Source organism: Tahibacter amnicola (assembly GCF_025398735.1).
GTDB lineage: Bacteria > Pseudomonadota > Gammaproteobacteria > Xanthomonadales > Rhodanobacteraceae > Tahibacter > Tahibacter amnicola.
The window spans coordinates 2,759,655-3,682,400 of the sequence record NZ_CP104694.1; the positions used below are offsets into that span (position 1 = coordinate 2,759,655).

The 922,746-nt window shown below is 64.5% G+C and carries 591 protein-coding genes, 7 tRNA genes and 9 pseudogenes (2 of these 607 running past the window's edge); 334 read left to right on the top strand and 273 right to left on the bottom strand.

What is annotated here, in order from left to right; translation table 11 throughout:
* A protein-coding gene (locus N4264_RS11655; protein WP_261697209.1) for a serine/threonine-protein kinase crosses the window boundary here: on the top strand, positions 1 to 2,766 show its 3' portion. Its footprint begins 162 nt before the window's first position; 2,766 of the gene's 2,928 nt are visible here — the last part of the coding sequence; its start codon lies off the left edge, out of view; its stop codon occupies positions 2,764 to 2,766.
* A 118-nt stretch (positions 2,767 to 2,884) separates the two neighbouring features.
* Positions 2,885 to 3,865: a hypothetical protein gene (locus N4264_RS11660; RefSeq protein WP_261697210.1), complete on the top strand. Its 981-nt coding sequence runs from the start codon at positions 2,885 to 2,887 to the stop codon at positions 3,863 to 3,865.
* Between the two features lie 72 nt (positions 3,866 to 3,937).
* Here N4264_RS11660 and N4264_RS11665 read toward each other — a convergent pair whose 3' ends face one another.
* Complete coding sequence (locus tag N4264_RS11665) at positions 3,938 to 4,495, bottom strand: PPC domain-containing protein (protein ID WP_261697211.1); 558 nt, start codon at positions 4,493 to 4,495, stop codon at positions 3,938 to 3,940.
* 194 nt (positions 4,496 to 4,689) lie between these two features.
* On the opposite strand from N4264_RS11665, the gene N4264_RS11670 reads away from it, so the two are divergent.
* Positions 4,690 to 5,565: a carboxylesterase family protein gene (locus tag N4264_RS11670; protein WP_261697212.1), complete on the top strand. Its 876-nt coding sequence runs from the start codon at positions 4,690 to 4,692 to the stop codon at positions 5,563 to 5,565.
* A 205-nt stretch (positions 5,566 to 5,770) separates the two neighbouring features.
* Here N4264_RS11670 and N4264_RS11675 read toward each other — a convergent pair whose 3' ends face one another.
* Both N4264_RS11675 and N4264_RS11680 read right to left on the bottom strand, forming a co-directional pair.
* Positions 5,771 to 6,238: a hypothetical protein gene (locus tag N4264_RS11675; RefSeq protein WP_261697213.1), complete on the bottom strand. Its 468-nt coding sequence runs from the start codon at positions 6,236 to 6,238 to the stop codon at positions 5,771 to 5,773.
* A 135-nt stretch (positions 6,239 to 6,373) separates the two neighbouring features.
* The gene (locus N4264_RS11680) at positions 6,374 to 7,036 is read right to left on the bottom strand and encodes an O-methyltransferase (RefSeq protein WP_261697214.1); all 663 of its coding nucleotides are present in this window, start codon (positions 7,034 to 7,036) and stop codon (positions 6,374 to 6,376) included.
* Between the two features lie 92 nt (positions 7,037 to 7,128).
* Here N4264_RS11680 and N4264_RS11685 point away from each other — a divergent pair, with 92 nt between their 5' ends.
* The 15 genes from N4264_RS11685 to N4264_RS11760 all read left to right on the top strand — a co-directional run bounded on the left by N4264_RS11685 (position 7,129) and on the right by N4264_RS11760 (position 26,383).
* Entirely contained in the window at positions 7,129 to 7,761 is a 633-nt protein-coding gene (locus tag N4264_RS11685) for a TetR/AcrR family transcriptional regulator (protein WP_261697215.1), read from the top strand.
* Positions 7,762 to 7,875: 114 nt separating this feature from the next.
* The gene (glpD, locus tag N4264_RS11690; RefSeq protein ID WP_261697216.1) at positions 7,876 to 9,420 is read left to right on the top strand and encodes a glycerol-3-phosphate dehydrogenase; all 1,545 of its coding nucleotides are present in this window, start codon (positions 7,876 to 7,878) and stop codon (positions 9,418 to 9,420) included.
* Positions 9,410 to 9,796: a hypothetical protein gene (locus N4264_RS11695; RefSeq protein WP_261697217.1), complete on the top strand. Its 387-nt coding sequence runs from the start codon at positions 9,410 to 9,412 to the stop codon at positions 9,794 to 9,796. The genes glpD and N4264_RS11695 overlap by 11 nt, the downstream gene beginning before the upstream one ends.
* 87 nt (positions 9,797 to 9,883) lie before the next feature.
* Complete coding sequence (locus N4264_RS11700; RefSeq protein ID WP_261697218.1) at positions 9,884 to 10,834, top strand: glutathione S-transferase family protein; 951 nt, start codon at positions 9,884 to 9,886, stop codon at positions 10,832 to 10,834.
* 953 nt (positions 10,835 to 11,787) lie between these two features.
* Positions 11,788 to 15,156, top strand: coding sequence for a PKD domain-containing protein (locus tag N4264_RS25660; RefSeq protein ID WP_282563035.1), 3,369 nt, complete (start codon positions 11,788 to 11,790; stop codon positions 15,154 to 15,156).
* A 250-nt stretch (positions 15,157 to 15,406) separates the two neighbouring features.
* Entirely contained in the window at positions 15,407 to 15,973 is a 567-nt protein-coding gene (locus N4264_RS11715; protein WP_261697219.1) for a hypothetical protein, read from the top strand.
* A gap of 303 nt (positions 15,974 to 16,276) precedes the next feature.
* Positions 16,277 to 17,239 (top strand): transporter, encoded by a 963-nt coding sequence (locus tag N4264_RS11720; protein ID WP_261697220.1) that lies wholly within the window; start codon positions 16,277 to 16,279, stop codon positions 17,237 to 17,239.
* Positions 17,240 to 17,267: 28 nt separating this feature from the next.
* Positions 17,268 to 17,480 (top strand): hypothetical protein, encoded by a 213-nt coding sequence (locus N4264_RS11725; RefSeq protein ID WP_261697221.1) that lies wholly within the window; start codon positions 17,268 to 17,270, stop codon positions 17,478 to 17,480.
* 283 nt (positions 17,481 to 17,763) lie between these two features.
* On the top strand, positions 17,764 to 18,357 hold the full coding sequence (trmY, locus tag N4264_RS11730) for a tRNA (pseudouridine(54)-N(1))-methyltransferase TrmY (RefSeq protein ID WP_261697222.1): 594 nt from the start codon (positions 17,764 to 17,766) through the stop codon (positions 18,355 to 18,357).
* A gap of 77 nt (positions 18,358 to 18,434) precedes the next feature.
* Complete coding sequence (locus N4264_RS11735; RefSeq protein ID WP_261697223.1) at positions 18,435 to 18,746, top strand: hypothetical protein; 312 nt, start codon at positions 18,435 to 18,437, stop codon at positions 18,744 to 18,746.
* 440 nt (positions 18,747 to 19,186) lie between these two features.
* Positions 19,187 to 21,268 (top strand): discoidin domain-containing protein, encoded by a 2,082-nt coding sequence (locus tag N4264_RS11740; RefSeq protein WP_261697224.1) that lies wholly within the window; start codon positions 19,187 to 19,189, stop codon positions 21,266 to 21,268.
* Between the two features lie 64 nt (positions 21,269 to 21,332).
* A complete protein-coding gene (locus tag N4264_RS11745) occupies positions 21,333 to 23,351 on the top strand; it encodes a discoidin domain-containing protein (RefSeq protein WP_261697225.1) in 2,019 nt (672 codons plus the stop codon).
* A gap of 565 nt (positions 23,352 to 23,916) precedes the next feature.
* The gene (locus N4264_RS11750) at positions 23,917 to 24,291 is read left to right on the top strand and encodes a hypothetical protein (protein WP_261697226.1); all 375 of its coding nucleotides are present in this window, start codon (positions 23,917 to 23,919) and stop codon (positions 24,289 to 24,291) included.
* 162 nt (positions 24,292 to 24,453) lie between these two features.
* On the top strand, positions 24,454 to 24,963 hold the full coding sequence (locus tag N4264_RS11755) for a DUF1993 domain-containing protein (protein ID WP_261697227.1): 510 nt from the start codon (positions 24,454 to 24,456) through the stop codon (positions 24,961 to 24,963).
* 472 nt (positions 24,964 to 25,435) lie between these two features.
* Positions 25,436 to 26,383 carry a hypothetical protein gene (locus tag N4264_RS11760; protein ID WP_261697228.1) on the top strand — a complete coding sequence of 316 codons (948 nt, stop codon included), beginning with the start codon at positions 25,436 to 25,438 and terminating at the stop codon, positions 26,381 to 26,383.
* A 132-nt stretch (positions 26,384 to 26,515) separates the two neighbouring features.
* On the opposite strand, the gene N4264_RS11765 is transcribed toward N4264_RS11760, so the two are convergent.
* Both N4264_RS11765 and N4264_RS11770 read right to left on the bottom strand, forming a co-directional pair.
* Positions 26,516 to 27,394 carry a hypothetical protein gene (locus N4264_RS11765; RefSeq protein ID WP_261697229.1) on the bottom strand — a complete coding sequence of 293 codons (879 nt, stop codon included), beginning with the start codon at positions 27,392 to 27,394 and terminating at the stop codon, positions 26,516 to 26,518.
* A gap of 267 nt (positions 27,395 to 27,661) precedes the next feature.
* Positions 27,662 to 28,123 (bottom strand): hypothetical protein, encoded by a 462-nt coding sequence (locus N4264_RS11770; protein ID WP_261697230.1) that lies wholly within the window; start codon positions 28,121 to 28,123, stop codon positions 27,662 to 27,664.
* A gap of 405 nt (positions 28,124 to 28,528) precedes the next feature.
* Between N4264_RS11770 and N4264_RS11775 the strand changes: the two genes are divergently transcribed.
* A complete protein-coding gene (locus N4264_RS11775; RefSeq protein ID WP_261697231.1) occupies positions 28,529 to 29,119 on the top strand; it encodes a cell envelope integrity TolA family protein in 591 nt (196 codons plus the stop codon).
* 133 nt (positions 29,120 to 29,252) lie between these two features.
* Positions 29,253 to 29,975: a DUF2306 domain-containing protein gene (locus tag N4264_RS11780; protein WP_261697232.1), complete on the top strand. Its 723-nt coding sequence runs from the start codon at positions 29,253 to 29,255 to the stop codon at positions 29,973 to 29,975.
* Here the strand turns inward: N4264_RS11780 and N4264_RS11785 are convergent.
* Positions 29,964 to 31,064: a helix-turn-helix transcriptional regulator gene (locus tag N4264_RS11785; protein WP_261697233.1), complete on the bottom strand. Its 1,101-nt coding sequence runs from the start codon at positions 31,062 to 31,064 to the stop codon at positions 29,964 to 29,966. The two genes, N4264_RS11780 and N4264_RS11785, sit on opposite strands and share 12 nt — an antisense overlap.
* Positions 31,065 to 31,164: 100 nt before the next feature.
* On the opposite strand from N4264_RS11785, the gene N4264_RS11790 reads away from it, so the two are divergent.
* Positions 31,165 to 31,971, top strand: a complete 807-nt coding sequence (locus N4264_RS11790) for a hypothetical protein (RefSeq protein WP_261697234.1) — start codon at positions 31,165 to 31,167, stop codon at positions 31,969 to 31,971.
* A gap of 230 nt (positions 31,972 to 32,201) precedes the next feature.
* On the opposite strand, the gene N4264_RS11795 is transcribed toward N4264_RS11790, so the two are convergent.
* On the bottom strand, positions 32,202 to 33,548 hold the full coding sequence (locus N4264_RS11795; protein WP_261697235.1) for a putative Ig domain-containing protein: 1,347 nt from the start codon (positions 33,546 to 33,548) through the stop codon (positions 32,202 to 32,204).
* Between the two features lie 320 nt (positions 33,549 to 33,868).
* On the opposite strand from N4264_RS11795, the gene N4264_RS11800 reads away from it, so the two are divergent.
* Positions 33,869 to 34,753 (top strand): 1-acylglycerol-3-phosphate O-acyltransferase, YihG family, encoded by an 885-nt coding sequence (locus N4264_RS11800; RefSeq protein WP_261697236.1) that lies wholly within the window; start codon positions 33,869 to 33,871, stop codon positions 34,751 to 34,753.
* Between the two features lie 48 nt (positions 34,754 to 34,801).
* Here the strand turns inward: N4264_RS11800 and N4264_RS11805 are convergent, their stop codons facing one another.
* Positions 34,802 to 34,978: a hypothetical protein gene (locus tag N4264_RS11805; protein WP_261697237.1), complete on the bottom strand. Its 177-nt coding sequence runs from the start codon at positions 34,976 to 34,978 to the stop codon at positions 34,802 to 34,804.
* Between the two features lie 647 nt (positions 34,979 to 35,625).
* Between N4264_RS11805 and N4264_RS11810 the strand changes: the two genes are divergently transcribed.
* From N4264_RS11810 to N4264_RS11830, 5 genes are all read left to right on the top strand, one after another.
* Entirely contained in the window at positions 35,626 to 35,787 is a 162-nt protein-coding gene (locus N4264_RS11810; protein WP_261697238.1) for a hypothetical protein, read from the top strand.
* 78 nt (positions 35,788 to 35,865) lie between these two features.
* Positions 35,866 to 37,155 carry a zinc metalloprotease gene (locus N4264_RS11815; RefSeq protein ID WP_261697239.1) on the top strand — a complete coding sequence of 430 codons (1,290 nt, stop codon included), beginning with the start codon at positions 35,866 to 35,868 and terminating at the stop codon, positions 37,153 to 37,155.
* Positions 37,152 to 38,279, top strand: a complete 1,128-nt coding sequence (locus tag N4264_RS11820; RefSeq protein ID WP_261697240.1) for an LpxL/LpxP family acyltransferase — start codon at positions 37,152 to 37,154, stop codon at positions 38,277 to 38,279. The genes N4264_RS11815 and N4264_RS11820 overlap by 4 nt, the downstream gene beginning before the upstream one ends.
* A 213-nt stretch (positions 38,280 to 38,492) precedes the next feature.
* Positions 38,493 to 38,717, top strand: a complete 225-nt coding sequence (locus N4264_RS11825) for a hypothetical protein (protein ID WP_261697241.1) — start codon at positions 38,493 to 38,495, stop codon at positions 38,715 to 38,717.
* Positions 38,718 to 39,245: 528 nt separating this feature from the next.
* Positions 39,246 to 41,237, top strand: coding sequence for a discoidin domain-containing protein (locus N4264_RS11830; RefSeq protein ID WP_261697242.1), 1,992 nt, complete (start codon positions 39,246 to 39,248; stop codon positions 41,235 to 41,237).
* A 171-nt stretch (positions 41,238 to 41,408) separates the two neighbouring features.
* Here the strand turns inward: N4264_RS11830 and N4264_RS11835 are convergent, their stop codons facing one another.
* Positions 41,409 to 45,515, bottom strand: coding sequence for a cadherin-like domain-containing protein (locus N4264_RS11835; RefSeq protein ID WP_261697243.1), 4,107 nt, complete (start codon positions 45,513 to 45,515; stop codon positions 41,409 to 41,411).
* Between the two features lie 498 nt (positions 45,516 to 46,013).
* Between N4264_RS11835 and N4264_RS11840 the strand changes: the two genes are divergently transcribed.
* Positions 46,014 to 46,925 (top strand): hypothetical protein, encoded by a 912-nt coding sequence (locus N4264_RS11840; protein ID WP_261697244.1) that lies wholly within the window; start codon positions 46,014 to 46,016, stop codon positions 46,923 to 46,925.
* A gap of 16 nt (positions 46,926 to 46,941) precedes the next feature.
* Here the strand turns inward: N4264_RS11840 and N4264_RS11845 are convergent, their stop codons facing one another.
* From N4264_RS11845 to N4264_RS11855, 3 genes are all read right to left on the bottom strand, one after another.
* Entirely contained in the window at positions 46,942 to 47,652 is a 711-nt protein-coding gene (locus N4264_RS11845; protein WP_261697245.1) for an rRNA pseudouridine synthase, read from the bottom strand.
* The gene (locus tag N4264_RS11850) at positions 47,645 to 47,827 is read right to left on the bottom strand and encodes a hypothetical protein (RefSeq protein ID WP_261697246.1); all 183 of its coding nucleotides are present in this window, start codon (positions 47,825 to 47,827) and stop codon (positions 47,645 to 47,647) included. The genes N4264_RS11845 and N4264_RS11850 overlap by 8 nt, the downstream gene beginning before the upstream one ends.
* A gap of 365 nt (positions 47,828 to 48,192) precedes the next feature.
* Positions 48,193 to 48,687 carry a hypothetical protein gene (locus tag N4264_RS11855; RefSeq protein WP_261697247.1) on the bottom strand — a complete coding sequence of 165 codons (495 nt, stop codon included), beginning with the start codon at positions 48,685 to 48,687 and terminating at the stop codon, positions 48,193 to 48,195.
* 336 nt (positions 48,688 to 49,023) lie between these two features.
* Here N4264_RS11855 and N4264_RS11860 point away from each other — a divergent pair, with 336 nt between their 5' ends.
* On the top strand, positions 49,024 to 49,602 hold the full coding sequence (locus N4264_RS11860) for a DUF7010 family protein (RefSeq protein WP_261697248.1): 579 nt from the start codon (positions 49,024 to 49,026) through the stop codon (positions 49,600 to 49,602).
* 67 nt (positions 49,603 to 49,669) lie between these two features.
* Here N4264_RS11860 and N4264_RS11865 read toward each other — a convergent pair whose 3' ends face one another.
* A complete protein-coding gene (locus tag N4264_RS11865; protein WP_261697249.1) occupies positions 49,670 to 50,128 on the bottom strand; it encodes a hypothetical protein in 459 nt (152 codons plus the stop codon).
* A 1,016-nt stretch (positions 50,129 to 51,144) separates the two neighbouring features.
* A complete protein-coding gene (locus tag N4264_RS11870) occupies positions 51,145 to 51,465 on the bottom strand; it encodes a hypothetical protein (RefSeq protein WP_261697250.1) in 321 nt (106 codons plus the stop codon).
* A 442-nt stretch (positions 51,466 to 51,907) separates the two neighbouring features.
* Here N4264_RS11870 and N4264_RS11875 point away from each other — a divergent pair, with 442 nt between their 5' ends.
* Together N4264_RS11875 and N4264_RS11880 are read left to right on the top strand one after the other, a co-directional pair.
* A complete protein-coding gene (locus N4264_RS11875) occupies positions 51,908 to 53,206 on the top strand; it encodes an eCIS core domain-containing protein (RefSeq protein ID WP_261697251.1) in 1,299 nt (432 codons plus the stop codon).
* Positions 53,207 to 53,419: 213 nt separating this feature from the next.
* Complete coding sequence (locus tag N4264_RS11880) at positions 53,420 to 54,553, top strand: trypsin-like serine peptidase (protein WP_261697252.1); 1,134 nt, start codon at positions 53,420 to 53,422, stop codon at positions 54,551 to 54,553.
* 880 nt (positions 54,554 to 55,433) lie between these two features.
* Here N4264_RS11880 and N4264_RS11885 read toward each other — a convergent pair.
* Positions 55,434 to 55,955: an ester cyclase gene (locus N4264_RS11885; protein ID WP_261697253.1), complete on the bottom strand. Its 522-nt coding sequence runs from the start codon at positions 55,953 to 55,955 to the stop codon at positions 55,434 to 55,436.
* Positions 55,956 to 56,025: 70 nt separating this feature from the next.
* Between N4264_RS11885 and N4264_RS11890 the strand changes: the two genes are divergently transcribed.
* The 3 genes from N4264_RS11890 to N4264_RS11900 all read left to right on the top strand — a co-directional run bounded on the left by N4264_RS11890 (position 56,026) and on the right by N4264_RS11900 (position 58,478).
* Positions 56,026 to 56,676, top strand: a complete 651-nt coding sequence (locus tag N4264_RS11890) for a TetR/AcrR family transcriptional regulator (RefSeq protein ID WP_261697254.1) — start codon at positions 56,026 to 56,028, stop codon at positions 56,674 to 56,676.
* Positions 56,677 to 56,822: 146 nt separating this feature from the next.
* A complete protein-coding gene (locus N4264_RS11895) occupies positions 56,823 to 57,899 on the top strand; it encodes an IS5 family transposase (RefSeq protein ID WP_261692907.1) in 1,077 nt (358 codons plus the stop codon).
* A gap of 183 nt (positions 57,900 to 58,082) precedes the next feature.
* Entirely contained in the window at positions 58,083 to 58,478 is a 396-nt protein-coding gene (locus N4264_RS11900; RefSeq protein WP_261697255.1) for a DUF6713 family protein, read from the top strand.
* A 211-nt stretch (positions 58,479 to 58,689) separates the two neighbouring features.
* Here N4264_RS11900 and N4264_RS11905 read toward each other — a convergent pair whose 3' ends face one another.
* The 3 genes from N4264_RS11905 to N4264_RS11915 all read right to left on the bottom strand — a co-directional run bounded on the left by N4264_RS11905 (position 58,690) and on the right by N4264_RS11915 (position 60,956).
* Positions 58,690 to 59,238 (bottom strand): DUF2947 family protein, encoded by a 549-nt coding sequence (locus N4264_RS11905; protein WP_261697256.1) that lies wholly within the window; start codon positions 59,236 to 59,238, stop codon positions 58,690 to 58,692.
* Between the two features lie 67 nt (positions 59,239 to 59,305).
* Positions 59,306 to 59,785: a YehS family protein gene (locus N4264_RS11910; protein WP_261697257.1), complete on the bottom strand. Its 480-nt coding sequence runs from the start codon at positions 59,783 to 59,785 to the stop codon at positions 59,306 to 59,308.
* Between the two features lie 319 nt (positions 59,786 to 60,104).
* Positions 60,105 to 60,956, bottom strand: coding sequence for a hypothetical protein (locus N4264_RS11915; RefSeq protein ID WP_261697258.1), 852 nt, complete (start codon positions 60,954 to 60,956; stop codon positions 60,105 to 60,107).
* Positions 60,957 to 61,793: 837 nt separating this feature from the next.
* Between N4264_RS11915 and N4264_RS11920 the strand changes: the two genes are divergently transcribed.
* The gene (locus N4264_RS11920; RefSeq protein ID WP_261697259.1) at positions 61,794 to 62,561 is read left to right on the top strand and encodes a hypothetical protein; all 768 of its coding nucleotides are present in this window, start codon (positions 61,794 to 61,796) and stop codon (positions 62,559 to 62,561) included.
* Between the two features lie 170 nt (positions 62,562 to 62,731).
* Positions 62,732 to 63,265, top strand: a complete 534-nt coding sequence (locus N4264_RS11925; RefSeq protein ID WP_261697260.1) for a P-loop nucleotide/nucleoside kinase family protein — start codon at positions 62,732 to 62,734, stop codon at positions 63,263 to 63,265.
* Between the two features lie 48 nt (positions 63,266 to 63,313).
* On the opposite strand, the gene N4264_RS11930 is transcribed toward N4264_RS11925, so the two are convergent.
* Positions 63,314 to 63,652, bottom strand: coding sequence for a hypothetical protein (locus tag N4264_RS11930; RefSeq protein ID WP_261697261.1), 339 nt, complete (start codon positions 63,650 to 63,652; stop codon positions 63,314 to 63,316).
* A 1,243-nt stretch (positions 63,653 to 64,895) separates the two neighbouring features.
* Here N4264_RS11930 and N4264_RS11935 point away from each other — a divergent pair.
* A complete protein-coding gene (locus tag N4264_RS11935) occupies positions 64,896 to 65,441 on the top strand; it encodes a plasmid pRiA4b ORF-3 family protein (RefSeq protein WP_261697262.1) in 546 nt (181 codons plus the stop codon).
* A 25-nt stretch (positions 65,442 to 65,466) separates the two neighbouring features.
* On the opposite strand, the gene N4264_RS11940 is transcribed toward N4264_RS11935, so the two are convergent.
* Positions 65,467 to 66,384, bottom strand: coding sequence for a hypothetical protein (locus N4264_RS11940; protein WP_261697263.1), 918 nt, complete (start codon positions 66,382 to 66,384; stop codon positions 65,467 to 65,469).
* Positions 66,385 to 66,592: 208 nt separating this feature from the next.
* On the opposite strand from N4264_RS11940, the gene N4264_RS11945 reads away from it, so the two are divergent.
* The gene (locus N4264_RS11945; RefSeq protein ID WP_261697264.1) at positions 66,593 to 66,931 is read left to right on the top strand and encodes a hypothetical protein; all 339 of its coding nucleotides are present in this window, start codon (positions 66,593 to 66,595) and stop codon (positions 66,929 to 66,931) included.
* Between the two features lie 712 nt (positions 66,932 to 67,643).
* Here the strand turns inward: N4264_RS11945 and N4264_RS11950 are convergent.
* From N4264_RS11950 to N4264_RS12030, 17 genes are all read right to left on the bottom strand, one after another.
* The gene (locus N4264_RS11950; RefSeq protein ID WP_261697265.1) at positions 67,644 to 67,985 is read right to left on the bottom strand and encodes a hypothetical protein; all 342 of its coding nucleotides are present in this window, start codon (positions 67,983 to 67,985) and stop codon (positions 67,644 to 67,646) included.
* Positions 67,986 to 68,725: 740 nt separating this feature from the next.
* The gene (locus N4264_RS11955; protein WP_261697266.1) at positions 68,726 to 69,340 is read right to left on the bottom strand and encodes a hypothetical protein; all 615 of its coding nucleotides are present in this window, start codon (positions 69,338 to 69,340) and stop codon (positions 68,726 to 68,728) included.
* Positions 69,341 to 69,343: 3 nt separating this feature from the next.
* Entirely contained in the window at positions 69,344 to 70,651 is a 1,308-nt protein-coding gene (locus N4264_RS11960; protein WP_261697267.1) for a zinc metalloprotease, read from the bottom strand.
* Positions 70,652 to 70,825: 174 nt separating this feature from the next.
* Positions 70,826 to 71,173: a Rap1a/Tai family immunity protein gene (locus tag N4264_RS11965; protein ID WP_261697268.1), complete on the bottom strand. Its 348-nt coding sequence runs from the start codon at positions 71,171 to 71,173 to the stop codon at positions 70,826 to 70,828.
* Between the two features lie 11 nt (positions 71,174 to 71,184).
* Positions 71,185 to 71,970, bottom strand: coding sequence for an IS3 family transposase (locus tag N4264_RS11970; protein ID WP_261697269.1), 786 nt, complete (start codon positions 71,968 to 71,970; stop codon positions 71,185 to 71,187).
* Positions 71,967 to 72,263, bottom strand: a complete 297-nt coding sequence (locus N4264_RS11975; RefSeq protein ID WP_261697270.1) for a transposase — start codon at positions 72,261 to 72,263, stop codon at positions 71,967 to 71,969. The genes N4264_RS11970 and N4264_RS11975 overlap by 4 nt, the downstream gene beginning before the upstream one ends.
* Positions 72,264 to 72,362: 99 nt before the next feature.
* A complete protein-coding gene (locus N4264_RS11980; RefSeq protein ID WP_261697271.1) occupies positions 72,363 to 72,671 on the bottom strand; it encodes a hypothetical protein in 309 nt (102 codons plus the stop codon).
* Between the two features lie 407 nt (positions 72,672 to 73,078).
* On the bottom strand, positions 73,079 to 76,987 hold the full coding sequence (locus N4264_RS11985; protein WP_261697272.1) for an LVIVD repeat-containing protein: 3,909 nt from the start codon (positions 76,985 to 76,987) through the stop codon (positions 73,079 to 73,081).
* Positions 76,988 to 78,009: 1,022 nt separating this feature from the next.
* A complete protein-coding gene (locus tag N4264_RS11990) occupies positions 78,010 to 79,824 on the bottom strand; it encodes a hypothetical protein (protein ID WP_261697273.1) in 1,815 nt (604 codons plus the stop codon).
* 1 nt (position 79,825) lies between these two features.
* A complete protein-coding gene (locus N4264_RS11995; RefSeq protein ID WP_261697274.1) occupies positions 79,826 to 81,868 on the bottom strand; it encodes a heme-binding protein in 2,043 nt (680 codons plus the stop codon).
* A gap of 837 nt (positions 81,869 to 82,705) precedes the next feature.
* A complete protein-coding gene (locus N4264_RS12000) occupies positions 82,706 to 83,167 on the bottom strand; it encodes a PH domain-containing protein (RefSeq protein WP_261697275.1) in 462 nt (153 codons plus the stop codon).
* 162 nt (positions 83,168 to 83,329) lie between these two features.
* Complete coding sequence (locus N4264_RS12005; RefSeq protein WP_261697276.1) at positions 83,330 to 83,719, bottom strand: ATP-dependent Clp protease adaptor ClpS; 390 nt, start codon at positions 83,717 to 83,719, stop codon at positions 83,330 to 83,332.
* Between the two features lie 61 nt (positions 83,720 to 83,780).
* The gene (locus N4264_RS12010; RefSeq protein ID WP_261697277.1) at positions 83,781 to 84,161 is read right to left on the bottom strand and encodes an ATP-dependent Clp protease adaptor ClpS; all 381 of its coding nucleotides are present in this window, start codon (positions 84,159 to 84,161) and stop codon (positions 83,781 to 83,783) included.
* 204 nt (positions 84,162 to 84,365) lie between these two features.
* A complete protein-coding gene (locus tag N4264_RS12015; protein WP_261697278.1) occupies positions 84,366 to 86,033 on the bottom strand; it encodes a cytochrome c3 family protein in 1,668 nt (555 codons plus the stop codon).
* 44 nt (positions 86,034 to 86,077) lie between these two features.
* On the bottom strand, positions 86,078 to 86,986 hold the full coding sequence (locus N4264_RS12020) for a hypothetical protein (RefSeq protein ID WP_261697279.1): 909 nt from the start codon (positions 86,984 to 86,986) through the stop codon (positions 86,078 to 86,080).
* A gap of 21 nt (positions 86,987 to 87,007) precedes the next feature.
* Positions 87,008 to 87,454, bottom strand: a complete 447-nt coding sequence (locus tag N4264_RS12025; protein ID WP_261697280.1) for a hypothetical protein — start codon at positions 87,452 to 87,454, stop codon at positions 87,008 to 87,010.
* A 6-nt stretch (positions 87,455 to 87,460) separates the two neighbouring features.
* The gene (locus N4264_RS12030) at positions 87,461 to 89,872 is read right to left on the bottom strand and encodes a cyclic nucleotide-binding domain-containing protein (protein WP_261697281.1); all 2,412 of its coding nucleotides are present in this window, start codon (positions 89,870 to 89,872) and stop codon (positions 87,461 to 87,463) included.
* Between the two features lie 157 nt (positions 89,873 to 90,029).
* Between N4264_RS12030 and N4264_RS12035 the strand changes: the two genes are divergently transcribed.
* The 5 genes from N4264_RS12035 to N4264_RS12055 all read left to right on the top strand — a co-directional run bounded on the left by N4264_RS12035 (position 90,030) and on the right by N4264_RS12055 (position 97,444).
* Complete coding sequence (locus N4264_RS12035; protein ID WP_261697282.1) at positions 90,030 to 92,204, top strand: acetyl-CoA hydrolase/transferase C-terminal domain-containing protein; 2,175 nt, start codon at positions 90,030 to 90,032, stop codon at positions 92,202 to 92,204.
* 57 nt (positions 92,205 to 92,261) lie between these two features.
* Complete coding sequence (locus N4264_RS12040) at positions 92,262 to 94,007, top strand: cyclic-di-GMP receptor FimW-related protein (protein ID WP_261697283.1); 1,746 nt, start codon at positions 92,262 to 92,264, stop codon at positions 94,005 to 94,007.
* A 252-nt stretch (positions 94,008 to 94,259) separates the two neighbouring features.
* A complete protein-coding gene (locus N4264_RS12045; protein WP_261697284.1) occupies positions 94,260 to 95,522 on the top strand; it encodes a polysaccharide lyase domain-containing protein in 1,263 nt (420 codons plus the stop codon).
* Positions 95,483 to 96,987 (top strand): IS3 family transposase gene (locus N4264_RS12050; protein ID WP_261695500.1). Its coding sequence is split into 2 segments (ribosomal slippage): positions 95,483 to 95,909 and positions 95,909 to 96,987, totalling 1,506 coding nucleotides; the frame shifts between segments, so codons are not numbered across the junction. Before N4264_RS12045 ends, N4264_RS12050 begins: the two co-directional genes overlap by 40 nt.
* A gap of 64 nt (positions 96,988 to 97,051) precedes the next feature.
* Positions 97,052 to 97,444, top strand: a complete 393-nt coding sequence (locus tag N4264_RS12055; protein WP_261697285.1) for a hypothetical protein — start codon at positions 97,052 to 97,054, stop codon at positions 97,442 to 97,444.
* Between the two features lie 66 nt (positions 97,445 to 97,510).
* Here the strand turns inward: N4264_RS12055 and N4264_RS12060 are convergent, their stop codons facing one another.
* Positions 97,511 to 98,752, bottom strand: a complete 1,242-nt coding sequence (locus tag N4264_RS12060; protein WP_261697286.1) for a GGDEF domain-containing protein — start codon at positions 98,750 to 98,752, stop codon at positions 97,511 to 97,513.
* Between the two features lie 465 nt (positions 98,753 to 99,217).
* Between N4264_RS12060 and N4264_RS12065 the strand changes: the two genes are divergently transcribed.
* Positions 99,218 to 99,844 carry a BON domain-containing protein gene (locus tag N4264_RS12065; protein WP_261697287.1) on the top strand — a complete coding sequence of 209 codons (627 nt, stop codon included), beginning with the start codon at positions 99,218 to 99,220 and terminating at the stop codon, positions 99,842 to 99,844.
* A 124-nt stretch (positions 99,845 to 99,968) separates the two neighbouring features.
* On the opposite strand, the gene N4264_RS12070 is transcribed toward N4264_RS12065, so the two are convergent.
* The 3 genes from N4264_RS12070 to N4264_RS12080 form a co-directional block, all read right to left on the bottom strand.
* Positions 99,969 to 101,270 (bottom strand): cation:proton antiporter, encoded by a 1,302-nt coding sequence (locus N4264_RS12070; RefSeq protein WP_261697288.1) that lies wholly within the window; start codon positions 101,268 to 101,270, stop codon positions 99,969 to 99,971.
* A gap of 55 nt (positions 101,271 to 101,325) precedes the next feature.
* On the bottom strand, positions 101,326 to 102,051 hold the full coding sequence (locus tag N4264_RS12075) for a Crp/Fnr family transcriptional regulator (protein WP_261697289.1): 726 nt from the start codon (positions 102,049 to 102,051) through the stop codon (positions 101,326 to 101,328).
* Positions 102,052 to 102,236: 185 nt separating this feature from the next.
* Positions 102,237 to 102,512, bottom strand: a complete 276-nt coding sequence (locus N4264_RS12080; RefSeq protein WP_261697290.1) for a hypothetical protein — start codon at positions 102,510 to 102,512, stop codon at positions 102,237 to 102,239.
* Between the two features lie 578 nt (positions 102,513 to 103,090).
* Here N4264_RS12080 and ispG point away from each other — a divergent pair.
* Genes ispG through N4264_RS12100 form a run of 4 tightly spaced genes read left to right on the top strand, consistent with a single transcriptional unit; the run spans position 103,091 to position 106,501 of the window.
* On the top strand, positions 103,091 to 104,344 hold the full coding sequence (gene ispG, locus N4264_RS12085) for a flavodoxin-dependent (E)-4-hydroxy-3-methylbut-2-enyl-diphosphate synthase (RefSeq protein WP_261697291.1): 1,254 nt from the start codon (positions 103,091 to 103,093) through the stop codon (positions 104,342 to 104,344).
* Positions 104,345 to 104,355: 11 nt separating this feature from the next.
* Positions 104,356 to 104,739 (top strand): DUF4288 domain-containing protein, encoded by a 384-nt coding sequence (locus tag N4264_RS12090; protein ID WP_261697292.1) that lies wholly within the window; start codon positions 104,356 to 104,358, stop codon positions 104,737 to 104,739.
* Entirely contained in the window at positions 104,739 to 105,794 is a 1,056-nt protein-coding gene (locus N4264_RS12095; RefSeq protein ID WP_261697293.1) for a class I SAM-dependent methyltransferase, read from the top strand. The genes N4264_RS12090 and N4264_RS12095 overlap by 1 nt, the downstream gene beginning before the upstream one ends.
* Positions 105,791 to 106,501, top strand: a complete 711-nt coding sequence (locus N4264_RS12100) for a pseudouridine synthase (RefSeq protein ID WP_261697294.1) — start codon at positions 105,791 to 105,793, stop codon at positions 106,499 to 106,501. Before N4264_RS12095 ends, N4264_RS12100 begins: the two co-directional genes overlap by 4 nt.
* Before the next feature lie 3 nt (positions 106,502 to 106,504).
* Here the strand turns inward: N4264_RS12100 and N4264_RS12105 are convergent, their stop codons facing one another.
* Entirely contained in the window at positions 106,505 to 107,437 is a 933-nt protein-coding gene (locus N4264_RS12105; protein WP_261697295.1) for a DMT family transporter, read from the bottom strand.
* Positions 107,438 to 107,620: 183 nt separating this feature from the next.
* Between N4264_RS12105 and kdsB the strand changes: the two genes are divergently transcribed.
* The 9 genes from kdsB (at position 107,621) to N4264_RS12150 (ending at position 114,319) form a co-directional block, all read left to right on the top strand.
* Positions 107,621 to 108,385: a 3-deoxy-manno-octulosonate cytidylyltransferase gene (gene kdsB / locus N4264_RS12110; protein ID WP_261697296.1), complete on the top strand. Its 765-nt coding sequence runs from the start codon at positions 107,621 to 107,623 to the stop codon at positions 108,383 to 108,385.
* A complete protein-coding gene (locus tag N4264_RS12115; RefSeq protein WP_261697297.1) occupies positions 108,382 to 108,840 on the top strand; it encodes a low molecular weight protein-tyrosine-phosphatase in 459 nt (152 codons plus the stop codon). The genes kdsB and N4264_RS12115 overlap by 4 nt, the downstream gene beginning before the upstream one ends.
* A gap of 31 nt (positions 108,841 to 108,871) precedes the next feature.
* A complete protein-coding gene (locus N4264_RS12120; RefSeq protein ID WP_261697298.1) occupies positions 108,872 to 110,299 on the top strand; it encodes a thioredoxin-like domain-containing protein in 1,428 nt (475 codons plus the stop codon).
* A gap of 84 nt (positions 110,300 to 110,383) precedes the next feature.
* The gene (uvrC, locus tag N4264_RS12125) at positions 110,384 to 112,213 is read left to right on the top strand and encodes an excinuclease ABC subunit UvrC (RefSeq protein ID WP_261697299.1); all 1,830 of its coding nucleotides are present in this window, start codon (positions 110,384 to 110,386) and stop codon (positions 112,211 to 112,213) included.
* Between the two features lie 99 nt (positions 112,214 to 112,312).
* On the top strand, positions 112,313 to 112,852 hold the full coding sequence (pgsA, locus tag N4264_RS12130; protein WP_261697616.1) for a CDP-diacylglycerol--glycerol-3-phosphate 3-phosphatidyltransferase: 540 nt from the start codon (positions 112,313 to 112,315) through the stop codon (positions 112,850 to 112,852).
* Between the two features lie 95 nt (positions 112,853 to 112,947).
* Positions 112,948 to 113,023 (top strand) — tRNA-Gly (locus N4264_RS12135).
* 74 nt (positions 113,024 to 113,097) lie between these two features.
* Positions 113,098 to 113,171 (top strand) — tRNA-Cys (locus N4264_RS12140).
* Between the two features lie 67 nt (positions 113,172 to 113,238).
* Positions 113,239 to 113,325: transfer RNA gene (locus tag N4264_RS12145), tRNA-Leu, on the top strand.
* Positions 113,326 to 113,593: 268 nt separating this feature from the next.
* Positions 113,594 to 114,319 (top strand): PA3715 family protein, encoded by a 726-nt coding sequence (locus N4264_RS12150; RefSeq protein ID WP_261697300.1) that lies wholly within the window; start codon positions 113,594 to 113,596, stop codon positions 114,317 to 114,319.
* A 33-nt stretch (positions 114,320 to 114,352) separates the two neighbouring features.
* Here N4264_RS12150 and N4264_RS12155 read toward each other — a convergent pair whose 3' ends face one another.
* A complete protein-coding gene (locus N4264_RS12155; protein ID WP_261697301.1) occupies positions 114,353 to 114,589 on the bottom strand; it encodes a colicin immunity domain-containing protein in 237 nt (78 codons plus the stop codon).
* A 123-nt stretch (positions 114,590 to 114,712) separates the two neighbouring features.
* Between N4264_RS12155 and N4264_RS12160 the strand changes: the two genes are divergently transcribed.
* From N4264_RS12160 to N4264_RS12205, 10 genes are all read left to right on the top strand, one after another.
* Entirely contained in the window at positions 114,713 to 115,168 is a 456-nt protein-coding gene (locus N4264_RS12160; RefSeq protein ID WP_261697302.1) for a hypothetical protein, read from the top strand.
* 30 nt (positions 115,169 to 115,198) lie between these two features.
* A complete protein-coding gene (locus N4264_RS12165; protein WP_261697303.1) occupies positions 115,199 to 115,669 on the top strand; it encodes a hypothetical protein in 471 nt (156 codons plus the stop codon).
* A gap of 388 nt (positions 115,670 to 116,057) precedes the next feature.
* Positions 116,058 to 116,540: a hypothetical protein gene (locus N4264_RS12170; RefSeq protein ID WP_261697304.1), complete on the top strand. Its 483-nt coding sequence runs from the start codon at positions 116,058 to 116,060 to the stop codon at positions 116,538 to 116,540.
* 723 nt (positions 116,541 to 117,263) lie between these two features.
* On the top strand, positions 117,264 to 119,429 hold the full coding sequence (locus tag N4264_RS12175) for an MSCRAMM family protein (protein ID WP_261697305.1): 2,166 nt from the start codon (positions 117,264 to 117,266) through the stop codon (positions 119,427 to 119,429).
* A gap of 587 nt (positions 119,430 to 120,016) precedes the next feature.
* Positions 120,017 to 128,188 (top strand): carboxypeptidase-like regulatory domain-containing protein, encoded by an 8,172-nt coding sequence (locus tag N4264_RS12180; protein ID WP_261697617.1) that lies wholly within the window; start codon positions 120,017 to 120,019, stop codon positions 128,186 to 128,188.
* 2 nt (positions 128,189 to 128,190) lie between these two features.
* Positions 128,191 to 128,718 (top strand): hypothetical protein, encoded by a 528-nt coding sequence (locus tag N4264_RS12185; protein ID WP_261697306.1) that lies wholly within the window; start codon positions 128,191 to 128,193, stop codon positions 128,716 to 128,718.
* Positions 128,715 to 133,037: a DUF6531 domain-containing protein gene (locus N4264_RS12190; RefSeq protein ID WP_261697307.1), complete on the top strand. Its 4,323-nt coding sequence runs from the start codon at positions 128,715 to 128,717 to the stop codon at positions 133,035 to 133,037. The genes N4264_RS12185 and N4264_RS12190 overlap by 4 nt, the downstream gene beginning before the upstream one ends.
* Positions 133,038 to 133,096: 59 nt before the next feature.
* The gene (locus tag N4264_RS12195) at positions 133,097 to 137,077 is read left to right on the top strand and encodes an RHS repeat-associated core domain-containing protein (protein WP_261697308.1); all 3,981 of its coding nucleotides are present in this window, start codon (positions 133,097 to 133,099) and stop codon (positions 137,075 to 137,077) included.
* Between the two features lie 8 nt (positions 137,078 to 137,085).
* Positions 137,086 to 137,676 (top strand): hypothetical protein, encoded by a 591-nt coding sequence (locus N4264_RS12200; RefSeq protein ID WP_261697309.1) that lies wholly within the window; start codon positions 137,086 to 137,088, stop codon positions 137,674 to 137,676.
* 167 nt (positions 137,677 to 137,843) lie between these two features.
* Complete coding sequence (locus tag N4264_RS12205) at positions 137,844 to 138,137, top strand: hypothetical protein (protein ID WP_261697310.1); 294 nt, start codon at positions 137,844 to 137,846, stop codon at positions 138,135 to 138,137.
* Positions 138,138 to 138,782: 645 nt separating this feature from the next.
* Here N4264_RS12205 and N4264_RS12210 read toward each other — a convergent pair.
* A complete protein-coding gene (locus N4264_RS12210; RefSeq protein WP_261697311.1) occupies positions 138,783 to 139,904 on the bottom strand; it encodes a hypothetical protein in 1,122 nt (373 codons plus the stop codon).
* 528 nt (positions 139,905 to 140,432) lie between these two features.
* Between N4264_RS12210 and N4264_RS12215 the strand changes: the two genes are divergently transcribed.
* Entirely contained in the window at positions 140,433 to 141,308 is an 876-nt protein-coding gene (locus N4264_RS12215) for a hypothetical protein (RefSeq protein WP_261697312.1), read from the top strand.
* Between the two features lie 94 nt (positions 141,309 to 141,402).
* Positions 141,403 to 142,434, top strand: a complete 1,032-nt coding sequence (locus N4264_RS12220; protein ID WP_261697313.1) for a hypothetical protein — start codon at positions 141,403 to 141,405, stop codon at positions 142,432 to 142,434.
* Between the two features lie 65 nt (positions 142,435 to 142,499).
* Here the strand turns inward: N4264_RS12220 and N4264_RS12225 are convergent, their stop codons facing one another.
* Positions 142,500 to 142,901: a hypothetical protein gene (locus N4264_RS12225; RefSeq protein WP_261697314.1), complete on the bottom strand. Its 402-nt coding sequence runs from the start codon at positions 142,899 to 142,901 to the stop codon at positions 142,500 to 142,502.
* Between N4264_RS12225 and N4264_RS12230 the strand changes: the two genes are divergently transcribed.
* Complete coding sequence (locus N4264_RS12230) at positions 142,885 to 144,222, top strand: DUF11 domain-containing protein (RefSeq protein WP_261697315.1); 1,338 nt, start codon at positions 142,885 to 142,887, stop codon at positions 144,220 to 144,222. The two genes, N4264_RS12225 and N4264_RS12230, sit on opposite strands and share 17 nt — an antisense overlap.
* Before the next feature lie 145 nt (positions 144,223 to 144,367).
* Positions 144,368 to 145,006, top strand: coding sequence for a hypothetical protein (locus N4264_RS12235; protein WP_261697316.1), 639 nt, complete (start codon positions 144,368 to 144,370; stop codon positions 145,004 to 145,006).
* Between the two features lie 197 nt (positions 145,007 to 145,203).
* On the opposite strand, the gene N4264_RS12240 is transcribed toward N4264_RS12235, so the two are convergent.
* The gene (locus tag N4264_RS12240; protein WP_261697317.1) at positions 145,204 to 145,605 is read right to left on the bottom strand and encodes a hypothetical protein; all 402 of its coding nucleotides are present in this window, start codon (positions 145,603 to 145,605) and stop codon (positions 145,204 to 145,206) included.
* A 337-nt stretch (positions 145,606 to 145,942) separates the two neighbouring features.
* Here N4264_RS12240 and N4264_RS12245 point away from each other — a divergent pair, with 337 nt between their 5' ends.
* A complete protein-coding gene (locus tag N4264_RS12245) occupies positions 145,943 to 146,146 on the top strand; it encodes a DUF3606 domain-containing protein (protein WP_261697318.1) in 204 nt (67 codons plus the stop codon).
* A 91-nt stretch (positions 146,147 to 146,237) separates the two neighbouring features.
* On the opposite strand, the gene N4264_RS12250 is transcribed toward N4264_RS12245, so the two are convergent.
* Positions 146,238 to 147,677 (bottom strand): TIGR04222 domain-containing membrane protein, encoded by a 1,440-nt coding sequence (locus tag N4264_RS12250; RefSeq protein WP_261697319.1) that lies wholly within the window; start codon positions 147,675 to 147,677, stop codon positions 146,238 to 146,240.
* A 323-nt stretch (positions 147,678 to 148,000) separates the two neighbouring features.
* Here N4264_RS12250 and N4264_RS12255 point away from each other — a divergent pair, with 323 nt between their 5' ends.
* From N4264_RS12255 to N4264_RS12270, 4 genes are all read left to right on the top strand, one after another.
* Complete coding sequence (locus N4264_RS12255; protein WP_261697320.1) at positions 148,001 to 148,210, top strand: cold-shock protein; 210 nt, start codon at positions 148,001 to 148,003, stop codon at positions 148,208 to 148,210.
* 216 nt (positions 148,211 to 148,426) lie between these two features.
* Positions 148,427 to 149,722, top strand: a complete 1,296-nt coding sequence (gene dctA, locus N4264_RS12260) for a C4-dicarboxylate transporter DctA (RefSeq protein ID WP_261697321.1) — start codon at positions 148,427 to 148,429, stop codon at positions 149,720 to 149,722.
* Positions 149,723 to 149,941: 219 nt separating this feature from the next.
* Positions 149,942 to 150,424, top strand: coding sequence for an FKBP-type peptidyl-prolyl cis-trans isomerase (locus N4264_RS12265; RefSeq protein ID WP_261697322.1), 483 nt, complete (start codon positions 149,942 to 149,944; stop codon positions 150,422 to 150,424).
* A gap of 148 nt (positions 150,425 to 150,572) precedes the next feature.
* On the top strand, positions 150,573 to 151,052 hold the full coding sequence (locus N4264_RS12270) for a glutathione peroxidase (protein WP_261697323.1): 480 nt from the start codon (positions 150,573 to 150,575) through the stop codon (positions 151,050 to 151,052).
* A 144-nt stretch (positions 151,053 to 151,196) separates the two neighbouring features.
* Here the strand turns inward: N4264_RS12270 and N4264_RS12275 are convergent, their stop codons facing one another.
* Complete coding sequence (locus tag N4264_RS12275; protein WP_261697324.1) at positions 151,197 to 151,643, bottom strand: cupredoxin domain-containing protein; 447 nt, start codon at positions 151,641 to 151,643, stop codon at positions 151,197 to 151,199.
* Between the two features lie 543 nt (positions 151,644 to 152,186).
* On the opposite strand from N4264_RS12275, the gene N4264_RS12280 reads away from it, so the two are divergent.
* The 7 genes from N4264_RS12280 (at position 152,187) to N4264_RS12310 (ending at position 161,952) form a co-directional block, all read left to right on the top strand.
* The gene (locus N4264_RS12280) at positions 152,187 to 153,461 is read left to right on the top strand and encodes a hypothetical protein (protein ID WP_261697325.1); all 1,275 of its coding nucleotides are present in this window, start codon (positions 152,187 to 152,189) and stop codon (positions 153,459 to 153,461) included.
* 6 nt (positions 153,462 to 153,467) lie between these two features.
* Positions 153,468 to 155,639 (top strand): ATP-binding protein, encoded by a 2,172-nt coding sequence (locus tag N4264_RS12285; protein WP_261697326.1) that lies wholly within the window; start codon positions 153,468 to 153,470, stop codon positions 155,637 to 155,639.
* Positions 155,640 to 155,644: 5 nt separating this feature from the next.
* The gene (locus N4264_RS12290) at positions 155,645 to 156,526 is read left to right on the top strand and encodes an AraC family transcriptional regulator (RefSeq protein ID WP_261697327.1); all 882 of its coding nucleotides are present in this window, start codon (positions 155,645 to 155,647) and stop codon (positions 156,524 to 156,526) included.
* Between the two features lie 71 nt (positions 156,527 to 156,597).
* Positions 156,598 to 157,560, top strand: a complete 963-nt coding sequence (locus N4264_RS12295) for a DMT family transporter (protein ID WP_261697328.1) — start codon at positions 156,598 to 156,600, stop codon at positions 157,558 to 157,560.
* Positions 157,561 to 157,657: 97 nt separating this feature from the next.
* Positions 157,658 to 158,911, top strand: coding sequence for a putative Na+/H+ antiporter (locus tag N4264_RS12300; RefSeq protein ID WP_261697329.1), 1,254 nt, complete (start codon positions 157,658 to 157,660; stop codon positions 158,909 to 158,911).
* Positions 158,912 to 159,064: 153 nt separating this feature from the next.
* Complete coding sequence (locus tag N4264_RS12305) at positions 159,065 to 160,846, top strand: PAS domain S-box protein (protein WP_261697330.1); 1,782 nt, start codon at positions 159,065 to 159,067, stop codon at positions 160,844 to 160,846.
* Complete coding sequence (locus tag N4264_RS12310) at positions 160,843 to 161,952, top strand: hybrid sensor histidine kinase/response regulator (RefSeq protein ID WP_261697331.1); 1,110 nt, start codon at positions 160,843 to 160,845, stop codon at positions 161,950 to 161,952. Before N4264_RS12305 ends, N4264_RS12310 begins: the two co-directional genes overlap by 4 nt.
* A gap of 50 nt (positions 161,953 to 162,002) precedes the next feature.
* On the opposite strand, the gene N4264_RS12315 is transcribed toward N4264_RS12310, so the two are convergent.
* Both N4264_RS12315 and N4264_RS12320 read right to left on the bottom strand, forming a co-directional pair.
* Positions 162,003 to 165,146: an EAL domain-containing protein gene (locus N4264_RS12315; protein WP_261697332.1), complete on the bottom strand. Its 3,144-nt coding sequence runs from the start codon at positions 165,144 to 165,146 to the stop codon at positions 162,003 to 162,005.
* A gap of 344 nt (positions 165,147 to 165,490) precedes the next feature.
* Positions 165,491 to 166,393: a response regulator gene (locus tag N4264_RS12320; RefSeq protein WP_261697333.1), complete on the bottom strand. Its 903-nt coding sequence runs from the start codon at positions 166,391 to 166,393 to the stop codon at positions 165,491 to 165,493.
* Between the two features lie 495 nt (positions 166,394 to 166,888).
* Here N4264_RS12320 and trpE point away from each other — a divergent pair, with 495 nt between their 5' ends.
* The 3 genes from trpE (at position 166,889) to N4264_RS12335 (ending at position 169,526) form a co-directional block, all read left to right on the top strand.
* A complete protein-coding gene (gene trpE / locus N4264_RS12325; protein ID WP_261697334.1) occupies positions 166,889 to 168,403 on the top strand; it encodes an anthranilate synthase component I in 1,515 nt (504 codons plus the stop codon).
* A gap of 10 nt (positions 168,404 to 168,413) precedes the next feature.
* Entirely contained in the window at positions 168,414 to 168,989 is a 576-nt protein-coding gene (locus tag N4264_RS12330) for an anthranilate synthase component II (protein WP_261697335.1), read from the top strand.
* Positions 168,990 to 169,088: 99 nt separating this feature from the next.
* Positions 169,089 to 169,526: a nuclear transport factor 2 family protein gene (locus tag N4264_RS12335; protein WP_261697336.1), complete on the top strand. Its 438-nt coding sequence runs from the start codon at positions 169,089 to 169,091 to the stop codon at positions 169,524 to 169,526.
* A 7-nt stretch (positions 169,527 to 169,533) separates the two neighbouring features.
* Here the strand turns inward: N4264_RS12335 and N4264_RS12340 are convergent, their stop codons facing one another.
* A complete protein-coding gene (locus tag N4264_RS12340; protein WP_261697337.1) occupies positions 169,534 to 170,526 on the bottom strand; it encodes an MBL fold metallo-hydrolase in 993 nt (330 codons plus the stop codon).
* 110 nt (positions 170,527 to 170,636) lie between these two features.
* On the opposite strand from N4264_RS12340, the gene N4264_RS12345 reads away from it, so the two are divergent.
* On the top strand, positions 170,637 to 171,122 hold the full coding sequence (locus tag N4264_RS12345; RefSeq protein ID WP_261697338.1) for an NUDIX hydrolase: 486 nt from the start codon (positions 170,637 to 170,639) through the stop codon (positions 171,120 to 171,122).
* A gap of 43 nt (positions 171,123 to 171,165) precedes the next feature.
* Here N4264_RS12345 and N4264_RS12350 read toward each other — a convergent pair whose 3' ends face one another.
* A complete protein-coding gene (locus N4264_RS12350; RefSeq protein WP_261697339.1) occupies positions 171,166 to 173,592 on the bottom strand; it encodes a zinc-dependent metalloprotease in 2,427 nt (808 codons plus the stop codon).
* 304 nt (positions 173,593 to 173,896) lie between these two features.
* Between N4264_RS12350 and gyrA the strand changes: the two genes are divergently transcribed.
* Positions 173,897 to 176,566 (top strand): DNA gyrase subunit A, encoded by a 2,670-nt coding sequence (gene gyrA, locus N4264_RS12355; RefSeq protein ID WP_261697340.1) that lies wholly within the window; start codon positions 173,897 to 173,899, stop codon positions 176,564 to 176,566.
* Between the two features lie 99 nt (positions 176,567 to 176,665).
* Here the strand turns inward: gyrA and N4264_RS12360 are convergent, their stop codons facing one another.
* Entirely contained in the window at positions 176,666 to 177,145 is a 480-nt protein-coding gene (locus N4264_RS12360; protein WP_261697341.1) for a peroxiredoxin, read from the bottom strand.
* Between the two features lie 178 nt (positions 177,146 to 177,323).
* Between N4264_RS12360 and N4264_RS12365 the strand changes: the two genes are divergently transcribed.
* Together N4264_RS12365 and N4264_RS12370 are read left to right on the top strand one after the other, a co-directional pair.
* Positions 177,324 to 177,776: an Hsp20/alpha crystallin family protein gene (locus tag N4264_RS12365; RefSeq protein ID WP_261697342.1), complete on the top strand. Its 453-nt coding sequence runs from the start codon at positions 177,324 to 177,326 to the stop codon at positions 177,774 to 177,776.
* A 199-nt stretch (positions 177,777 to 177,975) separates the two neighbouring features.
* Complete coding sequence (locus tag N4264_RS12370; protein ID WP_261697343.1) at positions 177,976 to 178,827, top strand: DnaJ C-terminal domain-containing protein; 852 nt, start codon at positions 177,976 to 177,978, stop codon at positions 178,825 to 178,827.
* A gap of 87 nt (positions 178,828 to 178,914) precedes the next feature.
* Here N4264_RS12370 and pilH read toward each other — a convergent pair whose 3' ends face one another.
* The 9 genes from pilH to purB all read right to left on the bottom strand — a co-directional run bounded on the left by pilH (position 178,915) and on the right by purB (position 190,772).
* Entirely contained in the window at positions 178,915 to 179,280 is a 366-nt protein-coding gene (gene pilH, locus N4264_RS12375; protein WP_261697344.1) for a twitching motility response regulator PilH, read from the bottom strand.
* A gap of 135 nt (positions 179,281 to 179,415) precedes the next feature.
* The gene (locus N4264_RS12380) at positions 179,416 to 180,405 is read right to left on the bottom strand and encodes a YhdH/YhfP family quinone oxidoreductase (RefSeq protein ID WP_261697345.1); all 990 of its coding nucleotides are present in this window, start codon (positions 180,403 to 180,405) and stop codon (positions 179,416 to 179,418) included.
* Position 180,406: 1 nt separating this feature from the next.
* On the bottom strand, positions 180,407 to 181,291 hold the full coding sequence (locus N4264_RS12385; protein ID WP_261697346.1) for a hypothetical protein: 885 nt from the start codon (positions 181,289 to 181,291) through the stop codon (positions 180,407 to 180,409).
* Positions 181,292 to 182,716, bottom strand: coding sequence for a dihydrolipoyl dehydrogenase (gene lpdA, locus N4264_RS12390; RefSeq protein WP_261697347.1), 1,425 nt, complete (start codon positions 182,714 to 182,716; stop codon positions 181,292 to 181,294).
* A gap of 224 nt (positions 182,717 to 182,940) precedes the next feature.
* Positions 182,941 to 184,161, bottom strand: coding sequence for a 2-oxoglutarate dehydrogenase complex dihydrolipoyllysine-residue succinyltransferase (odhB, locus tag N4264_RS12395; RefSeq protein WP_261697348.1), 1,221 nt, complete (start codon positions 184,159 to 184,161; stop codon positions 182,941 to 182,943).
* A 7-nt stretch (positions 184,162 to 184,168) separates the two neighbouring features.
* Positions 184,169 to 187,009: a 2-oxoglutarate dehydrogenase E1 component gene (locus N4264_RS12400; protein ID WP_261697349.1), complete on the bottom strand. Its 2,841-nt coding sequence runs from the start codon at positions 187,007 to 187,009 to the stop codon at positions 184,169 to 184,171.
* A gap of 239 nt (positions 187,010 to 187,248) precedes the next feature.
* Positions 187,249 to 188,208: a GNAT family N-acetyltransferase gene (locus N4264_RS12405; RefSeq protein ID WP_261697350.1), complete on the bottom strand. Its 960-nt coding sequence runs from the start codon at positions 188,206 to 188,208 to the stop codon at positions 187,249 to 187,251.
* Positions 188,205 to 189,401: a cupin domain-containing protein gene (locus N4264_RS12410; protein ID WP_261697351.1), complete on the bottom strand. Its 1,197-nt coding sequence runs from the start codon at positions 189,399 to 189,401 to the stop codon at positions 188,205 to 188,207. The genes N4264_RS12405 and N4264_RS12410 overlap by 4 nt, the downstream gene beginning before the upstream one ends.
* Positions 189,402 to 189,404: 3 nt before the next feature.
* A complete protein-coding gene (gene purB, locus N4264_RS12415) occupies positions 189,405 to 190,772 on the bottom strand; it encodes an adenylosuccinate lyase (RefSeq protein WP_261697352.1) in 1,368 nt (455 codons plus the stop codon).
* An 87-nt stretch (positions 190,773 to 190,859) separates the two neighbouring features.
* On the opposite strand from purB, the gene N4264_RS12420 reads away from it, so the two are divergent.
* Both N4264_RS12420 and N4264_RS12425 read left to right on the top strand, forming a co-directional pair.
* On the top strand, positions 190,860 to 192,260 hold the full coding sequence (locus tag N4264_RS12420) for a class II fumarate hydratase (RefSeq protein WP_261697353.1): 1,401 nt from the start codon (positions 190,860 to 190,862) through the stop codon (positions 192,258 to 192,260).
* Positions 192,261 to 192,378: 118 nt separating this feature from the next.
* Positions 192,379 to 193,506 carry a hypothetical protein gene (locus N4264_RS12425; protein ID WP_261697354.1) on the top strand — a complete coding sequence of 376 codons (1,128 nt, stop codon included), beginning with the start codon at positions 192,379 to 192,381 and terminating at the stop codon, positions 193,504 to 193,506.
* A 428-nt stretch (positions 193,507 to 193,934) separates the two neighbouring features.
* Here N4264_RS12425 and N4264_RS12430 read toward each other — a convergent pair whose 3' ends face one another.
* From N4264_RS12430 to N4264_RS12445, 4 genes are read right to left on the bottom strand one after another with little or no spacing between them, the layout of a single operon-like run.
* Positions 193,935 to 194,903, bottom strand: coding sequence for a hypothetical protein (locus tag N4264_RS12430; RefSeq protein WP_261697355.1), 969 nt, complete (start codon positions 194,901 to 194,903; stop codon positions 193,935 to 193,937).
* A complete protein-coding gene (locus N4264_RS12435; protein WP_261697356.1) occupies positions 194,900 to 195,757 on the bottom strand; it encodes an ABC transporter ATP-binding protein in 858 nt (285 codons plus the stop codon). The genes N4264_RS12430 and N4264_RS12435 overlap by 4 nt, the downstream gene beginning before the upstream one ends.
* Entirely contained in the window at positions 195,754 to 196,128 is a 375-nt protein-coding gene (locus N4264_RS12440) for a GntR family transcriptional regulator (protein ID WP_261697357.1), read from the bottom strand. The genes N4264_RS12435 and N4264_RS12440 overlap by 4 nt, the downstream gene beginning before the upstream one ends.
* A gap of 3 nt (positions 196,129 to 196,131) precedes the next feature.
* Positions 196,132 to 196,512, bottom strand: coding sequence for a hypothetical protein (locus N4264_RS12445; RefSeq protein WP_261697358.1), 381 nt, complete (start codon positions 196,510 to 196,512; stop codon positions 196,132 to 196,134).
* 191 nt (positions 196,513 to 196,703) lie between these two features.
* Here N4264_RS12445 and N4264_RS12450 point away from each other — a divergent pair, with 191 nt between their 5' ends.
* Positions 196,704 to 197,249 (top strand): glutathione peroxidase, encoded by a 546-nt coding sequence (locus N4264_RS12450; protein ID WP_261697359.1) that lies wholly within the window; start codon positions 196,704 to 196,706, stop codon positions 197,247 to 197,249.
* Between the two features lie 60 nt (positions 197,250 to 197,309).
* Here N4264_RS12450 and N4264_RS12455 read toward each other — a convergent pair whose 3' ends face one another.
* The gene (locus tag N4264_RS12455; protein ID WP_261697360.1) at positions 197,310 to 199,031 is read right to left on the bottom strand and encodes a bifunctional sulfate adenylyltransferase/adenylylsulfate kinase; all 1,722 of its coding nucleotides are present in this window, start codon (positions 199,029 to 199,031) and stop codon (positions 197,310 to 197,312) included.
* 66 nt (positions 199,032 to 199,097) lie between these two features.
* A complete protein-coding gene (locus N4264_RS12460) occupies positions 199,098 to 200,984 on the bottom strand; it encodes an ATP-binding cassette domain-containing protein (protein WP_261697361.1) in 1,887 nt (628 codons plus the stop codon).
* 172 nt (positions 200,985 to 201,156) lie between these two features.
* Between N4264_RS12460 and bamJ the strand changes: the two genes are divergently transcribed.
* The 6 genes from bamJ (at position 201,157) to N4264_RS12490 (ending at position 206,623) form a co-directional block, all read left to right on the top strand.
* Positions 201,157 to 201,924, top strand: coding sequence for a BamJ family beta-barrel-assembly machinery protein (bamJ, locus tag N4264_RS12465; protein ID WP_261697362.1), 768 nt, complete (start codon positions 201,157 to 201,159; stop codon positions 201,922 to 201,924).
* Between the two features lie 174 nt (positions 201,925 to 202,098).
* A complete protein-coding gene (locus tag N4264_RS12470; RefSeq protein ID WP_261697363.1) occupies positions 202,099 to 203,457 on the top strand; it encodes a UDP-glucose dehydrogenase family protein in 1,359 nt (452 codons plus the stop codon).
* Complete coding sequence (gene gmd, locus N4264_RS12475; RefSeq protein WP_261697364.1) at positions 203,454 to 204,578, top strand: GDP-mannose 4,6-dehydratase; 1,125 nt, start codon at positions 203,454 to 203,456, stop codon at positions 204,576 to 204,578. The genes N4264_RS12470 and gmd overlap by 4 nt, the downstream gene beginning before the upstream one ends.
* Position 204,579: 1 nt before the next feature.
* Positions 204,580 to 204,798, top strand: coding sequence for a SlyX family protein (locus N4264_RS12480; protein WP_261697365.1), 219 nt, complete (start codon positions 204,580 to 204,582; stop codon positions 204,796 to 204,798).
* A gap of 70 nt (positions 204,799 to 204,868) precedes the next feature.
* Complete coding sequence (locus N4264_RS12485; RefSeq protein ID WP_261697366.1) at positions 204,869 to 205,444, top strand: DUF2058 domain-containing protein; 576 nt, start codon at positions 204,869 to 204,871, stop codon at positions 205,442 to 205,444.
* A 117-nt stretch (positions 205,445 to 205,561) separates the two neighbouring features.
* On the top strand, positions 205,562 to 206,623 hold the full coding sequence (locus N4264_RS12490) for a hypothetical protein (protein ID WP_261697367.1): 1,062 nt from the start codon (positions 205,562 to 205,564) through the stop codon (positions 206,621 to 206,623).
* Between the two features lie 70 nt (positions 206,624 to 206,693).
* On the opposite strand, the gene phbB (N4264_RS12495) is transcribed toward N4264_RS12490, so the two are convergent.
* The 4 genes from phbB (N4264_RS12495) to gluQRS form a co-directional block, all read right to left on the bottom strand.
* Positions 206,694 to 207,440 carry an acetoacetyl-CoA reductase gene (phbB, locus tag N4264_RS12495; RefSeq protein WP_261697368.1) on the bottom strand — a complete coding sequence of 249 codons (747 nt, stop codon included), beginning with the start codon at positions 207,438 to 207,440 and terminating at the stop codon, positions 206,694 to 206,696.
* Positions 207,441 to 207,531: 91 nt separating this feature from the next.
* Positions 207,532 to 208,017 (bottom strand): polyhydroxyalkanoate synthesis repressor PhaR, encoded by a 486-nt coding sequence (gene phaR / locus N4264_RS12500; protein WP_261697369.1) that lies wholly within the window; start codon positions 208,015 to 208,017, stop codon positions 207,532 to 207,534.
* Between the two features lie 108 nt (positions 208,018 to 208,125).
* Positions 208,126 to 208,866 carry an acetoacetyl-CoA reductase gene (phbB, locus tag N4264_RS12505; protein WP_261697370.1) on the bottom strand — a complete coding sequence of 247 codons (741 nt, stop codon included), beginning with the start codon at positions 208,864 to 208,866 and terminating at the stop codon, positions 208,126 to 208,128.
* 74 nt (positions 208,867 to 208,940) lie between these two features.
* Complete coding sequence (gluQRS, locus tag N4264_RS12510; protein ID WP_261697371.1) at positions 208,941 to 209,843, bottom strand: tRNA glutamyl-Q(34) synthetase GluQRS; 903 nt, start codon at positions 209,841 to 209,843, stop codon at positions 208,941 to 208,943.
* A gap of 123 nt (positions 209,844 to 209,966) precedes the next feature.
* Here gluQRS and htpX point away from each other — a divergent pair, with 123 nt between their 5' ends.
* Entirely contained in the window at positions 209,967 to 210,827 is an 861-nt protein-coding gene (gene htpX / locus N4264_RS12515; RefSeq protein ID WP_261697372.1) for a protease HtpX, read from the top strand.
* Between the two features lie 62 nt (positions 210,828 to 210,889).
* Here the strand turns inward: htpX and N4264_RS12520 are convergent, their stop codons facing one another.
* Positions 210,890 to 211,987, bottom strand: coding sequence for an ADP-ribosylglycohydrolase family protein (locus N4264_RS12520; protein WP_261697373.1), 1,098 nt, complete (start codon positions 211,985 to 211,987; stop codon positions 210,890 to 210,892).
* A gap of 146 nt (positions 211,988 to 212,133) precedes the next feature.
* Here N4264_RS12520 and N4264_RS12525 point away from each other — a divergent pair, with 146 nt between their 5' ends.
* The 3 genes from N4264_RS12525 (at position 212,134) to N4264_RS12535 (ending at position 214,791) form a co-directional block, all read left to right on the top strand.
* Positions 212,134 to 212,466 carry a metalloregulator ArsR/SmtB family transcription factor gene (locus N4264_RS12525; RefSeq protein WP_261697618.1) on the top strand — a complete coding sequence of 111 codons (333 nt, stop codon included), beginning with the start codon at positions 212,134 to 212,136 and terminating at the stop codon, positions 212,464 to 212,466.
* Positions 212,463 to 213,941, top strand: coding sequence for a DUF2867 domain-containing protein (locus N4264_RS12530; protein WP_261697374.1), 1,479 nt, complete (start codon positions 212,463 to 212,465; stop codon positions 213,939 to 213,941). Before N4264_RS12525 ends, N4264_RS12530 begins: the two co-directional genes overlap by 4 nt.
* 79 nt (positions 213,942 to 214,020) lie before the next feature.
* Entirely contained in the window at positions 214,021 to 214,791 is a 771-nt protein-coding gene (locus N4264_RS12535) for a dimethylarginine dimethylaminohydrolase family protein (protein ID WP_261697375.1), read from the top strand.
* Positions 214,792 to 214,833: 42 nt separating this feature from the next.
* Here N4264_RS12535 and N4264_RS12540 read toward each other — a convergent pair whose 3' ends face one another.
* From N4264_RS12540 to N4264_RS12550, 3 genes are all read right to left on the bottom strand, one after another.
* Positions 214,834 to 216,621, bottom strand: a complete 1,788-nt coding sequence (locus N4264_RS12540) for a choice-of-anchor Q domain-containing protein (protein WP_261697376.1) — start codon at positions 216,619 to 216,621, stop codon at positions 214,834 to 214,836.
* A gap of 110 nt (positions 216,622 to 216,731) precedes the next feature.
* Entirely contained in the window at positions 216,732 to 217,457 is a 726-nt protein-coding gene (locus N4264_RS12545) for a copper homeostasis protein CutC (protein ID WP_261697377.1), read from the bottom strand.
* 9 nt (positions 217,458 to 217,466) lie between these two features.
* Entirely contained in the window at positions 217,467 to 218,480 is a 1,014-nt protein-coding gene (locus N4264_RS12550) for a glycosylasparaginase (RefSeq protein WP_261697378.1), read from the bottom strand.
* Positions 218,481 to 218,758: 278 nt separating this feature from the next.
* Here N4264_RS12550 and N4264_RS12555 point away from each other — a divergent pair, with 278 nt between their 5' ends.
* From N4264_RS12555 to N4264_RS12595, 9 genes are all read left to right on the top strand, one after another.
* Positions 218,759 to 221,674, top strand: a complete 2,916-nt coding sequence (locus tag N4264_RS12555) for a TonB-dependent receptor plug domain-containing protein (RefSeq protein ID WP_261697379.1) — start codon at positions 218,759 to 218,761, stop codon at positions 221,672 to 221,674.
* Between the two features lie 63 nt (positions 221,675 to 221,737).
* Positions 221,738 to 224,383, top strand: a complete 2,646-nt coding sequence (locus N4264_RS12560) for a beta-mannosidase (protein WP_261697380.1) — start codon at positions 221,738 to 221,740, stop codon at positions 224,381 to 224,383.
* A 2-nt stretch (positions 224,384 to 224,385) separates the two neighbouring features.
* On the top strand, positions 224,386 to 226,809 hold the full coding sequence (locus N4264_RS12565; RefSeq protein WP_425508323.1) for a GH92 family glycosyl hydrolase: 2,424 nt from the start codon (positions 224,386 to 224,388) through the stop codon (positions 226,807 to 226,809).
* A 105-nt stretch (positions 226,810 to 226,914) separates the two neighbouring features.
* Positions 226,915 to 227,955, top strand: coding sequence for a LacI family DNA-binding transcriptional regulator (locus tag N4264_RS12570; RefSeq protein WP_261697381.1), 1,041 nt, complete (start codon positions 226,915 to 226,917; stop codon positions 227,953 to 227,955).
* A gap of 66 nt (positions 227,956 to 228,021) precedes the next feature.
* Positions 228,022 to 229,320 carry a sugar MFS transporter gene (locus N4264_RS12575; protein WP_261697382.1) on the top strand — a complete coding sequence of 433 codons (1,299 nt, stop codon included), beginning with the start codon at positions 228,022 to 228,024 and terminating at the stop codon, positions 229,318 to 229,320.
* Positions 229,317 to 230,321: a carbohydrate kinase family protein gene (locus N4264_RS12580; RefSeq protein WP_261697383.1), complete on the top strand. Its 1,005-nt coding sequence runs from the start codon at positions 229,317 to 229,319 to the stop codon at positions 230,319 to 230,321. The genes N4264_RS12575 and N4264_RS12580 overlap by 4 nt, the downstream gene beginning before the upstream one ends.
* Positions 230,305 to 231,528: an AGE family epimerase/isomerase gene (locus N4264_RS12585; RefSeq protein ID WP_261697384.1), complete on the top strand. Its 1,224-nt coding sequence runs from the start codon at positions 230,305 to 230,307 to the stop codon at positions 231,526 to 231,528. The genes N4264_RS12580 and N4264_RS12585 overlap by 17 nt, the downstream gene beginning before the upstream one ends.
* Positions 231,513 to 232,937, top strand: a complete 1,425-nt coding sequence (locus tag N4264_RS12590) for a glycoside hydrolase family 47 protein (protein ID WP_261697385.1) — start codon at positions 231,513 to 231,515, stop codon at positions 232,935 to 232,937. Before N4264_RS12585 ends, N4264_RS12590 begins: the two co-directional genes overlap by 16 nt.
* Positions 232,938 to 233,685: 748 nt before the next feature.
* Positions 233,686 to 236,493 carry an ATP-binding protein gene (locus N4264_RS12595; RefSeq protein ID WP_261697386.1) on the top strand — a complete coding sequence of 936 codons (2,808 nt, stop codon included), beginning with the start codon at positions 233,686 to 233,688 and terminating at the stop codon, positions 236,491 to 236,493.
* Positions 236,494 to 236,504: 11 nt separating this feature from the next.
* On the opposite strand, the gene N4264_RS12600 is transcribed toward N4264_RS12595, so the two are convergent.
* Both N4264_RS12600 and N4264_RS12605 read right to left on the bottom strand, forming a co-directional pair.
* Positions 236,505 to 237,863, bottom strand: coding sequence for a di-heme oxidoreductase family protein (locus N4264_RS12600; RefSeq protein ID WP_261697387.1), 1,359 nt, complete (start codon positions 237,861 to 237,863; stop codon positions 236,505 to 236,507).
* 3 nt (positions 237,864 to 237,866) lie between these two features.
* Positions 237,867 to 239,075 carry an imelysin family protein gene (locus N4264_RS12605; protein WP_261697388.1) on the bottom strand — a complete coding sequence of 403 codons (1,209 nt, stop codon included), beginning with the start codon at positions 239,073 to 239,075 and terminating at the stop codon, positions 237,867 to 237,869.
* A 182-nt stretch (positions 239,076 to 239,257) separates the two neighbouring features.
* Here N4264_RS12605 and N4264_RS12610 point away from each other — a divergent pair, with 182 nt between their 5' ends.
* Genes N4264_RS12610 through N4264_RS12620 form a run of 3 tightly spaced genes read left to right on the top strand, consistent with a single transcriptional unit; the run spans position 239,258 to position 257,202 of the window.
* The gene (locus N4264_RS12610) at positions 239,258 to 248,956 is read left to right on the top strand and encodes a carboxypeptidase regulatory-like domain-containing protein (RefSeq protein ID WP_261697389.1); all 9,699 of its coding nucleotides are present in this window, start codon (positions 239,258 to 239,260) and stop codon (positions 248,954 to 248,956) included.
* Between the two features lie 12 nt (positions 248,957 to 248,968).
* Positions 248,969 to 256,738, top strand: a complete 7,770-nt coding sequence (locus N4264_RS12615; protein WP_261697390.1) for a transglutaminase domain-containing protein — start codon at positions 248,969 to 248,971, stop codon at positions 256,736 to 256,738.
* The gene (locus tag N4264_RS12620) at positions 256,735 to 257,202 is read left to right on the top strand and encodes a hypothetical protein (protein WP_261697391.1); all 468 of its coding nucleotides are present in this window, start codon (positions 256,735 to 256,737) and stop codon (positions 257,200 to 257,202) included. Before N4264_RS12615 ends, N4264_RS12620 begins: the two co-directional genes overlap by 4 nt.
* A gap of 366 nt (positions 257,203 to 257,568) precedes the next feature.
* Here the strand turns inward: N4264_RS12620 and N4264_RS12625 are convergent, their stop codons facing one another.
* Positions 257,569 to 257,886 (bottom strand): integrase core domain-containing protein, encoded by a 318-nt coding sequence (locus N4264_RS12625; protein WP_261695026.1) that lies wholly within the window; start codon positions 257,884 to 257,886, stop codon positions 257,569 to 257,571.
* Between the two features lie 763 nt (positions 257,887 to 258,649).
* On the opposite strand from N4264_RS12625, the gene N4264_RS12630 reads away from it, so the two are divergent.
* The 5 genes from N4264_RS12630 (at position 258,650) to N4264_RS12650 (ending at position 265,457) form a co-directional block, all read left to right on the top strand.
* The gene (locus N4264_RS12630; RefSeq protein WP_261697392.1) at positions 258,650 to 261,805 is read left to right on the top strand and encodes an RHS repeat-associated core domain-containing protein; all 3,156 of its coding nucleotides are present in this window, start codon (positions 258,650 to 258,652) and stop codon (positions 261,803 to 261,805) included.
* A gap of 9 nt (positions 261,806 to 261,814) precedes the next feature.
* The gene (locus tag N4264_RS12635) at positions 261,815 to 262,270 is read left to right on the top strand and encodes a hypothetical protein (RefSeq protein WP_261697393.1); all 456 of its coding nucleotides are present in this window, start codon (positions 261,815 to 261,817) and stop codon (positions 262,268 to 262,270) included.
* Positions 262,271 to 262,938: 668 nt separating this feature from the next.
* Positions 262,939 to 263,741, top strand: a protein-coding gene (locus N4264_RS12640) for an IS5 family transposase (protein ID WP_261692958.1) whose coding sequence is annotated in 2 segments (ribosomal slippage) — positions 262,939 to 263,266 and positions 263,266 to 263,741 — 804 coding nt in all. Because the reading frame shifts where the segments join, the coding sequence is not laid out codon by codon here.
* A gap of 141 nt (positions 263,742 to 263,882) precedes the next feature.
* Entirely contained in the window at positions 263,883 to 264,281 is a 399-nt protein-coding gene (locus N4264_RS12645; protein WP_261697394.1) for a hypothetical protein, read from the top strand.
* 705 nt (positions 264,282 to 264,986) lie between these two features.
* Positions 264,987 to 265,457 (top strand): hypothetical protein, encoded by a 471-nt coding sequence (locus tag N4264_RS12650; protein ID WP_261697395.1) that lies wholly within the window; start codon positions 264,987 to 264,989, stop codon positions 265,455 to 265,457.
* Positions 265,458 to 266,236: 779 nt separating this feature from the next.
* Here the strand turns inward: N4264_RS12650 and N4264_RS12655 are convergent.
* The 3 genes from N4264_RS12655 to N4264_RS12665 all read right to left on the bottom strand — a co-directional run bounded on the left by N4264_RS12655 (position 266,237) and on the right by N4264_RS12665 (position 268,607).
* On the bottom strand, positions 266,237 to 266,578 hold the full coding sequence (locus tag N4264_RS12655) for a hypothetical protein (protein ID WP_261697396.1): 342 nt from the start codon (positions 266,576 to 266,578) through the stop codon (positions 266,237 to 266,239).
* A 482-nt stretch (positions 266,579 to 267,060) separates the two neighbouring features.
* Positions 267,061 to 267,360, bottom strand: coding sequence for a hypothetical protein (locus N4264_RS12660; RefSeq protein ID WP_261697397.1), 300 nt, complete (start codon positions 267,358 to 267,360; stop codon positions 267,061 to 267,063).
* Positions 267,361 to 267,524: 164 nt separating this feature from the next.
* Positions 267,525 to 268,607, bottom strand: a complete 1,083-nt coding sequence (locus N4264_RS12665) for an NnrS family protein (RefSeq protein ID WP_343231998.1) — start codon at positions 268,605 to 268,607, stop codon at positions 267,525 to 267,527.
* 355 nt (positions 268,608 to 268,962) lie between these two features.
* Between N4264_RS12665 and N4264_RS12670 the strand changes: the two genes are divergently transcribed.
* Positions 268,963 to 269,250 (top strand): hypothetical protein, encoded by a 288-nt coding sequence (locus N4264_RS12670; protein ID WP_261697398.1) that lies wholly within the window; start codon positions 268,963 to 268,965, stop codon positions 269,248 to 269,250.
* Positions 269,251 to 269,267: 17 nt separating this feature from the next.
* On the opposite strand, the gene N4264_RS12675 is transcribed toward N4264_RS12670, so the two are convergent.
* The gene (locus tag N4264_RS12675; RefSeq protein WP_343231999.1) at positions 269,268 to 269,822 is read right to left on the bottom strand and encodes an RBBP9/YdeN family alpha/beta hydrolase; all 555 of its coding nucleotides are present in this window, start codon (positions 269,820 to 269,822) and stop codon (positions 269,268 to 269,270) included.
* Between the two features lie 81 nt (positions 269,823 to 269,903).
* Positions 269,904 to 271,223 carry a hypothetical protein gene (locus N4264_RS12680; protein WP_261697400.1) on the bottom strand — a complete coding sequence of 440 codons (1,320 nt, stop codon included), beginning with the start codon at positions 271,221 to 271,223 and terminating at the stop codon, positions 269,904 to 269,906.
* Between the two features lie 325 nt (positions 271,224 to 271,548).
* On the opposite strand from N4264_RS12680, the gene N4264_RS12685 reads away from it, so the two are divergent.
* Positions 271,549 to 272,448, top strand: coding sequence for a M23 family metallopeptidase (locus N4264_RS12685; RefSeq protein WP_261697401.1), 900 nt, complete (start codon positions 271,549 to 271,551; stop codon positions 272,446 to 272,448).
* A gap of 5 nt (positions 272,449 to 272,453) precedes the next feature.
* On the opposite strand, the gene N4264_RS12690 is transcribed toward N4264_RS12685, so the two are convergent.
* The 6 genes from N4264_RS12690 to N4264_RS12715 all read right to left on the bottom strand — a co-directional run bounded on the left by N4264_RS12690 (position 272,454) and on the right by N4264_RS12715 (position 282,503).
* Positions 272,454 to 273,548: a DNA topoisomerase IB gene (locus N4264_RS12690; RefSeq protein ID WP_261697402.1), complete on the bottom strand. Its 1,095-nt coding sequence runs from the start codon at positions 273,546 to 273,548 to the stop codon at positions 272,454 to 272,456.
* 159 nt (positions 273,549 to 273,707) lie between these two features.
* The gene (locus N4264_RS12695) at positions 273,708 to 274,439 is read right to left on the bottom strand and encodes an FKBP-type peptidyl-prolyl cis-trans isomerase (protein ID WP_261697403.1); all 732 of its coding nucleotides are present in this window, start codon (positions 274,437 to 274,439) and stop codon (positions 273,708 to 273,710) included.
* Between the two features lie 109 nt (positions 274,440 to 274,548).
* Positions 274,549 to 276,870, bottom strand: a complete 2,322-nt coding sequence (locus N4264_RS12700) for a metallophosphoesterase (protein WP_261697404.1) — start codon at positions 276,868 to 276,870, stop codon at positions 274,549 to 274,551.
* Positions 276,871 to 277,174: 304 nt separating this feature from the next.
* The gene (locus N4264_RS12705) at positions 277,175 to 279,559 is read right to left on the bottom strand and encodes a serine/threonine-protein kinase (protein ID WP_261697405.1); all 2,385 of its coding nucleotides are present in this window, start codon (positions 279,557 to 279,559) and stop codon (positions 277,175 to 277,177) included.
* Positions 279,556 to 280,110 carry an ECF-type sigma factor gene (locus tag N4264_RS12710; RefSeq protein WP_261697406.1) on the bottom strand — a complete coding sequence of 185 codons (555 nt, stop codon included), beginning with the start codon at positions 280,108 to 280,110 and terminating at the stop codon, positions 279,556 to 279,558. The genes N4264_RS12705 and N4264_RS12710 overlap by 4 nt, the downstream gene beginning before the upstream one ends.
* Before the next feature lie 125 nt (positions 280,111 to 280,235).
* Positions 280,236 to 282,503 (bottom strand): metallophosphoesterase, encoded by a 2,268-nt coding sequence (locus N4264_RS12715; protein WP_261697407.1) that lies wholly within the window; start codon positions 282,501 to 282,503, stop codon positions 280,236 to 280,238.
* A 382-nt stretch (positions 282,504 to 282,885) separates the two neighbouring features.
* Here N4264_RS12715 and N4264_RS12720 point away from each other — a divergent pair, with 382 nt between their 5' ends.
* The 6 genes from N4264_RS12720 to N4264_RS12745 all read left to right on the top strand — a co-directional run bounded on the left by N4264_RS12720 (position 282,886) and on the right by N4264_RS12745 (position 292,960).
* Positions 282,886 to 284,589 carry a multicopper oxidase family protein gene (locus N4264_RS12720; protein ID WP_261697408.1) on the top strand — a complete coding sequence of 568 codons (1,704 nt, stop codon included), beginning with the start codon at positions 282,886 to 282,888 and terminating at the stop codon, positions 284,587 to 284,589.
* 179 nt (positions 284,590 to 284,768) lie between these two features.
* Positions 284,769 to 285,650: a porin PorA family protein gene (locus N4264_RS12725; RefSeq protein ID WP_261697409.1), complete on the top strand. Its 882-nt coding sequence runs from the start codon at positions 284,769 to 284,771 to the stop codon at positions 285,648 to 285,650.
* Positions 285,647 to 289,612 (top strand): response regulator, encoded by a 3,966-nt coding sequence (locus tag N4264_RS12730; RefSeq protein ID WP_261697410.1) that lies wholly within the window; start codon positions 285,647 to 285,649, stop codon positions 289,610 to 289,612. The genes N4264_RS12725 and N4264_RS12730 overlap by 4 nt, the downstream gene beginning before the upstream one ends.
* Positions 289,609 to 290,922: an ATP-binding protein gene (locus N4264_RS12735; RefSeq protein ID WP_261697411.1), complete on the top strand. Its 1,314-nt coding sequence runs from the start codon at positions 289,609 to 289,611 to the stop codon at positions 290,920 to 290,922. The genes N4264_RS12730 and N4264_RS12735 overlap by 4 nt, the downstream gene beginning before the upstream one ends.
* Positions 290,923 to 291,026: 104 nt before the next feature.
* Entirely contained in the window at positions 291,027 to 292,226 is a 1,200-nt protein-coding gene (locus tag N4264_RS12740; RefSeq protein ID WP_261697412.1) for a beta-1,3-glucanase family protein, read from the top strand.
* 113 nt (positions 292,227 to 292,339) lie between these two features.
* The gene (locus N4264_RS12745) at positions 292,340 to 292,960 is read left to right on the top strand and encodes a LysE family translocator (RefSeq protein ID WP_261697413.1); all 621 of its coding nucleotides are present in this window, start codon (positions 292,340 to 292,342) and stop codon (positions 292,958 to 292,960) included.
* Between the two features lie 64 nt (positions 292,961 to 293,024).
* Here N4264_RS12745 and N4264_RS12750 read toward each other — a convergent pair whose 3' ends face one another.
* Both N4264_RS12750 and N4264_RS12755 read right to left on the bottom strand, forming a co-directional pair.
* A complete protein-coding gene (locus N4264_RS12750; protein WP_261697414.1) occupies positions 293,025 to 293,888 on the bottom strand; it encodes a hypothetical protein in 864 nt (287 codons plus the stop codon).
* A gap of 21 nt (positions 293,889 to 293,909) precedes the next feature.
* Positions 293,910 to 294,752: a hypothetical protein gene (locus N4264_RS12755; RefSeq protein WP_261697415.1), complete on the bottom strand. Its 843-nt coding sequence runs from the start codon at positions 294,750 to 294,752 to the stop codon at positions 293,910 to 293,912.
* Positions 294,753 to 295,156: 404 nt separating this feature from the next.
* Between N4264_RS12755 and N4264_RS12760 the strand changes: the two genes are divergently transcribed.
* From N4264_RS12760 to N4264_RS12770, 3 genes are all read left to right on the top strand, one after another.
* A complete protein-coding gene (locus N4264_RS12760; RefSeq protein ID WP_261697416.1) occupies positions 295,157 to 295,555 on the top strand; it encodes a GFA family protein in 399 nt (132 codons plus the stop codon).
* A gap of 426 nt (positions 295,556 to 295,981) precedes the next feature.
* Entirely contained in the window at positions 295,982 to 298,183 is a 2,202-nt protein-coding gene (locus tag N4264_RS12765) for a M20/M25/M40 family metallo-hydrolase (protein WP_261697417.1), read from the top strand.
* Between the two features lie 97 nt (positions 298,184 to 298,280).
* Positions 298,281 to 298,967, top strand: coding sequence for a phospholipase D-like domain-containing protein (locus N4264_RS12770; RefSeq protein WP_261697418.1), 687 nt, complete (start codon positions 298,281 to 298,283; stop codon positions 298,965 to 298,967).
* A gap of 78 nt (positions 298,968 to 299,045) precedes the next feature.
* On the opposite strand, the gene N4264_RS12775 is transcribed toward N4264_RS12770, so the two are convergent.
* Entirely contained in the window at positions 299,046 to 301,808 is a 2,763-nt protein-coding gene (locus tag N4264_RS12775) for a serine/threonine-protein kinase (protein WP_261697419.1), read from the bottom strand.
* A 224-nt stretch (positions 301,809 to 302,032) separates the two neighbouring features.
* Here N4264_RS12775 and N4264_RS12780 point away from each other — a divergent pair, with 224 nt between their 5' ends.
* Positions 302,033 to 302,593 (top strand): ECF-type sigma factor, encoded by a 561-nt coding sequence (locus N4264_RS12780; RefSeq protein WP_261697420.1) that lies wholly within the window; start codon positions 302,033 to 302,035, stop codon positions 302,591 to 302,593.
* Positions 302,594 to 302,839: 246 nt separating this feature from the next.
* Here the strand turns inward: N4264_RS12780 and chrA are convergent, their stop codons facing one another.
* The 3 genes from chrA to N4264_RS12795 are packed head-to-tail and all read right to left on the bottom strand — an operon-like array spanning position 302,840 to position 306,218.
* On the bottom strand, positions 302,840 to 304,210 hold the full coding sequence (gene chrA, locus N4264_RS12785) for a chromate efflux transporter (protein WP_261697421.1): 1,371 nt from the start codon (positions 304,208 to 304,210) through the stop codon (positions 302,840 to 302,842).
* Positions 304,207 to 305,208, bottom strand: coding sequence for an ornithine cyclodeaminase family protein (locus N4264_RS12790; protein ID WP_261697422.1), 1,002 nt, complete (start codon positions 305,206 to 305,208; stop codon positions 304,207 to 304,209). Before N4264_RS12790 ends, chrA begins: the two co-directional genes overlap by 4 nt.
* On the bottom strand, positions 305,205 to 306,218 hold the full coding sequence (locus tag N4264_RS12795) for a chromate resistance protein ChrB domain-containing protein (RefSeq protein WP_261697423.1): 1,014 nt from the start codon (positions 306,216 to 306,218) through the stop codon (positions 305,205 to 305,207). The genes N4264_RS12790 and N4264_RS12795 overlap by 4 nt, the downstream gene beginning before the upstream one ends.
* Before the next feature lie 84 nt (positions 306,219 to 306,302).
* Here N4264_RS12795 and N4264_RS12800 point away from each other — a divergent pair, with 84 nt between their 5' ends.
* Both N4264_RS12800 and N4264_RS12805 read left to right on the top strand, forming a co-directional pair.
* Positions 306,303 to 306,782, top strand: coding sequence for a chromate resistance protein ChrB domain-containing protein (locus tag N4264_RS12800; protein ID WP_261697424.1), 480 nt, complete (start codon positions 306,303 to 306,305; stop codon positions 306,780 to 306,782).
* A 107-nt stretch (positions 306,783 to 306,889) separates the two neighbouring features.
* Entirely contained in the window at positions 306,890 to 308,065 is a 1,176-nt protein-coding gene (locus N4264_RS12805; protein WP_261697425.1) for an alginate export family protein, read from the top strand.
* A 41-nt stretch (positions 308,066 to 308,106) separates the two neighbouring features.
* Here N4264_RS12805 and N4264_RS12810 read toward each other — a convergent pair whose 3' ends face one another.
* Entirely contained in the window at positions 308,107 to 310,044 is a 1,938-nt protein-coding gene (locus N4264_RS12810; RefSeq protein ID WP_261697426.1) for a pyridoxal phosphate-dependent decarboxylase family protein, read from the bottom strand.
* A 166-nt stretch (positions 310,045 to 310,210) separates the two neighbouring features.
* Here N4264_RS12810 and N4264_RS12815 point away from each other — a divergent pair, with 166 nt between their 5' ends.
* From N4264_RS12815 to N4264_RS12840, 6 genes are all read left to right on the top strand, one after another.
* Positions 310,211 to 310,471 carry a hypothetical protein gene (locus N4264_RS12815; RefSeq protein ID WP_261697427.1) on the top strand — a complete coding sequence of 87 codons (261 nt, stop codon included), beginning with the start codon at positions 310,211 to 310,213 and terminating at the stop codon, positions 310,469 to 310,471.
* An 11-nt stretch (positions 310,472 to 310,482) separates the two neighbouring features.
* Positions 310,483 to 310,734 (top strand): DUF2249 domain-containing protein, encoded by a 252-nt coding sequence (locus N4264_RS12820; RefSeq protein ID WP_261697428.1) that lies wholly within the window; start codon positions 310,483 to 310,485, stop codon positions 310,732 to 310,734.
* On the top strand, positions 310,715 to 311,971 hold the full coding sequence (locus N4264_RS12825) for a hypothetical protein (protein WP_261697429.1): 1,257 nt from the start codon (positions 310,715 to 310,717) through the stop codon (positions 311,969 to 311,971). The genes N4264_RS12820 and N4264_RS12825 overlap by 20 nt, the downstream gene beginning before the upstream one ends.
* The gene (gene ubiT / locus N4264_RS12830; protein WP_261697430.1) at positions 311,968 to 312,873 is read left to right on the top strand and encodes a ubiquinone anaerobic biosynthesis accessory factor UbiT; all 906 of its coding nucleotides are present in this window, start codon (positions 311,968 to 311,970) and stop codon (positions 312,871 to 312,873) included. The genes N4264_RS12825 and ubiT overlap by 4 nt, the downstream gene beginning before the upstream one ends.
* Positions 312,874 to 312,942: 69 nt before the next feature.
* A complete protein-coding gene (gene fabA, locus N4264_RS12835) occupies positions 312,943 to 313,458 on the top strand; it encodes a 3-hydroxyacyl-[acyl-carrier-protein] dehydratase FabA (protein WP_261697431.1) in 516 nt (171 codons plus the stop codon).
* A gap of 1 nt (position 313,459) precedes the next feature.
* Positions 313,460 to 314,668: a beta-ketoacyl synthase N-terminal-like domain-containing protein gene (locus N4264_RS12840; RefSeq protein WP_261697432.1), complete on the top strand. Its 1,209-nt coding sequence runs from the start codon at positions 313,460 to 313,462 to the stop codon at positions 314,666 to 314,668.
* A gap of 19 nt (positions 314,669 to 314,687) precedes the next feature.
* On the opposite strand, the gene N4264_RS12845 is transcribed toward N4264_RS12840, so the two are convergent.
* A complete protein-coding gene (locus N4264_RS12845) occupies positions 314,688 to 315,572 on the bottom strand; it encodes a U32 family peptidase (RefSeq protein WP_261697433.1) in 885 nt (294 codons plus the stop codon).
* Positions 315,573 to 315,581: 9 nt separating this feature from the next.
* Complete coding sequence (ubiU, locus tag N4264_RS12850; RefSeq protein WP_261697434.1) at positions 315,582 to 316,580, bottom strand: ubiquinone anaerobic biosynthesis protein UbiU; 999 nt, start codon at positions 316,578 to 316,580, stop codon at positions 315,582 to 315,584.
* Positions 316,581 to 316,720: 140 nt separating this feature from the next.
* Here ubiU and N4264_RS12855 point away from each other — a divergent pair, with 140 nt between their 5' ends.
* Complete coding sequence (locus N4264_RS12855) at positions 316,721 to 317,038, top strand: hypothetical protein (protein WP_261697435.1); 318 nt, start codon at positions 316,721 to 316,723, stop codon at positions 317,036 to 317,038.
* On the opposite strand, the gene N4264_RS12860 is transcribed toward N4264_RS12855, so the two are convergent.
* Together N4264_RS12860 and N4264_RS12865 are read right to left on the bottom strand one after the other, a co-directional pair.
* Positions 317,035 to 318,510, bottom strand: coding sequence for a UbiD family decarboxylase (locus N4264_RS12860; RefSeq protein ID WP_261697436.1), 1,476 nt, complete (start codon positions 318,508 to 318,510; stop codon positions 317,035 to 317,037). The genes N4264_RS12855 and N4264_RS12860 overlap by 4 nt on opposite strands.
* Positions 318,507 to 319,622: a PLP-dependent cysteine synthase family protein gene (locus N4264_RS12865; protein WP_425508346.1), complete on the bottom strand. Its 1,116-nt coding sequence runs from the start codon at positions 319,620 to 319,622 to the stop codon at positions 318,507 to 318,509. Before N4264_RS12865 ends, N4264_RS12860 begins: the two co-directional genes overlap by 4 nt.
* Positions 319,623 to 319,873: 251 nt before the next feature.
* On the opposite strand from N4264_RS12865, the gene moaA reads away from it, so the two are divergent.
* The 9 genes from moaA (at position 319,874) to N4264_RS12910 (ending at position 332,663) form a co-directional block, all read left to right on the top strand.
* Positions 319,874 to 320,857 carry a GTP 3',8-cyclase MoaA gene (gene moaA / locus N4264_RS12870; protein WP_261697437.1) on the top strand — a complete coding sequence of 328 codons (984 nt, stop codon included), beginning with the start codon at positions 319,874 to 319,876 and terminating at the stop codon, positions 320,855 to 320,857.
* A 45-nt stretch (positions 320,858 to 320,902) separates the two neighbouring features.
* Positions 320,903 to 322,153, top strand: a complete 1,251-nt coding sequence (locus N4264_RS12875; RefSeq protein WP_261697438.1) for a molybdopterin molybdotransferase MoeA — start codon at positions 320,903 to 320,905, stop codon at positions 322,151 to 322,153.
* Between the two features lie 112 nt (positions 322,154 to 322,265).
* On the top strand, positions 322,266 to 323,672 hold the full coding sequence (locus N4264_RS12880) for a NarK family nitrate/nitrite MFS transporter (protein WP_261697439.1): 1,407 nt from the start codon (positions 322,266 to 322,268) through the stop codon (positions 323,670 to 323,672).
* Between the two features lie 61 nt (positions 323,673 to 323,733).
* Positions 323,734 to 327,477, top strand: coding sequence for a nitrate reductase subunit alpha (locus tag N4264_RS12885; RefSeq protein WP_261697440.1), 3,744 nt, complete (start codon positions 323,734 to 323,736; stop codon positions 327,475 to 327,477).
* A complete protein-coding gene (narH, locus tag N4264_RS12890) occupies positions 327,477 to 329,024 on the top strand; it encodes a nitrate reductase subunit beta (RefSeq protein WP_261697441.1) in 1,548 nt (515 codons plus the stop codon). The genes N4264_RS12885 and narH overlap by 1 nt, the downstream gene beginning before the upstream one ends.
* Positions 329,021 to 329,707, top strand: coding sequence for a nitrate reductase molybdenum cofactor assembly chaperone (gene narJ, locus N4264_RS12895; protein WP_261697442.1), 687 nt, complete (start codon positions 329,021 to 329,023; stop codon positions 329,705 to 329,707). Before narH ends, narJ begins: the two co-directional genes overlap by 4 nt.
* Positions 329,704 to 330,411, top strand: coding sequence for a respiratory nitrate reductase subunit gamma (gene narI / locus N4264_RS12900; protein WP_261697443.1), 708 nt, complete (start codon positions 329,704 to 329,706; stop codon positions 330,409 to 330,411). The genes narJ and narI overlap by 4 nt, the downstream gene beginning before the upstream one ends.
* Positions 330,408 to 331,271: a peptidylprolyl isomerase gene (locus N4264_RS12905; RefSeq protein ID WP_261697444.1), complete on the top strand. Its 864-nt coding sequence runs from the start codon at positions 330,408 to 330,410 to the stop codon at positions 331,269 to 331,271. The genes narI and N4264_RS12905 overlap by 4 nt, the downstream gene beginning before the upstream one ends.
* 75 nt (positions 331,272 to 331,346) lie before the next feature.
* A complete protein-coding gene (locus tag N4264_RS12910; protein ID WP_261697445.1) occupies positions 331,347 to 332,663 on the top strand; it encodes an MFS transporter in 1,317 nt (438 codons plus the stop codon).
* A 128-nt stretch (positions 332,664 to 332,791) separates the two neighbouring features.
* Here the strand turns inward: N4264_RS12910 and N4264_RS12915 are convergent, their stop codons facing one another.
* The gene (locus N4264_RS12915; protein ID WP_261697446.1) at positions 332,792 to 333,136 is read right to left on the bottom strand and encodes a hypothetical protein; all 345 of its coding nucleotides are present in this window, start codon (positions 333,134 to 333,136) and stop codon (positions 332,792 to 332,794) included.
* A 19-nt stretch (positions 333,137 to 333,155) separates the two neighbouring features.
* Complete coding sequence (locus N4264_RS12920) at positions 333,156 to 333,566, bottom strand: ribonucleotide reductase subunit alpha (protein ID WP_261697447.1); 411 nt, start codon at positions 333,564 to 333,566, stop codon at positions 333,156 to 333,158.
* Between the two features lie 223 nt (positions 333,567 to 333,789).
* Here N4264_RS12920 and N4264_RS12925 point away from each other — a divergent pair, with 223 nt between their 5' ends.
* Positions 333,790 to 334,107, top strand: coding sequence for a hypothetical protein (locus N4264_RS12925; RefSeq protein ID WP_261697448.1), 318 nt, complete (start codon positions 333,790 to 333,792; stop codon positions 334,105 to 334,107).
* A 103-nt stretch (positions 334,108 to 334,210) separates the two neighbouring features.
* The gene (gene dbpA, locus N4264_RS12930) at positions 334,211 to 335,587 is read left to right on the top strand and encodes an ATP-dependent RNA helicase DbpA (protein ID WP_261697449.1); all 1,377 of its coding nucleotides are present in this window, start codon (positions 334,211 to 334,213) and stop codon (positions 335,585 to 335,587) included.
* A 58-nt stretch (positions 335,588 to 335,645) separates the two neighbouring features.
* On the opposite strand, the gene N4264_RS12935 is transcribed toward dbpA, so the two are convergent.
* The gene (locus N4264_RS12935; protein ID WP_261697450.1) at positions 335,646 to 336,683 is read right to left on the bottom strand and encodes a hypothetical protein; all 1,038 of its coding nucleotides are present in this window, start codon (positions 336,681 to 336,683) and stop codon (positions 335,646 to 335,648) included.
* A 197-nt stretch (positions 336,684 to 336,880) separates the two neighbouring features.
* Between N4264_RS12935 and N4264_RS12940 the strand changes: the two genes are divergently transcribed.
* Complete coding sequence (locus N4264_RS12940) at positions 336,881 to 337,381, top strand: GNAT family N-acetyltransferase (RefSeq protein ID WP_261697451.1); 501 nt, start codon at positions 336,881 to 336,883, stop codon at positions 337,379 to 337,381.
* A 58-nt stretch (positions 337,382 to 337,439) separates the two neighbouring features.
* On the opposite strand, the gene N4264_RS12945 is transcribed toward N4264_RS12940, so the two are convergent.
* Entirely contained in the window at positions 337,440 to 337,922 is a 483-nt protein-coding gene (locus N4264_RS12945) for a proprotein convertase P-domain-containing protein (RefSeq protein ID WP_261697452.1), read from the bottom strand.
* Between the two features lie 96 nt (positions 337,923 to 338,018).
* A complete protein-coding gene (locus tag N4264_RS12950) occupies positions 338,019 to 338,330 on the bottom strand; it encodes a hypothetical protein (protein WP_261697453.1) in 312 nt (103 codons plus the stop codon).
* A gap of 162 nt (positions 338,331 to 338,492) precedes the next feature.
* Here N4264_RS12950 and N4264_RS12955 point away from each other — a divergent pair, with 162 nt between their 5' ends.
* Both N4264_RS12955 and N4264_RS12960 read left to right on the top strand, forming a co-directional pair.
* Positions 338,493 to 339,314: a protein-disulfide reductase DsbD domain-containing protein gene (locus N4264_RS12955; protein ID WP_261697454.1), complete on the top strand. Its 822-nt coding sequence runs from the start codon at positions 338,493 to 338,495 to the stop codon at positions 339,312 to 339,314.
* 57 nt (positions 339,315 to 339,371) lie between these two features.
* On the top strand, positions 339,372 to 339,980 hold the full coding sequence (locus N4264_RS12960; RefSeq protein ID WP_261697455.1) for a redoxin domain-containing protein: 609 nt from the start codon (positions 339,372 to 339,374) through the stop codon (positions 339,978 to 339,980).
* 66 nt (positions 339,981 to 340,046) lie between these two features.
* On the opposite strand, the gene N4264_RS12965 is transcribed toward N4264_RS12960, so the two are convergent.
* Positions 340,047 to 340,691 carry a hypothetical protein gene (locus N4264_RS12965; protein ID WP_261697456.1) on the bottom strand — a complete coding sequence of 215 codons (645 nt, stop codon included), beginning with the start codon at positions 340,689 to 340,691 and terminating at the stop codon, positions 340,047 to 340,049.
* A 188-nt stretch (positions 340,692 to 340,879) separates the two neighbouring features.
* Between N4264_RS12965 and N4264_RS12970 the strand changes: the two genes are divergently transcribed.
* Positions 340,880 to 341,743 carry a hypothetical protein gene (locus tag N4264_RS12970; protein WP_261697457.1) on the top strand — a complete coding sequence of 288 codons (864 nt, stop codon included), beginning with the start codon at positions 340,880 to 340,882 and terminating at the stop codon, positions 341,741 to 341,743.
* A 22-nt stretch (positions 341,744 to 341,765) separates the two neighbouring features.
* Here N4264_RS12970 and N4264_RS12975 read toward each other — a convergent pair whose 3' ends face one another.
* Positions 341,766 to 342,683: a LysR family transcriptional regulator gene (locus tag N4264_RS12975; RefSeq protein ID WP_261697458.1), complete on the bottom strand. Its 918-nt coding sequence runs from the start codon at positions 342,681 to 342,683 to the stop codon at positions 341,766 to 341,768.
* Positions 342,684 to 342,772: 89 nt separating this feature from the next.
* On the opposite strand from N4264_RS12975, the gene N4264_RS12980 reads away from it, so the two are divergent.
* Entirely contained in the window at positions 342,773 to 343,783 is a 1,011-nt protein-coding gene (locus N4264_RS12980; RefSeq protein WP_261697459.1) for a zinc-binding alcohol dehydrogenase family protein, read from the top strand.
* A 99-nt stretch (positions 343,784 to 343,882) separates the two neighbouring features.
* Here N4264_RS12980 and N4264_RS12985 read toward each other — a convergent pair whose 3' ends face one another.
* From N4264_RS12985 to N4264_RS13005, 5 genes are all read right to left on the bottom strand, one after another.
* The gene (locus N4264_RS12985; RefSeq protein ID WP_261697460.1) at positions 343,883 to 345,502 is read right to left on the bottom strand and encodes a hypothetical protein; all 1,620 of its coding nucleotides are present in this window, start codon (positions 345,500 to 345,502) and stop codon (positions 343,883 to 343,885) included.
* Between the two features lie 220 nt (positions 345,503 to 345,722).
* The gene (locus tag N4264_RS12990; RefSeq protein WP_261697461.1) at positions 345,723 to 346,292 is read right to left on the bottom strand and encodes a hypothetical protein; all 570 of its coding nucleotides are present in this window, start codon (positions 346,290 to 346,292) and stop codon (positions 345,723 to 345,725) included.
* A gap of 71 nt (positions 346,293 to 346,363) precedes the next feature.
* Positions 346,364 to 348,796, bottom strand: a complete 2,433-nt coding sequence (locus N4264_RS12995; RefSeq protein ID WP_261697462.1) for a DUF8508 domain-containing protein — start codon at positions 348,794 to 348,796, stop codon at positions 346,364 to 346,366.
* Positions 348,742 to 350,094: a Calx-beta domain-containing protein gene (locus N4264_RS13000; RefSeq protein ID WP_261697463.1), complete on the bottom strand. Its 1,353-nt coding sequence runs from the start codon at positions 350,092 to 350,094 to the stop codon at positions 348,742 to 348,744. Before N4264_RS13000 ends, N4264_RS12995 begins: the two co-directional genes overlap by 55 nt.
* A gap of 133 nt (positions 350,095 to 350,227) precedes the next feature.
* Positions 350,228 to 350,881: a DUF2306 domain-containing protein gene (locus N4264_RS13005; RefSeq protein ID WP_261697464.1), complete on the bottom strand. Its 654-nt coding sequence runs from the start codon at positions 350,879 to 350,881 to the stop codon at positions 350,228 to 350,230.
* Positions 350,882 to 351,236: 355 nt separating this feature from the next.
* Between N4264_RS13005 and N4264_RS13010 the strand changes: the two genes are divergently transcribed.
* Both N4264_RS13010 and N4264_RS13015 read left to right on the top strand, forming a co-directional pair.
* Positions 351,237 to 352,316 (top strand): sensor histidine kinase, encoded by a 1,080-nt coding sequence (locus N4264_RS13010; RefSeq protein WP_261697465.1) that lies wholly within the window; start codon positions 351,237 to 351,239, stop codon positions 352,314 to 352,316.
* Positions 352,313 to 353,098, top strand: coding sequence for a LytR/AlgR family response regulator transcription factor (locus N4264_RS13015; protein WP_261697466.1), 786 nt, complete (start codon positions 352,313 to 352,315; stop codon positions 353,096 to 353,098). Before N4264_RS13010 ends, N4264_RS13015 begins: the two co-directional genes overlap by 4 nt.
* A 268-nt stretch (positions 353,099 to 353,366) precedes the next feature.
* Here the strand turns inward: N4264_RS13015 and N4264_RS13020 are convergent, their stop codons facing one another.
* The 4 genes from N4264_RS13020 to N4264_RS13035 all read right to left on the bottom strand — a co-directional run bounded on the left by N4264_RS13020 (position 353,367) and on the right by N4264_RS13035 (position 359,290).
* Positions 353,367 to 356,177, bottom strand: a complete 2,811-nt coding sequence (locus N4264_RS13020) for a TonB-dependent receptor (protein ID WP_261697467.1) — start codon at positions 356,175 to 356,177, stop codon at positions 353,367 to 353,369.
* Between the two features lie 57 nt (positions 356,178 to 356,234).
* Entirely contained in the window at positions 356,235 to 357,242 is a 1,008-nt protein-coding gene (locus N4264_RS13025; protein ID WP_261697468.1) for a FecR family protein, read from the bottom strand.
* Positions 357,239 to 357,808, bottom strand: coding sequence for an RNA polymerase sigma factor (locus tag N4264_RS13030; protein ID WP_261697469.1), 570 nt, complete (start codon positions 357,806 to 357,808; stop codon positions 357,239 to 357,241). Before N4264_RS13030 ends, N4264_RS13025 begins: the two co-directional genes overlap by 4 nt.
* Before the next feature lie 537 nt (positions 357,809 to 358,345).
* On the bottom strand, positions 358,346 to 359,290 hold the full coding sequence (locus tag N4264_RS13035) for an acyltransferase domain-containing protein (protein WP_261697470.1): 945 nt from the start codon (positions 359,288 to 359,290) through the stop codon (positions 358,346 to 358,348).
* Between the two features lie 365 nt (positions 359,291 to 359,655).
* On the opposite strand from N4264_RS13035, the gene N4264_RS13040 reads away from it, so the two are divergent.
* A complete protein-coding gene (locus tag N4264_RS13040) occupies positions 359,656 to 361,788 on the top strand; it encodes a zinc metalloprotease (RefSeq protein ID WP_261697471.1) in 2,133 nt (710 codons plus the stop codon).
* A gap of 72 nt (positions 361,789 to 361,860) precedes the next feature.
* Complete coding sequence (locus N4264_RS13045; protein WP_261697472.1) at positions 361,861 to 362,154, top strand: hypothetical protein; 294 nt, start codon at positions 361,861 to 361,863, stop codon at positions 362,152 to 362,154.
* Between the two features lie 48 nt (positions 362,155 to 362,202).
* On the opposite strand, the gene N4264_RS13050 is transcribed toward N4264_RS13045, so the two are convergent.
* Positions 362,203 to 363,636 (bottom strand): amidohydrolase family protein, encoded by a 1,434-nt coding sequence (locus N4264_RS13050; protein WP_261697473.1) that lies wholly within the window; start codon positions 363,634 to 363,636, stop codon positions 362,203 to 362,205.
* Between the two features lie 380 nt (positions 363,637 to 364,016).
* Between N4264_RS13050 and N4264_RS25810 the strand changes: the two are divergent.
* The 6 genes and pseudogenes from N4264_RS25810 to N4264_RS13070 all read left to right on the top strand — a co-directional run.
* Positions 364,017 to 366,368: pseudogene (locus N4264_RS25810) on the top strand (chemotaxis protein CheB); the annotation flags it as partial.
* Between the two features lie 207 nt (positions 366,369 to 366,575).
* Positions 366,576 to 366,914 (top strand): annotated as a pseudogene (locus N4264_RS25815) (response regulator transcription factor); the annotation flags it as partial.
* A gap of 45 nt (positions 366,915 to 366,959) precedes the next feature.
* Positions 366,960 to 368,543: pseudogene (locus tag N4264_RS25820) on the top strand (PAS domain S-box protein); the annotation flags it as partial.
* A 116-nt stretch (positions 368,544 to 368,659) separates the two neighbouring features.
* The gene (locus N4264_RS13060) at positions 368,660 to 369,079 is read left to right on the top strand and encodes a cupin domain-containing protein (RefSeq protein WP_261697475.1); all 420 of its coding nucleotides are present in this window, start codon (positions 368,660 to 368,662) and stop codon (positions 369,077 to 369,079) included.
* Positions 369,080 to 369,988: 909 nt separating this feature from the next.
* Complete coding sequence (locus tag N4264_RS13065; RefSeq protein ID WP_261697476.1) at positions 369,989 to 370,513, top strand: SOS response-associated peptidase family protein; 525 nt, start codon at positions 369,989 to 369,991, stop codon at positions 370,511 to 370,513.
* 373 nt (positions 370,514 to 370,886) lie between these two features.
* Entirely contained in the window at positions 370,887 to 372,779 is a 1,893-nt protein-coding gene (locus tag N4264_RS13070) for a M20/M25/M40 family metallo-hydrolase (protein ID WP_261697477.1), read from the top strand.
* A 65-nt stretch (positions 372,780 to 372,844) separates the two neighbouring features.
* On the opposite strand, the gene N4264_RS13075 is transcribed toward N4264_RS13070, so the two are convergent.
* Positions 372,845 to 375,916: an HzsA-related protein gene (locus N4264_RS13075; RefSeq protein ID WP_261697478.1), complete on the bottom strand. Its 3,072-nt coding sequence runs from the start codon at positions 375,914 to 375,916 to the stop codon at positions 372,845 to 372,847.
* Between the two features lie 364 nt (positions 375,917 to 376,280).
* Here N4264_RS13075 and N4264_RS13080 point away from each other — a divergent pair, with 364 nt between their 5' ends.
* Positions 376,281 to 377,954: a GGDEF domain-containing protein gene (locus N4264_RS13080; protein WP_261697479.1), complete on the top strand. Its 1,674-nt coding sequence runs from the start codon at positions 376,281 to 376,283 to the stop codon at positions 377,952 to 377,954.
* A 125-nt stretch (positions 377,955 to 378,079) separates the two neighbouring features.
* Positions 378,080 to 379,189: a hypothetical protein gene (locus N4264_RS13085; protein ID WP_261697480.1), complete on the top strand. Its 1,110-nt coding sequence runs from the start codon at positions 378,080 to 378,082 to the stop codon at positions 379,187 to 379,189.
* Positions 379,190 to 379,212: 23 nt separating this feature from the next.
* Here the strand turns inward: N4264_RS13085 and N4264_RS13090 are convergent, their stop codons facing one another.
* A complete protein-coding gene (locus N4264_RS13090; RefSeq protein WP_261697481.1) occupies positions 379,213 to 380,742 on the bottom strand; it encodes a serine hydrolase domain-containing protein in 1,530 nt (509 codons plus the stop codon).
* A 453-nt stretch (positions 380,743 to 381,195) separates the two neighbouring features.
* On the opposite strand from N4264_RS13090, the gene N4264_RS13095 reads away from it, so the two are divergent.
* Both N4264_RS13095 and N4264_RS13100 read left to right on the top strand, forming a co-directional pair.
* Entirely contained in the window at positions 381,196 to 382,110 is a 915-nt protein-coding gene (locus N4264_RS13095) for a hypothetical protein (protein ID WP_261697482.1), read from the top strand.
* A 27-nt stretch (positions 382,111 to 382,137) separates the two neighbouring features.
* Positions 382,138 to 382,437, top strand: a complete 300-nt coding sequence (locus N4264_RS13100; protein WP_261697483.1) for a hypothetical protein — start codon at positions 382,138 to 382,140, stop codon at positions 382,435 to 382,437.
* A 16-nt stretch (positions 382,438 to 382,453) separates the two neighbouring features.
* Here N4264_RS13100 and N4264_RS13105 read toward each other — a convergent pair whose 3' ends face one another.
* Together N4264_RS13105 and N4264_RS13110 are read right to left on the bottom strand one after the other, a co-directional pair.
* Positions 382,454 to 383,503, bottom strand: coding sequence for a 2-dehydropantoate 2-reductase (locus N4264_RS13105; protein ID WP_261697484.1), 1,050 nt, complete (start codon positions 383,501 to 383,503; stop codon positions 382,454 to 382,456).
* Between the two features lie 72 nt (positions 383,504 to 383,575).
* A complete protein-coding gene (locus N4264_RS13110; protein ID WP_261697485.1) occupies positions 383,576 to 384,112 on the bottom strand; it encodes an Mpo1 family 2-hydroxy fatty acid dioxygenase in 537 nt (178 codons plus the stop codon).
* Between the two features lie 108 nt (positions 384,113 to 384,220).
* Between N4264_RS13110 and N4264_RS13115 the strand changes: the two genes are divergently transcribed.
* Positions 384,221 to 384,946, top strand: a complete 726-nt coding sequence (locus tag N4264_RS13115) for a Crp/Fnr family transcriptional regulator (protein WP_261697486.1) — start codon at positions 384,221 to 384,223, stop codon at positions 384,944 to 384,946.
* 1 nt (position 384,947) lies between these two features.
* Here the strand turns inward: N4264_RS13115 and N4264_RS13120 are convergent, their stop codons facing one another.
* Positions 384,948 to 385,928, bottom strand: a complete 981-nt coding sequence (locus tag N4264_RS13120; protein ID WP_261697487.1) for a GlxA family transcriptional regulator — start codon at positions 385,926 to 385,928, stop codon at positions 384,948 to 384,950.
* Positions 385,929 to 386,029: 101 nt separating this feature from the next.
* Between N4264_RS13120 and N4264_RS13125 the strand changes: the two genes are divergently transcribed.
* Complete coding sequence (locus tag N4264_RS13125; RefSeq protein ID WP_261697488.1) at positions 386,030 to 386,908, top strand: dienelactone hydrolase family protein; 879 nt, start codon at positions 386,030 to 386,032, stop codon at positions 386,906 to 386,908.
* Here N4264_RS13125 and N4264_RS13130 read toward each other — a convergent pair.
* From N4264_RS13130 to N4264_RS13240, 23 genes are all read right to left on the bottom strand, one after another.
* A complete protein-coding gene (locus N4264_RS13130; protein ID WP_261697489.1) occupies positions 386,866 to 390,024 on the bottom strand; it encodes an EAL domain-containing protein in 3,159 nt (1,052 codons plus the stop codon). The two genes, N4264_RS13125 and N4264_RS13130, sit on opposite strands and share 43 nt — an antisense overlap.
* Entirely contained in the window at positions 390,021 to 390,413 is a 393-nt protein-coding gene (locus tag N4264_RS13135) for a response regulator (protein ID WP_261697490.1), read from the bottom strand. Before N4264_RS13135 ends, N4264_RS13130 begins: the two co-directional genes overlap by 4 nt.
* Positions 390,410 to 393,427, bottom strand: coding sequence for a PAS domain S-box protein (locus N4264_RS13140; protein WP_261697491.1), 3,018 nt, complete (start codon positions 393,425 to 393,427; stop codon positions 390,410 to 390,412). Before N4264_RS13140 ends, N4264_RS13135 begins: the two co-directional genes overlap by 4 nt.
* A 514-nt stretch (positions 393,428 to 393,941) precedes the next feature.
* Positions 393,942 to 394,895 (bottom strand): prolyl aminopeptidase, encoded by a 954-nt coding sequence (gene pip / locus N4264_RS13145; protein WP_261697492.1) that lies wholly within the window; start codon positions 394,893 to 394,895, stop codon positions 393,942 to 393,944.
* A 97-nt stretch (positions 394,896 to 394,992) separates the two neighbouring features.
* Complete coding sequence (locus N4264_RS13150; RefSeq protein ID WP_261697493.1) at positions 394,993 to 396,402, bottom strand: IgA Peptidase M64; 1,410 nt, start codon at positions 396,400 to 396,402, stop codon at positions 394,993 to 394,995.
* A gap of 130 nt (positions 396,403 to 396,532) precedes the next feature.
* On the bottom strand, positions 396,533 to 397,768 hold the full coding sequence (locus tag N4264_RS13155; RefSeq protein ID WP_261697494.1) for a hypothetical protein: 1,236 nt from the start codon (positions 397,766 to 397,768) through the stop codon (positions 396,533 to 396,535).
* 197 nt (positions 397,769 to 397,965) lie between these two features.
* Positions 397,966 to 399,174 carry an organoarsenical effux MFS transporter ArsJ gene (gene arsJ, locus N4264_RS13160; RefSeq protein ID WP_261697495.1) on the bottom strand — a complete coding sequence of 403 codons (1,209 nt, stop codon included), beginning with the start codon at positions 399,172 to 399,174 and terminating at the stop codon, positions 397,966 to 397,968.
* A 4-nt stretch (positions 399,175 to 399,178) separates the two neighbouring features.
* Positions 399,179 to 400,183 carry an ArsJ-associated glyceraldehyde-3-phosphate dehydrogenase gene (locus N4264_RS13165; protein ID WP_261697496.1) on the bottom strand — a complete coding sequence of 335 codons (1,005 nt, stop codon included), beginning with the start codon at positions 400,181 to 400,183 and terminating at the stop codon, positions 399,179 to 399,181.
* Positions 400,184 to 400,212: 29 nt separating this feature from the next.
* Complete coding sequence (locus tag N4264_RS13170) at positions 400,213 to 400,551, bottom strand: ArsR/SmtB family transcription factor (RefSeq protein WP_425508324.1); 339 nt, start codon at positions 400,549 to 400,551, stop codon at positions 400,213 to 400,215.
* Between the two features lie 58 nt (positions 400,552 to 400,609).
* Positions 400,610 to 401,542 (bottom strand): sterol desaturase family protein, encoded by a 933-nt coding sequence (locus N4264_RS13175; RefSeq protein WP_261697498.1) that lies wholly within the window; start codon positions 401,540 to 401,542, stop codon positions 400,610 to 400,612.
* A 51-nt stretch (positions 401,543 to 401,593) separates the two neighbouring features.
* Entirely contained in the window at positions 401,594 to 401,926 is a 333-nt protein-coding gene (locus N4264_RS13180) for an ArsR/SmtB family transcription factor (protein ID WP_261697499.1), read from the bottom strand.
* A gap of 46 nt (positions 401,927 to 401,972) precedes the next feature.
* On the bottom strand, positions 401,973 to 403,142 hold the full coding sequence (locus N4264_RS13185) for an MFS transporter (protein WP_261697500.1): 1,170 nt from the start codon (positions 403,140 to 403,142) through the stop codon (positions 401,973 to 401,975).
* Positions 403,143 to 403,146: 4 nt separating this feature from the next.
* Positions 403,147 to 404,625 (bottom strand): NAD(P)-binding domain-containing protein, encoded by a 1,479-nt coding sequence (locus tag N4264_RS13190; RefSeq protein ID WP_261697501.1) that lies wholly within the window; start codon positions 404,623 to 404,625, stop codon positions 403,147 to 403,149.
* Between the two features lie 108 nt (positions 404,626 to 404,733).
* A complete protein-coding gene (locus tag N4264_RS13195) occupies positions 404,734 to 405,810 on the bottom strand; it encodes an IS5 family transposase (RefSeq protein WP_261692907.1) in 1,077 nt (358 codons plus the stop codon).
* A 67-nt stretch (positions 405,811 to 405,877) separates the two neighbouring features.
* Positions 405,878 to 406,405 (bottom strand): arsinothricin resistance N-acetyltransferase ArsN1 family A, encoded by a 528-nt coding sequence (locus N4264_RS13200; protein ID WP_261697502.1) that lies wholly within the window; start codon positions 406,403 to 406,405, stop codon positions 405,878 to 405,880.
* Positions 406,406 to 406,451: 46 nt separating this feature from the next.
* Positions 406,452 to 406,994, bottom strand: coding sequence for a MarR family winged helix-turn-helix transcriptional regulator (locus N4264_RS13205; RefSeq protein WP_261697503.1), 543 nt, complete (start codon positions 406,992 to 406,994; stop codon positions 406,452 to 406,454).
* Between the two features lie 83 nt (positions 406,995 to 407,077).
* Positions 407,078 to 407,371, bottom strand: a complete 294-nt coding sequence (locus N4264_RS13210) for a type II secretion system protein GspG (protein WP_261697504.1) — start codon at positions 407,369 to 407,371, stop codon at positions 407,078 to 407,080.
* Between the two features lie 235 nt (positions 407,372 to 407,606).
* The gene (locus N4264_RS13215) at positions 407,607 to 408,626 is read right to left on the bottom strand and encodes a sialidase family protein (RefSeq protein ID WP_261697505.1); all 1,020 of its coding nucleotides are present in this window, start codon (positions 408,624 to 408,626) and stop codon (positions 407,607 to 407,609) included.
* Positions 408,627 to 408,707: 81 nt separating this feature from the next.
* Positions 408,708 to 409,160, bottom strand: coding sequence for a (2Fe-2S)-binding protein (locus tag N4264_RS13220; RefSeq protein WP_261697506.1), 453 nt, complete (start codon positions 409,158 to 409,160; stop codon positions 408,708 to 408,710).
* 15 nt (positions 409,161 to 409,175) lie between these two features.
* Positions 409,176 to 411,434, bottom strand: coding sequence for a xanthine dehydrogenase family protein molybdopterin-binding subunit (locus tag N4264_RS13225; protein ID WP_261697507.1), 2,259 nt, complete (start codon positions 411,432 to 411,434; stop codon positions 409,176 to 409,178).
* Between the two features lie 57 nt (positions 411,435 to 411,491).
* A complete protein-coding gene (locus N4264_RS13230; protein WP_261697508.1) occupies positions 411,492 to 414,461 on the bottom strand; it encodes a chondroitinase-B domain-containing protein in 2,970 nt (989 codons plus the stop codon).
* 503 nt (positions 414,462 to 414,964) lie between these two features.
* Positions 414,965 to 415,303, bottom strand: coding sequence for a hypothetical protein (locus tag N4264_RS13235; protein ID WP_261697509.1), 339 nt, complete (start codon positions 415,301 to 415,303; stop codon positions 414,965 to 414,967).
* 85 nt (positions 415,304 to 415,388) lie between these two features.
* Positions 415,389 to 416,279 carry an SEL1-like repeat protein gene (locus N4264_RS13240; RefSeq protein WP_261697510.1) on the bottom strand — a complete coding sequence of 297 codons (891 nt, stop codon included), beginning with the start codon at positions 416,277 to 416,279 and terminating at the stop codon, positions 415,389 to 415,391.
* Between the two features lie 277 nt (positions 416,280 to 416,556).
* On the opposite strand from N4264_RS13240, the gene N4264_RS13245 reads away from it, so the two are divergent.
* From N4264_RS13245 to N4264_RS13255, 3 genes are all read left to right on the top strand, one after another.
* A complete protein-coding gene (locus tag N4264_RS13245; protein WP_261697511.1) occupies positions 416,557 to 417,933 on the top strand; it encodes a right-handed parallel beta-helix repeat-containing protein in 1,377 nt (458 codons plus the stop codon).
* Between the two features lie 168 nt (positions 417,934 to 418,101).
* Positions 418,102 to 419,499 (top strand): hypothetical protein, encoded by a 1,398-nt coding sequence (locus N4264_RS13250; RefSeq protein WP_261697512.1) that lies wholly within the window; start codon positions 418,102 to 418,104, stop codon positions 419,497 to 419,499.
* 359 nt (positions 419,500 to 419,858) lie between these two features.
* Positions 419,859 to 422,207: a M9 family metallopeptidase gene (locus tag N4264_RS13255; RefSeq protein ID WP_261697513.1), complete on the top strand. Its 2,349-nt coding sequence runs from the start codon at positions 419,859 to 419,861 to the stop codon at positions 422,205 to 422,207.
* A gap of 64 nt (positions 422,208 to 422,271) precedes the next feature.
* On the opposite strand, the gene N4264_RS13260 is transcribed toward N4264_RS13255, so the two are convergent.
* On the bottom strand, positions 422,272 to 423,579 hold the full coding sequence (locus tag N4264_RS13260; protein WP_261697514.1) for a citrate synthase family protein: 1,308 nt from the start codon (positions 423,577 to 423,579) through the stop codon (positions 422,272 to 422,274).
* 133 nt (positions 423,580 to 423,712) lie between these two features.
* Between N4264_RS13260 and acnD the strand changes: the two genes are divergently transcribed.
* The 10 genes from acnD to N4264_RS13310 all read left to right on the top strand — a co-directional run bounded on the left by acnD (position 423,713) and on the right by N4264_RS13310 (position 436,250).
* Positions 423,713 to 426,313: a Fe/S-dependent 2-methylisocitrate dehydratase AcnD gene (acnD, locus tag N4264_RS13265; protein WP_261697515.1), complete on the top strand. Its 2,601-nt coding sequence runs from the start codon at positions 423,713 to 423,715 to the stop codon at positions 426,311 to 426,313.
* Between the two features lie 67 nt (positions 426,314 to 426,380).
* A complete protein-coding gene (gene prpF / locus N4264_RS13270) occupies positions 426,381 to 427,562 on the top strand; it encodes a 2-methylaconitate cis-trans isomerase PrpF (protein ID WP_261697516.1) in 1,182 nt (393 codons plus the stop codon).
* A gap of 17 nt (positions 427,563 to 427,579) precedes the next feature.
* Entirely contained in the window at positions 427,580 to 428,137 is a 558-nt protein-coding gene (locus N4264_RS13275) for an HAD family hydrolase (RefSeq protein WP_261697517.1), read from the top strand.
* Between the two features lie 69 nt (positions 428,138 to 428,206).
* A complete protein-coding gene (locus tag N4264_RS13280) occupies positions 428,207 to 429,472 on the top strand; it encodes a hypothetical protein (protein WP_261697518.1) in 1,266 nt (421 codons plus the stop codon).
* Positions 429,473 to 429,597: 125 nt separating this feature from the next.
* A complete protein-coding gene (locus tag N4264_RS13285) occupies positions 429,598 to 430,755 on the top strand; it encodes an SIS domain-containing protein (RefSeq protein ID WP_261697519.1) in 1,158 nt (385 codons plus the stop codon).
* Positions 430,756 to 430,757: 2 nt separating this feature from the next.
* On the top strand, positions 430,758 to 431,828 hold the full coding sequence (locus N4264_RS13290; protein ID WP_261697520.1) for an ROK family protein: 1,071 nt from the start codon (positions 430,758 to 430,760) through the stop codon (positions 431,826 to 431,828).
* On the top strand, positions 431,764 to 433,098 hold the full coding sequence (locus N4264_RS13295; protein ID WP_261697521.1) for a D-tagatose-bisphosphate aldolase, class II, non-catalytic subunit: 1,335 nt from the start codon (positions 431,764 to 431,766) through the stop codon (positions 433,096 to 433,098). The genes N4264_RS13290 and N4264_RS13295 overlap by 65 nt, the downstream gene beginning before the upstream one ends.
* Positions 433,099 to 433,110: 12 nt before the next feature.
* A complete protein-coding gene (locus tag N4264_RS13300; RefSeq protein ID WP_261697522.1) occupies positions 433,111 to 433,908 on the top strand; it encodes a DeoR family transcriptional regulator in 798 nt (265 codons plus the stop codon).
* Between the two features lie 91 nt (positions 433,909 to 433,999).
* On the top strand, positions 434,000 to 435,772 hold the full coding sequence (locus N4264_RS13305; RefSeq protein ID WP_261697523.1) for an MFS transporter: 1,773 nt from the start codon (positions 434,000 to 434,002) through the stop codon (positions 435,770 to 435,772).
* Positions 435,773 to 435,974: 202 nt separating this feature from the next.
* Positions 435,975 to 436,250: a hypothetical protein gene (locus tag N4264_RS13310; RefSeq protein WP_261697524.1), complete on the top strand. Its 276-nt coding sequence runs from the start codon at positions 435,975 to 435,977 to the stop codon at positions 436,248 to 436,250.
* Here N4264_RS13310 and N4264_RS13315 read toward each other — a convergent pair.
* The 5 genes from N4264_RS13315 to N4264_RS13335 all read right to left on the bottom strand — a co-directional run bounded on the left by N4264_RS13315 (position 436,210) and on the right by N4264_RS13335 (position 445,550).
* Entirely contained in the window at positions 436,210 to 437,172 is a 963-nt protein-coding gene (locus N4264_RS13315) for a glycosyltransferase (RefSeq protein WP_261697525.1), read from the bottom strand. The genes N4264_RS13310 and N4264_RS13315 overlap by 41 nt on opposite strands.
* A 388-nt stretch (positions 437,173 to 437,560) precedes the next feature.
* A complete protein-coding gene (locus N4264_RS13320; protein WP_261697526.1) occupies positions 437,561 to 441,703 on the bottom strand; it encodes a beta strand repeat-containing protein in 4,143 nt (1,380 codons plus the stop codon).
* A gap of 1,342 nt (positions 441,704 to 443,045) precedes the next feature.
* Positions 443,046 to 443,987, bottom strand: a complete 942-nt coding sequence (locus N4264_RS13325) for a hypothetical protein (protein WP_261697527.1) — start codon at positions 443,985 to 443,987, stop codon at positions 443,046 to 443,048.
* A 239-nt stretch (positions 443,988 to 444,226) separates the two neighbouring features.
* The gene (locus N4264_RS13330; protein WP_261697528.1) at positions 444,227 to 444,544 is read right to left on the bottom strand and encodes a hypothetical protein; all 318 of its coding nucleotides are present in this window, start codon (positions 444,542 to 444,544) and stop codon (positions 444,227 to 444,229) included.
* A gap of 88 nt (positions 444,545 to 444,632) precedes the next feature.
* Positions 444,633 to 445,550 (bottom strand): pseudouridine-5'-phosphate glycosidase, encoded by a 918-nt coding sequence (locus N4264_RS13335; protein ID WP_261697529.1) that lies wholly within the window; start codon positions 445,548 to 445,550, stop codon positions 444,633 to 444,635.
* Positions 445,551 to 445,690: 140 nt separating this feature from the next.
* On the opposite strand from N4264_RS13335, the gene N4264_RS13340 reads away from it, so the two are divergent.
* Entirely contained in the window at positions 445,691 to 447,796 is a 2,106-nt protein-coding gene (locus N4264_RS13340; protein WP_261697530.1) for a hypothetical protein, read from the top strand.
* Between the two features lie 80 nt (positions 447,797 to 447,876).
* Here N4264_RS13340 and N4264_RS13345 read toward each other — a convergent pair whose 3' ends face one another.
* Entirely contained in the window at positions 447,877 to 448,716 is an 840-nt protein-coding gene (locus N4264_RS13345; RefSeq protein WP_261697531.1) for a class I SAM-dependent methyltransferase, read from the bottom strand.
* Positions 448,717 to 448,793: 77 nt separating this feature from the next.
* On the opposite strand from N4264_RS13345, the gene N4264_RS13350 reads away from it, so the two are divergent.
* The 8 genes from N4264_RS13350 to N4264_RS13385 all read left to right on the top strand — a co-directional run bounded on the left by N4264_RS13350 (position 448,794) and on the right by N4264_RS13385 (position 455,215).
* A complete protein-coding gene (locus N4264_RS13350; protein WP_343232000.1) occupies positions 448,794 to 449,240 on the top strand; it encodes a helix-turn-helix domain-containing protein in 447 nt (148 codons plus the stop codon).
* A 10-nt stretch (positions 449,241 to 449,250) separates the two neighbouring features.
* On the top strand, positions 449,251 to 450,381 hold the full coding sequence (locus N4264_RS13355; RefSeq protein ID WP_261697532.1) for a sensor histidine kinase: 1,131 nt from the start codon (positions 449,251 to 449,253) through the stop codon (positions 450,379 to 450,381).
* Positions 450,378 to 451,157, top strand: a complete 780-nt coding sequence (locus N4264_RS13360; RefSeq protein WP_261697533.1) for a LytR/AlgR family response regulator transcription factor — start codon at positions 450,378 to 450,380, stop codon at positions 451,155 to 451,157. Before N4264_RS13355 ends, N4264_RS13360 begins: the two co-directional genes overlap by 4 nt.
* 138 nt (positions 451,158 to 451,295) lie before the next feature.
* Positions 451,296 to 452,222: a sulfurtransferase gene (locus N4264_RS13365; RefSeq protein WP_261697534.1), complete on the top strand. Its 927-nt coding sequence runs from the start codon at positions 451,296 to 451,298 to the stop codon at positions 452,220 to 452,222.
* Positions 452,219 to 452,740, top strand: coding sequence for a YeeE/YedE thiosulfate transporter family protein (locus N4264_RS13370; protein ID WP_261697535.1), 522 nt, complete (start codon positions 452,219 to 452,221; stop codon positions 452,738 to 452,740). Before N4264_RS13365 ends, N4264_RS13370 begins: the two co-directional genes overlap by 4 nt.
* Entirely contained in the window at positions 452,737 to 453,315 is a 579-nt protein-coding gene (locus N4264_RS13375; RefSeq protein ID WP_261697536.1) for a YeeE/YedE thiosulfate transporter family protein, read from the top strand. Before N4264_RS13370 ends, N4264_RS13375 begins: the two co-directional genes overlap by 4 nt.
* A 29-nt stretch (positions 453,316 to 453,344) precedes the next feature.
* Positions 453,345 to 453,839, top strand: coding sequence for a rhodanese-like domain-containing protein (locus N4264_RS13380; protein WP_261697537.1), 495 nt, complete (start codon positions 453,345 to 453,347; stop codon positions 453,837 to 453,839).
* Positions 453,833 to 455,215 carry an aminotransferase class V-fold PLP-dependent enzyme gene (locus tag N4264_RS13385; RefSeq protein WP_261697538.1) on the top strand — a complete coding sequence of 461 codons (1,383 nt, stop codon included), beginning with the start codon at positions 453,833 to 453,835 and terminating at the stop codon, positions 455,213 to 455,215. Before N4264_RS13380 ends, N4264_RS13385 begins: the two co-directional genes overlap by 7 nt.
* 86 nt (positions 455,216 to 455,301) lie before the next feature.
* Here N4264_RS13385 and N4264_RS13390 read toward each other — a convergent pair whose 3' ends face one another.
* The 7 genes from N4264_RS13390 to napE all read right to left on the bottom strand — a co-directional run bounded on the left by N4264_RS13390 (position 455,302) and on the right by napE (position 460,364).
* A complete protein-coding gene (locus N4264_RS13390; RefSeq protein ID WP_261697539.1) occupies positions 455,302 to 455,694 on the bottom strand; it encodes a hypothetical protein in 393 nt (130 codons plus the stop codon).
* Positions 455,695 to 455,861: 167 nt separating this feature from the next.
* Positions 455,862 to 456,467: a cytochrome c3 family protein gene (locus N4264_RS13395; protein WP_261697540.1), complete on the bottom strand. Its 606-nt coding sequence runs from the start codon at positions 456,465 to 456,467 to the stop codon at positions 455,862 to 455,864.
* A gap of 10 nt (positions 456,468 to 456,477) precedes the next feature.
* The gene (locus N4264_RS13400) at positions 456,478 to 456,939 is read right to left on the bottom strand and encodes a nitrate reductase cytochrome c-type subunit (RefSeq protein ID WP_261697541.1); all 462 of its coding nucleotides are present in this window, start codon (positions 456,937 to 456,939) and stop codon (positions 456,478 to 456,480) included.
* Positions 456,940 to 456,949: 10 nt separating this feature from the next.
* Positions 456,950 to 459,442 carry a periplasmic nitrate reductase subunit alpha gene (gene napA / locus N4264_RS13405; protein ID WP_261697542.1) on the bottom strand — a complete coding sequence of 831 codons (2,493 nt, stop codon included), beginning with the start codon at positions 459,440 to 459,442 and terminating at the stop codon, positions 456,950 to 456,952.
* Positions 459,423 to 459,704, bottom strand: coding sequence for a chaperone NapD (locus tag N4264_RS13410; RefSeq protein WP_261697543.1), 282 nt, complete (start codon positions 459,702 to 459,704; stop codon positions 459,423 to 459,425). The genes napA and N4264_RS13410 overlap by 20 nt, the downstream gene beginning before the upstream one ends.
* On the bottom strand, positions 459,701 to 460,192 hold the full coding sequence (napF, locus tag N4264_RS13415; RefSeq protein WP_261697544.1) for a ferredoxin-type protein NapF: 492 nt from the start codon (positions 460,190 to 460,192) through the stop codon (positions 459,701 to 459,703). The genes N4264_RS13410 and napF overlap by 4 nt, the downstream gene beginning before the upstream one ends.
* A 4-nt stretch (positions 460,193 to 460,196) precedes the next feature.
* On the bottom strand, positions 460,197 to 460,364 hold the full coding sequence (gene napE, locus N4264_RS13420; RefSeq protein ID WP_261697545.1) for a periplasmic nitrate reductase, NapE protein: 168 nt from the start codon (positions 460,362 to 460,364) through the stop codon (positions 460,197 to 460,199).
* Positions 460,365 to 460,717: 353 nt separating this feature from the next.
* Between napE and N4264_RS13425 the strand changes: the two genes are divergently transcribed.
* The gene (locus N4264_RS13425) at positions 460,718 to 462,220 is read left to right on the top strand and encodes a hypothetical protein (RefSeq protein ID WP_261697546.1); all 1,503 of its coding nucleotides are present in this window, start codon (positions 460,718 to 460,720) and stop codon (positions 462,218 to 462,220) included.
* 64 nt (positions 462,221 to 462,284) lie between these two features.
* On the opposite strand, the gene N4264_RS13430 is transcribed toward N4264_RS13425, so the two are convergent.
* Positions 462,285 to 463,400: a hypothetical protein gene (locus N4264_RS13430; protein ID WP_261697547.1), complete on the bottom strand. Its 1,116-nt coding sequence runs from the start codon at positions 463,398 to 463,400 to the stop codon at positions 462,285 to 462,287.
* An 810-nt stretch (positions 463,401 to 464,210) separates the two neighbouring features.
* Between N4264_RS13430 and N4264_RS13435 the strand changes: the two genes are divergently transcribed.
* The 3 genes from N4264_RS13435 (at position 464,211) to N4264_RS13445 (ending at position 470,891) form a co-directional block, all read left to right on the top strand.
* Complete coding sequence (locus N4264_RS13435; protein ID WP_261697548.1) at positions 464,211 to 464,936, top strand: hypothetical protein; 726 nt, start codon at positions 464,211 to 464,213, stop codon at positions 464,934 to 464,936.
* Positions 464,937 to 464,941: 5 nt separating this feature from the next.
* On the top strand, positions 464,942 to 469,432 hold the full coding sequence (locus N4264_RS13440) for a calcium-binding protein (RefSeq protein WP_261697549.1): 4,491 nt from the start codon (positions 464,942 to 464,944) through the stop codon (positions 469,430 to 469,432).
* 181 nt (positions 469,433 to 469,613) lie between these two features.
* Positions 469,614 to 470,891 (top strand): family 8 glycosyl hydrolase, encoded by a 1,278-nt coding sequence (locus N4264_RS13445; protein WP_261697550.1) that lies wholly within the window; start codon positions 469,614 to 469,616, stop codon positions 470,889 to 470,891.
* 3 nt (positions 470,892 to 470,894) lie between these two features.
* Here N4264_RS13445 and N4264_RS13450 read toward each other — a convergent pair whose 3' ends face one another.
* Positions 470,895 to 471,854, bottom strand: coding sequence for a crotonase/enoyl-CoA hydratase family protein (locus N4264_RS13450; RefSeq protein WP_261692770.1), 960 nt, complete (start codon positions 471,852 to 471,854; stop codon positions 470,895 to 470,897).
* A 47-nt stretch (positions 471,855 to 471,901) separates the two neighbouring features.
* Here N4264_RS13450 and N4264_RS13455 point away from each other — a divergent pair, with 47 nt between their 5' ends.
* From N4264_RS13455 to N4264_RS13475, 5 genes are all read left to right on the top strand, one after another.
* Complete coding sequence (locus tag N4264_RS13455; RefSeq protein WP_261692771.1) at positions 471,902 to 474,946, top strand: hypothetical protein; 3,045 nt, start codon at positions 471,902 to 471,904, stop codon at positions 474,944 to 474,946.
* Positions 474,947 to 475,398: 452 nt separating this feature from the next.
* The gene (locus tag N4264_RS13460; RefSeq protein WP_261692772.1) at positions 475,399 to 475,908 is read left to right on the top strand and encodes an ester cyclase; all 510 of its coding nucleotides are present in this window, start codon (positions 475,399 to 475,401) and stop codon (positions 475,906 to 475,908) included.
* Between the two features lie 140 nt (positions 475,909 to 476,048).
* Positions 476,049 to 477,131, top strand: coding sequence for a sensor histidine kinase (locus N4264_RS13465; RefSeq protein ID WP_261692773.1), 1,083 nt, complete (start codon positions 476,049 to 476,051; stop codon positions 477,129 to 477,131).
* Positions 477,128 to 477,886 carry a LytR/AlgR family response regulator transcription factor gene (locus N4264_RS13470; RefSeq protein WP_261692774.1) on the top strand — a complete coding sequence of 253 codons (759 nt, stop codon included), beginning with the start codon at positions 477,128 to 477,130 and terminating at the stop codon, positions 477,884 to 477,886. Before N4264_RS13465 ends, N4264_RS13470 begins: the two co-directional genes overlap by 4 nt.
* Before the next feature lie 126 nt (positions 477,887 to 478,012).
* Complete coding sequence (locus N4264_RS13475; protein ID WP_261692775.1) at positions 478,013 to 478,855, top strand: class I SAM-dependent methyltransferase; 843 nt, start codon at positions 478,013 to 478,015, stop codon at positions 478,853 to 478,855.
* Between the two features lie 36 nt (positions 478,856 to 478,891).
* Here N4264_RS13475 and N4264_RS13480 read toward each other — a convergent pair whose 3' ends face one another.
* Both N4264_RS13480 and N4264_RS13485 read right to left on the bottom strand, forming a co-directional pair.
* Positions 478,892 to 480,127: a hypothetical protein gene (locus N4264_RS13480; protein ID WP_261692776.1), complete on the bottom strand. Its 1,236-nt coding sequence runs from the start codon at positions 480,125 to 480,127 to the stop codon at positions 478,892 to 478,894.
* Complete coding sequence (locus N4264_RS13485) at positions 480,124 to 480,753, bottom strand: hypothetical protein (protein WP_261692777.1); 630 nt, start codon at positions 480,751 to 480,753, stop codon at positions 480,124 to 480,126. Before N4264_RS13485 ends, N4264_RS13480 begins: the two co-directional genes overlap by 4 nt.
* An 83-nt stretch (positions 480,754 to 480,836) precedes the next feature.
* Between N4264_RS13485 and N4264_RS13490 the strand changes: the two genes are divergently transcribed.
* Positions 480,837 to 481,610 (top strand): hypothetical protein, encoded by a 774-nt coding sequence (locus N4264_RS13490; RefSeq protein WP_261692778.1) that lies wholly within the window; start codon positions 480,837 to 480,839, stop codon positions 481,608 to 481,610.
* A gap of 268 nt (positions 481,611 to 481,878) precedes the next feature.
* Positions 481,879 to 482,781, top strand: a complete 903-nt coding sequence (locus N4264_RS13495; protein ID WP_261692779.1) for a HEAT repeat domain-containing protein — start codon at positions 481,879 to 481,881, stop codon at positions 482,779 to 482,781.
* Between the two features lie 79 nt (positions 482,782 to 482,860).
* Here the strand turns inward: N4264_RS13495 and N4264_RS13500 are convergent, their stop codons facing one another.
* The gene (locus N4264_RS13500) at positions 482,861 to 483,463 is read right to left on the bottom strand and encodes a hypothetical protein (protein ID WP_261692780.1); all 603 of its coding nucleotides are present in this window, start codon (positions 483,461 to 483,463) and stop codon (positions 482,861 to 482,863) included.
* Positions 483,464 to 483,714: 251 nt separating this feature from the next.
* On the opposite strand from N4264_RS13500, the gene N4264_RS13505 reads away from it, so the two are divergent.
* From N4264_RS13505 to N4264_RS13515, 3 genes are all read left to right on the top strand, one after another.
* Entirely contained in the window at positions 483,715 to 485,232 is a 1,518-nt protein-coding gene (locus tag N4264_RS13505) for an MBL fold metallo-hydrolase (protein WP_261692781.1), read from the top strand.
* A gap of 206 nt (positions 485,233 to 485,438) precedes the next feature.
* Complete coding sequence (locus tag N4264_RS13510) at positions 485,439 to 485,912, top strand: group II truncated hemoglobin (RefSeq protein ID WP_261692782.1); 474 nt, start codon at positions 485,439 to 485,441, stop codon at positions 485,910 to 485,912.
* Positions 485,913 to 486,603: 691 nt separating this feature from the next.
* Positions 486,604 to 487,389 carry a pentapeptide repeat-containing protein gene (locus N4264_RS13515; protein WP_261692783.1) on the top strand — a complete coding sequence of 262 codons (786 nt, stop codon included), beginning with the start codon at positions 486,604 to 486,606 and terminating at the stop codon, positions 487,387 to 487,389.
* Positions 487,390 to 487,544: 155 nt separating this feature from the next.
* Here the strand turns inward: N4264_RS13515 and ubiG are convergent, their stop codons facing one another.
* Positions 487,545 to 488,333 (bottom strand): bifunctional 2-polyprenyl-6-hydroxyphenol methylase/3-demethylubiquinol 3-O-methyltransferase UbiG, encoded by a 789-nt coding sequence (gene ubiG / locus N4264_RS13520; protein WP_261692784.1) that lies wholly within the window; start codon positions 488,331 to 488,333, stop codon positions 487,545 to 487,547.
* 132 nt (positions 488,334 to 488,465) lie between these two features.
* Here ubiG and N4264_RS13525 point away from each other — a divergent pair, with 132 nt between their 5' ends.
* The 4 genes from N4264_RS13525 to N4264_RS13540 all read left to right on the top strand — a co-directional run bounded on the left by N4264_RS13525 (position 488,466) and on the right by N4264_RS13540 (position 491,858).
* Positions 488,466 to 488,894 carry a DCC1-like thiol-disulfide oxidoreductase family protein gene (locus N4264_RS13525; protein WP_261692785.1) on the top strand — a complete coding sequence of 143 codons (429 nt, stop codon included), beginning with the start codon at positions 488,466 to 488,468 and terminating at the stop codon, positions 488,892 to 488,894.
* A 66-nt stretch (positions 488,895 to 488,960) separates the two neighbouring features.
* Entirely contained in the window at positions 488,961 to 489,938 is a 978-nt protein-coding gene (locus N4264_RS13530) for a hypothetical protein (RefSeq protein ID WP_261692786.1), read from the top strand.
* Positions 489,939 to 490,011: 73 nt separating this feature from the next.
* Positions 490,012 to 490,992, top strand: coding sequence for a hypothetical protein (locus N4264_RS13535; RefSeq protein ID WP_261692787.1), 981 nt, complete (start codon positions 490,012 to 490,014; stop codon positions 490,990 to 490,992).
* 92 nt (positions 490,993 to 491,084) lie between these two features.
* A complete protein-coding gene (locus N4264_RS13540; protein WP_261692788.1) occupies positions 491,085 to 491,858 on the top strand; it encodes a cupin domain-containing protein in 774 nt (257 codons plus the stop codon).
* Positions 491,859 to 491,874: 16 nt separating this feature from the next.
* On the opposite strand, the gene N4264_RS13545 is transcribed toward N4264_RS13540, so the two are convergent.
* Positions 491,875 to 493,188 carry a radical SAM protein gene (locus N4264_RS13545; protein ID WP_343231960.1) on the bottom strand — a complete coding sequence of 438 codons (1,314 nt, stop codon included), beginning with the start codon at positions 493,186 to 493,188 and terminating at the stop codon, positions 491,875 to 491,877.
* A 155-nt stretch (positions 493,189 to 493,343) separates the two neighbouring features.
* Here N4264_RS13545 and N4264_RS13550 point away from each other — a divergent pair, with 155 nt between their 5' ends.
* Both N4264_RS13550 and N4264_RS13555 read left to right on the top strand, forming a co-directional pair.
* Positions 493,344 to 494,528: a M23 family metallopeptidase gene (locus N4264_RS13550; protein ID WP_261692789.1), complete on the top strand. Its 1,185-nt coding sequence runs from the start codon at positions 493,344 to 493,346 to the stop codon at positions 494,526 to 494,528.
* A gap of 139 nt (positions 494,529 to 494,667) precedes the next feature.
* Positions 494,668 to 494,901: a hypothetical protein gene (locus N4264_RS13555; RefSeq protein WP_261692790.1), complete on the top strand. Its 234-nt coding sequence runs from the start codon at positions 494,668 to 494,670 to the stop codon at positions 494,899 to 494,901.
* Positions 494,902 to 495,490: 589 nt separating this feature from the next.
* Here the strand turns inward: N4264_RS13555 and N4264_RS13560 are convergent.
* From N4264_RS13560 to N4264_RS13575, 4 genes are all read right to left on the bottom strand, one after another.
* Positions 495,491 to 495,838 carry a hypothetical protein gene (locus tag N4264_RS13560; protein WP_261692791.1) on the bottom strand — a complete coding sequence of 116 codons (348 nt, stop codon included), beginning with the start codon at positions 495,836 to 495,838 and terminating at the stop codon, positions 495,491 to 495,493.
* 763 nt (positions 495,839 to 496,601) lie between these two features.
* A complete protein-coding gene (locus N4264_RS13565) occupies positions 496,602 to 497,204 on the bottom strand; it encodes a hypothetical protein (RefSeq protein WP_261692792.1) in 603 nt (200 codons plus the stop codon).
* Positions 497,205 to 497,278: 74 nt separating this feature from the next.
* Positions 497,279 to 500,077, bottom strand: coding sequence for a hypothetical protein (locus N4264_RS13570; RefSeq protein ID WP_261692793.1), 2,799 nt, complete (start codon positions 500,075 to 500,077; stop codon positions 497,279 to 497,281).
* 98 nt (positions 500,078 to 500,175) lie between these two features.
* The gene (locus N4264_RS13575) at positions 500,176 to 501,099 is read right to left on the bottom strand and encodes a hypothetical protein (protein WP_261692794.1); all 924 of its coding nucleotides are present in this window, start codon (positions 501,097 to 501,099) and stop codon (positions 500,176 to 500,178) included.
* Between the two features lie 3 nt (positions 501,100 to 501,102).
* Here N4264_RS13575 and N4264_RS13580 point away from each other — a divergent pair, with 3 nt between their 5' ends.
* Complete coding sequence (locus tag N4264_RS13580) at positions 501,103 to 501,429, top strand: hypothetical protein (protein ID WP_261692795.1); 327 nt, start codon at positions 501,103 to 501,105, stop codon at positions 501,427 to 501,429.
* A gap of 176 nt (positions 501,430 to 501,605) precedes the next feature.
* Here N4264_RS13580 and N4264_RS13585 read toward each other — a convergent pair whose 3' ends face one another.
* From N4264_RS13585 to N4264_RS13605, 5 genes are all read right to left on the bottom strand, one after another.
* Positions 501,606 to 503,042, bottom strand: coding sequence for a hypothetical protein (locus tag N4264_RS13585; protein WP_261692796.1), 1,437 nt, complete (start codon positions 503,040 to 503,042; stop codon positions 501,606 to 501,608).
* 65 nt (positions 503,043 to 503,107) lie between these two features.
* Complete coding sequence (locus N4264_RS13590) at positions 503,108 to 503,419, bottom strand: hypothetical protein (RefSeq protein WP_261692797.1); 312 nt, start codon at positions 503,417 to 503,419, stop codon at positions 503,108 to 503,110.
* 17 nt (positions 503,420 to 503,436) lie between these two features.
* Positions 503,437 to 503,952 (bottom strand): hypothetical protein, encoded by a 516-nt coding sequence (locus N4264_RS13595; protein WP_261692798.1) that lies wholly within the window; start codon positions 503,950 to 503,952, stop codon positions 503,437 to 503,439.
* 730 nt (positions 503,953 to 504,682) lie between these two features.
* The gene (locus N4264_RS13600) at positions 504,683 to 505,666 is read right to left on the bottom strand and encodes an IS5 family transposase (RefSeq protein WP_261692799.1); all 984 of its coding nucleotides are present in this window, start codon (positions 505,664 to 505,666) and stop codon (positions 504,683 to 504,685) included.
* Positions 505,667 to 505,951: 285 nt separating this feature from the next.
* Positions 505,952 to 507,649, bottom strand: coding sequence for a DUF11 domain-containing protein (locus N4264_RS13605; RefSeq protein ID WP_261692800.1), 1,698 nt, complete (start codon positions 507,647 to 507,649; stop codon positions 505,952 to 505,954).
* A 525-nt stretch (positions 507,650 to 508,174) separates the two neighbouring features.
* Here N4264_RS13605 and N4264_RS13610 point away from each other — a divergent pair.
* On the top strand, positions 508,175 to 509,116 hold the full coding sequence (locus tag N4264_RS13610) for a DUF4253 domain-containing protein (protein ID WP_261692801.1): 942 nt from the start codon (positions 508,175 to 508,177) through the stop codon (positions 509,114 to 509,116).
* A gap of 69 nt (positions 509,117 to 509,185) precedes the next feature.
* On the opposite strand, the gene N4264_RS13615 is transcribed toward N4264_RS13610, so the two are convergent.
* Positions 509,186 to 509,479: a hypothetical protein gene (locus N4264_RS13615; protein ID WP_261692802.1), complete on the bottom strand. Its 294-nt coding sequence runs from the start codon at positions 509,477 to 509,479 to the stop codon at positions 509,186 to 509,188.
* A 233-nt stretch (positions 509,480 to 509,712) separates the two neighbouring features.
* On the opposite strand from N4264_RS13615, the gene paoA reads away from it, so the two are divergent.
* From paoA to N4264_RS13650, 7 genes and pseudogenes are all read left to right on the top strand, one after another.
* A complete protein-coding gene (gene paoA, locus N4264_RS13620) occupies positions 509,713 to 510,378 on the top strand; it encodes an aldehyde dehydrogenase iron-sulfur subunit PaoA (protein ID WP_261692803.1) in 666 nt (221 codons plus the stop codon).
* Positions 510,375 to 511,325: an FAD binding domain-containing protein gene (locus N4264_RS13625; protein WP_261692804.1), complete on the top strand. Its 951-nt coding sequence runs from the start codon at positions 510,375 to 510,377 to the stop codon at positions 511,323 to 511,325. Before paoA ends, N4264_RS13625 begins: the two co-directional genes overlap by 4 nt.
* Before the next feature lie 4 nt (positions 511,326 to 511,329).
* Positions 511,330 to 513,576: an aldehyde oxidoreductase molybdenum-binding subunit PaoC gene (gene paoC / locus N4264_RS13630; protein ID WP_261692805.1), complete on the top strand. Its 2,247-nt coding sequence runs from the start codon at positions 511,330 to 511,332 to the stop codon at positions 513,574 to 513,576.
* Between the two features lie 157 nt (positions 513,577 to 513,733).
* Complete coding sequence (locus N4264_RS13635) at positions 513,734 to 516,010, top strand: hypothetical protein (protein ID WP_261692806.1); 2,277 nt, start codon at positions 513,734 to 513,736, stop codon at positions 516,008 to 516,010.
* Positions 516,011 to 516,999: 989 nt separating this feature from the next.
* Positions 517,000 to 517,980, top strand: a pseudogene (cysK, locus tag N4264_RS13640) (cysteine synthase A); the annotation flags it as partial.
* A 174-nt stretch (positions 517,981 to 518,154) separates the two neighbouring features.
* Positions 518,155 to 518,490 (top strand): glutaredoxin, encoded by a 336-nt coding sequence (locus tag N4264_RS13645; RefSeq protein WP_261697623.1) that lies wholly within the window; start codon positions 518,155 to 518,157, stop codon positions 518,488 to 518,490.
* Positions 518,491 to 518,653: 163 nt separating this feature from the next.
* A complete protein-coding gene (locus N4264_RS13650; RefSeq protein ID WP_261692807.1) occupies positions 518,654 to 519,244 on the top strand; it encodes a cysteine hydrolase family protein in 591 nt (196 codons plus the stop codon).
* Positions 519,245 to 519,262: 18 nt separating this feature from the next.
* Here N4264_RS13650 and N4264_RS13655 read toward each other — a convergent pair whose 3' ends face one another.
* Positions 519,263 to 521,413, bottom strand: coding sequence for a winged helix-turn-helix domain-containing protein (locus N4264_RS13655; protein WP_261692808.1), 2,151 nt, complete (start codon positions 521,411 to 521,413; stop codon positions 519,263 to 519,265).
* A gap of 298 nt (positions 521,414 to 521,711) precedes the next feature.
* Here N4264_RS13655 and N4264_RS13660 point away from each other — a divergent pair, with 298 nt between their 5' ends.
* Together N4264_RS13660 and N4264_RS13665 are read left to right on the top strand one after the other, a co-directional pair.
* Positions 521,712 to 523,517, top strand: a complete 1,806-nt coding sequence (locus N4264_RS13660; RefSeq protein WP_261692809.1) for a DUF8740 domain-containing protein — start codon at positions 521,712 to 521,714, stop codon at positions 523,515 to 523,517.
* Positions 523,514 to 523,813, top strand: a complete 300-nt coding sequence (locus tag N4264_RS13665; RefSeq protein ID WP_261692810.1) for a COA_001 N-terminal-type choice-of-anchor domain-containing protein — start codon at positions 523,514 to 523,516, stop codon at positions 523,811 to 523,813. The genes N4264_RS13660 and N4264_RS13665 overlap by 4 nt, the downstream gene beginning before the upstream one ends.
* 174 nt (positions 523,814 to 523,987) lie before the next feature.
* Here N4264_RS13665 and N4264_RS13670 read toward each other — a convergent pair whose 3' ends face one another.
* The gene (locus N4264_RS13670; protein ID WP_261692811.1) at positions 523,988 to 525,667 is read right to left on the bottom strand and encodes a hypothetical protein; all 1,680 of its coding nucleotides are present in this window, start codon (positions 525,665 to 525,667) and stop codon (positions 523,988 to 523,990) included.
* Positions 525,668 to 526,478: 811 nt separating this feature from the next.
* Here N4264_RS13670 and N4264_RS13675 point away from each other — a divergent pair.
* Positions 526,479 to 529,895, top strand: coding sequence for a M64 family metallopeptidase (locus N4264_RS13675; RefSeq protein ID WP_261692812.1), 3,417 nt, complete (start codon positions 526,479 to 526,481; stop codon positions 529,893 to 529,895).
* Between the two features lie 342 nt (positions 529,896 to 530,237).
* On the opposite strand, the gene N4264_RS13680 is transcribed toward N4264_RS13675, so the two are convergent.
* The gene (locus N4264_RS13680; protein ID WP_261692813.1) at positions 530,238 to 531,245 is read right to left on the bottom strand and encodes an AraC family transcriptional regulator; all 1,008 of its coding nucleotides are present in this window, start codon (positions 531,243 to 531,245) and stop codon (positions 530,238 to 530,240) included.
* Between the two features lie 198 nt (positions 531,246 to 531,443).
* On the opposite strand from N4264_RS13680, the gene N4264_RS13685 reads away from it, so the two are divergent.
* Positions 531,444 to 532,166, top strand: a complete 723-nt coding sequence (locus tag N4264_RS13685) for a sterol desaturase family protein (protein WP_261692814.1) — start codon at positions 531,444 to 531,446, stop codon at positions 532,164 to 532,166.
* Positions 532,167 to 532,209: 43 nt separating this feature from the next.
* Positions 532,210 to 532,689: an SRPBCC family protein gene (locus N4264_RS13690; RefSeq protein ID WP_261692815.1), complete on the top strand. Its 480-nt coding sequence runs from the start codon at positions 532,210 to 532,212 to the stop codon at positions 532,687 to 532,689.
* Positions 532,690 to 532,774: 85 nt separating this feature from the next.
* On the opposite strand, the gene N4264_RS13695 is transcribed toward N4264_RS13690, so the two are convergent.
* On the bottom strand, positions 532,775 to 534,079 hold the full coding sequence (locus N4264_RS13695) for a hypothetical protein (RefSeq protein WP_261692816.1): 1,305 nt from the start codon (positions 534,077 to 534,079) through the stop codon (positions 532,775 to 532,777).
* Between the two features lie 426 nt (positions 534,080 to 534,505).
* On the opposite strand from N4264_RS13695, the gene N4264_RS13700 reads away from it, so the two are divergent.
* Positions 534,506 to 536,293 (top strand): ATP-binding protein, encoded by a 1,788-nt coding sequence (locus N4264_RS13700; RefSeq protein WP_261692817.1) that lies wholly within the window; start codon positions 534,506 to 534,508, stop codon positions 536,291 to 536,293.
* A gap of 14 nt (positions 536,294 to 536,307) precedes the next feature.
* Positions 536,308 to 537,351, top strand: coding sequence for a tetratricopeptide repeat protein (locus N4264_RS13705; protein ID WP_261692818.1), 1,044 nt, complete (start codon positions 536,308 to 536,310; stop codon positions 537,349 to 537,351).
* A gap of 44 nt (positions 537,352 to 537,395) precedes the next feature.
* Here the strand turns inward: N4264_RS13705 and N4264_RS13710 are convergent, their stop codons facing one another.
* The 6 genes from N4264_RS13710 to N4264_RS13735 all read right to left on the bottom strand — a co-directional run bounded on the left by N4264_RS13710 (position 537,396) and on the right by N4264_RS13735 (position 544,700).
* The gene (locus tag N4264_RS13710; protein WP_261692819.1) at positions 537,396 to 539,807 is read right to left on the bottom strand and encodes an ATP-binding cassette domain-containing protein; all 2,412 of its coding nucleotides are present in this window, start codon (positions 539,805 to 539,807) and stop codon (positions 537,396 to 537,398) included.
* Between the two features lie 74 nt (positions 539,808 to 539,881).
* Positions 539,882 to 540,109, bottom strand: a complete 228-nt coding sequence (locus N4264_RS13715; protein ID WP_261692820.1) for a hypothetical protein — start codon at positions 540,107 to 540,109, stop codon at positions 539,882 to 539,884.
* Positions 540,110 to 540,204: 95 nt separating this feature from the next.
* The gene (locus tag N4264_RS13720; RefSeq protein ID WP_261692821.1) at positions 540,205 to 540,615 is read right to left on the bottom strand and encodes a VOC family protein; all 411 of its coding nucleotides are present in this window, start codon (positions 540,613 to 540,615) and stop codon (positions 540,205 to 540,207) included.
* Between the two features lie 31 nt (positions 540,616 to 540,646).
* Entirely contained in the window at positions 540,647 to 541,096 is a 450-nt protein-coding gene (locus tag N4264_RS13725) for a helix-turn-helix transcriptional regulator (protein ID WP_261692822.1), read from the bottom strand.
* Between the two features lie 80 nt (positions 541,097 to 541,176).
* A complete protein-coding gene (locus tag N4264_RS13730) occupies positions 541,177 to 543,618 on the bottom strand; it encodes a serine/threonine-protein kinase (protein WP_261692823.1) in 2,442 nt (813 codons plus the stop codon).
* Positions 543,619 to 543,701: 83 nt separating this feature from the next.
* A complete protein-coding gene (locus tag N4264_RS13735; RefSeq protein WP_261692824.1) occupies positions 543,702 to 544,700 on the bottom strand; it encodes an AraC family transcriptional regulator in 999 nt (332 codons plus the stop codon).
* Positions 544,701 to 544,867: 167 nt separating this feature from the next.
* On the opposite strand from N4264_RS13735, the gene N4264_RS13740 reads away from it, so the two are divergent.
* Together N4264_RS13740 and N4264_RS13745 are read left to right on the top strand one after the other, a co-directional pair.
* The gene (locus N4264_RS13740; RefSeq protein ID WP_261692825.1) at positions 544,868 to 545,752 is read left to right on the top strand and encodes an NmrA family NAD(P)-binding protein; all 885 of its coding nucleotides are present in this window, start codon (positions 544,868 to 544,870) and stop codon (positions 545,750 to 545,752) included.
* 319 nt (positions 545,753 to 546,071) lie between these two features.
* The gene (locus N4264_RS13745; protein ID WP_261692826.1) at positions 546,072 to 548,387 is read left to right on the top strand and encodes a pre-peptidase C-terminal domain-containing protein; all 2,316 of its coding nucleotides are present in this window, start codon (positions 546,072 to 546,074) and stop codon (positions 548,385 to 548,387) included.
* Between the two features lie 76 nt (positions 548,388 to 548,463).
* Here N4264_RS13745 and N4264_RS13750 read toward each other — a convergent pair whose 3' ends face one another.
* Positions 548,464 to 549,066, bottom strand: a complete 603-nt coding sequence (locus tag N4264_RS13750; protein WP_261692827.1) for a LysE family translocator — start codon at positions 549,064 to 549,066, stop codon at positions 548,464 to 548,466.
* 94 nt (positions 549,067 to 549,160) lie between these two features.
* On the opposite strand from N4264_RS13750, the gene N4264_RS13755 reads away from it, so the two are divergent.
* Positions 549,161 to 550,063, top strand: a complete 903-nt coding sequence (locus tag N4264_RS13755) for a LysR family transcriptional regulator (RefSeq protein WP_261692828.1) — start codon at positions 549,161 to 549,163, stop codon at positions 550,061 to 550,063.
* Here N4264_RS13755 and N4264_RS13760 read toward each other — a convergent pair.
* The gene (locus tag N4264_RS13760; protein WP_261692829.1) at positions 550,047 to 550,484 is read right to left on the bottom strand and encodes a DUF3592 domain-containing protein; all 438 of its coding nucleotides are present in this window, start codon (positions 550,482 to 550,484) and stop codon (positions 550,047 to 550,049) included. The two genes, N4264_RS13755 and N4264_RS13760, sit on opposite strands and share 17 nt — an antisense overlap.
* A 386-nt stretch (positions 550,485 to 550,870) precedes the next feature.
* Complete coding sequence (locus N4264_RS13765; RefSeq protein ID WP_261692830.1) at positions 550,871 to 551,374, bottom strand: hypothetical protein; 504 nt, start codon at positions 551,372 to 551,374, stop codon at positions 550,871 to 550,873.
* Between the two features lie 377 nt (positions 551,375 to 551,751).
* Here N4264_RS13765 and N4264_RS13770 point away from each other — a divergent pair, with 377 nt between their 5' ends.
* Both N4264_RS13770 and N4264_RS13775 read left to right on the top strand, forming a co-directional pair.
* The gene (locus N4264_RS13770; RefSeq protein WP_261692831.1) at positions 551,752 to 552,963 is read left to right on the top strand and encodes a right-handed parallel beta-helix repeat-containing protein; all 1,212 of its coding nucleotides are present in this window, start codon (positions 551,752 to 551,754) and stop codon (positions 552,961 to 552,963) included.
* 183 nt (positions 552,964 to 553,146) lie between these two features.
* Positions 553,147 to 553,854, top strand: coding sequence for a hypothetical protein (locus tag N4264_RS13775; RefSeq protein WP_261692832.1), 708 nt, complete (start codon positions 553,147 to 553,149; stop codon positions 553,852 to 553,854).
* A 405-nt stretch (positions 553,855 to 554,259) separates the two neighbouring features.
* Here N4264_RS13775 and N4264_RS13780 read toward each other — a convergent pair whose 3' ends face one another.
* Entirely contained in the window at positions 554,260 to 554,769 is a 510-nt protein-coding gene (locus N4264_RS13780; RefSeq protein ID WP_261692833.1) for a GNAT family N-acetyltransferase, read from the bottom strand.
* A 12-nt stretch (positions 554,770 to 554,781) separates the two neighbouring features.
* Positions 554,782 to 555,690 (bottom strand): alpha/beta fold hydrolase, encoded by a 909-nt coding sequence (locus tag N4264_RS13785; protein ID WP_261692834.1) that lies wholly within the window; start codon positions 555,688 to 555,690, stop codon positions 554,782 to 554,784.
* Positions 555,691 to 555,908: 218 nt separating this feature from the next.
* Here N4264_RS13785 and N4264_RS13790 point away from each other — a divergent pair, with 218 nt between their 5' ends.
* Complete coding sequence (locus N4264_RS13790) at positions 555,909 to 556,910, top strand: transposase (RefSeq protein WP_261692835.1); 1,002 nt, start codon at positions 555,909 to 555,911, stop codon at positions 556,908 to 556,910.
* A 398-nt stretch (positions 556,911 to 557,308) separates the two neighbouring features.
* Here N4264_RS13790 and N4264_RS13795 read toward each other — a convergent pair whose 3' ends face one another.
* The 3 genes from N4264_RS13795 to N4264_RS13805 form a co-directional block, all read right to left on the bottom strand.
* Positions 557,309 to 557,569, bottom strand: coding sequence for a helix-turn-helix domain-containing protein (locus tag N4264_RS13795; RefSeq protein ID WP_261692836.1), 261 nt, complete (start codon positions 557,567 to 557,569; stop codon positions 557,309 to 557,311).
* Positions 557,569 to 558,081, bottom strand: a complete 513-nt coding sequence (locus tag N4264_RS13800) for a DUF2975 domain-containing protein (RefSeq protein ID WP_261692837.1) — start codon at positions 558,079 to 558,081, stop codon at positions 557,569 to 557,571. Before N4264_RS13800 ends, N4264_RS13795 begins: the two co-directional genes overlap by 1 nt.
* 94 nt (positions 558,082 to 558,175) lie before the next feature.
* A complete protein-coding gene (locus N4264_RS13805) occupies positions 558,176 to 561,493 on the bottom strand; it encodes a PAS domain-containing protein (protein ID WP_261692838.1) in 3,318 nt (1,105 codons plus the stop codon).
* 494 nt (positions 561,494 to 561,987) lie between these two features.
* On the opposite strand from N4264_RS13805, the gene N4264_RS13810 reads away from it, so the two are divergent.
* The 5 genes from N4264_RS13810 (at position 561,988) to N4264_RS13830 (ending at position 563,085) form a co-directional block, all read left to right on the top strand.
* Positions 561,988 to 562,064, top strand: a tRNA-Leu gene (locus N4264_RS13810).
* Between the two features lie 15 nt (positions 562,065 to 562,079).
* Positions 562,080 to 562,156: transfer RNA gene (locus N4264_RS13815), tRNA-Leu, on the top strand.
* A gap of 15 nt (positions 562,157 to 562,171) precedes the next feature.
* Positions 562,172 to 562,247 (top strand) — tRNA-Leu (locus N4264_RS13820).
* 18 nt (positions 562,248 to 562,265) lie between these two features.
* Positions 562,266 to 562,342: transfer RNA gene (locus tag N4264_RS13825), tRNA-Leu, on the top strand.
* Positions 562,343 to 562,425: 83 nt separating this feature from the next.
* A complete protein-coding gene (locus tag N4264_RS13830; RefSeq protein WP_261692839.1) occupies positions 562,426 to 563,085 on the top strand; it encodes a glutathione S-transferase family protein in 660 nt (219 codons plus the stop codon).
* A gap of 33 nt (positions 563,086 to 563,118) precedes the next feature.
* Here N4264_RS13830 and N4264_RS13835 read toward each other — a convergent pair whose 3' ends face one another.
* A complete protein-coding gene (locus tag N4264_RS13835; RefSeq protein ID WP_261692840.1) occupies positions 563,119 to 564,060 on the bottom strand; it encodes an alpha/beta fold hydrolase in 942 nt (313 codons plus the stop codon).
* Positions 564,061 to 564,347: 287 nt separating this feature from the next.
* Here N4264_RS13835 and N4264_RS13840 point away from each other — a divergent pair, with 287 nt between their 5' ends.
* A complete protein-coding gene (locus N4264_RS13840) occupies positions 564,348 to 567,971 on the top strand; it encodes an EAL domain-containing protein (RefSeq protein ID WP_261692841.1) in 3,624 nt (1,207 codons plus the stop codon).
* Between the two features lie 82 nt (positions 567,972 to 568,053).
* Here the strand turns inward: N4264_RS13840 and N4264_RS13845 are convergent, their stop codons facing one another.
* Positions 568,054 to 568,860 carry a hypothetical protein gene (locus N4264_RS13845; RefSeq protein ID WP_261692842.1) on the bottom strand — a complete coding sequence of 269 codons (807 nt, stop codon included), beginning with the start codon at positions 568,858 to 568,860 and terminating at the stop codon, positions 568,054 to 568,056.
* Positions 568,861 to 569,003: 143 nt separating this feature from the next.
* Positions 569,004 to 569,381 (bottom strand): nuclear transport factor 2 family protein, encoded by a 378-nt coding sequence (locus N4264_RS13850; RefSeq protein ID WP_261692843.1) that lies wholly within the window; start codon positions 569,379 to 569,381, stop codon positions 569,004 to 569,006.
* A gap of 653 nt (positions 569,382 to 570,034) precedes the next feature.
* Between N4264_RS13850 and N4264_RS13855 the strand changes: the two genes are divergently transcribed.
* On the top strand, positions 570,035 to 571,189 hold the full coding sequence (locus N4264_RS13855; protein ID WP_261692844.1) for an AAA family ATPase: 1,155 nt from the start codon (positions 570,035 to 570,037) through the stop codon (positions 571,187 to 571,189).
* Positions 571,190 to 571,269: 80 nt separating this feature from the next.
* Here N4264_RS13855 and N4264_RS13860 read toward each other — a convergent pair whose 3' ends face one another.
* The 8 genes from N4264_RS13860 to N4264_RS13895 form a co-directional block, all read right to left on the bottom strand.
* Positions 571,270 to 573,561, bottom strand: coding sequence for a hypothetical protein (locus N4264_RS13860; RefSeq protein ID WP_261692845.1), 2,292 nt, complete (start codon positions 573,559 to 573,561; stop codon positions 571,270 to 571,272).
* Between the two features lie 188 nt (positions 573,562 to 573,749).
* On the bottom strand, positions 573,750 to 576,188 hold the full coding sequence (locus tag N4264_RS13865; RefSeq protein ID WP_261692846.1) for a M12 family metallo-peptidase: 2,439 nt from the start codon (positions 576,186 to 576,188) through the stop codon (positions 573,750 to 573,752).
* Positions 576,189 to 576,270: 82 nt separating this feature from the next.
* Positions 576,271 to 578,496 carry a PAS domain-containing hybrid sensor histidine kinase/response regulator gene (locus tag N4264_RS13870; RefSeq protein WP_261692847.1) on the bottom strand — a complete coding sequence of 742 codons (2,226 nt, stop codon included), beginning with the start codon at positions 578,494 to 578,496 and terminating at the stop codon, positions 576,271 to 576,273.
* 275 nt (positions 578,497 to 578,771) lie between these two features.
* Complete coding sequence (locus tag N4264_RS13875) at positions 578,772 to 579,755, bottom strand: IS5 family transposase (RefSeq protein WP_261692799.1); 984 nt, start codon at positions 579,753 to 579,755, stop codon at positions 578,772 to 578,774.
* 69 nt (positions 579,756 to 579,824) lie between these two features.
* Complete coding sequence (gene tnpC, locus N4264_RS13880) at positions 579,825 to 581,432, bottom strand: IS66 family transposase (RefSeq protein WP_261692848.1); 1,608 nt, start codon at positions 581,430 to 581,432, stop codon at positions 579,825 to 579,827.
* A 2-nt stretch (positions 581,433 to 581,434) separates the two neighbouring features.
* Positions 581,435 to 581,821, bottom strand: coding sequence for an IS66 family insertion sequence element accessory protein TnpB (tnpB, locus tag N4264_RS13885; RefSeq protein ID WP_261692849.1), 387 nt, complete (start codon positions 581,819 to 581,821; stop codon positions 581,435 to 581,437).
* Positions 581,821 to 582,144 carry an IS66 family insertion sequence element accessory protein TnpA gene (gene tnpA, locus N4264_RS13890; RefSeq protein WP_261692850.1) on the bottom strand — a complete coding sequence of 108 codons (324 nt, stop codon included), beginning with the start codon at positions 582,142 to 582,144 and terminating at the stop codon, positions 581,821 to 581,823. The genes tnpB (N4264_RS13885) and tnpA (N4264_RS13890) overlap by 1 nt, the downstream gene beginning before the upstream one ends.
* A gap of 83 nt (positions 582,145 to 582,227) precedes the next feature.
* A complete protein-coding gene (locus N4264_RS13895; protein ID WP_261692851.1) occupies positions 582,228 to 583,001 on the bottom strand; it encodes a response regulator transcription factor in 774 nt (257 codons plus the stop codon).
* A gap of 392 nt (positions 583,002 to 583,393) precedes the next feature.
* Here N4264_RS13895 and N4264_RS13900 point away from each other — a divergent pair, with 392 nt between their 5' ends.
* From N4264_RS13900 to N4264_RS13920, 5 genes are all read left to right on the top strand, one after another.
* Positions 583,394 to 587,563 carry a PKD domain-containing protein gene (locus N4264_RS13900; protein WP_261692852.1) on the top strand — a complete coding sequence of 1,390 codons (4,170 nt, stop codon included), beginning with the start codon at positions 583,394 to 583,396 and terminating at the stop codon, positions 587,561 to 587,563.
* 448 nt (positions 587,564 to 588,011) lie between these two features.
* Positions 588,012 to 589,739, top strand: coding sequence for a proprotein convertase P-domain-containing protein (locus N4264_RS13905; RefSeq protein ID WP_261692853.1), 1,728 nt, complete (start codon positions 588,012 to 588,014; stop codon positions 589,737 to 589,739).
* 276 nt (positions 589,740 to 590,015) lie between these two features.
* The gene (locus N4264_RS13910) at positions 590,016 to 592,004 is read left to right on the top strand and encodes a DUF3103 family protein (RefSeq protein WP_261692854.1); all 1,989 of its coding nucleotides are present in this window, start codon (positions 590,016 to 590,018) and stop codon (positions 592,002 to 592,004) included.
* A 213-nt stretch (positions 592,005 to 592,217) separates the two neighbouring features.
* Positions 592,218 to 592,787 carry an ECF-type sigma factor gene (locus N4264_RS13915; RefSeq protein ID WP_261692855.1) on the top strand — a complete coding sequence of 190 codons (570 nt, stop codon included), beginning with the start codon at positions 592,218 to 592,220 and terminating at the stop codon, positions 592,785 to 592,787.
* A 12-nt stretch (positions 592,788 to 592,799) separates the two neighbouring features.
* Positions 592,800 to 595,322: a serine/threonine protein kinase gene (locus tag N4264_RS13920; protein ID WP_261692856.1), complete on the top strand. Its 2,523-nt coding sequence runs from the start codon at positions 592,800 to 592,802 to the stop codon at positions 595,320 to 595,322.
* Between the two features lie 115 nt (positions 595,323 to 595,437).
* Here the strand turns inward: N4264_RS13920 and N4264_RS13925 are convergent, their stop codons facing one another.
* Positions 595,438 to 596,817 carry a hypothetical protein gene (locus N4264_RS13925; protein WP_261692857.1) on the bottom strand — a complete coding sequence of 460 codons (1,380 nt, stop codon included), beginning with the start codon at positions 596,815 to 596,817 and terminating at the stop codon, positions 595,438 to 595,440.
* A gap of 227 nt (positions 596,818 to 597,044) precedes the next feature.
* Between N4264_RS13925 and N4264_RS13930 the strand changes: the two genes are divergently transcribed.
* The gene (locus tag N4264_RS13930; RefSeq protein ID WP_261692858.1) at positions 597,045 to 597,581 is read left to right on the top strand and encodes a hypothetical protein; all 537 of its coding nucleotides are present in this window, start codon (positions 597,045 to 597,047) and stop codon (positions 597,579 to 597,581) included.
* Between the two features lie 165 nt (positions 597,582 to 597,746).
* Here the strand turns inward: N4264_RS13930 and N4264_RS13935 are convergent, their stop codons facing one another.
* Positions 597,747 to 598,634, bottom strand: coding sequence for a DMT family transporter (locus tag N4264_RS13935; protein ID WP_425508272.1), 888 nt, complete (start codon positions 598,632 to 598,634; stop codon positions 597,747 to 597,749).
* Between the two features lie 145 nt (positions 598,635 to 598,779).
* Entirely contained in the window at positions 598,780 to 599,895 is a 1,116-nt protein-coding gene (locus N4264_RS13940; RefSeq protein ID WP_261692859.1) for a DUF2891 domain-containing protein, read from the bottom strand.
* A 205-nt stretch (positions 599,896 to 600,100) separates the two neighbouring features.
* On the opposite strand from N4264_RS13940, the gene N4264_RS13945 reads away from it, so the two are divergent.
* Positions 600,101 to 600,346 carry a hypothetical protein gene (locus N4264_RS13945; protein ID WP_261692860.1) on the top strand — a complete coding sequence of 82 codons (246 nt, stop codon included), beginning with the start codon at positions 600,101 to 600,103 and terminating at the stop codon, positions 600,344 to 600,346.
* Positions 600,347 to 600,376: 30 nt separating this feature from the next.
* Here the strand turns inward: N4264_RS13945 and lepB are convergent, their stop codons facing one another.
* Positions 600,377 to 601,033, bottom strand: a complete 657-nt coding sequence (gene lepB / locus N4264_RS13950) for a signal peptidase I (protein WP_261692861.1) — start codon at positions 601,031 to 601,033, stop codon at positions 600,377 to 600,379.
* A gap of 294 nt (positions 601,034 to 601,327) precedes the next feature.
* Positions 601,328 to 601,807: a VOC family protein gene (locus N4264_RS13955; protein WP_261697625.1), complete on the bottom strand. Its 480-nt coding sequence runs from the start codon at positions 601,805 to 601,807 to the stop codon at positions 601,328 to 601,330.
* Between the two features lie 223 nt (positions 601,808 to 602,030).
* Between N4264_RS13955 and N4264_RS13960 the strand changes: the two genes are divergently transcribed.
* Positions 602,031 to 604,019 carry a hypothetical protein gene (locus N4264_RS13960; protein WP_261692862.1) on the top strand — a complete coding sequence of 663 codons (1,989 nt, stop codon included), beginning with the start codon at positions 602,031 to 602,033 and terminating at the stop codon, positions 604,017 to 604,019.
* Between the two features lie 22 nt (positions 604,020 to 604,041).
* Here N4264_RS13960 and N4264_RS13965 read toward each other — a convergent pair whose 3' ends face one another.
* The 4 genes from N4264_RS13965 to N4264_RS13980 all read right to left on the bottom strand — a co-directional run bounded on the left by N4264_RS13965 (position 604,042) and on the right by N4264_RS13980 (position 608,580).
* A complete protein-coding gene (locus N4264_RS13965; protein WP_261692863.1) occupies positions 604,042 to 606,285 on the bottom strand; it encodes a xanthine dehydrogenase family protein molybdopterin-binding subunit in 2,244 nt (747 codons plus the stop codon).
* A complete protein-coding gene (locus N4264_RS13970; protein ID WP_261692864.1) occupies positions 606,282 to 606,746 on the bottom strand; it encodes a (2Fe-2S)-binding protein in 465 nt (154 codons plus the stop codon). Before N4264_RS13970 ends, N4264_RS13965 begins: the two co-directional genes overlap by 4 nt.
* A gap of 188 nt (positions 606,747 to 606,934) precedes the next feature.
* Positions 606,935 to 607,477, bottom strand: coding sequence for a Rossmann-fold NAD(P)-binding domain-containing protein (locus N4264_RS13975; RefSeq protein ID WP_261692865.1), 543 nt, complete (start codon positions 607,475 to 607,477; stop codon positions 606,935 to 606,937).
* Complete coding sequence (locus N4264_RS13980; RefSeq protein WP_261692866.1) at positions 607,474 to 608,580, bottom strand: helix-turn-helix domain-containing protein; 1,107 nt, start codon at positions 608,578 to 608,580, stop codon at positions 607,474 to 607,476. Before N4264_RS13980 ends, N4264_RS13975 begins: the two co-directional genes overlap by 4 nt.
* A 241-nt stretch (positions 608,581 to 608,821) precedes the next feature.
* On the opposite strand from N4264_RS13980, the gene N4264_RS13985 reads away from it, so the two are divergent.
* The 3 genes from N4264_RS13985 (at position 608,822) to N4264_RS13995 (ending at position 611,664) form a co-directional block, all read left to right on the top strand.
* Positions 608,822 to 609,634, top strand: coding sequence for a DUF2306 domain-containing protein (locus N4264_RS13985; RefSeq protein WP_261692867.1), 813 nt, complete (start codon positions 608,822 to 608,824; stop codon positions 609,632 to 609,634).
* Between the two features lie 45 nt (positions 609,635 to 609,679).
* Complete coding sequence (locus tag N4264_RS13990; RefSeq protein ID WP_261692868.1) at positions 609,680 to 610,417, top strand: hypothetical protein; 738 nt, start codon at positions 609,680 to 609,682, stop codon at positions 610,415 to 610,417.
* A gap of 266 nt (positions 610,418 to 610,683) precedes the next feature.
* Positions 610,684 to 611,664 carry a serine hydrolase domain-containing protein gene (locus tag N4264_RS13995; protein WP_261692869.1) on the top strand — a complete coding sequence of 327 codons (981 nt, stop codon included), beginning with the start codon at positions 610,684 to 610,686 and terminating at the stop codon, positions 611,662 to 611,664.
* Positions 611,665 to 611,727: 63 nt separating this feature from the next.
* Here the strand turns inward: N4264_RS13995 and N4264_RS14000 are convergent, their stop codons facing one another.
* Positions 611,728 to 614,175 (bottom strand): FG-GAP repeat protein, encoded by a 2,448-nt coding sequence (locus tag N4264_RS14000; RefSeq protein WP_261692870.1) that lies wholly within the window; start codon positions 614,173 to 614,175, stop codon positions 611,728 to 611,730.
* 777 nt (positions 614,176 to 614,952) lie between these two features.
* On the opposite strand from N4264_RS14000, the gene N4264_RS14005 reads away from it, so the two are divergent.
* Positions 614,953 to 615,600 carry a DUF2625 family protein gene (locus N4264_RS14005; protein ID WP_261692871.1) on the top strand — a complete coding sequence of 216 codons (648 nt, stop codon included), beginning with the start codon at positions 614,953 to 614,955 and terminating at the stop codon, positions 615,598 to 615,600.
* Between the two features lie 44 nt (positions 615,601 to 615,644).
* Here N4264_RS14005 and N4264_RS14010 read toward each other — a convergent pair whose 3' ends face one another.
* The gene (locus N4264_RS14010; RefSeq protein WP_261692872.1) at positions 615,645 to 616,316 is read right to left on the bottom strand and encodes a class I SAM-dependent methyltransferase; all 672 of its coding nucleotides are present in this window, start codon (positions 616,314 to 616,316) and stop codon (positions 615,645 to 615,647) included.
* Positions 616,317 to 616,499: 183 nt separating this feature from the next.
* Complete coding sequence (locus N4264_RS14015) at positions 616,500 to 616,922, bottom strand: DUF1801 domain-containing protein (protein WP_261692873.1); 423 nt, start codon at positions 616,920 to 616,922, stop codon at positions 616,500 to 616,502.
* A 148-nt stretch (positions 616,923 to 617,070) separates the two neighbouring features.
* Here N4264_RS14015 and N4264_RS14020 point away from each other — a divergent pair, with 148 nt between their 5' ends.
* The 5 genes from N4264_RS14020 to N4264_RS14040 all read left to right on the top strand — a co-directional run bounded on the left by N4264_RS14020 (position 617,071) and on the right by N4264_RS14040 (position 623,486).
* Entirely contained in the window at positions 617,071 to 617,751 is a 681-nt protein-coding gene (locus tag N4264_RS14020; protein ID WP_261692874.1) for an alkylmercury lyase family protein, read from the top strand.
* Between the two features lie 83 nt (positions 617,752 to 617,834).
* On the top strand, positions 617,835 to 621,284 hold the full coding sequence (locus N4264_RS14025; protein WP_261692875.1) for a sensor histidine kinase: 3,450 nt from the start codon (positions 617,835 to 617,837) through the stop codon (positions 621,282 to 621,284).
* A gap of 50 nt (positions 621,285 to 621,334) precedes the next feature.
* Positions 621,335 to 621,895, top strand: a complete 561-nt coding sequence (locus N4264_RS14030) for a hypothetical protein (protein ID WP_261692876.1) — start codon at positions 621,335 to 621,337, stop codon at positions 621,893 to 621,895.
* Positions 621,896 to 622,158: 263 nt separating this feature from the next.
* The gene (locus N4264_RS14035; protein WP_261692877.1) at positions 622,159 to 622,797 is read left to right on the top strand and encodes an FHA domain-containing protein; all 639 of its coding nucleotides are present in this window, start codon (positions 622,159 to 622,161) and stop codon (positions 622,795 to 622,797) included.
* 110 nt (positions 622,798 to 622,907) lie between these two features.
* Positions 622,908 to 623,486, top strand: a complete 579-nt coding sequence (locus N4264_RS14040) for an ECF-type sigma factor (RefSeq protein WP_261692878.1) — start codon at positions 622,908 to 622,910, stop codon at positions 623,484 to 623,486.
* 10 nt (positions 623,487 to 623,496) lie between these two features.
* Here the strand turns inward: N4264_RS14040 and N4264_RS14045 are convergent, their stop codons facing one another.
* A complete protein-coding gene (locus tag N4264_RS14045) occupies positions 623,497 to 626,244 on the bottom strand; it encodes a serine/threonine-protein kinase (protein WP_261692879.1) in 2,748 nt (915 codons plus the stop codon).
* Between the two features lie 311 nt (positions 626,245 to 626,555).
* Here N4264_RS14045 and N4264_RS14050 point away from each other — a divergent pair, with 311 nt between their 5' ends.
* Positions 626,556 to 629,537 (top strand): hypothetical protein, encoded by a 2,982-nt coding sequence (locus tag N4264_RS14050; protein WP_261692880.1) that lies wholly within the window; start codon positions 626,556 to 626,558, stop codon positions 629,535 to 629,537.
* 299 nt (positions 629,538 to 629,836) lie between these two features.
* On the top strand, positions 629,837 to 630,673 hold the full coding sequence (locus N4264_RS14055) for a hypothetical protein (protein ID WP_261692881.1): 837 nt from the start codon (positions 629,837 to 629,839) through the stop codon (positions 630,671 to 630,673).
* Between the two features lie 83 nt (positions 630,674 to 630,756).
* Here the strand turns inward: N4264_RS14055 and N4264_RS14060 are convergent, their stop codons facing one another.
* The 3 genes from N4264_RS14060 to N4264_RS14070 all read right to left on the bottom strand — a co-directional run bounded on the left by N4264_RS14060 (position 630,757) and on the right by N4264_RS14070 (position 634,518).
* Positions 630,757 to 631,287 (bottom strand): dihydrofolate reductase family protein, encoded by a 531-nt coding sequence (locus N4264_RS14060; RefSeq protein ID WP_261692882.1) that lies wholly within the window; start codon positions 631,285 to 631,287, stop codon positions 630,757 to 630,759.
* A gap of 73 nt (positions 631,288 to 631,360) precedes the next feature.
* A complete protein-coding gene (locus tag N4264_RS14065) occupies positions 631,361 to 632,107 on the bottom strand; it encodes an inositol monophosphatase family protein (protein WP_343232006.1) in 747 nt (248 codons plus the stop codon).
* Between the two features lie 227 nt (positions 632,108 to 632,334).
* Positions 632,335 to 634,518: a PKD domain-containing protein gene (locus N4264_RS14070; protein WP_261692883.1), complete on the bottom strand. Its 2,184-nt coding sequence runs from the start codon at positions 634,516 to 634,518 to the stop codon at positions 632,335 to 632,337.
* Positions 634,519 to 635,045: 527 nt separating this feature from the next.
* On the opposite strand from N4264_RS14070, the gene N4264_RS14075 reads away from it, so the two are divergent.
* The 5 genes from N4264_RS14075 (at position 635,046) to N4264_RS14095 (ending at position 637,747) form a co-directional block, all read left to right on the top strand.
* The gene (locus N4264_RS14075) at positions 635,046 to 635,198 is read left to right on the top strand and encodes a hypothetical protein (RefSeq protein ID WP_261692884.1); all 153 of its coding nucleotides are present in this window, start codon (positions 635,046 to 635,048) and stop codon (positions 635,196 to 635,198) included.
* 114 nt (positions 635,199 to 635,312) lie between these two features.
* The gene (locus tag N4264_RS14080) at positions 635,313 to 635,507 is read left to right on the top strand and encodes a helix-turn-helix domain-containing protein (protein ID WP_261692885.1); all 195 of its coding nucleotides are present in this window, start codon (positions 635,313 to 635,315) and stop codon (positions 635,505 to 635,507) included.
* On the top strand, positions 635,477 to 636,052 hold the full coding sequence (locus N4264_RS14085) for an XRE family transcriptional regulator (protein WP_261692886.1): 576 nt from the start codon (positions 635,477 to 635,479) through the stop codon (positions 636,050 to 636,052). The genes N4264_RS14080 and N4264_RS14085 overlap by 31 nt, the downstream gene beginning before the upstream one ends.
* A gap of 100 nt (positions 636,053 to 636,152) precedes the next feature.
* Positions 636,153 to 636,548 (top strand): VOC family protein, encoded by a 396-nt coding sequence (locus N4264_RS14090; RefSeq protein WP_261692887.1) that lies wholly within the window; start codon positions 636,153 to 636,155, stop codon positions 636,546 to 636,548.
* Between the two features lie 314 nt (positions 636,549 to 636,862).
* Complete coding sequence (locus N4264_RS14095; protein ID WP_261692888.1) at positions 636,863 to 637,747, top strand: hypothetical protein; 885 nt, start codon at positions 636,863 to 636,865, stop codon at positions 637,745 to 637,747.
* Positions 637,748 to 637,828: 81 nt separating this feature from the next.
* Here the strand turns inward: N4264_RS14095 and N4264_RS14100 are convergent, their stop codons facing one another.
* A complete protein-coding gene (locus tag N4264_RS14100) occupies positions 637,829 to 638,131 on the bottom strand; it encodes a hypothetical protein (protein ID WP_261692889.1) in 303 nt (100 codons plus the stop codon).
* 388 nt (positions 638,132 to 638,519) lie between these two features.
* Entirely contained in the window at positions 638,520 to 639,230 is a 711-nt protein-coding gene (locus N4264_RS14105) for a DUF72 domain-containing protein (protein WP_261692890.1), read from the bottom strand.
* A gap of 23 nt (positions 639,231 to 639,253) precedes the next feature.
* Here N4264_RS14105 and ligD point away from each other — a divergent pair, with 23 nt between their 5' ends.
* The 3 genes from ligD (at position 639,254) to N4264_RS14120 (ending at position 643,868) form a co-directional block, all read left to right on the top strand.
* Positions 639,254 to 641,989 carry a DNA ligase D gene (gene ligD, locus N4264_RS14110; protein WP_261692891.1) on the top strand — a complete coding sequence of 912 codons (2,736 nt, stop codon included), beginning with the start codon at positions 639,254 to 639,256 and terminating at the stop codon, positions 641,987 to 641,989.
* A 72-nt stretch (positions 641,990 to 642,061) separates the two neighbouring features.
* Positions 642,062 to 642,952, top strand: a complete 891-nt coding sequence (gene ku, locus N4264_RS14115; RefSeq protein WP_261692892.1) for a non-homologous end joining protein Ku — start codon at positions 642,062 to 642,064, stop codon at positions 642,950 to 642,952.
* A 67-nt stretch (positions 642,953 to 643,019) separates the two neighbouring features.
* Positions 643,020 to 643,868, top strand: a complete 849-nt coding sequence (locus N4264_RS14120) for a tetratricopeptide repeat protein (RefSeq protein WP_261692893.1) — start codon at positions 643,020 to 643,022, stop codon at positions 643,866 to 643,868.
* A 9-nt stretch (positions 643,869 to 643,877) separates the two neighbouring features.
* Here the strand turns inward: N4264_RS14120 and N4264_RS14125 are convergent, their stop codons facing one another.
* Both N4264_RS14125 and N4264_RS14130 read right to left on the bottom strand, forming a co-directional pair.
* Positions 643,878 to 645,380 (bottom strand): hypothetical protein, encoded by a 1,503-nt coding sequence (locus tag N4264_RS14125; protein ID WP_261692894.1) that lies wholly within the window; start codon positions 645,378 to 645,380, stop codon positions 643,878 to 643,880.
* Between the two features lie 311 nt (positions 645,381 to 645,691).
* Positions 645,692 to 646,423 carry a TetR/AcrR family transcriptional regulator gene (locus N4264_RS14130; RefSeq protein ID WP_261692895.1) on the bottom strand — a complete coding sequence of 244 codons (732 nt, stop codon included), beginning with the start codon at positions 646,421 to 646,423 and terminating at the stop codon, positions 645,692 to 645,694.
* Between N4264_RS14130 and N4264_RS14135 the strand changes: the two genes are divergently transcribed.
* Both N4264_RS14135 and N4264_RS14140 read left to right on the top strand, forming a co-directional pair.
* On the top strand, positions 646,422 to 647,426 hold the full coding sequence (locus N4264_RS14135; protein WP_261692896.1) for a saccharopine dehydrogenase family protein: 1,005 nt from the start codon (positions 646,422 to 646,424) through the stop codon (positions 647,424 to 647,426). The two genes, N4264_RS14130 and N4264_RS14135, sit on opposite strands and share 2 nt — an antisense overlap.
* Positions 647,427 to 647,469: 43 nt before the next feature.
* Positions 647,470 to 648,246 (top strand): isocitrate lyase/PEP mutase family protein, encoded by a 777-nt coding sequence (locus N4264_RS14140; RefSeq protein WP_261692897.1) that lies wholly within the window; start codon positions 647,470 to 647,472, stop codon positions 648,244 to 648,246.
* Between the two features lie 44 nt (positions 648,247 to 648,290).
* Here N4264_RS14140 and N4264_RS14145 read toward each other — a convergent pair whose 3' ends face one another.
* Complete coding sequence (locus tag N4264_RS14145) at positions 648,291 to 648,683, bottom strand: hypothetical protein (RefSeq protein ID WP_261692898.1); 393 nt, start codon at positions 648,681 to 648,683, stop codon at positions 648,291 to 648,293.
* Positions 648,684 to 648,685: 2 nt separating this feature from the next.
* A complete protein-coding gene (locus N4264_RS14150) occupies positions 648,686 to 649,150 on the bottom strand; it encodes a hypothetical protein (protein ID WP_261692899.1) in 465 nt (154 codons plus the stop codon).
* A 389-nt stretch (positions 649,151 to 649,539) separates the two neighbouring features.
* Here N4264_RS14150 and N4264_RS14155 point away from each other — a divergent pair, with 389 nt between their 5' ends.
* The 8 genes from N4264_RS14155 (at position 649,540) to N4264_RS14190 (ending at position 665,659) form a co-directional block, all read left to right on the top strand.
* Entirely contained in the window at positions 649,540 to 651,198 is a 1,659-nt protein-coding gene (locus N4264_RS14155; RefSeq protein ID WP_261692900.1) for a M14 family zinc carboxypeptidase, read from the top strand.
* Positions 651,199 to 651,622: 424 nt separating this feature from the next.
* A complete protein-coding gene (locus tag N4264_RS14160) occupies positions 651,623 to 652,018 on the top strand; it encodes a heavy metal-responsive transcriptional regulator (RefSeq protein ID WP_261697627.1) in 396 nt (131 codons plus the stop codon).
* A 197-nt stretch (positions 652,019 to 652,215) separates the two neighbouring features.
* A complete protein-coding gene (locus tag N4264_RS14165) occupies positions 652,216 to 654,471 on the top strand; it encodes a heavy metal translocating P-type ATPase (protein WP_425508347.1) in 2,256 nt (751 codons plus the stop codon).
* A gap of 273 nt (positions 654,472 to 654,744) precedes the next feature.
* Positions 654,745 to 660,474, top strand: coding sequence for a DUF7933 domain-containing protein (locus N4264_RS14170; protein WP_261692901.1), 5,730 nt, complete (start codon positions 654,745 to 654,747; stop codon positions 660,472 to 660,474).
* The gene (locus N4264_RS14175; RefSeq protein ID WP_261692902.1) at positions 660,474 to 663,599 is read left to right on the top strand and encodes a LamG domain-containing protein; all 3,126 of its coding nucleotides are present in this window, start codon (positions 660,474 to 660,476) and stop codon (positions 663,597 to 663,599) included. The genes N4264_RS14170 and N4264_RS14175 overlap by 1 nt, the downstream gene beginning before the upstream one ends.
* A 41-nt stretch (positions 663,600 to 663,640) precedes the next feature.
* On the top strand, positions 663,641 to 664,381 hold the full coding sequence (locus N4264_RS14180) for a PA3715 family protein (protein WP_473562611.1): 741 nt from the start codon (positions 663,641 to 663,643) through the stop codon (positions 664,379 to 664,381).
* A gap of 199 nt (positions 664,382 to 664,580) precedes the next feature.
* Entirely contained in the window at positions 664,581 to 664,943 is a 363-nt protein-coding gene (locus N4264_RS14185) for a YbaN family protein (protein WP_261692904.1), read from the top strand.
* Positions 664,944 to 664,993: 50 nt separating this feature from the next.
* The gene (locus N4264_RS14190) at positions 664,994 to 665,659 is read left to right on the top strand and encodes a hypothetical protein (protein ID WP_261692905.1); all 666 of its coding nucleotides are present in this window, start codon (positions 664,994 to 664,996) and stop codon (positions 665,657 to 665,659) included.
* A gap of 21 nt (positions 665,660 to 665,680) precedes the next feature.
* Here N4264_RS14190 and N4264_RS14195 read toward each other — a convergent pair whose 3' ends face one another.
* Positions 665,681 to 666,751, bottom strand: a complete 1,071-nt coding sequence (locus N4264_RS14195; RefSeq protein WP_261692906.1) for an IS630 family transposase — start codon at positions 666,749 to 666,751, stop codon at positions 665,681 to 665,683.
* A 156-nt stretch (positions 666,752 to 666,907) separates the two neighbouring features.
* On the opposite strand from N4264_RS14195, the gene N4264_RS14200 reads away from it, so the two are divergent.
* The 3 genes from N4264_RS14200 (at position 666,908) to N4264_RS14210 (ending at position 669,635) form a co-directional block, all read left to right on the top strand.
* Positions 666,908 to 667,984 (top strand): IS5 family transposase, encoded by a 1,077-nt coding sequence (locus tag N4264_RS14200; protein ID WP_261692907.1) that lies wholly within the window; start codon positions 666,908 to 666,910, stop codon positions 667,982 to 667,984.
* Positions 667,985 to 668,364: 380 nt separating this feature from the next.
* Positions 668,365 to 669,021: a hypothetical protein gene (locus N4264_RS14205; RefSeq protein ID WP_261692908.1), complete on the top strand. Its 657-nt coding sequence runs from the start codon at positions 668,365 to 668,367 to the stop codon at positions 669,019 to 669,021.
* Positions 669,022 to 669,383: 362 nt separating this feature from the next.
* Positions 669,384 to 669,635, top strand: a complete 252-nt coding sequence (locus N4264_RS14210) for a hypothetical protein (protein WP_261692909.1) — start codon at positions 669,384 to 669,386, stop codon at positions 669,633 to 669,635.
* 53 nt (positions 669,636 to 669,688) lie between these two features.
* On the opposite strand, the gene N4264_RS14215 is transcribed toward N4264_RS14210, so the two are convergent.
* The 5 genes and pseudogenes from N4264_RS14215 to N4264_RS14235 all read right to left on the bottom strand — a co-directional run bounded on the left by N4264_RS14215 (position 669,689) and on the right by N4264_RS14235 (position 676,955).
* Positions 669,689 to 671,293: a hemerythrin domain-containing protein gene (locus tag N4264_RS14215; RefSeq protein WP_261692910.1), complete on the bottom strand. Its 1,605-nt coding sequence runs from the start codon at positions 671,291 to 671,293 to the stop codon at positions 669,689 to 669,691.
* An 867-nt stretch (positions 671,294 to 672,160) separates the two neighbouring features.
* Positions 672,161 to 672,865, bottom strand: a complete 705-nt coding sequence (locus N4264_RS14220) for a hypothetical protein (RefSeq protein WP_261692911.1) — start codon at positions 672,863 to 672,865, stop codon at positions 672,161 to 672,163.
* A 298-nt stretch (positions 672,866 to 673,163) separates the two neighbouring features.
* Positions 673,164 to 673,592, bottom strand: a complete 429-nt coding sequence (gene lysM, locus N4264_RS14225) for a peptidoglycan-binding protein LysM (protein ID WP_261692912.1) — start codon at positions 673,590 to 673,592, stop codon at positions 673,164 to 673,166.
* Between the two features lie 862 nt (positions 673,593 to 674,454).
* Positions 674,455 to 676,052 (bottom strand): annotated as a pseudogene (locus tag N4264_RS14230) (SDR family NAD(P)-dependent oxidoreductase).
* A gap of 231 nt (positions 676,053 to 676,283) precedes the next feature.
* Entirely contained in the window at positions 676,284 to 676,955 is a 672-nt protein-coding gene (locus N4264_RS14235; protein WP_261692913.1) for a hypothetical protein, read from the bottom strand.
* A 355-nt stretch (positions 676,956 to 677,310) separates the two neighbouring features.
* Here N4264_RS14235 and N4264_RS14240 point away from each other — a divergent pair, with 355 nt between their 5' ends.
* The gene (locus tag N4264_RS14240; protein WP_261692914.1) at positions 677,311 to 678,633 is read left to right on the top strand and encodes a hypothetical protein; all 1,323 of its coding nucleotides are present in this window, start codon (positions 677,311 to 677,313) and stop codon (positions 678,631 to 678,633) included.
* An 83-nt stretch (positions 678,634 to 678,716) separates the two neighbouring features.
* On the opposite strand, the gene N4264_RS14245 is transcribed toward N4264_RS14240, so the two are convergent.
* Positions 678,717 to 681,995 (bottom strand): beta strand repeat-containing protein, encoded by a 3,279-nt coding sequence (locus N4264_RS14245; RefSeq protein ID WP_261692915.1) that lies wholly within the window; start codon positions 681,993 to 681,995, stop codon positions 678,717 to 678,719.
* 216 nt (positions 681,996 to 682,211) lie between these two features.
* Between N4264_RS14245 and N4264_RS14250 the strand changes: the two genes are divergently transcribed.
* Positions 682,212 to 682,760 (top strand): YaeQ family protein, encoded by a 549-nt coding sequence (locus tag N4264_RS14250; RefSeq protein WP_261692916.1) that lies wholly within the window; start codon positions 682,212 to 682,214, stop codon positions 682,758 to 682,760.
* Positions 682,761 to 682,772: 12 nt separating this feature from the next.
* Entirely contained in the window at positions 682,773 to 683,291 is a 519-nt protein-coding gene (locus tag N4264_RS14255) for an O-acetyl-ADP-ribose deacetylase (protein WP_261692917.1), read from the top strand.
* Between the two features lie 27 nt (positions 683,292 to 683,318).
* Here N4264_RS14255 and N4264_RS14260 read toward each other — a convergent pair whose 3' ends face one another.
* A complete protein-coding gene (locus tag N4264_RS14260) occupies positions 683,319 to 683,720 on the bottom strand; it encodes a hypothetical protein (RefSeq protein ID WP_261692918.1) in 402 nt (133 codons plus the stop codon).
* A gap of 1,324 nt (positions 683,721 to 685,044) precedes the next feature.
* Here N4264_RS14260 and fabD (N4264_RS14265) point away from each other — a divergent pair.
* From fabD (N4264_RS14265) to N4264_RS14345, 18 genes and pseudogenes are all read left to right on the top strand, one after another.
* Complete coding sequence (gene fabD / locus N4264_RS14265; RefSeq protein ID WP_261692919.1) at positions 685,045 to 685,908, top strand: ACP S-malonyltransferase; 864 nt, start codon at positions 685,045 to 685,047, stop codon at positions 685,906 to 685,908.
* A 127-nt stretch (positions 685,909 to 686,035) separates the two neighbouring features.
* Positions 686,036 to 688,504: a PEP/pyruvate-binding domain-containing protein gene (locus tag N4264_RS14270; protein WP_261697629.1), complete on the top strand. Its 2,469-nt coding sequence runs from the start codon at positions 686,036 to 686,038 to the stop codon at positions 688,502 to 688,504.
* 742 nt (positions 688,505 to 689,246) lie between these two features.
* Positions 689,247 to 720,545, top strand: a complete 31,299-nt coding sequence (locus N4264_RS14275) for an SDR family NAD(P)-dependent oxidoreductase (protein ID WP_425508273.1) — start codon at positions 689,247 to 689,249, stop codon at positions 720,543 to 720,545.
* Positions 720,546 to 720,677: 132 nt separating this feature from the next.
* Complete coding sequence (locus N4264_RS14280) at positions 720,678 to 733,625, top strand: SDR family NAD(P)-dependent oxidoreductase (RefSeq protein WP_261692921.1); 12,948 nt, start codon at positions 720,678 to 720,680, stop codon at positions 733,623 to 733,625.
* Positions 733,626 to 733,778: 153 nt separating this feature from the next.
* On the top strand, positions 733,779 to 734,792 hold the full coding sequence (locus N4264_RS14285; protein WP_261692922.1) for a class I SAM-dependent methyltransferase: 1,014 nt from the start codon (positions 733,779 to 733,781) through the stop codon (positions 734,790 to 734,792).
* Between the two features lie 238 nt (positions 734,793 to 735,030).
* On the top strand, positions 735,031 to 736,449 hold the full coding sequence (locus N4264_RS14290; RefSeq protein ID WP_261692923.1) for a cytochrome P450: 1,419 nt from the start codon (positions 735,031 to 735,033) through the stop codon (positions 736,447 to 736,449).
* Positions 736,450 to 736,635: 186 nt separating this feature from the next.
* Positions 736,636 to 737,397, top strand: a pseudogene (locus N4264_RS14295) (polyketide synthase dehydratase domain-containing protein); the annotation flags it as partial.
* A 53-nt stretch (positions 737,398 to 737,450) separates the two neighbouring features.
* Positions 737,451 to 767,528, top strand: a complete 30,078-nt coding sequence (locus N4264_RS14300) for an SDR family NAD(P)-dependent oxidoreductase (RefSeq protein WP_343231961.1) — start codon at positions 737,451 to 737,453, stop codon at positions 767,526 to 767,528.
* A gap of 90 nt (positions 767,529 to 767,618) precedes the next feature.
* A complete protein-coding gene (locus N4264_RS14305; protein WP_261692926.1) occupies positions 767,619 to 774,251 on the top strand; it encodes a non-ribosomal peptide synthetase in 6,633 nt (2,210 codons plus the stop codon).
* A 51-nt stretch (positions 774,252 to 774,302) separates the two neighbouring features.
* A complete protein-coding gene (locus tag N4264_RS14310; RefSeq protein WP_261692927.1) occupies positions 774,303 to 788,636 on the top strand; it encodes a non-ribosomal peptide synthetase in 14,334 nt (4,777 codons plus the stop codon).
* 101 nt (positions 788,637 to 788,737) lie between these two features.
* The gene (locus tag N4264_RS14315) at positions 788,738 to 789,967 is read left to right on the top strand and encodes an LLM class flavin-dependent oxidoreductase (protein ID WP_261692928.1); all 1,230 of its coding nucleotides are present in this window, start codon (positions 788,738 to 788,740) and stop codon (positions 789,965 to 789,967) included.
* Positions 789,968 to 790,044: 77 nt separating this feature from the next.
* Positions 790,045 to 790,953, top strand: a pseudogene (locus tag N4264_RS14320) (PfaD family polyunsaturated fatty acid/polyketide biosynthesis protein); the annotation flags it as partial.
* A 92-nt stretch (positions 790,954 to 791,045) separates the two neighbouring features.
* Positions 791,046 to 791,183 (top strand): annotated as a pseudogene (locus N4264_RS25825) (hypothetical protein); the annotation flags it as partial.
* A 51-nt stretch (positions 791,184 to 791,234) separates the two neighbouring features.
* The gene (locus N4264_RS14325; RefSeq protein WP_261692930.1) at positions 791,235 to 791,444 is read left to right on the top strand and encodes a hypothetical protein; all 210 of its coding nucleotides are present in this window, start codon (positions 791,235 to 791,237) and stop codon (positions 791,442 to 791,444) included.
* 76 nt (positions 791,445 to 791,520) lie between these two features.
* The gene (locus tag N4264_RS14330; RefSeq protein WP_261692931.1) at positions 791,521 to 792,492 is read left to right on the top strand and encodes a class I SAM-dependent methyltransferase; all 972 of its coding nucleotides are present in this window, start codon (positions 791,521 to 791,523) and stop codon (positions 792,490 to 792,492) included.
* A 110-nt stretch (positions 792,493 to 792,602) separates the two neighbouring features.
* Positions 792,603 to 795,245: a 50S ribosomal protein L11 methyltransferase gene (locus N4264_RS14335; protein WP_261692932.1), complete on the top strand. Its 2,643-nt coding sequence runs from the start codon at positions 792,603 to 792,605 to the stop codon at positions 795,243 to 795,245.
* Between the two features lie 16 nt (positions 795,246 to 795,261).
* Entirely contained in the window at positions 795,262 to 796,239 is a 978-nt protein-coding gene (locus N4264_RS14340; RefSeq protein ID WP_261692933.1) for an acyltransferase domain-containing protein, read from the top strand.
* Between the two features lie 938 nt (positions 796,240 to 797,177).
* Entirely contained in the window at positions 797,178 to 798,020 is an 843-nt protein-coding gene (locus N4264_RS14345; RefSeq protein ID WP_261692934.1) for a S1 family peptidase, read from the top strand.
* 203 nt (positions 798,021 to 798,223) lie between these two features.
* Here the strand turns inward: N4264_RS14345 and N4264_RS14350 are convergent, their stop codons facing one another.
* Together N4264_RS14350 and N4264_RS14355 are read right to left on the bottom strand one after the other, a co-directional pair.
* On the bottom strand, positions 798,224 to 798,760 hold the full coding sequence (locus N4264_RS14350) for a hypothetical protein (RefSeq protein WP_261692935.1): 537 nt from the start codon (positions 798,758 to 798,760) through the stop codon (positions 798,224 to 798,226).
* Complete coding sequence (locus tag N4264_RS14355) at positions 798,726 to 799,055, bottom strand: hypothetical protein (RefSeq protein WP_261692936.1); 330 nt, start codon at positions 799,053 to 799,055, stop codon at positions 798,726 to 798,728. Before N4264_RS14355 ends, N4264_RS14350 begins: the two co-directional genes overlap by 35 nt.
* Before the next feature lie 292 nt (positions 799,056 to 799,347).
* On the opposite strand from N4264_RS14355, the gene N4264_RS14360 reads away from it, so the two are divergent.
* A complete protein-coding gene (locus N4264_RS14360; protein WP_261692937.1) occupies positions 799,348 to 800,715 on the top strand; it encodes a delta-60 repeat-containing protein in 1,368 nt (455 codons plus the stop codon).
* 79 nt (positions 800,716 to 800,794) lie between these two features.
* On the opposite strand, the gene N4264_RS14365 is transcribed toward N4264_RS14360, so the two are convergent.
* The 3 genes from N4264_RS14365 to N4264_RS14375 all read right to left on the bottom strand — a co-directional run bounded on the left by N4264_RS14365 (position 800,795) and on the right by N4264_RS14375 (position 802,461).
* Positions 800,795 to 801,043 (bottom strand): hypothetical protein, encoded by a 249-nt coding sequence (locus tag N4264_RS14365; RefSeq protein WP_261692938.1) that lies wholly within the window; start codon positions 801,041 to 801,043, stop codon positions 800,795 to 800,797.
* A 75-nt stretch (positions 801,044 to 801,118) separates the two neighbouring features.
* A complete protein-coding gene (locus tag N4264_RS14370; protein WP_261692939.1) occupies positions 801,119 to 801,742 on the bottom strand; it encodes a hypothetical protein in 624 nt (207 codons plus the stop codon).
* Between the two features lie 8 nt (positions 801,743 to 801,750).
* Positions 801,751 to 802,461, bottom strand: a complete 711-nt coding sequence (locus N4264_RS14375; RefSeq protein WP_261692940.1) for a HupE/UreJ family protein — start codon at positions 802,459 to 802,461, stop codon at positions 801,751 to 801,753.
* A 16-nt stretch (positions 802,462 to 802,477) separates the two neighbouring features.
* Here N4264_RS14375 and N4264_RS14380 point away from each other — a divergent pair, with 16 nt between their 5' ends.
* Positions 802,478 to 802,780 carry a hypothetical protein gene (locus N4264_RS14380; protein WP_261692941.1) on the top strand — a complete coding sequence of 101 codons (303 nt, stop codon included), beginning with the start codon at positions 802,478 to 802,480 and terminating at the stop codon, positions 802,778 to 802,780.
* Between the two features lie 312 nt (positions 802,781 to 803,092).
* Here the strand turns inward: N4264_RS14380 and N4264_RS14385 are convergent, their stop codons facing one another.
* Complete coding sequence (locus tag N4264_RS14385; RefSeq protein ID WP_261692942.1) at positions 803,093 to 805,666, bottom strand: TonB-dependent receptor plug domain-containing protein; 2,574 nt, start codon at positions 805,664 to 805,666, stop codon at positions 803,093 to 803,095.
* Positions 805,667 to 806,025: 359 nt separating this feature from the next.
* Here N4264_RS14385 and N4264_RS14390 point away from each other — a divergent pair, with 359 nt between their 5' ends.
* Together N4264_RS14390 and N4264_RS14395 are read left to right on the top strand one after the other, a co-directional pair.
* A complete protein-coding gene (locus N4264_RS14390) occupies positions 806,026 to 806,589 on the top strand; it encodes a GNAT family N-acetyltransferase (protein WP_261692943.1) in 564 nt (187 codons plus the stop codon).
* An 11-nt stretch (positions 806,590 to 806,600) separates the two neighbouring features.
* Positions 806,601 to 807,098, top strand: a complete 498-nt coding sequence (locus N4264_RS14395) for a hypothetical protein (RefSeq protein WP_261692944.1) — start codon at positions 806,601 to 806,603, stop codon at positions 807,096 to 807,098.
* A gap of 39 nt (positions 807,099 to 807,137) precedes the next feature.
* Here the strand turns inward: N4264_RS14395 and N4264_RS14400 are convergent, their stop codons facing one another.
* Positions 807,138 to 807,728: a TetR/AcrR family transcriptional regulator gene (locus N4264_RS14400; RefSeq protein ID WP_261692945.1), complete on the bottom strand. Its 591-nt coding sequence runs from the start codon at positions 807,726 to 807,728 to the stop codon at positions 807,138 to 807,140.
* 208 nt (positions 807,729 to 807,936) lie between these two features.
* Here N4264_RS14400 and N4264_RS14405 point away from each other — a divergent pair, with 208 nt between their 5' ends.
* Genes N4264_RS14405 through N4264_RS14415 form a run of 3 tightly spaced genes read left to right on the top strand, consistent with a single transcriptional unit; the run spans position 807,937 to position 821,674 of the window.
* The gene (locus tag N4264_RS14405; protein ID WP_261692946.1) at positions 807,937 to 809,568 is read left to right on the top strand and encodes a PfaD family polyunsaturated fatty acid/polyketide biosynthesis protein; all 1,632 of its coding nucleotides are present in this window, start codon (positions 807,937 to 807,939) and stop codon (positions 809,566 to 809,568) included.
* Positions 809,565 to 815,522, top strand: coding sequence for a type I polyketide synthase (locus N4264_RS14410; RefSeq protein WP_261692947.1), 5,958 nt, complete (start codon positions 809,565 to 809,567; stop codon positions 815,520 to 815,522). The genes N4264_RS14405 and N4264_RS14410 overlap by 4 nt, the downstream gene beginning before the upstream one ends.
* On the top strand, positions 815,519 to 821,674 hold the full coding sequence (locus N4264_RS14415) for a beta-ketoacyl synthase N-terminal-like domain-containing protein (protein WP_261692948.1): 6,156 nt from the start codon (positions 815,519 to 815,521) through the stop codon (positions 821,672 to 821,674). The genes N4264_RS14410 and N4264_RS14415 overlap by 4 nt, the downstream gene beginning before the upstream one ends.
* Before the next feature lie 99 nt (positions 821,675 to 821,773).
* Here the strand turns inward: N4264_RS14415 and N4264_RS14420 are convergent, their stop codons facing one another.
* The 4 genes from N4264_RS14420 to N4264_RS14435 all read right to left on the bottom strand — a co-directional run bounded on the left by N4264_RS14420 (position 821,774) and on the right by N4264_RS14435 (position 828,893).
* A complete protein-coding gene (locus tag N4264_RS14420) occupies positions 821,774 to 822,673 on the bottom strand; it encodes a DUF11 domain-containing protein (protein ID WP_261692949.1) in 900 nt (299 codons plus the stop codon).
* Positions 822,670 to 826,989: a carboxypeptidase regulatory-like domain-containing protein gene (locus N4264_RS14425; RefSeq protein ID WP_261692950.1), complete on the bottom strand. Its 4,320-nt coding sequence runs from the start codon at positions 826,987 to 826,989 to the stop codon at positions 822,670 to 822,672. The genes N4264_RS14420 and N4264_RS14425 overlap by 4 nt, the downstream gene beginning before the upstream one ends.
* 441 nt (positions 826,990 to 827,430) lie before the next feature.
* Positions 827,431 to 827,784, bottom strand: coding sequence for a DUF5655 domain-containing protein (locus tag N4264_RS14430; protein ID WP_261692951.1), 354 nt, complete (start codon positions 827,782 to 827,784; stop codon positions 827,431 to 827,433).
* A gap of 191 nt (positions 827,785 to 827,975) precedes the next feature.
* Positions 827,976 to 828,893, bottom strand: coding sequence for a LysR family transcriptional regulator (locus tag N4264_RS14435; RefSeq protein WP_261692952.1), 918 nt, complete (start codon positions 828,891 to 828,893; stop codon positions 827,976 to 827,978).
* Positions 828,894 to 828,994: 101 nt separating this feature from the next.
* Between N4264_RS14435 and N4264_RS14440 the strand changes: the two genes are divergently transcribed.
* The 3 genes from N4264_RS14440 (at position 828,995) to N4264_RS14450 (ending at position 832,450) form a co-directional block, all read left to right on the top strand.
* The gene (locus tag N4264_RS14440) at positions 828,995 to 829,684 is read left to right on the top strand and encodes a type 1 glutamine amidotransferase domain-containing protein (RefSeq protein WP_261692953.1); all 690 of its coding nucleotides are present in this window, start codon (positions 828,995 to 828,997) and stop codon (positions 829,682 to 829,684) included.
* 10 nt (positions 829,685 to 829,694) lie between these two features.
* Positions 829,695 to 830,510, top strand: a complete 816-nt coding sequence (locus N4264_RS14445) for a type 1 glutamine amidotransferase domain-containing protein (protein WP_261692954.1) — start codon at positions 829,695 to 829,697, stop codon at positions 830,508 to 830,510.
* Positions 830,511 to 830,770: 260 nt separating this feature from the next.
* Positions 830,771 to 832,450 carry an ABC1 kinase family protein gene (locus N4264_RS14450; protein ID WP_261692955.1) on the top strand — a complete coding sequence of 560 codons (1,680 nt, stop codon included), beginning with the start codon at positions 830,771 to 830,773 and terminating at the stop codon, positions 832,448 to 832,450.
* Between the two features lie 43 nt (positions 832,451 to 832,493).
* Here the strand turns inward: N4264_RS14450 and N4264_RS14455 are convergent, their stop codons facing one another.
* From N4264_RS14455 to N4264_RS14565, 23 genes and pseudogenes are all read right to left on the bottom strand, one after another.
* Positions 832,494 to 833,324, bottom strand: coding sequence for a universal stress protein (locus N4264_RS14455; RefSeq protein ID WP_261692956.1), 831 nt, complete (start codon positions 833,322 to 833,324; stop codon positions 832,494 to 832,496).
* Between the two features lie 65 nt (positions 833,325 to 833,389).
* Positions 833,390 to 833,659 (bottom strand): universal stress protein, encoded by a 270-nt coding sequence (locus N4264_RS14460; RefSeq protein WP_261692957.1) that lies wholly within the window; start codon positions 833,657 to 833,659, stop codon positions 833,390 to 833,392.
* A gap of 169 nt (positions 833,660 to 833,828) precedes the next feature.
* A protein-coding gene (locus N4264_RS14465) for an IS5 family transposase (RefSeq protein ID WP_261692958.1) occupies positions 833,829 to 834,631 on the bottom strand; the annotation gives its coding sequence in 2 pieces (ribosomal slippage) (positions 833,829 to 834,304 and positions 834,304 to 834,631; 804 coding nt in all).
* Positions 834,628 to 835,086: a hypothetical protein gene (locus N4264_RS14470; protein WP_261692959.1), complete on the bottom strand. Its 459-nt coding sequence runs from the start codon at positions 835,084 to 835,086 to the stop codon at positions 834,628 to 834,630. Before N4264_RS14470 ends, N4264_RS14465 begins: the two co-directional genes overlap by 4 nt.
* Before the next feature lie 61 nt (positions 835,087 to 835,147).
* Complete coding sequence (locus N4264_RS14475) at positions 835,148 to 835,777, bottom strand: ABC-type transport auxiliary lipoprotein family protein (RefSeq protein ID WP_261692960.1); 630 nt, start codon at positions 835,775 to 835,777, stop codon at positions 835,148 to 835,150.
* The gene (locus tag N4264_RS14480) at positions 835,774 to 836,718 is read right to left on the bottom strand and encodes an MlaD family protein (RefSeq protein WP_261692961.1); all 945 of its coding nucleotides are present in this window, start codon (positions 836,716 to 836,718) and stop codon (positions 835,774 to 835,776) included. The genes N4264_RS14475 and N4264_RS14480 overlap by 4 nt, the downstream gene beginning before the upstream one ends.
* On the bottom strand, positions 836,702 to 837,511 hold the full coding sequence (locus tag N4264_RS14485) for an ABC transporter ATP-binding protein (protein WP_261692962.1): 810 nt from the start codon (positions 837,509 to 837,511) through the stop codon (positions 836,702 to 836,704). Before N4264_RS14485 ends, N4264_RS14480 begins: the two co-directional genes overlap by 17 nt.
* Positions 837,508 to 838,335: pseudogene (locus N4264_RS14490) on the bottom strand (MlaE family ABC transporter permease); the annotation flags it as partial. The gene N4264_RS14485 and the pseudogene N4264_RS14490, both read right to left, overlap by 4 nt.
* 123 nt (positions 838,336 to 838,458) lie before the next feature.
* Complete coding sequence (tnpC, locus tag N4264_RS14495; protein WP_261692848.1) at positions 838,459 to 840,066, bottom strand: IS66 family transposase; 1,608 nt, start codon at positions 840,064 to 840,066, stop codon at positions 838,459 to 838,461.
* Positions 840,067 to 840,068: 2 nt separating this feature from the next.
* Positions 840,069 to 840,455, bottom strand: coding sequence for an IS66 family insertion sequence element accessory protein TnpB (gene tnpB, locus N4264_RS14500; RefSeq protein WP_261692849.1), 387 nt, complete (start codon positions 840,453 to 840,455; stop codon positions 840,069 to 840,071).
* Entirely contained in the window at positions 840,455 to 840,778 is a 324-nt protein-coding gene (gene tnpA, locus N4264_RS14505) for an IS66 family insertion sequence element accessory protein TnpA (protein ID WP_261692850.1), read from the bottom strand. Before tnpA (N4264_RS14505) ends, tnpB (N4264_RS14500) begins: the two co-directional genes overlap by 1 nt.
* A gap of 83 nt (positions 840,779 to 840,861) precedes the next feature.
* The gene (locus tag N4264_RS14510) at positions 840,862 to 841,077 is read right to left on the bottom strand and encodes a hypothetical protein (RefSeq protein ID WP_261692964.1); all 216 of its coding nucleotides are present in this window, start codon (positions 841,075 to 841,077) and stop codon (positions 840,862 to 840,864) included.
* A gap of 339 nt (positions 841,078 to 841,416) precedes the next feature.
* Positions 841,417 to 842,487 (bottom strand): IS630 family transposase, encoded by a 1,071-nt coding sequence (locus N4264_RS14515; protein WP_261692906.1) that lies wholly within the window; start codon positions 842,485 to 842,487, stop codon positions 841,417 to 841,419.
* A 183-nt stretch (positions 842,488 to 842,670) separates the two neighbouring features.
* On the bottom strand, positions 842,671 to 843,747 hold the full coding sequence (locus tag N4264_RS14520) for an IS5 family transposase (RefSeq protein ID WP_261692907.1): 1,077 nt from the start codon (positions 843,745 to 843,747) through the stop codon (positions 842,671 to 842,673).
* Between the two features lie 253 nt (positions 843,748 to 844,000).
* Positions 844,001 to 844,585, bottom strand: coding sequence for a hypothetical protein (locus N4264_RS14525; RefSeq protein ID WP_261692965.1), 585 nt, complete (start codon positions 844,583 to 844,585; stop codon positions 844,001 to 844,003).
* A 133-nt stretch (positions 844,586 to 844,718) separates the two neighbouring features.
* Complete coding sequence (locus tag N4264_RS14530; protein WP_261692966.1) at positions 844,719 to 845,009, bottom strand: hypothetical protein; 291 nt, start codon at positions 845,007 to 845,009, stop codon at positions 844,719 to 844,721.
* Between the two features lie 321 nt (positions 845,010 to 845,330).
* Positions 845,331 to 845,786 carry an SUKH-3 domain-containing protein gene (locus N4264_RS14535; RefSeq protein WP_261692967.1) on the bottom strand — a complete coding sequence of 152 codons (456 nt, stop codon included), beginning with the start codon at positions 845,784 to 845,786 and terminating at the stop codon, positions 845,331 to 845,333.
* A complete protein-coding gene (locus tag N4264_RS25695) occupies positions 845,779 to 850,569 on the bottom strand; it encodes an RHS repeat-associated core domain-containing protein (RefSeq protein ID WP_343232007.1) in 4,791 nt (1,596 codons plus the stop codon). The genes N4264_RS14535 and N4264_RS25695 overlap by 8 nt, the downstream gene beginning before the upstream one ends.
* Positions 850,570 to 850,616: 47 nt before the next feature.
* The gene (locus N4264_RS14545) at positions 850,617 to 853,130 is read right to left on the bottom strand and encodes a SpvB/TcaC N-terminal domain-containing protein (RefSeq protein WP_261692968.1); all 2,514 of its coding nucleotides are present in this window, start codon (positions 853,128 to 853,130) and stop codon (positions 850,617 to 850,619) included.
* Positions 853,131 to 854,089: 959 nt separating this feature from the next.
* A complete protein-coding gene (locus N4264_RS14550) occupies positions 854,090 to 854,434 on the bottom strand; it encodes a hypothetical protein (protein WP_261692969.1) in 345 nt (114 codons plus the stop codon).
* A 1,379-nt stretch (positions 854,435 to 855,813) separates the two neighbouring features.
* The gene (locus N4264_RS14555) at positions 855,814 to 856,128 is read right to left on the bottom strand and encodes a hypothetical protein (RefSeq protein WP_261692970.1); all 315 of its coding nucleotides are present in this window, start codon (positions 856,126 to 856,128) and stop codon (positions 855,814 to 855,816) included.
* Positions 856,129 to 856,132: 4 nt separating this feature from the next.
* Positions 856,133 to 857,286 (bottom strand): IS3 family transposase gene (locus N4264_RS14560; protein WP_425508274.1). Its coding sequence is split into 2 segments (ribosomal slippage): positions 856,133 to 857,037 and positions 857,037 to 857,286, totalling 1,155 coding nucleotides; the frame shifts between segments, so codons are not numbered across the junction.
* Between the two features lie 63 nt (positions 857,287 to 857,349).
* Positions 857,350 to 857,544 (bottom strand): hypothetical protein, encoded by a 195-nt coding sequence (locus N4264_RS14565; protein WP_261692972.1) that lies wholly within the window; start codon positions 857,542 to 857,544, stop codon positions 857,350 to 857,352.
* Between the two features lie 784 nt (positions 857,545 to 858,328).
* On the opposite strand from N4264_RS14565, the gene N4264_RS14570 reads away from it, so the two are divergent.
* On the top strand, positions 858,329 to 861,688 hold the full coding sequence (locus N4264_RS14570) for a sensor histidine kinase (protein WP_261692973.1): 3,360 nt from the start codon (positions 858,329 to 858,331) through the stop codon (positions 861,686 to 861,688).
* 382 nt (positions 861,689 to 862,070) lie between these two features.
* Here the strand turns inward: N4264_RS14570 and N4264_RS14575 are convergent, their stop codons facing one another.
* On the bottom strand, positions 862,071 to 862,970 hold the full coding sequence (locus N4264_RS14575; RefSeq protein WP_261692974.1) for a ribose-phosphate diphosphokinase: 900 nt from the start codon (positions 862,968 to 862,970) through the stop codon (positions 862,071 to 862,073).
* Entirely contained in the window at positions 862,967 to 864,517 is a 1,551-nt protein-coding gene (locus tag N4264_RS14580) for a thymidine phosphorylase family protein (protein WP_261692975.1), read from the bottom strand. The genes N4264_RS14575 and N4264_RS14580 overlap by 4 nt, the downstream gene beginning before the upstream one ends.
* Positions 864,518 to 864,698: 181 nt before the next feature.
* Here N4264_RS14580 and N4264_RS14585 point away from each other — a divergent pair, with 181 nt between their 5' ends.
* Both N4264_RS14585 and N4264_RS14590 read left to right on the top strand, forming a co-directional pair.
* Positions 864,699 to 865,178 carry a CBS domain-containing protein gene (locus tag N4264_RS14585; protein WP_261692976.1) on the top strand — a complete coding sequence of 160 codons (480 nt, stop codon included), beginning with the start codon at positions 864,699 to 864,701 and terminating at the stop codon, positions 865,176 to 865,178.
* Positions 865,179 to 865,348: 170 nt separating this feature from the next.
* On the top strand, positions 865,349 to 867,940 hold the full coding sequence (locus tag N4264_RS14590) for a cation-translocating P-type ATPase (protein WP_261692977.1): 2,592 nt from the start codon (positions 865,349 to 865,351) through the stop codon (positions 867,938 to 867,940).
* A gap of 341 nt (positions 867,941 to 868,281) precedes the next feature.
* On the opposite strand, the gene N4264_RS14595 is transcribed toward N4264_RS14590, so the two are convergent.
* Positions 868,282 to 870,528 carry an autotransporter outer membrane beta-barrel domain-containing protein gene (locus N4264_RS14595; RefSeq protein WP_261692978.1) on the bottom strand — a complete coding sequence of 749 codons (2,247 nt, stop codon included), beginning with the start codon at positions 870,526 to 870,528 and terminating at the stop codon, positions 868,282 to 868,284.
* Positions 870,529 to 870,814: 286 nt separating this feature from the next.
* On the opposite strand from N4264_RS14595, the gene N4264_RS14600 reads away from it, so the two are divergent.
* From N4264_RS14600 to N4264_RS14675, 16 genes are all read left to right on the top strand, one after another.
* Positions 870,815 to 871,081, top strand: coding sequence for a hypothetical protein (locus tag N4264_RS14600; protein WP_261692979.1), 267 nt, complete (start codon positions 870,815 to 870,817; stop codon positions 871,079 to 871,081).
* A 1,264-nt stretch (positions 871,082 to 872,345) separates the two neighbouring features.
* Positions 872,346 to 881,204, top strand: a complete 8,859-nt coding sequence (locus tag N4264_RS14605; protein ID WP_261692980.1) for a beta-ketoacyl synthase N-terminal-like domain-containing protein — start codon at positions 872,346 to 872,348, stop codon at positions 881,202 to 881,204.
* Positions 881,201 to 883,054 carry a polyketide synthase dehydratase domain-containing protein gene (locus N4264_RS14610; protein WP_261697631.1) on the top strand — a complete coding sequence of 618 codons (1,854 nt, stop codon included), beginning with the start codon at positions 881,201 to 881,203 and terminating at the stop codon, positions 883,052 to 883,054. The genes N4264_RS14605 and N4264_RS14610 overlap by 4 nt, the downstream gene beginning before the upstream one ends.
* Positions 883,051 to 892,638 (top strand): SDR family NAD(P)-dependent oxidoreductase, encoded by a 9,588-nt coding sequence (locus N4264_RS14615; protein WP_261692981.1) that lies wholly within the window; start codon positions 883,051 to 883,053, stop codon positions 892,636 to 892,638. The genes N4264_RS14610 and N4264_RS14615 overlap by 4 nt, the downstream gene beginning before the upstream one ends.
* A 94-nt stretch (positions 892,639 to 892,732) precedes the next feature.
* Complete coding sequence (locus tag N4264_RS14620) at positions 892,733 to 905,563, top strand: SDR family NAD(P)-dependent oxidoreductase (protein WP_261692982.1); 12,831 nt, start codon at positions 892,733 to 892,735, stop codon at positions 905,561 to 905,563.
* A gap of 14 nt (positions 905,564 to 905,577) precedes the next feature.
* Positions 905,578 to 909,645 carry a beta-ketoacyl synthase N-terminal-like domain-containing protein gene (locus tag N4264_RS14625; RefSeq protein ID WP_261697632.1) on the top strand — a complete coding sequence of 1,356 codons (4,068 nt, stop codon included), beginning with the start codon at positions 905,578 to 905,580 and terminating at the stop codon, positions 909,643 to 909,645.
* Positions 909,646 to 909,716: 71 nt separating this feature from the next.
* A complete protein-coding gene (locus N4264_RS14630; RefSeq protein ID WP_261692983.1) occupies positions 909,717 to 910,976 on the top strand; it encodes a hydroxymethylglutaryl-CoA synthase family protein in 1,260 nt (419 codons plus the stop codon).
* A complete protein-coding gene (locus N4264_RS14635; protein WP_261697633.1) occupies positions 910,973 to 911,755 on the top strand; it encodes an enoyl-CoA hydratase/isomerase in 783 nt (260 codons plus the stop codon). Before N4264_RS14630 ends, N4264_RS14635 begins: the two co-directional genes overlap by 4 nt.
* Positions 911,752 to 912,504: a polyketide synthase gene (locus N4264_RS14640; protein WP_261692984.1), complete on the top strand. Its 753-nt coding sequence runs from the start codon at positions 911,752 to 911,754 to the stop codon at positions 912,502 to 912,504. The genes N4264_RS14635 and N4264_RS14640 overlap by 4 nt, the downstream gene beginning before the upstream one ends.
* Before the next feature lie 124 nt (positions 912,505 to 912,628).
* Positions 912,629 to 912,883, top strand: a complete 255-nt coding sequence (locus N4264_RS14645; RefSeq protein WP_261692985.1) for an acyl carrier protein — start codon at positions 912,629 to 912,631, stop codon at positions 912,881 to 912,883.
* 2 nt (positions 912,884 to 912,885) lie between these two features.
* The gene (locus tag N4264_RS14650; RefSeq protein ID WP_261692986.1) at positions 912,886 to 914,190 is read left to right on the top strand and encodes a beta-ketoacyl synthase N-terminal-like domain-containing protein; all 1,305 of its coding nucleotides are present in this window, start codon (positions 912,886 to 912,888) and stop codon (positions 914,188 to 914,190) included.
* A 46-nt stretch (positions 914,191 to 914,236) separates the two neighbouring features.
* Positions 914,237 to 915,412 carry an ACP S-malonyltransferase gene (gene fabD / locus N4264_RS14655; RefSeq protein ID WP_261697634.1) on the top strand — a complete coding sequence of 392 codons (1,176 nt, stop codon included), beginning with the start codon at positions 914,237 to 914,239 and terminating at the stop codon, positions 915,410 to 915,412.
* 30 nt (positions 915,413 to 915,442) lie between these two features.
* Positions 915,443 to 916,471: an acyltransferase domain-containing protein gene (locus N4264_RS14660; protein WP_261692987.1), complete on the top strand. Its 1,029-nt coding sequence runs from the start codon at positions 915,443 to 915,445 to the stop codon at positions 916,469 to 916,471.
* A gap of 14 nt (positions 916,472 to 916,485) precedes the next feature.
* On the top strand, positions 916,486 to 916,893 hold the full coding sequence (locus tag N4264_RS14665) for a PaaI family thioesterase (protein WP_261692988.1): 408 nt from the start codon (positions 916,486 to 916,488) through the stop codon (positions 916,891 to 916,893).
* Entirely contained in the window at positions 916,890 to 917,882 is a 993-nt protein-coding gene (locus tag N4264_RS14670; RefSeq protein ID WP_261692989.1) for an NAD(P)-dependent alcohol dehydrogenase, read from the top strand. Before N4264_RS14665 ends, N4264_RS14670 begins: the two co-directional genes overlap by 4 nt.
* A 201-nt stretch (positions 917,883 to 918,083) precedes the next feature.
* Positions 918,084 to 922,746: the start of an SDR family NAD(P)-dependent oxidoreductase gene (locus N4264_RS14675; RefSeq protein WP_261692990.1), read on the top strand. The gene runs 5,894 nt beyond the window's last position; only the first 4,663 of its 10,557 coding nucleotides appear in the window; it begins with the start codon at positions 918,084 to 918,086; its stop codon lies off the right edge, out of view.

The window sequence follows — 922,746 nt, forward strand, 5'->3', positions numbered from 1 at the left end:
TCCGCCGGCGAGAACGTCCGGCGCGTACTGGATGGTGGCGCGCAGATGATGGCCGACCTGGTCCGCGAAGGGCCGTCGGCACCGGAGCGCATCGGTGCCTACCGCGTGCTTCGGGAAATCGGCCATGGCGGCATGGGCGTCGTGTTCCTCGCAGAGCGCGACGACGGCAGCTTCATGCAGAAGGTCGCCATCAAGCTGGTTCGCGGCAGCCTGATCGATGCCGGCCTGGAAGCGCGCTTCCGGCGTGAGCGCGAGATCCTGGCGCGGTTGTCGCACCCGCATATCGCGCGCCTGGTCGATGGCGGTGTCGGCAGCGATGGCTTGCCGTGGTTTGCGATGGAGTACATCGACGGTGCCCGGGTCACGGAATGGTGCGATACCCATCGCAGCAGTATCCGCCAGCGCGTCGAGCTGTTCCTGTCGATTGTCGATGCCGTCGATTACGCCCATCGCAATCTGGTGGTTCACCGGGATCTCAAGCCGTCCAACATCCTGGTGACCGAAGATGGCACCGTGAAACTGCTGGATTTCGGTATCGCCAAGCTGCTGGATGAATCCGAGGCCCCTGCGCTCACCGGAAGCCATACGCGCCTGATGACACCGGACTATGCCGCTCCTGAGCAGATCCTGGGCGAGCCCGTGAGCACGGCGACCGATGTCTATTCGCTGGGTGTGCTTTTGTTCGAACTGCTGTCGGGTCGGCTGCCGTATGCCTCCAGCGGTGGTCCGCGCGTGGCTGCGGCCATTGTGGATACGGAACCGGAGCGCCTGCGCCAGGCGATCTCGCGCCGCACGCCGAACAGTGGCGACCTCGATACGCTCGCAGCCCGCCGTGGTGTAGCACCCGCCCAACTCAAGCGCGCGCTGGACGGCGACCTGGAACGCATCGTGGCGCAGGCGCTGGCGAAGTCCAGTACAGAGCGCCATCCCACCGCACAGGCCCTCGCGGCAGACCTGCGTGCCTGGCTGCACGGCCGTCCGATTCTTTCGCGGCCAACGCCGTGGCCGCAGCGGGTGCGCAAGTTCATTGCGCGCCACCGCTGGGAGGTCGCCACGGGGACACTGGTGGCGATCGTGGCGATCGTCGGAGCCTTCACCACGCTGTGGCAGGCCCAGGAGGCCCGGCGTCAAGCCCTCCTGGCACGCGAGCAGACGGTCGTGGCGCAGGCCCAGGCGCGTCGGGCGGCGGCGTCTCTCAAGGTGCTTTCGGATCTGATCGCCCACGCCGATCCCTTCAACCGCGGTGGCGCCAGTGACGTCACGCTGCGCACAGCGCTGGATCGGGGTGTCGAGCGAATGGAGCGTGAGTCGGCCGATGACGTGGACATCCGGGTTCCGTTGCTGGCGGAAATCGGAAGCGTCTACGGCCACCTCGGCGACCCGGGAAAAGGCATCACGTTGCTGGAAAAGGCACTGGCAGCGGCCGCCAGGTCGCCCGGTGCGATAGACGCGGAAAAGCAGGTCGAACTGAAACTGCGCCTGGCAGAGCTGCAGCAAGGCGCTGGCAAGCTTGACCTGGCGCGCGCTACCTTGGCGGAAATCACGGGGCCGCTCGCACAGTTTCCAGCGGATTCGCCGCTCAAACGGGACGGGGAGATCGCTGTGGCCAGTGTCGACTGGGGCAGCGGGAACCTGGATGCTGCTGCCAAACGGCTGGAATCGATTCTGCCGTCGGTCGGCGAATCGACCGATGCGCGCCGCCGCCTGAAGGTGCTGCGCCTGCTTTCAAACGTGTATTACGACCAGCGCGACAAGCGCAGGGCGGCCGAAACTGACCTCGCTATTGTCGAGCTGACAACCCGCGTCGGCACCGAGGCTGAGCTGGCGGTGGCGCGTTATTACGCGGGCACCAGCTTGTCATCGGCCAATCGCAACGACGACAGTCGCAAGATGCAGGAGCTGGCGCTGCCCGTGCTGATGCGCGAGTTGGGAAAATACCATGTGTACACATTGCAGGCCAGGTCGCTGCTGGGCAGCAATCACTGGGACGGTCACCAATGGGACAAAGGCGTCGCCCTCTTGCGGGAGGTGATCGCTGACTATCGCGCCGCACCTCACAAAGTCGTGCCGGGCTACCTCGCATCGCTGATCAGCCTCTCCAATATCGAGCGGGATCGCGCGAACTGTCGGGCGTCCGAGGAGCTGGTACGGGAGATTGAGCAACTCCGCGTCGCGCACCCGGACATCGGCGACCGCAGTGCAGGGCCGATTACCATCGCGCGTATTGAATGTGCTCTCGATCGTGGACAGTTTGCGGAAGCACTGCGCGAGACGGAAGACGGGATCGCCCACGACAAGGCGAAAGGGAAAACCCCGTCAGTCAGCCAGCTCGTTTTCAAGGCACGCGCGCTGGCCCAGGCCGGACAGTTGGAGAATGCGCTGACGGCGGCGCGCGAAGCCGCAGCCATCGAAGTCAAGAACGTTCATCCGGCGCGCGTCGCTGCACGCACCGAAGAGGGCAGGATCCTGCGCCGCATGGGGCGAATGCAGGAAGCTCACGCGGCGCTGGAAGCTTCCCTGGCGTACTGGATGGCGCCTAATGCGGACGGCGGGTACAGCGCACCACGCCGCGCGGAAACGCGGCTGGAGCTGGCCCGGGTACTGATCGACCTGGGAATAGATCCTGACCGGGCCAAGGACCTCCTGGAAAAAGCCCTGGAAGTTCGTGCCGCGATGATGGGGGATCAGCATCCCAGGACGCTCGAAGTGAAAGCCGAACTCGCGCGGCTGGCCGCTGCACGCGTCCGCGGCAATCCAGCACGGTGACAGCGCCCCTGGGCAGGGTGCGCCTGCTGGATAGGTGGTTGGCGGCCATCGTGCTGCTTCTGCTCACATCGGCAGCAAGCCGGCGGGCTACGCCCTCGCCATCTTTGCCGTGTGCGTGGTGATCTATCTCGTCGCGGGTTCTATTCTTACCAGCCAGCCCCTCTGGAGCGTTTTCGGTGCATCCGATGCGGCTGATCTGATCACGCACCCGGCATACGTCCTGGCCGTGGGATTCCTGCTGTTTGCCAGCAGTCGAGCGGCCAAGCGTGTGCCGAAGCAGCACGCCGACAGGGCGGTCGCCGGTATCGAATCCATCCTCAAAGGCGAAGACCGGCCGAGCGAGGAAGGGGCATCTCCGATGATGACCTTCCACGACGACGTGAATGCGTCCGCACGAAAAGCGTATGCGCTTGCAGTGCTGGGCTTGCTTCTGGGGTGGTATTGCACGCTCAACGTTGGCGGGAAGGTCACCAGCGTGGCGAAATCCTACGAGTGCAATCTCGATCTTCGGGTCGTTGCCTATTCGAAGGGGTTCATCGGAATTGGCCGCGACGGTAGCAGTCAGCTGGTTTTCACCAGGGATCCGGCGGCGTACCTGTGTGGCAAGGCGGAAGCAAAGCCGTCGGTTGCCACGCCGCCGCAGGTGGTCCAGGGGGATCCGAAGGGCGGCGCGGAAAAAGACGGCTCGGGAAAACCGCCAGTTGCGGACAAAGCCAGTCCGGATGGCAGGAAAGCGCCCGATGACGGTAGCAAGCCGGTCGGCCAGGCGCCGAAACCCGCTCCGATCACCGTGATTGAGTTGGCAGGGTGCAGTCAGACACCGCCCTCAGCCAGGTGTGCCCTCACTCCGATGGCTGACGCGTTGACGCGCCTTACCGAGCGTGCCGATGCCGTGGACGCGCACCTGCAGGATCTCAAGGGAGTGACGACCCGGCAGCTCGACGCGCAGGGTGTCGCGCTGGCATCCATACAGAAGTCGACGAACGGAATGTTCAAGTCCATGACGGAGCAGCGCTCACAGAACATCTTTCAGCATGCGGCCGAGAAGCTGACGGGCAGGAAGAAGGGGGCTACGGGCGATGACGTGCCGGTCAAGTAGGTTCCCGGTGGAACCCTGCGGATATATTGAGCTGCTGGACCTCCGTTTGTGGAGGTCCAGGTGCGTTGGCGCTTAGTTGCCTATGGCAATCTTTACACCGTGAACAGCCGTGTCGGCTCGAACGACGACAAACAGCGGTGTGTCGCCCCCGTCGTTCTCAATGATGCAAAGCTCATCGCTGCCGGTGCGATAAGGACGGCAAGTAAAGTCGTCTTGCGTCGGAATGAAACCCTGGCCAATGTAGAGATCCGCGTCTCCGTCCTCGCCGGTGAGCCTTACCTTCACACTGGTTGCCTGTGTGGGAAGGCGTAGCGAGTACGTTTGCGTCGCGCCTGCCGGCAGGTTGCCTGGCAACACGTGCGTCGCGCCTGCTGACAAGGGCGTGATTTCGCTGCGCTCGCGGATCTGGAATCCCGACTGTTGCAGTACCTGGATGTCCGAAGTGTTCGCGGGTAAACGGACCGACGACGTAGTGTGTTGGACATTGAGTGCAGGAAACGCGGCAAGAAGTGTCTGAAGCTCCTGCGCGTTCCGGTAGGGCACCGTGATCTGGAATTCCATCATCCCTTGTGCGGCAGCGCCGGTCGCGCCGGCGGCCATGCCCAGGCCAAGTATCCATTTCTGCAACATCAGGTGGGTCCTTTCGGTAGGTGATTGGTCTGGGCGGCACCCGCCCGGTCCAGGACGGAGGCGTCCTGGAGGCTATTCGACGCAATACGACCAGCAGTTCCCTACCCTGAGGGACGCCGTGCTCCCAGCGCCCATTGCGCTGGCCGAATGCAGCTGGACTATCATCCCCTGTCGTCCCTCTGCCGGAAGCCGCTGTGCGCCACGCGATCGCCAAGACAATGCTGGTACTTCTCTCGATAGCGCATATCCCGACGTCGGCGGGGAGCGCTGTCGACGGCCTGGTGGCGCGCAATGCCGTTCTCGATGAGGCGGCTGACAAGGCAGCGCAGGAACGGCTCAATCAGGTGTCGTCCCGCTTCGTGGCAGAGGAATTCGAGGGGAAGGCGGGTGTCTTGCGCTATCGCATGCTGAGCCCGCAGACGATGTCTGGTGAGCATCCTTTGGTCGTGGTGTTGCACGGCTCTGGTGGCATCGGGCTGGATGACAAGGCACCGGTCGGCGCGCTCGCCCACTCCTGGGAACTGCCGGAGATTGCCAAGGCATTTCCGGCTTACGTCGTCATGCCGCTGGCGCCGGCTCGTACAGCGGTCTACACCCCCGATGCCAGCGGTGTTGCGGTAGCCACACAAGGTCCGGCGTTCGCGGCTGTCGTTGAATTGATCAACCACCTGGTTGTGCGGCTGCCGGTTGACCGTTCGCGCATCTATGTCGTGGGCTGGTCGATGGGCGGTTCCGCTGCGCTGCAGATGTTGACGCTGGACCAGCCGCGCATCGCTGCCGCGATGGCGTTCTCTCCGGTAGCGCCATCCCAGGATGTGCTACCCCGGCCGATTCCGCTGACCGTCGTCCACGGTACTGAAGACACGGAGAATGCCTATGCTCCCACCCTGGCCTGGTGCCGAGCGTACGCGGCGGGTGGCGCAGCGGTCACTCACGTCAGCTATTCAGGAATGGGGCACCGGCTACCGATGGATCTGTTGGCATCGCCGGAATGGCGCCGGTGGTTGTTCGCGCAAGGCGTGACTATGCAGGACGAACGGGAGCCCGTTGCAGTTCCGGCGCACCCCTAGTTGTGCGAGTAGGTAATCAGCGCGTTCAGATCGGGAAAGAACTTCATGGCCTCGATGGTGATGCCCTCCGAGAAGTCGCACGTTTCGACAATCACTTCGGGGATTGCATCGCGGCACCGCCTACCTCCGTGCCAAATCGCATTCCTGCGAATGTGACGGCGTCACATAAAGGCATAAATATACTGGGTGGCCTGAGTCTGTCGCGCTAGATGAGCATCGGCACCATCGACAGCACGATGGCGACGAACGAGGTGATCAATGCATGGCAAAATGCCACGCGACGTGCTGGCCACGGATCGATTTGCCGAACCACCGCCATGACCTCGTTCATGAGGGGAGGGTTTGAAACGCCGGCAGCTACCTTCACTGCACGCGCGGACAGGTACGCTTCGTGTTGCGCCAGGTAAACCAGACGCCCATTCGGAAGGGCAAAGAGAAGAAACCCGCTGAACAGGAACATCGAGAGTTCCGGGCTCTTGGCCGCCACGACTACAGCGGTTCCGCCGGTCAGCCAAAGGTAATTCCACAGCTTGTGCACGTTGTCGACCTGCCTGTAGTGCAGTCCGATCAGGTCATTGAGGGACAGCGCGGGTTTGGGCTCCTCGCCGCGCGCTCCGGGTGCCGGGCTTGCGCCCGTAGCCGGTTCCGTGACCGGCGTGCTGACCGTACTCATGGGCGGTTCCTCGTGAAAGTGTGCGCTGCGAACTAGCCAGCTGTCGCGACCGCAGCATCCCTCTCTGTGTCCGCCGTTGAATTTCCGCTGAAGTGGCCCGCGCGGCCTGGCGGCGGCGCGGGCCGGTGAGCGGCGTCACGCAATCCGGATCGACACCTCCACATCCTCATCAAACGGTATCGACAGATATCCCGCCGACGGCGAGCGTACGCGTTCGAGGAACTCCGGGCTGTAGTCGGCATTGTCCGCGACAATGATCGCACCGGGGCGCAGTCGGCTCTCCACCAGGGCGAGGATTTCCGGATACAACGCCTTTGCGCCATCAAGCAGAAGCAGGTCGATCGACTCCGGCAGGTCGGTGCGCAAGGTCTGCAGCGCATCGCCTTCGCGAATCTCGACGAGGTCAGCCAGGCCGCCGGCGATGAGATTTTCCCGCGCACGAACCACCTTGCCAGGCTCGAACTCCGTCGTGACTACGCGACCGCCACCATTGTCGCGCAGCGCCGCGGCCAGATGCAGGGTGGAGAGTCCGAACGAGGTGCCGAACTCGATGATGCTGCGCGCGCTGCTGCCGCGCGCCAGCAGGTAGAGCAGGGTACCGGTCCGACGGGAAACGGCAAGGGGGAAATCCTTCAGGCGGGCATAGAACGCGAGGTAGTCGGTCTTGCTCCGCATCAGCGCCTCGTGGTTGCCGACGAGGTCGGCGAGTGCCGGATCCGTCGCCGGCGACGCGGCATCGGCCTCCGTGAACAAGCGATCGAGAAGCGGCGCCAGGGGCGCAATCGTCAGTGTGGTCATGGTCAATTCCTGGTTGGGGTAGGCGCCTTTCCCGGCGCCGACGTAGAATGTGACGGATTCGTCAGGTTCACAATTCGCATTCCCCGGGCCCCATGAACGACCGCCGAAAACCGAAGATTTCCCTGCGAAAACAGCCAAAACAGGCGCGCTCGAACGAACTGGTGAGTGTCATTCTGGAAGCGGCAGTTCAGGTTTTGGCCAAGGAAGGCGCGACGCGCTTCACGACAGCGCGCGTGGCCGAGAAGGCGGGGGTCAGCGTCGGATCGGTGTACCAGTACTTCCCGAACAAGGCCGCAATCCTGTTCCGGCTGCAGAGCGACGAATGGCGCCAGACATCGGAGCTGCTGCAAGGCATTCTCAAGGACGCCTCCAAGCCACCGCTGGAGCGGCTGCGCAGCCTGGTCCATGCCTTCATTCGCTCCGAATGCGACGAAGCGGCCATCCGCGGGGCCCTCGACGACGCGGCGCCGCTCTACCGCCACGCACCCGAGGCGCAGGCCGCGAAGGCCTCCGGGCAACGTGCCATGGATGCCTTCATGGCGGAGGCGCTGCCCAACGCGTCAGAGCTGGCGCGCGCACTGGCAGGCGATCTGATCACCAGCACCCTGACTGCCGTCGGCAAGGAATTTTCGGAAACACCGCGGAGCAAGGCCGAGATTGCGCGCTATGCCCAGGCCATGTCCGACATGTTCTGCGCGTACCTGCAGCAACAGGCAAAGGGCTGACGAGGCAATTACGATGCGGCGACCGCGACATGTCACCGGTTTTCCTGGTTTGCCCGCTCTACCCGCACTGCGCTATGGGTCCAGTCCCGCTTCTTTGCCATCGGACGGACAGCCATGACCCATCAGGAAACGCGTGTTGATCTGCTGGTGGTTGGCGGTGGCGTCAACGGCGCGGCGATTGCCCGTGACGCCATCGGGCGCGGGCTTTCCGTACTGCTTTGTGAAAAAGACGACATTGCCGCGCACACGTCCAGCGCCAGCACCAAACTCATCCATGGTGGCCTGCGTTACCTGGAACACCAGGAGTTTGCACTGGTGGCCAAGTCCCTCGCCGAGCGTAAACGCCTGCTGGATACCGCGCCACACATCATCTGGCCGCAAGGCTTCATCCTGCCGCACCAGTCGCACCTGCGCCCCGCCTGGATGATTCGTGCAGGACTGTTCCTGTACGACCGGCTCGGCGGCTGGCCGGATCGCCGTCTTCCCGGCTCACGCGCCGTCGACCTGCGTGCACACCCTTCGGGCGTGCCACTGCGTGACAGCCTGGTTCGCGGATTCCAGTATTCCGACGCCTGCGTGCTCGATACCCGCCTGGCGGTGCTCAACGCGCTGGATGCGGCGGAACGCGGCGCCACGGTGCTGACGCACACCGCCTGTATCGCGGCGCGGCGCGACCAGGCGCACTGGCACGCCGATCTGCGCAGTGACGATGGCGTCATGCACAGCGTGACTGCGCGCGCGCTCGTCAACGCCACGGGGCCGTGGGCCACTCGCTTTCTCGATGGTCCGGCGCAGTTGCCGCATTCGCATCAGGTTCGCCTGGTGAAGGGTAGTCATGTTCTCGTACCCGCGCTGTTCGGGCACGAGTACGCCTACATCTTCCAGCAGCCCGACCGTCGCTTCGTGTTCGCCATTCCGTACGACGGTGATTTCACGCTGATCGGCACCACCGATGTGGAGTTTCACGGCGATCCCGCGGATGTGCGCGTCGACGACGACGAAGTCGCCTATCTGTGCGAAGCGGCCTCGCGCTATTTCAAGCAAGCCGTATTGCCACAGGCGGTGGTCTGGCGCTACAGCGGTGTGCGGCCGCTGGTGGAGGACAGGAGCGCGCGTGCTTCGGAGATCACCCGCGACTATGTGCTCCCCTTCGATGGCAGTGCCGCCCCCATCCTGACCGTGCTCGGTGGCAAGATCACCACGTCACGCAGGCTGGCCGAAGAAGCCGTCAATACGCTGAGTCGCGCCTTGGGGGTGACGCGTCCTGCCTGGACCGGCGGGGCGCCATTACCCGGTGGCGACCTGCCCGGGCGCGATTTCCACGCCTTCGCCGCGGACTTCGCGCGCCGTCACGCGTGGCTCCCCGCGCCATTGGCCCTGCGTCTGTGCCGCCACTACGGCACGCGCGCCAGCCGTATCCTGCGTGATGCCACGACGGTGACCGATCTGGGCGAACACTTCGGCGCCGGCCTGTATGCCGCCGAAGTGGACTACCTGGTGGACGTCGAATGGGCCCGCCACGCCGACGATATCCTCTGGCGCCGCACAAGGCTGGGGTTGCGCATGGATGCATCGGGGCAGCAACGACTGCGGGATCACCTTCAGGACCGCCAGCCCGTGCGGCACGCGCGCGTGACGCGAGCACCCCATGTACTTTGAAGACCTGTCGCTTTGCGTCGAGAAGGACAATGTGCCACGCAACTGCCGCTTTATGCTGCGGTCATCCCGTCTCGAAGAGGCCCTGCGTGCGGTGGCGATCACGACGGACGTCCCGCTCAGGCAGACGCTCGGCCCCTCCTTCTTTTCAGCGGATTTCTGGCCGCCCGGCAACGTACCTCACGAACGCTCTTACATCGTGTCCGGCACCGTGGATGCGGTACGGGTGAAACCAGCGCGTGAGTTCGTCGAGACGTCGGTCCTCCCGGCGTTCATCCAGTGGGCGCAGGATCTCCTCGCACTTCCGTTGAATTCACCGGTCCGTCGCACCAAACAGGTGTTCTGTCGCGAATTCGAAGGGCGCCGTCCTCGCTCTTGAGTGCGCGTGGTATGCCACCACGTCGAGTCACCGTCCATTGGCGAGACGACTTGAACGGCGGCTATGTCCATGCATGGGGGAGTGAGGGTGATCACGGTCTATCAATTGCGCTGGTCGCACTACGTCGAGAAGGTGCGCCTGGCGCTCGCGTATATGCGGCTTCCGTTCAGCGTCGTCGACATCGATGCCTTTCGGAAAGACGCTTTTGCCGGGCGTGTCAAACCGGCGCATCTGCCGACGTTTACGGTGCCGGCCATCCACGACGCGCGCACCAGCGCGTTCGTGATGGATTCCACGCCCATCCTCCACTATCTGGCCGACACCTATCCCGATGCACCGAAGCTCTTTCCGGGCGACGCAGCCAATCGCGAACGCATTCAACGTCGACTGATCGAGTTCGATACCACGCTGGCGCTTTGCGCCCGCCGCTTTGGCTATACACAGGTCATTCTGGAATGCCCGGAACTGCTGACAGAACTGTTCCTTCCCCATCGGAGCGCGGTATTTCGTTGGCCGCTGGTGCGCAGCGTGACAGGGCATCTTCTCGGCATGGTGCTGAGCAAGCGATTTGATTTCCATCGCAGTGACGAGCGCGGGCTCTACGAAGCCCTGGAGCAGTGGTTGCTGACTCTGGCCGTCGAGCTGGACCAGCGCGAATTTGTGGTGGGCGCCGCGTTTTCCGCGGCGGATATTGCGCTGGCCGCGCAGCTTCGTCCCCTGACTATCGTGCCGTACTTTCGCGAACATCCGCGCCTGCAGGGGCTATTCGCGCGGCACGAGGCCGTGACCGCATCGCTGGGCGGCGAACGTTTTGCCTATGAACGGGCGATTGAACAGGCGCGCTTGCGACGCCCGCCGTTCCGTCGCCGGTCGCTGGCGGGCAAGGGCAATCTGCCCACCGCGGGTACCAGCGACCTCGCGGTCAACGACCAGCGATCTGTGTGGGACTGGGGCATGTTTGCCATGCCGTGGCACTACATCGTGCGCCTGCGACGCAACCGGAAGCGGTCTGCGCAGGCGAGCGACGGATGGCGATGAGCAAGGACGGGTGACAAGAAGGAACCCTCGTTCCGGGTCATCTGTCACCGAGCGATTCGGCAAGGCGCGCGGCTTCGACGCACCAGACCGTGCCACACGTCGGCAGGTGCCTGCCGCGCTGGTGCACGCCAGGCAGCGGCTACTCCACAGGTGCATGAAACAGGCGTAGCGCTACAGCGAGGATCCCGGAACAGGCTGCCATGCCGCCCTCGCAAGGAACGCGGTGCACGCGCCGAAAGGCGCCGCCGCCCCTGCTTGCCGGGCGCATCCGCTCCTCCCGGGCGGCTTCGTCGCGATCGGTATCCCCTGTTGTCCGGTTTTGTGCTGAATACGACAACTGAGTTGTCGCATTTACCGCAGTTCCGATTTTCCGGCGACGTTGTCACGGAAATTCCCGCCGTTGGCGGCGGCGCAGTGAAGCGGGATTTGACAGGAAATTTATCGTCAACTCGTTCACGAATATTCCGATCGAGTTTATTTTTGCGAAATTGTGCGTGACGGCGACGGACGTCATCAATAATAATGCCGCGTTGTCTAATCTGCCGTCGGGGCCGCTGGACCGTCGAGTCGAAGGTTTCGATCTCGCGGGAAAAATGCGGTTCCACCCTGAAGTACTGGCGGAACTGGATGACACGTGGACGACTGTCGCGCCGGGGAGGGGCGGCAGTCGATGCCTGGCATCGACCAGGCGTCTAGGGGAAACGGGCGCTCGACGCTCAGCCCGTCACGAATCGGGGAGGTGCACCAGCACACAGCAGGCCCATACACCTTATCGCAGCACTTGCTGCATGCCTGCATCAAAGCCGTTCGCATTCGACGACGCGGCCGCACGCATACAGCCATCCGCGACGACCGGGACTCGCACCCGCCTGTCGTCACTTTCGCCACTGTTTTCACCGCACGGGGGTCCGGTGTGAGCAGGGCATAGTTGCCGCTATTAAGGAAAAACCGAAATGCGTAATTCTCTGTTCATTGGCATCGGCGTTGCCTTGTCGGCCGCCGTCATGGCCGATACACCGATCAGCGTGAAGGGTTCCGATGACTCACGCTCCGGCAGCGAACGTTGCGTCATCTCGTTCTCCGCTGCCCAGCAGGATGTTTGCCAACGCACCGTCACGATGGCCAATCCGGATCTGGCCGTACTCGGCGAAGTCCAGCGCTACGAAAAGTCGCCGCTCCGCCTCATCAAGTTCGACGGTCCCATCACCAACCAGCGCCGCGCCGCCGTCGAAGCGAAGTACCACATCCTGGGTTACGCGCCGCACTACGCCTACATCGTCCGCGCCAAGGCGAACGTAAAGCCCGGCACGATCGAGGGTGAAGTCTGGAGCGGCCCGTTCCTGCCGGCATTCAAGGTTGATCTGAACGTCGCCAATGAGCTCAAGGGCGAGAAGATCGCCGAGGCCGCGGGCGTCACCGAACTCGTCGTCAGCATGCATGAATCGGCCGATCGCTCGGCGGTGGAAGCGGCTGTCATGAGCGCGCCGGGACTGGAGTTCGTCAGCACGATTACCGCCGGCCCGGACACGCGCGTCGTCGCCCGCTTTGATCGCGCGAGCCTGCGTGCCGCCGTCGAGCAGCTTGCCGCCGATCCGTCTGTCGCTGCGATCGGATTCCGCTGGCCGATGACCACGCGCAATTCCCAGGCCGACTGGTTGCACCAGAGCAACGTGAACAGTCCGTCGCCGCTGCGTCCGGTCTTCGACCGAGGCCTGTATGGGTGCGGCCAGATCGTCGGCGAACTCGATACCGGTCTGCATATCGCCAACTGCGCCTTCAACGATGCCGCGCAGGCGCCGCCGGTGAATAACTGTACGTCGGGCGCCAGCTGTCCGACGATCACCACGCCGAACAATGCCGCGCGCAAGGTCATTGCCTATTACAAGTGGTCGGGCCTCACGGGCAACACGCCCACCGATCCGCATGGCCACGGCACCCACGTCGCCGGTTCCATTCTCGGCCAGAATCCGGCGACTCCGATTGACTGCACCAACTTCACCTCGCCGGGTGGTCATACGGACCTGGACGGCACCGCGCCGGGCGCCAAGCTCGTGATGCAGGAAACCGGCTCCAATCTCGCCTATCTCAACAACCACGGCGGCAACCCGTACCACGCGGCGAACACGGCGTACCAGAACGGTGCGCGCCTGCACAGCAACTCCTGGGGCGGCGGTTGTACCGATCAATTCGGTGCCTGCGTTTCCGGATGTACGGTGACCTACGACGCCCAGGCCCGCGACGCCGACAACGTCACGCGTGATCGCGATGATCTCGTGCTGCTCTTTGCCGCGGGCAACGATGCGTCGGCCTGCCCGGCCGGCAACAACGTCGGCAGCCCGGGCAATGCCAAGAACGTGATCACCGTCGGCGCCACCAGCCGCGGCACGGCTGCGAACGGCATGGCGAGCTTCTCCTCGCGTGGCCCGACGATCGACAGCCGCACCAAGCCGGACATCACCGCGCAGGGTTCGAGCATCGTCTCCGCCGGCCGCAACGCCTGCGGTACCGCCACCATGAGCGGCACCTCGATGGCGACGCCGACCGCCGCCGGCCTGGCTGCCCTGGTGCGTGAGTACCTGCAACGCGGCTTCTATCCGACCGGCCAGAAGGTCGCGGCGAACGCCATCGCCAATCCGTCGGGTGCGCTGGTCAAGGCCATTCTCATTGCCGGCGCCATGCCGATGACGGGAACTGGCGCTGGCACGTCGCCGGGCCAGTCGCAGGGCTGGGGACGTATCCTGCTCGACGACTCGCTGTATTTCAGCGGTGACACCAGCAAGCTCTACATCCACGACGCCACCACCGGCCTTTCCACGGGTGGCCTTGATACACACACGCTGACCGTCTCCGCCGGATCGCCGCTTAACATCGCGCTGACCTGGACAGACGCGGCCGCGGCGGTCAATGCCAACCCGGCCCTTGTCAACGGACTGCGGCTGGAAGTGGTCGCGCCCAATGGCGACGTGTGGACGCAGAAGCTGCCCTCGGGCGTTTCGCCGAGCAATGCGAACCCGAGCCAGAGCACGACGACCACCAACTACGACAACCGCAACAACGTGCACCGCATCAGCTTTGCCAATCCGGCAGCGGGCACCTACACGGTACGCGTACGTGGTGTGAACGTGCCGTCCGGTCCGCAGAAATACGCGGTCGCGGCTACCGGCAACTTCGGTGGCGGCGGTGGCAACGTACCGCCGGTGGCGAATTTCAGCAGCAGCGCCAGCGGCCTCGTCGTGAACTTCACCGACAGTTCCACCGACAGCGACGGCACGATCACCGCGCGCAGCTGGAATTTTGGTGACGGCAGCTCGTCCACGGCGACGAACCCGAGCCACACCTATGCCGCGGCCGGCACCTATACGGTCACGCTCACGGTCACGGACGATGACGGTGCCACGCACACCAAGACGGCTTCGGTCACGGTCACGAGCGGTCCGGGCAATGTAGCGCCCGTGGCGAACTTCACCTCGACCACCAGCGGCCTCACGGCGAACTTCACCGACACCTCGACCGATTCGGACGGCACCATCGCCTCGCGTAGCTGGAACTTCGGTGACGGATCCACTTCGACCGCCACCAATCCGAGCAAGACCTATGCATCGGCCGGCACCTACACGGTCACGCTGACGGTCACCGACGATGATGGCGCCACCAACACCAAGTCCGGTTCGGTCACGGTCACCGCGCCGCCGGATACGGTGCTGCAGAACGGCGTGCCGAAGACCGGCCTGTCGATCGCGCAGGGCGCTGGCCTGTCGTTCACGATGGTCGTTCCGGCCGGCGCATCGGGCCTGAAGTTTGTCACCAGCGGTGGAACGGGGGATGCGGATCTGTACGTCAAGTTCGGTTCCGCTGCGTCGACGACGAGCTACGACTGCCGCTCGATCGGTTCCACCAACGCCGAAACCTGCAACATCGCGACGGCGCAGGCGGGCACCTACCACGTGTTCATCCACGGCTACTCGGCGGTCTCCGGCCTGAGCCTCACCGGCAGCTTCAACACCGGCGGCAATGTGCTGCAGAACGGCGTGCCGCGCACGGGCCTGTCGGGTTCGACGGGAAATACGCAGGTCTTCACGCTGGCCGTGCCGGCTGGTGCGACGAACCTGAGGTTCGTCATCAACGGCGGCTCCGGCGATGCCGACATGTACGTCCGCTTCAACGCGGCTCCGACGACGACGACCTACGACTGCCGCCCGTATCTGCCGGGCAACAGCGAGACCTGCAACATCTCGCCAGCGCAGGCGGGGACGTACTACGTGATGGTTCGCGCGTACTCAACTTACTCGGGCCTGAGCCTGACGGGCAGCTACACGCCGTAGTAGAAGCCTCGCCGCGCAATCCAGCGGCGCAGGTATGACGAATGAAGCGACCGGCCTGTGCCGGTCGCTTCTTTTTGGCTATGGGGTGAAGGCCGTTTCAGCAGTTGCCCCGGAGCACATTCTCCAGGGCGTATTCGAGTAACTGTTCCGCGAGAGCGACGTCTGCGAAGACAGTGGAGGTCACTGAAGTTGACCGCGAAGACCCAGTTCGGTATAGCGGTTCCGCACTGCAACAACGAGATCGCCCTCGATGGGTATTGACGTATTCGGCGCCTTCCAGCGGAACAGCGACGATGGCTGGCAGTTCGTCCAGAAGTTCTACGACGGCCGCCGAGGCCATCTTCGCGCGTGGTTGGGCGTTGCATCGGGTTACGCCGGGACAATCAGGCCGGTGCGGCCCTTGCGCCGACTGCCTGCGGAGTTCGACCACTACCCCTTCATCTATCACACGGATGGGAGTGTCCTGGCGTTCCTGGGCGAGTGGGGTCATTCATGCCTGCACGGCGACGAAATTCTCGACGCGCTGCCGGTGCTTTCCATCGTGTCGGCAAGCATTCCGTTGCATTTGTATGAGAAGGCGTGGCCGCACGAGAACGATCCAGCGCGCTGGCAGACGCTCACCGGGCTATGGCGCGATGCGGACCTTCCACCGCCGATCGCTGTGTGTTCGCGCACCGACAAGCCGCTGCACCACACGCATTCTGTCGAGGTGGAAGGACTGTTCGACGTTACGTCGTGCATCCAGTACTTCATTGATGAACTGATTGCACTGCGTGAGACGCATGGTGATGTGCGGCTCGTCTATGGTTTTGCCTAGGCCGGGGGCGCTGCACTGGTTTGACGCCGGCCGCAGCTCCCTGCCGCATGGCGTATCGATGCCCTGATCGGGCTGGAGAGCCGCTGCATCGCCTGAGATCCGAAAGGGGGCTTTCCACCGCAACAAGCGGATGGTTTCTGCGCTTGCGTACCGGCACGATCGTTCGCTCCGGCTGGCCAAGCCGTGCCCTGAATACCAATTCCCGCGCAATGCCGGCGCAATTGGTACTCGCTAACGGGGCGCGGCGCCCCCAGGCTGGTACCGAACGGCTTGATCACCACTGGCTCTGCGTACGACGAACCTATGATGTACAAGATCGCGCTACTGCTGTTACTCGCGGCGACACGGGTTTCCGCGCAAGCCCCTGTGCAGCGTCAATCCATGGACGATGCCTGGTGGACCGGCCCGATGCTCGCCAATTCCGCATCGACGCTGCCGAAAGGTCACTACCTCATCGAGCCCTACCTCTATGACGTCCAGTCCAATGGGGCATTCGACCGCGACGGCAGGCGGCACTCGACGGGCCGATCGCATGGCTATGGTTCCCTGACGTACATGACCTACGGCGTTACCGACGCGTTCTCGCTGAGTCTGATTCCAACATTCGGCTACAACGATCCCGCGCAAGGTCCCGGCAGCTCCGGCATCGGCATGGGTGACCTGGCGGTGCACGCGCAATACCGCCTGACTCAGTTTGAGCCGGGACACTGGCTGCCAACCCTCTCCGTCGCGCTGCAACAGACGTTTCCGACCGGCAAGCACGATCGGCTGGGTGGGCGCGCCAGCGACGGATTGGGGAGTGGCGCGCGTTCGACGATGCTGGGCGTCTATTCCCAGACCTACTTGTGGATGCCCAATGGCCGGATCCTGCGCATGCGGCTGAATCTCACGAAGACATTCTCCGGCGACGCGAACCTGGCCGACGCCAGCGTCTACGGCACGGACGATGGATTCCGCGGCACCGCGCGGCCAGGCGACACCTTCGTCGCAAATGCCGCGTGGGAGTACAGCATCACGCGAAACTGGGTCGTTGCGCTTGATGCGGTGTATCGGCGCACCGGCAACACGCGGGTGCGGGGCGTCGACGCAGCCGGGAGTGTGACACTGTTTGATTCCGGTTCGAGCAGATCCTTCGCGCTGGCGCCGGCCATCGAATACAACTTCAACGCGAATGTCGGCGTGCTCTTCGGGGTCCGCGCCGTTGTTGCGGGGCGCAATACATCCTCACATATCACGCCGGCGATTGCGGTGAATATCGTGCGTTGAGGTTTGTCGGGGTGGCGTGGAACTGGACGTGGTGACGGTCCGGCTCAGCGCGCCGGAACGGTTCGCCGGCAGGCCTGTGCATCTGGAGATCCCGCTGGAAGGCGACGGCCTCGCACAGCGCAAATCCTATCTGCGCGAGTCGACGATTCAATTTGCCGTTACCGCGGCCGCTGTCGGCAAGGGACGCGTAATGCTGTCCGCCTCCGAGATCCACGCCGCTGCGATGGCACAGCTGCATTGATGGCAAGCCCTCACCAGATCAGCTAGATTCGCCCGGCGCGCCGCGGGGAGGGCTCGAGCACATGATCGGCCTGTTGAACAGGGTGTGCAGAACCACAGATGCGCCGCCTGCACCCGGGCCGGCCGCAACCCGGGCACGCCATCGACCGGACGTTCACCGGTTCCCGGATCCGGTCGAAGACCTTACACCATCGCGGCGAACGCTTGATCCCGCGCCACCGCGCAGTTGAAACTGGCTCATTCGGGCCCGGATGGCCCAGGACCTAAGGACGGTCACACGGATCATGCGCACTTTTGTACTCAGAGCACGGGCTGCACCGACGGACAGCCAGAAACTGCTCGCGTCCGTGGGCGGCGAAGCCCACACGGAAATCCTGGCACACACGCTGATGAACGCGATCTTCACGGCGCAGTCGCATCGGCCGGATGTCGTGGTGTACCTCGTGCTGGAAAGCACGCAGGACTTCTCGCGCACCATTCGCTTCGCCGCTGATGCAATGCATGATATTGGCGGCTTCCACGAACAGGCATTGCTGGGAAAGGTCGCCAGGGCGCTCGACGTCTCCCGAGGCATGGGCAAGGAAGAGGAGCGGCCGGTGGAAGCGGGCATCACGGTGCGCACCATCAGCTTCGAACACCTCGTCCGTGAGCTCGCCGACGACCATGCGCTGTACGTGATGGATCGGAAGGGAACGTCCATTGGCGAGGAGGCGTTCGCGCCCAATCCCTGCTTCCTGCTGACCGACCATATTCCGATGCCGAAGAAGACCTTTCACAGTCTTGGCCGGCTGGGTGCGAAGAAGATCTCGCTGGGATCGAAAATGCTGTTCGCTTCGCAGTGCGTCGTGCTGATTCATCACGCGTTGGATGAGCGGTAGCGGTTAGTGTGTGGCTGATGGGCAGGCTCAATCAATGGGTCAGCCAGGGCACAGGCCGGTGATTCGATGGAGCGTCGATGAATGAGCCGGATCAGCGACCGACTGGCGCGCCTTCAAGAATCAGTGCGGGCATTCCCGAGACGCTCGTTGCTACCGCAACCGCGGTCATCACGCTGCAGGTCCTTGTTACGATCGGTGGCGTGTTTCCACGCGGGAACTGGTATGCCGGATTGTTCTTTTTCGCCGGTGCGATTTCGCTGTTCGGCGCTATTGGGCTGATCGTCCTGCGTCGCTCGGTCGTGTGGGTCGTGGCAGCCGCCATTTCGCTGCTGGACTGGTTGGTCGCGCTTGTCGTGCTGTACGGCATGGGTATCGCCCGGATGCATTAGGGAAGGTCGGGACGAGCTGCCGGCTTGAGTTCGTGCTGACGCCCACATGCCTGCAACCGCGCCCGGCACCGGCTTCGTCAGCGTTGGGCCATCCCCTGGCTCCAAGGGGCCCCGGAAAAGCAAGGCTCGCGAGGTGACTGCGGGACAAGTGCGCGCGTCGTCACAATTTCTTGATTTGTGCGCACGTGCCGAGGGCTTTGCGTGGCATTCCGGGCGTCCCCCCTGCGAATTCATGAGTGGGTGCAGCGGGGGGCTACACCTACACCCTGTAGTTTTCACTAACGCTTCGGCATCGCCAGGTCGATCGTCGGTCTGTTGTTCCTGTCGTAGCGCCGGCATGGCGTTACTACGGCCAGCCCATGCCCACGACAATCCGCCGCGACCTGCTTGTCGCCCTTATTGCGCGCGATGTCCGTGCCTGAAAAGCTCTGGAGACCCGCATGACCGCAATCGCTACACCCCTGGAAACGCCGGAGAGGGCGTTTCCGCGCCTGGCGCTGATCGCGCTGGGAGTATCGCTTTCCCTCGTTGCACCCGTCCACGCCGCCCGGCCCGATCGCAGTGTAAACGCCGGCGCGCGCGCCTTGCCGGATACGTCCTTTGTCGCCAATGCCCGCAACGAGTGCTCGCACTACGTGGCGCCGAACGGTAACGACAGCGCAGTTGGCAGCGCGTCACAACCCTGGCGCACGGTCGGCAAGGCCTTGCGCACGCTGCGCGCGGGCCAGGTCGGCTGCGTGGCATCAGGTACGTATGTGGAAAATGCGGCGCAGCCAGCGTTTTCCGGCACCCACGCCGCGCCGATTGTGCTCAAGCGGCAGCCGGGATCGGCCACGCGCCCGGTTATCCGTCCCAACGGTGCCGTCGCCGTCTTTCACATGGACCAGGACTACTGGATCGTCGACGGGTTCGATGTCGATGTTGCCGGGCAACGTGTCACGGGATTCCGCTGGTACAACAACGCGGATTTCGGCGTGTTGCGCAACTCAGTACTGCATGGATCGTCCGCTGGTGCGAACGTGTACGTCTCCGGCCGCGATTTCCTGCTGGAAGACAGCGAAATCCACACGAATTTCCGTACTGACAACGAAGACAGTCACGGCATCATCGTTCCGGAAAGTTCACCGGCTCCCGCCCGTATCCTGATCCGGCGCAACGTCATTCATGACAACGGCGGCGACGGGTTCCAGTGCGAAGGCTACAGCAGCCCGGACGCCGCCACGACGCCACGCGACATCACGCTGGAAGACAACCACTACTACACCTCGCCGGCGAACTTCGGGCGCGTGGAGCAGGCCGTGGATATCAAGAGCTGCCGTCAGGTCACGATCCGCGGCAGCATTCCGCCCGATGCGGACCGCCCGGGCGTGGCAGCGAACTACATGCACGGATTCCGCGAGAAAGCCGGAACCGTTGCCAAGGCGGGCAGTGCCATGGTCGTGCACTACAACGCACGCGATGTGCTGATCGAGAACACGCGGATTTCCGACTCCTGCAACGCACTGGGGGTCGGTCGCGGCGGCGACAGCAGCACATTGACCACGAATGTGGTCTTCCGGCGCAATGTGGTGCACGACCTGTTCAAGAACACGCCGAGCGGTTCGCGTTGCCTGGGCTACGGTATTTCGCTCAATCGTGTCGACAACGTCGATGTCTATCACAACACGTTTGATCGAATTCCGGCGACGGCGTTCTACGCCACGAACTACAACCCGGGCGGAACGCCAAACCGCAATATCGATTTCTGGAACAACATCGTGCGGGATGCGTCGCCCTGGATCAGCGTACCGACCAGCGCGTCGGTCCTGCAGGGGTTCGTCAGCGACAAGAACCTGTACTGGAACCGCTCGGGCCAGCAGGCGGGCATTCGCGTCAACGGTGCTGCGAAAACACTGGCGCAATGGCGCACCTATTCAAACTCCGCGCATACGCTGGTCGCCGACCCGGCCGGGCTCGTTCAGGACCCCTTGTTCGTCGATGCGCCAGCCGAGCATGACTACCAGTTGCAGGCGAACTCGCCGGCCCGCAACATCGCCCTGAACAACACCGGTGCGACATTCTCCGACGCGGGACCGGATATCGGTTTTCGCGAGCGGCACGCGGCGATCCACTCGTGCCGCCCGCTGAGCATCGTCGCCAGTGCCAGTGAAGGCGAGAACGTGCCGGCCAACGTCGTCGACGGCAATCTCGCCACACGCTGGTCCGCGCCGGGAGAAGGCTCGTGGATCACGTTCGACTACGGTAGCGTCCGTACGATGTCCGCCGCTCACGTGGCGTGGCACCAGGGCAACCTGCGCAGAAACCGCTTTGTGGTGTCCGTTTCGACGGACGGCCTGGCATACCAGCCTGTGTTCTCCGGCACGAGCAGCGGCACAACCACTGCCATCGAGAATTACGCCTTCGCGGGTACGCAGGGACGCTTCCTGCGTCTCACCGTCAACGGAAACACCTTGAACAGCTGGGCAAGTGTCACCGAGCTGTCCGCCACCAGCGCCTGTACGCGCGACGGCGAACAGAACTGATCAACACCGCGCGGCACCGGACTTGCCGGTGCCGCGCTTGCCCTCGTACTGGAGACAATATCCCATGACTGCACACCGATGGCCGCGCCGGGTGGCGCTGGCCCTGGCGCTTGGCCTGGCTGCGCCGCATGTGTCGGCTGCTATCGACACACCAACCGTGGCAGAACCCGAAACCGGGGTGGTGGAAGCGCTGATGTTTCAATCCGATGGCCGGTCCGCCGAGCCGGTGGAGATCTGCCATCCCCAGGCGCAATGGCTGCGCCTGCGCTTCAAGGCGTTCGCACTGCACGGTGCGGACACGCTGACCCTGGTCAGCTCCCAGGGCGACACCGAAACCCTGGGCGGCCAGGCGCGCAACGACCGCAGTTTTCACCTGCGCGCCCTGCGCGGCGAATGCGTGCAGTTGCGCGCGAACTTTGCCGATCCCGCCAGTCGATTCCTGGTCGACAGCTACCAGTTCGGTACCAGGGCATTGGAAGAAACGTCGCTGGTTGTCGCTGCCGCAGGGGATCTGTGCGGCTCCTGCGCGCAGACCGCCGCCGTGGTGGACGCCATCCGGCCGCAGGCTGTCATCGTTGCCGGCGACCTCGCCTACGATAACGGCACGCTGGCCGAGTTCCAGCAGCGTTATGCGCCCAACTGGGGGCGGTTCAAAGCGATCACGCGGCCGTCGCCCGGCAATCACGAGTACAACACCAGCGGTGCCAAGGGCTACTACGACTACTTCAACGGTAGCGGCCAGTTCAGCGGCCCGGCGGGGGATCGCGACAAGGGTTACTACAGCTACGACCTGGGCGAGTGGCATATGGTGGCGCTCAACAGCAACTTGCCGATGAGTGCCAATTCCGCCCAGGAACGCTGGCTGCGGGCAGATCTCGCGGCGAACACCAAGGCCTGTACGCTCGCCTATTTCCACCATCCGCTGTTCACCCGGGGCGGTCACGACAACGCCACGGCGACACGCCCTTTGTGGCGCGCGCTGCACGATCACCGCGCTGACGTCGTCGTGGTCGGGCACGACCACAGCTATCAGCGCTACGCGCCGCAGAACGCCGACGGCGTCGCCGATCCGGCCAACGGTATCCGCCAGTTCCTGATCGGCACAGGAGGCGCGCAGCCGAGGGCCTTCACGCGAAATATGCCGAACTTCGAGAGGGGTTCGGATACGACGCGCGGCGTGATGAAGTTCACCCTCGGTGCGCGTGGCTATGCGTGGCAATTCATGCCGGTGGCGGGAAGCACCTTTACCGACTCCGGAACCGCTACCTGCCATCGCGCGCCGCCGCCGGACGGCTGCCGTACGCCCACCGTTGCCGCCAGCGCCAGCGAAGGCACCAACGTGGCGGCCAATGCCGTCGATGGCAACCTGTCTACGCGCTGGTCGGCGTTGGGAGTGGGGTCCACGCTCACGCTCGACTACGGCAGGGAGGCGCGCGTGTCCGGCGTGCGGGTGGCCTGGCACGAAGGCAATCGGCGTCGCAACCACTTCACCGTGGCGGTTTCATCCGATGGCAGCAAGTTCCGCCAGGTGTTCGCCGGTACGAGTTCAGGCACGACGCTGGAACGCGAGCACTACACGTTTGCCGCGACGGCAGCCCGCTTTGTACGCCTGACGGTCAACGGCAACACGCTCAACGAGTGGGCCAGCGTGACCGAATACGGCGCCGACGCCGAATGCGGCGCCTGTCGCTTCGCGACGGTCACTGCCAGCGGAGCCGATGCCACGACACCGGCGAGCAACGTCATCGACGGCAACCTGGCGACACGGTGGTCCAGTCTTGGCGTCGGCCAGTGGGTGACAGGCGACCTGGGCGGCAGCACGTCCGTCAGCGGCGCAAAAATCGCCTGGCACCTGGGTGATCAACGCACCAATCGCTTCACGTTGGCTGTCTCCAGCGACGGCGTGCAGTTCCGTGAGGTCTTTTCCGGCACCAGCAGCGGCACGACCGCACAACCGGAGACTTACGCGTTCCCCGCTGTCTCTGCCCGGTATCTGCGCCTCACGGTCAATGGCAACTCGCAGAACACCTGGGCCAGCGTGACGGAGTTCGGTGCGCGGACGGGATGTAGCGAGGCGGAGTAGCGGCCATCGCGTGTTGTGTCGAACTTGCCCCGTGTGCGCTCGTCGCGCACGCGGGGCGTCAATCGGGAGGCGTGCCCCGGGGTTGTTCCGCTGGACGTGGCTTGTCCAGCGCGATAGTCCGACTGCGGTCGTTGGCAGGCAGCACCGCCGCCGGCAAGGCGTCGTCCGTGCCGGCAAGAATGCGAACATCTGTACTTACGGTGCGCTGCGATGTAAAGAAGGGAAGAAATGCCGAGCGGCTGCGATAGTCGGGAGGGGCGATGATGCATTGCCCGGGCTCCTTGCGATTGGATGGCTGCAAATACCAGCAATTGCCGGGCATCCATCGTGGCCGGCCTCCGGGAGGCCGGGCCCGTGAGCCAGCGCAATGTCATGAAGCGATCGGAAAACGCCGAGCGGGTAGTCCCGTTTCGGGCGCTCCTGGCGCCATCGGCTCCGGTCAGCAGCTGTCCCGATACCGTTCAGCTGTCTCGATGACCCCTGGTAGCGACAAGCGCCGCCACCGCCGCTATCGTTGCCGCCGGCGGCGCAAAGCCGCCCCGAGCTGGCTATTGGGGGGCTTGTCATGAAGATTCACGCAGTCCTGCTCGTTGCCCTGACGTCGGTCACGGCAGTCGACGCCCACGCCGCATCCAGCGAGCTTTCGAACAACACCTCGGCGAAGTGGGGCGAACAAGCAAACGCTGACCCGTCATCCGTCAGCAACGCCGTCCGGGAAACGCCGGCGGCAGCCGCCGAACAGGCGGGCTACCGCGACCGTACACCCGAGGAGCGGCAGCCGGAGCCCAAGCCGACCGTCGCCCGCCAGCCGCTGACGCCTGCCCTTGCGGCCGCCGTCGCCACCGCGGCTGATCCGGAGAAGGCGCCCGAACGTCCCTGGGGGATGATCACCGCAATTGCCGTTGGCGTCCTTTTGTTGTGGCGGTGGTTCTTCCGCTGACTCCGGCGCGACGGATCTGACGGACGTTGCCGTGCGGCGGCGTCCGTCCGTGCCGTCGCCGCGCGGGGATCCCTGCTATTGAGTGCGCTGGGGTGGCGTTGCCAACGCCGCACTACGCTGTCATCGTTACGGGTTTCCGTTCCCACGTAGCCGGAGCTCCCCGTGACCGTATCCCTCTATACCGCATCCGTTCCCGTGTTCCAGCAGATGCTGGGCAGCCTCGGCGACGTGCTCGCCAAGGCGCAGGCGCACGCCACGGCGAAGAACATCGAACCCGCAGCCCTGCTGCAGAGCCGGTTGTTTCCGGACATGTTCCCACTCACACGCCAGGTGCAGATCGCGTGTGATTTCGCCCGCGGCGTGTCCGCGCGCCTGGCAGGTGTCGAGGTGCCCCGGAACGAGGATAAGGAAACCTCCTTCGAGGAACTGCAGGCATTGATCGCGCAAACCCAGGCCTTCATCGCGGGCCTTGCACCCAGCCAGTTCGACGGCGGCGAAGAGCGCGAAATCGTGACGCGCCCCGGCACGCCCAAAGAAAAGCGCTTTACCGGCAGCGCCTATCTGCTCACCTACGGAATTCCCCAGTTCTTCTTCCATGTCACCACGACCTACGCGCTGCTGCGTCACAACGGCGTTGAGATCGGCAAGCGCGATTACATGGGACTGAAGTAAGAAGTTGATGCGCACTGTCCGTCGAAGGGGCGGACAGTGACTGGGCCGTACTCCCCAGTACACGGGTGAGTGCAAACAGAGCTTCGCCGCACCGACGCGAAGTAGTCGGGCAACTTTTACACTGGGAGACACCAGGCCTGGGCTGGGACCTTTGTCTCCGATCGGACCAATTCCTGTCCGACCAGGGCGTGCGTCGAACCTCGTACGCACCGCGGATAGCAGTGTATGTCCCTGACGCTGGTCGGCGAGCCGGCCGTCGAATACCGATAGCACCCAAGTTGGCGGCATGTCTGCCGATGCCGCGGAGCTTCGTGCCAGATCATCCCGGGAGCTGCAAGAGCGTTCGCGCTGCTCTTGGCGCAGACGTGGTGCACTGGTGGCAAGTGCCGTGATCAACGGTCGCGCTGATTTTCGAAAGGAGCCAATGGGGAACGGGCCGCCCCATAGTCCCTTCACTATGGAATAGTAAAAAATGAGAAAGACATATGGTCTTGTGGGTTTCCTGGCCCTCCCGCTCCTGGGCGTTGGTACTGCAGCGGCGCAGGACATTCAGCACGTTTGCCGCAACCAAGTGCCCGCCGGCTATATCGCGACCGACAAGAAATACTCCATCACCGAGTGCGGAACCTTCTCCAGTGCGACCGATAACGTCTGGGTGGTCACCCGATATGACCATCTGCCGGTTGGGGCCCGGATGGATGTCTGCGCTGATCAACCCATACCCGCTGGCTGGCAGGCGGTGCGCTCGACGCAGACTGCACAGCGCTGTTCGATCAGTCACATGCCCACCTCTCCGACGGTTACGGAGATCGCTCACGTCAGCTGTGTCAACCAGAGTCACTCGTCGTGCTACCCGCCATCGGGCTCGTGGATTTCGGTCTGGCCACAGAAAGCCATCGTGCCGCCAGGCCAGAGTTACGGATGGACGGACGTTTCCTACGGCTCTGGCGCAGGTGCATGCATCTGGATCCACAACACAGGCGCTCCGGCACCCACGCTGTGGACGTGCGGCGGACCGCAGGGCACGAACATCCGCTGGGATCACGTCCCCGCAGGTGGGGAAACCCGTTTCATCCTCTCGCCGAGCATGACGTCGCCTAGCCCGGAATTGGCCAGCAAGACGATCCGGGCTCCCGCCAACCCGGCGGCGTCGATTTCCGCATCGCCACTGGTGGTCAGCGTGCCGGCCGGCACCAACTTCGGGAGCACCACGATCTCCTACCAGCTTCCTGGCGCTTCCGGTGCGTGCGTATGGACCCAGAACTCGGGCGAAGCACCCAAGCTCTGGAGTTGCGGCGCTGCCTCGGCGACGCTGCAGTGGTCATATGTACCGCGGGGAGGGAGCTCGACATTCTGGTTGACCACCAGCTGGACGGCCTCAGAACCACGCCTTGCGACGGTGACTGTCACCGGTCGATGAATCGACTTCGCCGCGGAGATTTATTACATCTCACTGAATTGCGGTGACTGATGCGTGGCGGCGCCCGCTGATGAAGCGGGCGCGCGCCACGGTCGATGGGGGACGTACTCCGAGGATGCTACGTGGAGGCCATCAAGGACAACCCACGCCATCAATCGCCGTCAGTCGTTGCAGCTGCATCATGCCCGCTGGCGTAAAGGCGCTGTCGGTGCTGTTCCAGTCCACGCGGCCGTTGTTGCAGTCGGTGAAGGTGAAGGTCAGGGTTCCCCAGGGACGCCGTTCAATCGTTGCTGGATTGAAGTTTGGCGGGAAGCGACCGTTCAGAACTCGCCCTGCATTCATCACCACGCGATCACCCTGGATATTGCCAGCGCCGTTGATCCACACGGCGTTGCCGGCATTGTCGAAGGTGAACCAGAACGCCGTGGCGACGCCATTAGGCAGGATCTCCAGCTGGAAACCATGCCCGTTCTGCGCCGGGTCGTACCAGTTTCCGGTGATACCGGGCCTGATCGTGAACGATGACCCCGCTGGCGTGCCGTCGAAGCGCCCCGATACGATGCCGCGACTTGGGCCGCCGCTGCCACTGTAGGTTTCCACGCTGCCGGTGAGGCCCTGTGTCGTGATGTTGATCGCAACACTGCCGCCGCCGTTGGTGAGTGCGGCATTGGGCGTCATGCGCAGCACACGCTGGCTTCCCTGCAGCTGGAATACCAGCGTCGGTTGCGGATTGCCCAGATTCGTGGTGCTGGCGACGGAATTGGCCGGACCGAAGGTGATGGGCGGGAAGTCTCCGATATGACCGTTCGCGACCGACACGGCCCATTCGGAAAAGTGATTCGTATCGACGTCGTAAATGAAATAGCCCGAGATCGATCCGCTGTCATCGAATGAAGCATTGGACACATTCCAGCGCACGGGGCTGGCGGATGCGAAGGCGCACCAGCTCAGCAGTACCAGGCACACGAGGCGTGCCGCGCGATGGGCCAAACCTGGCTGACGCGTCGTCATGATCATCTCTCCGTGATGATGGTGCTGGCGACTGTATCAGCGTCCCGGCGGCGCACGGCGATCAGCGGTACGGCCTGGTCAGAGCGGGTTCCGGATTGTAAATCGGGCGTCAAAGCGCATCAGTGCGCCTGGCATGAATGTTGGCGAAGCACTCGGCACAGAACGTCGGTGTTGTGTGAAAGAAGGGAATGCCACGCACGCGACGAGGGCATGGATTCCACCGTGTCATCGAATTGGCTTGAGAACCCGTGCATCCGCGTTTTCGTGCTATGGGACATCGGCGACGAAGACGCGGAGCGGTAGATCCGGTGTCTCGATGTCGATATCCGGAGCGGCATCGTGGTCGGCGGCGTCGCGCCAGTCCTCTTCGACTGCGTGTCGCGCAATCTCCGATGCGTCGTCCGTCATTGTGATGGAGCGGGCAAACGGAAGCCGTCCATGTGACCGGGATATCAGGCTCATTCGCAGCTGGCGTGCTTGGCCGTCGTGCCAGCAGTAGAACCACATGGCGCCAGCTTGCAGCTGTTGCCGTCGCAGCGCGGCGACATCCGTGATGAATGTCGTCACCGTGGTGGTGCTCACGGCCTGAATTTCGTCGTCGATAGGCGAGAAACACCACAGGTTGTCATTTGCTTCACGCAGGACGTCACCAGCATCGATGACAACGGCGGGGTCGTCCTTGATCAGATCCAACCACTTGCGGACAGGCGTTTCGTCGCTGCGTGGCATCGCTTTTTCTGCTTGTCCGGGGTAGTGGATTGAATCATACGCAACGAGATCGGTGGAATGTGGTCATCCCTGTTCGGTCCGGTTGCCGTTCTTCGTTCTCGGGAATCACGGGAATTATCCGGATGTCGGGATTTGCACAGCGGCGACGGGCATTCCGGCCTGCGGACTATGAATACTTCCAGCCGCGACCACTGCCACCAGGGAAGCACGATCCGCATGAATAGCAGCGCCAGTTCCTTCGTGCGTTCACTGCGGCGCGTGAGCCGGTCACTGCGGAGGTGCGTGCCGTGCTTGTGCGGCGTGACGTTCGCCGTGGTCGCACCACTTTCCACAATAGCTGCGGACAACTACGGCACGGATCGCACGCTCATGCGGCCGCCGGGATTTTTGATCGCACCCGGAGGAATGACGTCACTCACTGGCCAGATGGCGACGAGGTTCGCGGACCGGCCGCTGATTGCCGCCACGGTGTGGACGATCGTCGCTGGCGAGTCGCCTGCGCGCACCCTGGGCCTGGACCGGAAGCAGGTGCTCGGACCCACTCGCGCCCTTGCCAGGTCTGACACCGCCGAAGGCCGCATGAAGATCGATCAGGCGTTGGAGCAGGCGCGAATGGCCGCCGACAGCGCGCGCAAGGCGGACGCATCCGGACCAGTGCGCCCGGTGCGCAAGTTCCTGTCCGGGGCGACAACGGACGGGGAGTACGTGGACTACCTGCGCGACTGGGAAGCACGCATCGGACGCGCCCACAAAGCCGTGCAGCTCGACAGCGGGGTTCGCGGCAGCGTCACCCTCACGGTGGCGATCCGTCGCGATGGCAGCGTTGAGCGTGTGGACGTGGTCCAGCCCAGCGGTCACCCCGATGTGGATGCCAGCGCGATTCGTATCGTCCATGCCGCCGCACCGTTTCAGCCCCTGAACGGACTGTCCGTGGATGTGCTGCATATCACGCGCACCTGGCAATTCCTCGCTCCGGAAGGCCCCCGTCGCCCCTGACCTCGGCCGGCCTCCCTCGGCCTGGCAAGGTATCGGAGGTCCAATCGGCCCGATCGGACGTACGGACCCGCCGGGGCGGACGACCTCAGCAGACGCCGGGCCGAGCATGACGTCACCTCACCGGAGCGCCGTCATGTCTCGTCCAGAACCCACCCGCCCCTTGGATAACCGCCTGCCCGTGGACCGGGCCACAGCCGTCGCCCGGCTCACCGGGATCGGGAAGAAGATCGCCTACGGCGCCTGGTACCTGGCCTTCGCCGCGCTCAGCGTGCAGATCGCGGAGCACGCATTTACCTTCCTGAGCCAGCGTCCAACGGGCCCGAGGGACGTTTTTGGCCTCAAGTTCGCGCTCCAGGGCATCGACGTCCCCTTGCACTTCTTCGGCGCGGGCCTGGCGCTGCTGCTGGGAATCCTGCAGGCCAGCAGCTGGGTGCGCCGCCGGTGGCCGGCATTGCACCGCATCGGCGGATGGCTGTCCGCCGCGGCGATCCTGGTGGGTGGTGTCAGCGGCCTGTCGATGTCGTTCCATGCCTACGGCGGCTGGCGGAGCGGCCTCGGTTTTTTCCTGGCTGGCGTGCTGTGGATGGCCACCGCGGCCTACGGCATTCGCTGTGCGGTGATGGGCGACTACGCCGCCCATCGGCGCTGGATGCTGCGGTGCATGGCCGTTACCTACGCCGGGGTGACGCTGCGGCTCATCCTTCCCATGAGCTTCGTTTTCAAGTTGCCGTTCGAATCCGTGTACATCTTTGCGGCGTGGGCGTGCTGGTCGGTCAACCTGATGATCTGCGAGCTGTGGCTGCGCTGGCCCGCCTGGCGCCACCAGCGACGCCTGCTGGCCGTATCACGCGCCTGACGTGGATTGCCTTGCCCGGTACGTGCTGGGTGTATCGCCAGTTTCCCGCTTGAAGACGGCGTTGAACGTGGATTTGGACGTGAAGCCGCAGGCATAGGCAATGTCGAGGATGGTGCGGCTGTCGTTCGGATCGGCGAGCAGGCGGCGCGCGGCGTGTACGCGTTGGCGGTTGATGTAGTCCCAGAAGGTGCAGCCGAAAACCCGATTGATCGTGGCGGAGACGAGGTACTCCGGGTAGCCGCTGCGTTTGGCGACCTGCGTGATGGTCAGTGCGGGCTGGAGGTACAACGCATCGTCGGTCATGAGCGTCGCCAGCCGCGCCTGCACTTCCGGGAAGCGCGGATCGTCTGTCATGGGTGCGCTGTCTGCCGGCGGTGGTGATGGCGGTGGCGCCGCTACCGGAGCCTGGATCAATCCGTAGTAGCCCAGCGCACACGTCCACGCGGTGACTAAGCCGTAGATGAGGAAGTAGTTGATGCCGGGCAGGTCGGTAACGTCGTTCAGGATGGCGATGGACCAGATCGCGATCTGCCCCACTGCCTGCACCAGCAGCCAGCGCAGCGACACGCGGTCCGCGTCGGCGCGGCGTTCTTGCACGTCGCGACGATACCGCACGACCTGCCGCAACGCGGCGCCAATATAGGTGAGACTCCATCCGTACAACACCAGGGGCGACCACGCCGCGACGGGCGGCAGATTTCCGTCCATCCAGAGCTGCAAGCGGGTGGCGAGGTGAGCGTCGTCCGACAGGAGCGTCGTGCGCACCAGCCACAATGAACCCAAAAAGCCCATGGCATGTATGCCGTCGCGCAGTGAGAGCGGCAGCGTCGTCGTCAGGGTACGCACATACAGGTAAAACAGACTGGCATGGAGAAACGGAAACTGCGCGACGAACAGAAACGCCCTGAACCCGGTCACCGACGGGGCGGCCAGGAAGGACGCCTTGACCGCCAGGTCAATGCCGACCAGGGCCAGCCAACCTGCCAGCAACCGGTTCGCCGCGACATTCGTGGGGCGCCGGGCGAGTGCCAGCGCCAGCAGAACAGCCTGTGCGGCGCCGATGGCGTAGACGACGATCCAGATGGTCATGGACTGGATTATGTCAGCCGGCGTCCGCAGGGTTCCATCACGGTATGATGGCTCGATGTGCGTGGGCGGAATGAGGCGTGTTGTGCGTCAGGAATTGCCGATGGGCCTGGAGTCACTCGCGCAGCAGTGGCGCGATGCCATGTCGCGACCGGAATACGAGCTGCCCGGCACCACATTCGAACAGAAGCTGATCAATGGCTGTGCGGGCACTATCGCCACAGACCTGGATACCATCACGTTGTTCGCGCTGCGATCGGCGTTGCGGTGCCTTCAGTTCGAAGCCAGTACTGCGCAGGGTGAGCGTCTTGCGGAAGCGTTGCGTGCGAATGCCGATCACATGTGCGAGCGTGCCCTGAACCCGGCAGATCCGCAGCTGCCTGCCGTCACCGCCGTTTATAGTTTTGCCATTGGCAGCACGTTGATGGATGGCGCCGCACCCCGCCGGGATCTGCTGCGACGGATTGGTGCCTACTACACCGGCAAGAAAGGAAAGAGCCGGCACGCCTCAGAGCTGCTGCGTTTGCGTGTGGCAGCCGATGCGGCATTGCTGTCGCAGAACCTTGAACTGTTCCGGGCCGTGGTGGGGTTGCGCAGCAGCATCGCCATCTACCCGACCTCGTGGCCGTTGATGCAGGCGATAGCCAAGGACGCCCGTACGACGGAATACCAGGGTGAAACCTATCTGCGTGTGCCGTCCCCCGAATTGCGCGGGCGATTCGTGCAACTGTGGCAGGCACTCCGTTTACCTTACGTGGCCGACTTCGAGCGGTGCCTCCCCGGCGACCGCCCCGCCACCGGACCCATCGTCGACAGTTACGCCTATGGGTGGATCTACAGCCAGAGTTTCGCGCCCGACCCCATCGCCCGCGTCGATCGGGCGACCTGGCTTTCCTGGCTGTTCGGCTGAAACGCGGCGTGTCCGCATGTCGTTCGGCAGTCGGGTCATGCAGGCGGTGGCGTTGTCCCCCGTCCGCAGCGTGATGTGGCTGCCCGGGGGCTTGGCGCACCCGGGGTGAACGGCGGATTGCGGTCCAATTGTCGCTCCCAGCGCGCGGTGCATTTTCGGCGCCGACTTCCGATTCACCCGGGCGATCCCTGCGGGTCAGCCCAGGCTATGAAAGCAGCAGCGCGTCGCGCTCAGTTGTTGCACGAGCATGCGCGACGGAAATAGAGGCCTGGGTCGCTGCCGCTGTTAGCGCCAGCGGTCGTTGCGCTTGTGAAGCGGTAACTCGTGGCTTCGTTGGTGTAATCGGAACCACAGCCCATGCCGCTGATACCGTTGAGCGATGCTGTTGCGGTGACAGGCGTGGGATTGAAAGCACCGAGCGCGGTCAGCACCTGGCCGCAATTGGCGTTGCTGCCGCCGGATCCGGCGAAGCTCAGCGTCGCGGCGTTGTAGCCGCCATGCGTGGTGCAGACCGTCGTGCAACTTTCGTCGTTCTGTCCGAAGTACCAGCAGGTGCCGCCGACGGCTTGTCCACCCGATCCGCAGCTGATGGGTGCCTGCACCGTGATGTTGACTGACGTGGTCGCCGTCCCGTCGACGTTGTGCGCCGTGATGGAATACGCCTGCGCAGCCTGCTGGACGGTCGGCGTGCCGGAGATCACACCCGTGGTGGGGTGAACCGATAAGCCGGTTGGCATCGTGTCCGACGTATAGCTGGTGACCTGCCCGAAGACGCTCGGCGAGATCGGCGTGATCGCCACGTCCTTGTTGAAGATGTAAGGCGTTCCCGGATACGAAAAGTTGGTCGGCGCCTGCGGGTACACCTGTACGTTGATCGAGACAGACTTGCCCCCTCCGCTGTTCTGGGCGACGACCAGATGCGACTGCCCGGGGTTCTGCAGCGCTGTCGGTGTTCCGGAGATAACGCCGGTCGTGGTGTTGAGCTGGAGTCCTGCCGGCAGCGCCGGCGCGACGCCATACGACTTCGCATAGCCGACCAGCGTGGGCGACGCCGGCGTCATGGCGACACCGCGCGGCAACTGGAGTGGGGCACTGGCGTACGACAGCGAGGTCGGTGCAGGTTGGCTGCCGCAGGCGCAGAGCCGCCGGAAATACAGCGATCCGTTCGATGCGCTGCTCGCGGATGAGGTCGTCGTGGAGGTGAAGCGGTACGAGGTGGCGTTGTTGGTGTAGTCCGAACCGCAGCCCAGGCCGGAGATACCGCCCAGAGACACCTGCTCGGTCACCGGCAGCGGGTTGATCACGTTCAGCGCAGTCAGCAGCTCTCCGCAGATAACGCTGTCGCCCGCTGATCCCGTGAGCAAACGCGAACCGAGCTGATCACCGCCGTGGTCGGCGCACACCGTGTCGCAGGACTGGTCGTTCTCGCCGAACCACCAGCAGGAGCCGCCTTTCCAGTACCCGTCACACGGTTCGAATGTGCCCGTGTAGACCTGCTCCGATGCGCCGGATGCGATACCAGCAAGCGCGGCGAACATCGCCAGTGATTGAACGAGACGTCTGGCGGCAGTACGCATGACGATTCCCCCCGGCACCTGGTCAGCGGTAGGCGCATCGTACGCCCGGCTGTTGTGAAATGCAGGGGGCAGGCTCGTCGGCATCAGACAGGCCAGCCTGTTCCTTCTTCCCCGGCACCGCTTCTGACGGTTTGGCCGGCGCATACCAGAAGGAGGTGCGGTACCCGCTCTCCGTCGGCCGCCGCCGCATGTTCCCGCGGTGTCGAGCGGGCGGTTCTGCAGACTGCCGGCCTTGGCGCGGCCGGTATCCCGCGCAGGCAGTGACGTACTACACTGGAGCATTCGGAATGCGCACGGTCCCTGCGCGCAGAGGTTCGCTCTTGTCAATCCGTGAAATTCCCCGCGCGGTAGTCGCGTTTAGCCTGATCGTCGTCAGCACCCTGGTGCATGCGACACCGTTGCTGTTGCTTGCACTGGTCAAGTTCGTCATTCCCTTGGCGCGATGGCGGGTGGCGGTTTCCGGGCTCCTGGTGCGTTTGGCGGAAAGCTGGGTCGGGGTCAACAGCCGGCTGGTCGCGTCGTTGACAGGGACGGTGCTCCACGTCGAAGGACTGGACGACCTGCGCTACGGCGGCTGGTATCTGGTGTTGTGCAATCACCAGAGCTGGGCCGATATTCCGGTGCTGCAGTCGATCTTCCACCGGCGCATTCCCTTTCTGAAGTTCTTCCTCAAGCAGCAGTTGATCTGGGTGCCGGTACTCGGACTCGCCTGGTGGGCGCTCGACTTTCCCTTCATGCGGCGCTACACGCGCGATGTGCTGCAGCGGCGACCGGAACTGCGCGGCAAGGATATCGAGGCGACCCGGCGCGCCTGCGCGAAATTCCGTGATCTGCCCGTGTCGGTGATGAATTTCGTCGAAGGCACGCGCTACACACCCGCCAAGCACGTCGCGCTGAAGTCGCCGTATACGCATCTGTTGCCGCCGCGGGCCGGTGGTGTCGCGTTTGTGCTGCAGACGATGGGCGAGCTGCTGCAGGCCGTCGTCGACGTCACCATCGTCTATCCCGGTGGCCGGCCCGGTATATGGGATCTCCTCAGCGGGCGCGTGCGCGAAGTGCACGTACACGTTCGGAAATTGCCGATGCCCGATGGCATGCTGCAAGGCGACTACGAGAACGATCCGGCGTTGCGCGAGCGTTTCCAGACCTGGATCAACGGGCTGTGGGCGGAGAAGGATGCGCGGGTCTCGGCGATGAGCCGGTAGTCGTTGCGCCCGCGGAATCGCTGCCACGGCGCGCACGAGCGGCGACATCTAGCCGGCACTCGCCGCCGTCTTCAGCTCCGTCAATATCCGGACCACCTCGTCTATCGCGTTGTCTGACAGCTCGACGGGATCGCCGCAATCCGTCACGGCCTTCATGCAGACCGAATGCCCCTGTTCCAGCCAGATATGGACCTGGCCATCGGCGAGTTCGTAGTAGTTCTTCATAGTCAAGATCGATGGTGGATGACGTCACGTCAGGGGCGCCGTTGTACGCGTCGTGACGAAGCGGCTGACACGCGGTAAAGGACGATGGCGATCACGCTGTTACAGATCAGCCAGATTATGAAGTAGGGCAGAGCAATAACGACAGGCGACTGGCCCGGAAGCCGAAAAAGCCACAGGGTACCTCCGTTCCTGCGGATCTCTGCCGTTGACGCCAGTCTCAGCGCAACCGGTGAACAGCGTATTGTCGCTTACGCATCGCTGCCAACGCCATGCGGCGATTTTCGGTTTCGAGGTGACGTCACCCCCGGGCAAACCCTGCGGGTTGACCCGGCTACAACGGCTGTAGCGAATGTTCGGCGCAACACACTGAGCCGAAGTCGTGGTGCATGTCACGGCGTACGCACCGCCACATAGCCGGTACTCCAGGACGTGCGCGATCAGGTGCCGATATTTATCGATGGAATAATCGTGTAGGTATTCAAATGCGCATCTAAAAGCGGCGCGCCGGATTATTCTTGTCGCGATGCGAATTGACCGTCGAATATTTGATGTGAAAGTATCCGCGGGCTTTTCCGCGTAGAAATAGGGAAAAGCGCAAATGGTAGGACCGTTCCATTGCGATCCATCACTTCAATAAGGCCACTATAATGAATACCAGCTCTGCTATTTCCGCTATTACTTCTGACGTTGCCGAATTCCGTCTGACGGAACTCGAAGAGCGCCTGGAAATGACGGCGATGAGCGCCGCGACCGAGTCGCGCTATTGCTGCGAGTGCGTTGGTCGCCCGATGTGCGATTCCGAGACCTGAGCGTTGCGCTGACTGCTATCGACGAGGCCCCGTACGCGGGGCCTCGTTTTCCGGTACCGCTGCTGGATTGTGTTATTCGTGAGCGACTCCTATTTTCTGGCTGGCCCCTTGCGCGTGAACGCATCCGATGCGGACGCAGACGCGACGCGCTGGTGCATCTGCGTGGGCGAGCGAGTGTTTCTCGGTTCGGCGCAGAGCGCTGGCCTTTTGACAGCGATCGCCGGCGCATCGGATACCGAAACGATCGCGTGTCGCTACAACGCGGAATATCCCGATCGTCCGCTAACCGTCGCCGCCATCGAACACATCATCCGGACCGAATACCTGCCGGCGCGTCTGGTATTGACCGTGCCGCCGGCTCCCATGGTCGACGAAGAAGCGACCCGCAATCGGTATATCTATTTCTCACGCACGCTGGTGTCCGCCAGTGCGGTCGAGCGGATCGCGACACTGGTCCAGCCACTGCTGGCGCCCGGGGCTGTCGTGGCATTGTTGCCGTTGTGCCTGCTCGTACTGGTAGCGTGGAATGTCGTCGACGCGGCGAGGATGCAGCTGCTTCTCAGCTTTCAGCCGCTAGGTGCTCTGGACTGGCTGGTCCTCTATGCAACCTTGTTCGCAACCTTTCTGTTTCATGAGTTCGGACATGCCGGCGCAACGCGGCGCTATGGTGCGCGTCCGGCCCAGATAGGCATCGGCCTGTACCTGATCTTTCCCGTGCTGTTCTGCAACGTGACTGAAGCCTGGCGCCTGCCGCGTTCGCAGCGTATTGCGATCAACCTCGCGGGAGCCTGGTTCCAGATCCTCGCAACGGCCTTCATTGCAGTGATCCAGCACTTCAGCCAGAGCCGCGCGCTGGGCCTGGTCGTCGGAGCAAGTCTTTTCTCGCTGTTGATCACGCTCAATCCTTTCCTCCGGTTCGACGGCTACTGGGTGTACGCGGACTATTTCCGCTTGCCAAACCTGCGCGAGCGATCGGGAAAATGGTGGGCTGCGGTGGCAAGTCGTGTGCTCTACGGTGATGAGGGAAGCCGCGCTGCGACACCGACGCCGCTGGTGGTTTACGCGATCGCTTCCGGTGTGTTCTTCGTGGTGTTCACGGTGTTCGTCATGCACACCGCCTGGGCAACGGTGACCAACCTGCCGCAGGTGCTGACGCTGGCGTCAAGCTATCTGGCGCTGGGCGTAAATGCCGATTCCGTGGCGACCGTGGTAGTAAATGCCCTGTCGATGCTGCTTACGGCGGCAGGATTTGCACTGATGATGTATGTGGTGTTCGTGCGACTGTGGGCCATTGCGCGCAATATCGCCCAGGGCATCGGTCGGCGGGTCCGTCGAACGACGCCAATGGCTGGCGGAGACTTGCCGTGATCGCGGCGCTGTCGATGGCCTATCGCACGCAGCTGGCACGGACGCGCGCCGAGGTCGACGCGGACCTTGCCGCAGTCGCTGGAGCGACGTCCCGGGAAGATCCGTTTTCCAACGCTTTTCATCTCGCCGACGCGAACTTGCGCTACTTCTTCCCGGCACTGACCGTTGATGAACGTCGCGCCGTCATCGGTGAAGTGATCTTCCAGCAACGCATGGCTCTGTTCGACCAGGGCGAACTGGACTTGTCCGCATCGAGCGTGATCGATGATCCGGATGGCGTGCTGGATCGGCGCACGCCGGTCATCTTCTGCGCCAATCACGTGGGTTCCTACCGCCACCTGTTTTCGGTGCTGTTGCGCCGAGGTGTCGATAGTTCGCTGTTCCTGGCGCGACGGACGCGCGACCGCCACAGCGAGACATTCATCACCCAGGCCGTCGACGTCTCGCGCACGCGCGGATGGCCGGGCTCACTGATGACGATTGACGCGGAAAGCCAGGGTAGTGCCTTGCAGGGCCTGCGCGCACTGCGCAAGGGGCGCTCGCTGGTGCTGTATCTCGACGGCAACACCGGGGCTGGCGACGCGCGGGAGAACGACAGCCTGGTGGATGTTTCCTTTTTCTCGCGAACGCTGCGGGCGCGCAGCGGCATCGCCTGGCTCAGTCGCGCCGCTGACGTGCCGATCGTCCCGGTCGTGTGCCTTCGACAGCCTGATGGATCGCTCGTCCTGCGCTTCAATCCCGCCGTCGTCGATGCCAGTACCGATCGGCGCGACCACGCCGTGCGGGTGACGCAGGCGTTGTACGCGCGCCTCGAAGCCGACTTGCGCCCTGATCCGGGCCAGTGGGAAGGCTGGCTGTACGTGCACAAGTCGCTCAGGCGCGACGAGGGTGTGCTACCGGCAAGTCTCGACGCGACGCCGTTGAACGAGCGTCTCGCGCTGCTGCATTTCGGCAGCCAGCCCGTACTGCTGGACAAGGCGCGGCATAGCGCGGTGATGGTAGACCCAGCGTCCGCGGCGACGATCCGCGATGCGTGGAAGGACGAGGCTTCGCTGCGTCTGGCATTGGCGGCGGATGGCCGGACGATGCATCTCGTCGGGGAGGGGGTTATCCGCGCGGCGTAGTGGCGGGTACCGCGCGAACGGCACCAGCTGGCGCGTTATGGCCGCGCTGGGCTTGCCGCTCGTTTCGTCTATGGCGGTGCTGCAGGTCTCCGTCTCCTGAGATGTTCCTTTGGGTAAGCGAGCCCAGCAGCGCAAAACCCCAGGCACCGTATTCCGGGACTACAATTGCCAGCACCAACAACGGCGCGGGTCCCGCGCCAGCGAGGCGATCGCATGGCTTGGGTCAACGACAAATTGCGCGTGCACGACCACGACGGAAAAGAACACACCGTCGTCCGCGTGCGGATCGACAATTTCACCACCCATGCGGAAGAACGCAGCGAGCCTGTGGAATTCCGCTACACCATTGATGGCGTGCCTGTGCACCAGTTCCTGGATAGGGATACGGAATTCATCGGGCACGGCGGTATCGTCTATCGGGAGTCCGGTGGCGATTGATGTTCCGGTGAACCCTGCGGATTGGTGCTGCGCTCCCTGTAGCCCGGGCAAGCGCAGCGCGCCCGGGGTGAACTACGCCATGACCTCGGATTGGCGACCCCTTCGCATTTCGCCACCGTGGTCGCAGGCTCGCCCCGGGTGAACCCTGTGGGTTAGCCCGGGCTACGGAAGGCGAATCGCTACGCTCCGTGTAGCCAAAGCCCGGGGGTGATCTACACCGTAACCTGGGATTGGCGACCCCGTCGCATCGCCACCGCTGTCGCAAGCCAAACCCGGGTGAACCCTGCGGGTTGACCCGGGCTACGACGGCGAAGGAGTTTTCCCGTGCGGTTGTCTCCGCCGGACATGCCGTCCTGGTCCGCGTCGTATATTTTTTGCCATACCCGTCACAATTGGCGGTTTCTCCCTGGCACACGGGGCTGCTGGTCCGCGAGCGAGATCAAGCCGGAATGCAGTGGGCTCGCAGCCTGTTCCGGCACACCGATGCGTGCATCGGTGACCCTGAACCCGAATCCAGGAGACCCATTCGTGAACTCCCGTACTCGCACGTTTCCGCGCCGGTCGATCTTGAGCCTGGCGCTTGCAGGCTGTGCCCTGTCCGCAGGCTACGCCAGCGGCCTGGGTGCTTCCGCGGACACCGTCCCCGCCGTCGCAGCGCCCTCAAACACCTATGTCGTGGTCTATCGCCATGGCGACGCCGAATCCGGCCGTTCTGCCGCTATCCAGCGTAGTCTGGCGCGCGCCGGCGCCGCTCTGGGAAAGCCCGTGACGCGACTGCGCACGCTGGCCACCGGCGCCGAGCTGGTCCAGGTTGAGGGCGCCGTGAGCGTGGACAAGGTGATTGCGGCATTCAGCGCCGATCCGGCCGTGGCGTCGGCGGAACCGGACCCGATCACCGGTTGCGCGGGCAGTGCAAAGGAAATGGGCCTGCGCGTCGTCGACAGCTGCGCCACCCGGCGTCTGAGTGACACCGTCGACGCGCTGGCCAAGGCGGCGAGCACGGCAGCGCGGCCACAGGACCGCGTCATCTACCTGGCCGACGCGGCAAATCGCTGTATGGCGCTGCAGGGTGCCGTCGATCTGGCGCATCGCCACGGTGCGCTGGTTATCACGGACGAGCGCTCCACGTGCGCCGGTACGCTCAAAGTGGAGGCGGCCGCCGTCGCGGCAGTCGCGCAAGCCGCCGCCTCTACACTGGAGCGTGCCCCCGAATTGCAACCGGACCAGCTTGCAGGCCGCCTGTTGGCCCATGCACATCGTGGTACGACCGACGCCATCGCGTTGCTGGATACCATGGCGGTCAGTCGCGACGGTGCGCCGCGCCGCGTGGTGCCGGTGGCCTCGGCGACGGCCAGCAGCAACGACGGCAATGTGCCGGCCAATGCCATCGATGGATCGTTCACGACGCGCTGGTCGGCCCTGGGCGACGGCCAATGGCTCCAGCTGAACCTGACGGCGCGCGAGACCGTGCAGGCCGTCAACATCGCCTGGCACCAGGGCGATCGCCGCCAGAGCCGCTTCGACGTTGAAGTGAGCGAAACCGGCACGGCCTGGCAGCGCGTCTTCAGTGGCACCTCCAGCGGCACGACGCTCCAGCATGAAACCGTGCGATTCGGCCCGGTGCCGGCGCGTTTCGTGCGCATCGTGGGACATGGCAATACGCTGAACATGTGGAACAGCGTGGCCGAAGTGACCGTGGATGCGGGCCAGGTGACGGATCCGGGTAACGATCGCTTTGGCGTTCGCATGGTCTATCCGACCGTGGCAGGCGGTGAGACATGGTTCATGAACATGACCAACCCGAACAACGATCCGCGCTTCGATCCGGACGGTTCGGCGCCGCTGGTACGCAACACCGACGGGTCATGGCGCTTTCAGAACGATAGCGACAATGACGCCGCCCGCCTGGACGTCAAGACCACCGCCGGCTACGACCAGGATGATGTGGAAGACAACCACGGCGTGCTGGCGACACGTGGCTATATGTTCAGTCCGCGCGACTGGAAGAACACGGAAATCACCGGCTATGTCCGCCTGCGCGATGCGTCCGACATGTCCGACGCCTTCACCTGGTACTCGCGTGGCGGCAAGCACAGCAATCCGAAGCCCTTCTGCGAAGGTTCGGCCTACAAGGGCGATCTGTTCTTCAATGGCAGCGTGCAGACGGCGAAAGAGCAGTGGCATGTCAACTACGATTTCCGCCCGTCCCGCCCCACGCCGGCCGTAGGCCCACTCAAAGACAAGTGGGTGGGCTTCAAGGTCATGACCTACAACCTCGCCGCTAACCGCCATGTGCGGATGGAGTTGTGGGTGGACGAGACCAACACCAATACCTGGTCGAAGAAGTATGAAACCACGGATACCGGCGGCTGGGGCTCGCAGGCACGTACCTGTCGCGCCAGCGTCGCCGATCAAGTCATCACCTGGGGCGGCCCGTTGGCCGTGTACCGCTGGGACAATATCCGCAAGGTGGATTTCAAGAACCTGAGCGTGCGCGAGATCCAGCCGCCGGTGCAGTAAGAACCAGGACTTCGCCCGGCGGTTTGTCGCCGGGCGAAGTGGGGCGAGGAACCAGGCGACGTTGGTGCCGGCGAGCACACTGGGTTTCCTGCCACGATCGCAGACCAATCCCGGCTGAACCCTGCGGGTTGAGCCGGGCCGCAAATCGGCGGTACTGATGACGCGAACCCCTCAATGACTCTCGAAACCATCGGCGAACAGCCCGATGACGGCCGAGTCCGTGGCGCGGTTATCGCTGACGTCGATATCGGGCTCGCTGGCGATCGGCAGCGCCTCCAGCGATACCTCCACGTGCGCGTCGCCACCCGCTGGCACGGAGGTGGACACGGTATAGACCAGTGCCGCGCCTGGCGCGATGTCGACCTCATCGCTGATGGCACCGCTGCCTGCGGCGGCGCACGTCGCGTTCGCCGTTGCTTCGCAGGTCCAGGTCGCGTTTAACAGATTGCCGGACAACGTGGCCCGCACCTGCGTGCCGTGGGCAGCGCCGGTTCCCTGGTTCTCGATGCGCGCGGTATAGGTGAGTTGCACCTCATCGGCCGTGACATGCGCCACACGTCGCAGCGTTGCCACCAGGTTGACGCCCGCCGCCACGGATACCTGGAACAGCTGCTCGGGCGACGTATCCATGCCGCCGTTCGCCGTGCCGCCATCGTCGCGCACGGCCACTGCAACGGAAACGGATCCGCAGTTGCCGGTCAAGGTGTAACGGAGCGTGCCGTCGTGTGCGATTGAAAGGTCGTCAACGACATTCGCCGGATCGTCCACGCGTACCAGCCAGCCGGCGACCTGCTGCCCGGATTCATCCGCAGGTCCGAGCCGCACGCTGTGCGCATACGCCGGCAACTCGCGCGGGCCAGCGGCACCGGCTGGCCAAAGCTGATCGCCGGAAAGGGCAAATCCGGGCGCATCGTTGACGGGCAGCACCTGGAAACGAACGCTTGCCGATGCAGCCTCGTAACCGTCGTCGATGCCGTATCCAAACTCGTCGCTGCCGCTGCTGTCCGCCGGCGGCGCGTAGTAGACACTGCCGTCGGCCTGGAGGGCGATTTCGCCGCCAATCCCGCTGCCGTTCACGGTGGTGACGACCTGCAGAGGATCGCCGTCCGGGTCTTCGTCGTTGGCGAGGACCCCGTTTGCCGCGGGGAGCGTGAGCGGAGTGTCTTCGTAGGTCACGAACTGATCATGACGGGCGATAGGGGCGGTATTGATGAATTGCTCGCCCGCATCAACGCTGCTCGCCTGGTAGTTGCTGTCACCGGCGTAGCGGGCGGATACGCGGTAACGCCCGGCGCCGCCTGCCGGCAACTCGCACTGCGTGGCCGGCAGCTGGATAACACACTGATCGCCACCGCGGTCGCGAGCAACCGTGATGGTCCCGGTCGGCACGCCCGAGCCTGGCAATTGCACATCCAGATCAACGCGCACCAGCGTGCCCTGTCCGGGACGGACCACTGCCGGAAGGGTGTCGACCCTCAGCGCGGTTGCAGCCGGCGATACAACCTGATTCACGGCGACCTGGCTGCTGTCGAACAGATTCGAACCACTGGTGAATTCCCCGGACAGCGCATGCACACCAGCCGTCAGCATGCGCAGTTCGCATCGCGCGAGACCATCGATCACCGGCAAGGGGCCGCACAGCACCTGGCTCCCTTCACGAACCAAAACGGACCCCTGCGGTTCGCCGCCATTCGCATCAAGTCGCAGCGTCAGTACCTGGGGTTCGCCCACCACGGGCTGCGCCGGTTCCGCCGACACCACGGTGATCGCCGTCGGTGACGGCGCGACGATGTAGCGGAACACGTCGGATCGGCTGCCATTATGGTCGCCATCGACCCAGTTCCAGGCTGCGCCCGCAAAGGCGAGGCGACGGCCGTCTGCCGAAAGGCTGACGCTGTTGGCAGCCCCGTTTCCGGCACCGTGCGATACGGAAGCGGTCACCAGCCGTGTTTCGCCCGTGTCGCGGTCGTGCAGGAAGATGTCCGCAGCACCGTTTGTGTCACCGGCAACCACGTTGGATGCCGCGCTGGTAAAGGCCACGGTACGGCCGTTGTTGGAAATGGCCAGCTCCGTCACGGGTGCATTGAGCGCTGTCGCGTTCGCCGTGAGCGTCAGGCGCGCGGCGCTACCGCTGTCCGCATCGAATACGAAAATATCCGCGGCGTTGTTCGTATCGCCTGGTACCAGGTTGCTCGCGCTGGATACGTAAACGATGAAGCGGGCGTCGTCGGAGATCCGGCTCCCGGTACTTGGGCCGTTGGCTGTGAATCCGTTCGCGGCGCGGCTGATCAGGCGCGTGGTGCCGAGGGTGCGGTCGTAGCGGAACACATCGGATGTATTGTTGAAATCGTCACCGACAAGGCTATTGGCGCCACTGCTGTATACGACGTAGCGTCCATCGGTGCTGATGCCGATGCGGGTGGCGCTCTTGTCATCCCAGCCGGCGCTGCCGTGTTCATCGATACGGCGGGTCATGCGTGCGACCCGGTCTGTCAGGAAGACGCGGTCGCGCATTCCATGGTCGCCTTCCCGCACGGCGGCGAGATGGACGACATATCGTCCATCGTCGGAGAGGGCCAACGAGGCATTGTGGAAGGGGAAAGTGACCGCCGGCGCGGGAATGTTCAAGGATTCCAGCTGGCCGGTGGACGTATCCACGACGTAGAGGTCTTTGCCGGTATGGGCATCACCGGCGATCAGGTCGGCCTCGCTGTCAAACCCGACAAACCGTCCGCTGCTGGAGATCGCCAGCTGGCCGTGCAATTGTGACGGACTCGACGGCACCAGGCTGCGTACCGACTGGGTTTCCAGGGTTGCCAGGTAGATTGCGCCTGCCGGGTTTGTGGCGCCTGACAGGTTGGTCGCTGCCGACCGGAATGCCAGGTATCGGCCGTTGCGCGAAAGGGCTGGCAAGGTGCTGGCCCCGTTGGCTCCCGTCTCGATGGGGCCGTCGACGGATTCGCTGATACGCCTGACGATGCCGGTCGACACATCGCGTTCAAATACATCGCGTGCCTGATTCGTATCGCCATTGACGAGGCTTGTGGATGTGGAATCGAAGTAGACCACGCGACCATTGGCGGTCATGGCAGGATGCAACGCCCATGGGTTGGCCGCCGGATTGTCGCTCGCCAGTGTGGTCTGGCCCGACTGCAGGTTGCGCACGAGAATGCGAAAGTGTTCAGCGCCGTAGCCCGGGCCCAATGAAGCGCTCGTGGCGAACGCCACCGTGGTGCCATCGTCGGATATTCGCGGCCGGTCCCAGTAGTTACCGACAATGGCTTCGCCCGCGAAGCCAATGCTGACCAGTGCGGTCGTCTGCGCCACGCGATCGCGTACGAAAATGCCCTGGTCGGTGCGGGGATCGAGATTGCTGGCCAGCGAGGAGAATAGGACATAGCGGCCGTCGGGCGTGATGACCGGGTCGTAGCTGCCTCGGTTTGCACCTGCCCCCTCCGTGGTGACACTGATGCGCTCTACCGCGCCGGTTTCGCGATCGCGCAGGAAAACGTCGGAAGCCCCGTTCGTATCACCCGCGACGAGATTGTCCGCTCTTGAGTCAAATACGATGAATCGTCCGGTGGCAGAAATCATCGCTGATTGCGGGTATTGATTCCCGCCCTCGCCGAGGGCGTTGACATCCTCCCGGGTGACAGAAGGCGAGTCCATGTCGCGCAGAAACAGCTTCTGATGCGGGCCGGTGTTGCCGTCGGCAAGGTTGCGTGCCAGAGAAACAAAGGTCACGAAGCGACCGTCAGCGGAAAGGGTGGGGCGCCGGCTATCGTTGTCGCCGGGAATGGCGTAGTCGCGAGCGGTCACCAGCTGTGTCACGCCCAGTGTGGTGTCGCGCCGGTAGCATTGGGTTCGTGGGATCAACGGGGCGATGCCGGTCACCACGTTGGGTGCGGCGCTGCAAAACACGACATAGCGGCCGTCCGCGGAGATCGAACTTTCGGTGCTGTCGCCGGCAATGGCGCCATTGCGGTCGGTCAAGCTGACGATGGACAGCGTGTTGCGTTCGTTGTCCCGCAAGAAGATGTCTGATGCGCCGTTCCGATCATTCGGTACCAGGTTTGACGCAGCGCTTTCAAAGAGGACGTATCGGCCATCCGCACTCACGCTCGGACTACCCGACGGCAATTCCCCCTGGGTTCCATATGCGAAGGGGTGGCCGAGTGTCACCAGCTGCAGATGGTCTGCCTGCGCAGTCAGCGGAGATATTAGGATGGCCGCTGAAACACATGCCATCGTTCGTTTTTTCAGTCCAGGCCAACGCATGGTCATATCTCTGGCGAACGCGATTATTCGGGGAACGCCATTATTCGGTTCGACCCCACGCGGCCCTAATACGCTGCCGTACAGATTACAAAAGCGACCGTGAAAGTGCGTTTCGCCGCAACAACGCAACGGATCGGCGCGTCGCGGTCATGCGGTGAAAGGGAAGTTGCGAAAAATGGGACAGTGCGGACTAGGAGATTCGGAAGCGTCAAGCAGGCCGGGTAAATGGCGCGCACCCGCGTGAATTGCGCCGTGACGTTGGATTTGGCGGCGACACTCGCATTTTCGTGCCGTGGTCGCAGTGCGTCTTGTCGGGCGAGTTTTCCTGGGCCACAGGTAACCCGCCGTTGGCCCCCAGCAATCACGCTGCCCGTTGAATACCAGTGCGCGCGTCTCATTCGGGCGTGGCCTCAAGGAACACGGATTCGCGGTTGTCCCGGCCGGTTCCTCGTCATAATCTGCCCTGTGCACCACCGGGCATTGGGGGCGAGATCGGCTATGGGTTCGTTTGTCATTCTTGTCGTTGGCGACGACTACCGGGAGCAGCTGGATGCGCTGTTGGGCGAGCCGACAGCGGAGTTCACCTACAAGAACGTCCTCGCCGATGCCACGCGCCTGTTCGGTACCCGGAACAAGGCTCCGCTGCTGAAGGTCGCGCAGGAGCGCTACGGCATCGTTCCGCTCGTGAACAATCGCGAACCGCGTCCCGGCATGGACTACGGATGGATTCGCTTCGATGCGCGGGGAGCAATCTGCGAAATCCAGGCACTGGTTGATCCGGGCGGCAATCTGTGGAAGCCGCGGCCGGAGCCTCCGTTTCTCTCGTACTCGTCGTCGTCGGACGGGTGGCTGCTGAAAGAGGGAGCAATCGGCGCCACATTCGCGAATCGTGGTCCCTCGGGTGTTGCAACGGGGTGGGCCGGCTCGGCACGCAAGCGCGATATCGCACTGGATGTCATGCGTCAGACGGTGCTTAGCGCAGCGGGAGCCCTGTGGGACGCGGCACACGCGGTGCGCGGGACTCTGGAATGGATACCCTACAACGTGTTCTGGGAGAGGTACCAGGACGCAGCAGAGGATCGCTACAAACTCGCCATCGACGCGTGGCGTTCCCAGCCGCTGGTCGCGGCCATGCGTGCGGCCAACCGGGAGTTCCAACCGATACCCATCGGTCCGCCGTCCGACACGCGCTTCTTCGGGCTAGGGCCGCTCTGGCCTCACCGTGACGTGGATCTGGACCGGTACCTGCTCCCGCGCGAGGAATTCCTTGCCGCGTACGGTATTCGCCAGATCGCCACGTTCTATGAGGTCGTACGGAATGGTCATTGGGGCAGGGATGTCGATGAGCGCGAGCTGTTCGACACCCTGGCGGATGATGACCTTCTGACGCTCGTCTTCGTGACGCATTGAGCGAATGCGCGGGTGTTCAGAACCGCTCGTTCACCGGCAGGTAGCGCCACTGCCCGACGGACATCTTGCCCATGGATATACGCCCGATGCGAATGCGCTTGATCGTCAGCGGCGTCAGACCAACCTGGGCGCACATCGCCCGCAGCTGGCCTGGCTGCGGCGCCTTGATCGCAAAACGCAGGCGGTTTTCGCTTTGCCAGCTGACCTTGCACGGGGGAACAGGCCAGCCACCAACGCTCAGCCCGTGATTGAGCAGGGCCAGTCCGTTCTCGATCACCTCGCCGCTGACCTCGACGACGTACTCCTGCTCAATCGTGAGCGTATCCTCGATCAATCGGCGGGAAACGCGCCAGTCCTGCGTCAGTACAACCAGACCGCAACTGTCGGACTCCAGCCCGGCAGGGCAGGTCAGTTTGCGAAAGTGGCGCTTCAAAGCACGAATTCCGGAGGTGTCATCGGCACTGCGCGAGTCCAGCGAGATCTGCTGCAACGCCAGGTCGACACTTAGCCCTTCGGGCTTGTTCAACAGCATGGTCGCGGGTTGCACGGCGTCGAGGTTGGCGGCCGGGTCCAGGCTGACGATCTCGTCGGTCACCTTGTAGTGCGGCTCCTCGACCACAGCGCCGTCCACGCTGACCCAGCCGTTCTCGATGTATTGCTCCGCTTCGCTGCGAGAGCAGCCAATCAGCGCGGCAAGACGCTTGGAAAGACGGACGGGTTCATTCATGGGGAGTGCCGTGGGTATTCGGGCGGCCATTGTAAGCGGCCTTGCCCGCGGTGGGCGTGCCCGAAAGCAGGTCGAAGTGCCTTGCAGGCTCGCTGTCGGGGTTCGCTGCGCTCACCGCGATCGACATGATTGCAAGATGCAGCAGCGCTTCCCGCAGCCCGGGTAAGCGCAGCACCCGTGGGAATGAAGATACAACGGCAAAAAGTATATAAGCGTGGGTTGGGGTGCACCGAACTCCAGCAGGGGCGCCAGAACCCGGGACTCGACCCTCCCGCGGCCAATGCCACCTGACTCACCAGGCCAGGAACATGCCCATTGGCAACACGGAGATCGGCGATGTCGCCGGAATCACGACGGTTGGAATCCGGCGCGCCCTGTAGCGGTCGCCGAATTGTTTCGGGGGCGGCGGCAGGTTGTTCACTGTAGAACCGGGAAAGGCCGAACCCCATTGGTGGCCCGGGGCTTTCCCATGGCTGGCGGCCTTTCCCCGGCAGCATCCCGGCCGCGCTTCGGGGTAAACGACCGCAACTTGGCTGATGGTCAGCGTACCTGCTGCTGCACCAGCTGTTTCACCCGTGAATTGCTTTCCAGCGCCCGGATTTTCGGGTTGGCCATCAGGCTCGCGTAGTCCCCCTCCTGGATGGCCCGGGTGATGGCAGGGTCGGCCAGAATCGCCTGGATCTGCGGATCGGACTGCAGGCTCATGATGGATTGCATCGCATCCGGATCCTGCGCCAGGCGCTTGCCGATCTGCGCGATGTCGAGGCTCAGGCCATCGTCGGGCGCTGAGGATGCGCCTGCCGAACTCGCTGCCGGCGCACCGTCGTACACGATTCGCGCGATGCTCGACTGCGGAATATGGACGGTCCCCAGGCTGGGCGAGAGCACGGTGTACACGCCATTGGTGATGCTCTGGATCTCGCCTTCGATGCGGCTACCGTCCTTGAGCTCGACAGCCGGGGACGCCAGCGCGCCGGACGCAAGGCCGAACAACGCAGCGGCCAGGCAGGCTTCGAGTACGCGCTTGAGTTTCATCGGAGTCGCCCTTTGCATCATCGTCTGGGCATGCATCGTACTCCGTGCGGGGAGAAAGAATGCGGACCGGGTTCAGGTTCGCCATTGCGGCGCCGAGCAAATGGCTGCCGGGTGCGAAATCGGCAGTGTTGGGGCATTCCGGCAGGGGGCGACTGCGCGGCGAGGCCCACCATCGGCCAGTTCTACCGCTGCTATGCCCTGAAACACCCCGTAGCCTGTGGTCACCGCAGGTGACCGCACGGTAGGGCGCCTCCTATCGGAAGAACGGCTAGAATCGCCCGCGCCGCGCCATGGGCGCGCCAAGCCTCACCCCCTTTCGAAGACGACGGAAAGACGATGATCAACGACTTGCCCCAGGCTCAATCGGATATGCGCACTGGCTACTGCAGTGGCGGCGCAGGCGTTCTCGCCTCTTCATTGGCCTGGTTTGCCGCCGCTATCGCCACGATCAAGGCTTCGCCGCAACAAGCGGTCTGGGTTCTCTTCATCGGCGGCATGGCCATCCATCCGGTTGCCATCCTGATCTGCAAGCTGTTCGGCCGTTCCGGCAAACATGCCAAGACCAACCCCTTGGGTGCGCTGGCGGCGGCCAGTGTGTTCTGGCTCATTTTCAGCCTGCCTCTGGCCTATGTCGTTTCGCTGTATCGCATCGAGTGGTTCTTCCCGGCCATGCTGCTGGTGATCGGCGGCCGGTATCTGACGTTCAGCACGCTTTTTGGCCTGCGCGTCTACTGGGTGCTGGGAATGGCGCTTGCCGGCACTGGCTATCTGCTCGGCAAGTTCGCGGTTACGCCGACTCTCGGTGCTTTTGCGGGCGCTTCTGTGGAGGCGCTGTTTGCGGTCTACATTCTGATTGCGGATCGACGCGCGGCGACCCTGACGCCGGCCGGGGCGCATGCTGCCGAGTCGGCATGACGCAGCATCCGTCAAGCGCGTGCGGTGCGACCGCCCTGCGACGGCCGCACGCACTTGCCTGGCGTTTCTACGGCCCGTTATCGCAATTCCCACCCAGCGTGAAGTGGTAATCGACCAACTGCCACGCACCACCGCGTGTGCTGTGCCACTGGTAAATCCAGGTTTCCAGGCCACCGCCGTCGATGCGGGGCACGCGGCGCTTGAAGGTGATGGATTCTCCCTCGGTTCCCGTCAACGGCAGCGCGTGCGGTGGATCGGGCGGGGTGGCTCCTTCTGCAGAGTTGCGCCAGATATGGGTGATTTCCAGGTCACCCGAATCCGGCGCCGCCGCATGCTTCAGCGGCGTATTCGCCATCCGCACGGCGATCCAGGCATAGGCTTCCCGGCTCTCTTTCGTGCCGGATTTGAGCGAGAACGACTCCGTCGTTTCCACATCGCGTGTGACACCTGCTGCCAAAGCCGGTGTCGTCGCGAATGACAGCGCAATGCCCAGGGTGAGGGTATGCGCGATCCAGTGAGATTTCATAAGAACTCCCATCGTTGACGCAGAACGCGCCAAGCGCCCTGCTGGTGTAGAGATATGCAGCGTGCAAGTAGCGGCGGCGTGACGCGTCCTTCCGCATCAGCCGCGACCTGTGGTGAGACGTGGAGGTGGATACGTCACCGCTCGTCAGCGGAACGCACCGTCCAGCGTGCTTCGCGATGCACATTGGCGCAGCTCCCCACGCCTCACCACCGGCGTTTTCAACAGCAAATGTCACCGGAAACACCGTCGATGGCAGTGAGTGGCAGGCGGCCTCTCCGGCAAGGACGACCACCACCGCTTGCAACCCCGCCCCGGCCAAGGGCGACGGTGTTTCCTACGGCATTCGCAAAGCCTCGAACGTACGCGCTATCGCTGTCGTAGCCCGGGAGCGCAGTGCGCCCGGGGCAAATCACGCGACAGCAATAAAACGCGCACAACTGCAGGTTGCGCTCACCGCCAACCGACATGGTTATCGCAGCCCCACCCCGGGTGAACCCTTCGGGTTAACCCGGGCTACAGAACAGCAGCGCTTCCTGTAGCCCGGGTAAGCGCAGCGCACCCGGGGTAAATCACGCGACAGCAATAAAACGTGCACAACTGCAGGTTTGGCTGAGCGCAGCGATGCCTAACAGGAGTGCCAGACCACAGGCCGAAGTTCCCTATAGGCCCGGTGTCGGGGTTCGCTGCGCTCACCGCCAACCGACATGGTTATCGCAGCCCCACCCCCGGGTGAACCCTTCGGGTTAACCCGGGCTACAGAACAGCAGCGCTTCCTGTAGCCCGGGTAAGCGCAGCGCACCCGGGGTAAATCACGCGACAGCAATAAAACGTGCACAACTGCAGGTTTGGCTGAGCGCAAAGCCCAACAGGAGCGCCAGACCACAGGCCGAAGTTCCCTATAGGCCTGGTGTCGGGGTTCGCTGCGCTCACCGCCAACCGACATGGTTATCGCAGCCCCACCCCCGGGTGAACCCTTCGGGTTAACCCGGGCTACAGAAGCCATATGACCCCGCTGATCAGCGCGCTAATCGCTGCCGTTGAAACTCCGCATGACTCTCCAGCGTCGTCACCGCATCGACAAAGTCGGTGAGCTGGGCGACGACGTAACCGGCGTCGTGCATCAGGTCGGACCGGCGTGGATTGTCGCCATGGGCCGCCGCGCGCAGCAGCTGCGCCACGGTACGCAAACTGGCGAGCGTGGTATCGCGGATATGACGCGCAGCGTGCAGGATGCGCGGAAAATCGTGGTGGTCCTCGGCCAGGACGGCTACGAGCACATCCTGGATACCGTACTCGGGGGAGGTGTCGGCCTGATCGTCATCGTGAGAATGGCTCATGCATCGCTCCTTGATGGCATGGAGCGGGCAGGGCGCGACGACGGAGCCTTCGATGAATGCTGCAACCGCCTGCACCGGCGTGAAAGCCGGTGCAGGCGGCGGGTACGACTCGACGGCAAGTGTTCGCGGATCGCGAACGGGCGTTCCATGCGGAGAGACATTGCGGTGTCCTCGACGAGTGGGGAGTACCCGTCACCGGACCCGAAGCGGTGACGGACGGCGCATGGTTGGCGTACCGGATTCTCGAACCGGCCAGCATTGCTGCTGCCACGCGCCGCCCGCCGTTGAAACCTGAGGGTATCAAAGGGCGCCCAGCCGACGACTGGGCGCGAAAAAAGCGCCGTCATCGTCGGATGGGCGCTTGGGGGCGCCGAGAATACCAGGACGCCAATCCTGGGCTGCCGATTTGGCGGCAGCGGGGCGATTCTTGCGGAGATGCCGGGTGGGCGTCAATCCGTTTGCGGGTGAATATTCCGGGCGGGGCGGTATGGCGGGACGCGTTCCTATTTCGCAGCGGTGGGAGTTCCTTGCCTCCCATCACAGCAAGGATCTGAGGCGTCCACCCGGCGACGTTCCCATCGCCCATTCGGTGCGCACGTCGAACGTGGATCTGGTGCTTGACCGCCGAGAGGGGATCACCATGAACGCCTGCGTCGTTCCGAGAGTGCTGCTGTACTTGCTCGCTTGCGGCAGCTGGTTTGCGTCGACGGGTGCACTAGCCGGTGGATTGATCGGCGATGCCATCGACCTTGTAGCTCCTGGTGCCGGGAAGACGTTGGACGATGCACACCGGCAAGTCAAAGATGCCATTCCCCCCTACAAAATCATCGAGGAAGGCGGAACCCGGCTCGTCAACGAAACCCTGGTGCAGGCTTCTGCGCCGGCATTGGAGCGATTGATCGAGGAATCCCGCGATGATGCGCTACGCCGTGGCGTGCAGCCCATACCGCACGCAATTCGACGAAACCTGACGGGGTTCGTAGCAGAAGGGTTGCTCAACCGTGTCCGATACCGGGTGCGTGGCGGCGGCGACCTGACGCTTCAGGTGAACTCGATCCGCTACGGCAAGGCGCAGGCGATCACGCTGGAATACATCGTTGTGTTCAAGGAAGTCAACGACGCGCTCTACAACCCCACGCTATGGGCGCACGAACTGTCGCACGTCGAGCAGTTCCAGAAATGGGGGATCCGCGACTTCGCCATTCGCTACCTCCGCAACCATCACTCGGTAGAGGCGGATGCCTACGCCGAGCAATCCCGCTATGTGGCATGGGTTGGATGGAGAAATTCGCAGCAAACGGGAATGCGTGGACGCATGAGCAATGCGGACATGGTGAATCGCCCGGTTTCGCCCTTCGCGCACAATAGTCCTTCGAGCACCTGCGGTACCGCCGTGATCACCTGCCAGGTAAACGGTTCCGCGCCCGTTGGAACGCCTTGCTGGTGCAACACCGCACACGGTGCCGCCACGGGCTCGCTGCTTCCCGTGACGGTTGCGGTGAACCGACCGGTTCCTGTTCCACCCCTGCCGCCGCCATCTCTGCCAGCACCTTTACCACCGCCCCCGCCTCCGTCCGTGAGTTTTCCCTCGGGATACGGCATGCAAGTCTGCGGCTGCTGGGGTCCCAATCCGCCTCCGATGGCGCCAGAACCTCGCTGTGCCAGCAAGCAAGTTCGGTTAGCCGTGTGTCCGGGGTTGTGCGCGCCGGGGCATCCGCTGTACGGATATGTTTGCAGCTGACGGGAACGAACGCGGGCCGGATGGCGGGCGTGGTTTGCGAGCAATTGCGAGCGTCAACTACGGCCGCGTCGACGCAGTCATCGCTGGTGCGGAAGTGCCACTCAACAAATCGATCACCACTGGTGAATGTGGCAAAGTGGACGTCACAGCATCGACGCCGGTATCCGTCCCACGTCATTGCGAGGAAGTGGAACCACTATTGGGAGCTTCATCGTGGCCACGGGCAATCAGCCGCCGTTTGAGGAAAGAAGATGGGAGCAGGAAGCCGCATTTCGCGATCGGGAAGTGCTGGTCAAGGAACGCGATGCGCAATTCCGTGATCGGGAACTGGCCATCAAGGAGCGGGAGGTAGCGCTCCGCGAAGGCGAGTTGTCGCTCAAGCGCGATGAACATGCCTCTGCCAGTTGGCGCAACCCGCTCGTCGTCGCCATCATGGCAGCCACATTGGCGGGGCTGAGCAACGCGGTTGTCGCCATCGTCAACGGGCGCTTTCAACGCCAGCTGGAAGACGGGCGCGCCGAACAATCGCGCGTTCTGGAAATGATCAAGACGGGCGATCCCGACAAGGCGGCCAAAAACCTTGAATTCCTTGTGCAATCCGGACTCATCGCTGACCCGGCGCGTGTGGCAAGCATCGAGAAGTATCTCGCCGGCCGCGCACCAGGCAGCGGTGCCGCACTGCCTGTCCAAGGGGCCATGCTAGGGGGAATTACCGGAGAAGACGACGCTGTTCCTGCGGAGAACCTGTCGTCGCAATCGGTTGTTGGCCGGTCGGCGGAAGCAGTGGGGCAGATTCGTGGATCCATGGACAACGGAGCCCTGACGACCTGCACGGGATTCCTGGTTTCGCCGGACCTTGTGATGACAGCGGGGCACTGCGTCGACCACCTGCGAGAAGCGACCTTTTACGTGGGCGCGAGCAGTCCCCTGTCGGAGTACCGCATGGTGCTGCCGCCCGTCGCAGTGCAGAACGTGCCGATCGGGCTCAATTACGCGCTGTTGAAGGTGGAGGGCACGCCCGGCAACAAGCACGGCATTCTGTCGCTATCCACCGAAGCACCCAAGCTCGGCCAGCCCTTGGCGGTCGTCCTGTTCCGGGGTACCCGGCGGCGATTGGCCGTCGTTGGAAATGACGACTGTCGCGTCAAGGCACTTGACGATCAGCACTTGTTTCACCTGTGCGATACAGGGGGCGGAAGCTCCGGGGCACCCGTGATTTCCGCCGCTGATGGGACGGTCGTCGGGCTCCATGTTCGCCGGAGCGAAAAGGGTGGCGCGGCGATCCGATCCGATGTTCTGGTCGGCAAGGTGCCCCCACTTCATGCCACAACGTCCGCTACTCAATAGCGAATTTTGGTTGGAACCGAACCGGCACATCCATGAATTGCACGATCGCTCCGTCGCGTGCATCCCGGGTACCCGTGCATCGTGGATGTCCTGGATTGCCCTTCTGCGGCGGACGTAGGACTGGCCAGCAAACCGAGCCTCCCCGCAGAGAAGGCGCGGCATGCGCCGCGGGAAATGCGGTGTAGCCACTGGTAGTGCTGGGGGCTTGAATCGTGTCTGGGGGCGCCCCACCGGCGCCACCGTTTCCGAGTTCAGGGGCCTCCACTGGCGATCGCTCAGCGTCGACCGGAAGCCACCCAGCGCCGGGCTGAAATCACTGGCGCGCGGCTGCCAGTCAGTCGTGTGTATGTGGTTTTTGTTCAGGGTGGGGGTAAGTCTCAGCCAGCGTCTACTCGGATTTACTCGGCGTTGATTGTCGATCACCCGGCGTCGATTGCCGCGCAGTCACCCCCGGATGAACATCGGTCAATGCCGACTGAAAATCACCCACACCCCCGGGTCATTTTTCCCGAACGACGAGTGATCGCCTGCCACGCGTGGGTGAATTTCACCCGCGCGTGACTGACATTCAGTGGCGCTCGGCTGAAAATCACCCGCGCGTGCATGGTTGGAAACCAAGGCCGACGGAAATTCACTCGCCTCCGGGTGATTTCCACCGGGCATTGCTTGACCGCCACTCCGAACAAAGTGGTTGTTTATGGACGCTGCGCGGGCGATTGGCATCGCCGGGTGGCGACGGAATAACCGTGGTGCCAGCTGAGGCAGGAATTCGGGCAGATGGCAACATGTCCAGGCTATGTGCCGGGGGCATCTGCTGTATGGACATGTTTCACCCGACGTGACTGATTCACGGACGCCAGAAACGCGGGCAATCCCCCGTCTACTTGCCTTCCTCCGGCGAAGCATCACCGCCGAGCAGCCCGAGCTGCTTGAGCATCGGGTACTGATCGAAGCTGGTCCATTCCTCGGCAATCTTCCCGTCTTCCATGCGGAAGATGGTCATCCCCCACAGGTTGCTCATGCGCTTTCCCGTTGCCGGAAGGCCATTGCCCGTGCCGGTATTGGTACCTGACCCGCTCCAATGCACGGCCACCATGTCGCATTCGGCGACGATGCGCAGAACATCCATGCGCAGATCGGGGGCGGCTTGCCGCCAGCCTTCGCTGGCCGCGCGGTCCTCTTCGCGACCGGCGTCGCGGTTGGGTCCGTGGGCGACGAAGCGCGGATGGTAGATGGATTCATTCTCGGCGATGCGGCCCTTGCTCAGGATTTCTTCGAACACCGTGCGCGCAATGGCCTTGTTGTGCGCCACGGCCTTCGGGCTGCAGTCGGCGCCAACGGCTGCCGATGCCGCAGGGGGCCCTAGAAAGGTTGCAATCAGTATGAAAGTAAGGTGATTCATCGCGCGCCCTGCTCGTTGGCCTTACGGCGTAAGGTGGACAGTCTCCACCTTACGCCGTAAGTTGTAAACCATGACCAACGACCCATCCAAACCCCGAAGGGCGAAACCGCGCCTGGCCTTGAGTCGGGAGCGCATCGCCGAAGCGGCATTCCAGATCGTCCATGCCGAAGGGCTGGCAGCCCTCTCCGCGCGCCGGCTTGCTACCACGCTGCAGTGCGAAGCGATGTCGATCTACCACCATGCGCCGAATATGGACGCAGTTCTGGACGACATCGTCGATCGCCTGCTGTCACTGCTGGCGTTGCCGACCCACGAATCCCGCAACCCGCGTCGCGACCTCCTCACCCTGTCGCGCGGATTCCTCGATCTTGCCGACCGCCACCCCCACGTGTTCGTCGTTGCCGTATCGCGCCGCTGGACGACACCGACGGCCTACGCACTCGCGCAGGCATCTGTCAGCCTCTTCCAATCCGCCGGGGCGCCACAGCGTGCGGCATTGCGCAATGCGCGCATTCTCGGCGCCTACCTGGGCGGTGCCGGGTCTGCTCTGGCCGGATGGCGCCTCAGTCATGGCGACCCGGGCACCGAAAAGCACAGGGCGCTGGATGCCGCCGCGCCGAAACTGAGGCGCCAATCGACACTGGGTAACGTCCGCCGCGATCTGGATCTCGGTTTGGGCGTTGTCATCGATGCCTTGTTGCAACGGGAGAAGCGCCAGTAAGACGGATGCCGCCCCGGTTGGTTTGTCCGAATTCCCGAACCGGCATTGCGCCGCTACTTCATGGACGTGGAATGGCTAGCAGGCTGTTGAGAAAGCCCCATTCAGTGCAAAATGCAGCATTCCGCCATTGACTGAAGCCACTCAGCATGCGAACACCGGACGTTCAGCAACTCGGATTGTTCTCCTACGTATCGGTCGAGGCACGCGTTCCGCCGGATCATCCCATTCGTCAGTTGCGGGAATTGGTTGACGGAATCTTGGCAAATATGGACGAACTATTCGAGTCGCGTTATGCCAGGATCGGGCGGCCGTCCATTCCGCCGGAACGGTTGCTTCGTGCATCGCTGTTGCAGGTCGTGTACAGCGTACGCAGCGAGCGACTGCTGATGGAACAGCTGGACTACAACCTTCTGTTTCGCTGGTTTGTTGGCCTGAATATCGACGATCGAGTATGGGACCATTCCACCTTCTCGTTCAATCGAGATCGGTTGTTCGATGAAGAGATCGCCCAACGATTTTTCGATCACACCGTGTTGGTGGCGCAGCTCAAACAGCTGGTGAGTAACGAGCACTTTTCGGTGGACGGAACACTGTTGGAGGCTTGGGCCTCTCACAAAAGCTTTCGCCCGAAGGACGGCGACGGTAGCGATGACAGCGGAAACTTTCACGGTCAAAAGCGCAGTAACGAAACACACGAATCTACGACGGATCCCGACGCACGCTTGATGCGCAAAGGTGCTGGCAAGGAAGCCAAGCTGTGCTACCAAGCCAGCACATTGATGGAGAACCGGAACGGTCTGCTGGTGGGAGTTGATGTACGCCATGCGACTGGGACATCCGAGCGAGAAAGCGGCCTGTTGCTGGTCGACGAAATGCTCCTGGGCGCCGGATGCACATTGGGTGCAGACAAAGCCTATGACACTCATGCTTTCGTAGCCGCGTTGAAGGAGCGTGGTATCAAGCCTCACGTTGCCCAGAACAATAGCCACCGTCGAAGTGCAGTTGACGGACGCACCGCATCAAGCAAGGGATACGCGATCAGCCAGCGGGTTCGAAAGAAGATCGAGCAAGGATTTGGTTGGGTCAAGACCATCGGTGAACTTCGAAAGCTGACTCGCGTGGGACTTCCGGCTGTACGCGCATGGGTTACTTGGACATTCGCCGCCTACAACTTGATCCGCATCGGCGGCATCCAAGGATGGTGGAATCCTTCGCCGACGTAGCTCGCGAGTCCCACACTGTCGATCAGCTACTGCACCACGAACGAACACTTGGCCAGCTTGATCTGGGCGGAAATTGGGTTTTCTCAACGGCCTGCTAGAATCGATGAGTAGCGCAGGCCCAGGCAGGCGGAGTGCGGTATTGCCGGGGCCTGCAATCCGCGACTCCCACGAGGCTTATCGGCAATGATCACGCTCAACCGTATCGCCGCGCTCGACATGGCGCTTGTCTTCGCCCACCAAGGCGATGCGGCCTACTGGCATGAATGGGAGATGTTCCATCTGCCAGGCGGGATACAGGCCTTCGATGTTTTCAATGTCGTGATATTCGCGACGGTGCTGATGCTCTTCATCCCTGTCGTCCAGCGGCGCCCGGAGGGGTACAAGTGCTCAATGGCGATTGCGGCCCTGTGTGCAACGGTATTGCCGATTCATGTCGGCTTCGCGCTGGCGGGTTTTGATCAGTTCCATCTTCCCGTATCGCTTTTCCTGATCGGTGCCAGCTTTGTCGCGGCGATCACGCACGCGGTGGTGACGTGGCGGGCAAGGCACGAGTTTGTTGCCGGGGGCGTTTCGGCCTGAAGCGATGGTGGGGCTGGACGGGTCAACCGAATGACTCCGCCCTCCGGGAAAAGTGCTCGACGCGCCAAGCGAAAAGGTTCAAGCGTCCAGGAAACGAAACAGCGAAACCGGGACATCCATGAATTGCATGACCGACCGCCGGTAGATGGGTCGGAAATTCCGAAGGTGGTTGTCCTGGTTTGCGTGCGTGGTTTGCGCGTGCGCGCGCGTTTCAAGCCATCCGAAGTTCCCGGGGCGGGTCACGTCGATGCATGTGTTGCACGTGACCTGTCGGCGCAAAACAGAAAGCACACAGTGAATCGCTTTCTCGCGACAGCAAAATGGGGGCTTCATTAATTCGCATCAGAAGGTCTGGCCAGAATCTGACGAACGAGTTGAACCTCAGCGACACCGCCACGCGCTTGCTCTCAATAAGTAGAAGAGGTCGCTCCCGGTTCCAGCCTGATATCTCAGCGATTCTCTCGCAGAATTGGTGATCGATTTCCTTGTCACCGTGCTGTGGGCGCCAGTTGCCAATCCAGTTTTTCTCACTTGTTGAGACCCAGGAGTTCTCAGAGACGTCGAATATCCCGCGGCAGTTGGCCGAATCAATATAAGACGTCCACGCGTCATGCGCTTCCTGTAGGTCAAGCAGATAGATGTCCGCGGCATCGACCTGGTCTGCTGGATGCTCATCAAAGCACCATGCAAAAGATGACTGCCTGACAGGTATCACGGTGTTGCCTCGATTTGGTTTGTCGTGCGAAATCGGAACATCCATCTTGCTCGCCCATTTGCTGGCGAGCGGAAAGGTGGTTGTCCTGAATCGGTGGTCCCGCACTCCACTGTCAGGCTTGGCCTGAACCCCGCACGCGGAGCGTCAGGCCTCTGAGAAAATTCCGTAGCATCTGGTCGCCGCAGGCGCGATAGTTCTTGTGGCCGGGCAGGCGGAAGAGGGCGCTCAATTCCGGCTTGGTGACGGGGAATCCGGCATTCTGGAAGATGTCGTGCATGTCGCTGTCACGGAGCTGGAACGCCACGCGCAGTTTCTTGAGGATCAGGTTGTTGGTGATGCGCTTTTCCACGGGGCGCGGTGGAAGGCTTTCATCACGGCCGCGGCAATGGAACACCAGGCCATCCAGGAAGTGCGCCAGCATGGTGTCGCTGCATTCGGCGAAGTCCGCCTCGCCATCCTTCTTGAGGTAACGGCGTACCTGGGCCTGGTCGATCGGAAACGCGGCGTTCGCGAGTTTGGTGATTTCCGCGACCTTGATTTCGCTCAGGTCGAGCATGAAGCGGATGCTGCGCAGCACATCGTTGTTGATCATTGGAATTCCCAAAGCATTGGACGCGCACATCCGGGTGGATGCCCAGCTCACGACCGGGCTGCGCGACGCCTGTGCCGGCGCCACCCCTGGCAGAGCGCAGGCCAGGGGCGGCGATTCTAGATCAGAAAGATCGGGCACACCCAGGAAGATCTGGAAAAGATCTCCTGCAAATCCGGGAGGGTGTGTGTGGGTGAATACCAAGTCGTGGTTGTCCTGGATCGCACTGGATCGCACTGGATCGCAGCGTGAGAACTACCGCGCTGTTGCGCCGTAGTTCCACTGGTCGCCATTGACACTCCGTCTGCGGCGACCCGCGGGGTCAGTACGCCAGGTCATGCACGCGGTTCGCCTCGCCAACAAGCTGACTCTTGGAAATCTTTGCCAAATTGTGGGCCAGGAAGAACCTCTTGAGCCATGGCGCCTCATGGAATGGCCGTGCCGCTGACGCGTGCAGCCATTGCTCGATGATGATCGCGTCGTTCTCGCGGTTGAATTCTTCGATGGCGAGCGGTTCTCCCGCACGACGATGCGACCAGTCGTAGCCCAGATCGTCGAAGTACAGCGGAACGCGCAACAGATCCCGTTCGCCGAGCTGCTCGACGATCCTTAATGCCGCGCGGGTCGATGAATACAGATCCAGATCGAACGCGACGAAGCCGAGCGGACAGTCGAGCTCATCGCGAAGGAACGGGGCTACCGTGTCCTCGACATTCCCGATCACCAGCTGCGTGTTCGCGGGAAGCGCCTGTCGCAGCCGGTCCACGTCCATCGGGAAGTCCCCTGCCTTCCACGCGTCGGGATGGTCGCGGTAGTCGCCACAGAAGGTGGGCAAACCGGTTCCGGCGTCAAATCCGTAGACCCGAATATCGATTCCGAAGTGCCGGGCGAGATCCTGCGCATGGCGCGCCATCGCGAGCAGGCCCCGGCCGCCCGCGCAGCCCATTTCGGCCACTGCAATCCGAGTGAGTCCTTGTGCACGGGCGAACTGCGCCGCCTTGAGAACACCAAAAAGGTACTGTGGGTAATCTGCGGCATCCCAGAACGACTTCACCGGCAACGGAGCTTTCACCCGCCGGAGGATCCATCGGGCGAGCAGCCGTATGGGCGGTTCGCAGGCGATGGTGAAGAGGGTCTGGTTGAACGCTTTCGTCAATGAGTTGGCCAACGGCATCCTCGACTCAGTAGAAAAAGGCCCCCTGATGCGACAACGGCATTCAGGCACGGCGATGAAGTTATCCGGCGGGACCACGGGGCAGCCGACGCCGTCATGAAGTTCTTGTTGGATCGGGCGGCGGTTCAGAGCCCGGGCAGCTGGCGGCAGGCGTCTCGACATCGCAGGCGGCCAGCGCGGCAATGCTTCCGTAGCTGAAAGTCCTACTGCTGCGATTAGGCCATGCCGACAGCATGCAGGACAAGCCTATGCTGGCGAGCAATCTACGCGACAGACCCGCCCGCTCGCAGGTGACCTGCGAAGAGCGGACATGGTCTGCCGCATTCCGCCGTCCTTCGTGCATGCAAATCTGGGACATCCATGGATTGCCCCGGGGGGCGTGCTGAGCTGCGCGTCTCCCGAGTGGGTCGGATGTCAATCCAGTCGTCAAGCGATTCCGACCTGTGCCTCAGCGCGCGAGGTTGCTGAACCTGGGGCTTTGCGGAATCCTGGTTGTCCTGGCTTGCGTGCTCGGAGAATCAGCGGAGTGCCGGCAGGCAGGGTCGGAAAATTCTGAAAGGTGGTTGTCCTGGTTCCGGGTGTCCGGGAACCGGGGCAAGATCATGTCCTGTTTTGTGGGAATATTCCGAAACTTGGTTGTCCTGGATTGACTTTCGAGCGTATCGACGTGGCCCACGGACAAGATGAAGTAGCCGGCCACACGATTACTATCGGCTGCAACGACGAAGGTTGGCAGAGCCACACCTTCCGTGCTAGCTGATTGTGCTTTCTGGAAGCAAGCCAACCATTGCGGGCTTGCAGGTGCTCATGTCGAACCTACTCCGGGGGAGTGGAATTTTGCGAATCATCTTCCGCGGCGATCACAGCGAGGCTCGCAAGGCGCTGATCGCCCAACTAGGCGCTGCGGGACCTGCCGCCGAGGCTGTACTCGACCAGTTGGCTTACCTTCTCGGCAACGCGATCCTTGTTTTTGAAGGCCCTCGAGAACCTGCAGTCCGCATCGAATTGTCCGATGTCGCCGGACGCATCGTTCAACGGTTTGATCCTGCGCGCGACGCCAAGGGGGCGGTCCGGACGGATCATGTGCCGATTCCCGAGAGACTGCGGCAGTTCGTGAGGCACAGCGGGGCCATGCGAATCTATTTCGCCGGTGCGGAGGTATACGATGATGGAGAGTTCGGCTTGGACGTACCGCTGAGCAATGTTCCAATCTTTGAAATGTTCGAGCAGACGGCATTTCACTCCGAGATCTTCCCGGTCGCCGAGGCGATAGCATTCCATGGGATGCGGCCGTTTATTGACGACTGCTTCTCGGCTGAAGAGATCAAAGCGCTGGATGCAAACATCTTTGTCTTTGCCGTGCATCATCGTGGCGACGAGTTACGGGACTATTTGTTCTTCGATAGAAATGGATCTTTCGGGAGCTTTGAATTCGATGCCAATGGCTACTCTAAAAGCCAGGAAGCGTTGGTAAGAATCATGCGTCGGGAGTTCGACCCTGAAGATTTTGATCCACTGATGGCGAGATTTTTCAGTCTGAGCATGATTGCGTTCTTCGACCGACTCGGTGAGTTCTGGGCTCCCTGGTGGGATACCGCCACCTGACATAAACAAAGCCGCTCCCGAGACAGCGCTGCTTTCTGCACATCGGCCGCGTTATGCGATGCCCGCACGGCACAGGCGGCCACATCGATCGCATCGTCAGGCCATGGAATCAGAATAAGGCTTGCAGTAGGGTCGGAAAAGCGGAAATGCGGAAGAGGAGTTCGAAGCGCATGCGCAATGCAGCGAAGTTACACTTCTTCTGCGGCAAGATGGCCGCAGGAAAATCCACCCTTGCTCGCGATCTCGCGGCAGCGGAAGGCGCGGTTCTGCTGGAACAAGATGCGTTTCTGGCTGCACTCTATCCGGGCGAAATTCGTGGAATTTCCGATTACTCCCGGTGTTCCGCACGCCTTCGGGACGCGCTGACACCGCATATCTGTGCACTTTTGTCGAAGGGAATCTCTGTCGTTCTCGATTTTCCCGGGAACACCCTAGGCCAGCGTGCCTGGTTTCGTGAGCTCGCCGAGAATGCGGGCGTTCAGCACGCGCTTCACTTCATCGACCTCTCCGACGCCGTGTGCAAGAGCCAACTCGCCCACCGAAGCCAGCATCTCCCGCCCGGCACTCCGTGGACCACAGAAGCCGAGTTCGACGCGATGACCGCCTACTTTCAGCCTCCTTCGGAGGACGAGGGATTCAACGTGGTGTATCACGATCGTAGCCGTCCGGCGCTCCCACCTTCCACGCCACTGCAGCGGCGCTAGGTAAGCAAACGGTTCGTGCCCAATCTGCTTGGCGGTGGCGATCAAGGCTCATGATGACTGCGGCGCGTTCGCCAGCAGACTGGGAGCCCGCAAAGAGCCAATTCTTGCGTCCAAGGGCAATGGGTCTGATGGAGTAGCGGCGAGGTCAATGGCCGTTGTGGCGGTCGTGGTGTGATCGCTGCGGATGACGTAGACCTGGTCGCCTGTGATAGCCCACCGGGTGATCTCGGTCAGGTCACCGCTGTAGCGGCTGCGGGAGACGCCGGTGGGGTCGAGGGTGATGGTGCTGGCGGCGGGGCCCTCGCCGCTGGTGTAGATGATGGGCGTGGTGGCGGATGCCGTGGCTTGCAGCAGCAGGCCGGCGGCGATGGCGATGGTGCGTTTCATGGGATCTCCGGATCGGGGCGTCGAGGGCGACGGGCAATAAAATGGAGTCCCGCGTGCCGGCTGGGCGTTGGAAGGGAACGCGACGGTGCGGCACGCGGGGAGGAGCCCTGCGCAGGTCAGAGGGAGGGGGCCATCGCCATGGCCATGGCGACGGGTGGGGCCGGGTCGATTCTCGGCGTAGCACGGCCGTGCTCGTCGGCGCGGTGCGTGCCGAGCAGCTGCTCCGCGGGCGGCTGCCGGTCCGGGGCGATGGTCCGGTGGGTTCAATGGAGGGCAACATCACCGGAAACAACGTTGCGCCGCTCCGGAGCGGCGGACGGCGCTCCCTGTGGTATTCGCGGGTGACTGGGGTTCAGATTGCCGTGCTGGCGCAAATTGCTCGGTGCCCCCAGCGAAAAGCCCCACACGCTGAGCAAAAAGCCCGGCGCTTCCACCAAATCGCTCGGCCGTCCGAGAAACATGCTCGGCGGTCCGGGAAAACAGCTCGGCGTTTCCAGCAAAACGGCTCGACGCGCCGAGCGAAATGCCTCGCGCGCCAAGCAAAAAACGTCAGGCGCCCAGAAAATTGCGCCGCGGTCCGAGCTTTGGGCTCGACGCGCCGAGCAAAAAGCCTCGCGATTCACGTTCCGCACTTCACGTTCTAGGCAATTAGGCCGGCTCTTCCGGTCACCCATGCTTGTGCATCCCGCAAAAAGCTGGACGCTTGAAGCTCAGCGCCCCACGCACGGACCAAAAGGCTGGCCCGTCGGGTCGCAAAGCTTGTTGGACGAAGCTTCGAGGCCCGAGCGCGCAGCTCTTTGACCGACGTACCAGGCCTACCAGCCCCGCGTTTCAAGCCCAAGGGGTGGCGAGTGACGCAAAATGCTGCGTGCATGCCGCCAATTGCTGCGTCGATGCCGCAATTGCCCTCCTGGATTGCGGTGTTGCCGGCAGGCAGGGTCGGAAAATTCTGAAAGGTGGTTGTCCTGGTTCCGCTGGTCGGAAAATTCTGAAAGGTGGTTGTCCTGGTTCCGCTGGTTCCGCCCCCTAGGTCGGATCTCAATCCAGTCGTCAAACTATTCCGACCTGCGCCTCGGCGCGCGACGTCGCTGGCCTAGGACTTCACGGCGTCCTGGTTGTCCCGGATTGCGGGAAACGCCATGCTTGCGGAATCGCGGATGTCCGAAATTGAGTAAACTACCCGGCCATTCGTCACGCAAGTTGTCCGACTCATGGTCGTCAGGAAACCAAAAGCCCCCCGACGTTGGCGCATCTGCGTGTGGAGTTGCGGCATGTCGACCCGCTGGTGTGGCGGGAGTTTGTCGTTCCGGTCTCCGTCACGCTGCGGAAACTGCACCAGATCCTGCTGACTGTGATGGGTTGGAGCGGCGGACATCTCCATTTGTTTACCGCTGGTCACGACCAATACGGCGTGCCTGATCCCGATTTCGACGGCGACGACGTGCTTGACGAGGCGCGAGTGCGGTTGAGCACACTGATCCGTCATCGCAAGACATTTACCTACCTTTACGACTTCGGTGACGGTTGGGAGCACAAGATCACCGTGAAGCGAGTGACGCCCGCCATCGGTCCGTGCCCGCACCCATTCTTCCTCGTCGGCGAAAACGCCTGTCCGCCCGAGGATATCGGCGGGCCGCCCGGCTACAGTCATTTCCTCACAGTGATGGCCTCTCCTGATCACGAATCACATCAGGAGATGGTGGAGTGGCATGGCGCCTTGTTTGATCCAAAGCACTTTGACGCCGAAGCCGTCGGAAGCGCGCTGCGCGCTTTCACGTTTCGAACGTAGCCCTGTGGGGCAAAGAGGTCGCGTCTCATGCCCTGCGCGGAAATGGTGGTGAATCACGACGCTGATCGATTGATCGGCTGGCACCGCCGCCTTTGAGCCAGCATTGGCCCAGTTCTTTCGCCTTGTCGATGAGCGTTTGAACTGATCCGACGGCGCGCCAATAGCGAAGCTCTATCGTGAAGACATCAGCCTGCCATTGTTCTGGCGTGATACCCAGGGTGCGAAGCACCGCCGGCGGATCGGCGGTCAGATGAAATCGCTTGTCCGGACGGCGTTGACGTCCTGACCAATCCACCAAGGCCACATAGTCGATTGACCGGATCGACAGCGGGCGATCGATGCTGCCAGCGACGGGCTTAAGCAGCTGCGCGCCATCGATTTCCAGGAGTCGGCGACGAATTGACGTATGCGCCGACGATGGCAGATCCTGGGCGATGCCGGCACGAATCGGATTGAGGTCGACATAGGCCATGCAGGCCAGCAGGGCCGTTTCATCGAGCAGTGCCTGGCAGCGATAACGTCCTTCCCAGAAACGACCAGTACAGGCGTCTTCGCGATTTGCGCGCCGCGCGATCGGTTCGTTCAAACAGCGCATGAACCAAGGCAGTGACGACAGACGTTCGCGATAAAGGGCGACTTTCGCTGGATCGGCAGCGATGTGCGTTGCGCGCACAGCGCAGGCAGCTTCGTCAACCGCGTTGTCGCGTCGAATAGGACAGAGTCGCATCCAACGCTGGGCGACTTCGTCCGCTGTCCATCTTTCGGCAATGTACGGCGCTACATGTGCCACAACGTGAATATGGTTGCTCATGACGGCGTAGGCGTACACGCCGATGGCGAAGATCGACGCCAATTCGTACAGGCGATCTTCGACCCATTGCTTGCGGTGTTCGTAGGATTGACCGGTGAAGCGATCCTCGCCGCAGAGAAAGGCGCGTCGCACACAGCGCGAGATGCAGTGAAAGTCACCGGCGCTGCCGGGCGTGACGAAGTGGTGTCGTGGGGCGCTCATGGCGCCACTATTTCATGGTGGCGGTGCGACAAGAATCAGCGGATTTCTTGCAGCGGCGTCGGAAAATTCCGAAACTTGGTTGTCCCAGATTGCCTCTGGTGAAAGTCACCGGCGCTGCCGGGCGTGACGAAGTGGTGTCGTGGGGCGCTCATGGCGCCACTATTTCATGGTGGCGGTGCGACAAGAATCAGCGGATTTCTTGCAGCGGCGTCGGAAAATTCCGAAACTTGGTTGTCCCAGATTGCCCGCGACCAGAATCAGCGTAATTCTTGCAGCGGCGTCGGAAAATTCCGAAACTTGGTTGTCCCAGATTGCCGTCCCAGATTGCCGCATTTGTCGGCGCGTTGAACGAATGCAGGGGAACCAGGATACCCATGAATTGCAGGCGCCGGTGCCAAAGCTACTGGCGCGCGCCATTCTGTTCACGGCGTCGGCGAATGGCTCGATGGTGCATCGGAAAATGCTGATCGAGGCCTAGGCGAATGCCAAATCGTGGTTGTCCTGGATCGCTCTGGATCGCTGGCGCCGGCGCCGGCGCCGGCTGCGACGCTCGCTTGGCGCGAAGGCGCGCGACCACCGCGCCGGGAGAGTTGGCGTCTCCCCGTGAGCGGTGATCGGCGTCTGGTGCAGCCAGCGATGGCGATCGCGCAGTTGGCGTCTGCGCGCCTCGATCGCCGGGATTGCGGGTAGAGGTTGAGTCGATAAGGTTCCTTTAGAGGAAACCTGCGCAGGTCAAAGTGGATGTGCCGCCGCCGTGGCCACGGGAGCGGGGTGGATGCCGGTGGTGAGGTACTTTGTGCCGCGCTGCTCGTCAGCGGTGCGGCGTGGTCGAAACCCTTCGCGAGCGGGTTCCAACCGCGCGGGTAACCCCAGCCTCGGCGTCTTCTACGGCAAATGTCACCAGAAACACCGTCGATAGCGTCGAGCAGTGGGGGGCCTTTCCGGGAAGGACGACCACCGCCGTTCGCATACGTGCCCAGACCAAAGGGCGACGGTGTTTCCTGTGGCATTCGCAAACGAAAAGGCTGCTGCCTCGGTGGCCCGGGTAAGCGCAGCGCACCCGGGGTGAACTACGAATTGCCGCTGGATCATCCGCGTCAACGCCACGCGCCGTTTCTCCGGCGTCGACGCAGAATCACCCCGGGTGAACCCTGCGGGTTAACCCGGGCTACAGAAGCAACAGCGTGTGCTTACGCCTTGACCGACCCTTTGCGCGCCGACCGCTGCCACTGGTAATCCGCATGACTCTCCAGCGTCGTCAAGGCATCGACGATATCGGCGAGCTGGGCGACCGCGCGGCCGACATCGTGCACCAGATCTGATCGGGGTGGATCGTCGCTGTTGGCGGACGAGCGCAGCAGCTGCGCCACGGTGCGCAGCGTGGCGAGCGTGGTTTCGCGCACGTGGCGTGCGGCGCGCACGATGTGCGGGAAATCGTGGTGATCTTCGGACAGGGCTGGCACGAGCAGATCGTGGATGCTGTATTCGACCGCGGCATCAGCTTGGTCATCGTCATCGCGGGAATGGCTCATGCGTCGCTCCTCGATGGGATGAGGCGGGCACGGCGCAGCGACAACGGGGCAGGGGAAGAACGATGCAACCGCCTGCACCGGTATGTGAGCCGGTGCAGGCGGCGGGTACGACTCGACGGCAAGTGTTCGCGCGGGGCGAACGGGCGTTCCATGCGAAGAGACATTGCGGTGTCCTCGACGAGTGGGGAGTACCCGTCACCGGACCCGAAACGGTGACGGACGGCGCATGGTTGGCGTACCGGGTAACCGACCGGCCAGCATTGCTGCTGCCACGCGCCGCCCGCCGTTGAAACCTGAGGGTATCAAAGGGCGCCCAGCCGACGACTGGGCGCAAGAAAAGCGCCGTCATCGTCGGATGGGCGCTTGGGGGCGCCGGCTACACCAGGACGCCAATCCTGGGCTGCCGATTTGGCGGCAGCGGGATGGATTCTGGGAAACGGATGAGGCCACGTCAACCCATTTGGTGGGGGAGATTCCGGGCGGGAGGGTATGGGTGGGCGTGTGTCCGATGCGCAGCAGAGGCGTCTCGGAATTTTCCGGCGACGGCGTAGGCAGGATCCTAGGCATGGTTGGCCTGATCTGCCCCTATTTCATGGTGGCGGTGCGACAAGAATCAGCGGATTTCCGGCAGCGGCGTCAGAAAATTCGGAAACTTGGTTGTCCCAGATTGCCACTCCAGATTGCCACTTGGTTGTCCCAGATTGCCACTTGGTTGTCCCGGTTTGTGTGCAATTCCGTGATCACTCCGTAGTTGGTCGAATCCTGCGCGAAAGCTGACTGAAACTCGCGATCAGAACCAACGCGCCAATCACAATCAATGTGAGGGTCGAGGTCGCAGGAATGGACACCGTGGAAAGCCCCCGAGTAATGAGAACTGTCGCCGCATTGTTGTTGGGGTTTCCCGCTGGGTATTCACTGTAGAACGGCGAGAGACCGAACCCTAGCGCTGTGAGCTGCGGCGCCTGGGAAGTTACTAGAAGAGCGAAGTCACAGTGCCGTGTCTCGCCTACCGCGAACGGCCCCCCAAACGTGGTAGCGAACCAGAATAGATTGTAGTGAGGGTCAGAGATATCGTCGGCGGGTGAGACGACGAGACCGGGGCAATTGGCGACGTAGACGTTTCGGTCGAACTCCAGGTAGTAGTTGGTGCTAATCAGCGAGACGCCAGTAACGATGGCTGGTCCGTGGTTGGTCAAGGACAGGCGGAAGCTCACTTGGTCGCCTGGACTGAGGTCCGATGTCGGAGAGGCCGAGAGCTGCACGCCGATATCCGACGGAAGCACAACGAATTGCGCACGTGCCAAGATGGGTGTGAGGATCAATAGCAAGAGGAACACAGATCTGACGATGCGCATCTGCTACTCAAACCGGTCGGCGAAAATGCGCCCGAGGTGGGGACGGTACTGTGCCGCTGCCGAAGAGAATTCGGCAATTGCTCTCGCGTTCTCCCTCAGGTTTGGTGTGCCTGTTCGAAAGTCGCCGGCGTACACCTGGGCATTTGCGTAGTGCAGTACCTCAGGACAGCCATAGGGGCAGACTGATGGATAGGTCATGATCGTTCGATTCTTCACGCCTTTCGGTGTGCTGATCCAATGGTCGTATGCCCAAGGGCGTAGCGGCGTCGGGTTGGTTTCGCTCTCCGGATTGTGATTCGCGCCGATGACGTGGGCGAACTCATGTTGAAAGGAGAAATTCGCAAAGCTGCAAGCCCGCTTCGCGACTGCGACAGCAAATGGGGCGAAGCTTGGACCGGGTGGGGGAAGGCCGAAGGCGGGCTCGAAGGCTCGTCCGCATTGCCCGACGCCGCCCGATTCGGCAACCAGCATGACGATATCGGCTGACCAGTAGTTGCGCAGTCCGGTCGGTTCCGGGTCGTCCGTCAGATAGGTGAGGTCTGTTGAAAAGCTGCCGCTGCCGGGATACTGGACTTTCTGCGCCTTCGCGAGAGCTACTTCAGCAATCACGGGCTGACCGGCGGTAGTGCTATTTGTCATCGCCTGTTGCGTCACATCGACAGCATGCTGCATGTAGGCCAACGAATTTGCGTTCCCACCACCTGGATCGAGCGCCGCTCGCACGCCCTCGGTGTAAAGGACAAGAATATCGATCGATGTGTCGACGGATTCCGCTGCCGCCATGGCGCTTTTCTTCGACAGGTTGGCGGCGTGTGCGTTCGGGCTGGCGACGCGTTCCGTATCGTTTGCGTCAACCGCAACTAAAGCTGAGTCATAGCGAATCAGCTGGGTGGCTTGTGCGTGCCTTGGTGGCTCCAGGCCGTACGCGGCATTTTGGCAGGAGATCGTTCCCCTGAGGATGTTTCTTACGGACGTGAATATTCCGCTACACCCACCGCCTCGGCCTGTCCAGAGGAATCCCGCCGGCTCACGATGTTTGCCGACGTCTTTGTTGAGGGTGACTGATGGGCGATCTGGGAAGTTTAGGACAACCGTCTGTGGAAGTGAGGCGAACAGAGCGGCGTTTACGGTGACGTTCCACGCCGCGACCGCTCCCGCGTCCGAGGTTGCACTTGGCTGTACGTGAGCGCTCGTGTCTAGAAAGGCGGTGCGGCTGGATGTCGTGGTGGGTATGTCGAAGCTGATCAGGTTTGCTGTTGCGAATGCAGGTGTCGCGGTAGCCAAAAGTGATGCGAGTACTGCGGACTTCATCGATCTTCCCCTGTCTACTATAGGCGTTGCTTCAATCGTGTGGACCTCGATCCGATTGCTGTTCTAGAAGTGAACCGTAATGGCGTCTTCTGAAACGCGATCAGGTGGACAGCGTCGGGCATCATACTCACTTTGGAAAATTCAGAAACTTGGTTGTCCTGGCTTGGGCTGCCGTTAGCTACAGGGGAACGCAGCTGCCAGCGCACCTTCGACAAAGTAGTATCCCCGAAAATGCCAGGTTTCCGGATGGGCGTCGACGAATCGTGCGACTACGGTAGCTACTTGCTGGATAGACACATCATTTGGAATGCAAAAGAGTTCATTCTTGCCGCCGGTATCCGCTATAGCCGCTACGTATCCGAGGAAATATAGCGCTCCAAGATGGTCATCGTCCTTTCCTGCCTTTGCCTCCATTCTTTGGAAAGCTTTGCCAAGTTCCGCCAGTCGCTTACCTCCAACAAATTCCACTTGTGTTGGAGTTGCGGACATTAGCAATGCCAGCACAATTGTGATGATCGACATAGACTATTCCTTCACTCCTGCGGGGGAGGCAGCCAGGCCGGAAAATCCTGACAAAAAGTGGTTGTCCTGGTTTGTTGGTTCCGGGGTTGCTGAACGCTTACGGTGCTGGTGGGTGAGGAATCAGCGGAATGCCGGCGGTGGGGTCGGAAAAGTCTGACGCTTGGTTGTCCTGGTTTGTGTCGGAATTCCGGTGGTAGGGTCTGAAAATTCTGAAAATTGGTTGTCCCAGTTTGCTGCTGATTTCGGGCAGCGGCGTCAGAAAAATCTGAAACTTGGTTGTCCCAGTTTGCTGTAGCCGTCATTCGATCCGACATCGACCAACCGACAACACGCCGGGAAAATAGGTCAAGCACGACCGCCAAGTAGAGCCAGCCTTCCGCCGTGTCCACAAATGTAATGTCCGCGACCCAGGCTTGGTTAGGACGCTCGGCACTGAAGTTCTGCTGCAACAGATTCGGCGCCACCGGCAACGAGTGCGCGGAATTCGTTGTCGCCTTGAATTTGCGCGCCGCCTTGGCGCGTAAACCTTGTCGGCGAAGGCTTTCGGCTACTTGGTTGTGTCCCGCATTGATGCCTTGCTGCTTCAAACCGTGAGTCAAACGTGGCGCCCCTGCTCGACCTTTTTGCGCCCGGAAAGCGCTATCTACAACGGTATCCAACGCTGCTCGTTGGCGGGTCCGTCGCGACGGCTTTCGCTTGCGCCACTCGTAGTATCCACCCGGCGAAACGGTAAGCGCACGGCACATCATCCGCACCGAGTGCTGCCCTTCGTTCTCGGCGACCACGGCGTACTTCATTTGGGCTGTTTCGCGAAGTACGCCGCCGCTTTTTTTAAAAAGGTAACTTCTTCCTCAAGACGGGCGACCTCGCGCTTCAGGCGTGCATGGTCCGCCAAAATTGCCCGCTGCTCCTCGGTCATTTGACCCGCTTGCTTGGACTTCAGACGCCACGAATACAGCTGGCTTTCCGCCAATCCCAGGTCTTTCGCCGCGATAGCGACGCCGTCCTTCTCGGCGCGGGCCAGCGCCTGTTCCTTGAACTGCGCGCTATAGCGATTGCGGGTCTTCTTTGCCACAACTTTCTTGGTCATTTGCCTCACCTCAGATGGCGATATTGAATCGCTTATCGGGGTGTCCGGCAAACTGGGGTAGGATCACGGTTGCCCAATTTCGCCGGATTGCGAGGGGGCTTATTTCTGTTTTTCTAGCTGGGCGCGTCGAATTTTTTCAGCGGTATCTTTAAGCTGCCATTCGTTTGTAATGCTCTCAAAGTCAATGTGCTGTGTCTTGCTAGCTTCGTGGATTGTTCTAAAGGCATTCTCGACCGTCTTGTCTAGAGCGGGATTAAAGCTGAGATTTTGATTTCTGGAAATTCTTTCAGCGCACACTTTGAAGCATGGCGGATTTGGTTCGAATGGATAATCCGTGCAATTGCAGTCCTGACTGTTCGAAATTGGCGTAACTAGAATTGCCAAGAAGAGCAGAATCATGCGGGGCATGGTTATTCCTGTGGAAGTTCGTCGGAAATAATCCAGTGGATAGTTGTGATCAATAGCCATATGGCAAATGAAAACAAAGAGAACATTAGTGCGAACTTCTGGTCTGCGTAGAGGTTGTTGATGTCGGACGCTATTTGCTGGATGTTCTCCTTGCTAACCATGGTTGAAGCTAGTTGCTTGCCAGCAATGTCAGTGCCTAGTTTCAGTGTGTGGAATATGCCGACCCAGCCCGGTACGAAAAGTGCGTATGGGACTCGCCAAGCCAGGGTGGCGGGGCGCCGAATGGATGTGCTAACTAGCACCGCAACGCTACCGGCTGCCATCGCTAAGGCCCACGCAGATACTTGTGCAGAACTGTCAACCACGCCCTTTAGTACCGTTGAATCGATCACATAGCCACCCGTTGGTTAAGGTTTCTTTACTGGACTTACCGGCGAAGTGATGGTGCCTTTAAGTGGTTTGTCTGTTGCCGACCACGGCTGACTATTTTGGATAGTCAGTCTTTCCATTTCCGCTTGGGTAAACGGCCTCGCCCCAATCCTCCCAAACACCGCAATCTGATTCCCCGTCTCATCCACAGCCCGATCCCGCTCCAACCCCCGCGACAACGCCAACGCCTCCCCCCCAATCTCCCGCCACCCAATCAACGCGGGCTTCGGCTCCGGACTAAACCCATAAAACTTCGGCTGACTCTCCGGCGACGTCAGCTGCACCACTTTAATCCCATTATTGCCATCTGCAACATACGCAAAAAGGGATGCATTCGTCGTACCAACAATCACGTCCCGCGCATCGCTGATCTTCCCGCCGGCATTGAACATCTGGTACAGCACCGGCTTCTCCGGCTTCGTGACGTCCACAATCGCCAGTCCCTCGGACCCGTTAGCAATGTAGGCATAGGTCCGCGCCACATGGAGCTTGTGCGCATCGGCCAGCGGCAGGAACGCTCCGGTCACCTCCTTGGCCCGGTCCGGCAGGGTGATATCCACCACGTGCAGCCCGTCCTTCGCCGTCACAAACAGGTACCGGAACTGCACCTGCGCGGCCCGGGCGCCGGCGATGGGCACCGTGGTCACGTGCCTGGGGTGCAGAGGATCCGTCATGTCCACGATCACCACACCGGCGTCGGCCATCACATAGAACCAGGTACCCCCAATGGCCAGGTGCCGGGCGCCGGTAAGCACACCGCCTTCGTTCCAGGTCACGGCGCGCGTGAGCTGGTTGTTGCGTGGGTCCCCGTCGTGGAGGGTGTCGATATCAACGGCTATCAAACCTTCTTCGGCATCCGTCACAAAGGCATACCGATAGATGGGATGCATGGGCTGCTCTTGATTGGCCCCCTGCATGAGTTCGCTGACGCTGCGCGACGGGGCCACGGGCTGGGTGGTGGCGAGCACCACGCAGGTGGCGTTTTTGGTGGGGATGCGGGTGTCCTGGCCCAGGGGTGAGAAGGGCGCGGTCACGATCTTGGCGGAGAAGCCCTTGTTGGCGACGCTGGCGACGTCGTAGACGCGCATGCCCTGGTCGCCTTCGGCGGTGTATAGGAATTCGCCGCGTAGCTGCAGGCATTGGGTGGTGCCGGCCTTGTGGGTTTCGGCGGTGGGCAGGCGCTGGTTGCGCTGCTGGTGCTGCTGGTACCAATCCGGGTAGGCGTATCTGTGCAGGTAGCTGCCGATCACGGCCTGCGGTTCATCCCATTCGGTGACCTGCACGGCGCTGATGGCGCCGTCGCCGCCGACCCAGGCATTGAAGCCCACGAAATCGATGAACTTGGTGCCGAGCAGCAGCGTTTGGGCGAGCAGGGCGTTGTTGTCGTTGTCCTTGCTGATATGGCAGTCGGTGCAGGTCTTGGTTTCGGTCTTGCGCTCGGTGTGCGGGTAGTGGGGCGCGAAGGCCTGCGAGGAATAGCCGCTGGCGGCGATGGGCGGCTGCTGGATATAGATCTTCTCGCGGTTGATATTGGTGGACGACAGCACCAGGGCCGAGGACGAGCGCACGGGGGCGATCTTGTGGTCCTTGATGCTGCCGTGCACGCCGAGGAAGAACATGTCGTCGCGGGCCACCTGGGGGTTGTAGGTGGCGAAGTTGCGGGTGAAGCCGCCTTCGTACTTGTGGCGTTCGGTCTTCCAGTTGGCCTGGATAGGCAGGTGGCAGCCGCCGCAGCTGGTGGTCCAGGAGGTGTGGCAGGTGTAGCAGAGCAGCTTGTCCTCGTTGTGGGCGCGCTCGCTCTTGGGCACGTCGGCGCCGTAGTTCTGCTTCACCACGTCACGCGAGACGGTGTGCGCGCGGGTGGCTTTCTCGTTGTACTCGGGCGAAGCCGGGTTGGAGATGTTCTTGGTGAGCGACATCGTCCATTCGAGGCCTGGGGTGACGGCGGAGCGCTGGATCAATTTGTCGCCGACCCATTCAAAGCGCTTCTTGCCGTCGGGGTTGCGGATGAGCAGCAGGTCGCGGCCATGCCTGGACGCGGCGGGGCCGGAGGTGCGCAAGGTCGGGTACTTGTCGACGGTGCCGTGGCAATCCTGGCACTGGATCTCGACGGCGCCCATGACCTCGGCCTTGAGGTAGCCGTTGCCGTGGTTGTCCTGGGCGAAATGGCAGTCGACGCATTGCATGCCGACGTCGACATGGATCGACGACAGGTGCACGGCCTTCTTCCATTTGTCCGGATCGGTATCGTCGATGGGCTGCTGCCTGGCATCGAGCAGGGTGCCCTTGCGATCGCGCGCGAAGATGCCGCGGAAATTCCAGCCGTGGCCGTGGTAGTCGGCGAACTGGGTGTCCTTGAGCTGCGGGTTGAGGAGGGAGACGTCCTTGAGGAAATCGACATCGCGCCATTTGCCGCGAATGGCCGCCTCTTCGGGATTGCGGTCGAGGGTTTTGCGGGCTTCCTCGTCGCTGGGGTAGTGCTGTTTCTCCGGCCACATGAAAGGGGCATCGGATTCGTAATCCCACATGGTGTAGCCGAGCATGGTGTTGATGAACATGTTCGGCTGGTGCATGTGGCAGATCATGCATTGGCTGGTGGGGATCTGCCGGGTGAATTCGTGCTTGATCGGGTGGCCGGATTCGCCCTTGGGGATGGTGGGGTCGGCTTGTGCCGTTTGTCCCATATTGCCAAATTTGGCATGGATGGCCGAATGCCGCGGGTCGCGGTCGTTGGCGTAGATCACATGGCAGGCGGAGCAGCCGGAGGAACGGAAATCGCCCGGGTTGTCGTTGGTGCCGAGGAACCAGGTGAAGGGGTCGTTCAAGCGGGTCTTGTGGATGTTGAGCACCGGGATGGCAACGCGATTGCCGGTGCCGGGGCCGCGGTTGGATTGCTTGAGATCGGGGCGGCCGGGTTCTTCGAGGCGTTGGATGTTGCCGGATTCGTTGGGCAGGCCGGTTTCCGGGAACAGCGTGCCGATATTGCGGCCGCCGCGTTCGAAGACGCGGAAGATGTCGGCTGGGGGTGTGGTTTCCCAGCTGGGGAGTGGGGAGATTTGCGGCAGGATGCCGCGCTTGTTCATGGCATCGTCGTTGGCGACGCCGTTCTTGACGGACGAAGGCAGCCCTTCGCGCGTGTAAGCCTCACCGAGAATGCTGTGCTTGTAGGGGAGGATGCCGTTGTTGTAACTGGCGGCGCCCCAGAACATGGCGGCGTTGGCCATGAGGCTTTTTTCTGCCTGTTGGATGAGGGGGAGGTGGCAGGCGCCGCAAGCTTCCCTTGCGATTCTTAGATCGCCGGGGTTGATGAATCGCGTGAACTCGGGCGATTCCTTTAGCAGGTGGGTGTAGCTGCGGGGTGGGTTGGCGCTGCTGGGCCAATTGCCTGGGTATCTTGGGAGGATGTGGGCTTTGTCCATGGCTTCCACGTAGCCCGTGGAGAAGCCGCGATCCACACGTGTTGCGTGTTCCTTGCCGTGTTCGGAATCGTGGGTGTCGTGGCCGTGTGCCGCTGGCGTCTCGGGGGCACTGGCGAAGACGGTAGGGTTGCCGCCGTGGCAGTCGGTGCAGCCGAGGACGACAGCCTCGGAGGCGTGCATGGTTTTGCGGTCGCTGGCGGTGTGGCAGCTGATGCAGCCGGCGCTTTTTTTGTTGGCGTCTTCCCATGTCTGGAACGCTGGCGCGTCTGGCGCGGTTACATAGGTTCGTTCGACGGGTTTTTCTTCGCTCGCATTTGAGATCGGGCAGATCAGTAGTGCGAAGAACGAGAAGAGGAGAGCGGACGAGCGTTTCGTCTGCCTTGCAGGCAGCCGACCTTCTTTGCTTTGCTTGCCCAAAGAAAAGAAGGCAAAAGAAAGGGCACCCCAGACGGGTCGGTCGCCGGCCATCCATGGCCGGCGACTACGCGGCTTCCCTCCGGGGTTGGGTGAAGGGTCATCCTGACCCTGCACCCAACTCGCGCACATCCCTGTGCGCGACCCGCTGCGCGGGCTGGTCCTACGGGAATCCGCCGACCCTAATGGGGCCCCCTTGAAGAGCGGCGCGCATCCTGCGCGCAGAAGCGAGAGCAAGAGCGGGCTGCAGCAGATTCTTCGTAGCGTGTGCTCGCGGGACGCGAGCGCCCGATGGGCGGTGCGGTTTTCGGCGAGGTCTGATCGCGCGGTGCCCGTTGGGGACCACGCGTTACCGGTCCATTGTTCGATGACGTTAGCTAGCCAATGGCGTGGCGTCGTCATGAAAGCACCCTCGAAGTTGGAGCGATATGGATCGGCGTTAGTCGGGTTTCGATTGGCACGTTGCGACGCGCGAAAAGCCGTAGCCCGGAAAAGCGCAGCGCGTCCGGGGGAATGACGGATTGCGATTGGGAAGTTGCGACGCTTTTCAAGCGTCGACGCAGGTTCACCCCGGATGACCTCTTCGGGGTGATCCGGGCTACGGGGCCGGGCGATGTCACCGGCTTGGCAGTCGGCGTTACCGATGAAGTGGCCGATGCCGTTGCTTCTGCGCGCAGGATGCGCGCTGCTTTGAAAGGGGGCCCCATTAGGGTCGGCGAGGCACTGGAGGAAAAGCCGCCGAAGGCGGGCGCGCACAGGGATGTGCGCGAGTTTGGTGCAGGGCCAGGATGGCCCTTCACCAAACCCCGGAGGTGACTCGCGCAGTGGTTGGCCATGGATGGCCAACCACCGACCCGCCTGGGGTGTGCTTTCTTTGGCCTACCTTTCTTTGCACAAGCAAAGAAAGGTAGGTCGGCTGCCCGAAGGGCAGACGAAACGCTTTGGCTGTTGCTTTCACCCCACGCCCAGGAATGCGAAAAGGACGCAGGTAGGTCGGCTGCCTGCAAGGCAGACGAAACGCTCTTGCTCTGGTCGTTGATTGAAAACGACAGCGCCATCGCCGCGCTCCGGCAATTTCAAAACGTGAAGATGAAATTCCCCAACACCGAGTAATACGTCGAATGCCGATCCCCATAGAGATCCTTGAACCCATCCCCCGGCAGCAGCGCTGCCCCTGACAACCGCAACACGATGTTCTGCGTCATGAACGGCCGCCAGATATAGGCGACGGAAACATCCGTTCCGATGGACCGGCCGATTCCGCCTTGATTGCGTGCGGTCTCCAGGATCTCGGTCTTGTCGAACCAGAGATGATTGAGATTGCCCGAGAGCCGCGACTGTGGGGTGAGATCGAAGTCGGCGCCGATGCCGATCAAACGCAGGCCGGGATTGTCGAAATTGCTCTGCCCCAGTTCCTTGGACGAGCGAAGATTCGCCAGCAAGCCATTGCGCTGGGCCAGCGCCACGCCGCCGCCACCGATCAGCGGCACGTTCTGCCGAATCCAGTAACTCGTATCCGCCCCGGCGAAAATGGGGTTTTCGAAGATGGCGTCGTAACCGGTCGACTTATCGTCGAAGGCATCGTCATCGCCACTGGCATAGGCGAGGGAGCCGCGGACACGGATCCAGTCGAAGTCGCGCGAGACTTCCGCGGCGAAGAATCCGGCGCGGATATCCGTATCGCCCGCGATAAATGTTCCGGGCGATTGCCGCCCCACGGCCGCATAGGCGGAAACGGTGAGGTTCCAGCGGCCGAAGTGTCCGTCGCCGTTGTAGCCGACATAGCCGACGTCATAGGTGCGCGGGCGCTCGCCGCCCAGTGATGAGGGCCGCTGGATGAACCCGTTCGAATCAAAGAACGGCGTGTCTTCCCGATTGCGGTTGTAGACGGCGGTGACCTGCGAGGTGAAGCCGAGCTTTGGCCAATCCTGGCGGTACAGGTTGGCGATGAGAATGTCATCGTCACGCCAGCGGCGGGTGACGTCGTTGAGGCCGGAGTTCAGGTCTTTGTTGAGCCGACGGAACCAGGCGATGTTGTATTGCCAGCGGTTGTTGTCGCGGTTGCCGAAGAAGCGGATGCCGGGCTGGCTGTCCTGGAACAGAAAGCCACGGAAATCGGAATTGAAGGGCTGGATGCCGATGCGGAAGGAATCGAAGTCGTAGCGGGAAGAGACATCGCGCAGATGGTGATCCCAGAAGAGTTCCTGCACGCCGAGAAAGGCATCGTCGCGCGTGGTGCCGAGCGAGGGATCGATCTGCAGCGCGCGCACTTCTTCGGTGTGCACGCGGTTGTAGTTGAGCGCAAGCGTGGCGCGGTATTCGTTCTCGGGCGGTTTGAAGGTGGTGTTGCCGATGTAGTAGTCGGCGCTGAAGATCAGGGTCTGCGCGAGGATCAGCTGGTCGATATCGCCCAGAACATCGAGCGAGCCGGGGTTGGTTGTTGACTGCGGACCAACCGGCGTGGGGATCGAACGCGGCTCGACGATGGTATCGGCGATCAGCGTGAGACTGAGGAACTCGTCCTCGCCGCGAATGGGCTTGTCGCCTTTCAAGACGTTCTGGTTGTAGGGATCAAACCAGGGGTGCTTGAAACCCAGGCCTTCCATGATGCGCCAGCGATCGGGCACCGGCAGGAATTCGCCGGCCATGTCGACGGGTGCCGGGTCCACGGCGTCGGGGTTCTGCGGATCGGGCTCGCTGTAGGGTACGTAGGGATGCCCGGGGCGGCGACGCGGAATCTGCGAGTGGCGGGGATCGTAGGTGGGCGCGGGAAGCAGGCCCGTGAGCTCCATCCAGTGTGGCGTGATCGCCTGCGGCGCGGCGGCGTGGGACGGCGCCGCGGCAATCGCCAGCGCAAGCGCCGAGAGTGCCAATCCGGTGCTGGGCCTCATCTTATTTTCCCTCGCACACGTTGTCGTCGGTGGAGCCGATGAACGGGGCTTGCGGGCATTGCACGTAGCGCAGGCGGGCGGCGGCGGGTTCGAGGCGGTCGACGCGTTTTTCGCGGGGCGCGTTGCCGATGGAACCGTTGAGCCGGGCCGCGGCGTTATGGACGCCGAGGAAGCTGATCATGTCGTCCTGGTCGACGCCGTCGCCGGAGACGCCGATGGCGCCGACCAGAACGCTACCGCGATAGATCGGCACGCTGCCGGGGAAGATCTGGATGCCGTTGGCGGCGCGCGCGATGCCCGTGCAGTTCTGCGCGACGTCGCCGATCGGCATGGGGTTCCCGGGCGTGGGCGCAGGTACGAGAGGCGCGCCGTCGAGCGTGAGAGCGAGGCCGCGCTGGTTGAGGTAGAAGGCCAGGTGGCTGGCGACAGCGTTGTAGACGAGGTCGAGCTGGAGGCCATCCTGGAAAGGGCTCCAGCTGGCGAAATTCAGGCTGAGAGGGCCGGCGCGCGAACTGATGATGCCGTCGGGGTAGTAGGGCCGCGCCAGGTTGCCCACGGCGCGGTTGCTGAAGGCATTGCTGGTATCGGCCAGGGCCGTGGGCAGGCCGAGGAAGCTGCGCAGCTGGCCGACGCGGGCGGCGATGTCGCCTTGTCCCGTGGTGGAAAGGTTGACGGTGCCGTTGGGGAGATCGAGCGCCGCATTGAGGTAGCGGGCGTTGGCCGCGGCAGCGAGGTCAGCCGCGGTGGTGGCGGCGGAGAACAACAGTGCGGCGCGGGCTTTCTGCAGTGAAACATCCAGGCCGAAGACCGGCGCGTCGCGCGTGCGGGCGAGGGCGAGCACGGTGCCGTTGGTGTCAACGACGGAAATGCTGACCCGCGCGGGCGTCGAGAGCGGCCGGCGGATCTGCGCACGCGTCCGGTTGGCAATGCCCAGGGCTTCCTGCACGACGGTGCGGGCCTCGGTGGCGGTCAAACCGTTGGCGCCGTCGGTGCCGGCACGCGGGGCGTAGCGGTTGTTGCCGGCCCCATCGTCGAGGACGAAGGCGTCGAGGTTGGGGTAGTCGCCGGCATCGGGCCGGATGCCGGAGGCCGCTTGGCCGAAGGCGGTGCCGGCGAGCACGGTGCCGCCGAAATAGCCGGGCACTGCCATCATGGTGCCGTTGCCCTGGCTGGCCAGGCTGGGGGCCGTGGCCGGGTCGCGCGCGAGGTGGCTGAATTCCACATCGGTAAAACGGAAGGTCTTGCCATCGGCCGTGATGCGGTCGCCGCGCCGCTCGACGGGGGCCGCGTAGCCGAAGGTGCCGGCCAGGGCGATCAGTTCGTCGATATCGCGGTCGGTATCGCCAATGGAGGGATCGAGCGAATAGCGCTCATCCGCCAGCACGCCGATGCCGCCGACCGGCGCGCCGGCCTTGTAGAGCGGGAAGCCGCCGGGATCGGCCGACAGCCCCAGTGGCGACCGGTGCGGCCCCACGCCCACGCCGCTGGTGAAGCGGGTGGAGAGGTCGGAACAGGGCAACTGGGAGAACTGCACGCCGAACAGGGGCCCCGATGGCGCGTTGAATTCGCCCGGATTGAAGTGTTCCTGGACGATCTGGCTGGCGGTGCGGGTGCTGAAGGCATTGCCTTCCGAGGACAGGTAGGCGCCCGTGACCGCCTTGGCGATGGCCGCCAGCTCCGGCGGCACTTCCAGGCCTTCCAGGCCACCCGTGACGCCGCGGCCGGAGGTGATGGGAATCGTGGCCCGTCGCTCGGGCATCCCATAGACGGCCAGCACGTTGCCGACCCGGTCGACCACGGCGATCACCGCGCGGCGGTTCTGGGCCTGGGCCTCCGCCGCCGCCTGGGCCACGATCTTCTCCACGTCGGCGGTGGTCAGGAACGACTGCGCCGTCGTGCAGGAACCGGTGCAGCCGGTATCGGTCGGCGTAGTGGTGTTCGGCGGCGCCGTGCCTACGGAGCTGGTGGAGTTGCTGCCCCCGCTGCAAGCGGCCAGAACCAGGCAGAGGCCAGCGAGCATCCCGCGAAACGGCGATCTCCCCATCGCACTTTCCTCCGAGGTGGCATGCCCGTAGCCAGGCCGCCGCAGCGGCCGGGGGCGAATCTCTCGTCAGTGGTTCCCGCGGGGGGAATCATAGCTCGTGGGGGAGGGGATGGGGATTGCCATCCCCATCTGGGGCCGGGGTGGGCTTTTGTAGGTTGGCGCTGAGCGGAGCGAAGCCCGACATTGCCGGGCGTTTTGGTGTGTCTGGGCCTCAAAGAGCAAGAGCGTTTCGTCTGTCCTTCGGCCAGCCGACTTACTTCTGTAGGTTGGTGCTGAGCGCAGCGAAGCCCAACATTGCCGGGCGTTTTGGTGTGTCTGGGCCTCAAAGAGCAAGAGCGTTTCGTCTGTCCTTCGGCCAGCCGACTTACTTCTCTTTGCTTGTGCAAAGAGAAGTAAGCAAGAGAAAGCACACCCCAGGCGGGTCGGTCGCCGGCCATCCATGGCCGGCGACTTCGCGAGTCGCCTCCGGGGTTTGGTGAAGGGGCATCCTGCCCCTGCACCAAACTGGCGCACATCCCTGTGCGCCACCGCCTTCGGCGGCTGATCCTACGGCGCCTCGCCGACCCTAATGGGGCCCCATTGAAGAGCGGCGCGCATCCTGCGCGCAGAAGCAACGGCAACGGCGACGGCAACGGCGACGGCAATAACGATGGCGGCTACGCTTTTCGTAGCCCGGGTTAACCCGCAGGGTTCACCCGGGGTGAACGCGCGTCGACGCCGGAGATGCGCGGCGTGGCGCGGGCGATGATTCGGCGGCAATTCGTGATTCACCCCGGGTGCGCTTGCGCTTACCCGGGCTACAAAATCGAAAGCGCGGCTCAGCATCCTGCGCTGCGGCTACCTGGCTTCCATCGCGGCAATCGCAGCGCTGCGGAAGCGCAGGGGGTCGGCGATGGCGGGAATGGGGGTGCTGGTACCGCCGGAACCTTTGATGACAATCGTGCCGTAGTTGAGAAGCCGGCCGATGATGCTCTGTTCGACGTGGAAGGATTCCACCTTGCTGTGGCCCAGCTCGATCGTATGGCGGCTGATCAGGCCGAATTTGGCGACAACGCGGCGTGATGTGACGGCGAGTTCGGTTGACGAGGCGTAGATGAAGCGCTTCAGCCACCACAGCGCGCCGATGGCGACGACGCCGAGGCTGATGGTCCACCAGGGAATGTGGCTGGGAGGCCAGAACGGGATTGTGGCCACGCCGGGAATGATGATGCTCACCGGTGCGGCATAAATCGACCAATGCGTCTTGCCGACGGCGACGATGCGTTCGTCCTGGGTGAGGGAGGATTGGACGTAGCCCATTGGATGCTCCAGGTCTGCTTGCCCGGACCGTTTTCACGTCAATGTGCGTCGGCCCGGTAGTGCCGGGGCGAGGCTATTGGAAAGGCGCGGGGATTTCCATGCCGGTGCCGGCAGTACAAAGGCGGTACGGCGTGGAAGATGGCAAAGATGGCGTTGCCTGCGTCACGCGTCGCCCGGCGGCGTTTTGCGATGGACGACGCGGCAAACCAGCGGGAAACCATGGCGCGTGGCATCGTCGGTGATACCTCTGGCGACGGCCTGCGCATCCTCCAGCGTCGCCGTTGAGAGAAGGATTCCGCCGTGCGCGTGAATATGTACCGTCACGAATTGCGCGTCCCGCGAATCCATGCGCGCATGCCGTTGAAGCGCATCGGCCACGAAATCCATCGGTGTCTTGTCATCGTCCAGGAGCTCGACGCCGTAGCAGAAATCTTCCTTCAGCGTGCTTTTCAGTGCCAGGGAGACGCTGTCCCTGTCGATGATCGGCGGCGGTGGACCCTTCCAGGCGGCGCGTAGTTCGTCGAGGAACCGTTGCCAGAACGAATTCCTCATGGGAAGAAGCTCCCGAACACCTTCACCGCGATGCGAGACGACAATCGCATAGATGGAGGAATCACGGTGAATAGTCCCGGGAGATGGCGCGGCAAACGAGGGGATACCCCCGCGCCTTCGCGTCGGCCGTCACGCCCTCGGCAAATGCCTCGGCCTGCGCCATTGTGTCGGTCGGGAGCACAGCGCCCCCACGCAAATGGATCTGAAGCATCATTTCGTATGCTCGCTTCGTGGCGAAGTTGCCATGCGTGACAAGGCAATCCACGACGAATTCCATGGGGGATGAATCGTCGTTGAGAATTTCGACGCCGTACAAGAAGCCGTCCGGCACGAAGCCTTCGCGGTCAAGCAGCGATGTGCCCGTGGGAAATACGGCCGAGGCAGGTGCGTCCCAGAATCGTTTGAGGGCATCGAGACAGCGGGTCAAGAACGTCAACATCATCGGTTTTCCATTCACGTATTCGCAGGTTCACCCCGGGGCAGACCCTTTGAGTTGACCCGGGTTACAGGAATCCATCGCTTGTGTCTCAGACAATGCGCAGCCCGAACCCCAACCAGGAATATCAGATTGTGGGCTGATCAACCGTGGTTGCATTGGTGGGGTTCGCTCCCGGCTCACCCCAATCTACAGAAATATACAAAGCGTTTACAGGGACTGCAGCTTCAACCCCTCCGCCTGATGATACTTGTGACACGCAATGCACGTACTCGCCACCTTGCTTCCCCCGGTCTCGCCGGCGTGACACTGCCGGCAATTCTCGATACCCGGAATGAGCAAGTCGGAGGCGGTTTCGGAGGTGGTGGCCTGATGGCAATCCCCGCAGGCCATCGTGGCGTGCCTGGCGTGGGTGAATGATGCCTCGCCGAACCAGATGCCGGCGACACGCACGGGCGCAATGCGCCATTCGGTTTCGGCGGTGGGCGGCGTGACGGTGTGGCAGGTGATGCAGGCGCGGTCGGTGAAGATGCTGTCGACCACCTGTCGTGCTTTGTTGCGCGCCCAGGCCAGCGCTTCGATCTGCTGTTCCCGCGATAGCGGCGGGTCACCCGGACGCCGCCGCGCCTGGACGACCGCGGGCGCGCCGGCGTCGCTGTAGCCACCGGAAAGCGCCCGCCTGGCGTAGTAGTCGTCCAGCATGTAGCCCACCTCGGCCACCTTCGCGTGCGGCACTTCGCGTTCGGGGGAGAACGTGTCGAAGCCCAGCGTGTGGCATTCGTGGCACATCGTCTCGAACTGGATCGGTTTCATGGCCAGGCCGCCGGCATCGGGTGTGTGGCAGCTGGCGCAGGTGAGTGTGCGCGTGCCTTTTGGCGTGTTGAGGTCAGGCTTGAGATGCTTGACGTGATTGAATTTCAGGCCCGAGGTTTCCTTGACCATGGGTGTTAGCAGCGTGCGTTGCGGTGCGAAGACGTTGATGTCGTTCCAGGCCGGCAGATTGATATGGAAATCCGGGTGGTTCTTGCCGAAGTCGGTGGCGTCGGCGAGCTGGCTGGCGTTGCGGGTGCGCGTCTTGAGATCGGTATGGCACGTGGCGCAGAGGGCCTGGTCGGTGCGGACCATGCCGCGCAGGCCGTGGTGATCCTGGTGGCAACTGGCGCAGCGGGCTTCGCCCAGCGCCGGCAGGTTGAATTTTGCGGGGTCGGCGTGTGCGGCGATCTGCGTGTGGCAGCTGAGGCAGGTGCGGTCGCGCACCTGCAGGAACGGCGTGTCGTGGCAGCGCTTGCAGTCGTCGCCGAAGAAACGGTGTGCGGCATCGAGCGGCCCAGGATTCCAGCTGGTAGTGCCGGGCAGATGCGCGGCGGTGATCACGCGAGCAATCACGGGGCTGTAGTGTGACGCCGCGGGAATCAGCAGGCCCAGGACGAGCGTGCCCAAGAACAGCAGCCACGAGGGCAGGCGTTTGCCCAGCCAGGTTTCCTTGAGCGAGGTGGGCTTGGCACGCCGGGCGTGGACGGCGGCCTGTTCGGTCTTGTCGAGTGTGGTGATTTCGACGGCGGCTTCGAAATCGCGCGGTGGATCAAGCAGGGTGATGCGGGTGCTTCCGATTTCAATAGTGGAACCGGCGCTGACGGCGAGGCCGTAGGTGAGTTCGCCGTTGACGCGGATGCCGGCGAGATTGAGGGAATCGACACGATAACGGCCGGGGCCGGTGATCTTGACGCGGGCGTGCTTGAGAGCGACGCGCAGGTCCGGAATGAAGATGGCCTGGTCCGCGGCGCGGCCGATCGACAGCTGGTCGCCGAAGTGCACGTCTTCCTCGTAGGAGACGGCGCCTTTTCCCTGCTTGAGCACCCGGCGGATCAGCCAACGCATGTGTCCTTGCCCCCTTCGTCACGAAACGGCGGTACGGCGGATGGTCACCAGTAGAAGAACACGGAAACGATATGGCCGATCAGCGCGGCCAGCAGCGCGAATGAGAGTGGTACGTGGATATAGAGCCAGATTTCCATCAGCGCCTGGTACTGAATGTCACGTGCAACGCGGGTGGCGAGTGATTTCTTGCGGGAGATCAGGTCGATGAGCTTGCGCAGGGCGTCGGTATGGCGATCGTTGGTGCCGCTGGCAAGGAAGTCGACCATGGCGTAGATGGTCTGGTTGGATTTGGCTTTCGAGGCGTGAAACGAGCGTTCGTGCTCATCGAGTGCGGCTTTGATACCGGCCAGCGCGGCATCGGAGTCATCGCGTGCATGCAGCTGAGCAAAGACGCCGCCGCCCAGGCGGGTGTTCTGGATCGAACGCAGCACCACGGCATGCACCTTGGGACTGATGCCGTCGGCGAGGGCGAGGGCGTTCTGGTCCAGTTCGGTGATCTCGTCGAGCATGGCATGGCGCGTGGCGCTCTCGCGGTTGCGCGTCATCAGCGTGGGATACCGCAAATAGCAGTACACGCCGTAGAAACCGGAGAAAATCACGATGAGCATCAGCGCCAGGCAGAACGTATGCAGGTTCCAGCCGACCTGGAAGCCCGCATGCAGCAGGGTGATGAGGATAAGACTGGTGCCGAGGTACACGTGGGCGGACAGCCAGCCGCGCAGGCTGGCGCTGCCGCCGCGGTAGCTGCGCTTGCGCAGGCCAAACAGCATGAGCCAGACGATCAGCAACGCGGCGATGGTGCCGAGCGTGTAGCCGAGCCACGTGCCGCCGTTGGGCGGCACCCCGGGCGAATGCCAGATGTAGGCGACGATGGCGCCGATCGACAGTACCAGGGCGATCCAGAACCAGCGGGATCGTGCGTGGTTGAGCAGGGATTCGTGGTGGACGCTCATGGGTGGAGTCTGGTCTCCGGCTCATTCGCCTTCATGGGGAGGAAGGTCGGCGCGATGGCGCTTGACGAGGAAGTGACCCACGCCGAACAGGGCTGATCCCAGCACGAAGGTGAACGTCACGCCCTTCCAGTAGCGGTCGGGTTCTTCCGAGCGGAAATAGATCTTGGTGTCGCAGCGTTTGCAGGGGACGATCACGACGCCGAAGAGAATCTGCAGGATGGCGATCAGAAAGAATCCGGCGCCGGCAATGCGGATGCCATGGCCGGTGGTGATGGCTTCGCGGACGACGTGCAGGCGCGCGCTGCGGACGATGTGTATCTGCGCCTTGGCGCTGGCGTCATCCGGTTTTCCGTCGGTCTTGAGTGGATAGAAGCGCTGCTTGCAGCGATCGCAGTAGTGGAGGCGGCGTCCGAGCGAGCGCGACGGGCCGTGGCAGGTGGGGCAGGGCGGCGTGGTGGCCTCGTTCACGGCCGGCTACCGTCGGCTGCGCGCATAGGCGGCGAAGTCCTCCGGCGAGATGCGGATGGCGGCCCCGGTGGGACACGCTCGCACGCAGGCAGGGCCGCTTTTGACATCTTTGCACATGTCGCATTTGACGGCCTTCTTTTCCTTGGCTTCCTTCTTTTTCTTCGGGTCGGGCGGGGCCTCGCCGGGGCCGGGCCCCAGGCCCAGCAGCAGCCACGACAGCAGGCCCGGCTTCTTGGGCGGCTTGGAGGCCATATGGATTACGCCATAGGGGCAGTTGCGCTCGCAGTTGCCGCAGCCGATGCAGTTGTCGGCGATATAGACCTCGCCGTTGGGCGCGCGGTGAATGGCATCGGGCGGGCAATCCTTCATGCAGTGGGGATGCTCGCAGTGCCGGCATGAGGTGGGCACGTGCACACTGGCGAAGGTCGGCCCGGCTTCGCGGTCCAGGCGCGAGGTGCCACCGTGGGTTTCGGCGCAGGCTTTCTCGCAGTTGTCGCAGCGCACGCAGAGTGATTCGTCGATCAGCAGGATGTCGGTGGCTTCGCCGGCGCCCTGGGCGAGCAGGAACTGGATGATGTCGCCGCCTTCGGGCGCGACCTGCATGGCGAGATTGGCGGCCGCACGCTGGCGGTATTCCTGTTGCAGGCGCAACTTGAGCGCGGGCAGGCGGGCGACGAGGGTCTTGAAGCTTTCGCCATCGAGGCGGACGGTTTCGGTGGCGATGGCGGCGCGCGCGGTCGCGGAGCGTTTGGAATCGCCCAGCAGGGCCATTTCGCCGACGTAGTTGCCGGCCGGCACGTAGGAGAGCACGACATCCTTGCCGCCGATGATGCGCGAAATGGTGAGCGAGCCCACGCGCACCAGATGCAGGCAGTCGCCGATCTCGCCTTCGTTGAAGAGCACGTCGCCGGCGTTGAAGGTCTGCAGCGTGGCGTGCGAAACGATGTCGGCCAGCTGCGCGGCCGTGGCTTCGGGGGCGAAGCGCGACTGGATGGCGCGCAGGATGAAGGTCTGGTCGATTTCGCGCTTGACCGCGGCGACGGAATTGATCAGCCGGTTCATCGAGCGGCGCGGCGTTTCCACGAGCACGCAGTTGGCGCCAGCAATGACGGTGGCCGAGCGGCGACGGCCCGAGATCAGGCTCATCTCGCCGAAGAATTCTCCCTTGTGCAGGGTGACGCGCTGGTTGGCGACCGGGTCGACGACGATCTGCACTTCGCCATCGACGACCGAATAAAAGGAATTCGTATAGTCATTGCGCCTGAACAGCTCTTCGCCGGCGCGGGGCGTGCGGATCTCCGAATCGAGCATGAATTCGCGCAGTTGCAGCGGGGTGATGTGCGAAAGCAGGCGCACGTTCGCCTGTACGCGGGCGAGGGCCTCGTCGACGCTGCGGAAACCGGGCATGGCGGCGAACTTGGCCTTGAGCAGGGGTTCATCCGCCGGTTCGACCTTTTCGCCGCGGATGTACTCGATGACCTCGAAGCCCTGGTTCATCGCCTGCTTGATCAGCGGATAACCGCCCAGGGCGCCGACGATGTAGAGGCCTTTGACATTGGACTCGTACTGCGGGCTGATGGCCGGAACCGAGGCCGGGTCTTTGCTGGGAAACGTCACGCCGCAGGCTTCCACGAAGCCGCGCGGCGCGGTGGCACCCAGGCGGGCGATGACGCGGTCGATCAGGATCTGTGCCTTGCCCGCTGGCGTGGTCAGGGCCATGCGGCCCTTCTTGCGGCCCACGTTCAGCGCATCGACGCGTTCGGGCGCGGCGTTGTAGTAGCACTCGATGATGCCGTCCTCGATGGCCTTGAGAATGGCGGTTTCATTGCCCTTCTTGGCGCGGGCGAACTCGTCGCGCCGGTTCACGATGACGACGTGGTTCTGCCTGGACAGCGCTACTGCATTTTCGATGGCTGCGTCGCCGGCGCCGACGATGACAATGGTTTCGCCTTCGTATTCGTCCGGGTCGTCGAGCTGGTACTGGACGATGGGGAGGTCTTCGCCGGGCACGCCGAGCTTGCGGATATTGCCCTGCAGGCCGATGCCCAGAACCACGAACTGGGCTTGGAAACGCTGGCCGTTGGTGCAGCTGATCTCGAAGACGCCGTCGTCGCGCTTCTTGATGACGCTGACTTCGTGCCCGTGACGGACGTTGATCTTCAGCTTCGCGGCGGCGGCGTCCCAGGCATCCAGGATGCTTTCGCGCGAGCCGGCCTTGAAGGGCACGGGCGAGCGCAGGGGCAGGATGCCGGGCTCGTCCATGACGAACTTGCCCTTCTGGTAGCGGAAGATCGTATTCGACAGGTGCGCCTCGGCTTCCAGCAGCACGTGGGATTCACCGCGCTCGGCCGCGCGCGCCGCGGCAGACAGGCCCCCTGGGCCGGAGCCCACGATCGCGATCCGGAACCGCTCGCTCATACGTCCTGGCACCTCTGGCAGAGGAGCGTCCCGGAACTGGTGGCCTGTCCGCGCGATTCTACGGTTGCGGGCCATGGGTGACCCGCCGCATGACAGGAGGACGCACGTCCGATCATACTCGGGGTGAATATTTCGCCAAGCCGGGGAACGGATTGCGATGACGCATGTGGAGCGGCAGGCCAGGGTGGCAGACGCGGTGGCGCGCATCCTGGCTCATTGCGGTTCGACCATCCGCCTCGCCGCGCCCCTGGGCCTGGGCAAGCCCAATGTGCTGCTCAATGCGCTGTTTGACACGGTGGCGCGTACGCCGTCGGTGCAACTGCACCTGTTCACCGCCCTGTCGTTGATGCGGCCGGTGCCCCGGACCGAGCTGGAGCAGCGCTTCCTTGAACCTTTCCTGGCGCGCCATTTCGGCACCGACTATCCGGACCTGGCCTATGCCGTGGCCCGGCGCGAAGGGCGCCTGCCGCCGAACATCCAGGTCAGCGAGTTTTACTTTCAGTCGGGCAGCCTGCTGGGCAACGACAGTGCGCAGCGCGACTACGCCAGCCTCAATTACACCCACGTCGCCCGCGACATGGCCGACGTCGGTATCAACGTCGTGGTGCAGCTGATCGCCAGCCGTCGCGAGGGTGGCCGGGAACGCCTGAGCCTGGCCAGCAATCCCGACGTGACGCTGGACCTGCTCGATGAGATGGCCTCGCGCGCCAAGCCGCGGCCGCTGGTGGTGGGCGTGATCCACCCGCGCCTGCCCTTCGTGGGCAACGAGGCGGAGATCGGGGCCGAATGCTTTGACGTGCTGCTGGATGACCCGGCCTGCGACCACACCCTGTTCGCGATTCCGCGTGAACCGGTGGCGCCGGCGGAATTCGCCCTGGGCCTGCACGCCAGTGCCCTGGTGCGCGATGCCGGCACCTTGCAGATTGGTATCGGCGCGCTTTCGGACGCCCTGGTGCATGCGCTGCTGCTACGCCATCGCAACAACATGGCCTACCGGGAAACGCTGGATGCGCTGGGTGGGGCGCATCCGGTGGTCCAGTCGATCGGGGGGCTGGATCCGTTCGTGACGGGCCTTTACGGCGCCAGCGAGATGGTCATGGATGGCTTCATGCACCTGGCCAAGGGCGGCATCCTCAAGCGCCGCGTCTTCGACGACTTTGCCATCGAACAGGCGCTCGCCGAAGGCCTGATCGGCGAGCAGCTGCGGACGGGCGATGTCGAACGCCTGTATGCCTGCGGCGCATTGCCGTCGCTGATCGATGCGCGCGAGCTGGTGCGGCTGGTGCGCTGCGGCCTGCTGCCGGAGGGATCCCGGCTGGAAGGTGACAGCGTGGCGCTGCCCACGGGCGCGCGCCTCTCCGCCGACCTGCGCGAAATGGTGGCGCGCGCGGCGCTGGGCCGGAGCATGACCGGTCGACGGCTGCGCGAAGGGCGCTACCTGCGCGGGGCTTTCTACTTGGGGTCGCACGAGTTCTACCGCTGGCTGCGCGAGCTGTCGGCCGATGCCTACGACGGGCTGTCGATGACGCGGGTGTCCGACATCAACCAGCTCTACGGCGGCCGCGAAACGCTCGACGCCCTGCAACGGCGCGACGCGCGTTTCTTCAACACCTGCATGATGGCCACGGCGCTGGGGGCGGCGACCTCCGACGCCCTGGAAGATGGACGCGTGGTCAGCGGGGTGGGAGGGCAATACAATTTCGTCGCGATGGCGCATGCGCTGCAGGGTGGACGCTCCATCCTGATGCTGCGGGCGTCGCGGGGGCAGGGGGCCTCGGCACGGTCGAACCTTCTGTGGCACTACGGCCACACGACCATTCCTCGCCACCTGCGTGACATTTTCGTCACGGAATACGGGGTGGCGGACTTGCGCGGGAAATCAGACGGCGAGTGCACCCTGGCCATGCTGGCCATCAGCGACGCGCGCTTCCTGGATGACCTGGTGGCCCAGGCCCGCCGTGCGGGCAAGCTGGCGCGGGACTTCACCGTCCCCGACCGCTGGCGGATGAACACGCCGGCGCGCCTGGCGGCAGCCCTCGGACACCCCAGCCGCCGTGGCCTGTTTGATGCATTCCCCTTCGGGTCGGATTTCACGGCGGAGGAACTGCGACTGATCAAGGCACTGCAATGGCTCAAGGCCAGCACCCTGACTCCCGCCGGCAAGGCGCGCCTGCTCTGGGGCACGCTGACCACCGGCCGTCCACGGGACGATGAGCTCGCCGCCCTGCGCCGCATGCAACTGGATCAGCCCTCCCGCCTCCGTGAAAAGCTGTTTCATCGTATGGTTTTGCTGGGGTTGCGGCGCACGGTTGAGACGGATCGTGCACTCTAGAGTCGGCACGGAAGCTAGACTGATACCAACGCGCAGGACGCCACAGGGGCAATAAAGATGAGCGAAGTCCTGAATCGCCTGTCGAATGACTGGCCCGAGCGACATCCTCCGTTCAAGGACGACTTTGCAACGGATTCCAAGGCCGTTCGCGCCTGGCTCAACCACTTGCCGCTGGCCAATCCGGCAGCGACCGGCCGCCAATTGCTTGACGCGCTGATGGTGATGAACCGCATGCGGCTGGATCCGCAGCAGCGGTTGGACGCCCTGGAGATCCTGCGTGGGCCGGTGGCCCAGGTCGTCGGCACGATGGACCGGCAGGTGCTGGTCGAGAGCTTTCCCCTGCCACCGGCCAAGTTGCAGCTGGCCCGCACCACCCAGGACTTCGAACGCGAACTGGCGCTGGGCTATGTCGAGGCGCTGCACGACTTCTGCGCCGCCTCCGGGCGGGTACCGTTCCTGCGCGGCAAATCGGTGGCGCTGGCGGCTGTCAGGGCGCTGCAGCACTACGGCGCGCTGCTGGCGAAGGCCTATCTGCTCTACCGTACGCCGCCGCCGGGTGTGTGGATGCACCTGCATACGGTGTTCGCCGCGGCGCACGAACTGAAGATTGACGAGAAGCCCGTGGCCGATCCGGCACTGGGCGGGGCCGAGCTCTCGGCCCGGCAGGCCTATGCGCACACGCTGCTGCTGGCCCTGTGCAATCCCTATCGTTTCACCCAGCGCGAGATGGCCGACGTGGTGGCGCTCACGCGCGCCTGGTCGCCCTACTGCGTGCTCAGCTACGGACGCGTCGGGCAGGGCGCCTTCGGCATCCAGACTGACATCGACCAGGGCATCGGCTATGTGCCCGAGGAGCGCCAGGAGGCGATTGCGGGCCTGCTGTCGTTTGATCCGCAGCCGGTGCAGCGGATGATCGAGGAACACATGCAATTGCTGCCGCCGGGGACGGACCTGCTCAGTTTCCGGCTCAAGGGCGGCCCGGCGGTGCAGGCGCGACGCAGCGTGGTCGACCGGTTGATGCGGGCCTGGTCGGGCGGTGCGATCCGCAATCATCCGCGCCTGCCGGCAGGCCATACGCTCGACACCGTGATCGGCCTGCACGCCGTGCATTACGTGCTGTCGGGCAACGAGGATTTCGACAGCTTCCTGCGCCGCGTCCGCGGTCAGGCCATCAATCTGAGCGAACGCGACACCGTCGCGCCCTGGGCCAGCCAGACCAGCGAAGCCGCACCGGTGGTGCAGCATGCCCGGGTGCTGGACCAGAGCCTGGGCGGCTACCGCCTGGTCTGGGAGCGCGGCGACATGGCCCGCGCCAAGGTTGGCGAGCTGGTCGGCCTGGCGCCGCTGGCAGCGGAAGATGAATCGCAGGACTGGATGGTGGGCGTGATCCGCTGGATCCGCGTGGATGACAACGAAGCGGTCGATGCCGGCGTCGAGCTGCTGGCGCGGCGGGCGCAACCGGTGGGCATCGCCAGTTTTGATCATGGTGGCAGTGCGCGCGCGGCGATGCGCGGCCTGCTGCTGCTGGAACAGCAGGGGGAGCAGGCGCTGACAGTACTCGCGCCGCACTTGTTTGACCGCGGCGCGGTCGAGCTGGAATTGACGCGGCCGGCCGATCCCATGGACTGGGAGACGGAAGCCAGCGTCGCGCGCCTGGGCGATGTGCGGGTGGTGGATGCCAGCGGCGCGTACCAGCGCGTCCTGATCGGACGGGCGCCGACCGCCGCTGAGCTGGCGGAGATGGAGCATTCGCTCGAGCGCATGGAGGTGGAGCATGCGGAGGCGGATGGCACGACCGGTTAACGGTGCCGCTGGAGTGTCAGTGGCGCTTTCCGATCGACCTATTTTCGCAATGTAGCGACGGCTACGCTTTTCGTAGCGAGCTAGATCGCCGGATTCACTTGGGATAGGGATGCATCACGCTGCTGAAATGCGGTGTGGTCGCGTGAATCCGTCCGCGTGTCCCGGGGAACGTGTCTGCAAAGGCGACAGACGGTGCTGCCGGGAACGGCGTTCTGTGGGAGGCTGGCCGGGGGCATGGCTGGGGACGCGGGCATGGACTATTGCGAAAGGGGGCGCCGGGACGGGCGACGCCGCGGTGCGGCGGTGCGGGCATTGGCGATCCTGGGGCTGCTGTGTGGTGGCACGCCGGCCCTGGCTGCAACGCGCTATGTTTCGCCCACGGGAACCGACGCGCCATCGGGCGGTGCGCAGGCCGCCCCGTTTCGCACGATCGGTTACGGCCTGGCGCGTACGGCGTCGGGCGACACGCTGGTGGTGCTTGACGGCGTGTACGCGGACATACCGAATTTCATCAACGACGGCCGCCATTCCGTGGCCGATGGAACGCCGGGTGCGTATACCACGATTCGAGCGGCGAATCCGTTCGGTGTGCGTATCTGGAATGTGGGTGCGACGAATTACTACGACTCGCCACTGCGGATCCGTGGAAACTACGTCCACGTCGACGGGTTCGTCTTTGATCTGCGTGATACCGCGAATACGCCGCTCGTCGGGGAGCTGGCGGGCAGCTATAACAAGGTGACGCGTTCGATCTTCCGCCGCCAGGGAGCGGTAGACCAGTATGGCGGCTGGCTGCACGTGGACGGGCACCATCACCTGGTCGAGGATGTGGGCGGTGTCGGCGCGGCGCGCTACGGATTTGCCACTGGTGGACCGACGGCGGATACGCACCACATCATCTTTCGGCGCGTCGTCGGCCGATTCGACTTTTCGCCCAGCTCGCAGCCGAAGGCGACGTTCAGTGCCTATGGCAATGACAGTGGATGGGGTGTGCACCACATCCTGTACCAGAACTGCATCGCGGTGGACGGGCAGCGTGGACCGGCAACAGGCCAGGCGCATTATGGTGCCTGGTATTTCCCGAAGAACCTGGACGAAGGACAGCTCGTCGGCAGCATCGCGCTGAACAATTCGGTGGCCTATGCCGGGCTGTTCCTGCAGGAATTGCAGGGCCGCAATACGCGGATCAGCCACACCGTCTCCTGGGGCGCCACAGACGCCGCCGGTATCCGGTGGAATGGCACGGGCAGCATGTCGATCGCCACTGTCACCGTCGGTGCGAACGCGTCGGCGCTGTACAACAACAACAGCACGACACAGGCAACGCTGCGCCAGTCGCTGTTCGTTGGCAACGGACAACTGCTGCAGGGCAGTGGCGGATTCAGCGAATTTTCCGGCAGTGCCTTCGTGCCCCCCTTACGTCAGACTACTTGTCGCCCCGATAGAATCGTACCCCTGGGGCGAAGGACAAGAACGTGGCTCGATACGGAAAGGCGTTTAGGGACCGGGCGGTAGCGCGATTGCTGCCGCCGGAAAGTGCGGACGTGAATGTGGTGTCGCGCGAGATCGGCATCTCGGCGGATACATTGGAGCGGTGGCGCGCAGAGGCGCTGGCCAGTGGCCAGAAGAACGGCGGTTGGACAGCCGGAGCGCGCTTTGAGGCATTGCTGACGACGGCGGCAATGAGCGAGGAAGAGAAGAACGCGTGGTGCCGGTCGCAAGGGCTGTTTCCGAGCGAATTGGCGCAGTGGCGTGCTGCCGCGACAGGAGCCCTGGAGCGGCCGGACGCTGCACAGCAGGTGCCGTCGGAGCGGCGTCAGGTAAAGGAGCTGGAGCGCGAGCTTCGTCGCAAAGAGAAAGCGTTGGCGGAGACGGCAGCTCTGCTGGTTCTGTCAAAAAAACTCGAGGCGATCTTCCCCAAGGACGCGGACGAATGATCGCGATGGAAGATCGCCGTTGGATGGTAGAAGCCATTGATGAGGCGCACTGTAGCGGTGCCCGCCTGAGCGTGGCGTGTTCGCTGGCCGGGATCGACATTCGCACGCTGCAGCGATGGCGCCGCGACGGTGGGTTGGAGACCGGTGACCGTCGCCCGATGGCCGTGCGGCCTGTGCCGGCACATGCACTGACGTCGCAAGAGCGTGCAGCGATTCTGGAGATCGCCAACGAACCACGATTTGCCGCCTTGCCGCCGGCGCAGATCGTCCCGCGACTGGCTGATGAGGGCCGCTATGTCGCCAGCGAATCGAGTTTCCATCGCGTTTTGCGCCATAACCAGCAGACCACACACCGCGGTCGCGCGAAAGCGCCAGAACGGCGCAGAGAACCGACAACCCATATTGCCACCGCGCCCGGCCAAGTCTGGTGCTGGGACGTGACCTGGTTGCCGTCACGCGTGAAAGGCCAATGGTTCTATCTCTACCTCATCCTGGACATCTACAGCCGGCATATCGTCGGTCATGAGGTTCAGCAGGTCGAATCCGGTGAGCACGCCGCCCACCTGGCTAAACGCGTCGCGCTGGCCGAAGGCGTGCACACGGCACTGAACAAACCCGTCCTGCATGGCGACAATGGTGCCAGCCTGAAGGCGACGACAGTGCTGGCCATGCTGCAATGGCTGGGCATCGCGCCGTCGTACTCACGTCCGCGCGTGAGCAATGACAACGCGTACGCCGAGTCACTGTTCCGAACCGCCAAGTACCGCTCCGGATATCCGCCGGAAGGATTTGGCGACATCCAGGCCGCTCGTCGGTGGGCAGCTGACTTCGTCCATTGGTACAACGGCGAGCATCGGCATAGCGGCATTCGGTTCGTTACGCCAGCCCAACGTCATCGTGGCGAGGACCATGCCATCTTGCGTGCCCGTCACCACCTGTACGAATCGGCGCGAGCACAGAATCCGCGTCGATGGTCTCGCGGTGTTCGCGACTGGTCGCCCACGGGGGCCGTGACGCTCAATCCGGACAAGTTGGTCAATTGATCAAAGCAGGCGACAAGTAGCTTGACGTGTACCGCCCCAGAGCCAGGCTCAGGGCACGAGCGTCGTGGTTCCCACCGGCACCCTGAAGTATCTGCCCGATGCGGGATCGGGAACGGGACTTACGGAGGCGGGCGCGCGGATCCTGTACCGCACCGGACGATCAGGCACCGTGTGGGGTGAACCGGGCTTTGACGAGCTGACGGCCGAAAGCCTCTGGCCATGGCCACACGAAGCGGCCATCAAGGCGGTCTTCGCCGAACCGAATACGCCGCTGCCCGGAAACACGCCTGCGGCCAATGACACGGTCCGCGGCTTCACCGTCGCCACGGATGCGTTCGGTCGCCCGATGACGTTGACGCGGTACATCTGGCAATACCTGGGGCACGAGATTCCCGAGGCCATATACGGTGGCGAGCAGATCTTCAAGAACGGATTTGAGACGAGCGGCGGCGGATGACGATTTCGCGCCTGGGCCAGCCGTCAGCGCTGATTCCCTCTTGCAGATGATCATGGCGGCGCCGCGTCACTGGCTGCTCCGTTTCGCCACGGCCCTGGCACACACAATGGCGTCGTACAGGTGGTCGTAGAGCATCTGGTGGTACCGGTACACGCCATTGCTGTAGGTGATGCCCAGCTGTTCCATGACCTCGCATTCGTCGGTGCCCGGCCCCTTCACCGGCGAGACCTGCGCGTCCAATTGCGGTGGATCGTCGAGCACCGGATCCACCGTGGCAACGGCTGTTTCCGACGGATGGACCTGGTCGGTCGGCGTTGCGACCGTGTCCGCGTCGCCCGGTGGACTGTGGGGCGTGCGTGTCCGATGCGGTGCACGCGCCAGAAGAGACGGTAAAACGACTTCCACGGGCGCTCCCAGATGGCCGAAAACGGCAAATGCCTGCCCGCGCCTCTTCGCCCAGTACATGGCCGTGTCGGCGTTGGTGATCAACTGCTCGGCCGTTGCGCCGTCGCGTGGGAACATGGCAATGCCAATACTCGGCCGAACTTCCTGGCTCACTGTGCCCAGCGAGTACGGGCCGAGGATCGCGTCGAAGAGGTTTCCTGCGATCCGCAGGACTTCCCGTTCGTCGCCGGCGCCGGACAGAAGGCACAGGAATTCGTCGCCGCCGTGCCGGCAGACCGCGTCGCTGGCGCGCGTCGCGTGCGCCAGTCGGGCGCCAATGATCCTGAGCAGTTCGTCGCCGACGGAATGGCCGAGTGTGTCGTTGATGGATTTGAAGCCGTCCAGGTCGATGAACAGCAGCGCGAACGGTCGTTGCGGCGTGCCGCTGGCGTGCAGGGCGTTCTGCAACGCTTCGGCGAATGCGATCCGGTTAGGAAGTCCCGTGAGTGGATCATGCAGGGCCAGCCGTCGAACCTGGTCGACGTGCCGCTCGCTGTCGCGCAACGCGGCACGCAGCCCCTCCATCTCCGCGTGAAGCGATATCACCTTGGTGGCCAGTGTGTGCCGTATGGCGGTGTCCAGATCAAGCAGGACAGTCAACTCCACAATGCGTTGCGCGCACTCGAGCACCTGGCGGACGGCCGTGACATCGTGACGGGAAGGGTGGTGCCTCAGGCCCGTGGCGACAGAGAGCAGGGTGTCTGAACACTGCTTTATGGCCTGGCGCAGTTTCGCGTCGTTGGTGTTTCCGGATGACACGGAAGTCTCCAACGCCACGCTCGCCAGTGCGGCATCGTGGCACCGCCATGGTGTGCGGCCCGGATTGGCCGTTTCAGCGACCGACTGCTGTGGAATGTGTGCCATGGGCGTGATCCCGCTGGGCATGGGCGGTGGGCCTCCGGTGGCGTACGCCCGAACGGCGTTACATGCTCCCTGTGGCGGCGCTCTCTCAAAGCAGGTTCAGGCCGCGGTGGGTGTGTCCGTCCTCGCCCTTCGTTCGTACGCTAGCGTTAGCTTGGGAAAAGTGTAGGAAGTCGTGAATCGCTCATCTGTGCGCCATCGAACAATGGAGAAGAAGCGTTTTCCGTGCACGGTACTGGTAACGCTGCGAAGCACCTGGGCCGCGCTACGTGCGCTAGCGTACCGATCTGTGCGGCCGATACGCGCAGGCTGATCCAGCGCTTCCGGATGGAGCGTGGCAGCGCGTCCGGCAGCCTGCCGCAACACACTCGGCTATCACTGGTTTCGGCAGCGCGAGGAGGTCGTGACCGGCGGTCGAATGCGTGACGAGCGCGCGCCGGGCGTGCGGGCGAGATCCTGGAGAGGGTGATGAATCCGCTGCTGGTCTGTTTTCCCCTGGCCGTCATGCTGGCAGGGGTGTCATTTCCGCTTGCCGTGCGTACCGGCGATCATGGCGTCCCGGCCCAAGGCGCCGTCACGCCCGGGCAGTGTGGTGCCCCGGCTGACGACAGGGCGATTGCTGCCGCTATCACCTCCCGTCTGCGTTCCAGTTCGCGTGTTGAAGCCGACGAGATTTCAGTGGTCGTCCTGGGGGGCATCGCGCAATTGAGTGGCCTGGTCTGGACCGATGTGCAACGCCGTCTGGCGGAAAGCCATGCGCGCGATACCTATGGCGTTATCGGCGTCAGCAATCAGCTGGACCTGGTCGACTGGCCGCCCGTGACGCAGCTTGCCCGCACGCAATCCAGCGAACGCGCGAGCCTGCTGCGCGCGCGCCAGCAGCGCGCGGATCTGTGGATCACCGCCTCGGTAAGAACGACACTGGCGCAGTCACGCGGCGCGGGCAACTGCGCGGTGGATGTGCGTACCGACGCGGGCGTGGTCTCCCTGCGTGGGATAATGGAGACCGTCCTGGCGCGACAGGTGGCGATTGATCTGGCCGCGGGTACCTTCGGTGTGCAGCGGGTACATGCGGACGCACTGCTCGTCCGCTAGGGCCCTGCCTGCGCGTGCCACGCTTCTCCACAACGCGCAGGCCCCGGCTTTGCCCTGTGCCAGGCTGTCGCCGCAAATCGAGGCGGATGAGGTTTCAGCGGTGCCTGGCGCTGGCGGCACGCCATCACTTTCCACGCAAAGCCAGATACCGATGCATGAGCGGTTGGGCGGTCACGCCGTGCACGATGATGGATGCGGAGACCGTCCACAACGTCAGCGCAATGACCGTATCGGCGACGGGCCCGCTGAGACCGTACCGCAAAGCCAGCAGCAGGTAGAAGATCGAGCCGATCCCCCGGATGCCGAACCAGCCGATGAGAAACCGCTGGGGACGGCTGAGCCCCTCACCGCCTGTGGCCAGGAGTACCGACAGGGGGCGCAGTACGACGATGAGTAGCGGCACGAACCAGAGCGCGGCAGGCAGCGGCGTCGCGTAGGCGAGCATCGCCCCGACGACGAGTACGAGCGCCAGTTCGGCCAGTTTCTCCAGTTTTTCGTTGAATTGCTGGACGGAATCCTTGAGCGTGGCGCTGGCGTGCGCAGGATGGGTCGCCATCGTTTCGTAGGAATGGCCTTCCACTTCGTCAGCGGACGGCAGCGGTGGCGTGCCTTGCTGCGGTTGTTCCCGTACCCGCTGCAGCGCCAGGCCCGCGGCAAAGACGGAAAGAAATCCGGAAGCGAGGCTGAGCTGGGCGAGTCCATAGGCCGTGCCGACCAGGCCCAGCGCCAGAAACTCATCCAGCCCGACGGCTTCCTCGTGGCGCGTGCGCAGGTAGACCACGATGCGTCCGGTGGCCGCGCCCAATACGCCGCCGATGGTCGCGCCACCGATGGTGGCCCAGGCCAGGTCGACACCGGCCCAGCGTGCGTATCCCGGACCCATGTCATGCAGGCCCGCAATCCCGAGCCCCAGCATGACGAAGGGGAACGCCGTGCCGTCATTGAGGCCGCCTTCGCCGGCGAGGCTGAAGCCGACGCGATTGGGGCGTACGCCCGAATCCGATACCACGCCGGATGCGAGCACCGGATCCGTCGGCGCAAGAATGGCCCCCAGGCAGACTGCCGCGCCCAGGGGCAGATCCAGCAGCCAGACGCTGACGCAAGTGACCATGGCGACCGTGGCTGTCATCGAGACAAAGGCCAGGCGCAGGGGAAGCCGCCAGCGGGGGTCGCGCATCGGCACGCCCAGTTGCAGGCCGACGGCAAACAAGGAGATCAGCAGCGCGATCTCGGCCATGCGTTCGAGCACGATCGTGTGTTCCATCGGGTCGGGACGCAGGACGTCGGCGACGTCGGGTCCCAGGAGCCAGCCCAGCGCCAGATACACCATCGCGTTGCTCAGCGGCAGGCGGCCCACCAGCTTGCTCGTCAGGGCCATCGTGAGCAGCAGCAAGCCAACGACAAGGGACCATTCGGCTACGGACATCGCGTGCGGTCCGTTGCGGACAGTCGCCGCCTTGGCATCCGGGGCGCGAGGGGGATCACGCGGGGACGCGGTCCAGGTCTGGCAGCAGCCGGTCGCACTCGTCCTTGACGACCCGGTAGCACTCGCAGGCACGCGCTTCAAGCGCCGTCCGGTCGAGTACCGCGATGTGACCGCGACTGTAGCTGATGACGCCGGCCGCCTGGAGTTTGCCGGCCGCTTCGGTAACTCCCTCGCGGCGAACGCCCAGCATGTTGGCGATCAATTCCTGGGTCATCGTCAACTGGTTGGTGTCCAGTCGATCCAGGCTCAAGAGCAGCCAGCGACACAGTTGCTGGTCGATGCTGTGATGGCGATTGCACACCGCGGTCTGTGCCATCTGGGTGAGGAGCGCCTGGGTATAGCGAAGCAGCAGGTGCTGCATCGCGCCGCCGCGGCCGAACTCCTCTTTGATGTATCGGCGTTTCAACCGGTAGCCACGCCCGGCGCTCTGGACGACCGCGCGGCTGGGGGTCGTCTCGCCGCCCATGAACAGGGCGACGCCCACCATTCCCTCGTTGCCGACGATGGCAATCTCGGCAGAAGCGCCGTCTTTCATCACGTAAAGCAATGACACGATGGCCGTCGTGGGGAAATAGACATGCCGAAGGCGGGTGCCGGATTCGTACAGCACGGTGCCCAGTGGCCATTCAACGGGCTCCAGCAACGCGAATACGCGCGCCTGGTCGTTGTCCGGCAAGGCACGGAGCAGGTGGTTGTTCCGCGCGGAATCCAGTGCCGCCATGCACCACCTCGAGCGCGACCGGGAGGTAACGGCGGCGCGACGGGCCGGCCGCTTCTGCGGCACGGGCCGTCGGCGTGTCAGACAGACAGGCGCATTATCGATAAGGGCATGTTACCGGCAGGTGATGCCGTAGCCTCGACCACTATGCGGCAGCGGCCGGCTTGCCGGGTGGTCGTTCCACACGATCAACGCCGCAGCGTGCGCATCACGACGAGGCCGACGGCGGCGGCCACCGCGCCGAAGATGGCCAGCGGTCTTTGGCGGGCTTTCCGGGCCGTGGCGATGGCCATCACCTTGATGGTGTCCACCCATCGAGCGGCGAAGCCCGGCGGAGGGTCCTGCGCGCGGTCGGCAACGGCGCGGGCCAGTCGCGCGGCAGCGGCAGGGCGCGCGGACAATGCGGCGCGCTTGAGGCGAACGGCGCCATTGGCGGCCTTGGCATCGACTTCCTGGGTTCTCATGGTGCCTCTCCGTAGTGAAGGGGCGACTGCCTACCGTTGCCGTCCAGCCGCCACAGCGTTGTCGCAGCCAGGCGTGCAAGGACGGGGGCAGTGCGTCGTACTGCAGGCCAGCAACGCCGATCCAGGGGAGGAGGCCGGCGCGGCCAGCATGCAGCGTGGCGAGCACAGGGGCACCCTTGTGAGGGCGGTCGCAGTGCTCACGCAGGCAATTGTGTACACCTGCGCATTTGAACCATACGGCGGGACTGTCGTCTGCTCTGTGCGCTGACGCACGGTCAGGTGCGGCGTTCGTCTCCGATGCAGGGGTGAGGCTTCCCTGGCCGTTCTGTAAGCCGGGTTGATGCTGAGCACAGCGATGCCCAACCTACAGAAGACGCTATGCGCCTGGCGGTGCGGGGCATCGCTGCGCTCAGGGCCAACCTACAACAGCTCGGCGAGGCGAGCCGTTGTCACCAGGAAAAATGCTCATGACGTCAATGGTTTATGGAACAACCCCGCATCCCCCGAACGCCTGTCCCCCACATCGCGTTACCATACCCAGCTCAGCGCCCCGGGCGCCTCAATCCCAAGTACGTGCAATGACTTCTCCGACTGAAGCCCGCGCTGCGGCCACGGCGTCGCGCCGCCGGTGCGTGGGTGTGAATATCGCCGGTATCCAGGTGGGTGGCCCGGCGCCCATCGTCGTCCAGTCGATGACCAACACCGACACGGCAGACGTGGCGTCCACGACCCAGCAGGTGGCGCAGCTGTGGCGGGCGGGTTCCGAACTGGTGCGGATCACGGTCAATACGCCGGAGGCGGCCGCGGCAGTGCCCCGGATCCGCGAGAAGCTGGACATGATGGGCATCAGCGTGCCCCTGATCGGTGACTTCCACTACAACGGTCACCAGCTTCTGACCAAGGAGCCAGCGGCAGCGGAAGCGCTGGCCAAGTATCGTATCAATCCGGGCAATGTCGGGTTCGGAAAAAAGAAAGATCTGCAATTTTCAACGATCGTCGAGCTGGCGGTCCGGCACGGCAAGGCCGTGCGGATCGGCGCGAACTGGGGTTCGCTCGACCAGGAACTGCTCGCCCGGATGATGGATGAGAACCACGCGCGGGCCGAACCGTGGGATGCGCCGCGGGTGATGCGCGAGGCGCTGATCCGGTCGGCGCTCGATTCGGCGGAGCGGGCGGAGTCGCTGGGGCTGGCGCGCGACCGGATCGTGCTGTCGTGCAAGGTATCGGGTGTGCAGGAATTGATTGCGGTTTACCGCGATCTCGCGGCGCGGTGTGATTACGCCCTGCACCTGGGCCTGACCGAGGCGGGGATCGGCTCCAAGGGCATCGTCGCGTCGAGTGCGGCGCTGGCCGTGCTGCTGCAGGAAGGGATCGGCGACACGATCCGCATCTCTCTGACGCCCGAGCCGAACGAGCCGCGCACGCGCGAGGTGATCGTGGCGCAGGAGCTGCTCCAGACGATGGGTTTGCGGGCCTTTACGCCGCTAGTCACGGCGTGCCCGGGCTGCGGTCGTACGACGAGCACCTTCTTCCAGGAACTGGCCAAGACGGTGCAGGACCATGTCCGGGCACGCATGCCGGAATGGCGGGTGCAGTACGACGGTGTGGAGAATCTCACGCTGGCGGTGATGGGCTGCGTGGTGAATGGGCCGGGTGAATCCAAGCACGCGAACATCGGTATCTCGCTGCCGGGAACGGGCGAAGCGCCGGCGGCGCCGGTGTTTATCGATGGCGTGAAGACGATGACGCTGCGCGGTGAGGGTATCGCCGCGGAGTTCGTGCAGATCCTGGAAAACTACGTCGCCGAGAAGTACGCCAGCAAGGCCGGTTGATCGGCACGCTCATGGCGACAGGACTCGGCCGCTACGGCGCCAAACTGCTGTTCCAGTACCGCGTTGACCGTGGCGGCGAGCCGGATGTCTACCGCCTCGTGGAGGAGCGCATCGTCACGCTGGCGGCGCCGGATGCGGATCACGCCTATCGTCAGTTCAAGCGCATCGGCAGGGCCGGTGGGTTCGCCTATCACAATGACGAAGGCCACAAGGTGGTGTTCGAATTCGTCGGTGTGATGGATATGAAGGACCTGGACAGCGTGTGCGATGACAACGAATCCTGGTACGAGCTCAAGACCATGAAGCAGCCCATGGAGCGCCGGGCGTCGTTGATCCCGGCGAAGTCGCAGCTCAAGATCTTCGGCGGCAGTTGGCCGGCGAGACGGAAAAAGTGATGGAAGACGCTGCACTGCGCGCCCTTTTCGTGCCGTTCGACAACCGCGACCTGGCGGTGCCCGCCGGGCCCGTCGCCTTCCTGCGTGCCCGGGCGGGTATTGCGCTGCAGGCATTCGTGCACACGTGGCGGCAGGCGAAGCTTGTTGCGGAACAGACGTTCCGGCCGGTGGCCGACGAACTGATGGCGAACGGGATCGAGACCGTCGGCGCCGTGAATGGATCCTTTCCCCTCGTGCTGGTGCTGCCGGCGCGACAACGCGACGAGGCGCGGGCGCAACTGGCGCGTGCCCTGGCTCTGGCGCAGCCGGGCGGCACGGTGGTGGCGAGCGTGGCCAATGCCGAAGGGGCGAAGTCGATCGAAGGGGATTTCCGTCGTCTCGTCAGCGACGTGCAGGTGATCTCCAAGCACAAATGCCGCGTGATGTGGGCGAGGAACGACGCTGCCTGCGTCGACACCGCGCAACGCGATGCCTGGATCGCGCAGGACCAGCCGCAGCCGATCGCCCAGGGCCGTTTCCTGAGCCGGCCGGGCGTGTTCGCGTGGGATCGCATCGATCTCGCCTCGCAGCTCCTCGCCGAGCAATTGCCGACGGATCTGAGTGGGCAGGGTGCCGATCTGGGGGCGGGCTACGGGTTCCTGTCGGCGGAAGTCGTGCGCCAATGCCCCCGTGTGACGGGCCTGCACCTGTACGAGGCCGAGCAGCGCGCGCTGGAACTGGCGCGGGTGAATCTGCCCGGTGCGCTGGCAGCGGCAGGGCGGATGGATGTCGCGATGGACTATTTCTGGCACGACGTCGCGAAGGGATTGCCGCACCGCTACGACTTCGTGGTGATGAACCCGCCGTTCCATGTGGGGCGAATCGACGTGCCGGAACTGGGTCGTGCGTTCGTGCGGGCAGCTGCTGCGGCGTTGCGTGGCGGGGGACGGCTGCTGCTGGTCGCCAATCGTCATCTGCCCTACGAGCAGACGCTGGCGGAACAGTTTGGCGAGGTGCGCGTGCTGGCGGATGCGCAGGGTTTCAAGGTGATCAGTGCTCGGAAGGCAGCGGTATGAAATGGATCAAGTTGCTGGCCAACCTCGGCTATGGCAGCCGGCGCCAGGTGACGGCGCTATTTGACGAGGAGCGCGTGACGGATGCGGCGGGCGAGCCGCTACCACCGGAGGCGCGCGTGGACTACGCCTGCGTCAGGATCGACGGCGAGCCGCTGGATCCGCCGCCCGGTACGGTGATCCTGCTCAACAAGCCGGTCGGCTATACCTGTTCGACCAAGGATCCGGGTCGCATCGTCTACGACCTGCTGCCGAGCCGGTTCCGCGTGCGTGACCCGCTGATGTCGCCGATCGGGCGACTGGACCGGGATACCTCGGGATTGCTGCTGTTCACCGATGACGGTCAGTTCCTGCACCGGGTGATCTCGCCGAAGGCGAAGGTCACCAAGGTCTATGAGGTCGTACTGGCGCAGGACCTGCGCGGCGACGAAGCCGCGACGTTTGCCGGCGGCGAACTGATGCTCGATTCGGAAACCACGCCCTTGCTGCCAGTGCCGATGACAGTCCTGGGCCCGCGCCAGGCGCGGCTGACGCTGATGGAAGGCCGCTATCACCAGGTGCGCCGCATGTTCGCGGCGGTGGGCAATCATGTGGAACAGCTGGCGCGGCTGTCGATTGGTGGGCTCACGCTCGGTGACCTGCCGGCCGGCGAATGGCGCGTGCTGGGCGATGCGGACCGCGCGGCGATTTTCCAGCCGCCCGCAGCCTGAACCTCAGCTATTGGCCGAGCCGGCAGCGACGTCCGGATCGGTTGTCTGCCGCCGGGCCAGACGCGCCTCGCGGTGGGCGATATAGACGTTGCTGGCCACGATGACGCCGGCGCCGACGGCCGTCCAGATATCCAGCCGTTCCTCGAAGAGAAAGTAACCGGCGAAGACGACGACCGGCAGCTGCAGAAACGATAGCGGCGTGAGCGCGGAGACTTCGCCGAGCTTCAGGGCACGCGTCCAGCACAGGTGCGCCACCGTGCCGAAGCCTCCGGCCAGGATCACCCAGAGCCACGACATCGGATTGGGCCATTCCCAGTAGAGCAGGGCGGGTGGCAGCGACAGCACGACCCACAGGAAGCTGGTGATCAGCACGATCGCATCGGGGTGCTCGGTGCGCGAGAGGAATTTGATGCTGATCGCCACGGTGCCGCTCATGGCGGCCGCAAGAAGCGCGACGAGCGCGGCGGCGGAGAAACTGTCCGCACCCGGCCGCACGATGATCAGCACGCCGGCAAAGCCGATAAGCACGGCGCTCCAGCGGCGCAGGCGCACGGTTTCGCCCAGGAATACCACGGCGCCGATGGTGACGAAGAGCGGTGTGGAATAGGAAAGGGACACGGCCTGCGCCAGCGGCAGGTGCACGATCGCCCAGAAACCGGCCAGCATCGACACGATGCCGATGCAGCAGCGCATCACGTAGAACAGGAACTTGTCGGTGCGAAGGACCGTCGAGCCATGGTGCAGCAGCAGCGGCAGGGCGAAGATGGCGCCGAAAAGGCTGCGGAAGAAGGCGATCTCGAAGGCGTGCAGCTGGCGCGAAGCCAGGCGGATCGTCACTGCCATGAAACCGAAAAGGACGGCGCTGGCAACCATCAACAGCGCGGCACGGACCAACGGGGACGAGGCGGCGGGAGCCGCTTCGGCGGAAGTGTTCACGAGGCTTCCGGGGGGTGAAAGGCGAAATGATACGCCGGTCACCGGTGCCATCACAGGTCCAAAAGGGGGCGTGGTCGTGGAGCCATGCTTGTTCGGCGCGCGGGCGCTTCGCTACGCTCGGGGTTTCCCCTCTCTGTTCCCGCGCTGGCGTTGCGCCTGCCGATGGGCCCGCTGCGAGCTGCCATGACTGAATTTGTCGTCGCCATTCCCGCCCGTTTTGCTTCCACCCGGTTGCCCGGCAAGCCGCTCTTGCCGATTGCCGGGGAACCGATGATTGTTCACGTGGTGCGCCGCGCCTTCGAGGCCGGGGCCGGGCAGGTGGTGATCGCCACGGACGATTCCCGAATTGCCGAGGCCGTTGCGCACCATCCGGTCACGGTCTGCATGACGCGCGCGGACCACGCCTCCGGCAGTGATCGCCTGGCCGAATGCGCAGAACAGCTCGGTTGGTCGGATACGACGCTGGTGGTGAATCTGCAGGGCGATGAACCGCTGGCGCCGGCCAGCGGGATCCGGGCGGTGGCGGAGGCCCTGGCGCAGAGCGACGCCCCGATGGCGACGCTGGCGACGCCGATCACCGCGGCGGCGGAGCTGTTCAATCCGAATGCGGTGAAGGTGGTGGCGGCGGCCGGACATGCGCTGTATTTCAGCCGCGCCCCGATGCCCTGGGCGCGCGACGACTTTGCCCGCGACCGGGAAACCCTCCCGGCCGGCGTGCCGTTCCTGCGGCATATCGGCATCTACGCCTATCGCGCCGGTTTTCTGCGCCGCTACACGGATCTGACGCGCACGCCGCTGGAGGCGGCCGAGTCGCTGGAGCAGCTGCGCGTGCTGGAGCACGGCTACCGCATCGCGGTGCAGGTGGCGCCGGAGGCCTTTCCGGCGGGCGTGGATACGGTCGAGGATCTGGCGCGGGTCGAAGCCTGGTTTGCGGCGGGGGCGTCGTGAAAATCCTTTTTGTGTGCCTGGGCAATATCTGCCGGTCACCGGTGCTCGAGGCGGTGCTGCGGGACCACGTGCGCCGCGCCGGCCTCAAGTGGGAAGTGGCTTCCGTGGGCACCGGCGCCTGGCACGTCGGGCGCGCGGCGGACCCGCGCAGCTGCGCCTCGGCGACGCGCCGGGGCTATTCGATGGACCGGCACCGGGCGCGCCAGCTGCACGTGAACCACTTCTACGAATACGACTGGCTGCTGGCGGCCGACCGGGAAAACCTGCGCGAGCTGCAGCTGTTGCGCCCGGCAGACGCGAGCGCGCGCGTTGAGTTGGCGCTGGCCTTCGCCGGCCTTGAGACCCCGCAGGAAGTGCCTGATCCGTACTTCGGTGCGGATGCGGATTTCGAGCATGTGGTAGATCTGGCGGAAGAATTCGCCCGCAACGTCTTGGCGCGCTACGCAAAGCGTTGATAATCGGGGCCACGGAACGGGAGAGCGACGCATGGGAACGGCTGTGGACGCCTTTGAATTTCCACCGGGGCTGGAATGGGTCAACACCTCGCAGGCGCCGGCGTCCGCCGCGCTGCGCGGGCGCGTGACGCTGATCTATTTCTGGACCTTCGACTGCGTCAACTGCATCAACCTGCTGGCTGACCTGGCGTGGCTGGAAAACCGCTACCACGACGGGCTCAGCGTCATCGGCATCCACACGCCCAAGTACACCAGCCAGCGCACCGGCAGCGCGGTGCTCAAGGCCGTAAACCGGTACCACCTGCGCCATCCGGTGGCGAATGATCCGGGCTATGTGCTGTGGCAGCAGATCGGCGTGCAGGCCTGGCCGACTGTCGTACTGCTCGACGCCGATGGCCGCATCGTCGACCTGTTCACCGGCGAAGGGCACCGGGCGGAGATCGACAAGCGCATCTCGGCACTGCTGGAAGAAGCGATCAACCGCGATGTGCGGGTGTACGAATCCTGGCCGGCCGTGGTGCGGCCGGAACCGCGCGGGGCGCTGTCGTTTCCCTCGCGCGTGCTGGCCACCGATCAATACCTCTACATCGCCGATACCGCGCACCACCGGGTGATCGAAACCACGCTGGACGGCCGCATCCTGCGCCAGTTCGGCTCGGGTACCGCGGGGTACTGGGACGGACGCCTGATCGATTGCGGGCTTTCCTCGCCGCAGGGCCTCGCCCTGGGCAAGGATTCCCTGTTCGTCGCCGATACCGGCAATCACGCGATCCGCCGGATCCGGCTGCTGTCGGGCGAGGTCGAGACGATCGCCGGCACCGGCAAGGCCGGCCGTGACCGTCCGCAGGACCATCCGGCCCCTACGACGGTGAACATGTGCGCGCCGGTCGACCTGGCCTGCCATGCGGATCATCTCTACATCGCTATGGCCGGGCAGAACCAGATCTGGGACCTGGACCTGGCCAAGGGGCATATCGACGTGCTGGCCGGCTCCGGCAAGCTCGGCATCGATAACGGCGCTGGCGCCTACGCCACGTTCGCCCAGCCCTGCGCGGTTGCCGTGCTGGGCCATGCGCTGATCGTGGCCGACGCCCAGGCCGGGGCGATCCGTGCCGTCCGCCTGGTCGATCGCCAGGTCACCACCATTATCGGCAGCGGGCCGTGGGAGTTCGGCGACACCACGGGCAAGCGGGAAGTCGTGCGGCTGCAGCATCCGCTGGGCATCGCGCTGGATCCGCGCGGCCTGGTGTTCATCGCCGACAGCTACAACGGCAAGCTCAAGGCGCTGAACGTGAAGACGGGCGAGGTGCGGGCATTCAACCTCTCGTACCGCTTCAACCAGCCCGAGGGCGTCAGCCTCGGCCAGGGCGCGCTGTGGGTCGCCAACACCAATGCGCACGAGGTGGTGCGGGTGGACCTGACCGACGGCAGTTGCAAACGCATCCCGGTCGGCGAGTAGCCTGCAACGCCCCGGCTCGCCGGGGCGTCTGCTGATCCCGCGCGCAGCTGGGAAATGGCGGCCGCGCCCCTACAATCGAGGTCTATGGAACCCACGCACGCATCGGCCGCGTTCGACGGCAAGGCATTCGTCCGCACCCTGACCAGCTCCCCCGGCGTCTATCGCATGATCGATGCGGGCGGCGAGCTGCTGTATGTGGGCAAGGCGCGCGACCTGAAGAAACGCGTCGGCAGCTATTTCCTGAAGCCGCGGCTCGAACCGCGCATCATGGCGATGATTTCGCAGATCGCCCGCGTCGAGACGACGCTCACGCGCACCGAAGGCGAGGCGCTGATTCTCGAAGCGCAGCTGATCAAGTCGCTCAAGCCCCGCTACAACATCATGTTGCGGGATGACAAAAGCTATCCGTATATTTTTCTCGCCACCGGCGAGGACGTGCCGAAGATGGTGTTCCACCGTGGCGCGATGAGCGGAAAGGGGCGCTATTTCGGGCCGTATCCCAGCAGTTTCGCGGTACGCGAGAGCCTCAACCTGATGCAGAAGCTGTTCCAGGTGCGCCAGTGCGAGGACAGCTACTTCAAGAACCGCACGCGGCCGTGCCTGCAATACCAGATCAAGCGCTGCAGCGCTCCCTGCGTGGGCCTGGTGCAGCCGGACGACTATGCCGCCAGCGTGCGCCACGCGGCGATGTTCCTGGAAGGCAAGAGCACCGCGGTGATCGACGAGATGGTCGCACGCATGGAAACGGCCAGCGGTGCGCTCGAGTTCGAACGCGCCGCCGCGCTGCGCGACCAGATCGCCACGCTCAAGCAGATCCAGGCGCGCCACTACGTGCATGGCGCCAGCGCCGACATGGACGTACTGGCGTGCCGCATCGCCAACGGCATGGCGTGCGTGTCGGTGCTGTACTTCCGCAATGGCATCAGCCTGGGCTCGCGCGACTATTTTCCGAAGCTCCCGCTCGATGCCAGTGAAGCGGACGTGATGGCCGCCTTCATCGCGCAGTACTACCTGGAACGGCCAGTGCCCGAGGAACTGATCGTCAGCCACCTGCCGGAAGATGCGGAGATCCTGGCCGACGCGCTCGCGCAGCAGGTGGCGCACAAGGTGGAGATCAAGGGCGCGGTACGCGCGGAACGGGCGCGGTTTCTCGAACTGGCCGTCAAGAATGCCGGTGCGGCGCTGGCGGCCCGACTGGCCAGCCACCAGACCATGCGGGAGCGGTTCGAATCTCTGCGGGAGTTGCTGGAACTGGACGAAGTGCCGCAGCGTATCGAGTGCTTCGATATCAGCCACACCATGGGTGAGGCAACGGTGGCCTCGTGCGTGGTGTACGGGCCCGACGGGCCGGAGAAATCGCAGTATCGCCGCTTCAATATCACGGGCATCGAACCCGGCGACGACTACGCCGCCATGCACCAGGCCCTGGAGCGCCGCTACAAGCGACTGACAGCGGGCGAGGGCGTGCTGCCGGACATCCTGCTGATCGACGGTGGCAAAGGACAGGTGGCGCAGGCGCTGGCCGTGCTGAACGATCTGGGCGTGACCTGCGTGCAGGTGATCGGTGTCGCCAAGGGGCCTGAGCGTCGCGCCGGTCACGAAACCTTGATCCTGGGCGATAGCGGCCGCAGCTTGTGGCCGGGCCCGGATTCGCCGGCGTCGCACCTGATCCAGTCTGTCCGGGACGAGGCGCATCGCTTTGCTATTACCGGTCACCGCCAGCGGCGCGAGAAGGCGCGCGAGAAATCGAGCCTGGAGGAGATCGAAGGCGTGGGCGCCAAGCGGCGCTCGGCCTTGCTCAAGCACTTCGGCGGACTGGGCGGCATCGCCCGGGCCGGTGTGGAAGAGCTGATGGGTGTGAAAGGGGTCAGCCGCGACCTCGCCGAACGGATCTATGCGCGGTTCCATGGCTGACGGCCGGCGCTGCGTGTCACACTGCGCCCCCCGGCCAGCCACCGGGACGCACCCCAACAAGGAAGCCCTGTGCGATCCACTCGCTTGACCTTGCCAACGATGCTGACGCTGTTCCGCATCGTGCTGCTACCGGTGATGGTGGTGGTGTTCTACTCCCCCTTTCGCGGTGCCAATCTTGCCGCCGCCGCCATCTTCATCGCCGCAGCGCTCACCGATTGGCTCGATGGCTGGATCGCACGACGCTACGGATTGACCTCGGCCTTCGGCGCCTTCCTGGACCCGGTGGCCGACAAGCTGATGGTGGCGGTGACACTGTTCCTGCTGGTGCAGCAGAACCCGACGCCGATGCTGGCTGTCACCAGCGCTGTAATCGTGGGCCGCGAAATCAGCATTTCCGCCCTGCGCGAATGGATGGCGGAAATCGGCCAGCGTGCCCGCGTGAAAGTGGCCCTGGTAGGCAAGATCAAGACCATCGTGCAGATGGTCGCCCTGGTGGTGCTGCTGCACCAGCACGATTTCCCGGAATTGCGCCTGTACCGTATCGGTGAGTACCTGCTGGTCGCCGCGGCAGCGCTCACGATCTGGTCGGCCTTCGTCTACGTGAAGGCGGCCTGGCCGGTGCTGCGCGAGCGCGATTGACCCGCCGCCGCACGGCGGATGGGGCGCGTTGTCACGATCGGCGTCGAAAACTATTGACTTCGACCGCTCGATGCCTAAAATGCGCGGTCTCCGGTGCGGGAATAGCTCAGTTGGTAGAGCACGACCTTGCCAAGGTCGGGGTCGCGAGTTCGAGTCTCGTTTCCCGCTCCACGATTTTCAGAAAACCTCGGGCATCCGAGGTTTTCTTTTCCAGCCTGCCGCTACGCGGGCTTGCTGGGAAAGATGGCCTGGTGGCAGAGTGGTCATGCAGCGGCCTGCAAAGCCGTGTACGCCGGTTCGATTCCGACCCAGGCCTCCATCTTTCCCTTTTCGCGCGAATCCCGCATCCTCACCGCCGCTCCACTCCCTCTGAGTGAGACGCGTCCGCCCCGATGGCGAAATCGGTAGACGCAAGGGACTTAAAATCCCTCGACCGCAAGGTCATGCCGGTTCGAGTCCGGCTCGGGGCACCAAGGCGCCTGCGTTACGTCGGGATGATTTCGGCGGCGCGAGTATCCACGTTCCTTATCTCCCCATTGTGTCTGTCACTACGCCCTGCGTAGCGCTTCACGCGCGAGCGTTGTGAAGCCGCGTTCGTCGTGCTGACGGCACCGAAGTCGCCACAGTTGCCCTGGCGCACGGCAAATTCTCCGATTCCCCAGCGGCCTGCCATCGAACCGCCATGGCTCGGCCAGCAGGCTGGCGCCATACTGGGCGCGCTTTCGTCCGGAGGGTATCGCCATGAAACGCAGTGCGTGCTGGCTGTTCGCCACCTGCCTATTGATGGCGCCGTCCGCCGGAGCGACGTGCGACAGCCCCGCGCTTGCCACGCTGGCCAGCCGGTTTGAGCCAGACAGGGAGTACCGGCCGGAGCTGACCGCCTGCAAGGCGTGGCCGGGTCGCCCGGGCCTCACGATCTTCGCGATTCCCTACGGCGACGGCGGGCCGTGGGACGAGCAGTATTTCGACCTGCATCTGGTCGTTGCTGACACGAAAACCCAGGCTGTGCGCAGTCACGGCCATTTTCCCAAAGCGCTGGTGTCTGACGCACTCACGCTGCATGAGGTCGTGATTGATACCGCGCGATATCGACTCTCCGCCAGCGAGCTGGCGTTCGGCGTTGTGATGTCGCGGAGGGGGAGTCGATCCAGCACGCGGTCGCTGGCGCTGTTCCTGCCGCAGGAAAATCGGATCGGGCAGGTGAGTGAGTGGATTTCCATGGGATTCCACGCCACTGATCCGGCGGCCGGTGACTGCGCGGCGGCGTCGCGTAGTGCAGCGAGAACCTTGCGCATGCTGCCGACGCGTTCACAGGGGCGTTTCGATATCGCGGTCGATGAGGTTCTCACGGACCAGGGGCTGGCTGCCGATTGCAGCGAAGGCGAGGTGACCGAAACGCGGATCGGCTACACCGTGAAATTTGACGGCACGATGTACGACGTGCCTGACGAGCTCGGTAGTTGGTGACTGCGTTGTTCGACACAAGGTTTTGATGCGCAGTTATCGCGGAATGCCGTGAATGACGTTCAATGTGGCGCGTACAGTGATCCAGAGTGTGTAATCCCCTTGAGCGGATCTGTCGGCGTCGTCAATGGCGGTGAAAATGCAGTCGAGCGCGCGTTGGACATATGCGTTCTCCCGAGCCAGGTGGTGCGTGTCGCGTAGTTCTCTCCAGATTTCCGGATAGTGCTCGGTGAATTCATCCGTGCTCAGATCACGGCGGACGTAGGCGATCATGAGGTCGATTGCGTCGCTGGTGGTCTCCATCCTGTATAGACTGTCCTTGCCGGGATCGCAGAGTATGGCTGGGAACGCCTCTGCGAGGGGCCGAGTCGCGCGCTGAGGCAAGTGAGATCTTCGATGGAAAAGTACTGCATTCCAATTCCGACCAGCGAGGACTGGGGCGAAATCGATCGCGACAATCTCGATCTGAGGTGGGCGTATGAGCACTATCTGGGGAAGTCCTGCGAGGATCTCCGAGACCGCTACCTTCACAAGACCGCGATTGAGACTGTGGACGACCTGCGCTGGATGCCCTTCAGACCGTTCGTCTATTACTCCCGCTGCCTGGCGACCTTTCTTCTGACCAATCCCCTGAATGAGTCAACCGAACCGGATATGGCGAGCTGCTTTCTGGACGTCGTGGAGGAGAGATTGCGCGACTGCCCGGAGTACATCACCGCGAACCGGGCGCTGATTCGGGAGGCGGTTGAATTCATTGCGAAGAACCAGGAGCGCTTCGACGCGGACCTGGATATTTATGGCGACTTTTCGCAACAGGCGGCCGCGATCTTTGCGTTGCTGGATCGCCGTTGATGGCTTTGTGCATCTTGTGGGGCCTTCTGCATGGACCCGTATCTTCCCCCACTCTGTGAGCGCAGCAAGCTGGCCTGGAGGCTCGTTTCATTCTTCTCCCTTCCGGGCGAAGCGCAACGCGTGTTGTGCGGGTCCACCGGCAGCTATTTCTGTCGCGAGAGCGCGTATCGCAATCCGGGCGCGAACTACTTGTTTGGTTGCGTGGTGGTTGCCGGACAGTATGTGCATGCACTGAGCGGGGTGTTCCATGACGCGGACGGTGCGATAGGTGCTTTTATGGCGAAGTTGAAGGCATTGCCTCCCCGGGAGGATGCAGGCGTGTGGTCTTATGCGGCTCTGGAGGCGGCGGCGGAGTGGGAAGAAGTCCGCATCGAGGCGCGCTACCTTCTTCGCGAACTGGGTTTGCCGTGCAATCCGCCACGGCGGCCGTTCGTCATCGAAGAATTGATCGAGGTCGAAGGCTACCGACCGTTCTGCAAGGATTGGGGGCGCAGGGTCTAGGACGATGCAGGGAGGCGCATCCGTGGTTGCCCGGTACGGCAGGATTCTGCGAACGATGGCGCGCCGCATTGCGGTCGGCGTGATGACGGTTTTCGCGGGCTTGGGCGTGGTCGCGTGTGGCGGTTCGCCTGACTATGCACCCAGGGCGGCCACGTCCGGCGCACGCACCCTTTCGCAAAGGCACTCCGGATACGTATCGGATCTGGCTGCGTGGCGAGAATTTCTCTCGTGCTGGCAGCGTGGCGAGAGGAGTTCCGTTGACGGGCCAGCCACATCGCCGGATTTGACGCAGGCCAGCCTCAGCTTGCTTCAGCCACCTACGCCGGAGACGCAATCTGCCGCCGACGCGTTGGCACACTTGCAGCGTGTCCTGGGGTATGCGCTGCCGTTGTCCTACCGAGATTTCGTACGCACCTACCATCCGGCAACAGTGCCGGGTGCGGATGTCGTCGGCTTTTATCATCCTTCGCACGTCAAGCGCATGGCCGATGTGGAGCCCTGGTATGTCGAGGTTGCCAGTGCGCACGCGATTGACTCTACGAACGCGGAATACCATGTCTATGGCGTCGCGCAGGACGATTCCACCGGACGCACGCGTTACCTGGCAGACGCGCTGGTCGTTGGAAAGTACGGTACGAACACGACGGATTTCATCGTCCTCTATCCGCAGTCGCTGACCGCTGACGGCGAGATGGAAGCGGCACTGATCTACCCTGCGGGCGAGTTCCGCGCCCCCTCATTTGCGGAACTGATGAGGCAGTTGAGCTACCTCCAGACCCGGCACGTAGACGACATGCCGCCCTACGCGCAAACCGCGCTGGTCGGCACCTGCGCCGCGAAGCTGGTCTTGCGCGACGTCTGGTGGAAATAGGGAGCGAACGCGGATGCTGAAAATGGGGGATCGCGTACGAAAGAATCCAGCAACGTGGGCTCCCAACGCGTTTGATGCATGGGGCCGCGGTGACGGTGTCGGCGAGGTCGTCGCGGTGATCCACGATGACGAGGAGCCCTTTGTGGACATCCGTTGGCCCGCGGGACGATGCTACGAGGAGCCGGCCGGGTTGCTGGTCATTCGCCAATCGGCATAGGGCTGCTGTAGTGATGGGCGCGACGCGCGTCCACGGTTGTCGTGTTGTCGCAGCGCCGACGTTGGCGAACTACGGCGAGATCTCCACGGGTGACCACATCGCCATCCCTGCCACCAATAGTGACGTTCCTCACCAGGTCGAGCGGGTCGGTGACGGACCGCCTGCCGGGACGCGGCTTGGGCGCGCATGAGCATGTATCCCGTCTTTTCCCGTTGATGACCTGAGGCGCATTTCATCGCACGGATCGAGGGGGGATGGATGTCAATTCCTGTTCCACGACCTCTTTGTGTGACAAATCGCCAGATTTGCAAGGGAATTCGTCAGCCTCCGCGGGGGCTTTCCGCTTACAATGGCAGATTCCTTGCGCGCACCCTGGGTTGGCTGGCTCCTGGCCGGCTGACGCCTGTCCGGGCAGCCGCAAGTCGATCTGCCCAGGGGCATCAGGGAACCTTCATGCACATCGCGTACGGACGTCAGGCGCTTCGCGCCCTGGCGGCGCTCTTCTTGTGGGTATTGACCGCGGTTACCGTCAGCGCGCAGACAGGCGAACCGCCTGCCGGAGCGTCCTGCGTGGTGACGGCCGGCAACCGCAGCGCCCCCTGGCACCCGACGGCAGCTACACCGTCTTCGGAATCCCCGGCAATCTGGGCGCCATCCGCGCCCGTGCCACCTGCTCGGATGGCAGCATCGGCCAAAGCCGGGTCGGGTTCACCAATCCGTTCCAGCCGGACATCATCGAATTGGGCCCGATCACCTGGGGCCAGCTCGATCCGATACCGATCGCGGCGACGCTCAGCGCGCCGGATCGCTTCCTGACCACGGGCGAGACCTCGCAGCTCACGATGACGGCGGTCGCGGCCGACGGATCGCAGGCCAATGTCACGGCGCGCAGCGCCGGTACCGTTTATGCCTTGTCCAACACCTTGCTGGCCTCGGTCACCGAGGACGGCCTGATCCGGGTATACCCGGTGTTTGCCGCCGGCTCGTCGGCGCGCCTGGTGGTTACCGCCACGACGGAAGGCGCGGTGTCTTCCACCTATATGTACATCCTCGGGCCGCGCGGCAGCCTGACCGGACGTGTACTCCGGGCTGACGGCACCACGCCGGTGATCGGCGCCCAGGTGTCGATCGTGCGTCTGCAGACGATGGACCAGGCCGGTACCGCCGTCACCGACACGCTCGGCCGTTTCCGCCTGGATGACGTCAGCGCGGGCAGCTTCCTGATTTCCGGCATCGATCCCGCCACCGGCGACCGCGCCATGGCGACGGCGCGGCTCGAAACCGAAGGGCAGGTGGTGGACGCCGACTTGCGCCTGCACGGCCAAGGCATCGTTCGCGTGACGGTGGTCGGTGCGACGGACGCGCCCGTGCCCAATGCGGAAGTCACGCTGACGACTCTCGGCGGGTTCCGCGAGGTACGCACCCTGGCGACCAACGCCGCCGGCGAAGCCAGTTTTGCCGGCATCGGCGCGGGACTCTTTACCGTTTCCACGCGTCAACAGAACACGCAGCTGGTGGGTACCGCCGTGGGAACCTTGGCCGTCGGCGAGACCTTGCCGATGACGCTGCGCCTGCAATCCATCGGCACTATCCGCGGCGTCGCCTACGACGTCGACGGTCAGACGCTCAAGGCCGGTGTGCAGATTCGTCTTCTCAGTCGTGAGCGCGGCATCCTGACCCAGTCGGTCACAACCGAGAGCGGCGCGTTTGAATTTGACACGCTGCCGATCCAGGACGGCCCTTTCACGCTCGACGCCTTTATCGATGGCCGTTTACGTGCCCGTGTTCCGGGCATCGTCATCGGCAATGCGAACGATGTGGTCACGCGCGATGTCGTGCTCAGCCCCGTCGGCGTGGTGCGCGGCCGCGTGCGCAATCCGCTCGGCGAGGGTTATGCGGGGGCACGCGTGACGATGCAGTCGCTGGTCGGGCTGCGATTGAGCTTCGATGCGCTGACCACCAGCGACGGCGTTTTCGTTCTGCCGGCCGTGCCGGTCGGCGAATTCGAGCTGACGGCTGTCACCGCCGATCTTCGCACCGGACGCGCCCAGGGGCGCGTTGCCACGGATGCGCAGGTGGTCGAGCGCGACGTCACGATTGCCGACGACACGCTCGTCGGCACGGTATTCCAGCGCGACGGCGTGACGCCGGTCGGCGCCGGCGTTGCGGTGTATCTGGCTTCGCAGTCGCACGGCACGCAATACACCTACGTGGGCAGCACCATCAACGGCCTGCAGCGCACCGAAACGGATGCGCAAGGCCGGTTCGGATTCCCGGTCACGCGCGCCGATCGCTATTACGTGCAGGCGGAGCAGAACCTCGACCGCGGCCGCACGGAAGCCATCGTGGTGAATCTGAATCCGAGCCAGCCGCTCGAGTCGCGCATCGTCTTCCTGGCCAAGGGAACGGTGTCGGGCACAGTCCGCAATCCAGGCGGTGTTCCGCAGGCGAATATTCCGGTGTCGGTCGCGACCCGGGGGCTTTCGACAATACCTGGGCCACCACCACGGACGCGCAGGGCCGCTACTCCGTCAGTGGCGTGTTCGCCGGCGAGATCTCGGCGACCGCGCGTGACGACGTCACGCGTCTGGCGGGCGTCAATGCCGGCCGTCTGGACGCCGAAGGCCAGGCGCTGCCGCTCGATATCACCATGGCCGCCACTGGCCGTGTGAAGGGGCGTGTCCTGCGGCGCGACGGTAGCGTTGTGCCGGGTCCGGTGCGTTTGACCCTGGCCCGTTCAAACCATGCGATCGCCAACGTCGCGCTGCCCGACGGGGCGGCTTACGATGTCGATCTCGTGCCGGTCGGCGACATCACCGTGTACGCCGAGGAGCTCGGCAACGGCGACATGGGGCTGGCGCGCACGCGCGTCGAATCGGCCGGTGATACCAAGACTGTCGACGTGCGCCTGGTCGGCCTCGGCAGCTTGCGTGTGCAGACGACCGACGTGAACAACGCCGTCGTTGCCGGCGCCCGCGTCACCGTCAGCACGGAATCGCCGTTCCGCACCAGCCAGGAAGTGATTTCCGGAGCGGACGGCATCGCCGCATTTGATCGCGTCTTCGCCGGCGACTACCGCATTACGGCGAGCAAGCCGGCACCGGTGGGTGCGCTGTCCGGTTCGGCGGTGGGCGTCCTGCTGCCGAACGAGCAGAAATCCGTGTCCGTGACGATGCGGGCGCGCGCCATCGGCCGCATTCACGGTCGCGTGTATCGCTCCGATGGCCAGACGCCGGTCGGTGCGGGCATGGTGGTGCGGATGCTGCCCGAGCCGTTCTTGAACGCCTTCGTTACGCATACCGACGCCAACGGCCGCTACGCCTTCGAATCGGTCGAAGCCAATACCTATGCGATCGACGCGCTGAACTTCTTCAGCACCGACGGCTGTCCGCGGCGCGACCGCGTGCGTGGCCGCGCCACCGGCGTGGTGCTGGGTACACAGGGGCAGGAAGTCGAAGCGAACATCCAGTTGATCGGGCAGGGCCAGGTTGCCGGAACGGTGACGAACGCGACGGGAACGCCGATGCAAGGCATCGCCGTGCGCCTGACCAATCCGGACCCGGTGTACGGCACCAACGTCACCTGCAACGGCGCGACGACGTACGACACGGTCACCGATGCGCAGGGTAACTACTCCCTGCCAGACGTGCCGCCCGGTGACTTCACCATTGCCGCGCAGAACGCGGACCTGTCCTTGCGTGCCGAAGGCCGCGGCCGGGTCGAGTTCGACGGTCACGTGGACGATGTGGATCTGACCCTGATCGACAGTGCGGTCACCATGCCGCTCAACCTGCACGATGCCAATGGGTTCCGTTTCGATATTGCCGGCAACGGCAGCATCGTCAACGGCACGAACAATGTGTATGTGGGCAGCGGTTCGGATACCGGCGGCATGCGTCTGGAAATCGTCCAGAACGGTACCGGGGTTCCTTTCACCAATGGCAACGGCACGCTCGGCCAGCTCAGTGCCAACGGGCAACTGGTGGAAGTGGATGACCTGACGCCGTCCGGCCTCACGGTCAAGCGGCGTATCTTCACGCCGCGTGCCGGCTATTTCACGCGTTACACCGAAATCCTGCGCAACGACACGGCTGCGCCGATCACGGTCGGCGTTCGCGTGAAGTCGCATTTCCGTAATGCGCAGGCCAATGCCCGCGTGGTCGATACCTCCGACGGCGACCAGGTGCTCTCGGTGGCCCACCCGACGCTGCGCGATCGCTGGGTCGTCGTGGATGACCAGGTCGATGAGGATCCATTCGGCAAGCCGTCGATCCAGGCCAGCGGACATCTGTTCGACGGCGACGGCGCTACGAATTCGGTAGCGAGCGCCACGTTCGATCTCTCTGGCAGCATCGGCCGGCTGACCTACGAGTGGTCCGACGTTACCGTGGCGCCCGGTGAACAAGTGGCGCTGATGCACTTCAGCTTCCACCAGATTGATCGCGCCACGGCGCGCGACGCGGCCACGCGCCTGGCGCAGCTGCCGCCGGAAGCGATCGGCGACCTGACCACCGACGAGCGCCAGGCCATTCGCAACTTCGTGGTGCCGGAACAGTCCGCAGTGCAGGAACCGTTGCCGAATCTCGACGCCGGTGTCATCAGCGGCCGCGTGCTGGCCAGTGACGGCATCACGCCGGTGCCGCAGGCGCAAGTGCGGTTCAAGAGCCAGCATCGCCTGTTCGGTCGCGTGCGCTACGCCACCACTGGCAACGACGGTGCCTATGAGTTCCGGTCGCACCTGGACGGTACGGCGAGCAACGCCGTGATTCCGGTCTACGGTTTCTCCTTGCACGCGGAGCATCCGGCCACCAAGGTGACGACGTCGGTTGCCCAGGGCGCGTTCCCGCCTGATGCCGCCGCGACGGTGCAGGACTTGATCTTCGCCAGCACCGGCAACGTGCGCGGTTCAGTGAAGCGCCACAACGGCTCCGTCGTGTCCGACGCCTATGTCCGCCTTTGCCGTCTTGACGATCGAATCCGCTGCTCGGATGTCGAGCCTTCCCCGTCCAACTCGGCCACTACCGATACGGCTGGCACGTACTGGATGAGCGGCAATCCGCCGTACAGTTACTTCCTGTTCGCGGACAAGCCGCACCCGCAGGGCGGGCGTGCGATCTACGGGCGCGCAACCGCTACTACCACTGCCGCCGACACCGAGATCGCCGACATCGTGATGGAGCCCACCGGTTCGATCGCCGGCGTCGTGAAGGGCGCCAATGGCACGCCCATCGTCAATGCCGAAGTCAAGTTGAGCATCGACAACCCCAATAGTCGTGTGACGCGCTCGGATACGGCGGGGCGCTATCGCTTCACCGACGTGCCGGTGGGTCAGCACGGGCTGCACGCACGTGACGTCGTCAGCGGTGCGCAAGGTCTCGCCAACGCCACGGTGACGGTGGATATCGAAACCGAACAAGACATCGTTCTGCTCGGCTTCGGTACGCTCGATGTACAGGTGAACTACGCGCGCGGCACGCCGGCCGGCAACAGCCAGGTGTTCGTCGCGGGGATCGTGCAGGACGTCAAGAACGCCGACAGCAATGGCGTCGCCAGCTTCCAGTTGCCGGTCGGCCAGTATCACGTGGTGGCCCACCATCCGGACGGGGCCGATCCTTTCGTGGAGGGCCGGACGACGGCGTCGATTCAGCAATACGGCGATCACATCCAGGTCACGGCGACCTTGCTGCCGGCCGGTGCTGTCCACGGCACCATCGTCCGCCCGGACGGCAGTACGTTGGCCGGCGGATTCCCGTTCTCGATCCAGCAGATCCGAGGCGACGGCGCGAATGGTCGAAATGGCGTCACTGCGGGAGTCGGCAACTATCGTGTGGGCGGCCTGCCCTTGGGCACCTATTTGCTGACGGCCTACGACGCGGGACAGGACCGCTACGCCGAAGGGGAGTTCACGATCGAATCCGACGGCCAGGAAGTGCTGCTCGACTTGACCTTGCTCGATAACCGGATTGCTCTGCCGACGGCGCTGTACGACGCGAACCGTTTCCGCTTTGACGTGCAGCGCTCCGGCGCTCTTGAAAGTGGCGAGGGCACCTATTCCGATGCCGGCATGCAGCTGCTGATCAACGGCCAGCCGTTTGCGGGCGAGGGTAGTGCACGCATGGAGGCCAGTCGTCGCCAGCTGGTGATCAGCCAGCCGACGCCGATCGCCGGACTGAACGTATCGCGCAAGATTTACGTGCCTCGCGGCGCCTACTTCGCGCGCTATATCGACGTTCTGGAAAATCCGACGGCCTCGCCGATCACGGTCGCGGTGGATCTGCGTTCGCGCTACCGTACGGGTAGCGTCATAGCGACATCCGACAGCAATGCGCAGGTCGGCGCGAACGATCGGTGGGTGACGATCGACGACGCTGTCGATGCGGACGTGCGTCTGGCGTATCAGATGCCGTCGAGCGCACAGGTCTTTGCCGGTGGCGCGACGGCGCCGGACGTCGTCAGTTTCGACGGTCTTGAACAGCCGACCCTGGCGGCGCGCTGGTCGACCCTGTCGGTCCCTGCGGGCGGCCGCGTGGCGCTGATGCACTTCGCGGTGCAGCAGATCAATCGCGCCGGTGCGAAGGCGTCGGCGGAGCGCCTTGTCCAGTTGCCGCCGGAAGTGTTGGCTGACCTGGCCGAGACCGATATTGCAGCCATCCGCAACTTCGCGGTTCCGACGGATCTCGCCAGCACGTTGCCGCCGCTGCCGGCGCTGACGGCCAGCGTTCGCGGCATGGTGTATGAAGGCGACGTACGCACGCCGGTGCGCGGCGCCAGGGTCACGGTGCAGTCGACGCATCCCCTGTTCAATCGCGTCTGGGGCATGCAGCACGACGATCACTGCTCCATGCCCGGCACCGATCTGCCTGGCCTGGTGTCTGTCAGCGCGGTGGGCGGCGGACCGAATCCGCCGCCGATCGGCAGTTTCGACATACGCGGCGAGCTGTCGACCGCGACCTCGATTCCGCTGCCCGAAGGTGTGGACGCGCGGATCACCGTACAGGAAACAATGGACTGCTTCGATCAACGCGCCGGCCACCCCACGACGAAATATCCGTCGCGCGTGACGGTGAAACCGCTGTCGACCACCCACGACCTGATTTTCGACACCGGCGTGCTCACAGGTACCGTGCAAGGGCCTGCCGATTTCAGCGTCACGTCGGGCACGGTCTATCGCTCGATCGACGGGCAAGGCAGTTATTTGTCGCTCTTTGCCAACGTGCGGCCGGACGGGCAGTACGTCTACGCCGGATTGCCGGCGGGCCGGTACGACTTCCTGCTGCACACAACGCATCCGACAGCCGTGTGGGGCGACGGCGGCTTGCGCGGTGAGCTCAAGCAGATTCAGGTGAACGTCGGCGATGTGGTCGCTGCCAACGTGGAAACCCAACCGACCTCGTATATCGAAGGTGCCGTGCTGACCGGCGGCGGTGCGTCCGCGGTCAATGCGGTCGTGAATCTGTCGGGCGCGGCCGCGGAGCAGGCGTACGACCAGTGCGCGACCGGTTGCGATGCCGCGACGGTGCAGGGCAACAAGGGCAAGCGCGCGGTGAAACGCCAGACGCGTACGGATAGCCTCGGCCGCTACAAGTTCGCGGCGGTACCGCACGGCGGCTACGATCTCGAAATCATCGATCCCGTATCCAACGCGCATGTTCGCCACGATGTGAGCGTGAACGGATCGCCGGTGGTTCAGAACGCCATGCTGCCGGCGCTCGGTTCAGCCGAGGTGACGGTGCGCACGCCGGCCGGAACTCCCGCAGTGGACGCCTATGTGTACCTGAAGCTCCCCGATGAGCCGGAGCGGGTGGCAGGCCGCACGGACGGGGCGGGACGTCTGACGATTGCCAACATCCCGCAGGGCAACTACCGCGTGCGCGTCGTCGATCCGCGGTATCCGAATGATCCGGAGCTGTCGCCGGTGGCGAACGGTTCGATCGCTGTGCAGGGCGAAGTCGACCCGATTGCGCTCGCCTTCAAGGCGCTGATGAGCCTGCAGATCGCCGTGATCGACAGCACGGCCGGTGGCGCTCCTGTGTCCGGTGCATCGATCCGTCTGGTCGACGCGCGCGGCGAACGCCTCGTCGGCAACACCAATGCACAGGGCCTGGTTACTGCAAACGCGGTCGTCGAAGGTGCCTACACGGTCCTGGCACGCGTGCAGCACCAGGGGCTGTGGAAGCAGCTGAGTGCCGAGGGCGTCGTCGCCCCGGCCGACGACGGGCAGTCACGCGTGCTGACCTTCGACGCCGCGGCCGCGGGAGACCGTCCGGATATCCTGGCATTCGAAGGCGAACGCCGCCTGTTTGCCGTGATGGCGACGGCCGGCCAGCGTATCGACGTGACCGCCGGCGGACAGGAACCGGACAATTGCGCCATTCGCACGGAAGTGTACTCGCCGGGCTTGCAGCTGTTGGCCGAGGGATACGGATTCAGCAGCGGCAACACGATCACCCAGTACAACGAATTCGGCGATCTGCATAACGTCGTCGCTGCGGTACCCGGGGCGTACACGATTGCCATCTCGGCCCGGTTTGCGTGGTGTCCGCTGGGTGGCTACAGCGTGGGTGCGAGCGTCGACACGGTCGCCACGCCGCTGATGAGCTATCAGGGCGGCGGCAGCGTCACCGGTCATGTTTACCGTCGCGACGGTGCCACGCCGGTGGCCGGTGCCAGACTGCGCCTGCGCAGCGCGTTGCCGGAATTGCACACCGAGGTCCTCACGGGTTCCGACGGTCTGTTCCGCGTCGACAACGTGCCGCTGGGTACGTTCACGCTGAAATACATGCCGCCGGCGAACGTCAACGTCGCGGTGGAGGCAAACGGAGATCTGCCGGCGGCGGGAAGCACGGTGGAACGTGATCTCGTGCTCCCGGCGAGCACGATCTTTGCGATTCAGGTGCGCAAGGCCGACGGCTCGCCGTATGGCCAGGGCGTCAGCCTGGAGCTTGCCAGCGACGACGCGTTCAACTACGCGCAGACGGATGCGCAAGGTCGTGTGAACTACACGCACTATTCCGACCTGCCGCTGCGGATCCGCGCGCGTGATCCGTCCAACGGGAACATGTTCGTGCAGACCATCGTCCAGCCGGCCGACGGACAGACCGTGCCGGTCGAAATGACCATGGCGGCGGCCGCGGTTGGCGGTCAGGTCCTGGACGTCAACGGTGTGCCGGTGCCCTATGCCCGCGTGCAGATGGACGACGTGGCCAATGGCAACAACTACACCTCGGGCAGCACCGACCATGAAGGCCGGTTCCTGTTCAACGGAGTGCCCTCGGGCGTGGTGTTTGCCTTCCAAGGGGTCGATCCCGACAACTCCGTGCACGGCGAAGCGGTGCAGATCACGACGGTGGCGGGACAGACTGCCGAGGTCACACTCAGACTGGCCGGCCACGGTACGGTCAGCGGTACGGTCAGGCGGCTCAACGGCACGCCGTTGTCCGATGCCACCGTCGATGCGCGCTACTTCTTCGGTAACGGTGAAGGCACGCAGATGCTCAGTACGACGACGGACGGTGATGGCCGCTACAGCATCGACCATTTGCCGGTGGGCCAGGCACTCTCCCTCCGGGCGACCGTATACACGCCCGGTGATTCGTATGGCGCGTCGGCGTCGGCGACGATCGCCGCGCACGGTGGAACAGCGACGGCCGATTTCGACGTGGACCTGCCAGGCGGCAGTGTCGACGTTCGCGTGCGGTCGGCGGATGACGCCCGGATCGAGGAGACCTGCCAGGTTTGGCTGCGATCCGGTTCCGGCGACGCCAATCGCCATTTCCACTGCAGTCGGCCGGTTGCTTTCCATGGCGTTGCAGCCGGTCAGGCTGACGTCGAGGTGAATGTGAGTAGTGCCGAGGAGATGAGCCTGCCGTCGCAAACGGTTGCGGTGACCGCCAACGAAAGCACGGTCGCCCGATTCACGGTTCCTGTGGTGAAAGGCCACGTGCGCTACGCCGGCGGTGACGCGGTTTCGTATCCGTCGGTGAACGTGACCGGTTCGGACGGACAGACGCGGTTCGCCCAATCCGACGACGACGGTACGTACCGTTTGCTGGTCAAGCCGGATCTGGGCGACTTCGTGGTACGCGCGCAAGACGACCATTCCGGTTTGAGTGCCAGTGTGTCGGGCTCGCTCGGTGATGTCACGGTGCCTTCGATCGTGGATGTGCTGCTGCCGTCGTCCGGTACGGTGCGCGGTCTGCTGACCGATACGTCGACCCAGCCGGTGCCGAACGCCTCCGTGTTCGTTTCCAGCAGCGGCAGCGCGGTCGATCGCGAGACATCCACCGACGACGACGGGCGCTACGAGGTCGACCGCGTTGCGCTGGGCCATGTCGATGTTGCCGCCATCCATCCGACGAGCAACAACATTGCCGCGGCCAGCGGACAACTGTCGGCCAACAACCAGGTGCTCACGCTTAATCCGCAGTTCGGCGTGCCGGGATCCGTGTCCGGTACGGTGCGCAACGCGCAGGGCGATATCGTCGCCGACGCGTGCGTCGAGCTGCGCTCGACGGCCGAAGGCCCGGCCTACGCGACCGTCAGTTTGTCGACTACGACCGATGCGGCCGGCCACTACGCGTTCGATGCGGTGGTTGCCGGCCCGGTCTCCGTGGTTGCCGACAACTGCAACGCACCGCTGACCGTCGGTGTGGCAACCGGCGGCGTCGCGGCGGGGGCGCCGACGACGATCGACGTGCAGTTCGGCAATGCCGTCAGCGCCGAGCAGGCGCTCGTCGATTCGCAGTCCGACTATACGTTCCTGATCGACGGCTACGGCACGCTGTCGCCGTACCTGACCGAGAGCTTCAACGGACGACCGTACGAAGGTGCTTATCGGTTGAGAGTCAATGGCCGCACCTACCCGTACCAGCGTGTGGGGCTGGCGCTGCAGAACGGACGCGAATTGCAGCTGGGCCCGGTCGCCATGTCCGGCCTGCGCGTGACGCGTCGCTTCTACGTGCCGGCTGACGGTGGCTATGCCCGGATCGTCGACACGTTCAGCAACGAAACCGGCGCGCCGGTCACCGTGCCCATCGCGGTGGAAGGCCAATACCAGTCGTCTCCGGCCTACCTGCGAACCGCGCCGTCCGCGACCGGCGGCCGCTACGCGGTGCTGGGGCAGATGCCGGCACGCCGTGGCGGCTGGTCGTCGCCGGGCGTGGCCGGGCTGGTGTTCGCCGGCTCCGGTGCGGTGGATCCTCCGCAGGTGACCATCACGCCGGACGACGGCGGCTTCCGTTGGCAGTGGACGCCGACCATTGCGGCCGGACAACGCGTCAGCTACGTCCATTTCGCCGTGGTGCGCGGCTCGTGGGATTTCGCCGGGGCGGGCGAGTGGTCCGGGCAACTGGCGGATATGGCGATCGCGACGATGTTCGACGGCCTTTCGCCGGCCGAACGCGAAAGCATCAAGAACTTTACGGTGCAATGAAAATGATGCGTTGTCTCATTGTGATCCCGCTGTTGGCGGCGGCCGGGCTGGCCGTCGCCGCCGCAACCCCACCGCGCGAGCGCGTGCTCGGCGGCCTGCTCGTCGACAACGCCGGCGGACGCGGCAGTGCCGTGCCGCTGGAGATCGGGCAGGCGCGCCTGGTCGTGGTGCTGGACGCGCGCTCGACGCGCAGCCATGCGGCGATCGACGCCCTGCGGCGCGAAGGCTATCGCGGACGTAGCGCCGTGGTGCTGGTCATCGGTGATGCTGAATCCTCGCGTGCATTTGCTCGCCGCCGCCAGCTGTTGCCGGAGGCGCGCTGGGTGAGCGCGCGCAGCGCAGCCGTGCTGATGCCGCTGCAATTGTCTGGAATGCCGGCCATTCTGGGCATCGACAAAGAACAACGCATTCGCTGGCAGGAAACGGGCGTGGCGGAACGCTCGGGCGATTTCGCCGTGCGCATCAATGACTGGCTGAATTCCGGCGGCGGCAAGCCCGCCGCGGTGAAAGCACCAGGAGGCACGCCATGAACCGCGTTGAAGAACCGGCCTGCGTCGTGGTCGCGCAACCGTCCGCCATTGAATCCCCTGCGGAGCACCGCGTGAATACTCGCCGTACCCCTCGGTTGTTTGCCGCTGTCGTCGCCGTTGTCGCCCTGTTGACCAGCGCCGCCGGCATGGCCGCGCCCGGTCTGCCCTCGGCGCAGGTACTGGCCGTGGTAGCGGCGGCGGCCGTTGACGGCGAAGTGCCCGATCGCATCTTCCGTGACGGCTTCGAAGGTGTCGCAACCGCGTCGGTGGAAATCGTCAGCCCGGCGACGGGCAGCACGGTCTACACGCGGATCCTTCCGGTCGACGTGCGCGTCCGCGCGGGCACCAGCCCGGTGCAGAGCGTCACCGTCAACGGTCTGCTGGCCGTGGCCGGTGCGACGACCGGCAACGCCACGATGTATCGCGCGGACGTGCCGCTGACGGACGGCGGCAATACCCTGCGGGCGATCGCCACCTACGGCGACGGTTCCACGCGCGAGACCGAAACGCAGGTCAGCTATGTCGAGGCCCCGCGCATCACAGTGACCAGTCCGACCGACTGGCAGGTGTTTGGCCCGCTGCCGAACTCCCCCGGTGGCGCAACCAACCTGACCGGCGACGTCGAGCGCCCGATCAGCATCACCGGCGCCATCAGCAGCGCGGTGGCGCGCGTGGAGATCAACCAGCAGTCGGCCGTACTGGAAAACGGCGGCACCGCGTTCAAGTTCGAACGTTTTCTGTTGCGCGAAGGCACCAACCTGCTCAGCATCAACGCACACGACGCCCAGGGCCGCACTGTCACGGCGCATCTCACTGTGTACGTGGATCAGACGGCGCCGATCCTTACGGTGGAAGGATTCGAAGCACCGGTCATCACCTCCGCACGCAAGCTCGACGTTCGCGGTATCGCCAATGATGCCGTGGAAGGCGGCCTGCATTCGCCGGAGCCGCGTGTCGATATCGTCAATCTGACCAACAACCAGACGGTGCAGGCGGCCGTCAGCGATCGCTACTACATCGCGCGCGATCTGCCCTTGGCGGTCGGCACCAACGAGTTGCGCGTCACGGCGAAAGATGCAGTCGGCAATGCGCGCAGCCGCACGGTACAGGTGACGCGCATCGCCGCCGGTACGCCGCGCGTGACCCTGCTCTCGGGCGATCGCCAACGCGCCGCCGCGCGCAGCGAATTGCCGCAGCCGCTCACGGTGGCCGCGATCGGCCCCGACGGCCTTCCCCTGGTGAATCTGCCGATCCAGTTCGATATCACGCGCGGTGCGGGCAGCATCAGCGCCGCACCGGGATCGCGAGCGCTGATCGATGGCGTGAACCCCGCGCGCCACCTCGTGGTGAACACGGATGCCGCCGGTCGCGCCGGAGTCTGGCTGACGCTGGGCAGCGAAGCGATGGAAGCCGGCGACGTGGTTCGGGCGAGAACACTCGACCAGGGCGAGGAGGTGGTCTTCACCGCGACCGCGTTGCGTGGCGAACCGCTGTGGGTGCTGATTGCCGGTACCACGGGCAGCCAGTACGCGCAGACGAATAGCCAGCCGGTGGAAGGCATGGCCGTGGTCGTGCAAGACCGCGATTTCAATCCCATCGCCGGCGCCTCGGTGCGCTTCACGATCGAATCGGGCGATGCGCGTTTCACCGCGCAGTCGGCCCTGGGCGGCACCCCGGCCGCAGACGGTTTGTCGATGACCGTGTTGACTGACAAGAACGGTATGGCGGCGGTGCGTCCGTTGGCCGGCGGCACGCCGGGTACGGTGAAGGTCAACGCCAGTGCCGCGCTGACGCGTGGTGGCTTCGTCGGCAACGCGTCCTTGCATCTGGTCGTGCTGGAACGCAGCGACGGACCGACCCGCTTCACCGGCATCGTGCTCGACCATGACGGCACGCCGCTGCCGGGTGTGATTCTGTCGATTACGCGTACCAGCCTGGTCGCGCGCACCGATGCGAGCGGACGCTTCACGTTCGACGGTCAGGTGCCGGCCGGCAAGATCGACCTGCACGTCGACGGTCGCGAAGTGCGCATTCGCCGCGGCGGGCAGCAGCTCGAATATCCGGGCCTGCATTTCGAAACGGCCGTCATTCAAGGCCAGACCAATCAGCTGCCGCATCCGATCTATCTGCCGCCGATCGACCGGTCGCGGGAAAAGATCGTCGGCGGCAATGCCGACGTGACGCTGGATATTCCCGGTCTGGAAGGTTTCCAGATGGTAGTCAAGGCCAACAGCGTGACCTTCAAGGACGGCGAGCGCGTCGGTCCGATGGTGGTGACGCGCGTCAACAGCGACCGCCTGCCCATGGTGCCGCCGGGCGGCCAGGCCACCTTCGGTGCGGTCGCGTGGACGATTCAGCCGACCGGCGCGCGCTTCGACCCGCCGGTCGAAGTGCGGATTCCGAACGCCACGGGTATGCGTCCCGGCGATACGGCCGATATTGTGCAGTGGGATCACGAACTGGCGACCTTCGTGCCGATGGGCCGCGGCACCGTCAACGAAGACGGCACGCAGCTCGTCAGCGACGCCGGTTCAGGCATCACCAAGGCTGGCTGGGGCGGCAGCACGCCGCCGATCCCGCCGAACGACGGTGACAATAGCGATGACGGCCCCGGTGGCGACGGTCCTGGCGGTGATGACACGGAAGAAAGTGACAATGAGGAGAATACCGAGGGCGACCCGGTCATCCTCAGCACGGGCGAGTTGCGAGCGTCGGTCACGGATCTTTCCATCAAGGGCCGTGGCTTCGACTTCCAGTTCACGCGTACGTATCGCAGCAAGTACGAATACAACGGACCGGTCGGTCACGGCTGGAATCACAACCACAACGAACGCCTGCATTTCCCGGCGGGCGCCGATGGTGACGTGCGCGCTGCGCGCGGTGACGGCCGTCTCGATACGTACCGTCGTCTGCCCAACGGCAGCTACCAGACACCGAACAGCCTCTACACACGTCTGAACAAGAACGCCGACGGTACCTTTACGCTGCGCGACCGGTATGGCTTCGCCACCGAGTTTGATGCCAACGGCTACATGACCGAGCGGCGCGACCGCAACGGCAATCGCATGACGTACACCTACGATGCGACGCGCCGTCTCGTCACCGTGCACGACACGTTCGGACGTCCGATCACCATCGGCTACTACCCGAACGGCCGCATTCACACGGTGACCGATTTCAGCGGACGCGAAGTCGTCTACCAGTACGACAGCTACGGCGATCTCGTGGGCGTGCGCTCGCCGGTGATCGTCGGTACCTCGACGGGTAACGACTTCCCGCAAGGCAAGCTCACCTCGTATACCTATTCGACGCGTTTCGCCAACGGTGCGCTCAAGCACAATCTGCTGACGGTGACCGACGGCAATCGCCAGACGTATCTGGAAAATCGCTACGGCCAGAGCGGTTTCCAGCTGGACCGGGTGGTGTACCAGCGCCATGGCGCCAACGACCAGGTCTACCACTTCGAGTACCAGGATCTGCCGGGCGGTGCAGCCGATCAGCCGGACGTGCCCGACAACCAGGTCACGATGACCGACCGCAACGGCAATGTGGAAGTCCATATCCACAATGCGCGCGGCAATTTGCTTGAGCGCCGCGAGCGGACCAATCGCGACATCAATCCGAACGATCCGGCCGAATTCACCACGCTGCACCGCTACACCCTCGACGGTGAACTGCGCGAGACGATTTACCCGGAAGGCAATCGGGTGGAAGTCGTCTACGACACGCAGAACCCGGATCCGCTCCAGCGCGGCAATCTGCTCAAGCGGATCAAGCGCGCAGGGCCGCGTGGTGCGGAAGGGCAGGAACAGCTCGAAGTCAGCTATCGCTACGAACCGCTGTTCAACCAGGTCATTTCGGCGGTTGATCCGCGCGGCAATTTGCCGGGCTATGTACCGCCCAACGGCGGTACGGCTTCTGCGGCGCGCTACACGACGCAGTTCGTCTACGACTATCAGGAATCGAACGACGTTGCGGCGCTGGCCGCGAGCCTGGGCATGACCGAGCAGGCTGTTCGCGATCGCCTGACCGCCGCCGGAGTCTCCATCGGCCTGGGCGACGTCAACGGTGACGGCGTCACCGACCAGCGCAAGGGCAACGTCGTGCAGGCGCGCAAGCGGTCGCCGCGACTGGTCGACGGTTCGACCCAGACGGTTCTGGTCGACTACACCTACAACCGCTTCGGCCAGCCGCTGCGGGAGATCGATCCGGAAGGCAATGTCGATCTGCACGAGTACTACCCGGAGAACAATCCGGACGGCGCGGGCGCGGCGACCGTATCGACCCGGCCATTGGCCAGCGATACGGGGGTTACCTGAAGGCAAAGATCCGCGACGCCGAGACCAGCCCACGCCGTCCGGCGGGCGAGCTGGCGCGCGTGCGCAACGACTACGCGTACGACGTCGTCGGCAATGTCACGGCCTTCACCGACGGACGCCGTCACGTCACGCAGTACGAACGCAACGCCTTCGATCAGGTCGTCAAGATCACCTCGGCGGCGCCGTTCCTCTACACCGAGGAACTGCACTACGACGGTAACAACAATATCGTTCGCCGCGAGGTGGAAAACCGCGATACCAACGGGCCGTCGCTGGACGGCTCGGCGACGGTGACCTACAGCTACGACATGCTGGACAAGCCGACCCGGCGCACGGAAGAGGTGTCGACCAGCAGGACGCTGACCACCGAATTCATTTACGACAAGAACGAAAACCTTGCGGAAATCGTCCAGCCGCTCGGCAATCGCATACGGCGCGTGTTCGACGAACGCGACCTGCTGTATTCGTCGACACGCGGCTTCGGCACGCCCAAGGCCAGCACGACCACGCGTCGCTATGACGGCAACCGCAATCTGGTCGAGTTCCGCGACGCACAGGACAACAACGGCGACGGCCAGCCCGATGCGCAGCTGCTCAAGTACGACGGCCACGACCGCGTGATCGAGCGCCGCGACGCCGTGGGCAACGTCACCAAGATCACCCACGATCCGCTCAACGTGCGGACGCGCGTGCAGCGCTTCGGCCTGCGCGGCGGCGCCAGCCCGACCAACAATACGGGTGCGGGCAACGTGCTGCTCGCGGAAACGCGTTATCTGCCGGACGAACTCGGCCGCGTCTACCAGATCGACCAGCTCTTCGCCGATGCCGCCGGCCAGCCGCTGCCCGACGGTCCGCTCACGCCGGGTGACGGCTTCGTCACGACGCGCCGCAGCTACGACCGCAGCAGCCACGTGGTCGGCGTCACCGACGATAACAACCACACCGCCACCTTCGTCTACGACGGCCTGGATCGCCGCGTGCGCCAGACCGACGCACTGAACAACGTCCGCCAGTTCGGTTTCGACGCCAACAGCAATCTCGAGACCATTCTCGATATCGAGCAGGGCGCCAACGGCACGACCGAAACCTATCGGACGCAGGTGATATACGACGAACTGAACCGCCCGGTTTCGTTGACCGACAACATAGGCAACACGACGGCCATCGCCTACGACAGCCGCCACAACGTGATTCGGCGGACGGATGCGTTGGGGAATGTCACGCGGATGGTGTACGACGGGATTGACCGCAAGATTCGTACGATCGACGAACTGCGCGTCGGCGGCGTCGGTAGCGGTGCTATCGATATGAGTAATCCGGCTAATCCGGACGGTCTCAACACCACGACGATCGAGTTGGACGACAACTCACGGATCGCCGGCTTGACGGACGACAAGGGTAATACCACGCGCTATCACTACGATGCGCTGAATCGCCTCGAACGCACGCAATTCGCGGATGACTCCCTGATCGAGTACGAATACGATCTGGACGACAACCTCAACAAGGTCACGGATGCCAACGGTTCGGTTCATACGGTCTCGTACGACGCCGTAAATCGTCTGACCGCTGTCGATATTGCGCGTGGCGCAGGTATCGCCGGCACGGACAGGCTGCGCTACCAGTACGACGGTGTCGGCCGCCGCACGCGCATGACGGACAACAACGATCCCTCTATCGCAGCGGATGATTCGACTCTGGAAGCGACCTACGACTCGCTCGGTCGTCCGCTGACCCAGGTGCAGAACGGGCGCGTCGTCGGCAACACGTATGACGGTGTCGGCAATCCGCTGGTGCTGTCGTATCCAGGTGGTCGTCAGGTTCGTCGCTCCTACGACGAGCTCGACCGCCTCGACCGCATTGCCGAAGTTGCCGGTGACGTGACCATCGGTGAATACGACTACATAGGGCGCGATCGCGTCAGTGAGCGTCGCAGCGGTAACGGTACTCGCCAGGAGTTCGACATTCCGGGCACGGGCGACGGATACGATGACAATAAACGCGTCACTGCACTGCGCCATCTCAATGCCGGCGGAACCGTCCTGGCTGAATTCCAGTACGGCTACGACAAGGTCAACAATCCGCGCTACGAGCACGAGTCGGCAACCGATAGCGGTCAACTGGTCGAATTGGACTCGGCCTACCGAGTCCAGCGCGCACTGACGGCTCGCCCTGGCGTCGACGTGCGAAACCTGACCAACAATGCCATCACCAATGCGGATCTACAGGCATTGAGCGGTGGTGTCGATACGGACTATCGCGTCGACGGCGCAAACAACTGGAACGAGCGCCAGCGCGGTACCGAAACGACCCCGTTCGCTACCAACAATCTGAATCAGTACACCCAGATCGGACCACGTTCCCAGCAGCACGACCGCAAGGGCAATCTGACCGAAGACGGCACGCGCAAGCTGACCTACGACGCTCTCGATCGCCTGCTCAGCGTGGCCGACAACGGCCAGACGGTGGCGAGGTTCCGCTACGACGCCCTTGGCCGTCGTATCGCGAAAGAAGCCGGTGGCCAGACCACGCAATACCTCCATGATCTGTCGCGCGTCATCGAGGAGCAGGACGATTCGGGCGCCACGCTGCGGACCTACGTCCACGGTCGGTACCTTGACGAACTGATCCAGCTGCGCAACAGCACGGGCGATTTCTACTACCACGCGAATAGCCAACAGAGCGTGGTTGCGTTGTCCAATAGCGCAGGCCAGATCGTCGAGCGCTACTCCTATGACGAGTACGGTAAGACGGCGATCAGTGACGCCGCCGGCAATTCGATCGCGCAAAGCGCCGTCGGTAATCCGTTCGGCTATACCGGCCGCAGCCTGGATACCGAGACGGGGTACTACTACTACCGCGCCCGTTACTACTCGCCGGATCGCGGCCGTTTCATCACGCGCGACCCGATTGGCTACCTCGCGGGCATGAACCTGTACGCCTATGTCGACAACAACCCGCTGCGTTGGGTCGATCCGTATGGACTGGACAAGGACAGCTGGGCGGACGAATACAAGAAGTGGAAGGAAGAGCGCGAGAAGGAGTGGGTCGACGACAAGCGTTGCGAGGGTATGGCCAACCTCGCCTGTATGGCGTTGGCTGGTGAGACGGCGCTGTACGAGTTCTTTGCGGAAGATGCGGTCAAGGCTATTGACGACGCGCGCGAAGGCAAGATCAGCCCGGAAACTGCCCTTGACATCCTGATGGCGCTTTGTAAGCCGTGCAAGGTCGCTGACAAGGCGAATGACGCGCGGCGGAAGCTGGACAACGCGCCACTCGACAAGATCGATAATGCGTGTTGTTGCTTCCCGGCAGGTACACAAATCTGGACCGAAGCAGGCCCGGTGCCGATTGAAAACGTTAAGGTTGGTCAGCTTGTGTACGCACGGGATCCCAAGACCGGGGAAACCGCACTCAAGCCGGTGACGCAGCTCATCAACACCAAGCCGAAACCGCTGTATCAATTGACTATTCGCGGAGCGGATGGCTCAGTCGAGCAAATGGAGGCCACTGGCGATCATCCGTATTGGGTGCCTGAGCGCGGTTGGGTCAATGTCGAAGATATGGAGGCGGGATTGGCCTTCACCGACCTTGATAAAGGTCAGCTGCTGCTTGAGAAGGTTGAGCTGCTGGACCGCATCGAGAAGACGTACAACTTCTCGGTGGCGGATTTCCATACGTATTTCGCTGGCGAGAAGAAGGTTTTCGTACACAACAATTGCAATTGCCGAACTGTATCTAACTACGAGGATGTCACCGACCCTGGTAGCCGATATCCGAATCGGTCGACGGACGTCAGCAAGGCTGAGTTCGAACAAAACCTTACGGACTCAGGATGGTCGAAAACGGTGAGTAAGGATGGGAAAGTTGCAATCTACGAAAAGGATGGCGCTAGGTACGTCGTCCGCGACGGTGCCAAGTCGACGGGTGGACCGACGGCTGATTACTATGGTCCAAATAACACGGGCGGCATCGACGTAAAAATTCGCCTTGACCAACCGCCTACGACACCGCTTCCACCGCCTCAGCCGATGCCATGAGTGAAATAATGTTCATAAAGGAAGAAACTGATCGCAGTCGGATTTCCGGTGCGCTCGCCGCGTCGTTGCGGGCTGGCAAGGCACTTCCCGAGCTGGTGTTCGACATAGACTTCGAAGCTTTGGGGTTTGAGCAGTTTGACTACGCATTGAGTGCGGATTTCTGGAGTGTTCTGCAGTCCTTGGCGCGCGCGGCTGGGGAACGCGAAATTTGGCTAGGTGCTTTGACGCCGAGTATTGACTGGTACAGGGAAAGTTTTTCGGTTACGCCGTGGTTACGGATCCCTATCACGGCGTCTGCCGCAGACTACTGGAATGCGATCAATCGGCCTTTCGACCCCCGGTATCCCGATTCGCTTCTCATTACAGCCGAATCGATGTTCTGGCTTTCGGAACGTTCGAGTTTCGTTGTGTATGGAGATAGGAGTAGCGAGCTTTGTGTGCTTGCTGCAAAGAAGTTGGTTCCACCGGTGTTTGATGAGGTTGCGCGAAATTGGAAGTCGGCAGGCGATGCCGCGAAGTCATTTTTGTACAAGCATGCGCCGAACTTTGAAAGCGTCGCGCAGCGTCTAAAAGAGTGCTATCCCACGAAGAGCCGCTAGTTCTATCGGCAACTGTCCCTGGAGGCTGTTACGCGCTCACTATGCGAGAGTTGCTTGAGCTTCAGGGGGCGAGCGATTGACCCGAACAGCAGCATCACGCCGGATATGAGGGTGCCTTACGAGCGGTACTATCCCGACAACTCGATGTTCCCGGACCTCAAATAGCGATGCAAACTACCGATAGCGAAATCCAGGCCAATCGAATGATCCTCCAGGCGATTCGCGTTGCATTGCGTGAGCTCAAAGTAGTGGGGGACACTTCGCGCAGCAGCGTGATCTTTCATTTGAGCGAGTTATTCATTGGAGTAACTGAAAGCCTGGAGGCTGCCCATGTCGGTGAGATTGGCTACGACACCGTCCTCGATAGGTTGCGGAGTCGGGCCTCTGAGCTGGGAATAGAGCGTTGGGTTGATCACAACGTGGCTGAGGTGCATCGTATGTTTAGAGAGCGGATGCCGTAGCGAGACGTGAGTTGTGGTCAGCTACTTGCTGTGCGGGCGTGGGAAACGCCTGTCGTCGATCAATGCACGCTGAGGTTGTGAAATGACTGATTCCGCTGGAAAGGTGTCGGAGCCGTCAAGTTGCCACGTTGTGCATCGACTGCTGTACCTGGCATTTCTCAATATGAGAGCTGAGGCATTTCGAACTGAGAATTCGCGAGTGCGCGACTTGTGTGACTTGCTGCATGGAGTTCCTTCGCTGTTGGAAATGGCAGCGAGCGGAAAAATGACCTATCGACAGGTTCTTGATGAAGTAGTCAAAAGTAGCGAGCAGAGAGGGCTTTCTGACTGGCTGGGGCAAGCTCTTGCATATGGTGAGTAGCTGAAAAGGGTGGTTTGACGGTCAGCAGAGGATGGAAAGGCGCGAGATCGAGAACCACGTTGCCGTCGGCAGCAACCGACTCGGTCTGTGCCAACCGAGTGTGCTCTCCACGGAGCGTCGGTGTGATTCGCGAGGTCTGATTCGCCCAGCTCGTCGGTCGGACAGAAGCTGCAGCCCGACGCGTTGCGCAGCGGTGTCACCAATCGGCGTAGGGCTGCTGTAGCGGGCGCGACGCGTTGCCGCGCCCACTAGTGTTGCGTTGTCGCAGCGTCGACGCTGGCGAACTACTGCGAGATCTCCACGGTGATCGCGTCGCGGTTCTTGCCGCCAATGGTGATGTTCTTCACCTGGTCGAGCGTGTGCACATTGGGGATGACCTTGGCGATGCGCGCCTGTCCTGGTGGCCCGCCGAGAATCACGTAGCCTTCGCCGACCTGCGTGTCGATCACGAACGCGTCGGGATAGCCATCGCCATTGAAGTCGTGGATGGTGGAAAGCGTGTCGGGTGCCGTCGTGTCAAATCCCAGGAGCGCCAGCTGCGCATCGGCGCCTTTCGGCGCGTTCGAGGTGATGGTGGCCGTGTCGACGATGACTGCAGCGAAGGCTGTGTCCGTTCCGCCTGGACCGTAACAGGTGACCGACTGCGTGGTGCTCATGGCGTAGTACGACGTCTCGCGCCCGTGCACGGGGCCGCGATTGCAGGAGGTTGCGTTGCTGGCGACCCATTCGAACGTCGCAAAGCCGGGTCCATTCAGGATACTGGGAGTGAAACTGGCGCGGACCTGGGGTGGGGGATCGACCGCCGTCAGCGTGACCGTCTTGCTGGCTGAGGCGCCGGCGTTGCTGCAGGTGATCGTGACGGTCTGACTGCTGGTGGCCGTGATCGTCCGCGTGCCGGACGTTCCGCTGATGGAAACAGCGCCGGTGCTTGAACAGTCAGTCGCCAACGTGGATGACCACCGCAGCGTCGAAGAGCCGCCCTTGAAGATCCGGCTCGGCTTGAACTCGGCGGTAACAGTGGGGGGCGTGCCGGGTGGAACGACGGTGAGTGTGGCGGAGCCACTGCCCGGATCGGCCGCCGTCGGTCCAGTACACACCACGACGGCCCGCAGATTCGCCGAAGCGGTGAAGGTGTAGGTGCCAATATCTTCGCCGGTAGTGATCCCTGGGACGCCCGAGATCGTGCACTCCAGGGCCGGGTCGCCGGCGGTGCGCCAGGAGAACCTTACCGGCTGGCCGGCGAGGGCAGTCTTAGGCTCGAACTTGGCGTAGACGAGGATCATGTCATCGGGCGGCGCTGCAAATGCCGGACTGACACCGAGGATGAATAAGATTGCGCATCCGAAGCGGATGCATCGCGCCTGGGTAGGCCGATGCACCAGCGGCGTAGCAATGTGCGTTCTCATGGAGTGCTCCTGTTGTTGGGGGTAGGACGAGGCGTCCGGCACCGGCTGTCCGTGGATTATTCTGTCGGTCATGGAGCTGGCTGGCATTGCCATTGTGTCCACTGGAGGTATTCATTGTGGACAACGTGTCAATATGCGGAGCGGCGCGATATCTAATATGTTGCTATCCGGGCGGTGCGCGCAATGCTGTGTGGGCAGGCCGGAATCGTCGAATGATGCGTGTGAGATGGCGGGCGTACGGTCAAATTCCTTTGACGTATCAATACGCGGCATCGCGAACGCCCGTTCAGCGGGGTGGATGGTGGTCGAGCGTTGTGGAACTTCGCGTGCATGGCGTGCGGGCACTGTCAACGGACAGATTGTCAAGCGGTTCTCGCCAGGCCCACCGCGATGTATCGTCGACAGGGGAACCGCATCGAACACCTGTGTTCGCTTCTGCCCCACCGGACGTTTGTGGCAATGACCTGACGCCTGCTGTCGCGAACGACCTGCGGGCGATGCCTTGGACGATTGCAGGAGGACTTGAGTATGAATCGTCGCGTTATTCCCGGCGCTATTGCGTTTGCGCTCTCGATGGTGGGCTTTACCGGACACGCGGCGAGCCCGGTGCCGGCGCCGACGCCGGGATGGGTGGTGGCGGGGGGATCGACCGGGACGCCCGTGGTGCCTGCGGCCGATGCGCTGGCGTGGCGATACATCGGCGATGGCGGCGAAGCCACGATCGATGTGTGGATCGCCAGCAAGCCGCTGACGCAGGAGCAACGCAAGACGCTCAAGCCGGCGCGCAGCGGCCAGCCCTATGAGGAATCTGCGCAGCCGGAGGCGATGGGACTGGCTGGCTTGCTGGTTCGCTTCAACGATGATGGCGACGGCAACGGCCAGATGCTCGACTACTGCGCACCCAAGGACGGTGGCGTGAGCTGCAGTGGTGGCAGTGGGCTCGGCAACGTTGTGGTGCGCCAGCTGGATGCCACGCACGTCGTCGGGGAATTCTACAGCCGCTCTGCCGACGGCAAGACGATGTACGTTGCCAGGTTCGATGCGCCGTTGACCAACGACGCAGACACGCCGGTGCCGGGCGATGTGCAATGGAGTGCCGACGGCGGTGAGCCGGGAAAAGTGTATCTGGCGCATAATGAGGCAAGCGCGAAAGGCGACGTGGCGGTACTCAAGGCCCAGGCCATGCCCGGGCGCGTAGCCGATTTCGATCGGCCCGGTACGGTGAAGATGCTGCAGAAGATGGCGCTCAAGCAGCCTCGTGTTCTCGCTGGTCACCAGCGCGGCGATGACGCCCGGATCTATGTGCAGGACACGGTGATGAACGGAGAGTTTCCGCCCGGCGTGCAGAGTGTGTCGCTCAGACGCGTGGACGGCACGTGGCGCATCGTCCAGATTTCCATGTAGGAGCAAGGACACGCGTCTGCAGGAGCCGGTCCGGGTAGGGAGGGCTGGTCCGGCGTGCGTCCTAGGGTCATCAGACCTCAGGGATCGCATGGCCATGTTCGGAAAATCAGTCTGGATGCTCGGTGTCGTTACGCTGGGACTCGCGTTCGGTCGCGTTGCGGCGGCGCAGGAAATCTCGAACTTCTCCGTGCGCCTGCCGCCGCCAGCCGAGCGCGATCAGCCGATTCCCCCGGGTGGGGAAGGGCGGCTGACATTCACGGTGTTGGCGGCGCCAGCCCAATTCGGGACGGCGACGACAGCGGGCTTTTTCGAGTCACCCCCCGAAGGATTGTCCGAGTACACCTTTGTTCCGGAAAATCCGGCACTCTGCCAGCCGCCTACGCTGTCGCCGACGCCTTACAGCCTGCAGAGCTTGTCGTTCCGGGTGGGGCCCATCGCCGCCGGCGGCAGCGCAAGCTGTGCCTACCGCGTGCAGCGTGCGGCCACATCCCGGCAGGACCTGAAATTCCATATTTGCGCCAACACCTCGCTTTTCTGTAACGCGCTTTTCCGCTACGGCACCTTGCCGGACGTGGCCGTCCGTATCACGCAATCGGCCATGATTCCGAATTCACTGGATGGCACGGTACAGGTCACCGTATCGAATCGTTCGTCGCGAGCGATTTCCGCGGCGCGCGTGGCGACAGATTGCGTGGAGTTCGGTGGCGGCATTTTTGATCCGGCGCCGTTCGAGATTGACGCCGATTTTCCCGGGGCTTGTCCGCGCAATGCCCTGAACATGGGCTGCCTCAATTTCACCGGGCAGAATTATTCCAGCCAGGGTTTCAGCGTCGGGCCGATTCCCGCCCAGGGCGAGGCCAGCTGCCTGCTGCGCTTGAGGCACATCAACGCGAATACCATCGGGCGCACCGTCGACCTGATGCTGGCGACTGATGCGCTGCTGTTCGCCGACGGCGGCGTTGGCTATGACGCCAACGTGCTGAATGATCGGACGCCCATGGGGGTCGTGACCAGCGTGGCGCTGCCGATCGGGCGGGGAGCGTCGGTGCTGACATTGGTCTTGTTGGGACTGGTCGGTGCCTGGGGCGTCCGCCGCCACATCCGGGCGACATCTGCGGCGGCGTAGATCGACACCGTTCGTCGGGGCCCGACGAACGGCTTTTGCGTCGCGTGAGCTGCGACGACGTCTCGCTATCTTCTTCTTCCCCCAGCGAAGAAGGTGCGCGGTATGAAGTCGAAATGCGCAGTTTTCCAGCGGTCGTACGCGTCGGGTTCGTGGGTGGAAGGCGGCACGCAGCGGTGTTTGAAAGCCATTGCACGTGCTTCAGTGGCAGTAGCGCTGTTGCCGGCCGTGTGCAGTGCCGCTTCGACCATCGGCGCGCCGGTGACCGACGAATGGAAGGTCAACACGACAATCACTTCCGGAAACCAGCGGCGCGTCGCCCTTGCGATGGATGGCGATGGTGATTCGATGGCTGTCTGGTTGAGCGAACCGTCCGGGTTCACTCCACCACCGCCGACCATCAATGCGCGGCGCGTTACGGCCGCAGGCATCCCGAGCGGGCCGGAGTTCAAGGTGAACACCACCCCCATTGCGGGCTTGCCGTTCGTGGCCAGCGACCGGAACGGGAATTTCGTCGTGGCATGGACGACTCAGACCGGCGGCCAGCACGTGGTGACACGTCGTTATGATGCACATGGCGTGGCTTTGACGCCGGAGGTGCGCGTCGACGGAACCGCGCGCAGCTACGCAAACGCCGCCGATATCGCCATGAACAGCGCGGGCGACTACGTCGTGGTCTGGCAGACCTCGGACGGCTCCAACTATGAATACCGCGGCCGTCGCTTTTCGCCCGCCGGTGCACCGCTGGGCGCGGAGTTTGTCGTGGTCAGCGCACCGTCGACGATGCTCGGTGTGACACCAAGAGTCGCGATGGATGATGCTGGCAACTTCACCGTCGGCTGGAGCCAGAACCGGGTGCGCTGGTCGGACCCGACCGGTTTTGACATCTATCGCCGCCGCTATGGGGCGGACGGTTGGCCGCTGGAAGAGCCGTTCCGCGTGAACCGCACGATCACGGGCATCGAGCGCTCGTTTGACCTGGACATGGATGCCGCAGGAAACGCCGTTTTCGCGTGGCGGTCGGAAACCGGCCGGTACTCCGGCCGGGCGATGGCGCAGCGGTTCTCGCCCTCCGGCGCCTATCTCGGCAGTGAGTTCGAAGTGGGATCGTCGGCAGGCGGCACCTACGCCAATGCGACGGTGTCGATGGCGCGCGCAACCGGTGCTTTCACGGTGGTGTGGAGCTATGACACGGACGCCAACGTTTACGCCTGGTATCGGCACTACAGTGCCAGCGGTGCGGCGTTGACATCGGCGACGATGTTCTCTGGTTCCTACTACACGCGCTTTCCGGCCGTGGCCAGCGATGCGGACGGAGACTTCGCGCTGGCCTGGGAGTCGGATCCGGTGACACCCGACCGCAGTGACATTTACGCGCGACGATTCGCCGGCAGCGAGTCTGTCGACATGACGGTTGCGCTCGTGGATGCCGTTGACCCTGTGGCGGTTGGCGAAACCCTGCAATACACGCTTTCTGCGGCGAATCTGCACGTTGCAACACCGCGGCCGGGTGTGGGCAGCGCGACCGGCGTGGTCGTAATAGCGTCGGCGACAGCAGGAAGCGTCCCGCTTTCCGCAGTTGGCGAGGGATGGGATTGCAGTCTCTCTGCGGACGTGCGCTGTTCCTATCGGGGCAGCCTTGCGGCCGCGACGACTTCATCGCCATTGAGCCTGGTGTTTTCCGCGCCGGCGGAGGCGGGAACGGCAGCGCTGAGTGTTCACGTCAGTGCGAACTCGTTCGATAGCGTGCCAGGCAACAATTCGGCGACCGAAGAGACGACGATCCAGTAGCGCAGTGGGCGGGTAAGGCGTGCCCGGGGCATCGGTCGATGGGATGGTGCCCTGGGCGTTGCGATAGTCCGGCGTTGCGACAAACAGGGCATTGCCGGGTCAGCGTTGCTATCCTGCGATCCTGCTCACAACAGGCCGAAAACGAATGATCCGAGGACTGCTGCTGCGTGGTGTCACGCACCCGCAGATAGAGCGGGCGGTACTACCGTTGCAGGGCGGCGTGGTCGCAGTGTGGATGACGTATTCCATTGACGACTTGCTGGAGTCCGTCGAGGAAACGGACGTCTTTGATCGAAGGGCTCTGCAAACAGAGTCGTTTGCCGTCGCGCAGCCCAGTCAGAGCGGCGCTTGTCCGGTACCGGTTGTGATGGCATCGGGCGTGGAGCCACTTGCTGTCCGCTTTCTTGTTCGGGCCGCACATTCCGTGCTGGCGGCTGCAAATCTCGACAGGGAGGCGATGAAGTCCTTTCTGGCCGAGATGTGCTGGGGACGAATCGTGGATCTGCGTTGGTTCGCACAGAACGCCTGGCGCGTGGCCGGTTTGGCGGATTGGACGATCTGGCGCGGCCTGCCCGAGCCAATGGAAGAAGACGGGAACTCGTTGGCGCTGGCCCGGTCGCCGGCCGCCCTCGCCGCATTGAAGGCGGCACTACTCGAAGCGCTGCTCAATCCACTGTCCTGGCGTAGTGGGGCGGGCACCGGAAGCGTTTTTGAGATCGACGTCGAGCCAATGTTGATCGGGAATGCGCCACATTACGATGGATCCGTGTTGATCGATGACTAATAGCGCCGGACCGTGCCGCGGGCGATCGTACGGGATGTAAGACGGCGATGGCGCTGGCGGTTGCCGTTCGCGAGACGGTGCGACACTCGCGCCTTGGTCCAGACGCTGTCACGAGGCTTGTCGCCCATCGTGTGCGTGCGCGTCGCGGATGTGCAACACGCCAGCCCGGTACGCGAGCGGTTGCGGACGATGGCCGGTTACTTTTCCTCGCGCACCTTCCGGTACGGGACGAAGTTGCCCAGGCCGACACCGCCGGCGAGCATGCGCGAGCCCGGCTCCATCAGCTTGACGATGTCGATATTGCACAGCTGGTGGGAGTGCGTGTCGGTCACCAGGATGGCGTCGTCGCGCAGAAAGGCGGCGCCGGATTTTGGGGTGTTGACGTAGATCGTTCCCCCGGCCACTTCATAGATGATCGCGGTCTTGTCGATCACACGGGTCGATCGGATGTCGCGCTGGTTGATGCAATGTACGGGCTCGCCGGCCACGCGGCCCGCGATGGCCTTGGCCAGCTGGGCTTCGGGACTGCGGTCCTTGTCGGCGATTGCCGGGGTGGTCACCAGGGCGAGGGCGCAGGTCAGGAGAGTTCGGGTATTCATGGGAGCTCCGCGAATCGGGGTGTTCTGTCTGGACGGCGGCGTGTGCCGGTCAGTCGCAGTACGCGTTGGACGGCACTATAGCGTGAGCGCCGGCGGCGAGCGGGCCCGGCCGAGGGGGCTGACGGAGCTGTCGCCACGGAACGGTCGACGTGTCGAGCATGTGCTGCATCGCTGGACGCGGGGTTGAGTGTCATTGTCAACAATGCTAATTTGCGGGGCTGCAACCGTAACGCCGCGTGGACCTGCCCTTAACGAAATCCTAAAGCGGGCCGGTGCACTCTGGATCCACAGGGCTACAGGCCGGGCCCAGCCGCCGGCCGGACGCGCGAGGTGTTCCATGCACAGCACGAGTCAGCCGACGTTTGCGAACAACAGCAGTGATTCGATCAATATCCTGGTGAATTGGGAAGTCAATTACTGGTCCACCCGCTGGGGTGTGACGCCGGAACAGCTATTGCGTGCGGTGTCGGAAGTCGGCACCAATGTGCGGGTTGTCCAGGCGCATCTGGCGGACCAGGGGCGCGCGCAGACGATGCAGTGAGATCGCGCGACGCTTCGCGTTGCCGCAGCAAATGGGTACGGAAACGAGGGGCCGCAGGGCCCCTCGTTCGTCTGCGCGTTGGCAGGGTTGTCTAGTCGCCGCCGCCACCGCCACAGCCGCCGCATCCACCGCCGCCACTGTCGCTGTCGCCGCTGCTGCTGCAGCCGCTGCTCGAATCCGAGGACGACGAGGACGACGACGCGGGGGCGCGTACATCGTGGTACGCCGCATACGCCGTACCCGCGAGAACGGCCGTGCCGGCCAGTGCCACGGCCAGGCCGACATCCCTGTCGCGCGGCGCTCGCGTGGCGTGCGCATGCCGCTGGCGCAGCTGTTTGAGCGCAGCGTCGCCGGCGGTGGCGGTCCACGGGCGGTTGAGGAACAGCACCAGTGCCGCGATTGCCGTCACGATCACCAGCACGATCAGGAAGCCGACCGGCCGGTCACGGCTGATGCCGACGGCAATTTTCGCCATGCCCAGGCCCATGAGCGCGATAAAGGGCAGTGCGCCGAGCAGGGCAACGCGTTTGCGCTGCGGTTCGGGCACCAGCAGTTTGCGCTGCACCAGGGATTGTTCGATGCGAGCCAGTGCGGGCGTGATGGCGGCTGGCAGTGCGTGCAATGCCGTGCCCTTGCCCAGTTCGTGCGCGACGACATCCAGCGGGTATTCGGAGATGGCGCGCGCATCGTGGACGACGACAGTGCGCGTCTGGTCCGACCAATGCGCCTGCTGGCGTGACATCAGCTCAGCCACGGCCGCATCGGCGACGCGGGTGGGCCCGCCGGCGAGGTAGGCGACGGACCAGGCGTCCAGGTTCGGACTGGATGAGCTGGCGCGCATATCACGCGCGTTGCGGCGCAACACCTTGGAGACGATCGCACACACGATCGCGAGGACGAGGTAGAGGCCGAGAAACTCCGGCCCCGTCAGTTCCAGCGGGTTAAGCTCGGCCGCCTGCAGCAGCGGTGCAATCGCCAGGGCGGCCAGCGCGGCAGTGGCGCGCCAGAGTGTCTGTGCACGTGGCCAGCGCGGGCGCGGCAACAGCACGACGCGGCGCATGTCGACGCGGCGATAGGCGGCTGCGCTGCGGAATGCTTCCTGGGCACCGGGCCAGAATTCCGCCGGCGGTGCGCCGAACCAGGCCTGGTAGCTGGCCAGCGTATCGGCGTACTGGCGGTAGTGCTTGTGATCTTCGTCGCGACCGCCGCGCGTAGGCTGGTGATGCAGCGACTTGCCGAGCACGCACGGACAGAAGGTTTCCCAGTAATCGCGCGAATAGGTCAGGTGCAGGTGCCAGACTTCGTCGACCACGTCGCTGGGTGTGACCGGATCCGGCGCAACGACGGCCAGAAAGCAGAAGCGGCGGTATTCCTCGATCGCCTGTTCGGCATGGCTGCGGCTCCAGCCATGTTCGCGGGCGAGACGGGCGGGAAAATCCAGGGCGTCGCCCCGGGTTCCGAAATCGTGTGCGGCGATGCGCTGCCAAAGGGCCTGGTGGTCGGCCGGCCAGTCCAATCCGATCGAAGACATGACACTCCCCCGGGGTATCGAATAGGCAGTTCAAACGATACACAGTATTTGTGGCGAACGCCGCCGGGTGACGGGCTCGACTGCGCGAAGCCCCCAATTGCCGGAAGAGACTTAACGGATTTCGATGCGGCCTATTGGCATCGGGAACAAATACGCGTACATTCGCTACCACTGTGTTTGCTTGGGTCACGGTAAACTGTGGCCTGATGCGGTAGATCACACGATCCGCTTCATCGATTCGCCCCGCTTGCTCCCTGCAACCTCAGTCTCGACGCGAATGTTCGCGGGCGTGATATTTTCAATCTGTTTCATGGAGTTAAGTTATGTCGAATCGTCAGAGCGGTGTTGTCAAGTGGTTCAACGACGCTAAGGGCTTTGGTTTCATCACCCCGGAAAGCGGCGCCGACCTCTTCGTTCACTTCCGCGCGATTCAGGGCACGGGTTTCAAGACCCTGCAGGAAGGCCAGCGTGTTACCTTCATCGCCGTTCAGGGCCAGAAGGGCATGCAGGCTGACCAGGTTCAGGTCGTCTGATCTAAACCGCCCAGCGTAGTATCGGAACCCCGGATGGAAACATCCGGGGTTTTCTTTTGTGCATGTTTCGGCGACGAAGGCCTTCGGGGGAATGGCTTACGCACCGTTCCTGATGTTCCGGCTGAAATGCATCGGCGCCCCGGATAGTCGCATCCTGCGGATGACGCCGGCACGGTACCATCCGGCCCTCGGAATGCCCGACGAGGGAGTGCGTCGATGAAAGGCCGCTGGTGGACGAACCTGTACGCGCAGGTCCTGGTCGCGATGGCGATCGGCATCCTGCTGGGGCACTTCGTGCCGGACCTAGGCGCCCAGATGAAACCGCTCGGGGACGGGTTCATCAAGTTGGTGAAGACGGTCATCGGGCCTCTGATCTTCCTGACCGTTGTGGTCGGCATGGCCAAGATGGGGGATCTGCGCCACGTTGGAAGAATCGGCCTCAAGGCGCTGATTTACTTCGAAGTATTGACCACGCTGGCGCTGGTGATCGGGCTGGTCGTCGCCAACCTGGTCGAACCGGGCGCGAGTATCCAGGCCAGCGCTGCTGCGCTGGATGGCAAGGCCGTGGCGGGCTACCAGAAGGCCGCCGCCGACCAGGGCATCGTCAGCTTCCTGCTGCACATCATTCCCGACACCCTGGTTTCTGCCTTTGTCGATGGCGACCTGCTGCAGGTGTTGCTGGTGGCACTGCTGTTCGGGACGGCCATGACCCGTGCGGGCGCGGCAGGCCGGCGCGTACTCGACGCATTCGAGGATTTCGCGCACGTGCTCTTCGGTGTGGTGAACCTGATCATGCGTGCGGCGCCGATCGGCGCCTTTGGCGCCATGGCGTTCACGATCGGCAAGTTCGGCATCGCCACCCTGGCTTCCCTGCTATGGCTGCTCGTTTCGGTCTACGTCACCTGCGCCTTGTTCGTCTTCCTGGTTCTTGGGCTGGTCGCGTACTGGTCCGGGTTCTCGCTATGGCGTTTCCTCGTATTCATCCGGCACGAGTTGTTGCTGGTGCTGGGCACGTCCTCGTCGGAATCGGCTTTGCCGCGCATGCTCGTGCGTCTGGAGCAGGCGGGCTGCGCCCGGTCGGTCGTGGGCCTGGTTCTGCCGACCGGCTATTCCTTCAACCTGGACGGGACCTGCATCTACCTGACCATGGCGGCCTTGTTCATCGCACAGGCCCTGGGTATCGAGTTGTCGCTGCGCGAGGAGCTGACCCTGCTCGCCGTCCTGCTGCTGACCTCCAAGGGCGCCGCCGGGGTGACTGGCTCCGGCTTCATCACCCTTGCCGCCACGCTCGGGGCGTTGGGTGGCAAGGTGCCCGTGGAGGGCGTGGCCCTGGTGCTCGGTGTCGACCGGTTCCTGTCGGAGGCGCGGGCGATCACCAATCTCATCGGCAATGGCGTCGCGACGATGGTCGTGGCCAAGTGGGAGGGGCTGCGGGATGACGACCGGATGCGCGAAGCCTTCGCGCGAGGGCCGGATGACAGCGTCGACACCGGCGTCCCGGCGAGCGCCTAGCGACGGCCTTGCCAGCATTGGCCGCCCCTGGCGCCGGATGACCATAGCTCGCGCCTTGCTCGGGTCTCCCCCTGGCGCGTACCGGCGTTGACGCCTTGAAAACACCTGATCCGTAACGATTTCGTCCCGACGGCACCGAATCGGCTATCCTCGGCGCCCTTTTCCGCGGCAGTGCGCTGCCGCTTCCCTTCAGGGCCGTCCGGGCCGAGCGAGAATTCCATGCAGATTGCTGATCGTTGCGTTGCGTCGTTCCACTACACCCTGACCGATGCGGAGGGTCGTACGATTGACTCTTCGGCCGGCGGCGATCCGCTGAGCTACCTGCATGGCGCCGGCAATATCGTGCCGGGCCTGGAGAAGCAGATGACCGGCAAGTCGGCCGGCGACAAGTTCGACGTCGTCGTTTCGCCGGAAGAAGGCTACGGCGTGCGTCACGATGAGTGGGTACAGGTGGTTCCGCGCGGCGCGTTCCAGGGCGTGACGACGATCGAGCCGGGAATGCAGTTCCAGGCCCATGGACCGCAGGGCCCGATGTCGGTGACGGTCGTTGCCGTGACGGACGACAACATCACGGTCGACGCGAACCATCCGCTGGCGGGCGTGGCGCTGCACTTTGCCATCGAGGTGGTCGAGGTGCGTGAAGCCAGCGCCGAGGAAGTGACGCACGGCCACGTGCACGGCCCGGGTGGCCACGCGCACTGAGCGAGTTGACCCGCGTGATGGGTTTTCCGGCGTCCGGCGCAGGTCGCGCCGGGCATTGGAGCGACCAGGGACCGATGGGCAGGGCGGTACCTGGTTCGCGCGCTGTTGCTACTTTCAGGGTGTCGCAGAACGAAACCGGAGATCAGGCATGACGACCGCGTACGATTTCACCGCGACCACGCTCGAAGGCGAAGAGCGTTCGCTCAAAGACTACAAAGGCAAGGCGTTGCTCATCGTCAACGTCGCGTCCAAGTGTGGGTTCACGCCGCAATACAAGGGGCTGGAAGCATTGCACCGGAAATACCAGGACAAGGGACTGGTTGTCCTGGGCTTTCCCTGCGATCAGTTCGGCCACCAGGAGCCGGGCGATGCGGACGAAATCCGCAATTTCTGCTCGCTCAACTATGACGTGAGCTTTCCGTTGTTCGCCAAGATCGACGTCAACGGGGAAAAGGCGCATCCGCTGTACCGGTGGCTCAAGGGTGAGAAGCCCGGCTTCCTCGGTACCGAGGGGATCAAGTGGAATTTCACCAAGTTCCTGGTGGGGCGCGACGGCAAGGTGATCGACCGCTTTGGTTCGGCCGATTCGCCAGAGAAAATCGAAAAGGATGTTGCGGCCGCGTTGTGAGTCCCGGCGCCACGCCCGTGCAAGGGCTGCCTCCGTGCGGCCATTATTTTGCGGCCGAAAGCACTCCCGCTCGCAGGAAGGCGGCCCTGAGGCCGCCTTCCTGCGCGAGGGAGACGCCGGTTTCGCGGGCCGGCGGTGCGAGTCTTACGGTTCGAATCCGTCCTTGAAGATGGGGACCTCCTCCGAAATGATGGTGATCGGGCCGTTCATGGCGCCGTGGTTGCCGCAGTTGTAGTGCAGCGTGTCCGGCGCGTCATTGGGAACGATGAAGGTGATGTCCGTCTCGCCGGTCGCGCCGTTGTTGGTGACGCCGCTGTTGTAGCGGTTTCCGTTGCCGGTCGTGTTGATCGTATTGATATTGAACGGATGGAAGGCCGGAACGCCTGTCAGATCAAGCACATAGGTGCGTCCGCGGACGAGGGTCAACGGGGGGTCCGGCGTCCCGTCGATGCTCCAGCTGCTGAAGTCACCGGAAGCGACTGTCACGGAAAGGGTTTCGGTCGTGCCTGCCCAGGCCAGGGCAGGCCCCAGCAGGACGGCGCCGGCAACGGCGGCGATTTGGCGAATATGTGGCGAGCGCGCTGAAGTCATGGGTCCCTCGATGATGGTGGTTTTCCGGCGACAGCCGCCCCTGCCGGTGCGCCTGGCGGTCGTTCAATCGGCCATGCCCCCGAACGGATTCCGCCGCGGGCTGACCGGTGAGTGCGCGCAGAAGGGCATTGGGTTGTGCCCCGGACCCGTGCGTTTCCCGGCGGCGCCCGGCTCTCTGGCCTGCAGCCTGGGCGTGGCCGGGCCTGGCATGCGGCGCTTTCGCCGGCGCTGCGCATTTCGTAGCGCCGATCTGCTTGACGCGCCGTCAAGTACGTGATCTGCCGCGCCGGACAGATCGCGCGTTCCGCGACGACGGGATACTCCCGACACTAGCCCTTATCTGGCAACACCATTCAGGGGCTCCGATGACTGTTTCATACTGCATTGCCGGGTGCGCGTGTCCGCGTCCGCGGCGGCTACCGCCGTGGCGCCTCCTGCAAGCCGACCTCGGGGAACTGACGGTGGTCGGCCTGGCCGCGACCCGGTTCGTGCCGACGGGATTGCGTGGCCGCGTGCCCTGCGCCGCTCAGGCGTGAGGCGGTCATGGCGTTGGAAGACGTGCTCGCGGTTGACTTTCCGGCGGCATGGCGTAGCGTGCGCGATCCCCTTGCGTGCTCTTTGCCAGCCATGCCGCCGGATGAATTTGCTGACCTGTTGTCCGTCTATATGCGTCGGATCCGCGCCAGTGCGTCGGGTGTCGCCACGGAAATCGGCATGAGCCGGGAAGCGGTGAACAACTGGCGGCAGGGCCTATCCCTGCCCAACCGCAAACATCGGCACAAGCTCGTGGAATGCGCCAGATACCTGCGTCTGTCGGAGCAGGAAACCGACCGGCTGCTGGCGGCCGCCGGTTTCGAATCGCAGTATCCGATGGGGTCCCAATCGACCGGGCAGCCCTTTGGCGCGCATATCACTGGTCTGTTCGAACGCCTGAGCCGGATGGCGCCATACCCGATTCTCATGCTCCTCAGCCAGGCCCACTGGGGCCAGCCGCCATTCCGGGACACCTTGCTGGCCACGGCCCGCCGCGTCTATGGCGACAACGCGGTCTTGCATGTGCGCCCGCCGTACAGTGTCACGGCAGATGCCAAGGACTATTTCGAGGCGATCGGCAGCCAGTGCGGACTTGCCGGCGTGGATTCGGATTTCGCCTTCGAGGCGGCGCTGGAGCGGCGTCTGGCCTCTGGCGAGCGCCTGTTCTGCCTGGTGAGCCGGTTCGAGCAGGGCGACCCGGCGCTGCGCGAGGCGCTGGCCGGAATCCTGCGCAGCCTCAGCGAGATGTATAGCGGCCGCCTGCATCTGATGCTCTGTGGCGGCGACGCCCTGGCGGCGCTGAAGTACCAGAGTGGTGACCTGTCGCTGCTGAATATTGCCACTGTGGAATATTGGCCGGACCCGGGAAACGACGAACTGCTGGATCTGGCGCGCGTTCACCTGCCAGAAGGCATGGTCACCGCTGCACTGGCTGCGCGGTTGTCGAGCTTGTGCGGGGGGCATCCGGCCCTGATCGAGGAGGCGCTCGTCGCCCTGGCGCAGCAGCCGGCGATCGACGACGCGGCCTTGCTTGACCGCCTGTGTGCCAGCTCGCGCCTGTGGGAGGCCTTCGTGCCCCTGGTGGAAGATGAGCATGCCCGGCTGCGTGTGCGCGGCTGGCTGATGGAAGCACGCCTGGGACGTGCACAGCCTTACCTGCTCGATGCGACCCTGCGCCGCTTGTTCTGGGCCAACCTGCTGGCTGTACGCCAGGACGGCGGCGCCTGGCTGGAATGGCGCTGCGAGGCGGTGCGCCGCGCGGGGCGCAGTGTCATCGACGGATAGCGGCGCGTGAGGATTCCCGACGGCATTCTGCGCAAGGTGATCATCGTGCTGGTCACCGTAGTGATCGGCAGCATTCTGATCATTCCGAGCTGCTCGGAAAGGCTGCACGAGTGGAACAACGCCGACCACATCCAGAAGGCCTACCTGTCCAAGGGCTGGAGTGGCCTGCAGTACTGGAAGATGGTGACTGTCACCGAGTACGCCGATTCCGGGAAATGGCCGCGGGATCTCGCCGCGCTGGGGGATGACGGCGCTGATCCGGTATTTGCGTTCGCTGCACCGGATGAACTGGTGCTGGAAGCACGCGTCAAGCCGGGTGTCGACAAGCTCGAGTCCCTTGCCGGCAAGGCGCTCGTGTTTCGCTACGAGCCGCGCGCGCAGCAGTGGAAATGCGAACTGGGAACGCCGCCGTTGCCGGTCCACGTCCTGCCGTCCAACTGCGAAAACGTGGTGAAGGCGCTGGCCGAGTCCGGCGCCGAAGCGCCGCTGGCCGAGACCTCGGCAGCGATGCTGCGCCTCATCGCGATGTGCTGCATCGTGCTGGTGGGCCTGGGCGTCATCGTGCTGCTGCGGCACCCGGTCGTGGGGCCGGTACAGCGCAATCCGGGACGACTGGTGCGTACACCGGTGACCTTGTTACCGCGGATCGACAGTGGCCTGCGAATGCTGCGCCGGCGCGATGATGTCCTGGCAGCTGCCCGCGTGACGATGACGGACTGGGAAGAAGCCGTCCGCTACTCGGCCGCAGCAGCGGTGGACCGGGCACAGACCCTGGCACTGCGCGTCGGCGCACGCTGCACATCCAGCAACGGGTGGACATTGCCCGGTGAGGTGTTCGAGTGGCAGTTCTCCGCGGAACTGCCGGTGACGCTGGAACGCGCGCAGGTCTGGTTGCCACGTCGCGGCGTCGCGGGCGAGAACCTGGTGCGCTACCTGCGCCAGGTCCAGACAGGTCTGGATGTTCTCCTGGTGCTGTCGCCGGAATTGGAGTCTGAAGCCGCGCTGCGCGCCTATTGCCAGGATCGCGCCAACCTGTGCGTGCTGATCGACCTGGAAACGCAGACAGGCCTGCTGCTGCGCACCGACCCCTTGCGTGCCCTGATCCAGTCCATGGCGCAGCAGCTGCGCGCGACGCGTATTTCGCCGTACCAGACCCGGGGCGGTGTCTCGCGGCCGTCCTCGTTCTTCGGCCGCGAGGCCTTGCTGTCGCGCATCATCCACCGCGAGCCCGGCAACTATCTCGTGGTCGGTGGGCGCCAGCTGGGCAAGACCAGCCTGATGAAAGCGATCGAGCGGCGCCTGCGGGACCACCCGAAGCTGGCCTGCCTGTACATCTCGCTGCGTGATCACCGGCTGGCGCCGCGTCTGGCGACGCAATGTGGCCTGCCGGTCGACACGTCGCTGGATGCGGTCGTCGCGCACCTGTTGCGACAGCACCCTGGTCGGCGACTCCTGGTGATGATTGACGAAGCCGATCCCTTTTTCCGGCACGATGCCTGTCATCACTACGCGGAATTGTCGGCATTGCGGGCGATCAGCGAAGAAGGGCACTGTCACTTCCTGCTGGCGGGGTTCTGGGACCTCTACGCCGCCGCCGCGCTCGATTACCAGTCGCCGCTGCGCAATTTCGGCGAGGTCATCACCGTGGGTGGTCTGGAGCCGGAGGCCTGCCAGGAACTGGCCACCGTACCGTTGCACCTGCTCAACCTGCACTTCGCCGATTCGGGGTTGATCGGACGGATCATCCGGGCCAGTGGCTACCGCGCCAATCTCGTGGCGATCCTGTGCCAGGAGTGTCTGGAGGGCCTGCAGCAGGGCGAGCGCGTGATCCTGGAAGGTCATGTCGATCGGGCCATGCGCTCGCAGGCAACGCTCGACGCGTTGGCCGGCTGGGGACGATTGACCCACGAGGACGCCGCCTCCCGGCTGGACCGCATCATCGTGTACTACGTTGCCTTGAACGGCAGCGCGACCTTGTCGCAGATCGTCCTGCTGACTGGCACGCAAGGCGCGGATATCGATGTCGATACCCTTCGACGCGCATTCGCGCGACTGCAGCTGGCCTTCGTGCTGGCGCGCCAGGACGATACCTACCGTTTCGCCGTTCCACTCTTCCAGACGCAATTTGAGCCAGCGGAGTTGCCGGTCTATCTCGCCCAGGAACTCAAGGGCCTGTAGCGCCGGTGGATCCAGTGGCCGCGCTGGGTGATGATCGGCGTGTGGAAGCCGTACCTGACATCTTCGAATCGGAACTGGACCGCGCCGAGTTCAAGCGGCCGCATCGACGCGGGGTCGAGCTTTACCGGGCGCATATTGTCTGTCACGCGTTCGATCCGCATACCCATGGGGCCTACGGCATCGGCACCGTGGTCGAGGGCGTCGAGCGCTTCCGCTATCGCGGGGCGGACTACCTCGCCGCGCCAGGATCGCTGATTCTGATGAACCCGGACGTGCTGCATACGGGCCGGGCAGCGACCGATACGGGCTGGCGCTATCGCATGGTCTACCTGGACGAGGCGACGCTGCGCCTGATCACCGGCAGCGAGCCCTGGCATTTCGCCGAGCCGGTGGCGCGGGATGCGGATGCGGCTGTGCGTGTCAACGCGTTGCTCAAGGGTTTGTGGAACAGCAGCGAACCGCTGGCCATCGACAGCGCGCTGTACGAGGTCGTGCAGACGCTGCGGCCCCATGCGCGATCCGCTGAGCCGGAACTTTCCCGGCGGCGGGTGGACGCTGCGCTGGATCGCCCCGTCGAATTGATGCAGGCGCACCTGGACGAATCACTGACCCTGGAACGACTGGCTGCGGCGGCGGGCTTGAGTCCGTTCCATTTCCTGCGCCGTTTCAAGGCACATCATCACGCCACCCCGCAGCAGATGCTGATGGCGCTGCGCCTGCACCGGGCGAAGCTGAGGCTGGGGGAGGGCGTCGCGCCGGCCGAGGTGGCGCTGGAAGTCGGCCTGGTGGACCAGGCCCATCTGACGCGCCGTTTCGTGCGGATGTACGGCGTGACGCCGGCGCGGTACCAGCAACAGCTCGGAACGCGACCGCGGCGTTCGCGCTAGCGCCGTAGCGCGCCAGGTGACACCGCAATTTCGTACAAGATCGCGCCGATGGCGCCGGCCATGCTGGTGCCATGAACACGCGCATTCTCCAGGGTGGTTTCTTCGCGCTTTGCGCCGGCATCGTGTGGGGGCTGGTCTTTGCCGGTCCGCTGGTGCTGCCGGAGTATCCGGCCAGCCTGCTCAGTTTCGGCCGCTACCTCGCGTTCGGCATGATCGCTCTGCCGCTGGCGTTGTTCGACCGGGCCGGTCTGGCGCGCCTGCGACGCGACGACTGGATCGAGGCCCTCAAGCTCGCTGCCATCGGCAACATCGTGTATTACCTCTTCCTTGCCGGTGCCATCCAGTATGCCGGCGGCGCGTTGCCGTCCATGTTGCTGGGCACATTGCCCGTGGTGATTGCACTGGCTTCACGGGCCGATCGCACCGATGCCGCCGCATTGCCCTGGTCGCGCCTGCTGCCGTCGCTGGGCCTGATTGCCCTGGGAATTGCGCTGGTCAACCAGTCGGAAATGGCGACGGTCAGCGCCGCGGCCGATATGCGGCGCTACGCGATCGGTGGCGGACTCGCGCTCGCCGCCGTGGTCTGCTGGACATGGTATCCAATCCGCAACGCGCGCTGGCTGCGCGACCATCCGGATCACCACCCGCGCACCTGGGCGACAGCGCAGGGGCTGGCCACCTTGCCGCTCGCGCTGGTCGGTTACGCGGGCAACTGGCTTTACGCCAGCGGGTTTGATCCTGCATTCCCTATGCCATTGGGGCCGCAGCCGGGGCGCTTCCTGGTCGTCATGTTTGCCATCGGCCTGCTGGCATCGTGGCTGGGAGGCGTGTGCTGGAACGCCGCGAGCAAACGCCTGCCGACCGGCGTGGCGGGCCAGTTGATTGTGTTCGAGACGCTGGCGGCCCTGAGCTATGTCCACCTGCTGCGGGGGCAGTGGCCGCGCGGTGCGATGCTCGCGGGCGGGATGCTGCTGGTCCTGGGCGTGGTGCTGGCCGTATGGTCACCGCGCACCCGGCAGACTGTTCCGGCCTGAGCGGCGTTCTCAAAGGCAGCGAGATCGCGGAAAATGCCGAGGATGTCTTCCGCAGGTCGATCGCTCCCACCGCACAGTGGGACAAGGAGATGCGCCGATGTCGCCCAGTCGCGTGGAATGGATTGCCGCACTGCTGTTTGCGCTGGCGCTCCTGCATACGTTTTCCACCAAGGCCTTCCAGGCACTTGCACATCGGGGCCGACGTCACGCCGGGATGTGGCACCTGCTCGGCGAGGTCGAGGTGGTGTTTGGTTTCTGGGCGATCGTGCTGCTTCTGGTAATGGCGTTCTTCCAGGGAAGCAAGGCGGCCGTTGACTACGCCGAGTCGCGCCAGTACACCGAGCCGCTTTTTGTATTTGTGATCATGGTGGTGGCCGCGTCGCGCCCGGTGATCGCGTTTGTGCAGTCGCTGGTGGAGAAGCTGGCCCGCCTGGCTCCCGTGCGCGACGGTATCGCCCAATTGTGGCTGGCCCTGACCCTGGTTCCGCTGGCGGGGTCGCTGATCACAGAGCCCGCGGCAATGACCCTGGCCGCGATGATCCTGGTTCCCCTCATCTTCCGCGCCGATATTCCCGAACGGCCCAAATACGCGGTGCTCGGCGTGCTGTTCGTGAATGTCTCAATCGGCGGCACGCTGACGTCCTATGCCGCACCGCCGGTGCTGATGGTCGCTTCGGCCTGGCAGTGGGATACCGCGTTCATGGCGCGGACATTTGGCTGGAAGGCCGCGGTAGCCGTTCTCATCAATGCCACGCTCGTGACGGGCTTCGTGCGCCGTCATCTGCGGGACAGCACCGAGCAGCCGGTGGAATCGTCCGCGCCAGTGCCGCTGACGGTGAGCCTGATCCACCTGGCGTTCCTCGCTGCCATTGTCGCGTTCGCTCACCACCCGGTGATCTTCGTCTGGGTGTTCCTTTCCTTTCTGGGTTACGCGCAGGCCTACGAGCGGCACCAGAGCCCGCTGATTCTCAAGGAAAGCCTGCTCGTCGGGTTTTTCCTGGCGGGGTTGGTCGTACTGGGGGGAATGCAGCAGTGGTGGCTGCAGCCGATCGTTTCCTCGCTCTCGCCGCTGCTGCTCTTCTTCGGTGCGTTGGGATTGACGGCGATGACGGACAACGCGGCGCTGACCTATCTGGGCTCACTGATCAGCACCATCACCGAGCCCGCAAAGTACATGCTGGTCGCCGGTGCGGTGGCCGGCGGCGGGCTGACGATTATCGCCAATGCACCCAATCCGGCCGGTGTGGCTCTGGTGCGGCGCGGATTTGCGGACGAGTCCGTCGGCGCCCTGGAACTGCTGCTGGGGGCTTTGCCGCCGACCGCCGTCGCGGCGTTGCTGTTCCTGCTATAGCCACCCTGCAGGCAAGGACCACTTCGGGCAATTCGGTACAAGGTGTAAAGCGCTGCGTAGTGCCGCCTCGGGGGTGAAAGCGGTAGGCTAGCCCTGCTGGTCCGTCGGCCCGTGAGTGGTGGGCAACTCCATCCCGGCGAAAGGAGGAATTCCGTGTCCGATCTCGGCACTTTCTTCACCGGCGACTTCATGCCGCATGGCTATTGCTTCCGCTGGCTCCCCGGACTCGTGTGGTTGCACGTCATCTCCGACGGCCTGACGGCACTGGCCTACACGTCGATTCCCTTCACGCTGTTCTATTTCATCCGCAAGCGCCGCGACCTTCCGTTCAACTGGATGTTCCTGCTGTTCGCGATCTTCATCATCGCCTGCGGTGCGACGCACTACCTGGAGATCTGGACACTGTGGAACGGCGCCTACTGGTTCTCGGGCGTGGTCAAGGCCATCACGGCGGCTGCCTCGGTGCCCACGGCGATCCTGCTGGCGAAGCTGGTGCCGCAGGCGCTGGCCATTCCCAGCATCCACGAACTGCGGGAGGCGAACCGGCGTCTGCAAAGCAGTGAAGCCCGGTTTCGCGGGTTGCTGGAGTCGGCACCGGATGCGGTTGTCATCGTCGACGCCATGGGAACGATTGCGCTGGTGAATCAGCAGACGGAACGCATGTTGGGTTTCCATCGCGACGAGCTCATCGGCAAGCCGGTGGAGGTGCTGATGCCGATCCGCTATCGCTACCAGCACGCGGGCCACCGGACTGACTATTTCCGCTCGCCGCGCTCGCGCTCGATGGGTGCCAAGCTCGACCTGTACGGCCTGCGCAAAGACGGCTCCGAGTTTCCGGTAGAGATCAGCTTGAGCCCGCTGGAAACGGAAGAGGGCACGCTGGTGTCGGCGGCGATCCGCGACGTGACCGAGCGCAAGCAGCAGGAACTGCGCGTCAGCCGGCTGGCGACCATCGTGGAATCGTCCGAGGATGCGATGTACTCGCGCTCGCTCGATGGCAGCGTGCAGACCTGGAACCGCGCGGCGGAGCATCTGTACGGCTACAGCGCCGACGAAATGATTGGCCAGAGCCTGATGGTCCTGATCCCTCCGTCGCATGTCACGCCGGAAGAAGTGGCGCTGGCCGTTCACGTCGGCGAACACTCGCTCAGCCGTGAAACGCTGCGCCTGCGCAAGGACGGATCGACCGTCGAAGTCGCCGTGACGGTGTCGCCCATCCGCGACAGCGTCGGGCGGCTCATTGGCGCCTGTACCGTGGCGCGCGACGTGACCGAGGAAAAACGCATCCAGGAACAGTTGCGCGCGTCGGTGCACGAAAAGGAAATCCTGCTCAAGGAAGTGCATCACCGCGTGAAGAACAACCTGCAGGTGATCTCCACGCTCATCAATATGCAGATGCGCTCCATATCGGGTAGCGCAGCCCTGATGGCGCTGGAGGAGTGCCAGTCGCGCGTGCAGGCTATCGCCTTGATTCACGAGAAGCTCTACCAGTCCAAGGACTATGCCCGCGTGCCATTCGCCGAGTACGCGCGCAGCCTCGCCCTGAATGTCTTTGATGCTGCTGGAGCCCTGGATTCGGCCGTGACGCTGGAAACGGATTTTGCGGACGTTGCCATCGCGGTGGATCGTGCGATTCCCTGTGCGCTCATTCTCAATGAACTGGTCAGCAACGCGCTCAAGCACGCGTTTGATCGTCACCAGAAGGGCACGGTCACCGTGGCGCTGCGGCGTGACCCCGACGGGCTGCTGGTGATGTCGGTCTGCGACAACGGTCGCGGGCTGCCGCCGGATCTCGAACGACGCCGCGCCAGCTCGTTGGGCATGGAGCTGGTGCAGACGCTGGTGGAGCAGCTGGACGCGTCCATGGAGATCGTCAGCGGAAAGGACAACGGAACCCAGTTCACCATTCGATTCGCGGCGGGGGAAAATCTGTGAACGGCCCGGTACCGGTAAGGGTGTTGGTCGTCGAGGACGAACGACTGGTTGCCAAGGACCTGCAAGCCACGCTGATCGCCATGGGTTATGACGCCTTTGCTATTGCCGCTTCCGCGGAAGAGGCGTTCCGCCAGGCTGAAGCAAAACGGCCGGACGTGGTGCTGATGGACATCCGCATCCAGGGGGCGTTCGACGGCATCCACGCCGCCGATACGCTGATGGCCGCGCATGGTTGCGCCGTGGTCTACCTCACGGCCCATGCGGACGAAGAAACCATCGCTCGGGCCAAGAAAACCGGCCCGTTCGGTTATCTGCTCAAGCCGATCAAGTCGGCGGAACTGCGCGGCGCCGTCGAGGTGGCCGTGTACCGCCTCGACGCCGAGCGGCGCCTGCGCGAACGCACGCAGCAGCTGGAAGTTCTCAACCGCGATCTGGAAGCGTTCAATGCCTCGTTGTCGCACGAGGTGCGCGGGCCGTTGCGTCACATCTTCTGGTACAGCGAGCTGCTGCAGCAGCAATGCGAGGAGATACTCGACGTTGTCGGAATGGGGTATGTCCATCGCATACGGCATGCCGCGGTGAGCCTGACCACGCTCGTCGGTGACCTCCTCAAACTCGCCTCGGTCACGCGTCACCAGCTATTGCCGGAGCGCCTGAATCTCACTGCGATGACGCGCGACATCGCTGAACGCATGATCATCGACAGCGGCGATGATGCGGGCGAGATCCTCGTGCAGGACGGCATGACCGTGCTTGGCGACCGGCCGTTGTTGCAGATCATGATGGCCAACCTGCTGGGCAGCGCCTGGGCGCAGGCCTCAGCCGAGATACCGTTGCAGATTGATGTCGGCGCGATTTTTCACCGGGGTGAGTTTGTGTACTTCGTATGCCGGCGTACCCGCACCGACGCATCGGGCGATGACGTCCAGATCCTGTTGCGCGAATCGCTCACCAACACGGCGCACGCGCCCAGCGATGCCGAGATACGTGACAGCCAGCCCGTGCTGGGGGTTGCCAGCCGTATTGCCGAACGGCACGGCGGACGGATGTGGAACGAGACCGTGCCGGGACGTGTCGTGGCGTTCTTCACCCTGCGATCCGCCTGAGGCGGGCCACGCTCGCCGGCCCGGCCGCGAGCCTTGCGGTTCGCGGCGGCTCAGTTGTGCGTGTGCGGCTGTTCGCGCAGTGCCTTCGCGGCCGGGCGGCGACGCGGCGCCCGTGGCGCCATGTGCTGGCTCAGTTGCTGGTCGTAGTGACGGAAGGCTTCACGCACGTGCTCCTGCAGGACGTCGGCATTGCAGGGCTTGGTGATGAAGCGGAAGACCGTACCGCGATTGACCGAGGCGATGACCGTGTCGAGATCGGCGTATCCGGACAGCACCATCCTGACGGTGCGCGGGTAGAGCTTGCGCACGCGCGCCAGGAATTCGGTGCCGCTCATTTCCGGCATGCGCTGGTCGGTCAGGATGACCTGCGTTTCGCGCATGGCCAGGATGGCCAGGGCCTTGGGGCCGCTGTCGGCCAGGATGATTTCGAAGCCTTCGGGCTGCAGCACGCGGCGCAGCGCACTGAGCACGTTCACTTCGTCATCGACAATCAGCAATGTGCGCGCACCTGGCGCGTACGTGGGGGCGGGCAGGCGGGTGCGCGAACGCAGCATCTGCGCGAAATCGTCGGCCGGAACGCCGGGGCTGAAATAGAAGCCCTGCACCTCGTCGCAGCCGCAGCGTCGCAGGTAGCTCAACTGCGCTTCGGTCTCCACGCCCTCGGCGACGACCTTCAGGTCGAGGTTGTGCGCGATGTTGATGATGGCGTTGCAGATCGCCGCGCTGCCCGGTTCGGTGGTGAGGTCGCGCACGAAGGACTGGTCGATCTTGAGTCGCTCGATCGGCAGGTGCTTGAGGTAGTTGAGCGACGAGTGGCCGGTGCCGAAATCGTCCAGAGCGCAGCGCACGCCAATGGCGCGCAGCGCGCGCAGGGTGTCGATGCCCGACTGCATGTCGTGCATCACCGCCCCTTCGGTCAGCTCCAGTTCCAGGCTCGCGGGCTTTACGCCATGGTCGGTGAGGGCGCGGCGCACGGTTGAAACGAGGTCCGCGTGGCGGAACTGGATCGGCGACAGGTTCACCGAGACGGGGCAATCCGGCAGGCCCTGATTACGCCAGGCGGCGATCTGGCGGCAGGCCTCCTGGATCACCCAGGTGCCGAGCGGGCCGATCAGGCCGGTCGCCTCGGCCAGGCCGATGAACTGGCCGGGCGGCATCAGGCCCATGGTCGGATGATTCCAGCGCACCAGGGCCTCCGCGCCACTGATGCGGCCGGTCACCAGGTCCGCCTTGGGCTGGAAATGCAGTACGAACTCGCCGTGATCGAGGGCGGCGCGCAGCGCCGTCTCCAGGGCGAAGCCCGCGGCTTCCTGGTCGGCGCTGACCGGGTCGTAGAACTGGATGGTGCCGCCGCCCAGGGCTCGTGCCTGCGACAGCGCAACGGCCGCGTTGCGCATCTGCGCTTCCGCAGTCTGGCCGTCATGCGGGTACATGCTCACACCGATGCAGGCGTTGGGGTAGTACTCCGATCCGGCCAGCTCGAGCGGCATCATCACCGCGTTGAGCAGGGTGCGGGCGAAGCTCAGCGGTTGCATGTCGTCGCCGCCGTCGGCCACGACCACCCCGAAGCGGTCGCCGGCCGTGCGCGCCACGATGCCGTTACGCGTGGCGCTGGTCAGGCGTTCGGCCACACTCTTGAGCAGGAAGTCGCCGGCGTGCGAGCCCATGATTTCGTTGACCGAGCGCAGGCGTTCGACGCTGATCTTCATCACGATCACCGGACGCGAGCTGCCCTGGGCATTGCGCAGGGCCTCGCGAACGTGTTCGACAAAGCGCACGCCATTGGCCAGGCCGGTGAGCGGATCGACCTGGCTGATGTCGTCATAGGGCGAATCGGTGAGCCGGCGCGCGTCGCGCTCGCGCAGCGCCGCGATGCCGAATGCGAGGTCGTCGGCGAGTTCGCCCAGCAGTTCGATCTGACCGGGAGCAACCGCCCCTGCGGTTTCGGAATAGACGACCAGCACCCCGAAGATGCCGCCGGGATTGCGCAGTGGTACCGAGATAGCCGACCGCATGCCCGCATCCGCCGCCCGCTCGAACCAGCGCTCGTAGCTGGGTGAGGCGGGGGATTCGTCGGTCACCATGATCTGGCCGCGGCGGACGGTTGCCGCGGCCTGGCTGCGACCGAATTCCTCGGCCTTGGTCAGGGCGTTGCAGCTGGCTTCGTCCAGCCCCTTGCGCAAGGTCTGGGCGACGATACGGAAGTCAGTGCTGTCGTCATTCCAGTAGCCGACCCAGGCCACGCCGAATCCGCCGGAGTCGACGATGCGGCGCAGGATGTCCTGGACCAGCTCGGTTTCGCTGCACGCATGGACCAGCGCATGGCTGCACTGGGCGACCAGCCGGATGGCGCGTCCGAGTTCGCGGGAATAGGCCGCCTGCTCGTGATCGGCGGGCATCGGATAGCCGGCAGATGGGTCGGCCGGCGGCGCCGGTGTTGCCACTTCCGCCAGTGAGGGCACCACCCGTCCGCCCGTGCCGAGCGCCGGGCTTCCGATGATGACCGGGTCTTTGCCGCGACGTACTAGGTAGAGGGCACCCAGGACCAGGACTACCGCCAGCAGTGGGAAGACCGGTGACGAGGGCAGGGCGGTGCGATTCTCATCCAGATTGGTCGCAAGGCTGGCCACTTCGGCCTGGGCGGCCAGGCGCAGCCGGCGCAGCTGCGCCTGGACGAGGTCGGCGTTGGCGCTGGAGGCCAGCACGCGTGTGGCGTCGGCCCGGGTGAAGGTTGCGCCGGCGCGCGGTCCGCTGACGTTGCCGGGGCTGGAAAGATCGAAGGCGGTCAGCACTTCGGCTTCGTAGGTGCGCAACGCGGCGTCGAGGGCCTGCGTGGCGGCTGTCTCGCGGGGCGTCGTCTGCGCGCTGACCAATTTGGTGAGCGCCGCGCGCACTTGCTGGATTTGTTCGCGCAAGGCGTTGAAGGACTGCTGCGAGAGCGGTACATCCTGCTGGCGCAGCCGGTCGAGCATGGCGAGGTTTGCCCGCCGGCTCTCGGCGAACAGCAGCTCCATGTCGGTCAGTTGATCGATCTTCTGCTGCTGCGCGAGCAACGCGCGCTCGATAGACCAGGCGCTGCGTTGCGTCACGAGCGCTGCCGCGAGCAGGGCGCCCAGCGCGATGACCAGGATCATCGCCGCCGCAGCGCCGGAGCGGAAGTAGCGCGTGGCCGCCGTTACTTGGCCATCCAGCATATCGGTCCCCCCAAACTGGGCGCCCACCCCAGGGCAATACCCATTCGCTTCAACGAGGTTTGTCGCGGGCTAGAGTGAACCGAATCGCAGCCAGCGACAAGCGAATTGCGCCCATTCCGGACGCCGACACCTTTTTTTGACGATTGCCGCTGTTTCCGCTGTTTTCCTGCAGCCGCGGCAATACCGGCGACACACCCTTCCAGTCCTGCCTCGTGCGGCGATCATCGCGTGAGGCCAATGGATGGGCTGCGTACACGGTCACGCCTTCCCAATGGTTCTGTAACTTTTTACGTCGGCAGTGAAAGGGCTCTTGAATGTGGGGCAATGTGTGTGCAGACCGGCGCTCAGGGCTGCTGGCCGGGGGTGAACAAGGCACGGAGCTTTTCGGAGATCGGGCCGTTGTCGGCCTCGACCGTGCTCTCGACCGCGTACTGCCGGACGAGGGTCGGGTCGACGGACAGCTTCTGCGACCGGGACACGGCTTCCGAGACGATCGGCGCGAGCGAGTCGCTGTCGACGGGCTTGCCGAGCACGCGGAAGACCTGGGCCTGGTTGATCAGGTCGATCAGCTGTCCGGAATGATGGAAGGCCGTGAGAACGACGGTGATCAGGGTGGGATCGTGGCGCTTGAGGAGCTTGAGTGCACCGGAGATGTCGCTGCCATTGACGTGGAGGTCCGACAGGACCACGCCGATGTGGCTTTGTCCCATGATATCGATGGCGTCTTCGAGATTATTGGACCAATGCACACGTTGCGTGTCGCCCAGGGCGCGGCGCACGAGCTGGCAGACATCCTCGCTGTCATCGATGACCAGGATGTCGGTCGCGCTGGGGGATGGTTCTGCCGCGGCGGTACTGGCGCCGTGCTCGAACAGAGCCTGCGAGATGCTGGCGGCATCATCGACCTTCTTGCGCAGCTCACCCTCGTCCCAGGGCTTGCGCAGGAAGCGGAAGATCTCGCCGTCGTTGATCGAGCCGATCACGGCCGCGAGGTCGGCATAGCCGGTCAACAGGATGCGCAGCGTGGAAGGGGAGATCGTGCGCACTTCGGTCAGGAGGTCCACGCCGGTCATCTCCGGCATGCGGTGGTCGCTGACGACCACGTGGATGCGTTCGGTACGCACCAGGTCGAGCACCTGCTGGGGATTGGTGGTGGCGATCACGTCATAGCGACCGCGGAACATGCGTTCCAGGGAGCGGACCATGCGTTCTTCGTCGTCGATGAATATGACTTTAGGTTTGCTCATCGCAGCCTCCTCAAATCGTGCGAGCGTGTTTCTCTACTGGCTTGTGCCGGGGAATCCGGGATCGCCATTCCGTCAGGGCGGTGACGACATTCCGTCGCCGGGACGGGCCTGGTGCAGCGCACCTGTGTGATTTCAAGCGCTTGCGGCTGGTCCGTCACGGGTCCCATGACGCCTACAGCACGCGTTGTGCCAAGTCGGGCGGAGCCGGCGTGTCGCCCGGATATGCGCTTGACGTTCGCGCAAACGGCTCCCTAGACTCCGGCCCCATGCCTGTCTCGCGCGAACATTCCAGAACGTCGTACCCCCGGGGGGCCTGGTCCTGGCGTCGCCCCACGTTCTGCCCCGCGTTCGCCGCCGCATGCTGGCCGGCCTGACCGTACCAGCTGCTTCTCCCCCTCTTCCTGATTGACCTGCCTCCCTCGCCGGGGGCGACCTGCCGCACAGCCTTTGCGCGTCCAGCGCCTGGCGGCGCGCCGATGATTTGGAGATCACCCGATGCAGATCCGCACGCTGGATGAGAATGCGTTCAATGCCCTTGCCGAGCAGGGCTACAACCGCATTCCGCTGATGGCCCAGGCCTATGCCGACCTGGATACGCCGCTGTCGCTCTACCTCAAGCTCGTCGGCGAGCCGGGACTGGCAGACACGGCAGGAAGTTTCCTGCTCGAGTCCGTCGTCGGCGGCGAGCGCTTCGGCCGCTACTCGTTCATCGGCCTGCCGGCTTCGGTACACCTGCGGGCCAGCGGAATCGGCGAGTCGGCCTTGACTGAAGTAGTCCGGGACGGTCAGGTCGTTGAGTCGCACCAGGGCAATCCACTGGAATTCATTGCGCAGTACCAGCAGCGGTTCCGCGTGGCGCTGCACGAGGGCTTGCCGCGCTTCTGCGGCGGGCTCGCGGGGTATTTCGGGTACGACGCCGTGCGTCATATCGAGCCGCGGCTGGCGCAGACGGAAAAGCCCGGTGGTATCGGGACGCCGGACATCCTGCTGCTGCAATGCGAAGAACTGGCGGTGATCGACAACCTGGCGGGGCGGATCTCGCTGATCGTGTACGCCACGCCCGGCCATCCCGGCGCCTACGCCCAGGCCATGCGGCGCCTGGAAGCCATGCTCGAGCGTGTCCGCATGCCGCTGCAGGTACGCGAAGTGGCGCCCACGCCAACCCGGCCGGTGGAGCGCGGTTTTGACAAGGCGGACTACCTGGCTGCGGTGGCCCGGGCCAAGGAGTACATCGCAGCCGGCGACATGATGCAGGTGCAGGTCGGGCAGCGGCTGTCAAAGCGCTTCGAGGCATCGCCCCTGAGCCTCTATCGCGCGCTGCGCTCGCTCAATCCCTCGCCCTACATGTATTACTACGACATGGGCGATTTCCACATCGTGGGTGCATCGCCCGAGATCCTGGTGCGCCAGGAACGCCGCGATGAAGGCCAGCGCATCACGATTCGGCCGCTGGCCGGCACGCGGCCGCGCGGCGCCACGCCGGAGCAGGACCGCGACCTGGAGCGCGAACTGCTGGACGATCCGAAGGAGCGTGCCGAGCACCTGATGCTGATCGACCTGGCGCGCAACGACATCGGTCGCATCGCCAAGGCGGGCAGCGTGAAGGTGAGCGAAGCCTTCGTCGTCGAACGTTACTCGCACGTGATGCACATCATCAGCAACGTGGATGGCGTGTTGCGCGACGGCACCACCAACAGCGACGTGCTGCGCGCCACGTTCCCGGCCGGTACCCTGACCGGCGCCCCCAAGGTGCGGGCGATGGAGATCATCGACGAACTCGAGCCGGTCAAGCGCGGCATCTACGGCGGCGCCGTGGGCTACCTGAGCTTCAGCGGCGATATGGACATGGCGATCGCGATCCGCACCGCCATCGTCAAGGACAAGACACTCTACGCGCAGGCCTCGGCCGGTATCGTGGCCGATTCGGTGCCCGAGCTCGAATGGCGCGAGACGGAAGCCAAGGCACGCGCCGTGCTGCATGCGGCCGAACTGGTCGAACAGGGATTCTGAGGGTTATTCCATGTTGCTGATGATCGACAACTACGATTCGTTTACCTACAACCTCGTGCAGTACTTCCTGGAGCTGGGCGAAGAGGTGACGGTGCGGCGCAACGATGAAATCACCCTCGAGGACATCGATCGCCTGGCGCCCCGGCGACTGGTGCTGTCGCCCGGTCCGTGTTCGCCGGCGGAGGCGGGTATCTGTGTCCCGCTGGTCAAGCGGTTCGCCGGCACACTGCCGATCCTGGGCGTGTGCCTTGGCCACCAGAGCATGGGCGCCGCGTTCGGCGGCAACATCATCCGCGCGCAGCGCCAGATGCATGGCAAGGCCAGCCTGATCGACACCGACCAGCAGGGGGTCTACGCAGGCCTTCCGGCGAAGTTCCAGGTGATTCGCTACCACTCGCTGACGATCGAGGAATCGACCTTGCCGGCCTGCTTGCAGGTCACCTCCCGGGCCGACGACGGCGAGATCATGGGCGTGCGTCACAAGCCCGAACCGGGTTTCGCGCCGATGGAAGGCGTGCAGTTCCATCCCGAGTCCATCCTGACCGAACATGGCCATGCGATGTTGCAGAACTTCCTGAATATGTAGGTCAAGCGGTACGGTGACGCCGTGATCAAATGGCTCTGTGAGTGGCGCGAATCGGCGGGCAGCATGGGCGCCACTTTCGCAGACACAGGGCCGTTACATATGAAGACGAAATTTCGCACCGCCGGCGTGCTGCTGGCTGTGATGGCGTCGGCACCGGCATTTGCCGGCGCCGACGAGGACGCGGTCAAGGCGGCGGATGCGCGTTTGAACGCATTGATCCTCCAGCGCGACACGGAAGGCGCGCGTGCCATGTACGCCGATGATTTCGTGCTGACCACCTCCAGTGGAAAGGTGAAGCACAAGACGGACATGGTTAACGAAGTCGCGGCGCCGGACGTGCGGATGTCGGTCAACCAGACCTCGAATATCGAGGTGCGCGTGCATGGCGATACGGCGGTGCTCACGGCGGACCTGGCCCAGAAGGGCGAATACCAGGGCAAGTCCTTCGATGTGGTGCTTGACGTGACCGATACGTGGATCCGCGTTGACGGCAAGTGGCTGCTGCTGGCTGGTCATGCCAGCAAGCGGCCGCAGTAGGTCGCAGTCACTCTCCGGCGGGCGGTGCTACCGGTTGGGTAGCGCCGCAGCGTTCCGCCAGCCGCTTCGGGTCGCCGCGCAGTACGGAGTCGACGTAGTAGTCGAGCAGTCCCTCGGCCAGCTTCTTGTCCTGGTCCGGAATGAGGCCGCGCGTATCCGCCAGCCACCCGTCGATGCACTGCTGCTTCGCGGCAGTGCTGCTGCCGCAGGTCAGGAAGTGGTCAAGCGCCGTGCGGTACTGGTCGAACTCGTCCCGGTCCATGACCGGGCCATGCCCCGGGACCAGCTGCCTGAAGGTGGTTTCCGCGAAGTGCCCGAGCGCCCGCTGCCATCTCTGGGGGCAGGCGGTGTCGAGCAGCGGGGCCGGCAGGGTCACCAGGTCGCCGGCGAGCAGCGTCCGGGTCTTGCGGTCGAATAGCCAGATATCGCCCCCGGTGACCGCGTTGCGCTCCAGGTTCAGGCGTAATTCGTGTTCGCCGATCGTCACGGTATGCGACCGGGTAACGACGTGAGTGGGCTTGAGCCCTTCGCCATTGTCGATCAACGCCAGCTCGGCCCGATAGGCGGCCTGGTCCGGCGAGCCGTCGGCAGCGCGGCCGAGCAGTTCCGTGAGCTGTTTTTTGTAATTGGCAAGAAATCCGGTAAGCGCGCCGTCGATCGCGCCGCTGGCATGGACCTGGGCTTCGGGATAGGCCTTGCGAATCATGAGATTGCCGCCGACATGATCCAGGTGCCAATGGGAATTGATCACGGCGATGATCGGTTCCCGCTGTTCCGTCGCGGCATCGAGCAGGCGCTGGGTGTGCGCCGGATGCCGGCCCGTATCGAAGACCACCAGGCCATCGGACGTTTCAATCAGCACGCTGTTGCCGTCGGGCTGCTGGCCCTGCACGAACCGGCCGGGTACGAGCGTGTAGCCGCGGGCCACCGATCGGGTGTCTGCGCCGCTTGCAGCGACGGGCAACCACAACGCCAGGAGCGTACAGAACAGACGTCTCATCAGGATATCCTTGCGGTCTTTGCCGATCGCAGTCTAAGGCTGCCGTCTCGCCCTAGTTTTGCCGATCGCGCTAGATTGCGGAATCTCTTGGCACTGCCTGGAAGGTACTAATGCCCTATACACCCATTATCGCCACACTCGGCTATGTGCTGTCGGAAGATCGCCGGCGGGTGCTGATGGTCCATCGCAATGCGCGTCCGGATGACCATCACCTGGGCAAGTACAACGGTCTGGGCGGCAAGGTGGAGCGTGATGAAGATGTCCATGCCGGCATGCGCCGCGAGATTCGCGAGGAGGCGGGCATCGAGTGCACCGCGCTGACGCTGCGCGGCACGATCAGCTGGCCGGGGTTCGGCAAGCACGGCGAAGACTGGCTCGGCTTCATTTTCGTGATCGACCGGTTTGAAGGCACGCCCGCGGAACGCAATGCCGAAGGCAGCCTGGAATGGGTCCCGCGCGAGCAGATCCTGACCCTGCCGATGTGGGAGGGCGACCGGCATTTCCTACCGCTGGTCTTCGATGAGGATCCGCGTCCCTTTCATGGCGTCATGCCGTATCGCGACGGGCGTATGCAGTCCTGGACCTTTTCGCGCTGAGACGCCGGCGCCACCGCCCGTGGGGCAGCGCCGGCGTATTGACTCAGATCGGCGCGCCAGGAGGGATTGGCGGCAGCGGACGCAGCTTTATCGAGCGCGGATCGCTGAGGTAGCGCCCGATCCATTGGGCGGCCTGGCGGCGGTTGTCCGTGATCGATTCTCGCGGCGACGGGTTCTGGGCCAGCCACTGCTGCCATGCGGCCAGCCGGTGGCGTACGACGGCGTCGACCTGGGGATGCAACTGTCCACCATCGACGCTGGCGAGGAGGCCATCGAGCACCGTCCAGTTGGCGGCGAGCTGGATGGCGTCCGCGCCGGTGACGCCGTCGGTGGCCGGGTCGCGTTGCCAGGTCGCGCGGAACGCGGCATCGAGCAGCTCGGTGACGTCGGGCAGGTTTTTGTCGCGCGCGTGCTGCCAGGCCACGCGATTGAGCCGTGCCGGCTCGAACAGGAACTGGACGCTCACCGCGCTGGCGGCCGACGCCGCGCTGATCGGGTCGAACTGCGGCGCCGTGCGTGTCGCGAAATATTCCCGGCCCCGCTCGTATTCGTTGCCGGGCGGCATCAGCTGGTCGAGCAGGCTGGCGGGCAATGCCAGCTCCTTCGCCGACAGCGTCTGCAGGAGCCGTTCGAGCGCCGCGCGCTGGTCAGCCGCGGACACGGGCGTGGTCCGTGCGGTGGTGTCGCCGGCCAGGCCATAGCGATAGCTCGCTCCACCGATCAGGCGTGCGATGGCCTCGGCCTGGTAGCGGTGCAGCAGGTAGACCGGCACCAGCCGCGCTTCCAGCTCGCCCAGCTGCCGTTCGGGCGGCAGTACGCCGGGTCCGAAACCTTCCAGGGCCTTGCGACGCACGCGCAGAAGCGTATCGAAGGTGTCGAGCGAACGGTCGCCAAAGTCCCACAGCAGGGCATCGGGATGCGAGGCGCCGGGGGCGCGGGCATCGGCGTCGCTGACGAAACCCAGGCCCGCCTTGGCCGCCGCCGCGCGCAGCTCGGCGAGGCCTGCGGCTTCGGCATCATCGGCAAACGCCTGGTAACCATGGCGCACGATGAAGTCGTCCCAGGGCCCGACGCCGACGCCGTAGGCGTTCTCGAGGCTGACATTGCCCTGGTCGTCCAGGTGCAGCAGCGGATGGGGGTAGTCCATCACCGAGCCATTGCCGTTCCGGCTGGCGGCGAAATTGTGAGCGAAGCCCAGCGCGTGGCCGACTTCATGCGCCGACAGCTGGCGCAGGCGCGACAGGGCCATTTCCTGTGCCTGTCTTGCCAGCTGGCCCGATTCGGGCTTGCCGTAGGGCGCGAGCAGGCCCTCAGCGATGAGGATGTCCTGGCGGACGCGTTGCGAACCGAGGGTCACGGCGCCCTTGATGATCTCCCCGGTACGCGGATCGGTCAGGGCCGCGCCATAGGACCAGCCGCGCGTCGCCCGATGCACCCAGAGGATGGTGTTGTAGCGCACGTCCATGGGATCGATGCCCTCGGGCATCAGCTCTGCGCGGAAGGCGTCCTTGTAGCCAGCCTTTTCAAAGGCGGTCTTCCACCAGTTCGCGCCTTCGAGCAGCGCCGAGCGGACCGGCTCGGGGGTGCCGGGATCCAGGTAGAACACGATCGGCTTCTTGACCGTGCTCACTGCCGCGGACGGGTCGGTTTTCTCCAGCCGGAAGCGGGGCTGCCAGCGCACGTCCAGGCTGCTGGCCAGCGGCTGGGAGAAATCGTAGTAGCCCTGGCTGAAGGCACCGGAGGCCGGGTGGAAGGGGCGCGGACGGAAACCGTCGGCCGGCAGCCGCACCAGGCTGACGTGCTGGCGCACGCTCAGGGATGTCGGATCCATGCTGACCTGCTGCACGAACTTGCCCTCACCGGGGCCCTGGAAGGTGAGAAGCCCTTCGAGTTCGGTGTTGTCGGGAAAGGTTTTCACCGTGTCGAGCAGCGGAGCACTGCGCTCCTTGTCGACCGAATACTTGCCCTGTTCCGTGCCGTCGATGCGGTCGGCGATCCCGTGCCGGTCGCCGGTCAGGAACGTGCTGAAGTCGACGCGGACGGTGCCGTCCTTGCCGGATGGCAGGATGTCACCGGCCCACAGGACCGATTCGGCAAACGCTTCGCGGGCGCCGCGCTGTTCCGCCGGATTGGCCGCACTGGCGATGTAGCGCGTATTGCGCTCGACCAGCAGCAGGCGTGGACCGGCGCGGCGGAACTCCACCAGACGGACCGCGCCTGACTGGCCGCGATCCAGGCCGACGTCGTTGGATCCCAGGCCGTGGGGCAGGGACGTTGTCAGGAGAAAGGGCGTGTCAAGGTGCTTCACGCCGATGACGACGCGGCCCTTGGCCGCATCGGCCCACACGTCGACGAAGCCTTCGGTGCGCGGAACGCCGTGCAGACTGTCTGGCTCGGGCTTGGCCGCGTGAAGGGTGGTTGAAACGAGCAACGAGAGCGGGATCAGCCACAGACGGGTGCGCAGGTTCATGGACTCATGCGATGACGGTGCAGAACCTCGAACATAGCCGGGTTCCGGCCAGAACGAAAATGACGAACGGAACGGTTTGCCGACGTGGCGGGCCCGCGGGCCACGGGGTCGCCGGCACCCGGGCTCGGGGAGCCGGGCGACGGGGCGGCTCCGCGGTGACATTTCCAGCCAGAAACAAGGGCTTCCGAGCGCCAACGCGGCGCCCCGGTATGGTATCCTTGCGCGTTATTTCGACGCGGGCCGGGCAAGCCGGCATCGCAGCGAAGTCGCTCCATCTTGCCGTATCCGAGATATTGGAATCCCGATGGCGGAACTAGCCAAAGAAGTTATTCGCGTCAACATCGAAGACGAGATGAAACAAAGCTACCTCGATTACGCCATGAGCGTGATCGTGGGACGCGCACTGCCGGACGTGCGCGACGGCCTCAAGCCTGTGCACCGGCGCGTGCTTTTCGCCATGCAGGAACTCAACAACGTCTGGAACCGGCCGTACGTGAAGTGCGCCCGCGTCGTCGGCGACGTGATCGGTAAATACCATCCGCATGGCGATACGGCGGTGTACGACGCCCTGGTGCGCATGGCGCAGGACTTCTCCCTGCGCTACATGCTGATTGACGGACAAGGCAACTTCGGCTCGATCGACGGCGACGCCGCCGCGGCGATGCGCTACACCGAGTGCCGGCTGGAACGTCTGAGCTCGGAGCTGCTCGCGGATATCGACAAGGAAACCGTCGATTTCCAGCCCAACTACGATGAAAAGGAACTGGAACCGTCGGTACTGCCGACGCGCGTCCCGAACCTGCTGGTCAACGGCTCGGCCGGTATCGCGGTCGGCATGGCCACCAACATTCCGCCGCACAACCTGGGCGAGGTGATCGACGCCACGATCGGCCTGATCGACGATCCCTCCCTGGGCATCGATGACCTGATGCGTTTCGTTCCGGGCCCGGACTTCCCCACCGCCGGCATTATCAACGGCGCTTCGGGCATCGTCGAGGCTTACCGCACCGGGCGTGGCCGAATCCTTATTCGCGCCCGTACCGAAGTGGAAACCAGCGCCAACGGCCGCGAGACGATCGTCGTCACGGAGCTGCCGTACCAGGTCAACAAAGCCCGGCTGATCGAAAAGATCGCCGAGCTGCACAAGGAAAAGAAAATCGAGGGCATCGCCCCGGATGGCCTGCGCGACGAATCCGACAAGGACGGAATGCGCATCGTCATCGAGGTGCGCAAGGACGCGATGGCCGACGTGCTGCTGAACAATCTTTTCCAGCAGACGCAATTGCAGGTCACCTTCGGCATCAACATGGTGGCGCTGGTCGACGGCCAGCCCAAGCTGCTGAACCTCAAGGAAATTCTCGAAGCGTTTATCCGTCACCGCCGCGAAGTGGTGACCCGCCGCACCATTTTCGAGCTGCGCAAGGCACGCGCCCGCGCGCACATCCTCGAAGGCCTCACCGTCGCGCTGGCGAACATCGACGAAATGATCGAGCTGATCAAGACGTCGGAATCGCCGCAGGTGGCCAAGGAACGCATGCTGGCGCGCCGCTGGGAGCCGGGCATGGTCCGCGCGCTGCTCGCGGCGGCGGGTGCCGATGCCTCGCGTCCGGAAGATCTCGACCCGGGCAATGGCCTGGCCGAGGACGGCTACCAGCTGTCGGAAGTCCAGGCCAAGGAAATCCTGGAAATGCGCCTGAACCGCCTGACCGGCCTGGAACAGGACAAGCTCACCGATGAATACAAGGCCCTGCTGGAAACCATCCGCGGCCTGATCGAGATCCTCTCTGATCCCGCCGTGCTGCTGGCGCTGATCCGCGGCGAACTGGTCGAGGTGAAGGATGCCTTCGCTGACCCGCGCCGCACGGTGATCCAGCCCAGCCAGGAAGACCTCGACGTGCTCGACCTGATCGAGCCGGAAAACGTCGTGGTGACGCTCTCGCACACGGGCTATTGCAAGCGCCAGCCGATCACCACCTACCGCGCGCAGAAGCGCGGCGGCAAGGGGCGTTCGGCAACGGCCGTGAAGGAAGAGGATTTCGTCTCCCAGGTGTGGGTGGTGAACACCCATGACACCCTGCTGACCTTCACCAGTACCGGCCGCGTACTGTGGCTCAAGGTCTACCAGATTCCCGATGCCGGTCCGAATTCGCGTGGCAAGCCGATCGTGAACCTGCTGCCGCTGGAGACGGACGAAAAGATCCAGGCCGTGCTTCCGGTCCGCGATTTCCCGCAGGACCGCTACGTGTTCTTCGCCACCCGCCAGGGCACGGTGAAGAAGACGTCACTGGCCGACTACTCGCGCCCGCGCACCTCGGGCATCCGCGCGATCGACCTGGACGACGGCGATGGCCTGGTGGATGTGGCCATCACCGACGGCACCTCGGACGTGCTGATGTTTGCCTCCAATGGCAAGGCGGTTCGCTTCGCCGAAGACGAAGTACGCCCGATGGGACGCGTGGCCCACGGCGTGCGTGGCATGCGCCTGACCGAGGCTGCGGAAGTCGTGTCGATGGTCGTGGTCAAGGGCGAGGGCGATGTACTCACCGCCACCGAACGCGGCTTCGGCAAGCGTACGCCGCTGGACGAGTACCCGCGCAAGGGCCGCGGCACACAGGGTGTCATCGCGATCCAATGCTCGGGCCGCAACGGTGCGCTGGTGGCCGCCGTGCAGCTGGATGACACGCACGAGCTGATGCTGATCTCCAACCAGGGCACCCTGGTGCGGACGCGCGCCGCCGAGATTGCCCGCGTCGGGCGCAACACGCAGGGCGTGACCCTGATCCGCCTGCCGGATTCGGAAGCGCTGTGCGGCGTGGTACGCATCGAAGCGCTCGGCAGTGATGGCGACGAAGGTGAGGGTGAAGGGCTCGGTGAAAACGGTGCGGGTGGTCCGCCGGGTGACGAGCCGGCATCGGACAATTCCGCCGCCGCTTCGGAAAGCGCCGCGGCTACGGATGAGGCGGCACCGGAGTAAGCTGTCGTCCACCGAAAGCACAAAAAAAGCGGCCTTCGAGCCGCTTTTTTTGTGCTGTGCTTTCGATGGCGACGCCGTTGTCGCTCCCAGTCGTTGCGATCAGGCAAGTGACTCGAGCATCGCGTCAGCGCTGGAAACTTTGAATTCCCCCGGGGCTTCCACCTGCAGCGCCTTCACCACGCCATCGTCGGCGTAAAGGGCGAAGCGCTTGGAACGAAGGCCCATGCCGAATGCCGTGGCGTCCATTTCCAGGCCCAGCGCGCGGGCCAGATTGGCGTTGCCGTCGGCGAGCATCATCAGGTCTTCCGGGACGTTCTGGTCCTTGGCCCAGGCCTTCATCACGAAGGCGTCGTTGACGGCCATGCAGGCGACCTCGACCCCTTTGTCCTTGAAGGCGCCGAACTTCTCGACGTAGCCCGGCAGGTGCTTGGCCGAACAGGTGGGCGTGAACGCGCCGGGAACCGAAAACAGCACGACCTTGCGGCCGTTGAAGATCTCGTCGGTGGTGATGGCCTGGACGCCGTCCTTGAGGACATTGAGCGTGGCCGAGGGGATGCGATCGCCGACCTGGATGGTCATGGGAATTTCCTTGTCAGGGAGAAAGGACGCTACGCGCTCTGCGCAACGACCGATCATAGCGGCCAGCGGCGGCGCCAACCACTCTTGCACGGTGGCCTTGAAACTGCGGACGGGGCACCTATCTATCCCGCCGTCACGACGCGCACGGTGCGCGTCTCACCCAGAAGGAGTGATGCACATGAGCGTTTCGCGCTACCAGCCGTGGGCGATCCCTTCCAACTTCCAGGAAGAGATCAAGCAGGTTTTCGAGCGGCTTTTCACCGGCAATGACGAAGCGGACCAGTCCAACGTGGTTACCAGCCAATGGACGCCGCGCGTGGATATCAAAGAAGAGGACAAGCGCTTCGTGATCTTCGCGGATATCCCCGGTGTTGATCCGAACGACATTGAAATCTCTATGGACAAGGGAATCCTGTCCATCAAGGGCGAACGCCGCGCGGAGACGCGCGAGCCCAATGGCAAGCTCACCCGCGTGGAGCGCTCACACGGCGTGTTCTACCGGCGTTTCGCATTGCCCGACAGCGCGGACCCCGAAGGCATTACCGCCAGCGGCAAGAACGGCGTGCTGGAGATTGCAATCCCCAAGCGCCCGGAAACCTCGCCGCGGCGGATCTCGATCTCGGCGCACTGACCGGGCTCGACAGTCGACCATTGGGACGATTGAACCGGTAATCTATCGACCCGGGCCCGCGGCAGTGTCTGCCGCGGGCCCATTGTTTTTGTCAGGGTCCGGCGCATGTGGGACGGAAAGACGCCCTGGTGATCGGCTCCGTGCGGGTCGTACCGCGGTGGTTCCGTCCGGCGAACGGCGAGGCAACAGGCGATAGGCGATGCAATTCAAGGATTACTACGACACCCTGGGCGTGAAGCCCGATGCCAGCGATGGGGAGCTCAAGAGCGCCTTTCGCAAGCTGGCGCGCAAATACCACCCGGACGTCAGCAAGGAGGCGGGTGCGGAAGACAAGTTCAAGGCCGTCAACGAGGCGTACGAAGCCTTGCGCGATCCGGAGAAGCGACGCGAGTACGACGCACTGCGTGCACGCGGTTACCGACCGGGCGAGGAGTTCCAGCCCCCGCCGGATTTCGGCGGCGGCTTCGGCCAGTCCAGCGGCGAATTCAGCGACTTCTTCGAGTCCCTGTTCGGCCGTACTGGCGCGCGTGCCGGACGCAGCGGTGGCCCGCGGCGCGGGCGGGATCTGCATGCGCACGCAGCCATTGACCTGGAAACAGCGTACACCGGCGGTACCCAGCGGCTGGATCTGCAGGGGCGCAAGCTGGACGTGAAGATCCCGGCGGGCATCCTGCCGGGCCAGACCATCCGGCTCGCGGGGCAGGGCAATCCCGGCGCCAACGGCGGGCCTGCCGGCGACGTGCTGTTGGAAATCGGCGTACGGCCTCATCCGCAGTTCGTACTCGACGGCCGCAACATCACCGTCACGGTGCGCCTGGCCCCCTGGGACGCGGCGCTGGGCGCCACCGTACCGGTGCCGACCCTGGCCGGGCCGGTCGACCTGAAGATTCCGGCCGGATCAGATACCGGCCGCAAGCTTCGCTTGAAGGGCCGCGGCATGCCGGGCCAGGAACCGGGCGACCAGTACGTCGTGCTGGAGGTCTACGCACCGGCGGCCACGACGGATCGCCAGCGCGAACTGTACGAAGCGCTGCGCAGCGCCTACGAGTAATCCGACGCGAGGGCCTTTGCGTCGCTTCGGACAAAAAAACGGGAGCTTCACGCTCCCGTTTTTTTATTTTTCGAGCTGTTGCCTTGTTTACTTCGGCAAGAGTTCGTTGATGGTCTTCACCAGCTCCGCCTCATTGATCGGCTTGGTGACATAGGCCTTTGCGCCCTGGCGCATACCCCAGACCTTGTCGGTTTCCTGGTCCTTGGTGGTAACCAGGATGATGGGGATATGGCTGGTCTTGGCTTCACGCGAAATCGTGCGCGTCGCCTGGAAGCCGTTCAGATTCGGCATCACCACGTCCATCAGGATGAGGTCAGGGATTTCGCGCTTGGCGACTTCCACGCCGGCCGCACCGTCTTCGGCGGTGATGATCTCGTGGCCCATTTTCTCGACGATACGCTTGAGGCCCAGGAGCTGGGACTGGGAATCGTCAACGATCAGGATTCGCGCCATGGTTGCCTCTAGTTACCCCTGTTTTGCCGCACTACGGCCCGGGCCATTCTACCGGGCGGGAAGTGCTTGGCCAACAGCCGTTTTACGTTTGTCGATGGCCGTGTGATGACCGTAACCGTTTGACAATCGGTTGCGCTAGCCCACATTGACCAGCGTGCGCCCGAGTGAACCGCCCTCGAGCATTGTGCCGAAGACGTCGTGGAGTTCATCCAGGGTGGTTTCACGCGTGCAGATGCGATCCAGGTGCGCCGGTTTCCAGTCCGTAGCGAGACGTTCCCACACCTTTTCGCGGATCGGCCGGGCCGTTCCGGCTGACGCGATGCCGAGCAGGCTCACGCCGCGGATGATGAAAGGCATCACCGTGGTAGCCAGGTCATGCCCGCCCGCCAGGCCGCAGCTGGCAATGTTGCCGTAGGGGTGGATCACCCGGGTGAGCCCGGCCAGCATCTCGCTGCCGACATTGTCGATGGCGCCGGCCCAGCGGCTGGTCTCCAGCGGACGCTGGCCCCAGAACAGTTCCTGGCGTGCGATGCACTGGCGTGCCCCCAGCTCGATCAGATAGTCGAAATGTTCGACCTTGCCGGTGATCGCGTGCGCCTCGTAACCGGCCCGGGTGAGGATATCGATGGCAAGGGAACCGACCCCGCCCGTTGCGCCGGTCACCACGACCGGCCCCATGTCCGGCCGCTGGTCGTTTTGTTCCATCCGGTACAGCGACAGCGCCGCGGTAAAGCCCGCGGTTCCCAGGATCATGCTTTCGCGCAGCGTCAGGCCGGGTGGCAGCGGGATCACCCACTCGGCTTCCAGCCGTGCGTACTCGGCGTAACCGCCATCGCGGTTCTCCGAAAGGCCACAGCCGGTGCAGAGCACCGCGTCGCCCTCGCGATAACGCGCATCGGTGCTCGCCACGACATAGCCCGCGACGTCGATGCCTCCGTTCAGGGGAAACTGGCGCAGGATCTTGCCCTTGCCCGTGCCGGCGAGTGCGTCTTTGTAGTTGACGCTGGAGTGGGCGACCTTGATCACGACCTCGCCCGGGGACAGGTCGTCCACGGCGATGTGCTCGATACCGGCGCGGTAGCCCTTGGCGTCGTTTCGAATGCGAAAAGCGCGGAACGTGTCCATGTCACAGACCTTTTGGCGAGACGATGCGGCGGATCTTTCCGTCGACGACGAGCCAGGTGAGCCGGTTTCTGACCGTGGTCACCAGGAGCGGGCGGTCGTAGGAAAGACTCATGAAAACGTGGAATTCGGTGGGCGTCTCGGATGTCGTGTGATCGACCCTGAGCGCCACGTCTTTCGGTTTTTCGGACCCGGACGCCTGGCCGACATGCAGGCAGGTGGGCGTCTGGGCGTAGGTGTCGGCCGGCGTCGCGTACTCGGTTTCCCGGTAACGCAGACGGTGGAAGCCGCTGAGGGGGAATTCGTCGGCGCGCTGGCGTGCCGGCATCAGGCGAACATCAATGACGCGATGGTCGCCCGCCAGCTTGAACTGTGTGGAGTAGGTGTATTGGGGCGAGCAGCGCTGCCACTGGGTTGCCGCTGCGGAAGCCAGTGCGCGGTGACGTGCCAGTTCATCGTCCGCCAGCGGCCGGGGTGGCTGGACTTCACGGATGGCGGCCTTCGGCGGGTCGGTTGTCAGGGTGACCTGGACTTCGGCGACGATGACCGGCGCACCGTTAACCACGTCGATGAAACTGACCGTCCAGTACAGCCCGGCGGGCCCCAGCGCCGTTGCGAGCCAACGGGATTTCAACGCCTCTTTGTGCGCGATCTGCGAAGAATGCAGGACGTCCGATGCGATCATGACGGCCCGGTCTTCGCGATGCAGCAGCAGGCCATCGAACTCCGCGTCGTCGACGGCGAGCCGGTGTTCCGGCAGGACAGGTAGTGCGGCCTCCGCAAGCACTGAGGATTCGCGGGGCGATGCGGCATTTTCCGGCGTCGTCGCGCAGGCGCCCAGCAGGGCAGCGAGCGCGACGACCCCGAGGTTCCGGATGACCGGAACCACTCAGTTCGCCTTGTGGATGGCGCGCTTGTCGACCGCGAGAGCCGCTTCGTGCACCGCTTCGCTCAGGGTCGGATGAGCGTGGCAGATGCGGGCGAGGTCTTCGGCCGAACCCTTGAACTCCATGGCCACCACGGCTTCATGCACCATTTCCGAGACGCAGGCGCCCACCATGTGCACGCCGAGCAGTCGATCGGTTTCGGCGTGGGCGATCACCTTCACCATGCCGGCTGTCTCGTTCATCGCCACGGCGCGGCCGACGGCGGCAAAGGGGAAAGATCCCGTCTTGTACGGAATACCTTCGGCCTTGCACTGCTCTTCCGTCTTGCCGACCCAGGCCACTTCCGGTTCCGTGTAGATGACCCACGGCACCGTGTCGAGATTGACATGGCCCGCTTTGCCGGCGATCAGCTCGGCGACAGCGATGCCTTCTTCGGAACCCTTGTGCGCCAGCATCGGGCCGCGCACGCAGTCGCCGATCGCCCAGACGCCTTCCACGCCCGTCCAGCAGTGGTCGTCAACGACCACGCGACCGCGCTCATCCAGCTGCACGCCGGTGCCCTCGGCCAGAAGGCCCTGGGTGCCGGCGCGGCGGCCGACGGCCACCAGCAGCTTGTCGACGACCAGGGACTGCTCGCCCTTGGCGTCGGTGTAGGCGAGGTGGACTTCGTCGCCCTTGACCTCGGCCTTGGACAGCTTGGCACCCAGGCGGATGTCCAGGCCCTGCTTCTTGAATTCGCGCGCGGCGGCCTTGGCGATATCCTGGTCGGCGGCGGCGAGGAAATCCGGCAGCGCTTCGATGATGGTGACTTCGGCACCCAGGCGCTTCCACACGCTGCCCAGTTCCAGGCCGATCACGCCCGCACCGATGACGCCCAGGCGCTTGGGCGTGCTGGCGAAGTCGAGTGCGCCGGCGTTATCGACGATGTTCTTGTTGTCGAACTTCGCGAACGGCAGCTCGATCGGCACGGAGCCCGCGGCGATGATGACGTTGGTGGCGGTCAGCTCGCTGACGCTGCCATCTGCCGCCTTCACCGAGACGACGCGACCCGGCTTGAGCGTGGCAAAGCCGGCAACCGGCGTGACCTTGTTCGACTTGAACAGCATGGTGATGCCGCCGGTGAACTGCTTCACGATCTTGTCTTTGCGGCCAATCATGGCGCCGACGTCGATGGTCGGGTTCGACGCGCTGATGCCGTGCACGGCGAAGTTGTGCGTCAGGTTGTGGAACTGCTTGGACGAATCGAGCAGCGCCTTGGACGGAATGCAACCTACGTTGAGGCAGGTGCCGCCAAGCGCCGGCTTGCCATCCTTGCCGACGTAGGCGTCGACGCAGGCCGTCTTCAGGCCGAGCTGGGCGGCGCGGATCGCGGCCACGTATCCGGCGGGGCCGGCGCCGATCACAACGACATCAAAATGTTGGCTCATCTGGGGATTCTCGAAGGAAGTGGTGTCGTCATTGGCGGCGTTCCGTCCATTCCAGCGGGTGTGATTCCGGAGACGGACTGCGCCACATAACGGTTGAACCGACGTTGCGTCACGGGGTGCACCGAGCGTGCGCCGGGTAAGCGTCCGGCACGAGCGCGGCAATCGCCGCGCTCGTGGGCAGGTTCGCCATCACCGTCGCTGGACGGCGCACGGATGACTGGCCGTCAGAGGCCCAGCAGCATCTTGTGCGGGTTTTCGAGCTGGTTCTTGATGTCGACGAGGAACAGCACGGCATCCTTGCCGTCGATGATGCGGTGATCGTAGCTGAGCGCCACGTACATCATCGGGGCGGCCACGACCTGGCCGTTCTCGACGATGGCGCGGTCCTTGATGGCGTGCATGCCCAGGATGGCGCTCTGCGGCGGGTTGACGATCGGCGTGGAGAACAGCGAGCCGAAGGTGCCGCCATTGGTGATGGTGAAAGTGCCGCCGGCGAGGTCGTCCAGGGTCAGACCACCTTCACGCGCCTTCTTGGCATAGCCGGCGATCTGGCGTTCGACTTCGGCGAAGCTCATGTGCTGGGCGTCGCGCAGGACCGGCGTGACCAGGCCCTTGTCGGTGGAGACGGCGACCGAAATGTCCTGGTAGCCGTGATAGATGACGTCGTTGCCGTCCACCGAGGCATTGATGATCGGATGGCGCTTGAGCGCTTCGCAGGCGGCCTTCACGAAGAAGCTCATGAAGCCCAGCTTGATGCCGTGGGTCTTCTCGAACTGCTCGACCAGCTCCTTGCGCATGGCCATGACCTTGCCCAGGTTGATCTCGTTGAACGAGGTCAGCATGGCGATCGAGTTCTTCGACTGCATCAGGCGCTCGGCGATCTTCGCGCGCATGCGGGTCATCGGCACGCGCTCTTCCGGGCGCGATCCCGGCGTCGGCTTTGCGGCCGGAGCGGGTGCTGCCGGGGCCTTGGCGGCCGGCGCGGCGGCGCCACCGGAGCGCATGAAGTTGACCAGGTCTTCCTTGGTGACGCGGCTGTCGCGGCCCGTACCGGCAACCTGGGCCGGATCGATCGCGTTCTCGGTGGCGACACGACGGCCGGCCGGCGAGAGGTCACTGGCAGCGGCGGCCGGCGCGGCGGCGGGAGCGGCGGCCTTCGCTGGCGCGGCGGCTTCGGCGGCGGGCTTGGCTTCCGGAGCGGCAGCGGCGCCTTCCTCGATGATGGCGATGATTTCCTGGCTGTTCACCGTGTCGCCGGATTGGCGGCGAATTTCCTTCAGCACGCCGTCGGCCGGGGCCGGCACCTCGAGCACGACCTTGTCGGTTTCCAGGTCGACCAGGTTCTCGTCGCGCTTGACCGCTTCGCCGGCCTTCTTGTGCCAGGTGGCGATGGTGGCGTCGGAAACGGATTCGGGCAAAACCGGGACTTTGACTTCGATGGCCATCTTTTTATTACTCCGAGGCGTGATCAGTGCCGACGGGCGCGACAAGCGCCTGCTCGACCAGGGCCGCCTGTTCGGCGACGTGGGTATTGTGGTGACCGCAGGCCGGCGCCGGCGAACGGCTGCGGCCGGCGTAGCTCAGGCTCTGCTCGCCGCCAATGCTGGCGCGCAGGTGATGCTGGATCTGGTACCAGGCGCCCTGGTTCATGGGCTCTTCCTGGCACCACACGACTTCCCTGGCGGCCGTGTACTTCGCCAGCTCCGCCTTCACCTCGGCGCGCGGGAACGGGTACAGCTGTTCGACGCGGATGATCGCGACATCCGTGACGCCGCGCTTCTCGGCGTCATCGACCAGGTCGAAATACACCTTGCCCGAGCACAGCACGACGCGACGGACCTTCTGCGCCGACTTCGCGGTGGAGTCGGCAATGACCAGCTGGAATCCGCCGTTGGCCAGATCTTCAAAAGAGGAGACAGCCAGCTTGTGGCGCAGCAGGGACTTGGGTGTCATCACCACCAGCGGCTTGCGGCAGTCGCGCACCATCTGGCGGCGGATCATGTGGAACGCCTGCGCCGGGGTGGTCGGCACGCATACCTGCATGTTGTTCAGCGCGCACAGCTGGAGGAAGCGCTCCAGACGGGCGGAGGAATGCTCCGGGCCCTGGCCTTCGTAACCGTGCGGCAGGAACAGCGCCAGGCTGGACAGGCGGCCCCACTTGGCTTCGCCCGAGCTGATGAACTGGTCGATCACGACCTGGGCGCCATTGGCGAAGTCGCCGAACTGCGCTTCCCAGATCACCAGCGTGTTCGGCTCGGACGTGGTGAAGCCGTATTCGTAGGCCATCACCGCTTCCTCGGACAGCACCGAGTCGATGACGGCGACGTTCGCGCCGGCGCGGACATTGGCCAGCGGCAGGTAGGTGCCATCGGTCTTCTGGTCATGCAGTACGGCGTGACGGTGGAAGAAGGTGCCGCGGCCGACGTCCTGGCCGACGACGCGCAGGTCGTAGCCTTCGGCAATCAGCGAGGCGTAGGCCAGGTTCTCGGCGAAGCCCCAGTCCATCGGTTGCTGGCCCGCGGCCATCTTGCCGCGATCTTCGTAGATCTTTGCGACGCGCGGATGCAGCGACAGGTCCGCCGGCAGCTGCAGCAGGCTCTGGCTCAAGGCCACGAGCTTGTCCTTGGCCACGCCCGTCTTGTGGGGCATGTCGAGCTTGCCGTTGATGAACTTGGTCCAGTCGAGGGCGTAGGGATCCTTGAACTGGCCGTCGAGTTCGGCGACCGGCTGGCCGGATTCGAGCTTCTTGCGGTAATCCTCGACGTACTGCTGTGCTTCGCCGGCGGCGATGATGTTCTGCGATTCGAGCTGGCGTGCGTAGAGCTCGCGGGTGGTCGGGCGCGACCGGATGTTCTGGTACATCACCGGCTGGGTCGCTGCCGGCTCGTCCGCTTCGTTGTGGCCGTGGCGGCGGTAGCACACCAGGTCGATGACGACGTCGCGGCGGAACTTCTGGCGGTAGTCGAAGGCCAGGCGCGCGACGAAGAGCACGGCTTCCGGGTCGTCGCCGTTCACGTGGAAGACCGGCGCATTGACCATCTTGGCCACGTCGGTGCAGTAGTAGGTGGAGCGGGCGTCCAGCGGATTGGACGTGGTGAAGCCCACCTGGTTGTTCACGACGATGTGGACGGTGCCGCCGACGGCAAAGCCGCGCGCCTGCGACATGTTGAACAGTTCCATCACCACGCCCTGGCCGGCGAAGGCGGCGTCGCCGTGGATCAGCACGGGCATCACCTGGGTGCGCTCGGTGTCGCCGCGACGCGTCTGGCGTGCACGCACGGAGCCGGCGACGACCGGGTCGACGATTTCCAGATGCGACGGGTTGAAGGCGAGGGCGAGATGAACCGTGTGACCGCTGGTCTTGATGTCGGCGGAGAAGCCCATGTGGTACTTCACGTCGCCGGAATGGGCCGGGTCGTCGTGGTGCTCGAAGCGGCCTTCGAACTCGGCGAACAGCTTCTGCGGCGCCTTGCCGAGGGTGTTGACCAGGACGTTCAGGCGGCCGCGATGGGCCATGCCCAGGACCATGTCCTTGACGCCGTCGGAACCGCTCTTCTGCACGAGCTCGTCGACCAGCGGGATCAGGCTGTCGCCGCCCTCGAGCGAGAAGCGCTTCTGACCGACGTACTTGGTATGGAGGTAACGTTCCAGGCCCTCGGCCGCCGTGAGGCGTTCCAGCAGCCGTTTCTTTTCCGGCGCGCTGAGGTTGAAGCGGCCGCCGGCTTTTTCCAGCTGTTCGTGCACCCAGCGACGCTGCTCGGTGTCGCTGATATGCATGAACTCGGCGCCAACGGTATTGGCGTAGGTCGCCTTGAGCAGGGCGACGAGATCCTTGAGCTTCAGGCGGGGCGGTCCCGCGAGCGAACCGGTGTTGAACTCGGTGTCCAGGTCCGCGGCGCCCAGGCCGTGGGCGGCGAGTTCGAGGTCCGGTGCGGGCAGCTTTTCGGCCAGCCCGAGCGGGTCAAGATTGGCCGCCAGATGACCGCGCGAACGGTAGGCGGTGACCAGCTTGAGCACGCCGGCCTGCTTCTGCGACACCGCGTCGGTGACCGGCGCGGCCGCCCGGGTGACGCGTCCATCGAGCTTCTGCGCCGCCTCGATGCGGGCGATCGCATCGGAGTGCGGTACATCGCCGGCGGCGCGACCCTGGAAGGAATCGAAGTACTGCCGCCACTGGCCATCGACCGACTGGGGGTCGCGCAGCCATTTTTCGTACAGCTCTTCGATGAAGGCAGCATTGCCGCCGGAAAGCTGGGAGGTTTCTCGGAACAGCTGGATCAGGTTCGCGCTCACGTCGGGGATCACCGGAAACAAAAGGCGTGCTTCGTGGCACGCCTGGAAAATCGATCGGGCTCGATCGAAACTGCCGGATTATACGCCGATCGTGTTGCGACGCGACAAGGCGATGTTCGTCATAAGTGCGGAGATTCTGGCAGTATTTTTTCCGTCGCCGGTCCCTGGCGACTGGCCGCCGCCGCCGTATGGCGCCCGGTGGGCAGGCCCTGTGCGGAAACGTTGCCGGACTCGCCCGTTCACAGGCTCAGCTGTCGCAATTCTTCACTCGGGGCGGAGCGTTCCCACACCTGGTTGAAGTACTCCTGCAACTGGGCGTGACGGCCCGGCGAGTAGGTGTGGGCCTCGCCTTCGAAGCGGCTGCCGAGCACGCGGAAGTAGTAACCGCGGCGGTCATTGAGGAGGAAGGCGGACGGGTAATGGAGGTCTTCCTCCGCGACCGGCGTGCGGAACTGGATGACGCTGGGCAGCCGATGGGCCAGGTGCAGCAGGCGATGGCCGTCGCGCAAGGGGATGGACGGCGCCTGCACGATGATGCGGACGCTGGCGCTGCGGCCGGCGGTGGCGATCCGCTTGATAGCCGCGAGCACGGCCTCGCTGTTGAGCAACGGGGCATCGAGGTCGCGCGAATAAAGGCAGATCTCACGCTTGGCCAGACCCAGCAGTTCCAGCACCACTTGCTGGGCCTGTTCGAGCTGGTCAACCGGAATAAGGCGTGGCTCGGGGGTCTCTTCCAGCCGCGCCACCGGCCGGTATTCCTGCAGGGGCGCGAGGGTCAGGCGCATCATCCGGTGCGGAATCTCGCACTCCATGAACTCCTCGCCGTAGGGCTCGAAGCCGAAGCGCGCATAGAAAGGAATGGCGTAGCTTTGCGCGTGCAGCTCGATCGATTCATAGCGCCGCTGGCGGGCGCGTTCGATCAGGGCCTGCATGATGGCTTCGCCGACGTGCTTTCCGCGCCACTCTTTGAGCACGGCCATGCGACCGATCTTGTGTTCCGGGGTCAATCGCCCCGTCCCGATGGGGGCGCCAGTGCTGTCGCGGGCGACGACGTGGATCGAGCGGGGATCCAGGTCGTCCCATTCCTCGGCCTCCGGAATGTTCTGGCCGAGGATGAACACCTCGGTGCGGACGTGTTTCAGGTCAGCCTGGTCGACGGTCCAGTCGGCCGGTTCGACGCGAAAATCGGCGCTGATCATGCTTTTCTCCCGCGGCGGGGACGCACCAACAATAGCTGCCCGTCGTTCACCAAGGCGAGCAGCGCCGACTGATCGGCTGCCGGGAGTGCCTTCAATGCCGCGTTATCCAGTTCCCGTGACGCGCAGACCAGCCGCGCAAACGGGACAGAGCATCCGAACGCATGGCCGCCAACGAACAGCCGGGCGGTGTCGTCCGCCGCCGGCATCCACGCCGTGCGGCTCCACGGATATCGCACGGCGTGGCTTCCCTTGTCGATCTCGGCGGCCAGTTGGGCGGGCGTAAGGGTTTTCTCCGGCGGATGCGCGGTCTGGGCGCTGCGATAGCCGGTGATGAAGTGGCCAAACCACTCGTGCAGCGTCGCCGTATCCATCTGGCGCAGACGTGACAAGGCGTGCTCGACGCGTTGCAGGGCGTCCGGAGTAATCTGGTGCGGATCGGCCGGAGCGGTGAGGTCGGGGTCTGCGTAGCGGTCGTCCTCGGTCAGTGGTTCGACGACGTGATCGACCAGATCCATCATCAGTTCCGCGACGGACGGCGCGCGCATGCCGAGGGAGAACGTCATGCAGTCGCCTTCTGCAACACCGTCATGCGGCACGCCGGGCGGCAGGTACAGCATGTCGCCGGGCTCGAGCACCCAGTCGTGGGAAGGGTCGAACTGGCGCAGGATTTTCAGTTCGACGTCGTCGCGGAAGGCTTTCGGCGCGGCTGGATCGTCGCTGATGCGCCAGCGGCGCCGACCCATGCCCTGCAGCAGGAACACGTCGTACTGATCCACGTGTGCGCCAACGCCGCCGCCATCGACGGCGTAGGAGATCATGATGTCGTCGATACGCCAGCGCGGCAGGAAGTCGAAGGATTCGACCAGGGCGGCGACGTCGGCATCCCACTTGTCGACGTCCTGGACCAGCAGTGTCCAGTGTGTCTTCGGCAGCTTGCCGAAGTCGGACTCGTCCAGCGGGCCGCTGCGTACGGCCCACCGGTCGCGCCGGGCGTCACGGACGATCAGGCGTGACAGCGCTGCCTCTTCACAGGCCAGGCCGGCCAGGTCTTCCGGGGCGAGTGGTGGCTGGAAACCGGCGAATGCCTGCCGGATCAGCAAGGGACGCTTCTGCCAGTAGTCGCGCAGGAATGCCGCCGGTGACATGCCCAGGCGCAGCTGCGGCGTCGCGGTGACCTCGATCGGCGGTGCCATGGCTCAGACGCGGGACGCCAGCGTTTCCGCAAGGCCCGTGTAGCTGGCTGGCGTCAGGTCGAGCAGACGCTGCCGCACCTCGGCCGGCAGGTCGAGCCCGGCGACAAACTCACGCATGGCCTCGCGCGTGATGCCGTGTCCGCGGGTCAGCGCCTTGAGCTGCTCGTAGGGATTGGGCAGGCCGTACCGGCGCATGACTGTCTGGACCGCTTCGGCGAGCACTTCCTGGCTGGCGTCCAGGTCGGCGCCGAGGCGGTCCGGATCGGCCTTGAGCTTGGCCAGTCCGCGGCCCAGCGCATCGATCGCGATGAGGCTGTGGCCGAATGCCATGCCCAGCGCACGCAGGACGGTGGAGTCGGTCAGGTCCCGCTGCCAGCGGCTGATCGGCAATTTGGCGCTGAAATGTTCGAACAGGCCGTTGGCGATGCCGAGGTTGCCTTCGGCATTTTCAAAATCGATCGGATTTACCTTGTGCGGCATTGTGGAGGAGCCCACTTCGCCGGCCTTGAGCGCCTGGCGGAAATAGCCCAGCGAGATGTAGCCCCAGACGTCGCGCGCGAAATCGACCAGGATGGTGTTGAGCCGCCGCATGGCGTCGCCGATTTCGGCGATGCAGTCGTGCGGCTCGATCTGCGTGGTGTAGGGATTGAAGGTCAGGCCAAGGCCTTCGACGAAATGCTGCGCAAAGCGCGGCCAGTCGACTTCGGGGTAGGCCACGACATGCGCGTTGTAGTTACCGACCGCGCCGTTGATCTTGCCCAGCAGCTCGACCGCGGCAATCTGCCTGCGCTGGCGTTCGACGCGGGCGACGACATTGGCGATCTCCTTGCCCAGCGTGGTGGGCGAGGCGGTCTGGCCATGGGTGCGCGAGAGCATCGGCTGGCTGGCAAAGGCGTGGGCCATCTGGCGCAGGGTGGCGATCAACTTGTCGATCGCCGGCAGCAGGATGTGATCGCGCGCTTCGCGCAGCATCAGGGAGTAGGAAAGATTGTTGATATCTTCGCTGGTGCAGGCGAAATGAACAAACTCCTTGGCCTTTTCCAGCTCCGGCAGCTCGGCGATGCGTTGCTTGATGAAGTACTCGATCGCCTTGACGTCATGGTTTGTCTCGCGCTCGATCGACTTGACCTGCTCGGCGTCCTGCAACGAAAAGCCATCGGCGAGCGTCGTCAGGAATTGACGCGCCTGGGCACTGAACGCCGGAACTTCGGCAATGGCCGCTTCGTCAGACAGGGCCAGCAGCCAGCGAACCTCGACCACGACGCGGCGGTGCATCAGGCCGAACTCGCTGAAGTACGGGCGCAGGGGATCGGCCTTGGCGGCGTAGCGACCATCCAGGGGGGAAAGGGCGGTGAGGGCGTTCAGTGTCATCGGGGCGCCAGGAAGACGAAAGACTAAGACGCGGAATGATACACCGGCCGGTATAATTACCGGTTCCGGATTTCGTCGAGGCCAGCCATGAGCGAATACCGTACGGAACGCGACAGCATGGGCGAACTGCGGGTGCCGGCCGACGCACTCTACGGCGCTCAGACGCAGCGGGCGGTGCAGAACTTCGCGCTGTCCGGCCTGCACATGCCGCGCGGATTCATCCGGGCGATCGGCCTGGTCAAGGCGGCTATGGCGGTGGTCAACGCCGAACTGGGTTATCTCAAGCCGGCAATGGCCAAGGCTATCCGGCAAGCGGCGCTGCGGGTCGCGGATGGCGAGTTCGACGCGCACTTTCCGGTTGACGTCTTCCAGACCGGTTCGGGTACGTCGAGCAACATGAACGCCAACGAGGTCATCGCGACCTTGGCCAGTCGCAGCGGCAAGGCAGCGGTGCACCCGAACGATCACGTCAACATGGGCCAGAGCTCCAATGACGTGGTGCCGACGGCAATCCAGGTGGCGGCGGTGCTGGCGGTGCGGGAATCCCTGCTGCCGGCGCTCAAGCACTTGCGGGGTACAATCGACAAAAAGGCCAAGTCGCTCGGCCGTGTGGTGAAGACCGGGCGAACCCATTTGATGGATGCGATGCCGCTGACCTTCGCCCAGGAGCTGGGCACCTGGTCGGCGCAGCTGGCGTCCGCTGCGGAACGCCTGGAGGATGGCCTGCGCCGTCTGCGCCGGCTCCCGCTGGGCGGCACGGCGATCGGTACCGGTATCAACGCTGATCCGCGGCAGGCGAAAATGGTGGCGAGAGTGCTGGGCGAACTGTCCGGCACGAAATTTGAACGGGCCGCCAACTTGTTCGAGGGAATTGCGGCCCAGGATGGCGCGGTGGAATTGTCGGGACACCTCGGCACGCTGGCCTGCGCGCTGATGAAGATCGCCAATGACTTGCGCTGGATGAATTCCGGGCCCCTGGCGGGCCTGGGCGAGATCGAACTGCCGGCGCTGCAGCCGGGATCGTCGATCATGCCGGGGAAGGTCAATCCGGTGATTCCCGAGGCCGTGGCAATGGTGTGCGCCCAGGTCATGGGCAACCACACCACCGTGACGGTGGCCGGGCAGAGCGGGAACTTCCAGCTTAACGTGATGTTGCCCGTGATTGCGCACAATGTGCTGCAATCGATTGATTTGCTGGCAAACGCCGCGCGGCATCTGGCCGATGCGGCGATTGCGGGAATGCGGGTGCGGCAGGAGCGGGTGAACGAGGCGCTGGCGCGCAATCCGATCCTGGTCACCGCGCTCAATCCGGTCATCGGCTACGACGCCGCGGCCGGGCTGGCCAAGAAGGCCTATCGCGATGGTCGTGCCATCCGTGAGGTCGCGCGCGAGGAAACCGGCTTGCCGGACGCCCGCCTGCAGCGCCTCCTGGATCCGGCGCGCCTGACCCGCGGCGGAATAACCGGCGGCGGTTCAGCCGGAGGCTAGTAAAACCGCGCGCGGCAGTGGGTGAACAAATAGGGGGGCATGGCGAAAAGCACATGCCGCCGGACGAACTCGCGGCACACTGTCTGTCGCTTAGTGTTTGATATGTCTGGAGATTGAAATGCTGAAACGTTTGGCTCTCGCCACCGCGCTGTTCGCGTCCGCTGCCTGGGCGCAACAGGAAGTGTCTTTGACGGCACAGGACATCGAATCGGGCGCAGCCGACGCAAAGCTCGCCGCGCTGGGCCGCGAAGCGGCGGCAACCGGCAGAGAAGTCGTGATCAATGCGCCGAAGGAATGGCACGGCAAGGTCGCTGCGAAGGTCAAGGCCGGCGGCAAGGCCGAAGTGAAGCTCAATGACAGCTTCTTCGAGAACGTGGTCGTTCGCGTGAGTGAAAAGGCCAAGGCGGCCGAGCCGCCGAAGCCCGTGGAACCGGCCAAGCCAGTTTCGCCCACGCCAGCCCCGGCTCCCAAGCCCGCCGAGCCGCCCAAACCCGCGCCGGCCCCGGCTGCTCCGCCCAAGCCCGTGCAGCCGGAACCCAAGCCGGCGCCGGTCCCGCCGCCGCCCGCTCCGGAACCCGCGCCTGCGCCGGTGACGCCGCCGCCGGCAGCGCCGACGCCGCCGCCTGCCCCGGTTGCCAAGCCGGCTGAACCGGTGAAGGCCGCACCGGCCGCCGATCCGGTTGCCGCGGCGAAGCAGCGCCTGGAACAGTCGCTCAATGAAGGCAAGGAGGCGATGGGTGAACTCGACGCCTCGCAGCTCGTGCGTGACGACGTGATCTACGTGGATGGCCCGGTCAAGGCCGTGACGCGTCGCGAGCGCCTGCGTTCCAACCTCTACTGGCTGAACGGCGACATCAACCTGCAGCGTGCGGAACTCAAGCCGCTCGCCGCCAACCGCTACCAGGTGATGGACAAGCTGGTTGCCTCCGAAAACGCCTCGCTGCGTACCGAGGCGCCGGCTGGCCCGCTGATGTTCACTGGCAAGGTGCCGGCAGAGGGCGACGCGGAACGCGCATCGCTGGAAAAAGCCTACGGTGAAGGCCGCTCGGTAACTCGTACGGTTCGCACCGATCAGCTGCGTCGCAACGATACCGTCTACGTCGGCAAAGACGCGGCCATCGTGGTCCGTCGTGACGGCAGCGAGTTGGTGCGCTACTGGCTGGACGGTGAAGTCGATCTCAACCAGCGCGGCCTGCAGAAGGACGGCGCGGCCAAGTATCGCGTCATCAGCGATACCGTGAAGTAAGCCGCCGCTGCGTTCGCGTCATCAAAAAAGCCGCCCTCGGGCGGCTTTTTCGTGGGCGTGATTTTGCGATCACCAGGCGGGTTGCGAACCGCTTGCGAGGAGTGCACTTGTCGAGCGACGCAGCGAACCGGCGGCGCATCGTGATCGCACCAGCGGTTTCCCGCGTCCGGCCACGCGTCCCTGTCAAATGCGTCCGCTCGGATGAGAAAGTGGCGACAGCAAGTCATTCACTGCACGAATCCTTCCTGCCGACAGTGGTTGATCAAACGGCCCCCGCCCAGACGCCGTTGCCCTGACATCCCCCGGCAGTGGCATCCGCTCACTGCGTTCTGGAAGGCATTGATCCGGGCAAGCAACGTGCGCTGCGGCGAGCCCACAAAAAAGGGCGACCACGATGGGCCGCCCTTGATTGACCATGGTGGCTTGGATCAGCCTTCGTCGCGCCAACGGCGCATCCAGATCGCACCGACAATCATCGCAGCACCGGCCAGCACGCCCAGCCACAGGTTGGGGCTGCTGAGCAGGTCGGTAATGGCCGAGCTGTCCAGTGCCTTGATCCAGTCCTTCGGGCCATCGGCGTTCTCGAAGCGTTCCATGTTCGAGTCGTCCAGCCATTGGCCAGGCATCACGCTGAAGAGGATGCGGCTGACGATGTGCTTCCAGTACCAGTAGTTGGGAATCTCGAAGCTGTACATCAGCTTGAACAGGGCGATGGTGGTACCCACGCCGACCGGAACCAGCACTGCCCAGAGGAAAGGCACGCGGCGGGCAAAGGCGGAGCACAGCATCAGCCAGCCGATCGTGGGCAGCGCCCAGAGCGCGTTAAGCGGAATCAGCATCAGCAACTTGGCACTGACGGAGAAGGGTTCCGCCGCCGTCCACAAGGTTCCGATGGCCTGCGTGCCGCCGTGAATCGCCACGAAGATCGTCAGAACCAGCAGCAAGCCGAAAATCAGGGCAATGGCAGCAACCGTCGCCATCAACGGTGCGACCAGCGTCGCCATGAATACTTTCGACAGCACCACTTCTGTATCTGACACCGGCAGCGACTTCCAGAACAGGATGCTGCGATCGCGTCGTTCGTCGTACAGCGAATTGAGCAGGTAGAAGAACAGGACGATACCGAGCACCATCGCGATCGGGAACGACACGCCGAACAGTCCCAGATTGATCGCAGCGGTAACGTCGGCCATCTGGTCAGGCGAGAGGTGATTCGCCAGTGCGCTGAGGTGGATCTGGCTGACCTTGATGTCGTGGCGACGGACTGTCATTTCGGCCGTCAGCAGCGCCATCGCGATGACCAGCAGGACGACCCCGCCGGCGATCGTCGGCGCCCATTTGAAGCCGCCGCGATTTTCCCAGTATTCGCGCTTGAGCAGCCACAGGAAGGTATTCATGCGTAGGTTCCTTTCATCGTGGCGACAAAGAGGTCGGCGATGCTGGGCTTGTGCATCTCACCCAGTTCGGCCAGGCGTCCCTTTTCCACGCCATCGAACAGAAAAATGGATTTGCCGAAGATCTGCCGTTCACCGATTGGGCTCAGCGCACGGGCGGCCGGCGCCTTGTCGGGATTGACCATCACTTCGATGAAGCGCTCGGCGACGTGATCCATCGTCGCGTTGAGGATGATCTTGCCGTCGCGGATGAACATCAGGTCAGTGAGGATGTGCTCGACTTCCTCGACCTGGTGCGTCGTGACGATGATCGTCTTTTCCTCGTCGAAGTAGTCGTTCAGAAGGTTCTGGTAGAACTCCTTGCGATAGAGGATGTCCAGGCCGAGCGTCGGCTCGTCGAGCACCAGCAGCTTGGCATCGATCGCCATCACCAGCGCCAGATGCAACTGCACGATCATGCCCTTGGACATTTCGCGAACCCGCATGCGCGGCTTGAGCTTGGTGCGGGCGAGGAAGTGCTGGCATTTTTCACGCGAGAAGCGGGGATGTACGCCGGCGACGAAGTCCACTGCCTCTTCGACGCGCAGCCAGCGTGGCAGCACCGCGACGTCGGCAATAAAACATACCTGCTGCATCAACTGGTGGCGCTGGCGGCGCGGGTCAAAGCCCAGTACCGACAGGTCGCCACCGAAATCCGTCAGGCCGAGAATGGCCTTGAGAGCAGTGGTCTTGCCCGCCCCGTTCGGGCCGATCAGGCCGACGATACGGCCGGGTTCGATGTCGAAGCTGACACCGTCCAGGGCGGTTGTCGTCTTGAATCGCTTGCTGAGGTTGCGCGCTTGAACCACGGCGGTCATGCCGACTCTCCTTCCTGATTTCGAGATTCCTGCACCAGTGCCTGCACATCCAGGCCCAGGCGCTTGAGACGGGCATACAGTGCTGGCCATTCCTCGCGAAGAAATCGCTCGCGCTCGTTCTTCAGCAGTGAATCGCGCGCGCCCTCATTGACGTACATACCCAGTCCTCGCCGCTTCTCGACCAGCTGCTCGTCCACCAATTCCTGATAAGCCTTGGACACCGTGATCGGATTCAGCTGGAAATCCGCGGCCACCTGGCGTACCGAAGGGAGTGCATCTCCCTCGTTGAGCACCCCGTCCAGAATCATCGCCACGACGCGATCGCGCAGCTGGCGATAAATCGGGGTGTTGTCATTCCAGGTAATCGTCATAAGTCATTCCCGGCTCACATGCGGCATCACTTTGCCAAACGAATAGTAGGGCATGTCGAAATTGACGCGTCCCACTGTCGGTGCAGTGCGCAGTGGCCCTGCCGTGCCAAGCCGGCTCACAGAGGCCACCGTGTCATCGGTGGACGTTTCGCCGCGTGCCAGTTCCAGGTCTTCTGCGCTCGGCCGGACAGTAACCTGTGGCAGCGTGACGACGTGGCTGATGCGTTCGGGGGCGACGTGGCGGGCGGGGACGGAAGCGGCGGGGACGGAAGCGGCGGGGACGACGGTCGACGGCGGCTTGCCGCGGGATTCCCGGTCGATGGTCGAACCGACCACAAACAGGCTGGATGCGACCAGGACGGTGGCGATAGCGCTGGCTTTCATGGGTGGCTCCTCGGTGAACCGTTGGACTAGTGTTGTAGTCAACTATAACACCTAATCTGCCAGGGTCAAGCACTTTTGCGAAAATCCGTCCAGTGTTTCGGGCGACACGAGAAATCCCTCCTGGAATCACGAAGTTGCGAGGAGCGGCCCGGTATACTCCGCCTCCCTGACGGATGAACCTGGAGGCGCGAATGCGCGGTCGGATCGTTTTTTCGGTAGTGCTGTTACTGGGAACGGGCGTCGCGGAGGCCTGTACAGACCTCCTGCACCAGGAATTCCGGCCCCTGGCGGGCAAGGCGCCCGTGAATCTGTGCAAGGCCTTCGAGGGAAAGGTGCTGCTGGTGGTCAATACCGCCAGCAAATGCGGGTTCACGCATCAATATGAGGGGCTGGAATCACTGCACGCCAAGTACGCCGCGAAGGGCTTTGCGGTGGTGGGATTTCCGTCGAACGATTTCCGCCAGCAGGAGCCTGGCACCGAGCAGGAAATCAAGGAATTCTGTACTTTGACCTACGGTGTAAAATTCCCGATGTTCGAGAAAGTGCACGTCGTGGAAGGACAGGCCGTTCCGTTCTACCAGAAACTGGCCGCGGAAAGCGGCGGACGTTATCCGAGCTGGAACTTCTACAAGTATCTGGTAGGGCGCGACGGCAAGGTCGTGAAAGACTTCGGCAGTCGCGTTGCGCCCGATGATGCCGAGCTGGTGTCGGCGATCGAGAAGGCGCTGGCGCCCTGACGTGGGTGCCAGTCCGTCGCGCGGATTCCTGGCGAATTCGCGCGACGTGAGGTCCGGTCGTTACTGACGGGGACGGATCAGTCCCAGGCTTTCCAGCTTGAGCACGATGCGTTGCACGGCTTCATCCGGACCGATATCGCTCGTGTCGATGCGCAGCTCAGGTGATTCCGGCGCCTCGTAGGGGTCGCTCACGCCGGTGAACTCCTTGATCTTGCCGGCGCGGGCGAGGGCGTACAGGCCTTTGCGATCGCGCTGTTCGCACACGTCGATCGGCGTCGACACGTGAGTTTCGACGAACATGCCGTAGTGGGCCACCATCTCGCGCACGGTCTTGCGCGCCTGGGCATAGGGAGCGATCGGGGCGCAGATGGCGATGCCGCCGTTCTTGGTGATCTCGCTGGCGACGAACCCGATGCGCTGCACGTTGAGGTCACGGTGTTCGCGCGAGAAACCCAGCTCCGATGACAGGTGCTTGCGCACGATATCGCCGTCGAGCAGCGTGACCGGTCGTGTGCCCAGTTCGAGCAGACGCACCAGCAATGCATTGGCGAGTGTCGACTTGCCGGCACCGGACAATCCCGTGAAGAACACCGTGAAGCCCTGCCGGTGCCGCGGGGGATGTGTCCGGCGCAGCTCGTCGATCACTTCCGGATAGGTGAACCAGTCCGGGATATCCAGGCCTTCATGCAGGCGGCGTCGCAATTCCGTGCCGGAAATAGTGAGGACGGTCTCGCCGGCGTGTACCTCGTCTGCCGGCACATACTGGGCGCGTTCCTGGATGTAGACCATTTCCTGGAACGGCACCATGGCGATTCCCAGTTCCTCCTGATGCCGGGCCACCAGCTCCTGCGCGTCGTAGGGGCCATAGAACGGCTTGCCGTCGGCGCCGTTGCCGGGACCGGCGTGATCGCGGCCAACAATGAAGTGCGTACAACCGTGGTTCTTGCGGATGATCGCGTGCCAGAGTGCTTCGCGCGGCCCGCCCATGCGCATCGCCAGATGCAGCAGCGACAATTGCGTGGTCTGCTCCGGGTAGTGCGTGATCAGTTTTTCGTAGCAGCGCACGCGCGTGTAGTGATCGATGTCGCCCGGCTTGGTCATGCCGACGCTGGGGTGGATCAGCAGGTTGGCCTCGGCGATCTGCGCGGCGCGGAAGGTCAGTTCCAGGTGGGCGCGATGCATGGGATTGCGCGTCTGGAAGGCCACGATGCGGCGCCAGCCCAGTTTGTCGAAGTGGGCCCTAACTTCCCGTGGCGTCAGGCGCAGGTGACGGAAATCGTAGTGCGACGGCATCTCCAGGCCGCGGATGCGGCCGCCGACGTAGATCGGATGCGCCTTTTCCGCCAGGTAGGCGACGCCGGCGTGCAGGCGGTCCGTCGTGCCGAACACCGCGATGGCTTCGGCGGTGCGGTCCGGCTCCCACTGCTCGGAGATATCCAGGATGGCGAGGATGACGCCTTCCGGATCCCGCAGCGCGATGGAGGCGGCGCCGCCGAGCTTTTCGGCAAATTCGCGACTGACATCCAGGGTGACCGGCATCGGCCACAAGGTGCCGTCGGCAAGGCGCATGTCCTGGCAGACGCGCTCGTAGTCCGCCCGACCCATGAAGCCTTCCAGGGGCGAGAACGCCCCGGTCATGAGCAGCTCCAGGTCGCACAGCTGGCGGGCTGTCAGGTCCCACGCCGGGTACTGGCCGGCTTCGCGCTTGAGGGCGGCGTGCTCGCCGGCGGGGGCGATCAGGTCGACGAGACGGCCGCCGTGCGGCGCGATCAGCTGGGTCATGATGGAAGACTTGCCCTGGGGAAAGTCCGCAAGTATAGGGCAAGGCCCGAACCGTACCGGATGGGCCTAGCCGGAGGCCTGCTCCAGCGCCTCCTGGGCCTCCAACCAGGCTTCCTCGATCGAAACCAGTTCGGCACTGAGTTCGCCCAACTGCCGGCTCAGTTCGGTGGCGCGGCTGGGCGGACCTTCGTAGAGGGCCGGATCTTCCAGCTGGACTTCCAGGGCTTTTTTCTTGCCGGCGAGCTCGTTCATGCGCTTTTCCAGCTTCTGGACCTCGTTGCGCATCGGGGCGAGGCGTGCCCGTTGCTCGGCGCGGTCGCGGCGCTCGTCCTTGCGCGAGGCGCTGCTGCTGGCCGCCGCGGAGGTAGCCTCCCTGGGCGGCGCGGTCTGGCGCAGCACGATGCGGGCGTAGTCTTCCAGGTCGCCATCGTAGGGCTGGACGCGTCCACCACCGACCAGGAGCAGCGTTTCGCAGCAGGTCCGGATCAGCGCACGGTCATGCGCCACCAGTACCACCGCGCCGTCGAAGCCGTTCAGGGCTTCGGTCAGTGCCTCGCGCATGTCCAGGTCGAGATGGTTGGTCGGTTCGTCCAGGAGCAACAGGTTAGGACGCTGCCACACGGTCAGCGCCAGGCAAAGCCGGGCCTTCTCACCGCCAGAGAACGGCGCTACCGGTTCCAGGGCGCGATCGCCGATGAATCCGAAGCCGCCCAGGAAATCCCGCGCCGCCTGTTCGCCGATCGTCGGTTCCAGGTGTTTGAGATGCTCTACGGCGCTGGCCCGCGGATCGAGCTGTTCGAGCTGGTGCTGGGCGAAATAGCCGATGCGCAGCCCCTTCGCCTCATGGCGTTCGCCCGCCATGGGGGCCAGGGCGCCGGAGAGCAGCTTGATCAGGGTGGATTTGCCGGCACCGTTGGCGCCGAGCAGGGCGATACGGTCGCCGGGTGCCAGGGTCAGCTTCACGCCTTGCAGGATGACCCGCTCGCCGTAGCCGGCAACGGATTCGTCCAGGCGGGCGAGCGGATAGGGCAGGGACTCGGGCTCGCGGAATTCGAAACGGATACTCGATGCCGCGCGAATCGGGGCGATATCGACCATGCGTTCAAGCGCCTTCACGCGGCTTTGCGCCTGGCGGGCCTTGCTCGCCTTGGCCTTGAAGCGATCGACGAAGCTCTGCAGATGAGCGCGTTCGCGCTGCTGCTTTTCGAACTGGGCCTGTTGCTGCACCAGTCGCTCGCTGCGCTTGCGTTCGAATCCGGAGAGGTTTCCGGCGAACAGTTCCACGCGTTCGTCTGCAATCTCCAGAATGTGACTAACCACATTGTCCAGGAATTCGCGGTCGTGCGAGATCAGCAGTAGCGTTCCCTCGTATCGCCGCAGCCAGTCTTCCAGCCAGAACACCGCGTCCAGGTCGAGGTGGTTGGTCGGCTCGTCGAGCAGCAGCAGGTCCGAGCGGCACATCAGGGCCTGGGCGAGGTTCAGGCGCATCCGCCAGCCGCCGGAGAATTCGGCGACGGTGCGGCTTTCGTCCTCGGACGTGAAACCCAGGCCGTGCATCAACTCGGCGGCACGTGCCGGCGCCGAATAGCCGCCGATGGCATGCAGACGTTCGTGCAATATCGCCTGACGGGCGGCATCGTGCGCGGCTTCGGCGGCCTGCAGATCCGAAACAATGCTGCGGTATTCGCGATCGCCGTCGAGGACGAATTCCACCGCAGGCTGGTCCAGAGCAGGGGTTTCCTGGCGCACATGTGCCATGACCCAGTCGCGGGGGCGCGAGAAATCTCCGGAATCGGGTGCCAGTTCGCCGGAAACCAGGGCGAACAGGCTGGATTTGCCGGCGCCATTGCGGCCGGTGACACCCACGCGCCAGCCGGCGTGCAACTGCACGGTGGCGTTGGAGAAAAGCAGTTTGGCGCCGCGACGCAGCGCTAGCGAATCGAACTTGAGCATCCCGGTAGTTTAGCGCCCGGCGAGGTGGGTTACCCACTTCCGGAACTAAATCACGTTGCCATTGTCGCAGCCCGCCGAGCGTTTGCCTTCACGAGAAGGCGTCGCCACAATACGCCGCCCCGTTGCGCCTAGCGGCCGTCGGGCCGCCATATAACCATTCCAGGAGCAATTCATGAGCCAGTTTTTGCAGAAGAGCCTGACTGCGGCAGCCATCGTCGCGGCCCTCGGCACCGCCGGCGTTGCCGTCGGTCAGGAGCTGAAGACGGAAAAGGATAAAGTGAGCTACATGGTCGGTATGGACGTGGGCCGCGGCATCAGCCAGATCAAGGACGAGATCGACATGGCGATCGTGGTCCAGGCGCTGCAGGCGACCGTCAAGGGCGACAAGACCGCCCTGACCCAGGAAGAAGCCCAGAAGGTCCGCCAGGAGTTCATGACCAAGCTCCAGGCCAAGCACGCGGCTGACGAGAAGGCCAAGGCCGAGAAGAACAAGAAGGCCGGCGACGAATTCCTCGCCAAGAACAAGACCAAGGCCGGCGTGAAGACGACCGAGTCGGGCCTGCAGTACGAAGTGGTCAAGGCCGGCAACGGTCCGAAGCCGAAAGATACCGATACCGTCGAAGTGCACTACACCGGCACCCTGCTCGACGGCACCAAGTTCGACAGCTCGGTTGACCGCGGCCAGCCGGCCACCTTCCCGCTCAAGGGCGTGATCCCGGGCTGGACCGAAGGCCTGCAGCTGATGCCGGTCGGCTCGAAGTACAAGTTCTACATCCCGGCCAACCTGGCCTACGGCGAGAACGGCCCGGGCCCGATCGGCCCGAACGCCACGCTGACCTTCGACGTGGAACTGATCAAGATCGTTCCGCCGGCCGAGAACAAGCCGGCTGAAGCGCCGAAGGCCGAAGCCAAGGTCGAAGCCAAGACCGACAAGAAGTAATCCCGGTCTCGCGCGAACGAACACGCAGGGCGCGGCGTCATTGCCGCGCCCTGTTTCGTTTCACAGAACGGAAGGGTGAGCGCGGTGGCAACCGCGATATGCACCCGGTGCGGGCGCAGGACGGGTCCTGGCAGCCTGCTAGAATGACCACCTTTTGCGGCGCAGTGGAATTGCATGAACGTTACGGTTTTCGGCACGGGATATGTCGGTCTGGTCACGGGCACCTGCCTGGCCGAAATGGGTAATGCCGTCGTCTGTGTCGATGTCGATGCGAACAAGATCGCGCGCTTGAACGGCGGCGACATTCCCATTTACGAGCCGGGACTGGAGGAACTGGTCCGTTCCAATCACGCGGCGGGCCGTCTTGCCTTTACGATCGATCCGGCGCCGGCCATTGCCCACGGCGACGTGATCTTCATCGCGGTCGGCACCCCGCCCGACGAAGACGGCAGCGCTGATCTCACCCACGTGCTGGCCGTCGCCCGCACGATCGGCCGCAACCTGGGCGCTGCCAGCGTCATCGTGAACAAGTCCACAGTTCCGGTGGGAACGGCGGACCGGGTTCGGGAAGCCATTTCCGCCGAGCTGGCCGAGCGTGGCGTCACGATCGAATTTGACGTGGTTTCCAATCCCGAATTCCTCAAGGAAGGTGATGCGGTCAACGACTGCATGCGGCCGGACCGCATCGTCATTGGAACCGACAGCGCCCGTGCGATCGGCCTGCTCAAGGATCTCTACGCACCGTTCAACCGCAATCACGAGCGGATCGTGCTGATGGATGTGCGTTCCGCAGAGCTGACCAAGTACGCCGCGAACGCCATGCTTGCCACGAAGATCAGCTTCATGAACGAGATGGCGAATATCGCCGAGCGTGTGGGCGCCGACATCGAACTCGTGCGCCATGGTATCGGCTCCGATCCGCGCATCGGCTACCACTTTATCTATCCTGGCGTGGGCTACGGCGGTTCCTGTTTTCCCAAGGACGTGCAGGCACTGGACCGCATCGCCACGTCGCACGGCTATACCGCGCGGCTCCTGCGTTCAGTGGAAGAAGTCAACAACGCCCAGAAAAGCAAGCTTTTCGTCCAGATCGAGCGCTACTTCGACGGCGATCTGCGGGGCAGGACGATCGCCGTGTGGGGCCTGGCGTTCAAGCCCAATACGGACGACATGCGCGAGGCGCCCAGCCGCCGTTTGCTCGAACAGCTGTGGGAGGCTGGCGCATCCGTGCGCGCCTACGATCCCGAAGCGCGCCAGGAGGCGCAGCACATCTTCGGTAACCGGGACGACCTCACCCTGTGCGAACAACCCTACGACGTGCTCGATGGCGCTGATGCACTCGCCGTCGTCACGGAATGGAAAGCGTTCCGCAGCCCTGATTTCAAGCGTATCCGCGCGCGCCTGGCGCGTCCGGTGATCTTTGACGGCCGCAATATCTACGAACCACGTGTGGTGGAAGCGGCCGGTATCGCCTACTACGGCATTGGTCGCGGCCGCAGTGTCGACGCGGTGCGACGGTCTGCCGGCGCATGACCCGTCGCGCGCTGCTGACGGGCATCACCGGACAGGACGGCGCATACCTTGCCGAGCTCCTGCTCGGCAAGGGCTATGAAGTGCACGGTATCAAGCGCCGCACCTCGTCTTTCAACACCGAGCGCATCGATCACCTCTACCACGAACCGGATGAGGCCGTGCCCAAGGTGCACCTGCACTACGGTGACCTGACCGACTCGCTCAGCCTGCTGCGCGTGATGCAGCAGGTGCAGCCGGACGAGATCTACAACCTCGGCGCGCAGAGTCACGTCGCGGTATCTTTCGAGGATCCGGAGTACACCGCAGACACCGATGCCCTGGGCACTCTGCGCCTGCTGGAATCCATGCGCGTGCTGGACCTCGGCGGTCGCTGCCGCTTCTACCAGGCCTCTACCTCCGAGCTGTTCGGCCAGGTCGCCACGTCGCCGCAGGACGAAACCACTCCGTTCCACCCGCGTTCGCCCTACGGGGTGGCAAAGCTGTACGCGCACTGGATCACGCAGAATTACCGTGAGGCGTACGGCTTCTTCGCCTGCAGCGGCATTCTCTTCAATCATGAATCGCCTATCCGCGGCGAAACCTTCGTCACGCGCAAGATCACCCGCGGGCTCGCGCGCTGTGCCCTGGGTCTGCAGCAGTGCGTCTACCTGGGCAACCTGGATGCCCGCCGCGACTGGGGCCATGCCCGCGACTACGTCGAAGCCCAGTGGCTGATGTTGCAGCAGGCGCAGCCCCGCGACTACGTCATCGCGACCGGGCGCCAGCATACGGTGAGGGATTTTGTCCGGCGGGCGGGTGCTGCGATCGGCCTGGAGCTGGAATTCCGTGGAAGCGGTGTGGACGAGCATGCTGTTGTCACCCGTTGCCAGGTCGATGGCGCCGGGCTGGCGCCGGGCGCGGTGATCGTGCGAATTCATCCACGCTACTTCCGTCCCGCCGAAGTCGACACCCTGGTCGGCAACGCCGCGCGTGCGCGGGTCGAACTGGGCTGGCAACCGCGTACCAGCTTTGATCAACTCGTCGACGAAATGGCGCAGGCTGACTTGCAATTGGCCCTCCGCGAGGCGCGCGGGCTGGTAGGATCACGCCACGGCCGTCACCTGATAGAAACCTTGAACTGACATGGCATCGACTTCACTCGAAGAACGCCTGACCGAGCTGGAAGTGCGCTTTGCCTTCCTGGAAGACACCGTCTCGGTGCTCAACAGCACCATCACCTCGCATGACCGGCTGTTGCTGGAGATCCGCGATGAGTTCCGGCGCCTGCGGGCCGAGCTCGGCGCCGTGCGCGGTGCCCTGACGCACGACCCCGCATCCGAACCTCCACCGCCCCATTATTGAAACCGGCCGCGCGCGTTGCGGTCGGATAAACGCTGTCGTCCCCTCGTCATACCCCGAAGAATCTCGCACCATGGCTGACTCGCTGCGCGACCAACTGCTAAAAAGTGGATTGGTCCAGAAATTGAAGGTGGAGGCCAAGCCGGCACCCAAGCCCGCCTCGCGCCCCGCCGGTTCAGGTAAACCCCACCACCACAAACCCGGCAACCCGGCGCAGGGCAATAACAAGCCAGCCGGCCCACGGAGCGGCGAGCCGGATCTGGCCCAGGCCTATGCGCTGCGGGCAAAAACCGAGCGTGAAGAACGTGACCGTGCCCAGCGCGAAGCCGAGCAGCGCGCCCGGGAGAAGCGGGAGCGCAAGGAAAAGGTCGCGGCGCTGCTGCAGGGCAAGACCCTCAACGTGGCGGACGCCGAACATCCGCGCCACTTCCCCCATGGCGGGAAGATCCGGCGTATCTATTGCACGTCGGACCAGCTGGCCCAGGTCAACAAGGGCGAGCTGGCAGTCGTGCAGCAGGCGGGCCGCTACCTGCTGGTTACTGCCGATATCGCCCGCCAGATCGAGGCGCTCAATCCCGAGGCATTGGTGCTGCTCGTCGACCCGAATGCCCCGGCGGACGATGACGTGCCGGCCGATCTGATCTGGTAAACCTCCCAGGCTTCGGGGCCAGCCCCGAAGCCTGGCGGACGGGACGGGTGCGCCACGCGGAGCTGGCGAAATTGTCCAGCGGGAGCACAATAGCGCTGTCCCGGTCCGGAGGTTCCCATGCGACCCCTCTTGTGCCTGGGCGCCGCCCTTGTCTGCGGCGCCGTCGCGGCATCACCGCCGCCGCGTTTTCCGCCCAATGCCGTCTGGCATCGCGATATCAGCGCCGCTCCGCTGCACCCTGATTCCGGCGCCATGCTCCAGTCCCTGTCCAACCTCGGTGGCTGGGGGAACGGCAACAAGTTCCAGATCGACCTGTCGCTCCATGTGCTCAATGATCCTGGCGGCACGGCGCCGATGATCGATATCGTTCCCAATCCGGAGGAGTACTACACGGGTGCCTGCGACAATCATGCGGACGCGGCGCGAACGTTTCCGTTACCGGCTGGCGGTGCGATCGAGGGGCAGAACGGGTACAGCTGCGACAACCTCTGTGCCGACGACAGTTGCGACGACTGCCACCTGCTGGTGGTGCGCGGACGCATCCTGTACGAGGCGTACAGCAGCAACGTCGTCAACAACACCCTGGTGACGCGCTGTGCCGTGCGCTGGGATCTTGACCGCGTCTATCCGCCGGAAGGACGCGGCGACCAGTGCACCAGCGCCGATGCCGCCGGTTTCCCCATCGCACCGCTCCTGTTCAATGCCGACGAAGTGCAAGCGGCTGTCAACGCGAACGGCGATCTGGGGCATGCGATCCGGTTCATCCTGCCGAATCCGCGCATGGCAGCAGCGACGTTCGTGCATCCGGCCACGCATGGCGGTGCGCCCAGCGGACCCAGTACGACGGTGCCGTACGGCGTGCGCATGCGGCTGAAATCCTCGTTCAACATGGCCAATTACAACGCCGCCGGCAAAGTACTGCTGCGTACGATGCAGCGCTACGGCATCGTGTTGGCGGACGGCGGAAATATTGCGGTGACCGGCGAAAGCGACGCTTTCACCACCGCGAAATGGGCCACCCTCGGCGTGACCACGGTGATGTTCAATCCCGGCGTCGGCAATCCGCCCGTGACGGTCAATGACTTCGAGATCATCCAGACGGGCGCGCGCATTCCGCTCACCTACAACTGCGTGCGGACTCCCGAAGACTTCCTCTTTATCGACCACTTCCAGTACTAGGGCGAAACGCGCTGGCGCGGCCAGCCTGTTCAGGCCTTCCTGGCAATGGGGCAGAGGCGGGTGCCTCCGTCTAGAAATCCATGAAATAGCCGCCATTCACCGGGATGTTCGCGCCCGTGATGAAGCCCGATCCATCGTCCACCAGGAAATGGACGACACGGGCAATTTCCGCAGGTTCGCCCAGGCGGCCGACCGGGATGTCCGCGATGATCTGGTTGCGCACGTCCTCGGGAATCTGCATCACCATCGCCGTGCGGCAGTAGCCCGGCGACACGCTGTTGACGGTTACGCCCTTGCGCGCGACTTCCCGCGCCAGGGCCATGGTGAATCCGTGCATGCCGGCCTTGGCGGCCGCGTAGTTGGTCTGGCCGAACTGGCCGGTCTGGCCGTTGACCGACGAGATGTTCACGATGCGGCCGAAGCCCCGCTGGCACATGCCTTCAACGACATTCCGGCACATGTTGAACACGCCGTCGAGGTTGACCGTCAGCACGCTGTGCCACTGATCGGCGGTCATCTTGCGCAGGGTCGTGTCGCGCGTAATGCCCGCTGCATTGACCAGGATGTCGATGCGGCCGTGCTGCTGCTCGATCTGGGCGACGAGGCCGGCGCAGGAGGCAAAATCGGCAATGTCCAGCGGGACGAAGGCGATGCGGTCAGCCAGGTCGGTGGTTTCGGCCTGGAATGCGGCCAGCCGCTCGGGACGGGAGGCGAGGTCGGCGGCGATCACCTGGCAATCAGCGGCTGCCAGCTGCCGGCAGATTTCCGTGCCAAGACCACCAATACCGCCGGTCACCACTGCTACGCGTCGTGTCATGTGTTCCGCCCCCCGGGGAATTTGCAGGCGCAGCACATGACGCAGCGCAGCAACCGCGTCGCTCCACGGGCGACGCGTCACGAATCAGAAATCAGGATTTGTCTTTGTTGCCGTTGCCACCGGGCTTGAGCGTGCCGGCGGCGGCATTGAGAAAGCCCTGTTGCAGGGACTTCCACATATCCATGTTGCGCTCGGTCAGATCGTTGAGCATCGACCAGGGCGTCTGGCCCATCATGGTATTGAGCTGGCTGCGGAACTGCTGCTGCTGGTCGAGGAAGACCTGCAGGCTGCGTTCGAGATAGCCACCCATGAAGCCCTGCAGCGAATCCCCATAGAAGCGGATCACCTGCGAGAGGAGCTGGGTCGTGAACATGGGCTGGCCGCGCTCCTCGTGCTCCGCGATGATCTGGAGCAGAACGGAGCGGGTCAGTTCTTCACCGGTCTTGGCATCACGGACTTCGAACTCCTCGCCGTCAACGACCAGCTGGCGAACCTCCTCCAGCGTGATGTAGCTCGAGATTTCGGTGTCGTAGAGGCGACGGTTCGGATACTTCTTGATGACTCGGACTTGTGCCATGCCGCAAACCTAGCACGGTATGCCGCGACGCACCAGCCGCCTCCGGCAGGACCGTGAGCCCGCCGGCGAAGGTCCGGCGACAGGGTCGCCGGACACCGGTGCCGGTGATTACCAGCCCATGTAGTGGCCGCCGTTGATCGACATGTTGGCGCCCGTGATCCACGCCGCATCGTCCGGAATGAAGAAACCGACGGCATAGGCGATCTCCTCGGGCTTGCCGAGGCGGCCGACGGGGATCTGAGCCGCGATCTTCGCACGCACTTCTTCGGGCACGGCCATCACCATCTCGGTGGCTACGTAGCCCGGCGATATGGTGTTGACGGTGATACCAAACTTTGCGTTCTCCTGGGCCAGGGAGATGGTGAAGCCGTGCATGCCGGCCTTCGAGGCGGCGTAGTTGGCCTGGCCGTACTGGCCCTTCTGGCCGTTGATCGAGCTGATCTGGATGATACGGCCCCACTTGCGGTCACGCATGCCGTCGATGACCGGCCGCGTGACGTTGAAGCAGGAATTGAGGTTGGTATTGATGACTTCCTGCCACTGCATGGCAGTCATCTTGTGGAAGGTCGTGTCGCGGGTGATACCGGCGTTATTGACCAGGATGTCCACCGGACCCAGTTGGTCGACCACTTCCTTCACCATTGCTTCCGCGCCGGCCGGGTCGGACACATCGCCCGCCGCCAGGGCCACGTCCACACCGTCACGCTTGAGCGCTTCCTGCCACGCCGTCGCCTTGGCTTTGTCGCGATAGTTCGTCGCGACCTTGTGACCCATTGCTGCCAACTTGCGCACGATCGCCGTGCCGATTCCGCCCGTTCCGCCCGTAACCAAAGCCACGCGTGACGTCATATTCCGCTCCATGTTGTCGTTGGCATCCGCGCGGCGTTTTGCACACGCGGACTTCGGTCGATTCTACACAAGCATCATTGCAGGGCATCTTGCGCCTGCACATCGCGCAGGGGCCGGGGTATCGCCTTGATTTCAAATCGATCAATTGCATCGCGCAGCACGCTTTCGGGGCTGCGGCACAGTGTCGCTGCCGGCAGCGACACACCCAGGAACGCCAGGGCGGCGTGCAAGGCAGGCAGTGGATCGGAACCGTCGACGGGCCGCGAGCGATCCTGCTTGCTCAGTTTGCGGCCGTCCGGGCCCATCGCCAGCGGGAGGTGAAGGTAGGCCGGCTGCGGCAGCGCCAGAACCTCCTGCAGCCAGATCTGGCGTGGGGTCGAGTCGAGCAGGTCTGCACCCCGTACCACCTCGGTGATGCCCTGCGCCGCGTCGTCCACCACCACGGCCAGCTGGTAGGCGAAATAGCCCTCGACCCGACGGATCACAAAATCGCCTACCTCCTGCGCCAGGTTCTGCCCGAACGGTCCGTACAGGACATCGTCAAACTGAACCCGGTGCTGCGGCACGCGGGCGCGCCACGCGGGGCGTCGTTCCGGGTCCGGGGCAGCCCTGCACGGGCCCTGGTGGAGACCGCCGCTGGCGGCCAGGTCGGTGCGGCTGCACCAGCAGGGGAAGGCCACCCCCTGCGCCGTGAGCTGCTCCAGGGCCTGCGCATAGGCGACCTCGCGGTCGTGCTGCCACAGGACAGGCTCGTCCGAGGTCATTCCGAACGCTGCCAGGGTCGCCAGGATGTGATCCGCGGCCCCGGCGATCTCGCGAGGCGGATCGATGTCCTCTACCCGGATCAGCCAGGTGCCGCCGCAGGCGCGTGCGCGCAACCAGCTGCCGACCGCGGCAACCAGTGATCCAAAGTGAAGCTGGCCCGTCGGGGAGGGGGCGAAGCGCCCGCGATAGGGCGCGACCGGAGGAGATTTCATGCGGCCGTCATGCTACGGAAGCGCAGCATTGGGTCAAGGCGACCCTGCCGGCGGGCCTTGATGAGGCGCCGGGGAAACCACATTACGGGGTCATCAAGTCCATCGCGGAGCTGAGGGCTTTCCATGCGAATTATCTTGTTCCTGGCGACCAATATCGCTGTACTGGCGCTGCTGACCATTGTCATCAAGCTGTTCGGGCTGGATGCCGGCAGCACGCGCAACCTGCAGTCACTGCTGTTCATGGCCGCGATCCTCGGCATGGGCGGTTCGTTCATCTCGCTGGCGCTGTCCAAATGGATGGCCAAGAACGCTACCGGCGCGCATGTCATCACGCAGCCGCAGAACGAGGTCGAGGCGTGGCTCGTCGACACCGTGCGCCGTCACGCCCAGGGCGCCGGCATCGGCATGCCGGAAGTGGCCATCTACGAGGGCCCCGAAATGAATGCCTTTGCGACCGGCATGTCGAAGGACAACGCCCTGGTCGCCGTATCAACGGGCCTGCTGCGCAACATGGACCGGCAGGAGGTCGATGCCGTCCTGGGCCACGAAGTCAGCCACGTGGCAAATGGCGACATGGTGACGCTGGCGCTGCTGCAAGGCGTACTCAATACGTTTGTCGTCTTCCTGGCACGAATCGTCGGTTCGATCGTCGACGGCTTCCTGCGGGGCGGTCGCGAAGAGGGCGGTACTGGCATCGGCTATTTCCTGACGGTGATCGTCGCGCAGATCGTCCTGGGTCTGTTCGCCACGATGATCGTCATGTGGTTCTCGCGTTTCCGTGAGTTCCGCGCCGACGCCGGCGGTGCGCGCCTGGCCGGCAAGGGCGCCATGATCGCCGCGCTGCAGCGCCTGGCGGACGGCCGGGGCGACAACACCTTGCCGAAGGAGATCTCGGCGTTCGGTGTATCGGGCAACTGGGGGCGCCTGTTCTCCAGTCACCCGCCGATCGAAGAGCGCATCGAAGCGCTGCGTCGGGCGGCGTAACGCCCGGCGCGGGCGCAACGGCCCCGGCCGCAATGGTCGGGGCCGTTTGTCGGAGCAGCACGTCAGAACCCGGGATATTTGCCCCAGATCGCCTCGTTCAAGGCGGCATCACGGCTGTACTCGCCGATATCCCAATCCCGGAACCGGGCCAGATCCAGGGCGATCTCCCGGATCACCTCGCGCAGTTCCAGGCGTTCCAGCCAGGGTGCGGGTATACCGGCCACACCGTGGATCAATCCGAGCAGGTTGCCGGCAATGGCGCCGGTGGAATCCGAGTCGCCGTCGTGATTGACGGCGATGACGACGCCCTCGCGAAAATTGCCGGCCTTCAGAGCGCAATAGAGTGCGATGGCGAGTGCTTCCTCCGCGATCCAGCCCTGGCCTAGCTGTCCGATCGCGGACTCCGGCGGGAGGCTGGCATCTGCCAGTGTCAGCGCCAACTGGATCGCGGCGCTGGTTTCTTCATGGCCGGTGTGGGTCGACAACACCGGCAGGGTCGCCGTGACAGCGGCGCGCAGTGGCGCGCCGTCGAGTAGCAGGAGCACCAGCATTGCCAGCACGCCGGCGGAATAACGGCCGGTCGGGTGGCCATGTGTCAGCCCGGCGAGTTCGGCGCCCAAGGCGAATGCCTTTTCCGGGCTCACCTGCCAGCCCAGCTGGTGCGCGAACAACCCCACCGGTGCCACGCGCATGACGCCGCCGCAGCCCTTGCTGCTGTTGAACGCCGCCTCGCCGAGCTGGCGCATTGACCGTAAGGCGCACAGGCACGTGTTCCCCGGCGCGCGTCGCGCGTGCAGGGCCGGATGCTGCACCAGCCAGCCGGATTCGAGGTGGTGGGCCAGAGGAGCCTGCTCGCCCTGGGTGTGCAGCCAACGCAGATAAGCGTTGGCGGTCACGCCGGCATGCGTGGTGATCCCCTTGAAGCAACCGCGGACCCACGCCCGCAGCAGCCCTTCGGCGGTGAACAGTGTCATCTGGGTGTCGTCGGTGATCAGCGCCATGCCGTCGGCGGCTGGTTCCAGCTCCGTGATACCGGCAATGCCATACCGTTCACGGATCTGGGCGCGGTTCAGAAACTCGACCGGCGCACCGAGCGCGTCGCCCACGGCGCCGCCGAGCAGGCAGCCGACGTAGCTGTCGGTATTAGGCGTTGCGCTCATCGGGGAAGGGCCCCGGATGCCTGCGGCGAGTGGTTGCTGTGCACGCCGGCGAGCCTGCGTCGACCTGCCGTCTTTCCGCTTACCGGTGCCGGGTTGACAATGTCCGCGCAGTCACGAATCATTTAACTAATTCCCTAACTGATGAACTGCCCGTGGACAAGGTATTTGAAGCCCTCGCTTCGACAGCCCGGCGCAAGATTCTGGCTTACCTGAATCAGGGTGAGCTCAGCGCCGGGGAAATCGCCGAACGCTTCGACTTCAGCAAGCCGGCGCTTTCCGGCCATCTTCGCATTCTTGAAGAGGCCGGGCTCATCACCCGCGAGAAACGCGGACAGTTCGTGTTCTTCAAGCTGGTTCCGGAGCGGCTGGCAAACACCATATTCGCCTGGGCGGCGGAAGTCTGCCCGGTGGCCGGCCCGCTCAAGCGCGAGAGCCGCGCCCGGGCCCGCTCGAAGAAACTGCGCGAGGAAGGGCAATGAACACCACACGGGAAGCGCCGGCAACGGTGTTGAGCAGGGTCGTGCAGACCTTTCCATCGACCTGCCTTCCATCCGAATCCGGCGGACTGCCAGTCGAAGTGTCGCTGATCGCCCAGCTCGGGCCCGGCGCCGGCGACCACCTCTATCACAGCGTTACGGCGCGCCAGAAAGCGCACGACAGTTTTGTCGATGCGCTGGATGAGCCGTCCGCGCGTCTGGGCGGAATGGATCTGTCGCGCGGCGATCCCACGTCGCTGTACACCTTTGCAGTCGGTGCCAAGGGGCATCCCTTCCATCGCCACGCCGGGCACCGCGTGTTCACGGCCATTTCCGGCAGTGGCGGCGCCCAGCTGCGCTTTTCCAGCGCCACGCGCGAGCAGGTGACGAACGATCCGGCAAGCTTCGTGCGCGCACTGCGCTATGTCGACATCCCGCCGGATTGCCTCTTCACCGTGCGCTTCAGCGGCGAAACCTGGCATCAGTTTGCACCCTTGCGTCCGCATTCGCCGCATCCGGCATTTTTTGCCTTGTCGTGCCATACCAATGAGTTGGGTGGCGACCTGCCCGAACCTGTCCGCGCCCAGGTACTGGCCAACGCGGCCACCATTCCCGACCTGACCGAGTTGTTGCCGCAAAGCGTCGCCACCTTGCTGCAAAGCCCGGCGTTTGATCCGGCGTCCGTGCCCCGCATCGCGTTGTCGTTGACGGCGCCGGCCGAGTCGTTTCAAAGCGCGATCTGCAAGTCCGTCCGTCGCATCGCCGGTACGGTGCGTGCGGCCTGGAGCCGCCGCTGCGGCTCCGTCGGGTTTCTGTCGCGCAGTTTTGCGTGGCCGGTGGTCGCGCAGCCGGATTTGCCGGCGGGCACGTTGCTGGCCATTCCGTTCCGTGACCGGTGCGACCACCAGGATCTTTTCCATCTCGACGTGCCGGCGGGTACGGCCATGGAGATGCCGGCTGCTGCGTGGCTGGAAGCCGTGCTCGACGGCTTCCTGTCCAATCCGCCGCCCGGCGTGTCGCGGTTGATGGCGCTGCGCAACCGGCTCGTGCGTCCGCTGGGATTGCGGACTTCACCGTTGGGGTGCCCGGTGTCCTCCCTGTTGGGCAGCCAGCGTGACCACCTGTTCGCCGGTCGTTTCCCGGTGCTCGATCAACGGCTCGCGGATGACGGACGCACGGCCGAAGTGTTGCTCGGTGCCGACGACAAGCACCTGCGATTCCGCTCCTGCGTCAGCGTATCCGTCCGCGATGACGGCTCGGTGCGGTTTGCCCTGGGCACGCGCGTCCAATGCCGCAACCTGTTCGGACGTTTCTACATGGGCGCGATCGATCGCATCCATCGCAGCTACATTGCACCAACCATGCTGCGCATGGCGGTCGACTACGTCCTCTCGCACCACGCCGCAAACGCGGCTACGGCTTCACCACGCCCCCGCGTCGCGGTCTTTCCATTGGCGATCGCCGCGACCGACCGCTAACGCCCGCAGGCCGCGCCGTGATTGTCATTGCCGGCTGAAAAGGGCTAGTGTTCCCGCTTTCCCCAACGGCAGCCTACCCGTGTTCAGCCAAGCACTCGTCCGCCCGCCCAGTCTCAATTTTGCCGACGGATTGACGCGCGAAGATCTCGGAGCGCCGGATTTCCCCAAGGCCCTGGCGCAGCACGAGCGCTACTGCGAAGCGTTGCAGCGGTGTGGATTGACCTTGACACGCCTGCCGCCGGATGCGCGTTTTCCCGACGGTACCTTTGTGGAAGATACGGCCGTACTGATGCCGAATTGCTCCGTGCTCACCTTGCCGGGCGCGGAAAGCCGGGCGGGAGAAGTGGACGCCATTCGCGACGCCCTGTTGCGACAGGGGCACCGGCTGGTGCAGATCCAGGCGCCGGGCAGTGTCGATGGTGGCGATATCTGCGAAACCGGCGACCACGTCCTCATCGGCATCTCCGCACGAACCAATGAGGAAGGTGCCCGCCAGCTGGCCGCGTTTCTCGCCGATGCCGGCTACACCAGCGAGTGCGTGGATATCCGTGCGATCGATTCGATCCTGCACCTCAAGAGCGGCCTGAGCTGGTTGGGTGACAACCGCGTGCTGCTGATCGAGGCGCTGGCCGGTCACCCGGCGTTTGCCCGCTACGAGCGCATCGTGATTGACGCCGACGAGGCGTACGCCGCCAATGCCATCCGCGTCAATGACCATGTGCTTCTCGCAGCAGGCTATCCGCGAACGGCAGAGCGCCTGCGCCAGGCCGGGTATTCCCTGGTCGAGCTGGATATGAGCGAGTACCGCAAGATGGACGGCGGCTTGAGCTGCCTGTCGCTGCGATACTGATCCGGTTCCCTTGCGGACGAGGGGCGCAAGGGAACCACTACGTCATTCGAAGCCGTCTGCGAACAACGACACGCCGATCGTCGGGTCGTTATCGTTGTCGTCGCGGTCTGCGCAGACGTGATCGTCATCGACGTCGCCACTGGCGTCGTTGCCAAGGCATGCGTCCCGCGTGTTCGTGATGCCGTCGGCGTCGCTGTCGATCGCCTCGAACGCGCCGATATCACACGTGGTGTTGGCGCTGCCGACGAAGGCGATGTCCTGCGGCCGGGTGTAACCGCGCTGATCCAGCAGGCCCGGGCCTTCGATGCACAGCGAGGCATCGAGGGCCGGGCTCGCGGTGCGCAGGAAACTCCCGCCGGAAAATTCGCCGCTTTGCGCAATGGCGTGCGTCGGTGCGCAGCTGCCATCCGGTAGCTGCTGGCCTGTCACGCAACCATTGTCGGCCAGCGCTTCCAGTCGGGGGTCGAGCCCGGAAATATCGTTCGATTCGAGCGTGCAACCGCTGTTCTCGACCAGGTTGTACCCTGCGGACCAGTCCAGTCCCGGTGTGCTCGGACGGCAGTCACCGTCGGCGTTGTCCGCGAAGATCGACTGGAAAATCGTGGCATCATGGGTGATCCACAAACCGCCGGCTTTGCTTCCGGCGCTGCCTTCCACGGTGTTCCCCGCCACGGTGACGCGGGCCAGGACGACGCCCGCTGTTTCCAGGACCACGCCGCCGCCGATGCCCCGGGTGATCTCATGACCGCCCGCGGCGCGATTGCCGCTGATGGTGACGTTCTCCAGGCGCGACTGCGTTGCACTCGTTACGCTGATTCCCCCGCCCATGCCGTCTCCGTCGCCGAACTGGCCGAGGCCGGCGCCGCCGATGGCGTCGTTCTCGACCAGTGCCGACCCGATGACGCCGAGCGTTCCGCCGGTCTGGCACAGCGCACCACCGCGTCCGATGCCGGGCGTGGATTGCGTGGTCGCGCCGCCATTGACCGTGTTCTGCGTGAGCAGGGACGAACGCAACGATAGCGTTCCCCCGCGCAGGGCGATCGCGCCGCCGCAGCCGTGCGCCGCGGATTCGGCGCTGCCGGGCAGCACGACATTGCCGCGCACGATGCTGGTGCCCATGCTCACGCGCGAGGCCGCATCGCGCAGGGAAAGCGCACCACCGTAGGCGGCGCCCGAGTGGGCGTCGTCGGCGAGATTGTCGGCGCTGGTGGCGAGATTGTTCTCCAGCCGCGAAGCATCGATGCGTACGTCGCCGCCGTTGACGACGGCGATGGCACCACCTCCGGCTTCACCGCCCGCCCCACTGCGCGCGCGATGCCCGTCGACGGTCACGTTGTCGAGGGTGAGGTCGCCGCCGTCCACCAGGATCGCGCCGCCGTGCGCATCGCCGGAAAAGGGCGCGACGCAGCCGTTTTTCAGGGTGAGGTTGCGCAAGGTCAGGTTGCCGGTGGCCGTCACCGTAAAAAGCCGGAATGCGTCGGGATCGGCCGCGGCGCATTGCCATTGGGAATTGCGTTGGATCAGCCGTACGGTGCCACCGGGACTGCCCACCAGCGTGATCGTGCTACTGATATCGGGCAGGCCGGCCGCGCCGCCCAGAACGATGCCGCCGCGCGCAGCAGTCAGTACGACGTTCGCGCCCAGCTCCAGCGTATCCGCCCCGTTGCCGGCGACACAGCCGCCGACGGCCGTATTGCCGTTGGCCGCGCCGATCGCGTCGGGCAGGGTGCACAGCGTTCCGTCCACCGGAATGGTGGCGGCGATCGCAGGCAGGGTCAGGCACGCGGAAACCAGGGCAAGTGCGCGGGTACGGTGGATCGAAACGGGCATGGCGGACGGGTCCTCGGGAACGACGCAATCGCCTTCGAAAGCGCGAAAACCGCGTAAGGTAGATCACAACCGTGCAGAGTTCATGGAGAAGCGGCGCCCGCTGCACTTGTTCACACGGATCGCAGGGCTGCCACCAGCTCGCGCACCGCCAGTACGCTGGTACGGACGTGATCCGGATCCAGTCCCGCCAGCGCTTCGTTGCGCCAGCGCATGTCGGAGCGATGCACGGTTTTCGCCGATGCATGGAAATGCCGCGCCCCCGTGGCGCGGGCTAGCGGCACCAGATTTTCGGGCGTAATGCCGCCACCGGCCATGATGTCGATGCGGTCGCCGGCGCGGGCGACGAGCCGGGCGATAGCGTCCGCACCGGTCGCGGCACTGCGGCAGGCACCTGATGTCAGTACGCGGTGGCAACCCAGCGCCGCGACCTGTTCCAGCGCATCTTCGGGATTCCGCGCGGCATCGATCGCCCGATGGAAGGTGATCTCGAGCGGCCCGGCCGCTTCAATGAGTGGACGACACACCGTACGGTCGATATTTCCGTCCGGATCCAGCGCGCCGATCACGACCCCTTCGCATCCCAGCCGGACGCAGGCCTGGATATCGCGGATCATGGCCTCGCAGTCCGCTTCGTCGTAGAGAAAGTCGCCCGGTCGCGGGCGGATCAGCACGTGGATGGGAATGCGCAGGCGATCCCGCACGGTGGCAATCACGCCAAAGGAAGGCGTCAGCCCGCCTTCATCCAGGCTGCAGCACAGCTCGATCCGGTCGGCGCCGCCTTCCTGTGCGGCGAGGGCGGATGAAATGGAATTGGCGGCAATTTCCAGAAGTGGCATCAGCAACCCTCAGCGGTGGAAGGACGGCGCCGACACGAGCCGATCCTGCTTTTCCTCGTCGCAAACAGCGTAGGTAAAGCCGGGCTGGATCGCGTACGCGCCCACTTCGCCGTCGCGCCCCAGTGCGAGAAACCCGACCTGCAGCGTCTTTGCGCCGTCCGGATGCCGACGCACGATGCGGCGCACGGCTTCCTCGCAGGCGCGCTGCGGGCTGCGGCCCTGGCGCATGAGTTCAACTACCAGAAAACTCCCGGCCGTGCGAATGACTTCCTCGCCTACGCCGGTGGAGGTGGCTGCGCCCACCGCGTTGTCGACATACAGGCCGGCGCCGATGACCGGGCTGTCGCCGACGCGTCCGTGCCGTTTCCACGCCATGCCACTGGTCGTACATGCGCCAGCCAGGCGTCCCTGGGCGTCGACAACCAGCAGACCGATCGTGTCGTGGTTGTCCTTGCCGCCGGGCAGGCTTTGCCGGTAATCCACATTTTCGCGATTGATCACCGGTTCGTAGCGCGAGGTCTTGCGCCATTCGCGCCACGCCGCTTCCGCCTCGGCGGTCAGCAGGTTTTCCGGCGCGAAGCCCTGTTCAATCGCAAATTGCCGGGCGCCGGCGCCCACGAGCAGCACGTGCGGCGTCTTCTCCATGACGCGGCGAGCGACCGAAATGGGGTGGGCGATATCTTCCATGCCGGCCACCGCGCCGCAACGGCCGTCGCCGTCCATGATGCTGGCGTCGAGGGTCACGATACCGTCGCGGTCGGGATAGCCGCCCTTGCCGACACTGTGATTGGCGAGGTCCGCTTCGGGAATGCGTGCGCCCGTCTCGGCGGCGTCGAGCACCGTGCCGCCTGCGTTCAGGCGTTCCCAGGCGGCGTGATTGGCCGCAATACCGAAATCCCAGGTCGACAGTACGCGGGGCCTTCGCGGCCTGGTGGGGCGTACCCCGGCGTCTGCCGGTCGGGGTGACAAGGCGGCGCTGCCAGCCAGGATCAGCGCCCGGAGAACTTCCCGTCGTTCCGTCATGCGTGTTCGCCTGTGGTGGGCGAGGGCATGCGTACGGTGCCGCATGCCCGTCGGTAGTGTCAGCAAGAACGCACCTGCTACGCCTTTTTTCGGTAGCACGCGTGCGCCGATGTTGCGCTGCAAGGTGCGTTCGCAGGCCGGGTGATCTTATCGTATAGATCGATCTAATAGATCGATCCAGTTGCACTGGGGCAGCACCCCTCGCTTTCGGGGACGGGGTCGTGCGGGCTGCTGGCGCAACCGATGGGGAACCAACCGCCACCTGGGGGATACCAGCAATGAGCAATGCCGCCTTCCGCCGCAGCGCCCTGGCAAGCGCGCTTTCCATCGCCCTGCTTGCGCCGCTGGGCGCGTTGGCCCAATCGGCTGATGCGCCGCCGGATGCGCCCGCCGTGGCCCGGAAAGAGGATGAAAAGAATTCGACGGAGAAGCTCGATACCGTCGTCGTCACCGGCTCGCGCATCAAGCGTTCGGAGATCGAAGGGCCGGCGCCCGTGTTCGTGCTGTCGGGCGAGCAGCTCAAGCGCGAGGGCTTCAACACGGTCTACGACGCGCTGTCGACATTGACCGAGGCCATGGGCACGGTGGAGTCGGACATCGCCTGGGGCCAGCACACCGTCAACGCCAGTCCCCTCAACCTGCGCAACATGGGCCCGGGCCGCAGCCTCCTCCTGATCAACGGCCGTCGCGTCGCCGACTATCCGCTGCCTTACCAGGGCAAGAGCAATTTCGCGAACTACAACAATATTCCGACGGCTATCGTCGACCGCATCGAGGTGCTGGCCAGTGGCGCCTCGGCGATCTACGGCTCGGATGCCGTTGCCGGTGTGATCAACGTCATTCTCAAGCGCAACGTCAGCGACAACGAGGTGAAAGTGCGCCTGGGCACGTCCACGCGTGGCGGCCGCGACATGCAGGATATTTCCTTCGCCGGCGGTGCTTCGGCCGACAACTGGAGCGTCGTCTACGCGCTCCAGTACTTCAATCGCGACGCCATGAGCGCCGGCGAGCGCGATTTCATGGATTCGGATTTCGACTCCCCGCTGCCTTCGCGGTCGCCGCAGGACATCGGCGCAGGCATCCTGCCAACCGTGGGTATCCGTCTGCTTCGCAACGGAGTGCGCATCACGCCGGCCCCGGGTGTGTGCGAGCAGTACGGTGATTCGTTCTTCCTGCAGAACCGGCGCATCTTCAATCGCAACACGGGCACGATCGCCGACACGGGCTGGCAATGCGGCCAGGTGGCGACGTATCGCCACTGGACCTTGCGCAACGGCAGCGAAGACCGTTCCGGCTACTTCTACGGCAACTACGAATTCGAAAATGGCGTGCAGGCCTGGGCGACCGTCGGGGTATGGGATTCCACCGGCGAAAGCATGACCTTCATGCCGGCATGGGGAAACACCTGGCGGGACCAGAACGGCGATACCTTGTCTGCGGTGAAGTACTTCACCCCGGCCGAGATCGGCGGCGTCGATGCGGGCGCCCGCACGCACTCGGACGAACTGGCCTGGGATGTCTCCGCGGGTCTGCGCGGTGCGCTGTTCGATGACCGTTTCGACTGGGAGTTTTCCATTGGTCGTGCGGAGTATCGCGTCGACGAGAATTTCCCGTCGCTGCTCAACGCCGAATCGGATGCCTATTTCTTCGGTCCCCAGGTGGGCACGGCGCCCGACGGCACGCCGCTGTACCAGACTGATCCCAATCGCATCTGGAACCCGATCTCGCCCTCGCAGTACAAATCCATTTCCACCATCGGGCGCAACCGTGCCGAGTCGTGGACGGAATCGGCCAGCTTCACCCTCAATGGCGACCTGTTCGAAGGTTGGGCCGGCCCGATCGGTTTTGCCGGCACCGTCGAAGCGGCCAAGCAGGGCTATCGCCTGAGCCCGGATCCGCAGACGCTGGGTGACAATCCGCGCTACTTCCAGACGGCCAACATTGACCAGGGCTCGGGCGAACGCAACCGCCGTGCACTGGGCCTGGAATTCAAGGTGCCGTTGACCGAGTCACTGGTGGCGACGGCCGCCGGTCGCTACGACAAATACGACGCCGTCGCCGACGACGCCGCCACGACCTACAACCTGGGCCTGGAATGGCGCCCGATCACCAGCCTGCTGCTGCGCGGCACCTATGCCACCAGCTTCCGTGCGCCGGACATGCACTTCGTCTATGCCGACAGCAGCGAGGCCGTTGCTGACCAGACAGACTATCTGGCCTGCATCCTCGCCGGCCAGATGGGCAACTGCACCTGGGAGAATGGTTTCAAGGCCGAGGACGTCCGCGTGGCCCGTCGCGGGTCGCCTGGCCTCAAGTACGAAAATGGAAATTCGTGGACTTATGGATTTGTGTGGGACATCACCGATGGCCTGTCCTTGTCCGCTGATTACTGGAGCATCCACCTCAAGGACGAGATCGATGATATCGGCGTGGCCGAAGTACTGGCCGATGAGGCTTTCTGCCTCACGGGCCGCACGCCGACCGGCGAGCCGCGCCTGAACCCGCCCGGCGCGGATCTGTGCCGCCTGCAGCTCTCGCGCATTACCCGCGGACCGGATCCGGACGGCAGCGGTCCGCTGCTGGGGCCCATCATTCGGGTGGAATCGGGGCCGATCAACCGCGCCGAGCGCAATGTCTCCGGCGTCGATGCATCGCTGAAATACCGTTTCGACACGACGTCCTACGGCGATTTCAGCATCGGGCTGAACTACACCAACCTGATGTCGTTGCGCACGCGCCAGTTCCCCAACGATCCGCTGCCCGAAACGCGCACCTTCGAGCCGCGCAGCAAGCTGCGTGGCAGCATCAACTGGCAGCGCGAGAACTGGAACGCCACCTTCTACGCTGACCGCATCGGCAGCGTACCGAGCGTACGGTATGGCGGCTGCCTGCCGTTCGCCGACGGTTACGTGCCCAGCGCCGACCAGGATTGCCGTGACAACGACAGTGCCAGTCCCACTTTTGGCCAGCAGACTTCACGCTACTACGGCCGCGTGGGGCCGGCGATCATTCTCAGCACGCATGTTGGCTATCGCATCGGCGACAACCAGAAGGTCAGCCTGTACGTGAGCAATCTGCTTGACGAAGTGAACGAGGAGAAGGATCCCTACAAGCGCGACTTCGCCTTCACTGCCGATCGCATCTTCAGCCCGGTTGGTCGCGAGATCTCCCTTGAGTACTCGCTGAAGTTCTAGCCGTGCGGTGGGCGGGCGCGCAGGAGCGCCCGCCGCCGTTGGTCCTCTGCCACGGAGTACCCCGTGCTCAGTCCATCCCGGTGGTTCTGCGTCGTTCTGCTCTCGCTGCTGCCGGTCGCCGGCAGCCTGGCGGCACCGCCGCTTGAGCGCACTTTGCACGACGGGTGGTGGATGCGCCTTCATGCCGCAGCACCGGACACGCAGGTGCTACCCGAATGGAAACAGTGGCAGCCGGCGCGTGTTCCCGGCGAAGTACATACGGACCTGCTGGCGGCCGGATTGATCACAGATCCCTTCCTCGGTGCTGCGGAAGCCGGGTTGCAGTGGATCGGCCTTGCGGACTGGGAATACCAACGTACGTTTGATCTGGATGCGCGGGTGCTCGGCCGGCGTCACCTGGACCTCATCTTCGAAGGACTCGACACATTTGCCACTGTCGAGCTCAATGGCCAGGTCGTGCTGCAGGCCGACAACATGCACCGGCGCTGGCGCGTGCCGGCGAAAGAGTTGCTACGGAAACGCAATACCTTGCGCATCGTGTTTGCCTCGCCGATCCGACGGGTGCTGCCGTCCATCCTCGCCACGCCACGCACCCAGTGGCTGCCCGGCAACTACAACTGGTCCCTCGGCGACGAACCCGACGGCGCGCAGACCACCAACTATGTGCGCAAGGCGCAGTACCACTACGGCTGGGATTGGGGCCCGCGTTATGTGACGGCCGGCATCTGGCGGCCAGTCCGCTTGCAGGCCTGGGATGACGTGCGCATCGATGACCTGCACGTGCGGCAGGAACACGTCGATGCGGACGAAGCGCGGCTGACTGTGGAACTGACCGTCGAGGCGGACCGGCGACGTCGCGTACCGCTCCGGTTGCAGTACCGCACCCCGGACGGCGACCTCGTTGCCGTTCACTCGGAACGCGTGCGAGTCGATGCGGGAACGCACACACTGCGTTTTCCCGTGCGTATCGCCAGGCCGCAGCGCTGGTTTCCCGTCGGCTACGGCGAGCCGTCGCTGTACACCTTCGAGGCCTTGGTCGCTGGTGATACTGCGCAACGGCGCACCGGTCTGCGCCAGGTCGCGTTGCGCCGCGAGCGCGACGCGTGGGGCAGGGAGATGGCTTTCGTCGTCAATGGCATTCCGATCTTCGCCAAGGGCGCCAACGTCATCCCCTTCGACAGCTTCGCCAGCCGCGTCGATCGCGCACGCTACACACAGCGCCTGAACGCGGCGCGCGAAGACAACATGAACCTGCTGCGCGTCTGGGGCGGTGGATACTATGAATCAGACGATTTCTACGAGCTGGCCGATGAACTGGGGCTGCTCGTGTGGCAGGACTTCATGTTCGGCGGTGGCGTGCCGCCGGCGGACGATCCGCTGTTCCGGGCCAACGTGCTGGCCGAAGCCCACGACCAGTTGAGGCGCCTTCGCCATCATCCCAGCATCGTGCTGTGGTGTGGCAACAACGAGATCGAGGTCGGCTGGCAGCGCTGGGGCGACCGCAAGACCTTTCGCGCGCAGGCGCCGGAGCGGGCGCAGCGCGTGTGGGAGGGGTATCGCCTGCTGTTTGGGGAGATGCTGCGAAATGCCGTGGCCCAGTACGACAGCGACGTGCCGTACTGGTCCAGTTCGCCCGGCGCTGATCTGGAGGGCGATCCGGATGTGCCGCATGACGGCGACCGCCACGCCTGGAATGTCTGGGGCAGTTCGGCGCCGATCGAATCCTGGTTGGACGAAACCCCTCGCTTCCTCTCGGAGTACGGCTTGCAGTCACTGCCGTCGATGAACACGCTGCGACGCTTTGCCGGACCGCAGGATCTGCGCGCGGATTCGCCCGTCATGATCGCTCACCAGAAGTACGCCGCCGGCGCAGGCAATGAGCGCATCCTGCATTACGTCCGCACGAATTACGGCGAGCCGCGGAACTTCGAAGCCTTCGTTTACCTGAGCCAGGTCATGCAGGCCGAAGGGATTGCGTTGGCCGCGTTGCACCAGCGCAGCCAGCGTCCGCGCTCGATGGGCAGCCTGTACTGGCAATTCAATGATGTCTGGCCGGGCGCCTCGTGGTCGGCCATCGACTACTACGGCCAGCGCAAGGCGCTCGCGTATCACACGCGGCGGTTCTACGCGCCACTGACGATTGCGCCGTTGCGCCGGAACGAAGCGACGAACGTGTGGGTAGTGTCCGATCATACGGCAGCCATGGATGCGCACTGGCGACTGCGGGTGATGGACTTCGACGGCACCGTGCACCACGCGGAACGCCACGCCGTCTCAGCGCAGCCGCTTGCCAGCACGCGCGTTGCGACGATGGACGATCGCGCATTGCTTCGCGGCGCTGATCCAGGTCGAACAGTGGCGGTGTTCGAGCTGCTGGTGGGTGAATCTGTCGTGGCGCGGCAGGAACTCTATTTCCGCGCAGCAGCGACGCTCGAACTGCCGGTGCCCGGATTGTCGGCGACAGTCACGAGCGACGCGGAAGGGCTATCCGTTGCGCTCCGCACGGAAAAGCTGGCACGCGCCGTGTGGCTCGAAACGGAGGGCGCCGAGGCGTCCTTTGAGGACAATGCACTGACGCTCTTGCCGGGCGAATCACGCGCGATCCGCGTGAGGACCGCCGTGGATGCCGCCGCACTTCGCCGGGCATTGCGTGTACGTGATCTGCACGATGCGACCCTTTCACCCACGCCGACCCACCGGAAGGACTAGTCATGCGTCATTGGATGGTAATTGCCGGGTGCCTGCTGCCGCTGAGCCTGATGGCCGAAACCGTGGCTGCTGTCGATCCGGTCACCCAGGTCAATACCTTTATCGGCACCAAGGACGACGGAAATACGTTCCCCGGTGCGGCGGCGCCTTTCGGCATGATCCAGGTCAGCCCGATCGGTGAACACTATGCGGGATGGCGCTACGACGAGGCGAAGATCCGCGGCTTCGGTCACTTTTTCCTCTCGGGTGCCGGATGCTGGGAGCAGGGCGGACAGATCGCCATCCTGCCCGTCACCGGTGAAATCGGGCCCGGGCAGGCCTTCGATACCACGGTGGCAGCCAGCTTCGACTACCGCCGCTATGCGGCAACTGCGACGCACGAAGGCGAGGTGGGACAGGCCGGCTATTACCGCACACGGCTGACTGACTACGGCGGTATTGACGTGGAGGCCACGGCGCTCACGCGCGCCGCCGCCGAGCGGTACACCTTCGGTAGCGCGAAAACCGGGCATGTCCTGGTGAATCTGGGCCAGGCCAACGAACGCCACCGGGTCATGCGCAGCGTGGCGAACATCGTCGGCGACCGTGTCGTCGAGGGCGAAGTGGAAACCCTCAGTTTCTGCGGGGGTACGCGCTATACCACCTGGTTCCGGCTGGTCTTTGATCGGCCATTCCGCGCGTTCGGCACCTGGAACGCCAGCGGCGGGCATGCCGATACGCGCCAGAGCACGGCGGCAGAAGGCCCCAACGGCGCGTGGTTGAGCTTCGATACGCAGGACGCGAAATCCGTGACCGTGACCAGTGCGGTTTCCCACGTGGATGCGGACGGCGCGCGCCGCAATCTCGCGGCTGACGCACAGAAGTCTGGACTTCCGCTGACATTCGAGGCCATGAAGGCCAAGGCGCAGAAGACGTGGCGGACCGAGCTGGATTCCGTCCGGATCAGCGGGGCCGCTGCGGACGATCGCGTCGTCTTCACCACGGCGCTCTATCACACGTTCCTGCAACCCCTGACCGGATCCGACAGCGACGGCCGCTACCGCGGTTGGGACAACCAGATCCATCGTGCAAAGCCGGGCACCACGTACTACGAATTCTTCTCGCTCTGGGATACCTACCGCAGCCAGAATCAATGGCTGGCAATGCTGCGCCCGCATCGTGCACGCGATATTGCCGATTCCATTCTGGCCATCCACCAGCAGGGCGGCTGGCTGCCGCGCTGGGGCTATGCCAACTACGAGACCAATGTAATGACGGGTGATCCGGTCACCCCGTTCCTGGTTGACCTGTGGCGCTTTGGCGCGCTTGCCGGGCGCGAGGCGGCCTTCTACAAAGCCCTGGTGCAAAATGCCGATGGTATTCCCCCGGTGGATTCGCGCTCGCAGGGGCGTATCGGTAACGAGACCTATCTGTCCCAGGGTTTCGTGTACTACGACAAGCAGGCCAAGCCCAAGAGCATGGACATCGACCTGCACCACGGTGGCTCGGCCACGCTCGAATATGCCCTGGCTGACTGTTCGCTGGCGCAGTTCGCCGCCGCGATGCAGCAGCCCGGGGACGCGCGGCGCTACGCCGAGCGCGGACGTTCGTGGCGCACGGTCTGGGATGCCTCCGTCGATGACGCGGAACGGGGTTTCGTGGGCTTTCCGCGGCCGCGGACAAGGGACGGTTCCTGGTACACGCCGGCGGACGGCCCGTATCGCCCATCGTCGGATCACGGCTTCCACGAAGGTACGGCCTGGCAGTACCAGTGGCTGGTGCAGCAGGACGTGCCTGGCCTGGTGCAGGCCATGGGGGGGCTGGAGAAGGCGCGCCGGCGGCTGGATGTCTTTTTCGCCTACGACAACCTCGTAGCTGATCCGGCGCGGGCCGCGCGCAAAGATTGGGTGGTCGGTCCCTACGCGTACTACAACCAGTTTCGCTACAACCCGAACAACGAGCCGGACCTCCACAGCCCGTGGATGTATACATTGCTGGGACAGCCCTGGAAGACCAGCGCCGTCGTGCGCGCCGCGCAGACCTTGTTCACCCATGCGCCGAACGGCGTGACGGGCAACGACGACCTCGGAACCATGTCCGCGTGGTATCTCTTCAGTGCGATTGGCCTCTACCCGGCAGTGCCGGGAACCGGGCAGTTCCTGCTGCATGCACCCCGATTCGAGCGCATCGAGATGGACCTGGGCAAGGGCCGTGTCCTGCGGATCGAGGCGCCCGGCGCTGACGCGCGGCGGATGCAGTACGTGCGCAGTGTCAGCGTCGACGGCGCGACGCATTCACCGGTATGGCTGGATTGGGAGGGCCTGCGCAAGGGCGGCACCATCCGGTTTGGCCTCACTGATTCGCCCGATGCCGCGTTATGGGGCCGCGAGGCCAGTGCCGCTCCGGCCTCGCCGTGTGCCGCGGCGACAGCGACAGCCATGCCCTGAAGGGTCATCGCCGGATGTTGCGCCGCAGGATTTACTGCCCGCGGCCGACATGATTAGATCGATCCAAGTGTTTCACCTCCATCACCGTACTGAATCTGGAAGCGCATGTCCGAATCCGCATCGACGCCGCGAAAACGCCTGCCTACCGTCAATGACATTGCCCGCGCCTGCGGGGTGTCGCGTGCCACGGTGTCGCTGGTGCTGCGCAACAGTCCGCTGGTCGGCGCGGAAACCCGGGCACGTGTCGAGCAGGAACTGAAGCGGCAGGGATATGTATACAACCGCGCAGCGGCCAATCTGCGCCGTCGCACCTCCAGCAGCATCGCGCTGGTCATCAATGACTTGTCCAATCCCTTCTTTGCGGAGTTCGCCATGGGGGTGGATGAAGCGCTGGTGGATGAAGGATTCGTGACCCTTCTCGGCAGCACGGGTGAATCACCCGAGCGGCAGGAACTGCTCCTGGGCTCGCTGCTGGAACACAGTCCGGCCGGCATGATTCTGTCGCCCGCCGAGAACAGTGATGGCGAACGGCTGCGGCGCCTGCTCGGCAACGAGCCGCCGGTGCTGGTGTTCAATCGCGAGCTGTCGGCGTCAGGATGGGACTTTCTTGCACTGGACAATCGCCACGGCGCGCGCCTGGCCACCGAGCATCTGCTAGCGCTGGGCCACAGGGCGATTGCCTTCTTCGGCGGCCACGCGGATTCCAGCTCCTGCCAGCAGCGCCGCCAGGGTTATGCCGATGCGCTGGACGCCGCGGGAATTGGCATCGATCCGCGGCGCATGATCGAGTGCACACCCACGCGCGTGGAAGCGGCGCAGCAGACGGGAGCGCTGTTCGAGCGCGACCCGTCGATCACAGCCGCGGTCTGCTACAACGATAACGTTGCGCTGGGCTTGAAGCTCGGCCTGATGGCGCGCGGTGTGCGCCCTGGCGTGGATTTCGCGCTGACGGGATTTGACGATATCCCCGAAGCCGCGCAGACCTCCCCCGCACTCACCACGCTCGCGGTCGAGCCCCGCGCGCGCGGACGCCAGGCCGCCGAACTCCTGCTGCAGCGCGTGCGCGACCGGGAAGCACCGGTGCGTCGCGTCGTCGCGCCGGTGCAGCTGGTCGTGCGCGGCAGCAGCGGCGCGCCGCGCGGATGAGCGCCCCTGACACGCGCAGGGCCTGCGGGCCCTGCGATTCCTCCATGACCCTCCGGAACCGGTGACATGCCTCCAGCACGGACAGCCTCCACGCGCGTCGCGCTCGTCGTCGTCACGTCGATCTTCTTCATGTGGGGCCTCCTGACCAGCCTCAACGACGTGCTCATTCCCCACCTGAAAGCGGTTTTCGACCTCAACTACACGCGCGCGATGCTCGTGCAGTTCGCGTTCTTCGGCGCCTACCTGCTGGTGTCGATTCCGGCCGGCAAGGTGGTCGATCGCGTTGGCTACAAGCAGGGCATCGTGATTGGCCTTCTCGTTGCCGGGGCGGGAGCGCTGTTGTTCCTTCCCGCCGCGGCGAGCCGATCCTACGAGGTGTTCCTGGGTGCACTGTTCATCCTCGCCAGCGGTATCGTGCTGCTGCAGGTGTCGGCAAACCCCTATGTGAGTCTGCTGGGCGATCCGCGTCATGCGGCGAGCCGGTTGAATCTCGCACAGGCCTTCAATTCCCTCGGGCATGCGGTTTCCTTGCCGCTCGGCGGCATGCTGATCCTCGGCGGAACCGTGCTTGGGGCCGATGCGATTGCCGCGCTGGCGCCGGCAGACCTCGCCGCCTACCAGCTGGGGCAGGCCAAGGCAGTGCAGATTCCCTACGCGGGGCTGGCGCTGATCCTGCTGGCCCTTGCCGGCGGCGTGTGGGCCTTCCAGTTGCCCGCACTGCGCGAAGCGACCGAGGCTGCAGCGCGCCAGAAACACCGGTTCGCCGACGTGCTGCGTCACGCGCATGTGCGCTGGGGCGTGCTGGCCATCTTCCTGTACGTCGGGGCGGAAGTGGCCATTGGCAGCATCATGGTCAACTACCTGGCACAGCCCTCGATCGGCAATATGGACGCCGCGACAGCGGCCGAGCGCTACGTCGTGCTGTATCCGCTCGGTGCCATGCTGGGCCGCTTCCTCGGCTCGGCGCTGCTGCGGCGCGTCGACGTGCGTCTGATGCTGGCGGCGTTCGCCGGCATGGCTGCGCTGCTCCTAGGCGTCACCATGACGACCGAAGGCCGCGTGGCGATGTGGAGCGTCATCGCGATCGGCCTGTTCAATTCGATTCTGTTCCCGACCATCTTCACCCTGGCCATCGAACGCCTCGGGCCGTTGACCGAGAAGGCATCGAGCCTCCTGGTCATGGCCATTTTCGGAGGGGCCGTCGTGCCGCTGCTCCAGGGCGCCGCGGCCGACCGCTTTGGCGTGCAGTCGTCCTTCACCGTGCCGTTGCTGTGCTACGTCTATATCGCGTGGTACGCGTGGCGGGGTTCGCGGGTGACCGGCACTGTGTCCGCCCCCGCGCCGGCGCAAGCGGTGCGCGCATGAGGGGCGAGCACCGCCGCCATATCGTCTGCTTTGGCGAAGTGCTGGTGGATTTTCTCGCCCAGCCTCTGCCATCACCGGACGCGCCGCGTGCCTTCCTGCAGTTCGCTGGCGGCGCGCCTGCCAATGTCGCCGTCGCCGTGGCCCGGCTGGGCGGGCAGTCGGAATTTCTCGGCATGACCGGCGCCGACATGTTCGGCGATTTCCTCGTCGAGAGCCTTGAGCGGGCGGGTGTGGAAACCCGTGGCATCCGGCGCACGACGGATGCCAGGACGGCGTTGGCCTTCGTCGCCCTCGACGCCGACGGCGAGCGCAGTTTCAGCTTCTACCGGCCACCCGCCGCCGACCTGCTGTATCGGTCCGAACACTTTCCCGCAGACGTGTTCGCCCGCGCGAGCGCGCTCCACGTCTGCTCAAACAGTCTCACCGAGACAGCGATTGCCGCGACGACGCAGCACGCCATCGCGTCTGCTCGGCGCGACGGCGCGCTGGTCAGCTTCGACATGAATCTGCGCCCGGCGCTCTGGTCGCCGCAGGTCGACCCCTTGCCACGGTTGTGGGAGGTTCTGTCCTGTGCCGACATCGTGAAACTCGCACGCACCGAGCTGGAGTTCCTGGCTGCGGGCGAGGGGGAGGCAGCGGTGCTGCGGCGTCTATGGACGGGCAGCACCCGATTGATCGTTATCACCGACGGCGCGGCGGATATCCGCTGGTATACATCGCAACGTCAAGGACAATTGGATACATTTCGCCTTCGAGCGCTCGATACCACGGCCGCAGGGGATGCCTTTGTGGGAGGCATGCTGTACCACCTGGCAGAGCAGGGTGTCGACGCAGCCGGTCTTGCGGAATTCCTGTCCGGGACGACAGCGGTGGAACAGACCCTGCGCTTCGCCGCAGCCGTCGGTGGCCTTACCGTGACGCGACACGGCGCATTCGCCGCAATGCCGGCCCTGGCGGACGTGACGCAACTGATCGAGGGTCGCTATGCACACACAGCCTGATTTCCGCTCGCCGACGTTCCTGCGCGCCCACATCGCGCACACGATGGCGTTCTACCATCCGCGCGCCATCGATCCCGATGGCGGGTTCTTTCACTATTTCCTCGACGACGGCTCGATCTACGATCGCAGCCACCGTCACCTGGTGAGCAGCACGCGTTTTGTCTTCAACTACGCGATGGCCTATCGCGAATTCGGCAGCCAGGCCTATCGCGACGCGGCGGTGCATGGTCTGAACTACCTGCACCAGGTGCATCGCAATGCGCAGACCGGGGGCTACGCCTGGACGATCCGCGACGGCAAGCCCGAGGACACGACCAACCATTGCTATGGCCTCGCCTTCGTCCTGCTGGCCTACGCCACTGCGCTCAAGGCCGGCATCGAATCCGCCCGCCCGGTGATCGGCGAGACCTGGGACCTGCTCGAGAAACACTTCTGGGAACCGGGCCCCGGCCTGTACCGCGATGAAGCGGACGCCTTCTGGAACTTTTCCACCTATCGCGGCCAGAACGCCAACATGCACCTGTGCGAGGCGCTGCTGGCGGCCTACGAGGCGACGCTGGAACAGCGCTACCTGGCTCGTGCGCTGGCCCTGGCCGATGCCATGACACGTCGCCAGTCGGCCCAGTCCAACGGCCTGGTCTGGGAACACTACGACGCGAACTGGCAGATCGACTGGGAATACAACCTCGACAACCCGCGTCACCTGTTCCGCCCCTGGGGCTTCCAGCCCGGCCACCAGACTGAATGGGCCAAGCTGCTGCTCATTCTTGACCGCCACGTGCGCGCCGACTGGCTGGTGCCGACGGCGCGTCACCTGTTCGACACCGCGGTCGAGCGGTCCTGGGACAAACGTCGCGGCGGCATGTACTACGGCTTCGCGCCGGACGGATCGGTCTGCGACGACGACAAGTATTTCTGGGTCCAGGCCGAATCGTTTGCAGCGGCGGCGCTGCTGGCCGAGCGCACCGGTGATGCGGCCTATTGGGATATCTACACAAAGCTGTGGGCCTACGCCTGGGAACACTTTGTCGACCACCGCTGGGGCGCCTGGTACCGCATCCTCGATGCGGAGAACCGCGCCTACAGCGCCGAGAAGAGTCCGGCAGGCAAGACCGACTACCACACCATGGGCGCCTGCTACGAAGTGCTGTATCGCCAAAGTCCCGTGGGCCAGCTGCAGCGGGAGGCCGCATGCGTCACATCCTGAAATGGCTTACGGCTGTTGTCTTCCTGGGGGCCTCGTTTTCCTCGGCAGCCGTGACGCCGGCGAAGCCGATGAGCGATGCGCAGGCCGCAAAGCTGGCACAACGCGTCAAGGCGGAGACGCGCCATGCCTGGCGCGGCTACTGGCGCCACGCGCGCGGCCATGACGCGCTGAAACCCTTGAGCCGGCAGCCGCATGACTGGTACGCCACGTCGCTGATGATGACCCCTGTGGATGCGCTCGACACGCTCATCCTGATGGGGCTTTCCAAGGAAGCACGCCAGGCGCAGGAACTCATCACGACGCAGCTGTCCTTCGATCACGATATCTACGTCAAGCAATTCGAGGTCACGATCCGCCTGCTCGGTGGATTGCTGTCGGCGTACCAGCTCACCCACGATCCGAAGCTGCTCGCACTGGCGCAGGACCTCGCCGATCGGCTGTTGCCGGTTTTTGGTTCGCCGACGGGGCTGCCGTATGTCGAGGTGAACCTGCGCACGGGAGCGGTGCGCGGCAAGGTCAGCAATCCGGCAGAGACCGGCAGCCTGCTGCTCGAATTCGGCCTGCTCAGCCGGCTCAGCGGCAAGCCGGTCTACTACGAAAAGGCCAAGCGGGCCCTGGTGGAAACCTATGCACGGCGTTCACCGCTGGGCCTGGTTGGCGCTGGCATCGATGTGGAAACCGGAAAGTGGACCGACGCCTCCAGCCACATCGGCGGCGGCATCGATTCCTATTACGAGTACCTGTGGAAATGCTGGCTACTGTTTGGCGACGTCGAGTGCCGCCAGATGTGGGAGGCCAGCATCCCGGCCGTCAACAGATACCTCGCTGACGAACAGGGCGGTGACCTGTGGTACGGCCACGCCGACATGCACAGCGGCGAGCGCGTGCGCACGCAGTACGGCGCGCTGGATGCCTTCTTTCCCGCACTGCTGGCGCTGGCGGGCGATACGGATCGTGCCCGGCGCCTGCAGGCCTCCTCGATGAAAATGTGGCGTCTGCACGGCACCGAGCCGGAAGCCCTCGACTATGCCCGCATGAGCGTGCGTGGCGCCGAATATCCGCTGCGGCCGGAAATCGTCGAGTCGGCTTACTACCTGTGGCACTTCACCGGTGATGTGCGCTACCGCGAGGAAGGACGCGAGCTGTTCAACGATTTCGTCCGCCGGTGCCGGACTGCATCGGGCTATGCGGCGCTGGCGGATGTCGTCAGCGGCCGCCAGAAAGACGAAATGGAAAGCTTCCTTTTCGCCGAAACCTTCAAATACTTCTACCTGCTGTTCGCGCCGCGCGAGGCGCTGGATTTCCGTGCAATTGTCTTCAACACCGAGGCGCATCCGTTGCGCTTGCCCGCGACAGGTACTGCGTCGCACGCCGCGCCGCCCCGGGCGGACCAGCAGCCCGGGAGGTAGTCGGTCTATCGCCGCGCGACGGATTTCCGTCGCGTGTCACACCGTGCCTGCCGTACTGGCGCCCGGTGCCCGCGCTGAGTAATGTCGGAGTTGCGCCGACTCCGGAGTCCGTCCTGCGCGGGAGGCTGGGTGTTTCACCGACGAGTACGTGTTCCCAGGCTATTGCCGGCCACCATGGCAACTTCCGCGTCTGCTCGACGTATCGGTGCTGCATGAACGCAATGCGCCCGTTAGCCTGGTGCGGTCGGGTGCTGCTGGTTCTCCTTGCCGGCGTGACAGCGGCCTGGGCCCAGGCGCAAACGGTACCGCTGCGGCCAACGCTGCCCGGACATTACCTGTTCCGTAGCTATGACCTGGAGCACGGCCTGCCCGCCGTGGGCATCCTCCAGCTGGTGCAGGATCGCACCGGCTTTGTCTGGGCCAGCACCGAAGACGGCCTGTACCGCTACGACGGTTACCGTTTCGATGTGTTTGGCCTGAACGACGGGTTGCTTTCCACATCCATTACCACGCTCTACGTGGGGCCATCGGGCACGGTGTGGGCGGGCACCCGCGAGGGACTGAACCGGTGGAACGGACGCGGCTTCGATGCGTTCGGGCCCGACAAGGGGCTACCGCGCACATCCGTCTCCGGGCTTGCGGAAGGTCCCGGCGGGCTGTGGGTGCTGACGGCACAAGGCCCTTTTGTGGGCTCCGCAGACGATGGCTTCAGGCCGGTGCCGCACTGGCCGGGGGCGAGGCGACGGCCGTGGCCGTCACTTCGGACCAGACAACCGTATGGGTCGGGCAGCGCGAGGAAACCGTCCAGGTCTGGCGGTGGCGCGACGGGCAGTGGAGTGCCGTCGACGGGCCTCCCGGTCATTCCCAGGGCCGTATCGATGCGATGCATGCCGATGCATCCGGACGCGTGTGGGTACGTCAGCCTGCCTCGCTCTGGCAGCTCGATCCAGGGCAGTCCGCTTTCGTCGTGGCAATGACGCCGGTGCCGATCCGCTCTGGCCGTGGCTTTCTGATCGGTGGGCGCCACGACGACCTGTGGGTGCCCTCCGATGAAGTGTTGCTGCATTACGTCGCGGACCAGTGGCATGTCGTGGATGTGGCCAAGAGCCTGGCCACGCCCTGGAGCCGCGCCGTGCTGGAGGATCATGAGGGATCCCTCTGGCTGGGCAACGTCGGGCTGCACCGGCTGCTCCGGCGTGGACTTTTCCAGGCGTATACAACGGCCGAAGGCCTGCGCGACGATGTGATCTGGACCCTGCTGCGCGATCGTCGCGGCCACCTTTGGGTAGGAACAGGCAAGGGCCTGGCGCGCATGGACGCCGATCGCATCACGCAGATTCCCGGCACGTTCGACCTTGCAGTACGAAACATCGTGGAAGGCGAAGACGGGCTGCTGTACCTGGCAGGTTCTCCGGGCGATCGCCTGCTCACCGTCGATCCCGAACGTCTTACCGTGCGCAGCATCCCGTTACCGCCGCACCTGCACGTATCGCGCATCTTCCGGCTGCTGTTCGAGGCGCGTGACTCGGCGTGGCTGGCCACCGACGAGCGCGGACTGCTGCGCGTCACGCTCGGCGATTCACCGCAATTCCAGCAGGCCTCGTTGCCCGCCGGAACGACCGACGAATTCGTCGGCGACGTGCGCCGGGACAGTAGCGGCCGTCTGTGGACGGCTGGGCGGCACGGTATCGCCGTCCGCGGCACCGACAACCAGTGGCGGCGCTACACCGACGCCGACGGCCTGCGCCGGACCTTCGTCCAGCTGCTGCGGCCGCTGTCCGACGGCGATGTGCTGGTGAGCTACTTCGACCCGCTCGGCGTCGCCCGGGTGCGACTGGACGGCGAGCGCCTGCAGGTCAAGCGCCACTACGATGTGGGCGCTAGCGGTTCGCCTGGCAAGGCGTTCCTGCTCGGCGAGGACAGCGAGAACCGCCTGTGGATCGGCGGCGCGCGGGGAATCGACGTCGTCACCGACACGCAGGTGCAGCACTACGGCGTCATCGACGGCCTGGTCGGCGAGGACACGAACAACATGGCCTTCCTGGCCGAGGCGGGTGGCGACATCTGGATCGGCACGAGTGCGGGCCTTGCCCGCTTTAACGATCGACGCGCCGGCACGCAGACGGATCCACAGCCGCCGACACCGCTCCTGCTCGACGCGACGGCTGGCGGCCAGCGCCTGGATGTGGGCATCCAGAACGTACACGTGCCGCCGGATGCCGACGTGTTCGAGGCCCGCGTCACCGCGCTCACCTTCGTGGCCGAAGGCAATGTGCAATACCGCATGCAGCTGGTCGGCATGGAGCGTCAGCCGAATATCACCGCCAATCGGGAAGTGCGCTATGCCGGACTTCCGGCTGGCCGCTTCCGGTTCGAGGTAGCGGCGCGCATCGGACCGAATGGCGACTGGTCCCCGCCGGCCACGTTCAGCTTCGAACGCCTGCCCGCCTGGTGGGAGACGACGGCTTTCCGCCTGCTTGTCGGCGTCGCCATCGTGCTGGTCGCGCTCGGCCTGGTACGCTGGCGCACGCTCGCCCTGCAATGGCGCAATCGCGCCCTGGCCGAACAGGTGGCGGCGCGAACCAGCGAATTGCGCCAGGCTAATACCGCCTTACGCGGTGAGATCGACGAGCGCGTCGCTGCGCAACAGGCGCTGTCGGAGCGCAACCAGCAGCTGCAGGCGCTGAACGAAACATTGGCCAGCCGTCACAGCCAGCTGATCCAGTCCGAGAAACTGGCCTCGGTCGGCCAACTGGCCGCCGGCGTGGCCCACGAAATCAACAATCCGATCGGATTCGTCCGCTCCAACCTCGGCACGCTGCGCGACTACTACGTCACCTTGCTGACCCTGGCCGATCGCTACCGCGATCTGGAATCGCACCTGCCCGAAGGACACCCGGCAGCGGCGGAACTGGCGCGACTGCGCGCTGCCGTGGATATCGACTACCTGCGCAGCGACGGCGAGGCGCTGCTCGACGAAACCCAGGATGGCGTCAACCGCGTGCAAAAGATCGTGCGTGACCTGCGCGATTTCTCGCAGATCGATTCCACCGCCTGGCAGTGGGCCGACCTCCACGCCGGCCTGGACAGCACCCTCAATGTGCTCTCGCACGCGATCCGTGGAAAAGTGGACGTGATCAAGTGCTACGCCGAGATCCCCCCGGTCCGCTGCGTCCTGGCGGACATCAACCAGGTTTTCCTCAATGTGCTGGTCAATGCCCTCCAGGCCATGGACGGCCACGGTGTGCTGACCATCTCAACCGGCATCACGGACGGGCAGGCCTGGGTCGCCATTCGCGACAACGGCGCCGGGATCCGCCCGGATCACCTGCCGCATGTGTTCGAGCCGTTTTTCACGACACGCCCCGTCGGCAGCGGCACCGGCCTGGGATTGGCCGTGGCCTATAACGTCATCCGGCGTCATGGCGGCAGCATTGATATCGAAAGCGCGGTGGGAGCGGGCACCACGGTGACGGTGCGCATGCCCGTGCAGGGCCCGTTGGATGCCGAGCCGGCATTCAACGGCCAGCACGGGGTCAAGGCGTCGATGGAATAGGGGGGCAGCGTCTAGAGACTGCGCAGAAAACGCAGGAGCGCGTCGCGCTCGTCTTTGTTGGCATCGCGAAATCCGTCGCGCGCGCGGCGGCCTTCCCCGTCATGCCACAGAATCGCCTCGGCCAGGTTCCGCGCACGACCGTCGTGCAGATACAGCGTGTGCTGGTTGACCGTCTCGACCAGGCCGATGCCCCACAGCGGCGCCGTGCGCCATTCGCGGCCGCTGGCGAGGAAATCCGGTCGTCCGTCGGCGAGGCCTGCGCCCATGTCGTGCAGCAGCAGGTCGGTGTATGGCGCGAATGTCTGGTCGGCCAGCTGGGGAATGTCGCTGGGGCCGGTCTTCTGCAGCGGTGTGTGGCAGCCAGCACAGCCGAGCGTCGCAAAGAGCGCTTCACCGCGTCGTACCGTTGCGTCATCACCGTCGCGGCGCGCCGGCACGCCAAGTGTTCGTGTATACGTTGTCAGTTTGTCTAGAAAGTCATCGCTCAGTTCCGGGGTTCCGCCGGTCACGGCCCGGGCGCAGGCCGTCTGCCCTGCGTCGCAGTTCTGCGCCGGAAACAGTGAACTGGAAAGGCCGATGTCACCCTGCGCCGCTGCGGCATTCTGGGTTTTCAGGCCCGCCGTATTGGCTTTCCAGCCGTAGCGTCCGACCGCTGTCTTGCCGGTAGCCGGATCAGAAACGCGATTGACGCGGCCTGAAATGCCGTCGCCGTTGCGGTCCTTCTCATCGGATGCGGCAACGAGATGGGCTTCGGGAATGGCCTCCAGCAGGCCAAGACCTATCACGGCCGGCGCCACGCGACCTGAGACGAGCAGGCGCTTTGGCAGGGCCCCGTACGCCGCGCCGGTGAACGCATAGCGCGGATGCCGCAGGCGGTATTCGCTACCATCGGCGTAGCGGTGTGTCGTCTCTTTCCAGGTCATCGAGACGGCTGCTTCCGCGGCCACGCCGGGAATCGCCCGATCGTTGAGTTGCGTGCCGTAGCCGGGTACGGCACGGGGTGCGCCGTGTGGATCGGTTCCGGGAATGCTCCAGCGCACCAGCATCGCGTTCATCGCGGATTCGCCGTCGATGGGCGGGCGGCCGCGGCCGTCGCGCAGATGGCAGCCGGAGCACGAAACGCGATTGAACGTCGGCCCCAGGCCGTCGAAGGCTTCGGTCGATGACGGCGCCACCGTCCAGTTGGTGTTGAAAATCCGGTTGCCGAGATTGAAGGCGCGCAGCTGTGCGCCATCCAGCGACGGGGCAGGGCGGCTGAAGGCATCCTGGTTGGTTTCCCCATGCGTCAGCGCACCGCCGGCTGGCACGATGCCGCCCGCCATTGCGAGTGCAGGCACCATTACGACAAGGAGGGTTGCCACTATCCGCATGGGTCAGACACCGGGAACCACGATGTCCATCGACAAGGCTTCGGCGGCCGCCTTGAGGGCGACGCCAAGCTCGCGCATGGCATTGGCAGCGTGTTCGACCGCGGTCCGGGCCGGCGCGCCGTCCGGCGCCACGATGGCCTGGTCGAAACGTCCGGGGATGGCGGCGAGGGATTTTTCCGCGTTATCCAACTGTACGCGTAGGCGCTGCGCCAACATCGGGTTCTTCCACTCCACCAGCTCGATGAAGCTCGCGCCAAGGCGTTCGTTCTCGTAGCGCCCTTCCACAAAGAAGCGCACGCCTTCCAGGTTGCCTTTCAGATCCGCCAGCGTGTTGTCGCTGAAGCAGGAATGTTCGTCTTCCTGCGAGCGCGTATCCAGCGGGCCGATCAACCGGTCCGCATACAGCTCGATCGCCGCCAGCGAGGCCGCGCCGTGCACGCCGCGGCCGAGGATCTCGATCGCCGGTTCACGGTTGAGCAACTGCGCGTAACTGCCGTCGCGCTGCGGATCCCAGTCATTGGCAACGCGGGTGAGATCCTCGATCAGGATCTGCGTGATCAGCTTCAGGTACGCGCGCCGGCGTTCACGGATGTCGTCGCCGGGAAGGAAATCGTCCGCAGGGCGGTTGCCGGCACCGTCGCTGGAAAAATCCTGGCCCCACAGCAGGAACTCGATCGCGTGCCATCCGGTGGTGACATCGGCCTCGTCGCCCACCTGGTTGCGCGAAACGATGGCCTCGCGCGTCAGCGGTACGGAGCGCTGGTGGACCAGTCCACTTTCGGGCGCGCCGCGAACCGCATCGATCACGGCCTCATTCAAGGGCCACGCGTTGAGCCGCGGCTCCGGGCCGGCGGTAATGCCATCGCCTGCCGCATGGTCCAGCGGACCATTGAAGAAACGCATCATCTCCGTGCGCTGATACGCGGGACGCGCGGCACGCCAGGCCTGTCGTGCGGTTTCCAATGTAGCGGTGCTCGGTGACTCCAGGAACGCATCGATCGCTGCCTGCAGCGGCTTTGCGGCATCCAGTGCAGCCACAGACGCGCGACGGGCAAACACCATGAACGTGCGTGCCTGGGGCTGCGCGTCGTAGTCGATGGCGATGCTCTTCTTGAACGTGCGCGGTGCCTTGAACACGGCGTGCGCGGATACCGGCACGCTGAACACGACGCACAGCAGCGCGAATCCCCAGCGCTGAAACAATGGCAACACGGATCAAAACCCCCTCGGAAGGCCGCAAAATATATCAATTGTTGTGCACCAGACTGTTAACTTTCTAAATTCCATTGACTTCACCCCGGGCGCACAGGCATCGTTCGCGCCCGACGCGCGAAGTATCCCGGGCCGGGTCATCGCCTTCGCGCCGCACGCATCACCAAGGGGAAAATTCGTTCATGTTTTCGCGCCTGATCCAGGTGCTGGTCGTCGTTTGTCTGTTTGTCACAGGCGTCGCGCAAGCCCAGACCGTTCCGTCAGAAATCGCCGCAGGCCGTCAGTGGCTGCTCTCCCAGGTTCGTGACGATGGCCGTGTGATCGGTGAGGACACCGCACTGGCCACCGTGCGACAGACGCGTACCGAGGTGCTCGACACCCTCGTGCGCCTGGATGCCGGCCACAGTGCGCTGCTCAACGGCGTATCGCGGGAAACCCCGGATTCGGCGGTCGAGCATCTTGCACGACAGATCATTGCCCTGGCCCGCGCGGGCGTGAATGCCCCTGACAAGGTCACCGCCCTTAAGGCACTGCAGAACGGCGACGGCGGCTTCGGCGGCGCCCAGCGGTACCGTAGCGAGGCGCTCGACACGAGCTTTGCGCTGATCGCCCTGCGCGCCGCCAATGACACGAACGGTCCTGAAGTGGCGCGCGCCGTCACCTTCCTCGCTGGTGGCGACGAAGCCGGCAAGAGCACCTTGGATCCCGGTCCCAAGGCGCGCCCGTACATGGCGGCCTATACGCTGCTGGCGCTGCAGTCCTATGCGCAGCAGTTCCCGATCGGCGAAGCCGTCACGGCCGCGCGCACGCGACTGCTCGGCATGCAGGACCAGGGCCTCTACGGCCAAACCCTGCTGGACGCCGTCGGTATCATCGCGCTCGAATTCTCTTCGACCAGCGGCACCGGCCTGGATGCCCTGCGCGACGCAATCAAGGCTGCGCAGCGGCCGAACGGCAGCTGGGGCGACGATCCCTATCTCACCGCGCTGGCGCTGCGCGCGCTGTGGCAATCGACGATCGTAACGCCACCGACCAAGGCCGAGATCAGCGCCAGCGTGCGCGATGCCGACACCCTGGCCCCCATTGCCGGCGCGCAGCTGCGCCTGGGCGACAGCGCCGAACTGCAGGCGCTCAGCGCCGCTGACGGCCGTGTCGTGCTGGCCAACGTGCCGCCGGGCTCGTACACCCCGGTGATCCGGAAGACGGGCTACACCGAAGCCACGTCCACCGCGCTGACCCTGACCGCCGGCCAGCGCCTGGACCTGGGCGTGGTCAGCCTGCACCGCCTTCCCACCACCGCCGTGCTGCGCGGCCAGGTCACTGACGTGCGCGACGGCTCGCCGCTTTCGGGCGCCGAGGTGGCCATCAGTGGTGCGGTGACGGCCACGGTGTTCACCGGCCCGGATGGCCGCTATGAATGGTCGGGTGCCACGGCTGGATCGATCCAGATCCGCGTCAGCCGCGACGGATTCCGCGCCGCCCAGGGCACGGGCGAACTGGTGGTCGGCGAGGTTCTGCTGTTCTCGCCCGCGCTGTACGCCGGCGACCTCACACCGCCCGACAGCGCCACGCTGACCGGTCAGGTCGTTTCCGCTTCGGACGCGGCACCGATCGCCAGCGCACTGATCCAGGTCGGCAGCAAGCAGGCCCATTCCGACGCGACTGGCCGCTTCAGCCTGACCGAACTACCTGCCGGTGCCTTCCAGGCGGCGGTCAGCGCGAATGGCTATGTCACCGGGCAGGTCGAAGGCAGCCTGGCTATTGGCGTCAATGACGCGGGGCTGATCCGACTGCAGCCGGCGACCGCCGGCAATACCAGCACGCTCTCCGGCCGCGTCACCGACGCGGCGAACGGCACCGCCCTCGCCGGTGCCACCGTCGAGATCACCGGCGCCAGCCTCCGCACGACCAGCGGCGCCGACGGCAGCTACAGCCTGACCTCGATCACCAGCGTGCCGTTTACCGCCGCCATCGCTGCACCGGGCTATGCCACGCAAACCCTTTCCGCGGGCCAGAACGGCCACGGCAGCTTCCGCGCCGACGTCGGCCTGGTGCGCCTCGCGGGCGGCAACGTGGTGCTCGAAAGCGTCGTCAGTTCCGCGCCCGAATACGATCCCTACGGCGAAGTCGCCGTGCTGGGCACCGTGCGTAACAACGGCGGCACCGAGACGGGCCTGATCTTCAATGCCGTCGTCTACGATGCCCAGGGCAAGATCGTGCGCGACGTGCCGGCGGTCCGCGCCAATGCACAGACCACCCTGGCCGACACCATCCTGGCGATTCCGGCCAACGGCACGCGTGCCATCACCATCCTGTGGGGCAACTACGCCGACCTGCCGGGCGACTACTCCGTCCTGTTCCGCGGCCTGGATCCCTCCGGCCGCGTGGCGCTGGAAGGCACCACCACCTACCGCGTCCGCGGCCTCAAGCGCCTGGGCGGTGGTATCACCGCCGATCCACCGCTGCTGCAGGCGGGCCTGGGCCAGGCCGTGAACCTGAGCGCCGTGGTGAGCAACCTGGGCAATGTGGCCATCGGTGCCGGCGAGGCGGAGCTGGCGATCAAGCTGGTGAACGCGGACAACAAGCCGCCGTACCCCGGCCAGCCGGAAGCACTGCCGAACCTGGGCGGCACGGTCACCCGCCCGATGTTCGCCACGCGCGACAACGAGGGGAATCTCTACACCTTCAACTACAACACCTCCGAAATCGTGCGAGTCACGCCCACCGGCGCGACCTCGGTCGTGGTGAGGCTCACCGTGACCAGCAAGAGCGGGGCGTGGAAAGGCTACCTGCGCGCCCTGCGCTTCCATCCGGACGGCGCCCTGCGCGTCGCCTGGTCCGAAGGCTGGATCAATACCGTTTCGTTGACGGCGCCGCTGGCCAATGTCGATGAACGCACCAGCGTCACCGCCGTGACCGCCTACGGCGTCGACGCGGCGGGCAATGAGTATTTCGCGGGCACGTACAACGGCCGCTACCGTGTGGTGAAGCGCAGCGGCGGTACCTATTCCGCCCTGGCCGACGGCGGCAACCTGGAGTTGCGCAACCTGGCCTTCGGCCCGGGCGACAACCTCTACGCCAGCACCAAGAACGGCGATGTCATGCGCATCGACCGCACGACCGGCCTGCGCGAACCGTTTGCCTCGGGTTTCACCAGCCCCTCGGGCATCCTGTTCGAGGCCGACGGCACCCTTTACGTCGCCGAATCCACCACCGGCAAGATCAAGAAGCGCACGCCGGCAGGGCAGGTGAGCGATTTCGCCAGTGGCCTTGATAACCCGCAGGAGCTGCGCCAGGGGCGCGACGGTGCGATCTACGTGCTCAACGCCGGCGATGGCTCCATTCGTCGCGTCGATGCGTCCGGCGCGGTGTCGATGTTCAACCAGGGCATGGTCAACCAGCCCACCAGTGTCCGTTTTGATCGCGACGGCAATCTGCTGTCGATCGCCAAGACCGTGCTGCGCCGGCGCCAACCCGATGGCAGCACGCAGACGCTGGTCACGGGCCTTACCGCCGGCAACGATGTCCTCGCCCTGCCGGACGGCAGCCTGATCATCGCCGATGGCAGCCGCCTGCTCAGCTGGCGCGACGGCACGCAGCAGGTGCTGCTGCAGAACGCAGCCATGACGTTCAAGGCATTGTCGATCGATGATGCCGGCAGTGTGCTGGTGATGGCCGACAGCAGTGGCCGCAACGGCATCTACCGCTACACCAGCGGTAGCCTTTCGCCCGTGGTCGAAGCCGTTGGCGCGCCGATCGATTCCGACGTCACGCCGCAGGGCGACATGCTCGTCCTCGACAACACCGCCTTGTGGCAGGTTTCGCGCACGCGTTCGGAAATCCGCCGCGTCGCCGACGTGACCAGCCCGACCGGTCTCGCCGTGGGTCCGGATGGCGCCGTCTATGTGCACGAATACACCAGCACGCGCCGCGTGCAGCGGATCGATGCACAGACCGGTGCCAAGACGACCGTGGCGACAAACCTCGCCGGGCTGCGCTACGACTTCGACGTCGATGCCACCGGCCGGATCTGGTTCGTGCGCAATACCGACCGCGCCCTGGTCCACTACTCCCCGGCCACGGCGGCCACGGTCAAGATCGCCGACGCGGCAACCACGAACGACTATCGCCTGTCCCTGGACGCCGACGGCGCGCCGTACACGCTGACGGGCACCGAGCTGTATCGCTTTGCCGGCGGCGTCGGTGTCCGCGTGGGTACCGCCAGTTTCCTGGGCACCGATCACGCCGGCAAGATCCATTGGCTGACCGACGGACAGCTCTACACGCTGTCGGGCAGTGCGGCTGTCGTCGCGCACACCTTTGCCACGGCGCCGGACAAGTTCATCGGTGTGAATGGCACCGAGGTGCTGGCCTCGTTTGACAGCCAGGTCCGCTACGACTTCACCACGCTCGGCGCCACGACCTTGCAGCATCGCGTGCAGTCGGCAAAGACGGTCAAATCGATGGCGACGCTGGGCGAAGCCGTGCTGTTCGTCGACGACGGCACGCGACTGATGCGCTGGCAGTCGGCCACCGGCGTCGAGATTGCCGCCGCGTCCGGCGGCCTTCACGAAGTGCGTCGCGTCGGCAACGAAATCTGGGTGTCGCATACGTCCACCCTGGTGCGCCTCAACGCCAATGGCACCTTCACCACGGCCTTCTCGACACCGGACCTGGTGCTCAATGAGTACGTGCTGTTTGACCAGAGCGCCGACGGCACGCTGGCAATGGTCAATCCCAACACCCAGGAGCAGATTCTCTATCGCAACGGTACGCGGGTCGCCAGCTACGCACCGTATGTGAGTGCGCGCAATTTCCTCCAGCGGCCCGACGGCAAGTGGTGGCTGGTCACCGGCAAGTCCATGATTGAAGTGGATGAGCGTGGTTTCGAGTCACGCATTCTCAATCGCATCCTCATCAACGATGTGGCCCAGACGCCGGACGGGAACACCTTTGCCGTAAAGAATGGCAATGTGCTCTATCGCGTCAACGCCGCTGGCGACCTGACCGCAGTGGCGTACGCGATGGACACCTGGCCGGCCAATCCGTCCTTTGACCGCCTCGTTACCAACGGGGTGGATACCTACGTCCTGAGCACGGAAAACGCGCTCCAGCTGTACCAGCGCCAGGGCGACTATCTGCGGCCGCATTCCTCGGGTGTTGCGGAAGTCAACGACGTTGCCGTGCATGCCGATGGCCGCGTCTTCGTGGCCGACAAGAAGGCCCAGTCGGTCGGCGTGCTGGAGAACGGCGGCTATCGCGCCATCGTCACGGGCGTCGGCGAGCCGCAGGCCGTCGCGCTGAGTGCGTCGGACCAGCTTGTCGTCCCGACGTTCGGGCGTCTTGTCATATCCGACCTGGGCGGCCGCAAGACGCCGCACATCTGGGCCAGCACGGAAAACACCGGCGCCGTCGTTACGCCGGATGGCATCGTGCAGGTGCCGGACCACACCAACAACCGCATCCGCCAGTTCAAGCTCAAGGCGCCGGCGCCGTCCATAGCGCCGGGCACGGTCGTGCACACGGCGCGTCGCGCGTTGCCGGCACTGGGGCTATCCGAAAACCGCAACGTCGCGCTCGGCAACTGGATGCCGCCGGTGGGTGGCGACTATGAAGTGATCGTCACTGCCGTCGACAGCAGTGTCGGTGGCCGGCTCGTCACCGGCGTGCACGTCGGTCCGCACGCCAACAGCAACATGAACGCCGAACCTTCCCAGGTGACGCCGGAAAGCGCGCAGGTGACCGTGAAGACCCACGTGGAAGGCGCTGACTTTTCGTCGATCACGCGCATCGATCCCAGCCAGATCGAGCTGGCGACGCCCCAGACGATCTACCCGAACGGCCTGGGTATCGATGCCAACGGCGGCATCTGGTACCTCGTCGTGAACCCGATGACGCGCGAGCTTTACTACGTCACCGATACCGGCGCACCCAGGCATTTCGGCTCGGACTTCCAGCCCGTCTACGGCGACCTGCCGATCGACGTGCAGCAGCGTGCCTATGCTTCCAAGAACGCGGCGTCCGCCGGCCGTTCGGATATCTGGCGCTATACCGCGACCGGCACCGCCGAGAAATTCGTGACCATCGACGGCGCAATCGCCTCCATGACGATCGACGAGGCGGATCGACTCTACGTGCTCACGCCCGGCAAGATCTGGCGCGTCAGCCCCGATCGCACCGTCGAGGAATACGCCAGTTACCCGCAACCGAATGTGCCCTGGGGCATCACGCGCGACGGCGAAGGCAATGTGTACGTGCAGCTCAAGGACGACATCATCCTGCTGATCACGCCACAGCGTGAGGTCTCGGTCGTTCTCGCCGAGGCGAAATTCGAGTACGAGCGCGTCAATATCGCCGGCTCCTGCGGCCAGGGTCTGTTTTTCACGCCTGCCACTTACGCGCGCCTGGGGCAGGCCGGCGAGGAATACACGCTCGCGCAGTTGCTGCCGAGTGGCCAGATCGGTCCTGTGCTCAACGGCGCGGTCGTCAGCGATGATCTCACCGACATTGACTTCGTCGCCTATAACCGCTTCTCCGGCTACCTGTACCTCCTGAGCGAAGCGCGCGGCGTGAAGATCTACAAGATGCCCGCCGCCTGCGGCGCCATCGACGTGGATCTGCACATCGTGTTCGAGCCCGAACACGTGGTGCAGGCGCCGCTGCCGACGCCGGCGCAGACGATCACGCGCCCCGATGGTGCGAAGGAAATCGTCTGGTCGCTGCGCGAAGTCGACAAGCTCGGCACCAGCGTGCAGTTCCAGACTTCACTCTCCTCGCTGCGCCGCGGTGAAGACCGCGCCGTCGCCCGCGAGGCTTTCCTGGAATTCCACAACAGCTTTGTCCCGGGTTCCGTGCGCATTCCCGTCGCGGTGCCCCAGGTGCACGTGGTGGACCTGGTGCAGCTGTCCATCACGACCGACAACACCCGCTACCCGCAGCACACGCCGGTGCAGATCGACGTGCTGGCCGAGAGTCGCGACTCGGTCGCGAAGGAAGGCCATCTGCTGGTCGCCATCGTCGACGCAAGCGGCGACCGCGTGGAAACCCTGGTCGACCGCGACCAGCGCTTCCTGCCGGGCGAATCGCTGCACCTGAATCCGCCGTTCAATACCGGCACGACGCGCATCGGCTCCTACGCCGTGCTGGCCCGCGTGACCAATCGTGCCGGTGAAGTGACGGCGGAATCGTCCACCCCGTTCGAAATCATCGCCGGTGGGGACGGTACCGCGCACGTCACCGCGACGGTGTCGACCGATCGCCTGTCCTATGCGCCGCGCCAGTCGGTGCTCATTACGGCCAACCTGCACAACGACAGCGCCAACGTCGGCTGGCGCAACCTGAAAGTCATCGAGACCGTCACCGGCCCGAGCGGCGCCGAGTTCTGGCACGGCGAGCAGGCGCTGGCCAATCTCGAACCGGAAACCGACGCCCGCCTGACCTTCACGCTGCCGCTGGGTGCAGCCGCACCGGGCGAGTACAGCATCCGCCAGGAAGTGCGTGCGGAAGACGGCACCTTGCTCAGTTCGCCGTCCACCACCTTCACCGTCGAAGCCGGCAGCGGGAACCAGTCGGTGACCGGCACGCTGCGTGCGGAGCCGGCAACGGTCAGTCGCGGCACGCCGGTGCAGCTCACGGCGAACGTCACCCATCGCGGCAATACCGCGCTGGCCAGCGTGCCGCTGCGCCTGCGCCTGGTGGATCCGGAAGCCGCCAATGCGTCGGTCGCCGAATGGACGACGACGCGTGATCTCGCCGTCGGCGGCTCGGCTGAGTGGGCTGAAAGCTGGTCCACCGCAACCGTGGCACCCAAGACCTATCTCGCGGTGCTGTCGGTCGAGAGCAATGGCGACTCGGTCGTGCTCGCGCAGCAGAGCGTGCGCGTGCAGGCCGTGTCGCTCGCCGGCACGCTGACCGCGACACCGCAGACCGTGGCCCGCGGCGAGCCGCTGACCCTGGCGGCGCGTGTCACCAACAGTGGCAATGTCGGCGCGACTGCCGTACCGCTGCAGCTGCGTGTGATCGACGCCCAGACTGGCACGTCGCTGCGCGACTGGCGCTACACCAGCGATATCGCGGCCGGCGCGAGCGTTTCGAAGTCCGAGGTGCTTGCCACGCAGACGCTGCCGCTGGGCAGCTACACGGCCCAGTGGATCGTCACGATCGACGGTGCCGAACAGTCCCTGGGCGAGGCCGCCTTCACGGTCAGCGGTGCCCAGGTCAGCGGCACGCTGGCGGTATCGCCGTCCGAGGTCGACGCCGGCACGCCGGTCGCGCTGAACGGCATCGTGCGCAACACCGGCAATGTGCCAGCCACGGCGCTGCCCGTGCGCCTGGAAGTGCGCCGCGCAGATACGCAGGCCGTGCTGACCAGCTGGAACGATACGTCCGACGTCGCGGCCCAGGGCACCCTGGTCTTCGACCGCCAGTTCAGCACGGTCGCCATTGCCGCCGGCCAGTACGAAGCAGTGCTGATGGCCAGCCTCGAAGGCAACTGGCAGACCCTCGCCACCACGCGCTTCACCGTGCGTGCCAGCCAGGCCTCGGTCGAAATGACCATGGCCGTGGAGCGCGACGCGCGTGTGCTGGTGCTGGCGGCCTGTGCGCCGGGTGCGGCCTCGGATTGCGAAGCCACCAAGAAGAAGTTCATCGAGGACTGGCTGACCGAGCGTGGCGTCACCCATCGCGTGGTGCTTGATCCGCAGCAGTTCGTCGCCGAAATGCGCTGTGGCCGCTACAACGTCTACTGGCTGAGTGGCGGTTCCTTCAAGCTGGCCAACGCCGATGCCCAGGAACTGCGCGAGGTGATCTACCGCGGCGACGGCCTGGTGATCGACGGCGCCCACGACAACCGCAACAATCAGCTCGACGAGGTGGGCGGCTTCGCCTTCCGGGGCAAGCTGTCGGAGCAGAACCAGGACGTCCAGGGCATGGGCACACTGTTCCCGAACGTGCGTGTGAACACCTTCGGCCGCGGCCTGCGCCTGAGCCCGACCACGGCCCAGGCCGAGTCGATCTTCTGGTCGTCGAAGACGCCCGCGATCATCAGCAACACCTACGGCCAGGGTCACGCGCTGACCTACGCCTTCGACCTGTACGAGGTGCTGCTGCGCAATGGCAGCGAGCCGGCCAGCGCACAACTGTTCGACAGCGGCCTGATCTACGCCGCACCGACCGTGGTGGCGCCCGACTACGCCGGTGGCGGCCTGGTACCGGTGACCACGACGGTGACCAACCAGGGCGATGCGCTGGATCTGCGCCTGCTGACGCAGGTCACGACCCCGGCCACGGTGGAGAAGGCGCTGCCGGAACCGACCGCCAGCACCAACCGTAGCGCCACCTGGGACTTCAACCTCCCGGTCGACGCGACACGCACCTTCGACGTGGAAGTGCGCGTGCCGCTGGCGGCGACCAGCAGCAGTGTCCGCAGTGATCTGTCGCAGCGCAACGGCAGCACACTGGCCGCGCTGAGCAACCGCGTCCACAACTTGCCGCTGCGCGACGTGGCGGTGCAGACGCAGCAGCTGATCAGCGAGCTCAACGCAGCGGCCTTGCACGGTGGTGACGCTGCCGCGCGCCGTCGTGCCGTCACCGCCATCGAAGCGGCCCGCAACCTTGACCAGCAGGGCAATGCCAGCGGCGCCATCGTCAAATGGATGGATGCGGCCGGCGAGATCGCGCGCATCCGCGGTGTCGTCACCTCGCGCTGGCGGCTCGCCGTCGCGCGGCTGCTGGAAGTCTCCCAGCACCGCGGTTGCAGCGCCAAGGTCGTCGAGTGGTCGCCGCTATCGATCGAGCAGCAGGTCGCCCAGGCCGCGCAGCACCTGCTGCGCACCGATGCCCACTCCCTTTGTGTGACCGCCGGCTCTGCCGGTGGGCTGTAAGAGGTTGCACCGATGATCTCCAAACGCATCCTGCTTTCCGCCATTCTCGCCCTGTGCGTGGGCTGGCCCGGCGCGTATTCGCAGAGCGCCCGCGACACCGAACTCGCCCGCCTGAACACCGAACGCGCGCGCCAGGCGGCGCTGGCCGATCGCGATGTGGCAGCGGGCCGCGCGGTGCTCGCGGCGATGGGTTCGCACGCTGCCGCGCTGGATGATCGCCAGACCCAGGCCGAGTTCGCGCTGCGTTCGGCGCGCGAGCGGGCGGAGCGCCTGGCGGCCGCCGCGGCCGGCAGCGGCAGTGCCGCGGATGCCGCGCTGCGCGACCTGGCGGCGTTGCTCACGCCGGTGAGCCGTACCGAATCGACCGCTGCGCCCTCGGCGGTGTCCACGCAGGTGCCGCAGACCGTGCGGGCGACGTCGGCTCCGCGACCGGATCCGTCGCCGGCGGATCTGGCGGCCACGCTCGATGCGCCGATCACCCCGGCCATCCAGGCGCTGGCCGATGATCTGCACAAGCAACCGGTCGCCGTGTTCGAGTGGGTGCGCAAGCACATCGCGTACGTGCCCAGCGCCGGTTCCCTGCAGGGCGCGCAGGGCACGCTCGATGCGCGGCGCGGCAACGCGACCGATACGGCCAGCCTGCTGGTGGCGCTGCTGCGTGCCAGCGGCGTGCCGGCGCGCTATGTCGTCGGCACCGTCGATGTCGATCGCGAGCGGCTGCTGCGCTGGCTCGGTGTCGATCGCATCGAAGCGGTGACCGAGCTCTTCAGCGAAGGCGGCGTGCCGTTCCAGACGGTCGTGGTGGGCGGGCAGGTGGCCTCGGTGCGCTTCACGCACATTTGGGTGGAAGCCTGGATCGACTTCGTGCCCTCGCGCGGCGCGCGCCACGTGGAAGGCGATACCTGGCTGGCGCTGGATCCGAGCTTCAAGGAGCTCACCTATTCCCCGGGCCTGGACCTGGGCGTGCTGATGGCCCTGGATGTCACCGGCACGAGCACGGCGATCAGCAACGCCGCGACGGTCCATCGCAACGAACGCTACCTGTCGGCCCTGGGCGCCGATGTCCTGGCCGCGCAACTGGATTCCGCGACGCAGCGCCTGCACGCCGCGCTCGCCGCCCGCGGGCTCGCCAACGCGCCACTGTCGGAGCTGCTGCCGCGCACCAGCGATGCCACGCCGGCCTATCCCTTCTTCCCCGGCAATCTCGCCTATACCGTGGTCAGCGCCGACCCGGCGATCAGCGTGCTACCCGATGCGCAGCGCCATCGTCTGGAGTGGCAGGTCGCGCAGCGCGACGAAACGCCCGTGCTGGCCCTGCAGCAGCCGACCGTCGCCCTGGCCGGCAAGCGCGTCGACCTGCGCTTCGTGCCCGCCACGGATCTGGACCGCAGCGCGATCGAAGCGCTGGTGCCGGCGGCGCCGGGCAGCTTCACTGACCTGCCCGAACGCGTGCCGGCGTACCTGATCCGCGTGCGCGCCGAGCTGTGGCTCGACGAGGTCCGCCTCGCCCAGTCGGACGACCTGCCGCTGGGTGCGGCCCTGTCCGGCGAGCTGCGCCTGGCCGGCCCCACCGGCACGCCGCTGCACACCACGCAAACCCTCTTCGCCGGCGAACCGCGCAGCCTCGCGCTGGACGCGCACGGCGGCATCGCTGCGGACCTGTCGCGCAGCGTCGAAGCCCTGCGCAGCGCGCAGCAGGCCCTGGTCGCCGGCCAGCCGATCACGCTGCCCCTGGTCGATCACGTGCTGCGCGTCGGCGGCAGTGGCCACCAGGCCGCCTCCGGTGCCTACCAGAGCTGGCTGTCGGGCCTGAACAAGACACGCTACTACCGCGCCCCGAGCGCGACGACGGCCTATGCCGCGCTCGCCGTGACTGCGCCGTTCGGCATCGTCAGCAGCGTGCAACCGGCCGGCCTGGGCCTGAGCGATGTGTCGCCGCGTCACCTGGGCGCGCCGCTCGCCGGCGGCAACGAAACCCGCTTCGTGCGCCAGAGCCTGGCCGCGCAGTCGGGCTTCGGTCATCTCCTGCTCGAACAGCTCTACGGCGGCACCGGCCACTCGGCCGTGCGCGTGTTCGCGACCGCGCTCGCGGCCCAGCAGAACGTCTATACCTTTGCACCCGCCGACACCGCACAGCTGGCCGCGCTGAACCTGCCGGCCCCGATCAAGGCCATCGCCCAGGCCGCGCTGGCTGCCGGCGATACCGCCACCCTCACCGGTACCGCACAGGATCTGTCCGGCTGGACCGGCCACGCGCTCCAGATCGACTACCCGGCCGCCCGTGGCGGCGTCAGCCTCGTCTACGGCACGGCCGCCGATGCGACGCCGGAACAGACCGGCGCCAATGTCACCACGCCACTGGCCCGCGGCGCCGTCTTCACCGGCTGGCTCGCCCCCGACGTGCCGCCGCGTCTGCAAACGCTGTGGCAGGGCGAACTTGATCCGGTCATCGCCGGTGGCGTGGGCCTGGTCACGATCGCGCAGAACCCGCTCGGCATCGGCACCTCCACCCCGATCGAACAGGTGCTCGCCGGCAGCGTGATCGACGGCAGTGTCCGGGTCGATCCCCTGGTCAGCCAGCACCTGTGGTCGCTCCTGGTCGGCCCGGTGCTGAGCGTGGGCCCCTTGCTCGATCCGCTGGCCCCGGTCGTCGCGCTGGCTGTGGAACCGCTGTCGCTGGAACTGGGCCAGTCGGCCGTGATCCGCGCCAGCGCCACGGACAACCGCGCCGTGACGAGCCTCCTCGTCACCGCCGCCGGCGATGCCGTGACGCTCACCAACGGCAGCACGACCTATACCCCGACCCGCGCCGGCGTCATCCCGGTCATCGCCCGTGCCCGCGATGCGGCCGGCAATCTCGACGAGAAGCGCGAAGAGCTCCTGGTGCGTGCACCGGGTGACACCAGCGCGCCGGTCGTGCTGATCACCAGCCCTGCCGACGATGCGGAGATCACACAACCGGTCGAGGTCACCGGCAAGGTCGTCGACGACAGCCTGCGGTCCTGGTCCCTGGCGGTCCGCCCGGGCAATTCGCCCGGCATCCCGCCGGTGGTGATCGCCAGCGGCACCCAGGCGGTCGACGGCGTGCTCGGCACGCTCGATCCGACCCTGATGCTCAACGGCGCCTACGTGCTGATCCTGCGCGCCGAGGACGTCAACGGCGGCAGCGCCGAGTACAGCGTGCCGGTGCGCCTGGCCGGCGACATGAAGATCGGCCACTTCCAGATCAGCTTCGAGGAAGTGGAAGTGCCGCTGTACGGCATTCCGATCCGCATCACCCGCACCTACGACACGCGCCAGTCGAAGGAAGCCCTCGACTTCGGCTACGGCTGGAGCGTGGACTACCAGAACATCCGCCTGCGCGAGAGCCGCAAGCTCGGCTACTCCTGGCGCCTGGCCCAGGACGGCGGCGGCTTCGCCCCGTTCTGCGTCAAGCCCAACGGCGCACCGGCCGTCACCGTCACCTTGCCCGACGGCAAGGTGGAACAGTTCCGCGCCCGGTGGTCGCCCGAGTGCCAGCAGTTCCAGCCGCCGGTCTACGGCACGCTGGTGTTCGAGCCGGTCGACACGCGCACCACCAGCCGCCTGGAACAGCTCGACTACGGCCAGATGCGCCTGGCCAACGTGGCGGGCGGGGCGTCGGACATCATCGACATGGACTCGATCCAGCCGATCGATCCGACGCGCTACCGCCTGACCACGGCCGAGGGCATGGTCTATACGTTGAACCAGCAACTCGGCATCGAGACGATCGCCGATCCGCTGGGCAACAAAATCACCTACAGCCGCGATGGCGTGACCCACAGCTCGGGCACGCGCATCGACTTCGTGCGCGACGACAAGAACCGCATCACCGATATCGTGCTGCCCGATGCGCGCCGCCTGAAGTACCGCTACAGCGCCGCGGGCGACCTGGCGGAAGTGAAGGACCAGGCGGGCCTGGCCACCACCTTCACCTACCTGCCGTCGCAGCGCTGGCCGCACTACCTGCAGGACATCATCGATGCGCGGAACATCCGCGCGGTGCGCCAGGAATACAACGACGAAGGCCGCCTGATCGCCTCGGTCGATGCGGAAAACCACCGCATCGAATACACCCACGATATCGCCGGTCATACGGAGATCATCAAGAACCGCCGTGGCTACGCGACGACCTTCGTCTACGACGACAACGGCTGGGTGCTGAGCGAAACCAATGCGCTCGATGAGCAGACGGCGCACACCTACGACACCAACGGCAACGAGCTGACCACGACCGATCCGCTGCAGCGCACGACCACGCGCACCTTCGATGCGCGCGGCAACGTGCTGACCGAGACGAACCACCTGCAGCAGACGACCACGCGCACGTGGACGTACTTCAACGAGCTGGAAACCGAGACCGATGCGCTGGACCGGCTCGTCGTCAGCAATGACTTCTACCGGCACCCGCAGACCGGCGAGCCGACGCAGTACCTGCGCTCGACCACCAACGGGGCGAACGAGAAGACCTTCTTCGTGCTCGACCTGGGCAGCGCCAGCGGCAACACCGGCAATCTCAAGTCCATGACCGATGCATCGGGCGCGACCAACGCGTTCGAGTACGACGGCCGCGGCAGCGTGATCGAAACGCGCGATGCGCACGGCTGGAAGACGACGATCGTGCCCGACGCCCTGGGCCGCACGACGAAGGAGATCCGCCGCCGCACCGTCAACGGTGCGATCCAGGAGCTCGTCACCGAGCACGTGCTCGACGAGAAAGGGCAGGTCAAGGAAAGCCGTCATCCGGACGGCAGCACCACCAAGGCCACTTACAACGCCATCGGCAAGATCGCCACGTCGACCGACGCGCTCGGCCGGGTGACGCACTACACCTACACCGATCGCGGGGAAGAGGAGCGGGTGACCTTCCCCGATGCGACCTACACCGAGAAGACCTACGACGAGGAAGGCAACGTCCTGACCGAGCGCGACCGCGACGGCCGCGTGACGACGATGAAATACGACGCGGCCAATCGCCTGAAGGAAACGATTTATCCGGATGACACGCCGGCAACGCTCGATGACAACCCGCGCACGGTCAACCACTACGACAAGGCGGGTCAACTGGTCGGCGTGACCGACGCGCGCAACCAGACCACGACCTACAAATACGACGATGCCGGTCGCCAGACCCACGTCATCAACGCGCTGCAGCAGACGACCGAGACGATCTACGACAAGGCCGGCCGCCGCGAGGCGGTGATCGACAGCCTGGGTCGCACGACGCGCTTTATCTACGATGCCGCCAACCGCCTGACCGAGACCATCCACCCGGACCTGACCCCGGCGACCGACGCCGACAACCCGCGCACGTTCGCCGCCTACGATGCGGCCGGCCGCAAGGTGAAGGAAACCGACGAAATGGGCCGGGTCACGCGCTTTGCCTATGACGCGCTCGGCCGCCTGACCCAGGTGATCCTGCCCAACCCCGCCAATGGCGCGAACCCCGATCTCGTCAACGGCGAAAGCCCCGCCGGCAGCGGCACCCTGGTCACGCGCTACGGCTACGACGAGCTCGGCAACAAGCTGACCCAGAAGGATGCCGAGGGCCGCACCACGAGCTGGACCTTCGACAAGGCCCAGCGCCCGCTGACGCGCACCTTGCCGCTGGGCCAGACCGAACGCTTCCACTACGACGCCCTGGGCCGAAAGGACAGCCACACCGACTTCCGCGGACGCACCACCGCGTTCCGCTACAAGCCCCAGACCGATTACCTCGAAACGATCGACTATCCGACCGATCCCGACGTCACGCTGACCTACACCGCCGGGGGCGAACTGCACACCGTGCAGGACGCCAACGGCACGACGGTCTACGCCAACGACGTCCGCGGGCGCCTGGAAAGGGTCACCTGGCCGGTGCGCCCGGGCGAGGCGATCGCCCCGTTCGTGGAATACCAATACGACGCCAACGGCAACCGCACGAAGCTCACCACCCCGAACCAGGTCATCGACTACCAGTTCGATGCACTCAACCGCCTGGACAAGGTGCTCAAGGGCAGCGAAGTCATCGCCGACTACGGCTACGACGGCGTCGGCAACCGCGATCACCTCGTCTACGCCAACGGCACCCGTACCGACTACGCCTACAACCTGCGCAACCGCCTGACCGGCATCACCCACAAAGCCGGTGCGTCACTCCTGCTCGGCGTCGTCTACACCGTCGACGCCTCCGGCCTGCGTACCGCCATCGACGAAACCGGCGCGATCCGGCGCCACGTCGACTACCGCTACGACAAGGTCAAGCGCCTGGAAAACGAAACCGCCGTCGCCCAGCTCGCCAGCGGCGCCGTCACCCGCAGCACCACCTGGACCTACGGCAAGACCGGCAACCGCCTGACCCAGAGCAAGAGCGTCCAGGCCGGCGCCACCTCGGGTTTTGCCAACACGGTGTATGGCTACGACGCCAACGATCGGCTCGACACGGAAACCGTCACCAAGAGCGGCACCCTGCCGGGCGTCATCGCAGGCGTCACCAGGTACACCTACGACGAGGCCGGGAACACGATCAAGAAAGTCGCCCCCGACGAAACCGTCGAGTACGCCTACGACGATGCGAACCGGATGAGTGAGCTCAAGACGCTCGCCGGCGAGGTCACCCGGTATGCGTACAACCATGCCGGCATCAGGCTCAGTCAGACGAGCAAGGCAGGGACGGCCAATGCGAAGACCAGTCATTACCTGATTGATCCGAATCAGGCCTATGCGCAGGTGATCGAAGAATCCACCGCGCAAGGGACGAATGCACCGACGGTGAGTGCGCTGTTCGTGGTCGGCGATGATCGGATCAGTCAGTTCAGGCCGGCGGTGGTGGGTGGCGGCAGCAGCCCGGGCGTCACCGCGAGCTTGCGGTACTACCACGCGGATGGGCTGGGATCGACTCGCCTGTTGACCGGTGAAGCGGGTAGCCAGACCGACGTTTACGGTTACGAGGCCTTCGGGGAGCTGGACCAGGCAATCACGCAGCAGGCCAGCAGCAACGACTTCCTGTACACCGGCGAGCAGATGGATCCGAATAGTGGGTTCTATTACCTGCGAGCGCGATACATGGTTCCGAGCATGGGGCGGTTCGTAGCCCTAGACGCCTACTTGGGCGACAGCGCCGGTCCGGCGTCATTGCACAAATACATGTATGGCAACGCGGATCCTGTGAATGGTCGCGATCCTTCCGGATACACGACGATCGGGGAGGTTGGGCAAGCGCTACAGACTGCAGGGAATTTAGCTACAAGCGCACTGCGGGTGGCCAATACGATTCATCGTGTTGAAACCACGGTAAATATGGTCTATAGCGCAATTGAGATTGCACAGCTGTTCTATTCTGGCCAAGTCGACAAATCCATGAGGGAGGCTCTAAGAGATTCGACGGCTGCTTACGGTAAGGTCAACATTGACGATGCTGTTGAGAGCCTTCTACGAAACGCGCAACCGATTTCCACTTGGTCCTTGGCAAGCTGGGTGAAATATCTGACGCCGAGAGTCAATAACATCGAAGGGTTTGTTATCTACCTTCCTCAGAGCCCGATCTCAGTAACAGTGCCGTTCGCAAAAGCGGGAAAGTACAAAGTCAGCTTGCACACCGACTCGAAAGGGCGCGGTCGGTTGACTGGTGTCGGTATCAAATTTCGGGGCATCAAGGCCCCGCAGCAAGTATGGAGAATGGACGTTCATGCCATTCATGCGGATAGGGATGACGCCAATGATGCGAAGTTCATTCAAGACCGGCAGTTTCACTATCATGTCAGGAAGCCGCCCGCATGATTAAGGATAGAAGCAAACAATTGCTCTTCTTGTTTTGTCTGCCAGCGGATGAAATATATGATTACTTAATTCGTGGGATGCACGGAGCGGTATACTACGGCCCGGATAGCGAACACGAAGGAACAAATATGCCGGAGGTGATTCTGCTCGAGTTGAGCGAGCACTTCCTCGGTGACGAGATCAGTCTTGGTTGTGAAAGCGATGTTCTGGCTGAGCTTTGTTGGCTAGTCTCAACAATGTTGGAGATATCAGTTCGTGCACCTAACGAAGCTAGGCTGAGGTTTCTCGAGTCACACGACTACTTTTGGGCAATAGTGAGGCGTTACGCTCGCCTTGTACTCGTCGAGTACGATATTGAACTTCAGAATCCCTCGTTCGATTTTAGGAGCGTGCTGGAGGCGCACGGCTACTCGGTTGAATTCCAGCCGCGTGCAATCCAGGACAGCCAGGAATCGGAATTCTGAACGCTGACCGGGTGTATCAACGAATCCGGGACAACCATGAATCAGCCAATTCCTAGGTCTGAGCGGGAACATTGCTGACTGATGCACCACCGAAGCTGTCCCGTCCAAGGTGTCCACCGCCGATCTCCCCGGCGGTGGATCTCTCGTTGTCCCGTCCAAGGTGTCCACCGCCCATCTCCCCGGCGGTGGACCTCTCTTTCTTCTCAATTTCCGGCGAACCGGGCTGTTGGTCTGGCCATTTTCGGTGTTGGGAGATCAGCGCCAGCACGGAATTTCCGTCGAATCGCTCCGACGCCGCAATGCATCTGGCGGATTGGCATGGCTGCCCGTGGACATCACTGTCCGAGGCTGCTCGGGCGCCGATTCTTATGTGCCGGCGAAGTACCACCCCGTCAGTCTTCCGTTCCAGCCGGAGAACCATTCCGGCTCGCCGCGTGCTTTCGATCGTCCACTCCAGGTTTCGGCTGGCGTTCGACCCGCAAGATGTTGATGCGGTCGCACATGGTTGTACCAGCAGCGAAACTCGACAAGCTTCGTCCGAAGATCGTCGCCGTTGCCGATTGCGATGCGGTCCAGATAGCTTTTCAGCGTCCCGAACAACCGCTCGATACGTCCGTTCTGCCAGGGGCAGTGCAGTTCCGTTCGCTGCAAGCGGATGCCGAGACACCGCAGCGCAATGCGCATTGTCCGTGACGTAAAGCAGCGTTCGTTATCGACACGGATGCGTCGCGGCAATCCGAACTGCCGGAACGCGCCGACCAGCTCGCGCAGGATCGTGGCGCTGCGCTTGTCCGCCAGTTCCAGTAGCCGAAGCGCTGCGCGGCTACCGTGGTCGATGACGCGAGAATCAACCGCTGCCTGCCGGAAAGATCGGCCTTGCCGGTCAGATCCATCGCCCAGATGCGGTTGGTGTCGATCGCCGGTGGTACACGATGCTTCAGTGACCGACGCAGCCGTGCGATCGCTGCACGGTGCTTGCGCAACGCGCTGGCGACGTAGCTCTTGCTGACGGTGATGTGACGAGCGTCTGCATACCGTCGGTTGAAGACGTCGGCAATCACGCGGCAACCCAGGTTCGGGGAGAGCGCGCGCAGGCGGACCAGTTCACGGACGACCCAATCGGGCTTTCGTTGAAAGCGGCAAGCGAATCGCGATGCGCGAACGAGATCGACCGTTTCACGCATCCGGCGTCGTCGCGAATCGGCCTGTGGGCGCAGCAACACAGTCGCTAGCGCGATGCACAACAGAGCGATCAGTAGCGTCATTTCTTCGGGCGAAATCCGCCCAGTCTAACCAGCACCGAGCAGCTGCCGTCCAGTCTGTGGCGCATTGGGTCTGTTCGTCCAAATACGCATGGCTCGTCGGGGCAGGGGTGTGAGACTACACGACGAAGGAGATCCGCCGCTGCACCGTCAACGGTGCGATCTAGGAGCTCGTCACCGAGCACGTGCTCGACGAGAAAGGGCAGGTCAAGGAAAGCCGGCATGCGGACGGCAGCACCACCAAGGCCACCTACAACGCCATCGGCAAGATCGCCACGTCGACCGACGCGCTCGGCCGGGTGACGCACTACACCTATACCGATCGCGGGGAAGAGGAGCGGGTGACCTTCCCCGATGCGACCTACACCGAGAAGACCTACGACGAGGAAGGCAACGTCCTGACCGAGCGCGACCGCGACGGCCGCGTGACGACGATGAAATACGACGCGGCCAATCGCCTGAAGGAAACGATTTATCCGGATGACACGCCGGCAACGCTCGATGACAACCCGCGCACGGTCAACCACTACGACAAGGCGGGTCAACTGGTCGGCGTGACCGACGCGCGCAACCAGACCACGACCTACAAATACGACGACGCCGGTCGCCAGACCCACGTCATCAACGCGCTGCAGCAGACGACCGAGACGATCTACGACAAGGCCGGCCGCCGCGAGGCGGTGATCGACAGCCTGGGTCGCACGACGCGCTTTATCTACGATGCCGCCAACCGCCTGACCGAGACCATCCACCCGGACGCCACGCCGGCGACCGACGCCGACAACCCGCGCACGTTCGCCGCCTACGACGCCGCCGGCCGCAAGGTGAAGGAAACCGACGAAATGGGCCGGGTCACGCGCTTTGCCTATGACGCGCTCGGCCGCCTGACCCAGGTGATCCTGCCCAACCCCGCCAACGGCGCGAACCCGGATCTCGTCAACGGCGAAAGCCCCGCCGGCAGCGGCACCCTGGTCACGCGCTACGGCTACGACGAGCTCGGCAACAAGCTGACCCAGAAGGATGCCGAGGGCCGCACCACGAGCTGGACCTTCGACAAGGCCCAGCGCCCGCTGACGCGCACCTTGCCGCTGGGCCAGACCGAACGCTTCCACTACGACGCCCTGGGCCGAAAGGACAGCCACACCGACTTCCGCGGACGCACCACCGCGTTCCGCTACAAGCCCCAGACCGATTACCTCGAAACGATCGACTATCCGACCGATCCCGACGTCACGCTGACCTACACCGCCGGCGGCGAACTGCACACCGTGCAGGACGCCAACGGCACGACGGTCTACGCCAACGACGTCCGCGGGCGCCTGGAAAGGGTCACCTGGCCGGTCCGCCCGGGCGAGGCGATCGCCCCGTTCGTGGAATACCAATACGACGCCAATGGCAACCGCACGAAGCTCACCACCCCGAACCAGGTCATCGACTACCAGTTCGATGCACTCAACCGCCTGGACAAGGTGCTCAAGGGCAGCGAGGTCATCGCCGACTACGGCTACGACGGCGTCGGCAACCGCGATCACCTCGTCTACGCCAACGGCACCCGTACCGATTACGCCTACAACCTGCGCAACCGCCTGACCGGCATCACCCATAAGGCCGGCACCTCGCTGCTCCTCGGCGTCGTCTACACCGTCGACGCCTCCGGACTGCGTACCGCCATCGACGAAACCGGCGCGATCCGGCGCCACGTCGACTACCGCTACGACAAGGTCAAGCGCCTGGAAAACGAAACCGCCGTCGCCCAGCTCGCCAGCGGCGCCGTCACCCGCAGCACCACCTGGACCTACGGCAAGACCGGCAACCGCCTGACCCAGAGCAAGAGCGTCCAGGCCGGCGCCACCTCGGGCTTTGCCAGCACGGTGTATGGCTACGACGCCAACGATCGGCTCGACACCGAGACGGTGACCAAGTCCGGCACCCTGCCGGGCGTCATCGCCGGCATCACCAGGTACACCTACGACGAGGCCGGCAACACGATCAAGAAGGTCGCCCCCGACGAAACCGTCGAGTACGCCTACGACGATGCGAACCGGATGAGTGAGCTCAAGACGCTCGCTGGCGAGGTCACCCGGTATGCATACAACCACGCCGGGATCAGGCTCAGTCAGACGAGCAAGGCGGGGACGGCCAATGCGAAGACCAGTCATTACCTGATTGATCCGAACCAGGCCTATGCGCAGGTCATTGAGGAAGCCACGCAGCAGGGCACGGCACCGGCGACGGTGAGTGCGCTGTATACCTTTGGGGATGACCGCATAAGCCAATTCCGGCCGGCGCAAGTCGGTGGCGGGACGACGCCGGGAACTGCGGCCAGCCTTCGCTACTACCATGCCGATGGACTGGGTTCGACGCGGCTGCTGACGAGTGAGGCGGGAACCAATACTGACGTCTACGGATACGAGGCCTTCGGGGAGTTGGACTCTGCTATCACGCAGCAGGCCAGCAGCAACGACTTCCTGTACACCGGGGAGCAGATGGATCCGAATAGTGGGATCTACTACCTGCGGGCTCGTTACATGGATCCGGTGGCGGGGAGGTTCACGCAACAAGACGCATTTTCGGGTCACGTCCTTGACCCACTGTCCCTAAACAAATACGTCTACGCAAGCAACCTATCGAGCGAATACGTTGACCCAAGTGGTTATAACAACACGCTTCCGGCGCAGACAATGGCTACGTCAAATGCCATTGTCCTTTCAGGCGCCCGTGCGGTGCCGCTGCTTACGCGAACGAGCTTGAAGATCGGTATGAGGTCATCAATCTGGGCGGCCCCGATCGCAGCAACAGCTGCTGCAACTGCCGGAATGAGTACTTCTGGGCTTGATATGGTAAAGGCTCTCGCGCATCAAGCGCAGAGCGAAGGCAGTGACCGCCTACTGGGTGTGCCGGTGATTGTATTTGGAGGGCTAGACTTCCCAGGGCACGCGCTACATATTGCCTTGTCGCAGATTGGCATCTCTAAAAGTGGCGCCCGCACACCGTACGCGTTAAATGGATTCCCGGAATGGGATAGGTCCTGGCTAAAACAGACCAAGGAATGTAACAAGAAGGCTGTTGCTGCTTCTCCGGGGAAGTCGGCTTGTGATGAGTTTCCGTTCGCTTCGGCGCGTCAAGGTGGCCCGGTGAACTATATGCTAGGGAGCGTTTCGCTTCAGCTTCTCGATAGAGACGAGTCGAGCCGAACCGGGCCATTCATTCGTGATTTCTACAAATACGGGGCAATCGCCAGAGATGGGTTTTCTCCGACTTCGCGCTTCTTCGCGTTCGGGGCTCCCGGTGCGAAAAGTTTCTTTATTGACAGAAACGGTCTTGTTCACAACAAGGAATAGTGGTGTCAAATGTTAAGAATCACGTTCTGGCATATCCCAAACTACTTCCAGTTTTACATTCAGGATCCGGGAACGGAAGCTGCTGTTGGATCGGCAGCCGCGGAAGAACTGGTTAAGGATCGTTTTGTTGTGCTGAAGGGGTTGGTTGGAGTCGGGGTGACTAGCGACTATGACCGTATTCCTATTACAGTCGAGTACGATTCAGAGCAGTGCGCACTTTCCGATCTGTCGGAGTGGGATCGTGTTGTCGAGTGCTCGATTTCGACTCAGTCCGGTCGGCTGGAGCTAATTGGGTGCACCGCGTCGGACGCCTTCGGTGTAATCGAGCTGCCCAGCGGGGACTATCGGCTGCGCCTTCACTTCGGTGGCCAAGATGAGACTGACTCTGAGGGGAATGCTGCGGACTATTACCTAGTTCAGGTGTGGCCAAAGGCGTTGGAGTCGACGGTCATACTGAAGTCGTAACATCCGGGTGCGACGCGCATGCGGGGCGATTCCGGGGCCGGGCGATTATTCCGGGATAACCATGAATCAGCTGAGTCCCAGGGTTGTGCGGGACTTTTGCTGGCGGTTCTACTGTGCTGTCCGTAGTAGTCGACGTGACTCTCGAATACCGATACCGCGTCGGCGAAATCCGCGAAGTGCGCCACCAGCTTGCCGAAGTCATGGAAAAGTCGTTCGAATATCACCGTTTGCGAGAAGGCGAAGCAAGTGAGTGACCGAGCGTACGATGCGTGAGGTCGCGGCATGCTGAGCCCGACGGTCTGGTGGATCGCAATCGAGTCGGTCGATCTTCGGGCTCTACGTCATGAGAGGCATCACGCTGTAGCGACAGCAATAGGCAAGAATGTTTGACTGGCAAGGGGCGAAGGCCAAGACACCTACGCTGGAGCAGGCGGTTCGTTCGCGGACGTAGCTAGGTGAACGCTCAGCGATGGTCGTTCGCCTCTGACGAGACACTTTGCCGCATACAAAAGCCACCGAAATGCTGAACGCACGAACCGATTGGCGTCCAGCATCGGAGGATGAAACGACACCTTTTCAGATATGGCAAGCTCAGTAACGCTTAGAGTGCCTAACAAAACGCCGCGTAGTCTACAATGCGTCAGCCACAAAGAGTTGAGTGCTGACGGATGAGTAAGCTTGAGATCAAGGACGATCTATGGGACGTGATTCGGCGGCTACTTCCGCCGGAGCCAGATCGCCCGAAAGGTGGTCGGCCAAGAGTGCCGGATCGTGCTGCCATCAACGGCATCGTGTTTGTCCTGAGGACGGGGATTCCATGGGAGCATTTGCCGCTCCGGCTAGGCTATGGATCCGGCATGACCTGCTGGCGACGGCTGCGAGACTGGCAGCAGAGCGGTGTTTGGGATCGATTGCACAAGGAACTGTTGCGGCGGTTGCGTAGCTACGATCAGATCGACATGTCGCGAGTGAGTGTGGATGCAGCGAGTGTTCCTTCCCCCCGGGCGGGGAGGAAACCGGTCCAAATCCTACCGATCGAGGAAAGTTGGGGTGCAAAAGGCACGTTGCGGTCGATGCCAGGGGCACGCCGCTCTCGTTCCTCATCAGCGGCGCGAACACGCACGACAGCAAGTGCTTCGAAGCCGTAGTCAATGCGTTACCTGCGGTTGGTGGTCTTCGAGGGCGTCCTCGGCGATGGCCAGACAAGGTTCATGCTGACAAGGGATACGACTACGAACATTGCCGACACGCGTTACGGCACCGTGGAATCGTCCAGCGTATCGCTCGGCGAGGCGTCGAATCTAGCCAGCGACTGGGCAAGCATCGTTGGGTCGTCGAAAGAACGTTTGCTTGGCTCAACCGATTCAAACGCCTTCGCATCCGGTATGAGCGCCGCCCTGAAATCTATCTGGCCTTCGGATTGCTCGCTTGCTCATTGATCTGCTGGCGTGCGATTGAACGGTTTTGTTAGGCACTCTAAGTGGCCCGGTTCCAATTCGGGATCTATGTGGACTGCACAGATCAAGGCGGACGGGAAACTAGTCGGTCTTGACGGGAATATGTATTCAAAAGCGAATAACTTTACACACATTCCGATTGACTAGTGGGGGCGATGATGGATCTGGACGAATACGAAGACCTTCCGGAAACAATCTCTGCTGCTCAGGTCGAGGTACTTGTGGATGTGTTTATTAATGAGCAGCGAAGTGGGTCGGGCAAAGATTGGTTCGCTAAGTTGGAAATACTTGCGGACAAGCAATGGCATACCTATAGCGAGCCTTCCCTCTCTGTTAGGGAGAAGGTGACGTCGTGGATTCTGGAAGCATGGGAGGACAGCGACGACTTTCTGGAGCTGGCGATGGGGGTCGCGTATTCGTTTTGTCTTCGGAAGCAGGTTTTTGAGCGGGCTTTTGTCGCATACAATGGAAGCCAAAAGGTGGAATTTGCGGAGATGCTGGAAAATTCCCCTGGCGATAACATGGATGCGTATTGGTCGCTTCGTAACCTGTAGGTAGCGATTCCAGCACGACTCCAGGACAACCAGCAGCGCCGGGACCGAGCCTGTCAGGATTTTTGCGAAGCGAGACACTGGGTGTCCCGTCCAAGGTGTCCACCGCCGATCCCCCGGCGGTGGATCTCTCTTTCTTCTCAGTTTCCGCCAATGCAGGCCACTGACCTACCGGTGTCCGGCGCTTGGCGAAATTCTCACCAAGCCACGCCAGTTCGGCGGTGCGCTCGACGCGTTGGCGCGTCCGCCCGTGGACACCGCTGCCCCTGAGCCATTCTGGTGCGCTGTTTTCTACGTCCCGCCTAAGTGCCATCCGGTCAAGCGCCCATCCAACCGCTGAACCATTTCGATTCGCCGCCCGCTTTCGGTCGCCCCTCTCACATTTCGGCAAGGGGTTCGATCTCCAGATGCTGATGCCGCCGCACAGTTATTGGACTCCTTGATCATCCGCACAATGCGATCGATCACTTCTACTGAGGCTCCATTCTGTCAAACGAAGCGGGCGTCCCCAGAGTCTGGGGCAAATCAAGTCATTCCGAGTTCCTGCTAGCACGCAAAGTGCGTAATCGCGCTGCATATTCCGCAGCGTACGGGTATCCGCTGGTGACATTCTTTCTGACCTCGTCGAATAGAGGTTTGTCGGCGAGGTTTTCTCCCTCCGCTGGAGTTCAGGGATCCATGGGGGTGTCAAATGCACGGAGCACTACGATGAGTCAAAATTTGCTTTCTCTTGTTCTTACGGATGCGCAGCTGGCAGAAGCAGATGCGGCGCTGGACGCCCTGGAGCGCGCGTTGGACGATCTGATTTCGTTGACCCCGGACGAGCGGCGTGGTCTGAATCGGATGGGGCCGAAATCAGAGGTCTTCTGCCGTCAGGTTGTGGCGGCGTTGCAGCAGAATCCGCAGATCGTGCCGCCGAAAATGAATGTGGCTGAAGGCGCTGCCGATCTTGTGGCGATCGATCGTCTGCGTCCGCGGCTTTCCCGCTTGCTGCGTATTACGGAACGGGCAGATGATACGGTGGCCGTACTGGGCAGCGATGTAATGAGCTTGGCGCTGGAAGGGTATGCCCAGCTCAAGGTATCTGGTCGTAATGAAGGCCTTGACGGGCTGCGGAAGGAACTGTCCAGTCGCTTCCGGAAGTCGCGCTCGGGTTCGGTGGAGCCGACGCCGGCCTGATGTGGCGCGAGCTGCTGCGCAGGGCTGATTGGCCTTTTCTGCCAATCGGAGTGGCAGAACACCTCTCGCGATAGCTGACGGGGGTATCTGGAGTCTGGATTCACCGCTCCGCGGGCCCGATCAACCTCTTCGTTGTCGCTTTCTTGCTCAATGGACAACCGAAGCGGGGTACCGATGGGGCGGAACGGGGTTCGCGAGAGGTGGCGCGGGTATCCGGTGTCGCGAAATTGGCCAACGGATGGCAGCGGAACCTCTTCAAACAGGTTCGACCGGCGTCTGGCCGCGTGCGAAAGGTCATCACAAGCAGGATTCCCGGGCACTGGTGCTGATGCGGGATCGGCCGATCCCGCATCAGCGTTCTGTACAGGCGTTGCGGTGGAGGGCCGTCGCGGTGGCCGTCGCGACGGAGCGGGTGGCCGCTGGGGAATTGCCGTTGGCGTGTCCGGGCTCGTCAGCGCGGGCAGGCCGGGTCGCCCTGCTGCAGGTCGGGCGGGTTCGCACGGTATTCCTGGGGCGGCGGTTCAATGGCGGGCAAGCGTCATGGGAAACATCGTCGGTTCCGATGTGCCGTCGTTTGCCTTTCCGGGAGGTTAGGGCGGTGATCGGTATTTCAGAGGCCAAGCTGAAACGAATGACGGTGTTTCGTAGGAGGCTCGCGGTGCATTTCCTGAGTCGTACGCGTTGGCGTCGTTGATGCCCGGTCGTGCGGTCGCCGGTGGCGATTGCACGGTGGAGCCTCGCACATCGCCGAGGATTTCCACCGTGCGATCACGCCGACGCTACGCCCCCAGTGGCGAGGCGTCGGTGTCGATGCGTTCCCATTGATAGCTGGCATGACTCTCCAGCGTGGTCAGTGCATCGACGATATCGGTGAGAAACGCCACCATCCGCCCGACGTCGTAGACCATGTCGGTATCGATCGCCTCTTCCGGGCTCGCTGCTGACCGAAGCAGTTGCGACGTCGTGCGTACGCAGGCCAGGGCGGTGTCGCGGCCGTGGCGTGCGGCGCCGAGGACGCGGCGGTGGTCGCAGTGGTCGGCGGAGAGCGGGGAGATCAGCACGTCGTGGATGCTGTATTCCTCCGGCGGAGCGAAGGTGTCCTCGTCCAGAGCGGCGTTCATGCGCGACTCCTTGCGACCGTGGTGCGCGCATCCTTGGCGCGGTGCAACCGCCCGCACCGGTGTGGGGTGCGGTGCAGGCGGCGGGTACGACTCGACGGCAAACGTTCGCGGTGCGCGAACGGGCATTCCATGCGGGGAAACATTGCAGTGTCCTCGACGAGTGTGAAGTAACCCGTCACCGGACCCGAGAGGTGACGGACGGCGCATGGTTGGCGTACCGGGGTAGTAGGTCCGGCCAGCATTGCTGCTGCCATGCGCCGCCCGCCATTGAACCGGAATGGTATCAAAGGGCGCCCAGCCGACGACTGGGCGCGAAAAAAGCGCCGTCATCGTCGGATGGGCGCTTGGGGACGCCTACTACCTGCCAGGACGCCAATCCTGGGCTACCGATTTGGCGGCAGCGGGGCGAAGTGTGTAAAACGCAGCGCGCGACGTCAACGATTTCCGCGATACGCCAGCGTCGTGTGCCACCTAGGCCGCGATTAGACATGCTCCATCGGTTTCACATCGTCCGCGGGAAGACGCTCGGTGCCGGGATTTGGCCGCACCGCTGGTCGTGCATCACGCCGCATCAGCGCCATGGCCAGCAGCACCACGGCAACGACGAACAGGGCGGTGCCGCTGTAGTAGTAGGGGCCGCAGGAGGAGAAGCGCACGGTGTGGGTACCGTGTCCGCCGCCGGCGAGGCCGGCCATGAGGCCTACGGCGTTGAGGATGGTGCAGCGAGCGCCAATGATGGTGAGAACAACGCCAACCAGGCCTAGGCTGGCCGCCCAGATCATTCCGCGCCGGCGTCCCGGCGTCTCCGCATGACGTCCCCGCCCGTTCATCACCCGAACCCCGCGTGTGATGGCTAGTCTGTGCGGTTAGTGTACGGCCTTGCGGCGGACGGCGCGCAGCGCTGCTTCCTGGTCGTGCCCGATACCCGGATAGTCGGGCCCGCTGCCTATCCGGCGCGGCCGTCGGCGCGGGGTGTGAGGTAGATCCAGGCCGAGCGGAACACCCAGGGCAGGAAGGCGGCGATCCAGCCGATACCGGCAGCGGCCTGCCACAGCGGGCCGTCGGGCAGCAGCTCGGCGGCGATACGGATCACGGCCACCCCTTGGACGGCGACGAACGCGATGCCTGCTACCGTGCCCAGCTCCAGCGGACGCCCCGAATGCCCCTGGGTCACTCGCGTCACCATCGCAACGAGCAGGCTGCCGAAAAAGCCGATAAAGAGGGCATGCGCCGGGGCGCGTCCAAGAATGAAATCACCGCCAATGGCGTACCAGAGACTTTGGATCACAAACAGCGCAAACGCGACAGGCAGCCAGGCGTAGCCGAGGAACAACACGCGTAGCAGTGCCGGTGCGGGCCCGCGCGGCCAGGTTTTCCAGGCCCACAGCACGCCGATGCCGAGCAGCGGCACATCGGCCAGCCACAGCCAGGCGTAGCCGTGCGCCAGTTCCAGGCCCAGGTGGGCGATGGCAAGCACCCAGAAGACACCCAGCCAGGTCAGCGGGCGCCACACGCGGTAGCCGATGACGACGTTGCCGGCGAAAAACGGAAACATGCGGTGCGCGACCGTCACGTAGATCGGCAGCAATAGGCCGAAACTGCCGAACTTGATCGAAGCGAACAACAGGCGCGCGTCGCCGCCGTGCAGATAGACGTTGAACAGCACCAGCCCGACGGCGCCCATCAGCAGCGCGGCGGCGCAGGAAATGGCGTGCCACGTCTTCGCGCCCTCCTGCCAGATCAGTCGCACCAGGAAGGCCCAGGCCGCCAGCCAGCCCATCAGCGACAGCATCGCTCCGGCTTGCACGAGCGACGGGCTACCGGCGAGCCCTGCCAGGCACAGCAGCTGCCCGCCCAGAAGACCCAGGCCTACAGGCACGTAGTGCCAGCGCGACAGCTCGGGCAAACCCATCCATCGCGGAAACACGGTCAGCAGGAAGCCGAAGATGAAGGGCGGCAGCACCTGGTACTGCATGACGAAGGCGTGCATCCAGCCGGCGGGATAGGGGAGGGGGCCAGAGCGAACCATCCGGATCGCATGTCGACCAGATAGACCGTCCACCAGGCCATGGCGGCAAGCACATTGAGTGCGCCGACGAAAAAGAGAAGCCGATGCGGTGCGGCGGCCAGCTGTGCGGCGGAGGGAAGATAAGCAGGCTGCGGGCGGGCGGTGTCCATGCGCCGAGTGTGACGGCGCTACTGGCGCGCTGCCTTGATCCCTATCAGGTCGGGTTGCGTCGGAACGTTGTCATCGGGGATGCCTGGTGGAGTGCTGCGTTCCGTCTTGGCACCGCGCACCGTGCGGCAAGGCGAACTCAACCGGACTGGAAAGGCCCGGCACGCAGATTGCTTTGCATTGTCTACGTTCGATAGCGGAGCAGCCCATGCAGTGTGAGTTTTCGGTAGTCGTCAGTCTCATCGAACGCGTCCGGACGCTGGAGATCCAGGTGCCCGGCACCGATGAGCTGGTGCGATTGGACGTTCACGAAGATGCGGGCGCCGCGCGTTTCGGGGTGAAGGCGTTCCGGCGGGTACAACCGCGCAGCGCGGGTTCCAGCGTGATGGTGTGGGAAGTGTATACATTGATAGGCGCGGAGGGTGGAACCGTCGATGCGGCAATCGCCGCGGCGCTGCAGTCACTCATCGCCAGGTTCCAGGCGGAAGCGGCCTGATCGCGCCCCGCAGCCGCTCAATCGCGCAGGCGCAGCGAATCCAGCAGTTGCCGGCCTTCCGGCCATGCGCCGTGACCGCTGGCGGCGTTGATATGACCGGCGTTCCGTAACCACACGAACTGGCTGCCCCAGGCTGTGGCGAAATGTCGGGCGACGCTTTCGGAGAGATAGCGGTCGTCGTCGCTGGCGACGATGATGGAGGCGAACGGCAGGTGTTCCAGGGGCACCGGTCCGAAGCCGACAGGGCCTGTTGGATAGTGTGGGCCCGTGGGATCCGTCGGCGCGACGAGCAGTGCACCGCGCACCATCTTGAGCCGGTCAGCCGCCGCGTCGTGCGCCCAGTGGGCCACCATGGCACAGGCGGAACTGTGCGCGGCGAGAACAACCGGCTGAGCCTGGTGTGCCAGCACCTCGTCCAGGCGCAGCACCCAATTGCGGCAGTCGGGCGTATCCCAGTTGTCCTGCAGCACCCGCCGGCAATCCGAATCGGCGCGTTCCCAGTGGCTTTGCCAGTGGTCCGGCCCCGAGTTACCGAGGCCGGGAAGGATCAGGACGGGGCAGCGGTGGGACATCGCAGGCAACCGGATCGAAAAGGAAGCAAATGATGATAGCCAGCCGCTTCCTTGCCGGCTAATCACGGCTGGCTGTTTGCATCAGGGTGTATCGGTGCCGTCGGTGAAGATGCGGTCGAATCCGAGACGCCACACGGATACATAGCTGGCGGGATCGATGCGTGTGATGCCGGAGATAAAAAGGTTGCCGCGCGCAAACGTGGCCCAGCGGGATTTCTCGATGCCGCGCTGGCCGTCGATGACGGTATCCAGGTGGCGCAGGCCGCCTTCGCCGCAGCGGGCGTCCGGCTGGTTGGCGGCGTCGAGGCAGAGAACCACGTAGTCTGGTGTCGCGCCGCTGTCGACGGTACGCGCGTTCAGGACGATGGCGCTGCGCCGTTGATCGAACGTGACGGCACGCATGTCGGAGGCGGCGGCATCGCTGCCGAGTGCGGCGTAGCGCGGCGAGGTAATCGCGGGCGACGCGCTGAATTGTCGGCCGTCTGGCGATGCGACCAGCACGACGAGATGGCGAATCGATTCGGAGAACATCGTCGACGGCAGTACCAGGCGTCCGTCCTCCAATTGCGCCACCCCCGACGGTTCGGCGATGACGCCGTTGACGCTTGGCGTGGCGGTCATGCCGTTGGTGCCGAAATCCGGATCGGGCAGACCGCCGGTGGTCCAGCGTCCCGCGGCACCCATGGGGCCCGACCAGCCGATCAGGATGGGCTTGCCGTCGGTCTGCACGAAGCTGTCCCACCACTGGTTGGGGCCCGTGCCGGTAACCAGGCGTCCCGTGCCGTTGTCGCCGAAGGTGGCATCGCGCTGGCCGTCGCTCGTATACCGCGTCACCTCCCAGGCGGTGACGGTGGAATTGCGGCGAAACGCGTGGGCACGGCCACTGGCGTCGGCGCGAAACAGCAGCGACTGGCTTTCCGTCGGCGTGCGGACAACGCCCTCGGTGCCGTAGGTGGTGACCAGCGCGCCCTGGTGATCGAGCCGGGCGATGCACGTGTTGGCGCTGACCAGGAACCCGTCATCCGGCGTTGGTTGAGCGACGATCGTCGTGCGAAATGTGCCGCAGGTGGAAAGATCCACATCGACAAAACCGTCCGGGCCGAACGTGGTGTCGGGTGTGCCGTCGCGCTTGAACCGCCGCAGGTTCAGATGCACGCCACCGGCCGAATAGGCGGCAATCACGGTCACCGAGTCGTCGGCATGAACGACGTGACTGATGCCGTCGAGCGGCATGGGCTGTCCGTTGTGCAGGACGGCATAGGTCACGCTGCCGCCATTGCCAAAGCCGGTGTCGGGGCTGGCGTCGGCGATTGGCGCATCGGCGTGGACCGCGGTCGCCAAAGCAAGTCCTGTCGCGAGAACCAGCGGCCGGATACAGGTCACGCGGGAATCAAAAGGCATGCGGGCAGGCTCGCTTCTTGTTGTTGGCAGGGCGGACGCTACGCATTCCGCAGGGCCGGAATCGTGGGCGAATCCGCAGATTATGGCCGCAAATCCGGCGAGGTAGGGGAGTTGTTGCCCGCTTGCGTATTGGCAGATCAACGGGAGGACTCGCTACCTGTCGGCAGCGTTGCGCGCGAACTCGTGAGCGGCGTCGAGCCTGATTTCGCAGGCTGTCATTCGCGCATTCAGCCGTGGTTTCGCGGCAATGACATGCCGTACACGGATCGGACACGACAATCGCCGCAGGTGGCCGACATGAGGTCGGCTATGCACGGAGGCCGACATGCGTGCCATGAGAATGGGATGGCTGCTCGTTGCAGCCTGGATTGCGACGGGTGCACAGGCTACTCCCGCTGTCGTCGTTGCCCAGGGCGGCGTTGCGCGCTGGGCGGGGCTGGATGCAAGGGAATGCGGCTTCCTCGGCAAGCGCTATCCCGCGGTGGATGGCGCGTGCTATTACCCGGTGGATCTGCGCGCCAAGGTGGGTGTGCATGAAATCGCACTGTACGATTCGGCCGGCAAGCAGCATCTGGGTGCGATGACCGTCGAGAAGGTCGATTTTCCGGAAGTGCGTATCGACCTGCCGGACGACACCTATCTCAACGTGAGCGCCGGCAATCAGGCCAGGCACAAGGAGGAACGCGCCCGCGTGCTGGCCTTGTTCAAGACGCCGGTCACGCCTGTGCGTTTCTCATTGCCGCTGGCAAAACCCGCGAAATCCATGCCGCCGAGCGAGAATGACTTCGGCAGCCGCCGTGTCTTCGCCGATGGGCGCACCAGCCAGCACACGGGACGTGACGCACCGGTCACGCAGGGCAGCACTGTGCGCGCCGTTGCCGATGGGACGGTGCTGCTGGCGGAAGAACACTTCTACACGGGCAACACCGTCTTCATCGACCACGGCGGTGGCCTGATGAGCATGAATTTCCACTTGTCCAAGATTGCCGTGGATCGTGGCGATGACATCAAGCGCGGCCAGGTGATCGGAACGGTCGGTTCCACAGGCCGTTCCACAGGCCCGCATCTTCATCTCGGACTGCGCTGGCTCGGTGCGCGCATCGATCCTTACCTGCTACTCGACACGCCAACGAAGCTGCCGTCGGTGGGTGACAGTCCGGCCAAGGCGGAGGCCAAGATCGAGGCGGCCCGCGAACAGGAGCCGGAAGAAGACGATGCCGAATAGGACGGCTAGCGTGCGCCGCGCCGCCGCCGCGCCTGGCGACGCAGTACCCGCAAGGTGGCGCGTTCGGCCTTCTGCCAGGCGGCGCCTTCGGGTACGCGGCGTAGCGGCAGCAGTTCATCGCGTTCGTAGGCTTCGCAGATCGCCGGATGGACGTAACAGGCACGGCATACGGCCGGCGTATTGCCCAGGGCCCGGGCGACGGCGGTGATCGCTGCGGTGATGTGACGCCGTGCGGCGCGCGGCGACTCCGGGCGATCGGCTCGGGATAGCAGCTGCCCGGCAATCACCGAACCGGCCCAGGTGCGGAAGTCCTTGGCGCTGAAGTCATCCCCGAGGGCGTCGCGGATGTAGGCGTTGACGTCCTGCGAGCTGACGGGCCGATGCACACCGTCATCGTCGACGTACTGGAACAAGGATTGGCCAGGCAGCTCCTGGCACCGACGCACGAGGATGCGCAGCCGCGCGTCGCTGAGCGCAATTTCCTGCATCACGCCGCTCTTGGCGCGGAAGCGGAACGTCAGGCGCGAACGGGTTTCGCGTACGTGCCGGTTGAGCAGGGTTGTCAGGCCAAAGGAACGATTGGTGCGCGCATATTCCGGATTGCCGACGCGGATCAGGGTGTGTTCCAGCACGGCGATGACGAGCGCGAGGACGCGTTCGCGCGGCAGTCCCCGCCGTGACAGATCAGCCTTGACCCGCTTGCGCAGCGCGCCCAATCCTTCGCCGAAAGCGATCAGCCGGTCGTACTTGGCCGCATCGCGGACGCTGCGCCAGTCGGCGTGATAGCGGTATTGCTTGCGGCCGCGGGCATCACGGCCGGTCGCCTGGATATGGCCGTCGGCACGCGTGCAGATCCAGACATCGCGATAGGCCGGCGGAATGGCCAGCGAGCGGATGCGGGCCAGCTCAGCCGGATCCTCCACGCGCGTACCGTCCGGGTTCCGATAGATGAATCCACGGCCACGACGGTGACGCGTGATCCCTGGTTCGGTATCGCTGACGTAGCGCAGCCCGGCGTCGACGCAGTGGCTGATCGCGGCGGGCGATGCAAGGGGAGCATCGAGGGGCAGGTCGCTATCGCACTCGGGACTGTGGCGCATTGGCACGATCCAGGCTCAGGCCGATTGCCCGTCGCAAATCGCATGCCAGTGCGCATCGCGCGCCGTCCGTGCTTTTGAGGTGATTTATGCGTCGCAGTGAGCGCGTTTTGCGTTTTTCCAGCTGCAGCCGTCGTGCAAATTTCGCGGTATACCCAGCGCCTACTGCCCGGCGATCTCCAGCAGCTCGACCTCGAAGCTCAGGCCGGCGCCCGGCTCGATCTCGCCCTGCAGGCCCTGGTCGCCATAGCCCAGCTTGGCAGGCATCCATAGACGGTACTTGCTGCCGACGGTCATGAGGCTGAGCCCTTCGGACCATCCGGGCATCACCTGGTTGAGCACGATCTCGACGGGATGATCGCGTTCGTAGGAATTGTCGAACGTCGTACCGTCGAAGCGGCGGCCGATGTAGTGGACGCGGACCGTATCCGTCGACTGGGGCCGCGCGCCCTTGCCTTCGGTCACTACCTCGTACTGCAGGCCCGAGGGTGTGCTTTTCACCGATGGATTCTTGCGCGCATTTTCCGCCAGGAATGCGGCCCCGGCTTCTTCATTGCGGGCGATCATGGCCTTTTGCTCGGCTTCTCGCTTCTCCCGCAGGTACACCGTGAACTCGCGGCGCACGACATCCAGCTGTGCATCGTCCAGCGCGGGACGGGCGCCATCGAGCGTGCTGCGCAGGGCGTCGAGCGTGATGGCCAGGTCGATCTCGTTCTTGACCGGCCCGACCTGCCTGGCGAGGTCAACACCCACCAGGTAGCTGTAGCGGGCCTGTGGCGTATCCAGTTTCCGTGGCGTCACCGCGGACGGCGTCCCTGTGGGTTGGCCACTCTGGCAAGCGGTAGCCGCGAGGATGACGGCGGCGAGCAGGGAAGGGCGCAGCACTCGGGTCATGGAACGGGCCTGGTCCAAAGGGTTCACAACTATACGCCAGCTCTGCATCAGCGCGCGGTGCGACCGTGCCGCGGGGCGCTGGAATGGCCAGCGCCCCGCCGCGCAGATGCTACGGATTGAACCCGTCCGTAAAGAGGAAATCTGACGGCTTGGCGATGGAGAAGGCATCCAGCTGCAGGTGGTTGCCGGTGCTGCCAATATGGCCGAGCGAGACCGAGGTACCGGTCGTCAGATCGACACGACGGATTTCACCGCCGCCATTGGCCGAACCCATCCACGTGGCCATGTACAGCGTGCCGGTGGAATCGTCAAAGTCCATATCCTGGTAGTCGCTGAGATTGACGCCCAGGCCCTGCGGCAGCGCCGTGGCTGCGCCGGTGGTCGGATTGATCCGCAGGATCTTGTCCTGCGACGCATCGGCAATGAAGATGCGCCCGTCCGGATGGACGGCCATCGCGACCGGATTCATCGCGCCGGAAATCGTGGCAACCGTGGTGACGGCGCCGGTCGCGAGATTGACGGCACCCAGCGTCGGCGTGGCCGTGCCGCTGGAATTGGCAGAGATCACGTACAGCTTTTGCGCCTTGTGGCTCCACGAGGCGGCCGCCCAGCGCGCACTGCTGCCCGGTGGAATGGTGCTGGTGCCGACGGTGGTGCGCACATTGCCGGGCACGGTCACGGTGACCAGCTGGTTGGCTTCGCGATCGATCGCGTACAACTTCGAGAAGTCGTTGCCGACGAAGTCACCGGCGTAGGCGCGCAGTTGCGGCGACGTCGCGCCGTGGCTGGTAACGACGCCGGGCGAACCCAGCGTCAGCGAAACCAGGGGAATGCCACTGCCATTGAGCTGCAGGGCATAGGCTGTGCCTTCGACTGTGCCACTCGGTAGCACCGTCAGCTGCAGGGTGCCCGAGTGAGTGAGTGCGCTGGAATTGCCGGCGATGGTGACGGTTGCGCTGGCGGGTGCCGCATTACCTGCGGCGGTGAAGGTCAACGTGGAAGCCACGCTGCCGTTCGCCGGCGGCGTGACGGACGTCGGGGAGAACGACGCCGTCACGCCTGCCGGCAGGCCGCTGGCGGTGAGAGTGACCGGCGCTGTAAAGCCGGCGATGCTGGTGACGTTGACCGTGCTGGTGGCGGTGCTGCCCGGTGCGACGCTGGCGCTGTCGGGATTGGCAGCCACGCTGAAGTCGGGATTGCCGCCGGTGGCGTTGTTACAGGTGGCCGACGTCGTATCGGTGAACGTGGAGCCGGCGACCGGGACGAAGTCGGCACGGTAGCCGGTCGATGACAGCGTCAGTTTCAGCACGCCGTAGGTGTCATCGTTGGCGCGTTGCAGCAGCGTGTGCGTGCCGTTCAATGCATAGAAGCCACGGCCACCGCTGCCGATCAGAATTTGCGCGATGCCGTCGCTGGCGGCCACGAGCGAGGGGTTTGCTTTCGCGTAGCGTTGGTAGTTGTGATCGTGGCCAACCAGGACGAGGTCGGCCTTGTAGTCGTAGAGGGCATTCCACAGCGGTTTGACGCCGGACACGCCGGTGTAGTTGCCACGGCTGATCAATGGATGGTGCCACACGGCCGCAGTGCAGGGCTTGGTATTGGCCGCCAGATCGTTCCGCAACCAGGTCTCCTGGGCGGAGCCGGCGCTCATCGAGATATTGCTGTTGAGCGCAATGAAGTGCCAGTCGCCGACATCCCAGCTGTAATAGCCCTTGCCGCGTTCACCGGCGATGCCATTGTTGTTGCCGACGCCGTTGAAATAGTCGAAATACCCCGAGGCGCCGCTCGTGTTGTATTCGTGATTGCCGGGAGTGGGTTTTGTATACGATTTGAACGGCCCCCAGTAGGTGTTGTAGAAGCTGTTGTATTGCGCCAGCGTGCCGTCGCTGTAGGCGTTGTCGCCGGCGGTGAAGACGGCCACCGGATTGATGGCGGTGATCAGGCTGGCCGTGCGCGAGCAATCGGCGCTGTCGCAGATGTCGCCGGCGCCCGCGACGATGGCCGTCGTGTCGCCCAGCGGCAAGGTGCCAAATTGATAACCGTCGATCTGGAAGCGGCTGTCGGTGCTGCGGAAGCTGCGTTCGATCGTCACGCAGTCGCCGCGCAGTGCGCGGATACTGAACTCTCGACCCCGATAGGCGGAGCCCTCCAGTGTGTAGCTGTCGCCGCCGGAGCTGCGCAGCGTGAGGGCGTCGTAGCCCGCCAGGTCGAGCGATTTGAATCGCAGGCGCATCCACTGCGCGCCCGGCTCGCAAATCTGGTTCACCGGCGCCGCCAGGCGCGGATTGGCGGGTGTTTCCAACTGCCGCGTGAGGGCCGAATCCTCTGCCACCTGCACGATCGATTCCGCGGCGCCAGCCGGGCTCGGGGAAACCGACCCCAGCCCGATGGCCACAGCAACGGTCAACACGGTACGAATACAACGATCCATCGGGACATCCCTACCTTGGTTAACGGTGTTCCGCGCCGCCGCGGCGGCACTGGAGTGGCCGGGCGGTCCTCATCCGCCCGGTACGGCGATCACGGCTTCGATGCCGAAGGAGCCCGCAGCTCGTGTCGCGAGCCTGACACACGGTTCGGCGTCGATTCCCGCCACACGTCACAACACGCCGTGAAAGGGTGGCGGGCTCCGCATCGTCGACCACCGGAATCGCGCAGGATGGCGGTTGCGCAAGTCGGGGCGATGACAATCGCCTAATTCGCAGTGGGGTGGCCGCGCGGGCCACGTCGGATCTTCAATGGGCGCCGAGGGTGACGACGGCCTGGCGGATCACGGGTTCCTGGCAGTCGGGATGGGCCTGGGCAATGGGAAGGGCGTCGCGCAGCAGGGCCAGTCCTTCGGTCGCGTGGCCGGATTGCGCGGTCAGGCTCAGCCCCAACCCCACGCGCAGCGGCGACAGCTTGATGCGGTTGTCGGGCCCGTACATGTCAGTCGCTATTTCCAGCGCCGCGCGGTAATCCTGCGCAGCGTCGGCCAGGCGACGCTGGTAGAGACGCAATTCGGCCCGCGTCGCCAGCAACTGTGCGCGCACGTAGCGGTGTTCGTCGCCATCGCGTGACAGGCTGCGCGTGGCGTCGCTGATCAGGCGATCGGCTTCGATGCCGTTGCCCTCGCGCAGCCAGGCAATGCCCAGGACTGCCTGTGTCGCCGCCACCCACAGGTGGTCGGGGCCAAACTGCCTGCGTCGCAGGGTTACGGCGCGTTCCAGCCAGTGCCGTGCCGGCACGGTTCTCCCCGCGCACAGGTGGGCGATGCCGACGTTCTGGGCGATGGTCGCAGTGCCGGCGTGATCTTCGCCGCGCACGCGCCGCGCCTTTTCGTGGGCTTCCTCCACAATGGGCAACGCGGTGTCGTAGTCGCCGCCGCCCAGGTGCGCCATGCCCAGCATCCAGCGCATGTCGATCGTCAGCGGATGATCGGCACCCAGGCGTTCCGTCGCGAAGGCCAGGCCCTGGCGAGCCTGTTCGACGGCCTCGTCGGCCTGGCCCAGCCGCAGGCTGCAGTAGGCGCGTCCGTGGGTGATCTTCACCCGCACCAGGGGGCCGTCGGCTTCGCTCACCGCTGTTTGCAGATCGGTGAAGCGCTGGTGGCAGGCGCGGAAGTCGCCCAGCTGACTTTCATTCCAGCCCAGTTCCGTGTCGATATGGTGCAGGAGCGGTTGGTTGTCCTGGGCCTGCGCTTCATCACGCAGGGCGCGAAACATCATCCCGGCGTCCGAGTTACGGGCAGTGCGCATGGCGATGCGGGCACGCTGGAAACGCGCTTCCAGGAGCGCCGGCGAAGGCGGGGAGGCAGCCTGTGCCAGCTGCTCGATGGCGCTGTCGAGGGTGGTACGCGCCTTATCCTGGCGCCCCAGGTTGCTGAGGATGCGCCCCAGCTCGAAATTGACCTGGCCGGCGATCTCCGGGTGCCCGGCAAAGCGTCGTGGCACCTTGTCGACGGCCTCCTCGACCACCGTCGTGAGTGCCACGCCATTCTTTCCGCCGGCCCAGGGATCGGCGGCGCTGAGAATGTCCTTGGTGATGAAGTCATTGACCGCCTGCGTCACTGCGCGGGCGCGCTCCGCTTCACGACGTGCCAGTTCCGCGCGGTCGCGTTCGCCAGCCAGCTGGTAGGTGAAGGCGCCGACCGTGCCGAAGAAAACCACGGCGATCGCCGCGGCTGTGCCAAGCGCCAGCGGGTGTCGCCGTGCCCACAGCAGGCAGCGGTGACGGACGGACGCTCGGCGCGCAACCACGGGATAGGCGCCCAGGAACCGGCGCAGGTCCGCATCGAACTCGGCGACCGTCGCGTAGCGCTGCTCCGGTTCCTCGGCGCTGGCACGGGCGAGCACGGCCAGCAGATCCGGTGCGGACACTGCTGCGTTGCCGGCGCGGATCACGGTGTCGCACAGGCGGCCCAGCTGCCAGATATCGGAGGCAATGCCCACTTCCTGGCCGGCCAGTTGCTCAGGGCTGGCAAAGCCCGGTGAAAACGCGGTTGCGCTGCGAGAGCCATCCATCAGTGCCGCGATACCGAAATCGAGCAGACGTGGTTGGCCATCCGCGTCGACGAGCACATTGCCGGGCTTGATGTCGCGGTGAACCAGCAGCTTGCCGTGCGCGAATTTCACCGCGTCGAGCACCGGCAACAGCAGGTGGATACGTGCCGTGAGATTCAGTCCGCGCGCGACGGCATGCTGGTCGATCGGCAGGCCTTCCACCAGTTCCATCGCGAACCAGGGATGCCCGCCGTCGCAGTGCCCGCCATCGATGAGGCGCGCGATGTTCGGATGCTTGAGGTTGGCCAGTATCTGGCGCTCATGCCGGAACAGCCCCATGCGGGCTTCGTCCGGTCGGGTATCCGGCAGCCATTTGAGCGCGACCTGCTGCTCGTATTCACCATCGGCGCGCGCCGCGCGGTACACGATGCCCATGCCGCCGCGACCGATCTCCGCCGCGACGCGGAAAACCCCGACGCGTTGGCCAGGCGCGAGTTCGCCCAGTCCGAAGCGCTCGTCCACCAGGTCGCGGAACAGGCTGCAACGCAGCGGACCGCCGGGTTCGAGCAGATTCAGGCGACGACTGAGGCGGCTGCGACGTTCGTCGTCACCGTCTTTGCCCGAGGCGTCGGGACTCATGGCAGCTCGGCCAGGTTCTGCCGCAGCGCGTCACGGGCCACCTGCCACAGGCGCTGCACGGTGCGTAGCGACAGTTGGAGCGCCTCGGCCGTTTCCGGCTCGCTCATGCCGGCAAAAACGCGGCACTCGACGATGCGTGCCAGGCGCGGGTCGCTCGATTCCAGCGCTTGCATGGCCGTTTCCACGGCCAGCAGGTCTTCGGCCTCGGTATCGCGTGCCGCATCGTCGTCGCTGTAGCTGTAGTGGCAGGCACCGCCGCCGCGCTTGGCGGTGACGCGGTCGCGGGCGCGGTTGATCAGGATCTGCCGCATGGCGCGGGCAGCAATCGCGAGCAGGTGAGAGCGGTCACGCACGCCGTCGATGCCCGAGCGCACGAGTCGCTCGTAGCATTCGTGAACCAGTCCGGTAGCCCCCAGCGTGTTGCCGGGAGCAGATCCCAAGGTGCCGCGCGCGATGCGCTTGAGATCGGAATAGAGAATCTCGACCACTTCGTCCCAGGCGTTTCCATCGCCGGAACGTGCGCGATCGAGCAGCACGGTAATCTCGCTCATAGGCGCCCCCACCCTACGACCGACGAGTCTACTCCGGCCCCTGCGGGAGCCGTAGTGGGGGCGATATGAATTTGCAGACTGTGTCGCAGTGGCGCGGATTTCGCATCCGCGCCACTGCCGCCGGGTTACTGGGCGAATCCGTTCAGCTCAAACGGCAGGTCCTGGGTCACGTCGGGGGCGGAATCCGGGTTGCCCTTGTCGAGGATCGTGCTCCAGCTGTTCGAGGACACGGTCAGCTGCCGTGCATTCGCACCGCTGCGTGTCCGCGCGCCGGGCACCACGATCGACGGTGCGAAGTGGCTGCCGCTGGCCGAATCCGTGGACGTCCACACGAGCCAATAGGTGCCGGCCGTGAAATAGCCGTCCGCGGCGCAGGTCGCGGGCACATTCAGGCGGTTGCGCCAGATTCTGCGCGTCTGGTCTGGCGTGCTGGCGGTTGGCACTACGCTGTGGGCGATGCGGAACATGGCGTAGTCGCTGGTGGACGCCAGCACATTGGTGCTGGTGTCGCCGCACAGAACGGTGCTGCCTGAATCGCCGGGACGTCCACGCCAGATCTGCAGGGTGCCGCGCGTGAAGGGCGAGGGCGATGCCGCGACGTCGCGCTTGTAGGCAAAGGTGTCGATGGACTTGATCGTCCACGTCTGTCCGGCTGGTACGGTGAAATCATCGGCAAGCCGGAACGCATTGGCATTGACCGCGTAGCCGCGCTCGATGTTGGCGATGCTGGTGCCGGTATTGAACTGCAGCTCGCTCCAGCTGGTGCCCGCCGGGGCGGCAGTGCCGTTGGCAGCCGTGGTGCCCGAATTGAGGTTACCGTTGCTGTAGATGCGCGTGACTGGCGTGGTGCTGCTGACAGTCAGTTGCACGCTGGCTGTCTTGCTCGTCGTACCCGATTGACCCGTCAGCGTGATGGTGAACGTACCCAGGCTGGCTGTCGCAGCGGCGCTGAAGCTGACCGAGGTGCTGCTCCCGGGTGTCACCGGGTTGGTGGCCACGGCATAGGTGACGCCACTGGGCAGTCCGCTCGCACTGAGCGTGACCGGATTGGTGAAGCCACCCGTTGCGCCCACGCTCACGGTGGTGGCCGCAGTGCCGCCGCGCATCATGCTCAGGGAAGTCGGCGCGGCAGCGACCGAGAAATCGGCGACTACCACCTTGTTGCATTGGCCACTGACCGTATCCGTGAAGGTCGAACCAGCTACGGGCACAAAGTCGGCCTGGTAGCCCGTGGAGGACAAGGTGAGCTTGAGGACGCCGTACGTGTTGGCATTGGCGCGCTCGAGCAAGGGATGCGAACCGCTCAGCGCGTAGAAGCCACGACCACCGGTGCCGATGAGAATCTGGCGCAGGCCCTTGGGATCTGCGGCAAGACTCTTGTTCGCCTTGCCGTAGCGCTGGTAGTTGTGGTCATGGCCGACCAGGACGAGATCTGCCTTGGCATCGTAGAGCGCGTTCCATAGCGGCTGCACTGACGAAGAGCCGGTGTAGTTGCCACGGCTGACAATCGGATGATGCCACACGGCGGCCGTGCAGGGCTTGGTATTGGCGGCCAGGTCGCTGCGCAGCCAGGTTTCCTGCGCCGAGCCTGCGCTCATCGAAATATTGCTGTTGAGCGCAATGAAGTGCCAGTCGCCGACGTCCCAGCTGTAATAGCCTTTGCCGCGCGTACCGGCGATGCCGGTCTGGACGCCAGTGCCGTTGAAGTAGTCGAAATAGCCGGAAGCGCCGCTGGTGTTGTACTCGTGGTTGCCCGGCGTGGGATGCGTGAAGGATTTGAACGGCCCCCAGTAGGTGTTGTAGTGGCCGTTGTACTCACTCAGCGTTCCGTTGCTGTAGGCATTGTCGCCGGCGGTGAAGACGGCAACGGGGTTGATTGCGCGGATCAGGTCCGCAGTGCGCTTGCAGTCGGTGCTGTCGCAGATGTCGCCGGCGCCGGCGACGGTCACCGTGGTCTCCGCGAGCGCCTTTGTACCGTATTGGTAGTTGTCCAGCTGGAAGCGGCTTTTCGCACTGCCGAACCAGGCCTTGATCTGCACGCATTCACCGCGCAGGGCGCGCGTGCTGAATTGGCGGCCGTTCCAGTGATTGCCTTCCAGCACGACGCTGTCGCCGCCAGAACTGGTCAGCTGCAGGGCGTCGTACTGGTCGAGCGTCAGCTCGCGAAAGCCCACGCGGATCCAGTGGGCACCCGGCTCGCACACCTGATTCACCGGCGCGGCAAGCTTGCCGAGCATGGTCGGTGTCTCGACGGCCTTGGTGAAGGCGGAGTCTTCGACAAGTTGCGGCGTGGCTTCGAGCAGGCCAGCCGCCAGAGTGGCGGCCGGGGCCATCGAACAGGCGATGGCAAGGACGACGGCGCGCCGTGGCACACGGCGAATCAACGACTGCATGGTGAATACCCCTCCCGTAGCTGGCTTGGGAACGGCACGATGCCGATCCCGGTTCAATAGCGGGCAAACAGGCAAACCCGACTGAGTATAGGTTGAAACAATGGGACGACCGTGCGACGGCCGGCACAATCCAGCCCCCCGGCTGGGCGACGGCAGCCGCCCCCGGCGGTCGTCCGGCGCTGAAACACGATAGGGCGCCGGATCCCGCCACGTGCAGGGACCAGAACGCTCGCTGGTCGTCTTTTTGCGTCGAGGTCGACGAAAAAGACGCGAGAGTGTGGCGCCTCTGGATTGCAACGATATGATGAAACGATGCCGCGGCTGGCTGGCAGGCCAGTACCGTGATCGGGCCACGGCACCACATCGAAACAGGAACGCACTGATGGACTCGTCTCCCTACCGGCCTGACCGAAAGCGCCGGCGTCTGCTGATCGCCCTCGCCGCCGGTATTCCGGCAACCGGGCTGCTGGCCTTCAGTCAGCGCTGGTTCGCAGCACCTTCCGGGGCGTCGGTGCCGCCGGCCCCACGACCACCGGCCCCAGCCACGGAAGTGACGCCCGATCTGAAAGCACCGGTCGTTGCCGACAGCCCGTTCACGCAGCCGCTGCGGATTCCCGGACGCGAGGGACTGATGGCGCAGACTCCGCGTGGCTCGGCCTTGCGCCTGGTCGCGAAGGAGGGGGCATTTCCGTTGTTCGGTGGACCCGAGACGGCGCTATGGCACTACAACGCCCGCATTGACGAAACCATTGTCGCCAATCCGCTGCTCGCCATCGGCAGGGGCGAACCGCTGGATGTGACACTCGAGAACGCATTGGCTGAACCGACGACGATTCATTGGCACGGCCTTGCCGTCGATGAAGCCAACGATGGTAGCGGCCTGCACCCGGTCGCGCCCGGCAAGAAGCGACGCTACACACTGCGTGTCGAGAACCGGGCGGGCCTGTACTGGTACCACGCCCATCCGCACCAGTTGACCGGCAAACAGATCCAGCGCGGTCTGGCCGGCCTGCTGCTGGTCGATGACGAGGAGGAGCTGACGCTGCGCAAGCGACTGCGGCTGCCCTGGGGTGAGCGTGATATTCCGCTCATGATCAGTGACAAGCAGGTCAATGATAGGAATGAAATAGTCTACAAGGATAATCCGGACGACTGGATCGGCAATCGCGTCCTGGTCAACTGGACGGCCGGGGCCTATCTCGACGTGAAGTCGACGCTCTACCGCTTCCGGCTGATCAACACCAGCAACGCACGTGTGTTCCGTCCGGCATTCCTGCACCGCGGCCGCCCGCTGGCGTTTCACCTGATCGGCACGGACGGCGGGCTGCTGGAAAAGCCCTGGCGGGTGGACGACCTGTTCCTGGCGCCGGCACAACGGGCCGATGTACTGGTGAGCTTTGCCGAAGTGGGCGAGGGCGAATCGGTCATTCTCACCAGCCTCGACTATGTCGCAATGGAGAACGAGGACGACAGCGGGCCCCTGCAGCCACATCTGATGGCTGATCACCCCGGCGCAGTGCCGATGGGGGGCAGGATGGAGCTGATGGAGTTTCGTATAGGTGCCGCTGACCCGAAGGATTCACCGGCCCCGCTACCGCCGAAACTGTGCAACTTTCCAAAACCGGCTGTGGAAGTGACTCCCGTTCGGAAGTTCCGCTTGAGCCTGGATGCGGAGGGAGTGTGGCACATCAACGACTGGAATATGCATGCCAGCGGCCACGACGCACAGTTCGTCGTGCGTCGAGGCACATGTGAGATCTGGGAAATCCACAACGCCATGGCGAGCATGCCGCACCCGATCCATATCCATGGCTTCCAGTTCCACGTGCTGTCACGAACCATCAGTCCGCCCGATATCCGGGCGCGGGCCGTCGTTCCGGGCGGCCTGGGGCCGCAGGACCTGGGCCTGCTCGACACGATCCTGGTCTGGCCCGGCGAGACCGTTCGCATCGCGCTGGACTTTTCCCAGCCGTTCAAGGGACGCCAGCGCTACATGCTGCATTGCCACAATCTGGAACACGAGGACATGGGGATGATGGTGACCTTCGCTGTTACCGATGATGCACCGGTACTTCCCGTGGGCTGATGGATACGGGGTGATCTGGTTCACTGACGTCCGCCAGCCGTCGAGGCTGCTACAAATCCCAATGTTCCGCCTGTCGAAAGTATTGCTGGCCGACTACAATCGTCCGCACAGGCTGGTCCGGCCGGCGGTGTCCGTGATGACGCGTACCGGTTCCGGACCCATCGGGAGGGGCGTTCGACATGCGACTCCAGCAGGTGGTCGGCGGACTGGCCCTCATCGCCCTGGCGGCGCTGCAGCGCATCGTCCTTGCACCGGACCTGACCCGCATTCCCGCGGACTACGCTGAGGAAACCCAGTACGACGCGGCGAGCCGTTCGCGCGAAAAGGCAGAGGACGACTGGCAATACCTCACGCTGACCGCGCGTCGCGTTGACCAGACACTGGTGGCTGCACGCGGCCACCTCATCGTCCAGGGTGACCTCCACTGGGCGGACGACTCGGGCATCGTCCTGTTCGAGTCCAGTGGTATCTATCAGGTGGATCGCTATTCCCGCACGAACCTGGCCGGTTATGGCGATATCGAGCGCGGCGGGCAGTTCCTGTTTCCGACCCACGTGCAGGAAACCACGTACCGCTACTGGGACCCCATGTACGTCGGCGAACGCACCGCGCGTTTCGAACGGCACGATTGGATCGCCGACATGGATGTACTGGTATTTCGTTTTACCGCGAAAGACCTGGACGAAAGCGCCGGGTATGCGCACCTGCCCGACGTACCCGAGCGTTACGAAGCCCATACCAACGGCGAAGGGGTGCTGCGTGTCGAACCCATGACGGGCGTCGTGATCGATTACGAGGACACGGGCACCAGCTACTTCTTCGATCCGGTCGTGCGCACGCACGTTGCAGATATGTACATCTGGACATCGCGCTATACGCAGCAGACGCGGGAGTTCAAGATCGCCCAGGCCAAGCAGCTGCGTCGCCGCATGATCATCGTGGAGCGCGTGGCACCGGCCGCGCTGCTCATTGGCGGAATAGCGATGATGGGCTTCGGACTGGCCCGTCGCCGTGGCAGCGGCAGCGTGGCGCTCACGCCCGCCAGGGAAGCGGGCGCATGAAATCGCACCTGGGCCTCAAACATCGGATTGCAGCGGCGTTTTCGCTGTTCGCCGTGATGCTGGTCAGCGTCACGGGACTGCTCTCGTACCAAGCCGGGCGCGATTCCCTGGAGACGGCGGCACTGTCGGAGCTGCTGTCCTCCGCGCTCGGCAAGGAGGCCCAGCTGGATCGCTGGTTTGAGGAACAGCGAACGGATATCGAGACGATCGCCAACTCGGTCGGCATCCTGAGCGACACATCAGTGCTGGTCGATCCGAAGGCTTCCACGCAGGCGATGACCGTCGCCCGCGAACACATCGATGACTTGCTGCGAACCATGACGGACACGGCGCGGCATGTTCGCCTGGTGCTGGCCGTGGCCGCGCCGGACGGCCGTTTTGTCGCGTCCACGCTGGCGGCCGTGGAAGGCAGGAATGCACGTGACGAGCCGTTTTTCACGCAGGCACAGGACCGCTCGTATGTGGGAGCGCCGGGGAATTCGTCACTGCTGGAGCGAGCGGTGGTGGCCATCAGTGCGCCGGTGCGCTCGGCCGAGGGCAAGCTCGAGGGCGTACTGGTCGGCTGGTTCGACCTCAGCGATTTGCAGGCCATAGCGCGGCGGCATAGCGGGCTTCACCGCACCGATGACGCGTATGTGATCAATCAGGCGGCCCAGTTCGTCACGGTGCCGCGGCTGGACGGCCAACGACGGGTACTGCAGGACGCGGTCAGCAGTGCCGCGGCCAGGCGTTGCCTTGCCGGCAATAGCGGTGTGATCAAGGCGCCCGACTATCGCGGCATCCCGTCGATCAGCGTTTATCGCTGGATGGCGTACCGAAAGCTCTGCCTGGTGGTGAAGATGGAACAGGCAGAAGCGTTCGCGGCCGCGAGCGATTTCGGCCGGTCGGTGGTCCTACTCAGCCTGATCAGCCTGATTGTCGCGTTGATCGTGGCATCGCGCCTGTCGCGGACCATCGTGCGGCCGGTGAAGGCGCTTCGCACGGCGGTATCACGCCTGGCCAGCGGAGACCGGGAGGTGCGGCTTCCCGTGGATTCCAACGACGTGATCGGCCAGCTCGCGCGCGAGTTCAACCGGATGGCCATGTCTATTGCCGAGAAGGAAGCGCAGCTGCTGAGCAACGCCGAGGCGCTGGAGGACCGGGTAGCGGCGCGGACAGTCGCCCTGCGTGACAGCGAGGCGCGGATCCGCCTGCTGCTCGACTCGACCGCCGAGGCGATCTATGGCGTCGATACCGACGGGCGCTGTGTGTTCCTCAATCCGGCCTGCCTGCGGCTCCTGGGCTACCAGCGCAGCGACGAACTACTGGGTGTGCCGATGCACCCGTTGCTGCAGCCCGACAGCGTCAAGCGTGCCGCGACACCGGAGGAGATCCCGGTGTTTCGCAGCATCCGGACAAACAGCCCGATTCATTCGGTTGGCGAAAAATTCCAGCGCGCGGATGGCAGCCGGTTCTCCGTGGAGTACTGGATCCACCCGATGCGGCACGGCGACGACGTGCTCGGGGCCGTGGTCACTTTCCTGGATACGACGGATCGCGAGCAGTTGCAGGAGGAGCTCAACCGGTTTTTCGACCTGTCCATCGATATGCTTTGCATTGCCTCGAATGAGGGGTACTTCCTTCGCGTGAATCCGGCCTGGGAACGGGGGCTCGGTTATACGGCAGGCGAATTGATGTCGCGGCCGTACATCGAATTCGTCCACCCGGAAGATGTGGAGGCGACGCGGCGGGAGTCCGAACGGTTGAGCAAGGGGCTGGAGAGCCTTGGCTTCGAAAACCGGTACCGGTGCAAGGACGGTTCCTACAAATGGCTGCTGTGGCAGGCGACGCCGTCGCCGGATTGCAGCGTCTTCTATGCCGCCGCGCACGATTTCACTGCCCGGAAATTCGCCGAAGCAGATCTGCGCCAGGCCAAGGACGATGCCGAGGCTGCCAGCCGCGCCAAGAGCGAGTTCCTGGCCAACATGAGCCACGAGATCCGCACGCCGCTCAATGGTGTCCTGGGAACGGTGGGTCTGTTGCTGGAAACCTCGCTGTCACCGATGCAGCGCGACCTGGCGGGATTGGCCAGGGCCAGCGGTGAAACCCTGCTGACGCTGATCAACGACATCCTTGATTTCGCCAAGATTGAAGCCGGGCGGCTGGAATTTGAGCGTCTGCCCTTTGACCTGCTGGGCGCGGTCGAACAGGTGGCCGGCATGGTGGCCTTGCAGGCGGGAGGCAAGGGAATCGACATCGTGGTGCGATACCCGCCCGAAGTACCGCGTCACGTGATCGGCGATCCCGGACGTGTGCGGCAAGTGCTGATGAACCTGGCCGGCAATGCGGTCAAGTTCACGCACGAAGGCCACGTGCTGATCAATGTGGAAGCCTTGCAGGTTGATGGCGACTCCGCCGTATTTCGCTTCAGCGTCGAAGACACGGGCATCGGCATCTCGGACGACAGGGTCGAGCACCTGTTTGAGAAATTCTCCCAGGCCGATGCATCGACGACGCGGCGTTACGGGGGAACCGGCCTGGGACTGGCGATCAGCAAGCAGCTGGTCGAACTGTTCGGTGGCACGATTGGTGCGCGCAGCCGGCTGGGCGCCGGCTCGGTGTTCTGGTTTTCCCTGCGTCTTGCGTTGCAGGGCGACGTCGTCCAGCCGTCCGATTCGCTGCCGGCGCTGGGAGACGCGCGCGTGCTGATCGTGGATGACAATGCGACCAACCGGCGTGTGCTGCGCGAGCAGTTGCTCGGCTGGGGGATCCGCAATGATGTGTGCGAAGCAGGATCCGTCGCGCTGAGCCTTCTGCGGGCCGCGGTCAAGTCTGGCGACCCGTACCGCATTGCTCTGATTGATCACCAGATGCCCGACATGGATGGCGCGATGCTGGGCAGGGCCATCAAGTCGGATGCGTTGCTGCGCGACGTGCTGATGCTGATGCTCACATCGATGAGTCACGTTGGCGCGGCGGACCGGATGCGTGCCATCGGGTTCGAGGCCTGCATGACAAAGCCGGTACGCCAGTCGGAACTGCTGGCGACGCTCGTCAATTGCTGGAGCTTGCATCAGCAGGGCGCGCGTGCGCCGCAGCGTCCTGCCGCAGTGGCCGCGGCGGCCCAGGGTGTGCTGGAGAGCATGGCGTCGATGGCTGTGGAGGCAACGGTGCCGGTACACAGTCACGTTCTGCTGGTCGAAGACAATCCAACCAACCAGGTTGTCGCCGCGATGACGTTGCGGAGTCTGGGGTGCGCCGTGGACGTTGCGACCAACGGACGCGAGGCGTTGAGCCGGGTTGAGGACGGCCAGTACGACATTATTTTCATGGATTGCGAGATGCCGGAGATGGATGGATTCGAGGCGACTGCTGCTATCCGCCAGCGTGGCGACCGGAAGGCGTTTACGCCGATCGTGGCGGTCACTGCGCAGGCGATGCGCGGCGACCGCGAGCGGTGCCTGGCGGCCGGAATGGATGACTACGTCAGCAAGCCCGTGCAGCGCAGTGCTTTTGTCGATGCACTTCGCCGCTGGTTGCCCAAGGTGGATGCCGCGCTGGGCGAGCCGGTCTTGCCAGCGGCTGTGCCCGCAGCGTCCAGGAAAGCAGGGCAGACGGCGCTGGATCCTGGCACGGTCGAACGGCTGCGTGAACTGGCCATTGCGACCGATGTGGCACTGTTTGCGGAGGTCTACCGCGGTTTCCAGATGGATGCGGGCGGGCGTATCGCGGCGTTGCGGGCGGCGGTGGATACCAACGACGCAGCGGCCCTGGCCGCCCAGGCGCATACGCTCAAGGGCGCCTGTGCCAATGTCGGTGCACTGGCGATGCGCGATGTCGCCGAGGCGTTGGAGAGCCTGGGACGTACGAATACGCTGGATGGAGCAGGCCCCCTTATCGACGAGCTGGGTGAGGCCTTTGTCCGCGCCCGCGACGAGATCAGCCGTCTCGGTGTGTCGACCGGGCAAGGAGAGAATGCATGAAGATCCTGATCGCCGATGATGACGTGACGTCCCGGTTGCTGCTGCAGGCAACACTCAAGAAAATGGGACATGAGGTCGTCTGCGTGGAGAACGGATCGCGCGCCTGGGAAGCCTGGCAGCGCGACAATTTTCCAGTGGTTATTTCCGACTGGATCATGCCGGAGCTCGACGGGCCGGACTTCTGTCGCCTGGTGCGCTCCCATCCTCGCGCTGAATATACCTTTATCATTCTTCTGACGGCCCTGGACGGCAAAGGCCGTTTCCTGGATGGCATGAACGCCGGCGCCGACGACTTCATCACCAAGCCCTTCGACGAGGAACAGCTGGCTGCGCGTCTACGCAGCGCCGAGCGCATCCTTTCGCTGATCCGCGACCGGGTGGACGCCGAGGAAGCGCTGCAGCGCCGCAACGCGGAACTGGAGGCTGTCAACGAGAAGCTGGCGGGCACGCAACGGCAACTCGTGCAGTCGGAGAAGATGGCGTCCGTGGGGCAATTGGCGGCAGGTGTCGCACACGAGATCAACAATCCCATTGGTTTCGTCCAATCCAACCTCGGTACGTTGCGCGACTACACCCAGCGATTCCTGGCGGTCATCGATACGTGCGAGGCCCTCGCCCGAAGCGTGGGCGACGGGCAACCGGTCACACAGGAAGTGGCCGACGTGCTCGGGGATTTCGCCAGCATCGACTACCTGCGCAAGGATGTGATTGACCTGATCGGTGAATCGCTCGACGGCATCAAGCGCGTGGAGATCATCGTGCAGGACCTCAAATGTTTTGCGCGCCTGGACGACAGCCAGTGGGAGGTGGTGGATCCGCACGTGGGCCTGGAGACAGCGGTCAATATCGCCTCGCACGAATTGCGCTACAAGGCGGAGATCCGCAAGGAATATTCCGCCACGGCGACGATCCAGTGCATGCCGTTCCAGCTCAACCAGGTTTTCCTGAACCTGCTGGTCAACGCGGCCCAGGCGATTCCCGGGCACGGTACGATCACCATCCGCACCCAGGACGACGGCGACATGGTGCGTATCCAGATCAGCGACAACGGTGTGGGGATCGCGCCGGAGCACCGGGATCGCATCTTCGATCCCTTCTTCACCACCAAGCCGGTCGGGGTCGGTACCGGTCTCGGGTTGTCGGTGTCCTACGGTATTGTCGACCGGCATGGCGGGCGGATCGACGTCGACAGCGAACTGGGCAAGGGAACGACGTTTACGGTGCGTCTGCCGAAGCGGCAGATTTCCCGGGCAGCGGGCTCGCCCGCGGAGCCACCGCTGGGCACTACGCCGGCCACGAGCCGTGCATGAAGCGCTCCGCAAGATTGACGCTGACCGCAGTGGTATGCGCACCGCGTCGGAAAACGGTGCTGTGGTTTCTGGCAAGGTAGGCCGGCTGACCTCGCGGAGCTGCCATGCATCGACGATCGTTTCTCGCCGCCGGAGCCGCGGCCCTGACCGTTCCCCTCATCGCCCGCCGGGCAATGGCGTCGACCGCCAGGACACCCGAAACTCTGCTGCTCGACATTGCCAACAACAGCGGCCGCTTCGCTGATACGTCGATCTACCTGACGGTGGTGGGTGTCAACCTGTCCACCGGCGCAAACAGCTGGCTCCGGCCGGACGGTGCGCTGGTCTCGTGTGGAATGGCGGACATCGGGCCGGACGGCTACGCCAACTATTCGATGACCCTGGCAGCGTTTCGTGGCCTGGCGCTGCCGCGCATGTCCGGTCGAATCTATGTGTCGATCGGCGGCCCGCTGAAGATTCGCCCGGTCGCGGATGCAGGACAACCGGGGGGTATCGGTCTGCAGCAACCGGCGGGCTGGGTGCCCACTGACGCGAACTACACCCTGCTGCACGACTGGGTGGAGTTCACCTTTGACGGCGGCGGCATGAACGTCAATGCCACGATGGTGGACATGTTCAGCGTGCCCCTGGCGCTGCGCCTGGTCGGCCAGGCCACCGTCACGACGGGTACCCTGCGTCCGGGCGGACGCGACCTGGTGTTCGATACCCTGAAGGCGAATCCGGATTTCGCGCGGCTGATCGTGGCGGGCGGAAGACGCATCCTGGCGCCCGCTCACGGCATCAATGCCGGACTGTTTCCACCGGACTATCTCGACAGCTACATCACGCAGTGCTGGACCCACTACCAAAGCCACAGCATTGCCGCCCACAACGATGTCTACGGCGATTTCACCGGCCAGGTGGAAGGCAGCCAGCTGGTGTTCCGGCAGGGCGGCACGGTCACCGCCCGTTTCGACAAACCAACGACGCGCGAAGTGTTCTTCTGCAACGGGGCGCTCGCGGCGCCGAACAATGCACTCGGTGCGTTGGCCGCTATCATCGGCGCAGCGCTCAACCGTACCAACCTGCTCTCGAACGCGGTGCAGCCAGCCGCGAACGCCGCAGGCTTCTACCTCACCCCGCGGACCAATCACTACGCCCATGCGATGCACCTGGCGACCGTGGACGGAAAGGCCTATGGCTTCGCCTTTGATGACGTGGCGGAGTTCAGTTCCTATGTGGCAGACCCCCAGCCCCAGTCCTTGACACTCATCATCGAGCCGTTCGGTGATCGCCTCTTCAGCGACGGCTTCAACGGCGGCTGATCGCGCGGGCCATTGGCGGTTCTGCCGACCGTGCGACGTATGGGCCCCGATACGGCTATGAAATCGCCCTTTCCAGCGGTTCTGATGCGTGTCCCCTTATTGATGGAGCGCCCATGTTTGCGATCGAAAACTACGCCAGCTTCGTGATGGCCATCCTTGCGTTCCAGGCTATTCCCGGCCCCGGAACACTGGCCATTCTCAATGCCACTGCACGTGGTGGTGTACGCGCCGGGATGGGGGCGGTCCTGGGAACACTGTTGGGCGACGCTGTATTCATGCTGGCGGCTGTGGCGGGGCTGGCGGCGGTGATGAGTGCACATCCCGTGCTGTTCCAGGCACTGCAATGGTTTGGCGCCGCGTATTTGTGCTGGATGGGGTTTCAGTTGCTGCGGGCGACGGTGAGCGACGAGGTGACGCCGGCGGCGTCGACGGCTTCGGCAGCGGTGTACCTTCGACGCGCCCTGGCAGTCAGTTTCACCAATCCGAAGGTGGTGCTCTTCTTCGTCGCGTTCTTTCCCTTGTTCCTCCGACCCGACTCCTCGCGCATGACGCTGGTGGCGATGATGCTGCACGTGACGGTGCTGAGCTTTCTCTACCAGGCGCTGCTGGTCCTGGTCGGAAACGCCATGGCCCTGCGCCTGCGCGGATTGCCGTTGGCGCGTACCGTGGCAACGCGCCTGGCCGGCGTTTCGCTGATCGGATTCGGTGTGAAACTGGCCGCCAACCAGCGCTGATGCGTTTCGCCCTTGCCTGAAAGCGTCCGACCCGGACTGCCGGGCCGGACGGGCTACACCCTGGCTACCAGGGGCGCGGATTGCCGCATTGGTAGCCAGGTCCATTGATGAAGCGCGAAACGGCGCGGGCATTGGCATCGGACCGCGCCGCCGTGCGCACACTGGCCGGCACCCAGGACTTGGGATAGTCGGCAACGTCACACAGGAATTCCACCTGTACCTGGTTGGGCGAGTGGAACCGGTTTGCGGTTCCGTCCGTCTGGTACATCGCGCCGAAGGCGTAGGCACCGACACCGTGGAAGTAGAAGTAGTCGCAGGCGTCCGTAGCAGTGCAGGTACCCGGGTTTCCGCAGCGATGGCCGCCGCAGGAACCGTTGTTCCAGTTGTATTTGCTCAGCCACGCATGCCATCCCTCGTGCATGAAGTCCCCGGCGCGGGAGGCCGGATTGCCGCGCGTCGACGTGGCGTTGTAGAGCGAGCACATGGTCTGGACTTCATCCGGTCCGAAGATGTGTGGCACAAAGGCGCCAAAGCAGCAGGTGTCGTCGCTGGCGGTGTGGTAGAGGCTGTCGTGGAAGTTGCTGCTGGCCGCCTCCGCGGTGGCGCGGTAGTCGGCAGTGCCGTGCCAGGAATAGGTACCGTTGTCGGCCAGGCCGTAGGTCACCAGGTACGATGCATTCCAGTGCTTGGGGTATTCCAGATTGACGTTGCAGGCATCGTTCCAGCCGCGATTGCCCCAATCCGAACTGCGCATGTCATAAGCCTGGTATTGCCACAGGTAGAAGTCGGTCCAGCAGCCGTGCAGGTTCCACAAGTCCCGGTCTGCCGTACTGGCGCTGGACTGGTTGCAAACGGCGGCGGCCTGCGGGGAAAGCGTCCATGCGCCCAGCGACAGGCACGCCGTCAGGAAAGTGCGTAGAAGTCTCATGGCGGATCTCCGAAGCGGTGCTCAATGGGCGGGCGGCGTGGCGGATGGGCCGTGCGCGTGGTCATCCAGCGGCTTCGTGCCGCGCGTCGGAGCTTCGGGCCGGACTTCCGGATGTGCCTTCAGATACGCCTCCAGTCGAGCATTGAAGGCGGCGGGCTCTTCGCCGGCGACGCGCGTGACGCGATCGAGAAAGATCTGTTCATCCGGCTTGACCACCTTGAGCAGGCGCTGCCTGGCTTCGCGGGAGTGCTTGTGGTTCCAGAGAAATGCGGCAATCGCCTCGGCACGGACGATCCGCGAGGGATGCTCGCCGGCGATGCGTAGCACTTCGGCGTTCGCCGTTTCGGTCTGCAGGTAGGCCAGTCCGTCGACCGCCTTGGCCTGTAGGGTTTCCAGTGCGACCGACTCCTGGATCTCACCGTCGATCCGGGTGCCGCGCTGGGGCAAGGGGCGCGCAATCCATTCGTTGAAGCAGGCCTGTGACGCTTCTGTTCGCAGTTCCCCCAGTACGGCAAGCGCGACCAGCGCGCGGCCGTGATCCACGTCGCCGGAAAGGCGCGATTCACTGCAGATTTCGGCGGCGACGCGCTCGGCATCGGCCCGGGCGCTGGCAATGGCCGAGCGCACGCTTTCGGCTTCGTCCATAGTGGATGAGGCGGCGAAGTCGACGAACGTCTTCGCGGACCCCGCTGCCAACGTCGGCGCGGCGCGTGGCTTTGACGGCACTGGTGCCTGGATCGCGGGGGCTTTTCCGGAGGGAGGGCTTGCGGGCCGTTCGGTGGCGAAAGCCGTGGCCGTCGCGACCATCAGGCAGACGCCAGCCATCCCGGCGGCGGGCACACGTCGTAGCGAGCGGATAGGCATTGAAAACTCCTTCATGACGTCGTATCGGGCGCGCCATTGCGCCAGGAAGGCCGCTTCCGCTGTGATGCCGGAACGGGCGCGTTCAGGGCGCGGCCCGCAGGACGTGACTTCCCCGGATCCCGACGAAAGATCCGTGGGGGGCAGTGATACCGGCAACAGGTATTGATGTATACCTGTGTATTATGACAGCGGCCGGATTGACCCGGTTGGCATGGGTCAGGATTCCCGCACGCCGCCACGGGGATCCACGTCCGCTACCAGGGAGTGCGCTGCTGTCACCGTGATAGCGCACACAAGTACGACCAATGACTGAAATGCCCCGCGCGTGGTCGACGCTATAATCGGTGAGCCACTGCACGATCACACCGCGCAGTGCGCAATTGGCGAGTCACCAAGGAGTACCCATGCATACCGGTAGTTGTCTGTGCGGTGAGATCAGGTACGAAATCCGGGGCGACCTGGGCCCCGCCTTTTTCTGCCACTGCTCCCGATGCCGCAAGGCCAGCGGTTCGGCGTTCGCATCGAACGTGGTTGTCGCCGAGACGGATTTTGCGATCACCCGGGGTGAGCACCTGCTGGGCACGTTCCGCTCATCGGAAGAGACCGTACGCTGCTTCTGTACGCGGTGCGGATCACCCATCATGAGCCGACGCGGGAACCTCGGCCAGGTCCGGGTTCGGATGGGAACCCTGGATTCCACCGTGACAAAGGGCCCGGGCGCTCACATCTTCGTCGCCTCGAAGGCGCCGTGGTACGAAATCCACGATGCCGTGCCGGCGTTTGACGAGCGGCCAACGGTCTAGTCCTGGACCGCACTCAGCGCGATCGGCGGTATTTGCGACGGTCGCGCTCCTCTTTTCGTCGGCAGGCATCAAGGCCGGGTTTTCCATTTGCTCCGCCGGATTACCTGACGTGCTCATCCGTCACCAGTATGTCTGTGCACGATTCGTCCATTTTCCCGTCGTTTTCAGGCGACGCCGAACGGTCGGCGTGATATGCCTTCATGGCATGACGTGATTCGGTAATAGCGTTCACATTAAAAGATATCGAATTACTATTTTTGCGTTGTTTTCCCCTCCGTCGCACTTGACAATCGTTGGGCGGCAGTAACCGGTTCCCGCTCAGCTCCCTTGTCTCGACTGCTCGCTGTTGAGAACGGGCGGCGCCCGGAAGCCGGCGGTTTTCTTGCCGCCATTCCGTTCACGATGTCTCTTTGGAGGGAGGAGTTCATGAACTGCCTGTCCACGCGGTTTGCCCGCAGCTGCCTGAATCAGTTGCGCGGCATGATCTATCTGATTTTCCTTGCCGGCAGTTCCGCGGCAATGGCGCAATCCCATCACCAGCCGGCGATTGATACGGAGCAGGATCCTTTTGCGCCGGTATTCATCGTCACCTCGAAGAATACCTTCGAAGAAATCCGCAAGTTCGCCCGCGACGGCGTCGAGCGACGTGACAGCCTGGGAACACCGCTCGTCGTCGCTCAGGTCCAGGCTTACCAGCTGTCTGACATCAGTCATCGCATCCACGAGCGTGAGCTGCGCTGCGGTGGCTTCTTTGCCTTTGCCAGCCGCGCGGAGGCGGATGCCTTCATCCGCGCAGACCGCGCCGCTGACAGCGTGTCGCGTGCCGTTCTGGTGGACTACACCATCGACAACTCGGCCACCGTCAATCCGTGGCTGCCCGCCGTCACCGAAAGTCGCATCCGCGACACGCTCACCTCACTGACCTCGTACCGGAACCGCTACTACAACTCCACCTACGGAAGGACGTCGGCGGAATGGATTCGCACGACTTGGGCCAACCTCGCCGCAGGTCGCACCGACGTGACGGCGGAACTGTTCACCGCGTGCAGCAACTGCTCGACCCAGCCATCGGTGATCTTGACCATCCAGGGCACGGACCTGGCGTCGGAAGTCATCGTGCTCGGTGCTCACCTGGATTCGATCAACGGCTCCGCGGGCGGCAGTTCGGAGCAGCTCGCGCCGGGTGCCGACGACGACGGCTCCGGTATCGCCACGCTGACCGAGGTGATACGGATATCGCTGGCGAGTGGATGGAAACCCAAGCGCACCGTGAAATTCATGGGCTACGCGGCGGAAGAGGTGGGATTGCGCGGATCCAATGCCATCGCCCAGTCCTTCAAGAATTCCGGCATCAACGTGGTGGGCGTGATGCAGTTCGACATGACCAACTACAAGAGCGGAAACGTCGAGGACATGCAGCTGATCACCGACTACTCCAATGCCGCGCTCAAGACGTTCGTGACGAACCTGTTTGATCACTACCTTGCACCGATGGGGCTGACCCGCAGTACGTACACCTGTGGCTACGGTTGCTCCGATCACGCTTCCTGGACCAGCGCGGGTTTCCCGGCCGCCATGATGTTCGAAGCCGGCGACAGTGGCGGTGGTTACTTCCCCTACATCCACACAGCCAATGACACGCTGGCGAACATGGGCAATTCCGCCCAGAACAGCGTGAAATTTGCCCAGCTGGGCCTGGCCTTCCTGGGTGAGCTGGGCAAGACCAAGAGCACTACGCCGGGTAACCAGCCGCCTGTGGCGAACTTCAGTTTCAGCTTCAGCGGACTTTCCGGCACCTTTACCGACAGTTCGACCGATAGTGACGGGACGATCGCATCCCGCAGCTGGGCCTTCGGCGATGGCACGACCTCAACCGCCACCCATCCGTCAAAGACCTACGCCTCTGCAGGCACCTACAGCGTCACGCTCACCGTGACCGATAACCAGGGCGCCACCCACAGCAAGACGCAGTCCGTGACGGTGACCGATTCGAGCGGAAACGTGTTGAGCAATGGCGTCCCGAAAACAGGCATCAGCGGCGCCGTGAACGCGACGCAGGTCTTCACCCTGGTTGTTCCGGCAGGGGCGACGAACCTGCGGTTCGTGACCAGCGGCGGCACTGGTGACGCCGACCTGTACGTGAAGTTTGGAAGCGCGCCGACGACCTCGTCCTACGATTGCAAGTCGACGGGCAGTGCCAACGCCGAAACCTGCGCTATCAGTTCGGCGCAGGCGGGTACCTACTACGTGATGGTCCATGCCTACTCGGCGTTTTCGGGTATGAGCCTCACCGGCAGCTATTCCACCGGAGGCGGCAACGTGCTGCAGAACGGCGTGCCGGTCAGTGGCTTGACAGCGACGAGCGGCAATTCACTGTCGTACACCCTGGTGGTGCCGGCGGGTGCCACGAACCTGCGGTTCACGACATCCGGCGGCACGGGCGATGCCGACCTCTACGTCCGGTTTGGTTCGCCGCCGACGACGTCGACCTATACATGTCGCTCGTGGGCGTCCGGCAACACGGAGACCTGTGCGATTGCGAACGCGCAGGCAGGCACCTATCACGTCATGGTGCGTGCCTACGCGACGTTCTCAGGCGCGACGTTGACGGGTAGCTTCACGCCTTAGTCCAGAGACTCCACGGATGACCGTTGCCCAGGGAAGGGCTGGGCTGCCGCCAGCGGATTTCGTAGCCTATGTGCACCTTCCGCACGATCTGGCTGCCATGGAATTCCACCATCTCGACGAGCTCCTTCGCAGCAGTGCGGCCGATTTTCGGCTGGCGACGGAAGAGAAAGTGCAGTTACGGGCGATTGGCGCGCAGTCTGACAGTGAGCAGATCCGGCGTTTGCGCAATGCGGCGTTCGCCATCGCCCGGGAACAGATCACCGGGCAGCCGGCGCAGAGCATGGCGGTACTGGGCTGGCTGGAGCAGGTGGTGAAGACCCTGGATGTCTCCGCGGGTATCGCCGCGGCCTCGCACAGTGCGTATTTCACGCCGGGCGATGCGTGCCTGCGCAAGTTGCGCGAACTATGTGGCCGCGCGAAAAACCAGATCGACATCTGCGTCTTCACGCTGGCGGACGATCGGCTGAGCGACGAAGTGTTGGCAGCGCACCGGCGTGGCGTGGCGGTGCGCATCATCACCGACAACGACAAGCGGCTGGATCACGGCAGCGACATTGAGCGGCTGTCCCAGGCAGGGATCGCTGTTCGCGTGGATCGCGGGTCAGCCCATATGCACCACAAGTTTGCGCTGTTTGACACGCGCTGGCTGGCCAATGGCAGTTTCAACTGGACGCGCAGCGCCAGCTTCAGCAATGACGAGAACCTGGTTGTCAGCGACGACGGCTACCTGGTGCGTTGTTTCGGCGGACAGTTTGAACAATTGTGGCAGAAATACGAGCCGTAGGCGCCTCGCGTCCTTGCAGCAGGCGCCCGGAGGCACCGGGTGCGGTTCCCGACACGAATGTTTGCCGTTGCCCCAGTATCACCGCAGGCGTTGGGTGTCCGGCGCTGCCGTTCCCGGAGACAGGGTTTTGAGCAGTCCCTCGACCATTTGCGCGATGTATTGCGGCAGTCGCCGATCCGCCGACAGGTTGTTCGCTTCGTTGACGTAGGTGCGCGCGCGGTCCGGCGCGGACGCCGCGAGCGCCAGCTCGGCCAACGTGACATAGGTGTAGGCGCGTTCGGCCACGATGCGTTGCGGTAACTGCGCGGCGTCGGCGGCGAGTGCGGTTTCGGCGGCCAGGGCCTCGTCCTTGCGTCCCAGCTGGAGCATGGCGCGCAAGCGGATCGCACGCCGGTGCACCAGCGTCGGCGATTTTGGCTTGGCCTGGGGGCTTTCAGTTGCCTGCGCCAGTTCCACCAGCTCCAGCGCCGCTTTCGGTTGGCGCGCCTCCATCATGGCCAGGGCCAGCCAGGTGTAGACGCGGGCGAAACGCGCCGGATGGTTGGTGCCGGATTTCTGCAGGCTCTCCGCACGTGCGCGCGTGGCGCTTACCTCGGCGACGGCTTCCGCGCGGCGATCCGACTCGGCCAGCGCACGGGCGATCTGCGCGCTGATCAGAAGCGCGCTGATCGGGTCTTCGGTGCACAGTTCGCGCGCCTCGCGCATGAGCGCCAACGCCTTGGTGTATTGCCCCAGGTCGCGCTCAAGCGTGGCGACATTGAGGGTGGGAATCGCCAGTGCCGTCGTCGTGCCGGGCGTGGCACGGCGGATGGTCAACGCTTCGTGCAGCAACGGTGCCGCTTCGACCAGGTAACCGATGCGGACCAGATAATTGCCCAGGTAGGTCAGCGGCACCGATATGAAATTGCTGCCCGCCGGATACCCTTCGCGTGCGATGGCCAGTCCACGACGGAAATTGGCTTCGGCCCGGTCCCAGTCGCCAAGGTCTTCCGCGGTGTCTCCCAGCAGCAGGAAGACGGCGTAATCCTCGGGGCGTGGTGTTTCCAGCAATGCCAGCGAGGTGGCGAGCCGTTCGGCAGCCTCGTTGAGTTTTCCGGTGGCCAGCAGTGTGCGCGCCTGGTGCTGCAGCACGTTCATACGTCGCCGTGGCGCCACCGGCACGATCGAGGACTCGATCGCTTCGGCCTTCGCCTGGTCGGCGACGGCCTTGTCCAATTGGCCGAGAAATTCATAGTTGGTCGCGCGAAACAGATAGGCGTCCACCAGCTTCTCGCTCCACTCGGGTTGGTCGGTGAGCAACGCGATCGCCTGGTCCAGCCAGTTGAGCGAGTCGGCGCGCCGCATTTCCGACATCGCGAGGAGGCCCGACTCCAGCGCGATACGCCCCTGCAGGCCGGCATGGGCCTGACTGCTGCGCGCCTGTGCCAGTGCGTCGTCGAGCTGCCGTCGCGCCGATTCGAATTGGCCGAGCCTGGTCTGGATCGCGCCAATGACCATCAGCAGCTCTGCCTTGAGCAACCCGTCGGCCAGATTGGCGTGGGCATCCTGCGCGCCGCGCGCCAGCACCGCGCGGGTGTCGATGAGGTTGCTGTCCTTGGCATCCGGGCTGGCCGCCTCGAACAGGCCGACGAGGAAGCTCTGGACGGTGTGGGCGCGCGCGGACTCTTCGCGAATCCGTGCGGATTGCCAGGCCACGGCCGCGGTCACCCCGATCAGGGCGAGGAAAGCAGCGCTTGCCGTCAACACGCCCCAGCGATGCCGGGCAACGAAACGGGAGGTGCGGTACGACCAGGTCGGCCGGCGCGCCAGTACGGGTTCACCGTCGAGCCAGCGACGCAGGTCATCCGAGAACGCCACGACCGTGCGATAGCGTTCCGCTGGTTCGTCGGCCAGGGCTTTGAGAACCACGGCGTCAAGATCGCGCAGGTGCTTTCCCTGGGGGCGGAGCGCGACGCGTGACGGTGCGCTGACCGGCGGCCGCGGCGTCGTCCGGCTGGTGCCGGCGTGGGGCGGTTGTCCGGCGAGCAGCCGGTAGAGCAGGGCGCCGAGTCCGTAGACGTCCATGGCGGTGCTGGGCGGTGCGCCGTCGAGCTGTTCGGGTGATGCGTACTGCGGCGTCAGCACGCGGCACAGCGTCTGGGTGGCCTCCGCATTGCCGTCGGCCAGCCGCGCGATGCCGAAGTCGAGCAGACGGACATGGCCGTCTGCATCGACCATCACGTTGGAGGGCTTGATATCGCGATGGATCACCAGGTTCTGGTGGGCATGGGCGACTGCCTCGCACACGTCCAGGAACAGCCGGACGATACGCACTGCGTCGCACCCGCGTTCCTCGCACCAGGCGTCGATGGGTTGTCCGTCAACCAGGGCCATGGCCAGCCACGGCGTTCCGTCCTCGCCAATGCCGGTGTCAAACAGCTGGGCGATGCCCGGGTGGTTGAGGCGCGCGAGAATGGCCTGTTCGGCGCGGAAGCGTTCAAGCCCGTTGGCTGCGAGGGCGCCAAGCGTCATCACTTTTACCGCGGCGGCGCGATCGACGCCGTCATGGACCGAGCGTGCGCGATAGACCACCGCCATGCCGCCGCGGCCCAGCTCCTTTTCCAGGGTCCATATCCCGAGCGTGCGTCCGATCAGGCGTTCGGTGACGGCTGCCACGATGAGGGGATGGTCCAGGGGGCCATCCGGTTCGGAATGCGCTTGAAGCATCTGCTCGACACGCTGTCGGACCGCGTCGGGCAACGACAGCGATTCCAGGTGCGTGTTGCGTTGGTCCTGCGGCAACTCCAACAACTCATCCAGCGCGGCATTTGCTGCACGCCAGACATCCAGCGACGGATGCATAGAATGGCGCCCCCCTCGACCTGCGGGTCCCAGCATAGTGGCGTCGGTGCGCCAAAGCGACAAGGAGCTGCTGAACTCCAATGGTCGAGCCCGCATGGGCGCGATGATCTGGAAATCTGGCACTTTTGTTCACTGTACTGCGATACGCGCGCGAAACGACGGCGAGCAGCGACTGCAACAAGGCGCTATGCTGGGCGCGCTGGTGTGTTTTCGGGCCGTACTCAATGAACGAAGTCACTTCGCTGCTTCACGCCATGCGTGAGGGCGACACTGCCGCATTCGGACGTGTTTTCGCGTGGTTGTATCCTGAGTTGTTGCGCATCGCGCGCTCCTGTGTCCGCGATGACGCACGATCCCTGACGCCCACTGCCCTGGTCCACGAAACCTTCGTGCGACTGGTACAGGCTCAGCGTCTGGAACTGCACGATCGCAGCCATTTCTTCGCCTGCGCCGCGCGCGCAATGCGCGCCATCGTCGTGGATCATCTGCGACGACGCAGCGCGCTCAAACGTGACGGAGAATCCGTGCCGATCGACGAAGCATTCCCGATCGCCATTGATCCTTCGGTGGATCTGCTGCAGATCGACAAGGCCCTGGGCTGCCTCGACGAGATCAGTTCGCGTCAACGTGAAGTGGTCGAAATGCGCTTCTTCGGCGGTTTCGAGTTCGAGGAGATCGCCCAGTACCTGGGCTGTTCGCTACGGACCGCCAAGCGCGAATGGGATCGCGCGCGCGCCTTTCTTCACGCTTACATGGCCGAAGAGACCGCGACGGCGACGCGCTGAGCCGGCGCGGCGACGCAGTCTGGATGACCGCTGCGTTTTTCGTAGCGGGCGACGGCGGATGTCATCCGTCGTCTTCGACCAGTACGCGTTGTTCCATGAGGTCGCGAAACGACCGGAAGCGGTAGGCGACCGGGTTCTTGGCGCCGAGAAACCACGCTCCCCATTCCTCGCCAGATCGCACCGACGGTATCAACAGCAGGACGTCGCCGTCGCGGCAGCATGGGCGCTACTGCTGCGAGAGCGTGGTCAGGTGGCTGCCACCAGGGTCTGCCACACCGCGCCGGCAATCGCGCACGCCAGCAACGTCCAGCCCATGCCGATACGCAGGCGCACCATCGCGACCATCGCCGCGACGCTCAGGACAGCAGCAGCGATGTCGATGGACTCCCAGCGCGGGACGTCCAGTTGCAGCCATCCCCACTCGACGCGGTGTACTTCCTGGAAGACGGTGCGCGTGGCGAACCAGACCGCAAGGTTGATCACTACGCCGACAACGGCCGCCGTGATCGCCGACAGCGCTGCATTGATCGAGCGGCTGTGGCGCAGGGCCTCGACGTAGGGAGCGCCGAGGAAGATCCACAGAAAGCAGGGCACGAAGGTGACCCAGACGGTCAAGACGGAGCCGAGTACGCCGGCAACGAGTGGAGAAAGACCAGCCTGGTGCTGGAAGGCGGCCTGGAACGCAACGAACTGCAGGACCAGGATCAACGGGCCTGGCGTGGTCTCGGCCAGCCCGAGGCCGTCGAGCATCTGCGACGGGGTCAGCCAGTGCAGGTCTTCCACGACGCGCTGCGCCACGTAGGCGAGCACGGCATATGCGCCGCCAAACGTGACGACGGCGGTCTGGCTGAAAAGGATACCTTGCTGCGTGATCACCGCGTCGCCGCCGAGCCACACGGCCACCGCCGCTACGGGAAGCAGCCAGATGGGAAGCGCTATCAGCAGCGTAGTGAGCGCACCACGCACGCTCGGCCGGGACAGTGGCCGATCACCGCGGGCGATCGCGGCATCAATCACATAGTGTGTATCGCCGGTCGCCGCGTCGGCCGATGGGCAGGGAAAAGCGCTCGGGACCAGGTAACGTCCGACGATGCCGACCACCGCCGCTCCCAGCACGATGAGAGGAAACGGCACGGCAAACCCGAAGATCGCTACGAACGCGGCCAGCGCGACGATCACTAGCAACCGGCTTTTCAGCGCGCGCCGGCCAATCCGCAGGACAGCGTCAAGCACGATCGCCAGCACGGCCGCCTTCAGGCCGAAGAAGAGCGCGTTGACCAGCGGTATCTGGCCGAGCAGCGCGTAGAGCGTGCTCAAGACCAGCATCGTCAGGAAGCCCGGCAGGACGAACAGGATGCCGGCGACCAGTCCGCCGCGCCTGCCGTGCATCAGCCAACCGATATAGACGGTCAGTTGTTGCGCCTCGGGGCCGGGCAGCAGCATGCAGTAGTTGAGTGCATGCAGGAACCGGGACTCGCTGATCCAGCGCCGCTGTTCCACCAGTTCCCGGTGCATGAGCGCGATCTGCCCGGCCGGTCCACCAAAACTGAGCCAGCCGATCCGCGCCCATACGCGGACCGCGTCGACGAACCGGACGTGTTCGACGGAACTGCTCATTCGCGCGCCATCTGCGCAAATGCAATGCGGGGAACGGCGGGGTCGGCCTGGCAGCGTGCGTAGGCCAGGTTGGCCGCAGCCAGGTCGCTCACGGCAACGCCGGTCGAATCGAGGACGAAGCACTCAGTGGCATTGCTCCGGCCAGCAGTGCGTCCGCTGACGACGTCCGCCAATTCGGCGTGGATGTCGGATTCGCGAACGACGCCCGCGCTGATCGCGTGATGAAGATCTCCCATTTGTGCTGCCTGCGCCAGGCTGTCGGTCACAACGCGAGCCATCTTCAGCACATCCGGCGCCAGTTCCTGCTTGTCGGGGCTGTCAGCTCCGGTGGCGGCAATGAAGCTTCCCGGCTTGACGTCGGCCGCGTGAACCAACGGGCGTCGCGACGGTGTACAGGTCACGAGGACGTCGGCCGCACGGGCGACCGCGCCGGGCGTCGCACACGCATGGACGCGCAGATCATTGCCCGCCTGATTCGCCACTGCGGTCACGCGCGTGTCGTCGACATCGTGGAGATAGAGATCGAGAAAGGGGAAAAGTGTGCGCAGTGCGGCGAGATGATAGCGCGCCTGCAAGCCGCAGCCGATGATGCCCAGTGCGGTGGAGTCCCGTCGCGCCAGCTGGCGCGCAGCGACGGCTGATACGGCCGCTGTCCGTTGTGCGGTGATTTCGACGGAATCCATCAACGCCAGCAGCCGTCCATCGGTGTTGTCGACCAGTGCGACCACGCCTTGAATCGTCGGCAGCCCCGCGTGTGCGGGATTACCCGGAAAGTTGGCGTTGATCTTGATGACGGCTCGTCGCGTCGATGCGGCGGTCTTGACGTGGACGCCACCCCCTTCGCCGAGCACGTGCGTCACTGCGGGCACCTGCAGGCTGGCGTCCGCCATCACGACGAGTGCGTCGTGGACGGCGGCGAGGTAATCGGCTGCGCCGAGATGACGCGACAGGGTGTGTCCGGTCAGCAGGAGCGTGCCACCGGCCTGGATTGTGCTCATGCGGTGCGCCCCTTGGATTCAACCAGCGTGGGATCGGAGAATGCGGTGTGGAGGTGATCCAGGACCGGCATCAGGGACTTGAGCAAGGCATCATCGTCGCCCAGACGGGCGCGGGCGCCTGCCAGCACCGCCGTGAATCCGGCGGCCTCCGGAATGGCCACGCCGCCGACATCGAGGTAGTGCACCATGGCGCCCAGCCGGGCGAGACCGCGGTCGTGTTCAAAGCCGAAACTGGCCAGCAGCACTTCGAAGGTCACCCGTTCGCCGACATGGCTGAAGAGCGCACCGTCAAAATCAAACCCGACGGCCTTGCGCGGACAGTCCTTGATCGATGCGAGCCAGCGAAAGGTGGCCTTCGGATCGATGAACCGGCGGATCAGCCACGCACAGGCGATGCGGTCGACCCACAAGTGGGCACGCGTGGCCCACAGGCGTCCCCGGAAATCGGCCCGATCGCGGCGCGGGATGACGCCAGTTCCCGGGCGGGGTTCATCGGGCGAGAAGTGTGTAGTGATGAGTGTCCGCGCGTCCTCGAATGCCGTTGCCAGCTGGCGACGCGTTGCGGTCGGAAAGAAGTCTACGGCCGCGATGGCGGCCATTTCGCGTTCCAGCGTTGCGAAACGGCGGCGGCAGTCGGTTTCGGTCAGGGTGAGGAGGTCCGCCAGCAGTGCATCCAGTGCCGCGTGCACGACAGCGTAGTCCGTATCGCGATTGAACAGCTGGCGGAACTGGTGCTCCTGGGCCTCATCGGTGCTGTTTACCGTGATGACATGGGCCGTTCCGTCGGCACGCGTGACCTCGTCGGCGACCTGGGTCATCAGTTCCTGCGAGGTGTCTGAGGCGGGCAGCAGGTAAGCGCCGTCACGCAGCGCACCAGCACCCGCCGACTTCAGGCTGCGCCAGATTCGCATCCGGGCGGTCTGGTTTTGCCCGGCGAGGCTGATGACCAGTAAGAGCCAGGCGCCGCTCCGGTCGGTGTTGTCCTCGGGTGTACGGATGGTTCGCAGCATGGGTGTAGTAATCACTACAGAGTAGTAGTAATCTCTACTACACCATTTCCACCGCGTGTGCAATGAGACGACAAGGGGTGAGCTATGAAATGGGTGACGCGTGAACGTCCGAAGATCGACCGGATTGCCTGTCCCTGGCTGGTCGCGCGATTTATTGATCCGGCGGCGGAGTTCCTCTTCGTGCCGCCGTCCCAGGTGCATGCGGTGGCCGCCGAACAGGATGCCATCCCGTTTGATGTCCCGGACGTACCGCTGGGGCATGTGGGCGACCAGTGCAGCTTCGACGCTTTTCTGAAGGCCTGGCCGCAGAACGATCCAGCGCTGGAGATCCTTGCCACGATCGTTCGCGCTGCTGACACGGGACGGCTGGACCTGGCACCGCAGGCGGCGGGCCTGCTGGCGGTATCGCTCGGCCTGTCCCGCTGTCACGCCGATGATCATGCCATGCTGCGGAAAGGCTTTGATCTTTACGATGCGCTTTACGCCTGGTGCAAGGATGCACGCGACGAATCGCATGGCTGGAATGTCGGCGCACTGCGGCAATCGATGCGCCCGCCAGAGTAGGACAGCCGCGTCAATCTGTCGTGACGGATCGGCCGCGTGCTGATCCGCATCAAGGCGGGTGTGCCTCATCCGGGTCAGTCTGGCAGTGACTATCCGGAGATATGACCATGCGTTCCGTTGTATTGCTGCTGGGACTGCTTCCCACCGCCGTCGGCACGGCCCTGGCCGAACCGACCTTGAAACCTGTGGTGGATCTGCGGATCCGCTACGAACACGTTGACGATGCGCGCTTTGCGCACGACGCCCAGGCCCTCACGGTGCGGGCGCGGGCCGGCTTGCAATGGGCGATCTCGCCGACCTGGACTGCACTGGTCGAAGCGGAGGCAACGCAGGCAGTCGGTGCTGACCACTTCAACAGCACCGACAACAGGCGTACGAACTATCCGACCGTGGTTGACCCCGACAACGTCGAGCTCAATCAGGCCTGGGTGGCGTGGGCGCCACGCGACACCTTTCGTGCGGTTGGTGGACGCCAACGCCTGATCTACGAAAACCAGCGATTCATCGGCAACGTGGGGTGGCGGCAGAACGAACAGACCTTTGATGCGATCGATCTGAGCTGGCGTCCGGAGGCAAAGACGACGCTGCGCTACAGCTATCTCGACCGTGTGCAGCGCGTTTTCGGCAACGACCACTCCAACGCCAGTCTCGCCCGATGGGATCTGGACGGACATCTGGTCAGTGCGGCGCGATCGATCGGTCCGGGCACGTTGACCGTGTACGGACACTGGATCGAGAACCGCACGCTTGTCGCGAATTCGCAGCGCAATGCCGGCATTCGCTACGTGGCAAAAGGGGGCAGGGCCGACGGACCGGGCTGGCACGGCACGGCGGAGGTGACGCGCCAGTCCGCTTACGGTGGATCGCATTTCAGTGCCCAGACCTATGTGCTCGCCGAGGGAGGCGTCACCTGGCCGTCGAACAAGATCACCGTCGGCTACGAGCGCCTCGGCGGCGACGGACGCTATGGCTTCTCGACGCCGTTGGCAACCTTGCATGCCTTCAATGGCTGGGCGGATCTCTTCCTCACCACACCGCCATCCGGGTTGCAGGATCGCTACGCAGGATGGAGATACGCAAAAGGGCCATGGGAGTTCCAGCTCTGGCGCCACCGCTACAGCGCGGACGCGGGAAGCCGCGACTACGGGCGGGAATGGAATGCTCTCGCCAGCCGCCGGCTCTCGCCGCGCTGGTCGTCGCAGGTAAAATTTGCCCGTTACGCGAGCGACGGCTTTGGTGCAGATGTCAGCAAGCTGTGGATCAGCGCAGAGTATAAATATTGAGAAAGTGCGGCACGCGCGGTCGTCGCGCGGGCCGCTGGCGCTCAGGCAGCCATGCCGGCGCTGCGTTGGTCGACGACGGAGACGATCTGTCGCGCCAGGTAGTCAAAGTAGTGGTCGATGTAGCTCAGCCCGTTCTCACTGTCCTGCAGGAACGGATTCATCAGCGTGTGCCGCAGAATGACCAGGCGATCGGCGCCGTCGTGATCGGGCAACAGGGTGGCGGGATCAAGATCCAGTGCAGCGAGTACGCGCTGCATGTCCGTCGCGCCCAGGGCCTCCGGGCGCAGCGTCGTGACAGAGCCATAGAACTCGCGCGCCTGGACCGCCTTGTCGGGATCGCAGCGCAGGGTTTCGTATAGCCGCGTCAGGAACGCATTCATTGTCCGGACGTCGCGATTGCCCGCGGGATTGATGGCCAGGCATACGAGATTACTGTCCGGCGCGAACGGAACGCAGACGTGAAAGCGTCCCGCCAGCTGTGCAGCGAACCGCTCGATCCGCTGCGCGAACGCTTCGGCGGAGTGGATGGTTTCCGCTGTGATGCGACCGAACTGGGTGTAGTCGAGTGGCAGTACGCTATGGGTGACATAGACGGCGGCGGCAGCGGCACCGGACTTTGAACCCTCCAGGATGTAGCGTCCGAGCTTGCGGAACCGCGCGAAGTAGTCGTTCCCGGTGCCGCCCGCAAAGACATAATCTGCATCCTCCACCAGCAGCGGCATCGCGCGCTGGTCGCGGCAAATGAAGGCACCGGCGCCATAGGGCAGGTAGCCGAGCTTGTGCGGATCGACGGTGATCGAATCGCTCCCGCCGAGGGCCGCGATAGCGTCATAGCTGTCCCGGCTCGGGAACGCGGAAAATTCCTGCCGCATGTCGGAGAACGCACGTAGCGTGCCCTCTGGTGTTCGGAACAGCGTCGCAAGGTAACCACCCCAGGCAGCGTCGACATGGACGCCAAAGCCAAAACCCGTCGCCGCGTGCTGGTCCCGGCAGGCCAGGATGCGGTGTACGGGATCGATCGTGCCGAACTCGGTGGTCCCCAGTACGGCAACGGTGAGCAATACGGGGCGTCGTTCGGCGCGAAGACGGTTGACCAGGTCGTCCAGGGCGTCGGTGTCCATGCGCATGCCACGCTCCGGCACGGCGAGCAGTTGTGCGCGTCCCAGGCCAAGCAACTTGAGGCCCTTGCTCCAGGAATAGTGCGCGGTCACGGGCGCCAGTACCACCGGCGGCGTGAGCGTGGGATGCCGGGCAAAGAACGCGACCAGTCCCAGTTCCTCGATGCGCTCGGATTGCAACCGCCGCACCCAGTCGTGGCGGGCACTGGGTGTCAGGCCCGACAGCCAGTGCTGCCATTGTCCGACCAGCTCGATGCAGTCCTGGGTGGGTAACGTGAATGCTGCCCAGTCATCATCAGGTAGCGTCAGTCCGGGCGGTGCTGCGGCGCACAGTGCGACGGGAAAGGCTTTCAGGGCCAGTGCGAGGCGCAGCGCCTGGTAGTTGGCGACGGTACCGCCAGATGTAAGATGACCGAAGGCGCAACCGGGATGATGGGGGTCGTCGTTGAAGCCGAGCATGCGTGCCAGCTGAAGCCCCGCCTTGATTTCCAGGTCAATCGTCACTGGCGCTGCATCGTCGCTGACATTGTTCGGGTTATAGGGGAGGGCCAGCATCTGCGCGGCGAGCCCGGGTAGCGCCAGGTCCGATGCCATGTGCCCGAGATACCGAGGACTGTGAAACGGCACCGAGCGTTTGAGCGCTGCCGAGAGACGGTGCAGCTCGCGCCGCATGCGTGCCTCGAAGGCCTGGTAGTCTGCGCGCTGGGTGGCCGTCGTCGGAATGACCGGCGGGTCTTCCGGATGGAAATTGCGTCGCCAGTAGACGTGATCGCGCAGGAACTCGACCGCGAGTTTTTCCAGCAGGACGTCGTTCTCGCCATAGGGGCCGAGAAAACACGGGTACAGAGAAGGGTTGCTCATGCGCGGGGCCGCGGAAAGGGAATGGCACGCTGACAGTGTCGAAAAGCCTGCCGGCCAGTGCCTTGATCTGGATCAGTCTCGAAGGGCCGATTGCGCTTGACCCGGGTCAAGGCGTCCAGCCTGGACCGGTGGCTTACTGGGCGCACCCTTTTGAAGGAAGCGCCCCATGCCACAGTTCGAACTGGATCTGCGCGCCAGTCGCGATACTGCGCAGCAGAATGCCCAGCGTGTGATTGAAACGGCCGCGACCCTGGGCAAAGGCCAATCGATGGTGGCCCAGCTGTCCCAGGTGCCCTCCACGCTGCTGGATCTGCTGGAGGAACTGGGTTTTCGCTATGACCTCAATGTGCGCGGTGCAGAAGACGTCGGTGTCCTCATTACGCGCCGGTCCGGTGAGTGCTGTGGTTGCTGTGGTGGCGGCGATTGATGGGCGATGACATGCCCCTTGTCGACGGCGATACGTTACGCCGGCTGGACCTGCGTGACCTGGCGCCGCCGGAGCCGATGGTCCGTGCCCTCGATGCGGCGATGCAGTTGCGGCCGGGTGAATCGGTTCACGTGCTCACGCCGCTCTACCCACATCCCTTGCTCGAAGCGCTCGGTCAGCTTCCGGTGAGCATTGACGTGGCCATGCTGCCGGCGGGCGGGGTCTGCGTGATGATTGCCTGCGATGGCGCGGATCGCGATTGAAACGGCGCCGCCGGCTTCGGTGCCACTGCGTTTTCTGGCGAGCGCGCCTGCCTGGGGCATGGTGGCTGGTGCCCTGCTCGTGTTCGCGCCCGACGCGGCATTGGCGTCGCGTTGGCACCCGGCGACGCTGGCGATAACGCATGCTGTCACGCTGGGCGTGCTGGGAAACGCCATGTTCGGCAGCTTGCTGCAGTTTCTGCCGGCGGCTGCCGGCGTGCGGCTCTGCGGAGGACGATGGATGGCGGCGGGGGTACATGTGCTGCTCAACAGCGGTGCCGTGCTGCTCGTCTGGGGTCTGCAGGAGTTCTCGGCGGCGCGGCTGCAATGGGGAGCTTTGGCGCTGATGGCGGCGTTTGCCGGCTTGGCCAGCATGACCTTGCCCGGCTTGCTGGGCGCGCGGGCAGCGCGGCTGCTGCGGACCGGGCTTGCGCTTTCCGTCGTTGGCGGCGTGACGACGGCGCTGCTGGGCTGTGCGCTGGTGTCGATCGTGACTGGTTGGCTGTCATGGCCGCTGGTCGAAACGCTCGACCTGCATGTGACGTGGGGCATTGCCGTCTGGATAGGAGTGCTCCTGGTCACGGTCGGAAGGGTCGTGCTACCCATGTTCCTCGGCGTGGCTGCCTACTCCGACTGCCGTCAGCGCGTGGTCCTCGGCAGTCTCGTCGGTGCGGCGGTGCTGGTGACAGTGGGTACTGCACTGGCATACGGACAGTGGCCGTTGCGCCAGTTCATTGGTGCGCTCGGTGCGTGCATCGCCGCGAGCGCGTGCGTTTGGGTCGTGGCGACGGCGCGCGGCCGAAATCCGGGCTTGCGCGCCTACTGGCTGGCGGGACTGGTGGGAATCCTGGCAGCAGGACTGATGGCCAGCGTCGCTGGCGATGACGGCATGGCTGCGGGGACCCTGCTTGTGGTGTGGGCGCTGCCGACCATTGTCGTCGGTACACTGCTGGAGATCGCGACATTTGTCACATGGATCGTGTTGCAGCGATCCAGTGCACGCGGTACGCCGCTGCCCACGCTGCAGCGGTTGCTGCCGGAGCGCCAGAAATTCCTTGGCCTCGGATTGCAATGTGCGTCAGGCGTCCTGTTGCTTCTGGCTGTCCTGCAGCCGACGCCAGCGCACCTGGATGCTGCAGGTTGGAGTTTGCTGGGAAGCTACGCGTGCTTTGCCGGAATGCTGCTCGGACTGCACCGGCAGGCCGGGGCGTTTGTCAGGCTGCAGGGGCGGCATGCATGACTGCAGCCGCGCAACTGGCAGCGCTGCGGGGCCTGATTACCGGCATTGATGATGGCCTGATCATTCTGATGGGGGTGCGCTGCCGTGTAGTGGCGGCGGTCGCGGCCCTGAAGCAGCGCGAAGGCTGGGCGGTGCGAGACCCGCTTCGCGAACGGCGTGTCCTGCGCCGGGCCTTGCGCCTGGGCAAGGCCTGCGGAGTTCCTGCGCTCCAGGCCGGACGCCATTCGCGCATGCTGATGCGCGCGGCGTGTCGTCAACAGCGGCGGACGCAGGCAGCGTGCGCCGTTTCTCCAAACCGGATTGAGAAGGCACGGGACACCATGATTTCCAGACTCCCTTTTCGTTCGCTGGCTACTGATCTTCTGGGACTGCTACCGCCGCCAAAGCGGTTGGCGCCGGTGTTGGCAGCGATTCCTTCGCACTGGCGCGCGCAATGGCTGGAGCGGGCCGTTGGTCAGATCGTCGGCGGTGGCGATGACGAATGGGCGTTCCTGCAGGGGCGTCGCATTGGCATTGAGATCACTGATCTGAACCTGCGTTGGGTCATCGCCTACGGTGAATGCCAGGCCCGCGTGGTGGACGCGCCGGCGGATGCCAGCGTCCATGCGACGGCGGTCGACCTGCTGCTGCTGGCCAGCCGTCTGGAAGATGCAGACACGCTATTTTTCCAGCGCCGCTTACGCCTGACCGGTGACATCGAACTGGGACTGACCTTGCGCAACCGGCTCGACAGCCTTCCGTGGGAATCCATCCCGCTGGCGATCCGCATCCTGCTCAACCGTGGTGCGCGCGCGGCTCGCAGGGCGCGCGATTCGCACCACAAGTTGCGGCATCTGCGTCTCTGTGTCGCTACGGAAATTGCAGCGAAATCGATACGGCAGCGAAGGGCGGACGAGCCTTGACCTGAGTCAAGGCGGGTGCGGGCCACGGGACCGCAGACTCGCGGGCATCCTGTTTGCCGGACACATCCGATGAGCCGACCGCTTTCGCTGGACCACCAAGAACTGATCCGTTGTGCCCATGGCGGCCTTTTCGGCCCTGGGAATGCCCGGTTGCCGGCGCCGCCGATGCTCATGTTCGACCGGATCACGCACATCGATGAGTTCGGCGGTACCCATGGCAAGGGTGTGCTGCAGGCAGAACTCGATGTGCGCCCGGACCTGTGGTTCTTCGACTGCCACTTCGACGGCGACCCGGTCATGCCCGGGTGCCTGGGTCTGGATGCGATGTGGCAGCTGGCCGGCTTCTTCCTTCCCTGGCTCGGGGAACCGGGACGCGGGCGGGCACTCGGCGTTGGACAGGTGAAATTTGCCGGGCAGGTGCTGCCGTCCGCACGCCTGGTGCGCTATCGCATCGATGTGCGCCGTGTTCTGCGCGGAAAGCTGCCAATGGTGATCGCCCACGGTGTCACGTCCGTGGATGGTCGCGACATCTACGTGGCCGAAGGCCTGCGGGTTGGCCTGTTCCGTTCCACGGAGGGCTTTTGATATGCGTCGCGTCGTGGTGACGGGATTCGGGATTGTGTCGTGCCTGGGAAACACGGCCGACGCCGTCGTGCGCTGCCTGCGCGACGGTATCAGCGGAATTCGCGCGGTCCCCGAGTACGCGGAGCGTGGCCTGCGCAGTTGCGTGGCGGGAATTCCGCAGATCGACCTGGAGGCGGCGGTAGATCGAAAACGTCGCCGCTTCATGGGTGATGCGGCAGCCTACGCCTATGTGGCCATGCGCGACGCCGTCGCTGATGCGGGCCTGTGCCTGGAGGCGCTGCGCAATCCGCGCATTGGCGTGATCGCAGGATCAGGTGGTGGCTCGGCGCAGAACCAGATCGAGACTGGCGATACGCTGCGCCAGAAGGGAATACGGCGCGTGGGCCCCTATATGGTTCCGCGCACAATGTGCTCGACCGTGTCGGCGACGCTGGCGACCGCATTCGGGATCCTGGGCCTGAGCTATTCCATCGCGGCCGCCTGCGCCACGTCGGCACATTGCATTGGCGCTGCGGCCGACCTCATTCGCAGCGGTGCACAGGATGTCGTGTTTGCCGGCGGCGCCGAGGAGCTGCATTGGGGCATGACCGCGCAGTTCGACGCGATGGGGGCGCTGTCGAGCGCCTACAATGCGGATCCCACGCTTTCATCCCGCCCCTATGACGCGCAGCGCGACGGTTTTGTCATCGCCGGTGGCGGCGGCATGCTGGTACTGGAAGACTACGAGCACGCGCTGGCGCGGGGCGCGCCGATTCGCGCCGAGCTCGTCGGGTATGGCGTTGCTTCGGACGGCGGCGATATGGTGGCCCCCTCGGGCGAAGGTGCGAGGCGATGCATGCGGATGGCATTGCGCGATCTCACGGTTCCGGTCGACTACGTCAATACGCACGGCACTGCAACACCGCTGGGCGATATCGTGGAACTTGCGGCGCTGCGCGACGTGTTTGGCGCCGCGGTTCCGCCGCTGTCGTCGACGAAGGCGCTGAGCGGTCACTCGCTCGGTGCGGCCGGCGTGCATGAGGCCATCTACGGCCTGCTGATGCTGGAACGGGGATTTGTAGCGGGGTCGGCGAACATCGATGCGCTGGATCCAAAAGCAGCGGGATTTCCCATCCTGCGCCAGTCGCGGGAATTGCCGGTCAAGACCGTGCTGTCCAACAGCTTTGGTTTTGGCGGTACCAATGCCAGCCTGGTGTTTTCGCGCGTCTGAGAGTGAGTACGTCAAGCGATCAGGGCTGCCGGGGCGGAACGCCCGGCATACCCGGCTCCCCGTGCCAGTAGCCATTGCGCACGCCGATCGGCGGCAGTGCGCGGGATTCCCGGCGGGCCAGATCAAAATGCGACACGATAGCGGCCATGCCTTCCGCCTGGGGTGAAAGACGCAGCACGTCGACCCCGAGCGAGCGCAGATCCGGGACCTCCGGTGACATGTCGACGACGGCCTCGCTCTGGATCTGAATGCCATTGACGCGCAGGAAGGGCCGGCCATCGCGCGTGGCCAGCGCAAGACCGTCCGGATGTTCGATACAGCGGAATCCGCAGTGATCCTTTGCGATATCAAATGCCCGGGCGGTGAAACAGCGCGCAGACCAGGCCAGGGAGAGACGCCCGTGTGCGAATACTTCCAGCGACGGCGGTTCCTCGCCGTCGCTCCTGATCGCCGTGTGGATGGCGGCGACAAGGTCGCGACTGTGCTCGGTTCCCGCCACCCACCGCCGCATGCCGTCATCGACCAGGCGGCGCAGAGTGACGTGATTGTAGATGTTCAGACTGGGGCCGCCGACGAACGGGATGCCCCGCTCACGGCAGATCTGGACCGCAGTGACGTCATTGGCTTCGATCCAGCAGTGCCCGTTCTCAGCCAGGCGCCGCACGACAGCGACTTCTGACTCCGCTTCGATCAGGGCGAGGGTCGACATAACGACTTCCTTTCCGCGATCCGCCAGGTCATGGGCCAGGTCGATCCAGTCCCGCGTGCGCAGTTCGCGCCGCTTGCTGCACACCGTTTCCCCCAGGTAGAGGATATCGACCGGCCACTCGGCGGCTTCGCGATAGAACGCCACCGTCCGTTCGCGTGGCCAGAAATAGGGCATAGGTGCGATGCTCAACTTCACGGAGGCCTCCTACTGCCAGTGGCGATGGTACGGTCCGAGAGTCGTCTGATGACCCTCGGCATGACTGGCCAAGGTAGATTGCCAGCGGGACTGCGGCTTCCAGTCATGGGGCGAATCGGCGTAGCGATCGATGGCATCGCGCCAGGTTCGGGTGACAGCCGTGACGTAGGCGGCGCCGCGCTGCCGTCCCTCGATCTTCAGCGCCTGAACGCCGCAGGAGTGCAAGCGTGGCAGCAGTTCGAGCGTGTTGAGACTGGTCGGTTCCTCCAGGGCGTGGAAGATGTTCTGGCGCACCTCGTAACGGCCCTTGCACACGGTGGGATAGCCTGCAGCCTCGTCGGGCGCGAACCGGTCGATCAGCACGTCATTGAGCAGCACCGTACGCGTACCGTCCGTCGATTCCTCCCAGCGCACGAAGCGGGCCGGGGAGCAGACGCCGTGCCGGTTCGGTGATGCGGCTGTTACGTAACTTGAAAGCTGGCAGCGCCCCTCGACCATGATGCACAGGCTGCCGAAGGCAAATACTTCCACGGCGACGGGACTTGTACTGCACAGCCGTTCCACCTGCTGGATCGACAGGACGCGCGGCAGAACTGCACGGGATATGCCGAACTGCTCCGTGTAGTAGCGCAGTGCCGCTGCGGTCGTCGCGGAGCCCTGTACCGAGAGGTGGCGCGCGAGTGATGGATACGAACGCGCAGCGTAATCGAGCACGGCCATGTCGGCCGCAATGATGGCGTCACAGCCGCTTTCCGCCGCTGTCGCGACGGCCTGGTGCCACTGGTGGAGACGCTGGCTGTCCGGGTAGGTGTTGAGCGCGAGATAGAGCTGGCGTCCTCGCGCGTGGGCGTAACGCGCGCCCTCGGCAAGTGTGTTCGCGTCGAAGTTCAGGCCAGGAAACGCGCGCGCGTTGGTCTGGTCGCGCAATCCGGCGTAAACCGCATCGGCGCCGGCGTCGATCGCGCACGTGAGCGCGGGCAGGTTTCCGGCGGGGCAGACCAGCTGCATGACATTCCCTGGTTGACGAAGCAGACACGCATGCTGGCGTAGCGCCGGTGACAGTGTCCTTGACATGTGTCAGGCGGCTTTGTGATCGCGATCAAGCGTCCGCCGTGGACGGTCCGCATAGTGAGCCATTCTGCAAGCGGATGAAGAAGAGCGTGAAGACCGACAAGGCAGTGATCCCCGTCTGGCAATGCATTGGCTGCGGTCGCATCGAATTGCCACAGATCTGCATCGGCGTGTGCCGCGACGAGAAGCGCTATCTCGTCAGCGCGCACGCACTGGATGCGAGTGTGGCGGAGAACGAGCGACTGCGCCGCGTTCTGGGGGAGGTGTGCTCGCGACTGCAGCGCTTTGCGCACGCGCGCCCGCGCGAGAACCGCTGGGAAGCGGCATTTCTCTCGCTCCAGGCCGAGGTTGCCGCTTTGATCGACCAGGTGGAGTCGGCGCGTGCGGAACCCTAGGCGCGGGCGTCGACGATATCCCGCCACAGTGCGTCGACACGCCGTTCGATGGCGGCGTCCGGCACGATGGGCTTGCCCCATTCGCGCGTGGTTTCCGCTGGCCATTTGTTCGTGGCGTCCATGCCGAGCTTGGAGCCCAGGCCCGCCGTGGGACTGGCGAAGTCCAGGTAGTCGATGGGCGTGCGATCGACGAGGACCGTGTCGCGCGCCGGGTCGACGCGGGTCGAGACGGCCCAGATGACCTGCGACCAGTCGCGCGCGTCGATATCCTCGTCGACCACGATGACGAACTTTGTATACGTGAACTGGCGCAGGTAGGACCAGATACCCATCATGACGCGCCGGGCGTGACCGGCATACTGCTTGCGGATGGCCACGACCGCGACGCGGTAGGAACAGGCCTCTGGCGGAAGGAAGAAGTCGACGATTTCCGGAAAGATCTTCTGCAGGATTGGCACGAATACGTCGTTCAGTGCCATCGCCATCACGGCGGGTTCGTCGTGTGGCGCGCGACCCATGTAGCTGCCGTGGTAGATCGGGTCTTTCCGGCAGTGCATGCGTGTGACCGTGAGGACGGGAAAGGGGGCCTGACTGTTGTAGTAGCCCGTGTGATCGCCGAAGGGACCTTCCAGCGCGGTATCGCCGGGATGGATGAACCCTTCGAGGACGATTTCGGCGCTGGCGGGGATGTCCAGGCCGGTTAGCGGACTGTGCCAGACACGTGTGCGGTCGCCGCGCAGCAATCCGGCGAATTCGTATTCGGAGACAGTATCTGGAACAGGTGCCACGGCAGCCAGCAAGGTTGCAGGGTCGACACCGATGGCGACGGCGACCGGAAATGGCCGGCCGGGGTGCGTGGATGTCCAGTCGGCAAAATCCAGCGCGCCACCGCGATGCGGCAGCCAGCGCATGATGACGCGGTTGCGCGCGATCAACTGCTGGCGATAGATCGCCACGTTCTGGCGTTCCTTGCGCGTACCGCGGGTGATCACCAGGCCCAGCGTGATCAAACGGCCGGCATCGCCGGGCCAGCAATGCTGGATAGGCAGCGTTGAAAGATCGATCGCGTCATATTCGAATGTTTCATCGAGAAAAGCGGCGTCGCGAAGGCGGCGCGGGGAAACGTGCGCCAACTGTGCCAGGTGTGGCCACTGGTGCAGTGCCTGCCGCACGCTGGCGGGCCAGGTCGGTTCCTTGATTTCGGCGAGCAACTTTCCCAGCTCACGCAGGCTGGCGACAGGCCGGCCCGCCAAGGCCATCTGGATCCGTTGGCGTGACCCGAAAAGATTGCCCAGTGCGCGAAGGGAGGAGCCGCGCAGCTGCGTCATCAGCAGCGCCGGGCCGCCGGTCTTTAGCGCGCGGACGCACAACGCGGTCGATTCCAGGTATGGATCCACCTCGGCGGATACGTGCGCAAGCTGGTTGTTCCGTTGAAGGTGCACGAGAAAGCCGCGCAGATCGTGGAACGTCATGACAGTGGCGACGGCGCGTTCCAGCTTCCGTCCGCCAGGCAACGGCGCAGTGCCTGCGTCCAGGGTGTCACGTCGATGCCACGCTGCTGGCGCCATGTGGCGTTGAACAGTGTTTCCTCATAGCGTTCGCCGCGATCGCACAACAGGCTGACAATGCTGCCGGTGTGCCCGGCGTTTCGCATGTGCGCGGCCAATGCCAGGCAGGCGGCGAAGTTGGTTCCCGAAGACCCGCCGTAGCGCCGGCCAAGGAGGTGGCACAGCAGGTCCATTGCGGCCAACGATAACGGGTCTTCCACCTCAACGACGGCATCGACGACATCGAACAGGAAGCCGGGCTCCACGCGCGGCCGGCCGATCCCTTCAATGACCGTCGGGCAAATCGATGTCGCGGTGTAATCACGCGCAGGCCAGCCGCGGGCGAACGCGCTGCCGATTGGATCGGCGACGCACAGACGGGTGGGGAGACGCTGATACCGCAGGTAGCGACCGACCGTCGCCGAGGTGCCGCCGGTGCCAGCGCCGCACACGATCCACGCGGGTTGCGGATGGGGTTCCAGTGCGAGCTGGCCGATGATGGACTCGGCGATGTTGTTGTTGCCCCGCCAGTCCGTCGCGCGCTCGGCAAGGCCGAACTGGTCCAGGTGGCACGCGCCCCGGGCGGAATGCCACGCCGCGCGGTCATGCACGTCAGCAGGATCATCGACCAGATCGCAGGTGCCGCCCAGGGCCTCGACATCGCGGATCTTCGCCGGTGCGGTACAGCGCGGCATCACGGCGATGAACGGCAGATGCAGCAACCGCGCAAACCAGGCCTCCGCAATAGCGGTGCTGCCGGACGATGCATCGACGACGGCCTGGCCTTGCCGCAGCCGCCCGTTGCACAGGGCGTAGAGGAACAGCGAGCGGGCGAGCCGGTGCTTGAGACTGCCTGTCGGGTGGGCTGCCTCGTCCTTGAAGTAGAAATCGATGCCGGGAAATCCGGCAAATTCCAGCTTGTACAGATGGGTATCCGCGGAGCGGGCCGACTCCCTCGCGAGCGTCGCCAGCGCGGCGTGCACCCAGTCGCGATCATCCAGGCCGTGCTTGCCGATTATCGGTACCGGCGGTGTTATGTGTGCGGCCGGTTTGAGGGACGCGGAAGCGATCGGCACGGCGAGTCCTCGAATGGTCGGTGATAGCGGAGCGGATGATCACGGTACCGCGACAATGGCGTCCTTGATCTGGATCAGTCAGGTCCGGGTATGCGCTGACGCAATACCGTCGGCTTGATCCAGCTCAGGGCACAGCGGCGACGGCACAGCCAGGATTGACTCACCTGTCGTGGCAATGGGCCGGTGGCGGGTGACGTGGCGAGGAGTTTTTCATGGCAGTGTTAGCCGACCGGTTCGGGAGGCAGTTTCCGTATCTGCGGCTATCGTTGCTGGAGGCCTGCAATTTTCGCTGCAGCTATTGCCTGCCGGATGGATATCACGCCGCGCCCGGTCTGCCGGCGCCGTTGCGTATCGACGAAATAGAACGCCTGCTGCGTGCCTTCGCCGATATGGGAATGCGCAAGGTACGGCTGACGGGGGGCGAACCGACGCTGCGCAAGGATCTTCCGGCGATCGTGCGGGTGGCCGCGACGACGCCCGGTGTATCCACCGTCGCGATGACGACCAACGGTTGCCTGTTGCGTCGGCGCTGGCCGGAATGGCGCGCTGCGGGCCTGACGGCTCTGAATGTCAGCGTGGACACGCTGGATCGGGCGCGTTTCGCACAGATTACCGGCCATGACCGGCTTGACGACATCTGCGCCGGCATTGACGAGGCAGTCGACGGCGGATTCACCCGCATCAAGCTAAACGCGGTGCTGCTGCGCGGCCTGAACGACGACCAGCTGCCGGCATTTGTCGACTATGTGCGCCAGCGGCCAGTCAGTATCCGGTTCATCGAATTGATGCGTACCGGGTGCAACAAGTCCTATTTCGAACGCCATCATCTGCGTGCTGACATCATCGCAGACGCGCTGGTGGCGGCGGGATGGCGCTGCTTGCCGCGTAGCGCTGATGCGGGGCCCGCCGTGGAGTATGCGCACCCGAACTACCAGGGCCGCATCGGCATCATTGCGCCGTACGCGCGCGACTTCTGCGCCGGGTGCAATCGCCTGCGGGTCACCGCGCAGGGCGACCTGCGGCTCTGCCTGTTCGGTCATTTCGGCGTTCCCCTGCGTCCGATGCTGCAGAACGACGACCAGATACCGGACCTGAAAGCGGCCCTGTCGGGGCAGCTCGGGTTGAAGGCGGCAGGCCACGGCCTGCACCAGGACGACACCGGCATGACGCCGCACCTTGCGTCGGTCGGCGGCTGATGCACGCCGGCCGCGCGGTTTGAGACATCCCGGGAGGCAATAATCATGATCCACGTAGAAGCAGCGCAGGCATTGATTCGCGACCTGTGCACACGGCTGCCGGCGGAATCGGTCCCACTGGGGCGCGCCTTGAATCGTGTGCTCGCCCGGGATCTCCACGCGACGGACGCGTTGCCGCCGTTCGACAATTCGGCCATGGACGGCTTTGCGGTGAACTGCGCCGGTTCCGTTCTCCGGGAAAATGCGGAATTCGGTGTGGGTGGAGAGATCGCTGCCGGCGACAGCGCGCGTCGCTGCGCCACGGGGGCGATCGAGATCATGACGGGCGCGCCGATGCCGGAGGGATGCGATGCGGTCATTCCCGTCGAGAACGTCGAAATCACCGAGCGGGACGCGACGGGCCGGGCATTGCGGATCCGGTTGATCAAGCCTGCGTGCGCCGGCCAGCATGTGCGTCGGGCCGGCGAGGACATCGCGCTGGGAGCGCTCGCACTCCCATCAGGCAGCTGGATCGCGCCATCGCAGTTGATGGTACTTGCGGGCTTGGGACTGCCGGAGGTTCCAGTGGTGCGCCGGCCGCGCGTGGCGCTGCTCTGCACGGGGCGCGAGCTGGTGGATGACCCGGGGCAGTCGCTGGCGTTCGGACAGATCCGCAATACGAATGGTCCGTACCTGGCGGCACGCATGGCGGAAACGGCGGAGGTGGTCTGTGGCGAGACGGTGACAGATGACACGGGCGCATTCGTGCGGGCTCTGGATCGTGCGTTGGACCAGGACGTTGATGTCATCGTGAGTACCGGTGCCGTATCGATGGGGCGCTACGACTTCGTGCCGGGCGTCCTGCGCAGCATGGGGGCGACGATCTATTTCCACAAAGTCGCCATGCGGCCGGGAAAACCCCTGTTGTTCGCGCGCCTGCCCGGCGGGCAGTTGTATTTCGGATTGCCGGGAAATCCCGTCTCCAGTGCGATCGGACTTCGATTCTTCGTCGAATGCGCGTTTCGCGCGCTGCTGGGGCTGCCCGCCGAGAAGGCGTGGCGTCTTTCACTGGGGCATCCGGTGACGAAGAAGGCTGGCGTCCGCCTGCACCAGAAAGCGGCATTGGCGATTCGCAGCGGCGGCGCGGCGGTGGTGCAGCTGCTCGCCGGACAAGAGTCGTTCCGTACGTTACCGATGGCCGCTGCAACAGTCTGGGCGGTGCTGCCGGAATCCGCGGAGATGCTGGTGGAAGGCGACTGCATCGATGTGTACGCGATGGAGCACACGCAGAGTGGCCTGTTTGCCTTCGATGCGTAGCACCGTTGCGAAGCGCCATCCATCTCTTGCGCACCTTTGACTCAAGTCAATGCCCGGCCGAGGCCGCCTGCCTAGTCTTGCTACCAGACTGATTGATCCTGCGAGATGGCCCATGAGCGCTGTGCATAAACTGCCTGCCGCACCGGATTCGAGTGTGCTGGAGGAGTGGTACCCCGAGGACCCTGCATTCTGGCGCGACCGCGGAAGTCGCATCGCCAATCGCAACCTGGCCATCTCAATCCCTGCGCTGCTGCTGGCCTTCGCCGTCTGGATGATGTTTTCCGCGGTGACCTTGGGGTTGCCAAAAATCGGTTTTGCATTCACCACCGACCAGCTGTTCTGGCTCGCCGCGCTGCCGGCACTCTCCGGCGCGACGCTGCGGGTGTTTTACAGCTTCCTGGTACCGATCTTTGGTGGTCGCCGATGGACGGCGATTTCGACCGCGTCGCTGCTGATTCCTTGTGCATGGCTGGGAATTGCCGTGCAGGACCCGACGACGCCGTTCTGGCAGTTCGCGGCAATTGCGATTCTGTGCGGCCTGGGTGGCGGCAACTTCGCCTCGTCAATGGCCAATATCTCGTTCTTCTTCCCGAAAGCGCGCCAGGGTTACGCGTTGGGGATGAACGCAGGCCTGGGCAACCTGGGTGTCTCGGTCACACAATTTGTCATACCGCTGGTGATCAGCACGGCCTGCCTGGGGTCGATCGCGGGTGCGGCGCAGATGACGGGCGATGGGAAAGCCCTCTACCTGCAGAACGCGGGATTCATCTGGCTGCCGCTGCTGGTCGCCAGTGCGGTGGCGGCATGGTTCGGCATGGACGACCTGGCCAGCGCGCGCTCCAGCCTTTCCGAGCAATCGCTGATTTTCCGGCGCAAACACAACTGGCTGATGTGCTGGTTGTATATCGGCACCTTCGGCAGCTTCATCGGTTTCTCAGCCGGCTTTCCGATGCTGACGAAAACACTGTTTCCGGGCGTGGAAGCGCTGAAGTTCGCCTTTCTCGGGCCGTTGGTCGGCGCGCTGGCGCGGTCGGCGGGTGGCGCGCTTGCCGATCGCCTGGGCGGCGCGCGACTGACCCTGATGGTGTTTGCGGGAATGATCGGCGCCGTGGGTGGCGTGCTGTACTTCCTGCCCGGCGAAACCTCCGCGGGAAACTTCCACGGCTTCCTGGCGATGTTTCTGCTGCTCTTCATCTTCAGCGGCATCGGCAACGCCAGCACGTTCCGCATGATTCCGGTGATATTCCGCACGCTGCACGAGCGCTGGAGTGCGTCGGGTGGCGCGGCAGGCAAGGTCGCCGCGACGCGCCAGGCCGGCATTGAATCCGCCGCGGTGATCGGGTTTTCCTCGGCGATCGGCGCCTACGGCGGCTTCTTCATACCCAAGAGCTTTGGCTCGTCGATCGGGTTGACCGGTAGCGCTGCGCCGGCACTGATCGGATTCATCGCCTTCTACTTCTCGTGCCTGGCGATCACCTGGTGGTGGTACTTCCGCAAGCGCGCCGAGTGCCCCTGTTGATCGCCCTGAATGGCCAGCGGCGGGTACGGACCTTTCTGCAAGATCCTGGAGCACAATGCCCATGAGTCATTTCCTCGACCGTCTGAATTTCTTCAAGCCGGCGGCTGAGCCCTTCTCCGACGGCCATGGCGCGCTACGCACAGAGGAGCGCCAGTGGGAAGATTCCTACCGCCAGCGCTGGCAGTACGACAAGATCGTGCGGTCGACGCATGGCGTGAACTGCACCGGCTCGTGCAGCTGGAAGGTGTACGTCAAGAACGGGCTGGTTACCTGGGAAACCCAGCAGACCGACTATCCGCGCACGCGGCCGGACCTGCCCAATCACGAGCCGCGCGGCTGCCCCCGTGGCGCGAGCTATTCCTGGTATCTGTACAGCGCCAACCGGGTGAAGTACCCGCTCATGCGAAGCGCGCTGCTGCGCCTCTGGCGGGCCGCCCGCAAGACGCTTGCTCCGGTGGAAGCCTGGGCGAGCATTGTCGAAGACCCCGAAAAGGCGCGCAGCTACAAGAGCAAGCGCGGAATGGGCGGTTTCGTGCGCGTGAGCTGGGAGGAGGTGAACGAAGTCATTGCCGCTTCGAACCTCTATACCGTGAAGCAGTACGGCCCCGATCGCGTGGTTGGGTTTTCGCCCATTCCGGCCATGTCGATGGTGTCCTACGCGGCAGGAGCACGCTACCTGTCCCTGCTCGGCGGCGCCTGCCTGAGCTTCTACGACTGGTACTGTGACCTGCCGCCGGCATCCCCGCAGGTATGGGGCGAGCAGACAGACGTACCGGAATCGGCGGACTGGTACAACAGCCGCTACATCATTGCGTGGGGTTCCAACGTGCCCCAGACGCGCACCCCCGACGCGCACTTCTTTACCGAGGCCCGCTACAACGGCACCAAGACGGTTGCCATCACGCCGGACTACTCGGAAGTAGCCAAGCTGACCGATCACTGGCTACACCCCAAGCAGGGAACCGATGCGGCGCTGGCCTTTGCGTTTGGCCACGTGGTGCTCCGGGAGTTTCACGTTGACCGTCCGTCAGACTATTTCGTCGAATACTGCCGCGAGTACTCCGACATGCCGTTGCTGGTGCGGCTGGAGAAACGCGCTGACGGGCGCCTGGTTCCCGAACGCTTCCTGCGCGCCAGTGACCTGGGTGGTCTGGGCGAGGGCAACAATCCCGAATGGAAGACGCTGGCGGTCGATGATGAAACCGGCGCGATCACCGTGCCGAACGGCTCCGTGGGCTTCCGCTGGGGCGAGAAGGGCAAGTGGAATATCGAGCCGCGCGACAGTGCGGGTCGAAAGACGCGTCTTCGCCTGAGCCTGAAGGACACTCACGACCGCATCGCCGCCGTCAGCTTTCCCTATTTTGGGGGCGTGGAAAACGAGCACTGGACGGCAGCGACGTTCGAGGACGTGCTCGAACGGCATGTGCCGGTGATCTCTCTGCGCCTGGCGGATGGCCAGGACTGGGCCGTGGCGTCGGTCTACGACCTGCTGCTGGCGAACTACGGCGTCGATCGCGGCTTTGGCGGTGGCAACGTGGCCAAGGGATATGACGAGAACGTTCCTGGAACCCCCGCGTGGCAGGAAGCGATTACCGGCGTGCCGCGCGGCGAGGTCATCCAGATTGCGCGTGAATTCGCGCGCACTGCGGACAAGACACGCGGTCGCGCCATGATCATCGTCGGCGCGGCGATGAATCATTGGTTCCACAACGACATGAACTACCGCGGTCTGATCAATCTCCTGGTCATGTGCGGTTGCGTGGGCCAGACCGGTGGCGGCTGGGCGCATTACGTCGGCCAGGAAAAGCTGCGACCGCAGACCGGCTGGCAGCCATTGGCGTTTGCGCTCGACTGGCAGCGTCCGCCGCGGCATATGAATGGCACCTCGTTCTTCTATTTCAATTCCGACCAGTGGCGCTACGAAAAGCTGGACGTCAAGGAGATTCTCTCGCCATTGGCAGACCCGGCGAAATACACGGGCACGCTGGCGGACTTCAACCTGCGCGCTGTACGAATGGGGTGGTTGCCCGCGGCGCCGCAGCTGAATCGCAATCCGCTGGCGATCGTGCGCGAGGCGCAGAAGGCCGGTATCGAGCCGGTGAAATACGCGGTGGAGCAGTTGCGCAACGGCGCACTGGACTTTGCTTTCGCCGATCCGGACGCACCGCAGAATTTTCCCCGGAGCCTGTTTATCTGGCGCTCCAACCTGCTTGGTTCGTCCGGCAAGGGGCACGAGTACATGTTGCGTCATCTGCTGGGCACGCGGCATGGGCTGCAAGGCAAGGATCTGGGCGAACGTGGCGCGGCCAAACCCGAGGAAGTGACTTGGCGGGATACGGCGCCCGAGGGAAAGCTGGACCTGCTGGTGACGCTGGATTTCCGCATGTGTACCACGGCGCTCTACTCCGACATCGTGTTGCCGACGGCGACCTGGTACGAGAAGAACGATCTCAATACGTCCGACATGCATCCGTTCATCCACCCGCTTTCCAAGGCGGTGGACCCGGCCTGGGGCGCGCGGAGCGACTGGGACATCTTCAAGGGAATCGCCCGTGCGGTCAGCGAAATGGCGCCGGGCGTGCTCGGTGTCGAGAAAGACCTGGTGCTGGTGCCGACGCTCCACGACACACCGAACGAGCTGGCGATGCCACTGGGGGTCGTCGACTGGAAGAAGGGTGAGTGCGAACCCATCCCCGGCAAGACCATGCCCGCGATGACGGTGGTGGAACGCGATTACCCCAATCTCTACAAGAAGTTCACCTCGCTCGGTCCGCTGCTCGATTCCCAGGGCAATGGCGGCAAGGGGATGCAGTGGGACACGCGCGACGAAGTGGATTTTCTCGGGGCGCTGAACCACCGCGTCGCCGACGAAGGGGTCAGCAAAGGCCGTCCCGCGATCGAAACGGCGATTGACGCGTGTGAAGTCATTCTCCACCTGGCGCCGGAAACCAACGGGCACGTCGCCGTAAAGGCGTGGGAGTCACTCGGGACGTTCACCGGGCGCGACCACACGCACCTGGCCGTCGGCAAGGAACACGAGGCCATCCGGTTCCGCGACGTGCAGGCGCAACCGCGCAAGATCATCTCGTCGCCCATCTGGTCCGGTCTGGAAGACGAGCACGTCAGCTACAACGCCGGCTATACGAACGTGCACGAGCGGATTCCCTGGCGCACGCTGACGGGCCGGCAGCAGTTCTACCAGGATCATGCGTGGATGATCGCCTTCGGCGAGGGGTTCATGTCGTACCGGCCGCCGGTCAACACCAAGACGATCGCGCCGATGCTGGGCAAGAAGCCCAACGGCCATCCGGAGATCGTTCTCAACTGGATTACGCCGCACCAGAAGTGGGGCATCCACAGCACCTACAGCGACAACCTGATCATGCAGACGTTGTCGCGCGGCGGTCCGATCGTGTGGCTGAGCGAAGACGACGCGCGCAGCGCTGGCATCGAGGATAACGACTGGATCGAGCTGTTCAACGTCAACGGCGCGATTGCCGCGCGTGCGGTCGTGAGTCAGCGCGTGATGAACGGCATGGCCATGATGTACCACGCCCAGGAACGCATCATCAACACGCCAGGGTCTGAAGTGACCGGGACACGCGGCGGCATTCATAACTCGGTGACGCGCGTGGTGGTGAAGCCGACGCACATGATTGGCGGATACGCGCAGCTGAGCTACGGATTCAACTATTACGGCACGACCGGCACCAATCGCGACGAATTCGTGATCGTGCGGAAGATGCGTCGCATCGACTGGCTGGACGATGAAGCGGTGCCGGCCGGTTCGAAGGAGGTGGTGTGATGAAGGTGCGCGCCCAGATTGCGATGGTGCTCAACCTCGACAAGTGCATCGGCTGCCACACGTGCTCGATCACCTGCAAGAACGTATGGACGTCCCGCGAAGGCGTCGAGTACGCGTGGTTCAACAACGTCGAGACGAAGCCCGGCGTGGGGTATCCGCGGGAGTGGGAGAATCAGCGAAAGTGGAACGGTGGCTGGGTTCGCACGGCCGGCGGTGCCTTGCAGTTGAAGGCGGGCGGCCGCTGGCGGCTGCTATCGAAGATCTTTGCCAATCCCGACTTGCCGCAGATTGACGACTACTACGAACCCTTCGACTTTGACTATCAGCACCTGCATGAAGCACCGGAGGGAAAGCACCAGCCGACAGCAAGGCCGCGCTCGCTGATTTCCGGCGAACGGATGCAGAAGATCGAGTGGGGGCCGAACTGGGAGGAGATCCTGGGCACGGAGTTTTCCAAGCGCTCCAAGGATGCGAACTTCGATTCGATCCAGCGCGAGATCTACGGCGCCTTCGAAAAGACCTTCATGATGTACCTGCCGCGACTGTGCGAGCACTGCCTCAATCCGGCCTGCGTGGCATCGTGCCCGAGCGGCGCGATCTACAAGCGCGAAGAGGACGGTATCGTGCTGATCGACCAGGACAAGTGCCGTGGCTGGCGCATGTGCGTGTCGGGCTGCCCCTACAAGAAGATCTATTACAACTGGAAGAGCGGCAAGTCGGAAAAGTGCATCTTCTGTTACCCGCGCATCGAGATGGGGGAGCCCACCATCTGTTCCGAGACGTGCGTAGGGCGTATCCGCTACCTCGGGGTGATGCTGTATGACGCTGACCGCATCGCGGAGGCGGCGTCCGTTCCCTCCGAGAAGGACTTGTACCAGGCGCACCTGGACATCTTCCTGGATCCGAATGACCCGGCCGTGATCAGCGCGGCGCGGCGTGAGGGGATTCCCGACAGCTGGCTGGAGGCGGCGAAGGCCTCGCCTGTCTACAAGCTTGCCGTGGAGTGGAAGCTCGCACTGCCGCTGCATCCGGAATACCGCACCTTGCCGATGGTGTGGTACGTGCCTCCGCTCTCCCCGGTGCAGTCGGCTGCCGATGCGGGAAAGGTCGGCATGAATGGCGAGATTCCCGATGTGAAATCCCTGCGCATTCCGGTGCGCTATCTCGCCAACCTGCTCACGGCCGGTGACGAGGCGCCCGTCGTTACGGCGATGGAACGTCTGCTCGCGATGCGCGCCTGGCGTCGTGCATTGAACGTGGATGGCGTCGAGGATACGGCCGTCCTCGCGCAGGCTGGTTTGACGGTGGCGCAGGCCGAGTCGATGTACCGCTACCTGGCCATCGCCAACTACGAAGACCGTTTCGTGATTCCCAGCGCGCATCGCGAATATGCCAACGATGCGTTCGGCGAGCGCGGCGGCTGTGGATTCACCTTTGGCGACGGGTGTTCTGCCGCATCGCCGGCGGAAGCCTTGTTTGGCGGGCGTTCCACGCGCCGGATGCACGTGACGCCCAATCGCCAGACCTCGAACAAGGAGCCGGTATGAACCTGCTCAAGCTCATCAGCGTGTTGCTGGAGTACCCGGACCCCACCTTGTGGGAGAACGCCGACGCATTGCGCGAAGTGGTGCGCACCGTCCCTCCGGACGGCACGCGGCGCGACGATCTGGCGCATTTCGTTGACACGCTGCTGGAATTGGATCCGATGGACGCCCAGGAACGCTGGCTGGCCTGTTTCGACCGGGGCAGGGCGATGAGCCTGCTGCTGTTTGAGCACATCCACGGCGAATCGCGGGATCGCGGCCAGGCCATGGTGGACCTTATGGAAACCTACCGGCGCAGCGGTTTTGAAATAGACAGTCGCGAATTGCCGGATTACCTGCCGCTGCTGCTGGAATACTTGTCGTTGCGGCCGGACGAGGAGAAGACCGACTGGCTGCGCCATACCGGTCACATTCTGGAGCTTCTCGCGGCGCGGGCCGCCGAGCGCGAAAGCCCGTATGCCCTGCTGTTCACCATGCTGGTGGAGGCGGGAGGCGGCACCGTCGAATTGTCGGCCATCCGGCGCCGCGTCCGCGATGAATCCCGTGACGACACGGCCGAGGTGATGGACCGCGTGTGGGAAGAGGAAGCCGTTCGCTTCGGCGCCACCGCACCGGATTCGTCGTGCGCACCGGCACGTCGCGTGCCGGAGGGTATTCGTCCTGCCGGGCAGGGGAACACGCCATGAGTTATCTCGACACATTTTTCTTCCAGTTCTATCCGTACATGGCTATCGCCATTTTTGCGATCGGTTGCTGGGCGCGTTTTGACCACGGCGCCTACAGCTGGCGCACGGGATCGAGCCAGTTGCTGTCGGGTCGGGGAATGCGTCTGGGCAGCAGCGCCTTCCACCTGGGGGTCCTGGCGATCCTCGGTGGTCATCTGGTGGGATTGTTGACGCCTCATGGCGTGTACGAGGGACTGATAACAGCGAGTCAGAAACAGTTACTGGCGATGGTGGCCGGTGGCGTTTTCGGGCTTGTCTGCCTGGTCGGCATCAGCATCCTTCTGTGGCGGCGTCTCTTCGATACGCGTATCCGTGCGACCGGAACCGGCCGTGACCTCCTGGTGCTGGTGCTGCTTTTTGCGCAGCTGCTGCTCGGGCTGTCGACCATCGTCGTGTCTGCCGGCCACATGGATGGCGGGCAGATGATGAAGCTCGCCGAATGGGCCCAGCACATTGTCACGTTCCGTGCGGGTGCCGCGGACTTCGTGGCGGACGCGCACTGGATCTTCAAGGCCCATATCGTGCTGGGATTGACGCTGATTCTTATCACGCCGTTCACACGCCTGGTGCACGTATGGAGCGTACCAGTGGCCTACTTGCGCCGGCCCTACCAGATCGTGCGCCGCCGCCCCGCGACGACGGACTATCCCCGGAGAGCTGCATGAACCGGTCGATCCCGATTGTCATGGATCGTGGCGCCCTGTCGGACGCCGCAGCCGCTGATGCGGGTGACCGCTCCTTGCCTGGTCAGGCACCTGGCTTCCTTCGCGTCGGCGACACGATCATCAGCGAGGCGGACGTCGCGCGCGAAATGCAGTACCACCGGGCCGACGATCCGCATGCGTCGCGCCGGGCGGCTGCCCGTGCACTCGCCGTGCGGGAGGTGCTGCGGCTGGAGGCGGTGCGGCTGGGCCTCGATGCGCAGGTGCAGCCGCGGGAGGGCGAGCCGCGCGAAGAAGCCACGATCCAGTGGCTGATCGATCATGAGGTGCCTTCGCCACGCGCAGACGAAGCGTCCTGCCGCCACTACTTCGCGATGAACCGGGAGCGTTTGCGGCATCCGGATCGTCTGCAGGTACGCCATATCCTGCTGGCGGCCGCGCCGGGTGATACCGCGGCGCGCTGGCGCGCCTGCCAACTGGGCGAATCCTTGATTGAAGCATTGCGCCAGGAGCCGGACCGCTTCGGCGAGTTCGCGCTGCGCCACTCCGCGTGCCCGTCGCGCGAGGCGGGCGGCGAGCTGGGGTGGCTCGGGCGCGGCGACACTGTGCCGGAATTTGACCGGCAACTGTTCATGCTCACGCCTGGCCTTGCGGGGCTCACGGTTGAAACGCGATACGGACACCACGTCGTCCTGCTGGACTCGGTCGAACGCGGTGAGCCGGCAAGCTACGAGGAAGTGGCGGACAAAGTCGCCGCCTACCTGGAAACCCAGGCGCGACAGAATGCCATCAACGGGTATCTACAGATCCTCTTCGCGCGCTACGGCGTGGAGGGGGTGGATCCCGAGGAGGCTGCGCCGTAGCCGTCGAATTGCCGAGTGCGAACGCCGGCATGCGAACTCCCGAAACAGTTTCTCTCTCGACGTGCGAATGCAGTCATGCAAGCAACAGCCACGCCGTCCGGCGCGCGCCAGCAAATGGCGTTATGGACCAGCACGATCACCTTCACCGTGTGTTTCGCTGTCTGGACGATCTTTTCGATCATCGGCATTCCGATCAAACAGGAACTGGGTCTCAATGACACGCAATTCGGGTTGCTGGCGGCGACACCGATTCTCACCGGTTCGCTCAGTCGCGTTTTCCTCGGCGTGTGGACCGAGCAGATAGGCGGACGAATCGTCTTCACCGGTTTGATGCTGGCCGGCGCCATCGCCACCTGGCTGCTGGCCAGCGCCACCACGTACCTGGGATTCCTGGCGGCGGCGCTGGCGCTGGGGATCGTCGGCGGGTCGTTCACGGTCGTGATTACCTACGTGTCGAAATGGTTTCCGGTGGAAAAGCAGGGCACTGCACTGGGTATTGTCGGTGCCGGCAATATCGGCGCGGCGGTGACCAAGCTCGGCGCGCCGCTGGTCATGGTCGCCTATGGGTGGAATGGGGTTGCCAAGATCTGGGCCGTTGCGCTCGCCGTCGTCGCGGTGCTGTTCTTCGTCTTGACGAGCGACGAGCCGGACCTCGTCCAGCGCAAGGCGCGGGGCGTGAAGCCGGTGCCGTTCCGCACCCAGCTGGCGCCACTGCGGAAATTGCAGGTATGGCGTTTCTCGCTGTACTACTTTTTTGTATTTGGCGCGTTTGTGGCACTCGCCCTGTGGCTGCCGCGCTATCTTGTCGGCGCCTACGGCCTGGATCTGAAGACGGCCGGCGTCATCGCGGCGGCCTATTCGATTCCCGCCAGCTTGTTCCGGATCGTGGGCGGCTGGATGTCGGATCGCTACGGCGCCCGCAAGGTGATGTACTGGACCTTCATCGGCTCGGTGATCTGTACCTTTCTGCTGGCCTATCCGTCCACGACCTACCTGGTGGAGGGCGTTCGCGGCACGATGCAATTCACCTTGGCGATGGGCGTGGTGCCGTTCACGGTGATCGTCTTTGTCCTCGGGTTTTTCATGTCGCTGGGCAAGGCGGCTGTCTACAAGCACATCCCCGTCTACTATCCCGACAACGTCGGGTCGGTGGCCGGAATGGTGGGCATGGTCGGTGGCCTGGGGGGATTCGTCCTGCCCATCGCGTTCGGGGCGCTCAATGACTGGATCGGCGTCTGGACCAGCTGTTTCATGCTGCTGTTCGTGCTCGTGGCGACGGCGCTCACCTGGATGCACTTCGCGATCCGCCGGATGGAGCTGGCGCGTCACCCGCAGATCCGGCGCGAAACGGATCTGCCGGAGATCCCCGCGACGATGGGCGCGAGTCATTGATGGCGAGGCAAACGACCGCTGCAACCCTGCCAGGCGCTGGCTATGCCAGCGTCTGGCGCAGTGGATCAACGGGGGCTCCGACGAACAAGAAGGCAACGGTCTTGCCCAGATTGGGCGGCTGGATGCACTCAGAGCGGTACGTCAACCATCCCGAAGTAGCCCAGGTACAGGAAGAAGGACACGAGCACCGCGTTCAGCGACCACGCGACCGTCAGTGCGCGGGCCATGTGGGCGTAGGTTTCGTTGCGTACGTTGAATGCGTTGATCCACACCCTGCGCAGGATCCAGGCGGTATACGCAATAAAGGCGCCAAGCAACGCGCCAAGCTGGAGTGCATCCAGCCGCGGGTAGAGAAACAGAACGACACCAAAAAAGATATGGCTCGCCAGCACGCCATCCAGCCAGAAGACGCGCCAGAGCGGAAGGTGCCGGCGCGGAGCGGCGATGAATCGATCCTCGTGACGGCGCGTCATGGCGGCTCCTGATTGAAGGTCAGGCGGCGCGCAGCTGCAACAGGTCGCCGCCGCGGCTGACGGCGACGAATTGCCCGATCCGGCCGCCTTTGATCTGCTCGACCATCATGCGCAACGGTTGTACGGCCTCGTCCGCGTTGGGCGGATATCCACCGCGGCCGGCGAGGGCGGCGACGAATACGATGTCCCAGTTGATGCCCGTTCGCTCGGATTCCTCGCGCAGGCTCTCGAAACTGCCGATCTCCTCGGGACGTTTGTCGACGCACAGTACCGGCGTGAGTGCGCCGCCTTCGCCGTTGGCGAAAGCACTCCGTTGCGCGGCGCTGGCGTCGGATGGCAGGCCGGCAGACGCAAACACCATCAGCAGGCGTTGTGGTTCGTCCTGGCGACGTGCGGCTTCGAGCAGGTCGGAAAAGTGCGTGATTTGCATGATGGCGCTCGGTGGGTGGCTGGGGCCGAGGCTACTCGCGACGCAGCAGCCAGGAATTGACGCTGGTCAGCCAGAGGCCATTTAACGCCGGGCGTATTTCCGGCTCACGCGGACTTATCAATTTCCATGACATTCTCGTTGATGGCATGGTAAGCGCCGGCCCCGAGGGGCGTGGTGCGGAAGGTCGCGGGACGGGAATGCAACGGGAAGGAGATCAGTGAGCATGGCTGGACGTCTACCAGGACTCAACCCGCGCAGGCGTTCGGCACGGATTGGTGCCGGCGGCGCTTTTGTTCTGGCGGCCGCGCTGCTGCCATTCCTGATTGCGCTCGTCCTCGTCGTGTTTCCCAGGGCCTTTTCCGCGCCCGGGCAGGCCACGCTCGTCGGCTACGTGTTTGTCGGCGCTGCGGTGGTGGCTGCGGTGGGCGGGCTGGTGCTGGTGCGACGCTCCTGGTTATGGCTGATCCCGCCGGTCCTGGCGGTCTCGCTGGTGGTGCTGGCCTGGATGAAATCCAGTGGCACGGCCGGCGTGACGGGCTAGCCGGCGCTGAATCCCGCCCGGGCGACCACGTTGTCGTCGCCGGCCGGGCGCTAGGCCGGTAGAATGGCCCGCCGCGGATCACCCGCGTACCGGGAATCTCCGCATGTCTGCTTTTTCCACGATTTCCCTGCCGTCGCCGCTGCAACAGGCGGTCGACGCGCTGGGCTTCACCACGATGACGCCGGTACAGGCGCAGAGCCTGCCGGCATTGACCGGGGGGCGCGATGTCATCGCCCAGGCCCGGACGGGCAGCGGCAAGACGGTCGCGTTCGGCCTGGGGCTGCTCTCGCGGTTGGACAGCGGTGCTTCGGGCGTGCAGGCGGCCGTGCTATGCCCCACGCGCGAGCTGGCCGACCAGGTGGCGAAGGAAGTCCGGCGCCTTGCGCGTTTCCTGCCGAACATCAAAGTTTCGATTCTTTGCGGCGGCGTGCCACTTCGCGTGCAGGTGGAGTCGCTGGCGCATGCGCCGCATATCGTCGTCGGCACCCCCGGCCGTATCCTGGAACACCTGGAAAAGGGCAGTCTGGACTTCTCCGGCCTGCGCATGCTGGTGCTCGACGAAGCAGACCGCATGCTGGACATGGGCTTTGAGGAATCGATGAAGGCGGTGATCGGCTACACGCCGAAAGAGCGGCAGACATCGCTGTTTTCAGCGACATTCCCCGAATCCATCCGCGCGCTGTGCGGCAACTATCTGAGAGATCCGGTGGAAGTCACGGTGGAAGTCGCCCACGCGGCGGACGAAATCGTGCAGCGCTTCTACGAGGTGGAGCCGGACCGCAAGCTCGACACGCTGGCCTGGCTGCTGGGCGAGCACAAACCCGAGGCGGCCATCGTCTTCTGCAACACACGACGCGATACGCAGGACGTTGCGGCGGCGCTCGACCAGCGTGGGTTCTCCGTGCTGGCCCTGCATGGTGACCTCGAACAGCGTGACCGCGACGAAGTCCTGGTGCGGTTTGCCAATCGCAGCTGCACGGTTCTCGTCGCCACCGACGTGGCGGCGCGGGGCCTGGATATCCAGGACTTGCCGGTGGTGATCACCTACGACATCGCCAGCGACGCCGATACCCACATCCATCGCGTCGGCCGCACCGGCCGTGCCGGTCAGAAGGGGTTGGCGCTGCACCTTTGCACGTCACGCGAAATGCAGCGTGCGAAAGTGATCGAAGAACGTCTGGGACATGCGTTGCGCTGGGAAGTCGCTAAGGCGGCGCCGGGCCGCCTGAAGAATGGCGTGCTGGCGCCGATGGTGACGCTGGTGTTCGATGCCGGCCGCAAGGACAAGCTCAGGCCCGGCGACATCCTCGGCGCGTTGACCGGGAGTGCGGGCCTGCCGGGCGATGCGGTCGGCAAGATCGCGATCTTCGACACACGCGCCTACGTGGCGATCCAGCGTAACCAGGCCGACAAGGCACTGGAGCAGCTGCGCGCCGGCAAGATCAAGGGACGGAGCGTCCGCGTCCGTAAGCTCGCCTGAGGGGCATGCCACGCGTTTGAGCACAGTCCGACGCACGGTGCGTGCGTCGGCGGCGCGTTCAGAACCGGCGATTGATGGTGAAATTGACCGAGTAATCGGCAAACGCCGCGTCGCCGTGATTGGCGGCGCGATAGGTGCGTTGGCGACTGCGGTCGACGGCTACCGGTACGGTGAGGCCAGCTGACCACGATTCGTTTGCGAACTGGACACCTGGCTCGACCGAGATCGCATAGCCCGGACGGCGACTGCCGCCGTTGCCGCCGATCAGGTCGTGTGGCGGTACGCCCTCGACGCGTCCGCCCAGGCTGAAGCCAAAGCCGTGCAGCTCCTTGGGCATGAAATCCACGCCGATGCGGGCGAGGTAGGCGTCCGGCACCGAGAAATTCGTCGTGCGGTTCCGCTCGGCCGGATTGATCAGGTAGGAACCGTTGAAATAGCCCGCCCACTGTTCGGCAAAGCGCCAGTAGCCCTGGGTTTCGACTACCACGCCCCAGCCGCCGTCGCCGGGCTGGATGGAGGAGTCGACATAACGCGTCGTCGGCCCGTTGGTGCGCTGGAAAACATCGGTGTTTTCGTAGTCGCCGGTCGGCGCCTTGATGCCCACCCCGATGGCCCAGTTCATGTCCTTGGCTGACTCCGGGTCGCGCATCCACCACGTGCCCGTGACGCGCACGTCAGCCAGGCCAGCACTTTGTGTGTGGTGGCGGTGCACCCGGTCGTGTTCATACAGCGAGGAACGGTCGGAGGCGAAGTAGGGGATGGTTGCCGTGATCCACAGGCGATCCGTGGCGGCGTAGGTGAGGTTCAGGTCCAGAAAGTGGGAGCGATTGACCACTTCGGAGCCTTCGCGCTGGCGGTGTGTTTGCTCGCTGTGGCCGACGAAGTGGCGGTCGGACCGGAACCAGCGGTAGGCCATGCCGACCTGCCAGTGACCGGCCGCCAACCAGGAGCCGTCGGTCGTCTGGGCGATCGCGCCGCCGCCGCGCGCGATCACGCAGCCCTGGGAGAGGGCGGCCGGGGCGGTGAGGACGGACAGGGCGCCCAGCGCCGCCGTGGCTAGGGTCTTGACGGAAAACGTCTTTCGGAACAGAGGCATGGATGAACTCATTCTGGGTGTCGCCGCTATCGGCAGCGGTGACGTACTAACGGAAAACGCGGGCCGTTGCGCCCGCTTGGGGCCGCGCAGTATAGGCAAGCGGCGCACGCGGGCAAAGGTTAATGAGCGCGGAAACTGCGCGAACAATCGTGCCGGAGGCAGAATAGGGGGATGCCAATCCGGAGTCAGCGACGTCGATGCAAGCCCCTGTTATTCGCCATTACGAAGCCGCAGACCTGGCCCAGGTCCACGCGATCTACGCTGAGCCAGCGGCGTTCGCGAACACGCTGCAGCTGCCTTATGCCTCGCTGGCGCACTGGGAGCACAAACTCGGTGACCGGCCCGGCTTCACCTGCCTGGTTGCCCTGCGCGGCGACGAGATCGTCGGGCAGCTTGGTCTTGATGTCTGTACGGCGCCGCGTCGTCGTCACGTGGCCACGCTCGGCATGGGCGTGAAGGCTTCGGCCCGTCGCACCGGCGTCGGCGCCGCGCTCCTGCAGGCGGCGATCGAACTGTGCGAGCAATGGCTCAATGTCTCGCGTATTGAATTGGAAGTGTATACGGATAACGCCGCCGCCATCGCGCTGTACCAGCAGCACGGTTTCGTCATCGAAGGAACATGCCGCCAGGACGTGTTTCGCGATGGCGAGCTGGTCGACGTGCATGTGATGGCGCGGTTGCGCCAGGCGCGCGGGTGAGGCGCCACTGACCGGAAGATCGTGCGCCCCATCAAGGCGCACGATCCCCGAATCGCGATCAGTCGACCTTGAACTGCTGCAAGCTCACCGGCAGTGTGGGCGTTTCATCGACAAACAGCGTCGCCGCCGTGACGGCGCCGACGTCGACTTCGCAGTCGTCGGTGATGGACAGCTGCCATGTGCCGTTGGCTTGCCCGGGCGTCAGCCCGGCCATGACGGTGTTGATGGATGTGGTGGTATTGGCGGCTTCTGCGCTCGTGCGATAGCCGCCGACGGCGAGGTTGGCGTCCGTGCCATTGGCCGTGGACGCGGCGGCCCAGAAATCACCACTGAAGGTATCGAAGAAGCCGTACTGGCCGTTGAGATTCGAATTGTCGTCCGCCGTTCCGGTGGCGCCGGTGTCGCCGAACAGGAGAATGGACGGAGAACCGCCTGGTGCGGACAGCGTCGCATGCAGATCCCCGACATACGTGTGGGTAATCTGGAACTGTATACCGACGCTCGTGACATTGCTGGTCAGGCCGCTGACGTTGAAGCTCACGACCAGGGGCGTGCCTTGCGAGGTGGCATCACAGGCGGCATCAGGACCGTCGGGAATGGCGCCGACACCTGCCCCCCAAAGGCCACCGCACCCGCTTCAGTAGCAACAAAAACGGACGCTGCGAGTACGCCCATCGAACAGATCAGTGTCGCCTTCTTCATCGATTGCTCCACGAGATTTTGCTGTTGATTTGTCGCGCCCGGCTGGGGCGCTTCCTGCGGACACCACGTGCGCAACGCATCCTTCGACCGCACGTAAATTCGAGGTATACCCCAGTTTCCGCGGGGCGGTCCAGTCGTTTTCGATGGTTTCCGGTGAAACGATCAGCGGCGATCGGGATGCGGAATTCTGGAATCTGCAACAGAACTTCTGTGGGCAATTCGCAGGTATGCCCGGCAGGTTGTTCATTCTGTTAGCGAAGTGGCGAACGCGGTATTTGGTGCGGTGCAACAAACGCTGGACGGATGGCGCGACTTGCAAAGCGCGATTTATCGTCCTGTGTCCATGGCAGCATCACGGTCTTCGTTCTAGGATCACGGCGATTCCCCAGAACAGGATGTATGGCCAGTGATGGACCTTTGCCGAACACTGCTACTTCTCGCGATCTCCACGGCATCCTTCGCGCAGGCGCAGGAACCCCAGGCCCTCGAACCGGTGCAGGTAACGCTTGTTGCCGAGGACACGGCGATTCGCCCGGGGCAGACTGCGTGGATCGGCCTGCGGCTTGTCCACGGCGCGGGGTGGCATACCTACTGGCGAAATCCGGGTGACTCGGGCCTGCCGACCAAGGTGCGTTTTGATCTTCCCGAAGGATTCACCGTCGATGACATCGCCTGGCCCGCACCGCAGCGGTTCGATGTAGGCGGGCTCTACAACGCAGGCTATGACGGCGACAGTGTTCTTCCGATCGCGCTGCATGTGCCGCCGACGGCTGCCGCCGGATCGACACTCACGATCCGCGCCGATGTTGCCTGGCTGGCGTGTCGCGAGGATTGCATCCCCGGCAAGGCATCGGTCGACCTGGCCGTGCCCGTCAGCACCGACGCGGCAGCGCCGGGCGCGGTGGCGGCGCAGTTTTCACGCGCCAGGGCGAGTGTGCCGCACGCCGTGTCGTGGAAGGCCAGTGCACGACGCGACAAGGATCATGTCATCGTCACGCTGGACGGCGACGACCTGCCGCCTGCCCGGCGCCTGGAGGCCTTCGTGGTCGAGCGGAAGGTGGTCGGCTACGCGCCGCCTGCGGTGCGCAGCGACGGACGGGCGCTGGAGGTCAGGTTCCCGCTGAGCGAATACTTCGAAAAGCCGCCGGCGTCACTGACCGTGGTGCTGGTGCAACGCGCGGGCGAGGCCGCGCGCGCATGGCAGGTGAGCGCGCCGTTCGCGTCGCCTTGACTGGCGGTTGTCGACTGTACGAATTTCTCTACCCCAGAACGCAGCATGGAGAGTGTGATGATGCTACGCCTTGCGATACCGTTTTCGCTCGTCTTCCTGATGATTCCGGCTGCGCAGGCCAAGGTTGCTGTCGGAGAACCGGCGCCCGAGTTCAGCGTGGTGGACAGCCAGGGCAAGACACGCAGCCTGCGCGAGTTCAAGGGCAAGATGGTGGTGCTCGAGTGGAACAATCCGGAATGCCCCTTTGTGAAAAAGCACTACGGCAGCGGGAATATTCCTGGCCAGCAGCAGGCGGCAACCAAGGACGGCGTCATCTGGCTGACGCTCAATTCCGGTGCAGTCGGCAAGCAGGGTAATGTGGACGGAAAAGCCGCCGACGCCTATGTTGCCGCGAACAAAGGCAGCCCCACCCACTATCTGATCGACAAGGAAGGCACGGTCGGGCACCTCTATGGCGCACGGACCACACCGCATATGTTCGTGATCGACGGCGCCGGCGTGATTCGCTACATGGGTGCGATTGACTCGGTGCCCAGTGCGGACAAGGCGGATCTGAAGGACGCCACGCAGTATGTACCCCAGGCACTCAAGGAACTGGCCGCCGGCAAGACGGTCAGCGTGCCCAGTTCCGAACCCTATGGCTGCTCGGTGAAATACGGCAGCTGAGCCACACTACCGCGACAACCGCAGCATCGCCGCCGCCGGCATCTGCCGGCGGCGGATCACCGCCCGTCAGCGGTGTATCAGCATCTGCATGAACAGCAGGAAGGCGATGATCACCACGGCCTTCCACAGCAGCGATTTTTTGTACCAGGGCGGGCTTTCCGTCAGCGTCTCGTCCGTCACCTTGTGGTTCTTGTACTTGAATTCCCGCGCGTAGGTCGGGTCGGAAAAGTGGACCACGATGACGTCTTTGTCCGGATCGAATCGTTCCGGCCACACGGCGAAGCGCTTGCGCGCCCAGACGATGGCGCCGATCGCCGCCACGCTGAGCGTGGGGTACAACAGGAACCAACCCATGTTCGATACCCGTTGCCAGCCGCCCGGATTGAACAGGGATGAGTAAACCAGCGCGAAGGCCATGAACGCGCCGAGATAGGCCAGGACGCGCAGCAGGCGCATGACCGGGCTGTGCTCCAGGATCTCCGCCGCCAATTCGTTTTGCGTGGCGTGTGCCTTGCACAGAGGGACAGGCAGGAACAGTACGTCGCTGCGGATAGTCAGGCCGATCAAAAGGCTGGGACGCAGCGATTTCACGCGCCCGACCCGGCACGGCGACTCCACCAGTTTGCCGGTGCTGCCGCAGCGGGCACAGCGTTGAGGCCAGGTCAGCGTGAGCCCTTCCTGGGGTACGAAAACACGCACTGTTTCAGACATTGCCATTGCCCTGTTGATCGGCAGCCCGCCGACAAGGAGGTCCAGCGGGGCAACGGATTCTAGAAGAAGGGTCTGTCGGCAGGTCGGTCGGGACCGTAAACGATGGTGGCGACTGGGAGTTCAGCCGCCGAGGCGACAGCTGGAGTCAGTGACCTGCTGCCAATCCGCCTGGACTCCTGGAGGTTCCGATGAAGGTCGTCAATTTCTCGCTGGAGAACGGCAACCGGTACTACGGCAAGATCGACGGGGAACGATTCTTCATCGGCCAGCGCGTGCCTTACCAGGGATTGAAGGGATTGATGAACGTGGCGGGCAGCCCGGCCCAGAAATACGACCGCGCCCAATACCGTGCCATCCATGGGTTCTGGGCGGATTTCATGCATCCTACGGCGATGGCCGAAGGCGCCCTGTTTCATACGCTCAATACCTACGACCGGGCGCTGTTTACCTTCTCGTTCCTGCAATACGCGGCCCACGTGCCGAACGGAGATTTCGTGGTCTACCTGCGCTCGCTCCTCGCGCTGTCGCAGGCCCGTGACTATTTTCCGGATCTGACACTCCAGAACGGACGGATCTGCCGGGTGACTGATACCGGCGTGCGGCCCCTGGAATCCGATGACTCGACCACGGGCCTGCAGGACTATCTCAACCCGACGAGCCAGGAAGTGGAAGATACGGAGATCGTCCAGGCTGCCAAGTTCATTCATTGGGTGCAACGTGACCCGGAACACCGGCACGTGCAGGTGGCGGTTGGCGTGGCGCACTTCAAGGAAAAGATGAAACGTTACGCTGTGCAGTACCACCTGGATGGCGCGGACGACATCACCTGCCTTCTGGTTGCGGACATCCGTCACCAGGGGCGTGCAAAGGGCCCGGTCATCGCCGCCGCGCTGGCCAGTTCCAATCCGCAGGCCGCCTTGCTCAAAATCGGCGAAACCAGCTATCCGGAGCGGGTTGCGACGCTCAAGCGCGAGATCAAGGCCCTGACAGCCGACGGCACGTTCGGGCGCAGGCGCTACCACCTCGATAGCGGTGAATTTGCGCTCAACTGACGCCGGCCCAGCGCTCGCGTAGCTACACCCCGCTGCCCGCCTGTTCGGCCTGCGAAAATCGTTCGGCGAGGTAGTCGACCACGGCGCGCACGCGCGCCGGAATGAAGCGTCCGCTGGGCATTACCGCATGCAGTGGGTACGACTCGCTTTGCCATTCCGGCAGCAGGCGTACGAGCGCACCGCGTTCCATATCCTGGCGTTGTTCGAGCGGTGACTTGAGCAGGATGCCGGCTCCGGCGACGGCCCATTGGCGCGCAATCGACGCATCGTCGACACGGCGATTGCCAGTGACGCGTACTTCGGTCCACGCGCCATCGCGCTGGAAGCGCCACACGCGGTGGGGCTTGCCGGCGCGGTCATAGGCCAGGCAGTTGTGGTGAGCCAGGTCCTGCGGCGTCAGCGGCGTGCCGTGACGTTCCAGGTAGGAGGGCGCCGCGGCCACGACGGGTCGCGCCGTCATCAGGGGACGAGCGACCAGGCGCGAGTCGACCAGCGTGCCATAGCGGATGGCGACGTCCACCTCGTCGCGAACGACATCGAGCGTCCGATCGCCGATCGTGAGCGCTATTTCGATGGCCGGATGCTGGTCGACAAAGGCATCCAGCCAGGGCAGGAGGGTGGTGCGCGCCAGGTCCGACGGTGCGGCGATCCGCAGGGTGCCGACCAGGTCGGCCCGGTCCGCGGCGACCTGGGCTTCGCCCTCCGCCACCAGCTCGAAGGCGCGCGCTGCGTAGTCGAGGAGGGTCTGGCCCTGCGTGGTCAGTCGCATGGCGCGGGTGGATCGCTCGAACAAGCGCGTCCCGAGCTGGTTCTCCAGGCGTTTGAGGGCGGCGCTGGCCGCCGCGGGCGTGAGGCCGAGCTGGCCGGCCGCGGCCGTCAGGCTACCGCAGCGGGCCGTGTGGATCAGGATCCGCAGATCTCCTAGATTTTCAATCTTCATTTGAAGGTAATTCTTTTTTTGACGGGCTTATCAATCTGAATTTCCGATTCTACGCTGTGCGCCTTTCCTCACCTACCCGGAGTAACCCCATGAAAGCGGTCGGCTACCACCAGTCTCTCCCGATTGATCATCCCGAAGCGCTGATCGATGTGACCTTGCCAGAGCCTGCGCCGGGCGAGCGGGACCTGCTGGTGCGCGTGAAGGCGGTCTCGGTCAATCCGGTCGACACGAAAATCCGGCGCAACCGCGCCCCCGCGAATGGCCACGCGGAGGTACTGGGCTGGGATGCGGTCGGTACCGTCGAGCGCGTCGGCAGCGGCGTCACGCGGTTCGCGCCGGGCGACCGGGTCTACTACGCGGGTGCGATCAACCGTCCCGGCACCAACAGCGAGCTGCATGTGGTGGACGAACGCATCGTCGCGCTGGCCCCAAGGTCGCTGGATGACAGCCAGGCCGCTGCGCTGCCGCTGACCGCCATCACGGCCTACGAATTGCTGTTCGACCGGCTCGGTGTGGAGCAGGGAGGCGGTACGGGAAAAACGCTGCTGGTGATCGGTGGGGCCGGTGGCGTCGGTTCCATCCTGATCCAGCTCGCACGCCAGCTCACGGGCTTGCGCGTGGTTGCAACGGCCTCGCGGCCCGAAACCCGCCAGTGGTGCCTGGACCTGGGTGCGCACGCGGTGATCGATCACAGTCGCCCGCTGGCGGCCGAACTGGCGGACGCGGGCATCGGCCCGGTCGAACTCGTTGCGGCGCTGACCCAGACTGAAGCGCATTTCGCCCAGATCGTCGAGAGCCTCAAGCCCTTTGGCCGCCTGGCGGTTATTGACGACATGGCGCAGCTGGACGTGGTGAAACTCAAGACAAAGTCCATTTCGCTGCATTGGGAACTGATGTTCACCCGCTCCCTGTTCGAGACGCCGGACATGGCGGAGCAGGGCCGCCTCCTGGCGGAAGTGGCAGACCTCGTGGATGCGGGGCGGATCCGGACGACGGCGGGTGCGCACTTCGGCGCGATCACTGCCGGGAACCTGCGCCGCGCACACGCCTTGCTCGAGAGCGGCAAGGCGCAGGGAAAGGTGGTTCTGGCGGGGTTCTGAAGCGGCGCGGCATCGCGGCGACGGCGATGCGCCGCGATGCTGTCGCTGGTGTAGCTACCCGAGATCCCGCCGCGGCAACGCCGCCGGCGGGCGTGCTCGCTACGGTTCGAATGTGCCCAGGAAGATGCGGTCGGAGGCCTTGCCGGTCAGCACGACGCGCCCGAACGTGCTGACGGTGGGCGAGAAGGTGATGGTTCCGTCCGCGCCGATCCAGGTATCGATTCCGCGGTTGAAGGTGGCGCCGCCGTTGGGAAGATTTGCGCTCGTCACCGCGGCTTCCACCGTGCCGGTGGCCGTCGGTACGGCAATGGGCACGCTCAAGTCGAAGATGCGTCGCGGCGCCTGACCGGGTGCGAGGACCCAGATGCCGTACTGGTCTGACGGGTCGGTGACCGCTTCGACGATGATCTCGCCCGTCGGAAGGACGGCGGTGGCGCCGAAACTTTGCCAGGTACGGCCCGGCTCGGGGCCATAGCTGCCGGTCAAGCCGATCAGGGCCACCAGCTCCGGAGATCCGCCGGTACGCACCCGCCACAGGCCGTTCGGGTTGCCGCCGTCGGACGTGGTGACGCCGGCGGAAAACGCCGCGAAGTCGCCGGCGGTGCTGAGCGATGCGTCATCAAAGGTGCGCCAGGTCGCGTTCTCCCAATGGGGCCCATAGGTACCCGCCTCGTCATTGATCGCCAGGGGGCGGTTGCTGACGCCGTCGTGCCAGAACAGGCCGAAACGGCTCGTCGCGCCCTCCGCCAGGCGGTAGTAGGCGAAAAAGCTGAACGTGTTGCCGCGACCGGGATGCGGCGTGCGGATATCGCTGCTGAACATGGCCGTCGCGACGCCGATCGCCGGTCCCCGCGCGCCGGTTTCGTCGTCCACCGCGATCGCCCGGGGGGCGCCGTTGCACACCTCCCAGATGCCGGCGCGCGAGCCGGTCGCGCTGAACCTGCCGTACACGCGGCCCGCGGAGCTGACGCTCAGGTCCGAGCTGAGCCAGCTGGAATTGAAGGAATCGCCGGCGACGAGCCCGGGTGCCAGCAGCGCATCCGTTGCGCCGGATCGCAGGCAGGGCTTGTTGCCTTCGCCGGGTACGTGGCGCGCGATCAGATGGCTGGAGGCGCCGGTAGGGCTGGTGACGTTGCCGTCCAGCAGGGCCTGGCCGTTTCTCATTCCGATGCTGGAGGCAAAGCTCGTCGAATTCGGAAAAACCCAGTTGGCGCCGAGGCCGGGACCGAGAATGCCGTCGGTCAGCGTGCGGGCAATTTCGATGTTGCGCGAGGTATCCCAGCGCCATTGGCCATAACTGGCGGACGCCGTATTGCCCGGCTCACCGGCGCGCGCCAGGAAGTAGCGCTGGCCATCGGGGGAGGCGCCGCTGCCGCCGGTGGGCACGGTCAGGAACACGTGACCGGCTTCGGCACCGGTACGTCCGGGACCGAGTGCGCCGGTGACATTCGCCTGCGTGTAGCGTGTCCAGTTGCCCTGGTGGCGCGCCCAATAGCCTGCGGCGCTCTCCGGCGTGGACACGCGCATCCCCAGCAGATCGCCGCCGGCATCACCGACCAGCACATCGCCAAACAGCCGGCTGGTGCCGGCCGGAAGGTGGTTGGCGACGACGCGGCCATCTTCACCGGCGACGACGCGCCATTGAATAGCCTGGGCGGACGCGAGCGGTGACATCATGGCCGCCGTCAGCGCGGCCGCTAGCAAAGTGTGTTGCAGCATGGTGTTTCTCAGGGGGAGTCAGCCCGACACGATAGCAGTCGGCTGCAACGCACGGACAGACTTCGCCGGCTCATGCGGTGAGTCGTGAGCACTGCGTCGCAGTTTTGACCTGTCGCTGCCGCACCGAAACATATGCCCGTCGGTCATATGTTTCGGTCGCGTCGATTGTACAACGCAGCAAAAGGAAAAATGATCGGTGCCGCGGCGCGCCGTTGGCGGGTCAGCTGATCTGCAACGCCGGCCAGCTGTCGAAGCGGGGAAGATCCCACTCCGGCTCCTCGCGCGCCGAAGCAATGTCATTGTGCCGCGCCAGCAGGAACAGATGCGGATAGGCCTTGCGGCGTTCGAAGTAGGTCTGGTCGTCTTGCGGATCGACGAGCGTGCCATTGGCATACAGGCACAAGGCCGCAGCGAAGGTGAGCTGGAGGCGAAAATCCAGCGGCGTGCGGCCGGCTGATGTCGTCAGCATGTATTCCGTTGCAGCGCTGAATGCACGCAGCTTGAGCGGCCATGGCGCCCGCCGGATGTGGCCGAGCCGGTCGTTGGACGACCGCGCGAGGTGCAGGAAGGACAGCAGCGGCTGGTCCCCGTAGCAATCGTGCTCTGGCACCGCTTCCGGATTGATGCGGATCTTGAACGGCACGACAGCCGACCGGAACGTTCGCGTGAGAACGAAGTCCGGGTGCCATTCGCAGTCCAGGCCACCGTCGTGCAACGTTTTCCTGAGCCGGGACGGAAGCTCAGGGACGTTCCAGAGCGCATCGCCCAACACGAACAGGTCAAAACTCACATGACCTCCACAGGGACGCGTCGTCGTGCCTGCGGCGGAACCGTGGTTCCGCCGCAGGCAGGCCGGAAGGATCAGTCGATATCGAACGACTGCAGGCTGACCGGCGTGCTGGTCAGCGCGGTGGCCGAGTTGTTGCCCGTATCGGCATCCGCAGTGGCGCTGCTCACCGTCGCAGTATCTGAAATGGTGGAGGGGGGCAGCCCGTTGTCGACAGTCACCGTCAGGGTGAATACGTCTGAAACCAACGCCATTGTGCCAATGCTGCAGCTGACGGTACCCGTGGCACCGACGGCCGGCGTGGTGCAGCTCCATCCGGCAGGGGCCGTCAAGGCGGTAAAGGTGGTTCCCGTCGGAATGACGTTGCTGAGGCTGACATTTGCCGCGGCGCTGGGGCCCGGATTGGTGATGGTGATGGTGTAGGTGATCGGTTGTCCGTTGATCGCGGTGGTGGTCGAGGGCGTATTGCTGATGCCCAGGTCGGCGGACGTTGCCACGGTGGTCACGGCGGTGCCACTGTCGTTGGCCGGCGTGCTGTCGGTGGTGGTGGTCGAGGCTGTCGCCGTGTTGGTGATCATCGTGCCGGCTGCCGTTGTCGCGTCGACGGAAACCACGAGCGTGAAGACCGCATTGCCCACGCCAAACGAGGCCTGGCTGCACGATACGCTGCCGCCGGCACCGACGGCCGGGGTCGTGCACGACCAACCGCCGGGTGACGACAGCGACACGAACGTCGTACCGCCCGGAAGCGTTTCGGACCAGGCCGCGTTCGTCGCGGGATCCGGTCCGTTGTTCGTCAGCGTGATCGTGTAGGTGAGGTTGGTGCCGGCCGTCACCGGGTCCGGCGAATCGGTCACGGTCGTGGCGAGGTCAGTGATCAGGAAACCCGTCGGCGCGAAGTAGGCCACCAGCGGATCATGGTCGGACACGCGCAGGCCCGTGGCGGGATTATTGCGTTCGGTTTCCGGGTAGTCGGCATCGATGCGGGCATGCTCGATGCGCCGCGCCGTGGTGTCGCTCACCACGCCGGCACTGGCAAGCGCATGGTCAATGTTCTGGGCGTTGCCGTCGTGGACATAGGAGTAGCGCTCTGCGGCAGGCGGTGTGTTGACGAGATTGGTCAGGTCCGGGTTGAGCTGGTCGACGCCATCCCCCGTGTTGGGTGCCGTCGGGCAGGTGCTGCATACGACGGTTTCGCTGTCCGGCGTCGGCGTGCCGGCCAGCGTGTTCATCGTGTCCTGGTAGCCGTCGTTGAATTCGAAGGCGTTGAAATCGCCGATCACCAGCAGGTGTTCGCCGGGCGTCGAGGTGAGGCGCCCCTGGACGTACTGGGCGACGAAATCCGCTTGCAGTTGCCGCTTGCGACGGACGCGATCGCCCGCCGTCGTTGCACCGCTGACAGTAGTGTCGTCGATACCCAGCAAGGATCGCAGGTGATTGTTGATCACGACGACAGGGAACGTGGCCCCCGGTGCGCGATGGACGACCGCATCGAGCACCAGCGGCGGCCGGTCATGCAGCAGCGCCGAGCTGCCGTCCGTCGGGTCGATCCAGGTCGCGCTTCCCCCCACCTGGGTGACGGAATTGACCGTGACGCGGGCCGCGCCGCCGGTCACCGGCGCCGTCTTCACCAGGAATCCCACATCGATGCCGCCGACATCGTTGCCTTCGCTGAGATAGGCGACGTACATCGGGTTGGGCTGGGATGCCGCTACCGCATCGTTGTTGATCTGGGTGGCGAGTGCCTGCAAGGTGGAGAGATTCTCCACTTCCTGCACACCGATGATGTCTGGTGCCTGCAAATGCACGCGGATCGCGATCGACGCCTTGGCGAGGCGATTGCCGAATGCGGTGGCGGTCAGCACCGGCTCGCCCAGCGGATCGTCGACCGTGTCGAAGAATCGCTGCAGGTTGAAGGAAACCACGGTGAACTCGGTGCTCTGCGGCGCCGTGACCGTTGCCGGCAGTACGCCCGGCGTGACGGTGATGGCCTGCGTGCCATCGGGATAGATGGCGTAGCCGCGGAAGCCGTAGTCGAGCGGGCCGGTGGCCGGGCCCAGCGTATCGCCGGTTTTCACTGTCAGCACCGGTTGGCTGTTGACAGTCGCACTTTCCACGCGCAGGCGTTCGGGATTGGTGTCCCAGCGCGGAATGGGTGGAATCGTGCCGGTCGGCGGCACATCGGGGGCCTGGATGCCCGGTTCCCGGAATGGCCGTGGAACACCCGTGAGCACTGCGTGGAAGCGGCCGTTGCTCGTCCCCGTCGCGCTGGTCTCCGTCACCGTGCCGTCACTGGGGCCGGTGACGGTGAGTGATGCCGCGGACACGCGCATGCCTTCCACCCGTTCGAGCTGGTCGTGCGGGCCGGCGGGATCCGGGAACGTGGCCGTCAGCGGGACAGGCGTTGGCAATGTCTGGCCCGGCGCCGCGAGCTGGGCCACGGTTGGCGAGGTCAGCTCGGTAACCGGCGGCTGCTGCGGATCCGAAGCAGGGACGAATTCCGCCACTGTTCCGGTGACCTGTACCTGAGCGGTAAACGCTGCCGCTGCGGGGGCGCGCTGCTGGTGAACACGAATATACCTTCGGATGTCGCGGGATCCGCATCGACCTCGGCGTCTTCCTCCTGCAGGAAGAACCCGTTGCTCTTGACCCCCGTGACGATGCCGCGGACGGTGACCGAACTTCCGACGACGGGAGAGCTGGCGCCGGGGCCCTGCACATCGTGGATGGGCGTTACGGTGACATCGTCGTTGGTGATCGTGCCCTGGCCCTGCACGTCGCCGGCGTTGGCGCCGGTAATCGTGGAAAGGTTGACGAAGAACGTTTCGTTGGCTTCCGGCGTGAGATCACTGTTGACGGTGACCGGGAGTATCGCGCTGCTGTTTCCGGCGGCGATGGTGACGGGCGTCGCCGTCACGGCCACGAAGTCGTTGTCCGCGAGGGTTGCCGTGTTTTCGGCGGTCGCCCACTGGAAGGAAACGCCACCCGCGCCGGCCGGCGCCGTGAGCGATACCGTGAAGAGGAATGTCGACGTGCCCGCATCGCCTTCGGCGAGGCTGACATCGTCGATATTGATGGTCGGCAGGCCGCCGGTTGCCTGTGGCGTGAGCGAGAAGTCATCAATGCCCAGCCCGTCGTCAGCGCTGGATGCATCGGTGTCGGTCCAGCGGATCCAGAAGGTGGCGCCATTGGCAATGCTCAGCGCGGGGATCGTCGCAATCTTCTGCGTGCGATTGCCCGCTGCATTGCCATTCTTCGCGCCGACCGTGGCTGTATCCGGGCTGACGAAGTTCAGCGCGGCCACGCCAGTCCAGCTGCCGGTGACCAGATCCGTGGCGTTGGTGCTGTACTCGAAATTGATCTGGTCCGTGCGCGCGGCCGTGCCAAGCCGCCATTGCTCGCCGAAATAGTTCAGGTCGAGGCTGGCAAGGGTCGCGCCGGTATTGTTGGTGAAGCAGGCGCCGTACAGCGCGATCAGCGTACCGCTGCGCAGCGCACCCAGCGCGCGTTCCGTGGCGCCGGCAGCACCGTAGCTGTAGGTGTCGCCGGTGTTGCTGGCGCCGGTATCGACGGCGTACTGCTCGTTGTCGCGGGCGCCGCCGCCCGATTCGGTCAGGAACCAGCCCGGTATGGTGAGGTTGTTGGTGGTTGACCCGGCTGTATTGACCAGCGTGTCGAAGTTCTGCGAGTAGGCACTGCCGATCGTCGTGAGGCTGATGCATTGCGCTTGCAGCAGGCTGGGCAGCAGGAAAAGAGCAGCGAGCAAGACCAGGCGCGACGTGCGCGCGAAAAGGGCGTTCGGCATGTGATTCCTCGACAGGGTTTGCGACCACACCGCGTACCCGTCGACTATAGCCCGGCCCTGCTACGGGTTGGAATCGTGTGCGAAAGGCATTGCGCAGTGACAATGCCCAGATCAGCCCGCTGCACCGCGGCGCTCAGGCCGGCTGCCGCCGGCGACGCAGGGTGCGCGCCAGCCAGTAGATCGTCAGGACGACGACCAGGAGTACCGGCAGCGCCAGCACGCCTGATTTCCGGATCGGTTCCGGGAACAGCTTGGCTTGGCCGAGAAAGAACGAACTCGTCGCGACGAAGAGGGCAAAGCCCAGCCGCCACAGGTGCCGCGCGATACGCCGTGGTCCTTGGAGCGCGCCGGCGCGCAGCAGGCGCCAGTCGCCGATCACCGCCAGGGCGCCAAATGTCGCAAAGAAGAAGAAGGGAAAGGCCGGCAGATGATCCACGCGGCCGTTCGGGCTGTTCAATGCCGTCACGCCGAACACGACATTGGCTAGGGTGATGGCGATGGCCGCCGCCATCAGGCCGGTGAGAAGCCCGCGGGACTCGTCCACCGTTCGCCGGACCGCCAGCAGTCCGGTGGTGACGAAATAGAACGTCAGGAGGCCAACGAGCATTGAGCCGCGCTCGGGCATGCGTGCGGCGATCACGGCGCCGGTCGACGACATGACCAGCATTGCGGCGACGAAATACAGGCCGCTGCGCTTGTGCAGGCCCGAGCCCTTGGCCGCATAGAGCGCCACGGCGCCCGCGGCGAGGGAGACGAGTCCGGCGCTGATATGGATAAGCAGTGTCATGGCGTGGTCTACCGGTAGAGCCCCTTTGGTGACCGGACTCTTGCCTAGCCGGGAGCCGGCGCAAAGCGGATTGCGACGGGAGACCGGGTCGGCGGCACGAATGACGGCCAGCGTGGATGAGCGGCTGTGGGCGTTCGGATGCGCCCCAGCCCGGATATCGACGCAGACCGGGCTGCCGCGGTCGCGGTTGGTCAGTGCCAGCCGTGCCTGGTCGCAGGCGTTCCGTCATTCGTCCCACCACGCCTCGTGCAGAGGCCATCGTGCGATGACAATGCCTGCAGGTTCCGGTAGTGGCCTGCAAACAGGCTGCTGGCACCCGGTTCATCCCCTGCACGTTCATTGGTATCGTCCGGACATGACTGCCGCTTCTTCCGCATCACCGGGATTTTTCGCCCAGGCGCTCGGCGGTCGCCGCCTCGTTGCGGCGTTGTGCGCCAGCTTCATCATCAGCCTGATCATCCTGCCGACCTGGGAGGCGAGCTACCGCGTCCTGCTCGGCCGCCTGGTGGCGATCGCAACGCTGGAATTGATGGTGTTCGCGCTGTTCGAGCGCTGGCCGCGGCGTTTGCCCTCGTGGATCGCACGCTGGGCCCTGCAGGTCATCGGCGTGGCGGTCGCGGTGCCGTTCGTGGTGTGGTTTGTCTACCTGTTCACAACGCTGGGTAACCCGGTGCCGTTCTGGCATGACCGCACGCGCATGGCCGGTTACTCCTTCATGACCGTACTGGGACTTCTCACCGCTCCGTGGATGGCAGTCTCGGCGCTGCTGCGGCAGATCAAGGACGAGGCGCGCAACCAGGCATTGGCATTCGAGCTGGAACGCAGCGAATACGAACGCAAGGCGCTGGACGCCCGCCTGCGATTGCTGCAGGCCCAGGTGGAACCTCACTTCCTGTTCAACACCCTCGCGAATGTGCGCGAACTGGTGGATTCCCGCTCGCCCCAGGCGTCTGCCGTGCTGGGCAGCCTCATTGCTTACCTGCGCGCGGCCGTGCCGCGGCTCAACGAACCGTCGACGACGCTGCAGCAGGAGATCGAACTCGTGCGCGCCTACCTGGAGGTGATGCACATGCGCATGCCGGATCGTCTTCAGTTCGCGCTGGACGTCGACGAGGCCGCGTTGCCGCTGCGGTGCCCGCCGATGACGCTGCTGACCCTGGTGGAGAACGCGGTGCGGCATGGCATTGATCCGGCAGAGGAGGGCGGGCGCATCGACGTGCGTGTCCGGTTGCAGGACGGCCGATGCCGGGCGGAAGTCGTCGACACGGGCATGGGTCTTCACACCGGCAGTGGTGGACTCGGAACCGGCCTGTCGACCTTGAGGGAGCGCCTGCTCCTTACATTCGGCAGCGACGCCCAATTGAATCTCTCCGCGGTGGCGCCGCAGGGTGTGCGGGCGGAGATTGAGTTTCCAGCGCAACGGAGTTCCCCATGACGGCAGCGCGACCGACGGCCTTGATTGCCGACGATGAACCCCTGTTGCGGCAGGCACTGGAGCGCATGCTGGAATCCGAGTGGCCGGCGCTGGAAATTGTCGCCTCTGTGCGCAATGGCCGTGAGGCGGTGGAGCGCTTCGAGGCGCTGACGCCGGATATCTGTTTTCTCGACGTCCATATGCCCGGCCTTTCCGGCGTCGAAGCGGGCCGGCTGATCGGCCGTCGCGCGCACCTGGTCTTCGTGACAGCCTTCGACAACTATGCGGTGCAGGCCTTCGAGCAGGGCGCGCTGGATTACCTGATGAAGCCGGTCGAGACGGCGCGCCTGGCCGATACGGTGCTGCGACTCAAGGAACGGCTGCGCGTCGCACAGCCCGCACCCGATTCGGATGCCTTGCTGGACCAGTTGGCCGCGTATCTGCAGAAGAAGTCGGCGCCGCACTCTTTGCGCTGGATCCGCGCCTCGGTGGGGCAGTCAGTGCGGCTGATAGCGGTGGAAGAGATCGATTTCCTGAAATCCGATGAAAAGTACACAGTCATCGCCTGGCGCGGCGACGGCGGCAAGCCCGGTGAGGCGCTGATCCGGACGCCGCTCAAGGAACTCATTGCGCAGCTGGATCCGACCCAGTTTGCCCAGGTGCATCGATCGGTCGTGGTGAACCTGCGCGCCATCAGCCACATCACGCGCGGCGCGAATGAAACCGCGGACATCCATCTCAAGGGCAGGCAGGACGTGTTGCCGGTCAGCCGCAGCTACCTGCACCTGTTCCGCCAGATGTAGCGCGGGATGGTGGTGCAGCACGCGGTTTGTCGGAAAAGAGCGGGACGGCCGACTCCCGGCGGCCGTCCCGTGCCATCAATGGATGCGTTGTGCGGCCCGATGACGATCTGGGGTGCGCCGGAGGGAACTGCCGCGCGAGCGGCCTTGAGATCTCCAGCACGTACGGTTAGACGCACCGGCCATCGATTCCCCCTACCTTTCGACAACGTGCGGTTTCACGCTCCGTTGACCGGATGCGTAGCACGTTCAGGTCCCGTTGGCGTTCCGCTCAATGACGGTAGCGGAATGTGAGTGTGTAGGAACGCCCGATGGGGTCGTCGAAATTGACGTTGTAGTTGGCGCTATACGGGCCGTAGTACGTGGGCTCGTGGTCCAGGGCGTTGCCGATGTTGAGCGCCAGCGACCAGTGGTCGGAGGGCGCATAGCGCAGATTGAGATTGAGCGTGAAAAAGCCCGGCGTCACGCACTTGTCAGCGGCTTTCTGCTCTTCGCTGCAGGTGACGTAGTCGCTTTCGAACAGGTAGTTCCGGTACGGGCCGACGTAAACGAGTCCGGCCGTTGCCGCCCAGGGGGCACGGATGAAATCGAAATCGAGCCGGCCACGGAATTTCGGTGCCGATTCGTAGCCTGCATAGCGTTCGGCAATCGTGTCGCCTTCGACCAGCAGTTCACGCCGCAGCACGTAGGTGGCGTCCATGCGCACGGTGTACTCGTTCAGCGCGGAGTCCTCGAAGCGGTATTCACCGGAGAAATCCAGGCCGCGCGACTTGGTGTAGCCGAAGTTCACGGGATACACGTGCAGTCCGGTGAGCACGCCGTTCTCGTTGCGCTCGGTAAATCCGGGGAATCGCTCCGTATTCAGCAGCGCGTAGGCCACCGGCAGGTTGGCGATCTCTTTCCGCCGCGTGATGTTGTAGAGATCAAGGCTGAGGTTGAGATCCGTCATCGGCGTATAGACGACGCCGACGTTGTAGCTGCGTGAGGTTTCGGCGGCGAGCTCGGGGTTGCTGTGCGTGCTGACCTGCAGACTGCAGTCAATACCGGTCGTCCCCACGAAGATCGGCGTGGCGCACGGCGCCAGGTTCTTCGGGATGCGGATCGTCTGGATGGAAATGTCGCCTTCCGGCCGCTCGCGTTCGATCGCCATCGGCGGCCGGTAGCCGTCGACGGCGGTGCCGCGCAGCAGGATCGTGTCCGTCGGCGTCCAGCGCAGCGCCACTTTGGGCGAGGAGGCAGCAGCGGATGCGCGCCCCTTGTCGATGCGCCAGCCCAGTTCGGTGGTGAAGCGCGGCAGGAAGGGCAGCGTTGCCTGGGCGTAGGCGGCAGCGGCGTTGTCGGTGGTGGTCTGCGGGTAGCTCACCAGGCCGGTGGCGACGTTGTCGGGAATGTTCAGCAGCGTGGAGGGAACGTCGTAGATGCTGATGTGGCGTGCATTGGCGCCCAGCTCCACTTCGATGGGCCCGCCCTTGAGATCCCACAGGGAGCGCGTTGCATCGCCCACCCACTCGTGCTGCGTATTGCGTCCGGAACGATGGATGGTCGGCGACATCGCCTCCAGGATTTCCGGCGAGTTCGGACCAAAATAGTTGTAGCCGGTGGTCGACAGCAGGACGCCGGATACCCGGTCAGCCGTGCGGTTCTGCTGGAGCGACAGGTCGGTCGTCCACTGCCAGCCCAGCCAGTCGCCCTTGGCGCCAAACGTGATGCCGCGGGAGGTCGAAACGGTGCGCTCGCGTACCGGGCCGAGGTCAGCGAAGGCGTAATCGAGCAGGCCGGGCAGGTCGGTGATGCCGGGAATGCCGTCGGAAATCTCGACGGTGCGCACTTCCGGCCGCGCCTGTTGTTGCTGCGTGACCTGGGTCCAGCGCAGGTCAGCGTGAATCTCCACCGATTCGTCAATTTCGCGCGTGATCCGCAGCGAGCCTGACTTGGACAGGAAGTCCGTCTGCAGCGAGGCGTACTTTGCGCTGTCCATCACGCAGACGCCCTCGTCGTTGAGGGAATCCTGCGGGCAACCCGGCAGGGCAATCCAGTTCGGCGGCAGTTCGCCGCTTTCGTCGATCGGAATGAACGTGCCGGGGTAGGAGTGGTAGGAACGCTGGTCCCACAGGCCGATACGGCGCTTGTCCTGGGTGTACCAGTCGCGCTGTTTGCCGATCAGGGGATACCGGCGTGTGTAATCGGCGTACAGCAGGTAGCGGTTCTCGCCCATCGTGTCGCCGAGGGCGGCGGTTGCGCCGGTGTGGGAACCGTCGCCGTACTGGGATGTTCCGGCGGTCGCCGACAGGTCGATGCCTTCGAAGGCGTGGCGCAGGTGCAGGTTGATGACGCCGCCGATGGCATCGGCGCCGTAGCGCGTCGACGCCCCCTCGCGCAGTATTTCGACCGATTCGATCAGCCCCAGCGGAATGCTGTTGACGTCGACCACGGCGCCGAATCCGCCCTGGGTCAAGCCGTAATTCGCCATGCGGCGACCTTCGATCAGCACCAGGGTGGACTTGGCGCCCAGTCCGCGCATGCCGACCGACGCTGCACCGGCGGCACCGCCGTGGCTGTAGGTGGCATCCGGTTGCGAAGCCATCAGTTCGGTGCGGGAGATCTCCAGGCCGGGCTGGCTGCGCAGGAGGTCTGAAAGGGTGACTGCGCCGCTGCGCTCGATTTCGGCGCGCGTGATGACGGTGCCGGATGTGAAGCCAGTCCAATGTTCCACGCGGGCGTGTGGCTCGGTCACTTCCACGGTGGGAAGGTCCGTCGTCGTCCGCTCGATACGCAGGCTCACCCGCGGTGCCGGCGCCGCGCTGATCACGAAAGTATCCGATTCGATAGCGCGTGCGGTCAGGCCGCTACGCCGGAGCAAGCGCTGCAGCGCCTTTGCCGGCGGCCACTTGCCCTTGAGCGCGGGCACGGAACGCCCCGCCACGAGCGCCGGGTCGAACAGCAGCTGCACATTGCCCTGCTGCGCGAGCTGGGTCAGGGATTCCGCCAGCGGGCCGGCGGGGATCTCCCACGCCCGGACCTGCTTCGCACCAGCATCGCCGTCGGCAGCGAGGCCGCTACCGACCGGGATTGCGAGAAGCAACAAAAACCAGGCTATGCGCCATCGGCACTCCGTCGGTAACGCCACTGGCCCACCTCGTCAACGTTTCGGGGCAGGGTGCAGCACGATTTCCCGCTCGGACGGGCGTTCGGCGCGCAGTGGCCAACCGGCCTCAAGGGCTTTCACCAGCGCCGACTGGTCGCCGGCGTGGAAAACGCCGCTGACGACGATGGCGTCGAGGCTGTGATCGGCCAGGCGGATCTGCGTGGTCGAGTAGCGGTTCATCTCAGCGACGAGGTCGGCGAGCTGCCGGCGATTGAACACCAGCTCGCCGCGCGTCCAGGCCTGCGCCGCGTCGATGTCGGTGGCCTGGGCGGTGCGGATCGTGCCGGTCAGGTCGAAGCTGGCCTGGCTGCCTGCCTGGATCACCGTCGGCTCGGCGGTAGAACCATCGGTAGCAATCGAGACGATGCCCTGCAGCAGGGTGACGGTCACTTTGTTGGCGGTGAAGGTCACCTGGAAGCGGGTGCCGATATCGCGGATGGTGCCGTTGGCGGCATAGGTGACGAAGGGCTGGCCCGGCTTGGGAGCCACGTCGATGTCGACCCGGCCGTGATCGACGGTAAGCTCGCGCCGATCACTTGTGTAGCGCACCCGGATTGCTGAATTCGTATCGAGCATGACGCGGCTGCCGTCTTCCAGCTTGATCTCGCGCTGCTCGCCGATGGCGGTCTGGTAGAGCGTGCCCGGATCGGTGCCGCGCCACTTAAGGGCGGTGGTGACCGCGACGACGGCCAGGGCGGCTGCGATGCCGGCCCACAGGCCCAGACGTCCGCGCGGGCCGCCTTCTTCCAGCTGGCCGGCTGGCCCCTTGCGCAAGGCCGCTTTGGCGGCTGCGGCAAGCATCGGGTCATCGGTCAGCTGCAGGGCACTGATATGGAGCTGCTGTGCCGCCAGGAAATCGTTCTGATTGGCCGGAGAGGCGTCGTACCAGGCTTCGAAGGCGGCGCGGTCGCTGTCGGTCCACTCGGGAGAGGCCAGACGTGCCACCCAGGCTTCGGCCGAAGCCGGGACGTCCGTGTCTATCACATTGATCGACGATTTCACTTCGGCTCCAAGGCGAGGGGTTTGGCCTTGCCGATCTTCTCGCGAAGAACGCCAAGAGCCTTGGTAATCTGTTTTTCGACCGCCTTGACCGAAATGGCGCAATGGCGAGCGATCTCACTATAGCTCATGCCTTCGATGCGGTTGAGCAAGTATATCTGCCGGCAACGGTCCGGAAGCCCCAAAATGGCCTGCCTGACAAGGGCTAATTCTTGCTGGTCAGCCACCCGCTGGTCGTGCGGGGCCTCGCCGGAGGGCAGATCCATCACCCCTTCGTGCAGACTGACATGGGCGACGGCGGCACGCGCCGCGCCGTAGCGACGGCGGTCGTTGTGGGCGTTGAGGGCAATGCGGTAGAGCAGGGGCTTCCACGCGGTTTCGGCCTCGCTGTCGCGATAGCGCACCAGACTGAGGAAGCTTTCCTGTGCGATATCTTCGGCGTCGGCCTCGCAGCCGGTCAGCCGGCGCAGAAAGCTCACCAGGGCCGGACGCTGCTCGAGCACGAAGCGATCGAACACGTCGCTCCGCGGTGTCGTCACGACCAATAGCGGCTGCTTGTCTAAACCCATCGAACTGACCCTGGCGCGGAGGGGTGGCCCAGCTTCCCCGGTGAATACGTCACGACGTAATCCATGGCTGCCCCACGGCCATGGGCGCGCCCACCCCCCAGTGGGTCAGCCGACATGACCGAATCCGGACAGGTTAACCCGTACGGCCACGTAGCGTATAGGTACCGGTCAGACAAAGTGACGAACGGATCACCAGCCGGCGTGCCGCAGAGCACCGCGCCACGCAAAAAGTTTCGTAACAACATCGCTGATTGCCAATCAGAACGCAGACGGCGTCCGTCGCTTGCGGTGGTCGCCCACCGCGCGCCGGAACGGCCGAGTGGAAGATTCCACTGTCGTTGCGTGCAGAGGCTCCGGGCCCGATCCCCCGATTCCCGGTGGCGAAAGGGCGCCGACGATACCCGAAGAGCGTGCAAATGTCCCCGTTTCGCGCCGGCGTCATGGGGCGCGCACTGGACCGCTTACTCGCGTTCTGGTCCTTCCGGTTCTGCCGCAATCGTGGCATTGGCTGATCCGGTGCGCACGGCACCGGCCGGCTCAGCGCGAGTTGGTCAGTGCGGCCAGGTTCTTCTGGTCATTGCCGAAGGGGCTCAGCGTGGCATGTGTGCTGGAAGTGGAAGTCCGGGCGACCGCGTACTTGATAAACGTCGCCATCGTGCCGGATGGCCCCACATCGATGTAGCGGTACGTGCCCTGTTGTTCGAGCGCTGCGATCGTGTCGCGAAACTGCATGGGACGCCGTATCACGCGCCAGAAGTAGTCCTCCGGCAATGTCGAGATCGTGGTGGTCTGGTCGCAGCACACCAGGGGCAGTTGGCCGCGCGACAGGCCGAGCGTTTTCAGGTGGATGTTGAAACGTTCCTGTGCCGGGTCGATCCAGCGCGAGTGAAACGCAAACGACACGGCCAGTCGTTGAAAGGCGACGCCACGGTCATGCAGTCCCCGTTCGATCGCGTTGAGATGGGCGGTTTCGGCCGATACCGCAAAGTGCGAATGGAAGGTGATGCCGGCGATCTCGCTATGTGCCGACAGAAACGGCTCCTCAAAAAGTGCGGGATTGGCGAGCACCGCAATCATGCCGCCGCCCGTGCAGGACGCTTCCAAGGCCTTCGCCTGTTCGATCACGGTGATGAGCGCTTCCTCGACATCCATGCAGCCGGCCACCGTTGCAGCCGCAAATGAACCGAGACTGGCGCCAAGATTCATGTCCGGCACGACACCGGCGTGAATGAGATGCTGCGCCATGGCGTACTCGACCATGAAGATTGCCGGATGCGTCAGCAGAGTGCGGTCAAACGGCTCGCCTTTTCCAGCGGAATAGATCGCGTCGATGACGGACCGGCCACAGCGTTTCTGTGCGATCAGGTCCAGTGCCAGCATCTGCTCGCGGAACACACCAGGTACATCGAACAGCGCGCGGCCCATCTGGTAGTACTGCGAACCCTGGCCGGAGAACAGAAAGACGGTTTTCGGTGCAGACATGCATGACTCCTGCGACATTCCGGCCCTCATGCACACAGGCGTTTCGCCCGTATCCTGAAGCTCAGGATGAGCGTTTGCCGGAAATGGGCGGATACATATAGCAATTCGGTGTTGTGCACCGCAACGCATCCGCTTGAGCGCACCTGCATGGGACGTGGGAGGAATCGCCTTGCGCCGACACTGTGTTCGTCAGACGCCGCTCTGCCGCTCGCGTTCGTGTTCCACGCGGCGTCGCCTCAGGGCCGGTCTGCATCATGCGCCAGCATTCGCCAGCGCAGCAGTGTCTCGCCAATGACCGCAGTGACATTCGCGCCGTAGACACCGGCCAACTGTTTTCCCTCCACCCCAACGAGCAGGGAAAGACCATGATCACACGCCCTATGCAATGCCAGCAGGGATTTCCGCCGCTTCCCGACACCATCCTGGCTGTCACCGACGACGTGCAGGAGGAGGAAATTGCCGAGGCCTCCGCGGATCTTGCCGAAGACCTCATCGCCCCAATTCTGCCGACGCGCCTGCGTCGCCTGCGTGCCGGTTGCTACCTGATCAATTACACACCGGTGGCCAGTGCACTGATTTCCTACGACGGCACACTCCGCGTGGAAGCCACGGCAGTGGGCCGCACCGCCAGCGGCGATCTCTACCAGCGTCGCACGATGGTACTGCCGGCACCGGTCGGGCCGAATCTGCCGGCGCCCCGGGTCGTGTTGTACCCGGCGCCAAATCCTTCGGCGGGCATCCCGATCTTCAGCCGCGACCGTTACCGCTTCTATTTGCGCGTGGTACAGGTGCCGCAGGGTTTGACCGCGACACGCCGCTTCACGCTCGGTTTCGAGCTGTTCCGGTTCGATACCGCGACCAGGAGCTGGACCAACTTCTCCAATCCCGAGAAGCTGTCTGCAGTGATGTCCTGGACGACTGCGCCCCCGGGATTCCCGGCCGCTGGCGACTACCTGGCCGGAGATGTGAAGAACACAGCCGGCGTCGTCGTGGGCCGGCTCACCATGGGGTGGATCTCGAAATACCTGCGTCGCGCTGTCGTCGAAGTCGATCGCGTTTCCAATGGCACCTCGCCGTTGTCCAATGGCGCGGCAATCGACTGGAAGGCAGTCGGCGACAGCATGGGGTGGGAGATCGTCGTTGACAGCAGCGATGTCAACGTCGCCGAACCCAGTGGAAACTCCTGGTCGACCGCCGAATGCCACGCAGCCATGCTGCAGCGCCGTACGCAGTCCAGCCTCGACAAGGAATGGCGCTATCACATCCTGGGCGTGCGTGCGCTGGACGATACGCCGCGCGGCATCATGTATGACAACGGCGCCTCCGACTCCAACCAGGTGCCGCGCGAAGGCTGCGCGATCGCCTCGGACTGGGTGATTCCGAATTCCCCCGAATGGGGCATCCTGGGAGGCGAGCGCTTCGGCAGCGCCGCTGCCGCGACCGCGTATTTCCGCACGGCCGTGCATGAGGCCGGACACGCCATGGGGCTGTACCACAACACAGTCGACAACGGCTTCATGAACACGACGGACACTATCGCGGCGTCTGGCACGCCGTCGAATCGCTTCCCGGACAATATCCTGTGGAACTTCGCTGCCGACGATACCAAGCGTCTGCGCCATATTCCTGATGTATACGTTCGCCCGGGTGGTACGCCATTCGGCACGTCCTACGCGATGACGCCCATCAGCGACGCCGATGCGGAAATCACGATCGAAGATCTGGGCCTGGAGGTCACCTGTCACACGGACACCGTGCCGATCGGAGCGCCTGCACGCATCAATCTGGCCTTGCAGAACATCGGGCAGGTGCCCTATGAGGTGCCCAAGACGATCAGCCTGGGCGCCGGCTGCGTGCGTGGCTACGTGATCGACCCGACCGGTACGCGGCGCACGTTCTCGCCGCTCGTACTGTGCGTCGATGACGAGCCGCTCGAGGTGCTCAAGCCGGGGCAGTCCATCCGCAATTCGCTCACGCTGCTGCGCGGCGGGCAGGGCGCCTTGTTTCCGATTCCCGGCGCCTATTCGGTGCACGTGGAAGTGCATTGGGACCTCGGTGGTGCGCCCGTCAGCGTCTCCGGAGAAAGCACCGTCATCGTGACACCCGCCGTGGACGGCATCCACGCCCGTGCTGCCGAAAAGTTGCTGGCGACGCCCGAAACCCTGCTGGTACTCGTGCTCGGCGGCGACCACATCACCGATGGCCTGGAAGCACTCGATATCGCCTTGAAGAACCCGGTACTGGGACCGCACTACGCCTACGTCGAGGCCAAGCGGCAGGCCACGCGGTTCCAGCAGCGCGAACCGGACCTGGGCGCGGCCGCCGCTGTGCTGGAAGGTCACGCCGTGATGACGCCCGACGAGGTAAAGAAGGCGCAGAAGCTCTGCGAAGGCGCCAAGGACGGGGCGGGTGCAAAGGCCCTGAGCGATGTACTGAGCCAGCACGCCATGCGTATTCGTCCGCCGAAGGATTTCACCGGCGCCGAGCAGATGCATTGATGCAGTCCGAATGAGGTGCCCGGCGGCGATACGGCTGTCCGGCCTATGAGCGTATCCGCGAGGAAACGTCACATGTCAGACACCGACCTGCTGGGCACCTGGAAACGCGTAGGCGTCGCCGGAAACGGCGACGCCTATCCCGAATTCCTCAAGATCCTCCCCAACGGACTGTACTCCGGGTGGAACAGTGAACCCGGGCACTTCACCGTGTGGGACGCGGGCACCTTCGAAGCGTCGGACGGTACGGTGAAGATCTCCACCGCGGATGATTCGGTGCGCAGCTATCGGGTCACCGTGAGTGCGGACCGGATGACGTTCTGCGACACGGGCGGCGTAACGATCTCCTACCAGCGAGACGTGCCGTAGTGGCTGGCATGGTCGACGGTCAAGGCCGGGGCGCCAGGCGCGTCTGGGTCAACCGTCGTACCACAGCCCGCGCAGATAACGACTGATCATCGTCCATCGCGATGTCTGCCGGGAGACGAAGTCGAAGATGGCTTCGCGCTCCGTCGCGCCGTACCAGCGACCGTCTGCGATGACGGCGTGGATGTGTCGTGTGTTGCCGATGTCCGCGAGCGGATCCGCGTCGAGCAGTACGAGGTCGGCCACTTTTCCCGCTTCAACCGCACCCAGGTCGGCGCGATGGAAGTGCCGGGCCGGGCTGGCGGTTGCCGCGCGCAATGCCTCCAGCGGTGTCAATCCTGCTTCCACCAGGAAACCTAGCTCGCGGTGCAGTGAATCGCCGTGGATCACATCCGCATCCAGCGCGTCCGTGCCCGCCAACAGGGTGACGCCGGCGGCCTGCGCCCGGTGAGTGAGCGCCAGCGCTGAGCGGTGGAAAGCGGCCAGAATCTTCTGTTCTTCGGCACCCTCGCGCCCCGCGGCGCGAAGCAGTGCCCACAGCCAGCGCCGGGGCGCGATGACATGGCGTGACACCTGTTGTGCATCCACTGTGGATGCGGAACGCGCCAGGGCCAGGTCCTGCCCACTCGACGCCACGTGCGTCGGAACATAGGCGATATCCCGCTCCACCAGGCTGGCCAGCAGGCGATCACATCGCGCTGGATCGGGGGATCTGAGCAGATCCGATTTCGTGCGAAGGCGCCCGTCATAGTCTGCGCGCCCGGAATGGCACTGCGGCAGAAGGCTGCTGTCGTGCTCGATCGAACGCATCACTGCGGGAGTGGCGAGAAGATCCACGGTATAGGGCAAATGCCCGGCGACGCGCAGTCCTCGCTGCGTCGCCGCCTGTACGACGCGGTCAAACTCCGCCGGTGCCACCGTTTCGGCAAGCTGCAGCTTCAGCACCGTGTCACCGCGCTGGACCAGCGCATCGAGCAGGGCGTGCAGCGCTGCATCGCTCCCGGGCAATTCCTCCAGGTGGTAGCTGGCCGTCTCTATCAGGCGAGGTGCGACGATCTCGCCGCGATTCCTGGCTTCCATCCACCCGACCACATCGCGCGCGCAGTCCGCGGCACTGGACCAGGAACAGCTGTCGCCCATATCGCGGGCACTCGTGACGCCGTAGGCGACCAGCAGCGGCAGGTGCAACTGCGGCGAGAGTCGTAATGTGTGGATGTGCGAATCCCACAGGCCAGGGATAAGGAATTTCCCGGTGCCGTCGATGATCCGGGCGTCTGGCGAAATCGGTGCACCTTCTCGCTCGCCGACATAGCGGATGCGATCGCCGACCATGACCACCGTCTGGTCCGGAATGCGGCCGGACGGCGATTCCGGGTGAACCACGGTCACATGGGTGATCGCCAGTGTGCCGAATCGGGACGGAGCGGGCAGCTGCTCCGGATCGGATAGCGCGAGCAGGTTTACCAGGCCAAACAGGATCGCCATGGCGGCCACTCCTGCCAGCACGCATCGGCGAAACAGACGGCGTCCGGGGTATGACGGCATGGGGCGGGCCACTGTATTCGTTGTTCGCATCCGTCCACCGCGTTGGCGCGTCTGCCGTGAATTCGAAGCGGAATGCTGGCCGTCGGAGCGCGGCTGCCACAGTGCCATTTGGCACGGCGACCATTTAAAAGTTCACAACTGTAGTTGGGGTGAGCACAGCGAACTCCGGCAGTGGCGCTAGAACACAGACCGAGGGGCCATTTAGGCCTGATGTTGGGGTTCGCTGCGCTCGCCGCCAATGCGGCGCACACCGTAGCCGAGTCCGCCGCCGAGTGGTGACCAGGCGTACATTCTGTGCCACGACGCAGTATCCTGCGCCCATGTACGGTACAGAGAGTGGCCAAGCCAACACCGATTCAGGCGATCCCGCGCTGCAGCGGGGAGGTGCGTTTGACCTCGTCGTTCTGTGCGGATCCGCGGGGGGACTGACTGCGGTCGTGACCGTATTGCAGGATTTGCCGCCGGATTTCACGACGCCGGTGCTCGTGATGTTGCACCTGCCACCGGAGGTCGGGCTCGCGGCACTCTCGCGGCGGCAATGGCGTCCGGTCGAGTGGCTCCAGGCGGGTGCGGCGCTGGAGCGGGGAAAGATTCTGGTGTGCCCGCCACGGCTGTCGGCAGAAATACTCCCCGATAGCACGTGTGTGCTGTATCCCTGCGAGGGCGGCGCACTGGAAAGGCCCATTGACCGGCTGCTTCTGTCGGTCGCCCGGAGCGTCGGCGATCGTGCGCTGGCCGTGGTGCTGACAGGTATGGGCGATGACGCGGCCGTCGGCACGTCGGAACTCCATCGTGCGGGCGCCTGCGTGCTGGCGCAGGAACCGGAATCGGCCGAGTATCCCTCGATGCCGAAGGCGACGATCGCGGCAGGGGCGGCCACGATGGTGTTGCCCCTGGACGAACTGGGCCATGTGATTGGTGAACTCGCGGATGGCATGCCCACGCGCCGGCTCCGGGCCGAGCTCGGGGCGGTCGAGCGCACGTTCGGTGCGCACGGCGAAGTGGCTGCCCGTGCGCGCGAGATCGACTGGTCGCAGACCGGCCTGGGCGCGGTGATCAGCTGGCCTCACGAACTGCGTGTGATGACGCGCATGGTCGTGGAGTCGGTGTATCCGGCGGCGGTGTGGTGGGGGCCGGACCTGATCCAGATCTACAACGATCCGTGGCGCCAGTTCCTCGGGCCACACCAGCATCCGCACGCGCTGGGCGCTTCGGCGCGCCAGACGTGGGCGTCTATCTGGAGTGATATCGGACCGATGATCGAGCAGGTCCGGGTCAACGGAAGGTCGGTGGGAAGAAGGGATTATCCGCTTCTCGTCGAGCGCGAGGAGTCGTCGGACCGCATTTTCGCGACGTTTTCCTACGCGCCGATCCGTGATGCCGGTGGCGCCGTGGTGGGGGTCTACAACACCGTGTGGGACACCACGCGCGATGTCGTTGCCGATCGCCGGCTGAAAGTGCTGCGCGAACTGGCACTGCGAATGAACGGCGCTGTCCAGGTGCGGGTCGCTTGCGAGCGCGCCGTCGAGGCTTTGGCGTCCTCGCCGCAGGAGGCGCCGTTCGCGTTGCTCTATGTTGTTGACACGGCGCGCCAGCAGGCAGTCCTCGCGGGTGTCACCGGCCTTGAGCCGGGCGGCCAGGCGGCACCTCGCGTCGTTTCGTTGGCAGGCGACGCCTCGCCCTGGCCCCTTGGGCGCGCCCTGGTGGCTACGGACGAAGCCGAGCTGCGATTCGATAACCTGGCGCAGCGCTGCCCGGGTCTGCTGCCCCTCGCCGCCGTGCACGGCGGCTCGCCTGCGCCGACTTCGGCCTTGCTGCTGCCAGTGCGAACGGCGGGCAGTACTGCCGCAGCGGCGATGCTGGTTCTTGGATTGAACCCGCACCTGCCGTTCACCGACACGTACCGCAGCTTCGTGGATCTCATCGTCGAGCAGATAGCCGCGGGAATCGCGCAGGCGCGCCTGCACGAGCAGGAGCGCGAGCGCGTCGACCGCCTTGCCGAGCTAGATCGGGCGAAGAGTCAGTTCTTCGCCAATGTCAGTCATGAGTTCCGCACGCCGTTGACACTGCTGCTGGCGCCGCTCGATGAGCTTCTTCGACGGCGCGACCGCCTGCCGCCGGGCTTGGGCGATGAAGTGGATACGGCTGCCCGCAATGCCCGTCGCCTGCTGACCCTGGTCACCAACCTGCTGGACTTTTCCCAGATCGAATCAACGCGCCGACGTGCCTATCTGGCGCCGCACGACCTCGCTGCCTTGACCGCCGACATCGTCAGTCACTTCCGAAGCGCCGTGGAGCGGGCGGGGCTGCGCCTCACGGTTGCGCTTGCCGGCAATCTGCCGCTGGTGCCGGTCGACCCCGAGATGTGGACCAAGGTGGTTTCCAACCTGTTGTCGAACGCGCTGAAATTCACCTTCGCCGGCGAGATATCGATCGCGCTGACCGCGTTGCGGCTGCACGCGGAGCTGGTTGTCTCGGACACGGGCGTCGGCATTCCGGAGGAAGAGCTGCCGCATGTATTCAAGCGATTCCACCGCGTACGCGGCGCACGGGCGCGCACGGCCGAAGGCGCCGGCATAGGGCTGTCTATCGTCCAGGACCTCATCCATCGCATGGGAGGACAGCTGCAGGTGCGCAGCCGGCTGGACAAAGGTACGAGCTTCACGATCTGGTTGCCCTATAAGTCCTTCCGCCAGACGGGCGAAGCGCCGGAGGAGCTGGCGGTGGCACCACCGATCGCCGCGGCTGCCTTGGCCGACGAGGCGTCGCGCTGGTTGCCGGACGAGTCGGTCGAACCGGCCGAGGTGCAGGCGGACCTGCTGGGGCCGCCTGCAAATCCGCGCTCGGGGCAGATCGGTCGCGCGCGCATCGTGGTGGTCGACGACAACGCCGACATGCGCGACTACCTGCGGCGTCTGCTGGCACCGCGGTGCGACGTGCAGGTGGCCGCGGGCGCCGAATCGGCGCTCGCGCTCATTCGCAGCCATCGCCCGGACGTCGTGCTGGCCGACGTCATGATGCCCGGGTCAGATGGTTTTGCGTTGCTCAAGACCATCCGTGGCAATCCTGCCCTGCGCTTCCTGCCGGTCGTGCTGGTCACGGCCCGTGCGGGCGAGGAGACGGCCATCGAGGGTTTGCTCGCCGGCGCAGACGACTACATCGCCAAGCCCTTTTCGCCACGCGAGCTGGTTGCCCGCGTCAACGCGGTCGTGGATCGCGCCCGCGCTGACGTGGCGCTGCGCAAGAGCGAAGCACGGTACCGCTCGTTGTTCGAATCGATTGATGAAGGTTTCTGTACGATCGAGATGCTCTACGACGAGGATGGCCGAGCGGTCGACTATCGCTTTCTCGAAGCCAACGCCGCCTTCGAGCGGCAGACAGGGCTGCGGAACCCGGTCGGTCAACGCATGCGCACACTCGCGCCCGGGCAGGAGCAGCATTGGTTCGATATCTACAACCATGTCGCGGTGACCGGCGAGCCATTGCGATTCGAGCACCGTGCCGAAGCGCTCGACCGGTGGTTCTCGGTCTACGCCTTCCGCACGGGCGAACCCGAGCAACGGCAGGTTGCCGTCCTTTTTGATGACGTCACCGAGCGCAAGCTGGCGAACGAGAAGCTGAGCGCCAGTCAGCGGCAGCAGGCGTTCCTTCTGAAGCTGAGCGATGCGTTGCGACCGCTGGCCGATCCGGTATCGGTTCAGGCGGAGGCGTGCCGCGTGCTGGGCGAACATCTGGCGGTAGACCGCGCCTACTACGCGGAAATCGATGAATCGCGGGGCGAAGTGTGCGTCCGCCGCGATTATCTCCGCGGTGATTCACCGTCGGTGGCAGGCACTTACCGCCTGGTCGACTACGGCTGGAGCCTGCCGATTATTCGCGAGGGCCGCACGATTGTATTTGCCGATGTCATGCAGGCTGCGATGGTTCCCGATGCGGACCGTCCGGCGTTGATCAAGATCGACATCGTCGCGCACGTCGCCGTACCCATCGTGAAAGAAGGCGTGCTGGTCGGCTGTTTCTGCGTCAGCGAGCCTGCACCCCGGGAATGGCGGGACGAGGAAGTGGAACTGATTCGCGAAACCGGAGAGCGCACATGGGCCGCTGTTGACCTGGCGAATGCGCAGTCCGCATTGCGTGCCAGTGAGGATCAACTGCGCCGCGCGATCTCCGTGCCGCGTGTCGGCGTGCTGTTCTTTCGGCTCGACGGGTCGATCCACGATGCCAACGAAGCATTTCAGCGCATGTGTGGCTACACCGTTGCCGAGCTGCGCACCACGGCGCACTGGGACGTGCTGACAGCACCGGAATTCATGGATGCGACGATCGAGCGCGCCAGTGAGCTGGCGCAGCGCGGCGAGACAGCTCCGTACGAAAAGCAGATGATCCGCAAGGACGGCAGCCGGTGGTGGGGCCTGTTTGCGCCGACGCGGCTGTCGGGCAGTGGTACGGAATCCGAGTGCGTCGAGTTCGTCTTCGACGTCACCACTGCGAAGGACGCCCAGCACCGGCTTGGCGAAAGCGAGCGGCGGCTGAAGGCGTTGGTCACCAGTTCGTGGGATATCGTCTACTGTGTCAACGCAGACTGGACTTGCGCTGAGCTGCTGCACGGCACGCTGGATGGTGTGACGGATCCGTCCACTTCCTGGCTGGAGAATGTCGTGCCGGAAGCGGATCGCGCCGGTATTCGCGCCCTTGTCGAGCAGGCCGTGAGGCAGGGAGACGTCTTCGAGTTTCCGCATGGTGCTCACGTCGCGGATGGCCAGCTCCTTAACGCCGTGACCCGCGCGGTACCGGTTCGTGATGAGCAGGGCGAAGTCGTCGAGTGGCTTGTCACAACGCGCATCTGAAGCGCAATGACATTGATGGGCGGTAAGTGCGCGGGCGATCGGAAAGTCGTATTGCGGTATCGTCCGTGTTGCGCCAGAAACCCGCTTCAAGGTCGCACGCCAGGAGGAAGTCAGCCATGCGCCGTTTCGTCTGCCTGCTGTTGTTGTCGATCACGAATGCAATCGCACTGGAAAACAGTGCCAGCGTGAAGGTGACGCCCCAGTTGGCATCGGCGACCACCTGGGACGGCAAGCCGGTGGTCTATCCCACCGGAACCGCCGAGGTGACTACACTGATGATCGAAGTCGCACCCGGCGGCGAGACAGGGTGGCACAAACACCCCGTTCCGTCGTTTGCGCTGGTGCTGGAAGGCTCCCTGGAAGTGCACCTCAAAGATGGCCGTACCCATCGCGCCAGGGCCGGTGATGTGCTGTACGAAGTCGTCGACACCTGGCACAACGGCCGCAACGTGGGAGAGGGAACGCTCAAGCTGTTCGTGACCTATGCCGGCGCGAAAGGGCAGCCGTTGACGATCAAGGAACCGCCGGGCGAGTAGCGGAAGCGATCAATGGCATCGCCGGAGCGCGGCATTGTTTGAATGATGAATTGCTGCAGGAACCGGGGCGATCGCACTGCATCTCTGGCGTCATCGCGGACCCACCCCGGGTGAACCCTTCGGGTTAACCCGAGCTACAAAAGCAGCAGCGCTTCCTGTAGCCCGGGTAAGCGCAGCGCACCCGGGGTGAATCACGCAACGGCGACGAAATGTGAATTGATGTAGGTTGGGGTGAGCGGCTTCGCTGCGCTCACACCAACCCAACGCCGGCGAGTGGCAGAAGCGCTCGACGGCATTGCCGGAGCGAGGCGCGGTTTGAATGGCGAGCTGCTGCAAGAACCGCGGTTCCGTCACGTTGCATCTCTGGCGTCATCGCAGACCTACCCCGGGTGAACCCTTCGGGTTAACCCGGGCTACAAAAGCAGCAGCGCTTCCTGTAGCCCGGGTAAGCGCAGCGCACCCGGGGTGAATCACGCAACGGCGACGAAACGTGAATTGATGTAGGGTGGGGTGAGCGTCAGCGAAGCCCAACGACAGGCGCCAAAACACGGGCCGAGGTGGCCATTTGGGCCCCCTGTTAGGCTTCGCTGCGCTCACACCAACCCACACGAACGCCGGCGAGTGGCAGAAGCGCTCGACGGCATTGCCGGAGCGTGGCGGCGGTTTGACACCGCTTTGGAGTGGATTGACGCCCCCGGCGCGGCGAATGATCGTGCGACCAGTCGCCATGATGCAGCGCGCCATGCGCGGCGCGATGGGGTGTCATACAGTACGTACATACGTACGTAATTCGTCCTATGATCCTCTGGTGCGACCCCCACAACGCCACACCGCTTCCCCCGGAGATGGGCTTCATGGAGGGGCTGGTGCGGGCGCTGACGCCGCCGGCGCGGCGCGGTGCGGCCGTTGATGTGGGTGCGGCTGATCAAGCGCTCGGCGATTGAGGTGACGGGGGTTCGGGCGGTTTGGGGCCTGGTGCAGGAGCAGACGGGACAGGATGCGGCGCGCGACTGCGCGCTGCGCAACCTGTCGTTCCGGGCGTCGCAATTGGCCCGGCATCCGGTGGCGCGGCCGCTGTGGCAGCAGGCGAGCCCCTCGATGCGTTGCCTGGTGCCGGCGAGCGGGTGGGTGGTGCCCACGCCGCAGGGGATGTATGCGGTGAGAATCGAAGGGCAGCCGGCGACGCTCGCGGGCATCGTGTCGCGCTACCACGATGCGTCAACGCCCGCGCGGACGGCGCTGACGTTTGCGTTGGTCACGGTCGATCCGGAAAAACCCATTCGGCACCTGTGCTCGGAAATGCCCGCCGTGATCCGGCCTGGCATGCGCGAGACATGGCTCGGTGGCGATGCGCACAAGGCAGCAGAGTGCCTGGCCAAGCCCTGGCGGACGTTTGTCGTGCAACCCTGTACCGGTCGGGGTGATCGGCTCTGAGCAGGGACGGCTGCGTCGGTGGAAGGGTGAGGGCTCCCCGTCGCGACGGAATCCCGTCAGGCCTTTGCCAGGGGCTGGATGACGGCCACGACGGGCCACCGGTATCCGGCGCCATGGCGCTGTTTTGCGGCTGCCTGCCCATGCACAATCGCCGATCACCGCCGCGGGGCTCCGGCGGGGCGGCGGCCCAGGACGAACGCATAAGGTCCGGCCGCTGGTAGGGAGGGGCACGCCCGCAACCGTCGGAGCCGGTTACCCGCACGCAGCGTTCTGCGACGGGCCGGCATCAGCGGCCGGCGTGCGAGGACGGGAGGCCGGTGGATGCCGGTCCCATGATCGCCAACGGCGGCCGAGCGGCCGGCAGGAGTTACGCATGCGTCTGCGTCAAAGCGTTCTGGGCTTGGGGATGGTGCTTCTGGGTATCGGTGCGGCGGCGGGGGCCTCCGCCGAGGATGGCTACGCACCCGATAGCGTGGTGCGACCGGACGTGTCGGCGGAAGACGCGCCGATGTTCATCGTCACGGCGCAGTCGACGTTTCGTCACATCGGTACGTTTGCCCGCCGCGCCGAAGCGCGCCGGGACAGCCTCGGCACACCGCTGGTCATTGCGGAGACGACGCTGGCAGAGCTGGGCGCGATCAGCCAGCACGTGCATGAAACAGAACACCGCTGCGGCGGCTACTTCGCCTTCACGACCCGTTCGGAGGCGGAAGCCTTTATTGCTGCCGATCAATCCAGCAAGGCGATCCATGCGCAGCGCGGCGGCATCTACACCGTCGACAACGGCGCTACGGTCAACCCGTGGCTGCCGGAAGTGAGCGCCGACAACATCAAGGCGACGATCACCCACCTGTCGAGCTACCAGAATCGTTACTACGCCAGCGGTACCGGCCGGCAGGCCGCCGAGTGGATCCGCGACACCTGGCAGGCCCTGGCCGCGGGGCGCACCGACGTCACGGCCGAGCTCTATACCGGCTGCGTGACGTGTTCGACCCAGCCGTCGGTCATCCTCACCGTACAGGGTACGGAGTTGCCGGGCGAGGTCGTGGTGCTGGGCGCGCACCTGGATTCGATCACCAGTGCCGGAGGCGGCAATTCGCAGGTGGCTCCCGGGGCGGATGACGATGCCTCGGGTATCGCGACGTTGACGGAAGTGATCCGCATCGGCCTTGCCAATGGCTGGCGGCCCAGGCGCACGGTGAAATTCATGGGCTATGCCGCGGAAGAAGTCGGTTTGCGCGGCTCCGCGTCGATCGCGTCGCGGTTCAGGGCGGAGGCCGTCAATGTCGTCGGCGTGCTGCAGCTGGACATGACCAACTACAAGTCCGGCAATGTGGCGGACATGAAGGTGATCACCGACTTTTCCAACACGCAGATGAAGGGATTCCTGGTTGCACTGTTTGATGCGTACCTCGCACCGCTGGGGCTCACGCGCGGCGAGTACACCTGTGGCTACGGCTGCTCGGATCATGCCTCGTGGACGACGAATGGTTTTCCTTCCGCGATGATGTTCGAGGCGGGTGATTCCACCGGCTATTTCGGCCGTATCCATTCCAATGGCGACACGCTCGCAAACATGGAGAACTCCGCGGTCAACAGCGCAAAGTTCGCAAAATTGGGCCTGGCGTTCCTGGGCGAACTGGGCAAGACCTACTCCGGCGGCAACCTCGCACCGCGCGCAAACTTCAGCTTCGTGGCGGACCAGCGGACGGTCACCTTCACCGACAGTTCCACGGATGTCGAAGGAGCCATCACGGCGCGGACCTGGCGCTTCGGTGACGGCGCGACCTCATCCGAGGTGAATCCTGTCAGGACATTTGCCGCAAATGGTACTTATGCGGTGAGTCTGACGGCGGCGGACGAGCAGTCGGCGACGCACACCAAGACCGTGCGTGTCACCGCGACGGACGGCACTAATGCCTTGGCCAATGGCATACCGCGCGATGGCACGTCGGCGCTGCTGCAGGCACGCCAGACGTTCACGCTCGTGGTGCCGGACGGGGCGACGGATCTGTCGTTTACCACGACAGGCCCAGGCGGCGAGGATGCTGATCTCAAGATCCTGCTGGGTAACGCCACGCTGTGTTCGGCGGAAACGGGTTCGTCGAACGAAAGTTGCCCGATTGCGAACCCGCCGGCGGCGGGAACCTATACGGCCGAGGTGCTGGCCTACACGCCGTTGAGCGGCTTCACGATCACCGGCCGGTTCACTCCGCCGCCAGCGGATATCCTGTTTGCAGACGGATTCGAATCCGCTGCGCCCTGAATCACGGGTGGCACACCGTTCGGAAGTGACCGCGCCGGCGCACGGCGCGGTCACTGAACTTCCCGCTAAGGCTCGAAGCCACTGACGAAGATCAGATCGTGCAGCAGCGACTGCACGGTTCGCCGGATGATCGTTTCGTTGCCGGCGCGGTCGAGCACGCGGACTTCGATTTCCTGCAGCGGCGTTGTCAGCGCATTGGCGAACGGCACGGTGACGACGCCGTGGTTGACGCCGCCGGTGGCCAGATTCGGCCCGCAGACACCGTTCCCGTCGGCGATGCAGACGCGCAGCGACGCCGGATCGATGCCAGTGGGAACATCGACCATGCCGACCCGAACGCCGACGAGGCCCGTGCCCGTGAGGCTGGTGACAGCGCCGACGGTGAGCGTCGGCTTCTGGGTGTCGGAGAGTTCACCGGCACCGCCCGGTGCACCCAGGTCGATCCAGCGCGAGAGGATGCCCAGTTCTTCAGGCGTGATGGCCGGTGCGTGGGCAGGGCCGAAATCCAGGTCGCGATCGGGAACGGGACTTGCCGAGGTATAGGTGGCGTCGGTGTTGCCGTCGGTGCGCTGGCCCGCCGCCTTCCAGTAGAGCAGGCTGCCCAGCGCGTTGAACGCGCGGATATAGCGGCTGACCTGCGGGCGGCGGAACGTGGTGTTGTTGGATCCGGCATTGGTATTGAAGCGCGCGGCGGCCGGCAGGCAGGACTGGCTGCGGTCGTCGACCAGGCACCACCAGGTGGACGGCGTGACGTTCGTTGCAGGGCCATGTGTTCCGGGAACATCAAGGGCGAGGTTGCCGGCCGGCGATGCGCTCGAATGGCAGCTGACGCAACGCTGCTGGAAGATGGGCATCACGTCGCGGAGAAATTCGACCTGCAGGCCGTAACCCGGGACCGTTCGCGTGGTGACGTTGGCGCCGGATCCGCCCGCGAGCAGGGGCACGCTGCCTTCGCCGAGGGTGACGGGCGGAAAATCCGGCGCGGCGGCGCGGGTCTGCGCAAAGTCGACGCGCGCCGGCTTGGAATGCACGTGACAGCCGCCGCAGGTCTTGGTTTCACCCGGACGCAGGGATTGCCAGGTCTGGTCGGTGTTGAGCGTGCGCCCGTGACAGTCGATGCCCTGCATGAGGTAGGGCATGTTGGCGGGGAATCGCACCAGGAAACTGGTATCGGGATTGCCGCTCGGATCCATCAGCGCGGTGCCGGCGCCGTTGAAATGCCGCACCGGAAATTCGCCCAGGATCATCACGCGTTCGCCGCTGAGATTGTGCAGCTGGCTGTGCGTCTGAGTGCCCCGGTTGGGTTGCACGCCGATGATGCGGACGCCGCAGAGCGCATCGTCCGAGTAGTTGATCGTATCGGTGCCCTGCAGCTGGAACTGGTGTTCCCCGGCAAAATGGATGCCGCCGGCGGGATGCGTTTCGCGATCAAGAATCGATCCTGCGCCCAGCAGGCCGAACGGCGTGGCGGAGGGCAATGCCGCGTGCGCGCTGCGTCGGTCGGAGCGCTCGATCTTCACCGGCGCGCTCACACCGTGAATGGCCGAATAGGGAACGACGGCGCGTGCCTGGATTTCGTGCCACTGGCGGCTGTCGACGATCACCTGCAGCCCGTTTGGATGCGGCAGCGGAATCGCACCGGCACGGTAGAGGCCTGCGTCGCATCCTGGGGTGTCACGGTTGATCGAGGTGATGACATTCATGGCCGTGCCCTGGCCGGCGCCGTTGGTCAACGGTGGCGCGGTCATGCCGAGGCTTGCAAACACGGCACTGCCGGAGTTGGTGCTGCAGGCCCCTTTGCCCCAAGTCACCATAAGCCTGTTATCGGGAAGCGCGGCCGGATGTCCCAGCTTGCCGGCGAAGGGAAGCGGGTCGGCATAGGTGGGTACGCTCATTGCCGGTGCCGGCATGACGTTGGCCATGTGGTCACCGCTTGTCGCCCAGCTGGCAAGATTGCGGCCGTCGCGGACTGCATAGAGGTCCGCATGGTGGCGCGTGGAAATGGGGCTGAGCCCTTCCTGGCCAATGGGCTCGGGCATGACCCCTAACACAGCGCCCAGGCCGTTGTTGTTGCCGCGGTAGTACTCGTTGAACCACACGCGCTGGTCACTCGTCTGCGTGATGAAATGCGCAGCCAGATGCTGGATGCCGGTCGTGCTGGACGGGTAATGATCGCCGCTGTGCTGGCCATAGAACGCAAAGGGGTTCGAGCCGTCCGGGTTCTGTGTGTAGATATGGAAAAGGTTCAATAGTGTGTCGAAGCCGCCGACGCTGCCATTGCCGTATTTGAAAGGGCGGGCACCAAAGATCTGCCAGCTGGAATAGGCGATGCGGCCATCGCGCAGAACGAAGGGATGTTGATCGGCGGCCAGGCTATGGTGGCTGGCGAGGTCGGCGTTCCTGCCGTCCAGATCCATGGTCCAGATCTGTCCGACGCGGCTGGACGCCGTGGTGCCGTGCACCAGGGTCGACATGACCTTGTCGCGCGACGAGGTAAAGGCGATGCGGCCATCGGCCAGCCATGCCGGACCGGCGTCGAAATCGCCGCTGCGGTGCGGCAGCGCAGTTACCGTTCCGCTGGCGACATCCACCCAGTGCAGGCGTGCTTCGGTCGTTGAAAGGATGCGATTGGGATAGCGCGTCGGGAAAAGATCATTGTTCTCGGCCAATGGATCAATCACCTTCGCATGCACGTTTTCCTGGGGATGGGTGATGCTGCCGCGGAACACGGTAAAGGCGATGCGACGTCCATCGAAGGAGACGGAGGGGTCCATCGCAGCGCAGGTGTTGGCGTCGGTGGCGGTGCTGGAGCAGTCGTACAGCACGCGCTCGGCACCGCCGGGTGATCGCAGCACCAGGTCGCAGGGCGCGGAAAATCCGCCGAAGAAGTGAGTGACGTCGGGGAGCACGTCGTATACGTCGAGTCCGCGCATATGGCGCGTCACCGTCTGGCTGACGCCATTGCGGACTACGGTGCCAGTGACATCCAGCTCGGCCGTGGTGCGCGCGCAGCGCACATACACGACGGGGACTTCCTGCGCGGCGACGGTCCCGCCAGCCAGCAGCAGCGCGAGCAGGAGCAGACAGGCCGCGGCATGGCGCAGGACGCGAAAACGGTGTGGGGTTCTGGCGGGCATTCGACGTGGTCACAGGGATGGGGCGTGCGTACTGTGCACAAAACCCGCGAGCCGTCCTGTGTCGATCATCACCGGCCGTGCTGGCGTGAGGATTTTGCCGACGAAGGGTGTCCGGGGCGGCTAGCGCCGTTGGCAGATTGGGCGGCAAATTGGGTACATGTGGCTAATGTTGCCAACGCTGATGCAAGTTCCGGGCTCGCACGCCAGGCCTCGGACTGTTGCGAAACCGCGGGAAATCACCGATTTGGAGCGGGCAGGTGGCGAGCGGGAGTGGTAGCGTTCTTGCATCCGGATTACCCTGGCTGCCACGGTTCGCGGGTAGCCATCGGGGCAATTGACGGCCTGCGATTGCCGAGGGGAGCGTATGCGGGGGTTGGTGGCATGGCTGGCGCGTCTGGTCATGGCGGGGTGCCTCGCCGGGGCCGCGGCTGCGCTGGCGGCGGACACCCGTGCGCCGGAGCTGCGTGCCGTAGTGCTGGATGTCGATGCCTCCGCCAGTCAGATTCCCGGCACTGGCCGCTTTGACCCCGCGCTGGCTGGTGCGACGCAGCTGCAGCGCGTGCTGCCGTATCGGGACGAGGGCAGCTGGGTGCAGGTGACGCTCAGCCGGCTGCCGCCGAAGCCGGTGCTGGTGGTTACCAGCATGGTGGCGGGCCCGGTCACCCTGGTTCTTCCCGACGGTCAGCGTCGGGTCCGCAACAAGCTGCAGCCGGACGACGATGCGGATGCATCGCCCGTGGCGCTGGTCTATCCCTTGCCGGCGGATCTTTCGCCGGGTACGCGCCTGCTGCTGCATTTCGCCCACCAGCATCGCGCGATCGTTGATGTTGCGTTGCACGATGCGCCGGCCTGGCAGCGAAAGGAACGGGGCATCGTCCTCCTGGCCACGGCCCTGTATACCGCGCTGGCCTCGCTCGTTCTTGTGACGGGCTGCTTCTGGCTGGTGGTACGGGAGCGCATCTACGCCCAGTACGCGATTTTCGCCCTCGCCTGGCTGGCGCTGATGACGTCGAATTCCGGCGTGTTGTACCGGCTGCCCGGCGCCAGCGTGCTGGCGGCGCTGGGTATTCACGGGCAGTGGGTGATCTTTTCCCTGGTGATCGCGCTGGCGCTGGGATTTGCGCGCGATTTCCTGAACCTGCAGCGGCAGGCGCCGCGGCTGGTGCCCTGGTGCAACGGGTTGCGCAACGTGTTCCTTGCAGCGGCGGCCGTATTGCTGCTGTCGCCGTGGCCGATTCCCCGCTACGCCATCCTGCTGGCATCGGCCGTGTTCTGGGTTTTCCCGGCGCTGATCGCCGTGGGCGTCTATGTGGCGGTCACCCAGCGCGACCGGTACGCCTACTTCTTCCTGGCCGGCTGGGTGCCCATGACCGTGGGCAGCTTCCTGCGGGTGCTCCAGGCCGCCGGTGCGATCGACCTGGACATGACCTATCTCTACGCCTTCGGCGTGCTGCTGCAATCGGCCGTGCTGGTGCTGGGGCTGGCCGACCGTCTGGTTCGGGTGCGCTACGAGCGCGACGAGGCGCGTGAAATCGCCGAGCACGACGAACTCACGGGACTACTCAACCGGCGCGCGCTGGAAGGCCGCCTGCACGGCCTGATCGATGCCTCGCGCGAGGGCGACGGCGGATTGGCGATGCTGTTCCTCGACGTGGATCACTTCAAGGAAGTCAACGACGCTTTTGGCCACCACAGCGGGGACCACTGCCTGAAAACCGTCGCATGCATCATCTCGGCAGAGCTGCGCAGCGGCGATCATCTGGCGCGCTGGGGCGGCGATGAGTTCGTGGCCCTGCTGCCGGGGGCGGGTATCGAAGATTCCCGGCGCATTTCCGAGCGCGTCCGCACCGCGATTGCCGGGTGCAATGCCTCGCCCCTGCCCGGGGTGCCGGTAACGATCAGCATTGGCATCGCCGTGTTCGATCCCTCGCGCGATACGGAGGCCTCGCTGATGGCCCGCGCGGATGCCGCCCTTTACCGCGCCAAGAGCGCGGGCCGCAATCGCATCGAAGTGATGCAGGAAGTCGTGGCGGCCTGAGGGTCGAATTCGTGTTTCACCGTTCGGCGTGGCGGAGTGACTGCCTCCGCGACGTATCCGTTGCTGCGTACGTGGCCCGCGCAAGGCCCGTACGCCGATCTGTTGGGTGTAGGCGGAGAACGAACGTGATTGCGGTAGACAGTATCGACACGCCGCCGGCGCGTGCCTGGAAAGTGACGACCTTCGAGCGACCGGCCGATGTGAGCGACGTCGTGGCATTGGGCAGCGCGAACGGGGCAGTGATCGGGCGCGGACGGCTGTGGCCGGATACGACGGAAGCCATGGACGATACGGCCGTCACCTGGGAACGCAGCGGCATCGGCGCGGTGGTGACTTGCGGCGGCCAATGGGTTGCGTTCGGCGGGCTCCGCCGCGGCGTGATCGCCGGAGCTGTCAGAGCTGCAGCCGGTGGCCTGCGCGCCGCGCGGTGGAGCCACCTGACGGGTGGGACGCGTGAACCGCAGTACCTGGCCGCGCATCGCTATCTCCACAGCATGGCCTGGGGTACGGACGGTCAGCACTGCTGCGGTGTCGGAACGAATGGGATGCATACTCCCGTGCAGCCGATCGTGTGGGAGCCCAATGGTGACCTGCGCGAGCTGCGCACCGGCGGCCTTTCCCAGGTGACGCCCCGGGCGGTGCACGGAACACGGGTGGCGGGCACCGGGCAGCAGGGACGTCGGACGCATGCGGTGTACTGGCCGGACCTAGCGTCGGCGCCGACACTGCTGTCCGCGGAAGCATCGTGCTGCAACGCGATGAGCGGTGAACTCCAGGCTGGCGCTATCTTCTCAGGAGCACGTTCGCGACCGGTGCTGTGGCGTGGCGAGCCGCGTTCGCTGGTCGAGTTGCTGCCGGCCGCGTTCGACGGCGGCATGGTCAACGCCTGTGACGGCATCTTCCAGGCAGGCAGCTGTTTCCGGCCGGCCGAGTGGTGGCCGGACGAGCTGCCGCATACGGACGAACACGCCTTTCTCTGGATGGGTACCGCCGGGACGGCGATTGATTTGCACCGGCACCTTCCGGCGCCCTGGAATTCATCGGTGGCGATGGGCGTGGAAATCGTCGATGGCGGCCTGCGCGTCTACGGCAAGGCCATGCAGTACGTCCCGGATGCGGACCTCGGCGCACCCGTCGAGGCCAACGAGTGTGCGGTGGTCTGGGAGTTGTGTCCCAAACCCCGTTTTCCGAGGCCGCGCGATACGCAGAGCCACGGCTTGCTCGCTGTGATGTGAGGCGCCGGCCTGTACCCGATGCATCAACGGCCGTCGGCGCGACGAAGCGTCACTGCGAAGGGATAGAGGTGGCGCAGGCCTTCCGGCGCGGCGTAGGCGACGAAGAAGCCCTTCAGCGTGTCACCGTGCCGGATGAGACGGATCAGGATGTACCCGCCCTTTTTCTGTGCGACGTCACGCGCGGGCAGGGTTCCTACGGCCGTTCCGATCAACAGGTCGCCTTGCGTCAGCGCGCGCAGCTCATTGCTGGCGGCGAGCAGTTCGGGGTTTTTCGTGGGCAGGTCCAGGCGCAGAGTTCCGTTGGTATTGAAAGTCAGGCTGCACGCGTGGGTGTCGCCGTCGATGACGAGCTCGCCTTTCCAGGTCCCCTCCCAGGGGGCGCCGCCGGCATAGGGCAGGAAGTCTTCCACCGGATCGAAGCGCAGCGGCGGCAGGGACCGGTCGATACTGTTCACCAGTTGCTGCGCCACCGCCTGGGCAACATCGTTCTTGTCGTTGGTGTTGATCAGCACGCTGATGACCAGGTGCTGCTCCGGCAGTAGCAGCAGCAAGGCGCTGGCACCCGGCATGCCGCCTTCGTGCCACACGACGACCGGCGCCTTGTCCTGCCGGGTGCGGTGATACCAGCCCAGGCCGTAGTTCGCGCCGCCGTAGTAGCGATAGGCGGCGTTGGGCTCGCGGTAGGTGCGCATCAGGTGCCGGGTCGCTTCGCTCAGGGGTTTGTTCGATTCGCGTGGGCGTTCAGCCAGGTGGAAGATGCCGAAGTGGGCGAGGTCGCGGGCGCTGGCGTAGATGTTGCCTGCACCGGGCGTGTCGTTGCGCGTTGGCGGCAGCGGATTGCCGGCGGGGTCGTACTTCACTGCGGCGCGCGGTGGGGCGCCGGTCCCCTCCGGCAGCGCGCTGTTGCGCATTTTCAGCGGACGGAAAACCGACTTGTCGAGGTAGCGCGCGAGGCTGGTTCCGCCACGTGCCGCGATGATCTCGCCCAGCAGCCCGTAACCGAGATTGGAATACTCAAAATTCTCGCCCGGCGGCCAGGCGACGAATCCATAGGTGGCAACGCGGCCTGCCAGATTCGACGGGTGTCCGGCAGCAGCTTCCCAGTCGATGGTGGCGTAGGTCGGCAAGCCCGAGGTGTGGGTGAGAACCTGCGCAACGGAGTAGCGCGGTTCGTCGGCCGGCCGCACGAACGTCGCGGGATCCAGATAACCCAGCGCGGGCGCGTCGAGGGCGATAGCCTGCTTCTCGTAGAGGGTCATCAAGGCTGTCGCGACAATGGCCTTCGATACCGAGGCAATGGGATATGGCGTCGTGGCGTCCGCTTTTCGTTGCCTGGACTTGTCGGCGTAGCCGAATCCCGCTTCGTAAATGATCTTGCCGCGGACCGCCACCGCGACGGCAGCGGATGGAATAGTCCCCTCGTCGACCGCTTTCTGGGCCGTAGCGGCTGCAGCGGTGAAATCGGGGCTGCCCTGGACAGGAGTCGCGGTGGACGCGGGGCAGGAGAACAGTACAGCGAGGGTGAGGCACACGACGGTCAGCGACGTTCTCATACGACCTGCCTGGTCTCGTGGATACGGTGGCGGGGTGGATGCGATAGTGGCGTCCGAGGGTTTACAACGCACATGCGATCGCAAGCGTGCGGCGCCACTATGCCGCGTCAGGGCTACGGCGTCGATCGGCGCCCGGCGGGAATCACAAAGGAATCGTCCTGGCAACTGGTCGACACCCCGAACAGCGTGTTCGGTCCTGTGGTGGAAACACTCGCCGGTGGCAAGGGTGGTGGGGGCGCACAGCTGACGGACCTGGGAAGAGACGTGGCGAGTACCTGCCGCCCCATGGAAGCGGCATGCGCGGCGGCGATGGCGGCCGATCTGGCATGGCTGCGCAGGCGCCAGGGACAGCGGAGGTGACCCATTGCGTGAGAGGACCGCGTCCGACGCGCCAGCTTCAGCCTGACCCCGCTATCAGCGCGCTCTGCGCCGGGGCCTGTGAAGGAGGCGACCATGGAAGTGCGTTTTGTCTGGCGTATCGTGCGGGTGATGGTGTTGGCGGGCCTGGTCGGACTGGCGGGGTGCGGCCGGGCTATCCGTGGTGGTCCGGTGTCGACCCTGGACCAGCCGGCCAATGATACAAATCCCAGTTTCCCGTTGGCCGGCCAGGAGTTGCTGGCCGCGCAGACGCCGGATATCCGGAATCAGATCCTGCAGCGGCGCCTGGTGCTGATCGACCAGCTGTACGAGGGCTACGTGGCGGGCCTCCGGCGTGACAAGTCGGTGATGGATCTGGCTACCGGCCTGGCCGGGCTGGCGCTGGGCGTGGCCGGTACCTTGACCGACAGCGTCACTGCCAAGACCAACTACGCCGCCGCGGGAACTCTGCTGACGGGGGGCGCGGCGGTGATTGACCAGACCCTCTTCTACGAGCAGACCGTACTGGCGCTGGTGGCGGCGATGGATGCCAACCGCGCGCAGGTGCGGCTGCAGATCGAGAACGGCATGCGCGGCAACCTGCAGGATTACGCCGGCGACAATGCCTTCCGCGACCTGCAGGCCTACGAGCGTGCCGGCACGTTGCTGTCGGCGATCACCTACATCCACACCACGTCCAAGGGTATCCAGAGCGACGCAGAGGCGGAGATCCAGCAGACGCGCGATATCGTGCAGCTCACGCCGCAGGAGACCGACCTGAAGGCCTGCACGACGCGCAGCCTGATGTCGAGCAATCCCAAACGCACGGCACCGGCCATGTTGACCGCAGCCAATGCGCTGAATCTGAGCGTGAGCGATGCGAACAAGGACAACGCAACGGCGATTGCCGCACAGCTGCGCCAGTTGAATCGCGACGCCAGCGCAGCGGACGTGGCCAGGATCAACAAGGCACTGTCCGATGCCGGCGTGCTGATCAATTGCCAGCCCTGAGCCTCGGCGACGACCAAGGAGACCCCGATGTACTACCGGACTATTCCGACCGACCGCACAGTTGATGAGATCTCCAACCTGATCATCGGCGAGGAGGCCGGCGGATCGCAGTTCGTCGAGAACAAGGTGAGCGTGCTGAAGGAGTCCTCGGAGGATCGCAGCAATACGCTGAAGAACCTCGCCAAGTTCCTTGAGCTGGATGACAGCATTCCCGCACGGCCGGTCGTGATCCTGGCGGGCGCGGACAAGCCGCAAGGCAAGAGCCTGGTCTGGAACGGCGTGATGCTGGTGCAGGGCGTGATGAAGGTGGTGGAGATCTATCGCTGAGACGCCGGCCTTGCTGCTACAGATGATGTTGCAACGCGCCCGGTGCGCGACAGGCAGCGGCTGCCCGTTCGAGTTCGTCGAGTAGCGCGGGGCCGCTCCATTCCCGGCGTCCGCCCTGCTCGGCGTCGCGGATGAGGGTGACCAGGCGCTCGTTGACCGGCGCATGATCGTTGAAGCTGCGCGCGAGATGGACGACTTCGCCGTTGATCCAGTCCACCTCGGTAATGCGGCCGGACTGCAGGTCGTCCCACATGGACGAACGGGCGAGCGGGTCCATCGCGAGCATGCGGTTGCCCAGGATCCGGAAGAGGGCATCGGGTGTATCGAGCAGACGGGGGATCCAGTGCGGCGGCAGCGGGGTGAGGCGCGCCGGCCGGATATCGGCACGCAGGATCAGCGCCATCGCCTCGCGCTGCGCCAATGCCAGGCAACGCCGGTAGCTGCGTTGTGACAATTGGGCCTTGAGCGGCATATTGGACAACGCATTGATCGGGTTGTTGAGGTTGAGCAACAGCTTGGCCCATTGCACCGACAGCATCTGCGCGTGCTGCGTCAGGGCGAGGCCGGAGCGGACGAACAGCGGCAGGTAGCGTGCCAGTGCCGCGTGCCGCTCGACATCGAGTACGCCCTCGGTACCCTGGTGAAACTGGCCGTTGCCCCGATGCAGCACATTGAACGGCACCATGCCGGCGATCACGCGGTGGTTGGGCAGAACCGTGCGAAGCACTTCCGCATTGCGGATGCCGTTCTGGAAACTGATGATGACCGCGTGCGGCGGAATGACTTCGGCCAAGGCGTGGGCCATTTCACGCGTCGCGGCGGATTTGACGGTGACCAGCACCAGGTCCGCATCGGCGGCGGGCGCGACGGTCGGGTTCCAGTGCACGCCCTCGGGTGGCACATGCCAGTGAGCACCGCGATAGTCGGTCAGGTGCAGTCCATGGCCGGCTACTTCGGCGCCGAGACGGTCGCGGCCGATGAACTGTACATTGGCACCGGTTGCCGCCAGGCGGCCTCCGACGTAGCAGCCGATACTGCCGGCTCCGGCAACACAGACGCTGCTCACGCGTTGGCTCTCCGACGGCGCAAGGGGCATGGACACCATCCGCTGATCGGGCATGTGATGCAAGCGAGGCCGTCAGTGCCCCTGGCGGGCCGGGTCAATGGCCGTACCGCGGCGGACCGGCCCGACGCGTGATTCGATCGCCTGGCGCAAGCCGGGACGCAGACCCAGGAGGAACGCGGCCTCGACCACCACGAACAGGGGACCGACGATAAACCCGCTGAGGTCGTCCACGAATGCCGGCTTCCGGCCTTCGAAGTAGTGTCCGACGAACTGGAGGATCCAACCAACCACGAACAGCCCGATGCCCAGCCCGAGCCAGATGGCTGTCGGCAGCGCGGCGACGCCGTGCGCCAGCCACAGCAGGCCGACAAAGAGGGCCGCCATCACCAGTCCGAAGCGGTGATCCAGGCGGAGATAGAACAGCGCAGCCAGGACCACTGCCAGGGTTGCCGGCGCCAGCGGCACGCCGGCGACGATGAGGCTGGGACGGGCCAGCAGGATGCCGATCGACACGACGATCATCGGAATGCCGACGAAATGGGTGGCGATATTGCGCGCGTCGCGGTGATAGGCCGCGTAGTGGGCCAGATGGTCAGTCAGTGTCTTCATGGACGAGGCTCCGGTTGCTGACAGACCGGCATGCTCCCGGGATACGATGGCGCCCGTCTGTCGGCTAGCCGACGATTGCACCGCTGCGGACGAACACGGGCCTTCTTCATGACGGTGGACGGAAAACGGCAGAACCTGGATGCGGCAGCACTTCGGCCGCTGCTTGATCGCGGCCGCTGGTTTGCGACGCTGCCCGAGCCGGTGCGCCAGCGCCTGCTCGATGCGGCGACAACCCGACGGGTTCCGGCGGGGACGCGGCTGTTCACGCGCGGCGATGCCAACGACGGCTTGTACTGCGTGCTGGAAGGTGCGGTCCGCGTCGGCGCTACCAGCGCCGATGGGCGCGAGGCCGTCCTGAGCGTGGTGGAGCCGCCGCAATGGTTCGGCGAAATCGCGTTCTTCGATGGTGGTCCGCGCACCCACAACGCCGACACGCGGGTGGCGACGACCTTCCTGCGGATCCCGCGGGAAACGCTGGAAAAGCTGCTGGCGGAAGATCCTTCGCTCTGGCGCCACATGGGTGCGCTGGTGGCCGAGAAAATCCGTGCCGTCTTCACCGGGGTGGAGGAAATGGCGCTGCTGCCGGCACCGGCCCGCATTGCACGGCGCCTGCTGGCGATGTCGGAGGGCTACGGCATGCTCAGGCCGGGCAATGCGCAGCGCCGGATCAGCGTGAACCAGGAGCAGCTGGGAGCGATGCTATCGGTGACGCGCCAGACTGTGAGTGAAGTGCTGGGGGAATTTGAAACCCGCGGCCTGCTCAAACGGCACTACGGACAGATCGAACTGGTCGATCCGGATGCACTTCGCCGCGTCGGGGACGGATTTCCCTGAGTCATTCCCTGTGCAAGGCGCATCGGAACTGGCGCGGGCTGGCGCCGGCGGCCTTGCGCATCAGCCGTCGCAGCGCGGTGGCGTCTTCGTAGCCGACCTGCGCTGCGATGGCGTCGATGCTCAGCCGGCTGGTTTCGATCAGGTGCCGGGCGCGGCTCAGGCGGATGCTCTGGACGAGCGCCAGGGGCGCCTTGCCTGTCGCGGCACGCACGTGGCGCGACAGGGTGCGGACGGACATCGCCTGTTCCCGCGCCAGCTGCGCCATGCTGGGGAGGGCCGGCAAGCCTGTTTCGATGCGTTCGGTCAGGCGGCGCACCAGGGCATTGCCGCTGGCCAGCAGCGAAGGAATCGCGTAGGGCGCCTGTGCCTGCCGTGCGTCGATCAGCAGCACCTTGCCCACGGCATCGGCCAGCGGAGTGCCGAAGCGCGTGCGCAGTAGGTGCAGCATCAGGTCGCTCTGCGCGAACGCGGCGCCCGCGGTACAGATCGGCCCATCAACGCAGACCATGCGGTCGGCGTCGACGGTGCACGACGTGGCCCGTTGCTGCAGGGTGGACGCCAGCCACCAGGATGTGGTGACGCGACGGTGGTCCAGCACGGTTGCCGCGTGCAGCAGGTACACGGCCGAGCAGGCGGCAGCGACTTCGCCGTGTTGCGCGACGTGGCAGCGGATCGCGCGTGCCGCGGCGCGCGCGTCATCGGCGTCCAGGCGCCGGATGAGTGCTTCGGGATCCTCCTCGCCGAGCCCGGGAATGACCCACACCGAGCGATCCCGGCGCGGCCGACGCGTCATGCGCGCCGTCTCCAGCATCAGGCCGCCGCGTAGCGCGATGCGGCCGCCACCCGGCGACACCACGCGCCAGCGTGGCGGCGCATGCTGCAGCCGCGGCGCCAGGCGGGCGGCGGCATCGAGCATGTCCAGCGTAGCTGCGACGCTGCTGGCAAAGGCGCCGGGCATGACCAGTACGGTGAAATCACGCATGACCAAAAAAGCCTGAAAGAGGACAAAACCGACGCTGGGCGCGATGGCGCCCACCGGTTGGAATGGTGCACCGCCGATCCGGCTTCTGGGAAGCGTTGAACATGCCGTCGCCCGCACCGCATCGCGTGCACGATTCGCTGGATGACTTCGTCGCACGGACCATCACCCTCAACGATGTGAGCAAGACTGTGCACGTGGCCGGCCGTGGGCCCGGCGTCATCGTGATGACGGAAATGCCCGGTATCAGCCCCGAGGTCGCGCGCTTTGGCCGTTGGGTCCGGGACGCCGGCTTCACGGTCTATCTGCCATCGCTGTTCGGCCGCGACGGTGCCGTTCCGGACGCCGAAGAGGCCAAGGCGGTGTTCCGGCGCGCCTGCGTGAGCGCTGAATTCCGCGCTTTCGCCGCGAACCAGTCCAGCCCCGTCACGCAGTGGTTGCGCGCACTGGCCCGGCTGGCCAACGCCGAATGCGGCGGGCCGGGCGTCGGGGCCATCGGCATGTGCTTCACCGGCAATTTTGCGCTGACGATGATGCTGGAGCCGGCGATGCTCGCACCGGTCCTGTCGCAGCCGACGCTGCCGCTGGATGACCCGGGAGGGATCGAGAGTGCGCCGGAAGAACTGGCGGCGATACGTTGTCGCCTTGAGCGTGAGGATCTCACCGTGCTGGCGTACCGTTTTGAAGGTGACCGGTATTGCCGCGCGCAGCGGTTTGACGCCTATGCCCGGGCGCTGGGCGACCGGTTCGAAGCGCGGGTGCTGCCGGACAGCGCTGCCCGGGCTGAAGGGCTGTCGCCGTTCTTCGACGAGGTCGTCAATGGCCCGCACAGCGTCGTCACGGCGCACCTGATCGATGAGGAAGGCCAGCCGACCGTGCAGGCACGCGATGAGATTCTGTCGTTCTTTGCGCGCCGCCTGCGACCGACCGGCGGAACGCTTCAGTGCGAGGCCGCCGGAGTTGATCGGCTATCGGGCCGGTAGTAACGGAAGGCGTCGCGCACCTGCTCGCGCAGCAGTTCGTCGTCCCAGGGCTTGGTCAGGAAGCGGAAGACGGCACCGCGATTCACCGATTCGGCCACCACCTGGAAATCGGTGTATCCGGAAAGAATGATGCGCACCGTATCCGGATACAGTTGGCGCACGGTGTCGAGAAAATCCGTGCCCGACATTCCTGGCATCCGCTGGTCGGAAATCACGACTTGCACGGGATGGACAGCGAGTTTCTCAAGACCTTCTCTGCCTCCGTCCGCGGTGATGATGGTGTAGCCGTCGCGGCGAAGCAGGCGGGACAAGGACGCGCGGATCGCCGGATCGTCATCGACCAGCAGCACGGTGCGGTTACCGGCAGTTTCATTTTCCGTCAGCGGCAGACGCCGGCTACTGCGCAGCTGGCCTTCGAACGTGGCCGCGTCGACGGCGGCGCTGAAATAGTGGCCCTGCATTTCATCGCAGGCGTTGGACCGAAGGAAGTTGAACTGCCCCTGTGTCTCGACGCCCTCGGCCACGACGGTCAGGTTCAGCCGGTGCGCCATCGCAATGGCGGCGGTGGCTATCGCCGCGTCTTCGGCATTCTGGGTGATGTGGGTGACGAAGCTGCGGTCGATCTTGACGGTGTCAAAGGGAAACCGGCGCAGATAGGCCAGTGAGGAATAGCCAGTGCCAAAGTCGTCCAATGCCAGGCGTACGCCCAGCTGGCGGAGCGAGCGCAGGGTGCGCGTCGCCAGATCCGGCTCGACCATGACCGCGCTTTCCGTGAGCTCCAGTTCGAGGAATTTCGGGTCCAGGTTGTGACGGCGCAGGGCATCGGCGACGGTCTTGAGCAGATTGGTGTGCGCCAGTTGTACGGATGACAGATTCACCGCGACGGGAACCGCACCGATGCCGGCTGCCAGCCATGCGGCCTGCTGCGCGCAAACGGTTTCGATCACCCAGGCGCCTATCGGGACAATCAGGTGGGTTTCCTCCGCGAGCAGGATGAAACCGGAAGGTTCGAGCAACCCCCGCCCGGGATGCTGCCAGCGGATCAGCGCCTCGGCACCGACGAGTTCACCGCTGTGCATGTTGATACGTGGTTGGTAGCGCAGGACGAACTGCTCGCGCTCCACCGCGATGCGCAGCTGGTTCTCCATCTCCAACCGCTGGGCGATGCGGGCGTGCAGTTCGGGTGCGTGGAAAACGCAGCGTTGTCCGGTCGACTTGGCCAGCTTCAGGGCAGCCTCGGCATTGTGGAATACCGATTTGCCGTCGTCGCCGTCTTCCGGAAACAACGCGATGCCAAATTGCGCGGACAAGTGCACCGTGCGATCGCCGACGTCCAACGGGCGCTCCAGTGCCGCACGCAGCTGGTCGTGCAGGTCCGTGGCGATCTGGCCGGGATTCCGGGGACTGGCAGCGGCGAACGTGTCGGCGCTGATCCGGCCAAGGGTGAAGGGTTCCACCAACGCTTCGCTCAGCCGCGCCGCGATGGCGCGCAGCACGGCGTCTCCCAGCGGACGGCCATGCTGGTCATTGACGTGGGTGAAATTCTCCAGGTCCAGGACTGCAATACAGACCTTGCCCTGTTCCTGCCGTGCCGCGTGGATGAACTGCTCCAGCCGGTCGTGGAACAGGCGCGCGTTGGGTAGTCCGGTGAGCGCGTCGTAGAACGCCAGATATTCCAGGCGCTGCGATTTCTGAATGTGATCCAGCGCGAATGACAGGTCGTTGGCCAGCCAGGTAAGCAGTGCGATCTCCTCCTCGTCCATCCAGGCCCGGTCGCCGGCCACCAGTATCAAGACAGCGACAGTGGCGTCATCGACGATGAGCGGCAGCGCGGCAGCTGCGTGGAAACCACGGTCGAGCAGTGCATCGCGAACCGGCGCCAGACTGGGCTCGGTGGCCACATCCCGGATAATCACCGGCCGCTTCTCGCGCGCTGCGCGCACCGATGGCCGATCGTCTCCCAGCAGTGAGCCGCGACGCGCCAGTTCCACAATCGCCGACGCCTGGGGTTCCACGCCCTCATGGGCGACGATATCGAACTGCTGAGTTTCCGGGTTTGGCACTGTGACCCAGGCGAGTGGAAACACGCCTTCGGTGGCCGCAACTCGGCAGGCTTCGCGCAGCAGTTCGTCCCTGTCGTGCAGGCGCAGCATCGCTGAGCTGATACCGCCGATCACGGCGCGCACGCGGCTGAGCCGGGCAATGCGTTCCTGGTTGCGCCGGCGTTCGGTGATATCGCGCTGGATGGCGACGAAGTGAGTGACCACGCCAACCGTGTTGCGTATCGGCGCGATCTGCCATTCCTGGATGTACTCGGTACCGTCCTTGCGACAGTAGATGGCTTCGCCGTCGAACACCTCGCCCCGTGCCAGCGTGTCGTTCATGCGCCCGATGACGCTGGCATCGGTGCGGGCACCGTGCAGCAGCTGCAGCGGTTTGCCGACGACCTCCAGCTCGGCGTAGCCGGTCATCGTCGAGAACGCCGGGTTCACGAACAGGATCCTTGGTCCTGGTGGCGTGAGGTTGGCGTCGGTGATCGTCACCGATTCGTGCGCCTGCAGCACTGCGGAGCTGAGCAGGCGCAGCGATTCCTCGATGCGAGTCCGCTCGGCGATATCGCGCTGCAAGGCACGGTTGCTTTCCTCCAGCTGCAGCGAGCGCCGCTCCAGCTTGCGGACCAGGGTGCGGCTGTATTGCTGCAGCGACGCCATTTCGTCCTCGACGGGTTCCGCTGCCTGGCCGGCCGCCGTGGACGCGAGTACGGCCCGCATCTGGCGAAGGAAATCGTCGGGTTCGCTGGGTTTGCGCAGGAAGGCGTCGGCGCCCAGGTGCACGGCCAGGCTTTCGTCGTCCGGATCGGTGTAGGTGGCGGTGTAGACGATGAAGGGCACGTGCCGGAGACGATCATCGGTCTTCCAGTGCCGCAGCAGGGTGTAGCCGTCCATGATGGGCATCAGGAGGTCCGATATCACGATGTCCGGCGGTGCCTCACGGGCCTTTCTCAGGGCTTCGACACCATTCTGCGCGACGTCGACCTGGCAGCCATTTGCTCCCAGCAGTACGGTGAGGTAATAGCGATTCTCGTCGTTGTCGTCGACTACCAGGACATGCGTCATGGTTCCTCCGCGCAGGGCCGTCCAGGGCGTGGCACGGCGGCGATTTCGGACACGAAGGTATCGGGGTTGATGGGCTTTTCGATATAGCCGTCGCAGCCGGCTTCCAGGGCTTTCTCGCGATCACCCGGCATCGCATAGGATGTCACAGCGACAATGGGAATATTCTCCAGGTGTGCAATCTGGCGCAGCGCCCGCGCCACAGCGTAGCCGTCCATTACCGGCAACTGGATATCCAGCAGGATCACATCAGGACGGCACGAGCGCGCCTGCTCCACACCGCTCAGGCCGTCGTTCACCGCAACCACGCGGTAGCCGTGGCGCTCAAGCAGGAACGTCGCCAGGTACCGGTTCTGCTCGTTGTCTTCAATCAACAGCACGGTGGTGGTCATGACGTTACTGGCGCCTGGAGGGGAAGAGTCAGCGTGAACGCACTGCCCCGGCCGGGCACGCTCTCGGCCAGAATCTCGCCGTGGAGCAGATGCGCCAGGCGGCGTGAGATGGCCAGGCCAAGGCCGGTTCCTTCGGTCTGGCGCGACAGTCCCGTGTCGACCTGACGGAAGGGCTGGAACAGCACCGCGAGGTCGGCCTCGCTGATGCCGATGCCCGTGTCGATCACGCGCAGCCGCAGCAGCGGCGACGGCAGTGAGACCAGGCAGTCGGCTGTCAGCGTGATACCGCCAGTGCGGGTGAACTTGATCGCGTTGCCCAGGAGATTGAGCACGATCTGCTCGACGCGGCGTTGGTCGCTGGTGAACTCACCCAGCCGCTCGTCCATCACCAGCGTCAGTTGGAGTCCCTTCCTGTCGGCCAACGGACGCACCGACTCGGTGACCCGCTCCAGCGACGCACGCATATCAAAGGGAACAAACCGCACGATGAGCTGGCCGGCTTCGATCTTGGACAGGTCCAGCACGTCGTTGATCAGCTCCAGCAGGTGGCGTGCACTGCTGCGCACCATGCCCAGTTGCCGGGTCTGCTCCTCAGTCAGTGGACCTGCCAGGGCATTGAGCATGATGCCGGTGAAGCCGATGATGGAGTTGAGCGGCGTGCGCAGCTCGTGCGACATGGCAGCGAGGAAGGCCGTCTTGAGGCGATCGGCGCCCTCGGCGCGTTGAAGGGCGATCTGCAGTTCTTCCGTGCGCACCGCGACCTTCTGCTCAAGTGTCTCGTTGAGTTCGCGCAATGCCAGCTCGGCACGTTTGCGTACGGAGATGTCTTCCATCATGCCGATCACGAAGGGGCGGTCGCCGGCGATGTCCCGCACGATGGTCGCGGTCAGCAGCACCCACACGACGCCACCGTCGCGGCGCAGATACCGGCGCTCCATCTGAATGCGGTCCGTTTCGCCCGACAGCATCAGTCCCCACAGCTGGCGATCGACGACGTCATCATCGGGATAGCTCACGTCATGGACACGCCGGTCGCACAGTTCCGCCGTCGAGTAGCCCAGCATGTCCGCCAGCGCGCGATTGCAGCGCAGGATGCGACCATCGTCGGGATCGACCAGGGCGATGCCGATGCCGGCCATCTCGAAGATGGCGCGGAAGCGATTGTCGCTGCGGCGCAGCGCCAGGTCAGCGCGCTTGCGTTCGGTGATGTCACGCACCAGGCCCAGCAGGTTTCCGTCCGGCATCAGGGTGGCAATGACATCGGCGGGGAAAATGCTGCCGTCGCTGCGCCGCATCTGCCACTCGCGGTGATAGTCCGCATGGCCCTTGATAGCGGTCAATGCCGGTGCGATGTTGGGCTGTTCGTCAGGAACAACGATGTCGGTGGCATGCTTTCCGATCAACTCTTCGCGCGCATACCCCAGCATGCGGCACATGCTGTCATTGGCATCGAGGTAGGTGCTGGTGGGATCGGCAATCAGGATACCGTCTGGCGCGCAGTGGAACAGCGTCCGGTAGCGCGCTTCGCTCGCCAGCCGGGCGGCCTCGGCGCGCATTCTGCCGGAGATGTCGATGCCCATCCCGACCAGGCACGGCGTGCCGGAAAATTCCACGCGCTTGCCGGTGAAGAAATAGGGCGTGGACGTCCCGTCCTTGCCGCGCAGCGGCAGCTCCGCGTAGGAATCGCCGCGCTCGAACACTTCGGCAATCCGGGCGGCCAGGAGTGGCTTGTCGTCGTCGGCGAAGAAATCCAGCGGATGCATGCCGGCGATTTCCCGCGAGCTGTAGCCGGAAACCGTCTCGAAATTGCGATTCCAGCGCAGGAACCGGCCCGTGTTGTCGTAGAAGAACAGCACGCCCGGCATGCTTTCGATCATGGTCTCGGAAAACAGCCGTTCGTCTTCGGCGATCACTTCGGCGGCGCGCCGCTCGTTCTCGCGCTCGAAATTGTCCAGCGCGAACGAGACGTCGTCGGCCGCTTTTTCCAGCAGCGCAATTTCCTTGTCGCGGAAGAACCAGGGGTCTTCCGAGCTGACGCTGAGCGTGCCGCGAACCTGGCCCTTGAGTCGGATCGGATAGGCGGCGGCGGAACGGAATCCGCGCCTGAGCAGTTCGGCGCGCCAGGGCAGGGTGTCCGGATCTTCCAGCAGATTGCAGCTGATGTACGGCCGGCCGCTACGGAAGGCCCGGCCGGACGGGCCGCGGCCCTCCGGGCGATCGTCCGCGTAGATGGCCGCCGTTTTCAGCCAGCCGTTCTCGTCGCCCCAGGCGGCAATCGGATCGAGTCGTTGCGTTTGCGGCGAATGCCAGCCGAACCAGGCCAGGCGAAACCCGCCGGATTCCACCAGGATGCGGCAGATGGCGGTGAGGAGCGACTCGCGCGTGGAGGCCTCGACGATGGCCTGGCTGACTTCGCTCAATGCCGCGTAAAGCCGCGACAGCCGCGCCACTTCGCGGTCGCGCTCCTTGCGCGGCGTCACGTCGCGGGCGATGGTGGCGACCCCGATGATGTTGCCGTTGGCGTCGCGGATGGGTGAATGGGCCAGCGAAACGATGATGCGCTGGCCATCCCGCGTGATACGTGCGCCCTCGACATGAGGGACGTGCTCGCCACGCCGAACGCGGGCGAGCAGGTTCGCTTCCTGGTCAATCAGGTCGGCCGGCACCAGGCGGGCGAAGGACGATCCGACGATCTCCTGCGCGGAATAGCCGAAGATGGACTCGGCGCCGCGGTTCCACGACGTGATGGTGCCTTCCATGTCTTTTCCGATGATGGCGTCACCGGCGGACTCGACGATGGCGGCAAGCTGGCGCGCCGCATACAGCGTGCGGGTCATCTGTTCGCGTTGCGCGCCGGTGCTGTTGTGGGAAAGGCGCTGGAGTTCGCACCGCGCGGCCACCTGACGCCCCAGCAGCGGCAGGATCGTGGCCAGGCCGGTCTCCCGGCGATGAGGACGGGTATCGGTGACGCAGAGTACGCCCGCCGTGCTTCCGGAGGCGTCGGCAAAACGCAAACCGGCAAAAAAAGCGGCGGGACCGTCGCCGCGCTGTTTGCGTGGCTGGGGTCGCTATCGGTATCGAGAGTGATCAGCGGTTGCGATTGCTTGAGCGTGGCGTCCAGCCAGGGACGGATGGCTGCGAGTGCGGGAGGATCGCCCCAGTGGCCGAGCGGTCGCCACTGGGTACCGTCCGCCAGCCACACACCGGCGGCTGGCGCGTCGGCGAGTTGGGCAGCGAGCGCGGCAAGATCGTCAAAGGCCGCATCCCGCTGGATGTTGGTGGCAACCGACGGACGCGAGGGTTCCGCGGTACGTCCGGGCGACGTCGGATGAAGTGGCGGCTGCATCGGACCCCATCAACCACGGCGTTCAGGCGGGCGCCGGCCAATTTGGCCTCCGCGCCGGTGGCGACGCGGAGGGCTGGATCTTGCCGACCCGTTCTACGCCCAGCGTCGCCGATTCGTCAATTGGCGCACGGTGGCCCTCTGCTGGCGGTTAGCGAGCCGGTCAATGGAACGGTCAGGGGGGATCAAGCGAACTGGTCCGCGAGCGCGTCAGTGGCACTGACCAGCACGTCGACGATGGCCGGATCGGCAGCGCTGTGACCGGCCAACACGACGTGCAGGCTGGCTTCAGGCCATGCGCGCGCGAGGTCGAAGGCGCTCTTGACGGGGCAGATGATGTCATAGCGGCCATGTACGATCGTGGCGGGGATTGCACGGATGCGCTCCACATTGCGCAGCAGCTGGTCCGCCTCGAGAAAGACGTTGTTGCGAAAGTAGTGAGCTTCCAGGCGTGCCAGGCTGACGGCGAGGGCAGGCTCCTCGTAGTCACCCTGTTCGTCGGGGTCGTGGACCAGCGTGGTGCAGCCGCCTTCCCAGTAGCTCCAGGCCAGGGCCGCGGCCACGCGGACCGATTCATCGTCGCTGTTCAGACGGCGCCAGTAGGCCTCGACCATGTCGCCACGCTCTTCGGGGGGAATCAGGTCGAGATAACGTTGCCAGCGTTCCGGAAAGATCCAGCGTGCACCGCCGTCCAGTTCATTGAACCAGCGTGTTTCCCCGGCGCTGCCCAGGAAAATGCCACGAAGCACCAGACCCAGGACGTGTTCCGGATGGGTTTGCGCGTAGGCCAGCGCCAGTGTCGAACCCCACGAACCGCCGAAGACAACCCAACGTTCGATACCGAACTGCTCGCGGATCCGTTCGATATCGGCCACCAGATGCCAGGTGGTGTTGTCACGCAGGTCGGCGTGGGGCGTGGACTTGCCCGCGCCACGCTGGTCAAAAAGAATGATGCGGTAACGGGCGGGGTCGAAGAAGCGCCGGTGAAAGGTGGACAGGCCCGCACCGGGGCCGCCGTGCAGAAACACCACTGGTAATCCCTCGGGGTTTCCGCATTCCTCGATGTGCAGTTCGTGAATATCGCTGACCGCAAGGCGCTGCGTGCGATAGGGCTCGATCTCGGGATACAGCTCGCGCATGACGTCCGTCCTGAAAGGAAGCGCAAGCATAGGCCGAAACCGCGCGTCACGGCGAGCAGCGCTGCGCCGGCGTAGCGCCGGCGCAGCGCCGATGCACTCAGGCGGCGGTTGATGAGGAGTACATCTGGATCACCCGCTCGATGGCGCGCCGGCATGCCGCGCAGAAGAAGTCGACACGCGAGAACATCATGCAGTTGACCTCCGAGCGGTAATAGCCCTTGGCGCGGTAGCCGGCGCCTTCGAAGGCGCCGACGTGACCCTTGTGTTTCTCGCGTGCGAACAGTTTCTTTTCTGTCGCCAGCTGTTCGCGAAATAGCGCTTCCATTTCGCTTTCCGGGCGCTTTTCCTTGCGCAGCTGGGCGCGCCGCTGCTCGATCTGGCGCCAGTAGGCTTCGGATTTTTCCTTGTTCCACGGTGTTGGCAACGGCGTGCCGGCGGTCACGAGGTCTGCCCACTTGAAGTTGGCTGGATCTTTCAGCGCGGTGGCGTTGGGCTCCCAGGGCTCCGTCGCCTCGGGCAGTCCGCCGTCGGCGAATGCGGCTACGTAGTATTCATCCGTCAAGCCGGCGAAGTGATGGCCGAATTCGTGGACGAAGATGTAGTTGGCGAAGGCATTGTCGACGGCGACGGTGCTGTACAGGTTGAAGATGCCGCCACCGCCGTAGGTGCGATTGTTGGCGAGGATCTCGATGAACTCGTACGGCGCAAACTGGGCGATCTTGCGCAGGGCCTTGTTGTCGGACGCAAGCATGTAGCGTTCGAAGCCGAAGGTGTCGTAGGCGGTACCGAGCGGTGAGTCGTGGTAGACGCCGGTGGAGGGGCGCGTCACGCCGCTTTCCGCGGACGGCGGGCAGAGCGCCCAGACGTTGAAATTCTTGCGGTGTTCCTTGAACGGTGCGATCGAAAACAGGACGTCGGTCATGCGCCGGGCGTCTGCGACGAATTTGTCCATTTCTGCGGCGGTATAGCCCTCGCCAAGGATGAGAAAGTCGACCTTGTCCGCGGGGTCGCCCATTTTCTGGATCTCGATCAGCGGTGCCGGCGGTACGGGTTTTGAACGATCGACAAACATGTCGGCTGGATCGATCGAGGTTTTCCAGATCGTCATCCAGGCGTTCTGCGGGTCGCGCTTCTTCAGCTCGATCTCGATGGGTTCCTGTGGCTCGGGAAAGCGCAGTGACTCGCTGAAGGTGCGGGTGGTCTTCGTGGCTTCCTCGGTGGTTTCCCATTCACCATAGATGGAAGCAAATCCGCGCGAGAAGAGCACCCTCCCGGACGCCTTGCTGCGCACTTCAAAGAAATACTTGCCGAGGTTCGACTGATCGATGGCCTGGGACGGATTGCCGGGCCACGGCAGGGGCTCGATCACGACACGGTCCACGCTGAAGACTTCGGTGGCAGCCGTGCCGGTATGGTAGTAGTCCAGTCGCATTGTCGCCGGCGCTGCGCTGCACGCGGCGCCGGCGTAGCCAAGGATCAGCAGGAGCAGTGAAAGGTACTTTGTCATTTTCCAGCAGCCATGCGCGTGAATGGGTCAATTGCCGGGCGCGCGGCATCCAGTGGCCGCGACCGATCGCCGGAGCATGCGGCTACCGTCGCTACATTGGCAAGCCGCAGGCACCGGCCTGCGGACCGCATCAGCCGTCGTCGTTGCCGGGCTGGTCGTCGCCGACCAGGGTCGGTTGTGTCGGCATCACGCCGGTCAGGAAGACAACGCCGTTCTGCACGATGTCGAAGCGCTGGCCGCGGGGATCGAAGTCCAGCGTCCGCTTGCCGTCTTCTGCGGGGCTGCGGTAATACACTTCGCCATACGTGTAATCTTTGTGCTGCTCCACGGTGACTTCGCCGCGATCCTCACCACCGATCACGATCCGATAGGTACCGAGGGGAACGTCTGCGGCGTAGACATGCAGCTGCACGCAGGCTTCGCGCAGCTCCAGGTCGGCCACGCCGTAGCCGCCGGCGGAGGTCTGCTGGCCCAGGTCGACCGCGTAGATCGCATTGCCGAATCCGGGCGCATCGGGATCGACGGTGGGCGGTGGCTCGTCGGCGGGAAAATCCACGCGCATCACTTCACTGCCGCTGTTGGCGCGCCGGATGCTCACGCGTTGCCCGCGGGGATCGAACTCCAGGGTGAGCCGGCCGGGTTCGGGCGGGCTGCGGAATTCCAGTTCGCCGCGGTTTCCCGCCGGTGTGGAGAACACGGTCATCTCGCCACGTTCTTCGCCACCGACCTCGACGGTGTAGGTGCCCGGATCCAGGTTCTCGACGCTGGTGCTGAATTCGCTGTAGCCCAGGGTCTCGGCAAATCGCGCCGTGCCGACGGTTTGCCCCAGGCCGGAGAGGGGCACCATAGGCTCGGTGATCTGGGTATCGCCGGTATCGTCCGCGTCGTCTGTGATGCTGCCGGTGCACCGCGAATTGAACAGCGAGCTCAACCGCCGGATCGGCATGCTTCCCGGCGGAAGGCGCGGATCGAGTGGCTGGTAGCGCACCGTGCCCTGGTCGCAGCTGGTGAATTCCACTTCCAGCGTGCCCCAGGCGGCCGTATTGACCTGCGAGGGATCAAACAGTGTGCCGAAACGTCCGCCGGTGGCGGTATAGGCCGACAGCGTGACCCGATCGCCGTTCACCGGCCCGCTGCCAACGACCCAGATCTGGCGCGCGTCGGCGTCGAAGGTGTACCAGTACGTCACCATCACCTTGCCGGTGGGCGAGTCGATCACCTCGACGCTGAATCCCTGGCCGCTGGTCGCCGGGTTGTACCAGCTGGCGCTGAAATCGCGGGTAATGGTGAGCGCATGGAGGGACGACGCGAACAGCAGTGCGGCAATGGCGCCGGATCCGATGCGGGCGGTCAGACGGGTGGACATCGCAGATCTCCCCGTGATGCAGCAGAGAGGGGCGGGCGATGGTCGTGCGAACACCCGTGCCGGGACGGCGTCCTCCCTGAAGCGCGGCCACGGCGGGGAAGAGTACCGCTGCCCCCGATTGGCCGGGCCAATATACGCCCAACGCATCGCACCTGCATGCCGCGCGCGCCCGCGCTCCGTACCCGCACCGCGATGAATCAGCGGTGCGTCGTGTGGCGGGGCAAGCCGAGTGAGATCACTGCGGTCGCGCCAAGCATCAGGGCGGATACCCAGAGGCAGGCGGCCAGTCCCCATTCCTGGAAGATCCACCCGGAGAGCACGGTGCCCAGGAGCCGGCCGAGCGCATTGGCCATGTAGTAGAAGCCGATATCCAGCGAAACGCCGTCTTCGTTCGCATAGCTGACGATGAGGTAGCTGTGCAGCGAGGAATTGATGGCGAAAAGGATGCCGAAGATCACCAGTCCGCCCGTCACGACAAGCGTTGGAGAAGTCGTGGGGAGCAGCAGCGCCATGATGGCCGGGGTCGCTGTCAGCGCCATGGCCCAGCTACCGGCCGAGCGGCCGTCTGGTACCCGGCCTTGGCGCTTTCCGGTCAGGTACGGGGCGATCATCTGCACGACGCCGTAGACGATGACCCAGCCGGCGAGGAATGCGCCGATACCTGCCGTGTTCCAGTGCAAGGTGGTGGCGAGGTACACCGGCAGCGCAACGACGAACCAGACGTCGCGCGCACCGAACAGGAACAGGCGTGCCGCCGACAGCGTGTTGACAGCCGGGCTCTTGGAGAACAGGTCCCTGAACCGGGGTTTGTTGCTGGCCTTTCCAAGATCGCGCTGCAGACAGGCCAGGCTGAATATCCACACGCTCGCGAGCGATGCGGCGAGCAGGGCGATGGCATGGCCGAATCCCAGCGTGGCGAGCAGGGCTCCGCCGAGAAAGAAGCCCGTGCCCTTGAGCGCGTTCTTGGATCCGGTGAGCGCGGCCACCCAGCGAAACAGGGTGCCGTGCTGATCTGCCGGCACCAGTCGCTTGATGCTGCTCTTGGCGCTCATTTTGTTGAGGTCCTTGGCGATGCCCGAAAGCGCCTGGGCGCCCATGACCCACGGCACGGTGAGCCAGCTGGCAGGCAGCGTGAGCATGCCCAGTGCGACGACCTGCAGGCCAAGGCCCAGATTCATCGTGTGATTGAGGCCGATGCGTGCCCCCAGCCAGCCGCCGAAAAGGTTCGTGACGACGCCGAAGGCCTCGTAGAACAGGAACAGCAGCGCGACCTGCAGCGGCGTGTAGCCCAGCTGGTGAAAGTGCAGCACCACCAGCATGCGCAACGCGCCGTCGGTCAGGGTAAACGCCCAGTAGTTGCCGGTGACGAGCAGGTACTGTCGAATTTCCGCAGACAGGCGCGGCATCTGCTTACCCGGCGCGGCCGACCAGCTGCACCAGCTCGACGGTGCGATTCACATAGCCCCATTCGTTGTCGTACCAGGCATAGACCTTGACGTGGGTGCCGTTGACCACCCGCGTCGACAACGCATCGATGATTCCCGAACGCGGATCACCGCGATAGTCCATCGATACCAATGGGCGTTCCTCGTAACCCAGGATGCCCTCAAGCGCCTGTTCGGATGCGGTCTTGAACAGCGCATTGACTTCCCCGGCTGTCGTGGGCCGTTCGACTTCGAACACGCAGTCGGTGAGCGATGCATTGGTCAAGGGGACCCGGACGGCATGACCGTCCAGTCGCCCTTTCAATTCCGGAAAGATCGACGCGATTGCCGTGGCGGAGCCGGTGGATGTGGGAATGAGGCTCGAACCGCAGGCGCGTGCGCGGCGGAGGTCCTTGTGCGGGGCATCAACGATGACCTGCGTGTTGGTGAGGCTGTGGATCGTCGTCAGACTGCCGTGGCGAACGCCGAGGTTTTCATGAATGACCTTGACGACGGGTGCAAAGCAGTTCGTCGTGCACGAGGCAGCCGTGACGATGCGATGGAGGGCAGGATCAAAGCGCTGGTGATTGACGCCCATGACCACGTCGAGTACGCCGGGCTCCTTCACGGGTGCGGTAACCACGACCCGCTTGACGCCTTGTTCCAGATACGACGCGAGAACCGCGGATTTCCGGAATTTGCCGGATGCCTCGATGACCACATCAGTACCGGACCAATCCGTATCGCCGATGTGAGTGTGGCGCGTGAGGGGGATGCGCTGATCGCCGATGATGATCGTGTCGCCGTCCGCTGTCGCCGTGTGCATCCAGCGGCCGTGAATGGAGTCGAAGTTGAGCAGGTGCGCGAAGGTGGCGGCGTCGCCCGCCGGATCGTTGATGTGGGTGATACGCAGCCCGGGCGACTGCCAAGCGACGCGCAAGGCGAGGCGTCCCATGCGACCGAAACCGTTGATTCCGACAGATATAGTCATGACGAAGTGTGCGCGAGGAAGTGATGGGTTCAGCGGAGTCGGACGCCCTTGGGGACGCGCGGTTTGGTGGCCGGAAAACACCGGCCTGGATCGCCGTCACAGCAGTTTCGGGTGAGGTAGTCGATCAGTTCCTGCATGACGGGAAAATTGGCGCGGTAGCGGATGAATCGCCCGTTCTGCTCGCTGGTGACGAGGTTGGCGTGGCTCAGCGTCTTGAGGTGGAATGACAACGTGTTTGCAGGCATCTGAAGACCTGCGGCCATGTCGCCGGGAAATGCGCCGTCCTGTCCGCGTTCCACCAGATGGCGGAACACGGAAAGGCGCGAGGTGTGGGCGAGCGCGGCGAGCGCGACGACGGCGACGTTCATATCCATTATTCCAGGATCGTCGAAATATGGAACGATTGCAAGCCGGGGTATCCGGCCGCTACGTGCGCCGCAGGCAGCAGCCGAGTCGGAACGCGAGCAGGCAGTGGGAAGAGGCGGCGTGTTCGCGCTTAGCAAACGGGTGGCAGATCTGTCCGCTCAGGCCCGTGGGCGGCATCTCCGATGGCGCCACGCCCACGTCCGTTGCACCAACGCGTCCGGCGGGATGTCGTCGGGTGCCGAACAGCCAGTCCCACACGAGAAGGGTGGCGCCGTAGTTGCCGTTGGCGACGGTGATGTCCTTGGCGTGATGCCAGCGATGGACTTCGGCCATGCTAAATAGCCAGTTCAGTGGTCCGAGCCGGAAGTCGACGTTGGCATGACTGAGTACGCCGTGCACATTGTGCAGCGCGCCGGCAATGAAGAGCACGGGAGCCGATACGCCAAGCAGAGCCAGCGGCAGCAGCGTCAGCGCAGCAGTCAGAAAAGCGTTGATGGGATGAAAGCGTGCGAAATTGAGCGTGTAGAGCCGATCGGGGGCGTGGTGTATGGCGTGTACGCGCCACAGGAAACCGCCCGTTTCATGGCTGATGCGGTGATACAGGTAGGGAAGGAAATCGCCGACGGCGAGGGCCAGCAGCACTTGCACGACGATGGGCGCCTGATCTGGCCACACGCTGAACTGCCATGGAGATGCGTGCGACAGGGCGATCATCGCAAGCCCCCAGATGCCGGCTTCGGCAATGATGACAGTGAGCTGGCTCAGTGCCAGGTAGGCCAGGTCCTGGCGACTGCCGTCGGTGCTGTTCCAGGCCGCTTCGTAGGGGATGTACCGCTCCAGCGCGAACAGGATCAGCCCGGCACCGCCGATGAGTAGCGGCATCAGCCAGGATGCGGTGTGCGGTGCATAGAAGATGGCCGCAAGCCAGCCCACACCGACGAAGACAACCGGGAAGGCCAGGCGCCGCAACCAGCGAACAGAAAGGGTATTCATGGCAGTTCCAGAGGCATTAGTGCGCATACGTGCACATGTTGGGGAAAATAGTCAGCAGCATTGCTTGACCATGGCGCGTACCTGCGCCAGGAGCTTCTCCAGATAGGCGACGACGTAGTCGCCCTGGATCCGGTATATCCGGTGTCGTCCTTCCTTGACGGAGTGGAGGATGCCGGCGTCTTCCAGCACCTTCAGGTGGCGCGAAACGACGGAGCGGTCCTGGGGAACGGCATCGGCCAGCGCATTGATGTCGGTGGGCCCCTTCGCAATCAACGCGGCGAGCAACTCGACCCGTGCCGGTTCACACAGCGCGCGGAAAAACGCCGTATCCAGCGTCTGGGTGAATTGCCGGGCAATGGTGGGGGCGGCGCGCGAAGTGGTCATGCGTGCATGTTAATGCACATATTGGGTGTGTGCAACCCGCAGCGGGTCACCGGTGCTCACGTGGATGCATTGCCTGCCGTGCGATGAGGATGGCGACGACCAGCGCGACGGCCAGCGCCAGGAATACGGGTGCCGGCGCCACCCACGCTGCGGCGCCGGCCGCGGCGACGGGGCCTGTTGCACGTGCGGCACCCTGCCAGCGTGCGACGCGTCCATTCACCTGTCCTGCGCTGGCGACGCCGTAGCGGAGCGGTACCAGCCAGGGCCGCAGCACCGTCAGCATCCCTGCGCCTACGCCAAAGCAGACGACACCGGCAAACGCGCCGAACAGCCCTGGGGCGAGAACGAGTATGGCCAGGCCAGCTGCCTGCATCGCCAGAGCGCCCGTGAGCAAGCGCACTGGCGACACGGATGCGGCGCCGTGCACGAACCAGATCCGTCCGGGGAGTTGCGAGATTCCCAATCCAGCCAGGACGATCGCCGCCTGGTCAATGCGGTGCCCCTTGCCTACCAGGAAGGGAATGGTCATCGTCGTGACTGCCATCGCTGCCAGCAGGCCGATGACGAATGGCGCGGCGAAGGCAAAGATCGGCGCCGGTCCTGCGGAAGTGGGATGCGTGGATCGTGTGATGTCGGAGACGGTGTCCGGCAGATTGCCGAGTGGCCGCAATGCCCACCGTTCCATTGCCCAGGCAGCGACAAGCCAGATCACGACCAGCACGCGCAGAGTCAGTCGCCAGTCCAGCCAGTGTGCTCCCCAGCCCGCCAGTGGCACGAAAACAGTGCTCGCCAGGCCGCCAAACACGGTGATGCTGGCCAACGCCCGCAATCGCGCAGTGGTGTCTTCGATATGACGGGTCACGAGCGCAAATACCGTTTCGTAGAGTACGAGCGCCATGCCTGCGCCAAGACCGCACCAGATGAGGTAGAGCCCCGCAATTCCGGGCGTCAGGGACCATGCGTAGAGCAGGGCGGCACATAGCAGGACGCCTGCGCGCAGCAGTGGGATGCCGAACCCCTGATCCAGCCATCGCCCGATGGGCGCCGCGAGCAATGCGCTGACGGCCAGGCCGGCTGACAAGGCACCTGCGACAAACGTATCTGTCACGCCGAATTCCTGGCGCATTGGCACCAGGAACACGGCGAAGGCGTAGTACCCAATGCCCCAGAACACGCATTGTGCGGCGCCCAGTGTCCAGATCGTGAGTCGCGTCATTGACTCAGGTGCGCGAGCAGCACGAAGTGGTGGCGGGAGGCAGCACGGGAGCTGCCGGGACGCTATTGCATCCGCAACCGGCTTTTCCCTCGGCTTTCGCAGTGGCGTCACGGGAGCAGCACGCATTCACGCCGTCGGGCGCCGGGCCGCCGCAGCATGTCGAAGCGTCCTGCGTTGAAGGGGACGATGTGTCGGGTGCCGCAGCACCACAACAGCTGGCAGCGGCGCGTTCTTCGGCGTCGAACTGGGTGCTGCAGACGCCGGTCTCCGGCAGTTGCAGCGCAACGCGTCGTGCGGCCTCCCAGTCTCCTGCGATCGCCGCCGCAACGGAACGCACCTGCTCGTAGCCGGTGAGCAGCAGAAAGGTCGGGGCGCGTCCGTAGCTCTTCATGCCCACAATGTAGAGGCCGGCGTCCGGTTGTGCGAGTTCGAGTGCGCCGTGCGGCCGCACCGTACCGCAGCTGTGCTGGTTCGGATCGATCAAGGGTGCGAGCCGGCGGGGGCTTTGCGTTGCCGGATCCAGGTCCAGGCGCACTTCGTCCAGCAACGCAAGGTCCGGACGAAAGCCGGTTGCGGCGATGATCTCATCCACTGCTGGCAGGGGCGAACCGTCGCTCCAGGCAATGATGCCGCGCCCGGTGGGCTCGAGCCGGTCGATGTGCGCGGCTGCCAGCAGCTCAATCTCTTCGGCCGCGATTCGGTCGGCAATGCGCAGGCCGAGTCGACCACGTTCCTTGAGCTGGTCGTTTTCGCCGCCGCCGAGGACGCGTCGCAGTGACGGCCGGCGGACCGCCCAGGTGATGGTGGTGCCCGGCGCTGATCGACGGAGTGTCGCGAGGTCTTCCAGCGCATTGAGAGCGGAGTGCCCACTGCCGACGACGAGCACGCGCTTTCCCGCGTACCGTTCCCGTTCCGTGTTCAGCACATCGGGTATTCCGTAGCGCACGTGACCGGCGACAGCGCGCTCGCCCATCGCGGGGATGCCGGAGGCACCGACGGGATTGGGTGCCTGCCAGGTACCCGACGCGTCAATCACGGCCCGCGCAAGGATTTCATGCTCGCCGGTCGCGTCGGTGTAGCGGACGACGAACGGCGACTCGTCGCGTCCGGCATCTTTCATCCGGTCGCGCTGCCGTTTGCTGACGGCAGTGACCCGAGCACCCAGCCGGATGGCGTCGGCCAGTGACGGTGTCGCGGCGAGGGGCTCCAGGTACTGCGAGACCAGGTCTGCGCCAGTCGGGTACGACGCCGGGTCGGGCGAACGCCAGCCCTGTTCTTCCAGCAGCTCGGCGGCCAGCGGGTCGATGTTGTAGGCCCAGGGAGAGAACAGCCGGACGTGTCCCCATTCCCGGATGGAGGCGCCAACCCGGGTGCCTGCTTCCAGCACGACGGGCGACAGATGGCGCGATTGCAGGTGCAGCGCCGCTGCGAGACCGACGGGCCCGGCGCCAATGACGACAGTGGGAAGTGCTGTGAGTGACATCGTGATACTCCTAGCAGGCCGTTGAGAAAACCCAATTTCCGCCCAGATCAAGCTGGCCAAGTGTTCGTTCGTGGTGCAGTAGCTGATCGATAGTGTGGGACTTGCGAGCTACGTCGGCGAAGGATTCCACCATCCTTGGATGCCACCGATGCGGATCAAGTTGTAGGCGGCGAATGTCCAAGTAACCCATGCGCGCACAGCCGGAAGTCCCACGCGAGTCAGCTTTCGAAGTTCACCGATGGTCTTGACCCAACCAAATCCTTGCTCGATCTTCTTTCGAACCCGCTGGCTGATCGCGTATCCCTTGCTTGATGCGGTGCGTCCGTCAACTGCACTTCGACGGTGGCTATTGTTCTGGGCAACGTGAGGCTTGATACCACGCTCCTTCAACGCGGCTACGAAAGCATGAGTGTCATAGGCTTTGTCTGCACCCAATGTGCATCCGGCGCCCAGGAGCATTTCGTCGACCAGCAACAGGCCGCTTTCTCGCTCGGATGTCCCAGTCGCATGGCGTACATCAACTCCCACCAGCAGACCGTTCCGGTTCTCCATCAATGTGCTGGCTTGGTAGCACAGCTTGGCTTCCTTGCCAGCACCTTTGCGCATCAAGCGTGCGTCGGGATCCGTCGTAGATTCGTGTGTTTCGTTACTGCGCTTTTGACCGTGAAAGTTTCCGCTGTCATCGCTACCGTCGCCGTCCTTCGGGCGAAAGCTTTTGTGAGAGGCCCAAGCCTCCAACAGTGTTCCGTCCACCGAAAAGTGCTCGTTACTCACCAGCTGTTTGAGCTGCGCCACCAACACGGTGTGATCGAAAAATCGTTGGGCGATCTCTTCATCGAACAACCGATCTCGATTGAACGAGAAGGTGGAATGGTCCCATACTCGATCGTCGATATTCAGGCCAACAAACCAGCGAAACAGAAGGTTGTAGTCCAGCTGTTCCATCAGCAGTCGCTCGCTGCGTACGCTGTACACGACCTGCAACAGCGATGCACGAAGCAACCGTTCCGGCGGAATGGACGGCCGCCCGATCCTGGCATAACGCGACTCGAATAGTTCGTCCATATTTGCCAAGATTCCGTCAACCAATTCCCGCAACTGACGAATGGGATGATCCGGCGGAACGCGTGCCTCGACCGATACGTAGGAGAACAATCCGAGTTGCTGAACGTCCGGTGTTCGCATGCTGAGTGGCTTCAGTCAATGGCGGAATGCTGCATTTTGCACTGAATGGGGCTTTCTCAACAGCCTGCTAGGAGAGGGGAGTGGCGGCGGTGTGGCCGCTGAGGTTTTCCGTGATCAGGCGTTCGACAATGATCACGTCGAGCCATCGGCCATCGAGCTGGCCGTGTTTCTCGTAGTAGCCGACTTCGCGAAAACCGCAGGCACGGCATAGGCCGCGGCTGGCCGAATTGAAGGGGAAGATTCGCGACAGCAGTTTCCAGAAGCCGCGTTGGCGCGCGGCATCGACCAGCGCGTCCAGGAGGCGGTGGCCGATCCCTTTGCCGCGCGCTGCGGGAGCCAGGTAGATGGAGAATTCGGCAATACCGGCGTAGCAGTCGCGCGGGCGATAGGCGCTCAGTGCCGCCCAGCCCAGGACGGTGCCATCCGCTTCAGCGACGAGCACGGGATGGCGGTCCTGGGCGTCGATTCGCGCTGCCATTTCCTGTGGCGCGCGCAGTTGTGTTTCAAAGGTCGCCGTTCTCTCCGTGATGCCCTGGTTGTAGATCACGGTGATGGCGTCCGCATCCTTTGCCTGGGCCTGTCGAATCAAGGTCATCTGGTTCACCTGATTGGTACTAACAACTAAATGGGCAAAAAAGGGGTCAGCCGCATTCCTTGCCAGGCCCGCAGACGGGACCGCAGTCACCGACGCTGACGCCGCTGACGAAGCGCGCGTGTGCAGCGCGCGCCAAGCGGCGGATGACAGCGGCGGCGGCGGCTCGGGTCGGTGCATCCAGATCGCGCAGCATCTGCGCCTGTTGCGCGATGAGTTCGCGGTTGATCGCGTCGTACAAGGATTTTCCCGAACGCGTAGCGCGCAGCGACAGCGCGCGCGCGTCCGTCTCGTCGGGAAGGCGCTCGACGTAGCCCTTGCGTTCCAGAGCATCAATCACACGCGTCGTGGTGCTTTTGTCGAGCATCAGCTGGTCGGCCAGTGCCAGGCTGCGCATCGGTCCTTTTTCGACCAGGGCCTCGAGGGCATAGCACTGGGTGACGGAGATGTCGTGGCAGCAGATCTTGTCGCGATCCCGGAACTGGTACACGCGCACCAGCTCCGCCAGCGCCGCGTGCAGCTCTGCCGCATCGGCAGCCAGGGCGGCGTCGTCTTCGAGGAGGTGTTTGCGTGGCCGGGAATTTAATTGCATGTGACAACTATATGCGCCGCCCCGGGCAGTTGTCAACCGGTCAGAAGGGCCCGGCCACACCGGGCCCTTTGCGGCGAAACGCGCTATCGAATCGTGGTGCTGCTGCCCCGTGCCGGCGCATCGTCCGCGCCGCCGTTCTGGTCGATTCCGTCCGGGCCCAGGGAATACAAGCGGAAGCTGCTCAGGTCGGGCGACTTCCGGTACACGAAGGGGCGACCATATCCATCGATGAGTACCTCCGGAGTGGCGCCCTGGTCGGGATACCGCTCGCGAACCGCTGCGACAAATGCGGCCTCGTCCGGGACGAACAGCTGCGGGTTCTTGTCGCGCAGGCCGCGAACGATCTCGACCAGGACTTCCAGTCGCCGCTCGGACACTTCAACGGCCTCGGCACTCCATTCGGTTCGCCGGGGCTGAGGGGCCGCGGCCGCCGGAGACGAAGCTGCCGATGTCGGCGATGGTGGCGACCCCGGGGAGCACGCAGCGAGAGAAAGAATCAGTGGAATGACGGCACTGCGCAACGTGAAAGGCGGCATGGAACGTTCCTGCAACGAAACGCGCACAGTACCCGGATCACGCCAGGCCCGGAAGGTGTCCGGAAGCGGCCGGCTGTCAGGGTTCGAATCCGTCGTCGAACAGCGCATCGGTGACAGGCGCTGCCGGCTGACGGTAGATGTCGAAGTCGGCACTTCCGACGGGATGTTCCCGACCCCAGTACAGCTGGACGGAATTCGGCGATGTTCCAACCAGCGGATGCGGCTCTACATCATTGGCATCGTCGGTCTCGCCGTGCGCGATGGGCTCTTCGAACGTGCTGGCATCCGTGGAGCGTCGCGAGTAGATGTCGTACTGGTCGCCGTTGGCGCGAATGTGGAAGACGACGAAAGCCTGGTCTGGCATGACGACGGGCACCGAGTCGTGGTTGTCGCCGTCCACCGCCAGGGGAATCGCGCTGGCGCTCCAATCCCGGATATTGGTCGTGGTTCTCGCATAGAGAGACAACGGAGACGATCCGACCTGGTAAGTGACCAGATAGCGACCATCGCTGGCGCGGTAGGCGATGCGTGGCAGCTGGCTGTTGCCCGGCGCGATCGCCGTCTTGAGCGAGTCCCAGCTGGCGCCATTGTCCGTGGACTGGGAGACGTAGGAACTGCCCCCGAGCCGGTGATAGCTCAGGGTCAACGTGCCGTCCGGATGGCGAATCACGTGGGGATTGACCTCGCCGCCGGTCGTCCATCCCAGCGACAGCGTGCCCTGTTCGGTGAAACTCAGCCCGTCAGCCGATGTTGCGCGAAACAGGCGAAAACTGGAGGCGCCGCCGCTACCTTTGAGATAGAACAGGACAAAGCTGCCGTCGCCCAGTTGCACCAGCGCCGGATGGCGTTCGTTGGCGGACGATGCAATGACGGCCGATGGCGTACTCCACGTGCTGCCGTCGTCCACGGACCGTGAAACCCACAAATCGCCGGAGAAACTGGCGTTGAGTCGCTCGAACACCATCACCAGCGTGCCGTCGGTCGCGCGAACGATGGCGGGTTGGTAATCGGTACCAGGGCCAGAGGTCACCGCCACCTGTGCCATTGCCATCGCTGGCAGCACCGTTGCGATCACGCCTGCTGCTCGTCGAATCACGCTGCACTCCTGCTATGACGCGCCCGCGTCGTCAATACGGCTACAGTGCATGATCGCGGCAAGGTTGGCCACAGTGCCAGATCAGCCAGCCGCCAGCTTGATCGCAGCGCGAATTCGCGGATACGTGCCACATCGGCAGACGTTCTCGATGGCGTCGATCTGTGCATCGGTCGGATGGGGTGTCGTTCGCAGCAGCGCGACGGCGGCCATGATCTGCCCGGGCTGGCAGTAGCCGCATTGGGCGACATCCAGATCGATCCACGCTTGCTGAACGGGATGCAGCGCGTCACCCTGGGCAAGACCTTCGATCGTGGTGACGCTCGATCCGGCGGGCAACTGGGCCATCGTCATGGTGCACGGCGTGAACGCGGCTCCATCGAGGTGGCAGGTACAGGCGCGGCAAACACCGACACCGCAACCGTACTTGGGCCCGGTGATGCCCAGCTTGTCGCGCAGCACCCACAGCAGCGACATATCCGACGGGGCTTCCACGCTGACAGACGCGCCGTTGACGACGAAATGGTAGACCGGCATGACGGACTCCGTGGCTCAGCCGATGAGGGGAAAGCGTCGCGCGGGTATTCCCGTGGCGCGGGCATAGGCGTTCGCCACGGCGGCGGCCGCCGCCGGCACGCCCAGTTCGCCGGCGCCGCCGGGTTCATCGGCGCCAGCCAGGATGTGGGCTTCGAATCGCGGCGGGCTCTGGCGCATTCGCGCATAGTGGAAATCAGCAAAACTGCCCTCGCGCACGGCGCCGTTGTCGATGTGCAGGCCGGCGTACAGCGTGACCGAAATGCCGTCGATCAGCGCACCCATCAATTGCGCTTCCAGTCCCCGCGGATTGATGACCGTTCCGACATCCGCCGCGACGACGGCACGGGTCACGCGTGGCGCCGCGGGCGCCGTGCAATCGATTTCCACGAGGTAGGCGACGCAGGAGCCGTACTCCTCCCAGATGGCGACGCCCTGCGCGTGGCGCGCGGGCATCGCCCGTCCCCACTGGCCCGCGGCGGCGACGCGATCGAGCGCAGCGACGGCGCGCGTGGAGCGCAGGCGGCTGCGCCGGAAGGAGACCGGGTCGCGCCCCAGTCTTGCGGCGATCGCGTCTACCATGACTTCGTGCACCACGCCGGTCATGCCCGAAAAGACGCCGCGCCAGCTTCCGGTCGGCAGGTCGAGCGGCACTTCGTGGAGAAGATCGGTCACCACGCCAAATTCGTAGGGAATCTTCTGGGTGAGGTGGTAGAAGCCCTGGCCGGCGAGCGCCGGAGCGGCGGCGAATCCGACCGCAGAAATCGCCTCGCCGATGCCATGGCCCAGATCAGTGCGGACGGCGGCCATGCGGTGTTCATAGCTCAGCACCGCGCCGAGCAGGTGCGTGGCGCGTACGCGATGGAAACTGGCCGGGCGCATCCGGCCGTGCCGCGTATCGTCGTTGCGCGTCCAGAGCAGCTTGACCGGACGGCCAATCCGCTGGGAGATCACTGCCGCCTCCAGCGCTGCATCGAAGAACAGGCGCCGACCGAACGACCCTCCGCCGCGCACGACGTTGACTGTTACGTCCCACAACGGAATTCCCAGGCACGCTGCGATCGTTTCCTGCGCGATGATCGGTGACTTCCCGGCATACCAGATCTGTGCGCGACCGTTGCGGACATCGGCGACGGCACCGAGTGTTTCCAGCGGCGCGTGGCTGACAAAGCTGAAATCGAATGTGGCTTCCACGTACTGGGACAGCAGTGGTGGTACGACCAGCGGCGGCACAGCATTGCGCAGTTGCGCCCGGATCTGCGCGTCCGACACGCCGACCAGGCTCCCGGGACGCCAGGTTACCTGCAGTGCGTCGCGCGCCTTCAGGGCCTGGTCGAAGGTCTCGGCGACGACGGCAATGCCGCTGTCGATGGGAACGATGGCGACCACGCCCGGCAATAGGCGTGCCGCGGCATCGCTATAGCTCTGCACGCTGCCGTTGAGCGTCGGTGCGCGGGCGACCACGGTCGGCAATGCGCCAGCAACAGGCAAGTCCATGGCATAGCGTGCCTGGCCGGTGACAATAGCGCGGGCATCGACGCGCGTCGTCGGGGTACCGATGACACGGTACTGGGCGGCGGCCTTGGGTGTGGCGGGAACGACCGGCACGTGCACAGCTGCCGCGTCCGCCGACAGCGATCCATACGTGGCGCGACGCCCGTCGGGCGCCAAGACGGTGCTGTCGCGCGTCGCCAGGATGGAGGCCGGCAGCTGCCAGCGATGTGCTGCAGCCGTAACCAGGCGCGCCCGTGCGGCGGCCGCGACGATGCGCAATGGTCGCCAGAGGGAACGCATCGTATTGGACGAGCCGGTCAGCTGATTGAACAGCAGCTCGGGGCGCGCGCGGCTGAGTACGACGTCGACATCGCCCAGGGCTGCGTCGAGTTCCTCCGCCACGATCATGGCGGCCGCGGTCGTGATGCCCTGGCCGACTTCTGCCCGCGGCAGCTCAAGGCGTACGCCGCCATCTGGTGCGATCGTCAGTACCAGGTCGAAGGCGGTGAGCGATCCTGCCAGGATCAGCACGTTGCCCAGGTCCGGTCCGTCGATCCGAGCCTCCGGTGATGCCGCGTGCGCCTGCGCCCCCAGCCCCCATTGAACGGCGACGGTCAGTGCCGGCGCAGACACCAGGAACGCAAGAAATCCGCGCCGCTGCGGCTGCGACGGCGCATCGACGCGTTCCGGCGCGGATGATTGCGTGGTGGCGTCCATGGCGCGTTTTCCCGGGCAGTTGATCGCCCAGGTATAGAAAGCGGCCTGCGAATGTGTCTTGTCCAACGGCGCCACCGTCCCGGTGGAAACCACTCATCCAGAAATGGACAAGTGGCTCAGGCGTCACTCCGGTCGGACCAGATACACCGGGTGGGCGCCGCCCACCACCCAGGCCAGGCAATCGAGCGAAGGCACATAGGCGAGCGAGGCGATATGGTTGTGACTGGACAGCGTCGCCGGCAGAGTGGGGCCGCTCACGGTGACGCTGTCGATGATCCAGGTACCTGTGACCGGATCGCCCGCCGGCGGGGTCAGCCGCGTCAGTGTGTTGCCGCCGCCGTTGGGCGCCCAGTAGTACTTGCCGCGCCAGGGGGCAAACACGTTGTAGCTGCCGGGCAGGATGCCGCTAGTGTTCAGCAGCTGCCAGCCCACGGTGGGATTGCCCGGATCGAATGCGTAGAGCTGCCCTTGCGCCCCCTGGCGGATCAGAAGACCCGCATGGAGGAAGCTACGCCCGCCGGTGACGCCAGCCACTGGCCAGTTGAAGGTGCCTACTGTCTTGAAGGTGCGGTCGGACAGGTCGAGGTACTCGACATCGCGATACCGTTCCAGGTTGGTCGGAAGGTTCCAGACGCGCGAACGCGCCGCGTCGAATACCGCACATCCTTCGTAATTCGTGCGCGCTGAGATTGCGTCCGTGTACCGCGAATGGGTAACTCTTGCTTCGCCCAGTTCGGTCCGATGCACGGCGCCACCCGTCACTGATTCATGCGCAATGGCGCCGCCCGTGACATGCAGCAGGCTGCCGCGCGGGCCGCCGCCGAGAGCTGGCGGCAACCAGACCTGATTCTGGTAGGTATGACGCGCGGCCGGTGTGCCATTGCTGCCGATGATTTCGTAGTACGGAGCCCCTGTCGTATCGCTCAGCCGGTGATTGTCGCGGCTGGGCGTCGCGTTGGGATTGACCGGGTCCAGCCGTTTCCAGCGTGCGTCCGTGAAGTCGAACAGCGCCGCCGAATAGTTGCGCCCGTCCGCGTGCCCGCCGGATGCAACGCCTGCCACGTAGGCGCCGCCCGCGGACCATTCCGGTGCCATCACGCCAGTGCACCAGGCCATCCACACCACCAGGTTCCACTGGCTGGGCGCGAGCTCGGGCGGCTTGATGTCCCCAAAGGTGTTCGCGCCGATGGCAACGACGCTGCCGCCGGCCGGTAGCGCATACGGTGGAGCGAACGTCGCGCTGGCGCCATAGCCGGGAAGCGCGCGACCGGCGATGACTGCGCCCATGTCCGGTGCGGCGCCGCTGTAGCCGTCCGTGATATTGGGGATGGCGATGCCGGCATTTTTCGGAGAGCTGCCAGCCGCCAGCGCAGGCACGTGCAATGTCGTCACTTCAACCAGATGGTTGGCTCCGACAGTGACTGCGGTCGAAAAGGGATTGGTGGTCGTCACCACATCGAATTGATGGCGACGCGTGGAGGTTCCGAACACCGGCGTCGTTGCCGCCTGTCCCGTACCGGCGATGGCCGCGGTGATGGTGCCGTAGGAAGCGCCGCTGTTGGACCACCAGGTGGAGCCATCGGGGAACCAGGCATTGTGAGTGAAATCGATGGGATTGCAGCCGGTCGATTCGACGGCCAGCGTTGCCCCCGAACTGCCGCGGTAGATCAGGATATTGTTGCGGTAACCCCAGTTGCGCAGCCCGCCGTTGTTGAACTGCACCCAGCCCCAGCCGGTGGTTCCCTCGGTCCGGACAATCGTGTTGTTGTAGATAAAGAAGCCGCTGCTGGTGGAGTTCAGCTTGAACGGTCCACGCATCGTGTTGATCGCAACGTTGCGGAAGCAATAGAGCGGCCCGCCGTACACGGGATCGACCGACAGCAAGGTGGCGCAATTGGTGATGTGATTGTCGTAGAAGCCGAGATTGCGCGTGCCGTAATCCGCTTCGAAGGCATCGTCGCCGGTCATCGTCACCTTGTTGCGGTAGAAATGAACAGCCGCAGACATCGTTCCGGCGATCACCGCAAAGGCGTCGCCAAACCCGTGCAGCGTATTGTTGAAGGCACAGTTTCCTTCGCCCGGAAGGCAAATGCCGTCGTCGTTCCAGGTGGCATTGGATTCGATCTCGGCCTGGGACCAGGGATTGTTGCCGGTCAACGTGCAGTGATGCACCAGGACGCCGCGTACCGTGGCATGGGCCTTGATGCCGACATCGACGCCGGTGATCACCAGGTTGCGCAGCGTGATGTTGGTCTGGCCCGGCGCGCCGTTCCAGAACTCGATGCCGCGCGAGGAAGCATTGGTTCCCGAGTTGGTGCCTGAACCCTGCAAGGTCAGGTTCTCGATCGTGACGTGGGATGCGCCAAGAATCTGCAACACGCGGCTGGGGCTGCTCAGGACAGTTCCCGCCTGCGAGGCGCCACGGATCACGATGGGTTGTTCCTGCGTACCGGAGCGGGAGATCTGCAGGCCCAGGTTGGTGTAGTTGCCGGCGGCCAGTTCCAGCACGTCGCCAGGGTTCAAGCCGGCCAGCATGCTGACCAGGTTGCCAGGATTGGCGGTCTTGTTGGGCGTGCCGGCCGCCGCAGGCAGCGGGCGTGTGGCGGCCTGCGTGGTATACACCTGCACTGCCTGGCCAATTTCGTTGACGATGAGCTGGATGTCGTAGGTGCGGCCCGGTTGCAGATCGAAGATCGTGCCGCCAAAGGCATCGACGGGCCCGACTGGTCCGGGTTCGCTGAAATCCGGCCGGATCCGCGCCAGCGGATGCGCAACCTTCCAGCTCGTTTCGCCCGCAAGGCGGTAGCGCATTTCGATCGACGTCGTGTAGGCAAACGCACGGGTAGTTGGCAGGTAGACGCCGATCTGTTCAGGCGTTGCCTGTTCCAGCGTGAATGTCAGGCCGCTGAGACCGTTCTGGAATCCATCGACGAAAATACGATCGTCGCTCTGTGCGAAGGCCGGCAAGGACCAGCCGCCCCATGCCAGGACGCCTGTGCCCAGGGCCCACTGCAGCATCGATCGGCGCTGCGTGTCCACGGTGGACGAATCGTGGTCATCCGGTGGAGGGGTGTCGGTCGGCGTGGGGCTCATGGCGGTCCAGGGAGGAGGGAGTGTTTCCCCAGCCTAGTGGCGCCAGTGTGCCTGGATCCCGTGAGCCGGTCACGAAATAGGCGTCAAATGCGGAAGATGGTGGCTGCCAGGTTGGCAACACGGGCAAAGGTGGCGCCGCGCCAGTACTGAAACACGTTTGCTACGCAATCGATATCGGCGCGGCACACCACAATGCCGTTCAACCGTAACGAGGGATTGGACTTTGCGCAGACGTATCGGCGACAGATGGGATGGAGCAGGGGATCGGCGTATCGCGAGCCGTTGCGGCAGCGGATACAGAAACGCCGGCCCCTGCTTCCAGGGGCCGGCGTTCGGAACAACCGTTCAGCGCTTGCCGCGGCTGACCAGGGCGCTGCGCAGGCGGTTTTTGCGACGACGGAGGCGGGCGAGTTTCATGGGAATCTCCTTGGTAAGGATCGTGGGGGCCGGATTGTCGCACAGACGGCCGGTTCAGCGGAAAACCGGCTCGGACCGGACGCGGCTCAGCCCAGTGCGGGCGGGACGTGGCATTCCAGGCCGCAGTGGCAGCACCGTCCGACACGCGGAAGCGTCCGCAGCACGATCCGCAGCACGCCCTGGAAACGCTCACCGCACCGGGGACAGGGCGCGTTGACAGCGCGCGACCAGAAGTACCACGTCGTCAGGCCGGCTACGACGTCAACCGGGATGCCGACGGCAGGCATGTAACGGGCGGCCAGGCCCCCGACTATTCCGGCGGGCACGGTGATGAACAGGATCGTGATGGCGCTGTCGCGCATCGCGACGAGGCGCGCCAGCTCGGGCTGATAGTCGCGTGGATCGTCAGGGGGCGTGGCGGACATTGGCGGTCGGAGCGATGGAATGGGGTCACCGGAGTACGTGGAAGGAAGGCTGTTTCCCCGGGCCATGGGGCGGCCTGAACGTGCGTCAACGGCAGCAGCGGTCGAGTATCCGCTGGGCCTGGGTGCGCGCCTGGGCAACCTGCGCCGGCGTCAGCGCGCTCGCAAGCCGTGTCAGGTCCGCGCGGTGGCTTTCGCCGGCGTCGACCTGGACCAGCGCTTCGGTATAGGCATAGGCCAGCAGCGGGTCCGTCTTCTGCGCGATGCCGCTTTCGTAGCCACTGGCCAACATGCCAAGTGCGTCGATGCTGCCGCGATCGACCGCCGCCTGCAGCAGGCGGGTACGGTCGTCACGATAACGAACAACGGCTTCGGGGTCGGTCAGCATCTGGGTCGCATTTCCGAGTGCCTTTCGTCCGACGTGGGCGTAGCTCAGCTGGGCTTCCAGGTGCCCGGCGTTGGCGGCCTGCAGCAGCCACGCGTAGGCAGTCTGGAGCTGCTGGGCGGTAACGCCCGTGCAGTCACGCAGGTCGCGCTCCAGGTCGTCGCGTTCACCGGCGGTGAGGTTGGCGACGGGCTGCCCGGTTCGCTCATCCAGCCGAAGGCAGCGGTCGAGCGCGCCGAACAGCGCGTACGCGGCAACGGCATCGCCCTGCCGGGCTGCAGGCTCCAGGCGATTCCAGCTGTCGGTCACGGCGCCGGCTGGTGCGGGTGTGTGGTCCTGCCACTGCACAGCGCGCGGGAAGGCCGGATTGATGGACCGGAACGCGGCTGCTGCAGCTGCCCGGTCCGCCGCGGCAGGCGCGGGCGTGGACGTCGCGTGGGGGCCGCCGCTGGCGGAACCGGACGCTTTCGCGGACGTAGCAGAAACCGGCGGGGAGCCGGTTCGCTGCTGTGGCGCGGCGCTGAAATGCCACGTTACCAGTGCGCCAAGCATGGTGATACCCGCCAGGGCACTGAGCAGAAGGCGTCGATTCATCGGGTCCACGGATCTCGCAGGATTCCAGGCGTCGATGGAGTCTGCCACTCCCGGCAGCCGCCTAGAAGCGGCCGCTGCCCTCGTCGCCGAAGAGGGCGCTGTTGGCGCATTTGGGAAAGACGGCCTGCGCAGGCGCGTGCTAAGCCTGTTCCCTGTGCCGTCCCACCATCCCCGAACCGGGGCCGTTGGTCGGCCCTGGCCCCATAGTGTGATAGCCGCCCGCGCCGGGCGGGTGCACCGTGGGGATACTCCGGCCGCCTTCCACCAGGGACCCGTCATGCGTCATCCAATCGCCCTCCTGTTGATTCTGCTGGCTGCCGGGGCTCCGGCGACGGCCGCGACCTACCGCGTTGGTCCGTCACAGTCGTATACGAACCTTAACCAGCTGTTCGCGGCGGTGGACCTGGGGCCGGGTGATGTCGTGGAAGTCGACGGCGGCGTGATCTATGACGTCGGTACGCCCGGCGTGATCGTTCCGCAGGAGGATGGCGGGGCGGCAGGCAATCCGGTCATTCTTCGCGGTATCCGGATCAACAACCAGCGGCCGCACCTGCGCGGTGGCACCAACACCATCGAATTCCGTCTGTCGAACCACGTGGTGTTCGAGGGGTTCGAGGTCAGCGGTACCGGCAACACCTCGACCGGCACCTTCCGCTGCGTGTATCACCATGCGCACGACATCGTGATTCGCGACGCGTATATCCATGATTGTCCACGCCACGGCATCCTCGGTGCGGACAACGACTCCGGTTCGCTCACCGTCGAGTATTCCGAGGTGTTCAACGCCGGCTCCAACGGCGGCAATCACGCGATCTACATGGCGACGGACGAGATCGAATACCCCGGCGCCGTGTTTCGCCTGCAGTACAGCTACATCCACGACAGCCAGTTCGGCACCGGCGAGGGCGGCAACCTGATCAAGAGCCGCGCGGAACGCAACGAGATCTACTACAACTGGCTGGAAGGAGGGTATTACCACGAGCTCGAACTGATCGGGCCCGACCCCGACGGCGGCGTGCCGGAAGACCAGGCGCGCGAGGATTCGGACGTCGTGGGCAATGTCATCGTCCACACCAGCGACTTCGGTGCGATCCTGCGCTTTGGCGGCGATGCGACGGGGCAGAGCTTCGGGCGCTATCGCTTCGTCAACAACACGGTGGTGCGACTGGGCGCGATCAACGACGTGCCCACGGTTTTCCGCCTGTTTGACGGTATTGAATCGCTGGCGGCGTACAATAACGTGCTGTGGCGTGACGGTGCCAACGCGCTGCGCGTGGTGCGCGAAGTCGAGGCTGACTGGGCCACAGGCAGCTCGCAGATCATCGGCAGCAACAACTGGATCGACAACGGGTCGACCTTCATCCCGGCCGGATTCAGCGCGACGACCCTGGGGGCGACCCCGGGATTTGTCGACAGCCTGAACTTCGATTACCGGCCGGCGGCGGGTAGCCCGCTGCTCAACGCGGGCAACGGTGCGGTCACGCTTCCCTCGGCATACGCCATCAGCAACCCGCTGTTCCCGCCGGCGTTCCACCCGCCGGCGCGCACGCTGATTCCGGTCGGTACCGCAGCGGCGCGCGTGGCGAGCGGTGCAATCGACGTCGGTGCCTTCGAGCTTGCATCGGATGTGATCTTCGCAAACGGCTTCCAATGAGGGCAGCGGTGCGGCGGTCGCGTCCATGAGGCAGGGCGTGAATGGGGTGCGTACAAACGTACGCCCTCGCTCTGGCGCGAATTTCGTGCGTACTGGCTTACAGGGCGGGGCACTGTGCAGTAAAACGGAACGTTCACCGGTCTCGTGGCAAAACCCGGATGAACTGCCATGGACTCAGCCCACGGCTATCGCGAAGCAATGTGCCGGATGATCGCCGTCATGCGGCAGCCTGGCGCATTGCGGCGGATACTGGTGAATGCAGGCATGACGGTCGCGGTCTTGGGCGCCGGCCCTGCGCCCGGCGCCGTGGGGCTGCGCTATGACGTATATCTGGACACCCTGGATGCCGCCCGCGTCGAAGTGCGTTGCGAGGACTGTTCCCAGCTGCCGACGCTTCACGCGCTGTCCAACGCGGCCGTCCGACGGCTGCAGTCGACCACGCTGGAAGGATGGGCGCTGCATGAAAAGCGGCTGAGCCCGGCAGCCGGACAGAAGCGTGCCAGCTATGTCGAAGCGTTCCATGGCGACGGTGCAGCAGATCGTGTGATCACCGGCCGCAGCAAGGCTGTCCTGGTGACCGATCCGCGCGAGTGGTTGTGGGTACCGGATTCCTGGAGCCATGAACGTCCACTCGAGGTGGCCTTTCATCTGCCGGAAGGCATTGAAGTGGCCACACCCTGGCCACTCGTCAGGGGGACGGACGAGCACTACACCGTCGTGCCCTGGCTGCGTCATATGGACGGCGCGGTGGTATTCGCGCCGATGACCCGGCGAGCTGTCCCCCTCGGCGAGGCCGTCGTGCGGATCAGTGTCGTCGGTGCGGCGATGCCGCGCGCTGACGAATACGCTACGTGGGTGGTAGCGTGCGCGCGTGCGCTGGCTGACACGTTTGGCCGTTTTCCGGTGCCGCTGACCCAGGTGGTCGTGATGCCGGTGGCGCGTGCGCGCGAGCCGGTGCCGTTCGGCCATGTGGTCCGTGGACTGGGCAACACGGTCATCCTCTACATCGACCCGGTCGCGACCCTCGCCGAGTTGCAGGCCGACTGGACCTTGACGCACGAGCTTTCGCACCTGGCGCACCCATTTCTCGGTGAACAGGGACGCTGGCTGGCCGAGGGGCTTGCCGGCTACTACCAGAACGTTGCACGGGCCCGTTCCGGTGTGCTGACGGCGGCGACCGCCACTGCGAACCTCCAGCGCAGCTTCACGGCAACGGCAAAGGAAGACGATCGCGGCCCGATCGACGAGGCGGGCCGCATGCGCACCTACTGGACGGGCGCCGTCATGGCGCTGGACATGGATATCCAGCTGGCCGCAGCGAAGGGGCGCTTTCCGTCGCTCGCCGCCGCGATGGGTGAATTTGCCAGGCACAACCTGCCATCATCGCGCGCCTGGCGGCCGGACGACTACATGGCCGAGCTGGATCGGCTGGGTGGAACGCGCATTTTCAGCACTACCTACCAGCGCTACTTTGCATCGACCGAGTTCCCCCCGTTTGCAGAGGCGATTTCCCGGGCGGCGGATACATTTACGCGCCAGAATCACTCTTCGAATGCTCTGGATTAAGTAGCGTCATCTTGTGGCGCCAGCGTAAGTGGCGATTGCCTGTCCGTGCTGCAACGCACGGATGGGTGCGCTGCATTATCTCGGCGGGCTCGACCAATTGTGTCGGAATGTGAAACGAGCACTGGGTCACATGTCGGTGGTGCGTAGGCTATTTGCTTGCCGCTTCTTGTCGATTTCGTCCGTGTCTGCGCCGCAAGCGCCCACGCAACACGCCTGTCGCGCGACCTAGTATCTCGCGCCCGCCGGTGGCGCCGCTCTGCAGATGTCGCGCGCGGCGCCATCCTGATTTTCTTCATTGATATCCGCGCGGGTTTTCCTCCTCCATTTTCTGCTCGCACAGACCCATTCCGGGGAGACCTATGTCCTTACTCCGTTTATTGCCGTTGCACCTGAGCACGGCAATCCTGGCCGCCGCCATTTCCGGGTCGGCCTCTGCTACACCACGCGTAACATGGATTCCACCCGTCGGCGCCGAAATCACCGTATCCCACCTGGGAACACACCGGCCGGGTGCCGAGCGTCCGCCGATGAACGACCCACGCAAGACGGATATCGACTACGACCTGGCCGATCCGGTCATCGTCCTGTCGCGCAGTCCCGAGGCCGATGCGCGGGCCGGGCGCGCGCCGCAGGCCTGCAATGCGGCGGACTTCGCAAACGCCAGTGATGCCGCGCTCCTGACGCTGGTGAAGGCGGCCGATGTCGAGGACTGCCTCAACGGCCTGTTCAAGGTGACCGGCGCGCAGGCAGGCCAGATCTTCGGCGAGGCCAAGATGCGTACCGTGGCCAACGAGCTGATCAACAGTGCCTGGTTCTATCCGGGCGACAACAGCCAGAAGACGCTGCAGCTGATCCTGTTCCTGCGCGCCGGCTACTACGTGCAGGACAATCAGACCGCCTATGTCGGAACCTATGGGTCGTCGCTGGCGTCCAGCGTGCGCCATGCGCTGGACCTGTTCGTCAACAACACGCACTTCCTCGATGTCACCGAAGTGCACGGTGATGTGCTCAGCGAATTCGTGACGCTGATCGACAGCGCGCAGGAGAGCGCGCGCCACATCGGCAGTTTCCGGCGCCTGCTGAACAACTATGGTGCGGCGCACCGTGAGATCGAAAGCATGCAGACGGCGACCAACAACGTGTTCCGTGCGTTGTTCCGGGCCCATCAGTTCAGCGATTTCCGAGCCGCTATGGCGGCCGATACCTCGCTCTTGACGGCACTGTCGAGCTTCGTGTCGAACAACGCCATCGACATCGATACGGGGCTGGAGTATCTCGTCGTGAACGCCTCGCGTGAGCTGACGCGTTTCGTGAACGGCCAGAATTACTCGGGCACGACGCAGTCGACGGCGCGCCAGTTCGTCAAGGCCATCCTGGCGCGGTATCCAATGACGGGCTACGGCGGTCGCCTCTGGGCCGCCACGGCAGGCAATGCGGAGTTCTACGACGCCAGCAACTGCGCCTACTACAACATCTGCAACTTTCGCACGACGCTCGAACCGTTGGTGCTGCCGACGCGGCATCCCTGCAGTGCGACGCTGGTACTTCGTGCGCAGAATCTGACGCCGCAGCAGATCCAGCAGACCTGCAGCTCCGTCGGTACTGAGGAAGGCTTCTTCCACCAGAAGATGGCAACCGGCAATGTACCGATTGCCGGCGACCAGAACTCCAAGCTCGAAATGCTGGTGTTCGACAGCAAGGCGGACTACGCCGCCTATGCAGAAGTGCTGTTCGATATCGCCGTGGACAACGGCGGCATCTACATCGAAGGTGATCCGACCCGGCCTGGCAACCAGGCTCGCTTCTACGCCTACGAGCGCGGCACGCCGGGCACGTCGTCATGGCAGATCTGGAACCTGGCCCACGAATACATCCACTACCTGGATGGCCGCTTCAACATGAAGGGCGGTTTCTGCGACGCCCCGACGGGTGGTGCGTGCGACTACGGCAACACCCAGGTCGGTCCGCGGACGTCGGCGGTGTGGTACATCGAAGGGATTGCGGAATACCTGTCGTACTCGTTCCGCAACCTCACCAACACCGATGCGATGGACCAGGCGATCTCGCGCCAGTTCTCGCTGTCCGAGCTTTTCACCACCCAGTACAGCACCGATTTCGCCCGCACCTACCAGTGGGGGTATCTGGCGTCGCGCTTCATGTACGAGCATCGCCGCCAGCAGTTCGACCAGATGATCCAGCACTTCCGTGCGGGCCGCTACGAGCCGGAATACCGCAACTGGCTCACGGCGATCGGGACCAGCTACAACGCGGATTTCCGCGGCTGGGTCAGCTGTTTCGTATCGTCCATGGGCAATCCGGTCAACTGCGTGCCCGACCGGATCTTCAAGGGCGGCTTCGAACCGCCGCCGCCGCTGCCTGAGTGCGATGATGACGACGAACGCGTCCTGGCGAACGGCTGTCGCCGCAGCAACCTGTCCGCGACGACCAACTCGCGCAGCTTCTTCATCTGGGTACCCAGCGGCGTGCCGAAGCTGACCATTCGCATGGCTGGCGGTACGGGCAACGCGGACATGTACATCAAGGCCGGCGGTTGGCCAGACCAGACCACGTACGACTACCGCCCCTTCCTGCCGGGCAACGATGAAACCGTCACGGTGAACAATCCGGCCAGCGGTGTGTACTGGTATATCTGGGTACTTCCGCGCGCGCCCTACACGGGCATGGAAATCAGCGCCCGGTTCAACTGACGGCATCGCTTTGCGCCTGGGACATTGCCCGTCCGCGATGGACGGGCAATGTACACCGCCCCGGTCATGCGGAATCGTCCGTGTCGGCGCCGGGCCGGTGTCCGGTGTAGTGCGCACGGGGCCGGATCAGTCGCCCTTGCTCCTGCTGCTCCAGTACATGAGCCAGCCAGCCGGCCAGGCGTCCGGTCGCGAACAGCACCAGCGCGGCGTTGGCGGGCAGGGCGTAGAGCTGGCAGAGCGCCGCCAGGGTGAAATCAAGGTTTGGTCGCAGTCCGCTGACGTCCTCGGCACGCTGGATGACGGCATCCATTGCCAGTCGCTCAGGCCGGTCGGGATGTTCGCGGCGCAACTGCGCCAGCAGCTCGGCGGCGCGTGGATCGCCGTCGGGATAGAGCGGATGACCAAAACCCGGCAGATCATCGCCGCGTTGCCAGCGTGCCGTGATTTCGTCCGCGCCGGCGCGGATGAGGGCATCGGCCCTGGCAGTCGCGCCGCCATGGCGCGGACCCGTCAAAGCAGCCAGTCCGCTGCACACTGTGGCATGCAGGTGCGCCCCGGTGGACGCCACCACGCGCGCCGCAAAAGCGGAGACATTGAGTTCGTGCTCCGCGCAGAGCACCAGCGCCGCGCGCACCAGGTGCGCAAACCCCGCATTGCCGGGACGCCAGTGCCTGGCAACCTGCAGGTGTACGGGATCACCGGAGGGCGTGGCGCCCACCAGCAGGGCGGCGTTCTGGCGCAGCAGCAAAGCGGCCATCTCGCGGCGGACCGTGGGTGACAGGCTGAACGAGTGCCGCACCGCGACACCCAGCAACGGAATCGCCGCGAGCGCGCGCTCCAATGGCGGCAGCTGGGCGTCTGCCACCAGCGATTCCACGCTGGCTGGCCATCGGGCGTCGGGACAGGCGCCGAACGGGTCGTCCTGGCCGCAATCCCACAGCACCCGCGCGACGTCCTCGAGTGTTGCGCCCGACCGAACCGCGGCAATGGCCGATTGCCCGCGGTAATAAGGACCATCGGGGCAGATCAGGGAAATCTGCGTATCCAGCACCGGCAGTCCGCGGTCCAGGCTTTGCGCGGCACCGCGCGCGGCGCCGCGTCCGGCACGGCGGTTGCGCGCCAGCCGCTCGACGTCCTGGCGCCGGTAGTGCCGGCTGCGGTGATCGGGGCCTGGGCGCGATTGAATCAGCCCGCGGCTGACGTAGGCGTACAGCGTTGCCGGGCTGATTCCCAGGATGCGGCAGGCTTCAGCCGCTGTAATGAGGTCGGGATCCATGCGAACAGGTTGATTGAATGGATCAAGATTGATCAACAGGTTCGAGAATGCCAGATTGCCGCCGACGATGCCTTCCGGCGGCGGCCGGGCCCGCATCGCCGGTGCCGTGTCCCTGGCGCGCTGCCGGAGGCGATCTATGATCGGCTCTCTGGTGCGGTCAGCGTCGTGTCCCGGCGACGGATCCGCACCGCACCCGGTATTCCTTTCCCGCTTGCCGAAACTGCCAGCCATGAATACTGCCTACCGCAAACCGCTCCCGGGCACTGCCCTGGACTACTTCGACGCCCGCGCTGCGGTCGATGCCATCAAGCCCGGCGCGTATGCGGGCCTTCCATACACCTCGCGTGTCCACGCGGAGAACCTGGTGCGCCGCTGCGATCCGGCCCTGCTGACCGACGCGCTCACCCAGCTGATCGAGCGCCGGCGCGACCTCGACTTTCCCTGGTTTCCGGCGCGCGTGGTCTGCCACGACATTCTCGGCCAGACGGCCCTGGTGGACCTGGCCGGCCTGCGTGACGCAATTGCCGAGAAGGGCGGCGACCCGGCGAAGATCAATCCGGTGGTGCCGACGCAGTTGATCGTCGACCACTCGCTGGCGGTGGAATATGGCGGCTACGACAAGAATGCGTTCGCGAAGAATCGCGCGGTGGAAGACCGGCGCAACGAGGACCGCTTTCATTTCATCGACTGGACCAAGAAGGCCTTCAAGAATGTCGATGTGATTCCGCCGGGCAACGGCATCATGCACCAGATCAACCTGGAGCGGATGTCGCCGGTGGTCCACGCGGAAAACGGCGTCGCCTACCCGGATACCCTGGTGGGCACCGACAGCCACACCCCTCACGTGGATGCGCTGGGCGTGATTGCGATCGGCGTGGGTGGGCTGGAAGCCGAGAACGTCATGCTCGGTCGCGCATCGTGGATGCGGCTGCCGGATATCGTCGGCGTCGAACTGACCGGACGCCCGCAACCGGGAATCACGGCGACGGACGTGGTCCTGGCACTGACGGAATTCCTGCGCAAGGAAAAGGTGGTTGGCGCCTATGTCGAGTTCTATGGCGAAGGCGCATCGGCACTGACGTTGGGTGATCGCGCGACGATCTCGAACATGACGCCCGAATTTGGCGCGACGGCTGCCATGTTCTCGATCGATGCACAGACGATTGACTACCTGCGCCTGACCGGCCGTGACGATGCGCAGGTGAAACTGGTCGAAACCTATGCGCGCACCGCGGGTCTGTGGTCGGATGACCTCAGGACGGCCGAGTACGAGCGCACGCTGGCGTTCGACCTGTCGAGCGTCGTGCGCAACATGGCGGGCCCGTCGAACCCGCACAAGCGCCTGCCTACTTCCGCGCTGGCCGAACGCGGCATCGCCGGTCCCTGGGAAGACGTGCCGGGCCAGATGCCCGATGGTGCGGTGATCATCGCGGCGATCACCAGCTGCACGAATACCTCCAATCCGCGCAACGTGATTGCCGCTGGCCTTCTCGCCCGGAACGCGAATGCGCGCGGACTGGTGCGCAAGCCGTGGGTCAAGTCGTCGCTGGCGCCGGGATCCAAGGCCGTGCAGCTGTACCTGGAAGAAGCCGGGCTGTTGCCAGAGCTGGAGAAACTGGGCTTCGGCATCGTCGCTTTCGCCTGCACGACCTGCAATGGCATGAGCGGCGCGCTCGATCCGGCGATCCAGCAGGAAATCATCGATCGCGACCTCTACGCCACGGCCGTGCTGTCAGGCAACCGCAATTTCGACGGCCGCATCCATCCGTATGCCAAGCAGGCCTTCCTGGCATCGCCCCCGCTGGTGATCGCCTACGCCATCGCCGGCACGGTGCGGTTCGACATCGAGAAGGATGTGCTGGGTGTGGATGCCTCCGGCAACCCCGTCACGCTCAAGGACATCTGGCCCAGCGATGCGGAGATCGACGCCATCGTCGCCAGCAGTGTGAAACCGGAACATTTCCGCAAGGTATACGAGCCGATGTTCCGCTTCGCGGCGTCGCACGGCGAGAAGATCAGTCCGCTGTATGACTGGCGGCCGCAGAGCACGTACATCCGCCGCCCGCCGTACTGGGAAGGTGCTCTGGCCGGCGAGCGCACGCTCAAGGGCATGCGACCGCTCGCGGTTCTGGGCGACAACATCACGACGGATCACCTCTCGCCGTCGAACGCGATCCTGCCCGACAGCGCAGCCGGTGAATACCTCGCGCGCATGGGCCTGCCGGAAGAGGATTTCAATTCCTATGCGACCCATCGGGGCGACCACCTCACGGCGCAACGGGCCACGTTCGCCAATCCGAAACTGCTCAACGAAATGGTCGTCGTCGACGGCAAGGTGAAGCAGGGATCGCTGGCACGCCTGGAACCCGACGGCACCATCCTGCGCATGTGGGAGACGATCGAAACCTACATGGACCGCAAGCAGCCGCTCATCATCATCGCCGGTGCGGACTACGGCCAGGGATCGTCGCGTGACTGGGCGGCCAAGGGCGTTCGGCTGGCTGGCGTCGAGGCTATCGTGGCGGAAGGGTTTGAGCGCATCCATCGCACCAACCTCATCGGAATGGGCGTGTTGCCGCTGGAGTTCAAGCCGGGCACCGACCGCAAGACACTCGCCATCGATGGTACCGAGACCTTTGACGTGATCGGCACGCGCCAGCCCCGCACCGACCTGACGCTCGTCATTCACCGCCGCAATGGCGAGACGGTACAGGTACCGGTGACCTGCCGCCTCGATACGGCCGAAGAAGTGTCGATCTACGAGGCGGGCGGCGTGTTGCAGCGTTTCGCGCAGGATTTCCTCGAATCCTCCGCCTCGCAGGCCGCCTGATCATCGATCCCTTCAGGACGCCCCCGCACGGGGCGTCGGTTCCTGTCGCTTTGTGGAAGAAGTAACCATGGTCTATCTGCCGCAACTCCGGATCCCGGCCACCTATATGCGTGGCGGTACCAGCAAGGGCGTGTTTTTCCGACTCGATGACCTGCCGCCGGCGGCCCAGGTGCCGGGCGAGGCGCGTGACAAACTGCTGCTGCGCGTCATCGGCAGCCCCGATCCGTACGGCAAGCAGATCGACGGCATGGGTGGCGCCACCTCAAGCACCAGCAAGGTGGTGATCCTGTCCCGCAGCACGCGCCCTGACCACGATGTGGACTACCTGTTCGGACAGGTGTCGATCGATCGCGCCTTCGTCGACTGGAGCGGCAACTGCGGCAATCTCACGGCGGCTGTGGGATCGTTTGCGATCACCAACGGGCTGGTCGACGCAGGCCGTATTCCCCGGCAGGGACACTGCACCGTGCGGATCTGGCAGGCGCAGATCGGAAAGACCATCGTGGCGCATGTCCCGATCACCGACGGTGCCGTGCAGGAAACCGGCGATTTCGAGCTGGATGGCGTGACATTCCCCGCGGCCGAGGTGCAGATCGAGTTTCTGGATCCGGCCGACGAGGGCGATGACGGCGGTGCCATGTTTCCGACCGGCAATCTCGTCGATGACCTCGACGTACCGGGCGTCGGTACGCTCAAGGCGACGATGATCAACGCCGGTATTCCGACCATCTTCGTCAACGCCCAGGACATCGGCTACACGGGCACTGAACTGCAGGGCGCCATCAACGAAGACGCCAAGGCCCTGGCGATGTTCGAAACCATCCGCGCCCATGGTGCCGTGCGCATGGGGCTCATCGCGAACGTCGCGGATGCGGCCAACCGGCAGCACACGCCGAAAGTGGCGTTCGTGGCGAAGCCGGCGAGCTATGTTTCCTCCGCGGGCAAGACCGTGGCTGCCGACGACATCGACCTGCTCGTCCGCGCGCTGTCGATGGGCAAGTTGCACCACGCCATGATGGGAACGGCGGCGGTAGCCATCGGTACCGCCGCGGCGGTACCGGGCACCCTGGTCAACCAGGCGGCCGGCGGCGGCGAGCGGCACGCGGTGCGCTTCGGGCATCCCTCGGGTACGCTGCGCGTCGGTGCGGAAGCCACGAACGTCGGCGGCCAGTGGACGGTCAAGCGCGCCATCATGAGCCGCAGCGCCCGCGTGCTGATGGAAGGCTGGATCCGCGTGCCGGGCGATTGATCAAGCAGGGATTGAATATGCCGGAGTTGACTGCGCGGAAGTTGCTGGTGCTGGACCTGGACGAAACCCTGGTTTACGCCACCGAGATTCCGCTCGGCCATCCCGAGGACTTCCGCGTCGGGCCGTACTACGTCTATCCGCGACCCCACCTGACCGCGTTCCTGGCAGACATGCAGTCGCTGTTCGACATCGGGGTGTGGACGGCGTCCGGCGAGCGCTACGCCATCCAGATCGTCCAGCGGTATTTCGCGCCGGAATCGCTGGCGTTCGTGTGGTCGAGCGAACGCTGCACCCTGGCGCGGGACCTGGAATCCGGAAACTACCTGACCCTCAAGAACCTCAAGAAACTCCGGCGGCGCGGCTACCTGCTTGAGCAGATCATTGCCGTCGACGATACCCCGTCCAAGTACCGGCGCAGCTACGGTAATCTCGTCACGGTCAGCGAATTCACGGGCGACCCGGGGGATGCGGAATTGCCGCTGCTGGGGCGCTACCTGCGCAGCCTGGCCGGGGTGCCGAACGTCCGCCAGATCGAGAAACGCCGCTGGCGCCAGCAGGTCGCGCACCTGCCGTGATCCCTCGGCCACCCCTCCGCCGTATGTGCCACCAACGGCATTCGGAGCCGGGTATCACGAGGCGGAAGTATGAAGCGCATTTCCTTGGCGGTGGCATTGATGGTCTTTGGCGCGGGCGGCGCGACGCAGGCGCAGCCCGGTACGATGGCGATGGACGACCCGTCGACACCTCCGCTGGTGTCGGCGGAAGTGACGTCCCTGCTGGACGTCGGTGCCGACCCCGAGGTCGCACCCGCTGCCGATGCGTTCTGCCCGCTGGAGAACGCCCAGGCCATGACAACCCGGTTCTGCAACGCCACGCCGCTGCTGTTCCCGGCGGGCGGGCCGGCGTCCACCTATCCGAGCGACGTGGTCGTCAGCGGGCTCGAAGGCGTGGTGACGGACGTCCAGCTGGTGCTGCGCAACGTCAGCCACAACAACACCTCGCAGCTGGCCATGCGCCTGGAGCCGCCCAATGGCCAGGTGATCGGCATCCTCGGTAGTGGGTTCGATACGGAAACCCCGCCGGTGCCGGCCGTCACCAATGCGACGCTGACGTTCGCCGATTCCGCCCAGATCTATGCCGTGGCGGACTACGACGGCGGCAATCTCGCGTGGACCGCACCCACGGGCACCAACGTGTACCTGCCGCGCGCGTTCGCGCCGCCGGCGTTGCCCGCGCCAGCGCCGACGACGACCGTGCGCCAGATGCTCAGCAGCCTGGAGGGAACCAACGGAAATGGCACCTGGCGCCTGTGGGCGTCGCAGAATGTCGCCAGTGAGCCGCAGCCCTCCGGCAGTGTCGCCGGGGGCTGGTGCCTGGACGTGACGACCGCGCCGGCCAGCAACAGCTGCTACTACACCGCCACCCGCGTGGGCTCGATCAATGCGGGCGACATCACGCAGCAGGGGCGGATCACGCGCAGCGGCCGTCCTTCCCTTTGCACGCACGCCAAGCCGTCAGCGGCGCTGGAGAACGCCAACGCGGTGCGCTACGACCGGCACGATTTCCCGGCGATCTCCTCGCAGCCGGTATGCCTCACGGTCACTGCCGACTTCACCGGCTGCACTGGCAATCAGATGCAGCTGACGCTCTACAAGACCTATTCCTCGGCAACACCCAACACGGGCTATCTCGCCGACAGCGGGTTCAGCACGATCGGCACCATGGCATTCTCGACCCGGCTGAATGCGAACCAGGGGTTCACGGCCGTGGTGAGCGAAGTCGATTTCAATACCGGCTGCCCGATGTACTCACTGCGTTTTGAAACCAATACCTGCCAGTTGCCGCCCGCCGGCGACGTGATTTTCCGGAATGGATTCCAGGGGCTGGGGATCGGCACCACCGCTGACTGAGCCTCCGATCGGTGTCATTCGAAAGATTGTCTCGAACCATTCTTTCGAGTATGGATAAAGCGACTTTCGTTTGTTGACCAAACGAAAGTTCGTTTCTATCGTCGCGGGGCACTTGGAGCCCCGAAATGACCCAGCTCTTGCTTCGTCACCGCGATGCCTGGAAACGGTGCGGTGGACTGGATACCGCCGAGGAAATCGCGCAGCAGCCGGCCGTGTGGCGGGCCCTGGTCCATGTGCTGGAAACGCAGCGCGGCGCGATCGACCGGTTTCTCGGCGATGCCCTGCGTAAACCGGACCAACGCGTGATTCTCACGGGCGCGGGAACATCCGCCTACATCGGCGAAGTCGTCGCCGACGAGCTCAACGCCGCCTGGCCGGCGCAGGTGAGGGCAGTGGCCAGCACCAGCCTCCTGACCCATCCGGATCACTATCTGGAACGCGACAAGCCGACGCTGCTCGTATCGTTCGCACGCAGCGGGTGCAGCCCTGAAAGCCTGGCAGCGGTGGATCTGGTCGCCCGCTCGGTGGAGGCGCCGCGATTTCTGAACATCACCTGCAATCCCGACGGTGACCTGGCCAAGCGGGGCGCCGGGCGCGCGGACACGTTCAACCTGCTGATGCCCGAGGGCTGCTGCGATCGCGGTTTCGCCATGACCAGCAGCTTCAGCACCATGTTGCTGGCGGCACTGGCTGCGCTGGGCAAGGAGTCCTGGGCGACGCGGCTGATGCGCATCCATCGCCTGGCGATGGCCGCGGAGAACGCGCTGCACGACTGGGCGCCGCGCATCGCGGAACTGGCTGCCAACGCCTTGAGTCGCGTGGTCTATCTCGGCAGTGGCCCACTGGAAGCGCTGGCGAAGGAATCGGCGCTGAAGGTGCTGGAATTGACCTGCGGCGCTGCACTGGCGATGGCCAATACGCCCCTGGGGTTCCGTCACGGTCCGAAGTCGGCCGTGAACGCCGATACGCTGGTGGTGATGTTCCGCAGCCAGTCGGCCGTGGCGCGCGCCTACGAGCGGGACCTGCTGGCTGAGTTGCGCCGGGACGGCGTGGCCGGCGACGTACTCACCGTCGGGCCGGCCGGCAGCACCGGCGAGGGCATCGATTTTCCGCTGGCCCTGCAGGAACTGGCGGATACGAGCGACAGCTGGCTGGCGGCGGTGTGGGTCGTAATGGCGCAGCAGTACGCGCTGCAGCGCTCCCACGCGCTGGGCCTGCGGCCGGACTCGCCCTTCAGCGACGGCACGCTCAATCGCGTCGTGCAGGGCGTGACGATCTACTGATCATGGAGAGCCTGCTTTCGCATTGCTACGGCATCGATATCGGCGGCAGCAAGATCGAGCTGGTCGCCTGCGAAGCGTCGACGCTGGATGTCACTCACCGCCGCCGGATCGACACCCCGGGGCAGGATTTCGATGCCTTTGTGACCGCCATCGCCGCCCTGGTGGACGAAGCCGATGCGGTGCTCGGCATGGCCGGTGATCCACGCCGGTGCGCGCCGGTAGGACTTGGCATGCCGGGCGTGGTCGACCGCGCCACAGGGCGCCAGCTCAGTTCGAATGTGCCGGCGCTCAACGGACGCCGCGTGGGCGATGTGTTGCGCCGGCGTCTGGCCCGGTCCGTGTACTTTGGTAATGATTGCCAATGTTTCGCATTGTCCGAGGCGCAGGGTGGGGCGGCGCACGGCTTGCCGAGCATGTTTGGCGCCATCCTGGGTACGGGGGCCGGCGGTGGATTCTGCGTCGAGGGAAAGCTGGTCGCCGGGCACAACGGCTTCGCCGGTGAGTGGGGGCATTGCGGCGTGCCGGCCGCGCTGCTCACCCAATACGGACTGCCGATATTCGATTGCCCCTGCGGCCTGCGCGGATGCCTTGAACGTTACGTCGCCGGGCCGGCTTTGACGACGCTCTATCGCCTGCGTGGCGGGCTGGATGAGGCATCGCCGGCGACGATAGTGGCGCGCGCCGATAGCGGCGAAACCGCCGCGCGGGTCGCCCTGGACCTGCATCTGGACCTGCTTGGCCACGGTCTCGCCGCGCTGGTGCTGACGCTTGATCCGCACGCCATCGTGCTCGGCGGCGGTCTGTCGAAGCTGGACCACCTCTACGCACGCCTGCCGGAGGCCATCGGACGCCACCTGTTCGAAGGCGCTGAAGTTCCGCCGATCCTGCGCCCGGCCTTCGGCGATGCCGGCGGCGCACGCGGCGCCGCCTTGTTGGCGCGCCAACGACACGATCGATCCTCCGACGTCGCATCCCGCGACGCCTGTACCCCAGAAACCCGGCCAGCCCATGTCATCTCTGATTCAAGCCCGGATCGCCGCGCACCGGCACGGCCATGCCGTCGGTCTCCCTAGCATCTGCTGCAGCCATGCGCAGGTACTGCTTGCCGCCATGCAGGTGGCACTCGCGCACGACAGCCCGTTGCTGATCGAGGCGACGTCGAACCAGGTGGACCAATTCGGCGGGTACACCGGAATGACGCCGCGGCAGTTTCGCGACTATGTGGAACAGCTGGCGGCGCAACAGGCGTTCCCATCCGATCGGCTGGTTCTGGGAGGCGATCACCTCGGACCCAACACCTGGCAGGCATTGCCCGCCGTCGACGCGATGGCGCACGCCAGGAACCTCGTCGCGGCCTACGTGCAGGCGGGTTTCCAGAAGATCCACCTCGACTGCAGCATGGCCTGCGGAGGCGATCCGCCGCGCCTGCCGGATGAAACCGTCGCGACCCGTTCGGCCGAGCTGGCGCGGGTGGCCGAGGCCACGGCGCAGGCGAGCGGCTTGCCGCCGCCCGTCTATGTGATTGGCACCGAAGTGCCGGTGCCGGGGGGCGAATCGTCGCTGGACGGCGGCGTTTCCGTCACCCGGCCGGATGCTGCCGCCCGCACACTGGCGGTTCATCGCCACGCCTTCGCCGAAGCTGGCCTGGTGTCGGCCTGGCAGCGCGTCGTCGCCATGGTGGTGCAGCCGGGCGTGGATTTTGATCACAGCCAGGTGCAGCCCTACGACGCGGCGGCTGCGGCCGACCTGTCAGCCTTCATCGACACCCAGCCGGGGCTGGTGTTCGAGGCACACTCGACCGACTACCAGTCCGAGGCCGCGTTGCACGCCCTGGTGCGCGATCACTTCGCCATCCTGAAGGTGGGGCCGGCGGCGACCTTTGCCTTGCGTGAGGCCCTGTTCGGGCTGGCTGCCATCGAGAACGAGTTGCTACCCATCGAGCAGCGATCACACCTGATGGACGTACTCGAACGCGTCATGCTGGAAGATCCGCGCCATTGGCGGCGGCACTATGCCGGCACCGCCACCGAGCAACGCCTGTTGCGGCGCTACGCCCTGAGCGACCGCTGCCGCTACTACTGGACGACGCCCGCCGTGCAACAGGCGGTGGATACGCTGTTGGCGAATCTGGTTCGCGTGCCGATACCGATGACACTGCTGAGCCAGTTCTTGCCGGAGCAAGCCGCCGATGTGGCCGCCGGCCGCCTCGCCATGCAGCCGGAGGCCCTGATCCAGCACAAGATCGCCGGCGTGCTGGCGCGGTATGCGCGCGCCTGTACGCGGAACACCGCGGTGACGTCGGGCCGCGTGCACCATCGGGTGAAGTCGGCGGCAACGCCATAAAGGCAGGGGATCATGCGCAATACGAGTCGACGACGCGAACAGATCCTGTGTCAGCTGGTCGAGACTGGCAGCGTCCACGTGGCAGAGCTGGTAGTGCGGTTCGGCGTCTCGGCCGTGACCATTCGCGGCGATCTCGAACAACTGGAATCGCAAGGCCTGGCAGTGCGTAATCACGGCGGCGCCACCTTGATGCGCATGCCGCCGCAGGAGCACAGCATGCGGCAGAAGGACACGCTCCATGCCGCGCAGAAGGACGCCATCGGCGCTGCCGCCGCACAGTTCGTGCAGCCGGGTGACAACATCATTATCGATTCGGGCACGACGACGATGCCCCTGGCGCGCCGCCTGCGCGACGCGACCGATGTGACGGTCATGACCAACGGGCTGAATATCGCGTGGGAACTGGCCGATGCGCCCGGCGTCCGTCTCATCCTGACCGGTGGCACGCTGCGCAAGCAGTCGCTTTCGCTGCAGGGCGCGCAGGCCGAAGCGTGCCTGAACGAATACAACTTCGACACCTTGTTCCTGGGCGTTGACGGCCTTGATCTGAAATTCGGGCTGACGACTCACCACGAGGCCGAAGCGCGGTTGAACCATCGCATGGTGGAACGCGCGCGGCGCGTCATCGTGGTCAGTGATGCATCCAAGTTCGGTCGCGTCAGCCTCCACCGCATCGCGCTGCTCGATCGCGTGGATATCGTGGTGACCGACCCTGCCATCACAGCAGAGTACCGCGAAGGGCTCGAACGGCAGGGTGTAACGGTGGTCGTCGCCACGGTCGAGGTGCCACTGCCGGTGGATCCCGGTTGATGCGGATGCGCGGTCGCCGGTGACGTGCGCCGGTCATCGCTGCTGATGGCGCTGTTGTCACGCTGCTGGACTGGTTCAAGGAGCCATACGGATGAACGCCACTGTGATTGCCGCTGCACCGGCAGTATCCACCACGCGCTACATGCGCTACCTGTTGTTCATCGCCGGCATGGGCGGGCTGCTCTATGGCATCGACATCGGCATCATCGCCGGGGCCCTGCCGTACCTGGAAGCCACGGCGTCCCAGGCGTGGAAGCTGAGCACGCAGCAACTGGGCTTCATCGTTGCGGCGGTCCTGCTGGGGAGCGTGGTGTCCTCGCTGTTTGCCGGTGCATTGGCTGACCTTGTCGGACGCCGCGGAGCAATGGTGTTGAGCGGCGCCTTGTTCACCGTGAGCATTCCGCTGATTGCGCTGGCCGATGGCTACGGCCCGCTGCTTGGCGGGCGGCTGCTCCAGGGCATCAGTGGCGGACTGATCGGCGTGGTCGTGCCCTTGTACCTGGCCGAATGCCTGGGCGCGGATCATCGCGGTCGCGGAACGGGGCTGTTCCAGCTGATGCTGACGATCGGCCTGGTGGTGGCGGCACTGATCGGGCTGTACCAGGCGCAGGCGGTGGATGCGTTGGCCGCCACTGCTTCGCCGGAAACGCTCGCCGTGGCCAAGGATCAGGCCTGGCGCCGCATTTTCTGGATGTGCCTTACGCCGGGCGTGGTATTCACCCTGGGCAGCCTGCTGCTCAGTGAATCACCGCGCTGGTTGCTGAGCAGGGGACGCGTGGACGCGGCCCGCGCTGCGCTTCGTCGTGGCACCGACGAAAGCCGGGCCGAAGCCGAGTGGCAGGCGATGCGCCAGAGTCGCGAGGAGCAGGTATCGCGCGATGGCTCGTCGCTATGGCGCCGGCGTTATGTCCTGCCGTTCCTCCTGGCCTGCCTGATCCTGGCCTGCACGCAGGCCACCGGCATCAATTCCATCCTCGCGTATGCGGTGAACATCCTGCAGTCCGCCGGACTACCGGGTGCGACCGCGAACAGCGCGGATGTCGCCATCAAGGTCATCAACGCCGTGATGACGGTGCTCGCCGTCGGGCTGGTGGACCGGAAAGGGCGGCGCTTCCTGCTCATGCTCGGCAGTGGCGGCATCGTCGCGGCCTTGCTGATGGCGGCGTTGTTGTTCACCCGCGCCGAGTCGGGCCGTGTCGACCAGCGCGCGTGGGTGCAGGCGCAGGTGCAGGCTGACGCGCTGGAATTGCCGCTCGATGCGTCGCGCTGGCATTCGCTGGCGGCGCATGCGGGCAACGCCGTGCAGCAGCTGACGGTGTCCTATTCCTACGGCAGTTTCACCAACGTGCAGACGTTCCGCAGCGATGTCCCCGCGCAGGTGATCCAGATTTCGCGCACCGATGTCGTGCAGCCCGACGGGCCTGTCGGTGCCTTTTTCCGCCGGCTGCATCTCAATCCGTTCGCCAACCCGGCCTCCGCGGCGGCGGCGCCACTGGTGATCGAGCAGGCCCTCGTCGGACCTGTTCCGACCGTGACCCACGGCTGGTGGGTCGCGGCCAGCATCTTCGCCTTCGTCGCGTTCTTCGCGGTAGGCCCCGGCGTCTGCGTGTGGCTGGCTCTGTCGGAACTGATGCCCACGCGCATTCGTTCCAACGGCATGAGCATTGCGCTCCTGATCAACCAGTTCGTCTCCACGACGATCGCTGCTGTCTTTCTGCCCACCGTGGGCCGCCACGGCTATGCCGCGATGTTCCTTTTCTGGGCTGCCTGTACCGGCGTCTACTTCGTAGCGGTATGGCTGCTGTTGCCGGAGACAAAGGGACGCACGCTGGAGCAGATCGAGGCCGTGTTCGCGCGCCGGTGAGGCGGCAGTCTTCCCGAGCCGGGGATGGCGGGCTCAGCAGGCCTGGATCAGGCGTTACATGCATTACGGTGTTGCGCAAATGCATCATTGTGGGATGGTAGAAAAGCAGGCATTGAAAACGATGCGGCTTTGTCTAAGATGCATGGTCGGGCCGGAAACGCACGTCCCCCCTGTCCGCCGGCCCGTCCAAGAGGGTGCCATCATGCAGATCAAGAACGTCACGAACCGCAAGCTGGAGATCCAGGTCGCGTCGAAGAGTTCGCAGACCTTGTGGCAGACCACCGTCGATTCGGAAACGACCGTCTCGAAAGAACTTTCGTCCGCCGACGCACCGTTCACCGTGGTGGGGCGCTGGCTGTCCGACCCGCCGCTGCAATACAACTTCGTGCCGCCGACGGGCGTGGGCAACGTCAAGCGCAATGACGAGACGGTGACGATTACTGACGCATTCCCCAGCTTTTTCGGTCAGGCAAGCTAAGGACGGCCTCCAGCAGCGCCTGCCATTGGCGGGCGATGCTGTCCCAGGAATACGACAGCTGCGTGGCGCGTTCGCGGGCAGCTGTCGACAGGTAGTCACGGTAGGCCGCGTCGGTGTACAGGCGTTCAAAGGCGTCGGCCACATCGGCGGGGCTGACGTAGTGTTCGTTGAACAGGCCGTCGGGTGTGTCGAGCGTCAGCCGTTCCGGCACCAGGTGCGCGGCACCCGTCCATAACTCCTTGAACACCGAATGGCCGGGCAGGATCTGCGCAGCCCCGGTTGCGGCGTGCTCGAAAGCCACCAATCCCCAGCCTTCCGTCGTCGCCGTATTCACCCCGACGTCGGCCGCGCTGTAGATCAGTCGCAGGGATTCGTCACTGACGAACGGCATGGTGGTGTCATCCGTGGTGTAGATGACACGATCTTCCAGTCCATTGCGACGCACCAGGGCGCGAAGGTCCCATCCTCGATCATGAAGCCCCATGTGCAGATGCAGTCGCACGGATTCGGGTTTTCCCTGGGCGAAGCGCGCGAATGCGCGCACGGTGGTGTCGATGCGCTTGCGTGGCTGGTTCCGGTTGGCGTTGAGTACGATGAAGTCCTCCTCATGGCCTTCACCGAGCAGCGTCTGGCGCGCCGCTGCGCGCGGAACCGGAAAAACGTCGCGGTATCGACGCCGTGCGGAATCGCCATCGGCTCCAACATCCCCGTGGCAGCGCCGTGGAGCGCTTCGACCAGCGCCTGGCGGCCGTACTCGGTATAGCTGACCAGGGCATCCAGGCCCCCCAAGGGGGCGGCAAGCTCGGGAGGAAGAGGGGTGAGGTCCACGGGGCAATAGCCCACGACGCGCACGCCCTGCAGCTGGAGATCCCGCAGCAGGCGCGCGAACTCCCGGATGATCTGCACATCGGCCAGCACCCATACGACATGAGGCTCCAGGCGCGCAATGACTTCGACGATCGCCTCTTCGCTGCCGGGCAGCTGCGCGATGGGCCAGGGCGGATCTTCTGCCGCGCGGTCGTGCGGCAGCGGGTGCGGCGTCAGCTGATGGATCTCGAAGCAGGGTAGCAGACGTGTGAACACGCTGGCGGAGACCCGCGCGAAACCGGTCGGGATGGCGCCCTCCGCCACGACGACGACACGAGGACGCGAATGGAGCGACGGGATGGAAGCCATGGGCGATCAATAGCGCAGAGTGGAAGGGTGGACAAGTCCTCGGGGGGCGCCAACGGTGAACGCGAATTCGCCTGCCGGGAAAACGAAAAGGCCCTCATCGGGCCTTTTCGCTGTACGTGTTTCACTGACGCTGGCTAGCGGCGCAGATCCTGGCGCCGCCGCGTGACGCCGGCCACTACCGCGAGCACGACGCCCATCAGCAGCAGCATCGGCCAGGACAGCGCCGGCAGGGCAATCGGTTCGGCCGACCCGGCGCCTACGAAGATCACCGTGTTGTCGGTGCTGGTCGAACCGGTATTGGTATTGCCCGATCCGTCCGTGACACCGCCGGCGGCAATCGTGACAGTGATCGTGCCGTTCGCTGTCATGCCGCTGACGGCAACGTTGTAGACCGTCGGACCACCGGTGATCACGGCTGTCGTGGCGCCGGCTGTGCCGCCCAGGATGATGTCGCCGCTGTCAAAGCCGGTGACAGGCTCGCTGAAGGTGACCGTGAAGTTGACCGGTGACGTCGGTGCCGGATCCGTCTGGCCGGGGGCCTGGCTGACGACCACCGTGGGCGCGGTCGTGTCGGGCACGGTGTAGGTCACCGTGTTGTCCGTGCTCGTGGACGCGAGGTTTGCATTGGCGGTGGCATCCGTCGCCACCCCCGCGGCAATCGTCGCGATCACGGTGCCGCTGGCGGTCATGCCGCTGACCGACACGGTGTAGGTGGTGCCGCTGCCGGAGACGGCCGCGGTCGTGGCCCCGGCCGTGCCGCCCAGTGTGACGTCGCCGGTGGCGAAGTCCGCCACGGGTTCGCTGAACACGACGGTGAAGAGAATCGGCGAGGCATTGGTCGGATCGACCTGGCCGACCGCCTGGTCGATCGTGACGCCCGGCCCGGCTGCGTCAAAGGTGACCGTATTATCCGCGCTCGTGGACGCCAGGTTGCCGTTGCCGGCGTCGTCCGCTGCAACGCCCGGTGCGATGGACGCGGTGACCGTGCCCGCGCCGCTCATGCCGCTGACGGCCACGTTGTAGGTCGTGCCGCTGCCGGTGACGGTCGCCGTCGTGGCGCCGGCGGTGCCTCCCAGTGTCACGTCACCCGTCGCGAATGTTGTGACTGGTTCGTTGAAGACCACCGTGAAGTTAATCGGCGAGGCAGCTGTCGGATCAGCCTGGCCCGCTGCCTGCTCGATCGTCACGGTCGGCGGCGTGGCGTCGTAGGTAACGGAATTGTCAGTGCTTGTCGAAGCGGCGCTGGCGTTGCCGCCAGCATCCGTCGCCACGCCAGCCAGGAGCGTGGCCGTGACCGTGCCGTTGCCCGTCATGCCGCTGACGGCGACGTTGTAGGTCGTGCCGCTGCCAGTGACCGTGGCGGTCGTCGCGCCGGCGGTGCCGCCGAGTGTGACGTCGCCGGTGGCGAAGTCTGCGACCGGTTCGCTGAAGATCACCGTGAAGTTGATCGGCGACGTACCCGTCGGATCGACCTGGCCGGCGGCCTGGTTGATCGTCACGCTCGGGACAGAGGCATCGTAGGTGACGGTGTTGTCGCTGCTGGTCGAGGCGGTGCTGGCGTTGCCCCCGGCGTCCGTCGCCACGCCGGCCGCGAGTGTCGCGGTGACCGTGCCGTCGCTCGTCATGCCACTGACGGCGACATTGTAGGTCGTGCCGCTGCCGGTGACCGTCGCGGTCGTTGCGCCGGCGGTGCCTCCCAGTGTCACGTCGCCAGTGGCGAAGTCCGCGACCGGTTCGCTGAAGACCACGGTGAAATTGATCGGTGACGTGCCCGTAGGATCGACCTGGCCCGCTGCCTGGTTGATTGTCACGCTCGGGGCGGAGGCATCGTAGGTGACGCTGTTGTCACTGCTGGTCGAGGCGGCGCTGGCATTGCCGCCGGCGTCCGTCGCCACGCCGGCCGCGAGCGTCGCGGTGACCGTGCCGTTGCCCGTCATGCCGCTGACGGCGACGTTGTAGGTCGTGCCGCTGCCGGTGACCGTGGCCGTCGTTGCGCCGGCGGTACCGCCGAGTGTCACGTCGCCGGTGGCAAAGTCCGCAACCGATTCGCTGAAGATCACGGTGAAGTTGATCGGCGAAGTGCTGGTCGGATCCACCTGTCCGGCCGCCTGGTCGATCGTCACGGTGGGGACGGACGCGTCATAGGTGACCGTGTTGTCGCTGCTGGTCGAGGCAGTGCTGGCGTTGCCGCTGCTGTCCGTTGCCACGCCCGCTCCCAGCGAGGCAATCACAGTGCCGTCGCCCGTCATGCCGCTCACCGCCACGTTGTACGTCGTGCCGCTGCCGGTCACGGTGGCGGTCGTCGCCCCGGCCGTGCCGCCGAGGGTGACATCGCCGCTTGTGAAATCGGCTACCGCTTCGCTGAAGATCACCGTGAAGTTGATCGGCGAACTGTTGGTCGGATCGACCTGGCCAGCGGCCTGGTTGATCGTCACCGTCGGTGCCGTCGCATCATAGGTGACGCTGTTGTCCGAGCTGGTGGAGGCGCCACTCGTGTTGCCAGCGGCATCCGTTGCCACGCCGGCCGCGAGCGTCGCGGTGACGGTGCCATTGCCCGTCATGCCGCTGACGGCGACGTTGTAGGTGGTGCCGCTGCCGCTGACCGTGGCGGTCGTGGCGCCGGCCGTGCCACCGAGGGTGACATCGCCGGTGGCGAAGTCGGCGACTGGCTCGCTGAAGATCACGGTGAAGTTGATCGGCGAGGCACCGGTCGGGTCGACCTGTCCGCCTGCCTGGTTGATCGTGACCGTCGGCGCGGTGGTGTCGTAGGTGACGCTGTTGTCGGTACTGGTGGAGGCTGCGCTGGCGTTGCCGGCCACGTCGGTCGCTGCGCTGGCGTTGACGGTGGCAGTGACCGTGCCGTCGGTTGTCATGCCGCTGACGGCCACGTTGTAGGTCGGGCCGGCGCCGCTGACGACGGCCGTCGTTGCGCCGGCGCTGCCGCCCAGCGTGATATCCGAGCTGTCGAAGCCGCTCACGGCTTCATCGAAGACGACCGTGAAGTTGATAGTCCCGGCATTGGTCGGGTCAGCCTGGCCGGCGGCCTGGTTGATCGTGACCGTCGGCGGTGTCGCATCGTACAGAACAGAGTTATCTGTACTTGTGGAGGCCGCGTTGTCGTTGCCCGCCGAATCGTTGGCCACGCCGCTCGCCAGCGAGGCAGTCACCGTGCCGGGGCCGGTCATGCCGCTGACGGCGACGTTGTAGGTCGTCCCACTGCCGCTCACGGTGGCGGTGGTTGCCCCCGCCGTGCCGCCGAGGGTGACATCGCCGGTCGCGAAGTCAGCGACCGGTTCGCTGAAGATGACGGTGAAATTGATGGGGGAGGTGTTGATCGGATCCAGCTGGCCGCCCGCCTGATTGATCGTCACCGTCGGTGCGGTGCCGTCCCAGGTCACGGAGTTGTCGGTGCTGGTCGACGCCAGGTTCGGGTTGCTCGAGCCGTCCGTCGCCACGCCTTCTGCGATCGTGGCGGTGACGGTACCGTCAGCAGTCATGCCGCTGACGGCGACGTTGTACGTTGTGCCGCTGCCCGTGACCAGGGCAGTCGTGGCACCGGCGGTGCCGCCCAGCGTGACGTCACCGGTGGCGAAGTCTGCCACCGCTGCGGAAAACACCACGGTGAAGTTGATCGGCGAAGAACCGGTCGGGTCTGCCTGACCTCCCGCCTGGTTGATCGTGACCGTCGGGCCGTTGCGATTGACGTTGTAGACCTCGCCGGTAGTGAAATCACCGCTGCCGGCGGACCCGGCTATACCCGTTCCACCAAGGGGCACCGCGCCGGCGACGATGGTGTCGTTGTCGATCACGTTCAGACGCAGGGTGCCCAGGCCAGTTCCGGTATTGACCGTCACGTTGTAGGTCGTGCCGCTGCCGGTCACGGTGCCGACCGAGGCGCCCGTGAGGCCGGTCGTGGTCAGGGTGAAATCCGCTGCATCGACGCCTGTCACCGCTTCGCTGAATGTGACGGTGTAGTTGGCGGTTGCAGACGTGGTGGGTGACGGATTCGCGCGCACCGACGAGATGACCAGCGGGCAGCCGTTGGTGCACCCGTACACCATCAGCGACCCGCCGCTGATGCCAGCTTCGGGCAGTGCTTCGGGTACGACGGCAAAGCGGAACGTGCCTTGCTGCTGCACGCCCAGCAGAATCCGCACATCGATCGAAGCGCCATCCGCCAGCGGTGTTCCCGCGGAAACGGCGCCCACGGACATCGAGGCGTTGAACGCGCTGCCGTTGGGCTGCGAGGGCGGTTGTTCCAGTGTCGTGCCTTGCACGGTGACGTTGCTGGTGCCCGATCCGCAGGGGGCGGTCCACGGTCACGACCACCGCGGTGGATGTGCGCGAACGCAGGTCCGCGTAGCCGGAGGGGGCAGGGAAAGTGGTCTCGTCGATGATGCGGAAACGCAGCCGGGTCAGCGGCGCGCCGGTATTGTTGGTGAAGGTGTAGCGAAGGTCGACGGTGCCGAAGGTGGAATTGTTGGCAGGGTCGCTGGTGTAGTCGCGTGCCATGTTGGGCGCAAGGACGTGGTACGTACAGCTGTCCAGGGCCGCCAGTGACGCACCCGTGCCGCTATTGCGCGGCGACGCGGCGTTCTGAGGGCCCGGCGCGCCCAGCCGCTGCCCCGCGCCGGCGCTCGTGCCGTTGGTGTCGACGAAGATGAAGTTGGTGGCATTGTTGTCCGTGTCGGTGGCAACGCCCAACGCCGTGCAGGGTCCGAACGCCGTGATCGAGCCCTGCTTGCCGCAATCATCGCGATAGAACGAATAGTCGATGGAGAAGGGAGTGAGCGCCGGATAGCCGGTTCCCTCCTTGTAGAGCGTATTGGCTTCGCTGGTGGAACCCACGGCATCCATTCGCGTGCCCAGCGCGAAATCTCCGGGAACATTCGTCGTGAACAACGCTATGCCCGCGTTGTCGGGAATATCCGTGGTGTAGGTCACGTCGCCGGTGGCGTAGCCCGACAGCGAGTAGCCCACCGAGTTGGTCACCAGATAATGCGCATAGGCGGGAATGACGGTGCCATTGGGTATGGTCGCGCGGAGCACGCTGTCGGAGGCCGCGATGCCGTATCCCGTACCGCTGGACGCGGCTACCGTATGTGGCGTTGACGTGTTGTTCCGTATTTCGATGAATTCGTCGTTGGCTCCGTTCGGGCCACGCACGCGGAATTCACTGATCACCAGCGGTGCAGCCACTGCCTGCGACATCCCCAGCAGTGCAGCGGCAATCGCACACCAATACGCGACTTGCTCCCGTCTCATCGTCATCTCCCCAGATGGAACACGCTGATCCGACCATCGGCGCCGACGCGTAGCGCACCCCCGCCACCCGACCGCAGCCGACCAAACCAATCGATGACCAAATACAGAAGTATACGAAGCGGAGAGGGCGCATCCCTCGCCCTGCGTTCGTCCGTCAGCCGACGGACTTTCATGTTCGCGCGGTGAAGATACCGTAGAGACGGGCGGCGGTCATCAGTGCAGCGCCAAGTACGCGCGGCAGACGGCCGCGCACGAGGAGAAGCGTCATTTTGTTGACGCCGCGTTCGCAGCCTGCGGGGAAATGCGATGGATCGCAGCGTGTGGCCGTCGGCCACACGCTGCGCGGGAAGTGCGCTACGGAATCGGACGCTGCACGGTTTGCGCCGCTGCCAGCGTGGCCTTGCCGCTGATCAGCACATTGCCGAGTCCGACGGACATCGCATCGACATAGCTGGTCATCTGCGCCTGGGGGTCAGATGGGTTCTGGGTGATCATGTCGTCCAATGTCCACATGAAGCCACCGCCGACACTGGCTTCGCCCTTGAACGAGCCGAACAAGGCCTGTACTTGCGCCGGCGAGTCATTGGTCCAGTCGCTGGCCAGGATGTAGTCATCCGTATCGAAGCCGGGAATTGCCTGCCGGATCGCTGCCGCCCACTGGCTGGGGTCGTTTCCGGTGCCACCCGCATAGCACTGCAGGTTCCACCATTTTACCGCGCCCGGGTTGGAGGCATTGAGCGCCGACAGTGCGCCCGTCCAGAAGCTTTCAAATGTGTACGGGCAGAACGTGACGCCGAATCCCAGCTGCACGAGCATCTGCGCGAACGCGATGAACGATGGCGAGTCGTAGTTGTCCTCGCAGTCAAGATCGATCGCCGCGACCATCGGGAATGTGGCGCGCAATGTGGCGAAGTTCTGCTGCAGGTTGGTGTTGGCGAAGGAATTGCCGTTGGCCGCGTAGATCGCGGCGATATTGGTGTAGTCCGAAACGCCGCCACCACCGAGCGACATCAGCACGTTCTTCAGGGTGCCGCCCGCCATGGTGTTGACCAGCGCCGGCCATTGTGGATCGCCGACGTACTTGCCGGACACGATGATGGGCGTGTCGTTGAAATGAATGTCGCCGGCGGATTCCTGCGAGTTCTGGTTGCCGACCACATGAAGCAGGCTGATCAGCACGGAGTTGAACCCCGATTGCTGCAGCTGCGCGATCGTGGTTGGCACGGGCTGATTGACCGGCGCGGTAGGCGGATAGATACACCCTTCGGCATACACGGCGAAGTTGAACGATGACATCGCGCTTTCTCCTCTGGTTGAGTCGAACGGCCGATAGTTCGTCACGCCGACAGCGACACACCCGGACAGGATGAGTCCGGGTGTCGCGGCGGGGTGGCCTTAAAAGTGTACGCCTGTATTTTTGCAATCGTAAGTGCGCCGGCTGCGTGGCAATGGCCGAGGTCGCTCGGGCGTGCAGGAGGGTCCGGGACACGGAGGCCGGACAAGCCGGGCCTTCAGTGCCTTCGGCGCCGGGCCGCTCAGTCCTTGCGATCCTGCCGGTCGTGCTTCTGGTGCCCGATCGCGGCGCTGTTTCGATCCTGCTTGCGCTCAAGCCGCGCGCGCTCGCGGCGAGTAACGACGCCGTCCGCCTTGGCGCGTTCCTCGACGTTTTCGATGTGCTCCTGGCGGGCCTCCAGCCGTGCCGCTTCGCGCCGGGTTAGCTCACCGCTGGCGACACCCTGTTCGATGCGGGCCTCCTGGTTTTCCTGCCGTTGGTCGATGACCGGGGTGTCGGCATAGCTCGCCGAACTCGTAACCAGGGCGGTGATGATGGCCAGCGTGCGCACTACGTTCATGATGCCCTCCGTCGGGCCTGGGGTGTTGCTGTCACCACAACGGCATCGGACCAGGCCGGTTGACACGACGGCTAGCAGGGGCAGCAACCTACGGCGCACGTTGCACCAGCGCGACGGCGATCTGCGCACCGAGACGGGCATTGTTCTGGGCCAGCACGCGATTGGTGGCCAGGCTGCGCCCGTCCGTCAGGGCTACCAGGCGACTGAGCAGGAACGGCGTGACGGCCTTGCCGGTGATACCGGCTCGGTCGGCCTCGGCCAGCGCACGCTGGATGGCTGTGTCGATGTCGTCCCAGTCCATTGCGGCGTGCGCGGGAACGGGATTGGCAATCAGCGTGCCGGCGGTGAGTCCCAGCTGGTCGTGAAGGCGCAGCAGGGCGGCGACTTCCGCAGGTGAGTCACAGCGCAGCTCCAGTTGCAGGTGGCTGGAACGCGAGTAGAACGCGGGAAACGTGTCGGTCTGGTAGCCGATTACCGGAACGCTGCGCGTTTCGAGGTATTCCAGTGTTTTCGGCAAATCAAGGATCGCCTTCGCGCCGGCAGAGACAACCGCCACCGGCGTTCGGGCCAGCTCGTCCAGGTCGGCGGAGACATCGAAACTCTCCGCTGCGCCCCGGTGCACGCCGCCGATGCCGCCGGTCGCAAACACGCGGATGCCGGCCAGATGCGCGCAAAGCATGGTCGAAGCCACCGTGGTCGCGCCGGCCTTTCCGCTGGCCAGAACGGCGGGCAGGTCGCGCCGGGAGACCTTCGCCACATCGCTCGATTGCGCCAGCTGCTCCAGCTCCGTATCCGACAGGCCGACGCGGATGCGCCCGCCGGACAGTGCGATGATGGCCGGCACCGCGCCCTCCTCACGCACCACCTCACAGAGCCGCTGCGCCGTCTCGCGGTTGGCGGGATACGGCATGCCGTGCGCGATGATGGTGCTCTCCAGCGCCACGACAGGACGGCCGTCGACCAGGGCGGCATCGACTTCGGGGGTAAGGGTGACGAGAGGATGCATGCCCGCTCCGCAGATTGGCGACCGGGGGAGTGTAGTAGTCGCGCGGTCGTTTGCATCGATCGGCGCTGGTGTGTGGAAAGGCGTGCCGCAGTGGCGGCCGCCTCACCCCGGAATGCGGGCGCTTTGTCGCGCCGACCCTCATGGTCAGCTTTCGGTCAGGTCCGGTCAGCCCGGGCACCGCGTCACGTGGCGGCGCCGCTCCTAGCCTGTCAGCGCCGGATCACCCTTGGCCCGGCCAGTTGCGCAGCCCGACGCGCACTGATGGCTTCGCACAGGAGAAAGTAACGATGCTTCAAACGCCAGATCGACGGTCCCCTCTATCGTTGTCCCTGCTGGCTACCGCCATCCTGCTCGGCCTGGCCGGCACGGCCCGGGCCGAAGCGCCCGCTGTCGGCGGCACGCTGCGTTTCGTGACGACGTCCGTCGCGCCGGGCGACCCGGTCAAGGGTCGCATCTATGATGCCGGCTACTGGGGCGTGCCGGGTTCGCGAACAGCGTACGTGCTGTTCTCGACGACGCCACTGGACGAATCTGGCGTCGCGCCGCTGAAGCCGCGTTGCGTGCGCTGGCAGGACCAGAGTGGCGCGGACGTCATCATCCAGGGGCATGGGAGCTACGGTGGCAACAGCGACCCCAGCCTCTATGCTTCCTTCGAGTACACGGCGCCCCAGATGCCCCCCGGCTACGTTCGCGCGCAGATCGCCAGCGATGAGCAGTGCCGCTTCAATCTGACCCAGTACGACACACTGCAGGTGACGACCGCCGACGCACGTCCCGTACGGGAACCGGGTCCCGCCGGCTGGGCGCCGGGCAAGTCGATCAGTCGACCGAAGCCGGGTTCCTATGTCATTTTCAAGAATTTCCAGCGCGTGGAAAGCCAGACGCCGCCGGGTTACGAGATCGTCGAAGCCGGCTTGAGCCGCATGGAAGTGGAAGCGCCGGAAGACGAGGCGGCCGGCAGGAAACTGTGTCCGGACCTGCAGCCCGACCTGGCCGGTCGCGTCGCCTGGCGCATGACCAAGATGACGGCCTACGGTTACTGGGGGCCGGCGGACATGGAAAAGGTCGCGCCCAAGGACGCGACTGTCCGCCAGTTCCGCTTCTGCGCCTCGCCCAAGTCGATCTCGCCGCTGGCGAACGTTGGCCACCGCACCTTCCTGTCGGCCACCGGCGGGACCATGTACGTGGGCTCGCCGGAGTACGACCTGGAGCTCGCCAAAGTAGCCGTTTCCTACAACGGCGCGAAGTTGCCGGCCGCGCTGGGCAGCTTTCCGCAGGTGGGCGACGAGTTCATTGACAACCAGGGCAACCGCAAGCAGGTGGTGACCTGTGTGGGCAATGGGCCGGTACCGTGCGTGGTCGAATTCGATTTTGATCGGGGTACGAACTACAACCGTGGTCCAGGCCATCATCAGGTGATGACGAACGTGGCCTTCAACGCCCCGTTTTACAGCCTGCTGCCGTCCGCCGAGGGGAGTCACGCGTCGCCGGACTCCTACCGTGTTCCGCTCGCACTGAAAACGGATATCGGCCGTGCCGGCGAGGTGATGGTGGAACAGGATTCCAGCGCCCGCCCGACCGCGGACTGGGTGCCGCTGCAATGGACCGGCGTGTGGCACACGGAAGCCTTTGCGCCGCATGAGGCCGCAGTGACGCCGGCCTGGCCGGGTTCGGCTGAGCTGCGCATGCGCTACGTGGAGTATGGCCAGTACAACGTGACCGAAGACTGGGTCTGGCGCAACAACGGCCTGGTCACCCGGATTTCCCAGTGGTGGCCCCGGCAAAAGCGCTGCTGGAAACAGGCCACCTACACCTGCGCGGACGGTGGATTGCCGCCGGACAACGACGCCCAGGCCATCGAGACCTTTGTGCCCAACACGAATCCCGACCAGGCCGACCTGCATGTGAGGACATTCGCAGTCGACAACGAGGGCTGGACCATTGATCTGCGCCAGGCGATCGATACCCGCCAACGATACAGCGGATTCCTCGAATTCAAGATTGGCGACCGGGAGTTCCTGCTCCGTGACCGGGCGGGCAGGCCGATCTACGTCCACCATGGCCGGGTTCACATCCCCTGGAACGCCACCGCGCCGGTCGACCTTCCACCTGGCACGCATCATGTGAGCGTGCGGCCGTTCTTCACCGAAGCGCCGCTCGACGCTACCTCGCCGCGCCCGCAGGTATTGAAGAACGAGAACCGCGCAGGCCTGTGGTCGAATGTGATGCCGCTGATCGTGCGGTAAGTGGCAAAGACGACGAAACCCGCCTTGAGCGGGTTTCGTTTCACCGGTTGCGGTCGGTCATGGCGATGCCGGCAGCGCCACTACGCATTCCGTGCCGTGATCATCCAGCACGCTGCCACAAAGCGCACCGTGTCACCGTGTACGAACGGTTCAAACGCCGCACGCAGCGTGTCACTGACCTGCCGCCGTGTTTGCTCGTCCACTGCCTGCAGCGCGATACCCACTGGCCCGAGTCGGCCGGCATAGCGCTCCAGGTCGCTGGCAGGAATGGAACATTCCACATCCAGCGGTGTGAGCGAAATGGCAGACCAGCCGGCCGCGTGGAGGAGTCGTTCCACCCGTTGCGGATCAGCGAATGCAAATTGGCCGGGCGCATCGGCCACGCGGGGCGGCAGTGCGGGCAACAGGGGGGCGGCGGCGCGTTCGGCGGTGGTCATGAACGGATTGTCGGCAACGCTGCGCCACGCGATGCCGTGCAGTTGCGCATCACGCGTAGCCGCCCTCCGAAGGTTGGCGAAGGCGGCTACGGGATCGTCGAAGAACATGATGCCGAAGCGCGAGACGATCCGCTGGAATCGCGCAGGTTCAAATTCATGCGTCTGCCCATCCGCGGCGATGAAGTGGGCTGGGAGGTTTTCGCGCGCGCTTCGCTCGCGGGCCAGGGCGATCATCGGCTCGGAAATATCGAGGCCCACGACCGGTATGCCCAGCCGTCGCGCAATAGCCAGAGTGGTCGCTCCGGTACCGCAACCGATATCGAGCACCGGGCCGCCGGCCGCAGGGCCGATTGCGTCAACCAGAACGGTCTCGAAGGGCAGGAACATCCGGTCCAGGAGGTCCTGGGATTCGACCCAGGCCTGGCCGGCGGGGCCGTTCCACAATTGGCGTTGATCGGTGGGGATGGCGGTGGCGGCATTCATGAGCGGTGTCCTTGGGGCTTGCCAACAACGGGTGGGAAGGGCACTGTGCCACTTCAAGTCGACTTGAGGTCAAGCGGGTGAGCGAACTGGATATCGCCCAGGTGGCGCGGCAGGCCGGCGTACCCGCCTCGACCCTTCGCTTCTACGAAGAAAAAGGGCTGATCACCTCGATCGGACGGCACGGACTACGTCGGGTGTACCGCGCGGACGTGCTGGAACGGTTGGCCCTGATTGCGCTGGGTCGTGCTGCGGGCTTCTCGCTGGAGGAGATTGCCGGCATGTTCGCGGTGGATGGCTCGCTGCGCGTCGACCGTGACGCGCTGCGTACCAAGGCCGACGCGCTCGACCACACGATCCGCCAACTGCGTGCGATGCGCGACGGCTTGCGCCACGCTGCCGCGTGCAAGGCCCCCAGTCACCTCGAGTGCCCCACCTTCCGTCGCATTCTCCGGGCGGCCGGGGCAGGGGTGATCAACCCGGCCGAAAGGCCGCTGTCACGCCGCTCGCCGGCACGCGGCCGCTAAGGCTGTCCCATTGGCAGCCACCCTGGTCCCGTTGGCTGCACCGGCGTCGCCGGACGCCGGGCGCTTCGGGCAAACTCCGTGGGTGAACACCCGCCACTTCCTTCCCATCGCTGCTGCCTTCTGGACGGTCTTTGGCCTGGTCACCGGCATCCAGGTCTGGATCAGCATGCTCGATCACGGCCACTCCGTGCCGTGGCTGCTGGTTTACTACCTTTTCGTATGGCTGGCCTGGCTGGGGCCGACGTACGTCATCGCCTGGCTGGTCCGCCAGTTTCCGCCCGGTGCGCGCCGACGCGGCATGGTCGCAGCGCATATCGCCGCCGCCATCGCGATTGCCGTGGTGCACGTGTTGTACGAGGTGGGCCTGATGCTCTGGATGCGCCCATACGACCGGCGCACGGCGACATTCTCCGAAGTGGACTTCCTGGAAATCCTGTTCACGCGTGTTCCGCTGGAGTGGATTCTCTACTGCCTGACGCTCGGCTGCGTGCTCGCCTTCGAATACTACGAGCGCTACCACGAACGGGCGCTGCGTGCGGCGCAGCTGGAACGCTCGGTGGTTGACGCAAAGCTGCATGCATTGGAACTGCAACTGCAGCCCCATTTCTTGTTCAACACGCTCAACGCGGTTGCGGGGCTGGTGCGCAGCCAGCGCAACGAGCAGGCCGTGACCATGATTGCCGGCCTCGCCGACCTGCTGCGCTACTCCCTCGACCAGGCAGGCCGGCAACGCGTGCCACTGGCCGAAGAGATCGAGATGCTCAAGCGCTACCTCGAAATCGAGATGGCGCGGTTTTCCGATCGCGTGACATACCGCGTTTCGGTAATCGGTGCGGCCGGAAAAGGCATGGTCCCCAACCTCATCCTGCAACCCCTGGTCGAGAATGCCGTGCGTCACGGCATCGCCAACGTGGCGGCCGGGGGCTCCATCGAACTGGAGGCCGAGCACGTCGACGAGCGGTTGCAGATTCGCCTGCGCAACACCGGTACGCTGGCGGTTGATCCGGTCGAGGGCATTGGCCTGCGCAATACGCGCGAACGGCTGCGCAACCTGTACGGCGAGGCGGCAACCTTCACCTTGTCGGCGGGCGAGGGCACCGTGCTGGCGACGCTCGACCTGCCCTGGGAAACCGCCGCATGAGTGCAGGTACGCTGCCGCTCAAAGTCCTTGTCGTCGACGACGAGCCGCTGGCGCGCGAGAACGTCACCGCGCTGCTGGAGAGAGATGCCGAAGTCGAAGTCGTCGGCCAGGGGAACGGCGTCGATGCGGTCGCGCTGGTTGCCCGTCTGCGGCCCGATATCCTTTTCCTGGATATCCAGATGCCGGAAGTCGACGGTTTCGCGCTGCTGGAACTGATTGGTGCGGATGCCGTCCCGGCCATCGTCTTCGTTACCGCCTACGATCGCTACGCGCTGCGGGCCTTCGACGTCCATGCACTGGATTACCTTCTGAAGCCCTTCACGGACGCGCGATTCGCCAGCGCGCTCGATCGTGCCAAGGAGCAGGTGCGCACGCGTCGTCGCGGCGAACTGGATGGTCGCATCGCCGAGCTGCTGCGCGCGCAGCAGTCACCCCGCACGCGCTTTCTGGTTCCAGGCCGGGACAAGACGATTGTCGTGGAGGCCAGTCAGGTCGACTGGATCGAAGCGGCCGACTACTACATCTGCCTGCATTGCGGTGATGCCAGCCATCTGCTGCGCGATACGATGGACGAGGTGGAGCGCCAGCTCGATCCGCAGCAATTCTTCCGCGTGCACCGGTCCGCCATCGTGAACCTGGCCCGCGTTCGCGAGATCCACCCGCTGTTTCGCGGTGACTGTGAGCTCAAGCTCACGGACGGCGTGACCGTGCGCCTGAGCCGGCACCGGCGTCGTGAATTCGAGGCGCGCTTCGCGCAACTGGGCACGCGACGATAGCGAACCTGCACGGTGATGCGTGCACCGCCGCGCCCCTGCTACCCGTTGGCTGCATGACGCATCCCGTCCGCTGCAATGCGATATCGGCGGCTCGAAAATGGGTGCACTGTGCTTCCGGTCCACCTACCGGAGAAGCCCGTGAAGCACAAAGCCCTGATCGCACTCGCCCTGTCCCTCTGCCTCTCCACCGGCGTCGTGCGGGCCACAGACGACATCCGCAGCCGCCTCGTCGTCGACTCGACGTGGCTGGCCAGCCAGCTGGATGACCCAAAGCTCGTCATCCTGCACGTCGGCGACCCCGACGACTATGCGAAAGGCCACATCCCGGGCGCGCGACTGGTCACCCTGGATGATCTGTCTGTCTCGGAACACACGAAGAACGGCCTGATGCTGGAAATGCCGGCTGACGACGAGCTGCGGACGCGCTTGCAGAAACTGGGCATCTCCGATGACTCCCGCATCATCGTGTACTACGCGAAGGACTGGGTGAGTCCAGCTACGCGTATCGTCTTCACGATGCAGTACGCGGGGCTGGGCGAGCGCACCTCCTTGCTCGACGGCGGGATGAAGGCGTGGGTCCGGCAGGGGCATTCGCTCAGCAAGGCTGCTGCCAGTGCAGCGCCGGGAACCCTGGCGCCGTTGAAAACCGAGCCGCTGATCGTTGACGCGGCATATGTGCGCGAACACGTCGGAACGCCGGGCGTTTCCGTCGTCGACGGACGCGCTGCGGTCTACTACGACGGCGTCGACACGGGCGGCGCACATGGCCAGGTACACAAGACCGGCCATATCAAGGGCGCCCACAGCATTCCCTTTACCGAACTGGCGAACGACACGCTGCTGATCCGCTCGCAGGACGAGCTGAAAGCCATCTTCGACAAGGCTGGCGTCAAGCCGGGCGACACGGTCGTTGGCTACTGCCATGTCGGGCAGCAGGCCACCGCAACGTTGTTTGCGGCACGCCTGCTCGGGCATCCGGTGAAGCTCTACGACAAGTCGTTCCAGGATTGGTCGCGGGGCGCTGACAACGCGGTTGAAACGGCCGCAGCGCGAGGCCGGCCATGAACACGGCAGGCGCGTCACGTCCGTATGCTGATCCGTACCTGGCAGGCATCGGCCTGGGACTGGTGCTGCTGACTGCGTTCGTGGTCGTCGGACGTGGATTGGGCGCGTCCGGCGCTTATGCCAGCACGGCGGCCGGTACGGTCGCCCTGGTGGCGCCCGGCAAGGCGACGGCGAGCCCGTTGTTCTCGCACTATCTGAGCGGGCAGGGGCCCTGGCTGGAGTGGCAGAGCGTCGAGCTGGTCGGCGTGCTGGTGGGTGGCTGGCTTTCCGCGGCGCTGGCCGGGCGCTTGTCGGTCAGCATCGAGCGTTCGTCATCAGTGGGTTCGCAACAACGCCTCATCCTGGCCTTTGGCGGCGGACTGTTGATGGCCGTGGGTGCCGCGCTGGCGCGCGGCTGCACCAGTGGCCAGGCGCTGACCGCCGGCGCGCTGCTCAGCGTTGGCGGCTGGTTGTTTCTCGGTACGGCGTTTGCGGCGGCCTACGCTGTCGCGCCACTGCTACGCAAGGTGTGGCAATGAACGCGCCACTGCTTCCTGAAACCGCATCATTGTCGGCCACGCTATCGGCAGCACTGGTCATTGGCATCGGATTCGGGTTCGCCCTTGAGCGTGCTGGTCTTGCCAGTGCGCGCAAGCTGGTCGCGCAGTTCTATGGCAAGGACATGAGCGTGCTGAAAGTGCTGTTCAGCGCGCTGCTCGTCGCCATGCTGGGTGTGTTCTGGCTGGCGCGCCTGGGTTGGCTGGACCTCAGCGCAGTGTATGTGCCCCCGACCTTCGTGCTGCCGCAGCTGCTTGGTGGCCTCGTTTTCGGCATCGGATTGGTGACCGCGGGGCTGTGTCCCGGTACGGCGTGTGTTTCTGCGGCTACGGGACGCATCGACGGCTGGGTCGTGTTGCTGGGCCTGTTCGTGGGAATGGTGGTTACCGGGCTGTTCCTGCCGCAGGGCGCGTCCTTTTACCAGAGCACGTTTCATGGCGCCTGGACCTTGCCGGAATGGTTGGACCTTCCCTACGGCGTGGTGGTGGCAGGTGTCGTCGTCCTGGCATTGGTGGTGTTTGTCGTTGCGGAACGGGTCGAACGGTGGTCTCGATGAGCCGTATCGGGCATCACGTACTAGCGGTCATGGCTCTTGCAGCCGGATCGCTCGCCGCGGTCGCCGGAAGCTCGCGGCCCCCACTTGGCGATTCGGCCGTCAGCGCAACACAACTGGCGGACCTGATCCGCCAGCGACGCGAGGGCCTGCTGGTACTGGACGTGCGACCGCCGGGTGCGGCGGCGGTGGACCGCATTCCCGGGGCGAAGGCGCTGGCCGACGTGGATCTGTCCGCGTTGCCGTCGGGCACCTTGGTGATCGTGTTGGGCGATCCCGATGTGGATGCGGCATTCGTCGACGGGCTGCGCCGGCAGGCCGGCACAATGCGCTTCGTCCAGGTGCAGGGCGGCGCGGCGGCCTGGCGCGACGAGGTGCTGTATCCGGTCATCCGCAGCGACGCCAGCGAAGCGCAGCGACGCCGGTTCGATGAGCGCGCGCAGCGCAGCCGGTACTTCGGCGGTGTGCCGCAGGAGTGGGATCCGGGAACGGTGCTGACTCGCCCGCGGAGCCGACGCGGATGCTGAACACGATTGGCCAGCAGAAGCCCGAGCGGAGCCGGAACGAGGGGGCCTTTGACTTTGCGGCGCTGCGGCGCCGGGAGTTCGCGCGACTGGACGCCCAGGGGCATTGCTATCTCGACTACACCGGCAGCGCGCTTTACGGCGTGTCGCAATTGCGCGAGCACCAGCGGCTGCTGTCGACGGGACTGTTCGGCAACCCGCATTCCGATTCGTCCGTGGCGCGCGCCAGCACGCGAGTGATTGAGGAAGCGCGGCAGGCCGTGCTGAATTTCCTGGGTGTGGATGATCGTACGCACGTGGTGTGCTTCACGGCCAATTGCAGCGCCGCCATCAAGCTCGTCGCTGAAAGCTATCCGTTCGGACCGGAGCGCCAGCTGGTGCTCTCCGCCGACAACCACAACTCCGTCAACGGGATCCGGGAATACGCCGCTCGCGCGGGCTCCTCGCTAGGCGTGCTGCCACTGACAGAATCGCTGGAACTGGACGATCCCGCGGCGGTGCTTGGCGAGGTCGCCACACGCGGTGGGGGGCTGCTGGCCTATCCGGCGCAATCCAACTTTTCCGGTGTACTGCATCCGCTCTCTCTGGTACAGCAGGCGCGCGAACGCGGCTTTGACGTGTTGCTGGATATCGCCGCCTACGCGCCCAGTCATCGGATCAGCCTTGCGGAGTGCCCGGCGGATTTCGCTGTGCTGTCGTTCTACAAGCTGTTCGGTTATCCCACCGGGATCGGTGCGCTCGTCCTGCGACGCGAGGCGATGCGGAAGCTGAGCCGTCCCTGGTTCGCCGGTGGTACCGTTCGGTATGCCTCCGTGCACGCAAACCGCTACCGGCTTCACGATGGCGCGGAGGGCTTTGAGGACGGCACCCCGGACTTCCTCGGCATCGCCGCGCTGCCAGCGGGATTTTCCCTGCTGGGGGAGGTGTCGATGGACCGCTTGACCGTGCGGGTGAAAGATCTCGCCGCTGATCTGTCATGGCGGCTGACGAGCCTGTCCCATGCAAACGGCCGCCGCGTGATACGCGTGTACGGCCCTGAGGACCCCGCCCGCCGCGGTGGCGCCGTGACATTCAATGTGCTCGACGCGACGGGTCATGTTGTTCCGTACGAGCAGGTGGAATCGTCGGCACGCGAGGCGGGAATTTCCGTACGTGGCGGCTGCTTCTGCAATCCGGGCGCGGCTGAAAAGGCGTTCGCCGTCGACCTCGCGCATTGGGGGGCGTGCCTGGATACATTGGACGCCCATTTCACGTCACGGCAATTCGCCGCGTGCACCGGAACTCATATCGGCGCACTCCGCGCATCGGTGGGCCTGGCCACGGACTTTGCGGATGTCGCCCGGCTCGCGGACTTTCTCCGGCAGTACGCTGAGCGGTAGGTGGCACAGCGACAGGGAAGGGAGAACCCGGCGATCCCAGCCAGTCGCGCGCGACGGAGTCCGAGTCGACGCATGCTGCACGAGCGTCACTGGCGTATCCATTCCTCCATGACCGAAGGCGTCGTGATCGACAGCGTGCCGTCAGCGCGCTTTGTCACCGTCCCGCTCCAGATCAGGTGCGCCGCGGGCATCGCTCCGCCCTCTGTCCAGCGTTCGAATTGGTAGGCCCCGGTTGTGAGGTCCACGCCGATCGAACCGATGTGGGCCTGCTCACCGTCCTCGGAGAGCACCAATTTTTCCGCGGACTTTCGCAGGCCGGCGGTATAGCCCTCGAAACTGCGGGGGTGTTCGTCCAGGAACTTCAGAAAGGCCTGCTGGACAGCCGTGGCGTCCAGTGTGGATTCCGTCTCCGCCCCAAGACGGGTTGGCAGGATCAGGATGGCGAGAGTGAGTGTGAGATGGCGCAGGACGTGTGTCATGACCTCGGGTGATCCAGTGAGTGGCCGTGGACTCTACAGCGTACGTCACGCCGGGCGCGCTTCCGCCTGCGGGTGGCCTGGAATCGCTGCGGCGTTGGCAGACAGCGCCGAGCGGTGTACCCGGGCGGCCTGCCGGCCCGCGGTTCATCCGGTGGCGTTGCGGCCGGTTACTCGACAGTGACGGCAGGCCCGTACTGCGCCCCGGTCATATCCGGCAGGCGATGAGCGATGCCCTTGTGACAGTCGATGCATGTCTGGCCGCCGCCGCCCAGGGCCTGCTCGTGGATCTTGGCTGCACGGGGGCTTTGTCGGGTGAAGTCCATGGATGTGTAGTTGTGACAATTGCGGCATTCGAGCGAATCGTTAGCCTTCAGCCGGGCCCATTCGTGCTCGGCCAGGGTACGACGCATCGCCAGGAACTTTTCCTGTGTACTGATGGTGCCGAAAATCTTGCCCCAGACTTCCTTCGAGGCCTGCATCTTCCGCGCGATCTTGCGGGTCCATTCGTGGGGAACATGGCAGTCCGGACAGGTCGCACGCACGCCGGAGCGGTTGGACCAGTGAATGGTCGATTTCAATTCCTGGTAGACGTTGTCATGCATCTCGTGGCAGCTGACGCAGAACTTCTCGGTGTTTGTGGCCTCCAGCGCTGTGTTGAATCCGCCCCAGAACATCACTCCGGCGATGAATCCGCCCAAGGTCAGGAAGCCGAGGCTGAAGCGTGTACTCGGCGACCGGAGGACCTGCCAGCCTCGACGAAGCAGTCGGCGCATGCGTCACTCCTCAGTGGCCCGGCGCGGGCGCGCGTTGCAGCAGGGCTTCGATATCGACGAAGCCATTGATCACCAGGGGCTTGGCTTCCGTCTGCACCACGTGACACTGCGTGCAGAAATAGCGCCTCGGCGATATGGCGGCGAGAAAGTTGTCGTGCCGGTCCATATAGTGGGTGACACTGACAGGAGGCGCCTGGAACTGCGCGGCTGTACTGACGCTGTGGCACATCATGCAACGGTTTGCATTGCGGTCGAGCTGGTAGTTGTCGATCGCGTGCGGAATGGTCGGCGGCTGCATGGGGTAGGACCGTCGCCGCCGCACGTCCTTGTTCTCGACACCGTGGATCGGCGCCGGTTCGGACTCTTCGCCAACGGGCGTGCCGCCGCGAAGCGCGTCCAGCGCATCGGGATCAACGGCGCCAGCCTGTCCGGCGGCCAGCGCAAACGCCAAACCCAGGATCAGTGAGCGCATGACTATCTCCCTAGACCTTGACGATCTTTACCGCGCACTTCTTGAAATCTGTCTGCTTGGAGATGGGATCTGTCGCGTCCAGCGTGCATTTGTTGATGAGCTGGCTGGCATCAAACCACGGGACGAATACCAGTCCGCGTGGCGGCCGATTGCGGCCGCGTGTCTCGACCCGTGAGCGCATTTCGCCGCGTCGCGAAATCACGCGGACTTCGCTACCGCGCCGCAGGTCGCGGGCGGTGGCATCGTCGGGGTGCATGTATACCAGTGCATTGGGTACGGCCCGGTACAACTCGGGCACGCGCATGGTCATGGAGCCGGAATGCCAGTGTTCCAGCACGCGGCCGGTGCACAGCCACAGATCGTACTCGGCATCCGGAGACTCGGCCGCCGGTTCGTAGGGAAAAGCCCATACCACCGCTTTTCCGTCCGGGTTGCCGTAAAAATCGAAACCCTTGCCGGGTTTGACGTAGGGGTCAGCGCCTTCGCGGTAGCGCCACAGTGTTTCCTTGCCGTTGACCACGGGCCAGCGCAGCCCGCGGACCTCATGGTAGGTATCAAAAGGGGCCAGGTCGTGGCCGTGGCCGCGACCGAAGCTGGCGTACTCCTCGAAAAGACCTTTCTGTACGTAGAAACCGAAGGCCTTGGCCTCGGCGTTGGCGTATTTCGGGCTGATTTCCGACAGCGGGAATCGATCGACCTGACCATTGCGGAACAGAACGTCGAAGAGCGTCTTGCCGCGCAGCTCCGGCTTCCTGGCAAGCAGCTCCTCTGGCCAGACCTCCTCGACGGTGAACCGGCGCGAAAACTCCATCAGTTGCCACAGGTCGGAACGGGCTTCACCAGGAGCTTCGACCAACTGGTGCCAGAATTGCGTGCGACGCTCGGCGTTGCCGTAGGCGCCTTCCTTCTCGACCCACATGGCGGCCGGAAGAATGAGATCGGCACTTTGCGCCGTGACCGTCGGGTAGGCGTCCGAAACGACGATGAAGTTCTGCGGATTGCGATACCCCGGCAGCGTTTCCTGGAGCAGGTTGGGCGCGGCCTGCATATTGTTGTTGACCTGGATCCAGTAGGCGTTGAGCTTGCCGTCCTTGAGCATGCGGTTCATTTCCACCGCGTGATAGCCGGGTTTGTCGACGATGGTGCCCTCCGGCAGCTTCCAGATGCGCTCGGCGGTCTGGCGGTGTGCGGGGTTGGTGACGGCCATGTCCGCGGGCAGGCGATGCGAGAACGTTCCCACTTCGCGCGCGGTACCACAGGCGGATGGCTGCCCGGTGAGGGAGAACGGGCTGTTGCCGGGCGTGGCAATTTTTCCCGTGAGCAGGTGCAGGTTGTACACCATGTGGTTCGCCCAGACACCGCGCGTGTGCTGGTTGAAGCCCATGGTCCAGAAGCTCATCACCTTGATCTTCGGATCCGCATACAGCTCGGCCAGTGCACGCAGTTTGTCGACACTGACGTTCGACAGTTTCGCCGCGTATTCGAAGGTGTAGGGCTTGAGGAATTCGCGAAACGCATCGAAAGTCATCGGCTTGCCGCCACCGGACTCCCGCGCGTTCTTTGCCTTGATTTCCAAGGCATGGTCCGCGCGAAGTCCATAACCGATATCGTCGTTGCCGAGCGTGAAGCGGACATGCTTGTCGATGAAGGCCTTGTTGGCCTTGCCGCTCTCGATGATGTGGCGCGCGATCGCATTCATGATGGCAAGGTCTGTCTGTGGCGTGAAGACCACCGGCAGGTCGGCCAGATCGAAGGACCGGTGCTCGAACACCGACAGTACCGCCACCTTGACGTCGGGATTGGACAGTCGCCGATCCGTCACGCGCGTCCACAGGATCGGGTGCATCTCGGCCATGTTCGATCCCCACAGCACGAAAGCATCAGCGGCTTCGATATCGTCGTAGCACCCCATCGGCTCGTCCATGCCGAAGGTGCGCATGAAGCCGTAGGCCGCCGACGCCATGCAATGGCGCGCATTCGGATCGATATTGTTGGAGCGGAATCCGGCCTTGAACAGCTTGTTCGCGGCGTAGCCCTCCCAGATCGTCCACTGCCCCGAGCCGAACATGCCGACGGCCGTCGGTCCTTTTTCCTTGAGGGCCTTCTTGAACTGCTGGGCCATGACGTCGAATGCCTCCTGCCAGGAAACCTCGGCGAAGTCACCGTTCTTGTCGTAGACGCCGTCCTTCTTGCGCAGCAGTGGCTTGGTCAGGCGGTCGGTGCCGTAGAGAATCTTCGACAGAAAGTACCCTTTGACGCAGTTGAGTCCCCGGTTCACCTCCGCCAGCGAGTCGCCGTGCGTCGCAACGACACGGCCGTCCTTTACGGCGACATTCACGCCGCACCCTGTCCCGCAGAACCGGCAGGGTGCCTTCGACCATTCCAGTCGGGTCAGGTCGGCCTGCGTCACCAGCTGCGCATGTGCACCTGGTCCCATGCCCGCGGCAGCCAGTGCGCTTGCTGTCGCACTGCGGCGGATGAAGTCACGTCGGGTCAGGGACATGGCAGATCTCCTCCAGGCTGCTGGACGGTTCGACATGGTGATAGACAAGGTGGACGCCGAGGACGCCGCGGCAGTCCGACAGGCGTGTCATGAGTGCCGCGATATCGCGCTCGTGCCCGGTTTCGACGAGTAGCACGAGCTTGCAGTCGGACTGTGCCGCGATCTCGGTGTGGGCTTCTGTTGCCAGTGCCGCCAGCAATGCCGCGCGGGCTTCCGGCAGGAACTGCGCGACCAGGCTTGCGATGTGGACATCGGCGCTCATGCAACTTGCTCCACGGAAAGCGAAATCGCCTGTGCGGGGCAGGGCGCAACACAGCCGCCGCATCCGGTACAGGAGGCGAGGTCAACTTCCGGCACGCTCACCGGCGAACGCGGGCGGAAACGGATGGCGTCGCTGGGGCAGGCGTCGCGACAGGCCGCGCAGTGAATATCGCGGCGCGCCAGGCAGTGATCAGACACTTCCACGCGCAACTGCCACGGCCGCGTGCTGCGCTCGCCAAAGGCCGCGGACTGGCACACCGTGGCGCAGGTTCCGCAGAAGGTGCATTCGCCACGTTGGAAATCGATCTGCGGGTAACCGCCATCGCCCACCACGAGAATGGACTCGGGGCAGGCGGCAGAGCACGCTCCGCAGCGCGTGCATCGATCAGTAAAGTGGTTCTCCGGCAGCGCCCAGGGAGGGCGAATCCACTGTGCGGCGCCGGGTCGCCCCAGCAGGAATGCGCGACGGGCGGCACGTGATCCCGTCATGGCTTCACTGCGCAATCGGGCCCGGGGGGCCGGTGAAGATCTGGAAGATCCAGACTGCGAAACCGTAGCCGCCGACGATGGCGACGGCCAGGGCGGGGAACAGGACGACGGTCAGGAACAGGAAGACGCGAAGTTCCCACCGGCGTCGCAACTCTGGCGATAGCGTGTCCATGGTCCCTGCCGTGGTCGGAAAGGTTCAATGACAGATCGATCGAGCGGTATCAGTGTATACGCCGGACGCCAGGCAGGCGAGCGTGACGGGGGAAGTGCCGTGGCCGAGTTCGGCACGCGGAGGCCTTGCATTGCGTCGCCCGCGTCGCCGATACTGAAAGACTGACACGAACCGATTGACGGTCCGATGCTGTCAGCCGCACCGCCGTAGAAGGGTGGAACACCCCGCTACGACGCTTTGTGCGATCAGACGGGGATCCGTCGTTGCGCGGGCGCAGGCTGCGCAACGACATCATCGAAACGCAAGGTCGTGTCATGTCATCAGCGTCGTCAACAGACGCATCGTCTCTTTCCATGTTCCTTCCACAAGCCGAAGCGCTCGCCGGTTTTCGGTGGCGCGGTCGTCTGCGTGCGGCATTGGCCGTGGTGTTCCGGCAAAATCACCTGCCGGACGCCGGGCAACTGCAGCGCATTCCCCAACTGGATGCCGCGCAACTGCTCGCGCTGGCCGACGTGCTGCGCTCGCGGCAGTGTGAGCAAGGCGTTCGACACCTCCAGCCCGACGAGTCGCCCCTGCCGTTGACACGCGACGAGCAGGCGGCAATCTGCCTGTTTCTCGGTGCGAGTCACGCTGATGGGCGCGCGCGCGAAGTGGCGCTGCGCCTGCTTGCGCGCAGCGAGCAGCGCATAGCGCTCTTCGCCGCGCTGATCCGCTGCGACGACTGGGTCTGGTGCGTGCAGCAGCAGGCCATCCTGATGGTTCGGAACCGCGTGCCGGCATTGAGCGGGCCGGCGCTGTTTGCCTGCCTGGGGCTGGCACTGGCCTTGCGCGAACGGGCGCGATTCCGCGCGGACATCTGGCCGGAGCTGGAGGCTGCGTTCAGGGAGCCACGCCACGCGCCGGAGCGCTGGCAGGTGGCGATGAACGGAGCCCCCGCGGCGCGGCGGTTCGCCGCCGCGCTGGTGATGCGCTGTGATCCGCTACGAGCGCCGCAGTTGCTGGCGACCTACGTTAGCGGAGATGACGCGGCCGATGCCCGCTGGGCGTTGTGCCAGGCGCGCGACAGCCAGGATCCGATGCTGCTGCTCCAGGTGGCGCGGCGTGCGATGTACTGCAGCGACAGCGACGTTCGTGCCGAAGCACTCCGAGTGCGGGTGGATGCCGACGATGCCGACCTGCACGACAGCCTGCGCCGTCACGCGTTCGATCCGGCGCGTGCCGTGCGGCAGGTTGCCGCGTACTTCCTCAAGGCGCGCTGCGGCGAATCGGCGTTGGCCCTGTGGCGCCGCCGTGTCGATGAAGGACGTGGCCAGCGGTTCGCGGCTGCGCTATCGGCGCTGTGCGACAACGCCGAGAAGGAGGATCTGGCGCGTCTGCTGCACCACCGCGGGGCTGCAACGGCGTGGGCGCGATCTGCTGTTCTTCGCGCGCTGCATCGTATTTCGGCCGCACAGACGCCTGCTTGTTTGCGGGAGGCGCTGAATGACCCTCGCATCAGCGTGCGTCGCCAGGCCCTGGCGATCTACGAGGCTGGTGGATATCCCGTCACCGCCGCGGAAGTCAGCGCCGCCATCGCGGCGGCGCCGACGCCCGAGGCTTACGTCATGGTGCTGCGAGGCTGCCGTCTCCTCGGCAAATGGGACATGCTGGCGCTATTGCTCGGTCTGTTTCCCGACGCTGACGGCGTGCAGCGCGCAGCCATCGAACAGCATCTGGGGCGTTGGGTGGAGGCGGCCTGCCGCCGCTTTTCGCCACTGCCCGAGGAGCAGCGTCGCACCCTGCTGGAAAGGCTGGCGCGGGCACGCGCGCTGGGGCCGTCGCGCCACTGGCATCGCGTGGCGGATTTGCTCAGTTGACCGCAGAGCGGTGCCGGGCGGTCGATGTGTGTACACCGCCCGGCACTGGTCGTGCGCCGTGGGATCAGCGCGCGATATCGATTTCCAGCGAACGGCTGTCGTCCGATGCCGAGGAAACGCTTCTGAACTGGCTCAGCGACGCGACGTCGTCAATCGTCCGGTTGATGGACGAGAGCCGACCGCCGTCGCGCAATGACACGTACGCCTGGCGCCTTACTGTGTCTACCGCAAGCAGATCCGGCTGGCTGTCACCGTTGATGTCGAGTTCGGCGACCTCCATGCCCGTGGCGGCGAGATCCAGGCCCAGGCGGGCTGCGTCCTTCGCCGTCCGTGACGATACGGGCGCCATCTTGCCGCGCAGGTCTACCGTCACGAAAACGACGGCGAAACCGGTTCCGCCTGGCCCGAAGCATGTGATCCGTTCTGATGCGGAAATGGCAAAGTACCGCGAGTAGGTTCCCGAAGTCGGTCCGAGGCTGCAGCTGGTCGCATTCGTGGACCACCAATGGATCCAGCTGGTGCCCGGTGCCGTCATATATGTCGGATTGGCCGAGGCATGGACCATCGGCTGCGGCGGCAAGGGGGGTGTCACCGTCACGTTCGCGGTCACGGTCGTCGATGGCGCTCCGGCGCGCGTACACGTGATGGTGACCGATCCGCTGGCTGTCGGTGCCAAGGTGACGTTCCCCGACGGGCCGCTGATCGAGGCCAGTCCGGTGCTGGTGCACTGCGTGGCGTACTGCGTCGACCACGTCAGCGTCGTGCTTTGCCCCTTCGGTATTGAAGCAGGACTGAACCGCGCCGACACCTGCGGTGGCGTGGACGCCGGAATCACGGTCAGCGTGGCAGTGGCCGAGTTGCCGGCATCCGGCATGTCGATCGCACATTCCATCTCGGCGGTGAGACTGGCCGTCGGCCGCAGCACGCGCGATCCGCCGGGTGCTTCCTGCCCGAGGCCGGGCACGCCCCAGAACCGGCAGTATTCGGCGCCACGGCCCTGCCAGGTCACGGTCGTTGCTTCTCCGGCGAGAATGGTGCTGGGGTTGAAGCGCACCCAGACCTCGGGTGAACGAACAATGGGCGCGGGGTCGGGCAGGCGGGCTGTGTCAGCGGCGAGCGCTGCGGGCAGGAAGGCAGCAAGGCCAGGTGCCAGCCATGAAACCACGGCAAGGGGATTCATCGGGAGATCCTTCGGTGGGAACGGGGAGATCCAGCCGGTCAGTGGCCGGCTGCCCTAGAATTGATACGTGTGAATTTTTCCGATAGCGGAAAAAGTAGTCTGTCGCGACGATTTACGCGATATTCCGACAGCCCATGTGCGTTGCGATCCCGAACGGGTGCAGCCGACGAGGCCGGGTGACGTGCCAGGAACGCGATACGGACAGTCCCGATGACCACCGACCCCGTCGGCGACCTGGCATTCCGGCAGGAATGCAAGCCACCGTGGCGTTGCGGCACACGATGTTGTATCGGCGGCGCTTCGGGTCTGGGCAATATGCGTACCACCGCACCCCGAATTTCGGGCGTCCCGCCAGTCGCCCCGCGACCGGCACAAGTAGCGGAACTCCCACGTCGCGCATCCCGCCCGCGCGCGGCCGTTTGCTGCCTGTCCGTTTCGAAAGGGGCCTTTCCGATTCCGGCCGGAGTCCTTGTGCTATCGGTTCCGTACCGTATTGAACCGGGCTTCTGACGCACGGGCGCTGCGGCATCGGAATGCCCATGGAACTGCCGATGATCATCGACGACTCCCAAATCCGTTATCCGCTGTCACCGGGACGACGCGCCCTTGGATGACAGAGGACTGAAGTCGCAATAGTTGCTCCATCCAGGGGCCTGCAGCTGTTCCGGCCAGCCGGAAAAGCACTGTTCGTGGGTGTCCCGGCTGGCGCTGCGGTGATCCGCTTTCAGCGGACCGTGCTGGCGGGTAAGGTGTCGAGCTCGTATCCGCTTCGTCAGGGTTTCCATGAACGTTCGAAATGTGGGCATTGCCGTGGCGCTGCTGTTCGGGGGCTTGGTCCTGCTGCAGTACCTGAGCAAGCCCCGGGCGGCGTCGCCGCCCGAAAATCCGTCGCGCGGCGTTGCCATCGCCGACTGCGCCGGCCGACACCAGGACTTCCGGGCCTACGCAGCGGTGCGCCTCGGGCCGTTCCCGGTGGAGTATCCCTGCGCCAATCAGCGAGGTGGACTGAACCGGCTGCCGGATGGGGCCTTTGGCGGGTTGAGCCTGGACCTGGAATACAACCGGGAGTCCGGCGTGGCGCTGCTGTCGCAGGCGGCCGTCACGAAGAGTGAGGTTGTGCCGGGAACACTTCTGCAGGGCGCGGTGTTTCTCGCCTCGGCCAGTGACGGACTTCCGCTACGTCCGTCCCGGAATCCGTCGCGCGTGCACTACGCCGTGGAACGCATGGCTGTTGTCGAAACGCATGACGGTGCGCTGGAGATCCAGCTGACCGAACCGCACAAGCGCGAGCCGACGGCAGTGATCCGCTGCGCCAGTTACCTGTCGGGGCCGGGAGCGGATCTGCTGGTTTCCGCAGTGAAAGGAGAATCCGATGCACAGGGAGTGATTTGCGCGATCCGGATGGTGTTTCGGGATGAAGCACTGTTCATGAGTTTCGATCTGGCCGGTGCCGAGCACTTCCTGAAAGCGCTGCCGGGATCGTTCGACTCACTGTTGGCGTTTCTTGAGAGATATCACTTTTACAAAAAGGAATAGCGTAAGTGCCCTATGATTTTCCGCCGGTGGAGCAAGCAGCGATCACCGCGCACTATGAGAATGGTCCGACTCTCGTCAATCTGTGTCCCCCGCCCGAGCGGCCGTGCAACTTCGGGGACATGTACGCCTACATTGCACAGCGCCTTGAGCTTCCCGCGGCCACTGATGCAGGCGTCAGGAATTCGCTGGCCTGGTTTCGCACGGCGACCGACACGACACGCGGCGAAGGTCTCTACTCGACACTGATCCGCTCCTATACGCGGCGTCAGGGACAGCTCCACAACGTTGTCATGCATGACGGTACCGGGCCCTTCGGTGTTCAGGAGTCGTCGAATGCGGTGGCCCGGAACGTTTACAAAGGGCTCCGCGAAGGGACGCCGCTGACGGCCTACAGCCCGGCGACGCGCCCCTGGGAAGCGCCCGGCATTCCCGTTATCGCAGAGGCGGATGCTACCGCCATTGGCCGAACCCTCTTCGAAGTACCGCTGGGACCCAGCGATACGGCCGTATCACGCAACGCAGCCTGGACAGGCGCGCCCATGTTCACGCTGCTGGGATCGGACCAGACCTGGCGCCTGATCTCCTCCACGCCGAAAGACACCACCGCCAACACCCTCGACGACTACCGCAACCTGCTCTACGTCCAGAATGCCTATACCTATGCCGTGTCGGAAGCGGGCCAGGAGGTCGGTACGGCCCTGTGGCGGGGCGTGCTGAACCCCTGGTCGACCGAAAGCAAGGTCGCGTGCAAGGACGCCGCGTTCGGCGTCATGGCCGGGTGCCTGACGAACACCCTCAAGGGCACCGTGGTGGAACCCTACATGGCGCAGCTCGACCAGTACGGCGTCTGCCGTTCGGTCGCCTTGCTCAATAGCGGCTACTACGGCCGGTTCGTTGGCGGACAATCCGAATACGCGCTGTGCGTTCGCCGCGCAAGGTCGTTCGTGCTCGCGCCGTTCTTTCCGCTCGATTCCGATCCGGGCTATGTCTCCGCGTTGTTCCGGAGCGTCGGCGGAGTGCCGGGACAGAACGTTCAGGTCCGCTACGAGTCGCCGTCGAATCTTGGCGCCATCGCCACGCTGAATCTGGCCGAGCGGGATGAAGCACGGCAGGCGCTCGAGGGCCTGAGTCCGTTCTTCGTGCGCGGTGGCGTGTCACCCGCGCCATCGGATGGACTCGCCGAGCTGGGCGAGCAGTATCTCCAGGACCGCGCGGAAATGTTGAAAGCGCGCCTGGCATTCGACGCCGCGCGCAAGCACTACGGCGAAGTGGAACTGGAGAACGCGGACGTCTTCGGCCGCACCCACTACGTGGATCGTCGCGACAACATCGAGATGCGGATCCGAAATGGCTCCGCCAGCACGTTGACGCGCGAGGTCCTGTACGGAAGCCGGGGTGCTGACGCGTTCCAGGGCGGCAATCACGACGACGCGCTGTACGGCCGCGACGGCAACGATCAGCTCGACGGTGGCGCCGGCAGCGACTTGCTCGACGGCGGCAGCGGCAACGACACCTACATCGTCGGTGCCGGTCACGACATTATCGTCGACACCGACGGTACGGGCAGCGTCCGCTACAACGGCGTGACGCTGTCGAACACCAGCCGCATTGCCCACGGCGTCTGGGCAAGTAGCGATGGTCGCTTCCGGTTTTCCAAGGTGGATCGCGACGGTCGGACGAATCTGGTCATCACCGATTCGACCGCCGCCGGCAGCGTCGAAATCGAAAACTGGATTTCCGGATCGCTGGGTATCACGTTGGGGAACGAGAACGACGCCACGCCACCGGCGACACTCAGTGCGCCCGACAGCACTACCTTCGCTATGCGTCGCGACCTGTACGAGTTCGGTTCGCCCGGCGCTGACCTGATTCGCAGTGGTCCCGAATATGACTACGTCGGTGCATCCCTGGGTGCCGACATCGTCTACGGAGGGGCGGGCAATGATCGCCTCATGGGCGGCACCGATGCGAACGCGTACTACGGCGAGGAGGATCACGACTACATCCGGACCGGCCCGGCTGTCGCCACCGCCGCCGTGGCAGCCGCGGACACGGATCGCATCGAGGGCGGAGAGCAGTCTGACAACCTCTTCGGCGGTGTCGGCAATGACATCGTGTATGCCGGCAAGGCCACCGACGATATCAACCTCGGTGGTACCAATGCGCAGGGTGACTGGATACTGGGCGGAAAGGGCGATGACCAGGTTTTCGGCTCCCGCGAGCTGGACTTCGTCAACGGCGGCGGCGGACGGGATATCGCCTTCGGTGGTGCCGGCGATGATGTGTTGCTCGGTGATGGTGACAACGACTTTTTCCTGAACACCACGTCCATCCCCTTCACGAACGCGGACATCGGCAAGGCTGCACGACACACCTGGGTCAACAATAGCTGGCAGACGCGCACAGCATCGATGCTCGGGCCGGGCGAGGCCATTTCGGTTCCCCTGACACCGGACCGTCACTTCGAATGGTCCATCACGCGCACGGGCGATGCGTTCACCTTCACGCCGGCGGTTTCCCACGGCACGCTGGTGCGGGTTGACACGGAAGGCGCGTCGGATGAGCTCCACGGTGGTCCTGGCAGTGACTGGATGGCGGGACAGGCCGGCGATGACACGCTGTTCGGCGAGGACGGTGATGACCGGCTCTTCGGCGATGACCCGGTCGCACTGCCGGCAGGCAGCCTGCCGGGCAAGGACGTCCTGCGTGGCAGTAACGGCAATGACCGGCTGTTCGGCAACGAGAGCGACGATGCGCTCTACGGCGACGATGGCGACGACGTCCTGTACGGCGACGATGACGCGGACACGGTCGGCGGCCAGGATCGCCTGTTTGGCGGCCGTGGCAACGACAAATTGTTCGGAGGCCGAGGCGCCGACGTCCTGTTCGGCAATGACGGTGACGACAATCCCCTGGTGGGCGAAGCCGGTGACGATGAAATCTACGGTGACGCGGGCAATGACGTCCTCGTGGGCGATGGCGGCAGCGGAACGGCCGGCAACGATCGTCTCCATGGGGGCGACGGCAATGATCAGCTGATGGGTGAAAACGGCAACGATCACCTCTCCGGCGGTGCGGGTGCGGACCAGCTCAGCGGTGACGCGGGCGACGACACCCTGGTGGGCGGCATCGGCGCCGACACGCTCACGGGTGGGGCCGGCAATGATCGCTACCAGTTCGGGTACGGTGACGACAGCGGTCCCGGCGAGACCGTGATCACCGACAGCAGCGGCATGAACCGCATTGCCTTCGAGGCAGGCGTGTTTCCGCAACAGGTACGTCTGCAAGTGTCAGGGGGTGACCTGGTCGTGCTCTACGGCGATTCCGACCGCATTCGTGTGGCGGGAGGCGCTGCGGGTGGTGTCATCGGGACCTATGAATTTGGTGACGGACGCGTTCTGACGCATGCCGAGCTGATGAACCTCGTGGCTGGGACGAAAGATGGCTCGATGAAGGCAATGGCACCGACCGACTTCGGCGACTTGATCGAAGGCGGCGCCAACGCGGACATGCTGAGCCTGCTGGGCGGTCATGACGTGGGCTACGGCGCAGGCGGCAACGACACCATCGACGGGGGCCCGGGTGACGACGTGCTGGATGGCGGCGACGGCAACGACCAGGTCCGCGGCAACACCGGCAGCGATAGGCTCTATGGTGGTCGGGGCGTGGACACGCTGGAAGGTGCTGCCGGCGACGATGACCTGTTCGGTGGTGCAGGTGACGACAACCAGAACGGAGGACCTGGCAATGACGACCTGGTCGGCGGGCAGGGCAACGACCAGTTGTTTGGCGACGAAGGCGATGACCTCCTCCACGGTGGACCGGGTGCTGATCTGCTGCAGGGCGGCAACGGCTCGGACGTCTACACCTTCCGCTACGGCGACGATCCGGGCGCTTCCGCGTCACCGGGAACGCTGATCGATGACGCCGCATCGTCCATTTCCAACACGATCCGTTTCGAAGAAGGTATCCGTGTGGAAGATGTTCACCTGCAGATGGGCAGCGACACGAATGGCACGCTGACCGTCTCCTACGCGGCCCCGGGAGGTGCGCCGGGCGTGTTCCGCGTCAAGTGCGGCGTCGGCGGCGTGGTGATCAACCGGTTCGAGTTCGGCAGCCATTCCTCGTTCACGTTCAGCCAGATGCTGGCCCGCGAGAACCTGGGCAACCCTGTCCAGGTGGCGGGCTGCCCGGCACCGCATACGCCCGGCGCTGTCGCGTTGCTGCGAACGGCCACCCATGGCGAATGCGGATCCCATGCGGAGTGGCAGGCGCCGATGCAGGGATCGACAAGCTTCTATGCCGTGAATCTCAGCTGCACAGGCCCGGGCGGGCCGCTGGCCCGGCGTATCACCACGACCGACACCCAGTTCTATTCGGCATACCCGTGCATGCGTGCCGGCGATGTGGACATCAGCGTGAGCGCCTGTGTCACCGACCAGTCGTGTGGTCCGGCCAGCACGACGCGGATCTGGGACAACCCGCAATGTAACTGATGGAGCGGCGAGGACGGCCCTTGCACCGGGTCGTCCTCGCCGACGTTTGACGTGACGGGAGGACGCCGGCTCTCTGGCGTTCCTCCGGCGATCCGGACGTTCGCATCACCGAGCTATGACGCCGTTCGGAGTCCAGCCCGGCTTCCCATGGCACGATGCGTCGCGCCAAAGGAGCCCGCCCATGCGATTTGCCTGCGTCCTCGCTGCTACCGTCATCGCGGGATCCGCTATCGCGGCTCCGCAATTTCCCTTTCCGCACCACGCCGCGTATGCCCGCGGCACGCTCAAGCCCAACCATCGCACGCAGGTCCAGCTCGACCAGGACGTGCGCGACTTCTACGCGTGGTGGAAATCGCAATACCTCGTGCAGGATGGCACTGAACCGGACGGCCAGCCGCGCTATCGTATCCGCGCCAACACCGACGGCAACGGCAATACGGTGTCCGAGGCGCAGGGCTACGGCATCACCATCGTGTCGTTGATGGCCGGTGAAGATCCGGCGGCGCAGACCATCGTCGATGGACTGTGGGAGTACTTCAATGACCATCGCAGCGGCATTGACCCGCGGCTGATGACCTGGAACGTGACGGCCGGCGGCCAGGCGCAGTACGGTAACAACAGTGCCTACGACGGCGATGCGGACCTGGCCCTGGGCCTGTTGATCGCGTCGGCGCAGTGGGGCAACAACGGCCGTATCGACTATCGCGCGAAAGCGCTGGATATCGCAGCCGGACAGGCCGCCTCGGTGACCGGGCCGGTTTCGCGCCTGCCGATGCTGGGCGACTGGGTGGCGCCGGACGGCAGCCAGTACAACCAGTGGACGGTCCGTCCGTCCGACTTCATGCCGGCGCATTTTCTCAATTTCCAGAGTTTCGCCAGTAACGGCGTCGTCTGGGCCCAGGTCATCGCAGCGACCGGTGCGGCCATCGAGCACCTGCAGACATACGCCCCGACGTCGCACCTGGTGCCGGATTTCGCGATCCGCGAAAGCGCCGGCAGCAGTACGCTCAAGCCGGCCAATCCGGGATTTCTCGAGGGGCCCCACGACGGCGACTACAACTACAACGCCGGTCGCGTGCCCTGGCGGCTTGCCACGCATGCCCTGCTGCACGGCGATGGCCGCGCCGCTGTCCAGGCCTATCGGATGTCGAGCTGGATTCAAACCGCGACCGGCGGCAACGCCAGTCTGATCCGGCCGGGCTACACGCTCGCGGGAACGCCGATCACCACGAGCTATTTCACGAGCTTCTTCGCCGCACCGTTTGGCACGGCGGCCATGGTGGGCACCGGCCAGCAAGCCTGGCTCAACGCCGTCTACGACAGCGTACGCTCCCGCCATGAAGGGTATTACGAGGACAGCGTCAACCTGCTATGCCTGTTGCTGATGAGCGGCAGCTACTGGGATCCGGTCAGCGTCGACCGGATCTTCCAGGATGGCCTGCATCGCGTCGCACAGTAGCGGTCAGTCGTACTCGCGCGGCGCGAACGGCGTTTCGGGATCGGTCGCCCGCTTTCGCGCCACGGCGGCGTTGCGCCCGCGCAGCAGCCGTAGTTGCCACAGTTTTTCCAGCCGCAGCGCACGACGAGGCTGGTGTTGCATGGCGTCCAGCACGCGCTTGGCGGCGAGTACGGCATCGGGCGACCGCTGGGCGATTTCCTGTGCCAGCGCCATCGCTGCGGCGAGCGGGTCTGGCGTCACGTGCGTGACCAGGCCGAGCGGCTGCGCTTCGTCACCGCGCACGATGCGGGCCGTATACGTCAGTTCCCTGGCGACATCGGCATGCACTACTCCCCGCAGGCTGCGTGTAAGGCCCATGTCCGGAACCAGTCCCCAGCGCGATTCCATGATCGACAATTGGCAGTCGGGCGCGGCGAAGCGGATATCGGCGGCCAACGCCAGCTGCAGCCCCGCGCCGAAGCAATGCCCGTGCACGGCGGCGAGGACGGGAACCGGCATCTCCTGCCAGGTGAGAAAGGCCTGCTGGAAGAGGCTGCGTCCCGGCTTGATCAGCTGCCAGGCTGCCCAGAGCCGGTGGCGCGGTTCTGCCAGGTCGGAGAGGTCGATGCCGGACGAAAACGACTCGCCTGCACCGCACAGGATCACGGCGCGCAGCCGGTGATCGCGCCGGAGTTGACGGGCCGTCTCATCCAGCTCGCGCAGCAGCTGAAAACTGATGGCATTGCGCTTGTCTGGCCGGTTGAGCCGGACCAGTGCGATGGAATCGCGGTGTTCGACCAGGAGGATGCTCATCCGGAAGACCGTACCACAACTTTCCAACCCGGCAATGGCACTTCGCCACACGGCGCGTCCGCCGGCGACTGCACGGACGACGGTCCACGGCGGCTGCGAGTTCCAGGTGGAGAGCCGCAGGCCGGCTTCGTCGCGGATTGCCAAAATGGCGCAATTGGAAATTCCGTTCATTCGCGCTTTAATCGCGTCCGACTGCCGCCACCCGAAGGGGAGGGGATATGGCTCGCCTGTCGCTGCTGCCGCGCTGGATTTCCGCTGGTGTCCTTCTGTCGTGCCCGCTCCCGGTGGCGTCCGCGGGCCCCGCGCCGCTGCCGCCATTTCCGCCGGACCAGCCGGCGAGCTGGGTGTGCCCGCAATCACCGCCGGAGCCGTCGCCCGCGCAGGTGGCGGCCTGGTGCAAGAAGCACCGCGACCGCGGCAAGCCGGCTAAGTTGCCACTGGCGCCTGCCGAGGTCGTCAACCTGGAAGCCAAGAACGCCTATGACCTGCAACTGCGCACGTTCCTGCGCGAGCGGACCTATCGCAAGCTCGGCTGGATTGCCGATCGCGACTGGCGCCTGACCGGCCCGTATGCCGGCGACTTCGGTGATGGCAAGAGCTACGGTGTCCATCCCGCCGTCCGCGTGTGGTACTCGCCGGAAGTGGTCGACTGGATGTGTAGCGGCCGCACCGGTGCGATCGGCGAAGGAGCGATGATCGTCAAGGAAATGCGCTCGATCGATCCGAAAGCCCTTGGCATCGATCCGGACGCGCCCTGTATGGTGCCCAAGGCCAAGGCTTCCACCGTCGAGCCCAGTTCCTGGACGGTCATGGTGCGTTACCCGGGTGCGAGCCATGACGGCTGGTACTGGGCGAATCCCACCGGCAGCGGTGATGGCAATCCGCCGATCCTCACCGGAAGTGCCGTTACCTGGCCGTCCTTTTTCGGCCCCGATCCGGCGCATCCGGAGAACAACCCACGGTGGTATCCCACCGGTGATCTTTTCCAGGACCCGACCCAGCCCAACGCCAAGCTGGCCGATATTGTCACGCCCTACAGCCAGTTCGGCGCCTACTGCATCATCTGCCACGCGTCCGCAGAGAAGGAACTGACGTACGCATCGCTGGACAATGTCCTGACCTCGGGCATCCTGTACCGGCATTTCGCGCTCCCGGGGGCCAAGCCCGCGTTCGACGACCTCGCCGGCGCATCGCACAAGGATCCCGCCAACGACGACAGTGAACGCGCGGCACTGGCGACGGCGCAGGCCGGCAGCTGGAAATTCACGACGGCGCTTTCCCGGCCGGCACCGGGATTTGCGCAGGCCTTCGGTACGCTCGGGCCATCCACGTTCGCCGACGCGTTCGCGTTCCATCTTCCCGGCGAAACCTTTGATCATCGCATCGCTGCCGCAAAAGGCCCGGCCCTGTTCCTGACCTCGGACCAATGCATCGGCTGCCACGACGCAACGGTTTCCAACGACGCAACGCCGAACATGCTGGTGACCGATCCGGATACCGGCAATGCCATCAATGTCTCGATGTATGGTGAATGGCGCGCCTCGCCGATGGGGTTGGCCGGGCGTGATCCGATCTTCTTCGCTCAGCTGCAAAGCGAGACGAACAATCTCAGTGCGATGACCGAGTGCATCGAAAACACCTGCCTGCATTGCCACGGTGCGATGGGCCAACGCCAGCTCGCGCTGGACACAGCCTCTCCGAACGCGCGCTGCAGGAATCTCTTCGCGATTCCGCCGCCACCCGGCGTTCCGTTCGGAGAACCCTTCCGGCTTTCCATGGTGACCCAGTACCAGGATTCCCAGCCGCATGCGACCTACGGCAATCTCGCACGCGACGGCATTTCCTGCGCGGTCTGCCATCACATCGACAAGGAGGCGCTCGGCACACAGCCGAGCTTCACGGGCAATTGGGTCGCGGGACCGGCGGACCGGATTTTCGGTCCCTTCGACACTGTCATTCCCAAGCCGATGGAGCACGCGCTGGGACTGACACCGCAGAAAGGTGACCAGATCACGGGCTCCGATCTGTGCGGCAGCTGCCACAACATCCTGCTGCCGGTGTTCAACAATGACGGAACACCGCGTCGCGTTCGCGCACCCGGTGGTGCCTTCGTGACGGCGACCTACGAGCAGACGACCCACCTGGAATGGCGCAACAGTGATTTCGCGCGCGGCGAGACGTTCCGCTCCTGCCAGGATTGCCACATGCCGACGCACTACAAGTCGCTCAATCTCGACGGAACACGGATCGCGAACATCGAATCGGCTGATTTCGCGCCGACCACGCATCGCCTTCCCGACAAGGACATCACGCTGCAGCCGCGTGCATACCGCCGTCACGCGCTGCATGGGCTCAATCTCTTCCTCAACGAGATGTTCCAGCAGTTTCCGCTGCTACTGGGCGTGCGCCAGATCGACTACATGGGCGCGACGACCACGCAGCCGGGGCTGATCACGGCGTCCGAGTCGATGACGCGCATGGCGAACCATGAGACGGCCGAGGTGACGATCCGCGATGTGGCGTTCGACGCCCGCCGCGGCAAGCTGGATGCCAGAGTGCACGTCGTCAACAAGACGGGCCACTACCTGCCTTCCGGCGTGGGATTCCGCCGTGTGTTCCTGGAATTCCTGGTGCAGGATGCCGCTGGCAACGTTCTGTGGGCGTCCGGCCGTACCAATACGCTGGGCCAGATCCTGGACGGCACGACGGATACACCCCTGGCTACTGAACGCGGAACGGACCAGACACGGTTCCAGCCCCACTACGAGCGCATCACGCGCGGCGACCAGGTGCAGATCTACCAGGAGCTGATCAAGGATTCGGCCGGCGAACTGACGACCTCGTTCCTGCGCCGCGTGCACCCGGTGAAGGACAACCGGCTGCGTCCGAAGGGGTTTGATCCGAAGGTGTTCCTGCGCGATCCGTCGCCCTACATCCAGATCCTTGGCGAAGTGGAAGGGGAGGCAAAGAACGATCCCCACTACACCGATCCGCGCCTGACCGGATCTGACGTTGTGCGCTACAGCATCAGCCTGTCGCGCGACCAGGCCGCGCGCGCGGCGAAAGTGACAGCGGTGCTGTACAGCCAGAGCATTCCGCCATCGTATCTGCAGCAACGCTTTGCCGATGCGAACGCCGGTGCCGCACAGAAGGACCAGATCCAGCGGCTCTACTACCTGACCAGCCACCTCAACACGGATGGCACCACGCCCATTGCAGACTGGAAGGTGAAGCTTGTCGGTGCGCAGGCGCAGATACGGTGACTGATCGCCGCGTCAATATGATAGGTGTGGAATAGTGGTGCGTGCACGCCACAATCGTTCTCTCGCACCGCGAAGCCAATCAGCAGACTGTACATCGCCACCTACCACGGCGACGCGAACGGCGCCGTCTGGGGCGGTCGCCCGGTGTTGTACCGCGTGACCAGGCAGGCCGATGATTTCGCACCGCCGATCACGTACTACACCTGCTCCGGCGTCTACTGAGAATCTGCGTGCCTTTACGCTCAGTCACGAAGTCGTCGTGGCTGAGCGAGGATCCCCGCTGACCAGGTGCCGAAGGATCGGCGTCGTGTGGCGCCCGGTCGCCGCCCTGGCCTGGATTCCACTCATCCCGGCCCTGCACCAACTGGTCCCACAACGCTCGGCGCGCGGAGTGACTGGCGCTAGCGTCACCGTCCGCGGCATCCGGTCCGCATAACCCGAATGGTGGAACCATGAGCAAGCGAAGTCTCTTGCTGGGCGCACTGTGTAGTGCGATCGCTCTTGTCCAGGCGCACACGCTGGTTGATGCAGCGCCTGCTGGCGCCGCAAGCGAGGTGGAACACAACACGCGCACGGCGCGCCGGGTCTACGAGGAGGGCCTGAACCAGGGACGCTTCGAGGTGCGCTACACCGACGACTTCATCGGTCATGGTGGCGCGGCAACGTTCACCCACGAACAGGGCATGGCGGAAGTGCGCGGCTGGCGCGCGGCCTTTCCCGATCTTGCCGTCAGCGTCGACCGTACCGTGGCCCAGGACGACCTCGTCGCCGTGCACTGGACGGCCCGCGGCACGAATACCGGCGATGGGAACGGCATCACCGCGACCGGCAAGCGGGTGCAGATCAGCGGCATTGCGATCTTCCGCTTCAAGGACGGCGCCATTGCCGAAGAATGGACGTCCGCCGATGCGCTGGGCCTGCGCAAGCAGCTGGGATTGCTTCCGACGTCAGCGAAACCGTAGTCCAGCCAGGCGCATTTTGCGGGGCGGCAACCCGGGAAATACCATGACGCAATCGCGCCATCATGGGATGTCGCCATCGCAGCGAGGTGGAAATGGCACAGGCTGACGCGACGGTTGCTGACAGCATCCGCGATGTGTCCATGCGTCGCAGACCTTGGCGGTATCCCGTCGCCGTCACGATGGCCACATGGACGCTGGTCGGCCTGATGCTGGCGACGCAGGCCTATCTCGCCGGCGTCATCCGCGGCGAGCCCGTGCCCTGGACGCGCCCATTGCTGGTCTGGATGCCCTGGGCCTATGGCTGGGCCGTCCTGACGCCCCTGGTGTGGCGCATGGCGGAATGGGTGCCGATAGTGCATCCGCGCCTCGCCCGCGCCCTGGCCATCCACGCCGCTGCTGCGGTTGTGGTCGTTACCCTCGACCTGGCACTGTTTGCCACGATGGCCCCCTGGCTGGGTGCCGTGAACACCACACCCAGCTGGGCCGGAACGTTCTCGAAGCTGTTCGGGACGACATTCCTGCTGCATCTGCCGGTTTACGTCCTGATCGTCGGCACCGCGCACGTCGCACGCGCCATGCGCCTGACACGCGATCGGGAACAACGCTCGCTGCGCCTGGAGACGCAGCTGGCCGATGCGCGTCTCGCCGCGTTGCGCGCGCAGCTGGAGCCGCATTTTCTGTTCAACGCGCTCAATACCATCGCCGTGCTCATGCGCGAGGACGTGGATGCGGCCGAGCGTGTACTGGTGCGCCTGAGCAGCCTGCTGCGTCGAACACTGGAAGCGTCCGATACGCGCGAGATTCCGCTACGCGACGAACTGGCATTTGTCGAAGCCTACCTGGCCGTGGAAAGCGCGCGATTCGACGACCGACTGTCGTATGCCATTGAGGTGGCGCCGGAATGGCAGCACGCCGCCGTGCCTTGCCTCATTCTTCAGCCGCTGGTGGAGAACGCCGTGCGGCATGGCCTGGCCGAACGAGGAGCGCCGTTGCACATCACCATCCAGGCGCATCGGCGCGACGATTCACTCGTCCTTCGTGTGAAGGACGACGGGGCCGGGATGGTCAAAGACGCCGCAGACGGTATCGGCCTGTCCAATACGCGATCGCGCCTGGCGTTGCTGTATGGGCCATGCCAATCGGTCTCGATCGACAGTGCTTCCGCGCGTGGCGTGACGGTGACGTTGACAATCCCCTGGCGGACAGCGGGAACCACGCCATGATCCGTACCCTCATCGTCGACGATGAACCCGTTGCGCGGCGCGGTATCCGCCAGCGCCTCAGCAGTGAGCCGGATATCACGATCGTCGGGGAGTGTGGCGACGGTGCGGACGCGATTGCGGCGATCGGAGAACTGACGCCCGATCTGGTCTTCCTGGACATACAGATGCCCGGACTGGATGGCTTCGCCGTGATCGAGGCGGTGGGTCTGCAGCGGATGCCGGCGGTGATCTTCGTCACCGCCTTCGACCAGCACGCCGTTCGCGCCTTCGACGTCCACGCCGTCGACTATGTGCTCAAGCCCGTTGACGGCGACCGGTTCCGCGCAGCGCTGGACCGCGCCCGCGCCACGCTCCGGGATACCGACGATCGACTCGCCGAACGCATCGCCGCTGCGCTGGCGGAACTGGGGCACAGGGCTTCGCCGCGCTGGACACGCCGTCTGGCGATCAAGTCCGAAGGACGGGTGACGCTGGTGGATATCCGCGATGTCGATCGCATGGAAACAGCAGGAAACTATGTCGAAGTCCACGCCGGCGGAGCCGTCCACCTGCTGCGCGAGACGATGACCAGCCTGGAAGCCCGGCTGGATCCGCAGCGCTTCGCGCGCGTCTCCCGCACGGCACTGGTGAACCTGGACAAGGTGCGCGAGGTGCAGGCGATGTTCAATGGCGACTTCGTGCTGGTCCTGCGGGATGGGTCGGAAGTGAGCGGAAGCCGGCGCTTTCGCACCGCCCTGGATGCTCTGCTGCGCTAGCCGACGCTTGCGCTCGCCGAAGGCGCCTGGATGCCGCTCCGGTCCATGACCACCGTAGTGCGTGGCGCTTGCAGAACCTGACACAATACGCCGCTTCGCCGGACTCGGCGCCCCGGAATGCCGTTCGTGTCGCACTACGCTGGCCCGCTGCTCACCCTGGACGTTGCCAACGCCTTCCTTTCTGCCCGCGACGCGGGCGCAGCCGGCTGGTCCGGTTCCTTCGACCTGGGCCGCTCCCGCGGTGAAGCGCTGTTGTCTGCCGATGCCTGGGAATGGCAGGGCGAACGCTATCCCTATCCGGGCAAACTCAAGGATCGCACGATCTACTACTGGGACGGTGCTTCGTTCGAATCCGTCTCGCGCTTCTCCGGCTCGCTGATCAAGCTCGTGCCCACGGAGTGGGGCGCCCCCACGTTCGAGATCGACGGCATCAAGATGTTACCCACGTCGAAGGAATCGCCCTACGACGATGCACGTCGCAAGGTCGCCTTGATCGAGCCGCGGGGAAAAGCCGTGCTTGACACCTGCGGAGGCCTTGGCTATTTCGCGGCGTGTTGCCTGGAAGCGGGTGTTGCGCGAATCCAGTCCTTCGAGAAGAACGCCGACGTGCTCTGGCTGCGCACGATCAATCCCTGGTCGCCGGATCCCTCGGCACCGGCCAGCGGCGGTCGCTTGCAGTTGACGCATTCAGACGTATCACAGGCGATCACGACCATTGCCGATGCATCGGTCGATGCCTTGCTGCACGATCCGCCGCGCTTTGGTATCGCCGGGGAGCTGTATTCGCAGGTGTTCTATGACCAGCTGGCGCGCGTGCTTCGCCGCGGCGGTCGCCTGTTTCACTACACCGGCAGTCCCAACAAGCTCACCAGCGGACGCGATGTGCCACGCGAAGTGGAGAAGCGTCTCGCCAAGGCCGGATTCAAGGCGCAACTGGCGCTCGACGGCGTACTGGCGGTACGCCGTTGAGCGTGGCAAACGCCAGGTATTCCCGATACTGCTGGTTCAGCGCCCCGAGATACCAAAGGCCCTGCCGACAAAAAGGCCGGCGATGAAGTGGTCGGTCGACGTCCAGCCCAGCCGCAGTCCGCCCGTATAGTTCTGCGCTTCATTGGCCAGAAGGAAAATGGGCAGGTCGACGGCCGACTTGTCCGATGCCAGGTCGTGCGACACCTTCAGGCTGACTGGCCGTCCCAGCGTGACCGTACGGAACTCGGCAAACAGCACGCGGCTGAGCACGTCCTTGGGCGGGCCGAAGCTGCCCTGCGTGCAGTCGTAGATCGCAGCATCCGATTGGGCGCACACCACGCGCGGATCGCGATCCTTGTAGCTGTGGACGAAGTCGAAGCCGCCGCCGACATAGTGCTCGCGGTTGCCGCTGACGCGTCCGACGGATCCACCCACTGACCAACCGATCTTGCTGTCCTTGCTTGCCGGCACCAACGGCCCGGCGAAATACGTGTGGCGCCTGTGGCCGACTTCGCCGCGAAGATTGAATGTGATGGAACGTTTCGACGCACCAAGCAGCGCCTTCCAGGCCTCCGGCAGGTCGGAATCGTTCACCGACGCCATCCGTTCGTTGACCGCGTCGACGGTACAGTCACTGAGCGAGACATCCCGATCCAACGTCTGGCATATCGTCCACAGATCGACCTGGATGACAGGCGTGGTCGAATAGGTCCAGTCACTACCGAGTGTCACGCCGCTGGCAAGGCCATTGAGTGTGGCGAACGACGCGGAGTTCTCTTTTGCATTGTCCACCGGCGCTGATGCCTTGATCGACCAGGCCTTCTCCGTGATCGTCGTGCCGTCATTGGTCGTGGTGCTCACCAGGGGAATCGCGATCGTGGCTGTCGTCTTGTCCGCAGATGCCTGGATCTCGACGGTGGTTCTGGAACGACGCGTGTCGCGGTCACTGGTGGCGATGCCGGCCGCACCGGCAAGCGGTGCCAGTCCGGCACGATCGGTCGGGTTGCCGAACTTGTCGTTAGTTGGCGCGGACACCGCCGCGGGCACAGTGGGTTCGCTCGTCAGTATCGTTGTGGAAACAGCATCCACGTCGACCGTTGCGGCTGATGGGGGCGGTGTCTGTGCGGTAGTGGCGGTGCATACGCGTTTCTGTAGTTCCTCCGCCACGATCTTGCGGATCTGCGCCTCGAGCGCTGCCGTATCGGCCTGTGCAGCCACCGGCGATACGAACAGGGTTGCCAGTGCGATCGCGGTACACCAGCGCGCCATCACGGCATTTCTCCCTTGGTCGGAATCTGCCAGTAACCGAGGTTGAATCCCAGGTCGCTGCTTATCGCCGTTTTCGCGTGAGCGTGCTTTGCAATCGGGTCATCCGCGGATCTTTGTTTGTCCGTTTTCGCCGACAGCTCGATGCTTGCCTTCTTTTCGCCGTAAAACTGGTATTTCACGGCGTAGACCTTTCCCTTCTTTGCCGCGAATGTCGCCTTGTTCTGGGAGAGCGTGAGCGGCGTCGCCGGGGGAAGCAACGCCCGGGTGGCGATATCGAACTGCTGCACGGTCAGCGCGATGGACGTAGCGCCTTTGATGTCCACGCTGATCGTGACAAGGCGATCTTCTCCGCCGGTGTCGGCGGCTGCGAAAGCCTGCGGAACGGGGCGCACGGAGCGTTTCCTGGGCGCGCGTTTCTGCGCAGTCTTGCGAACGGCCATGATCGCCTCCCCTTGGTGGATGCACGTCGGTCGCTGCCGGCAAGCGCGCCTGCGGGTGGCCCTTCGCCAGCGCGTCACCGCGGTCGTGTACATGCTGTCGCGAGGAAGCGCATCCTCGCATCGCTGGCGCGATGCCTCGTCCACAGCGGACCTGTGACCACGGGCCGGCACATCCGTGCCGTGGTTCAAGGTTTATCCCGGCGTGGCGGCCATCATCTTGCGTCCGGCACGTTTTGCCGGGACGATGCCAGGATCAACGAAGAGAGATTCCCATGACCACATCACGTGCGTGCATGCACCGTCAGGGGGCGGCGAGGGGCAGCTGGTCTCGCCACGCAGCCATCGCGACAGTCTTTGCGCTGGGTGCAACGGCAAGCTCCGCGTCAAACGCCCAGGACGAGCCAGCCAGATCCACCACGACCGTGTCTTCGGCATCGTTGGCAGGCGCACTCCACGACCAGGACGCAACGCCGGCTGACCTGTCTGCCGACGCGACCTACGTGCTGCCGGGCGCGCTGAACAAGGACATCTCTGTCGACATGCTGCGCCGCCGTTTCGGTGCACAGAACGTCACGGTGACCGATATCGACGGGGCAGAGGGCGAAGTCCTGCGCGGCGTCGTGTTGTTCGAGAACGATCCTCTGCGTCGCGCCGAGATCTTCCCGCAGCACGACAGCCCCGTGCGTGGCATTTCGTCTATCCGTGTGTCCGGCACCCGGTCGCGCTGGCGCCTCGACAACGGCGTGCACCTCGGGATGACGCTGGACGATCTCGTCAAGAAGAACGGCAAGCCTGTCAGTTTCAGTGGGCTCGACTGGGACTACGGCGGTGGCATCAGCGACTGGCACGGCGGCCGCCTGGCTCCGCGCGACGGTGACAACGTCTTCCGCGCGATCCTGCTTACCCATGGTGATGAGTTCGAAGCCGACAGCTTTCCGATCGGCGACAGCACGTTCCGCAGCGACGACAAGCGCTATCCGAAGCAGGGATCCATCCTCTTCGTCGGGGAGTTGATGGTGTCATTTCCCGGTGACGAAGGCGGCTGAGCGTTGCGGTCGTTGCGCGATGGCGATGAATGGAATGCGCGATCGCGTACTCTGGTTCACGTATGCCGGCCCCACGGCGCGGCGGCACTGACACGACAACTCGCAGGGACCTTCGCATGATCGGATGGGTATTCGCGACAGCAGCAACCGCGCTCATTGGTGCGGCCCCGGAACCTTCGGCGCTTGAGCTGATGATGGCGAAGTGCCGCGTCGCTCAGGCCGAGGAGACCCGGCGCGGTACCGGGGGTGGTGTCTACAGGAGATCGGCATGCTCGGCGAAGCGGCCCAGAGTGTGGGGCCCCAGGTGCTTGAGCACTTGAAGTCCGAAGATCTCGATGACCGGGCCTATGCCGCTACCGTCCTCGGCATGATCGGCTACCGGCCGGCGACTCCCGAACTGATCGCGGCGACGAAGTCGGAGGATTGGCGACTGGTGCTGGTCAGTGTGAATAGCCTGGGGTGGTTGAACGCCGTCGAGGCACGGCCCGACGTCCAGCGTATTGCCCGGACGCATTCGCTGGAGACAGTCAGGCGCCAGGCCATTCAGACACTGGAAGTGCTGGATGGCCGGCGCACATCGGTGCCCAACCGGGTTCCCGATCCACAGTCGTCGACGGGTGCATTCTCCTTGGTGGAGCACCCCTTCGGCACCCGCCGCAATGCCTGTCCGAACGGGCCTTGGCGCTGGAATGGCCGCGTCGTCGAGGTACCGGTCGAAGGCAAGAACGGTAGCGGAACGTCGCCGCAGACGCCGTCGGTCACGACGATGAACCTGGGCGGCAGGGTCTCGTCACTGAAGGTTCCCGGCGGGCGTCTGGTCGGCAACAGTCAGGGAGAATGGGGCGGCGGTCTTTACTTCGAAACGGACGGCAAGGAGCCCCAGACGCTTTACGAGCGAAACGTCGACGCTATCGTGCGTGGGCCCGACGGCGTGGTCGCCATCGGCGGACTGGCGCATTTGACGTCCGACAGCGGATTTGTCGTGGCTGTTGAGCGCACCGCGAACGGCTACGCCGCGGCAGTCCGCCTGGCCCTGACCAGTGCCCCGGAGAGAGTAGTCCCCATCGACGCATCGGCACTGTTGATCTCGACGAACATCGTCAATCTCGTCCTTCGGCCCGGCTGGCAATTGGAAGAGGCAAGCTGCGCAGCCGATACCAAAGGTCGCTGACCGCACTACACCGTTCCGCGGCCAGCGCGCAACAGATTCACGAGGTGGACAGGGTTACCAGGATGTCCCGTGTACTGCTTCAATCGCGTGATTTCCGCGCGAGGTGTTCAATGGTCCTCAGCGCGACAATTGGTGGGTAGTCCGCGAGGCAGGGCCACCGCCGCCGGTAGTAGCAATTCCAATAGCTGACCGCACGTGCCTTCGTCACTTTCACGAAGGCGTCGTTGTCGCGCGCAAATGCGGCCATCGCACGCGAGTCCCAGTGCGCGACGATCGGAATCGCTGCATTGGCCACTTCCACGACATAGTCGCCAAGCAGCGCCAAAAGGAATGGAAGTACCCACGGCGCGTCTGTGCCCGCCAACTGTTGCGCGCACGCTTCGCGGAAGCGGCCGTCCCAGTGCCGTGTGCCCAGGCTCAGCCGGAAGCACCGTGCTTCCTCGCTGTCGCGGTCGACAAGGTGCCGAAGCGCACGATCCCGGTCGCGAACGCGGTACGGCATCGAGCCCACGCTGTGTGCGTGCCGTTCGTAGTCGATTCGATACGGAGCCGACAGGTACTCCCCCGCAATTGTGACGACAAAGCCGCCATTCCGCGCGTAGCCGGCAGTCGATATCAGGTCGGGAAGTTCGATAGCCGCCATGCGTGCGATGGCGGCGGGAAAACGGGGCTCGTAGTCCATGGCAGTCTCTACTGCAGCGCGTCGGTCGCGGACGTTCGCGCCTGCAGGAGCGTGGATTGAGCAGGGGGCGATAGTAGCGGGCTAGGGCGACATTGCAAGTCCCGGCACGCCGCATTCCGCGCATTCCCGCATCACCCTCTGCTACCCGGCGCGCCGGGCACTCCGATCGGCGCAATCGCGTCGCGGCGGGAAATCCGGCTCGCTAGATTCCGCACGCCGGCGTCTGTCGCCACTTCCGAGGAGCTTTACCCATGTTGCGTCTCTCTGCTCTGGCCCTGGCGCTGTTGCCGTTGATGGCCCAGGCCGACAATCCGGAAACCCTGACGGAGCGTTCCAACACGCGGGCACGCGAGGTGCTGGATGCCACGGTCGCCGCGATGGGCGGTGCGGAGGCGATCCGGGGCGTAAAAGGGGTACGCCTGACCCTGGAAGGCGAAACCTGGCCGCGCATGCAGATGCCGACGCCGGAAGCACCGTTCGAGGCGGGCCGGTCCAAGGAAGTCCTGTTGCTGGATCTGGCCGGTAATCGTCTGAATCTTGAAACCAGCAACAGCGGTGCGGGCTTCGAGGCACATAACCGCACGGTGCTCAAGAACGGCGAGGGCACGAACTACGACTACCGTGCCCGCGTGGCGACGCCAATTCCCGTGGCGCAATCCAGCCAGCAGCAATTGGTGCAGTACCAGCGCCGGCTGCCCAATCTGATTCTGCGCCAGGCGCTGGACCGCCAGAACTCGCTGCGCTATCTGGGCGAGGATACCTACGCGGGTGCGCCGCATGACGTCATCACCTTCGTGATGCCGGATACGCAGCAGGTGGCTGTCTATGTCGACAGCAAGACCAAGTTGATCTCGAAGTACGAGCTGGCTTTCACCGATCCGCTGGCGGGTGAAGAGGCGTCGGAAGTGCTGTTCGGTGATTACGTCGACAATGGCAACGTGAAAGTGCCGCGCCGGTGGGAATTCCGGCAGGCTGGCGAGGCCGTGTCCCGATTCGATGCCAAGGTTGAAATCAATCCGGCGATCACCGACGCCTCATTCGAGGTCGCCGCAGAGGGATTCACCAAGGCGCAACCGGTGCCCAACGAGCTGCCACAACGCGTGGAAAAGCTCGGTGAAGGCGTCTATGTCTTCCACAATGGTGCGGGCCAGAACCAGAACACGCTCGCCGTGGCGTTCAAGGACTACGTGCTTGCCGTCGAGGCGCCGGGTTCCAGTGGCGGTGCGGAAAACGTGATGCGCCAGATCAAGGAAACCATCCCGGGAAAGCCTATTCGTTACGTGGTCATGACGCATCATCACGGTGATCACATCGGTGGGCTGCGGGGTTTCATTGCGGAAGGCGCCACGGTGGTGACGACCAAGGGCAACCGCAACGTGGTCGAGACCATGGCCAAGGCACCGCAGAACGATCGCCTCGGCAAATCACCGCGTGCACCGGAATTCCTTTTCGTCGAGAAGGGCCGCCGCGTCATCACCGATGGCGAGCAGACCGTCGAACTGATCGACGTCGGTCCGCATCCGCACGCGCGTGAGATGCTGGTTGCTTACCTGCCCAAGCACCGCGTCCTGTTCCAGGGGGATCTCTTCTTCATCCCCAACAACGACGCGCCGGTCGGCCCGCCGCAGGAAGGCACGCTCGCCTTTGCCCGGTTCCTCAAGGACAAGAAGCTGAAAGTGGACAAGATCGCCGCCGTGCACGGTCGCACCGTCACGATCGAGGAGTTCACGCAGGCGACGGAAAACGCGACGAAGTCGGCGTCGCGCTAAGCATCGTCCATGGAGTTGCGGCCTGCGGCATTCGCTGCAGGCCGCGCGGTCCCATGACTCAACAGTGCGGATCGCTACCGATCACCACGCAATGGCGATGCGTTGTGCTCAGCGTGGCGCCTGACAGGGGCTTCGCCAAACGTCGCGTTGACGCCACGTGTGCAGGAGGCCACGCTTCGGCGCCGCCCTTGCCCGATGGTGTCTTCATGCAGAACTCCGCGGTCCCTACGCTCTATGAGTGGCTTGGCGGCATGGAACCGCTGCTACGCTTGACTGCGCGCTTCTACGAACGCGTCAAGGACGATGCGTTGCTGGCCCCCGTCTTTGCCCACATGGATGCGAGCCATCCGCAGCACGTAGCGGCCTTCCTGGCCGAGGTGCTGGGTGGTCCAAAATCCTACTCGGCGCACCACGGTGGTCATGCGCACATGGTCCGCCAGCACCTGGACCGCCACCTCACGCAGGCGCACCGCCGCCAATGGGTTTCGCTGCTGCTGTCGACCGCCGACGAACTCGGCCTGCCGGACGACCCGGAGTTCCGATCAGCCCTGGTCGGCTACCTTGAATGGGGCTCGCGCCTGGCGGTCATCAACTCGCAGGGCGATGCGGTCGTGGATCCGGATGCACCGATGCCGCAGTGGGGCTGGGGCGAAGTGAAAGGGCCCTATGCCGGCGGTTGAGCGGTGCGGTGACGCCACTGCGCTCGTATTGACGCGCGGCACTTCCCGCCGACCACTGGAATGCCGCCGCGGCGCGTGGCGTGCCGGGTCTTCGAGAGGGCCCCTGCTCCTGGCGCCTCGGGCGAGTAGCCCGGCCATCGCCGACGAGGGCGGAAAGCTGACGCTGGGCCCACGCGCAAAACGTGATTTCGCGGCCGCGTGTTCACCGCAGCTGGTTTCCGCGATCAAGCACACTCAGCAGATGGTGGCGAGCCGACGCGACGTCACATTCGTGTGGATTCTCCAGGAACGCGTGCCCAATGATCGGGGAGGGGCTTCAGCCTCGCGGTTCCCGGCCGCGATGAGGCTATCCCGGTCGGGCTTCGGCCAGATTCGTACGCTCCGGGCCGTGCCTGCCAACACCACGGTGGTGCTGGAACTGGCCGGGAACGGCAAGGCCACGGCGTCGGCCGAGCGCTGGCGATTGTTCCGTGACCGGAAAGCCTGTCGCGATGTTGCCGCGGACTAACGGCCACTTCACGCCTGGATCACACTCTTCCACAGTCCAGCGAACTATTCTTGTGGAATGCGTGGCGCCGTGAGCAGGTGAAGGGGGCATGGCGGTCGGGCTCGCCAGTGGCACGAATGTGCCGCAATTGACGATGACCCACTGGATGGATCACACGCTTTGCTTTATCCATGGGAGCCCTTCATGAAAATCGCATTCACCGCGTTGTTGCTGTTGCCCGCCCTCGCCAATGCCCAGAGCATCGAAATCAAGGGCGACCAGGTCGAGATAACCGCCCCCGGCACGCATATCAGCACCTCTGCCGCAGGCGCCAGCGTCAGCGCCGGCACGACCCGGATCGACAGTCGCGATGCGTCAGCCAACGTCACTACGGACGCCGCGAAGGTCCGCGCCGGAGCGAATGGAAGCACCACGGTACGTGCAACGTCGAAAGCTGCGCCCGGAACGTCCAGCGTGCAGACCACGACAAAGCGCGATGCCACGGGTAACCACAGTGTGACGACAGTGGTCACCGGCAATGCCGTCAACCATGCCTCCGGCGGCGCAACGTCCGTGCAATCGATCGGCGAGGAGACCGTTGTCGAAACCGATACCGGCGACAGTGTCACCACCACGCACGTATCAACGCGCAACGGCGTGCAGATCCGCTCGACGGCCAGCACCACGTCGGCGCAGGGTTCATCGGAAGTCAGCTACGTCAATGGCGAGCTGGATGGCACGAATTTCTCGGGTCGTAAACTGGCCAGCGTCGCGTTTACCAACGCCTCGCTGATCGCTGCCGATTTCCGCAATGCGGATCTGCAGGGCGCCGACCTGACCAACGCCGATTTCACCCGCGCCCAGCTCCAGGGCGCCAATCTGCGGCATGCGGACATCACCAATACCGAGTTCAGCGACGCTGTGCTTGACGGCGCGTTGTGGGTCGACGGACGCACCTGCGGTTCGAATTCGCGCGGGGTTTGCCGGTAAGCGGCTGCCTTTGCAATGGCGTGTGTGACACCAGAGAGCGGTGTTCTGCGCGCCCAAGCCCCATCGTGCGGTCGCATTGCGACCACGCACTACGAAGATCTCGCGTAGCGTGTGGTCACCGCCGGTGACCGCACGCTACGGGCATATCCGTCTGCCTAGCGGCTCGTCACACGCTTTGCTGCAAATCCCATATACGAGATCGCCAGGTTGCCGCTCTCGACAAGGGCCAACCGTTCGCCCATCTGCGCAAAGGTCAAGCGACCGCGCTTGTGCTGGATCCATGCACGTAGCGCGGTGAGCGGCTTCGCCGGTGGCGCCAGGCCCTTGAGATCGCCCAGCTCCAATCCGTGCCGGTTCAGATGGGCCGCCAGCTCGTCTGGCCGAATGAACTGGCGCCACACATGCACATCACGCGGCACCATTCGCGTGGGCCACCAGTCCTGCGCCAGCTTGATGGCGACGAGGTAGCTGCGCAGCGTGCGGTTGATCGTATCGAAGAGAAAAACGCCATCCGGTTTCAGGACGCGTGCGACTTCCGCGATCACGGTGCCGACGTCGTCGACGTGTTCAAGTACGTCGCAACAACTGACGATATCGAATGATGCATCGGCAAAAGGAAGTTGCTCGGCAGTGCCCTCCCGATAGTCGATCGACAATCCGCTCGCTGCGGCATGCGCCCGCGCCGCGACCAGCGAGGGTACTGACTGATCGATCCCGGTGACGGTGCACCCGAGGCGGGCAAACCCCTCCGCCAGCAGGCCGCCGCCGCAGCCGACATCCAGCAGGCGCATCTCACGGGTGTTTCGCGATTGCCGGGCCAGAACGCGCGTGAAGTAGGCCAGGCGTGGCGGGTTCACCGCCGTGCGTAGCAGCGCCATGAAACCGTCCTGCTCCCACCAGGTGTCTGCTACCCGGTCATAGATGGTGTTGTCGATTGTGGGCATGGGGAGTCCTCTGGAAGGCGCCTGCGTCAATCTGCGCCATTGATCAACGATTAACTAATTAGTTAACTAGCTGCAAGCTTAATCATCTGCCGGCCGGTTGCCAACCGATTTCCGGGCTCTTTGGAGAAAGCCATGCAAACGAATGAAACAAGCGACGCTGTCTGGCTCGTTTATGATGACGAATGCCCGATCTGCCGGGCCTATTGCCGTCGGGTGCGCATCACGCGGGCGGCCGGAGCGCTGTATCTGGTTGACGCCCGGCAACCAGGCGCGCTGATGGATGAAATCACCGCCGCGGGCCTGGACATCGACCAGGGCATGGTGCTGAAGGTGCGCGGGGCGCTGTACTACGGGGCCGACGCTATCCGCGTGTTGACCTTGATGAGCACTCCGTCTGGCTGGTTCAACCGGATGGCTTATCTGTTGTTTGGCTCTGCACGGCGGGCGGGTATTGCATATCCGGCGGGGAAAGCGTTTCGGAATCTCCTGCTGAAAGGGCTGGGTATTTCCTACGTCAACAATCTCGGACGCACCAACCCGTTTTCCGGGGTGTCCCGCTGACGCAAGCCGCAACAGCGGTGAGCGGCCTGTCTATACTTCCACAAACATCCCGACAGGAATGCCCGCATGCCAGCCTCTGCGATTGCATCTGCGTTGTTGGAGCCGGCGCCGCCGGTCATCGAAAGCCAGGCTGCGAGTCCGCAGGGTGCGTCGGACCTGCGGGAAGCTGCCCAGTGGTGCTACCAGCTGCGCTACCAGCACTCGCATGCCGCGCAGGACTTCGTGCAGATCATCGCTTCTTTCAACATCGCACCGCCGGAAAGCGCGGGCAGCGGCGTGCCGCAGCGCGTCGACCTGTTTCTGACAGCACGGCTGATCTACAGCGGAAACGAAGAATCGATCCAGGCCTTGGAATTGCGCCGTGCGGGTAACGCGATGTGGCCGTGCGCCACCTACGGCCCACCGGACACCCTCGTCGATCTTGGATCTGGCACCGGCGATGGCGATGTGCGTACCTATTGTTTTGATCCCGCCGTACCCGCGGCGGCATTCGCCCGCATCGGCTTGACCTGGCGAAGCCTTGATGTCGCCAGTACGCAGAACGCAGGCGCAGTACTTGCGGGTCATCGCGACGACGGAACAGGCAGCGAGGGTGCCGCGGTGCTGCCGCCTGCCATCATGCCTGCTCCCGTTTCCTCACCGTCCGTATCGCCCTTCAACACGTGGTCGCAGGACTTCGATATCACTGACTACGGCGATACGATCCAGTCCGCCCTGGACGCCGTACTTACCGCGCTGTGTGGCGGCAGTTCGTTGGGTCAGCAGATCCAGATGCAGGTGTCCTACAGCTATCCCCTGATCTCTCCAGAGGGGCCGGCTGCACTGGCGACGGAAGTGCCGGTCACCGTAGTACCCACCCAGCCCATCACGGCGGATACCAGCGCGAAACTAGCCACCACGCTGGAGTTCTGGCTGGCAAAGACTGCTCCAGTCAGGACGAAGGCGCAATGGCACATCGCGATCACGCTGTATTCGCAGATGCCGTACGCGGCCGAGCAGCCGCTGTTGAGGATTAATCGGCTGGTTTATCGGTTGGAGGGATGAGGGTGTTGTTGCGTGTGCAGTTCGGGACGATGGTGGTCGCGAGGCCAGTGTCACTGAGAGAAGGAGTGCAGACATGTCGCGTGTTCATCATTTCCAGCGATACGCGACGCTGGAGAACACCGTAACCAACAATACGCTGCAGCTGATCTCCCGGATCAATGCGTATTCGCCGCGCGCGGCATCGCGCCTGCTGTCAGAGTTGACGGGCGAGCTGGTGGAGATCGGCGTGGAGATCTCGCAGCAAGTGCGGAAGGACGATTCCGTGCCTGATGGCGTGATCCTGCAACGCAGCTTCAAGATCCTGGTGGAGGCAAAGGTCGACGCGCCGGTGGATTTCCGGCAGTTGCGCGAACACGCTGCGGGCTTCACGACCGAGACATTGAAAATCCTGCTCCTGTTGACCAAGGTACCTGTCACACGAGCGCAGGCGGATGACCTGGCCAAGCTGGGCAATACGTCTGGAGTCGTCGTACGCAACATCACGTACGAATCCATCTGTCGTGCGCTCAAGGACTTGTTCAAGCCGCACGAGGAATCCATCCTCGAGCTGGCAGACGACTATGTCGCGTATTGCAATGATACGGGGCTGTTCGACCAGTCGCGCGACCTGATGCGCGTGGTTCCCTGCGGCAAGAGCGTGGCGATCAACCAGGCGCACCAGATCTACTTCCAGCCATCGGATCGCGGCTACTCGAATCACTCCTATATCGGCATCTATCACCAGAAGGCAGTGGTTGCCGTGATGGATGTCAGAAGCGTCTTTGACGCGGACTGGCGGGACGGTGTGCTAACCAGGCATCTTCGCGACGGCGAGCTCACCGATCGCTACGACGAATCGATCATTGCCACGATCGCCGACGCCAGACGTCTGTGCGGCTACGAGATTGAAACGGGCCACCGGTTCTTCTGTGGCTCGATGGCACCCACGCGCTTTGAAAAGGTGTCGGCCGGCGGGATGCAGGGTGCGCGCTTTTTCAACTTGAAGGAATTGCTGGGCACCTACGGCTCGGTGGACGACATCGCCCAACAGCTGCGCGGGCGACACTGGCAGTAGGGTGTAGTGCCAGTGCATTGGCTCCGGCCCGCCACCGTTTCGCCATACCGGGTGTCGGATCATTGGTCCACCGTGGCTTCCGAACCCTCTCCATGTCCGACACCCCATCCCTCAGCCGCCGCCGCTTCCTGGCGGATGTTTCCGTACTGGCCCTTGCCCTCGGTCATGCGCGGCTCCTCATGGCAAGCCCGCGCGTCGCTGGTGCGCATGATGTGCGGCAGTGGCTTGAACAGGTCAGCACCCTGGGGCAACAGGTGCAGAAGGGCGCGATCGAGGCGAATGTGTGGCGGCAGCAGATTGACGCGCTGAATACGTCGGTGGCGTTGTCGGAATGGTTGCCGGCGTTGCAGTTCGACCGTGCGTTGCAGGCGATGAAGCACGATCAGAAAGACCCCGCCAAGACGTTTGTCCGCCTCGCCGATGTGGACGGCCGGTACGCGGAGGCGCGCTTTGCGGTGGCCTACTTCGTCTTCGCGCGCGGCCAGGTGATTACGCCGCACGGGCACCGCGGCATGCTGTCGGCGCATGCGGTGGTGGCGGGCGATCTGCATGTCCGCACCTTTGACCGCCTGGGAACCGAACCAGACGCATTGATCATCCGGCCGCGGTTGGACCAGATCGCGGAACCGGGTTTCAGTGCCGCGATCGGTGAGGAGGAGGGCAATATCCACTGGTTCGTGGCACGCAAAGACGGATCGGCCACGTTGGATGTGATCGTGCAGGACGTTGACGTGAACGGGCGCGGATTCAAGCTGGATCTGATCGATCCGCGGCAGGGCGTTCCATTGGACGCCGGTCGGATAAGGGCGCCGTTGCTGACCTGGGCGGAGTCATCGCGCCGGTATCAGGCGGAAGGAGAGGCGTGAAACGTAGGGCGGTGCGTCATTGCCAAGCACTTGTCCCATTCTGCAGTACGAGCGGCATCTCCAGTTTCGCCGCGGCGTCCAGGGCATCGCGAATCGGTTGGCGTGCCGCGTCCGCGTCGTAGTCGAGCATTTCGGCGGCGTAGTCGAAAACCCAATCGCCGCGGGTAACGCGCCAGTCGTGAATATGCGGAAAGCGCGAGAGCTGCGACAGGTGCACGGCGTCGACATCGCATTCCCGGGCCAGCGAAACCACGCGCGCGACTTCGGCAATATTGGTGCGCATCAATGTCATGTTCACGTGGATCTTCAACTGCGACGAACCGCGTTCGCGTCGCCGCGCAGTGAGAGCCTTGAGATTGCGGATGACGCGGCGCAAGTCGCCACCACGGATGCGCCGGTAGGTTTCCTCCGTGGCAGCGTCGAGCGAGATGCTGATTTCGCGAAGCGGCGAGTCCAGCAGCCGGTCGATATAGGGCTGGACGAGCAGGTAGCCGTTGCAGTTGGAGCGAATGTAGACATCCGGCGCGAGTTGCTTCTCCGCAAGCACCGTCCAGAAGGCCGGTGAAAGCAAGGGTTCGCCAATGCCGACCAGCTCGATCCAGCGGGCGCTGCGAAGGGACGGCATCAGCTTCTCGACAGTGCTTTCCGGCAGGTGTTGTGGGTCGGCAATCGTGCCCACGCCGTGCGGGCACATTACGCAGGTAAGGTTGCATTGCGTCGTGACACCCAGCACCACCTGGGTCGGCGCATGCGTAACAACCGCTTCGCCGCGGCTGTACGAGATCAGTGCCTGCGCCGATGGCGATAGCGTATTGCGGACGTTCGAGATGTTGGGGAATTGCCGCCCTTCGGCCTTGCCGAACTGCGCGTAGTGATCAAGCCCGTCGGCGAGCAGGCCGCGTTCGACAGCGGCGGCTACATCGGGATTGTTCGCCAGATAGGCGGCATCGTCGAAGGATACGGCCTCTGACTCCGTCAGCTGCGGGCGGGTATATCCGACGGGAACGCCGTCCTTGTCCGGCCGCGATGCCAGGTAGGCGCAGCCAGCGCGGGCACATAGTGGATGGACACGCCCCTGTGTGATGCGCCGGCGCAGCGTCTTCATGGCTTTGCCGTTCCAGACCTCATCGACACTCTGGTCGCGCAGATTGCCAATGGGTTCGTTGGTAAAACAGCAGGGCATGACATCGCCCTTTTCCGTTACCACCAGCCACTTCCAGGGAAACGTACAGTGCGACACGGAGGGCGCGCGGCGTAGTCCCGCACGAATCATGGCTTTGTCGTAATACGTGCGAACCGTCTGAACCAACCTCGACAACGACATCAACATCTCCACATCACTGCGCCAACGCGGGAAGCCGTCGGATTCTAGTCGAGCCGCAATGGTTCACGTCGCGTGTGCATCCGTACTTTGGAATGCCTCCATGGCACATTCCACGGGGTGGCGTATAGTTCGGTAAGGCGACTCGGGCACGGGGAATCGTCATGCGGAGCTCCTGGCTGCTTCTGGGCATAGGGATGGCGACGATGGCGGTGGCGCGACCACCGGATGGCGGTGGTCCGGCACCAATGCCGGCGTGGGACGACATCACGCCCGCGCAGCGGGCTCGGATCGATGCGGAATTGGCGCAGAACGTCGACCGCCTGCGTCGCGAAGGGCAGCTGAAGGATCTGCCGCTGCCGCCAGCGGTGCCGTTGCAATCGGGCCTGCTCTGGCCACTCAAGCCGGTCGCCAGCTACCGCAGCCCGGGATATCACGGCGTCTCCAATTTCGTCGACCTGAACAGCGCCTCGGGCGCCTTGCTCGACTGGAACTGCGGCACGCGCACCTACGATCTGCCTGGCCCGCCGGTGTACAACCACGGGGGCATCGATATTTTCCTGTGGCCCTATAGCTGGCGGATGATGGATCAGTCATCCATCGACGTCGTCGCGGCGGCAGCGGGCACGATCATCGGCAAGAGCGATGGTTTCAATGATCGCAGTTGCCCGAACAACTACTCGGCCGACTGGAATGCCGTCTATATCCAGCATCCGGATGGTTCGGTGGCGTGGTACGGGCATATGAAGCTCGGATCGCCGACCAGCAAGTCGGTCGGGTCGACGGTCGCGGCGGGCGAGTACCTGGGAAAGGTCGGCAGTTCCGGATTCTCCAGCGGGCCGCACCTGCATTTTGAGAATCACACGGCCGTCAGCAACTACCAGATCCAGGAGCCCTATGCCGGTGCCTGCCGCGCGGGCGTCACGCAGTGGGCGCAGCAGCCCGCCTATTACGATTCAGCGATCAATGAACTGGCGACGCATTCCGGACCGCCGGTGTATCCCAGTCCGAATTGTCCGAATCCGGTGGCCGAGACGCCCAATTACGACAATGCCTTCCTGGCAGGGCAGATGGTGTACTTCGTTGCGAACTATCGCGACCAGCGCGCAGGACAAGTGACAAACTTCGTCATCCTTCGACCGGATGGCTCGACATTTGCGTCGTGGAATTTCGACATGGCCAACGCGACCGCCGACCCGTATTACGCGGCCTCGTACTGGTATTGGTGGTACACCTTGCCCGGTGGCGCACCGGCGGGCGTGTGGAAGTGGCGCGCGACGTACCAGTCGAAGACGGTGGAGAAGCGGTTCAATGTCGGGGATGTGATATTTGCGGACGGGGTTGAGTAAAAGGGCTACCTGTATGCCGGCCGGCGGCTCAGCATCGTTGATGAGAGGATGTTCGCCAATGCGCCAGAAACAAGATCAACTGCCAGTTGCACGTTCGCCCGTCGCCATTTCGTCGACGGGCGTCATTGGGAGAGTGATCATGACTGGTTCCCGGAAGACAGACTTTTTGCTGGGCGTCATCGCCGTTGGCGTCTGGGTGATTGCCGCTGGCCAATTGCGGCAGCTTGTGGTGACAGACGTGCAGGCGGCTGAGAGTCCAAAGCAGGTGCTTCTGATGGGGTGTGCGCCGGGCAGCTCGGAGAACAATTACTGCCAGCCACGGGCGATCAAGGTCGACGACTATGGTGTCGTGTCGACTAGAAGCGAGAAATGATCGATCGCTGCTTACGGTGGGTGTTGCCGATTGCGTCGTGCTTATGCACCGGACATCGGTTAAGAACTGACCGCAGCTCCCTGTAGCCCGGGTAAGCGCAGCGCACCCGGGGTGAACGGCGGGTTGCTGCATGATCTTGCCGCCGTTCTGCGAGGCACACTTGAACGTCGACGCAGATTCACTCCGGGTGAACCCGGGCGATAGCGGTCAAGCACCAACACCCCGTGCGGCAATTCCGCCGCACGGGTGAAGAGAAAACTGCGCGCAGGTCAGCGTGGAAATCCCGTCTGCCGCGGCCGCGGGGACGGCGTGTACCTCCGATGAGACGTTGCCGGTGCGGGCGAGGTCATGCTCGTCAGCATGCCCATCCGCCAACCCGTCGCGAGCGGGTTGTTGCAACGTCGAATCGGGTTTCAATGGCGAATGTCACCGGAAACACCGTCGTTGGTTTCGGCGCGGTATCCGGCGTTTCCGGAATGGCCGTCTACCGCGACGGGAACGTTCGACGAGGCTTCCTATGGCATTCGTCCGTCGAATGGGGGCGTGAAGGTAACGGGCGAATGCGCGCTACCGAAATCGGGAAACGGGACTACGCGGCCAACGCAGCCATTTCCGATGCGCGCGTCTCCCGGTCAATTTCTTCGCGCCGATACCGAGCGTGCGATTCCAGCGTCGTCAACGCTTCCACCTGATCGGTGAGATGCGCCACGAGTGACCCGACGCGTTGCATCAGGGTGTCGCCGCTCACGCAGTGGCCGCTCTTGAGCGCGCGCAACATCAGCGACAGGGTGTGCAGGTCGGCCAGGGCCTGGTCGCGGCCGTCGCGCGCCGTTTCGGCAATGGTGTCGGCACCCTCGGCATCGGCTTCAAATGCATTGACGAGCACATCCGCCATGCTGAAGTTGCCAGCAGCCGCGCTATCCGGGGAGGTATTCATGGGTACTCCCTCCGCGACGGGGAAGGGAGGTCACGCATCCGCCGGCCAGCGGCACGGCGGATGCGTCGGGTATCACTGCGCGTACAACGTTCGCGATGCGCGAACGGACTTTCCATGCAGATCGACATCGTTGAGTCCTGGACGAGGGGATAACCCGTCACCGGACCCGAAACGGTGACGGACGACGCCTGGTTGGCCTACCGGGAACACGTTCCGGCCAGCATTTCTGCTGCCAAGCGCCGCCCGCCATTGAAAGCAAGATAGGGGGCAATAGGGCGCCCAGCCGACGATGCCGGACGCAAAAAAAGCGCCGACATCGACGGATGGGCGCTTTGGTGCGCCGTGCTCTCCAGGAGGCCAATCCTGGGCTGCCGAATTGGCGGCAGCGGGGGGATTCTGCGCATGAGGGGGCTGGACGTCAATGCGGAATTCAGTGCGTCCACGAACGGAGCGGCATAGCTGCGTATCGGACGGACCCACACCGTGCCGAGTAGCTGCGATGAACGCCTGCGCAACCTGTTTGTGTTGTCGAAGGCTTCTCTGATGTCCAACTCTGCGTCGCTGCTAGCTCGTCACGTGCGAACCGTTCTCGCACCGACTTCTGTCTCGCGCAACTTACGTCGCTTCGTGTTCGGAACCTGCTGGGTGTCCTTTCGGGTGTGCGCTGGCGCTACAGCTCGCGCGTCCGAAGGCAATATTGATCGGCATAGAACGTTCGAGTTGGGTGGAGTGGGGTCTCAGAAAATGCCCAAGATGGGGTGTGTCATCGGACGGATTTTTCGGAGGTATTCGGAGGTGGTTGGTTGTCCGCAAGCGCGTCTATGACGATTTTCCTTGTTCGCGCCATCAAAAGAGCACTTTCGTTAATTGCGATCCGAATACAGATTGCGACAATAAGCTCCGCGCAGCACGCCACTAAGATGCGACATCGGAGATCATCGTTGGAGTAGATGGACTGGATGCTGAGAATGCAGCACGAAATCAGAAGTGCGGGCATTATTGAAAGCTCGAACTTGAACCGTATCAACGAATACCTTAGATATCGCTGTCCCACGATTTCGTCGTTGACCTTCTGTTGGAGGTATTTTTCCCAGTTTTGATGAAGTTCCTTGTGATGACGTTCAAGCCACTTGTCGCATACAGCTACTTCGATCACGGAGCCAACATTTTCCAACAGGGCGCCGGCCGTGAGGCATGCAAAGAACAGGGTAACTGATGTTGGAAGCGCTAGGGTTGACCATGTTGTTGGGAGCATCAGCTCTGGCCAAACGACATAGATCAGTGGCAGGGAAACTATGGCGCCCGGAACGAGTATTACGACTAAAACGCGGTACACGTCCGGTTTTATCGCGCTACTGAAGTCCATGAGCGACTCCAATTGAACAACTGGCTTGAGATGGCGCTTGCAAGGAATCGCTTTGGTGGGAGGATTGGTAATGTTCAGGCTTCGACCGCGATAACCGTTCCCGCGCGTGCATCGCAGTTCCCCACCATCACCTTCCCCTCAAACACCCTATGCGTCACATGAAACTCCAGCCGGATCTCCGTCAGCCCGCTTAGATCCAGCCCCCGATTCTCGTTCGGATCAATCGAAACCCGCCAATCCGTGAACGGCCCCACGGCGGCATATTTCGATCCGGGCAGGCGGATATCGCCGCCTTCAATCTTCTTCGGCTCGTCGGTCTTGTAGACCAGGCGCGTGGGCACTTCGCGGTGGATGAAGTCCAGCGCCTTGCTCTTGCGGTCAACGATCGTGTCGAGCCCGGTGTGGGTGAGGTACAGGGCGATCTTCTTGTCGGTGGTGGTGGCGCCGACCAACCAGGCGCGGGCGCGGGTGACGCGGCAATCGGCCAGGCCGGCGAAGGGATTGTCGACGATGGCGGATTCGGAGAAGGCGGGGGTGAGATGCACGATCACGCGCTTGTTGGCGCGTAGCGCGGCGAGTGAGGCCTGGTCTTTGATGGTGACGATGATGCCTTCGTCTTCTTCCTTGCGCGGGTAGGGGATGACGTCGGCGCTGAATTTCTCTTCTGCTTCCTGCAGGTGCTTGACTACGGCGTCGGCGCCGGCTTTGAAGGCGGCCCAATCCAGGTCGGTGCGTGCACCCATGGTGCGGATGCGCTCGAACACATCGAAGCTGCGGTCGAGCGAGTAGAACACTGCGGCTTTCCAGGTGAGGTAGAGCTGTTCGACGCACATTTCCTTGCTGGCATGGAAGGCGTTGCCGGCGAAGGTACAGAACTCCACGCCGATGGGGTCGGCCTTTTCCTGCAGCAGCTTCTCGGCCTGCGCGCGCTGCGCGGTGGTTTCCGCGTGGCGCGCTTTCACGCCCGCCAGCGCGGCGATCTGTTCGTTGAATTTCAGGATGAGGTCATTGCGTGTCTGCACGAGCTTGACGTAGTCATCCATCGCGGCCTTCAGCTCGACGGCGGTGCCGAACTTGCTGAGGTAGGGTTCCAGGATGCTGTTGAGCTGGGCCTGGCTCACCATCAGCTTGTAGGCGTTGGGATCGGTCTGGCTGATGATCAGATCTTTGTTCTGCTTGTAGGCGCTGGCCACGTCGCTGACGCTGTCGCCCAGCGATTCGAGCTTGCTGATGGCTTTTTCCAGCGCCGCGGGTTTCAGTTCGGCGGGGATGGCACCGTCGATCAGCTTCTTCGCATCGTGGGCGTAGCCGGCGACCTTCTTCACCGTGGCATCGCCGGTCAGTGTGAGGGCGTCGAAGCCCTTGACCAGGGCGTCCAGCGTATCCAGGACGCAGGCTTTCTCCTTGGCGACCTGCTTGAGCTGCGCTTCGAATTCGTTGAGCTTCTGGCGCCATTTCAGCAGCTGCGTGCCGGCGCGTTGCTGCGCCACGTCGGTGAGTTTGATCAGGCCTTCGGCGATCTCCAGGCCTTCCTTCGACTGCGCATCGAGATCATTGAGCAGCGCAGCGGCTTTTTCGCGGATTTCGGAAAGGCCCTGGATGCGCTGCTCGCGCGTGCTCTGGGTGTTGAAGTATTTCTGGTACTCATCGCGCAGGCCCTTGAAGCTGCTGACGAAGCGATCGAGGTTGGCGCGATAGGTTTCGATATCCAGGCGCGGTGCGAAATTCTGCGGGTGGCCCTGGGGATCGAGGCCGCGGGCGGTCTGGAAGAGCAGGGCGTTGGCGCGTTGCAAGGCGGCGGCGACCTGTGGGTCGGCCGTCTTCGTGGCAGCCAGGTCCATGACGTAGGCGAGCATGCTGGCGATTTCCTGCCGGTTCTCGTCGCGCAGCAGCAGGCGCAGATTGGCCAGGCGCAGGATCATCTGCAGGTGTGGGGCGTTGACGCCATCTTTCAGGTCCGCCGCGCTGGCCGCGCGTACTTCGGCCGTAGTGGGGGCGGGTGTTGCGCCCTGCGCGCCGGCAGTGCCGTTGCGACCGTTTTCGCCGCGCTTGCCAGGTTTGGTGCGCGGGCCGTCATCGCCGTGCTCGCCATCGCGCCCGCCTTCACCACCGGCGGCGCCGTTGGTGGCAGCGCCGCCCGCACCGCCGGATCCGCCCTTGGCTTGCACCTGAACCTGCGATGCAGTGAAGTTGCGCAGCACGCGCACAGTGATCTTTCCGCCGGCACCGCCCGCGCCGCCCGGGCCACCATTGCCGCCGTTGCCGCCATCCCCACCGTCACCGCCATCGCCTGCGGGGTTGTAGCGGGGATTCCCGGCGGGATCGCCGCCCTTGCCACCGCGCGCGCCCGCGACCGCGGCCTGCGCGCCCTGGCCCGCACCGCCGTTGCCGCCGTTGGATTGCAGCACCAACGGCTTGCCGCGCAACTCGCCGGCGAAGAGTGTGATCGGTCCACCCGGCTTGCCCGGATCACCGGTTGCGCCATGGTGCCCATCGATACCCCGTTCGCCCTGGCCACCCTTCTTGGTGTATCGCTCGTCGGTGCCGGGCCTGGGCACGCGCGAATCCATCGGCTCCGGTGGTGGCGGCGCCGTACCGCTCACGCCGCTGGTGATGATCGATCCGTCATCCGATTCCACCACGCGCGCATAGATCGTGATCGAGCGCCCCGGCGACCTGATGGCCCCTTTGATGATCACGCGATCGGCGCGCAGCACCAGGTCGTGATCCGCGGGAATCGTCACCACGTCGCCCGACGCGGACCCCTGGGTAATGGTGAGCGGGTAGGAGGCTGCCGTGATGGTCAGCTTCCTGGATGCGGCGTCGACAGAGCTGACGTAGGCTTCACCGAAGGCCGGTTGGGGGATGGGCATGGTGGGGCGCCTTTGGGGGGAAGTGCGCGGTGGGGGTGATGTGTAAGGGTGCTCAAGACGGAGCGGTTGCGTCTGACGGCGACGAATGGACGTCGTGCTTACGTTGAGGTATCGCACGCTCGCAGGAGTTGCTGCAGCTGTACGACGAGGATGCGGGCGTGCCATGGTGTGAAATCGGAATTGGCGAGATTCCAGTAGTGATCTCTTCCCAGTTGCAGCTTTCTTTCGGCGACGACGATATCCGCGTTCTTCAGTGCGTCATACGTGATTTCCGTCATCTTGCCGTTCTGAAGAAACTTGACGGCGTTGCTGGTGAAGATGATGGGTTTGTCGTAGGGAATCGCGATCGCGCCGATCGCCGTTTCGCCGGACGAGAGACCAAGCTCAGTCGCACGTCGGTTCGTGCGGTCGCCTTGGGCGGAGAAGTCGCTCAAGGGGGCGTACAGCTCCATGGTCGCAGTGATCCAGTCGCTGAGGCGTTCGCCCGGTTTCGGGTGTGTTCTTGTTACCGTTTCTACGATGGCGCTGCATTGGGCGATTTTCGCCCGTTGAATGGCGGCTGATACGTCGGCGCGTGCGACTTGCAGGTCGCTTTCGAGCTTGTTGGCGCGCTGGCGCTCGTTGTCCAGTTTGGTTGCCGCCTCGGCCAGTTCGTTGCCAGCGGGTCCGCTGGACTTCCCCAGGCTGACGATCTGCTGTTGCACGCGCGCCAGTGTGGCTTCGCTTGCTTTGCGAGCGGTTTCGCTCAGCGCAAGAGCGTCCTGTTTCTGGGCCAGTTCGCTGGTCAACGCCTGTGTCTCGGCCCTAATGGAAAGAAAGCGCTTCTCATCGCGCTCCAGCCGTTCCTTCTCCGCAGCGAGACCTGATTTGAGCTCGTCGTTTTGCAGCTTTAGCGTTGCGTTGACGTCACGCATTGCCGTGAACTGGGCATTGGCAGCGCCAAGCAGGATCGCCGATAGCGACAACCCCGCCGCTACACCCGCTGTCGCCCAACGCACCCACCAATACTTGTTCAACAACAACTGATGATCCGTCTCGGCCTCGACCTTGCGGCGCTCGGCTTCGAGTTTGAGGAATTCCGCCTCGGTCTTCTTCAGGTCCAGCGGCGAGTGCTGATGTGTCTCGGCTTCGATCTGGCGGCGCTCGGCTTCGAGCTTGAGGTATTCGGCCTCGGCCTTCCTGAGGTCTATCGGCGAGGGGGAGGTGGTGACGGCACACTGGTCTTGGAAGACGCTTCCGGCACGGGAGCCGACAGCTCGCTGGTCGTGGGCGGGACGCCTGATGCGGACGGATTCACGACACCATCAGTGGCGGACACGGCAGTACCTCCGCTGTTCTCGGAAGGACGATAGGGCTGGTTATCCCCGTACTCGTCGGACTATCTGCCTGAAGTCGGGCGTTTCTCTCATCGGGTGCGTATCGGGCTACAGGGAGCTTTCGTAGCCCCGGTTACCGGGGGTGAACGCGCATCGACGGCGAAACATGCTGCGTTTATGGGGCAATGATTGCCGGCAATCGGGCGCGTTGCTCACGCACTGCCCAGTCCCGCCAGCAACGCTTCCGCCTTTGCGGTATGCACATGCAGCGGATAGTCGCGACGGAAGGCGAGCAACAGGTCGCGGGCGTCGTCGCGACGTTCCTGTTGCTGGCTCAGTACTTCGGCGCGCAGCAGGAGATTGGCGGGAATATCGTCGTGGCCGGGGAATTGCTGCGGGAAGCGGGCCAGCAGGTGCTCGGCGAGTGCGGCCTCTTTTCGGGATGCGGCGTAGCGGGCGAGCCGGGTGGTCGATGCGGGGTTGTCGAGGTAGAAATCCGGTTTGAGTGCCAGCACTTCTTTCAGCGATGCCAGGGCGACTTTGTCGCGGCCGCGGGAGAGCAGTTGGGGTATCCACAGGCCGGTGTGGCGGACTAGCTCAGCTGTTTCCCGGCGTGCGACGAGGATTTCCCGGTACTGGCGATGCGTGGCTTCACTGGCGGTGTTGCGGCTGAGGAAGTACCACAGGCTGTCGCGGGCGCTGGCGGTATCGCCCTGTGCCAGCAGCTTTGCGACATGGTTGAGAACGCGCGCTTCGGGATCGTCGGCGGCGACATCCGGAATGGCCGTGGCGCGGGGAGTGTCCTTCACGGACGGGCGCTGCGGGGTATCGTCGCGCCGCTTGTCGGGTTCTGAAGGTTCGTAGTCGTCAGCATCCGAATCGCTGTCGGAGGCGGCGACGAGACAAGTGGCGGCGACGGCGGCCCGTGATGCGGCGTAGTCGACCAGCGAGGGCTCGTCATCGGTCGATCCGCCGCTGCGATAGCCGAGTGTTTCATGATGTTCATGAATCACGCGGCCGATGGCGTGGAAGGCGGCCATGGCGATGTAATAGACGCCGAACCAGCGGATCCAGGTGGCCAGCGCCGGCTTCGCCAGGGCTTCAAGCGGTACGCGTGTCCACAATTGCAGAACGACGAGTACGCCGACGATCTTGAGGTACTCCCGGGGTGCGCCGGCGAGCAGCTTGATCCAGGTCCAGGGATTGATCGCGCGATGCAGCTTGCCTTCCAGGCCCAGCGACAGAAGCATGCCGGTAACGACCGTGAGCACGGTGAGATCAAAGCCGAAGTCGATCCAGCGGACATAGCGCGACCAGGCCCAGCTCCAATCGGTCACGTAATAGCCCCGCACCACCAGGCTGAGGACAGCCAGGATGCCCACGCCGTACCAGGCCGCGCGATTGTTCGTGTCCATGTCGCGCAGGGACGGCCACTGGTAGTTGCCCAGCGCGGTCGCCGTCATCGCATGGAACCCCATCATGGCCATGATGGCGGTGGTGAAGAACAGCTGGGTGACGTCTGGCGCCATGTAGGTGGCGGCGAGTGTGGCCAATCCCAGGATCAGGCCTTTGTGCAGCGGATAGACGGCGAGTTCGAAGGCCCATCGTCCGACGGAGATGGGCCGGCGGGGGCTTGGGGGGCTGACCATGTGTTCAGGCAGGTTAGGCGTCGACGGGGGCCAGTATAGACATCGGCCGTCCAGCGCGCCCGCGGTCAGCCCGGCAGGCTGACCAGGAACAGCTGCAAAAGCAGAGTCAGCCCGCAGCCGGCCACACCAACCAGGGCAACCGCAATCCACGCCAGCGACTGTTTGACCGCCAGGGTGGCGCTGGTGGCGAGGGTGATCGCGCCGACCAGACCCGCCAGGAGCGAATAGGGAGGCAGCAGCAGGATGGCTGTCTGCTCCGAATCAGCGACAAGCAGCGCGATGGCGTACAGCAACCAGGCAGCCGCACCCACCCCTGCGGTGCATCGCAGCAGTGCACGTGGCGCGGCGGTGCTGTTGTCCGGAGAGACGTTTTCCATACGGTTGATCTCCACCACTACAGGTGGCAAGGAACGCCCGGCGAAGGATGCAGAAGCGCATAGATCGCCAGCCCGCTGCCTGCCGCGCCCATCAGCGCCGCCAATGCCCATCCCATCGACTGACGAACGGCGAGCACACCGCCTGTGACGAGTGTCAACGCACCAATGGCTACCGCCACCAGTGCGAACGGGGCCCAGGTAAAAAAGAACAGGGTGAATGGATCAGCAAGAACGGCTACCACGACCAGCACCCAGAAGGCGGTGCCGATGCACGTCGTATAGCGCAGGAGCGTGTATCGGTGTGTGTCGGAAGGAGCGCGTGGCTTGTTGTCCATACGCACGGAATCTACCGGATAGCGGATGTGGGTGGAACTGACGAAAGTTCCGGTCGCGGCGTCGATCCCTGCAGATCGTGCCCGCAGATCGTGCCAGCCACGATTCGGAAAATTCCGATGGTGTGCTGCGACGGATGCCGAGCAGCCATAGGCGGTTAGCGCCGCCCGCCGGGTAGTGGACCAAATCGTGTCAGCCACGATTCGGAAAATTCCGAGGCTGTGACGGGAAGGATGCGGAGCGGCCATAGACGGTTAGCGCCGTCGGCGGGCTAGTAGACCAAATCGTGTCAGCCACGATCCGGAAAATTCCGAGGCTATGACGGGAAGGATGCGGAGAGGACCAAATCGTGTCAGCCACGATCCGGAAAATTCCGAGGCTGTGACGGGAAGGATGCGGAGCGGCCATAGGCGGTTAGCGCCGTCGGCGGGCTAGTAGACCAAATCGTGTCAGCCACGATTCGGAAAATTCCGAGGCCGTGGCGGGGTGGATGCCGAATGGCGGCGGGTGGTGCCCGCCGCCGGATTCAGGCGTTGATTACTGGAGGACGGTGGTTTCGCTGTCGCCGTTGTTGGATGACACGGCGTCGTACTGGTTTCCGGAGACCACGGCGGTTGCGCTGAGTGCCCGCAGATCGCGCCAGCCACGATTCGGAAAATTCCGATGGTGTGCTGCGACGGATGCCGAGCAGCCATAGGCGGTTAGCGCCGCCCGCCGGGTAGTGGACCAAATCGTGTCAGCCACGATTCGGAAAATTCCGAGGCTGTGACGGGAAGGATGCGGAGCGGCCATAGACGGTTAGGGAAAGTCTGAACAAGCCTCGAAAACTGCTTGTCTGAAGACTCGGTCGCATGCCGGTGGTGATGAAAATCGGTTCAGAGCGAACGAGATTGCTTTGCAAAGGCTGCAAATAGCAGCCTTTTTAACGCGCTATGCCACCTTCGGACGCAACTCGCCCGTCATCGCCAGCAATCGCTTTCGCGCCATCCACAGATTCGATAGCGCGAACAGCGTCAGGATCTGCGCCGTGTTCTTCGCCAGTCCCTTGAAGCGCACCTTCACGTAGCCGAACTGACGCTTCACGACACGGAACGGGTGCTCCACGCGCGCGCGAATACTCGCCTTGCGCTTCTCCGCTTTCTCGATCGCACGCTTCTGGCGTCCTTCCGGCATTGCCTTCACGCTGCTGCGTCGACGAGCAATCTGCCAGTCCAATCCTCGGCGCGACGAATGCTTGTCCGCGCCCGTGTAACCGGCATCGGCATAGACCACGCTTTCCTTGCCGTGCAGCAGATACTCCGCTTCATTCACATCCGCTTCGTTCGCTGCGGTTGTCGTCACCGTGTGCACCAGTCCGGAGTCGACATCCACGCCAATGTGCGCCTTCATGCCGAAGAACCACTCATTCCCCTTCTTCGTCTGATGCATCTCCGGATCTCGTTCACCTCCGGCGTTCTTCGTCGAGCTCGGTGCTGCGATGATCGTGGCGTCCACCATCGTTCCGCGCTTGAGCATCAGCCCTTTGCGCGACAGATAGCCGTTCACTCGAGCCAGAATCTCGGCACCCAGCTCGTAGGTTTCCAGCAACCTCCGGAAATTGAGAATCGTCGTCTCGTCCGGGATCGGCTTCGTCAACGATAGGCTCGCGAACTGGCGCATCGACGCGATCTCGTACAGCGCTTCTTCCATCGCCGGGTCGCTCAGCCCGAACCAGTTCTGCATCAGATGAATCTTCAGCATCACCTTCAGCGGATACGGTCGCCGCCCATTGCCAGCCTTCGGATACACCGGCTCGATCAAGTTCAGCAGGATCGTCCAGGGAATAACCTGCTCCATCTCTGCCAGAAACACCTCGCGGCGGGTCCGTTTGCGCTTGCTCGCATACTCGGAGTCGCCGAAGCTCATCTGGTCCATGCGCGTGCCTTTGTGTGGGAGGGTACTATCTCAACACAATCGGGTCGGACTTGTTCAGACCTTCCTTAGCGCCGTCGGCGGGCTAGTAGACCAAATCGTGTCAGCCACGATCCGGAAAATTCCGAGGCTGTGACGGGAAGGATGCGGAGCGGCCATAGGCGGTTAGCGCCGTCGGCGGGCTAGTAGACCAAATCGTGTCAGCCACGATTCGGAAAATTCCGAGGCCGTGGCGGGGTGGATGCCGAATGGCGGCGGGTGGTGCCCGCCGCCGGATTCAGGCGTTGATTACTGGAGGACGGTGGTTTCGCTGTCGCCGTTGTTGGATGACACGGCGTCGTACTGGTTGCCGGAGACCACGGCGGTTGCGCTGAGCGAACCGCCACCGGCGGGTGGGGTAACGGTGAGTTCCAACGCGGGCGCGGTGAAACCGGGAGCCAGCGGCTGGCGATAGCTGCAGCGCACGTCGGTCGTCGTGACGCAGGACCAGTCGGTGCCGACGGTGGCGATGACGCTGCTGCCGGCCGGTGGGGCGAAAGCGGCGATCAGGCCGGTGGCGACGCCCACGCCGGCGACGGGGCTTGGCAGGCTCTGGTTCGTCACCTCCACGCGATAACGCACGGCCTCGCCGGCGGGAACAGGATCGACGACATCGGTGAGGTTAAGCCGCAGATCCGTTGACCGGTTGCCCGCATAGCGGCGCATCCAGCTGTTGAGATCGGTTGACGAACCCGCAAACGGATCGTCCTGCCACACCACCGCGAAATCGCCGTCCGCATCGGCGGCCAAGCGTGGGTAGTGGCTGTCGCGCAGGGGGTCGGAGACGCGCACTTCCTCGGCCCGAGGGGTGGTGTCTGGTGCAAAACGCCGGGCGTAGATGTCGCCGTCGCGCCGCAGCCACGAGGCCACGAACTCGCCGGTGCCGCGTGCCATGGCGATGGCCGGCTTGGACGGACCTTCCTGCGGATAGGAGAGCGTCGTTGCCGCAGTGAATCCCCAGCCGACGCGGTTGCCGTTCGGGTCGACGGCCTGGCCTTCGATGGTCGGCCGGTTCCGGTACACGGAGCTGTACCAGAGGACGACCGCATTGCCGGCACCGTCGATGGCGATCTGCGGATCGCGCTGATCACCGCTGTTCCAGTAGTTCAGGCGGATGGCCGGGTTCGAGCCACCCGTTGCGGTGAAGCGGCGCAGATAGACGTCGCCCTGCGCCCCGTCGTTCAGGTCGTCACGCCAGACGACGGTGGCGTTGCCGGCGTCATCCATGGCGACCTGCGGTGCGGCGAAGGTCGAATCGGTGCTGGTAGCCACCAATTGCTCCGCATCGAGCGGTGTGCCCGATGCCGCATAGCGGCGCAGCCGGATTTCCGGTTTTCCGGTACCCGGATAGTGCTGCCACACCACCGCATACGCGCCGGAGGCGTTCATCGCGACCGCCACCGAGCCCGCATCGCGTGAGAGTGGACCATCAACCCGTTCATCCGGACCCAGAGGAACCCCGTTGCGATCGAAGCGGCGGAGGTAGATGTGGGACCAGCTGTCCCAGGCGCCGACGGTGTTCCAGGCGACGACAAACGCGCCGTTGGCGTCGCTGGCGACGACCGGAAACTGGTCGCCGTATACAAAGGTACTGTTGACGGTGATCGGTGCGGAGCGCGGCAGGCCTGCGGAATCCCACAGGCGGGCCTGGATCAGCAGACGCCCGGTGGTGGGCTTCTCAAACCAGACGGACACGGTATCGCCGTCCGCATCCGTCGCGACGGTGGGGCGGGTCTGTTTGCCAGCCGCGTCGGGATGGATCATTTGTCCGCTGGCCACCGGGGCGCCGGGAACGTCGAGGGCGACAGCGGGTGCGATGCCGGCAATCACCAGTGCCGCGGACAGCATCGCGTAGCGAAATGGGTTGAACCTCAAACGGGCCTGCTGCCTTGCCACGCGCGGCGTAGCACCAGCTGCCGTCCTGCGCGCATTCCTTGTCTTCTTCATGAACACACTCCTTCATCAAGGTAGGAGCGATGCATCGCCCACTGCGATGAACCGCCATTGCAGTGTGACGTAGGCGCAGGAGCAGCCACAGCCAAGATCTGTCCAGCGGCCGGGCGTGCGAGGTGGACGGATTGTCAGGTGGATCGGGTCGAAATCAGCGCTGAAACGCGGCCTTCGTCCCAGGTGGTGAGACGGCGGCGTGGCAGAACGCGCCGCTCCCACGGGCAGGTCGATGCTGCATTGTGGACAGTTTTCGGGCCGCCAGGGAAACCAGCTCCGGTACGATCGCGAGTTCCCGCCGTATCCCGCGGGGGCGCCGGCTCGGAGGCCTTGCGCCTGTTGGGCACCGCGGGAACGCTTTCAGGTGGCGGGCCGAGTGCGCGCGGCTCGAGGACGAGAATTCCGGCGGCCGCGGATTTTTTCGTCCCGGCCGGATGCGTATTGCGGTAGGGATTCCCGGGGCTATGATCGGGTGGACGGCGCCCGCTGGCGGGCGCGTCAGCGCCGCGTTGCCGTGGAGTGCCCATGCCGACCGACACCGCCGACATCCGATCCGTGTTTGAGGCAACACCGCTGGAAAGCGCGGCGTTGGCGGAAGTGGCGGTTTTGGATACCTCAGAGACGGTTGTCGCGTTTGAGCTCGCTGGCATCGATCCGCTGGCGGCCTGGCGCTGTGCGCGGGAGCGGGTCCGGGACACGGGCCGGTGGCCGGTGCTCACGCTCGTGGGCGCGGGCCGCAGCGGCGCCTGGAGCCGCGTCGTGGCGAGCGAGGACTACTTCAGCCGCTTCTACTTCGAAGAGGAAGAACGCGACAGGCGCCGGGATGACGAACCGGAGACCATCCTCCAGGCCGCACAGGCCGTCGATGTGGCGGGGGCGCTGGCGGCGATTCCGGATGACACCACGGGCTTCCTGTTCGAATTGCTCGACGTGGCGCTGGCGGAGACGCGCCGACGCTTCGGGAAGGCGCCGGTGGTCGACGATCCGGGCGAGTTCCTGCTGCGCGAGCTGATCTACGACCAGCATGCGCTGGAGCGCTGGTTTTTCGAGTGGGAGCGGCGCAACGGAACCGATGCCTTGCAGCTGGCCGGCGACGGCCTGGCCCACCTGGAATGGTTCGCACCGCCGCCGGAGGAGCAGGCGCTGTTGCTGTTGCCCTCCGCGCGCCATTGGGAGGCGCCCGCCTATATTCACTGGTTTGGTGCGCTCCGCTGCAACAGCCAGACGATCGTGGCCTTGCTCCGGGAATGGCATGCGCGTTTTGGCGCCGAGCTGGTGGCGCACTATGGAACGATTCTCCAGTTCGGCGTGGCACGGCCACCGGCCACGCCGGAGGCGGCCTTCGAACTGGCGTGGCAGCAGCATGTGGTTGCGCCGTGCACGACGCTGCTTCCGGGCGTGTCGGTGCGCAATCACGCGCGGGCGCTGCTGCACGCCCAGCGCTGGTTTCTGCACGAACGGCCGTAAGTGGGCACTTCTCCCGACGAAAGCACCACGGCGCCCGAATGCGCCGTTGGGTTTTACATCGCTGGTACATCAGTGGGTTCCGGCGCGCCGGCGTGTGACGGCAACGAGGGCGAGCAGGTCGAACAGCGCCGTGCGACACAGTGCCCCCGGCGGCGTGGGCGTGACCACAAAGCCGGTAACGTTGGTGCTGCCGCCCTGGGACGGATCGTCGGTGAGGCCGGCGGTCTCGTTCGTGCCATTGCCGTCGGCGCCGAACAGGAAGGTGCCCTGGCTGACGATCTGGCCGGTGACGTCGGTGTTGGTCGTCGCGGTGATGGTGATCGTCACGCTGCCGCCTGCCGCGATGCTGCCGTTCCTGGTCACGGTGTTGGCGGCCCTGGTCAAAGCCGACGGGCAGGCTCTGGCATGCAATCGGCAAGCGACCCGGCGGCTGGTGGCAGACGCGGGCGGGGCATCGCGGCGGGACATTCCTGTGCCGTAGCGACGGCGTTGAGCGCGATTTCACGTCCGACGCGCTACAACGCGGCATCTGTCGCGTATGCGGTATTGCATACGCAACGACTGGTGCAGCCCTCCGCATTCCGGCAGGTGACCCGATGAGCGCGTTCAATCCCGGTCGACGGCAATGGCTCAAGTCCAGCGCGGCGGCCGGTGGGGCCGCAGCGGCCGGCACCCTCTTGAGCGGTACAAAAACGGTAGCGGACACCATGGCCGCCGAGTCGGCAACGGCTGCCGCACCGGATGCGCCCTCGACGATGAATGTGTTGCTGCGGGTGAATGGCCGGGACCACCAGCTGATGGTGGATCCGCGCATCACCTTGCTGGATGCGTTGCGCGAACGGCTGCACCTGACTGGTGCCAAGAAGGGTTGCGACCAGGGCCAGTGTGGCGCCTGTACCGTGCTCGTCGATGGACGTCGCATCGTGTCGTGCCTGACGCTGGCGGTGATGCAGGAAGGACGCGAGATCACCACGATCGAAGGGCTGGGCACGCCGGCGAAGTTGCACCCGATGCAGGCCGCGTTTGTCAGGCACGATGGTTTTCAATGTGGATTTTGCACGCCGGGGCAGATCTGCTCGGCGGTGGCGATGCTCGAGGAAGTGAAAGCGGGTGTGCCCAGCCACGTGACGGCGGATCTCACCCGCGCCGCTTCGCCGACTGCGCAGGAATGCCGCGAGCGCATGAGTGGCAATCTCTGCCGTTGCGGTGCCTATTCCAATATCCAGGATGCGATCGCCGAGGTCGCCGGAGTGAGGCGATGATTCCCTTCACCTATGTGCGTGCCGACTCGCCTGCGGCGGCCGCTTCAGCGGCTGCGGCCAATCCCGGCGCAAAGTTCATCGCGGGAGGCACGAACCTGCTGGACCTGATGAAGCTGCAGATCGAGACGCCGACGCATCTGATCGACATCAACGGGCTGGCGCTTGACCAGATCGAAACGACTACCGATGGGGGCTTGCGCATCGGCGCACTCGTGCGCAACACCGACCTGGCGGCAGACGAGCGCGTGCGCCGCGACTATCCGGTGCTGACGAGAGCACTGGTGGCCGGGGCATCGCCCCAGCTGCGCAACCAGGCGACAACGGCCGGCAATCTGCTGCAGCGCACGCGATGCCCGTACTTCTACGATACCCACCAGCCGTGCAACAAACGCCAGCCGGGCAGCGGCTGCGGCGCCCTGGCGGGTTTCAGCCGGCATCACGCTATCGTCGGTACGAGCCAGCACTGTATTGCCACGCATCCGAGCGACATGGCTGTGGCCATGCGCGTACTGGATGCGTCCGTCGAAACGGTGCGGCCCGATGGTGCGACGCGCCGCATCGCGATCGCCGATTTTCACCACCTGCCGGGCGCTACGCCGCAGGTGGAGAATGAGCTCGACGCCGGTGAATTGATCACGGCGGTGGTTTTGCCGAGACCGCTGGGCGGTCAGCAGTTTTACCGCAAGGTGCGCGACCGCGCCTCCTACGCGTTTGCACTCGTCTCCGCGGCAGTGATCGTGCACAAGGACGGCACCGGGCGAATCGCGCTCGGCGGCGTGGCGCACAAGCCCTGGCGGGTGGACGCAGCGGACGAGGCGTTGCCCGGTGGCGCCAAGGCGGCAGCGGCCGCGCTGGTCGCCGGCGCGAAAACCACGCCGGACAACGCGTTCAAGGTGGCGCTGGTCGAACGCACGATCGCGGCCGTTCTCGCGGACGCGAAGGGGTAGCCCCATGAAATTCGACACGCCGGCGACGACCAACCCCGTCGATGCGCTGAAGATCATTGGCCAGCCGGTCGATCGCATCGACGGCCCGCTCAAGGTGACAGGCACGGCACCCTATGCCTGCGACCGGCACGATGTGGTCGACAATCAGGCGCATGGTTATGTGGTGGGGGCGGCCATCGCGAAGGGGCGCATCACGGCGATGGATCTGGCGGCCGCAAAGGCGGCACCGGGCGTGCTGGCCATCGTGACGGCGGAGAATGCGGGCACGCTGGCCAAGGGCCGGCGCAACACGGCGGCGCTGCTGGGCGGGCCTGCGATCCAGCACTATCACCAGGCGATTGCGCTGGTCGTCGCGGAAACCTTCGAGCAGGCGCGGGACGCTGCACACCGGCTGCAGGTGGCGTACGCCCCCGCCAAGGGCGCCTTCGATCTGGAAGCGGCCAAGGCGTCCGCGCCCATCGCCAAGCCGATCTACGGCCAGGACCCGGCGGCGACGGCCGTCGGCGAATTCGACGTGGCGTTTGCCAGGGCGCCGGTGCAACTGGACGCGACGTATCGGACGGCGGACGAATCGCATTCGATGATGGAGCCGCACGGAACGATCGCGGCCTGGGACGGCGACCAGCTGACCGTCTGGACCTCGAACCAGATGGTGGGCTGGGCGGTGGATGACCTTGCGCGGACCCTTGGCATGCCCAGGGAGAAGGTGCATGTGATGTCGCCCTTCATCGGTGGCGGGTTTGGCGGCAAATTGTTCCTGCGCGCTGACGTGGTGCTCGCGGCGCTGGGCGCGCGGGCGGCGAAGCGGCCGGTGAAGGTGAGCTTGCCGCGCGCGCTGATGCCGAACAACACCACGCATCGTTCCGCGACGATCCAGCGCATCCGTATCGGCGCGACCAGCGACGGGACGATCACCGCTATCGGGCACGAGTGCTGGTCAGGCGATCTGGCGGGCGGAAAACCGGAAGCGGCCGCGATGCAGACGCGCGCACTGTATGCGGGCGAGCACCGCATGACCGAACATCGGCTGGCAGTACTGGACCTGGCCGAAGCCAACGCGATGCGCGCACCGGGCGAGGCGCCGGGGCTTGCGGCCCTGGAGATCGCCATGGACGAGATGGCGGAAAAACTCGGCATGGATCCGATCGCTTTCCGTGTACACAATGATACGCAAGTGGTACCGGATAACGGGCAATCGTCGACGGACGATGCAAAAGCCGATACGTCCCATCCGCCGTTCTCGAAGCGGCCGCTGGTCGAATGCCTGCAGGACGGGGCGAAACGGTTTGGCTGGGACAAGCGTGCGATGAAGCCTGGCAGTGCGCGCGACGGCCGGTGGCTGGTCGGCATGGGCGTGGCGGCCGCTTTTCGCGACAACCTGTTGACCAAGTCCGCGGCGCGTGTGCGGCTGGACCGGCGCGGCGTGATCACCGTCGAAACCGACATGACCGATATCGGCACCGGCAGCTACACCATCATCGGCCAGACGGCGGCGGAAGTGATGGGTGTCGGGCTGGACCAGGTGGTGGTGCGGCTCGCGGATTCGCGATTTCCGGTTTCGTGCGGCTCGGGCGGGCAGTGGGGCGGCAACAATGCGACGTCCGGCGTCTATGCCGCGTGCATGAAGTTGCGCGAAGCTGTGTTGAAGCAAGCGGGTTTCGACGGACGCGAAGCGACATTCGCCGAGGGCGCCGTTCACTCGGGCGATCGCCGTGTCACGCTGGCGTCGCTGGCGGACGGCAGAGACCTCGTAGCCGAGGACGGCATTGAATACGGCGACCTGGACAAACGCTACCGCCAGTCGACGTTTGGTGCGCATTTTGTGGAAGTCGGCGTGGACGCTGCCACCGGCGAAACCCGTGTCCGACGCATGCTGGCGGTTTGCGCCTGCGGACGCATCCTCAATCCCAAGACGGCGCGCAGCCAGGTGATTGGCGCGATGACCATGGGAGTCGGTGCGGCATTGATGGAATCGCTGGTGGTCGACCGGCGGGCGGGCTACTTCGCCAATCACGATCTGGCCAGCTACGAGATACCGGTGCATGCGGATATCCCGCACCAGGAAGTGGTCTTTCTTGACGAGACGGATCCAATGTCCTCGCCCATGAAAGCCAAGGGCGTGGCGGAGCTGGGTATCTGCGGCGTAGCGGCGGCCGTGGCCAATGCGATCTACAACGCCACTGGCGTGCGTGTGCGTGACTACCCCATCACGCTTGACAAGCTATTGCCCCATTTGCCTGGCGTGGTGTGATTTCGGACAGCGACGTGGCGGTATCGCCCGGCACCTGACCGTCCGTTCCGCCGGCCCCTTCCGCGCGTCGGAAACCGGCGGCGATTCACGCCCGAATTCACAGATTGACACAGGACGTGTGCCGACACTCGCCGCCCCACACTGAGGGAACACTCTGATGATCACGGAACCGACCGGGCGCAGCCCGCGTGGATGGCGTGCGCTGTTGGGTGCGATGGTACTGGTCGCGATGGTGGCGGCACCCGCGCAAGCGCAGCTGGAGCGCATCTTCGACAATGGATTTGAGCCGCGTGCGCTGGGGGCTGCACCGCAGCTGCGCATTCTGCGCGACGATCGCGTCGCCACGATTGACATGGACTACAACGCCGAGGATCCGTGGGGCCAGTTCTGGGAAATGAGCGGGTCGCCGGAGGATAACGCGGGCTTCCTCGTTTCCTGGTGGCCGGCCACGGCCGCGGCGCCCGAAGGCGGCAAGCTGTTCGGAAAGGGCGACAGCATCGGTTGCCTCAACCCCGAGCATGGCGGTGCGATGTCGCCCGTCGACAAGGCGGCGCCGGCGGGCGCGCGCTGGCTGGTCACGGGCAATCGCCGGGTACAAATCCAGCCACTGGAAAACGGTGTGAACTATACCGTGCGCGTGGAGCGTCTCAATGCACTGGGGCGGATCACCAGCGTCGCCGCTGAACAGACCTTCCCGGGTGGGGACGGTACCCGCGTGGCAGCGTTGCGCAACAGCATGACCTATTTTGACGATTTCAACCGGCCGGCGGGCGCCGCCGATGAAAAGCTGTGGGGCAATGCGGCGGTCACCTCGACCGATCCGCGCTTCAACCTGTTCTTTATCAATGATCAGTTCCATGCGCACACGCTCAACGGTACGCACCACGAACCGACCGGCGACCGCTCGCAGACCTCGCAACGTTTCCGCAAAAAGGTGCGTATCCAGCCCGGCGTCCGGCGCAAGATCGTCTTCGACATGGATTCGCCGCTGAGCCCGCGATCGGTGTGGTACCTGGATCTCAACCCGATTCCCACCGAATTGACGGCGCATGCGAGCTTCTTTGACCAGGAAGGCGACATCGGCTTGCCGGCGGGCGTTCTGCGCCTGCGCGCCGTGGGCCAGGATTTCAGCGTCAGCCTGATCGACAACCAGGGGTCGCTGCATCGCGTCGCCAACGTGCAGCTGGAAGACGTGGGTCGGCAGGCTGTGTCCAATGTGCGGCGCCAGTTCGAAGCGCGTGTCGGCACGGATGGCATCGAGGTGCTGATCGACGGGCGCAGCGTGATCAATGCAACCTATGCGCCGCAGACCTTTGCCGCCGGCGACTACGAGTTGCTCTGGGTCGGATTCGGCTACAACACGACCAAGGACAACAATCCGTACTACCTGCTGCACTGGGACAATTTCGGCTTCGACGGCCCGGTGGTGGACGCGCGTACCGTTCACAACTACGTGACGCGGATCGCGGGCAGCGACTACCAGCTGTCTGGTGGCTGGGACAACCTGGTTCCGACCTTCACCGTGAAAATTCCGGACGACCTGCGTCCGGTAACCGCGGGTGCGACTGCCGAGGCATGGCTGGTATACACGTACCAGATGGGCGACTACTCGACGTTGTCGGTATTGCCGACTGATTTCGTGCGCGTCAACGGCGCCATGCAGTATCCGCTGCCGCAGCCGGCGAACAACAGCACGCCGTACAACGCCAACCTGATGCTCTGGGGCATTCCGCACACGGCGCGGATCAAGCTGGGTGACCTGGTGCAGGGCGGTGGATCACCGCTGCGCGTGGGTGACAATCATTTCCAGTTCAATGCCGATAACGCGGGCATCCTCAATGTCCACGTGGAAGTGGCCTATCCGCCCGGCAGCGCGCCGACCTACACGCCACCGGCGGCGATCCATCACTTCCCGATGCATGCCGAGCTGCCGCGACTGGGCCTGCCGGCCCGCCTGCAGAAGGTCGGCGAGACGAATATCAGCTCCGACCACCTGATGGACGCGAACCCGCCCGCCCGTATTCCGGTCCGCGGTGTCGTTCCGCTCAATATCGAAGTGGGCAACCGCAGCTGGGCCGACTGGGCTCCGCAACTGATGCATGTGCCGGTACAGAGCATGGAGATTTTCAGCAGCGGCGGTACCGCCGGTATTGGCCAGGTGGACGTGTATCTGCGTCGCGTCGGTACTGGTACGGGCCCCGGCGAGCGGGTGATCCACCTGGATACCGCACGCGATGCACCGGCACCGCAGGGCCGCTACCTGCTGTCGTTCGACACCCGTGGGTTTGCCAATGGCGACTACGAATTGTTCGTGCAGGCGACTTCGCCATCCGGGTTGAAGAGCCACCCCAGCTATGGCGATGAGATGCATCATTTCGAGGCGCAGGAGTTGTCGGGGGGCTATTACCCGATCCAGGTGCGGATCGAGAATTGAGGGGCGGAGGCTGCGGCTGTTGCAGGTTGATGCGGGGCGTCAGCGATGCCCAACATTGCCGGGCGCACAGGCGCATTCTGTAGGTCGGGCTGAGCGCAGCGATGCCCAACACTGCCGGGCGCGTTGGTGTATTTGGGCGTTAGAAGGCAGAGCGTTTCGTCTGTCCTTCGGCCAGCCGACTTACTTCTCTTTGCTTGTGCAAAGAGAAGTAAGCAAGAGAAAGCACACCCCAGGCGGGTTGGTGCCTGGCCATTCATGGCCAGGCACTGCGCGAGTCCCCTCCGGGGTTTGGTGAAGGGCCATCCTGGCCCTGCACCAAACTCGCGCACATCCCTGTGCGCGCCCGCCTTCGGCGGCTGGTCCTACGGGGCCTCGCCAACCCTAATGGGGCCCCATTTGGAAGCGGCGCGCATCCTGCGCACAGAAGCAACGGCAGCGGCAAAAGCTGCGGCCGCTACGCGGAGTGTAGCGCTGAGCACCACATCGGCAGGCGCATAGCGCCTTCTGTAGGTTGGGCTGAGCGCAGTGTTTGCCCAACACTGCCGGGCGCGTTGGTGTATTTGGGCATCAGAAGGCAGAGCGTTTCGTCTGTCCTTCGGCCAGCCGACTTACTTCTCTTTGCTTGTGCAAAGGGAAGTAAGCAAGAGAAAGCACACCCCAGGCGGGTTGGTGCCTGGCCATCCATGGCCAGGCACTGCGCGAGTCCCCTCCGGGGTTTGGTCAAGGGCCATAGCGTTTGGCCGCCCCCTTGACTCAAGGGGACTCCAAAGAAGCTGAGCGCTACACTCTCTGTAGCCCGGGTTAACCCGCAGGGTTCACCCGGGGTGGGCTGCGACAACGGTGATGAAATGCGACGTGATTGCACCGATCCCGCCACAACACGTCATTTTCCCTGGGCGTGGTCCAGGTACGACCAGGCCTGGACTTGACACGCCGACACCCCGGTCCAATGCTCGCTCCCCATCACCGGCAATGCGATTGGAGGCCCCATGGTCACCCGCGTCGGCACTATCCTGGAGACCATCGGCAATACGCCATTGGTACGGCTGAACCGGTTGGCGCCGCCTTCCGTGAATCTGTACGTGAAGCTGGAAGCCTTCAACCCGATGGGCTCGGTCAAGGATCGGCTGGCGCTGGGGATCATCGAAGATGCGGAGCGGCGCGGCGTGCTGGCGCCCGGGCAGACGGTGATCGAAGCGACGAGCGGCAATACCGGGATTGGCCTGGCGATGGTGTGCGCGGTGAAGGGCTATCCGCTGGTCGTGACGATGGCGGAAAACTTCAGTGTCGAGCGGCGCAAGATGATGCGGTTTCTCGGCGCGAAGGTGGTGCTGACGCCGGCGTCGCTGAAAGGTTCGGGCATGCTGGCCAAGGCGGTGGAACTGGCACAGGCACATGGCTGGTTCCTGTGCCGCCAATTTGAAAATCAGGCCAATGCGGACATCCATTCGCGCACGACGGCGCAGGAGATTCTCGCCGCGTTTGACGCTGAACGGCTCGACTGGTGGGTCACGGGCTGCGGTACGGGCGGAACCTTGAAGGGTGTTGCGCGGGTCCTGCGGCAGCAGCGGCCTGAAACACGGATTGTGGTGTGTGAGCCGGACAATTCACCCACGCTGGGCAGCGGCATTGCCCAGGCGCGCGACGCGGACGGCACGCCGCTGGACAGCCATCCGAGCTTCCGTCCACACCTGATGCAGGGCTGGACGCCCGACTTCATTCCGCAACTGACGGAAGAGGCCGTCGCGTTGGGCCTGGTCGACGAGATCGTGCCGATCAACGGCCTGGATGCCTTGCGTTGCGCGCGCGAGCTGGCGCGCGCGGAAGGCATTTTTGCGGGGATTTCGGGCGGAGCCACCTTGGCCGGTGCGTTGAAGATTGCCGCGGCTGCACCGGCAGATGCGAATATCGTGTGCATGCTCCCGGATACCGGCGAGCGCTATCTCACGACGAGCCTGTTCGACGGTGTCGGTATCGACATGTCCGCGGAGGAACTGGAAATCTCCCGTTCAACGCCCGGTGCGCGCTTTGATGCGCCTGCGCCGTCGGCAGCGCCGGCGGCGGTGGTCGTCGAACCAGCGGTGTCGCTGGATGTCGTCGACTTCGTCAGCCAGGTTGTCAGCGACAAGGAACAACCGCTGGTGATGTTTGCCCTGGAATGGTGCGAATTCTGCTGGGCGGTCAGGAAACTCTTCGGCCATTGCCGCATTCCCTATCGCTCCATTGACCTGGATTCGACGGCCTACCAGCGCGACGACCGTGGCGGACAGATTCGCGCGGTGTTGCGGCAACGGACTGCCTGCAAGACGATTCCGCAGATCTTTCTGGGCGGCGAGTTCATCGGCGGCGCGACGGACACGTTCGATGCCTTCCGGTCCGGGACGCTGCAACGGCGCCTTTCCGAACGGGGCGTGTCCTTCGATGCAACGGTGCTGGTGGATCCGTACACGTTTCTGCCGGGATGGCTGCATCCGCGATAGCACGCGGTGCGCGTTCCGGATGAAGGGGCGCACAACGGGGACAGCTTCCACGGCGACGGAAACGGTCGCGCCTGCATCACTGGTGATGACCTTCCTTCACGCCGAGGCCACGGGCAGTTGAAGGATGCTGGCACGCCGTTCCGTTGCGTGGAGCATGCCCGACATGACGTCGACACCGCTGAGGAAGCCACAGGATACCCACTGTGCGTGCGCGCTGCTTCTGATCGACTGGTTCAGTTGCTGGCCCATGCGGGAACGCGACCAGCTGCTGCCGCGGGCACGCGACGCATCACGGGTCGCGGCACGACTGGTTCAGCGCGCCCGCCAGCGTGACGTCCCCGTCATTTTCGCCAACGACAATTTCGGGCACTGGCGATCGGATTTCCGCGCCGTCGTGGATGCGGCGGTCGAGGAAGGAGGCCTGGCCGCCGAGATCGCCACACGCATGGCTCCGGATCCGGGCGACTACTTCGTTCTCAAACCGAAACACTCGGCCTATTTCGGCACGCCGTTGGATCTGCTGCTGTCGCACTTGCGGACCCGGACGATTCTGATCGCCGGCATCACGACGGATCAGTGCGTCCTGGCCACCGCAATTGACGGGCACATTCGCGACCGCCGTATCGTTGTCGTCCGCGATGCCTGTGCGGCGGCTACGGCAAGTCGTCACAAGGGCGCGCTGGAACGTATCGAAGCGTTTGGCATTTCGGCGATGAACAGCCGATCGGTGCGCTGGGACAGGCTGGCTGATTGAGGCGCAGACCGGTGGGCGTCACGGCGGCGCGATCTCGTCCAGGTTGTCGACGAGGCTGATGTCACCGCGATCCTTTTCGTCGCGTGAGATCAGCAGCCAGTCACCGCTGGGATGCAGGCTGATGGTCGCCGGCCGAATGATGCCGTCGGGCTTGAACAGCGTCTGGCGTTGGCCATCCGCGGCGCGGAAGGTGATCTGGCCGTCGGCGGCGAGGTAGTACAGGCCATCAGCCCCTTCGGCGTAGGCGCGCGGATTCAGAGCGGGCAGGTCGTCCAGGACCTGCACTTCGCGGCCGGTGGCGAGTTCGTGCGACCACAGGCCCGGCACGCCGACGCGCGCAAACCACACCCGCTGGCCGTCGCGGCTGGGCGTGGCCGCATAGGCCTGGTCGGCGACCAGCGGAGCGTCATCAGTGCCATCGACACGGATGCGCCGAAGGATCCAGGACGCGTCAGCCTCCGCGGTGTAGTAGATCCACTGGCCGTCGACGGACCAGGCGGGCATCTCGCTTTTTTCTCCCGGCGTCTTCAGGCAGCTGGCGGCGCCGGCGAGAGTGACGATACACAGCTCCGCGCGCATGCCGCGGTTTCGCTCAAACACCAGGCGCCGGGAATCCGGCGACCAGCTGAAACCACCGACGCGGCTTTCCGTCTCGCCCCACAGGATTCGCGCGCGGCTGCCGTCCGGATCAGCGAGCCAGAGTGCAGGCCGCCCGTTGCGGGTGGAGGCGAACGCCAGTTGCCGGCCATCGGGGGAATAGGCCGCCTGGAAATCCTCGCGCGAGGAGGTCAGCAGCGGGCGGGTGTCCGCCGACGCGGCCGATGGTGAGCGCGGGTTCGGGTGCTGCCAGATGGAACGTTGCCGCTGCGTACGCACGAGGGCGGCACGGCGGCCGTCGGGCGCGATCACGAAGGCGTCGATATCCAGGTCCGTCAGGGTCAGCCACTGCGTGACCTTGCCGTCGTGCCACTGCCAGAGGGTAGGCAGCCCGTTATCGCGGGTCAGGTACATCAGGCGTTCGCTGTCGCGCCAGGCGAGCCAGCGCACCGCGGACGGCGATTCCAGGATGAACTCGGGCGCTGCCTCTGCCGCTGTGCTCTGGCGCAGCAGTTGGTACTGGCTGCGCCCCAGGCTGCGCGCAAACGCGATGTGCCGGCCGTCGGGCGACCAGCGCGGCAGGAAATCCCCATGCAGTTCGGTGGGTCGTGTGAGTTCCTCGCGGTGGCCTGATGCGATGTCGATCAGCCACAACGATTGCGGATGCACGCCGTCGAGATTGCGGTCGGAGATCACCAGCTGGCGGCCATCGGCCGAGAAGCTGATATTGGCCCAGAAGTTGGGCGCGCACTGGCCGACGGTGCGTGACTCACCGCCCGTGGCCGGTATCAGCTCGATCGTGCAGGTCGCCGTAGTTTCCCGGACGAAGGCGATACGGTCGGCGGTGGGCGACCAGGCAGGCGAATGGTCATTGGCGGTGGTTCGCGTCAGCGGTTCGGCGGTCGCGCTGTCGATCGGCTGCACCCACAGTTGGGAGCCTGTGTCGCCATCGGCCGCGAACACCATGCGCCGCCCGTCGGGTGAGAACGCGGGCTCGTATTCCGCCCAGGGCAGGTGGGTGAAGCTGCGCAGCTGGATCTGTGCGGGACGGGACGTGTCCGGCACCAGCCGGTAGGTCACTGCGGCTGCCAGGGCCATGGCGCCGGCCGCCACCAGGCCGAGGCGCCACGGCGTGCGTCGTTCGCGCGAGGCGGGCGGCGGCGCTTCAGCGGGTGGCTTCGCGTTGTCCGAACCCGTTGCCGGTGCCGACGGCGTCGGCTCTCGCCGCAGGGGGAGCGGCGTGGTGTCCAGCAGATCCACGGGCCACAGCAGCCGATAGCCGAGCCGCGGAACCGTCTCGATCACGTTGGCGTCGGCCTGGTCCCCGGCGAGCGCCGCGCGCAGCTTCCAGATCGCCCGGTTGATCGCATCGTCGCTGACGATCTGGCCGCGCCACGCCTCGGCGAGGAGGTCGTCGCGGCTGACCGTGCGGCCCGCGCGCCGGACCAGGCACAGCAGGACGGCCAGGACGCGCGGTTCCAGCTTCACCGGCTGGCCGTCGCGGTGCAGGCGAAGTTCGCCCGGTTCGACGCGGCAGGTTCCAACCCGGAATTCGGAAGGCAGATCGTTCATCAACACACGGATGCGCAGCGCTCACTGATCGACGCCGGCAATGGTACCGGGTCGACAGCACCTGCTGGGTTGCGGATCTTCGCCGCCGCCATTCGGGCCGGTGCAGCGGGGGTGTCGTAAATGTCTTTCCACTCAATGGCTTGAAAATGGTCAGGAATTGGTCAGGCGAAGTCAGATGGAGCACCGCGCCTGTCTGGGACGCCGTGTTGAACATCCGCGCCGGCCGCAGCGATCGATCGCGTGGCTGCGGCGCCCAGGCCATCCGGGTGACCGTGTCCTTCACGACCATAGGTGACCCATGCGCAGAAACCGCGCCGTATCCGCATTCTTGTCCCTGTTGCTTTCCACGGCTGCCAGCGCCGAAACCCTTGGCACCGGCTTCACCTACCAAGGCGACCTCACCGTCAACGGTGCGCCGGCAACTGGCAGCTATGACCTCAAATTCCTTCTCTTCGCGGTGCCGACGGGCGGCATGCAGGCAGCCACGGTCACCGTGGATGACGTCGCCGTCGTCCAGGGTGTCTTCACCACCGGTATCGATTTCACGGACGTTCCCTTCCAGGACGGGCAGCAGTACTGGATCGAAGTACGCGTTCGCGAAGGCACCAGCACCGGCACCTACCAGCCGCTGCTGCCGCGCCAGGCGATCACGGCGACGCCCGTGGCCCTGAGCGCGCGCAACGTGCTCAATGGTGGCGTGACGCAGGCCTCGATCGCGCCAGCTGCCGTCGGCAGCACCCAGCTGGCCGTCAATGCCGTGACCGGGTCCAAGATTGTCGACGGCAGCATCACCGCCACCAAGCTGGCCTTTGCAGCGGGCGATATCACCGGGGTGACGGCGGGTAGTGGCCTGACCGGCGGTGGTACGACGGGTGATGTGACGCTGGCCGTGAATCCGGCCGTCGTGCAGATGCGTATCTCCGGTACCTGCGCCACGGGTCAGTACCTGCGCGGCGTTCATGCGGATGGGAGCCTGCTCTGTGACGTGATTCCGGGCGTGGCGAACGACAGCACCAATGTGGTGAACGGTGCAATCACGCAGAGTCAGATCGGCCTTGCCATTCCAGCCGACGGCCTGCCCGTCATCAGCTATACGGACGCTGCCAGCCAGTACCTGCGCCTGGCCAAGTGCGCCGACAGTGCGTGCCGTTCCGTCAGCGGGGTCAAGGTCATCAGGAACCCGCAGGGCGCGTCCGTGCAGGGCGATGCCTCGGATATCGCGCTCGACGCTGATGGCATTCCCGTCATCAGCTTCTACGATCCGGCTCTGCGGGCACTGAAGATCGCTCGCTGTGCCGACCCCGTCTGCGAGGGCAATGCCAGCGTCGAACTCATTGACGACGATGCGACGGGAACCCTGGGGCAGCACAGCTCTCTTGTCCTGGACGCCAATGGCTATCCGCTCGTCAGCTACTGGGACGCGGGCAACGGTGACCTCAAGTTCATCCGCTGCCAGAACGCCACGTGCAGTCTGAATCCCGGTTCCCGCGTGATCGACCAGTCGGCCAGCACTATCGTTGGCGAATACAGCTCGATCATCCTCGACCTCTACGGGCATCCGGTCATCAGCTACTACGATCGTAGCAACGGTGCCTTGAAGATCGCGTCGTGTACGACGGACAGCTGTGGTGGCACCATCCACTTCAAGACAGTCGACGAGGCCGGTAGCGACTACGGCAGTTTCAGCGCGATGGTCCGCAGCGCCGACAACCGCCCCCTTGTCAGCTTTTTCGACAACACGGCCAAGCTGGTGAAAGTGGCCGCGTGCGACCTGTACGACTGCAGCGGCAACATCACGGTGACGACGATCGACGGTGGGCCTGGCGTATCCGTCTCCGGACATACGACCATCGCCAACGGCAATGACGGGCTTCCGATCATCGGCTATGCCGTTGGCCCGCAGGTGTTCGCCTTCAAGGTGACCAAGTGCGGCAACACCCAGTGCACGCAGCGCATGTCATCGAGCGTGGTCGATGGCGTTGACTTCACGCCGCATTTCCCCGACATCGCCATCGGCCCGGACGGCCTGCCGCTGGTCGTGGGCCGCAACTCTGGTAACGGCTACCTCCGTGCTGCCAAGTGCGGAACGCGGAGCTGCCAATGAACGCGCGGATTCGCAAGTCGCTCGTCCTGCTGGCGGGTCTGGGCCTGGCCGGTGTGGCGCTGGCGCAATCCGGTGGCGGGAATTTCCAATTGCGCTGGACACAGGATGGCGGTGGTGGCCGTTCCACCGGCGGCAGCTTCGCGGTGACCGGCACGATAGGACAGGTGGACGCTACCGCTCTGATGTCCGGCGGCACGTTTTCGGTTCGCGGCGGATTCCACCGTCCGCACGGGGCGCTGGGCGAAACGCTGTTCGCGAATGGCTTTGAGCCTGCGTCGCCGCAAGCGGTGGAATGACGTCGCATCACTATCCGGCCAAAAGCCAACGAACCAGGCAGCGCAATGCTGCCTGGTTCGTTGCCGGATCGCGGCGAGCTGGATCGAACGTACCAATGGTGTTCACGTTCCGGGATCGTTGAGCATATGGCGGCACAGGGCACCCGGTTGCGGGTGCCCCGTGGCCGGTCGCGGCTACTCGTCGACAGTCGTCGTTTCCACGGCGGAATCGTTGGCCGGATTGGCGTCGTACTGGTTGCCGGAGATCTGCACCGACAGCGATGACGCACCCGCCGCCATGGGCCTGGTCACGACGAACAGATTATTCGCCGTGTATTCGGGCGGAATGAATCCGACATAGAGGCAACGCGCGTCGCCGTCGATGGTGCAATTCCAGTTGTCGCCTTCGGCGTACACGACCTGGGTGCCGGTCGAGGGCTTTGCGACCAGCGTCATGCCCGATGCGTAACCCACACCCGTCAGCGACGACGGCGCGTGATGGTTGGTGACGCGGACGACATGTTCCACATGAGCCCCGCGGGGAACACTGTTGGGCGATCCGGCTACCCGCACGCTCGCGTCGACCATTTCGCTGCCGGAGTAGCGCCGGCCGTTGATCTCGCTGTTCCAGGTAGAAAGATCGTCCGATTGCCAGGCGAGAGTGAAGTCGCCGTCGGCATCACTGGCAATGGACGGGAGCAGGGTGTGGTACTTGCCCGTGGCCGGCGTGGGCGACGTCAAGGCTGTACCGTCGGTTGCGTAGTGCCGGTAGAAGAGGTGATACGCACCGTTGAACTGGGTCCAGCCGACGGTGAAATGGCCGGTGGAACGCGCCTTGCTCACGGTCACGTCGAGCGGATTGACGCCCGTGACGATCTCGAACTCCGCGCCGGCCAGGCCACCGGTGGTGCTGATGCGTTGTCCGCGCAGGCGATTGGCGCCGAAGGCGGGTTCCGAGAGCCAGGCAAATACGGCATTGCCCGTCGCATCGACCGCCATGTCGAAGCGCTGTTCGCGCAACGTTGTCGACCGATTGACGCGTGCGCTGGCGCTCCAGGTCGTGCCGTCGGACGCGCAGCGACGACGGTAGACGTCGTAACTGGCCGGTTCGGTGGGCGTTGCCGCCGTGTTCTGCGACCAGCCGACCGTGATGCGACCGGAGTTGTCGATACCCACCCGGGCGCCGCGCAGCGCGTTCGTCGCGTCGGCCACGACGGTGAACTCCTCGCCAAGCGGTGCGCCGGATGCCGTGAAGCGGCGTCCGCGGATCTCGCTGGTGCTTCCGTTCCACGTATGCCATACCACGATGATCCGGCCAGCGCCTGTCCGGGCGACCTGGGGCAAGAAGGCCATTTCCCGCGTCGTGCCATCGACCCGGAATTCGGCAGCTAGCGCTATGCCGTAGCGGTCAAACAGGCGCATGTATACATGTGGGCCAGGTCCGGCTTCCATGTTATCGTCCTGCCATACCACGGCGAAATTGCCATCGTCGTCGGATGCCACGTCGGGGGCTTCCGCATACCAGGCTGCCTTGCCACTGATCCTGAACTCCTCGCCCCAGGCCAGGCCCGCGCCGTTGAGCCGCTGGCCGATGATGGCGCCGGGTGAGTGATCGTCCGTCCGGTTGGCCCACACAACGATGCTGTGGCCAATGGCGTTGGAAGCAATGGCCGGGCTGTACTGGTTGCCCTCATAGGTGGAATTGATGCGGATCTCATCGCCGACCGGCGTCGCGGGCGAGCCGAGCGCGTGCGACACGCCGGGCGTTGCCATGATGACCGCCAATCCGGCCAGGGCGCGAAAAGCCCCGAAAGACGTCGCGCCGTCATGTACTGGTGCGACTGTGCCCCACCGATGTTCGCTCTCTCGACGCATCGGAATCTCCCCGTTTGTTTTAGTGCGCAGAGAATAGCGGCGGACTGTCGCATGCGACGCGACAGCACTGACCGTTCATCGGCGCTTGCATAACTCCTGGTTGGAAAGTCTGAAAATGCGCACGAATGGAGTTTCTGCCAGTGTCAGCTTGCCTCCACAACCCTGCAATGAAACGCGACGGATTGCCCGGCCACCCGGGCTCGGTGATATTGCTGGCGGCGCCGAACCATTCGAGGATCTCGCCGCGCTCGTCCAGGAAAGGAATGGCGCGCGAAACACCCTGCCGATTGAGTCGCCGGCACGCGTCGCGCGGTGTTCGAGCTTGAAGGGGTCTCGCTGGAGGATAGCCTCTGCAATCGTGGCATTGACCACCCCTTGTCACTGTCGGAGATGTATTCCTCTAGCCAGGTGAGGCTCGGATTGGGGGGCGAGAAAACTCTTTCCGTCGAAGATCAGCATCTGGCTCCAGGCGGCGCTCATGCGATAGACGATGTCCGATGCTGCGGTGACGAAGTGCGGAATCGTTCTTCGGTGGCGCGATGCGCCGCTTCGGCGCGGGCGCGCATTTCCACACGTCTTCGCACAGTTCGTGGACATCGCTGGCCGCTTGTGGAGAATCCTTCGTACGAAGCAGGGTAGGGAGCTCAGCCCCATCCGTCGTTGACAGTTCTGCGCGCGACGGGCGCATGGCGTCCTGTCGACTCCGGCGACTCGCCCCCGAATGGGCATGTGCCGGCGAAGAACGCGCGCTGGCGCTTCGTCGTCCTTCGTGGAAGACGGAGTACACGGGAGTGCTGAAGGAGCCGGAATCATGCGGAAGACGGGACAGATGGCAGGTGGAGCGAGCGTCGCAAAACGTCTGGCGGTTACCCTCGGATTGGCATTTGCCATCGGTGGTCATGTTGTCGAGCCGGCCACTGCCGTCGTGGTGTCCACGGCCCCGTCGTCGGCAGCGAGCGCTACCCGGGGATTGTTCTTCACGTTCCACTTCGCCGATGGCGCGGTGACGAGGGCCAGCGCCATGGCTGTGCCGCGGCATGTGCGCAGTCGTGTTCCTGCGCAGGAAGCCTATGTGCTGGCGGGCGAGGACGCCTCCGGAATGACCGTCGTGCGCGAAGGGTTGTCGAATCCCGCGATGAGAACCGGTGCTACGCATCGGGTGGCGGATGTGACCCTGGTCGCGCGCGTACCCGCCTCGCCGGATGTCACACGCTGGACGTTGCGTGATTCCCAGGGTCGGATCCTGTGGCAGCGGGCCGTCGACGCATCTTTTGCCCGCGATGCAGACACTCTCGCGCAGGAGACGCGGCGCTTGAGCCGGTCCGTCGGTTCCGCTGCGCTGCGTACGCAAGATCCCGGGGGGCGCCCCTTGGCGATCGCCAATGAGGAGAATATTCACGAACTTGCCGGGCAACTGCGCTCGGCCCGCTCACTGAAAGAACGAATCGCGGGTTACGAACGTATCCAGTCGCTGCTCGGCTTCGATGGCCCGGAACGCCACGGTCTTACCGACAGCTCGTCGGGGGTCTCTGCGCGCGTGTCAGGACCGACGGACGTGATGCACCGCCTGATCGGCAAACTGCGTCGCGCGGACGGTGAATCCATTGCGAACATGACGGTTCGGGCGTATCGCGCCGGCACCGAGGAATACGTGGGCTCCACCGTCAGCGATAACGATGGCAACTACGAGATGCAGTTGCCAGCCGGCCACTACGACCTGGACCTGACCACCGGCGCCCGCGGCTATAGCCGGCTCGATTCGATCGTTTACGCCACGATGCCACGCGTACGGAATGTGGCGATCAGCGGGCCGCTCACGCGTGATTTCACCTTGTCGGAACCACTGCGCACGGTCAACCTCGGTATCCGCGGCCTGCCGGTAGCCAGCCTCGAAGTCCGGGTGCGCCAGGGCGGCCAGCTGATGGCGCGCCCTCTGCTGGGTTTCGGCGCGCGCGAGGCGTGCAGCGGCGACATCTGCACGGAACGCGTGGCCCTGAAGCTGACGCCCGGCGTCTATGACCTGGAAATTGCGACGGAAGCGGGGACTTTCACCACCACGAATGCGCGCGTGGACCTGAGTGCGGGCGATGCGACGGTGGATGTCGATGCGACACGGGGCGCCGCGCCCTGGACGGGCCGGCTGGTGGACCCGGAGAGCAAGCCGGTGGCCGATACGATCGTGTTCAACATCGACGCCGAAGAGCGGCTGCGGGGCTATGCGTTCACCGACGCCGACGGCCGGTTCTCGATCCCCACCGTGGCCGGCTGGACCGTCCTGCTCCGGGGGCGTTCCACCAGCTCGCTGGCTGACCGCCTGGTCCGCGTCCAGGACCCGGCCGCATTGCCGCCGGTGGTGACGCTTGATCGCATCCCGTTCCAGGAAGACCGGCGCAACGCTGTCCTGCGCGTGTATACCGGCAGCGCGCAGGAGCGCATCCGGATGGTCTTTCTCGGTGACGGCTTCACGGCCGCGCGCGAAACGTTCACGGATGTCAACGGTAACGGTAAGTGGGATGCGCTGCTCTGGGACGACCGCAACGGCAACACACTTTTTGACGCGGGCGAGATGTATGTGCGGTACGGCGACGTACCGACTCCCGCTGCCGGCACGAATCCCGGCGTCGCCAACGAGCCGTTTCAGGACAGCAACAACGACGGCATTCTGAGCACGGACGATGACGCGGTTCTCGTCGCCGATGCGCGCGCTCATTTGCGGGCATTCCTGGGTGCAGACTATTGGACCGAGCGCCGCCATCTGGTGCAGGCGGACGTGGGCTTCGTGACCTCCCGCCAGGCCGGCGTCAATGTGGTCGACGCGGCCGGCAACCGGATCCGCACCGTCGACCTGGCGTTTCAGTCGACCTTGTACCGCGATCGGGAAATCCTGACCGGCAATGACGAGCAGGCCATGCGCGTCGCCGAGCAGCTATCGCCGGGGTTCGACTACGTCGTCGTCCTGGTCAACCAGCCGGTACCGGTGGGGCGCGCAAGCACTGTGCTGGGAGTCATTCCGGGCAGCATGTGGGCGATGGGCGGGCCGGCGATTCCGCAGTTCAGCAAGCCGATGAGCCATGAAATGGGGCATTTCGTGGGGCTGCTGTACGACGAATACACCGAATTTCCGCGTGCCGCCAATCTCGCGGTGCCGATCAATGCACCCAACGTCACGACGAATCTGCGCCACGGCGACGTGCCCTGGTCGAGCTGGCTCACGCCGGCACAGCCGCTTCCCAGTCTCGTTCCGTCCGCCGGCGTCGGCCTGTTCGAGGGCGCCAACTACTACCAGGGGGGCGTCTACCGGCCGAGCTTTGAATCCACGATGCGCGGTGGCGTGCTGTTCAATGCGCCGTCGCGCGCCGCCCTGGACCAGAACATCCTGCGGTTTGTCTCCGCCGTACCAATGCCGCCGCTGTCGGGCAACTGGTTCGACACCGCTCACGACGGCCACGGCTTCGATTTCCAGCTGGTCGAACGCAATGGCGAGCTGGGTGATTTGTACTATGTTGTGTTCTATACATTCTCGGGTGGGAGGCCGGACTGGTATACGGCGCTCGGCCGCTACACCGGCGGCCGCTTTGTCGCCATCCCCGATGCCAACGGCCACACGCTCAGTCATATCCGCTACGACGTCTCCGCACCGCAGGGACAGCGCATTCGACTGGATCCGGTCAGCTTCGGCAGTATTGCGATCGACTTCCGTCCGTCAGCCTGCGGCGCCGAGAGCCCGCTCGGTCCTGCCACACGCGGTACCTTGGAATACACCATTGATGGTGAGTCCGGCCGCTGGTGCATCGCCCCGGCGCTTCCCGCCGATACTTATGCGCAACCGGATTTCTCGGGCCACTGGTATTCGCCGCAGGACGGTGGCTGGGGCATGGAAGTGAATCTGGTGCGCAGCGGTGCCGGCAGCCAGGCCATTGCCTATCTCTACTATCCCGACGGTAGCGGCATGCCACGCTGGGCGATGGCCAGCGGTGCCTTCGTGGTCGGACAGCCGGTCGAGATGGAAATCAGGGAAGTCACCAGTGGAACCTGCCGCACCTGCACGCCCGTTCCGCCGAGAACGCGTGCGGTTGGCCGGATGACGCTCACGCTGTCGTCGCCCGCTCGCCCGAGCCCGGCGGCGGACGCCAATACGGTCACCATCGACATCACGCTGCCTGATGGCACGCGCTTCCGTCGCGACAATGCGCCGATTTCGCCGGTGTCGCAGCCGCGGGGTACGTAGCCGCACCGGCGCGGGCACAGGGCATCCCTCCGGCTGCCCTGTGCGCCTCGCGCTATCGTGTGGTGCCGGGTGGCGCGATCGTGAGCGCGATTTCAACGTGACGTTTCGCGACGGGCTGTCCGCTAATGGTTGGCAGGTTACGAAATATGCGCAGGACAACGCCGCAGCGCCAAGGGTCGCTTGGTGCTGCGATGGATAGCTGCATGGGGATATTCATACTGAAGACCGCAATGTGGAATGCCGCGCTGTGTGCGCGTCGACCTGCAGTATCGCGTGCGGGCGAATCAGACTGCGGTGCCGCGGCGAAGTCGGTACCGGGTGACGCCGATGGCCCGAGGTGATCTATTTGTCGGATTCCCGCCACTGGCCCGGCGCTGTCCCGAGCCAGCGCCGGGCCGCGCGGCTGAGACTGCTCGCGTCGTGATAGCCCATCTGCCGTGCGGCCTCGTCAAGCGAGACGCCCTGTCGCAACAGCGCCTTCAGGGCATCCTGCCGCGCTGCGTCCACGAGCGTTGTCCACGTCGCGCCTTCCTGCTGCAGCTGCCGTTGCAGGGCGCGCACGCTCATGCCCATGGCCCGGGCGAGATCTTCCACGCGCATGGCGCCGCTGACGCGGGCGGCCAGCCACTGTTTGGTGAAGGCCGTCAGTGAGCCGACCTGCGGCAGGCTGGCCAGTTGTCGATCAAGCAGCTCGCAGTGCACGCGGTGAAGATCGGGATCCGAATGCGGCAGTCGCCGGCCGAGTTCGGCCGCGGGCAAGCGGAACAGGTTGGCCGGCGCATCGAATTGCACCTCGCACCCGAAGAAGCGGCGATAGGCCGTGTGTTCGCCCTGCGCCGGGTGGCGGAACGCCACCGCGGTCGGAACCAGTGGCCGGTCGGCGAGGCGACGGCCCATGACCAGGATGCCGCCGACGATCGCTTCGACCTGCTGCGGGAACAGGCGCAGCCGGGCTAGTTGCTCGGTGTACACGATTGCGGCGTCGCCGTTGGATTCCGCCTGGGCGGTCAGTACGCCCGATTCGCTGACCAGGCGGTAGTAACGCAGCATCAGCGCCATGGCGTCCTGGAGCGAGGCGCAGGTCATGGCGGCAAGGCCGAGCGCGCGGAATGTCGCGGGCTGGGCTGCTTCCGCGACGGCAAGTCCCAGTAGGGGATCGCCGGTCAGCGCGAGCCCGTGTTCCCAGATCCGGTGAACGATTTCCGGCGCGATACGGCCATTGGGATCATCGAGCATGGCCGGGTCGATCGGCAGGCGGGCGTGGAGGGCCGACAGGTCTACACCCCGCGCCTGGATCACGCCGAGCAGGGTCCGGACATAGGGATTGGAGACGGTGCGCGGGTCGAGCATGGCGCAATTAGGGATGGTTGGCACGAAATGTCAATGTCGGCCCGTCGTCCTGTCAATGCGACCGGGAGTCAGGGCCGGCATGATGGATGGCACGAGGCGGGGGCGCACAGGTGGGGAAGGTGTCCGCCGTGATGCCGCAAGTGTCGCGCAACCCCGCTTCGCTCTCTCTCACCCTTCCGCGGCACCGACCTGGGGCTGTTGCGGATTTCACCGCCCAACTGGACAGCCATCTGCACCGACATGCTGGACGAGCGCCTTCCGCACGACACTGACGCTTTCCGTGCCCGCTACCGTGCAGGCATCAGCCGTTGGTATAACCCCTGGCTGCATGGTGGGTTCGTCCTGCTGTTCGGATCGGCCGTGATGGCCTGGCTGCTGGGTCGCATCGACGGCCTGAACGGTTGGGAATGGCTGGCGCTGCCGACGGGGCTGATCATTTTCAGCTGGGGCGAATACACGGTGCACCGTACGTTCGGGCATCACAAATACCGCATCGGTGCGCTTTTCTACAAACGCCACACGGGCGATCACCACAGCTTTTTCGTCGACGCAAAAATGCCATACGGTGAAGCGCGCGACTGGCGCGTCATCCTGTTTCCCGCGTGGCTGATCGTGCTTTTCAGCGGCGCACTGGTGCCCGCCTATTGGTTGCTGGCGAAGTTCAATGGCGATGCGGCGGCGCTGTTCTGCGCCACGCTGCTGGGCGGCTACCTGACCTACGAGGTGTTCCATGCCTGCGAGCATCTGCCGCCGCAACATCCCCTGGCGCGGTTGCCGTGGATCCGCCACATGCGGCGACTGCACCAGCTGCATCACCGCCGGGATCTGATGCAGTCCTACAACTTCAACCTGGTGTTTCCGCTGATGGACTGGCTGCGCGGTACGCTGTACTGGGAACCGGAAACCCCGCCGACGCGCTGATCGTCACGGACCGACAGTCCTCCATTGCCCGAGGAGTCACGCCATGCCGTTGCATACCAGCCGCACCCTGCTCAAGGCGACGCCCCAGGACGCGTTCGATTACCTCACCACGCCCGCGTGCTGGCATGAATGGCATCCCGCGTCTGTGGGGACGGAACCGGATACACGCGTGCCGCAACCCAAGGGGGCGGCGTTCGAAGAGAATATTCGCACCGCCGGGTTTCGCCGGCGCCTGAGCTGGCGAGTGGTGGAGGTTCGTCGCCCGTTCCTGTGGGAGGCCGTGGCGACGATCAACGACGGCAGCAGCGTCTGCCTTCGCTACGAATTCGCGCCCGACAACGGCGGTACCGCATTTACCCGTACCCTGCAATACACCGTCAAACCGCTCTGGCTGCGCCTGATCGACACCGTGATCGGACGCTTCCGGATACGCATGGAAACCACGTCGGCGTTACGTCGACTGCAGCAACGCTTCGAACAGGCGTTGGTCGCTGGCCCTGACGCGGTGGCACGCGACCCGTAGTGGCCTGCAACTGCAGGGCACTCGTTCCTTCGGCCCGGCCGGGTCGGTTGGCCGGGTCGAGGGGACACCTGCTTCGGGCTTCGCGTCAGGCGGCTTCGAAGCCGTTGGCGAAAATCAGGTCGCCATCGCTCAGGGCAAAGAAGTAGACGGGCTCATCCACGTCGTTGAGCAGGTAAAAGCCGTCGAGCCCCGGCGCGTAGCCAAAGCGGCCGAACGTGCCATTGGCCTGGCCGATGGTTGGTGTGACCGTGTTGCCGGCGGCGACAGGCAGGGTGTCCCAGGTCCAGGGCTGGGAACGCGGATCGGCGGGCGCGCGCAGCAGGGTGACGGCGCTGGTGGTTGCGACGTTCCGGTTGTGCCACAGCGCCACGGCGTTCAGGCCCGGAACCCATTGGCAGCCGGCCTGGCCACCGGGCTGTCCCAGATGCGCCGGCCAGGAGTTGGTCGCACCGGGATGGGTCAGTTGCGCCGTCGTAGCATCCCATATGGCAAAACCCTGCGGCAGCGCGGCGCTGAGCATGACCAGGATGTCGTGCTGCGGCGCGTGCGTGAGCGCGTGGTAGTTCCAGTAATTGGCCTGGGTGCCCCCGGTGAAGACGTCCCACTGGTTGGACGCCACGTCGTAGCGTGTGAGCCAGGCCGTTCCGGCGCCAATCCACCACACGGCGTCACGCGTGGCGTCGTAGCAGGCACCGCCGTACTCGACCGCCGCTGCCGGATGCGTGGTGCGCACCTCCCATTCACCGTTGCTGGTGTTGAGCAGCAGGCTGCGCTGCGTCCCCGCCTGTCCGCTCTGGAAGGTGGCACCCTGCACGGCGCAGAACGGGCCGCGCCCCGGTAGATAGACATGTTTGTTGTAACTGTGGATGGCGCGGGGGCGGCCATCGGCATAGTTGCCTGTCGCTTCCTGGCCGTCAGCCAGGGTGATCTGGCCCAGCGGCATGGATCCGGATGGCGGCCGTGGCATTCGCCACTGCGGAATCTCGTCGGCCAGGCAGATGCCATAGGCTTCGTTGCCGGCATAGTCGCCGTGCCCGCCACCCAGTGGCAGCCATAGCGTTCCGCTACCGTTATCGTAGCAGGCGCCGCACCAGGGCAGAATGACTCCCGCCTGGCCGAGCGCGCCGCCCCAGGGGCCACGATTGTCGTTGGGATTGCCGACGAGGTACGGGTTGAGCTGGGGATTGCGTGCCGGGTCGATCTGCTGGAGCGTGTTGGCTGCGGGAATGGCGCGCCAGGTATTGGCCGCCATGGCACGCCGCCATGTGGGAAACGGCGTCCCCAGCGCACTGCGAGGCGTCGCGCCTGCGAGGCGGGCCAACGGCAGGCAACCCAGGCCGACGGCGGCCTGGAGCAGACGGCGGCGTCCCGGATGATCGACCTTGTCCATGACGTGCTCCCAGAATGCAGTTAGCGGGGGAAGCAACGCGGATTGCGTTGGCGACCGAGAGCGAAGGCTAGGCCGGAAACCGCCGGAGCGGTGTGATGGGTCGAACAGTTCGACGTGCCGCCGCCCGAACGTCGCCGCACGAGTTTGCCACTGATCTGCAGGCCTGGCGACGGCGTCGCGCGACGGATCTTTGGTGGTACCGGTCACGGACGACCTCCCGGTGCATGTCTGCCGGGGGCGTCGGTTGCCGGCAGAGCGCATTGAGCTGCGGGCGAATGCGGTATGCTTGACGGTCTCTTCCCGGGAGATCGACTGCGGCGCGTCTTGCGCAGTCGTGGCGTTCGCAGGCTCGCGGCACTCCCCGCGGGCGATCTGAACGTCCGGCGGCTTCGCTGCCATCTGCGCCAACCCAACTGGAACATCGTCATGACCGCAAGTCTGCAGAAGACGCAAGTCGACCTGGCCGGGTTGATGCGCGTCCTGGGCGAAGCGCTGTATTCCACGCCGTTCGTTGCCATACGCGAGCTGGTCCAGAACGGGCACGATTCCTGTACCCGGCGTGCCAAGGAAAGCACCGAACCCTTCGAGCCGAAGATCCAGGTGCGTACGCGGCCCGGCGAACTGATCATCGAGGACAACGGCGCCGGGCTCACGCTCGAGGAGATCCACACGTACCTGGCCACCGTTGGCCGCGGCTACACGCGGACGCTGCGCGAGAAGGGCGGCGGCGACGATCTGATCGGCTATTTCGGACTGGGCTTTCTGTCCGCGTTCGCGATCAGTCATCGGGTGGAGTTCTGGACTTGTTCCTTTCAGGCGCCGGGCCTTGCGCATCGCTTTGTCAGTGTCAGCGGCGAATCCTACTCGGTGGTGGTGGCAGCCAACCGCGCCGTCGGGACCCAGGTACGCCTGTTCCTGAAGGACGAAATGCCGATGCTGGGGGACCCCGCCATCGTCGAAACCTGGTTGCGCAAGTACTGTTGCCTGCTCAAGCACCCGGTCGCGCTGAATGGCGGCGTGGCCGTCAATGCCGAGCCGCCACCCTGGCGACGCCAATCCGAACTGAGCGACCTGCGGTACAAGACGCTCTCGTTGGCATTCGCCCGCCACTTCGAGAATGTGTTCGACCCGATTGCGACAATTCCCGTCAACCGGGCGGATTATGCCGTGCAGGGCATGCTCTGGATCCAGGATGGCGGCAGCTTTGCCAGCAGCGACAACCGCAACCTGTCGGTTTTCGTGCGCGGCATGCTCATCGGAGAAGACGAGCGCAACCTGCTGCCGCGCTGGGCCGGATTCGTGGGCGGGGTCATCGAAAGCACGCTGCTGCAGCCGACCGCCAGCCGCGAGTCGCTTCGGAACGATGATGCCTATGAGTTCATCGCCGGCGTGCTGCAGCAGGCGCTGGTGTCCGGCCTGCGGCAGATTGCTGAATCTGATCCGGCCAGCTGGCGCCGGATCCTGTCGCGCCACAACGAATCACTGCTGGCTGCAGCGCTGGTCGACGCGACCTTGTTCAAGCTGGTCGGCGACGACGTGACCGTGCGGACAACGGAAGGCGACTTCACCATGCCCGCGTTGCTGGAACGGTGCAACGGCACCGTCTATCTGTCGTACGAGGAGCGCGCCGGCGTCGAATCGATGTTGCTGAAGGCCTTGAAGCAGCCGATCGTGCTGGGGTGCCGGTTCGCGGCGGGACCATTCTGCGCACGCTATGCGCAGGCACATGGGGCCCCTATTGTCGTACTCGGAACGGACACCGGCGCAGAGACGCTGTTCCGGCCCAGTGATCTGGCGCGCGATGAAATCGCGGTGCTGGAGGCGTGTTTCTTCGCAGCTGACCGCGATGTGCTGGTCCGCCAGTTCGATCCACCCTTCCTGCCGTTCGCGGTACTGACCAACCCGGAGGCCGAGATCCGGCGGCGGCTGGAGAGCGACGAGGCCGACCGGCGCATCGGCCAGGCGGTCCTGGGTCTGGCGCGGCAGTTCACGGCGGGCATCGCCCAGCAGAAACTGGCGAAGGTCTACGTCAATGCGGCCAATCCCGTTATCCGCGAATTGCTGCAGTTGTCCAACGAACGCCGCACGCAGGCGGTCGCCGCACTGCAGCCGCTGCTGTCGCTGTGCGCCGATGCGCGCGGAACACCGGACATGGAGCGCGCATTGACCGATTTCGGAAACGCGCTGCTCACACTCCTGAGGGATGGACCATGAACATCTGGGATTGGGTGCTCAAGGCGATCAACGAATTGCGTGCCGCGGGACAGGATCGGCTCGCTGAAATCATGGCCCGGTTGCCATCCGCCGTTTGCGATGGAGACCATGCTGTTGCCGAGGCAATGATTCCCGAGGGATTAGCGTTGGCGCGGGCGATCAACAGCCCATGGATTGAGGTCTATCTGCGCCACTGGATCGCGCAATCGCGGGTCAGCCACCGGCGCGACGTTACCCAGGGCATGTCCGAGGTCATCAGCCTGCTGGAGTTTGCCCATACCGAGGCGGCGGCCGAGTGTCCGCAAAGCATCTGCGTCACGCAGGATGTCTGTCTTGCCTACGCTGTGCTGGACGGCCCCGGTTACGCCCGGGAGCGACTGGCTGTCGCGGCGGAGACCATGGAGCGGATCAATGTGCGCTGGCCGTGTTTTGAGTGCATCGGGTCTGAATATGCACGCGCGCTGATGGCGCTGGACCGCTTTGCCGAAGCGGAGCAGTACTGCCACGATCGAATGATCGAGCAGGCCGCCATCGGCACCGTAGGCTACGACGCATTGGGACTGTACAGGGTCAAGGCCATGATCTGGCAGGGGCGTTTCGCCGACGCGCTGGACTTTCTCAAGACCCCGCTGAAGGATTCCGCCAACAAGTCAAAGCACGACCGCTACACGCTGCTCAAGTGCCTGGCGCATGCGGGGCTGGGGCAGCTGGAGCCGGCACTGGCGTGCTGGCGATCTCATGACAGGCTCTCGCCCTCGGAGTACGCCATGTGGGCGCGCTGCGCCTTTGCGTTGTGCACCCTGGACCCCCAGCGTAACCATTCGGCGCTTGATGAGGACTTCCGGCAGATCATCGGCGAGCTGGAAAGGAGCGGAGCGCTTTATGAGCAGGCTGAGATCGGCATGACAGCCGCCCAGCTGGCCGCCGCGCGTTCGGATCCCGACGCACTCGCACGGCACCTGGCGCAGGTGGAATCGGTGCTGCCGAAGTTGCGTCGTCCGGAACCCATCGCGGTGCAGTGGCGGCAACTGAAAGACGAATCCGTGCGCGCTGACTGACGCGCCGGCCACTGCCGCGGCGGCGCACGCCGCGGCAGTGTCGATTACGTGACCCGCGCCGGTTTCGTCCGGCGGCCGACATAGTCCGCCAGGTGCTGCCCGGTGAGTGTGGAACGCGCCGCCACCAGTGCCGCCGGCGTGCCTTCGAAGACAATCTTTCCGCCATCGTGGCCGGCGCCGGACCCAAGGTCGATGATCCAGTCGGCATGTGCCATGACCGCCTGGTGATGTTCGATCACGATTACCGATTTGCCGGCATCGACGATCCGGTCGAGCAGTGCCAGCAACTGCTGCACATCGGCCAGGTGCAGGCCGGTCGTGGGTTCATCCAGCACGTAGATGCCGCCTTTGCCGGCCATGTGGCTGGCGAGCTTGAGTCGTTGGCGCTCACCGCCGGAGAGCGTGGTGAGTGGCTGACCGAGGCTGAGATAGCCCAGGCCGACATCCGCCAGCCGTTGCAGGATCGCGTGCGCCGCGGGTGTTTGCGCCTTCCCGCCGCCGAAAAACTCGCTCGCTTCGCTGACCGGCATCGCGAGGACTTCGCTGATGTCGCGACCGCCAAGGCGATATTTCAGTACCGATGCGTCGAACCGCTTGCCGTCACAGTCTTCGCAGGTCGTCGCCACGCCGGCCATCGTGGCCAGATCCGTATAGATCACGCCGGCACCGTTGCAGGCCGGGCAGGCGCCTTCGGAGTTCGCGCTGAAAAGCGCCGGCTTGACGTTGTTTGCCTTGGCGAAGGCGTTACGGATCGGGTCGAGCAGGCCCGTGTAGGTGGCCGGATTGCTGCGGCGCGAGCCGCGGATCGCGGTCTGATCTACCGATACCACGCCCTCGGACTCGGGGATGGAACTGTGGATCAATGAACTCTTTCCCGAGCCGGCGACGCCCGTCACGACGCAGAGCACGCCCAGCGGGATGTCCACGTCGACCTTCTTGAGATTGTTGGCGGTGGCGCCGCGGACCTTGATCGCACCCTTGGCCTTGCGCACCGACTCCTTGAGCTGCGCGCGATCGTCGAAGTGGCGGCCGGTCAGCGTGCCGCTCGTCTTCAGCCCCTCGACGCTGCCCTGGTAGCAGACGGCACCGCCGGCGGAACCTGCTCCGGGGCCAAGATCGATCACGTGGTCGGCAATCACGATCGCCTCGGGCTTGTGTTCGACGACCAGCACCGTATTGCCCTTGTCCCGCAGCTGCAGCAGCAGCGCATTCATGCGCTGGATGTCGTGGGGATGCAGGCCGATGGTGGGCTCGTCAAAAACGTAGGTCACGTCCGTCAGCGCCGAGCCGAGGTGACGGATCATCTTGGTGCGTTGCGATTCACCGCCCGACAGCGTGCCGGTCGGCCGGTCGAGCGAGAGATAGCCCAGCCCGATGTCCACGAAGGATGCAAGCGTCTGCGCCAACGCGTCGACCAGGGGCGCGACCGCGGGCTGCTTGATCCCCCGGACCCATTCAGCCAGGTCGCTGATCTGCATCGCACAGGCGTCGGCGATGTTGACCTTGCCGATGCGGGACGAACGCGCCGCCGCGTTCAGGCGCGTACCTTCGCAATCGGGGCAGGTGCCGAAGGTCATCGCCCGTTCCACAAAGGCGCGGACGTGCGGCTGCATGGCGTCGAGATCCTTCGACAGGAAGGATTTCTGGATCTTGGTGACCAATCCTTCGTAGGTCAGGTTGATCCCATCGACCTTGATCTTGGTCGGCTCCTTGTAGAGCAGGTCCTGCAGTTCTTTTTTCGAAAACTTGCGGATCGGCTTGTCCGCGTCGAAGAACCCGCAGCCGTTGAAAATGCGGCCGTACCACCCGTCCATGCTGTAGCCGGGGACGGTGATGGCGCCCTCGTTGATGGACTTGGACTCGTCGTACAGCTGGGTGAGGTCGATGTCGGAGATCTTGCCCATGCCTTCGCAGCGCGGGCACATGCCGCCAACGCGGTTGAAGGTCTGCTTTTCGGTTTTCTTGGCGCCCCGCTCGACGGTGATCACACCGACGGCGCGCACGGACGCCACATTGAACGAATAGGCATTGGGCGGACCAATGTGCGGCTTGCCCAGGCGGCTGAACAGGATACGCAGCATTGCGTTCGCATCGGTGACAGTGCCGACCGTCGAACGGGCATTTGCTCCCATCCGTTCCTGGTCAACGATGATTGCCGTGGTCAGGCCATCGAGCACATCCACGTCCGGTCGCGCCATTGACGGCATGAAACCCTGCACGAAGCTGCTGTAGGTCTCGTTGATCAGTCGCTGCGATTCCGCCGCGATGGTGCCGAACACCAGGGAGCTCTTGCCGGATCCGGAGACGCCGGTGAACACCGTCAGCCGGCGCTTGGGGATATCGACGCTGACGTCCTTGAGGTTGTTGACGCGTGCTCCCTGCACGCGAAGGAGATCGTGACGGTCTGCGGCGTGCACGTCGGCCGACGGTGCGTCCTTTCGCTTGGGCTTGTTCATGAGTACTCCGTGTCGCGGGGACGGTCGGCGCCCGGACTCGGCGCCGCCGGATGCACTGGGCGGGCGATCGCCGCTTACTTTTCTGTTGCCGCGGCTCGGCTGCTGCGTGCGCCGGATACGTAGGGGAGGGCGAACAGGTAGAGGCCGGTTATCACCAGCAATGCCAGCGGCAGCAGCGGCAGGTAGGACACCCAGACGATGGGCTTCTCCTGGGCGAGGGCGATGAACGTGGCGATGACGGTCAGGGTGAAGATGATGGACACCCAACGGTGAAACTGCCGAATCCCTTTATTCCAGTTCACAGAAACCTCCGGCGGAGTGAGTCGAGCGAAAGGCGCCCGGCGGACACCGGGCGTGGAAAATCGTTCTAGGGCCGCGCGGCAACAGCCGCCGCGGCTCAGCGTCGCTGCTGGATGCGGATCAGGTTGCCGGAAGGGTCGCGCACGGCGCAGTCGCGAACGCCGTAGGGCTGGTCCGTCGGTTCTTCGACAATCTCGGCATCGCGGTCCTGCAGGCGCGAGAACACCGAGTCGAGATCGGCCGTGGCCAGCAGGAGCGTGGCGTAGGTTCCCTTGGCCATCATCTCGGTGATGGTGCGCCGTTCCTCGTCGGTGATGCCGGCGGTCACCGCGGGCGGGTGCAGCACGATGGAGGTGCCCGGCTGGTCGGCGGGCCCGACCGTGATCCAGCGCATGCCGTTGTAACCGACATCATTGCGGACTTCGAAACCGAGCGTGTCGCGGTAGAAGGCCAGGGCTGCGTCCGGATCGTTATGCGGCAGGAAACTGGCGTGGATGGTGATGTTCATGACTGGCGTGCTCCAGGGGTGGTGATGGCCGTCATGCTAGGTCGGGTTCAGGGGCCGGCGCTTCTCGATTCCTGACCGGTTTGGTCACCTGCCGGGCGACGCATGCGGGAATCCCCTGTGTTGCATTTGCCGCGTCACGCCGATACACGCTCGGCGGCACGCCGACCAGTTCCGCAAAGCGCGTACTGAATGTGCCGAGCGACGAGCACCCGACGGTGAAGCACACCTCGGTGACGCTCAGATCGCCGCGGCGCAGCAGCGCCATCGCGCGCTCAATGCGGCGCGTCATCAGGTAGGAATAGGGTGATTCGCCGTAGGCCTGGCGGAACTGGCGGCTCAGATGCCCGGCCGACATATGAACGCCGCGGGCCAGCGCCTCGACATCGAGCGGCTGCGCGTATTCCCGGTCGATCCGGTCACGGACGCGGCGCAACCGGGCGAGGTCACGCAGGTGCAGCGCGTCGGCGGGGCGGGTAGGCATCACCCGGATCGTGCCACGGTGGAATCAACCGTCTCAAGTCCACTTTCGTGCAATGGCAATAGCCGCAAAATGCTGAAAGATCAGTCCGCTGCCGATGTGTGCCGCTTGCTGCGTCGCACAAGCTCCGCCGTGCCCATGCCAATCCGGAACTCACCGACGGCTTTGTCGCACAGCGCCGTCAGGTCCTTGGCCAGCCACACCGCCCAGCCGCTCCAGTCCTTGGCGTAGGTCATCGCCTCTGCAAGCTGGGCGCGGGTGGCCGGCGTCGGATCGAGCCGGCAGCGGGCGTAGGCGATCTGGGCCATGTCGAAACGCGCGGCGGGGGCATTGCCACGTCCGCGTTGCCGACGTCGCTCGAGCACGGCCTCAAGGCGCGTGATGGCGTCCTGCCAGTCGCCATGCATGAGGGCGGCTGTACCGCGCAACCCGCGATCACTCCACAGGCTGTCATTCCCGGGCATCTGGGCTGCGTCGACATCAGCGATGCGCGCGTCCAGCAAGCCGATCGCCTCGGCAGCGCGGCCATCCAGGAGCGCCAGTGTCGCGTAATGGAAGATGATGACGCCCAGCCAGGGATCTCCCGGTCCGTAGAACTCGCGCGCTTCGCGCAGTACAGCCTCATGCAGGGGCCGGGCTTCCGTCAGTTTTCGCTGGTTGACCAGCGAACGTGCGAGGTAGGCCTTCATGGGAAGCAGCAGGTTGGGGGCGTCGTAGCCTCCGGCCGCTGCGACCTCCAGGGCTTCGCGCAGACGTTTTTCGGCGATGGCCGAGTCAATGCGCAGGTCCGCGATGGACAGGTTGGTCTGTGCGCTGAGGTAGCTGCGCATGCCGCGCGGCGTGTCCAGGCGCGTGCGGGCGATCGCCAGGACGCGCTCGTAGCCGGCGCGCGCCACGGCGCTTTCGCCAGCGTCGTCCGCATAGACGGCGGCCTGCTGCTGCGCGGTGAGTAGCGTATCCGGTGCGTCCACGGTTGCCAGCAATTCCAGCGCCTGGCCCACGTAGCGCCGCGCGCCGGGAAGATCGCCGAGCTTGTAGGCGTCGGAGGCCCGTTCCACGTAGGCGCCGGCCAGGGCCGCCGGGTCCTTTTGCGGCATTGATTCGAGCAGTTCGATCGCCAGGTCCGACGCGGCAGCCCCCTCCTTGTGACGGCCGAGCTGGGAAAGAGCGGCGTTGGCGGCCAGCAGCAGGGCGGCACGGGTCTGCGGCGCCTGCTTTGTATCCGCGCGCAGCTTCTCGACGCTGCGTTCCAGGAGTTCCCGCGCCGAGACCTCGCCGCGCTCGGTATCGGCTGGCCGGGCGGCCATGAACAGTTCGCCGAAGTAGTCGGCGAGCGCCTGGGCGTGGTCGCGTTCGCGCTGCACTTCGCGTAGCTGGCGATCCAACGCGATGGTGTGCCACGTGATCAATGCCGCCAGGACCACGGCTGCCGCGACCCACGGCCAACGTCGACGGATGAAGGTCCGGACGCGGTAGCCGCGCTCGCCACGCCGTGCCTCTACCGGTTCTCGGCGCAGCCAGCGGCCGAGGTCAGCCGCCAGCGCTTCCGCACTGGCATACCGTTCGTGCGGACGCTTGCGCAGCGCGCGCAGGGCAATTGCGTCAAGATCCGCATCGATACCTGCCACCGTGGCATGGGTGGACGGCGGTACGGTGGCCGATTCGTCCAGGATTGCCGCGATCAGCGCCGACGGATTGCTCGTTTCGCCATACGGCGAGACGCCGGTGAGCAGCTCATACAGCACCACGCCCAGCGCATACACATCGATCGCCACGCCGCCGGCCTCGTCGCCCCGCACCTGCTCGGGTGCGGCGTAGCGCAGGGTCATGCGGCTGTTCTGCGTCTGCGTCAGTGCTTCCTCGCCCAAAAGGCGTGCAATGCCGAAGTCCAGGAGTTTTGGTTCCCCGTCGGCGCCGACGAGGATGTTGGCGGGTTTCAGATCCCGGTGAACCACCATCTGCCGGTGCGCGTGGGCGACCGCCGCGGCGACCTTGGCCACCAGCTGGATCCGCGCGGAGATATCGCAACGGTGACGGCCGACATAGTCATCCAGCCGCTCGCCATCAACGTAGACGGTCGCCAGGTAGGGCGCGCCATCGGCATCCGTGCCGCCATCGACGAGGGCGGCGATGTAGGGATGCTCCAGTCCTGCCAGAATGCGGCGTTCGCGCTCGAAACGCCGCCGGTCCGCCGTGGTCCAGGCACCGGGGAGAATCTGCTTTAGCGCCACCTTCTGCGTGGCATCGCCCAGCTGCCGTTCCGCCAGCCACACGCGGCCCATGCCGCCGCGACCCAGTTCCCGCAGCAGCCGATACTGGGCGATAGCCGGTGGCGCCGCCTGCGCATCGGCCTGGTCCAGCGCCGGCAGGTGCAGGCCCGCGGCTTCCAACTGGCGGCGCACGGCTTCAGCCAGCGCTGCGTCCTCGGATTGCAGCGTATGCAGTTGCGCATCGCGTTCCGCGGCGTCCATTTCCAGCAATGCCAGGAAGCGATCTTTGCAGCGTTGGTAGTCGACGTCCGTCATCCCGCTCTTGACTCCAGAAGCAACGATTGCGCAGTACGTGATTTCGGGAGCGATTGCCCTGTGTGCCGGAACGAACGGCACGCTCAGGCGGTCTGGCGCGCCAGCTCCGCGCCGGGCAGAGCGTCCCGGATCGGGCGCCCGGCACGCTTCACCGCCCCGGGTGAGACGCCGACAACGCGCTTGAATGTCCGACTGAACGCGGCCTCCGACTGGTAGCCCAGCCGGCCGGCGAGGTCGGCGATGGCGACACCGTCGTCCTTCAGCCAGGTCTGTGCGAGGTTCATCCGCCACTGCGTGACGTAATGCATCGCAGGCACGCCGACACGTTCGGTGAAACGCGCTGCGAACGCCGAACGCGACATCGCTGCCACTTCGGCCAGCGTTTCCAGCGACCAGGGGCGGTCCGGGTGCCGGTGAATGGCGGTGATCGCCCGGCCGATCTGTTTGTCCTGCAGCGCGCCGAGCCAACCCGTCTGCGCCGCGGGATCACGCGCGATCCACTCGCGGATGGCCTGGATCACCAGGATGTCGGCCAGCCGCGTGATGACCGTTTCGCCGCCCGGCCGCAGCGATTGCGCTTCCGCCGCCATCAGCCGGAGCGTGCTGTGTATCCACTCGCCGGCCGGCGACGTGGCGGTTTCGACCAGCAGTACGGACGGCAGTCGCGTGATCAGCTGCTGCGCCGCCGCGTGATCAAAACGCACCGCGCCGCAGATAAGACGGGTCGGCGCGCCGCCACCGCCGTGGTGGAGCACTTCGTAGCGTTCACTGGCGAATTCACGCGGGATGTCGAACAGCGGGGTCGCCACGGCATCCGGGTCGCTCAACAGGCGGTGTCCCGCGCCATGCGGCACGAGCGCCAGGTCACCCGGCCGCAGCAACACCGGTGCGCGCTCGTCGACGTACAGCCAGCTCTGGCCGGTCACGACGACGTGAAACATCAGGCAGTGGGGAAGGGGCGGTAGATCCAGTCCCCACGGCGATGAAAGCTCCGAGCGCGCGTAAAACGCGCCGCTCATGCGCAGGAAATGCAGGGCTTCGCCCAGCGGGTCAGCACAGGCCCAGGGATCGTGGTCAGTCATGCGCGGGAAGTGTGGGACGCCCGTGCGCTCGCGTCCAGACCAATTGGACGATCAGTCAATAAATTTGGACGATTTGGCATGGTTAGTCCAGATTGTAGTGGTCAAACTGGACTTGCCGCAGTGAACGAGCCACTGCCATCGCCATGCTCGCCAATGAGGAGATAGCCATGATCGTTGTAATGGGCGCCACCGGAAATACGGGACGTCGGATCGTCAGGAACCTGCTGGCTGCGGGGCACGCCGTCCGCGCCCTCGGACGCTCGGCCGAACGGCTGGCGCCGTTCGCGACGCTGGGTGCGGATGTGCGCGCGGGCGATTCCGCGGATACCGGGTTCCTGGCGGACGCCTTTCGCGGGGCAATTGCCGCCTACGTCCTGCTGCCCTACGAACCCGGCGTGGCTGACTATCACGCACAGCAGGGGGCGCTGGGGCAGGCTGTTGCAACGGCGCTGCGGGAAAGCCAGGTGCCCTACGTGGTCAACCTGAGCAGCCTCGGTGCCGAACTGAGCAGCGGCAATGGCCCTATCGCCAGCCTGCACACGCAGGAGCAGCGACTCAATGCGCTCTCCGCGTCGAACGTGCTGCACTTGCGTCCCGGGGCGCTGTTCGAGAACTTCGCCAGCGCGCTGGCCGTGGTCGATCATCATGGTATCAACGCCGACGGGTTCGAGCCGGACGTCGCCTTCCCGATGGTATCTACCCATGATGTGGCCGTTGCGGCCACCGATGCCCTCGTCGCGCGCAACTGGCGCGGTACCGTCGTACGCGAACTCCTCGGACCACGTGACCTCAGCTATGCCGAAGCCACGCGAATCCTGGGGCGCCGCATGGGCAGGCCGGATCTCGGCTACGCGCAGCTGGCCGCTCACGATGTAATCCATGGCCTCAAGAACGCCGGCTTCTCGGAAAGCATCGCCACGCTCTACGCCGAGCTGGCGCAGGCGATCAACGCCGGTCGGATCCGGTCGCTTGACGGTCGCAATGCCGCGAATACCACGCCGACGCCGTTCGAAACCTACGCCGACCAGCTTGTGCTGGCCAGCACGGCCTGAGCCCATGACGAATTGCGTGCGGCGCGTCGTTCATTCGTGATCCTCGCGTGAAGAAGCGTCGCGGAAGCGCGATGGATTTCACGCAAACGAAAGAAAGCAAACACCGCAGGTTTCAAATTTGTCGCAGACGGTCGCCGACGCGTTCCTAGGCGCCAAGCCAAGTGTTTTGTCCTGGTGTCACAGTTTTCCCAACGCGCGTCGGAAACCCCTGGACGACGCCCGCAAACGGAGTTGCTACAAAGACGTCACCTCCCGACCCGCGTCGATCCCGCGCATGCCACGACAGCGCGGCCACATCGCATTCCTGGGAGGGAATCTCATGTACACGTCACGCCAGCCGGCGCTCGCGCGCCGGCTTACAGCAGCGCTTTGCCTGTTGATCGGGAGTTTCGCCTGGGCGAGCTCCTCCACGCCCGAAGAGACCTCGGCACATGGTCACGACGCCAGCCTGCAGTCGCCTGTTGCCGCACAGCTCGCCGCACCACAGCACTTGTCCCGCAAGATTTCCGGCCTCAAGGCCGCCGGCACGCAGTTCCCATCCTATACATTGCTGCAGGATCGCGGCGCTGCGCTCAGCAAGCGCCCGGATCTGAAAGCCATGGTGACGGACGGCACGGTGCTCAAAGTCGACGATGCAGCGGTAAGGGCGCTGCTGTCGCGCAACCCCAAACATCTGACGCTGCCGCTGCCGGGCCACGGTGAATTAGAGCTGGTACAGGAAAATTACGACGATCTCGTCGTCGAAGGGCCTGGCGGAGAAGACCTGTCGTGGACTAACACCGCCAAGCACTACCAGGGTGTCCTCAAGGGCAATGATCGTTCCGTCGCGGCGATCAGCATCTACCGCAACCTGCAGACCGGCGCCTACGAGATCACAGGCGTCTATAGCACGACAACGGAAGGCAACACCTTCGTAGGTCGCGTCAAGGGCAGCAATCCTGGCAACGACCACCTCGTCTATCGCGACTCGGCGGTGCTGAAGAAGGAGAGCACGGCTGTGGAATGTGGGTTGGACCGGATCGAGGCGAAGGGCGCCCAGCCGCCCGCCATCTGCGATGTCGATCCGACGCCGTCCAAGCCGCTGCGCAAGCGACTGGTCGCACCAAAAGCCAACGCCGCGCTGGCCGATTCCTGCGTGCGTCTGCACATGGAAGTCGAATATGACGTCTTCCAGGCGCAGGGCAGCAACTCCACCAACTATGCGACCGGGTTCTTCAATATCGCCAAGACGGTCTACGCCAACGAAAACATTCCGCTTAATCTTTACTATCTGAAAGTGTGGACGACGCCGGATCCGGAAGCCAACATCAACGGATACCAGAACATCTGGAACCATTTCTGGAACCGCATGAACCAGGAAGGTATCCAGGGTGACCTGGCCATCCTCGTCGGCTTCCATATCGATCGCGGCATTGCCAGCCTCAATCGCATCTGCGGGCCGGATTACAACCAGGCCGGCATCAGCCCCATCCGCGACTATCCCTCGTATCCGACCTATTCCTGGGCCGGTGCGACCCTGCCGCATGAAATCGGGCACCTGTTTGGCTCCGAGCACACCCAGGCCTGCGCCTGGAACGGCAACAACACGGCGCTGGACGGTTGCGCCGCGCCGGAAGGCAACTGCGCGCGGCCAGCCAGCCGTTTCGGCACGATCATGAGCTACTGCAGCAATTTCAGCCTCGCCCAGGGTTTCGGCGCCCAGCCGGGCAACCTGATCCGCAGCAGCTTCACGAACGCCACGTGTCTGAATTGCGGCGGCACGGGATGCACCAGCACGATTGCGCCGACCAGCGCAAACGTTGCCGCCGGCGCCGGTACGGGCTCGGTCAACATCACCATGAGCGCTTCCAATTGTTCCTGGACGGCAGCCAGCAACACCAGCTGGATCACCATTACGTCCGGTGGGGGACCATTCACTGGCAATGGCTCCACCACGTACTCGGTGGCAGCGAATGGCTCGTCCTCTGCACGCACCGGCACGCTCACCATCGCCGGCAAGACGTTTACCGTCACCCAGGCGGCGGGTGGAAGCACGGAAACACCGTTGTCCAACAATGTGCCGGTTTCCGTTGCCGGTGCAGCAGGGACGACCCGCCTGTTCTACATCGACGTGCCCAGCGGTTCGAGCAACCTCGTGATCGCGACCAGCGGCGGCACCGGCGACCTGGATTTGTATACCAAGTTCGGGTCGGCGCCGACGACCAGCGCCTATGACTGCCGACCCTACGCTAACGGCAACACCGAGACCTGCACCGTCGCCACGCCGGCCGCGGGCCGCTATTACGTCATGCTCCATGCCTACAGCGCCTACTCGGGTGCCACGCTCAAGGCCAGCTTCACGGCGACGAACACGACGACGGTGGACCTGACTGCCCCGGTCGGCGGCGAGACCTGGACGCGCGGCTCGGTTCGTACCATCCGTTGGACGTCCACCAATTCCCAGCATGTCGACGTGGCGCTCTACAGGGGCGGTACCTTCGTGCAGTGGATCGCGTGGCACGTGCCCTCGCCGAATGGCTCGTACAACTGGACGGTTCCGACGAGTCTTGCAGCCGGCAACAACTACACGATCACGGTGCTGGACTACGACAAGCGGAATATCACGGACAGCAGCGGCAACTTCACCATCAACTAGGTGCAAGCAGACAGGGCATTGGCCCTTGCGGGTATCCCTGGTTGAAAGCGCGGGGGAGCGTTGCCTCCCCCGCGCTTCACCAGCGGATCTCCCATAGCGCCGCAGTGACGATCAGCAGCGCGAAACCCCAATTCATCGCGCGCTCCCCGAGAGGATTCAGACGGGCCTGTTTCAGGCTGACGCCGAACATCAGCCAGGCGATGTCGACGATGAGGATGACAGTCACCAGCAACGACCATTTGAGCAGGCCATCCGCGATGTGGCCGGCCAGAAGCGTGTGCGAGGTCAGCAACGAGGCAAACGCGGGGTAGGCTTTCGGATTGGCGATCCCCAGCGCGAAACCGGACCACACCGGAGCCAGTGTCCGACGCTCGCCGAACTCCGTGCCGACCGGCGAACGCGCGATGCACCACGCCAGATACAGCAGGTAGAGCGTCGCCAACGTCGTCATTGCACGGCCGATGGCTGGATAGACGATGAGCAGGGACGCCAGGCCGGCGACGCTCGCCGCGGCGGCTGTCGCCAGGCCCAGTTGCAGCCCCGCGTAGTAGCGCAGGCCGTCGCGCCAGCCCTGCGTGCGGCCGATGGCGACCAACGAGAGAATGCCCGGGCCGGGTGAGCCCAGCAGCGCTGTCGCTGCGACGACGAAGTAGACGACGCTCCATTCTTGCGGTGACATCGGTCGGTTCTCCTGCGGGTGTTGGTTGCCACGCTAGGGAGAATTTCCGATAGTGTGAAACCCGTTTTCCTGCTGGCGGCAATTAGGAAATGTAATGGCTTCGGGTGTCCGGGATATCGATATCGGCTTGCTGCGCGCATTCGTCGCCGTGGCGGAAACCGGCGGGATGACCGCAGCGGGGCGAGTGGTGCACCTGAGCCAAGGGGCAGTGAGCCAGCAGATCAAGCGCCTGGAGGCGCTGTTCGAGACGCAGTTGTTTGACCGCAGCGGCGAAACGATGGCGCTCACGCGCGACGGCGAACGGCTGATGTCCCGCGCGCGCCGGTTGATCGGACTCAACGACGACGTGTTCAACCAGATGCGCGGGGAGGACTTCAGCGGCGAGGTCCGCCTTGGCGTCGCGCACGATATCGTCGCATCGCTGTTGCCTCCCGTGCTGCGCCGGTTTCAGAACCAGCGGCCCCATGTGCTGGTCACGCTCGTCAGCGACACTTCCAGTCGCTTGCGCCAGCAGTTGCGGGAACGCTCGATCGATCTGGCGGTGTTGACCGAATCGCGTCGCGGCAGCGGTGACACCTTCCTGTTCACGGACACCTTGGTCTGGGCAGGTGCGCCTGATGGCACCGCGTATCGGCGCCGTCCCTTGTCAGTGGCGCTCGGGCAGGAGCACTGCGCATTTCGTTCGGCCGCGATCGACGCACTCAACCGCGCAGGTATCGAATGGCGCGTGATCTGCCAGGTTGGCAGTCTCGAGCCCGTCTTCGCCACGCTGGAAGCGGACATGGCCGTTGCTCCGTTTCTCTCGCGTACCGTTCCCGCCCGACTGGCGGCGCTGGACCGCCACGAATTGCCGGTGCTGCCCGCGTTTCACATCAACCTGCGCACACCCTCCAATGGCGTGGATCTGATCACCGACGAGCTCGCCCGGCAGATCCGCGAGGCGATGCGCGCCGACCCGCTCGATCGCGGCATTCCGCCCGTTAGAACTTCCGGATGACGCGCCGGGCGATACCGAACGTGCCGTAGGCCAGCCCGCCGATGCCGACGATCAACAAGAGTCCGCTGGTGCCTTCGTCCTCCTCACCGACAAGCCGGATGACGTCCGGCTGGTTAGGCAGGTAGCGCACCTCCAGCGAACTGCCGGACCGGTAACGGGCGAGTTCGGAATCGGAAATCGCGGCCTCGGCGGTGACCCCGCGACCGTCCACCGTCGTGAACGTCACGTCAGCCCGGTAGGAGACGCGCTTTCCGCTGCGCTTGAACCACTTCGGGTTCTCCAGCGACTTTACCGGCACTACGACCCCGCTCCTCTCAACCGTGCGGGACTCGTCGTAGTGCAAGGCCGTATTGCCCAGGGTGACGACGCCCACCACGGCGGCCAGAACCGGCATGACGAAATGGCGGATCGGTGTGGGCATAGGTTGATTCCGAGCCGGACGGGACGATAGTAGCCCGCGCCGGTTGCGGCGAGGGCGCCGGCCAGGAACAAAGTGCATTTCAGGCAAGCTGCATTCCAGGCGGCATTCCAGGCCAACCACCATTCGGAAGATTCCGACGCCCTTTCCTAGCCATTTCCGACGTGCGGGTGCTTCTCGACGTCGTGTCTGCATTCCAGGCCAACCACGATTCAGAAAATTCCGAGACCTCGCTTGCTCTCATTCCGACGTGCGGGCGCTCGACGTCACCCGGTTAAGTCCGCAGCGGCCGTGCTTGCGTGGCAGGTTTGTGACTCGGAATTTTCCGAATCGTGGCTGGCCTGGTTCTCTTGGACCTGGGTTCCGTGCCGGGAGACAGAGCCGCGCAGCTAGCCGCAACCTTCAACGTATTGCGCTGCCTCCCGTTGCCCGGCATGGATCTCTACCACGCGTTCTCCGTCGGTCTGGAAAACCATGGCGTGGTTGCCGTCACTGGAGAACAGGGTCAGGTCGCGCCAGTTCTCCTCGTATCGGTATTTGTTGGGTTCAACGCTCAGGCGGTTTCCGTACACCGCCCTGACCTTGGCTTCGCTGTCACCCACCGCGACACCCGAGCGTGTCCGGGTAGCCGGATCGCGGCTGGTCACGCGGGTTACCACACCGTCTTCCCACATCACCAGGATGGCGCGATTCGCGCGAAGTGGTGTTTCGATGCAGCCGCCCGGGACACCTTTGGGTGGTATGTAGTCCACGACCTCCAGCCCAGCCTGATCCAGCGCGGCGCGATTCATTCCGGTGTGCACTGCGCCGTAGCCGTTGAAGGTGAGCACTGCTGCATCGGCGGTTTCCGAGGCTGCAGCGGCAAGCAGTACGAGCAAGAAGGCAGGGCTCATGGATATTGGCATCTTGCGGACGTAGTGGGAGCTGTCCGGCAGTACGTGGAATGACGGCACTTTCTCCGGGGTGGGCTCAGCAGGGCCGTGAGACTGGAGCCGGCTGGCACCCGCGCGTGCGTCGCGAGCGTGCTAACGTTGCAGTCCTGTCGTGAAGGGAAGGTGCATCCTGCCGGCCCATTGTTATGCAGATGCCGATGATGAAACGAGCTGCGCGGTGTTTCGCGGTTGTCATGACCGTCTTGATGATTGGGGCTGGAGCGGGTGTGCCGGGATCTTCCCTGGCGACAACATGGCATGTCGCCATTACCGGATCTGACAGCACTGGCAACGGTACCGCCGGGCTTCCCTATGCGACCCCGGCCAGGGGTTTATCCATGGCGCAAGCGGGGGATACGGTGCTCTTGCACGGCGGTACCTATCACACGTCCACACTTGGCCTGTACGGCGCGATGACTTCGGCGTTGCCAGTCACTCTGCAATCGGCGCCGGGCGAATGGGCCGTGCTGGACGGCAGCAACGCGGCTGCGGACACGCCGATCTTCTACATCCAGGGCAGTGGTTATCAGATCCGGTCGCTCGAAATCGCCAACGCACGCAAAAGTGCCATTTCCATCGACGGTGGTCATGACCTCGTGATCGCCGATTGCGTCGTCCGCGACAGCATCGGTGGCGCCGTCTATCCCTACAACGGCGCGCATCACCTGCGCATCGAGCGCAACGATTTCCATCACAACATACGTTCCAATCAGCCAACACCACGACCGGACGGCGGCTGGCCCTCAGCCGTGAACCTGTCAGACCATGACGACGTCGTGACCGACAATCTCATCCACGAGAACTGGGGCGAGGGCATGGGCATCTACGGCCAGCGCCACCGGGTGGCGCGGAATCGACTGCACGACAACTACAGCGTGGACCTGTACGCCAACAATCTCGTCGATTCCGAAGTGTCGGCCAACTTCGTCTATACCCGCGGTCTCGCTGACTACTTTCGATTCGGTAGCGCGGCGATTGGTATCGACCTTGCCGCAGAGAGCGGCACGGACCCGAACGGATTCAGCAACAACCGCGTGGTCAACAACCTTGTGACAGGCGCGCGGCGGCGTTGCCTGGGACAGTGGAACGGTTTCGGCAACCGTCCTGCGCAGAACTCGCTTGTCGCCTTCAATACCCTGGTCTGCGCTGCGACCGAGGGCACGATGGTTTTCGACGACGGTCCGCATACGGGTGTTGTCGTGCGCAACAATGTTTTGGTGCAGTCCTTGCCCGGATCGCCTTTGATCGCCTTGGGTACTTCGCCTGCGATCACCTTCGATCACAATGCGCGCTGGGGCGGGCAGACGATACCGGGCGCTGCGATGGGTGCTGGGGATATCACAGCTGATCCGCGGCTTCGGTGCGCCGCTTCCGGTACGCGCAATGGATTGCGACTACGCGCAGATTCGCCATTGCGTGATGCGGCGCTGCCCGACGCGTCCGTGGCAACGGACGCTGACGGAGCGCAACGCGTGTCAGGATCAGCGCCGGATATCGGTGCTTTGGAGTATCCGGTCGATACGTTGCTGTATGCTGACTTCGACTGTTGACTGGCTGCGCCCTGGCGCCGCTGCAGAAACGGAGCGGCACGGGTTGTCACCCCGTGCGCAACAGCACCAGAGCACCTGAATGTCGCGGTCCGTTCCTCCGTTTGCGCCGAACTGCCACTTTTCTGCGTTATTACGCGAACCTTGGGCCGGGGGTTCAGGCGCTTGGGGGGCGATACTGGGCAAATGCCCATCGACAATTCCGCCACCGTGTTCACGCCCCGCTTTTATCGCGTGGCTGCCATCTGCTCGATGGTTTCAGCCGCTACGACGTTGCTCCTGATTTTCCTGCCGTACGCCTACACTGGCGGATCTGACTTCGACAGCCGCATGGCGCGCGTGAACGATCCTGCGGCCATCCTCCGCGCATGGGCCTACCTGATCCATCCGTTCCTGGTCGTCGGCGCGGCGCTGGGCGTGGCGATCCGTTTGCGTCGCCTCGCCGCGGGACTGGTGCTGCCCGGGTTTCTCGGATTCCTGCTGTGGGGCATGAGCGAAGCCGGGCAGCAGGCCATGACCCTGATTGCGTTTGATCGATGGCGTCATGCCTGGCTCGTGGCGGACGCCGCCACGAAGGACGCGCTCAGGGTACAGATCGCTGTTTATGATGGCCTCTGGGACGCACTGTACTTCCTGCTGTTGATCGCCTTTGTCATCGGCAACAGCTTCTACGCGATCGCCATCGCCCGGCGCGGACGCCTCGGCCGCTGGCTGGCGTTTTTTTACACGGCAGCCGCGGCACTCACCGTGACGATCATCGCCAGCGAACTTGGCGCACCGCCGTTGCCCGGCCCGCTGAACGCCGTGTTGTATCCGGCGCTGCAACCGTTGGCGCGGATACTGATCGGTGTGTGGTTGTGGCGGATGGCCGACGAGCGGGAACCGGCGGGGTAAGTGATGATCTCGTCGCAGCGTTGTGGAACTGCAGTCAGTCCACTGCGAAGTCATTTCAATCCGTCATTCCGGTCCCGCGTCATTCCAGGCCAACCATGATTCGGTCTTTTCCGAGATCTTCGTCGGAATATTCCGAGAAGCCTGTATCTGCCCGTCCAGCAAACAGTGTCGGGCACTGCGCCAAGGCGCAGCGCCGGCTCCATCGGATGTTGTCGCCGTGAACAACAATCGGTCGACGGCAGGTTGTGCGGGCACAGGCCGGTGAGTGTCTGCACCAGGCAGCCTGCGAGAAATGACCGGCGCCAACATCGGAATTTTCCGAATGGTGGTTGGCCCGGTTCCTCGGTTCCTGCTGGCGCGATTCCTTCGGTCCCCGTTTTTTAGGTCTGTCTTCCTCGTCGGACGTCAGCCGTCGACGCCCGAGAAGCTGTTGTGGTAAGTGACGCAACCTGAGGGAGACGCGCCGTCGAAGGAGAGGTTCAGGAAGTATTCCGGCGGCGCGTCGGCGTAGCGCACTGCCGGGTGTCGTTTGAAGCCAAACCGCTGGTAGTAGGACGGTTCGCCCAGTACGACGCAGCCGCGGGCGCCGCGAGCTTTCAGACGCGCCAGGCCGTCGGTGATCAGCGCAGCACCGATGCCTCGACGTTGCTGCTCAGGCAGAACTGATACAGGACCTAGACCAAACCATCCTTCATCGCGGCCGTCGATCAGAACAGGAGAGAAGGCAATGTGCCCGACGACACGCCCATCGCTCGTGGCGACCAGCGAAACGGTCAAGGCGCCGGCGCCACGCAGGTCATCGACAATGACGCCTTCGCGGCCATTGCTGCGCGTGGCCCGCTGGAAAGCAGCGTCGGTTACCTGACGGATGGCGAGCGAATCGTCTGGACACTCGCCGCGGATGCAGTATGTCATGAGCGTGACCTTTTACTCGTGCGTCCGAAGGAATTCAGCCAGTAGCTGGTTGAATCGCTCGGGTTGTTCCATCTGAGGCAAGTGGTCTGTTCCGGCCATCGTCACGAGCCGGGCGCCGGGAATACGCGCAGACGCGAAACGCGCTGCTGCCTGAACCAGTTCGATATCCTTGTCGCCCACAATGAGCAGCGTCGGAGTGACGATATGCTCAAGACGATGGACGGCGCGCTTGTCGTCGTCTGGCCAGAACGGCAGGAGGAAGATCTGCCGGTTGTCCTGGAGCATGGCGTGAAGCCGAGGTGCGACGTTCCGGTCAGCGCGTGCGACCGAGACCATCGGATGCGCCTCCCATAGGGCCGCTGCTCGATCGACACCCTCCGTTGTAGCTGCTTCAAATACGGCGACGATGCTCGCGATCTCTTTCGCGTAACGTGGTCTGTCTTCCCCGAGTGGAAATCCGTTCGGACCACTGCTGACGACGGTGAGGCTCGACACGCGGTCCGGATGTGCCAATGCAACGTCGATAGCCAGTGCACCGCCCATGGAATTGCCGACGAAGTGTGCCTTTGGGACACCCAGGTGATCCAGCACCGTCGCGATGTCGCCGACGGGGTCATAGGCAGCGGTCGGTGTCGGCGATGCGCCGAATCCCCGGAGATCGACGCGAATCACGCGGTAACGCGACGCGAGCTCGGTGAATTGGGCATCCCACATCCGGCGGTCGCCGAACCCGCCGTGGATGAGCAGGACAGCGCTGCCGGTGCCGACGGACTCAACGTGCAGGGTTCCGCCATCGACGGGAACCACGCTGGCGACTGGTATCAGTGGGGATCCGCGTGGCGAACGGAAACGTTCGGTAGAGCTGCAGCCGGTGAGCAGGAGGGCGGCACCGGCGGAAAGGAAGAAGCGACGCGTCGTCATGCGGAGACTCTCCCGAACTGTGCATTCCCAAAGGGCCATCAACATGCGCATCTGATCCGATTGTATCGGCCGACCGCGGGATCGTGCCAGCCACTGTTCGGAAGATTTTGACGGGATCATGCCCGACGGGATCGTGCCAGCCACGATTCGGAAAATTCCGATGCTATGCCGGGAATAGCGCTGATTCCGTCTTCCGTGCCGTGGGGCATGATGGCGCCATGAGCACTCCCCGACATTTGATGGTTCCCCCAGGCGTGGCTGGGGACTACCACTGCATTTCGCGATGCGTACGAAATGCCTTTCTCTGCGGCAAGGACCGCCTGTCCGGACGGGTCCTTGATCACCGCAAGCAGTGGATCGAGGACCGCATCTACGCGCTTGCCGAGATTTTCGCCATTGGCATTCATGCATATGCGGTGATGAGCAATCATGTCCACGTGGTGGCACATGTGGCCCCTGAGGTCGCCATGAAATGGTCCGCAGTGGAGGTCGCCCGGCGCTGGGTCGCACTGTGCCCGGTGCGCCGTGGCAACGAGATCGACGAGAATGGCTGTGCCGAACGGGTGGTGCACATTGCGGCCGATGCCGGGCGCGTAGCGCTTTACCGCGAGCGGCTTTGCGCGCTCCCCTGGTTCATGCGTTTCCTCAACGAACCCATAGCACGACGGGCCAATCGCGAGGATGCGTGCCGCGGCCGGTTCTGGGAAGGGCGGTATCACTGCCAGGCATTGCTGGACGACGCGGCGTTGCTGGCCTGCATGGCATATGTGGATCTCAACCCCATCCGCGCAGGCATCGCGAAGGATCTTTCCTCGTCGTCGCACACATCGGTGCGTCGTCGGTTGCGGCATATTTCCAGTCAGCAGCTGCTCGGTCCGGTCGCCGGGGAAGTCGACCGGATGCTGCCAATGCGTGCCATTGAGTACATACGCCTGGTGGACTGGACGGGGCGCCAGCGGCGTGCTGGAAAGCGTGGCGCAATCTCGCAGTCGGTACCGCTCGTACTGGGATCCCTCGGCATGACGCCCGAAGGGTGGCTTGCTGAGGCTTTCACGATCGGGTCGCGCTATTGGCGCGCAGTGGGCTCGGTGCAGGCCCTGATGAGCAAGGCACGCGAGTTGGGACAGCAGTGGCTCAAGGGCGGAGGGCAGCATCAGCGCGGCCAGCGGTTCTTGCCGGCTGGCGCGCCTTCGCACCCACCTCTTGGCGGGTCACCCTGATCCAACCCCCGCCGCACGGCTGGCGCTGGTGCTTGGATTCAGGACGTGGACTGATCCCCATTTCACCGCACCCGGGAAACAGCGGTTCGCTGAAGCCACGACGGCGCTATCCGTGCCGGGACTTTTCAGGTTCTCTCAGGACTGTTTGGCGCCGTCACGGACTTGGTCTGCGCGCCAGGATTAGACACGCCAGGCCCATCCGATCGACCAACCACGATTCGGAAATCTCCCCTCGTCAGAGCGACCCACTGTTGTAGTTCATTGTTGGCGTCATCACGTGCCAAGGTGAAGGGCGTTGAACCGCGGTTGGTTCGGCCTGTCGCTCGGAAATTTCCGAATCGTGGCTGGCCTGATTTGGCGAGGGCCTGTTGCGTGGCCGCCGCGAACACACCGGTGCGTCACGCGTGGGTCTCCTCGGTCATGTCGCTGAGTGTCGTTTCGTCGCTTGAGTTTTCGTCACGTCGAAACTCCAGCAGTTCGCCCGGCTGACAGTCGAGGGCAACGCAGATGGCTTCGAGGGTGGAGAAGCGGATTGCCTTGGCCTTTCCTGTCTTGAGGATTGAAAGATTGGCCACGGTGATATCGACGCGCGTGGCCAGCTCCGTCAGCGTCATACGACGCTCGTGCAGCTTTTCGTCGAGGCGGACGAGGATAGGCATCACACCGTGCCTTCAAGGTCCGCGCGCATCCGTGCGCCGTGCGCAAACACGCCAGCCAGCACGAATAGCAGCATTACCGCAAGCCAGGGGGCGAGTGAGAAGGCGTCGATCTTGCCGGGCTCCCACACCACGGCCGCAATGGCTGCGACGATCAGGCGAAGCCCCTCGAGTGCGGCGACTCGCCAGGCGATCGACTCCAGTCGCTGGGCGTTGTCGAGTACGAAGGGATCACCCCCGTGGACCGTACCCACGATGGCATCGAGTTGTCGCAGGATCGTGTGCACAATTCCTGCGCCCAGCAGTCCGACAATGACGATGGCGCGAAGTCCAAGACCGATCTGCGGATGGGCGTTGACGAGGTCGAAACCGAGCGGTCGTTCGGGCCAGCCCGGTATGAAAAAGCTGACGCCGAGCAGGGCGAGCAGCAGCAAGGCGTACAGGATGTTCAGGCCGACAAGGGCTCTGATCACAGGGCGGGCGAGGGCAAGGGCCTGGATGCTGACACGGGTCATGGCGCGGTCTCCGCATATCGTGATGCGATATTGATCGCATCGATAAACGATATGCAAGCCTGCCGGAGGTCATGAACCGTGGCAGATCGCTCCATCAGTACCGTCTGGCTTCCACAGACGCCAGCAACCGTCCCAGCGCTTCCACATCGACGGGTTTTACCAGGTGATGGTCAATGCCGGCTTCCTTCGAGCGCCGCCGGTCCTCTTCCTGTCCCCAGCCGGTGAGTGCGATCAACGTCAGATCGCCTTGCGCCTTCAGGCGTGCCCGTCGGGCCAGTTCGTAGCCATCCATGCCCGGCATGCCGATGTCCAGCAGCACCACGTCCGGACACTCCGATTCCAGTGCTGCCAGCCCTTCGGGGCCGTCCCGCGCGACGCGTACCTGGTTTCCGAGTCCTTGCAGGATGAAGCTCAGGGTGTTTGCAGCATCTTCGTTGTCGTCAACCACGAGGATACGGTGTGCCGTCGTGCCGCGCGAAGGCTGATTCGAGGTCGGCACCACTGCTGTTGGGCGTTGACCCTGCGCCAATGGCAGCCGCACGATGAATTCGCTGCCCTTGCCGGGGCCATCGCTCCTGGCTTCGACCTGGCCGCCATGCATCTCCACGAGGCGTCGAACGAGCGTCAGTCCGATGCCCAGCCCGCCTTGGGCGCGGTGCCGGCCGTGTTCAAGCTGCGTGAAGAGATCAAAGACTTTCGCCAGCATGGTGTCGGGAATTCCGATGCCGTTGTCGCGCACAACGATCACGGCATCGGTCCCGTCGCGATGGGCGGTGAGCCAGATCTGGCCACCGGCGTCGGTATACTTGGCTGCATTATTCAGAAGGTTGGCGATGATCTGCGTCACCCGGACCGGATCTGCATCGAGAATCAGCGCTTCCGATGGCAAACTGGTAAGGAAGGCGTGGTCAGCTGCTTCGATCAGCGGGCGACTGGTTTCCATGGCGCTGCGCAGCAGGTCGGCCAGGTCTGCCGGCTCACTGCGCAACTCGATCTTTCCACCCGAAATGCGGGATACCTCCAGCAGGTCGTCCACCAGGCGGACCATGTGAGAAACCTGACGTTCCAGCATTTCGTATACAGCACTGGTATCGCCGACTCCGTTGCCATCTGAAGCCATCGCGCGAAGGATGTGCAGACCATTGCAGATCGGTGCCAACGGATTGCGCAGCTCGTGCGCCAGCGTCGCCAGGAATTCGTCTTTGCGACGATCGGCTTCACGCAGGGCATGCTCTGCATTTTTTACCTCGGACACGTCCTGGATTGCGACACAGGCGCCGATCACGATGCTGTTGTCATCGCGCAACGGCGCTGCGCTGACACGCATCCAGTAGGCGCGGCCATCGCCATCGATGTAGCGCATCTCCAGGCCAGGAAGCACGGTTTCGCCACGCAGGGCGCGCTTGCCGGGCCAGTTGTGCGGTGGCACGGGATTCCCGCGCTCGTCCCATCCGCTCCAGCGGGCGGCCCGTTCTGGCTGTGTCGATGGAATAGAGTGGGCGAAATACCGCTCCATCATCGAGTTGCAGAGGGTCCAGCGGCCGGTCTTGTCGGTGACGCCGACGCCAGCGGGCAGTTGTTCGATAACGGTGCGAAGCCGCTTTTCGCTGACTCGCAGCGCTTCCTCCACCTGCTTGCGTTCCGTGACGTCATTGAACAGCACCGCGACGCGTCGGTCCTCGGGCTTGCCCATGCGGAATGCATAGACGTCATACCAGCGATCCAGCCCGGTGGCGATATGGGTAAATCGTTCCGGTTGGCCGGTCGCCGCAATCCGGCCGTAGGTTTCAAACCAGAACGATTCGTGTTCGGGCACGATTTCACACATGCAGCGGCCAACTGCATTGTGGATACCCGTCTGCCGTGCGAAGGACTGGTTCACTTCTTCAAAACGATAATCGCAGGGTTTGCCCTTGTCATCGAACAGTACCCGGACGATGCAATAGCCTTCGTCGATGGAATCAAACAGTGTGCGGTAGCGGCTCTCGCTGAGCTGCATGGCCTGCTCGGCCTCCTTGCGCAGCGTGACGTCGCTCGCCGCGCCGAACCATTCGACGATTTCGCCTTGCTGGTCGAAAATGGGAATGGCGCGAGAGTATGTCCAGCCAGGTGATCCGTCGACGCGGATGACGCGATGCTCCAGCTCAAAGACGCTGCGCGTCGTGATGGCTCTCTGGACGTTGCGCATCACATAGGCCTGGTCCGCAGGATGGATGTACCGGCCGAGCCAGGTACGACTGGGCTCGAGTGTGTCGGGGATAAACCCCCGGCCACGCAGGTGGCGCATCTCGCTCCAGTCGCTGCTCATGCGGTAGACGGCATCGGACGTGGCACTGACCAGGGCACGGAAACGTTCTTCGCTTTCCTGGATGGCGCGGTTGACCTGCTGGCGCGCGAGGAAATCGGCAGCGTGACGGGCCAGCAGGCCGAGCAGGCGCATTTCACGCTCGCTTGGCCGGTGCGGTTCGCAGAAATGCACCGATATCACGCCAAGGACAGCGCCAGTGCCATCGGCAAGCGGTGTGCAGTGCATCGCGCGGACACCGCCTTCCAGCAGCATGGGCAGGGCGGGCGAATTGGCGAGCAAGCTGCTATGCGTAACGTCTTCGACAAAGACGCGCTGGTTTGACGCGATCGCCGCTGCGCAGGCGCTGGCGCCTGCGATCGCCACGGTCTGGAAGTAGTCGACGAACCGGCTGTCGAAGCCACGGTGTGCCACCAGTCTCAGCGTATTGGTAGGCCGATCCAGTCGTTGCAGACTGCCTTTTTCGGCGCCGGAGAGGGCAATGGCCACTTTGACGACCTCGTCCAGGCACTCCTGCTCGCTTTCACCGGTTTTGGCGCAGCGGTTTGCGACATCGTTGAGGAGGTTCATCGCCTGGAGGTTGGCACGATCTGCCGCGGCTACCATCTGCTCGCGCCGCGTTGCGTCCTGCGTGGTTTCAATGGTGGGACAGAAAACCCCGACGATGTCGCCGTGGACGGTGCGGATCGGGCTTAGTGAAAATGTGACGCGAGCGTTTTCAGGAGTGCTGCGACGCGCCACGGGAAGTGACAGGTCGCGTAGTTGCACCGTCTCACCTCTGAGCATCACTGCTGAGACGCTTGGACCGACCAGGGCCCACAAATCCGGCCAGGCTTCGGCGCAGGGATGTCCCAGCACCGACGGATGTCGCGCTCCGAGAAGCGCGCGGAATGCATCGTTGTAGAGGCACACGTGACGGGGGCCCCACCACAGCAGGATAGGCAGGGGGCTCGCCAGGCACAGGCTCAGCGACGATCTCAGAAGTTCAGGCCAGCACTGGACAGGTCCGAGCGTGGCTGGGGCGGAATCAGGGGCGCAGAGGCGCCGGGCGATCTCACTGTCGCTGCAAAGCCAGCTGAACGGGTCGGGCGATTCTGCGGGTGCCATTGTGTGCGCAATCCTGAAGAGCCTGGCTGTTGGAGCCCGGCTGTTACGGAGAAGTCATGGCATAGACGCACCATATCATGCGCTAGATCGTGTAATGCGCTGTGAGGCATTCGGCGCTATATCAATGATTATTACCAGGCTGCGCAATATACAAAGAATATGATGATGCGTTATCTACCAATAAACAGTGCTCCGTGCCAAGAATCACGCCGCTCCGGCCGGCGTTCGGTCACCGCGTCCGGTCGGTGCCTGGTCCCGGGGGCAACGCGCTGTAACTGCAGGGGGCGTTGATCCATTTCACAAGATCACTTGACATCGACCCTTTCCGATGCGCAGACTCCCGCCCCATCATGAATACCTGCCGCATCAACCTGCTTACGCTACTAACCCTGCCCCTTACGGGACGGGAGGGACGCGTTTGATTCGTTGAGCTGCCAAGGTCACGAATTCTCGAAGCCCCCGCTCGGTCTCCGTCGGGGGCTTCGTTTTTTCCAGCCCAGGTGGCGCAATTGGCAGACGCGCCGGTCTCAGAAGCCGGTTTTTGTGGGTTCAAATCCCACCCTGGGCACCATGTTTTTCGCAGCAAGCCCAGGTGGCGCAATTGGCAGACGCACCGGTCTCAGAAGCCGGTTGTTGTGGGTTCAAATCCCACCCTGGGCACCATGTTTTTCGCAGCAAGCCCAGGTGGCGCAATTGGCAGACGCGCCGGTCTCAGAAGCCGGTTGTTGTGGGTTCAAATCCCACCCTGGCACCACAGATTTCCCGTCCACATGCCCGGATGGCGCAATTGGCAGACGCGCCAGGTCGAGAGCCTGGTGGTTGTGGGTTCGAATCCCACTCCGGGCACCAGCATTGTTCGCTACACAGGATAGACTGGCGAGTCTGTGCCAGTTTGCCCTCGTAGGATCGGCGAAGTCTCAGGAGGAATGCCGATGTCGTTGATTCTCTACGGTCATCTGTTCTCGTCGTACACCCAGAAGGTGCTTGTGGCGCTGTACGAGAACGCCACCCCGTTCGAGTTCCGCAGTATCGGCCCGGACACGCCCGAGTACACCGCGGAATGGCTGCGACGCTGGCCGTTGCGCAAGTTTCCACTTTTGGTTGACGACGGCAAGGATATCGCCGAAACCAGCATCATCATCGAGTATCTCCAGCTCGAGCATCCCGGCCCCGTTCGATTGATTCCAGACGATCCGCGGCACGCGCTGGAGGTGCGATTCCTGGATCGGTTCTTCGATTTGCACGTCATGAGCCCCGTCCAGCACGCCGTCGGTGCGGCGCTGACGGGTGATGCGACCAAGCGCCAGGACGGTCTGGCGGTTGCGACAGAGTTGCTGGAACGCGCCTACGCCTGGCTCGAAGGGACGCTGCGCGGAAAGACCTGGGCAGCAGGCGACTCCTTCTCGATGGCCGACTGCGCAGCAGCACCGGCGTTGTTCTACGCTGATTGGACTCACCCGATTGCCCAGACGTATCCCGTGCTTCGCGCCTACCGTGCCCGTCTGCTCGGCCGCCCGGCGTTTGCGCGCGCGGTGGACGATGCGCGCTGGTTCCGCGTGAACTTCCCGCTTGGCGCACCGGATAGGGATTGAGCGGAGGCTCTAAGGGCGGGATAAACCTTTCGGTCAGGAGGAGCCGGCCGCGACGTGTGCCGGCTCGCCGCTTCCCGCGGACCTTTCCCGAAATGCCAGATACGCCTCGAGCACGGCGTCTGGCGCTTCGCATTGCGGGTAGTGCCCGATCTGCACCAGTTCGGTGATATCCGGACGGGGAACCAGTGAGCGGTAGCGGGCCACCATGTGCGCACCGGAAACGGGATCGGCCATGCCAGCGACAAGTGCGATCGGGACGCTGGATTGCTGCAGCGCGCCGACCCAGCGCGTGCGGTGGCGCCGACGTTCCACCATATATCGGATGAGTTTATGCATGACGTGCACGCCATCGTTGTGCTGCAGCAGGCGCCAGAATCCCGCTACAAGGGCCGGATGGGGCGGTGTGCCGGGGCCGAAGATCCGATGCAGCGCGGCGGAGAATCGCGCCTGGGTCATCGCCCGAGCCACCCACGGCCCTAGCGGCGACAGCAGCAGTCGCTGCACGATCACCGGGCGATGCGTTTCGGGGAACAGGCCACCATTGAGCAAAGCGGCAGTCATCAGTCGCGGACGGCCGTCCGGGTCTGCCTGGCGGGCCAGCAATTCCTGGGCGACCGTATCGCCGTAGTCGTGTGCCAGGAGGTGGTAGCGCTCGATGCCTTGCGCCAGCAGGTACGCTTCGCACAGGTCTGCCTGGTCAAACAGGCTGTAGTCGTAGTCGCGTGGCTTGTCGGAAAACCCGAAGCCGATCATGTCGAGCGCGAGGACACGGTAGCGGCTGCACAGGGCAGGCCACAGCGCCTCCCAATCCCACGAGGCCGTCGGAAAACCGTGGATGAGCAGCAGCGGCGGGGCATCCGGCGCACCACCACGACACGAGAAGATCGCATGGCCGCGATAGTGAAAGTGCGTATCGCCCGCGGCGCGCCAGGCGTCCAACGACAGGGCCGGTACGGCTGCACGGCTCGCGTCCATTCCACCCTCCACGGGAATACAGGGTCTGGATTGTCCGATATCCGGCGGTCTCCAGGGGCGACGGAGCGGCCTGTCGCCGGGACAATCGCGCTACTCTAGGACCAGTCATCGATCGTCAGCCAGGTGGCCCGTTCGAATGAATCGGTATGTCCCCCTCGCGCTGGTCCTGATGGTGGCGGCTGGCCTCGCCCGGGAAGCATCCGGCGATGCGGAGCAGGGGCCTTCGAGGACGGACGTTCCCGGTCTGGGGGGAGCCTGCGTTCGAGCCGATCGGTTTGCGCCAGGGCATGGCCAGCAGCGCCATTTTCGCCACGTTTGTCGATCGCTTCGGGTTCGTCTGGTTTGCGGGCGATAACGGTGTGCATCGCTTCGACGGCCACGACGTGCGCTCAATCGACCGCGACCCGGATCAGCCCGGTACCCTGGTGAGTCGCACCAATGCCGACATGGCGCAGACGCGGGATGCACTGTGGATCCTGAGTTTCGCCGGCGTGCTGCAGCGCCTGGACAGCACGACCGGCGTGGTCGATGCGTACACCCTGGAACGCAACGGCATTCATTCGGCACGTGGCACGCACGTTGTCGCGGACCGCGAGGAGAACCTCTGGGTCAGCACGGACCGGGGTCTTTTCCGTTTTGATCCACGGTCGCGACGCGCACTGCCGGTTGATCTTGCGGATGGCGAGCAGCCGCGGGTCACCGCGCTGGCGTTGAGCGAAGACGGGCATCAGCTGTTTGCCGGATGCGTTGACGGGCGCGTGTTTCGCATCGCTGTGAGCGACTTCCGGCGCGCTGATCTGCTGGTATCGCTGGGGCAGGCGGTTGCGCTGGAAATCGTTCCTGCGGGCGAGCACCTGTGGCTCGGGACGGCCAAAGGTCTCTATCACTACGACCCGCAAACGGGTATTGCCGGCCAATCCGGCATACCGTCGGCGCTGATGCACGGAAAGATAGACGCCATGACACTCGGCCGCGATGGCGCCCTGTGGATTGGCGGCGCGCATCATGTCGGGCTCCTGCGTTTCGATCCGGCATCGGGTTCGCTCGCGGTATACCGTCATCAGCCGGACGATCCGTACAGCTTGTCGTCCGATCGCGTCGCGGCGCTCGTCCTGGATGACCGGGACAATCTCTGGGTCGGGCTGCAACGCGACGGTGCCAACCGGTTGCGGGTGGGGCAGCACGGTGCAACCCGCTATCGCGCGCCGGAAGGCCGCAGCAACAGCTTTTGCGCCGCACGCGAACAGGCGGACGGGCGACTGCTCGTGCTGCTGTGCGGCGGAAGTGTCGGCGTGCTCGATCCACGCAACGGCGAGTTCGAGGATCGAAGCGCGGACATCGATCGCGCCTTGTCGTTCACCCAGCCGACGTTGTCTGGCCATGCGATTGTCGCGGATGCGCACGGCGGCTACTGGCTGCCTACCAACAACACGGGCCTGCTGCACTGGCACCCGCAGCAGCGAGTGGCTCGGCGCTACCGGCTCGTGAGTGCAGACGGACGCGAAATGCCCGATCCGTACATGAACGCGGCTGTCCAGGACGCAGAAGGGCGCCTGTGGGTCGGTTGCAGCATCGGGCTGGCGGTCCTTGCACGGGGCGACTCCGCCCTGCGGCTGTTCGATCCGGCGAGTACGCCCGGCGGGGCCTTGACGGGCGGTGTGCTGAGCGTAGCTTTGGCCGATGACGGCAAGCTGTGGCTGGGTACGACGCAGGGCCTGGTGCATTTCGACCCGGCGACGAACGAGGTCACACGCCACGTTCACAATGCGCGTGACAAACGCAGCCTGTCCGACAATCTGGTCATCGCCACGCATGTCGATTCCCAGGGAACGTTATGGGTGGGCACGCAGGCGGGCCTCAACCGGGCCTCATTCGAGGCCGACGGCGTGCATTTCCGGCGCTACCTGCCGGCTGATGGTTTGCCTGATCAGACGATCGACGCGATTACCAGCGACACGCGGGGCACGCTGTGGGTGGGTACGAACCGGGGAATTGCGAGTCGCGACGCGGCGCAAGATCGCTTTGTCGCGTTCTCGTCCGCCGACGGCGTGCCGGATATCGGGGTCAACTGGCGCAGCGTGCTCGCGGCCACTGACGGCAGCGTCTACTTTGGCAGTGCCTCGGGTTTGCTGCGCCTGTTTCCCGAGCGCCTCAGCGTTACGCCGCCACAGCCTCTGATGCTCGGCAGCTACGAGGTCGGTGGTGTGGAACGGATCAATCTGCGCGGCCCCGACGTGGCATCGCTGCGCGTGGACTACACGCAAGCGCGCGTGCGCTTCAACGTTGCGGCTTTCGGGGATCACCGTCCCATTTCCTATCGGCTGGCGGGACTTCAGTCGCGTTGGCAGGACATGCCGGCCAGCCTTTCCATTGGTTATGACCCGCTGCCGCCCGGCAACTATCGCTTCGAGGCGCGGCAGATGGGCGGCAATGGGCAATGGTTGTCGCCGACGCTGTCGGTCTCGTTGACGGTATCACCGCCGCCGTGGCGGACGCGGGGTGCCTATGCGATCTACGCTGCATCGCTGCTTGGCGTACTGCTCCTGGCGGTGCTGACCTACCGCCAACGCCGCGCGAACGAACTGCGACACCTGGGTCAGCTGCAGCAGCTGGCGACCTATGACGCCCTGACCGGCCTGCCCAATCGCACGCGGTTTGTTGACGAACTGGCTGCCGCTATCGATCACATGGGGCCCACCGACAAGCTGGCATTGATGTTCATCGACCTGGACCGCTTCAAGAACATCAATGACTCGCTCGGCCATCGCTTCGGTGATCTTGTCCTGACCAAGGCCGCACAGCGCCTGCGCAGGGCGTTGCCGCAGCAGGCCCGCCTGGCGCGGCTGGGTGGCGACGAATTCACGGTCATTCTGCCCCGGCTGCAACATGAGACCGAGCCTGCCGTCGTCGCGCAGGCGCTGCTCGATGCGTTTGCGACGCCGCTGCGCGTGGAGGCGTCGGACGTCGTGGTGACACTGTCGCTGGGCATCAGCCGCTGTCCCTTGCACGCGACGGACCCCTTGCTGCTGGTCCAGTACGCTGACACGGCGATGTACTACGCCAAGCACGCCGGCCGCAACGCCTTTTGCGTCTTCCAGCCCGAGATGATCGCCCAGGTCTCGCGTCGCCTGACGCTGGAAACCGGTTTGCGGCAGGCCCTGGCGAACGATGAATTGCACCTGGTGTACCAGCCCCAGGTCGACTTCGCTTCGGATCAGGTGTGTGGCGTGGAGGTCCTGCTGCGCTGGCGCAGCGCCGAACACGGTAATGTGACGCCCGCCGAGTTCATCCCGATTCTGGAAGATACGGGCCTGATCCACGAGGTGGGCGCGTGGGTCGTGGAGCAGGTTTGCCGGCAATTGCAGACGTGGATCAAGCACGATCGTGGCGCGCTGTGCGTGGCGGTGAATGTGTCTGCGCACCAGTTGATGCGGGGTGAACTGGTGGAGCGGCTGGCACAGCTGCTTGCAACGCTTTCGATACCGCGCCGCTCGCTGGAACTGGAAATCACCGAAAGCACACTGATGGACAATGCCCAGAGAGCCAGCAGCGTATTGCACGAGCTGCGTTCGCTGGGCCTGGGCGTCGCCATCGACGACTTCGGTACCGGGTATTCTTCGTTCGCCGCGCTGTCACGGCTACCTTTCGACAAGCTCAAGATCGACAAGACCTTCGTCGACGGTGTTGGCACGAGCACCAATGCCGATACCTTGTGTGCGGCGATTATCGCGATGGCGCACAACCTCAAGCTGCAAGTGGTCGCCGAAGGCGTCGAAACCGAGCTGCAGCACCGGCAACTCAAGGCCATGGGATGCGACTACGCGCAGGGATACTGGTATTGCCGTCCGGTATCTGTCGGCGAGTTTGAGCAGTTCCTCGAGCAGCGTCGTCAGCGCGCGCCGCAGACATGACCGGGACGGCGGTATCAGTTCACGACGTGGTGCCGGGCGAGCATCGCCCGTCCGTGACGGGCGATGTGTGCGGACAGGATGATCAGCTATCCACACCGAAGTCGAAGAACGAATCCTGGCCGGTCAGGAAGAATCCCGACACGCGCACCTTGCTGTTGTAGGTGACCAGCGCGTACTCGCCCTTCTTCAAGGGTTCGGTCGGGGAGATCTTGTAGAGCACAAAGCCCGGATGCGCCTTGGACTGGTCTGCCAGCTTCTCGCTGGTCGTCGGCACCACGCGATCACGGTGAATGCCGGTTTCGTACGTCACCACGCCGCCGCCGACGAGCACCTCGCGGGTGCTGTTCTGGCGCACGGCGAAGCTCGCCAACGTGGCATAACTTTCCGGCTGCGCGTTCTCGGGCACCTCGATCAGAAAGGACGGTTGCGTGGTCCTGGCGCGAAGCTTTGCCGCCGGTCCATGCAGCACGGCGTAGGTGGCAACGCCGCCAAAGCCGAGTGCACGGGCGCCGGTTCGCATGGTGGGTGTGAGGTACTTCATGCGCACTTCTTCGCCGTCCTGGTTCAGGACGACCTCCTCCGGGTTGTAGCGGGAGATGCTGTGGAAATCAGCCGTGTTCGAGGCTGGCGCACCTGCGGCGGCCGGCTGCAGCATTGTATCGATGACGTCTTTGGGTACCCCGGCCGCAGACAGCTTGATCAGCGCATCGGCGCTGGTGTCGAAATCGGGCTTGGCCGACCGGATGGCAAGAATGATGGTGGACTCCGGCAGCTTGGCCTTGACCATCTTGACGACATCCGCGTTGATCATCGGCGCCTCGGCGGCCTGGACTTCAGTGGTGATAGCAAACATGGCGAGCAAGGCGGCGGCGAGTGGCCGAGCGATCATCAGGCGATCTCCTGGGGGTGTTGGGTGATGAAATCGCCGCAAAGTACCATACGATGCGCCCGCCAATGCCAGATCGCGCCACACTTTGCGATGCGTCGCTCCGGGGTAGGCGCAACGTACGACGGTCGACGCGGCTACCTCCGCTAGAACATTCCCAGCTCATTGGGAGAATCGGCTGGAATCTCCTGCCCGACATCCCACATTTCGGCAATCTTGCTGTCCTCGAACCTCAGGATATGCACTACCGCGTAGTTGAACCCTTGCTGGACTCGCTGCACCTGCGATAGCACGGCAACCGTATCGCCCGCCGCAATTGCCTGCTTGACGTCGAACGACGTGTTTGGCGCTTCGGCCGCGCTCTTTTCCATGGCCTCCAGCAGCGAGGTGCGGTCACTTCGGAAGTGGGGATTGTGATGACGGAAGCCCGCGGCGACGTGACGCTCGTAAGCCGTACGGACGTCTCCGGATGCGCACAAGGTAAGGAACTCGATAGCGGTATCCTGGATGCTCGAGCTTGCCATGATCGACTCCTGCGAATGCGGGACTGCCGATCATAGGCTTCGTCGAAGCACGGCTTCGTCGAGGCTGGCAACGCCGTCATTCACTCGGAATTTTCCGGACCATGGCTGGCCTGAAGCGGTTGGCTGGCCCAACGTTGTTCCGGGCAGGAGTCAGGACCCTCAGCGCATTGCCCGGCACGCGGCTCGGAATTTTCCGGATTGTGGTTGGCCTGGATTGCACCTTCGCTCGGAATTTTCCGAATCGTGGTTGGCCTGGAATGCCGGGCCTGGAATGCCGTCGAGGTTGGCAACGCCGTCATTCACTCGGAATTTTCCGGACCATGGCTGGCCTGAAGCGATTGGCTGGCCCGACGCTGTTCCGGACAGGAGTCAGGATCCTCAGCGCATTGCCCGGCACGCGGCTCGGAATTTTCCGGATTGTGGTTGGCCTGGATTGCACCCTTCCGGGCAGGAGTCAGGACCCTCAGCGCATTGCCCCGCACGCGGCTCGGAATTTTCCGAATCGTGGTTGGCCTGGAATGATTTGGCCTGGAATGCCGTAGTCGCCTGGAATGGCGGATGCGGATCTGGAGCGCGGGCTGGGGGATGAGCCTTGTCTCACGCCATGACACCGCCGCGCGTATCCTTGCCGGATTCGTGCGGGAGGTGCCGGTGTGCTGCATACATTCGTAGTGTCGAATTACCGGTCGTTACGTGATCTGAAGATGCGGCTGGAGCCGCTGACGCTGGTCACCGGTGCCAACGGCAGCGGGAAGTCGAATCTGTATCGTGCGCTACGGTTGTTGTCGCAGGCGGCGAGTGGCCGGCTGGCCGAGTCGCTGGCGCTGGAAGGGGGCATGCCCTCGATCACCTGGGCAGGGCCGCGCGATACACGCAGCCAGCAGCGGCGCCGCGTGCCGATCCAGGGAACAGCGGGGGCGGCACCGGTGAGGGTCACGTTTGGTTTCGCCGCTGATGATGTTGCCTACGAAATTTCCCTGGGCCTGCCGACGAAGGGGCCGCCGACGCGATTCCTGCTGGATCCGGAGATCAAGTCCGAAGTCGTCTGGCAGGGTAGCCCTCGTCGCAAAGGGAACACCTGGCTCGAACGCGATGGCAACCATGTGACGTTGCAGGAGGCCGGTGGCGAATGGCAGCGTCTGGGCTTCATGCCCATTGCCAGCCGTTCGGTTTTGTCGGAACTGAGCGAGCCGGGGCGTTATCCCGAGGTGTTCGCTTTGCGCGAGCGCCTGCGCAGCTGGCGCTTCTACGATGGTTTCCGCACCGATGCGGAAAGTCCGTTGCGTCAGCCGCGCGTGAGTGTTCGCACAGACACGCTGGCGCACGACGGCAACGATCTGGCGGCAGCATTGCAGACGATCCTTGAAATTGGCGACAGCGACGCCCTGCAGGCGGCGGTGGACGATGCCTTCCCGGGTTCGCGACTGGTGATCCGTGATAGCGGCGACGCGCGCCTGGAAGTCGGGCTTGCCGTGGAGGGTCTGCTGCGCGAGCTCGGTGCCGCGGAACTGTCCGACGGCACCTTGCGCTACCTGTGTCTGCTGGCGGCGTTGATGAGCCCACGTCCGCCACCGCTGCTGGTGCTCAACGAGCCAGAGCAGAGCCTGCATGAAGACCTGCTCCGTCCGCTGGCGCGCCAGATCGCGGCAGCGGCGCGGCGCAGCCAGGTCTGGGTGATCAGTCATGCGCCGCCGCTGGTCGCCGCGCTGGAGGATGTCACCAACGTCTGTGCGACGGCCCTCGCGCGCGAATTCGGAGAGACGCGCATTCTCGGGCAGGGGCTGCTCGATGAGCCGCCCTGGCCGTAGAAGGCTCTCGTGTCGCCTCGCTGCTTCGCGGCCACCGCGTTGCGCGCAAAACAGCGAAGTTCCTCGGTACAGCCGGTGGACTATTCGTTGTCACGTCCCTTCTTGCCCGGGCACGGCAAAGTGTCCCAGTCGTGCCCCTTTGGCGGATTCAGATACCCGTCGGCGAAGCGGCTGTCCCCCATGACGGCGACGTCGAACAGGCAGTTGTCGCGCAGTGCCTTGTCCTGTACCCGGCGACACGCCACTTCGGCCAGCTCCGGATGCATGCGGGTCAGCGGCGAATTGCTCGGCAATGTGGTCTTGCACGCCAAGCCACTGTCGGGAGCCGCAGGCCAGCTCTTGTCGGTAAAGTCCTGGGTGCTCATGCCCGGATCGTAGTCAAACAGACTGCTGATCCGGGTGACGCGCCAGGCGTTGGCAAATGTGCGATTGAGGACGTCGTGCCGATCGCCCAATGCCGCTGGCCGCGGACCGAATGACGAACCGTCGGGCGCGCGAGGGAGCCAGTCAGTGCCGATGACATGGCCTGCAATCCCTTCCCGCGCCGGCGTCTTGTGCACGTTCACGTCCAGATACCAGTATCCCTGGGATGACCAGAAGCGCGGCGTCACCGTCAGACGTGTGCCGTCGCCGGTCTTGATATCAAATCCGTCGCCGGACTCCGCGGCGGCAATCCAGCTGCCCTGGCCCAGGTCCAGGCGCGTCTCGGTGGCGGTGATCTCCCGGCCGTTAAGTCGAAGCACCATGTCGCCGTCCGGCTGGGCCGCCTTTCGCGGCTGGTAGGTGATGCGGTGTTTGCCGGCGCGGATAGCCACGGCGGTGTTCAGACTGACGCAACTGGAGAGTCCGGTGTATGCATTTGGTGGTGGCGTGAACGTCGTCTGCACGGGCGATTGACGTGACTGCAATTCAAATCCCGTGGCGGAGTTCTTGAGCACGACGAATTCGCCGGCCGCCTGGAAATCGTAGTGAACGCCATTGGTGGTCGTGATGTGCGGATCACCCGCGTCGGCGGATGCGGCATCCGGTGGAAAGCCGCAGTAGGCATCCCGAAAGGTTTCGGCTGCGGCCTGCGCGCTGCCCGGTGAAGGCGGAGGCATCGTCGTCAGCAGGGCAGGCGACAACACCAGGGTGCAATAGCCGGGCAATTCGTTCGACAGGTGCGGGAAGCGTCCTGCTACGCCCTTGACATGGCAGCCACCGCATTCGACAGGTACGGTGGGGCCCGCCTGCGACAGATCGTTCTGTGGCCACTCGGCCGGAACGATGGGTTCGTAGCGATTGGGCGCAAACGTCGGCAGATTCTCCGGCGGCCCGGACAGGCTGCTCCACAGTACACCGTCGCCCAGGTCAGCATCCGGGTGCGTGATGTACGGATTCTCGCCCGCATGGCAGTCGGTGCACACACCGCCCGTGCCGCCGAGTAGCTCATAGCCACCCGCCTGGTAGCGTCCTTCCGGGTCGATGGCCAGGTTTGGAACACCGATCGGAATCTGGTCGCCCGCGTCGAATGTGAAGCCCACTCCGCTCATCTGGTTGTCCCAGAAGCAGACCTTCGAGGTCTCCTCGCTGAGGCAGATCACCCCGTCAAATTGGACGGAATCGAGCGTGTCGTCTACATAGCGCGGCAGCGCATAGCACATGCCGGCCGGCGATGTGCTCTTGTAGCTGCGCAGCTCGGCGGGTGTGCCGACGATGAACTGGATCGTTTCGGGAATGAATCCCTGCGATTTCCAGCCGGCCGTGCCGTTCGGATCCATCTGTCCGATCGGAGGTGGAATCGGCACCCGGGCGTCCATGCATTCGTTGATATAGAGCTGGCCGGAGTTCACGGTGGGTGACAACAGCCCCATGCCGGCTTTCGGCTTCACCCGCAACGCAGTCCACCGGCTGGCCTGCAACGGCGTGAGGACGAAAGGTTCACGGCGTGGTAGCCGGTCATTGGCTTTCTCGGGAAGTTTGGTCCGCAGGGCAATTTCGAGCGCGCGCAGTTTGCCCAGTAGTCGATCGTCGTCGCGGTGTCGCGCAGAGTGGGCGAACAGCCATTCCAGGCCATACTGGCGCGCAACCAGTCGCGTCTGTCCCTTTACCGTGCCGACGCGCAGGAGGTTTCTCTCGAACTCCGCGAAGGCGCGTCGGCCGTCGTCATCGATGCTGGTCAACAGGTCAGTGCGATACCAGGATTGCGCCTGTTCGACAAACGCCTGTGTCACGCGGATCTGCTTTCCCTGCGCGTCGAAGAAGCCACCGTGGCCGATGGTTGCAATTGGCTCGCCGGTTTGTGCAAGACCGACGAGCGTCCAGGCAGCCAGGCAGGTTGCCGCTATCGCTTCGCGCACCCGGTGGAGCGCGCATCTGAGCCGCAGTCGCATGGGATTCTCCTCAGAGTAGTGAGCCCCCTTGGTCGACTAAACGATCGAAGTGACAAAAGCGAACAGTGAAAAAATAAATGCGATGTGATGCTGTGGTCTGCAGTCCCGCATTCTGCGGGGCGAGACTGACCCACGGGTCTACCCGTAGTCCGCCCCCTCCGGTGAAGGAGGGGGTGGTATTCACACGGTTACGGCGAGTAGTGGTGCACGTGCGACCAGCCATTTCCCGGCTGGATGCAGAGCAGTTCGTCGCGGCTGTCACCGGCAGCGAAATCGCCGGCCAGGCAGCGATCGCCGCTGTTGATCATCCACCAGCCGATACTGCCGCTACCGAGGTTTCCCCATTGGTATAGCCAGCTGACATTGTCATAGGCCAACAGCTGCGACCAGCCATTGGGTGCAACCGCGAGGATTTCATCGCGACCATTTCCGCTGATGAAATTGCCCTTCACGTACACGTCCTGGTTGCCGATCCACCAGGTGTGGATCCAGTGATTGCCGCTGTTGCCCCACAGCGCGTTCCAGGCGCCCGTGATGTAGCGATTGGTGTGTGACCAGCCGTTCGGATTGATAGCCTGGAATTCGTCGCCCGCGTTAGCGGTGCCGAAGTTGCCGGCAACGTAGCGATCCAGCCAGCCGATGTTCCACCAGTAGATCGCGTTGTTGCCGAGGTTGGTCCAGGAGGTGGTCCATCCCGTTCCGGTAAGCCGCATCACGTGGGCGTAATAGCTGGCGGGGCTGATCGCGAGGAGTTCGTCGCCTGGGGCGGCGGCATCGAGCGAGGCCGCCAGATAGCGGTCGGCGGGCCCCAGCAGCCACCAATCCATCGCACCGTTGCCGCCGTTGGCCCACACGGTCGTCCAGTTGCCACCCTGGAACACCATCAGGTGTGCATAGCCCGACTGCGGATTGATCGCAAGCAGTTCGTCGCGGCCGTTGCCCGTGATGAAGTCGCCGGCAATGAACCGGTCGACCGGTCCGATCGCCCACCAGTGAACCGATCCGTTGCCCCCGTTGCCCCACTGCGTGGACCAGGCACCGCCGCTAAAATCCATCAGATGTGCATAGTGGGAGCCGGGATTGGCCGCAAACAGTTCGTCAGCGCCATCACCGTCAAAGTCGCCGACGGCGTAGTGGTCGTTGGCGTTGAAGTGCCACCAGTGAATCGTACCGTTGCCACCATTGCCCCAGAGGTATTTCCACCCCAGCGGCGCCACCGGCGTGAAGTTGCTGACAGTGCAGGCTGTGTCGCGCAAGACGCGTGCATTGTTGCGCTGCGAGTGGTCTCCGGTCTTGCGGCCGTTGTACTTCACATCCGGGTTTGAGAAATGTCCCACGCGCGGGCAATTTGAGTTGCAGTTGTACGCCATCACCGTGCGGTAGTTGTACAGCGGCCGCTGGGCGCCGTGTCCATGCGCGAAGGGTGAGGTGCCGGGATCGGCTTCCGGGTTGTGTCGCGCACCTTGCAGGTGTCCCACTTCGTGCGCGAACGTGAAGTTGCTGGTGGCATAGTTGTAGTGCACTACTGCAAAAGGGTTCGACGCGTTGGCCATGATCGAGGTGGCCTGGCCGGCGATGCCGCTGGGCAGGCTGCCTGTAAGCAAGACAATCACATCGGCGCCCAGCTCCGTACGCCAGGTGTGCACGATATCCATGAAGCCATCGCCATTGCCGTTGAGACGGACCAGGTCTGTGGTCGAACTGCCGCTCATGGTATTCGACTCGGTGTAGCTCACCTGTCGCGCACCCACGAGATTCAGCTTGAGGTTGTGGACCTGACTGTTGATGTAGGCCTGGTTGGCCTGGGCGATGGCATTCTGGGCCAGCAACGGGATGTTTCCATGCGCTGATTGTGCGGCCGGGGTGTACACGACCAGCACGTTGGTGATGCACGGTGACGCGGCTGCCGCCGCGGGTGCGGAAACGGCGGCCGCGCTACCGAAGTCGGCGAGGGCATCGCGCAGCGTCTGGTGTGCCGAGGGCGACTTCGTTGTTGCCGATGCGTTCGTAGCGGGAGGCGGAAACGGACCGACGACGGACTCATCGGTGGCGCATTGCGTCTTCCCCACGATATCGCTGTCGATACGGCGGACCAGTTGAGCGCCGCGTCCCAGCGGCTCGATCAGAAGGACATCCGTGCGGAGATCGCCGTGCGGTGGTGCGTCGTCGCCGTGATCCGGATCCGGCGGCAGGCGAGGGTCTTCGTGGTGGTGATTGACAGACACATAGCCGCTGAGTTCTCCGCGATGGGCTACCAGGACCGCTGTCGTGTTCTCGCCCTCGACGTGTCCCTCCCAGGTGATCGCGCCGTCGGCATTGCGTTCCAGCGAATCGCGCACGAGTACCGAATCAACGTCGCGCAGCAGGTTCAGCCGCAGCGTTTCGCTGCTGGCAAGGTCGGCTTGCAGTCGGGCGATGCGGTGATCAAGGGTTTCTGGTTGGCGCAGGTGGCGCTGGAAGCGTTCGGTCTGGGCGGCGTCGAGCCGTGGCGAATCGTCGCTGAGCAGGGAGGGCACTTCCTGCGCGAAGGCGCTGGCAGTGCCGAGGGTCATCGCCAGCAGGCAGCCGATGCGCCGCGAGAGGCCGGCACAGTGTGGTCGGTCGTGGTGAGTTCGAGGAGCGGGCATGGTCGTGTTCCTGGAAAAGCGCTGGAAGTGCGCTACGCCATGCTAAAAACGATACCGCCTGGATCCCGGGCACAAAGCGGTGTCAAATGGGTACGTCGTCCGGGCGTGTGGGACGAAATTGGCTGCAAGCCCTTGTTCCGGCAGCAGGTCTGAACCAAGGACGGTTTGTCGTCGACGGCGTCTGCTCCGAGGCGGTTATCTGCACTTGCCGGCCACCCGCTGCGACGGCTTGCCTGGTGCTTCCTGCGGATGCGGATCCTGGCAACGCCAGGGTCGCGGAAATGTCCAGCGGCGCCTCTGCTCCTGTTCCCTTTGCGCGGAACCGGCGTGCCGGACAAGTGGGGCAGTGCGGCGGAGGGTGTTTATCTGCCGTACTCAGTAGTTCCCACAGCGCCGCAAAGTCGACAGGCTTCACGAGGTGGTGATCGATGCCGGCTTCCTTGGAGCGTCGACGGTCTTCCTCCTGTCCCCAGCCAGTCAATGCAATCAGCGTGACGTCGTCGTCGCCGAGTGTCGTGCGCACCTGTCGTGCCAGTTCGTAGCCGTCCATACCCGGCATGCCCAGGTCCAGCAGCACGACGTCGGGTCGCTCCGCTTCGATGGCAGCCAGTCCGGTTTCACCATCGTGGGCAATGCGGACTTCATTGCCAAGTCCGCGCAGGATGATGCCCAGGCTGTCGGCCGCATCTTCGTTGTCGTCGACCACCAGGATACGGTGCGGTACCAGACCCGGCGGCGGAATGCCCTGCCGTGCTGCCGGTTCCGCCCGATCGTCCGGTACGGATACCAGCGGCAGGCGTACGACAAATTCGCTTCCCTTGCCAACGCCGGCACTGCGCGCCTCGACGATGCCGCCATGCATCGCCACCAGGCTGCGAACCAGGGTGAGGCCAATACCCAGTCCGCCCTGGGGCGTGTGCTCGACCTGGGTGAAAATGTCAAAGACACGCGGCAGCATGGGTTCCGGAATGCCGTTGCCGTTATCCCGGACTGACAGTACGGCATGGCCCTGTTCACCGCCGACAGTGACGCAGATCCGGCCGCCGTCACTCGTGTAGCGGGCTGCATTGTTGAGCAGGTTGGCGACGACCTGCGTGAGCCGCACCGGATCTGCGTCGAGCATCACAGGGTAGGCCGGCATGCGCACGGTGAGATGGTGATGTGCCGCGTCGATCAACGGACGGCTCGTGTCGATGGCGTTGCGGATCACGTTGCGCAGGTCGACCATTTCCCGGCGCAACTCGATCTTTCCGCCCGTGATGCGGGACACTTCCAGGAGGTCATCGACCAGTCGGACCAGGTGCTCCACCTGGCGCTCAAGCATCGCGCACACGGCGGCAGTTCCTTTCGCGTCATCGCCAGCCTCGGCCGCGGAACGCAGGATGTACAGCCCGTTGCGAATGGGGGCCAGCGGGTTGCGCAGTTCGTGGGCGAGGGTGGCAAGGAACTCGTCCTTGCGGCGATCGGCCTCGTGCAGCGCCTGTGCGGCCTGTTTCACGAGGGTTACATCCTGTATCACCGAGCAGGCGCCGACGACGTCGCCGTCGTCATCGCGCAACGGCGCCGCGCTCATCCGTACCCAGCTCTCGCTGCCGTCCGCATCGGTGTGCCGCATTTCCAGGCCCGGCATCACCGTTTCGCCCCGTAGGGCACGCTGGTCTGGCAGGTTTCGAAGCGGAACCGGCACGCCGTGCTCGTCCCAGGCTTCCCACTGTTTCATGGATGCGGCTTGCAGCGGGTTGGTTCTGGACAGATAGCGTTCCATGACCGAATTGCTCAGTGTCCGCGAGCCGGTCCTGTCCGTTACATTGACGGCGGCAGGTAGCTGCTCGATGATGGCACGCAGGCGCTTCTCGCTCAGGCGAAGTGCTTCCTCAGCCGCTTTGCGCTCGGAGATGTCATCGAGCAACACCGCCACCTGTCGCTCGGCGGGATTGCCCATGCGAAACGCATAGACGTTGAACCAACGTTGCGGAGCGCCGGTGGAATGGATGAAGCGCTCGGCGCGACCGGTCGTGACGATGCGGCCATAGGTTTCGAACCAGTGCGCTTCGTGGTCGGGCATGATCTCCCGCATGCTACGCCCCACCACATTATGGAAGCCCGTCTGGCGCGCGAAGGATTGATTGACCTCTTCGAAACGGTAGTCGCAGGCCTGCCCGTTGTCGTCGAAAAGCACCCGGACGATGCAATAGCCTTCGTCGATGGAATCGAACAAGGTCCTGTAGCGGGTCTCGCTCCGCCGCAAAGCCTGTTCGGCCTGCATGCGCGTGAGATAGTCGGCCGCATGGCGGGCAAGTAGTCCCATCAGGCGGAGTTCCCGCTCTGTAGGTTGATGCGATCTGCAGAAATGGGTGGAGACGATGCCGAGCACGGTGCCGGCACCGTCGATCAGCGGTGTGGATTGAACGGCATGGACGCCGGCATCCAACAGCACCTGCTGTGTAACCGTTAAGGAAAGTCTGAACAAGCCTCGAAAACTGCTTGTCTGAAGACTCGGTCGCATGCCGGTGGTGATGAAAATCGGTTCAGAGCGAACGAGATTGCTTTGCAAAGGCTGCAAATAGCAGCCTTTTTAACGCGCTATGCCACCTTCGGACGCAACTCGCCCGTCATCGCCAGCAATCGCTTTCGCGCCATCCACAGATTCGATAGCGCGAACAGCGTCAGGATCTGCGCCGTGTTCTTCGCCAGTCCCTTGAAGCGCACCTTCACGTAGCCGAACTGACGCTTCACGACACGGAACGGGTGCTCCACGCGCGCGCGAATACTCGCCTTGCGCTTCTCCGCTTTCTCGATCGCACGCTTCTGGCGTCCTTCCGGCATTGCCTTCACGCTGCTGCGTCGACGAGCAATCTGCCAGTCCAATCCTCGGCGCGACGAATGCTTGTCCGCGCCCGTGTAACCGGCATCGGCATAGACCACGCTTTCCTTGCCGTGCAGCAGATACTCCGCTTCATTCACATCCGCTTCGTTCGCTGCGGTTGTCGTCACCGTGTGCACCAGTCCGGAGTCGACATCCACGCCAATGTGCGCCTTCATGCCGAAGAACCACTCATTCCCCTTCTTCGTCTGATGCATCTCCGGATCTCGTTCACCTCCGGCGTTCTTCGTCGAGCTCGGTGCTGCGATGATCGTGGCGTCCACCATCGTTCCGCGCTTGAGCATCAGCCCTTTGCGCGACAGATAGCCGTTCACTCGAGCCAGAATCTCGGCACCCAGCTCGTAGGTTTCCAGCAACCTCCGGAAATTGAGAATCGTCGTCTCGTCCGGGATCGGCTTCGTCAACGATAGGCTCGCGAACTGGCGCATCGACGCGATCTCGTACAGCGCTTCTTCCATCGCCGGGTCGCTCAGCCCGAACCAGTTCTGCATCAGATGAATCTTCAGCATCACCTTCAGCGGATACGGTCGCCGCCCATTGCCAGCCTTCGGATACACCGGCTCGATCAAGTTCAGCAGGATCGTCCAGGGAATAACCTGCTCCATCTCTGCCAGAAACACCTCGCGGCGGGTCCGTTTGCGCTTGCTCGCATACTCGGAGTCGCCGAAGCTCATCTGGTCCATGCGCGTGCCTTTGTGTGGGAGGGTACTATCTCAACACAATCGGGTCGGACTTGTTCAGACCTTCCTTAACTACCGGACGTACTTGCCACCTTCCCGCTGCAGCGTGTAGAGGATGGATCGAAGCGGGGCGTCAGCGAAGTGCTGTTTCCAAAGTCTGGGCGTGAGCTCATGAACGCGTGAAGCGGGATGTTGGCCGACGCGCTGTAGGACGTCGACGAGGTAGGTGTAAGGATCGATGCCGTGTAGCTGGCAGGTAACGATCAGGCTCTGCACGATGCCGACGTGCTTGGCGCCCAGCTCTGTCCAACAGAAGAGCCAATTGCGGCGTCCCATGGGGATGGGCCGCAAGCTGCGTTCGAGATGATTGGTGTCGATCGGTACATCGGGATCGGTCAGGTAGACCGACAGCGCGACACGCCGTTCCCAGGCATAACTGAGTGCCTTGGTGAAGGGATTGCTGGGTAATAGGTCTGGTCGTCGTCGTTGTTGTTCGACCCAGTCAAAGAACCACTCGATCCGGGGTTTGCTGTGCGTGGCGCGGAAGTTCTGTTTGTCTTCGGCGGCAAGATTTCGATCGCGTATGTCTTGCTCGATTTCGTAGAGCGCGCCGATCAGCTCCAGCGCTTGTGCGGTGCCCTCGGGGTCGCTGCTCTGCGCGTCAAAGAACTCACGACGGCAGTGCGCCCAGCATTGGGCATGCGTGACGCCGGTTTGCTGCGCGTAGCGCGCATAGGCGGCGTAGCCGTCGGACACCAGCACGGCGTTGTCGCGCTGATGCAGACCCAGCGTTTGGGCGACCACGGTGTGCGCTCGTGTAGTGGCGAATGGGAAGCACACCTCGTCCTTGTCGCCGTATACCGGCCAGAAGTAGCCGGTTTTCATCTTGCCCTTGCCGGCCTGTCCGGCCTTGATCGGCGTCTCGTCCATCGCGATCACGCGACTGTCGCGGATCGAGGTCAGCTGCGCCTCATAGATCGGATACAGCAACGCACAGATCTGCTGACTGAGCTGGTTGAGCCAAGGGCGGCTCACGGTAATGCCGGCATCGCCCAGTTGCTGGTGTTGGCGATAGAACGGCAGGTGGTAGCGGAATTTGTTGACCAAGAGGCCCGCGCAAAAGCTCACATCGGCGCGGCTGCCCTCGAGCACGCCGGAAGGCGCGGGCGCGCACAACAGTTCACCCGTATCGCGTTGCTTGTACACCGGCCGCACGTATTTGATCACCACAAAGCTGGCCGGCTGCTGCGCCACCCGGAAGCTCTCTTTGTCGCCGATGTGCTCATACGCATCCGGCGCGAGCGCATCCATCCGCGGTGTGGTGACGACCACCGTATACATCGGTACACGTGATTCGTCGAAGAACGGTACGCTCTCGCTCTGCGCCGCATCGGTACGCGGTTTGCTCCGAACATGGGCAGGCACAACCTGTGACGACGCCGGCAATGACGCAATCTTTGCCGGATCGATCAGCATCGCATCAAGCGCCATCTGCGCCGGGTTGTCGATCAAACGGCGCTCACTTTTCTGGCCAAATATCTGGCGCTTGAGCCAGTCCAATTCGTTCGCCAGCGTGTCGATCCGATTCGTCAGTGTGCCAGCCAGATCGACCACCTGCTGCGGGCTCATTTGAGCCGCTTCAGACAGTGTCAATGTCGCTGCTGGCGAAGGACGTTTCATGGTCATAGCGTACGCGATTGTGTACACGATGTATCGGCATTCCCGCGCTGCAAAACGTAGCGTTTGCGCCTAGACGTATTCGCTACATCGATCCCTTCAAGCAACAGCTTCAACGCCGTCCAGTCCATCTCGCGCGATCGCACCTTGCGCCAATCACGGATGAAACAACCGCGCTCCAACCGCTTGCTCCACACGCACCAACCGCTGCGGTCGAAGTACAGCACTTTCGTCTGCGTACCACGCCGGTTCACGAAGACGAACAGCTGTCCGCTCAGCGGATCACAGCGCAGATCGGAACGCACCAAAGCGCTCAATCCGTCGAACGACTTGCGCATGTCCGCCGGATGGCCATACAGCTGCACGCGGATCTGGCCTTCCGGAAAGAACATCAGCCGCGCACCACGTGAATCACCAGGCCACCGCCCAGATCCAGCCGGATCTCCGTGCGAAGACTCGCTCCCGAAATCGGCGACGATGCGGCACTGGCACCTACCACACCCAAATCCACGAAAGGCGACTTACGCGATGAAGCCGCCGGCGCCAAACGCGAATCGACCAGCAAGCCACGCCACCGATACACACTGGCCGCACTGATCCCTTCGCGCTCGCAGAACGCCGCGACCGAAAGATCGCTGCGCTCCAATCGCGACAACACCTCTCGCCACTGCGATTCGCTGCGTCGAATCCGAATACCTGCCGCCTTGCTCGCCATACCTCATCTCCACTCGTCTCGACACCCGTCGTGTCGGCGCCCATTTTCGGGGCTTCGCGCGAGAGGGGAAGGACGCCGGGGAGTTAACGCTTACCCTGCTGTGAGGCAGATCCGGAGAAGATGGGGCTGATTGCCACTTCATCGACGACGATACATTTCCCCGCCTGCATCGCTTTCGCGCACGCGGACGCGTCGTCGGCGCCGACGGTACGGAAGAAGTCGAGGAACGGTGCCTCAAGCCCCTTGTGTGCGGCGATTGTCAGAATGCCTGACGTGCGGTCCAGGATCTGGAGGTTGCCCTTGTCAGCGCCGGTCAGTGCAATGGCGGCTGCGACAATCTCGTCCAGGCAGTGCTGTACGTTGTTGCCGGCCTGTACACAGCGTGTGGCGACCTCGTACAGCCAGTTCATCGCCTGCAGATCGGCCGAGATCAGCGCTTCGTGCTCACGGCGCAATCGCGACATCTTCACGTGGACGTTGACGCGCGCGAGCAGTTCCTGGGGCGAGAAGGGCTTGATCAGATAGTCGTCCGCGCCGGCCTGCAGCCCATCGAGCAGGGCGTTCTCGCTTACGCGGCCGGATACCAGGATCAGCGGTACTGTGCGCGTCCGTGGGTCAGCGCGCAGAGCCATAAGAAGCCCGAAGCCGTCCAAGTTTGGCATGACCACGTCGGCGAGAACGAGCTCGGGAACCTGTCGGCGCGCTGCCGCCAGCGCGGCCTCGCCATCCTCGACGGCCTCGACGGCATAGGGCGGGGATAACAACCGGGTGACATGCGCCCGCATACCGGGGTCATCTTCGGCCCACACGATACGCACAGGCTTGGGATGTGCCGCCAAGAACGACTCGTCACCCATCGTTCTTTCCCGTTGTGAGCGGTACCCGCTTCGAGAGCGGGGGCACCACGCGTACACCATTGCCGGGCCCAACGATCGCCATCGGTCGCACCATCCCTCTGCATCGCCGTCTTGCCTCGGCCAATCCTGGCCCGGTTCCGTTCTACCATAGCACGCAAAAGCGCAAAAAAGCATTGTGAAAAAAGAGCGGAGGATCTGGTTGAGATGGTGTGACGGCTGGCGGTCGCGTTCGGACCACACCCTTCGTAGCGTTCACTTCCAGTGCAGGGCCTGCACGCCGGCCGCCGCGTGCTGGCGGGAAACGGTCCAGTAGCCGGCGCGATGTCGCAATCGGGTGTATTTTCCGTATCCAGTTCCGAGCGCTCGAAAGAGCCTGGACCAGGGGATGCACGATGAACCGGTATTTCCGCACCGCACAAGCCATCCTGGCGGGGATGTGGCTGACGGCGCTTGCCCAGGCGCAGACGACCACCCAGTGGCCAACCGGGATCGGGTTTCCCAATATTGCCCGCACGGAGGGCGAGCTCATCGCTCCGCGTTTTGCCGGGCAGGATGGCCGCATGGCCATCCTGGCCTGGCATAACGGCGTGCTCGTGTCGGTACCGGAGGCGCCGGACAGTGCCCAGGGCTCGAATTTGCAGGTTCGACTGTGGAGCCTGATGAACCCGGCAGCGCCGCTGCGCATCGTCAACGCACCGGCGGACGCCAACGGTTCCCTGGGTCTGACGCCGATGCCGATCAATGCGCATGGCTATCTCTACCTCGGCCAGAACATGGAAACCGGGGCGGCCGGCCCGTTTCTCGTGATCGGCGCCGATTGGCCGCCATCGGCGCCCTGGAGCCTGCGGGCGCAGAACGGCGTTCCGGGGGTGACGCGGGAGGTGTCGGGCACGCTCGGGGCCGGCGTGCGCGGCGACCTGTTCCAGCCCTGGTTCGTCGGTGACACCTGGTGGAGCTACAACCCCATCAGCGGCAACGCCACGCTGCGTTTTGGCGGCAATCAGTTCAACCCCGGCAGCCAGCTCCTGGCGACGTTTGATCACCTGGGCACCACGGGCGTTATCGGGCATCCCTTCATCCTGGGAAACCGGCTGTTCTTCGCCTCCGACATGACGCGCACGGGAATCGCCAGCTACGACATCAGCAACCCCGCCAATCCCGTGCTTCTGGATGTCCTCAAGACGGGTGGTGCCGGGGGCTACTGGCCGGAAGTCTGGGGCAACGATGGTGAGCTGTACTTCGTGTTTCCCTACAACAACGAAGGCAATGGCGTGCGGATCGTGGATGCGACCGATCCGGGCGATATGCGTTTTGTCGCGGATATTCCACTACCGCGGCCCAATGGCAGCGCGGGTGCCATGTACGCCCAGTTCCAGGATGAGTTCGCCTTCATCGGGGAGCACAAGATCGACCTTCGCACCCGGCAATCCGTGCGGCAGTTCGAGACGATCACCAACGATGTCGAGATGACCCAGTTTGCGTTGCCAATCGGCAACCTGCTGGTGACGGGCGGATCGGGCGGGGCGCACCAGGGCATCGCGATCTTTGCGCATCAGGCTGCGCCGGATACGCGTCCGCCGAGCGTGGCATTTCACATTCCGCGCGCCGGGCAGACGAATTACCCGGTTGGCGCGCCAATCAGTCTCATCATCCACGAGACACTTGACACCCTGAGCATCGTCAACGGAACGAACCTGCTGCTCCGTCGCGTGCTGGGACCGGGCAGCTACGGGCCCGCGCTGCCGGGACGCTGGGTGCTCAGTTTCGACGACATCCTGACGTACACACCGGATCAGCCGTTGCAGGTCGATACGACGTACGAGTTCAGCCTCTCGGGCATCCGCGATGCCGCGGGCAATGTCATGACGCCGTATGCCTTCACGTTCTCCACGGGTACGAATCTTGGCGGAAATCATCCACCGCAGATCAATGCGCTCGATGCGACACCCTATGCCGTCGCACCTGCCGCCACGGTGAGTTTTGCCGGTGTCGCGCTGGATCCTGACGGCGATTCGCTGGAATACCGCTACGACTTTGGTGACGGAACGCCAAAGACCGCGTGGGGAAGCACTGCCAACGCGGATCACGTCTACGCCGCATCCGGTCACTACCGGGCGACGCTGCAGGCGCGCGACAGTTCCGGCGTCGTTGCCAGCCGAACGGTCACCGTGACTGTACTGACGCCGGTCGCCGCGACGGTGCCGACGCAGAGCGCACCGTTGACCTGTCATGGGCCCAGCCGGCGTGTGTGGGCCGTCAATCCGGACAGCGATACGGTCAGTGCAGTAAATGCCGACACCTTGGCGAAGGTGGCGGAATACGCGACCTGTGCTGATCCGCGCAGTATTGCACGCACACCGCAAGGGCATCTGTGGGTAACCTGCCATGACGCCGACCGCGTCCGCGTGCTGAACGAAGACACGGGAAGTACCGTTGCGGAGATCGACACGGGCTACGGCAGCGCGCCGTTCGCCGTGGCGCTGACGCCGTCCGGTACGACCGCTTTCGTCTCGCTGTTTGGAAAGGGAGTCGTACGTCGCTACGACACCGCCACCCGGCAGATGACCGGTGAGCGGACGCTGGGCCCCGGTACGCGGGCGCTGGCTGTTTCCGCCGATGGCGCCAGTGTATTCGTGACGCGATTGCTGTCGCCCTTGCACCACGCGGAGACTTGGCGCGTCGATGCGTCGACGATGACGGTGACTGATACGCTGCGCATTCCGAAGTTCGGCAATGACGCCAATCGCGATACGCCTGCCTCGGGCCGCGGCGTTGCGAATACGCTGACCGGCATCGCGCTGTCGCCGCGGACGGGGCGCGCCTACGTCACGGCGAACAAACCGAACAGCGAGCGCGGATTGCTGATTCATCCGAGCCAGGATCTCGACCAGGACAACACGGTGCGCAACCTGCTCGTCGAGCTGGATCCGGCGGCGGCGAATCCCGCCAGCCGTTTCCGGCGAGGTATCGACCTGGATAACAGCGATTCCGCCAGTGCGGTGGCTTTCTCGCCATTGGCCGATTACCTGTTCGTTACGCTGCAGGGCCTCAATGAAGTTCTGGTGCTCGATGCCTTGGCGCTCGACGCCAGCACGGGCCTTGGCGCATTGGTGACGCGTCTGGGTGTGGGTGCTGCGCCCCAGGGACTGTGTCTGGATGCGGCAACTGAGCGCATTTTTGTGCAGAACTTCCTCGGGCGCTCGCTGAGCGTCATCGACGCTGCCGGACTTCTGCGTCGTGGTGAACTCCAGCTGCCGACGACGGAAGTCGACGTGGTGACGACGGAATTGTTGTCGCCGGCCGTGCTGTCGGGAAAAACCCACTTTTACAACGCCACCGACCCACGCATGAGCTCCGAGGGCTATCTTTCCTGCGCGACCTGCCACCTGGACGGCGCGGAAGACGGACGCGTGTGGGACTTCACCGGCCGCGGCGAAGGCCTGCGCAATACGGTCACATTGCAGGGGCGCAGCGGTACGGCGCACGGCAACGTGCACTGGTCCGCCAACTTCGATGAAATCCAGGATTTCGAAAACGACATCCGGCAGTTCTTCGGCGGTAGCGGCTTCATGAGCGATACCGACTACGCACAGACGCAGGCGCCGCTGGGCGCTGCCAAGGCGGGGCGCAGCGTGGCGCTGGACAACCTGGCCGCCTACGTCGCATCGCTGGGCGTGGCGACGTTACCCCGCAGCCCGCACCGACCGGCGGACGGAAGCTACAGTGCGGCTGCCGTCGCCGGCGAACTGATCTTTGCCCGCGAAGGCTGCACGGCGTGCCACGCGTCGCCCCGCTATACAGATAGCACCGTCGGGGCGGGCACGCTGCGACAGGTCGGCACGATCCGCGCGACATCCGGCACGCGACTGGGTCAGCCCCTGACGGGCATTGATACTCCCGGCTTGCGTGGGGTCTGGGCAACGGCGCCGTATTTCCACGATGGCTCGGCTGCAACACTGGATGACGTATTCCGTGTGACGCGCGGCTCGATACTACCGGCGGAAGCCGCGCAGTTGGCGGGAGGGGCCAGCCTCCAGTCCGGCTTCGGCGTCGCGCTGAACAACGACGACAGCGCCCGTGGGCGAGCTTACGCCCAGGTCGAGGGCGCGGGAGAGACAATCACCTTCACCGGCGTGAACGGTGGGGCAGGAGGTACCGGTGCCATCGAGATCCGGTACAGCAATTCCCGCGCGGGTGCGCAGACACAGGCGCTGGCGGTGCGCGTGAATGGACAGTTGCTGCCTGGCCTGGCGCTGCCCGCGAGCAACAACGATCCGAGCTGGCGGGCGACAAACTGGAACGTCTATCGCATCGAGAACGTGCCTCTGACCGCCAGCGCGACCAATACGATTGAACTGTCGACAACCAACTGGTACGTCTCCGTCGACGAGATTCTCGTCGCAACCGCCAACGACCTTGCCATGGCTCTACCGCATCGGCGCGTGCAGTCGCTGCCTGCCGGCGAACGCGATGCACTCATTGCGTTCCTGCGTGAGCTGGATGGCAGCCCGACGCCAGTCGGCGCGGATACGCTGTTCGCCAGCGGCTTCGAACCGCTGTAGCACGGCGCTGTGGCGCCGTTCCGCCGCGCGTTTGCGACCACACCTCATAGGTCGCAGTTGCCCGTCACGGAAGCCGCGTAGCGTGCGGTCACCGCAGGTGACCGCACGATCGGGCCTCACCGATTGCGGAACCGTTGCCGCGTGCAGTCGCATGCGCGACCACACATTACGAAATGCGTGACGTAGCGTGTGGTCACCGCAGGTGACCGCACGACCAGGCCTCACTGATCGCGAAACCCCTCCACCGCGCAGGACGCGGTGTCCGCAATTGGCGGGTAAAAGTAGACCCATCCACATCGTGAAATTCTTCGGCGGGCCCATGTCGTTTCCGCCGCGACGCGGCGTAACTAGTGCTTGAGGATGTCTGAAGCGTTCCGTCGCTCGCATTCGCAGCGTTCGGGACCGGCATCCCTCGCCATTACACACTACCCCTTGAAAGGAATTGATCATGATTTCTCGCAATCGAGGCCGTCTCCCGCTGGCTCTCGCGATCGCTGGCATTGTTGCTTCGTTCCCGGGCGTCGCGACCAGTGCTACAGCGGACGCAGCGCTGAGCGATGCGCTGGTCACCGAAAAGCTCTACGTGCTGCCAGCGCCCGATACCTCAAAGATGGACACGGCCGACGGCGCCAAAGGAAAACCCTTCCAATACGGCGTCGTGATTCCCCAGAAGATCGACGCGCTCGCACGTTCGCTGGGCACCTGGGAAGATCTGGGCAAGAAGGACGCCCGCTGGCGCTGGACGGTGGCATCGCCCGGGGCACAGGCGTTGGAATTCCAGTTCTCCCGCCTGCGCCTGCCCAAGGGCGCCGTCCTGACGCTGCGCGGTGCCGACGATTCCGCCGTGCGCACCATTACGGCCGACGACCTTGCCAATCCGTACTTCCGCACGGCATACGTGCCGGGCGAACGCGTGACCTTGCAGCTGGATGTCACGCAGGATGCCCGCTACTTCGTCGAAATGGCGCTCGAATCCGTGACCCACGCGTATCGACTTCCGTTCGGCCAGGAAGGAATGGCCATCCGCTCCGCGTCCTGCAACGTCGATGTGGCCTGCACTTCCGGCAACCAGACACAGAACCAGATCGCCTCCGTCGGTCACTACACCTTCCTCGACGGCGGCCTGAGCTACGTCTGCACTGGCACGCTGATGGCCAATACCAGCATGGACGGGCGGCCCTTTTTCCTGACGGCCAATCACTGCCTGGAGCAGGAAGTTGTCGCCGATACGGTCGTCGTGTACTGGAACTACGAGAGCGCGACCTGCCGCGTGCCCGGATCGGCGGCCAGCGGCACGGCGCTCGGAAAGATCTATGCGACGCACACGCAGTCCGGCGCGACCCTGCGCGCCACCTACGGACCGACGGACTTCACCCTGCTGGAACTGGACACCGATGCGCCCAGAAACGCACTGCCGTTCTTTGCCGGCTGGGATCGTAGCGCCGGCATGCCTACCTCGACGTACACCATTCATCATCCTAATGGGGATGAGAAGCGCATCTCGCGTGACTACAACGCGCCGGCGCCCTCGGGCTACTACCTCGCCGCCAACGTCGGCAGCAGCCATATCCGTGTCGCTGACTGGGATTCCGGTACCACCGAAGGCGGTTCCTCCGGTGCGCCCTTGTTCAATCCGTCGGGACGGGTTATCGGCCAGCTGCATGGCGGCAATGCGGCCTGTGGCAACAACTCGCCGGACTGGTTCGGTCGCCTGGCTGAATCGTGGATTGGTGGCGGTAATGCCGGCAGCCGTCTGCGGGACTGGCTGGATCCGATCAATTCCAATGTGCTCAGTATGTCCGGGCATCACGGCGGCACGAAATACCAGAACACGACCGACACCGGCATTCCCGACAACAACACGCCGGTTGACGTGACCATCAATGTGCCGGCCGTCGGAAATGCGGGCAACGTCGGTCCGAACAGCAGTATCCGTGTCCGCATCCAGCACACCTATATCGGCGACCTGGAAGTGAAGCTGATCGCGCCGGACGGCGACACCTACCTGCTGCGCAACCTGGCCGGCGGATCCAGCGACAACCTGCACGAGATCTACCTGAAGAACCTGAGTGGCTCGCCGAAGGCCGGTGCGTGGAAGTTGCGCGTGACGGACAAGTCGCCGGGCGACAGCGGTTGGGTCGACTACTTCGGGCTCGGCGGCACCGGATGGAACTGAGCCGCTGCGGATGACGTAGCCCGGGTTGGCCCGCAGGGTTCACCCGGGTGAAATCGCGACCTTGAAAACGCGGCGCAGAAGCACGCAGGGCTGGCAATGCGCTGCACAGTGGGCCAGCTCAAGCAGGTGCGCCTTTTTTCTGGCGCTGCGCCCCCTGCAGATCTTTTTTGACGACGCATGTCGTCAGCGCATCGAAAGTCCGTAACACCTTATCAGCCGACGCATCGCACCTTCGTTCATCGGCTCTACCCCTATCAAAATACCCTGGAGATTCCCGTGAAACGCAACACCTGTTCCCTGGCCATGGCCGTCATGGCCATCGCCATCGTCACCTCGGGAGCCGTTCTTCCCGGCATTGCCCACGCCGCGGAAAAAGCGGCAATCGGGTTTGCCGAACCAGCCGACGGCGCGCGCATGGCCAAGGCGCAGAAGACTGCCAATGCCTTGCGCACTGCGTCGGCGTCTGTTCGCAACGCACTCTACAACGCGATCACCGCACGTGGCGGCCGGCTGGCCTATTCGGAAATGCCGCTGGCGGCTCCCATTCCGGCCCTTTCAGACACCCATGATGCTCAGACAAAGATGCAGCTTGAGCTGCTCAAGCGCGACGGCGATCCCGTAGCCGTGCTCTACACCTCCGACGACGATGACGATGTTGGCACTGTTTACCACGGCTACTCTGTCAGCACCGGAGCATCGTTGACCCGCACCTACAACGAGGTGAACTTCAGCCGCAGCTCCTACCTGATCGTCGATGACCACAGCGAAATCCAGCTGAGCGAACTGGTCGCCGAAGCCAACGCAGAAGTGCAGACCCAGCTGACCGCCTTCCGTCACACCGGATCAATCGGCGCGCTGCGTTGGGGTGGAAAGCCTGGCGCGCTCCGAATGGAAGCCGAGCCCGGTTCACGTGATTCGGCCACGTCCATTGCACCGGTGCCCAGCGCCGCTGCGACCAACGGATCCAGGACCTGGCTGACGTCCGTGCTGCACAGCATCCGTGCGGATGAAGAGGTAAAGGCTGCAGGTGACGCGGAGATCTACGCCATCGTCGTGGGCTACTCCTACGAGGGTGAACCGCTGATGGAGGTCATCCAGATGCCGTATTTCGACCGCCGCTATACCACCTACACGCCGGACCAGGTGATGGTGCAATGGGGCATCCGGGAGAATGGCGTGGTCGACTGGGACCGTGCGCCGTGGTTCGAAATGATCATCATGGAATACGACCGCAAGGAGAGCTTCCAGGAAGTCATCCAGATTGCGCTGGAAAAGGTCACGGAAGTCGCCGTGGCCGCAGGTGGAAATCCCGTGATCGGAATGGCCGGCGCCGCGGCCTCGGCCATTGTCGGGGCCATACCCGATTATGTCTTCCGCGGCGAGGACGACTACCTCGATTCGTTTCATCTCCTGCAGTACAACACGCCGTTCAAGGGGCGGGGTGCCGCCAACAATATCCACATTGACCTTGTTCCCCACGAGATGACGTTCAACACCGGCACCGTCTTTGCCGACCTCTCCGTCAAGCAGATTGTGGCCTCGGGCGGCAGCTTCTATCCGTACCAGAAACTGCCCGCTACGGTCTCCGTCACCAACGAAGGCGTGCTGCCGTCGGCGAGCTGGTCGGCGAAGTTCTACCTGGTGCCGGCCCTGGGCGGTACGCCGGTCCACATTGCGACGGGTACTGCCGGCAGCCTGAATCACAACCAGGTGTTCAACCAGCACGTCGATCTGCCGCTCAACAATGCGGCCGTTACGCCGGGCGCGTACCGCCTGCGCGTGGATATTGAAACCGATGGCGACGTGCAGCCCACCAACAACTCCAGGACGACCACCTGGTCTGCGCTGATCCATGTGAAGGCGGCGCCGGGGCCGGGGGACCTGATCTGGGCCAAACCGGATCTCAAGGCGACCTACATCGTCGGGGTGCAGGGCGACTATGACACCAGCGACACAGTGGAAACCTGGTTCGGCTTCAACAATATCGGCGGCGGCGTGGGCGATTTTGACGTGCACTTCTGGGCCGTGCACCAGTCGACCGGCGTGGTGAAGTACCTGGCCAAGGGGCAGAGCGGCGGACTCACCGCGGGCCAGAGCTACGCCGGCATCGTCGACCTGCCGTTGACGGGCCTTGCGCCGGGCCAGCACAAGCTGGTGATGCAGATAGCCGGCGTGCAGGGTGAGGGCTGGACGAACAACAACATCGTGCCTTCCCTGGGCACGATCAGCGTACGGGCAGACCTGACCGGCGAACTGGGCAATTGACGTCGCCCTCTGCGTGAAACGGATGGCCAAGAGCTTGCGTGGCAGGCTCTTGGCCTTCGTCGTTGGAACCGGACGTGGCTGGCTGTTTCGCAAAGGTTGCGCGTAAGATCGGGCGGCGTGTGTCCGGGGTAGGGCACGGGAGGACGCCGTCGATCGGGCTCCGCGCCTCCCCGCACCGCGAGCGGCCAATGACGGACCAGGGGAGGGCGCCACGTGGACAGCGAAACGTTCGAGGAGAATCTGGGTGCCATCACGCAGATGCTCAACGGCGACTCGGGCGGCAAAGGGGCCATCGACCAGGTCTTCCCGCTGGTTTACCAGGAACTCAAGGCCATTGCCCACCGCCTGCTGGCACGCGGCGGGTCATCCACGGTCACCCCTACCGTGCTGGTGCACGAGCTGTATTCCAAGCTCAATGCGAGCGAACAGCTGAGCGTCGAGGGAAAACGCCACTTTTTCTCCCTGTGCGCGCGGGTCATGAAACAGATCATCGTCGACTACGTTCGCCAGAAGGCGGCCGATAAGCGCAGTTCTCCGGGTGTTCGCGTTGAACTGGGCGATGTGGACGCGATGGAGCTGGGAGCGCCGGAGAACGTGCTCGCCATCGAAGTGGCCCTGAAGGTGCTGGAATCGCGGGACCAGCGCCTGGCCCAGATCATCGAGTACCGGGTCTTTGGCGGACTGGAACTGGAGCAGATTGCAGAGCTCTACGGCGTCACGTTGCGGCAGATACAGCGCGAATGGGTGAGGGCGCGGATCTGGCTGACCGATAGCCTGGTCTGAGCGCCGCCCCGGATGTCGTTTCCGCGGCGCGGCCGCGTATTGGATGTCATCACGCCGTTGCCGCCACGACGGCATGGCATCCCCGTCCGGGAACACGTCGGCCGATCTGCCAGGAGATTACGCACTATGAATGGAACCGCGTCAGATCCGGAGGATTGGGCCAAGCTCGACCAGTTGCTCAGCCACGCCATCGACCTGGAGGAGAGCGATCGCGTCGTCTGGCTGCGTGATCTGCGGCGGGATGATCCCGTGGTTGCCGCCCGTATCGAACGACTCCTGGCCCTGGCCGACACGGGTAGTGTGCTGGATGTACTGATGTCCCAGCCCATGCTCGAAGGGGCATTGGCGCAATTCACGGACGTGAGCAGCGGGACGCGTTTCGGCAGCTGGGTCATTCAGCGTCACCTGGGCGTTGGCGGCATGGCCGAGGTTTACCTGGCGCGGCGCGGCCTGGAGGAGGGTGAGCAGTTCGCTGCCCTGAAGCTGATCGCCACCGGCATGGCGCGCCCTGATGCCTTCGGCAAGTTCATCCGCGAGGCGGCGATCCTGTCGCAGCTCAACGATCCGCGTATTGCCCGTCTCATTGACACCGGCCGTGCGGAGGACGGGCGGCCGTGGCTGGCGATGGAATATGTGGACGGTGATCCGCTCGACGTCGGTTGTGACCGTCGCGGCCTTGGCGTCCGCGAGCGCGTCGGATTGCTGATCGAAGTGGCCTTGGCTGTCGACCACGCGCATCGGCATCTGGTGGTCCATCGCGATATCAAGCCGGCCAACGTACTGCTGTGTGCTGACGGAAACGCGATCCGTCTGCTGGATTTCGGTATTGCCAAAGTGCTGGCGCATACCGACCAGGACCCGGCCAGCGCGACCCGGGTCTTCACGCCACATTTCGCCAGCCCCGAGCAGCTGTCGGGTGCGCCAGTGGGGATCGCCAGTGATGTTTACCAGCTTGGCGTGCTGACCTATCTGCTGCTGACCGGAACGCGACCGTTCCGGGCCGTGGACCAGAACCCGGCGGCGTTAGTGGCGGCCATGCAGGAAGGGGCCGTTCCGCCGAGTGTCGCTGTCCTGGCAAATCCCGAACGGCAGCTGGCGCGTACGGGTGTCCGTGCGGAACGCGTGTCGGCCATCCTGGAGGGTGATCTCGACACGATTGTGCGCAAGGCGATGGCCGGCGAGCCGGAACGGCGTTACCTGAGCGCGCGCGACCTGGCAGAAGACCTGATCCGCTGGTGTAACGCAGAAGCCATTGCTGCGCGACCCGATGCCTGGTACCGCGCGACAAAACGGATCCGCAGACACTGGGCCATTGTCACCGCTGCGGCGCTGGTCCTGACCTTGGTCGTCGCGTATGCCTTGACGGTGACGTGGCAACGCGAAGCGTTGCAAGTGGAGCGGGACGCCGCACGCAAGGCTCTGGCCCGCGCCGAGATGACGCGTCGATTCCTGATGCGCGTCATTGGAACGGCCAACCCTGTTGGCGCTCAATCCGGTACACGGAATATCAAGGAAGCATTGATCGAGGCAACCGATGCCGTGGAGACGGAATTTCGCGGCCAGCCGGAAGTCGCTGCCGAGGCCTATGCGGAACTTGGGCAGACATTCCAGGGAATGGAAGATCCGGTGAATGCCGAGCGGGCGTTCCGACGGGCCCTGGATAGCGTGCCGGCCGGTGCGGCGCCCGATGCGCGCACGGTCAGTCTGCTGGCCATTGCCCTGGCCGACCTGGGCCGCGTGGACGACGGCAAGGTATTGATCGACCAGAACCGCGAGCGTATCGCCTTGCATTTCGGAGAGGCCTCCAACGAGCACGTGCTCGCGCTCTACGCCACCGCGCGCGTGGGCAAGGCCTTGCTGAAAAGCGCATCCGACAAGACCGCGCTTGAAGCGGAAATCATCGCAGCGCTCCAGCGTGCACTGGCGCTGCACAACACCTTGCATCCGCCGGCGGCCAACGGGTTGGACCATGAGGTGGACGGCGTGCGGTCTGATATCGAGAGTGCCATCGGTGAGGCGCTGCTGCGCGCTGGAAAGATGGAGGAGGCGGTGGTGTATCTGCGTCGCCACTACGGATTGCAGCTACGCATGCATGGCCCCGCGGCGGCGCGGACGTTGAGTGCCCGCATGAATCTCGCCACGACCTTGCAAAAGCTGGAGAAGTACGCCGAATCCGGCGCACTGCTGGCCGGCCTGGTGGAGGCCATGCGGCGCGCCTACGGCAGTGAACCCAACCGGATGGTCGCATTCGCGCTCGGTGCACTCGGCAATCAGGCGCGACTGACCGGCGCGCATGCGGACGCTGCCGGATACTGGGCCAGCGCCGAAGCCGAAGCGGCGGGCGCGATGGGGGCCGATCACCCGTGGCTGGGCACCGCGCGGTTCCGCCAAGCAGAAGCGCTGGCATTGGACGGGCGACGCGAGGAAGCCATTGCGATGCTGGAAGAGCTCACCCGGCGGCAAGGCAGAACCGATGACCTGGTCACGCGGGCCAGTGCCTTGCTGGCGAGTACGCGTGAAGGCGGCGCTCGGTAGATGCCACTGCCGCGCTTCCGCTAAGCGCGCCGAGACCGCTCTTGAATTCGTAGCGTGTGGTCGCCGCAGGGGACCGCACGGCCGGGCCCTGCAGATCACCGCATGCCGTCGGTCTTTAATCGAAATCGTCCGCAAATAGATAGTTGCTGGCGATGCGTCCTACGAGGTAATCCGTGTCCAACGCGTCCGTGCAGTTCGCACTGACGTCCCCCACGAATACCGGTTTTCCCATCCAGACAGTCATCCGCGCGAAGCTCTGGCGCGACTGCTGCGTGGGACATTCTGCGTGACGGTATTGCGCCGTGCCTGCGCCTGTTGGTGTAAACGCGCCTTCGACGCGATCGCGCATGGGTGTTTCGCCGATGGCTGCCATGGCGAAGTAGACGCCGACGTCCGGCTGGTTGAGCGCGGCAGCCACTGCGGCGCCATACATCACCCTGCCTCCTGGAAGAACAGTGACTCCCTGACGGCCGTAATGCGTGCTGACGGTCGCTGCGGATTCGGCCAGCATGGGATATGGCAAAGGCAGCACGGTGCGGCCACCCGGGCGGAAGACGACCAGGGCAGGGTGAACAACATTGCCAGGTGGCAGGATCATCGCCGGGGCGACGAAAACCCCGGGACGGACCGAGCGGCCAGGTCCCACCAGTACGTTACCGGTCCCGGGCAGTGGGGCATCTACCGGCGCGGACTCCCACGCGAGGCTGGCGTAGTTCAGGCCCGCGCGGAACGGCACCATGCGCGTCTCGCCCGCGACTGTCTGAAGTCCTTCGCCGTAGATCCAGATGCGGCCGTCCGTGCCGACCTCACCGCCGCTCGCCGCTGACGTCGAGGGATGATCGAGCACTGCCACGGATGCGATCACGCCGGTGGCGGTGATGCGCGCGGCAAACGCACGGTCACTCGACCCGGTCGTGCTCAGCCGGACACGCCCGGTAACGAGGATATCGCCGTTCGACAGCATGTTCAGCCCCAGCGGCTGCTCGTCCGAGAGCGTGCCTGCCTGGTATGCATCGAGGTCGAGCATGACGACGCCGTCTTCGCTGAAGCCTGGATCCAGCTGCCCGTCGCTTCTGCTGATCCGGAAAATCTGGATGTTCTGGTCTGCTCCCGGGGAAAGCCGGTGTGATCGGGCCACGACCAGATTGCCATCCGACTGGCATAGCCCCGGTGGCTGGTCGGCGTCGATTCGCTTCAACAGGAACGATGCCTTGCCCTGCGAACCGAACGACGTATCGTAACTGCCGTCGGCCCTGACACGGGCCGTTACGATGCGCTCGCGCTGCGACGCTTCGCCCACCACCGTCAACGTGTCGCCCGCGGACGGACAGGCCACGATGGCCGCGTCCGCCAGCCCGCTGTTGTTGACGGGTAGAAAGCCGTAGTGCGCCATGCCGCCAGCGCCGAAGGTCGGGTCGACGGGGCCCTCATGGGCTAACAGCGCGGGGCTCGCGCAGGCAAGAAGGGCTGCAGTGAACCAGGTCGGGAAACGCATGGAGGACGTCCTGTACAGGGGTACAGAACGCAGTACGCAAGGTGGCTGCGTTTCCTCCGGACGTGGCGGGAGGGCGCGCCAACGGTGGGCGAAGCTCAGCGCGCACAGTGGTAGCGGGGCGCAGGTAAGAAACTGAGCGTGTTGACCCCGATCGTCCGCACTTCTCCCGCCAACCGGAGCGGTGATTACGTCGTTTTCACGTTGGCGACGAGTGATCAGGAGTTGGAATGAAACGTGCTATTGCAGTTGTCTTGAGTCTTGCCATTTCTATGGCCGTGCAGGCTGCTCAGCCACTCGTCTTTACGACGGAAGACAGCCCTACGGATCGCAAGACAGTCACCATCCAGGGCGACGTTGTGACGTCGGTGCGTACGAAGGATGGTGCGCGTGAGACGACGCAGTTTATTCGTTCTGCGGACCAGTTCATCATCACCCGTACGGATGCTGCCTCGGTATCAACCACTGTCATCGATCTTGCCGTTGCAGACGCGATTGCTGAAACGGGTCCGCATGCGTCGGTGGACACACTGGGCAAGAAAGCGGCACCGGACACTTTGAAACTGGTTTCGGGCCACCCGCGTGCTGACGGCAGTGGTTGTGTTCGTCTGCGGATGCAAGTGATCTCTGCTGCCAACGATATGGCCTTGTCATGCGGTGGAACCAGTCCAGGCAATCAAGCCAATTGCAATGCCGCGATCCAGCGGTATCTTGCGGCAACCTCGTCGCTGGCTAGTGCGGGCAGCAGTCCGGGCGGGCGCGATTGAGGTCAGCGTATTGCGGTGACCCGGCGGGTGAGCTGGCTATCTCACCCGCTACCGGATTTGCGCCATGCGGTCTAACCGGATCCAACTTTCGTCGGTCAGGCAAGCGATGGCACTCGGGGTGATATTCGAGTTGGCATTGCCACGAGCGCGGCGGTTGGCAATCAGCTATCGCCGCGCTCTGCCGCTCGCCAGGAGTGGCTGTACCAACACAGCGCCAACAATGATCGTCACACCCACGTAGAACCGCAGGTCCAGTTCGCGCTGCTCGCCGAACAGAAGCGCGGCAAGCCCGATCGCATACACCGGCTCCAGATTGATTGCCAGCTGCGTGGTGAAGGTGCTGAGGTGGCGCAACGCCACCAGCGACAAGGTGAACGGCAGCAGGGTGCAGCCAAAGGCCAGCACGCCCAGCCACAACGTATCGTGCAGGCCCGGCAGCGGGAACAGGGCGCCGGTGTGGGGCAATAGCGGTGCCAATAGCGTCAGCAGCACGGTACCTGCCCCCAGTTCGATGCCGGTAACCGTCAGCGCGTCTGCCTCATTCACGAAGCGCTTGTTCAAGGCGGCGAAGATCGCGACCAGCACCGCTGACAGCACGCCGACAAACAGTCCTTTGTGCATATGACCCGGCATACCGCCGACCACCAGTGCGACACCGGGCACGACAGCCATTCCCAGCAGCAGCTCGCGCAGATCGAATGCGCGCCGCGCGATCCAGGGCTCAACCAGTGCGAGGAAGACCGGGCTCAGTGCAACACAGGTGACCGCCACCGAGGCATTGGCCAGCTTGATCGCCCCGTAGAAGGTCAGCCAGTGCAAGGCGACGACGGCTCCGATACCACTATAGATGGCCACAAGACGGCCCGGCAGAACGCGCAGGTTGCGCCAGACGCGGGGAACGAGCAGCAGTGCCAGCGTCACCACGAGCATTCGCCACCACACCAGTGCGATCGCCGGCAAGGTGATGAGCTTTCCCAGGATAGCGGTGAAGCCCCACAGCATCACGCAGAAGTGGATCTGCAGCAGGGCTTTGTTATGGGATGAGAGCGCCACGACGAGGTGATTCCGAGCGATTGTGCATTGCAAGCGTGATTTCGTCATTGCGCGTCAGCGTGATGTGCGCGCAGAGTCCTTCATCGAACCCGCACGGGTCGACGTCTTCCCACGGTGGGCGTGTGCCAAGGAATAAGTAGTCCATCTACTGGACGCCCGCCCGGCTGGTCAGGTACACCGCAAACGTCCCCAGCCAGTGTCCGCCCTCGTAGTGTTCGCCGGTCACTGCCGGCAATGCGGTGTCGCGGTGGAGTGCAGCAGCTGATCGCAGTGCGGCTACGCGCTTGTCCTTCGGTTTCAGCCCGTGCGCGATTCCTTCCAGCATCCACGCACGGCTGAGATTGAGCCCGTCGATGTGGGCAAGCTTCGGATCCGTGCGATCCGTGACGACGCCGGGGTCCAACCACTGTGCGCTGTGCTTCGTCGGGATTTGCGGCAGGAACTCCGTGAGCCACTTCGCGTAGTCGTCGGGCGCCAGCACGCGCCGCATGAAATCCGCCTCCGCCAGGCACGGCGAGAGAAAATCCTGGCCGGCGGGCTCGTAGGCGAGGGGGCAGTTTCGATTGTCGCGGTAGAAGCGCCCGGCGGTCGTACGCAGCAGTGATGTCATTTCGGCATCGCCGGCGACGCGGGCCCAATCCCAGATCAGTCCGAAGGAGAATGCGGTCTGGTCGTGCTCGCCGGTACGGATGGCGTAGTGCAGTACGGGCAGCCACGTTCTGATCCTGGAGGCGGCCAGCGTCTCAAGCGGAGCGAGTGCACCAGTCCACTGCCGGGCCTGCGGATCGTTCCAGCTGCGCAATTCTGCCGACAGCTGCAGCACCCAGGCGAGTCCATAGGGGCGTTCGAACGAGGCGCGCTTGGGATGGCCGAGATACTCAACTTCCCGGGCGATGTTCTCCGGCGTGAAGCTTGCCGCCAGCGCCGCGCGCGCATCGGCGGCGAATGAGGCATTGGGGAACAGGCGAAGGAGTCGTACCAGCAACCAGTGGCCGTGCACAGCGGAATGCCAGTCGTAGCAGCCATAGAAGGCAGGCGTCAGCAGGCGCGGCGGACGCACATCGGCGTCGCTCTGCATCACGTGCGAGATCTTGTTGGGATATTCCTGGTGAAGACAGCTGAGGGCGAGCTGGGCGAAACGGGTTGCGGCGGCTTCCTGGAGTGTTTCCCCGGCCGTGGTGCGCGCGAGCTGCGTCGCTATCGCGATGCCGGGCAGGGCCAGAGCGACGCAAAGCAGGTATGTGGCCAGCCATCGACGCATGGGATCGCTCCGGAGTTCAAGCAGGACATCCGCAATATGCACGGTGCACGGGGTGTTTCCCAGCCAGAGCAAGCCGGTGCCGGATCGTGCGTCGCAGCATGCGACGGGGCGGGGGCTTGTGCTAGCGTTGAATTGGAACGATCTAAATGCGTCGCCCAGTCTTTCGGATCGCGCAGTACGTCAGTAATCGATAGGGTGGATGGCGATGATCTATTCCGACGGAAACGTGGTAATCCTCGGTGACGAAGTCTTGCTGCGTGCCACCAACCGCGGCGTGGTCGTCGCAGTCATTGACGAGGGCGAGTTTTCCTTCGCGTTTAGACAGTCCGAATGGATGTACCTGCAGAAAGGCGTGCTGATCGACTTTCCCGCATTGGGCCTGATGCATTTTGAGGACTTTGACCCGGACCTGCAGTTGCTCGCCCGGGCAGGCGCCCGCGGCGAGCATTAGGAACCCGGCAACCCGCACCTTGGACAGTGTCTACAACGTCCGTAACAGGCGGTCCTTGCGTGGCAGATAGTAGTTGTCGGGATTGAATGACGCTGCCACACGGCGCGTCCGTCCGACGATCTCATCGCGCGGCACCGGACCTATGACTCGGCTGTCCGCACTGTTGTCGCGGTTGTCTCCCATCATGAAATAGTGGCCGGACGGCAGGGTGACCGGACCAAAGTTGGCATAGCGGCTCGCGCTGCGTCGATCGAGCCGGATGCGGTGCGACACCCCGGCGACCGTTTCGGTCGCGTACTGCCCATCGGGCGTCTCCGAATAGTCCGAGTACTGTGCAGGCTGACCATTGACGAAAAGCCGGTTGTCGACGAGCTGGATCGTGTCGCCGGGCCGCCCGACGACGCGCTTGACCAGGCGCGTCTTCGCGATGGCCGAGTCGAAGGTGACGATGTCGCCGCGCTCCGGGTCGCCGAACCGGTGCAGACTCCAGTGCGTCAGTGGAACGTTGAGATCAAAGGCCATCTTGTCGACCAGGATGCGGTCACCGGGGACGATCGTCGGCAGCATCGATCCTGTCGGAACGCTGTTCCAGTCCGCCAATGAGCTGCGGAACACCACCATCAGCAACAGGAAGAGCACGAAACTGCGATTGCGACGCCAGGTTTCCGCCAGTTTTCTTGAGCGCATGGGTGTGGCAGCCCGCAGGATGAGGGAGTTGCCAAAGAAGACGCCAAGGCCGGGGAAGTTCGCGGCGCGTTCCGGCGATGCGGCGAGATGTGCGCGGGTCGGGGTGGGCCGTTCCTGGTCGGGTGATCGGGCACGCGATTGCCGGCTTGATGCGAAGCTTCCCGACTTGCCGCACGAAATCGAACAGGTCGAGACAGTGACCAGTCATCCTCCCGGCTTTGTCGGCACTGAAACCGTGCGTTTCGTGCGGGCCTGAAGACCTCGGCGCTGGCACGCCAGCGCCGGATGTACGCCTCAGCCGCGGCGGGCAGCCTCGATGGTCGCGATATCTATCTTCCGCATCCCCATCATCGCGTCGAACGCGCGCTTGGCCGCCGCCGGATCGGGATCCGTGATGGCAGCCGTCAACGCACGCGGCGTGATCTGCCAGGACAATCCCCATTTATCCTTGCACCAGCCGCATGCGCTTTCCTGCCCACCGTTGCCGACAATGGCGTCCCAAAGACGGTCGGTTTCGACCTGATCGTCCGTTGCCACCTGAAATGAGAACGCTTCCGTTTGCTTGAACTGGGGGCCGCCGTTGAGGCCCACGCAGGGAATGCCGAGCACGGTGAATTCCACCGTCAGCACATCACCTTCTTTTCCCGACGGGTAGTCGCCGGGCGCCCGGAGGATCTTGCCCACGGCACTGTCCGGGAAAATCTTTGCGTAGAACGTAGCGGCGTCCAGGGCGCCGCCGTCGTACCACAGGCAGATCGTGTTCTTGGGGGGCATCAGGTTCTCCCGGGCAGATGGGAACGCGGACATACGACAGACATTTTGCCCTTTGTACCGCTTTGCAATCCACTGCAGGCTCGCTTCCTTCGCCGAGCTCGCCTTCTTCTGCCGGAATCGCGCACTGGCTCGCACTTTGCCTGGCCCGCGAAGCACTTCCCCGGCGAGAGTGAATTAGTGACTCGTGCACGTCTTCTCCATCCGGACCCAGGGCAGGTGCGCCATGAACCGACTCAGTGCAAGGCTCGTCGTCGCGGCGGCATTTGGATTCGCCCCATTCGCGTTGCCAGCCGCGACGACCGTCGAGGACAGGATCTTCGCCGGCCGTTTCGAATGTGTCGCGGGGTGCCGCTTCCATTTCCTCGCTGAGATTTCGGGCAACGATCCTGCGCCCTGGGCGGCTGTGCTGGCGACCTGGTATGGCTTCAACGGCTTTGGCTTCTGGGCGCCTCTGTCGGCGGCTAGCCAGGCGTACATCGCCAGCTCGCCGTTCGCGCTGTCGGCCTACATGCCGGCCGCCAATCGCGACATGCCCAGCTACGGGTATGACTGGGATCCGGAAAACATTCCCACGCTGGAGGCGCAACTGCGCAGTCTTGCCGACGCATCTGCCGAGCAGGGCCGGATCGTCTGGAACGGAATGGCCGAGTTTGACCAGGGCGGCGGCGACTGGGCGCAGGGCAGGCCGCCGCCGAGCGCGGCTCTGACGCGCGAGCAAAACTACGTGCGTTACCGCGACTTCTACCTCCACACCCTGGGCATGGGCGGCGTGCTCGGCCGGACACCCGAACAGCGCGGGTATGTGTTCGCCGCCGTGGCGGACTTTCCCTGGACGGCACACTGGGCCTACGACTGGGGAGCGGACCTGGTCATGGGCGAGCGCATCATCGACGAACTGAGCGGTATCGTCCCAGGCATGAGCTTCTATCGCGGTGCCGGGACGCAACATGGAAAAGCCTGGGGATTTGACTTTTCGACGTGGCGCTACTGGACCGATTCACCGACCGAGTACGACGCGCAGGATCGCCTCACCGGAGGATGGTCGGCCAGCTGGTTCGAACGTCACCTCTACCTGGCATACATGGGGGGCGCCGATGTCGTGCACATGGAGCCGGCTGAATACTTCAATCCCTCCGGTGCGCCAAATCCGCTGGGCGCCACCGTCGGTGAGTTTGCCGCGTTCGCGATCGACCGGCATCCGGTCCGGCCGCGTTCGCACGTACCGTTCGCTTTGATGATCGATCCCTATTCGGGTTTCGATCCGAAATTCGGCGAGTACCTGCAGGGCGACGGTGTCTGGTACGGCCAATTGCCCTATGCGGACAGCGATCACCTCATCGATAACCTGCTGCAGCTGGCCTATCCCGGACACGAGCGACACGGAACGCTGGTGCCCGGTGGTCCGCAGAACGTGGCCGAGTACCGCGCACGACTGGCTGCGGGCGAAGACCCGCGGCCGTGGGAGCCCATGGGCACGAGCCGTTGGGGCGATGTGTTCGACATCCTTACGACGACGGCCAGCACGCCTGCGCTGGTCCGGCATCGCGTGCTCGCACTGGCCACTGCGCAGGCCATGACACCGGCCCTGCGTGATCGCGTGCGTCGCTTCGTCGCCGCGGGGGGCGTTCTGGTGATCAATGCAGCGCAAGTCGCGCCGGACGACGCGTCACTGAGCGGCGTCGAGCTCACCGGCGTGACAGCGCAATCGAACAACTCCGTGTGGCTGGGCGACGGCACCGGTTTTGGCGAGCCCACGTACCGTTACGCGAAGGTGGCCCTGCAGGGAGCGGCCGTCGTCGCGCGCAACGCGGCGGGCGACCCGCTGATCACCCGCTACGCTATCGGAAGCGGGGAGGTGTACCTGGTCACACCCATCTTGTTCCAGGACGATGCGCGCCAGCAGATCCTGGGCATTGTGGGCAAGTTGTTTGACGTGCTGGCAGCCCGTTATGCGCCGGCAGCCGTCGAGGGGCCGCCAGCGCTGTATCAGCTCAATGCCGATGACCGTCACACCACCGTCGCGCTCTACAACGGCGCTGGCAGCGTATGGTCGGGCGCGGTGCGATTTCCGCGTCCGACGGGAGCCTTCCGGACCGTCGAATGGCGTAGCGATGCATCCGTGCCGCACCAGGTCGACGCAAACACACTGCTCGTGCCGGCCAGCGTTCCGCCGTATGGCGTCAGGATCTACGCGCTGGAACGATTGCCATAGGGAAGCCTTCCGGTGCCTTGCCCTACGCGAACGTGACGAATTTGCTGAAAGGCATTTCGCGCAGCCGCTGGCCGGTGGCAGAAAAGATCGCCGCAGCCAGCGCCGGAGCCGCCGGCGGCACCGGCGGTTCGCCCACACCGCGGATACGCGGCGCGTTCTGCAGGCCGCGAACGACTATGCGGGGGCACTGATCCAGGCGCATGCCCCGGAACTGCGGGAAATTTGTCTGTTGTGCCATGCCGTCGGCATAGGTGGTTTCGCAGTTCATCGCATGGCCCAGACCCCAGATCACCGCACCTTTGACCTGATTGTCGAAGTTCACCGGGTCGACGACACGACCGACGTCCAGGGCGGTGTATACATTGTCAATACGAATGCCATTGGGAGTCTTCGTGACCTCGACCACCTCGGCCACGGGTACTCCGAAGCTGTCTACGAAGGCGACACCGCGTCCGCGTCCGGGTTCCAGCGGGGAGCCCCAGTTGGACAGCTCGCCCACTGCCTCGAGCACTTTGCGGGAGACGTCGTGGTTGCACAGCCGGAGACGTTCCTGCAGCGGGTCCGCACCGGCTGCATGAATCAGTTCGTCCAGGAACGCGTTGGCGAAGAAGCCCTGTGTCGAAGCGCCGACCGACCGCCACGAACTGGTGGGCGCCAGCTCCGGCACTTTGTAGGCGCGCAGGCGGAAGTGCGGAATGGCAAACGGCTGGTTCCAGGCGCCGGCCGCGATCTGGCCGTCCGCACCGGGCGGCCGGGACTGGCCCAGCCGCGACGCCTGCGAGGCCGATGAACTGACAGTTGCCACCTGCAGGTCAAACGCGTGAACCTTGCCGTCCTTCACGACGCCTTTGCCACGTGCCATACCGATCTGGCGCGGGAAGTCGTGGGCGAAATCCTCCTCGCGGGAATAGGTGAGCTTCACTGCCGTGCCACGCATCTGGTTCGCTATTTCGGTACACAGCAGGATGTTCTGGAACTCCAGCCGATGGCCAAAGCTGCCGCCGGCATATTGCTGGTGATACCGCACCTGCTCGGGTCTCATCCCGGTGATCGCGGCGACCTTCTGCTGCACGAAGCGTGGCATCTGGTGTGCTACCCACACATCCACGCTATCGGGGTTTACCCGGACGACCGCATTCAAGGGTTCCATCGGAGCGTGGGCGAGATAGGGCGCCCGGTATTCGGCTTCGATGAGGTCCTCCCGCGCGAGAGCAGTGTCCATCTCACCGTCGTCGCGCCATTGCTTGTCCATTCGCTCCGGTGTGAAGCTCGCGGCAACGGCAGCCCAGTGGTCCTTCATTTCGGCCGGATACGGTGCCTGGCTCCATTCGCAGTCGATGAGCCTGGCCGCCTGGATGGCGCGCCAGGTGTTGTCCGCCACGACCGCGATGCCATTGGTCACGGGGAGAATCGTCATGACGCCCCGAAGATTTCTGGCCTTGCTGTCGTTGTGGCGGATCAGCGTTCCGCCCTGGCGCGGATTGACCTTTACCGTCGCATGTACCATGCCATCGATTGCCAGGTCGATGCCGTACCGCAGCGTTCCAGTGGATTTTGAGACAATATCCAAACGTTGCATCGGCTTGCCGACAAGGCGCCAGGCGGAAGGATCCCGGAGCGTCACATCCGCTACGGGTTCGAGCGTTGCAGCGATTTCCGCCAGTTCTGTGTACATGAGCGCCGTACCGTCGGGCAGCCGTACGGCGCCGCGCGCCGTCTTCAACTGCGCAACCGGCACTCCCGTCTTGCGGGACGCGGCGAGCTTGAGCGTCTCGCGGGCGACAGCGCCAGCTTCCCGGAGCTTGTCGAAACTGTCCGGCACCGCTGAAGAGCCGCCGGTCACCATCAGGCCCATGACCTTGAAGATCCCGCCCATGACGTCCCGCATCGTCTCGGCTTGCCAGCTCACATCGTGCGAGTGAAAGGGCACCTGTTCTGAAGCGACTGCGCGGTTGTAGTAGGCCTCCGCCGGTAGGCCGGGCTCGATGGCGAACTGGCCGAACTCCAGGTCCAGTTCCTCGGCAATCAGGGCTGCCTGCATCGAGTAGGCGCCCTGGCCCAGATCCGAATGGGAGGTGATGAGGGTGACACCGCTTCTGTCGATCCGGACCCAGGGCGTCAGTGCCGCCTCGCCGGGCTTCAGGCCGGCCAGCAGTGGGTTGGGATGCGGCTTGCGCACCTGGTAGATGCCGAACAGCACGCCGCCAGCCACGGCAGCCGATCCAATCAGGAATGCGCGGCGGGTGATGCGGCTGGCGCGGCTCAAGGGGCCTCTCCCCGCAGGGTCTTCGCGGCGGATTTCACGGCTTCGCGGATCAGTGGATAGGTGCCACACCGGCACAGGTTCGCCGACATCGCCTGGTCGATCTGCTCGTCGGTGGGCGAGGGGACTGTCACCAGGAACGCCGCAGCCGTCATGATCTGACCGGACTGGCAGTAGCCGCACTGGGCGACCTGGTGGTCAATCCAGGCCTTCTGCACCGCGTGCAATGCATCGGGCTGACCGAGCCCTTCAATCGTCACCACCGGCGCCGCAACAGCACTGGCCGGCATCACGCACGACCGCACTGCGGCGCCGCCCACATGGACCGTGCAGGCGCCGCAATACCCGATGCCACAGCCATATTTCGGGCCGGTGATGTGCAACTCATCGCGTAGCACCCACAGGAGCGGCATCGTGGGTTCCACATCCACTTCATGGTCGTGCCCATTGACGTTCAGTTTCATGCGAGGCTCCTGGCGGGCGAAGCAACTCACGATCACAGGCCGGGCGGAAAACGTGGCTCAGGCGGGCGGACGACGTTCGCGCTGCAGTGATCCGGAAAGCAGGATGGTATTGCCGGTTGCCGACGGAACGGCTGCCAGCAACGCGGCTGCAACGGCTGAGGCGCGTATGGGCTTGTAGTTCGCGGGAATCAGAAATCCGAGGGCGTTGCCGAGTACGCCCCCCCCCAGAACTCTCCCCGGCGGGTGGGTTGGCCGAGCATTTCCCGGTTCCCGAGCAGAAGGGACGGGCGGGCGATAACCCTCCCTGTGAAGGGCAGTGCCGCCACGGCGTCTTCGAGTTCGCCTTTCACCCGGCTATAGAAGATCGACGATCGGGCGTCGGCGCCCATGGAGCTCACCAGGCCGAGGGTTTTCGCCCCGGCGGCCACCGCGGCAGTTGCCACTGCCAGATTGGCGTCGTAGTCGATCGCGCGAAAGGCCTCCTGGCTTCCGGCGACCCTGATCGTCGTTCCCAGCGCGAGGTACACCTCGTCAGCCGGCGGCAGGGCGGGCAACGCGGCAAAGTCGACGCTGTGCGCGGTCAGCTTCGGGTGCGGGGCCGGATTTCGTCGGCCGAGGCTGTGTACGGCACCGACGCCGGGATCGGCAAGCAGCCCCTCCAGGATCTGCCGGCCCACCAGCCCCGTTGCACCGGCGATAAGGGCGACGCGAGCTTTGGCGCGCGCCGTCATGCCGTCGCCACGGAAGCCGCTGTGTCACGCGGACCGTCCAGCGCCTCACTGCGAAACGCGCTGGGCGTCTGGCCGGTGCTGGCCTTGAAGGCGCGGTTGAAGGGGCCGATCGAGGCAAACCCGCTGTCGATGCCGATCGCCAGAATGGAACGGGAACGCAGCGCCGGATCGCTGAGCAGGCGTGTCGCGTGATCGATCCGGTAGCTGTTGATGAAGCGATTGAAGTTCGCGTGTCCGAGGCCCAGCGTGATGGCCCGGCTGATGCGGTAGTCCGGCGTTGCCAGTGCCTCGGCCAGGTCAGCCACTTTCAGTTCCGGCTCAAGGTATAGCGATCGGTCGCGCACGCAGGATTCGATGCGGCGGGCCAAGGCGAGGTCGTCGTCATCCGGGAGCCGTTCGGGTTCGGAGGGGGTAGCAGCGATTTCCTCGACCAGTGGATTCCGGGTACGAAAATGGACGGCATAGCCGGCCACCAGCAGCATCACAAGGGCGCTGGCTGCCTCCAGCAACGGGCCGATCTGCGCCAGGGGCGAGGTCGGATCCTGGGTCGGGCTGGTCCACAGCGTGCAGGCGAGTGCGCAGGCCACATAGGTACTGAGAAAGAGCCAGCGCAGTCGCCGCTCGGCGGCTGGCAGGTCGCGGCGCCACTCGCGCGCGCCCTCCCAGAACGCCAGCAACAGGACGCCAGAGCCGAGCAGCTGAATCCACTCGGCAATACCGCCGGTAGCAATGCGATACAGGGGGTTGCCGAGCACTTCCTGTGCGGCGACCAACTGCATCAACTGACCGAGCACGATGGGCGCAGACAGCGCGGCCGCAAACAGGATGTGCCGGGCCTGGAAGGGCTGTCCGGTCCGGAACAGCGCCCGTGAAACCAGCCAGAACACGTTGCAGGTAGCGCAGGCGCCCATGCCGACGAGGTAACGGTAGCTGCCCAGCGAGTCGGCCATCGCGGCCTTGGCCAACATCAGGCAGAGGGAGCCGCAGAACACCGCCCAGGTCACATGCAGAGCCGTCTTGCGCGGCGTGGCCAGCAATGCGAACAGCCAGGCCAGTCCCACTGCGATCGCCGCGAACTGCGTCAGCGTTACCAGCGAGTCCATTGGCGGCGCCCACTCCATCGTCGAGAGGGCGCCATGGTTGCGTGGCCGGCAGTCACGGTCAACTCCCGATAGTCAGGGGAGAACGACGGTCATCTGGTGCAGCCAAAGGTCATGGTGGACCGAAAAGCATTCGCCGATTTCCGAATCGGCGAGACGCGAGTCGTGGGATCGCCGACAACGGAATGCGCGGGCCCGCCAGGTGACACCCGGCCCGTCACACCACCTCGCATAAGGCCACTGCATGAATGCAATCGCTATCCCCTTACCCCGTTCACGCGGCGGAACGGCCCTCGCGCTCGTGGCGGCCGCCTGGTATGCCGTCGCCGCGGCCGGTCATTGGCTGTTCGTCTACTACCTTGCCATTGCCTACGGCGCGCCGACCTGGGCGGGTGACGCTGCAGCGTGGAACCGCAAGGCGATCGTCGGCCATGTCGCCGGCGATACGGCTGGCAATGCCTTGTTCATCAGTCACGTTCTGCTGGCGATCGTGCTCTCACTCGGTGGCCTGCTGCAGCTGGCTCCGCAGGTTCGGCAGCGCTGGCCGGCGCTCCACCGTTGGAACGGGCGCCTGTTCCTGGCAATCGCAGCGGTGGCAGCGACCAGTGGGCTGCTGATGACCTGGTGGCGTGGGGCCCATTTGAGCCTTGGCGGTGCCGTGGGGATCAGCGTGAATGCGGTGCTGATCCTTTTCTTCTCGGCGCTGGCTCTCCGCTACGCCCGTCACGGCCAGTTCGCCAGGCATCGGCGCTGGGCGCTGCGGTGCTTCATGGTGGTCAACGGCGTGTGGTTCTACCGGCTCGGATTTTCGGCCTGGATCCTTCTGAATCAAGGGCCCCGCTGGAGCACACCGGCCGTGGACGGCCCCTTCGACCTGGCCTGGGCGTTCGGCTGCTACCTGCTGCCGCTGGCCGTGTTGGAGCTGTATTTCCTTGCCCAGCGCGTGCAGTCGGCCCGCGTGCGAATGGCGATCGTGGTTACGCTGGCTGGATTCACCGCGTTGACCGCCCTGGGCGTCTTCGGCGCCTACCAGCTTCTGTGGAAACCACATCTGTAGTCACGTCCTGTTGGGGGCGCGGCTGGGCCGCGCCTGAGTCGTGCGATGAAAAGTGGCCTGTTCGCGGCCTGGTCAGAAGTCATTGGAGAAATGGTGATGGAACGTTTGCAAAAGCTTGGCGGAATAGCTGCTCTTGTCGAGGCGGCTCTGTACATTCTGTTGTTTGCCTTTTTCGGCGCGTACTGGAAGTACCCCGTCGATGCTGGCGTGGTCGAAAAGCTGGCCTATCTGGCCGACCATGCAGCGTTGCTTGCCAGCATGCACCTGGCCGGCTTCGTCGGCTTTGGCGTCGCGCTGGCGCTGCTGGTTCTTGCGGTCCATGAACGATTGAGGGCGGGCAGCCCTCTGCTGGCGCGTCTGTCGGCCGTCTTCGGAATGCTATGGGTCGGACTGGTGATCGCAGCTGGCATGATTGCCAATGTCGGATTGTTCGCCGCTGTCGATTGGGCGGGCAAAGACCCGGATCGCGCATTCGCCATGTACTCGACGATCAACGTGGTCGTCGAGGGCATTGGCGGCGGCAATGAGGTTGTCGGCGGCCTTTGGGTGCTGCTCCTCAGCATTGCCGCCCTCGGTGGCGCTCTATCAAGGCCGTTGTGCTATCTCGGCCTGCTGGTAGGCGCAGCAGGTATCGCGACTGTCGCGCCTGGCGAAGCAACCAAGGCGGTTTTCGGACTGAGCCAGATCGCCTGGTTCATCTGGCTGGGCGTGGCCTTGTTGAGACACGGGCGTAGCCGTAATAGCTCAGGAAGCTTTCATACTGCGGTGCCGGTGACGCCCTAGGATGGCGCGTTCCTCCACCTGGAAGCATGCGCGCCATGAATTCCCTGTCGACTTGCAAGCTGCTCCCCATCGGGATTCGGTGTTTGCTGGCAGTAGCGTCAATTCCACTGCCTGCACATGCGGCGGCCGCCACGGACGATTGCAAGCCAGATGCAGCCTATAGTGGGCCGCCACGACGCCAACTCCCGCTGGACGCGGCGTGGTCCGTCGGTGAGGGTAGCGACGCCGCGCTGGATACGAAGACGGCCCGTCGGCTCCAGGCGGCGATGCAGAAGGCCCTGACAGCGACCCGGGCAACCGCCATGACGGTGGCGGTCAAAGCACCGGGAAGGGGTACCTGGCAGGCCCGTCATCCCGGGAGCGGGCCGGAAATGCTGCACTATTGGGCGAGTGCGGGGAAGTCATTTGTCGCTGTTGCCGTGATGCAGCTGATGGAAGAGGGCAAGCTCGCGCTGACTGATCCCATTTCCCGCTGGGTGGAAAATGTACCCAATGGTGAAATGATCACCGTGGAAATGCTGCTGTCGCACACCAGCGGCCTCTACAGCTACAACGAAGATCCCGCCTTCCGCGCTGTAAGACGGCGTCTGTCGGCAACCGAGGTCGTCACGATCGCGCGCGAGCACGGTCCACTGTTCTGTCCAGGTACGAACTGGCGCTATTCGAACACCGGCTACACCTTGCTGGGCGCGGTCATTGAAGCCGTTGAGGGAAAGCCATTGGAGCAGGCGTTGACCGAGCGCGTGGTTGCCCGCCTGAAACATGGACGCGTCCGGACGATTGTCAGGGAGGACGCACTGGCGGACATCGCGTCGCCGGCTTCCACTACCGATGAACCTGCCGTTGATCCGCGAACACCGGGCGCTTCCGGACCGATCGCCGCGGACGCCGAAGGCATGGTCGCGTTTGAAAGTGCCTTGCTCCAGGGGCATCTGGTTCGCCTCGAATCCCTGCGCCTGATGTATTCGCGCCTGTATCCGATGTTCGGGCAGCCCATGAGTTACGGCATGGGTGTGATGGCCTACGAGATCCCGTCGACGCAGGGCGACCCCGCTATCTGGATTGGCCATAGCGGCGGCGCGCCGGGTGTGAAAGCCGTCGTGGCCTATTCGCTGGCCGACAACGCGTATGTCGCCGTTGCGCTCACTGGCGATGGATCTGCGGAAGCAACGGCAAATCTCCTGATCCAGGCGCTGCGACCGGTGCAACCAACGTCGGAGGCGCCGGCCGAAGCACGCCGGGAATAGGTCCGCCACTCCCGCCGGCGAAAGCCGGGGGAGTGGTTCACTATCGCTTGCTACGGCCTGTTTCTAGCGCTTCGCCTGCGTACCGTCGGACAAGACTTCCCACGATCCGGCGAACACCGCTCCTCCCTTGCTGGTGCCATAGGGTGGTGGGGTCGATGCATAGGGGGCGCCAATCAGGACATAGGAGCCGGATATCGCAACGGCGCGGCCGAACTGTGCGCGGGCGTTGATGATCGGTGCAACCAGGCGCTCACGCCATTGCCAGCCGTCGACGCCATGGCTGAAGCTGTGGGCGACACCGGCGCGTGCCAGCCCATCGACCGCTGCCATGGGCGCGCCGACCAGAACGGCTGGACCATCGATGGCGACGGCGGAGCCGAACTCGTCACCGGCTATTCCGTCGGGTGCCACCAGTTCGGCAGTCCGGTTCCAGCTGCCATTGGACTTTGTGAACACGTACGCTTTTCCGCGCCGCTCGAGCGAGCCGGGGCTGCCGACGATAATGCGTCCCTCGTCGATCTGTACCATTTCGCCAAAACGATCGCCGGGTTGGCCGTCCATGTCTGTCAGCCGTGCGCGCTGAGTCCAGGTGCCATTCACCAGCGCGAATACGTAGGCGGCGCCGCGCGGCGTGTTTCCGCCCAGGGTGTCGCGTGGTGCACCCACGACAATTGTGTTGCCCTGGATGTCGACGTAGCGGCCGAAACCACCGGCCCCCGGAGAGGCCGGTGTCAGGACAGCCTTGCGTATCCACGTACTGTTTTCGCGTTCGTAGACGATGGCTGCGCCCGGTTGCTGAAAGGTGTCGTCACTGCGTGCGCCCACGACGATGCGCGATCCGCTGGCGGAGACCGATTCACCAAATCCCTTGTAGGGAAGGTCCGGTGCGGTCAGGATCGCGTCCTGCAACCACATTTGCTGTTCGAACCGGGATACTTCCACGGAGCCTGACCCGGAACCCGGACGACCCGCCACGGCGACGCGGCCATCGATGGCAACACTTTCGCCGGCACCGGTGTCCGGGTCACCGGGGCTTGAGGCGCGTCCCGGCCACCACCCTCCCCAGTAGCGCTTCAGATAGATCTGCGCGCCGACACCGGCGTAGCTGGGCGCGCCCACCAGGGCTGTTTCTCCGTCGGCACTGATGGACATGCCGACAGAGGCCCGGCCGCCACCGCCCACCGCGATCGCATCGCCGGTTCTGCCATCGAAGAGCGGCAGCAAATACTGTATGACCGCGCCCTGTTCTTCGAAATCGTCATCGAATGTCGGTACGCCGACAAACAAGTCCCGCGATACATCCATCGGTATCGTGAATTCACCGCGCACATTCGCGTGTTCCACGGTGCCGATGGCGGTCCACCGGTCAGAGAAATATTCAAAGCCGGTCACGTGGGCGAGGTCCCCTTGCTGCGGCTGATCTGCGGCATACAGCCTGCGCACGTCATCCACCTTCATCAGCACGGAGGCGCCAAATCGCGCATTGGCCGCCGGTTGTGGCGATAGGACGATCTGCGGACTGCTCCACTGATCGGTCATTACGCGATCGAACACGCCCACCTGGCCGGCGGATGTTTTGCCGTCCACCGTCGCGTAGGGTGATCCCACGACGATTTTGTGCCAGTTGACCGCCGCCACGGGGACTGAAGGTACCGCTTCTGCTGGCCTCGATCCGGCCGCGGGCATCGACGCAAGGGCAGTACGACTCCAGACGCCATTTCTGCGGTCGTACACGACCGCGGTATCCCTCGCCGGGCCTCCATCCGTGGCAATGACAGCGCCCACGACCACCATGTCGCCATAGACGGCAACCTGGCGACCGAACCCGGAGTTCGTCCAGCCGTCGTCGGGCAGGAGGACGCCCTGTTCGGTCCACGTGTCACCACTTTGGGTGAACACGACGGCACCCTTGCCCTTGCTCCCGACGACTAAGGTGTCTTCGAACAGCGCCAGGGACGTTCCGAATTCGGCGTCGCAGGGCAGGCTTGTGGATACGATCCTGGCCTTCTGGGACCACACCTCCTGGCCGCTTTCGAAGACATAGACCGCGCCACAGCCATCGCCCGGGGCGCCGGCAATGGCAATCGGCTGGGGAAATGGCAAGCTCCGGGCGGCGACCGAGGTCCCGAAACGGGCGTGCTTGCGTTGCGTTGATGGAATGAGCTTGGCGAAGGGGCGCCCGAGCAACCCGGGGCGCATCAGATAGACGGAACCGGCATTTTCTGGTCCACCTGCGCTGTCGCCCGGCAGGCCGACAACGACCGCATCCTGTGATACGGCAAGGCTGGCACCGAACCATTCGCGTGCGCCGCCGTCCCAACCAAGGCTATCGAGGAGGCCGCCGGTAACCAGTTCCAACGGGTTGCCGGATTCACTGCGTTTGATTTCGTTGGCCGACAGGTTGCAGGTCGGTGTACTGCTGCCCAGGATCACCAGTAGCGCAATCGCGCTACCCGATACCCGATGCCGCCAGGACGATCGCTCCTGCGTGTATGAAATGACTTGTCTCATTTGAGGTCATCCAGAGAATGGGAGGATGACGTGTGTATCGCCCTGCTTCCCGCAAGGTGGGCCCCCGGCGTGACACGCGTCAGGCAGGTACCCGCGACGGGAGGGGAAACATGGTCAGCCGCTAGCAGGGAAGGGTGAAAGATGGGCGTTACGTCACAGTTCCGTACGGCGTGTCGCCAACGGTGCTACGTCATTGCCAGCACCGGGAATCCACCATTGCTATCACCCACCGGAGTTAGCGGTAGCGACAATCGCTGTCTTGCGGCCGTCGTTTTTCTGTATGCGAGGAAGCGGCGTAGCGCTGCCGGAACCACGTCGGCTCGGCGAACCGTCTCAAATCCGGCGAACATGCGGCTGATCGGCCGGTTCAAGGTCAGCATGGTGCTGGTCGACGCTGATGGTGCCCGGCGGATTCGTCGGGCTGTGTGCGCGGACCGGACTCTTGATGGACTCCAGGTCGATCGATCGCTTCGCTTTGGGTAGCGCCGGGTTATGGCGGGTGGGCACACGTGACGTTGCCCGGCACGCCGACAGGCTCGACCAGTGGCAGGCGGCGAATGGAGAGGGCAGCGCTGGAGTCCCGAAAAGGGTCCACTCCGATACCGAGCTGGGGTCGCCGACGCCACCGCACAAACCGACCAGCGTTGCCAACACGCCCTCAGACGGGCTGGCTGTGTTGGGGTTCTATGCTAGTTTCTGCGGGTGTCATGGAGGACGCCAGGTGGGCACCAGGGATGCGTCGAAAATGCTGCACCGCAGAGAGGATGGCCTGACACGATGCGTACCCTGTACGAACTCATCGACCTCCACGAGCCAGCGTTTCCCCTGGTGCGCCAATGGGCTGCTTCCGCTGTCAGGTCGGTGGAGATCCTGCCTCCGTCGGCCCAACGCGATGCGGCCCTGCTCAAGGTGCAGGTCACCACCCGATCGCCAATGGGAGCGATCATCCATGATACCGGCGGTATCTTGGTCGATGGAGGATGGCTGCGCATTCTAGGCTCCGGCCACCCCCGGCTGACACGAACGCTGCCGGGCTGGAACGTCGGGCGCGGCGAAGGCTTCCTGCTCGTCGCCGACGACGCCGTCGGGGGGTTCTTCGCCATCAACGGCGGCGCGCTCGGCGGCGATCCGGGTGGCATGTACTACTTCGCACCCGACTCGCTGGCGTGGGAACCGCTGCACGTGGGCTACTCCGAATTCCTGCAGTGGTCCTTTTCGGAGGGGCTTGGCGCCTTTTACGACTGGATCCGCTGGCAGGGTTGGGAGGACGACGTGCGCACCTTGCAGGGCGACCGCAGCTTCAGCTTCTATCCCTTCCTCTTCACTGCGGAAGGCGAGGGAGGGCGCGGGTCACGAAGCGATGTCGATGTCGCCGAAAGCTGGACGCTGAGCCTCAATTTTGCGAGCCAGCTTGGCGCCCGGTGAGCCGCGTAGCCGGGTATTTCCGGCGCGATCCCGAATAGACGACCCTAGCCGGGTTCTTTCGCAACGAACAGCGCCACCTTGCCCTGCACGCGAATGTCGACTTTCCGGAAATGCCGGTTCAGGGCATCGGAGAGTGAATCGACGGTGTCGAACCGATTTCCGAAGATGCCTTTGCGATTGTAGACGCGCATCAGCGTGCGCCCGAAGGCGTTGTGGCTGGCGCAATCGCCGAGGATCGTCGCGCCGTACAGCACGCCGGTGGCCGCCAGATGTGGCTTGAGATGGGCGAAGACATCCGCTTTCTCCGTCATCGTGCCTGGAAGGCAATGGAGCAGGTAGAACAGCGAGATCGAGTCGAACGGTGCGGCGCCATCGAGTGCGATGGGGCGCATCACGTCCCTTGCGTACAGACCGGCGTTGGGACGTCCCATGCGCCTGGCGGCTGTGCGCAGGCTGGTCTCGTTGAGATCGAGCAAGGCGACGGCACGGTTGTCCGGTGAGCCAGCGTGCGCGAGGTAGTAGCCGGTCCCGACGCCGACATCGAGGTGACGGGCTCCCAGGTGTTCGCGATAGAACGGCAGCAGCACCTGCGTCGTGGAGCATTGCCAGGCCCACCGGTTGGATACGCCGAGCACCCACGCGTCGTACGCCTTGAGTACGAAGGGCGAGTAGACCGCTGCACCGGCCTGGGTGTCGAGGGAAGAGGCGTTCTGCATGGTGATCATCCTTGATGGGGACGGAAACAATGTGAGGTATGGGCTAGGTGCGCCGCTGGATGACCGATCGTGTGTAGCGGGTGAGGATACTTACCCGGGCGCGCTGAATTTGAAAGCCTTTGGCGGCTCGACGCCGGGAATTCCGCTCCGGAACCGCCGACCTGTCCGGCAGGCCACTGGACGCTACGGCTTGCCGTACCGTTTCTTCACGTGGGCGATCGACCCGGCGACCAGCTGCTCCAGCACCTTGATATCGATGTCGGCAAGTCGTTTGAAGTACAGGCACGACTTGCCCATCTTGTGCTTGCCTAGCCTGGCGAGCAATGCGGCTTGCTCCGCATCGTCACAGCCCAGGTAGACGACCAGGTCGCGACCGCGTATGGCAAAGCCGGCCATACACATCTCACCGGAGTGCCCACTGGGATAGGTATACGTGTACGAACCGTACCCGACGATGCTCGGCCCCCACATTCTCGGCGGCTGTTTGGTGAGCTTGCCGAGCATTGTCATCAGCGTCTTGCAGTCAGCCGTCTGTTCCTCGCTCGCTCGCGATGCAATGTAGTCCTCGATGCCGGCGTCGGTGGGTCTGGTCTTGATCGGGGCCATTGCGTGCATCTTCCGTCGGTGAGGGGCGAATCGGTATCGGTTCATACGGAGACGGAGGCGTTCCGTTCCGCGGTGGACGCGCCTACTGTAACCTGCCACGACCGCTGGGCAGCGGGCACCGGATGCAGCCTTTGACGAGAATTCGGCCGTGACGAATCTTTCCACATTGCACGAAGCCATCATCTGCGGGTTTCTCCGGAACCAGCGGGCACCGACGATCAGCGAGATCGCCGCACGGTTCCGTTGTGATGAAACGACGGTGCGAAGCGGCTTGCAAGCCTTGGCGGAGTACCACGGCGTGGTGCTCCATCCACATTCGGGTGAGGTCTGGGTGGCCCATCCATTCTCTGCCGCACCGACGACCTGCGTGGTCAGATCGGGGGCATGTGCCTGGTGGGGCAATTGCGCCTGGTGTTCCCTGGGCGTGGCGCACCTTGCCGGAGGTACGGCGACGATCGAGACGCGCCTGGGCGCGATGGATGCGCCGGCCACGATCCGGATCGAGGACGGCAACCTGCTGGATAAGGACTACGTCGTCCACTTCCCGATTCCCATGCGCAAGGCCTGGGAGAATGTCATCTACACCTGCTCTGTCATGCTGGTGTTCCGCACCGGGGCGGAGGTCGACCACTGGTGTGCGACGCGCGGCATCCCCAAGGGCGATGTCCGCCCGATCGAGCAGATCTGGCGGTTCGCGGCAGAGTGGTACTCCCGTCACGCGGACGCCGACTGGAAGAAGTGGTCCGTCAGCGAGGCCACTGATCTCTTTCGCCGGCACGGGTTGGACGGGCCGGTCTGGACGCTGCCGGATCAATCCGGGCGTTTCTGAAGTCCCCCGGCAAGCTTTCGGGGCGACCTGTTGGTCACGCCGATTTGCATTCGTCCGCCCGCCACCTCGGTTAGGATGGCGCCGTGCCCAGCGCAGCGTCCTCCGCAGACTCCTCCGGTCGGCTCGACTACCGGCCGGTGGTATCCATTTGGCGCTTCCTGCGCATTTGTTTGTTGATCAGCGGTGCCCAGGCCTGTTTCAGTGCCGGGGCACGTGCTGCCGAGCTGCCAGATCCGCCGCCGGGACACTATGTCTTCCGCAGCTACGGCCCCGAGCAGGGGCTGACCAATACCAGTGTCGTCCGCCTGCTGCAGGACCGGGTCGGCTTCCTCTGGGTCGGCACCGAGGACGGCTTGTACCGCTACGACGGCTACCGTTTCGACGAATTCGGCCTGGCAGCAGGGCTGCCGTCGACGCATATCTATGCGATCCACGAGGACCCGGATGGCCAGCTCTGGGTTGGCACGCTGGCGGGGCTTTGCCGACGCCAGGGGCGCCACTTCGTCGCAGTTGCGCCGGACGTGGGGTTGCCGCGGGAAGCCATCAACGGGATTGCCGACGGGCCGTCCGGCCTGTGGATCGCCACGCCCCAGGGGCCATTTGCCCGCACGGCCGATGGTCGGTTCACGACGGTCGCCGACTGGCCGGCCGGCGAAGCGACGGCGCTGTGGCGGCGCCGCCAGGCACAGCGTGTGTGGCTGGCACACTGGAACGGGCAGGGCAGCGTGCTCAGTTGGAACGGCGGTCACTGGACCCGTTTCGAGCTCCACGCGCACCAGCGTATCGACGCCATCGTGGAAGACGGTGGCGGCCGCGTCTGGGCCCGTACGCCCACACGCCTGTGGGTGCTGGAACCGGGCGCCACTGGTTTCGTCGAGGCGGCCACGCCGCTGCCGCTGGTAAGCAACCGGAGTTACCTGGCCGTGGACCGTCGCGGCGAGCTGTGGGTGTCCAATGACCGGGGACTGATGCATCGCGGTGAAACGGGCTGGAACATCATCGGTCCCCGGCAGGGGCTGCCCGGAGGGCCCTGGCCGTTCCTGGAAGATCGCGAAGGTTCCATCTGGGTCGGCACGGTCGGCCTGCACCGGTTGCTTGGGCGAGGTGCGGTGCACGCCTACACCACCTCGGAAGGGCTGCCCTACAACGTCGTCTGGTGCATTCATCGTGATCGCAGGCAACGGCTGTGGGTGGGCACCAGTCATGGTCTTGCAGTGCTGGAAGGCGATGCGTTCCGAACCATTGCCGGCACCGAGTCAAATACGATCCGCTCGATTGTGGAGAGCCCGGACGGTCGCCTGTACATGAGCGGTGTACCGGGCAATGACGTGTTGATCTACGACCCGGCCAGTGAACGGATTCAACGGGTCGAAATCGGTGCAGCCGATCCCAAGCGCACCTTCCGACTGCTGCTCGATGGCGAGGGGCTGCTCTGGGCCAGCACCGACCGGGCAGGTCTGTTCCACGCGGATACGCGGGCTGACACGCTGCGCTTCGAACCGGTGACATTGCCCGGAGGCAGTGCGCAGGAGTCGGTCAGTGACGTCCGCGCAGATGCCGCCGGTCGGATCTGGGCGGCGGGCCGGAATGGCCTGGCGCTGCGCGAGAACGGGCACTGGCGACGTTTCACGGCGCAGGATGGACTGCGCCAGGACAGCGTGGCCTATGTGTTTCCACGCCGCAACGGCGAACTGCTGGTGCCGTACGTCGAACCGTACGGTATTGCGAGGCTCCGGTACGAAGGCGGCAAGCTGCGCATCGTGGGACATCTGGACAATGCCACAACGCAATCCGCCGACAAGGCGTATCTGGTGGGTGAAGACCGCGACGAGCAGATCTGGATCGGCGGCGGCAAAGGCGTCGACGTCGTCGGCAGCGGCGGCACCGTGCATTTTGGCTATACCGAAGGGTTGGTGGGGGAAGACACGGCCAGCATGTCGTTCCTGGCCGAAGCCAGCGGGAATGTATGGATCGGCACCACGCAGGGCCTGGTGCGCGTGGATACCCAGGCGCTGCACACCCTCGCCGACCCGGTGCCGCCAACGGTCGCGCTGATTGATATCACCCTTGGCAAACAATCGCTCCTGCCCACCGACACCACCGTGCAGACGCCCTATGGCGACAACACCTTCGCGGTGCGGTTTGCCGGCTTGAGTTTTCTCGGCGAAGGGAAAATCGAATACCGCGAGCGCCTGGCCGGTCGGGAATCCGAATTCAATACGAGCACAACGCGCGAGGCGCGCTATTCCGCCCTGGCGCCTGGCCGCTACCGCTACGAAGTGGCGGCGCGTGTCGTTCCCTATGGCGCGTGGGGGCCTGCCACCACGTTCGAGTTCGAGGTGCTGCCGGCGTGGTGGCAATCCTGGTGGACACGCGGACTGGTCATCGTGTGGATACTGGGGCTGGCTGTCCTGGTGTTCCGTTGGCGCACGGCCGCCTTGCTCCGGCGCAACCGCGTACTGGAAGCGCAAGTCGCCGAACGCACGGTGGCGCTGCGCGAGGCAAACCTGGACCTGAGCCGCGCGAATCTGCAGCTGCACGTGGAAATCGACGAGCGCGTCGCCGCGCAGACGGCGTTGACCCAGCAAAACAGCGCACTGGAAGCACTCAACCAGCGTCTGGTGGGTACCCAGAACCAGTTGCTGCAGTCGGAGAAAATGGCCTCGGTGGGCCAGCTCGCCGCCGGCGTCGCTCACGAGATCAATACACCGATTGCGTACGTGCGTTCCAACCTGGGCAGCCTGGAGCACTACTGGCAGTCCGTGGTATCGCTGCTCGACGCGTACGCGCGGCTCGAACCGCGCGTGGATCCGACGTTGCCGGAATTGGTGCAGGCCCAATCGCTCAAGGCATCGATCGAGCTGGACTACCTGCGCGACGACACCGTGCAGTTGCTGGGCGAAGCCAAGGACGGGGTCGACAAGGTCAAGAAGATTGTCTCGGACCTGCGGGACTTTTCCCATCTGGATGGCGCCGAATGGCAGTCGGTTGACGTGCACGAGGGGCTAGCCAGTACGCTCAACCTGATGGCATCGCCACTGCGCGACAAAGAGATCGAAGTGGTCACGCAGTATGCGGACCTGGCGCCGATCGATTGCCAGCCATTCCAGCTCAACCAGGTATTCCTGAATGTCCTGACGAACGCGGTGCAATCCATCAGCGGAAAGGGACGCATCATTCTGAGCACCGGACAGGACGACACGAGCGTCTGGATTCGCATCACGGACACCGGTTGCGGCATCGCACCGGAGCATCTGCCCCACGTGTGCGAACCCTTCTTCACCACCAAGCCGGTCGGATCCGGCACCGGCCTGGGCCTGTCGGTGGCCTACGGAATCGTGCAGGCGCATGGCGGGCATCTGGAAATTGCCAGCGAGCCGGGGCAGGGCACCCAGGTGACGATCCGCTTGCCGCGGCGCAGCGTGCGTCCTCTGGACGCGGGCGTCGGCGCGGTGTCGAAGCCGGCGGCGACAACCATCACTGCAGCCCGGCCGGCGCAGCCGACCGGAAACGGCAGCAATGGCCTACACTGAAAATCAGGCAACGGTGCCCGTTGCTCAACGGCACTCCCGGAGTACCCCTGATGGCCATTCGCAGCACTGCCGTTGCACTTTTCATGGCCTCGGGCGCGATCGGAACCGCATGGCCTTCGGCTGCGGGCGCCTGCAGAATCATGCAACACCATCCCGGTCCGTCCTACGTCCAGCCGACCCCGGAAGAAGCGGCACGGCGGGTCGCGGAGACGATCGCGACGAAGACCAGGAGAATGATGGAGATTCTCGGCAAAGGCGACACGGTATTCGTGGGAATCGCGGAAAGGACCGAGGAAGGAGAAGGCGATGCGCGGAAAACCCGTTTCCGGATTGTCGAGCGGATAGCCGGACGTCTATGGGGCCGATTTGCCACGATCCACTGGACGGAATACGTCATGGACGACGGCTGTGAGTCGCACTGGAACGGCTACCAGATGCAAATGACCTATTTGATCGTCACCAGCAAGGGCAGGCCGATCCTGGGACGGCCGCTGGATAATCCGGATTTGCCCGAGCTTTTCACCTTCGAGGCCGCGGTGGATGTGGCCAGGAAGGCGGCAAAGGCCGGCCTGGTCGGTGAATCGAAAAACAAGAATGGTACCTCGCGCTAGAGCGCCGGCGACCCCATCCTCGCCCCGCGTCCGCCCGCATCACCAGCCATCGGCGGGGCGAGTATCGCCAGTTGGCATCCCGTGACGCTTTTCACCGCCCGGCCGCGTTCTCAGCTACGAGTTCGACAAAGCGGCGGGCGTTTGCAATGGGCAAAGGGTTCAGGTCGCTGGCGTCTTCCGGAATCGCCTGCAGGGGGGCGGGAGGGGCCGCTGTCCACGGGCGATTTTCGCGGGAGCAGGGACGGCCCGCCCCGGGCTGTGACATGTATTTGCGCGGTATTACGTTCTCTGGACGTAACTCCTCTCTGGACGCAGGCCGTCATGATGCGGTTTCTCAAGACACTCCTTCAGCCCTGGATTCGCCGGCGCCAGGCACGTCAATTGGCCGAACACGCCATGGCCTGCCTGGACAAGGCGCGAACAATCCGTCCGGTTCGTCGACGACCGGTGCGCGAATGAGCCATCCGACGCCGCTGCCCGACGGCGCAAATTCCGTGTCCGACTCAGGTGCGGACGACAATCGCGCCACTCCGCTGGCAAACCGGTTCGATCATCGACGGGTGGCCGCTGACGGGGCTCGCCACGGGGTCGCCGATTCCGCGGCCGAAGCGCCGGCTGCCTCCTACACCCTCGTCATCATGAGCGGGCCGCGGATGGGCCTGCAGGCGCGGATTGGCGACGACCCTCTCATTATCGGCCGAGGCGCCGAGAGCGGCATCCGTCTGGATGATGTGCGCATCTCGCGCCGTCATTGTGAACTGTGGCGCAGCGAAGGGGCCGTGTGGGTGCGCGACCTCGGTTCGAAAAACCGGACGATTCTCAATGGGCGCTTTGTCTACTTCGCCGAGGTATGGCGGGGCGACTGCCTGACGATCGGCGATACGGTGATCGAAATCGTGTGACGGGCCGCGGGGCCGTCGCATGGCGCGTCGGGAGGCGGTTTTTCGTTTGGCGCCGAGGCAGGCGCCGGGGCCGGATACTCATGCGCGGTATCAGAAGAGGGTATGACACAATGATCGCCAGTCACCCCGATGCTTCGCCAATGCCGCAGACCCCTCCGGATTCACTGGCCGCCAACGCGCTGTTTGCCGGCGTATACCAACGCTTGAAGGCAATGGCTGGCCGCCAGCGCTACAACGCCGGTTCGCCCGCGACCTACAGCACGACGGAAATCGTGCATGAGCTGTATCTGCGGGTCTTTAACGAGCGTGATCTGATCTTTGAGCGGGAACTGGAGTTCTTCGGGTATGCCGCGAAAGCGATGCGGCACCTGCTGATCGACCTGGCGCGCAAACGCATGTCGCTGAAAGACGGCGGGGATATCGTGAGAATTGCACTCACCGATCCGCTCGCCAGCGGCGTGTCGGTCGATCCCTCGCTCGCGCTGGAGCTCGACGCTGCACTGGCCGTGCTCGCCGCCGACTCGCCCCGTGCCGCCCAGGTGATGGAACTGCACTATTTCGCGGGGCTGCCGCTCGCGCGTGTGGCGGAACTCATGGCGCTTTCACCGCGAACGGTGGACCGCGACTGGCAGTACGCGCGTGCCTTCCTGATGGCGCAGCTGTCGGAGCAACGCGGACAGCCGTCGTAGCGGCGGCGTTCTACTCCTCGCCCCTCAGGCGGCTGAGCCGGCGTTGCGTTGCGTGCGGAAGTTCCAGGAGGGGAACCTGCATCGTCGCGAACTCGTCCATGGCTTTCCGAGACGCGCTGGTCTGGCCCAGGCGCTGAAGAATATCGGCGCGCAGCACGAGAACGGTGGCGCGGCGGGCCTGGTCTTTCGGGTCCGTGCGGGCCAGCAGGGCGAGCGCGGCATCCGTCTGTTCCAGGGCTTCCTCGTGGCGATCGGCGTGGGCGAGGGCGTTGGCATAGGCCGCTGTCGCCAGCGCCGCGTTGCGCGACTGCCCGTGGCCTGAGCGCGCTAAACTGGCAAGCGCGCCCACGGCCAGCGAGAGGGACTCGGCGGTTTTTCCGAGATCCGCCGTGATAGTGGAAAGACCGGTCATGGACGCTGCCACCGACGGGTGATCCGCGCCAAGGGACCGGCGACGGACCTCCAGTGCCGTGCGCATCTGCGTTTCCGCCTCGGCCAGGCGCCCGGCGCGGTAGTAGCCACTGGCCAGATTGTGGCGGGCGCGTGGACACACGTCGTCCTGCACCCGTGTGCGCTCGCAGTGGGCAGCCACTTCCAGGAACTGGGTCGCAGCCGCTTCCAGTTTTCCCTGTTGCATCAGTACGTACCCGCTGGCCTCGATCGTCTTGGCGACCTCGATGTGGTCTGCTCCCAGCGATTGGCGTTGCATCCGAAGCGCGTCGGCCAGCGCGTCCGTCGCACCGGCGAAGTCGCCGCGTCGGACAAGCAGGTGCGCCAGATCGCGTTGCGTCTTGGCGATGGATTCGTGTGCCGCAGGATAGATTCGTCGTTTGAGCGCCAGCAGTTCCCGCGCCCGGGATTCTGCGTCGGCGGAACGGCCAAGGGCGTCGTTTGCCACTACCAGGTTCGCGACACCCTGCACGTAGCGGATATCCTCTGGCAAACCGCCGTCGCGCCAGCGTTGCAGCTGCGGTTCGATGGCGGCGATCGCTTCCACGTTGCGGCCCAATACCGCGAGTGTGTTGCCGACTTCCAATCGTGCCGCAACGGCATCCTGGCTCGACTCGCCCAGCAGCTGCGCCGATACCGCCGCCGCCTCGCGGACGTGTTCCAGGCTGCGTTGTCGTTCGCCCGAATCCATCTCCGCGCGAGCCAGCACGTGAAGGGCGCGGACCAAGGGCCGCGCCGGTGCGTTTCGCATCCGCTCCACGATCGGCAGCAGTGCCTGTACCGCCTCCGTGGCGCGACCGCTGCGCTGCCAGCCATCTGCGCGCAGGATGGATATCGCCATCAGCGCGGCGGTGTCGCGCGACGCCGCGGCGTAGGTCGCGGCCTGCTGCAGCGCCTTGTCCGCGGCTTCGTAGCTGCCCAGCGACAACCACACTTCGCCGATCGCCCGGGTCAGCTCCGAGCGGGTCGCGTTGTCCAGGTTTGTGGTGCCTTCCAGTCGAAGCGCGGCCTGCGTGACTAATGCCTCCGGCGTAGGGCGTTGCTCCCGCGGCAGGTTTGCCTTGGCCGAATCGAAGACATCGAGTACGAAGTCCCGGACTGTGTTCGCCCTCACAGCCTCCTGCTGGGCCAGGCGCCGCTGGTACAGCGCCGTCGCCAGGCTAGACAAGATGGCCAGGAGAGTCAGAAGCGAAAGGGCCGTAGCGAGCCGATGCCGCCCGACCAACTTCTTCAGGCGATAGGACAGGCTTGGGGTGCGTGCGCTGACCGGTTGCCCGGCGAGCACGCGATCGATGTCGGCGGCGAGCGCCTCGGCAGACCGGTATCGCTGCGCCGGATCCGTGTCTGTCGCCTTGAGCGCGATGGCATCGAGGTCGCCGCGAAGCCGGCGCGCAAGCAGGTGCCGGGCCGGGAGTCCTGCTGGCAGCGCGTGCGTTCCGCGCGCGACGGCCGCACTGAGTACCGCTTGCCGCAACCGGTCGCCGGTCAACAGTTCGCCCAGCATGACGCCCAGCGCAAACACGTCAACGGCGACCGTGGGATGGTCGCGATAGAACTGCTCCGGTGCGGCGTACTCCGGCGTCAGCGAGATCGTCTGGGTCAGCTCTGTATTCTGATCACCGGTCTGCAGTTTCGCGATGCCGAAATCCAGCACTTTCAATTGACCGTGCGTATCGACCAGCGCATTCGATGGCTTCAGGTCGCGATGGACGACGAGCATGGCGTGTGCCGCGTCGATCGTTCGGCACAGTTGTGCGAACAGGGCAAGGCGTTCCTCGATCGAAAGTCCGCGTTGATCGGCGTGGCGGGTTATCGGCGCGCCTTCGACCAGCTCCATGGCGATATAGGGGATGCCATTGTCGCTGACGCCGCCTTCAATCAGGCGCGCGATGTTTGGATGATTCAGTTGCGCGAGGATCGCGTGCTCGCGGCGAAAGCGGCGGTCGGCGCTGCTGGAAAACAGTCCGGCCCGGAGCATCTTCAGCGCGACGAACTGCGTGCCACTGCCGGCTGCGCGTTCCGCGCGGAACACCACGGACGACCCGCCTTCGCCGATTCGCTCGTGGATCACGAACGTGCCGATGGTCTTGCCGAGCAGGTGCTCATCCCATTCGCGGGGACCGCGCAGCTCGTCCAGCACCTCGCCGATGGAGACATCCAGCCAGCCCCGCTCGTCGGCATGCGCGGCCAGCATGTGGCGGAGCGTTCGAATCTGGTCGGCGCTCAACGGCAGGGTCGTCAGGCGCGCCTCCTGCTCGTGTCGTGGCAAGTCGATCAATGCTTCGAACGCCTGGCGCAGCGGGGCCATCGCACTCTCCACCGGAAGTATCGAGCGTAAACGGAATCGAGGGGCGCAGTGCGCCGTCCGTCGCCATCGAAGTGGGGGACGAGGATGCCATCGTGTTCTCGGCGTCGGCAACCGTTGTCGCCCTTCCGGGCCGGGTTCGCTCTTTAGCCCATGCAGGCGCGACGTGGCGGCCGCTACTGCCGCGAACGCAATTCCCTCGCAAAACACGCCATGGCATCGCCGCGTCGTCGGATGGTGGATTTGCAAATTTGCATGGCGTGGTTCTTCCCGAGCCTGCGTTCTTCGGTTGGCACGACGGGGGACGAGCACCGATGAGCCGTACCGCGTCGCCGGAATCCGCGGCCCAGGCACCGCGCGCGGATCCGTCTGGCGTGATCAACGTGGCGGTGTTCCTGAAATCACACTGTGAAAGAGGTTGGGAGTTTCGAATGTCCATAAGTAGTTTCAAGCTGAGTACGCTGGCAGCGACGGTCGTCCTTGCCACTGGCATGACCAGCCTGCCGGACGCCGCCTATGCGACGACGGCCGACAAGACCACGCTCGGTACGGTCATCACGGGTTCGCCGCAGCATTCCCTGCACGGCTACAACAAACTGGTAGCGCAGCCGGGCACCTACGCACGCGTGGTGCGTACGCTCGATGGCAGTCCGATACCGCAGAACCTGGTCAATACACAGCAATTGCTGGCGTTCGGGCACATGTCCGATACGCAGATCTGTGACGATCAATCCCCGGCGCGCGTGCCGTTTCTGGACAAGCGCAATGACGTCGATCCCTCGTGGGATACGGGTTCCGCCTATCGTCCGCAGGAGCGGTTGCTCGCCCAGATGGGCGCCGCGATGGTGAGCTCGCTGCGCAATCTCGGCGCCGGCCCGGCAACGAACCTGCCGCTGGCGTTTACCCTCATCACCGGCGACATGGTGGATAACGCCCAGTACAACGAGACGCGCACTTACATCGACATGATGGACGGCGGTTGGATCTACCCGAACAACTGGGCCAATCCCACTGTTGAAGAAGGCCCGGGGTACGGCCGCAACGACACCGGCCACAAATACAACATGCCGGACTGGTCGTGGTACAGCACGCTACCCAGTGCCTACTACCATCCCAATGGCGCAAAGCCCTATCCGAACAGCCCACCCGACTGGTACCGCCAGCACGATTTCCCGGTCATTCCCTATCTGCTGGGCGCCTCGCGCCGCAACTTCGTATCGCCAGGACTGGGCATGCCGTGGTACGCCGCGTTTGGCAATCACGACATGTCGATCCAGGGCAATCTGCCGCCCACTGGTCGCGTGGGCGGTTGGGCCAAGAACCAGGCGACAAAGGCCGAGCGCATCCGCGAGATCGACGCCCCGTGGATCATGCCGGACGGCTTCCTGGATTACGCCTCGGCGATTGCCGACGCGCTGTTCAATCCCACCTACGAGGTACCGGCGACGGCCGACCCTAATCGCCGAATCCTGAGCAAGAGCCAGTTCATTACCGAGCACTTCGCAACCGCCGGTTGGCCCGCGGGTCACGGATTCAATGCCTCCGGCAAGCCGTACTACGTCATGCCTTCCTCCGGTCCTGACGATCGCTTCAAGTTCATCGCGCTGGATACGACCAACAGCAACGGTTTCGGTGCAGGTGGCTCGATCGATCCTGAGCAGTGGACCTGGCTCATCAACGAACTGAAAGCCGCCAGCACCAGGTACTGGGCTGCCGACGGTTCGGGCTGGGTGGTAAATCCGAACGGCAAGGACAAATTGATCGTCTTGTATGGTCATCACACGATCGACAGCATGGACAAGATCACCACGGACGATGGCATTCCGCAGGTCTATTCGGGCGCAGAACTCGAAGCGCTGCTACTGCGCTTTCCAAACGTCGTGATGTTGGTGAACGGGCACACGCACCGGAACGCGATCAAGGGGCATTGGGCCACCAATCGCCCGGGGCGCTACGCGAACTACAACGGGTTCTGGGAGGTCACTTCGCCGGCGGCGTCCGATTTCCCGGTACAGAGCCGCGTCATCGAAATGGGCCTGAACTCGAACTTCGTCGCCAACGGCGTGCGTGAGAACAACTACCTGTCGATCTATACCACCATGCTCGACATTGATGCGCCCGTCACTTTCGATCCGAACGGATCCATGGGTGATTTCCGGCAGTTGGCGAGCGTCGGTCGTGAACTTTCCTACAACGACCCGGGCGACCGTCACGGGGCCCAGGTGAAAGGCTGGCGTTCCGGTGAGGCCTCGGACCGCAATGCGCAGTTGATCGTGCCGGCGCCGTTCGGCATGAATGATTATCCGGTGCAGGGGGAACGTGGCACGCACATCGTCACGCAGAAGGACGACACGAAAGATGTTCGCATTCTGAAGGTGGGTATCAACAGCACCGTGCTTTCGACGAAAGAACTGCCCGCGGCGACGGTGCAGAACTCCGATGTCATCGGCACGGGACAGTTCACCCAGGGCCTGAAAATGGGACAGGATCTGGTGCTGCGCGACGCGGACGGCAAAATCCGCATCAAGCTGCTTGACTGGCATCTCAACGAAGCGTCGTACCCGGGCTTCGGGGAATCGGTGCGCGGCACGGTGGCGGCGACCACGGCGCTGGCCGGTATCGGTGATTTCGATGGCGACGGGCGTTCCGACCTCGCGTGGCGGCGTGCCGATGGTTTGTCGGAAATCTGGTTCGGCGGAAGCGCCGCTGATCGGAAGTCCATCGACTATGGCAACAACAATGACTTGACCGAACCGCCCCCGGGTGCGGCGGACTGGAACATCGCCGCCGTCGGTGATTTCAACGCAGACGGCTACTCGGATCTGATGTTCGAGAACGTGCTGAACCACGTCGTGGCAATCTGGTACATGAAGGGCGCGACTCGCGTTGGCGACAGCTATCCGTCGAACTGGCCGCACACCCAGGGCTACGAACGCGTGCCCGGTGCGGCGGGGGATGTGCTGTACGCCGCCGGCGACGACCTGATCTATCGCAAGACCGCCGGCGACAAGCTCGGCGAGTTGCGGACCGTCGACGCCCACTCGGAATGGTCGCGCGCCATCACCTACCAGAACGTCCCCGGTGCCAACGCCGGTTTTGAGTGGACCACGCTTGCGCTGGGCGATTTCAATGTGGATGGCCGGAACGACATTTTGTGGCGCCACGCCGGTGGCAGCTTTGCGATCTGGCACCTGGATCGCGAGAAGTACAAGTATGACGCGCTGCTCAACGTCGCGCCTACTACTGACTGGAAGTACCGCGGGCTGCTGAAGAACACGATGACAGTGATCTACTGACGCCAGAAGATCGCGGCGGCCGCCGGTAAAGGCGGCCGCTGTACTTCCAGCTTCAATGACGGACCCGGCAAGCGGATGCGGGCGCCGGTGCCCCGCCGACTTTTCTCCAGAACAGGGATGGTGGGCGGCCACGTCGGCGCTTGCAGCGCCATGCGACATCGACATTTCTGTCTCCTGCGCGTACCGACATACACTCGGCGTCCTTCGCATCAGAACGGACCAATGAATAGATGAGGGCGTGGCTGCAGCGGTTGATGGGACGTCCAAAGACGGCCCGGCACGAGGATGAAGTGCCGACCATGCCCTGGGATTCAGGGCGCCCGGGTCTGTACGCTTTTCTCACCGGCTTTGAACGGGATGCTGACGGTGCGCTGCCTGCGGCTGATGCGTTGCTTGTCGGCGCCGGCGAAATCTTCGAGAAGCTGATTCACGGCGGTCCGGCGCAGGACATGAGTGACTATGCCGACGGTGTCGATGAGGTCCAGGCATGGTTGGCTCATCTGCGGCGCGGGTGCCCCTCTGACCTGCAGGTTCTGCTCTCTGTCGACCGCCTGCGCCATTGGGTCCGTGACGAAGGTGGTGCCGTCGCCCTGCCTGCTGACCGCGGCTGGACTGCTGAGGTACGCGCCGCGGTCGCCAGTGCGTGCGACGGCGTTGTCGCAAGCGGTCGCTGGTTGCCGATCGTCGAGCAGGGCTTTGCCGAGGAGCAGCGCTTCCCGTTCTGGCGCGCCTGTCGCGCAGCGGAGATTCTCGGACTGGATCCCTGGGAGCGCCGCTACGAACGCCAGGAAAAGGACGGTTCCGACGAGTGGTATGACCTGATGCGGACGGACGACCCACAGCGTGTGCAGCGTGTCGTAGCCCTTGCGCAGCGCCAGATCGACTTTGCCGCCATCGCGACAGGCCCTGCCTGCGATCCGGGTCTGGGCGAGCGCTTCCGCGAACACCAGGCCATGGAGTTCATCGTGACGCCACTGGCGTCCTTTCCGGGCATGGGCTGGCCCGTGGTCGAGGCTGCGCTACGCAGTCCGGTCATCCGCTCCCGCAATGCCGCGCTAGGTGTATTAGCTGCGTGGGGTGAAGCGCGCTGGCCGCAGTCCGCGCGCCATGTGTTGTTGCAGGCGCAGGCTGAGTAGCCGGATGCCGCCGTCGCCGCCCGCATAGCAAATGTGCTTTCCGGTAGATCGCTGGCGGAAAGAGAGGAATGATGCGGAGCGCACTAGACTGGAACGTAGCGCAACCGAATCACATCCCCGCCGATCCGGTCAGAGCTCAACAGGCGCAATGGCGGTCGGGGCGCAGCGAAATAGGGCTTGCCCTGTCCCAGCACGACCGGATGCAGGTAGATGCGATATTCGTCGATCAGGCCATGTTCGGTAAGGCTTCGCGCCAGATCCGGGCCAGCCACTTCGATCTCTCCGTCGTGTGCGGCCTTCAGGGTTCGGATCGCCGTCTCAAGATCGCCCTCGACAATCCGGGCGTTGGGACCCACCGACTGCAACGTTCGTGAGACCACCCATTTCGGCTGCTTCCGCCAGGCCGCGGCGAATGCGCGCTCGTCGGAGTCCCATTCCGGGCGATCCTCGTCCCAGTAACGCATGATCTCGTAGATGCGCCGGCCGTAGAGGCTGCCCACCTGATTCCGGGCTTCCTCGACGAAGTGGCGGAAGAGCGTGCGATCAGGTGCAAACGCCAGGTGATCCACGTAGCCGTCCAGGGACTGGTTCATGCCGAAAACAAGTGTGGCCATGTGAGCAATTCACCTCATGTCGAAGACGATGGCGTCGGCAGGAGTTCAATCTGGCAGCGTGTTCCCACCTTCCTTAGAGCGTGCCCAGCAGCTCATCATGCAGGGATCGATCGCAGGATGTCAGCAGGCTGCCCCCGAAGAGGATGCCATGGCGCTGGCCCGAAAGTGATGTGGCAACGCCGCCGGCTTCTTCCACGCACGGGACGAGTGCGGCGATGTCCCAGGGTTGCATGACGGTATCGATAGCTGCGTGCAGGTTGCCGCGGCAGACCAGCGCATGCTGGAGGCAATCGCCGCAGAAACGGAATTTGCGCGCCTGGCGTTGCACGCCGCTCAGGTGATACGGCCTGCCGGGTTCTTCCCGCAGGAAATCAGAACGGTGGATGCCGGATGCGGAAATCGCGGCGTCGCGCAGCCGCACGGCGTCACTGACGCGAACGCGCACCGGCGCGCCGGTGCGTGGTTGGAACCAGCAGCCGAGCCCCTTGGCGGCGTAGACCGTCTCGCCCAATGCCGGGAAGTGAATCACGCCGACGACGGGCTCCTGTTCCTTGAGGTACGCGATCAGCGTGCCGAATACGGGCATACCCAGCGAGAACCAGGTCGTGCCGTCGATCGGATCGATCACCCAGAGATCCGGATCGTCGGTAGCGGATCCGCCGAATTCCTCGCCAAGAATGGCATGGCGTGGATAGTGCTGCGCGAGCAGATCCCTGATCACGGTCTCTGCTGCGCGGTCCGCTTCCGTGACTTCGGTGCCATCGGCTTTGATGCTGACGGAGCACCGCTGGTAGTGGGGAGGATGGCTGCTTCTGCCGATCGTGCGAGCGTCAGCGCGAACTGCTGCAAGGAGGCGTAGTCGTTCGTCATCGTCCCGCTCGTTCGTGGCGCAATCACGGCAGCCACACTAGCAGCTCTGCGCGGCTGTGTGCAGACAGCTGTTGCAGCCGGGCACATGCTGCTGAAAGAAGAACGGCTCCCGATCCATGGCGGATCGGGAGCCGTCGATTCTGGTGCGCGGCACCCGCATGGTGCCGTCGCTACCGGTCAGGGATTGGTATAGCTGCCGGTCAGCGAGACGCCGTTGAACGGGTTGTACGCACGCAAGGTGACGTAGTACGTGCCGGCCTGGACGTTCGTGATGGTGCACGTTTCCGCGTTGCCATACTGGTAGGGGCGGCAATCGTAACTGGACACCGTCGGGGCGGAACCGAACTTGACGTAGAGGTCAGCGTCACCGACGCCGCCGCTGATCGTGAACTTCAGGTTCTTCGCGCCCGCCGGGACGACCAGCGTATACATTGCCGTTGTCGATCCCGTGGTGGCGGACAGACCGGTGACGGGGACGCCGTTGCACAGCACTGTGCTACCGCAGCCGGTGATGCCCAGCACGACCTGCGTCGTCCGCGTGTAGGTTGCACCGCGGTTGTCAGTCACAGTCAGCGCCACCAGATACGTACCGGCCGCCGCGTAGGTCTTGACCGGATTGGTCGCCGTCGATGTCGTACCGTCGCCGAAGCTCCAGTAACGCGACACGATCGTGCCGTCGCTGTCGGTGGAGCTGTCCGTCAAGGTGATGGTGAGGCCATTGATCGCAACGCTGAAGTTCGCCACCGGCGGGACGTTCGGCGTGACAACGGCCACGGTGACGGACTTGGTGACGGTATGCGTCGCACCCTTGTTGTCGGTCACGGTCAGCTGGACGCTGTACGTGCCGGCGGCGGCGTAGGTCTTGCTCGGGTTCGTCGCAGTCGACGTCGTGCCGTCGCCGAAGCTCCAGCTGCGTGACGCAATGGTGCCATCACTGTCGGTCGATCCGTCCGTGAAGGTGGCCGTGAGGCCATTCGTCACGAAACTGTAGTTTGCGGTCGGCGGGAAGTTTGTCGCCGTCACGGTAACGGGCTTCGTGATCGTGTGGGTGGAACCGATGTTGTCCGTGACCATCAGCGTGACGTTGTACGTGCCGCTGCTGGCATAGGTTTTCACCGGGCTTGCCGTGGTGGAGGTGGTGCCGTCGCCGAAGTTCCAGGAACGCGCGGCGACCGCGCCGTCGGGGTCGCTCGATGCGTCGAGGAACGACACCGTCAGGTTCGACGCCGAGTGCGAGAAGTTCGCGACCGGCGGCAGGTTGGCAGGACCCGTACCGCCCGTGTAGAGCTCCGCGGAGGTCATGGCGTTGGGGCCGCCGGCAAACAGCACGTTGCCATTGTCGAGCAGCGTCGAGGAGAAGAAGCGCGTACGCGACGAGGCCAGGGAACCGGCGCTCGACCAGGTGCCGGCCACCGGGTCATAGCGTTCCATCGTGCTGGTGACCGAGGCGTTCGTGTAGCCGCCGCTGACCAGCACGCCGCCATCGGCCAAGGCGATGGCCGTGTGGCCCGAACGCGGGATGGCGAGCGAACCGGTTGCCGAGAACGTCAGAGTGGCCGGATCGAACACTTCCACGCCACCCTGCTTGCCGGCGCTGTTGTGGCCACCGGCCACGAGGATGCGGCCGTCAGCCAGGCGCGTGGCGCTGCCGCCGGTGCGGGCCGTTGCCATCGCGCCGGTGGGTGTCCATGTGTTGGTGGCCGGATCCCAGATATCGGCGCTCGGCACGATCACGTTGGATGTGGTCTGACCGCCCGCCATCAGCACACGGCCGTCCGGCAGCAGCGCAATGGCCGGACTCGACCGCTGCGTCGGCAGGCTGATGCGCTGGCCGAAGGTGCTGGTGGTCGGATCGAAAACCTGGGAATACCTGCCGTCGACGAGGAGCACCTTGCCATCGAGCAATGTGACGGTCGTCGGGTACATGGCGCTGACATTCCCCAGCGGCGAACCTGCTGTCAGGCTCCAGCTTCCGGTCGAGGGGTCGTAGATTTCGGCGCTGCTCGGGCTCATGCCGCCCGACGGGGTCCATCGAACGCCGCCAACCATGAGAACACGCCCGTCGGCGAGAGTTGCGAAGCCCGCCGCGCTGCGGGGTTCCAGGAGTGAGGACGCCGGCGTAAAGGTGCCGGTCGAAGGATCGTAGATTTCAGCTGACGCCACGCTGTAGCCGCCGGTGGAATCGCCGCCCGCGATGAGGACGCGCCCATCGGGCAGCTTCGCGGCCATGTGCTCGTCACGGCCCACCGACAGGGAGCCAGTGGGGTCTGCGTGCACAGTTGCGCCGCTGGCTAGCAGTAATAGCGCCGCCGAGGAAAACTGAAAGAGAAACGTGCGTGTGTAACCGAGAATATGAGGCATGGGTGCTGTCATGGTTTGTTGTCTTTATGGTTCGTGTGTTGTTTTGAGTCGATAGAACGGCAACACGCATCATTGAAATACAAGCTGGTCGTCACCCCCTGAAGGTGTCTGCACTTTGATTGCGTAATCGGTTCTGCTTGCGGCAGGGCTGGCAAAGATTGCTGCCGCCTCCATAGCGCCATCCACCGACGGCCATGGCGCGATGGTCACACAGTCTATTCTCAGCGCACGAGACAATCCCCTTGCAACGACGATCACCGGGACGCGGGGTGAGTCGACACAATCGTTGACACGCCGGCAGCGCGCACTCGCTGGCATCGGTCCGTCGCAGGCGGGAATCCTTGACTCTGGACCGGGCAGCGTCCTGCCGGACAAATGTCAGGATTCGGGCAGCTGCCCGCACGAGTGCGGCTCGTCGTGGATCCTGTGCCGCTCGAATGGCCACAGTGTGCGTCTACGTGCCGGGGATCTTTCGAACCCGGGCAGGTGGTCGCCTGCAGGTGTTCGCTGGGCAGTCGAATACTCCAATGGCCGTCACGGCCTGCAGTGGTGGCTGGGCCAGCGTGATCCATGGAACGCTGTGCGTCGCGCTGTCACTGCAGAGTGCAACGGCGTCGTCGTTGGCACAACCCGCTGCGGCGGACCGCCAGCGCCCTGACGCCGTGGGTATCACTATCTGATACCGCGTGATTGGAGGGGATAGCGCGTCAATTGTTGCAAGCCGTGTGATGGATGCAGTCACGCGCCGCATACGCCGCTATCATGCAAACCCCGACGATGCCCTGGAGCCCCGCATGTCCGGTTCGCGACTTCTGATTCAGTCCCTGCGAGGCCTCCTGCGTGAACGGGGCATTACCTATCGCGAGCTGGCCGCCCGCCTCGGCGTGAGCGAACCGACCGTCAAGCGCGATTTCAGTCGGGGGATTTCTCTCTCGGCCGTCTCGATCAGATCTGCGCCGTGCTGGAGATTTCCCTGCAGGATCTGGTGAAGGGCGACCGTTCCGCCAGCAAGGTATTGACCGAGCTGACAGAGAAGCAGGAGCTGGCCCTGGTCTCCGATCCCAAGCTGCTTCTGACAACCTACCTCATCGTCAACGAGTGGAAATTCCCGGAGATTCTCGCCACGTTCCGTATCGAGGAGAATGACCTGGTCAACCTGCTGCTCAAACTCGACCGGCTCGGCGTCATCGATTACCGGCCGCCGCGGCGCATCAAGAAGCTCACTGCGCGCAATTTCTCCTGGCGCAGCAATGGCCCCGTGCACACATTCCTGCTGTCGCGGGTGTTGCCCGAGTTCTTCAACGACGCGTTTGAACAACCCGGTGATGAATTCCACTTCGTCGGAGGCACCCTTTCCGTGGCATCGCGTGCGCGGATGAAAGCGGCCATTGATCACTTCACCCGCGAGTTTGAAGAACTGGCGCGCCTGGATTCGCGCCTCCCGCTCGCCGATCGCGATGGCTGCAGCGCCGTCATCGCCCTGCGCAAGTGGGAGTTCTCGGAATTCACCCGCTTGCGGCGCAAGAAGGTGTAGCCGACAGGCCCGCATGCGGTACCCTGCACGGGCTCGACAGGCGACGCATCGGCGGCGCCCTGGTGTACATCCATCACGAACCGGCAAAGGAAGCGTTGCAATGTCAATCGATGCAGTCGATCTGGGCGCAGGGGCAAAATCCGTGGCATTCGTCTATGTGAGCGACCGGGAACGTGCGCTGGGCTTCTACCGCGATACGCTGGGCTTCGCCGTTCACAGCTCCGACAACTACGGTGACTACCTTTCGATTCCCGGCAGCCTCTTGCGGCTGACCGTGATACCGGACATGAAACCGCATCCCCACCCGGTGGTGGGGTTTGAGGTCAGCGATGTGGTATCGGTGGTCAAGGCTTTCCGCGAGCGAGGTGTCGTCATGGATACCTTCGAAGGAATGGACCAGGACGACCTGGGCATCTGGCACGCGCCGGATGGTCGCAGCAAGCTCGCCTTCTTCAAGGACGCTGACGGCAATGCCCTGATGCTGACCCAGGCGTGAGCATCGCGGGCAGGACGCGGCGTCGCCGTCGGGGTGCGAAACTCATCAGGTTGGATAGCACGGGTTGTCGTAGGGGATAGCCAGTCACTTTGCAACAGACGCCGCAACCTCCGGATGACGGCGTTGTGCAGAACGGGATGTCAACGCAAATTCCAGGATTGCGTTGGCAGGGGAGGGCATGAGTCGTCGCTCGCGCTACCGCTGCCCTGCGGATAGCACGAAAGCCGATGACGTCAGCCTGATGGTAGCGTGTCGCAGCCTCAGGTTCGCGACGCATGCCATGACCCCAACCCTTCTCTGGAATCCCTGAGTCCATGAAAACGCGAGCTGCTCTCACCGTTATCGCCGCCGCCCTCCTGCTGCCGACCGCAGCGATGGCGGGCGGCGGTGGCGTACCCACCAAGGTCGTCGTATCCGCCCGTTTCACACCCAGCACCATTGCTGCAGGCCAGTCCACCACGTTGTCGTGGCAGGCTCGCGGTGGCGATATCACCGGCTGCCGCATTACCGGTCTTCCGGGTGGTTTGCAGTGGGGCGGCGAATCGGGCGCAATTCCCGTGCGGCCGACGCAGACCACGACGGCCCGGGTCCTGTGCAGCGAGGAGAACGGTGCATACGCCGTTGCCACTCCCACTGTCACCGTGGCGCAGGCGAAGGTGGTCCCGGAATCGGCACCACGCATCACTGCAGCGGCCAAGCCGACGTTCCTGCTGTCGCCAGGCACGGCGACAGTGTCGTACTCGTCGATTTACGCGACAGGTTGCAACAAGGGTCCCACCTCCGGCTCGTACTCGCGCTTCTTCATGCGCACCACATTGGAGGTGATTTCCTGCTGGGGCCCCGGCGGTACCACGTCCGTTGTCGTGAAAATTCCCGTGCTCGAAGACTATCTGGCCGCTGGCACCGAGTCGGACCAGGCCAGGAAGGTGGCGTCGAGCCCCACTATCGGTGATCTCGGCTCCGCTGTGGAAGAAGGCAACCTTCAGTACGCCGACGGCGACTTCAACAACGATGGCAACGCAGATTCCATTGTGGTCGACGTCAACGACCAGATGGCCTACGTCATCCTGGGTGAACGTGATGGCGGCTCGCGCATCGTCAAATCGATTGCCGGTGTGGCCGATCTGGAGCAGATCCAGAGCATCGACGTGCCAGCTGGTGCTGCGGCGGAGAATATTGTCGTCACCGTGGCGCAGTAAGCGCTGATGTTGCGGCCTTTGCATTGACCGCTACGTGAGCGTCGCCCCCGACTCGTTCGGGGGCGACGCATTCGTACTTGCTCAGGGCCGAATCAGCAGCTGGGAATGCATGGTCGAGTCAAACTGCACGCGGCGTACCTCCACGCGCATCGTTTCACAGTGCTCATACCGTTCAATGTTGGCCCATATTTCGTCGATCGGCGCGTCAGGCGACACGCTGACTATCGAAAAGTAGGGGCTGTAGTCGTCAAGTTCACCGTCAAACGGGTTGTCCAGAAGCCATCGGAGACCGCCAGGACTGCGAATGATGACGATGCGGGGAAGATCCCAGAACCCTCTGTAGGATTCGATCTGGTGCCAGACGTCGGTCTCGATGGGGTTCACTGAGGTACTCCGCAACTGATGGGCTATTGCCAAATCGTGTGCCGGTGGCCCGATTGACTACTGCGCTGAGAACTCCACGCTCCATCGTTTCCCGTTTTCACGCAGGATGCTGCCGTCTGCAGTGACGCACAGGAGCGGTACGTCCTGCACCACGCGCAGAGGCCCGCAGTTGAAGGTGCCGTGGATACCTCGCTCCAGTTGTCTTTCCCGCATCGTAACGGTAGATCTCCCAGTCGACCGAGAATGCGTTCGTGTTCATCCGGATCGCAAATCCCTGCTCCGGCGAGGCCATCTGCACATCGTGGCGTCACATCCCCTGGATTCAAGCCGAGAGCGCCGGCACCAGCCAGCGCAATATCCCCGGCGATGCGCTTCCGCCCGGGGCGAGCTATCCCGCCGCCAGGCGCATCAAGGATTCCGCATAGCCTGGCGCCGTCGGTTCATGCATGAAGTAGGCGTGGATCGATTGCCACTTCGTACCGAGCAGGCGCTCGCTCCAGCGTGCAAGGTCCGCATCGGTATACGTTTCCAGCCGTAGGCGCACATATCCCCACGACGTTGTTTCGACGATGGGCGGTGCCGTGCTGTCCTCCCGCTCCGACACGCACAGCGCGGCCCCCACGGACGCAAGCGCCGCATAGACCGCGTCATCGAACCAGCTGTCGTGGCGGAATTCAAACGTGGCGCGATGGTCCGGCGGCAGCACCTGCAGAAATTCGGTGAGCCTTTGGAGGTCCTTTTTCTGAAACGGTGGCAACTGGAACAGCACCGGTCCTCGCTTGTCGCCCAGGGAGTCGAGCACCCGGTAGAGGTAGGCGACAGGCTCGGCTGCCGCGTCCGCCTTCAGACGGGCCTCGTGGGTGATGCGCTTGGATCCTTTGATCGCAAAATCGAACCCGTCGGGCGTTGCGGAGGCCCAGGCGGTCAGAACCGCCGGCTTTGGCATCTGGTAGAACGAGTTGTTGATCTCGACGGTTGGCAGGCGCTGCGCGTAGAAGGCCAGCATCGCATCGGGTTTGATATTGTCCGGATAGAAGGAGCCCTGCCATTCCTTGTAGGAGTAGCCGCTGGCTCCGGCGCGCAGGCGATGGCTTTTCATGTCCAGCCCCGTAGGATGTGCCGATGGCGAAGCTCAGCGAATATTCTGCCAAGCGACGCTTTGAAGCCACCCCCGAGCCGGCGCCGCAGGTGCCTGCGGAAGGTTCCGGACCCTTGCTGTTCGTGGTGCAGCAACATGCGGCGAGCCGGCTGCACTACGATTTTCGCCTGGAATGCGACGGAATCCTGAAGTCATGGGCGGTGCCCAAGGGGCCGTCACTCAACCCGGATGACAAACGCCTCGCCGTGCACGTCGAGGACCATCCCTACGACTACGCCTCGTTCGAGGGCGTGATTCCGCCCCGGCAGTACGGCGCCGGCGAGGTCATCGTGTGGGACTGTGGCGTGTACAGCCCTGACGAGGGCGGTACCGTGTTCAACGACCGGGACGAGGCCATGCGGCGCGTCCGTGCAGGGTTGGCGGCCGGAAAGCTCAGCATCCAGTTGCGTGGCGAGAAACTGAAGGGCTCGTTCGCATTGGTACGCACCAAGGACGAGAAGACCTGGCTGCTCATCAAGCACCGCGATCGTTTCGTCAGTGCGGCGGACATCACCATGCGCGAAGCATCGGTACTCTCGGGCGTCGCCGTGCGAGACCTGCGACGTGCACCGGTACACCGCCTTGCGGCCGGCCAGTTGGCCCCACGGGGCACGACATCCGCGATGCCGACGCGCCTGGCGCCGATGCTGGCGGAGTCCGCCGACGAGCCGTTCGAGCATGAGGACTGGCTATGGGAGCCCAAGCTCGACGGGTATCGCGTGCTCGCTTTTATTGACGACGCCGGCGTGCGCTTGCGTTCACGCGGCGGGTTGGAACTGGCGCCGGCATTCCCCCGGCTGGTCGCCGAACTCCGGCAGCAGGCGGAGCGGGGCATGATTCTCGACGGCGAAATCGTCGCGTTCGACGCCACGGGCAGGCCCTCTTTCGCCACGCTGCAGAACCGTGCCCAGCTCAAGAGCGACCGGGACATCGCGGCGGCGGATCGCACCTCGCCGACGCTGTTCTTCGCGTTCGATCTGCTCTATTTCGAAGGCGTGGATTTGCGTAGCCGGCTGTACCGGGACCGCCGTCGCTATCTGGTGCAATGCCTTCTGCCGACGCCACTGGTGCAGCTCGTGCACGCGCAGGAGGACGGTGTTGCGTTGCACGCGGCGGCGATGGCGAGTGGTTTCGAAGGGGTGATGGGCAAGCGCAAAGACTGCCCCTACGTCGCCGGCAAGCGCTCCCCCGCATGGCTCAAGGTAAAGCCGACGCGGAGCGCCGAATTCGTGATTGGCGGATACACGCAGGGCAGGGGCTCGCGCTCGGCGCTGGGTGCATTGCTGCTCGGGTACTGGAAACAGGGGGCATTGCACTACGTGTCCCACGTCGGTTCCGGTTTTGATACGCGAAGTCTGAAAGCAGTTCAGGCACGTCTGGCGCCGCTCGTCACGCGCCGTTGCCCGTTCCCGGAAAAGCCCGAGGTGAATGCACCGGTGACCTGGGTCAAACCCGAACTGGTGGCCGAGGTGACGTTTCAGCGCTGGACCGAGGATGACTCACTGCGGTCGCCGATTTTCCACCGCTTGCGCGACGACATAGACGCGGCGTCCGTGCGCCGTCCGAAGGATCCTGGGACAAAGGCGCCGTCGTCCAGAACCACGCCGGCTTCCGTCCGTTCGCGGCGGGCGCGACCGGATGCCGCCGGAGGGGAGCAGAGCGAGCTCCTTGCCCAGCTCGACAGCACCCGGAACAATGTCGTGCTGCACGTCGGCGAGCACCGCATCAAGCTCACCCACCTGGACCGCGTGTACTGGCCGGCCGATGCGGCTACCCGGCAAGCCGCGCTGACCAAGCGCGATCTCCTGCGCTATTTCGTGCACGTGGCCGACTGCATCCTGCCGCACCTGGCGGATCGCCCGCTCACCCTGATTCGCATGCCCGACGGGATCGAGGGCACGCGCTTCTTCCAGAAGCACTGGACGCAGGCCAAGCCGGACTTCGCCGACACTGTTACCGTGTTTTCCGAGCACAAGGACGAGGACCACGAGTACCTGGTGTGCAACAACCTGGCGACCTTGCTGTGGCTGGCCCAATCCGGCGCGCTGGAATTCCACGTATGGCATTCGCGTTCCACACGTGGCGCGGACACCCGCGTGACATCCACCGATTTCTCCAGCTCGCTGGAAGCGCTCGAGGCGTCGGTGCTGAATTTCCCCGACTATGTCGTCTTCGATATCGACCCGTACATCTATTCCGGCAAGGAAGCGAAGGGCGCCGAGCCTGAACTGAACACCGTCGCCTTTGAAAAGGGTAAGGAAATTGCCTTCCGCCTGCGCGAGTTGCTGGAGGAAATGCGGCTTGAGCCCATCGTGAAGACCTCCGGCAAGACGGGCCTGCACGTGTTCGTGCCGATCCGGCGCACGCTCGATTTCGACGCGGCGCGGCAGGTATCGGAGCTGGTGAGTCGTCACCTGCTGCGCCGCTACCCCAAGGACATCACCATGGAGTGGGCGGTGAACAAGCGGACTGGCAAGATCTTCATGGACCACAACATGAACGTGCGCGGCAAGACCTTGAACGTGGCCTGGTCGCCGCGCGGAGTGCCGGGTGCGCCGGTTTCCATGCCCATCAGCTGGGAAGACCTGGTACGTGCCCATCCGCTCGACTTTACCCTAACAAGTGTGGTAAAGGGCTTGATTTACAGGGAAGATCGTTGGCGAAATGCGCTCACGCGCAAGGCCGACATGGAGAAGATTCTGAAGCAGGCAAAGAAGTAGGCCGCCCGCAGTCTTCTCGGCTCGCGCGGGATCCAGGCACTGGGCAGGGCCGACAGCATGGTGGGGAACGTCATGGCTGCACGTTCGATCGCGTCGCTGACCGTATCCTTCGGCCTCGTGGCCATTCCGGTGAAGCTGTATACCGCCACCGAATCGCGCAGCGGCATTTCATTCAATCTCCTGCACAAGGCCCCGTGTGGTGCCCGTGTCAAGCAGCAGTACCTGTGCGCACGCGAGAACATCCCGATTTCCCGGGACGAGATGGTCAAGGGCTACGAGTTCGCCAAGGACCAGTACGTGATGTTCACGGCCGACGAGCTGAAGGCGCTGGAGGAGGCGGGTACTCATAGCGCGGACATCACCGAGTTCGTGCCGATCAGCGCGGTCGACCCGGTGTATTACGACAAGGCCTACTACCTTGCGCCGGACAAGGGCGGTGCAAAACCCTATGCGCTGCTCGCCCAGGCCTTGCGCGAATCCGACCGCTGCGCGATTGGTCATTGGGCAACGCGTGGCAAGAGCTACATCGTCATGATCCGTCCGGTGGAGGACGGCCTCGTCATGCAGCAACTCCTGTATGCGACCGAAGTGCGCGCGATCAGCGATCTCGACATCCCGAGGACGGAAGTGAGGGCGCAGGAATTGAAACTGGCGCAGCAGCTGATCGACGCCCAGAGCAGCGAACGTTTTGATCCCACGCAATACAAGGACGAGGTCGCCGAGCGCGTCGCCGCCGCCGTGCAGAAGAAGGTGGAGGGCGAGCAGATCACCCTGGCCGAGGAGCCCGAGGGCGGTGCACAGATCATCGACCTGATGGAAGCCCTTCGGGCGAGCCTGGAAAAAAAGGGCGCCCGCAAGGCGGAGCCGGCCGCGAAAGAGAAGCCGGCGCGCAAACCGGCCAAGCAGGTGCCGACCGTTGACGTCGAAGCGCCTAGGCGCAAGGGCGTGAAGAAGGCCAGGTGATCGCGCGCCGCTTCGTTCATCCGTTGGCGAAGAGGACACGACAGGCATGGGAATGGACGTGCAGGTCATGATGAAACCGGAGCCGTCCACCCATCCCTACGGCGTGCCCGATGTGGAACGATTGCTGCGACTGCCGCGCAGCACGTTGCGCGCATTGATCGCTGCGGGATTTGTGACGCCGGCACGCGGGCCACGCAATGCGTACCTGTTCTCGTTTCAGGATCTGATCGTGCTGCGTACGGCGCAGGCGCTGTCCAACGCAAAAGTGCCGCAGCGCCGCATCATGCGCGCACTGAAACTGCTGCGTGCACGACTGCCTGATCATCTGCCGCTCTCGCAATTGTCGCTGCAGGCGCTGGCGGATCATGTGGTCGTGCGCGAAGGTGGCGCACGCTGGCACGCCGAATCGGGCCAGTACGTCTTTTCCTTCGAAGGCGAGGCCGCTCCGGTTGCCGTGCATACTCTTCAATCGCCTGCAATGCGGAGTGCCGACGCGGCGATCATTGCTGACACGAGCTATGCCGAAGGCATCGCCCTGGAGGAAGGCGCCACCGACGCCGCCGAGCGCGCCTATCGCCGCGCCATTGCCGCCGATCCGACGCGCCTGGATGCACGCATCAATCTCGGCCACCTGCTGCACGCAAACGGTCGCACCGAAGAGGCGGAAGCCACTTACCGCGATGCCCTGTCAGCCTGCGGCAACGAGGCGACGCTGCTGTACAACCTCGCCGTGCTGCTGGATGACCTGGGCCGCAAACCCGAGGCCATGCGCACTTACGAGGCTGCGCTGCGCGAAGACGCGCAGCTGGCCGATGGTCACTACAATCTTGCGCTGCTGTACGAAGAACTTGGTCAGCCTACGCGCGCGTTGCGGCATATGGCGCACTATCGACGGCTGGTGCAGGGTGCTGAGTAGAGCGCCGGTTCAGCGTGGCAGAAACAGATCGCGTCGCCTCAGTCCGCCCTGCCAGGAGGTGTCGCAGGAGCAGGTGTTCTTGATACCGCCGCGGAGCCGGCAGGAATTGTTCACGCCTTCCCGGTAACCGCCTTCCTGTGTAGCGCGCACACGCGTGCGGAACTGGTCGGTGCCCACGACGCGGGCGCCCTGGTCGAGGCAACTGGCGCCATGGCAATAGCAGGCGCCGAAGACGCCGCCAATGCGGCAGTCCAGATTGGAGCGGCACCCGGTGCGCTCCGCGAAACAGCCGTAGGTCACCATGCCCTGGGTGTTCGGGTCACCGGTGGGCGCAACGGTCTGATAGACCGAGCCGTTGCCGTCCTCCTCCCGCGGACAGCCAATCGCCAGCAGGCCCTCGTAGGCGGTTTTCAGGTTGTAGGCGCGCTGCAGGTTCTCGCAGTCTTTCGAGCCCTTCGTCGTGCACAGGGGCGAATAGATCTGCATCCACAGCTCCCAGACCGGCTTGAAGCCGAAGCGAATCGGCTGGTCGCCCTGCGAGCCGCTGGCGATAAAGGCGTCGATGCTCTCTTTCGTGACTTCCTGCGTGATTGCCACGCGGGTCGCCTCGGTGCCGCCCATGGCAATCTGGCGCGACTCCGAATGTGTGCTCGACGCCTTCTCGCGTTGTTCGCGCGAATAGTCGGCGCAGCTGTCGACGCTCCAGCCCTTCTTTGCGGTTTCCTTACCCTCGACCGCAGCGCACGCCTTGGCCTTCAGCACATTCAGGAGGTCGGTGGTGGTCGCGCTGGAACTCTCCCACCGCTGGAAACGACTGCCGAGCTGCTGGCGGATCATGATGTGCGAGCCAAGCCGCTCCAGATACAACTGGTACGGATCCCATTCGCTCTGCTGGCCAGCCCGCTCCGGCGATATCGGCGGCAGAGCCTCGAACTGCTTCACGTCTTCCGGATCGACATTGGACTTTGCGAAGCAATCGCGGCCGCGTACCTTGAAGTCCACATTGCGCGTCGGTGTGGTGATGTCGAGGTGGGTGCTGGTCATGCGCTCGGTGGTCGTCGAATCGGCCCCCGTCATGGCTGATACCGACGCCCGCGCAGTCAGGCGTGCTGTCGAATAGCGGGCATCCAGCTCGAAGCTTGCGACTGTCTTGACCGTGAGCTCGCGCATGTTTTCCGCGCTCTGGAACTGGCGTGTCGCGCGTTCGGTTGGCGGGGACAGCGTCGCGCAGCTGCCCAGGCGCGTGTCCAGGAAGAAGTCGTTGCCTACGTCGGGCGGATCGAATCCATTGACGGCCGGCAGGTAAAACGCATGCCCCAGGCCGCGGCAGATTCCGTCGGGGCAGGCGTCCGTGCGCATCGCTTCCACGGTGTCGTTTTCCACCGTCATCGCCGGCTTTCCCGCGGCAAAGCCGAGGACCACGATCAGGCAAGCAACCCACCGCACATCGCGTAGAGCAAGACGGGCGTGGCGAGAACGATCCGGCCGGGCGGGGAGTGCGTTTCGCTTCATGTCCCAGTCTCCTGTCGAAGTGCGGGCGAATCGAGTCCCTTACCGACCGAAAGCGTACATTTTTTCCAATTCCTATCAACGGCAACTTGTTCGGCACGAAAAGGCTGTGCCCTGGCCCAGGAAACCGCGCTTGCCGGCCTATCGTGGCCTATTGGCTACGGCTCGCTGAAAGCCCAGGCACCGCGGCGGTGGGCAAATGCGACCAGATGCGGCATGGTCGACGTAGCCACATCCCGCCATACGCCGATGACATCCGGGACGCCGCTGGCTTCCACGTGTGTTGACTTGTATACGTGTTCGGCCGGCCCGTTTCATGCGCCTTCTTGTGCAGGACCCCCGGCCCCTTTGCACAGCGCACGTACAGAAGCCAGGAGAACATCCGTTGCCTCCTCGGGTGTGAGCAGCCCGGCACTGACGAATGCGCCGTTGATCAGTAACGCCAGCTGCGCGGCGAGCTGCTGTGGATGAGGCACCTTCAGCTTGCGCGCCAGGTCGTGCAGGCGCGCGCGCAGCGCCTGCATATGAGCACGGGCGACGTGGCGCGCGGGATGGTCGGGTTCGGCGAATTCCGCAGCGACGTTGATCTGCGGGCAGCCCCGGTAATTGGGGCGGGCAAGCCGTTCACCGATCCAGTGCATGTGCGCTTCCAGTTCGCTCATCGGGGCATCGGCATGCTGCTCGGCCACTTGGTCCCAGACGGACCAGAAGTCCGCGTCTTCTCGTTCCAGGAAAGCAACGATCAGGTCATCTTTCGTCGGGAAGTGGCGATAAAGACTGGTCTTTGCGACGCCCGCCTCCTGAATGACGAGGTCCACGCCGACGGCACGCACGCCCCGTGTGTAGAACAGGCGGGAAGCCGTTTGCAGGATGTGGTCGCGCAACGCCTGAGGTTGCGCCGCCGCGGTGGGGCGGGAGGATCGAGCGGGAGAGCGGGTGGCCATGGGATTGACGGCTACTGGGGTCAGGGTTGACAGGATACAGACCTGTCTGTACTTTGTGTGAAACAGACAGGTCTGTATCGTCATCTGCGGAGAGGAATCCATGACTAATCAATGCGCTACTGTCGCGGTTTACGGAGCCGGCGGCCACACCGGACGTTTCGTCGTCGCTGAACTATTACGTCGCACGATCCCGGTTATCGCGGTCGGGCGGGACCTTTCCCGGCTGCCTTCCGACGTGCCGGGCAAGGTCGCGGCCATCGACGATCCGGCGGCCCTGGACCGTGCCTTTGCCGGATGCGCCGTCGTCATCAATTGCGCAGGACCGTTTCTTGACTCCGCGGACCCCGTCGTCCGTGCCGCGCTGCGCGCCGGATGCGCGTACCTGGATATCAACGCGGAGCAGGCGAGCACGCAGGCCACGCTGGAAACGTTCGACCAGCCGGCGCGCGAAGCGGGACTGGCCGTGATCCCTGCGGCCGGCTTCTACGGTGGGCTGGCAGACCTGCTCGCCTCCGTGCTCGCCAAAGGTGACACCGTCGACGAGCTCACGACCGCGGTCGCCCTCGATCACTGGTGGCCCACCGAAGGAACGCGCAAGACCGGCGAGCGGAATCGCGTAGCGCGCGTGAACGTCGACGACGGAAAGCGCGTACCGATGGCCCTGCCTGCGGCCAGCATCGAGTGGTCTTTCGCCGCGCCGCATGGTGCGCAGTCGGTGGTCGAAATGCCGTTTAGTGAGATCATCACGATCTCGCGGCACTTGCCGGTGCGTCAACTTCGCAGCTACCTGGGAGCCAATGCGCTGGGTGATGTCCGCCATGCGGGCACCCCCGCACCGACCGCTGTCGACCAACTCGGTCGTTCCGCGCAGCAATTTGCTATGGATGTCGTAGCGGTTGGCGCGAACGGAACGCGTCGGGCGAGTGCGCGCGGCCAGGACATCTACGCCGTATCCGCCCCCCTCGTCGCCGAGGCGGCCGCGCGCATTCTCGACCCATCCTTCGCTCGCTCCGGCGCACTCACGCTGGGTGAAGCCTTCGATGCGCGCGACTTCCTGGACGCCTTGATGCCAGACCATCTGACCGTTGCATTCACTCCCGTCTGACCCGATCTGCTCGTCCCTTCTTTTCCCCCAAGGAGCTCGCACCATGCATCAGAATGATCTCGCCCGGCGTTTCGCCGCACTGCACGTCAAGGGAAACCCGCTCGCGCTCTACAACGCCTGGGACGTGGGCAGTGCCAAGGCGATAGCCCGGGCCGGGGCGCCCGCCGTTGCAACCAGCAGTTGGGCAGTCGCGGCGGCGCAGGGGTACGATGACGGAGAGTCGATGCCGCTATCCCTCGTGGAGCAACTGGCCAAGCGTATCGTCGACGCGGTCGATGTCCCGGTGACGGTGGATTTTGAAGGCGCCTATAGCGAGGACCCGCGGGTCTGTGCCGCCAACGTCGGGCGACTGCTGGACGTGGGCGTCGTCGGTATCAACTTTGAAGATCGCATCGTCTCCGGAACGGGCCTGTACAGCATCCAGGCCCAATGCGACCGCATTGCCGCCATTCGGGCGATGGCCGATGCCCGTGGGGTAGCGCTCTTCATCAACGCGCGGACGGACCTGTTCTTCAATCCCCAGCTTGCGCCGACAGACGGTATGCCGGAGGCCCGCGCGCGCGCCGAAGCGTATGCCAAGGCGGGTGCCTCCGGACTCTTCGTCCCCGGACTCGTCGACCTGCAGGCCATCGCCGCGCTGTGCGCCGACGTTGCCTTGCCGGTGAATGTGATGCTGGGCGCGGGATTGCCTGATCTGCACACGTTGGCCGAGGCTGGCGTCGCACGGGTCAGCCAGGGGCCGCACGCCTATCTGGCAGCGATGGAAGCCGTACGCGTTGCCGCGCAGGATTTCCAGGCGCAGTCCGCCCCGGTGGCGTAGGAAGGCAATAGTACTGAAGCCCCGCGCGACGGGGCTTCAGGCGCTCAAGCCGCCTGCGCGGGGTTTCGCCAGGAGCGCCACAGGCCGTGCAGGGTGAGGATCAGCGAAATGCCGCCGGTGACGCCGAGCCCGTACAAGATCCAGATAAAGAAATAGCCGCCGTCGGATTGGGCGATTTTTCCACCGACGCCAGCGCCCGACAGATGCAGGGCGGGGACCACGGCGGCGAACAGCGAACCCAGCAAGAGAAGGGTGTAGCCCAATCGTGTGCCAACCAGCACCAGTGCCGCATACAGCCAGACGGCGAGGATCAGCATGCCACGCAGGTTGCCGAGCCCTCCCGGTTCGAAGCCACGCAGGATGTCGTCCGTCAGGTGCAGTGACATGAGCACCACGGCAATGGCGGAGCAAATCGACAGCAGGTGATCGGATTTCATGGTCACGCCTCCCGGGGAGCGCGCGCTGATGCCGGCCGTGCCCCCATGACATACGTGCGCCAGGCGTAACCCCAGGGAATGAAGAGCGCCAGCAGGGGCAGGGCGAGGAAGGATTCCGCAATCGGCTGCGCCGGCGAACCCTCCAGTGATCCGGCCAGCCACAGCGGTGCCGCCACGAAACCGAGCCAGATAGCCTTGTAGCCGAGGGCGAAAAACAGGATCGGCAACCAGCGCAGCGGCTGGAACAGTCCGAACACGGCCAGGCAGGGATAAGTGGCCCACACGGCCCACGCGATGGCGGACAACGGCGCCTTCCATTCGCCCTGGTGGGTCAGCAGCACGCTCCAGGCCGTGGGCGCGACGAATACCAGCATCAGCAGGTAGAACAGGCGCAGCCCCCAGATCTGGATGGGGCGGACGCCGTCGTGTCGCTGCGGATCGGAACGGAAGGGGCGGGCGAAGTCCATGGTCACACCTCGTCAAGGTAAGGACGGTTGGGGACGACGAAACGGACGGTTCTATATCGTGATTCGATATTAGGTATATCGATAAACGATACGCAACCCTGCCGGACGTCATCCGTCGGGTGCATCGGCGTCCGGCCTCCCGTGCGGGCGCGGCACACCCGGGCGCACCGCACGGCGGGCCAGAGTTCCGGATTCGCGCTGACGTGCACCACTGGTTCGGTACAGCCGCGGTGCGCGCTTCTTTGCCAAGTCGATGTACCGGTCCAAACGGGTGCTACGAATTGCGTGGCAGGGGTGCGAATGGATCGCCCATGCGCGCTGTGGCACGACCTCCACAGCCACCGCGTCACGAGCTATGCTCGGTGATCGGGTCCAAAGTGGGAGGAGTCGTGAGAATCAATTTCGCCGCATTGTTGTTACTGTGCCCTGCAATCGTTGCCGCGAAAGCGGGGCCACCATCCACGTCCATGCCGGCCGGTGAGGGGCCGTGGGTGGTCGAAGCGCATTTTTCGTCAACGACCGTTCTCAATCGTCTGCTGCAGCGCAGCGCGCCGTGGAAGGTGAATCGCCAGGCGGGCGTGCTGACGATTGAAGTGGAAAATCGTGCGGACTACCGCCGGTTGCTGGATGACGGATTCACGGTCGCGGTCGATCCCGAGCTTACGGCCGAGACCTATGCTCCGGTTGCGCACGACGCCAGGCAACCCGAGGGTATTCCCGGATTCCTGTGCTATCGCACGGTGGAGGAAACCTACACCAGGGCCGATCAGCTGGTGGCTCAGGCACCCGGCATTGTCGAGCTGGTGGATATCGGCGACAGCTGGCGCAAAACGCAAAATGCCGCGCAGGGCTACGATCTCAAAGTACTGCGCCTGACCAACCGCAGCATTGCCGGTCCCAAGCCGGCGCACTATCTGCAAGGGGGCCTTCACGCCCGCGAATATGTCACCTCGGAAACGGTGACCCGCTACGCCGAGTTCCTGGTCTCGCGCTACGGCATTGATCCGGATGTCACCTGGCTGCTCGATTCGCACGAAATTCATATTCTGCTGCATGCCAATCCCGACGGCCGCAAGATTGCCGAAGCGTCGTCCACACGCATGCAGCGCAAGAATCGCAACGAAAATTTCTGTCCAACGGGCGGAACGACAGTCGGCGTCGACCTGAACCGCAATTTTCCGTTCGACTGGGGCGGGGCAGGCAGCTCGAGCACGGCGTGCAGTGACACCTATCGGGGTCCCACTGCGGATTCGGAAGTCGAGGCGCAGGCCATCATTGACTACCTGCGGCAGATCTTCCCCGACCAGCGCGACGAGCAACCGGGCGTGGACCTCACCACGCCCATATCGCTGGACGCCCAAGGCGTGTACATGGACGTCCACAGTAACGCCGCGCGTACCTGGTGGCCCTGGGGCAACGTGGATGACACGCTGGCTCCCAACGCCAACCAGCTGCAGACGTTCGGGCGGAAAATCTCCTACTACAACCAGTATCGGCCGGAGCAGTCCAACGCCGGCGGTGCGATCGGCGGTGCAACCGATGATTTCACCTTCGGTACCCTGGGCGTGCCGGCTTTCACGATCGAGCTGGGCGGTTCGTCGTTCTTCCCCGACTGCATGACCTACGAAACAACGATTGCGCAACGCAACATCGATGGCTTCTATTTCGCCTCGAAGGTGGCGCGGCGTCCGTACCGCTTGCCGGGCGGCCCGGAACTGGTGGGTGCGACGGCTTCACCGGCGGTGATCACCTCACCGGTGGCCACGACCCGCCTGACGGTGCGTGCCGACGATACGCGCTACAACAATTCCGCCGGCACCGAGCCGTCGCAGGCAATTACCCGGGTCGATGTGTTCCTGACACCCCCTGGGCCGACGGCGCCACGCCTGTCGGCACGATGGCAGCGCAGGACGGCAGCTTCAATTCGTCCAACGAAATGGCCCAGTGGGATATGCCCGTCGATCTGCTCGCCCCGGGCAAGCAATTGGTCTACTTCCAGGCGGTCGATGCCAGCGGACAAGCAGGGCCCGTCGGAGCCGTGTTCGTGACGCGGTCCGACGACACCATCTTCGCCAACGGGTTCCAGTGACGGGCTGACAGTAACCCCGTCCGTTGCCGCTGATGCGGCAACGGACGGGGCGGAAGCACTTCGTGCGATTCGCGATGGACTCGGCACCGGCCATGCCGGGCCGTGCGAGCCTCCGGAACGCGCGTTCGAATTTCAGACGAGGCGTGGGCAACACACTGCTCGCGCACCCGCCGCAACGGCGGAGTGGGCGATTTCCGTATCGCCGTGTTCTCCAGGGAAGCCTTGGTGTGAGCGGGCGCCGAGTCTTCGCCATACCTGTTCCAGGGTAGCGAACGCGACCACCGCGGCGGCACGTCCGGTCCGCTCATTCACACCGGGGCTTGACTCTGGACCTGGGTCCAAGGTGCAGACTTCCGCTCAAAGGAGGTGTTCCCATGCCTGAACTGAGCATCGGACAGCTGGCGAAGCGCGCTGGCGTCCCCATCGATACCGTGCGCTATTACGAGCGCAACGGACTTCTGACTCCGGCGCATCGAACTGCTGCCGGCTACCGCCACTACGGGGACCGGCAGCTCAAGCGCCTGCGCTTTATCCGCCGCGCCAAGGCGCTGGGCTTCACCCTGGATGACATCCGCGGCCTGCTCACGCTCAGCGACGAGCAGGACGTGGCCACCGTGAAGCAGGCCGCACAGCGCAAAGTGGACGACATCGCGCAGCGCATCGCCGAACTCGAACGCATCCGCGCGGGCTTGCTGGCATTGATTGCCGCCTGTCCCGGTCACGGCCGGGCCGAGGCCTGCCCGATTCTCAATGCGCTCAGTGGTGAGCCTGCGCCATGAAAACGCCCCCCAAGCCCCCGCATACCTGCTGCCCGGCCCCGAAGGCGACGCCGGAAAATGGCGGCAAACCGACCTCCGATGCACCTGCCCACGACCCGGCACACCACGACGGACATCACCACCATCGTGCGCGCAGTCATGCAACGCCGGACGCACCGGGCGCGATGCTGCCCGTCGAGCGGGACCCCGTGTGCGGCATGGCGGTTTCGGCTGACTCGCCCCATCGGGCCGAACATGCCGGCAAGGTCTATCACTTCTGTTCGCCCGGTTGCCAGGCCAAGTTCGTTGCTGATCCGGCGCGCTATGGCTCGCAAACCGTTCCCGCGACTGCGAAATCTCTGGCACCCGTCGCTCCCGGGACCACCTACACCTGCCCGATGCACCCGGAAATCGTGCAGGACCATCCCGGCACCTGTCCAAAATGCGGCATGGCGCTTGAGCCTGTGATGCCCAGTCTGGAGGAGGGTGAGAGTCCCGAACTCACGGATTTCCGCCACCGGTTCTGGTGGACCTTTCCGCTGTCGATTGCCGTGCTGGTCCTCGCGATGGGCGGTCATCGACTGCCTGGTCTGTCGGTAGCGGCGCGCACATGGCTGGAACTGGCGCTGTCGGCGCCGGTGGTGCTGTGGGCCGGCTGGCCGTTCTTCCAGCGCGGCGTGCAATCGGTTGCCAACCGCAGCCCGAATATGTGGACGTTGATCAGTACCGGCGTCGGTGCCGCGTTTGGCTACAGCGTTGTGGCGACATTGTTTCCCGATCTGTTTCCGGCCGCATTTCGCGAGCACGGCCGTGTCGGCGTGTATTTCGAGGCGGCCGCCATCATCGTCTCGCTGACGTTGCTGGGCCAATTGCTGGAACTCAAGGCGCGCTCCAGCACCTCCGCCGCGATCCGGGCCTTGCTGGGGCTTGCTCCCAAGACGGCCCGGCGTTTGCGCGATGACGGCACCGAGGAGGACATACCGCTCACCCACGTGCACGTCGGGGATCGGTTGCGCGTGCGCCCCGGCGAGAAAGTCCCGGTTGACGCGGAAGTGGTCGAGGGGCGTTCTGCGGTCGACGAATCCATGCTCACCGGCGAACCAATACCGGTGGAGAAATCGCCGGGCACCAAAGTGATCGGCGCGACGCTCAACGGTACAGGCAGCCTCGTTATTCGTGCCGATCGCGTCGGTGCCGACACGGTGCTCGCGCAGATCGTGCAATTGGTAGCGCAGGCGCAGCGGTCACGTGCACCGATGCAGCGCCTGGCGGATACGGTGAGCTACTGGTTCGTGCTCACGGTGTTGGCGATTGCGACGGCGACATTTTTCGCCTGGGGCCTGTTCGGGCCGGAACCGTCCTGGACCTACGCGATCGTCAACGCCGTGGCGGTACTCATCATCGCCTGTCCATGTGCATTGGGGCTCGCCACACCGATGTCGATCATGGTAGCCACCGGACGTGCCGCGCAGGGTGGTGTCTTGTTCCGCGATGCGGAAGCCATCGAGCGTCTGCGCACCGTCGATACCGTAATCGTGGACAAGACCGGCACGCTGACGGAAGGCAAGCCGGCTTTCCGCCAGGCCATCGCCACCAGTGCCTCGACAGAAGCTGAGGTACTCCGGCTGGCAGCCAGTCTCGACCAGGGCAGCGAACATCCGCTCGCCGAAGCGATCGTGGCCGAGGCCCGGCGTCGTGCGCTGGCGCTCGAAGCCGCCACGTCATTCGAATCGGTCACCGGCATCGGCGTGCGGGGGCAGGTGGGTGCGTACGCATTGGCGCTGGGCAATACGACACTCATGCAGTCGATGGGCGTCAGCACGCAGCCGCTGGACGCCGACGCGGAGCGCCTGCGCACCGATGGCGCCAGCGTGATGTTCCTTGCCGTCAACGGCGCGCTTGCCGGGCTGGTGGCCGTCGCAGATCCGATCAAGGTGAGTACGCCCGAAGCCATCGCTGCGCTGCATGCGGCCGGCCTGCGTGTCGTCATGGCCACGGGCGATGGCCACACCACGGCCCGGGCCGTGGCGCGCCAGTTGGGTATCGATGACGTCCATGGCGAAGTCTGCCCTGCGGACAAGGCCAAACTGGTGGCGAATCTGCAGGCCCAGGGACACCGAGTCGCCATGGCGGGAGACGGCATCAACGATGCTCCCGCACTGGCGGCGGCCGACGTGGGCATCGCGATGGGAACCGGGACAGATGTGGCCATGTCGAGTGCACAGATCACCCTCGTCAAGGGCGACCTGCGCGGCATTGTGCGCGCCCGGCAGATCTCACAGTCCACTGTACGCAACATGCGCCAGAACCTGGCCTTCGCCTTCGCCTATAACGCGCTGGGCGTGCCGATCGCCGCCGGCGTGCTGTATCCCGCGCTGGGCTGGTTGCTCAGCCCCATGCTCGCTGCACTGGCAATGAGCCTGTCGTCCGTGTCCGTCGTGGCGAATGCCTTACGCCTGCGTACGGCGCGCTGAAGGCGCGGTCGCTCGCGAATCGCACGCTGCCGAAGAGAGGTCGTGGTCAACTTTCAGCAGCGTGCGACTCACCGTTCCAGCCGTTCGGCTGGAAGGCGGTCGTCTCCGCGCGCAGGTGCCTGAACATCATAGGTGCCCTCCGCAGCCGGGAAAGTTGTTCCAAATTGTTACGTTGCGATTGGGGGCGCGGAATTCGGCGATTTTCCTTTTCCGCCTTCGGGTTCGGGCGTAAGGTCGCCCGGCAGGCTCGGATCGCCTCAGGGGGGAAGATCTATGAAGCGCCGCATTCGCGCAGGCATTCCTGCGTTGCGGGCCGCGCCGATGCGCCCGGCCGTCGTCTCCACGGCACACCGTCACGGGTTGGGTCTGCGAACAGCCCGCATTTTCGTTTATGCGCTGGTCGCTCTGGCCGTCGTATCGATGCTGGGCGGGAGTCGGCGGCCCGCGGCGGACGCCACGCCTTCAGCAGCTGCAAAGGGATCTGCCAGCGTGCAGGCGGCGGGCCGCGGCTGGCCCGGCGTGGTCCTTCGCGATGGCTACGCGATGCAGCGGAATTACCGCGGTGATCGCGATGCCGTGGCCGCGTTGCGAGCCGGCGACGCACATCCTTTGGCGCTTGCCTCTGCGGACGTCGATCACAATGGCACGCCCGATCTGCTTGCCAGCTACGCCGTCGGCAGTACTGGCGTTGTCACGCTGCAGCGAGGGAATACCGACGCGTTTGCGCCGGCTGACGAGTCCATCTATCCGCGCATCCAGCAGGGCTACGATCCCGATTCGCTGCTACCGGAGACGCAAAGCTTTGCCGTTCCCGTGGCACCGCATTTCCTGGTCAGCGGCCGCTTCAGCGATGGTGCAGGCGTCGACATCCTGGTCGCCGCAAAAGGCGGTGGACTGTACCTGCTTAAGGGAGACGGCGCCGGAACATTCGGCGTAGCGCAGGAGATTCCCTTGCCCGGGACGGTGACGTCCTTGGCCGCCGGCGAATTTCGCGCGCATGATGGTTACACCGACCTGGCCGTCGGGGTATCGATGGCCGACGGGAATGCCCTGCTGGTTTTCGACGATGCTGTCGCGGGATTTGCAAAACCCGTGTTGGCCTTGCCAATGACAGAACCGGTGAGCGCCATCGAGTTCGGTGGAATGGACGATGATCCGTTCACCGACGTCATCGCCGCCAGCGGCAGCGAAGTGGTGGTCGTGCACGGATGGAGCCGCAAGGAGCCAGCTGATCCGGCCTCGCGCGTCGAACGGATCGAAGTGGCGCAGACGGTGAGCGGCCTGGCCGTTGGCGAATTTACCTGGGATCGCGCGGGACGCACCGAGATAGCCGCACTCACGGCAGATGGCACCGTCCACCTCGTGCACGGATCGGACCTCGACTCACGTCCTTTCACCGCTGCCGAGACGGCTGCGCGCAACCGCGGAATGCTGCTGCCGCAAGGCAACCGGGCAGGGGATGTGGAAACCTTCCCCAGCTGGCAGCCGGCGCGTGCTGCGGGTTGGACCCTGTCGCAGCAGATCACTGCACGCAGCTTCTCCGGCGTCAGCACCGTCGCCGGCAAACCACTGCTTCGCAGCAACCTGTCGTACCGCGAATCGGATGATCTGCTGCTTCTGGGCGAGAGCCGATCCACGCTTGAGTTCGTCCAGCAGGTTTCCGCGATGACCTGGTCTGCCAGGAACGCGTCTGCAGAAGGCATGCTCGAACGCACCACGCTGGACGTGGCCAGCGCTCCCGTTGCGGTGCTGTCGCTACCGAAAAAGGTCAATGGTGTTCGCGATTTCGTCGTCCTTGCGGCGGGCAGCGCGGCGCCGGTCATCGTGCCGCACGCTCCCAATACGACCATCACGGTCGATCGCACCGACGATCCATCGGGCGCCGGCTTGACGGCTGCCTCCGCGTGCACCGCGGCGGGTAACGACTGCAGCCTGCGCGGTGCATTCCAGTTTGCGAACAATGGCGCCAACAACAACACCACGATCAGCCTTCCCGCAAACACCTACATCCTGAGCATCAATGGCACCAACGCGGGCGGGTGCGACGGCAATGCCCAGGGTGACCTCGGCGCTAACCTGACCATGTCGCTGGTCGGCGCAGGTGCCGCGACCACCATCATCCGGCAAACGGGAACGGGCCCGGCGAACGACGGCGATCGCGTCATGTGCATGAACGAGCCGTTTACGTTGAGCCTCATTTACACCTTCTCCGGTGTGACGTTTGTCGGTGGACGCGACGGCACGGCAGCTGGTACCGGTGCTGCGCTCGGTGGCGGCGGCATCATTGGCGGCGAAAAAAGCAATGTGCTCACGATGACGAACGTCGTGATGGCGAACAATCAGGTCACGGTGCTGGGCAGCGCCAATCTCGGCGGCGGCGGGCTTCAGATCACCGGCGGTGATCTGAATATCACCAATTCCACGTTTGGTGGTGCCAGCGCGCCGGGCGCCTATACCGACCGAACCAGCACCAATACCGCCAATCTGCAAGCTGGCAGCGGGGGTGGCGTGACATTCACCCCATCGGCGCCGCAACACACGGCGGGGACCGGAAACCTCACCGTCACCGGATCGACCTTTCAGCGCAATACCGCTGCAGGTATTGGAGGTGGCGGCGCTGACCTGCTGATATTTGCCTTTGCTGCGCCCGGAGGTATCGGCACCGGTGCGGCCACCATCGGCACGTCCACGTTCGCCAACAACCAGGGGCTGGGGACGGCCAGCGGTGGCGGCGTCATCGTGGAATCGTTGCCAACCACAGTCGCGACGACGGCCTTTACGACCAATTCCGCCGGCAATCGCGGCGGTGCCATTTTTGTCGGCGGTTCGAGCCTGCTGCTCAACGGCGCGACGCCCTCCGTCACGCTCTCCGGCAATACAGCGACCCTCGGCGGCAGCAGCATCAGCACCTCCAGCGCCGTCAATGTGGCGGGCACCAATACGACCATCGGTGGCGACATCGAAATCGGTACGGGCGCAACCTGGACCAACAATGCCGGCAGCACGCTCGCGCCGACGAATGTGTTGCTGACCGGTGGTACGTTCAACATGAACAACAGCACGATGAATGTCGGCGGCAACCTGACCATTCAGCCGGGGTCAGTGGTCGGTTCCACCTTCAACGGTAACACCGGCACGGTCAACATCCTTGGCAACTTCGTGCTCAACGCCGGCGGAGCACCCGCCACGACACTCAACGCCGGCACCGGCACGTTCAACTTCAATGGCACCAGTGCCCAGAGCATCACCAACGGCACCAGCATTACCTTCTTTAATCTCACCGACTCGAACGTCACCCAGCCACTGACGCTCAACAACAGTTTGGCGATCAGCGGTACCCTCAACGTCAACGGTGCCAATGCCATTCTGTCGCCGGTGGCGGGAGCGATCATCAGCGGCAGCGGAACCCTGACCGGAACTGGCACTGCGCGCGCTTCACGCACCGCGCCGACAGCGGATTTCCTGTCGCAATACACGCTTACCAACAAGACGCTGACGTCCCTCAATATCGACTACAGCGGCGCGAACAACCAGACCATCAACAACACGCCGGCCTACAGCCGCCTGACCGTTTCCGGCACCGGTACCAAGACCCTGCAAGGCAATACGGTCATCACCGGCAGCCTGACCATCGCCGCGGCCACCATGGCCAGCGGCAACCACACTTTCAGCCTCGGCGGCAACTGGACCAACAACGCCACATTCACGCCGGGTACGGGCACCGTCCTGTTCAACGGCAGCAGTGGCACGCAACTGCTGACCGGCAACACCACGTTCTTCAACCTGACGCTCAACAATACTGGCGCCATCACCCACTTCGGCAACACGACCACCACCGTCGGAAACGATCTGGTCGCTGCAGCGGGCACTATGGACGGCGGAACGTCCACCGTGACCTTTACCGGCATCACGGACAACGTCGGCGCCATCAGCGGAGCCGCGGCGAAGAATTTCCACAATCTGCAGATCAGCGGCCCTGCCGCTATCACGCACAACACGGGCGCGAACATCACGATTGAAGGCAACTACACCAACGGCGGCACGTTCAACCAGGGCGCAGGGCTGACGACCATCTTCGACGTCGACAACAGCGCGGATGGTGCGCACACGCTGGCCGGCGGCGGAACCACCACATTCGGCAACGTGACGATCAACGGCTCCAACACGGTGAATGCCGGCACGCACAGCTTCAACGTGGGGGGCGCGGGTTTCGCCGTGGCCGGCACTTTCACCGGCAATGCCAGTACGGCGGCCTTCAATGGGGCTGTGGCCCAGTCAATCACCGGTGACGGCAGCAAGAACTTCAGTGGCCTGTTGATCAACAACGCGAACGGCGTACAGGTCACCAATAGCGCAGCCCCCGTGGATGCCACCGTCGGTGGTTTGCTGACGCTGTCGACGGACCTGACGGTAGCCACGGACGCGATCCTGCAGCAAAGCGGCACTTCCGACGGCATTGCCGACGTTCTGGGTACCGTGCGGCGCTCGGACCTGGGAACCACGCCCCGGCACTTTGGTAATCCGGGCAACGCGGTCACTATCAATACGGGAACACCGCCCTCGCAACTGGACTTCCACCTCGCGAAAGCGGCGCCTTCGCCCTTTGCGGCGGGCGTCAAAGTCGTCCCCCGGCAGATCACGCTCACGCCGGTCGGCGGCGCGAGCATGTCCGCCACTGTGGCGCTGCGATACACCGACCCCGGCGAGTTGAGCGCGGCGGGGATCACCGAATCGCGGCTGGGATTGTGGAAGAACATCGCCAGTGCCTGGACCGTTCAGGGCGGAACCGTGGATGCCGCCAACAACACCGTCAGTCACAGCGGCATCACGTCGTTTTCCCAATGGGCCATTGCCGAAATGGCAGACCTCACCCTGGCGAAGTCCAACAGCGTCAGCGGCACGGCCGTCGTCGGCCAAGGCTGGAATTGGACCCTTTCCGCGAGTAACGCGGGCTCGCCGGCGACTTTCAGCACCGGGCAGACCATCCTGTCCGACGCCTTGCCCAACAGTGGCCTGATTTACGGTACGCCGACGGTTCAGAACGTGTCGAACGTAACCGGTGCCGGAAACATCAGCTGCGCCATTGCCAGTAACGACCTGACCTGCACCGCCACCGGCGCGGTGACTTTCAATTCGGATGTGGGCGTCAGCAGTTTTGACGTCGTCCTCCCGGCGACACCGCAATCCGCCGGCACCTATGTGAACCCGCGCAGCGCCAGCGGCGCACGCATCGATCCCCTCACCGTCGTCGTCGAAAGCAGCGAGGGCAACAACGCGCCGGCGGATAACACGGTCACGGTCACCAAGGCCAGCACCACGACCACCATCAGCTCCGCCGCACCCGACCCCTCGCAGGTCGGCGCTGCGGTCACCGTGCAGTGGGCCGTGGCAGTGAGCGTGCCAGGTGCCGTAGGCACCGCATTGTCCGGCAACGTCACCGTCAGTGACGGAACCGACAGCTGCAGCGCCGCTGTTTCAGCCGGGCAATGCGCCGTCACGCTCACCACAGCCGGCACGAGGAGCCTCACGGCGACCTACGCCGGCGACGGCAACTACAACGGCAGCACGTCGGGCTCCGAGTCGCACCTCGTGATGGCCTCGCCAACCCTTACCAAGGGGTTCGCGCCCGCATCCATTCCGTTCGGTGCCAATGCCGTGGTCACGCTGACGCTGAGCAACAGCAATAGCACTGCGCTGACCAATGCCGCCTTCGGCGATGTGCTCTCCAACATGAGCGCCACCGGCGGGGCGGTTACCGGCACCTGCGCCGGCATCGCGCCAGTCACCCTGGCGCCCGGCGCCACTGTGCTCGCGTTTACGGGAGCGACAATCCCGGCATCGGGGAGCTGCACTGTCGTCTTCTCCGTAACCAGCAGCACCGCCGGCAACCATCCCAACACGACGTCCGGCATCACCACGACCGAAACGCCCACGGCCGGTCCACCCAGCAATACCGCCACCCTCACCGTAGGTGACGTCATATTCGCCAATGGGTTCCAATAATGGACAGCGAACCGGCACCCTCCCGAATACGCCGCCCCGCGTGCCTTGCAGCAGCATGGTTCGGCCTGTCGTGCAGCTTTGCGCAGGCGCAGCTGGTTCCCGTCGACTGGTATCGCATGGGCGATAACGACGATGCGCCGGTTGGTCAGACGCTGGCCACGACGGCGGATCTCATCGGTACCAAGCCGCTGACGATCAACGGCAACAGCGTGCAGGTCACGGCGGACGTCAGCGACGCGGCGGCGACCAAGGTCGGCAGCGGGCGCTCCCTGCAGTTCACTACGCGCGATAGCGACTACGCATCCGGCCCGTTGCTGACCACGGCCACCGACAACTTCGGACTCGAAGCCTGGGTCAAGCCGCTCAGCGGCATTCCCGGCGACCAGGTCATCGCCTACAACGGCTATTTCGGGCTCAACGGCTTCGGCATCGTGCTCAAGCCCGATAACAAGTATTACGGCCAGATCGGCGCAGCCACATTCGGTGGCTCATCCGCGACGTTGGGCAGCTGGACGCACCTGGCCCTCGTTCGTAGCGACGGTCTCGCGCGGTTGTATGTCAATGGCGTGGCAGTCGGCTTTGTGGAAACCACGCCGCCTGCCACGCCGACCCTGGGTTTCAGCATCGGCAGCGGTTTGCCGGCGGGTGCGAGCGGCCTGCAGGGGTTGGTCGACGAAGTACGCTACTTCACTTTTCCACCCGGCAACTTCGTGGCGAGCCAGCTGCTGACGGGTGCCAAGATGGTCCCGACGATCGCCGACGACGGCTCGGATTCCCTGCGTGTTGCCCTGGCCACGGCGACTCCGGGCCAGACGATCGTGATTTCCGCCACGGGCACGATACGGTTGGACAGTCCCCTCATGATCTGGCAGGGCGTGAACCTGGCGGGTCCGGGCGCGCAGCATCTGAGCATCAGCGGCTCCAATACGCAGCGCGTGATCTGGGTCGATGAACTCTCCGCGGTACCGGTACCGCTGCACATCGCCGCGGTGTCCATCACCAACGGGCTCGCCAAAGGTGGCGCGGGCGGGTTCGGCAAGTCCGGTGGCGGTGGCGGCATGGGCGCCGGTGCCGGTCTTTTCGTCAACCGGGGCGACGTCACGCTGAATCACGTGAGCTTCAGCGGAAACGTCGCACAGGGCGGCAACGGTGGTTACGGCGGCGCAGGCGCGTATTGCGCAGGCGGCGGTGGCGGACTCGGGGGCGACGGAGGCTCCGCGTCCTCCTATTCGAGCAGCGCGGGTGGCGGCGGATGGCTCGGCGCAGGTGGTTCCAGCGTCGTGTCCGCATATCCCCATTATTTCGGCGGCGCCGGAGGCGGCGGCATCACCGGCGCCGGTGGAACGCCTGGTCCGCGTTCCGGCGGCGGAGGCGGGGCCTATGACGCCGGGGGCAACGGCATTGACACCTACGGCGGCGCAGGAGCCAACAGCATCGGCGGCGACGGTGGCTCCAGCGCGGGTCCCAACGGCACCAACTATCAGCAAGGCAAGCCGGGCCTGGAATTTGGCGGTGGTGGCGGGTCGGCCTTTCAGTCAGGCGGCGACGGCGGTCGCTACGGCGGCGGCGGCGGTGGCAGTGGCGGCCTGGGACGCGGCGGTGCCGGCGGCGACTTCGGGGGCAGCGGTGGCGGCAACGGTATGGGGGCACCTGGCTTTGGCGGCGGCAGCGGCGGAAATATCTCGACCACGCCCCATAGCGCGATCTTTGGCGGCGGCTGCGGTGGCTCCACCGGAGCTGGGCAGGTGTGCACGCCAGCCCCGTTCGGCGGGCCTAACGCCAATCGATTCGGTGACGGCTACGGCGGCGGCGGCGGTGCCCTTGGCGCCGCCGTCTTCGTGCGCGCCAACAATGGGGCGAGCCTCACCTGGAACGACAGCTCGACCGATGCCGGGTCGCTGACTCCCGGCAATTCCAACGATCCCGCACGTCGAGGCCAGACGTCAGGTAGCGGACTGTTCCTCCTTGGCGGCTCCACTACGCTGAATGTCGGCGCCGGTACCCGCACAATCGCCGGTTCCATCGGCGGTTGGAGCGGCGATCCGCCAATGCTCACCAAGACCGGAACCGGCACGCTGGTGCTCTCCGGCGGCGGCAGTGCGCTGGGCACCGTTTCCGCCACCAGAGGCGAATTGCGCATCATCGGAAGCGCTGTGGCTCTGGCGGCCGGTCGTTCGCTCACGGTCCTCAACCCGGCGACCTTGAGCGGTACGGCGGGCGTGAGCGGCCCCGTGATCCTGGCCAATGGCGGCTCTATTTCGCCGGGCGATCCGACCGTCGCGGCGGGCATCGGCACCCTGGCGCTCGGCGGACTGGGCTGGAGCTCCACCGGCGTCATCGTGATGCAGCTGGGGCAGGACAGCGGTGCAGCCTCCGACCACCTGACCGTCAATGGCGACCTGACCATGGCAGGCACCGGAATCCACCGGTTCACCATCGCCGATGGCACTGCCGCGCGGATCTGTGGCACGACGTACACTCTGATCAATTTCACCGGCAATACGAACTTCACGCCGGCGGACCTGGGCTACACCTACAGCGGCGCGCTGTCGCCGATCTCTCCTGCGAGTTTCTTCAGCGTGGGCGACAACACGATCCGATTCACCGTCTACTGCCTCGACAACCAGGCCATCACGAACTTCGCCGCGACGCCGGCGAATCCACCTTACGCCAGCGGCGGCACCTTCAGTATCTCGGCCACCCCGGGCGCATCGAGCAGCCCGCTGGTGTTTGGTTCAGACACGCCGCCGGTGTGCAGCGTCAGCGGCACGACCGTGACCATGCACAGCCGCGGCGTGTGCACGCTCACTGCCAATCAGGCCGCAGACACCACCTACAATCCCGCGCCGACAGAATCGCTGACGCTGCACTTCGAACAGTTCACGGTGAATGCGAGCGCGGAAGACGCGTTCGGCACGATCAACCCGCCCACACAGTCCGTGGACTACGACGGCACCGCGACCTTCACGGTCGTACCACAAGCGGGGCATGCCGCAATGGTCAGCGGCGACACCTGCACGGTGACCCAGGGCAGCGGCGACACCTGGATGGCGAGCCACATCACGGCCAACTGCAACGTCACCGCGAACTTCACCGATCGGATATTTGCTTCCGGGTTCCAATAGCAGCGAGTATTCGGCATTCTGCGCTGCCTGCAACAGGAACGATGAAAGAGTCGTCTCGCCGACCCTGTCCCCATTCAGTGCGCGCAGTGTGCGCCGCGGCCATTCTTGCCCTGCCGGCATTCGCGCGGGCGCAGCTCTGCTCGGACAAGGCAGAGGCCACGCTCCTGGCAACGATCGGTGCCGAGCGCGTCGCGGAAGTAGCCAGTGTCGCGTGCAAACCGATGAACAAGAACCAGACGATCGCCGCGATGGCGTTCAAGCCGCCGGGGTACCAGGAGTTCGACAATATCCCACTTGTCATAACGCTGCTGGAGAACGAGCAACGTGTGGTTGCCAAGCTCGTCTCCGAAATCAGCGTCGATGCGACGGTTTACGTTACCTCCGGATCGCTCACCATTGATACCGCCCGCTACCATCTTGCGGAAGGCATTCGCGCCTTCGGCCTGCGTATCAACGCGACCAGAATTCCTCGCTGCGCCGATGCGGGAACGGGTGAGGAGCTCGCGCTGTACGTGCGGGATGGCGCTACCCTGCGAAATGTTTTCGGGCCTACGCCCACGTACTACATTGCCGCGCGGCAGGGTGGGCTGTGTGCCGACGTCCCTGTCGTTGACGAGTGGCGAATGCATGTGCTTGTCGACAAAAAGGCGACGCGTGGCTATCACGACCTGATCATCCGCTTCCGCAGCGATTCAGCGGAAAATGTCGAATGCCGCTTTGCGTACGATGGCCGCCGCTACAGCTCGGATGCCTGTTCTGTAGCGGATATTCCCGTGCGATAAGGGACGGTGTCACGCGGGGACCGCCATGGGTGATCGTTCTGCCGGGATCGTCGGGCTTCGGCGTCGCCCCGACGTGCACGAAGGTCGCGCTTTGATGACAGTACTTCAGGCTATAGTTCGGGCCTGGAGTAGCGCGGTTTCGAGGTGCCTTTTGCCAGATCACCATCTACCCAGACAGGTTTCCAGCAACGTCCGGCGCGTGCTCTGGCTGGCGTTGGCCATCGTGTCCCTCGCGCTGGGCGTCATTGGTATCGTCCTGCCCATACTGCCCACGACCCCTTTCATCCTGCTCGCCGCCTTTGCCGCGGCACGCGGTTCGACCCGCCTGCATGCGTGGATGCGCAATCACCCGCGCTTTGGCCCGATGCTGCGTGACTGGGAGCGCGAAGGCGCCGTCAGCCGCCGCGCAAAGTACTTCGCCACGGCGATGATGTTCAGCAGCGCCGTGGTCCTGTTCCTGATCAGTCCGCGCTGGTGGATCGCTGCGATCGGTATCGCGACGATGCTGGTCGTGGCCATCTGGTTATGGATGCGGCCGGAGCCCGGGCTACGTTCCGAATAGAATAGGACGCACGATCCCGCGCCACTGCGCATCCCACCGAGGAACCGTCCATGTCCTGGCACACGCTGCTCGCCGTCCACGCCATTCCTGCGTCATTCCTGGAGGGGTTCTACGGACGGCCGGTGGATTCGATTTTCGCGACCAGGGAAGTCGCGCTCCGTGCATTCCTATACCGTGACGATCGGCAGGAGACATTTCGTCGCTACCCGATTTCCTGGGAACGCCGCATCGAAGCCGCGTCGCGATCCAACTGGTTCGGCCGGCAGATGACAGGCATCCTTGATGCGTCGGGCTACGAAAGCCTGCGTTTTCTGTCACGACAGGCGCACACGCACGTCGAAACCGCGGTCGATCCGAACGGATTGCCGGACGAATCCGACTGTCACTGGGGCCAGCCATTCGAGTACACGGTGTTTCCGGCCGACGCCAGCGCCGTCATCGCTGACGTCGATGGCCTGCTTGCCTGGTGCCTGGACGACCTCGACCGCCTCGCCGACGCAATGGACGGCGACCTGATCGGCTCCGACCATGAAGAACTCGCGTTCGCCGCCCAGAATGTGTACTACGATCCGCGCCCGGGCGAAGGCACGCCCCACACCGAAGACGGCGAGGGCCCAGGCCTGATCTTCTGCGTACTGCGTTCGCTATCCGACCTGCTGCGCTATTCCCGCGTAAACCGAAACGTCTGTGTGTGGGTTAATGAGCCTGAGCTCTAGTGTGGTGTTCCATTAATACGCTTAACTAATTGCGCGCCCCAGCCGACCGACACTCGCGATGATCTGGTCGGCAGTGCGTCGCCAAGTGAAAGGCTTTGGATCTTGGTTGTGTTGGTGCAGGTATTCGCGAATGGATCGTTCGAGGTCGGCGACGCTCACGTGTGCGCCACGCTTGAGCCAGCGCGTGGTCAACGTGGAGAAGAAGCGCTCCACGAGGTTGAGCCATGAAGCCGATGTCGGGGTGAAGTGCAGGTGGTAGCGCGGACGCTGAGCGAACCAGCTACGCACCGCCTCGGTCTTGTGCGTGCCGTAGTTGTCGAGGATGAGATGGATGTCGAGACCTTTCGGCGCATCGCGGTCGATGGCATTGAGGAACTCGAGAAACTCGGCACTGCGATGGCGGCGCTTGAGGCGGCCAATCACCTTGCCGGTAGCCACATCCAGGGCAGCGAAGAGCGAAGTGGTGCCGTGGCGCTGGTAGTCATGCGTATGCGTTGCCGGCTTGCCGAAAGTCATCGGCAGGCCAGGCTGCGTGCGGTTGAGCGCCTGAATCTGGCTCTTCTCATCCACACACAGCACCAAAGCCCGGTCAGGTGGCGCCAGATACAAACCCACAATGTCACGCACCTTGGCCACGAAGTGCGGATCGGTCGACAGCTTGAAGGTCTTGGTCAGATGTGGCTTCAAGCCGAACGCACGCCAGATCCGATGCACGGAAGTCGCCGATACGCCGCTGGCCTGGCTCATCGAACGCACGCTCCAATGCGTGGCTTTCGTGGGTTTGGCTTTGCGGGTGCGTTCGATCACTGCCTGCACGCACTCATCGTCGACCGAACGCGGACGACCAGGACGCGGGGCATCGGTAAGCCCGGCAAAACGATACGCCGCGTAGCGACGGCGCCACTTCGATACCGTCTGCTCCGAGACAGCGTACTTCTTCGCAATCGCTTCCCCACCAAGCCCATCTGCGCACGCCAGCACGATTCGAATCCGAAGCTTTTCGTCTTCGGGCGCTTTGCGTACTGCCAGCTGCGCCAGCAATTCGCGCCGCTCATCGGCAGAGATCTCGAGCTTGCTGATCGGTCGACCCATGCGCGCCATCTTCGCAGTCTCCGTCGGGGACTACGAGAGATTACTCCTTTGGCCAATTAATTCAATCTATTAACGGAACACCACACTAGCAGGCTGTTGAGAAAGCCCCATTCAGTGCAAAATGCAGCATTCCGCCATTGACTGAAGCCACTCAGCATGCGAACACCGGACGTTCAGCAACTCGGATTGTTCTCCTACGTATCGGTCGAGGCACGCGTTCCGCCGGATCATCCCATTCGTCAGTTGCGGGAATTGGTTGACGGAATCTTGGCAAATATGGACGAACTATTCGAGTCGCGTTATGCCAGGATCGGGCGGCCGTCCATTCCGCCGGAACGGTTGCTTCGTGCATCGCTGTTGCAGGTCGTGTACAGCGTACGCAGCGAGCGACTGCTGATGGAACAGCTGGACTACAACCTTCTGTTTCGCTGGTTTGTTGGCCTGAATATCGACGATCGAGTATGGGACCATTCCACCTTCTCGTTCAATCGAGATCGGTTGTTCGATGAAGAGATCGCCCAACGATTTTTCGATCACACCGTGTTGGTGGCGCAGCTCAAACAGCTGGTGAGTAACGAGCACTTTTCGGTGGACGGAACACTGTTGGAGGCTTGGGCCTCTCACAAAAGCTTTCGCCCGAAGGACGGCGACGGTAGCGATGACAGCGGAAACTTTCACGGTCAAAAGCGCAGTAACGAAACACACGAATCTACGACGGATCCCGACGCACGCTTGATGCGCAAAGGTGCTGGCAAGGAAGCCAAGCTGTGCTACCAAGCCAGCACATTGATGGAGAACCGGAACGGTCTGCTGGTGGGAGTTGATGTACGCCATGCGACTGGGACATCCGAGCGAGAAAGCGGCCTGTTGCTGGTCGACGAAATGCTCCTGGGCGCCGGATGCACATTGGGTGCAGACAAAGCCTATGACACTCATGCTTTCGTAGCCGCGTTGAAGGAGCGTGGTATCAAGCCTCACGTTGCCCAGAACAATAGCCACCGTCGAAGTGCAGTTGACGGACGCACCGCATCAAGCAAGGGATACGCGATCAGCCAGCGGGTTCGAAAGAAGATCGAGCAAGGATTTGGTTGGGTCAAGACCATCGGTGAACTTCGAAAGCTGACTCGCGTGGGACTTCCGGCTGTGCGCGCATGGGTTACTTGGACATTCGCCGCCTACAACTTGATCCGCATCGGTGGCATCCAAGGATGGTGGAATCCTTCGCCGACGTAGCTCGCAAGTCCCACACTATCGATCAGCTACTGCACCACGAACGAACACTTGGCCAGCTTGATCTGGGCGGAAATTGGGTTTTCTCAACGGCCTGCTAGCTCTCAAGACATGCCAAGTCCAATCGATAGAGTGCCCTGTGTAATGGATGAGTCCGCAAGGACTCTACTGTCCAGCCCGATCGCGCTACCACCCTGAGAAACTTGAAGTAAACTTAGCCGCCGCCGTACCGAGTCGGTAGCGACCGCCAGTTCCGCGCGGACGGTTCATCCGGCAGCACGCCGGACCGGCAAGTACCGACAGGAGCGATCAGCTCGACGAACGTGTGTCATTCGACAATTTGCTGCGTCCAATCACTGTACTGGAGGGAAGCATCAATGCACATGCATAACGTTCTTGGCTTCGGTTTTCTCGCTTTCGCCTTCGCCAGCACCGCCTCGGCACAGAATCTGGTCAGCAACGGCGACTTCACCTCAGACATCACGACATCGTGGACCGCCGAGAATGCCGGCGGAACCGGCGTAACCGGATCCGGCGTGTACGACGACGATTCGGGTTCAGCCACCGTCGGCAGTGCGCGCCTCAACCTGGCTGAGAGCGGCCCCGGCAGCACCGGCGTTGTACAGGGACTCAATCAATGCATTGCCGCGCCCGGATCGCCGCCCTGGGATTTTGGCGGCCGCATCCGCTTCACGCTCGATAACCCCGGTGCCGGCGGGCCAAACCTCGCATTCATCGCCGTCCAGTTCTACGCCGGGGCCAACTGCACTGGCTCGCAAACCTCGCAGCTGCTTTTTACGGGCAGCGGCACTTCCGTCAACGGTTTCGTCGACGGTGTCGCCGTCGCCAACTGGGAGCGTGTATCACAGACCGGCTTCGCCGACCCCATGCCGGGTGGATCCGCCACTGCTTCCGTACGCATCGCCGCACGCGTGCAAACCGACGGCACCGGCGACAGCCTCAGCGCCCTGTTCGACGGCATGTTCTTCGGCCCCGCCGGCACCACGCCGGTTTCGCTGCAGAGCTTCAGCGTCGAGTAGCGTCAAGTGCATCGATAGCGGACCGTAGCCCGGGTGAACCCGCGGGGTTTGCCCGGTGCAAGACCGCGCGATGCCACCAGACCTTTCGCTGGCTTTCGTAGGTTGGGGCATTGATGTTGGCTCGCGAGCAGTGTGCGTACTGCACAGACTTGGTGTATCAGGGAACGGGCACGATCGAGAATCTCGCGGCGTCGGTTTGAGCGGCTGCGATGCCGGTTCTCACTTCGACGCTGAACCTTCAAGTGGAACCGCTGGAGGTCAACCCTCCGACGGCGGCGCGCAAAGCGTCGGCGACGCCGCTCAAAGCGCATCCGGAGCAGGTAATAGCGCCGACGCGCCCGGTTTTCAGCGGAAATGATCACGTGAGGAGCACCACCGCTGCCGCTTGCTTCGGCGGTCACGCCGCTTTTTCCCGCACGCGAGCCGCTCAGAGCTGCAACGCAGCAGGTTTGCGGGCGACGGCCTGTCCAGGAAACCTGCACGGTTGGCGCATTTTTGCCCTGCGGCGCAACGAAGACGTGTACCAGCGCGGCTCCTACCTGGACGTGCGCTGGGTTGCCCTGCGTGGACCGCACTATTCGGAGGAAGCGCTGGACTTCGCGACGGGCCGGTGAGCGTGACGCGGTCACGTCGCTCCGCGAACGCGTTCGCGGCGCGACACCCTCACTTACCGATTCTGCCACCCGCGCCGTGCGGCTTCGGAGTGACCCCTCGAATCGCCGAACCAACCGCCGCGGCCGTCGCTACGGTCGTCGCCGCGCTCGTCGTCCCTCGAACGGGAAGAGCGGGACTGGCGGTCATCGTCTCCGCGGGAGCGCTGGCTGCGATCGTCGTCATCGCGGTTGCGCCAGCCTTCGCGGGCGGCTTCGGAATGTCCGCGCGAATCGCCGAACCAGCCGCGGCCCTGGCCGCGACCATCGTCATCGTCGTCGCGCGAACGCGAACGGCGGCTGTCGTCGTCGCGGGACTGTGAGCGACGATTATCGTCGTCGTTGCGCGATCGTGAGCTGCGACTGTCGTCATCGCTGCGGGAGCGCGAGCTGCGATCGTCATCGTCGCGGTTGCGCCAGCCTTCGCGCGCGGCTTCCGAGTGGCCGCGTGAATCGCCGAACCAGCCGCCGCGACCATGGCCACGGCCATCGTCGTCATCGTCGCGCGAGCGCGAACGGCGGTTGTCATCGTCGTCGCGTGACTGGGAGCGACGGTTATCGTCGTCGCTGCGCGAGCGCGAGCTGCGATCGTCGTCATCGCGGTTGCGCCAGCCTTCGCGGGCGGCTTCGGAATGTCCGCGCGAATCGCCGAACCAGCCACCGCGGCCATGTCCGCGGCCGTCATCGTCGTCGTCGCGGGAGCGGGAACTGCGGGAATCATCATCGTTGCGCGAACGGCTGGAACGGCTCGAACCGCGGTCATCGCTTTCGAAACGTCCGGATTCGTCGCGGCCGCGGCCGCGTGAGCGGTCGTCATCGTCGTCGCGTGAGCGGCTGTAGCGGTCGGATCCGCGGTCGTCGCTCTCAAAACGGCCCTGTTCATCGCGGCCTTGCCCGCGCCCGCGTGAACCGTTGCGATCATCGTCGTTGCGGCCACGCTCATCCCTGCCTCGATATTGTGATGCCATCGTCTTCTCCTGGTTGTTGTCGCCTGCAGCAAATTGGAGCGATACCGGTTGCGGCACGCGCATGCTGCCGCCAGTGGTCATCAGCTCCTGTTTTCGAGCCTGCACCTTCTGGCCGAGCTCATTCATGTCGACGCCTGCGACCGCCGCCTTCGCGAGAATGCCCTTGCTGGACTGTTCTTCCTCGCGGACGTGGTGCTGAACCTGTTCCTTGAGCACCGCAACCTTCGCATCGTAGTACGGGGTGTCGGGTTCGGAGAGCATCAGCTCCGTGATCAGCACTTTGGCGGAATCGTGCTCTACCTGTGCCTGGTCGAGGCGTTCGTCTTCCACACCGTTCTCGCGACACGCTGGATAGAAGATCTCCTCTTCCAGGCGGGCGTGGATGATCAGCTCGGTGCAGATCTCGCGGACCGCGTCCGCCTTTTCCTGCGTGGATTGCAATGTGGCGTATCGTTCGAAGAGCGCTTCGACTTTCCGGTGGTCCTTTTTAAGCAGCGTGGCGACGCTGATCTGGCCGCCATTCGCTGTGGCGCCTGCCTCTCCGGATTTGCTGGCTGACTTCTTCGCATTCCGCGTCTGTTTCGACGCGGTCGATCGGGTATTTGATGCTGCTTTCCTGGCGTTTGTCGCTGAAGTTTGCTTTCGTGCTGGCATGGAGAGCTCCTCTGTGAGCGGTTCGCTACAGCAACATGCGTGCCTGGAGTCGCGACACGCCAAACCACCTCGGCTGAACGCTTCCAGCCGCTGCAGCCCGGCGCGATTGCTGCAATCCTTGCTCCGGAATGCAGAGCGCGCTGCAGAACCCGTCGCGACAGTCACATGGCGGTGCGAAATACGCGCCTCAAACAGGCCGCTTAGCGTATGCAGTGGAGCAAATGCGAGTGCATCAGGAGCGAGGGCAGCAGCCGAAAATGCACGGCGAACGCTTCGGTACGTCTTGCAACAGCGGCGTCAGCGATCCGAAAGGCGTACACATTTCTGTAAAACGTACATTCGACGCGACTCCCCAAGTCCGCGTGAAGTAAGGCTCGGAGGCGCCCCATGTGCTGGCACGCAACTTGGATCGCTGCTCGTCGTCGGAACCACGGAGCTGGTTGGCCAGGAAGGCAACGGACGATCCGAAGGCGGATCGCAGCTGGCTCCAGCGCGTGCACGGAAGCGCCGCGCATGCTGAGGGCGGGAGATGCCAGGGAGGGGCCCGCCGCGGCGGAAAGCAAGGTTTCACGCTGCACGTCTTCAATGACATCGCAGCCCAACCCAGGGTGAATCCTTCGTTGACCCGGGTCACGAAGAGCCCGGCGGCTCATTCTCTCGGTTGGGGTAATCGCCAGCGAAGCCCAACATCGCGACAACGTCCGAATAGTGGACGTCAGGCGACCACGCGTCATTTCCTACATTATCGCAGATCCGCCCCGGTCAACCTTGCGGGTTGGCACGCGCTACAGAAGCAGCAGCGATTCCGAGTCCCAGATGCGGGAACCCCCAGCCGACGGATGGGGGTTCCGTCATGCAGCCGCCGGCTCAGCAGGGTGGGCAGGGGTTTGAGAAGTTCACCGATTCGCCGAAGGCCGAGCCGTCCTTGTCGATGGCGCGCAGCAGCAGCGTGTCTTTGCCGCTTTTCGGATCCAGCGTGTAGTGCACGCTTAATCCCGCCGCCCCCGGCTGACTGAGCAGGCGCACGTAGGTCCAGGCCGGAAAGCTGGCGGAGCTGACGGTTGCGGAGCGGCCGACGCGCGCTGATTTCCGGGCGCCGGCGGCGAAGTACTGCTGCACCTCGTCGGCGCTCAGGACCTTTCCGGCCGATTGCAGCTCTTCAGCGGTCGGGGCAATGAGCGGGGATTTGTTGTTCGTGGTCGCGACGTCCTGCTTGGGGCAGTAGGGCGGGCAGGGGAGGCCGTTGTCGATGGAGTCGCCAAACGCCTGGCCGATGCCGTCCACGGCCTGCAGCATCAGGGTGTCGCGGCCGGTAGCGGGGTTGACTACGTAGTGCGCAACGATGCCGGCAGCCTTCGGTTGCGAGAGCAGGTGCAGATAGGTCGATGCGGGGAAGCTGACCGCGCGGACGCCGCCGGCACCCTGCATCGCGAGGCGGGCGTCGCTGGCCGCGGAATAAGCGGCAATTTCCTCGCTATTCAGTACTTTGCCAAATTCATGCAGGTGTGCGGCCTGTGCACCGACGACCGGCATGGCAAGCAACATCACGATCGACCACAGTGACGATGGCATGGGGTTCTCCCTGAGGGTAGCGCGCAGGCCTGCGGGCGGCCGTCATTCGGACGAGGGCTGAGCAAGCCCGAATGGACTTGTTCAGAGATCCCTTAGTGCCTGTTTGCGCACGCAAGCACTCGGCAAGGGTATCAGCGAAACCGGCGGGGTATGCAACCGGGCGCTGGGTGCGATTGAAAGCGAGGTGGGGTTGGCGCGGCGGGAAAGGTCGATAGGGCTGCGGGCTTGGAGTTATTGCAGGCCCTTGCGTCAAGGAAGCGGCCAAACGCTGGCAGAGCCAGCGTTTGACGGATTAACCTTACGGAATACGCAGCACCTGCCCCGGATAGATCTTGTCAGGATCCTTCAGCTGCGGCTTGTTTGCCTCGAAGATCTGCGGGTATTTCGACGCATCGCCGTAGTGCTCCTTCGCGATCTTTCCCAGGGTGTCGCCGGCCTTCACCGTATACATGCGCGAGGCGGCGCCCGGAGCGGCGACGGTGATCGCATCGTCCACCGCTTTCACGCCCTGGATATTGCCGGCCGCCAGGATCAGGCGTTCCTTGTCGGCCTGGGTCTTTGCGTTGCCGCTGACCTTGACCGTGCCTTCGATCCACTGCACATCCACATCCGAAACGCCGATTTCCTTCTCGATATGCGATCGGATCTGGCGTCCGGCGTCGGCCGGATTGGCGACGGCATCGAGCACCTTCGCTCCGGCGTCTTTGACGAATTCCAGCAGGCTCATGTCGAATCCCTCGCGTTGTGAACGGGCGATGCCGCCAGGCGGCGCAGCGACGATACACCTTTCCGCCTTGGAAGGGCGTCAAGTGCGGGCCGTGGATGGAGCTGCCGGAAGGTCCGGGCGGGCCCGGGCACACGGTCAGTTCACAAGACTGCGTAGAACACAGTTCTCTAGGAGCGCAACGAAACCGACAATGCGCGGCCCGGGAATACGCCCCGGTTTGCTGACGCGCACCCGGACGGCATCCTGATGAGCCGACACTCCGAGCCTGCTACATCGTGCCAGTCCGATTCTGTCTTCGTTCCAGCACGTCCGCGTTCCAGCACGTCCGCGTTCCAGCACGTCCGCGTTCCAGCACGTTAGACATGCTACGCGCTTCGTAGCTGTGGTTAACCCGAAGGGTGACCCGGGACGAATCACGCCGCACCGTTCAATCGGGCCAATGGGCATAGGATGGGTGGAGCCTGCAGGCTGGGCAACGCGCGTCGAGACCCGGGTTGGCAATAGGAATTTCAGCGCAGGGAAACGCGCGGCTCAGGACGCCGGCAGCCTCAAGCAATAATCAAGGGGATTCAAGAAGTAAACGCTGAATCTTCCAACCGTCGCCTCACGGCGATGCTGCGCTGAGCCGCGTAACGTAGCCGTGGCCTCGCGGGTTCGTCAAGGCCTGACACTGCCCGCAGTGATCGCGGCGCGCGAAGAACTTTTGCTCCGGCTGATGGCACAACGTGTACCGCCGAAGAGTCGACCTCGGCGATCGCACGCATCGCGACCACGGCCCGGATCGCGGGCCAGCCTGCGCGGCGGTGTCGTTGTTGGATGTGGGGTGCAGTGGACATGTGCGTAAGCAACACTCCACCGCGGCTCACCAATCCGTCGGCCGGTAATCCTTCAGAAACTGCCCCCATACGTGTTCGCCGGTGTTGATGCCGGCGATGATCGGATCGACGATGCGCGCGGCGCCGTCGACGATATCCAGCGGTGGGTGGAAGCGTTCTTCGATGGTCTTGCGGGCGGCGATTTCGACGGGATCTTCGTCGGTCACCCAGCCGGTATCCACGCTGTTCATGTGGATGCCGTCGTTGTGGTAATCCGTTGCCGAGGTGCGCGTCATCATGTTGAGCGCGGCCTTGGCCATGTTGGTGTGCGGATGGCGGGTGGTCTTGAAGTTGCGGTAGAACTGGCCTTCCATCGCCGACACATTGACGATGTGCTTTTCGCGGCCGGGTGTGCGCAACATCAATGGCTTGAGCCGTGCATTGATGATGAACGGCGCGATGGCATTGATCAGTTGCACCTCGAGCAGTTCCACCGACGGCACTTCATCCATCTGCATGCGCCAGGAATTGCGTCCGCGCAGGTCGATCTGCTGCAGATCCTGGTCCAGGCGGCCTTCGGGGAAGAGGTGCGACTGGGCCACAAATTCATCCGGCAGCAGGGGCACCTGGGACAGTCGCGCGGAATCGAGCACGCGCGATTGTGCGTTCTGCAGCGAAGGATTCAGGCCGGCCAGTGCGGCGATGGCGGTGTCACTTGAGGCTGTGCTGGAATCCGGCAGGATGTCGTAGCTGCGCACGCCGGTATAGCTGCCGAGGATCTTCTGCACGCTTTCCGGTGCGTCGTGCAAGGCCGAGGTTTCGCTCGCCATCATGTGCGCGTAGAAGTCCGGCGGACGGCGCACGGTCTGGCAGGCATTGTTGATGATGAAGTCCAGGCGTTGGCGCGTGGCGAGCACGTGCTGGCAGAACGCTTCAACGCTGGGCGTATGGCGCAGGTCGAGGCCGAAGATTTCCAGCCGATGGCCCCACTCGGCGAAATCCGGCTCCTGCGCGTAGCGGGCGGCCGAGTCGCGCGGAAAACGCGTGGTGACAATCAGCTCGGCGCCAGCACGCAGCAGCTTCAGGCCAGCCTGGTAGCCGATCTTCACGCGGCCGCCGGTCAACAGGGCCACGCGGCCGCGCAGGTCGGCGAGCTCGGTGCGCTTGGTGAAATTGAATGCAGCGCAGGTCGGGCAGAGTTGGTCGTAGAAATGGTGGATCAGCGAATACTTCTGCTTGCAGACGTAGCAGTGCTGCGGCTGGATCGACTCGCGTGGTTCCTCAACCTCGCCGAGCGAATCCTGCGGGTCGAAGTTCTCGGGGGGAACACGTTCGGCGTGGTGAAGACCGGCTTGCGCCGCAGCACGCGAATGCCGGTTTCGTGCAGGACAGCGTCGTCGCTGCGAATCTGCGCCTTGCTGCGTTCCTTGGCGGCCGCCTTGCGGCGTTGCCGGCGGGCAACCGGGTCGGGGATGAAGATCTGTCCCGCCATCTCGTGCAGACGCTGGCGATCTTCGGCCGGCAATTTCTCCAGCAGGGCGTGGTTGTTTGCCAGTAGTTCCAGCACAGACACGGCCCCGCGCACGCGTTCCAGCAAGTCGCGGTCGTCGATTGCGGCGGCGGGGGATGGTGCAGTCGTATTCACAGCAGGAAATCCGTAATGGGTGAGCGGCAGGCCGTCGGTCATCGCAGGCGGGGGGCGGTTTCACCAGCCTGTCCTGCCGGACCGGCGGCCGAGGGGCGAACCCGATAGTGTGAGGCATTTTCACCCGAAAGGGGCGATGGCGCAGCAACGCCGCCCGCCGGATTGCAACCCGTAACCATCGGCGCCAGAGGCTGGCGCCGCGTCACGCCAAAGGGAGAATCTCACGAGTATTCAATAATTTGCCGGGAATTGTTGATCATCGGGCTGTTGCACTTCAGGTGTGGCGCCCTTCCCTGGGGGCAGTGTCACGACGCGCGGAAATGGCTCGCGGCTGTACTCCATCACCCAGTTGGTTTCCCAGGTCTTGCCGCCATCGCCGGAGAAGGCTTGCTCCCACCGGGCGCTGGCTGCGGTGATGTCCTTCCAGGTGTAGCGCGTCAGGATGGCGCGGCCATCGAGCTGGTCCGGGCCTTCGAATACGCCGACGCCATCGCTGAAGCGGCCGAGCAGCGGGGGAGTCATGGCGCCTTGCCGGTACCAGTAGGCGCGCCACTGGCGGTGGTCAGGGTCGTAGATCTGCAGGGCAAGGCCGAGGAAATCCGGCCGGCCCTCGATCCGATAGTCGTCGGCAACGCCCAGCCCGCCGGGTAGCAGGACACCATCGTGAACGGAGTAGAACGCCTCCCACTGGTCAGACTGCTGCAGGGGGCGTACCAAGCGGCGGGTATGCGCGTACCAGCGGCCGACCAGGAAATCGAAATCATGACGTCCGTCGGCGTGGACTGTGCCGGGCGGCCCGGCGTTGGCGGCGTGAACGGGCTCCGGTGCGGCCGCAGCCAGAGGCGATGCCAGTCCAACGGCGAACAGCGATTTCACAAAGCGAGTGTGGAGCAGCGGACGCATAGCACTTCCTTCGAGGTGAGATGTGCGCACGCTAGGTCGCATTCCGGTCGGTATCCGCCCTGTTTGCAGGAGGCGCTCGACAGTACCCGTGAGGACGCGCATTTCCGCACAGTGCGATAGCCGCCCACTGGTACCGACGGGCTGACCGTCCGTGAACGCGATTCTCCCGATTCCGGGGCTAGCACCGTATGACAACCCCTCACACGCGGTACCGATGGTCGGATACGTCCGCACGTTGATCGCGTCATCACCGACGGACCGAGAGATCGACGCTAGCCTCGCCGCTAGCCTCGCCCACGCGGCAAACCGCGTGGCGGTACTTCGTTTGCTATCGATGACTGACAAGGAGCGTTCCATGAGCAAAGCCGACGACGAAGGCCGTCGCCGTTTTCTGCGGGCTGCTGGTGGACTGGGCTGCCTTCCGTTCGTTTCGCTCGTCGCGACGGCAGGCAGTACGCCTGCATCGATTCAACGCAGCGCGCGCGGTACGCCGTGGCCCACGTGGCGACGCACCATGGCGGTCAACACCTGGCGCGCCATTCCGTCTGCGAATACCTTGCGCGCGATCAATCCGGCGCGCGATCCCGCGCTCAATCCCGCACTGGCGACCGATCCAGACAACGAACGCGGTCCATGGGGGGGCAACGTCGGGCAGCCCGGCGTCATCCTGCCCTGGTGCGGCGCCTGCTACGACAGCGATAGCGAAACCCTGTGGCTGCCGTTGAGCGGCGGTCATGCGGACTATGCCGGCAACGAGGCGTATGCGATCTGCCTGGCGGATGAAACGCCGCGGTGGCGAATGCCGCGTCCGCCATCGGGCTCGATTCCACTGGGATTGATCAACCTCAACGACGGTCAGGAAGGCACCGGCAACTACGCCGACGGGCGGCCGCGCGCCATTCACAGCTACAACAAGCACGTCTATGTGCCTGGACGCGGTCCCTTCTGCGCCATGCAGGGAAATACCTACTCCAGCGGGCAGGCGGGAACGCCACGCAGCCTGCTGTTGAATCCCCAAAACGGCGAATGGGAAGTACGAGGCTCACACCCGGCGGCGGGCCTGGGTTACGGCGGCTCTGCCTATGACCAGACCCGCGACGCAGTCTGGTGGCTCGGTGGCGGAACAACGCGCCTGAGTCGCTTCAATTTCTCCACCAGCCAGTGGCAAGTGTTCACTTCGGGGTCGGTGGCCAATGTATGGAGCTATCACGCGCTCGTGCACGTGCCGGAGCACGACGTGCTGGTCATGATCAGTGCGCTGCTGCCGCACTCCTTTTCGGTCTGGGATACGACGACGGCGCAAATGCTGCAGCCCGGCTCCAGCAATGCGCTTCCTGCCCACTTGCAACTGGGCGGTCAGGCGGGGGCGTGGGTGCCCTCCCTGAATGCGATAGCCATCTGGCACAACGTGACGCCTGGCACGACCGGCGTCGTCACGTTGCTGCGTGCGCCTGCCAATCCCCGCACGCAACCGTGGACCTGGGACACACTGCCGCTTGCCGCCGGAAACACCGTGGTGCCGACGGTCGCCACCGCCAATGGCACCTACGGCCGGTTCGGCTATTCGCCCGGACTGAACGGGTTCTATGTTCTGAACGGTACGGACCAGCCAGTCTATTTTTACGCACTGAGCGGCGGTGACCTGATTTTCGCGAATGGCTTCGAAGCGCCCCGGTAAGCGTGCAGGACCGGAATAGTCCGCAAAAAAATCGGGGCCCATCCGGGCCCCGATTCGTCACGATCAATAGTGATCAGTGGCCGCTACTTGAAGTGTACCCGGCGACGCATGTAGGTGCCGACACCAGCCAGCAGCGCAACCAGGGCCATCAGCATCTGCCAGGACAAGGCCGGCAGCGGAACGACCGCCTGGACGCCGCCGAAGGTGACGGTGCCATCTGTGCTGGTGGAAGCCAGGTTCGGATTGCCCGCGGTATCCGTGGCCACGCCGGCGGCAATGCTGACGGTCACGGTTCCGTTAGCCGTCATGCCGCTCACTGCCACGTTGTACACGGTCGGCCCACCCGTGACGGTCGCGGTAGTCGCCCCCGCCGTGCCGCCGATGGTGACGTCGCCGGTGGTGAAACCAGTGACGGGTTCACTGAAGGTCACGGTGAAGTTGATCGTCGCGCCAAATGCCGGGTCTGGTTGTCCGACGGCCTGCTCGATCGTGACGCTCGGCGAGGTCACGTCGAATCCGTCGAAGGTGACGGTGTTGTCCACGCTGGTCGAGGCAAGGTTGGCATTGCCGGCACCATCAGTGGCCACGCCCGCGGCAACCGAGGCAGTCACTGTGCCGTTGGTCGTCATGCCACTGACGGCGACATTGAACACCGTCGGGCCGCCCGTCACTGTCGCCGTCGTCGCACCCGCCGTGCCGCCGAGGGTGACGTCGCCCGTGGCGAAGTCCGCCGTGGGTTCGCTGAAGGTCACGGTGAAGTTGATCGGAGAGGTGGCCGTCGGGTCTGCCTGGCCAACAGCCTGTTCGACCGTCACCGTGGGCGGCGTCAGATCGAAGCCGTCGAACGTGACGGTGTTGTCCACGCTGGTGGAGGCGAGGTTGGCATTGCCCGCACCGTCGGTGGCCACGCCAGCGGCAACCGAGGCGGTCACCGTACCGTTGGTCGTCATGCCACTCACGGCGACGTTGAAGACCGTCGGGCCGCCCGTCACCGTCGCTGTCGTCGCACCCGCCGTGCCGCCGAGGGTGACGTCGCCCGTGGCGAAGTCGGCCGTGGGTTCGTTGAAGGTCACGGTGAAGTTGATTGGCGAGGTGGACGTCGGGTCTGCCTGGCCAACAGCCTGTTCGACCGTCACGGTGGGTGGCGTCAGGTCGAAGCCGTTGAAGGTGACGGTGTTGTCTGTGCTGGTGGAAGCGAGATTGCCGTTGCCCGCCGCGTCGGTGGCAACACCCGCGCCGACCGAAGCGGTCACCGTGCCGTTGGTCGTCATGCCGCTGACCGCGACGTTGAATACGGTCGGTCCGCCGGTCACCGAGGCGGTGGTCGCGCCCGCTGTACCGCCCAGCGTGACATCACCCGTGGCGAAATTGGCTGTGGCTTCACTGAAAGTGACGGTGAAATTGATGGGTGACGTGCCCGTCGGATCAGCTTGGCCGACGGCCTGCTCGACCGTAACCGTGGGCGGCGTCGTATCCGCGCCGGTGAAGGTGACAGTGTTGTCGGTGCTGGTGGAAGCCACGCTGGCATTGCCCAGGGCATCGGTACCCGCGGCCGCGTTGACGCTGGCCGTTACCGTGCCATTGGCGGTCATGCCGCTGACGGCAATGTTGTAGGTGGTACCGCTTCCCGTCACGAAGGCTGTCGTGGGCAGGGCAGTTCCGCCGAGGGTGACGCTGGCATTCGTGAATCCGGTGACCGCCTCGCTGAAGACCACCGCGAAGTTGATCGGCGATGCGGCCGTCGGATCCGCCTGCGCGCCGTCTTGCTCAACGGTCACTGTTGGCGATTCGCGATCAACGTCGTAGACCTCGCCAGTGAGGAAGTCACCGTTGTCGACACCGGGCCCACCCAAGGGCTCGTTGCCCGTCGTGCCCGTGATCGTATTGTTGTCTTGCAGATCCAACCGCAGGGTGCCCGCACCCGTACCCGTGTTCACCGTGACCGTGCGCGTGGCGCCCGTACCGGTGACGCTGCCGACGGACGCGCCGGCCAGCGAGCCCGTGGTCGTAATGGCGAAGTCGGCGGCGTCCACATTGTCGACGCTTTCGCTGAAGGTCACCGTGTAGTCGACGGTGGCGGAACCGGTCGGCGTGGGATTGACCCGAACGATCGAACTGACGAACGGACAGGTGTCGGTACACCCCTCGTAGTAGGTGAACCCACCACCTGTCGGCAGACCTTCCGCGATGATGCCGAACTTGAAGGTACCCGTCTGCTGGATACCGAAGAGGAAGCGCACATCGATACTGGCGCCGTTGGCCAGAGGAGTAGCCAGCGTGACGGTGCCCGCACTCATCGTGCTGTCGAAACCACCGCCATTGGGTTGCGATGGGGGTTGTTCCAGTGTCGTGCCATTGACGGTGACGTTGCTGGTGCCGGACCCGCATGGCGGGCGATCTACCGTGACAACGACGGCCGTCGAGGTGCGTGGGCGCAAGTCAGAAATGCCGGACGGCGCCGGAAAGGTCGTGAGATCGACAATGCGGAAGCGCAGCCGGGTCTGGTTGCCACCGGTGTTGTTGGTATAGGTGTAGCGGACATCCAGTGTGCCAAATGTGGAATTGTTGGCTGGGTCGCTGGTGAAATCGCGCACGATATTCGGCGGCGATTGCTGTCCGACGCAGCTGTCCAGCACCGCGGCAGTGTTGCCGCCCTGGTTCAACGGCGAGGAAAGGTTTTCCGGGCTGGGCGCACCCAGCCGCTGGCCGGCACCTGCACTGGTGCCGTTGGTGTCGACGAAAACGAAATCTGCCGCGTTATTGTTGGTGTCCGCGACGGCATTGGGCGATGGGCAGGTCGCGAACGTGGTGATGCTGCCGCCCTTGCCGCAGAGATCGCGATAGAACGCGTAGTCGATCGAGAAGGGCGTCAGCGCCGGATAGCCGGTACCTTCCTTGTAGAGCGTGTTGGCCTCGCTGGTGGAACCAACCGCATCCATTCGATTGGCAAGGGTGAAGTCGACTGCGACACTGGTATTGAAGAGCGCGATGCCGGCGTTGTCCGGAATGTCGGTGGTATAGGTCGCATCGCCCGTGGCCGTGGTGCCGTTGCCAGCGGGATAAGACGCCAGCGAATAGCCGACGGAATTGACGGCCAGATAATGGCCCTTGTTTGGAATGACCGTGCCGTTGGGAATGACCGCGCGGGCGACGCCGTCAGACGCGGCGATCGCATAGCCCGTACCGCCGCCCGCGACAGTGTGGTCCGCGCCGCTAATGTTCTGGACCTCGATGAATTCATCGTTGGCCCCGTTAGGGCCGCGGACGCGGAACTCGCTGATGATGAGCTGTCCGCTGGCTTGACTGGCCGCCAGGATGGCGAGCACCGCGGAACCCAAACGCCACATCCTTCCACCTGCCATGATCATCTCCTGGCGGCAGTAGCCGCTGTCGTCGATCGAATCGGGGGCGTACTTCGAGGGCTTGCGTCGGACGGGGAATATAAGCGGACGAACGGAATTGGTCTATGCCCGGACGGACTTGCAGCGATCCTGTCGAGACCGCTATGACCCGCACGCCGGCACCGCCGCAGCCATCACCACTGCCGTAGAATGCCGCCCCCGGTAGCGGACACATCCATGGCTCTCAAAGCGACCATCTACAAAGCCGAACTGCAGATCAGCGACATGGATCGGCACTACTACGCGACCCATTCGCTGACACTGGCCCAGCATCCTTCTGAAACCGACGAGCGCCTGATGGCGCGTCTGGTGGCGTTCGCCTTGTTCGCGGACGAACGCCTGGAGTTCGGCCGTGGACTGTCCACGGATGATGAGCCGGACCTCTGGAGACGTGAGCTGGATGGCACGATCACCCAATGGATCGAAATGGGGCAGCCGGACGAGTCACGGCTTCGCCGAGCCAGCGGGCGCGCCGACGAAGTGGTGGTGGTCACCTATGGCGGACGCGCGGCGGATCTGTGGTGGGAGAAGAATTCAGCCGGTTTGTCGCGCCTGAGGAATCTGTCCGTCGTCAGCATCAGCACCGGGGACCTTGCTGCGTTGGGCAGCCTGCTTTCGCGCACGATGCGCTTGCAATGCCTGGTCCAGGACGGGCAGGTCCAGCTGCTCAGCGATACGGCTTCGATAACCCTTCAGCCCCGGCGGCGCACTTCTCCCGGCAACTGACGACGCACCGGCATGAAGCCGCTTGTCCACGCCGTCCAGGCGAACATCGCCTCGCTGCGCGTCGACGCCATTGTCAACGCCGCCAATTCGTCGCTACTGGGCGGAGGCGGGGTGGATGGTGCGATTCACCGGGCAGCAGGCCCTGAGCTGGTGCACGAATGCCGGCTGCTCGGCGGCTGCAAGACGGGCGAGGCGAAGATCACCAAAGGCTATCGGCTGCCGGCACGGTACATCATTCACACGGTAGGCCCCGTATGGCGCGGTGGCACGAGCGGCGAGCCTGCCTTGCTCGCATCGTGCTACCGGCAATCCCTGGCGCTGGCGGTCAAGCACGAACTGGTATCGGTCGCGTTTCCCAGCATCAGCACAGGCATATTCGGTTACCCCATTGCGTTGGCAGCGGCTGTCGCGGTGGACACCATTCGCACGGCGTTGCCAACACTCGGCAGTGTCCCGGAGATCGTCTTCTGCTGTTTCACTGCCGCTGATCTATCGGTGTATGAGCGCATGCTGGGCGATAGCGCGTCCTAGTCCGAGGGCAGGCGCGGCATGGCGGCGCTAAAAGTCCACGTATCTGGCCCAGCGCATGCCGACGTAGCCCAGGCCTGCAAACACCACCACCGATGAGACGATGCCTTCGGCGGTCCACCGCCAGAAGAGCGCAAGAATGAGCCCGGCAAGGGCGCTCAGCCCGACGCGAAGCATCGTGTTGTTTCCGACGCTGACGCTAGCCTCCGAATCGAATGCATAGATGGCGCCGAGCAGCATGCCGACGCACCCGAAACTGATCGCCAGTGGCAGCAGTGTCGATTGCGAACGGCCTTCACTCAACGATAGCCAAGCGGCATATAGACCAAGCCCGACGGCGGTGCCGGCGATCCACAGAATGGCCTGCAGGGCACGCCTGGTACTGCTGCGCAGTGCGACACGCTCCGCGACAGGTCTGTTCCGTCGTCGCACGGCGATACGCCGAGAAGTTCGGCAGTTCTTGTGTTTCATTTCAACGTTGCGGTGGTACCGGGTCATTGGCTAACGCGCGTGGGGACGTCGCGTTGACGTTGAGTGCTGGCAAACGTGGGGGCGAGTACCGTCGGCGGGTCAGACGGATCCGCGTTCTAGCCCGCGTGTCAGATTTAGTAATAAAGGTGCACCTTTGCTTGCTTCTGCCGTGAGGCGGCATCTACCTCGCCGGTTCGACAATGCACTTCGGCGAGTCCTCCCGGACGAGTATTGCGAAGTTGCCCTACGACGCCGACACCATTTTCCGCAACGGATTTCAGTGACACGGGGCTTGTGTATTCGCGTTCCAGCGCGATCGAGGTTGTACACGACCAGATCAACTTCGGTCGCGTCGACCGATGACTCGTAGACGCCTCATGGCGGACAAACAGCCCGCTGCCGGGTGGGCAGCGGGCTGCGGATTCCAGCGAAATAGCGCCCGATCGACAGCGTCGCGTGCATGAGCAAGATCTGCTGCGTCGTATCCGTCGTGCGTAGGCGAACTGTCCAGACGATGCCAGGTTACCGCCCAGCCGATTGACTCACTGCCAGTCCAGATAGTTGTCCGGCGCATCGTGGCGATCCCACCGCAGGGCCGTGGTGCCATCCGGGGCGATCAGCCCGGTCGCAATTTCTGGCCCGCATCCAGGGCGGAATCGAACAGCGCCGTCGCATCCGCTACGCGTTTGTTCGAGGCGCGTCTGCACAATGCTGCGTGCTGCTCGGGGTGTAGCGGTGTGAGTTCCGGCGCAGAAGCCACCAGGGAAGTGCCGTGTCGATGCGCGGCAGTGGGCTTGGAGAACGCCTGCTATCGGATCCCGTGTCCACGGTGGCAAGCGGGGCTCTATCGCGGCCCCGGAACAGGCTGAATCGATATAAGGCGGTGAAAATCGGCGGGATCGCTGGGAAAATTCCCGGCCGGGAGTTTATTCGGCCTGGACTGCTGAAAGCCAGGCGATGTGCTTTGCGGAAAATGGGGTGGAACTGCCGGATTTTTTCGCGCGCTTAATATCTTGTTTTTGAATGTATTTATGGTTTCTGGCCGGATGTTCGCGCGGCTGGCTGCAGATTCACCGGCTCTCGGACACTCCAGCTGGTGCCCTTGGCAGATGTCCTGTGCGCAAGCCCATTCATCCGGGCGAGGACGCGCAATCCAGGTTTGCTATTCGCCCGAAAGGCGCGGCTCAGCGGGTTGCCGAGGCGAGGGCAACAGCCAATTTTCACTTTAAATTTCCGGGCGCGGCGACTAATGTTGCCGGCTGGCAAATCGCAGGGGGGCATTTTGATGACGGCGTTCGTATTTCCTGGCCAAGGATCGCAGGCGCGAGGGATGGGCGGAGAGCTCTTTGACCTCAAGGAATACTGTGCAGTCGAGCGCGATGTCGATGCGCTGCTGGGCTATTCGTTGCGGAGACTGTGCCTGGACGATCCGGAAAATCGTCTCAAGGAGACACAGTACACGCAGCCGAGTCTCTACGTCGTCAATTCCCTGCATGTGTTCAAGGCCGTCGTCGACGGCGCCCGGCCTACCCATGTCGCCGGCCACAGCCTTGGTGAATACAATGCCCTGTGTGCCGCCGGCGTATTCGACTTCATGACCGGCCTGCGCCTGGTCAAGATGCGCGGCGAGCTGATGGCACAGGCCAAGGACGGGGGAATGGGCGCGGTCATCGGGCTGGATCGCGACACGATTGCGGCGGTCGTGCGCGACAGCGGACTGGCTGGCGTCGACGTTGCCAACTTCAATTCTCCGGTGCAGACCGTGATTTCCGGCCCGGTTGCCGAAATCGCCCGCGCCGGCCAGCTGCTCGAGCAGGCGGGGGCGCGCATGTATATGCCGTTGCCGGTCAGCGCGGCGTTTCATTCGCGCTACATGCGCGAGTTCGCTGATCAGTTCGAGGAATTTCTGCGTCCGTTCTCCTTCGCGCCGCCGCGGATACCGGTTATTTCGAACGTCACCGCGGAGCCGTACCCGGCCGATAGCGAGTCGATCAAATCGCTGTTGGTGCGGCAGATCACCCAGTCGGTCGAATGGACGCGGAGCATCCGCTGGTTGCTCGCCCAGGGCGTGACGGATATCCGTGAAGTCGGCCCTGGAAAGGTATTGACCCGACTGGTGCAGCAGATCCAGCAGGATCCCGCCCGCTAGCAAGGAGCATTGCCGTACAACCTGGACGTTTCCTCAGCGCGAGGCCGCAATGAGCGTGATACTTGATTGGGCAGCCGCTGCTGCCGCCGGCGCCGCGCATGCCGGGGGCAAAGGCTGGCACCTTGGCATGCTGTCCGAGTTCGGCATTCCCGTGCCGCCGGGCTTTGTCGTCGACTCTGCCGCGTTGGCCGGACGCCATCGCGGCGAAGTGTTGAATGAGGCGCTGGTCGCCTCGCTGGTCGATGCGTTGGACGTGCGCGGCTGGAACGACGTGCCGCTTGCGGTCCGATCGTCCGCGGCGAGCGAAGATTCGACGCGCACTTCGTTTGCGGGCGTCTATAAAACCCACCTCCATGTGCGCGGAATGCCCGACCTGGTGCACGCTGTGCAAGCGGTCCTGGATTCGTACTGGAGCCCGGCCGCTGCGGCGTATCGCGAGCGGTTCGGACTGTCCGACGAAACGGCGCGGATGGCAATCATCGTGATGCCGATGCTGGCGCCGGTAGCGTCGGGCGTGGCCTTTACCTGCGATCCCGTCGCCGGACGCGAAGATCAGCTCATCATTCATGCGAATTGGGGGCTGGGCGACAGTCTGGTCGGCGGGCTCGCCGAAGCCGACGAGTACCGGCTCCAGGTGGGCTACCCGCAGGAAAATCTCTCGCTGGTGGGTCAGACCTGCGGGTCGAAAGCCCGGATGACCGTGCCCCGCGCTGGCGGGGGCACCGAACTGGCGGATACGCCCGATCATCTTGTTTCCCGTGCTGCATTGAGTGCGGCGCAGGCGATCGAGCTTGGCGAGCTTGTCCGCGAGCTGGCGACGACACTGGACTACTCCAGGCCGTTTTACGACGTGGAATGGGTTTGGGACGGGGAAAGGTTCTGGATCGTGCAGGCCAGGCCGATCACGGTGCGCAACCGGCAGACGTATGCGGCGCTCAAGACTCAGCCCACGGTCTGGTCCCGCGGCAATTCCCGCGATGTCGTGCCGGATCCGCTTCCGGCGCTGGACCGCAGCGTGTCGCTGCCGCTGATCAACCATATGCTGACCCGGAGCGCCGCGCGTGCCGGATATGCGACGCTCCCGGGCGTGCAGCGGACCGCCACGCATCACGGCCGTGTCTATTTCGAGACCTCGATACTCCAATGGGAGTCGTTCGACGGCTTTGGCGTGCCGCCGAAGGTATACAACCGCCTGCTGGGCGGACATCAGCCGGAGATCACGGTTCCAGAGCCCACGCTTGGCGACCGGGTGCGGCGTGCGTGGCACGGCATGCGCTTCCTGCAGGCCTGTGTGCGTCCGCGGCTCCAGGCAAGGGCCATACTCGCGGCCGCTCACCAGGCGGCGGCGAACCACCTTGAACAACCCTTGCCCGGCAACCCTCGCGAACTCGCGGAGCGGCTGCGTGCACGCGTCATGGCCACGCGCACCAACGACGATCTCCTGCTGTTGCAAGCGGCCGGCAGCGCGATGCTGGTACTGCTCGACTTGCTGGAAGGACACTTCCCGGGAGAAGGCGGCGCCCGCGCTGCCTCGCTCATGAGCGGTGGCGAACCCAGTGTGACGGCGGCGCAGGGGCATGCGCTCGTACAGTTGGCGCAGATCGCCGCCGCAGATCCTGTTGCGCTTGCGTGGCTGCAGTCGCCGCAGCGCGACGGACGGGAATGGCGTCAACGGCTGGGTCGCGATAGCGCGTTTGGTCATGGCCTCGAAGCATTCTTGCAGCGATATGGCCACCGTGCTGTCTACGAAAGCTACCTCCAGCATCCGCGATGGCGGGAGGATCCCGGCTTCATCCTGGATGCTGTCGCTTCCTTGATCGACGGTGGTGTTGAACCCGGTCGCGAATCGGTCTCCAACGGCAACGCGGCGCGGGAGCGCGTTCTCGCGCAATTGCCGATCTGGGACCGGCCGCTTGTTCCATGGCTGGTGAAAATGGCAATCGCCGAACGCAACATGCGTGAGGGCGCGCGCAGCGCATTGACGGCCCAGTTGGGTGTCATGCGGCGGATTGTCACGGCGCTGGCTGACCAGTGCGTCGCTGCCGGGCATCTGGAGTCGGCAAATGACGTGTTCCACCTCACCTGGATGGAGTTGCAGGCGCTGGCAGAGGGGCGACTGGCCGCGCAACACGCCATGCAGCGCGTTCGCCTGCGTCGTCGTCAATTCGCTGCATTTGCGGCCGCCGACGCGCCCGACGTCATTCTGGAATCCGGTGGTTCGCTGTCTGCGAGCCGCCCTGCCGCGCGGACCGCGACGCCGGGCGCTGAGGAATGGCAGGGGGTCGTGGTCGCCAGTGGCTTTGCAAAAGGCGCCGCGGTGCTTGCTCATCACCCCGGCGAAGCACTGAATCTGGCGGCCGGTTCCGTCCTCGTGGCGCCCGCCACCGATCCCTCATGGACGCCGGCCTTTTTCAAGGCAAGCGCCATCGTGATGGAAACGGGAGGCTATCTCTCTCACGGCGCAATTGTTGCCCGCGAACTGGGGATTCCGGCAGTCGCGAATGTCCCCGGGATTCTCGGGGCATTGAAGAGCGGCGATGACCTGGAAGTTGACGCGAACCAGGGCCTGGTCAGGCGTGTGGCCCCGGGCTCCTGAATGCGCTTCGATCTGGGGTTCGCGTCGTTTCGCCGGGGGGCGCGCCCTCCGGGGCTCCCGGGGGCATCGCGTTGCCGCACTCGGGACTGACGCCGCTCCCGGGAAGGGCGCAGGCGCAGGAGGGGTGTAGCCGCTATACTCGGGGTTTGGCGAACAAGGGTTGATGACTCAGCCAAGGTCGCCTCAGTCCATACGCATTCGAATAAGTGAGGGGGTCGGCATGCGTGCTCGTGTGATATCAGGTTTCCGGTATACGGGGATTTTCCCGATGCCAGGTGCTGCGGAAAACCTCGTCACACAGGGGAAGGGCGCAGCGTAGAAGCCCCGTCGGCGACAGAGGCCGGCGTCGGGCGAAAGCCCAACGACCTCCGCCAGCGACCAGACCTTGCTGTCACGAAGACTTGGTCATCGCAATCTCGCCGAACGGCCGGCATCCAGCGAGTCCGCATCTCCCGCCAGGCGCTCCGCCACGAGCTGACGGGGAGGAAGCCGGACAGGCACTCGCCGGAACTGAATCCGAATAAGTCACTCAACGCCATCCCGGGTCTGCGGTGCACGCGAGCGTGCGGCCGTGCGATGCGTTGATCAGCGGTCGTGTCAAAACGCGTAGAACCGGGTGGCTGGCGGTCTGACGTCGGGGGAAACGGGCTTTGGATGCCCGGAATGCAGCATGTAGTGCGGATTGCTCACGCGTCCGTCGTGAGCCTGGCCCACTACTGGACCAATTGTTAGGGAAGTGAAGATGCTCGAGTTACTGAACCGGTACGCACACGGCTTGGCGGTCGTTCCGTTGGTGGACGCGCTCCGAGGGCGAGGCTGCCTGCAGTCCATTGCGGATGCCGTAGCGGTTCAGCCGGCTCTGTTGGCAGAAACGTTTCGCATCAATCCGGGGTATCTCGCGGTCGCCCTGCGCCTATTTGAGTCCCTGGGCTGGCTCAAGGCCCTTGACGACGGCACCTACGCACCGACGCCTGCATTCCGGGACGTGGACCTTATCCCCGACGATGTGATGACGGCGTACCGCCTACCATTCGAGCAGTACGCGCTGGATGATGACCCTGCACTGCTCGGATCCTGGCTGGAACGTTCGGCAGCGCGCTGGGGCGGCGATCACGACTACCTGGCGGACTATATCGACGGCACTTTCGTGATTCCGTTGCTGCTCGCCCTCAAGCAGAACACGCACGTCCGCCTCGTCGAGCAGGACTGCGAGGGCCGCAAGATATCCGTTCTTGATCTGGCGCTCGGACAGCGGACCCGTAACGAAATCGTGTCGCTGTTCTGTTCCCGGGGATGGGCGCAGGTCGCAGCTGATGGAACGCTCATTCTCACTGGCGCCGGCGACTACGTTTGGGGACGGATCCACATCACGGCGGCCTTCGCTTCCTACCGCCCGATGTTCCTGCGTGCGGAAGAGCTCTTGTTCGGCGATCCGAAGGCCGTTTTCACGTACGACGCGAATGGCCATGAACTGCATCTGGACCGCGCCCTGAACGTGCTGGGCAGCGGCTTCCAGCATGAAAAATACTTCGTTGACCTGAGCGCCCTGATCGTTTCGGTGTTCGATTCGACAGAGCTGGCCGAGCAACCCAGGTACATCGCGGATACGGGATGCGGCGACGGCACGCTTTTGCGGGAAATCTACGAAACCATCAAGCGCCGCACGCTGCGCGGCCGCTTCCTGGATCGTCATCCACTCGTGCTGATCGGCATTGACGCGAACGCCAAGGCGCTGGAGGCAACTGCGAGAACGTTGCAGAAGTACGAGCATCTGACGCTGACCGGCGATATCGGCGATCCCGCGGGTATCGTCGCAACGCTCGCCAGTGAGGGAATTGATGCGGACAGCGTGCTCCACGTTCGCTCGTTCCTCGATCACGACCGCACATACCGGCCTCCGACAGACAGTGCGGGCGTGGCTGGTTGGGAGCGGGTTCCCGTATCCGGCGTTCACATCGACGCCGACGGAAAACTGATTTCTCCGGCGCTGGTTGCGCAGAGCACCGTTGAGCATCTGCGGCGTTGGTCGGATGCTGCCGGCCGTCACGGACTGGTCATGCTGGAGGTTCACAGCCTGCCGGCGGCGACAACCGCACGCTTTCTGGACGAAGCGGAGAGTCTGCACTTCGACGCCTATCACGCGATGTCGCGGCAATTGCTGCTGGATGCCAAGACATTCCTGATGTGCGCGGCGCAGGCGGGCCTGTTCTGCGACGCCGGTGCCTGGCGCCGCTATCCGAAAACGCTGCCATTTGCGCGTATCAGCCTGAGCCTGCTCAAGCCACGGGCATTCTCGGTGCGATTCGCACGCGCCGATGATGATTCGCAGATCGCAATTCTCGAGCATTCCTGGCGTGCGGAAGAGGGGCTTGGCGAGCCTGTTCACGGCGTCGCAGCGGGGCCTGCTGTGACGGGCTTCCCGGAGGGGCAGTTCGTCGTCGTTTCTGACGGCCAGGTAGTAGCGTCCGCTACTTGTTCACGGCGTTCCGCGCGCGGCGAGCCAGGTCGCGACGGGGCATCGAGCCCGTTGCAGGCGGCACCGGAAGCCCTTCGACTGGAGACCGCGCGCTGGGCCGGCTCTGCCGGAACAGAGGTGGTGACGGTACTGGTCGACTTCATCGAGCAGTATTTCGCCTACGAGGGCGGCGGTATCGACAAGGCGGGCCTGGACGAGTGCAAGTCGATCGCCGTATTCGGCTCTGCGTTGACCTCGGACCATGGACGCCGTGTATCCAAGGGCGTCCGCCGCCTGAAAGCCGTGATTGGCACGTCGCCCGGCCTTGATCCGAGCCTGGCGGAAGCGGACCTCGCGACATTCGTGCTGCGGGCGATCGTTTCCGGACTGCAGCGCAAGGGCGTGTTTCTGGCCGGTAACGAATCCTACGAACGGGAGCGGTTCCGCGCTTTGCTCCGCGTGCCGCCCAAGTACGAGCGCTACATCGATTCCCTGTTGAATCGCCTGCGCCTGAGAGGACTTGTCTCTATCCAGGACGGGCGGATCACGTCTCATGCATCGATCGCCGCGTTTGCGTTGCGCGATGCCGAATCGGAGACGGCGGCCTTCGAGCGGACTTTTCCCGTTCGTCATCCGCATTTTGCGGAAGCGATGAACTTCGTACTGCCGATTCTTCGCGAATACACCCGGGTCATCGGCGGTGAGATCGATGCAGCGGCAGTGATGTTCGCGGGCGGCAATATCGACCGGTTCGGCGGCATCTTCCAGGGCGAGCCTGCATCGGAGTACTACAACCGGCTGGTCGTCGAAGCGGTTGCCAGCTACGTTCACGAAAAGCTGGCGTCGGCCGACCCGTCGCTCCCGCAGCGGAAGATACGCATTCTCGAGGTGGGCACCGGATCCGGAGCCACCGCCAATGCGCTGCTGCGAACGCTCGGGCAACGCCCCGAACATGTGGAACTGTGCCTGTCCGACATTTCGCCGGCCTTTCTTCGCTATACACAGCGGCGCTTTTCCGCGGCTTATCCCTGGGTCACCTACAAGGTGCTCGATATCGGTACTGATGTCGTTGCCCAGGGCATGGAGGCGCATTCGTGGGACATCGTCGTCGCCGGAAATGTGCTTCACGACACGCGAAACATCGTCTTTACACTTGAGCAGACGCGGCGGTTGCTCAGAGGTGGCGGGCTGCTCGTCGCTAACGAATACACCGAAGTCAAGGAGTGGCATTTTGCAGGCGGCGCACTGCTGCATGGCATGTGGCTCTTTGACGATCCGGAAATGCGCCTGGACCAGTTCTGCCTGCTGGGGGTTGAACAATGGCGGCATGCCATCGTCGAGGCAGGCCTCGTACCGCTCGACGCGCTCGCCCTGCCTTCGCAATCAATCACCGGCAGGTGCGGACAGTGCGTATTGCTGGCCGAAGCGCCAGCACACGTCGCGGAGCCGCAGATCGAACCGACGTCGTTGGACCCAGGTCCGGTGCCGGTGGCGTTCCCCGCTCCCGGCAATCATGCCGAGCCGGGTTCGATCCGTTCGTCCGGCCGTAGCGCTGTTGAATTGGCGGTCACTGTAGAAGAGCAGGTGCGCGCGCTGCTCGGCGTCGAGCGGGCTGATCGCTACTGCGCATCAAGCCCCCTGATGGAACTGGGTCTGGATTCGGTCGAGCTGGTCGAGTTGAAGAGTCTTCTCAGTGCCCGATTTGGCATCGCATTGCCCCCGGCGTTCTTGTTCGAGTGCGAAACGACGGAAAAGGTCATCGCGGGACTCGAGGCGCGGTTGCCAAAGTCGACACCTATTGCAGATGCGCCCAATGTCGGGCCGGCCGCTGCTGCACCCGTGGTGGTGGAATCGAAAGCCGGTGATCCGGGAGTCGGGGCGCCTGTGTCCCGTTCGCGACCTGCGCAGCCAGTCGCGATCGCCACGCCACACCGCAGCGCCGTCGAGGTTGCGGTAATCGTAGAGGAACAGGTTCGTACCCTTCTCGGCGTCGAGCGGGCTGCTCGCTACGCTGCGTCAAGCCCGTTGATGGAACTGGGGCTGGACTCGGTTGAACTGGTCGAGCTGAAGAGCCTTCTCAGCACGCGTTTTGGCGTTGCGCTTCCGCCGGCCTTCCTGTTCGAGTGCGAAACGACGGAAAAGGTCATCGCCGGGCTCCAGGCGCGGTTGCCGAAAGAAGGCACTGCTCGCGTTGCGCCCAACGGTGCACCTGTGGCGGTGGTACCTGGGCCGGTCTTCACTGAGTGCGTGGTGACAGAAACCAGACCGACCTTTTCCTCGTCGGAGTTGCAAGTGCCCGGCTCACGCAAAGCCGTGGCAGTGGTCGGTGTTTCCTGCCGGTTTCCCGGCGGAGCGAACTCTCCTTCGGAGTACTGGAACTTGCTGAGCAGCGGCCGGGAGGCCGTAGCGGCAGTGGATGGCCGCTGGCAGTGGCCGGCGACCGTCGATCTGGAGGGCAGCCACCGGGCGATCAATCAGGTGGGGCATCTGTGGCGGATCGACGAGTTCGACGCGCAGTTCTTTCGCATTTCACCGCGCGAAGCCGAGCTGATGGATCCGCAGCATCGATTGCTGCTGGAGCTGAGCTGGGAGGCGCTCGAAGATGGCGGCTACGCACCGTCGAGCCTGGGCGGAAAGAGTGTCGGTGTATTCATCGGCGTCTGCCACGATGACTATCGCGATCTGCTGGCACGGCAGTTGACGTCGATCGATGCCTACGTGGGCTCCGGCAGTGCGCGTGCCGCGATCGCGAACCGCATGTCGCATTTCTACGATATCTGCGGGCCCAGTGTGTCGATCGACACGGCGTGCTCCAGCTCACTGGTGGCCTTGCACTATGCGGTCGAATCGATCAACAACGGTGACTGCACGCAAGCCCTGGTGGGATCGGCCAACCTGATTTGTTCGGCGACGAACAGCATGGCCTACTACTCGGCGGGAATGCTGTCGCGGACCGGCGTCTGCAGCGCCTTTGATGCCAGCGCGGACGGGTTTGTGCGTGGCGAAGGCGGCGCCATGTTGCTGCTCAAGCCGCTGGACATGGCGATTGAAGCCGGCGACACCATTTATGGCCTGGTGATCGGCAGCGCAGTGGGGCACGGTGGCCAGTCCGCATCGCTGACCGCGCCAAAGCCGGCGTCGCAGGCCGCCGTGATCGAGCGCGCCATCCGCAAGGCCGGTGTCGACGTTTCCACGGTGCAGTACATCGAGGCGCATGGAACCGGCACCACGCTGGGCGATCCGATCGAGATCGCCGGCCTGGCCGAGGCGTTCGACCGACTGGGCGCGCGTGAAACGGCGCAGCGGAAGGCGTTCCGGTGTGGAGTCGGCACCGTCAAGCCGAGCATCGGGCATCTGGAGGCGGCCGCTGGCTTCGCCGGGCTGATCAAGGTGTTCCTCGCCATGCGAAACCGGCGCATGCCGAAGACATTGCGGTTCAATCGCTTGAATCCCGGGATCGACCTGACCGGAACACCGTTCTACATCGTTGCCCAGGATGAGCCGTGGAAGTGCCTGGTGGATGAGAACAACGCACCTCTTCCACGCCGCGCCGGTGTCAGCAGCTTCGGCTCAGGCGGCATGAACGCGCATGTGGTGGTCGAGGAGTATTGCGAGCCTGCGACCGCCCAGCTGCCCGCAGCCCCGCTTCCGTCAGCCTGTCTCATCGTTCTGTCAGCCAGAACGGCGGAGCGTCTGGACGAGCAGGCCCGCCGGCTTCTGGTGGAAATCTCATCCGGACGCTTCATTGACGGGCAACTGCGCGATCTTGCGTACACGCTGCAGGTCGGGCGAGCGCCGATGGAACATCGCCTGGCGTTTTCGGCATCGTCGATCGACGATGTGATTCGGAAACTGTCGGCCTTCGTCGAACGCGGAACCGTTCCGTCTGCAAAGCCCGGAATTCACGTGGGCAACGTGAAGGAGAGCCGCGAGGTCATTGCTGTCCTGAACGAGGATTCGGGTCTCCAGGCTGGAATTTCTGCGGCTGTTGCCGCCGGCAAGTACACCAAGCTGCTGGACCTGTGGGTGCGGGGCTTGTCGTTCGACTGGGAGGTGCTGTACGCCGGTTCGGCGCAGCGTCCGCGCCGGATATCGCTGCCGACGTACCCGTTTGCGCGCGAGCGCTACTGGGTGCAGGCGGAGGAAGGGTTCGCCGCGGAGGCGGGCGCCACGTCGCACCTGCACCCGCTGGTGCACCGGAACAGCTCGGATCTGCAGGCGCAGCGTTTCAGCACGGATTTCACCGGTGAGGAGTTCTTCCTGCGGGATCATCGCGTGCAGGGATCACCGGTGTTGCCGGGGGTTTGTTACCTCGAGATGGCGCGGGTGGCGGTGGAACACAGTGCCGGCCGGCGTGTGAACGTGCTCAGGGACGTGGTCTGGACGCGCCCGTTGCGCGTGTCGGAGCGCTGCGAGGTGCAGCTGGAGGTGTATCCGGCCGGTACGGACGAAGCGGAGTTCGTGGTGTTCTGCGGCGACAGCGAGTCGGGCCTGCACGCGCAGGGCCGTGCGTCGTGGCAGGAGCCATCGCGGGTGTCGGCGCAGCTGGACCTGGCGAGCCTGCGTGCGGGTTGTGTCGACGTGCTGGACCCGGAAGCGTGCTATGCGAGGTTCCGCGCGATGGGCCTGGATTACGGTCCGGCGCACCAGGGCCTGAGCTGGGTTGGCCGCGGCGTGAACGGCGTGCTGGCGCAGGTGCGCCTGCCGGTGAGCGTGGCTGCGACAGCCGATGCGTATGTGCTGCATCCGGGCCTGCTCGACAGTGCGCTGCAGGCCTCGGTGGCGCTGTGGAACCAGGACGGTACCGGTGCGGCACTGCCGTTTGCACTGGATCGGCTGGAAGTGCACGCGGCGATTCCGGCCGAAGCATGGGTGCAGGTCCGGGATATGACACCAACCGGCAGCCGCGTGCAGAAGCTCGATGCGGTGATCTGCGATGCGTCCGGCCGTGTGTGTGTGCAGCTGACGGGATTGGTACTGCGGCGCCTGGAGCCGGCGGTGCCGGCGCGGACGCTGCTGCTGGCGCGGCGCTGGCAGGCGCAGCCGGCAGCCATCGGCACGGGTGCCACCGGCGGTGTGCAGGGTGTCATTGTGGATCCGGCCTACGCCGGCCATGTCGCCACACTGGCCCAGCGCGACCCACAGGTGCGCTGGAGCGTGTTGGCGGACGTGCCGGACGCGGCGGCGCGGGTGAACGCCTGGGGAGAACAGGTGTTGTCGCAGGTGCAGCAGCTGCTGCGCGAGCACCCGCGCGAGGCGCTGCTGCAGGTACTGGTCGCGCAGGACAGCGAAGCGGCGTTCGCGCTCAGTGGCCTGCTCAAGAGCGTGCAGCGCGAGAACCCGGATGTGGTGGGCCAGGTCATCGGCCTGCCGGCCACGGCGGATGTCGCGGCGATAGAGCGGGCGGTGGCGGAGAACCGGACAGTGCGCCGCGATGCGGAGATCCGCTACGTGGCCGGCGAGCGCCGGGTGTGTGTGCTGGAAGAGTTGCCCACCGCAGAGGGCACTGTGTCGCTGCCGTGGAAGGCGGACGGTGTGTACCTGGTGAGTGGTGGCGGTGGTGGCCTGGGGCTGCTGCTGGCCGAGGAGATCACCCGTCGTGCGCCGCGCGCGCGCGTGGTGTTGCTGGGTCGCAGTGCGCTCGATGCACAGCGGGCGGAACGGCTGGCGGCCTGGCAGGGCGAGGGGCGTCGGATCGATTACCGGCGTGTGGATGTGAGCGATGCGGGCGCGGTGCAGTCCTGTGTCGCGGCGCTCGTCGCCGAGCACGGCCGCCTGGACGGCGTGGTGCACGCGGCTGGCGTGCTGCGCGACAGCTTCGCGCGGAACAAGACCGCGGCCGAGCTGCAGGCGGTGCTGTCGCCGAAGGTGAATGGGGTGGTGAACCTGGACCGGGCGGTGGCTGGCCTGGATCTGGATTGCTTCGTGCTGTTCTCGTCGATGTCGGGCCAGGTGGGGAATGTGGGCCAGGCCGACTATGCCCTGGCGAACGCCTACCTGGATGGCTATGCGCAGGATCGCCAGGCGCGGGTGATGCGTGGCGAAGCGCATGGCCGGACGCTGTCGGTGAGCTGGCCGCTGTGGCGCTCGGGCGGTATGCAGGCGGAAGCGGCGACGCTGGCGTGGATGGCGCGCGAGGGGCTGGAGTCGCTGGAGAACGCGGCGGGCCTTGCGGCGCTGTATGCGGCATGGAACAGCGGTGAATCGCATGTGGGCGTGGTGGTGGGGCGTGGCTGGTCCGCGGATGCGGCAACGGCATCCATCGTCGCAAACGTGGCAAATGCCACATCGCTGGATGTGACACCCGTGGTCGATATCCATGGGGACGACACTGAAGCCCTGCGTGACCAGGCCGTGCGCTATGTGACGCGCCGCCTGGCGGCAACGCTGAAGCTGTCGCCGGACCGGATGGCGCCGGACGAGGGCCTGGAGCGCTACGGGATCGACTCGATCCTGGCGCTGAAGCTGGTGGACGAACTGGAAGCGCTGTTTGGTCCGCTGTCCAAGACGTTGTTGTTCGAATACCAGAGCGTGGCGGCGTTGACGGACTACTTCCTGGAGCGGCACCGGGAGACGCTGGTGGCGCAGCTGCGGCCGCGTACGCGTGCGGTGGCCGCAACACCGGCGGTGTCGGTCAGTGAGCCGATGCCCCGCGCCCGCGAGGCTCGGCCGGTGCGGACACGCGCGGTTGAACCACTGTCGATGCCCCAAACCGAAGGCATGGCCATCGCCATCGTGGGGCAGAGCGGTCGCTATCCGCAGGCGGCAACGGTCGAGGAATACTGGACGAACCTGAGCCAGGGCCGGGACTGCGTGACCGAGATTCCGCCGGAACGGTGGGATCATCGCCCGTACTTCGATCCGCAGAAGGGCGTGCCGGGCAAGACCTACAGCAAATGGGGCGGCTTCATCGATGGTGTCGATGAGTTCGATCCGCTGTTCTTCAATATCGCGCCGCGGGAAGCGGAGTTCATGGATCCGCAGGAGCGGTTGTTCCTGCAGTGTGCCTACGCGACGCTGGAAGATGCGGGCTACACACGGGAGCGCCTGCGCGGCGGACAGCCGCAGGGTGCGCGTGTCGGCGTGTTCGTCGGCGTGATGTACGAGGAGTACCAGCTGTACGGCGCACAGGCGCAGGCGGCGGGAGAGGGCTTTGCACTGGGCGGCAATGCCTCGTCGATTGCCAACCGGGTGTCGTATTGCCTGAACTTCCAGGGCCCGAGCCTGGCAGTGGACACGATGTGTTCCAGTTCCCTCACGGCGCTGCACCTGGCCTGCCAGAGCCTGCAGAACGGGGAATGCGAAGCGGCACTGGCGGGTGGCGTGAACGTCTCGGTGCACCCGAACAAGTACCTGATCCTGGCTCAGGGGCAGTTCGCCTCGAGCACGGGGCGCTGCGAGAGCTTCGGCCGGGGCGGTGACGGCTACGTGCCGGGCGAAGGCGTCGGTGCGGTGCTGCTCAAGCCGCTGGCGCAGGCGATCGAAGCGGGTGACCGGATTCATGGCGTGATCCGCGGCACGAGCATCAATCACGGCGGCAAGACCAACGGCTACACGGTGCCCAATCCACAGGCACAGACCCAGTTGATCGCGGAAACGTTGCGCAAGGCCGGCGTGGATGCGCGGACGATCAGCTATGTCGAAGCGCACGGTACGGGCACGTCGCTGGGCGATCCCATCGAGATTGCGGGCCTGACCCAGGCCTATGCGGCGCACACGGAAGAGCGCCAGTACTGCGCGATCGGGTCGGCGAAGTCGAACATCGGTCACCTGGAAAGCGCCGCGGGTATCGCCGCGCTGGCCAAGGTGCTGCTGCAGATGAAGCACGGCCAGCTGGTGCCGTCACTGCATGCGGAGGCGCTGAATCCGAATATCCCGTTCGAGCAGACACCGTTCCGCGTGCAGCGCACGCTGCAGGCCTGGAACCGACCGCAGCTGGAGGTGAATGGGCAGCTGCAGGAACAGCCGCGTCGCGCCGGCATCTCGTCGTTCGGGGCGGGTGGATCGAATGCGCACCTGATCCTCGAAGAGTACGTAGCGCCCGCGGAACCGCCGGCCTTGCCATTCACGCCGGATCGGCCGGCGCTGATCGTGGTGTCGGCACGCACCGATGACCGGCTGCGCGAACGCGTGCAGCAACTGCTGGCACACACGGCGACGCTGGAGGACGCCTCGCTGGCCAGCCTGGCCTACACGCTGCAGGTGGGCCGCGAAGCGATGGACCACCGCCTGGGCCTGCTGGTGACGAGCCTGGCCGAGCTGCGCGGCAAGCTGCAGCAGTACCTGGCCGACGACGCCGCTATCGAGGAGTGTTACCGGGGCGAGGTGCGCAAGCACCGCGAGGCCATGGCCCTGTTCGCGATCGATGCTGATCTGCGCGCGACCGTGGAAGGCTGGGTAACGAAGGGCAAGTACGACAAGCTGCTGGACGTGTGGGTGAAGGGCCTGCCGATCGACTGGGAGAAGCTCTATGCCGACGCGCCGGTGCGACCGCGCACACTGTCGTTGCCGACCTATCCGTTTGCGCGGGAACGCTACTGGGCAGAGACTGGCCTCGCGGCGCACGCAATGGCCGCTCAAATGCCGTCCGTTGCCGTCGATGCTGGGCCGGACAATGCCTGCAACCTGCTCGTCGAAGAATGGCGCGACAGCGAACTCAGAACAGGCGGCCAGTCGACGCACACCGTCGCTGTGCTGTTGTCGGATCCGCAGCTTCGCCAAGTGCTCGTCGAAACGCTGGAGCGCCTGGGATCTTCCATCCGCGTTGTCTTTCCCGATACGGACCTGCTCAGGTCGACCGGCGAGAACGGGCAATCGACTCCGCGATATGCCGACGCTTCGGCGGAGCGCTTCGCGGCGCTGTTTGCATCGGCCCAGATCAGTCACTTCGCGATCGATGCGGTGTGGTACCTGTGGCCGCTGGAAGACCAGGCGGTCATCGAAGACGACACGCTCGTTCTGCGGCTGCTCCAGGGAATGGTGCGCGCGGGGATGGGCAAGGGCAGGTTGCTGCTGGCGGCGGAGTATGCGTCGCCGCTGCAACGCTGTTACCTGGAGTCCTGGATTGGTTACGCCAATTCCATCCGTCGCACGCAGCCCGGGCTTGCCGTTGCTGTGGTTCATGGGCAGGCGCACGCCACGGATGATCAGAGTGGACGCATCGCCACGTGGGCGGCGCGAATGCTGGTCGAGCAGCAGGCTGATCACGTGGAAAGCGCGCACTATGCGGGCGGCCGACGCCAGACGCTCTTCACCCGTTCCAGCACGGCGCAAAGCCAATCTGCACGTCCTGCATTCCGCCATGGGGGCACCTATCTGATCACTGGTGGCCTGGGCGGGATCGGATTCGCGCTCGCGAAGCACCTTGCGGGCCGATACCAGGCTAGCCTTGTGCTGACCGGGCGCTCGGCAATCGACGACGACAAGCGGCGTCAGCTCGACACGCTGCGCGCCCTGGGTGGGAGCCCCCTGTACCGCAGCGCCGATGTGAGCTCTCCGGCGCAGATGGAATCGGCGCTTTCGGTGGCCGAGCATGAATTCGGCGCGCTGCACGGCGTGATCCATGCCGCCGGCAGCAAGGCCGGCGTGAATTTCCTGGATGCGGACCCCGCGGAGTTTGAAGCCGTCCTGTCCGCAAAAATCTCAGGCACGCGCGTGCTCTCCGGCCTGCTTCAGCACCGTGACGTCGACTTCCTTTGCTATTTCTCCTCCATTGCCGCATCGCTGGGTGATTTCGGTTCCTGCGACTACGCCGTTGCGAATCGGTTTGAACTGGCGTTCGCCAAATATGCCGCCCGGAACGCCATGGCGATCTGCTGGCCCCTGTGGAGCGATGGCGGGATGGGGCTCGGCGACGCCGCAGGCACCCGCATGTATCTCCAGTTGACCGGCCAACGGGCGCTATCGACCAGGGAAGGTATTGAACTGTGTGAATACCTGCTTGCCGAGCGCCAGGAGACGGGCGCTACGCACGCGCTGGTCATGGTTCCGCGAGCACACGGTACGACGCCTACAGACAACGAGCGTGCCAGCACGATCCGCTTGCCTCGCGATACCGATGTGGCTGTCGGAGCACGCACGGCCCCGGCGTTCGTCGAACGCGTGAAGCGTGATGTGGCGATACTGGCAGGCGAGGTGCTCAAGCTGCCGATCGAGCGACTGCACACCGACGACAGCTTTGCGGACCTTGGTTTCGACTCCGTTAGCCTCGTGGCGTTCGCCAACAAGTTGTCGACGCATTTTGGCCTGGATCTTCTGCCATCCGTGTTCTTCAGCTACTCCAGCGTCAATGCGCTGTCCGACGCGCTGGTTTCGCAGCGGTTGGGCGCCTTAGAGCACGCCTATCCGCAACAGGCGTCCCACGACGATGAAGCATTGTCCGCACTGGTCGTCGATTCCGCCAACGCCGGCGATCTGTCGTCGCGCCCTCGCGATGGGGAGCCGGGTCCTTCCGCTGCGCGGGAACCCATCGCCATTGTTGGCATGAGCGGACGCTTTCCGGGTGCACGCACGATCAGCGAGTTCTGGAACCTGCTCCTTGCTGGCACCAATGCGGTGGGCGAGATACCGGCGGATCGATTCGACTGGCGCCGCCACTATCAGCCCGGCAACCCGCTCCCGCCGGGGGCGATCAGTGCCAGGTGGCTGGGTGCACTCTCCGGGATCGACGAGTTCGACCCGGCATTTTTCGAGATTTCGCGCCCCGAAGCGGAGTTGATGGACCCGCGACAGCGTCTGCTCCTGCAGGAAGCGTATTCCGCATTGGAAGACGCAGGCTGTGGTGACGCCGGTGCCGACCCGCGGCGCGTGGGCGTCTTCGTCGGTGTGGAGCAGGGGGACTATCGGCAGTCGTCACCGCACAGCGAGAATTTCAGCGGAATTCATGACGGTATCCTGGCAGCCAGGCTCTCGTACTTCCTGAACCTGACCGGCCCCACGATGGCCATCAATACGGCCTGCTCCTCGGGTCTGGTGGCTTTGCACCAAGCCTGTATGAGTCTGCGTGAAGGCGGATGCGACAGCGCGATTGCCGCAGCAGCCAATCTACTGCTGACGCCGAAGAACTACATCGCCATGAGCCATGCGGGCATGCTCTCGGCAGATGGCCAGTGTCGCGCCTTCGACCGTCGCGCTGACGGCATTGTGCCGGGTGAAGCGGTCGTCGCCGTCGTGCTCAAGCCGTTGTCGCGCGCCCTCGCGGACAACGACAGGATCTACGCGCTCATCGAAGGCAGCGGGATCAACGGCGACGGCCGGACCAATGGACTGACCGCGCCCAACGGCACCGCCCAGGCCGAGTTGATCGAGGATGTATACCGGCGCGCCGGCGTTGCGCCGGACGATATCGGCTACATCGTTGCCCACGGCACCGGCACGCGGCTCGGTGATCCCGTCGAAGTCGGCGCGTTGAATCAGGTCTTTGCGAACAGCCGCAGGCGTGGACCCTTCTGCGCGTTGACCTCCACGAAGACCAATATTGGACACACGTTTGCTGCGTCAGGATTGGTCAGCCTCGTCAATGCGGTGCTCGCTCTCAGGCATGGCGTGATTCCGGCGAGCCTGAACTGCGAGGCGCTGAGTGACTATGTCGACTGGTCCAGCAGTCCGTTTTACGTCAATCGGAAGACCTCGACATGGCCGGATGACGCGGGCAGGCAGCGTTTCGCTGCCGTGAGCGCATTCGGCATGAGCGGCACCAATGCGCACGTTGTCCTGCGTGCATTCTCAAACGCCCATGCGGCGACCACGCCAACGCACGTGCCGAATATCCTGGTCCCGCTTTCCGCCAAGACCGAACAGGCTTTACAGAATCGCGCGGTGGACCTTCGGAACCTGCTACTGCAGCACCGCGGCGAGTGGACACCGGAGCAGATGACCGCTCTGAGCTACACGCTGCTTTCGCGCCGGCCGCATTTCCCTGTCCGCCTTGCGTTTGTCGCAACGGATGTGTCGCAGGCAATTGAGGTGCTGTCCGCAATCAGTGCCGGCGACGTTTCGCCTGCCGTTCGACGCGGCAAGGTTTCAAAGGGATTCTTGAAGGAAAGTGCAAACGCCGCGCAGGTCGCGCGACTGATCGCGGCGCTTGCGTCGCAGGCAGACGATGCGCGGGCTCATCGGGCGTCCCTGGAAGAACTCGCCCGTTGGTACTGCCAGGGCTATACCCTGGATGCTGAAGCGCTGTTCTCCCCGGGAGCACGGCAACTGCTGTCGCTGCCGACGTACCCGTTTGCGCGCGAACGCTACTGGGTGCAGGCGGAGGAAGGATTCGCCGCGGAGGCGGGCGCCACGTCGCAGCTGCACCCGCTGGTGCACCGGAACAGCTCGGATCTGCAGGCACAGCGTTTCAGCACGGGGTTCACGGGCCAGGAGTTCTTCCTGCGGGATCATCGCGTGCAGGGATCACCGGTGTTGCCGGGGGTTTGTTACCTCGAGATGGCGCGGGTGGCGGTGGAACACAGTGCCGGCCGGCGTGTGAACGTGCTCAGGGACGTGGTCTGGACGCGCCCGTTGCGCGTGTCGGAGCGCTGCGAGGTGCAGCTGGAGGTGTATCCGGCCGGTACGGACGAAGCGGAGTTCGTGGTGTTCTGCGGCGACAGCGAGTCGGGCCTGCATGCGCAGGGCCGTGCGTCGTGGCAGGAGCCATCGCGGGTGTCGGAGCAGCTGGACCTGGCGAGCCTGCGTGCGGGTTGTGTCGACGTGCTGGACCCGGAAGCGTGCTATGCGAGGTTCCGCGCGATGGGCCTGGATTACGGTCCGGCGCACCAGGGCCTGAGCTGGGTTGGCCGCGGCGTGAACGGCGTGCTGGCGCAGGTGCGCCTGCCGGTGAGCGTGGCTGCGACAGCCGGTGCGTATGTGTTGCATCCGGGCCTGCTCGACAGTGCCTTGCAGGCCTCGGTGGGATTGTGGAACCAGGACGGTACCGGTGCGGCACTGCCGTTTGCACTGGATCGACTGGAAGTGCACGCGGCGATTCCGGCCGAAGCATGGGTGCAGGTCCGCGACGTGACCGTGGCGGGCAGCCGCATGCAGGCGCTCGATATCGATGTCTGCGATGCCTCGGGCACCGTGTGTGTGCGTTTGCAGGGCTTCCGGGCCCGGGTGCTGGAGGCTGCACCCGTTGGCACTGGCCTCGATCGTCCCGACGAGGACGAATCGCCGCGCGAGGCGCTGACCTTGCTGCCGCATTGGGAACCGCAGTGGCCGCCGGTGGGCGCGCCATGGCCGTCGCCCGAGTGCCGGGTGTTGCTGATCGGTGCGACGCCACGCCAGCAACAGGCCTGGAGCGCACGTCATGCGCAGGTGCATTGCCTGAACATGGCTGCGGCGACCTTGATCGATGAGCTGGCCGGGCAGATCGCGACGCTTGGTGGTATCGACCATGTGGTGTGGATCGCTCCGCAGTGCACCGACGAGGACCTGATCGAGGCCCAGTCCGTCGGCGTGATCGGTCTGTTCCGGCTGGTAAAGGCGCTGTTGTCGCTGGGCCACGGCCGCTCGGCGCTGGCGATGAGCATCGTGACGCGGCAGGCGCAGGCGGTTCGCCGCGGCGATCGTCTCGACCCGGCGCACAGTAGCGTGCACGGCATGGTGGGTTCACTCGCCAAGGAGTACCCGCACTGGAAGATCCGCCTGGTGGACGTGCCGGCAGAGGAATCGACTGAAGCGGATCTGCATCGGGACGCCTGGCTGTCGCTGCCGGCAGATCCGCAGGGCGACGCCTGGGTCTACCGCGGCGGCGAGTGGTATCGGCAGCAGCTGTTGCTGTGCGAACAACCGCCGGCAACGGCGAGTGCGTACCGGCGTGGCGGTGTGTATGTCGTGATCGGCGGTGCCGGCGGCATTGGCGAAGTGTGGAGCGAACACCTGATTCGTCGCTACGACGCCCAGGTGATCTGGATCGGCCGGCGCGCACAGGACGCAAGGATCGCCCGCACGATCGAACGGCTCGCGGCGTTCGGCCCGGCGCCGCAGTATCTGCAGGCCGATGCGGCCGATCGTGTTTCGCTGCAGGCTGCCTACGAAACCATCAAGCGACGCTACGGGCAAATCCACGGTGTGGTTCATGCAGCGATCGCGCTGCTGGACCAGAGCCTCCTGCAGATGGACGAGGCGCGCTTCCGGCAAAGCCTGCGGGCCAAGGTCGACGTCAGCGTGCGCCTGGCCCAGGTGTTCGCGGAAGAACCACTGGATTTCGTGCTGTTCTTCTCGTCGCTGCAAAGCCTTTCCAAGCTGCCGGGCCAGAGCAACTACGCGGCCGGCTGCACGTTCAAGGATGCCTTTGCCCGGCAGCTGGGACAGCGCTGGTCGTGTGCGGTCAAGACGATGAACTGGGGTTACTGGGGCAGCGTGGGCGTAGTGGCCACCGATGACTACCGGGCCCGGATGGCACAGCAGGGCGTGGGTTCGATCGAGCCTGCGGAAGCCATGCGGGCGCTTGAAGGACTGATGCGCCACCGCTCGGAGCAACTCGCCTACGTGGCGATCGACAAGCCAGGGGCCGTATCCGTCGTGAACGGTGTGACCGAGCGCATCATCCAGTCGCAGAGCGATCTTACGGCACTCGGCGAAGAATCATTGCTGCGCGCGATCGGCCCGCGCGCACCGGCGGGCAACACGGCTGCAGAAGATATTTGCCATGTCATTGCGAACGCCGTTGTCGGGTTTCTGCGCAGACAATGCGAAAGCCTGGGGCCTACTGCTTTCCGACTGCTGGAAATCGGTGCAGGCGCGGGCGCAACCAGCGGGAAAGTTTTCGAACACATCGCGCAAGCCCGGCTGGCGGTGGTGGAGTATACGTGTACCGATAGTTCCGCGGGACTCGTCGATCGGGCCAGGCATGAGCATGCCGCCCTTGCACCCTACGCGACCCACCGCGTAGCGGACCTCGAGCGAGCGCTTGATCTGCAGGGAATCGCGGTTGCTGCCTACGATGTGCTCATTGCAACGAGCCTTCACGCCACGCAGAACATTCGCCACGCGCTGCGTCATGCCAAGGGTGCCTTGAAGGCCAACGGCCTGCTCGTGTTGACCGTTGCCACATCGCCGTCACTCCCTGCACAGACATGGGGGCAGATTCTCGCTGAGGAAGGATTCACTCCGGTTGTGACGCCGGATGCGGGTACAGGCCTGGAAAAGCCGGTTCTGTTCGCCGTCAGTGACGGTGTGATCCGGCAGCGCCTGCAAGGCCGGCGCCCCGGGGTGACGAGTGACGCCGTGCAGGTGCTCATGCCGATCAGACGCGAGGAAAGCACGCGTGCCGCGAGCGACGTACCTGTAGCTGTCGCTGTCGCCAACGACCTCGGGGCAAAGGTAGATACGGCGGTCCGTGGTGCGATCGCAAAGTACCTGCGCCTGAGCATCACTGATATCGACCAGGATGCCGCCTTCCAGGAACTCGGCTTCGACTCGATCAGTTTCGTCGACCTGTGCAATGCGCTGAACGAGCGCTTCGGTCTCGCGCTGAGCCCCACGGCGTTCTTTGAATTTCCGACCGTCGAGCAATACATCAACCACCTGGTCAGTGAGCACGGTCCGGCATTGTCGAAGGTGTTCGGAATCGATGCGTCTCCGACGGAGGTCGCTCCAGTCATCGGGCCAGCGCGATCCGTCGCGCGCGCGGTCACCCACCGGATTTCACGGGCGGGCACGGAGAACACCGAGGCGGAAGCCCAGGCGGTGCGCAGGCACGAGCCGATCGCGATCATCGGCGTCAGCTGTGCGTTCCCCGGCGCCGCTGATCTCGACACGTTCTGGAACGTTCTTGATTCCGGCACGCAGTGCATCACGGAAATCCCGTCGTCGCGCTGGGACTGGAGAGCGCTCTGGGGTGACCCCCTGGCCGAGCCGAACCGGACGAACGTGAAATGGGGCGGTTTCGTTGACGGTGTAGACGAATTCGATTCGCTGTTCTTCGGCATATCGCCACGCGAAGCGGAGCTGATGGACCCGCAGCAACGGCTTCTGCTGACACATGCGTGGAACGCGATCGAGGATGCGGGCTATTCACCCCGGAGTCTGCGCGGCATGCGCGCCGGGGTGTTCGTCGGAACCGACGACACCGGATACGGAAGACTGCTCGCGGAAATGGGCGTTGCGATCGAGTCGTACAGTGCGACCGGCGCCGTCTCGTCCATCGGCCCGGCACGCCTCAGCTTCCTGTTCGACTGGCATGGCCCCAGCGAACCGGTCGAAACTGCCTGCTCGAGCTCACTGGTGGCAATCCAGCGTGCAGTGGAAGCCCTGCGCCGTGGTGATGCCGAGCTGGCACTGGCCGGTGGCGTCAACACGATCGTGAGCCCGTGGGCGCACATCAGCTTCAACAAGGCCGGCATGCTGGCGGATGATGGCCGCTGCAAGACGTTTTCGCACGACGCGGACGGGTATGTACGCGCGGAAGGCGTCGGCATGCTGCTGCTCAAGACGCTCTCCGCAGCGGAACGCGACGGCGATTCCGTTTACGCGTTGATTCGCGGAGCGGGGATCAACCATGGCGGGCGCGTGGGTTCGCTCACTGCGCCAAATCCGCGCGCGCAAGCGGACGTCGTAAAGGCTGCACTCGCGGATGCGGGGGTCAAGCCGGGCGAGATCACCTATATCGAGGCCCACGGGACCGGTACGGCGCTCGGTGATCCCATCGAGATCCATGCCCTCAAGATGGCGTTCAAGGAATCGAACGAAGGGTTCGCATCAGTGGGCCAGGCTGTGTGCGGCATCGGCTCGGTCAAGACCAACATCGGTCATGCGGAACTGGCAGCCGGCGTCGCGGGCGTGATCAAGGTCCTGCTGCAGCTCAGGCACAGGACACTGGCGCGAAGCCTGAATTTCGATGCGATCAATCCGCATATCCAGCTCGACGGCAGTCCGTTCTACATCGTCGATGAACGCAGGCCCTGGGTTGCCCGCATGGACGACCGCGGCAACGAGCTGCCGCGAATCGCTGGCGTCAGTTCATTCGGATTTGGTGGCGTAAACGCACATGTCATTGTGGAGGAGTATCGCGGTTCTGCGCAGCATCGCAGCGACGTGGACGCCGCCGCGCCCGCGTCCGCGATGATCCTGCTGTCGGCAAGGAGCGCGAGCGCTCTGGAGGCACGATCGCGGCAGCTGCTGCGGCATATCGAGACCCGGCGCTACACCGACCAGGACCTCGATGCGCTCGCCTACACGTTGCAGACTGGCCGTGAAGCCATGGAGCACAGGCTCGCTTTCGTCGCAGGATCGATGGACGAGGTGCGACGCACGCTGGCACGAATTCTGGAAGCGGGTTCGCGCGACGACGGCGCGATCTTCCGCGGCGAGGCGGACAAGAATCGGGAGCTGACCGCCGTCCTCAATCAGGACGACGCGACGCAGGCACTGATGGAGGGCTGGATCGGAAGCGGCCGCAACACGGATGTGCTGAAGCTCTGGACCAACGGTGTGTCGCTCGACTGGCAGCGTCTGTACGAAACCGGTTCAGTGTTCGCCGGCAGAACGCGGCGCCGCCTCTCGCTGCCCGCGTATCCCTTCGACCGCGTGCGACATTGGCCCGACCTGGCGAAAAGCCGCCGCAGTCCCGCATCTGACCGCGATTCCGGCGCAGCGGCGTTCGACAGCAGCGTTTTCGTTCCCGAGGACCACCGGGTAAACGGCGTCGCGATTCTTCCGGCCGTCGCGCAGCTGGAATTGGCGCGCGCCGCCGTGATGCGAACTTTGCAGCCTGAACAGGCGCATCTGCGCATGCGGCACGTATCCTGGGTGCGGCCGGTGGCCGGCGAGGCATGCAGTGCTGTTCGGGTTGTGCTTGCCGGAGCAGTGAGTGACGACGCGACGTTCCGCATCGTTGCCGGCCCTGCTGGCGAAGAATGCGTGCTCCACGCACAGGGACGTGTACAGTGCGCCGCGCTCGCCGCGCCGCCTGCACTCGATCTCGACGCGCTGCAGGCCCGCATGACGGGTGAGCTGGCTACGGGCGCACAGTGCTACGCCGCGCTGCGGTCAACCGGCGTGCAGCACGGTCCGGCGTATCAAGCCCTCGTCGCCGTGTATCGCGGCGCCGATGAAGGGCTCGCGCGATTGAGCCTGCCGCAGCACGGGGCACTGTGTGGTGCGGAAGCGATACTTCATCCGGCCGTGCTCGATAGCGCGCTCCAGGCCGGTGTCGCGATTGTCGCGGGTGACATGACCAGGTTGGATTCTGCTGAAACGCTTACGCCGACGCTGCCGTTCGGACTCGACGAATTCGTGATGTATGCGGCGTGCCCCCGTGAGGCATGGGCGTGGGTACGTCACGCGAAGCCGCCGGTACGCGGCGACAGAGTCACGACGCTGGACATCGATATCTGCGACGACACGGGCGCGGTGTGCGTGGCGTTCCGCGGGCTGGCATTTGTCGCCGCCGGGCCGGCCGGCGGCGCCGGCGCGAGCGCGCATGAGACGGTACTGGCATCCCCGTCGTTCAGCTGCGCGCTGTCGAGCGCGCAGTTCTTCCTCGAAGATCACGGCAATGTGCTGCCGGCGGTGGTTTCCCTCGAAATGGCGAGAGCGGCGGGCGCCGCGAATGCGAACGCAGATGTCGTCGGTATCTCCCGGGTGGCCTGGTCGGCGCCCGTGACGGTATCAACGGGTTCCCGCACGATGGACATCCGATTGACAGGCGACGCGCGCGAACCGGACTTTGAGATCGCTGTAGGCGCATCCGGGTCCGGCGCGCCTGCCGGGCATGTTCACGCCCGCGGCACCTTGCACGCCGGCGAGACGACGAGCAGGCCGACCGTTCCGGTTGTGGATCTGGATGATGTGCGTTCCCGATGCCCATTCCGCGTTGACGGCGACGCGGTCGGCGGACGGGCGCTGGTGCAGGCGCACGGTACGCGTATGCGCGCGATCGAGCACCTGGTGCACAACGACACCGAGGCGCTCGCGCGGCTGCGACTGCCGGAAGCGGCGGGATCCTGCGCAGATTACGTGCTGCATCCGAGCATGGCGCACGGCGCCATCATGGCCGCCGTCGGATTCGGCGTCGTGCTGGATGGCGGAGAGAATGCGCTACGGGTCCCCGCCGCGCTCGACGCGGTGTGGATCTATGGCGCATTGCCGCCAGCGTGCGATGCCTACGTTCGCCTGCGCGAGGGGAAGCCCGGATTGGCGCGGGTCTTTGATATCGACATGGTGGATGACGGTGGTAGCTGTGTGATGGCGTTCCGAGGGTTGTCGCTCGCGTCGTCTGCGGGCGGGCCGGAGAATGGACTGGTCCTCGCGACGCCGTTCCGTGCACGCGAGCCGTTGACCGAAGCGCGCGATGCAGAGACTCCCGATTCGACGGTGTTCGTGCTGCTCGACGACAGCACCACGCTGTACGAGGCACTGGCCGCTTGTACGGAAGGCGAACCGGTCGTGCAGCTTCCGGCCGGGCATGCGAATGCGGGACAGGCTGCTGAAGAGGTAGCGCTCGCGCTGCTCGATGTACTGCGGGAGGTGATACGCAGCCCGGTGCAGCACGCACGTGGCCTGTGCGTGCTGGTCAGCGACGAGCAACCGTCACGGGTGTACGCGCCGCTGGCTGGCATCCTCCGCAGCGCACAGAAGGAGCAGGCACGACTTGCCTGCCGGATCGTCCGTTTCGGAGCCGATGAGCGCGCCGATCCGGCACGGCTGCTGCAAATTGCGCGGTCGGAGCTTCGCTCCACGCGGGGGGATGTGGAGATCCGCTACACCGCAGGTGAGCGCGAGGTCATCGGCTGGCGCGAGAGTCCGCCGGCGGTTGGCGTCCACGAGCCGGGGTTCGGTCTTTCCGGTGGCACCGTGCTGATCACGGGCGGCCTCGGCGCACTCGCACAGATCGTCGCCCGTGGCTTCAAGGCAGTGCCTGGCATCAAGCTGGTACTGGCAGGCCGCTCCGACCTGGGCGAGCGCGAGCGCGGCGCGGTGAATGCGTTGCGCCGGGAGGGGCTGGACGTTTCCTATGTCTGCTGCGACGTGACCGACGTGTCACGGCTCACTTCGGTCGTGAATGACGTGCAGACGGTGCACGGCAACCTGGTTGCGGTGTTCCATTGTGCCGGCCTGATCCGCGACGCCTACCTCGCGCACGTGCAACGCGATGACCTTCTGCAGGTGATGGCGCCGAAGATTCGCGGAACAGTCGCACTGGACGAGGCGACGCGGAACCTGCCGCTGCAACTGTTCGTACTGTTCTCGTCGCTATCGGCCGTGGCGGGAAATGCGGGTCAGGCAGCGTATGCCGGCGCGAATGCGTTCATGGATGCATTCGCGCACGATCGCAACGAACGCGTTCTGCGCGGGGAGCGCCACGGACACACGGTATCGATCAACTGGCCGTTGTGGAAGGACGGCGGCATGGCGGTCAGCGCTGCGGCGGCCAGCGCAATGTGGCTCCAGGCTGGGCTTCGGCCAATGGATGCGGCGACGGGCCTGGATGCGCTGGGTGCTGCCATTCTGCAGCGCAAGGCGCAGGTGCTCGTTGCCTACGGTGACGTCGGGAAGATTCGCGGACGCATTCTGGGGTCGGAGCCCGTTGGCGCTGCATCGGAGGCTGGCGCCGCTCCGGGCACGGTCCATTCATCAGCCAGCGGTTCGCCTCATCCTTTCAAGGATGGAGATAGGGTGGGGAATAGGGAGGAGCGCGTCGTCGCCGCGCTGACGGAGTCGCTTGCGCGCCTGCTGAAGATGGAAGTACACGCGTTGTCCCCGGAGGTGGAATTGTCCCGGTATGGCTTCGATTCGATTGCGATGCTCGAATTTACGAGCGTGCTCGGCCGCGAACTGGCCATCGAGCTGAGCCCGACGGTGTTCTTCGAAAATGCCAACGTCGCCAGTCTCGCGCGCTATTTGCTGAGACATCACGGGGCGTCGCTGCGGCAGACGTTGGAGGGTCGCGCAGAACCACGGTCTTCTTCAGCGCAGTCCCCACGACTGGAAGTGCTGCGGCAGCACACACCCGCGCAGGTTCCCCCGAGCGCTCCCGTTGTGAGGGATCGCTATAGCGGCACAGTTCCCGGCGTCGCTCCGGCGGAACCGATCGCGATCATTGGCATGAGCGGTCGGTTCCCTGGAGCCGCGAGTGTCGATGAACTGTGGCGGCACGTTTCCGCCATGAACGACCTCGTCAGTCCTGCGCCGGTTGATCGATGGGAGGCGTGGACGCGCGCAGCGGAGGCAGGCGCTGGTTCCGCGGAATACCGGGACCACCTCAAGCCGGGCGGCTACATGGCCGGCGTTGATCAGTTTGATCCCCTGTTCTTCGGGATCTCGCCGCGCGAAGCCGAGGTGATGGACCCGGCGCAACGCTTGTTCATCGAGACGGCCTGGGCCTGCCTCGAAGATGCGGGTTATCGGCCCGGTGCTATTGCGGGATCTCAGACGGGCGTCTACGTCGGGGTGTCCATCTCCGGATACGCCGAGTTGTGTCAGCTACTGCGCGCACAACGGCCCGCCGAGAGCGAGATGTCGTTCCCGTTCATGATCGCCAATCGCGTGTCCTATCTTCTTGACGTGCGCGGTCCCAGCGAAGCGATCGACACGGCGTGTTCGAGCTCGCTGGTCGCCATTCATCGTGCGGTACGCAGCCTGCGGTCGGGCGAGTGCGACCTGGCGCTTGCCGGTGGCGTCAACATCATCGCCAGCCCCAGCGTCACGGTCAGCTTGAGTGTCGCAGGCATGCTGAGCCCCGATGGACGCTGCAAGACCTTCGATGAAGCGGCCGATGGCTATGGCCGCGGCGAAGGCGTCGCGGCCGTGCTGCTCAAGCCGCTGTCGAAAGCGCGTGTCGATGGCGACCATATCTACGGACTCATTCGTGGCAGCGCCGAGAATCATGGCGGCAAGGCAACGTCTCCTACGGCGCCAAATGCGCTGGCACAGAAGGAGGTGATCGTTGCGGCCCACACCGAAGCCCGCGTAGATGTGCGTACCGTAGGCTATGTCGAGGCCCACGGCACCGGAACGCTGCTGGGCGACCCGGTCGAGCTGAGTGCGCTGGGAGCGGCATTCTCCGAGCTGCGTTCGAAACAGGGTGGCGCTGCCGAAGACGCTGCGCGCTGCGCGGTCGGTTCGATAAAGACGAACGTCGCGCACCTGGAATCTGCATCCGGTATTGCCGGGTTCATCAAGGTGCTGCTGATGATGAAGCACCGCACCATTCCCGGGAATGTCCACCTCAAGCAGCCCAATCGCTTCCTGAAGCTGGACGCGTCGTCGTTCTATCTGGCTGCTGAGACGCATGCGTGGGAAGAATGCCTGGATGACAGGCGCCAACCCGTTCCGCTGCGCGCCGGCGTGAGCAGTTTCGGCGTGGGCGGTTCAAATGCGCACGTCGTGCTGGAAGCGTATCGGCAGGACAAGGGTGCGGATGAAATCGCGGCTACGCTCGATCGCCCCGCACTCGTGGCGATATCCGCGAGAACGCCGCAGCAGCTACGCGAACAGGCCGCGCAGCTGCTGTCGGCCCTGGAGGACGACGTCGCGCTACGTGACGTGGCGTACACGCTGCAGGTGGGCCGTGAGGCGATGAACCACCGGCTGGGTCTGCTGGTGACGACGCTGGCCGAGCTGCGCGAGAAGCTGACGCGGTATCTGGCTGGCGAAGGTGATATTGCCGGTTGCTACGCGGGTGAAGTGAAGAAGGGCCGGGATGCGGCGTCGCTGTTTGACGCGGACGATGACCTGCGCTCGACGGTGGAAGGCTGGGTGGCGAAGGGCAAGTACACCAAGCTGCTGGACCTGTGGGTGCGGGGTTTGTCGTTCGACTGGGAGGTGCTGTATGCCAGTTCGGCGCAGCGTCCGCGCCGGATATCGCTGCCGACGTACCCGTTTGCGCGCGAACGCTATTGGGTCCAGCCGGAACAGGGATTCGCACCGCAGGCGGGTACGTCCTCGCCGCTGCATCCGCTGGTGCACCGGAACAGCTCGGATCTGCAGGCACAGCGTTTCAGCACGGAGTTCACGGGCCAGGAGTTCTTCCTGCGGGATCATCGCGTGCAGGGATCACCGGTGCTGCCGGGGGTTTGTTACCTCGAGATGGCGCGGGTGGCGGTGGAACACAGTGCCGGCCGGCGTGTGAACGTGCTCAGGGACGTGGTCTGGACGCGCCCGTTGCGCGTGTCGGAGCGCTGCGAGGTGCAGCTGGAGGTGTATCCGGCCGGTACGGACGAAGCGGAGTTCGTGGTGTTCTGCGGCGACAGCGAGTCGGGCCTGCACGCGCAGGGCCGTGCGTCGTGGCAGGAGCCATCGCGTGTGTCGGAGCAGCTGGACCTGGCGAGCCTGCGTGCGGGTTGTGTCGACGTGCTGGACCCGGAAGCGTGCTATGCGAGGTTCCGCGCGATGGGCCTGGATTACGGTCCGGCGCACCAGGGCCTGCGCTGGGTTGGCCGCGGCGCGAACGGCGTGCTGGCGCAGGTGCGCCTGCCGGTGAGCGTGGCTGCAACAGCCGATGCGTATGTGCTGCATCCGGGCCTGCTCGACAGTGCGCTGCAGGCCTCGGTGGCGCTGTGGAACCAGGACGGTACCGGTGCGGCACTGCCGTTTGCACTGGATCGGCTGGAAGTGCACGCGGCGATTCCGGCCGAAGCATGGGTGCAGGTCCGGGATATGACACCAACCGGCAGCCGCGTGCAGAAGCTCGATGCGGTGATCTGCGATGCGTCCGGCCGTGTGTGTGTGCAGCTGACGGGATTGGTACTGCGGCGCCTGGAGCCGGCGGTGCCGGCGCGGACGCTGCTGCTGGCGCGGCGCTGGCAGGCGCAGCCGGCAGCCATCGGTACGGGTGCCACCGGCGGTGTGCAGGGTGTCATTGTGGATCCGGCCTACGCCGGCCATGTCGCCGCACTGGCCCAGCGCGACCCACAGGTGCGCTGGAGCGTGTTGGCGGACGTGCCGGACGCGGCGGCGCGGGTGAACGCCTGGGGAGAACAGGTGTTGTCGCAGGTGCAGCAGCTGCTGCGCGAGCACCCGCGCGAGGCGCTGCTGCAGGTACTGGTCGCGCAGGGCAGCGAAGCGGCGTTCGCGCTCAGTGGCCTGCTCAAGAGCGTGCAGCGCGAGAACCCGGATGTGGTGGGCCAGGTCATCGGCCTGCCGGCCACGGCGGATGTCGCGGCGATAGAGCGGGCGGTGGCGGAGAACCGGACAGTGCGCCGCGATGCGGAGATCCGCTACGTGGCCGGCGAGCGCCGGGTGTGTGTGCTGGAAGAGTTGCCCACCGCAGAGGGCACTGTGTCGCTGCCGTGGAAGGCGGACGGTGTGTACCTGGTGAGTGGTGGCGGTGGTGGCCTGGGGCTGCTGCTGGCCGAGGAGATCACCCGTCGTGCGCCGGGCGCGCGCGTGGTGTTGCTGGGTCGCAGTGCGCTCGATGCACAGCGGGCGGAACGGCTGGCGGCCTGGCAGGGCGAGGGGCGTCGGATCGATTACCGCCGCGTGGATGTGAGCGATGCGGGCGCGGTGCAGTCCTGCGTCGGGGCGATCGTCGCCGAGCACGGCCGCCTGGACGGCGTGGTGCACGCGGCCGGGGTGCTGCGCGACAGCTTCGTGCGGAACAAGACCGCGGCCGAGCTGCAGGCGGTGCTGGCGCCGAAGGTGAACGGCGTGGTGAACCTGGACCGGGCGGTGGCCGGCCTGGCGCTGGATTGCTTCGTGTTGTTCTCGTCGATGTCGGGCCAGGTGGGGAATGTGGGCCAGGCCGACTATGCCTTGGCGAACGCCTATCTGGACGGCTATGCGCAGGATCGCCAGGCGCGGGTGATGCGTGGTGAAGCGCATGGTCGGACGCTGTCGGTGAGCTGGCCGCTGTGGCGCTCGGGCGGTATGCAGGCGGAAGCGGCGACGCTGGCGTGGATGGCGCGCGAGGGGCTGGAGTCGCTGGAGAACGCGGCGGGCCTTGCGGCGCTGTATGCGGCATGGAACAGCGGTGAATCGCATGTGGGCGTGGTGGTGGGGCGTGGCTGGTCCGCGGATGCGGCAACGGCATCCATCGTCGCAAACGTGGCAAATGCCACATCGCTGGATGTGACACCCGTGGTCGATATCCACGGGGACGACACTGAAGCCCTGCGTGACCAGGCCGTGCGCTATGTGACGCGCCGCCTGGCGGCAACGCTGAAGCTGTCGCCGGACCGGATGGCGCCGGACGAGGGCCTGGAGCGCTACGGGATCGACTCGATCCTGGCGCTGAAGCTGGTGGACGAACTGGAAGCGGTGTTCGGTCCGCTGTCCAAGACGTTGTTGTTCGAATACCAGAGCGTGGCGGCGTTGACGGACTACTTCCTGGAGCGGCACCGGGAGACGCTGGTGGCGCAGCTGCGGCCGCGTACGCGTGCGGTGGCCGCAACACCGGCGGTGTCGGTCAGTGAGCCGATGCCCCGCGCCCGCGAGGCTCGGCCGGTGCGGACACGCGCGGTTGAACCACTGTCGATGCCGCAAACCGAAGGCATGGCCATCGCCATCGTGGGGCAGAGCGGTCGCTATCCGCAGGCGGCAACGGTCGAGGAATACTGGACGAACCTGAGCCAGGGCCGGGACTGCGTGACCGAGATTCCGCCGGAACGGTGGGATCATCGCCCGTACTTCGATCCGCAGAAGGGTGTGCCGGGCAAGACCTACAGCAAGTGGGGCGGCTTCATCGATGGTGTCGATGAGTTCGACCCGCTGTTCTTCAATATCGCGCCGCGGGAAGCGGAGTTCATGGATCCGCAGGAGCGGTTGTTCCTGCAGTGTGCCTACGCGACGCTGGAAGATGCGGGCTACACACGGGAGCGCCTGCGCGGCGGACAGCCGCAGGGTGCGCGTGTCGGCGTGTTCGTCGGCGTGATGTACGAGGAGTACCAGCTGTACGGCACGCAATCGCCGCTCAGCGGTAGCGCCTCGTCGATTGCCAACCGGGTGTCGTATTGCCTGAACTTCCAGGGCCCGAGCCTGGCAGTGGACACGATGTGCTCCAGCTCGCTGACGGCGCTGCACCTGGCCTGCCAGAGCCTGCAGAACGGGGAATGCGAAGCGGCACTGGCCGGTGGTGTAAACGTCTCGGTGCACCCGAACAAGTACCTGATCCTGGCGCACGGACAGTTCGCCTCGAGCACGGGGCGCTGCGAGAGCTTCGGTCGGGGCGGCGACGGCTACGTGCCGGGCGAAGGCGTCGGTGCGGTGCTGCTCAAGCCGCTGGCGCAGGCGATCGAAGCCGGTGACCGGATTTATGGCGTGATCCGCGGCACGAGCATCAATCACGGCGGCAAGACCAACGGCTACACGGTGCCCAATCCACAGGCACAGACCCAGTTGATCGCGGAAACGTTGCGCAAGGCCGGCGTGGATGCGCGGACGATCAGCTATGTCGAAGCGCACGGTACGGGCACGTCGCTGGGCGATCCCATCGAGATTGCGGGCCTGACCCAGGCCTATGCGGCGCACACGGAAGAGCGCCAGTACTGCGCGATCGGGTCGGCGAAGTCGAACATCGGTCACCTGGAAAGCGCCGCGGGTATCGCCGCGCTGGCCAAGGTGCTGCTGCAGATGAAGCACGGCCAGCTGGTGCCGTCACTGCATGCGGAGGCGCTGAATCCGAATATCCCGTTCGAGCAGACACCGTTCCGCGTGCAGCGCACGCTGCAGGCCTGGAACCGACCGCAGCTGGAGGTGAATGGGCAGCTGCAGGAACAGCCGCGTCGCGCCGGCATCTCGTCGTTCGGGGCGGGTGGATCGAATGCGCACCTGATCCTCGAAGAGTACGTAGCGCCCGCGGAACCGCCGGCCTTGCCATTCACGCCGGATCGGCCGGCGCTGATCGTGGTGTCGGCACGCACCGATGACCGGCTGCGCGAACGCGTGCAGCAACTGCTGGCACACACGGCGACGCTGGAGGACGCCTCGCTGGCCAGCCTGGCCTACACGCTGCAGGTGGGCCGCGAAGCGATGGACCACCGCGTGGGCCTGCTGGTGACGACCCTGGCCGAGCTGCGCGCAAAGCTGCAGCAGTACCTGGCCGACGACGCCGCTATCGAGGAGTGTTACCGGGGCGAGGTGCGCAAGCACCGCGAGGCCATGGCCCTGTTCGCGATCGATGCTGATCTGCGCGCGACCGTGGAAGGCTGGGTAACGAAGGGCAAGTACGACAAGCTGCTGGACGTGTGGGTGAAGGGCCTGCCGATCGACTGGGAGAAGCTCTATGCCGACGCGCCGGTGCGACCGCGCACACTGTCGTTGCCGACCTATCCGTTTGCGCGGCAACGCTACTGGCCGAAGACGACGGAGTTGGTGCAGGAGGCGAGTTTGTTCCCGCACCTGCATCCGCTGGTGCACCGGAACAGCTCGGATCTGCAGGCACAGCGTTTCAGCACGGAGTTCACGGGCCAGGAGTTCTTCCTGCGGGATCATCGCGTGCAGGGATCACCGGTGTTGCCGGGGGTTTGTTACCTCGAGATGGCGCGGGTGGCGGTGGAACACAGTGCCGGCCGGCGTGTGAACGTGCTCAGGGACGTGGTCTGGACGCGCCCGTTGCGCGTGTCGGAGCGCTGCGAGGTGCAGCTGGAGGTGTATCCGGCCGGTACGGACGAAGCGGAGTTCGTGGTGTTCTGCGGCGCCAGTGAGTCGGGCCTGCATGCGCAGGGCCGTGCGTCGTGGCAGGAGCCATCGCGGGTGTCGGAGCAGCTGGACCTGGCGAGCCTGCGTGCGGGTTGTGTCGACGTGCTGGACCCGGAAGCGTGCTATGCGAGGTTCCGCGCGATGGGCCTGGATTACGGTCCGGCGCACCAGGGCCTGAGCTGGGTTGGCCGCGGCGTGAACGGCGTGCTGGCGCAGGTGCGCCTGCCGGTGAGCGTGGCTGCAACAGCCGATGCGTATGTGTTGCATCCGGGCCTGCTCGACAGTGCCTTGCAGGCCTCGGTGGGATTGTGGAACCAGGACGGTACCGGTGCGGCACTGCCGTTTGCACTGGATCGACTGGAAGTGCACGCGGCGATTCCGGCCGAAGCATGGGTGCAGGTCCGCGACGTGACCGTGGCGGGCAGCCGCATGCAGGCGCTCGATATCGATGTCTGCGATGCCTCGGGCACCGTATGTGTGCGTTTGCAGGGCTTCCGGGCCCGGGTGCTGGAGGCTGCACCCGTTGGCACTGGCCTCGATCGTCCCGATGAGGACGAATCGCCGCGCGAGGCGCTGACCTTGCTGCCGCATTGGGAACCGCAGTGGCCGCCGGTGGGCGCGCCATGGCCGTCGCCCGAGTGCCGGGTGTTGCTGATCGGTGCGACGCCACGCCAGCAACAGGCCTGGAGCGCACGTCATGCGCAGGTGTATTGCCTGAACATGGCTGCGGCGACCTCGATCGATGAGCTGGCCGGGCAGATCGCGACGCTCGGTGGTATCGACCATGTGGTGTGGATCGCTCCACAGTGCACCGACGAGGACCTGATCGAGGCCCAGTCCGTCGGCGTGATCGGTCTGTTCCGGCTGGTAAAGGCGCTGTTGTCGCTGGGCCACGGACGCTCGGCGCTGGCGATGAGCATCGTGACGCGGCAGGCGCAGGCGGTTCGCCGCGGCGATCGTCTCGACCCGGCGCACAGTAGCGTGCACGGCATGGTGGGTTCACTCGCCAAGGAGTACCCGCACTGGAAGATCCGCCTGGTGGACGTGCCGGCAGAGGAATCGACTGAAGCGGATCTGCATCGGGACGCCTGGCTGTCGCTGCCGGCAGATCCGCAGGGCGACGCCTGGGTCTACCGCGGCGGCGAGTGGTATCGGCAGCAGCTGTTGCTGTGCGAACAACCGCCGGCAACGGCGAGTGCGTACCGGCGTGGCGGTGTGTATGTCGTGATCGGCGGTGCCGGCGGCATTGGCGAAGTGTGGAGCGAACACCTGATTCGTCGCTACGACGCCCAGGTGATCTGGATCGGCCGGCGCGCACAGGACGCAAGGATCGCCCGCACGATCGAACGGCTCGCGGCGTTCGGCCCGGCGCCGCAGTACCTGCAGGCCGATGCGGCCGATCGTGTTTCGCTGCAGGCTGCCTACGAGACCATCAAGCGACGCTACGGGCAGATCCATGGTGTGGTCCATGCGGCGATCGCGCTGCTGGACCAGAGCCTCCTGCAGATGGACGAGGCGCGCTTCCGGCAAAGCCTGCGGGCCAAGGTCGACGTCAGCGTGCGCCTGGCCCAGGTGTTCGCGGAGGAACCACTGGATTTCGTGCTGTTCTTCTCGTCGCTGCAAAGCCTTTCCAAGCTGCCGGGCCAGAGCAACTACGCTGCCGGCTGCACGTTCAAGGATGCCTTTGCCCGGCAGCTGGGACAGCGCTGGTCGTGTGCGGTCAAGACGATGAACTGGGGTTACTGGGGCAGCGTGGGCGTAGTGGCCACCGATGACTACCGGGCCCGGATGGCGCAGCAGGGCGTGGGTTCGATCGAGCCTGCGGAAGGCATGCAGGCACTCGAGGGGCTGCTCGCCGGGCAACTGGACCAGGTCGCACTCGTCAAGCTGAGCAAAGACCGTGCGGCAGCACTCGGAGTAGGCCAGGAAGCCCTCGTCGTGCATTCCGAAGAAGTGCCGGCGATGCTCGACCAGCTAGACCTCAGCGCCGTCGACGATCCCTTTGAATTCGCCGAACCCTAGTACCGATATCGCACCTCCTGAACGCCTCAGGTCGCGGGTTTGGCTCACTACCGGCCCGCGACCGGCAGACAAACTGAAAACCGAGCGCCGCGCAGAGCGTGGCTGCGGAAACCGGATCGAAAGGCAGTAGCAATGAAACACACGATTGACACCATTTCACTGCTGGTACTTCGCGAGCAATTGCGCCTGTCGATCGGTTCGCCGACGACGAGGATCACGCACGAGGCCATCGCGAAATGGCAACGCGACATCGCACTGCCGCCGACCTACCAGCGGTGGATGACGGAAAGTTTCCGGATACTCGTGCTCAATGGCCTTCTCATCGAGGTCGACGGCGGGTACGAATTCGCCACGCACGCCACGCGGGGTGAAACGGTCGTCTGGCGCGAGTGGGAAACGACAAAGGCGACATTGCAGACCGATCCGGCCCACACCGCGCAGCTGACGCTGCTTGATGCCACCTTGCGCGCGCTGCCGGCGATCCTCTCCGGCCAGACGCTGGCGACGGACGTCATCTTTCCCGAGTCCTCGATGGCGCTGGTGGAAGGGCTCTACCGCAATAATCCGACGGCCGACTACTTCAACGCGGCCCTCGCATCCACGCTCGTTGCGTATGTGAAGGCGCGGCTTTCGCATCGGGCCGACGCAACGCTGCGGATCCTCGAGATCGGCGCAGGCACGGGCGGAACGAGTGCGGCGGTCTTCGAACGCCTGCGTCCCTACGCGGCATCAATCCGGAATTACTGCTACACCGACGTTTCTCCCGCATTTCTGCATCACGCGCGGACGACCTTCGGGCCCCATGTTCCGTACCTGACTTACCACCTCTTCGACGTCGAGCAGCCGCTGGCCGCCCAGGGTATCGAGAGCGGCGCCTACGATGTGGTGATCGCCGCGAACGTGCTGCATGCGACGCGCAACATCCGCACGACAGTGCGCAATGCGAAAGCCGCGCTGAAACGCAACGGGCTGCTGCTGATCAACGAGATCACCGCGCACAGCCTATTCGCTCACCTGACCTTCGGGCTGCTCGAAGGCTGGTGGCGATACGAGGATGAGAACGAGCGTATTACGGGGACACCGGCGCTGTCCGCCTCGGGCTGGCAACGGGTCCTCGAAAGCGAGGGTTACTCGAAAATCCGGTTTCCGACGGAACACTCTGGCGCGCACGGACAACACATCATTCTCGCCGAGAGCGACGGACAGGTACGGCAAGGACGCGCGGGACGCGTATCGGCGTCACCGATTTCGCGCGCGCGTCGATCCGATGCCGGCGCATTGAATGACCGGCCTGAACGCGCTGTTCCCACGCCTGGTCCGGGTGCAGCCTCGGGAGATATCAGCGCGCACGTTCGAAGCACCGTCATCCAGCAGCTTTCGGACGCGCTCAGCGTCGATACGAACGATTTCGATGCGGATGAGTCGTTCGCGGACTACGGACTGGACTCCATCAGCGGCGTGCGCACGGTGGATGCCATCAACAAGGCGCTGTCCATCCGCTTGCAGACGACGACGCTCTTCGACTATCCCACCATCAATACGCTCGTTTCCCACATCGTCGCTGAACACCGTCCCGAGGTGCGCATTGCCCCGGCAGTATCCAGCGCCGCGGACCGCGATGTTCCGCGCAACGATGTGGCTGGACGAGCCGAAATGCCGTCAGTCGCCCTTCGGCAGCGCGTCCCGCGTGTTGCGGAACAAGCGCCTGTCCCGAAGGCCGTTTCGAGCGAACCGGTACCGACGGATGTGGACGTACCGGAACCGATCGCGATCATCGGCATGAGCGGACGCTATCCGCAGTCGGGAACGCTCGATGAGCTCTGGCAACATCTGGCCAGTGGGCGTGAGCTGACCGGGGACATTACCCGCTGGGACCTCCCGCAGGACCGGCAGAACGTCTGCCGCCGCGGCGGATTTCTTGATGGCATCGACCAGTTCGATCCCGTTTTCTTCGGTATTTCCGGAGCGGAAGCAGCCTACATGGACCCGCAGCAGCGCCTGCTTCTGCAGGAGGCCTGGAAGGCCCTGGAGGACGCCGGCTATGCCGGTACCGCCGTCGAGGGCACGCGCTGCGGCGTGTATGTCGGATGCGGTACAGGCGACTACCTGGAACTTTTCGACGACGAGGTTCCGGCGCACGCATTCTGGGGGAATTCCAGCTCGGTCATTCCCGCGCGCATTTCCTATCACCTCAACCTGCAAGGCCCGGCCATCGCGGTCGATACGGCCTGTTCGAGCTCGCTGGTTGCCGTGCACCTGGCCTGCCAGGGGCTATGGCGCGGCGAAACGGAACTCGCCCTGGCAGGCGGCGTGTATGTGCAATGCACGTCACGGTTCTACCGGATGGCAGCGCGTGCCGGCATGTTGTCGCCGCAAGGACGCTGCCATGCATTTGACGACCGCGCAGATGGCTTCGTGCCCGGCGAAGGCGTTGGCGTGGTCGTACTGAAGCGACTGAGTGACGCGCTCGCCGATCGTGACAACATCTATGGTGTCGTTCGCGGCAGCGGTATCAACCAGGATGGTACGACGAACGGCATTACAGCCCCCAGCTCGCTTTCGCAGGAACGACTCGAGACCGCTGTCTACACGGAATTCGGCATCAACCCGGACAACATCGGGATGGCCGAGGCGCACGGAACCGGCACGAAGCTGGGTGACCCGATTGAATGGCGGGCGCTGACCAACGCATTCCGTGCAGCCACTTCCCGGCAGCAGTTCTGTGCGCTCGGGTCGATCAAGGCGAACATCGGTCATGCGATTACGGCGGCGGGTATCGCCGGCGTCCACAAGGTGCTGCTGTCGCTCAAACATTCGCAGATCCCACCGTCGCCGCATTTCCGCACCGCGAATGCCCACATCGATCTGGTCAGCAGCCCGTTCTACGTCAATGCCGATCTGCGCGACTGGCCGGCGAAGCCAGGTGTTCCGCGGGCCGGGTTGGTCAGCTCGTTCGGCTTCAGCGGAACGAATGCCCACCTGGTGATCGAGGAAGCTCCGGCGCGCGCCCTGGCGACGGCGGCGCATCCGGCGTATTTGCTGGCGCTGTCCGCGCGCACCGGCGCGCAGCTGCGTGAGCTCGCCGAAAAATACCTTGGATTCTTTGAAAGCGAGCCGGGCGCCGAGTGCGGCAATGTGGCGTACACGCTGATGACAGGGCGCAAGCACTTCAGTCATCGGCTCGCCTGCGTCGCCCGGACCTTTAGCGAAGCTGCGACGGCATTGCGGGAGTGGTTGGCAACCGGTACCGGAACGGGCCTCTACGCGGCGGAGGTGGACGCTGGCCAGGACCAGGGTATCGCCAGAGAGGAAGGAGTCCGTTGCCTGTCTGATTGCGTCCATCGCGCCGCCGCTGACTACCGCGCCGGCTTGAACAAACTCGCCCGGTTCTATGCGACCGGCTGTGATCTGGAATATGCCAGTCTGTTCTCCGCGGACGCGTTTGCCCGCGTGAGCCTGCCAACCTATCCCTTCGAAAAGCGGCGCTGCTGGGGAGAACTGCCTGCCGGCACGGATGCCGTCATCAACGAACCGAACAAGGCCGCCGAGTTTTATGCCTCGGTCGCGGAAACGTTTGACGAGCGCTTTGACGAGGAATTCCTGACGTTCTGTCCGTTCGAGGAACGAATTCCGTCGTTTTCGATGACACAGGTGCTGCTGCAACCTGACCGTTTTCCGCAGGAAGTGGCGTACCTGAAGGAGCGGCAGCGCCAGATGCGCAGCGTGCTCTTCTACAAGGAGCCTTTCGCGCAGATCCGGCGCGTGCTCGACATCGGCTGCGGACACGGCACCGACCTGATCCAGCTGGCGGGCTATTACGATCACCTGCGGGCTGACGGTTTCACCATCACCAGGGAACAGGCGATCCTCGGAAACAAGCGAATTGCCGCGCTCGGCCAGTCGGAGCGGGTCCGGATTTTCAACAAGGACAGCACCAGGGACGCATTCCCCGAGAAGTACGACCTCGCCATCGGTGTCGAGGTGACGTGCCACATCCACGAAAAGCACGCCCTGTTCCAGAACATCGCTGCGGCGCTCCAGCCGGGCGGCCGGCTGTTGATGGCCGATTTCGTCGTCAACCTGCGGGGTGCGATCCAGGACAAGAGCGTTGAGGTCAGTATTCCGACCATTCGCGATTTCATGGACATCCTGGCGACCCATGGCCTGGTCTTCGACGAGGTCATCGACGTTTCTCCACAGATTGCCAATTACACACACGATCCGAATTTCGAAGCCAACACCGTTGGCATGCCCGAGGTCGTGCGTGACCAGTTCCGCGTTTACGCAAACCAGTCTATTGCCCTGGAGAGACGGTGGATCAGCTACTGCCTGTTCAAGATCCGGAAGACAGTGGGGCTCACGCGCGAGGAATGCCTGGCGCGTAACCAGTCCGCCTGGGAAACAAGGATTCCGTACCCGGTCGCGCTCGATCAGATGAAACAGTCCGGCATACGCACGCACCTGATGCGCGCCGATGACACGGCAACCAGGCTTGCACCGGTGGGCGCCCGGTCACTTCCGTCTGATGCGCCCGCAGCGCCCGATGCGGTGCGGCAGGATCTGGGGACATTTGAAGAAACGTGGACGCCAGTGCCTCTCGTTCCCGGTTTCACGCGGGAACTGCGCACCGTCGTGTGCTTCCTGGACGGCCCTCATCACCAGGATTCCGTCCGGCGATCGCTGCAGTTCGCTGCACCGGCCACGCAGGTCGTTTTCATCTCACTGGGAGCGACGCCGCTGACCAATACAGGCCCGGCCTGTCACTGGGTCGCGGACACGAGCCGGGATAGCCTGACGTCCGTCTTCGCGCGTATTGCGCAGCAGCATGGCCCGATCGATGCGGTCCTCTACCTGTGGGCGTTGCAGCGAACCCAGCTTGTCGAAGACGGTTCGATCATCTTGCACATACTGCAGGCCATCGCGACGCAGAAGCAAAGCTGCAGCGCGGTACTGCTTGCGGCGGAACCCGCGGAGGGAATCGCCGCCTGCCATGCGCACTCGTGGATCGGCTTCGAGCGTTCCATCAGCCAGACATTGCCGCGGACTCGCGTCGCCGTGGTCACCGAGTCCGTGACGCATTCCGGTCAATCGGTCGATATGGCGGCATGGGCTCGCCGGCTGCACGCGGAGCTACAGGCGCAGCGCATCGAGAGTGCGGACTACCGGAATGGGGAGCGGCACGTGCTGCGCGCCCGCCGAGTGGCGCTCGATCAGTCGTTCCATGCGTTCAAACGGGACGGCGTCTACTGGGTGATTGGCGGTCTGGGTGGACTGGGGTTTCCGCTCGCCCGGCGTCTCGCCCGTCTGGGAAATGTCACGCTCGTTCTTTCCGGTCGTTCGGTGCCGGACGCGAAGGCGCATGAAAAGCTACGACTGCTGCAGGAGCTGGGTGCGCGAGTTCACTATCGCGTCCTGGACGTCAGTGATTCCGGCGCCACCCGGGACGCTGCGCAGGCGATCGTCGCGGAGTTCGGCCGCCTGGCCGGAGTGTTTCATACGGCCGGTGTCGAAAACCCCGTCGGCCTGCTGGCCAGCGATGCCGCACAGTTTAATGCCGTGCTTGCAGCGAAGGGGCGCGGCACGCTGGCACTGGCGGAAGCACTGCGCCACGAGCCGCCGGACTTCATCTGTTTGTACTCGTCTACGGCGGCGATTCTGGGCGACTTCGGATCCTGCGACTACGCGGTGGCGAACCGCTTCCAGTCGGCCTTTGGTAACTGGCTGTCTGCTCAGCCGGACGGCATCCGGACCGTCGTCGTGCACTGGCCCGTATGGGATGCAGGCGGGATGAGGCACCGTGCCGGGGAGTTCCTGGATCGCTATCTCCAGACCACCGGACAGCGCGCCCTTGGCATCGAAGAAGGACTCGATCTGCTGGAGCGCCTGCTGGCGCAAGCCCGCACGCAGCACGTGGTCATCGCCGGCGAGGAAAGCGCCGCTGAACGCCTCCTCGGAATCTCTGCGAGGTCCGGATCTTCCGGACACGAGCGCAGCCAGCCCTCGGTCCGTTCGCCGCAGGAGCGTGCGGAGAGTCAGAGCGTCGGCACGGACGTGCAACAGGAGCTCCAGCGTATCGTCTGCAGCGTCCTGCGGTTGCGAATGGATGACTTCTCCGGGAAAACCCGCTTCCAGGAACTCGGGATCGATTCGATCAACGCCGTGGAGCTGCTGGAAGCGATCAACACCCGCTTCGACCTGTGCCTGCCGACGAGCGTCATGTTCGAGTTCGGCACGATCGAGGCGTTGGCCCGTTACGTGGAAAGCCAACGTAGGACAAGTGCACCCATCGTTACCGCAGCGGCGGTTGATCCATCGTACAGATCCCCGGACCGGCAGGAATCCGGCGTAGCCGTGCAGCATGAGCTCGAATCCATCGCCTGTAGCGTCCTGCAATTGCGCAGGGATGACTTCTCCGGAAAGACGAGCTTCCAGGAGCTCGGGATCGATTCGATCAATGCCGTGGAGCTGCTGGAAGCGATCAACGCCCGCTTCGACCTGCGCCTGCCGACGAGCGTGATGTTTGAGTTCGGCACGATCGAGGCGTTGGCACGTTATGTCGAGAGCAGGCCCGGGATAACGCTGTCTGGCGCTTCAGCGCCCGCTGCGGTGCTGCGCGAGGAGCCTGTGACCGTGCCGACGGTCTTTCGCCGGGAGCCGGACGTGTCGCCGGCTGACCGGGGTGCGGCGCCGTCCGTCCGCGATGGCGACGCTATCGCGATCGTCGGCTTGTCGTGCCGTTGCGCGGGGGCCGGCGATCAGCGCGAGTTCTGGTCTGTCGTGGCGAACGCGAAGGATTGCATCAGCGAAATTCATGAGCCGTCGTGGCTGGAAGTGTTCAGGAGTAACGCCGTAGAGGCCCGTATCTGCCGCGGTGCCCTGGTGGATGCGGAATGCTTCGATGCTGCGTTCTTCGACATCTCGCCGATTGAAGCCCAGGTGATGGATGTTGCGCAGCGCCTTGCGCTGGAAGAGTGCTATCACGCGATTGAAGATGCCGGGTATGCACCGGGGTCGTTCGCAGGTCGCCAGGTTGGCGTCATCATGGGCGCCATGCAGTCCGCGCCGATGCATCGTGACTGCTCGCACTTTTCGATGCTGGGCCAGGACAACAGCATCCTCGCGGCACGGCTGTCGTACTTCCTTGATCTCAAGGGGCCATCGCTTGCGGTGAACACCGCATGCTCGTCGTCGCTCGTGGCGGTTGACCTGGCGTGCCAGAAGTTGAAATCGCGCGATATCGATGTTGCCTTGGCCGGCGGCGTGTCCGTGTTCAATCATCCGGGGTCCTTCGTGTCGATGTACAACGCGGGGATGCTCTCGCCAACCGGTCGCTGCCGTCCATTCGACAAGGAGGCGAACGGCATCGTCGTCGGCGATGGTGTCGGCGTGGTGGTGCTCAAGCGGGTGGCGGATGCGGAGCGCGACAACGATCACATTTACTGCGTGATTCGAGGTAGCGGAACCAATCAGGACGGCCGCACGTCGGGCATCACCGTGCCGAGTTTCATGGCACAGGCGGATCTGGAAACCACGGTGTACCGGAAGCATGGCATCAACGTCGAAGCTATCCAGTACATTGAGACGCACGGTACCGCAACCAGGCTGGGGGACCCGGTAGAAGCGCATGCGCTGACGCAGTCGTTTTCGGCGTTTACCGGCAAGAAGCAGTTCTGTGGCATCGGGTCCCTGAAAGCCAATATCGGACATACCGCCGCCGCGGCGGGCGTGCTGAGTCTGATCAAGGTATGCCTGAGCATGCAGAAGGGGCAGATGCCCCCCAGCATCAACTGGCAAGCGGCGAATGAACACATCGACTTCTCTGCCAGTCCGGTCTATGTGAATACCCGGCTCAAGCCCTGGCCCGAGCACGCGGATGGCTCGCGGCTGGCTGCCATCAGCTCGTTTGGTTTCAGCGGCACCAATGCGCATGCCGTTGTTGAACAACGCGCTTGCGATCGCAGGCCGCGTTCCGTGTTGCCACTACAGTCGGGCGAGCCGGCCCTTGTCGTCCTGTCGGCGAAGAGCAGGGAGCAGTTGGCGACCCAGGCCGCGCAGCTGCTGTCGGCCCTGGAGGACGACGTCGCGCTACGCGACGTGGCGTACACGCTGCAGGTGGGCCGTGAGGCGATGAACCACCGGCTGGGTCTGCTGGTGACGACGCTGGCCGAGCTGCGCGAGAAGCTGACGCGGTATCTGGCTGGCGAAGGTGATATTGCCGGTTGCTACGCGGGTGAAGTGAAGAAGGGCCGGGATGCGGCGTCGCTGTTTGACGCGGACGATGATCTGCGCTCGACCGTGGAAGGCTGGGTGGCGAAGGGCAAGTACACCAAGCTGCTGGACCTGTGGGTGCGGGGCTTGTCGTTCGACTGGGAGGTGCTGTATGCCGGTTCGGCGCAGCGTCCGCGCCGGATATCGCTGCCGACGTACCCGTTTGCGCGCGAGCGCTACTGGGTGCAGGCGGAGGAAGGGTTCGCCGCGGAGGCGGGCGCCACGTCGCACCTGCACCCGCTGGTGCACCGGAACAGCTCGGATCTGCAGGCGCAGCGGTTCAGCACGGATTTCACCGGTGTGGAGTTCTTCCTGCGGGATCATCGCGTGCAGGGATCACCGGTGCTGCCGGGGGTTTGTTACCTCGAGATGGCGCGGGTGGCGGTGGAACACAGTGCCGGCCGGCGTGTGAACGTGCTCAGGGACGTGGTCTGGACGCGCCCGTTGCGCGTGTCGGAGCGCTGCGAGGTGCAGCTGGAGGTGTATCCGGCCGGTACGGACGAAGCGGAGTTCGTGGTGTTCTGCGGCGACAGCGAGTCGGGCCTGCACGCGCAGGGCCGTGCGTCGTGGCAGGAGCCATCGCGTGTGTCGGAGCAGCTGGACCTGGCGAGCCTGCGTGCGGGTTGTGTCGACGTGCTGGACCCGGAAGCGTGCTATGCGAGGTTCCGCGCGATGGGCCTGGATTACGGTCCGGCGCACCAGGGCCTGCGCTGGGTTGGCCGCGGCGCGAACGGCGTGCTGGCGCAGGTGCGCCTGCCGGTGAGCGTGGCTGCAACAGCCGATGCGTATGTGCTGCATCCGGGCCTGCTCGACAGTGCGCTGCAGGCCTCGGTGGCGCTGTGGAACCAGGACGGTACCGGTGCGGCACTGCCGTTTGCACTGGATCGGCTGGAAGTGCACGCGGCGATTCCGGCCGAAGCATGGGTGCAGGTCCGGGATATGACACCAACCGGCAGCCGCGTGCAGAAGCTCGATGCGGTGATCTGCGATGCGTCCGGCCGTGTGTGTGTGCAGCTGACGGGATTGGTACTGCGGCGCCTGGAGCCGGCGGTGCCGGCGCGGACGCTGCTGCTGGCGCGGCGCTGGCAGGCGCAGCCGGCAGCCATCGGCACGGGTGCCACCGGCGGTGTGCAGGGTGTCATTGTGGATCCGGCCTACGCCGGCCATGTCGCCGCACTGGCCCAGCGCGACCCACAGGTGCGCTGGAGCGTGTTGGCGGACGTGCCGGACGCGGCGGCGCGGGTGAACGCCTGGGGAGAACAGGTGTTGTCGCAGGTGCAGCAGCTGCTGCGCGAGCACCCGCGCGAGGCGCTGCTGCAGGTACTGGTCGCGCAGGGCAGCGAAGCGGCGTTCGCGCTCAGTGGCCTGCTCAAGAGCGTGCAGCGCGAGAACCCGGATGTGGTGGGCCAGGTCATCGGCCTGCCGGCCACGGCGGATGTCGCGGCGATAGAGCGGGCGGTGGCGGAGAACCGGACAGTGCGCCGCGATGCGGAGATCCGCTACGTGGCCGGCGAGCGCCGGGTGTGTGTGCTGGAAGAGTTGCCCACCGCAGAGGGCACTGTGTCGCTGCCGTGGAAGGCGGACGGTGTGTACCTGGTGAGTGGTGGCGGTGGTGGCCTGGGGCTGCTGCTGGCCGAGGAGATCACCCGTCGTGCGCCGGGCGCGCGCGTGGTGTTGCTGGGTCGCAGTGCGCTCGATGCACAGCGGGCGGAACGGCTGGCGGCCTGGCAGGGCGAGGGGCGTCGGATCGATTACCGCCGCGTGGATGTGAGCGATGCGGGCGCGGTGCAGTCCTGCGTCGGGGCGATCGTCGCCGAGCACGGCCGCCTGGACGGCGTGGTGCACGCGGCCGGGGTGCTGCGCGACAGCTTCGTGCGGAACAAGACCGCGGCCGAGCTGCAGGCGGTGCTGGCGCCGAAGGTGAACGGCGTGGTGAACCTGGACCGGGCGGTGGCCGGCCTGGCGCTGGATTGCTTCGTGTTGTTCTCGTCGATGTCGGGCCAGGTGGGGAATGTGGGCCAGGCCGACTATGCCTTGGCGAACGCCTATCTGGACGGCTATGCGCAGGATCGCCAGGCGCGGGTGATGCGTGGTGAAGCGCATGGTCGGACGCTGTCGGTGAGCTGGCCGCTGTGGCGCTCGGGCGGTATGCAGGCGGAAGCGGCGACGCTGGCGTGGATGGCGCGCGAGGGGCTGGAGTCGCTGGAGAACGCGGCGGGCCTTGCGGCGCTGTATGCGGCGTGGAACAGCGGTGAATCGCATGTGGGCGTGGTGGTGGGGCGTGGCTGGTCCGCGGATGCGGCAACGGCGTCAATTGCGGCAAATGGTAAAAACTATGCTGGTCCGGCGGCGGCAGATACGGAACGTACGGTCGACGCGGGTTGGAATGACACGGAGGCCCTGCGTGACCAGGCCGTGCGCTATGTGACGCGCCGCCTGGCGGCAACGCTGAAGCTGTCGCCGGATCGGATGGCGCCGGACGAGGGCCTGGAGCGCTACGGGATCGACTCGATCCTGGCGCTGAAGCTGGTGGACGAACTGGAAGCGGTGTTTGGTCCGCTGTCCAAGACGTTGTTGTTCGAATACCAGAGCGTGGCGGCGTTGACGGACTACTTCCTGGAGCGGCACCGGGAGACGCTGGTGGCGCAGTTGCGGCCGCGTACGCGTGCGGTGGCCGCAACACCGGCGGTGTCGGTCAGTGAGCCGATGCCCCGCGCCCGCGAGGCTCGGCCGGTGCGGACACGCGCGGTTGAACCACTGTCGATGCCCCAAACCGAAGGCATGGCCATCGCCATCGTGGGGCAGAGCGGTCGCTATCCGCAGGCGGCAACGGTCGAGGAATACTGGACGAACCTGAGCCAGGGCCGGGACTGCGTGACCGAGATTCCGCCGGAACGGTGGGATCATCGCCCGTACTTCGATCCGCAGAAGGGTGTGCCGGGCAAGACCTACAGCAAGTGGGGCGGCTTCATCGATGGTGTCGATGAATTCGATCCGCTGTTCTTCAATATCGCGCCGCGGGAAGCGGAGTTCATGGATCCGCAGGAGCGGTTGTTCCTGCAGTGTGCCTACGCGACGCTGGAAGATGCGGGCTACACACGCGAGCGCCTGCGCGGTGGACAGCCGCAGGGAGCGCGCGTCGGCGTGTTCGTCGGTGTGATGTACGAGGAATACCAGCTGTACGGCGCACAGGCGCAGGCGGCGGGAGAGGGCTTTGCACTGGGCGGCAATGCCTCGTCGATTGCCAACCGGGTGTCGTATTGCCTGAACTTCCACGGCCCTAGCCTGGCAGTGGACACGATGTGCTCCAGCTCGCTGACGGCGCTGCACCTGGCCTGCCAGAGCCTGCAGAACGGGGAATGCGAAGCGGCACTGGCCGGTGGCGTGAACGTCTCGGTGCACCCGAACAAGTACCTGATCCTGGCGCAGGGGCAGTTCGCCTCGAGCACGGGGCGCTGCGAGAGCTTCGGCCGGGGCGGCGACGGCTACGTACCGGGCGAAGGCGTCGGTGCGGTGCTGCTCAAGCCGCTGGCGCAGGCGATCGAAGCCGGTGACCGGATTTATGGCGTGATCCGCGGCACGAGCATCAATCACGGCGGCAAGACCAACGGCTACACGGTGCCCAATCCACAGGCACAGACCCAGTTGATCGCGGAAACGTTGCGCAAGGCCGGCGTGGATGCGCGGACGATCAGCTATGTCGAAGCGCACGGTACGGGCACGTCGCTGGGCGATCCCATCGAGATTGCGGGCCTGACCCAGGCCTATGCGGCGCACACGGAAGAGCGCCAGTACTGCGCGATCGGGTCGGCGAAGTCGAACATCGGCCACCTGGAAAGCGCCGCGGGTATCGCCGCGCTGGCCAAGGTACTGCTGCAGATGAAGCACGGCCAGCTGGTGCCGTCACTGCATGCGGAGGCGCTGAATCCGAATATCCCGTTCGAGCAGACACCGTTCCGCGTGCAGCGCACGCTGCAGGCCTGGAACCGACCGCAGCTGGAGGTGAATGGGCAGCTGCAGGAACAGCCGCGTCGTGCCGGCATCTCGTCGTTCGGGGCGGGTGGATCGAATGCGCACCTGATCCTCGAAGAGTACGTCGCGCCGACGGAACCGCCGGCCTTGGGGTTCACGCCGGATCGGCCGGCGCTGATCGTGGTGTCGGCACGCACCGATGACCGGCTGCGCGAACGCGTGCAGCAACTGCTGGCACACACGGCGACGCTGGAGGACGCCTCGCTGGCCAGCCTGGCCTACACGCTGCAGGTGGGCCGCGAAGCGATGGACCACCGCCTGGGCCTGCTGGTGACGACCCTGGCCGAGCTGCGCGGCAAGCTGCAGCAGTACCTGGCCGACGACGCCGCTGTCGAGGAGTGTTACCGGGGCGAGGTGCGCAAGCACCGCGAGGCGCTGGCGGGGCTCCACAACGATCCGGATGCTGATGGCCTGGTCGACCGTTGGATCGAGAAGGGCAAGTTCGGAAAGGTGCTGGAACTCTGGACGAAGGGGCTGAGTCTGGATTGGTCCCGCCTGTACGGCACCCGGTCCACCTATCAGACGGTGATTCCGCGCCGGATGGGGCTACCCACCTACCCGTTCACACGCGACAAGTACTGGTTCGCCCAGACCGGCCAGACCCAAAACGCTACCCTAAACGGCGTTCCGCTGGCGGAACCCGCGGCGGATGGTGCCGGCGCTGCCGCAAATACGGTGTTCGACGAGGGGGCAGTCCGGTCCGTGCTGCGAAAAGTCGCGAGCGATCAGGCAGATATTTCCTCGGCGGCAGCGGAAGTGAGCAAGCTGATGTTCGGTTGATGCACGTACCATCCGGGCGCCGTGGCGGCGCGCTGCCGCTCCGGTACCGACCCGGGAATGCCGGGAAAGCAGGGGCGGCAGGCGACCGCCAGGGGTGGGGCAAGGTATCATCTACAGGATGCATGCCTGCGGTCGGTGCGCCGGCGCGTGGGGGTGTTTGGCGATTTCTCGATGGGGCGGGGTGCTGTTGAAATGAAGAAGTCAGGGGCTCTGGCAGCAGACGATATCCACAAGTTTTGGCACAGCATTTTCTTGATCAACAGCGGCCACGCCGTGGCCTCCGACGAGGCAAAGCAGGCGTGCAAAGAAGCCATCAAGGCGCTGTACGACTTCGGTAGCAGGAATCTGCACGATGGCATGGTGTGGAACTGGGGCTGCAGTGATGCGGCCGTTGACGCGCGGATCAAAAAGTCAGTTCCCCTCTACGACGCGGTGTCGAGCGACGGCTTTTCCGAGCAGCTCTATTGCTTCGCGCTCAACGCGATCGGGCTTGACGATCTGTCCGACAAGCGTGTGCTGGATGTGGGATGTGGCTTCGGCGAGGGACTGAACTTCGCGTCGCGCGTGTTCGGCTTCCAGAACGCCGTCGGCCTGGATCTGTGTCGGAACGCCATCGATCGCGCCAATGCGCGCCTGTCGCGACCGGGGCTGCTGTTCGTCTGCGGTGACGCCGAGGAGTTGCCGTTCGACGACGGCGAGCTGGACATCGTGGTCAATATCGAAAGCTCGCACACCTATCCCGACCTGTCGCGGTTTCTCAAGGAAGTCGCGCGCGTGCTGCGGCCCGGCGGGTACTTCTCCCATGTCGACCTCTTCACCGACGACAGATACCGGCAGTTTGTGGCGCTCAAGCCGGAAAGCGGCCTCGAATGGCTTGCCGAGACGGACATCACAGACCGGGTGAAAGAGGCGATTCGTGCCCGCATGCGCCCCGGCAGTTTTCTACGCAGAGCGCTGGCGAAACAGCAGCGTGATACGCCGATGCTGCTGCGGATGCTCTCGGGATCGCTGGCTCTGGCCAACTTTGGCGCGGACTTCGCCGGCCACCAGTACACCCGGTGGGAGCGCCTCATGCAGTCGATGTTTGTGCGCATGCTGAAGCGTTCGGGATCGCTGCAGCCGGTCCGCTTCACCCGCTACCTCCATCACCTGGCGCGCAAGGTCTAGGCGCCTTTAACCCAAGAATTTGGAGTGACCGGCTGAGGCCGGCCGCGCGGGACAGCGCTTCGGAGCGACGGATTCGCTCCGGCACGCACCAGGCACTGCCGAGTCGGTGGTGCAGGCCGCTTGCTCGACGATTCGAGGGATCTAGGGGCAAGCCTGGACGAGCACCTGCGCGCTCAGGTGCATCGCGACGAGCCCTGCGCCAAGGAATGGACGTTCACGCGCTTCCGGAGCACGATCAATGACCACCAAGCCGACTGCCGGCGTTTCAGCAATCCGATCGGGCCCGATGGGCCTGTCGCTGCTTGCCGACATTCAGAAGGATCCGCTCGGTGCAGCCGGTCGACTCCATGGCTGCTTCGGCGACGTTGCGCGACTCACCATTCTTTTTCGCCGCATCTACTACTTCTTCGATCCGGAGGCCGTCCGTCAGATCCTGGTCGGCCATCACGCGGACTTTGCCCGGGAAACGCGGCTTCTGCGGATCCTGGAGTCGTTTCAGGGAAGGAACGTGCTGACGTCCGAGGGGCAGGACTGGGAGCGCCAGCGTCGCATCCTGGCTCCGGGCTTCTCGCCGAAGCGCGTCGCCGGCTATGTGGAACTGATGGATGCCGCGATCAACGACAGCGTCCGGGAGGAACTGCCGGCGCTGATCGGCCAGAGCGCGGTGGTTGATGTCGACTTCCTGACGACCCGCGTCACCATGGACGTCATCCTGCGTACATTGTTCTCGCATGTCACGACGCGCGAGGAGACAAGCCGGATTTCAACGGCGATCCGCACGCTGACACGGCAAAGCATGCGCGAAGTGTTCTGGCCCTTCATCCCGCCAAAGTGGCTTCCTTACCCGGGGCGTGCCGCAAAGCTGAAATCCCGGCAGGTCATCCATTCGCTGATCGCGTCACAGGTGGATGCGCGAACCCGTGCACCCCGGAGTGCAGACGCGGCAGGTCAGGACGTGCTCGACATGATGCTGGCAGCGCGCGACGACAACCCGACGACGGGCAGTGCGACGCTCTCCTCGCAGGAGATCCACGACAATTGCTTCCTGCTCTTCAGCGCAGGCTTTGATACGGCATCCTCGGCACTGACCTGGTGGATTGGCCTCATGGCGAAGTATCCATCGGTTGTCGATCAGCTGCGCGCCGAGATGTGCAGCGAGGGCGTGACCCCGTCGTCGATGGAGGCGGTCGCCCGCCTGCCGTATCTGAATGCGACGATCAAGGAGGCCATGCGCCTTTATCCACCTTCCACGGCGCTCATTACCCGTGTAGCGCTTCGCGACGTCGTGATTGGCGAAACACCTGTTCCAAAGGGCACGCTGGCCATAGTTCCGATCTGGCAGCTGCATCACGACCACAGATCCTTCGCGGAACCCGGCGAATTTCGGCCCGGGCGTTTCATGCCCGGCGCTCCGGAAATCCCCCGCAGCGCGTATCTACCCTTTGGCGCCGGACCGCATTTCTGCCTCGGCCAGCACTTCGCCAGCATGGAGATGGCCCTGATTGCCGCCCACATCGTGCGGAATTTCGACCTGAGCCTGGAACCGGGCGCTGTACTGCCCGAACCCGTCGTCGATATCGCACTGAAGCCGAAGACGACGTTGCGCGTGCGATTCACGCGTCGCCAGGGAGATATCGGGGCATCACGTGTCCAGTAAGGCGCCACTGTATTGGCAGGGATGGCGCGCGGGTCCGGTCCTGCCGGGGTTGCTGTGCCTGCCGTTGCCGTCACCCGGTGCGGGCGGGCGTTGCCGTAAAGATAGTCCCCGTGGCCTCTCGATGGACGCGCCCGGGATTGAGCATTTGACAAAACCCCGCAAGATGCAGGGGCGGAATCTCACGTCGTGATCAAGTTTATTGAGTACCTTTTGAAGGACGTCGGCAGCAACGCCGTCGCCGAAGCCGACGTACTGCATCTGCTGCAGGAGCTGTCGGGTTCCAGGCAGGCCGAGTCAGATCGCCTGCATCCGCTGTTGCACCGCCATGCATCGACCCCCAGCGCACTGCGGTTCACGTCCTCGCTCAGCCACGACGATCCGCTGGTTGCCGGCCATGTCCTGAACGGCAACCCGGTGCTGCCGGGAGTCGCCTATCTGGAGATGGCGCGTGCGGCCTGGTCGCGACTCGCGGCGCTCACCGTCGACGTGGCCAGCTCCACGCTCGTTCTGAGGAACGTCGTGTGGACGCGCCCGCTCGTGCTGGCGAAGCGGCGCGACATCTGTATTGAGCTGTCCGTGGATTCCAGCGGCGTTGCCGACTTCAGCGTGTATGCCACGGGGGACGCATCGGCCGGCCTTTCGAATCTGCCGGTATTTGCGCAAGGTTCCGTTTCCTATCAGCCGCGCGTTCATTGCGAAACCCGCAACGTCGACGAGTTGCGACGCCGATGTGACGTTGCAGTGGACGTCGACGAATGCTACGCGGCGTTCGAATCGATGGGACTGGCCTACGGACCGGCCTACCGATCGCTCCGGAACGTCCACGTTGGCAGTGATCCCGCCGGCAAGGCCTATGTGCTGGCACGGCTGCGGCTGGCGCAGCAACACTGCGCTGATGCGGCACAGTGCGGGCTGTCTCCTGACTTTCTGGACAGCGCACTGCAGGCCTGCATCGGTCTGTCGCTGGCCGAGTTGCGCGCCAAGGGGGCGATCCTGGCGCGATGGATCCCGCGGTACCGTTTGCCGTTGACACGGTGGAAGTGTTCGGGTCTACCGGCGAATCCGGTTGGGCCTATGTCCGGCCATCATCGTCGAGCAGTGACGTCGGAAGGACAGGGGTGCGAAAGCTGGATATCGACGTCTGCGACGACGGGGGTGATGTCCTGGTGCGGCTGACAGGATTGGCTGCGAGGACGTTGTCAAACCGCGACCAGGCATTGCAGGCACCCGATGTCACGCCTCTGTCCGAAGCACAGGCCCGTCCGGTTGAATTGCTGGCTCCCCGATGGGAGCGCGCAACACCAGCCGGCACCCCGGCGTCTTCCGTCATCGCGAAAGGACATTGGGTAATTCTGGACAATTCCTACAAGGACTCGCTCCCCGCGCTGGCACAGCAGTATGCGGCGATCCAGTGGGAAATGCTGCCGGAGCAGGGCGACGACGTCCTGCGCGCCGCGGATCAGTTCGTCGTCCAGGCGGAGCACGTATTCAGTCGGGTGCGATCCATCCTGGCCAGCAAGCCCGCCGCCCCGGTGCTCGTGCAGGTTCTCCTGGATTCGCGCGACAGTGAGGTCACGGCAGCATTGAGTGCCTTGTTGCGTAGCGCCCGCCACGAAAACCGGAATTTTGCAGGCCAGGTCATTTGCGTTGATGGCCACGCGACGGTTGCCGAGCTGGCCGGCATGGCCCTCGGGGCGACATCGGATCGCGACGAGGAAGTCCGCTATGTCCAGGGTGCCCGCCAGGCTAGGCGCCTGCGCCGGCTGCAGATCCCGGAGGCCCCTGGCCGCGCCGGGCTGTGGAAGGATGACGGGGTATACCTGATCACCGGCGGCGCCGGTGCGCTGGGGTTGATCGTTGCCAAGGAGATCACGCGTCGGGCGAGGCGGGCAACCGTCATCCTGTCGGGACGTTCGCGCCTGGATGACGGTCGGCGGTCGGCGATTGCGGCGCTCCAGCATGATGGCGCGCGGATTGATTACCGCACGCTGGACGTTACCGATGCATCAGCCGTGGACGCCTGTATTGCAGATGTCGTTGAAGGCTACGGCCGGCTGAGCGGGATCGTGCATGCCGCGGGAATTGTCCGGGACAGTTTCATCCTGAAGAAAAGCCCCGACGACTTCCGCGCCGTCCTGGCTCCCAAGGTGAGCGGGACGCTGCACCTGGATCACGCGACGAAGCATCTGGATCTCGACTTCTTTATCCTGTTTTCGTCGATGGCCGGTGCGGTGGGAAATGTCGGCCAGGCGGATTATGCGACTGCCAACGCCTTCCTGGACCGGTTCGCCCATGCCCGCAATGGGCAGGTCGAACGCGGCGAACGCCGGGGCGCCACGCTCTCGATCAACTGGCCGCTCTGGAGCGACGGCGGCATGGAACTGCCGGCCAGCCTGCGCGAACAGCTTCGTGCACAAGGTATTCGCGAACTGACCAGCGAAGAAGGCGTAGCCGCGCTCTATGCGGCGTGGCAGAGCGGAGAATCGCAGGTTGCCGTCGTGGCTGCCGATCCTGCATTTCTGGCAGCGGAAGCGGCGAACACACCGGCTCAGAGCCCCGCCGCGAGTGCGCCGGTGGCCGAGGTTGGCGACCGCCGGGAGCTTCAGCGCAGAATCGAACGTGCGCTGATCGAGGCCATTGCGCTGCAGCTGAAGGTGAGAGTCGAAGAGATCGACCCGGATTCCGAGTTCAGCGAGTTCGGATTCGACTCGATCAGTCTCACGGCCTTCGGCAGCGGGCTCAAGACCTCACTTCAACTGGAAGTCAGCCCGACGATCTTCTTCGAGTACCCGACGGTGCGCGCATTCGCGGCATACCTGTTGGGCGCCCACGGGCCGCAGATCGCGAAGGTGCTCACTCCGTTGGTACCTTCGCCCGAAGCGCGCCCCACGGGCGCAACGGTGCCGCGCGCGGCCGTAACGGTAGAACCGTCTCCGCCCCGCAACGCGGCGCTGCATGGCCAGTGGCATCCGGGTCAGGACGTTTCGAGGGACGATCGCCGGCGTGTCCCGGTCGCGATCATCGGCATGAGCGGCTGTTTTCCCGACGCCGCGGATCTGGGCTCATTCTGGGAAAACCTGAAAGCCGGAAAAGACTGCATCGGCGAGATTCCGGCCGATCGCTGGGACTGGCGCGCCATCTACGGAGATCCCCGCATCGAGGCGAACAGGACGAACGCGAAGTGGGGAGGGTTCATCGCCGGCGTCGCGGAGTTTGATCCCCTGTTCTTCGGCATCTCGCCGAAGGAAGCGGCATTGATGGATCCGCACCAGCGCCTGTTGATGACGTACGCGTGGAAGGCGATAGAAGACGCTGGCTATGCCTCGCGGGATCTGTCCGGAACGAAGACGGGCATCTTCATCGGTACAGGCAGCAGCGGCTACAGCCAGCTGGTTGCCGACTCGGACCTCCCGATCGAAGGCTACAGCGCCACGGGCGCTGCCCCGTCGATGGGCCCGAATCGGCTCAGCTATCTGCTCGACCTGCACGGTCCCAGCGAGCCGATCGAAACCGCCTGTTCCAGCTCTCTGGTGGCCATCCATCGCGCGGTAAGGGCGATGCAGGCTGGCGACTGCGACATGGCCATCGTCGGTGGCGTCAACACGATTATCGCGCCGTGGGGTCATATCAGTTTCAGCCGGGCCGGAATGCTCAGCGAAGACGGCCGATGCCGAACGTTCTCGAGCGAAGCCAATGGTTACGTGCGCGGCGAGGGCGTCGGCATCCTGATCCTGAAAAAGCTGCCGGAGGCCGAACGTGACCGGGACACCATTCACGCGATCATTCTCGGCAGCGCCGAGAACCATGGCGGCCGCGCCCAGTCGCTGACGTCTCCGAACCCCAAGGCACAGGCTGATCTGGTCAGGGCAGCTCACCGCGACGCGGGTATCGATGCATACACCGTGACCTACGTTGAAGCGCATGGCACCGGAACGCGGCTCGGCGATCCGATCGAGATCAACGGACTGAAGAGTGCGTTCGCCGCGGCACGCGCGGAACGTGGCGCCGACGAACTGCCCGATGGCCACCGCTGCGCGATCGGGTCGGTGAAGTCCAGCATCGGGCACCTGGAGCTCGCCGCAGGCATTGCGGGCGTGATCAAGGTAATCCTGCAAATGAAGCACCGTACCCTGGTAAAAAGTTTGCATTGTGAACCCTTGAACCCGCTGATCGAGCTGCAGGACAGCCCGTTTTTCATCGTCAAGGACACACAGCCGTGGACTGTGTCCAAGGACAGGGCAGGGAACGCAGTCCCGAGGCGGGCAGGGATCAGCTCATTCGGCTTCGGTGGCGTGAATGCCCATGTCGTTCTGGAGGAATACGCGGTTCGCCGTGCGGCGCATCGAATCCCGGCACGTCCTGCCCTGGTTGTGCTGTCGGCCAAGACCGAGGCGGGTCTGCGCGCGCGCGCGTCCCAGCTCCGAGATCACGTCCGTACCTGCAGTGAGGATAGCGACCAGGCGCTTTTCGACATCGCCTATACCTTGCAGGTCGGAAGGGATCCGATGCCTTTCCGTCTGGCGTTGGCTGTCACTGCGCTGCCGGAACTCGAGGAGCGGTTGTCGGCGTACCTGGCAGGCGCTGCCGACATTCCCTCGTGCTTCCACGGCAGTGCTAAGCGTGGCCAGGATGATGTGCCGCCCGATGGATCCGTTGATGTACTGCGGAACGCGTCGACCAATGACGCATTCGCGGGCGTTCTTGCACGCTGGGTGGAGGGCACGCCGGTCGATTGGCAGGCACTCTACGACGCAGAAGGCGTGTACGCGTCGGTCGCGCCGCGGCGTGTCAGCCTGCCGACCTATCCGTTTGCCATGGCGCGCCATTGGGTCCCGTCCCGAAAGCCGCTGCCGGATCCTGTCCCTGTGTCTGCGCCTGTCCCCAGCGACGGTTCCCGTGCGGAACATGCCCCTCATTCCGTCGCCGCTGCGCCTGTCCACGCCCACACGCACCGTGAGGTGCGTGCCGAGCAGATTCGTGCGCTCGAAGACGAATTGTGCACGAGCCTTGGCGCTGCCCTGATGCTGGAAAGCGCCGCCATCGACCGCGATCTGGCGTTCCGCGAGCTCGGCCTGGATTCAATTACCGGCGTCGCCTGGGTCCAGACGCTCAATGAGCGATTCGGATCGAACGTGGATGTGGCACGTCTCTACGACTATCCCAACGTCCGGGCATTGGCCGAATATTTGAGCGGAGCAGTCGTCGGCGCATCGGTACCTGCATGGCCGGCAGCAACGGGCGTCGTGTCTGCAGCCGCTCCTGTCGCCGACGGTGTCTGGTCCGACGTTCCCGCTGCGACTGCATTGCCAGCCAATGCGCTGACGTTCGTCAGTTCGTGGCAGGAAGCGATTCCGGGGTGGGCGGACGCCTGGCCGGCAAAGAACAGTGCGGTGGTGATGATCGGCGGCACGGCGGAGCAGCAGGGCGCGTGGTCCGCTGCGTTCCCGCAGATGAGCGTGCTGGCCATTGAGTCGGCCGACAGCGCGGAAGCGATTGCCGGCCAGCTGTCGCGCGTCGCGCGCATCAGCCATGTGGTATGGGTGGCTCCGTGCGAGCACTCCCAAGCCGCCGGCGACGAACGCCTGATCCGTGCACAGGACGTGGGCGTGGTATCGCTGTTCCGCGTGGTGAAGGGCCTGCTTGCAGCGAGCAGTGTTGACGCCGACCTGGGCTTGACCCTCATCACCCGGCAGAGCCAGGGTGTGCGCCCGGGCGAATGCGTCGAGCCGGCACATGCCAGCGTGCATGGATTCGCCGGTTCGCTGGCGAAAGAGTATCGCCATTGGAAAATTCGTCTGGTCGACCTTCCACGCGACTGCGAAACCTCCGAGGCCAACCTGCGCATCCAGGATGTGCTGCGCCTGCCCTCGGCCCCGGACGGCGACGCGTGGGCCTATCGCGATGCGGCCTGGCACAGGCGGCGTCTTGCACCATGCACGCTGCCGGCGCCGGCCGGCGCCGTGTTTCGCCGCGGCGGCGTGTATGTGCTCATCGGCGGTGCGGGTGGGCTCGGCGAAGTGTTCAGCCGGCATCTGATCGCCCACTATCAGGCCAAGGTGGTCTGGATCGGACGGCGTCCGCTGGATACCGCCATTGAATCCAGGATGGACCGACTGTCCGAAGTCGGGCCGCGACCGACGTACATCCGCGCGGATGCATCCGATGTCGAATCACTCCGGCATGCCTGCGACGCGATCGAGACGGCCCATGGCCGCATCCACGGCGTCGTCCACGCCGCGATCGTTCTTGCGGACAAGAGCATCGCCCAGATGGACGAGCAGCACTTCGTCGATTCGCTGGGAGCGAAGGTGAATGTCTGTGTGCGGCTGGCGCAGGTAGTGGCCGACCGGAACCCGGAATTCGTGCTGTTCTTCTCGTCATTCCAGAGCATTGTGCCGCAGGCGGGCCAGAGCAATTACGCGGCCGGCTGCGCCTTCAAGGATGCCTTCGCGCAGCGGCTGGCGCAGGAATGGGCATGCCCGGTAAAGACCGTGAACTGGGGCTACTGGGGTAGCGTCGGCATTGTGGCATCGCCTGCGTACCGCTCACGAATGGCCCAGCAGGGTATCGGTTCGATCGAGCCTGCAGAAGGTGTCGCGGTCGTCGAGCAGCTGCTGGACAGCGCAGTCAGTCAGCTGGCCGTACTCAAGGTGACCGATGCCATGCTGCTGTCCGGGCTTGCCGCGCAATCGGCGCCGGTCGCGCAACTCGAACGCACGCTTCCCAGCGTGACAGATCTTGCAGGGCGCGTCGAAAGTGCCGAACTGCCCGACGAGGCGGCTATTCGTCAGGGCGGAACAGTGGACGCGCTTGAAGAACTGTCCTGCCGTCTCTTGTCGAGCCAGTTGCAGTCGCTGGCCGCTTTCGACGGCTCCACAAACGAACTGAGCACATGGCAGGCAGACGCTGGCGTTCTGCCGGCCTACACCCGCTGGCTCCAGGAAAGCGTGCGCCTTCTCGCTGAGCGAGGGCATCTGTCGATCGGGCGTGGCCAGATTTTTGCGCGCGCCGGAGACACCGGTGACCAGACGGCCTTGTGGGCCGAATGGGATCGCCGTGTCGCCACCTGGCGCGACATCAAGGGATTGCGTGCGCAGGTTGGCGCCCTGGACGCGGCGCTGCGGGCGCTGCCCCGGATTCTCACCGGTGCGTCGCTGGCGACGGAAGTCCTGTTTCCCAACTCGTCGATGGCACTGCTGGAAGGCATCTATGCGGACAACGTCGTTGCGGATTACTTCAACGCCACCATTGCGAGTGTCGCTGACGCGTTTATTCGCGAACAGCTGAAGCGGAATCCGGCGGCCCGTTTCCGGATTCTCGAGATCGGCGCCGGCACCGGCGCGACCAGCAGCGCGGTTCTCGCACGCACCCGGCCGCTTGCTTCGCACATCGGCAATTACTGCTTTACGGACGTCTCAAAGGCGTTCCTGGCACGGGCGCGGCGCGCCTATGCGAGCGAAATGCCTTACGTGACGTATCAACTGCTGGATATCGACAAAGATCTGCCGGCGCAGGGGTTCGAGGTCGGCTCGTACGACCTGGTGATCGCCGCCAATGTGCTGCACGCGACGGGGAATGTCCGTGCGAGCGTGCGCAACGCCAAGAAGGCGTTGAAGCGCAACGGCATGCTGTTGCTGGGCGAACTGAGCGGGCACAGCCTCTTTTCTCACCTGACGTTCGGCCTGCTCGACGGCTGGTGGGCCCACGACGATGCCGGGCTGCGGATTCCGGGAACACCGGCGCTACTGCCCGAAACCTGGAACAGGGTCCTGCGGGAAGAGGGGTTCCGCGCCATTTCGTTCCCCGCGCGCGCCGGTCATGGCCTTGGCCAGCAGGTGATCGTTGCCGAGAGCGACGGCCTTGTCGTGCAAGAGGCCGGAGCGCGATCGTTGGCGTGCCATTCCGCACGCAATCCGGTGCGGGTCGCAGCGCCGCACTCCGAAGCGTCGGCCACCCGGTCGCCGCTGCGACAAGGGCCCGAGAAGTCGGCGATTGCCGTCATCGGCGTCTCGGGTGCATTCCCGAAATCCCGCTCGCTGGACGAGTACTGGGACAATATTGCCCGCGGAGCCGACTGCATTTCGGAAGTTCCCGCCTCGCGCTGGGACCTGGATGCCTACTACTCCAGCGATGCCGGCGCGGAAGCGAAAACCTACAATCGCTGGCTCGGGCATCTTGAGACGGCAGCGGAGTTCGACCCGCTCTTTTTCGGCATCACACCGGCCGAAGCGGAGTGGATGGATCCCCAGCAGCGCCTGTTCCTGCAGCATTCGTGGGCGAGCATCGAGGATGCCGGTATCGATCCGTCGAGCCTGTCCGGCAGCACGTGTGGCGTTTTTGCCGGCTGCGCGACCGGCGACTACGGGCGCAGTGGCGAGCATGCGGAGGCGCTGTCGGCGAAGGGACTGATGGGCGCCTCGACCGCGATTCTCAGCGGACGCGTGGCCTATCACCTGAATCTCCGAGGCCCCTGTGTTTCGGTGGATACCGCGTGTTCATCCTCGCTCGTGGCCATCGCCATGGCCTGCGACAGCCTCGTCCTCGGGCGCAGCGATAGTGCCCTGGCGGGCGGTGTTGGCGTGCTCGCGGGGCCGGCCTTCCACATCATGGCGAGCAAGGCGGGCATGCTGTCGCCGAGCGGTCGATGCCATACGTTCGACGCGCGCGCCGACGGCTTCGTGCCGGCGGAGGGCGTCGGCGTCGTCCTGCTCAAACGCCTGGAGGACGCGATCCGGGACGGAAATCCGGTTCACGCCGTCATCTCTGCCTGGGGCATCAACCAGGACGGGCGGACCAATGGCATCACGGCGCCGAGCGTTGCGTCCCAGACCGCGCTCCACCGGCGCGTCTACGAACAGTTTGGCATCGATCCGGCGACGATCTCGCTCATGGAAGCGCATGGAACGGGCACGCCACTGGGCGACCCGATCGAGGTCGAAGCGCTGAACACGGCCTTCGGTTCGTACACCGACGCGCGGGCCTTCTGCGCGCTTGGTTCGGTCAAGAGCAATATCGGACACACGCTCGCGGCCGCCGGTGTTGCCGGCGTGATCAAAGTGCTGCTGGCACTGCGTCACCGGGCGCTGCCGCCAACGGCGCCCTTCCAGTCCTTGAACGGGCGCGTCGTGCTGGCGGACAGCCCGTTCTATGTGAACCCGGCACTGCGGGCGTGGGAACGTGGGTCGACCGGCCCACGTCGTGCCGCGGTCAGCGCATTCGGATTCAGTGGAACAAACGCGCACGTCGTGATCGAGGAAATGGATCACGTGCCGGTGAATAGTCAACACGACGGCGGCGAATTGCTGTTCGTCCTCTCGGCCAAAGAGGTGGGCAGTCTCCGGGCTCAGGCCGAGCAGTTGCGGGATCACCTGCGCGCGATGAGCGACGACGGCGCGCTGGGGGATGTGGCCTATACGTTGCAGGTCGGCCGCAGCGCCATGGATCACCGCGTCGCCTTCGTGGCGAGTTGCCGCAGCGGCGCGGACGCCGCGTTGTCGGGATTCCTCGACGGCACGAAGACGAGCGCTGCGTTCGTTGGCCATGTGAAGCGGAGCGGCGACGCGGGCGACATCCTCGATAGCGACGACGACGGCAAGACGCTCCTGCAGACCTGGATCGCGAAGCGGAAGCTCGCGAAACTGGCGCAGGCATGGACCCGCGGCGCGGCGATCGACTGGCTGGCGCTGAATGCCGGAAGGCACGTGCGAACCACGCGCGTTCCCACCTATCCCTTCAAGCGCGATCGCTACTGGCTCGATGCGTCGGTGCCGATCCAAACCGTCCGCGATGAACCGGTGCACGCACTCCATGTGCTCGCACGCACCCTCGTCGCCGCGCCGATCGAGCGTGCGCCGAGCCGGCACGTCGACGTGTTCCAAGAACGCTGGGTACTGTTTTCACCGGAACTGGCGACGCTGGTGGCCCAACCGGAACTACAGGGACTGCGCGCCAACAGCCACCTGATGGAAGCGACCGACGAAACAACGGGCGGCCTTTCGACGCTTGCCACCCAGGCTTTCGTTCGCATCCAGTCCATCTTGTCGGAACGCCCGGCGGGGACGGTACTGATGCAGATTGTCGTGGCGAATGACGCGGAGCAGTGCTCGCGCGCCACCGCACTGGCCGCGTTGCTGCGCGTTGCGGCATTGGAAAACCCGGCATTCGCCGGCCAGGTCATTGAAGTCGGCACCACGGTATCCGCAGCGGCCCTGAGGAACATTCTCGAAGACGAGGCCGGGTCGTCGCGCATCGTCGATCCTGAAGTGAAGTACGCAGGTGACCTTCGCCGCATTCCCCGACTGTCACGGATCAATAGCGTCGCCGGGTCAGCGACGTCGCGCCCCTGGAAGGAGGGCGGCGTCTATGTGGTGACCGGTGGCGCCGGCGGAATCGGACTGCTGCTGGCGCGCGAAATCCTGTCGAATGCCGCCTCGGCGACACTCGTTCTCATCGGCCGTGCGCCGCTGAATGAGCCACGGCGCCAAGCCATCGACGCGCTGTGCCGCGAATACGCGAAGGCGACGGTCGAGTACGTCGACGCGGATGTGACCAGCAGGAGCGCAGTCGACACCTGCATCGCGGGCGTGCTGGCGCGGCATGGCACGCTGGACGGCGTCGTCCATGCCGCCGGCATCACCCGGGACAGTTTCCTGATCAGGAAGTCCGCCGAGGACTTTTCTGCCGTGATGGCCGTCAAGGTGGCGGGGGCAGTGAACCTCGATGCCGCGACCGCAGACCTCGATCTCGACTTCTTCCTGTTGATGTCCGCGCTGTCCGGCGTGGTCGGAAATCCCGGGCAGGCGGACTACGCTGTTGGTAACGCGTTCCTGGATAGGTTTGCCGAGCACCGGCGCGCACTGGAGCAGCAGGGCGCACGCAAGGGCCGCTCGCTGTCGATTGCCTGGCCGCTCTGGCGTGACGGCGGCATGCGCGTGAATGCGACGGTGCACAGCCAGATGCAGCGGGCAGGAATGCAGGCGATCGGCGCACGCGATGCGTTCGACGGCCTGTACCAGGCCTTCGCGGCCGATGCGGCAAATGCGGTCATTCTCTACGGCGATGTGCGTGCATTGAACAGCGCACTCCAACTTCCGGCCGTCCGGCACGATATCGCCGGCCCATCCGTCGGCGCCGCACCCACGTCCGGCAATCGGGAGTGGCTGCGCGACAGGACGCTCGAACGCCTGAAAGCTGTCTTCTGTGACGTCACCAAGCTCAACCGAAGCGACGTGGATCCGGCCGAACGATTCGAACACTACGGGGTGGACTCGATCGTCGTGCTCCAGTTCAACGAGCGGCTGGCGGAAATCTTCGCTGCTCTGTCGAAAACGGTTCTGTACGAATACCCGACGCTGGAACAGCTGTGTGCGTTCCTGGTGTCGGAGCGGCGCGAAGAGTGCGAGCAGTGGACGGGTGCGCAGGTCGTGCAGGTGCCGCAATCCGTACCGCCACCGGTTCAGCGTCCTGTCGCTGCGGCCGTGCCGGCGGAAACGCCCCGTCGCATGTTGCTGCCGTCAGCGACCCACGGTGATGCGCAGCGCATTGCCATTGTCGGCATGGCAGGACGCTATCCCCAAGCCAGCACGCTGGCGGACTTTTGGGAGAACCTGAAAGCCGGAACGGACTGCGTGACGACACTGCCGCCGGAACGGTGGGCGCTCGACGGCTTCTTCCAGGCAGACGCTGACGCGGCAGTCGCCCAGGGCAGGAGCTATTCCAAGTGGGGCGGGTTCCTCGACGGCTTTGCGGAGTTTGACCCGCTGTTCTTCGGCATTTCGCCGCGCGAGGCATCGTGCATGGATCCGCAGGAACGATTGTTCCTGCAGGCCTCCTGGGAAGTGCTGGAGGACGCGGGCTACACGCGCGAACGCCTGGCACGGCAGTGCAACGGCCGGGTCGGTGTTTTCGCCGGCGTCACGAAGTCCGGCTTCGCGTTGTACGGGCCGGAAATCGCGCGTCGCGGCGGAAACGCGCTCGTCTATACCAGTTTCGGTTCCATCGCGAACCGCGTGTCGTATGTGCTCGACCTGCACGGGCCGAGCATTCCCGTCGACACGATGTGCTCGGCGTCGCTCACGGCGATTCACGAAGCCTGCGAAAGCCTGCACCGGGGGGAATGCGACGCCGCAATCGCCGGGGGCGTGAACCTGTATCTGCATCCGTCGAATTTCATCATGCTGTCGGCGCAGCGGATGCTGGCAGCCGATGGCAAGTGCCGCAGTTTCGGCGACGGCGGCTCCGGCTTCGTTCCGGGCGAGGGCGTCGGCGCTGTGCTCCTGAAGCCGCTGTGGCGGGCGATCGAAGACGGCGACCAGATCTACGGCCTGATCCGCGGCACCGGCGTCAATCACGGCGGCAAGACGAATGGATACACGGTCCCCAACCCGACGGCGCAGGCGGAGCTGATCGAATCGGTGCTGCTCAAGTCCGGGGTTGATGCGCGCACGGTGAGCTACATCGAGGCGCACGGTACCGGCACCGTGCTGGGCGATCCGATCGAGGTCAGCGGACTGACCAAGGCGTTCGCGCGATTCACGACCGACCGCCAGTTCTGCGCCCTGGGCTCGGTCAAGTCGAACATCGGACACCTGGAAAGCGCGGCGGGCATAGCCGGGCTGGCGAAGGTGCTGCTGCAGATGAAGCATGGCCAGCTCGTGCCTTCGCTGCACGCGACGGTGCTTAATCCACATATTGACTTTGACCGTACGCCGTTCCGCGTTCAGCGCGAACTGCAGCCGTGGACACGCCCGCGGCTGATGGTGGGCGGCATTGAGACGGAGTACCCGCGGATTGCAGGAATTTCCTCGTTCGGCGCCGGTGGCGCCAATGCGCACGTGATCGTGGAGGAATACCGCGAGGACGTACAGGCAGTGACACCGGCTGCGCCCGCGGATCAACCCGCCTTGATCGTTCTGTCGGCGCGTACGGGCGATCAGTTGGCGGCGGTCGCAAGGCGTCTGTTGGTGCATCTGGACGCTGGCAACAAGACAGACCTGCACCGTATCGCCTACACGCTGCAGCTCGGACGCGAAGCCATGGACCAGCGTCTGGGGTTGCTGGTGAACTCCGTCGCAGACCTGCGCAACAGCCTCTCGCGCTACCTGGCCGACCCGGACGGCGTCGATGGCATCTACCGCGGCGAAGTCAGGCGCAACAAGGATTCGCTCGCAGGCATCAGCGGCGACGAGGACCTGGGAAGCCTGGTCCGGCAATGGCTTGCAAAAGGCAAGTACGGGAAGCTGCTCGAGCTGTGGACGAAGGGCGTCGCGTTCGACTGGTCTTGCCTGTATGGGCCCGGATCGCACTATGGAATGCAGCCGCGCCGTACGAGCCTGCCTACGTATCCGTTTGAGAAGGAACTGTTCTGGCTGGACTCTCCGGCGCTCGTCGCCGGCATCGCTGCAGGCACGGAACCCCAGGGCGCGCCGCCGACGGCGGAGCCACGGCTGTATTCTCCAGCCTGGGAGCCGGCTCCGCGCGAAAGCGGAGAGCTGGTGGCCCGGACTGTCCTGGTGCTGCTCGCTGACGCCGGCTGGCAGGCGGTCGTTGCAACGGCGATGGCCCGGCTGAACCCGCAGACCCGGCTGATCTTCGTGACAACCGTTGCCGCGCCGCAGGACTTCGACGCCGCGCTGCGCGCCATCATCGATCAGCATGGCGCGATCGACGCGATCTGGTATTTGTGGGGTCTCGAGGACGACCCGGCGCTGACGCGACCGGAACGCGCGCTTGCCCTTGTTCAATCCTGCATCAGAAGCGGCGTGAGCGCGCCCAAGGTGCTCCTGGCCGGTGAGTACCGCTCGGAAGAAGAGCGCAGCCATCTGGATTCGTGGGTGGCGTACCAACCGTCGCTCAAACACGCCTGGGCAGGTGCCGAGATAGCGACAATCCAGGTGCAGGTGCCGGCCGACGCACCGGATGCGGGGGCGTCCGAACGCCTTGAGGCCTGGGTGCACCGGTTGTGGGACGAACAGTGCGCCGTGAAGCTGGAGAGCACGCTCTACCGGAACGGTGTGCGGCACGTGGAGCGCATTCGCGCGCTTGCGCCGACGCCTCCCACCGGGTCGAAGCTGCGCACGGGCGGTACCTATCTGATCACCGGCGGGGCCGGCGGCCTGGGATACCTGTTTGCTGAATATCTGGCGAAGACCTACGGCGCTAATCTGCTGCTGATCGGCCGGACCGCAACCAACCCGGTCCTCGAGGCGAAGCTTGCAGCGCTAATCCAGCTCGGCGGCCAGGCGCTGTATGTGGCCGCTGACGTGACCGACGAAGCGCAGATGCGAATTGCGCTCGCTCAGGGGCTGGCACGATTCGGCGCGCTGCACGGCGTCATCCACGCGGCGGGAATCAATACCGACCAGCGCGTTTCGACCGTCGATCTAGCCGCGTTCGAAGCGGTGCTGCGGCCGAAGGTGAATGGCACGCTCGTCCTCGACGTGCTGCTGAAGGAATGCTCGCTCGACTTCATCTGCCATTTCTCGTCGTCGGCCGCGCTGATCGGCGATTTCGGCGCCTGCAGCTATGCGCAGGCAAACCGCTTCCAGATTGCCCATGCGAGCCGGCCTGGCAGCAACGCGTTCGCGATCTGCTGGCCACTGTGGCGAGACGGTGGCATGCGCTTTGCGACCGAGGATGCGGCTCGCCTGTACCTGAGTACGAGCGGCCAGCGTGCCCTGGAAAGCGATGAAGGTTTCGCGATTTTCGAAGAACTCCTGACTCGCTTTGCGCAGGACGGGTGCCGTAGCGCCCTGGTGCTGGCGGGCACGCGGGAACGCATGGATCGCATCGTCGGCCTGGAGCCGCAGCGCACCGTGTCAATGGATAAGATCCCTGGGAACACCGTGCCCCGCAATGAGCCGACGGAAATCCATACGACGGAGCGGGTCCTGTCGGACCTTCGTGAGCTTGCCGGATCGATTCTGCAGCTCGCACCGGAGCGGATAGATCCCGCCGGCAGCTTGGCCGATTTCGGCTTCGACTCCATCGGCCTGCTCGAATTTTCCAAGCAGTTGAGCGCGCATTTCGGCGTGGAGATTTCTCCAAGTGTGTTCTTCAGCTATCCGACGCTGGACGACCTTGCCGCGCATCTGGTTCGCACCCACGGCAAGGCAGTCGCGCGCCCATTCGGCGCGCCACCAGATTCACTGAGGACCGATACCCCGCCGACGCCGATCCGGGAGGCTGCGGTCGCCGCGGCCGCCACGGCGCGGGAATGGCCCGAGGACGCCATTGCGGTCATCGGCATGAGCGGTCGGTTCCCGCAGGCGAGAACGGTGTCAGAGCTGTGGACGCTGCTGGCGGAGGGCAGGGGCGGCATCGAGGAGATACCGTCTCATCGATTCGATTGGCGCGACTACTTCGTGGATACGACGGCGGGAACGACATCGCTTTCGTCCCTGGCCGGAAAGATCAGCAGCCGATGGCTTGGTGTGCTGCCCGGCGTTGATGAATTCGATCCGCTCTTTTTCGAAATCTCGCCGAAAGAGGCCGAATCCATGGATCCGCGGCAGCGGCTGCTGCTGCAGGAAGCCTTCAGCGCGCTCGAGGACGCCGGATACGGTTCCGAGCAGCTGCGCGCCGACCGCGTGGGCATGTTCGTCGGCGTGGAGCAGGGCGATTATCAGCTCCTGCTGTCGAATGCGGGTCTGCCGGGCCTGATCACTGGCAATCATGATGCAGTGCTGGCCGCGCGGCTGGGCTATTTCCTGAACCTGCAGGGGCCGGCGATGGCGATCAACACGGCCTGTTCTTCGGGTTTGGTTGCCCTGCACCAGGCTTGCCTGAGCTTGCGGGCGGGCGACTGCGAAGCGGCGATTGCCGCCGGCGTAAATCTGATTCTGACGCCGCAGACCTACATGGCGATGAGCCAGGCGGGAATGCTGTCGCCGGACGGCCATTGCCGGGCATTCGACGAGCGCGCCAATGGACTGGTTCCCGGTGAGGCCGTGGTGGCCGTCGTGCTCAAGCGCCTGGTCCAGGCCGAGGCCGACGGCGATCTGATTCACGGCGTGATCCTTGGCAGCGGCGTCAACTACGACGGCCGCACCAATGGATTGACCGCGCCGAGCGGAAAGGCGCAGTCGGACCTTATTTCCCGTGTGTACCGCCGTGCCGCGATCGCGCCGGGCGATGTCGACTATGTGATCGCCCACGGAACGGGAACGCCGCTGGGCGACCCGGTGGAAATCGAGGCGCTCTGCGACGTATTTGCAGCCACCGGCACTGACGGCGCGCGCTGCCTCGTGACATCGGTGAAATCCACTGTTGGTCACACATTTGCGGCATCCGGCCTGGTCAGCCTGGTGTCCTTGCTGGCGGCGATGAAGCATGGGGTCATCCCGGCGAGCCTTCATTGCGAAACGCTCAGCAGCTATGTCAACTGGTCGACCAAGCCGATCCAGGTGAACCGTGCGGCGCAGCCCTGGCCATTGCGTTCGGATCGCAGGCGCATCGGTGCCGTCAGCGCGTTCGGTATGAGTGGGACCAATGCACACGTCGCGGTCGCCAGCCACGATGACCGGCCGATGCCGAAGGCCGCGGACGAGACGGTTACACCGCACTTGCTGCTGCTTTCCGCCAAGACTGCGCAGAGCCTGCGGCAGCGCGCGATAGCACTGCGCGACAGGCTGCGCGACGACGCGACGGTTGCGTCGCTGCGCAGCGTCAGCTACACCCTGATGTGCCATCGCCAGCACTTCGCGTGGCGCTGTTCCATCATCGCGGCGGATCGCCGGGAGGCACTCGCGGCGTTGAGCCGGTTCATCGACGGCGAGGACACCGCCGCGGTCACGACGGGACACGTCGCGCGCGCGATTCCGACGATGCACGCAACGCAGGATGAGGTGTCGACCGATCCGGCCGATCGTGCGCGACAGCTTGCCTCTCTCGGTCGTGCGTTCTGCGACGGTCGCGCCGTCGACTGGCGCCGACTCTGGGCCGGTGATGCACCGGCGCGCGTGCGCCTGCCCACGTATCCGTTTGCTCGCGAAACGTACTGGATCAACGGCAACGGTGGTGCAGCGAAGGCGCCGGATCACCTGCATCCGCTCGTGCAGCGGGTCTCCTCGATCGCCGGTCGGCCGCGCTTCACCAGCACGTTCGATGCGACGGAATGGTTCCTGCGCGAGCACGTCGTGAACGGCGTGAGCGTTCTTCCCGGCGTGGCATGCCTGGAGATGGCTGTCGCGGCGATGCGCCAATCCATCAATGACGACGCCACGTCGCAGCCGACGGTGCCGTCGATCCAGGATCTGGTGTGGGTCCGTCCGCTCGTAGTGACCGGGCCGCAAGACGTTCATATCGAACTGCGGCCGCGCGAAGGCGGCGGATTTACCTTCGAGGTGTACACCGAAGCGGCGGATTCAACGCCTGAGCGGAGAATCGTGTGTGCGGTAGGTGCTGTGCTCGCCGAATCTGATGTCCTGTCACCTCAGGTCATGGATCTGGATGCACTGCGCACGGCCTGCGACACCGTGGTCGACACGGAACGCTGCTACGACGTGCTGACTGCGCTCGGGCTTCACTACGGGCCGTCATACCGATGCCTCCGGAGCGTGCAGGTCGGCACCGCGGACGACGGCACCCGGCACGTGCTCGCCCAGGTGATCCGGTCTAGCGCAGATAGTGCGGAGATCGATCGCTTCCTGCTGCATCCTGGTGTTCTTGATGGCGCCCTGCAGGCGTCGCTGGGACTGCTGCTCGCCGACGGTGGGGACGAACCCGGGCGCGATGGAACGACGCCGCGGGCAGCACTGCCCTACGCGCTGGAGGGCATGCAGCTGTTCGCGCCGGTGCCGCGGCAGGTCTGGGTGCACGTGCGTCCGAGCCGGGCGATGCGCGAGCGCGGCATCCACAAGCTGGACATCGACATTGCCGACGCGTCAGGCGCGGTATGCCTGCGCCTGGTCGGATTCACATCGCGATCTCCAGATGGCAATACACCCGTGGATCCGAAGCGGACCCGGGACAAGAACGACAGGGAATTCGACATGCGTGAACCCATCAGTGACGAGGTGACGATTGACGTCGAGCGCCTGCACGAACCCGCTGTGGCGCTTCTGAAGGACATCGTCGCACGGACCTTGAAGGTTCAAGTCGAACGACTGGATCCAGCTGTGGGCCTCGGCACTTACGGCATCGACTCGATCACGGCGCTGGACGCGGTCACAGAACTGGAGCAGGTGTTCGGACCGTTGCCGAAGACCTTGCTGTTTGAGTACCAGACACTTGGCGAACTCGCCCAGTACTTCGTCGAGGCTCACCGTGACGTACTCGTGGCGAAGACACAGCTGCCGGTGCGACGCGCTGCGGCGCTGCGTGCCGAACGGCCCGCCGCCGTCGTCTCGTCGATGCCCGTGGCAAGCCGTGCTGCGGCGCGTCCGGACAATCGCGTCGCAAGGCAGTCGCAACGTGGTTCGGGTGGCGAATCCACCATCGCAATCGTGGGCCTGAGCGGGCGCTTTCCGCAGTCCGACGATGTCGACGAGTTCTGGGAATCGCTCAAGGCAGGCAGGGACTGCATCACCGAGATCCCCCGTGAACGGTGGGATCTCGATGCCTACTTCCACCCGGAAAAGGGGCGTCCGGGAAAAACGTACTGCCGCTGGGGTGGATTCATTCGCGGCGTGGATCAGTTCGACCCGCTGTTCTTCGGCATTTCCCCGCGTGAGGCGGTGGTGCTGGATCCGCAGGAGCGTCTGTTCCTGCAGTGCGCCTACAACGCCATCGAAGATGCGGGTTACACGCCGGATTCATTGCGAAAGCGCGAGGGCGGGTCGCGGCAGGTCGTCGGCGTGTTTGTTGGCGTCATGTACGAGGAATACCAGTTGTACGGCGCCCAGGCACAGGCCCAGGGCGAGGGATATGCCGTCGGCGGAAACCCGTCGTCCATCGCCAACCGCGTTTCGTACTGGTGCAACTTCAGCGGCCCCAGCGTGGCCGTGGACACCATGTGTTCCAGCTCGCTGACGGCGATCCACCTGGCCTGCCAGAGCCTCACGTCGGGCGAGTGCGCAGTTGCAATCGCCGGCGGCGTGAACGTGTCGGTTCATCCCAACAAGTACCTGGGGCTTGCCCAGGGCCACTTCGCTTCCAGCACTGGACGCTGCGAAAGCTTCGGGCAGGGCGGTGACGGCTATGTACCGGGCGAGGGTGTCGGCGCAGTTCTTCTGAAACCGCTGTGGCGGGCAATCGAGGACGGCGACCAGATCTATGGCCTGGTTCGCGGCACGGGTGTGAACCATGGCGGCAAGACGAACGGCTACACGGTGCCCAACCCGACGGCGCAGGCGGAGCTGATCGAGTCGGTGCTGGCCAAGTCCGGCGTTGATGCGCGTACCGTGAGCTACATCGAGGCCCACGGCACCGGCACTGCGCTGGGCGATCCGATCGAAGTCAGCGGACTGACCAGGGCATTCGGACGATTCACGACAGACCGGCAATTTTGTGCCCTGGGTTCGGTCAAGTCGAACATCGGTCACCTGGAAAGCGCGGCGGGCATTGCGGCGCTGGCGAAAGTACTGCTGCAGATGAAGCATGGCCAGCTCGTGCCTTCGCTGCACTCGAGCGTGCTCAATCCACATATTGACTTCGAGCGCACGCCATTCCGGGTGCAGCAGGAACTGCAGTCATGGACGCGGCCGCGACGGGACGTGGGCGGGATCGTGACCGAGTACCCGCGGATTGCGGGCATCTCCTCGTTCGGCGCCGGCGGCGCCAATGCACACGTCATCATCGAGGAATACCGCGAGGACGCGCAGGCAGCGACCGCCGCACCGGTGGATCAACCGGCCTTGATCGTGCTGTCGGCGCGTACGGGCGACCGGTTGATGGCGATCGCCAGGCGGCTGCTGGCCCACCTGGACGCAGGCCGCGAGATGGACCTGCATCGCATTGCCTACACGCTCCAGGTCGGACGCGAGGCCATGGACCAGCGTCTTGCGCTGCTGGCGAACTCCGTCGCTGAACTGCGCGACAAGCTTGCCTCGTTCCTCGCAAATCCGGAAAGCGGGCACGGTGTCTACCGAGGCGAGGCGAAGAAGAACACGGATGTACTCGCCGGACTCAATGGTGACGACGATCTCGACGGCCTGGTCGACCACTGGATCGAAAAAGGCAAATTCGCCAAATTGCTGAACCTCTGGTCGAAGGGGTTGGCGGTTGACTGGTCCCGCCTGTACGGGGCGGGCGCCTCGTACAGCGCCATTGCGCCCCGGCGTGTCAGCCTACCCTCGTATCCGTTCGCACAGGACAGGTACTGGGTGCCGGCAACGCCTGGCGCGAGTGGCACCGTGACGACCCGCGGTCCGGCCGCGCTGCATCCGCTCGTCCAGCGCAACACATCGACGCTGGACGGTCAGCGTTTCAGCACGACACTGACCGGTCGCGAATTCTTCCTGCGCGACCATGTGGTCAATGGCGTGCCCGTACTGCCGGGCGCCGCGGTCCTGGAGATGATGCGCTCTGCTGTTCTGCAGTCGCTGGACCGGGATGCATCCACGCCGGTGCAGCTGACGCAGATTGTGTGGACGCGACCGATACCGGTGAGCACCGTGACCGAGGTGCACATCGCGATCTCGGCGCGTGATGCGGCCGGCGTCGGGTTCCAGATTTTCACGACCGCCGGCGGGGGCCAGCAGGTGGTGCATGCGCAGGGACGCGCCGTGCTGCCCTTCGAACCGGCGGCGCCTTCCCGTATGACGATCGAGCGACTTGCCGAAGAGTGCGGTGCCCCGGTCGCTATGGCGGAGGTCTACGAGGCTTTCCGCGCAGTCGGACTCGCGTACGGACCTGCGCACCGTGGCCTGACGAGTTTACGCGTCGGCGCGCAAGGCCTGGCGGGTGCCACCGTGCTGGCGCAGGTGACGCTGCCGGCGTGCGTGGAAGCGGACGCTGCGGACTATTTGCTCCATCCGAGCCTGCTTGACGCAGCACTGCAGGCAACGCTCGGCCTGGTGCTGAGCGACGCAGCGCAATCCGTTCCTGCCAAGGCAGCCCTGCCGTTTGCGATGGACTCCGTCGAGGTGCTTGCGCCAACGCCGCGCGTCGCGTGGGTCCACGTCCGTTCGCGGACAGGCGATGCCCATCGCGGCGAGATTCGCAAATGCGACATCGATATCGCCGACACGGAGGGCCGGATCTGCGTGCGGGTGCAGGGACTGACCTTGCGCGTGCTGGAAGGAACGCATGATGTGCAGCGCGACGACGGCCGCCGCGATCCGGCGCAGGGCATGGCCGACGTGTCGACGCTGTTGTTGTCACCGTGCTGGGACAGCCGGCCCACGAACCCGGCTGACGAGGCCTGGAGCGGCCAGCGCTGGGTGATGCTGGACGCGGCGTTCGCGCATCTGCGCGAACCGCTGACGGCGCGCTTTCCGTCGCTGCAGTGGGAAATCCTTGGCGGGATGGGCACCTCGCCGATCGAACAGCGGATGGTCTGCGCTGGCGAGCAGGTGCTCGCGCGGGTTCGCGCGATCCTTGGCGAAAAGCCCCGCGAGCCGGTGCTGCTGCAGATTCTTGCCGGCACAGGCGGCGAGTGGGCCGAAGTTGCCAGCGCGCTCGGCAGCCTGCTGCGCAGCGCCGCGCAGGAGAATCCGAAGTTCAAGGGCCAGTTCATCAGCGTCGATTCGGCGAGCGGATGGGATGAAGTCGGCGAGGCACTGCAGGAGAACGCACGAAATGGCGCGGCGGCGGAAAGCGTCGTCCGCTACACGGATGGCGTGCGCCAGCTTGCCCGGCTGCAGGAGATCGGCGCTGCACCTGGCATCGCGCCGTGGAAGGCTGGCGGGGTCTATCTGATCACCGGAGGCGCTGGCGGCCTCGGGATGGTGTTCGCGGAGGCGATCACTCAGCAGGTTTGCGGTGCAACGATCGTCCTTGTGGGACGCTCCGCGCCTGGCGAAGCACAGCAGGAACAGCAAAGGGCACTCGAACAGCGCGGTGCAAACACACGCGTCGAGTATCGCGTGCTCGACGTGACGGACGAAGAGGCGGTGCGCCAGTGCGTGGCCGGAATTGTTCAGGACCACGGTCGACTGGACGGCGTGATCCACAGCGCAGGGCTGATCCGGGACAACTACATCGTCCGCAAAAGCGATGCGGAATTCCGGGATGTACTGGCGCCGAAGGTGCACGGAACCGTTTTCCTCGATCGCGCCACGGCGGCGATCGCGCTCGACTTCTTCATCTGCTTTTCGTCGCTGGCCGGCGTGGTCGGCAATCTCGGACAGGCTGACTACGCGCTCGCCAACGGGTTCATGGACCGCTTCGCGCGTCATCGCAACGCGCAGGCGGCGCAGGGCCTGCGCCATGGGCGCACATTGTCGGTCAACTGGCCGATGTGGTCTGAAGGCGGCATGAAAGTGGACGACGCGATACGTGCGCGCGCGCAACGCCAGGGCATGCACGAGCTCTCGTCGCCGGCGGGCATCGACGCGCTCGCGAAGGCGTGGGCCAGCGGCGAGCCGCAGGTCGTCGTGTTTGCCGGCAAGCCCGATCAACTCCGCCAGATCCTTCGCGCCGTGATCGTTGAACCGGCGATGCCGGTACGCACGGCAGGCGCCCGGGAAAATCCGGTTTCCATTGCGGAAAGCGCTCCGGATACGCCTCTTCCCGACATCACCGCTGCCGTGAGGCGAGGGCTCCTCGCGGCGATCTCTGCGCAGTTGGGCGTTACCGAAGACGATATTGAGAGCGCGTCCGAATTGAGCGAACTCGGATTCGACTCGATCACGTTTACCAATCTGGCCAACGATCTGAACGCCACCTACGGCCTGCAGCTGAGCCCGACGATCTTTTTCGATCATCCGTCGATCGATGGCTTCGCCGGCTACCTGGTGAAAACGCATGCGGCCGAGATCGCCGCGGCACTGCACGCGGACAGGGCACCGGTTCCGGCACCCACGGACATTGCGCCACCCACGACGGCGATGCCCGACGAAGTATTCGCGCGCACTGAGATTCCGGCGGAACCCCTGCTGCCCCGGTCGGACGAGTCGACGCCGCAGACCGAAGCCATTGCCATCATCGGCATGAGCGGTTGCTTTCCGGCGGCGCCGAACCTGGATGCTTTCTGGGAGAACCTCCGGGATGGCCGTGATTGCATCGTCGAGATTCCGTCGGATCGCTGGAGCTGGCAGTCCTACTTCGGCGACCCCACGCGGGAGGCCAACAAGACGAATGTGAAGTGGGGCGGCTTCATCGACGGTGTGGCCGAGTTCGATCCGACCTTCTTCGGCATCACGCCGCGCGAAGCGGAGCTCATGGATCCGCAGCAGCGGCTGCTGCTCACCTATTCCTGGAAAGCGATCGAGGAGGCCGGGTATTCGCCCAAGGCGCTCTCGGGAACGCGCACCGGCATCTTCGTCGGAACCAGTGGCAGCGGCTATGCCCAGCTCGTCGCACAGGCCGGCGTGCCGATCGAGGCCTATACCTCGACCGGCGCAGTGGCGTCGCTCGGACCCAACCGGGTCAGCTACCTGCTGAACCTGCATGGGCCCAGCGAACCGATCGAGACCGCGTGCTCGAGCTCCCTCATCGCGATTCATCGCGCCGTGCGCGCCATCCGGTGGGACGACTGCGACATGGCGCTGGTGGGCGGAATCAACACTATCGTCGCGCCCTGGGGGCATATCAGCTTCAGCCAGGCTGGCATGCTGTCCGAAGACGGCCGCTGCAGGACATTTTCGAAGGACGCCAGCGGCTACGTGCGGGGCGAGGGCGTCGGGATGCTTCTGCTGAAGCGGCTTTCCTGCGCGCAGCGCGACGGTGACCATATCCATGGCGTGATTCGCGGTACCGCAGAGAACCACGGCGGCAAGGCGAACTCCCTGACGGCGCCCAACCCGAGGGCCCAGGCAGAGCTGATCAAGGCTGCCTATCGCGACGCGAAGATCGACCCGCGCACCGTGTCCTATGTCGAAGTACACGGCACGGGCACGCCGCTTGGCGACCCGATCGAAGTGAACGGACTCAAGAGCGCGTTCGCCGACCTGCTCGCCGAGATGCCGCCCCGCGACAGCGATGCGCCGGTTCCCTGTGGCCTGGGCTCGGTCAAGACGAACATCGGCCACCTGGAACTGGCGGCGGGCATCGCGGGCGTGATCAAGGTGCTGCTGCAGATGAAGCACCAGACGCTGGCCAGGAGCCTGCACTGCGAGGCACTGAATCCGCATGTCCGGTTGCAGGACAGTCCGTTCTACGTGGTGAAAGACACCCAGCCCTGGGTTGCACCGCTGGACGGCCATGGCCGTTCGATCCCCCGGCGCGCCGGCGTCAGCTCGTTCGGCTTCGGCGGTGCGAATGCCCACGTGATCGTCGAGGAACATCAGCAGAAGATCGTGCCGCAGCCAGCCCTGGCAAGCCCGGGTCCGTTCCCGATCGTTCTGTCGGCGCGCAGCGAGGAGCAGTTGCGGGAACAGTGCAGTGAACTGCTCGCCTGGCTGGACTCGGACGAATCCCGAGGCACCCACCTGTCGCGCATCGCGTACACGCTCCAGGTGGGACGGGACGCCATGGCGTACCGGCTTGGATTCCTCGTCGGCGACGCTCAGGACCTGGTGAGCACCTTGCGGCGCCATCTCGCCGCCCAGCCGGTCGAAGGCCTCTACCAGGGCCATGCACGACGCGAGCGGGATACGCTGAGCGCATTCGCCGCCAGTGAGGACTTCGGGCCCGGGCTCGATGCCGCCGTCGCCAACGAAAAATATGGAAAACTGCTCAAACTCTGGGTAGAGGGTCTCGCGTTTGACTGGGGACGGCTCTATGGCCCGAACCGGCCGCAGCGTGCCAGCCTGCCAACCTATCCGTTCGCGCGCGAGCGCTACTGGGTGCCGGAGTGCCCGGGCAGCACGTCGACGGCATCCACCGCGGTCATGCGATGCGAGGTGTTGCATCCGTTGCTGCACCAGAACACCTCCCAGCTTGGCATCCAGCGTTTCACCAGTGTCATTTCGCCGAGCGATGCCTGCATCGCGGACCACCGCATTCAAGGCACGGGTGTACTGCCGGGCGTCGCCTATCTGGAGATGGTCCGCGCCGCGGTCGGGGCATCGGCCGGCGTTGGCGTCAATGCGGTCGGGATGCGCCTGCACGATGTTCTGTGGCTGCGTCCGCTGACCGTTGCTACGGAAGCGGAAACCGTTCACGTGACGATGTCTGCCGGAAACGACGGACGCGTCGACTACACAGTGCTCACCGACGCATCCGGCGTACATGGCCAGGGCAGCGCGGCGTGGACGCAGGCCGCTTCGACCGTGATCGATGTCGGCGCCATTCGCGATCGCTGCGATCGCACCGAAACCGGATCCGACTGGTACGCGCGCTTCACCGCCGCCGGCCTGCAATACGGCCCGGCGCACCAGGCGCTGGTGGCCGTACATTCCGGTGGCGATGGCGTGCAACGCCAGGTTATTGCAGAGCTGGTGCTGCCTGGGCCGGCGCGTACGGATGCGGCGCGTTTCGTGCTGCATCCGAGCCAGATGGATGCCGCCCTGCAGGCCACCGCAGCGTTGCGCGCTGAAGCTGACCTGGCGGAAAGGCCGCTGCTCCCCTACGGTGTGGACGAGGTGACGGTGCACGCGCAGTGCCCCGAGCGTGCCTGGGCCTGGGTGCGCTACAGCGCTGGCAGTGGGCCGGAAGCGAGCGTGCCCAAACTCGACATCGATATTGCCGATGCGCGGGGAGCGGTGTGCATCGCGCTGCGCGGTTTCATGATGCGAGAGCTGACGCGAGGCTCGGCAATCAGCGCACCGCTGCCAGCCGGGGATCTGCTTCCCGACACGCACATGTTGGGTGCAGTGCCGGTATGGGACACGGTGCGGAACACGTGCACCGTGGCGTGGCCGAACACCTCGCAGCGCGTGCTCGTTGTTGGCGAGGGACGCCTGGCGAACGCCGTGCGGGATCGCTACGCAGACGTCGTTGTGCTTGCGCCCGATGCCGACTGCGCGATCGAGGAACTGTCGGCGCAGCTGGATGGCGCGCCGTTCGAGCACGTGTTCTGGTTTGCACCGACGGCAGCGATCGCGCCCGAACTGTTCGAAGAGCGGCTGCTGAGCGCTCAGGAGCGCGGCGTCGTCGCGCTGTTCCGGTTGATCAAGGCGCTGCTCGGGCTCGGGTACAGCGCGCGCGGCCTCGGCTGGACGCTGGTGACGACGCAGTGCGTGGCCGTGCACGGGCACGATGCCCTGCATCCGGCGCATGCCGCCGTGCACGGCCTGGCGGGTTCGATGGCGAAGGAGTATCCGCAATGGTCCGTGCGCCTGGTGGACTCGTCCGCCGCCGAGGACTGTCCGCTGGATCACTTGCTGAGCCTGCCCGCTGATGCGCAGGGTAATGCCTGGGCGTGGCGTGGCCGCTGGTATCGGCAGAGTCTCCTCAGCTGCGAGCTGCCCGATGCGCCGTCGACGATCGTCCGTCGGAATGGCGTCTACGTCGTCATCGGCGGCGCGGGTGGGCTCGGCGAGGTGTGGAGCGAGCACATGATCCGGCGTCACCAGGCACAGATTGTCTGGCTGGGCCGTCGCACCGAAAACGCGGAAATCCGGGCCAAGATCGAGCGGCTCGCGGCATTCGGTCCGCGCCCGGTCTACATCACGGCCGATGCGACGGATCGGGAATCCATGCAGGCGGCACGCCATGAAATCCGCCAGCGCGTCGGACGCGTGCACGGCCTCGTGCATTCGGCCATCGTACTGGCCGATCTGAGTCTGGCACGCATGGATGAGGAACGCCTGCGCGGCGCGCTGGCGCCGAAAATAAACGCCAGCGTGCGGCTTGCGCAGGTGTTCGGCGACCAGCCCCTCGATTTCGTCCTGTTCTTCTCGTCGGCCCAGAGCCTGGTGAAGGCGCCGGGCCAGAGCAACTATGCAGCGGCCTGCACGTTCAAGGATGCGTTTGCACAGGCGCTGGGACGCAGCTGGTCCTGCCCGGTCAAGGTGGTGAACTGGGGTTACTGGGACCTGGGCGCCGTCGCAGCCCCCGAATACCGCGCACGAATGGCCCAGGCCGGCATCGTTTCGCTGGAGCCGGCGGCAGGAATGGCGGCGCTCGACGCGTTGCTGGCAAGCCCGCTCGAACAGCTCGTGCTCATGAAGGGAACACGGTCGGCGCTGTCGCAGGCAGGCCTCGCCGAGGAGGAACTCGTCCGCTATCCGGTTGCGGCGGTGCCACCTGCGCACAACTTCCGCCTGACGCTGCCGACGATAGATCACGGCATTGGTGCGGAAGACGCGGCGTCCACGCAATTGCTGGAGCGGACGCTTGGGCGCCTGCTGCTTGCGCAGCTGGTGAGCATGGGACTGCCGGCGAACGAGCGTCTGGAAGTAGCGGCACTGGCCGAGCGACTGGGCGTGGCAGCGGGCTACCGGCGCTGGTTGGCGGAAAGCCTTCGCGCTTTGGCGCAGCAAGGGCTTCTCGCGCGCGAAGGCGAAGCCTTCCGTCTGGAGGGAGCGATCGACGTTGCGGCGGCATGGAAGGAATGGAACACACACAAGGCGGGCTGGCTCGAGACCCGGTTGTTGCGTGCCAAGATCCGCCTGTTGGAACAGACCGTGTCGTCCCTGTGCGACATCGTGCGTGGCACGAAGACGGCGACGTCCGTGATGTTCCCGAGTGCTTCGACGGCGCTGGTGGAGCCGGTCTATCGCGAATGTCCGGTTGCCGAGTGCTTCAACGAGCTGCTGGCCGGTGCGGTCGAGGCATTCGTGCGGGCACGGATCGCGCACGATTCGTCGGCAAAGCTGCGCATTCTGGAGATCGGCGCCGGCACGGGGGGCACGAGCGAGCGCGTCTTTGCCCATCTCAAGGAGTGGCAGGCGCATATTGCGGAGTACCGCTACACGGATGTGTCGCGCGTCTTCCTGATGCATGCGGAATCGCGCTATAGCGCTGACGTGCCGTACCTGCAATGCAGTCTGCTCGATATCGAAAAGCCCCTTGCGGAACAGGACATCGACGCGGGCGGCTACGACGTAGTCATTGCGGCCAACGTATTGCATGCCACGCGTGACATACGACGGACGCTGCGTCACGCCAAGGCGGCGCTGCGCGACAATGGCGTGCTGCTGCTCAACGAAGTCGGCGCCAACAGCCTGTTCCTGCACCTGTGCTTCGGGTTGCTCGAAGGCTGGTGGCTGCACGAAGACGGCGGTATCCGCGTGCCGGGAAGTCCCATCCTCGACGCATCCGGTTGGCGGCGTGCGTTGGAAACGGAAGGATTCCGATCCGTGTGCTTCCCCGCCGAGCCGCTGCATCCCTTGGGTCAGCAGATCGTCGCTGCGGAAAGTGATGGCCTGGTCCGCCGGGTGCGATTCACGCAGGCACCTCACACGCAGGCAACCGTTTCCCCCCTCGCGAAATCAGCTGCGGCCTTCACCCCGGCTTCGATTGTCTCGGATGCCGGCGACGGAACGCTCCAGGCCCGACTCGAAGCGCATCTGCGCGGACTCATCGCGCAGACGATGAAGCTCGCGCCCCATCAGATCGATCCGAATGAACGGCTGGAACGCTACGGCCTGGATTCGATCCTGATCACGCACGTGACGGCGCGCCTGGCCGAGACTTTCCGCAGTGTGAACAGCACTGTGCTGTTTGAGCACCACAGCGTTACGGCGCTGGCGGCCCATCTGATGCGCACGGAGCGCACGGCCGTAGCTGCCTTGTTCGGCTCACCCGCGGGAAGCGGTGCGGATGCCAGCGCGGCGGGTTCACGACGGGAAGTATCCGCAAACCGCGGCGATTCGCGCCTCAGCCACCTGTCACAGACGGTTGCCGACGCGCCGCTGCAGAATGACGTGGCGGTGATCGGGCTGTCGGGCCGCTATCCAGGCGCCCGCAATCTCGATGAGTTCTGGGACAACCTGAAATCCGGCAAGAACTGCATCAGCGAAATACCGGCGGACCGCTGGAACTGGCGCGACTATCACTCCGAGGAGAAGGGGGCAGTTGGATCGACCTACACGCGCTGGGGTGGTTTCCTGGCAGATGTCGACAAGTTCGATCCGCTGTTCTTCCGGATTTCGCCCCGCGACGCAGAATTCATGGACCCGCAGGAACGTCTGTTCCTGGAACAGGCCTACGCGTGCATCGAGGACGCCGGCTACCGGCCGGACCGCCTGGGAGAACAGGTCGGTGTATTCGCCGGCGTCATGAACGGCGGCTATCCCACGGGCGCGCAGTACTGGTCCATTGCAAACCGCGTTTCCTACCTGCTGGATTTCACAGGGCCCAGTCTCGCTGTCGACACCGCCTGTTCCTCGTCCCTGACGGCGGTGCACCTGGCGATGGAGAGCCTGCAGTCGGGCGCCTGCGATTGCGCCGTCGTGGGTGGTGTCAACCTGATCCTGGATGTGAAGCACTATCAGTCGCTGTGCGGAGCAGCGATGTTGTCGGCAGGCAGAGAATGTCGCGCCTTTGGCGAAGGCGCAGACGGATTCATCGACGCCGAAGGCGTCGGCGTGCTGCTGCTCAAGCCCCTGGCACGCGCCGAGACGGATGGCGACCACATTTACGGCGTGCTCAAAGGCAGTGCGATCAATCACGGCGGGCGGACCAATGGCTATATGGTGCCAAGTCCAGCGGCGCAGGCGGCATCGATCAGTCGCGCGTTGCAGCGTTCCGCCGTCGATCCACGAACGGTCAGCTACGTGGAAGCGCATGGCACGGGAACGGCACTGGGTGATCCGATTGAAATCGCGGGGCTCGCACGCAGCTTTGCATCGGCGGGCGAGGAACGGCAGTTCTGTGCCATTGGTTCGGTGAAATCCAATATCGGTCACTGCGAGAGTGCGGCTGGTGTAGCTGGTATCACCAAGGTGTTGTTGCAGATGCGGCACCGGCAGCTGGTTCCGTCGCTGCACGCGGAAGTGCTAAACGGCCGCATTGATTTTGAAAACAGCCCGTTCTTCGTGCAGCGGGAATTGGCTCCCTGGCGCCGGCCGGTCGTCAACGGCACGGCGGGGCAACCCGTCGAGCATCCCCTTGTTGCCGGTGTGTCCTCGTTCGGCGCGGGCGGTGCCAACGCGCATGTGGTGGTGGCCGAGTACGTTGCGCCAGCGCGGACGCCTTCGGAAACACACCGGCAGGCGCCGGCGCTCGTGGTGCTGTCGGCGCGGGACGATGAGCGCCTGCGCCTGCGTGTCGAACAGCTGCTGGCCGCTGTTGAAAATCACGTGGTGGCAGACGAGGACCTCCCTGATCTTGCGTACACGCTGCAGGTGGGGCGTGTTGCAATGGACGCTCGCATGGCAGTCATGGCATCCAGTTCCAGCGACCTCTCGGCGAAGCTGCGTGCCTACCTTCACGGAAAGCCGGGGATCGACGGGCTTTTCCACGGTCACGCCAAGCGCGATGCCGACGCGCTCGCGCTATTTGTTACCGACGATGACCTGGGCAGCACGGTTGATGCCTGGGCTGCCAAGGGCAAGTACGACAAGCTGCTCGCCCTGTGGGTGCGTGGTCTGGCCTTCGACTGGGAGCGCCTCTACACCGCGCAGCGCCCCCGTCGTATCCGCCTGCCTACCTATCCGTTCGCGCGGGAACGTTACTGGGTGCCGCTGCCGGAGGGTGGTGCCAGAGCGATGGCACCGCAGGCAGCAGGCGTCGTGGGCGCTCAAGACCTGAAGGCAGGCACGGCGGAGGCGGACATCGCTCATCCGCTGGGTCCAGATGGCGCGGGTCTGACCGGATTGGCGATGCATGACGCTCCGCCCGCGGCGGCTCGCATCGAGCCCGCAGGCGTCGGTACTGCCGAGTCCACACCCGTTCCGGATCAGGATAACGACAGTGCGCTTCGCCGCATCGAGCTGGCGCTGATCGACGAGAGCGCGGCGCTGCTCAAGGTGCCGAAGGAAAAGCTCGATCCCGATGCCCCCCTGACGGACTACGGCTTTGATTCACTCGTTTTCACGCGCTTGATTTTCCGGATGAAGGAAATCTTCGCGATCGATATCCCGATGGAAGCGCTCTTCGACGTCGGCAGCTTCCGCCAGCTGGCGGAGCGGATCGAGTTGATCGGAATTTCGACGCGGGAGCAGCCGTCGGAAAGTGAAGGCGAGATCGAGGAAGAGGGGGTCATCTAGTGGACCGTCATCGAATCGCCGGGAATACCCGGTGCGACAACCCGATCATGATGTGCGTCGTTTTGGCCTTTTCCACGGAGAGTGTTCACCTTGGCTGCTATTGAGGCATTTGTTGCACGGTTGAAGCGGGAAGGGATTTCCCTCTGGCTGGACGACGAGAACATCCGCTACCGCGGACCGGCCGGAAAGCTGACGCCCGAGCTGAAGGCGGAGCTTCGGTCGTTGAAGGCGCCCATCGTTGCCTGGTTACGCCAGCTCGACGAAGGGGCAGGGCGTGTTCCAGCGCTCTCGCCGCACGTGCGGCCGGACGCCATTCCCCTGTCATTTGCCCAGGAACGGCTGTGGGTGCTCGACCGATTGATGGGACCGAGCACCACCTACAACGTGCTGTTGAGTGCACGGCTCAATGGACCACTCGACATTCCGGTACTCGAACGGTGCCTGGCGGAAATCGTCCGGCGGCACGAAGCGCTTCGGACGCGAATGGTGTGTGTTGACGGCGAACCGAGACAGCTGATCGACCCGCCCGGCCCGATCGACTTCCGAATCACGGATCTGAGCGCGCTCTCCGAAGACGTGCGCGAGCTGCGGGTGAAGCAAGCGTCGGAGTCCGAGCTTTCCACGTTCTTCGACCTGGAGCGCGGCCCGCTGCTGCGCGCCGCGCTGATCCGTCTGCGCCCGTACGAGCACGTCCTGCTGATCCCGCACCATCACATCGTTTCCGATGGCTGGTCGATCGGTGTCGTGTTCTCGGAACTGTCGACGCTGTATGCCGCTTACGTGCAAGCAGAACCGTCGCCACTGCAGGACTTGCCGGTCCAGTACGCGGATTTCGCGCTTTGGCAGCGCAGTTGGTTGAAGGGCGAATTGCTTGCCCGTCAAGTAGCGTATTGGCGGACGCTACTCGAAGGCGCCCCTGGCGTGCTCGAACTGCCGACCGATCGACCGCGATCGCTGGCGAACGTCCGGAAGGGCGCTCTGTTCCGTTTCCCGATTCCGGACGCCGCAGCCGAGGGCGTGCGCGCGTTGGCCAAGTCGGAGCAGGCCAGCCTGTTCATGGTGTTGCTCGCGGCGTTTCAGGTCGTGCTCGCGCGTTGGACGGGGCAGGACGACATTGTTATCGGTTCACCGATATCCGGCCGTCGCGATCCCCTCACGACGGGGCTCGTCGGGTTTTTCGTCAACACGCTGGTGTTCCGCGGCCGTTTCAGTGCGACGCAGTCATTACGCGAGCTTGTGCGGAGCACGAAGACCAATGCCCTTGGCAACTACGCCAACCAGGATGTGCCATTCGAGAAGCTGGTCGAAGCGCTGCAGGTCAACCGCGACCTGAGTCGTACGCCGATATTCCAGGTCATGTTTTCGCTGTTGAACCTGCCGGCCGATCCGATGGCGATGCATGACGTCGTGATGGAACCGGTGGCGTCGGATGCGGTGCCGGACAGCAAGTTCGACCTGAGCCTCACCGTCAGCGAAGTGGGTCCGGCCCTGCATGGGACGATTGAGTATCCGGTCGACCTGTTCCTACCCTCCACGATCGAGCGGATAAGCCAGTACTACCTTGCTGTACTGTCCGCCATGACACGCGACGCGGAGCAGGACGTGCTGGAGGTCGACTTGCTACCGGCGGCGGAGCGCACGCTGCTCCTTGATACCTGCAATCGCACCGAGGCGCCGTATCCATCGGATGTGTGCATCCACCAGGTGTTCGAGCAGCAGGCGCGGCGGAACCCGGAAGCGATCGCCGTCGTGCACGAGGGGCAGTCGCTCAGCTACGCCGAGCTCAACGCCCAGGCAAATCGGCTGGCGCATTACCTGATCGGGCAGGGCATCAAGCCGGATGATCGCGTGGCGCTCTGCGTTGAACGCAGCCTGGCAATGATGGTGGGACTGCTGGCGATCCTGAAGGCCGGCGGTGCTTACGTGCCAATGGATCCGGGCTATCCCGCCGAACGGTTGGCCCAGCTGTTGAACGACTGCGATCCGCAAATGGTACTTACCGACGCGGCGGGGCGGCGTGCGCTGGGGAACGAAGTAGCGACGGTTGCATCACGCCACGCGGATCTGGACCTGCTTGCCGGCGAATGCGCCGGATACCGCGCAGACGATCCGCCCCCGCGGGGACTGACGTCGCGGCACCTGGCGTACATCATCTACACATCCGGCTCGACCGGTCAGCCCAACGGCGTCATGGTGCCGCATCGGGCGTTGCTCAACTACGTCAGCGATGCGCAGCGCCGCTACTGGCAGGACGACGTCCAGGGCGCCGTGGTCGCGACGCCGCTCGGATTCGACGCCACGGTCACGACGTTGTTGACGCCCTGGCTGGCGGGCAAGCCGGTCGTGCTGCTGGCCAACGACAACCAGCGTTGCCTGGCGCACGTGCTCGAGTACTGCACCGCAACGAAGCCCTGGCTGTTCAAGCTGACGCCGGTCCACCTGGACGTGCTGGCCGATCTGATGGCAGCGCCGACGGGGGCGACGCCACACCGCGTTGTCGTGGGCGGCGAGCAGCTGGCCACGCGGACGCTGCTTCGGTTTCGCCAGGCGGTGTTGCGCAACGCGCTCGTGATCAATGAGTACGGACCGACCGAAACCACCGTCGGCTGCACCACGTTTGTCAGCGATGGCAGCGGTGACGCGGCGCTGCAGGAAGTCGTTCCGATCGGCCGCCCGATCGCCAACACGCGGATCTATCTGCTGGATGCACGGCGCCAACCGGTGCCGATCGGTGCGGTCGGGGAGATCTACATTGGCGGTGCCGGTGTTGCGCGGGGTTATCTGCGTCGTCCGGAGCTGACCGCAGAGCGGTTCCTTGATGATCCGTTCAGTGGCGTTGCGCAATCGCGGATGTACCGCACCGGCGATCTGGCCCGATACCGTGCCGACGGCCAGCTGGAATTCCTGGGACGGAACGACCAGCAGGTGAAGATCCGTGGCTTTCGCATTGAGCCGGGCGAAGTGGAAGCGCGCCTGGCGGAGCACCCTGCGGTACGCCATGCGGTGGTGCTGGCCCGCGAGGATCAACCGGGTGAAGTGCGTCTGGTGGCGTACGTGGTGATGGATGCGGATGCGACTGTCGCGGTGGCCGAGCTGCGAGCGCAGCTGGCTGGCCGGCTGCCCGAGTACATGGTGCCGGCGGCGATCGTGCGCCTGGATGCGCTGCCACTGACGCCCAACGGCAAGATCGATCGCAAGGGGCTGCCCGCACCGGAAGGCGAGGCCTTTGCCCGGCAGGGCTACGCGGCACCGCAGGGCGCGACGGAAATGGCGCTGGCGCAGATCTGGCGCGACCTGCTCGGCATCGAGCGGATCGGTCGTCACGACAGCTTCTTTGAGCTGGGCGGCCATTCCTTGCTCGCGATACGGCTGCTTAGTCGACTGCCGCAGGCCTTCGGCGTGGAAGTGCCGCTGGCGACGCTGTTCGCGCATACCACGCTCGAATCGCTGGCCGGGGTGATTGCCGCGGCCGTGACGCCGACGGATGCGTCCGCGCTGGCGCCTATCGCACCGGTGTCCCGTGCTCAGCCGCTGCCACTGTCCTACGCGCAGCAGCGCTTGTGGTTCCTCGCGCAGTTCGATGGCGGCAGTGCCGCGTACCACATTCCGCTGGCTCTGCGGCTGCGGGGAACGCTGGACGTTCCCGCCTGGATCCGCAGCTTGAACGCACTGTATGCGCGTCACGAAGCGCTGCGGACGGTGTTCGTGGGCACCGACGGCGTGCCCCGGGTTGAATTGCTGCCGGCCGACGGTGGCATGCCGCTCATCGAGCACGACCTGCGGAACGCGGCCGACGCGACGGAACAGCTGAAGTCCGTGTGCCGCGAGGAGGTCAGCGCACCGTTTGATCTGGCGCACGGCCCGCTGATCCGTGCCCGTCTGGTACGAATGGCGCAGGACGATCACGTGTTCCTGCTCACGCAACACCACATCATCTCGGATGGCTGGTCACTGGGCGTGATGGCGCACGAGCTGAGCGTGCTCTACACGGCGTTTGCGCAAGGGCAGGCCAATCCCTTGCCGGAACTGGCGCTGCAGTATCCCGACTTCGCCGCGTGGCAGCGGGAATGGTTGTCCGGTGAACGGCTGCAGGCACAGACGGACTACTGGCGCAAAGCCCTGGCTGACGCGCCGGTGCGCCTGGAACTGCCGACGGATCGACCGCGTCCGGCGCAGCAGTCGTTTGCCGGCGCGAGCCTGCCGCTGCACCTGGATGCCGGGTTGACCCGTGATCTGAAGCAACTGAGCCAGACGCACGGGGTCACGCTCTTCATGACCCTGCTGGCCGGTTGGTCTGCGCTGCTGTCGCGCTGGAGCGGCCAGTCGGATGTCGTGGTGGGTACACCCGTCGCAAATCGTCGGCGCCTGGAACTGGAGGGCCTGATCGGCTTCTTCGTCAACACGCTGGCCTTGCGCGTCTCGATGGCCGCTGACCCGGACGTGGCAGCACTGCTGGCGCAGGTGCGGGAGCAGACATTGCAGGCCTACGCGCACCAGGACGTGCCGTTCGAACAGGTGGTGGAACGCCTGAGTCCCGTGCGCAACCTGAGTCATGCGCCGCTGTTCCAGGTGATGTTGAGCCTGGACAACACCCCCGTGGGGGATGCGCGGTCTCTGCCCGGCGTGGCGCTTTCGCGTCTGCCGCTCGAGCAGACGACGGCACAGTTCGATCTGTCGCTGTCGCTCACCGAGACTGGCGCCGGCCTTTCCGGTGAGCTCGTCTACGCAACGGACCTGTTCGATGCAACGACGGTGAAGCGGCTGCTGGACCAGTGGCAGCGGGTACTCGCAGCAATGGTCGCTGACCCGGCGCAGCCGATCAGCGCGCTGCCACTGCTCGACACCGCGGAGCGCCACACCCTGCTGCACGGCTTCAATGCGACAACGACGGACTATCCGCGCGAAGCCCGCATCCACGATCTGTTCGAGGCACAGGTCGCGCGCACGCCGGAGGCGGTCGCAGTGCAGTTCGCGGACCAGGCATTGAGCTACGCCCAGCTCAACGCACGTGCCAACCGCCTGGCACGGCACCTGCGCGGGCGCGGCATCGGCGCCGGCCATCGGGTGGGCGTCTGCCTGGACCGCAACCTGGATCTCGTCGTGGCGCTGCTCGCAGTACTGAAGGCCGGCGCAGCCTATGTGCCGCTGGATCCGGCCTACCCACGTGAGCGGATCGGCTTCACGCTGGGCGATTCGCGTGCATCCGTGGTTATCACGCACCGCCACTGGCGCTCACTGATCACTGAATCGGTGCCGGTCTGCGTTCTGGAGGACGAGGCGCAGGCCATCGGGCTGGAGACAGCGGACAACCTTCCGCCGGTGCAGGTCGCCCGCGACCTGGCCTACGTGATCTACACCTCTGGCTCGACCGGCGTACCCAAGGGCGTAGCGATCGAACACCGCAGCGCGGTGGCGCTGTTGCACTGGGCGCGTGACACGTTCACGCCGGCGCAGCGGGCCGGAATCCTGGCATCCACCTCGATCTGCTTTGACCTCTCGGTGTTCGAGATCTTCCTGCCGCTGAGCTGGGGGACTCGCGTGATCGTGGTCGAGAACGTGCTGCAACTGCCGCAGTTGCCGGCGTCGGCGGGCGTCACGCTGGTCAACACGGTGCCCTCGGCCATGGCCGAGCTGGTACGCAGCGGTGGACTGCCGGCCTCGGTGCAGGCCGTCGCCATGGCGGGTGAGCCCCTGCACAACGTGCTCGCCCAGGCGGTGTATGCCGCGGGTGCGCAGGCCGTGTTCAACCTGTACGGGCCGTCGGAAGACACCACCTATTCGACCTGGGCCCGGGTGGAGCAGGGCAGCGCCGAGGCCGTGTGTATCGGCCGTCCGATAGCGAATACGCGCGCCTATGTGCTCGATGCGCGCCGACAGCTGGTGCCGCTCGGCGTGGCAGGCGAGCTGTACCTGGGGGGCGACGGCCTGGCGCGCGGCTACCTGCACCGGCCCACCCTGACAGCCGATCGGTTCGTACCCGATCCCTTCGGAGCGCCGGGCGAGCGCCTGTACCGCACCGGCGACCTGGTGCGCTACCGGCGTGACGGGCAGCTGGAATTCCTCGGCCGCATCGATCACCAGGTGAAGATCCGTGGTTACCGGATCGAGCTGGGCGAGATCGAGGCGGCACTGCTGGACCTGCCGGGAGTGGCCGAGGCGATCGTGGTGGCGCGCGAGGATGCCGGCGGCGGCAAGCGGCTGGTGGCGTACACCGGCGGCGTCGACGCACCCGACTCCGCCGAGCTGCGTGCGAAGCTGCGAGTCCGCTTGCCCGAATACATGGTGCCAGCCGTGTTCGTGCACCTGGCGGCGTTGCCGCAGACGCCGAACGGCAAGATCGACCGCGCCGCATTGCCGGCGCCCGACGATGCCTCGGTGGGCCGACGGGAATACGAGGCGCCCATCGGCGAGATCGAGCTGGCGCTGGCGGGAATCTGGCAGACCCTGCTGGGTCTGGAGCGTGTGGGCCGGCACGACCACTTCTTCGAGCTGGGCGGTCATTCGCTCCTGGCGATGCAGATGGTGGTGCGCGTCCGCGAAGAATTCCGCATTGACTTGCCACTGGTGGAACCGTTCCGATCGAAAACCATCGCGGAACTGGGAAGAGCAGTGTGCTCCGCCCAGGTCGACATGTTCGATGCGAGCGATATCGATCGCCTCGCCTCCCAGCTCGATGGCCTGTCCGAACAGGAACTGATGGCGTTGTGGGAAAGCGGGCAGTAGCGCTGTGCGCCGTCTGCCTTGCGCCGGGTAATTACAGGAATTGACGTACGAATGAACACGAAAGCGCCCATCGACATCGAAGCGATCAAGCGGGACCTCCTCCGCCGCCGTCTGCTTGCCACGGCAGTTCCCAGCCGGCAGCTGGACACCATCCCGGTTGCCGATCGCAACGCGGTGATCCCGTTGTCGCCGGCGCAGCAACGCCTGTGGTTCATCGACCAGCTCGATCCTACCGGCAGCAGCGCCTATCACATGCCCGCCGGGCTGCGCTTCCGTGGCTCGCTGGATGTGACGGCGTTGCAGGCTGCGCTGGGAAGCATCGTGGCACGTCATGAAAACCTGCGTACGACATTCGCGAAAGTGGATGGATCGCCGCGGCAGGTCATCGCGCCCGCGGGCCAGGGCCTGGCGTTGGTCGAGCAAGATATCAGCGCGCTGCATGGCGAGGCGCAGGCTGCTGCACTGCGCTCCCTCGTCGACCAGGAGACGCGCGCGCCGTTCGACCTGAGCACGGGGCCATTGGTACGTGGTCGACTCCTGCGTCTGTCCAATGACGACCATGTGCTGGTGCTGACGATGCACCACATCGTGTCGGACGGATGGTCGCTCGGCGTGATGGTGCGCGAATTCTCGGCACTCTACACCGCCTACGTGCAAGGTCAGCCGGATCCGTTGCCCCCGCTGCCGATCCAGTACGCCGACTACGCCGCCTGGCAGCACCAGTGGCTGCGCGGCGACGTGCTGGAGCGGCAATTGCGTTTCTGGCGCGATCATCTCACCGGCGCGCCGGCGCTGCTGGATCTGCCGACAGATCGTCCGCGTCCGCTGGAGCAGAGCTACGCCGGCGGAGTGGCAAAAGTGCAATTGTCGGCGGAGCTCGTGCAGGACGTGCGCGCGCTGTCAAAGCGCCACGGGGCAACGGTGTTCATGACCTTGCTCGCTTCCTGGTCGGTACTGCTGGCGCGCCTGAGCGGGCAGTCGGATGTCGTGGTGGGTACACCGGCGGCGAACCGCCAGCGACCGGAGTTGGCGCCGTTGACGGGCTTCTTCGCGAACACGTTGGCGCTGCGAATGAGACTTGAGGACAACCCGAGCGTCGCGGAGCTGATGTCGCAGGTGAAGGAGACGATGCTGGGCGCCTATGCGAACCAGGAAACCCCGATCGAGCATGTCTTCGATGCCCTGCAGCCGGTTCGGAGCAGGAGCCACAGCACCCTGTTCCAGACCATGCTCGCTTTCGACAACACGCCCAACGGTGGTGCGCTCGAATTGCCGGGCTTGTCCTTGTCCGTGCTGGAAATGCCGCACAGCACGTCGCGTTTCGACATGACGCTGGCGTTCACCGAGATCGACGATCAGCTGTTCGGCGTCCTCGAGTACGCCAGCGACCTGTTCGATGCATCGACGATAGAACGCTGGGTCGGCTACTGGAAGCGCATCCTGGCGTCCATGGCTGCCGACGATGCGCAACGCGTCAGTGCGCTGCCGATGCTGGACGAAGCGGAGCGTCACCAGCTGCTCGACGCCTTCAATGCGACGACCGCGAATGACCTACCGGGCACCCTGGTACATGGTGCGTTCGAGGCACAGGTTGCCCGCACCCCTGATGCCACCGCGGTCGAGCAGGACGGCGAACGGCTCAGCTACGCGCAGTTGAATGCGCGGGCGAACCGGCTAGCGCACTACCTGGTGTCGCTCGGCGTGAAACCCGACGACAGGGTGGCCATTTGTATAGAACGCAGTGTCGAGATGCTGGTCGGGCTGCTCGGCATCCTCAAGGCGGGCGGCGCGTACGTCCCGCTTGACCCCGCCTATCCGGCCGCGCGGCTGGCACACATGCTGTCGGACAGCGCGCCGGTGGCGCTGTTGACGCAGGCGAAGCTGCGCGCGTCGATTTCCGAATGGGCAGCAGCAACTGTCCCTCTCGTCGTGCTGGATACCGAAGAACAGGCACCGCAGTGGGCGCAGCTGCCCGCGTGCAATCCGGATCCGCAGCCGCAGGGGCTCAGCCCAACGCATCTGGCCTACGTGATCTATACCTCGGGTTCGACGGGGCAGCCCAAGGGGGTGATGGTCGAGCATCGCCAGGTCGTCAACCTGATGGCGGCCCACGCGGCGCACGCCGCGCTCACGCACGGTGACCGTGTGCTGCAGTTTTCGTCGTTCTCCTTCGATGCGTCCGTGGAAGAGATATTCCCGGTCCTGTCCGTGGGCGCCACCGTGGTGCTACGTCCGGCCGAAGTCGCGCCGGATCGGAGCTTCACCCGGTTGCTGCGGGAACAGCGCATCACCGTCGTCGAGCTTCCGACCGCGTTCTGGCATCAATGGGTAGGGTCTGCGGAGTTCGAATCCAGTCTTTCCGAATCCCTGGTCAGGCTCGTGGTCATTGGCGGTGAAAAGGCCGATCCTCAGGCCTACGCCGCCTGGCTGACCGGCTGTCACGGCCGTCCTTGCCATCTTCTGAATACCTACGGCCCGACCGAAGCAACGGTCTATGCCAGCGCAATCCGGTTCGACAACAACGCATCGGCCCTGCCGCTGGCCGTAGTGCCCATCGGCAAGCCGACCCGAAACGTGAAGATCTACGTGCTCGACGCGCGTGGAGAGCCCGTGCCCCTTGGCGTCGCCGGCGAGATCCACATCGGCGGTGCGCAGGTTGCGCGCGGCTACCTGAATCGGGTGGAGCTCACGCGGGAACGGTTCGTTGCGGACCCCTTCGGCGGCAGTGACGCCCGGATGTATCGCACGGGCGACCTGGGACGCTGGCTCCCGGACGGAAGCATCGAGTACCTGGGGCGCAACGATCACCAGGTGAAAATCCGCGGTTTCCGCATTGAGCTGGGCGAAGTCGAGGCGCAGCTGCAAGGCTTGCCGGACGTGCGTACCGCAGTGGTGCTGGCGCGCGAGGACGTGCCTGGCGAGAAGCGCCTGGTGGCCTATGTCGTGGCACGGGATGGCAGGATGCTTGCCGCCGCGGATCTGCGCGAACAGCTGGCCGATCACCTCCCCGAGCACATGTTGCCAAGCGCCATCGTCAGCCTGGCCGCGCTGCCATACACACCCAACGGAAAGCTCGATCGCGCGGCATTACCTGCACCGGACGACGCCTCGGTAGCCCGGCGGGAATACGAGGCGCCGGTCGGCGAGATTGAGCAGGCGCTGGCGCGGATCTGGCAGGACCTGCTGAACCTGGAGCGCGTGGGCCGGCACGATCACTTCTTCGAGCTCGGCGGCCATTCCCTGATGGCGGTGCAGGTGGTCTCACGACTGCACCAGCAACAGGGCATCGAGCTGCCGCTGCGCGAGCTGTTTGCACAACCGACGCTCGCATCACTGGCGCAGGCAGCGGCCAACAGTGGCAGCGCGCGGCAACCTGCACTTGTCCGTGCCGATCGCAGCAAATCCCTGCCGCTATCGTGGGCGCAGCAGCGCCTGTGGTTCCTGGATCAACTGGACAGCGCGGCTGGCGGTGCTTACCACATCGCGATCGCCTTGCGCTTGCAGGGCCAACTGGATCGCCAAGCCTTGCAGGCAGCGCTGGATCGCGTCGTGGCGCGGCATGAAAGCTTGCGCACGAGGTTTGCGACTGCGGGCGAGAGCGGCGCCGCGTGCCAGTGGATCGGGCCGGAAGATACGGGCTGCGCGCTGGCATTCGAAGATCTCTCGGCACGCGTGCCGGCCGACCGCGAAGTCACGGTCCACACGCGTGCCCGAGAGGTGGCGCAGGCGCCGTTTGATCTGGCACGGGGCCCGTTGCTGCGTGGCCGGCTGCTGCAGCTGGCACCGGACGACCACGCCTTGTTGGTCGCGATGCATCACATCATCGCGGACGGCTGGTCGATGGGGGTACTGTTGCGCGAAGTGGGGGCCTTGTACACGGCATTCGTGACCGGCGGTGACGATCCGCTGCCACCACTGCCGATCCAGTACGCCGACTACGCACTCTGGCAACGCGACTGGCTGCAGGGCGCAGCGCTCGAACAGCAGGTGCGCTACTGGCGCGACCAGCTGGCCGGCGCACCGGTACTGCTGGAGCTTCCAACCGATCGACCACGCCCGGCACAGCAGAGCTATCGCGGTGCGAGCGTCGGGTTCGCGTTCGACACGGCGCTGACCACGCGCCTGAAGCGCGCTGCCGAAGCCCAGGGTGTCACGCTCTTCATGCTGTTGTATGCGGGCTGGTCGCTGCTGCTGTCGCGACTGAGCGGGCAGCCCGACGTCGTGGTGGGCGTACCCGTGGCGAACCGCCGCCGCGCGGAAGTCGAAGGCGCGATCGGATTCTTCGTCAACACGGTGCCCCTGCGCCTGCAGGTGGATGACGCACTCAGCGTCCAGCAGTTCCTCGCGCATGTGCGCGACCTGACGCTGGCCGGGTTCGACCATCAAGACGTGCCGTTCGAGCAGGTGGTGGAAGCGCTTAATCCATCGCGCAGCCTGGCCCACAGCCCGGTGTTCCAGAACCTGCTGGCGCTGCAGAACACGCCCACGGCCGCGGTGACGCTGCCCGGCTTGCAGCTGAGCGGCCAGGCGGTGGAACCTGGCACGGCGCAGTTTGACCTGTCGCTCCTGATGCAGGAGGACGAAGCGCAGCTGGGCGGGTCGCTCAACTACGCCAGCGACCTGTTCGACGAGGCCACGATACGGCGCTGGGTGGGGCACCTGGAGGTGCTGCTGTACGCGCTGAGTGGTGATGCGCAGCAGCCCGTGGCGACCTTGCCATGGCTGGACCCGGCGCAGCGGCGCAGGGTGCTCGATTGGTCGGCGCCGCGTGCGGCCTTTCCGCGCGAGGCTTCGGCGCTGCTGCACCAGAGATTCGAACAACAGGCCTCACGGACGCCCGACGCCATCGCGGTGGAGTACGAGGACCAGACGCTGACCTACGCGCAGCTTGAGACGCGTGCGAACCAGTGGGCGCATCGCCTGCGGGCAGCCGGCGTGGGCCCGGACCGATTGGTCGGGTTGTGTGTCGAACGCAGCGTGGAGCTGGTGATCGGCGTGCTGGCGATCCTGAAGGCCGGCGGCGCCTATGTGCCGCTGGATCCGGCGTACCCGCCGCAGCGCCTGGCCTACCTGCTCAAGGACGCGGCGCCGGTGCTGGTGCTCGCGCAGTCCAGCTGCCACGGCATCTTGCCGGACAGCGATGTGCCCGTACTCGTGATGGATCCGGCCGCCGTGGCCGATCAGCCGGTGCAGGCGCCGGTAGTGCCGGGTTTGAGCGCCACGCATCTGGCCTACGTGATTTACACCTCCGGTTCGACCGGCCAGCCCAAGGGCGTGATGGTCGAGCACGCGCAGGTGATGCGTCTGTTCGCGGCCTCCCATGCGGAGTTCGGATTCGGCACGGGCGACACGTGGACGCTGTTCCACTCGTTCGCGTTTGATTTCTCGGTGTGGGAGTTGTGGGGCGCGCTGCTGTACGGCGGCCGGCTGGTCGTCGTGCCACAACTCACGACGCGCTCGCCGCAGGCGTTCTATCGCCTGTTGTGCGAGCGTGGTGTCACCGTGCTGAACCAGACGCCGACGGCGTTCTATCAGCTCATCACGGCGCAGGCTGAGCTTGTGGCGTCGGCCGAACCGGTACCGCCGCACCGGCTCAAGTGGGTCGTGTTCGGTGGTGAGGCGCTGTCGCTGCGGGCGCTGCAGCCGTGGGTGGCGCGTAATGGCGACACGGCGCCGGCGCTGGTCAACATGTACGGCATCACCGAGACGACAGTGCACGTGACGCATTGCCGGCTGACGGCTGCACAGATTGAAGGCGAGCCGGCCAGCACCGTGGGGCGGGCGTTGCCCGACCTGGGAATCTATGTGCTGGACCGCCGCGGCGAACCGGTACCGCCGGGCGTGACGGGCGAGCTGTATGTCGGCGGCGCCGGCGTGGCGCGCGGCTACTTGCATCGGCCGCAGCTGACTGCCGAGCGCTTTATCGCCAATCCTCTCGCTGATGACGCGATGCCGCGGCTTTATCGCACGGGCGACCTGGCGCGCTGGCGGGCGGACGGCACGCTGGACTATCTGGGCCGCAACGACGACCAGGTGAAAATCCGCGGCTTTCGCATTGAGCTGGGCGAGATCGAAGCCCAGCTGCGCAGCCTGGCCGGCGTGGCCGACGGCGCCGTGCTGGCGCGCGAGGATGTACCGGGCGAGAAGCGCCTGGTGGCATACGTGGTAGCGGAGCCGGGCACCATGCTGGCGTTGGCGGAGCTGCGCGGCGCGCTTGCCGCACGGCTCGCCGAACACTTCCTGCCGTCCGCGTTCGTGCTGCTTGAGCGCTTGCCGCTGACGTCCAACGGGAAGCTGGACCGCGCTGCGTTGCCGGCACCTGACGCCAGCGCCGTGGCAAGCCGCGAATACGAAGCACCGGTCGGTGACATCGAGCAGGCGCTGGCGCAGATCTGGCAGGAACTGCTGGGCCTTGAACGCGTGGGGCGCCGGGATCACTTCTTCGAGCTCGGCGGCCATTCGCTACTGGCCGTTCAACTCATTCAACGGTTGCGCCAGCGGAAATTGACGACGGAAGTGCGCGCCGTCTTCGTCGCCGCCAATCTGGCAGAGCTCGCACGTGCGACGCACCCCGTCGCGGACGTGACGGTGCCGCCGAACGCCATCACAGCGGACAGCGTCACGATCACGCCCGACATGCTGCCACTGATCGACCTGTGCGAGGCGGACATCGACCACATCGTCAAACGGGTGCCTGGGGGTGTTGCCAACATCCAGGACATCTACGCACTGACGCCGTTGCAGGACGGTATTCTTTTCCACCACTTGCTCGACCCGCAGGTGGATCCCTATGTGGTCGTGGGACGAATGGCGTTCCAGGACCGCGCGATCCTGGATCGTTTCCTGGCAGCCGTGCAGCAGGTCGTTGACCGTCATGACATCCTGCGCACCGCCTTCATCGGGCAGGGCATCAGCACGCCTGCCCAGGTGGTGTGGCGACACGCGCCGCTGGCCGTGGCAGAAATTGCGATCGATGCGTCTGGCGGATCAGCCTGGGAACAGCTGGCGCGCCATTGCGATGCGGGCGAATGCCGCATCCCGCTCGACCGGGCGCCGCTGCTGCGGTTCTACCTTGCCCGCGAACCGCAAACCAGTCGCTGGCTGGTGCTGCAGCTGCATCATCACCTGATCGACGACGCTTCATCGCTGGGTGTCCTGAATGCCGAAGTCCGCACACTGCTGGCCGGACGCGGCCACGAACTACCTCCGCCGCTGCCGTTCCGCCATCTGATTGCCCGGATCCGCTTCGGCATGTCCGAAGACGAGCACGAGCGGTATTTCCGAAAAATGCTCGCCGATATCCGTGAGCCGACGCATCCCTTCGGTTTGCAGGAGGTGCGGCACGACGGCACCAACGTGGACGAGGCACACCGGGTGCTGGCGCCGGTGCTTACCGATGCACTGCGCGCTCACGCCCGCAGACTGGGTGTCAGCGTCGCCAGCCTGTTCCACGTTGCCTGGGGGCTGGTGATGGCGCGCGCCAGCCAGCGCGAGCAGGCCGTTTTCGGAACGGTGTTGTTCGGACGAATGGCCGATGGCGCAGACCAGGCCGTGGGACTCTTCGTCAACACGCTGCCCTTTCGTTTTGATGCCGACGACGCCGACGTCATCGCCAGTGTGCGGACGGCGCACGCGCAACTGGCGGATCTGCTTCGCCACGAACATGCTTCATTGGCCCTGGCCCAACGGTGCAGTGGCGTACCGCAGGGCGCTCTGTTCAGCACGTTGCTCAATTTCCGCCACGTCGCAGCACCACCCGCGGCGGCCGGTCACGATGAGGCTGATGCGCAGGCCTATTCCGGCATTGAATGGCTCGGTGGCCAGGAACGCACCAACTATCCGCTCACCTTGTCGGTGGATGATTTCGGTGAGGCGTTGAGCCTTACGGTTCACGCCGTGAAGTCACTCGATGCCGGCCGGATGTGCGACTTCGTTGAAAAGGCGGTGGAACAGGTCGCGGCGGCGCTGGGGCGCACGCAGCCGGTTGCGGTTCGTGATCTCGACGTGCTGCCGGCCAGCGAGCGGGCGCTGATGCTCGACACGTGGAATCGCACGGAAGCAGCGTATCCCGCCGACCTGTGCGCCCACGCATTGTTCGAGCGGCACGTGAGCGCACGGCCGGACGCCATCGCCGTCATCCAGGGTGAGCAGTCCCTCACCTACGCGGAACTCAATGCGCAGGCGAACCGGCTGGCGCACGTGCTGATCGGCCGCGGTGTCCGGGCGGATGATCATGTCGCGATCTGTGCCGGGCGCAGTGTGGCAATGATTGTCGGGCAGCTGGCGGTGCTCAAATCCGGTGGCGCCTACGTGCCGCTGGACCCGGGCTACCCGGCCGAGCGCCTCGCGCAATTGCTGGGTGACTGCAGCCCGCGTCTGGTGCTGGTCGATGCCGCGGGGCGACGGGCCCTGGGTGATGCGCCGGCCTTCGTGGCCGAGCGCGTGGACCTGGACGCCTTGGCCGACTACGCCGGATACCCCTCCGGGAACCCGGATCCACGGGCGCTTGGACTCACGTCCCGGCATCTGGCGTACATCATCTACACCTCGGGATCCACGGGCGTACCCAAGGGCGTGATGATCGAACATCACCAGCTCGTCAATCTGACGACCTGGCACGCGCACTGTCTCACACTGACACCGGGAAGCCGCAGCGCCGCGACGGCGAGCGTGGCATTCGATGCCAGTGTGTGGGAAATCTGGTCGGCGCTGTGCAACGGGAGTACGTTGTTGTTGCCACCTGATGCGGCGGCCGATGCAATGTCGATGCTGCGCTGGTGGGCGAGCCAGCCGCTGGACACCAGCTTTCTCACCACGCCGCTGGCGGCGATCGCCTTGAACGACGGGCTGGTCAACCCCCGCTTGCGATGCCTGCTGATCGGCGGCGATCGCCTGGAGCAGATTCCTGCATCGCTGCCCGATAGCATTGTCCTGATCAACAACTACGGGCCGACCGAGGCGACCGTGGTCGCGACATCCGGCCAACTGTTCGCCCACGACGCTGTCGTTCCGATCGGCCGCCCGATCGCCAACACGCGGATCTATCTGCTGGATGCACGGCGCCAACCGGTGCCGATCGGTGCGGTCGGGGAGATCTACATTGGCGGTGCCGGTGTTGCGCGGGGTTATCTGCGTCGTCCGGAGCTGACCGCAGAGCGGTTCCTTGATGATCCGTTCAGTGGCGTTGCGCAATCACGGATGTACCGCACCGGCGATCTGGCCCGATACCGTGCCGACGGCCAGCTGGAATTCCTGGGACGGAACGACCAGCAGGTGAAGATCCGTGGCTTCCGCATTGAGCCGGGCGAAGTGGAAGCGCGCCTGGCGGAGCACCCTGCGGTACGCCATGCGGTGGTGCTGGCCCGCGAGGATCAACCGGGTGAAGTGCGTCTGGTGGCGTACGTGGTGATGGATGCGGATGCGACTGTCGCGGTGGCCGAGCTGCGAGCGCAGCTGGCTGGCCGGCTGCCCGAGTACATGGTGCCGGCGGCGATCGTGCGCCTGGATGCGCTGCCGCTGACGCCCAACGGCAAGATCGATCGCAAGGGGCTGCCCGCACCGGAAGGCGAGGCCTTTGCACGGCAGGGCTACGCGGCACCGCAGGGCGCGACGGAAATGGCGCTGGCGCAGATCTGGCGCGACCTGCTCGGCATCGAGCGGATCGGTCGTCACGACAGCTTCTTTGAGCTGGGCGGCCATTCCTTGCTCGCGATACGGCTGCTTAGTCGACTGCCGCAGGCCTTCGGCGTGGAAGTGCCGCTGGCGACGCTGTTCGCGCATACCACGCTCGAATCGCTGGCCGGGGTGATTGCCGCGGCCGTGACGCCGACGGATGCGTCCGCGCTGGCGCCTATCGCACCGGTGTCCCGTGCTCAGCCGCTGCCGCTGTCCTACGCGCAGCAGCGCTTGTGGTTCCTCGCGCAGTTCGATGGCGGCAGTGCCGCGTACCACATTCCGCTGGCTCTGCGGCTGCGGGGAACGCTGGACGTTCCCGCCTGGATCCGCAGCTTGAACGCACTGTATGCGCGTCACGAAGCGCTGCGGACGGTGTTCGTGGGCACCGACGGCGTGCCCCGGGTTGAATTGCTGCCGGCCGACGGTGGCATGCCGCTCATCGAGCACGACCTGCGGAACGCGGCCGACGCGACGGAACAGCTGAAGTCCGTGTGCCGCGAGGAGGTCAGCGCACCGTTTGATCTGGCGCACGGCCCGCTGATCCGTGCCCGTCTGGCACGAATGGCGCAGGACGATCACGTGTTCCTGCTCACGCAACACCACATCATCTCGGATGGCTGGTCACTGGGCGTGATGGCGCACGAGCTGAGCGTGCTCTACACGGCGTTTGCGCAAGGGCAGGCCAATCCCTTGCCGGAACTGGCGCTGCAGTATCCCGACTTCGCCGCGTGGCAGCGGGAATGGTTGTCCGGTGAACGGCTGCAGGCACAGACGGACTACTGGCGCAAAGCCCTGGCTGACGCGCCGGTGCGCCTGGAACTGCCGACGGATCGACCGCGTCCGGCGCAGCAGTCGTTTGCCGGCGCGAGCCTGCCGCTGCACCTGGATGCCGGGTTGACCCGTGATCTGAAGCAACTGAGCCAGACACATGGGGTCACGCTCTTCATGACCCTGCTGGCTGCCTGGTCGGCGGTGCTCGCGCGACTTTCCGGCCAGGACGATCTCATCATCGGCTCGCCCACGGCGAACCGGGGACGCCCGGAACTCGAACCGCTGGTTGGCTTTTTCGTCAACACATTAGCGTTGCGCATCGACCTGTCGGGTGCGCCCACCGGCGCCGAGTTGCTGGCCCGTGTGCGCCGTACGGCATTGGCAGCGCAAGAGCACCAGGACCTGCCGTTCGAGCAGGTGGTGGAGATCGTGCAGCCTCCGCGCCACCGCGACCACACACCGTTGTTCCAGGTGATGTTCGCGTGGCAGAACAACGACACGGGCGTTTCCGACATCCCGGGCCTGCGCGTCGCGCCCGTCGAAATGCCGGTTGACGCGGCGAAGTTCGACCTGGAGCTCAGCCTGGGCGAGGCGGACGGGGCCATCGTCGGTGGCCTGAGCTATGCCACTGCCTTGTTCGATAGCACTACGATCGAACGACATCGCCAATACCTGCTGGCCGCGTTGCAGTCCCTGGTGGACGACGTGGACCAGCCGGTGGCGCGAATCGACCTGCTTCCCGCCGCAGAGCGCACGCTCCTGCTGAATACCTGGAACCGCACCGAGGTTGCCTATCCGGTTGAAGGATGCATCCATCAGCAGTTCGAAGTGCAGGCACGGCAGCGGCCCGACGCGACAGCCGTCGTGTACGAGGGGCAATCGCTCAGCTACGCCGAACTCAATGCCAGGGCAAACCGGCTTGCCCATGCGCTGATCGGGCGCGGCGTGAAACGCGATGATCGGGTGGTGATCTGCGTCGAACGCAGCCTGGCAATGGTGGTGGGACTGCTGGCGATTCTGAAGGCCGGGGGCGCCTATGTGCCGCTGGATCCGAACTATCCGGCGGAGCGACTGGCGCTGCTGCTGGGCGATTGCAACCCGCATATGCTGCTGACCGATGCCGCGGGGCGGCAGGCGCTGGGCGATGACGCGGTCCACGCCGTGCCGCACCAGATCGACCTGGACCGGATGTCCGAGGTGTGTGCCGGATACGCTTCCGACGATCCCGATCCGCACGCCCGTGGACTCACGTCCCGGCATCTGGCCTACATCATCTATACGTCCGGCTCCACTGGCACGCCCAAGGGGGTGATGGTCGAGCATGCCCAGGTCGTGCGTCTGTTCGAGGCGACGCGGAATGGCTTCGATTTCGACGAAACCGATACCTGGTGCCTGTTCCATTCCTTCGCATTCGATTTCTCCGTGTGGGAAATGTGGGGTGCCTGGCGCTACGGTGGCCGCCTGCTCATCGTGCCGCGCGAAGTCGCGCGTTCCGCCGAGGACTTCCACCAATTCGTGTGCGCGAATGGCGTAACCGTGCTGAATCAGACGCCGAGTGCGTTCCGCGGTTTCATCGAAGCCAGCGGTCGATCGGACCTGAAGAGTGCGTTGCGCTATGTGATATTCGGCGGCGAAGCGCTGGAACCGGCGATGCTCAAGCCGTGGTACGCCCGTCATCCGGACTCCTCTGCACGACTGGTCAACATGTACGGCATCACGGAAACCACCGTCCATGTGACGCACTACGCGCTGGATTCAGCGGATTGCGAACGGCGCGGCAGTCCCATCGGCCGGCCGCTTCAGGATCTTCGCATCTATCTGCTGGACGCCCTCGGCCAGCCCGTTCCGATCGGCGCGACCGGTGAGATCTTTGTTGGCGGGGCAGGCGTGGCGCGCGGCTATTTCAACCGTGCGGAATTGACGGCAGCGCGTTTCGTCGATGATCCATTCACTCCGGTTGCCGGCGCACGCATGTACCGGTCCGGCGATCTCGCCCGCTATCTGCCCGACGGACGCCTGGAGTTCTTCGGACGAAACGACCAGCAGGTGAAAATCCGCGGATTCCGCATCGAGCTGGGCGAAATCGAGGCCCAGCTGGCAGAGCACGCGTGGGTGAGAGAGGCCGTGGTCCGCGCCGTCGAGGACGACACGGGCGACAAGCGTCTGGTAGCCTACCTGGTCCTGAAGGAAGGGGTGAGCACCGGTGAACCCGTCCAGGTTCTGCGAGCCCATCTGGCGCAACGGCTGCCCGACTACATGGTGCCGGTGGCCTACGTGGCGATCCCCGAGATTCCCCTCACGGCTCACGGCAAGCTGGATACCAAACGATTGCCGCGACACGATGGCGCCGCCTATGCCCGCAAGCAATACACGCCACCGCGTACGCCCGCCGAAGAGGTCCTGTGCCAGGTCTGGTCCGAGGTGTTGCAGGTGGAGCAGGTTGGCGTGCACGACAACTTCTTCGAGATCGGGGGAGACTCGATCCTCTCGCTGAGGATCGTCCGCGGCGCGCGGGTGCACGGACTGGAGATCAGTGTCAGCGATGTGTTCGCGCACCAGACGGTTGCCGGCCTCGCGCTGGCCGCGGGAGCCTCTGCCGGCCGCACGCACATCGACGTCGATGCATTGCACCTGGACCAGAGCCTGCGGCAGGTCCTGCCGCCGACAGTGGTGGATGCCTACCCGTTGACCGCGATGCAGGCGCTGATGGTGGCCGAATACGGCCGCAACAGTGACCATGGGCTCGGGATCTACCATGTCCAGCAATGCTTCGAATTCAGGGATGCGCGCCCCTCGGCGGAGGCGATGCACCAGGCCCTGAAGCTCCTGGTCGCTGCGTACCCGATCTTCCGTACAACGCTGCTACGGGTTGGAGATTCCACAGTCCAGGGCATCACATCGGAAGAGGCGTTCATCGTCGAGTTCATCAACGAAGACCTGCGCGCCTGCAGTGATGCCGATAAAGAATCGCGTCTGCGCGACTATATTCTGCGGGATCGCCAGCGCGCCTTCGCGGATACGGCGCTGACGCGGTTCGCCTGGTTCCGCACGGCCGAGGACATGTTCGTGCTCGTCCACTCGATCCACCACGCGATCGACGACGGCTGGGGCAACCAGCAGTTCCTCAACCAGCTCTTTCCGGCCTATATCCAGCTGCGCAACGGGGGTGCCCCACAGGTCGAGCGCAGCGGCAACGTGTTTCGCGAATACGTCGCGCTGCAGCGCGAACTGGCCGACTCGCCCGAAGCGCAGGCGTTCTGGGCATCCCGGCGCTTCCATCCCTGTGGTGCGGACACACTCCCGCGGCACTACGGGCGCGCGCAGAACCAGCACGGATCGATCATGACGATCGACTCCAGGACGACTCGCCAGCTTCGCGCGACGGCGAAACACCTCGGCGTCTCGCTGAAGGCGGTGTTGCTCGCTGCCTATCTTGAAATGCTCCAGTCGCGGACACGCAGCGGATCGCCCACGGTGGGTGTCGTGACGAATGGTCGCTCGGACAGGCTTTCCGATCCGCTGGGAGCCCTGGGGCTCTTCTGGAACATGCTGCCGTTCGGCCAGGAAGACTGGATTGCCGATCGCAACGAGCGGGTGCGCGTCATCCAGCGCGAGCTCTCGGAGATGGAGCGCCATGCCGTGTTTCCGCACAACCGAATCGAAACGCTTCGCGAATCATCGGGGCTGTTCTTTGCGACCTTCAATTACGTCGATTTTCACAACGCAGGCACGCTTCCCACCGATGAAGGGTTTGAGCTGACGCGGGTGTACGGGCACGACAAGTTTCACTACCCGTTGAACTACGCGTTCTCGGTCAATCGTTTGAACGAGGACATCAACGTTCACGTCCACTACGACAACACCTATTTCGACGGCCGTGATGTCCATGCGTTCAACGTCGCTCTTCTCGACCTGCTGGAAGAATTTGACGCAGGATGACCAATTGACCACCCTGTGCCGCCCTCTAGGGGGCGGCGGCACCCCGCAGTCGTGAAATGTCAGGGTTTTTTGCCGCGGCACCACCGCTCTAAGGAAATTCCATGCAATTCGGCACGTTTTCCCCGTTCCAGATTCCACGCCCCTGGGACGAAGGCTCAGAAACTACGGCTTACCAGAACGCCCTGGCGCACGTTGAACTCTGCGACCGGCTCGGATTCAGTCATGCCTGGGCAATGGAGCATCACTTCCTGGAGGAATACTCGCACTCGTCCGCGCCCGAGATCTTTCTGGCGGCCTGCTCCCAGATAACCCGGAAAATCCGGCTCGGCCATGGTGTCGTGCTGATGCCGTCCGGCTACAACCATCCCGCACGAGTGGCCGAAAGGCTGGGGGTGCTGGACGTCATTTCCAACGGACGCGTGGAGTGGGGCACCGGCGAAGGGTCGTCCGCCATGGAGCTGGACGGCTTCAGCATCCCGCTGGCCAGCAAGCGGACGCACTGGGAGGAAGGGGTGACCGAGTGCGCCAGGATGATGACCATGAATCCCTATCCCGGCTTCGAAGGCACGTCGTTCTCGATGCCCTGCAGAAACATCGTTCCCAAGCCCGTGCAGAAGCCGCATCCGCCGCTCTGGCTGGCCTGTTCCAACCGGGAGTCGATCAAGCGCGCGGCGCGGCTCGGAATGGGGGCCATGACATTCGCTTTCGTCGACCCGGAAGACGCGAAAGAATGGGTCGACGATTACTACCGGATCATCAAGGAAGAATGCGTTCCGATCGGCGCGACGGTGAACGCGAACATCATGATGGTCACCGGCCTGTCGGTGCACAACGACGCTGCGGAAGCCGTGCGACGCGGTGGAGACGGGTTCAACTTTTTCAACTACGCGCTGCACCACTACTACGCGTTCGGCAGCTACAAGCCCGGGCGTACAGATCTGTGGAAAGAGTATGAAAGCGCCCGCGGAAAGATCCCGCCGGCCGGTGCGGAGCGCGGGATTGGCACTCCCGGCGAGCTTCGCAAATATTTGCGCAAGTTCGAATCGGCCGGTGTCGACCAGATTGCCTTCATACCCCAGTGCGGTCGCGTCACGCACGAGCATGTGTGCGAGTCGCTCATGCTGTTTGCATCCGCCGTCATGCCCGAATTCCGAGACCGGCATGAAGCCCGGGCGAGCCGGAAAGCGGAAGAACTGGCGCCGTTCATTGCCGCCGCGCTCGAGCGAAAACAGCGCATTGATCCGGTCAAAGATGAAGAAATCCCGGAAGTGGCGGCGCTGGGCCGGCGAATCGTCGACCAGGGGCGTGCATCGAAAATGGCGCAGTCGTGAACAATGATGCGTCTTGTCGCACGGCGTGGACACCCGCGCTGCTGGCGTTGCAGATGGTTTGCGAAAGGAACGGGTAGATGATTCGTATTGGACCGGAATCGCTCGGTAGCACGAGGCTCCTGAAAGAGTACGGCGTGAAGTACGCCTATCTGGCGGGGGCGATGTACAAGGGCATTGCGTCGAAGGAGCTCGTGGTCGCGCTCGGCAAGGCCGGCTTTCTGGGATACCTGGGGACGGGTGGCATGGCCCGCAGCGAGGTGGAATCGGCGATCCGGTATATCCAGAGCGCGCTGGATCGCGGCCAGGGGTATGGTCTGAATCTCCTGTGCAATATGGAGCGGCCGGAACTTGAGGACGAGGTGGTAGACCTGTGCCTCCAGTACGGCGTTCGATTTGTCGAGGCTGCGGCCTTTATCCAGCTCACGCCGAGCGTCGTCCGCTATCGGCTCCACGGGATCCGGCAGAACGAGCGGGGCGAGGTGGTGGTGCCCAATCGCGTCCTGGCGAAAGTGTCGCGTCCGGAGGTAGCCAGGGTATTCATGGAACCGGCCCCCGCCGCAATCGTGGACCAGCTGGTCGCCCAGGGCCACCTGACGCCGGCGCAAGCGCAACTGAGCCGACAGGTGCCGATGGCGCATGAAATCTGCGTCGAGGCCGATTCCGGAGGACACACCGACCAGGGCGTCGCCTACGCGCTGATGCCGGCGATTTTCACGTTGCGCGACGAGGTGCAGCGCAGGTTCGCCTACGAAAAATCCATTCTCGTCGGTGCTGCGGGCGGAATCGGTACCCCGCACGCGGCGGCGGCTGCTTTTGCGATGGGGGCCGACTTCGTACTCACCGGTTCGATCAACCAGTGCACGGTCGAGTCCGGCATCAGCGATTCCGCGAAGGACCTGCTGCAAACTGCAGGTGTCAACGACACCGCCTATGCTCCGGCGGGCGACATGTTCGAACTGGGCGCCAAGGTGCAGGTCCTCAAGCGGGGGGTGTTTTTCCTGCCAGGGCCAACAAACTGTACGAGCTCTACCAGCGGTATAGGTCGCTGGATGACATCGACGCGGAAACCCGTCAGCAGCTGGAAGCCAAGTATTTCCAGCGATCGATCGAGGATGTCTGGCAGGAAACGCGGGCCTATTACCTGCGAAGCAATCCCGCCAAGATTGCCGATGTCGAGCAGAATCCCCGGAAGAAGATGTTGCTCGTCTTTCGCTGGTATTTCGTTCAATCCACGCGCCTGGCCATCCAGGGTGTCCAGGATCAGCGGGTGAATTATCAGATCCAGTGCGGTCCGGCGATGGGCGCGTTCAACGCCTGGGTAAAGGGCACCTCCCTGGAGCCGTGGCAGAACCGGAGAGTCGGCGACATCGCGCAACGGCTCATGCAGGGTGCTGCGGATCTGCTCCAGGCCAATGTTGCCGCGATGGTAGCGCGCAACAATGCCGGTACCTCATCCCCGGCGACGCAATGGGCCTGACGCTGCCTACGAAAACACACGTTCCCTGCGAACGCGCACCAGCGCCGATTTCGCGTCTACTCACGAGGTTCCGGTTATGAGCAAGGCGGTTTCCCTTTCCAGAAAGCAGGTGGAGCGTTTCTGGCGCGACATGGCGGTGGTGAACGAGGGGCGGGAGTTCGAGACAGACGAGCAGCGGCAGGCGTGCAAGGAAGCCGTAAAGGCCATGTACGATTTCGCCGGCGCCCAGATCAGAAGCGGCATCGCCTGGAACTGGGGCCTGGACATGCCGGAGATAGACCGCCGCATCGAAGCCGCCATTCCCTCGTACAAGAGCGCGAATACCGATGGCTTTTCTGAGCAAATGTACTTTTTCGCGCTCCAGGCGACCGGCATCACCGACTTCAGCCAGACCAGGTTGCTCGACGTGGGCTGTGGTTTTGGCCAGGGATTGAATTTCCTGTCGCGCACGACCCCGGTCGGCGAGATGGTCGGGCTGGACCTGTGCCAGAACGCGATCAACTACGCGAACGCCCGCTGGGCGCGGCCCGGCCTGGCGTTTGTCTGCGGTGATGCTGAAAAAATGCCTTTCGGCGACGGCGAAATCGATGCGGTGATCAACATCGAAAGCTCGCACACCTATCCCGACTTCGGGCGGTTCCTCTCGGAGGTTCGCCGCGTTCTTCGGCCGGGAGGCATTTTTTCCTTTGTAGATGTATTTACCGAAGAACGCTGCCAACGGTTTGATGCCATGAAAGCCGGCTCCGGCTTCCAGTGGCGGCAGCAGACGGATATTACCGCCCAGGTGAAGTCAGCGATCGTCAAGCGATTGCAACCCGACAGCTTCCTGAGGACCACGCTGAAGGGGCAGGGCGGGAGCAAGTTCGGCCTCCACAACCTGACGGAGCCTTTGCTGCTCGTCAATTACGGCGCCGATTTCGTGGACTTCCGATTCTCGCTCGCGCAGCGCATTTTCCGGAGCGCTGTCACCCGCCTGCTGTTGCGGTCGATGTCGGCTCCGGAGATCAAGTTGACCTCGTATGTTCACCACCTCGCCGTGAAGACCTGATCGCACGGACTTCGCCGTGTGCCGGTCGACGCCGTGTCGCGTACCGCGAGACGGCGTGTACGTCGCGGGGAAATCGCTGTACTGCTGGAACGCTGAGCAATAGGAAATTCATGATGTCGGATTGGCAGGAACCCTTGCTGCGCGCGTTGGCGAGTGGCGATACCGCACAGATGCAAGCGGCGCTGCGCCGTGTGCCGGCAAACGTGCTGCACATGGCAGTGCCCGCCATCGCGCAGATGGCTGACCTGTGCGACCGGGACGGACGGCTCGACGAGGCCGTCACCTACCTCAACCAGTTGGCCGAGCTCCAGCCCGATGAGGCCCGTTGGCGGCAGCAACGCGCCAGCGTCAACCTCAAGCGGGGAGAGGCCGAAGCCGTGCTTGCCGACGCCGAATGGATCGTCGCGCTTCGCCCGGACGATGTGGACGGGCATCGTCTGCTCGCCGCGGCGCACGACACGTTGCGCAACGGGCGCGAGGCCCTCGCGGCCTATCGGCGAGTGCGCGAGCTCGCCCCCGGCGATACCCACGCAACCGGGCAGATCGACCGGCTCGACGGTGAGCTGCGCAAGGAAGAGCTGCTGCAACGGGTGCTGGATCCTCAGGCGGCGCCTGTGACGCCGGATGCACCGGCACCGCTGCCGCGGGTCGAGTTCGATCCGCAACTGTTTGCGGATCCCGCGGTTCCGACGTCGACAAATCCGGCCATGGTTGCCGGGCTGCGGCAGCATTTGGCGCGCTACGGCGCACACCTTTCGTCACGGGCGACACTGGAACGACTGGACGATCCGCAGTGGTTGCAGGCCTGGGATAGCGCCCTGGCCGCGACCGCGGGCGGTCGCGTGCTGCTGCACGGGAGCGAACTCGGCCTGTTCGCGCTGCGCGCGCTCGCCCACGGCGCGGTGCACGTGACCATCGTCGAAGAATCCGCGATCGATGCCCGGATCGCCGCGGGTATCGTGCAGAAGCACCTGCTCGCCGCGTGGCACGCGCAGCACGGCCCGGCCATCCACGACTGGAGTGACGAGCAGCGGCAGGCATCGTTCGAGGCATTCGCCAGCCACGTCGATGTGGTGCCCGCCGACGCGCAGGGGCTGCCGCTGTCGACCTACGACTGGCTGGTCATACCGGATATCGACCACAGCCTGCTCGGTTCCGGCATCGTACGCACGATCCGTTCGTATCGGGAGCGGGGCGCCACAAAGGCGCGCGTGCTGCCGGAAAAGGCACGGCTGCATGCGATGGGCGTGCAGTGGGCCTATCCTGGTACGGAGCTCGATCTGGGCGCGCTGGCCGCGTTGCGCTGGAGCCCGTATCCCCAGCCCGTCGAACTGTCCGAGGACTGCTGGATCGGATTGACCGCGCCCACCGAGATCGGTGAGGTCGACTTCAATACGTTTGCCGATGCCCGCTGGCCGCACCACCTGCCGGTCGTGAAATCCGGAACGCTGAATGCGATGCTGTTCTGGTTCGATATCGAAATCGCCGGCGCGCGGCTGAGCACAGCACCGGGCAACCGCATGCGCTGCATCCGGCCGGCCGTGCAGTACACCGATCCGATCGCGCTTGAGACTGGCGGCCTGCTTGACGTCGACGTCGTCGTGGAGGCAACAAGGCTGTTCTTCGAAACGGTACCGCCCGCACGTACCATGCGAGCCTGCGCGCTGCCGAGCTGGTATGTGCCGATGATCGTCGACGTGCCACGCAATGCGGCCTACCGTGACGCGCTGGCGGCGCGGCTCGCCGAGCGGAACGGCGCCAGCGTGCTCGATATCGGTGCCGGTTGCGGCCTGCTGTCGGTGATGGCAGCCCAGCTCGGCGCATCCCGCGTCCACGGCTGCGAGGTCGACGGGCCGCTGGCAGACGTTGCAGAGCAAGTGGCCCTCGCCAATGGCGTCGGCGATCGCGTGCGCATCGTCCGCATGGATTCGCGTCGGATGCGCGTACCAGAGGACATGCCGGCTCCCGCCGAGCTGGCCGTGTTCGAGCTGTTCGACTGCAGTCTGATCGGCGAAGGCGTGCTGCATTTCCTGACCCATGCGCGCGAACACCTGTTGGCGCCGAATGCTCTTCTGGTGCCAATGGCAGGCCGTATCCGGGGCATGGTGATCGAGTATCGGCTCGATCGCATCTGGGACATCGATGCGAACATCCTGAATCCGTATCGCTTCTCCCCGGAATTCATCAACGTCGATGCGCGCGAGCTCGCGTACCGACCGCTCAGCGAACCGTTCGACGTGTTCGCGTTCGATTTCGCCACGGCAACACCGGCGCCTGAAGAGCGTGAGATTGATGTCGAAGCGATCGAACGCGGCACCGCCGGCGCCTTGTTGTTCTGGTTCGATCTTCAGCTCGCACCTGACCGATGGCTTTCAAACGCGCCGGATGCACCGCACCGGCTGCACTGGAAGCAGGCGCTGCAATTCCTGCCGGAGGTACAGGTCGAGGCGGGCAGGGGATTTCCGATCACGGCGCGTCACAACGGCAGTGCCATGGCGTTCCGTTGGCGCCAGAACGCGTTGCCAGCACAAGCGTATTCGCGGCTGCCGAGATTCGATGCGCGCGTGTACCAGCAAGTCACCGAACTGCAGTCCCAGACCGCTGACCTGTTCCGTCATTGCGCGGCAGATCCTGCGGAATACCTGCGTGTGGCGGCGCTGGCGCAGCGCTTTGCGATCGACCCCGCCGCACACGGACTGGACCCCAGGATCGCGCAACGGTTCTGCGCCCACTTCTTCGCCAATGGCCGCTGAGCGGGGAATGTCAGCCGTGCACAAGCAAAAGACGATCTTCATGTTCTCCGGCCAGGGGTCCCAGTACTACCAGATGGGTCAGCCCCTCTACGCCCACAATGCCGTGTTCCGCTATTGGATGGATCACCTGGATGCGTTCTGCCGCCGCAGCTGGGGTGCCTCGATCCTCGAGCTGATCTACGACCCCACGCGCACACGGGCCAACGTCTTCGAGCGGACGCCGTTGAGCGGGCCGGCGATTTTCATGGTGGAGTACGCGCTCGCCAAGGCACTGGAGGACGCAGGGGTTCGTGCAGACCTGACCCTCGGCGCAAGCCTGGGCACCTTCGCCGCCGCCGCAGTGGCTGGCGCCGTAACCCCGGAAGACGCGCTGACGTCAATCATGCGGTACTCGCGCGTTCTTGAGCAGCACTGCCCGCGGGGAGGCATGCTTGCCGTCGTGGCTGACTGCGCGCTGTTCGAGGCACCGGAACTGTGCAGCCGCACGGAGCTGGCTGCGATCAACTTCGCGTCACACTTCGTCGTCGCCGGGCTGGAGGCGGAGCTGGCGGACGTGGAACGCTGGCTCGGTCAGCGCGGCATCGCCCACCAGCGAGTGCCCGTGTCGTACGCATTCCACTCGCGCTGGATCGACGCCGCGCGCGAGCCACTGCTGCGCTGCTTCGACGAACTGCCTCTGCAACCGCTGCGGATTCCGCTGATCTGCTGCGCCCAGTCGCGTACGTTTCACACGTGGCCCGACCGTGCGTTTTTCTGGAATGTGATTCGCGATCCCATCGCATTCAGCCGAACGATCGCGGGCCTGGTGCACGAGGCTCCATACCGCTATCTCGACGTCGGTCCGTCCGGCACGCTCGCCACATTCCTGCGCTATTTGCTGCCGGCGGACTCCGGAGCGCTGGTGCAACGAGTTCTGTCGCCGTTCGGCGGTGAGCTGCAGAACTTTGAGGCGGTCGTCGGCGCCGTACGCCTGGGTGTGCCCGAGCGGGTGTAGTAGCGACGGCCAGGGGATCGTGCCCCTGGCCAGCTTCGCTGTGTCCGCGCTGTTCCGCGGCCACGAAATTCTCCGAACCTTTGCCTGAACTCGCTCCCATTCGGCCTGGTGCCGATCGGGCACCAGAGCCAACCTGCCCGGGTATGCGGAGCGGAAGTCCGAATCAATGGAGTCTGCCCGTCGGGCGACGCAGGCAGGGCGAACCGCGGTAGCGCAAATGACACGACAGAAGTGACCATCAAAGGGCCAGGGCTTGAGCACGCCCGGGCGCGTGGCGATAGCAGCAATAGAGCCGCTGGCATTGCTCGCAAAGCTGGACGCCATCATTCCCGCGATAGCAAATTGAGGGTAAGTAACAACATCAACGCAAGATGAATCTGTGTAAATATGGTCAACGGCACAATCGCGGCATGGTGGACGGTAAGCATTCCGGCCCAGCCGTCGATACACCTTCGCCGGGGGAAGGTGTCGGGCTCTGACAGTGAACCGAACGACGCAGGCATCGCCCGCGCCGCGCCGTGCCACGGAAGATCATCCTTTCACAGATCAGGAGCAGTCATGCGTAAGGTGTTGTCAGTGGGCAATTCGCGCGGGATCGCCGCGGCTTCTTTGGCGCTGTCTGTCGCTGCGGCAGTAGTGCCAGCAGCGGTCACTGCGGCCGAACAGCACAAAGTCGATCCGGTGCTGTCGGTTGCGCTTCACCGTGACCTCGGCATGGGCGTTGAAGCAGTCAGTGAGTACCGGACGGTGGAACAACGCCTGCCGGCGCTGGAAAAGGACCTGCGCAGTTCACTCGGAGGCGATTTCGGAGGCCTTTGGCTGGATCGAAATCCGAAAGGGCAGTTTGAAGTCGTCGTCGGCGTGACGCGCGCCGGGCTGGCAAAATTCGGCGATCTGAAGGGGGACGCATCCAACCCGTTGACTTCAGCCTGGCGGAATTGGAAGCGGCGAAGCAGCAGCTGGACGACATCGTCCAGACGCAGCGGGTGTCGGGCAAGCCCGCGGCGCTCGACCCCTCGCTTCATTCCTGGTACGTCGATGTACGGCTCAACCGGTTGGTCGTCGACGTCGAGGCGGGGGCCCACAAGCGGGCGATTGACCTTATTGCGTCAACCCGAGTCGATGCGCACCTGATCCAGTTCACCGAATCCAAGCACCGCCCGCAGCTGACCTTCGATGTTCGCGGCGGCGATGGTTACCGCATCGGCACGCAGCACATCTGCTCGATCGGGTTTGCTGTCCGGCAAGACCAGTACAATGGCTTCTTGACGGCAGGCCACTGTGGCGGCGTCGGCGCGTCGACCACGACGTGGCAACGCGAATCGATCGGCGATGTTTATGCCAGCGTCTTTCCGACCAGCGACTACGGGGTCGTTCACAACGCCAATCCGCAAGGTATCCCGCGGCCGTGGGTCAATGCCTATTCGTTCGGCGGCAACCTGACCATTGTTGGTGCGACTCCGGCCGTGGTCGGCGCACCCATCTGCCGGTCCGGCGTCGTTTCCGGTGCACGGTGTGGCACTTTGACAGCCACCAACGTGACCGTTCAATACGCAGAGGGGCTGGTTTTCGGTCTCTCGACAACGTCGGCCTGCGTCGCCGCCGGCGATTCCGGTGGCTCCGTGGTCACACCGACCGGCCACGCACAGGGGGTAAACTCCGGTGGTTACCTGCCCAATGGGACTCACAATTGTGACCAGCAGACGCCGCTCACCTTCTTCCAGCCGATTCTCCCGATTCTGGAGGCATTTCCGCGCATGACTCTGGTAACGGGACCGTAATCCTGGACTGATGCGGACAAGTCACGCTCTGCAGACGTAGCAACGATCGGCTGGCCGCCATTGCCGGCCTCGGCAGGGCGCCCGGTCGCGCAATGCGAACGGGCGCTCCCGAACGCCGGGTGGCCTATTAGTGCCTGAGTCGAGGCGGAGTGTACCGCCGCAGGATAGGGAGGACAGGCGCCAATACGGGCTCAACGGGGTCGCTACGCCAGAGGCAGCAGCGGGCCCTCTCGATTGATGTGCTCGACACTCGACGCCACGAATTCCGCATCCCAGTGCCTGGTGTCGCGCTTCGTACGATGCGCGCGATTGTTGCGCGACCACTTCCCGTTGAAGCGGCCGGCACGGACGGAGCTGCCGGCGCGGATGAAGGCGTCCCACACGCGATCATATTTGCTGACGTCACCACCGGCGTACGTCAACGCAAATTCCTGCAGCGCGATTTCGCTGTGGCTGTAGTCATCATCATCGTCGTCGAGATCGGCTTCCCCCGTACTGTCGTCGTGGCGACGCAGCAGCGCGATGCACCGAGTTGCAAACCAGTCCAGGTCCAGGGAGTCGAACCCGTGATTGTCCAGCGCGGCCGCGACTTGCCGGACGATCGCCTGACCGTCCGCACACACACGGCAGGCCAGAAGCTCGCGCGTTTCGTCGGTCATGCCGTATCGTGCGAACAGCTGGTCGATCAACGTTTCCTGAAACGTCTCATGCCCCATGTCCCAGAGAAAAAAGGCTTCCAAGCTGGGGGCAGTACGTCACGTCGGCGAGTGCGAGCGGCGCCATGGCGAAGGAGCCGCGCGGATGGAATTCGTCCTGCCAGTTCGGAATGGTCACGTTCGCATTCACTTGCCGCACGTACCGCGCGATGAGTGGGCGTAGCGCGACGAACTCGACTGCCCTTTCCCAGAACACACGTTCATGCTCGGCGGCAAGCACATCGCCCCCGGTGGCGAAGCGCAAGGTGTAGTACCGGCGCCCGCAGCGATTCCCGCTGTTCGGCGGATCGGTGGGGGGAAGCGCAAGAAATGCGTTCATATCGCCAGTTGCCTCAAGGACCGACTCGATGGCAGCCCGGTAACCCGCTTCATCCGGGGACGGGACACTGACCACAGCGACGATAACGTCGTCTCGTCCCCGATACCGGACTACGCTGTCCCAACCTTGTGTGGAGTTCATTGGCTCGCCCGTTGACTCGGGTTGCGAGTATAGGCATCCGTGCTGGGACCCTGGAAGGCACTCCCTGCGAAGCCCCGGATTCGGAACCAGTTGCCGCTCTTGCCCCGATAATGCGTTCATTACCTCCGAACGCATCCTAGCCGGGGGAACCATGGACCGTCTTTCACTTTCACTCGTTGCCGCGACACTGCTCATAGCCTCCACTGGCTCAGACGCGGCCAATCCGGCTGTTGCCACGCCCGATCCGGGATTCTTTTGTGGTACGGCATCGGTGTGCACGGCGGCGCCGCGCAGCCAGTTCAATGTCGATCTGGGCGGCGTCCTGGAAGACACACTGAAGGCGATCGTGCCCTTGGTTGACGGGCGCTCCGTTTTGATCGGTCGCGCGCGTGACGACGTCAACGACGCCGACCTCGTCTTCGGGCGCCTCAGCGCGAACGGAACGCGCGACTTCACGTTCGGTGGACCGGCGGGGATTCGCAACTACCCCGGTCCGGATTCCGTGCAGGACATCCAGGTGGACGCCCAGGGCCGTTACCTGGTGATGTTCCGGCTCAATGCCGGTTTCACCGTGGCACGATATCTGCCCGACGGCCTGCCGGATACCAATTTCTCCGGTGACGGGTCAATCGACGTGGATATTGGCGTGTCCACTCGCAGCGCGGGCGCGCTGATGGTGCTGCCGGACGGCAAGATCGCTGCCATCATCTCGGTATTCACCAGTAGCACGACCTACGACATCGGTTTTGCCCGGCTCACCACTGACGGAAACCTGGATTCCACCTTCGACGGAGACGGCAAGGGGGTCTATGCAATCTCGTCGTTTCGCCCGTGGTTGGTAAACGGCATGACCCTGCGTCGCAACGGACGCTGGTTCATTTCGGCCAGTATTGAATCTGCCGCTGGACCCACCACCCAGACGCTGGCGCTGGCGTGCACCGCCGGCACGGGCAGCAACTCCATCATTTGCGACGAAACTACCTCCGATGCCTTAGATTTTGCGACCTGTGCCTCGCAAGGTGCTACCGGAGGCACCCACATCAACGACATCGTGCGGATGCCCAATGGCAGCGTGCTGGGCGTGGGCACCTACTATCCCTATCCGTACGTCTCTGGCAACTATCGTGCACTCGCCGTGCTGTGGGACGCCAACAGCCTCGACATGGAAGTAGCCAAATGCCTCGCTGGCTCGTCCTCGTACATCGCGAAGATCCGTCGCACCGGTACCGGGAGCGCTGTCACCCATTTTCGCGATTCGGCAGAGCCGACGAAGGCTTTTGCGATGGCCATGTCCACCAACGGCGTGAACGACCTCTCGTTCGGACCGATCAGCCTCGGGGTCGACTGGCCGACGCAGGCCGGTACGTCCAGCGACCTTGGCTACGGTGGCTTCTCGCTGGCCTATCTCAACGGCAAGGTCTATCTCGGCGCGAGCCGCCGATGGGTGAACAGTGACTTCGATTTTGCCGTGGCGCGCTACAACACCGATGAGCTGTTCTCCAGCAGCATGGGAGATTGAGCCGGCGAACCGGGGGCGTCGGCCCGCCCCCTCATCGGCGCGGCCAACAGCGGGAGAGCAGGGCTCTCCCGCCACCGGATCAATGATCGTGTTCGGCGTGTGCGCCCTTGTCTGCTTCTTTCGCTGCTTTTTTTGCCGCTTCGCACTTCTCGTACGCTGCTTTCACCGTCGGATCCTTCAGATTGAGGGTCGCCGGGTCCTTGCCTTGAAACTCGGCGCATTCGGCCGGAACCGCGGCCGGGCGTCGCGAGTGCGCGGCCGGGTCATGCGCCAGCGCCGGTACAGCAACGGCGGCCAGGGCGGCCGCCACGAGGAAACGCAGAGTCATCGTGTTCTCCAGACAACATGGCCGCCATCGGTGGAGGCGTGCCGGCGGCGGCAATCGTCCGGCACGCCGTAGCCCTTACGGACGATACAGCTCGCTGTAGAAACCGCTGACGGTCACCGTCACTGTCACCGGCTGTGTGCCGTGGTTGTGCCAGTACCAGCCGTGGGATCCCTCGAACGGTGCGGTGAAGGTGCCGGCGCCGCTGGCCGTCTCATCTTTCCAGTAGCTGGTGAACGCATCCTTGGGCGCGTTGACGGCTTCGCCGTGCATGTCGAATTCCACTGCGCCGGCGCTGCTGGACCAGTTAAAAGTGAACTGATTGCCTTTGTGCATCTTGGCCTTGATCTCGGCTCCCTGGTCCGGACCGAGGGTCACCTGCATTTCGCCGGTGCGGAACGGCGTGAGGCTCTGGATGACGAACGCGTTGCGAAGCGCGCTGCCGGCAACCGGGGCACTGCCCGTCACCGGCGACGGCGAAGTCGACGCACTGACGGGCAGCGTGGCAGTCACCACGGGTTCGGCGCTGGCGCTCAGGCGTTGCAGGCCGAGTCGACGACCGATACCGGTCGGGTCAATGCCATGCTCGGCCGGCAGCACGGCGGTGACCAGGATAAGGCCGGCGGCGATCAGTGCCACGCCGGTCGCTTTCAGCAACTGGTGACGGGTCGGGTGTGGATGAAGCGCGTGCGTTGACGACATGGCAGACCTCAAGAAACGAAATAGCCGGTGAGCTGGTGACCAACCAGCACGAAGCCGGCAACCATCAGGACCGTATTGGCGGCAAACGCCTGGCGACCGAATGCGTCGCTACGGCGCCAGTAGCTGATTGCGATCAGGATGCCGCCCAGCGCCAGCAACTGGCCGATCTCGACACCCACGTTGAATGCCAGGATGTTGGCGACCAGCCCGTCCGCCGGCAGCGTGAACTCCTGCAGCTTGGTGGCCAGGCCAAATCCGTGAAAGAAGCCGAACACCAGCACGGCAGCCTTCGTGTTCGGCTGCACCCCGAAGAATCGCTGGAACGCCCCAAGGTTATCGAGTGCCTTGTAGACGACCGACAAACCGATAACCGCATCGACGAGGTAGGGGTTCACGTGCGTGCCGGTCAGGACGCCGAACAGCAGGGTAGCGCTGTGGCCGACGGCAAAAAGCGTGACGTAAAGGCCGACATCGCGCAGTCGGTACAGGAAGAAGATCACGCCAAACAGGAAGAGCAGATGATCGTAGCCGGTGACCATGTGCTTGGCTCCCAGGTACAGGAACGGTACCAGTTGCACGCCGCTGCTGTTCTCGATGAAGGCCTTGTCGTCGCTGGCGACACCGTGCGCCCACGCGCACGAGGACAGCAGCAACAGGGCGATCAGGAAAGACCATCGAAGTGGCCCAGGTACCGGGTGAAAAAGCGATCTTTTCTGCATGGAATGTCCTGAACGATTGATCACGAACGCGGCTGCCGGCATCGTCGTGGCGACGCTGCAGCCGTGCCTCCAAGGAGTCGAAATCCAAGTTCGCACGCCGGCGTTCGATTCGCTTCGATGCCTTCCCCGGTTTCGCGCCGATTCTGGAAGCCATGGCCTGGGCCCCGGCGCTTTTCGCGCAGGGCTTGCCGCTGACGATGGCAAAGTCGTTCAACCCGTCGACAGCGGCGTTGCCGGTACGGTCACGATAACGATGACGGTGATGATCACCAGTCCGAACGGGTTTTCCGTCAGCGGTATCAGGTTCAGCGATACGTAACCGGTCGCCCTGGCACCGGATCAGGCCGGTGCCTCACCGGAACCGATGTTTACCCGGGTGGCCCGCCTTCGCGGGTTCTGACCGTGCTGGCACCCGCTGAGCCTGTCCCGTTGCCGGCGCTGGGCGGCTGGGGGCTGCTGTTCCTGGCACTGATGATGATCGTGGTCGCCAGGGTTCGAAGGGCAGCGTAACCGGACCTGCCGCCTTGTGGAGCTACCGCCACGGCCTGCAGTCGCATCCGGGCGGCAACTTCCGTTTCCAACGATCCTGGTGAACGCGGACTACCGCGTTCACCAGGACGATACGGACTACTTAGAACTTCCAGCCCAGGCGCGCGTAGTAGAAACCGCCGCCGAAGCCGTACGGCGAGTGCACCGGATACTGCGCACCGGCAACTGCAGCGCCCCACGGGTTGTTGTCCGGCGTCTTGTCGAACACGTTCTGGGCGCCGACGCGGACGAAGAGGCCCGAATCCCACTTCCAGCCGGTTTCGATATCGACCGTGACTGCGCTGTCCTCATAGATCGGCAGGCCACCGTCTTCGATCCGGACCACGTCGCTGTCGAGGTGATCTTCGTACCAGGAACCGAAGTAGTTGAGGCGCACCAGCAGGTCCCACGCCTCGCGGTGGTGGTGGACCGTGAAGTAGCCCTTGGTGCTCGGCAGCGACTCTTCGAGCTTCTTGATGCGCGCTTCGCTGATGATGCCGGGCGTGAACTTGTTCACTTCGGTATCGTTCCAGTTGAACGCAGCAGCGTAGTTGGTTTCACCGCCAAAGTGGTCGGTGTCGACGCTCGCGACAAGGTCGATGCCGCGGGTGGTGGTGTCGAAGTCGTTGACGAAGAAGCCGACGCGGCTGATCGACGCGGCCTGGACGACACCGGCGGCAATGAGCGCGGCGCGGTCGGCCTCGGTGATCGTGAAGTCGGTACTGCGCGCGATGCGATCGTCGACCTTGATGTGGTAGTAGTCAGCCGTGAGGTTCCACGGACCGTTGTTCCAGACCAGGCCGAACGAGAAGTTTTCCGACTCTTCCGGCGTCAGCGGTTCGGCACCATAGAACGCGGCGATCGCGTTCGTCGGCGGCAGCGTCGCGGTGTCGCGAAGCTCACCGTCGATGAAAGCCGTGGTGATCTGGCTCACGTTCGCCTGGCCCGGGGTCGGCGCACGGAAGCCCGTGCTGAGGGCGCCGCGGATGGCGAAGGTGTCGGTGAAGTCGTAGCGGCCCGTCAGCTTCCAGTTCGAAGTGCTGCCGAAGTCCTCGTAATCTTCGTAGCGCACCGCGCCCGCAATGAGGAACTGGTCGGTGACCTGCGACTCAAGGTCGGCATAGACCGCCCAGCTGTCGCGCGACCATTCGCCGGCCGTCTGCGGATTGAAGCCCGGGAAGCCGTTCGAGCCGATGCTGAAGCCCTGCTGCGTCAGCGGACCGATCGCGGTGGAGGCGGCGTCACCCGCGCCGATGCGGAACTCTTCGCTGCGGAACTCGGTGCCGAGCGCGAGGTTGACGCGATCAAACGCCCGGGTGATGTCGAAGTTGAACATGTGCTCGGTCTGTTCGTTCGAACCCGGGCGGAAGAGGAATCCCGCCGGCTGGTTCGGTCCGAGCGACGCGTTCACCGTGTTGTACATGAAGAATTCGATTTCGTTGTTGCCGTACGTGCCGCTGAAATCCCAGTGCCAGTCGCCCCAGCGGCCCTTGATTCCCCCGGTGAAGCCCAGGTCTTTCATCTCACCGCCAAAGCGCGGCGTGAAGCCGCCGGTGAAGACCTTGAGGAAGGTGAAGCAGTCGCTCGGCAGTGCCGCGACCTGGCCGGAAACGGTTGCGTAGGGGATGAGGTTGCCGGCCGCATCGCGCAGCGCGATCGTCGGGCAGGTGGTGTTGCCGCTCAGCGAGCCGACCAGCAGCGTCTGGCCGCCGTCGTTAGAGTACACGCCAGCGCGGGCCGTCGGGTTGCGGTAGTAGAAGCCGCCGTCCGTGTCGCGGCGGGAGACATTGCCGAAGCCGTAGAGCTCGATGTTCTCGCCCTTCCAGCCGAAGTTGCCGACGAACTTCTGGTCGTCTTTGACTTCCGGCGAACCCCAGATCTGCGCCGGGTTCGGAACGTTCGGATAGCCTGCGGCCGCGGCGGCGGCAGCGTCATCGCGCTGCACGCTGCGGGAGGTCGGATCGGATTCGCGCCATTCGGCCGTCAGCGTCGCGAAACCGTCCGGACCAAGCGGGAATCCGATCTGGCCGTCGACCTGCGTGGTGAAGCCGTCGCCTTCGTAGTGTTCGCCGCCAAAGATCTCAACCTGGCCGCCTTCGCTCAGACGCTTGAGGCCAAAGTTGATGACGCCCGCGATAGCGTCGGAGCCGTACTGCGCGGCCGCGCCGTCACGCAGCACTTCGACCTGGTCGAGCGCCAGCGACGGGAACACCGAGATGTCGACGCCCTGCGAACCATCCGACAGACCGTGACCAAGGAAGGTGATGACCGCGGAGCGGTGGCGCCGCTTGCCGTTGACGAGGATCAACGTGTTGTCCGGCGGCAGGCCACGCAGGTTTGCGGGGCGGATCAGCGACGCGGCGTCGTCGATCGGAATCGTGCTGACATTAAAGGAGGGTACCAGCACCTTGAGTGCGTCGAGTACGTCCGGGGAGCCCTGGTTGTGCAGCTCTTCGGCGTTGATGATGTCGATCGGCACCGCAGAATCGGTGGCCGTACGGCCGGTACCACGGGTGCCGAGCACCGAAATCGTTTCGAGCGTGGCCTCTTCGTCGTCCGACGATGGCGCCTGCTGCGCGAGCGCGGCGGTACTGAGGACCAGGGCGAGGCTACCGAGTGCCACTCTCACTCCGACCGCGAGACTATTCATTGCGAATACGCGCTTTGAATGCTTCATCTGATGCTCCCTTCCGAGACGACATGGTTGGTCGGCAGACGCTGTACGCCCGCCAGGACTGCCGGGCCCCCGCCCGATCACACGTTTTTAACAGAGCGTGACCCCTGTCGGCAAATTCGGCAACCCCAGCGCCCTGGCGGCTTGGACCGTAGGCGGGATTTGGCAAGGACGTCCCAAGATTTACATGTTGCACTGCACAAGCCGGGGCGTGCCGGCGCGCACTTGACGCGCAACGAAAGACCCGCTTAAAGACGTCAGACGGGCTCGGCCGAAGACCCGCGGAGGGGCGGAGCCAAGCCACCGGGAGCGGCAGTGTCCCGTACTCTCCCTTCACCTACACCCTTTTGCCTTTCGAGCTCATGACCGTCGAATACACCCTCGTCCGCGCTCCCCATGACGTCGAACAGATCCTCGCGCTGCAGGCCGAGAACCACCGCGACACCGTCGACCCGGAAACCGCGCAGCGCGAAGGCTTCACCAGCGTGCGCCACGAGCCCTCGGTCCTTCATGCCATGAACCGTGCCTACCCGTCGGCGATCGCGGTCTCCGGCGACGTGCTCGCCGGCTACTGCCTCATGATGGCGCAGCAGTTCCGCCATGCCGTGCCCATACTGGAACCCATGTTCTCGCTGTTCGACCGCCTCGAATGGCGTGGCGAGCCACTGGCCGGCAACCCGCGCTGGTTCGTCATGGGCCAGGTCTGCGTGGCACGCGCGTTCCGCGGGCAGGGCGTATTCGACGGCGTCTATCACAAACTGCGCGACGCCTACGCACCCCAGTTCGACTTCGTCCTCACCGAGATTTCGCAACGCAACACCCGTTCGATGCGCGCGCACCAGCGTGTCGGATTCGAGACCTTGCACGTGTACCGTGATCCCGCAGCCGACGAGATGTGGGAAGTGGTCGTGTGGGATTGGCGTTGAACGAGCGGAAAATGGGTCTGCTCAAATCATCACTGCACGCGCGAGGCCAGGGATCGTGTATGGGCTTTCCCGACTTCCTGGAGGGCGTGGTTTCGGAGAGTGCCTACAGGCGCTGGCTGCGTCACAAGGCGAGGGCGCATGCCAGGCGTGATCGCGGTCGTGGCTATACCTGCGCGGTCCCGCACTACAAGAATGAGATCCACAAAGCGGTATGCGCGTCCGCGGGCAAGGACGTCTATACAGGCGAGCTGCTTGACTGGCGCTTGATCAGCACTTATGACAACGCCGAATCGAAGGCCGGGCGCCACAAATACAAGGCCACTTTTGCGCTGTTGCCAACAGTCGATCACTTCCTGGCAGATGCGACGTCGGTGAGCTTTCGCATCTGCGCGTGGCGCACCAACGACGCCAAGCATGACTTGGCACTACGGGACTTCCTGACGCTGTGTCGATCGGTGCTGGAGCACGCTGGCTACACCGTCACGCCACCGTCCAACCCCGCGCGGTGAATATCTGCGCGCATCCCGAGTGGTCGGACCTGGCAACGGTCAGGTCAAAAACCCTCGCTCCAACCCATCCAGCGCCTCCTGCCCGAGCTTCGCAAGATCCGGCTGTCCATCCTTCTCATACCAGTAGCGCATCGTCGCGCGGATGACACCGATGGCGGCGCCGGCCATCAGGCGGGCGCGGCGCTCGGAGGCGGCGCCGGGGCCGAAGCGGCGGCGGAAGGTGGCGGCCATTGCTGTTTCCCAATCGCGGTCGATTTCGTGTTCGCGCGCGGCGAGTGCGGGTTCGGAGTCGACCAGGCGCTGCTGCGCGAGGATCTGCGCGCGGTTGGCGGAATATTCGTCCGCGAAGGTTTCGCAGATCGCGCGCAGGCCGTCGACGGGGTTGGGTGAGTGGTCCGCTCCGTCGAGCAGTGCGAGGAAGCGCTCGAGGCGCTCAGTCCGGTGGGGAAAGGCGAGCGCTTCCTTGTTCTCGAAATAGCGGAAGAAAGTGCGGCGGCTCACGCCGGCGTCGGCGCAGATCTCGTCGATGGTCGTCTGCGCGAAACCGTGGCTGTGGAAGCGGCGATTCGCGGCAGCGATCAGCGCCTGGCGGACGGCGGCCTTCTTGGCGGAGCGCGTGGACCGGGTCACCGGAAAAGTGCCTGCGTCGCGAAGCCATGACGAAAGATGTATGGCGTGCGGCGTGACAGCGGGGCATGGCCGCCGCAGGGCGGCGCGGCGCAGCCGAGCCCCGCGCATTCCGATCGGGTGGGACGGGCGTATTTCCCGTGATCCGGCCGACAAGGTGGCATTTCCGCTCCAGCAGGGCTATAACGTCGGTCCCCTAAAGTGCCACTGGGTGCCAGTTTTGGCTAGTGTCCCGACGATTGCCCCCCACGCGCCGGCGCACTGGCGCGGCGCAGCGCCCGCGTTTGCGCCGGCTGACCTGGCGGGCGCCTGCGCCCAGGTGCGTCACACGGCGGTCGTCGTCCGCGACGACCGTGACGGACGGCTCGGCGTAGGCATCGACGGCACGCTGGTCGCCGCGGGCGACAGCAACTGCTGGCCGGTGCTGGGTCTGCTGCCGCCGCTGTATCCCGAATGGCTCGGCGACCGCACCTTCAGCGAGACGCACGGCACGCGCTTCCCCTATGTCGCCGGCGCCATGGCCAACGGCATCGCCACCACCCGGCTCGTGACCGAAATGGCGCGCGCGGGGTGCCTCGGCTTCTTCGGCGCCGCAGGCCTGTCGCTGGCCCGCGTGGAGGCTGCGGTCGACGAACTGGCCCGGGAGCTGGATCCGCGCGGCATGCCCTGGGGTGTGAACCTCATCCACAGCCCCGGTGAGCCCGCCGTCGAAGACGCGGTCGCAGACCTCCTCATCCGGCGCGGCGTGCGTTGCGTGGAAGCCTCGGCCTTCATGGGCCTGACGCCAGCGATCGTGCGCTATGCGGCGAGTGGTCTCACTGTCGACGGCAGCGGGACCATCCAGCGTCGCCATCGCGTGCTGGCGAAGATCTCCCGCGAGGAAGTGGCGAAGCACTTCATGGCACCGATGCCGGTCGCGATCCTCGACGAGCTGGTCGCGCGCAACGCGCTCACCCGCGCCGAAGCCGATCTCGCCGCACGCGTGCCGCTGGCCGAAGACATCACGTGCGAGGCGGATTCCGGCGGCCACACCGACAACCGTCCACTGGCCGTGCTGCTGCCGACCATCCTGACGCTGCGTGATCGCATCGTGGCCGGGCAGCGCTACGCGCGACCGATCCGCGTGGGTGCGGCGGGCGGCCTCGGCACACCCGGCGCGCTCGCGTCGGCCTTCGCGCTCGGGGCGGCCTACGTGCAGACGGGTTCGGTAAACCAGGCGTGCGTGGAATCCGGCCTTGGCGCCGGCGCACGGGCGATGCTGGCGCAGGCTTCGATGGCCGACGTGATCATGGCGCCGGCGGCCGACATGTTCGAGATGGGCGTTGACGTGCAGGTGCTGCGTCGCGGCACGTTGTTCGCGATCCGCGCCCGGAAGCTCTACGAGATCTACCGCGCGTATCCCTCGCTGGAAGCCGTTCCGGCGGCGGAGCGTGCGAAGATCGAGAAAGAGATGCTGCGCGCCAGCTTCGAGGAAGCCTGGGCCTCCACGCGCGCATTCTGGTCCTCGCGCGATCCGTCCCAGGTAACCCGCGCCGAGTCCGATCCCAAGCACCGCATGGCGTTGGTGTTCCGTTCCTACCTGGGTCTCTCCAGCCGCTGGGCGATTGACGGCGTGACCGAGCGGCTGACGGATTACCAGATCTGGTGCGGCCCTGCGATGGGCGCATTCAACACCTGGGTTGCCGGCAGCTTCCTCGAAGCGCCCGCCCGGCGCACCGCGGTGCAGGTCGCACTCAATCTGCTCGAAGGCGCCGCGGTGCTGACCCGCGCGCAACAGCTGCGCACCTTCGGTTTGCCGATTCCGTCGTCCGCGTTCGATTTCCGTCCGAGGCCCCTCGCATGAGCTCCCCGCAGCGCCAGCCGATCGCCATCGTCGGCGTGAGTGCGATCTTTCCCGGCTCGCACGACGCGAACGGCTTCTGGCGCGACATTCTCGCCGGCAAGGATCTGTTGACCGACGTGCCGTCGACGCACTGGCGCATTGACGACTACTACGACGCCGATCCCTCTGCGCCGGACAAAACCTACGCGCGCCGCGGCGGTTTTCTAGCGCCGATGGATTTCGACGCGCTCGGATGGGGCATTCCGCCGTCCACGATTCCCGCCACCGACACCTCGCAGCTGCTCGCGCTGATCGCGGCGCGCGCGGTGCTGGAAGATGCCGCGCGCGAACAGTTCGAGACGATGGATCGCTCGCGCATCTCGGTGATCCTGGGCGTCACCAGCGCGCAGGAGCTGCTGTTCTCGCTGGTGTCGCGTCTGCAACGCCCGGTCTGGCAGAAGGCGCTACGCGAAACAGGGCTGCCCGAAGACGAGGTGCAGGCTGCCTGCGAGCGCATTGCCGCGCAGTACGTGCCTTGGCAGGAAGCATCATTCCCCGGCCTGCTCGGCAACGTCGTCGCGGGGCGGATCGCCAACCGCCTTGGCCTGGGTGGCACCAACTGCGTGACCGATGCGGCGTGCGCGTCGAGCTTTTCCGCGATCCAGATGGCGGTCAACGAGCTGCAGCTGGGCGATTCGGATCTCGTGATCAGCGGTGGCGTCGACACGCTCAACGACATCTTCATGTACATGTGTTTCTCCAAGACGCCGGCCTTGTCGCCCAGTGGAGACTGCCGGCCGTTCTCGGACCAGGCCGACGGAACGATGCTGGGCGAGGGACTCGGCATGGTCGCGTTGAAGCGCCTGGCTGACGCCGAACGTGACGGCGACCGCATCTACGCCGTGTTGCGTGGTGTTGGTACCTCGTCGGATGGCCGCGCGAAGTCGGTGTACGCACCGGTGTCGGCGGGGCAGGCGGTCGCGCTGCGCCGTGCCTACGCGCAAGCGGGCTTCGGCCCGGACACCGTCGAGCTCGTCGAGGCGCACGGCACCGGCACCAAGGCCGGCGATAGCGCCGAGTTCGAAGGTCTGCGCAGTGTCTACGCCGAAGCAGACGCCGAGCGCACACAGTGGTGCGCGCTCGGATCGGTGAAAAGCCAGATCGGCCATACCAAGGCGGCCGCGGGTGCCGCGGGCCTCTTCAAGGCGGTGATGGCGCTGCACCACAAGGTGCTGCCACCGACCATCAAGGCGGACACGCCCAATCCGGCGCTCGCGCTGTCGCAAAGCCCGTTCTATCTCAATACGTCCGCGCGGCCGTGGATCCGCGGCGCGTCGCACCCCCGGCGTGCGGCGGTCAGCGCCTTCGGTTTCGGTGGTTCCAATTTCCACCTCGCGCTCGAGGAATACGTGGGATCGGCGCCGCGCGCGGAGCGGCTCGCAACGCAGTCGCACGAGCTGCTCGCAGTCAGTGCGGCAAGCGCCGAGGCCATGCGCGAGCAGATCGCGCGGCTGCGGCAGTCCTGCGCCAACAACATGCCGTTGTCAGCGATCGCGCGCACCTCGCGCGATGCGTTCGACCACGCCGCCGCCGTCCGCCTCGCGGTCGTCGCCAATAGCATCACCGACCTCGACGCACGGCTCGCCCACGCGCACACGAAGATCGCGGCCGAACCTGCGCAGTCGTTCCAGCTTCCTGACGGGACCAGCTATGGCGTGGGCGCGCCCGATGGCGCGCTCGCGCTGTTGTTTCCGGGGCAGGGCAGCCAGTACGCCGGCATGGGCGTTGCCGCGGCGATGCAATTCGATGCGGCGCGCGGAGTATGGGATCGCGCTGCCGATCTGGGTATCCACGCCATCGCGTTCGGTCCGTCGGGTGACGCGCTCCTGCCTACTGAAAACGCGCAGCCTGCGCTCGGCCTAGCGTCGATGGCGCTGCTCGCCGTGTTGCGCGAGCTGGGCGTCGCGGGCGCGATGGCTGCTGGCCACAGCTTCGGCGAGATCATTGCCCTGCATGCGGCGGGAGTCGTGACTGAGGCCGACGCGTTACGCATTGCGCGCCGTCGCGGCGAGCTCATGCGCGACGCTGCGGCGGGCGGCAGTGGCGCGATGTGCGCGTTAGCATGCTCGATCGAGCGTGCGCGCGAGCTGATCGGTCCGTCGCTCGCCATCGCCAATCACAATGCGCCCGAGCAAGTCGTCGTGTCGGGGCCGCTCGATGCGATCGCTGCGCTGGAGACACAGGGCATGGCGGCCAGGCGCCTGCCGGTAGCCGCTGCATTCCATTCTGCCCAGGTCGCACCGGCCTGCGCGCCGTTCGGCGAGTTCCTCGCCACCATCGACTTCGCCGCACCACGCATGCCGGTGTATGCGAACGCGCACGCAGCACCGTACGCCGGTGACGTCGGTGCGGTCCTCGCGCAGCAGATCGCGCAACCGGTGCGCTTCGTGGAAACGATCGAAGCGATGTACGCCGCGGGTGCGCGCTGCTTCGTCGAAGTCGGCCCCGGCACGGTGCTCAAGGGGCTCGTCGGCGCAATCCTCGGTGCACGCGCGCATCGCGTCATCGCGCTGGATCGCAAGGGCAAGTCCGATCTGGAGCCACTGCTGGCGGGCCTCGCGCAGCTGGTCGCCGCGGGCCACCTGACCCGGGTGTCGGCCTTGTTCGCCGACGTGCGCGTGCCGGCGTCGCCTGCGCCCCACAAACACGGCATCCCGATCAGCGGCACCAACGTCGGCAAGCCCTATCCGCCGGCGGATCCGTCGCTTCTACCTGCCCCCAATCCACCGCGTGCGGCATCCGCACCCGTTGTCGAGGTACGCACCGTGAAAGAAGAACCGCCGCTGTCGCCGGCCTGGCTCGCCGCGTTCCAGGAAGCGCAGCAGCAGACTGCGAACGCGCATGCGGCCTACCAGCGCGCGCTGAGCGACAGTCACACCCAGTACCTCAAGCTGGCCGAGAGCGCGATCAACGGCCTGACGGCGCTGCTCGGTGCAGCGCCCCCCGCGACAGTGGCGAGCCCCGTCGCATCGGTGCCTGCGCAGATCGCCGCGCCGCTGCCGCTTCCCGCTGCGCCGATGCCGGTCGCGATGCCTGCGTTTTCACCCGTTGCAACACCGGTCCCCGTCGTTGCCGTGGCGCCTGTCGTCGCTCCTGCGCCTGCCGCGCCAGCGTCCGGCACCGACCTCGCTGCGCTCCTCCTGGCCGTCGTCGCCGAGAAAACCGGCTATCCGGCGGAGATGATCAACCTCGACATGGATCTGGAATCCGACCTCGGCGTCGATTCGATCAAGCGCGTCGAAATTCTTTCTGCCGTGCAAGCGCAGGGCGCGGTCGTCGTAAAGGCTGACCGGGCGAAGCTCAGCGGCATGCACACGCTGCGGCAGATCGCCGAATACCTGCAGGGTGGACCTGTGGCGAACACGCCTGTCGCGCAGCCTGCCGCGGCTCCCGATGATATTGCGGCGATCCTGCTCAGCGTCGTCGCCGAGAAGACGGGTTATCCGGTCGAGATGCTGAACCTGGCGATGGATATCGAAGCGGATCTGGGCATCGACTCGATCAAACGCGTGGAGATCCTCTCGGCGATGACCGAGCGTGTGCCTGGCATCGCAAAAGACCGGGCGCGCCCGTCGGCGTTGCACACGCTGGCCGACATCGTGGCCTACCTCGGTGCAGCCCCGACCGCAGCCGCGCCGGGCGCCGAAGCGCCAAAAGCCAAACCGATGCGTCGCGCCGAGCTTGGCCGTTTCGTGCTTGAGCTCATGCCCGCGCCGGCGGCCGGTTTTGCCCTGCCGGGACTCATCGACGGCGAGCCCGTCTACGTCTTCGGGGCTGCCGGCCTGGACACCGCCCTCGCGACCTCGCTGCGCCGCCACGGCGTTGAGGCGCGCACTGTCGAGGTGTTGCCCGATGATGCCAGGCGCTGCATCTACCTGGGCGGCCTGCGTGGCGTGGAGGACGAGGCCGAGGCCATCGCAGTCAACCGCGAGGCATTTGTCGTCGCGCAGCAGCTGGCCCGTGTCGACGACGCGCTCTTCGTGACCGTACAGGATACCGGCGGTCACTTCGGCCTGCGTAATGCCGACTCCCGCCGCGCCTGGCTCGCAGGCCTGCCTGCACTGGTCAAGACCGCGGCGCTGGAATGGCCGCGTGCGACGTTGAAATCGATCGACGTGGAGCGCGGCACGCGTGACGAGGCGGCCGTCGCCGAAGCCATTGCCGGCGAGCTCCTGCGCGGCGGCGGCGAGATCGAAGTGGCATTGCCGGCCGCCGGCGGTCGTTTCACGCTGCAGAGCGTCCCGCGCGCGGTGCGTCCGTCGGTCTCCGCGATCAATGCCGGTGACGTCATCGTCGTTTCGGGCGGCGCGCGCGGTGTGACGGCGGGGTGCATCGTGGAGTGGGCCAAGCAGTGCAAGGCGCGCTTCGTGCTGCTCGGACGCACGCCGCTGGGCGAGGAACCGGCCGATTGCGCCGGCGTCACCGACGAAGCCTCGTTGAAGCGCATCGTGCTCGCGCGCGGCGCGTCGCTCACGCCGAACGAATTGTCGCGGGAAGTCGACCGCATTCTCGGTGCACGCGAGATCCGCGCGACGGTGGCGGCGCTCCAGGCCCAAGGCGCCCAGGCACGCTACGAGTCGGTCGCGGTCGACGATGCCACCGCGCTTGCCGCGACGCTGGAGCGCGTGCGCAGCGACTGGGGACCGATTGCCGGTGTCGTGCACGCCGCCGGTGTGCTCGCCGACCGCCGTATCGTCGACAAGACGCTGGCGCAGTTCGACCTCGTGTTCGGCACCAAGGTCGGCGGGCTGCGTGCCTTGCTGGCCGCGACCGCGGCCGATCCGCTGAAGTCGCTGTGCGTTTTCTCCTCGGTGTCGGCGCGCTGCGGCAACACCGGGCAGAGCGATTACGCGATGGCCAACGAAGTGCTGGCCAAGGTCGTCGCGGCCGAGGCGCGCCGGCGCCCGGGCCTGCGCGCGAAGTCGCTGGGCTGGGGCCCGTGGGAAGGCGGCATGGTCACGCCCGCGCTGAAGGCGCGCTTTGCCGAACTCGGCGTGCCGATGATTCCCCTCGAAGCCGGCGCCCGTATGTTCGCCGACGAAATGCGTGATGCGCGGGCCGCCGATATCGAGCTCGTGCTCGGCGGCGAGCCGCGCGGCGAAGCGCTGCTGATGGACGGCGCCGAGGCGCGCGTGCAGGGCGTGGAACTCGTGGTCTCGCGGGCCAGCCACGCCTTCCTGGAAGGGCACGCGGTGAAGGGGACGCCGGTGGTGCCGGTCGTCCTCGTCGCCGAGTGGATGGCGCGCGCGGCGCGCAGCTTCCGGCCGGGCCTGGCGCTGGCCAGTCTGCACGAACTCAAGGTGCTCAAGGGCATCCGGCTCGGTGGATTCGATAACGGCGGCGATCGCTGCCGCATCGAGGCGACCCCGCTGCCGAGCGAACGCGGCGCGCAGCTCCTGATGACCGTGCGCGACGCGCGCGGCGCCCTGAACTACACCGCCCGCGCGGAACTGTTGCCGGAGCCGCCGAAGGCCCGGCGCGAAGCGCCCGGGATCGCCCTGGACAAGTGGAGCGGCGAAAGCATCTATCCCGACTTGCTGTTCCATCGCAAACAGTTCGAGCTGATCGACCAGGTGCACGGCATCTCCGACGAGGGCATCGGTGCCACCGTGCGCGGTGTCGACGCCGCGGGCTGGAACGGCGAGCGCTGGGCGCTCGACGTCGCGGCACTGGATGGTGGCCTGCAGATCGCCGCGCTGCACGGCCGGCGCATGCTCGGCGGCCAGACGCTGCCGACCGCGATTGCCGAGCTGCGGCACTTCGGCGCCGAGCCGATCGTGGGCCCTATCACGGCCACCGCCTACATGCGCAAAGTGGGTACCAGCGACACCACGACAGATATCGTGCTGACCGACCAGAGCGGCAGGCGCTACGCCGAAATGCTCGGCGTGCAGAACCACGCGCTGCCAACGTGACGTTCGAACCCGTCGCCATCGTCGGGCGTGCCTGCGTGTTGCCAGGCGCGTTGAGCCCGGCCGCGCTGTGGGACGCGGTCGTCAACGGACGCGACCTGGTCACGCGCGTGCCCGCGGATCGCTGGCGCCTTGCGCCCGAGCACGCGTTGTGTGCACCCGAAGCGCCGCAGCAGGACCGCGCCTGGTCGGATCGCGGCGGCTACGTGGAAGGCTTCGAGGCGATCTGGAACCCCGACGGCTTCGCGGTTCCCGCTGCCGAACTCGCGGGGCTGGATCCCCTGGTGCACTGGACGTTGCACTGCGCCCGCGAAGCGCTGCGCGAAACCCCTGCGACGGGCCGCGTTGGTGCGATCTTCGGCAATCTCGGTTTCCCGACCGCGTCCATGGCTGCGTTCTGCGAGCAGGTGTGGACCGGCGAGGGCGACGTCGATCCCCGCAACCGCTTCATGAGCGGCGGTACGGCGGCGATGCTGGAACGGGCCTTGGCGCTCGATGCCGGCAGCTTCTGCCTCGATGCCGCGTGCGCATCGTCGCTGTATGCGATCAAGCTGGCCTGCGATGCGCTGCACGACGGCCGTGCGGATGTGATGCTCGCCGGCGCGGTGCAGCGCGCCGATGACCTCTTTCTCCACATTGGATTCTGTGCGCTCGGCGCACTCAGCAAGTCCGGACGCTCGCGCCCGTTTCATCGCGATGCCGATGGCCTGGTGCCGGCCGAAGGTGCGGCGTTTCTGGCATTGAAGCGCCTGGCCGACGCGCGCCGCGATGGCGACACGATCCATGGTGTGATCCGCGGCGTCGGGCTATCGAACGATGGTCGCGGCAAAGGGTTCCTGGCGCCAAGCGAGGAGGGGCAGGCGAGGGCGATCAGTGCGGCCTACGCGATCGCCGGTATCACGCCCCGGCAGGTATCGCTGCTGGAATGCCACGCCACCGGCACGCCGGTCGGCGACGCGACGGAGTTGCGCAGCAGCGCCCGCGTGTTCGAGGAATCGCAGGACGTGCCGGTCGGCTCGCTCAAGTCGAACCTCGGCCACCTCATCACCGTCGCGGGTGCCGCGGGCCTTATCAAGGTGCTCGAAGCGATGCGCGCGGGTGTGCGACCGCCGACCTTGCATTGCGATGAAGCCAATCCTGCCCTGGAGCAGACACCGTTCCGCCTGTTGCGCGAAGCCGAGCCGTGGACAAGTGACGGCCCGCGCGTCGCGGCGATCTCCGCCTTCGGCTTCGGCGGCAACAACGCACATCTGATTGTTTCGGAAGACGACGCCGGCATCGGCAGCCGGCCAGCCGCGGCCGCTGCTTGCCCGGTGGCCATTGTCGGCATCGGCGTGAAGATCGCCGACGCGCCCGACCGCGCGGCGTTTACACGTGCGCTGTTTGACGACCGTGCGCCGCGCGACGGCCGCATGGAATCGTTCGAGCTGGATATGGACGGTCTGCGTTTTCCACCGCGTGACCTTGAGCAGGCACTGCCGCAGCAACTGGCGCTGCTCGCCGCGGCCCGTGAAGCGCTGGCGGAGACGACGCCACTGCCGCGCGAACGCAGCGCAGCGCTGATCGGCATGGAGCCCGATCCGGAAATCGCCCGCCACGGCGCGCGCTGGCGCCTCACAAACGGCCGTGACGACGACTGGTCGGCACGCGCACGCGCCACGCTGGTACCTGCGCTGGAGGCCGCGGCCGTGCTGGGTTCGATGCCCAACATCCCCGCCAACCGCCTGAGCTCGCAGTTCGATCTGTGTGGCCCGTCCTTCACGCTGCAGGGCGGTGCCACGTCCGGGACGCACGCCCTGCGCGTTGCGGCGCGGGGGCTCGCCTGCGGCGAGCTCGACGCCGCGATCGTCGGCGCGGTCGATCTCGCGTGCGAAGCGGTGCAACGTGCGGCGAGTGGGGAAGCGCCCGGCGACGCGGCAGTGGCGCTGGTACTCAAGCGGCTCGACGACGCGGTGCGTGATGGCGACCGGGTGTATGCCCTGGTGGACGACGACGAGGTCGCAACGACGTCGGTCACGACCGGGGTGACACCGTCGCCGTTGGCTACGCGCCTGCAGGCGCGATTCGGCTATGCGCAGGCCGCATTTGGCCTGGTGGAAACCGCCGCCGCTGCGCTCGCCTTGCACCACCGGCGCGATCTCGACGGCAACCCCTGGCTCTGCGCGGAGCCACGCGGTGTGGCAACGCTCCGCGAAGCCTCGGAACATCCACGCCGTGCCGAATGCGCTGTCGCGCAGCTGCACTGTTTTGCCGGGCCGGACAAAGCGTCGGTGATCGACGCGTTGAGGCACGATCGTCGCGGCCTGGATGGCCCGGCGCGCTGCGTGCTCGTCGCGACCGGCGCCTCGCTCGAGGCGGTGCGCACCCGAGCCATCGCGCATCTGGAAGCGGGCGCGCCTGCTGGCCGCGGCGTGTTCTTCCGCGCGCGGCCGATCGGCGGCGAAATCGCCTTCGCGTTTGCCGGTGCAGGCGCGTCGTATCGCGGCATGGGCCGCGACCTGCTGCTGCATCTGCCGCACCTGCACGAGCGCCTGCGCACGCGCAGCCAGCGCCTTGCGACGGCACTGGAATGGTCCTTCGCGGCGGGCAACACAGCGCCGGGCGTGTTCCAGCAGCTGTGCGGTTCCTCGGCGTTGTCGCAGCTGCACCTGGCCTTGAGCGAAGGCCTGCTTGGTCTCCAGGCCGACGCGTGGCTGGGCTACTCGTCGGGCGAGACGAACGCGCTGATTGCAGCGGGAGTCTGGAATGATCCCGACGCGCTGATGGACGCCATGGAAGCGTCGGGGTTGCTCGAACGCGAGCTGGCTGGCCGCTTCGACGTGCTTGCCCGCGCGTGGGGCGAACCGGCCGCCAGCCCGGGTGTCGCGTGGGAATGCTGGACCATCGCCGCGCCGCTCGATGAGGTGCACCGCGCGCTCGAAGGCCTGGACCGCGTGCGCATCGCCATCATCAACGATGACGCAAGCTGTCTTATCGCCGGTGCTGCGGCCCAGTGCGCCCGCGTCGTCGAACGCATCGGTGCGGCGCGTTGCCTGCACCTGGACTATTCGCTCGTCGTGCACGTGCCTGAGCTGCGCGGCGTCGAGCGGGCGTGGCTCGACGTACACCGCCGTGTGACCTCGGCGCCGCGCCGCGGGCGTATCTACAGCACGGCGAGCGGCCGCCCCTACACGCCGGACACCGAGGCCTGTGCGCAAGCCATCCTCGCGCAGGCGGTCGACACGATCGATATCCGGACCCTGGTCGAGAACGCCTGGAACGACGGCGTGCGCGTGTTCGTCGAACACGGCCCGGGCGGCACCTTCGGCCGCGCCATCCGTCACGTGCTTGGTGAACGCGAAGCGCTCGTGGTGAGCCTCGATCGCCAGGGCGACGGCATCGAAACCGTGCTCGGCGCCACCGCGGCGCTGCTTGCCGCCGGAGTGGCCGTGAATCACGCGGCACTGGAAGCCGCGCTCGCACCGGTACCACGCAGTGAACCGAAGCGTCCGCGTCGCTTCGACGCGCACCCGCCGCCCGTCTGCCTGCCGCCGCGTAAGGAGGCGTTGCAAACGATGGAACCCGCGCCACGGCTGCCGGCGATTCTTGAAACGGCCATTGTCGCAACGGCGGTCGCCGAACGCGCGATGCCCGAGGCCGCTGTCGCCATGCTGCCGGCCAGCGCACCGGCGCTGGCGCGTGCGACACATCCTGCGCTCGACGGCATCCGTGCCGAGCTCGCGCGCCTGGCCGCGGCACAGCAGGCCTTCACCCAGGCCCAGACCAGCGCGCACGCCCAGTTTCTGGCCCTGCAGGGCAAAGCGACCGAGGCGCTGCTCCGCGCCGGGCGACAGGGCACGAATCCGCTCGCGACCGGATCGCCTCCATTCCCGCAGACGCACGGGCACAGCGTCTCAACCGTTGAGACACAAGAGCCGAGCAGGGGCCCAGCCACTTCCGCAGGGACAACAGCGCGCCCCGTGCGCTTCACCCGCGAAGATCTGATGGTCCACGCCGACGGCAATATCTCGCAGATCTTCGGCGCGCCGTTCGCCGCGCAGGACGGCTTCGCACGCCAGGTGCGCATGCCGCGTCCGCCGTTGCTGCTGGCCGACCGCGTCACCGCGCTGAATGCCGAGCCGATGAGCATGGGCAAGGGCTCGATCACCACGCAGACCGATATCGGCGCCGAACCCTGGTACCTGCACCAGGGCCGCATGCCCGGCGGCGTGATGGTGGAGGCGGGGCAGGCCGACCTGATGCTGATCTCCTACCTCGGCGTCGATGCGCTCAATCGCAGCGAGCGTGTCTACCGCCTGCTCGGTTGCGAGCTCACCTACCACGGCGAGTTGCCACGCGAAGGGGAAACGATCACCTTCGATATTCACCTCGACGGCCACGCCGCCCAGGGTGATGTGCGCCTGATGTTCTTCCACTACGACTGCATGAACGGCAGTCGGAAGCAACTGACCGTCAGAAACGGCCAGGCCGGATTCTTCACCGACGCCGAGCTCGCGGGTTCCGCCGGTTGCCTGTGGACACCCGAAGGGCAGGAGATCGTCGCCCATCCGCGCCTGGATCCGCCACGCGCGGTGAGCACACGCCCGGGTTTTGATCGCGCCGCGCTCGAGGCCTTCGCGAACGGCGACACCTACGCGTGCTTCGGCGCCGGCTTCGAATTCGCGCGCACCCATACGCGCAGCCCACGGATTCAATCGGGCGACATGCTGCTGCTTGACCGCGTGACCGCCTGCGAGCCGCGTGGCGGTCCCTGGGGACGCGGGTACCTGAAGGCCGAGCTCGACATCGATCCATCGCGCTGGTTCTTCGACGGGCATTTCAAGAACGACCCGTGCATGCCCGGCACGCTGATGCTGGAAGGCTGCCTGCAGGCGCTCGCGTTCCATCTCGCCGCCTGCGGCTACACGCTCGAGCACGATGGCGCACGCTTCGAGCCCGTGCCCGAACTCGCCTACAAGCTGCAGTGCCGCGGCCAGGTGATTCCGGGTTCGAAACTGCTGGTGACCGAGGTGTTCGTCGAAGAGATCGTTGCAGGACCGGTGCCAACCATCTGGGCCGACCTGCTGTGCACGGTCGACGGGCTGAAGGCCTTCCACGCGCGGCGCCTTGCGCTGCACCTGGTGCCGGATTTCCCGGCCGCGGACAGCGATGGCCTGCTCGCCTCGGCGCTCGGCCGCCCGTCGCGCGCGTTCGGACCGATGTACGAACGTTTCGACGGCACCTTACGCGCACCGCGCCTGCCGGCCCCGCCGTACCTGTGCATGAGCCGCATCGCCGGCGTCGACGGCAAGCAGGGCGACACGCGCGCCGGCGCCCGCGTCGTCGCCGAATTCGACGTGCCGCGCGACGCCTGGTTTCTCGACACCGCCGGTGTCGTGCCCTTCGCCGTATTGCAGGAGGCCGCGCTGCAACCGTGTGGCTGGTTGTCGAGCTGGGCCGGCTGCGCCCTGGCCAGCGACGAAGAACTCCGCTTCCGCAACCTCGACGGCCGCGGCACCCAGCACACGGAATTGCGTGGTGGCGAGACGCTCAGCACCGAAGCCACACTCACATCAGTCTCCGCCTCGGGCGGCATGATCATCGTCGCGTTCGACGTACGCTGCTCTGTCGCTGCGCGCGAGGTCTATGCGCTCAAGACCGTGTTCGGCTTCTTCCCCCGCGCCGCACTTGCCGCGCAGGCTGGCCTGCCGCGCAACGAACGGCACGAATCGCTGCTGCACCGCGAATCGAACGCCGCGCATGCGCTCGACGATACCTCGATGCTGCGCATGATCGACCGCATCGACGCCGTCTGGCCCGACGCTATTCGCGCACGCAAGCGGGTCGATGCCGGCGAATGGTTCTTCAAGGCCCACTTCTTCCAGGATCCCGTGCAACCCGGTTCCCTCGGTGTGCAGGCGATGATCCAGACGCTGGAGCTGTGGCTGCTCACGACGCACCGTACGTCAGCGGGCGCTGTGGCGCCGCTACTCGGACGCGAGCACACGTGGAAATACCGCGGACAGGTGCTGCCGCATCACGGCGAAGTGGTGATCACCCTGGAGGTGACTGAACACTGTACCGACTACGCCATCGCCACAGCGAGCCTGTGGGTCGACGGCGAGCGGATTTATGAGGCCAGTGGGATCGGTGTCCGGCTTTGCGACCGGCGATGAATCCACGCATCGCGACGCGGAGCCAACGATGTGCATCCGTGTTCCCGTGAAAAGAGCCCGGGACTTGCCCGGGCTCGACAAACAACCAGCGCCTGGTACTCAGTGCGTGATCACATTGAGCCAAGGCACCGTATTCTCGACCCTCACCCAGAGCAGCGTCAGCCGGTCGTGTTCGTTGCGACCGGCAATCATGACCGAAGCACCGCCGGTGTCGAGGTTGAGATAGCCGTCACCATTCTGGCCGGAAGCTGATTGCCAGGCGAACGTGAGCAAGTGGGGATTGGCGTCGGCGACGTTCTGCCAGTCCGAAATCTCGCTCCAGCCGCGACTGTTCATGGTCAGGGCGCGTAAGACGATATCGTTGCCAAAGCGCGCCAGTTCAAGTGTGAACAATGTCCTGCCGCTCGCGGCGCTGCCACTGGCAACCGCCGTCGGCACCATGCTCAGCCTGTTCAGCAATGTCGCGTCGATGCGCAGCGTCGCCGCGACATGGGCATCACCAGTACCCACCTGGAGCGGCACCATCAGCGGCGTGCCGTCGAAGCCGTCCTTGAAGAGCACCAGCAGGTCGGTGTCAGTGGCGCTGTTGTTGGCTGGCGCCGGATCTGGACCATTCGTCAGCGCCACCGATGCCGTGTTGATGATCTGGTCGTTGGCATCACCGTAAATGGCGGTTGCCGAATAGACGTAGGCCACTTGAGCGCCCACCGGCAGCGTTATCGTATCGCTGAGTGTGTTGCCGTTTCCGTCGGCGCAGGTGGCACCACCAAACGGAATACACACCCAGCTTCCGTTGAACAATCCCGCGGGCAGCGCATCGGTCACCACGGCCGTCGCGCTGCCGGGCCCGGCACTGTTAGTGACACTGATGATGTAGTTCACGGGCCGCCCTACCGCCGCCCGGGTGCGATTGTCGGTAATCGTCAACGCCACATCCGGCAGGGGCACCAGCGTGTCCGTGTCGGTGGCCGAGTTGTTGCCTGGCGCAGTGTCAGTCACTCCCCCGGCGCCGTGACGGTTGCTGTATTCGACAGGCTGCCGGTTGCAACAGCGGAGATCGAACAGCTTGCCGTGTACGTGGTGCTGCCACCGGCCGGCAAATTGTTCGTGTCGCTGATATTGCCGCTGCCCGAGGCCGTGCACGTGCCGCCACCGGCGCCGACGCAGGTCCAGGTGCAGGTCAGCGACGCCGGGAAGGTGTCAGCAACGGTGGATCCCGGGGCATCGCTGGGCCCGGCGTTGGATGCCGTGATCGTGTAGGTGATCGAGCCGCCCGGTGTCGCCGTCGTCACGCCGTCGGTCTTGGTGATGGCCAGGTCGGCCTGTGGCGCCAGCGTGTCCGTATCGGTCGCGGAATTGTTGCCGGGATTGGGATCGGTAGCGCCCGCGGGCGCCGCCGCTGTCGCGGTGTTGGTCAACGATCCGGTTGCCGCCGCGGAGATGGTGCAACTGGCGGTGTAGGTGACGCTGCCACCGGTTGGCAAGTTGGTCGTGTCGTTGATGTTGCCGCTGCCCGAGGCCGTGCACGTGCCGCCACCGGCGCCGACGCAGGTCCAGGTGCAAGTCAGTGACGCCGGGAAGGTATCTGCAATGGTGGAACCCGGGGCGTCGCTGGGCCCGGCGTTGGATGCCGTGATCGTATAGGTGACCGAACCACCCGGTGTCGCCGAGGTGACACCATCGGTCTTGGTGATGGACAGATCGGACTGCGGCGTCAGGGTGTCCGTGTCGGTCGCCGAATTGTTGCCGGGATTCGGATCGGTAGCGCCCGCGGGCGCCGCGGCGGTCGCGGTGTTGCTCAACGATCCGGTTGCCGACGCCGCGATGGTGCAGCTCGCGGTGTAGGTGACGCTGCCACCGGCCGGCAGGTTGGTCGTGTCGTTGATGTTGCCGCTGCCCGAAGCCGTGCACGTGCCGCCACCGGCGCCGACGCAGGTCCAGGTGCAGGTCAGCGACGCCGGGAAGGTATCCGCAACGGTGGAACCCGGGGCATTGCTGGGCCCGGCGTTGGATGCCGTGATCGTGTAGGTGACCGAACCACCGGGTGTCGCCGAGGTGACGCCATCGGTCTTGGTGATCGACAAATCCGAACTTTGTCCCACACCATCGGTATCGGTCGCGCTGTTATTGCCGGGCACCGTGTCGGCGACGAACGCTGACGCTCCGGATATCGACGCGGTGTTGCTCAGTGAGCCACTTGCCGAGAGGGAAATGGCACACGTCGCCGAGTACGTTGCCGTGCCACCGACCGGCAGAATCACCTCGTCGTCGAGGATGTTGCCTGTGCCCGACGCGGTGCACGAGCCGCCACCCGCACCCGTGCAGGTCCAGTTGCATGTCTCGTCGGCGGGGAAGTTGTCCGTCACCGTCGCGTTGGTCGCCGCGCCGGGTCCCGCATTCGACGCGGTGATCGTGTAGATGACCGAACCGCCCTGTGCGGCGGTCGTCACACCGTCATCTTTGGTGATCGACAGATCAGCGGGCGCGTTGTCGACGAAGCATGCCGTGACGTCACTGAGCGTCGGCGTCACCGCCGAATCCGTCGTCGCCAGGAAGGCGCGATAGTGCAGGTAACGGTTGCCGTTGAACCGGCTGAGCGAGGCGCCACTGGTGGTGAAGAACGTGGCAGCAGTGTTGTCGGGTCCAACGAAGTTGAAGGGGCCGAACTCGGAGTTGCTGGCTGCAACCTGGAATGACACCGACGTGTTCGCTGGCGTGGAAGCGGTCCAGGACAAGGTGGTCCAGGTAGGCGTGTAGTCCGTCGCCGGATTGCTATCCTTCGACGACGAGATGAAGTTGCCCGACGCGGCGTAGCCGGTCCGTACATAGGTTCGGAAGTTGAAGTCTCTCGTCGTGTCGGCAGACCACGTTCCCCCGCTATCGGCCGAAAGGACACGTGACCCGCTCGCATAGCTGGAAGGTGAGGATCGAATCCAGAAGTAGCCGCTACCTGCCGGCGCCGAGACGGGGCGCAGGATCACGGCGTATTGCGTTCCGGCGGTCACTGCTGGCGGCGAGCCGAAGGTGGCCGTGTACAAGACCGTCGAGCCGCTGGCAAAGGCCGTGCCGGGAATCGTCGTGCTGGCCAGGTCGGGGCCTGTCGGTAAACCCGCGCTGGTGTTGCGAACCGAGAGGGTGAGATTGGGCGGCGTTGCGCCGCAGCCATTGCAGAAGAGTTGGACATCGACATTGACGAGCGTGCCCGTCAACGCGGGAATGAACGTCTGGCCAGTCCAGGCGGGAGTGCCAAAACCCGTCCCGGTCGTGGTACCGGCGGTGTTCGCCTGATCGCTGACGGGCGCATTGCTGAGCGACAGATCGCCCGGGCTGGTGTTCAAGTCGACACTCGTCGGGATACCGGCGAGAAATTCGGCCTGCGTGCTGTCGGTCGGGCAGGCACTGGTCGGGGCAGCGGTGAGTGCGAAATCCTGCGTCGACGTGCCGCCATCGGTAACGACGACGCTTGCCGCCGACGCGCTGCCGAACCCTGGCTTTCTGGCGCCGATGACCGGATAGGTTCCGGCCGGAATGCTGGTGAAAGAATAGGTGCCCGAGCCATCGGTCGTCGTCGTGCGGGCACCGAATTGCACGGTCGCGCCGCTGATCGGCGCACCACCGGGGGTGGTGGTGACCGTGCCGGAAACGGTGCCGCCTGCACCTACCGGCGTGCACTCGGTGAAGGCGAAGGAGCCGAACTTGGTCAACCACCGATGGTTGAACGCCTGGTCGGCGGGATTGGCGTATTCGCTCGTGAACCAGAACGTGCATCCGTCCGGATCCAAGGTCATCGCGCTGTAGTCGCCCCAACGGGCTGACCCGGTCTGCGAGGCTGTTCCGGCGAAGAAAACTTGTTCAGTCTGGCTGAAGGTATTGATCGGATCGCCCGCAAGCCGCCCGGCATAAGCCATCGACGGAAATGCCGTGGTGCTCGAGGTGCTGTAGCCCATCGCCATGTTGCCGGCACGATCCACGGCCAGGCTCGGCATCCATCGATGCAGCACGTTGGCTGCGTCGGGGTCCCATGTCGCCGCTTGCGGAATCGCGGCGGCAACGGTGCCGCCAGAGACATTCACCTGATACCAGCGCGGCGCCGCAAATCCCGAGGTGTTCTGCCGGCGCACCGTGTGCGAAACCCACAAGGATTCGGTGCCGCCGAAGTTCGTGTACTGGTTCTGCATCATCGCGCGATTCGAGAGCGAATCGAGCAGCGTTGCCGTGCCAGGCTGTGGCACGCCTGCCGCGAACGTCGGCCAGCTCGTGGCTGAAAGCGGCGTGTCGGGCCCGGTGAACGTCGACAACGATATGTTCTGCCAGTCGACGTGGAACTTGTACACCGTTACCGCGTTGAGAAATAGCTGCGTGGAAATAAACAAATTGGGGCGACCCGGCGGCGGCGTGCCGGTCTGCAGTCGCGCGTTGCCGGGAAGGAGGGTGAAGTCGCCGCCGCCGACATCGAACGAAACGACTTGCGCCGTCGGAGCCCCGGCGTACATCTGCGCCTTGTTGAACGCCCACACGCGCGCATTCCTGAACGATCCGCCGCCGAAGTTGAACATGTTCGCCGACATATACAGGCCATCGGGCCAGATACCGAACTTCGGATAGTCATTGAGACTGTCGGAGACTTGGCGCGAGTAGAAATTCCAGCCCCCGGTCAGCGGGTTGCCGGACATCGATGCGGCGATGCACTGAAACGCCGGCCCAATCGCGTTACCGCCGCCGTCGGTCAAGAATGCGAAGTCAGAGATGATCCAGCGGTCTTCAAACGTGTCATACAGCACGACCGGATCGCCAAAGTTCGCGGTATCACAAAGATTGCCGAAGTTGCCCTGGCTCATGAAGGTGTTGAACGAAAAGCCCGCTTCCATAAACCCGTCGCTCTTGCGGAAAATGCCCACCGAGCTGTTGACGGTCTGTATGTAGTACGTCGGGCCGACGTCGCCGTTGGTGTCGGGCGGACTGCCCGAGCCAAAGTTGAAGCGGTCAAGGCCCTCGAACACATTGATCGGCGGTGGCGCCGGTGCGCGCCGCGTCGGCGCCACTGGCTCGCCCGCCGGAGGCGACGGGCTCCCCGGCAGCAGGACAGGCTCATACTCGGGCGCCTCCCGTTCCGCTCGTTCCCGCTGCGGAGGGCGGGTCCGCGGCAGTGATCGCAGATCGATGCGGCGGCTTGCGGCGCGTTGCAAGAGGCTTTCCACAGGCTTGTCCGTGCTCACATTTTCCACTGCAGGCAGCGGGTTGACTGCCTCCGGAACCTGAGCGGACGCGCTGAGCGTGAAGACGGAAAGCAGGAAACCGAGAAGTTGGCGGTTCATCTAACCCCCTTGGAATTGAACGTAAGGCCCCACATCGCCACACCACTGGGTGAGCGCGAAACGTGACCAGAACAGGGTCACCCCTCTGCTGAACTGCCTGTGCCTTCGCCCCGGGAGACGCTTACCGATCAGCTCGGTTCGAAAAGCTGCGCGCCCACTTCAAGATTCAGGCGCACCATACGCCTCCATTTCGATTTCGTCAGCCTCAGGGTGGATAGGTGATCCGTCTTCCGGCTGATCTGCCGGTTCGGCGCGCACAGGACACGGCCACCGGGACAGGCCAGCCAGCGGCGGGGCGGCGGTTGCTGTGATCGGAGGAAGCGGCGGCGGATGTAGGGCTGTTGATGGACTTTCCGAGCAGTGCGGCGATGTCGTTGTCGAAGGGGTTCATGGAACGCCCCCTCGTCTCGCCAGTCGGGATGACGCCCGGGGGACGTAGCGCTAGGCCGAGATCTCGTACGCCTCACGCAGCCATGCGATGAGCTCGGAGTCAACCTGCGCCGGATCGGTGAGACGCACCTCGATATGCCAGCGACTCTTCGACACCTGTTCGCGTTTTGCCACGCGGGGGCTGTCGATGTCGCGTGCGGACTTCACCGTGATAACCAGCGCCTCTTTGCGCGTTGCAACGCCCGCGAAGGCACTGTTGCGGTTGAGGTGGATCGAGGTTTTCTTCGGATCTTCCTCGACCGGCCCGAACTGCCGCACCGCCATCAAGAGACGATCGTAGATCGCCCGCACCACCGGCGCACGGTCGGTGAAATGGTGCTGGACGGCAGGTGTATTCTCGGTCACAGGTGCCTCCCATGCGTGGGTTCGTGGCAAAATATACCTTTCCATGCATGTGTCCGCGACGTCCAGCTCCTCCCGGGTTTCATGTGCATTCTTCGCGCCGCAAGCCTTGAGGAACCGGCGAGCAACAGGCGCTGGCAGGTGAACTGCTGGCGGAGCCTTGGTCGAGCAAGGCTACGCGCCGTGATGGCGGATCACCGCCCCGACATACTCGCCAACCACTCGATCAACGCCCGCGATGCGGCTGACAAGCGCCGATGCGGTGCGTAGATCAGCGAACAGGGGCGGGTACGCCCGTTGTTCTGCGGCAGTACTTCGACCAATCGGCCACTGGCCAGTCGTTGTTCGGCAATGAACCGGTAGCACTGGCAGATGCCGAGCCCTTGCTCGGCCAGGGAGACAACGCCGAGGACATCATCGGATACCCGGATACGCGCCGGCACCGGCCATTCCAAATCCTCTCCCGCCTCGTCGCGCAGCAGCCACGGTGCTGCGCGGCCCGTGCTCGGCATGACGAACGACAGCATTTCGTAGCGATGGAGTTCGGCGAGGTTTTGCGGCACGCCCATTCGCGCCAGGTAGTCCGGCGCTGCAACCAGGCACATGGGCAGATCCTCCAGCCGGCGGCCGATCAGACTGCTGTCGGGGAGTTGACCCAGGCGTATCGCCATGTCGAAGCCTTCGGCCACCAGGTCGACGTTGCGGTTGGAAATGTTCAATTCGACCTGGATCTGGGAATGGGTTTCCAGAAACGGCCGAAGCAGGGCAGGCAGGCGATAGTTGCCATAGGTCGTCGAGACGCTCATTCGGACCCGGCCGCTCAGACCCTGCGCCTCATTGCCCTGTCCCTGTACGGCGCGATCGCCTTCGTCGATCAGGCTGAAGGCGCCGCGTGCGTGTTCGAGATAGATCTGCCCGGCCTCGGTCAAGCTCAGGCGGCGCGTCGTGCGGCGCAGCAGCTGTGCGCCCAGCCGGGCCTCCAGGCGCGCAATGGCGCGGCTGAGGACCGAGGCGGTTGTGCCGAGCTCGACCGCGCCCGCCGTGATCGACCCCTTGTCGACGACGGCCACGAAGGCCTCCAGGTCACCCAGGTGATTGAATCGGCGCACCATTCTTGCCTTTGAAGAATAGATCAATTGAACCACAGGGTATTTATGCCCGATTTGGAGGGCAATAGAGTGCCGCGGCCGCACCCACCACCCGGAGTCGCTCGATGAACCCCCAAGCAAAACCCGTTCTGTTCGTACTGACCAGCCATGCCACCAAGGGCAGCACCGGCCAGCCGACTGGCTTCTACCTCGGCGAGGTCACCCACCCACTGGCCGTGCTCGATGCGGCTGGCATCAAGGTCGACTTCGCGTCCATTGCCGGCGGCGAGCCGCCCGTCGACGGGCTGGATCTCAATGACGCGACCAACGCGCGCTATTGGGAAAACCAGCGTTTCCGCACCGCGCTGCGCACCACCAAGCGCCTGGCAGACGTCCAGTCGTCCGACTACGCGGCCGTGTACTACGCCGGCGGCCACGGCGCGGTGTGGGATTTCCCCGACAGCGAAGCGGTGCAACGCGTCACGCGCGAAGTCTATGAAGCCGGCGGTGTTGTTGCCGCCGTGTGCCACGGCCCTGCCGCCCTGATCAACGCGAAGTTGTCCAACGGTCGCCATCTCGTGGAAGGCAAGCGCGTTGCCGGCTTTACGGACAGCGAAGAGCAGGCGGTCGGTCTTGCGAACGTGGTTCCGTTCCTGCTCGCCTCCACCCTGAAGAACCAGGGCGCGCTGCACGAAAGCGCCCCCGACTGGCACGCCAAGATCGTCGTCGACGGGCGGCTCGTCACCGGGCAGAACCCGCAATCGGCGACCGGCGTCGGCGAAGCAATGCGCGATCTCGTACGCGCCAAGCACTGAGGCACACACCATGAAATCACTCTGGAAAAAAATCCTCTCTCTCGCGATCGCGCCCGTGTTTGCTGCACCGCTCCTGGCGGGAGCGGAAATGCCCGATTCCAAAAATGCCACGGTGACAACGCCGCGAGTGCTCGTCGTGGTTACCAATCACGCGGACTACCCCAGCAGGACCGACAAGACCGGCCTTTGGCTAACCGAGCTGACTCACTTCTGGGACGAAATGACCAAGGCTGGCGTGGCGATGGACATCGTCAGCCCCCGTGGCGGAAAAGCGCCGCTTGACGAGCGGAGTCTCGACAAGACCTACACCGACGACGCCGCGCGAGCCCATCTGAACGACCCGGCGTTCATGGGCCGACTCGCTCACACCAAGGCCGCCGCCGACGTCGACCCGAAGCAGTACAACGCGATCTACTTCACCGGCGGCCACGGCACCATGTGGGATTTCCGGAACGCGCCCGCACTCAAACGACTGGCCGAGGCGATCCATCACCAGGGCGGCGTTGTATCCGCGGTTTGCCATGGAAGCGCGGCGTTGATTCAGCTCAAGGGCACCGATGGCGAGCCGCTGATCCGCGGCAAGCGGGTCACGGGCTTCTCCAACGACGAGGAGAACCTGGCCGGCGTACGCGACCAGGTGCCGTTCCTGCTGCAAGACGCCCTGCAGGAAGCCGGGGCGACGTACAGCAGCGGATCGGAGCCATTTACACCCCATGCCGTGACCGATGGCCGACTCGTCACCGGACAGAACCCGGCCTCCAGCAAGGCTGTGGCGCAACAGGTACTGATGCTGCTACGGAAACCTGCGGTGCTTCCGGCCAAGTAACGCATCACGGCCTTCCACACCAGAGGCTGCACGCCAGAGCCCTGCCGTTACGCGGCGGGGCTCTGTGCGACACAAGAGCTGACCATCGCAAGTCGGTGGTTTCATCAGAAGCGGCATTCCTGGCGGGCTGCCCTGCGCCATGGAGGTCGAAACTCTTTCCAGGCCTGACCGCCGGACGATTGACCGTTATCAATATCACGAGCCTTTGGGGCGCGCAGATTCCCCATTGACCGACTGGCGCACCAACGGAGCTTGCGCCGATGTGGGACACCTTGATGGTCAGCTTCGACGCGGCGCGAATCCAGACCCTCATGGGCATTCTGGTACGGCACGGTTTCGGCGATTTGCTGCGTCGGTTGGGATTCGCCCGGCTGCTGCGTCGCCTGGATACGGTCGAGCCCGTGCACCACCTGGCGCAGTGGGTGTCCCAGCCGGCGCCGATACGGGTACGCCACGCCCTTGAGGAAATGGGGCCGTGCTTCGTCAAGCTGGGGCAGCTATTGGCCACGCGCGTTGACCTGTTTTCGCCGGAATGGATTGACGCGCTCAGCGCCCTGCAGAATGCGGTGCCGCCGGTGCCGTTCGAAGCGATACGGGCCGAGGTGGAAGAAGCGCTGGGGCGACGTGTCGAGGACGTCTTTCTGAGCGTCAACGTCGAACCCCTGGCGGCCGCATCCATCGCGCAAGTGCACCGTGCCCGGCTGCACGACCAGGCAGAGGTGGTGATCAAGGTGCGCCGCCCCGGTATCAAGCCCGTGGTCGAGGCGGACATGCGGTTGCTGCAATACGTCGCGGTTCGCATCGAAGCGCTGTTTCCGGGCTTGCGGCGTTTCCATCCCGCGGGAATGGTGCGCCAGTTCCGCAATTCCCTGCTGCGCGAGCTCGACCTGGCAGCGGAATGTCGCAACGCAGAACGGATTGCGGCGAATTTCGAAGGTGATCCGCGCCTCATGGTGCCGGTGGTGCACTGGGCGTGCACGAACGAACGGATGAACGTGCAGGACTACGTCGATGGGGTCCCCATGACTGACCTTCCTGCGCTCGAGCGGGCGGGCGTCGACCGCGTGCGCGTCGCCCGCACCGGCGCGCAGCTGGTGCTCAAGATGATGTTTCGCGACGGTTTCTTTCACGCTGATCCGCACTCGGGCAACGTGTTCGTGCTAAGCGACGGTCGTGTCGGCCTTGTCGATTTCGGAATGGTGGGGCACCTGTCGCCAAACCGGAAGGACGAGGTCGTGCGACTGCTGTACGCTCTCGTGGAGCGCGACGCCGAGCCGGTCATGGCGGTGCTGCTCGACTGGGCCGACGATCCGAATGCCGATGGCGAGCAGCTCGCTGCCGACGTCGATGCCTTCATTGATCGCTTCCATGGCGTTCCGCTGGGGCAGCTGGACCTGGCGGCAATGCTCCTGGACATATCCACGCTGATGCGCCAGAACCAACTGGCGTTGCCCGCTGATCTGGCGCTGCTGATCAAGGTTTGTCTCACCCTGGACGGAATGGGGCGCCGGCTCGATCCCGGCTTTGACATGGCGACCCAGGCGCGGCCGCTTCTGCGCCAGGCGCTGATGGATCGCTACCGTCCCCGGAGGTTGGCACGACAGGGGTTGGCGGCGTTGGCCGACTTCACCGATGTCATCACGATGATTCCCGGGGAGCTACGAAACTTCCTGAAGCAAATGCACAGTGGGAAAACGGCGCTTCATCTTCAGCTCAACGAACTCCGTGACTTCAGCCGGGACCTGAATCATTCGGCCAATCGTCTGTCAGGCAGCATGGTCATTGCGGCGCTCATCGTTGGATCTTCGATCACCATGACGGTTGAGGGAGGTCCGACATTGCTCGGCCTTCCGTTCTTCGGGCTGCTCGGCTTTCTCGGTGCATCCATTGCGGGCATATGGTTGCTCTGGTCCATCCTGCGCAGCGGGGGAGGGCGTTGATGGATCAATCGCAGTCACCTCGGCGACAGCCCTGTCGTCGACCTCAACGCCGCATCATTACCGGGATGGCACTGTGATGAAGGATGTGGTGCGTAGCGCCGCCAAAAGCCCACTCGCTAAATCGCGATCGTCCGTAGGCGCCCATGACGAGTAGGTCGGCATCGTGTTGCGCTGCCGCGTCCAATAGTGTCGCGCCTATGTCGCCGTCGGCCGATTCGATGTCGATCAGTTCCACGCTGAAGGCCTGCCGCGCCAGGTAGGTTTCGAGCGAAAACACCGGCCGCCAGCCGATCTCCGAGTACGGGTCCCCGCGCGTGCCTCGCAGCACGACGATGCGCCTGGCCTGTGCGAGCAAACCCCTGGCCGCGTGCAAGGCACGCAGTGCCTCGGGAGATCCGTTCCACGCAATGGCGACGCAATCGAGTGATTGGCGCTGCGGTGCACCCGGCGGAACAACCAGCGTAGGCATCCGCGTTGTCAGCACCAGATTGCCGACCTCCCAAGGGGCTGTCCAAGGGGCCTCGTTGCCGCGATCAATGACAAGTAGGTCGTGCCAGTTTCCCAGGTGCTGCAAGATCTGAGGGACGTGGCCCTCCGCCACCTGCCATTGGGCGCTGCGGACGCCGTATTCGGCCGCACGACGCTCAAATTGCGCGTGAACGGCGTAGGCCTCTTCCTCAACCTTGCGGATACTCGCAATCAGGGACGCCGCGATATCGATGCCCCCATAGGGTGCTGCATAGCCGACGGCCGGCGAAGGGCACACGTACACACCCGTCAGCCCGCCGCGCAGCGTCGAAGCGATCTGCGCCGCCCAGATCATCGCCGGTGTCCAGGCCGACAGGCTGTTCGCATAGACCAGAACGTCTTTCATAGTGCCTCCAGGGCGAGATCTCTCTCGCGTCGATCGACCAACGGGATCCTTGCCGGCTGGCCGGGTCAATGACGCAGAAACAGTGGCACCGTGGCGTGGTGCAACGCATGTAATGTCATGCCGCCGAACAGCCATTCCGAATAGCGGTGAGTACCGTAGGCGCCCATCACGAGCAGATCGGCCTGGCACGAAGTGGCGAACGCGAGGAGCGATGCCGGCGATACATCGCGTAGCACCGTCGTCCGAAGGGGGCCGACGCCTTGCCACGCCAGGTAGGACTCGATGGACCAGGGGGATTCCAGTGTGGATCCCCGCTGCTTCCCGCGTTGGCGCATTGCACGATTTCCACGCGACATGCCCGCCTGAGCAGTGGCAAGGCCGCGAATACCGCGCGCTGCGCTTCGCAGGAACCGTTCCAGGCGACAACAACCGTCGCCGCACTTGCCATGGATGCGGGAACGTCGGCCGGAACCAGCACAAACGGCAGCGGCACGCTTAGAGTGCCTAACAAAACCGTTCAATCGCACGCCAGCAGATCAATGAGCAAGCGAGCAATCCGAAGGCCAGATAGATTTCAGGGCGGCGCTCATACCGGATGCGAAGGCGTTTGAATCGGTTGAGCCAAGCAAACGTTCTTTCGACGACCCAACGATGCTTTCCCAGTCGCTGGCTAGATTCGACGCCTCGCCGAGCGATACGCTGGACGATTCCACGGTGCCGTAACGCGTGTCGGCAATGTTCGTAGTCGTATCCCTTGTCAGCATGAACCTTGTCTGGCCATCGCCGAGGACGCCCTCGAAGACCACCAACCGCAGGTAACGCATTGACTACGGCTTCGAAGCACTTGCTGTCGTGCGTGTTCGCGCCGCTGATGAGGAACGAGAGCGGCGTGCCCCTGGCATCGACCGCAACGTGCCTTTTGCACCCCAACTTTCCTCGATCGGTAGGATTTGGACCGGTTTCCTCCCCGCCCGGGGGGAAGGAACACTCGCTGCATCCACACTCACTCGCGACATGTCGATCTGATCGTAGCTACGCAACCGCCGCAACAGTTCCTTGTGCAATCGATCCCAAACACCGCTCTGCTGCCAGTCTCGCAGCCGTCGCCAGCAGGTCATGCCGGATCCATAGCCTAGCCGGAGCGGCAAATGCTCCCATGGAATCCCCGTCCTCAGGACAAACACGATGCCGTTGATGGCAGCACGATCCGGCACTCTTGGCCGACCACCTTTCGGGCGATCTGGCTCCGGCGGAAGTAGCCGCCGAATCACGTCCCATAGATCGTCCTTGATCTCAAGCTTACTCATCCGTCAGCACTCAACTCTTTGTGGCTGACGCATTGTAGACTACGCGGCGTTTTGTTAGGCACTCTTAGTAGCAGTCGCCCCATGTCGTGGGCAAAGCGCGTCGTCTCGTCCGCGGGGCGTACGACGGCACACAGGTCGTGCCAGTTGGCGGCGGACCGCAGCGCTACGATCGGCGTCTGGTCGGTAGAGAACCAGCGCGCCCGCGGCACGTGCCTTTCGTGTGCCCATTGCACGAATCGGGGACCGGCGTCCTGCTCGGCTTCCTTTTCACTACGCAGGAGGTCGACCAGCTCGGCGTAGAGGGCGGCCGATTCAACCGTCGTGAAATCAATGGGCGAGGGTTTGACGTACAAACCGGTCAGGCCGGCATCGATCCGCTCGGCAAGTGCAGCGACGTAATGCAGCCCTTGGTTCCATTGCCGGCATTCGCCCATCATCGTAATGATATCGGCCATGATGAACTCCGAGCGCTTTGTTCCAGTGTGCTCTTGTCCGAATCAGCCCTGTTGATCTGTATCACGGTGCAGGCGACCGCGCGTTCGACAGCGTTTCGACGGTCCACTGGGCGACTTCGCGTCCGAGGCGGTCGGCGCCCTCGCCGAAGGCGAGGATGACCTGCGGCAATGCCGGTGTTGACGCAATTTCTTCAACGGACACCGTGCGGCTGGCAAGCGAGCGTCCGTCTGCGACACGTATCAAGCGGGCGTCAAGGACAATCACTACCGTCGGTCGATTCCGATCGCGATATTCGGCCTGAAAGGCGCGCAAGTCGGATTCGAGCAAATAGTCGGCGCGCTGGGCGCTGCTGCTTCCCGCAGCGCCTGGCATCCCGCCGGCACGTAGCGCATGCACCAGGAGCGACTGCAGGAGTAGCGTGGGTGCGTCGGTCCAGCGGGCGCCACGGTAGATGGCAAGCCGCTGCTCCGAGGGCGATACGAGGATGCCCGTGCCCAGCAGCGGCGACAACGATTGCGGTTCCACCACTTCGATCTGCCAATTGCCCGCCGGCGTATGCGCCGACGGCGGCGATGCCCGAGGCGCCAGATCGTACAACTCCACATTCTTGCGCTGCCCGAGCAGTGAGCAGGCGCAGAGCATCTGAACCAGAATAGCGGCGAGGAAACCGGGCCGTAGCGCTCGGATCATGGCTCGAACTCCTTCGGCCGCTCACCCCCCAGAAGGTATCCGCCGGGATCATCCTTCAGACGCGCAGACACCGCCCGGAGTAGCCGCAGTGTGGTGCGCAGTTCTACGATCGCAGGCGTCAGCTGCGCAAGCCCGCTATCGGCAAATCGCGTGATCGGTTCGCGCGTCTCCACCAGTAGCGACGTCGCTGTATCGGTCGTGCGCTGCGCCGAGGCGATCCATGCGCGCGCGGATTCGAGTAACGGACCGGCATCGCGTACCAGCGTGCGATCGGCCGATTCCGCCAGTTTCTCTACCCTCGCCAGCGTGCGCCGGAGCTGCAGACTGGCCGCTGCGAGTTCGTCCATCAGTCCACCGAGTGCCTGGCGCTCTTCGGCGAGAGAGTGGGTAATGTCGTTGATGTTGTGAAGGGTGGCCGTCACCTGGTCGAGGTTGTCGTCGGACAGCAGCCTTCCGACACGCGCGAGCGCCTCGTTCGCATTGAGCGCAACATCCTGGCCCGAGGACAGTAGCGACTGCATGGCAGAGACATCGGCAGTGATCTGTGCGGTCGTTGCGCCCTGTGCCGGCATGAGCGCAGGCGAATCCGGCGAACCGCCTGACAACTGGATAATGGTTACGCCTGTCAGTCCGATCAGATTGAGGCGTGCACGCGTGTCGACTTTGACAGGCGTATCGGCGTTCAGACGAACGTGAGCAATCGCACGCCGGGGATCATCCGGCTGCAGCGACAGCTTGCGGACTTCGCCAACCTGTATGCCGTTGTATTGCACGGCGCCGCCGATGGTGAGGCCGGTCACCGGTTCGGCGAAAACGATGTCGTAATAGGTCCATTCGCGCTCCAGCGAAAGCTTGCCCAGCCACAGTACGAAGACAAAGGCAGCGAGAAAGGCGCTCAGGGCGAACGCGCCGATGAGGACATAGCTAGCTCGGGTTTCCACGAGATACTCCGGAATCGTGCAACGGCGAAGGACCCCGCGCGCCGCGCGCGCGCGGCCCCTGGAAGCAGGCGCGAATCCACGGATCGGAATGATGTTCGACGACGTTGACCGGCCCTTCGGCCGCAACGCGCCCGCCCGAGAGAACGGCGACGCGATCGCAGATCGCGTAGAGGCTGTCGAGGTCATGCGTGACGAGGAAGACCGTCAGGTTCAGCGCATTACGGAGTGTGGAAATGAGTTCGTCGAACGCGGCAGCGCCCACCGGGTCCAGACCCGACGTCGGCTCGTCGAGGAACAGAATCTCCGGGTCGAGCGCGAGTGCCCTTGCCAGACCCGCGCGTTTGCGCATTCCGCCAGACAGCTGCGCCGGGTACTTGGCAGCCGCGTCGAGCGGTAGCCCCGTCAGTGCAATCTTGAGCAGCGCGATGTCATGGACCAGATTCCTGGGCAGATCGAAGTATTCGAGCAGGGGTACCTCGACGTTCTCCAGCACGGTGAGTGACGAGAACAATGCGCCATCCTGGAACAGCAACCCAAAACGGCGATCGATCTCGCGGCGCTGGTCGGCGCGCAGGTGCGTGGTGTCCTGCCCGAAGAACTGGACGCGCCCCGCATCGGGATTCTTCAGTCCGACGATGGAGCGCAACAGCACGGACTTTCCAGCGCCAGAGCCGCCGATGACGCCGAGGATCTCCCCGCGGCGCACGTCCAGATCCAGTGCATCGTGAACGACCTGCGCGCCGAATGCGTTGCGCAGGCCGCGAACGGCGATGACGGCATCGTCGCCGCTCATAGGTGCATCTCCATAAAGAACATGGCAAACAGCGCGTCGAACACAATGACGAGAAAGATGGACTGCACCACGGCGGAGGTCGTATGGCGGCCGACCGACTCGGCGCTGCCTTCGACCTTGAAACCTTCCAGGCAACCCACCGCGGCGATCGTCAAGGCAAAAATGGGCGCCTTGACCATTCCGACCCAGAAGTGCCGTAGTTCTGTCATCTCGTGTACGCGGCTGATGAACATCGCCGGCGTGATATCCAACGACATCGTGCCCACGATGCCCCCGCCGACGATTCCCGAAATCATCGCAATGAAGGTCAACACGGGAAGCATGGTCAGGAGTGCGAGGAGCCGCGGAATAACCAGGAGCTCCATCGGGTCCAGCCCCAGGGCATCGATCGCATCGAGCTCTTCACGACTCTTCATCGAACCGATCTGCGCCGTGAATGCGCTGCCAGATCGCCCGGCGAGAAGGATAGCCGTGAGCAACACACCGAACTCGCGCAGAAACGAGTAGGAGACGAGTTCGACCGTAAAAATTTCCGCGCCGAAATCGCGCAGCACCGTCGCACCGAGGAAGGCCACGACCGCGCCGACAAGGAAGGACAGCAGGCTTACGATCGGCACGGCGTCAAGTCCGGCCTGTTCCATGTGAAATACCGTCGCCGTAAGGCGCAATCGCCGACGACCGATCACTACTTTGCCCAGCGTCACCAGCATGGCGCCGATAAAGCCGAGCAGGTTCCGCAGCTGCTCCCAGACACCGACCAGCGTGGCACCGGTGCGCTCCAGGAGACGTGTGAAGCTCGCATGTACCAGCCGTGGCGGCGCCGGATCCCGATGGCGCTGAGCCACCAGGCGCAGCAGCGCCACGTCCGCGGAATTCATGCCGTGCCAGTCGGCTTCGCCCACGGTTTCAATGGTCGGCCCGAACGCGCGCAGCAACGTAACCGTTAACTACCGGACGTACTTGCCACCTTCCCGCTGCAGCGTGTAGAGGATGGATCGAAGCGGGGCGTCAGCGAAGTGCTGTTTCCAAAGTCTGGGCGTGAGCTCATGAACGCGTGAAGCGGGATGTTGGCCGACGCGCTGTAGGACGTCGACGAGGTAGGTGTAAGGATCGATGCCGTGTAGCTGGCAGGTAACGATCAGGCTCTGCACGATGCCGACGTGCTTGGCGCCCAGCTCTGTCCAACAGAAGAGCCAATTGCGGCGTCCCATGGGGATGGGCCGCAAGCTGCGTTCGAGATGATTGGTGTCGATCGGTACATCGGGATCGGTCAGGTAGACCGACAGCGCGACACGCCGTTCCCAGGCATAACTGAGTGCCTTGGTGAAGGGATTGCTGGGTAATAGGTCTGGTCGTCGTCGTTGTTGTTCGACCCAGTCAAAGAACCACTCGATCCGGGGTTTGCTGTGCGTGGCGCGGAAGTTCTGTTTGTCTTCGGCGGCAAGATTTCGATCGCGTATGTCTTGCTCGATTTCGTAGAGCGCGCCGATCAGCTCCAGCGCTTGTGCGGTGCCCTCGGGGTCGCTGCTCTGCGCGTCAAAGAACTCACGACGGCAGTGCGCCCAGCATTGGGCATGCGTGACGCCGGTTTGCTGCGCGTAGCGCGCATAGGCGGCGTAGCCGTCGGACACCAGCACGGCGTTGTCGCGCTGATGCAGACCCAGCGTTTGGGCGACCACGGTGTGCGCTCGTGTAGTGGCGAATGGGAAGCACACCTCGTCCTTGTCGCCGTATACCGGCCAGAAGTAGCCGGTTTTCATCTTGCCCTTGCCGGCCTGTCCGGCCTTGATCGGCGTCTCGTCCATCGCGATCACGCGACTGTCGCGGATCGAGGTCAGCTGCGCCTCATAGATCGGATACAGCAACGCACAGATCTGCTGACTGAGCTGGTTGAGCCAAGGGCGGCTCACGGTAATGCCGGCATCGCCCAGTTGCTGGTGTTGGCGATAGAACGGCAGGTGGTAGCGGAATTTGTTGACCAAGAGGCCCGCGCAAAAGCTCACATCGGCGCGGCTGCCCTCGAGCACGCCGGAAGGCGCGGGCGCGCACAACAGTTCACCCGTATCGCGTTGCTTGTACACCGGCCGCACGTATTTGATCACCACAAAGCTGGCCGGCTGCTGCGCCACCCGGAAGCTCTCTTTGTCGCCGATGTGCTCATACGCATCCGGCGCGAGCGCATCCATCCGCGGTGTGGTGACGACCACCGTATACATCGGTACACGTGATTCGTCGAAGAACGGTACGCTCTCGCTCTGCGCCGCATCGGTACGCGGTTTGCTCCGAACATGGGCAGGCACAACCTGTGACGACGCCGGCAATGACGCAATCTTTGCCGGATCGATCAGCATCGCATCAAGCGCCATCTGCGCCGGGTTGTCGATCAAACGGCGCTCACTTTTCTGGCCAAATATCTGGCGCTTGAGCCAGTCCAATTCGTTCGCCAGCGTGTCGATCCGATTCGTCAGTGTGCCAGCCAGATCGACCACCTGCTGCGGGCTCATTTGAGCCGCTTCAGACAGTGTCAATGTCGCTGCTGGCGAAGGACGTTTCATGGTCATAGCGTACGCGATTGTGTACACGATGTATCGGCATTCCCGCGCTGCAAAACGTAGCGTTTGCGCCTAGACGTATTCGCTACATCGATCCCTTCAAGCAACAGCTTCAACGCCGTCCAGTCCATCTCGCGCGATCGCACCTTGCGCCAATCACGGATGAAACAACCGCGCTCCAACCGCTTGCTCCACACGCACCAACCGCTGCGGTCGAAGTACAGCACTTTCGTCTGCGTACCACGCCGGTTCACGAAGACGAACAGCTGTCCGCTCAGCGGATCACAGCGCAGATCGGAACGCACCAAAGCGCTCAATCCGTCGAACGACTTGCGCATGTCCGCCGGATGGCCATACAGCTGCACGCGGATCTGGCCTTCCGGAAAGAACATCAGCCGCGCACCACGTGAATCACCAGGCCACCGCCCAGATCCAGCCGGATCTCCGTGCGAAGACTCGCTCCCGAAATCGGCGACGATGCGGCACTGGCACCTACCACACCCAAATCCACGAAAGGCGACTTACGCGATGAAGCCGCCGGCGCCAAACGCGAATCGACCAGCAAGCCACGCCACCGATACACACTGGCCGCACTGATCCCTTCGCGCTCGCAGAACGCCGCGACCGAAAGATCGCTGCGCTCCAATCGCGACAACACCTCTCGCCACTGCGATTCGCTGCGTCGAATCCGAATACCTGCCGCCTTGCTCGCCATACCTCATCTCCACTCGTCTCGACACCCGTCGTGTCGGCGCCCATTTTCGGGGCTTCGCGCGAGAGGGGAAGGACGCCGGGGAGTTAACGCTTACGCAGCAACAGCAGGGCGCCCGTCGTATCCAACGCCGTCAATCCGGCCGCCTCGACCACATAACCCGAAGACGGCCGCGCGGATGCGGCAGCGTCGACTGCCGTTACCAGGGTGCGCGCATTGGATAGCGTCCATTCCCCGGAAACCACAAGCGCGTGACGACCGGAGTCCTCACGCACCCACTGGATCGCGGCAGCGGAGTTCACGGCCCCCACCGCCATCGCCGACGGACCTCTCCCAGGGAGGGATACACGGCCTTCTCCATTTTGAGGGGCCCGCCCGCAGTATCCCGGACCTCGGCACGCGGCGATTGAGATAGGTCAATATTTCCTGGCGCCGGGCACTGGCCGACACCGGCAACCAACGGCGGTGATCACGCGTCGCGTCTGACACGCGCACCGGCGAAAGCGCCAGAACGGCGCAGAGAGTCTGGGAAGCAATCCGGGACGGGCTCATCAGGAGGGCCCGGTCGCCGGAATCGCAAAAGAGGTGTAGCTTGCGATAGCGGCCTTGTCGACCTCTAGTGTGGTGTTCCATTAATACGCTTAACTAATTGCGCGCCCCAGCCGACCGACACTCGCGATGATCTGGTCGGCAGTGCGTCGCCAAGTGAAAGGCTTTGGATCTTGGTTGTGTTGGTGCAGGTATTCGCGAATGGATCGTTCGAGGTCGGCGACGCTCACGTGTGCGCCACGCTTGAGCCAGCGCGTGGTCAACGTGGAGAAGAAGCGCTCCACGAGGTTGAGCCATGAAGCCGATGTCGGGGTGAAGTGCAGGTGGTAGCGCGGACGCTGAGCGAACCAGCTACGCACCGCCTCGGTCTTGTGCGTGCCGTAGTTGTCGAGGATGAGATGGATGTCGAGACCTTTCGGCGCATCGCGGTCGATGGCATTGAGGAACTCGAGAAACTCGGCACTGCGATGGCGGCGCTTGAGGCGGCCAATCACCTTGCCGGTAGCCACATCCAGGGCAGCGAAGAGCGAAGTGGTGCCGTGGCGCTGGTAGTCATGCGTATGCGTTGCCGGCTTGCCGAAAGTCATCGGCAGGCCAGGCTGCGTGCGGTTGAGCGCCTGAATCTGGCTCTTCTCATCCACACACAGCACCAAAGCCCGGTCAGGTGGCGCCAGATACAAACCCACAATGTCACGCACCTTGGCCACGAAGTGCGGATCGGTCGACAGCTTGAAGGTCTTGGTCAGATGTGGCTTCAAGCCGAACGCACGCCAGATCCGATGCACGGAAGTCGCCGATACGCCGCTGGCCTGGCTCATCGAACGCACGCTCCAATGCGTGGCTTTCGTGGGTTTGGCTTTGCGGGTGCGTTCGATCACTGCCTGCACGCACTCATCGTCGACCGAACGCGGACGACCAGGACGCGGGGCATCGGTAAGCCCGGCAAAACGATACGCCGCGTAGCGACGGCGCCACTTCGATACCGTCTGCTCCGAGACAGCGTACTTCTTCGCAATCGCTTCCCCACCAAGCCCATCTGCGCACGCCAGCACGATTCGAATCCGAAGCTTTTCGTCTTCGGGCGCTTTGCGTACTGCCAGCTGCGCCAGCAATTCGCGCCGCTCATCGGCAGAGATCTCGAGCTTGCTGATCGGTCGACCCATGCGCGCCATCTTCGCAGTCTCCGTCGGGGACTACGAGAGATTACTCCTTTGGCCAATTAATTCAATCTATTAACGGAACACCACACTAGCAGGCCGTTGAGAAAACCCAATTTCCGCCCAGATCAAGCTGGCCAAGTGTTCGTTCGTGGTGCAGTAGCTGGTCGATAGTGTGGGACTTGCGAGCTACGTCGGCGAAGGATTCCACCATCCTTGGATGCCGCCGATGCGGATCAAGTTGTAGGCGGCGAATGTCCAAGTAACCCATGCGCGTACAGCCGGAAGTCCCACGCGAGTCAGCTTTCGAAGTTCACCGATGGTCTTGACCCAACCAAATCCTTGCTCGATCTTCTTTCGAACCCGCTGGCTGATCGCGTATCCCTTGCTTGATGCGGTGCGTCCGTCAACTGCACTTCGACGGTGGCTATTGTTCTGGGCAACGTGAGGCTTGATACCACGCTCCTTCAACGCGGCTACGAAAGCATGAGTGTCATAGGCTTTGTCTGCACCCAATGTGCATCCGGCGCCCAGGAGCATTTCGTCGACCAGCAACAGGCCGCTTTCTCGCTCGGATGTCCCAGTCGCATGGCGTACATCAACTCCCACCAGCAGACCGTTCCGGTTCTCCATCAATGTGCTGGCTTGGTAGCACAGCTTGGCTTCCTTGCCAGCACCTTTGCGCATCAAGCGTGCGTCGGGATCCGTCGTAGATTCGTGTGTTTCGTTACTGCGCTTTTGACCGTGAAAGTTTCCGCTGTCATCGCTACCGTCGCCGTCCTTCGGGCGAAAGCTCTTGTGAGAGGCCCAAGCCTCCAACAGTGTTCCGTCCACCGAAAAGTGCTCGTTACTCACCAGCTGTTTGAGCTGCGCCACCAACACGGTGTGATCGAAAAATCGTTGGGCGATCTCTTCATCGAACAACCGATCTCGATTGAACGAGAAGGTGGAATGGTCCCATACTCGATCGTCGATATTCAGGCCAACAAACCAGCGAAACAGAAGGTTGTAGTCCAGCTGTTCCATCAGCAGTCGCTCGCTGCGTACGCTGTACACGACCTGCAACAGCGATGCACGAAGCAACCGTTCCGGCGGAATGGACGGCCGCCCGATCCTGGCATAACGCGACTCGAATAGTTCGTCCATATTTGCCAAGATTCCGTCAACCAATTCCCGCAACTGACGAATGGGATGATCCGGCGGAACGCGTGCCTCGACCGATACGTAGGAGAACAATCCGAGTTGCTGAACGTCCGGTGTTCGCATGCTGAGTGGCTTCAGTCAATGGCGGAATGCTGCATTTTGCACTGAATGGGGCTTTCTCAACAGCCTGCTAGGCCGGTAATGCCGCTATTTGTCACGACGTCACCTCGCGCTCGATGGCTATGTCCCCCAAGCGGATATGAACAACAAAACGGGTTCTGGCTTCGTCGAGGTCGACTGATTCGAGTATTGCCGGCACGCTATTTCCTGTATGCAGCTTCCGAATGATCTTGCCCCGGTCTACCGGAAAACCCCTTTACTCATGAATATCAACAAACGTATGTTTATATGTGAGAGCAATACGGCCTTTTCCAAAAAAACCTGACATTGAAAGCCTGTCGGACGATCGAAGCGAGGCTATCAGCGGGCGGCCGCGCTCAAGGCAGCCGGTTATCGTGAGTGTAGCCGTGACGTCCTTGTTGGCCTCATCAGTTGCCTCGCCTTCGCTTACATGGACACGCTTGCCACCAGTAATGCATGACAGCGATTCGGGACTTACTGCTGTCGCGTCAAAATATTCCGGTCGAGCTGTAAGAGCCTCTTTGAGTGCAACGATTGCAGGCGTCACGAACTCCGCTTCGTCGCGTTCCACCGGAAAATAGTGCGCGCCACTACATTGCTCATTGTTTAGGCGGGATGCAATCTCTGCTTTGATATTTGACTCCCAAAGTCTATCCAATGCGCCGTCTTTCGCTATCGGTACTAAGAGTCGCGCGCAAAACGCGGGTTCCGTAGCGATGTCAACCTTCCTTACGCAGTAGTTGTTGTCGCATACCGGTTCTGACGGGGTTCCGGCGCCGGATACCGCAGCGAGAGCTAGCAGGGCAAGAGAAACGGCCACGCAATTATTCCTGTTCAAGGGGCTGGTAGTTCAGGCCGCGCATGCACCACCTGTGGACGCAGGAAGGCCGAGCAGGAAATAGGCGATCAGCGCAACCGAAGGGCTTCACCTGTGACCACGCCACCCTTCCGACTCACGCCGGGACGAGCGCAGACAGTTGCCCTGAGCGAATCAGACCGTATGCCGCGTCTTCCATTTCTCTCCTATTGACAGAAGATATTACTATCAAGTTTGGCTCGAAGAACGCCATACCTCGATCGAGCTCGCTGGCCACTTCCTGGCTGAGGCGGGCGGCGTCGTAGAAGCTCAAGCGATACTCAGCTCCCGCAGCAGCAATCGTTGCTCCAGAGAAGTGACCTTTTGCGGTGACCTCCCACTCGTAATCGGAAAAGTCTGGTGGTAACACGAACGAATAGTCAGTCATTTCGGCGATCTCATGGAGACTACTTGACGCAGCTGATAGAGCCCTCTTTGGTCATAGTGCCGAGCCCCCTTCCATAGATCTCTGATCACACGGCCGGCGTCGTTTGCGGCATCTACCACCACCCGGTCCGTTCCAGGATCGCAAAAGAAGATTTTCATATGCGCCACAGTGTTGTAGTGTTTTCCGGATTTGGATGGCAACCGAGGCAAATGCTCGTCGAAAGCCTTTTGCAGTGACCTCACTTTCGCAATCAGAAAGTCTCGCGGTAGTTAAAAAGCGAAAAGTCGGTCACCTCAGCTCTCCGTGAGGACCGAAGCTTCCTTAGGGGATTTCAATGACATCTCGTTGCTCGAAGAGGCTATTCAGGCCTTCCTCAATGCTGTTTCCGAAAAGGCAAAGGAAGTCGTCGTACGCGCCGAAAAGTTTTCCAGTACGCGACAGCATGAGCACCATGTGTCCGTCATATAACTCACCTACCACAACGAGCTCTTCTGATACTCGATGTTCGTAGGCGATGACCTTTTCTCGGTAGATATGCTCCATTGCGAGAGTGGGATTGAAGTGAACTGATTGCTTCACAGTGCTGTCCCTATAGGACGGCATCTTGCCGACCATCCCGCCAAACTTCGACAGAAAGTGCGAAGAAGTTGGGAAGTAGGGATAGCCCTCATCCCGCATGGCCGAGAAGAACGGTGTTGGATCAACGATTCTTTCCTCGCACCAACCCATGTCTTTCAGATATGACTTTGATGTAGTTGACAATTCTGGATTAGTCACTTGTGGCTCTCGCACCGTCAGTAGTAATTACACAGTTTAGGCACCGCGGAACAGGCGCTCCGTTTCGCGTGTACACGGTGTGGACTTCAAGATTCCGGATCTTAGCTCCGTCATGTAATGCCTTATTTACGCAACTGAACTCTGCACAATTGTCAACACTCCAGAGTTGAAGGCTCTTTTGAGGCATGCGACCACGAAGGTACGGATGAATGTCGGCAGGAGGGCTTCCGCTATAAGCGAAGTAGAATCGACCTCTCTCGACATCCACAGCGGCACTTGTTGCAGTTGGCAGTTTGGTCTTAGAAAACTGACCGCGAAGTGCTTCGGCATATGCTTCGGAAAGTGGCCGTGCCAGTCCCGAGTATACCGTCGCTCGGGTACCTGACGCGATCTTGAGGATAAGGCCGGAGTTTAGAGTGCTTACGTTGAACGCCACCTCCCAGGTGGCAGCAGTTTGAAGCTCTTCGTCCGAAAAGTCGCTTACGCCAATTTCCGGGAACATCCACTTGAAGGGTCGAAAGACCCCTGTGAGGGTGTGGTAGAAGACGAAATAGCCCGTCTTGTACCGCGTCAAGGTATTCTGTATGAACGTCCGTTCCGACGAGACGCCGCGGTCGCCCATTTCAACCGTTAAGGGCAACATGGCGGACCGGGCTCCTTGATTGGCAGCATCCGCGAACTTGTTGAGTGCGCCTATGTCTGCTGAACTAGACTTGGTTGAAGGCTGCGAAGCGGCGGCGCCGTTCCCAGTCCCACCGACGGTGCCCGCACCATTGCTGCGCATCACGCCAACACTGACTGCTGCGCTCTCGGCGGCCCCCATTGTTGGGCCATCGGTAACGACAACAGTGGTGTAGACCCCAAGCTTATTTGCAGACCTTGAGTCCCGCACCATGGTCGTGCACGACATCCCAGCTGTGATGCCTTGCGTCGGAGTCTCGCTGCAGCTCTGATACCCGCTCGGATCCTTTCCCGACAATGGATTGTTCAACACATAGCTATACGGATTCAGACTCTGACTCTGCGTCGGACTCTGCACGATCGGATCGACCGCGAGGAACCGGCCGAGGTTGTAGTCGTAGACGCGGCCGCCCATGTGGATCAGTGCGACGTCGTCGGCATGTTCGTGCTTGGTGAAGCCGTGGATGGTGCGGGGCAGGCCGAGGGTGCCGCCGCGATCGCCGAAGTCACCGTTGCGGGCTTTGCCGAAGGCGTCGTAGCTGCGTTGCGCGCGGGTGGTGGCATCGATGCTGGCGATGGTGGAGCCGAGGCGATCGCGCAGAGCGATCGTGACGGTTTCGGTGGCGCCGACCTTAGTGACGATCACCGGGCCGAGTTCGTGGATATGCGTGGTTCCCACGCGCTCGTAGCCGGAATCACCGTAGTAGCGTGCGCCGCGGCTGGTCACGCTGTAGACGCGTTCGCCCAGGGGGCTGTACGCCCAGCTGTCGGTGCCGCTCGGCGTGGAGGTCTGGCCCGGGCCCGCTTCGAAGCCGTGCTTGAAGATGATGTCGGTCGTGGTGCTGGTGCGGCTGATCGTCTTCGGCCGATTTTCCGCGTCGACGAGCACGGTGAGGTTGGTACCGCGGATGACGTTGCCGTTGGCGTCGCAGTGGTACTCCTGCATGCCACCGCCGCTCAGCATCACCCTGGAAACGCCGTGCGGACCGCAACCGTTCTGGTTGTAGGTGTACGCGGAGTCGTCGTCGATACTGAAGTCGGTCTTCTTGCGAATATTGCCGCTGGCCGTGTAGCCGTACGACGTCGGTACGCCGTTCGTCGTGGCTTTGATGAGCCGCTGCAGCGTGTCGTACTGATAGCTCTCGTTGGCGGCGCTGGCGCCCTGGGCGGTGCGGTTCTGCGTCGCGAGATTTCCGAAGCTGTCGTAGGTGTAGCTGACCTTGTCGACCTCGGCCGCCCCCTGTTTCCAGGTCATGGACTTGGATTGCCCGGTGCTGCCGTAGTCGACATGGCTGCCGGTGAGCACCAGGGTAGGGCTGGCGGTGATAATTTCGCCCGTGGTGTGGCCCCAGGAATTGGCTGCGGTCGCTTTCCAATAGGGTGTAGCCGCGCCAACCTTGGTCAGGGTTTCCCGGTGGCCGGTTGCCGTGTAGGTCGTCTCCACCGCAAGACCACTGGGGTAGGTGTAGACGCTCGGGCGGTTGTAGCCGTCATAGTCAGTGCTGTGCGTGAGCGTGACCGGCGTCCCTTCGCTGATCGTCGTCGTCGCGCCCGTGGGGCGAGACATCGCGTCGTAGGCGTAGATCGATTTCCAGACTTCCGGATTCTGGCTGGGAGTGCGACTGGTGCCGCGCCGGCGCGTGACGTCCTTGATCTGGCCAATGGCATTGGCAGGGTCATAGGTGTAGTCGTCCTGGAAGACGTCATTGCTCAGGCCAGCGGGCAGCGAGACGGGCGGGACGATCGTTCCTTGCTTGACCCGGCCGAGGGCGTCGCGCGCGGTGACCGTATTCACCACGTTCCGCGCGTCCGTCTGCTGCAGCATTTCACCGAACGCATTCACGCGGAACTGCCAGGTCCCCTGGTCCGCATCGGTCATGCTGGTGCGCCGGCCCAAGGCGTCGTACGTCGACGTGCTGACGACCTGCTGGGGATCCTGCAGCGCAATGACCTTGCCGTTTGCATCAGTCCAGAAGCGGCTGATGCCGCCTTTGGCGTCCTTGGTGTGCAGGATCTGACCGCGGCTGTCGACGGCGCGCGTCATGTCCATGCACAGGTTGAGTGCGTTAGCGGGGCAGGTGTAGCCGACGTTGAGGCCGATACTGGCAGCGTGCACCACAATGCGTGTCGTACGGCCGGTATAGAAGTACCGCGTCACCACATCACCGTGCACGGGATCGAGTTCGGCGCCTTGGCCCAATTTTTCGGTAGGACGGCCCAGGCGGTCATACTCGAAGCCGGTCTCATAGGGCACGCCGCCTTCCATATAGGGCGTGCTTTGCACGGCGACCCGGCCCATTGTGTCGTATTCGGTGTGGGTCAGGATTAGCGTGCCGGAGAAACCGCGCTGCGCCTGTTTCACCACGCGGCCCAGGCGATCATGCCAGCTGACCGTCGTGGGGTAGCCCGGGTGAACGGTGGTCACGCGCCAGGCGGCCGTCGGGGCGCTGATGGTGCTGCCTGCAACAGCACCCGGGCAGCTGGTGCCATTGCAGCGGTGGATCGCTGTTTGCACTGCCGAGCCGATGATCTGTCCTGTGCTATCCCGCTGCTCGACCGAGGTGGCGCGGCCGAACACGTCGTAGATCGTATGGACGGACAGATTGTTCGGATCAGTCACCGAGACCGGCTGTCCGTCGGAGGGGCGGCTCTGCGTCTTCGTGACGCGGCCATTGGCGTCGGTCACCTCAAAGGGGAAATAGCCGTCCGCTGCCGCCGAAGACCCATTCGTCGTGTAGTTGAACTTCGTCGTACGCGTGGGGCTTTGCGCGGCCGCGAGCCCCACTGCGTCCACCGTCACTTCCGTTGGCAACCCATAGTTGATGCCAGGCGGATCCGCATCGGTCGGGTACTTGAACGAAGTCCGCACGTGCTGATCCACAACGCCGCTCTGCACGGTGCGCGTTCGCGGCAGACGGGTCGTCGGCAGCCAGGTGTATTCCGTGGTCACCGACTGCGTGGGTGCCATTGCGCCAACCGGCAAGGCATGTGCCGCCGTGTATGTCACCGATTTGGTGACGGTTTCGGATTTCAGCGCGTCGACCCACCAATGGATGGCATCGGCAGCGTCGAAGGTACGGTGTGTGCTGACCGTGTGGCTGGCGACGAACGCATCCGGCCCGGCGTCAACGGTGGTCACGACCGAATCGACCAGATTGCCATAGGCCGCCGCGTCTGAGCCGTTGTCCCAGCCAGACTGTGCCGATGCCGCCGTCGCGGCGTTATGCGTGGTCACCGTGCTGACCTTGGTGCCGCTGAGGTCGTGCGCGTCATCCACCTGTTTGTCGATGAATGGGCGGTATACCGTGGTGCCGGTAGGGCTGGGCAGCGTGTTGCCCATCGGACACGCGCCGCGATTGCTGCGCGTGCACGCCCAGGTGGTCATCGATTTGGCGATGAGGGTACCGGTGGGTGTTGTGGTTCGGGTCGATTCAATGCGCCCGGTCAACGGGAACTTCTGGTGGAAGGTCGTTTCCGTCTGCACCTGCTGGCCGCTGCCGATCATCGTGTTGCGGGTGGTGATCTTTCGGAAGCCCTGGAAGCCACGCCCGCCGTTGTTGTACATCGCCTCGGAATAGGCATAGACCGCACTGCGGTGGGAATCGATATTCGCCTCGACGATGTCGCCGCCCTTGCCCTGCAGGAACGCGGCGACAACCGGCATCGAGCTTCGGAAGTAGAAGTGCCGCTGATCGATGTAGCCGCTCGCCGGGTCGAGGGTGTAGATGGGCGAAAAGTCGTCAGGGTCGTTTGAGTTCGACAGGGGCAGGTAGTACCACGCCGCGTGGTCGCCCACGCCATTGATCACGCGATCGAGGATTTCCGGGAAGATGATTCCCGACTCCGCCAGGCGCTTGTCCGCACTCGTCAGGTTGGGGTCATGAGCGCGGGCGTTGCCGGTGTTGACCTGTACACCCCGATTGAGATTGATGTACGGGACAAAATGATCCTTGAAGTAGCTCGTCGCGACCGGGCCACTCTCCGTTGCGAGCTGCGCAGGTCCGTAGACGCCATCATTGACGACCTTGCAGCCGTCGTAGGGGACGGTGTTGAAAGTGCGTTTGACGCCGGAGCACCCCATGCCGGTGACCAGATCGGACATGCCGTCGCCATGTAGATCTTCCGAACGCACCCCACGATTGACCGACGTCAGCTGCGACGCAAGCGACGTAGGCACCACTTTGACGGTAATGGTGTTTGCACCGGTCTGGACGAACTTGAGCTGGTCCAGGTAGTAGGTGCTCGGGTCGAACGCGGACAGGTTGGGCTTGGACGCCACCTGGCCGCTGCTGTACATGTCATAGACGAGCTTGCCTTCCCACAGGCCCCACCCTTGGGCGGTGACGCCAGGCATGCTGAATCCGCCGCCCGGCTCGGGGGGCATGCGTAGACGACGCACTGCTGCGCGGTCGAGGATTCACCGCTGTCCGGAGGGGATGGACATTCCATACCAACCGGAAGAGCAGGCACCAAGGCGACGACGCACATCTTTACCGCAAATTTTCTGGTGCTGGAAACGGCTGTGAGATCGGGTTTGCCGTCGCTATCGACGTCCATGACGGGCAGCCGGTCCGCATAGCGGAAGCTGATGCCATTGCCCTGCAGGCCCAGACCCGCATTGGAGCCGGTATTGATGATGCTGCCGAGTGTGCCGCCCTTGTTGAGCCGCACCTGCCACGTACCATTGGGCCGCGCGAACACAAAGTCGTCCAGGCCGTCTGTATTGACGTCAAGCCAGTGCGTGACGTAACCCTCGCTCCAACGGCATTCGTCGGTACCCGCGCCGCCACTGACAAGTCCGATGCCGGTGCAGGATTTGAGGGTTCCGCTGAGTGCATTTCCGGCGCGTTGCGTCAGCAGGACGCCGCGAAAGTCGACGGTCGGACTGCCCACTGCGCCGCTTTTGCGGATCAGGAAGAGGTCCGGCAGCCCATTCCCGTCGAAGTCTGTCGCTTGCGTGACCGAATCCTGGGTGAAGGGGCTGAGCGTGTTGGTAAGACACACCAGCGGCTGCGTCGGCGTCGTGAACGTTGCCTGGCCCGACAACGTTCCCGGTGGCGTCGTATTGGTGTAGATGAAGAAGCCGTTGCCGCCACCGGCGCATTGGCTGGTGGTCGCTGGCTGGGTGATGCCAATGTCGACGCGGCCGTCGCCATCGAAGTCGGCCGCAAACGAACTGCCGCGGACGTAGGTTGCGGCGATGTTGCTGGAGAATGTCCGAAGGGAGTTGGGGGTGGCGACTGCCCCACGCGCCAGGTTCCATGCCCGGAAAACCACGCTGCCGTTGAGGTTGTCGATAATCTCCGAACGCCCATCGTTATCGATATCGGTGACGTCTTCGCCGAGCTGGCCGGTCAGCTCCACCGCCGTCCGGACCACACGGTCGTCCTTGAGCTGGACCAGGTAGTTGCGAGTGGTGGTGCCACTCAGTACGTCAGCGACCAGTTCGCGCGTGCCATCGCCATCGAGATCACCGATGGACCGGACGTTGTAGGGGCTCCGCACGATGCCGGCGGCAGGCAACGCGCTGGTATCGGTATTCCAGTTGGCCAGCGACCGCAGCGGAAAGTGGTACGAACCTTCGGCCATCTGGAACGTCGTGGCCGGGTGGCAGACCTCGCCCGATCCCCCCACCGCGCACTCCTGCCACTGCGTCAGCAGCAGGCGGCCAGAGTAGGTGGACGCCTTGTAGGAAGGCCGATAGACACGGACATTTTCAGTCCCGATCGTGGTGGTGATCGCGGCGATGACCTTGGTCTGCATCGTCAGGCCACCCGCCAGATAGCTGGAGCCCAGGTCCATGCCCTGTTGGGCAGCGGCCTGACTGCGCGACTGCCACGTCACCTGGACGTGCCGGTCGCCGTCGTTCTGCCCATGACCGGTGTAGGTGACGCGGCTCAGCAGGCGTTCGCCATTGCCGAAGTCCGTGTAGGCATATCGCTGGAAGTTGCCCACGCGGTCTTCCACACGGGCGACCATCCAGGTCAGCGGCGCCGGCGAGCCGTCGGGTATCTGTGCCGCATCCATCGCGCCACAGGCATTCGCCGAGACCAGTGCGCCCAGATGAAGGATGCGCCCGGATTTCTCTTCCACCGTGAAGCAGCTGTTGCCGGACGTGAGGGATCCGTATTGCTTGATCCTCGCAAAGCTGTCGACTTCCGTACGGTACTCGGCGTTCGATTGGCCGTAGGTGCCGGAAACGGCCACCAGCCGTTGGCCGTCCAGGCAGAGTTTGTCGGATGCATCGAACCGGACGCCACGTGTCTGGCCATCCTGTTCCACCGTCTGCGGGCAGCGTGCAATGGCGGACAGGCCGGACAACGACCAGCCCAGGCCAGCGACGCCTTCGCCGGCGCGGCTGCTGTAATTCATTGCCAGGGCTGGCTGCATTCCTGCGCGCCCTGGCGGCACGACGATGGGGAAGGAATAGGCTGCAGCGCCGCCTTCCACGCTCGCTTCGCCGGTGAGTGTGCCTACCGTCGGGTCGTGTGTGCCGAGGTCTTCGGTCGCCTCGTAGAAGGGGCTTAGCCCACCGTTGGGGACGAAAACGTCCGGCCCGGTGGTATCAACCGAGAAAGAGGTGACCTGCACGCTGGCCAGCACTGGCACGGCAAAACCCAACAGGCCGAGCCCCAGGGCTCGCCAACGACGGCTATCGATCATGATGTGTCCCGTGCGACGCAGGGCGTCGCTACAAAGAATGGCTGGTAGTGGTGTGAAACCGAGAGATGTGCCCGCAAGGTGGCAGACGGATGAAGTGCTGGGTGCGCTATCCGCTTTGTCCATCTGGCAACGCGCTACGGATACGCCATCACATGCTCCTTGCCCCATTCCAGCGCGACGCGCCCGTACACGACCACCATCGGCCGTTGCCGCACGCCGGAATCCCCATTTGATCGCATCGGCATGTCAATTCCTGAGACACATCGGCTGCTGCGGCGACGCCTGCAGCGTTGATCACGAAATACCACGCAAGTGCACAAGGATAAAGTCCATTTGTCAGCAACGCTATCGTGTTGACAGCTATTGCAAGATCCGGGTGAACGTCCGGCGGCTGGTCTTGCAGAATTGGCGATCTGCGTGGCGCGAAAACGTCGGAGCGATGCTATTCGGATGCATGCCCCTGGCAAATGGCTGACGCAGAAGGACACGGAACCACCGGTAACCCGTCCTCGCCGCAGTGACGACGGCACCATGAAAGCCGGCAACCCACACCGCGCTGCACCCGTGCTCGTCAGCACAGCCATGCCCGACCGCGTTCCGCGGCGGCGCGGTTGGCAGATGTGGGATGCCGGCCGTTTTCATGGCAAGCGTCACCGGAAACACCGTCTCACCGTTTGCGACGCTGCGGACCTTCCGGAACGGCCCACAACGCGGCATCGAGTGAGTGACCGCTCCGGTGCGGTCGACGGCATTTCCTGTGGCGTTCGCACGACCAATAGCAACCAAAAGTGGAACCGCACGATGGGTGTCGCCGATCGCGGAACTGGTCCATCGTGCGGTCGCATTCGCGATCACACGCTACGAAATGCGTGGCGTAGCGTGTGGTCACCGCAGGTGACCGCACGATCGGGCCTATTCATTTGCCCCAACCACCCATCGTGCCATCACACCGCGAAATCCTACGCTTCCATCTTCGCCGCGACGCTACGCTCCGACTTTTCCCACGCATACTCCGCATGACTTTCCAGCACCGTCATCGCATCGATGTAATCGGTGAGATCCGCCACCAGCATGCCCGCATCATGGACAAGGTCGGCATCCACGCCGTCGTCGACAGCGGTGATCACGCGTAGCATCTTCGCCATCGTGCGCAGACCGGCCAGGCTACGGTCGCGGACATGGCGCGCCGTTCCGAGCAGGCGAGGGAAGTCGGCCTGGCTGACGGCGTAAGGGGAAACCAGCACATCGTGGATGCTGTATTCGACCGCTTCGGATGGCGCGGTGTCGTTCCGGCAGGGCTTCATGCGAAAGCCCTCCAACGGAAGACATGCAGCATGCGCTCCAAGGCGTAGCGCCCGTTGGAACTGTGGAAGATCGATAGGGCGGGGAGGGCGGGCAACCGCCTGCACTGGCGCGAAGCCGGATGCAGGCGGCGGGTACGACTCGACGGCAAACGTTCGCCGGTAGCGAACGGGCGTTCCATGCGGAGAGACATTGCGTGTCCTCGACGAGTGGGGATGACCCGTCACCGGACCCGAAGCGGTGACGGACGGCGCGTGGTTGGCATACCGGAAGTTGGGACCGGCCAGCATTTCTGCTGCCACGCGCCGCCCGCCATTGAAACCTGAATGGTATCAATAGGTGCGCCCAGCCGACGACGGCGGACGCAAAAAAAGCGCCGACATCGACGGATGGACGCTAGACGGCGCCAACTTCCAGGATGCCAATCCCGGGCTGCCGATTTGGCGGCAGCGAAGTGATTCTGCGAACGCGATGCCGCGACGTCAATCCGTATGGTGACAGAAATTCCGGGCGGCGCGGTATGGATGGCAGTCCTGGTGCTTCGCGGCGCCAATTGGCTGCTCGAAACCCTACGGATATCGCTACACCACCGCACCAAAATGCCACAAACGCAAAGTCGCAGCCCCGTAGCCCGGGTTAACCCGAAGGGTTCACCCGAGTGAACCTCGCGATGCGGTCAGATTTCGCGCAGCCGGCCCAGCCCTCGGCGTGAACAGCGGCGCGCAGCGTGATCACACCGGCGAGCGGACACCCACCTCCCAACCGCTATACGAAATCACGCACTGTCGACTGCCACTCACGCTGCGCCAATTGCGGCGCACTCGGTGCCGGCTGAAAATCACTCACGCTCGACCGGAAACCACGCGAGCATGGGTGATTTTCATCCAAGGGTCCGGGTGATTTTCGGCCACCGTTGATGGACGATCAGTCAACGTCGACTGCGGCGCAGTCATGGCCGAATGAAAATCAGGCAGCGTCGATGAAAAATCATTCACACCCTCGGGTGATTTTCACCTGACGATGGGTGATTGCGTACGGCGAGTGAGTGATCATCAGTGGTGCGACCCTGAAATTCAGCGGCAGTCGACTAAAAGTCTGTCACGGGTGCGCGGTGCGCAAACGGCGCCGAGCAAGAGTCACTGACGCCTGCGTGTTCGGTAATCAGCGTTCAATGACAGTCAGCCGATAGTGCGTGCGCGGAAGTCATCGCTGCGCGACGCGAACGCACCGTTGCCTGTACGGAAACCACTTCTGACGGAATATCAGTCAAGGCCACAAAAAAACGCGCGACCGTATCTGGCCGCGCGTTCGGGTGCTTCACCTCACCATCTGTGTGTGGCGACGGTGAAGGGTAGAGTGGATAGAAGGTTCCGACTGTCGGTCACGCCTCGACCGGCTCGTCGCTTTCGGCGACGACAGAACCGTTCTTGCGAAACCGCGACGACAGGTCACGCCGCAAGGATTTCAGGCCCTGGTCCTTTCCGACGACCTTCAACAGGGCGTAGCCCTCCAACGAGGCTGTCATCAAGTCGCTGCCGATGGCGATCATCGTGTCATCGGCCCGGTCCATCAGCCGCTGCAGCCGCGCAAGCCGAGGGCGCAGGTCGTCCCAGGCTTTGAGATCCGCCTGGGTCTCCGAAAAGTTGAAGGCGGGTGGAATCAGCTGGGGGTGATCTTGCCCCAGTTTCCCGGACACCGGCCTAAGCGACTTTCGGAAGCTCGTACTGTTCTGGACTGACGTAGCCCAGGGTGGAGTGGAGCCGCTGTCGATTGTAGTAGACCTCGATGTAGTCGAACACATGTGTACGCGCCTGTTGGCGCGTTGCGAACCGCTCGCCGTGGATTGCTTCGACCTTGAAGCTGTGATTCCAACTTTCCATCGCGGCGTTGTCGTAGCAGTTTCCTTTGGCACTCATACTGGCTACCAAGCCATTCTCCGCGAGCAAGGCGCGATGTTCGCGTGAACAGTACTGGCTCCCGCGGTCGGAATGAATGATCACGCCACGCGGCCGCTGGCGGCGAAATAGCGCCATTCGCAGGGCGTCGCACACGAGCGTAGCCGTCATTCGATCCGACATCGACCAACCGACAACACGCCGGGAAAATAGGTCAAGCACGACCGCCAAGTAGAGCCAGCCTTCCGCCGTGTCCACAAATGTAATGTCCGCGACCCAGGCTTGGTTAGGACGCTCGGCACTGAAGTTCTGCTGCAACAGATTCGGCGCCACCGGCAACGAGTGCGCGGAATTCGTTGTCGCCTTGAATTTGCGCGCCGCCTTGGCGCGTAAACCTTGTCGGCGAAGGCTTTCGGCTACTTGGTTGTGTCCCGCATTGATGCCTTGCTGCTTCAAACCGTGAGTCAAACGTGGCGCCCCTGCTCGACCTTTTTGCGCCCGGAAAGCGCTATCTACAACGGTATCCAACGCTGCTCGTTGGCGGGTCCGTCGCGACGGCTTTCGCTTGCGCCACTCGTAGTATCCACCCGGCGAAACGGTAAGCGCACGGCACATCATCCGCACCGAGTGCTGCCCTTCGTTCTCGGCGACCACGGCGTACTTCATTTGGGCTGTTTCGCGAAGTACGCCGCCGCTTTTTTTAAAAAGGTAACTTCTTCCTCAAGACGGGCGACCTCGCGCTTCAGGCGTGCATGGTCCGCCAAAATTGCCCGCTGCTCCTCGGTCATTTGACCCGCTTGCTTGGACTTCAGACGCCACGAATACAGCTGGCTTTCCGCCAATCCCAGGTCTTTCGCCGCGATAGCGACGCCGTCCTTCTCGGCGCGGGCCAGCGCCTGTTCCTTGAACTGCGCGCTATAGCGATTGCGGGTCTTCTTTGCCACAACTTTCTTGGTCATTTGCCTCACCTCAGATGGCGATATTGAATCGCTTATCGGGGTGTCCGGCAAACTGGGGTAGGATCAGGGGTTCATCGACAGCACCGTCACCGTCTGGCGGCAGAAGGCTTCGGATTTGTCACCCATTTTTGTCAAGCCGCGGACCTGGTCCGGCGTCAAGGCGATCAAGTTAGCCAGTCGCGCTTCCAGCGTGGAAAGCGCCTGGTCGATTTCCGACAACTCCGTGTCGGTCCAGGCAATCGAGATAACGTTTTGCATGTTCTTTCATCTTATGTGAGTTGATCAACAACGCCGGCTACAGGCGCCGGCGATGGAAAGAATGGCATGCTTGAAACTGGTAAGAAAATGCAGATTAACCACAAGTTTGCATAGGTTGCATCAGGTACAATGCGCGCATCGCCGAGGTATACATACCCTGACGTTTCGGTATGTGCGAAGCACATGCGTCGCTGAGTATAGCCAGCCCGGTGACCATCGCCGCATCGCTACCGGCGGACGGCAGCCAACGACACACCACTTGTCAGCGTCATAGCCACCGGAAACCCAGTTCGCGACCGATTCCGTCGCACTGACTGCCACGCCCAGGCCGTGCGTCTTCCGGAAACTCTGTGCGGGGGCCGTCCGTGAAGATGTTTTCGAAGCTGGGAGTCGCCGGAAAGGTCCTCGATTCAAAGGCGGTTGGCGACGGAGAAGGGAATCGGAGGCCGATATGTGGCAGCCACCCGGGCTTTCCCTCATTCGGAAAGATCTAGGTCCAAGCCCTATCTCGCCCAAACTCAGACAACGGACATCCCCCGATCCTCCTACCCGCAGGGCGGGCTGGAGGCGGGTTTGGCTTGTCCATAGCGTCTCATTGCTTGAGACGTGCCTTCTCCGGAGAATCCCCAGTAGGGAGGGCCGCCAGAGCCATAGCGTGCCAGGCGCGCTACGGACCGCAGCTCTCGGCGCCAGATCGGTAACGGGCTTCGTCTCTCAGCACAAACCAGCGGAGGACCGGCGAAAAATGGCAGGGGGAGGCGTAGGCCGTCGCTTGGCCGGGCGAGTGCTGATCAAACTCTGCTTGCTCGCGCTATTCGGGCTTGTGCTCCCGTGGAGCGCCCCCGCCGTCGAACCCGAACTGCGCCTCGAACGCCTCGGCCTCGACGACGGCCTTTCCCAAGCCAGCGCCTGGGCGGTGCTCCGGGACCGCCGCGGCCTGGTCTGGATCGGCACCCAGGATGGCCTGAACCGCTACGACGGTTACTCGGTGCGGGTCTACCAGCGCGATTCGGGCGACACCGATTCCTTGTCCGATAACTTCGTGACGGCCTTGCAGGAGGGGCCGGACGGCGAGCTCTGGATCGGCACCTGGGCGGGGGGCGTCAATCGCTATGACCCGGCGACGGGGCATTTCACGCGCTATCAGCATCGGCCTGACGAACCATCGACGCTCAGTGACGACCGCGTACGCACCATGCTGGTCGATCGCGAGGGGGCGGTATGGGTGGGCACTGCCAACGGGTTGAACCGGCTCGATCGCGGCACGGGGCGTATCACGCGCTACATTCACCGTCCCGACGATGCCGGCAGCCTGGCCAACGATACGGTCCGTGCCCTGCACCAGGACGGGCGTGGCCGGCTATGGATCGGCACCGCCGGTGGCGGGCTCAACCGCTTCGACACGACGAGTGGGCGTTTTTCGCACTATCGCCACGACGCCGCAAACCCCGCGAGCCTGAGCCACGATTCGGTGTGGGCTATCGCCGGCATGCCCGATGGCACGTTGTGGATCGGCACCGACGGCGGGGGCGTGCTGCGCTTCGATCCGGAGTCGGGGCGGTTCACGCGGGTCGACGCGCCTGAGCTTGAAGGGACGCGGATCAACGCGCTGGGTTTCGACGCCGACGGGCGCCTTTGGATCGGAACCAACGGACGTGGCTTGGGCGAATACACGCCCGCGCGCCAGCATCTGCGGTGGCACCGGCGTGCGGCGGGCGATCCGATGAGCCTGGGTCATGATCAGGTCCTCGCCATTCATTCAGACGGCGCAGGACAGCTGTGGATCGGCACGCTGGACGGCATGAGCCGATTCACGGCGCGCACCCGGCAGTTCGCGCATTTCGCCAACCGCAAGGACGATCCCGGCAGCCTGAGCCACGACTGGGTGCGCAGTTTCCTGGTCGACGCGCGCGGCACACTGTGGGTCGCCACGCTCGGTGGCGGATTGAACCGCTGGGATGCGGCCGGTGCGCGCTTCGTCCACTACCGACACCGCGCGAACGACGCCGACAGCCTGAGCGACGACGAGGTGTGGTCGCTCGGCGCAGGCCCGGATGGCACGATCTGGGTTGGTGGGCGGGGCGGACTGGACCGCTTCGATGCCGAGCGCGGCACCTTTGAGCGGATCCGCCTGCGAACCGATGCAGCGCCCCGCGCTGGCGCCGATGTGGTACGCGAGATCTACACCGACGCGGATGGCACGCTATGGCTCGGTACCTGGGGCGCCGGACTGATCCATCTCGACCCGCAATCGGGCCAGCTCACCCGCTACGCGAACAATCCGAACGATTCGAACAGCCTGGCGCACGACGATGTGCCCGCGGTCATGCGCGATCGCGAGGGACGCCTGTGGATAGGCACGTGGGGCGGCGGCCTGCATCGGTTCGACCCGGAACAGCATCGATTCATTCACTACCGTCACGACCCTGCCGATCCGCGCAGCCTGAGCAACGACACCGTCCGCGCGATCCACGAAGACCGCGCCGGCAACCTCTGGCTGGCGACGCAGGGGGGCTTGAACCGATTCGAGCCCCAGAGCGGTCGCGCGCGCACCTACACGAAGAAGCACGGCCTGGCCGACGATTCGATCTACGGGATTCTCGAAGATGGCAACGGCGAGCTGTGGGTGAGTTCGAACGGCGGGCTATCGCGCTTCGACCCCAAAGAACAGCGTTTCACCAACTACACCGCCCGCGATGGCCTGCAGAGCGACGAATTCAATTCCGGCGCCTATTTCCGCAGCGCGGACGGCGAGATGTTCTTCGGCGGCATCCGCGGCTTCAACCGGTTCCACCCGGAGCGCATCGCGACGGATCGCACGCCACCGCCGGTGCTGCTGACGGATTTCCTGCTCTTCAACAAATCGGTGCCGTTGCAGGGAGAAGGGGAGGGATTCACCCTGCCGCGGCCGATCGATTCGCTGCCGACACTGACGCTGACGCATCGGGAGAGCCAGATTGCATTCGAGTTCGCCGCGCTGGATTTCAGCGACCCGCGCCGCAACCGGTTCGCCTATCAGCTGGAAGGCTTCGACACGGCCTGGATCGAGACCGACTACCGCAACCGCCGTGCCACCTATACCAACCTGCCTGCCGGCCACTACCGATTTCGGATCAAGGCGGCGAACCCGTTCGGTATCTGGAACGAATCCGGTGCCAGCCTGGCATTGACGGTGTTGCCGCCCTGGTACCGCAGCGGCGTTGCTTACCTGAGCTACGCCCTGTCGGTGCTGCTGGCGCTGGTTCTGGGCTATCGCTGGCGTACTGCCCGCATCCGCAACCATACGCGCCGGCTCGAGCTGCTGGTGGAGGAGCGCACGGTCGAGTTGTCGCGCGCCAAGGGGCTGGCTGAAGACACCCTGGCCATGCTGCAGGGGACGCAGCGCCAGTTGGTCGAGGCCGAACGCATGGCATCGCTGGGGCAGCTGGTGGCCGGTGTGGCGCATGAACTGAATACGCCTCTTGGCATTGCCGTCACCGCTGCCTCCCACCAACGCGATATCAATCGCGACCTGGGGGCGAAGATTGACGCACAGACGCTCAGCCGCCGTGACTTATCCGACTGGCGCGGCAGCCTTGACGAAGCGTGCCGGCTGATCCTGAGCAGCCTGGAACGCATGCGCGGGCTGATCGACAGCTTCAAACAGGTCGCCGTCGACCAGACCAGTGAACTTGCCCGGCGTTTCGATCTGCGAACCTACCTCGGCGAAGTGCAGGACACGCTGCGGCCGATGCTGAAGCGGAGTCCACATCGCCTGGAGATCGATTGTCCCGGCGATATCGAACTGGAGACCTATCCCGGCGCCCTGTTCCAGATCGTGACCAACCTGGTCAACAACTCCCTGATCCATGCCTTTGTTCCCGAGCGTGGCGGCACGATGCGAATCGCCGTTCAGAACCACGGCAGCACCGTGGCATTGCATTACAGCGACGACGGCGTCGGCATGCCGGCCACCGTTGCCGAGCAGGCGTTCGAACCGTTCTTCACCACCCGGCGCAGCAGTGGCAGCTCCGGACTCGGCCTATCGATCGTCTACAACCTGGTGACCCACAAACTGGGCGGGCGGATTCGGCTGGAAACGAAGCCGGGCGAGGGGGTGTCGTTCTTTCTTGAGTTTCCGCGGCAATTGCCGGCGCGTGCCTGATCGTGGAAGCCGGTCGCAGAAAGACCGGAAAACCGTGGCGGCAGCGGATCGCGTCGTGCCGCAACCTCCCGACGCAGGCGCTCACGGCATTGCCTTGACGTCTCCACCCCGAGGCCGGTCAGACTCCGGCCAGGCGCTACAAAGCGCGCGCAACGCCTCGGCACACGCGGCGCGCGACCGTGGATCGTCGGTGGATCAACGACTTACGCGGGCGACTTTGAAGCGTCCGTTCGGTGCGTAGAAGTGCACAGAGGCACCTGAACCGGAGGGGCGCACGGTGCTCAGGCTATGTCAGGCGGCCAAACTGGATCACGCACGGCAGGGGGCGATTGCAGGGGCGATCTCGTATCGTCGCGACCACGCGTTCATGCGATGCACGCGGCTACGGCGGGCGGATCGTCAACAGATCCAGCAGGAGCGGTACGAGTATGGGCGTGACGTCGATTTCGTTGCTGGAGTGCTCGACACAATTCGTTGTTACCAGACGCTGTGCGCCCGCGGCGAGCAGGCGCTGGTCGGCCCCGTCGGCAAACAGTCCGTGGACGGCAATGCAGATCGCGGGTTGTGCCCGCACTTCACGCAGCACACGCAACGTCTCAAGCAAGGTGTGCCCCGAAGAGATGATGTCGTCGACCAGCACTGGCGTATGGCCAGCGATGATGTCGCGGTCGGGCAGGGTGACTTCTACGGAACGATCACCATGACGCTCTTTTGCGAGCACGACCAGAGGGGCGTTTAGCTGGGCTGCGACGGGTTGGACCCACTGCGCGCTCTCGCTGTCGGGCCCGACAAGGATGGGCGACTGTACGTGGGCGCCGATCCAGTCGGCGACGACTGACATCGCACTGGCCCGCCGCGCCGGAATGTCGAACAGCGCTTCAAGATCGGAATGTCGATGCAAGTGAGGATCGACGGTCGCCAGCCAATCGAAAGTCCATGAAATGAAGGCAGCAAAATGTACGGAGCTGATAGCCTCGCCCGGATGGAAGTTTGCATCCTGGCGCAGGTAGGCGAGATACGGCGCCACAAGCCCGACCGATCGAGCACCAAGTTCCCGCGCGGTGCGTGCAGCGAACAGCAGCGGCAGCGCGTGACCGTCCGGATCGCGTAGCGTGCATACGATAACGATGTCGCGTTGCTGGCAGTCGGCGTCCAGTGTTACCAGTGACTCGCCGTCCGGAAACCGATGCCATCGCAGTTCGCCCATCTCGGCATTGCAGTCTGCTGCAAGCGACCTGGCTAGCACGTGGTTTTTCGGGAACGCGAAGAAGAGGGGTCTCATGGCGTCGGTTCTTCAATGCGCAGTATGTCGGGATGCTGCGCCAGATAGGCGCGAGCGTAGGCCATCTCGCCGCGAGAATCGGCATGCAGTGTGAACAGCGGTTGGCCAGCGACGATCGGAGAGCCGAGTGACACATTGAGAAGCACGCCAGCGGCTGGGCTGCGCGGTGCGCCCGCCAGCTTTGCCAACTTGGCAAGCCGCCGGTTGTCGATATTGACTACCACGCCGTTGGACGCGGCGGAAACGTCGCTGCTATGGCGCGCCGCGGGCGGTTCGCGCAGTCCGCCCTGGGCTGTGCAAATGGCTTCGAATTTTGCCCAGGCGGCACCAGAATCGAGCAGCATTTGCGCTTTACGTACACCGGCGTGCCCAGGCATCGCCGGATCGAACGCAAGCACGGCGGCGGCCAGATCAAGGGCTCGCCGCCGCAGGTCGGCCGGCGCGTCCGAAGTATTGCGCAGGACGGCGAGGACATCCCGTGCCTCAAGCGCGGGGCCTATGCCGCGGCCGATCGGCTGGCGGCCGTCGGTGATCTCGATCCGTACCGTCAGGCCGATGGCAGCCGCAACCGCTTGGATGCGGCTCGCGAGCATCGCTGCAGCGGCCGGCGTGCGAATCTTGGCAGTCGGACCCACAGGCACATCGATCAGGACATGGGTTGAGCCGGCGGCCTTCTTCTTTGACAGCACGCTGGCTGTCAGTTGCGCGTCACTGTCGAAGTCCAGCGGGCGCTCAACGCGGATCAAGACATCGTCGGCCGGGCTCAGACCCACTGCGCCGCCCCATACGAGACATCCGTTCTCGCGCTCGACGACGCGGCGCATGGTGCGCAGGTCGAGGTCGACGTCAGTCAGCGTCGCCATCGTGTCGGCCGTACCCGCCGGTGAGGTGATCGCGCGCGATGAGGTCTTCGGGATCAGACAGCCAGCCGCGGCGACGATGGCCACGACAATGGGGGTTGTACGATTACCTGGCAGCCCCCCGACACAGTGCTTGTCCAATACCAAGGTTTGCGGCCACTGCAACTGCTCGCCCACGCTCACCATTGCCTGGGTTAGTGCAATGTTTTCGTCGACGTCGAATTGCGGTTGCGCGCAGGCCGTAACGAAGGCTGCCAGCTCGATGTCGGACAATCGACCAGCGACGGCGTCGCGCAGCAACCGCTCGTACTGCGACTGGTCAAGTCGGTGGCCGTAGACCTTGGCCCGCAGGTCGCTGGCCGAATCCGGCGGGGGAGCGTGGGCCAGGTTCACGGTGTCGCCATCGTGGGCTTCCAGCCGTCGCCAGGCGGCTTCCGAAAGGCCAACATGGCCAGGTTCCAACCAGTCGCCGGTGATGACGTTGAGCGTTGCGACAATGCTGCGATGGCCGTTACGCACAAGCACTCGAGACTGGGCCTCGACTCCAACGGAACGGCAAACAACACAATCGCTGCGTACATACGCCACAGACTCCTGGTATGTATCGATACCGAGCCGCCGAACGGCCAGGTGCGTCGAATACTCCGCGGTCGGGGACAGATCTGGGCGATGTGTCGAGTTCGTCATGGTGTGTGTTGCGGGCCAGGCGAGCTGTACGCAACGTAGCGCACTGACGAGGTCGGAACTTGACCTTTATCAAACCATGGCCGAATTCGGCCTGGCTTGACCGGCGTCAACAATCGGCGCGCCAAGGGGCGCAGGATGACCCGTAGACGATCGCCACCGCGATCGGGGCGGGGAGCCTCCCATGCGCATTGCCAACCTCTGCACACGTCGCGTGATCAGCGCGGTACCGTCCATGTCGCTGATGGAAGCAGCGGATCTGATGAGTCGCCATCAAGTTGGCACGCTCGTTGTCGTTGCCGGGACAGACGACGCCAGGCGGCCTGTCGGCATGCTCACTGATCGCGACATTGTTGTGTCCGTAGTCGCGCGTGGTCGTGATCCGTCACAACATACCGTCGCTGAGGTCATGACTGCCTCCATCGTCGTTTGCCGTGACGATGACATCCTCTTCGACGTGGTCCAGGTCATGCGCTGCCGTGGTGTGCGTCGCATGCCGGTCGTCGACGCAAACGGTGTGCTTTGTGGTGTGATCAGTGCCGACGACCTCATAGCTGGAATTTCAGAACAACTGGTCGCATTGGTAAGCACAGTGACCTCCAGCGAAACGAGCAAGCCGCGTGACCTGGACGATGCGGATGGAGTGGCTGTCACCCGGCGATGAAGATGGTGCGGTTTCTACCATGCGATCAATTTGACCAGCGGTCAGCGTAGATCTGCCCGCGAGGAATCGGCTCGGTCGATTCACGGCGCTCGCTGCGCCGTGCGCCACGTGTGATCGACAGGGCGTCGCGGTAGCCGACAGGTTATTGGAGTATGCAAACCGAGTGGCCTATGTTGAGGACCGATTTCATCAGCCGCACAAGTACACGGGATACCACTTCGGCGGTATGGTCTGGACTAGCCTCCACGGAGGCGCTTCACCGACTGCAGGTAGGTGGACCAAACGCGCTGCCGCAGCCGCCGCGACGCACGTTGCTGCGGCTCGCCGTCGGTGTGTTACGTGAGCCGATGTTCCTGCTACTCATTTGCGCCGCCTCACTCTACCTGGTGATTGGCGATCCGTCCCAGGGTGTGCTGCTGGCCGGATTTGCCGCGCTGACTGTGGCGCTTGTCGTCGTGCAGCAAGCGCGCAGCGAGCACGCGCTTGAAGCACTGCGTACGCTGGGGGCACCGACCGCACGCGTGATGCGCGACGGCATCGAGCGACGTATCGCAGCGACGGATGTCGTCGTGGGAGATCTGATTCTGATCAGCGAGGGCGAGCGCGTGCCTGCAGATGGGGTGTTGCGGCGCGCGGACCAGCTATCGATCGATGAGTCACTTCTGACTGGCGAGTCGGCGCCGGTGCAAAAATGTGTGGTTGACGAACCGACACCAGGCTCCCCTGGCGGGGACGGCCAACCGTGGATATACGCGGGAACCCTCGTCGTGGCGGGCCACGGCATTGCCGAAGTTCGCGCCACCGGCATCGCCACGCAGGCCGGACGCATCGGGCTGGCCTTGGCCGCGATCGACCTGACGGCGACGCCGCTGCAGCAAAACATCGGACGTCTGGTGCGCCTGTTTGGTCTCCTTGCGTTGATCGTCTGCGGAATAGTGGTGTTGCTAAATGGAGTGCTGCGCGATGCCTGGTTCGACGGCGCTCAGACGGGTATTGCACTGGCGATGGCGATACTGCCAGAGGAGTTTCCTATGGTGCTGGCCGTATTTCTCGCACTCGGTGCGTGGCGGCTTGCGCGGCAAAAGGTACTGGTTCGGCGGCCGGCCGTGGTGGAGGCATTAGGCGCTACCACCGTGTTGTGCCTGGACAAGACCGGCACTCTGACGGAGAACCGCATGCGCGTCCGCGCCTTGAGTATCGACGGCGAAACGATGCATTTGCGAGGCGACGAGACCGTGCTTCCTGAAGCATTTCACACGCTATTGGAATACGGAGTGCTGGCGAGCAAGCGACGGGCAATCGACCCCATGGATCGTGCGACCACCACTCTCGCGGTGCGTACGCTCACCGGCACCGAACACTTGCACGAGGAGTGGCCACTCCGGCATGAGTATGGACTGACCCATGAGCTGCCGGCGCTGACCCGAGTCTGGCAAGACACGCTCGGTCGCCGTGTTGTCGCGTCCAAGGGAGCGCCTGAGGCGATCGCGCGACTGTGCCGGCTCGATGACGCTGTGTACAAGCGCCGATGCGCTGACGTGGAGGCGCTAGCGCGGCAGGGACTCCGGGTGCTGGCAGTTGCCGCAGCGCAACTGGGCGGGGACGAAAGCATCGATAGACCTTCCGAGATTGCATTTCAGTGGATCGGGCTGCTCGCCTTCGAGGATCCACTACGGGCCGGTGCCGCTTCCGCTATCGCGACTGCCCGCGCGGCAGGTATCGCCGTCGTGATGATTACCGGGGACTATCCGGCGACAGCGCGAGAAATTGCCCGTCAGGCTGGTATCGATACAGGGCCTGGCGTCGTCGACGGCACGATGCTCGATGGAATGGACGACGCACAACTCGATAAAGTGGTGCGTGCGGTCCGCGTGTTCGCGCGGATTCGACCCGAACAGAAGCTGCGTTTGGTCGAGGCGCTGCAGCGCGCCGGAGAGGTTGTCGCCATGACAGGCGATGGCGTCAACGACGCGCCAGCGCTGAAAGCAGCGCACATCGGCCTGGCCCTAGGTTCCCGGGCAACCGATGTCGCCCGGGAAGCAGCTGGTATCGTGCTTCTGAACGACGACGTGGGCGATCTCGTTGAAGGGATCCGCCAGGGGCGTCGGATCTTCGACAACCTGCGCAAAGCGATGGTCTACATCATTGCCATCCATCTGCCGATCGCCGGTTTGGCGCTACTGCCGTTGCTATTCGGTCTTCCGACGCTGTTGCTGCCGGCTCACGTCGTGCTGATTGAGATGGTTATCGATCCGGTGTGCTCCATCGCGTTTGAGAGTACTCCGGCCGCGCGCGATTTGATGGACCGCCCGCCGCGGCCATCACGCGAACCGTTGGTCGCCGGGAAGCATTTCGCGTTAGGCCTGGTGCAAGGCGGCCTGCTACTGGCAGCGACAATCCTTGTTTACACTGTTGCTCTCGCTGGCAATGACGAGGGCACTGCGCGCGCACTGGCATTGATCACGCTGACTGCCGGCAACTTGACACTTGTACGAGTCAATATGGCGCGTGGATCGACGCTCGCAAGCCTGTGGGAGCGCGGGCACGCGGCATTTTGGTGGATAGCCGCGACAGCAGGCGTCGTCATTACAATCTGCATTGTCGTGCCGGGAGTGGCCAGGCTTTTTCACTTTTCCGCACCGTCGCTACACAGCGTCTTGCTGGCCATCGCGTTCGGAACGGGTTCGGTGCTGCTGTTCGACTTCATCAAGAAGCTCCTCCCCGCAAGTCCGGGAGAGAGACCGCCGACGTTGGCAACCTGAGCCTGCTATTGAGTGATTGGAGTGGCGCTGCCAAGGCCCGGCGTGCGCGGCGCTGGTGACCGGGGCTTTGAAGGATCTTCTTGCCTGGATCGGGAAACTGACTCGGATCTTTACAGCTTAAGCAAGGGAAAACCTCCCGGTTGTTCCGCAACGGTACGACAAGTTGGCAGGGATTGCCGCGAGTGCAGAAGGATCGACACGTGCGGAAAGCGATAGGGAGACCTTATGTTTTCCGAGGCCGGTCAGAGAATCCTTCAGACCTCGCCGCACCGCAGCAGACCCCGAAATGCACGAAGCCCGCGCATGGCACGGGCTTCGCTGACTGCATTGACCAGACGCGGTTAAAGGTCGTAGCCGTTGGCAAACAGTACGTCGCCTCCGGCGATGGCAACCACGTTCGAGTACTCCGAAGTGTTGTTGGCGTTGCAGGCCGACAGAATGATCCCGTTGTTGCCAAGGAAACACTTCAGCTGTCCCTGCCAACCGCTTCCGGAAGGCACATTCGTCAGCGGCGTGACGTCAGTTACAGTCATCACGACACGGCGCCCGCTGGATACAGGCGGTAGACTGGCAGTGCAACGCGCCGCCGGACAATTGCCGCTGTTGGGTTTGCCGGCCGCGTCAGTGGTGATCAACTGCTCGCCCAGAAAGACCATTGAAGTTGCCGCGGTGGTCGTGGCGGCATTGATCGAGAAGAACTCGGCGCGAAAATTGGCCGGGCCATGGGTAGTAATCGTCCATCGCACCGCAGTGTTCGCACCTGCGTTGGTGGGCGTAGGGGCGCCCACGCACGGACCGGAGATCTCGTTGCCCGCGCAGATCTGCGGCGTGTTCTGATCGCGGTTCGCGTAGTTGGCAGGGAATTCGCTGTGGTCGAAGTCGGCGGCATTGGCGGTGTGCTCAAGATCGATGTCCACGCCTGCCAGCGTTTTGGCATTGCCATGCACGCGGTTACGCTGGAACAGATTGGCCCAGCCGCTGGTGTCGCCACCACCATTGTAAAGCTTGATGCCATTGCGCTTGTTCGCGACGACCACATTGCGGTCGGTTGCATTGGGGCCGCCTACTGTCGTGGAGGCGGCAGTTTCGATATGGATGCCGTCCACGCCGTTACCCAGGGTCGTAACGTTGGCGAACCTCGGGCTGATGCCCACCAGGTTTTTGGTGATGCTCGTGCTGTTGGTACTGCTGCCACGTACGGTGATGCCGTGGCGTGCGTTGGCCGAGACGATGTTGCCAGTGATGGCATTGCCAGTGGTGGTGACGATGATGCCGTCGCCTTTGTTGCCGAAGGCGGTGGAGTTGATCGGCGTGCCGGTAGGAAACTCGGCTAAACCGATGGTGTTGTAGAGCACCTTCACGCCATTGCTCGCGCCCGTGATCATGACACCGGCATAGTCCGCACCCACGTCAGGAAAGGCGTTGTTGTTTGCGCCCTTGTTGTCCGAGATCAGGTTGGCCGGGCCGATGACGGCGGCCGTGGAACTCGGGTTGAAGCTGGTGCCCGACGTATCGGGCCTGGAATCGACATAGATGCCGCTCAAGGTGTTGCCGACATGCACAGCCTGGTTGGCGGCGCTAAGGCCGATGCGGTTGCCCATGATGAAGTTCGGCAGGTATACCGCACCGGACACGTCATTGATGCCGTTGCCACCGTTGCCGCTGATGACATTTCCCGGTCCGATCATGTTGCCGAAGGTCGTACCCGTGAGGTTGACGCCGTGGCCGCCGTTCGCGATGGCGACGTTGCCGGTGAGGTCGGTGCCGATCATGTTGCTGCTGACGAATACCGCAGCGAGGTTCTGACTGAAAATCTCGATGCCGTCGCCGCCGTTACCGGAGATGACGTTGCCGGTGACGTACACGGGTTGCAGTGAGGCCAGCGTCGTGGCCAACTGGCTCTGAAAGGCGTTGACAGCGGAAGCGTCGACCGGCTGCACCGGAAATTGCGAATACAGATTGGACAGGAAGCCGGAACTGGTATCGGGATAGACGTGCGACGCCGAGAGGGAGATGCCGTCGCCCGTATTGGGCATCGCGATGGCGCCGGTCGCGTTCACGCCGATGTAGTTGCCACTGAACGTATAGTTGTGGCCGTTGGCGCTGATGCCGTTGCCGTTGCAGTTGCCGATCACGAGATTGTAGATCTTGGAACCAGTGGCGCCGTTGGCATGGCCCAGCGCGGCAGTTCCCGAATCGGTGAGATCCAGGCAACTACGACCATTGCCGTTGATCGTCACCTTGTTGCCGTTGACCGTGTACGGCGCGCGCATCTGCGGCAGCCCGCCATTGACCACGGTGATCGAAGTGACGCCGACGAAGTTGATGATGTGAGAGCCGGCGCGCGTATTGCCGAACATGATCGCGGCGCGCAGCGAGCAGTGTGAGGTATCGCCCTGGGCCGCGCACTTGGTGGTGGTGGCCGGGTCCTGCGGGGCGTCACTGGACACGTTCACGTTGTAGGTTTCGGCGCCGGCTTGCAAGCTCAGGCCACCCAGCAGGGCGCCCGCCAGCCACAGGGTGCGCAGGCGCGGCGCGCCAGAGTGCAACCCCTTGCCGCGCAAGTGCGCGGATTGCATCGTGTTCATGGTCCTACCTGTTGGTTAAGTGTTGATTGATGTGGCCGCCATCTTTAACGCCCGACGGATGGGAAACCGAACATTCCGCGGGGCCGGGCGGAGGATGCGGGTGAGGGAGCCAACGCCGGACATTTCGCCGGCAGGGCGGGACGCGAATCCAACCCCGGATAGAAACGGAAGCCTGCGCACCTCGCTGCCGAGCAGTCCCGGGCAGGGCAACGCACCGGGGGACAAGTCACGCCAGTTTGGCGTGCTCCCGCAGTGTCCTCGTCCCAAGCCGCCACGGCGGAACGGGATGGTCGAGCGTGTCATCCCTATGCCGAAAGAACGCCCGCATCAGCACTGCCTCGAGAGGCAGAAACAGGCCAGGCGCGCGACCGGGGCGCCGCGTCCCGATTTCTGGCACGTGTTCGATCTGTTCTTCGCGACCCGGCCGATCGGTGCGGAAGCCGGACATGGCTCGTGGGTTGCCGGCGACATCGTCCGCGTGGCCAGCGTCATCGGCCAGGCAATAGCTCCACGTTCGCCTACCGCTGGTACAGGCGAACGCATTGCGCGCTGATTGTCGCGGTGGCTTCGCGTGGGCGGGATCGCAAGCCGGGTGAGTGCGGACCCGGGGCGGGACATGTCGGACGCATCTGCTGCGTCGTGATTCGCGCGACGACTATTCCCCGCTTACGTTGGGAAGAATGACTAATGTTCGGTTTAGTACTAGTGCAACGTTCAATTAGGCAAGCAGAGCGTCGGAAGCGTTTCGCCAATATGTCCGCGTGCGCCAATCCATTTGAGTGCACGGATTCTGCTAGCAGTAATCGCTCCGAATAGCAAGCATCAATGCCCATTGGAGTAAGAATGCCAACTCCCACAGCGAAAGATTGTTGCATCGGCGCGCACTGCATGGCCGCACCGATCAGGTTGTCAAACTGGTCAGTACACCAATTGCGGAAGAGCAGGTTGTCAAACCGGCCAGTACAACAATTGCGCAAGGACCGGCACGCGCAGCGTGGCGCGAGTCTGCGGGCCAATCGCGCACATTGCCTCGGCAGTGTGTCGCCGATGTGGCGTCGCATTTGGCTGATGGCGGATTCGACGCTTGGTTGGCGTAGCAATAGGCAATTTCCGCATGGACTCAGCTCGTACGCGGCCTTGCGTCCGCTGTTCGATGTTGCGCTGATGCGTCGTTCACGTGTGCAGTCGATCACACCTGTCAGTTAGCCAACTATGTACGAACTGACATGTTGATTAGCCATTCTGTGGGAATACGAGTCATTCGCAAGTTGAGTTCTAAGAATACGTTTGCAACAACGTCTACTCAGCAAATGCTCGCATTGACAATATTCCAGACAGTCTGTTTATATTTATATGAGATTAGGAAGCGATGTCTCCATAACGCAATAGCACTGAAATGTAGAGATCGTTGACTTGGGCCGATCTCCGGGGTGAGCCCCTGTTTGCTTGAGGGATGTGTGCCGCGGGCGCGGCTTCGCCGTGACGTGGCCCTTAAGGATCGAGCATTGGACGTATTTGTCTCAGAAGTGTCGTCTCCCTTCGATTGGATTCGTCAACTCATTACAGATCGTCTCGTGCAGGCCTCCGGCGTCACGCTGGAGTCTTCTGAGGGGCGCATCCGTTTGCCTGTCGATGACGAGAACGCGTTGTCCAGCGCCCGGTGCGCCGGGCGTGAGCGAAGCCGGGCCCATCGACCAACGGATGACGGTGAAAGCGGTTTGTGATGCAGCGCTCGATGATCCGGTGGCATCGGAACAGATTCGATGTCGCCTGGACCACGAAAGATCCACGAATTCGACAGGGGGCTGGTGACGCGCATGAACGCATCGGACACGACTCCAACAGGCCATCACGCGCTGCCGCCTATCTCCGCGTCCGACCTGCAAGCCGCCTGTCTGCCAGGCGATGCCGAGCGTCTGGCCACCGCGATCGTCGCGGCCCAGGTTCGTGCGCTGTTCGCCGATGCGCAGGGCGAATACGCGCCCGCCGAGTGCTCCGCCATGCTGCGGCCCTCGCACCGCCGCTGGTTGGCGGCGAACCTGTTTCATCTCGAAGCGCACCGGCTTGTCGCCGTCGATCCGCTGACCGGGCATTGCCGTTTTCTCACTGACGAAGCCGTCGAAGCGCTGTGGTCGCGTTGGGACACGGCGATGCCGGGCTGGTGCAAGAACGCCAACCATCGCGCCTATCTCACCCTGATCGACGCTTGCCTGCGCAGGCTGCCTGAAATCCTGGCGGGAACGACGCCCGCTACCGACGTGCTGTTCCCCGATTCGTCGATGCATCTGGTCGAGGGCATCTACAAGCACAACCTGATCGCCGATCACTTCAATCGAGTGCTTGGCGAAAACCTGCGTGCGGAACTCGTCAGCCGGGCCGCCCGCGGCGAGCGCGGCCTGCGCCTGCTCGAAATCGGCGCGGGCACCGGCGGCACGACTGCCGGGCTGCTGCCGATGCTGCGCGGTTTCGGTGACCTCGTCGAAGAGTATTGCTACACCGACCTTTCCAAAGCCTTCCTGCTGCATGCGCAAGAGACCTACCAACCGGAGTTCCGGGCGCTGCGCACGGCGATCTTCGATGTGGGCAAACCGCTTTCGTTGCAGTCGATCGAGGGCAACCGCTACGACGCGGTGATCGCGACCAACGTGCTGCACGCCACTTCCGACATGCGCGAGACGGTGCGCAACGCCAAGGCACTGCTCAGGCGCGGTGGGTTGCTGTTGGTCAACGAGATCAGCGCGTGGTCGTGGCAGACGCATTTCACCTTTGGTCTGCTCGATGGCTGGTGGCTGTACGAGGACGAGAAGCTGCGCCTGCCTGGCAGCCCGTGCCTGTCTCCGACGCAATGGGAATCGCTGCTAAAGGCCGAGCGCTTCCGCGAAATCCGCTTCCCGGCTCACGCGGATCATGGGCTGGGCCAGTTGGTACTGACGGCGAGAAGCGACGGCGTGGTTCGCCAGCGGCTGGCACCGCCGGTTGCGCCTGCGAAGACGGCGATTCCCAAGGGCGCGCCGGTCGCCGCACTGTCTCGGCCCGCAGCGCGTGAGAAGGCTTCCGCGGCAGTGACATCCGTGCCCGCGACGACATCCCTGCCGGCCAGCACCTCCGCGCTGGTTGCGACCGACGATGCCGCACTGCGCGCGACCTGTGCACTGCTTTTCCGGGAGATGATCGCGGGCGCGCTGCGGATGGACGTGGGCGAGATCGAAACCCACAAGCCGCTGGAACACTATGGGCTGGACAGCATTCTGGTCGTACATCTGACCACGCATTTCCGCACGCTCTTTCCGGACACGCGCAGCACGCTGTTTTTCGAAGTGCAGAGCATTGACGGCCTGGTCACACATTTCCTGGAACAGGATCGGGCAGCCGTGGCGCGCGTGGCTTCCGCACACGCGGCGACGGTGCCGGCCACCGCTGCGGCGGCTCTTCCATCGACGCACGTGCCGACCGTGTCGACGTCCGCCACGCGCGCACCGGGCAAGCAGCTGGATCGCTCCGGCCGCCGACGGTGGGCGCCGCGCAGCGACCTACCGCATGCGCTGCGGATGCAGCCGGCAGCGGACCCGCTACCTTCGGTCGACGTGCCAGCGGAGCGCGCTGCGCGCTTCGACGTCGCCATCATTGGCGTCAGTGGCCGCTATCCGCAGGCGCCTGATCTGGAATCGTTCTGGGACAACCTGGCATCCGGCCGCAGCTGTGCGAGCGAAGTCCCCGCCGACCGTTGGCGCTGGCAGGACTATTACGATCCGGAGAAGGGCAAGCCCGGCAAGAGCTGCACCCGCTGGGGCGGGTTCATCGAAGATATCGACAAGTTCGATCCGCTGTTCTTCCGGATCGCGCCGAAGGAAGCGAAGAAGATCGATCCGCAGGAACGCCTGTTCCTGGAAACCAGCTATCACGCGATCGAGGATAGTGGCTACACGCCCGCGACGCTCGCTCCGGGCGGAAAAGTCGGCGTGTTCGTCGGCGTGATGAACTCGCGCTACACCGTGCAGCCACTGTTCTACTCGATCGCCAACCGGGTCTCTTTCCTGTTCGATTTCTCCGGCCCTTCGCTTGCGGTGGATAGCGCCTGCTCTTCATCGCTGACCGCGATCCATGTCGCATTGGACAGCCTGTACAGCGGCATGTGCGAGGCCGCGATCGCCGGCGGCGTCAGCCTGATCGTCGATCCGCAGCACATGCTGGAACTCACCGCGCTCGGGATGTTGTCGGAAGGGGCGCAATGCCGCTCCTTCGGCCGCAACGCCGACGGCTTCGTCGATGCCGAAGGCGTCGGCGCAGTGGTGCTCAAGCCGCTGGATCATGCGCTGCGCGACGGCGACACCGTTTACGCGGTGATCAAGGGCAGCGCGCTGAACACCGGTGGCCGCACCCACGGTTACACGGTGCCCAACCCGGCCGCGCAAGCGGAGGTCGTGTCGTCCGCGCTGGCTCGTGCCAACGTCGATTCCGCCGAAGTAAGCTACATCGAGGCCCACGGCACCGGTACTGCGCTCGGCGATCCCATTGAAGTCGCCGGCCTGACCAAGGCCTTCCGCGCCAGCCGCCGTGCGCCGGCCGATGCTGGCGTGGAGCGCCAGCACTGCGCGATCGGATCGTTGAAATCCAATATTGGTCACTGCGAGTCGGCCGCCGGCATCGCGGCCCTGACCAAGGTGTTGTTGCAGTTCCGGCATGGGCAACTGGTGCCGACCCTGCACGCGGACGAAGTCAACGACGAGATCGATTTCTCCACGACGCCGTTCCGTCTGCAGCGCACCCTGGCGCCCTGGCTCCGGCCCGTACTCGGCGAAACCACCGCGGCTCGCGAGGTTCCACGCATCGCAGGCATCTCGTCCTTCGGTGCTGGCGGGGCCAACGCGCATCTGGTGTTGCAGGAGCCGCCATTGGCGCCGGTCAACGCCGACGGCCTCTCGGAACGCGACAGCGACGGCGCCTGTGTGGTGCCCTTGTCGGCGCGCACGCCAGAGCAGTTGCAGTCGAAAATTGAGCGGTTGCTCGGCTTCCTGCAACGCGCCGCCGCCGACGCTTCCCTGCGTGATATCGCGTACACCTTGCAGGTCGGAAGGGAGGCGATGGATGAACGCATCGCCTTCGTCGCGCTGTCGTTGGACGACCTGTGTAGTCAGCTGCAGGCGCTGACGGAGGCCGCGCATACCGGCCCCGGCCCGTACCGAGGCGGCGTGCGCAAGCACAAGGAATTTCTCGCCGCGTGCAAAGTCGATCCCGCATTCACCGAACGCCGCGACGGCTGGCTGGTCCAGCGGGATCTGGCGAGGATCGCGGAGCACTGGGTCAAGGGCGTCGAGTTCGATTGGGCACGGCTATATGCCGGTACGCGCCCCAGGCGCATCCCGCTGCCGACTTATCCCTTTGCACGCGATCGTCACTGGATCGAGCCGCATCGTACGTTGGGGAACGCCCGGATCACGGCAGCAACCCATCCGCTTCTGCAGCGAAACACCTCGACTTTGCGGGGCCCGGCCTACAGCGTCGCTTTGAAGGGCGATGAGCATTTCCTGGTGCAGGACGCCGCCGGCCGGCGGCGCTTGCCGGCGCTGCTGAGCCTGGAAATGGCACGCGCGGCGATCGCCACGGCGTATCCCGAGGATATCGCCGCACGCGACTTGCACTTTGCGGACGTCGTTACCGACGATCCGATCCTCGTCGACGAAAGCGGCGAGCTGCACATCGCGCTGCTGCCCGACACCGACGACACGCTGGACTTCGAAATCTACGTGATTCGAGACGGCCTTGAACGCGTGCATTGCCAGGGCCGCGCGTCGTTCGCGACGCGGGAGGCGCAGGGCGGGGCAGACGTGGCGGCGCTGACCGCACGCCTCGCGCACGGCACCTCGGCCAATGCCGACCGGATGGCGATGTTCGGCATGCGAGGCTTGCCCGCGCACCGCCTCGCGCGTACGGGGCCCGAGGTGGTGCTTGCGTTCGCCGCCGAAACAGCCGACGCCGCGCCATGGGCGCTGCCGCCGGACGCGCTCGCATCCGTGCCGCTTGCCGCCGCCTGGCTGTTGGACGAACTCGGGCTGGCGCCGACCGTGCCGTCCGATGTCTCGATGCGCGCGGTGCAGTCGGTACGCCTGTGCTCCGGCGGCGACCGGCCGGCCTATCTCGTCCTGAACCGGGACGACGATTCCGGGCGCTGCGACATCGCGCTGTACGACGCGCACGGCAAGTCCTGCCTGCGGGCGGACGGCCTGCACCTGGCGTGGACGCGCGCGTTCGACGACGTACCCGGCCAGCCGTCGACTCAGGACGGTGTTATCCGCGCCGCGGCGCCCGCCCTCGCGGAAACCGCCGCGACGAGGCCGGCCTTGTCCGAGACCGGCACGCGGATCGTCTTCCTGCCGTCGGCGGCGTCGCCGGGAACGCACGTGCGCGCCGGCGCGACCATGGCCAAGCCCAACGCCATGCGATTGCGTGAGGTCGACTCGATCGATGCAGTACCGGCACAGCGGCCCACCGGCACATCGCGGATCGCCTTGTCATCGCCGGAGGCGGATTTCGGTGCCGGGTCCGGTGCGGATGCGCCGCCGGCTTACGTTGAATTACGCGGACATGGCAGCGGTGTGTTCTCCATTGTCCTGCTGCAACCCGTACTGGATCGGGCCGTCATCGCGCAAATGTTGCTGGCGCTCGAACAGTTGCGTGAGCGCGAGGACACCCGGCTGGTGATGTTCGTCAGCGTCGCGAATGATCCCCTGCGCGGCAGCCAGGATGCATTCGACGACGCCATCACGGCTGGCCTGTATCGCGCTGTGGTCGAGTTTCCGCTGCCGACCGTCGCGGTGCTGAGCGGTGGTGCCGACGGCCCCGGCTTCCTGCTCGGCGCGCTCTGCGATTTCATGGTCTGCGCGCGCGAATCGCGCTACGGATTTTCCGATCCACAGCGTGCTGCGCAGCCCACGGCTGCGGAGGCCGCACTGCTGGCCACCCGTTTCGGCGACGCCTGGACGGAGGACCTGATCTACGTCAGTGGCGCTCTGCGCGGGGATGAGCTGGCGCAGAAGGGATGGACTGTTCCCGTTGTAGCGCGTGAAAAAACGATGGCCACGGCGTTGTCGCTCGCCGCGAACATTGCGACGAAGCCGCGGGAATCGCTGCACCTGCTGAAGACACACATGGCCGCCGCGCTGCAGGACTGCGTATTGCGTCTGGGCCCGCACGATCGGTCGGCCGCGGATGCATCCGACGCGCTGCCTTCCGCGACGGTACCCGTTGCGCTGCCGCAGGTGCGGCCGGGAATCGCGGTCGAGTACGTGTCCGATGCGGCCGTTTCCGTGCGTTTCGCCGGCAGTGCCGACGACACCACTCCTGCCGCTCTGTTATTCAATCTGCGCGAGACACTGGCCGAGCTGGCACAGCACGCCGGCGGTGCTGCGGTCGTGTTGCGCAGCGATCTCGATCGATTTCTGCCGACCATCGGCGATGCCGTCGAAGCGCAGCGGGTCGACTCCGAGCTGGCGGCGCTTCAGCATGTGCTGTGCGAATACCCAGCGCCGGTCGTCGTCGCATTCGAAGGCAATGTCGACGGCGCTGGCTGGCTGCTCGGATTGAGCGCGGACGCCTGCGTCCACGCCGAACGCGCGCGCTATTCGACCGATGCACTGTGGCGTCACCCGGCGCTGCTGCGACGGGCGGCCGTGTTGTTCGGCCATCGCCTGGGTGCCAGTCGCGCGAAGCGTTGTCTGTTCGGGCCTGCGACGGTTGCCGGCGCTGAACTGGCTTCCGGGGCAGCGGTCGTACGTGGCGATGCGGCCGACGTGCTGGCGCATGCCTTGGCGCTGGCAGGTGCATACCCGCTACGCGAACCGGCGCTGCGCGCGCGCCGCCGTGCCGCGGTGCTGGCCCGGCTTTCAGACGCTTCTGCAATATCAGACGCGGCAGCGGGCGAGGGCAGCCAGGTTGCAGCGCGGCGGCCCGTACCCGAATTCCCGGCCATCGAGACCGAACTTCGCGGCAACGGCGTGCTCGTCGTGCGCATGGTCGATCGCGAGGCGAAGAACATGTTTTCGCCCGCACTGGTCCGCGGGCTGGAAGAGGTCTTTGCTCACGTCGAAGCGTCAGGCGATTACCGCGCTGTCGTGCTCTGCGGCTACGACACCTATTTCGCGTGCGGCGGCACCCGCGACAGCCTGTTGGCGATCCAGCAGGGTAGCGCCAGGTTCACCGACACGAAGATCTACCAGCTGCCGATGAGTTGCAGCGTGCCAGTGGTTGCCGCCATGCAGGGGCACGCGATCGGCGGCGGCTGGACCTTGGGCATGTTCGCCGACCTGTGCGTGTTCAGCGCTGAAAGCCGCTACATCAGCCCATACATGCAGTACGGTTTCACGCCGGGCGCGGGATCGACGCTGGTCTTCCCGGCCACGCTCGGTCCCGACCTCGCCCGGGAAACCCTGTTCACCGCAGTCGAGCACACCGGCAGCGAGCTGCGCGCGAAAGGATTGCCGCACGCCTGCGTGCCGCGCCTGGAAGTGGTGCCGCAGGCGCTGGCGCTGGCGGACGCGATCGCAGCGCGGGCGCCCGCCGACGTGCGCGCGTTGAAGCGGTATTTCGCCGAACCCGGCCTGGCCGCGATCGAGGACACCTACGCGCGCGAACTGGCGATGCACGACGAGAGTTTCGTCGGCAAGGCGCACGCGCTGGAGGGCGTGATCCAGCATTTCCAGGGCGAGGAGGACGCCGCTCCCCCATCGATCACGATGCAGATGGCCGCGGCGCCGCCCGAGATAGCGCATGCCCTGAAGCACATGCTCGCGGCCGAGCTTCAGATGGATGCAGCCCAGATCGACGAGGACACACAATTCGTCGACCTCGGTCTGGATTCGATAACCGGGGTGACCTGGGTTCGCAAAATCAACGCCGCCTACGGCACCCGTATCGAGGCGACCAAGGTCTACGCCCATCCGACCCTGCGCCAGTTCTGCGAGTTCGTCGTCGCGCGCATCACGCCGCAGGGCGCCGCGGGGACGCAGTTCGTTGCCAATGCCGCCACGCCAGCGCGCGTCGCCGCGGAACGCGCGTCATCGCCGATTACATCGCCGACGCCCACGACAGGCGTGGCGGGCAACCCCGTCGCGACGGATGCCATCGCCGCGGAGGCGGAACTTTCCGTTGCGCTCCGGCACATGCTCGCGCACGAACTGCACATGCCGGAGGAAGAGATCGACGCGCACCGGCAGTTCGTCGATCTCGGCCTGGATTCGATCACGGGAGTGACCTGGGTCCGCCGAATCAACGCCGCCTATGGCACCCGTATCGAAGCGACCAAGGTCTACAGCCATCCGACCCTGGCCGAGTTCGCACGTTTTCTCGTCGGCCTGCTGCCGACGCGCCCGGCATCGCAGCTGTCCCCCCCGCCCGTGGAAACCACCGATGCCAGGCCGAACACCGAGCACCTGCGCCCGGTTGCACGGTCCGCCCGCGCCCTGGCGTCGTGGCGTGGCAAGGCTGGGCGCCGCCCCCAGGGCAGCGACGCCATCGCCATCATCGGCATGGCCGGCCAGTTCCCGCACGCCGGCGACCTCGATGCGTTCTGGCGCAACATCGCCAGCGGCAAGGACTGCATCGATACGGTACCGCCGCAGCGCTGGGACATCGAACGCTACTTCAGCGCGGACATTTCGATTCCGGGCACCACCAACAGCCGCTGGATGGGCGTCCTGGACGACTGTGACGCATTCGATCCGCTGTTCTTCAACATATCGCCGACCGAAGCCGAGAGCATGGACCCGCAGCAGCGGCTGATGCTGCAGAACTGCTGGCACGCGATCGAGAACGCCGCGATCGACCCGCGCACGCTGTCGGGTAGCCGCTGCGGCGTGTACGTCGGCTGCGGCGCGACCGACTACCACCAGCGCTCGCGGGAGCATCAGCTCAGCAGCCAGGGCTTCACCGGCGCGGCGATGTCGATCCTCGCGGCGCGCATCGCCTACTTCCTCAACCTGCAGGGCCCGTGCCTGTCGATCGACACCGCGTGCTCATCCTCGCTGGTCGCGATTGCCAATGCCTGCGACGGCCTGGTCGCCGGCAACTGCGACCTCGCGCTGGCCGGTGGCGTGGCGGTGATGGCGGGCCCGACGATGCACGTCAGGACGGGTCAGTCCGGCATGCTCTCGGTAGACGGCCGCTGCTTCGCCTTCGATCACCGCGCGAACGGCTTCGTGCCCAGTGAAGGCGTGGGAGCGCTGGTGCTGAAACGCCTCGCTGACGCCGAGCGTGACGGCGATATCGTCCACGCGGTGATCCGTGGCTGGGGCGTCAACCAGGACGGCAAGACCAACGGCATCACCGCGCCGAACCCGGTGTCGCAGACGCGCCTGATGCGCGCTGTCTACGACCGCTTCGCGATCGACCCGGAAGACATCCAGCTGATCGAAGCGCACGGAACGGGCACGAAGCTCGGCGATCCGATCGAAGTGGAAGGTCTCACCCAGGCCTTCCGCCACTACACCGACAAAAGCGGCTACTGCGCGTTGGGCTCGGTGAAGGGCAACATCGGTCACACGCTCTACGCGGCCGGTGTCGCCGGCGCGCTCAAGCTGGTACTGGCACTGAAGCATCGCCAACTTCCCCGGCGGCGAGCTTCGAACGCCTCAATCCGCACATCGACCTGTCCGGCAGCCCGTTCGCGGTCAATACGGCGCTGAAGCCGTGGCCCGAGAACGCGAAGGGTGGACGTTCGGCCGTGGTCAGCTCCTTCGGCTTTAGCGGCACTAATGCGCATCTGGTGCTGGAAGCGGCGCCGATTCGCGACGCGCGCTGCGCTGCCGGGCAAGACGTTACCTTTGCGCGCCCGGCGCTGATTCCGTTGTCGGCCAAAACCGCCGAGCAACTGCGGCAGCGCGCGCAGTTGCTGGCGGACGCGCTGGCGGATGGAATCGCGGCGCGCATCGCCGACGACGACGGGCAGGCCCCGCCATCGCTTCACGACATCGCATACACGCTGCAGGTGGGCAGGGAAGCGATGGAGGAACGCTGCGCGCTGGTCGCGCACTCGCTCGTGGACCTCCAGTTGCGCCTGCGTGCGTTCGCCGCGGAGCGAACACCCGCGGGCATGCACGTCGGCAGCAGCCTGTCGCGTGCCGGAAAACTGGCCTTTATCGGCCAGGACGCTGATCTGAAGGCGGTGCTGATCGATACCTGCCTTCGCGACGGAAAACTCGACAAGCTCGCGGAGCTTTGGGTCGACGGTGTCGATATCCCGTGGGCGAAACTGTATCCAGCCAACGCTGGCCGTGCTCCGCGGCGCGTCGAACTGCCGCTGTATCCGTTCGCGCGAGAGCGCTACTGGCTGGAAGAAGATACCGCGACAGTGGCACACCACGCCGAAGGTGTGGCGGCGACAATTCATCCACTGTTGCACGTCAACGCGTCGACTTTGCGGCAGCAGCGCTATCGGTCCACGTTCGACGGCAGCGAAAACTTCCTGCGCGACCATCGTGTGCGTCTTGGCGGTGGACGCATCGAGGATGTGCTTCCTGGCGTCGCGTATCTGGAAATGGCGGTGGCTGCGATCGCCGATGCGCTGCCGGATGCCTTTGCGGATCTAGAGTCCGGACGCACCGCGTCGTCCGCCGGATCTCACTCAGCACAGGCGCAGGGACGATTGATGCTCCGTGATGTGGTCTGGTGGCAGCCGATCAGGGTCGACGGGCCGATAACCGTCGAGATTGAACTCGGCGTAGAGGACGACGGCCTGATCGTTTTCGAGATCGCCACCGGTTCGGGCGATGGTCGTGTCCTGCACTGCCAAGGCGAAGCACGCTTCGACGACACGTCCGGCGAGCGCATGGTGGACGCCGGGCTGCTGGCGTCGGCCCAGCACGGCGAGCGATGGAACGGCGACAAGATCTACGCCGCCTTTGCCCAGATGGGGTTGCATTACGGCCCCACGCATCGTGGCATCCGCGCGATTTCGCGGGTGGATGGAAAGCTCGTAGCGGACGTCGCGCTGCCCACCATCGCCGGCGACGCTTACCGCATGCCTCCCGGAATCATGGACTCCGCGCTGCAGGCATGCATCGGCTTCCTGCCGTCGCTGAAGGCACTGCCGCAATCGCCATCGGTGCCGTTTGCGCTGCGCTCGCTGACGCTGCATGCACCGTGCCCGTCGGAAGTCGTCGTCGTGCTGACACCCACGACGGGCATCCTTGACGGCAGCGGCGGAAATGCGGCCGTGGAAACCTGCGATGTCTCCATCTTCGACACCAACGGCGCGCTTTGCGTCGAAATCCGCGGCTTCGGCTGGCGGGCGGTGGATGGCGCACGCGGTTTCGACGGAGGAGGGTCGCAGGATTCGGCGGAACTGCCGGATGACGCAGGGATGTTGAATGAAACACAGGTGGGCGCAGGCATCCACGGATCGGGCACGCCGCCGTCACGCACGTCGAATGAAACGCAGATGTTCGACGAAACCTTCTATCGGGAGCTGCTGGAGAGCGTCTCCAGAAACGAAATGTCTGCCGAAGATGCCGTCGAACTCGGGTTGCCGTCATGAAGGATTCGCTGCTGTCCATCTATCGCGCGGTCGCCGAAGGCCGGCTTTCGCAGGCCGAAGCGCTGGTACGGATCAAGGCCTTGAAACGGCGGGCGTCCGATTCCGTACAGGGCGTCCTGCTCGCAACGCCCGACTGGGGCGCCGCATCGGCACCGGCGGCCCCGGCGCAGCCGGTCGACAGGATATTCATCTGGGGTGTCGAGCCGGCAGTGACCGCGTCGCTCAAGGCAACGCACGGGAACGCACGGATCGAAGCGTTCGCTCCTCCGGCGAAGGGCGCCGCCGCAGACGTGGTCTTTACCGATGTGGCACTACAGGGACTTGCGGCGATCCAGTCGATGCTGGCGGATGCGCAAGGTGTCCGTGCACTGGTGATCGTTGCGGACAAGACGGGTGCCGATACAGTTGCTATCGATGAAAAAGCAGTTAACGAGGCGGTCGCCTGCGGCTTCGACGCCATGTTCCGGACGGCGATGGAGGAAACGCCAGCCTTGCTCGCGCGCGTGGTCAGGGTGCCGGCCGATATCGGTGCTGCCGAACTACGGCAGGTCGTGCACGATGAATCCTGTGCCGATGCGCCGCGTGGCGCGGCCGTCCGCCATGTGCGCGACGGCGGCGGCCTGCGCCGCGAAGTCCTGCGATGGCGCGTGCTGGGACAGGACGCCGACAGCCAGGTGCAGTCTGCAGCGCCGGTGGCGTTCAAGGAAGGCGGCTGCTATCTGATCACTGGTGGTGCCGGCGGCATTGGTCTTCAGTTCGCGCGCGAGATCGTCTCGAAGTGCCGCTCCGCGCGCATCGTACTGGCGGGACGCTCGACGCTCGAACCCGAGGTGCGCGGCACGCTGGATGCGTTGGCAACGCCGCTGCACCGGATCGAATACGTCGCGCTCGACGTGGCGGATCGCAGTGCCGTCGACGCCCTGGTGGCCCGGCTGCGGGAGCAGGGCCAGCCGCTGCACGGCATCCTGCATTGTGCGGGCATCCTCCGCGACGGTTTCATTCTGCGCAAATCGCCGTCGACGTTCGCCTCGGTGCTGGCGCCGAAGGTCGCCGGGTTGGCGAATCTCGATCTTGCGACGCGCGACCAGCCGCTGGATTTCATCCTGCTGTGCTCGTCCTTCGCGGCGTGCTGGGGCATCGTCGGCCAGGTCGACTACGCCGCGGCGAATGCGTTCATGGACGCGTTCGCGGCGCAGCGCAATCGCCTGGCGGCGCGGGGAGAACGCCATGGTCGCACGCTGTCGGTGAACTGGCCGCTGTGGCAGGAGGGCGGAATGCGCATGGACGCCGCGACCCACGAGCGGCTGCACGATCACACCGGCATGCGTCCGCTATCCACCGTCGCCGCGATGCGCGCGATGTACCGCGGCCTCGCGCTTCCCTGCGAGCGTCTGCTGGTGATGGAAGGCGAACTGCCGGCGATGCGGGCGCTGCTCGAAGCGACGGATTCCGCAACAGGTTCCGCGGCCGGGATCGCGCGCGAGACTGTCCGCGACAGCGCTTCCGCCCGCGTCGCTGACGCAACGCCGGTCGCCATGGACGACGCACTGCGTGAGAAAGCGCTTGAATACCTTTGCAGTCAGTTGTCGCAGGTGCTGAAGGTTCCTGCCGCCCGGCTGCGGCCGGAGGCGCCGCTGGAGCAGTACGGGATCGATTCGATCCTGGCGATGAAGCTGGTGACGCACCTCGAAACGATTTTCGGCAGGCTGCCCAAGACGCTGGCGTTCGAATACCAGACCATCGCCCAGCTCAACGACTACTTTTGTACCGCGCACGCGGAACGCCTCATTACGCTGTTGTCGCCACGCGCCGTGCCGTCGGACACAGCGATCGTTCCATCCGCGAAAACCACGGCGAAAACGGCCGCGAGGTTGCAGCTGCCCGGCAAACGCATCGGTACGGTGAGTCGGACGTCCGACGCCATCCGACCGCAGCCGCACGCCGGGACGCAGCCCGTTGCGTTTTCACCACGAAGCGACAGCGACATGCACGGCGCGGACGCCGCTGCCGCGATGGCGCACAGCCGTAAGTCGTCCATCGACGGCGAGCCGATCCTCAGCCCATCCCTCACTAGCGAAAGCATCGCCATTGTCGGCATCAGTGGCCGCTACCCGGATGCCTGGGATCTGGACGAATACTGGCGCAACCTGTCGCAGGGCAGGGACTGCATCCGCGAGATTCCCGCCGAGCGCTGGCGCTGGCAGGACTACTATCGCGACCCGGCCGGCGGCGAAGCGCTGGCCGCCGGACAGCACAGCAGTCGCTGGGGCGGATTCATCCAGGGCGCTGACGAATTCGATGCGCGCTTCTTCAGTGTCACGCCGCGAGATGCCGAACAGATTGATCCGCAGGAGCGACTGTTTCTGCAGCACGCGTGGATGGCGATCGAGGACGCGGGCTACACACGCGCCGCGCTGCAGGCCTGCCGCGGCGGCCAGGTCGGCGTCTATGCCGGCGTGATGTACGGCGAGTACAACCGCTCGGGCAGCCTTGCCAGCATCGCCAACCGGGTGTCGTACGTGCTCAACCTGCACGGGCCGAGCATGACGCTCGATACCATGTGCTCATCGTCGCTGACCGCGATTCACCTGGCCTGCCAGGACCTCAAGCTGGGCCGCACCGACATGGCGCTGGCCGGCGGCGTCAACCTCAGCCTGCACCCCGGCAAGTACGCCATGCTCAGCGCCGGACAGTTCATTTCCAGCGACGGCCATTGCCAGAGTTTCGGCGAAGGCGGCGATGGCTATATTCCGGGCGAAGGCGTGGGCGTGGTGGTGCTCAAGCGCCTGTCAGACGCCGTGCGCGACGGCGATGCGATCCATGCGGTGATCCGCGGCAGTGCGCTGAACCACGGCGGCAAGACCAACGGCTACACGGTACCGAATCCGCAGGCGCAGGCGGCGGTGATCGCCGATGCGCTGAAAGACGCCGGCGTGGATGCCCGTCACGTCAGCTACATCGAAGCACACGGCACCGGCACGAAGCTGGGCGATCCGATCGAGATCGCGGCGCTCGGCAAGGCATTCCGCGAGTACACCGCGGATACCGGGTTCTGCCTGATCGGTTCGGCGAAATCGAACATTGGTCACTGCGAGTCGGCAGCGGGGATTGCAGGGTTGACGAAGGTGATCCTGCAGATGAAGCACCGGCAGATCGTGCCGTCGCTGCATTCGGAGCGCCTGAACCCGAACATTGATTTCGGTGCGACGCCGTTCGAGGTGAACCAGCGTCTCCGGCCGTGGAATGCTCCGGTGATTGATGGCAGGGAAGCGCCGCTGATTGCCGGAGTCTCCTCGTTCGGCGCCGGCGGCGGCAACGCCCATCTGATCGTGCAAGCCCATGCCTGCGCGCCGCGCGACGAACAAGCCGTCTCGACGACGCCCTGTGTGGTGCTGCTGTCGGCCCGCACCCTGCCGCAACTGCGGCAGAAGGCCCTGGCGCTGAAGGCCTTTGTCGAAGGCGATGCCGGCATCGATCTACACCGACTGGCCTACACCCTGCAGGTCGGGCGCGAAGCGATGGAAGAGCGCCTGGCCATGCGTGTGGATTCACGCGCCGGACTGATCGACCGGCTCGCCGTGTTCCTCGCTGACGAGCAACCCGGGGACGGCGCGCTCGCGGACGACCTCTACTACGCGCAGTCTCGTCGTCACCGCGAAAGCATCGCGCTGTTCACCGTCGACCGGGATCTGCAGGCCAGCGTGGACGGATGGTTCGTCGCTGGCAAGGTTTCGCGGTTGCTCGATGTCTGGACCAAGGGCCTGGACCTCGACTGGTCGAAGCTGCACGGCGCGCCGCTGCCGGCGCGGATGCATCTGCCGGTCTATCCGTTCGCGCGTGACCGCTACCGGCGCGAGGAGTCCATGGACGCGCCCGCCGGCGCGATGACGGCGCAGGCGATTCATTCGCTGGTTCACCGCAACGCTTCAAAACCAGGGCAGCAGCGTTATCTCAGCGTCTTCCGCGCGGAAGATCCGCGGATCGGCGGAGTGAGGATCCAAGGTCATCCGCATCTGCCCCAGGGCCTGCAGCTCGAAGCGGCCCGGGCCGCGCTTGCGGACGGATGGACCGCGCTTCCACAGGACGGGGCATGGGCATTGCGCGACGTGCGTTTCGGCGCCCCGCGTCCGTTGCCTGCGTCGATGGAGGTCGAGATCGCGGTGCTGCCGCCCGGCCAGGGTCAGCGTCCCGCGCTTCACCCTGCCGCGTTCGAGGTGTCCGCCGATGGCCATGTGTTCTGCCAGGGGTTCGCCGAGTCCTGTGCCGATGCGCCCATGATCAACATCGCCGCACTTTCGCGCGGCACTTCTCCGTTGTTCGCCGACAAGGCTGCGATTCGGGAGGCGGGTCGTTCGATCGGCATTGAGGTTGATGCCCTGTATGAGGCCGCCACCGCGATCCAGCGTATACCCGAAGGGCTGTGGCTGACGTTTGCGCCGGCCGATCCGGCGCGTACCGCATTCGCGGATTGCGCCATCGATCCGGCAATCCTCGAAGCGGCGATGCGCTCGGCGCAATGGCTCCGCCCCGATCGCGAGGCGCTGCTGATGCCCGCCGGTTTCGCGGAAATGCGCATCTGCCCCGCACGCAGCCAACCGCGTCACGCGTGGATCCGTGCGCACGGCGCGTCGCGGGCGGACGACGCGCTGTGCGTCGACATCACGCTCTGCACCGACGAAGGCGCCGTGTGCATCGCGTTCACCGCGCTGACATTGCGGCCTGCGTCCGTGACCGTCACGCCGCTGGCCACCCCCGCGCCCGTGGTCGAAGAAGACGTGCCGATTGCTGCGCCGGCCATCCGCATGCCCGATCGTCTTTTCCAGGGTGTTCCGGCATCGGCCAGCACTGCTCCCCTCGCGATGGTTGCAGAAACGGCTTCGTTCACGACGCGGGCACCACTCGCCAAGCCGACCGCGATCGCGCTGGCCGCGCCCGCACTCGCGATCGCCGAACCCCAGCAGCCGTTGCTGGACAAACCTTCACTGGCGCTGTCGACGGGTGTTCACGCCGACGATGGCCATCGCGAATCCGGATTGCCCGCATCGGTGATCCTGCACGACCGCGGCGACGGCATCTTCGCGTTGCGTCTGCAGGCTCCGGCGGGGCGCCTGGACGCCGCACTCGTCGATGCGCTGCTGCAGGCGCTGGCGCATGCGCGCACGCTGCCGTCGCTCAAAGCGCTCATGATCGAGAGCGAAGAGCGCGTCTTCCTGCGGGGCACCCCTGTCGCGCATGACGATGATGCGACACAGTCGCTGCTGCGCACGCTGGCTGCATTCCCGGCGCCCACCGTGGCGCTGCTTTCCGGACAGGCGCTGGGGACGGGCTTCCGGCTCGCCTGCGCCAGCGACGCGGTCGTCGCCGTCGACGACCAGGACTACGGTTTGGCGACACCTGGAGAGAATCCGGTCATCGTTCGAGCTGCCGACAGGGCGTGGCTCGCCGCGCGCTTCGGCGAACCGCTGGCATCGCAGCTTGCGAGCAGCGCGCGCCCACTCACGGGGCGCGCGCTGCAGGCAGCCGGCTGGGGCGCGATTGTGGTTCCCCGCGAACGTTTCGCCGACGCCACGGAGACGTTCATCGCCCACCTGGCCGACAAGTCGGGCAGCGCGATGCGGCTGCTGAAGGAACATCTCGCGCGCGAGTTCGATGCCGGACTCACCGCGGACGCCGTGACCGAGGCTGCGGACGATGCCGGTGGATCGAACTCCATCGATGAGCTGCTGCGACAACTGCCGCGTGCCCTGCGCGACTCCGGCGATACAGCGCTATCGCATGGCGATGCGAATACCGCCGACGTTACGTCGGAGGCCACCGCCACGGCCGGCGAATGGGTCCTGTCCTCGACCGTAGTCCGCGCCAGCGCCGATGCCGACGGCGTGGTGGTGGTCCGTCTCGAAGATCGCGATGCGCGCAACATGTTCTCCGATGCGCTGATCGCGGGCCTGCAGGAAGTCTTCGACCGTATCAGTGCGTCGCCCGCCTGCAAGACGGTCGTGCTCACCGGTTACGACAGCTATTTCTCCTCCGGCGGCACCCGCGAGGGCCTGAAGGCGATCCAGGAAGGCAAGGTCCGCTTCACCGACCGTGATGTGTTCCAGCTGCCCATGCGCTGCCCGCTGCCGGTGATCGCGGCGATGCAGGGCCACGGCATCGGTGCCGGTTGGACGCTCGGCCTGTTCTGCGACAGCGTGCTGTTCAGCGAAGAGAGCCGCTACGTCAGCCCATACATGAATTTCGGTTTTACACCGGGCGCGGGCGCGACCGGCATCCTGCCGGCCAAGCTCGGCTACGACCTGGCGCGCGACAGCCTGTTCACCGGCCGCGAGATCACGGGCGAGGAACTGGCGCGTCGCAATCCGCTGTTGACGGTACTCCCGCGCGATCGCGTCGTGGACGCGGCGATGGCGCTCGCGCGCAGCCTGGCCCGGCACACGCGCAACGACCTGATGGCCTGGAAGGCGGCGCGCGTATCGCCGCGTTTCGAGGCGTGGCAGGCGCTGTTCGCACGTGAAGTGCAGATGCACGAGGCCACCCTGGTGGGCCACGCCGATGCGCTGGCCCGCATTGAACGGCGTTTCGCGCCGACGCAGCAGGCAGCCATGCAGCAGGCGGTCGGCGGCATCACGCCCCGTCGCACATCCCCGGCGGTCGCGGACAGCGACATCCTGGTGACGATCCGCCGCCTGCTGGCCGAGGAGCTGCGTATCGACGAAGGTGAGATCGATCCGGGCACGCCGTTCGTTGACCTGGGGCTCGACTCGATCTCCAGCGTCGCCTGGATTCGCAAGATCAACGAGTGTTTCGGCCTGGCGATCGAAGCGACCCGGGTCTACAGCTATCCGAACCTGCACAAGCTCGCCCAGCACATCGGCGAGCAGCGCTTGACCGACGCGGCCAGCGTCACGACGACCTCCACGGAAACCGCAGCCGCACGCACTGAGACACTGCCGGTTGCACCGGGCGGAGCAGGGCACGCGCGTGTGGATCTGGGTGCGGTGCGTCGCACGCTCATCGATCTCCTGGCGAAGGAGTTGCGGCAGGCGTCCGACAGCATCGATGCCGATCGCAGTTTCGTCGAACTCGGACTCGACTCGATTTCAGGCGTCACCTGGGTTCGTGCGATCAACGGGATCTACGGCACCGCCATCGAGGCGACCCGCGTCTACACCTACCCGACGGTCGAACAGTTCGCCTGCTTCGTGCGCGACACGCTCGCCCAGCGCACCGCGGAGGAGGCGTCCGCCGCGCCTGTCGCGACGACGCCGGCCGTCATTCGCGCAAGCATTCCGATGGCGTCGCTGTTCGACTGGCCCGTGCTGACATCGTGGCGCAAGCCCGGCGACAGTGCACAGGCCCTGTCGCACGCGGCGGCCAGCCCGCCCGTCCTGCGTGCCACCGAGATCGCAGTCATCGGCATGGCCGGCCGCTTCCCGATGGCGAAGGATCTCGACAGTTTCTGGGACAACATCGCGAACGGTCGCGATTGCATCAGCGAAATTCCGCTTTCGCGCTGGGACGCCAGCACTTACTACGTGGACGGACAGCCCGGCCTCGGCCAGAGCAATTCGAAGTGGATGGGCGTGCTCGAAGGACACGACCGGTTCGATCCGCTGTTCTTCGGCCTGTCACCGGTCGAGGCCGAAGCCATGGACCCGCAGCAACGGCTCTTCCTGCAGTCTTGCTGGCACGGCATGGAGAATGCCGGCTACACCGCGGAGCGACTGTCGGGCAGCAAGTGTGGCGTGTTCGCCGGCTGCGCGCACGGCGACTACAACCTGCTGTCGCGCGAACAGCAGATCAATGCGCTTGGCTTCACCGGCGGCGCCACGTCGATCCTTGCGGCGCGCGTGTCGTACTTCCTGAATCTGCAGGGCCCCTGCGTGTCCATCGACACGGCATGCTCGTCGTCGCTGGTCGCGATCTCGATGGCCTGCGACAGCCTGATCACCGGCGCGTCGGACCTCGCGTTCGCGGGCGGCGTCTACGTGATGGCCAACGCCGACATGTTCCTGAAGACGTCGCAGGCCGGCATGCTATCGCCAGACGGCCGCTGCTATACCTTCGACCAGCGCGCGAACGGTTTCGTGCCGGGCGAAGGCGTCGGCGTGGTCATGCTCAAGCGCCTCGGCGACGCCGAACGTGATGGCGACCGCATCCTGGGCGTGGTGCGCGGCTGGGGCGTGAACCAGGATGGCCGGACCAATGGCATCACCGCGCCGAACGCCGAATCGCAGCAGCGCCTGATCCGCGATGTCTACCAGCGATTCGCTATCGATCCCGACCGCATCGAACTCATCGAAGCACACGGCACAGGCACCAAGCTTGGCGACCCGATCGAGATCGATGGATTGAAGTCCGCCTTCCGGCCGGCGACCGATCGCACGCAGTACTGCGCGATCGGTTCGGTAAAGACCAACATCGGCCATTGCCTGACCGCCGCCGGCGTATCCGGTTTCATCAAGCTGCTTCTGGCGCTGCAGCACCGGACGCTGCCGCCCAGTGTGAACTTCCAAACACCGAACGAACATATCAGTCTCGAGAACAGCCCGTTCTTCGTCAACACAACCGCGCGAGACTGGGTCTCGCCCGAGGGTGTCGCCCGCCACGCTGCGATCAGCTCCTTCGGTTTCAGCGGCACCAATGCCCACCTGGTGCTGGCGGAATATGTGCCGCAGACCGTTTTGTCGCCCGTACCCCAGGTCGCTTCGACGATGCGCGCGGAAGCGGGTTTCATCGTGCCGCTGTCAGCGCGCACGGTGGAACAGCTGCTGCGGAAGGCGAGAGATCTACGCGATTTTGTCGCCGCCGATCCCGGGCTCGACCTCGCCGTGCTGGTGCGCAGCCTGCAGAGCCACCGCGACGCGATGGACGAGCGGTTGTGCTTCGTCGCGCACCGCATGGCCGATGTCATTGAAGTGCTGAACGCCTACGTCGATGGCGCGGGATCGAACAAACCGCTGCCGCACGGCGTCTTCGCCGCGCATGTCCGCCAGGGACGGGAAAGCGTGCGCCTGCTGGGCGAGGACGCTGCGATGGCAGCGGTGGTCGTCGACAAGTACATCGCCGACGGCAACGCCTCGAAGCTCTGCGAACTGTGGGTGAAGGGGCTCGCCCTCGACTGGCGAAGGCTGTCGGGACCGCAGGCGTCGCCGCCGATCGCGTTGCCGCCGTATCCGTTTTCCGAGGACGCGTACTGGATCGTACCGAAGAACACCGACTCTGCCGCGCCGTCCAGGCGCAGCGACAAGCCTCGCTACTTTCATCCGCTGTTGCAGGAACACGTCGCGGATATCCGCGAACAGGGCTACCGACAGAGCATCGTCGGACAGGATGCAACCGTGGATGCCGCGAAGCGGATCCAGAAGATTCATCTGCCGACTTATGCGTTTGCGCGCATGCACTGCTGGTTCGCGTCCCAGGAGGACGCGCGCCCTGCGGGCGATGGGCCGGGGACCGGTGTGCCACGGTTGCCGGGGCGCTTCATGCCGGACCTCGACGCGATCGCCGGACTGCTGGCGGATCTGGAAGAGGACAGGCTCAGTGCCGGCGAAGTGGCTGCGCGGGTGAAACAACTGGCCTGAAGCGGCAAGCAACAAGACAGGCGACAAAACGGGATCAGCGGTAATGAGGTGGCTGCCATGAAGCGGCGACCAAGGGCTTGAGAGAACGAACGTCATGGTCGATTTCGTCGAATACGTGGTTTCGGAGCTGAAAAGCAAGCGCCTTGGCAAAGCCAATGCGTTGGCGCTGATACAGCAGTTCTTCGCGCGCCGCACGGCGCCGGCGCGGCTGCATCCGCTCGTGCACGCCAACGTGTCGACCCTGAACCAGCAGCGCTACCGCGCGTGTCTGACCGGCGAGGAATTCTTCCTGCGCGACCACCGGGTGCGAATGCCGTCGGGCGACGCTGTCGCGGTGCTACCGGGCGTCGCCTATCTGGAATTGGCGCGCGCGGCGATCGTCGATGCCGTGCCCGAGCTGTCCGCCTCGTCCCTGATGGCGTTCGAGAACGTGCTGTGGCTTTCGCCGTTCGCGGTCGAGGGCGCACGCGAAATCTTCATCGACATCGACGCGGACGAGGACTTCCTCGAATTCTGCGTATTCAGCGAAGCCACGGGCGGACCACGCACCGACCATGCATCCGGTCGCGTGCGCTTCTACGATGGTGCCGCGGCGGCCACTCTGGATCTTGCCGAACTGCGCGCCGCGATGGTCAGGGACCATTGGGATCGCGAAACGGTGTATCGCGAGTACGCGCGACTCGGGATCGAATACGGCCCTGCGCATCGGGGCATCACCGGCCTGGACAGCGGCGACGGCCGTGTCCTGGCCGATGTCGCGCTGCCCGACGTGCTCGCAGGCGAGGACAACGCCGCCTACGTCCTGCATCCGGCGCTGATCGACAGCGCGCTGCAGGCGGCGATCGGGCTCGGCGCGCGCGACGCGCTGCGGTCCGATCCGATGCTGCCCTTCGCGCTGGATTCGCTGTGCATCCTGGGCGACTGCGGCTCGCCGTTGCATGCTTTTGTTCGCCGGGCCGATGGATCGCCCGAAGACGCCGCCCAGATCACGCTCGACCTGGACCTGTGCGATGCGGACGGCACTATCTGCGTGCAGATGCGCGGGTTCTGCGCGCGCCGCCTCGACACCGCAGGCGCCGCTCCGCGGGATGGAGCCGAGGTTCAAACGCTCGTCGCCGTGCCCGGATGGAGCGAACTGCATCCGCGCGGTGCCGCAACATCCGCGCCTGATATGGCGCATCGTCGCGTGCTGCTCTGCGATATCCACGTCGCAGACCCTGCCGCACTGGCGTCGATCCTGCCCGGAAGCATCGTCGAGACGCTCGTTGCAGCCGAAGCCGGTAACCCGGCCTTGCGCTACGAGGCCATCGCGCTGCAGGTGCTGGAACGTCTGCAGAGTGCGTTGAAGCAGCCTGCCGGTGAGAAAACGCTGATCCAGTGCGTGATCGCGGATACCGCGGAAGACCGGCTGCTGGCCGGATTGGGAGGAATGCTCAGGACGGCGGCACTGGAGAATCCGTCGGTGACGATCCAGCTCGTCATCGTCGAGGCCGAGGTCACGCAGGAACGGCTCGCTGCCGATCTGGCCGAAGCCTTTGCGCAGCCGCAGCGATCGCCGCTCCTGCTCTCCGGACAGGGCTGGCGCTCGCTCGACTGGACGGTGCTGCCGCCGCCCTCCGAGGGCGCATTCAACCCGCTCTACAAGGAGGACGGCGTTTACCTTGTCACCGGCGGCCTCGGTAGCCTCGGTAGTCTGTTCGGGCGAGAGATCCTCGCGCAGGCGCAGGGTGCGCAGGTCGTGCTGACCGGCCGTGCCGCACCGGACGACGTTGGCGCCCGCCTGGATGAATACGGATTCGGCCAACGCCTGCACTATCGCCAGCTCGATCTCGCCGATGCCGCACAGTGCAGGCGCGTCGTCGACGAGATCGGCAGCAGCATCGGCACAATCCGCGGCATGCTGCATTGTGCCGGCGCGCGCAACGACGACTTCATCATCAGGAAGACCAGTGGCGATGCAGCCGCCGTGCTCGGACCGAAGGTACGCGGCACGTGGCATCTCGACGAGGCGACCGGGCACCTGGACCTCGACTTCTTCGTGCTGTTTTCGTCCGGTGTGTCGGTGTTCGGCAATGTCGGCCAGGCCGACTACGCGGCCGCGAACGGCTTTCTGGACGCGTTCGCCGCGTTCCGCGAAGCGCGCGTCGCCCAGGGCCAGCGCTCTGGCAGGACGCTGGCGATCAACTGGCCGCTGTGGGACGAGGGCGGCATGCGCCCCGACGCCGAGAGCGTGCGCGGGCTGGAAGCCCGGACCGGGATGACGCCGCTGCGCAGTGCATCGGGCATTGCCGTGTTCCGCAGCGCGCTGGCATCCGCTCACGCGCAAGTGCTGACCGTCGAGGGCGAGGGCCGTCGGTTGCGTCGCCTCTTCGAAGCGCTGCCGCCCGTCGTCGCGCGCCGCGAGCCTACGCCCTTTGCCCTGCATCAGTCGGCGCCGGCGCAGGTCGCGCCGGCCGCCGCGGCATCGCCGGTGGGCGATCTCACCGCGCAGACCCGCGACTTCCTGCGCCGGCAGTTCGCGCCGATCCTGAAGATCGCGCCCGCGCAAATCGACATCGACGAGGCGCTCGAAAACTACGGCATCAACTCGATCGTGGCGATGAGTTTGACCGCCCAGCTCGAGAAGCATTTCGGTCCCCTGCCGAAGACGCTGTTCTTCGAGTACCAGACGATCGCGGCGCTCGGCCAACACCTCGTGCAGGCGCACGGGGCGGATCTGCAATCGCTGCTGTCGCCGGGCGCCGAGACTGTCGTCGCGCCGACTGCACCGCGCCCCGCTGCGCCCATGCCCGGCATTGCGCGTCAGGACGCGCGGCCGGCGCTGCGCGGCAAGACGGGCGCGGTACTGCTGCGTCGCGCCCAACCCGGCCGGGCGACGACGTCCGAACCGATTGCGGTGATCGGATTGAGCGGCCGCTATCCGGAAGCGGAGACGCTGCAGGACTACTGGCGCAACCTGCGCGACGGAAAGGATTGCGTCGTCGAAGTTCCCGAATCGCGCTGGCGCTGGCAGGACTATTTCACCAGTGACCGGGAACAGCCCGGCCACTACAGCAAGTGGGGCGGTTTCATCCAGGGCGTCGACGAGTTCGATCCGCAGTTCTTCAACATCTCGCCCCGCGAAGCGCCCTACATCGACCCGCAGGAACGGATGTTCCTGCAGCACGCATGGATGGCGATCGAAGACGCGGGTTATTCGCGCAAGAGCCTGTCCGTGCCACGTGCGGACACCTTGCCCGGCCAGGTCGGCGTCTATGCCGGCGTGATGTACGGCGAGTACAACCGCTCGGGCAGCCTTGCCAGCATCGCCAACCGGGTGTCGTACGTGCTCAACCTGCACGGGCCGAGCATGACGCTCGATACCATGTGCTCATCGTCGCTGACCGCGATTCACCTGGCCTGCCAGGACCTCAAGCTGGGCCGCACTGACATGGCGCTGGCCGGCGGCGTCAACCTCAGCATCCATCCCGACAAATACAGCATGCTGAGTGCGGGCCAGTTCATTTCCAGCGACGGCCATTGCCAGAGTTTCGGCGAAGGCGGCGATGGCTATATTCCGGGCGAAGGCGTGGGCGTGGTGGTGCTCAAGCGCCTGTCCGACGCCGTGCGCGACGGCGATGCGATCCACGCGGTGATCCGCGGCAGTGCGCTGAACCACGGCGGCAAGACCAACGGCTACACGGTACCGAATCCGCAGGCGCAGGCGGCGGTGATCGCCGATGCGCTGAAAGACGCCGGCGTGGATGCCCGTCACGTCAGCTACATCGAAGCACACGGCACCGGCACGAAGCTGGGCGATCCGATCGAGATCGCGGCGCTCGGCAAGGCATTCCGCGAGTACACCGCGGATACCGGGTTCTGCCTGATCGGTTCGGCGAAATCGAACATTGGTCACTGCGAGTCGGCAGCGGGGATTGCAGGGTTGACGAAGGTGATCCTGCAGATGAAGCACCGGCAGATCGTGCCGTCGCTGCATTCGGAGCGCCTGAACCCGAACATCGATTTCGGTGCGACGCCGTTCGAGGTGAACCAGCGGCTGCGCGATTGGGATACACCGGTTATCAACGGCAGACCGCTGCCGCGGATCGCGGGACTGTCCTCGTTCGGCGCCGGCGGCTCGAACGCGCATTTCGTGATCGAGGAATATGCGGGTGGCGAATCGATCGCTGATGCGAGCATCGGCATCCTGCCCGGCGCGCAGGTGATCGTGCCACTGTCGGCGCGCACGCCCGAACAACTGCTACAAAAGGCGCGGGATCTGCTGGCCTTCCTGCAGGACGCGTTGGAAGCGGGTCGCCCGGTTGATCTTGCCGCGCTCGCGTACACCCTGCAGGTCGGCCGCGAAGCGATGGATGAACGCCTGGCGTTCGTCGTCGATTCCGCGGCACGGCTGCAGACTGTCCTCCGCCGATTCGTCGAGCGGTCCGCCGTCGACGGCGACGCGGACAGCGGCTATCGCGGACACCCCAAGGCACACAAGGAAATGCTGGGCCTGTTCGCCGCGGATCCCGACTACGAAGAAGCGCTCGACAAGTGGATCGCGCAGCGCAAGCTCGCGAAGCTGGCGGAGCTGTGGACCAAAGGCTTCAATCTGGACTGGCGCAAATTCCACGGCAAGCAAACACCGTCGCGGATGCACCTGCCGGCCTATCCGTTCGCGAAGGAGAAATACTGGATCGACCCCATCAAGGGGCTTTTCTCCAACGTCATCGCTTCGGGGGCTGCTTCCAGGACCGGCGCTGCGAGCGCGGCCACGGGGAAGGCATTGCATTCGCTGCTGCACGAAAACACCTCCGATCTGGATCAGCTGCGTTATTCGTCGCTGTTTCAGACGGACGATCCATTTGTCGATCACTCCGACGGCGACGGCGCGCGGCTGCCGTCTTCGGTGCTCCTGGACATGGCGCGCGCGGCCGTCGCCTGCGCCAGGCGTGCGTCGCCAACCACAGCGACGGTCGAACTGAGCGACGTGCGCTTCGCGGAACCCTTCCGGGTCGACGGCGCAACTGCGCTGCACATCACGCTGTATCCGTCGAGCGAACACGACGCCGTCGACTTCGACATCTTCAGTGGCGAAGCCGAAGAAGAATACGTGCACGCGCAGGGCCGCGGACGACTGCTGTCGACGCAGGCTGGTACGCCGGCTGAAGCGGAGATCGAAGCCGCACCGGTCGCATTTGTCACCGCCCCCGTGCTGGAAAAGCCCCGTGCCATCGTGCTGTCCGAGCCCGCCAGGGTGCCGGCGATCGTCGGCGGTCTGCTGCCGAAGCCAAACGCGTCGCGCCTGGCGACGCTGGGGGCGACGACGCCTTCAGCTACTGCGATGCCCGCTGCGCTGGCGATGAACGGCGCGACCACCCCGGCGAGCGCTGCCTCGTCGATCGATGTATCACCGAATTCCGTCTCGCGGAACGCCGCGTCGCCCGTCCAGGACGTCCGCGGTTTCCTCAGGCGTTCGCTGGCGCAGGCGCTGTATCTCGACGAGGCAAATATCGACGAAGACCGTCCCTTCGTCGATCTGGGCCTGGATTCGATCGTCGGCGTGGAATGGGTCAAGAACATCAACAAGGGCCTGGGCCTGGAGATCGGCGCGACCCGCGTCTACGACTACGCCAATCTCGCGGCGCTGGGCGCGTTCGTCGAAAGTCAGTTGCCCGCGTCGTCCACCACGCCCGCCAAGCCCGTGCAGGCCGCCGCACGTCCAGCGAGCGTGGCGCAGGCGCTGCCCGCATCCGAAGCGCAGGCGTTGGTCGAGCATGTCCCGGCGGCTCTCCTGCCTGCGCCCGTAGCGCAGGCCGTCGCCGGCGTCGACCACGATGCGATCAAGCGGTCGTTGCGCACGAGCCTCGCGCAGGCGCTGTACCTCGACGAGGCCGCGATCGACGACGAGCGCCCGTTCGTCGACCTGGGGCTCGACTCCATCGTCGGCGTGGAATGGGTGAAGATGATCAACAAGACCTACGGTCTCGAGATCTCCGCGACCCGGGTCTATGACTACTCGAACGTCCAGGCGCTGGCCCGTTTCCTTCAGGGCGAACTCGCGTCGCGTCCGCTGCCGCCCGCGCCGGAGGCATCCGGGCGTGCCGAACCCGTAACGGCGTCGATGCCTACCGCGCGCCGGGAAACGCCGATGCCCGCCGCGCCGGCATCGTTCGCAGCCGCATCGTCCGCGCCGCGCCCTGCGGTGCGGATACCCGCCGGCGACGGCATCCTCCTGCGGCGCCGTTCGCATGCCGTGCGGACACTGCCTCAAGCGCCACCCGTGGCCGCAGCGCAGCGCAACGACGACAAGATCGCCATCGTCGGCATGTCCGGACGCTATCCCGGCGCCGACAATCTTGACCAGCTCTGGCGCAACCTCGCCGAGGGCCGGAACGCGATCCGCGAAATCCCGCCCGAACGCTGGGATGTGGATGCGTACTACGACCCGACACCCGGCAAGCCGGGCAAGGTGTATTGCAAATGGCTCGGCATGCTCGACGGCGCGGAGCATTTCGACCCGATGTTCTTCCAGATCTCGCCGGCTGAAGCCGAGGTCATGGACCCGCAGCATCGCCTGTTCATGCAGGAAAGCTATCGCGCTTTCCAGGATGCCGGCTATTCCAGCGCCGCGCTGAGCGAACGCAAGTGCGGCGTCTACATGGGCATCATGAGCAGCGACTATTCGTTCCTGCTGGCCAAAAGCAATCCGCAGAACATCGAGACGACCAGCAACAGTTTCGCGATCGGTGCGGCGCGCATCGCCTATCACCTGAACCTGAAGGGACCGGCGATCCCCATCGATACCGCGTGCTCGTCCTCGCTGGTAGCGATCCATCTCGCCTGCCAGGCGCTGCTGAACCACGAAATCGACATCGGCCTCGCCGGCGGCGTGAGCCTGTACCTGATTCCCGAAGCCTATCTGGGCATGTGCCGCGCGGGCATGCTGGCGCACGACGGCCAGTGCAAGACGTTCGACAACAGCGCGGATGGCTTCGTGCCAGGCGAGGGCGTGGGCACCGTCGTGCTCAAGCGTCTCAGCGATGCCGAGCGCGATGGTGACAGCATCCACGGCGTGATCATCGGATCCGGCATCAACCAGGACGGCAAGACCAACGGCATCACCGCGCCCAGCGTCAACAGCCAGATCGAACTGCTGCGTGACACCTACCGCCGCTACGCGATCGACGCGTCGTCGATCGACTACGTGGAAACCCACGGCACCGGAACCAAGCTCGGCGACCCGATCGAGCTGGAAGCGCTGTCGACGGTGTTCAAGGAGCACGGCGGCAGCAAGAACGCCTGTGCGCTGGGCGCGATCAAGACCAATCTCGGCCACACCTCCGGCGCGGCCGGCGTTGCGGGTGTGCACAAGGTACTGCTGAGCCTGCGGAACGGGGCTCTGGCCCCGAACGTGAATCTCAGGCAGGAGAACGCGTTGTTCGATTTTGCCGGCTCCCCGTTCTACGTCAGCCGGACGCGTCACGACTGGCCTTCGGTGGCAGGCCGCAGGCGGCGAGCAGCGGTCAGCGCATTCGGCTTCAGCGGCACCAACGCCCACGTGGTCATCGAAGAGTACGTGCCCGCGCTACGTTCGCAGGGCGGCGCTGCGCCGATCGATGCGTCGCCGTCGCCATACATAATTCCGCTGTCCGCGCGCACCGCGGCGCAGCTCGTGGTCATGGCGCAGGACCTGCTCGCGTTCCTTGACAAGGATGCGGCGGGGAAGCCTGATCTGAACAGGCTTGCTGGCAGTCACGCGACAATCGCGTTGCGCGACCTGGCGTACACGCTGCAGATCGGCCGCGACCCGATGCGCGAGCGCTGCGCATGGGTGGTTGAATCCGTTGACGAGCTGCGGACGCACCTGCGCGAATTCCTGTCGACCTCCGGCGGCGGCATCTGCCATCGCGGCACGGTATCGCGAGTGCAGGATGCCGTGATTCCGACCGAAGAGGCCGCCGGTCTGCTGCTCCAGAGCGGACTGCGCCAGTCCGCGGCGCTTGCCGCGCTTTGGGCGCAGGGCGCGAAGATCGAATGGCGGTCGCTCTACGCGGACCACCTGCCGCGGCGGCTTCAGGGTCTGCCGGGCTATCCCTTTGCGAAGGAGCGCTACTGGCCACAGACGGTCGCGGCTCTCGTCCCGGCACCTGCCGCAACGCCGTCCGCGCCTGCGCCGCGGCTGGCGGACAGCGGCGAAGAGAAGCGACCGACCTGCTATGCGCCAGTCTGGCGGGATGCCGCGTTGCCTGCGCCGCAGGCCACCTTCCGGCCCGACGACGTGCTGCTGATCATCGACACCGACGATCAACTGTTCGAGCAGGTCAGGGCGCGCCTGCACATCGCCTCGCCGCTGAAGACCATTCTGCTCGTCCGTCTGGGCCATGCCTTCCGGCAGGACGCGGCCGATCAATTCTGCGTGGACGCAGCGCAACCGCCGCATTTCGAAGCGTTGCTGGAAACACTCAGGCGCCAGGGCCGCACGCCGACCCGGGTGATCCACAACGCGAACGCTGCGCGCCTGCCTGCGCACGCCGGCGAGCGGGCGGACGAAATGGCGGGCGAGGGCATCGAACGCGCCATGAACACCGGTATCGACGCGCTGTTCGGATTCTGCAGGGCGCTGGCCGGTGCCGGCGCGCAGCAGGCGCCGTGCGCGTTCGTGTCGTTCTTCCACGCCAGCGCCGGGTTGAACACGGCGCCGTGCGAGGCACTGGCGGCCTTCTACCGCTCGCTCGCGCTGGAGAACAACCGCTATCACGGCCGCGTGCTGTCGATCGAGCACGACGACATCGATCCCGCGACCACCGTATTCGACACCGTCACAGCACTCATCGACGAACTGCAGACCGCGCCGCAGCGCGAAACCGAAGTCCGCTACCGGACGCACGGCGCCGTCGCGGGGCTGCGCTCGGTGCGCGCGCTCGCGCTGCAGTCGCCCGAACGCGTACCGGCAGGGCCGATGCCGCTCAAGCACGGCGGAACGTATCTCATCACCGGCGGACTCGGTGGTCTTGGCATCCTGTTCGCGCGCCACCTGGCCGAACACTATCGCGCCAGGCTGGCGATCAGCGGGCGCTCGGCCCCGGACGCGCGGTGCGAGGAAGCGCTGGAACAACTGCGTGCGCTCGGTGCGGAAGCGGCGTATCTGCAGGCGGACATCGCCGACGCGGACCAGGCGCGCACGCTGATCGCGGACGTCAGGACGCGCTTCGGCGGGCTGAATGGCGTGCTGCACAGCGCCGGCATCAACGACGATGCGCTGCTGATCCGCAAGGATCGCGCGCAATTCCGTCGGGTGCTGGCGCCGAAGGTCCAGGGCACTGTGCACCTGGATCGGTTCACCGCCGACGAACCGCTGGACGTGTTCGTGCTGTTCTCGTCGGGCGCAGGCAGCTTCGGCAACCTCGGCCAGACTGACTACGCCTACGCCAACGCGTTTATGGACGCGTTCGCCGATCAACGCGAAGCCGAACGGGCGCGCGGCACGCGTTACGGCAGGACCCTCTCGATCGGCTGGCCGTACTGGCAGGGCGGCGGCATGCAACTGTCCGCGGCCGATCTGAAGCGCACCGAGGAACGGACCGGGCTGTGCGCGCTGCCCACCGAGATCGGCTTCGAATACTGGAACACGCTGCTACGTTCCGATCTCCCGCGAGCACTGGCGTTGTACGGCCATCCCTCGAAGATCGCGGCCTACTGTGACCCGTCCAGCATCGCCACCGCTCCCGCGCAGGCCGGTGGAGCGACGATTGACCGCGACATCCTTCTGGCGCAGACCCGCGCCTATCTGTGCGAGCGGGTCAACGCCGAGACCCGGATTCCGGCCGACCGGATCGATATCGACGAACGCTTCGAGGCGTTCGGCTTCGACTCGATCATGATCGGACGCTTCAATGCGGCCTTGGAACAGGACCTCGGCGACCTGCCGAAGACCCTGATGTACGAATACGAAACCGTCGCCGAGCTGGCCACGTATCTCGTCGAGAACGCGGCGGCCGCGCTGGCCGCCAGGTTCGCGGGCGACGGTGCGAGACAGGGCGTCGTCAATGCGGCCGAATCCACAACCGGTGCCACACCATCGACCGCCGCATCCCTGCCTATGCATCCGCAACCGCTGGCGGTTGCCGCACCCGCGACGGATGCGCACTCGGGCGCCGAGCCGATCGCCATCATCGGCGTGCATGCGTCGTTCCCGCAGGCCGACGGCATGGACGCGCTGTGGGCGCATCTGCGCGCCGGCACGGACCTGATCCAACTGGTGCCCGAGAATCGCTGGAACTACGCTGAGTTCTTCGACCCCGATCCCGCGCAGTCCGAGCACGGCAAGATCTATTGCAAGCGCGGCGGCTTCCTCGAGGACTTCGACAAGTTCGACGCCGGCTTCTTCAACATCCCCGATGCCGAAGCGGACATCATCGATCCACAGGAGCGTCGCTTCCTGCAGTCCGCCTGGTCTGCGATCGAAGATGCCGGCTATACGCGGGAACGCCTGAGACAGCGGTATCCGAAAGGCAAGAGCGCTGATGTCGGCGTCTTCGTGGGCGTGACGACCAACTCCTATCAGTTGCTGGCCCCCGAGGCCTGGCAGCACGGTCACATGGTCACGCCCAGCGCGATGCCCTGGTCGATCGCCAACCGCGTGTCCTACACACTGGATCTGCAGGGGCCGAGCATTCCCGTCGACACCGCGTGTTCGTCGTCGCTGGTCGCCGTGCATCTGGCCTGCGAAAGCCTGCGCCGTAGCGAGTGCCAGCTCGCGCTCGCCGGCGGCGTCAATCTGTACCTGCATCCGGCCAAGTACCAGTCGTTCTGCCACCGGCGGATGCTCGCAGTCGGCGACGCCTGCCGCAGCTACGGCGCGGGAGACGACGGATTCATCCCGGGCGAAGGCGTGGGTACGCTCGTGCTCAAGCCACTGCGTCTGGCCGAACGCGATGGCGACACGATCTACGGCGTGATCCGCGGAAGCGCCTACGACCATAGCGGCCGCTCCAGCGGCTACGCCACGCCGAACCCGAACGCGCAGGCGCAGGTCATCGCACAGGCATTGGCCCAGGCCGGGGTGCCGGCGCGCAGCATCGGCTTCATCGAAGGCCATGGCACCGGCACGCGAATGGGCGACAGCCTCGAAGTCGCCGCCATCACCCAGGCCTTCGCACAGCAGACTGCCGACACCGGGTTCTGTGCCCTGGCGTCACTGAAGGCCAACATCGGTCACGCCGAGTCCGCAACCAGCGTCGCGGGCATCGCAAAGATCCTGATGCAGTTCAGGCACCGGCAGATCGCGCCGAGCATCCACGCGGAGGTCGTGAATCCGGACATCGATTTCGCGCGCTCGCCGTGCGTCCTGCAGACGGGCCTGGGCGACTGGGATACCCCGGCGGGCGTCCCGCGCCGGGCCCTGATCAACGCGTTCGGCGCCGGTGGCGTCAACGCTTGCGCGGTACTGGAGGAATATGTGGCCGCGGAATCGGCGGCGTCCTCGCAATCCGACGCGCCCGGCGCCGGCACAGGTGGATCTCTGTTCGTGCTTTCGGCCATGAACGTCGAACGTCTGCGCGAATACGCCTATCAGTACGTCGACTTCCTCGGGCTCAATCCCGGCAGCGATCTCGCGGCGCTGTGCCGCACTGCGCAGATCGGACGCGAGGCGATGCCGCAGCGGCTGGCGCTGGTCGTCGGCAGCGCGCTGGAACTCCGGCAGACCCTGCAGCGCTGGCTCGACACCGATCCGAACCTCCCCGCCACGACGCGGTTGTGGCAGGGCGGACCCGAAGTCCAGCCCGGGTCCGGCTACGCGGCGCGCGGGCAGCGTGAACGCATGCAGACACTGTGCGCCCAAGCCGATCTCGCCGGGCTGGCCGTGTTCTGGACGCAGGGCGGCAAGGTCGACTGGCAGCTGTTGCATGACGCAACCGGCCCACGCGGCGCGCCGCTGCGGCTCGTCGCGGGCGCGCCGGTCTATCCGTTTGCGCGTGATCGGCATTGGGCGGTCGACTTCACCACGCAGTCGGCGGCGCCGGCGAGCACGCCGTCGCGCCTGCATCCGCTCATCTCGCACAATGCCTCGACGTTGCAGCGGGTGTGCTTCGATGCGGCTCTCGTTGCAGACCAGTACTACGCCCGGGATCACAGAATCCAAGGCCAGGCGGTGTTCCCGGGTTCAGGGTTCATCGAAATGGCCTGCATCGCGGCGACTGTCGCTGGAGAAAGGCGTGTCCGCCGGCTCAAGGACATCTATTGGGTCAAACCCCTGTCGCTGGCAGAGCCACAGCACGATCTCAAAATCGGCCTCAGCAATGCGAACGGCGACAGCGTGGAATTCGTCGTGACGACGATCGACGACGATCACGAGAGCGTGGTGCATTGCGAAGGCCGTGCCTTCTTCGACGATCGCAGTGGATCCGAGTCGTCTTCGCGTGAGTCGTTGCCGCAATGGCGTCAGCGCTGCGGCGAAAGCCATGACGGCGAACGGTACTACGCGCTCTTTCAGCGCATCGGGTTCGACTATGGTCCGACGTTCCGGGTCATCGACGAGGTCGCGATCGGCAACGGCTGCGCCTTGGCCAGGCTCGTGCTGGAGCCATCGCTGGCGAAGGATTTCGAGCAGTACGTGCTGCATCCCTGCCTGATCGACGGTGCGTTGCAGACGGTAGTGGCGCTGCTGGCTGCCGATGAAGGCGGCGTGCCGCACCTGCCGTTCGCGATCGACGAGATCGAAATTCTCGGCAGCCTGACGCCGCGCTGCCTGGTGCTGGTGGAACGGTCCAGCGACAACGCCGGCACGAGCGCAGGCATCCTCGTGTTCAACATCCATGTTCTCAGTGAAAGCGGCGAAACGCTCGTGAAGATCACCAACTTCTACGTGCGCGCCCTGGTGCCGTCACCGTCGAGGATCGCGACGAACGAACGTGCGCACCTTTCAATGGCGGTGAATGCATGAAGACCTCGGCACTGATGAGCGCGAGCACTGACTATCCCATCGGCGAGTTCCGCTCGGTGTTCGACGGCACTGAGCCTTTCCTTGCCGACCACATCATCCAGGGGCAGAAGATTCTTCCGGGCATGGCCTATCTCGAGATCGCCCGCGCCGCAGTCGCGGCGTCGGCGCCTCCGGGTGACGACGCGATGCTCGTGCTGAGCGATAGCGTATTCGTCAATGCACTGACGGTGAAGGACCAGCGAACGGTCACCGTCCGCGTCTATCCGGGCGGTGCGGGGCAGTTCGGCGTCGAAGTGAGCACCGAGCAAGGCGTGCATTTCCAGAGTCGCGTAACGGTGCAGAAGACGTCGGAGTACCTGGCCACCAAAGGCTATGCGCCGGTACTGGATATCGCCCGGCTACGTGCCGGGATGACGCGTCCCGGCCCGACGAAATCGGCGTTCTACCAGACCTTCAGGAATCGCGGCGTCGAACTGGGTCCGTCCCATCGGGGCGTCGAGGAAATTTTCCTCGACGGCAAAGGCGAGGGGCTGGCCACGATCCGGCTGCCGGGCTCGTCCGCGCGCGGCATGGTGATGGACGCGGGTGCGCTCGACAGCATCATCCAGAGCGGTCTTGCGCTGGTGGATAATCCCGAAGCGAACGTCGTACCGTTCGCGGTGGTCAACACCCTCGTCGTCGGTGCGCTGACGGACACGATGATCGTCCACATCCGTCAGAGCGCCGACGGAATGCACTATGTCGCGGCCGATGAGCACGGCAATGTGCGGGTGATCATCGAAGGATTCCAGACCCGCGAGATCGATCTGTACGCGAAGCAGGACCGGTTGAGTTTCTATCGTCCGGTCTGGAAAAACGTAATGCCGCCGCACGCCGACAATCTGCCGGTGCGCGTAGTGGAGGTGAGCGGCGACTATGCCGGGGCGTGCAAGGCGCTGCTGGCAGCGGCGCAATCGCTCGCAACGGACAAGCAAACCCGCTCAGCGCTTGAACTGCACGTAGCGGCACACAACCCCACCGCGCGGGGGCTCTGGGCGGCGTTGAAGACGGTGTCGATCGAGCACTCGCAGATCGATGTTCGTCTCAGGTTCGCAGACGCGTATGTGGCGCTGTCCTATGAAGACGCCGACGGCGACATCGGCGCCGAATTCGCCTGGCGCAACGGCACCACTGCGCTGATCAGTGGCGGACTGGGAGCGTTGGGATTGCTGGTCGCGCAGGACATCGCCGAGCATACGACGGGCAGCACCCTGATCCTGCTGAGCCGGCGCACGCCGAATGAGGCGGAGACGGCGCGAATCGAAGCGATTCGCGCATGCGGTGCAAACGTGATTCATCGCCGCTGCGACATTGCGCGGCTCGATGAGATCGAAAAGATCGTCGCCGAGCATCCTGGAATCAGTGTTGTGCTGCACGCCGCGGGGCTCCTCGACGACGCCTTGCTGGTCCACAAGACGGTCGATGCCGTCGACAGAGTACTCGCGCCGAAAGTGCAGGGCATCGAGAACCTCGATCGTGCCACGGCCGGCTGTCCACTCGAATTGTTCATCGCGTTTTCGTCCGTCGCCGGTGCGCTCGGCAACACCGGGCAGTTCGACTACGCAGCCGCAAACGGCTACCTGGACACGTTCATCGAAGCGCGATCGACGCGCGTGCGTGCACGGCAGGCGAACGGCCGTTCTCTCGGCATCAACTGGCCATTCTGGGAAGAGGGCGCGATGCGGATCGACGACGCCAGTCGCGACACGTTGGCCCGGGCTTATGCGATCAAGCCGCTACCGAGTGCGGAAGGCCTGAGAGCGCTGCGTCTGGCTATTGCCTCGCCGCATGCCAATCTGCTGCCGCTCTACGGTCAGAAGAGTGCCCATGCAGCCCTGTTCGCGCCCTCGAAGGCCGTAGCGGTGGACGTGCGGCCGCAGCAGTCTTCGGTCGAACTCGACAAGCTGCAGCGCGAGATCCTGCAGGAGATGCGCCTGCAAGCGGCTCAGCACCTGAAAATGAAGCCGAACCAGATCAACGATACAGAAGACTGGACCAACTTCGGCTTCGATTCGATTCTCATCTCAAGCTTCGTGTCGCATCTGAACAACGTCTACGACCTGAACCTCATGCCGACGGCGATGTTCGAGGCGTCGAACTTGCTACGCTTCAGTCAGTTTCTCGCCGAGAACCATGCGGCAGAAATGCTCAGGAAGTTCGGGGTGAGCGGGGACAAGGCAACCACCCCCGCCACCAGGATCCCGGCGAATACCTCGTCACAACCGGAAATACACGAAGCGTTGGTTTCGGGTGGTGCCACGGTGTCGCAGTTTGCACGCCGGTTCCGCGAAGCCTACCGGAACCGATCCAGCTATCGCGATGAAGACATCGCCGTGGTCGGCATGAGTTGCCGTATCGCCGGCGCGAACAATCCCGACGAGTTCTGGCGCATGCTCGATGAGGCGCGCGACATGATCAGCGAGATCCCACCAGACCGCTGGGACTGGCGTGACTACCCGGGCGTCAGCCGCTGGGGCTCCTTCATCCCGGGCATCAGGGAATTCGATCCGCTGTTCTTTGGCATCTCGCCGGCCGAAGCGATGTACATGAGCCCGGAGCAGAGGCTGATGATGCAATCCGTCTGGGAATGCATCGAGGACGCTGGCTACGGCGGCGACAGCCTCAAGGGCACCAACACAGGCATCTTCGTCGGCTGCGGGCCAAGCAGCTACACCACCATGATGAGCAACGCTCCCATCGAAGCCTATTCGGTGACCGGCACCTTGTCGTCGGTGGGGCCGAACCGGATCAGTTACCACATGGACTGGCATGGCCCCAGCAATCCCATCGACACCGCTTGCAGCAGCTCGCTCGTAGCGGTGCATCGTGCCATCGAAGCCATCCGGGGCGGGCATTGCGAGGTGGCTATCGTCGGTGGTGTAAACGCATTGCTCTCGCCGGACGTGTACATCAGTTTCACGAAGTCGGGCATGTTGTGCGAAGACGGTCGCTGCAAGACGTTCTCCGACAAGGCGAACGGATACGTGCGCGGTGAGGGCGTCGGCATGTTGATGCTCAAGTCACTCAGAGCCGCCCAGCGCGATGGTGACGACATCTACGCCGTCATCAAGGGAGCGGCCGAGAATCACGGCGGACGAACGACCTCGCTGACTGCGCCCAATCCCAATGCGCAGGCGGCCGTAATTCTGCGCGCCATCGAGGATGCCGGAATCGATTTCCATCGTGTCGGCTACATCGAGTGTCACGGCACCGGCACCGAGCTCGGCGATCCGGTCGAGATCAGCGGCTTGAAGACCGTTGCCAAGGAGTTTCTTGACACTGACGCCGCCGCTGAAAAGCAGATCGCCGCGCCCTGTTACCTCGGCAGCATCAAATCCAACATCGGTCACCTTGAGTACGGCGCGGGTGTCGTCGGCGTCATCAAGGTCATCCAGCAGATCCGCCACGGACGAATCGCCAAGAGCCTGCACTGCGACACGATCAGCCCGTTGATCGACCTCAGACGCACGCCGTACAGCGTCGCGCAGCAAGCGGTCGACTGGGTGGTTCCGGCGGGACAGACACGCATAGGCGGGGTCAGCAGCTTCGGGTTTGGCGGCGTGAACGCACACGTGGTCATCGAGGAGTACGTCGACCGCGATGCCGGTCAGGGCGCCGGCGACTCCGACACCGCGCAGTTGCTGGTGTTCTCGGCGCGCAACGTGGACACGCTGTACGCGACGCTGCAGGCCTATCCGGAGTTTCTGTCGAAGACCGACCGCAGCGCCGAGACGCTGCGGCGCATCGCACACACGCTGCAGACCGGCAGGACCGAGATGCAGGAGCGCGTGGCTTTCGTCGCCCGCTCGGTGGACGAGTTCGGCGATCTGCTGGCGGGCTTGCTGCGGGACAAGGACGACTTCTATCACCGCAAGGTTTTCCGCGGCTCGATCCGGACTGGCGGCGGCGACAAGCTCGACCTGGGCGACACCCAGGCGGGCCAGGAATTCATGCGCCGGCTCGTCGAAACCGGCGAGATCGAGAAGATCGCGGAACTGTGGGTCAAGGGCGCGAAGCTCGACTGGCGGATATTGCGTCCCTAGCGACAGCCGGGCTCGGCTGCGGCATCGCACACGGCAAAAAACGACATTTTCAGTTTTTGGAGAAGGACAGCATGAAAGCGGTTGGCATCGAAGCAATGAACGTGTTCGCCGGTACGGCTTTCCTGGACGTCAGGAAGCTGGCCGAGCATCGCAGGCTCGACACCTCCCGGTTCGAGAACCTGCTGATGAAAGAGAAGACGGTCGCGCTGCCGTACGAAGACCCGATCACGTTTGCAGTCAACGCAGCGAAGCCCATCGTCGATGCGCTGAGTCCGGAAGCGCGCGATCGCATCGAGATGGTGATCACCTGTACCGAATCGGCCTTCGATTTCGGCAAATCGATGAGCACCTACTGCCACTCCCTGCTCGGGTTGAACCGCAATTGCCGACTGTTCGAGATCAAGAACGCCTGCTATTCCGGTGCGGCCGGTATCCAGATGGCGGTGAACTTCGTGCTGTCACAGGCCTCGCCCGGCGCGAAGGCGCTGGTGATTGCCACTGACATCTCGCGCTTCATGGTCGAGGAGGGCGGCGACGCGCTGACCGCCGACTGGTCATTCGCCGAGCCTAGCAACGGCTCGGGCGCGGTCGCGATGCTGATCAGCGACCAACCGCACATCTTCCAGGTCGACGTCGGTGCGAACGGTTACTACGGCTACGAAGTCATGGACACGTGCCGGCCCACCGTCGACGGTGACGCCGGCGATTCGGACCTGTCGCTGCTCTCCTATCTCGACTGCTGCGAAAACGCCTTTCTGGAATACAAGAAGCGCGTGCCGGACGCGGATTTCGCCGACACCTTCACCTATCTGGCCTATCACTGCCCCTTCGGCGGCATGATCAAGGGCGCGCACCGCAATATGATGCGCAAGATGGCACGGGCCAAGCCGCAGGAAATCGAAGAGGATTTCCAGCGCCGCGTCACCCCTGGCATGAGCCACTGCCAGCGCGTCGCCAACATCATGGGCGCAACCACGGCGCTGGCGATCGCCAGCACCATCGACCACGGCGATTTTGAAACCCCGCAGCGCATCGGCGCCTTCTCCTACGGTTCCGGCTGTTGTTCCGAATTCTTCAGCGGCGTCGTACGCAAGGAAGGCCAGCAGCGTCTGCGCGCCATGCAGATCAAGGAACATCTTGACCGCCGCACGGAGCTGACGATGGAGGAATACGACCAGTTGCTGGTCGGCAGCAACGCCGTCAAGTTCGGTACACGCAACGTCGTCCTGGATTCCGACTTCATCGCACGGGCGCGCACCGCGATGGACAAGCCTGTCATGTTCCTGAAGCAGATCAAGGAATTCCACCGGGAATACGAGTGGGTCGGATGATGGATATCCGGGATTTCACCGCGCTGCGTGTCCGCTTCGACGATGACATCGCCTATCTGCAGATCCATCGGCCGGAAGCGAACAATGCGATCAACGACCGGTTGATCGCCGAATTCACGTCGGCAATGGACGAATGCGATGCGCGCGCGAAGATCGTCGTGGTCGAGGGTTTGCCCGACGTCTTCTGCTTCGGTGCGGATTTCGCCGAGCTACAGACGAGTTTTGATGTCGGTGGCGTGCCGCAGCAGAACCCGAAGCCGATGTACGACCTGTGGCGCCGTCTCGCGACAGGACCCTTCGTGTCGGTTGCTCACGTACGGGGCAAGGCCAACGCCGGTGGCATCGGCTTCGTAGCAGCCTGCGACATCGTGCTCGCCGAATCAGCGGCCGTGTTCAGTCTCTCAGAGCTCCTTTTCGGCCTGATGCCGGCCTGCGTCCTGCCATTTCTTGTTCGCCGCGTCGGCTTCGCCAAGGCCAATTACATGACGCTGTCGACCCTGCCGGTGACGGTGCAGGTCGCGCACGACTGGGGGCTGGTCGACGCCTACGAGGACAATAGCGAAAACCTGCTGCGCAAAAACCTGTTGCGCCTGCGCAGGCTCAACAAGAAGAGCGTGGCGCGCTACAAAAGCTACCTGCGCGCGATCGAGGTGTCTCTCGACGCGGCGGAACCCAAGGCGCTCGCCGCGAACCGGGACGTGTTCTCTGACGTGGAGAATCTGCAGCGGATTTCGCGCTACGTGAGAACCGGCCAGTTTCCGTGGGAGGGTGCGGCATGACGTCCGGCAATGCCGTCGACCTGCAGTTCATCGCCCCGCAGATTCTGCAGATCAAAATGCAGGATCGCGTCAGCAAGAACACGTTTTCCGAAGCCATTACCCAAGGGCTGATGGACGCGTTCGCAGAAGCGGAGTGCTTGCCCGACTGCAAGGTTGTCATCCTGACTGGCTACGACAACTATTTCGCCAGCGGCGGTACCCAGGAACAACTGCTGAACCTCTCCGATGGACGCGGCGCATTTACGGATCGCGCCTTGTACAGCCTTCCGCTGCACTGTCCGGTGCCGGTGATCTCCGCGATGCAGGGGCATGGCATTGGTGGCGGGTTCGTGCTCGGAATGTTTGCCGATCTGATCGTGCTCGGCCGCGAGAACATCTACACCACCAATTTCATGCGCTACGGCTTCACGCCGGGCATGGGTGCGACCTTCATCCTGCCGCACAAACTGGGCCTGGGCCTGGCGACGGAAATGATGCTCACTGCAAACACCTACCGGGGAGAGGAGCTGCAGCAGCGCGGCATCCCTTTCCCGGTGGTTCCGCGCGACCAGGTCATGGCGCGCGCGCTGGAACTGGCACAAACGCTCGCGGAAAAGCCGCGTGTTTCCCTCGTGGCGCTCAAAGATCACCTGAGCGCACCCCTGCGTCAGGCATTGCCGGCCACGATCGCGCAGGAGGTCGCAATGCACACGGTGACCTTCACGCAGCCGGAGGTCAAATCGAAAATTGCCACACTGTTCGGTACATGACTCATGCCCGCGGACGCGCACGAACACAAACGACAGTCCAAGGACGGACCGATACATCCATCGCGCCAGTGCGTCGTCAGACGCGTTGCGCGGACCAAACCCACACCCCTCACCAGAGAGTGTCATGACCACTACTGCACTGGCCACTGAAGACATCTTCGCCATCATCGTCGGGCACGCGCGCGAAGTGCTGCCGGGGCTGGACGATCACGCGTTCCAGTTCTCCGATTCCCTGCGTGACCTGGGCGCCAACTCGATCGATCGTTCCGAGATCGTGATGCTGACGCTTGAATCGCTGTCGCTGAAGATCCCGATGATCGAGGTCGCCAAGGCCGAGAACATGGGCGAGCTGGCGACCCTGCTGCATGCCCGACTCTGAATATGCACGGTCCTGATCCTGCGCGTATCGTCGTCACCGGCATCGGCATCACAACGTCGATCGGCCAGGGCCGTCGTGCGTTCGTCGATGCGCTGCTGGCCGGAGAGCACCGGTTTTCGGTGATGCGCCGTCCCGGTCGCCAGAGGCCGTCCGCGGTCGACGGTACGGCCGCGCCGTTCATTGGCGCCGAGATCGCCGATCTCCGGATGCCGGCAACGATTCCGACGGCGATGCTGCGCAACGCGTCCTGGTCTGCGCAGGCGGCGCTCGCGACCCTGCACGAAGCCTGGGAGGATGCCGGTCTGGAAAATGTGGATCCGGACAGGATCGGCCTGATCGTCGGTGGCTCGAACCTGCAGCAACGCGAGCTGGTGCAGAACCAGATCAAGTATCAGGACCGGATCGAATTCTTGCGTCCGACGCACGCGATGACGTTCATGGACAGCGATCTGTGCGGCATCTGCAGTGAAGTGTTCGGAATCCGCGGGCTCTCCATCACCGTCGGCGGCGCTTCCGCGAGCGGACAGCTGGCGGCGATCCAGGCGGCCGAAGCGGTGCGCTCAGGACAGGTGGACGTCTGCATCGCGCTGGGCGCGCTGATGGATCTGTCGTTCTTTGAATGCCAGGCGTTCCGTTCGCTGGGCGCGATGGGATCGGATCGATTCGCAGACCAGCCCGAGCTCGCATGCAGGCCATTCGATCGTGATCACGATGGCTTCATCTTCGGCGAGGCCTGCGGCGCGATCGTTGTTCGGCGCGCGTCCGATGTAACGTTTGACACAAAGCAGGATGTAACGCGCGACGCGGTGCAGGGTGCGATGAGTCACGCGCGGTCGCCTTATGCCGAGTTGAAAGGCTGGGCGATGGCGTGGGACGCCAATCGCAATCCGAACCCGTCGCTGGAGGGCGAGACGACAGTAATCCGGCGCGCGCTGGCGATGGCGGGCCTGGCCGCGGATGCGATCGATTACGTCAACCCGCACGGCACCGGGTCCATGGTCGGCGACGAGACCGAGCTGGCTGCGCTGCGTGCCTGTGGTCTGGATCACGCCTACATCAATGCGACCAAGTCGCTGGTGGGGCACGGACTCAGCGCCGCGGGCATGGTCGAACTGATCGCCATCATGCTGCAGATGGAGGCCGGCAAGCTGCATCCGACGCGCAATCTGGAAAACCCGATGGATGCGGGATTCCGCTGGGTGGCAGCGGACCCGGTCGATCACCGCGTAGAGCGCGCGCTCAACATGAGCATGGGCTTCGGCGGCATCAACACCGCGGTCTGTCTGCAGCGCTGTCGCCCCCTTTGATTCGCCAATACACGAGTTGCTCCAGGAGGATTCGATGAAAACGTATATGTTTCCGGGACAGGGTTCGCAGGCTCGCGGGATGGGCGGCATCCTGTTCGACGCCTTTCCGGAACTGACAGCCAAGGCCGACGCCGTGCTGGGCTATTCCATCAAGGAGCTGTGCCTGGAGGATCCGCGGCGCGAGCTGGGCAAGACGCAGTTCACGCAGCCCGCGCTGTACGTGGTCAACGCGCTCTCGTACTACAAGCGCATCCAGGACACGGGCGAGACGCCCGACTATCTCGCGGGCCATAGTCTCGGCGAATTCAACGCGCTGCTGGCGGCCGAATGCTTCGACTTCGAGACCGGCCTGAAGCTGGTCAAGAAGCGCGGCGAACTGATGAGCCAGGCGACCGATGGTGCGATGGCGGCCATCGTCAACGCCACCCGCGAGCAGATCGAGGCCCTGCTCAAGGAGAAGGGCCTCGACAACGTCGACATCGCCAACCACAACACGCCGCTGCAGACTGTCATTTCCGGGCCGGTTGCCGACATCGCCGCCTGCCAGGAGATCTTCCAGTTCGACCGGGTGATGTATGTTCCGCTCAACACCAGCGGCGCGTTTCACTCGCGGCTGATGATTCCGGCGCGGCAGAAATTCGAGGCCTACCTCAAGAAGCGCAAGTTCGCGAAGCCGAAGATCCCGGTGATCGCGAACCTGACCGCGCAAGCCTATCCGAACGACGCGATCGTCGAGTATCTCTCCAGGCAGATCCACAGCACCGTCCGGTGGAGCGACACCATCCATCACCTGATGGCGCTGTCCGACGACATGGCGTTCGTCGAGATCGGCCATGGCGACGTCCTCACGAAAATGATCCTGAAGATCAAGCAGATCGCCGCGAACGCCGCGGCGGAGCCGGCGCCGGCCGTGCGGGGGGCGGCAGCGGAAACAGCCGCGCCGGTAAGCCCGCCTGCCGCAAGTGCGAGCGCAACCGCGCCGGCCGCTGACGCTACGGTGGACGCCAGGAGCGTCCACAACGACCGTTTCGCGCGGGCCGAACAGAAAGTCGCCGACTGGAACAGCCGCCACCCTGTCGGTACCGGCGTGAAGTCGCTGGTCGCGGAGTACGGCCACCTCGTCACACGTACCCCGGCGATGGTGTTGTTCGGTCATCGCGCGGCCGTGTACATGGAAGGCTTCAACGGCTATTTCGATCTCGACGAACTCGCGGCGGCCTGACCGGACATGCGCCTTACTGCCGTCCCGACGATGCCCGTCGTCTTCATGTTCTCCGGCCAAAGCTCGCAATACCATCAGATGGGGCGCGAGCTTTACGACCGTCATCCGCGATTCCGGATGTGGATGGAGCACTGCGACGAAATCGCAGCGCCGCTGATTGGATGCTCGTTGTGCGACCTGCTGTATCGGGACGGCGACAAGCGCACACCGTTCGACCGTCTGCTGCACACCAATCCCGCATTGATTGCGTTCGAGTACAGCTTGGCGCGGGTACTGATGGAAGCCGGCGCCAGGCCGGACTATCTGCTGGGCTACAGTCTCGGCGAACTGAGCGCCATGATTGTCGGCGGCGCACTGGCGCTGGAGCAGGGCATCGAGTTCGCCGTCGAGTACGCCAGAGTGGTCGAATCGGAAGGCCCGCCGGCCACCATGCTCGCAGTGATCGATGTACCAGATATCGAACGTCGCTACGTCGGTCAGCTCGCGGGCTGCTGGGTAAGTGCCCGGAATTTCGACCGACACGTCGTTGTCGCCGGGACGGTCGAGGCGATGAAACGATTGCGCACTATGTTGACGCGCGATGGCGTTGCCCATCAGGTCCTTGCAGTCAACTACGGCTTCCATACCGAAATGCAGCAACCGCTCGAAACCCGGTTCATGGCGCTGGCGCGAAATCTCACCGTCAATCCGTTGCGCGTGCCGATGGTCTCTTGTTCCGACGGCGCGATATACGACGGCAGCGCCGATGCCGGGGGCTGGCAACAGCGCCTCTGGACCACGTTCCGCCATCCGGTCGCATTCGATACAACGATCCGCGGCTTGGTTGACACGGGTGACTTCCATTTCCTCGATGTCGGCCCGAGTGGAACGCTGGCGACGTTCGTCAAGTATCTGCTTCCGGCCGACAGCACTTCCCGGTTCACCGAGGTGATCAACCCGTCCGGCAGAGACATCCAGACGTATGTCAATGCGCTTCGGAGCATGGGCCTGGATGCGCCCCAATGGCATGAGGCGATGGTTCCGTCGACGCTTGCTGCTGCAGTGGGGGTTTCGCGTTGATCGGGTCTTTCGAAATGGGCCAGCAGGTACTTGTCTCGCAGTCGTTCAGTCGGCTGCTGGGCACTGAACTGTGCGAGCTGTCCAAGGGATATGCCGAGCTTTCGCTGAGGATCCGGGAGGATTTGAAGCAGAGTCATGGCTTCGTGCATGGCGGCGTCGTCAGTTACCTGGCCGACAACTGCCTGACATTTGCCGGTGCGACGGTCCTTGGCAACTGCGTGACTTCGGAGTTCAAGATCAATTACGTCATGCCGACCGTCGGCGACCTGCTGGTCGCCAAGTCCACGGTGCTTGCATCCGCATTGCGGCAGGCGGTGTGCGAATGCAAGGTCTATGTCATCCGCAGCCAGCAATCCATGCTGGTTGCAGTGGCCCAAGGCACGATCGTCAAGATCGAGACCGATGTCAGGACGGGCGCATGAAGAGCCTCGTCTACTACGAGTACGGGTCGCCCGATGTTCTGCAGGTGAGGGACGTGGAGATGCCGGCACCACGCCCGAATGAGCTGCGCATCCGCATGCGCGCCGCTTCGGTCAACCCCGCAGATCTCTACCTGCTGCGCGGAAGCCCTTACATGCTGCGATTCCAGATCGGCCTGAGGCGACCGAAAAACAATGGCATCGGCCTGGATTTCGCCGGGGTCGTCGACACCGTCGGCGATGATGTCACCACCTTCCGTAGCGGCGACGAAGTCTTCGGCCAGATCACTGACTTTTCCACAGGGCGTACCCGCGCGCTCGCCCAATACCTGTGCGTCGACGCAGCGGTCGCGGTGAAGAAGCCGCCTGGCATCGGCTTCGCCGAAGTCGCCACAATCCCGTTGGCGGGATGCACCGCGCTCTACGCCGTACGCGACTGCGCCCAGGTGACTGCCGGGCAGCATGTGCTGATCAACGGCGCGGGCGGCGGGGTAGGGGTGCATGCCGTGCAGCTTGCAAAGCATTTTGGCGCCACAGTCACCGCGGTGTGCAGCGAAGCGAAGCGATCGCTGATGCAGGAGATCGGCGCCGACCATGTCATCGCTTACAGCGAGCACGATTTCACCGCCGGTTCCACCCGTTACGACGCGATTGTCGACACGGTCAGCAGTCAAGGCCTGCGTCGCTGCCGGCGCGTACTTGCGCCAGCAGGGCGATATGTCTGGGTGGGCGGGCCCGGCACGAACCGCTGGATCGGTCCGCTGCGCTCTGCGCTGAACGTATTGGCGATGCCTCTCGTGGACCGGGAGCATCGTTGGATTCTGGTATCGAAAACTTCCACGGCCGAGGATCTGGCGACGCTCGCCGGATTGGTCGAGCAAAGGGCGTTTCGCCCCGTCATCGATCGGCGTTACCCGCTTGAGGACGCTGCCGATGCCATCCGCTATCTGGAGAAGGGTCATGCGTGCGGAAAGATCGTTGTCGAAATCTGACGTGTGTCCGGGAGGCATCGCGGGCGGGCGCGGCGACGCGGCCGAGCCAGGGCGCGTCGTAGGCATTGATTTTCAAAAGAATACTGAAACCCAAGAAGAATGTTCGCTATTGGGGCGTTTTACCGTTCTTCATATGGCTATGATTCGACGTCGCGCCCAGGAGACTTGGCACCGGGGACCGAACGCAGGGGATGCCGACCAATGATGGACCACGATACCCTGCATGAACGCACCGAGTACTACCTGAAATCGCTGATCTGCGAAGCAGCAGACGCGGCTCTGGTCTTCGATGCGGAGACGCCGTTCGGCGAACTTGGCGTCAACTCGTTCCTGATCCTGAAGATACTCAAGCGCCTCGAACACGACTTCGGCACGTTGCCGAAGACGCTCCTGTTCGAGAACTTCAACATTCGCGATCTCGCCCGGTATTTCGTCAAGGCGCATACGGACGTGCTGATGCGCAAATTCCCGGATGCCTTGCCGTCCCCGCCTGCGCAGCAGGGGCAGGCGTGTCCCTCGGAAGCCACCGCTGTGCATGCCGTTCCAGCGCAAGCCACATCCGCCCGGGTCACAACGGGCCCGACGGACGAATCGCGGCTGCCGGCGATGGTCGCGTCCAGGCATCTGCATCGCTACCCGCCGCTCGAACAGCGGCGGACCGAGATCTTCAATCGATACAAAAACGAATCCTCGGTGTCGCGCGGCACGGCGATGATCGCGCCACTGCTGTTCTTCGGCGACGCGCAGCGCGGCTACTTCAACTGCGGCAAAGGCAAGGGCATCCTGCTGGCCTACGGCTATACCGGCCCGGCAGAGCACTTCCCGCAGCTTGCGGAACAGCTGTACCGGTACTGCGACGCGCACGGCCTGCAATTCAATCTGTTCGTCGAAGACCGGTTGCCTGAACTTTGCGGAAAGCGCTTTTCGGCGACGCCGTTCGGCGTGATGCAGCGTGTGACCGACCTGGCGTCCTTCACGCTGGAAGGTCAGAAGATGAAGCGTCTGCGCTATCTGGTGTCCAAGTTCGCGAATGCCGGCGCTTGTCGTACCGAAGAGTACGTCTGCGGCAGCGATGCGAAGACCGCCGAGGCGATCGCCGTCATCATCGACCAGTGGTGCGCGACGCGCACGATGGTCAATCCGCTGGTGCACGTCGTCAAGGCCGAGATCCTCGCGGGCACGCTGGACCGCGAGCACCGGCTGTTCCTGACCTACATCGACGACGTCCTGCAGAACGCCATCCTGGTATCGCCCCTGGCGGCTGGCACCGGCTATCTGATGGACCTCGAATTCTACGGGCCGGACATGCCGCTCGGCGGGCTGGAATTCGGGATCGTCAACATCATCCAGACGCTGCGCGACGAAGGCTGCACCGTTTTCAGCCTCGGCGGCACCTACGGCTGCAAACTCGCCGATTCCCCCGACGCAGACCCGGCAATCGAAAATATCCTCGAGGACCTGCGCCGCCAGAACATCTTCAACGACGCGGGCAATCTGCAGTTCAAGAACAAGTTCCGCCCCGAAAGCAAGGACATTTTCCTGTGCCGTGCCGTGGATGCGGGCAAGGCAGACAACATCCTCGACATCATCCTGATGATCGCCGACCCATCGGTTGCGGACGGCGACGAGCCGGTGGACAACGCTTCGCTCGCGCCAGTGGCGGCCGAAGCGACTGCGGCACCCGCCTTGCCCGTCTCGACCGCCGCCACGCCAGGCACCGTCGACATCGCGTCCAGTGCGCGTTGGAAGGCGCTGGAAGCAGCCGGGTTCAATCCGCTGAACATTCCTGCCGCGCAGGTCGATTTCGATCTGAAGACCGACTCCTGGGCACAACTGAGCCTGGCCGCTATCGATAGACAGATGGCGGCCCTGTTCGCCCAGATCCAGCGGCCGATCGATGTCAACGCCAACCTGCGCCGGGTATTTCCGTTCAAGCACTTCACGCTTGCCGAATCGGGGCGTGCCGCCGAAGACCTCTTCTGCCAGGCATGGGAGAAGAAGGGGCGGGTGCCACAGAACATCCTGTTCCCGAGCACGATTTTCCATCAGATCGACAAGGGGTTCTCGCCGGTAGAAATTCCTGTTGCCGATGTATTCGATCTGCAGTCCGACGCCCCCTTCAAGGGTAACGTCGATCTGTCCGCGCTGCGTCTGGAGATTGACACCTGCGCGGCGGAGATCGGCTACGTCTGCATCGAACTGGCGGACAACGCCGCGGGCGGCGGCGCGGTGTCGCTGGCGCACCTGCGGCAGGTGAAGACGCTGCTGCAGACGCGGCGGATTCCACTGGTGCTCGACGCTACGCGCGTACTGGAAAACGCGCTGATGGTGATCGAGCGCGATCCCGAGCAGCGCGACGCGTCGCTGTGGCAGGTCGCCGAGGCGCTGCTGTCGCAGGCGGATGCGATCGTCGTCAGTCTGGCCAAGGATTTCTGCGTCAACAAGGGCGGCCTGATTGCCACCAACGATGAGGCTCTGCACGACCGGCTGCAGGCGCTGCAGCAGCGCGGTGGCCGGGCGTTGGACATCACCGAGCGCAAGTGCATCGCCGCTTCGCTGCAGAACCGGGGCTTCATCGAGACCCAGGTCCGCCGCCGGGTCGAAGCCGTGCGAGCGCTCGGCCTGCGTCTTCTGGAACGTCAGCTGCCGGTCGTGCGCCCGGCGTCTGCGCACTGCGTGTTGATCGACGTCAAGCGCATTCCAGCGTTCCGCGAGCTGGCGGCGCCAGTGGCGTCGTTCACGGCGTGGCTGTACCTGGCGACGGGCATCCGCGCCGGTGCGCACAGCGTCGGCATGCAGCAGAAGGGTCCGCTCAACCAGCTGGTGAGGCTCGCTATTCCCGTGGGCCTGAAGGCCGCGGACGTGACGCGAGTGGGCGATCTGCTCGTCGATGCCTTCGCCGACATCGTCAACATTCCTGATCTCGCCGCCGGCCAAGGCACTGGCGATCTCAACGCCAGGGTGACGCTGGACCGGCTGCTGTCGCCGCGACCCGTCGCGCAGGCGGACGAAGCGCGCAGTATCGCTCCGGCGCAGATGCAGGCTGCAGCGGCGGTTTCTGGCCGCGCCAGCGAAGGCGTGCAGGAGGGCGGAAGCGCGAAGCAGGACATTCAGACCGGTGATGCGTCCATGGACGCGCCTACAGGCGTGGACGACATCGACATCGCCATCATCGGCATGGCGGCACGCCTGCCGAAGGCGCGCAACGCCGAGGAACTCTGGGATAACCTGATCCGAGGCCGCGACTGCATCGACGAGATCCCGCAGTCGCGCTATGAGCGCAGACGCAACCGCGACGCGCTGGGCCGCTACCGCGGCGGATTCATCGACGACGTCGACAAGTTTGACTCACTGTTCTTCAACATTTCACCGCGCGAAGCGGAAACCCTGGATCCGCAGGAACGCCTGTTCCTGGAAGTGGCTTGGGAAACGCTGGAGGACGCCGGGTACTATCCGGAGGCATTCCAGCGCGAGGAAATGGGGGCGCGCCGGATCGGCGTGTACGTGGGCGCGGTCTGGGCGATGTACCAGATGGTTGGCGCGGAAGAACGCCTGGCTGGCAACAAGGTCCTCGCCAATTCCTTCCTCTGGAGCGTCGCTAACCGGGCGTCGTACTTCTTGAATTTCACCGGCCCCAGCATCGCGGTGGATACCGCCTGCTCGGCCAGTCTGACCGCAATCCATCTCGCTTGCGACGCCATTCGCCGCGGCGAATGCGCGGCCGCGCTCGTCGGCGGCGTCAACCTCGACGTGCACCAGTGCAAACAGGAAATCACCGTCGCGGGCGGCCTGCTGTCGAAAGAAGGCCTGTGCCGTGCCTTCGGCCGCGACGCGAGCGGCTACGTGCCAGGCGAAGGCGTCAGCGCGCTGCTGCTCAAGCCGCTGTCGCAGGCGCGGCGCGACCGCGACAACATCTACGCGGTGGTCAAGGGCTCGGCGATCAGCCATGGCGGCCGCAACAGCGGCTACGCGGTGCCGAACTCGAAGGCGCAGTGCGACGTGGTCACCGATGCGCTGAGAAAGTCGAAGGTGGATGCGCGGAGCATCGGCTACATCGAGGCCCACGGCACCGGCACCGAGCTGGGCGATCCGATTGAGATCGCCGGCCTGAACCAGGCATTCGAGAAGGACGACGTCGCGCTGCAGAGCTGCGCGATCGGTTCGATCAAGACCAACATCGGGCACCTGGAAGCCGCCGCGGGCATCGCGGGCGTCTGCAAGACGATTCTGCAGATGCGCCACCGCATGCTAGTGCCGTCGTTGCATTCAGCTCAGCTCAACGAGTTCATTGATTTCGCGCATTCGCCGTTCGTGGTCCAGCAGACGCTGGCGCCCTGGCATCCCAAAGCGATCAATGGCGTGCTGCAGCCGCTGCGCGCGGGAATCAGTTCTTTCGGCGCTGGTGGTTCAAATGCCCATGTGATTCTGGAAGCGGTGGAATCGCCGGCTGAGGGGGCGGCAACGGAATCCGGCCCGCGGATCTTCCCGCTTTCCGCGCGCAACGAGGAACAACTGCGCCAGGTCGCGACGCGGCTGAAAGCCTTTGTCGAGAAGCACCGCGACCCTGCGTCCGCGCCCAGCCTCGACGATATCGCCTTTACTCTGCAGCTCGGCCGCAAATCCTTCGATCACCGGGTCGCCATCGTGGCCGACAGTCATGAGCGGCTGATCGACAAGCTGCAGTGCTTCCTGGCCGGCACGCGCGACGAGAACATTCTCAACGGCCACGTGAAGAACGCGGAAGGCATCACCAGGATGCTCAGCCGCAAGGAAAAGGAAGCGTTCGTCGATCTGCTCGCGAAATCGCGCGATCCGATAAAGCTGGCGCAGTTGTGGAGCGATGGCCTCGTTTCCGAATGGCAAG

Excerpts from the sequence above, each read along its gene's own strand:
- N4264_RS13730 (WP_261692823.1), bottom strand. The coding sequence starts at position 543,618 with ATGACGGACGTCGACTACCAACGCTGCAAAGATCGCTTCCTGGCATTG.
- N4264_RS14125 (WP_261692894.1), bottom strand. The coding sequence starts at position 645,380 with ATGAAGCGAAACGCACTCCCCGCCCGGCCGGATCGTTCTCGCCACGCC.
- N4264_RS11825 (WP_261697241.1), top strand. The coding sequence starts at position 38,493 with ATGGCTTGGGTCAACGACAAATTGCGCGTGCACGACCACGACGGAAAA.
- N4264_RS13300 (WP_261697522.1), top strand. The coding sequence starts at position 433,111 with ATGCGCAATACGAGTCGACGACGCGAACAGATCCTGTGTCAGCTGGTC.
- N4264_RS11770 (WP_261697230.1), bottom strand. The coding sequence starts at position 28,123 with ATGCCACGCAGCGACGAAACGCCTGTCCGCAAGTGGTTGGATCTGATC.
- N4264_RS12100 (WP_261697294.1), top strand. The coding sequence starts at position 105,791 with ATGAAATGGATCAAGTTGCTGGCCAACCTCGGCTATGGCAGCCGGCGC.
- N4264_RS13940 (WP_261692859.1), bottom strand. The coding sequence starts at position 599,895 with ATGCGTCGATGGCTGGCCACATACCTGCTTTGCGTCGCTCTGGCCCTG.
- N4264_RS12570 (WP_261697381.1), top strand. The coding sequence starts at position 226,915 with ATGTCCGAATCCGCATCGACGCCGCGAAAACGCCTGCCTACCGTCAAT.
- N4264_RS14520 (WP_261692907.1), bottom strand. The coding sequence starts at position 843,747 with ATGCGAACACCGGACGTTCAGCAACTCGGATTGTTCTCCTACGTATCG.
- N4264_RS12820 (WP_261697428.1), top strand. The coding sequence starts at position 310,483 with ATGCCCCTTGTCGACGGCGATACGTTACGCCGGCTGGACCTGCGTGAC.
- fabD (WP_261697634.1), top strand. The coding sequence starts at position 914,237 with ATGTTTCCGGGACAGGGTTCGCAGGCTCGCGGGATGGGCGGCATCCTG.
- N4264_RS13315 (WP_261697525.1), bottom strand. The coding sequence starts at position 437,172 with ATGGGTGCTGGCCGATGTGCAGATCATCCGGGAGTTCGCGCGCCTGCT.
- N4264_RS11715 (WP_261697219.1), top strand. The coding sequence starts at position 15,407 with ATGGGTATTGACGTATTCGGCGCCTTCCAGCGGAACAGCGACGATGGC.
- N4264_RS12005 (WP_261697276.1), bottom strand. The coding sequence starts at position 83,719 with ATGAGGAATTCGTTCTGGCAACGGTTCCTCGACGAACTACGCGCCGCC.
- N4264_RS11805 (WP_261697237.1), bottom strand. The coding sequence starts at position 34,978 with ATGAAGAACTACTACGAACTCGCCGATGGCCAGGTCCATATCTGGCTG.
- N4264_RS14280 (WP_261692921.1), top strand. The coding sequence starts at position 720,678 with ATGAAACACACGATTGACACCATTTCACTGCTGGTACTTCGCGAGCAA.
- N4264_RS13255 (WP_261697513.1), top strand. The coding sequence starts at position 419,859 with ATGTCCTTACTCCGTTTATTGCCGTTGCACCTGAGCACGGCAATCCTG.
- N4264_RS13970 (WP_261692864.1), bottom strand. The coding sequence starts at position 606,746 with ATGAAACTGAACGTCAATGGGCACGACCATGAAGTGGATGTGGAACCC.
- paoA (WP_261692803.1), top strand. The coding sequence starts at position 509,713 with ATGAGCGCGTTCAATCCCGGTCGACGGCAATGGCTCAAGTCCAGCGCG.
- N4264_RS12370 (WP_261697343.1), top strand. The coding sequence starts at position 177,976 with ATGCAATTCAAGGATTACTACGACACCCTGGGCGTGAAGCCCGATGCC.
- N4264_RS14630 (WP_261692983.1), top strand. The coding sequence starts at position 909,717 with ATGAAAGCGGTTGGCATCGAAGCAATGAACGTGTTCGCCGGTACGGCT.
- N4264_RS12455 (WP_261697360.1), bottom strand. The coding sequence starts at position 199,031 with ATGACCCAGCTGATCGCGCCGCACGGCGGCCGTCTCGTCGACCTGATC.
- N4264_RS13845 (WP_261692842.1), bottom strand. The coding sequence starts at position 568,860 with ATGATCGCTCGGCCACTCGCCGCCGCCTTGCTCGCCATGTTTGCTATC.
- N4264_RS12265 (WP_261697322.1), top strand. The coding sequence starts at position 149,942 with ATGCAGATTGCTGATCGTTGCGTTGCGTCGTTCCACTACACCCTGACC.
- N4264_RS13180 (WP_261697499.1), bottom strand. The coding sequence starts at position 401,926 with ATGACCACTTCGCGCGCCGCCCCCACCATTGCCCGGCAATTCACCCAG.
- N4264_RS14255 (WP_261692917.1), top strand. The coding sequence starts at position 682,773 with ATGAAGCCGCTTGTCCACGCCGTCCAGGCGAACATCGCCTCGCTGCGC.
- N4264_RS12470 (WP_261697363.1), top strand. The coding sequence starts at position 202,099 with ATGAACGTTACGGTTTTCGGCACGGGATATGTCGGTCTGGTCACGGGC.
- paoC (WP_261692805.1), top strand. The coding sequence starts at position 511,330 with ATGAAATTCGACACGCCGGCGACGACCAACCCCGTCGATGCGCTGAAG.
- N4264_RS13155 (WP_261697494.1), bottom strand. The coding sequence starts at position 397,768 with ATGTCCACCCGTCTGACCGCCCGCATCGGATCCGGCGCCATTGCCGCA.
- N4264_RS14550 (WP_261692969.1), bottom strand. The coding sequence starts at position 854,434 with ATGAAGCCCTGCCGGAACGACACCGCGCCATCCGAAGCGGTCGAATAC.
- N4264_RS11885 (WP_261697253.1), bottom strand. The coding sequence starts at position 55,955 with ATGAATCACCTTACTTTCATACTGATTGCAACCTTTCTAGGGCCCCCT.
- N4264_RS11975 (WP_261697270.1), bottom strand. The coding sequence starts at position 72,263 with ATGACCAAGAAAGTTGTGGCAAAGAAGACCCGCAATCGCTATAGCGCG.
- purB (WP_261697352.1), bottom strand. The coding sequence starts at position 190,772 with ATGACACTGAACGCCCTCACCGCCCTTTCCCCCCTGGATGGTCGCTAC.
- N4264_RS13010 (WP_261697465.1), top strand. The coding sequence starts at position 351,237 with ATGACTGCCGCTTCTTCCGCATCACCGGGATTTTTCGCCCAGGCGCTC.
- N4264_RS12910 (WP_261697445.1), top strand. The coding sequence starts at position 331,347 with ATGCAAGCAACAGCCACGCCGTCCGGCGCGCGCCAGCAAATGGCGTTA.
- N4264_RS12250 (WP_261697319.1), bottom strand. The coding sequence starts at position 147,677 with ATGTCTTCGATCGGATTGGACTGGCCGGCCGACCACCAGGCCCTTTGG.
- N4264_RS12080 (WP_261697290.1), bottom strand. The coding sequence starts at position 102,512 with ATGAGAACCCAGGAAGTCGATGCCAAGGCCGCCAATGGCGCCGTTCGC.
- N4264_RS12965 (WP_261697456.1), bottom strand. The coding sequence starts at position 340,691 with ATGTCTGAAACAGTGCGTGTTTTCGTACCCCAGGAAGGGCTCACGCTG.
- N4264_RS14440 (WP_261692953.1), top strand. The coding sequence starts at position 828,995 with ATGAACCCCCAAGCAAAACCCGTTCTGTTCGTACTGACCAGCCATGCC.
- N4264_RS13695 (WP_261692816.1), bottom strand. The coding sequence starts at position 534,079 with ATGGACAAGGTCGATCATCCGGGACGCCGCCGTCTGCTCCAGGCCGCC.
- N4264_RS11985 (WP_261697272.1), bottom strand. The coding sequence starts at position 76,987 with ATGGCCGGCGACCGACCCGTCTGGGGTGCCCTTTCTTTTGCCTTCTTT.
- N4264_RS13875 (WP_261692799.1), bottom strand. The coding sequence starts at position 579,755 with ATGGACCAGATGAGCTTCGGCGACTCCGAGTATGCGAGCAAGCGCAAA.
- N4264_RS13460 (WP_261692772.1), top strand. The coding sequence starts at position 475,399 with ATGAGCAAGCGAAGTCTCTTGCTGGGCGCACTGTGTAGTGCGATCGCT.
- N4264_RS11745 (WP_261697225.1), top strand. The coding sequence starts at position 21,333 with ATGACTGCACACCGATGGCCGCGCCGGGTGGCGCTGGCCCTGGCGCTT.
- N4264_RS13395 (WP_261697540.1), bottom strand. The coding sequence starts at position 456,467 with ATGCGCCGACTGCTTCGTCGAGGCTGGCAGGTCCTCCGGTCGCCGAGT.
- N4264_RS12715 (WP_261697407.1), bottom strand. The coding sequence starts at position 282,503 with ATGCAGTCGTTGATTCGCCGTGTGCCACGGCGCGCCGTCGTCCTTGCC.
- N4264_RS14290 (WP_261692923.1), top strand. The coding sequence starts at position 735,031 with ATGACCACCAAGCCGACTGCCGGCGTTTCAGCAATCCGATCGGGCCCG.
- N4264_RS13385 (WP_261697538.1), top strand. The coding sequence starts at position 453,833 with ATGCTGAACACGATTGGCCAGCAGAAGCCCGAGCGGAGCCGGAACGAG.
- N4264_RS12550 (WP_261697378.1), bottom strand. The coding sequence starts at position 218,480 with ATGACGGAACGACGGGAAGTTCTCCGGGCGCTGATCCTGGCTGGCAGC.
- N4264_RS13960 (WP_261692862.1), top strand. The coding sequence starts at position 602,031 with ATGAACCGACTCAGTGCAAGGCTCGTCGTCGCGGCGGCATTTGGATTC.
- N4264_RS13135 (WP_261697490.1), bottom strand. The coding sequence starts at position 390,413 with ATGACCACCACCGTGCTGTTGATTGAAGACAACGAGCAGAACCGGTAC.
- tnpB (WP_261692849.1), bottom strand. The coding sequence starts at position 840,455 with ATGTTCTTTCCGGAAGGCCAGATCCGCGTGCAGCTGTATGGCCATCCG.
- N4264_RS13610 (WP_261692801.1), top strand. The coding sequence starts at position 508,175 with ATGCCGACCGACACCGCCGACATCCGATCCGTGTTTGAGGCAACACCG.
- N4264_RS14390 (WP_261692943.1), top strand. The coding sequence starts at position 806,026 with ATGACCGTCGAATACACCCTCGTCCGCGCTCCCCATGACGTCGAACAG.
- N4264_RS12220 (WP_261697313.1), top strand. The coding sequence starts at position 141,403 with ATGTTCGGAAAATCAGTCTGGATGCTCGGTGTCGTTACGCTGGGACTC.
- N4264_RS13635 (WP_261692806.1), top strand. The coding sequence starts at position 513,734 with ATGATCACGGAACCGACCGGGCGCAGCCCGCGTGGATGGCGTGCGCTG.
- N4264_RS12430 (WP_261697355.1), bottom strand. The coding sequence starts at position 194,903 with ATGAATACCTTCCTGTGGCTGCTCAAGCGCGAATACTGGGAAAATCGC.
- N4264_RS12530 (WP_261697374.1), top strand. The coding sequence starts at position 212,463 with ATGAACACCACACGGGAAGCGCCGGCAACGGTGTTGAGCAGGGTCGTG.
- N4264_RS12095 (WP_261697293.1), top strand. The coding sequence starts at position 104,739 with ATGGAAGACGCTGCACTGCGCGCCCTTTTCGTGCCGTTCGACAACCGC.
- N4264_RS14360 (WP_261692937.1), top strand. The coding sequence starts at position 799,348 with ATGGACCGTCTTTCACTTTCACTCGTTGCCGCGACACTGCTCATAGCC.
- N4264_RS14150 (WP_261692899.1), bottom strand. The coding sequence starts at position 649,150 with ATGGACTTCGCCCGCCCCTTCCGTTCCGATCCGCAGCGACACGACGGC.
- N4264_RS13500 (WP_261692780.1), bottom strand. The coding sequence starts at position 483,463 with ATGGACTACGAGCCCCGTTTTCCCGCCGCCATCGCACGCATGGCGGCT.
- N4264_RS12880 (WP_261697439.1), top strand. The coding sequence starts at position 322,266 with ATGAGCGCTGTGCATAAACTGCCTGCCGCACCGGATTCGAGTGTGCTG.
- trmY (WP_261697222.1), top strand. The coding sequence starts at position 17,764 with ATGCGCACTTTTGTACTCAGAGCACGGGCTGCACCGACGGACAGCCAG.
- N4264_RS12735 (WP_261697411.1), top strand. The coding sequence starts at position 289,609 with ATGAAGATCCTGATCGCCGATGATGACGTGACGTCCCGGTTGCTGCTG.
- N4264_RS11760 (WP_261697228.1), top strand. The coding sequence starts at position 25,436 with ATGAGAAAGACATATGGTCTTGTGGGTTTCCTGGCCCTCCCGCTCCTG.
- N4264_RS12720 (WP_261697408.1), top strand. The coding sequence starts at position 282,886 with ATGGACTCGTCTCCCTACCGGCCTGACCGAAAGCGCCGGCGTCTGCTG.
- N4264_RS13725 (WP_261692822.1), bottom strand. The coding sequence starts at position 541,096 with ATGCCTACCCGCCCCGCCGACGCGCTGCACCTGCGTGACCTCGCCCGG.
- N4264_RS11740 (WP_261697224.1), top strand. The coding sequence starts at position 19,187 with ATGACCGCAATCGCTACACCCCTGGAAACGCCGGAGAGGGCGTTTCCG.
- N4264_RS14105 (WP_261692890.1), bottom strand. The coding sequence starts at position 639,230 with ATGAAAAGCCATCGCCTGCGCGCCGGAGCCAGCGGCTACTCCTACAAG.
- N4264_RS14580 (WP_261692975.1), bottom strand. The coding sequence starts at position 864,517 with ATGACGAACTCGACACATCGCCCAGATCTGTCCCCGACCGCGGAGTAT.
- N4264_RS14375 (WP_261692940.1), bottom strand. The coding sequence starts at position 802,461 with ATGCAGAAAAGATCGCTTTTTCACCCGGTACCTGGGCCACTTCGATGG.
- N4264_RS12205 (WP_261697310.1), top strand. The coding sequence starts at position 137,844 with ATGCAAACTACCGATAGCGAAATCCAGGCCAATCGAATGATCCTCCAG.
- N4264_RS12320 (WP_261697333.1), bottom strand. The coding sequence starts at position 166,393 with ATGAGCAAACCTAAAGTCATATTCATCGACGACGAAGAACGCATGGTC.
- N4264_RS13040 (WP_261697471.1), top strand. The coding sequence starts at position 359,656 with ATGATCACACGCCCTATGCAATGCCAGCAGGGATTTCCGCCGCTTCCC.
- N4264_RS13680 (WP_261692813.1), bottom strand. The coding sequence starts at position 531,245 with ATGCTCGACCCGCGCACCGTCTCCAATCCCTATGTCCGGACCCTGCTC.
- N4264_RS11735 (WP_261697223.1), top strand. The coding sequence starts at position 18,435 with ATGAATGAGCCGGATCAGCGACCGACTGGCGCGCCTTCAAGAATCAGT.
- N4264_RS13325 (WP_261697527.1), bottom strand. The coding sequence starts at position 443,987 with ATGTCATCGTTCAACTTCGCCGTGTATGCCGAAGGGTGTATCTATCCG.
- N4264_RS12840 (WP_261697432.1), top strand. The coding sequence starts at position 313,460 with ATGCGTCGCGTCGTGGTGACGGGATTCGGGATTGTGTCGTGCCTGGGA.
- phbB (WP_261697368.1), bottom strand. The coding sequence starts at position 207,440 with ATGACACGACGCGTAGCAGTGGTGACCGGCGGTATTGGTGGTCTTGGC.
- N4264_RS14090 (WP_261692887.1), top strand. The coding sequence starts at position 636,153 with ATGTCAATCGATGCAGTCGATCTGGGCGCAGGGGCAAAATCCGTGGCA.
- N4264_RS12825 (WP_261697429.1), top strand. The coding sequence starts at position 310,715 with ATGGCGCGGATCGCGATTGAAACGGCGCCGCCGGCTTCGGTGCCACTG.
- N4264_RS12980 (WP_261697459.1), top strand. The coding sequence starts at position 342,773 with ATGAAAGCGGTCGGCTACCACCAGTCTCTCCCGATTGATCATCCCGAA.
- N4264_RS14460 (WP_261692957.1), bottom strand. The coding sequence starts at position 833,659 with ATGCGCCAACGCGGGAAGCAGCGGGGATCCACACTGGAATCCCCCTGG.
- N4264_RS14450 (WP_261692955.1), top strand. The coding sequence starts at position 830,771 with ATGTGGGACACCTTGATGGTCAGCTTCGACGCGGCGCGAATCCAGACC.
- N4264_RS13050 (WP_261697473.1), bottom strand. The coding sequence starts at position 363,636 with ATGGCGATCCTGTTTGGCCTGGTAAACCTGCTCGCGCTATCCGATCCG.
- N4264_RS12365 (WP_261697342.1), top strand. The coding sequence starts at position 177,324 with ATGAGCGTTTCGCGCTACCAGCCGTGGGCGATCCCTTCCAACTTCCAG.
- N4264_RS13780 (WP_261692833.1), bottom strand. The coding sequence starts at position 554,769 with ATGACATACTGCATCCGCGGCGAGTGTCCAGACGATTCGCTCGCCATC.
- N4264_RS11675 (WP_261697213.1), bottom strand. The coding sequence starts at position 6,238 with ATGAGTACGGTCAGCACGCCGGTCACGGAACCGGCTACGGGCGCAAGC.
- N4264_RS12960 (WP_261697455.1), top strand. The coding sequence starts at position 339,372 with ATGATGCTACGCCTTGCGATACCGTTTTCGCTCGTCTTCCTGATGATT.
- N4264_RS12655 (WP_261697396.1), bottom strand. The coding sequence starts at position 266,578 with ATGAACGCCGCTCTGGACGAGGACACCTTCGCTCCGCCGGAGGAATAC.
- N4264_RS12010 (WP_261697277.1), bottom strand. The coding sequence starts at position 84,161 with ATGATGTTGACGTTCTTGACCCGCTGTCTCGATGCCCTCAAACGATTC.
- tnpC (WP_261692848.1), bottom strand. The coding sequence starts at position 581,432 with ATGAAACGTCCTTCGCCAGCAGCGACATTGACACTGTCTGAAGCGGCT.
- N4264_RS14180 (WP_473562611.1), top strand. The coding sequence starts at position 663,641 with ATGAAAGAGTCGTCTCGCCGACCCTGTCCCCATTCAGTGCGCGCAGTG.
- acnD (WP_261697515.1), top strand. The coding sequence starts at position 423,713 with ATGAATACTGCCTACCGCAAACCGCTCCCGGGCACTGCCCTGGACTAC.
- N4264_RS12755 (WP_261697415.1), bottom strand. The coding sequence starts at position 294,752 with ATGCCTATCCGCTCGCTACGACGTGTGCCCGCCGCCGGGATGGCTGGC.
- N4264_RS13920 (WP_261692856.1), top strand. The coding sequence starts at position 592,800 with ATGTCGTTTCCGCGGCGCGGCCGCGTATTGGATGTCATCACGCCGTTG.
- narI (WP_261697443.1), top strand. The coding sequence starts at position 329,704 with ATGAGTTATCTCGACACATTTTTCTTCCAGTTCTATCCGTACATGGCT.
- N4264_RS12770 (WP_261697418.1), top strand. The coding sequence starts at position 298,281 with ATGGAATTCCACCATCTCGACGAGCTCCTTCGCAGCAGTGCGGCCGAT.
- N4264_RS14060 (WP_261692882.1), bottom strand. The coding sequence starts at position 631,287 with ATGGCCACACTTGTTTTCGGCATGAACCAGTCCCTGGACGGCTACGTG.
- N4264_RS13840 (WP_261692841.1), top strand. The coding sequence starts at position 564,348 with ATGGCCAGCAGCGCCATTTTCGCCACGTTTGTCGATCGCTTCGGGTTC.
- N4264_RS12725 (WP_261697409.1), top strand. The coding sequence starts at position 284,769 with ATGCGACTCCAGCAGGTGGTCGGCGGACTGGCCCTCATCGCCCTGGCG.
- N4264_RS13015 (WP_261697466.1), top strand. The coding sequence starts at position 352,313 with ATGACGGCAGCGCGACCGACGGCCTTGATTGCCGACGATGAACCCCTG.
- gluQRS (WP_261697371.1), bottom strand. The coding sequence starts at position 209,843 with ATGAAATCTCCTCCGGTCGCGCCCTATCGCGGGCGCTTCGCCCCCTCC.
- N4264_RS12815 (WP_261697427.1), top strand. The coding sequence starts at position 310,211 with ATGCCACAGTTCGAACTGGATCTGCGCGCCAGTCGCGATACTGCGCAG.
- N4264_RS13760 (WP_261692829.1), bottom strand. The coding sequence starts at position 550,484 with ATGCCCACACCGATCCGCCATTTCGTCATGCCGGTTCTGGCCGCCGTG.
- N4264_RS13990 (WP_261692868.1), top strand. The coding sequence starts at position 609,680 with ATGAAAAGTGGCCTGTTCGCGGCCTGGTCAGAAGTCATTGGAGAAATG.
- N4264_RS13295 (WP_261697521.1), top strand. The coding sequence starts at position 431,764 with ATGTCATCTCTGATTCAAGCCCGGATCGCCGCGCACCGGCACGGCCAT.
- N4264_RS13665 (WP_261692810.1), top strand. The coding sequence starts at position 523,514 with ATGAACGCGCGGATTCGCAAGTCGCTCGTCCTGCTGGCGGGTCTGGGC.
- N4264_RS14075 (WP_261692884.1), top strand. The coding sequence starts at position 635,046 with ATGGCCGTCACGGCCTGCAGTGGTGGCTGGGCCAGCGTGATCCATGGA.
- N4264_RS13330 (WP_261697528.1), bottom strand. The coding sequence starts at position 444,544 with ATGAACGTAGTGCGCACGCTGGCCATCATCACCGCCCTGGTTACGAGT.
- bamJ (WP_261697362.1), top strand. The coding sequence starts at position 201,157 with ATGAGCCAGTTTTTGCAGAAGAGCCTGACTGCGGCAGCCATCGTCGCG.
- N4264_RS12445 (WP_261697358.1), bottom strand. The coding sequence starts at position 196,512 with ATGAAAGCCAGCGCTATCGCCACCGTCCTGGTCGCATCCAGCCTGTTT.
- N4264_RS13195 (WP_261692907.1), bottom strand. The coding sequence starts at position 405,810 with ATGCGAACACCGGACGTTCAGCAACTCGGATTGTTCTCCTACGTATCG.
- N4264_RS13525 (WP_261692785.1), top strand. The coding sequence starts at position 488,466 with ATGCAAACGAATGAAACAAGCGACGCTGTCTGGCTCGTTTATGATGAC.
- N4264_RS13240 (WP_261697510.1), bottom strand. The coding sequence starts at position 416,279 with ATGAATCGACGCCTTCTGCTCAGTGCCCTGGCGGGTATCACCATGCTT.
- N4264_RS12200 (WP_261697309.1), top strand. The coding sequence starts at position 137,086 with ATGTTCATAAAGGAAGAAACTGATCGCAGTCGGATTTCCGGTGCGCTC.
- N4264_RS12575 (WP_261697382.1), top strand. The coding sequence starts at position 228,022 with ATGCCTCCAGCACGGACAGCCTCCACGCGCGTCGCGCTCGTCGTCGTC.
- N4264_RS12440 (WP_261697357.1), bottom strand. The coding sequence starts at position 196,128 with ATGACGATTACCTGGAATGACAACACCCCGATTTATCGCCAGCTGCGC.
- N4264_RS13900 (WP_261692852.1), top strand. The coding sequence starts at position 583,394 with ATGAACCGGTATTTCCGCACCGCACAAGCCATCCTGGCGGGGATGTGG.
- N4264_RS14620 (WP_261692982.1), top strand. The coding sequence starts at position 892,733 with ATGGTCGATTTCGTCGAATACGTGGTTTCGGAGCTGAAAAGCAAGCGC.
- pilH (WP_261697344.1), bottom strand. The coding sequence starts at position 179,280 with ATGGCGCGAATCCTGATCGTTGACGATTCCCAGTCCCAGCTCCTGGGC.
- N4264_RS11915 (WP_261697258.1), bottom strand. The coding sequence starts at position 60,956 with ATGCCGTTGGCCAACTCATTGACGAAAGCGTTCAACCAGACCCTCTTC.
- N4264_RS13800 (WP_261692837.1), bottom strand. The coding sequence starts at position 558,081 with ATGACCCGTGTCAGCATCCAGGCCCTTGCCCTCGCCCGCCCTGTGATC.
- N4264_RS13585 (WP_261692796.1), bottom strand. The coding sequence starts at position 503,042 with ATGGTCAGCCCCCCAAGCCCCCGCCGGCCCATCTCCGTCGGACGATGG.
- N4264_RS13360 (WP_261697533.1), top strand. The coding sequence starts at position 450,378 with ATGAGTGCAGGTACGCTGCCGCTCAAAGTCCTTGTCGTCGACGACGAG.
- N4264_RS13380 (WP_261697537.1), top strand. The coding sequence starts at position 453,345 with ATGGCTCTTGCAGCCGGATCGCTCGCCGCGGTCGCCGGAAGCTCGCGG.
- N4264_RS13565 (WP_261692792.1), bottom strand. The coding sequence starts at position 497,204 with ATGGACTTCAGTAGCGCGATAAAACCGGACGTGTACCGCGTTTTAGTC.
- N4264_RS13655 (WP_261692808.1), bottom strand. The coding sequence starts at position 521,413 with ATGAACGATCTGCCTTCCGAATTCCGGGTTGGAACCTGCCGCGTCGAA.
- N4264_RS14005 (WP_261692871.1), top strand. The coding sequence starts at position 614,953 with ATGCGTACCCTGTACGAACTCATCGACCTCCACGAGCCAGCGTTTCCC.
- N4264_RS12360 (WP_261697341.1), bottom strand. The coding sequence starts at position 177,145 with ATGACCATCCAGGTCGGCGATCGCATCCCCTCGGCCACGCTCAATGTC.
- N4264_RS12875 (WP_261697438.1), top strand. The coding sequence starts at position 320,903 with ATGATCCACGTAGAAGCAGCGCAGGCATTGATTCGCGACCTGTGCACA.
- N4264_RS12015 (WP_261697278.1), bottom strand. The coding sequence starts at position 86,033 with ATGCGTTGGCTGATCCGCCGGGTGCTCAAGCAGGGAAAAGGCGCCGTC.
- N4264_RS14395 (WP_261692944.1), top strand. The coding sequence starts at position 806,601 with ATGGGTCTGCTCAAATCATCACTGCACGCGCGAGGCCAGGGATCGTGT.
- N4264_RS11970 (WP_261697269.1), bottom strand. The coding sequence starts at position 71,970 with ATGAAGTACGCCGTGGTCGCCGAGAACGAAGGGCAGCACTCGGTGCGG.
- N4264_RS12935 (WP_261697450.1), bottom strand. The coding sequence starts at position 336,683 with ATGCCTCTGTTCCGAAAGACGTTTTCCGTCAAGACCCTAGCCACGGCG.
- N4264_RS14080 (WP_261692885.1), top strand. The coding sequence starts at position 635,313 with ATGTCCGGTTCGCGACTTCTGATTCAGTCCCTGCGAGGCCTCCTGCGT.
- N4264_RS12665 (WP_343231998.1), bottom strand. The coding sequence starts at position 268,607 with ATGGTTCGCTCTGGCCCCCTCCCCTATCCCGCCGGCTGGATGCACGCC.
- N4264_RS14645 (WP_261692985.1), top strand. The coding sequence starts at position 912,629 with ATGACCACTACTGCACTGGCCACTGAAGACATCTTCGCCATCATCGTC.
- N4264_RS11860 (WP_261697248.1), top strand. The coding sequence starts at position 49,024 with ATGATCAACGACTTGCCCCAGGCTCAATCGGATATGCGCACTGGCTAC.
- N4264_RS11980 (WP_261697271.1), bottom strand. The coding sequence starts at position 72,671 with ATGCCCCGCATGATTCTGCTCTTCTTGGCAATTCTAGTTACGCCAATT.
- N4264_RS12450 (WP_261697359.1), top strand. The coding sequence starts at position 196,704 with ATGCGCGGTCGGATCGTTTTTTCGGTAGTGCTGTTACTGGGAACGGGC.
- N4264_RS13895 (WP_261692851.1), bottom strand. The coding sequence starts at position 583,001 with ATGGGTGACGAGTCGTTCTTGGCGGCACATCCCAAGCCTGTGCGTATC.
- N4264_RS13410 (WP_261697543.1), bottom strand. The coding sequence starts at position 459,704 with ATGAGCGCCGATGTCCACATCGCAAGCCTGGTCGCGCAGTTCCTGCCG.
- N4264_RS13490 (WP_261692778.1), top strand. The coding sequence starts at position 480,837 with ATGACCACATCACGTGCGTGCATGCACCGTCAGGGGGCGGCGAGGGGC.
- N4264_RS12065 (WP_261697287.1), top strand. The coding sequence starts at position 99,218 with ATGAATCCGCTGCTGGTCTGTTTTCCCCTGGCCGTCATGCTGGCAGGG.
- N4264_RS12610 (WP_261697389.1), top strand. The coding sequence starts at position 239,258 with ATGTTTTCGCGCCTGATCCAGGTGCTGGTCGTCGTTTGTCTGTTTGTC.
- N4264_RS13005 (WP_261697464.1), bottom strand. The coding sequence starts at position 350,881 with ATGACACTGCTTATCCATATCAGCGCCGGACTCGTCTCCCTCGCCGCG.
- napA (WP_261697542.1), bottom strand. The coding sequence starts at position 459,442 with ATGTCCCTGACCCGACGTGACTTCATCCGCCGCAGTGCGACAGCAAGC.
- N4264_RS13465 (WP_261692773.1), top strand. The coding sequence starts at position 476,049 with ATGCGTCGCAGACCTTGGCGGTATCCCGTCGCCGTCACGATGGCCACA.
- N4264_RS13190 (WP_261697501.1), bottom strand. The coding sequence starts at position 404,625 with ATGTCACTCACAGCACTTCCCACTGTCGTCATTGGCGCCGGGCCCGTC.
- N4264_RS13535 (WP_261692787.1), top strand. The coding sequence starts at position 490,012 with ATGTCGCGTGTTCATCATTTCCAGCGATACGCGACGCTGGAGAACACC.
- N4264_RS12030 (WP_261697281.1), bottom strand. The coding sequence starts at position 89,872 with ATGAGCGAGCGGTTCCGGATCGCGATCGTGGGCTCCGGCCCAGGGGGC.
- N4264_RS11910 (WP_261697257.1), bottom strand. The coding sequence starts at position 59,785 with ATGATCAACAACGATGTGCTGCGCAGCATCCGCTTCATGCTCGACCTG.
- N4264_RS11685 (WP_261697215.1), top strand. The coding sequence starts at position 7,129 with ATGAACGACCGCCGAAAACCGAAGATTTCCCTGCGAAAACAGCCAAAA.
- N4264_RS11720 (WP_261697220.1), top strand. The coding sequence starts at position 16,277 with ATGATGTACAAGATCGCGCTACTGCTGTTACTCGCGGCGACACGGGTT.
- N4264_RS11845 (WP_261697245.1), bottom strand. The coding sequence starts at position 47,652 with ATGAATGAACCCGTCCGTCTTTCCAAGCGTCTTGCCGCGCTGATTGGC.
- N4264_RS12790 (WP_261697422.1), bottom strand. The coding sequence starts at position 305,208 with ATGAGCACAATCCAGGCCGGTGGCACGCTCCTGCTGACCGGACACACC.
- N4264_RS13150 (WP_261697493.1), bottom strand. The coding sequence starts at position 396,402 with ATGACAAAGTACCTTTCACTGCTCCTGCTGATCCTTGGCTACGCCGGC.
- N4264_RS13065 (WP_261697476.1), top strand. The coding sequence starts at position 369,989 with ATGTGGGTGCGGCTGATCAAGCGCTCGGCGATTGAGGTGACGGGGGTT.
- N4264_RS25660 (WP_282563035.1), top strand. The coding sequence starts at position 11,788 with ATGCGTAATTCTCTGTTCATTGGCATCGGCGTTGCCTTGTCGGCCGCC.
- N4264_RS12330 (WP_261697335.1), top strand. The coding sequence starts at position 168,414 with ATGTTGCTGATGATCGACAACTACGATTCGTTTACCTACAACCTCGTG.
- N4264_RS25695 (WP_343232007.1), bottom strand. The coding sequence starts at position 850,569 with ATGTCCGATCTGGTCACCGGCATGGGGTGCTCCGGCGTCAAACGCACT.
- N4264_RS14045 (WP_261692879.1), bottom strand. The coding sequence starts at position 626,244 with ATGGCCCCGCTGCGCCAGGCGTTCGAAGCATTGATCGACTTGCCACGA.
- pip (WP_261697492.1), bottom strand. The coding sequence starts at position 394,895 with ATGCGCGAGCTGTATCCCGAGATCGAGCCCTATCGCACGCAGCGCCTT.
- N4264_RS12760 (WP_261697416.1), top strand. The coding sequence starts at position 295,157 with ATGCATACCGGTAGTTGTCTGTGCGGTGAGATCAGGTACGAAATCCGG.
- narJ (WP_261697442.1), top strand. The coding sequence starts at position 329,021 with ATGAACCTGCTCAAGCTCATCAGCGTGTTGCTGGAGTACCCGGACCCC.
- N4264_RS13770 (WP_261692831.1), top strand. The coding sequence starts at position 551,752 with ATGGCGCAAGCGGGGGATACGGTGCTCTTGCACGGCGGTACCTATCAC.
- N4264_RS12185 (WP_261697306.1), top strand. The coding sequence starts at position 128,191 with ATGATGCGTTGTCTCATTGTGATCCCGCTGTTGGCGGCGGCCGGGCTG.
- glpD (WP_261697216.1), top strand. The coding sequence starts at position 7,876 with ATGACCCATCAGGAAACGCGTGTTGATCTGCTGGTGGTTGGCGGTGGC.
- arsJ (WP_261697495.1), bottom strand. The coding sequence starts at position 399,174 with ATGCCGCGCCTGTCTGCGGAAATTCGACAGTACCTGCTCGTCACCGGC.
- lpdA (WP_261697347.1), bottom strand. The coding sequence starts at position 182,716 with ATGAGCCAACATTTTGATGTCGTTGTGATCGGCGCCGGCCCCGCCGGA.
- N4264_RS14195 (WP_261692906.1), bottom strand. The coding sequence starts at position 666,751 with ATGGGTCGACCGATCAGCAAGCTCGAGATCTCTGCCGATGAGCGGCGC.
- N4264_RS12120 (WP_261697298.1), top strand. The coding sequence starts at position 108,872 with ATGGGAACGGCTGTGGACGCCTTTGAATTTCCACCGGGGCTGGAATGG.
- N4264_RS13450 (WP_261692770.1), bottom strand. The coding sequence starts at position 471,854 with ATGAACGGAATTTCCAATTGCGCCATTTTGGCAATCCGCGACGAAGCC.
- N4264_RS13830 (WP_261692839.1), top strand. The coding sequence starts at position 562,426 with ATGTCGTTGATTCTCTACGGTCATCTGTTCTCGTCGTACACCCAGAAG.
- N4264_RS12275 (WP_261697324.1), bottom strand. The coding sequence starts at position 151,643 with ATGACTTCAGCGCGCTCGCCACATATTCGCCAAATCGCCGCCGTTGCC.
- N4264_RS13530 (WP_261692786.1), top strand. The coding sequence starts at position 488,961 with ATGCCAGCCTCTGCGATTGCATCTGCGTTGTTGGAGCCGGCGCCGCCG.
- N4264_RS12165 (WP_261697303.1), top strand. The coding sequence starts at position 115,199 with ATGGACCCGTATCTTCCCCCACTCTGTGAGCGCAGCAAGCTGGCCTGG.
- N4264_RS12660 (WP_261697397.1), bottom strand. The coding sequence starts at position 267,360 with ATGATCTGGGCGGCCAGCCTAGGCCTGGTTGGCGTTGTTCTCACCATC.
- ubiU (WP_261697434.1), bottom strand. The coding sequence starts at position 316,580 with ATGCAGCTGGTCTGCCCCGCCGGAAACCTGCCCGCGCTCACGTGCGCG.
- N4264_RS13985 (WP_261692867.1), top strand. The coding sequence starts at position 608,822 with ATGAATGCAATCGCTATCCCCTTACCCCGTTCACGCGGCGGAACGGCC.
- phbB (WP_261697370.1), bottom strand. The coding sequence starts at position 208,866 with ATGACGTCACGCGTGGCTTTGGTTACGGGCGGAACGGGCGGAATCGGC.
- N4264_RS13280 (WP_261697518.1), top strand. The coding sequence starts at position 428,207 with ATGAAGCGCATTTCCTTGGCGGTGGCATTGATGGTCTTTGGCGCGGGC.
- N4264_RS13590 (WP_261692797.1), bottom strand. The coding sequence starts at position 503,419 with ATGGAAAACGTCTCTCCGGACAACAGCACCGCCGCGCCACGTGCACTG.
- N4264_RS12480 (WP_261697365.1), top strand. The coding sequence starts at position 204,580 with ATGGCATCGACTTCACTCGAAGAACGCCTGACCGAGCTGGAAGTGCGC.
- N4264_RS13075 (WP_261697478.1), bottom strand. The coding sequence starts at position 375,916 with ATGCCCGCCAGAACCCCACACCGTTTTCGCGTCCTGCGCCATGCCGCG.
- lysM (WP_261692912.1), bottom strand. The coding sequence starts at position 673,592 with ATGAGCCTGCTGGAATTCGTCAAAGACGCCGGAGCGAAGGTGCTCGAT.
- N4264_RS14435 (WP_261692952.1), bottom strand. The coding sequence starts at position 828,893 with ATGGTGCGCCGATTCAATCACCTGGGTGACCTGGAGGCCTTCGTGGCC.
- N4264_RS14140 (WP_261692897.1), top strand. The coding sequence starts at position 647,470 with ATGCATCAGAATGATCTCGCCCGGCGTTTCGCCGCACTGCACGTCAAG.
- N4264_RS13030 (WP_261697469.1), bottom strand. The coding sequence starts at position 357,808 with ATGGGTTTAGACAAGCAGCCGCTATTGGTCGTGACGACACCGCGGAGC.
- N4264_RS13600 (WP_261692799.1), bottom strand. The coding sequence starts at position 505,666 with ATGGACCAGATGAGCTTCGGCGACTCCGAGTATGCGAGCAAGCGCAAA.
- ubiG (WP_261692784.1), bottom strand. The coding sequence starts at position 488,333 with ATGCCCACAATCGACAACACCATCTATGACCGGGTAGCAGACACCTGG.
- N4264_RS13200 (WP_261697502.1), bottom strand. The coding sequence starts at position 406,405 with ATGACCTTGATTCGACAGGCCCAGGCAAAGGATGCGGACGCCATCACC.
- N4264_RS13045 (WP_261697472.1), top strand. The coding sequence starts at position 361,861 with ATGTCAGACACCGACCTGCTGGGCACCTGGAAACGCGTAGGCGTCGCC.
- N4264_RS13710 (WP_261692819.1), bottom strand. The coding sequence starts at position 539,807 with ATGAACAAGCCCAAGCGAAAGGACGCACCGTCGGCCGACGTGCACGCC.
- N4264_RS12690 (WP_261697402.1), bottom strand. The coding sequence starts at position 273,548 with ATGCGCCACAGTCCCGAGTGCGATAGCGACCTGCCCCTCGATGCTCCC.
- N4264_RS14660 (WP_261692987.1), top strand. The coding sequence starts at position 915,443 with ATGCCCGTCGTCTTCATGTTCTCCGGCCAAAGCTCGCAATACCATCAG.
- N4264_RS12150 (WP_261697300.1), top strand. The coding sequence starts at position 113,594 with ATGAAACGCAGTGCGTGCTGGCTGTTCGCCACCTGCCTATTGATGGCG.
- gmd (WP_261697364.1), top strand. The coding sequence starts at position 203,454 with ATGACCCGTCGCGCGCTGCTGACGGGCATCACCGGACAGGACGGCGCA.
- dctA (WP_261697321.1), top strand. The coding sequence starts at position 148,427 with ATGAAAGGCCGCTGGTGGACGAACCTGTACGCGCAGGTCCTGGTCGCG.
- N4264_RS12700 (WP_261697404.1), bottom strand. The coding sequence starts at position 276,870 with ATGGATCGTTGTATTCGTACCGTGTTGACCGTTGCTGTGGCCATCGGG.
- N4264_RS12315 (WP_261697332.1), bottom strand. The coding sequence starts at position 165,146 with ATGCTGGATGGCCAAGTAACGGCGGCCACGCGCTACTTCCGCTCCGGC.
- N4264_RS13745 (WP_261692826.1), top strand. The coding sequence starts at position 546,072 with ATGTACACGTCACGCCAGCCGGCGCTCGCGCGCCGGCTTACAGCAGCG.
- lepB (WP_261692861.1), bottom strand. The coding sequence starts at position 601,033 with ATGCGCTCAAGAAAACTGGCGGAAACCTGGCGTCGCAATCGCAGTTTC.
- N4264_RS12920 (WP_261697447.1), bottom strand. The coding sequence starts at position 333,566 with ATGCAAATCACGCACTTTTCCGACCTGCTCGAAGCCGCACGTCGCCAG.
- N4264_RS13675 (WP_261692812.1), top strand. The coding sequence starts at position 526,479 with ATGCGGAAGACGGGACAGATGGCAGGTGGAGCGAGCGTCGCAAAACGT.
- N4264_RS11965 (WP_261697268.1), bottom strand. The coding sequence starts at position 71,173 with ATGTCGATCATCACAATTGTGCTGGCATTGCTAATGTCCGCAACTCCA.
- N4264_RS11780 (WP_261697232.1), top strand. The coding sequence starts at position 29,253 with ATGTCTCGTCCAGAACCCACCCGCCCCTTGGATAACCGCCTGCCCGTG.
- N4264_RS13070 (WP_261697477.1), top strand. The coding sequence starts at position 370,887 with ATGCGTCTGCGTCAAAGCGTTCTGGGCTTGGGGATGGTGCTTCTGGGT.
- N4264_RS13120 (WP_261697487.1), bottom strand. The coding sequence starts at position 385,928 with ATGCGTGATTTCACCGTACTGGTCATGCCCGGCGCCTTTGCCAGCAGC.
- N4264_RS14335 (WP_261692932.1), top strand. The coding sequence starts at position 792,603 with ATGATGTCGGATTGGCAGGAACCCTTGCTGCGCGCGTTGGCGAGTGGC.
- N4264_RS14330 (WP_261692931.1), top strand. The coding sequence starts at position 791,521 with ATGAGCAAGGCGGTTTCCCTTTCCAGAAAGCAGGTGGAGCGTTTCTGG.
- ligD (WP_261692891.1), top strand. The coding sequence starts at position 639,254 with ATGGCGAAGCTCAGCGAATATTCTGCCAAGCGACGCTTTGAAGCCACC.
- N4264_RS12670 (WP_261697398.1), top strand. The coding sequence starts at position 268,963 with ATGCAGTGTGAGTTTTCGGTAGTCGTCAGTCTCATCGAACGCGTCCGG.
- N4264_RS12950 (WP_261697453.1), bottom strand. The coding sequence starts at position 338,330 with ATGAACAACCTGCCGGGCATACCTGCGAATTGCCCACAGAAGTTCTGT.
- N4264_RS14410 (WP_261692947.1), top strand. The coding sequence starts at position 809,565 with ATGAGCTCCCCGCAGCGCCAGCCGATCGCCATCGTCGGCGTGAGTGCG.
- N4264_RS12295 (WP_261697328.1), top strand. The coding sequence starts at position 156,598 with ATGAACACGCGCATTCTCCAGGGTGGTTTCTTCGCGCTTTGCGCCGGC.
- N4264_RS12915 (WP_261697446.1), bottom strand. The coding sequence starts at position 333,136 with ATGACGCGCCGTCACGAGGATCGATTCATCGCCGCTCCGCGCCGGCAC.
- N4264_RS12685 (WP_261697401.1), top strand. The coding sequence starts at position 271,549 with ATGCGTGCCATGAGAATGGGATGGCTGCTCGTTGCAGCCTGGATTGCG.
- N4264_RS12985 (WP_261697460.1), bottom strand. The coding sequence starts at position 345,502 with ATGCTGCAACACACTTTGCTAGCGGCCGCGCTGACGGCGGCCATGATG.
- N4264_RS12040 (WP_261697283.1), top strand. The coding sequence starts at position 92,262 with ATGAGCGAAGTCCTGAATCGCCTGTCGAATGACTGGCCCGAGCGACAT.
- N4264_RS12860 (WP_261697436.1), bottom strand. The coding sequence starts at position 318,510 with ATGACGTTCCACGATCTGCGCGGCTTTCTCGTGCACCTTCAACGGAAC.
- N4264_RS14455 (WP_261692956.1), bottom strand. The coding sequence starts at position 833,324 with ATGAAAGACGTTCTGGTCTATGCGAACAGCCTGTCGGCCTGGACACCG.
- N4264_RS13865 (WP_261692846.1), bottom strand. The coding sequence starts at position 576,188 with ATGCCCGCTCCTCGAACTCACCACGACCGACCACACTGTGCCGGCCTC.
- N4264_RS13095 (WP_261697482.1), top strand. The coding sequence starts at position 381,196 with ATGGAAGTGCGTTTTGTCTGGCGTATCGTGCGGGTGATGGTGTTGGCG.
- N4264_RS13375 (WP_261697536.1), top strand. The coding sequence starts at position 452,737 with ATGAACGCGCCACTGCTTCCTGAAACCGCATCATTGTCGGCCACGCTA.
- N4264_RS13740 (WP_261692825.1), top strand. The coding sequence starts at position 544,868 with ATGATCGTTGTAATGGGCGCCACCGGAAATACGGGACGTCGGATCGTC.
- N4264_RS13245 (WP_261697511.1), top strand. The coding sequence starts at position 416,557 with ATGCGTCATCCAATCGCCCTCCTGTTGATTCTGCTGGCTGCCGGGGCT.
- N4264_RS13580 (WP_261692795.1), top strand. The coding sequence starts at position 501,103 with ATGATCCGTCTCGGCCTCGACCTTGCGGCGCTCGGCTTCGAGTTTGAG.
- N4264_RS13345 (WP_261697531.1), bottom strand. The coding sequence starts at position 448,716 with ATGAATGCCGCCACCGCCATCCCCACCGATCAACGCCAATTGTGGAAC.
- N4264_RS12255 (WP_261697320.1), top strand. The coding sequence starts at position 148,001 with ATGTCGAATCGTCAGAGCGGTGTTGTCAAGTGGTTCAACGACGCTAAG.
- N4264_RS13570 (WP_261692793.1), bottom strand. The coding sequence starts at position 500,077 with ATGCCCATCCCCCAACCGGCCTTCGGTGAAGCCTACGTCAGCTCTGTC.
- N4264_RS14175 (WP_261692902.1), top strand. The coding sequence starts at position 660,474 with ATGGACAGCGAACCGGCACCCTCCCGAATACGCCGCCCCGCGTGCCTT.
- N4264_RS13795 (WP_261692836.1), bottom strand. The coding sequence starts at position 557,569 with ATGCCTATCCTCGTCCGCCTCGACGAAAAGCTGCACGAGCGTCGTATG.
- uvrC (WP_261697299.1), top strand. The coding sequence starts at position 110,384 with ATGGAACCCACGCACGCATCGGCCGCGTTCGACGGCAAGGCATTCGTC.
- N4264_RS12070 (WP_261697288.1), bottom strand. The coding sequence starts at position 101,270 with ATGTCCGTAGCCGAATGGTCCCTTGTCGTTGGCTTGCTGCTGCTCACG.
- N4264_RS14040 (WP_261692878.1), top strand. The coding sequence starts at position 622,908 with ATGATCGCCAGTCACCCCGATGCTTCGCCAATGCCGCAGACCCCTCCG.
- N4264_RS12060 (WP_261697286.1), bottom strand. The coding sequence starts at position 98,752 with ATGGCACACATTCCACAGCAGTCGGTCGCTGAAACGGCCAATCCGGGC.
- N4264_RS13505 (WP_261692781.1), top strand. The coding sequence starts at position 483,715 with ATGTTGCGTCTCTCTGCTCTGGCCCTGGCGCTGTTGCCGTTGATGGCC.
- N4264_RS12705 (WP_261697405.1), bottom strand. The coding sequence starts at position 279,559 with ATGAGTCCCGACGCCTCGGGCAAAGACGGTGACGACGAACGTCGCAGC.
- chrA (WP_261697421.1), bottom strand. The coding sequence starts at position 304,210 with ATGAGCAGTTCCGTCGAACACGTCCGGTTCGTCGACGCGGTCCGCGTA.
- N4264_RS14270 (WP_261697629.1), top strand. The coding sequence starts at position 686,036 with ATGCTGTCCGAGTTCGGCATTCCCGTGCCGCCGGGCTTTGTCGTCGAC.
- N4264_RS13515 (WP_261692783.1), top strand. The coding sequence starts at position 486,604 with ATGAAAATCGCATTCACCGCGTTGTTGCTGTTGCCCGCCCTCGCCAAT.
- odhB (WP_261697348.1), bottom strand. The coding sequence starts at position 184,161 with ATGGCCATCGAAGTCAAAGTCCCGGTTTTGCCCGAATCCGTTTCCGAC.
- N4264_RS12710 (WP_261697406.1), bottom strand. The coding sequence starts at position 280,110 with ATGAGCGAGATTACCGTGCTGCTCGATCGCGCACGTTCCGGCGATGGA.
- N4264_RS11955 (WP_261697266.1), bottom strand. The coding sequence starts at position 69,340 with ATGCGCATCGTCAGATCTGTGTTCCTCTTGCTATTGATCCTCACACCC.
- N4264_RS14355 (WP_261692936.1), bottom strand. The coding sequence starts at position 799,055 with ATGAACGCATTTCTTGCGCTTCCCCCCACCGATCCGCCGAACAGCGGG.
- N4264_RS12090 (WP_261697292.1), top strand. The coding sequence starts at position 104,356 with ATGGCGACAGGACTCGGCCGCTACGGCGCCAAACTGCTGTTCCAGTAC.
- N4264_RS14190 (WP_261692905.1), top strand. The coding sequence starts at position 664,994 with ATGTCCTGGCACACGCTGCTCGCCGTCCACGCCATTCCTGCGTCATTC.
- N4264_RS12940 (WP_261697451.1), top strand. The coding sequence starts at position 336,881 with ATGCAAGCCCCTGTTATTCGCCATTACGAAGCCGCAGACCTGGCCCAG.
- N4264_RS12045 (WP_261697284.1), top strand. The coding sequence starts at position 94,260 with ATGGACTATTGCGAAAGGGGGCGCCGGGACGGGCGACGCCGCGGTGCG.
- trpE (WP_261697334.1), top strand. The coding sequence starts at position 166,889 with ATGCAGATCCGCACGCTGGATGAGAATGCGTTCAATGCCCTTGCCGAG.
- N4264_RS14030 (WP_261692876.1), top strand. The coding sequence starts at position 621,335 with ATGGCCATTCGCAGCACTGCCGTTGCACTTTTCATGGCCTCGGGCGCG.
- N4264_RS12855 (WP_261697435.1), top strand. The coding sequence starts at position 316,721 with ATGAAGAAGAGCGTGAAGACCGACAAGGCAGTGATCCCCGTCTGGCAA.
- N4264_RS12545 (WP_261697377.1), bottom strand. The coding sequence starts at position 217,457 with ATGCCACTTCTGGAAATTGCCGCCAATTCCATTTCATCCGCCCTCGCC.
- N4264_RS12625 (WP_261695026.1), bottom strand. The coding sequence starts at position 257,886 with ATGCGCATTGCGCTGCGGTGTCTCGGCATCCGCTTGCAGCGAACGGAA.
- N4264_RS13720 (WP_261692821.1), bottom strand. The coding sequence starts at position 540,615 with ATGAACATCACCATCCACGCCAGTTTCCTGCCGCATAACGATCCGGAC.
- N4264_RS13000 (WP_261697463.1), bottom strand. The coding sequence starts at position 350,094 with ATGCCGAACGCCCTTTTCGCGCGCACGTCGCGCCTGGTCTTGCTCGCT.
- N4264_RS14385 (WP_261692942.1), bottom strand. The coding sequence starts at position 805,666 with ATGAAGCATTCAAAGCGCGTATTCGCAATGAATAGTCTCGCGGTCGGA.
- N4264_RS12035 (WP_261697282.1), top strand. The coding sequence starts at position 90,030 with ATGACGCATGTGGAGCGGCAGGCCAGGGTGGCAGACGCGGTGGCGCGC.
- N4264_RS14205 (WP_261692908.1), top strand. The coding sequence starts at position 668,365 with ATGCATAACGTTCTTGGCTTCGGTTTTCTCGCTTTCGCCTTCGCCAGC.
- N4264_RS12075 (WP_261697289.1), bottom strand. The coding sequence starts at position 102,051 with ATGGCGGCACTGGATTCCGCGCGGAACAACCACCTGCTCCGTGCCTTG.
- N4264_RS13645 (WP_261697623.1), top strand. The coding sequence starts at position 518,155 with ATGTTTGCCCTGGAATGGTGCGAATTCTGCTGGGCGGTCAGGAAACTC.
- N4264_RS13130 (WP_261697489.1), bottom strand. The coding sequence starts at position 390,024 with ATGACGCATGTCCTGGTAGTCGACGACAACGACGAGAATCGCTATTAC.
- napF (WP_261697544.1), bottom strand. The coding sequence starts at position 460,192 with ATGACGGGATCACGTGCCGCCCGTCGCGCATTCCTGCTGGGGCGACCC.
- N4264_RS14475 (WP_261692960.1), bottom strand. The coding sequence starts at position 835,777 with ATGATCCGAGCGCTACGGCCCGGTTTCCTCGCCGCTATTCTGGTTCAG.
- N4264_RS12780 (WP_261697420.1), top strand. The coding sequence starts at position 302,033 with ATGAACGAAGTCACTTCGCTGCTTCACGCCATGCGTGAGGGCGACACT.
- N4264_RS13370 (WP_261697535.1), top strand. The coding sequence starts at position 452,219 with ATGAACACGGCAGGCGCGTCACGTCCGTATGCTGATCCGTACCTGGCA.
- N4264_RS14640 (WP_261692984.1), top strand. The coding sequence starts at position 911,752 with ATGACGTCCGGCAATGCCGTCGACCTGCAGTTCATCGCCCCGCAGATT.
- N4264_RS12235 (WP_261697316.1), top strand. The coding sequence starts at position 144,368 with ATGATCCGAGGACTGCTGCTGCGTGGTGTCACGCACCCGCAGATAGAG.
- N4264_RS14635 (WP_261697633.1), top strand. The coding sequence starts at position 910,973 with ATGATGGATATCCGGGATTTCACCGCGCTGCGTGTCCGCTTCGACGAT.
- N4264_RS14530 (WP_261692966.1), bottom strand. The coding sequence starts at position 845,009 with ATGACTGACTATTCGTTCGTGTTACCACCAGACTTTTCCGATTACGAG.
- gyrA (WP_261697340.1), top strand. The coding sequence starts at position 173,897 with ATGGCGGAACTAGCCAAAGAAGTTATTCGCGTCAACATCGAAGACGAG.
- N4264_RS12540 (WP_261697376.1), bottom strand. The coding sequence starts at position 216,621 with ATGCCCGTTTCGATCCACCGTACCCGCGCACTTGCCCTGGTTTCCGCG.
- N4264_RS14370 (WP_261692939.1), bottom strand. The coding sequence starts at position 801,742 with ATGTCGTCAACGCACGCGCTTCATCCACACCCGACCCGTCACCAGTTG.
- N4264_RS12615 (WP_261697390.1), top strand. The coding sequence starts at position 248,969 with ATGATCTCCAAACGCATCCTGCTTTCCGCCATTCTCGCCCTGTGCGTG.
- N4264_RS11695 (WP_261697217.1), top strand. The coding sequence starts at position 9,410 with ATGTACTTTGAAGACCTGTCGCTTTGCGTCGAGAAGGACAATGTGCCA.
- N4264_RS11865 (WP_261697249.1), bottom strand. The coding sequence starts at position 50,128 with ATGAAATCTCACTGGATCGCGCATACCCTCACCCTGGGCATTGCGCTG.
- moaA (WP_261697437.1), top strand. The coding sequence starts at position 319,874 with ATGGCAGTGTTAGCCGACCGGTTCGGGAGGCAGTTTCCGTATCTGCGG.
- N4264_RS14235 (WP_261692913.1), bottom strand. The coding sequence starts at position 676,955 with ATGCGTCCGCTGCTCCACACTCGCTTTGTGAAATCGCTGTTCGCCGTT.
- N4264_RS14590 (WP_261692977.1), top strand. The coding sequence starts at position 865,349 with ATGTTGAGGACCGATTTCATCAGCCGCACAAGTACACGGGATACCACT.
- napE (WP_261697545.1), bottom strand. The coding sequence starts at position 460,364 with ATGGACACGCTATCGCCAGAGTTGCGACGCCGGTGGGAACTTCGCGTC.
- N4264_RS12970 (WP_261697457.1), top strand. The coding sequence starts at position 340,880 with ATGAAGGTCGTCAATTTCTCGCTGGAGAACGGCAACCGGTACTACGGC.
- N4264_RS14050 (WP_261692880.1), top strand. The coding sequence starts at position 626,556 with ATGAGCCGTACCGCGTCGCCGGAATCCGCGGCCCAGGCACCGCGCGCG.
- N4264_RS12730 (WP_261697410.1), top strand. The coding sequence starts at position 285,647 with ATGAAATCGCACCTGGGCCTCAAACATCGGATTGCAGCGGCGTTTTCG.
- N4264_RS12775 (WP_261697419.1), bottom strand. The coding sequence starts at position 301,808 with ATGCATCCGTCGCTGGATGTCTGGCGTGCAGCAAATGCCGCGCTGGAT.
- N4264_RS13170 (WP_425508324.1), bottom strand. The coding sequence starts at position 400,551 with ATGAACGTCGCCGTCGTCGCGCTCGCCGCGCTCGCCCACACCTCGCGC.
- N4264_RS14545 (WP_261692968.1), bottom strand. The coding sequence starts at position 853,130 with ATGATCGATAGCCGTCGTTGGCGAGCCCTGGGGCTCGGCCTGTTGGGT.
- tnpA (WP_261692850.1), bottom strand. The coding sequence starts at position 840,778 with ATGGCGAGCAAGGCGGCAGGTATTCGGATTCGACGCAGCGAATCGCAG.
- N4264_RS13285 (WP_261697519.1), top strand. The coding sequence starts at position 429,598 with ATGACCCAGCTCTTGCTTCGTCACCGCGATGCCTGGAAACGGTGCGGT.
- N4264_RS13925 (WP_261692857.1), bottom strand. The coding sequence starts at position 596,817 with ATGCGTTTCCCGACCTGGTTCACTGCAGCCCTTCTTGCCTGCGCGAGC.
- N4264_RS11950 (WP_261697265.1), bottom strand. The coding sequence starts at position 67,985 with ATGAGCCATTCCCGCGATGACGATGACCAAGCTGATGCCGCGGTCGAA.
- N4264_RS13625 (WP_261692804.1), top strand. The coding sequence starts at position 510,375 with ATGATTCCCTTCACCTATGTGCGTGCCGACTCGCCTGCGGCGGCCGCT.
- N4264_RS12620 (WP_261697391.1), top strand. The coding sequence starts at position 256,735 with ATGATTAAGGATAGAAGCAAACAATTGCTCTTCTTGTTTTGTCTGCCA.
- N4264_RS12485 (WP_261697366.1), top strand. The coding sequence starts at position 204,869 with ATGGCTGACTCGCTGCGCGACCAACTGCTAAAAAGTGGATTGGTCCAG.
- N4264_RS14445 (WP_261692954.1), top strand. The coding sequence starts at position 829,695 with ATGAAATCACTCTGGAAAAAAATCCTCTCTCTCGCGATCGCGCCCGTG.
- N4264_RS12580 (WP_261697383.1), top strand. The coding sequence starts at position 229,317 with ATGAGGGGCGAGCACCGCCGCCATATCGTCTGCTTTGGCGAAGTGCTG.
- N4264_RS14300 (WP_343231961.1), top strand. The coding sequence starts at position 737,451 with ATGGATCCCGCGGTACCGTTTGCCGTTGACACGGTGGAAGTGTTCGGG.
- N4264_RS12695 (WP_261697403.1), bottom strand. The coding sequence starts at position 274,439 with ATGACCCGAGTGCTGCGCCCTTCCCTGCTCGCCGCCGTCATCCTCGCG.
- N4264_RS11785 (WP_261697233.1), bottom strand. The coding sequence starts at position 31,064 with ATGACCATCTGGATCGTCGTCTACGCCATCGGCGCCGCACAGGCTGTT.
- N4264_RS13850 (WP_261692843.1), bottom strand. The coding sequence starts at position 569,381 with ATGGCAAGCTCGAGCATCCAGGATACCGCTATCGAGTTCCTTACCTTG.
- N4264_RS13445 (WP_261697550.1), top strand. The coding sequence starts at position 469,614 with ATGCGATTTGCCTGCGTCCTCGCTGCTACCGTCATCGCGGGATCCGCT.
- N4264_RS12975 (WP_261697458.1), bottom strand. The coding sequence starts at position 342,683 with ATGAAGATTGAAAATCTAGGAGATCTGCGGATCCTGATCCACACGGCC.
- N4264_RS13250 (WP_261697512.1), top strand. The coding sequence starts at position 418,102 with ATGGACTCAGCCCACGGCTATCGCGAAGCAATGTGCCGGATGATCGCC.
- N4264_RS13750 (WP_261692827.1), bottom strand. The coding sequence starts at position 549,066 with ATGTCACCGCAAGAATGGAGCGTCGTCTACTTCGTCGTCGCAGCGACA.
- N4264_RS12925 (WP_261697448.1), top strand. The coding sequence starts at position 333,790 with ATGGCTGGACGTCTACCAGGACTCAACCCGCGCAGGCGTTCGGCACGG.
- N4264_RS11995 (WP_261697274.1), bottom strand. The coding sequence starts at position 81,868 with ATGGGGAGATCGCCGTTTCGCGGGATGCTCGCTGGCCTCTGCCTGGTT.
- N4264_RS12190 (WP_261697307.1), top strand. The coding sequence starts at position 128,715 with ATGAACCGCGTTGAAGAACCGGCCTGCGTCGTGGTCGCGCAACCGTCC.
- N4264_RS12680 (WP_261697400.1), bottom strand. The coding sequence starts at position 271,223 with ATGCCTTTTGATTCCCGCGTGACCTGTATCCGGCCGCTGGTTCTCGCG.
- N4264_RS13945 (WP_261692860.1), top strand. The coding sequence starts at position 600,101 with ATGATCTATTCCGACGGAAACGTGGTAATCCTCGGTGACGAAGTCTTG.
- N4264_RS13400 (WP_261697541.1), bottom strand. The coding sequence starts at position 456,939 with ATGCGCTCACTGATCCTGGGTTTGGCGTTTGCGCTGGCCGCCGGACAG.
- N4264_RS12215 (WP_261697312.1), top strand. The coding sequence starts at position 140,433 with ATGAATCGTCGCGTTATTCCCGGCGCTATTGCGTTTGCGCTCTCGATG.
- N4264_RS12740 (WP_261697412.1), top strand. The coding sequence starts at position 291,027 with ATGCATCGACGATCGTTTCTCGCCGCCGGAGCCGCGGCCCTGACCGTT.
- N4264_RS12300 (WP_261697329.1), top strand. The coding sequence starts at position 157,658 with ATGTCGCCCAGTCGCGTGGAATGGATTGCCGCACTGCTGTTTGCGCTG.
- N4264_RS12340 (WP_261697337.1), bottom strand. The coding sequence starts at position 170,526 with ATGAGACGTCTGTTCTGTACGCTCCTGGCGTTGTGGTTGCCCGTCGCT.
- N4264_RS14315 (WP_261692928.1), top strand. The coding sequence starts at position 788,738 with ATGCAATTCGGCACGTTTTCCCCGTTCCAGATTCCACGCCCCTGGGAC.
- N4264_RS11990 (WP_261697273.1), bottom strand. The coding sequence starts at position 79,824 with ATGAGGCCCAGCACCGGATTGGCACTCTCGGCGCTTGCGCTGGCGATT.
- N4264_RS12795 (WP_261697423.1), bottom strand. The coding sequence starts at position 306,218 with ATGCTGCGAACCATCCGTACACCCGAGGACAACACCGACCGGAGCGGC.
- N4264_RS13660 (WP_261692809.1), top strand. The coding sequence starts at position 521,712 with ATGCGCAGAAACCGCGCCGTATCCGCATTCTTGTCCCTGTTGCTTTCC.
- N4264_RS12210 (WP_261697311.1), bottom strand. The coding sequence starts at position 139,904 with ATGAGAACGCACATTGCTACGCCGCTGGTGCATCGGCCTACCCAGGCG.
- N4264_RS11890 (WP_261697254.1), top strand. The coding sequence starts at position 56,026 with ATGACCAACGACCCATCCAAACCCCGAAGGGCGAAACCGCGCCTGGCC.
- N4264_RS13555 (WP_261692790.1), top strand. The coding sequence starts at position 494,668 with ATGACTGGTTCCCGGAAGACAGACTTTTTGCTGGGCGTCATCGCCGTT.
- N4264_RS13805 (WP_261692838.1), bottom strand. The coding sequence starts at position 561,493 with ATGGCACCCGCAGAATCGCCCGACCCGTTCAGCTGGCTTTGCAGCGAC.
- N4264_RS13290 (WP_261697520.1), top strand. The coding sequence starts at position 430,758 with ATGGAGAGCCTGCTTTCGCATTGCTACGGCATCGATATCGGCGGCAGC.
- phaR (WP_261697369.1), bottom strand. The coding sequence starts at position 208,017 with ATGGCACAAGTCCGAGTCATCAAGAAGTATCCGAACCGTCGCCTCTAC.
- N4264_RS12180 (WP_261697617.1), top strand. The coding sequence starts at position 120,017 with ATGCTGCCCGAGCCGTTCTTGAACGCCTTCGTTACGCATACCGACGCC.
- N4264_RS12335 (WP_261697336.1), top strand. The coding sequence starts at position 169,089 with ATGAAGACGAAATTTCGCACCGCCGGCGTGCTGCTGGCTGTGATGGCG.
- pgsA (WP_261697616.1), top strand. The coding sequence starts at position 112,313 with ATGCTGACGCTGTTCCGCATCGTGCTGCTACCGGTGATGGTGGTGGTG.
- N4264_RS12765 (WP_261697417.1), top strand. The coding sequence starts at position 295,982 with ATGAACTGCCTGTCCACGCGGTTTGCCCGCAGCTGCCTGAATCAGTTG.
- N4264_RS14670 (WP_261692989.1), top strand. The coding sequence starts at position 916,890 with ATGAAGAGCCTCGTCTACTACGAGTACGGGTCGCCCGATGTTCTGCAG.
- N4264_RS13060 (WP_261697475.1), top strand. The coding sequence starts at position 368,660 with ATGCGCCGTTTCGTCTGCCTGCTGTTGTTGTCGATCACGAATGCAATC.
- N4264_RS14310 (WP_261692927.1), top strand. The coding sequence starts at position 774,303 with ATGAACACGAAAGCGCCCATCGACATCGAAGCGATCAAGCGGGACCTC.
- N4264_RS13540 (WP_261692788.1), top strand. The coding sequence starts at position 491,085 with ATGTCCGACACCCCATCCCTCAGCCGCCGCCGCTTCCTGGCGGATGTT.
- N4264_RS12240 (WP_261697317.1), bottom strand. The coding sequence starts at position 145,605 with ATGAATACCCGAACTCTCCTGACCTGCGCCCTCGCCCTGGTGACCACC.
- N4264_RS13765 (WP_261692830.1), bottom strand. The coding sequence starts at position 551,374 with ATGAGCCCTGCCTTCTTGCTCGTACTGCTTGCCGCTGCAGCCTCGGAA.
- N4264_RS11680 (WP_261697214.1), bottom strand. The coding sequence starts at position 7,036 with ATGACCACACTGACGATTGCGCCCCTGGCGCCGCTTCTCGATCGCTTG.
- N4264_RS13430 (WP_261697547.1), bottom strand. The coding sequence starts at position 463,400 with ATGAATCCCCTTGCCGTGGTTTCATGGCTGGCACCTGGCCTTGCTGCC.
- N4264_RS12645 (WP_261697394.1), top strand. The coding sequence starts at position 263,883 with ATGATGGATCTGGACGAATACGAAGACCTTCCGGAAACAATCTCTGCT.
- N4264_RS12160 (WP_261697302.1), top strand. The coding sequence starts at position 114,713 with ATGGAAAAGTACTGCATTCCAATTCCGACCAGCGAGGACTGGGGCGAA.
- N4264_RS11810 (WP_261697238.1), top strand. The coding sequence starts at position 35,626 with ATGAATACCAGCTCTGCTATTTCCGCTATTACTTCTGACGTTGCCGAA.
- N4264_RS12000 (WP_261697275.1), bottom strand. The coding sequence starts at position 83,167 with ATGGGCTACGTCCAATCCTCCCTCACCCAGGACGAACGCATCGTCGCC.
- N4264_RS14010 (WP_261692872.1), bottom strand. The coding sequence starts at position 616,316 with ATGCAGAACGCCTCTTCCCTCGACACCCAGGCCGGTGCAGCGGTCTAC.
- N4264_RS14425 (WP_261692950.1), bottom strand. The coding sequence starts at position 826,989 with ATGAACCGCCAACTTCTCGGTTTCCTGCTTTCCGTCTTCACGCTCAGC.
- N4264_RS12600 (WP_261697387.1), bottom strand. The coding sequence starts at position 237,863 with ATGCGGATAGTGGCAACCCTCCTTGTCGTAATGGTGCCTGCACTCGCA.
- N4264_RS13930 (WP_261692858.1), top strand. The coding sequence starts at position 597,045 with ATGAAACGTGCTATTGCAGTTGTCTTGAGTCTTGCCATTTCTATGGCC.
- N4264_RS13220 (WP_261697506.1), bottom strand. The coding sequence starts at position 409,160 with ATGCCGGTCTACCATTTCGTCGTCAACGGCGCGTCTGTCAGCGTGGAA.
- N4264_RS13560 (WP_261692791.1), bottom strand. The coding sequence starts at position 495,838 with ATGAATACCTCCCCGGATAGCGCGGCTGCTGGCAACTTCAGCATGGCG.
- N4264_RS13510 (WP_261692782.1), top strand. The coding sequence starts at position 485,439 with ATGCAGAACTCCGCGGTCCCTACGCTCTATGAGTGGCTTGGCGGCATG.
- N4264_RS13340 (WP_261697530.1), top strand. The coding sequence starts at position 445,691 with ATGGTCAGCTTTCGGTCAGGTCCGGTCAGCCCGGGCACCGCGTCACGT.
- N4264_RS14215 (WP_261692910.1), bottom strand. The coding sequence starts at position 671,293 with ATGCCAGCACGAAAGCAAACTTCAGCGACAAACGCCAGGAAAGCAGCA.
- N4264_RS14245 (WP_261692915.1), bottom strand. The coding sequence starts at position 681,995 with ATGGCAGGTGGAAGGATGTGGCGTTTGGGTTCCGCGGTGCTCGCCATC.
- N4264_RS13275 (WP_261697517.1), top strand. The coding sequence starts at position 427,580 with ATGCCGGAGTTGACTGCGCGGAAGTTGCTGGTGCTGGACCTGGACGAA.
- N4264_RS12590 (WP_261697385.1), top strand. The coding sequence starts at position 231,513 with ATGCGTCACATCCTGAAATGGCTTACGGCTGTTGTCTTCCTGGGGGCC.
- N4264_RS14250 (WP_261692916.1), top strand. The coding sequence starts at position 682,212 with ATGGCTCTCAAAGCGACCATCTACAAAGCCGAACTGCAGATCAGCGAC.
- N4264_RS12555 (WP_261697379.1), top strand. The coding sequence starts at position 218,759 with ATGAGCAATGCCGCCTTCCGCCGCAGCGCCCTGGCAAGCGCGCTTTCC.
- N4264_RS11870 (WP_261697250.1), bottom strand. The coding sequence starts at position 51,465 with ATGAGCCATTCTCACGATGACGATCAGGCCGACACCTCCCCCGAGTAC.
- N4264_RS13775 (WP_261692832.1), top strand. The coding sequence starts at position 553,147 with ATGCCCATCGACAATTCCGCCACCGTGTTCACGCCCCGCTTTTATCGC.
- N4264_RS11855 (WP_261697247.1), bottom strand. The coding sequence starts at position 48,687 with ATGAAACTCAAGCGCGTACTCGAAGCCTGCCTGGCCGCTGCGTTGTTC.
- N4264_RS14220 (WP_261692911.1), bottom strand. The coding sequence starts at position 672,865 with ATGCCATCGTCACTGTGGTCGATCGTGATGTTGCTTGCCATGCCGGTC.
- N4264_RS13670 (WP_261692811.1), bottom strand. The coding sequence starts at position 525,667 with ATGCGTCGAGAGAGCGAACATCGGTGGGGCACAGTCGCACCAGTACAT.
- fabA (WP_261697431.1), top strand. The coding sequence starts at position 312,943 with ATGAGCCGACCGCTTTCGCTGGACCACCAAGAACTGATCCGTTGTGCC.
- ubiT (WP_261697430.1), top strand. The coding sequence starts at position 311,968 with ATGACTGCAGCCGCGCAACTGGCAGCGCTGCGGGGCCTGATTACCGGC.
- N4264_RS13090 (WP_261697481.1), bottom strand. The coding sequence starts at position 380,742 with ATGAGAACGTCGCTGACCGTCGTGTGCCTCACCCTCGCTGTACTGTTC.
- N4264_RS12635 (WP_261697393.1), top strand. The coding sequence starts at position 261,815 with ATGTTAAGAATCACGTTCTGGCATATCCCAAACTACTTCCAGTTTTAC.
- N4264_RS14605 (WP_261692980.1), top strand. The coding sequence starts at position 872,346 with ATGAACGCATCGGACACGACTCCAACAGGCCATCACGCGCTGCCGCCT.
- N4264_RS13870 (WP_261692847.1), bottom strand. The coding sequence starts at position 578,496 with ATGGGACTACTTGCCCGCCATGCGGCCGACTATCTCACGCGCATGCAG.
- N4264_RS12420 (WP_261697353.1), top strand. The coding sequence starts at position 190,860 with ATGAGCGAATACCGTACGGAACGCGACAGCATGGGCGAACTGCGGGTG.
- N4264_RS12405 (WP_261697350.1), bottom strand. The coding sequence starts at position 188,208 with ATGATCAGCGCCGATTTTCGCGTCGAACCGGCCGACTGGACCGTCGAC.
- N4264_RS13650 (WP_261692807.1), top strand. The coding sequence starts at position 518,654 with ATGACGTCGACACCGCTGAGGAAGCCACAGGATACCCACTGTGCGTGC.
- N4264_RS12245 (WP_261697318.1), top strand. The coding sequence starts at position 145,943 with ATGCACAGCACGAGTCAGCCGACGTTTGCGAACAACAGCAGTGATTCG.
- N4264_RS11775 (WP_261697231.1), top strand. The coding sequence starts at position 28,529 with ATGACGTCACTCACTGGCCAGATGGCGACGAGGTTCGCGGACCGGCCG.
- N4264_RS12225 (WP_261697314.1), bottom strand. The coding sequence starts at position 142,901 with ATGGGGGTGGTGTTCACCTTGAACTCCGGCCCGCTCGGGATGCCTGCG.
- N4264_RS11840 (WP_261697244.1), top strand. The coding sequence starts at position 46,014 with ATGGGTTCGTTTGTCATTCTTGTCGTTGGCGACGACTACCGGGAGCAG.
- N4264_RS14515 (WP_261692906.1), bottom strand. The coding sequence starts at position 842,487 with ATGGGTCGACCGATCAGCAAGCTCGAGATCTCTGCCGATGAGCGGCGC.
- N4264_RS12270 (WP_261697323.1), top strand. The coding sequence starts at position 150,573 with ATGACGACCGCGTACGATTTCACCGCGACCACGCTCGAAGGCGAAGAG.
- N4264_RS12805 (WP_261697425.1), top strand. The coding sequence starts at position 306,890 with ATGCGTTCCGTTGTATTGCTGCTGGGACTGCTTCCCACCGCCGTCGGC.
- N4264_RS14035 (WP_261692877.1), top strand. The coding sequence starts at position 622,159 with ATGTATTTGCGCGGTATTACGTTCTCTGGACGTAACTCCTCTCTGGAC.
- N4264_RS13860 (WP_261692845.1), bottom strand. The coding sequence starts at position 573,561 with ATGCGACTGCGGCTCAGATGCGCGCTCCACCGGGTGCGCGAAGCGATA.
- tnpB (WP_261692849.1), bottom strand. The coding sequence starts at position 581,821 with ATGTTCTTTCCGGAAGGCCAGATCCGCGTGCAGCTGTATGGCCATCCG.
- kdsB (WP_261697296.1), top strand. The coding sequence starts at position 107,621 with ATGACTGAATTTGTCGTCGCCATTCCCGCCCGTTTTGCTTCCACCCGG.
- N4264_RS14145 (WP_261692898.1), bottom strand. The coding sequence starts at position 648,683 with ATGAAATCCGATCACCTGCTGTCGATTTGCTCCGCCATTGCCGTGGTG.
- ku (WP_261692892.1), top strand. The coding sequence starts at position 642,062 with ATGGCTGCACGTTCGATCGCGTCGCTGACCGTATCCTTCGGCCTCGTG.
- N4264_RS12750 (WP_261697414.1), bottom strand. The coding sequence starts at position 293,888 with ATGAGACTTCTACGCACTTTCCTGACGGCGTGCCTGTCGCTGGGCGCA.
- N4264_RS11900 (WP_261697255.1), top strand. The coding sequence starts at position 58,083 with ATGATCACGCTCAACCGTATCGCCGCGCTCGACATGGCGCTTGTCTTC.
- N4264_RS13550 (WP_261692789.1), top strand. The coding sequence starts at position 493,344 with ATGCGGAGCTCCTGGCTGCTTCTGGGCATAGGGATGGCGACGATGGCG.
- N4264_RS14600 (WP_261692979.1), top strand. The coding sequence starts at position 870,815 with ATGGTCGAGCGTGTCATCCCTATGCCGAAAGAACGCCCGCATCAGCAC.
- tnpA (WP_261692850.1), bottom strand. The coding sequence starts at position 582,144 with ATGGCGAGCAAGGCGGCAGGTATTCGGATTCGACGCAGCGAATCGCAG.
- ispG (WP_261697291.1), top strand. The coding sequence starts at position 103,091 with ATGACTTCTCCGACTGAAGCCCGCGCTGCGGCCACGGCGTCGCGCCGC.
- N4264_RS13230 (WP_261697508.1), bottom strand. The coding sequence starts at position 414,461 with ATGAGCCCCACGCCGACCGACACCCCTCCACCGGATGACCACGATTCG.
- N4264_RS13305 (WP_261697523.1), top strand. The coding sequence starts at position 434,000 with ATGAACGCCACTGTGATTGCCGCTGCACCGGCAGTATCCACCACGCGC.
- N4264_RS13175 (WP_261697498.1), bottom strand. The coding sequence starts at position 401,542 with ATGAATACCCTTTCTGTTCGCTGGTTGCGGCGCCTGGCCTTCCCGGTT.
- N4264_RS12020 (WP_261697279.1), bottom strand. The coding sequence starts at position 86,986 with ATGAGCGTCCACCACGAATCCCTGCTCAACCACGCACGATCCCGCTGG.
- tnpC (WP_261692848.1), bottom strand. The coding sequence starts at position 840,066 with ATGAAACGTCCTTCGCCAGCAGCGACATTGACACTGTCTGAAGCGGCT.
- N4264_RS13690 (WP_261692815.1), top strand. The coding sequence starts at position 532,210 with ATGCCGTTGCATACCAGCCGCACCCTGCTCAAGGCGACGCCCCAGGAC.
- N4264_RS11905 (WP_261697256.1), bottom strand. The coding sequence starts at position 59,238 with ATGGATGTTCCGATTTCGCACGACAAACCAAATCGAGGCAACACCGTG.
- N4264_RS13110 (WP_261697485.1), bottom strand. The coding sequence starts at position 384,112 with ATGAAGACACTGACTGACCATCTGGCCCACTACGCGGCCTATCACCGC.
- N4264_RS13975 (WP_261692865.1), bottom strand. The coding sequence starts at position 607,477 with ATGACGGCGCGCGCCAAAGCTCGCGTCGCCCTTATCGCCGGTGCAACG.
- N4264_RS14575 (WP_261692974.1), bottom strand. The coding sequence starts at position 862,970 with ATGAGACCCCTCTTCTTCGCGTTCCCGAAAAACCACGTGCTAGCCAGG.
- N4264_RS11895 (WP_261692907.1), top strand. The coding sequence starts at position 56,823 with ATGCGAACACCGGACGTTCAGCAACTCGGATTGTTCTCCTACGTATCG.
- N4264_RS12565 (WP_425508323.1), top strand. The coding sequence starts at position 224,386 with ATGCGTCATTGGATGGTAATTGCCGGGTGCCTGCTGCCGCTGAGCCTG.
- N4264_RS13100 (WP_261697483.1), top strand. The coding sequence starts at position 382,138 with ATGTACTACCGGACTATTCCGACCGACCGCACAGTTGATGAGATCTCC.
- N4264_RS14615 (WP_261692981.1), top strand. The coding sequence starts at position 883,051 with ATGAAGGATTCGCTGCTGTCCATCTATCGCGCGGTCGCCGAAGGCCGG.
- N4264_RS14170 (WP_261692901.1), top strand. The coding sequence starts at position 654,745 with ATGAAGCGCCGCATTCGCGCAGGCATTCCTGCGTTGCGGGCCGCGCCG.
- N4264_RS11790 (WP_261697234.1), top strand. The coding sequence starts at position 31,165 with ATGGGCCTGGAGTCACTCGCGCAGCAGTGGCGCGATGCCATGTCGCGA.
- N4264_RS14650 (WP_261692986.1), top strand. The coding sequence starts at position 912,886 with ATGCACGGTCCTGATCCTGCGCGTATCGTCGTCACCGGCATCGGCATC.
- N4264_RS12885 (WP_261697440.1), top strand. The coding sequence starts at position 323,734 with ATGAGTCATTTCCTCGACCGTCTGAATTTCTTCAAGCCGGCGGCTGAG.
- N4264_RS13390 (WP_261697539.1), bottom strand. The coding sequence starts at position 455,694 with ATGACACACGTCCTGCGCCATCTCACACTCACTCTCGCCATCCTGATC.
- N4264_RS14470 (WP_261692959.1), bottom strand. The coding sequence starts at position 835,086 with ATGGCCGATATCATTACGATGATGGGCGAATGCCGGCAATGGAACCAA.
- N4264_RS13980 (WP_261692866.1), bottom strand. The coding sequence starts at position 608,580 with ATGGACTCGCTGGTAACGCTGACGCAGTTCGCGGCGATCGCAGTGGGA.
- N4264_RS12520 (WP_261697373.1), bottom strand. The coding sequence starts at position 211,987 with ATGAGCGCAACGCCTAATACCGACAGCTACGTCGGCTGCCTGCTCGGC.
- N4264_RS11750 (WP_261697226.1), top strand. The coding sequence starts at position 23,917 with ATGAAGATTCACGCAGTCCTGCTCGTTGCCCTGACGTCGGTCACGGCA.
- htpX (WP_261697372.1), top strand. The coding sequence starts at position 209,967 with ATGCGAATTATCTTGTTCCTGGCGACCAATATCGCTGTACTGGCGCTG.
- N4264_RS13205 (WP_261697503.1), bottom strand. The coding sequence starts at position 406,994 with ATGCAATTAAATTCCCGGCCACGCAAACACCTCCTCGAAGACGACGCC.
- N4264_RS11835 (WP_261697243.1), bottom strand. The coding sequence starts at position 45,515 with ATGCGTTGGCCTGGACTGAAAAAACGAACGATGGCATGTGTTTCAGCG.
- N4264_RS13425 (WP_261697546.1), top strand. The coding sequence starts at position 460,718 with ATGTTCCTTCCACAAGCCGAAGCGCTCGCCGGTTTTCGGTGGCGCGGT.
- N4264_RS14365 (WP_261692938.1), bottom strand. The coding sequence starts at position 801,043 with ATGACTCTGCGTTTCCTCGTGGCGGCCGCCCTGGCCGCCGTTGCTGTA.
- N4264_RS12585 (WP_261697384.1), top strand. The coding sequence starts at position 230,305 with ATGCACACACAGCCTGATTTCCGCTCGCCGACGTTCCTGCGCGCCCAC.
- N4264_RS12460 (WP_261697361.1), bottom strand. The coding sequence starts at position 200,984 with ATGCTCAAGTTCGATTCGCTAGCGCTGCGTCGCGGCGCCAAACTGCTT.
- N4264_RS14585 (WP_261692976.1), top strand. The coding sequence starts at position 864,699 with ATGCGCATTGCCAACCTCTGCACACGTCGCGTGATCAGCGCGGTACCG.
- N4264_RS11765 (WP_261697229.1), bottom strand. The coding sequence starts at position 27,394 with ATGACGACGCGTCAGCCAGGTTTGGCCCATCGCGCGGCACGCCTCGTG.
- N4264_RS13260 (WP_261697514.1), bottom strand. The coding sequence starts at position 423,579 with ATGCGGGCCCGGCCGCCGCCGGAAGGCATCGTCGGCGGCAATCTGGCA.
- N4264_RS14595 (WP_261692978.1), bottom strand. The coding sequence starts at position 870,528 with ATGAACACGATGCAATCCGCGCACTTGCGCGGCAAGGGGTTGCACTCT.
- N4264_RS13835 (WP_261692840.1), bottom strand. The coding sequence starts at position 564,060 with ATGGACGCGAGCCGTGCAGCCGTACCGGCCCTGTCGTTGGACGCCTGG.
- N4264_RS13470 (WP_261692774.1), top strand. The coding sequence starts at position 477,128 with ATGATCCGTACCCTCATCGTCGACGATGAACCCGTTGCGCGGCGCGGT.
- N4264_RS14485 (WP_261692962.1), bottom strand. The coding sequence starts at position 837,511 with ATGAGCGGCGACGATGCCGTCATCGCCGTTCGCGGCCTGCGCAACGCA.
- fabD (WP_261692919.1), top strand. The coding sequence starts at position 685,045 with ATGACGGCGTTCGTATTTCCTGGCCAAGGATCGCAGGCGCGAGGGATG.
- N4264_RS12905 (WP_261697444.1), top strand. The coding sequence starts at position 330,408 with ATGAACCGGTCGATCCCGATTGTCATGGATCGTGGCGCCCTGTCGGAC.
- prpF (WP_261697516.1), top strand. The coding sequence starts at position 426,381 with ATGGTCTATCTGCCGCAACTCCGGATCCCGGCCACCTATATGCGTGGC.
- N4264_RS13545 (WP_343231960.1), bottom strand. The coding sequence starts at position 493,188 with ATGTTGATGTCGTTGTCGAGGTTGGTTCAGACGGTTCGCACGTATTAC.
- N4264_RS14095 (WP_261692888.1), top strand. The coding sequence starts at position 636,863 with ATGAAAACGCGAGCTGCTCTCACCGTTATCGCCGCCGCCCTCCTGCTG.
- N4264_RS12410 (WP_261697351.1), bottom strand. The coding sequence starts at position 189,401 with ATGGCACCGCCGATCGAGGTCACCGCGACGCCGCAGCTGCGCCTGGGC.
- N4264_RS11960 (WP_261697267.1), bottom strand. The coding sequence starts at position 70,651 with ATGAAGTCCGCAGTACTCGCATCACTTTTGGCTACCGCGACACCTGCA.
- N4264_RS13735 (WP_261692824.1), bottom strand. The coding sequence starts at position 544,700 with ATGACTGACCACGATCCCTGGGCCTGTGCTGACCCGCTGGGCGAAGCC.
- N4264_RS13790 (WP_261692835.1), top strand. The coding sequence starts at position 555,909 with ATGAGCACTCCCCGACATTTGATGGTTCCCCCAGGCGTGGCTGGGGAC.
- N4264_RS12675 (WP_343231999.1), bottom strand. The coding sequence starts at position 269,822 with ATGTCCCACCGCTGCCCCGTCCTGATCCTTCCCGGCCTCGGTAACTCG.
- N4264_RS13995 (WP_261692869.1), top strand. The coding sequence starts at position 610,684 with ATGCAGAAGGCCCTGACAGCGACCCGGGCAACCGCCATGACGGTGGCG.
- N4264_RS13335 (WP_261697529.1), bottom strand. The coding sequence starts at position 445,550 with ATGCATCCTCTCGTCACCCTTACCCCCGAAGTCGATGCCGCCCTGGTC.
- N4264_RS11665 (WP_261697211.1), bottom strand. The coding sequence starts at position 4,495 with ATGTTGCAGAAATGGATACTTGGCCTGGGCATGGCCGCCGGCGCGACC.
- N4264_RS14000 (WP_261692870.1), bottom strand. The coding sequence starts at position 614,175 with ATGAGACAAGTCATTTCATACACGCAGGAGCGATCGTCCTGGCGGCAT.
- dbpA (WP_261697449.1), top strand. The coding sequence starts at position 334,211 with ATGTCTGCTTTTTCCACGATTTCCCTGCCGTCGCCGCTGCAACAGGCG.
- N4264_RS14130 (WP_261692895.1), bottom strand. The coding sequence starts at position 646,423 with ATGGATTCCTCTCCGCAGATGACGATACAGACCTGTCTGTTTCACACA.
- N4264_RS12350 (WP_261697339.1), bottom strand. The coding sequence starts at position 173,592 with ATGAACCTGCGCACCCGTCTGTGGCTGATCCCGCTCTCGTTGCTCGTT.
- N4264_RS14135 (WP_261692896.1), top strand. The coding sequence starts at position 646,422 with ATGACTAATCAATGCGCTACTGTCGCGGTTTACGGAGCCGGCGGCCAC.
- N4264_RS13455 (WP_261692771.1), top strand. The coding sequence starts at position 471,902 with ATGGCTCGCCTGTCGCTGCTGCCGCGCTGGATTTCCGCTGGTGTCCTT.
- N4264_RS13905 (WP_261692853.1), top strand. The coding sequence starts at position 588,012 with ATGATTTCTCGCAATCGAGGCCGTCTCCCGCTGGCTCTCGCGATCGCT.
- N4264_RS12490 (WP_261697367.1), top strand. The coding sequence starts at position 205,562 with ATGCGACCCCTCTTGTGCCTGGGCGCCGCCCTTGTCTGCGGCGCCGTC.
- N4264_RS11930 (WP_261697261.1), bottom strand. The coding sequence starts at position 63,652 with ATGAAACGCACCATCGCCATCGCCGCCGGCCTGCTGCTGCAAGCCACG.
- N4264_RS13700 (WP_261692817.1), top strand. The coding sequence starts at position 534,506 with ATGACCGCAAGTCTGCAGAAGACGCAAGTCGACCTGGCCGGGTTGATG.
- N4264_RS14275 (WP_425508273.1), top strand. The coding sequence starts at position 689,247 with ATGCTCGAGTTACTGAACCGGTACGCACACGGCTTGGCGGTCGTTCCG.
- N4264_RS12810 (WP_261697426.1), bottom strand. The coding sequence starts at position 310,044 with ATGAGCAACCCTTCTCTGTACCCGTGTTTTCTCGGCCCCTATGGCGAG.
- N4264_RS13185 (WP_261697500.1), bottom strand. The coding sequence starts at position 403,142 with ATGACGCGACTCACGATCTGGACACTGGGCGCCGCACAATGCGTGTTC.
- N4264_RS12380 (WP_261697345.1), bottom strand. The coding sequence starts at position 180,405 with ATGGACACGTTCCGCGCTTTTCGCATTCGAAACGACGCCAAGGGCTAC.
- N4264_RS13035 (WP_261697470.1), bottom strand. The coding sequence starts at position 359,290 with ATGTCTGCACCGAAAACCGTCTTTCTGTTCTCCGGCCAGGGTTCGCAG.
- narH (WP_261697441.1), top strand. The coding sequence starts at position 327,477 with ATGAAGGTGCGCGCCCAGATTGCGATGGTGCTCAACCTCGACAAGTGC.
- N4264_RS13125 (WP_261697488.1), top strand. The coding sequence starts at position 386,030 with ATGCCGTCGCCCGCACCGCATCGCGTGCACGATTCGCTGGATGACTTC.
- N4264_RS12650 (WP_261697395.1), top strand. The coding sequence starts at position 264,987 with ATGAGTCAAAATTTGCTTTCTCTTGTTCTTACGGATGCGCAGCTGGCA.
- N4264_RS12955 (WP_261697454.1), top strand. The coding sequence starts at position 338,493 with ATGGACCTTTGCCGAACACTGCTACTTCTCGCGATCTCCACGGCATCC.
- N4264_RS13495 (WP_261692779.1), top strand. The coding sequence starts at position 481,879 with ATGCTCGGCGAAGCGGCCCAGAGTGTGGGGCCCCAGGTGCTTGAGCAC.
- N4264_RS13165 (WP_261697496.1), bottom strand. The coding sequence starts at position 400,183 with ATGACTATATCTGTCGGAATCAACGGTTTCGGTCGCATGGGACGCCTC.
- N4264_RS14565 (WP_261692972.1), bottom strand. The coding sequence starts at position 857,544 with ATGCAAAACGTTATCTCGATTGCCTGGACCGACACGGAGTTGTCGGAA.
- N4264_RS13955 (WP_261697625.1), bottom strand. The coding sequence starts at position 601,807 with ATGCCCCCCAAGAACACGATCTGCCTGTGGTACGACGGCGGCGCCCTG.
- N4264_RS11925 (WP_261697260.1), top strand. The coding sequence starts at position 62,732 with ATGCGCAATGCAGCGAAGTTACACTTCTTCTGCGGCAAGATGGCCGCA.
- N4264_RS12345 (WP_261697338.1), top strand. The coding sequence starts at position 170,637 with ATGCCCTATACACCCATTATCGCCACACTCGGCTATGTGCTGTCGGAA.
- N4264_RS14625 (WP_261697632.1), top strand. The coding sequence starts at position 905,578 with ATGAGCGCGAGCACTGACTATCCCATCGGCGAGTTCCGCTCGGTGTTC.
- N4264_RS12155 (WP_261697301.1), bottom strand. The coding sequence starts at position 114,589 with ATGATCGCCTACGTCCGCCGTGATCTGAGCACGGATGAATTCACCGAG.
- N4264_RS13785 (WP_261692834.1), bottom strand. The coding sequence starts at position 555,690 with ATGACGACGCGTCGCTTCTTCCTTTCCGCCGGTGCCGCCCTCCTGCTC.
- N4264_RS13080 (WP_261697479.1), top strand. The coding sequence starts at position 376,281 with ATGCGGGGGTTGGTGGCATGGCTGGCGCGTCTGGTCATGGCGGGGTGC.
- N4264_RS13310 (WP_261697524.1), top strand. The coding sequence starts at position 435,975 with ATGCAGATCAAGAACGTCACGAACCGCAAGCTGGAGATCCAGGTCGCG.
- N4264_RS12425 (WP_261697354.1), top strand. The coding sequence starts at position 192,379 with ATGCTGAAACGTTTGGCTCTCGCCACCGCGCTGTTCGCGTCCGCTGCC.
- N4264_RS13235 (WP_261697509.1), bottom strand. The coding sequence starts at position 415,303 with ATGTCCGCCACGCCCCCTGACGATCCACGCGACTATCAGCCCGAGCTG.
- N4264_RS13755 (WP_261692828.1), top strand. The coding sequence starts at position 549,161 with ATGGCTTCGGGTGTCCGGGATATCGATATCGGCTTGCTGCGCGCATTC.
- N4264_RS12800 (WP_261697424.1), top strand. The coding sequence starts at position 306,303 with ATGAAATGGGTGACGCGTGAACGTCCGAAGATCGACCGGATTGCCTGT.
- N4264_RS14120 (WP_261692893.1), top strand. The coding sequence starts at position 643,020 with ATGATGAAACCGGAGCCGTCCACCCATCCCTACGGCGTGCCCGATGTG.
- N4264_RS14055 (WP_261692881.1), top strand. The coding sequence starts at position 629,837 with ATGCCCTGGGATTCAGGGCGCCCGGGTCTGTACGCTTTTCTCACCGGC.
- N4264_RS14165 (WP_425508347.1), top strand. The coding sequence starts at position 652,216 with ATGGCGGTTTCGGCTGACTCGCCCCATCGGGCCGAACATGCCGGCAAG.
- N4264_RS13115 (WP_261697486.1), top strand. The coding sequence starts at position 384,221 with ATGACGGTGGACGGAAAACGGCAGAACCTGGATGCGGCAGCACTTCGG.
- N4264_RS14665 (WP_261692988.1), top strand. The coding sequence starts at position 916,486 with ATGGGCCAGCAGGTACTTGTCTCGCAGTCGTTCAGTCGGCTGCTGGGC.
- N4264_RS14240 (WP_261692914.1), top strand. The coding sequence starts at position 677,311 with ATGAGCAAAGCCGACGACGAAGGCCGTCGCCGTTTTCTGCGGGCTGCT.
- N4264_RS14015 (WP_261692873.1), bottom strand. The coding sequence starts at position 616,922 with ATGGCCCCGATCAAGACCAGACCCACCGACGCCGGCATCGAGGACTAC.
- N4264_RS13605 (WP_261692800.1), bottom strand. The coding sequence starts at position 507,649 with ATGAAGAAGACAAGGAATGCGCGCAGGACGGCAGCTGGTGCTACGCCG.
- N4264_RS11795 (WP_261697235.1), bottom strand. The coding sequence starts at position 33,548 with ATGCGTACTGCCGCCAGACGTCTCGTTCAATCACTGGCGATGTTCGCC.
- N4264_RS12745 (WP_261697413.1), top strand. The coding sequence starts at position 292,340 with ATGTTTGCGATCGAAAACTACGCCAGCTTCGTGATGGCCATCCTTGCG.
- N4264_RS14070 (WP_261692883.1), bottom strand. The coding sequence starts at position 634,518 with ATGCCTCATATTCTCGGTTACACACGCACGTTTCTCTTTCAGTTTTCC.
- N4264_RS14200 (WP_261692907.1), top strand. The coding sequence starts at position 666,908 with ATGCGAACACCGGACGTTCAGCAACTCGGATTGTTCTCCTACGTATCG.
- N4264_RS12280 (WP_261697325.1), top strand. The coding sequence starts at position 152,187 with ATGGCGTTGGAAGACGTGCTCGCGGTTGACTTTCCGGCGGCATGGCGT.
- N4264_RS12435 (WP_261697356.1), bottom strand. The coding sequence starts at position 195,757 with ATGACCGCCGTGGTTCAAGCGCGCAACCTCAGCAAGCGATTCAAGACG.